The 922,746-nt window shown below is 62.2% G+C and carries 752 protein-coding genes, 9 tRNA genes and 1 riboswitch (2 of these 762 running past the window's edge); of the genes, 372 read left to right on the top strand and 389 right to left on the bottom strand.

Going from position 1 to position 922,746, the window contains the following annotated elements:
• A protein-coding gene (locus tag MON38_RS04835; RefSeq protein ID WP_241935000.1) for an FAD-dependent oxidoreductase crosses the window boundary here: on the bottom strand, positions 1-1,367 show its 5' portion. Its footprint begins 637 nt before the window's first position; only the first 1,367 of its 2,004 coding nucleotides appear in the window; it begins with the start codon at positions 1,365-1,367; its stop codon lies beyond the left edge, outside the window.
• A 248-nt stretch (positions 1,368-1,615) separates the two neighbouring features.
• On the opposite strand from MON38_RS04835, the gene MON38_RS04830 reads away from it, so the two are divergent.
• Positions 1,616-2,140, top strand: a complete 525-nt coding sequence (locus MON38_RS04830) for an acyl-CoA thioesterase (RefSeq protein ID WP_241934999.1) — start codon at positions 1,616-1,618, stop codon at positions 2,138-2,140.
• Positions 2,141-2,332: 192 nt separating this feature from the next.
• Here MON38_RS04830 and MON38_RS04825 read toward each other — a convergent pair whose 3' ends face one another.
• From MON38_RS04825 to MON38_RS04810, 4 genes are all read right to left on the bottom strand, one after another.
• Positions 2,333-5,491 (bottom strand): TonB-dependent receptor, encoded by a 3,159-nt coding sequence (locus MON38_RS04825; protein ID WP_241934998.1) that lies wholly within the window; start codon positions 5,489-5,491, stop codon positions 2,333-2,335.
• 154 nt (positions 5,492-5,645) lie between these two features.
• A complete protein-coding gene (locus MON38_RS04820; RefSeq protein WP_241934997.1) occupies positions 5,646-6,761 on the bottom strand; it encodes an inorganic phosphate transporter in 1,116 nt (371 codons plus the stop codon).
• A 257-nt stretch (positions 6,762-7,018) separates the two neighbouring features.
• On the bottom strand, positions 7,019-8,887 hold the full coding sequence (locus MON38_RS04815; RefSeq protein ID WP_241934996.1) for a M1 family metallopeptidase: 1,869 nt from the start codon (positions 8,885-8,887) through the stop codon (positions 7,019-7,021).
• 125 nt (positions 8,888-9,012) lie between these two features.
• Complete coding sequence (locus MON38_RS04810; RefSeq protein WP_241934995.1) at positions 9,013-11,535, bottom strand: PAS domain-containing hybrid sensor histidine kinase/response regulator; 2,523 nt, start codon at positions 11,533-11,535, stop codon at positions 9,013-9,015.
• Positions 11,536-11,967: 432 nt separating this feature from the next.
• Here MON38_RS04810 and MON38_RS04805 point away from each other — a divergent pair, with 432 nt between their 5' ends.
• Together MON38_RS04805 and MON38_RS04800 are read left to right on the top strand one after the other, a co-directional pair.
• Positions 11,968-14,307 (top strand): mechanosensitive ion channel family protein, encoded by a 2,340-nt coding sequence (locus MON38_RS04805; RefSeq protein WP_241934994.1) that lies wholly within the window; start codon positions 11,968-11,970, stop codon positions 14,305-14,307.
• A gap of 108 nt (positions 14,308-14,415) precedes the next feature.
• Entirely contained in the window at positions 14,416-15,339 is a 924-nt protein-coding gene (locus tag MON38_RS04800; protein WP_241934993.1) for an NAD-dependent epimerase/dehydratase family protein, read from the top strand.
• An 81-nt stretch (positions 15,340-15,420) separates the two neighbouring features.
• Here the strand turns inward: MON38_RS04800 and MON38_RS04795 are convergent, their stop codons facing one another.
• On the bottom strand, positions 15,421-16,833 hold the full coding sequence (locus MON38_RS04795) for a DUF3500 domain-containing protein (RefSeq protein WP_241934992.1): 1,413 nt from the start codon (positions 16,831-16,833) through the stop codon (positions 15,421-15,423).
• Between the two features lie 95 nt (positions 16,834-16,928).
• Positions 16,929-18,260 carry a HupE/UreJ family protein gene (locus MON38_RS04790; protein ID WP_241934991.1) on the bottom strand — a complete coding sequence of 444 codons (1,332 nt, stop codon included), beginning with the start codon at positions 18,258-18,260 and terminating at the stop codon, positions 16,929-16,931.
• 286 nt (positions 18,261-18,546) lie between these two features.
• Here MON38_RS04790 and MON38_RS04785 point away from each other — a divergent pair, with 286 nt between their 5' ends.
• The gene (locus MON38_RS04785; RefSeq protein WP_241934990.1) at positions 18,547-19,125 is read left to right on the top strand and encodes a type 1 glutamine amidotransferase domain-containing protein; all 579 of its coding nucleotides are present in this window, start codon (positions 18,547-18,549) and stop codon (positions 19,123-19,125) included.
• 161 nt (positions 19,126-19,286) lie between these two features.
• On the opposite strand, the gene MON38_RS04780 is transcribed toward MON38_RS04785, so the two are convergent.
• The 7 genes from MON38_RS04780 to MON38_RS04750 form a co-directional block, all read right to left on the bottom strand.
• Positions 19,287-20,849 (bottom strand): TolC family protein, encoded by a 1,563-nt coding sequence (locus MON38_RS04780; RefSeq protein WP_241934989.1) that lies wholly within the window; start codon positions 20,847-20,849, stop codon positions 19,287-19,289.
• A gap of 48 nt (positions 20,850-20,897) precedes the next feature.
• On the bottom strand, positions 20,898-24,218 hold the full coding sequence (locus tag MON38_RS04775) for an efflux RND transporter permease subunit (RefSeq protein ID WP_241934988.1): 3,321 nt from the start codon (positions 24,216-24,218) through the stop codon (positions 20,898-20,900).
• 143 nt (positions 24,219-24,361) lie between these two features.
• The gene (locus MON38_RS04770) at positions 24,362-25,564 is read right to left on the bottom strand and encodes an efflux RND transporter periplasmic adaptor subunit (protein WP_241934987.1); all 1,203 of its coding nucleotides are present in this window, start codon (positions 25,562-25,564) and stop codon (positions 24,362-24,364) included.
• Positions 25,565-25,709: 145 nt separating this feature from the next.
• Positions 25,710-26,882 (bottom strand): alpha/beta hydrolase, encoded by a 1,173-nt coding sequence (locus tag MON38_RS04765; RefSeq protein ID WP_241934986.1) that lies wholly within the window; start codon positions 26,880-26,882, stop codon positions 25,710-25,712.
• Between the two features lie 210 nt (positions 26,883-27,092).
• Positions 27,093-27,605 carry a DUF6992 family protein gene (locus MON38_RS04760; protein ID WP_241934985.1) on the bottom strand — a complete coding sequence of 171 codons (513 nt, stop codon included), beginning with the start codon at positions 27,603-27,605 and terminating at the stop codon, positions 27,093-27,095.
• A 3-nt stretch (positions 27,606-27,608) separates the two neighbouring features.
• Positions 27,609-28,301 (bottom strand): porin family protein, encoded by a 693-nt coding sequence (locus MON38_RS04755; protein ID WP_241934984.1) that lies wholly within the window; start codon positions 28,299-28,301, stop codon positions 27,609-27,611.
• Between the two features lie 96 nt (positions 28,302-28,397).
• Positions 28,398-29,093: a porin family protein gene (locus tag MON38_RS04750; RefSeq protein WP_241934983.1), complete on the bottom strand. Its 696-nt coding sequence runs from the start codon at positions 29,091-29,093 to the stop codon at positions 28,398-28,400.
• A 202-nt stretch (positions 29,094-29,295) separates the two neighbouring features.
• Between MON38_RS04750 and MON38_RS04745 the strand changes: the two genes are divergently transcribed.
• The 13 genes from MON38_RS04745 (at position 29,296) to MON38_RS04685 (ending at position 49,874) form a co-directional block, all read left to right on the top strand.
• Positions 29,296-29,370, top strand: a tRNA-Val gene (locus MON38_RS04745).
• Between the two features lie 257 nt (positions 29,371-29,627).
• On the top strand, positions 29,628-32,756 hold the full coding sequence (locus MON38_RS04740) for a SusC/RagA family TonB-linked outer membrane protein (RefSeq protein WP_241934982.1): 3,129 nt from the start codon (positions 29,628-29,630) through the stop codon (positions 32,754-32,756).
• Positions 32,757-32,804: 48 nt separating this feature from the next.
• Positions 32,805-34,322: a RagB/SusD family nutrient uptake outer membrane protein gene (locus MON38_RS04735; protein WP_241934981.1), complete on the top strand. Its 1,518-nt coding sequence runs from the start codon at positions 32,805-32,807 to the stop codon at positions 34,320-34,322.
• Positions 34,323-34,550: 228 nt separating this feature from the next.
• Positions 34,551-35,627, top strand: coding sequence for a glycoside hydrolase family 43 protein (locus tag MON38_RS04730; RefSeq protein ID WP_241934980.1), 1,077 nt, complete (start codon positions 34,551-34,553; stop codon positions 35,625-35,627).
• 73 nt (positions 35,628-35,700) lie between these two features.
• Positions 35,701-37,434: a family 43 glycosylhydrolase gene (locus MON38_RS04725; RefSeq protein ID WP_241934979.1), complete on the top strand. Its 1,734-nt coding sequence runs from the start codon at positions 35,701-35,703 to the stop codon at positions 37,432-37,434.
• A 67-nt stretch (positions 37,435-37,501) separates the two neighbouring features.
• Positions 37,502-38,695: an aldose epimerase family protein gene (locus MON38_RS04720; RefSeq protein WP_241935099.1), complete on the top strand. Its 1,194-nt coding sequence runs from the start codon at positions 37,502-37,504 to the stop codon at positions 38,693-38,695.
• A gap of 257 nt (positions 38,696-38,952) precedes the next feature.
• A complete protein-coding gene (locus MON38_RS04715; protein ID WP_241934978.1) occupies positions 38,953-40,695 on the top strand; it encodes a ribulokinase in 1,743 nt (580 codons plus the stop codon).
• A 78-nt stretch (positions 40,696-40,773) separates the two neighbouring features.
• The gene (locus tag MON38_RS04710; protein ID WP_241934977.1) at positions 40,774-41,472 is read left to right on the top strand and encodes an L-ribulose-5-phosphate 4-epimerase; all 699 of its coding nucleotides are present in this window, start codon (positions 40,774-40,776) and stop codon (positions 41,470-41,472) included.
• A 116-nt stretch (positions 41,473-41,588) separates the two neighbouring features.
• On the top strand, positions 41,589-43,079 hold the full coding sequence (araA, locus tag MON38_RS04705; RefSeq protein ID WP_241934976.1) for an L-arabinose isomerase: 1,491 nt from the start codon (positions 41,589-41,591) through the stop codon (positions 43,077-43,079).
• 183 nt (positions 43,080-43,262) lie between these two features.
• Entirely contained in the window at positions 43,263-44,963 is a 1,701-nt protein-coding gene (locus MON38_RS04700; RefSeq protein WP_241934975.1) for a sodium:solute symporter family transporter, read from the top strand.
• A 260-nt stretch (positions 44,964-45,223) separates the two neighbouring features.
• On the top strand, positions 45,224-46,714 hold the full coding sequence (locus tag MON38_RS04695; protein WP_241934974.1) for an arabinan endo-1,5-alpha-L-arabinosidase: 1,491 nt from the start codon (positions 45,224-45,226) through the stop codon (positions 46,712-46,714).
• A gap of 144 nt (positions 46,715-46,858) precedes the next feature.
• The gene (locus MON38_RS04690) at positions 46,859-48,709 is read left to right on the top strand and encodes an NPCBM/NEW2 domain-containing protein (RefSeq protein ID WP_241934973.1); all 1,851 of its coding nucleotides are present in this window, start codon (positions 46,859-46,861) and stop codon (positions 48,707-48,709) included.
• Positions 48,710-48,893: 184 nt separating this feature from the next.
• On the top strand, positions 48,894-49,874 hold the full coding sequence (locus MON38_RS04685; protein ID WP_241934972.1) for a glycoside hydrolase family 43 protein: 981 nt from the start codon (positions 48,894-48,896) through the stop codon (positions 49,872-49,874).
• A 154-nt stretch (positions 49,875-50,028) separates the two neighbouring features.
• Here MON38_RS04685 and MON38_RS04680 read toward each other — a convergent pair whose 3' ends face one another.
• Positions 50,029-52,944: a family 43 glycosylhydrolase gene (locus MON38_RS04680; RefSeq protein WP_241934971.1), complete on the bottom strand. Its 2,916-nt coding sequence runs from the start codon at positions 52,942-52,944 to the stop codon at positions 50,029-50,031.
• Between the two features lie 99 nt (positions 52,945-53,043).
• Positions 53,044-54,045, bottom strand: a complete 1,002-nt coding sequence (locus MON38_RS04675) for an arabinan endo-1,5-alpha-L-arabinosidase (RefSeq protein ID WP_241934970.1) — start codon at positions 54,043-54,045, stop codon at positions 53,044-53,046.
• A 218-nt stretch (positions 54,046-54,263) separates the two neighbouring features.
• Between MON38_RS04675 and MON38_RS04670 the strand changes: the two genes are divergently transcribed.
• Positions 54,264-55,139 carry an RICIN domain-containing protein gene (locus MON38_RS04670; protein WP_241934969.1) on the top strand — a complete coding sequence of 292 codons (876 nt, stop codon included), beginning with the start codon at positions 54,264-54,266 and terminating at the stop codon, positions 55,137-55,139.
• Between the two features lie 169 nt (positions 55,140-55,308).
• Here the strand turns inward: MON38_RS04670 and MON38_RS04665 are convergent, their stop codons facing one another.
• The 3 genes from MON38_RS04665 to MON38_RS04655 form a co-directional block, all read right to left on the bottom strand.
• On the bottom strand, positions 55,309-57,486 hold the full coding sequence (locus MON38_RS04665) for an alpha-galactosidase (protein ID WP_241934968.1): 2,178 nt from the start codon (positions 57,484-57,486) through the stop codon (positions 55,309-55,311).
• Positions 57,487-57,672: 186 nt separating this feature from the next.
• Positions 57,673-58,656: a glycoside hydrolase family 43 protein gene (locus MON38_RS04660; RefSeq protein WP_241934967.1), complete on the bottom strand. Its 984-nt coding sequence runs from the start codon at positions 58,654-58,656 to the stop codon at positions 57,673-57,675.
• 146 nt (positions 58,657-58,802) lie between these two features.
• The gene (locus tag MON38_RS04655) at positions 58,803-60,893 is read right to left on the bottom strand and encodes an alpha-L-arabinofuranosidase C-terminal domain-containing protein (RefSeq protein ID WP_241934966.1); all 2,091 of its coding nucleotides are present in this window, start codon (positions 60,891-60,893) and stop codon (positions 58,803-58,805) included.
• Positions 60,894-61,224: 331 nt separating this feature from the next.
• Here MON38_RS04655 and MON38_RS04650 point away from each other — a divergent pair, with 331 nt between their 5' ends.
• Complete coding sequence (locus MON38_RS04650; RefSeq protein ID WP_241934965.1) at positions 61,225-62,337, top strand: LacI family DNA-binding transcriptional regulator; 1,113 nt, start codon at positions 61,225-61,227, stop codon at positions 62,335-62,337.
• A gap of 269 nt (positions 62,338-62,606) precedes the next feature.
• On the opposite strand, the gene MON38_RS04645 is transcribed toward MON38_RS04650, so the two are convergent.
• Positions 62,607-63,023, bottom strand: coding sequence for a hypothetical protein (locus MON38_RS04645; protein ID WP_241934964.1), 417 nt, complete (start codon positions 63,021-63,023; stop codon positions 62,607-62,609).
• Positions 63,024-63,282: 259 nt separating this feature from the next.
• Between MON38_RS04645 and MON38_RS04640 the strand changes: the two genes are divergently transcribed.
• The 3 genes from MON38_RS04640 to MON38_RS04630 are packed head-to-tail and all read left to right on the top strand — an operon-like array spanning position 63,283 to position 66,208.
• On the top strand, positions 63,283-64,185 hold the full coding sequence (locus tag MON38_RS04640) for a histone deacetylase family protein (RefSeq protein WP_241934963.1): 903 nt from the start codon (positions 63,283-63,285) through the stop codon (positions 64,183-64,185).
• 38 nt (positions 64,186-64,223) lie between these two features.
• Complete coding sequence (locus MON38_RS04635; protein WP_241934962.1) at positions 64,224-64,649, top strand: energy transducer TonB; 426 nt, start codon at positions 64,224-64,226, stop codon at positions 64,647-64,649.
• Entirely contained in the window at positions 64,649-66,208 is a 1,560-nt protein-coding gene (locus MON38_RS04630; RefSeq protein WP_241934961.1) for an energy transducer TonB, read from the top strand. The genes MON38_RS04635 and MON38_RS04630 overlap by 1 nt, the downstream gene beginning before the upstream one ends.
• A gap of 1 nt (position 66,209) precedes the next feature.
• Here the strand turns inward: MON38_RS04630 and MON38_RS04625 are convergent, their stop codons facing one another.
• From MON38_RS04625 to MON38_RS04615, 3 genes are all read right to left on the bottom strand, one after another.
• Positions 66,210-66,962, bottom strand: a complete 753-nt coding sequence (locus tag MON38_RS04625) for a methyltransferase domain-containing protein (protein WP_241934960.1) — start codon at positions 66,960-66,962, stop codon at positions 66,210-66,212.
• Positions 66,963-66,973: 11 nt separating this feature from the next.
• Positions 66,974-68,146 (bottom strand): type III polyketide synthase, encoded by a 1,173-nt coding sequence (locus MON38_RS04620; RefSeq protein ID WP_241934959.1) that lies wholly within the window; start codon positions 68,144-68,146, stop codon positions 66,974-66,976.
• A 211-nt stretch (positions 68,147-68,357) separates the two neighbouring features.
• Entirely contained in the window at positions 68,358-69,476 is a 1,119-nt protein-coding gene (locus MON38_RS04615; RefSeq protein ID WP_241934958.1) for an NAD(P)/FAD-dependent oxidoreductase, read from the bottom strand.
• A gap of 174 nt (positions 69,477-69,650) precedes the next feature.
• Between MON38_RS04615 and MON38_RS04610 the strand changes: the two genes are divergently transcribed.
• Entirely contained in the window at positions 69,651-70,040 is a 390-nt protein-coding gene (locus tag MON38_RS04610; protein ID WP_241934957.1) for a T9SS type A sorting domain-containing protein, read from the top strand.
• Between the two features lie 329 nt (positions 70,041-70,369).
• Here the strand turns inward: MON38_RS04610 and MON38_RS04605 are convergent, their stop codons facing one another.
• The 3 genes from MON38_RS04605 to MON38_RS04595 form a co-directional block, all read right to left on the bottom strand.
• Positions 70,370-71,458, bottom strand: coding sequence for a flavin-containing monooxygenase (locus MON38_RS04605; protein WP_241934956.1), 1,089 nt, complete (start codon positions 71,456-71,458; stop codon positions 70,370-70,372).
• A gap of 6 nt (positions 71,459-71,464) precedes the next feature.
• Complete coding sequence (locus tag MON38_RS04600) at positions 71,465-74,344, bottom strand: PAS domain-containing hybrid sensor histidine kinase/response regulator (RefSeq protein WP_241934955.1); 2,880 nt, start codon at positions 74,342-74,344, stop codon at positions 71,465-71,467.
• An 86-nt stretch (positions 74,345-74,430) separates the two neighbouring features.
• Complete coding sequence (locus MON38_RS04595) at positions 74,431-75,789, bottom strand: sigma-54-dependent transcriptional regulator (RefSeq protein WP_241934954.1); 1,359 nt, start codon at positions 75,787-75,789, stop codon at positions 74,431-74,433.
• A gap of 389 nt (positions 75,790-76,178) precedes the next feature.
• Here MON38_RS04595 and MON38_RS04590 point away from each other — a divergent pair, with 389 nt between their 5' ends.
• The 15 genes from MON38_RS04590 to MON38_RS04520 all read left to right on the top strand — a co-directional run bounded on the left by MON38_RS04590 (position 76,179) and on the right by MON38_RS04520 (position 94,229).
• Positions 76,179-78,461 carry a T9SS type A sorting domain-containing protein gene (locus MON38_RS04590; protein ID WP_241934953.1) on the top strand — a complete coding sequence of 761 codons (2,283 nt, stop codon included), beginning with the start codon at positions 76,179-76,181 and terminating at the stop codon, positions 78,459-78,461.
• A 300-nt stretch (positions 78,462-78,761) separates the two neighbouring features.
• Positions 78,762-79,649, top strand: a complete 888-nt coding sequence (locus MON38_RS04585; RefSeq protein WP_241934952.1) for a DNA/RNA non-specific endonuclease — start codon at positions 78,762-78,764, stop codon at positions 79,647-79,649.
• 345 nt (positions 79,650-79,994) lie between these two features.
• Entirely contained in the window at positions 79,995-80,204 is a 210-nt protein-coding gene (locus MON38_RS04580) for a hypothetical protein (RefSeq protein WP_241934951.1), read from the top strand.
• 223 nt (positions 80,205-80,427) lie between these two features.
• Positions 80,428-81,282: a dihydroorotate dehydrogenase gene (locus MON38_RS04575; protein ID WP_241934950.1), complete on the top strand. Its 855-nt coding sequence runs from the start codon at positions 80,428-80,430 to the stop codon at positions 81,280-81,282.
• A 94-nt stretch (positions 81,283-81,376) separates the two neighbouring features.
• The gene (gene pyrF, locus MON38_RS04570) at positions 81,377-82,156 is read left to right on the top strand and encodes an orotidine-5'-phosphate decarboxylase (protein ID WP_241934949.1); all 780 of its coding nucleotides are present in this window, start codon (positions 81,377-81,379) and stop codon (positions 82,154-82,156) included.
• A 52-nt stretch (positions 82,157-82,208) separates the two neighbouring features.
• The gene (gene pyrE, locus MON38_RS04565) at positions 82,209-82,835 is read left to right on the top strand and encodes an orotate phosphoribosyltransferase (protein WP_241934948.1); all 627 of its coding nucleotides are present in this window, start codon (positions 82,209-82,211) and stop codon (positions 82,833-82,835) included.
• Between the two features lie 157 nt (positions 82,836-82,992).
• On the top strand, positions 82,993-86,049 hold the full coding sequence (locus tag MON38_RS04560) for a phosphoribosylformylglycinamidine synthase subunit PurL (RefSeq protein WP_241934947.1): 3,057 nt from the start codon (positions 82,993-82,995) through the stop codon (positions 86,047-86,049).
• A 41-nt stretch (positions 86,050-86,090) separates the two neighbouring features.
• The gene (locus MON38_RS04555) at positions 86,091-87,026 is read left to right on the top strand and encodes a phosphoribosylformylglycinamidine synthase subunit PurQ (protein ID WP_241934946.1); all 936 of its coding nucleotides are present in this window, start codon (positions 86,091-86,093) and stop codon (positions 87,024-87,026) included.
• Positions 87,027-87,045: 19 nt separating this feature from the next.
• On the top strand, positions 87,046-87,987 hold the full coding sequence (locus MON38_RS04550; RefSeq protein ID WP_241934945.1) for a phosphoribosylaminoimidazolesuccinocarboxamide synthase: 942 nt from the start codon (positions 87,046-87,048) through the stop codon (positions 87,985-87,987).
• Positions 87,988-87,995: 8 nt separating this feature from the next.
• Positions 87,996-88,379: a nuclear transport factor 2 family protein gene (locus MON38_RS04545; RefSeq protein WP_241934944.1), complete on the top strand. Its 384-nt coding sequence runs from the start codon at positions 87,996-87,998 to the stop codon at positions 88,377-88,379.
• Positions 88,380-88,397: 18 nt separating this feature from the next.
• Entirely contained in the window at positions 88,398-89,690 is a 1,293-nt protein-coding gene (gene purD / locus MON38_RS04540) for a phosphoribosylamine--glycine ligase (RefSeq protein ID WP_241934943.1), read from the top strand.
• Positions 89,691-89,713: 23 nt separating this feature from the next.
• Positions 89,714-90,412, top strand: coding sequence for a phosphoribosylglycinamide formyltransferase (gene purN, locus MON38_RS04535; protein ID WP_241934942.1), 699 nt, complete (start codon positions 89,714-89,716; stop codon positions 90,410-90,412).
• Between the two features lie 78 nt (positions 90,413-90,490).
• Positions 90,491-91,987: an amidophosphoribosyltransferase gene (gene purF / locus MON38_RS04530; RefSeq protein WP_241934941.1), complete on the top strand. Its 1,497-nt coding sequence runs from the start codon at positions 90,491-90,493 to the stop codon at positions 91,985-91,987.
• Between the two features lie 144 nt (positions 91,988-92,131).
• The gene (locus MON38_RS04525; protein ID WP_241934940.1) at positions 92,132-93,223 is read left to right on the top strand and encodes an AIR synthase-related protein; all 1,092 of its coding nucleotides are present in this window, start codon (positions 92,132-92,134) and stop codon (positions 93,221-93,223) included.
• Positions 93,224-93,461: 238 nt separating this feature from the next.
• Entirely contained in the window at positions 93,462-94,229 is a 768-nt protein-coding gene (locus MON38_RS04520) for a DUF4262 domain-containing protein (protein WP_241934939.1), read from the top strand.
• Positions 94,230-94,360: 131 nt separating this feature from the next.
• On the opposite strand, the gene MON38_RS04515 is transcribed toward MON38_RS04520, so the two are convergent.
• Positions 94,361-95,851, bottom strand: coding sequence for a nicotinate phosphoribosyltransferase (locus MON38_RS04515; RefSeq protein ID WP_241934938.1), 1,491 nt, complete (start codon positions 95,849-95,851; stop codon positions 94,361-94,363).
• Between the two features lie 211 nt (positions 95,852-96,062).
• Here MON38_RS04515 and MON38_RS04510 point away from each other — a divergent pair, with 211 nt between their 5' ends.
• Positions 96,063-96,821: a DUF1345 domain-containing protein gene (locus MON38_RS04510; RefSeq protein WP_241934937.1), complete on the top strand. Its 759-nt coding sequence runs from the start codon at positions 96,063-96,065 to the stop codon at positions 96,819-96,821.
• Between the two features lie 179 nt (positions 96,822-97,000).
• On the opposite strand, the gene MON38_RS04505 is transcribed toward MON38_RS04510, so the two are convergent.
• Positions 97,001-97,654, bottom strand: a complete 654-nt coding sequence (locus MON38_RS04505) for a response regulator (protein WP_241934936.1) — start codon at positions 97,652-97,654, stop codon at positions 97,001-97,003.
• A 265-nt stretch (positions 97,655-97,919) separates the two neighbouring features.
• Here MON38_RS04505 and MON38_RS04500 point away from each other — a divergent pair, with 265 nt between their 5' ends.
• Complete coding sequence (locus MON38_RS04500) at positions 97,920-98,570, top strand: LuxR C-terminal-related transcriptional regulator (RefSeq protein WP_241934935.1); 651 nt, start codon at positions 97,920-97,922, stop codon at positions 98,568-98,570.
• A gap of 147 nt (positions 98,571-98,717) precedes the next feature.
• On the opposite strand, the gene MON38_RS04495 is transcribed toward MON38_RS04500, so the two are convergent.
• A complete protein-coding gene (locus MON38_RS04495) occupies positions 98,718-99,224 on the bottom strand; it encodes a KdsC family phosphatase (RefSeq protein ID WP_241934934.1) in 507 nt (168 codons plus the stop codon).
• 181 nt (positions 99,225-99,405) lie between these two features.
• Here MON38_RS04495 and MON38_RS04490 point away from each other — a divergent pair, with 181 nt between their 5' ends.
• A complete protein-coding gene (locus MON38_RS04490) occupies positions 99,406-100,344 on the top strand; it encodes a nuclear transport factor 2 family protein (protein WP_241934933.1) in 939 nt (312 codons plus the stop codon).
• 98 nt (positions 100,345-100,442) lie between these two features.
• Here MON38_RS04490 and MON38_RS04485 read toward each other — a convergent pair whose 3' ends face one another.
• Complete coding sequence (locus MON38_RS04485) at positions 100,443-107,843, bottom strand: IPT/TIG domain-containing protein (protein ID WP_241934932.1); 7,401 nt, start codon at positions 107,841-107,843, stop codon at positions 100,443-100,445.
• Between the two features lie 230 nt (positions 107,844-108,073).
• On the opposite strand from MON38_RS04485, the gene MON38_RS04480 reads away from it, so the two are divergent.
• Both MON38_RS04480 and MON38_RS04475 read left to right on the top strand, forming a co-directional pair.
• Positions 108,074-108,655 (top strand): sigma-70 family RNA polymerase sigma factor, encoded by a 582-nt coding sequence (locus tag MON38_RS04480; protein WP_241934931.1) that lies wholly within the window; start codon positions 108,074-108,076, stop codon positions 108,653-108,655.
• Between the two features lie 9 nt (positions 108,656-108,664).
• On the top strand, positions 108,665-108,919 hold the full coding sequence (locus MON38_RS04475) for an anti-sigma factor family protein (RefSeq protein ID WP_241934930.1): 255 nt from the start codon (positions 108,665-108,667) through the stop codon (positions 108,917-108,919).
• A 178-nt stretch (positions 108,920-109,097) separates the two neighbouring features.
• On the opposite strand, the gene MON38_RS04470 is transcribed toward MON38_RS04475, so the two are convergent.
• The 3 genes from MON38_RS04470 to MON38_RS04460 form a co-directional block, all read right to left on the bottom strand.
• Complete coding sequence (locus MON38_RS04470) at positions 109,098-109,424, bottom strand: 2Fe-2S iron-sulfur cluster-binding protein (RefSeq protein ID WP_241934929.1); 327 nt, start codon at positions 109,422-109,424, stop codon at positions 109,098-109,100.
• A gap of 92 nt (positions 109,425-109,516) precedes the next feature.
• Positions 109,517-110,533 (bottom strand): NAD(P)/FAD-dependent oxidoreductase, encoded by a 1,017-nt coding sequence (locus tag MON38_RS04465; protein ID WP_241934928.1) that lies wholly within the window; start codon positions 110,531-110,533, stop codon positions 109,517-109,519.
• Positions 110,534-110,691: 158 nt separating this feature from the next.
• Positions 110,692-111,093, bottom strand: a complete 402-nt coding sequence (locus tag MON38_RS04460; RefSeq protein WP_241934927.1) for a hypothetical protein — start codon at positions 111,091-111,093, stop codon at positions 110,692-110,694.
• Between the two features lie 304 nt (positions 111,094-111,397).
• On the opposite strand from MON38_RS04460, the gene MON38_RS04455 reads away from it, so the two are divergent.
• The 7 genes from MON38_RS04455 (at position 111,398) to MON38_RS04425 (ending at position 121,914) form a co-directional block, all read left to right on the top strand.
• Complete coding sequence (locus MON38_RS04455; RefSeq protein ID WP_241934926.1) at positions 111,398-112,669, top strand: hypothetical protein; 1,272 nt, start codon at positions 111,398-111,400, stop codon at positions 112,667-112,669.
• Between the two features lie 91 nt (positions 112,670-112,760).
• Positions 112,761-113,171 carry a hypothetical protein gene (locus MON38_RS04450; RefSeq protein WP_241934925.1) on the top strand — a complete coding sequence of 137 codons (411 nt, stop codon included), beginning with the start codon at positions 112,761-112,763 and terminating at the stop codon, positions 113,169-113,171.
• Positions 113,172-113,278: 107 nt separating this feature from the next.
• Positions 113,279-114,757 carry a hypothetical protein gene (locus MON38_RS04445; RefSeq protein ID WP_241934924.1) on the top strand — a complete coding sequence of 493 codons (1,479 nt, stop codon included), beginning with the start codon at positions 113,279-113,281 and terminating at the stop codon, positions 114,755-114,757.
• 154 nt (positions 114,758-114,911) lie between these two features.
• A complete protein-coding gene (locus MON38_RS04440) occupies positions 114,912-118,319 on the top strand; it encodes an acetate and sugar kinases/Hsc70/actin family protein (RefSeq protein ID WP_241934923.1) in 3,408 nt (1,135 codons plus the stop codon).
• A gap of 358 nt (positions 118,320-118,677) precedes the next feature.
• Entirely contained in the window at positions 118,678-119,472 is a 795-nt protein-coding gene (locus MON38_RS04435; protein WP_241934922.1) for a hypothetical protein, read from the top strand.
• A gap of 136 nt (positions 119,473-119,608) precedes the next feature.
• On the top strand, positions 119,609-121,102 hold the full coding sequence (locus MON38_RS04430; RefSeq protein WP_241934921.1) for a hypothetical protein: 1,494 nt from the start codon (positions 119,609-119,611) through the stop codon (positions 121,100-121,102).
• 152 nt (positions 121,103-121,254) lie between these two features.
• Positions 121,255-121,914 carry a hypothetical protein gene (locus MON38_RS04425; protein ID WP_241934920.1) on the top strand — a complete coding sequence of 220 codons (660 nt, stop codon included), beginning with the start codon at positions 121,255-121,257 and terminating at the stop codon, positions 121,912-121,914.
• 29 nt (positions 121,915-121,943) lie between these two features.
• On the opposite strand, the gene MON38_RS04420 is transcribed toward MON38_RS04425, so the two are convergent.
• From MON38_RS04420 to MON38_RS04405, 4 genes are all read right to left on the bottom strand, one after another.
• Complete coding sequence (locus tag MON38_RS04420) at positions 121,944-122,240, bottom strand: hypothetical protein (RefSeq protein WP_241934919.1); 297 nt, start codon at positions 122,238-122,240, stop codon at positions 121,944-121,946.
• 79 nt (positions 122,241-122,319) lie between these two features.
• Entirely contained in the window at positions 122,320-123,312 is a 993-nt protein-coding gene (mgrA, locus tag MON38_RS04415; RefSeq protein WP_241935098.1) for an L-glyceraldehyde 3-phosphate reductase, read from the bottom strand.
• A gap of 219 nt (positions 123,313-123,531) precedes the next feature.
• Complete coding sequence (gene fbaA, locus MON38_RS04410; protein ID WP_241934918.1) at positions 123,532-124,617, bottom strand: class II fructose-bisphosphate aldolase; 1,086 nt, start codon at positions 124,615-124,617, stop codon at positions 123,532-123,534.
• Positions 124,618-124,923: 306 nt separating this feature from the next.
• A complete protein-coding gene (locus MON38_RS04405; protein WP_241934917.1) occupies positions 124,924-125,325 on the bottom strand; it encodes a hypothetical protein in 402 nt (133 codons plus the stop codon).
• Positions 125,326-125,719: 394 nt separating this feature from the next.
• On the opposite strand from MON38_RS04405, the gene MON38_RS04400 reads away from it, so the two are divergent.
• From MON38_RS04400 to MON38_RS04395, 3 genes are read left to right on the top strand one after another with little or no spacing between them, the layout of a single operon-like run.
• Positions 125,720-126,094, top strand: coding sequence for a hypothetical protein (locus MON38_RS04400; RefSeq protein WP_241934916.1), 375 nt, complete (start codon positions 125,720-125,722; stop codon positions 126,092-126,094).
• A 51-nt stretch (positions 126,095-126,145) separates the two neighbouring features.
• Positions 126,146-126,277 carry a hypothetical protein gene (locus tag MON38_RS22615; protein WP_277881351.1) on the top strand — a complete coding sequence of 44 codons (132 nt, stop codon included), beginning with the start codon at positions 126,146-126,148 and terminating at the stop codon, positions 126,275-126,277.
• 56 nt (positions 126,278-126,333) lie between these two features.
• Entirely contained in the window at positions 126,334-126,576 is a 243-nt protein-coding gene (locus MON38_RS04395) for a hypothetical protein (RefSeq protein ID WP_241934915.1), read from the top strand.
• Between the two features lie 164 nt (positions 126,577-126,740).
• Here MON38_RS04395 and MON38_RS04390 read toward each other — a convergent pair whose 3' ends face one another.
• From MON38_RS04390 to MON38_RS04350, 9 genes are all read right to left on the bottom strand, one after another.
• Positions 126,741-127,349 carry a tetratricopeptide repeat protein gene (locus MON38_RS04390; protein WP_241934914.1) on the bottom strand — a complete coding sequence of 203 codons (609 nt, stop codon included), beginning with the start codon at positions 127,347-127,349 and terminating at the stop codon, positions 126,741-126,743.
• Positions 127,337-128,743 carry a tetratricopeptide repeat protein gene (locus tag MON38_RS04385; protein WP_241934913.1) on the bottom strand — a complete coding sequence of 469 codons (1,407 nt, stop codon included), beginning with the start codon at positions 128,741-128,743 and terminating at the stop codon, positions 127,337-127,339. Before MON38_RS04385 ends, MON38_RS04390 begins: the two co-directional genes overlap by 13 nt.
• Positions 128,740-131,226, bottom strand: a complete 2,487-nt coding sequence (locus MON38_RS04380; RefSeq protein ID WP_241934912.1) for an urea transporter — start codon at positions 131,224-131,226, stop codon at positions 128,740-128,742. Before MON38_RS04380 ends, MON38_RS04385 begins: the two co-directional genes overlap by 4 nt.
• 126 nt (positions 131,227-131,352) lie before the next feature.
• Positions 131,353-132,696 carry a type III PLP-dependent enzyme domain-containing protein gene (locus tag MON38_RS04375; RefSeq protein ID WP_241934911.1) on the bottom strand — a complete coding sequence of 448 codons (1,344 nt, stop codon included), beginning with the start codon at positions 132,694-132,696 and terminating at the stop codon, positions 131,353-131,355.
• A 141-nt stretch (positions 132,697-132,837) separates the two neighbouring features.
• Positions 132,838-133,896, bottom strand: a complete 1,059-nt coding sequence (locus MON38_RS04370) for an ATP-grasp domain-containing protein (protein ID WP_241934910.1) — start codon at positions 133,894-133,896, stop codon at positions 132,838-132,840.
• Positions 133,897-133,902: 6 nt separating this feature from the next.
• Positions 133,903-134,142: an HPr-rel-A system PqqD family peptide chaperone gene (locus MON38_RS04365; protein WP_241934909.1), complete on the bottom strand. Its 240-nt coding sequence runs from the start codon at positions 134,140-134,142 to the stop codon at positions 133,903-133,905.
• Positions 134,143-134,178: 36 nt separating this feature from the next.
• Positions 134,179-136,113, bottom strand: a complete 1,935-nt coding sequence (locus MON38_RS04360) for a T9SS type B sorting domain-containing protein (RefSeq protein WP_241934908.1) — start codon at positions 136,111-136,113, stop codon at positions 134,179-134,181.
• A gap of 177 nt (positions 136,114-136,290) precedes the next feature.
• Positions 136,291-136,482, bottom strand: coding sequence for a hypothetical protein (locus MON38_RS04355; protein WP_241934907.1), 192 nt, complete (start codon positions 136,480-136,482; stop codon positions 136,291-136,293).
• Between the two features lie 63 nt (positions 136,483-136,545).
• Positions 136,546-137,718 carry a cytochrome-c peroxidase gene (locus tag MON38_RS04350; RefSeq protein ID WP_241934906.1) on the bottom strand — a complete coding sequence of 391 codons (1,173 nt, stop codon included), beginning with the start codon at positions 137,716-137,718 and terminating at the stop codon, positions 136,546-136,548.
• Positions 137,719-138,075: 357 nt separating this feature from the next.
• Between MON38_RS04350 and MON38_RS04345 the strand changes: the two genes are divergently transcribed.
• The 9 genes from MON38_RS04345 to MON38_RS04305 all read left to right on the top strand — a co-directional run bounded on the left by MON38_RS04345 (position 138,076) and on the right by MON38_RS04305 (position 148,790).
• Positions 138,076-139,206 carry a sensor histidine kinase gene (locus tag MON38_RS04345; protein WP_241934905.1) on the top strand — a complete coding sequence of 377 codons (1,131 nt, stop codon included), beginning with the start codon at positions 138,076-138,078 and terminating at the stop codon, positions 139,204-139,206.
• Positions 139,185-139,982, top strand: coding sequence for a LytR/AlgR family response regulator transcription factor (locus tag MON38_RS04340; RefSeq protein WP_241934904.1), 798 nt, complete (start codon positions 139,185-139,187; stop codon positions 139,980-139,982). The genes MON38_RS04345 and MON38_RS04340 overlap by 22 nt, the downstream gene beginning before the upstream one ends.
• 219 nt (positions 139,983-140,201) lie before the next feature.
• Entirely contained in the window at positions 140,202-140,429 is a 228-nt protein-coding gene (locus MON38_RS04335) for a DUF1153 domain-containing protein (protein WP_241934903.1), read from the top strand.
• Between the two features lie 128 nt (positions 140,430-140,557).
• Entirely contained in the window at positions 140,558-142,306 is a 1,749-nt protein-coding gene (gene kaiC, locus MON38_RS04330) for a circadian clock protein KaiC (RefSeq protein ID WP_241934902.1), read from the top strand.
• Between the two features lie 49 nt (positions 142,307-142,355).
• Complete coding sequence (kaiB, locus tag MON38_RS04325; RefSeq protein WP_241934901.1) at positions 142,356-142,658, top strand: circadian clock protein KaiB; 303 nt, start codon at positions 142,356-142,358, stop codon at positions 142,656-142,658.
• Positions 142,659-142,667: 9 nt separating this feature from the next.
• Positions 142,668-143,009: a circadian clock KaiB family protein gene (locus tag MON38_RS04320; protein WP_241934900.1), complete on the top strand. Its 342-nt coding sequence runs from the start codon at positions 142,668-142,670 to the stop codon at positions 143,007-143,009.
• Positions 143,002-144,720, top strand: a complete 1,719-nt coding sequence (locus tag MON38_RS04315) for a sensor histidine kinase (RefSeq protein ID WP_241934899.1) — start codon at positions 143,002-143,004, stop codon at positions 144,718-144,720. Before MON38_RS04320 ends, MON38_RS04315 begins: the two co-directional genes overlap by 8 nt.
• A 292-nt stretch (positions 144,721-145,012) precedes the next feature.
• Positions 145,013-147,064 carry a glycoside hydrolase family 127 protein gene (locus tag MON38_RS04310; RefSeq protein ID WP_241934898.1) on the top strand — a complete coding sequence of 684 codons (2,052 nt, stop codon included), beginning with the start codon at positions 145,013-145,015 and terminating at the stop codon, positions 147,062-147,064.
• A 175-nt stretch (positions 147,065-147,239) separates the two neighbouring features.
• Entirely contained in the window at positions 147,240-148,790 is a 1,551-nt protein-coding gene (locus MON38_RS04305; RefSeq protein ID WP_241934897.1) for an alpha-N-arabinofuranosidase, read from the top strand.
• Between the two features lie 20 nt (positions 148,791-148,810).
• On the opposite strand, the gene MON38_RS04300 is transcribed toward MON38_RS04305, so the two are convergent.
• From MON38_RS04300 to MON38_RS04285, 4 genes are all read right to left on the bottom strand, one after another.
• Positions 148,811-151,291: a TonB-dependent receptor gene (locus tag MON38_RS04300; protein ID WP_241934896.1), complete on the bottom strand. Its 2,481-nt coding sequence runs from the start codon at positions 151,289-151,291 to the stop codon at positions 148,811-148,813.
• A 28-nt stretch (positions 151,292-151,319) separates the two neighbouring features.
• Positions 151,320-152,513 (bottom strand): carboxypeptidase-like regulatory domain-containing protein, encoded by a 1,194-nt coding sequence (locus MON38_RS04295; protein ID WP_241934895.1) that lies wholly within the window; start codon positions 152,511-152,513, stop codon positions 151,320-151,322.
• Positions 152,514-152,829: 316 nt separating this feature from the next.
• Positions 152,830-152,903: transfer RNA gene (locus MON38_RS04290), tRNA-Arg, on the bottom strand.
• Between the two features lie 102 nt (positions 152,904-153,005).
• Positions 153,006-153,743 carry a TVP38/TMEM64 family protein gene (locus tag MON38_RS04285; RefSeq protein WP_241934894.1) on the bottom strand — a complete coding sequence of 246 codons (738 nt, stop codon included), beginning with the start codon at positions 153,741-153,743 and terminating at the stop codon, positions 153,006-153,008.
• A 186-nt stretch (positions 153,744-153,929) separates the two neighbouring features.
• Here MON38_RS04285 and MON38_RS04280 point away from each other — a divergent pair, with 186 nt between their 5' ends.
• The 8 genes from MON38_RS04280 to MON38_RS04245 all read left to right on the top strand — a co-directional run bounded on the left by MON38_RS04280 (position 153,930) and on the right by MON38_RS04245 (position 161,175).
• On the top strand, positions 153,930-155,069 hold the full coding sequence (locus MON38_RS04280; protein WP_241934893.1) for a cystathionine gamma-synthase: 1,140 nt from the start codon (positions 153,930-153,932) through the stop codon (positions 155,067-155,069).
• 100 nt (positions 155,070-155,169) lie between these two features.
• Positions 155,170-155,895 (top strand): SIMPL domain-containing protein, encoded by a 726-nt coding sequence (locus MON38_RS04275; RefSeq protein ID WP_241934892.1) that lies wholly within the window; start codon positions 155,170-155,172, stop codon positions 155,893-155,895.
• Between the two features lie 26 nt (positions 155,896-155,921).
• Positions 155,922-156,764, top strand: a complete 843-nt coding sequence (locus MON38_RS04270) for a maleylpyruvate isomerase N-terminal domain-containing protein (protein ID WP_241934891.1) — start codon at positions 155,922-155,924, stop codon at positions 156,762-156,764.
• 173 nt (positions 156,765-156,937) lie between these two features.
• Positions 156,938-157,771 carry a metallophosphoesterase family protein gene (locus MON38_RS04265; protein WP_241934890.1) on the top strand — a complete coding sequence of 278 codons (834 nt, stop codon included), beginning with the start codon at positions 156,938-156,940 and terminating at the stop codon, positions 157,769-157,771.
• The gene (locus MON38_RS04260; protein WP_241934889.1) at positions 157,771-158,415 is read left to right on the top strand and encodes a hypothetical protein; all 645 of its coding nucleotides are present in this window, start codon (positions 157,771-157,773) and stop codon (positions 158,413-158,415) included. Before MON38_RS04265 ends, MON38_RS04260 begins: the two co-directional genes overlap by 1 nt.
• Positions 158,416-158,541: 126 nt before the next feature.
• The gene (locus tag MON38_RS04255; protein WP_241934888.1) at positions 158,542-159,276 is read left to right on the top strand and encodes an SGNH/GDSL hydrolase family protein; all 735 of its coding nucleotides are present in this window, start codon (positions 158,542-158,544) and stop codon (positions 159,274-159,276) included.
• A 114-nt stretch (positions 159,277-159,390) separates the two neighbouring features.
• Complete coding sequence (locus tag MON38_RS04250; RefSeq protein WP_241934887.1) at positions 159,391-160,119, top strand: hypothetical protein; 729 nt, start codon at positions 159,391-159,393, stop codon at positions 160,117-160,119.
• 42 nt (positions 160,120-160,161) lie between these two features.
• A complete protein-coding gene (locus MON38_RS04245) occupies positions 160,162-161,175 on the top strand; it encodes an MBL fold metallo-hydrolase (protein ID WP_241934886.1) in 1,014 nt (337 codons plus the stop codon).
• Between the two features lie 30 nt (positions 161,176-161,205).
• Here the strand turns inward: MON38_RS04245 and MON38_RS04240 are convergent, their stop codons facing one another.
• On the bottom strand, positions 161,206-162,222 hold the full coding sequence (locus tag MON38_RS04240) for an OmpA family protein (protein ID WP_241934885.1): 1,017 nt from the start codon (positions 162,220-162,222) through the stop codon (positions 161,206-161,208).
• 278 nt (positions 162,223-162,500) lie between these two features.
• Between MON38_RS04240 and accD the strand changes: the two genes are divergently transcribed.
• The 7 genes from accD (at position 162,501) to MON38_RS04205 (ending at position 168,284) form a co-directional block, all read left to right on the top strand.
• Positions 162,501-163,394 (top strand): acetyl-CoA carboxylase, carboxyltransferase subunit beta, encoded by an 894-nt coding sequence (gene accD / locus MON38_RS04235; RefSeq protein WP_241934884.1) that lies wholly within the window; start codon positions 162,501-162,503, stop codon positions 163,392-163,394.
• A 118-nt stretch (positions 163,395-163,512) separates the two neighbouring features.
• The gene (locus MON38_RS04230; RefSeq protein ID WP_241934883.1) at positions 163,513-164,259 is read left to right on the top strand and encodes a YiaD family glycine zipper/OmpA-like lipoprotein; all 747 of its coding nucleotides are present in this window, start codon (positions 163,513-163,515) and stop codon (positions 164,257-164,259) included.
• Positions 164,260-164,415: 156 nt separating this feature from the next.
• A complete protein-coding gene (locus MON38_RS04225) occupies positions 164,416-164,691 on the top strand; it encodes a YMGG-like glycine zipper-containing protein (protein WP_241934882.1) in 276 nt (91 codons plus the stop codon).
• Positions 164,692-164,899: 208 nt separating this feature from the next.
• Entirely contained in the window at positions 164,900-165,616 is a 717-nt protein-coding gene (locus MON38_RS04220) for a YiaD family glycine zipper/OmpA-like lipoprotein (protein WP_241934881.1), read from the top strand.
• A gap of 139 nt (positions 165,617-165,755) precedes the next feature.
• Positions 165,756-166,529 carry an endonuclease III domain-containing protein gene (locus MON38_RS04215; RefSeq protein ID WP_241934880.1) on the top strand — a complete coding sequence of 258 codons (774 nt, stop codon included), beginning with the start codon at positions 165,756-165,758 and terminating at the stop codon, positions 166,527-166,529.
• 109 nt (positions 166,530-166,638) lie between these two features.
• The gene (locus tag MON38_RS04210; RefSeq protein ID WP_241934879.1) at positions 166,639-167,625 is read left to right on the top strand and encodes a radical SAM protein; all 987 of its coding nucleotides are present in this window, start codon (positions 166,639-166,641) and stop codon (positions 167,623-167,625) included.
• Between the two features lie 143 nt (positions 167,626-167,768).
• Positions 167,769-168,284: a gamma carbonic anhydrase family protein gene (locus MON38_RS04205; protein ID WP_241934878.1), complete on the top strand. Its 516-nt coding sequence runs from the start codon at positions 167,769-167,771 to the stop codon at positions 168,282-168,284.
• Between the two features lie 65 nt (positions 168,285-168,349).
• Here MON38_RS04205 and MON38_RS04200 read toward each other — a convergent pair whose 3' ends face one another.
• Complete coding sequence (locus tag MON38_RS04200; protein ID WP_277881377.1) at positions 168,350-169,684, bottom strand: hemolysin family protein; 1,335 nt, start codon at positions 169,682-169,684, stop codon at positions 168,350-168,352.
• A 265-nt stretch (positions 169,685-169,949) separates the two neighbouring features.
• On the opposite strand from MON38_RS04200, the gene MON38_RS04195 reads away from it, so the two are divergent.
• The 10 genes from MON38_RS04195 to trxA (MON38_RS04150) all read left to right on the top strand — a co-directional run bounded on the left by MON38_RS04195 (position 169,950) and on the right by trxA (MON38_RS04150) (position 186,998).
• Positions 169,950-172,178 (top strand): protein-disulfide reductase DsbD family protein, encoded by a 2,229-nt coding sequence (locus MON38_RS04195; protein WP_241934876.1) that lies wholly within the window; start codon positions 169,950-169,952, stop codon positions 172,176-172,178.
• A gap of 412 nt (positions 172,179-172,590) precedes the next feature.
• Positions 172,591-173,055 (top strand): AsnC family transcriptional regulator, encoded by a 465-nt coding sequence (locus MON38_RS04190; RefSeq protein WP_241934875.1) that lies wholly within the window; start codon positions 172,591-172,593, stop codon positions 173,053-173,055.
• A gap of 85 nt (positions 173,056-173,140) precedes the next feature.
• Positions 173,141-174,232: a glycosyltransferase family 9 protein gene (locus MON38_RS04185; RefSeq protein WP_241934874.1), complete on the top strand. Its 1,092-nt coding sequence runs from the start codon at positions 173,141-173,143 to the stop codon at positions 174,230-174,232.
• A 96-nt stretch (positions 174,233-174,328) separates the two neighbouring features.
• Positions 174,329-175,567 carry a M16 family metallopeptidase gene (locus MON38_RS04180; RefSeq protein ID WP_241934873.1) on the top strand — a complete coding sequence of 413 codons (1,239 nt, stop codon included), beginning with the start codon at positions 174,329-174,331 and terminating at the stop codon, positions 175,565-175,567.
• On the top strand, positions 175,567-176,046 hold the full coding sequence (locus MON38_RS04175; RefSeq protein WP_241934872.1) for a YDG/SRA domain-containing protein: 480 nt from the start codon (positions 175,567-175,569) through the stop codon (positions 176,044-176,046). The genes MON38_RS04180 and MON38_RS04175 overlap by 1 nt, the downstream gene beginning before the upstream one ends.
• A gap of 52 nt (positions 176,047-176,098) precedes the next feature.
• Positions 176,099-176,743: an O-methyltransferase gene (locus MON38_RS04170; protein ID WP_241934871.1), complete on the top strand. Its 645-nt coding sequence runs from the start codon at positions 176,099-176,101 to the stop codon at positions 176,741-176,743.
• Positions 176,744-176,887: 144 nt separating this feature from the next.
• On the top strand, positions 176,888-179,815 hold the full coding sequence (locus MON38_RS04165; RefSeq protein WP_241934870.1) for an outer membrane beta-barrel protein: 2,928 nt from the start codon (positions 176,888-176,890) through the stop codon (positions 179,813-179,815).
• Between the two features lie 201 nt (positions 179,816-180,016).
• On the top strand, positions 180,017-182,557 hold the full coding sequence (locus tag MON38_RS04160) for a LysM peptidoglycan-binding domain-containing protein (RefSeq protein WP_241934869.1): 2,541 nt from the start codon (positions 180,017-180,019) through the stop codon (positions 182,555-182,557).
• Between the two features lie 187 nt (positions 182,558-182,744).
• Positions 182,745-186,458: a DNA polymerase III subunit alpha gene (gene dnaE / locus MON38_RS04155; protein WP_241934868.1), complete on the top strand. Its 3,714-nt coding sequence runs from the start codon at positions 182,745-182,747 to the stop codon at positions 186,456-186,458.
• A gap of 210 nt (positions 186,459-186,668) precedes the next feature.
• Positions 186,669-186,998 (top strand): thioredoxin, encoded by a 330-nt coding sequence (gene trxA / locus MON38_RS04150; protein ID WP_198067719.1) that lies wholly within the window; start codon positions 186,669-186,671, stop codon positions 186,996-186,998.
• 85 nt (positions 186,999-187,083) lie between these two features.
• Here the strand turns inward: trxA (MON38_RS04150) and MON38_RS04145 are convergent, their stop codons facing one another.
• Both MON38_RS04145 and MON38_RS04140 read right to left on the bottom strand, forming a co-directional pair.
• Complete coding sequence (locus tag MON38_RS04145; protein ID WP_241934867.1) at positions 187,084-187,458, bottom strand: hypothetical protein; 375 nt, start codon at positions 187,456-187,458, stop codon at positions 187,084-187,086.
• Between the two features lie 190 nt (positions 187,459-187,648).
• Positions 187,649-187,975 (bottom strand): hypothetical protein, encoded by a 327-nt coding sequence (locus MON38_RS04140; protein WP_241934866.1) that lies wholly within the window; start codon positions 187,973-187,975, stop codon positions 187,649-187,651.
• Positions 187,976-188,165: 190 nt separating this feature from the next.
• Between MON38_RS04140 and MON38_RS04135 the strand changes: the two genes are divergently transcribed.
• Positions 188,166-188,621: a hypothetical protein gene (locus MON38_RS04135; RefSeq protein WP_241934865.1), complete on the top strand. Its 456-nt coding sequence runs from the start codon at positions 188,166-188,168 to the stop codon at positions 188,619-188,621.
• Positions 188,622-188,738: 117 nt separating this feature from the next.
• Positions 188,739-190,034 (top strand): aminopeptidase P N-terminal domain-containing protein, encoded by a 1,296-nt coding sequence (locus MON38_RS04130; RefSeq protein WP_241934864.1) that lies wholly within the window; start codon positions 188,739-188,741, stop codon positions 190,032-190,034.
• A gap of 138 nt (positions 190,035-190,172) precedes the next feature.
• Here the strand turns inward: MON38_RS04130 and MON38_RS04125 are convergent, their stop codons facing one another.
• The 8 genes from MON38_RS04125 to MON38_RS04090 all read right to left on the bottom strand — a co-directional run bounded on the left by MON38_RS04125 (position 190,173) and on the right by MON38_RS04090 (position 197,232).
• Complete coding sequence (locus MON38_RS04125) at positions 190,173-190,727, bottom strand: DUF4252 domain-containing protein (protein ID WP_241934863.1); 555 nt, start codon at positions 190,725-190,727, stop codon at positions 190,173-190,175.
• A gap of 110 nt (positions 190,728-190,837) precedes the next feature.
• Positions 190,838-192,490 carry a hypothetical protein gene (locus MON38_RS04120; RefSeq protein ID WP_241934862.1) on the bottom strand — a complete coding sequence of 551 codons (1,653 nt, stop codon included), beginning with the start codon at positions 192,488-192,490 and terminating at the stop codon, positions 190,838-190,840.
• A gap of 103 nt (positions 192,491-192,593) precedes the next feature.
• On the bottom strand, positions 192,594-193,004 hold the full coding sequence (locus tag MON38_RS04115; RefSeq protein ID WP_241934861.1) for an EVE domain-containing protein: 411 nt from the start codon (positions 193,002-193,004) through the stop codon (positions 192,594-192,596).
• Positions 193,005-193,122: 118 nt separating this feature from the next.
• A complete protein-coding gene (locus MON38_RS04110) occupies positions 193,123-194,472 on the bottom strand; it encodes a DUF3570 domain-containing protein (RefSeq protein ID WP_241934860.1) in 1,350 nt (449 codons plus the stop codon).
• A gap of 42 nt (positions 194,473-194,514) precedes the next feature.
• On the bottom strand, positions 194,515-194,712 hold the full coding sequence (locus MON38_RS04105; RefSeq protein ID WP_338423752.1) for a DUF4266 domain-containing protein: 198 nt from the start codon (positions 194,710-194,712) through the stop codon (positions 194,515-194,517).
• A gap of 64 nt (positions 194,713-194,776) precedes the next feature.
• Complete coding sequence (locus tag MON38_RS04100; RefSeq protein WP_241934858.1) at positions 194,777-195,847, bottom strand: FAD:protein FMN transferase; 1,071 nt, start codon at positions 195,845-195,847, stop codon at positions 194,777-194,779.
• A gap of 89 nt (positions 195,848-195,936) precedes the next feature.
• Positions 195,937-196,611, bottom strand: coding sequence for a thioredoxin family protein (locus tag MON38_RS04095; protein ID WP_241934857.1), 675 nt, complete (start codon positions 196,609-196,611; stop codon positions 195,937-195,939).
• A 198-nt stretch (positions 196,612-196,809) separates the two neighbouring features.
• On the bottom strand, positions 196,810-197,232 hold the full coding sequence (locus MON38_RS04090; RefSeq protein ID WP_241934856.1) for a lipocalin family protein: 423 nt from the start codon (positions 197,230-197,232) through the stop codon (positions 196,810-196,812).
• A gap of 258 nt (positions 197,233-197,490) precedes the next feature.
• On the opposite strand from MON38_RS04090, the gene polX reads away from it, so the two are divergent.
• Together polX and MON38_RS04080 are read left to right on the top strand one after the other, a co-directional pair.
• Positions 197,491-199,248 carry a DNA polymerase/3'-5' exonuclease PolX gene (gene polX / locus MON38_RS04085; RefSeq protein WP_241934855.1) on the top strand — a complete coding sequence of 586 codons (1,758 nt, stop codon included), beginning with the start codon at positions 197,491-197,493 and terminating at the stop codon, positions 199,246-199,248.
• A gap of 85 nt (positions 199,249-199,333) precedes the next feature.
• Positions 199,334-200,362, top strand: a complete 1,029-nt coding sequence (locus tag MON38_RS04080) for a glycosyltransferase family 9 protein (RefSeq protein WP_241934854.1) — start codon at positions 199,334-199,336, stop codon at positions 200,360-200,362.
• On the opposite strand, the gene MON38_RS04075 is transcribed toward MON38_RS04080, so the two are convergent.
• Both MON38_RS04075 and MON38_RS04070 read right to left on the bottom strand, forming a co-directional pair.
• Positions 200,352-201,089, bottom strand: a complete 738-nt coding sequence (locus MON38_RS04075; RefSeq protein WP_241934853.1) for a pirin family protein — start codon at positions 201,087-201,089, stop codon at positions 200,352-200,354. The two genes, MON38_RS04080 and MON38_RS04075, sit on opposite strands and share 11 nt — an antisense overlap.
• Before the next feature lie 33 nt (positions 201,090-201,122).
• Entirely contained in the window at positions 201,123-201,863 is a 741-nt protein-coding gene (locus tag MON38_RS04070; protein WP_241934852.1) for a dioxygenase family protein, read from the bottom strand.
• Between the two features lie 209 nt (positions 201,864-202,072).
• Between MON38_RS04070 and MON38_RS04065 the strand changes: the two genes are divergently transcribed.
• Positions 202,073-202,345, top strand: a complete 273-nt coding sequence (locus tag MON38_RS04065) for a UBP-type zinc finger domain-containing protein (RefSeq protein WP_241934851.1) — start codon at positions 202,073-202,075, stop codon at positions 202,343-202,345.
• A 213-nt stretch (positions 202,346-202,558) separates the two neighbouring features.
• Here MON38_RS04065 and serS read toward each other — a convergent pair whose 3' ends face one another.
• Complete coding sequence (serS, locus tag MON38_RS04060) at positions 202,559-203,833, bottom strand: serine--tRNA ligase (RefSeq protein ID WP_241934850.1); 1,275 nt, start codon at positions 203,831-203,833, stop codon at positions 202,559-202,561.
• Between the two features lie 449 nt (positions 203,834-204,282).
• Between serS and rho the strand changes: the two genes are divergently transcribed.
• Positions 204,283-206,604: a transcription termination factor Rho gene (rho, locus tag MON38_RS04055; protein ID WP_241934849.1), complete on the top strand. Its 2,322-nt coding sequence runs from the start codon at positions 204,283-204,285 to the stop codon at positions 206,602-206,604.
• Positions 206,605-206,963: 359 nt separating this feature from the next.
• A complete protein-coding gene (locus tag MON38_RS04050) occupies positions 206,964-207,626 on the top strand; it encodes a DsbA family protein (RefSeq protein WP_241934848.1) in 663 nt (220 codons plus the stop codon).
• A gap of 4 nt (positions 207,627-207,630) precedes the next feature.
• Here the strand turns inward: MON38_RS04050 and MON38_RS04045 are convergent, their stop codons facing one another.
• From MON38_RS04045 to MON38_RS04025, 5 genes are all read right to left on the bottom strand, one after another.
• Positions 207,631-208,269, bottom strand: a complete 639-nt coding sequence (locus tag MON38_RS04045; RefSeq protein ID WP_241934847.1) for a hypothetical protein — start codon at positions 208,267-208,269, stop codon at positions 207,631-207,633.
• Between the two features lie 87 nt (positions 208,270-208,356).
• On the bottom strand, positions 208,357-209,232 hold the full coding sequence (locus MON38_RS04040) for a UbiA family prenyltransferase (protein ID WP_241934846.1): 876 nt from the start codon (positions 209,230-209,232) through the stop codon (positions 208,357-208,359).
• 96 nt (positions 209,233-209,328) lie between these two features.
• The gene (locus MON38_RS04035) at positions 209,329-210,153 is read right to left on the bottom strand and encodes a class I SAM-dependent methyltransferase (protein ID WP_241934845.1); all 825 of its coding nucleotides are present in this window, start codon (positions 210,151-210,153) and stop codon (positions 209,329-209,331) included.
• Between the two features lie 72 nt (positions 210,154-210,225).
• On the bottom strand, positions 210,226-210,705 hold the full coding sequence (locus MON38_RS04030; RefSeq protein WP_241934844.1) for a hypothetical protein: 480 nt from the start codon (positions 210,703-210,705) through the stop codon (positions 210,226-210,228).
• A 93-nt stretch (positions 210,706-210,798) separates the two neighbouring features.
• Positions 210,799-211,299 (bottom strand): hypothetical protein, encoded by a 501-nt coding sequence (locus MON38_RS04025; RefSeq protein ID WP_241934843.1) that lies wholly within the window; start codon positions 211,297-211,299, stop codon positions 210,799-210,801.
• A gap of 143 nt (positions 211,300-211,442) precedes the next feature.
• On the opposite strand from MON38_RS04025, the gene MON38_RS04020 reads away from it, so the two are divergent.
• The 11 genes from MON38_RS04020 to MON38_RS03970 all read left to right on the top strand — a co-directional run bounded on the left by MON38_RS04020 (position 211,443) and on the right by MON38_RS03970 (position 220,348).
• Positions 211,443-212,123, top strand: coding sequence for a hypothetical protein (locus tag MON38_RS04020; RefSeq protein WP_241934842.1), 681 nt, complete (start codon positions 211,443-211,445; stop codon positions 212,121-212,123).
• Between the two features lie 14 nt (positions 212,124-212,137).
• Positions 212,138-212,431 (top strand): winged helix-turn-helix domain-containing protein, encoded by a 294-nt coding sequence (locus MON38_RS04015; protein ID WP_241934841.1) that lies wholly within the window; start codon positions 212,138-212,140, stop codon positions 212,429-212,431.
• A 71-nt stretch (positions 212,432-212,502) separates the two neighbouring features.
• Positions 212,503-214,131 (top strand): DUF4153 domain-containing protein, encoded by a 1,629-nt coding sequence (locus MON38_RS04010; RefSeq protein ID WP_241934840.1) that lies wholly within the window; start codon positions 212,503-212,505, stop codon positions 214,129-214,131.
• Positions 214,124-214,483, top strand: a complete 360-nt coding sequence (locus MON38_RS04005) for a hypothetical protein (protein ID WP_241934839.1) — start codon at positions 214,124-214,126, stop codon at positions 214,481-214,483. The genes MON38_RS04010 and MON38_RS04005 overlap by 8 nt, the downstream gene beginning before the upstream one ends.
• 55 nt (positions 214,484-214,538) lie before the next feature.
• Positions 214,539-214,754: a hypothetical protein gene (locus MON38_RS04000; RefSeq protein WP_241934838.1), complete on the top strand. Its 216-nt coding sequence runs from the start codon at positions 214,539-214,541 to the stop codon at positions 214,752-214,754.
• A gap of 36 nt (positions 214,755-214,790) precedes the next feature.
• The gene (locus tag MON38_RS03995; protein ID WP_241934837.1) at positions 214,791-215,297 is read left to right on the top strand and encodes a hypothetical protein; all 507 of its coding nucleotides are present in this window, start codon (positions 214,791-214,793) and stop codon (positions 215,295-215,297) included.
• A 4-nt stretch (positions 215,298-215,301) separates the two neighbouring features.
• Positions 215,302-215,850: a hypothetical protein gene (locus tag MON38_RS03990; protein WP_241934836.1), complete on the top strand. Its 549-nt coding sequence runs from the start codon at positions 215,302-215,304 to the stop codon at positions 215,848-215,850.
• Positions 215,831-216,571 (top strand): metallophosphoesterase, encoded by a 741-nt coding sequence (locus MON38_RS03985; protein WP_241934835.1) that lies wholly within the window; start codon positions 215,831-215,833, stop codon positions 216,569-216,571. The genes MON38_RS03990 and MON38_RS03985 overlap by 20 nt, the downstream gene beginning before the upstream one ends.
• Positions 216,572-216,882: 311 nt before the next feature.
• A complete protein-coding gene (locus tag MON38_RS03980) occupies positions 216,883-217,275 on the top strand; it encodes a hypothetical protein (RefSeq protein WP_241934834.1) in 393 nt (130 codons plus the stop codon).
• Between the two features lie 53 nt (positions 217,276-217,328).
• On the top strand, positions 217,329-217,787 hold the full coding sequence (locus MON38_RS03975) for a hypothetical protein (protein ID WP_241934833.1): 459 nt from the start codon (positions 217,329-217,331) through the stop codon (positions 217,785-217,787).
• A gap of 158 nt (positions 217,788-217,945) precedes the next feature.
• Complete coding sequence (locus MON38_RS03970; protein ID WP_241934832.1) at positions 217,946-220,348, top strand: transglycosylase domain-containing protein; 2,403 nt, start codon at positions 217,946-217,948, stop codon at positions 220,346-220,348.
• Here MON38_RS03970 and MON38_RS03965 read toward each other — a convergent pair.
• The 4 genes from MON38_RS03965 to MON38_RS03950 all read right to left on the bottom strand — a co-directional run bounded on the left by MON38_RS03965 (position 220,345) and on the right by MON38_RS03950 (position 223,298).
• Positions 220,345-221,070: a DUF2625 domain-containing protein gene (locus MON38_RS03965; protein WP_241934831.1), complete on the bottom strand. Its 726-nt coding sequence runs from the start codon at positions 221,068-221,070 to the stop codon at positions 220,345-220,347. The genes MON38_RS03970 and MON38_RS03965 overlap by 4 nt on opposite strands.
• Positions 221,071-221,219: 149 nt before the next feature.
• Complete coding sequence (locus tag MON38_RS03960; protein ID WP_241934830.1) at positions 221,220-222,134, bottom strand: TIGR01777 family oxidoreductase; 915 nt, start codon at positions 222,132-222,134, stop codon at positions 221,220-221,222.
• Positions 222,135-222,238: 104 nt separating this feature from the next.
• Complete coding sequence (gene folE, locus MON38_RS03955) at positions 222,239-222,898, bottom strand: GTP cyclohydrolase I FolE (protein ID WP_241934829.1); 660 nt, start codon at positions 222,896-222,898, stop codon at positions 222,239-222,241.
• A complete protein-coding gene (locus tag MON38_RS03950) occupies positions 222,891-223,298 on the bottom strand; it encodes a 6-pyruvoyl trahydropterin synthase family protein (protein WP_241934828.1) in 408 nt (135 codons plus the stop codon). The genes folE and MON38_RS03950 overlap by 8 nt, the downstream gene beginning before the upstream one ends.
• 264 nt (positions 223,299-223,562) lie before the next feature.
• Between MON38_RS03950 and MON38_RS03945 the strand changes: the two genes are divergently transcribed.
• Complete coding sequence (locus MON38_RS03945; protein WP_241934827.1) at positions 223,563-224,270, top strand: DNA repair ATPase; 708 nt, start codon at positions 223,563-223,565, stop codon at positions 224,268-224,270.
• 153 nt (positions 224,271-224,423) lie between these two features.
• Complete coding sequence (locus MON38_RS03940; RefSeq protein ID WP_241934826.1) at positions 224,424-224,828, top strand: hypothetical protein; 405 nt, start codon at positions 224,424-224,426, stop codon at positions 224,826-224,828.
• Positions 224,829-224,945: 117 nt separating this feature from the next.
• On the opposite strand, the gene rplS is transcribed toward MON38_RS03940, so the two are convergent.
• The 9 genes from rplS to MON38_RS03895 form a co-directional block, all read right to left on the bottom strand.
• Positions 224,946-225,326, bottom strand: a complete 381-nt coding sequence (rplS, locus tag MON38_RS03935; protein ID WP_241934825.1) for a 50S ribosomal protein L19 — start codon at positions 225,324-225,326, stop codon at positions 224,946-224,948.
• A gap of 178 nt (positions 225,327-225,504) precedes the next feature.
• Entirely contained in the window at positions 225,505-226,179 is a 675-nt protein-coding gene (gene trmD, locus MON38_RS03930; protein ID WP_241934824.1) for a tRNA (guanosine(37)-N1)-methyltransferase TrmD, read from the bottom strand.
• A 106-nt stretch (positions 226,180-226,285) separates the two neighbouring features.
• Positions 226,286-226,852: a ribosome maturation factor RimM gene (gene rimM, locus MON38_RS03925; protein ID WP_241934823.1), complete on the bottom strand. Its 567-nt coding sequence runs from the start codon at positions 226,850-226,852 to the stop codon at positions 226,286-226,288.
• Between the two features lie 96 nt (positions 226,853-226,948).
• A complete protein-coding gene (locus MON38_RS03920) occupies positions 226,949-227,494 on the bottom strand; it encodes a 30S ribosomal protein S16 (RefSeq protein WP_241934822.1) in 546 nt (181 codons plus the stop codon).
• Between the two features lie 244 nt (positions 227,495-227,738).
• On the bottom strand, positions 227,739-228,527 hold the full coding sequence (locus MON38_RS03915) for an acyl-CoA desaturase (RefSeq protein ID WP_241934821.1): 789 nt from the start codon (positions 228,525-228,527) through the stop codon (positions 227,739-227,741).
• Positions 228,528-228,769: 242 nt separating this feature from the next.
• Positions 228,770-229,480 carry an RluA family pseudouridine synthase gene (locus MON38_RS03910; RefSeq protein WP_241934820.1) on the bottom strand — a complete coding sequence of 237 codons (711 nt, stop codon included), beginning with the start codon at positions 229,478-229,480 and terminating at the stop codon, positions 228,770-228,772.
• A gap of 256 nt (positions 229,481-229,736) precedes the next feature.
• On the bottom strand, positions 229,737-230,552 hold the full coding sequence (gene panB / locus MON38_RS03905) for a 3-methyl-2-oxobutanoate hydroxymethyltransferase (RefSeq protein ID WP_241934819.1): 816 nt from the start codon (positions 230,550-230,552) through the stop codon (positions 229,737-229,739).
• 142 nt (positions 230,553-230,694) lie between these two features.
• Positions 230,695-230,889, bottom strand: coding sequence for a hypothetical protein (locus MON38_RS03900; RefSeq protein WP_241934818.1), 195 nt, complete (start codon positions 230,887-230,889; stop codon positions 230,695-230,697).
• A 144-nt stretch (positions 230,890-231,033) separates the two neighbouring features.
• Entirely contained in the window at positions 231,034-234,198 is a 3,165-nt protein-coding gene (locus tag MON38_RS03895) for a putative LPS assembly protein LptD (RefSeq protein ID WP_241934817.1), read from the bottom strand.
• A gap of 220 nt (positions 234,199-234,418) precedes the next feature.
• Between MON38_RS03895 and MON38_RS03890 the strand changes: the two genes are divergently transcribed.
• The 4 genes from MON38_RS03890 (at position 234,419) to MON38_RS03875 (ending at position 238,554) form a co-directional block, all read left to right on the top strand.
• Entirely contained in the window at positions 234,419-235,138 is a 720-nt protein-coding gene (locus MON38_RS03890; RefSeq protein ID WP_422388671.1) for an N-acetylmuramoyl-L-alanine amidase family protein, read from the top strand.
• A gap of 116 nt (positions 235,139-235,254) precedes the next feature.
• Positions 235,255-236,262, top strand: a complete 1,008-nt coding sequence (locus MON38_RS03885; protein ID WP_241934815.1) for an MlaD family protein — start codon at positions 235,255-235,257, stop codon at positions 236,260-236,262.
• Positions 236,263-236,464: 202 nt separating this feature from the next.
• Positions 236,465-238,093 carry an acyl-CoA carboxylase subunit beta gene (locus MON38_RS03880; RefSeq protein WP_241934814.1) on the top strand — a complete coding sequence of 543 codons (1,629 nt, stop codon included), beginning with the start codon at positions 236,465-236,467 and terminating at the stop codon, positions 238,091-238,093.
• A 50-nt stretch (positions 238,094-238,143) separates the two neighbouring features.
• On the top strand, positions 238,144-238,554 hold the full coding sequence (locus tag MON38_RS03875; RefSeq protein WP_241934813.1) for a hypothetical protein: 411 nt from the start codon (positions 238,144-238,146) through the stop codon (positions 238,552-238,554).
• A gap of 206 nt (positions 238,555-238,760) precedes the next feature.
• On the opposite strand, the gene MON38_RS03870 is transcribed toward MON38_RS03875, so the two are convergent.
• From MON38_RS03870 to MON38_RS03840, 7 genes are all read right to left on the bottom strand, one after another.
• Positions 238,761-239,267, bottom strand: coding sequence for a DUF4890 domain-containing protein (locus tag MON38_RS03870; protein ID WP_241934812.1), 507 nt, complete (start codon positions 239,265-239,267; stop codon positions 238,761-238,763).
• A gap of 108 nt (positions 239,268-239,375) precedes the next feature.
• Positions 239,376-239,825 carry a hypothetical protein gene (locus MON38_RS03865; RefSeq protein ID WP_241934811.1) on the bottom strand — a complete coding sequence of 150 codons (450 nt, stop codon included), beginning with the start codon at positions 239,823-239,825 and terminating at the stop codon, positions 239,376-239,378.
• Positions 239,826-240,138: 313 nt separating this feature from the next.
• Entirely contained in the window at positions 240,139-240,453 is a 315-nt protein-coding gene (locus tag MON38_RS03860; protein ID WP_241934810.1) for a hypothetical protein, read from the bottom strand.
• Positions 240,454-240,505: 52 nt separating this feature from the next.
• The gene (locus MON38_RS03855; RefSeq protein WP_241934809.1) at positions 240,506-241,363 is read right to left on the bottom strand and encodes a dienelactone hydrolase family protein; all 858 of its coding nucleotides are present in this window, start codon (positions 241,361-241,363) and stop codon (positions 240,506-240,508) included.
• Between the two features lie 27 nt (positions 241,364-241,390).
• Positions 241,391-241,762 carry a cupin domain-containing protein gene (locus MON38_RS03850; RefSeq protein ID WP_241934808.1) on the bottom strand — a complete coding sequence of 124 codons (372 nt, stop codon included), beginning with the start codon at positions 241,760-241,762 and terminating at the stop codon, positions 241,391-241,393.
• Between the two features lie 104 nt (positions 241,763-241,866).
• On the bottom strand, positions 241,867-242,805 hold the full coding sequence (locus MON38_RS03845) for a GNAT family N-acetyltransferase (RefSeq protein WP_241934807.1): 939 nt from the start codon (positions 242,803-242,805) through the stop codon (positions 241,867-241,869).
• A gap of 12 nt (positions 242,806-242,817) precedes the next feature.
• Entirely contained in the window at positions 242,818-243,063 is a 246-nt protein-coding gene (locus MON38_RS03840; protein WP_241934806.1) for a Kazal-type serine protease inhibitor domain-containing protein, read from the bottom strand.
• A 235-nt stretch (positions 243,064-243,298) separates the two neighbouring features.
• Between MON38_RS03840 and MON38_RS22820 the strand changes: the two genes are divergently transcribed.
• Positions 243,299-243,736 (top strand): CsbD family protein, encoded by a 438-nt coding sequence (locus MON38_RS22820; RefSeq protein WP_338423747.1) that lies wholly within the window; start codon positions 243,299-243,301, stop codon positions 243,734-243,736.
• A gap of 132 nt (positions 243,737-243,868) precedes the next feature.
• Positions 243,869-244,228 carry a YtxH domain-containing protein gene (locus MON38_RS03830; protein WP_241934805.1) on the top strand — a complete coding sequence of 120 codons (360 nt, stop codon included), beginning with the start codon at positions 243,869-243,871 and terminating at the stop codon, positions 244,226-244,228.
• 280 nt (positions 244,229-244,508) lie between these two features.
• On the opposite strand, the gene lysS is transcribed toward MON38_RS03830, so the two are convergent.
• The 4 genes from lysS to MON38_RS22815 form a co-directional block, all read right to left on the bottom strand.
• Positions 244,509-246,059: a lysine--tRNA ligase gene (lysS, locus tag MON38_RS03825; protein ID WP_241934804.1), complete on the bottom strand. Its 1,551-nt coding sequence runs from the start codon at positions 246,057-246,059 to the stop codon at positions 244,509-244,511.
• Between the two features lie 193 nt (positions 246,060-246,252).
• Entirely contained in the window at positions 246,253-247,341 is a 1,089-nt protein-coding gene (locus MON38_RS03820; protein WP_241934803.1) for a hypothetical protein, read from the bottom strand.
• A gap of 261 nt (positions 247,342-247,602) precedes the next feature.
• Complete coding sequence (locus MON38_RS03815; RefSeq protein ID WP_241934802.1) at positions 247,603-249,768, bottom strand: carboxy terminal-processing peptidase; 2,166 nt, start codon at positions 249,766-249,768, stop codon at positions 247,603-247,605.
• Positions 249,769-250,001: 233 nt separating this feature from the next.
• On the bottom strand, positions 250,002-250,862 hold the full coding sequence (locus tag MON38_RS22815) for a hypothetical protein (RefSeq protein WP_338423746.1): 861 nt from the start codon (positions 250,860-250,862) through the stop codon (positions 250,002-250,004).
• Positions 250,863-251,419: 557 nt separating this feature from the next.
• Between MON38_RS22815 and MON38_RS03805 the strand changes: the two genes are divergently transcribed.
• Together MON38_RS03805 and MON38_RS03800 are read left to right on the top strand one after the other, a co-directional pair.
• A complete protein-coding gene (locus tag MON38_RS03805; protein ID WP_241934801.1) occupies positions 251,420-254,737 on the top strand; it encodes a SusC/RagA family TonB-linked outer membrane protein in 3,318 nt (1,105 codons plus the stop codon).
• Positions 254,738-254,749: 12 nt separating this feature from the next.
• On the top strand, positions 254,750-256,186 hold the full coding sequence (locus tag MON38_RS03800) for a SusD/RagB family nutrient-binding outer membrane lipoprotein (RefSeq protein ID WP_241934800.1): 1,437 nt from the start codon (positions 254,750-254,752) through the stop codon (positions 256,184-256,186).
• 107 nt (positions 256,187-256,293) lie between these two features.
• On the opposite strand, the gene prfB is transcribed toward MON38_RS03800, so the two are convergent.
• Positions 256,294-257,371, bottom strand: a protein-coding gene (gene prfB, locus MON38_RS03795; RefSeq protein WP_241934799.1) for a peptide chain release factor 2 whose coding sequence is annotated in 2 segments (ribosomal slippage) — positions 256,294-257,310 and positions 257,312-257,371 — 1,077 coding nt in all. Because the reading frame shifts where the segments join, the coding sequence is not laid out codon by codon here.
• 194 nt (positions 257,372-257,565) lie between these two features.
• On the opposite strand from prfB, the gene MON38_RS03790 reads away from it, so the two are divergent.
• The 3 genes from MON38_RS03790 to MON38_RS03780 all read left to right on the top strand — a co-directional run bounded on the left by MON38_RS03790 (position 257,566) and on the right by MON38_RS03780 (position 259,999).
• Positions 257,566-257,940, top strand: a complete 375-nt coding sequence (locus MON38_RS03790; protein ID WP_241934798.1) for a CZB domain-containing protein — start codon at positions 257,566-257,568, stop codon at positions 257,938-257,940.
• A gap of 17 nt (positions 257,941-257,957) precedes the next feature.
• Positions 257,958-259,481: a sensor histidine kinase gene (locus tag MON38_RS03785; protein WP_241934797.1), complete on the top strand. Its 1,524-nt coding sequence runs from the start codon at positions 257,958-257,960 to the stop codon at positions 259,479-259,481.
• A 74-nt stretch (positions 259,482-259,555) separates the two neighbouring features.
• A complete protein-coding gene (locus MON38_RS03780; RefSeq protein WP_241934796.1) occupies positions 259,556-259,999 on the top strand; it encodes a response regulator in 444 nt (147 codons plus the stop codon).
• 100 nt (positions 260,000-260,099) lie between these two features.
• Here MON38_RS03780 and MON38_RS03775 read toward each other — a convergent pair whose 3' ends face one another.
• Together MON38_RS03775 and MON38_RS03770 are read right to left on the bottom strand one after the other, a co-directional pair.
• Positions 260,100-260,690 carry a ribonuclease HII gene (locus tag MON38_RS03775; protein ID WP_241934795.1) on the bottom strand — a complete coding sequence of 197 codons (591 nt, stop codon included), beginning with the start codon at positions 260,688-260,690 and terminating at the stop codon, positions 260,100-260,102.
• Between the two features lie 115 nt (positions 260,691-260,805).
• Positions 260,806-261,060, bottom strand: coding sequence for a hypothetical protein (locus MON38_RS03770; protein ID WP_241934794.1), 255 nt, complete (start codon positions 261,058-261,060; stop codon positions 260,806-260,808).
• Positions 261,061-261,505: 445 nt separating this feature from the next.
• Here MON38_RS03770 and MON38_RS03765 point away from each other — a divergent pair, with 445 nt between their 5' ends.
• The 9 genes from MON38_RS03765 (at position 261,506) to MON38_RS03725 (ending at position 270,760) form a co-directional block, all read left to right on the top strand.
• Complete coding sequence (locus tag MON38_RS03765; RefSeq protein ID WP_241934793.1) at positions 261,506-262,087, top strand: NUDIX domain-containing protein; 582 nt, start codon at positions 261,506-261,508, stop codon at positions 262,085-262,087.
• Positions 262,088-262,132: 45 nt separating this feature from the next.
• Positions 262,133-262,960 (top strand): lysophospholipid acyltransferase family protein, encoded by an 828-nt coding sequence (locus MON38_RS03760; RefSeq protein WP_241934792.1) that lies wholly within the window; start codon positions 262,133-262,135, stop codon positions 262,958-262,960.
• 27 nt (positions 262,961-262,987) lie between these two features.
• Positions 262,988-263,275, top strand: a complete 288-nt coding sequence (gatC, locus tag MON38_RS03755; protein ID WP_241934791.1) for an Asp-tRNA(Asn)/Glu-tRNA(Gln) amidotransferase subunit GatC — start codon at positions 262,988-262,990, stop codon at positions 263,273-263,275.
• Between the two features lie 3 nt (positions 263,276-263,278).
• Positions 263,279-266,059 carry a tetratricopeptide repeat protein gene (locus MON38_RS03750; protein ID WP_241934790.1) on the top strand — a complete coding sequence of 927 codons (2,781 nt, stop codon included), beginning with the start codon at positions 263,279-263,281 and terminating at the stop codon, positions 266,057-266,059.
• A 31-nt stretch (positions 266,060-266,090) separates the two neighbouring features.
• Positions 266,091-266,810 (top strand): ABC transporter ATP-binding protein, encoded by a 720-nt coding sequence (locus tag MON38_RS03745; RefSeq protein WP_241934789.1) that lies wholly within the window; start codon positions 266,091-266,093, stop codon positions 266,808-266,810.
• 14 nt (positions 266,811-266,824) lie between these two features.
• Positions 266,825-267,373, top strand: a complete 549-nt coding sequence (locus MON38_RS03740) for a cob(I)yrinic acid a,c-diamide adenosyltransferase (protein WP_241934788.1) — start codon at positions 266,825-266,827, stop codon at positions 267,371-267,373.
• A gap of 146 nt (positions 267,374-267,519) precedes the next feature.
• The gene (locus MON38_RS03735; protein ID WP_241934787.1) at positions 267,520-268,584 is read left to right on the top strand and encodes a branched-chain amino acid aminotransferase; all 1,065 of its coding nucleotides are present in this window, start codon (positions 267,520-267,522) and stop codon (positions 268,582-268,584) included.
• Positions 268,585-268,780: 196 nt separating this feature from the next.
• Entirely contained in the window at positions 268,781-269,884 is a 1,104-nt protein-coding gene (gene gcvT / locus MON38_RS03730; RefSeq protein WP_241934786.1) for a glycine cleavage system aminomethyltransferase GcvT, read from the top strand.
• Positions 269,885-270,040: 156 nt separating this feature from the next.
• Positions 270,041-270,760, top strand: coding sequence for a 2-phosphosulfolactate phosphatase (locus MON38_RS03725; protein WP_241934785.1), 720 nt, complete (start codon positions 270,041-270,043; stop codon positions 270,758-270,760).
• Between the two features lie 104 nt (positions 270,761-270,864).
• On the opposite strand, the gene MON38_RS03720 is transcribed toward MON38_RS03725, so the two are convergent.
• Both MON38_RS03720 and dtd read right to left on the bottom strand, forming a co-directional pair.
• A complete protein-coding gene (locus MON38_RS03720) occupies positions 270,865-271,191 on the bottom strand; it encodes a nucleotide pyrophosphohydrolase (RefSeq protein ID WP_241934784.1) in 327 nt (108 codons plus the stop codon).
• Positions 271,192-271,206: 15 nt separating this feature from the next.
• Positions 271,207-271,653, bottom strand: a complete 447-nt coding sequence (dtd, locus tag MON38_RS03715; protein ID WP_241934783.1) for a D-aminoacyl-tRNA deacylase — start codon at positions 271,651-271,653, stop codon at positions 271,207-271,209.
• A gap of 60 nt (positions 271,654-271,713) precedes the next feature.
• Here dtd and MON38_RS03710 point away from each other — a divergent pair, with 60 nt between their 5' ends.
• A complete protein-coding gene (locus MON38_RS03710) occupies positions 271,714-273,228 on the top strand; it encodes a hypothetical protein (RefSeq protein ID WP_241934782.1) in 1,515 nt (504 codons plus the stop codon).
• Positions 273,229-273,327: 99 nt separating this feature from the next.
• Here MON38_RS03710 and MON38_RS03705 read toward each other — a convergent pair whose 3' ends face one another.
• The 4 genes from MON38_RS03705 to MON38_RS03690 all read right to left on the bottom strand — a co-directional run bounded on the left by MON38_RS03705 (position 273,328) and on the right by MON38_RS03690 (position 278,762).
• A complete protein-coding gene (locus tag MON38_RS03705) occupies positions 273,328-274,719 on the bottom strand; it encodes a hypothetical protein (RefSeq protein WP_241934781.1) in 1,392 nt (463 codons plus the stop codon).
• Between the two features lie 36 nt (positions 274,720-274,755).
• The gene (locus MON38_RS03700) at positions 274,756-276,000 is read right to left on the bottom strand and encodes an OmpP1/FadL family transporter (RefSeq protein ID WP_241934780.1); all 1,245 of its coding nucleotides are present in this window, start codon (positions 275,998-276,000) and stop codon (positions 274,756-274,758) included.
• Positions 276,001-276,167: 167 nt separating this feature from the next.
• A complete protein-coding gene (gene mltG, locus MON38_RS03695; protein WP_241934779.1) occupies positions 276,168-277,214 on the bottom strand; it encodes an endolytic transglycosylase MltG in 1,047 nt (348 codons plus the stop codon).
• 48 nt (positions 277,215-277,262) lie between these two features.
• Positions 277,263-278,762 carry a helix-turn-helix domain-containing protein gene (locus tag MON38_RS03690; RefSeq protein ID WP_241934778.1) on the bottom strand — a complete coding sequence of 500 codons (1,500 nt, stop codon included), beginning with the start codon at positions 278,760-278,762 and terminating at the stop codon, positions 277,263-277,265.
• Between the two features lie 294 nt (positions 278,763-279,056).
• Here MON38_RS03690 and aceB point away from each other — a divergent pair, with 294 nt between their 5' ends.
• Positions 279,057-280,682, top strand: a complete 1,626-nt coding sequence (aceB, locus tag MON38_RS03685) for a malate synthase A (RefSeq protein WP_241934777.1) — start codon at positions 279,057-279,059, stop codon at positions 280,680-280,682.
• 286 nt (positions 280,683-280,968) lie between these two features.
• Complete coding sequence (gene aceA, locus MON38_RS03680; RefSeq protein WP_241934776.1) at positions 280,969-282,252, top strand: isocitrate lyase; 1,284 nt, start codon at positions 280,969-280,971, stop codon at positions 282,250-282,252.
• Positions 282,253-282,394: 142 nt separating this feature from the next.
• Here the strand turns inward: aceA and MON38_RS03675 are convergent, their stop codons facing one another.
• From MON38_RS03675 to MON38_RS03665, 3 genes are all read right to left on the bottom strand, one after another.
• Positions 282,395-283,567: a ribonuclease D gene (locus MON38_RS03675; RefSeq protein WP_241934775.1), complete on the bottom strand. Its 1,173-nt coding sequence runs from the start codon at positions 283,565-283,567 to the stop codon at positions 282,395-282,397.
• A 126-nt stretch (positions 283,568-283,693) separates the two neighbouring features.
• Positions 283,694-284,605 (bottom strand): prohibitin family protein, encoded by a 912-nt coding sequence (locus tag MON38_RS03670; protein ID WP_241934774.1) that lies wholly within the window; start codon positions 284,603-284,605, stop codon positions 283,694-283,696.
• Between the two features lie 139 nt (positions 284,606-284,744).
• On the bottom strand, positions 284,745-285,209 hold the full coding sequence (locus MON38_RS03665) for a hypothetical protein (RefSeq protein ID WP_241934773.1): 465 nt from the start codon (positions 285,207-285,209) through the stop codon (positions 284,745-284,747).
• Positions 285,210-285,353: 144 nt separating this feature from the next.
• Here MON38_RS03665 and MON38_RS03660 point away from each other — a divergent pair, with 144 nt between their 5' ends.
• Complete coding sequence (locus MON38_RS03660) at positions 285,354-285,596, top strand: hypothetical protein (RefSeq protein ID WP_241934772.1); 243 nt, start codon at positions 285,354-285,356, stop codon at positions 285,594-285,596.
• Between the two features lie 111 nt (positions 285,597-285,707).
• Here the strand turns inward: MON38_RS03660 and MON38_RS03655 are convergent, their stop codons facing one another.
• The 3 genes from MON38_RS03655 to MON38_RS03645 all read right to left on the bottom strand — a co-directional run bounded on the left by MON38_RS03655 (position 285,708) and on the right by MON38_RS03645 (position 288,282).
• Positions 285,708-286,016, bottom strand: coding sequence for a hypothetical protein (locus MON38_RS03655; protein ID WP_241934771.1), 309 nt, complete (start codon positions 286,014-286,016; stop codon positions 285,708-285,710).
• Between the two features lie 114 nt (positions 286,017-286,130).
• The gene (locus tag MON38_RS03650; RefSeq protein ID WP_241934770.1) at positions 286,131-287,366 is read right to left on the bottom strand and encodes an S-adenosylmethionine:tRNA ribosyltransferase-isomerase; all 1,236 of its coding nucleotides are present in this window, start codon (positions 287,364-287,366) and stop codon (positions 286,131-286,133) included.
• Positions 287,367-287,481: 115 nt separating this feature from the next.
• Positions 287,482-288,282 (bottom strand): class I SAM-dependent methyltransferase, encoded by an 801-nt coding sequence (locus MON38_RS03645; RefSeq protein ID WP_241934769.1) that lies wholly within the window; start codon positions 288,280-288,282, stop codon positions 287,482-287,484.
• Positions 288,283-288,464: 182 nt separating this feature from the next.
• On the opposite strand from MON38_RS03645, the gene MON38_RS03640 reads away from it, so the two are divergent.
• Positions 288,465-289,106 carry a hypothetical protein gene (locus MON38_RS03640; protein ID WP_241934768.1) on the top strand — a complete coding sequence of 214 codons (642 nt, stop codon included), beginning with the start codon at positions 288,465-288,467 and terminating at the stop codon, positions 289,104-289,106.
• Positions 289,107-289,182: 76 nt separating this feature from the next.
• Here MON38_RS03640 and priA read toward each other — a convergent pair whose 3' ends face one another.
• The 6 genes from priA to rpsF all read right to left on the bottom strand — a co-directional run bounded on the left by priA (position 289,183) and on the right by rpsF (position 298,396).
• Entirely contained in the window at positions 289,183-291,735 is a 2,553-nt protein-coding gene (gene priA / locus MON38_RS03635; protein ID WP_241934767.1) for a replication restart helicase PriA, read from the bottom strand.
• A gap of 166 nt (positions 291,736-291,901) precedes the next feature.
• A complete protein-coding gene (locus MON38_RS03630) occupies positions 291,902-293,998 on the bottom strand; it encodes a thioredoxin domain-containing protein (protein ID WP_241934766.1) in 2,097 nt (698 codons plus the stop codon).
• A 108-nt stretch (positions 293,999-294,106) separates the two neighbouring features.
• The gene (locus MON38_RS03625; RefSeq protein ID WP_241934765.1) at positions 294,107-297,082 is read right to left on the bottom strand and encodes a GSCFA domain-containing protein; all 2,976 of its coding nucleotides are present in this window, start codon (positions 297,080-297,082) and stop codon (positions 294,107-294,109) included.
• Between the two features lie 101 nt (positions 297,083-297,183).
• Entirely contained in the window at positions 297,184-297,627 is a 444-nt protein-coding gene (gene rplI / locus MON38_RS03620; protein ID WP_241934764.1) for a 50S ribosomal protein L9, read from the bottom strand.
• A gap of 102 nt (positions 297,628-297,729) precedes the next feature.
• Positions 297,730-298,005, bottom strand: coding sequence for a 30S ribosomal protein S18 (gene rpsR, locus MON38_RS03615; protein WP_241934763.1), 276 nt, complete (start codon positions 298,003-298,005; stop codon positions 297,730-297,732).
• Positions 298,006-298,018: 13 nt separating this feature from the next.
• Complete coding sequence (gene rpsF, locus MON38_RS03610; protein WP_241934762.1) at positions 298,019-298,396, bottom strand: 30S ribosomal protein S6; 378 nt, start codon at positions 298,394-298,396, stop codon at positions 298,019-298,021.
• Between rpsF and MON38_RS03605 the strand changes: the two genes are divergently transcribed.
• From MON38_RS03605 to MON38_RS03510, 20 genes are all read left to right on the top strand, one after another.
• On the top strand, positions 298,388-298,654 hold the full coding sequence (locus MON38_RS03605) for a hypothetical protein (protein WP_241934761.1): 267 nt from the start codon (positions 298,388-298,390) through the stop codon (positions 298,652-298,654). The two genes, rpsF and MON38_RS03605, sit on opposite strands and share 9 nt — an antisense overlap.
• A 234-nt stretch (positions 298,655-298,888) precedes the next feature.
• Complete coding sequence (locus MON38_RS03600) at positions 298,889-300,220, top strand: c-type cytochrome (RefSeq protein WP_241934760.1); 1,332 nt, start codon at positions 298,889-298,891, stop codon at positions 300,218-300,220.
• A 97-nt stretch (positions 300,221-300,317) separates the two neighbouring features.
• A complete protein-coding gene (locus MON38_RS03595; protein WP_241934759.1) occupies positions 300,318-303,326 on the top strand; it encodes a TAT-variant-translocated molybdopterin oxidoreductase in 3,009 nt (1,002 codons plus the stop codon).
• 10 nt (positions 303,327-303,336) lie between these two features.
• Entirely contained in the window at positions 303,337-304,794 is a 1,458-nt protein-coding gene (gene nrfD, locus MON38_RS03590; RefSeq protein WP_241934758.1) for an NrfD/PsrC family molybdoenzyme membrane anchor subunit, read from the top strand.
• Positions 304,787-305,311 (top strand): DUF3341 domain-containing protein, encoded by a 525-nt coding sequence (locus MON38_RS03585; RefSeq protein ID WP_241934757.1) that lies wholly within the window; start codon positions 304,787-304,789, stop codon positions 305,309-305,311. Before nrfD ends, MON38_RS03585 begins: the two co-directional genes overlap by 8 nt.
• Before the next feature lie 2 nt (positions 305,312-305,313).
• The gene (locus MON38_RS03580) at positions 305,314-306,063 is read left to right on the top strand and encodes a c-type cytochrome (RefSeq protein WP_241934756.1); all 750 of its coding nucleotides are present in this window, start codon (positions 305,314-305,316) and stop codon (positions 306,061-306,063) included.
• 6 nt (positions 306,064-306,069) lie between these two features.
• Positions 306,070-307,380, top strand: a complete 1,311-nt coding sequence (locus MON38_RS03575; protein WP_241934755.1) for a quinol:cytochrome C oxidoreductase — start codon at positions 306,070-306,072, stop codon at positions 307,378-307,380.
• Between the two features lie 81 nt (positions 307,381-307,461).
• Positions 307,462-308,532 carry a cytochrome c oxidase subunit II gene (locus MON38_RS03570; RefSeq protein ID WP_241934754.1) on the top strand — a complete coding sequence of 357 codons (1,071 nt, stop codon included), beginning with the start codon at positions 307,462-307,464 and terminating at the stop codon, positions 308,530-308,532.
• Between the two features lie 22 nt (positions 308,533-308,554).
• Positions 308,555-310,447 (top strand): cytochrome c oxidase subunit I, encoded by a 1,893-nt coding sequence (locus MON38_RS03565; RefSeq protein WP_241934753.1) that lies wholly within the window; start codon positions 308,555-308,557, stop codon positions 310,445-310,447.
• 131 nt (positions 310,448-310,578) lie between these two features.
• Positions 310,579-311,715 carry a COX15/CtaA family protein gene (locus tag MON38_RS03560; RefSeq protein WP_241934752.1) on the top strand — a complete coding sequence of 379 codons (1,137 nt, stop codon included), beginning with the start codon at positions 310,579-310,581 and terminating at the stop codon, positions 311,713-311,715.
• 66 nt (positions 311,716-311,781) lie between these two features.
• Positions 311,782-312,633 carry a heme o synthase gene (gene cyoE / locus MON38_RS03555; RefSeq protein WP_241935096.1) on the top strand — a complete coding sequence of 284 codons (852 nt, stop codon included), beginning with the start codon at positions 311,782-311,784 and terminating at the stop codon, positions 312,631-312,633.
• A gap of 88 nt (positions 312,634-312,721) precedes the next feature.
• Positions 312,722-313,306 carry a cytochrome c oxidase subunit 3 gene (locus tag MON38_RS03550; RefSeq protein WP_241934751.1) on the top strand — a complete coding sequence of 195 codons (585 nt, stop codon included), beginning with the start codon at positions 312,722-312,724 and terminating at the stop codon, positions 313,304-313,306.
• A 22-nt stretch (positions 313,307-313,328) separates the two neighbouring features.
• Positions 313,329-314,102, top strand: a complete 774-nt coding sequence (locus MON38_RS03545) for a cytochrome c oxidase subunit 3 (RefSeq protein WP_241934750.1) — start codon at positions 313,329-313,331, stop codon at positions 314,100-314,102.
• A 104-nt stretch (positions 314,103-314,206) separates the two neighbouring features.
• Entirely contained in the window at positions 314,207-314,548 is a 342-nt protein-coding gene (locus MON38_RS03540; protein WP_241934749.1) for a cytochrome C oxidase subunit IV family protein, read from the top strand.
• 3 nt (positions 314,549-314,551) lie between these two features.
• The gene (locus MON38_RS03535) at positions 314,552-315,226 is read left to right on the top strand and encodes an SCO family protein (protein ID WP_241934748.1); all 675 of its coding nucleotides are present in this window, start codon (positions 314,552-314,554) and stop codon (positions 315,224-315,226) included.
• Positions 315,210-315,779: a DUF420 domain-containing protein gene (locus MON38_RS03530; protein WP_241934747.1), complete on the top strand. Its 570-nt coding sequence runs from the start codon at positions 315,210-315,212 to the stop codon at positions 315,777-315,779. Before MON38_RS03535 ends, MON38_RS03530 begins: the two co-directional genes overlap by 17 nt.
• A gap of 40 nt (positions 315,780-315,819) precedes the next feature.
• On the top strand, positions 315,820-316,074 hold the full coding sequence (locus MON38_RS03525) for a hypothetical protein (RefSeq protein ID WP_241934746.1): 255 nt from the start codon (positions 315,820-315,822) through the stop codon (positions 316,072-316,074).
• Positions 316,074-316,457: a DUF983 domain-containing protein gene (locus MON38_RS03520; RefSeq protein WP_241934745.1), complete on the top strand. Its 384-nt coding sequence runs from the start codon at positions 316,074-316,076 to the stop codon at positions 316,455-316,457. The genes MON38_RS03525 and MON38_RS03520 overlap by 1 nt, the downstream gene beginning before the upstream one ends.
• Before the next feature lie 171 nt (positions 316,458-316,628).
• Complete coding sequence (locus tag MON38_RS03515; RefSeq protein WP_241934744.1) at positions 316,629-320,516, top strand: sensor histidine kinase; 3,888 nt, start codon at positions 316,629-316,631, stop codon at positions 320,514-320,516.
• A gap of 143 nt (positions 320,517-320,659) precedes the next feature.
• Positions 320,660-324,493, top strand: a complete 3,834-nt coding sequence (locus tag MON38_RS03510) for a hypothetical protein (RefSeq protein ID WP_241934743.1) — start codon at positions 320,660-320,662, stop codon at positions 324,491-324,493.
• Between the two features lie 21 nt (positions 324,494-324,514).
• Here the strand turns inward: MON38_RS03510 and MON38_RS03505 are convergent, their stop codons facing one another.
• Positions 324,515-326,011: a hypothetical protein gene (locus MON38_RS03505; RefSeq protein WP_241934742.1), complete on the bottom strand. Its 1,497-nt coding sequence runs from the start codon at positions 326,009-326,011 to the stop codon at positions 324,515-324,517.
• A gap of 239 nt (positions 326,012-326,250) precedes the next feature.
• On the opposite strand from MON38_RS03505, the gene MON38_RS03500 reads away from it, so the two are divergent.
• Positions 326,251-326,562, top strand: a complete 312-nt coding sequence (locus MON38_RS03500) for a hypothetical protein (protein WP_241934741.1) — start codon at positions 326,251-326,253, stop codon at positions 326,560-326,562.
• Between the two features lie 97 nt (positions 326,563-326,659).
• On the opposite strand, the gene MON38_RS03495 is transcribed toward MON38_RS03500, so the two are convergent.
• From MON38_RS03495 to MON38_RS03445, 11 genes are all read right to left on the bottom strand, one after another.
• On the bottom strand, positions 326,660-327,277 hold the full coding sequence (locus MON38_RS03495) for a 3'-5' exonuclease (protein ID WP_241934740.1): 618 nt from the start codon (positions 327,275-327,277) through the stop codon (positions 326,660-326,662).
• Between the two features lie 48 nt (positions 327,278-327,325).
• Positions 327,326-328,837: a hypothetical protein gene (locus MON38_RS03490; RefSeq protein ID WP_241934739.1), complete on the bottom strand. Its 1,512-nt coding sequence runs from the start codon at positions 328,835-328,837 to the stop codon at positions 327,326-327,328.
• A gap of 32 nt (positions 328,838-328,869) precedes the next feature.
• The gene (locus MON38_RS03485; RefSeq protein WP_241934738.1) at positions 328,870-330,933 is read right to left on the bottom strand and encodes a beta-N-acetylhexosaminidase; all 2,064 of its coding nucleotides are present in this window, start codon (positions 330,931-330,933) and stop codon (positions 328,870-328,872) included.
• Positions 330,934-331,045: 112 nt separating this feature from the next.
• Positions 331,046-332,395, bottom strand: a complete 1,350-nt coding sequence (locus MON38_RS03480) for a DUF58 domain-containing protein (protein WP_241934737.1) — start codon at positions 332,393-332,395, stop codon at positions 331,046-331,048.
• A 2-nt stretch (positions 332,396-332,397) separates the two neighbouring features.
• Positions 332,398-332,943, bottom strand: coding sequence for an NADAR family protein (locus tag MON38_RS03475; protein ID WP_241934736.1), 546 nt, complete (start codon positions 332,941-332,943; stop codon positions 332,398-332,400).
• 2 nt (positions 332,944-332,945) lie between these two features.
• Positions 332,946-333,959 (bottom strand): AAA family ATPase, encoded by a 1,014-nt coding sequence (locus MON38_RS03470; RefSeq protein WP_422388669.1) that lies wholly within the window; start codon positions 333,957-333,959, stop codon positions 332,946-332,948.
• A 72-nt stretch (positions 333,960-334,031) separates the two neighbouring features.
• On the bottom strand, positions 334,032-334,295 hold the full coding sequence (locus MON38_RS03465; protein WP_241934735.1) for a hypothetical protein: 264 nt from the start codon (positions 334,293-334,295) through the stop codon (positions 334,032-334,034).
• A gap of 130 nt (positions 334,296-334,425) precedes the next feature.
• A complete protein-coding gene (locus MON38_RS03460) occupies positions 334,426-335,982 on the bottom strand; it encodes a DUF4350 domain-containing protein (protein ID WP_241934734.1) in 1,557 nt (518 codons plus the stop codon).
• A 12-nt stretch (positions 335,983-335,994) separates the two neighbouring features.
• Complete coding sequence (locus MON38_RS22810; protein ID WP_241934733.1) at positions 335,995-336,795, bottom strand: DUF4129 domain-containing protein; 801 nt, start codon at positions 336,793-336,795, stop codon at positions 335,995-335,997.
• Between the two features lie 33 nt (positions 336,796-336,828).
• Positions 336,829-337,794 (bottom strand): hypothetical protein, encoded by a 966-nt coding sequence (locus tag MON38_RS03450; protein ID WP_241934732.1) that lies wholly within the window; start codon positions 337,792-337,794, stop codon positions 336,829-336,831.
• Between the two features lie 30 nt (positions 337,795-337,824).
• Complete coding sequence (locus MON38_RS03445) at positions 337,825-338,811, bottom strand: stage II sporulation protein M (RefSeq protein WP_241934731.1); 987 nt, start codon at positions 338,809-338,811, stop codon at positions 337,825-337,827.
• A gap of 169 nt (positions 338,812-338,980) precedes the next feature.
• Between MON38_RS03445 and MON38_RS03440 the strand changes: the two genes are divergently transcribed.
• Positions 338,981-339,706 (top strand): RDD family protein, encoded by a 726-nt coding sequence (locus MON38_RS03440; protein WP_241934730.1) that lies wholly within the window; start codon positions 338,981-338,983, stop codon positions 339,704-339,706.
• 184 nt (positions 339,707-339,890) lie between these two features.
• Here the strand turns inward: MON38_RS03440 and MON38_RS03435 are convergent, their stop codons facing one another.
• Together MON38_RS03435 and MON38_RS03430 are read right to left on the bottom strand one after the other, a co-directional pair.
• A complete protein-coding gene (locus tag MON38_RS03435) occupies positions 339,891-340,259 on the bottom strand; it encodes a hypothetical protein (RefSeq protein WP_241934729.1) in 369 nt (122 codons plus the stop codon).
• A gap of 213 nt (positions 340,260-340,472) precedes the next feature.
• Positions 340,473-341,675: a proline dehydrogenase family protein gene (locus MON38_RS03430; protein ID WP_241934728.1), complete on the bottom strand. Its 1,203-nt coding sequence runs from the start codon at positions 341,673-341,675 to the stop codon at positions 340,473-340,475.
• A 154-nt stretch (positions 341,676-341,829) separates the two neighbouring features.
• On the opposite strand from MON38_RS03430, the gene MON38_RS03425 reads away from it, so the two are divergent.
• Positions 341,830-342,957, top strand: coding sequence for a chorismate mutase (locus MON38_RS03425; protein WP_241934727.1), 1,128 nt, complete (start codon positions 341,830-341,832; stop codon positions 342,955-342,957).
• Between the two features lie 15 nt (positions 342,958-342,972).
• On the opposite strand, the gene MON38_RS03420 is transcribed toward MON38_RS03425, so the two are convergent.
• Both MON38_RS03420 and MON38_RS03415 read right to left on the bottom strand, forming a co-directional pair.
• Positions 342,973-343,383: a hypothetical protein gene (locus tag MON38_RS03420; protein WP_241934726.1), complete on the bottom strand. Its 411-nt coding sequence runs from the start codon at positions 343,381-343,383 to the stop codon at positions 342,973-342,975.
• A 15-nt stretch (positions 343,384-343,398) separates the two neighbouring features.
• Positions 343,399-343,854 carry a hypothetical protein gene (locus MON38_RS03415; protein ID WP_241934725.1) on the bottom strand — a complete coding sequence of 152 codons (456 nt, stop codon included), beginning with the start codon at positions 343,852-343,854 and terminating at the stop codon, positions 343,399-343,401.
• Positions 343,855-344,003: 149 nt separating this feature from the next.
• On the opposite strand from MON38_RS03415, the gene aroB reads away from it, so the two are divergent.
• Together aroB and MON38_RS03405 are read left to right on the top strand one after the other, a co-directional pair.
• On the top strand, positions 344,004-345,050 hold the full coding sequence (aroB, locus tag MON38_RS03410) for a 3-dehydroquinate synthase (protein ID WP_241934724.1): 1,047 nt from the start codon (positions 344,004-344,006) through the stop codon (positions 345,048-345,050).
• Between the two features lie 102 nt (positions 345,051-345,152).
• A complete protein-coding gene (locus MON38_RS03405; RefSeq protein WP_241934723.1) occupies positions 345,153-346,394 on the top strand; it encodes a 3-phosphoshikimate 1-carboxyvinyltransferase in 1,242 nt (413 codons plus the stop codon).
• Here the strand turns inward: MON38_RS03405 and MON38_RS03400 are convergent.
• From MON38_RS03400 to MON38_RS03340, 13 genes are all read right to left on the bottom strand, one after another.
• Positions 346,378-347,190 carry a helical backbone metal receptor gene (locus MON38_RS03400; protein WP_241934722.1) on the bottom strand — a complete coding sequence of 271 codons (813 nt, stop codon included), beginning with the start codon at positions 347,188-347,190 and terminating at the stop codon, positions 346,378-346,380. The two genes, MON38_RS03405 and MON38_RS03400, sit on opposite strands and share 17 nt — an antisense overlap.
• Positions 347,191-347,301: 111 nt before the next feature.
• Entirely contained in the window at positions 347,302-348,372 is a 1,071-nt protein-coding gene (locus MON38_RS03395) for a M42 family metallopeptidase (RefSeq protein WP_241934721.1), read from the bottom strand.
• A 41-nt stretch (positions 348,373-348,413) separates the two neighbouring features.
• Positions 348,414-348,947, bottom strand: coding sequence for a GNAT family N-acetyltransferase (locus tag MON38_RS03390; RefSeq protein WP_241934720.1), 534 nt, complete (start codon positions 348,945-348,947; stop codon positions 348,414-348,416).
• Positions 348,948-348,979: 32 nt separating this feature from the next.
• Positions 348,980-349,996, bottom strand: coding sequence for a YeiH family protein (locus tag MON38_RS03385; RefSeq protein ID WP_241934719.1), 1,017 nt, complete (start codon positions 349,994-349,996; stop codon positions 348,980-348,982).
• 139 nt (positions 349,997-350,135) lie between these two features.
• Positions 350,136-351,050, bottom strand: a complete 915-nt coding sequence (locus MON38_RS03380) for a LysR substrate-binding domain-containing protein (RefSeq protein ID WP_241934718.1) — start codon at positions 351,048-351,050, stop codon at positions 350,136-350,138.
• Positions 351,051-351,173: 123 nt separating this feature from the next.
• Positions 351,174-352,742 (bottom strand): acyl-CoA carboxylase subunit beta, encoded by a 1,569-nt coding sequence (locus tag MON38_RS03375; protein ID WP_241934717.1) that lies wholly within the window; start codon positions 352,740-352,742, stop codon positions 351,174-351,176.
• 197 nt (positions 352,743-352,939) lie between these two features.
• Entirely contained in the window at positions 352,940-355,099 is a 2,160-nt protein-coding gene (locus MON38_RS03370) for a S9 family peptidase (RefSeq protein WP_241934716.1), read from the bottom strand.
• Between the two features lie 124 nt (positions 355,100-355,223).
• Positions 355,224-355,643 (bottom strand): hypothetical protein, encoded by a 420-nt coding sequence (locus tag MON38_RS03365; protein WP_241934715.1) that lies wholly within the window; start codon positions 355,641-355,643, stop codon positions 355,224-355,226.
• A 91-nt stretch (positions 355,644-355,734) separates the two neighbouring features.
• Entirely contained in the window at positions 355,735-358,350 is a 2,616-nt protein-coding gene (locus MON38_RS03360; RefSeq protein ID WP_241934714.1) for an ATP-dependent Clp protease ATP-binding subunit, read from the bottom strand.
• A 160-nt stretch (positions 358,351-358,510) separates the two neighbouring features.
• On the bottom strand, positions 358,511-359,182 hold the full coding sequence (locus tag MON38_RS03355; protein WP_241934713.1) for a WbqC family protein: 672 nt from the start codon (positions 359,180-359,182) through the stop codon (positions 358,511-358,513).
• Between the two features lie 123 nt (positions 359,183-359,305).
• Positions 359,306-360,490 carry an efflux RND transporter periplasmic adaptor subunit gene (locus tag MON38_RS03350; RefSeq protein ID WP_241934712.1) on the bottom strand — a complete coding sequence of 395 codons (1,185 nt, stop codon included), beginning with the start codon at positions 360,488-360,490 and terminating at the stop codon, positions 359,306-359,308.
• A 137-nt stretch (positions 360,491-360,627) separates the two neighbouring features.
• On the bottom strand, positions 360,628-365,208 hold the full coding sequence (locus tag MON38_RS03345) for a CusA/CzcA family heavy metal efflux RND transporter (protein ID WP_241934711.1): 4,581 nt from the start codon (positions 365,206-365,208) through the stop codon (positions 360,628-360,630).
• 150 nt (positions 365,209-365,358) lie between these two features.
• Positions 365,359-365,775, bottom strand: coding sequence for a hypothetical protein (locus MON38_RS03340; protein WP_241934710.1), 417 nt, complete (start codon positions 365,773-365,775; stop codon positions 365,359-365,361).
• A 141-nt stretch (positions 365,776-365,916) separates the two neighbouring features.
• Here MON38_RS03340 and MON38_RS03335 point away from each other — a divergent pair, with 141 nt between their 5' ends.
• Together MON38_RS03335 and MON38_RS03330 are read left to right on the top strand one after the other, a co-directional pair.
• On the top strand, positions 365,917-366,789 hold the full coding sequence (locus tag MON38_RS03335; protein WP_241934709.1) for a hypothetical protein: 873 nt from the start codon (positions 365,917-365,919) through the stop codon (positions 366,787-366,789).
• A 2-nt stretch (positions 366,790-366,791) separates the two neighbouring features.
• Positions 366,792-367,706 (top strand): lysophospholipid acyltransferase family protein, encoded by a 915-nt coding sequence (locus MON38_RS03330; RefSeq protein ID WP_241934708.1) that lies wholly within the window; start codon positions 366,792-366,794, stop codon positions 367,704-367,706.
• Positions 367,707-367,899: 193 nt separating this feature from the next.
• On the opposite strand, the gene MON38_RS03325 is transcribed toward MON38_RS03330, so the two are convergent.
• Positions 367,900-368,532, bottom strand: coding sequence for an L-threonylcarbamoyladenylate synthase (locus tag MON38_RS03325; protein ID WP_241934707.1), 633 nt, complete (start codon positions 368,530-368,532; stop codon positions 367,900-367,902).
• A gap of 205 nt (positions 368,533-368,737) precedes the next feature.
• On the opposite strand from MON38_RS03325, the gene mltG (MON38_RS03320) reads away from it, so the two are divergent.
• From mltG (MON38_RS03320) to MON38_RS03270, 11 genes are all read left to right on the top strand, one after another.
• Positions 368,738-369,826: an endolytic transglycosylase MltG gene (gene mltG / locus MON38_RS03320; protein WP_241934706.1), complete on the top strand. Its 1,089-nt coding sequence runs from the start codon at positions 368,738-368,740 to the stop codon at positions 369,824-369,826.
• A gap of 13 nt (positions 369,827-369,839) precedes the next feature.
• A complete protein-coding gene (locus MON38_RS03315) occupies positions 369,840-370,172 on the top strand; it encodes a hypothetical protein (protein WP_241934705.1) in 333 nt (110 codons plus the stop codon).
• A 4-nt stretch (positions 370,173-370,176) separates the two neighbouring features.
• Positions 370,177-370,668: an acyl-CoA thioesterase gene (locus MON38_RS03310; protein ID WP_338423745.1), complete on the top strand. Its 492-nt coding sequence runs from the start codon at positions 370,177-370,179 to the stop codon at positions 370,666-370,668.
• 100 nt (positions 370,669-370,768) lie between these two features.
• Positions 370,769-371,761, top strand: coding sequence for a YihY/virulence factor BrkB family protein (locus tag MON38_RS03305; RefSeq protein WP_241934704.1), 993 nt, complete (start codon positions 370,769-370,771; stop codon positions 371,759-371,761).
• A gap of 111 nt (positions 371,762-371,872) precedes the next feature.
• Positions 371,873-371,959, top strand: a tRNA-Ser gene (locus MON38_RS03300).
• 76 nt (positions 371,960-372,035) lie between these two features.
• A tRNA-Ser gene (locus MON38_RS03295) sits at positions 372,036-372,120 on the top strand.
• A 229-nt stretch (positions 372,121-372,349) separates the two neighbouring features.
• Complete coding sequence (locus MON38_RS03290; protein WP_241934703.1) at positions 372,350-375,808, top strand: T9SS type A sorting domain-containing protein; 3,459 nt, start codon at positions 372,350-372,352, stop codon at positions 375,806-375,808.
• A 165-nt stretch (positions 375,809-375,973) separates the two neighbouring features.
• The gene (locus MON38_RS03285) at positions 375,974-377,239 is read left to right on the top strand and encodes a zinc dependent phospholipase C family protein (RefSeq protein ID WP_241934702.1); all 1,266 of its coding nucleotides are present in this window, start codon (positions 375,974-375,976) and stop codon (positions 377,237-377,239) included.
• A gap of 246 nt (positions 377,240-377,485) precedes the next feature.
• On the top strand, positions 377,486-381,604 hold the full coding sequence (locus MON38_RS03280) for a beta strand repeat-containing protein (protein WP_241934701.1): 4,119 nt from the start codon (positions 377,486-377,488) through the stop codon (positions 381,602-381,604).
• A 308-nt stretch (positions 381,605-381,912) separates the two neighbouring features.
• A complete protein-coding gene (locus MON38_RS03275) occupies positions 381,913-384,564 on the top strand; it encodes a pectinesterase family protein (protein WP_241934700.1) in 2,652 nt (883 codons plus the stop codon).
• 209 nt (positions 384,565-384,773) lie between these two features.
• The gene (locus MON38_RS03270) at positions 384,774-385,661 is read left to right on the top strand and encodes a T9SS type A sorting domain-containing protein (protein WP_241934699.1); all 888 of its coding nucleotides are present in this window, start codon (positions 384,774-384,776) and stop codon (positions 385,659-385,661) included.
• A 197-nt stretch (positions 385,662-385,858) separates the two neighbouring features.
• Here MON38_RS03270 and MON38_RS03265 read toward each other — a convergent pair whose 3' ends face one another.
• From MON38_RS03265 to MON38_RS03255, 3 genes are all read right to left on the bottom strand, one after another.
• A complete protein-coding gene (locus tag MON38_RS03265; protein ID WP_241934698.1) occupies positions 385,859-387,232 on the bottom strand; it encodes a TolC family protein in 1,374 nt (457 codons plus the stop codon).
• Between the two features lie 170 nt (positions 387,233-387,402).
• Entirely contained in the window at positions 387,403-390,510 is a 3,108-nt protein-coding gene (locus tag MON38_RS03260; RefSeq protein ID WP_241934697.1) for an efflux RND transporter permease subunit, read from the bottom strand.
• Between the two features lie 140 nt (positions 390,511-390,650).
• A complete protein-coding gene (locus tag MON38_RS03255) occupies positions 390,651-391,862 on the bottom strand; it encodes an efflux RND transporter periplasmic adaptor subunit (protein ID WP_241934696.1) in 1,212 nt (403 codons plus the stop codon).
• 176 nt (positions 391,863-392,038) lie between these two features.
• Here MON38_RS03255 and MON38_RS03250 point away from each other — a divergent pair, with 176 nt between their 5' ends.
• Positions 392,039-392,392 (top strand): MGMT family protein, encoded by a 354-nt coding sequence (locus tag MON38_RS03250; RefSeq protein ID WP_241934695.1) that lies wholly within the window; start codon positions 392,039-392,041, stop codon positions 392,390-392,392.
• A 14-nt stretch (positions 392,393-392,406) separates the two neighbouring features.
• On the opposite strand, the gene MON38_RS03245 is transcribed toward MON38_RS03250, so the two are convergent.
• Complete coding sequence (locus MON38_RS03245; RefSeq protein WP_241934694.1) at positions 392,407-393,906, bottom strand: hypothetical protein; 1,500 nt, start codon at positions 393,904-393,906, stop codon at positions 392,407-392,409.
• Positions 393,907-394,000: 94 nt separating this feature from the next.
• Positions 394,001-395,503 (bottom strand): hypothetical protein, encoded by a 1,503-nt coding sequence (locus MON38_RS03240; RefSeq protein ID WP_241934693.1) that lies wholly within the window; start codon positions 395,501-395,503, stop codon positions 394,001-394,003.
• A gap of 183 nt (positions 395,504-395,686) precedes the next feature.
• Here MON38_RS03240 and MON38_RS03235 point away from each other — a divergent pair, with 183 nt between their 5' ends.
• Positions 395,687-398,329 carry a TonB-dependent receptor gene (locus tag MON38_RS03235; RefSeq protein WP_241934692.1) on the top strand — a complete coding sequence of 881 codons (2,643 nt, stop codon included), beginning with the start codon at positions 395,687-395,689 and terminating at the stop codon, positions 398,327-398,329.
• Positions 398,330-398,422: 93 nt separating this feature from the next.
• Here MON38_RS03235 and MON38_RS03230 read toward each other — a convergent pair whose 3' ends face one another.
• The 4 genes from MON38_RS03230 to xseA all read right to left on the bottom strand — a co-directional run bounded on the left by MON38_RS03230 (position 398,423) and on the right by xseA (position 401,662).
• Positions 398,423-398,827, bottom strand: coding sequence for a response regulator (locus tag MON38_RS03230; RefSeq protein WP_241934691.1), 405 nt, complete (start codon positions 398,825-398,827; stop codon positions 398,423-398,425).
• On the bottom strand, positions 398,824-399,630 hold the full coding sequence (locus MON38_RS03225) for a sensor histidine kinase (protein WP_241934690.1): 807 nt from the start codon (positions 399,628-399,630) through the stop codon (positions 398,824-398,826). Before MON38_RS03225 ends, MON38_RS03230 begins: the two co-directional genes overlap by 4 nt.
• Positions 399,631-399,920: 290 nt before the next feature.
• Positions 399,921-400,250: an exodeoxyribonuclease VII small subunit gene (gene xseB, locus MON38_RS03220; RefSeq protein WP_241934689.1), complete on the bottom strand. Its 330-nt coding sequence runs from the start codon at positions 400,248-400,250 to the stop codon at positions 399,921-399,923.
• A gap of 59 nt (positions 400,251-400,309) precedes the next feature.
• Entirely contained in the window at positions 400,310-401,662 is a 1,353-nt protein-coding gene (gene xseA, locus MON38_RS03215) for an exodeoxyribonuclease VII large subunit (protein ID WP_241934688.1), read from the bottom strand.
• A gap of 177 nt (positions 401,663-401,839) precedes the next feature.
• Here xseA and MON38_RS03210 point away from each other — a divergent pair, with 177 nt between their 5' ends.
• The gene (locus MON38_RS03210) at positions 401,840-403,900 is read left to right on the top strand and encodes a M13 family metallopeptidase (RefSeq protein ID WP_241934687.1); all 2,061 of its coding nucleotides are present in this window, start codon (positions 401,840-401,842) and stop codon (positions 403,898-403,900) included.
• A 172-nt stretch (positions 403,901-404,072) separates the two neighbouring features.
• Positions 404,073-406,172: a M13 family metallopeptidase gene (locus MON38_RS03205; RefSeq protein WP_241934686.1), complete on the top strand. Its 2,100-nt coding sequence runs from the start codon at positions 404,073-404,075 to the stop codon at positions 406,170-406,172.
• Positions 406,173-406,390: 218 nt separating this feature from the next.
• Here the strand turns inward: MON38_RS03205 and MON38_RS03200 are convergent, their stop codons facing one another.
• The 3 genes from MON38_RS03200 to MON38_RS03190 form a co-directional block, all read right to left on the bottom strand.
• On the bottom strand, positions 406,391-407,131 hold the full coding sequence (locus tag MON38_RS03200) for a peptidylprolyl isomerase (protein WP_241934685.1): 741 nt from the start codon (positions 407,129-407,131) through the stop codon (positions 406,391-406,393).
• A 134-nt stretch (positions 407,132-407,265) separates the two neighbouring features.
• Complete coding sequence (locus MON38_RS03195) at positions 407,266-408,447, bottom strand: zinc dependent phospholipase C family protein (RefSeq protein WP_241934684.1); 1,182 nt, start codon at positions 408,445-408,447, stop codon at positions 407,266-407,268.
• A 205-nt stretch (positions 408,448-408,652) separates the two neighbouring features.
• Complete coding sequence (locus MON38_RS03190; protein WP_241934683.1) at positions 408,653-409,945, bottom strand: metal-dependent hydrolase family protein; 1,293 nt, start codon at positions 409,943-409,945, stop codon at positions 408,653-408,655.
• A 191-nt stretch (positions 409,946-410,136) separates the two neighbouring features.
• Here MON38_RS03190 and MON38_RS03185 point away from each other — a divergent pair, with 191 nt between their 5' ends.
• The 4 genes from MON38_RS03185 (at position 410,137) to MON38_RS03170 (ending at position 414,899) form a co-directional block, all read left to right on the top strand.
• Positions 410,137-410,391 (top strand): acyl-CoA-binding protein, encoded by a 255-nt coding sequence (locus tag MON38_RS03185; RefSeq protein ID WP_241934682.1) that lies wholly within the window; start codon positions 410,137-410,139, stop codon positions 410,389-410,391.
• A gap of 110 nt (positions 410,392-410,501) precedes the next feature.
• On the top strand, positions 410,502-411,542 hold the full coding sequence (locus MON38_RS03180) for a hypothetical protein (RefSeq protein WP_241934681.1): 1,041 nt from the start codon (positions 410,502-410,504) through the stop codon (positions 411,540-411,542).
• Positions 411,543-411,572: 30 nt separating this feature from the next.
• Entirely contained in the window at positions 411,573-412,082 is a 510-nt protein-coding gene (locus tag MON38_RS03175) for a GNAT family N-acetyltransferase (RefSeq protein WP_241934680.1), read from the top strand.
• Between the two features lie 177 nt (positions 412,083-412,259).
• Positions 412,260-414,899 carry a hypothetical protein gene (locus MON38_RS03170; RefSeq protein WP_241934679.1) on the top strand — a complete coding sequence of 880 codons (2,640 nt, stop codon included), beginning with the start codon at positions 412,260-412,262 and terminating at the stop codon, positions 414,897-414,899.
• A gap of 71 nt (positions 414,900-414,970) precedes the next feature.
• Here the strand turns inward: MON38_RS03170 and MON38_RS03165 are convergent, their stop codons facing one another.
• The 3 genes from MON38_RS03165 to MON38_RS03155 all read right to left on the bottom strand — a co-directional run bounded on the left by MON38_RS03165 (position 414,971) and on the right by MON38_RS03155 (position 416,426).
• Positions 414,971-415,201: a CDGSH iron-sulfur domain-containing protein gene (locus tag MON38_RS03165; protein ID WP_046243298.1), complete on the bottom strand. Its 231-nt coding sequence runs from the start codon at positions 415,199-415,201 to the stop codon at positions 414,971-414,973.
• Between the two features lie 135 nt (positions 415,202-415,336).
• A complete protein-coding gene (locus tag MON38_RS03160; RefSeq protein ID WP_241934678.1) occupies positions 415,337-415,870 on the bottom strand; it encodes a GNAT family N-acetyltransferase in 534 nt (177 codons plus the stop codon).
• Between the two features lie 127 nt (positions 415,871-415,997).
• Positions 415,998-416,426, bottom strand: coding sequence for a hypothetical protein (locus MON38_RS03155; protein ID WP_241934677.1), 429 nt, complete (start codon positions 416,424-416,426; stop codon positions 415,998-416,000).
• A 132-nt stretch (positions 416,427-416,558) separates the two neighbouring features.
• Here MON38_RS03155 and MON38_RS03150 point away from each other — a divergent pair, with 132 nt between their 5' ends.
• Positions 416,559-417,182: a deoxynucleoside kinase gene (locus MON38_RS03150; RefSeq protein ID WP_241934676.1), complete on the top strand. Its 624-nt coding sequence runs from the start codon at positions 416,559-416,561 to the stop codon at positions 417,180-417,182.
• 172 nt (positions 417,183-417,354) lie between these two features.
• Here the strand turns inward: MON38_RS03150 and MON38_RS03145 are convergent, their stop codons facing one another.
• From MON38_RS03145 to MON38_RS03135, 3 genes are all read right to left on the bottom strand, one after another.
• The gene (locus tag MON38_RS03145; RefSeq protein ID WP_241934675.1) at positions 417,355-418,020 is read right to left on the bottom strand and encodes a DUF2461 domain-containing protein; all 666 of its coding nucleotides are present in this window, start codon (positions 418,018-418,020) and stop codon (positions 417,355-417,357) included.
• Between the two features lie 92 nt (positions 418,021-418,112).
• On the bottom strand, positions 418,113-418,937 hold the full coding sequence (locus tag MON38_RS03140; protein ID WP_241934674.1) for an MOSC domain-containing protein: 825 nt from the start codon (positions 418,935-418,937) through the stop codon (positions 418,113-418,115).
• Between the two features lie 47 nt (positions 418,938-418,984).
• On the bottom strand, positions 418,985-419,503 hold the full coding sequence (locus MON38_RS03135; protein ID WP_241934673.1) for an SH3 domain-containing protein: 519 nt from the start codon (positions 419,501-419,503) through the stop codon (positions 418,985-418,987).
• A gap of 326 nt (positions 419,504-419,829) precedes the next feature.
• Between MON38_RS03135 and MON38_RS03130 the strand changes: the two genes are divergently transcribed.
• The 3 genes from MON38_RS03130 (at position 419,830) to MON38_RS03120 (ending at position 423,101) form a co-directional block, all read left to right on the top strand.
• Positions 419,830-419,902: transfer RNA gene (locus MON38_RS03130), tRNA-Lys, on the top strand.
• 146 nt (positions 419,903-420,048) lie between these two features.
• On the top strand, positions 420,049-421,734 hold the full coding sequence (locus MON38_RS03125; RefSeq protein WP_241934672.1) for a phytoene desaturase family protein: 1,686 nt from the start codon (positions 420,049-420,051) through the stop codon (positions 421,732-421,734).
• Between the two features lie 119 nt (positions 421,735-421,853).
• Positions 421,854-423,101: an NAD(P)/FAD-dependent oxidoreductase gene (locus MON38_RS03120; protein ID WP_241934671.1), complete on the top strand. Its 1,248-nt coding sequence runs from the start codon at positions 421,854-421,856 to the stop codon at positions 423,099-423,101.
• Here the strand turns inward: MON38_RS03120 and flxY are convergent.
• The 25 genes from flxY to carB form a co-directional block, all read right to left on the bottom strand.
• Entirely contained in the window at positions 423,064-424,374 is a 1,311-nt protein-coding gene (flxY, locus tag MON38_RS03115; RefSeq protein WP_241934670.1) for a flexirubin biosynthesis putative acyl-CoA ligase FlxY, read from the bottom strand. The two genes, MON38_RS03120 and flxY, sit on opposite strands and share 38 nt — an antisense overlap.
• Before the next feature lies 1 nt (position 424,375).
• Entirely contained in the window at positions 424,376-424,750 is a 375-nt protein-coding gene (acpS, locus tag MON38_RS03110; RefSeq protein WP_241934669.1) for a holo-ACP synthase, read from the bottom strand.
• A 126-nt stretch (positions 424,751-424,876) separates the two neighbouring features.
• Positions 424,877-426,541, bottom strand: a complete 1,665-nt coding sequence (locus MON38_RS03105; RefSeq protein ID WP_241934668.1) for a C45 family autoproteolytic acyltransferase/hydrolase — start codon at positions 426,539-426,541, stop codon at positions 424,877-424,879.
• Entirely contained in the window at positions 426,525-428,054 is a 1,530-nt protein-coding gene (locus MON38_RS03100) for a phytoene desaturase family protein (protein ID WP_241934667.1), read from the bottom strand. Before MON38_RS03100 ends, MON38_RS03105 begins: the two co-directional genes overlap by 17 nt.
• Positions 428,055-431,900 carry a trifunctional MMPL family transporter/lysophospholipid acyltransferase/class I SAM-dependent methyltransferase gene (locus MON38_RS03095; RefSeq protein WP_241934666.1) on the bottom strand — a complete coding sequence of 1,282 codons (3,846 nt, stop codon included), beginning with the start codon at positions 431,898-431,900 and terminating at the stop codon, positions 428,055-428,057.
• Positions 431,893-433,107, bottom strand: a complete 1,215-nt coding sequence (locus MON38_RS03090; protein ID WP_241934665.1) for a DUF2062 domain-containing protein — start codon at positions 433,105-433,107, stop codon at positions 431,893-431,895. The genes MON38_RS03095 and MON38_RS03090 overlap by 8 nt, the downstream gene beginning before the upstream one ends.
• Positions 433,052-433,486, bottom strand: a complete 435-nt coding sequence (locus MON38_RS03085) for an ApeI family dehydratase (protein WP_241934664.1) — start codon at positions 433,484-433,486, stop codon at positions 433,052-433,054. The genes MON38_RS03090 and MON38_RS03085 overlap by 56 nt, the downstream gene beginning before the upstream one ends.
• A 116-nt stretch (positions 433,487-433,602) precedes the next feature.
• Positions 433,603-434,223 (bottom strand): flexirubin biosynthesis protein LolB2, encoded by a 621-nt coding sequence (gene lolB2 / locus MON38_RS03080; RefSeq protein ID WP_241934663.1) that lies wholly within the window; start codon positions 434,221-434,223, stop codon positions 433,603-433,605.
• Positions 434,201-434,836 carry a flexirubin biosynthesis/transport protein LolA2 gene (lolA2, locus tag MON38_RS03075; RefSeq protein WP_241934662.1) on the bottom strand — a complete coding sequence of 212 codons (636 nt, stop codon included), beginning with the start codon at positions 434,834-434,836 and terminating at the stop codon, positions 434,201-434,203. Before lolA2 ends, lolB2 begins: the two co-directional genes overlap by 23 nt.
• Positions 434,829-435,599, bottom strand: coding sequence for a polysaccharide deacetylase family protein (locus tag MON38_RS03070; protein WP_241934661.1), 771 nt, complete (start codon positions 435,597-435,599; stop codon positions 434,829-434,831). The genes lolA2 and MON38_RS03070 overlap by 8 nt, the downstream gene beginning before the upstream one ends.
• Positions 435,593-436,630 (bottom strand): beta-ketoacyl synthase chain length factor, encoded by a 1,038-nt coding sequence (locus MON38_RS03065; protein ID WP_241934660.1) that lies wholly within the window; start codon positions 436,628-436,630, stop codon positions 435,593-435,595. Before MON38_RS03065 ends, MON38_RS03070 begins: the two co-directional genes overlap by 7 nt.
• 3 nt (positions 436,631-436,633) lie before the next feature.
• On the bottom strand, positions 436,634-437,827 hold the full coding sequence (locus MON38_RS03060) for a beta-ketoacyl-[acyl-carrier-protein] synthase family protein (protein WP_241934659.1): 1,194 nt from the start codon (positions 437,825-437,827) through the stop codon (positions 436,634-436,636).
• Between the two features lie 3 nt (positions 437,828-437,830).
• A complete protein-coding gene (locus MON38_RS03055; RefSeq protein WP_241934658.1) occupies positions 437,831-438,085 on the bottom strand; it encodes a phosphopantetheine-binding protein in 255 nt (84 codons plus the stop codon).
• Between the two features lie 7 nt (positions 438,086-438,092).
• A complete protein-coding gene (locus MON38_RS03050) occupies positions 438,093-438,554 on the bottom strand; it encodes a beta-ketoacyl-[acyl-carrier-protein] synthase family protein (protein WP_241934657.1) in 462 nt (153 codons plus the stop codon).
• 215 nt (positions 438,555-438,769) lie between these two features.
• Complete coding sequence (locus tag MON38_RS03045) at positions 438,770-439,915, bottom strand: beta-ketoacyl synthase N-terminal-like domain-containing protein (RefSeq protein WP_241934656.1); 1,146 nt, start codon at positions 439,913-439,915, stop codon at positions 438,770-438,772.
• A complete protein-coding gene (locus tag MON38_RS03040; RefSeq protein ID WP_241934655.1) occupies positions 439,915-440,388 on the bottom strand; it encodes an acyl-CoA thioesterase in 474 nt (157 codons plus the stop codon). Before MON38_RS03040 ends, MON38_RS03045 begins: the two co-directional genes overlap by 1 nt.
• Positions 440,354-440,998, bottom strand: coding sequence for a hypothetical protein (locus MON38_RS03035; protein WP_241934654.1), 645 nt, complete (start codon positions 440,996-440,998; stop codon positions 440,354-440,356). The genes MON38_RS03040 and MON38_RS03035 overlap by 35 nt, the downstream gene beginning before the upstream one ends.
• A gap of 64 nt (positions 440,999-441,062) precedes the next feature.
• Complete coding sequence (locus MON38_RS03030; RefSeq protein ID WP_241934653.1) at positions 441,063-441,491, bottom strand: hotdog family protein; 429 nt, start codon at positions 441,489-441,491, stop codon at positions 441,063-441,065.
• Positions 441,488-442,369, bottom strand: coding sequence for a lysophospholipid acyltransferase family protein (locus MON38_RS03025; protein ID WP_241934652.1), 882 nt, complete (start codon positions 442,367-442,369; stop codon positions 441,488-441,490). Before MON38_RS03025 ends, MON38_RS03030 begins: the two co-directional genes overlap by 4 nt.
• Positions 442,362-442,631, bottom strand: coding sequence for a phosphopantetheine-binding protein (locus MON38_RS03020; RefSeq protein ID WP_241934651.1), 270 nt, complete (start codon positions 442,629-442,631; stop codon positions 442,362-442,364). Before MON38_RS03020 ends, MON38_RS03025 begins: the two co-directional genes overlap by 8 nt.
• Positions 442,616-443,842, bottom strand: a complete 1,227-nt coding sequence (locus MON38_RS03015) for a beta-ketoacyl-[acyl-carrier-protein] synthase family protein (RefSeq protein ID WP_241934650.1) — start codon at positions 443,840-443,842, stop codon at positions 442,616-442,618. The genes MON38_RS03020 and MON38_RS03015 overlap by 16 nt, the downstream gene beginning before the upstream one ends.
• A gap of 125 nt (positions 443,843-443,967) precedes the next feature.
• On the bottom strand, positions 443,968-444,696 hold the full coding sequence (flxB, locus tag MON38_RS03010) for a flexirubin biosynthesis SDR family reductase FlxB (RefSeq protein WP_241934649.1): 729 nt from the start codon (positions 444,694-444,696) through the stop codon (positions 443,968-443,970).
• A 24-nt stretch (positions 444,697-444,720) separates the two neighbouring features.
• The gene (flxA, locus tag MON38_RS03005; RefSeq protein WP_241934648.1) at positions 444,721-446,316 is read right to left on the bottom strand and encodes a flexirubin biosynthesis tyrosine ammonia-lyase FlxA; all 1,596 of its coding nucleotides are present in this window, start codon (positions 446,314-446,316) and stop codon (positions 444,721-444,723) included.
• Positions 446,317-446,532: 216 nt separating this feature from the next.
• Positions 446,533-447,477, bottom strand: coding sequence for a Rossmann-fold NAD(P)-binding domain-containing protein (locus MON38_RS03000; protein ID WP_241934647.1), 945 nt, complete (start codon positions 447,475-447,477; stop codon positions 446,533-446,535).
• A gap of 146 nt (positions 447,478-447,623) precedes the next feature.
• The gene (gene carB, locus MON38_RS02995; RefSeq protein WP_241934646.1) at positions 447,624-450,869 is read right to left on the bottom strand and encodes a carbamoyl-phosphate synthase (glutamine-hydrolyzing) large subunit; all 3,246 of its coding nucleotides are present in this window, start codon (positions 450,867-450,869) and stop codon (positions 447,624-447,626) included.
• A 93-nt stretch (positions 450,870-450,962) separates the two neighbouring features.
• On the opposite strand from carB, the gene MON38_RS02990 reads away from it, so the two are divergent.
• Positions 450,963-451,505, top strand: a complete 543-nt coding sequence (locus tag MON38_RS02990; RefSeq protein WP_241934645.1) for a hypothetical protein — start codon at positions 450,963-450,965, stop codon at positions 451,503-451,505.
• A gap of 66 nt (positions 451,506-451,571) precedes the next feature.
• Here the strand turns inward: MON38_RS02990 and carA are convergent, their stop codons facing one another.
• The 7 genes from carA to MON38_RS02955 form a co-directional block, all read right to left on the bottom strand.
• Positions 451,572-452,663, bottom strand: coding sequence for a glutamine-hydrolyzing carbamoyl-phosphate synthase small subunit (gene carA, locus MON38_RS02985; RefSeq protein ID WP_241934644.1), 1,092 nt, complete (start codon positions 452,661-452,663; stop codon positions 451,572-451,574).
• Positions 452,664-452,717: 54 nt separating this feature from the next.
• A complete protein-coding gene (locus MON38_RS02980) occupies positions 452,718-453,023 on the bottom strand; it encodes a hypothetical protein (RefSeq protein WP_241934643.1) in 306 nt (101 codons plus the stop codon).
• Between the two features lie 64 nt (positions 453,024-453,087).
• Complete coding sequence (locus tag MON38_RS02975) at positions 453,088-454,251, bottom strand: aspartate aminotransferase family protein (RefSeq protein ID WP_241934642.1); 1,164 nt, start codon at positions 454,249-454,251, stop codon at positions 453,088-453,090.
• Between the two features lie 73 nt (positions 454,252-454,324).
• Positions 454,325-454,729 carry an Imm50 family immunity protein gene (locus MON38_RS02970; protein ID WP_241934641.1) on the bottom strand — a complete coding sequence of 135 codons (405 nt, stop codon included), beginning with the start codon at positions 454,727-454,729 and terminating at the stop codon, positions 454,325-454,327.
• Between the two features lie 53 nt (positions 454,730-454,782).
• Complete coding sequence (argC, locus tag MON38_RS02965) at positions 454,783-455,763, bottom strand: N-acetyl-gamma-glutamyl-phosphate reductase (RefSeq protein WP_241934640.1); 981 nt, start codon at positions 455,761-455,763, stop codon at positions 454,783-454,785.
• Complete coding sequence (gene argG, locus MON38_RS02960) at positions 455,753-456,943, bottom strand: argininosuccinate synthase (RefSeq protein ID WP_241934639.1); 1,191 nt, start codon at positions 456,941-456,943, stop codon at positions 455,753-455,755. The genes argC and argG overlap by 11 nt, the downstream gene beginning before the upstream one ends.
• Positions 456,943-457,563: a GNAT family N-acetyltransferase gene (locus MON38_RS02955; protein ID WP_241934638.1), complete on the bottom strand. Its 621-nt coding sequence runs from the start codon at positions 457,561-457,563 to the stop codon at positions 456,943-456,945. The genes argG and MON38_RS02955 overlap by 1 nt, the downstream gene beginning before the upstream one ends.
• A gap of 425 nt (positions 457,564-457,988) precedes the next feature.
• Here MON38_RS02955 and argB point away from each other — a divergent pair, with 425 nt between their 5' ends.
• The 4 genes from argB (at position 457,989) to MON38_RS02935 (ending at position 463,547) form a co-directional block, all read left to right on the top strand.
• Positions 457,989-458,771, top strand: coding sequence for an acetylglutamate kinase (gene argB / locus MON38_RS02950; protein ID WP_241934637.1), 783 nt, complete (start codon positions 457,989-457,991; stop codon positions 458,769-458,771).
• Entirely contained in the window at positions 458,759-459,826 is a 1,068-nt protein-coding gene (locus tag MON38_RS02945) for a M20 family metallo-hydrolase (RefSeq protein WP_241934636.1), read from the top strand. The genes argB and MON38_RS02945 overlap by 13 nt, the downstream gene beginning before the upstream one ends.
• Before the next feature lie 15 nt (positions 459,827-459,841).
• On the top strand, positions 459,842-461,143 hold the full coding sequence (gene argH, locus MON38_RS02940; RefSeq protein WP_241934635.1) for an argininosuccinate lyase: 1,302 nt from the start codon (positions 459,842-459,844) through the stop codon (positions 461,141-461,143).
• Positions 461,144-461,315: 172 nt separating this feature from the next.
• Positions 461,316-463,547, top strand: coding sequence for a TonB-dependent receptor (locus tag MON38_RS02935; RefSeq protein WP_241934634.1), 2,232 nt, complete (start codon positions 461,316-461,318; stop codon positions 463,545-463,547).
• Between the two features lie 96 nt (positions 463,548-463,643).
• On the opposite strand, the gene MON38_RS02930 is transcribed toward MON38_RS02935, so the two are convergent.
• On the bottom strand, positions 463,644-464,951 hold the full coding sequence (locus MON38_RS02930; RefSeq protein ID WP_241934633.1) for a T9SS type A sorting domain-containing protein: 1,308 nt from the start codon (positions 464,949-464,951) through the stop codon (positions 463,644-463,646).
• A gap of 241 nt (positions 464,952-465,192) precedes the next feature.
• Entirely contained in the window at positions 465,193-465,615 is a 423-nt protein-coding gene (locus MON38_RS02925) for an EamA family transporter (RefSeq protein WP_241934632.1), read from the bottom strand.
• 170 nt (positions 465,616-465,785) lie between these two features.
• On the opposite strand from MON38_RS02925, the gene MON38_RS02920 reads away from it, so the two are divergent.
• The 4 genes from MON38_RS02920 to MON38_RS02905 all read left to right on the top strand — a co-directional run bounded on the left by MON38_RS02920 (position 465,786) and on the right by MON38_RS02905 (position 471,073).
• Positions 465,786-466,511: a PD-(D/E)XK nuclease-like domain-containing protein gene (locus MON38_RS02920; RefSeq protein WP_241934631.1), complete on the top strand. Its 726-nt coding sequence runs from the start codon at positions 465,786-465,788 to the stop codon at positions 466,509-466,511.
• A gap of 396 nt (positions 466,512-466,907) precedes the next feature.
• The gene (locus MON38_RS02915) at positions 466,908-469,319 is read left to right on the top strand and encodes a T9SS type A sorting domain-containing protein (RefSeq protein ID WP_241934630.1); all 2,412 of its coding nucleotides are present in this window, start codon (positions 466,908-466,910) and stop codon (positions 469,317-469,319) included.
• Between the two features lie 137 nt (positions 469,320-469,456).
• The gene (locus MON38_RS02910) at positions 469,457-470,053 is read left to right on the top strand and encodes a TetR/AcrR family transcriptional regulator (protein ID WP_241934629.1); all 597 of its coding nucleotides are present in this window, start codon (positions 469,457-469,459) and stop codon (positions 470,051-470,053) included.
• Positions 470,054-470,149: 96 nt separating this feature from the next.
• The gene (locus MON38_RS02905; protein ID WP_241934628.1) at positions 470,150-471,073 is read left to right on the top strand and encodes an alpha/beta fold hydrolase; all 924 of its coding nucleotides are present in this window, start codon (positions 470,150-470,152) and stop codon (positions 471,071-471,073) included.
• Positions 471,074-471,080: 7 nt separating this feature from the next.
• Here MON38_RS02905 and MON38_RS02900 read toward each other — a convergent pair whose 3' ends face one another.
• Both MON38_RS02900 and MON38_RS02895 read right to left on the bottom strand, forming a co-directional pair.
• On the bottom strand, positions 471,081-472,100 hold the full coding sequence (locus MON38_RS02900) for a J domain-containing protein (RefSeq protein ID WP_241934627.1): 1,020 nt from the start codon (positions 472,098-472,100) through the stop codon (positions 471,081-471,083).
• 37 nt (positions 472,101-472,137) lie between these two features.
• Positions 472,138-473,040 (bottom strand): histone deacetylase family protein, encoded by a 903-nt coding sequence (locus MON38_RS02895; protein ID WP_241934626.1) that lies wholly within the window; start codon positions 473,038-473,040, stop codon positions 472,138-472,140.
• 698 nt (positions 473,041-473,738) lie between these two features.
• Between MON38_RS02895 and MON38_RS02890 the strand changes: the two genes are divergently transcribed.
• From MON38_RS02890 to MON38_RS02880, 3 genes are all read left to right on the top strand, one after another.
• Positions 473,739-475,262 (top strand): TROVE domain-containing protein, encoded by a 1,524-nt coding sequence (locus MON38_RS02890; protein ID WP_241934625.1) that lies wholly within the window; start codon positions 473,739-473,741, stop codon positions 475,260-475,262.
• 533 nt (positions 475,263-475,795) lie between these two features.
• The gene (locus MON38_RS02885) at positions 475,796-476,653 is read left to right on the top strand and encodes a TIGR02452 family protein (protein WP_241934624.1); all 858 of its coding nucleotides are present in this window, start codon (positions 475,796-475,798) and stop codon (positions 476,651-476,653) included.
• A 1,170-nt stretch (positions 476,654-477,823) separates the two neighbouring features.
• The gene (locus MON38_RS02880) at positions 477,824-479,224 is read left to right on the top strand and encodes an RtcB family protein (RefSeq protein ID WP_277881343.1); all 1,401 of its coding nucleotides are present in this window, start codon (positions 477,824-477,826) and stop codon (positions 479,222-479,224) included.
• A 228-nt stretch (positions 479,225-479,452) separates the two neighbouring features.
• On the opposite strand, the gene MON38_RS02875 is transcribed toward MON38_RS02880, so the two are convergent.
• The 3 genes from MON38_RS02875 to MON38_RS02865 all read right to left on the bottom strand — a co-directional run bounded on the left by MON38_RS02875 (position 479,453) and on the right by MON38_RS02865 (position 484,976).
• On the bottom strand, positions 479,453-483,577 hold the full coding sequence (locus MON38_RS02875; RefSeq protein WP_241934623.1) for a DUF4394 domain-containing protein: 4,125 nt from the start codon (positions 483,575-483,577) through the stop codon (positions 479,453-479,455).
• 295 nt (positions 483,578-483,872) lie between these two features.
• Positions 483,873-484,388 carry an MOSC domain-containing protein gene (locus MON38_RS02870; protein WP_241934622.1) on the bottom strand — a complete coding sequence of 172 codons (516 nt, stop codon included), beginning with the start codon at positions 484,386-484,388 and terminating at the stop codon, positions 483,873-483,875.
• A 123-nt stretch (positions 484,389-484,511) separates the two neighbouring features.
• A complete protein-coding gene (locus tag MON38_RS02865) occupies positions 484,512-484,976 on the bottom strand; it encodes a hypothetical protein (RefSeq protein ID WP_241934621.1) in 465 nt (154 codons plus the stop codon).
• Positions 484,977-485,091: 115 nt separating this feature from the next.
• Here MON38_RS02865 and MON38_RS02860 point away from each other — a divergent pair, with 115 nt between their 5' ends.
• The 4 genes from MON38_RS02860 to mutM all read left to right on the top strand — a co-directional run bounded on the left by MON38_RS02860 (position 485,092) and on the right by mutM (position 488,361).
• Positions 485,092-485,289, top strand: a complete 198-nt coding sequence (locus MON38_RS02860) for a hypothetical protein (RefSeq protein WP_241934620.1) — start codon at positions 485,092-485,094, stop codon at positions 485,287-485,289.
• Between the two features lie 27 nt (positions 485,290-485,316).
• The gene (locus tag MON38_RS02855) at positions 485,317-486,273 is read left to right on the top strand and encodes a M48 family metalloprotease (protein WP_241934619.1); all 957 of its coding nucleotides are present in this window, start codon (positions 485,317-485,319) and stop codon (positions 486,271-486,273) included.
• Positions 486,274-486,401: 128 nt separating this feature from the next.
• Positions 486,402-487,316 (top strand): PhzF family phenazine biosynthesis protein, encoded by a 915-nt coding sequence (locus tag MON38_RS02850; RefSeq protein WP_241934618.1) that lies wholly within the window; start codon positions 486,402-486,404, stop codon positions 487,314-487,316.
• 181 nt (positions 487,317-487,497) lie between these two features.
• A complete protein-coding gene (mutM, locus tag MON38_RS02845) occupies positions 487,498-488,361 on the top strand; it encodes a DNA-formamidopyrimidine glycosylase (protein ID WP_241934617.1) in 864 nt (287 codons plus the stop codon).
• Here the strand turns inward: mutM and MON38_RS02840 are convergent.
• The 8 genes from MON38_RS02840 to MON38_RS02805 all read right to left on the bottom strand — a co-directional run bounded on the left by MON38_RS02840 (position 488,320) and on the right by MON38_RS02805 (position 494,814).
• Positions 488,320-488,622, bottom strand: coding sequence for a hypothetical protein (locus MON38_RS02840; protein WP_241934616.1), 303 nt, complete (start codon positions 488,620-488,622; stop codon positions 488,320-488,322). The two genes, mutM and MON38_RS02840, sit on opposite strands and share 42 nt — an antisense overlap.
• 24 nt (positions 488,623-488,646) lie before the next feature.
• Entirely contained in the window at positions 488,647-488,934 is a 288-nt protein-coding gene (locus MON38_RS02835; protein WP_241934615.1) for a hypothetical protein, read from the bottom strand.
• A 168-nt stretch (positions 488,935-489,102) separates the two neighbouring features.
• Positions 489,103-490,509: a radical SAM protein gene (locus MON38_RS02830; protein WP_241934614.1), complete on the bottom strand. Its 1,407-nt coding sequence runs from the start codon at positions 490,507-490,509 to the stop codon at positions 489,103-489,105.
• Between the two features lie 165 nt (positions 490,510-490,674).
• Positions 490,675-491,535, bottom strand: coding sequence for a tetratricopeptide repeat protein (locus tag MON38_RS02825; protein ID WP_241934613.1), 861 nt, complete (start codon positions 491,533-491,535; stop codon positions 490,675-490,677).
• Positions 491,507-491,995 carry a hypothetical protein gene (locus tag MON38_RS02820; RefSeq protein ID WP_241934612.1) on the bottom strand — a complete coding sequence of 163 codons (489 nt, stop codon included), beginning with the start codon at positions 491,993-491,995 and terminating at the stop codon, positions 491,507-491,509. Before MON38_RS02820 ends, MON38_RS02825 begins: the two co-directional genes overlap by 29 nt.
• 99 nt (positions 491,996-492,094) lie before the next feature.
• Positions 492,095-492,835, bottom strand: a complete 741-nt coding sequence (locus MON38_RS02815) for a hypothetical protein (protein ID WP_241934611.1) — start codon at positions 492,833-492,835, stop codon at positions 492,095-492,097.
• Between the two features lie 45 nt (positions 492,836-492,880).
• Positions 492,881-493,624, bottom strand: a complete 744-nt coding sequence (locus tag MON38_RS02810) for a prolipoprotein diacylglyceryl transferase (RefSeq protein WP_241934610.1) — start codon at positions 493,622-493,624, stop codon at positions 492,881-492,883.
• Positions 493,625-493,770: 146 nt separating this feature from the next.
• Positions 493,771-494,814: an SDR family NAD(P)-dependent oxidoreductase gene (locus MON38_RS02805; RefSeq protein WP_241934609.1), complete on the bottom strand. Its 1,044-nt coding sequence runs from the start codon at positions 494,812-494,814 to the stop codon at positions 493,771-493,773.
• Between the two features lie 192 nt (positions 494,815-495,006).
• Here MON38_RS02805 and MON38_RS02800 point away from each other — a divergent pair, with 192 nt between their 5' ends.
• A complete protein-coding gene (locus MON38_RS02800; RefSeq protein WP_241934608.1) occupies positions 495,007-495,528 on the top strand; it encodes a hypothetical protein in 522 nt (173 codons plus the stop codon).
• 199 nt (positions 495,529-495,727) lie between these two features.
• Positions 495,728-496,762, top strand: a complete 1,035-nt coding sequence (locus MON38_RS02795) for a bile acid:sodium symporter family protein (RefSeq protein ID WP_241934607.1) — start codon at positions 495,728-495,730, stop codon at positions 496,760-496,762.
• A gap of 138 nt (positions 496,763-496,900) precedes the next feature.
• Here MON38_RS02795 and MON38_RS02790 read toward each other — a convergent pair whose 3' ends face one another.
• Entirely contained in the window at positions 496,901-497,614 is a 714-nt protein-coding gene (locus MON38_RS02790) for a dienelactone hydrolase family protein (RefSeq protein ID WP_241934606.1), read from the bottom strand.
• A 199-nt stretch (positions 497,615-497,813) separates the two neighbouring features.
• Here MON38_RS02790 and MON38_RS02785 point away from each other — a divergent pair, with 199 nt between their 5' ends.
• Positions 497,814-498,866 carry an LLM class flavin-dependent oxidoreductase gene (locus MON38_RS02785; protein WP_241934605.1) on the top strand — a complete coding sequence of 351 codons (1,053 nt, stop codon included), beginning with the start codon at positions 497,814-497,816 and terminating at the stop codon, positions 498,864-498,866.
• An 82-nt stretch (positions 498,867-498,948) separates the two neighbouring features.
• Here MON38_RS02785 and MON38_RS02780 read toward each other — a convergent pair whose 3' ends face one another.
• From MON38_RS02780 to MON38_RS02750, 7 genes are all read right to left on the bottom strand, one after another.
• A complete protein-coding gene (locus MON38_RS02780; RefSeq protein WP_241934604.1) occupies positions 498,949-499,302 on the bottom strand; it encodes a hypothetical protein in 354 nt (117 codons plus the stop codon).
• Positions 499,303-499,352: 50 nt separating this feature from the next.
• Positions 499,353-500,678, bottom strand: a complete 1,326-nt coding sequence (locus tag MON38_RS02775; RefSeq protein ID WP_241934603.1) for a PAS domain-containing protein — start codon at positions 500,676-500,678, stop codon at positions 499,353-499,355.
• A gap of 209 nt (positions 500,679-500,887) precedes the next feature.
• The gene (locus tag MON38_RS02770) at positions 500,888-501,247 is read right to left on the bottom strand and encodes a hypothetical protein (RefSeq protein ID WP_241934602.1); all 360 of its coding nucleotides are present in this window, start codon (positions 501,245-501,247) and stop codon (positions 500,888-500,890) included.
• An 87-nt stretch (positions 501,248-501,334) separates the two neighbouring features.
• Positions 501,335-502,648, bottom strand: coding sequence for a PAS domain-containing protein (locus MON38_RS02765; RefSeq protein WP_241934601.1), 1,314 nt, complete (start codon positions 502,646-502,648; stop codon positions 501,335-501,337).
• 140 nt (positions 502,649-502,788) lie between these two features.
• Entirely contained in the window at positions 502,789-503,544 is a 756-nt protein-coding gene (locus MON38_RS02760) for an EcsC family protein (protein ID WP_241934600.1), read from the bottom strand.
• Positions 503,545-503,700: 156 nt separating this feature from the next.
• The gene (locus MON38_RS02755) at positions 503,701-504,459 is read right to left on the bottom strand and encodes a glycosyltransferase (protein ID WP_241934599.1); all 759 of its coding nucleotides are present in this window, start codon (positions 504,457-504,459) and stop codon (positions 503,701-503,703) included.
• Positions 504,460-504,530: 71 nt separating this feature from the next.
• Positions 504,531-504,947 (bottom strand): hypothetical protein, encoded by a 417-nt coding sequence (locus MON38_RS02750; RefSeq protein WP_241934598.1) that lies wholly within the window; start codon positions 504,945-504,947, stop codon positions 504,531-504,533.
• Positions 504,948-505,041: 94 nt separating this feature from the next.
• Between MON38_RS02750 and MON38_RS02745 the strand changes: the two genes are divergently transcribed.
• Positions 505,042-505,785: a Dph6-related ATP pyrophosphatase gene (locus tag MON38_RS02745; RefSeq protein ID WP_241934597.1), complete on the top strand. Its 744-nt coding sequence runs from the start codon at positions 505,042-505,044 to the stop codon at positions 505,783-505,785.
• Between the two features lie 9 nt (positions 505,786-505,794).
• Here MON38_RS02745 and MON38_RS02740 read toward each other — a convergent pair whose 3' ends face one another.
• Complete coding sequence (locus tag MON38_RS02740) at positions 505,795-507,423, bottom strand: MutS-related protein (RefSeq protein ID WP_241934596.1); 1,629 nt, start codon at positions 507,421-507,423, stop codon at positions 505,795-505,797.
• A gap of 131 nt (positions 507,424-507,554) precedes the next feature.
• Between MON38_RS02740 and MON38_RS02735 the strand changes: the two genes are divergently transcribed.
• The 6 genes from MON38_RS02735 (at position 507,555) to MON38_RS02710 (ending at position 514,804) form a co-directional block, all read left to right on the top strand.
• Positions 507,555-508,244, top strand: a complete 690-nt coding sequence (locus MON38_RS02735) for a TIGR02117 family protein (RefSeq protein WP_241934595.1) — start codon at positions 507,555-507,557, stop codon at positions 508,242-508,244.
• 247 nt (positions 508,245-508,491) lie between these two features.
• On the top strand, positions 508,492-508,755 hold the full coding sequence (locus tag MON38_RS02730; protein WP_241934594.1) for a hypothetical protein: 264 nt from the start codon (positions 508,492-508,494) through the stop codon (positions 508,753-508,755).
• Between the two features lie 3 nt (positions 508,756-508,758).
• Positions 508,759-509,370 carry a TlpA family protein disulfide reductase gene (locus MON38_RS02725; protein WP_241934593.1) on the top strand — a complete coding sequence of 204 codons (612 nt, stop codon included), beginning with the start codon at positions 508,759-508,761 and terminating at the stop codon, positions 509,368-509,370.
• Positions 509,371-509,657: 287 nt separating this feature from the next.
• Positions 509,658-512,126, top strand: coding sequence for a TonB-dependent receptor (locus MON38_RS02720; protein WP_241934592.1), 2,469 nt, complete (start codon positions 509,658-509,660; stop codon positions 512,124-512,126).
• A gap of 8 nt (positions 512,127-512,134) precedes the next feature.
• Positions 512,135-513,427 (top strand): PepSY-associated TM helix domain-containing protein, encoded by a 1,293-nt coding sequence (locus MON38_RS02715; protein WP_241934591.1) that lies wholly within the window; start codon positions 512,135-512,137, stop codon positions 513,425-513,427.
• Between the two features lie 321 nt (positions 513,428-513,748).
• A complete protein-coding gene (locus MON38_RS02710) occupies positions 513,749-514,804 on the top strand; it encodes a T9SS type A sorting domain-containing protein (protein WP_241934590.1) in 1,056 nt (351 codons plus the stop codon).
• Between the two features lie 70 nt (positions 514,805-514,874).
• Here MON38_RS02710 and MON38_RS02705 read toward each other — a convergent pair whose 3' ends face one another.
• Positions 514,875-515,642, bottom strand: a complete 768-nt coding sequence (locus tag MON38_RS02705) for a sulfite exporter TauE/SafE family protein (RefSeq protein WP_241934589.1) — start codon at positions 515,640-515,642, stop codon at positions 514,875-514,877.
• Positions 515,643-515,737: 95 nt separating this feature from the next.
• Complete coding sequence (dnaB, locus tag MON38_RS02700; RefSeq protein WP_241935094.1) at positions 515,738-517,276, bottom strand: replicative DNA helicase; 1,539 nt, start codon at positions 517,274-517,276, stop codon at positions 515,738-515,740.
• Between the two features lie 398 nt (positions 517,277-517,674).
• Here dnaB and MON38_RS02695 point away from each other — a divergent pair, with 398 nt between their 5' ends.
• The gene (locus MON38_RS02695) at positions 517,675-519,069 is read left to right on the top strand and encodes a UDP-N-acetylmuramate--L-alanine ligase (protein WP_277881342.1); all 1,395 of its coding nucleotides are present in this window, start codon (positions 517,675-517,677) and stop codon (positions 519,067-519,069) included.
• Between the two features lie 339 nt (positions 519,070-519,408).
• Here the strand turns inward: MON38_RS02695 and MON38_RS02690 are convergent, their stop codons facing one another.
• Both MON38_RS02690 and MON38_RS02685 read right to left on the bottom strand, forming a co-directional pair.
• Complete coding sequence (locus MON38_RS02690) at positions 519,409-519,972, bottom strand: hypothetical protein (RefSeq protein ID WP_241934588.1); 564 nt, start codon at positions 519,970-519,972, stop codon at positions 519,409-519,411.
• Positions 519,973-520,064: 92 nt separating this feature from the next.
• Entirely contained in the window at positions 520,065-520,862 is a 798-nt protein-coding gene (locus MON38_RS02685; protein ID WP_241934587.1) for a M48 family metallopeptidase, read from the bottom strand.
• Positions 520,863-521,088: 226 nt separating this feature from the next.
• On the opposite strand from MON38_RS02685, the gene MON38_RS02680 reads away from it, so the two are divergent.
• The 7 genes from MON38_RS02680 (at position 521,089) to MON38_RS02650 (ending at position 528,540) form a co-directional block, all read left to right on the top strand.
• Positions 521,089-521,703, top strand: a complete 615-nt coding sequence (locus MON38_RS02680; RefSeq protein ID WP_241934586.1) for a fumarylacetoacetate hydrolase family protein — start codon at positions 521,089-521,091, stop codon at positions 521,701-521,703.
• 152 nt (positions 521,704-521,855) lie between these two features.
• Positions 521,856-523,856: a M23 family metallopeptidase gene (locus MON38_RS02675; RefSeq protein ID WP_241934585.1), complete on the top strand. Its 2,001-nt coding sequence runs from the start codon at positions 521,856-521,858 to the stop codon at positions 523,854-523,856.
• Positions 523,857-523,961: 105 nt separating this feature from the next.
• Positions 523,962-524,411 (top strand): thioredoxin-dependent thiol peroxidase, encoded by a 450-nt coding sequence (gene bcp / locus MON38_RS02670; RefSeq protein WP_241934584.1) that lies wholly within the window; start codon positions 523,962-523,964, stop codon positions 524,409-524,411.
• A 106-nt stretch (positions 524,412-524,517) separates the two neighbouring features.
• Complete coding sequence (locus MON38_RS02665; protein WP_241934583.1) at positions 524,518-525,405, top strand: transketolase; 888 nt, start codon at positions 524,518-524,520, stop codon at positions 525,403-525,405.
• Between the two features lie 152 nt (positions 525,406-525,557).
• Complete coding sequence (locus tag MON38_RS02660) at positions 525,558-526,907, top strand: vWA domain-containing protein (protein WP_241934582.1); 1,350 nt, start codon at positions 525,558-525,560, stop codon at positions 526,905-526,907.
• Between the two features lie 19 nt (positions 526,908-526,926).
• Complete coding sequence (locus MON38_RS02655; protein WP_241934581.1) at positions 526,927-527,508, top strand: hypothetical protein; 582 nt, start codon at positions 526,927-526,929, stop codon at positions 527,506-527,508.
• Positions 527,509-527,583: 75 nt separating this feature from the next.
• Positions 527,584-528,540 carry a transketolase family protein gene (locus tag MON38_RS02650; RefSeq protein WP_241934580.1) on the top strand — a complete coding sequence of 319 codons (957 nt, stop codon included), beginning with the start codon at positions 527,584-527,586 and terminating at the stop codon, positions 528,538-528,540.
• Positions 528,541-528,630: 90 nt separating this feature from the next.
• On the opposite strand, the gene MON38_RS02645 is transcribed toward MON38_RS02650, so the two are convergent.
• Positions 528,631-529,314: a class I SAM-dependent methyltransferase gene (locus MON38_RS02645; protein ID WP_241934579.1), complete on the bottom strand. Its 684-nt coding sequence runs from the start codon at positions 529,312-529,314 to the stop codon at positions 528,631-528,633.
• Between the two features lie 197 nt (positions 529,315-529,511).
• Here MON38_RS02645 and MON38_RS02640 point away from each other — a divergent pair, with 197 nt between their 5' ends.
• The 4 genes from MON38_RS02640 (at position 529,512) to MON38_RS02625 (ending at position 532,477) form a co-directional block, all read left to right on the top strand.
• Positions 529,512-530,060 (top strand): RNA polymerase sigma factor, encoded by a 549-nt coding sequence (locus tag MON38_RS02640; protein ID WP_241934578.1) that lies wholly within the window; start codon positions 529,512-529,514, stop codon positions 530,058-530,060.
• A 68-nt stretch (positions 530,061-530,128) separates the two neighbouring features.
• Entirely contained in the window at positions 530,129-530,596 is a 468-nt protein-coding gene (locus MON38_RS02635; RefSeq protein WP_241934577.1) for a hypothetical protein, read from the top strand.
• Between the two features lie 25 nt (positions 530,597-530,621).
• Positions 530,622-531,119 carry a hypothetical protein gene (locus tag MON38_RS02630; protein ID WP_241934576.1) on the top strand — a complete coding sequence of 166 codons (498 nt, stop codon included), beginning with the start codon at positions 530,622-530,624 and terminating at the stop codon, positions 531,117-531,119.
• Between the two features lie 143 nt (positions 531,120-531,262).
• Positions 531,263-532,477, top strand: coding sequence for an aspartate aminotransferase family protein (locus tag MON38_RS02625; RefSeq protein WP_241934575.1), 1,215 nt, complete (start codon positions 531,263-531,265; stop codon positions 532,475-532,477).
• 96 nt (positions 532,478-532,573) lie between these two features.
• On the opposite strand, the gene MON38_RS02620 is transcribed toward MON38_RS02625, so the two are convergent.
• On the bottom strand, positions 532,574-533,035 hold the full coding sequence (locus tag MON38_RS02620; RefSeq protein WP_241934574.1) for a tellurite resistance TerB family protein: 462 nt from the start codon (positions 533,033-533,035) through the stop codon (positions 532,574-532,576).
• Between the two features lie 232 nt (positions 533,036-533,267).
• Here MON38_RS02620 and pfkA point away from each other — a divergent pair, with 232 nt between their 5' ends.
• Complete coding sequence (pfkA, locus tag MON38_RS02615; protein WP_241935092.1) at positions 533,268-534,239, top strand: 6-phosphofructokinase; 972 nt, start codon at positions 533,268-533,270, stop codon at positions 534,237-534,239.
• A 126-nt stretch (positions 534,240-534,365) separates the two neighbouring features.
• Here the strand turns inward: pfkA and miaA are convergent, their stop codons facing one another.
• From miaA to MON38_RS02585, 6 genes are all read right to left on the bottom strand, one after another.
• Positions 534,366-535,292 carry a tRNA (adenosine(37)-N6)-dimethylallyltransferase MiaA gene (gene miaA, locus MON38_RS02610; RefSeq protein ID WP_241934573.1) on the bottom strand — a complete coding sequence of 309 codons (927 nt, stop codon included), beginning with the start codon at positions 535,290-535,292 and terminating at the stop codon, positions 534,366-534,368.
• Positions 535,293-535,416: 124 nt separating this feature from the next.
• A complete protein-coding gene (locus MON38_RS02605; RefSeq protein WP_241934572.1) occupies positions 535,417-537,423 on the bottom strand; it encodes an OmpA family protein in 2,007 nt (668 codons plus the stop codon).
• A 130-nt stretch (positions 537,424-537,553) separates the two neighbouring features.
• Entirely contained in the window at positions 537,554-539,230 is a 1,677-nt protein-coding gene (locus tag MON38_RS02600; protein WP_241934571.1) for an amidase, read from the bottom strand.
• A gap of 120 nt (positions 539,231-539,350) precedes the next feature.
• A complete protein-coding gene (locus tag MON38_RS02595; protein WP_241934570.1) occupies positions 539,351-543,781 on the bottom strand; it encodes a DUF7619 domain-containing protein in 4,431 nt (1,476 codons plus the stop codon).
• Between the two features lie 279 nt (positions 543,782-544,060).
• On the bottom strand, positions 544,061-545,824 hold the full coding sequence (locus tag MON38_RS02590) for a S41 family peptidase (protein ID WP_241934569.1): 1,764 nt from the start codon (positions 545,822-545,824) through the stop codon (positions 544,061-544,063).
• Positions 545,825-545,881: 57 nt separating this feature from the next.
• Positions 545,882-547,018: a glycosyltransferase gene (locus MON38_RS02585; protein WP_241934568.1), complete on the bottom strand. Its 1,137-nt coding sequence runs from the start codon at positions 547,016-547,018 to the stop codon at positions 545,882-545,884.
• Between the two features lie 132 nt (positions 547,019-547,150).
• Between MON38_RS02585 and MON38_RS02580 the strand changes: the two genes are divergently transcribed.
• The 4 genes from MON38_RS02580 (at position 547,151) to MON38_RS02565 (ending at position 553,814) form a co-directional block, all read left to right on the top strand.
• Entirely contained in the window at positions 547,151-550,828 is a 3,678-nt protein-coding gene (locus MON38_RS02580; RefSeq protein ID WP_241934567.1) for a PAS domain S-box protein, read from the top strand.
• Positions 550,829-550,897: 69 nt separating this feature from the next.
• Positions 550,898-551,281, top strand: a complete 384-nt coding sequence (locus tag MON38_RS02575) for a response regulator (protein ID WP_241934566.1) — start codon at positions 550,898-550,900, stop codon at positions 551,279-551,281.
• Positions 551,282-551,395: 114 nt separating this feature from the next.
• Entirely contained in the window at positions 551,396-552,163 is a 768-nt protein-coding gene (locus MON38_RS02570; protein WP_241934565.1) for an MBL fold metallo-hydrolase, read from the top strand.
• Positions 552,164-552,194: 31 nt separating this feature from the next.
• Entirely contained in the window at positions 552,195-553,814 is a 1,620-nt protein-coding gene (locus MON38_RS02565; protein WP_241934564.1) for an NFACT RNA binding domain-containing protein, read from the top strand.
• Positions 553,815-553,998: 184 nt separating this feature from the next.
• Here MON38_RS02565 and MON38_RS02560 read toward each other — a convergent pair.
• Positions 553,999-554,080, bottom strand: a tRNA-Leu gene (locus MON38_RS02560).
• A 196-nt stretch (positions 554,081-554,276) separates the two neighbouring features.
• Here MON38_RS02560 and MON38_RS02555 point away from each other — a divergent pair.
• Positions 554,277-554,741 carry a low affinity iron permease family protein gene (locus tag MON38_RS02555; protein ID WP_241934563.1) on the top strand — a complete coding sequence of 155 codons (465 nt, stop codon included), beginning with the start codon at positions 554,277-554,279 and terminating at the stop codon, positions 554,739-554,741.
• 61 nt (positions 554,742-554,802) lie between these two features.
• Here MON38_RS02555 and MON38_RS02550 read toward each other — a convergent pair whose 3' ends face one another.
• A complete protein-coding gene (locus tag MON38_RS02550; RefSeq protein ID WP_241934562.1) occupies positions 554,803-555,498 on the bottom strand; it encodes a Dps family protein in 696 nt (231 codons plus the stop codon).
• 114 nt (positions 555,499-555,612) lie between these two features.
• Between MON38_RS02550 and MON38_RS02545 the strand changes: the two genes are divergently transcribed.
• The 7 genes from MON38_RS02545 to cphA all read left to right on the top strand — a co-directional run bounded on the left by MON38_RS02545 (position 555,613) and on the right by cphA (position 565,111).
• Complete coding sequence (locus MON38_RS02545) at positions 555,613-556,341, top strand: VIT1/CCC1 transporter family protein (RefSeq protein ID WP_241934561.1); 729 nt, start codon at positions 555,613-555,615, stop codon at positions 556,339-556,341.
• Positions 556,342-556,497: 156 nt separating this feature from the next.
• Entirely contained in the window at positions 556,498-557,331 is an 834-nt protein-coding gene (locus MON38_RS02540; RefSeq protein WP_241934560.1) for a polyphosphate kinase 2 family protein, read from the top strand.
• 19 nt (positions 557,332-557,350) lie between these two features.
• Positions 557,351-557,794 (top strand): hypothetical protein, encoded by a 444-nt coding sequence (locus tag MON38_RS02535; protein WP_241934559.1) that lies wholly within the window; start codon positions 557,351-557,353, stop codon positions 557,792-557,794.
• A gap of 129 nt (positions 557,795-557,923) precedes the next feature.
• A complete protein-coding gene (gene rpsA / locus MON38_RS02530; protein ID WP_241934558.1) occupies positions 557,924-560,062 on the top strand; it encodes a 30S ribosomal protein S1 in 2,139 nt (712 codons plus the stop codon).
• Between the two features lie 118 nt (positions 560,063-560,180).
• Positions 560,181-560,251: transfer RNA gene (locus MON38_RS02525), tRNA-Cys, on the top strand.
• A 319-nt stretch (positions 560,252-560,570) separates the two neighbouring features.
• Entirely contained in the window at positions 560,571-562,310 is a 1,740-nt protein-coding gene (locus MON38_RS02520; protein ID WP_241934557.1) for a sensor histidine kinase, read from the top strand.
• 173 nt (positions 562,311-562,483) lie between these two features.
• A complete protein-coding gene (gene cphA / locus MON38_RS02515; protein WP_241934556.1) occupies positions 562,484-565,111 on the top strand; it encodes a cyanophycin synthetase in 2,628 nt (875 codons plus the stop codon).
• A 187-nt stretch (positions 565,112-565,298) separates the two neighbouring features.
• Here the strand turns inward: cphA and MON38_RS02510 are convergent, their stop codons facing one another.
• Positions 565,299-566,249, bottom strand: a complete 951-nt coding sequence (locus MON38_RS02510; RefSeq protein WP_241934555.1) for a hypothetical protein — start codon at positions 566,247-566,249, stop codon at positions 565,299-565,301.
• A gap of 125 nt (positions 566,250-566,374) precedes the next feature.
• Here MON38_RS02510 and MON38_RS02505 point away from each other — a divergent pair, with 125 nt between their 5' ends.
• Genes MON38_RS02505 through MON38_RS02495 form a run of 3 tightly spaced genes read left to right on the top strand, consistent with a single transcriptional unit; the run spans position 566,375 to position 568,401 of the window.
• Positions 566,375-566,983 carry a methyltransferase domain-containing protein gene (locus MON38_RS02505; protein ID WP_241934554.1) on the top strand — a complete coding sequence of 203 codons (609 nt, stop codon included), beginning with the start codon at positions 566,375-566,377 and terminating at the stop codon, positions 566,981-566,983.
• 6 nt (positions 566,984-566,989) lie between these two features.
• Complete coding sequence (kdsA, locus tag MON38_RS02500) at positions 566,990-567,850, top strand: 3-deoxy-8-phosphooctulonate synthase (RefSeq protein ID WP_241934553.1); 861 nt, start codon at positions 566,990-566,992, stop codon at positions 567,848-567,850.
• A 23-nt stretch (positions 567,851-567,873) separates the two neighbouring features.
• Positions 567,874-568,401, top strand: coding sequence for an STM3941 family protein (locus MON38_RS02495; RefSeq protein ID WP_241934552.1), 528 nt, complete (start codon positions 567,874-567,876; stop codon positions 568,399-568,401).
• Positions 568,402-568,433: 32 nt separating this feature from the next.
• Here the strand turns inward: MON38_RS02495 and MON38_RS02490 are convergent, their stop codons facing one another.
• Both MON38_RS02490 and apaG read right to left on the bottom strand, forming a co-directional pair.
• Positions 568,434-569,213, bottom strand: coding sequence for an O-methyltransferase (locus tag MON38_RS02490; protein WP_241934551.1), 780 nt, complete (start codon positions 569,211-569,213; stop codon positions 568,434-568,436).
• A gap of 96 nt (positions 569,214-569,309) precedes the next feature.
• Positions 569,310-569,696, bottom strand: coding sequence for a Co2+/Mg2+ efflux protein ApaG (gene apaG, locus MON38_RS02485; RefSeq protein ID WP_241934550.1), 387 nt, complete (start codon positions 569,694-569,696; stop codon positions 569,310-569,312).
• A 115-nt stretch (positions 569,697-569,811) separates the two neighbouring features.
• On the opposite strand from apaG, the gene MON38_RS02480 reads away from it, so the two are divergent.
• Complete coding sequence (locus MON38_RS02480) at positions 569,812-570,474, top strand: uracil-DNA glycosylase (protein ID WP_241934549.1); 663 nt, start codon at positions 569,812-569,814, stop codon at positions 570,472-570,474.
• 103 nt (positions 570,475-570,577) lie between these two features.
• On the opposite strand, the gene lepB is transcribed toward MON38_RS02480, so the two are convergent.
• The 7 genes from lepB to MON38_RS02445 all read right to left on the bottom strand — a co-directional run bounded on the left by lepB (position 570,578) and on the right by MON38_RS02445 (position 576,024).
• The gene (gene lepB / locus MON38_RS02475) at positions 570,578-571,729 is read right to left on the bottom strand and encodes a signal peptidase I (RefSeq protein ID WP_241934548.1); all 1,152 of its coding nucleotides are present in this window, start codon (positions 571,727-571,729) and stop codon (positions 570,578-570,580) included.
• Positions 571,730-571,881: 152 nt separating this feature from the next.
• On the bottom strand, positions 571,882-572,601 hold the full coding sequence (gene dapB / locus MON38_RS02470) for a 4-hydroxy-tetrahydrodipicolinate reductase (protein ID WP_241934547.1): 720 nt from the start codon (positions 572,599-572,601) through the stop codon (positions 571,882-571,884).
• 88 nt (positions 572,602-572,689) lie between these two features.
• A complete protein-coding gene (locus MON38_RS02465; protein WP_241934546.1) occupies positions 572,690-573,445 on the bottom strand; it encodes a DUF5683 domain-containing protein in 756 nt (251 codons plus the stop codon).
• Between the two features lie 58 nt (positions 573,446-573,503).
• Entirely contained in the window at positions 573,504-574,484 is a 981-nt protein-coding gene (locus tag MON38_RS02460; protein ID WP_241934545.1) for a ParB/RepB/Spo0J family partition protein, read from the bottom strand.
• Between the two features lie 108 nt (positions 574,485-574,592).
• Entirely contained in the window at positions 574,593-574,805 is a 213-nt protein-coding gene (locus tag MON38_RS02455; RefSeq protein WP_241934544.1) for a DUF433 domain-containing protein, read from the bottom strand.
• Positions 574,806-574,817: 12 nt separating this feature from the next.
• Positions 574,818-575,198 (bottom strand): hypothetical protein, encoded by a 381-nt coding sequence (locus MON38_RS02450; RefSeq protein ID WP_241934543.1) that lies wholly within the window; start codon positions 575,196-575,198, stop codon positions 574,818-574,820.
• A gap of 19 nt (positions 575,199-575,217) precedes the next feature.
• Positions 575,218-576,024 (bottom strand): ParA family protein, encoded by an 807-nt coding sequence (locus MON38_RS02445; protein WP_198067939.1) that lies wholly within the window; start codon positions 576,022-576,024, stop codon positions 575,218-575,220.
• Between the two features lie 211 nt (positions 576,025-576,235).
• Here MON38_RS02445 and MON38_RS02440 point away from each other — a divergent pair, with 211 nt between their 5' ends.
• The gene (locus MON38_RS02440) at positions 576,236-577,999 is read left to right on the top strand and encodes an ABC transporter substrate-binding protein (RefSeq protein ID WP_241934542.1); all 1,764 of its coding nucleotides are present in this window, start codon (positions 576,236-576,238) and stop codon (positions 577,997-577,999) included.
• A 24-nt stretch (positions 578,000-578,023) separates the two neighbouring features.
• Complete coding sequence (locus MON38_RS02435) at positions 578,024-578,866, top strand: alpha/beta hydrolase (protein ID WP_241934541.1); 843 nt, start codon at positions 578,024-578,026, stop codon at positions 578,864-578,866.
• 24 nt (positions 578,867-578,890) lie between these two features.
• On the opposite strand, the gene MON38_RS02430 is transcribed toward MON38_RS02435, so the two are convergent.
• From MON38_RS02430 to MON38_RS02420, 3 genes are all read right to left on the bottom strand, one after another.
• Positions 578,891-579,430 carry a DUF6438 domain-containing protein gene (locus MON38_RS02430; protein WP_241934540.1) on the bottom strand — a complete coding sequence of 180 codons (540 nt, stop codon included), beginning with the start codon at positions 579,428-579,430 and terminating at the stop codon, positions 578,891-578,893.
• 213 nt (positions 579,431-579,643) lie between these two features.
• A complete protein-coding gene (yidC, locus tag MON38_RS02425) occupies positions 579,644-581,443 on the bottom strand; it encodes a membrane protein insertase YidC (RefSeq protein ID WP_241934539.1) in 1,800 nt (599 codons plus the stop codon).
• Positions 581,444-581,579: 136 nt separating this feature from the next.
• Positions 581,580-583,226, bottom strand: a complete 1,647-nt coding sequence (locus MON38_RS02420; RefSeq protein ID WP_241934538.1) for a CTP synthase — start codon at positions 583,224-583,226, stop codon at positions 581,580-581,582.
• Between the two features lie 182 nt (positions 583,227-583,408).
• On the opposite strand from MON38_RS02420, the gene MON38_RS02415 reads away from it, so the two are divergent.
• The 4 genes from MON38_RS02415 (at position 583,409) to MON38_RS02400 (ending at position 588,112) form a co-directional block, all read left to right on the top strand.
• Complete coding sequence (locus tag MON38_RS02415; RefSeq protein WP_241934537.1) at positions 583,409-583,582, top strand: hypothetical protein; 174 nt, start codon at positions 583,409-583,411, stop codon at positions 583,580-583,582.
• Between the two features lie 141 nt (positions 583,583-583,723).
• A complete protein-coding gene (locus MON38_RS02410) occupies positions 583,724-585,334 on the top strand; it encodes a Na+/H+ antiporter (RefSeq protein WP_241934536.1) in 1,611 nt (536 codons plus the stop codon).
• Between the two features lie 237 nt (positions 585,335-585,571).
• Positions 585,572-585,686: riboswitch (SAM riboswitch) on the top strand.
• A gap of 144 nt (positions 585,687-585,830) precedes the next feature.
• Positions 585,831-587,027, top strand: a complete 1,197-nt coding sequence (locus MON38_RS02405) for a trans-sulfuration enzyme family protein (protein ID WP_241934535.1) — start codon at positions 585,831-585,833, stop codon at positions 587,025-587,027.
• A 173-nt stretch (positions 587,028-587,200) separates the two neighbouring features.
• Positions 587,201-588,112, top strand: coding sequence for a hypothetical protein (locus MON38_RS02400; protein ID WP_241934534.1), 912 nt, complete (start codon positions 587,201-587,203; stop codon positions 588,110-588,112).
• A gap of 92 nt (positions 588,113-588,204) precedes the next feature.
• Here MON38_RS02400 and MON38_RS02395 read toward each other — a convergent pair whose 3' ends face one another.
• Positions 588,205-589,311, bottom strand: a complete 1,107-nt coding sequence (locus MON38_RS02395) for an NADH:flavin oxidoreductase (RefSeq protein ID WP_241934533.1) — start codon at positions 589,309-589,311, stop codon at positions 588,205-588,207.
• Between the two features lie 269 nt (positions 589,312-589,580).
• Between MON38_RS02395 and MON38_RS02390 the strand changes: the two genes are divergently transcribed.
• Complete coding sequence (locus MON38_RS02390; protein ID WP_241934532.1) at positions 589,581-591,008, top strand: D-alanyl-D-alanine carboxypeptidase; 1,428 nt, start codon at positions 589,581-589,583, stop codon at positions 591,006-591,008.
• Between the two features lie 14 nt (positions 591,009-591,022).
• On the opposite strand, the gene MON38_RS02385 is transcribed toward MON38_RS02390, so the two are convergent.
• Positions 591,023-592,252: a T9SS type A sorting domain-containing protein gene (locus tag MON38_RS02385; protein ID WP_241934531.1), complete on the bottom strand. Its 1,230-nt coding sequence runs from the start codon at positions 592,250-592,252 to the stop codon at positions 591,023-591,025.
• A gap of 415 nt (positions 592,253-592,667) precedes the next feature.
• Here MON38_RS02385 and MON38_RS02380 point away from each other — a divergent pair, with 415 nt between their 5' ends.
• Positions 592,668-594,521, top strand: a complete 1,854-nt coding sequence (locus tag MON38_RS02380) for an FG-GAP-like repeat-containing protein (protein ID WP_241934530.1) — start codon at positions 592,668-592,670, stop codon at positions 594,519-594,521.
• 88 nt (positions 594,522-594,609) lie between these two features.
• Here MON38_RS02380 and MON38_RS02375 read toward each other — a convergent pair whose 3' ends face one another.
• On the bottom strand, positions 594,610-595,734 hold the full coding sequence (locus tag MON38_RS02375) for a TlpA disulfide reductase family protein (protein WP_241934529.1): 1,125 nt from the start codon (positions 595,732-595,734) through the stop codon (positions 594,610-594,612).
• Positions 595,735-595,908: 174 nt separating this feature from the next.
• Positions 595,909-597,810, bottom strand: coding sequence for a phosphoglycerate dehydrogenase (gene serA / locus MON38_RS02370; RefSeq protein WP_241934528.1), 1,902 nt, complete (start codon positions 597,808-597,810; stop codon positions 595,909-595,911).
• A 57-nt stretch (positions 597,811-597,867) separates the two neighbouring features.
• Between serA and MON38_RS02365 the strand changes: the two genes are divergently transcribed.
• The 3 genes from MON38_RS02365 to MON38_RS02355 all read left to right on the top strand — a co-directional run bounded on the left by MON38_RS02365 (position 597,868) and on the right by MON38_RS02355 (position 601,065).
• Positions 597,868-598,521, top strand: coding sequence for a hypothetical protein (locus MON38_RS02365; RefSeq protein ID WP_241934527.1), 654 nt, complete (start codon positions 597,868-597,870; stop codon positions 598,519-598,521).
• Between the two features lie 7 nt (positions 598,522-598,528).
• A complete protein-coding gene (locus MON38_RS02360) occupies positions 598,529-598,891 on the top strand; it encodes a hypothetical protein (RefSeq protein WP_241934526.1) in 363 nt (120 codons plus the stop codon).
• A gap of 179 nt (positions 598,892-599,070) precedes the next feature.
• Complete coding sequence (locus MON38_RS02355; protein ID WP_241934525.1) at positions 599,071-601,065, top strand: M1 family metallopeptidase; 1,995 nt, start codon at positions 599,071-599,073, stop codon at positions 601,063-601,065.
• An 83-nt stretch (positions 601,066-601,148) separates the two neighbouring features.
• Here the strand turns inward: MON38_RS02355 and MON38_RS02350 are convergent, their stop codons facing one another.
• The 3 genes from MON38_RS02350 to MON38_RS02340 all read right to left on the bottom strand — a co-directional run bounded on the left by MON38_RS02350 (position 601,149) and on the right by MON38_RS02340 (position 603,478).
• Positions 601,149-601,574: a DUF983 domain-containing protein gene (locus MON38_RS02350; protein WP_241934524.1), complete on the bottom strand. Its 426-nt coding sequence runs from the start codon at positions 601,572-601,574 to the stop codon at positions 601,149-601,151.
• 141 nt (positions 601,575-601,715) lie between these two features.
• Positions 601,716-602,591 (bottom strand): helix-turn-helix domain-containing protein, encoded by an 876-nt coding sequence (locus MON38_RS02345; RefSeq protein ID WP_241934523.1) that lies wholly within the window; start codon positions 602,589-602,591, stop codon positions 601,716-601,718.
• 170 nt (positions 602,592-602,761) lie between these two features.
• Positions 602,762-603,478, bottom strand: a complete 717-nt coding sequence (locus tag MON38_RS02340) for a DUF421 domain-containing protein (protein WP_241934522.1) — start codon at positions 603,476-603,478, stop codon at positions 602,762-602,764.
• A 313-nt stretch (positions 603,479-603,791) separates the two neighbouring features.
• On the opposite strand from MON38_RS02340, the gene MON38_RS02335 reads away from it, so the two are divergent.
• On the top strand, positions 603,792-604,814 hold the full coding sequence (locus tag MON38_RS02335; RefSeq protein ID WP_241934521.1) for a transglutaminase-like domain-containing protein: 1,023 nt from the start codon (positions 603,792-603,794) through the stop codon (positions 604,812-604,814).
• Positions 604,815-604,967: 153 nt separating this feature from the next.
• Here MON38_RS02335 and MON38_RS02330 read toward each other — a convergent pair whose 3' ends face one another.
• The 6 genes from MON38_RS02330 to MON38_RS02305 all read right to left on the bottom strand — a co-directional run bounded on the left by MON38_RS02330 (position 604,968) and on the right by MON38_RS02305 (position 611,173).
• Entirely contained in the window at positions 604,968-605,930 is a 963-nt protein-coding gene (locus MON38_RS02330) for an aldo/keto reductase (protein ID WP_241934520.1), read from the bottom strand.
• Between the two features lie 55 nt (positions 605,931-605,985).
• Complete coding sequence (locus tag MON38_RS02325) at positions 605,986-607,332, bottom strand: alpha-amylase family glycosyl hydrolase (protein WP_241934519.1); 1,347 nt, start codon at positions 607,330-607,332, stop codon at positions 605,986-605,988.
• Positions 607,333-607,490: 158 nt separating this feature from the next.
• On the bottom strand, positions 607,491-607,880 hold the full coding sequence (locus tag MON38_RS02320; RefSeq protein WP_241934518.1) for a VOC family protein: 390 nt from the start codon (positions 607,878-607,880) through the stop codon (positions 607,491-607,493).
• A 60-nt stretch (positions 607,881-607,940) separates the two neighbouring features.
• Positions 607,941-608,423: a DinB family protein gene (locus MON38_RS02315; RefSeq protein WP_241934517.1), complete on the bottom strand. Its 483-nt coding sequence runs from the start codon at positions 608,421-608,423 to the stop codon at positions 607,941-607,943.
• Between the two features lie 91 nt (positions 608,424-608,514).
• The gene (locus MON38_RS02310) at positions 608,515-609,636 is read right to left on the bottom strand and encodes a TlpA disulfide reductase family protein (protein WP_241934516.1); all 1,122 of its coding nucleotides are present in this window, start codon (positions 609,634-609,636) and stop codon (positions 608,515-608,517) included.
• 67 nt (positions 609,637-609,703) lie between these two features.
• Positions 609,704-611,173 carry an alpha-amylase family glycosyl hydrolase gene (locus MON38_RS02305; RefSeq protein ID WP_241934515.1) on the bottom strand — a complete coding sequence of 490 codons (1,470 nt, stop codon included), beginning with the start codon at positions 611,171-611,173 and terminating at the stop codon, positions 609,704-609,706.
• A gap of 234 nt (positions 611,174-611,407) precedes the next feature.
• Here MON38_RS02305 and MON38_RS02300 point away from each other — a divergent pair, with 234 nt between their 5' ends.
• Together MON38_RS02300 and MON38_RS02295 are read left to right on the top strand one after the other, a co-directional pair.
• Positions 611,408-612,454: a YncE family protein gene (locus MON38_RS02300; protein WP_241934514.1), complete on the top strand. Its 1,047-nt coding sequence runs from the start codon at positions 611,408-611,410 to the stop codon at positions 612,452-612,454.
• Between the two features lie 311 nt (positions 612,455-612,765).
• Positions 612,766-614,907 (top strand): carboxy terminal-processing peptidase, encoded by a 2,142-nt coding sequence (locus MON38_RS02295; protein WP_241934513.1) that lies wholly within the window; start codon positions 612,766-612,768, stop codon positions 614,905-614,907.
• A 250-nt stretch (positions 614,908-615,157) separates the two neighbouring features.
• Here MON38_RS02295 and MON38_RS02290 read toward each other — a convergent pair whose 3' ends face one another.
• Entirely contained in the window at positions 615,158-618,007 is a 2,850-nt protein-coding gene (locus MON38_RS02290) for a PAS domain-containing sensor histidine kinase (RefSeq protein ID WP_241934512.1), read from the bottom strand.
• A gap of 546 nt (positions 618,008-618,553) precedes the next feature.
• Here MON38_RS02290 and MON38_RS02285 point away from each other — a divergent pair.
• On the top strand, positions 618,554-619,279 hold the full coding sequence (locus tag MON38_RS02285; RefSeq protein ID WP_241934511.1) for a hypothetical protein: 726 nt from the start codon (positions 618,554-618,556) through the stop codon (positions 619,277-619,279).
• A 103-nt stretch (positions 619,280-619,382) separates the two neighbouring features.
• On the opposite strand, the gene MON38_RS02280 is transcribed toward MON38_RS02285, so the two are convergent.
• Positions 619,383-620,192: a carboxypeptidase-like regulatory domain-containing protein gene (locus MON38_RS02280; protein WP_241934510.1), complete on the bottom strand. Its 810-nt coding sequence runs from the start codon at positions 620,190-620,192 to the stop codon at positions 619,383-619,385.
• 181 nt (positions 620,193-620,373) lie between these two features.
• On the opposite strand from MON38_RS02280, the gene MON38_RS02275 reads away from it, so the two are divergent.
• Both MON38_RS02275 and MON38_RS02270 read left to right on the top strand, forming a co-directional pair.
• Positions 620,374-622,602: a PAS domain-containing sensor histidine kinase gene (locus tag MON38_RS02275; protein ID WP_241934509.1), complete on the top strand. Its 2,229-nt coding sequence runs from the start codon at positions 620,374-620,376 to the stop codon at positions 622,600-622,602.
• A gap of 195 nt (positions 622,603-622,797) precedes the next feature.
• Positions 622,798-623,451, top strand: a complete 654-nt coding sequence (locus MON38_RS02270) for an HAD family hydrolase (protein WP_241934508.1) — start codon at positions 622,798-622,800, stop codon at positions 623,449-623,451.
• Between the two features lie 153 nt (positions 623,452-623,604).
• On the opposite strand, the gene MON38_RS02265 is transcribed toward MON38_RS02270, so the two are convergent.
• From MON38_RS02265 to MON38_RS02250, 4 genes are all read right to left on the bottom strand, one after another.
• A complete protein-coding gene (locus MON38_RS02265; protein ID WP_241934507.1) occupies positions 623,605-625,452 on the bottom strand; it encodes a CocE/NonD family hydrolase in 1,848 nt (615 codons plus the stop codon).
• Positions 625,453-625,656: 204 nt separating this feature from the next.
• Positions 625,657-629,022, bottom strand: a complete 3,366-nt coding sequence (locus MON38_RS02260) for an AsmA-like C-terminal region-containing protein (RefSeq protein ID WP_241934506.1) — start codon at positions 629,020-629,022, stop codon at positions 625,657-625,659.
• A 181-nt stretch (positions 629,023-629,203) separates the two neighbouring features.
• On the bottom strand, positions 629,204-629,932 hold the full coding sequence (locus MON38_RS02255; RefSeq protein WP_241934505.1) for a hypothetical protein: 729 nt from the start codon (positions 629,930-629,932) through the stop codon (positions 629,204-629,206).
• A 183-nt stretch (positions 629,933-630,115) separates the two neighbouring features.
• Positions 630,116-631,564, bottom strand: a complete 1,449-nt coding sequence (locus MON38_RS02250) for a sensor histidine kinase (protein ID WP_241934504.1) — start codon at positions 631,562-631,564, stop codon at positions 630,116-630,118.
• A 405-nt stretch (positions 631,565-631,969) separates the two neighbouring features.
• Between MON38_RS02250 and MON38_RS02245 the strand changes: the two genes are divergently transcribed.
• Positions 631,970-635,491, top strand: a complete 3,522-nt coding sequence (locus MON38_RS02245) for a PAS domain S-box protein (RefSeq protein WP_241934503.1) — start codon at positions 631,970-631,972, stop codon at positions 635,489-635,491.
• A 241-nt stretch (positions 635,492-635,732) separates the two neighbouring features.
• Here the strand turns inward: MON38_RS02245 and MON38_RS02240 are convergent, their stop codons facing one another.
• Positions 635,733-637,091, bottom strand: coding sequence for a sigma-54-dependent transcriptional regulator (locus tag MON38_RS02240; RefSeq protein ID WP_241934502.1), 1,359 nt, complete (start codon positions 637,089-637,091; stop codon positions 635,733-635,735).
• Between the two features lie 92 nt (positions 637,092-637,183).
• Here MON38_RS02240 and MON38_RS02235 point away from each other — a divergent pair, with 92 nt between their 5' ends.
• Entirely contained in the window at positions 637,184-639,853 is a 2,670-nt protein-coding gene (locus MON38_RS02235) for an NB-ARC domain-containing protein (protein WP_241934501.1), read from the top strand.
• Here the strand turns inward: MON38_RS02235 and MON38_RS02230 are convergent.
• The 7 genes from MON38_RS02230 to MON38_RS02200 all read right to left on the bottom strand — a co-directional run bounded on the left by MON38_RS02230 (position 639,850) and on the right by MON38_RS02200 (position 646,956).
• Positions 639,850-640,680 (bottom strand): ATP-binding cassette domain-containing protein, encoded by an 831-nt coding sequence (locus tag MON38_RS02230; RefSeq protein ID WP_241934500.1) that lies wholly within the window; start codon positions 640,678-640,680, stop codon positions 639,850-639,852. The two genes, MON38_RS02235 and MON38_RS02230, sit on opposite strands and share 4 nt — an antisense overlap.
• Positions 640,681-640,834: 154 nt before the next feature.
• Positions 640,835-641,608, bottom strand: a complete 774-nt coding sequence (locus tag MON38_RS02225; protein ID WP_241934499.1) for an ABC transporter permease — start codon at positions 641,606-641,608, stop codon at positions 640,835-640,837.
• Positions 641,609-641,755: 147 nt separating this feature from the next.
• The gene (locus MON38_RS02220) at positions 641,756-643,534 is read right to left on the bottom strand and encodes an OmpA family protein (protein ID WP_241934498.1); all 1,779 of its coding nucleotides are present in this window, start codon (positions 643,532-643,534) and stop codon (positions 641,756-641,758) included.
• A gap of 79 nt (positions 643,535-643,613) precedes the next feature.
• Positions 643,614-643,784: a hypothetical protein gene (locus tag MON38_RS02215; protein WP_241934497.1), complete on the bottom strand. Its 171-nt coding sequence runs from the start codon at positions 643,782-643,784 to the stop codon at positions 643,614-643,616.
• Positions 643,777-644,769 carry a PspA/IM30 family protein gene (locus MON38_RS02210; protein ID WP_241934496.1) on the bottom strand — a complete coding sequence of 331 codons (993 nt, stop codon included), beginning with the start codon at positions 644,767-644,769 and terminating at the stop codon, positions 643,777-643,779. The genes MON38_RS02215 and MON38_RS02210 overlap by 8 nt, the downstream gene beginning before the upstream one ends.
• 21 nt (positions 644,770-644,790) lie before the next feature.
• Positions 644,791-645,465 (bottom strand): hypothetical protein, encoded by a 675-nt coding sequence (locus tag MON38_RS02205; RefSeq protein ID WP_241934495.1) that lies wholly within the window; start codon positions 645,463-645,465, stop codon positions 644,791-644,793.
• Between the two features lie 312 nt (positions 645,466-645,777).
• Complete coding sequence (locus tag MON38_RS02200) at positions 645,778-646,956, bottom strand: LacI family DNA-binding transcriptional regulator (protein ID WP_241934494.1); 1,179 nt, start codon at positions 646,954-646,956, stop codon at positions 645,778-645,780.
• A 330-nt stretch (positions 646,957-647,286) separates the two neighbouring features.
• On the opposite strand from MON38_RS02200, the gene uxuA reads away from it, so the two are divergent.
• The 14 genes from uxuA (at position 647,287) to MON38_RS02130 (ending at position 673,234) form a co-directional block, all read left to right on the top strand.
• Positions 647,287-648,492, top strand: coding sequence for a mannonate dehydratase (gene uxuA / locus MON38_RS02195; RefSeq protein WP_241934493.1), 1,206 nt, complete (start codon positions 647,287-647,289; stop codon positions 648,490-648,492).
• 54 nt (positions 648,493-648,546) lie between these two features.
• Positions 648,547-650,673, top strand: a complete 2,127-nt coding sequence (locus MON38_RS02190) for an alpha-glucuronidase family glycosyl hydrolase (RefSeq protein ID WP_241934492.1) — start codon at positions 648,547-648,549, stop codon at positions 650,671-650,673.
• Positions 650,674-650,701: 28 nt separating this feature from the next.
• Positions 650,702-651,520, top strand: coding sequence for an SDR family NAD(P)-dependent oxidoreductase (locus tag MON38_RS02185; RefSeq protein WP_241934491.1), 819 nt, complete (start codon positions 650,702-650,704; stop codon positions 651,518-651,520).
• 167 nt (positions 651,521-651,687) lie between these two features.
• Complete coding sequence (locus MON38_RS02180; RefSeq protein ID WP_241934490.1) at positions 651,688-654,831, top strand: SusC/RagA family TonB-linked outer membrane protein; 3,144 nt, start codon at positions 651,688-651,690, stop codon at positions 654,829-654,831.
• Between the two features lie 142 nt (positions 654,832-654,973).
• Positions 654,974-656,743 (top strand): RagB/SusD family nutrient uptake outer membrane protein, encoded by a 1,770-nt coding sequence (locus tag MON38_RS02175; protein WP_241934489.1) that lies wholly within the window; start codon positions 654,974-654,976, stop codon positions 656,741-656,743.
• Positions 656,744-656,915: 172 nt separating this feature from the next.
• The gene (locus MON38_RS02170; protein ID WP_241934488.1) at positions 656,916-658,538 is read left to right on the top strand and encodes a GH35 family beta-galactosidase; all 1,623 of its coding nucleotides are present in this window, start codon (positions 656,916-656,918) and stop codon (positions 658,536-658,538) included.
• Between the two features lie 6 nt (positions 658,539-658,544).
• Positions 658,545-660,548 carry a sialate O-acetylesterase gene (locus MON38_RS02165; protein ID WP_241934487.1) on the top strand — a complete coding sequence of 668 codons (2,004 nt, stop codon included), beginning with the start codon at positions 658,545-658,547 and terminating at the stop codon, positions 660,546-660,548.
• 148 nt (positions 660,549-660,696) lie between these two features.
• Entirely contained in the window at positions 660,697-662,859 is a 2,163-nt protein-coding gene (locus MON38_RS02160) for a glycoside hydrolase family 3 N-terminal domain-containing protein (protein ID WP_241934486.1), read from the top strand.
• Positions 662,860-662,994: 135 nt separating this feature from the next.
• Positions 662,995-664,506, top strand: coding sequence for a xylulokinase (locus tag MON38_RS02155; RefSeq protein WP_241934485.1), 1,512 nt, complete (start codon positions 662,995-662,997; stop codon positions 664,504-664,506).
• Positions 664,499-665,830 (top strand): xylose isomerase, encoded by a 1,332-nt coding sequence (xylA, locus tag MON38_RS02150; protein WP_241934484.1) that lies wholly within the window; start codon positions 664,499-664,501, stop codon positions 665,828-665,830. The genes MON38_RS02155 and xylA overlap by 8 nt, the downstream gene beginning before the upstream one ends.
• 378 nt (positions 665,831-666,208) lie before the next feature.
• Positions 666,209-667,285, top strand: coding sequence for an endo-1,4-beta-xylanase (locus MON38_RS02145; protein WP_241934483.1), 1,077 nt, complete (start codon positions 666,209-666,211; stop codon positions 667,283-667,285).
• A 113-nt stretch (positions 667,286-667,398) separates the two neighbouring features.
• Positions 667,399-669,948: a glycosyl hydrolase 115 family protein gene (locus MON38_RS02140; protein WP_241934482.1), complete on the top strand. Its 2,550-nt coding sequence runs from the start codon at positions 667,399-667,401 to the stop codon at positions 669,946-669,948.
• A gap of 126 nt (positions 669,949-670,074) precedes the next feature.
• Positions 670,075-671,748 (top strand): glycoside hydrolase family 43 protein, encoded by a 1,674-nt coding sequence (locus MON38_RS02135; protein WP_241934481.1) that lies wholly within the window; start codon positions 670,075-670,077, stop codon positions 671,746-671,748.
• Positions 671,749-671,887: 139 nt separating this feature from the next.
• Positions 671,888-673,234: a family 43 glycosylhydrolase gene (locus tag MON38_RS02130; RefSeq protein WP_241934480.1), complete on the top strand. Its 1,347-nt coding sequence runs from the start codon at positions 671,888-671,890 to the stop codon at positions 673,232-673,234.
• Between the two features lie 23 nt (positions 673,235-673,257).
• On the opposite strand, the gene pulA is transcribed toward MON38_RS02130, so the two are convergent.
• Entirely contained in the window at positions 673,258-675,252 is a 1,995-nt protein-coding gene (gene pulA, locus MON38_RS02125) for a type I pullulanase (RefSeq protein ID WP_241934479.1), read from the bottom strand.
• 291 nt (positions 675,253-675,543) lie between these two features.
• On the opposite strand from pulA, the gene MON38_RS02120 reads away from it, so the two are divergent.
• From MON38_RS02120 to MON38_RS02105, 4 genes are all read left to right on the top strand, one after another.
• Positions 675,544-676,620 (top strand): sensor histidine kinase, encoded by a 1,077-nt coding sequence (locus MON38_RS02120; RefSeq protein ID WP_241934478.1) that lies wholly within the window; start codon positions 675,544-675,546, stop codon positions 676,618-676,620.
• A gap of 147 nt (positions 676,621-676,767) precedes the next feature.
• Complete coding sequence (locus MON38_RS02115) at positions 676,768-677,520, top strand: LytR/AlgR family response regulator transcription factor (RefSeq protein ID WP_241934477.1); 753 nt, start codon at positions 676,768-676,770, stop codon at positions 677,518-677,520.
• A gap of 125 nt (positions 677,521-677,645) precedes the next feature.
• The gene (locus MON38_RS02110) at positions 677,646-678,893 is read left to right on the top strand and encodes a glycosyltransferase family 4 protein (protein ID WP_277881341.1); all 1,248 of its coding nucleotides are present in this window, start codon (positions 677,646-677,648) and stop codon (positions 678,891-678,893) included.
• A 559-nt stretch (positions 678,894-679,452) separates the two neighbouring features.
• Positions 679,453-684,621: a choice-of-anchor D domain-containing protein gene (locus MON38_RS02105; protein WP_241934476.1), complete on the top strand. Its 5,169-nt coding sequence runs from the start codon at positions 679,453-679,455 to the stop codon at positions 684,619-684,621.
• A gap of 205 nt (positions 684,622-684,826) precedes the next feature.
• Here the strand turns inward: MON38_RS02105 and MON38_RS02100 are convergent, their stop codons facing one another.
• The 4 genes from MON38_RS02100 to MON38_RS02085 all read right to left on the bottom strand — a co-directional run bounded on the left by MON38_RS02100 (position 684,827) and on the right by MON38_RS02085 (position 687,516).
• A complete protein-coding gene (locus MON38_RS02100; RefSeq protein ID WP_241934475.1) occupies positions 684,827-685,153 on the bottom strand; it encodes a HesB/IscA family protein in 327 nt (108 codons plus the stop codon).
• Positions 685,154-685,275: 122 nt separating this feature from the next.
• Positions 685,276-685,668 (bottom strand): hypothetical protein, encoded by a 393-nt coding sequence (locus MON38_RS02095; RefSeq protein ID WP_241934474.1) that lies wholly within the window; start codon positions 685,666-685,668, stop codon positions 685,276-685,278.
• Between the two features lie 104 nt (positions 685,669-685,772).
• Complete coding sequence (gene iscU / locus MON38_RS02090) at positions 685,773-686,183, bottom strand: Fe-S cluster assembly scaffold IscU (RefSeq protein WP_168673962.1); 411 nt, start codon at positions 686,181-686,183, stop codon at positions 685,773-685,775.
• Between the two features lie 118 nt (positions 686,184-686,301).
• Entirely contained in the window at positions 686,302-687,516 is a 1,215-nt protein-coding gene (locus tag MON38_RS02085) for an IscS subfamily cysteine desulfurase (protein WP_277881340.1), read from the bottom strand.
• A gap of 207 nt (positions 687,517-687,723) precedes the next feature.
• Between MON38_RS02085 and mce the strand changes: the two genes are divergently transcribed.
• On the top strand, positions 687,724-688,131 hold the full coding sequence (mce, locus tag MON38_RS02080; RefSeq protein ID WP_241934473.1) for a methylmalonyl-CoA epimerase: 408 nt from the start codon (positions 687,724-687,726) through the stop codon (positions 688,129-688,131).
• 68 nt (positions 688,132-688,199) lie between these two features.
• On the opposite strand, the gene MON38_RS02075 is transcribed toward mce, so the two are convergent.
• A complete protein-coding gene (locus tag MON38_RS02075; RefSeq protein ID WP_241934472.1) occupies positions 688,200-689,081 on the bottom strand; it encodes an alpha/beta fold hydrolase in 882 nt (293 codons plus the stop codon).
• A gap of 141 nt (positions 689,082-689,222) precedes the next feature.
• Between MON38_RS02075 and MON38_RS02070 the strand changes: the two genes are divergently transcribed.
• Positions 689,223-689,795, top strand: coding sequence for an L-threonylcarbamoyladenylate synthase (locus MON38_RS02070; RefSeq protein WP_241934471.1), 573 nt, complete (start codon positions 689,223-689,225; stop codon positions 689,793-689,795).
• A 41-nt stretch (positions 689,796-689,836) separates the two neighbouring features.
• Positions 689,837-691,273 (top strand): CCA tRNA nucleotidyltransferase, encoded by a 1,437-nt coding sequence (locus MON38_RS02065; protein WP_241934470.1) that lies wholly within the window; start codon positions 689,837-689,839, stop codon positions 691,271-691,273.
• Positions 691,274-691,381: 108 nt separating this feature from the next.
• On the opposite strand, the gene MON38_RS02060 is transcribed toward MON38_RS02065, so the two are convergent.
• From MON38_RS02060 to MON38_RS02050, 3 genes are all read right to left on the bottom strand, one after another.
• Complete coding sequence (locus MON38_RS02060) at positions 691,382-692,572, bottom strand: alpha/beta hydrolase-fold protein (protein WP_241934469.1); 1,191 nt, start codon at positions 692,570-692,572, stop codon at positions 691,382-691,384.
• A gap of 299 nt (positions 692,573-692,871) precedes the next feature.
• Positions 692,872-695,580: a PspC domain-containing protein gene (locus tag MON38_RS02055; RefSeq protein WP_241934468.1), complete on the bottom strand. Its 2,709-nt coding sequence runs from the start codon at positions 695,578-695,580 to the stop codon at positions 692,872-692,874.
• Positions 695,581-695,640: 60 nt separating this feature from the next.
• Positions 695,641-695,988: a PadR family transcriptional regulator gene (locus MON38_RS02050; protein WP_241934467.1), complete on the bottom strand. Its 348-nt coding sequence runs from the start codon at positions 695,986-695,988 to the stop codon at positions 695,641-695,643.
• 423 nt (positions 695,989-696,411) lie between these two features.
• Here MON38_RS02050 and MON38_RS02045 point away from each other — a divergent pair, with 423 nt between their 5' ends.
• Both MON38_RS02045 and porU2 read left to right on the top strand, forming a co-directional pair.
• Positions 696,412-697,527: a putative type IX sorting system protein PorV2 gene (locus MON38_RS02045; protein ID WP_241934466.1), complete on the top strand. Its 1,116-nt coding sequence runs from the start codon at positions 696,412-696,414 to the stop codon at positions 697,525-697,527.
• A 45-nt stretch (positions 697,528-697,572) separates the two neighbouring features.
• Positions 697,573-702,768: a putative type IX secretion system sortase PorU2 gene (gene porU2, locus MON38_RS02040; protein WP_241934465.1), complete on the top strand. Its 5,196-nt coding sequence runs from the start codon at positions 697,573-697,575 to the stop codon at positions 702,766-702,768.
• A gap of 98 nt (positions 702,769-702,866) precedes the next feature.
• Here the strand turns inward: porU2 and MON38_RS02035 are convergent, their stop codons facing one another.
• The 3 genes from MON38_RS02035 to MON38_RS02025 form a co-directional block, all read right to left on the bottom strand.
• Entirely contained in the window at positions 702,867-703,358 is a 492-nt protein-coding gene (locus MON38_RS02035) for a dihydrofolate reductase (protein WP_241934464.1), read from the bottom strand.
• 1 nt (position 703,359) lies between these two features.
• Positions 703,360-704,289 carry a methionyl-tRNA formyltransferase gene (gene fmt, locus MON38_RS02030; protein ID WP_241934463.1) on the bottom strand — a complete coding sequence of 310 codons (930 nt, stop codon included), beginning with the start codon at positions 704,287-704,289 and terminating at the stop codon, positions 703,360-703,362.
• Between the two features lie 186 nt (positions 704,290-704,475).
• A complete protein-coding gene (locus MON38_RS02025) occupies positions 704,476-705,726 on the bottom strand; it encodes an exo-beta-N-acetylmuramidase NamZ family protein (protein WP_241934462.1) in 1,251 nt (416 codons plus the stop codon).
• 108 nt (positions 705,727-705,834) lie between these two features.
• On the opposite strand from MON38_RS02025, the gene MON38_RS02020 reads away from it, so the two are divergent.
• Positions 705,835-707,058 (top strand): ABC transporter permease, encoded by a 1,224-nt coding sequence (locus MON38_RS02020; RefSeq protein WP_241934461.1) that lies wholly within the window; start codon positions 705,835-705,837, stop codon positions 707,056-707,058.
• Between the two features lie 163 nt (positions 707,059-707,221).
• On the opposite strand, the gene MON38_RS02015 is transcribed toward MON38_RS02020, so the two are convergent.
• The gene (locus MON38_RS02015; RefSeq protein WP_241934460.1) at positions 707,222-707,914 is read right to left on the bottom strand and encodes a peptidoglycan DD-metalloendopeptidase family protein; all 693 of its coding nucleotides are present in this window, start codon (positions 707,912-707,914) and stop codon (positions 707,222-707,224) included.
• A 212-nt stretch (positions 707,915-708,126) separates the two neighbouring features.
• On the opposite strand from MON38_RS02015, the gene MON38_RS02010 reads away from it, so the two are divergent.
• Positions 708,127-709,230, top strand: coding sequence for a ferredoxin--NADP reductase (locus MON38_RS02010; RefSeq protein ID WP_241934459.1), 1,104 nt, complete (start codon positions 708,127-708,129; stop codon positions 709,228-709,230).
• A gap of 228 nt (positions 709,231-709,458) precedes the next feature.
• Positions 709,459-711,201 carry a M3 family oligoendopeptidase gene (locus MON38_RS02005; RefSeq protein WP_241934458.1) on the top strand — a complete coding sequence of 581 codons (1,743 nt, stop codon included), beginning with the start codon at positions 709,459-709,461 and terminating at the stop codon, positions 711,199-711,201.
• A 140-nt stretch (positions 711,202-711,341) separates the two neighbouring features.
• Here the strand turns inward: MON38_RS02005 and MON38_RS02000 are convergent, their stop codons facing one another.
• The 6 genes from MON38_RS02000 to MON38_RS01975 form a co-directional block, all read right to left on the bottom strand.
• Positions 711,342-711,941, bottom strand: coding sequence for a hypothetical protein (locus MON38_RS02000; protein ID WP_241934457.1), 600 nt, complete (start codon positions 711,939-711,941; stop codon positions 711,342-711,344).
• A gap of 64 nt (positions 711,942-712,005) precedes the next feature.
• The gene (paaD, locus tag MON38_RS01995; protein WP_241934456.1) at positions 712,006-712,518 is read right to left on the bottom strand and encodes a 1,2-phenylacetyl-CoA epoxidase subunit PaaD; all 513 of its coding nucleotides are present in this window, start codon (positions 712,516-712,518) and stop codon (positions 712,006-712,008) included.
• Positions 712,519-712,578: 60 nt separating this feature from the next.
• Positions 712,579-713,328: a 1,2-phenylacetyl-CoA epoxidase subunit PaaC gene (paaC, locus tag MON38_RS01990; RefSeq protein WP_241934455.1), complete on the bottom strand. Its 750-nt coding sequence runs from the start codon at positions 713,326-713,328 to the stop codon at positions 712,579-712,581.
• A 4-nt stretch (positions 713,329-713,332) separates the two neighbouring features.
• Positions 713,333-713,995: a phenylacetic acid degradation b gene (locus MON38_RS01985; RefSeq protein WP_241934454.1), complete on the bottom strand. Its 663-nt coding sequence runs from the start codon at positions 713,993-713,995 to the stop codon at positions 713,333-713,335.
• A 117-nt stretch (positions 713,996-714,112) separates the two neighbouring features.
• Complete coding sequence (paaA, locus tag MON38_RS01980; RefSeq protein ID WP_241934453.1) at positions 714,113-715,108, bottom strand: 1,2-phenylacetyl-CoA epoxidase subunit PaaA; 996 nt, start codon at positions 715,106-715,108, stop codon at positions 714,113-714,115.
• A 93-nt stretch (positions 715,109-715,201) separates the two neighbouring features.
• On the bottom strand, positions 715,202-715,789 hold the full coding sequence (locus MON38_RS01975) for a TetR/AcrR family transcriptional regulator (RefSeq protein WP_241934452.1): 588 nt from the start codon (positions 715,787-715,789) through the stop codon (positions 715,202-715,204).
• Between the two features lie 172 nt (positions 715,790-715,961).
• Here MON38_RS01975 and MON38_RS01970 point away from each other — a divergent pair, with 172 nt between their 5' ends.
• The 5 genes from MON38_RS01970 (at position 715,962) to MON38_RS01950 (ending at position 720,829) form a co-directional block, all read left to right on the top strand.
• Positions 715,962-717,128, top strand: a complete 1,167-nt coding sequence (locus MON38_RS01970) for a T9SS type A sorting domain-containing protein (RefSeq protein WP_241934451.1) — start codon at positions 715,962-715,964, stop codon at positions 717,126-717,128.
• A gap of 143 nt (positions 717,129-717,271) precedes the next feature.
• The gene (thiL, locus tag MON38_RS01965; protein ID WP_241934450.1) at positions 717,272-718,303 is read left to right on the top strand and encodes a thiamine-phosphate kinase; all 1,032 of its coding nucleotides are present in this window, start codon (positions 717,272-717,274) and stop codon (positions 718,301-718,303) included.
• 143 nt (positions 718,304-718,446) lie between these two features.
• Complete coding sequence (locus MON38_RS01960) at positions 718,447-718,971, top strand: glycine zipper domain-containing protein (protein ID WP_241934449.1); 525 nt, start codon at positions 718,447-718,449, stop codon at positions 718,969-718,971.
• A 120-nt stretch (positions 718,972-719,091) separates the two neighbouring features.
• On the top strand, positions 719,092-719,556 hold the full coding sequence (locus tag MON38_RS01955; protein ID WP_241934448.1) for a YybH family protein: 465 nt from the start codon (positions 719,092-719,094) through the stop codon (positions 719,554-719,556).
• A gap of 235 nt (positions 719,557-719,791) precedes the next feature.
• Complete coding sequence (locus MON38_RS01950; RefSeq protein WP_241934447.1) at positions 719,792-720,829, top strand: LLM class flavin-dependent oxidoreductase; 1,038 nt, start codon at positions 719,792-719,794, stop codon at positions 720,827-720,829.
• Between the two features lie 133 nt (positions 720,830-720,962).
• Here the strand turns inward: MON38_RS01950 and MON38_RS01945 are convergent, their stop codons facing one another.
• The 5 genes from MON38_RS01945 to MON38_RS01925 form a co-directional block, all read right to left on the bottom strand.
• A complete protein-coding gene (locus MON38_RS01945; RefSeq protein ID WP_241934446.1) occupies positions 720,963-721,337 on the bottom strand; it encodes a hypothetical protein in 375 nt (124 codons plus the stop codon).
• A 75-nt stretch (positions 721,338-721,412) separates the two neighbouring features.
• Positions 721,413-721,694: a GIY-YIG nuclease family protein gene (locus MON38_RS01940; RefSeq protein ID WP_241934445.1), complete on the bottom strand. Its 282-nt coding sequence runs from the start codon at positions 721,692-721,694 to the stop codon at positions 721,413-721,415.
• A gap of 139 nt (positions 721,695-721,833) precedes the next feature.
• Positions 721,834-723,261, bottom strand: coding sequence for a 23S rRNA (uracil(1939)-C(5))-methyltransferase RlmD (rlmD, locus tag MON38_RS01935; protein WP_241934444.1), 1,428 nt, complete (start codon positions 723,259-723,261; stop codon positions 721,834-721,836).
• Positions 723,262-723,411: 150 nt separating this feature from the next.
• The gene (locus MON38_RS01930; protein WP_241934443.1) at positions 723,412-728,949 is read right to left on the bottom strand and encodes a T9SS type B sorting domain-containing protein; all 5,538 of its coding nucleotides are present in this window, start codon (positions 728,947-728,949) and stop codon (positions 723,412-723,414) included.
• A gap of 185 nt (positions 728,950-729,134) precedes the next feature.
• The gene (locus tag MON38_RS01925; RefSeq protein ID WP_241934442.1) at positions 729,135-731,354 is read right to left on the bottom strand and encodes a GEVED domain-containing protein; all 2,220 of its coding nucleotides are present in this window, start codon (positions 731,352-731,354) and stop codon (positions 729,135-729,137) included.
• Between the two features lie 334 nt (positions 731,355-731,688).
• Here MON38_RS01925 and MON38_RS01920 point away from each other — a divergent pair, with 334 nt between their 5' ends.
• Positions 731,689-732,498, top strand: coding sequence for an SDR family oxidoreductase (locus MON38_RS01920; protein ID WP_241934441.1), 810 nt, complete (start codon positions 731,689-731,691; stop codon positions 732,496-732,498).
• Between the two features lie 51 nt (positions 732,499-732,549).
• Positions 732,550-733,650 carry an acyltransferase family protein gene (locus MON38_RS01915; RefSeq protein WP_241934440.1) on the top strand — a complete coding sequence of 367 codons (1,101 nt, stop codon included), beginning with the start codon at positions 732,550-732,552 and terminating at the stop codon, positions 733,648-733,650.
• Positions 733,651-733,734: 84 nt separating this feature from the next.
• Here the strand turns inward: MON38_RS01915 and MON38_RS01910 are convergent, their stop codons facing one another.
• Positions 733,735-735,390, bottom strand: a complete 1,656-nt coding sequence (locus MON38_RS01910; protein ID WP_241934439.1) for a S8 family peptidase — start codon at positions 735,388-735,390, stop codon at positions 733,735-733,737.
• A 208-nt stretch (positions 735,391-735,598) separates the two neighbouring features.
• Here MON38_RS01910 and MON38_RS01905 point away from each other — a divergent pair, with 208 nt between their 5' ends.
• The 5 genes from MON38_RS01905 to MON38_RS01885 all read left to right on the top strand — a co-directional run bounded on the left by MON38_RS01905 (position 735,599) and on the right by MON38_RS01885 (position 743,710).
• Positions 735,599-738,220, top strand: a complete 2,622-nt coding sequence (locus MON38_RS01905) for a PIG-L family deacetylase (protein ID WP_241934438.1) — start codon at positions 735,599-735,601, stop codon at positions 738,218-738,220.
• Between the two features lie 179 nt (positions 738,221-738,399).
• On the top strand, positions 738,400-739,776 hold the full coding sequence (locus tag MON38_RS01900; protein ID WP_241934437.1) for an aspartate kinase: 1,377 nt from the start codon (positions 738,400-738,402) through the stop codon (positions 739,774-739,776).
• Between the two features lie 103 nt (positions 739,777-739,879).
• On the top strand, positions 739,880-740,521 hold the full coding sequence (locus MON38_RS01895) for a phosphatase PAP2 family protein (protein ID WP_241934436.1): 642 nt from the start codon (positions 739,880-739,882) through the stop codon (positions 740,519-740,521).
• Between the two features lie 172 nt (positions 740,522-740,693).
• Complete coding sequence (locus MON38_RS01890) at positions 740,694-741,572, top strand: glycerophosphodiester phosphodiesterase (RefSeq protein WP_241934435.1); 879 nt, start codon at positions 740,694-740,696, stop codon at positions 741,570-741,572.
• Positions 741,573-741,769: 197 nt separating this feature from the next.
• On the top strand, positions 741,770-743,710 hold the full coding sequence (locus tag MON38_RS01885; RefSeq protein WP_241934434.1) for a CocE/NonD family hydrolase: 1,941 nt from the start codon (positions 741,770-741,772) through the stop codon (positions 743,708-743,710).
• A 183-nt stretch (positions 743,711-743,893) separates the two neighbouring features.
• Here MON38_RS01885 and MON38_RS01880 read toward each other — a convergent pair whose 3' ends face one another.
• The 16 genes from MON38_RS01880 to MON38_RS01805 form a co-directional block, all read right to left on the bottom strand.
• Entirely contained in the window at positions 743,894-744,778 is an 885-nt protein-coding gene (locus tag MON38_RS01880; RefSeq protein ID WP_241934433.1) for a DUF2911 domain-containing protein, read from the bottom strand.
• A 93-nt stretch (positions 744,779-744,871) separates the two neighbouring features.
• On the bottom strand, positions 744,872-745,201 hold the full coding sequence (locus MON38_RS01875; protein WP_241934432.1) for a DUF5615 family PIN-like protein: 330 nt from the start codon (positions 745,199-745,201) through the stop codon (positions 744,872-744,874).
• Positions 745,185-745,424 (bottom strand): DUF433 domain-containing protein, encoded by a 240-nt coding sequence (locus tag MON38_RS01870; protein ID WP_241934431.1) that lies wholly within the window; start codon positions 745,422-745,424, stop codon positions 745,185-745,187. The genes MON38_RS01875 and MON38_RS01870 overlap by 17 nt, the downstream gene beginning before the upstream one ends.
• Positions 745,425-745,494: 70 nt before the next feature.
• Complete coding sequence (locus MON38_RS01865; protein ID WP_241934430.1) at positions 745,495-746,019, bottom strand: hypothetical protein; 525 nt, start codon at positions 746,017-746,019, stop codon at positions 745,495-745,497.
• 23 nt (positions 746,020-746,042) lie between these two features.
• Entirely contained in the window at positions 746,043-747,890 is a 1,848-nt protein-coding gene (locus MON38_RS01860) for an ABC transporter ATP-binding protein (RefSeq protein WP_241934429.1), read from the bottom strand.
• A 235-nt stretch (positions 747,891-748,125) separates the two neighbouring features.
• Complete coding sequence (locus tag MON38_RS01855) at positions 748,126-748,617, bottom strand: energy transducer TonB (protein ID WP_241934428.1); 492 nt, start codon at positions 748,615-748,617, stop codon at positions 748,126-748,128.
• 97 nt (positions 748,618-748,714) lie between these two features.
• A complete protein-coding gene (locus MON38_RS01850) occupies positions 748,715-750,220 on the bottom strand; it encodes a sodium:solute symporter (RefSeq protein WP_241934427.1) in 1,506 nt (501 codons plus the stop codon).
• A gap of 178 nt (positions 750,221-750,398) precedes the next feature.
• Positions 750,399-751,412, bottom strand: coding sequence for an MBL fold metallo-hydrolase (locus MON38_RS01845; protein ID WP_241934426.1), 1,014 nt, complete (start codon positions 751,410-751,412; stop codon positions 750,399-750,401).
• 201 nt (positions 751,413-751,613) lie between these two features.
• The gene (locus tag MON38_RS01840; RefSeq protein ID WP_241934425.1) at positions 751,614-752,630 is read right to left on the bottom strand and encodes a hypothetical protein; all 1,017 of its coding nucleotides are present in this window, start codon (positions 752,628-752,630) and stop codon (positions 751,614-751,616) included.
• 88 nt (positions 752,631-752,718) lie between these two features.
• A complete protein-coding gene (locus MON38_RS01835; RefSeq protein WP_241934424.1) occupies positions 752,719-753,543 on the bottom strand; it encodes an ATP-binding cassette domain-containing protein in 825 nt (274 codons plus the stop codon).
• Positions 753,543-754,322 carry an ABC transporter permease gene (locus MON38_RS01830; RefSeq protein ID WP_241934423.1) on the bottom strand — a complete coding sequence of 260 codons (780 nt, stop codon included), beginning with the start codon at positions 754,320-754,322 and terminating at the stop codon, positions 753,543-753,545. Before MON38_RS01830 ends, MON38_RS01835 begins: the two co-directional genes overlap by 1 nt.
• Positions 754,323-754,476: 154 nt before the next feature.
• Positions 754,477-756,255 (bottom strand): OmpA family protein, encoded by a 1,779-nt coding sequence (locus MON38_RS01825; RefSeq protein WP_241934422.1) that lies wholly within the window; start codon positions 756,253-756,255, stop codon positions 754,477-754,479.
• A gap of 129 nt (positions 756,256-756,384) precedes the next feature.
• On the bottom strand, positions 756,385-757,383 hold the full coding sequence (locus MON38_RS01820) for a PspA/IM30 family protein (RefSeq protein WP_241934421.1): 999 nt from the start codon (positions 757,381-757,383) through the stop codon (positions 756,385-756,387).
• A gap of 59 nt (positions 757,384-757,442) precedes the next feature.
• A complete protein-coding gene (locus MON38_RS01815; RefSeq protein WP_241934420.1) occupies positions 757,443-758,126 on the bottom strand; it encodes a hypothetical protein in 684 nt (227 codons plus the stop codon).
• A gap of 316 nt (positions 758,127-758,442) precedes the next feature.
• A complete protein-coding gene (locus MON38_RS01810) occupies positions 758,443-760,305 on the bottom strand; it encodes a M61 family metallopeptidase (protein WP_241934419.1) in 1,863 nt (620 codons plus the stop codon).
• A gap of 180 nt (positions 760,306-760,485) precedes the next feature.
• The gene (locus tag MON38_RS01805) at positions 760,486-761,154 is read right to left on the bottom strand and encodes a class I SAM-dependent methyltransferase (RefSeq protein WP_241934418.1); all 669 of its coding nucleotides are present in this window, start codon (positions 761,152-761,154) and stop codon (positions 760,486-760,488) included.
• Positions 761,155-761,341: 187 nt separating this feature from the next.
• Here MON38_RS01805 and MON38_RS01800 point away from each other — a divergent pair.
• Positions 761,342-761,423, top strand: a tRNA-Leu gene (locus MON38_RS01800).
• A 101-nt stretch (positions 761,424-761,524) separates the two neighbouring features.
• On the top strand, positions 761,525-762,211 hold the full coding sequence (locus tag MON38_RS01795) for a phosphatase PAP2 family protein (protein ID WP_241934417.1): 687 nt from the start codon (positions 761,525-761,527) through the stop codon (positions 762,209-762,211).
• Positions 762,212-762,221: 10 nt separating this feature from the next.
• Here MON38_RS01795 and MON38_RS01790 read toward each other — a convergent pair whose 3' ends face one another.
• From MON38_RS01790 to MON38_RS01770, 5 genes are all read right to left on the bottom strand, one after another.
• Positions 762,222-764,570, bottom strand: coding sequence for a GAF domain-containing protein (locus MON38_RS01790; protein ID WP_241934416.1), 2,349 nt, complete (start codon positions 764,568-764,570; stop codon positions 762,222-762,224).
• Between the two features lie 69 nt (positions 764,571-764,639).
• Entirely contained in the window at positions 764,640-765,203 is a 564-nt protein-coding gene (locus MON38_RS01785; RefSeq protein ID WP_241934415.1) for a hypothetical protein, read from the bottom strand.
• Between the two features lie 96 nt (positions 765,204-765,299).
• Positions 765,300-765,962, bottom strand: coding sequence for a hypothetical protein (locus MON38_RS01780; RefSeq protein ID WP_241934414.1), 663 nt, complete (start codon positions 765,960-765,962; stop codon positions 765,300-765,302).
• 209 nt (positions 765,963-766,171) lie between these two features.
• On the bottom strand, positions 766,172-767,539 hold the full coding sequence (locus tag MON38_RS01775; protein ID WP_241934413.1) for a dicarboxylate/amino acid:cation symporter: 1,368 nt from the start codon (positions 767,537-767,539) through the stop codon (positions 766,172-766,174).
• 161 nt (positions 767,540-767,700) lie between these two features.
• On the bottom strand, positions 767,701-768,957 hold the full coding sequence (locus MON38_RS01770; RefSeq protein ID WP_241934412.1) for a DUF6799 domain-containing protein: 1,257 nt from the start codon (positions 768,955-768,957) through the stop codon (positions 767,701-767,703).
• A 260-nt stretch (positions 768,958-769,217) separates the two neighbouring features.
• On the opposite strand from MON38_RS01770, the gene MON38_RS01765 reads away from it, so the two are divergent.
• The gene (locus tag MON38_RS01765) at positions 769,218-770,222 is read left to right on the top strand and encodes a dipeptide epimerase (RefSeq protein ID WP_241934411.1); all 1,005 of its coding nucleotides are present in this window, start codon (positions 769,218-769,220) and stop codon (positions 770,220-770,222) included.
• A 6-nt stretch (positions 770,223-770,228) separates the two neighbouring features.
• Here MON38_RS01765 and MON38_RS01760 read toward each other — a convergent pair whose 3' ends face one another.
• Positions 770,229-770,798 (bottom strand): DUF6799 domain-containing protein, encoded by a 570-nt coding sequence (locus tag MON38_RS01760; RefSeq protein WP_241934410.1) that lies wholly within the window; start codon positions 770,796-770,798, stop codon positions 770,229-770,231.
• A gap of 159 nt (positions 770,799-770,957) precedes the next feature.
• Here MON38_RS01760 and MON38_RS01755 point away from each other — a divergent pair, with 159 nt between their 5' ends.
• Both MON38_RS01755 and MON38_RS01750 read left to right on the top strand, forming a co-directional pair.
• A complete protein-coding gene (locus MON38_RS01755) occupies positions 770,958-771,413 on the top strand; it encodes a MarR family winged helix-turn-helix transcriptional regulator (RefSeq protein WP_241934409.1) in 456 nt (151 codons plus the stop codon).
• A 63-nt stretch (positions 771,414-771,476) separates the two neighbouring features.
• Positions 771,477-772,121, top strand: a complete 645-nt coding sequence (locus MON38_RS01750; RefSeq protein ID WP_241934408.1) for a YceI family protein — start codon at positions 771,477-771,479, stop codon at positions 772,119-772,121.
• Between the two features lie 53 nt (positions 772,122-772,174).
• Here the strand turns inward: MON38_RS01750 and MON38_RS01745 are convergent, their stop codons facing one another.
• Complete coding sequence (locus MON38_RS01745; RefSeq protein WP_241934407.1) at positions 772,175-772,732, bottom strand: hypothetical protein; 558 nt, start codon at positions 772,730-772,732, stop codon at positions 772,175-772,177.
• 135 nt (positions 772,733-772,867) lie between these two features.
• Here MON38_RS01745 and MON38_RS01740 point away from each other — a divergent pair, with 135 nt between their 5' ends.
• The 5 genes from MON38_RS01740 to MON38_RS01720 all read left to right on the top strand — a co-directional run bounded on the left by MON38_RS01740 (position 772,868) and on the right by MON38_RS01720 (position 778,463).
• Positions 772,868-773,149, top strand: coding sequence for an ATP-dependent Clp protease adaptor ClpS (locus MON38_RS01740; protein ID WP_241934406.1), 282 nt, complete (start codon positions 772,868-772,870; stop codon positions 773,147-773,149).
• A gap of 89 nt (positions 773,150-773,238) precedes the next feature.
• A complete protein-coding gene (gene recR / locus MON38_RS01735) occupies positions 773,239-773,850 on the top strand; it encodes a recombination mediator RecR (RefSeq protein WP_241934405.1) in 612 nt (203 codons plus the stop codon).
• A gap of 120 nt (positions 773,851-773,970) precedes the next feature.
• Positions 773,971-775,959, top strand: coding sequence for a glycosyltransferase (locus MON38_RS01730; RefSeq protein ID WP_241934404.1), 1,989 nt, complete (start codon positions 773,971-773,973; stop codon positions 775,957-775,959).
• A 159-nt stretch (positions 775,960-776,118) separates the two neighbouring features.
• Positions 776,119-777,342 (top strand): pyridoxal phosphate-dependent aminotransferase, encoded by a 1,224-nt coding sequence (locus MON38_RS01725; RefSeq protein WP_241934403.1) that lies wholly within the window; start codon positions 776,119-776,121, stop codon positions 777,340-777,342.
• A 119-nt stretch (positions 777,343-777,461) separates the two neighbouring features.
• Entirely contained in the window at positions 777,462-778,463 is a 1,002-nt protein-coding gene (locus MON38_RS01720) for a bifunctional heptose 7-phosphate kinase/heptose 1-phosphate adenyltransferase (RefSeq protein ID WP_241934402.1), read from the top strand.
• Positions 778,464-778,543: 80 nt separating this feature from the next.
• Here MON38_RS01720 and MON38_RS01715 read toward each other — a convergent pair whose 3' ends face one another.
• From MON38_RS01715 to MON38_RS01700, 4 genes are all read right to left on the bottom strand, one after another.
• Complete coding sequence (locus MON38_RS01715; protein ID WP_241934401.1) at positions 778,544-778,753, bottom strand: zinc ribbon domain-containing protein YjdM; 210 nt, start codon at positions 778,751-778,753, stop codon at positions 778,544-778,546.
• Positions 778,754-778,768: 15 nt separating this feature from the next.
• Complete coding sequence (locus tag MON38_RS01710) at positions 778,769-779,425, bottom strand: DUF4279 domain-containing protein (RefSeq protein WP_241934400.1); 657 nt, start codon at positions 779,423-779,425, stop codon at positions 778,769-778,771.
• A 6-nt stretch (positions 779,426-779,431) separates the two neighbouring features.
• The gene (hemE, locus tag MON38_RS01705) at positions 779,432-780,457 is read right to left on the bottom strand and encodes a uroporphyrinogen decarboxylase (protein ID WP_241934399.1); all 1,026 of its coding nucleotides are present in this window, start codon (positions 780,455-780,457) and stop codon (positions 779,432-779,434) included.
• Positions 780,458-780,646: 189 nt separating this feature from the next.
• Positions 780,647-781,267 (bottom strand): MarC family protein, encoded by a 621-nt coding sequence (locus tag MON38_RS01700; protein WP_198068948.1) that lies wholly within the window; start codon positions 781,265-781,267, stop codon positions 780,647-780,649.
• 202 nt (positions 781,268-781,469) lie between these two features.
• On the opposite strand from MON38_RS01700, the gene purE reads away from it, so the two are divergent.
• The gene (gene purE, locus MON38_RS01695) at positions 781,470-781,955 is read left to right on the top strand and encodes a 5-(carboxyamino)imidazole ribonucleotide mutase (protein WP_241935089.1); all 486 of its coding nucleotides are present in this window, start codon (positions 781,470-781,472) and stop codon (positions 781,953-781,955) included.
• A gap of 161 nt (positions 781,956-782,116) precedes the next feature.
• Complete coding sequence (locus MON38_RS01690) at positions 782,117-783,235, top strand: endonuclease/exonuclease/phosphatase family protein (RefSeq protein ID WP_241934398.1); 1,119 nt, start codon at positions 782,117-782,119, stop codon at positions 783,233-783,235.
• A gap of 210 nt (positions 783,236-783,445) precedes the next feature.
• Here MON38_RS01690 and MON38_RS01685 read toward each other — a convergent pair whose 3' ends face one another.
• The 11 genes from MON38_RS01685 to fabG form a co-directional block, all read right to left on the bottom strand.
• A complete protein-coding gene (locus MON38_RS01685) occupies positions 783,446-784,108 on the bottom strand; it encodes an LEA/WHy family protein (RefSeq protein ID WP_241934397.1) in 663 nt (220 codons plus the stop codon).
• 104 nt (positions 784,109-784,212) lie between these two features.
• Complete coding sequence (locus MON38_RS01680; protein ID WP_241934396.1) at positions 784,213-784,875, bottom strand: hypothetical protein; 663 nt, start codon at positions 784,873-784,875, stop codon at positions 784,213-784,215.
• Positions 784,876-785,004: 129 nt separating this feature from the next.
• Positions 785,005-786,933, bottom strand: coding sequence for a molecular chaperone DnaK (gene dnaK, locus MON38_RS01675; RefSeq protein WP_241934395.1), 1,929 nt, complete (start codon positions 786,931-786,933; stop codon positions 785,005-785,007).
• A 238-nt stretch (positions 786,934-787,171) separates the two neighbouring features.
• Complete coding sequence (locus tag MON38_RS01670) at positions 787,172-787,768, bottom strand: immunity 53 family protein (protein ID WP_241934394.1); 597 nt, start codon at positions 787,766-787,768, stop codon at positions 787,172-787,174.
• 27 nt (positions 787,769-787,795) lie between these two features.
• Positions 787,796-788,806, bottom strand: a complete 1,011-nt coding sequence (locus MON38_RS01665; protein ID WP_241934393.1) for an alpha/beta hydrolase — start codon at positions 788,804-788,806, stop codon at positions 787,796-787,798.
• A gap of 7 nt (positions 788,807-788,813) precedes the next feature.
• Positions 788,814-789,401, bottom strand: coding sequence for a pseudouridine synthase (locus MON38_RS01660; protein WP_241934392.1), 588 nt, complete (start codon positions 789,399-789,401; stop codon positions 788,814-788,816).
• A 134-nt stretch (positions 789,402-789,535) separates the two neighbouring features.
• Positions 789,536-790,633 (bottom strand): MBL fold metallo-hydrolase, encoded by a 1,098-nt coding sequence (locus tag MON38_RS01655; RefSeq protein ID WP_241934391.1) that lies wholly within the window; start codon positions 790,631-790,633, stop codon positions 789,536-789,538.
• 64 nt (positions 790,634-790,697) lie between these two features.
• Positions 790,698-791,408, bottom strand: coding sequence for an NAD-dependent epimerase/dehydratase family protein (locus tag MON38_RS01650; RefSeq protein WP_241934390.1), 711 nt, complete (start codon positions 791,406-791,408; stop codon positions 790,698-790,700).
• Positions 791,409-791,595: 187 nt separating this feature from the next.
• Positions 791,596-793,677, bottom strand: coding sequence for a VWA domain-containing protein (locus tag MON38_RS01645; RefSeq protein ID WP_241934389.1), 2,082 nt, complete (start codon positions 793,675-793,677; stop codon positions 791,596-791,598).
• A 68-nt stretch (positions 793,678-793,745) separates the two neighbouring features.
• Entirely contained in the window at positions 793,746-794,441 is a 696-nt protein-coding gene (locus MON38_RS01640) for a YiiX family permuted papain-like enzyme (RefSeq protein ID WP_241934388.1), read from the bottom strand.
• 253 nt (positions 794,442-794,694) lie between these two features.
• Positions 794,695-795,444, bottom strand: coding sequence for a 3-oxoacyl-[acyl-carrier-protein] reductase (fabG, locus tag MON38_RS01635; protein WP_241934387.1), 750 nt, complete (start codon positions 795,442-795,444; stop codon positions 794,695-794,697).
• A 132-nt stretch (positions 795,445-795,576) separates the two neighbouring features.
• Between fabG and MON38_RS01630 the strand changes: the two genes are divergently transcribed.
• On the top strand, positions 795,577-796,812 hold the full coding sequence (locus MON38_RS01630; protein ID WP_241934386.1) for an NAD(P)/FAD-dependent oxidoreductase: 1,236 nt from the start codon (positions 795,577-795,579) through the stop codon (positions 796,810-796,812).
• A 137-nt stretch (positions 796,813-796,949) separates the two neighbouring features.
• Here MON38_RS01630 and MON38_RS01625 read toward each other — a convergent pair whose 3' ends face one another.
• Complete coding sequence (locus tag MON38_RS01625) at positions 796,950-797,843, bottom strand: tetratricopeptide repeat protein (protein WP_241934385.1); 894 nt, start codon at positions 797,841-797,843, stop codon at positions 796,950-796,952.
• A gap of 210 nt (positions 797,844-798,053) precedes the next feature.
• Here MON38_RS01625 and lpdA point away from each other — a divergent pair, with 210 nt between their 5' ends.
• Both lpdA and MON38_RS01615 read left to right on the top strand, forming a co-directional pair.
• Positions 798,054-799,448 carry a dihydrolipoyl dehydrogenase gene (gene lpdA, locus MON38_RS01620; RefSeq protein WP_241934384.1) on the top strand — a complete coding sequence of 465 codons (1,395 nt, stop codon included), beginning with the start codon at positions 798,054-798,056 and terminating at the stop codon, positions 799,446-799,448.
• Between the two features lie 83 nt (positions 799,449-799,531).
• Entirely contained in the window at positions 799,532-800,233 is a 702-nt protein-coding gene (locus tag MON38_RS01615; RefSeq protein WP_241934383.1) for a hypothetical protein, read from the top strand.
• A gap of 298 nt (positions 800,234-800,531) precedes the next feature.
• On the opposite strand, the gene MON38_RS01610 is transcribed toward MON38_RS01615, so the two are convergent.
• On the bottom strand, positions 800,532-801,464 hold the full coding sequence (locus tag MON38_RS01610) for a DMT family transporter (protein WP_241934382.1): 933 nt from the start codon (positions 801,462-801,464) through the stop codon (positions 800,532-800,534).
• Positions 801,465-801,577: 113 nt separating this feature from the next.
• On the opposite strand from MON38_RS01610, the gene MON38_RS01605 reads away from it, so the two are divergent.
• The 3 genes from MON38_RS01605 (at position 801,578) to MON38_RS01595 (ending at position 805,817) form a co-directional block, all read left to right on the top strand.
• Positions 801,578-802,906 carry a replication-associated recombination protein A gene (locus tag MON38_RS01605; RefSeq protein WP_241934381.1) on the top strand — a complete coding sequence of 443 codons (1,329 nt, stop codon included), beginning with the start codon at positions 801,578-801,580 and terminating at the stop codon, positions 802,904-802,906.
• A gap of 197 nt (positions 802,907-803,103) precedes the next feature.
• Positions 803,104-804,876: a signal peptide peptidase SppA gene (sppA, locus tag MON38_RS01600; RefSeq protein WP_241934380.1), complete on the top strand. Its 1,773-nt coding sequence runs from the start codon at positions 803,104-803,106 to the stop codon at positions 804,874-804,876.
• A gap of 119 nt (positions 804,877-804,995) precedes the next feature.
• The gene (locus MON38_RS01595) at positions 804,996-805,817 is read left to right on the top strand and encodes a purine-nucleoside phosphorylase (protein WP_241934379.1); all 822 of its coding nucleotides are present in this window, start codon (positions 804,996-804,998) and stop codon (positions 805,815-805,817) included.
• Positions 805,818-805,921: 104 nt separating this feature from the next.
• Here the strand turns inward: MON38_RS01595 and MON38_RS01590 are convergent, their stop codons facing one another.
• The 5 genes from MON38_RS01590 to MON38_RS01570 form a co-directional block, all read right to left on the bottom strand.
• Positions 805,922-806,356, bottom strand: a complete 435-nt coding sequence (locus tag MON38_RS01590; RefSeq protein ID WP_241934378.1) for a lipocalin family protein — start codon at positions 806,354-806,356, stop codon at positions 805,922-805,924.
• A gap of 93 nt (positions 806,357-806,449) precedes the next feature.
• Complete coding sequence (locus MON38_RS01585; RefSeq protein WP_241934377.1) at positions 806,450-807,310, bottom strand: DUF4249 domain-containing protein; 861 nt, start codon at positions 807,308-807,310, stop codon at positions 806,450-806,452.
• Between the two features lie 69 nt (positions 807,311-807,379).
• Complete coding sequence (locus tag MON38_RS01580; protein WP_241934376.1) at positions 807,380-809,737, bottom strand: TonB-dependent receptor; 2,358 nt, start codon at positions 809,735-809,737, stop codon at positions 807,380-807,382.
• 78 nt (positions 809,738-809,815) lie between these two features.
• A complete protein-coding gene (gene trxA, locus MON38_RS01575; RefSeq protein ID WP_241934375.1) occupies positions 809,816-810,127 on the bottom strand; it encodes a thioredoxin in 312 nt (103 codons plus the stop codon).
• A gap of 145 nt (positions 810,128-810,272) precedes the next feature.
• A complete protein-coding gene (locus MON38_RS01570; protein WP_241934374.1) occupies positions 810,273-810,668 on the bottom strand; it encodes a hypothetical protein in 396 nt (131 codons plus the stop codon).
• A 192-nt stretch (positions 810,669-810,860) separates the two neighbouring features.
• Here MON38_RS01570 and MON38_RS01565 point away from each other — a divergent pair, with 192 nt between their 5' ends.
• A complete protein-coding gene (locus tag MON38_RS01565) occupies positions 810,861-811,070 on the top strand; it encodes a hypothetical protein (protein ID WP_241934373.1) in 210 nt (69 codons plus the stop codon).
• Positions 811,060-812,118, top strand: a complete 1,059-nt coding sequence (locus MON38_RS01560) for a DUF6687 family protein (protein WP_241934372.1) — start codon at positions 811,060-811,062, stop codon at positions 812,116-812,118. The genes MON38_RS01565 and MON38_RS01560 overlap by 11 nt, the downstream gene beginning before the upstream one ends.
• 3 nt (positions 812,119-812,121) lie before the next feature.
• On the opposite strand, the gene MON38_RS01555 is transcribed toward MON38_RS01560, so the two are convergent.
• The 5 genes from MON38_RS01555 to MON38_RS01535 form a co-directional block, all read right to left on the bottom strand.
• Positions 812,122-815,835 carry an AAA family ATPase gene (locus MON38_RS01555; RefSeq protein ID WP_241934371.1) on the bottom strand — a complete coding sequence of 1,238 codons (3,714 nt, stop codon included), beginning with the start codon at positions 815,833-815,835 and terminating at the stop codon, positions 812,122-812,124.
• A 79-nt stretch (positions 815,836-815,914) separates the two neighbouring features.
• Positions 815,915-816,382 carry a hypothetical protein gene (locus MON38_RS01550; RefSeq protein WP_241934370.1) on the bottom strand — a complete coding sequence of 156 codons (468 nt, stop codon included), beginning with the start codon at positions 816,380-816,382 and terminating at the stop codon, positions 815,915-815,917.
• 109 nt (positions 816,383-816,491) lie between these two features.
• Positions 816,492-817,748, bottom strand: coding sequence for an exonuclease subunit SbcD (sbcD, locus tag MON38_RS01545; protein WP_241934369.1), 1,257 nt, complete (start codon positions 817,746-817,748; stop codon positions 816,492-816,494).
• 94 nt (positions 817,749-817,842) lie between these two features.
• Positions 817,843-818,469: a hypothetical protein gene (locus MON38_RS01540; protein WP_241934368.1), complete on the bottom strand. Its 627-nt coding sequence runs from the start codon at positions 818,467-818,469 to the stop codon at positions 817,843-817,845.
• Between the two features lie 103 nt (positions 818,470-818,572).
• Positions 818,573-819,952: an MBL fold metallo-hydrolase gene (locus MON38_RS01535; RefSeq protein ID WP_241934367.1), complete on the bottom strand. Its 1,380-nt coding sequence runs from the start codon at positions 819,950-819,952 to the stop codon at positions 818,573-818,575.
• A 229-nt stretch (positions 819,953-820,181) separates the two neighbouring features.
• On the opposite strand from MON38_RS01535, the gene MON38_RS01530 reads away from it, so the two are divergent.
• Positions 820,182-821,468, top strand: coding sequence for a T9SS type A sorting domain-containing protein (locus MON38_RS01530; RefSeq protein ID WP_241934366.1), 1,287 nt, complete (start codon positions 820,182-820,184; stop codon positions 821,466-821,468).
• Positions 821,469-821,560: 92 nt separating this feature from the next.
• Here the strand turns inward: MON38_RS01530 and MON38_RS01525 are convergent, their stop codons facing one another.
• Together MON38_RS01525 and MON38_RS01520 are read right to left on the bottom strand one after the other, a co-directional pair.
• On the bottom strand, positions 821,561-822,010 hold the full coding sequence (locus MON38_RS01525; RefSeq protein WP_241934365.1) for a DUF4890 domain-containing protein: 450 nt from the start codon (positions 822,008-822,010) through the stop codon (positions 821,561-821,563).
• A 166-nt stretch (positions 822,011-822,176) separates the two neighbouring features.
• Positions 822,177-822,659: a DUF4890 domain-containing protein gene (locus MON38_RS01520; RefSeq protein ID WP_241934364.1), complete on the bottom strand. Its 483-nt coding sequence runs from the start codon at positions 822,657-822,659 to the stop codon at positions 822,177-822,179.
• A 246-nt stretch (positions 822,660-822,905) separates the two neighbouring features.
• Here MON38_RS01520 and MON38_RS01515 point away from each other — a divergent pair, with 246 nt between their 5' ends.
• A complete protein-coding gene (locus MON38_RS01515) occupies positions 822,906-824,489 on the top strand; it encodes an amino acid permease (protein WP_241934363.1) in 1,584 nt (527 codons plus the stop codon).
• A gap of 114 nt (positions 824,490-824,603) precedes the next feature.
• On the opposite strand, the gene MON38_RS01510 is transcribed toward MON38_RS01515, so the two are convergent.
• Positions 824,604-825,023: a hypothetical protein gene (locus tag MON38_RS01510; RefSeq protein WP_241934362.1), complete on the bottom strand. Its 420-nt coding sequence runs from the start codon at positions 825,021-825,023 to the stop codon at positions 824,604-824,606.
• 153 nt (positions 825,024-825,176) lie between these two features.
• Positions 825,177-825,386, bottom strand: coding sequence for a hypervirulence associated TUDOR domain-containing protein (locus tag MON38_RS01505; RefSeq protein WP_241934361.1), 210 nt, complete (start codon positions 825,384-825,386; stop codon positions 825,177-825,179).
• 189 nt (positions 825,387-825,575) lie between these two features.
• Between MON38_RS01505 and MON38_RS01500 the strand changes: the two genes are divergently transcribed.
• Entirely contained in the window at positions 825,576-827,609 is a 2,034-nt protein-coding gene (locus tag MON38_RS01500; protein ID WP_241934360.1) for an RICIN domain-containing protein, read from the top strand.
• A gap of 21 nt (positions 827,610-827,630) precedes the next feature.
• Here MON38_RS01500 and MON38_RS01495 read toward each other — a convergent pair whose 3' ends face one another.
• From MON38_RS01495 to MON38_RS01465, 7 genes are all read right to left on the bottom strand, one after another.
• Entirely contained in the window at positions 827,631-828,668 is a 1,038-nt protein-coding gene (locus tag MON38_RS01495) for a hypothetical protein (protein ID WP_241934359.1), read from the bottom strand.
• Between the two features lie 143 nt (positions 828,669-828,811).
• On the bottom strand, positions 828,812-830,452 hold the full coding sequence (locus tag MON38_RS01490; RefSeq protein ID WP_241934358.1) for an FAD-binding protein: 1,641 nt from the start codon (positions 830,450-830,452) through the stop codon (positions 828,812-828,814).
• A gap of 233 nt (positions 830,453-830,685) precedes the next feature.
• Positions 830,686-832,263: a polyamine aminopropyltransferase gene (locus MON38_RS01485; RefSeq protein ID WP_241934357.1), complete on the bottom strand. Its 1,578-nt coding sequence runs from the start codon at positions 832,261-832,263 to the stop codon at positions 830,686-830,688.
• The gene (locus MON38_RS01480; protein ID WP_241934356.1) at positions 832,256-832,471 is read right to left on the bottom strand and encodes a DUF350 domain-containing protein; all 216 of its coding nucleotides are present in this window, start codon (positions 832,469-832,471) and stop codon (positions 832,256-832,258) included. The genes MON38_RS01485 and MON38_RS01480 overlap by 8 nt, the downstream gene beginning before the upstream one ends.
• Before the next feature lie 18 nt (positions 832,472-832,489).
• Positions 832,490-832,690 carry a hypothetical protein gene (locus tag MON38_RS01475; protein WP_241934355.1) on the bottom strand — a complete coding sequence of 67 codons (201 nt, stop codon included), beginning with the start codon at positions 832,688-832,690 and terminating at the stop codon, positions 832,490-832,492.
• A 10-nt stretch (positions 832,691-832,700) separates the two neighbouring features.
• Positions 832,701-833,993 carry a DUF4178 domain-containing protein gene (locus MON38_RS01470; RefSeq protein WP_241934354.1) on the bottom strand — a complete coding sequence of 431 codons (1,293 nt, stop codon included), beginning with the start codon at positions 833,991-833,993 and terminating at the stop codon, positions 832,701-832,703.
• Positions 833,990-834,358 carry an S-adenosylmethionine decarboxylase family protein gene (locus MON38_RS01465; protein ID WP_241934353.1) on the bottom strand — a complete coding sequence of 123 codons (369 nt, stop codon included), beginning with the start codon at positions 834,356-834,358 and terminating at the stop codon, positions 833,990-833,992. Before MON38_RS01465 ends, MON38_RS01470 begins: the two co-directional genes overlap by 4 nt.
• A 295-nt stretch (positions 834,359-834,653) precedes the next feature.
• Between MON38_RS01465 and MON38_RS01460 the strand changes: the two genes are divergently transcribed.
• Positions 834,654-835,550 carry a DUF6929 family protein gene (locus MON38_RS01460; protein ID WP_241934352.1) on the top strand — a complete coding sequence of 299 codons (897 nt, stop codon included), beginning with the start codon at positions 834,654-834,656 and terminating at the stop codon, positions 835,548-835,550.
• 205 nt (positions 835,551-835,755) lie between these two features.
• On the top strand, positions 835,756-836,184 hold the full coding sequence (locus MON38_RS01455; protein ID WP_241934351.1) for a hypothetical protein: 429 nt from the start codon (positions 835,756-835,758) through the stop codon (positions 836,182-836,184).
• Between the two features lie 83 nt (positions 836,185-836,267).
• Here MON38_RS01455 and MON38_RS01450 read toward each other — a convergent pair whose 3' ends face one another.
• Together MON38_RS01450 and MON38_RS01445 are read right to left on the bottom strand one after the other, a co-directional pair.
• Positions 836,268-837,398, bottom strand: coding sequence for an AI-2E family transporter (locus tag MON38_RS01450; RefSeq protein WP_241934350.1), 1,131 nt, complete (start codon positions 837,396-837,398; stop codon positions 836,268-836,270).
• Positions 837,399-837,488: 90 nt separating this feature from the next.
• Positions 837,489-838,685, bottom strand: coding sequence for a lactonase family protein (locus tag MON38_RS01445; RefSeq protein ID WP_241934349.1), 1,197 nt, complete (start codon positions 838,683-838,685; stop codon positions 837,489-837,491).
• Positions 838,686-838,914: 229 nt separating this feature from the next.
• On the opposite strand from MON38_RS01445, the gene rpiA reads away from it, so the two are divergent.
• Together rpiA and MON38_RS01435 are read left to right on the top strand one after the other, a co-directional pair.
• Positions 838,915-839,709, top strand: a complete 795-nt coding sequence (gene rpiA / locus MON38_RS01440) for a ribose-5-phosphate isomerase RpiA (protein ID WP_241934348.1) — start codon at positions 838,915-838,917, stop codon at positions 839,707-839,709.
• 164 nt (positions 839,710-839,873) lie between these two features.
• Entirely contained in the window at positions 839,874-840,758 is an 885-nt protein-coding gene (locus tag MON38_RS01435) for an EamA family transporter (RefSeq protein ID WP_241934347.1), read from the top strand.
• A 13-nt stretch (positions 840,759-840,771) separates the two neighbouring features.
• Here MON38_RS01435 and pgl read toward each other — a convergent pair whose 3' ends face one another.
• The 3 genes from pgl to gndA form a co-directional block, all read right to left on the bottom strand.
• A complete protein-coding gene (gene pgl / locus MON38_RS01430; protein ID WP_241934346.1) occupies positions 840,772-841,515 on the bottom strand; it encodes a 6-phosphogluconolactonase in 744 nt (247 codons plus the stop codon).
• Positions 841,516-841,684: 169 nt separating this feature from the next.
• The gene (gene zwf / locus MON38_RS01425) at positions 841,685-843,214 is read right to left on the bottom strand and encodes a glucose-6-phosphate dehydrogenase (RefSeq protein WP_241934345.1); all 1,530 of its coding nucleotides are present in this window, start codon (positions 843,212-843,214) and stop codon (positions 841,685-841,687) included.
• A 164-nt stretch (positions 843,215-843,378) separates the two neighbouring features.
• Positions 843,379-844,881: an NADP-dependent phosphogluconate dehydrogenase gene (gene gndA / locus MON38_RS01420; RefSeq protein ID WP_241934344.1), complete on the bottom strand. Its 1,503-nt coding sequence runs from the start codon at positions 844,879-844,881 to the stop codon at positions 843,379-843,381.
• Positions 844,882-845,145: 264 nt separating this feature from the next.
• On the opposite strand from gndA, the gene MON38_RS01415 reads away from it, so the two are divergent.
• From MON38_RS01415 to MON38_RS01405, 3 genes are read left to right on the top strand one after another with little or no spacing between them, the layout of a single operon-like run.
• Positions 845,146-845,466 carry a hypothetical protein gene (locus tag MON38_RS01415; RefSeq protein ID WP_241934343.1) on the top strand — a complete coding sequence of 107 codons (321 nt, stop codon included), beginning with the start codon at positions 845,146-845,148 and terminating at the stop codon, positions 845,464-845,466.
• Positions 845,467-845,516: 50 nt separating this feature from the next.
• On the top strand, positions 845,517-845,720 hold the full coding sequence (locus MON38_RS01410; protein WP_241934342.1) for a hypothetical protein: 204 nt from the start codon (positions 845,517-845,519) through the stop codon (positions 845,718-845,720).
• Between the two features lie 42 nt (positions 845,721-845,762).
• Positions 845,763-846,089, top strand: a complete 327-nt coding sequence (locus tag MON38_RS01405; RefSeq protein WP_241934341.1) for a hypothetical protein — start codon at positions 845,763-845,765, stop codon at positions 846,087-846,089.
• Positions 846,090-846,188: 99 nt separating this feature from the next.
• Here MON38_RS01405 and MON38_RS01400 read toward each other — a convergent pair.
• From MON38_RS01400 to MON38_RS01380, 5 genes are all read right to left on the bottom strand, one after another.
• Positions 846,189-846,270: transfer RNA gene (locus MON38_RS01400), tRNA-Leu, on the bottom strand.
• Positions 846,271-846,307: 37 nt separating this feature from the next.
• Positions 846,308-846,847, bottom strand: a complete 540-nt coding sequence (locus tag MON38_RS01395; RefSeq protein WP_241934340.1) for an iron-sulfur cluster co-chaperone HscB C-terminal domain-containing protein — start codon at positions 846,845-846,847, stop codon at positions 846,308-846,310.
• A 31-nt stretch (positions 846,848-846,878) separates the two neighbouring features.
• Positions 846,879-847,166 carry a putative quinol monooxygenase gene (locus MON38_RS01390; protein ID WP_241934339.1) on the bottom strand — a complete coding sequence of 96 codons (288 nt, stop codon included), beginning with the start codon at positions 847,164-847,166 and terminating at the stop codon, positions 846,879-846,881.
• A gap of 223 nt (positions 847,167-847,389) precedes the next feature.
• Positions 847,390-850,686, bottom strand: coding sequence for an alpha-amylase family protein (locus MON38_RS01385; RefSeq protein WP_241934338.1), 3,297 nt, complete (start codon positions 850,684-850,686; stop codon positions 847,390-847,392).
• Positions 850,680-851,072, bottom strand: a complete 393-nt coding sequence (locus MON38_RS01380) for an alpha-amylase family glycosyl hydrolase (RefSeq protein ID WP_241934337.1) — start codon at positions 851,070-851,072, stop codon at positions 850,680-850,682. Before MON38_RS01380 ends, MON38_RS01385 begins: the two co-directional genes overlap by 7 nt.
• A 249-nt stretch (positions 851,073-851,321) precedes the next feature.
• Between MON38_RS01380 and MON38_RS01375 the strand changes: the two genes are divergently transcribed.
• Entirely contained in the window at positions 851,322-852,509 is a 1,188-nt protein-coding gene (locus tag MON38_RS01375; protein WP_241934336.1) for an alpha/beta hydrolase, read from the top strand.
• Between the two features lie 258 nt (positions 852,510-852,767).
• Here MON38_RS01375 and MON38_RS01370 read toward each other — a convergent pair whose 3' ends face one another.
• The gene (locus MON38_RS01370; RefSeq protein ID WP_241934335.1) at positions 852,768-853,538 is read right to left on the bottom strand and encodes an SAM hydrolase/SAM-dependent halogenase family protein; all 771 of its coding nucleotides are present in this window, start codon (positions 853,536-853,538) and stop codon (positions 852,768-852,770) included.
• Between the two features lie 122 nt (positions 853,539-853,660).
• Between MON38_RS01370 and MON38_RS01365 the strand changes: the two genes are divergently transcribed.
• Positions 853,661-854,761 carry a PhoH family protein gene (locus tag MON38_RS01365; RefSeq protein ID WP_241934334.1) on the top strand — a complete coding sequence of 367 codons (1,101 nt, stop codon included), beginning with the start codon at positions 853,661-853,663 and terminating at the stop codon, positions 854,759-854,761.
• Positions 854,762-854,888: 127 nt separating this feature from the next.
• A complete protein-coding gene (locus MON38_RS01360) occupies positions 854,889-855,320 on the top strand; it encodes a GNAT family N-acetyltransferase (RefSeq protein ID WP_241934333.1) in 432 nt (143 codons plus the stop codon).
• A gap of 13 nt (positions 855,321-855,333) precedes the next feature.
• On the opposite strand, the gene MON38_RS01355 is transcribed toward MON38_RS01360, so the two are convergent.
• A complete protein-coding gene (locus MON38_RS01355; protein ID WP_241934332.1) occupies positions 855,334-856,269 on the bottom strand; it encodes a phytanoyl-CoA dioxygenase family protein in 936 nt (311 codons plus the stop codon).
• Positions 856,270-856,393: 124 nt separating this feature from the next.
• Between MON38_RS01355 and MON38_RS01350 the strand changes: the two genes are divergently transcribed.
• From MON38_RS01350 to MON38_RS01300, 11 genes are all read left to right on the top strand, one after another.
• The gene (locus tag MON38_RS01350; RefSeq protein WP_241934331.1) at positions 856,394-858,670 is read left to right on the top strand and encodes a ComEC/Rec2 family competence protein; all 2,277 of its coding nucleotides are present in this window, start codon (positions 856,394-856,396) and stop codon (positions 858,668-858,670) included.
• Between the two features lie 218 nt (positions 858,671-858,888).
• On the top strand, positions 858,889-859,695 hold the full coding sequence (locus tag MON38_RS01345) for an enoyl-CoA hydratase/isomerase family protein (protein WP_241934330.1): 807 nt from the start codon (positions 858,889-858,891) through the stop codon (positions 859,693-859,695).
• A 124-nt stretch (positions 859,696-859,819) separates the two neighbouring features.
• Positions 859,820-860,329: a sterol desaturase family protein gene (locus tag MON38_RS01340; RefSeq protein ID WP_241934329.1), complete on the top strand. Its 510-nt coding sequence runs from the start codon at positions 859,820-859,822 to the stop codon at positions 860,327-860,329.
• A gap of 54 nt (positions 860,330-860,383) precedes the next feature.
• A complete protein-coding gene (locus MON38_RS01335) occupies positions 860,384-861,283 on the top strand; it encodes a MerR family transcriptional regulator (RefSeq protein WP_241934328.1) in 900 nt (299 codons plus the stop codon).
• Positions 861,284-861,509: 226 nt separating this feature from the next.
• A complete protein-coding gene (locus tag MON38_RS01330; RefSeq protein ID WP_241934327.1) occupies positions 861,510-862,055 on the top strand; it encodes a sigma-70 family RNA polymerase sigma factor in 546 nt (181 codons plus the stop codon).
• Positions 862,056-862,254: 199 nt separating this feature from the next.
• Positions 862,255-863,730: a phytoene desaturase family protein gene (locus MON38_RS01325; protein WP_241935088.1), complete on the top strand. Its 1,476-nt coding sequence runs from the start codon at positions 862,255-862,257 to the stop codon at positions 863,728-863,730.
• Between the two features lie 104 nt (positions 863,731-863,834).
• Positions 863,835-864,677, top strand: coding sequence for a phytoene/squalene synthase family protein (locus MON38_RS01320; protein ID WP_241934326.1), 843 nt, complete (start codon positions 863,835-863,837; stop codon positions 864,675-864,677).
• A 203-nt stretch (positions 864,678-864,880) separates the two neighbouring features.
• Positions 864,881-865,354, top strand: a complete 474-nt coding sequence (locus MON38_RS01315) for a hypothetical protein (RefSeq protein WP_241934325.1) — start codon at positions 864,881-864,883, stop codon at positions 865,352-865,354.
• A 213-nt stretch (positions 865,355-865,567) separates the two neighbouring features.
• Positions 865,568-866,419 (top strand): 4-hydroxy-3-methylbut-2-enyl diphosphate reductase, encoded by an 852-nt coding sequence (locus MON38_RS01310; RefSeq protein WP_241934324.1) that lies wholly within the window; start codon positions 865,568-865,570, stop codon positions 866,417-866,419.
• A gap of 108 nt (positions 866,420-866,527) precedes the next feature.
• Positions 866,528-867,154: a fatty acid desaturase gene (locus MON38_RS01305; RefSeq protein ID WP_241935087.1), complete on the top strand. Its 627-nt coding sequence runs from the start codon at positions 866,528-866,530 to the stop codon at positions 867,152-867,154.
• A 254-nt stretch (positions 867,155-867,408) separates the two neighbouring features.
• On the top strand, positions 867,409-868,050 hold the full coding sequence (locus tag MON38_RS01300) for a TetR/AcrR family transcriptional regulator (protein WP_241934323.1): 642 nt from the start codon (positions 867,409-867,411) through the stop codon (positions 868,048-868,050).
• Between the two features lie 185 nt (positions 868,051-868,235).
• Here the strand turns inward: MON38_RS01300 and MON38_RS01295 are convergent, their stop codons facing one another.
• The 3 genes from MON38_RS01295 to MON38_RS01285 all read right to left on the bottom strand — a co-directional run bounded on the left by MON38_RS01295 (position 868,236) and on the right by MON38_RS01285 (position 871,634).
• Positions 868,236-868,616 (bottom strand): heavy-metal-associated domain-containing protein, encoded by a 381-nt coding sequence (locus MON38_RS01295; RefSeq protein WP_241934322.1) that lies wholly within the window; start codon positions 868,614-868,616, stop codon positions 868,236-868,238.
• An 82-nt stretch (positions 868,617-868,698) separates the two neighbouring features.
• On the bottom strand, positions 868,699-871,095 hold the full coding sequence (locus MON38_RS01290) for a TonB-dependent receptor (protein ID WP_241934321.1): 2,397 nt from the start codon (positions 871,093-871,095) through the stop codon (positions 868,699-868,701).
• 95 nt (positions 871,096-871,190) lie between these two features.
• Positions 871,191-871,634: an HYC_CC_PP family protein gene (locus MON38_RS01285; RefSeq protein ID WP_241934320.1), complete on the bottom strand. Its 444-nt coding sequence runs from the start codon at positions 871,632-871,634 to the stop codon at positions 871,191-871,193.
• A 228-nt stretch (positions 871,635-871,862) separates the two neighbouring features.
• Between MON38_RS01285 and MON38_RS01280 the strand changes: the two genes are divergently transcribed.
• The 14 genes from MON38_RS01280 (at position 871,863) to ftsZ (ending at position 890,519) form a co-directional block, all read left to right on the top strand.
• Positions 871,863-873,071, top strand: a complete 1,209-nt coding sequence (locus tag MON38_RS01280) for a hypothetical protein (protein ID WP_241934319.1) — start codon at positions 871,863-871,865, stop codon at positions 873,069-873,071.
• A 336-nt stretch (positions 873,072-873,407) separates the two neighbouring features.
• Positions 873,408-873,881 (top strand): division/cell wall cluster transcriptional repressor MraZ, encoded by a 474-nt coding sequence (gene mraZ / locus MON38_RS01275; RefSeq protein ID WP_241934318.1) that lies wholly within the window; start codon positions 873,408-873,410, stop codon positions 873,879-873,881.
• Between the two features lie 2 nt (positions 873,882-873,883).
• On the top strand, positions 873,884-874,807 hold the full coding sequence (gene rsmH / locus MON38_RS01270; protein WP_241935086.1) for a 16S rRNA (cytosine(1402)-N(4))-methyltransferase RsmH: 924 nt from the start codon (positions 873,884-873,886) through the stop codon (positions 874,805-874,807).
• A 9-nt stretch (positions 874,808-874,816) separates the two neighbouring features.
• Positions 874,817-875,701 carry an FtsL-like putative cell division protein gene (locus MON38_RS01265; protein WP_241934317.1) on the top strand — a complete coding sequence of 295 codons (885 nt, stop codon included), beginning with the start codon at positions 874,817-874,819 and terminating at the stop codon, positions 875,699-875,701.
• Positions 875,698-878,166, top strand: a complete 2,469-nt coding sequence (locus MON38_RS01260; RefSeq protein WP_338423743.1) for a penicillin-binding protein — start codon at positions 875,698-875,700, stop codon at positions 878,164-878,166. The genes MON38_RS01265 and MON38_RS01260 overlap by 4 nt, the downstream gene beginning before the upstream one ends.
• Positions 878,167-878,250: 84 nt before the next feature.
• Positions 878,251-879,723, top strand: a complete 1,473-nt coding sequence (locus tag MON38_RS01255; protein ID WP_241934316.1) for a UDP-N-acetylmuramoyl-L-alanyl-D-glutamate--2,6-diaminopimelate ligase — start codon at positions 878,251-878,253, stop codon at positions 879,721-879,723.
• A gap of 119 nt (positions 879,724-879,842) precedes the next feature.
• On the top strand, positions 879,843-881,063 hold the full coding sequence (mraY, locus tag MON38_RS01250; RefSeq protein WP_198068869.1) for a phospho-N-acetylmuramoyl-pentapeptide-transferase: 1,221 nt from the start codon (positions 879,843-879,845) through the stop codon (positions 881,061-881,063).
• Between the two features lie 2 nt (positions 881,064-881,065).
• Positions 881,066-882,433, top strand: coding sequence for a UDP-N-acetylmuramoyl-L-alanine--D-glutamate ligase (murD, locus tag MON38_RS01245; protein WP_241934315.1), 1,368 nt, complete (start codon positions 881,066-881,068; stop codon positions 882,431-882,433).
• A gap of 155 nt (positions 882,434-882,588) precedes the next feature.
• Entirely contained in the window at positions 882,589-883,761 is a 1,173-nt protein-coding gene (locus tag MON38_RS01240) for an FtsW/RodA/SpoVE family cell cycle protein (RefSeq protein ID WP_241934314.1), read from the top strand.
• 130 nt (positions 883,762-883,891) lie between these two features.
• Complete coding sequence (gene murG / locus MON38_RS01235; protein WP_241934313.1) at positions 883,892-884,998, top strand: undecaprenyldiphospho-muramoylpentapeptide beta-N-acetylglucosaminyltransferase; 1,107 nt, start codon at positions 883,892-883,894, stop codon at positions 884,996-884,998.
• Between the two features lie 73 nt (positions 884,999-885,071).
• Complete coding sequence (murC, locus tag MON38_RS01230) at positions 885,072-886,469, top strand: UDP-N-acetylmuramate--L-alanine ligase (protein ID WP_277881333.1); 1,398 nt, start codon at positions 885,072-885,074, stop codon at positions 886,467-886,469.
• 144 nt (positions 886,470-886,613) lie between these two features.
• Positions 886,614-887,372: a cell division protein FtsQ/DivIB gene (locus MON38_RS01225; RefSeq protein WP_241934312.1), complete on the top strand. Its 759-nt coding sequence runs from the start codon at positions 886,614-886,616 to the stop codon at positions 887,370-887,372.
• 84 nt (positions 887,373-887,456) lie between these two features.
• Complete coding sequence (gene ftsA, locus MON38_RS01220; protein WP_241934311.1) at positions 887,457-888,884, top strand: cell division protein FtsA; 1,428 nt, start codon at positions 887,457-887,459, stop codon at positions 888,882-888,884.
• A 138-nt stretch (positions 888,885-889,022) separates the two neighbouring features.
• On the top strand, positions 889,023-890,519 hold the full coding sequence (gene ftsZ / locus MON38_RS01215) for a cell division protein FtsZ (RefSeq protein WP_241934310.1): 1,497 nt from the start codon (positions 889,023-889,025) through the stop codon (positions 890,517-890,519).
• A 55-nt stretch (positions 890,520-890,574) separates the two neighbouring features.
• Here ftsZ and MON38_RS01210 read toward each other — a convergent pair whose 3' ends face one another.
• From MON38_RS01210 to MON38_RS01190, 5 genes are all read right to left on the bottom strand, one after another.
• Entirely contained in the window at positions 890,575-891,090 is a 516-nt protein-coding gene (locus tag MON38_RS01210) for a YdcF family protein (protein WP_241934309.1), read from the bottom strand.
• Between the two features lie 78 nt (positions 891,091-891,168).
• Complete coding sequence (locus MON38_RS01205) at positions 891,169-892,002, bottom strand: FkbM family methyltransferase (protein WP_241934308.1); 834 nt, start codon at positions 892,000-892,002, stop codon at positions 891,169-891,171.
• A 46-nt stretch (positions 892,003-892,048) separates the two neighbouring features.
• On the bottom strand, positions 892,049-893,140 hold the full coding sequence (locus tag MON38_RS01200; RefSeq protein WP_241934307.1) for an acyltransferase family protein: 1,092 nt from the start codon (positions 893,138-893,140) through the stop codon (positions 892,049-892,051).
• 133 nt (positions 893,141-893,273) lie between these two features.
• Positions 893,274-894,008, bottom strand: coding sequence for a YebC/PmpR family DNA-binding transcriptional regulator (locus MON38_RS01195; protein WP_241934306.1), 735 nt, complete (start codon positions 894,006-894,008; stop codon positions 893,274-893,276).
• 132 nt (positions 894,009-894,140) lie between these two features.
• Positions 894,141-894,674: a hypothetical protein gene (locus tag MON38_RS01190; RefSeq protein ID WP_241934305.1), complete on the bottom strand. Its 534-nt coding sequence runs from the start codon at positions 894,672-894,674 to the stop codon at positions 894,141-894,143.
• Positions 894,675-894,786: 112 nt separating this feature from the next.
• Here MON38_RS01190 and MON38_RS01185 point away from each other — a divergent pair, with 112 nt between their 5' ends.
• Positions 894,787-895,695: an arginase family protein gene (locus MON38_RS01185; protein WP_241934304.1), complete on the top strand. Its 909-nt coding sequence runs from the start codon at positions 894,787-894,789 to the stop codon at positions 895,693-895,695.
• 97 nt (positions 895,696-895,792) lie between these two features.
• Here MON38_RS01185 and MON38_RS01180 read toward each other — a convergent pair whose 3' ends face one another.
• A complete protein-coding gene (locus tag MON38_RS01180; protein ID WP_241934303.1) occupies positions 895,793-896,806 on the bottom strand; it encodes an MBL fold metallo-hydrolase in 1,014 nt (337 codons plus the stop codon).
• Positions 896,807-897,012: 206 nt separating this feature from the next.
• On the opposite strand from MON38_RS01180, the gene MON38_RS01175 reads away from it, so the two are divergent.
• Positions 897,013-897,828, top strand: a complete 816-nt coding sequence (locus tag MON38_RS01175) for a DUF4097 family beta strand repeat-containing protein (protein ID WP_241934302.1) — start codon at positions 897,013-897,015, stop codon at positions 897,826-897,828.
• 188 nt (positions 897,829-898,016) lie between these two features.
• Here MON38_RS01175 and MON38_RS01170 read toward each other — a convergent pair whose 3' ends face one another.
• Entirely contained in the window at positions 898,017-898,289 is a 273-nt protein-coding gene (locus MON38_RS01170) for a Rho-binding antiterminator (RefSeq protein WP_241934301.1), read from the bottom strand.
• Between the two features lie 54 nt (positions 898,290-898,343).
• Between MON38_RS01170 and MON38_RS01165 the strand changes: the two genes are divergently transcribed.
• The 12 genes from MON38_RS01165 (at position 898,344) to MON38_RS01110 (ending at position 910,087) form a co-directional block, all read left to right on the top strand.
• A complete protein-coding gene (locus MON38_RS01165; protein ID WP_241934300.1) occupies positions 898,344-899,483 on the top strand; it encodes a hypothetical protein in 1,140 nt (379 codons plus the stop codon).
• Between the two features lie 209 nt (positions 899,484-899,692).
• Positions 899,693-901,471 (top strand): urocanate hydratase, encoded by a 1,779-nt coding sequence (hutU, locus tag MON38_RS01160; RefSeq protein ID WP_241934299.1) that lies wholly within the window; start codon positions 899,693-899,695, stop codon positions 901,469-901,471.
• 161 nt (positions 901,472-901,632) lie between these two features.
• On the top strand, positions 901,633-902,208 hold the full coding sequence (locus MON38_RS01155) for a hypothetical protein (RefSeq protein ID WP_241934298.1): 576 nt from the start codon (positions 901,633-901,635) through the stop codon (positions 902,206-902,208).
• Positions 902,209-902,310: 102 nt separating this feature from the next.
• The gene (locus MON38_RS01150; protein ID WP_277881330.1) at positions 902,311-903,153 is read left to right on the top strand and encodes an NADPH-dependent F420 reductase; all 843 of its coding nucleotides are present in this window, start codon (positions 902,311-902,313) and stop codon (positions 903,151-903,153) included.
• Between the two features lie 287 nt (positions 903,154-903,440).
• On the top strand, positions 903,441-904,043 hold the full coding sequence (locus tag MON38_RS01145; RefSeq protein ID WP_241934296.1) for a hypothetical protein: 603 nt from the start codon (positions 903,441-903,443) through the stop codon (positions 904,041-904,043).
• 21 nt (positions 904,044-904,064) lie between these two features.
• A complete protein-coding gene (locus MON38_RS01140) occupies positions 904,065-904,367 on the top strand; it encodes a nucleotidyltransferase family protein (protein WP_241934295.1) in 303 nt (100 codons plus the stop codon).
• A complete protein-coding gene (locus MON38_RS01135) occupies positions 904,357-904,695 on the top strand; it encodes a HepT-like ribonuclease domain-containing protein (protein WP_241934294.1) in 339 nt (112 codons plus the stop codon). Before MON38_RS01140 ends, MON38_RS01135 begins: the two co-directional genes overlap by 11 nt.
• Positions 904,696-904,811: 116 nt before the next feature.
• Complete coding sequence (locus MON38_RS01130; protein ID WP_241934293.1) at positions 904,812-905,033, top strand: hypothetical protein; 222 nt, start codon at positions 904,812-904,814, stop codon at positions 905,031-905,033.
• Positions 905,034-905,133: 100 nt separating this feature from the next.
• Positions 905,134-906,078 (top strand): phosphatase PAP2 family protein, encoded by a 945-nt coding sequence (locus MON38_RS01125; RefSeq protein ID WP_241934292.1) that lies wholly within the window; start codon positions 905,134-905,136, stop codon positions 906,076-906,078.
• A 14-nt stretch (positions 906,079-906,092) separates the two neighbouring features.
• Positions 906,093-906,389 carry a hypothetical protein gene (locus MON38_RS01120; protein ID WP_241934291.1) on the top strand — a complete coding sequence of 99 codons (297 nt, stop codon included), beginning with the start codon at positions 906,093-906,095 and terminating at the stop codon, positions 906,387-906,389.
• 127 nt (positions 906,390-906,516) lie between these two features.
• Entirely contained in the window at positions 906,517-909,159 is a 2,643-nt protein-coding gene (locus MON38_RS01115) for an MGH1-like glycoside hydrolase domain-containing protein (RefSeq protein WP_241934290.1), read from the top strand.
• Between the two features lie 157 nt (positions 909,160-909,316).
• On the top strand, positions 909,317-910,087 hold the full coding sequence (locus MON38_RS01110) for an alpha/beta hydrolase (protein ID WP_241934289.1): 771 nt from the start codon (positions 909,317-909,319) through the stop codon (positions 910,085-910,087).
• A 28-nt stretch (positions 910,088-910,115) separates the two neighbouring features.
• On the opposite strand, the gene MON38_RS01105 is transcribed toward MON38_RS01110, so the two are convergent.
• The 3 genes from MON38_RS01105 to MON38_RS01095 all read right to left on the bottom strand — a co-directional run bounded on the left by MON38_RS01105 (position 910,116) and on the right by MON38_RS01095 (position 912,557).
• The gene (locus MON38_RS01105; protein ID WP_241934288.1) at positions 910,116-910,958 is read right to left on the bottom strand and encodes an ion transporter; all 843 of its coding nucleotides are present in this window, start codon (positions 910,956-910,958) and stop codon (positions 910,116-910,118) included.
• A gap of 104 nt (positions 910,959-911,062) precedes the next feature.
• A complete protein-coding gene (locus tag MON38_RS01100) occupies positions 911,063-911,746 on the bottom strand; it encodes a TlpA family protein disulfide reductase (protein WP_241934287.1) in 684 nt (227 codons plus the stop codon).
• Between the two features lie 100 nt (positions 911,747-911,846).
• Positions 911,847-912,557, bottom strand: coding sequence for a TPM domain-containing protein (locus MON38_RS01095; RefSeq protein WP_241934286.1), 711 nt, complete (start codon positions 912,555-912,557; stop codon positions 911,847-911,849).
• Positions 912,558-912,737: 180 nt separating this feature from the next.
• Here MON38_RS01095 and MON38_RS01090 point away from each other — a divergent pair, with 180 nt between their 5' ends.
• Entirely contained in the window at positions 912,738-913,175 is a 438-nt protein-coding gene (locus MON38_RS01090; protein WP_241934285.1) for a hypothetical protein, read from the top strand.
• Here MON38_RS01090 and MON38_RS01085 read toward each other — a convergent pair.
• The gene (locus tag MON38_RS01085) at positions 913,172-914,479 is read right to left on the bottom strand and encodes a zinc dependent phospholipase C family protein (RefSeq protein WP_241934284.1); all 1,308 of its coding nucleotides are present in this window, start codon (positions 914,477-914,479) and stop codon (positions 913,172-913,174) included. The genes MON38_RS01090 and MON38_RS01085 overlap by 4 nt on opposite strands.
• A gap of 179 nt (positions 914,480-914,658) precedes the next feature.
• Here MON38_RS01085 and MON38_RS01080 point away from each other — a divergent pair, with 179 nt between their 5' ends.
• A complete protein-coding gene (locus MON38_RS01080; protein ID WP_241934283.1) occupies positions 914,659-915,426 on the top strand; it encodes a hypothetical protein in 768 nt (255 codons plus the stop codon).
• Positions 915,427-915,489: 63 nt separating this feature from the next.
• Entirely contained in the window at positions 915,490-916,683 is a 1,194-nt protein-coding gene (locus MON38_RS01075) for an acetyltransferase domain-containing protein (RefSeq protein WP_241934282.1), read from the top strand.
• Between the two features lie 91 nt (positions 916,684-916,774).
• Here MON38_RS01075 and MON38_RS01070 read toward each other — a convergent pair whose 3' ends face one another.
• Positions 916,775-917,125 (bottom strand): hypothetical protein, encoded by a 351-nt coding sequence (locus MON38_RS01070; RefSeq protein WP_241934281.1) that lies wholly within the window; start codon positions 917,123-917,125, stop codon positions 916,775-916,777.
• Positions 917,126-917,333: 208 nt separating this feature from the next.
• Here MON38_RS01070 and MON38_RS01065 point away from each other — a divergent pair, with 208 nt between their 5' ends.
• Positions 917,334-918,164: a phosphatase PAP2 family protein gene (locus MON38_RS01065; RefSeq protein WP_241934280.1), complete on the top strand. Its 831-nt coding sequence runs from the start codon at positions 917,334-917,336 to the stop codon at positions 918,162-918,164.
• 62 nt (positions 918,165-918,226) lie between these two features.
• Here the strand turns inward: MON38_RS01065 and pncA are convergent, their stop codons facing one another.
• Positions 918,227-918,832 carry a bifunctional nicotinamidase/pyrazinamidase gene (gene pncA / locus MON38_RS01060; RefSeq protein ID WP_241934279.1) on the bottom strand — a complete coding sequence of 202 codons (606 nt, stop codon included), beginning with the start codon at positions 918,830-918,832 and terminating at the stop codon, positions 918,227-918,229.
• A 117-nt stretch (positions 918,833-918,949) separates the two neighbouring features.
• Here pncA and MON38_RS01055 point away from each other — a divergent pair, with 117 nt between their 5' ends.
• Positions 918,950-919,819 (top strand): SDR family oxidoreductase, encoded by an 870-nt coding sequence (locus tag MON38_RS01055; RefSeq protein ID WP_241934278.1) that lies wholly within the window; start codon positions 918,950-918,952, stop codon positions 919,817-919,819.
• On the opposite strand, the gene MON38_RS01050 is transcribed toward MON38_RS01055, so the two are convergent.
• Positions 919,816-920,379, bottom strand: coding sequence for a GNAT family N-acetyltransferase (locus MON38_RS01050; RefSeq protein ID WP_241934277.1), 564 nt, complete (start codon positions 920,377-920,379; stop codon positions 919,816-919,818). The two genes, MON38_RS01055 and MON38_RS01050, sit on opposite strands and share 4 nt — an antisense overlap.
• A gap of 142 nt (positions 920,380-920,521) precedes the next feature.
• Between MON38_RS01050 and MON38_RS01045 the strand changes: the two genes are divergently transcribed.
• Positions 920,522-921,262, top strand: a complete 741-nt coding sequence (locus MON38_RS01045; protein WP_241934276.1) for an SDR family oxidoreductase — start codon at positions 920,522-920,524, stop codon at positions 921,260-921,262.
• 135 nt (positions 921,263-921,397) lie between these two features.
• On the opposite strand, the gene MON38_RS01040 is transcribed toward MON38_RS01045, so the two are convergent.
• Positions 921,398-922,746 carry the final stretch of a S41 family peptidase gene (locus tag MON38_RS01040; protein ID WP_241934275.1) on the bottom strand. 1,993 nt of this gene lie beyond the right edge of the window, so the window shows 1,349 of its 3,342 coding nt (coding positions 1,994-3,342); its start codon lies beyond the right edge, outside the window; it ends in the stop codon at positions 921,398-921,400.

Raw genomic sequence — 922,746 nt, 5'->3', positions numbered from 1 at the left:
AGCTGGGTGTAGGTATCGTTCACCACGCTCATGCTGGGGCCGTGCCACGAGTCCATCTGCTGCGGGTAGCGGCCGGCCACAATCACGGTGGGGTGCAGGTGCAGGTGCTGGCCCAGGTGCGGGTGCTTCAGGCCCGAGCGCAGCAGCAGCGCCGGTGTCTGGATGGCCCCGCCGGCCACCACCACGCGCTTCGCCCGCACCGTGACGCGCACCTCGCGGCCGTCGGGCAGGCGGTGCACGGCTTCGGCGCCGGTGGCCCGGCCGTTGCTGATGGTTACGCGGTCGACTTTGGTATCGGCCAGAATGCGCGCGCCGTGCTCGAAGGCGGTGAGCAAGTACGTATTCAGCGTGCCTTGTTTGATGCCGTGGGCGTCGCCCAGTGTGGAGTAGCCCAGGCTGCGAAAGTGGGCGTCCGAATCGGTGAGTCCCTTTTCGTTGCGCGGAATCAGCTTCACTTCCTGGCCCAGCTTGGTCGAGCCGTCCCAGAGGGCTTGGTTCTGGCCGTTGTGGCGGGTGTAGTTGGTGTTCACCCCAATGGTGCGGGCCACAGCGTTGAGGCTTTCCTTGAATTCCAGCGTGGTGAAATGGGGCGCGTTGTGCTCGCGGGCCCATTCCTGCAGCACGTAGTCGGGGGTGCGGAAGGCGCCGGCCCAGTTCACCGTGGTTCCTCCCCCCAGGCACGAGCCGGCCAGAATGCCGATGCTGCCATCTTGGGTGCAGAGGGTGCCTTTGGTATCGTAGAGCGTGCCCAGCATGTCCACTTCGCGCTGGGTGAAGTCGCAGCCGTGGCAGTAGGGGCCCTTTTCGATGACCAATACATCAAACCCAGCCTCGGCCAGCTCGCCGGCCACCACGCCGCCGCCCGCGCCCGAGCCAATTACCAGCACGTCGCACTCGTAAGTGGTGTCGGCATCAGGTTTCAGGGTTTGGATGGGCTTGGGCGTATCCACGGGCCGCTCGTCGGGGCCGGGGTAGCCGAAGTGGCCCCAGGCGGCCGGCAGTTCGCTCATGCTGCCGCCGTAGTAGAGCAGCGTGCACAGCTTGCGCAGCGCCTGGAAGCCCTTGCGCAGCTGCGGCACGTTGCTGGCGGCCCAGCTTTGTAGCAGCTGCTCGCGCTGCGCGGCATCGAGCTTGCGGAAGGGTTTCAGCGGCCCGAACCACGTGAGGCCCAGCAGCGGCTTCTCTAGCAAATCGAGCAGCTGGCTGAATTCGGTTTGCGCGCCCTCGGGCTGCTCTCGAATGGCCTCCTGCAATTTATCCAAGTTGAGGCCGGCCGAACCGGCCGGAATGCCCTCGGCGAGGGCAGGAACGAAGGTGTCGGCTAAAGCTAAAAGAACGGCGGAGCGGGCGGGCGTAAGCGAGAACATGCGGCGGGAATTTTGGGTGGTAAAAGGTAAGGGTTTTTCCGCAAAGTGTTAGGCGTGCCGAGTAGTTTTTGAGTGCATAGATGAAATGAAGAGAGAAAGAGAACGTCATGCAGAGCGCAGCGAAGCATCTCGCGTGCTTTAATTACTTCCTGTCGATTGGATTGCATTGCGCACGCGAGATGCTTCGCTGCGCTCTGCATGACGTTCAACTTGTCGACCTTTGCCTTCCCAAAACCACCTTGCTCCCCATGCCCAAGCTCATCCAAACGCCCGAAACCACCTACCGCGTCCATTTCCAGGATTGCGACATGCTGGGCCACCTCAACAACGCGCGCTACTTCGACTACTTCCTGAACGCCCGCGAAGACCACACCACCGAGCATTATCAGCTGAACATGGGCGAAATAGCCCGCGAGCAAAAGGCCGGCTGGGTCATCACCAAGCACCACATCAGCTACCTAAAGGCGGCGCGGCAGGGCGCGACAGTGCGCATCCTCAGCCAGCTTATCCACTTCGACAACTCCAACCTAGTGCTCGAAATGCAGATGCGCAGCGAGGATGGCCTGCGCCTGCTGGCCCTGCTCTGGTCGGAAATGACCTTTGTGAGCATGCCCGCCGGCACCCGCACCGACCACGGCAACGCCATGATGGACCTGCTCGAACAGCTCGACGTGGACACGGTGGACTACGACCCCGACGGCTTCGACGAGCGCGTGAAAGAGGTGCGCCAGCAGCTGAAGAAGCGGCGGCGCGAGGCGGGCGTGGCGGAGTAGGCACCGTGAGGCGAGCAGGTTTGTCATTGCGAGCGCAGCGAAGCAATCCATCCTGTTCGCAGCGACCAGCCCACTGATGTGACAAAGCCCCGGCACTGCGCAGTGCCGGGGCTTTGTGATAAAATAACGTGTCTGGTTTTGGCAGGACGGATTGCTTCGCTGCGCTCGCAATGACAGGCGATGGCCGAAGCCCTAATTAAACACGTACCGCAGCCCCACTTGCCCCTGCCAGCGCGAGTTGATGGGGTCCGTTTGCCACGGGGTGCTGGTGGGGTTGCGGAACTGGTACACCGGCTGGTTTTTGGCCGCATCGATGCGCACAAAATCCATCAGGGCGTAGCCCGAGTTGTTGAGGTTGGGCACGAAGTATTGCAGACCCCACTCGCGGTTGAGCAGGTTGCCGAGGTTAATGAAATCGAAAGAGACTTCGAGGCGCTGCGAGCCGGTTTTGGTGAGGGGCACCTTGGCGATAAGGCGCAGGTCGAGCTGCTGCGTCCAGGGGGTGCGGGCGGCATTGCGCTCGGCGTAGGTGCCGCGGCGGGTGCCCAGGTAGGCGTCGTTGGCGATGTATTGGTCGAGCTGCGCGTACTGCTGCGCGGCCGACACCAGCACTGTGTTGTTGGGGTCGGTGATGTCGGCCAGCTGGATTTGCGAGGCGTCGGCGGGCACAAACACGAGGTCGTTTTTGGCCGAGCCGTCGCGGTTCACGTCGCCCTCGTACACGAAGGAGAAGGGGCTGCCCGAGCGGGCAATGTAAATCAGGTTGGCGCTGAGGCTGAATTTGTCCTTCACCGGCATGGTGTAGGCCAGGTTGCCGATGAACTTGTGGCGCAAGTCAAAGTTGGAATAGGCCAGGGCGGGGTCGTTGGCCACCAGGGCCTGGTTCCACTCGTAGTTGGCGGCCGGCGACACGCGCACGCCGTTCACCACGTCGCGGCTCACGCCGTAGCAGTAGCCCAGCGAGGCATCGAGGCGGTTGGGAATGCGCTTGGCCAGCGTGAACGTGGCGTTGTAGTTGTAGCCCCGCGACGTGTTGCTCATCACAAACACGTTGGTAAACGTGGGGTCAATTTTGGCGGCGTTGCCGGTAGTGGCAAAGTAGGGCCGGTTATCTGCTCCCGAGAACGTGGCTTTGTTGTCCTTGAAATTGATGGACTGGAACAGCACGCCCGTCACCACTTTCGACACCAGCCCTTCGGCCGTGAAGCTCATTTCCCAGGGCAATTTCACGTCCACGGCCAGCGACGATTTCCAGTCGCGCGGCAGCCGGAAGTTGTTGTCAATCAAATTGATTTCGGCCAGGCCGGGCTGCAGGGCCTGCAGGTTGGCGAGGTTTTCGGCAATGGGCAGCACGCCGGTGGGGCGATAGTCGATGTTGTGGTACGGGTCGCCCGAGATGTAGTGTGCGTAGGCGTACCACACAAACGGAATGCGGCCCGTGAACAGGCCCGTGCCGCCGCGCAGCTGCACCGTATTGGCCTCATTCAGCGTGTAGTTGAAGCTGGCGCGCGGGTTCAGCTGGGGCACGCCGCCGAACTTGTTCTGGTACTGGTCGAACTGCGGGTTGCGGGCCACTTCGGGGTTGGTGGGCACCTTGTCAGGGTGCAGCTGCATGTCCACGCGCAGGCCCACTTGCACGCTCAGACGGTTAGTTACCTGGTAGTCGTCCTGGGCGTAGGCACTCAGCAGCATCACCCGGAAATCGGCCGACGGAATACTGCGGTTATAGTTGGGGTCGTTGTTCTGGATGTTGTACACGCCGCGCACCCGGTTGGGCCGGTCCTGCAAAAAGGCATCGACCGACGAGTACTGCCAGCGCCCGTTGAAGGCCGTGAGGAAGCGGTATTGAATGCTGTTCAGCTCGTTGGTGGTGCCCAGCGTGAAGGTGTGGCGGTTCTTGAAAATCGTCAGGTTGTCCGTCAGCTGCATGGTGCTCAGGCCCGAGCCGTACACGGCCGCCTCGCGGTAGGTACCGGCGAAAATGGTGGTCGAGGTGTTGTAGTTGATTTCGAGGTGCGGGAAGATGCGGCCGTCGTAGGCGCGGTTTTCGTTCACCGTGTTCAGGCCCGCAATCAGCTGGTTCGAAACGTGATTGCTGAATGTGCTCTTAAGCTCGGCCACGAGGCTGTTGGTGCGGCTGTTGTGCCGGAAACCCTGGTTGCCGAAGTTCAGAATGTTAGCCGAGCGTTCGAGGTTATCGGCGTAGCCGGTCACGAAATTGTCGCGCAAACTCAGCCGATGCTTGTCCGAGATATTATAGTCGAGGCGCAGCAAAAACTTGTCACTGTTGCGCTGAATGGTGGCCGCGCCGTAGGTGCCGGGGTCGTAGCCGTACTGGCTTTTTAGCTTGTCGCTGATTTGCTTGGCCACCTCAACGGGCACGATGGCGCCAGCCTCGCCGGGGGCAAACAGCACGGGCTCCTCGCGGCGCTGGTTTTCGTAGTTGGCGAAGTAAAACAGGCGGTTTTTGATGATGGCCCCGCCCAGGCTCGCGCCCGACTGGATGTCGTAGTAGCTTTCAATCGGCTTGCGGTCGGCATCCACGCTGCGACCGGTGATGAGCTGGTTGCGCGCGAAGCTGTACACCGTGCCGGCCAGGCGGTTGGTGCCGCTCTTGGTCACGGCGTTGATGTTGGCCCCCGTGAAGTTGCCCAGCGTCACGTTGAAGGGCGAAATCACCACCTGCATCTCATCAATGGCATCGATGGAAATGGGCTGGGTGCCCGCCAGCGCCCCCGGCGTGCCCGAGGCCACCGTGCCCGCCGCCCCGCTCGCTGGCTCCTGAAAGCCTAGCACGTCGTTGGTCGCCATGCCATCGATGCTTAGGTTGTTGAAGCGGTAGTTGGTGCCGCCAAACGAGTTTTTATTGCCCTGCGGCATTAGCTTCGTGAGGTCGCTCAGGCTGCGGTTCACCGTGGGCACACCCTGGATGGCCTCGCGGCTCAGGTGGTAGCTCTGGCCGTTTTTGTCGGCTGCAAACGGGTCGCCTTTGCGGCCGGTCACGGCCACTTCGCCCAGCTCGGTGCTGCTTTCCACCAGCGCAAACGTCTGGCGCGTCACCTTGCCCAGGCTCAGATACAGGCCCTCGCGGCTCTGCGCGGTGTAGCCCACGTAGGTCACCTGTACGGTGTAGGGGCCGCCGGGCTTCAGGTTGTTCAGCAAAAACTTGCCGCTGGGGTCCGACTGCGTGCCGCTGCGCGTGCCCGTGGGCTCATGCGTGAGCAGCACCGTGGCCCCGGGAATGGCTTCGCCCTTCTGGCTGGTCACGGTGCCCTCAAACACGCTGGTCGTAACCTGGGCGCGGGTGAGGAAGGGTAGGAGAAGTAAGAGGAATGGGAAGAGGTGTTTCACGAAATAAAGAGGAGTAGAAAATTAGAACGTCATGCAGAGCGCAGCGAAGCATCTCGCATGGGGTAGTAATTCAAGCGTTGTATTCTTATTGATTAGTTGAAGCACGCGAGATGCTTCGCTGCGCTCTGCATGACGGCCTTTTGCAGGCCGTTCATCAAAATCCAAACGCCCGAATGGCCGCGTACAGCCCCGCGCTCAAGAACGCAGCCACGGGCAGCGTGAGCAGCCAGGAAAGGCCAATTTTGGCGATTTCGCGGGAGTTTGCTGTGCCGTTCACCAGGCCGATGCCGTAGATGCTGCCCACCGAAACGTGCGTGGTGGACACCGGCAGGCCCAGCTTGCTGGCAAAAATCACCAGCGCACTCGTTACCAGGTTGGCGGTGAAGCCCTGGCCGTGGTTGAGGCGCGAGATTTTCTTGCTCATCGTGTCGGCCACTTTGCGGGCGTTCAGCCAGCCGCCGATGGCCATGGCCACGGCCAGAATCAGCACGTTCACGGGCATGGCGAAAAACTTGCACACCAGCAGCAGGCCCAGCAGCTTGGGCGTGTCGTTGAGGCCGCGGGCGAAGCTCATGGCGGCGGCGCTGGCGTAGTGCAGCCCGTTGATGAGCGGCTGGAAATCAAGGCCCAGGAACTTGCCCTGGTAGAGGTTTTGGCATTCAGCGGTGCTGGCCACGGTGCCCTGCAGGGTGGGCAGCGCGGTGAAGGCGGCCGTGGGCGCGCTGGCTACCGGCACCCAGGTTTCGCCCACGCACACGCAGCTTTCTTCGGTGATGCCCGCCGCCCGCCGGCCCTGCCGAAACAGCACGTACACGAGGCTGCCCAAGCCCACGGCCAGCACCGGCCCGGCCACCAGCGGCAGAAAAAACGTGCTGCCCAGCTTGGCAAAATTTACGGCCGGCCCCACTGCTACCAGGCCCGCGCCCACCAGCGCCCCCACCAGCCCGTGGGTGGTCGACACCGGGAAGCCGTAGCGCGTGGCCAGCAGCACCGTGAGGGCCGCGCCCAGCGCCACCGCCAGCACAAACGCCACCGACCCGATTATCTCGTCCGGTACCAGCCCCTTGCCCGAAAAGTTCTTAATCAGCTCCTCCGCAAAGAAATACGAGCACACCGAGCCGGCAAACGTGGCCACCGTGGCCAGCACCAGCGCCGGCCGGTACGCCAGCGTGCCACTGCCCCAGAGCGTGGCCACGCCCTTGAAATTGTCGTTGGCCCCGTTGGAGTAGGTGAGTAGGAGTACCGCCAGAAAGAGAAGAATTAGCAGCATAGAAACGGGTTGGGTGAATATGGAAATTCCCGCTTTCGTCCCACGAAAACGGGAATTTCTGCCGAATCTACGGCGGGCCGGGTCTGGTTAGATTGGTTGTATTACCAAAATGTTTCTTTGGCTTGGATAATATCGTCTGTCATGCTGAACGCAGTGAAGCACCTTATCACGTCGGAACGGTTTGTCCTGACGTGATAAGGTGCTTCACTGCGTTCAGCATGACAGACGATACCGCCTGCTCATTAAATCTGGCGCGACTAGCGCGCCGCCGACACGTTGTCCTTCTCGTTGGCATCCATGAAAATACCCCCGTCGAGCTTCACCGATTTCACCGCTTTGGGCGTGGTGATGACGGCCTGCTGCTGGTTGGCGCGCCACACGGCGGCGGTTTGGTGCAGGGTTTCCTTGGTGCCGTCGGCGTATTCGAGCTGCATGTCGAAGGGAGCCGCGAAGCCGCCCACGTTATTCACTGTCACGCTGGTGCCCGAAATCGGGCCCACGGCTAAATCGATGTAGCCGTTGGTGAAGAACCAGTTGTTGAAGAACCAGTTGAGGTCCTGGCCGCTGGCGTTGCTCATCGAGTTGAAGTAGTCCCACGGAATGGGGTGCTTGCCGTGCCAGCGGTCCATGTACTCGTGCAGGGCTTTCTTGAAGAGGGCATCGCCGAGCATATCCTTCAGGGCCAGGTAGCTGAGCGAAGGCTTGCCGTAGGCGTTGTTGCCATAGCCGGCCTTCAGCTCGCTGCTGGGCGTGATGATGGGCAGGTCTTCGGCTGTGGCCGCGTCGTGAATCCAGCGGTTCACGCGGAACATTTTGTAGAGCTTGTCGGCGGCCTCTACTCCGTTTTCGGTGCGACCGATGAGCAGTTCAAACGTGGTGGCCCAGCCCTCGTCCATATAGGCGTAGCGGCTTTCGTTGATGCCCATGTAGAAGGGGAAGTAAGTGTGTGCGATTTCGTGGTCCTGCACGAACTGCGCAAACTTGGGGTCCTTCTGCGGGCTGTCGTTCACCATCATCGGGTATTCCATGTCGGCAAAGCCCTGGAACGCCGTCATTTTAGGGAACGGATACGCCACGCCGGGCCAGTTATTCGGGTTCGAGAACCAGCCCAGCGCGTACTGCGCGTTCTTCACCGATTGCCGGAAATCAACCGTGGAATCAGCATACGCGGCCTGCACGCTGGCGCGGCGCTTGGCCTTGGCATCCACTACCACGCTGGCCGCGTCCCACACGTAATGGTCGCTCAGGCCGAAGGTGACGTCGGAAATGTCCTTCGCGGCCCATACCCAGGTGTTCATCGGCTGCTGGGCGGTGATGCTCTTCTTGGCCAAATCGGCGGCGGTGGCCACGTGAATAACCGCGTCGCTGGTCATCGACTGCTTGAGGCGCTTGGCGGCGGCCTTCTGCAGCACCTGGTCGGGGTTTTGCAGCATGCCGGTGGCCCACACGATGTAGTTGGCCGGCGCTTTCACGCGCAGGGTGTAGTCGTTGAAGTCGTTGTAGAACTCCTTGCTGTCGACGAAGGGCAGGCGGTCCCAGCCGTTGTAATCGTCGTACACCGCAATGCGCGGGTAGAAGTAGGCCAGGAAGTAGGTGGTGGGGTCAATCATACCCTCGCGGCCGCTTTCCACCGAAATGGGGAAGTGCCAGGCCACGGCAAATTTCACCGAATCGTGCGGGGCCAGCGGGCGGGGCAGGCGCACGCCCGGCGCGGTGCCCAGGTTTTGCGGCAGGGGCTTGAGCTGGCCGGCCACCTGGAAGCTGTCAATTACCACTCCGCTGGTGAGGTAGTCGGCGGCGGCGTCACCGTCACGCGAGGCCCCGGGCTTGTGAATGTTCTGGATGATGCGCAGCACCACCTGGCGCAGCGTGTCGGGGCTGTTGTTGGTGTAGGTGATGGTTTCGCGGCCGCGAATGTCGCGGGCCGGCGGCGCGGCTTCAACGGTGATGTTGTAGCGGGCGCGGTTTTGCCAGTAGCGGGGGCCGGGGCGGCCATCGGGGCTGCGCGTGCCTTTGGCGAAGGCCTGCTTGATGTCGCGCGGCATGTAGAGCGGCGGCGTCGTTTGCGCGGCGGCCGTTTCGGCGAGGCCGGCGAGCAGGAGAAGTGTCAGAAGGGGTTTAATCATAGCAGAGACAGACGGGATAACATGGCAAGCGTTGCAATGTAGCGCGGACGCTGCGAGTCCGCGCCTGGGCGGGGTGCGTAAGCTTCAATTAGGAACACCCTACTACTCAAGCCTGCGCCCAGCGCTTACGCCGTGGTAGGTCCGCGCCGCGTCAGGCGCAGAAGCCAGTCGCACAGCTCGGCTTCCTCGAAGGGCTTGGTGACGCAGCCATTCATGCCCGCATTGAGGTAAGCGGCGCGGTCGGTATCGAAAGCATTGGCGGTGAGGGCGATGAGCGGCGTAGCGGCGCGTCCGAAGTGGGCATGGCGGCGCAGGGCCATAGCTACTTCCACGCCACTCAGGCCGGGCATGTGAATGTCGAGCAAGGCAGCGTCGAAATCGTGGGTGGTGAGCTGGGCTAGGGCCTCGGTGCCGGTGCCGGCGGTGTGCACCTCCACGCCCCAGTATTCGAGCAGGGCCCGCGCAATCAGCTGGTTCACCACGTTGTCTTCGGCCAGCAGCACGCGCAGGCCGCGCAACGCCTCGTAGGTGGCGGGCGCTTCGGCCGCAACGGCCGGCGCTGTGGGGGCGGCCGGCGCGAGCGGCAGGCTAAGCACAAAGGAAAACGTGGAGCCTGCGCCGGGCTGGCTGCACAGCAGCAGCGTGCCACCCATTTGCCTCACCAGCTGCTCGGTGATGGCCAGCCCCAGGCCCGTGCCGTCGAACCGGGCGTTGGGGCCGGAGGCGGCCTGGGCGAACGACTCGAAAATGCGCTCCTGCTGCTCGGGGGCGATGCCGGAGCCGGTGTCCTGCACCCAGAAGCGCAGGCGTTGGGCCTCGGGGGGGCCGGGCAGCAGGGCCACGCCCAGGCGCACGCTGCCCCGCTCGGTGAACTTGATGGCGTTGGAAAGCAGGTTGAGCAGGATTTGCTGCAGGCGGTAGGCATCGCCCAGCAGCGGCTGGCCGGGGGGCAGCGCGGGTTCCAACGTCAGCGACAGTCCTTTCTGCTCGGCCAGCGACGCCACGATTTCGCTGGCCCCCTGCAACAGCGCGCCCAAGTCGAAGGGCGCGGCGTCGAGGGCCAGGTGGTGGGCGGTGATTTTAGCCAGGTCGAGCACGTCGTTTATCAGCGTCAGCAGGTGGCGGCCCGAGCGCTGCATAATGCTCAAATACTCATGCTGCACCGGCGTGAGCGGCATTTTGCGCAGCAACTGCACCATGCCCAGGATGCCGTTGAGCGGCGTGCGGATTTCGTGGCTCATGCGGGCTAGGAATGCTTCTTTGGCCTGCGAATTGGCCTCGGCCACCTGGTTGGCTTCTTTGAGGGCGGTAATGTCGGTACTCACCACCAGCACGTCGGTGCCGCTTTCGGGCTGCGGAAAGGGCGACATGTGCACCCGCAGGTGGCAAATGCTGCCCGAGTTCAGCAGCAGCGCCAGCTCTGCGTCGAGCGACTGGCCGGTGTCGAGCACCCAGTTGCGCCAAGCGGCGATTTTTGCCATCTGGGCCCGCACCGCCTCGCTCTGCTCGGCCGGTGGCCGCATGTGCTGGCTTTGAGCCGCCAGGACCGTGAAGGCGGCATTGCGAAATTTGACCTCGCCCGCGGCCGTGATGACGTACACCACATTGGGCAGCGCGTCCACAATCAGGCGGATAAACTGCTGCTGGGCGCGCAGCTGCACCTCGGTTTTGCGGTGCTGCTCCTCGGCCTCGTAGCGCTCGGTGATGTCGATGCTGGAACCCACCACCAGCAGCACCGCACCGGCGGCATCGTACACGGCTTTGAGGCCGCGCAGCATGCGCCGTGGGCCCTGGGCGGTGGTGGCATCTTCCTCCCAACCGATGGCTTCGCCGGTTTGCACAGCGCGGCGGAAGTGGGCCTCGCGCTCTTCCAACTGAGCCGGGGGGCGGCCGCTCAGGGTCAGAAATTCGGCGTGCGTGAGGTCCAGCATCTGCTGGCGGAAGGCGGGGCTGGCCACGGCCGCCGGGTTCACGAACAGGAAGCGCTGCTCGGCATCGAACACCACAAGCTGCACCGGCAGGTGGTTGAGAATGGCTTCGTAGAACTCGCGCTGCCGGGCCACCAGCTCCTCGGCCAGCTTGCGCGCTGTGATGTCGAGGCCGGTCATGATGAAGTATTGCGGCTGGTTATCCGCGTCCAGTATCGGGGCAATGTTAATCAGCATGCTGTACTGGCGGTCGGCCTGCACCACGGTTTCTTCCCAGCTGAGGGCGCGCTGCTCGGCCCGGGCCTGCTCCAGGTAGGCCTGGCGCCGCGCCACGATGTCGGCCGGACGCTGCAGCAACTCGCTCAGCGCCTGCACCGTCTGGCCCCGGTACTGCTGCCGGGCCACGGGGTCGGACACGCCCAGCTGGTTGGCAAACACGTAGCGAAATTCTGTATCGATAACCGCCACCGATACCGGCAGATGTTCCAGCACCAGCTCATAAAAAGTGCACTGCCTGGCGTGCTGCTGCTCGGCCTGGGTGCGGGCCGCGAGCTGCTGTTCGAGGCGTTCGGCCCGGCTGTTGGCGGCGGCCAGCTGCTCGGCCAGGGCATTGGCGCGGGCTTCGGCGGCGGCCAGCGCGGCCCGCAGCTGCGCCTCGCCCGATGGAGCATCGGCGGGTATGGCCTGGTCTGCAGAGGCGGTTGAGTGGGAAGGCTGCATCAGACAAACTGAGTGGAAAAGACACTGGCAGCGCAGCCCGCCGCAAAGAGCAGCGGGCACGCGAAAGGGCGGTAGTCAGCAGGTCAGCGCGAGGGAAGAAGGTTAAATATCGGATAAACATATGAATTCAGATGGTGAGCGGTATAAAATGCCCGTTGAAAGCGAAACGCTTCCGGCGCTGCTTGCGCAAAGCATCGGTTTGTAATGCTTGGTTGGGTTCGGCCGGTGCAGATAGTGAATTTCTACCCCAACTCCTCATGTTGCAGCAGTAGGAGCTGCGCTGGCGCATGCTGGGTGGCCCGGTCGATGCAATTCCCCCGTTCGGCGGCAGAACGCCGGGCTGCATCTTTTGCTGAAATTCGGGCCGGCTTTTCCCATCATTCGGGGCGTACTTTTCCGGCCTAAAGCTCCAGTATGCCCGTTCTAAATCCCTTGCCTGCTTTCGTAAAGTCGATAATAACCTGTCTGCTTCCGCTGCTGCTGGGGCTGCTGGCCGTGGCTCCGGCCCAGGCTCAAAGCACGGTTGTCAAGGAAGACAGCATGGCCGTGGATACCACCGTGGCCCGCGACGATTCGTACCGCCTCGAAGTGGGCTACACTACGCTTAGCGGTATTTCGGGGCAGGTGCGCAAGGTGTTCGATACGCGTGGCCTGGCCGAGGACTTGCCCGACGTGGTGGAGAACCTCAAGGCCATTCAGTACACCCTCAAGCAGAAGGGCGAAGTGGTCGACATCAAGCAGCTGCAGATGTGCCAGCTGATGCTGGTGACGCTGCAGGAGCAACTGGCCGACTGGCGCACGGCGCTGGCCGGTGCACACACGCAGTTGGCCGCCATGCAAACCAAGCTCAACACCATTGCCCCGCCGCCTCCGCGCCGCGCTAACCCCGATGTCACCGAGCTGGCCCTGGAGCGCTCCGATTCGGCGCTGCTGGCGCGGCAGCAGCGCATTGGTGGCCTGCTGGCGAAGCGGTTGCTCAAGGTGAAGCAGCTGCAGACGCAGGTGGCGGCCAGCTACATCCAGGGCATGGAATTGCAGGACGAGGTGGGCGACCAGCTGCGCCGCTACAGCCGCACCACGGCCAAGCTCAACTACCCGCCGCTGTGGGAAGCCGGCGCCATGCCCGCCCCTCCCGCCGACCCCAAGGCCCGCAAAGCCGGCCAGTACCGCCGCGAAATCATCAACTTCTACTTCGCCAACAACTGGGACAACTGGGCCTACATGGCTCTCATCGGGCTGGTGTTCTACGGCTGGGTGTCCTTCAACTACCGCCGGGCCCGCAAGCAGGAGCTGGCCATCACCGAGCCGTTTCGCTACCTGCGGCCGGGGCCCGTGGCGGCCACGCTGGTGGTGATGTTCAGCCTCGCGCCGGCCCTGGAGCTGCACCCGCCGCCCATCTACCTGGCGCTGCTGCAGCTGCTGCTGCTGGTGGCCCTCACGGCGGTGTTTGCGCGGAGCTGGCCGCGCCGGTTTTTTGGGTACTGGCTGGGGCTGGTGGCGTTTTTTGTGGGGCTGAGCGTGATGAATGCCAACGCCGCCACCGGCCTGCTGGCGCGCTGGGGCCTGCTGGGCCTCAATGCGCTGGCCGTGGGCGTGGGGGCGCTGCTGCTGTGGCGGCTGCGCGCCACGCTGGCCCAGATGCGCTTCCTCATTCCCATCACCTGGCTGTTCATCGGGCTCAATGGCCTGGCCATCATCTGCAACGTGGTGGGGCGGTTGAGCCTGGCCAAGATGTTCAGCACGGCGGCCATTTTCGGGCTCACGCAGGGCATCGGGCTGGCGGTGTTTATCGAGTCGTTCACCGAGGCGTTTCACCTCCAAATCCTGTGCAGCCGAGGCAGCGAGGGCGATACGGCGGCCTTCGACTACGACAAGATTGAGCCCCAGCTCATGCGCCTGCTCACGGTGCTGGCCGGCGCGCTCTGGCTGGTGGTGTTCACCTCCAACCTGAACGTGTACAACGCCATCTACGGCTTCTTCGAGCACGCCCTGACGGCCCCGCACACCATCGGCAGCACTGTTTTCACGTTCGGCAACATCCTGCTGTTCTTCCTCATTCTCTACGTTTCGGCGCTGCTGCAGCGCTACATCGGCTACTTTTTTGGCGAGGTGAGCGACGACAGCTCCGACGCGCGGCGGCGCGGCTCGTGGCTGGTGGCGCTGCGGCTGCTGCTGGTGCTGGTGGGCTTCGCGCTGGCCACGGCCGCCACGGGCCTGCCGCTGAGCAAAATCGCCATCGTGTTCGGGGCGCTCAGCGTGGGCATCGGCCTGGGCTTGCAGAGCATCGTGAACAACCTGGTGTCGGGCATCATCCTGATTTTTGAGCGGCCGTTTCACGTCGGCGACTTCATTGAGGTGGCCGGGAAATCGGGCCGGGTGCAGGATATCGGGATTCGGTCGAGCAAGCTCACGTCGGTGACGGGCTCGGAAATCATCGTGCCCAACGGCGACCTGCTCTCCAACCACGTCATCAACTGGACCCGCACCAACGACCACATCCGCACCGACCTGTCGCTGAAGCTGGCCCCCGGCGTCGACCTGCAAACCGACCTGCAAAAGGCCCGCGAGCTCATTCAGGAGGAAATCAAAACCAGCCCCTACACCATGCACAACCTGCCGCCCGAAATCCTGCTCAGCAGCATCAACGGGCAGGTGTACGAGCTGAAAGTGCTGTTCTGGATTACCAACATCCGGCAGGAGCAGCTCACGAAAAGCGAGATTCTGGCTGGGATTTATCGGCGCTTCACGGCCGAGGGGCTGACGTTGAGCTAGGCAGTAGCGCGGAATTTGTAGTCCGCGTGTCCGCGACGTCAAAACCGTTTAGGGGCGGCCCAGTGGCCTTGATGCCCGTATAGGGAGCCTTCACCTTATTCGTTTTTGATGAAACCAACCAATCAAACCACCCGGCCGCGCGTGCTCGTGACGGGCGGCACCGGCAAGCTGGGCCGCGTGTGCGTGGCCGATTTGCAGGCCCACGGCTACGACGTGTTCGTGGTGGACACCGTGGCGGCCGATAAAAGCGTGCCCCACATGGTGGCCGACCTCGCCGATTTTGGCCAGACACTGGATGCGCTGTCCTCCGTGGGCCAGGAGATTTACGCAGGCGTGGGCACGCAGGCGTTCGACGCCGTGGTGCACTTGGCGGCCATTCCGGCCCCGCGCCAGTACCCCGATGCCCACACGTTTCAGAATAACATGATGAGTACCTACAACGTGTTCGAGGCAGCGCGCCGACTGGGCATTCGCAACGTAATCTGGGCCAGCAGCGAAACCACGTTGGGCGAGCCGTTTGATGAAAAAGCGCCCTACGCGCCCGTGGATGAGGACTACCCGCTGCGGGCCAAAAGCGCCTACGCCCTAGCCAAGATTCTGATGGAGGACATGGCCCGCCAGTTCTGCTACCAGACGCCGGATATGAAGCTGGTGGGCCTGCGCTTCAGCAACGTGATGGAGCCGGCCGACTACGCCAAATTCCCGGCCTACAACGACGACCCGCAGGAGCGCAAGTGGAACATGTGGGCCTACATCGACGCCCGCGATGGGGCCCAGGCCATCCGCAAGGCCGTGGAGTGGCAGGCCACCGGCATGCACGCCTTCATCATCGCCAACGCCGATACCGTGATGTCGAAATCGTCGGCCGAGCTGATGGCCGAAGTATTCCCCACGGTGGAAGTGCGTAAAAAGCTGGGCCGCCACGAAACGCTGCTTTCTATCGAAAAGGCCCGCCGCGAGTTGGGCTACGAGCCCGAATTCAGCTGGCGCGACGCCAAAAGCAAAGCCCCGGCAAAAGCAAAGAAGGAGTAGCCCTACGCTCCTAACAACCAAAAACGGCCCGCCTGGAATCTCCGGACGGGCCGTTTTTTATAGTAGCACCAACGGCAGCAGTTACTGCACCGTGACGCGCTGGGTGGCGGGGGCCTGGCCGTCGGCCTGCACGCTGAGCAGGTAGAGGCCGGGCGCGAGGCTGTTCAGGGGTACTTCGGCGGCGCTGCCGGCGAAGGTGCGGGTGAGCACGGCCTGGCCCAGGGCGTTGCGCAGGGTGTAGGTGGCGGCGAAGGCGGGCGTGGCGAGCTGCACCTGCAGGGCCTGGCCGGCGGGCAGCGGGTTCGGATACACCGAGAAGAGGCGGGCAGCTTCGGCGGCTTTGGTGCCCGTGACGGTGGTGTAGAAGTTGCCGCCGTAGTCGCGGGCGCGGTCGCGCCACACGGTGTGGTAGTGAATCTGGCTCTGGTACACGACGCCGCCCTGGCACACGAACTCAATCCAGACGTTGGGGCCGTCGATGCGCACGTAGTCGGATTGCGCGGTGAGGTTGCCGGTGCCCGAGTAGGCGATGTAGGTGCCGGCCAGTTGGCTGGTGTAGGTGGCGAGCAGGCTGACGGCGGTGGCATCGTCGGAGTCCTGCACCCAGGGGCGCATGGCATCCACCACTAGCTGCTGCTGGGCGGCGCTGAGCGTGCTCACGGCCAGGCCCACTTTGGTGGCCGGAAACTGCCCGTTGCCGTTGGGCCCGAGCACCACGTCGTTGAACGTCTGGCTGAGCTTGGCGGTGGTTTTCTGGGCGGCGGTGAGGCCGTTGAGCATGGCCAGCATGGCGGTGCCTTCGTTCGAGAGCGGGGCGCACACCGTGCCGGTGGGGAGCACGTTGGCGTTGGCCGTGGTGAAGGTGAGCGGCTCCACGCCCTCGAACTTGGGCGAGGCCCCCGTCACGGTGCCGTTGCCGTAGGTGATGTTGGTGGCCAGGTGGTGGCCGCCGAACTGCAGCATCCAGGTGCCGGTGGTGCTGGGCGTGCCCAGGAAAGCAATGAGGTACACGCCGCTGCCGTAGGCCGAGCCGCCGCCGTTGGCCGCCAGGTTATCGTCGGCTGCCCGAATCTGCTGAATCTCGTTGAAGCCGTCGCCCGCCACGGTGCCGGTGGCGGCCTGCACCACGGCCAGCGCGGCCGTCTGCTGGGCAGCGGTGAGGCCATCGAGCCGCAGGCCGATGCGGTTGGTGGAGTTCACCGGCAGGTTCGACCATTTGGTGACGGTGGTGGAATTGAAAGCCTGCAGCAAAGTGGCCTGCTGGGCGGTGCTAAGCGTGGCGATGAAGGCGTTGGCGGCATTCACCACGTCGGTCACGGAAGCGGTGGCTTGGGTGCCTTTCAGGGCTTTGGCTGCGGCGGGCGCGGCGGGCATCTGCACGGCGGCGGGGCGCACGGCGTATTCGGCCGGGGGCGGCGGGGCGAAGAATTCGAGCACCCGGTTGAAGGCCGGGGCGGCGATGAGCAGGGGCGCTGCGAGAAGGTATCGGTTCATGAGATAGGGGAGTTGTAGCGTGGACTCTGCGAGTCAGCGCCTGTGTGGAGATGTGTCGTTCGTTTGGGCGCGGACTCGCAGAGTCCACGCTACAGCTACGCCAGCTGATTCCTGCGCTGCTGCCAGAAACTCAGCAGCGCAACCGCCGCTAAAGCGGCCAGCAGCCACGGCGCGAAATGCGCTACCCGGGCCACTAGGGCCGAAAGCGGGTTGGCCTGGTTGAAAATGCGCTCCGTAAGCCAGGCCAGGGCGGCCACGGCGGCGGCCAGCGCCCCGGCCACGCGCACGGCGGGGTAGTAGCGCGTGTGGCTAAGTAGCAGCAGCCAGGGCATGGTGAGGGCGATGACGAATAGCTGCATCAGCTCGATGCCGAGGTTGAAGCCTAGAATGCTGAGGGCCATGGGGCCGGCCGGCAGCTGCAGCTCGGCCAGCGTGCTGGCGAAGGCCAGGCCGTGCACCAGCCCAAAGCCCGCCGCTACCCACGTTTCGCGCCCCGGAAACAGCGGCCGTAAGGCGTGAACTGCCGATACGAGGATGGACACCGCAATCAGGATTTCGACCGGCTGGCTGGGTAGCCGCAGCCAGCCCAGCGCGCCGGCCAGCAGCGTGAGCGAGTGCCCCAGCGTGAAGGCCGTGACGACCTGCAGCAACCGCCCCAGGCTGTAGCGCACGCCGCCGAAGCGGCCCCAACCCCGGGCCTTGTTCAATAGCAGCGGCGCGGGCAGCAGCAGCAGCAGCAGAAACAGTAGGTGGTCGGTGCCCTCGGCGATGTGGCGCAGGCCCAGCGCCACCATGCCTTTGAAGCCGGCCCACCAGCCCCCGCCCGCCGGGCGGATATCCAACGGCGGAATGACGTTGTTGACGACATCGAGCCTAATGACACCGATTTCGATGGGCGCTTCGTCGGGCCCGACGCGGCCCATTTCCCAGTCGCGCCGCACCGATACCAGCGCCATGTGCGTCACGACCTGGTGCACAATCACGTCGTAGTTCAGCGTGAAAGCGCGGGGGCTTTCGCCTTCGGCAGGGGTTAGCCAGAGGCGGGCGGTGAGCTCCTGGTAGGGGCCGGTGGCGGTTTGCTCGGCGGCGTGCACATGCAGGTCGCGCACGGCCACGGCCCAGGGGCGGCCGTTGGGGCTGCTGGAGCGGACGTGTTGCGCGAGGTAGGCGCGCAGCTCGGGGCCGAGGCGGGCCACCAGCGTTTCGGGGTGCTGGGCCACGTCGTGGCCGAAAGCGGCCTGCAGCTCGCCAAGCGGCAGCTGCAGCTCGGCACCCACGCCGGTGGGGTGCAGGTCGAGCAGCACCACCGAGTTGGGCATGGGGTGGGCCTGGGCTCCGAATGCCACCAGCAGCCCGAGCAGCGTGAGCAGCAGCAGGCCCAGCAGGCGGAACAGCCAGGACGACGAATGGCGGGCGGCAATTTGCATGGGGAAGACAGGTTGGAAGCCGGCGAATGTCCAAAGGTGCTTTCAGGCAGAATGTTGCCCAAGCCAACTCGCCCGTTGCCGCATTGCAGCCGACCAATTCCCAATCAGGACCGATAACGAGAAATGACCACGGCTGCCCGGTGGATTCTACGGCTCTGCTTATTAGGGAATCAGAACGAGGACGATGGCAAAAGCCCGAATTTTACTCAACCTGCGGCTTTTTTGGGCGTAAACCCAGGCAGCCGGGCATCTTTCCGGCTCCGTACTTCTTACTTCCCCAAACACCATGAGCATCTTCAGCAGCGACAAACTCAAGGGCAAGAAAATTGCCATCATTGCCACCGACGGCTTCGAGCAGGCCGAGCTCGACGAGCCCAAGAAATACCTCGAAGGCGAGGGCGCCGAAACCCACGTCATCTCCCTCAAAAGCGGCTCCATCAAGGGCTGGGACGGCCCCAATAAGGATTGGGGCGACAAAGTCGACGTCGACAAAGTCATCACCGACGTGAAGCCGGCCGACTACGACGCCCTCGTGCTGCCCGGCGGCCAGATGAACCCCGACATCCTGCGCGTGAACAAAGACGTGGTGGCCTTCGTGAAAGAATTCGCCGGCTCGGGCAAGGTGCTGGCCGCCATCTGCCACGGCCCCTGGCTGCTGGTGGAAGCCGACGTGGTGCGCGGCAAGCGCGTAACCAGCTGGCCTAGCGTGCATACCGACCTCAAAAATGCCGGCGCGCATTGGGAGGATTCGGAAGTGGTGTGCGACCACGGCCTCATCACCAGCCGCAAGCCGGAGGACATTCCGGCCTTTAACAAGAAGATTGTAGAGGAGATGCTGGAGCCCCAGCACGGTGGCCAGAATTAAGCAGACAGTCTTTCGTTTTCGGCTGAATAACCAGAACGTCATGCTGAGCTTGTCGAAGCATCTCTACCGAGGAAGTAATTATTTACTCTGGCGGTAGAGATGCTTCGACGAGCTCAGCATGACGTTCTTTTTTGTTCATTCAACCCAAAGAAGCACAGAGGCTAACGCCAGCCGCCGCCCAGCGCATGATACAAATCCGTCACGGCCTGGCGCTGCTGCAGCTGGTCGTTCACGCCGTTTAGCTGCGCCTGTAGCAGGCTTTGCTGAGCCTGGAGCACCTCGGTGTAGTTGGCGAAGCCGGCGGCCAGCAGCTCATTCGTGTACTCCACGGCTTTGCGTAGCGACTCCAATTGCAGGGCGCGCAGCCGGGCTTTGTCGGTGGCGCTTTGGTAGGAGAACAGGGCATTGGAAACCTCCTGGCCGGCCACAAACATCGTTTGCTGGTAGGTATAGAGGTATTCCTGCTGTAAGGCTTTCGACCGTTGCAGCCGCGCCCGGTTCAGGCCCTGGCTGAAAATAGGTTGGGCCAGGCCACCCACAACGCTGGCAAATATGGCCGTAGGCGAAAACAGGGCATCGAGCGTGGTGCTGGTGAGGCCACCGTTGGCCGTGATGGTGAAGCTGGGATAGAAGTAAGTCCGCGCCGCGTTGGTCAGCTCGAAAGTGGACTCGAAGGCGTATTCGGCCTGCTGCACGTCGGGGCGGTTGCGCAGCAGCTGGCCGGGCACGCCGGTGAGCAGGGGCGGGGGGGCATCCTGAGCGGCAAGGGTGCCGCGCGCCACCGGGCCGGGCGTGCGGCCCAGCAGCGTGGCCAGCAGGTTTTCGGTTTCGCGGATGTTGCGCTGCAGGTCGGGAATGGTGACTTCGGCGGCGTAGCGCTGGGCTTCGCTCTGCACCACGGCGGCTCCCGTCACTACGTCGCCTTCCAGCAGCAGGCGCATGGTTTCTACGTCCTTAATGCGGTTTTGCACCGTTTGCTGGGTGATGTCGAGCTGGGCATCGAGGGCCAGCAGGGCGTAGTAGTTGTCGGCAATGTCGGCAATGAGCTGGGTTTGCACTACGCGGCGGTAGGCCTCGCTCTGGCGCACGGCGGCCACATACGAGCGTTTAGTGCTGCGCAGCTTGCCCCACACGTCGGCCTCCCAGCTGCTGCTCAGGCCCAGCAGGTACTGGTGCGCTACGCCGCCGGTCACGACGGTCGATTGGTCGGTGGTCGTGGTAGTGCCGCCGGTTCCGGTGCCGGTACCGCCGGTGCCACCCGTTCCCCCGGTTCCGCCCGTGCCACCTGTCCCGCCGGTTCCACCCGTCCCGCCGGTGCCGGTACCACCCGTGCCGCCGGTGGTGGTAGTGCTGCTACCACCGGTACCGGTATTCACAAAAGCGCCGCCGATGCGCGAGAGCGTGGTGGTGGCCCGGCCGCTGAGGCTGGGCAGGAAGGCGGCGCGGCTCTGGGCCAGCAGGGCCTGGTTTTGCTCGATGCGGGCCTGGGCCACCTGCAGGTTGCGGTTGTTGGCTAGGCCTTCGGTGATGAGCTTTTGCAACTGCGGGTCGGTGAAAAGCTGCTGCCAGGGGCGGGCGGCCAGCGAGGTCGTGTCGGTGGTGGCCGCGTCGCGATAGAGGCCGGTGGTGGCAGTTTCGGGCCGGCGGTAGGGGTGCAGCAGCTGGCAGCCAGCGGCCAGCGCGAGCACCGGGGAAAACAATCGAAGGAATTTGCTGGCAGTCATGGCAATGGAATTAATACGTATACGCAGGCCGGGCTAGGAGGGAAGCTGCTACGCCACGGCGGGCTCCGGCTGCGGCTTATCCTGCGGTTTGTTCTCCGGCTTCGGTTCACCGTCCTTGGCGGGCGGGCCGCCTTCGGTTTCCTCTTTCTCGAGTTGCTCCTTGGTTTTGGGCGGGCCGCTGATACGCTCCTGCAAGCCCTCGAACACCACGAAGAGCACCGGAATGAAAAACACCCCGACCAGCGTGCCGAACAGCATGCCGCCGATGGCCCCGGCCCCGATGCTCTTGTTACCGTTGGCGCCCGCGCCGCTGGCAAACAGCAGCGGCATCAGGCCAAACACGAAGGCGAAGGAGGTCATCAGGATGGGCCGGAGGCGGGCTTTGGCGCCTTCGAGCGCGGCTTCCATGATTTCCATGCCGTCGTCGCGGCGGCGGGCCAGCGAGAATTCGATGATGAGAATGGCGTTTTTGGCCAGCAGGCCGATGAGCATAATCACCGAAATCTGCAGGTAGATGTTGTTGTCGATACCGAAAATCTTGGCGAACAAATAGGTGCCGCACAAGCCAATTGGAATGGAAAGCAGCACCGCAAACGGCAGAATGTAGCTCTCGTACTGCGCGCTCAGCAGCAGGTACACGAACACCAGCGACAGCGCAAAAATGTAGAGCGACTGCTTGCCGCTGCCTTCTTCCTCGCGGCTGATGCCCGAGAATTCGTAGCCGTAGCCGGCCGGCAGCTTCTGCGCCACTTCCTGAATGGCAATCAGGGCCTCGCCCGAGCTGCTGCCTTCCTTGGGCGAGCCGTTCACCGAAATGGAGGTGAAGAGGTTGAAGCGCGAGAGGCTTTCGGGGCCGTAGATGCGCGTCAGGGTCACGAACTCGGTGAGCGGGGCCATCACGCCGTCGGCGTTGCGCACGAAGACTTTGCTCAGGCCCTCGGGATTGGCGCGGTAGCTGGTGTCGGCCTGCACCATCACGCGGTACTGCTTGCCAAACTGGTTGAAGTTGGAGGCATAGGAACCGCCGTAATACACCTGCATGGCATTCAGCACGTCTTTTTCGGTCAGGCCGGCGGCTTTCACCTTGGCCACGTTCACCGTGAGCTGGTACTGCGGGAAGCCGGGGTTGAAGGCCGTGCTGGCGTACTGAATTTCGGGCCTCTTGTTCAGCTCGGCCAGGAAATCCTGGGCCACTTTGAAGAACTCGGCCGTGGTGTGCCCGCCCTTGTCCTGCAGCTGGAACGTGAAACCACCGGTTGCTCCAAAACCCGTGATGGTAGGCTGCGAAATGCTGCGAATGTCGCCCGCCCGAATGTGGGCCGTGAGCTTGGTTATCTGCTTGATAACATCTTCGTTGCTGGCCTTCTTGCGCTCGTCCCAGGGCTTGAGGCGCACGATGACCATGCCGTAGGCGCTGCCCTGCCCGGCCAGGAAATTCTGGCCCGTGATGCGCAGCGTGCCCCGCACCGCCGGAATGGTCCGAATGAGGCTGTCGACTTCGGTATTTACGGCCGTGGTGCGCTCCAGCGTGGAGGCGGGCGGCAAGCTTACGTTCACGAAAATGGTGCCCATGTCCTCGTTCGGCACAAAGCTGCTGGGCGTGGTCGTCATCAGGAAATACAGCCCCGCGCCGAAGCCCGCCACCGCAATCAGCGACACCCACTTGCGGGCCGACAGGAACGTGACGGCCTTCGTGTATTTGCCCACCAGCGCATCGTAAGCCGCGTTGAAGGCGATGCTGAACCGCTGCATGAAGCCCTTTTTCTTCGACGCTTCTTTGGGGTCTTTAGAATCTTTGGCGGCTTTCGGGTCGGGGTTTTCCTGGCTGTCTTTGGCTTCGGCGGCTTCGCCTTCCTTGGCCTCGCCCTCGTGGTGCGGCGGCTTCAGAAACAGGGCTGCCAGGGCCGGGCACAGCGTCAAGGCATTCACGGCCGAAATGAGAATGGCCACTGCCAGCGTAATGCCGAACTGCTTGTAGAACACCCCCACCGACCCGCTGATGAACGTAACCGGCAGAAACACCGCCGCCATCACCAGCGTGATGCTGAGAATGGCCCCGGTTATCTCATTCATGGCATCGATGGCGGCCTTGCGGGGCGAAGTATAGCCGCCTTCCAGCTTGGCGTGCACGGCCTCCACCACCACAATGGCGTCGTCGACCACGATGCCAATGGCCAGTACTAACGCGAAGAGCGTGAGCAGGTTGATACTATACCCGAAAACCTTGAGGAAGAAGAAGGTGCCGATAATAGAAACCGGCACCGACACGCCGTGGATAATGGTGGACCGGAAATCCTGCAGGAAAATGAAAATCACGAGGAAAACCAGGGCGAAACACTCCAACAGCGTGTGAATTACCTTGTCAATCGAGGCATCCAGAAAGTCGTTGATGTTGACGAGGTTGGTGTAATGAATGCCGGCCGGAAACGACTTCTCGGCCTCTTTCAGCACGGCCAGCGAGTTTTCGATGACTTCGCGGGCGTTGGAGCCCGGCGTCTGGTTCACCGAAATGCCCACCGAGGGCTTGCCAAAGGTGGCGCTGTTGCTGCTGTAGGCCTGGGCGCCCAGCTCCAGGCGGGCCACATCCTTGAGGTGCAGCAGCTGGCCCTGCCCGTTGCTTTTGAGGATGATGTTTTCGAACTGCTCGACCGACACCAGCTTGCCGGTGTACTTGATGACGTACTGAAAGCTCTGGTCGGAGTTTTCGCCGAATTTGCCGGGGGCGGCCTCTACGTTCTGGTCGGCCAGCGCAGCCGAGATGTCGGCCGGTGTGAGGCCGTAAATGGCCATCACATCGGGCTTGAGCCACACGCGCATGGCGTAGTCGCGCGAGCCGAAGGCATTGGAGTTGCCCACGCCGTTCACCCGCTTGATTTGCGGGACGATGTTAATCTGGGCGTAGTTCTGGAGGAAAGTCTGGTCGTAGGCCGGGTTGTCGGAGTAGAGGGCAAAAATCAGTAGGTTGCTGCTCTGCTGCTTGCGCACCGTCACGCCCGCCAGGGTCACTTCCTGGGGCAGCAGGCTGGTGGCGCTGGCCACGCGGTTCTGCACGTCCACGGCCGCCTGGTCGGGGTCGGTGCCCACGTTGAAGTACACCTGTATGCTGCCCGCTCCCTCGTTGGTAGCCGAGGAGGTCATGTAGGTCATGCCTTCCACGCCGTTTATCTGCTCTTCGAGCGGCACGAGCACGCTTTTCAGCACCACGTCGGCATTGGCGCCCGCGTAGCTGGCCGATACCTGCACGGTGGGCGGCGAAATATCGGGGTACTGCGCAATGGGCAGCTGCAGCAGCCCCAGCACGCCCAGCAGCACAATTATCACCGAAATAACGGTGGAAAGCACGGGGCGCTCGATGAATATTTTTAGCATAATCTTCTATCAGACAATTTTTATAAGTCGGCCGTCATGCTGAGCGGAGTCGAAGCATCTCTACTGCGTAACTAATTCACTGCTTGCAACGAAGCGGTAGAGATGCTTCGACTCCGCTCAGCATGACGTGCTTTTCCAGCTGTTTAGCTACCCGCCGCCACGTCTTCTTTCTTCGGCACCGACTTCACCACTTTCGGCCGAATCTTCGAGCCTTCTTTCAGTCCGCTAATACCTTCGAGTACCACCTGCTGGCCGGCTTTCAGGCCTTTCTGCACCACGAACGAAGCCCCATCGGGCGTGGGCACTACCGTGATGGCGGCGGCGTGCGCGGCCGTGTCGCGGCCCACCACGTAGGCAAAGCGCTTGCCCTGCAGCTCGTAGGTGGCGCTTTGCGGGATGATGAGGGCATCATCAAGCGGCTGCTGGGTGCGCACCGAGCCGCTGCTGCCGCTGCGCAACAGCCCCTGCGGGTTCGGGAAGGTGGCGCGGAAGCTGCTGGCCCCGGTTTCGGTGTTAATCTGGCCGATGGCGGTTTTCACGCGGCCGTGGTAGGGGTACACGCTGCCATCGGCCAGCACCAGGAGCACATCGGGCACGTTGGCCAGTTTGTCCTGCAGCGTATTGCCGGGCCGACGGCGGGCGAAATTCAGCAGCGCCTTTTCGCTGAGCGAGAAGTAGGCATACACGCTGCCGATGCTGGAAATGGTGGTGAGCGGGTCGGCCGAAGTGCTGCTCACCAGGCTGCCGATTTTGTTGGGAATGGTGCCCATCACGCCATCCACGGGGCTGGTAATGGTGGTGTAGCCCAGGTTGGTGAGGGCATTGGAAAGCGTGGCCTGGGCCTGCGCCAGGGCGGCTTCTTTGGCTTGCAGCGTGTATTGGGCGCCCTCCAGCTGGTACTTGCTGATGATGCCCTTGTTCACCAGCGGCCGTACTTTTTCCACACCCATGCGGGCGGCATTCACGTCGGCCTCGGCGGTTTTGATGCCGGCGCGGGCCGTGCGCACTTCCTGCTCGTACTGCGGCGCGCTGATGTGAAAGAGCTTCTGGCCCTTCTTCACACTGGCGCCCTCATCCACGTAAATGGCTTCCACAAACCCGTCCACCTTGGGCCGGATTTCCACGTTCTGCTGCCCCTGAATGGTGGCGGGGTAATCCTGGAACAGCGTCACCGTGTCGGGCTTCACCACCAGCACCGGGTAGTCCTTGATGGGCTGCGGGCCGCCGTCCTTGCCGCCTTTGCCACCGGGGCCGCCGGCTTCGTCGTCTTTCTTTTTGGAATTGCAGGCAGCCACGCTTAGTAGCGCCAGCAGCAGGGCAGTCCGGCCGGGTAAGAAGGTTGTCATAAATAGCAGAGGCCGTGTTTCGTAAAAGCGAATTGCTTCTACGGAACCCGGCCTCCGAAAGCTGCCTTATGGCGGCGCTTATCGACCCTGCCAGCCATTACCCCGATAACCCCCGGCACTTTGCTGACCAATCTCCGGCTCGTGGTTAGTTCTGCGCTTTCACCCAGTCGTACATATCCGTCAGCGCATCGGGCGAGAGCGGGGCTTCGAAGCCAGGAGTTTCCTTCGTGATTTGCAGGGCGTGGCTGAGGCCCGGCAGGCGCAGTTCGGTTACGCGAGCATTGCCCTTCAGTCCCTTTTTCAACAAGTTCAGGTTCGTAGCCGCGTTCACTTCGGAGTCATCGTCGCCCTGCATCAGCAGCACCGGGCAGTGCACCTGCGGCAGCGTGGGCAGCGGGTCGAAGGACAAATAGCTGCGGTAGGCGGGCGTGGTGATGGCCTGCACGGTGGCCTGCACATCGGGCGCGGCAATGGCCGGGTAGCGCTGGCGCAGCATGTTGCTGAGAATGGCCTGGGCCTGGGCGTTGTCGGTCGTCTGGCGCACAATTTCGAGCATGGCGCGCTGGTGTTTCACGCGGGCTTCCTGGTCGCGGCGCTGCTGGGCCTTCAGGCGCAGGTGCTGCTGGTCGAGGTAGGTTTGCACCTGCGCGGCGTTGGAACCGCTGGCGCGCAGCTTGGCGGCTTCGGCTTGGGCGGTGGCTTCGGCCAGCCGGTAGGCGTGCTGCTGATGCGCTTCCAGGGTGTCGGCGCCCAGCACTTTGCCGTACATCACGGGCTGGTTGGCCAGCAGCTCGCGGCCGGTGAGGCCCGCCGCCGCCACGGCCACCACAAACGTGGGCGCCTGCGGCTGAGCCGCCGCAAAAAGAGCCACGTTGGCCCCTTCGCCGTGCCCAATCAGGCCCAGGCGCGTCACGTCCACCTGGGGCCGGGTGCGCAGGTAGTTGAGGGCGGCAATGGCATCGGCGGCGCGCTCGGCCAGCGTGGTGGTGGCGGCCGCGCCTTCGGAGCCGCCGTTGCCGCGCTCGTGCAGGCGCAGCACAATCACGCCCTGGCTCACGAGGTGGTCGGCAATGCTGGTGAGCAGCAGGTTATCGGGCGAAAGCGGGTTGTGCTCGTCGGTGCCGCGCTCGGGCAGCAGCACGGCCGCCGCGAAAGGGCCGGTGCCAGTCGTAGGCAGGCGCATCAGCCCGCTCAGGCGCACGCCGCCGGCCGGCGAAGTCAGCTGCACGGCCTCCACGCGGTCGAGGGGGCGGGCCTGGGCGGAAGGCGTCATCCAGGTGCAGCAGGCAAGCAACAGAGAGCAGAGCAGCAGGCGCATAAGTGGGAGCAGGGCCGGCAGCGCGCGCGTCAGGGGTTTGAAGCGGCGGTTGCGGCAGAATGCTGCGCAAAGCTCCGGCGGCCCGTTCGCGCCGCCAGCCGTTTCCGCCGAATCAGGGCTTTTCGTCGTCTTACGCCCGCTATTGCCCAGCGAATGAAAAACGGGTTTTCTCAAATTGGGCATTATGTCCCAATATGGGATGAGCCGAGTTTATTTCAGCAGCTGCGGCCAGCCGCTGGCCAGCCAGTGCAGCAGGGCCCACATGCTGGCATCGAACAGCAGCAGAAAGCCGCCCTGCACCCACAGCGCGCGGCCGTAGCCCAGCAGGCGCTCGGGCCGCGACTGGTCAGGCCACGCGGCCCGGCCACGCAGGTAGTTGCCGGCCAGCACGTACAGTACATCCAGCCCGGCGTTCACTCCGAACAGCATTTCGTAAAAGTCCTGGCTGCTCAGCAGCTCGGCCGCATCGAGGCCGGCCGGTGGGTGGAAATGCAGCCGCAGAATGCCCCAGGCCGCCAGCCCGGCATTCATCAGGTTCCACAGCACGTTCAGGCCGTGGAAGTAGTAGGTTTCGCGGCGGCGGTCGGCGCGGGCCAGGTAGTAGCCGCTGCCAATCAGGTTCAGGAGCACCCAGGCGGCCAGCACGGCCAGGCCGCGGCCCAGCAGCACTTCGCGGCGCATAAACAGGGCCGCTACCTCGGCGGCCGGCAGGGCCATCACCATGCGCTACTTGCGGTAGCCGATGCCCAGGTACACCTGAATGGACTGGTTGCGCACCTTGCCATCCTGCACCGTGAGGGCGGTGTTGCCGTACTTCACGGCCGCGCCGGTTTTGTAGATGTCGGCCAGACTCAGGTCGTAGCGCACGCCCAGGCGGCCCAGGCCCAGCCGGGCTTCGGCCCCGCCCACGAAGCCGTAGTCGAGCGTGTTGTAGCCGTTGGCGTTCAGGTCGAGGTTCTGGCCGTCGTTCAGCACCTTGGTCAGCACCGAAACCTGCGGGCCCACGTGCAGGCTCAGCGTTTCGGTAATGTTGCCCACGAACATCACGGGCAGCTCGAAGTAGTCGAGGCGGGTGTCGTGGGCGGTGTAGGCTGCGCCCGTGCTGGTGGTGCCGGCATCGGTGTGGTAGCCCTTCCGGATGTAGAGCAGCTCGACCTGCAGCGAGGCGAAGTTGGTGAAGCCAAACTGCCCGTAAACGCCCGCATTGAAGGCCGCGAAGGAGTTCTTGTTGGGAAACAGGTCGGCCCCGCTGCCATTGATGTTCGACGTGTTGTAGCCGCCCTTGATGCCTACGCCGGTGTTGCGCGACTCGGTGCCGGTCGCACCGTTGTCGTAGTCTTTCGACGTCATGCCGCCCTGCGCCAGGGCTTGCGGCCCGGTGGCCAGCGCCAGAGCCAGTAGTAAGAATAAGTTTTTCATAACAATGGAGTGAAAAGGCAGCGGGCCAGGTCGGCTAAAAAAAACAGGAGGCCCCCACGGGAGCCTCCTGCATATACTATCGACGGCGGTACTTGGTTATTGCCGCAGGCCCAGCGCCACGTACACCTGCACCACTTGGTTATGGATAGAGGGGTTGGTATAAGTGACCGTCGAGCCTGGGTAGGTAAACTTCTTGCTGGTATCGAATATTTTGCCAAATCCCAAATCGTAGCGGGCACCGATACGGGCCGGTCCTACACGGAAAGCTCCGCCCACAATGCCACCGAAGTCCACGGTATTGAATCCGTTTTCGGCCAGGCCCAGGTCCTTATCGCCCGATTTGGCCTTGGTGAGCAGCGACACCTGCGGGCCAATGTGCACCGAGAAGTTATTGGTCAGGTTGGCTACGTACAGAATCGGCAACTCGAAATAGTCGAGGCGGGTAGCTTGGTTGGTTTTGGTCAGAACCGTGCCGTTGTACGAGTTGATGTCGGAATTGTAGCCTTTGCGGTTGTAGAGCAACTCGACCTGTACCGAAGAGAAGTTATTGAAGCCAAACTGGCCATACACGCCCACGTGGTAGTTGTGATAAGCCGAGCCATTGGGAATCTCGTCGCCGTAGGGCCGCGAGAAGTTATAGCCGCCCTTCACGCCGAAGCCGGTATTGCCCGACTCAGTGGTTTTGCCGCCGGTGTAATCTTTCGAGGTGAGCGTACCGCCCGGGCGGGCTTGGGCGAAGGCCGCCGTAGAGGAAACCAGGCCTAGCAGCAGAAACAGAAGAGTCTTTTTCATAAGTGAAAGAGGGGAAAAGAGAATGGCGGTGAGCCACCGGAACGAGAGATGATAATTATTTCCGTTTTGCCCTATACTTTGCCGGGGCCAGAAGGTTGCCCGCCGGTGGCTTGGCGCACAAAAAAATGCGTCGGCCTGCCGCATTCGTGGGTTTGGCGCGCTACCTTTGGGGCAGTGCCGGCCGGTAGTCGGTGCGTCAGCCGGGGTGTTAGCTCAGTTGGTTCAGAGCGCCACCCTGACACGGTGGAGGTCGTTGGTTCGAGCCCAATACGCCTCACGGAAGTCCTCATTGCCGCTGGCAGTGAGGATTTTTTTTGCTCGTTGAGAGGCAGCGTTATTTCGGGTGAGTCGTTGCTTTTGGTGCCTCCGTTGCAGCGGCTAAGGCGGGTGGTTCGTGAGCGGCGAACAGCGTTTTTAGCAGGATGAGGCGTTTTTTATACTTTTTTTATTGAAATACACAATCGTTTGTGTAGCTTGCATCGCACAATCGTTTGTGTACCCATTGCCCGAGAATCCCCACCACTTCTTTCAGCCATGAAAAAGCCCGTACCCAACCTGCGCCGGATAACGCTACCGGCCCTCATCTGCTGCCTGCCGCTGCAGCCGCTTGTGGCCGCGGCGGCGGCCCCTTTGGCCACCCCTGCGGTGGCGCTCGCCGCCGGCGTGGCCGGCCGCGTGGTCGATGCCAGCGGCGCGGGCATCCCCGGCGTGAACGTGATTGTGAAAGGCACCAGCATCGGCACCCAGACCGATGCCGACGGCCGCTATACCATTGATGCGCCCGAGGGCGCTACCCTCGTTTTCTCCTTCGTGGGCTATGCCGGCCAGGAAGTGGTGGTGAGTGGCCGCTCAACCGTGGACGTAACCCTGGCCGTGGACAGCAAGGCGCTGAGCGACGTGGTGGTGGTGGGCTACCTCACCCAGGACCGCCAGAACGTGACCAGCGCCGTGAGCAGCGTGGACGTGCGCGAAGCCGCCAAAACGCCGGCCCCCACGCTGGTGCAGGGCCTGCAGGGCCGCGTGGCCGGCGTCACGATTGAAAGCGCCGGCAACCCCGGGGCCGTGCCCAACGTGCTGATTCGCGGCGTGGGCACCACGGGCTCGGGCGCCAACCCACTCTACGTTATTGACGGATTGTGGACCGACAACATCCGCGACCTGAGCCCGAACGACATCGAGTCGACCACGGTGCTGAAGGACGCGTCGTCGACGGCCGTATACGGCTCGCGCGGCGCCAACGGTGTTATCCTCATCACCACCCGCAAAGGCCAGGCCGGCGAGCCCAAAATCAGCTTCGGCGGCTACAAGGGCGTGGAAAGCATCTACCGCAAGTTTGACCTGACCAACCACAGCGAATGGGCCGACCGCTCGGCCGTGGCCTACCGCAACGCCGGCCTCGACCCCGCGCTGCGCATGCCCGGCTCGGTGAAGGGCACGGCCGCCTACTCCGATGCGATTGACACGGACTGGCAGAAGGAGTTTTTCCGGACCGGCAACGTGGAAGACTACAACCTGAGCTTCTCGGGCGGTACCTCGGCCGGCAAAAGCTCCACCAACTTCCTGCTCTCGGGCGGCTATTTCCGCCAGGACGGCATCGTGAAAGGCCCGTCGTTTGAACGCTACAGCGTGCGCCTGAACTCGGGCCTGACGCGCGGCCGCCTCAAGGTAGGGGAGAGCCTGCTGCTCACGCACATCAACACCACGCTGCTGAACGAAGTACCGTTTGTGGACGTGCTGGCCGAGCTGCCGGGCATTCCGGTGCGCAACCCGGCCAACTTTGGCGGCTACGGCTACGGCAGCGCCAACCTGTTCAACTACTCGGTGAACCCGATTGGGGCGCAGGAAATCCTGAACCGCACCCAGAAAAACAACCGCCTGCAGGGCAGCGCCTACGCCGAGTTTGCCTTCACCGACTGGCTGTCGTACCGCCTGAACCTGGGCCTGGAAGTGCACGACTACAACGACAAAAACGCCCGCCGCGAAGGCTACATCCGCTTGGGTGAGTCGACGCCGAACACGACCTACCTATTCGAAAACCGGGGCACCTCGACGTTCACCCTCATCGAGAACACGCTGAACTTCAACAAGCGCTTCGGCGACCACGGCGTGAACGGCGTGCTGGGCTACTCGGAGCAGCGCACCGACGTGAACAACGCCACGGCCAACGCCACGGGCTTTTCGTCGGTGCCGCAATACTTCTTCGTGCTGGGGGCCGGCACCAACACGGCCGCGGCGCCCGTGGTGGGCGGCGGCATCGATGTGTTCACCAAACGCTCGTACTTCAGCCAGTTCAACTACGACTACAAGAACCGGTACCTGGTGACGGCCAGCTTCCGCCGCGACGGCTCGTCGCGCTTCGATGCCTCGAAACGCTACGCCAACTTTGGCGCGGGTTCGGTGGGCTGGCGCATCAGCGAGGAAGACTTCTTCCGCAATGCGCTGCCCGTGGTGAACAACCTGAAGCTGCGTGCCAGCTACGGCGTGAACGGCAACGACCTGCTGCCGGGCTCTTACCTCTACCAGCCCCGCGTAACGCAAACCATTTACTACCCGCTAGGCACCACGCAGACGCTCGCATCGGCCGCCATTCAGAGCAGCCTCGAAAGCAAGGACATCCGCTGGGAATCGCGCTACACCACCGATTTCGGCTTCGACCTGGCCATGCTCGACAGCCGCATGAGCTTGTCGGTTGACTACTACATCTCGAAAACGAAAGACGCGCTGGTGAGCCCGCCGCTGCCCGCCTACATCGGCACGGCCGGTTTTGGCCAGCCGTTCAGCAACCTGGGCCAGATTGAGAACAAGGGCTGGGAATTTGCCCTCGGCTACCACGAAAGCAAGAAAGCGTTTACCTACGGGGCCGACCTGACCCTGGCCACGGTGCGCAACAAAGTGCTGCAGCTCTCCGACCTGCAGCCCGTGATTCCGGGCGACTTTGGCGTGACGCGCACCGAAGTGGGCCAGCCCCTGAGCCGTCTCTACGTGCTCGAAATGCTGGGCATTTTCCAGAGCCAGGCCGAAATCGACAACTACAAGAGTGCCGACGGCAAGGTGATTCAGCCGCTGGCCAAGCCCGGCGACGTGAAGTACAAGGATGCCAACGGCGACGGGGCCATCACCTACTCGGGCGACCGCAACTATTACGGCAACCCCTTCCCCACGCTGCAGTACGGCCTGAACCTGACCGCTGGCTACAAGGGCTTCGACCTGAGCGTGTTCTGGCAGGGCGTAACGGGCAACGACGTGCTCAACATCACCCGCACGGCCGTGGACGGCCTGAACGGCGATACCAACTTCCGCCGCGACCTCACGCCCTGGACCCCCGAAAACCAGAGCAACACCACCCCGCGCCTGGTGTACGGCGGCGGTGCCGAAGCCGTGAAAAACTACGAGCTGGCCAGCACCCGCTGGGTGGAAGACGGCAGCTACCTGCGCCTGAAAAACGTGCAGTTGGGCTACACTTTTCCCAAGTCCTTCACCAGCCACGTGCCCAGCCTGGGCACCGTGCGCGTGTACCTGACGGGCCGCAACATTGTGACCTTCACCAAGTACACCGGCTTCGACCCCGAAACGCCCGGCACGGGCTTCTTCGGCCGCGGCCTCGACAACGGCACCTACCCCAACGTGCGCACCTTCACGGGTGGCCTGCAGGTTAATTTCTAAGGGCCCGGTTTCGCCGCATTGTTCCCCCTCCCTTCTGACTCACTTCCCATGAAATTCTCTAAAAATTCCCTCATCGCCCTGGGTAGCGTGCTGCTGCTGAGCACCACCAGCTGCAACAAGGACCTGCTGGAGCAGGTGGACCCCAACGTGCCCAGCACCGCCCAGTTCTGGAAAACGGCCGACGACGCCAACCGTGGCGTGCTGGCCGTGTACTCGGGCCAGCAGATTTTCTCGACCTACAGCCTGTACTGGCACTTCGCCACCACGGGCCGCACCGACGAGTCGTTCACCAACACCCCCGACGGCGGCCTGAACCAGTACCTGGTGTTCCGCCAGATTAGCACCACCGACGGCCGCTCGGCCTTCCTTTGGAACGACATGTACCGCATGATTTTCCGGGCCAACCAGGTGCTGACCAAGGTGCCGGGCATCGACATGGACGCTACCCAGAAAAAGCAGATTCTGGCCGAGGCGCTGTTTCTGCGCTCGCTGTGCTACTACGATTTGGCCCTGCTCTTCGGCAACCTGCCGCTGGTGACGACCCTGGCCGATGCCACCACCCGCGTGCCCCAGGTATCGCAGGACGTGGTATACGGTCAGATTATCAAGGACCTGACCACGGCCAAGGCCGACCTGCCCGCCAGCTATGACGCCACCAACCTGGGCCGCGCCACCCGCGGGGCCGCCGCCGCCCTCATGGGCAAGGTGTACATGCAGCAGCGCAACTGGAGCGAGGCCTCGAAGCAGTTTGCTGAAGTCATCGGCTCGGGTAAATACTCGCTGGTGGCCAACTACGCCGACAACTTCACCGAGAGCAACGAGAACAACAGCGAATCCATCTACGAAGTCCAGTTCTCGGGCGTGAACAAGACGTTCGGCCAGGACTTTCCCGGGGCCGCTGAGGGCAACGAGCGCGCCCAGTTCTTCGGCCCTCCCGGCATCGGCTTCACCGACGTGGAAGTGCGCCGCTGGCTGTTTCAGGAGTACTACGACACGCGCGTGGGCGGCGGCGTCGACCCGCGCCGCGACAACACCATCTTCAGCGCCACGGGCACGCCCACGCTCTACGGCAAAACGTTTGTCGGCGTCGGCGGCCTCAACATCAACCCCACGCGCCTGCTGTGGCGCAAGTACCAGAACGACCGCACCCGCAACTTCGAAGACTTTTTCTCGGGCATCAACATTCGCCTGATTCGCTACGCCGACGTGCTGCTGATGCAGGCCGAAGCCCTGAACGAGCTGGGCCAGCCCGGCGCTGCTATTCCGCTCATCAACCAGGTGCGCCAGCGCGCCTCGGTGAACCTGACGCCCCTCACCGGCACGTTCACGCAGGAAGCCATGCGCGACCAGATTCGCCACGAGCGCATCACCGAGCTGGCCGGCGAAGGCACCCGCTGGAGCGACATCGTGCGCTACGGCCTGTTCGACACGGCCGCCGGCCTGAACGAGCTGCGCGCCCGCGATGCCGACTTCAACAACTTCATCTCGCCCAAAAACAAGCTGTTGCCCATCCCGCAGACGGAAATCGACATCGACAAAAACCTGCGTCAGAACCCGGGCTTCTAAACCGCTGGTTCGTTAGCCGAAAACATACAGAACGGTCATGCTGAGCTTGTCAAAGCATCTCTCCCGCACACATAACTCGTTTGCTGCAACGAATGAGGTGGGACTAATTCGCTGCAATGATGGTTGGTGAGGCCAGGCATCGAGGCGGTAGAGATGCTTCGACTGTGCTCAGCATGACGTTCTGATTTTCTGTTTTATTCCGCTTCTCAACTCTCTCCAATCCCACCCATGTCCAACCCCCGCTTCCGTCGCCTGTTGCTGCTCGTGCTGCTGCCGCTGCTGGGCGCGGGCGGCTGCGCCAAGAGCCAGAATGTGCCCTTTGTGCCGCCGCCCGCGCCGACCACTACCACGGCCACCACGTTCCAGAACCCGCTGCTGAGCTCGGGCCCCGACCCGTGGGTGGCGCAAAAGGACGGTTTCTACTACTTCATGAGCACGCTGAACGACCGGCTGGCCATCTGGAAAACCGCGAAGATGTCGGACCTGCGCACCACCTCGGCCACCGTGGTCTGGACGCCGGCCGCCACCGGCGCGGCCTCGGCCAACCTGTGGGCCCCCGAGCTGTATTTCTTCGACGGCAAGTGGTACATCTACTACACGGCCGGTATTGCCCCCGGCGATTTCGGGCTGCAGCGCACCTGGGTGCTCGAAAACAGCAACGCCGACCCCACCAAAGGAACCTGGGTTGATAAAGGCCGCATCTACAACCCGACGGCCGACTTCTGGGCCATCGATGGTACCGTGCTGGAGCAGAACGGCAACCGTTACCTCATCTGGTCGGGCCACAATGGGGTGGACGCCATTCAGCGCCTGTTCATCTCGCGCATGAGCAACCCCTGGAGCCTCACCGGCCCGCGCGTGGAGCTGTCGCACCCCGAATTCGGCTGGGAAAACGTGGGCCCGCCCTACGTGAACGAAGGCCCCGAAATTCTGCAGCGCGGCGGCAAAACCTTCCTAGTGTACTCAGCCAGCTTCTGCGGCACCGACCAGTACGCCCTGGGCATGCTCACGACCACCAGCACCGCCGACCCCATGCTGGCGGCCTCCTGGACGAAATCGGCCCAGCCCGTATTTTCGCAAAACCCCGCCAACCGCGCCTACGCCACTGGGCACAACTGCTTCTTCACCTCGAAAGACGGCCAGGAAAGCTGGATTGTGTACCACGCCAACTCCAACCCCAACGAAGGCTGCGTGGAAAAGCGCAACCCCCGCATGCAGAAATTCACCTGGAACGCCGACGGCACGCCCAATTTCGGCGTGCCCGTGGCCATCAACGTGGACATCCTCAAGCCCAGCGGCGAGTAGGGGAGGGGAATTGAGAAGCAAGAATTGAGTAGTCAGACCTGATAAAGAACTTTCCGCCTTATTCCCATCCACTATGCGTAACGCTATTACAAATACTCTCCTCGGTTTGCCATCCACGAGTCGTCCGGCTCCCCTCTCCATCGGAGAGGGGCCGGGGGTGAAGCGCTACGTCCGCGCCTTGTGCTTTTTCCTGCTGACGCTCCTCGGCCTGAACGCCCAGGCCCAGAAAGGTGCCGTCGGCGCGCACGACCCGTCCACCGTCATCAAAGACGGCAACAAATACTGGACCTTCACTACCGGCCAGGGCATCACCAGCCTGTACTCGACCGACCTGGTGAAGTGGACCGCCGGGCCGCGTCCGGTGTTCCAGAACAACGGCTACCCGGCCTGGATAAATACGGCGGTGCCCGGCTTCGGTGGCAATTTTTGGGCGCCGGAGTGCATTTTCATGAACGGGAAGTATTACCTGTACTATTCCTGCTCCTCGTTTGGCTCGAAGGTGTCGGCCATCGGCCTGGCCACCAACGTCACGCTCGACCCTACCAGCCCCAACTACGCCTGGGTCGACCAGGGCGCGGTGATTCAAACCAACAACGGCAGCGCCGTGAATGCCATCGACCCGGCCATTTTCAAGGATACCAACGGCGACGTGTGGTTCACCTACGGCTCGTTTTTCGGTGGTATCCGCACCACGCAGCTCGATGCAACCACTGGCAAAATCATCAACCAGGGCAACCAGTTTGCGGTGGTAAACGGCAACCCCGAAGCGGCCTACCTCACCAAAAACGGCAGCTACTACTACATGTTCTTCAACCGTGGCGCCTGCTGCAACGGCGTGAACAGCACCTACTACATCATGGTGGGCCGCTCGACCTCGCCCACCGGCCCCTTCCTCGACCAGAACGGCGTGAGCATTAATAGCGGCGGCGGTACGCTGGTGCTCAACGTGTCGGGCCGCTACGTGGGCCCCGGCCACGCCGGCATCATCACCGAAGGCGGCGCTAACTTCTTCTCGCACCATTACTATGATGGCGAAGACAACGGCGCCCCCAAGCTGGGCCTCGCCAAGCTGACCTGGGACGCCGGCTGGCCCGTGGTGACGCGCGACTGGGCCACGCCCGGCCGCTACGAGGTGGGCACTAGCGCCGGCCTCGTGTGGGAAGCCACCGGCTGCACTGGCGCCAGCGGCCAGCCCATTGCGCAGGCCGCCCGCACCGGCCAAGACTGCCAGCGCTGGGATTTCACCTCGCTCGGCGATGGCGACTACAAAATCACCAGTGCCCAGGGTGGCCTGGCCGTAACGGTAGCCAGCTGCTCGCCCACCAACGGCTCGCTGCTGCAACTCGGCAACTACAGCTTTCTGAGCTGCAAGCAGTTTCACATCAACCGCGCCAACGACGGCACGCTCGTACTCACCTCACTCAATGGCGGCCGTGCGGTGGAAGTACCGAATGCTGCTACCGCCGCCGGCCAGCAGCTGGGCTTGTTCGACTACAATGGGCTGGCCAACCAGCGTTTCACCCTCGGCGGTACTGTCACGGCTACTGCCGATGCGAAGAAGCTCACGGGCCTGAGCATCTTCCCGGTGCCAGCCGAGCGCGGCGGCTTCACGGTGGCCCTCTCGGGCAGCAAGCCGGCCGCGACCACGGTGGCTGTGTTTAACTTGCAAGGGCAGCTGGTGTACCGCCAGGCCTACGGCGCTACGCAAACGAAGCTGGCTGTAGAAACCACGCTTGCGCCCGGCCTCTACCTGGTGCGGGTGCAGCAGGGCGATGCCTCCGCCACCCAAAAGCTAACGGTGCAATAGCCTGCCGCCCGGGCGCCTAGCCGTCTTTAATCTTCACGCTGTCATTCATTTCCCCACTTCATTCATGATGTCATTTCGTCGTTCCGGGCTGCTGGCCGTAACATTGCCCGGCCTGCTGCTGCTGGCCGCCTGCGGGTCTAACCCATCGGCAGAGCAAACCACCGCGACGGCTCCGGCCGCCGATTCCACCTCCACGAAAGCCGCCGCCATGCCCACTTCCGCCTCCTTCGGCAAAGCCCTCGACGGGACCGAAATCCAGCTGTTCACCCTCACCAACAAGCAGGGCGCCAAGGCCGCCATCACCAACTACGCTGGCACCCTCGTGAGCCTGATGATGCCCGACAAAGACGGCAAGATGGGCGACGTGGTGCTCGGTTTCGACAGCGTGAGCGACTACCAGAGCCCGGCTTTCCGCAAGGCCAACCCCTACATCGGCGCGCTCATCGGCCGCTACGGCAACCGCATTGCCAAAGGCAAATTCACGCTCGACGGCAAGCAGTACCAACTGCCCACCAACAACGGCGCCAACAGCCTGCACGGCGGCAAAACGGGCTACGACCAGCGCATCTGGGAAGCCACGCCCGGCACTTCGGCTGAAGGCCAGACGCTCACCCTCAAATACCTGAGCAAGGACGGCGAGGAAGGCTACCCCGGCAACCTGCAAATCACGGTGGTGTACACCCTCACCGACGCCAACGCCCTGCAAATCGACTACACCGCCACCACCGACAAGGCCACCGTCGTCAACCTCACCAACCACGCCTACTTCAACCTGAGCCACGGCGTGAGCAAGGACATCCTGGCCCACAAAGTAACCATTCCGGCCGACCGCTACACCGTGGTTGACGCCGACCTGATTCCGACCGGCGAGCTGCGCCCGGTGAAGGGCACGCCCTTCGATTTCACCACGCCCCACGCCATCGGCGAGCGCATCGCGCAGGTGCCCGGCGGCTACGACCACAACTGGGTGCTGAACAATACCACCGGCCAGCACAGCGCCGCCACCGTGTACGACCCCGCCTCGGGCCGCACCATGGAAGTGACCACCGACCAGCCCGGCATCCAGTTCTACACCGGCAACTTCCTCGACGGTACCCTCAAAGGCAAGGGCGGCACCGTGTACGGCAAGCACGCTGGCTTCTGCCTCGAAACCCAGCACTTCCCCGACTCGCCCAACCAGCCCAAGTTCCCCAGCACCGTGCTGAAGCCGGGCGAAACCTACCACACGGTGAGCACCTACACCTTCGGCGTGCGCAAGTAAAGGGCGCATCTATTTGGGCGCGCCTGTCATTGCGAGTGGAGCGCAGCGCAACGCGGCAATCCTTCCTCCAGAAGCGCAAAGCCATTGAGATGTGACAACCTTTTAAATAGTGTTTTTCACAATCGATAATCTAACTTTGAGGAAGCTTATCACATCATCAGGTTTTCTACATCGGGAGGAAGGATTGCCGCGTTGCGCTGCGCTCCACTCGCAATGACAGACACGCTGGCTCAACAACTATTAAATAAACCATCACCGTGCAAGAACAACCCACCGCTTACGTCATCGGCATCGACTACGGCACCGACTCCGTGCGGGCCCTGCTCGTGAATGCCCGCACCGGGGCCGAAATCGCCCAGGCCGTGCACTACTACCCGCGCTGGAAGGCCGGCCGCTACTGCCAGGCCACTAAAAACCAGTTCCGCCAGCACCCGCTCGATTACATCGAAGGCCTCGAAAGCACCGTGCGGCAGGTGGCCCAGCAGGTGCCCGCCGCCCAGATTGTGGGCCTGGCCATTGATACCACCGGCAGCACGCCCGGCCCGGTAAACGCCGACGGCGTGGCCCTGGGCCTGCTGCCCGAATTTGCCGAGAATCCCAACGCCCTGTTCGTGCTCTGGAAAGACCACACGGCGCTGGCCGAAGCGGCCGAAATCAACCACAAGGCCCGCACCTGGGGCGGCGAGGACTACACCCGCTTCGAGGGTGGCATCTACTCGTCGGAGTGGTTTTGGGCGAAAATCATGCACATCCTGCGCGAAGACGAGGCCGTAGCCGCTGCCGCGCACTCCTGGATGGAGCACTGCGACTGGATGACGCTGCTGCTCACCGGCGGCGACCTCGCCAGCTTCCGGCGCAGCCGCTGCGCCGCCGGCCACAAGGCCATGTGGCACGAGAGCTGGGGTGGACTGCCCGCCGAGCAGTTCCTCACGTACCTCGAACCAAAACTGGCCGGTTTACACAATCGATTATTCACCGAAACCTACACCGCCGACCAGGTGGCCGGCCACCTCTCCGAGGAGTGGGCGCAGCGTCTGGGCCTGACTACTGATACCGTGGTAGCCGTGGGTTCGTTCGATGCGCACGCCGGCGCGGTGGCGGGCGAAATCGAGGCCTACTCGATGGTGAAGGTGATGGGCACGAGTACCTGCGACATCGTGATAGCGCCCACCGCCGAAGTGGGCGACCACCTCGTGGCCGGCATCTGCGGGCAGGTCGATGGCTCCGTTATTCCCGGCATGCTGGGTTTGGAGGCCGGGCAGTCGGCTTTCGGCGATTTGCTGGCCTGGTTCCGCAACATCGTGGAGTGGCCGCTGCACCACGTGCTGCCGCACTCCAAAGTGCTGACGCCGGAGCTACAGGCCGCCCTGCGCGAAGAAATGAGCGACGCCCTGCTAGTGCAGCTTAGCGACGCGGCTGCCGCTGTGGACCCCGAAGAGTCGCATGTATTGGCCCTCGATTGGGTGAATGGCCGCCGCACGCCCGACGCCAACCAAGCCCTGAAAGGCGCGCTGATGAACCTGACGATGGGCACCAACGCTCCCCAGATTTTCCGGGCGTTGGTAGAAGCCATCTGCTACGGTTCGAAGCAGATTGTGGAACGCTTCGAAAGCGAAGGCATCCCGATTAAGCAGGTGATTGGTATCGGTGGCGTGGCCAAAAAGTCGCGCTTCGTGATGCAGACCCTCGCCGACGTGCTCGACCGGCCCATCAGAATTGCCGTGTCGGAGCAGGCGCCTGCGCTGGGCTCGGCCATCTACGCCGCCGTGGCCGCCGGTATCCAGCCCGACGTGACGACCGCGCAGAAGGCCATGGGCTCGGGTTTCGCCGAAACCTACACGCCCAACCCCGCCCGCGTGGCCGACTACGCCGTCCGCTACGCCCAGTACCAAGCCTTCGGGCAGTTCGTGGAAAAAGCCACGGTAGGGGAGGAGCAGAGCAAATCCGTGACGGAAGAACGTCATGCTGAGCTTGTCGAAGCATCTCTCCCGCAACACTAATTCAAATCGATTCAACGAAGCGGTAGAGATGCTTCGACTGCGCTCAGCATGACCTGTTGAAGCACTACCCTCACTAGAATGAGCCAATACCAAGCCCTGAAACAAGCCTGCTACGAGGCCAACATGCAACTGCCCAAGCTCGGGCTGGTGCTCTTCACCTTCGGCAACGCCAGCGTGGTCGACCGGGAGCGTAGCGTGTTCGCCATCAAGCCCAGCGGGGTGCCCTACGCCACGCTCACGCCCGAAGACATCGTGATTGTCGATTTCGAAGGCAACGCGGTGGAAGGCAGCAAGCGGCCGTCGTCGGATACGAAAACGCACGCGCTGCTCTTCAAGCAGTGGCCCGAAATTGGCGGCATCGTGCACACGCACAGCACCTACGCCACTGCCTGGGCCCAAGCGCAGCTCGATATCCCGATTCTGGGCACCACCCACGCCGACCACCTCACCGTGGACGTGCCCTGCGCCCCGCCCATGAGCGACGAACTCATCGAAGGCGACTACGAGCACCAGACCGGCTGGCAAATCATCAACGAGTTCGAGAAGCGTGGCCTCTCGCCCAGCGAAGTTGAGATGATTCTCGTGGGCAACCACGCGCCTTTCACCTGGGGCAAAACCGTGGAAAAGGCCGTGTATCACAGCGCCGTGCTCGAAGAACTGGCCCGCCTGGCCTACCTCAGCTGCACGTTGCGCCCGGGCGTAGAGCGGTTGAAAGATGCTTTGATTACCAAGCACTACGAGCGCAAGCACGGCGCAAAATCCTATTACGGGCAGTGAGTTTTTAGCTTTTAGCTGACGGCTATTAGCTGTTAGCTTCTGGCAGAAACTATCCGATTCTCTTCCTCAAACAAAAAAGCTAACGGCTAAAAGCTATTAGCTAACAGTTTAAAACAATGATTGACCTCACCCACTACGAAGCCTGGTTCATCACCGGCAGCCAGCACCTCTACGGCCCCGAAACTCTGGAGCAGGTAGCCCAGCACTCGCAGCAGATTGCCGAAGCCCTCGGCTCCGCGCTGCCCATCAAAATCGTGTATAAGCCCGTGCTGACGGGGCCGGACGGCATTACGCAGCTGGTGCGCGAGGCCAACACCACCGAGAACTGCGTGGGCCTGATTGCCTGGATGCACACCTTCTCGCCGGCCAAAATGTGGATAAACGGCCTGAAAATCCTGCAAAAGCCGCTGGCGCACCTGCACACGCAGTTCAACCGCGACATTCCGTGGGCCGACATCGACATGGATTTCATGAACACCAACCAGTCGGCGCACGGCGACCGCGAGTTTGGCTTCATCGGGGCGCGGCTGAAGCTAAAGCGCAAGGTGGTGGTGGGCCACTGGCAGAGCGCCGACGTGCACGAGCGCCTCAGCATCTGGGCGCGAGCGGCCTGCGCCTGGGCCGACTGGCAGGGCGCGCGCATCGTGCGCTTCGGCGACAACATGCGCTACGTGGCCGTAACCGAAGGCGACAAAGTAGAGGCCGAATTCAAATTCGGCTACTCGGTGAACACCTACGGCATCGGCGATTTGGTGGCCGTTATCAACGCCGCTTCGGATGCCGATGTGGACGCGCTGCTGGCTACCTACGAGCAGGAATACGACCTAGCCGACGACCTGAAAGCCGGCGGTGCCCAGCGCGACAGCCTGCGCGAAGCCGCCAAAATTGAAGTCGGCATGCGCAAGTTTCTGCAGGACAACAAGGCCATTGGCTTCACCGATACTTTCGAGGATTTGCACGGCATGGCGCAGCTGCCCGGCATCGCCACGCAGCGCCTGATGGCCGAGGGCTACGGCTTCGGCGGCGAGGGCGACTGGAAAACGTCGGCCCTGGTGCGCGCCATGAAGGTGATGGGCGCGGGCCTGCCTGGCGGCAACTCCTTCATGGAGGATTACACCTACCACTTCGAGCCCGGCAACGAGCAGGTGCTCGGCTCACACATGCTCGAAATCTGCCCCAGCATTGCCGAGGGCAAGGTGAAAGTGGAAGTGCATCCGCTGGGCATCGGCGGCAAGGCCGACCCGGCCCGCCTGGTGTTCAACTGCCCGGCAGGAGCGGCCCTGAATGCCACCATCGTGGACCTCGGCCACCGTTTCCGCCTCGTAGTGAACGAGGTGGAGGCCGTGCTGCCCGCCCAGGACCTGCCCAAGCTGCCCGTGGCCCGCGTGCTCTGGAAAGTGCTGCCCGACCTGAACACCGGCGCGGCCGCCTGGATTCTGGCCGGTGGCGCCCATCACACCGGCTACAGCCAGAACCTGACCTCCGAATACCTCGAGGACTTCGCCGAAATGGCCGGCATCGAGTTCGTGATTATCGACGCCGACACCAAGCTGCGGACGTTCAAAAACGAGCTGCGCTATAACGAGGTGGCCTTCGCTGGTCGCTAGAACGACTGCATTAACAGAACGATAAGAAAAGAACGTCATGCTGAGCGCAGCCGAAGCATCTCGCGTGCTGCCACTAATCCTTTTTTGACGAGGATTACTGCCACGAGCGAGATGCTTCGGCTACGCTCAGCATGACGTTCTAAAATCAGGCATAACCCAACGCATCCCCACCCAAATCTTCCCATGCGGAACAATTTAACCACGCTGGACCTGCTGGTCTTTTTCTTTTACTTACTGGGGGTGTCGGCCTACGGCTTCTACATCTACCAGAGCAAGAAAAAGGCCGAGCAGAGCACCAAAGACTACTTTCTGGCCGAGGGCTCGCTCACGTGGTGGGCCATTGGCGCGAGCATGATTGCCTCGAACATCTCGGCCGAGCAGTTCATTGGCATGTCGGGCTCGGGCTTTAAGGTGGGCGTGGCGGTGGCGGCCTACGAGTGGGTGGCGGCCGTGGTGCTCATCATCGTGGCCGTGTTCTTCATGCCGGTGTATTTGAAGAATAAAATCTTCACGATGCCGCAGTTTCTGGAGCAGCGCTACAACAGCACGCTGAGCCTGATTATGAGCATTTTCTGGTTGTTTCTGTACGTGCTGGTCAACCTCACGTCCATTCTGTACCTGGGCGCGCTGGCGCTGAGCAACCTGGTAGGCGGCGACTCCTTCCACACCATCATCATCCTGCTGGCGCTGTTCTCGCTGCTGATTTCCATTGGCGGCATGAAGGTGGTGGGCTACACCGACGTGGTGCAGGTAGTCGTGCTCGTAGTGGGCGGCCTCGTCACCACCTACATCGCCCTGAGTTTGGTGAGCACCAAGTTCGGCCTGGGCGGCGGCGCTATCTCAGGCTTTAATGCCTTGATGGACAAAGCGCCCGACCACTTCCGCATGATATTCGACAAGCCCACCAGCGCCACACCGCAGGTCGAAGTCGATAAGTACCTGGCCCTGCCCGGCATCGCCATGTACTTCGCCGGCCAGTGGATTGTGAATCTGAACTACTGGGGCTGTAACCAGTACATCACCCAGCGCGCGCTGGGGGCTGATTTACACACGGCCCGCACCGGCATCCTGTTCGCCGGTATTCTCAAGCTGATGATGCCCGTGATTGTGATGCTGCCCGGCATCGCGGCTTACGTGCTCTACCGCAACGGCAGCCTGCAGGCCGAAATGGCCAGCACCGGCGCGTTCAACTCCGACAACGCGTATTCGGCCATCCTCACCTTCCTGCCCAACGGCCTGAAGGGCCTGAGCATGGCGGCCCTCACCGCCGCCATCGTGGCCTCGCTGGCGGGCAAGGTGAATTCGATTTCGACCATCTTCACCCTCGACATCTACAAGCGCTACCTGAACAAGGACGCTTCGGAGAAGAAGCAGGTGCTGGTTGGCCGCTTCACCATTCTGGCGGCCGTGGTGCTGAGCGTGTGCTTCACTTGGAAGGACCTGCTGGGCATTGGCGGCGAGGGCGGCTTCCAGTTCATTCAGAAGTACACGGGCTTCATCTCGCCCGGCATTCTGGCGGTGTTCCTGTTGGGCATGTTCTGGAAGCGCACCACGGCCACGGCCGGCATTGTGGGCATTCTGGCGGGCTTCGCGCTGTCGGTGTTCTTCAACAACTACGCGCCCGCCGTGCTAGGCCCCGAAACCTTCCTCTACACCGCTTTCCGCAACAGCGCGGGCGTGTACGAAATCCCCTTCCTGATTTGCATGGGCCTGTCGTTTGTCATGACGATGGTGCTGATGGTGAGCGTGAGCCTGGCCGGCCCGGTGGTGAATGCCCGCTCCATTCAGCTCGATGCCAGCATGTTCCGCGTGAGCACCCAGACGATGACGCTCATTGTGATTACGATGCTGATGCTGACGGCTTTGTATACGAAGTTCTGGTAGGGTCGGCGCGCAGCTGCCCCCTTGATTAACAGTCTAAAACGGGAGCGTGTCGTTAGGTCACGCTCCCGTTTTGGCTTTTGTGGGTTTGCCTTTTGGTCTTTTAGTCGCCTGTCATCCTGCGTGCAGCGAAGGACCTTATGACGGTTGAATAGCTATTAAATACCTGTTGCTCACTGGTGACAAGGCCCTTCGCTGCGCTCAGGATGACAGATGATTTCCACTGCTCACTACTTCCTACTTAATACTAGCCTACGCTAACTATGAAAAAGCACGTGTATCGGTTTGTCGCAGCAGTGCAGCTGCTGGCGGTATTGGGCCTGGGGGCCTGCAAAAAGGAGCCTACTCCGGCCTTCGTGCCCACCGCGCAGCCGCCCACCACGGGCGCGTTCGACATCAACACCATTAAGGATACCTACCCCGAGGTGGCGCCGCTGGCCAGCTACCGCAGCTGGGCTTCCTACAACGTGCACGACCCGGCCATCATCAAGGACGGCGACTATTATTACTGCTACAGCACCGACGTGGGCTACGGCTTGTCGGATGCCGTGCTGACGCCCGGCCTGCAGGTGCGCCGCTCGAAAGACCTGATTCAGTGGGAGTACGTGGGGTGGGTGTTCACGACCCCGCCCGCCATGGGCAGCGCCTTCATCCGGCAGAACGGTGGCGTGCCCAACCGCCTGCTGTGGGCGCCCTACGTCATCAAGGTGAACAACGAGTTTCGCCTGTACTACTCGCTGGCCTCTGACCAGTTCAAGCTGAGCGTGATTGGCCTGGCCACCGCCAGCTCGCCGCTCGGCCCCTGGACGGAGCGCGGCGTGGTGGTGACCTCCACCAACCTGCCCGCGACGCCCGTAACCAACGCCATCGACCCCACGGTTATCATCGACCAGCAGGGGCAGCACCGCATGTACTACGGCTCGGCTTTCGATGGCATTTATACCCTGGTGCTCGACCCGGCCACCGGCCTGGCCCAAACGCCCGGGCAGCGTGGCCAGCGCATTGCGCAGCGCGGCTTCACCGGCAACACGATTAACGGCAACATCGAAGGGCCCGAAGTCATCTACAACAGCGAGCAGAAGAAGTACTACCTGTTCATTTCCTACGACTGGCTGTTCACGAAATACAACGTGCGCGTGGGGCGCTCGGCCTCGGCCGCCGGCCCGTTTCTGGACTACAACGGGCGCGACATCAACCTGACCGAAGACCACGGCCCCATGATTCTGGCCCCTTACCAGTTTGCCGGGCACGGCGGCTGGCAGGGCACGGCCCACTGCGGCGTGTTCGAGAACAACGGGCAGTTTTACATGACCCACCAGGGCCGCCCAGGTGTCGACGCTTTCTATATGGACCTGCACGTGCGCAAGATATTCTGGACGCCTGATGGCTGGCCGGTGGTATCGCCCGAGCGCTACGCCGGCGAGGACAATACGCCCTCACCCCAGGCCGATTTGGTGGGCGACTGGGAGCAAATCAAGCTGAGCTACCGCGTGACGCCGGGTTTCGGCAACGAGCAAACCAACCCCGATTTCCAGGTGAGCACGCCGCTCACGCTCGCCGCCGATGGCACCTTCAACGGCAACGCGGCCAACACCTGGACCTACGCCGCGCCCTGGCTCGAAATGCGCTACAGCAACGGTACCGTCGATAAGCTGTATGTGCAGAAAGGCCGCGACTGGGAGAACCGCAAGCCCACTACCGTTTTCACCGGCCTGAATGGCGCGGGCGTGGCCATGTGGGGCAAGAAGAAATAGAAAGCAGCGAGTCATTTGCAAACATCTGTCATCCTGAGCGCAGCGAAGGACCTTCTCACGTCCGCAAAAGTCGTTCTAACGTGAGAAGGTCCTTCGCTGCGCTCAGGATGACAGAAACGAACATACCGCCACCAATCACCCACAATGCCCTCGACCTTCCGCCGCAACGCCCTCGCCCTGACGCTGCTCGCTGGACTCGCCAGCCAACCGCTGGCGGCCCAAAAAGCCGCGCCCGCCGCCAAGTCCGACTTCCACGCCTGGGCGCCCACGCCCCCGATGGGCTGGAACAGCTGGGACTGCTACGGCCCCACCGTGACCGAAGCCGAAGTGCGCGCCAACGCCGACTACATGGCCCGCAACCTCAAAAGCAGCGGCTGGGAATACGTGGTGGTTGACATTCGCTGGTACGTGGGCAACGACACGGCCCACGGCTATAACGAGAAAAACCCCGACTGGAACCTCGATGCTTACGGCCGCTTCGTGCCGGCCGTGAACCGGTTTCCGTCGGCTGCCGGGGGCAAAGGCTTCAAGCCGCTGGCGGATTATCTGCACGGCCAGGGGCTGAAATTCGGCATTCACATCATGCGCGGCGTGCCGGTGGTGGCCGTGCAGCGCAAGCTGCCCATTCTCGGCACCAAGCTTACGGCGGCCGACATCTACACGAAGGAGGGGCAGGCGGGCTGGCTGCACGACATGTACACGGTGAAGGCCGGGCCGGGCGCGCAGGAATACTACGACTCGCTGTTCAAGCTCTACGCCTCGTGGGGGCTCGATTTTGTGAAAGTGGACGACCTTTCGGAGCCATATCACAAGCCCGAAGTGGAGATGATTCGGCGGGCCATTGACAAGTCGGGGCGCAAAATTGTGTTCAGTACCTCGCCCGGCGAAACGCCGGTTGCGGAGGCGCAGCACGTAGCTGCCAATGCCAACATGTGGCGCACGGTGGGCGATTTCTGGGACAGCTGGGAGCAGCTGAAGGAGCACTTCGAGGTGTGCAACCGCTGGGCCCCGCACATCCGGCCCGGTGCGTACCCCGATGCGGACATGCTGCCGCTGGGCCGCCTGGGCATCCGGGCCGAGCGGGGCGACGACCGCATGAGCCGCTTCACCCGCGACGAGCAGTACACGCTGATGACGCTGTGGAGCATTTTCCGCTCGCCGCTGATGTTCGGCGGCGACCTGCCCAGCAACGATGCCTTCACGCTCAGCTTGCTCACCAACCAAAACGTGCTGGCGATGCATCACCGCAGCACGCACAACCGCCAGCTATTCCGGCGCGGCGACCTCGTGGCCTGGACGGCCGACGACCCCGCCACCGGCGACAAATTCCTGGCCCTCTTCAATGCCCAGGACCAAGAGCTGGCCCCCGCCAGCGAAGCCGCCTGGGCCAGCCCGCTCATCACCCGCCAAACGCCCGGCCAAAGTCAGCCCGTGGACGTGGACATCAGCGGCGCCACCAGGCTTTACCTGAACGTGCGCGACGGTGGCGACGGCATTGCCTGGGACCACGCCGACTGGCTGAACCCGACCCTCAGCAACGGCCCGGCTACTAAAAGCCTCGCCGAACTGCCCTGGCAAAGCGCCACCGCCGGCTGGGGCCAGGCCACGGTGAATAAAAGCGTGTCGGGCGCGCCGCTCATCGTGGGCAGCAAAACCTACGCGCAGGGCATCGGCACGCACGCCAACTCGCTGATTGAGTACGCGCTGCCGGCCGGCTATACCCGTTTCCGGGCCATGGCCGGGCTCGACCAGGCCGGCGCGGCGCAGAACACCGGCGGTACGCTGCAATTCCTGGTGTTTACCAAAAGCCCATTGCGCCCGGCCCCGGCCGATTCGGTGCAGATTCCGGTGGCGCTGGCGCAACTGGGGCTGCAAGGTACTTGCACCGTGCGCGACCTGTGGACGGGTAAAGTCTCGACTGCCGCGGGCGAGTTTGCGCCTTTCGTGCGGCGGCACGGCGCGCGGATGTACCGGATTTCGCAGGGCGGGAAATAGGGTTAGCTTAGGTGGCTGGCGATGCTAAAAAACGCCTGTCATCCTGAGCGCAGCGAAGGACCTTATCACGTCAGAGTAATTGGCGGTAAATCGAATGGTACGAACGTGGTAAGGTCCTTCGCTGCGCTCAGGATGACATCCAAAAAATACTTTCCAACTAGATATAACCTAATCCTTCCTGCCCATGAAAACCCATTTGTCGGCCCTGGCGGCCATTTTAGCCCTGGCCACGGCATGCCAAAAGGAGAAACCTGCGCCATTCGTGCCGGGCGTGGCCCCCGTGTTTCGCAACCCGATTGTGAAAGACAAATTCACGGCCGACCCGGCGGCGCTGGTGGCCAACGGCATGGTGTACATCTACGCGGGGCACGACGAGGCCGCCGCGGGCCAGCAGGGCTACGTGATGAACGAGTGGCTCTGCTACTCCTCGCCCGATATGGTGACCTGGACCGAGCAGCCCGTGCCGCTGCGCGTGAGCACTTTCACCTGGGCGCGGGCCGATGCCTGGGCCTCGCAGGTGATTGAGCGCAACGGCAAATTCTACTGGTACGCCACCGTGGACCACCGCACCGTGCCAGGCAAGGCCATTGGCGTGGCCGTGGCCAACAGCCCCACCGGCCCATTCACGGACGCGCGCGGCACAGCCCTCATCACCAACAACATGACCACGGCCGTGAACAGCACATTCGACGACATCGACCCCACGGTGTTCATCGCCAAAAGCGGCCAGGCTTACCTGTATTGGGGCAACACTGCCTGCTACTGGGCCAAGCTGAAGGCGAACATGACCGAGCTCGACGGCCCCATCCAGACCGTGCCGCTGCCTGCCTATACCGAAGCGCCCTGGCTGCATCAGCGCGGCGCGTGGTACTACCTCAGCTACGCCAGCGAGTTCCCCGAAAAGCTGGCCTACGCCATGAGCCGCAGCCCCGAAGGCCCCTGGACCTACAAGGGTATTCTGAACGACTTAGCCACCAATTCCAATACCAACCACCAAGCCATTATCGACTTCAAAGGCAAGTCCTATATCATCTACCACAACGGGGGGCTGCCCACCGGCGGCGACTTTCGGCGTTCGGTCTGCATCGACTATCTACGCTACAATGCTGATAGCACCATGCAAAAAGTGGTGATGACTAACGTGGGCGTGGACCCGGCGCTGTAGCGTTGTTATTCGCACGAATGTAGAGACGCGAAGTGTCGCGTCTCGGCGTTGGACTATGCAAATTGCCCGGCCCCGGAGACGCGAAGTGTCGCGTCTCTACAAAAAAAGGGGCTGACCAATTGGTCAGCCCCTTTTTAATTCATTGCGAGCAGCCTTATTCCACCGTCAGGCGCTGGTGCAGCGCGCCGCAGCGCAGCACGTAGAGGCCGGCGGGCAGGCCCGTGAGCGAAATCGTGGCCTCGGTGCCGGCGGCCGGGGCAGGCTGGGTGCGCACCTGGCGGCCCAGCGCATCGAACAACTGCAGCGGTGCGGCGGGGCCGTTCAGCACCACGCGTACGGCGTTGTGGGCCGGGTTGGGGTAGGATTGCAGGCGGGCGGACTCGGCCGAAACGGCACGCTCCACGGCGCGCACGGGCGAGTAGGCCACAGCGCCGTCGAGGTCGGTTTGGCGCAGGCGGTAGTAGAGCGTGGCGGCGCTGGGCAGCCTGGTATCGGAGAAGCTGTAGCTGCGGGCGGCGCTGCTGGTGCCGGCGGCGGCCACGGTGCCCACGGCGGCGTAAGTCGCGCCGTCGATGCTGCGCTCGATGCCGAAGCTGGCGCTGTTTTTCTCCGATGCGGTGGCCCAGCTCAGGCGCACGGCGGCCGGGCCGTCGGCGGTGGCGGCGAAGGCCGTCAGCTCTACCGGCAGCGGGTTGGCGGCATCGCCCAGCGTCCAGACGGAGAAGTCGGCGAGGCCGGTTCGGGTGATGGTGCCGGGGCCGGCCGTAGCCGGGCGCTGGGCCGTCCAGGGGCCGGCAGGGCCGGTGGTCGATTTGAACAGCACCAGATTAGCGGCCGGAATGTTGGCCAGCTCGTGGGCGAAATAACCGAAGGTCAGGTCTACGTTCAGGCCCGCGTTGGTAGTCGGCTGGATATCAAAATAGCGGCTGATGCCCACGCGGCCATTTACGCCCGCTGGTGGCGTGCCCGTCACGCGGCGCACCATGGTGCTGCCGGGCAGAACCGCGCTGGCCGCGTTGGGCACGAGCGTAAGGCCCAGGCCGCCGAAGCTGCTGCCCGCGCCGGGCGTATCGAGCAGGCGCGTGGTTTCGGCGTTGCCGATGACGTAGCTGTCGTCCGTTTCGCTGAGGCTGGCCGTGGCGGCCAGGGCCACCTTGAAATCGGCCGTGGTATTGAGGGTGCCGTTGCTAAGCGTGAGGGCGGTGCTCACGGGCAGGTCGCGGGCCAGGAGCAGGGTGCTGCCAGGCTTGTTCACGGTAGCAGTGCTGAAAGTGGTAGCCGCCGTGCCGCCCACGGTTTGCACCGTGGGGCCAACGAATTCTACCGCGCCGTCGAGCGTGGCGGTGCCGTAGTTGGTCCAGTTGCCGCTCACTTGCAGGGTGGTGCCGCTGCCCAGCGCCAGTGTGGTGCCGGGCGCGATGGTGACGTTGTTGGCCGCGCCCGTGCCGCTGGCCAGCATGGGCGCGTTGGCTACGCCGGCCGGAATGTAAGCGTTATCGGCGGCGGTGGGCACGGTGGCAGTGCTCCAGTTGCCAGGCTCGGCCCAGGCGGTGGAGGTGGCACCGGTCCAGGTGGCGGGCGGGGTTTCGATGGTCCAGCGCTGGCAGGTGAACCCGCCGTAGTCGAACAGCGCCAGCTGCAGGCCCACGGTGGTCGATGCGCCGGGCACCTCAATCACGCGGTTGCTGGCGGCGGCCGGGCTGAATACGAACGAGCCGTCGGCGGCGCGCTCCACCTTCATTTTCTGGCAATCGTTGTTCAGCCAATCCCAGATGCCGATGGTGGTGCCGTTGGCGTTGGTGCAGTTGGCCAGGTCGGCCACGCGGTTGCCGTTCAGGGCATTGGCAATCTTGTAGAAGCCGTCGCCCATCGGCACGAAATCCCATTTCTGGCAGGTGAGGTTGGCCCAGGTGCCCTGCGCGATGCGCTCGCCCAGGCCGGCCGTGCAGCCCCACGAATCCCAGCACAGCCCGCTGTTCAGGTTGGTGATTTTGTAGCGGCTGCCCGCCAGCCAGTCGCGCGAAATGATGGGCCAGGCGCTGGCATCGTATTTCAGGTTGGCGAGGTCGAGCTTGGGCGCGCCGTTGTCGGTGCCATCGTAGTAGTGCATCGACGCGATGTTGACGCCATTATCGCGCAGCAGGCCGAAGTGGCCCGGCCCGATGTAGCGTCCCGACGTGCCCAGCACCACCGTGCCCACGCTGCCCGAAACCGCCGCCGCATTGGTGGCGGTGAGGGCATTGCCGTTGCGGTCCAGAAACGGTCCGGTGGGGCTGGCCGAGCGGCCCACCACAATTTTGTAGGTGCTGCTGGTGCCTTTGCAGCACAGCCCCCGGTTGGCGTAGAAATAGAAGTAACCGTTTTCCTTCACCACGTAGGCCGCCTCCCAGTCGCGGGTGCCGGTAGTGGTGTTGCCGGCAATTACCAGGGTCGAAACGCCTACTTTTTTAAGGCCGGTCGTCGGGTTCAATTCCAGCACACCCAGGCCGCCGTTGAAAGAGCCGTAGTACATCCAGAGCCGGCCGTCGCTGTTTTTCAGAATGGCCGGGTCGATGGCGTTGACGTTGGTGCTGGTGCTCGAAGCCGCCACCTGCCCCAAATCCGTCCACTTGTAGTTGGCCGCCGTAGGGTCGAGCGTGGGCGAGGTCGCCACGCCGATGGCCGATTTCGGAGAGCCAAACGTGGAGCACGAGTAGTACATATAATACTTCCCGTTCATGAAAATGCACTCTGGGGCCCAGAAATTGCCCGCGAAGCCCGGCACTGCCGTGTTAATCCAGGCCGGCCAGGTGCCCACCGGGAAGATGGTTTGCGGCCCCGGCGTCCACTTAATCAAATCGGTGGAATACGCCGCGTAAATACCGTCGCCGGTCGTGAACATCCAGTACTTATTGCCCTCCTTCACAATGCTGCCGGGGTCGTGCGAGCCGGGTGAGCCTTGCAGCGCCGCGGCCGTTTGCGACGCGCCAATGCCCAGCAGTAGCAGGAGAAAAAAAGCCCATTGCCGGGTACTACCGGCGAAGTGGGTGATGGCCCGGCGAGCGGGCAAAAAACGTAGAAACAGTTGCATGCGGTGGGTTTTTGGTGGTTGGAAATGTCAGGTTATTGGGCCGTGGTGAATTTGGTAGCTTAACACAATCGATTGTGTTGCTATTCAAAAGAAGCTGCGCTATGGCTTCACCACCGGCCAGCCGGCCGCATCCCAGCCCAGCGGCTCGATGCGCAGCTTCGAGCGGCCCTTGTCGGCGGCGTCGTAGGCGTGAAAAACGAGGTAGTCGGTGCCGTCGAAAGTAGCCACGGCATTGTGGCCCAGGCCGTACCAGTTTTTGTCGCCCGCCAGCAGCAGCGAGCCGCCGCCCTGGGCCAGGTCCTGGCCGGCTTTGTCGAGGTAGGGGCCGGTGAGGGTATTGGAGCGGCCCACCACCATTTTGTAGGTGCTCTGCGGCCCGCGGCAGCAGTAGTCGAACGAGGTGAACAGGTAGTAATATTCGCCCTTGCGGAACAGGAACGGCGCTTCGATGGCCCCGTCGCCGGGCAGCGAGTCGTTGAGCTGCGGGTTGCGCGGGCGGCGGGCCAGCGTGCGCCACTGCTCGGGCTGGGCCGGGCCGGTGAGGTCGGGCCGCAGCTGCACCAGCTTGATGCCCGCCCAGAACGAGCCAAACGTGAGCCAGGGCCGCCCAGCTTCGTCGCGTATCAGGTTGGGGTCGATGGCGTTCCACAGGTCGCGCCCCGGTACCGACTGAATCACGCGCCCGTGGTCGGTCCACTTGAAGTTGGGGGCGGCGGGGTCGAGGGTGGGGGAGGTGGCCAGGCCGATGCACGACGTGTTTTTGCCAAACGCCGACACCGAGTAGAACAGGTAGTACACGCCGTTGTGCACCGAAATATCGGGCGCCCAGATGTGGTTGTCGCGGAAGCCCGGCACCGCCTGCGTGGCCCAAGCCGGCGCGCTGGCAAACACCGGCTTCTCGCGCTTCCAGGTCTGGCGGTCGGCCGACGACCATACCGCGATGCCCGGCCCGGTGCCGAACAGGTAGTAGGTGCCGTTTTGCCGAATCAGCACCGGGTCGTGCACCGGAATGGGGCCCGGGGCCACCTGCGCTGCCACCGGCGCCCCCGCGCCAAACAGGCTCAGCCACAGCACCCAGCTTAGCCGGTAGATTACAGGCATAAACGATTGTGCAATGGATGAGGTGTGGCGGATACTCATGAGGGTAACGTGTTAATGGGTGCGGGCAAAGCTACGAAAATAATTTACACAATCGTTTGTGAAAATCGATTGCGGAACGTTACATTTGTCGGGTAGCCGGCGCTCATCAGCGGAGTCGGTAAGGGCCCGGAGGGGCCAGCATCCGACTTTCATTCCCATCATTTATTCTTCAAATTCCCATGAAAAAATCTGTACTCTTCGGGGCATTGGCCGCTTTGGGCCTGCTCGTTGGCGGCACCTCGGCCCAGGCCCAGGTCACCACTATCAGCAACGGCGCCACCTACCGCCTCACGCACTACGGCGTGGTAGCCGATGCTTCGGCTACGGCCTTCGGCGTGCCCGCTGGCTCGCCGCTTTGCCTCGATGTGGACCGCAACCTGACCACCGCCGGCGCCCTGCTCGGCCAGTGGGGCGAAAACGCCAACGACGGCCAGCAGTTTGTGTTCGAGTCGCAAACCGATGGTTCCTACAAACTGCGCCACAAAGGCACTGTGCAGTACGTGCAGACCGTCGGCCTGTCGAAAGCCGTGAATACCCGCATCGAGCAGAACGTGTTGGTAACCACCAACGACGACGCTCAGCGCTGGTTCATCACCGACCCTAACAGCAACGGCCGCTACAAATTCACCCTGAAAAACTCGGCCAACGCCCAGGGCATTTCGCAGGTGCTGGAAGTAGGTTTTGCCAGCGCCGCCCCGGGTGCGCAGGTGAACCTATTCGACGACAATGGCTTCGAGCCCGCCCAGCGCTGGACGCTCACGCGCACGGCCCTGGCCACCAAAAATGCGGCCGGTGAAGTGCTCTGGCTGCAAGCTTACCCCAACCCCGCCGGCCGCGGCCAGGCCCTGCGCCTGCGCGTAGAGGCCCAGCGCCCCGGGGCCGCCGCCATCGAAGTAATTGATGCCCTCGGCCGCCCGGTGTACCGCCAGAATACCTCGCTGGTAACCGGCGGCAACCCCATTGATTTGAACAACGCCTCGCTGGCCTCCGGCCTCTACCTGGTGCGCATGACGCAAGGCGATTTCGTGCAGCAAACCCGCTTCGTGCAGGAATAGTACGGTTTTAGATTAAGTGAAAAGGCGCGCATTCCCGATGGGGGATGCGCGCCTTTTTTGCTGTAGCGCGGACTTTGTAGTCCGCGAGCGAGCGGAGCGAGCATTGCGTGTGCAGTGCAGTTCTGAATGTTCGCTCCGCTCACCCGCGAACTAAAAGTTCGTGCTACAGCTATTCCGTCACCAGTTCGAACACGTGGCTCGTCAGCGGTTTCGCTTCGCCATCCGAAACCAGCACGCCGACTTGCATCAGGTAGCTGCCGGAATACGTCTGGCCACTGGCGGGCAGCGTGGATTTCTGGCCGGGCATCAGGTTGATTTCGGTGAGGCGGTAGCGGCGGGCGGCGTCCAGGCCCTGCAGCTTCACCGGGCGCACGGTTTCGAGGAAGCGGGTGTGCAGGTTGTAGCCGAAGAGCACGGCCTGGCGTTGGTTTTCGGCCACGTACATGAGCGCGGCCTGGTTGCCCTCGTAGGGCGAGCGTAGCCGGAACTGGTCGCCCTGCCAGATGACGGGGCTCAGGCGCTTGTAATCCTGCACCGCCTGCTGGCTGAATTTGAGCTCGTCGGGCGTCATTTTATCCACTTCGATGTCGTAGCCGAGCTTGCCCATCATGGCCACGTCGGTGCGGAATTTCAGGCTGTGGCTGCGGTTCCAGTTGGTAACGTGGCTGGCGATGGTGTTCGAAGGGAAGAAATTGGAGAAGCCCCACTGAATGAAGATGCGCTCGAAGGCGTCGGTGTTGTCGGAGGCCCAGAACTCGGTGAAATAGGGCAAACTCCCGTAATCGGCGCGGGCACCGCCGCCCGAGCAGAGCATCATGGGCGTGTGCGGGTATTTTGAGCGCACACGGGCCATCACGCGGTTCAGGCCGCGCACGTAGTCGACGTACAGGTGCGACTGGTCTTTACCCAAATACTGCGAATAGCCGCTGCTAATCATGCGGTTGCAGTCCCACTTCACGTAAGCCACGCCCTGGCCAAGCTGCTCGTCCACGGTCCGGTACACGAAATCTTGCACCTTCGGGTTCGTCAGGTCGAGCACCAATTGGTTGCGGTAGAGGTCGTCGGGGCGGTTGGGGAGTTTGAGGAGCCAGTCGGGGTGCTGCTCGGCCAGGGCGCTTTTGGGATTCACCATTTCGGGCTCCAGCCAGATGCCGAATTTGATGCCTTCTTTGGTAGCGGTTTGCACGAGGTGGCCCACGCCGTTGGGCAGCTTAGCGGCGGTGGGCTGCCAGTCGCCGAGGCCCTGGCTGTCGTCTTTGCGCGGGTACTTGTTGCCAAACCAGCCGTCGTCGAGTAGGAATAAATCGACGCCCAGCTTCGCCGCGTCGCCCATCAGCCCATCGAGCTTGGTTTCGTTGAAATCAAAAAACGTGGCTTCCCAGTTGTTTAGCAGCGTGAGGCGCGGCTGGGTGCCATCCAACGTGCCGCCGTGGCGGCGCGCCCAGCGGTGCAGGTTGCGCGAGGCCTGGCCCTTGCCGGTGGTGCTGTAGGTGAAGATGAATTCGGGCGTGACGAACGGCTGACCCGCGGGCAGCGTGTATTCCGAGGCGTAGGGATTGATGCCGGCCGACACGCGCAGGGCCTCTTGGTTATCCACCTCAAACGCCAGCCGGAAATTGCCCGTCCAGGCCAGCGAGCCGGCCAGCACCTCGCCGCTGGTTTCGTCGGCGGGCTTGTCGAGGGCCAGGAAGAAGCTGGGCGTCTGGTACCAGCCGGCGCGGGTGCCCAGCTTGGTATCAATCACCTTGATGCCGCTGGTGAGCTGGCTGTCCTGCTGCTTGGCCTCCTCGGCCCAGTCGCCGTGGAACTGGCTTAGCCAGTACTGCCGGGCATCGAAATGCAGCATTGCCGAGGCGTAGTTGGTGAGTGTCACCGGCTTTTCTTCGCGGTGCACCACCTCCATCCAGGTATCAATAACATCCTCTTTGGTAAAAGCCACGAAGTTCAGCCGCACGTCCACCGGGTACTTGGGGTCGCGCAGGCGAATGGTGGTGCGGGCCACGCCATCGGCGGCGGGCTGGGTTTGCACGTTCACGAATTCCAGCGCCAGCGAGGGGTTGCCGTCGGCGTGCACTACGCGCAGGGCGGGCTCAAACAGGTTGTCGGTGCCGACCGGCACGTAGGCTTCGTGGCGGAAGGGTAGGGGCGCGTAGTCGGCCGCGTTGGGCAGCTTCGCGCCCAGGTAGCGCTGGTAGAGCTTGTGATTCTCGCCCACGGTCAGCACCAGGCTCACGTGCTCGGTTTCGATAACGATACTGGGCGCCGCCGCTGCGGCTGGCGCTTGTGCCATTGCGGAGAAGCCACCGCTTAGGAGCAGCAGGGCCGCCGTGAGTACGGATTTGAACATGGATTGGGGAGAGGATTGGTAGGAAAAACAAGAACGTCATGCTGAGCGAAGCTGAGGCATCTTTACCGCTGTCACTAATCCTTGCGATTGGATTGCGTTGTGCGGTAAAGATGCTTCGCTACGCTCTGCATGACGTTCTTCTTATGCCACTCGGAGCAGGCTGATAATAACGTTCTGAAGTACCCCCTACTTCGCCGCTCGCACGCCCTCGGTCGTCATTACCACGCGCTTCATGGTGCCGTCGGGGTTGTAGTAGAGGTAGTCGATGCACACCGAGCGCCGGAAGCTGCCGCCATCGGTGGGGATGCTGCCGTTGTGGTACACGAAGTACGACTTGCCTTTGAATTCGATGATGGCCTGGTGGTTGGTGTTAGAGTTGCCCGCCACCTCGTTCAGCAGTCCTTTGAACACCCACGGGCCTTCGATGCTGCGGCTCATGGCGTAGGCCAGCTTTTCCGGAAACTGGCAGGCGTAGCTCAGGTAGTACCAGCCGTTGTGCTCGTGCACCCAGGGCGCTTCGGTGTAGCTCGGCAGGTTGGTTACCTGGTGAATCTCGCCGTCGAACTCCGTCATGTTGGGCTTCAATTTGGCCCAGTAGCAGTGCGAGTTGCCCCAGTACAGGTAGGCTTGGCCGCTCTTTTTGTCGATGAAAACCGTGGGGTCGATGTCGTCCCAGAAAATCTTGCTTTCGGTCTGGCTGTTGAGCACCAGTGCCGAGCCCCGCGCGTCCTTAAACGGTCCGGTGGGGCTGTCCGACACCGCCACGCCAATGGCTTTGCCCGGCACGCTGCCGTGCTCCACGGCCGCGTACCAGTAGAATTTGCCGCCGCGCTCCACCACCTGCGAGGCCCAGGCGTCGTCCTTGGCCCAGGCAAACGCCTTCACGTTCAGTGGCGAGGGGTGCTCTTTCCACGTCACCATATCGGTGCTGGAGTAGCACAGCCACTCGTGCATCACGTAGCGTTGCTCGGGGGCGGGCGCTTCGTCGTGGCCGGCGTAGAGGTACACCGTGCCGTTGTGCACCAGCGCCGCCGGGTCGGCCGTGTATTTGTCTTTGATGACGGGGTTGCCGGCCGGCGGCAGCGCCGGGGCTTGCGCCTGGGCAGCAGGCGAGGCGACGAGAAGCAGTAGCGCCAGCAGCTGGCTGGAGATGGTTTTGGCAGTTTTCATGAACGGTTTTCCTGGATTTTTAGAACGATGTAGAGACGCGACACTTCGCGTCTCGGCGTTGAACATGACGTTCAAATGGCATCTTACATGGTGCGGCCGCCGAGACGCGAAGTGTCGCGTCTCTACATCGTTCTGCCTGCCTTTGCTTAGCGCTTGCCGGGGATGCGCAGCACCGTGAGCGAGTACGGAGCCAGCGTGTAGGTCACATTCGAGGACGATACTTTGAACGTCGACTCCTGCGGGGCCAGGTTCTGGGGCTGGTCGAGGCTGTTCACGGCATTCAGGTCGGTGCTGGCGAGCACGGTGGCTTTGCCGGTTTTGCCGAGCTTTTTCACGCCGGGTAGGCTCAGAGCTACGGGGCGGGCAGAGGCCGAGTAGTTCACCAGTTTCACCACGATGTCGCCGGTGCCGTCGTCGGCCACGGCGCTGGCGAAGAGGTTATCGGTGCCGTTGGCGGCGTTGGCGGCGCGCTGCACGGGCAGCATGGTGGTGCCTTTGTTGGTGGCGTAGAGCTTCTGCACGTAGTAGTTGGGCGTGCCGTAGGTGCGCAGGTTGTCGAACCAAATCATGTTCGGCGTCCACTGCCAGGCATCCACGTGGGCCAGCATGGGCGCGTAAGAGGCCATGGCCACCTTGTCGGCGTTGCGCTCCAGGCCAGTCATAAACGCGGCTTCCGAGATGGCAGCATCCCAGCTGTTCTTGTTGTCGGGGCTGGCGATGCCCACCGTCTGGGCGGCGTATTCGCCGGCGAAGATTTTCGCGCCCGTGGTGGGGTAGTTGTCGTAGCGGCCCACGTTTTTGCGGAACCACTCGGGGCTGGCATAGTAGTGCTCGTCCACGTACTCGGCTTTCCACTCGCGCAGCTGCTTTGTAGCCGCGTCGAACAGCGCGCCGTCGGGCGCGGGGCCGGCGCTGCTCACAATCTGCATGGCCGGGTATTTAGCCTTCACGGCCTTCGCAAATGGCTCGTAGCGCGCCAGGTACTGCGGCCCCCATTGCTCGTTGCCGATGCCAATCATCTTCAGGTTGAACGGCGCGGGGTGGCCCATGGCCACGCGCTTCGCGCCCCAAGGGCTGCTGGCGGGGCCGTTAGCAAACTCAATCAAATCGAGCGCATCCTGAATAAATGTGTCCAGCGTCGGCTCCTCTGGCGCGCTGCTGGATGTGCCCGCGTTCGGTCCCTTGGCGGCGCTGATGGGCGCCAGCTCGGCCGAATTGAACTGGCAGGCCATGCCCACGTTCAGAATCGGTAGCGGCTCGGCCCCGATGTCTTCCGAGAGTTGAAAGTATTCGAAGAAGCCCAGGCCGAACGACTGGTAGTAATCGGGGGTGAATTTGTTGATAAACTCAGTATTCCAGCGGTTTATCATCGGCTTGCGGGCCGCCACGTCGCCGATGGTTTCCTTCCACTGGTAGCGCTGGGCCAGGGTGCGCCCTTCCACAATGCAGCCGCCGGGGAAGCGCAGGAAACCGGGTTTCATGTCCTTGAGCAGCTGCACGATGTCGGGCCGCAGGCCATTCTCGCGCTTGTTCCAGGTGTCTTTCGGAAACAGCGAAACGACGTCCAAATCGAGCGTGCCGGTGCCTTCCACGGTCAGTTTCAGGCGGGCGCGGGCGGCGGTGCCGGTGGGCTTCATTACCACGCTGTACTTCTTCCACTCGTTCGTGAGGCCGGTAATCTGGGTCTGGGCCAGGGCGCGGCCCGAGGCGGCCGTTTCGGGGCCGGGGCCGCTGCGGCCGGGCTCCTCCAGCGTCACGTTCAGGGCCGAGATGTTGCCGGCCCCGCGGCGCAGGTAGATGGAAAACGTGTACTCCGCATCCTGCTTCAGGCCCATGCCCCGGAAGCCTTCGTTCACGAAGCCGGCATCGGGGTTAGCCGTGGCCACGCTCAGGCGCAGGAAATGGTTGTTGGTGGGCCCAATGGGGTTTTCGCCCGATACGCGGTAGTCGGCCAGGCCGGCCGCGCCGCGCAGCGCCTTCCAGCCGATGAGGTGGTCGTCGGTTTCAAACGACTTGTTCTTCACCCGCTCGGGGTAGAGGCCGCCGTCGGCCGCGAAGTTGATGTCCTCAAAAAACAGCCCGTACATGCTTTTCGAGACGGGCGCACCGGGCTTGTTCACCTGCACGGTGAGGGCGGTGGGGGCAGTTTGGGCGTGAGCGGCGGGCACGCCGAGCAGCTGGCCCAGGGCCAGGCCGGCGGCCAGCGGTGCTAATCGGGCGGGAGTGAAAACGGACATAGCAGGAAGTATTGAGATGAAGCGAATGGAGCAGGAGCACCCTGGCAGCCGCGCCCGTAGCGCCAGCTGGTGAGTGCGTACTATCAAATCGATTGTATTGAAACCCTTGTCGACACAATCGATTGTGTAAAGTAAAGGCAAAACGTTTACATCTGGTGTACCTTTCGCCAAAACAGTCCGGATAAGCGCTGCCCTACACAACTATTATTGTGCGCTTAAGTAGCGGAAACCTGCTGAATTCGCGTAGTTTTGGGGGATTTTTAAGGGGAAGCGCCCCGGTGTTTTACACAACTGCTTTCCCGCGCACCTTCTTGTGCCAAGCCCGCCCTGTATGGCTCCCCGAAAAAAAAATGCGCCCGACGCGGCTACCACCTCCAGCCCCGTATCGATGGCCGACCTGGCCCGCGAACTCAACGTGTCGATGACGACCATCTCGCGCGCGCTCAGCGACCATTTCAGCATCGGGCCGGCCATGAAGCAGAAGGTGCTCAAGCTGGCCAAAAAGTATAACTACCAGCCCAACCACATGGCCTCGGCCCTGCGCAAGGGCAAGAGCAAGCTGCTCGGCATTGTGGTGCCCTACATCGAAGGGCGGTTTTTTCCGTCGGTGGTGCACGGCATCGAAACCGCCGCCAGCAAGGCCGGCTACAACGTCATCATCTGCCAGTCGAACGAAGACGTGGCCCAGGAGCGCCGCAACCTCGACTCGCTGCTGAGCGCGCAGGTGGCGGGCGTGCTCGTCTCGCTTTCGCGCACCACCCTCGACCACAAGCACTTCGACAAGCTGCGCAGCCGCGGCCTGCCGCTGGTGTATTTCGACCGCGTGGTGGAGGGCGACAACGTGAACACCGTGGTGCTCGACGACCGCGAGGGCGGCTACCTCTCCACGCGCCACTTGCTGGCGCAGGGCTGCCGCCGCGTGGCCCACTTCGCCGGTCCGCAGCACCTGAATATTTACCGGAACCGCCGCCAGGGCTATTTCGATGCCCTGCGCGAAGCGGGCCTGCCCGAAGACGAAAGCATGGTCATCTATACCGACATGCTGCAGGAGCAGGGCGCGGCCGGCCTGCGCCAGCTGCTGGCCCTGCCCAACCCGCCCGATGCCATCTTCTCGGCCGGCGACTACTGCGCCCTTGGGGCCATGCAGGAAGCCCGCCGCCAGGGCCTGCGCGTGCCCGAAGACCTGGCCATTGCCGGCTTCAGCAATGAGGCTTTCACGGTCGTCACCGAACCAAACATTACCACCGTCGACCAGCGCTGCGAAGAAATGGGCCAGGCTGCCGTGCGGCTCTTACTGGAGGTGATTGACTCGAAAGGGGAGAGCTTCACGCCCCGGCAGGTGGCCTTGCGTCCCGAACTGCTGGTGCGCGGCTCGTCGCTGCGGCCGGCACTCGCGCCCGTGGCCAAAAAAATGGCCGCCAGCCGGGCCAAAACGGTTGGCTAAGCCGAAAACCAAAATACCCCGGCCAGGGGCCAGGGTATTCGGTGATGTCTCTGGGGTTTCCTCAGCTTCGCCAGCAGCTGGTGGCCGTATTCGCAGCAGCAAGAAGCACACCGGCCGCCGGATTAGCAACTGCTTCCACATTTCTTAACGAACAAAATGCGTGGCTGCTGCTGCCAGTCTGAAACGGGCCGATGCGGAAAAAGTTGACGACTATGCGGGAGGATTAATTCCTTACTTACTGGCCGGCTATAGAGCCGAATTGGGGGTTCCTAAAGCTGCGGCTCAATCGGGCAATTGGGGCAGGGGGTGTAGCCGCCCCCGCCGCCTGGGCCACCGCCGCCCGGGTTGCTGCCGCCGCAGTAGGCGGGCTCGATGTAGCCTTCGTGCAGGCCGTCGAGGTAGCCGCGGTAGTAATCCTCATCGGGCGTGCCTTGGCTGTATTCGTAGTTCTGTTGGGCGCGCGGCTCGTAGTTGTGGGCGTAGTTGTAATTGAAATTGACCCCATCAATGCACTTGTTTTGCAGCGTTTCGCGCAGGCCTTGCTGGTAAGCGTCCTGGTAAGTGTCGGCTACGCGAACCGGTGTGGAAGTGCCTGGCGCGAGGGGGCGTACCGGCAAAGTGGCGTTGACGGAGCCCACCGTGGCGAGCAGCAGGGCAACGGAGAGCAGGCGGGAGAATCTGGTCATGCGATTTGGTTGAAAGGGTGAAGTGGAAGATGTCTCAAAACTAGTGGCTCTTTTGCCCCATATAAAGGACACATACCTGCTGAATGTGACTGTTATTATCGGGTTGAAAAATATAATTTTCAGGCTTTTGCTTATCGGTTTGTTTGCGTAGCGTTCTGGTTTGGCCTTTGAACATTCTCAGCTAACGGTACTTGATGCTCCGATTCTGACATATCGCAGTCCACTTTCCTGTCTGTTTTCTATTCACTGAATTCTCCTCGTGCTTTCCATCGCCTTCGCGCCCTGCTACGCCCACCCGCTGCCCGCCGGCCACCGCTTCCCCATGCTGAAATACGAGCTGCTGCCCGAGCAGCTCCTGCACGAGGGCACGGCCACGGCGGCCGATTTTTTCGTGGCCCAGCCGCCGCCCGATGAGGACATCCTGCGCGTGCACGATGCCGGCTATTACCAGCGCCTGCGCCAGGGCCAGCTCACGCGGCAGGAGGAACGGGCCACCGGCTTCCCGTGGTCGGCAGAGCTGTTCGAGCGCGAAATCACTATCCTCGGCGGTACCATCGAGTGCGCGCGGCGGGCGCTGGCGCACGGCATCGCTTTCAATATTGCCGGCGGCACGCACCACGCCTTCCGCGACCGGGGCGAAGGCTTTTGCCTGCTGAACGACCAGGCTGCCGCCGCTGCTTGGCTGCTGGCCCACGGCCACGCCACCAAGGTGCTGATTGTGGACCTCGACGTGCACCAGGGCAACGGCACGGCCGCCATCTTCCGGCACGAATCGCGCGTGTTCACCTTTTCCATGCACGGTGGCCGCAACTACCCCGCTCGCAAGGAACTGTCCGACCTCGACCTGCCGCTACCCGATGGCACCACCGACGCCGAGTATCTGGCACTGCTGGCCGAAACCCTGCCGCGCCTGCTGGCCGAGGTACGGCCCGATTTTGTGTTCTACCTCGCCGGCGTCGACGTGCTGGCCACCGACAAACTCGGCCACCTGGCCCTCACCCGCGCAGGCTGCCGCCGGCGCGATGAGCTGGTGCTTGGCCTCTGCCACCGGCACGGCCTGCCAGTGGTGGTGTGCATGGGCGGCGGCTATTCCGAAGGCATCATCGACATCGTGGAAGCCCACGCCAACACCTTTCGAGTGGCGGCCGGTTTGTGGGAATAAAAACAGCGTTGCCAGTTAAGGCATTAGTAGCTTGCCGTATGAATTTTCCATCCTACTGGGTCCGGCTGAGTGCCGGTTTTCTGCTGCTGGCGGCGCGCCCTGCTCCGGCGCAAACCTCGCCTGCCCCGCAGCCGGCTGCCGGAATCGAGCAGCGCGTGTACACCTACGTCGAGCAAATGCCGCAGCTGCCGGGCGGTGGCGGCAACCGTGCCGTGCAGGAAGCCATTAAGCAGCGCCTCGTCATCGCCCGCAAAGCGGCCAAGGGCTGCGCAGGCGGCCAGGTACAGGTGCAGTTCACGGTCGATGCCGCTGGCGCGATAAAGGACGCGCACATCGAGCGCGGCCTAGATGCCGTGTGCAACGAGGCCGTGCTGGCGGCCGTGCGCCAGTTGCCCGCCTTCAGCCCAGGCGTGCAGAACGGCCGGAAAGTGGCGGTGCGGCTCACCGTTCCGGTGCCTTTTTAATGGCTGCTCTGGCGGTCCAACGGTGGGTGGTGGCCCTGGCAGGCTTATTGGGAAGTTTGCTGGGGCCGGCTTCAGCAATGGCGCAAACCGGCGGTGCCCCGCCCGACACGACCCGCGCCTACACCTACGTCGAGCAAATGCCTACGCTGCCCGGCGGAGGCAGCCGCGATGACCTCGTGCGCCAGATTCAGCGCCTGCTGGTGCTGCCCGCCGGCACTGCCGATGGCTATAGCGTGGTCACGTTTGTGGTGGGCCCAAGCGGGGCAATTCGCGAAGCCAAAATCACCCGGGGCTCCACGCCGGCCGGCAATGCGGCGGTGCTGGCGGCCGTGGCCCGGCTGCCCCGGCTGGTGCCCGGCCGGCAAAACGGCCAGCCGCTGTCCGTGCAGCTGACCCTGCCCATCCCGTTCGTGGGCCCGCAGCACGTGTACGCCCCCGGCGAGCCCAACCTGGGGCCGGCCAATTACCCCTTCCCAGCGGCCCCGATGCCGGATAGCACGAAGGAATGGCTGCTGGTGGAGGCAATGCCCCGGCTGCCCGATGGCCGCCCCTACACCGCTGCCCACGACCTGGTGCAGCGGGCCTTGGTGCTGCCCGCCAACCTGCGCGCCAACGACGAGGAAGGCATCGCAACGGTTTGTCTGACGGTGGGAGCCAGCGGCGTGGCCTACAATGTGCGGCTCGCGCATTCCATCAGTCCGGCAGCCGATGCGGCCGTGGTAACGGCACTGGCCCGGCTGCCCCGGTGGCAGCCGGGCCGGCGCAACGGCCAGCCGGTAGCCGTGCCGCTCCGTTTCCCGATAGCCGTGATGCGGCCCGACCACGTTTATGCCGAATATGAGCTCCGACAACTTGCCCAGTTCCCGGCCCCGGGCCTGGAGGCCTACGTTCGAAGCAACCTGCGCCTGCCCGCCGAAGTCACCAACGGCAGCCAGAAAGGAGTAACTGAAATCAACTACGTGGTGGGAGAGGACGGCCGCGTGCGCGACGCCTACGTGAACAACGGCCTGTGCCCCACCTGCGACCAGGAAGCCCTGCGCCTCGTGCGGACAATGCCCATTTGGCAACCCGCCCGCACCAGCTACGGCCAACCCGCTGCCACCCGCAAAACGCTGCAGATTAACATGCCTCCCAATGCCGAAGGGGCCAGCTACGAGCCGGGAATGATAGCAGTGCGGGGCAGTACAGACGATTTTGACGAAGACTCCCACGCTCCCGGGCAGCACACGTACACGGCCGTGTCGCAAATGCCCCAGCTGGCAACCGGCGGCGGCCGCCCGGCCGTCATCGCTGCCATTCAGAAAAGAGTGGTGCTGGCCGCGCCAGCCCGGCAGCGCTGCGGCAAAGGCACGGTAACCGTGGCCTTCACCGTCGAAATTACCGGCACGCCCACCGGCGCCTACATCGTGCGCGGGCTGGGGCCGGAGTGCGATGCTGCCGTGCTGGCCGCCGTGCGCCACCTGCCGCGCTTCCGGCCCGGCCAGCAGGGTGACCAGCTGGAGCGCGTGCTCTACACGGTTGAGCTACCACTGGGCCCACCCCCGCCTGCCAAACGGTAGCCTAGCCCGGGCTGCCCGCCGGATAAACCACCAACTGCCAGCGAAACGCCCAGCGCCAGCGCAACTCGTAGCGCACGATACCGGCCTGTGCCAGCAACGCCACCCAATCGGCACGCCGGAAGGCCCGAGCCACCGACAGCGGCGCATCGTGCTGCACTAGGTACGAGCCGCCCAGCAGCCGCGTCAGCCACTTGATGCTGTAGTAGGCCAGCCAGTGCCGGTGCAGGTCGTTGATGATGACGGCCAGCCCGGCTTGCGCCTGCCACTGCCGCAGCAGCGTCACCAGCTCCTCGTCGCTGAAATGGTGGCAGAACAGGCTGCAAGTCAGAATGTCGAACGGCTCGGCCTGAAACTCGGACGAGAAAATATCGAACTGCCGGTAGCTGATTTCGGGAAACGCCCGGCTTTTGGCCGTGGCGTATTCCAGCATGAAAGCGTTGGCGTCAATTCCCGTTAGCTCCACCGCCACGCCGTTGTTGCGCGCCCAGCGGGCCACGTGGCGCAGCGTGTCGCCGCCGCCGCTGCCCAGGTCGGCCACGCGCAGCGGCCGGCCAGCCGGAAAGCGCGGTCGCAGCCGTTCCAGCGCGTTCAGCACCGGCGCGTAGCCGCCTAGCCAGGTATTGATGGTTTCGAGCTCGTCGAGATTCTGGCGCAGCGCCTCGGTGGCCAGCGTCAGGTCGTCCATCAGCTCGGGGCCAGTGGCGCGCACCGCCAAATCGACGGGGGCGGGGCGAGAGAGTACGGGAGAAACCACGGCCACGGACGCTACGACAACACTTCGGCTACTTCAGTGGCGGGCTGGTGGGCGGCGTGGCGCGTGGCCGGAGCCACGCACAGGCCCAGCAGCATGGCCTCCATCGTCAGGCCCGGGCCGAAGGCGAAGCTGAGCACCGGCGCGCCGTGGTCGGCGGGCGTGGCGGCGGCCAGCACCTCGCGCAGCACAAACAACACCGTGGCCGACGACATGTTGCCGTAGTTGCGCAGCACGCGGTAGGCGTGGCGGTTGTCGTCGCGCGTCAGCCCCAATTCGGCCTCGATGGTTTCCAGAATCTTGCGCCCGCCCGGGTGAATGGCGAAATGCCGGATGTCGCGCAGCTGCACTGGCAGGCTGGCCAGCAGCCCATCCGTCAGCTTCCCAATGCCCCGCTGAATCAGCTTGGGCACGTAGCTGCTCAGCGTCATCTCGAAGCCAAAATCGTTGATGTGCCAGGCCATGTCGTCGTGTCCATCGGGCTCCAGCCCGCAATGAAAACCGTCCAGCGACAGGCTGGGCACGCCACCGGGCAGGGGCCGGGCCTGCACCAGGCAGGCGGCCGCCCCGTCGCCAAACAGCGCGTTGCTGATGAGGTGGTCTTCCTCGGGGCTTTTTTGGAAGTGCAGCGTGCACAGCTCCACGCTCACAATCAGCACGCGGGCTCCGGCATCGGCCCGGCAAAAAGCGTCGGCCAGCTTGATGGCATTCACCGCCGCGTAGCAGCCCATAAAGTTCACGCAGGTGCGGCGCACGTCGGGCCGCAGGCCCAGCGCCTGCACCAGCTCAATGTCCAGCCCCGGCGCGTACATGCCCGTGCAGCTCACCGTCACGAGGTGCGTGATGCTGGCTGCGTCCACGTCGGGCACCTGGGCCAGGCTGGCGCGCACCGCTTCCACGGCCAACGGCAGCGCTTCGCGGCGGTAAGCGGCCATGCGCTGCCCTACGCTCGGAAACGGCTCCAGCGTGGGGGTATTGGGGAAAAACGTGTACTCACCCAGCGGCCGGCCGTAGTCGGGCAGCACCGAGTAGCGGTGCTCGATGCCCGAAACCCGGTACAGCGCCCGCAATTTGCGCGTGTCGCTCTCGCCAAACTGCAGGGCCCGGGCCATAAACTCGGCAATCTGCGGCTGAGCAATGCGGTGGGCAGGGTTGGCAGTGCCGATGGCACCTAAATAACTCGGCATGCCGGGAATAAATTAGAAAGTCGGATTAGAAGGAAGTTTGCGGAGGGCAACTGACGAGGCGCGCCGCAGGTTTTAATAGCTTTTTAATACGTACGGTAAAAGAAGCACGTTTATCGCCAGCCCCGGCAAAATCGGGCCAATAACATTCTGGCGTGGGCGTTGCCGCACTGCCGTAGAATTTCCGGTTGTTGGCCGATTTATTCGCCCACCGCTAAAACGGCTGCCCGTGGGTGCGCCGCATCAGCGCCCGCACGGCGGCCGGCCAGTGGCGCAGGCCGCCCACCACCAGCTCGCTCAGCACCGGCCCGCCAAACAGCCGCTGCACCGCCCGGCCCACCCGCAGCCGCGCCCCAAATTGCGCCTGCCAGGCCCAGGCGTAGTTGCTCTCGAGCCGCGCCCGGCTCGTGTGGCCCACCAAAAACTCGTGCGTGGCCGCCGCCGCCAGCGCGGCGCCGTGCAGCGCCATGGCCATGCCGTTGCCGCACAGCGGCGTGATGAGGCCGGCCGCATCGCCCACCATCAGCACGTGCTGCTCCACGGGCTGCTTGGGGGCGAAGGAAATCTCGTTGATGACTTCCGGTTGCGGGTACAGCACTTCGGCTGCGTCCAGAATCTCGCGCAGGCGCGGGTTGCGGGCCAGCACCTCGCGCTCCATCGCCGGGATGGTACCGTGCTGCTTCAGGTTGGCGCGGGTAGTGAGGTAGCAGAAGCACAGCTTGTCTTCCTCAATGGCCGAAATGCCGGCGTAACCATCAGAGAAATTGTGCAGTGCAATTACGTCGCGCGCAAAGCCGGGCAGGCGCAGGTGGTACTTCACGCCGAGGTAGGGCGAGCGTTGGGTGAAGAACGGGCGTTGCAGCTGGCGGTCCAGGGCGGCGCGCTTGCCGTAGGTGCCCAGCACCACGCGGGCCCCGAGCTGGCGGCCGTCGGCCAGCGTCACGGTGTGGCGGTCGGCGGTCGTATCAAAAGTCACGTCCGTTACCGTGCTTTTCAGGTAAAATATCACGCCCCGGGCCACGGCCAGCCGGTACAGGAAATCATCGAGCAGGTAGCGGCTCACCCCGAAACCACCCAAATCGAGCGGACTCGTGAGCAGACGCCCGCCCGGCGAGCTCAGCACAAACTGCGTAATGGCGGCCGGGGCCAGCTCGGCCGGGTCGGCCCCGAGGCGGCGCAGGTAGGGCAGCACCTCGTTGCTCACGTACTCGCCGCATACTTTGTGAAACGGGTATTGCTTGCGCTCGACCAGTGTCACGCGGTGCCCGCGGGCGTTCAGGTCCAGCGCCGCGGCCAGGCCGGCGAGGCCGCCGCCAATTAAGAGTACATCCACGCAGTTGGTCGGCGAATAGCCAGTAATAATGGCGAAATTAGTTTGGTTTATCGAGGTTTTGATATATTCCTGCTGTCGCACCGGAAACGATTTTGTACCTTTGCTAACCAAATTCAAAAATTAACGTTAAGTTCAAGCGCACCGCGCTTATTCTCAGGGGCACTAATTCTAGTTATGATGCAACGCTACTTACTTACTTTACTCATCGGTGCTTGCCTGGGCCTGGGCCTGGCGCCCCTTCAGTCGGCTGCACCGGCTGCGGCTGCCGTGGTACGGCACCGCCCCGGCCAGCAGGCCAAACCCGGCGACGAAAACAAAACCCTTCTCGTGTACCCCAACCCCAGCACGGGCATTGTGCACCTCACCATCAATAACCTGCAGGGCAAAAAAGTGGAGTTGAGCGTGCTTAACGTCATTGGCACGGTGATGTACCGCGAAACCGTAACCGAGCTCAACGACCGCTACACCAAAATGCTCGACCTGAGCAAATTTGCCAACGGTCTGTACTACGTGCGCCTCGAAGCCGAAAATACCAGCCAGATGTGCAAGCTGGTTATTCGTTAATCAGCAGCTGATTTTTCAGCAGAGTTAACCATAAAAAAAGCAGCCCGAAGGCTGCTTTTTTTGTGTCCGGCTAAATCGAAAACTAGCGGGCCCGTACGGGAACGGGTACCAGCATTTCTTTTACTTCGGAAGCGGTTTTGAGCGCGAGGATGGCCGTGACGAGCAACAGGCCGAGCATGAAGATAAACATGATGCGAATAGGAATGGCGGGTGGATAACGGGCCGCGCCGTTCGGGGCGGGCTTCTGGTTCTTCAACCCCGAAAATGGTCAGCAGGTTTCAATAAGATTTGGGCATTCGGGCTGAGGGCCAGTGGGCCTGTCTTCGCGCCTACTGCCCAGCCAGCAGCGCCGCCACCACGCGCCTGGCATCGGCCCCGGCGCCATTCAGCAAAGCCGAGCTGCGGGTATCGAGCCAGCTCAGGCCCAGAAAGGCCACGCCGGGCGCGGCGGTGAGGCCGCGCTGGTGCTGCGGACTGCCATCGGGAGCCAGAATAGGTAATTCAATCCACGGGTAGTGGGGCCGGTAGCCGGTGGCCCATACCACGGCCTCCAGCGGCGGCGTAGCTGCCTTTTCGCCCCGAATGATGCCGCCGGGCAGCACGCCCGTGGCCCGGCCGATGAAGGTTACGTTGGCGAAGCTGCGCAGGTGGTCCAGGTCGCCGCTCACCACACCGTCGGGCTTGCTGTGGAGCCACCGGCCCAGCGCCGTGTGGCGCGGCACCCGCAGAAAACCCGTCAGGGTCATGCCGGCCCAGATGAGCTGGTTGTTGGGGGCGGCGTTGGTGCGCTCGTCATAAGCAGCGAATACGGGACGGCCGGTGGCGGCCAGGTCGGCGGCAATCTGCAGGGCCGAGTTGCCGCTGCCCACCACGGCCACCGGGCCGGTGCCGGGCAGTTGGGCCGGGCGCTGGTAGTCGCGGCTGTGCAGTTGCACCATACCGGCGGCCAGCTGGCTGGCCCAAATCGGTACGTTGGGCTGCACGTAGGGGCCGGTGGCAATAATAACGTAGCGCGCCAGATAGGTGCGGCCGGCAGCGGTGTGCACCGCGTAGCCCGGCTGGCCGGGGGCCGGAACCAGGCGCGTTACCCGCTGTCCGGTATCAATCGGAAAGCTGAAATGGGCCGCGTAGTCGCGCAGGTAGGCCACGGTTTCGTCGCGGGTGGGGTAGCGTAGCGGGCTGCCGGGCCAGGGGCGGCCGGGCAGCCCGCTGGCCCAGGCCGGCGAGAACAATTGCAGCGAATCGTAGCGGGCGGCCCAGGCGGCGCCCACGTTGGGCGCGGCCTCCAGTATCCGAAAGTTCACGCCGCGCTTTCGCAGGTAGTACGCTGCGGCCAGCCCAGCCTGGCCCGCGCCAATTACCACGGCATCGAGCACGATGGGCGGAAAGGCAGCGGCCACGGGCAGCGGAAGAGCCATGCGCGCCTAGTGCTGCTCTGGAAACTCCTGGCGCAGCGCCGCCATCACCTGCTCGGTGGTGGTGCGCACCAGCGTTACCTGCTGGGCAGCGTGGGTGGGTTCGGGCGGGGTATCGCCATAGGCTTCCACCTCGCGGATGACGTGGCGCAGGCTTGCCACGCCCAGGCCGTCGAGCGAGCTTTTGAGGTGGTGGGCGGCATCGCCCACGGCCTCCCAGTTAGCCGCTGTCAGGGCTTCGTCGAGGGCAGTGAGGATGGCGGGCGTGGTTTCGATGAAGGCCCAGGCCAGCCGGCGCACAATGGCTTCGTCGTTGCGCACCAGCTGGCGCACATTGCTAAGGTCGTAGAGGGGTGTTTCGGAAGGCATGGAAGTGGACTTGTGGTATGCAATAACGGGCTCGGCTGCCTGATTGGTGCGGGCCAGCACGGTGCGGATGGTTTCGAGCAGCTGCTCTTCGCGGTAGGGCTTGGCCAGGTAGCCGGCAAACCCGGCCGCCTGCAGGCGCTCGGATTCGCCCGCCTGCGCCCGGGCTGTGAGGGCAATAATGGGCGTGGCGGCCCGGGCCGCGTCGGGGTGGGCCTGCAGGGCGCGGGCGGCCGTTTCGCCATCCATGCCCGGCATCTGAATGTCCATCAGGACAACATCGAACTGGCGATGCTCGAAGAGCTTGATGGCCGCCGGGCCACTGGCGGCTGTGGTCACCTGCCAGCCCCAGTTGCGCAGCACGGTTTCGGCCAGCAGGCTGTTCACGAGGTTGTCTTCCACCAGCAGCAGGCGGCCGGCCTCGGGCGTCACGGCATCCGGTGTGCTCGGCGGGGGGGGCGAAACCGTTTCCGACGTGCCCAGCACCAGCGGCAGGGTAAAGGAAAAAGTGCTGCCGGCCCCCGGCTCGCTGCACACGCGCAGGGTGCCACCCATCAGCTGCACCAGGCCCTCCGAGATGCTCAGGCCCAGGCCCGAGCCGCCGTATTCGCGGTCGGTACTGGCGGCGGCCTGGGCAAAAGGCTCGAATATCTTGTCCAGCGCTTCCGGAGCGATGCCCACGCCGGTGTCGCTCACCACGAAGCGCAGCCAGACCGTGCCCGCCGCCTCGGCCGCACTGGCGGGGCCGGCCACCAGGCGGCAGCTCAGGCGCACCTGCCCGGTTTCGGTGAATTTGATGGCGTTGCTGACCAGGTTCAGCAGCACCTGGCGCAGGCGGTGCGGGTCGCCGAGCACCAGCGGCAGGGCCGTGGGCTTGTCCACGCGCAGGCGCAGCGTCTTTTCGCGGGCCCGCGGGCGCAGCAGGGCCGCGCAGCCGCGCAGCAGCTCGTCGGGGCTGAACGCGGTCGACTCGGGCTGCAGCTTGCCGGCTCCTAGCCGAGCGGTGGTCAGCACGTCGTTGAGAACGGTAAGCAGGTGCTCGGCCGACTCGCCCAGCAGGCGCAGGTAGTCGTGCTGGCTGCGGCTGAGGGTGGTTTTGGCCAGCACGCCCGTCAGGCCCAGAATGCCGTGCAGCGGCGTGCGGATTTCGTGGCTCATGTTGGCCAGGAAGTCTTCTTTGGCCTGGGCGTCTACCTGAGCCGCCGCAATAGCCGCCTCCAGGGCCTGCTGGGTCCGTTTCAGCTCCGTGATGTTGCTGTCCACGCCCAGCACCTGCCCCTGGCCGTCGGCCCCCAGAAACAGCCGCTTCACGCTGCTGAACCAGAGGGTGCTGCCATCGGGCAGCAGCACCGATTCTTCCAGGGTCAGGTCCTGGCCGGTGCGCAGCACCTGCTCGTCCTGCTGCTGGTAGCGGGCCCAGTCGTCGGGCGCCACCAGCTGGGGCGGCGGGGTCATGCGGCCCAGCTCGTCGGGGGTCATGCCAAATACCGTGGCCATGGCCTCATTGGCCAGCAGGTAGCGGCCGGTGTGGTCTTTCAGGTACACGGGGTGGGGCAGGGCATCGATAACCTGCCGGAACAGGCGGTGCTGTTCGGCCAGGTGCGTGGTGGCCTGTTCGTGCTGTTCATCAACGGCCCGGCGCTCGGTAATGTCTTCCGACACGCCCAGCAGGTTCAGCACCCGGCCCTGCGCGTCGCGCATGAACGGGATGTGCGTGGTGCGCAGCCAGCGAACCGAGCCGTCGCGGTGGCGCAGGCTGTATTCCAGGGTGCGGGTTTCACCATTGGCCAGCTTGGCCATTTCGGCCATGTGCTCGTCCATCAGCTGGTGCGAGTGGGGCAGTAGCACCGTCGGCAGCAGTTCGCCGTCGGGGAAAGCCATCAGCTCGTCGCTGGTGTAGCCCAGCAGCTGCTCGACGTGGCGGTTGGCATAGGTGGTGCGGCGCTGGCCCAGGTCGTAAATCGTGAGCAGGTTGGGCACCAGGTCCACGATGCGCCGCAGCAGGTGGCGGTTGTGGCGCAGCTCGGCAATGGCCGCGCGGTGCCGGGTCACGTCCTCCGCGCTGCCCATTAGCTCGGTCGGAGTGCCATCGGCGTCGACGGCCCCAACCCGCAGCCGGATGCGCAGCCAGCGCCAGCTACCGTCGCGGTGTCGGAAGCGGCAGTCCCAGCTTACCTGCTGGTGCGAGGCCAGCCGGGCCAGCACGTCGTGTCGCTGCAGCTGCGCCCGCGAGTCAGGATGCATCAGCTCAGTGGCCAGCCGGCTGCCAAAGGCCAGCATCTCGGCGCTGCTGTAGCCCAGCACGGTCTGGCAGTGGCGGTTGCAGTGCTTCAGGCGCTGCTGCTGCAGGTCGTAGGTGAAAAGGATGAGCGGCACTTGGTCGGCCAGGCCCTGGCTGAAGATGGGCGACTCCGAAAAGGTAGGGGCAGAAGCTTGGTCGGCACTGGCTGGCCGCGCGGCCACGCGGCGCACGGCCGGAGCAGCGGCCCGCCGGGCCAAACGCGGATGTCGAAAACGGCGCATAACGCGAAAAGTACGGCAACAAACTCACATGGGCCCGCCGCCTGGCAGGTGGTGGGGGCGGGCCCGGTGCCGAGCGGGCCACTGGTTCAGTTTACGCGCAATTCCTGCTGCTGAATCATCCGGTAAATGGTGGATTTGCCAATCTGCAGCCGGGCGGCTACGGCCAGCACGTCGCCGTCCATCTCGTCGAGGCACTGCTGCACAATGGCCGTCGTTTGCTCGCGCAGCGAGAGCATGCTGCCCGCGCCCACCAGGGCCCGGCCGGCACGCAGCGGCAGGTCGTCGCCCAGAATCTGCTCGCCGTCGGCCAGCACGGTCGCCAGCTCCACCACCGCCTTCAGCTCGCGCACGTTGCCCGGAAACGTGTGCTCCAGCAGCCGCTCGCAGGCGCTTTCCGACAGGTGCCGCAGCGGCAGGTTGTTCTGGCGGCAAAAGTCGCGCACAAATACCTCAGCCAGCAGCAGGGCATCGTTGCCGCGCTGGCGCAGCGGCGGCAGTGTAATGGGCAGGCCCAGCAGGCGGTAGTACAGGTCTTCGCGGAAGCGGCCGGCCTGCACTTCGGTGAGTAGGTCGCGGTGGGTGGCCACCACCAGGCGCACATCGAAGGCCACGGCCTGGTTGCCGCCCACGCGCGTCACTTCGCGCTCCTGCAGCACGCGCAGCAGCTTGGCCTGCAGGCTGAGGTCGAGGTCGGCAATTTCGTCCAGAAAGAGCGTGCCGCCGTTGGCTTCCTCCAGCCGGCCCACGCGCCGGGCCACCGCCCCCGTGAAGGCGCCTTTTTCGTGGCCAAACAGCTCGCTCTCCACCAGCTCGCGCGGAATGGCGGCCATGTTCACGGCCACGAAGGGCTGGGCGGCGCGGTCCGACTGAAAATGAATGGCCTTGGCTACTACCTCCTTGCCTGTGCCAGTTTCGCCGCTCACGCTCACCGTAATGGTGGTGCGGGCCGCTTTGGCGATGAGCGTGCGCACCTGCTGCATCGAGGCGTGCTCGCCCAGCAGGGCCTGGGCCGCGCCGTAGCGCGCGCCCACCTGCTGGCGCAGCTGGGTGTTTTCGCGGCGCAGGCTCACTTGCTGCTCCACCTTGCCCACAATGTTCCAGAGGCGGTCGAGGGTGTTTTCGTCTTTCACCAGGTAGTCGTAGGCGCCCTGGCGCAGCATGCTCACGGCCGTGCTGATGTCTTCCTGGCCCGAAATGACCAGCACCTCGGTGCCGGGCAGGCGCTCCCGAATCTGGCCCAGCAGCTGCTCGCCCTTGGCATCGGGCAGCGAGTAGTCGAGGGTGATGAAATCGGGCTGTTCACCCAGCTGCTCCAGGCAGGCTTTGGCCGTGGTGAAGCGCTGCACGCTGTGGTTGGGATTGAGCCCCAGGCGGTGCGCCAGCAGCTCACCGTACCACTCGTTGTCTTCAACAACGAATATTTTGAAGGGTAGAACCGATGCCATGAATAAGAAGTGGAAAGTGACGAAGGATTTCCAGGCAGGAGGGGCTAGCGTAGCGCTAACAGGCCATTAACTAAGCCATAGGTAGAATGCGGACGGGTGAAGCTGCATTGGAAAAGTGATATTGCAAAAATACGTTGCAAAACGCGCCGCTGGCAAATTGCTGGGCTAAACGGTGGATGTACGAAGTGTATTCAAAAGCGGATTTAGTGGATAATATTAGAAAATTCCCATCGATGGACTGTTTTCCACGATTGGGAATAGAAAACTTCATAGCTAAAATAGTATCTAACTGACTGCCAGTTGGCCCGAAAAGAAAATGTGTAGTGGCGACGGAATTGCACAGAGAAGGCAAATACAACGCACTATCCCTCATTTTTTTTCTTACAGCCATGCACTCTCGTACTCTCCACACTGGCAATGCTGTTTCGCACCGCTGCGTGGTCCTTCTTTTGCAGAGCGTCCTGCTGCTGCTCGCCCTGGTGCCGGCCGCCTTCGCGCAGGCCACGCTGCCTGCTTATTATTCCACCGGCACTACGGGGGTTAATTACCAGGTTACGCAGCCTTCGCCGCAGATAACTGGCAGCGGCAACGTGGCCGCCGGGGCCAACGCCGCCGATGGCGACTTCGCCACCTTTGCCACCCTGAAAGTAGATGCCACGGCCAGCGTGGGCGTGCCCGTGGGCCTGCTGCTGAAGCTTACCGGCACGGCCCCGGCTGGCTACCGCGCCGGCGTGGTGCTGGCCCGGCAGGCCGCCGGCCTGGTCAACCTTAACGCCCTGGGCACCGTGACGCTGCGCACCTACCTCAACGGCACCGCGCCGGCCCAGCGGCAGGAAACGAAAGTGGTGCAGGCCAGCGTGGTGCAGGCACTGCTGCTGGGCGCCAGCACCCGGCCCACGCAGCTCGGATTCATTACGTCCAAGCCGTTTGATGCGGTGGAAGTGGAGTTTGGCGGGTTAGTGGGCATCAATTACACCACCAATATTTACTACGCCTACGGCGTGCGGCCCGGCGTGCAGACGCGGGCCAGCGGCTACATCTCGCGCTTTGCCGCGCTCACGGGCAATGAGTACGCGGCGGCTAGTGCTTCGGGCCTGCTGTGCGTGGGCTCCGACGTGGAGAACCCGGCCAACGTGGCCGACAGCGACCTCACCAACTTTGCGCTGCTGCACACCACGCTTTCGGTGGCCTGCAACCCGTCGCTGCGCACCAAGCTGGCTGGTGTGCCGGTTACGGGTGCCCCCAGCGGCCACTACGCCGGTTTCGTGATTGGCCAGCAAAGCCTGCTCGATGTGAGCCTGATAAGCAGCTTGCAGCTGACGACCTACCTGAACGGCGTGCAGCAGGAAGAAAAAACCAACCTCGGCCTGCTCGACCTCACGCTGCTGCCCAACAACAAGGCCCAGGTGGCCTTTGCCACCACCAAGGCCTTCGATGAGGTGAAGATTCAGCGCGTGGGCCTGCTTACGGCCCTTGATGATTTGGAAGTGTATTACGCCTTTGGGCTGGCTCCGTCGGCCTTCCAGGGCATTAATCCGGTGCTGTCGAATTTTGGCATGCCCCAGTCCGGGACTGATTATTTCAACAGCGGCCCGCAGGTGGTTGATGTGGGGGTGATGGTTGGAAACTTGTTCGTCGTCAACGGCACTGTCCAGCTCAGCTCGGTGACCGACCCCCAAAAAGCGGCCGATAACGACAACAGCAATTATGCCGTGCTGAACACCACCGGCACCAACCTGCTGACGCTGGCCAATACCGCCAATGCTTATCTAAGCCTGAAGCTCAACGGCACGGGCCAGGCCGGCAACCGCGTGGGCATGGTGGTGAGCAACGGCGCGGGCCTGCTCGACGTGGACGCGCTGCGCCGCATCACCGTATCGACCTACGATGCCAACAACGTCATCATCGAAAGCAAATCGGGCGACGAATTGGTGAACGTGCAGCTGCTCGACGGCACCCAGCGCAACCAGGTATCGTTTCTGGCCTCGCGCGATTTCAGCTACGTGCGGCTCGACGTAACCAGCGCCGTTTCGGTGAGCTCGAACACTCGCGTATACTACGCCTTTGCCCAGGATGTGCCGCTGCTCTCGCTGCAGTACCCGCTGCCCGTTGAGCTCACCAGCTTCGACGCCAAATGGACCGGCGGCGCTACCGACCTGCGCTGGACCACGGCTTCGGAAAAAAACAGCAGCTACTTCGTCGTGGAGCGCTCGACCAGCGGCGCGAGCGAATACCAGGCCGTGGGCCGCGTGGCCGCCGCCGGCAGCAGCGCCAGCAGCCGCAGCTACCAGCTGCGCGATGCCGAGGCCGGCTCGCTGGGTGTGAACACGCTGTACTACCGCCTGCGGCAGGTCGATGCCGACGGGCGCGAGGCATTTTCGCCGGTGGTGGCCGTCGCCGTGGGCAAGCAAGCGGGCCTGGCGCAGCTAGACGCGTACCCCAACCCGGCTGGCAAGGCCGAAGAAGTGCGCCTCGATTTCCGCAACCTGCCCGGTGGCGGCCAGCTCACCACCTACGCCGAAACCGGCCAGCTGGTGAGCCAGGTAACGCTAGCCGAGAATGCGGGCCGCGTGGCGCTGCCCGCGCTCAAAGCCGGCCTCTATTACATCGTGTTGCGCGATGCGGCCGGCCGCAAGGTGGCCACCGAGCGCGTCGTGGTGAGCGGCCGCTAGGGTTGGCGGCCACAGTTGGCGGCGGTTTGCGCGGCTAAGTAAGGGTGCGTGGAATACTGGTTTATCTACCCGGTTGGGCCCCGCTGGCAGTGCTGGCGGGGCCTTTTGCGCACTGACTGTGTCCAAAACCGGGAATTGTGGCCGGGGCTTTGTACTGAAGGATATAGCAATGCCATAATTTTGTTAATCAGTGAATTGGTGAGATGGTAACATAGGCGTAACATTGCGGACGTGGTGGGGTAATCCCAACGCGGGAATTTTGCGGTCACCACTTTTAACCTTTTTCAAAAACACTTTTACATGAAGGTTACGCTTACCCGAATCAGCAGCATTGCGCTGCTCGCTGCCCTGGCCATTTCCTGCTCGCGCGTCGAGCCGGTAGCCCCCAGCCAAGACCCTACCGCCGCCACTGTGAACCAGGACGCCACGCGCGACAACAACCTGGCCATGGGCAACCCCAGCGGTGCCGTGACGGATGCCACGAACTCCCCCAACAACTACCTGATGACCAAAACCCAGTACACCCTCTCGTATAGCCGCGACAAGGGCAAGCCAAACTGGGTGAGCTGGCACCTGAGCAGCGCCTGGCTGGGCAGCACGCCGCGCCAGGACAATTTCTCGTCCGATGCCACGCTGCCCAGCTCGTGGTTCCACGCCACCAGCAGCAGCTACACCGGCTCGGGCTTCGACCGCGGCCACAACTGCCCCAGCGCCGACCGCACCGGCTCGGTGGCCGACAACTCGGCCACGTTCCTAATGACGAACATGATGCCCCAGGCCGCCAACAACAACCAGCAAACCTGGGCCAACCTGGAGAATTACGAGCGCACGCTTGTGGGCCAGGGCTACGAGCTGTACGTCATCTGCGGCAGCTACGGCAGCGGCGGCACCGGCGTGAACGGCTACGCTACCACCATCGCCGGCGGCAACATCACGGTGCCCGCCCGGTGCTGGAAAGTGGTAGTCGTACTGCCCGAAGGCAGCTCCGATGCCAGCCGCGTGACCACCAGCACGCGCATCATCGCCATCGACACGCCCAACACCACCAGCATCAGCTCGAACTGGGGCTCGTACCGCACCACGGTCGATGCCATTGAGCAGGCCACGGGCTACAACATCCTCTCGGCCGTGAACAGCACCGTGCAGGCCACGATTGAGTCGAAAGTTGACACCGGCCCCACGAGCTGATACTGCGCTTGTGCGTTGGTTTTTAGCAGATTTATTGCACTTATAGCAAGTCAGCAGCCAGATAAATAAAAAGGCCCCGAAATACGACGTATTTCGGGGCCTTTGTACTGCCCGATACATGCAGCCGGCGGCTACACATTAGGGATAAAGAGTCGAAGTTACGGTGGGTTCTGCTTGCAGAGCAATCGGTTACGAATAACGGAATTTTTTTCGAGGCTGAAAAAGGCAGTGAAAAGTGCATCGATTAGCTAGTTAGGGTAAAAATTAAAATCGAAAAGAGGTGCCCAACAAAAACTTAATATGACCAAAAGTTTGGCCGGCGTAATCCTGCCGTAATTTTGCATCGTGCTTCAACCCAAACACCCGTTGATGAAGCGCGGGACCCTGCTCAGCAGCGGCCCGCGAGAGGACCGGAAGGTCTTCGTCGCCGCCGGTTTTTGCGATTTTGCCTCCGGTATTTCCGCTGTTTTTTCGGGTTGCTATCCTGCCGCCGTTTCGGATTCCGAAACGGTTTTTTTACGCGCGGTCGGTTCGGTTTTCTACCTAGCTTTTTAGTGTTTTAAGTAATACATCATGAACACCGATGCCTTCGCCCCGAAGTGGCTGCAGCTACCATCGCCTCGCCTCGGCCAGGCCGGCATCCGCGAGTGCGTGTCGTTCCTGATTAACCGCGACAACGTAATTTAAAGAATCCTTTTGCCGGTTCGCCGGCCGAATGTCGCCCACACCTGGCCCGGCCTAAGAGCGGGTGAATAGTCGTTTTTCAATTACTTGCATAATGCTTATGAAACTAGGGGCCATTACGTTACAGAATGCAGTGTGCCTGGCGGCGGCGCCCTGGGACCTGGCCGGTGAAGGCTATGAGCAGTTGGGGGCGATTTTTACCAAAACCGTGACCATGGAGCCCCGCGCCGGCCTGCCCGGCGACGAAGGCATTCTGCAAGTAGCCGACCAAACCCTGCTCAACCGCACCGACCTGCGCACCGAAGGGGCCGAGCTGCTGGTGCAGGAGCACCTGCCGCGCCTGCGCCGCTTCGGCGTGCCGGTCTTCGTGAGCGTGACGGCCTTGGGCGTGCCCGGCTTTCGGAAGATTGCGCGTTACCTGCAGCGCGAAGTGGGCGAGCAGCTGGCGGGGCTGGAAGTGTACATCACGGTGCCGCCCGGCGGCTCGGGCGCTGATGTGACGGCTCGTTTCGTGCGCGAAGCCACCGAGGCCGTGCGCAACGAGCTGCGCGCCGAGGCCGCCGTGATTGTGAAGCTGCCGCCGTGGCCCGACCACATCCGGGGCCTGGCGCTGGGCGCGCAGGAGGGCGGCGCAACGGCTTTGGCCGCTACCAATACGCTGAAAGTATTGCACCTGCCCGCCGACCGCGCCGCCGCGCCGCTGGTGGGCGGCCTCTCGGGCGAGGCGTTGCGGCCACTGGCTCAGCGCTGCGTGTGGGAGCTGGCAAATGACGAGCAACTGACGCTGCCCATCTTCGGAACGGGCGGCATTTTCACGCTGCGCGACGTGCAGGACTACCTGCGCGTGGGGGCGCAGGCCGTGCAGGTGGCCAGCGGCGAGTGGCTGTCGCCGGGCCTCTCGGCGCGGCTGGCGGCCGAGGTGGCGCACGCGGCACTGCCCACGAATTAGCCGGCGCGGGGTGGTGCCGGTTTGGCCGGCAGCCGCTACCTTGTTTGCTTCATTCTTCGCCATTCACTCCACCAATCCCACCCAATCTGCTCTCATGCAAAAGCTCACTGCCCGCGTTCAAGCGGCTAATTCTCTGCTCTGCGTCGGCCTCGACCCGACCGGCGACGATGCCACCGTGGCCCGCCGCCTGCGCGAAGTCATTGCCCAGGCCGCGCCCTACGCCGCCGCGTTCAAGCCCAACCTGGCCTTCTTTCTGAGCCGGGAAAACGGCGTGGCTCTGCTCCAGCAAACCGTGCGCGAAATCCCGACGGATATTCCGGTGATTCTGGACGGCAAGTTTGGCGACATCGCCAATACCGCCGAGCAGTACGCCCGCTTCGCCTACGACGTGGTGGGCGCCGACGGTGTGACCGTGAACCCCTACATGGGCGACGACACCATTCGGCCCTTCGCGCGGCCCGGCAAGCTGGTGTTTTCGCTGGCCAAAACATCCAACAAGCCCCAGCACGGCCTGCAGGACGCGGCCATGACGCGCGGCGGCTCCATCAGCGACTGGGCCGCCCGCCTGGCCAAGCTCATGGACGAGGAAATAACCGACTCGACGGTGGGCCTGGTGGTGGGCGCTACCGAGCCGGCCACCGTGGCCAAGCTGCGCGCCGCCTGCCCCGAGCAGTGGTTCCTGGTGCCGGGCATCGGCGTGCAGGGCGGCGACCTCTCGGCCACGCTGCGCGCCGGCTTGCGCAAAGACGGCAGCGGCCTGCTGATAAACTCCTCGCGGGGAATCTGGCAAGCGGCCGACGCCGGCGCCGCTGCCCGCGAGTTGCAAGAACAAATCAACGAATTCCGGGCCGTAACGAGCCCAACCCACGCCTGACCCAAAAAGCCGCTGCAACGCGGCTTTTTGCTTTTTAGATTTTCTGTAAGAAATGACCGACCAATTCTATACCTCGTCCATCACCGCTTTCGATGCGGCCACGCTGGAGCACCTGCTGCGGCAGGAAGATGCCCTATTGAGCGGCCATTTCCGGCTGTCGTCGGGCTTGCATTCGGATACTTACGTGCAATGCGCCCGTTTCCTGCGCCGGCCCGATTTGGCAGGCCCCGCCGCCGCCGCCTTGGCGGTGCAGCTGGAAGCAGCGGGCCTGAAACCCGACGTGGTGGTGGGCCCCGCTATGGGCGGCGTGGTGATTGGCTACGAGTTGGCCCGGCAGCTGCGCGTGCCCGGCATCTTCACCGAGCGTGATGTGGATGGGCAGATGACGCTGCGGCGTGGCTTTACCATCGAGCCCGGCGAAAAAGTTGTCATCGCCGAAGATGTGGTGACGACCGGCAAGAGCACCCTGGAAGTGGCGAAAGTGCTGCGCGAAATTGGCGCCGAGGTGCTGGCCGTGGCTTCGCTGATTGACCGCACAGGTGGCCAGGGCGGCCTGGATTTCCCGCATTTCGCGCTGCTGAAGGTGCAGGCCGCTACCTACGCGCCGGAAGCTTGTCCACTGTGTGCGGCCGGGGTGCCGGTGGTGAAGCCCGGCAGCCGGCCGGAAAAGGCGTTTTAGAGCTGTTGAATTGAGGAAGAACGTCATGCAGAGTGCAGCGAAGCATCTCGCTTGCCACCACTAATTGATGATGTTCCGACGATTGGATTACCACCCTGGCGAGATGCTTCGCTGCGCTCTGCATGACGTTCTTAAATAAGACGTTCCGATATCAGCAATGTCCGATAACACCACCCACACCATCCAGCTCACGCTGAAACCCGGCCAGCACGACGGCGACGGCCAGCGCGTGGCCGAAGCCGCCGCCCGCCACCTGGGCCTGACCACCGGCCGCGTGCGCAGCGCCGCCCTCTACACGGTGCGCTACCCGCTCACCGAAACCCAGCTGAGTGACTTTGCCACTCGCTGCCTCGCCGACCCGGTGCTGCACGACGTGCGCCTGAACGAGCTGACGGCCGCCGAAGGCTTTGCCACTTATATCCTCGTCGCCCGCCGCCCCGGCGTAACCGACGACGAAGGCACCTCGGCCCAGAATGCCCTCGCCGACATCCTAAACGAGCCGCTGGACGTGCACACCCAGCACATTTTCAGCAAGAAGCTCTACCTGCTTGAAAACGACCTGCCCGAAACCGACCTGCGCCGCATCGTGGAAGGGCTGCTCGGCAACAAGCTCATCAACTGGCTGGAAGTGGGTCGCGTAGCCGATGGCATCCGCGACTACACGCCGCGTCCCGGTGGTGGCGCCGAAGCCATTACCGAAGTCATTTCGCTGACCGGCCGCACCGATGCGGAGCTGGTGCAGCTCTCGAAGGAGAACATCTACGCGCTGAACCTGGAGGAAATGCGCGCCGTGCGCGACTACTTCGCCGCCGCTGAAACGCAGGCGGAGCGGAAGGCAGTAGGCTTACCTGTTGACCCCACGGATTGCGAATTGGAAATCATCGCCCAGACGTGGTCGGAGCACTGTAAGCACAAGGAGTTTTCGGCCCTCATCAACTATAAGGACCTGGAAACGGGCGAGGAGAAGCAGGTCGATTCGCTGTTCAAAACTTACATCAAAGACGCCACTTCGGAAGTGGACCGCCAGCTGCGCGCCAACGGCAACGACTGGCTGATTAAGGTGTTTTCCGATAACGCCGGCGCGGTGCGCATCAACCCCGATTCGCTGTTCGTGTGGAAGGTGGAGACGCACAACTCGCCTTCGGCCATCGACCCCTACGGCGGGGCCATTACGGGCATTTTGGGCAATAACCGCGACCCGCTGGCCACCGGTATTGGGGGCGCGCGGCTGTTGTTCAACACCAACGTGCTCTGCTTCGGCAACCCCGAATTTGACGGGCAGTTGCTGACCGGGCAGCTGCATCCGCGCCGCATTCTGGAAGGCGTGCGCAAGGGCATTGAGGACGGCGGCAACAAGTCGGGCGTGCCCACGGTGAACGGCGCGATTGTGTTTGATGACCGGTACGCTGGCAAGCCGCTCGTGTACTGCGGTACCGGCGCGGTGATGCCCATGCAATTCGCCGGGCTCGATTCGTGGGAAAAGAAGATTGATGCCGGCGACCGCATCATCATGGCCGGCGGCCGGGTGGGCAAGGACGGTATTCACGGCGCAACCTTCTCCAGCATTGAGCTTGATGAAACCGCGCCCGCTACGGCCGTGCAAATCGGCTCGCCCATTACCCAGAAGCTGGCGATGGATTTCCTGCTGCTGGCGGCCCGCCGCGGTCTGCTGAAATGCAGCACCGACAACGGTGCGGGCGGCCTGTCGTCGTCCGTGGGCGAGCTGGCCGGCATCTCGGGCGGCGCGGTAGTGGAGCTGGAGCGCGTGCCGCTTAAGTATCCCGGTTTGCGGCCCTGGGAGATTTTCGTGAGCGAGTCGCAGGAGCGGTTTACGCTCGTGGTAGAGCCCGGCAAAATGGCCGAGCTACTGGCGCTGGGCCAGGAAATGGAAGTGGAACTGACCGACATCGGCTACTTCACTTCGGATGGTTTCCTGGATGTGCGCTTCGATGGTGCCCCGGTGGCCCGCTTGAACATGCACTTCCTGCACGAGGGCGTGCCGCGTAAAATTCTGGAAGCGGAGTGGACCAAACCCGCCGCCGCCGAGCCGGAAATTTCTGCCGTTACCGATTACACCGAGACGCTGACGCAACTGCTAGGCTCGCTCAATATCTGCTCGCGCGAATCGGTGATTCGGCAGTACGACCACGAGGTGAAGGGCCGCACGATTGTGAAACCTTTGATGGGCGCGACGGGCCAGGCCCCGCAGGACGCGGCCGTGGTGCGCTTCAACTTCGAGAGTTGGGAAGGCGTGGCCGTGAGCAACGGCATCCTGCCGCGCTACGGTGATTTGGACGCGTATGACATGTCGGCCGGCTCGTTTGATGAGGCGGTGCGCCAGATTATTGCGGTGGGAGGGAAGCTGCCGAACCTGACGCCCGGCGACGGAATTTTCTGGTCGGTGAACGACAACTTTTGCGTGCCCGATTCGGTGTACGACCCCGCCAGCAACCCCGACGGCAAACAGAAGCTGGCCAAGCTGGTGCGCATGTGCGAGGCCCTGCGCGACGCCACGGCTGCCTACTGCATCCCGCTCACCAGCGGCAAGGACTCGATGAAAAACGACTTCAAGGCCGATGGCGTGAAGATTTCGGTGCCCCCCACCGTGCTCTACTCGATGACGGCCAAGATGGAAGACGTGCGCCGCGCCATCACCTCCGATTTCAAGCAGGCCGACGACGTGGTGTACCTCCTCGGCGAAACCCACGATGAGCTGGGCGGCTCCGAGTTCTACGCCCTGCACGGCCAGCTGGGCGCCAACGTGCCCAAGGTGAATTTTGAAAAAGCCAAGGCGCTGTACACCCTCGTGGGCCAGGCCAACGACCAACGCCTCATCCAGTCCTGCCATGACCTGAGCGACGGCGGCCTCGCCGTGGCGCTGGCCGAAACCACCTTCGGCTACGGCTACGGGGCCGAAATCGACCTACCCGCCACCGGCCTGCCGCTGGCGACGCAGCTGTTTTCGGAGTCGCACTCGCGCTTCCTGGCCACGGTGGCCCCGGAAGATGTGGTGGCCTTCGAGCAGCTGCTCGGCGAGCGCGCCACCCGCCTCGGCCGCGTGACGCTGGACGGCCAGCTGACCGTGCGCCATGCCGGCCAGCCGGTGATTGCGGCCAACACTGCCACGCTGCGCGCCGCCTGGACCAACGGGCCCGTCAATAAATTACTCGGCGTGGTCTCGAAAGACAACCTCAGCCACTCCAACTCGCTCTAAAAGCACAAGACCCTTTTCCATTGGCCCAAAAGACTTTTGAAATGGTACAAGAACCGGCTCAAGGAGCACATAAAGTTCAATCGGAGGCACAAGACGGCCGCGCGGGTTCGTCCGGCGCGGTGCAGGCGCTTATCCTGACCGGCTTCGGCATTAACTGCGAAGAAGAATTCGCGGCCGCCTACAGTCTGGCCGGCGCGGAAGCCACCATCGTGCACCTCAACCAGGTGCTGCACGGGCAGGTGAGCATCCACGATTTCGACGTGCTGAACTTCCCCGGGGGCTTTTCTTTCGGCGACGACCTCGGCTCGGGCGTGGTGCTGGCCAACAAGCTGCGCTACCGCCAAACCAGCGCCGATGGCCGCACGCTGCTCGACGACATCAAGCAATTCATTGCCGATGGCAAGTTCGTACTGGGCATCTGCAACGGCTTTCAGGTACTGGTGAAGCTGGGGCTGCTGCCCAACCTGGGCGGCGACGTGACCCCCGAAGTCACCCTCACGCACAACGCCAGCGGCCGCTACGAAGACCGGTGGGTGACGCTCCGCGTGAACCCCGCCTCGCGCACGCCCTTCCTCAAAGGCATCGATAAGCTGGAGGTGCCCGTGCGCCACGGCGAAGGCCGCCTCGTGGTGCCCGACGAGGCCACCCGCGCCGCCATTGAAGCCGCTGGCCTGAACTGCCTGAGCTACATCGATGCCAACGGCGACGGTACCAGCGAATACCCCCTCAACCCCAACGGCGCCGACCTGAACTGCGCCGGCCTAACTGACCCCACGGGCCAGGTGTTCGGCCTCATGCCACACCCCGAGGCGTTTTTGGCGGCCTACAACCACCCGGACTGGGCGCGGCGGCGGCGACAGAATCCCGAAGCTTCGGAGGAAGGGGAGGGACTGAAAATATTCCAGAATATCGTCGCCCACATTGCCCAAAAAAATAGCGCTACGGCCCCGGCTGTGCAACTCGCCGACCAAAACTAGCCTCCCAGAAACGTAGCTAATGAACACCCTCACGCACTTCGATTCTCCCCAGCTCCCGCTGCTGCATCGCGGCAAAGTCCGCGACAGCCTGCGCGCACCCGTCGGCGAACGCCTTATCATCGTGACCGACCGCCTCTCGGCCTTCGACTCGGTGCTCGAAACTGCCATCCCGCACAAGGGCGCGGTGCTGAACGGCCTGGCCAACTTCTGGTTTGCTAAAACCGCGCACATCATCCTCAACCACGTCATCAAGCTCGTTGATGCCAACGCTATGCTGGTGAAGGAGGCCGAGCCCATCCGGGTGGAAATGGTGGTGCGCAACTACCTCACCGGCTCGATGCTGCGCGGCTACCAGGCGGGCCAGCGCACCTTTTCGGGCGTGGCTGTGCCCGACGGCCTCACCAAGCACCAGCAGTTTGCCGAGCCAATTGTGACGCCGACCACCAAGGAGGAGTCGGACCGCGAAATCACCCCCGAAAACCTCGTGCGCGAGGGCTGGGTGAACCAGGAGCTGTACGACCAGATGACGGTGAAGTCGCTAGCGCTGTTCAAGGCAGGCTCCGAGCTGCTGGCCGAGAAGGGCATTATCTTGGTTGATACCAAGTATGAGTTTGGCCTGCTGAACGGCGAGCTGATTCTCATCGACGAGATGCACACGCCCGATTCGTCGCGCTTCTGGAGCGCCGAGGACTACGCCCAGAATCCCGAAACGGCCGAGCAGATGGACAAAGAGTACATCCGCCAGTGGCTCATTGCCCACAAGAAGGACGACCAGTACCCCCGCGCCCTCACCCCAGAGGTAGCCCAGGAAGCCAGCCGCCGCTACCTCGACATCTACGAGCGCATCGTGGGCGAAGCCCTGCCCACCACCGACAGCGAAGATGTACGCGCCCGTCTGCTGGCCAACCTTTCGGCGGCCGGTTTGCTGAAAGCGGCCAACGAGGAATTGAAAACACTGTAGCAATTACGATGACGGAGCCGCAAGCACGAGAGCTTATCGAAAACTACCTCGAAGGATATAATCTGTTCGACGTAGGCTGTATGCTCTCGTGCTTGCACCCAGCGGTTGTATTTGAAAATATTGCGGATGGAAGCGTGACACTTCGGACCGATGGAAAGGCGGCTTTCGAAGCTCAAGCAACTCAAGCAATCGAATTTTTCATGGAAAGGAATCAGCATATGCAGTCTTTTCACTTCGAGGCTGACCGCGCTGAAGTTGGCATTGAATACTTCGCAATTACGGCCATTGACTGGCCCAACGGCATAAAAGCGGGTACTATCCTGCAACTCACTGGCCAATCCATTTTCACCTTCCGCGACGGGCTTATTGCCTCTATTCAGGATATCAGCTAAGCGCCTGCCATATTTAGCATGACTGCACTTAATAAAACCCTTCTTCTCCTTGGTTCCGGTGCGCGCGAGCACGCCTTGGCCGAAAAGCTGACCCGCGACGGGGCCACTGTGCACGTGCTGCCCGGCAACGCCGGCATCCCCAACAGCCACCCCGAGGTGAACCCGCTCGATTTTGACGCCGTGAAAGCCTTCGCCCAAGCTCACGACTCCAAGCTTATTGTAGTTGGCCCCGAAGCGCCGCTGGCTGCCGGTATCACCGACTTTTTTGCCGGCTCCGATATCAAAGTTTTTGGCCCCACCCGCTCGGCGGCGCGGCTCGAAAGCTCGAAGGTGTGGAGCAAGGAATTTATGCGCCGCCACGGCGTGGCCACGGCGCAGGCCTGGCCTTTCCGGAGCGACAGCATTGCCGCGGCCCGGGCCAAAGCCGCCGAACTGGGCGGGCATGTGGTGGTGAAATACGACGGGCTGGCCGCCGGCAAGGGCGTGTACGTGTGCTCCTCGCCGGAAGAAGCCGAGGCGGCTTTTGACGACCTGCAAACGAGCTACTCCGGCTGGTTTTCCTTCCTGCTCGAAGAGAAGTTGACCGGCCCTGAAATCAGCATCATCGGTCTCACCGATGGCCGCACAATTCGCCTGCTGGCCACTTCGCAGGACCACAAGCAGCTGCTGGCCGGCGACCTCGGCCCAAACACCGGCGGCATGGGCGCCTACTGCCCCGTGCCCTTTGCCGACGACAACGTGCTGGCCGCCATCCGCCGCGACATCGTGGACCCCACGCTTGGCGGCCTGCAAAAAGAGCAGTTCGAGTTCCGGGGCTTCCTCTATTTCGGCATCATGCTCACGCCCACCGGCCCCAAGCTGCTGGAATACAACGTGCGCCTCGGCGACCCCGAAGCTGAAGTCCTGCTGCCCGCTTTGGATAGCAGCCTGCTCACGCTGATTGAGGCCACGCTCAATGGCAGCCTCGTTCAGCAGGGCGTTCGGCAACGGCCGGGTGCATTCGTGGGCGTGGTGCTGGCCTCCGGCGGCTACCCGGCCCCAACGTTTCCCACCGGTTTCCCCATCACCGGCCTCGACAACCTGCCCACCGGCGTGCGGGCCTACCACGGCGCCACCCGGCGCGCTGAAACCGGCCAAATCGTGACCAACGGTGGCCGCGTCCTCGTTCTCTCCGCTCACGGCCACGACCTGGAAGAAGCAACCGCCCGCGCCTACGAAGCCTGTGCCCGCGTCGCGTTCGAAGGGGCTTATTTCCGGCCCGACATTGCCCAGCGTCCCGCGCCGGTGCTCACTGCTACTGTTGTAAATTGAGACCAGAAGCGCAACTGAAACTCATGAAGCTCCTCGCCTCCTTCGAGCAATTCCAGCAGGCTTCCCACTCATTTAGCGAGGGGAATGAAGGGCGGTTGGCGCGCTTGGCCATCCTGCTTTCGGGCCGGGGCTCCAATATGCTGGCGCTGCTGGAAGCTACCAAAACCGGCGTGCTACACGGTTTGGCTGAAGTGGTAGTCGTGTTCAGCAACAAGCCCGATGCCTTTGGCCTGGAAGCCGCCGCTGCGCTCGGCTGCCCCATCGCCTCGCTGCCCAGCCAGGGCCGCAAGCGCGAAGCCTTCGATGCTGACGCGGCGGCGTTGCTCCGGCAGTACCAGCCCGATTTGGTGGTGCTGGCAGGCTACATGCGCATTCTCTCGCCGGCCTTTATTCAGCCCTTTGCGGGTCGCATCATCAATATTCACCCCGCCGACACGCACCAGCACCAGGGCCTGCACGCTTACGAATGGGCATTTGAGAACCAGCTGCCCGAAACCAAAATCACCGTGCACCTGGTGGATGAGGGCTTGGACACCGGCCCCATCCTAGCCCAGCAAACGGTGGATTTGCGCGGGGCCGCCACGCTGGCCGAAGTCGAGCGGCGCGGCCTGGCCGTGGAGCACGAATTGTATGCGGAAACGCTGGCAGAATTGATTACAAAGGCACGTCATGCAGAGCGTAGCGAAGCATCTCGCGTGCCACCACTAATTAATAACGATTAGGTTACTACTCCACGCGAGATGCTTCGCTGCGCTCTGCATGACAAACACCCCTCAGATACTCCCTAACCACCCCATCCCATGTGCGGAATAGTAGGTTTTCACGGTCCCGATAACGTCGTGGGCGACATGATTATCGGCCTCACCGCCCTCCAGCACCGGGGGCAGGACGCCGCCGGTATTGCCACGTTTGACGACTCGTTTCACCTGTGCAAAGGGCAGGGCCTCGTCAACGACGTGTTCAAGCCCAAGCACGTGAAGAAGCTAAAGGGCAACATCGGCATCGGCCACGTGCGCTACACCACCCAGGGCGCTAACGATTCCGACCTCGCGCAGCCCTTCACCACTAGCTACCCCTTCGGGCTGGCGATGGTGCACAATGGCAACGTCATCAACTTCCGCGACGTGGCCAAGCGCCTGCACGACAAGTACCATGTGCTGCCCAAAACCACCAACGACCTGGAGCTTATCATGTACACCTTCGCCTCGGAGCTGCGCGTGAAAGACCTCGACCACATCTCGGTGGTTGATATTTTCGACGCCGTGGAAACCACGCAGGAGTTGGTGAAGGGTGCTTACGCCACCATCACCGTCATCGCCGGCCACGGTCTGCTGGCCTTCACCGACCCACTGGCCATCCGGCCGCTGGCGCTGGGGCGGCGCGACACGCCCAACGGCCCGGTCTACGCCTTCGTGTCGGAAAGTACCTGTTTTGATTACCTAGATTTTGAGTTCGTAGAGAACGTCGGCCCCGGCCAGGCCATTTTCATCGACAACAACTACCAGGTGCACCGCAAAAACCAGTACGCGCTGCCCAAGAATTTCTGCGCCTTCGAGCAGATTTACTTCGCCCGCGAAGACTCCGTGATTCACGGCCGGCTGGTGGCGCGGGAGCGGGTGCGGCTGGGCAAAATCCTCGCCCGCAAGGTGGTCGATGCCGGCCTGAAACCCGATATGGTGATTGACGTGCCCTCCTCCGGCTACTTCGCGGCCTCCGGGCTGGCCGAGGCCATTGGCGTGCCCTACCGCCGGGCATTGGTGAAGAACAACCACATGGGCCGCTCGTTCATTGTGCCCACCCAGGCGGGGCGCGAGGACGTGGTGAAGAAAAAGCTGAACCCCATCCGTGAGTTTGTGGCGGGCAAAAAGGTGGCCGTGGTCGACGACAGCATCGTGCGCGGCACCACGTCGCGCCGCATCGTGCGGTTGCTGCGCGAGGCGGGCGCTTCGGAGGTGTACTTCATTTCGAGCGCGCCACCCATCGTGTCGCCCTGCATCTACGGCATCGACATGGCCATGAGCACCGAGCTGATTGCGGCCAACTACACGACCGACGAAATCTGCCGCTACATCGAGGCCGACAAGGTCATTTACCAGGATTTGTCGGACTTGGAGGAGTTGTTTGCCGAGGAAAAAGGCCACGGCGGCAGCTGCTTCGCCTGCTTCTCGGGCAAGTACCCGACCGGTGATGTGACGCACTACCTGCGTCACATTCAGGAGGAGCGCGCCAGCCACCGCAGCGAGAAAAAGGACAAGAAGTCGGTGAGCGCCAAAGCGCCCGCGCCGACGGAGCATTAAGCCCCAATCGTGGGGCCTCACCCCCGGCCCCTCTCCGGTGGAGAGGGGAGCCTGACGAACTTTTAATCCCAACGCATACCAAATCGTCCGCGCCGCCGTGGCTCCCCTCTCCGCCGGAGAGGGGCCGGGGGTGAGGCCCACCGCATGAACAACCCCCAACACAACCCCGCCGGCTACTCCATCGAAGAAGGCAACGCCGCCTCGCGCAACGCCTACAACTGGTCGAAAAAAACCTTCGCCAACCGCAGCGGCAAGCCCGGCGAGCCCGCCCAGGACCTCGACGGCAGCTTCTCCAACGAAATCCGCTTCGGCGCCGAACGCCTCGGCATCAGCTCCGATGGAATCGGGACCAAGATTGAGGTGGCTGAGCGCCTGAATAAGTACGATTCGCTGGGCTACGACCTCATCGCCATGACGGCCGACGACCTCATTGCCGCCGGCTTCGTGCCCACCAACCTCTCCAACATCATCGACGTGAACCACCTCGACTACGACGTGGTGGACCAGCTGATGCGCGGCCTGCACGACGCCGCCAACTTTGCCCAAATCGCCATTACGGGCGGCGAAATCGCGGAGCTCGGCAACCGCATCGGCGGCTGGCCGGGGGCCAAGATGAACTTCAACTGGTGCTCCACGGCCATCGGGGTGCTGCACCCCAGCCTGGCCCAGCCCCTGAGCGGCAAAACCGCCCGGGCCGGCCACACGGTGGTGGCCTTGCGCTCGCCCTCGTTCCGCTCCAACGGCTACTCGCTGGCCCGCAAAACCCTCACCCGCCTCTTCGGCGAGAACTGGCACGACGCGCCCTACGACGGCCCCGACCAGTTCGCCAACTGGGGGGAAGCCATGCTGGAGCCCTCGCTCATCTACGCGCCCGGTGTGGCGGCCCTGCTCGATGCCGGCCTGCCACTGCACGGCGTGGCCCACATCACGGGCGGCGGCGTGGCCGACAACTTCAAGCGGGTGCTTAAAAACGGCCTCGGCGCGGTGCTGGATAATATCTTCGAGCCTTTCCCCGCCATGCAGCGCCTCTGCGAAATTGGCGGCATCGATGCCGAAACTGCCTACCTCTACTGGAACATGGGCACCGGCATGTTGCTGGTGACGGAAGTAGATTCGGCTGACGCCGTGGTGGCTTCGCTGCGCGCCAGCGGCTACTCAGCCCAGGTGGCCGGCCACCTCACCGCTGAGCCAGGCGTGACGCTGCGCGTGGCCGCGGGCGAGTTGCAGTACAAATAGCCCCAGCGGGGTCGTACCCGGAGGGCGGCATATCGGTAGCTTGCCTTGGCGTAAATGGTACGAAGCCCCAGCGGGGCGACATTCGTTGAACGAGTGTCGCCCCGCTGGGGCTTCGTACCATTTACGCCAAGGCAAGCTACCGATATGTCGCCCTCCGGGTACGACCCCGCCAGGGCTTGCCGATATCCGTAGTTTGGGCTAATCAGCTCAATAAAAAGCCTAAGCTACTTTTACCGCCATGTCGCACGAGGAACACAATACCCAAGCAGAAATCAACATCAAAAACGATGTTGAAAAACATGGCTGGACGGTTTGCTTATTTGAAGCAGATACCGCTACTCCCTCATTTGCTTACACCATTGGCCTCTGGAAGAATTTCAACCATCCCGAGTTAATTGCCTTTGGTCTGCCGCTCGATACGATGCACGCTGTCTTGAATGATGCCGGCGATATCATCAAAGCCGGCAATCCTCTGGAAACTGCGGTCGATAATTTCGAGATTCTGGAGCGGCACCCGGTTCAGTTTCGGCCTGTTGATGCGGATAATATTCCTGACTATTTCGGCTATGCCCAGTGGTTTTACAACTACGAGGCTTTCCCCGCGCTGCAACTATTCTGGACAGATAAAAGCGGTAAGTTTCCCTGGGAGCCGGAGTTCGATGAGAGTTACCAACTGGACCAGCCTCGTTTGGACCAGAAGCTTGATTTCAAGTTTTTCGAACCCCGAAACGTGGCCACTTTTGTCGCCAGGCAAATTTTCAAAGAGGGCAAGCCCATCCTGCGCGTGTACCATGATGATGACGACGGCTCATGGCAGTTTCTATCCGAAGATGATGTGACCAGCGAAGACGCAATGATTGTTTGTCTGGAAGAAGTTGTGAAGCGTGACCCGTCGGTAAACCAACTGTTTAATATGCCAACTGGGCAAATGGCAACGCGCGAATTTGTCGGCGCAAAGTGGGTGAGAGATGCAATTGACGAAATAGGGCAGCAGGATGAATCATAGTCCTACTGTAATTCATACATTACAATAATCACAACCCGTATAAGTCTGCTGAACCAAACACTAGCAGTCGTTTGGAACAGCAAGGCAATACTCTAGCATGGCCCAAATAATGCGCTTCGATGCGCCGCCACCTACGCCGAGCGCATCGGCCGCTTCTCCAGAATCAGGCGGGTGCGGTACTCATAGAGGCCCATTTCGAGGCCCACGGGGAAGGTGTGGGGGTTGAGGAAGCGGCGCACGCTGGGGTCGAGGCTCTGCACTTCGCGCTGGGCGTGGGCGCGGCTTTCGGCCAGGGTGGGCAGGTCGAGCACGCGCTGGCCCTTGCGGAACACGGGCTCCAGTAGCTCGCGGAAGGGCGTATCGGGCCGGATGGGCAGGCGGCGGGTGCTGTCGGCGGGGTCGATGATGATGAGGTGGTTGGGCAGGTCCTCGGCCGTGTTATAGAGCATGTCGGCGCGGGGCTTGCCGTACTCGTTCAGGTAGCGGCGGACTTGCAGGATGCCCGGGATGCTGGTTTTGGCCACCTGCTCGGAGAGCTTGATGGTGAAATCCCAGCCCGAATCGTCGGCTTTGCGCAGGGCGGCCAGCTTGTACACGCCCCCCAGCGCCGCTTGGTTGTAGGCCGTCACAAGCTGGGTGCCCACGCCCCAGGTATCGATGCGCGCGCCCTGCTGCTTGAGGCTGGTGATGAGGTTTTCTTCCAAATCGTTGCTGGCCACGATGCGCGTGTTGGTGAAGCCGGCCTCATCGAGCACCGCCCGCGCCTCGCGGCTGAGGTAGGCCAAATCGCCCGAATCGAGCCGGATGCCGGCCAGTTCGTGGCCGTTGGCGCGCATGTCGCGGGCCACTTTGATGGCCTGCCGCACGCCCTCAATCGTATCGTAAGTATCGACTAGAAACACCGAGTCGTCGGGAAACGCCTTGGCATAGGCCGCAAACGCCGTGGCCTCATCGGCAAACGACATCACCCAGCTGTGCGCGTGCGTGCCCCGCACCGCAATGCCGTAGCGCTGCCCGGCCAGCACGTTGCTGGTGGCATCGGCCCCGCCCAGAAAAGCGGCCCTGCTGGCCCCCAGGCCGCCATCGAAGCCCTGAGCGCGGCGCAGGCCGAACTCCAGAATCTGGTCCGAAGGCCCGGTGGCTTCGCGGATGCGGGCGGCCTTGGTGGCAATCAGCGTCTGGAAATTGATGAGCGTGAGCAGCGCCGTTTCGAGCAGCTGCGCCTGCAGCAGCGGCCCCTGAATGCGCATCAGCGGCTCGTTGCCGAACACCACGGTGCCCTCGGGCACAGCGTCGATGTCGCAGCTGAACTGCATATGCCGCAGGTAATCCAGAAACTCGGCCGGGAACATGACGCCGCCCTTGCTGCCGCGCAGGCTGCCGAGGTATTCGAGGTCGTCTTCCGAGAATTTCAGGTTCTCCACCCAGTCCACGGCCAGCGCGAGGCCCGCCGCCACCGCGTAGCCGCCCTGAAACGGCGCCTTGCGGAAGTAGAGGTGAAACACCGCCTCGCGGTCCTGCAGGCCCTGCTGCCAGTAGCCGTAGGCCATCGTGAGCTGGTACAAATCGGTAACGAGGGCGAGCGAGGGCGCGTAGAGGCCGGAAAGGGGAGCTGCATTCATACCACGAAGTAACAGCCGGACGGCGCTTTTGCTTTTCCCGGTTTATTTCATCGCTGGCTGGAATGCTGAAAACGGCCGTCATCCTGCGTGCAGCGAAGGACCTTATCCCGTCTGAGCAATGTCCATTCAGTCGTGAAAAGGTCCTTTGCTACGCTCAGGATGACACACAAGTATTCAGCGGCCGCCCGCCCGGCCCTACCTTGCCACCTCCATGAGCCAGAAACCCGCAGCTGCCCCCGACACGACGCCCGAGAAAACCCCCGCCGAGCTCATTCGCTCGCTTGACGTGCGCTGGCGGCTGGGGCTGGCGCTGCTAGTGGGCGGGCTGGCGGCCTGGCTGCTGCCGCTCGCCCTGGCCCCCTGGGTGCCATCGGCCGAGATTGGCCCGCTGGCCCGCACCGTAATGGGCTGGGTGGGCTTCGGGGCGGCCGATTTGGTGCAGGTGCTGCTGGGCATGTGGGAAGCCGACACCGAGGACATCCGCTGCGTGGCTGGCACCGAAGACCTGCCCCGTACCGTGGGTTTCGTGCTGGTGCTGGGGGCGGCCATTGCCAGCCTGGGCGCGGTGGTGGGCCTGCTGCGCTCGCTCGACAAGCTGCCGGCCCATGTGTGTATGCTGCACGTGGTGCTCAGCGTGGCCGCCGTGGTGCTGGCCTGGTTGCTGGTGCACCTTGTGTTCACGCTGCGCTACGCTCATACCTACTACGATAAGGACGAAGCCACCGGCCGCGACGTGGGCGGCCTCGTTTTTCCCGATGACCAGGACGGTGGTAAGCCCAAGCTCAAGCCCAACTACATCGACTTTGCCTACTTCTCCTTCGTCATCGGCATGACGGCCCAGACCGCCGACATCGCCATTGCCAACCGCGAGCTGCGCGGCGTGGCCCTGCTGCACGGCTGCGTGTCGTTTCTGTTCAACACGGTCATCGTGGCGCTCACCATCGGCACGGTGGGCGGGCTGCTGAATTAGCAGCTGCTGTGCGTAGAAAGCACGTCATGCAGAGCGCAGCGAAGCATCTCGCGTGCGCAATGCAATCCAATCATCAGAATTAGTTAAAGCACGCGAGATGCTTCGCTGCGCTCTACATGACGGGCGTTGCGGAGCCAGCCAAACACGTGCAAATCCGTACTTATACCGAGTTGCCCGGGCTACGAAATCAACCCCCGGCTTACGGCCAGCTTGATGAGGGCGGCGGTGTTCTTGGCCTGGGTTTTGGCGATGATGTTCTGGCGGTGGGTTTCGATGGTGCGCTTGCTGGTGAAGAGCTTGTCGGCGATTTCGCCGTTGGTCAGGCCTTCAGCAATCAGCTTCAGCACCTCCAACTCGCGGGCCGTGAGGTCGGCCCCCGATGCGCCGCCCTCCTCGGGGGCCAGGCTGGCCGACTGCGCCACGGCCTTGTAGAGCATGTTCAGGCCGATTTCGGTGCACAGAAACGGGTTGCTGGCCGCCACCGTGCGGATGGCGTGCGTAATCTCCGAGATAGCCGCGTTTTTAAGCACGTAGCCCAGCGCGCCGGCTTCGAGCATGCGGGCCACATAGTTTTCGTGGTCGAGCATGGTGAGCACCAGCACGCGCACTTCGGGGAAGCGCTGGCGCAACTCGGGCATGGTGGCAAAGCCGTCGAGCACGGGCATTTGCACATCCATCAGCACCACGTCGGCGGGGGTTGTTTCCAGAATGGCCAGGACTTCGGCCCCGTTGCTGGCTTCGCCAACTACTTCCAGGTCCGTTTCGGCCGAAAGCAGCGCGCGAATCCCATCGCGCAGGATGGTGTGGTCGTCGGCGAGAATAATTCGGGTCATGGTGGGCACAGAGGTAAGTTTGTCGAAACGAGTTCCGGCGCACAAGGTTGGCCTGAGGGGCATTCTCAGAAATTGGCTCCGTATTTGTACCAAGCGCGGCCGCCCGCCCGGCCGTTTTTCAAGGGATTTATACGGCTTTTGTTTGCTGCATCATAGTTGAGCTTTGGCAATCCGTAGCTTCGGGTTGCCAACGGCAAAAAAGTGGCTTTTTGCTATTGCACATTACCATCTTTCTACTCCAGCTTCTGCTACTCTTCTGCCCCCTATGATTCGACTGCTCCTCACGGAAGGCAACCCCACGGCACGCCAGGAGCTCCGGCTTGGGCTGGCCGCGGCAGCCGGCCTCGACGTAGTAGCCGAAGCCGGCACCGGCCCCGAGCTGCTGGCCGCCCTGGCCAGCGCCGCGCCCAGCGTGCTGCTGCTCGACCTGGCCCTGCCCGGCACCGATGCCTTCGCCCTGCTGGCCACCCTGCGCGAGCAGCAGCCGCAGCTGCGCATCGTGGCCCGGGGCGAGCTCACCAACGAGCACTACGTGGCCCGCGCCTTCGACTTGGGCGCGCACGGCTACCTGCTCAAAACCTCGCTGCCCCCGGAAACGGTGCACGCGCTGGGCACAGTGGCCGCCGGCCGGCCGTTTCTGTGCTCGGCCATTGGCCTCTCGCTGCTGGCGCGCCTCTACGCGGGCAGCCCGGCGCAGGGCGACGTGGCCCGCGCCGCCCTCGGCCTGAGCAAGCGTGAGATGGAAGTGCTGGCCTTGGTGGCCGACGGCCTCACCAACGCCGAAATCGCCGAGCGCCTCTTCACCAGCAAGCGCACCGTCGAAACCCACCGCCAAAACATCATGGACAAAACCCAGACCCGCAACACGGCCGCGCTCATCAAGCTGGCCGCCCGCCAGGGGCTGCTGCCGGAGTAGGGGGAATCTACTTGTCAGCTTGAGAGCCGTCTGTCATCCTGAGCGCAGCGAAGGACCTTATTACGTCAGGGGCGTTGGTTTTAAGTCTGGCGGCGCGTACTTGGTAAGGTCCTTCGCTGCGCTCAGGATGACAACCGAGTTCTTGGCTTACCCATTTACCGCCTGCGCCGCGATGATGAACTCGGCCAGCTCGCGGAAGCAGCCGTAGCCGCCGGGCGTCTGGCAGTGGAAGTCGGCCACGGCGCGGGCGAAGGTGGTGGCATCGCCGGGGCAGGCCGAGAAGCCCACCATGCCGAGGATTTCGACGTCGTTGGTATCGTCGCCGATGAAAGCAATTTCCTCAGCCTTGAAGCCGGTGCGGGCCATGATTTCGCGCAGGCAGGCCGGTTTGTCTTTGATGCCGAGGTGCAGCTCCTCGATTTTGAGCTTGGCGGCGCGGGTGCGGACGGAAGGCGACACTTCGCCCGTCATAATGCCGCTGATGATGCCCTGGGCGCGCAGGCGCTCCACGCCCATGCCGTCGCGGATGCTGAAGCGCTTCAGCACTTCGCCGTGCTCGCCGTAGTACACGCCGCCGTCGGTGAGCACGCCGTCGCAATCGGTGAGGACGAGGCGGATGCGGCGGGCGCGGGCAGTGAGGTCGGCAAGGTTCATAAGGAGCAGCGGGCTGAATGGGAGATGACCGCAAAAGTAGGCCGCGCCGGGCGGTGCTGCTCGGCCGAAGACCGCCAACCCACAAAACTGCCGGCTGAGCAGGAACTTTTGCCTCGGATAGAAAGTATAATTATCCCGTAGTGCCTACCTTAGTAATATCTTTCACTTGCCTTTGCATCTTATGAAGACAAAGTTGACTCTTGCCTCGTTGGCCACCCTGCTGCTTTCGGGCGCAGTTTACGCCCAGACGCCTCGTCAGGCGGTATTGGCAGCCGAATCTTCGTTTGCCGAGCAAGTGACGAAGAATGGGATGAAAACGGCATTCCTCACCAACGCCGCCCCCACGGCCATGGTGGTCGAAAATGGTAAGCTGGTTGAAGCTCAGGCGGCCTGGAACACGCGGCCGGTGAAGCCCAACACCCGCCTGACCTGGTACCCGCTGCTGGCCGATGTGGCCCAGACCGGCGACCTGGGCTATACCACCGGCCCTTGGACCATGCTGCAGAACGACCGCGCCCAGGCCGCCGGCGAGTACGTGACGCTGTGGCGCAAGCAGCCCGATGGCCAGTGGAAATACGTAGTGAACATGGGCATTGAGCGCATTGGCGTGCCGCCGAGCGCGCCGGCCACCGTGCCGGCTCCGCGCCAGGCCCTGGCCATGGCCACGCCCAGCATGGCCCCCACCAGCGTATTGCTCGACCTCGATGCCCGCTTTGCCGCCGCCGAGGTCCTCAAGCCGGGCGCTACTTACCAGCAGTACCTCAGTGCGGAGGCGCGGCTGTACCGCCCGGGCCTGTCGATGATGCAGGGCCTGGCGGCCGTGGCCAACATGAAAAACCTGGAGAAGGGCTACATCTTCGCCCCGACGACCGGTTACCTGTCGGCGGGCGGCGACCTGGGCTACGTGCTGGGCACCTACCGCCACCCCGGCGACGCCAAGCACCCGCAGGAATCGGGTAGCTACGTGCGCATCTGGCGCCGCGAGGCCGAAGCCGGCTGGCGCCTGGCGCTCGAAATGTTCAACTCGCCCGCAGCCGTAGCCGCCCCGGCCGGCCCGGCCCCCGTGGCCGAGGGCGCGGGCACTGCACCGGCAGCCGCGCCGGCCCGCCGCGCTCAATAATTCGCTATTATCCTCTTGATGTTTAAAATCCCTCGCCAATTGCTGACGAGGGATTTTTTCTTGGCCAAAAGCTGCTAATTATTCGGCCGCCACGGCGGCTACTCCACCAGCACGCGCTGCGTGACGGCGGGCTCGCCGGCCACCTGCACCGTGAGCAGGTAGGTGCCGGTGGCCAGGCCATCGGTGGGCAGGTCGGTGGTGCCGGGGCGCAGGGCCTGGGTGCGCACCGGCTGGCCCAGAATGGTGCGCAGCGTGGCCGTGGCGGCCGGGGCCGCGGTGGCCAGCGCGATGTGCAGCCGGCCGGCGGTACTGGCCACCGGGTTGGGCCACACGCTGAAGGCCGAGGCCGGGGCCGGGCCGGTGGTGGCCGTAGCGGTGCCGCCCAGCAGCAGCTCGAAGCGGCCCGGCAGCGCGCCGGCCTGGGCGGCCGTGAAGGCGTAGGTGGGCGTGCGGCGCAGGTCGGTGCGGGTGCCGGTGCTCAGGTCGAGCAGGGCTAGCGGCAGGGCGGGGGCGAAGTTGGCCAGCTCGGCGGCGCTGAGCTGGTAGGGGCCGGCGGCGGGCAGCTCCAGCTCCAGCGGGATGCGCGCCCCGGCCGTGAGCAGCGCGGGCGGCAGGCCGTTGATGGCCAGCGCCTCGTTGGTGGGCGGGCCGGGCAGGCGGCTGGCTACACTTAGCTGGTTGGAGTTGGGCAGCTTGGGCGCATCGAAGGCCGCATCGGTGCCGCTGGCGGTGGCGGCGGGGTCGAAGTACACCAGCGTTTCGTCGAGCAGGCCGGCCGGGCCGGTGGTGGGTTTCAGCGTCAGGCGCAGGCGGGGGCGCGAGTCGGGGCCGGCCGCCACGCGCTGGAAGGGCGGGTTCTGGTAAGTTGTGACGCGGAACAAATCCTGGAAAGTGAAGCCGCCCGGCACCGCCTGCGTGGCCCGGATGAAGAAGCCCTGCATAGCAGGAAGCACGCCCGTGAAGCCGCCCGTGCCCAAGCCGCCCACGTAGCTGCGGTAAAAGCCGCCGTACTGGCTGGTGGGCTCGAACACGTAAATGGCCGCGCCCAGGCCGGTGGGCAGCGCGCCGGGCGTGCCCTCCACCACGGCCCAGTCGAGCGGGGCGGGGTAGGGGTTGCCCAGCAGCTGCCAGCCCGCGTTGGCCGTGGCCCCGCGCGTGAGCGGCCCGGTGTTCAGCGGCCCGGTATTGAGCAGGCCGGTGAGGTCGACGGTGGCGTCGGGGCCAATGTTCACGGTGTAGCCGGCCGTGGGCAGCAGCGCATCGGCAGAAGTGCTGGGCGAGTGCCAGCCCGTAGTAAAGGCCGGGAAAGCCGCCGAAACGCGGTTTTCCTGGTAGTCGAACACGTTGGGGAACTGGGCCGCGGGCAGCGCGGGCGTGGGCAGGGCGTTGTAGGCCGGGTTCAGCAGCGGCGCGAAAAGGCCGGTTACTTCGAGGTCGGCGATGGGGGTGCTGGCCACCGGCGCACTGTAGTGGCGGTAGCCGGGGCCGGCGTAGGGCTGGGCGGCATCGGGGGTGATGAAGCGCTCCATGGTGGCGCGGCCGGGGCCGGTGTGCAACACGCGGCCGTTGCCCTGGTTCACCACCAGGGCCGTGCCGCTGGCGTTGGAAAGCAGCTTCAGGTTGCTGCTGCCCAGGTTCAGGTTGCCGGCTTGCAGGGTGAGCACCTGGGTAATGGCCAGGTTCTGGGTCAGGGTCACGCCGGCGGCGTTGTTCACCGTGAGGTTGCGCACGGTGGTGGGCAGGCCGGGTCCGGTCAGCTGGGCCACGGTGCCGTCGTACACGTAGCTGGCCCCGGGGCTGAAAGTGCGCGTCCCGTTCACCTGAATGCTGCCCGAGGCCCCGCTGGCGCTGATGCCGCCGGGGCTGCAGATGCGCAAGGTGGCGCCGGCCGCCAGCGCGAAGCTGCCCGCGCCGGTCAGCAGCTGGCAGCCATCGTCGAACACGCCGCCCGGCTGCACCGTGAAGGCCCCGGCCACGCTCACCGCGCCGCCCAGCGTGCCCACGCCCGTGCCCGTGATGTCGATGTTGTTGTAGGCCCCGGGCGGAATCGTCTGCGGCGAGCTCACCGTGAGGCTGGGCAGCGTGGGCGTGAGCACCGTGAAGCTGGTGGTGCTGCTGCCCGTGCCGCCGGCCGTGGTCACGGTAATGGGGCCGGTGGTGGCCCCGGCCGGCACCGTGGCCGTGAGCTCGGTGCCCGACACGAACGTGAACGGGGCCGAAACGCCGTTGAACGCCACGGCCGTGGTGCCCGCAAAGTCGGTGCCCGTCAGGGTCACCAGCGTGCCCACCGGCCCGCCCATCGGCGAGAAGTTGACAATAAACGGCAGCGGCGGAATCACGGTAAAAATCAAGCCGTTGCTGCTGCCGGTCACCGTCACCACCACCGGCCCGTAAGTCGCCCCAACAGGCACCACGGTGGTAATCTGGGTGGATGAGTTCAGCGTAAACGGCGCGCTCACGCCATTAAACGTCACCGACCCCACGCCCGTGAAGTTGGTGCCCGTAATCACCACCGTGGTGCCAATGGTGCCGCTGCTGGGGCTGAGCGTGGTGAGCGTAGAAGTCGGAATGGCCACCGTGAAGGCAATGGCGTTGCTCAGGCCGCCGGGCGTGGCCACCGTTACGGGGCCGCTGGTGGCGCCGATGGGCACCAGGGCCGTAATCTGGGTGCTGGAGTTCACCGTGAACGTGGCTCCGGTGCCGTTGAAATTCACCGCCGTGGCCCCCGTCAGGTTGGTGCCCGTGAGCACCACGGTGGTGCCCACCGGCGAGCTATTGGGCGAAATGCTGGTGAGCGTGGGCGCGGCCGGCACCACCGTGAACAGGATGCCGTTGCTGGGCCCGCCGGGCGTGGTTACCACCACGCTGCCGGTGGTGGCGCCGCCCGGCACGCTGGTGGTTATCTGGGTGGCCGAGTTCACGGTGAAGGCCGCGCTCACGCCGTTAAACGTCACACCCGTGGCGCCCGTCAGGTTGGTGCCGGTGATGATGATGCTGGTGCCCACCGGCCCGCTGGTCGGGCTCAGGGCCGTGATGGTAGAAGCCGGGATGGTGACGGTGAACGGGAGGCCGTTGCTGGGGCCGCCGGGCGTGGTCACCGTCACCGGGCCGGAGCTTGCGCCGGCCGGTACGGTAGCCGTTATCGTGCCCGCATTCACCACCGTAAACGTGGCCGCCGTGCCATTAAAGCTCACCGCCGTGGCTCCCGCCAGGCCCGTGCCCGTGCTGGTGACGCTGGTGCCCACCGGCCCGGTATTCGGGCTCAGGCTGCTGAGCACCGGCACCGGGGCCGTTACCGAGAAGGTGATGCCGTTGCTGGTGCCGCCGGGCGTGGTCACGGTTACCAGGCCGGTCGTGGCGCCGGCCGGTACGGTGGCCGTTAGCTGGGTGGCCGAATTCACCACAAACGAGGCGCTGCTGCCATTGAAGCTCACGCTGGTGGCGCCCGTCAGGTTGGTGCCGGTGAGGGTGACGCTCGTGCCGGTGGGGCCGCTGCTCGGGCTCAGGTTGGTAAGCGTCGGGGCCGGCGGCAGCACCGTGAAGAGTAGGCCGTTGCTGGTGCCGCCGGGCGTGGTCACGGTCACGTTGCCCGTCGTGGCGCCGGCCGGCACGGTGGCCGTTAGCTGGGTGCCCGAGTTCACCGTGAACGTGGCCGCCGTACCATTGAAGCTCACGGCCGTGGCCCCCGCCAAGTTAGTCCCGGTTATCACCACCGAAGTGCCTACCGTGCCGCTGGTTGGGCTCAAGCTGCTGAGCGACGGAGCCGGTGCGGCCACCGTGAACGTTAGGCCGTTGCTGGTGCCGCCGGGCGTGGTTACGGTCACGTTGCCCGTCGTCGCGCCGGCCGGTACGGTGGCTGTTAGCTGGGTAGCGGAATTGATGGTAAACGTGGCCGCCGTGCCGTTGAAGCTCACGGCCGTGGCCCCCGCCAGGTTAGTCCCGGCAATAGTTACCGAAGTTCCCACCGGCCCGTTGTTGGGGCTCAGGCTGGTGAGGGCCGGCGCGGGCGGGATGACCGTGAAGGCAACCCCGTTGCTGGTGCCGCCGGGCGTGGTTACCACCACGCTGCCGCTGGTGGCGCCGGCCGGCACGGTGGCCGTAATCTGGGTATTGGAATTGACGGTGAACGTGGCCGCCGCACCATTAAAGCTCACGGCCGTCGCGCTGGTGAAATTGGTGCCCGTTATTACCACCGAAGTACCCACCGTGCCGCTGGTCGGGCTCAGGCTGGTAATGGTAGAGGCCGGCACGGTGACGGTGAACGCCAGCCCATTGCTGGTGCCGCCGGGCGTGGTTACGGTCACGTTGCCGCTGCTCGCGCCAGCCGGCACGGTGGCCGTAATTTGGGTGCCCGAGTTGATGGTGAACGTGGCGGCGGTGCCGTTGAAGCTCACAGCCGTGGCGCCCGTCAGGTTCGTGCCCGTGATGGTCACGCTCGTACCCACCGTGCCGCTGGTCGGGCTCAGGCTGCTGATGGCCGGCGCGGGCGGCACCACCGTGAACCCAACCGCATTGCTGGTGCCGCCGGGTGTGGTCACGGTTACGTTGCCGGTGGTGGCTCCGGCCGGTACGGTAGCCGTTATCTGGGTGGCCGAGTTCACCGTGAACGTGGCCGCCGTGCCGTTGAAGCTCACGGCCGTGGCCCCCGTAAAATTGGTGCCGGTTATCACCACCGAGGTGCCCACGGTGCCGCTGGTCGGGCTCAGGCTGCTGATAACCGGGGCCGGAATGGTCACGGTGAAGGCGAGGCCGTTGCTGGCCCCGGCCGGCGTGGTCACTACCACGTTGCCGCTGCTCGCGCCCGCCGGCACAGTGGCCGTAATCTGGGTGGCCGAGTTCACCGTGAACGTGGCCGCAACGCCGTTAAACGTCACGCTCGTGGCTCCCGTCAGGTTGGTGCCGATGATGGCCACCGGGGTGCCCGCCGGCCCGCTGGTCGGGCTCAGGCTGCTGAGGGTGGGCAGCGGGGCCGTCACGGTGAAGGCGAGGCCGTTGCTGGTGCCGCCGGGCGTGGTCACCACCACGTTGCCGCTGCTCGCGCCCGGTGGCACGCTGGTCGTAATCTGCGTGGCCGAGTTCACCGTGAACGTAGCTGTAATGCCGTTGAAGGTCACGCTCGTCGCGCCCGTCAGGTTGGTGCCGGTAATCACCACAGTAGTGCCCACGGTGCCATTGTTCGGGCTCAAACTGCTGAGCACGGGCGCGGACACGGTTACGCTGAATGTCAGGGCGTTGCTGGTGCCGCCGGGCGTGGTTACGGTCACGTTGCCCGTCGTCGCGCCGGCCGGCACGGTGGCCGTTAGCTGGGTGCCCGAGTTCACCGTGAACGTCGCGGCGACGCCGTTGAAGCTCACGGCCGTAGCGCCCGTCAGATTGGTGCCGGTGATGGTGATGCTGGTGCCCACCGGGCCGCTGGCCGGGTTCAGGGTGCTGAGGGTGGGGCCGGCCACCGCGCCCGAAATGGTGAAGTTGGCGTTCGAAATATCGAAGAAGTAGTTGTCGGCCGCTTCCACCATAATGCGGGCCTGTGTGGTGGCCAGGCTGGGCACCGTCACGGTTTCCGAGCCGTCGTTGGGGGTGTTGGTGGCCAGCACGGTGGGGTAGGTGAGGCCGCCGTCGGTGCTCAGCCGGATGTTCACGATGGCCGAGCTCACCGGCGCGGCCGTGGTGTTGGCCACGTTCCAGGTCACGGTTTGCGTCGAGCCGGCGGCCCAGCTCACGGCCGTGTTCGGGGCCGTCACCACGAAAGGCCCGGCGGCGGCGCTGGCGCTCAGGGCCAGCACGGGGCTGCTGTTGATGCCGCCCACCACGCCCTGCAGGCCGTTGTGCGCGTCGCGCACCGTCACCCGGAAATTCAGCGGGCGGGTCGTCGTCGGCAGCGTTTCGCCGATGGTGGTGGTGCCGGCCAGCAGGTCGCTCAGGCGCGGGAAATAGCGCGTGGGGCTGGCCGTGGGCAGAAACGAGCGGAAGATGGGCGGGGCCCCGTTCTGGGCCAGGTCCCACTCTTCCCAGCAAAACGTGAGCGGGTCGCCGTCGGCATCGGTGCCGCTGGCCGTCAGCTTGAAGGGCGTGCTGATGGGCAGCGTTTTGCCGCCCGCGGGCAGGCTCACGCTGGGCACGCTGTTGCCGGTGCTGCTCACGGCGCCGCACGTGGTGGTGGCCAGGTAGTTTTCGATTTCCTCGTAGCTCACCACGTGGAAGTAGGGGTCGGTGTGTGGCTGCAGGTTGTCGGCGCTGCAAATGCCCGCGTAGGCCATTATCGTGCTGCCCGAGCCCGGCTCGTAGGCGGTGCTCGGGTTGCTGTTGCCGCCGCAGCTGCCCAGGTTGCTGTTAAAGGTGTGGTTGCCGCCAAACTGGTGCCCCATCTCGTGGGCCACGTAGTCGATGTCGAAGGCGTCGCCCACGGGATTAGAGATGCCGGTTTCGCCCGAGGCCTTGTACGCGGCATTGCACACCACGCCCACGTAGGCCAGCCCCCCGCCGGCCGTGCTGAACACGTGGCCGATGTCGAAGTTAGCCGTGCCTATCACTGTGGTCAGGTTGCTCTGGTTCTGCGCCACCAGGCTGCTGGGGTTGTTGTTGGTGTAGGGGTCGGTGCTGGCGTTGGTGTAGATGAGGGTGCCGTCGTTGCGAACCAGCTGCAGGCGCACGGCCAATTCCCGCTCGTACACCCCGGTCACGCGGTTCACCGTGGTCACAATCGCGGCCTGGGCGCTGGCTACCGTGCCGCCGCGGTTGGCCGTGTATTCGGCCGTGGCCGCCACGGCCAGCCGGTAGGTGCGCAGCGTGGTGCCGGTAGCCAGCAGCGTGCGCCGCACGGGGCCGGCCGCCCCCCCGGCCCGGGCCGGCGCGCCCCGGTCGAGCCCCGGCTGCCACACGCAATTCGGGGCTGCCGCGCCGCCGGCGCTGCGGTCCACCTCAGCCTGGAAAAAGCTCAGGTAGTGCGCCACGTCGCCCGGCCGGGCCGGCTCCAGGTACACCGCGCCCAGCGCGCTCGACAAAATCTGCCCGTGGAAGCCGTAGGGCGTGATATCGAGCCGCGCCGAGGCATCGGGGTCGTCCAGGCCGCGCCCGGCGTAGGTGCGCAGCTCCGGAAACCGGGCCGCCGTCGCCTCGTCCATAATGGCCGATTCGCGCACCCCGAAGCGGGCGCTGCGGCCGTCGGGCAGGGGCAGCAGCAGCACCACTTCCGCCCCCCGCCGGGCCGGGGCCAGCGCCGCGTCCATCGCCTTCACATCCAGGTTCAGGGCGCGCGCCTGGCGCAGCTGGGCCGCTACCGGCGAGGTGCCGGCTGCTGCCCGGGCCGGGCCATCTTCCCGAAACAGGTCGATGCCGCCCCGCTGCTGCGCCCGCGCCGGCAAGGCCAGCAGGCCCGTTGCCAATGCCAGAGCCAGGCATATTCGGCGTTGCGGTAGCCAGCCAGCCAGCCACTGAAAAATGCAGGAGAAATCAGCCGGCAGCCTGCGGGCTGCCGGGGTGCGGCGGGTACGGGTATTCATAGCAGAGAATTAGAAGCGTGTAATTCAAATGTAGTAAAATGCAATTTAATATCCAAAAAATGATTATAGTATTTACAAGTTATTTAAGCTCAGCCATATCATTGCGCGGTTGGAAACGGGCCCACCGGCAGTGAAATGAGCAGAATTATTGTTTGCGGCGGGTTGGTAACTCCTCATCGGGTGGCGCGTACTATTGTGGCGCGACTCACCCCGCCCAGCCGCCGCCCCGCATGACCCCAGCAATTCCCGTCCCGGCCGAGTGGCCTGCCCGCTTCGGCGACGAGCTCTACCGCTTTGCCCTGAGCCGTGTTTCCGATGCCGCCGCCGCCGAAGAGCTGGTGCAGGAAACCTTCCTGAGCGCGCTGGCCAGCCTGGCCACCTTCCGGGCCGAAGCCTCCGAGCGCACCTGGCTGTTCGTCATCCTGCGCCGCAAAATCATCGACTACTACCGCCGTCAGGCCCGCGCCCCGCACATTGGGCTCGAGGCGTTGAGCGACGGCGACAACGCCTCCGTCGCCGACTATTTCAGCCCCGCCACCGGGCACTGGGCCGGCCCGCAGGAACCCGCCAGCTGGCTCCGGGCCGATGCCGCGCTGGAGCAGCAGGAGCTGCACGAGATTCTGCAGCGCTGCCAGGCGCGGCTTTCGCCCCAGCAGGAGGCCGTGTTCGCCATGCGCTTCGTGGAGGAATTATCGGCCGAAGAAATTTGTCAGGAGCTGGGCCTGACTTCGTCCAACTACTGGGTTATCGTGCACCGGGCCAAGCTTCAGCTGCGCCGCTGCCTCGAAAAACACGGCCTCGGCCAGAATTAACTATCTGCTATGCTACGACTTATCAACTGCCGGCACGCTACCCTGCTCCTCGAGCAGCGCCAGGACCCCACGCTGCCGCGCCGCGAGCGCGCCAGCCTGTGGCTGCACCTGCACATCTGCCGCTACTGCAAGCGCTACTCCCAACAAACCCTCCTGATTGCCGAGTGGGCGCGGGCCTCGGCCACTGCCCGCGCGCAGGCTGGCCCGGCACTATCGGAAGCCGCCAAAGAGCGGATGCGCGAGCGGCTGGTGGCGGCCGGGTAGCGGCTGGCATTGCGGGCGCAGCGGGGCTACGCCTTTTCAGCGACAAACTCTTCCAAAAACAAAAGCCCCGGCACTGCACAGTGCCGGGGCTTTTGTTTCAAGGGCAACGCTACCGTTTAAAAACTTCATGCTGTCCTTCAGGCACTGCGCTACGCTTGCAACGACAAGGCGGCGCGGCTTACGCCCCCGTGGGGGCCAGGCGTACCACCAGGCCGTCGGTGCGGGGCGTGAGGCGAATCTGGCAGCTCAGGCGCGAGCCTTCGTGCACTACGGGCAGGGTTTCGAGCATGTCGAGCTCGTCGTCGCCGGGCTCGGGCAGGGCCGGGCCGGCCAGTACTTCCACATGGCAGGTGGCGCAGAGGGCCATGCCGCCGCAAGTGGCCATGATGTCGTAGCCGCTGGCTTTGAGCAACTCCATCAGGCTCAGGCCCATGTCGGTGGGGCCAATGAGCTCCGTGCGTTGGCCGGGCGCGTCTTCGACGTAAATGCGAATGTCGTTTTCCATATTTAGGGTAGGAGGGTATGGGGGTAAGAAGGTAGGAGGGTGGAAGGACGTAAAAATCCCTGCCCTCTTACCCCCATACCCTCTTACCCTTTTTACATGCTGGGTGCCCCGTTGACGGTGGTGTACTTCAGGGTGTACTTCTTGTCGGGGAAAATGTATTTGAACGCGCCCTGGCACATCAGCGCGGCCTCGTGGAAGCCGCAGAGAATCAGCTTCAGCTTGCCGGGGTAGGTGTTGATGTCGCCGATGGCGAACACGCCGGGCAGCGAGGTGCTGTAGTCGAGCGTGTCCACTTTTACGGCGTCGTTCTCAATTTCCAGGCCCCACTCGCCGATGGGGCCGAGCTTGGGCGTGAGGCCGAACAGCGGAATGAAGCAGTCGAGCGGCACGGTTTCGGCCTGGCCGTCGTTGCCGGTGATGGTCACTTCCTTTAGCTCGCCGTTGCCGTGCAGGTGCGTTACGTTGGAGCTGAGCACGAGCTTGATTTTGCCGGCTTCGTGCAGGTTTTTTACTTTCTCGGCCGAGTCGGCCGCACCCCGGAAGGTGGTGCCGCGGTGCACGAGCGTCACATCCGACGCCACGTTGGCGAGGAAATTGGTCCAGTCGAGGGCCGAGTCGCCGCCGCCGGCAATCACGATTTTCTTGTCGCGGAAATGCTCGGGGTCGCGCACCATGTAGTGCACGCCGCGGCCGCCTTCAAACTGCTCCAGGTTTTCCACGGCCGGCTTGCGGGGCTCGAACGAGCCCAGGCCGCCGGCAATGGCCACGGCCTTGCAGTGGATTTCGGTGCCGTCGGTGGTGAAGAGCTGGAACGAGCCGTCGTCGAGCTTTTGGAACTGCTCCACCCGCTCGCCCAGCGTGAAGGTGGGGTGGAAGGGCTCAATCTGCTTCATCAGATTGTCGACCAGGTCGCCGGCCAGGATTTCGGGAAATCCCGGGATGTCGTAAATCGGCTTCTTGGGGTAAATCTCGGAGAGCTGGCCGCCGGGCTGCGGCAGGGCATCAACAACGTGGCAGCGGAGCTTGAGCAAGCCCGCTTCAAAAACTGCAAACAGACCGACCGGGCCGGCGCCGATGATGCAGATATCGGTGGAAATGGAATTGGACATAAACGCAAAAAGTGCCTTTAACCGGGCATCGGGTTTGAAGCGGCCACAACGTAGGAGGCCGTTGGCGCAAAGGTACGGGGTGGGGTCGGGGCCGCCAATCGGCGGCCCGCTTTATAACAGCCCCGCGGCCCAAAACGTTGGCCCGAAAGCCGTTGAATCTAGGCGCCGGCGGCCAGCTCGTCCAGGAATTTATCGGCCTGCCAGAGGTCGGTAAAGCTGCGCCGGGGATATTTGGCCGGGGCTTCGGCCGAGGTTGCGGCGTGGGCCAGGGCTACGTCGGGGGCGTGCACGGTGGCAATCATGCGCAGGCCCCGGCCGTCGAGCAGCGTCTGGGCCTGCTCGAAAAGCTTGGCCAACGGGCCCGACACGTCGTCCAACTCCGTCATGTCGCTGAGAATGGTGAACCCGGGCTTCATGGCATCCAGGGCCTGCTGCCAGTCGCTGAGGTATTCGGGCAGTTCCTGGGCCTGGGCCAGTTCGGCAAAGTGCTTGTAAAAGATGCGGTTGCGGCTCGGTTCGGCGGTAATCTGGTATTCGGGGCGAAAAGCAATGAGGCGCATGAGCGACGCGGAAAAAATAGGGAACGAACAAACCGGCAACAACCTGACCAACTGCCAATACCGGCGCAGCAGGTCGGAAAAAACCACTACGCAAAGCAGCAAATTTTGGCCGGCCGCAAAAGTACACGTACCACCAGCCAATTGCGCGCGTTTAGCGGCGGCGGTTTTCGGCCGGCTGGCATTTCGTTGCGTAATGCCTATACTTCGCCCCAAAACCTTGCCCAGCGCTTACTATATGCCGATATCTGATTACGGGCCCCGGCCCGCGTTGCGTCTTGTTCGTGGTTTCCGGCTCGCCGGGCTTTTGCTTGGCACCGTTTCGCTGCTAACGGCCTGCGGCTCGGAGCCCACCGAAACCACCGCCACCAAGCCCGCCAAAGGCCCCAAGGCCACCGCCGACGCACCAGTCGCCCCCGAAGCTGCGCCGCTGCACGTGAGTGTTTTTCTGGAATACTCGGGCGGCATGAAAGGCTTTGTGCCGCGCGGCGGGGCCGACAAGCCGGCCACGGAATTCCAGCAGCGCATTGGTGCGCTTATCACCGAAACGCAGGTGAGCGGGGCCGTGGCCGAACGCAAATATTACCTCTGCGAGAACGCCGCGCCGCGCCCCGTGAAATTTGAGCAGTTGCGCGATGTGGTGCAGGGCGAAGTGAGCCAGGCCGCCCTTGGCACCGAGCTGCCGCAGATGCTGGAAGGCATTCTCAACCGGCCCAAGGCCGGGGAGGAGGTGAGCGTGGTGATTTCGGACTTCATCTATGGCCCGGCCCGCAAGTCGGACTTCTCCCAGCTGCCGAACCTGATTCGCACATCCATCGCACCCGTGAACCGGCAGCAGCTGGCCGTGGCGGTATTCGGCGAAACCTCGCATTTCTACGGCAGCTACTTCCCGGCCGTGAAAACGCCGGTGCAAAAGCGCACGCTCAACGGCGAGAAGGTGCCTTATTATGTGTGGGTGATTGGACCGCCCGCCCAGGTGGCGCGCTACGCGGCAGAGGTATTTCGGAACGCGCCGGCGCAGCAAGCCTTTTTCGGGTTGAAAACCAGCACGCCGGCCTTCGCCCCGCTGCTCACCAAGCTCACCGACCCGAAATTAAAGTCGAGCGGCGGCACCGTGTACGCCGACAATGACAAAAGCTTGGCCCTGAACCCGTCCGACGACCCGGTGGACTTTTCGGTGGGGCTTGATTTGAAGGAATTGCCCATTGCCTGGCAGCAGCCGGCATTTTTGGCCCAACATCTGCAAGTGCGCCTGCCCAACGGCCAGGCCAACCTGCTGCCCGGCTCGGTGCGCCCGCTCACCGAAGTGGAGCAAAGCGGCCAGCCCGTGCTGGCGCCTTACACCCACGTGGTACGCCTGCGCGTGAGCAAGCTGGCGGCCCCCACCGCCACGCTCACCCTGGCCCTGCCCGCCCCGGAAACGCCGGACTGGGTAGCCGCCTGGAGCACCGCCAACGACAACACGCCCGCCCCGCGCACCTTCGGCCTCGACCAGATTCTGACCGGCGTCCGCCAATCGTACCCAACCACCTTGCCGGCCGTATTCACGGTTCAGCTTCCGCTCAAAAACGACAAATAGAGACATGAGACGGCGAGAAGTGAGATAGGAGACAATCGTCGTTTTTATCTCGCCTCTCAGGTCTCACTTCTCACATCTCTAACCTTTTCCTATGCAAACCTTCTTCACCAGCCTGTATTCGGCTCTGATTTCCATCTTCCAAAGCCAGCGCCCGGCCGATTACGGCCTGTACAAAACCGACCTGTTTTCGCTCGTGGGCTGGAGCACGTTGGGCGTGAGTCTGTTGCTAGTGCTGGCCTTTTATTACGTATTCAACTCGGCTTTGCGCACGGGCATGTTCCGCACGCCGCACTGGGCCCTCACACTAGCGCTGGCCGCTGGCTTGGGCGTGTTTCTGGCCAACAGCCTCGGCAAAGGCCACGGCGCGGAAGTGAGCAGCTACCTGGGTTACTTCATGGTGGTGAACATGCTGGTGGCAGTGCTGTGGTTCCTGATTTTCTCGGTGCTGCTGAAGCGCTGGAGCACGTATGCGCGCACCACGCCGTTTGTGGGGCCGTTTTAATTGAAGTTTTAAGAGTTGAATGTTGAGGGTTGAGTTGAACAGGCAAGTTGCCTGGCATACTCCCCAACATTCCAACTCAGCACTCAACCTTCAAAACTCAACATTTCATGAAGCTATTCATCTTTGCCGTGGGCGGCACCGGGGCCCGCGTGCTGCGCTCCCTCACCATGCTGCTGGCCTCGGGCGTCCGCATTCCGAACTGCGACCAGGTGGTGCCCGTCCTCATCGACCCCGACACCCAGAACGGCGACGTGACGCGCACCGTGGCGCTGCTCAAGCGCTACGCCCGCATCCATGAGGCCCTGTACGGCGACGGCCAGAAGGAAAAAACCGGCTTCTTCAGCCAGCCCATGAACACGCTGGCCCACCTGAACACCAGCGGCGGCGGCGAGGAGCTGCGCGACTCGTTCGTGTACGACTTCGGCGGCATCAGCCAGCCCTTCCGCGATTACCTGAAATACAACGACCTCTCGGTGGAGACGCAGGGCCTGGTCGATTTGTTATTTACGCAGGATAGCCTCGCGGCCAACCTCGACGTGGGCTTCCGCGGCTCGCCCAACGTAGGTTCGGTGGTGCTCAATGCGGTGGTGCAGTCAAAGGAAATGCGCTACCTCGCCCAAAGTTTGCAGGATGGCGACCGGGCATTTTTCATCAGCTCCATTTTTGGTGGCACCGGCGCGGCCGGCTTCCCGCTGCTGGTGAAAAACCTGCGCGACGCCAACTCGCCGCTGGCCCACCCCGAAATCCGCCGCCGCCTCAAAGCCGGCGCGCTGGTGATGCTGCCTTACTTCAAGCTGCAGGACCCTTCGGCCGATGAGAAGGCCGGCGGCCAGGATTTCATCGACTCCAACACCTTCATTACGAAGACGAAAACCGCCCTTTCGTACTACGCCGACAACCTGCAAGGGCTGGAGGCCATGTACTACCTCGGCGACCAGCCCGGCCAGCCGCTGGCCAACCACCCCGGCCGCGCCGAGCAGCGCAACCATGCCCACCTGCTCGAAATGCTGGGCGCGCTCTCCATTCAGCATTTCATGGAAGTGCCCGATAACCAGCTCGACGGCAACCAGCCGCTCTACCACGAGTATGGCCTGAAAGCCGACAGCACCGACATCGACTTCGGCCAGCTGCCCACCGAGATGCGCCAGGAAGTGGCCCGCCCGCTCATCCAGCTGCACTACTTCGCCCGCTACTTCCTCAAGCACACCCCCGAAGATGCCAAAGCGCCCTACTACGAGGCCGGCGACCTCTCGGCCCAGCTGCGCAACAACCGCGCCCTGCGCGAGCTGACCGACTTTTTCGGCGAATACAACGAGTGGCTGCGCGAACTGGGCGTGAACCAGCGCCGCTACACCGCCATCCGCGCCGACGAGATGGATTTCAACAAAATGGTGTCGGATAAAACGGTCGAAACCGGCATTTTCAGCAAAGGCATTACCCCGGGTTTCTTCCGCGACGAGCTGACCAAAGCCGTGGGCAAAGACACCCTGAAAAACCCAACGGAGAATGAAGCGTTGCGCTGGGTGGTGAAGGCGTTTGAGGAGGCGACAGAGGAGATTCTGGACAAGAAGCTGCAGTATTCCTGATGAACGGGTGAATGGCTAGACTGCTGAATAGTTGAATTGGTTGAAGAATCCGGTCAACTCTTTTGGCTTGGATGTAATGCCTTAGCTATTGATTATTCAGCGGAACGTCAATTCAACAATTCGCCCATCCAGCAATTCAACAATAATAAATTAGATGGCTAAAATCCTGCGTTTGCACGATACCGGCTCCAGCACCCACGAGGGCTGGGGACCGACTGGTAAAATCGGCCCCCACGAAGTGGAGCGCCTGCTCGACCCGCAGGGCGGCCGCGCCGCTAAGGTGGCGGTTTCGATTCCCTCGCCCTTTGCCCGCATGCACTTGGTAGAGACGGCCTTGCGCTTCGTGACGCAGGGTGGTGCGGCTCAGGACTCCGTTTACCACCAACTGGTGAGCCACTTCTGGGATGTGTGGGAAATGGTGTTCAACTTCCACCAGCGCAAGCTGGCCAGCCAGCGCCTGCAAATCCGGGCCTGGCGCAAGGACGAGGAACTGGCCAAGCTGCGCGCCAATCCCGCCACCCGGCCGCTGGCCGATGTGCTGAGCCTCTACCTCGACGGCCGCTTCGCGAAGCTGACCGAGATGCACCTCATCTACTTCCCCGGCGCGAATGGGGTGCCGCAGCTCATCGGCGGCACTTCGCCGCTCACGCTGTTTTTCCCGGCCCCGAATGTGAAGCCGCTGCCGGTGCAGCGCCCGCAGGGAGGGGGCTACTATTTTGATAACCAGTACGTGCCGCTGGCCAACCGCGAAGCCGCTTTCCGCGACTACGTGTACCAGGAGTTCGTGGGTGACCCCGCCCTGACTTCGATGGCCCCGCTGGTGCGCGACACCCTGGACCGCGGCCAACTGCAGCGCTGGGCCATGGACGGCACCGCCAGTCTCAGCAATTTTCCCATCCTCACCGACGCCTCGAATAACCAGATTGACGTGGCCGGCGTGCTGCTGCGCGTGCGGCCCGACGAGGGCACCGTGCGCGGCTCCGACCTGTTCATCCGGCCCACGCGGGCGGGGGTGGCCGGGCCGCTGCCCATTGTGCTACGCCCGGGCCTGAAGGCCATCGGCAAGAAGTATTACAACGAAACGCTGTTTGCCGACAGCGGCGCCATCGTGCCCCTGACCGATGCCCGGCCGCTGAAGGAGCGCACGCTGCCCGGCCCGGAGCTGCCGTATCCGTACCTCACGGTGAACGACCTGCTGGAGGAAACCTTGCTGGCGGTGCCGTACGAGGTGGATGAGGCGAAGTTCTTCGTTGGCAACCTGAAAATTGCGCCCGGTTTCCGGCCCAGCAGCTGGCCGCTGCTGCCCATCAAGCCGGCGTATTTCGACTACTTCACGCAGCAGGATTTGGCCGAGCACCTTTCGCTGGAGCTGGAATCGGCCTGCATACGGGTGCGGCTGCGCATTCCGGTGAGCGGCGGCGACTACGTTGATTATGAGCGCGCTTACTACGACAACCCGCAGGGCGATGGCGTGGGCCGCCTGCGCGTGACCAACGTGGCGCTGTCGGTGTTCCCGTTCGTGAAAGTAGCCGACGCGCCGCAGTACAACGACTTCTACAAGGTCATGCTGGTGGATGCCAACAACATCGACCCGAGCATGGTGACCAAGAAAGTCGACCTGAAATTCTGGGCCAACGGCCACCAACTCAGCGATACCGGCACCGACCAAAGCGCCACCCGCTACGAGCGCACCCCCAAAACCAGCCAGGACGAAGGCAGCACCTACTACGAGGTGCGTGGCACCCATTTCGACTACCTCGAAGTGCTGAACCCGGCCCCGGCCGAGGGCCGTGCGCTCATCATCCCGCGCTGGGCCGAAGTGCGCCAGGGCACCAAGGAGTACCGTTTTGCCATCGACTTTGGCACCACGAACACCCACGTAGCCATGCAGGACAGCCCCGGCCAGGAGCCCAAGCCGTTCAGTTTCGGCGTGGCCGACTCGCCCGTGGTCCTGCTCAAAAAGAGCACCGCTGAGCCTGACCGCAGCGTATACGAGCGCCTGTACCGCGGCATCGACGACGACCCGGCCAACTTCGTACAAATCAAGCGCTGGCAGCAGTACCAGGAGCGCGAATTTGTGCCGCCGATTATCGGGGCCGATAGCTCGCCCTACGCCTTCCCGGCCCGCACCGCGACGTACGAGGCGGCCAACTATGCCACCCAGGAGCTGAGTGTGTTGGGCAACATCAACGTGGCCTTTGGCATCATAACCGAAGAGCAGCGCCGGCCGAACTACCACACCAATCTGAAGTGGGATAATTCGCTGAACATCGCCAACACCAACCGCGTACGGGCGTTTTTCAAGGAAATTCTGCTGCTGTGCCGCGCTAAGGTGGCGCTGAACGGCGGCAACCTTGCGGCCACGCAAATCACCTGGTTTGCCCCGCTGAGCTTCTCAACTTACCAGCGCAACCTTTACCAGCGCGAGTGGGACACGCTGTTCCACGACGTGTTCAAAACGACCAACTCCATGCCCTGCATGGTCGAGTCGACGGCACCGTACTACTACCTCACCCGCCGCAACATCGTGACGCTGGGACCGGGCGAAAACGCGGCCTTTATCGACATCGGTGGCGGCACCACCGACGTGCTGCTCTACGCCGACCGCAAGCCGGTGCTGAGCACTTCGTTCCGCTTCGCCGGCAATGACCTATGGGGCGATGGCGGCGCCGAAGTGCGCGGCTCGAAGGACAACGGCCTCGTGCGTTTCGGCGTGGCCGGGGTGCAAAGCGCGGTGCTTTCGCCCGCCGCCCGCCGGGCCCGCGAATACGTGCTGGTGGCTGAAAGCACCGATAATTTCGGCTCCGAGGACGTGGCCAGCTTCCTGTTCAACTACGACCAGTTGCTGGGTTTCAGCGAGCGGCTGCTGCGGGCCGAGCACCTGCGGGTGCTGTTTTACCTGCACTTCGGCGCGCTGATTTACCACGTGGCGCAGGTGACGGTGGCCAACGGCCAGCAACTGCCCCGCTACCTGTGCTTCACGGGGCGCGGCAGTCTCTATGTGCGTTTGCTGGCCGCCGGGACTAACCTGCAGCCGGTAGAGAAGCTGGCCCGCCTCATTATGGAAAAAGCCACCGGGCAGGCCGTGCCGGCCGATTTCCGCATCAAGCTGGCCGACGACCCCAAGCAAACCACCGCTAACGGCGGCGTGCTCGCCACCGGCCAGATTCCGCAAGACCCGCCCATGGTGCGCCCCGTGGGCGTGCTGCCCGACCCCGAGAACCCGCTGGCCGACAAAGGCGAGCACCACCTCGAAGCCGCCGCCGTGACCGACGAAATCAAGCAGGCCGTGCTGAGCAACGCCCGCGCCTGCCTCAAGCTGCTGCTCGAAGACCCCGAGCTGAAGCGCGTGCAGGCCGACCTGGGCGTGAAAAACGACCCCGGCCTGGTGATGAACACGCTGGAGCGCAGCCTCGGCGACTCGTTCAACCTCTACCGCCAGCAGTACGCTGACGTGCTGCGCGACGGTGATACCGTGCCCGAAACCCTGTTCTTCCTGCCGTTCAAAAACGCCCTGTATGAGCTATCCAAGGTGCTTCATGACGCGCAGCCGCTCAACTAGCCGCGTCGGCTCAGTGAGCCTGCTCCAGCCGGCCGGCTGCCCGCGCAAGGGCAGCCGGCCGTTGCTGCTATGTGCACTGTTGCTCGCGTTGCTGGTGCTTAGTGCCAGTCCGGCGGTGTGGGCGCAGGGTGCAGTAGAAAATGCTGCGCCTCGCACGGCTACTGACTCGACACTAACATCGAAAACCGCGACTCCTCCGCCGGCTACCAACTGGAGCACGGCATGGGCGGTGCTGGGCGGAGTCGTTATTGGCGCATTGGGCGCGTGGCTATTGGCACGGCGCATGGCGAAGCCGGAAGGTACGGCGCAACTTCCGACCAGGGGTGAGCCGGAAGTTCCAGCCAATCCTGCGCCGAAAGTGCCGGCTCAAAATGTGTGGAAATCGTCTGAAAACCAGGTTGCCAAATCGGCTGGTGCCGGCCCGTCTGCTGGTTCGGTCGCATCCGCTGCTCCTGCGGCGCTAGACCCGTCAACCGGTACGCCTACCGATGCCCCCGTCAAAAACGTGACGGCCCAGTCGCTGCGCGAAGTGCAGGGCGTGCCGAAACCCGCCAGCAAATCAGCGGCCGGCAACAAGAAAAACAAGCCGAATTTTAATTCCCGCAGTCCTGCGGCCAAGCCATCCGAGGTGTGGCCGCAGATTCCCCAACGCGCCCCCGCTATGAACCCGAACACGCCCACTGTGCCACCTGCCGCCGACCAACCGCTGGAAACCGGACAAACCCTGGAATGGGTTGCGCCAACCTCTACGCCGCCCGCCATTCAGGAGCTGATTGAGGCCAGTGCACCCGCGGCTGCCGATGCAGTAGCAGCTTCGCCTACTCCCAGCAACGGCCCTATGCACTACTACGCGCCGGCCCCCGACGTGCCCAGCATCGAGCACCGCAAGCTCAGCCCCAATCCGTTGCCGCAGATGCCGGTGCTCATTACGCTGCCGCACGCCGACGCTACTACGGCCCAGTTTTCGTTCAGCCCGCAGGCCGACCAGTCGCGCATTATCGGCAACGGGGTGCGCGAACTGAAGGAGTTTTTCCAGTTTGAGCTGCCGCCCACCGAGCAGTTCACCACCATCAAAAACCTGAAGCCCGGCAAGCTGGAAAAGCGCGATGAGGCCTGGCACGTGGTGCAGAAAGCCGAAATCGCACTGAGCTAGCTGTAGAGACGCATATTTGCGTCTCATCGTTGAACGTCCCCGTTGAACAAGCCCTTTGCCCGATGTCGACTGGCCTGTTCCGGTTGTTCAACGACGAGACGCAAATAAGCGTCTCTACAGTTCGTAGCCCCATTTTATGCTCTTAATTGAAATTCTCCTCATTCTGGCGCTTGTAGCCTGGCAGGCGCTGGTGTTTCTGCGCAACCGCCAGCTGGTGGCGCGGGTGCAGGCCATGTACCCGCTGGCGGGCGCGGTGGCGGTGCAGCCCATTGCCTACACCGCTGCCGAGCCGGACAAGAACTTCGCCATCCAATACGATGCGCTGATTACCCGCGACACCTCGCCGGAGTTCAGCCAAATCATCACCGATACCAACGAATACCTGCTGAACAACCGCGGCGCAGCGGCCGATTTTGGCATCCTGAAAGATATTTCGGAGCGCCACGCCGAGGCGCTGGATGAGGAAATTCAGGCCCAGATTGCCACGCCGTTGTATTTGGGCTTGTTGGGTACGTTCACGGGGGCCATTATCGGGCTGGTGTCGCTGGTCGGCAACCCGTTTGCCGACGTGACGGCGAACCCGAACACCGACACCTCGTTCAGCAACGGCGACGTGCAGCACTTCCTCGGCGGCGTGCTCATTGCCATGATTGGCAGCCTGTTTGGTCTGGCCTTCACGCTGGCCGGCAACCAGCTGCTGAAGCAGGCCCGTGCTGCCCGCGACCGCAACAAAAACGCCTACTACACCTTCCTGCAAAAGGCGCTGCTGCCCAAGCTGAACTCCGATATGCAGGCCGGCATGAGTAACCTGAAATCGGTACTCGATACGTTTAATGCCGAGTTTTTCAGCCAGATTCAGAACGACTTTTTCAGCAAAATCCACGAGTTCACGCCGCTCATCGCCAGCATCACCGAGAACGTGAGCGTGCAGAAGCGTTTCCTGGAGCAGTTGGAGAAAATCGGCTACTCGGAGCTGGCCAATGCCACCATCAAGGTGTTCGATAGGGTGGACGAAAGCGCTCAGACCTTCGAGAAATTCCTCGGCTACCAGCAGGCCCTGAACACGACCGTGGTGCACAGTAACGAAGCTGCCCAAACCATTGGCGCGCTGCTCAACCGCCTCACCGCGCTGGAGCAGGGCCTGGCCAGCGTGCCGCAATACCTGCAGCAGCACGACGATGCCCTGCGCCAGCAGGTGGCATTTTTCAGCCAGCACGGCAAGCTGCTGGTCGACCTGGGAGCGCAAATCCGCCAGGGCGTGAGCGAGGGCGTGCACCGCATGGATGCCGAACTCGACGGCCGCCTGCAGGAGTTGCAGAAGGAAGCCAGCGCCGCCCACGAGCAGTGGCAGCAGCATTTCCGCCGCCTCAATCAGGACAACATCTATCAGAAAATCACCGAGTACCTCAATCCCTTCACCCAACTCCCGGCCCAGCAGAAGGACCTCAACGTGCTGCAGGAGCGCCAGGCCAACCTGGCCGCGCAAGCCATGCAGCGCATGGAGGCCCGGCTGCTGGCCGATACCCAACTGCAGCAGCAACTCTTGCAGCAGGTGGACCGCACCAATAAGGTGCTGGAGGAAATCACCAAGCCGAATTGGTTTCAGCGGAATATCTTGGGGAAAAAGTAGCATGAAGAAACCGTAAAAGGGAAGGGTCATGCTGAGCGCAGTCGAAGCATCTCTACCGCAGTAGTAAATGAATTGGGTTGTGCAGTAGAGATGCTTCGGCTGCGCTCAGCATGACCGTTCAAAACTTGGTTTACACCATCAGAACCCACATTATGAAAGAGAGCAAGGACTTCTTCTGGCCCAGCTACGTGGACCTTATGACGGCCTTGTTCCTGACCATGCTCGTGCTGTTCGTACTCAGCTACAAGCTGTTCAAAGACAAGCAGCGCGACAACGACAAGCTCATTTACGACCTGAAGGTGCAGGTGCAGGAAAAGCGCAAGCTCGACGAAATCAAAGCCGCGCTCAAACGCCTCGAAAGCAATTATTTCGAGTATAACCCCACTTATAAGCGCTACGAGTTGAAATTCCCGGTCACCTTCGCGCCCAAAAGCGACGTGCTGCCCTACGAGGCCCAGGCCCCGCTGGTGAAGGCCGGCCGCTTCCTGCTGAGCCAGATGCAGGCCATCAAAAATGATGATAAGGTGCAGTACCTCATTGTGGTAGAAGGCCGCGCCGCCAAAGACCTACGCTACCCCGCCAACGACCCCCACAACCTCGACGGCCCCGCCGTGCGCCAGCTCAGCTACAGCCGCGCCCTGAGCGTTATTCGGCTCTGGGAGCAGGCCGGCCTGCGTTTTCCCGCCAACCTGGAGGTGGTGGCGGCGGGCAGTGGCTTTCGCGGGGCAGGCCGCTACACCGGCAGCCAGGAGGCGCTGAATAAGCGGTTTATTATCCAGATTCAGCCCAAGATTGGGTCGATTGGGAAGTAGGCTGCTATCTGTCTCTTGAGTAAGAGTTGTTAAATCGTGACTCCTGTTGCACATCCGTGCACCCATACGGCAGTGCATCCGCTCATCAATAGAAGCAGTAAATACCCAAATGCTTTGGTCAAAAGTCTTTTGTTAAAACCGAAAGCAATACTCCATAATCCTGCATTGCCGATAATTGCTATTGGAAGCAACAGCATGAGTGTAAGCGTCTCCACGGCGCGGAAGTGAATTCCTTCCCTGTGGTTAAAATCGAGTAAGACCCAGATAAAGAATAAAATATTTATTCCCAATACGAACAAAAACGAACGGGAGAAGATGAATGCCATTGTTAGTAGAGCACACCAAATGTATTTGTAAGCATATTAGCGGCCGCAAGCATCTGCGTGATTGTTGAAATACTTCCGTTCAAGCGCGCAAAATTTCTTCAATTGCCGCCAATTCTTCCGCACTGAACGCCAGATTCTCCAGGCATTTTAGCGAGTCATCCAGCTGCTCGGGCCGGCTGGCTCCGATGAGCACAGACGTAACCCGCTCATCCTTCAGCAGCCAGGCGAGGGCCATCTGGGCGAGGCTTTGTGAACGGGTTTGGGCGAGGTCATTGAGGCGGCGGATTTTATCCAGCCGCTCGGGCGTGAGGCTGTCTTCGGTGAGGAAGCCCACGCCTTTGGCCACGCGCGAGTCGTCGGGGATGCCGTGCAGGTACTTATCCGTTAGCAGGCCCTGGGCCAGGGGCGAGAACGGGATGCAGCCCACGCCTTCGTCGCTCAGCAGGTTGAGCAGGCCGTCTTCCACCCAGCGCTCGAACAGCGAATATTTGGGCTGATGGATGAGGCAGGGCGTGCCCAAGTCGCGTAGGATTTGGAATGCCTCGGAGGCTTCGGCGGGGCGGTAGTTGCTCAGGCCCACGTACAGGGCCTTGCCCTGGCGCACAAAGAGGTCGAGGGCAGCCATGGTTTCGGCCAGGGGCGTGTCGGGGTCGGGGCGGTGGTGGTAGAAAATGTCTACGTAATCCAGGCCCATGCGCCGCAGGCTTTGGTCGAGGCTGGAAACGAGCTGTTTTTTGGAGCCCCACTCGCCGTAGGGGCCGGGCCACATGTGGTAGCCGGCTTTGGTCGAGATGATAAGCTCGTCGCGGTGGCCGGCGAAATCCTCCCGCAAAATCCGCCCGAAATTCTCCTCGGCCGAGCCGGCTGGCGGGCCGTAGTTGTTGGCCAGGTCGAAGTGCGTGATGCCGCGGTCGAAGGCCCGGCGCAGGATGGCGCGGGAGGTGGCCAGCCGGTCCACATCGCCGAAATTGTGCCACAGGCCCAGCGAAAGGGCCGGCAGCTTCAGGCCGCTGCGGCCGCAGCGGCGGTAGGTCATTTCCTGGTAGCGGGTGGGGGCGGGCTGGTAGGGCATGAGCGGGTTGGGGGCGTCTGTCATTGCGAGTGGAGCGCAGCGGAACGCGGCAATCCGTCCTCTCCATGCGACCAGCCATTAAAATGTGATAAACCTTCCAACAATAATAAGCCCTGACACCGTTGCTGGCGTCAGGGCTTATCACATTGTCAGGGTGGTCGCTGAGAACAGGCTGGATTGCTTCGCTACGCTCGCAATGCCAGCCCCGCGCCCTGACGCCTAGTACCGGCGGTTCACGCAGTTCAGGTCCTCAAAGGCCTGCTTAAGGCGTGCCACGAAGGTTTCTTCGCCTTTGCGCAGCCATACGCGCGGGTCGTAGTACTTCTTGTTGGGCGAGTCGGCGCCGCTGGGGTTGCCAATCTGGCCCTGCAGGAAGCCTTCGTTCTTCACGTAGTAGTCCTTGATGCCTTCCCAGAACGCCCACTGCAAATCAGTGTCGATGTTCATTTTGATGGCGCCGTAGCTGATGGCCTCGCGGATTTCCTCCTGCGAAGAGCCCGAGCCGCCGTGGAACACGAAGTCGATGGGCAGGGCCTCCTGGATGTTGTGCTTCTGGCGCAGAAACTCCTGCGAGTTGTGCAGAATCTTGGGCTGCAGCTTCACGTTGCCGGGCTTGTATACGCCGTGCACGTTGCCGAACGCTGCCGCGATGGTGAAGCGCGGGCTGATGGCGCTCAGCTGCTCGTAGGCGTAGGCCACTTCCTCGGGCTGGGTGTAAAGCTTGCTGGAGTCCACGTCGGAGTTGTCGACGCCGTCTTCCTCGCCGCCGGTCACGCCGAGCTCAATCTCCAGCGTCATGCCGATTTTGGCCATGCGCTCGAGGTAGCGCTTGCAGATTTCGATGTTCTCCTCAATCGGCTCTTCCGACAAGTCGAGCATGTGCGAGCTGTAGAGGGGCTGGCCGTGCGTCTGGTAATACTTTTCACCGGCATCGAGCAGGCCGTCAATCCAGGGCAGGAGCTTTTTGGCGGCGTGGTCGGTGTGCAGCACCACGGGCACGTCGTAGAGGGCCGCCATCTGGTGCACGTGGTGGGCGCCCGAAATGCCGCCCGCAATGCTGGCCTGCTGCTTGTCGTTGGGCACCGACTTGCCAGCGAAAAACTGCGCGCCGCCGTTCGAGAACTGCACCATCACGGGCGAGTTCAGGGCCTTGGCGGCTTCGAGCACGCCGTTCACGGTGTTGGTGCCGGTCACGTTCACGGCGGGCAGGGCGTAGCCGTTGGCCTTAGCATTTTTGAAAAGCGCCTGCACTTCGTCGCCGTGCAGCACGCCGGCGCGCAGGCCGGAAAGGGTTTGGTCAGCCATAAAAAGGGGTTGTGCGGCTAGGCCGCGGTGGGAGGGAATGGCAAAAGCAAGCGTGCGAACCCGGGCCGGGCCGCGCGTGCAAAGTACGGGCCGCCCCGCCGAACCTGAAAGCCCCGCGCTCAGCCAAGCCAGCGGCCCGGGATGCGCAACGCCGCGCCGCTGGCAGGTGGCCAAAAAAACAGAGGCTGGCCGTTGCAGCGGCCAGCCTCTCAGCACCAATTCACACGCACACTTTTACTTGATTTTCAACAGGCAATATAAGCCGGGTTATCGGGGCGGCAATGCCGGCCCGCAAAAAATACGGGCTCAGGCAGCATCTTCCAGCGTCAGGGTCATCACGCGGCTCAGGCTGTGCGCGCCCAGGGCCGAAGTGGCCTGCAAATGATAGGGATAATCGCCGTGGGGCAGGCACAAGCCGCGCAGGTTGAGCTGGATGCGGTGCTCGCCACTGCCGAGGCCCTTGCGCACCACGGCGGCCATTTTGCGGCCCAGCGAATCGAAGATTTCGAGGCGCACATCGGCCGGGTGCAGCAGGGTAAAGGGAACGTAGGTTTCGCCGTCGTGCGGGTTGGGAGCATTCTGGCCCAGAATCAGGGGCGCGACTTCACGGTCGAAGTACCGGGCCGACGGAAGGCTGGCCAGGCGCGGAAATGGCACGAGGCTGGGTTCCGGCGTGGGCAGGCCGGCCTGAGAAGAATTGAAATCCATGCAGAAGCGAGTAAGCGTGCGCGATAAGCGGCCGGCAAATGGTGGGAAGAAGCTATTTCGATATAAATAAAATGAAGTATTTAACCCTGCGGAACCAGAAATCGACAAAAGGTGCACCCGGCTCGGCCAATGCCAATCTGGGCGGCGCCAATGGTTTTGGGGGCTTGCGTGGTGCCTGGCCGGGCGCGCTTTCGCGGGCGCGCCAGCGGCCGGCTGCCAGAAGGCGGCAGGCGGAGCCGACTTGGTGGCATAGGGTGGGCCGGTTGGTCGGTGCCGACGCGGCCATTGGGCGATTGCGCACGGCTTTGGCCGGCCTGGTGCGCACCTTCGAACCGGCAACCCTACCGCACCGGGGCAGGCGCCGCAAACCATTCCCTTTTTCCTGTATCTCCTCATGGCTTCAACCTTTGCCCGCTCGTTTTGCGCCCTGGTAGTCGTGGCCGCCGGGCTGTCCGCCCATCCGGTTGCCGCCCAGATGCGCGATGCTGAAACGCCCACGCCCCGCACCTGGCCCGTGGTGCTGGCCCAGCCGCTCACCGATTCCGGCGCAGCGCTGCTACAGGAAGTATCGGCAGCCGTGGAGCTGCTGCCCGAGCAGATTACCGCCACCCGCCGCGTGCAGACCGATGCCGCCGAAGCCACGGCCCCGGCCATTGCCCGCCGCGAAATCGCCGTGGCGCTCACGGCCGCGCAACTGGGCCGGCTGCGGCAGTGGCAGGCGGCGCATCCGCAGCAAGCCGCGCAGCTGGGCTTGCCCGCGCAATTCTGAGCCTGGCCGCGGCTGCTCATTCCGTTTCCTCTCACCTCTTTTCCTCCATTTATGTCCCGCCTCGAAGACGAAACCCAGGACCTGTTGCGTTCGGTGCTCAAAGCCGATGAATATGCCCGCCTGCAAGCCCAGCAAACCGCTCAGAAACGCGCCTACCGCCAGGGCCGCCGGCCCAAGAAATAGCCCCGTCCGGGGTCGGCCAGCTTGTTACCTATCCACTTATCATTAACCCCGCTATTATGAAACGCCGCGTGTATAAAACCCTGCGCCGCATTCTGCGCCGCCATCTTATTGCTTCGACGCAGCTTATTCCGCGCCGGCGGCTGAGCGCAGTGTACGCCAGCGGCATCGAGCGGGCCGAGCTGTATTGCGACGTGGAACGCACGTTTCGGGTGCAGCTGGATGATGCGGAGCTGCAACGGGTGGAGACGTTTGGGGCGCTGGCGGCCTACGTGGTGCGCTGCCTGCCAGCGGCGGCGTAAGGACGAAGAGTGAGCAAACAGAACGTCATGCAGAGCGCAGCGAAGCATCTTTACCGCGCAATGCAATCAGAAAAAAAGGTTTACTGGTGGCGGGCAAGATGCTTCGCTGCGCTCTGCATGACGTTCTGCTTATTCACTTCTTACTTCTGCTTGCTCCTTTCCCGCTACAGCCGTTTCAGGCCGGCGGTGGCGGCGGCATCGCCGGGGCGGATGAGCAGGGCTTTGGTGTAGAGGGCGCGGGCTTCGGCTTTTTTGCCGAGGTTGAAGTAGGCCCAGGCCAGCGAGAGGTTGGAGTCGTAGTCGAAGGGGTATAGGTTGACGACGCGCTCGAAGTAGCGGGCGGCCGGGGCGTAGGCCTTGCGGTTGAGGAAGATGACGCCGGTCCAGTAGTTGGCCTGGGTGTTCTGCGGGTCAATTTTGAGGATGCTCTCGTAGGTGGTGAGCATGCGGTCAATCTGGCCCAGCGCGTTCAGGGGCTTGATGAGGCCGAGCTTGGGCTCGATGGCGTAGGGGCGCTGCTCCACGGCTTTCTGGTAGTGAGCGGCGGCGGCGGTGTAGTTTTTGGCCAGGAAGTAGAGCCAGCCCAGGCGCAGGTTCTGCTCGTAGGTGCCCGTGTAGATGGCGCGGATGGGCGCGATGGCCTCGGCGTAGTCGGCCTTGGCCTCGGCCGAGTAGCTGCTGGAAAAGGCGGCCGACTGCTCGGCCTGGGCCTGGGCGGCGGCCGGGGCAGCGCCCACGAGGGCCACGGCGAGGGTCAGCTTTACCAGGTCCATGCGAGAGTCGTGCTTAAAGATTGGAGCGAATAATAGGTGCCGTTGAAGGCGTCGCGGCGGCGTTCGGTGCTGCCGGCCAGGCGCAGCGAGAGCTGCTTCGGCAGCAAAAATAGCAGGCTGGCCCCGGCGCGCTCGCGCACAGGGTCGAGCAGGTTATACACGTAGGTGCCATCCACTTCGGCCAGCACGGGCACCAGGCCCAGGCCGCCGTAGGCTTCGGCCCAGACGCGGCGGTGCAGCCGGCCGCCCGCGCCAAATACGCCATTGGGGTAGCTGCGGCCGGCCGAGCGCACCACGCTGGCCCTTCCGAAACCATAGAGGCGCAGGTTGCCGAGCGGGTACACGGTCAGGCGCAGGTCGGTTTGGGTGCGGGCGGTGTCGGTGAGGGTGCCGGCGTAAAAGCCGGCCTGCACCGTGTAGTAGGGGCGGGTGTAGGCGAGGGCCGCGTAGCCCATCTGGCCGATGGGGCTCTCGCGGCGGCCCAGGTCGCTGCTGAGGACATGGTAGCCGGCCAGCGCCCGCCAGCGCGGGCTTAGCTGCACGGCCAGCAGGGCGTGGTACTGGTTCTGGCGGATGCGGTAGCGGCGGTCGAAGCCCCGGCGCTCGATGTCGGGCTGGTCGAGGCTTTGGCTGAAGTGCGTGAGGTTCTGGGTGAGGCTGACGCGCGGGCTGAGCCGGCTGCTGAACCCCAGCCGCCCAAAAGCCGATGGCCCCCGGTGAAACGTGTTGGGGAATTGCGCGCCGCCTTCCACTTCCACCCCGGTCAGCAGCCGGAAGCCGGCCAGGTGCAGGGGGCGCCGCAGCGAGTCGGGCAGGGCGCGGGCCAGCAGCGCGGCCGGGCCGGGCTGGTTGAGCTGCAGGTAGGCCAGCGTGAGGCCGTAGCGGGCCAGGGTATCGAGTGGGTTGGTGTGCAGGGCGGTGCCGTACTCGCGCAGGGCCGCGGCCGGCCGCTCGCGGTGCAGGGCCGCCTGGCCCCGGTAGCGGTGCAGGGCGGGGTAGTCGGAACCGAGCTGCTGCGCCGCCCGCACAGCCGAATCGAGCGCCGCCCAGCGCCCGCGCGCGGCCAGCGCCGCAAACACGCTGTCGGCGTAGCGGAAATCGGCCAGCGTGGGCGGGGCAGGGGCGAGGCGGGGCAGGGGCTTTTCGGGGGCGACTACGACCATCGAATCGGGCAGCGGCGCCATCAGTTCCGAAGCCGAGCGTAGCGTGGAATCGGGCCGGACGGCAGGTGCCTGGGCGCGGCCGGCCGGAGCAGCGGCGAGGAGCAGCACCAGCAGCAGCAGGAATGTCGCGCGGACTCTGTCGTCCGCGTCGCCGCGCCATTTGCTCAGCCCTGATGGCGCGGCGGCGCGGGCTTCAAAGTTCGCGCTACGTGAAGCGTGTGCGGCCATCATGCGTTCGGCTGGCTAAAATGCAAGGAAACCTCCTGCCCCTGGCGCCGCACGCGCAACCCGGCCAGCATCCCGTCGCGGAAAGTCAACTCGGCGGCTTGGGTTTCGCGCTCGCGGCCGAACCAGGCCACGGCCACGCGGCTGCGCAGCACCACGGTGCGGCCGGCGGTCGGCGCGGCAGCTTCGGCAAGCGCGAAAGTGGGGCGCACGAAGCGGTAGAAGGGAGCCAGCACGTCCTGCGCCCAGGCCAGCGCGGGCTGGCGCACGATGCTCAGCGGCAACTCATCGTGGGTGGTTTGGCCCGGCAGCAGGGCCAGCGGCACCCGGTAGGCGGCCAGGTAAAACGCGTAGAGCCACGAGCTTTCGTCGCCATAAAACGCCGTGCAGTAGAATACCGACTCATCGCCGCCGAAGTACAGCACCGCGCTCGTGGCCTGGCAGCGCAGGTAGCGCAGGTTGTAGGCATCGGTAAAGACTTCCCAGCGTTGGGATGGGCCTTCGGGCGCGGCGGCCGACCGCACTTCCAGCGCGTAACCGGGCGGCAGGCGCAGGGCCTGGCTCAGGGTGCGGCTAAAGGCGGGCGGGCGCACGGTTTCGCCGGCCACGGGCACAGTGAAATGCTTTAGCTGTGCCAGGCTGGGCTGCATAAATGAGGGCCCAGACGTTTTGGCTGACGTTTTCGAAACGTAGGAAGACGCGTCCGAAACGTAGGAAGGTGTTTTCGAAATGTAGGAAGGCGTATCCGAAACGTAGGAAGGCGTATCCGATGCGTAGGAAGGCGCATCCGAAACGTAGGAAGGCGCATCCGAAACGTAGGAAGACGCGTCCGATGCGTAGGAAGGCGCGTCCGAAACGTAGGAATCGTCTTCCAATGAATAGGAAGGAGCTTCTAATGCATTGAAAAGTCCGTTCAAGACATTGGACGCGTCCTTCCTGCCTTCGGCCACAAAATAGGCCAATGGGTACGCCAGCGTGCGCGAGCCCACGTAGGGCGTGGCCTGCACCTGGAAGTGCAGGTGCGGCTCGGGCGAGCGTCCCGACGAGCCGCAGGTGCCGACGATGTCGCCGCGCCGCACGTGGTCGCCCACTTTCACCGGCACCGAGTGGGCGCGCAGGTGCGAGAGCTGCGTGAACAGCCCCGGCGCGTGGCGCAGCACCACGGTGTTGCCCCAGTTCTGGGTCAGGTTCACTTCGCCGATGGCGTTGTCTTCGAGGTGCTGAATGACTTCTTCCACTACGCCGTCGGCGGGGGCCAGCACGGGCTTGTTGTAGGCGTAGTAGTCGCTCAAACTCAGGCCCAGGCCCTGGTAGGTGCGGCCGTCGGCATCGGCAATGGCGAAGTCGAGGGCCGCGCCCCAGTCGCCGAGGTGGGTGGGACCACCGTCGGCGTAGCCCTGCGTGCAGGTCCAGGTGCCCAAAAAGGGGAGGGTGAGGGCCACCGCGCCCTGGTGGGCCAGCCGCACGCGGTCGGTGGCATAGGCGTAGAGGTTGCGCTCGGGCGAGTAGCGTTGGATGGGTGTGAGGACCAGCCCGCCACCAGCCCGCTGGCGCAGCAGCAGCACGTACAGGAACAGCAGCGCCGTGGTGCAGTAGGGCAGCGACAGCGCCGGCAGCCCCAGCTTGTCGAGCGCGGCCGTGAGGGCCGCCAGCGCCAGCACCGTCACGGGCACGCTGGCCAGGGCCCAGCCGTAGCTCGTGCCCGAGGGTATCACAAACACGCTGCCCACGGCAATGGCCGCGATGATGTAGTTGGCGCCGAGGTTGTATTCACTGAAACTGCCCGGCACGGTGCCGTTCAGCCAGGCCAGCCCCACGGCCGTGGCAAACGCCAGCACCGAGAGCGTGAACGCAATGCGCGAGTGCCACAGCAGCCCCAGCGCCACCAGCAGCCCGGCCGCCGCGCTGTCCTGAAACAGCACCGAGCCCAGCGCCCGCAGGTAGGTGGCCAGCAGCGGCGGCCAGGGCCAGTCGCCCACCCAGCGGGCGGCCGCCACCAGGCGCGGCCCGCCCAGGGCGTAGGCATCGTTCAGCCAGTACACGCTGGTTTCGCCGGCCGGCAGGTGCAGCAGGGGCGCGCCGCCCAGCATCAGCAGCCAGGTGGTGGCCACGAAGGGCAGCGACAGCGCCGGCAGCCCGCGTCCGCCCAGCCAGCCGCCCAGGGCCACGCTCAGCAGCAGCGCCACGCCCGCGCCCACCACCACCAGCCCCGCCAGTGCCCACCCCGGCGGGTAAAACGTGGCCAGCGCCAGCCCCATCAGCAGCGCGTTGAAGCTGTAGGCGCCGGCATCCGTCCATTCCCGGTTGAAGCCGCCCAGCCGCGCCCCGGCCACCGCCAGCGCCGCTGCCGCCAGCCCCGCCACGCCCGCCGTGGGGTGCGCGAAGCTCACCAGCAGCAGCACGCCCGCAAACCCCAGGTGCTGCGAGAAGAACAGCATGGCGTAGGTGCGGAGGAGGGGACGGAAGAAGGAGACGAAGAAGGTTGGCATTGGTCGTGGGAAGACCATTAGGGTAAAGCGAAAGATAATCGAAGTAGGGGCGGGGCTTGCCCCCGCCCGCCCGTTGGCACAAAACCAACGAGTCTGTTCAACGACGGGCGGGGGCGAGCCCCGCCCCTACCTTAGGTGTTCCGGCACCTGCTCCAACTGCTGCAAATACTCCAGCGTTTCGGCGGCGCGGATGAGGTGCACCGCGCCGGCTTGGTCGAGCAGCACCACGTTGGGGCGCAGGTTGATGAACTGCTGCCACTGGCTCATGTTATACGCGCCCACTTTGTGCACCACCACCTGGTCGCCGGGCGCGAGCAGGGGCAGGCTGATGCTGGCGCGCAGCTGGTCGATGTTCATGCAGAGCGGGCCGTAGAGCACGGTGGGCTCGGTGTGGTCGGAGAAGGTTCGGGCGGGGCTGATGTGGTGGTCGTACCAGAAGGAAGTGAACAGCAGGTTCACGCCAAAGTCGAGGATGGTGGCGCGGCGGCCGTCGGCCAGGCGCTTGTTGGCCAGCACCGAGCCGATGAGCGAGCCCGCGTCGTCGACTAGCGCGCGGCCGGCTTCCAGTACCAGCAGCGGCCGCTCGTCGGGCGCGAAGCCGGCAGCCAGCAGCGCCCCGGTAATGGCCTCGGCGTATTCATCGATGCCGGGCACGGTGTCAGTGGCGGGCAGGTAGGCCCCTTTCAACGTGTTGGTCGAAGGGAAGCCGCCGCCCAGGTCGAGGTAGTGCACCAGCGTGTGCAGCTCGCGCTGGCAGCGCAACGCCAGCGCCGCCAGCTTGGCGGCGGCCGTGGCGTAGGCGGCTGGTTGCAGCACGTAGGTGCCGATGTGGCAATGCAGCCCCACCAGCTCAAGCTGGCCCGAGGCCACCACCCGGCCCAGCGCCTGCCAGGCCTCGCCGTTTTCCAGGTTGAAGCCGAACCGGTCCCACTGCGGGTGCAGGCCGGCATCGAGGTTCACGCGCAAAGCCACGCGGGGGCGCGGCGCGCGGCCCTCGGCCACGGCCAGCAGCAGGTGCAGCTCGTCGGCATTGTCGAGGTGAATCACAGCATCGACCTCACAGGCCCGCTCCAAATCGGCGCGCCGCTTGCCGGGGCCGTTGAAGAGGATGTGCGGGCCGGGCACGCCGTTCAGCAAAGCCTTTTCCAGCTCCATGCCGCTCACCACCTCGGCCCACGCGCCCTCCTGGTGGAAGGTGCGGCACACCGCGTTCAGGTAGTTGGTTTTGTACGACCACGCCAGTTGCACCGCCGGGTAGCGCGTGGCAAAGGCCCGCTGCACCGCCTGGTAGCTGCGCCGCAGCTGCCGCTCGCTGATGATGAACAAAGGCGAGCCGAACTGCGCCACCAACTCGGCCACACGCACGCCGTCGAGCGTTTCCACGGCCGGCGCGCCGGCCCGGGGGCCAAACTTGCCCGGCAGGCCACCCGTGAGCTTGCGGAGAGTGGGACGTTCGTAGGGTTGTTTCATGGAGGGGGAAGCAGAACGTCATGCAGAGCGCAGCGAAGCATCTTGCCCGCAGCAAGTAATCAATGATGTGCGCACGATTGGGTTAGTGGTAGCGGGCAAGATGCTTCGCTGCGCTCTGCATGAAGTTCATTTAATGACCGGTCAAAGTTCGCCCAGCGCGGCCACTTGCTGGAAGGCAGTGTGGTCGGTAATCAGGTCCCAGGCGTAGCGCACGAACATTTTGCCCACCGCGTAGCCCTCCATCACCGGCACGGGCAGGCTCAAGGCCAGGCGGAGCAGGGCGGCGGGCTGGTTCTGGCCGGCGGCGGCCGTGAGGTACACCCAGGCCGGAAAGCGCGGGTTGATTTCAAGAATCACCAGCTCGTCGGCGGCTGTGCGCAGCAGTTCCAGCTCGAAACCGCCGCGCCACTTCGTGGCCTCGGCAAAGCGGCGGGCCAGGGCCAGCAGGGCTTCGTCCTCCAAAGTGATGCCGGCCCAGGCCTTGCCCTTGTCGGTGATGGTAAGCTTGCGCATGGGCACCGCGCTCAGCGCCCGGCCGTGGCCGTCGCCCAGCCCGGCGATGTTGATTTCCTGGCCCGCCACGAACTGCTGCGCGATGAGCGGCACGCCCCACTGGCCGCTCAGGCGCAGAAAAGCCTGCTCGGCCTGGGCCAGCGAGTGCACCACGGCGGCGTCGTAGTAGCGGCCCTTCAGCACCAGCGGCCAGCCCAGGGCCTCGGCGGCGGCGGGCAGCTCGGCAATGTCGAACAGGGGCTGGCTAGCTGGCACCCGCAGCCCGTGCGCGGCCCCGAAGGCGGGCAGGTTCAGCTTGTCGCGGGCTTCCAGCTGGGCCAGCGTGGGCAGAAACGTGCGGATGCCCAGCGCCCGCAGCGGCGCTTCGAGCTTGATGAAGTTGAACAGCTCGGCATCGAAGTTGGGGATGAGTACGGCCACGTCCTCCTGTTCCTGGATGTAACGCAGGCGCTCGAGCAGCGCCGCCGTGCCGGCCGTGGGGTAGGGCAGCTGGTAGGTTTTGTCTACCAGCTCGCGCAGGTAGATGCCGGGCTCCAGTGCCTCGTAGCTCAGGCCGATGATGCGCAACTCGAAATCGGGGCTTTCGCGCAGGGCGCGGATGACGGCCACGCCCGGGCCGGGGCTGTCGGTGGCATTGAGGCCGGTGACGGCCACCGTGAGGCGCGGCCGCGAGGTGGGAAGGGGCACGGTAGGTTAAGCTAGCAGGTTGAAATCGCGCAGCTGGGCCAGCAGGTCGTCCCAGTCTTTTTCGAGCTGGCCGGGGGCCACGTCGTAGCGTTCCAGAATGTCGGCCTTGATGGCGGCCGCATCCTGCCCGGCGCGGGCGCGGGCCAGAATATCAGCCGCCAGCGGGTTGGCCGCGAACGAGTCGCCGGTAGCGGGGTTGAAGAGGAAGCCGGCCTCGCTGGTGGCAATGTTGGGTTTAAGCTTCATGCGGGAGGAAAGGTAGGGGCGTTGCCAGGCATGGGGCTACGGCATCACCTCCACCCAGCCCTTGAAGCGGCGGCCGTCGGTGTACGTCACGAGGTAATAGTACAGCCCGCCCACGCCCTGGCCCGCCCACTTGAAGCCCCGCTCATCGGACTTGAACACCGGCTGGCCCCAGCGCGAGTAAATAACGATGCCAGCAAATTTGCGGTCGCAGAAATCGAGCGGCAGGTCGGGCATGTAAAAGGCGTCGTTATAGCCGTCGCCGTTGGGGGTGATGACGTTGGAGGGCACGAAGGGCTTGGGGTCGGGCACGGGGTCGACCACGAAGCGCACCACGCGCTCCTGCGGCAGGGGTTCGCAGGGGCCGGTTTCGGTCAGCTTAAAGCGCACCAGCAGGCCGTTGCTGGTGCCGGTGGCGGCCACGGCCCCGCAATCGGGCGTCCACACAAACTCGGCCGTGGCGCGGCCCGGGCCGTTTTTGGGCGTGAAGCGCATGCTGGCGGCGGCCAGGTCAAAGCCATCGCCCACGGCCGTTAGGGCCAGGGCATTTTTGTCGGCATCGGTGCCCAGCAGGCTGGCCGCATACGATTGGCCGAGGACGATGTGCACCACCGCCGCGTTGGCATCGGACGCCGGCAGCGGCGCGGCCGGAAACGTACTGCTGAGCACCGGCGCGGCATTGGGCGGCTGCGTGGCCGTGAAAGCCACCCGCAGCGTGTCGTGCTTAGGCAGGCTGCAGCCGTTGTCGGCCACAATCACATCGAGCAGAAACACCTTGCCCTTGGTATCGACGCAGTCCGGAAAGCAGAGCGTGGCCGTGAGCGTATCGGGCTGCCCCGAAGCGTGCACCGTGCCGCTGGTGCGGGTGGTGAAGGTGGGCAGCTGGCCCGTAAAATTCACGGCGCGGGTGCTCATGGTAAGCATCGAGCCGGGGTCGGGGTCGGTGTAGCGAATGCTGAGGCAGCGGTTGCCGTTGGGCACCAGGCGCAGGGTGTCGCGTCCGAAGCGGTAGGGCTGCGTGGTGCCCGGCATCGTCACCTGCAGCTTGGGCGGCTGGTTGGTTGGGCAGTTCACCACCAGCAACTGGAAGTCGCGGCGGGTTTCGCCAATCTTCACGCGGTTGCGGTACTCCGAGCAGCGCACGCCGAACACGAACAGGCCCAGGTCGGTGGCGCGCACCGTGAGGCGGCCCGTGCGGGCATTCACCTGCAGGGTGGGGGCGCCCGGTATCTGGTTCTGCTCGCTCAGGCCGGCCTTCCAGGTCACCAGCGAGTAGGGGGCCGCCACGGCCTGGCCGGGGTTGGGGTTGGCCGAGGTGGCGTGGCCGTTCAGGGGCGTCACCATGTCGTAGGCCAGCGAGTCGCCGTCGGGGTCCTGGCCGCCAAAATCGTAGTAAAACAGTTCGCCCCGGCAGGCGTAGTCGCTCAGGGGCGGAAAAATCTGGGGCGTCGAGTCGATGAACGGCTGGCCGTTGCGCACCACGGCCGGAAACTCCAGGTAGAACGTCTGGGCCGCCGCCCCGGGGTTGATGATGTTGCTGATGCTGGCGTTGCGGCAGCAGTTTTCCACGGCCACGTAGTAGCCGGTCGGGTTGGTAAAGACCGTGGGATTCAGCGAAAAGTCGCTGGTATACACCAGCTTGCGCGTGCTAAGCGAGCCGATGGAGCAGGCCGGGCTGGTGTACTGCACGTAGGTGCTGCTCCCCAGGGGCATCACCACATCGGTAATGCGCTGGTTGGTGCCCTTCACGAAGATGCCAGCCGGCAGCGTGGGCCGAATGGCCCCCTCGTCGCCATAAATGGCATCGAAATATAAATTGAGCGTGAGCCTGTACGTGTTGCCGGTTTTGTGCTGCAAATCGAGTTCGCCGCCCACAATGTGCGTAGCCGAGGCCACCTGCGGCAGCAACCACAGCAACAGCAGGCTCAGTAGCGGCCAGCCCAAGACCGGCACTCGGAATATCACACGGCTCATAGGTAGGGGAGATACTGAGTGGTGAAGTATACGTGACACGTAAATCAGTGAAGTTGCGGCCCGTCCAGGGCAGCTGGCTTGTATAAATGTAGCAAATATCCCCGTCAGCGGTTTGCCCGAAGCCCGGCCCGGCGTGGGTGCGCCGGGCCGGGCCGGGTGGTTCAGCCCAGGGGCCGGCTAGTTGGCGGCACCGGAGCCGGTGCCCGTGCCGGAGCCCGTGCCGGTACCGGTTGAAGTAGTCGTAGTAGTCGTTTTTTTAGCGCAGCCGCCGTTCGGGCTCACGTTTTCTTTTTGGCAGCCCGAGAAGCTGCTCATGGAACACAGCAGCGCGGCAGCGCTGGCCAGACGAAGAATGGAAGAGAAACGCATGATGAAAATGGGTTGAATGAATGAAAAAATGAATTGAAAAAAGAGGGAAAACGGGGTGAAGTCTTACTGAATGTTGCCGCCCACGGGCAGGCCGCTGGGCACACTGGCGGGCACGCTGCGGTCGTAGCTACTGGCGCTGAGCGACTGCAAAAAGGCGATGATGGCCGCCGGGTCGGTCACGCGGCCGGGGAAAAGCGGGTCGCGCTGGCCCACGCTCACGTGGGCGTTGGCCGAGGGGGCCTGGCCGCGGCCGGGGTCATAGAAGTTGAGAACCCCGGCCAGGTCCCGAATGGTGCCGCTGTGCATGTAGGGCGCCGTGAGGGCCACGTTGCGCAGGCTGGGCGTGCGGAAAGCGTAAGCGCCGTTCACGCCGGCATCCGAAACCGGGTTTTTCGCGTTGTCGGCCACGCCTAGCACGTGGGTTTTGTAGTCGCTGAACATGGGGCCGCTGTGGCACTTGGCGCAGCCGCTGGTCACAAAAGCTTGCAAGCCCTGCACCTGCTGGGCCGTGAGGGCCGTGTTATCGCCGCGGCGGTAGCGGTCGAAGGGCGAGTCGGTGGCCACCAGCGTGCGTTCGAAGCAGGCAATAGCTTTGCCCACGTTGGTGGCGGTGATGGGCGCCGTGCCGCCAAACGCGCTGCTGAACATTGTGCCATAGGCCGGCAGCCGCCGCAGCCGCGCCACGGCCGAGTCGAGCGCTGCAGCTTCAGAGCACGCGGGACCGCGCATTTCTTCCAGCGAGGCGATGGGCAGCAGCGACTGCGCTTCGAGCGACTGCGCCCGCAGGTCCCAGAACATGGGGGCCGAAGCCGGGTCGATGCTGCCATCGGCGGCCAGGCCATTGAAGGCGGCGTTGAGCACCGTGGGCGAGTTGCGCTTCACGAAGGGAATGTTGTTGGGGCTGCGGAAGTGGCGGTTGGTGCCCAGCCCCTGCCCGTTGCTGCCGATGCTCAGCTCAATGGCATCGGCGTAGCCATTGGCGGGGTGGTGGCAGGTGGCGCAGCTCACGTCTTTGCCGCCCGACAGCACGGGGTCCCAGAACAGGGCGCGGCCCAGGGCAATTTTGGCGGGCGTGCCGGGGTTGTCGGCCGGGGCCGGGGCCGCCAGCGGCAGCGCCGAGAGGGCGGCCAGTTCGGCGGTATCGGGCGTGGGGGCTTGCTTCTGGCACGCCACCACCACCAGCAGCACGGCCGCGGCCAGCATGGAGGCAACCCGGGGAAGTGTAGTCGAAGCCATCAGCAGCAAAGAGAGAAGTGGGAGGGAAGCGCCGACTAATGATGCCGGGCGACTTTTCTACTTCAAATATGCCAGCCCTACGGCGCGGGGCCGGGGCGCAATCGCCGAGTGCCCGGCCCGCGTCGCCGAGTGGCCGGTTTGGCCCCCCAAATACGCCTTCGCCCCGCCCGGTAGGCGCAAACGCCCGACTGGCCGATGCCGCCCGCCCGCTGGCCGATGCGACCAATAGAGTGCCCGCGCCCGGGTTGTAGCTTTGAAATGAGTTAAGAGTTAAAAGTTAGGAGTTAAGAGCTCAAGCCCCGCGTTTCCTCTACCCTCAACTTTTAACTCTCAACTCTTAACTCTTAACTCCAAAGAATGCCCCTTCCGCTACTCCGTTCGGCTTCCACGCTGCTGCTGCACGCCCTGGTGTGGGGGCTGGTGGCGGTGCTGCTGGTGGCCCAGCAGCCCGACTACCCCGGCCCCAAGCCCACCGAGTTCTGGCTGACGCAGGCGGTGGTGTTTGGCCTGCTGGTGGGCGTGTTCTACCTGAACGTGGCCTGGGCCGCGCCGCGCCTGCTATATGGCGGCAAGTGGTGGGCCTATGTGCTGCTGAATACGGGCCTGATACTGCTGGTGCTGGCCGTGCATCAGCAGGTCGAAACCCGGCTGGGCGTGCCCGAGCTGGTAGCCACCGCCCGCGAGGCCGTGCTCAACCCGCCCAACCCGTGGTCGGGGCCGCGCCCGCACCCGCAGCTGGGGCCGGAGGAGGGCCGCCCGCTGGTGAACGTGGGCGTGCTGCTGATTACGCTGCTGGTGCTGGGCATTGCTACCAGCCTCGCGGCCATGCAGAAGGGCCAGCTTGACGCCGAAAGCCGCCTGGAGCTGGAGCGCCGCCAGGTAGCTACCGAACTGAGCCTGCTGAAGGCCCAAATCAACCCGCACTTTTTCTTCAACACCCTCAACAACATCTACGCCCTCACGCTGCTCGATGCCGACCAGGCCCGCGCCGCCCTGCACCGCCTCTCGCGCATGATGCGCTACGTGCTCTATGAGTCGCCGGCCGGCCATACGCGCCTAAGCCAGGAAATCAGCTTTTTGCAGGACTACATTGAATTGATGCACCTGCGCCTCACTAACAAGGTGCAGGTGCATTTCGAGCGGCCCGACCCTGCCGGGCACGGCCCATTGAGCCCCGACCCGTTCATCGCGCCCATGCTGTTTCAGCCCTTTGTTGAGAATGCCTTCAAGCACGGCGTGAGCGCCACCGCGCCCAGCGTCATCAGCATCGAGCTGCGCCAGCCTACGGCCAATACCGTGGTGCTGTGCGTGCGCAATACCGTTTTCCCCGACCGCCCCGCCGACGCGGCCGACGACGAGCCCGGCGGCATTGGCTTGGTGAACACCCAGCGCCGCCTCGATTTGCTGTACCCTAATGCCCACACCGTGCGCGTGAACCCCCGCAACGCCGCCAACGAATACGAAGTATGCCTGCACCTGAATCTATAACTTCCGCCGCCCCGTTCGTCATCAACTGCGTGGCCGTCGACGACGAGCCCCTGGCCCTGGGCCTCGTCTGTTCCTTCATCGAGCAAACGCCGTTTCTGCGCCTCGTGGGCCGGCACGAAAGCGCCGTAGCCGCCCTGCGTTCGCTGCACGAGCGGCCCGATGCCCAGCTGCTGTTCCTCGACATTAAGATGCCCGACCTGAGCGGGCTGGAGCTGGCCAAAGTATTGCAGCACGGCCCGCGTGTCATCTTCACCACGGCCTTCAACCAGTACGCCCTCGAAGGCTTCCGCGTCGATGCGCTCGACTACCTGCTCAAGCCCTTCGACTACCAGGAGTTCCTGCGCGCCGCCCTCAAGGCCAAAACCTACTTCGAGATGAAGCAGGCCAGCGAAACGCCGGCACCGGCGGCTGCTCCCGTCAATCCACCCATCCACTACCCCGCCAACTCGCCCGAAGAAGACCACATTTACCTGAAAGTGGAGTACCAGTTGGTGCGCGTCGCCCTGGCCGATATCATCTACGTGGAGGGACTGAAGGACTACGTGAAGGTGCACCTGGCTAGCCAGACGCGGCCGCTGCTCTCGCTTACCAGCCTGCGCAGCATGGAGGAAAAGCTGCCCGCCAGCAAGTTCATGCGCATCCACCGCAGCTACATCGTGGGGCTGGGCCATATCCAGTCGGTGGGGCGCGGCACGGTGCAGCTGGCCGGCGAAACCCTGCCCGTGAGCGACGGCTACCGCGAGGCCTTCGACCAGTTTTTCAGCCGCTGGAAATAAACCTCCGGGCCGTTGCGGCAATCTACACGACTGAAAAGCGTCTGTCATCCTGAGCGGAGCGAAGGACCTTATCACGGCTGTTCAACTCATTCAGTCGTGATAAGGTCCTTCGCTCCGCTCAGGATGACAGACGCCTAAAAAATCAGGATGACAGATGCCTGTAAAATCCGACCAATATTCACGCTACGTTAATAGTAGCCGGACTACCTTGCCAGCGCTATGAGCAACCCGACGACTCCCGACTTCTTCGATACCGATGGCCGCCCCCAGCCATCTGCGGCCGCCGAGCAGCTGGCCGAGCGCAAGCTCAAAGTCTGGGCCGTGCTGAATGCCGTGGACCAGGGCCTGATGAACGCCGACGAAGCCTGCGCCGCCTACCAGGTAACGGCCGCCGAGCTGGAGGAGCACCGCGCCGACTGGCGCGAGTTCGAGGCCGGCCGCCGGTAAGAATGGCCTGAATTAGCCGCCGCTGGAATTAATACTGAAATTGCTATGTCTGCCTGCCCGGCAGTGCTGCCCGCACTGCCGGGTTTTTTTATTTCGCCCGTACCTTTAGCGGCTCACTGCCTCTGTTCATGACCGAATTATCGCCTGCCGCTCACGTCCTGCCTCAACTGCCCAAAGCCCCCACGGGCATCGACGGACTCGATGAAATCACCGAAGGCGGCCTGCCGCTGGGCCGGCCCACGCTGATTTGCGGCAGCGCCGGCTGCGGCAAAACCCTGATGGGCGTGGAATTTCTGGTGCGCGGCATCCTCGAATTCAACGAGCCGGGCGTACTTATGGCCTTCGAGGAAACCGGCGACGAGCTGGCCGCCAACGTGGCCTCGCTGGGCTTCGACCTGAAAGATTTGCAGGAACGCAAGCTCCTGCGCCTCGACCACGTGCACGTCGACCGCTCCGAGATTGAAGAAACCGGCGAGTACGATTTGGACGGGCTATTCATTCGCCTGGGCTACGCCATCGACTCCATCGGAGCCAAGCGTGTGGTGCTCGATACCATCGAGGCGCTGTTTTCGGGCTTCCCCAATCAGGGCGTGCTGCGCTCGGAAATCCGCCGTCTGTTTCGCTGGCTGAAGGACAAGGGCGTCACCACCGTCATCACCGCCGAGCGCGGCGACGGCACGCTGACCCGGCAAGGTCTTGAAGAATACGTGTCGGACTGCGTGATTCTGCTCGACAACCGCGTGATTGACCAGATTACCACGCGCCGCCTGCGCATCGTGAAGTACCGCGGCAGCACCCACGGCACCAACGAATACCCGTATTTGATTACCGAGGACGGCATTTCGGTGCTGCCCGTGACCTCGCTGCAGCTCGACCACGGCGTGTCGGACGACATCGACTCGTCGGGCATCATGGCGCTCGATGAAATGTTCGGCCGGCGCGGCTTCTACCACGGCAGCAGCGTGCTGATAACCGGCACGGCCGGCACCGCCAAAACCACGCTGGCGGCCGCTTTCGCCGAAAAAACCTGCCTCGAAGGCCACCGCTGCCTGATGTTTGTGTTCGAAGAATCGCCGCAGCAGCTGATTCGCAACATGCGCTCGGTGGGCATCGACCTGGGCCGCTTTGTGGCGCAGGGCCTGCTGCGCATTGAGGCCTCGCGCCCCACGCTCAACGGCCTCGAGCGCCACCTCGTCACCATTCACAAGCTGGTGAAGGAGTTCGACCCCTACGCCGTCGTCATCGACCCCATCACCAACCTGATTTCGGTGGGCAACCTAAGCGAAGTGCGCAGCATGCTCACCCGCCTGATTGACTTCCTGAAAGTGAGCAACATCACAGCCCTGTTCACGGCTTTGGTAAATACTGGCATGGGCCGCAGCGAGATGACCGAAGAAGGCGTGTCGTCGCTGGTCGATACCTGGATTTCGGTGCGCGACCTCGAAGGCATCGGCGAGCGCAACCGCGGGCTCAGCATTCTGAAATCGCGCGGCATGGCCCACTCCAACCAAGTGCGCGAGTTCATCGTGACCAGCCGCGGCATCGAGCTGCTCGACGTGGTGCTTGGGCCCACCGGCATCGTGACCGGGGCCAGCCGCCTCACCCAGCAGCTGGCCGAGCACGCCGAAGCCCTGGCTGCCCAGCAGGAGGCCGACCGCCGCGACCGCGAGCTGGAACGCCGCCGCCGCATGCTGGAAGCCAACATCGCCAACCTGCGCACCGAATTCGAAAGCGTGGAGGAGGAGCTGCGCCAAATCAGCTCCAACGAGCAGAGCCGCCAGCAGACGCTCGCGAGCGGCCACCAACGCATCACGGCCGCCAACCCGCCCAAGGCCGGCGCCCCGGGCAGCGCCCCCACCACCGAAAGCGGCCAATAATCCGTACAGCCGAGGTGCGCCTGCGCCCTCGCCCCCAATCGCCCCAGTCATGGTAGATATAATGGAAGAAGAAACCTGGGAATTGCGCCTGTACGTAGCCGGCCAAACGCCTAAATCGGTGACGGCTCTGGCCAACCTGCGCCGCTACTGCGAAGAGCACCTGAAAGGGCGCTACAAGCTGGACGTCATCGACTTGCTGACGCATCCGCAGCTGGCCGAGGGCGACCAGATTCTGGCCATCCCGACGCTGGTGCGCAAGGTGCCCGAGCCCATCCGCAAAATCATCGGCGACCTCTCGAATGAAGAGCGGGTGCTGGTGGGGCTCGACGTGCGCCCCGCTTCCCGCAATTAACCGCCGACCATGGACCCCATTACGGACCCATCGGCCTGGCCCGAGCCCGCCGCGCCCGAGTATGTGTTGCACCTGTACATCACGGGGGCCACGCCCAATTCGACGCGCGCCGTCCACAACATCAAAGCCATCTGCGAGGAATTCCTGCAAGGGCGCTACGAGCTGCTGATTGTGGATATTTACCAGCAGCCCGAACTGGCCCAGCGCGAAGATTTGATTGGCGTGCCCACCCTCATTAAGCGCAGCCCCGGGCTGGTGCGCCGGCTGGTGGGCGACCTTTCGGACCGCGACCGGGTATTGAAAGCCCTGGGCATCACCCCATCGGCCGACGGCCCCACCCGCTATGAGTAGCGAGTTGCTGCCCACCGCCGCCGAGCTGGCCCGCGCCAACGAGGAGCTGCAAGCGCAGCTGGAGGAAGCCCACGACCTGATTCACGCCATCCGGACCGGTGCGGTCGACGCGCTGGCCGTGCAAAGTCCCGACGGCCCCCGCATCTTCACGCTGCAGGGGGCCGACCACAGCTACCGTGCCCTCATCGAGCAGATGAACGAAGGCGCGCTGCTGCTGGGCAAGCGCGGCACCGTGCTCTACTGCAACGCCTGCCTGGCCGGCCTGCTGGGCCTGCCGCTGGCCGCGGTGATAGGCAGCAAATTCGAGGATTTTGTGCCGCCCGCCTACCGCGCCTACTGGGCCGAGCTGCTGGCGCGCAGCTGGCAGGAGCGCAGCCGCGGCGAGCTGCCCCTGCAAACCGCCGATGGCGCCCTGGTGCCCTTTTCGATGGCGATGAACGTACTGGAATTCAACGAAACGCCCGCCCTGGCGGTGATTGTGACGGACCTCTCGGCGCGGCGCGAAATCACGGCCATCCGGGCCCGCGTGGCCGAGCAGAACGCCCAGCTCGACCAAAAAAATGAGGAGCTGAAGCGCGAGGAAACCGCTCGCCTGGCCCACGAGCAGGCCGCCGCCGAAGCCAACCGCACGCTCGAAGGCATTCCGCACATTGCCTGGTCGGCCGGCGCCGATGGGCACAACACCTACTTCAACGCCCGCTGGGCCGAGTACGCCGAGCCGCAGAACGGCCGGCCGCGCTCGGAATGGCTGAACGGCACCCTGCACCCCGACGACCTGGCCGCCGCCGCCGCCACCTGGCGGCAGGCCATGGCCACAGGCCAGCCGCTGGAAGTGCAGTGCCGCCTGCGCAACGCCGCGGGCGACTACCGCTGGATGCTGGGCCGCGCCCTGCCCTCGCGCAACGAGCAGGGCGAGATTACGCAGTGGATTGGTACCTACACCGACATCCACGAGTACAAGCTGGCGCTGGAGCGCATCGACGAGGCCCAGCGCGAGTTGCGCCACAACAACGAGCAGCTCACCCGTGTCAACGTCGACCTCGACAACTTCATTTACACTGCCTCGCACGACCTCAAAGCGCCCATCAGCAACATTGAGGGCCTGCTGGAAGTGCTGCGCCAGGAACTGCCCGCCTCGCCCGAGCAGTCGGCGGAAGTGCAGCCTGTGCTGGGCCTGATGCAGGACGCGGTGAACCGCTTCAAGCGCACCATCGACCACCTGACGGACGTAAGCAAGCTGCAAAAGGAGCACGGCCGCCCCACCGAAGCCGTGAACCTGGCCGCCGTCGTCCGCGACGTGCAGCTTGATTTGGAGCCGCTCATCCAGGCCACCGAAGCGCAGCTGGAAATCGACGTGGCGGGCGTGCCCACGGTGTCGTTTTCGGAAAAAAACCTGCGCAGCGTGGTGTTCAACCTGCTGAGCAACGCCCTGAAATACCACGCGCCTAACCGCGCCCCACGGGTGCGCCTGCGCGCCTGGCAGGAGGCCGACGCGATTGTATTTGAGGTGCAGGATAATGGTTTGGGGCTGAACGCGGCCAACGAGCAGCGGCTGTTTGGCATGTTTCAGCGCTTCCACGACCACGTGGAGGGCTCCGGCATTGGGCTCTACATGGTGAAGAAGATGGTGGAAAACGCCGGGGGCCGCATCGTGGTGCAGTCGGAACTGGGGCGGGGCTCCACGTTCACGGTGTATTTCCCGGCGCGCTGATTTGGGTGATTAGGGACTGTGGTTGGTAAGGTGGCGTGCGGTTGTGGTTGCGCACCGTTTCTGGGCGTTGCTACTGGTGAGCGGCCCTTTATTACGGCTCTGGCGTTGAACTATTGGGGGCGTGTGCGGCCCTTGCTACTGTCCGATTAAGCGGCGGCATTTTGCCGCTCCGGGGGAAAATGCGCGGCATTTGGTTTCTGCGTAGTTAATTTACACAAACGATTGTGCAAAATGCCCTGCCCCGGGCACTATCTGCTGCCTCGAACTCGTCGCCTGAACCCACCTGGCTCCTATGTACTCTAACTCCCGATTTTTGCTAACGGCTGGCCTGCTGGCGCTGGGCTTCGCCGCCCAGGCCCAGGCTGTGGCCGATTACCCCATCCGGCCCGTGCCCTTCACGCAGGTGAAGCTGGCCGACAACTTCTGGCTGCCGCGCCTCAAAACCAACACCGACGTCACCATTCCGGCCTCGTTTCAGCGCTGCGAGGCGACAAACCGGGTGAAGAACTTCGAGATGGCAGCAGCGAAGTCGGGCAAGTTTGCCACCACGTTTCCCTTTGACGACACTGACATTTACAAGACCATTGAGGGCGCGGCCTACTCGCTCAGCCTCTACCCCGACGAGCACCTGAAGGAATACGTGGACGCGCTGATTGCCAAAGTGGCCGCCGCCCAGGAGCCCGACGGCTACCTCTACACCGCCCGCACCATCGACCCGGCGCACCCGCATTCGTGGGCCGGCAGCGCCCGCTGGGAAAAGGAGCGTGAGCTCAGCCACGAGCTCTACAACTCGGGCCACCTCTACGAAGCCGCCGTGGCCCACTACCAGGCTACCGGCCAGAAAAACCTGCTCGACATCGCTCTCAAAAACGCCGACCTGGTATGCGCCACCTTCGGCCCCGGCAAGCGGGCCGTGGCACCCGGCCACGAAATTGTGGAAATGGGCCTGGTGAAGCTCTACCGCGTGACGGGCCAGCCGAAGTACCTGCAAACGGCCAAGTTCTTTATCGACCAGCGCGGGCAGTACAAGGGCTACGATGCCAAGAGCACCGACGGCTGGCGCAACGGCCAGTACTGGCAGGATGACAAGCCCGTGGTAGACCAGAAGGAGGCCGAAGGCCACGCCGTGCGCGCCGAATACCTGTATTCGGCCATGGCCGACGTGGCGGCCCTGACCGGCGACAAGCCCCTGCTGGCAGCCGTGGACACCATCTGGCAGAACATGGTGAGCAAGAAGTTTTACGTGACGGGCGGCACCGGCGCGGTGCCCGGTGGCGAGCGGTTCGGAGCCAACTACGAGCTGCCCAACACCACGGCCTACAACGAAACCTGCGCCTCGGTGGCCGACGTGTACTGGAACCAACGCATGTTTCAGCTGCACGGCGAGGCCAAGTACGCCGACATTCTGGAGAAGGTGCTGTATAACGGCCTGATTTCGGGCGTGGGGCTCGATGGCAAGTCGTTTTTCTACAGCAACGCCATGCAGGTGAAAAACTCGGCCAGCTTTCCGCAAACCGAGCCGGCGCGGGCAGGCTGGTTCGACTGCTCGTGCTGCCCCACCAACTTGGCGCGGCTTTTTCCGGCGCTGCCCGGCTACATCTACGGCCAGCACGATAAGGACGTGTACGTGAACCTGTTTGTGAGCGGCACTGCCGACCTGCAAGTGAATAAGCAACCCGTGCAGCTGGTGCAGCAGAATAACTACCCCTGGGACGGCGGCCTGAAATTCACCGTGAACCCCGCCCGCACCACCGATTTCAACCTGCTGGTGCGCATTCCGGGCTGGGCGCGGGGCGAGGCCATGCCTTCCAGCCTGTACACCTTCGCCACGCCTTCGGCCGAGAAGGTGAGCATCAAAATCAATGGCAAAACCACGCCCTACACGCTACGCAACGGCTACGCGGTGCTGGCCCGCCAGTGGCGCAAGGGCGACGTGGTAGACGTGACCCTGCCCATGGAAGTGCGCCGCGTGGTGGCCGACGCCCGCGTGCAAGACGACCTGGGCAAAGTGGCCCTGCAGCGCGGCCCGCTGATGTACTGCGCCGAGTGGACCGACAACCAGGGCCGGGCCAGCAACCTGCTGGTGCCCGCCAGCGCCACGTTCATCAGCGCCTTCCGGCCCGATTTGCTGAACGGCGTAACGACCCTCACCGCCACCGTGCCCGCCGTGCGCGTGGACGAGGCCGCCGGCACCATCCAGACCGTGCCGCAGACGCTCACGGCCATTCCATACTACGCCTGGGCCAACCGCGGCAAGGGGGAAATGACCGTCTGGTTTCCGGCCAAAGTGGTGGACGTGGACGTGGTGACACGGCCGGCCGTGCAGCAGGAAGAGAAGAAGTAACCAGCGTAGGGGCGGGGCCTGCCCCCGCCCGGACGGTCGCACTGTTGAGCGGGTCCGTTCGCATCATTAAGCAGACCCGTCCGTCCTGTTGAGCGGACCCGTTGCAACGGAGCGAACGCCCGGGCGGGGGCAGGCCCCGCCCCTACATCAAACAAACTCACCCAAACCCCACTCTATGAAGTTTCTTTCCGCTACTGCCGCCGCATTAGCCCTTGCCGCCCCGCTACTGGCTCCGGCCCAGACCGTGCAGCTCACTGTGCAGCCCGGCGACCCCAAGCTCATTGTCAGCAAGCACATTCAGGGGCAGTTTGCCGAGCACCTGGGGCGGTGCATTTACGACGGGTTTTGGGTAGATGAAAAGATGAACGTGCCCAAGCAGGGCCGCATCCGGCTGGATGTGGTGGAGGCGCTGAAGAAGATTCACGTGCCCAACCTGCGCTGGCCCGGCGGCTGCTTCGCCGATACCTACCACTGGCACGACGGCGTGGGCCCGGCCGCCCAACGCCCCAAGATGCTGAATCTGTGGTGGGGTAATACCCTGGAGGATAACAGCTTCGGCACGCACGAATTTCTGGGGCTGTGCGGCCTGCTGGGCACCGAGCCCTACCTGGCCGCCAACGTGGGCAGCGGCACCGTGCAGGAAATGAGCAACTGGATGGAGTACCTCAACTCGAACGAGGACACGCCCATGGTGCAGGAGCGGAAGAAAAATGGCCACCCCGAACCCTACCAGGTGAGCTGGTGGGGCATTGGCAACGAAAGCTGGGGCTGCGGCGGCAACATGACGGCCCAGTACTACACCGATGTGTACAAGCGCTACGCCACCTTCGCCCACGACTACCCCGGCACCAAGCTCAAGCGCATCGTGAGCGGGGCCAACGGCGACGACGCCAACTGGACCGAAACGTGCATGAAGAACATCCCGCTCAACCAGATGTGGGGCCTCACGCTGCACCAGTACACGTTGCCCACCGGCAGCTGGAGCGGCAGCAAGGGCAAGGCCACCGGCTTCGGCGAAGACCAGTACTTCAGCACCCTGCGCAACTGCCTGCGGATGGACGCCATCGTGGCCAAGCACGCGGCCATTATGGATAAGTACGACAAGGACAAAAAGGTGGCGCTGCTCGTGGACGAGTGGGGCGTGTGGACCGACGTGGAGCCCGGCACCAACCCCGGCCACCTCTACCAGCAAAACACGCTGCGCGATGCCTTGGTGGCCGGCACCACGCTCAACATCTTCAACAACCACTGCGACCGGGTGAAGGGTGCCAACCTGGCCCAGGCCGTGAACGTGCTGCAAGCCGTCATCCTGACGGACAAGGAGAAAATGCTGCTCACGCCCACCTACCACGTCTTCGACCTCTACCAGGTGCACCAGGATGCGGAGTACCTGCCGCTGCAGTTCGCCAGCCCCGACTATGCGTTCGGCAACGAGAAAATCCCGGCCCTGAACGCCTCGGCCTCGAAAGACAAGAACGGCGCGGTGCACATCTCGCTCGTCAACCTCGACCCGAAAAATGCCCTGACCATCGAAACCGCCCTGCCCGGCGTGAGCTGGAAAACGGTGACCGGCCGCGTGCTGACTTCGGCCAGCGTGAGCGACCACAACACCTTCGACCAGCCCAACACCGTGCGGCTGGCCGACTTCAAGGGCGCCCGCAAGAAAGGGAATGGACTGGCCGTGATGCTGCCGGCGAAATCGGTGGTGGTGCTGGAGTTGAAGTAGGGGAGGGGCAACGCCGGAGCTTACTGCCCCGACTGCTGGCCGCCGCCGCCGCCCTTCACGTCGTCGTTGCTGATGCGCTTGCGCTGCTTGCTCTGCTGCGCCTGCCCAAACCGGTAGTTGAAGCTCAGGCGCACCCCGCGCTGATAGGCCCGGTACTCCTGCCGCTGGGTGAGGAAAGGCGTGCTGTAGGTATTGCCAAAGGCCACAAAGGGGGTGAAGGGATTGCTGATGTTCAGCGTCAGGTCGGCCTTGTCCTGCCAGAATACTTTCTTGCCGCCCACCGAGTAGAACAGGTAGCCCAGGCCCCGGCCTTGCAGCTCGGGGCCCGGCAGCGCCCCGTAAAAAAACGCCTGCACGGTGTATTTCCTGGGCAATTTGTAGGAGGTGTTGAAATTGAGGCTGGCCGCGAAGCCCGCGCGCGTGATGCCCAGCGTGGGGCTGCGGCGCACGATGTACTGCAAGTCGGGGCCGCCGCTCACGTCCCAGCCCTTGGCGGGTTTGGTCGAGCCGTACAGGTTCAGCTGGTAGAACACGTTGGAAGCCACGTTGGCGTAGGTGCGGGCCGTGATGCCGACTTCGCCCGTGGGCAGCAGCACACCCTCAATGGCATTGCCGGTGTGCCGCACCGAGCCCGCCACGTTCAGCGAGCCGGCCTTGCCCCCGGTGTTGAAGCTCAGCTCGTACGAGTCCGTGAGTTCGGGGGCTAGGTTGGGGTTGCCGTAGGAGATGTTGAGCGAATCGCGGCGGTCCACATACGGGTTGAGGTAGTAGATGTAGGGCCGCGTGATGCGCCGGCCGTAGGCCAGGCGCATGCTGGTGGCCTGGCTGATGGCGTACTGCGCCGCCCCGTTGGGCAGCAGGGTCAGGTAGCTGCGCCCGAAGCTCGATTGCGTGGTGCGGAAATCGGCGGCCAGGGCCGTGCGCTCCAGGCGGCTGCCCAGGCTCAGGTTCAGCTTTTTACCGGCCGCGAAGGAATAGCTGGCGTAGGCCGACTGCACATCCTGGTCGTAGCTGAAATCGGTACCCCGGTCGGGCAGCGGCTCGAAATCGGTCATCCGGCCCGGCATAAACCCATCCACGGTGGCCGTGGCCCCGGTGCGCCGCCAGATGGCTTTGAGGCCCATTTCGAGGGTGCGCTTGTCGCCAAACGGCTGGGTGAAATCGGTTTGAGCGGTGTATTCGTGGCCGGGCGTGCGGTTGCGGCTGCGCTCGCGGTAGTCGGCCTGCGAGGGCTCCAGCGGCCCGGCCACGTTGTTGTACTGGTTCAGGTCGTAGCTGCTGCTGCCCTCGTTGGCGCTTATCTGGCCCAGCACGCTCCATTCGCGCCGCGCCTGTGCAAAGGTGCGGGTGTACGTGCCGCTCAACTCGCCGCTTACCCGCTGGAAGGTGCTGGAAGTAGCCCGCGTGAACAGCCGGTTCAGGGTGGGGTCGGGGGCCACAAAACTGTTGACCAGGTTGTCGGTGCTCGGGCCGCGGTAGCCGTTCAGCGAGCCCGCCACCGACACGCTCTGGTGGTCGCTGAAATCGTAGTCGAGGCCCACGGTGCCGTAGTAGTACGAGCCGTTGTAGCGGCCCGTGCTGCGCTGGGTGAGCTGGGTGGTGCCCTGCGGCGTGTAGCCGGTGCGGTCGAGCAGGCCCGCGCTGGGCGCGTAGTTCAGCCCGCCGCTAAGCGACGACGTGAAGCCCAGCTTGCGCTTTTTGAAGTTGAGCCCCGTGTTCAGGCCCGAGTTGCGGTTGCCACCCGATACGCCCACCCGGCCGTTGAGGCCGTTTTCCACGCCCTTTTTCAGCACAATGTTGATGATGCCGGCGGTGCCTTCGCCGTCGTACTTGGCCGGCGGCGAAGTAATGATTTCCACGGTCTTAATCTGGTCGGCCGGAATGCCTTTGAGGGCTTCGGCCAGGTTGTTGGCCAGGGTGGGCGAGGGCTTGTTATTCACCAATACCTTGAAGTTGCCCGAGCCGCGCATCTTCACGTTGCCTTCGCCATCCACGGCCAGCAGCGGGGCCTTGCGGAGCACGTCGGCGGCGGTGCCGCCGGTGTTGGTCACGTCCTGGTCGGCGTTATACACGAGGCGGTCGATGCGCACTTCCACCACCGGCTTCGTGCCGATGACCACCGCTTCGCCCAGCGTGGTGCTGGCCGTGGGCAGCCGAAACGCGCCAACCGCCATGGCCCCGGCCGTAATGGTCACGGCCCGGGTTTTGGTGCCGTAGCCCACGTAGCTCACGCGCAGGCGGGCGGGGCCGGGCGTTAGCTTGGTCAGCGCAAAACGGCCCTGGTCATCGGCCGCTACGCCCGTAATCGCCTTATCGTTGGGAGCCGGGGGGAGCAGCACCACCGTGGCGTAGGGCACCGGCGCTTGCGTGAGCGAGTCGAGCACCGTGCCCGTGAGCGAGCCAAGCGCAGCGGGCGTAGCCGCGGCGGGCTGCTGGGCCAGGGTTACTCCGGGCAAATACAGCGCCGCGAGCAGGACAAACAAAACGTAATAACGGGACATAGAGAAAGTTGGAAAGGGAAAGACAAACTTACTTGCTGAGTGGGGTGGGCTGGTAATCAAGCGGCAGCAGGTCGCCCGTTTGCAGAAAGCCCCAGTAGCCCTCGGTGAGCAGCGACAGCGGCACCGTAGGGGTGCCAGTGGGGTCGAGTTCGGCCTCGACGGGCACTTGCAAATGCAGCAGCGAAGCCTGCTCCCGCCCCGGCGTCAGGGTCAGGCTGAGCTCGTGGTAGTTGGCATCGGGCCGGCCGTGGGGGTAGGTAACGGCCAACAAATCGGGGAAACGCAGCCATACCTGCGTGCCCGCGGCCCGGCGGTAGCTGGCCGGCGGCAGCAGCGGCTGAAAGAGGTACGTGAGGGCACGGGGCTGCTGGAGCAGGCGCCAGACGGAATCCGGCACGGCGGCCTGCCCCACCGCTCCCGAATGGTAAATGGCGCGCCGGATGCTGTCGGCCACCTCCCGCCGCCGGTTGGGCACGCGCCGCAGCCGTTGCACCTCAAAGCCCGCCTCGGCCACCGAGTTGGTGTACACGCTGCGCAAAAAGTGCAAGTAGGAGCCCGCGTAGGACTGGGCGCGGGCGGCGGCCCAGCGGCGCTGCCGCCCCGCGCCCCCTGGCAGCGCCCGAAACACCAGGTGGCTAAGCGAAGTCACGGTCAGCTGCTGGTCGGCGAAGTCGGCCGTGAAATCCAGGTCGTAAAACGTGAGGCGGTAGCCCAGCGCCTGGTTATCAACTTCCAGCGCCCGCGCAGTAGTGGCCGTGAGACGGTTGCGCTCGGCATCGTAGTCGATTTGCAGGGCCTCGGGGTTTCGCACGCGGCACTGCTTGGCGCGGGTGGAGGTACCCAGAAACAGCTCCAGAAAGCGTTGGTAGTCGGCTTCGCGGTGGGGGTTAGGCCGCACCACTACTTCGGCCAGCTGTTGCGCGGCGGGCAGCAGGCCCAGGTCCTGCCGCTGCTCGCCCGCTCCTATTGCTACCGGCCGCTGCCGTAGCTGGTAGCCCAGGTAGGTGGCCGCCAGCTCGTAGCGGCCGGCCGGCACCCCGGCCAGCACGTAGTGCCCGGCCGCATCGGTGGTAGCGCCGCGCGTGGTGTTGGCCAAAAACACGCTGGCAAAAGGCAGCGGCTGCCGCGTGAGCGAATCGCGCACCGTGCCGCTTAGCGTGCCCTGCGCCGCCGCACCAAGCGAAGAAAAAAGAAAGAGCAGCGCGAATCGGAGCAAGTTCACTTGAAAGGCCAAACGTGAGCAGGTAGTAGATTCGTATGAAGGCGGGCTCAACAGGCATCAACCCTGCTCTCACGAATGAGAACGGAGTGCAAGGCATAATATTACGATTTTTTCGTAATTATACGAAGAAATCGTAATCCGAAGTTGTTGCTTTCGAAGGGACATGGGCATTTCGGAACAATTTCCGTTTTGACCGAGCATCCCGCTGCAAATATTTTTTTATTCTGGGGCTCTTCAACAATGGCTATTCCCGGGTTTCGTACGGGAACTCTAGGAAAGCAAAAAGGCCCTCACATTGCTGTGAGGGCCTTTTCTGTGGTCGTGTAAGGAGTCGAACCTTAAACCTTCTGATTCGTAGTCAGATGCTCTATCCAATTGAGCTACACAACCCTTTTCCCGTGTTGGGAGCACAAAGGTAAGACGGGAAAAAGTGGCTGTGCAAGCTGCGCACGCATTTTGCCGCAAGAAAAATGCGCCAATGGCAGCAAGTAGCTAATAATCAGCCGGAGATTTTTCCGAATTTTCGATGGCGCTGCTGCGGAGTGCGCGGTGCAGCGCTTTGTTGAAGACGTAATAGAGCCCAAACAGCGACGCCGCCACCAGTCCCACCAGTACCAGCTTACTGAGCGAACCTTGGTCGGGGTCCTTCAGCAGGGCCAGCACGTTGGAGGCTTCGGTGCCGAGCCAGTAGAAGAACAGGCTGCGCGGCAGCATGCCCAACACCGACGCTGCCAGAAACCGCTTGCGCGGCACGCCCACAATGGCCAGTACGAAAGTCATGAGCGCAAATGGCAGTACCGGCGAGAGGCGCGTGAGCAGGATGAGCTGCCAGCTTTGGTTCTGCAGCTCGCCCAGCACTGCCTCGGCTTTAGGAAAGAGGTGCAGGAAGTGGCGCAGCTTGCCGTGGTCGAGGCGCAGCGCCAGCTCGTAACCGATGGCCGCCGCCAGCGCATAGGCCAGCACCATGCCCGGCAGCCCCGCCCAGCCAAAGTAGTAGCCCGTCACGATGGCCACGAAGGTGGTGGGGGTGAGGGCAAAGGCCATGGTGAAGGCAATGACCACGAAATACAGTAGTACCTGCCCGGCACTGAGGTGGTGCAACAGCTCCTGATGAGTGGCCAGCACGCCCAGCAGCGAGGCCGAGCCCAGCAGCGGCACGGCCACCAGCAAAAACATGGTGAGCAGCGTGGAGAAGTTTTTCTGGAAAAGCTCGCGCAGCAATCGAAACATAGGCTTGGAACGAAAACCGGCCATCCGGCGGCGGGGTTTCGTGCTGCAAGTACGCAGAAACGCGGGCCAGGGCCGGGCCCCTGGTGGCAAGAGCTGCCAGCCGGCGCGGCGCCAGCCGGCTATTTCCGATTAATCCCCGACCTTTGCTGGCGGCCCATCCGGCCCCATCACTTCTACAGCCCACCCATGAAATTCGCCACCAAAGCCATTCACGCCGGCGTGCACCCGGACCCCGCCACCGGGGCCATCATGACGCCCATCTACCAGACCTCGACCTACGTGCAAACGTCGCCCGGCAAAAACATGGGCTTCGAATACTCGCGCACGCACAACCCCACCCGCTCGCAATTACAGGCCGCCGTGGCCGCCCTCGACAACGGCAAGCACGGCATCGCCTTCGCCTCGGGCATGGCTGCTATTGACTGCGTGATGAAGCTGCTCAAGCCCGGCGATGAGGTGATTTCGACCAACGACCTGTATGGCGGCAGCTACCGTCTCTTCACCAAAGTGTACGAGCCATTCGGCATCAAATTCCACTTTGTGCCCATGCACGATATGGAGGCAGTGAAGGCCGTGGTGAGCGAAAAAACCAAGCTGATTTGGGTTGAGACGCCTACCAACCCGCTGCTGAACATCATCGACATTGCCGCCGCCGCGGCCGTGGCCAAGGAAGCCGGCGCGCTGCTGGCCGTCGATAACACGTTCAGCACGCCCTACCTGCAAACGCCCATGGATTTGGGGGCCGACATCGTGATGTATTCGCTCACCAAGTACATGGCCGGCCACTCCGACACCGTGATGGGTGCGCTGGTGGTGAACGACGACGAGCTGCACGAGCGCCTGAGCTTCTACCAGAACGCCTGCGGCGGCACGCCCGGCCCCCAGGACTGCTTCCTGGTGCTGCGTGGGCTGAAAACCCTGCACATCCGCATGCAGCGGCACTGCGAAAACGGCCGCGCCGTGGCCGAGTACCTGCGCCAGCACCCGAAAGTGGAGAAGGTGTACTGGCCCGGCTTCGAAAACCACCCCAACCACGCCGTGGCCGCCCGGCAGATGCGCGACTTCGGCGGCATGATTTCCTTCGTGCTGAAAGGCGATAAGCAGGCCGACGCCATTGCCGTGCTGGAGAAGTTCCAGTACTTCACGCTGGCCGAAAGCCTGGGCGGCGTCGAAAGCCTGAGCGGCCACCCGGCCACGATGACGCACGCCAGCATCCCGGCCGAGCAGCGCCGCAAGTCGGGCCTGAGCGACTCGCTCATTCGCCTGAGCGTGGGCATTGAGGATGCCGAGGACTTGATTGCCGATTTGGCTCAGGCCATTGGCTAAGGCATATTATCAGCCGCGGTTTTGCGTTGGAAGCGCCGGGTTGCCTTTGTGGGCGACCCGGCGCTTTTATTTTTAACCCACTCTTTTAACCCCTTTCCTGATGCGCTACTTCTTTCTGTTCTTGTTGCCGTTGGCCCGGTTGGCGGGTGCCCAGGCGCCCGCACCGCTGCATCCGCCGCACACCATTCTGGTGCGTGGCACCGCCGAGCAGGAACTCGACCCCGAAAAGCTGGATTTGCTGCTCACCTACCGGTTTTCGGATAACGTAAAGGAGAGTGGGCGCACCCAAGAGCAGGAGCAGGCCTTGCAGCAAGTGCTGAAGCAGGCCGGCATCGCGCCCGAAAAGCTGGTGCTCGAAGACTTGAGCGCCAGCGGCTACGGCGGCTTTTCGAAAACGGCCAACACCAGCGTCGCCCTCACCAAAGTGTACCGCCTGAGCCTCGACAACCCCAAAATTCTCAACGACCTCATTCCGCGCCTGGTGCAAACCGGAGCCGACAACTTGCGGGTGACCAACTTAGAAAACGCCCGGCTGGAAGCGATAAAAGTAGACGTAGCGGGCCGCGCCGCCGCCAATGCCCGCCAAAAAGCCCAGAGCGCCGTGAAGCTAGCCGGCGGGCAGCTGGCGGGCGTGGTGGCTATGGTGGAAATCCTGCCCGGCGGCCTCGGAAATGACCCGCTGGGCGATTATCGGCTGGGCTATGACAAGCGAATGAAGCTGGGCAGCAATTCGGAAATGCAGGCTGAAACGGGCAGCATCTTTACACCCAACTTGCGCAAAATCAAGGTGCAGGCGGTATACGACGTAGTTTTTGAGATTAAATAGCGTCCGTTCCTTCACCCTGATGCCCTATGCCCAAAAAACCGCCCATTGAAACCCTGCCGCTCTTTCCCGAACTCGACCGCCTGCTGCTGGAGCTGCTGCGAAGCCTCGCGCCCGCCGACTGGCAGCGCCCCACCCTGGCCCGCGAGTGGACGGTGCACGACGTGGCCGCCCACCTGCTCGATGGCAACCTGCGCACGCTCTCGATGCTGCGCGACGGCCACTTCGGCGAAGCGCCCCCGGCCGATACCAGCTACACCGGCATTGTGGCCTACCTCAACCGGCTGAACGCCGACTGGGTGCGGGCCGCCCGCCGCCTCAGCCCGGCGGTTCTGATTGAGCTGCTGGCGCAATCGGGTGCCGAGTACACGGCCTACCTGCACACGCTCGACCCGTGGGGCCCGGCTGCGTTTTCGGTAGCCTGGGCCGGCGAGGCGGAGTCGAAAAACTGGTTCCACATTGCCCGCGACTACACCGAGAAGTGGCACCACCAGCAGCAAATCCGCGCAGCCGTGGGCCAGACGGCGCCGCTGCTGGCGCCGCAGCTTTTCCGCCCGTTCATCGAAACCATGCTGCGCGGGCTGCCGCACGCCTACCGCGCCGTGGCGGCCCCGGTGGGCACCGTGGTGCAGGTGCGCATCGATACGGCCAGCGGCGGCGTGTGGCAGCTGGTGCGGGCTGCCGAGGCATGGCAGCTGCGCCCGCCCGTACCAGATGTAGTGCCCGCTGCCGAGGCGGCACTGCCCCCAGACGTGGCGTGGCGGCTGTTCACGAAGGGCTTGAGCCCGGCCGAGGCCCGCCCGCTGGCTCAACTGGCCGGTGATAAAGCCTTGGCCGAAGCAGCCCTGCAGCTGGTGGCCGTGATGGCCTGAAGCTGATTTGTAGCCGGCTGAACCGGTTGTGAATAAAACGAATACAGCGAACCCGCAGCTGTTGGCAGATTAAAAGCGAATTAACCCCCAACCCTGCCATTCGAGAATGGGTTTAAGGACAAATCTGTCTTAATTCTGTTCTTATCAGCTGGCTTTGAGCCGGCGCTGCCTGTATGTTTTCCGTTATCGATGTGCGCCGATGGGCGCGGGTGCTGCCCAGTGTGGCGGCCGGAATGGCCTTGGCGGGGTGCAACCTGATTGAATTCAGCCCCAACGACCACCGCGTCCCCGAAGAATTTACCAACCTCACCGAGAAAAACCTGGCCCGGCTCGCGGCCAAGCCTCTCGCGCCCGGCGATACGCTGCGCTTCATCTTCACCGGCGACTCGCAGCAATTCTACGACGAAGCCGAGGCCCTGGTGGCCAGCGCCAACCAGCAGCTCGGCATTTCCTTCCTGGTGGTAGCCGGCGATATTTCCGACTTCGGTCTGGCCCGCGAAATGCAGTGGGTTGATGAAAAGCTGCGCCGCCTCACGGTGCCCTACGTCACGGTTATCGGCAACCACGACCTCGTGGGCAACGGCCGGCCCACGTACCAGCACATTTTTGGGGCCTTCAACTATTCGTTTGTGTACGGCAACACCAAGTTCATCATGGTGGACACCAACGGGCGCGAGTACAACTTCGACGGCACCGCGCCCGACATGGCCTGGCTCCGGCCCCAGCTCGCCAACGCCGATGGGGCCCGGCGCAAGGTGGTTATCTCGCACGTGCCGCCCACCAACGACGATTTCGACCCCGCCCTGCGCCTGCCCTACGTGCAGGCCCTGCGCGAAACCCCGGGGCTGGTGTTTGAGATGAACGGCCACAACCATTCCTACAGCATCACGCAGCCCTACAACGACGGCGTGACCTACGTGAACTCCGACGCTTTTTCGGAGCGCCACTACATGGTGGTTACCGTGTGGGGCGACAAGCAATTCCGCATCAAACGGGTCAAGTTCTAATGAAGACGCTGCTGCTTTCCGCCCTGCTGCTGACTGGCCTGCGCGCCGCCGCCATCACGCCGCCCGACACCACGGCCACCGGGCCCGGCAAAACCGCCGCTGCCGCCGGCCGGTCCGCCCGCCCCTGGTACCGCCCCACCCACCTGGCCCTGCAAACCGGCGGCGGCCTGGGCATGGTGGCCACCGGGGCCGGCTACGAATACGCCAAAGGCCACATCGACACCGACATCCTCATCGGCTACGTGCCGAAGCATTATGCCGGCTCCACGCTCAGCCTGGCCTCGCTGAAATTCCTGTACTCGCCGTTCCGGCTGCCGGTGGGCGAGAAGTTCCAGGTGACGCCGCTCACGGTAGGCGCGTATTTCAGCTACACCCACGGCACCATCAACGACGAGCTGAAGGGGCAGTATGCGAGCGACTACTACTGGTTTTCGACCGATACGCGCTACGGCCCACTGCTGGGCAGCCGCGTCACATTTCTGGCCCCGCCCATTGCCGCCACCGGGCAGCCGCGCAAAATCTCGTTCTACTACGAGCTGGGCAGCAACGATTTGTACCTGGCCAGCTACCTCAACAACCGCAACGGTGGCCTGGGCTTCGGCCAGCTGCTGACGCTCGCGCTGGGCCTGAAAGCTGACTTTTAGCCTCCGCAAGCCTTTGGAACGATGAAAGCCCCGGCACCCGAACGAAAATCGGGAGCCGGGGCTTTTCGGCAATCTGTCCGGGCACTATTGGCGTAGGTGCGGCGGTTGAGGCCTGAAACCGCGCTTATGAATCGTCTGAATCGTCTGTTTTCGCTGCTGCTGGCCCTGGTGCTGGTTGGTACGATGGGTTGCGCTACGCCGCAGGTGGCCCCGGCCACAGCCAACGGCGGAGGCTCGGCCAGTCCCAATGCCCTCAGGTATCTGGCTTTGGGCGACTCCTACACCATTGGCGAAGGCGCCGCCTCGGCCGACCGTTGGCCCACGCAGCTTGCCGGCCTGCTCGCGGCCCAGGGCGTGGCCGTAGCGGCACCCGACTACATCGCCCGCACCGGCTGGACGACGGCCGAGCTCCAGGCGGCCATTGCCGATGCCCGGCCGGCTGCCACCTACGGGCTGGTATCGCTGCTGATTGGCGTGAACAACCAGTACCGGGGCCAGTCGCTGGCCCAGTACCGGGTAGAGTTTCGGGCGCTGTTGCAGCAGGCCATTGGCTTTGCCGGCGGCCGGCCGGGCCACGTGGTGGTGCTCTCGATTCCCGATTGGGGGCAGTCGCCCTACGGCCAGCGCCAGGGCCGCGACCCGGCTGCTATCGGGCTCGAAATCGACCAGTTCAATGCCGCGGCGCAGGACGAGTGCCGCCAGGCCAGCGTGGCCTACATCAACATCACGGACCTGACCCGCGCGGCGGCCGGTGCCCGCAGCCAGTTCACCAGCGACGGCCTGCACTACTCCGGCCCGCAGATGCGGGAATGGGCCGACCGCGCCCTGCCCGTGACGCAGGCATTGTTGAGTTCAAAATAATTGGTTGATAACCAGGAAAAGAGGGGGTAGGTAGTAGGCCAGTGCAACCTGGTGGCTGGCTTGCCGGTCATCGTGGGGCGGACAGCGTTATTCTGCGCTACTTCATCCTTTCCCATGAAAAAGCATTTCCTCCTGTTGCCTCTGCTGGCGCTGGCTGTTCCGGCTGCTGCTCAACGTACTGAAATCATTGGCCGGGTTGGGCTGGGGCTGTTCAAATTTAGTGGTACCGGCACCGAACATACCTCCTTCATCAACTATTCCAATGATTTTGGTGAGCCGAATGGCTACACCAATAATCCGTATAGCAACCGGTTTGGCACCGGCGTTTCGTTCGGGGCACGGGCCCAGCACGTTGGCCAGAAAAACGGTTTGCTGGCCTTCGATTTAGGCTACGAGTGGCTGCGCAACCGTAGCACCATCACCCAGCTCTATTACTCGCCGGCCCTTACCAGCTCCTTTAGGGGGGCCTACAGCGCCGATGGGAATACTAACCTAGCTACCCGGAATGTCACGGCGTTTCTGGGCCTGGGGCACCGCTTCCAGGTTGGGACGATTGAAATAGATGCCCTGGCCGGGCCGGAAGCGGCCTATGTGTTTGGTTTCAGCGAGAAAGGCAGTGGCACCTACAACGGCAACCTGAACTGGGCCATCGAACAGCGTGACCGCGCCTTCAACCGCTTCGATGCCCGCCTGCGCGCCGATGCCACCGCTTGGTACCACCGCGTGGGTGTCAATGCCAGCTATTCTTACGGCTTCATCAATTACCGGGGCAATCAGTTGGGCGGCAATTCCGATGCTTCCGCTCGCATCCTGCGGCTGGGGCTGGCCTACCGCCTGCGCTAAGCGTGGCAAAATATGCGGGCGGCTTGTGCGTCTGCGGCTGCAATGAGCTTCAAAACTGCCTCCGCCCCGCGCCTGCAAGCCACCTACAACGGCAAAACCTACGAAAACGCCGTGCCCACTACCGTCAGCCCACCCTCGGGCTACGGCGCGCTGCTGAGGCGCTGGCTGTTCGAGAAAGCCGAGCGGGAGCCCAAAGTGCCGCTCGGCACTTTCCGGGCCGATGCCGCCGCGCTGGCTGCCCCCGTGCCGGCCGCGGCCCTGCGCGCCACCTGGCTGGGCCACAGCACCGTGCTGCTCGAAATCGACGGCCGCCGCATTCTCACCGACCCGGTGTGGAGCGAGCGGGTGTCGCCCTCGCAGTTGATGGGACCGAAGCGGTTTTTTGCGCCGCCGCTGCCGCTTGCCAAGCTTCCGGAGCTGGATGCCGTGGTGCTCTCGCACGACCATTACGACCACCTCGACTCGGCCGCTATTCGGGTGCTGGCCCGTACCGGTGTGCCGTTTCTCTGCCCGCTGGGGGTGGGCACGCACCTGCGCCGCTGGGGCGTAGCGGCCGCCTGCATCACCGAGCTCAACTGGTGGGAATCGGCCCAATTGAGCGAGGACTTTACGATGGTGGCCACCCCGGCCCGCCACTTTTCGGGCCGGGGCCTCACCCGCAACGATACGCTGTGGGCCTCGTGGTGCCTGCTGGGGCCCACGCACAAGGTGTTTTTTGGCGGCGACTCGGGCCCGTTCGAAGAAGCTTTCCGGCAGATAGGCGAGGCCTACGGGCCGTTCGATTTGACAATGCTGGAAATCGGGGCCTCCGACCCCGAATGGGCCGACATCCACCTGGGGCCCGACCATGCCCTCGTGGCCCACGGGCTGCTGGGCGGCGGGCCGCTGTTGCCGCTGCACTGGGGCACGTTCAACCTGGCGTTTCATGCCTGGCGGCAGCCAGTGCAGCGCCTGCTCGAAGCTGCTGGCCCCGGCGTGCCGCTGCTGCTGCCCGCCCCCGGCCAGCGCGTGGACGTGGCCGCCGGCCCGCTTGATGCGCGCTGGTGGGAGCAGTGAAAAGGCTATAAGGCAGCCATCGCCGCCTAATTACTTCCCAGCTGGCGCGGCCGAAGAATTCCCGTCCAGAATCTGAAACAGCTCGTTGAGCTTGGGCGTGAGAATAATCTCGGTGCGGCGGTTCATGGCCTTGTTCTGGGGCGTGTCGTTGGCAGCCACGGGCACGTACTGGCCCCGGCCCGAGGCCGTGACGCGCTCCGGCGACACGCCGCTGGTTGCCAGCAAACGGGCGATTTCGGTGGCGCGCAGCGCGCTCAGGTCCCAGTTGTCGGTCATGCCGGCTGTGCCGCGCAAAATGGGCACGTTGTCGGTATGGCCCTCCACCACCACGTTCACGTCTTTCTGCTCCTGGAGCACGGTGGCCAGCTTTTTCAGTGCCTCCTGGCCCTTGGGGTCTACTTTGGTCGAGCCCGATTTGAACAGCAGCTGCTCCGACAGCGACACGTACACCTTGCCATCCTTCAGCTTCACCTGCAGGTCGCTGCTGTTGAAGCTGAGCAGGGCCTTGCTCACGCGGGCTTTCAGGTCGTCCACGGCTTTGTCCTTGTCGGCCAAGGCTTTGGTGAGCTCGGTGAGCCGGGCTTCGCGGGTTTTGAGGTCGGCGGCGAGGCGGTCGTTATCCGCTTTGCTTTTTTGCAGGTTCTGGTCGAGCTCGCCCAGCTCGGCTTCGCGGCGGGCCAGGTCTTTGGCCACTTTGTTGTAGTCTGAGGACTTGTTGGCCAGCTCGCGGTCACTGTTTTTCAGCAGCTTGTCGTAGCTGGTGTTCAAGTCATTATACAGGCTGCGGGTTTTGCGGTAGGCCGCGCCGGTTTCGGCCGAGTCGGTGATGAGGCGCTTTTGCGTCAGGCGCAATTGGGCCAGCTCGTCGCTGGCCTTTTGCAATTGGCCAGTGGTAGCCTGCAGCTGGCGCTCGGCGGCGGCTTTGCCGTCGGCGTCGGCTTTCTGGCGGGCGTTCAGGTCGTCGTATTTCTTGGCCGTTACGCAGCCGGTGAGGGTGGGGGCGGCCAGCAGGGCCAGGCCCAGCAGGGCGGGGGATATGATTCGCACGGGGAACAACACGGGGAAAACAAACCCATCGGCGGCCGGCCTGCCCGGCCGCGTTGGCCCGGCAAGGTAGCGCCCAGCGGCCAGCCTGCGCGTATTGACCGCCCGGCAGGCATCCCCAACAGCATTTTATTCGTTGCAGTTGGGCCGTAGCGGCAGGCGGTTGGTTGTCGCTTATCTTTGATGCCCGGTTTTTACTCTTATCTGCCTGTTCCAAGCAGGCGGCTCTCACATAAAAAAATAAGCTAATAGCCATTCGCTAACAGCTAAAAGCTCACCATATGGCCTGGTTCAAGCGCGTAGAAAAGGGCATCGTGACCCCCACCGACCAGAAAAAAGAAACCCCCGACGGGCTCTGGTACAAGTGCCCCGAGTGTAAAACGGTGGCCACTATGGCCGAGCACAAGCGCCTGCGCTACGTGTGCGGCAACTGCGGCCACCACGACCGCATCGACGCGGCCGATTACTTCGAGTTGCTGTTCGACGGCGGCCAGTTCACCGAGCTCGATGCCAACCTCACCTCCGGCGACCCCCTGCACTTCGTCGACACCAAAGAATACCCCAAGCGCGTGGCCGCCACCGAGCGCAATACCGGCCTGAAAGACGCCGTGCGCTCGGCCCACGGCCTCAGCGCCGGCCAGCCGCTGGTGGTAGCAGCCATGGATTTCAAGTTCATTGGCGGCTCGATGGGCTCGGTGGTGGGCGAGAAAATCGCGCGTGCCATCGACTACGCTCGCCAGAACCGCATCCCGTTCCTGATGATTTCGCGCTCGGGCGGTGCCCGCATGATGGAAGCCGGCTACTCGCTGATGCAAATGGCCAAAACCTCGGCCAAGCTGGCCCTGCTTTCCGAAGCTGGCGTGCCCTACGTGAGCTTGCTCACTGACCCCACCACGGGCGGCGTCACGGCCTCGTTTGCCATGCTGGGCGACTTCAACATTGCCGAGCCCGGCGCACTCATTGGTTTTGCCGGGCCGCGCGTCATCAAGGAAACCATCGGCAAAGACCTGCCCAAGGGCTTCCAGAGCGCCGAGTTTGTGCTGGAGCACGGCTTTCTGGATTTTATTGTGGACCGGCGCGAGCTGAAGCAGCGCCTGGCCGACCTGCTGGGCATGCTGCGGCCCGCCCCGGCCGCTGCTCCCACGCCAAAACGTGCGGCTTCAAAAGTGCAGTAGCGCCGCGCTAAAACCATTTTTGCCGTTTCGGCACGCTTCTTGAAAAACCCGTTTCCGGTACCGGAGCGGGTTTTTTCCGTATACGGGCCGAAACAACTCATCATTCTTTCATTTTCACATGAACACCTCCAAATCTCTGCTTTCTGTGCTGATGGCCTTCGTGCTGCTTTTCAGCTCCTGCGCTACTTCGCAACAGGCCAGCACCACGCAGCCTGACCTTTCGACGAACAACGGCACCGGCGCCCGCAAAACCGGCATGAGCAAAACCACCAAGGGCGGCCTGCTGGGCGCGGGTGGCGGCGCGGTACTGGGCGGCGTGGTAGGCGGCCTGCTGGGCGGCGGCAAGGGCACGGCCATTGGCGCTATCGTAGGCGCGGCGGCTGGTGGTACCACGGGTGCCATCATTGGCCGCAAAATGGACAAAGCCGCGGCTGAGCTGCAGAACGACATGAAAGGTGCCCGGGTAGAGCGCGTGGGCGAGGGCATCAAAATCACCTTCGATTCAGGCATCCTGTTCGATACCAACTCGGCTACGCTGCGCCCGGCTTCGGAAGCCGATATCAGCAAAATGGCGGCTGTGCTTCAGAAATACCCCGACACCAACGTGTTGATTGAAGGCCACACCGACAACTCGGGCACCGACGCCATCAACCAGCCCCTGAGCGAGCGCCGCGCCCAGTCCGTGGCCAACTCGACCATTGCCAAGGGCGTGTCGTCGAGCCGCATCACCACCCAGGGTTATGGCTCGACCCAGCCCGTGGGCGACAACACCACCGTGGAAGGCAAGCAGGCCAACCGCCGCGTAGAAGTAGCCATTTACGCTAACGAAAAGATGAAGAAGGCCGCCGAAGATGGCCGCTTGTAGTCTGCTCATCAGATAAGGCACTGTTGAAAAGGCCGCCTGTTTTGGGCGGCCTTTTTATTTGGGATGGGTGGCAGAAAAAAAGTGAATCAAGCACAACCTGCTTCGCCGAAGCCGCGTTAAAACCTCATCATTTATCTCCCTTTTATATCTCTCGTCATGAAGACTTTCAAAGGATATTTTCTGATTCTGCTTGCATTCGTGTTGCTGCTGGGCAGCGCCCAGGCCCAGACGCCTAAAAAAGGCTGGAGCAACAAAGCCAAAGGCGCCGCCATTGGTGGCGGTGCCGGCGCAGTGGCCGGTGGCCTGCTGGGCGGCGGCAAAGGTGCCGTAGTAGGTGCTGCTGCTGGTGTGGTTGGTGGTGGCCTGATTGGCCGCAACAAAGACAAGAAAAAAGACCCGGCCCGTTACTACAACTACAAAGGCAAGAAGTAACTGATAATTGCATTGCTTGCATAAATCAAAAAAAAGGTCCTGCGCACTGCGTAGGGCCTTTTTTTGTGGTTGGTGGCGGGAAGGAGCTGGTTCGACTGGCGAAGGATGGCACTCGGCGGCGCGAGTTTGGCAAGGTGGTTGCAAATAGCGTACTTGCCGGCCCATTGCACAAGCAGCGGCCTATTTTCCCCAAACCCCTTTTTAACCCATGAAATTCTTTCGTTCGTCCCTCACTTTTCTGCTGGCCCTGCTGCTGTTGGTAAACAACTTCGCGCAGGCCCAAACTTCTACCGTTTCGACGGATAAGCCCAAAGGCATGAGCAAAACCCTTAAAGGCGGCATCATTGGCGGCTTGGGTGGCGCGGTAGCTGGCGGCGTGGCCGGCCGCCTCATTGGCGGTAAGTCGGGCACGGCCAAGGGCGCCATCATTGGTGCCGTGGTAGGCGGTACCGCCGGTGCCCTCATTGGCCGCAAAATGGACAAGGCCGCTGCTGAGCTGCGCCGCGACCTCGAAGGTGCCAAAGTAGAGCGCGTCGGCGAAGGCATCAAAATCACTTTCGCTTCGGGCATCCTGTTCGGCACCAACTCGTCGAGCCTGACCCCGGAAGCCGCTGGCAACATCGACCAGCTGGCCGCTACGCTCAAGAAATATGCTGATACCAACGTGGTAATCGAAGGCCACACCGACAGCTCGGGTTCGGATGCCATCAACCAGCCCCTCTCGGAGCGTCGCGCACAGGCTGTGTCGAACGAGATTCAGGGCCAGGGCGTTGATTCGGGCCGCATCACGGCCACCGGCTACGGCTCGACCCAGCCCGTGGGCGACAACAGCACGGTAGCCGGCAAAGCCGCCAACCGTCGCGTGGAAGTAGCCATTTTCGCCAACGAGAAAATGCAGAAGGCTGCCAAAAAAGGCCAGCTGTAAGCCCCAACCAGCCGTGGCTAACGCGGCAGAAGTTTCGAGAAGACCGGTGGCCAAATTGGCCGCCGGTTTTTTTGTGCCCATTGCAGCACGCATCCGGCTTGTTGGCAACCCTGGCCCGCGCTTGCCGGTACACCCGGGCATGCCTTCATCTGATGCTGCCTACGCCTCAACGCCCGCCGAAAAAGCCTGGGCCGACCACCTCATCCTCGACCATTTCTACGGGCACATGCCGCCCGAGCCGCGCCGCACGCCCATGCGCGAGCTCATCTCCACGGTGCTCTCGCATCGCACCACCCATGCCGATGAGGAACTGGCCTACGACCGCATGCTGGAAGCCTTCGGCGACTGGGCCGGCGTGGAGGCCGCGCCCACGGCGGAGCTGGCCCACGCCATCCGCACCACGCGCTGGCCCGATACCCAGGCCCCGCGCATCCAGGAGATTTTGCGGCGCATCCGGGTCGAAACGGGAGGGCCGTTTGAGCTGGATTTTCTGGCCGACTGGCCTACCGAAAAGGGCATGGCCTGGCTCACCGATATGCCGGGCATTGGGCTGAAAACGGCTTCTTTGCTGCTGCTTTTCAACTACCACAAGCCGGTGCTGCCCGTCGATACGCACGTGCACCGGGTGGCACAGCGGGTGGGCTTTCTGGGGCCGAAAGTGTCGGTGGAGAAGGCGCATGGCGTGTTGCTGGCCCTGCTGCCGGCCGATGCCGAGACGCTGTTCAATTTCCACAAGCACAACTACTGGCACGGCCAGCAAATTTGCTTTTTCCTGAAGCCTAATTGTGCGCGCTGTCCGCTGAAAGGCTTCTGCACTTATTACCAGGAGCATTTCGGGGAAGCTACGGCCGACGCGCTGGCGGCCACGCCCGATAAGTGGGACGCGGCCGCCTGGGGCAAGCTGCCGCATTAGTTGTTGGCTGTTAGTCATTAGCTTTTAGCTGTTAGCTTCGTAGAGGTGCTTTAAAGGCCCAAAATGTAAAAAGCTAATAGCTAACAGCTAAAGGCTATCAGCTAAAATTATGCGCCTCGTCAAGCACCCCGTTCTCTGCAATTACTACGTCACTTACCGCTGCAATGCGAAGTGCGCGTTTTGCGACATCTGGGAGAAGCCCTCGCCCTACATCACGCTGGAGGACGTGACGCAGAACCTGCGCGACCTGAAGCGGCTGGGCGTGTCGGTTATCGATTTCACCGGCGGCGAGCCCCTGCTGCACCGGCAGCTGCCTGATTTTCTGGGCCTGGCGCGGGAGATGGGCTTCATCACCACCGTGACAACCAACGGCCTGCTCTACCCTAAAAATGCGGAGAAATTGCGCGGCAAAGTCGACATGCTGCACTTTTCGCTCGACTCGGCCGACCGCGACACCCACGACCTGGGCCGCGGCGTGGCCTGCTACGATTTCGTGCTCGAAAGCATTCGCGTAGCCAAAGAATTGGGCGAGCGGCCGGACATCCTCTTCACCGTCTTCCGCAAAAACCTGGCGGATTTGGAGGCCGTGTATCGCGACATCACCCAGCCCAACGGCCTCGTCCTTATCCTCAACCCCGCTTTTGAGTACGGCGACGTGGAAACCGGCGAGCAGCTCACGGCCGCCGAACTGGACTACCTCTCGGCTTTCGGCAAGCGCAAGGGCGTATACCTGAACGAGGCCTTCATCCAGCTGCGGCGCGATGGCGGCAACCACGTGGCTGCGCCCGTGTGCCGGGCCGCCAGCACCACGCTGGTCATCTCGCCCAGCAACGAGTTGGTGCTGCCCTGCTACCACCTCGGCGAGCAGAAGTTTCCCATCGAAGGCAAATTATACGACCTATACAACGCCCCCGAAACCCAGCGTCTGGCCGCGCTGGAGGGCCGCCTGCCCGCCTGCGAGGGCTGCACCATCAATTGCTACATGCAGCCCAGCTTCGCGGTCGAGACGAGCAAGTATTTCTGGCAGGCGCTGCCCAGCACGCTGAAGTATAACTGGGAAAAGGGCACGTGGAAGCGACTGATTGGGGTGGCGTAGGACAATATAAAAGAACGTCATGCTGAGCGTAGTCGAAGCATCTCTACCACACAACTAATCCAATCAAAAGGATTCACTATTGCGGTAGAGATGCTTCGACTACGCTCAGCATGACGTTCCTCCTTTAGCAATAACCCACTCCCATGCCCGCCCTCATCCTCCCCATTCACGGCATCGCGCCCACCATTCCCGCCGACTGCTTCGTGGCCGATAACGCCACCATCATTGGCGACGTGGTGCTGGGCAGCGGCTGCACCGTCTGGTTCACGGCCGTTATTCGCGGCGATGTGCACAGCATCCGCATCGGCGACGAAACCAATATTCAGGACGGAGCGGTGCTGCACTGCACCTACCAGAAGGCCCCGCTCAGCATCGGCAGCCGCGTCAGCATCGGGCACCGGGCGCTGGTGCACGGCTGCACCGTGGCCGACGACGTGCTCATCGGCATGGGTGCCATTGTGATGGACCACGCCGTGGTGGGCACCGGCTGTATCATCGCGGCCGGGGCCGTGGTGCTGGAGAATTTCGTGTGCGAGCCGGGCTACTTATATGCCGGCGTGCCAGCCCGCAGAATCAAACCCGTTACCGATGAACAACGCGCTGGCCTGCTGCGCACGGCCGCCAATTATCAGACCTACGCCAGTTGGTTGAAGAGTTAAGAGTTAAAAAAAGCCCGTCTGAATCTCCAGACGGGCTTTTTTTAACTCTCAACTTTTAACTGACGCTATACCTCGTCGCTGAGCTCGCCGCGCGGGGCTTCGCGCTCGGCGGGCGTGGTGACGCGGAGCTGCACCAGCTCCACGGCGCGGCGCGAGCGTTGGAGCACCCGGAATTCGTAGGGGTCGAGCACGGCCACGTCGCCCACCTCGGGGATGCTGCCGTAGATGACGTTGAGCAGGCCGCCCACAGTTTCGTAGTCTTCGCCCTCGGGCAGGGGGTAGGGGAGGTACTCGTTGGCGTCGGAAATGGGCGTGGCGGGGTTCACGCGGTATTCGTCCTCGGCCACTTTCTCCACCACGGGTACTTCGTTGTCGTACTCGTCCTGGATTTCGCCCACCAGCTCCTCCATGATGTCTTCGATGGTGACGATGCCCGACACGCCGCCGAACTCGTCGCTCACAATGGCCATCACGATGTGCTTGCGCTGGAACTGGCGCAGCAGGCGGTTGATTTTCTTGGTTTCGGGCACGAAATAAGGCGGCCGCATGATGCGGGCCAGCTCCACGGCCTCGCCGCGCCGGATGATTGGCAGCAGGTCCTTCACGTTGAGCACGCCCACGATGTTGTCGATGTTGCCCTCGTAGACCGGCATGCGCGAAAAGCCTTCGGCGAACACGAGGTCGAGAATCTGCTCGGCAGGCGCGTGCACGTCGAGGGCCGAAAGCTTGGTGCGGGGCACCATAATCTGCTTCACCATGCGGTCGTTGAACTGAAACACGTTCTCGATGAGCTCGTGCTCGGAGTCCTGAATCTCACCGCTCTCCTTGCTCTGGTCGAGCAGCAGGCGCAGTTCGTCGGAGGTGTGGGCCTCGGTGCCGTGCACGTTCTGGATGCCCACCGCGCCCAGCATCAGATTGCTGGCTTTGGAGAGGAACCACGTGAGGGGCCGGGTGAGAAAATAGAAGCCGCGCAATGGCAGCACCAGCGCCAGGCTCACCGCCTCGGGCCGCTGAATGGCCAGCGCCTTCGGAAACAGCTCGCCAAACAGCACGTGCATGAACGTGAGCACAATCAGCCCCAGGCCCACGGCAATGCTGTGCGCCGTGAGGGCCGAAATGGGCAGCCCCAGCCGCGGCAGCAGCCCCAGAAATATTTCGGTGAACAGCTCTTCGCCCACCGCACCCAAGAGCAGCGAGGCAATGGTGACGCCCAACTGCGTGGCCGAGAGGTAGTCGTAGAGCTTGTGCAGCACGCCCAGGGCCTGGCCGGCCAGCCGGCTGCCCTCCTTGGCTTTGATTTCGAGCTGCGAGAGGCGCACGCGAATCAGCGAGAATTCGGCGGCCACGAAAAATCCGTTTACTAAGACGAGTAAAACGGTTAAGAATAGTTGTAAACCCATGTTGGCGGCCCCCGCGACGCGGTCGGTCTGGGGGCCATTGTTGCTCAAAAGTACGCAGTTTGGCGTAGGTAGTTGGCAGCCGGCGGTTCGGGCTCACGCATTTCTCACTGGGATGAATGTAATTTTGGCCTCTGAAACGCGTGGTTGAATGAAAGCCTTGCCGCCATAGTTACGCCTCCGGTGCGCCACCGGATAACAGAAGCGGGCCTTTTTTGGTATCAGAAAGCCCGGCGTGGTAAGTGACAACGCGACAATCGAATCCCTCATGAAAAATTTCCGGATACTGCCCGCGCTGCTGCTCTGGCTGGGCCTGGTACTGTCGGCTACGGCTCAGATAATTACGCCCACCCACCTCAGCACTGCCCTGAGCAAGCCCACCGCCAAAGTGGGCGACGAAGTGGAACTGATTATCAACGCCCGCATCGACGACAAGTGGCACCTCTACGCTTCCGATTTCAGCGACGAAGTGGGCCCGGTCGTCTTCACGCTTAAGTTCAAGCCCAGCCCGGCTTACGCGCTGGTGGGCAAGCTGCAATCCATCAAGTCGCACCACGAGCAGGACGAGATTTTCAAAGGCGAAGTCGCCTTCTGGGAAAAAACCGGGCAAATGCGTCAGCGCATTAAAGTGCTACAGCCCGGCCCGCTCACCGTTTCGGCCGAAGCCGACTACCAAAGCTGCACCAGCGTGGACGGCAAGTGCGTGCCCGGCAACGAAACCCTAAATTTTGGCCCGCTGACGGTGACTGGCGCTGCCGTTGTACCGGCCAAATTGGCGGCAACTGCTACGCCGACGGCTCCGGCTACCACGCCCGCCACTGCCGCGTCAGCTGTTGCTCCGGCCGCGCCTACCGCGCCAGCTACCGTCGCCGAAGCAACTCCCGCCGCTCCGGTTGCTGCCGATACGACACCCGTAACTGCTGCCGCGCCCACTGCTGCTGCCACTGCAGAAACGCCGGTTGCCGAAGTGACCCCCGCGCCCGCCGTGGCCGATGTCGCCCTCAATGCCGACCCCGTGAACAAAGCCGGTGGCCTGTGGGCCTTTGCACTGCTGGCCTTCACGTTTGGGCTGGCCGCGTTGCTCACGCCCTGCGTGTTCCCGATGGTGCCGATGACGGTTTCGCTGTTCACCAGCGGCAACGACAGCCGGCAGCGCGGCATCTTCAAGGCCCTCGTTTATGGGGCCAGCATCATCGGTATTTACGTATTGATGGGCGTACTCGTGTCGGTGTTGCTGGGCGAAGACGGCCCCAACCTCATTGCCACGCACTGGCTGCCCAACCTGATTTTCTTCGTGGTGTTCGTGGTGTTCGGCCTGTCGTTTCTGGGCCTGTTCGAAATCACGCTGCCCCACCAGATTGTGAACTCCGTGGATGCGCAGGCCGACCGCGGCGGTTGGGCCGGCATTTTCTTCATGGCCCTCACGCTGGTGGTGGTGTCGTTTTCGTGCACTGCGCCCATTGTGGGCAGCATTCTGAGCATGGCCGCGCGCGGGCAGCGCATCCAGCCCATTGTGGGCATGCTGGGCTTCTCGCTGGCGTTTGCGCTGCCGTTCACGCTGTTTGCCATCTTCCCCTCGTGGCTGAAAAGCCTGCCCCGCTCGGGCGGCTGGCTGAACACGGTGAAAGTGGTGCTCGGCTTCATCGAGCTGATGCTGGCCCTGAAGTTCCTGAGCACCGCCGACCTGGCCTACCACTGGCACTTGCTCAACCGCGACGTGTACATCGTGCTCTGGATTGTGCTGTCGGCCCTGCTGGGCTTCTATCTGCTGGGCAAGTACCGCCTCTCGCACGACTCACCCCTCGACCACCTCAGCGTAGGCCGCTTGCTGATGGCCGTGCTGGCCTTTGCCTTCACCGTATACCTCGTGCCGGGCTTGTTTGGCGCCCCGCTGCCGCTGCTGGCCGGCTACCTGCCGCCCCAGAGCAAGCACGATTTCTCGGTGGCTGCCGCCGAGGGCGGTGCCCCGGCCGTGGCGGCCAGCACCAGCGCCGCCCGCGAGGTGCCCCGCTTCGGCGATTTTCTGGAGCTGCCCCACAACCTTAACGGCTACTTCGACCTGGAGCAGGCCAAGCGCGTAGCCCGCTTAGAGCATAAGCCCATTTTTATCGACTTCACCGGCCACGCCTGCGTGAACTGCCGCAAGATGGAAGCAACGGTGTGGAGCGACCCACAGGTGCTAGCCCAATTGCGCAACGACTATGTGGTAGTGGCGCTGTATGTGGATGATAAAACCGAGCTGCCCCAAAAGGAGTGGTATACTTCCACCCACGACAAACAGCTGAAAACCACCCTTGGCAAGCAGAATGCCGACCTGCAAATCACCCGTTACGGCGTGAATGCCCAACCTTTTTACATTCTGCTCGACCCCAACGATGCAACCAACACGCCGCTGGTTGCGCCCATTGCCTACGAGCCTGATGTTGCGCAGTTCAATGCCTTTCTACAGGCCGGTTCCAAACAGTTTCGCAAGGCCGCTCCCGTAGCGGCCCGCTAGGTAAGTCCAGCCCCCGGGGAGAATGGTGATGATGGCAGAGAATTTGCGCTTCCGGCTTACGCACGAAGGGGCGGCCCCCACCCAGAGGCCGCCCCTTACCAGTGTTGAGGCGCGCACCCACCCAGATGCGCAGCCCCGTTTTCCCCTCTTCTCCTCTGTAACCAACCACAACCATAGCCAAAGCATTGCTGCTTTCGATGAACGACCTGCGCGCTGGTTTTGCGTAAAGCGAAACCCAGCGGAGCCGGCCGATTCAGCCACGTTGCTGCCGTAGTGGGCTGCATAGGATTGTAACAAATGTAATGCTTTGTTATAACTGCTGCAAACAATCAATACACTTAAATAAATAATTACAATAAATTCAATTTTCAGGCGTTAACTTACCAATATTATCAAACCTTTCCTGCAAAAGATGGCCCGCAACTACGAACTTGATGACACCGACCGGCACATCCTGAATCTGCTCATTCAGGATGCGAAGATGCCGTACACCGAAATTGCCCGTAAAGTGAACGTGTCGGGCGGCACCGTCCACGTGCGCATGGCCCGCCTCGAAGAGATTGGCATCGTGCAGGGCGCCACCCTGCGCATTGATTACCAGAAGCTGGGCTACGGCGTGAGCGCCTTCCTGGGCATCTACCTGCAGAAGAGCTCGGAGTATACGGGCGTAGTAAACCAACTGCGGGAAATTCCGGAAGTGGTCAACATCAACTTCACCACCGGGGCCTATGGCGTGTTTGCCCGCCTGCAGTGCCGCGATACCCAACACCTGCGCGACGTACTGCACGACCGCATCCAACCCATTGAAGGCATTCTGCGCACCGAAACGCTGATTTCGCTGGAGGAAGTCCTCAACCGCTCGGCCGAGCTGACCTAGCCGACCGCCAAGCGCTGGCTCCGAAAATTACGCCGCCGCTGCTGGTCCGTTATCGGGCCCGCCAGCGGCGGCGTAATTTTGTGCCGTGCCCACTGCTCCCGCTCCGCCCACCACGCTGCTCATTCAGACTGCCTTCATCGGCGACGTGATTCTGATGACGGCCCTGCTCGAATACCTGCACCAGACCGCGCCCACCACGCCCGTGGATGTGCTGGTGCGGCGCGGCAATGAGGGATTGCTAGCCGGCCACCCCCACGTGCGCCGCGTACTGGTTTGGGACAAGAAGCACCGCAAGTATGCCGCGCTGTGGGACTTACTGGGCCAGATTCGGGCATCGAAGTACGGCCGCGTCGTCACCTTGCAGCGTTTTGCCAGCACGGGCTTCCTCACCGCCTTTTCGGGCGCGGCCGAGCGCATTGGCTTTGCCAAAAACCCGCTCAGCCGGTTCTTCACGCGCCGCGTGCCGCATGTCATCGGCGACGGCACGCATGAAGTGGAGCGTAACCTGCGGTTGCTTGCAGTTAAGAGTGAAGAGTTAAAAGTTAAAAGTGCAGAAGCAAAAGGCGAATCCGTAAAGGGTTTAACTTTTAACTCTCAACTTTTAACTCCTTTAACTTCCTATCCGCCGCGCCTATACCCCACGGCGGCCGACGAAGCAGCCGTAGCGCCTTACGCGGCGGCCGGGCCATACATCTGCCTCGCGCCCACTTCGGTGTGGTTCACCAAACAATACCCAGAAGCGAAGTGGCTGGAGTTGCTGGCGGCGCTGCCCGCTGGCGTGCGCGTGTACCTGTTGGGTGGCCCGCCTGATGTGGCCGCATGCGAGCGGCTGGCGGCGGCCAGCGGGCGTGAAAATGTGGTGAGCATAGCGGGCAAAATCGGCCTGCTGGCCTCGGCGGCGCTCATGCGCGGGGCGGTGATGAACTACGTGAACGACTCGGCCCCCATGCACCTGTGCTCGGCGGTGGGCGCGCCGGTTACGGCGGTGTTCTGCAGCACGGTGCCGGCATTCGGGTTCGGGCCGCTGTCGCCGGTTTCGTTTGTAGTGGAAACGAACGAAAAGCTCGATTGCCGGCCGTGCGGGCTGCACGGACACGCGGCCTGCCCGCTGGGGCACTTTCGCTGCGCGTATGGCATTGAGGTAGGGCAACTCCTGGCCACGTTGCCGGTTGCATAGTTGTCGGTTTCTCGTTGTCCGTTGTTAGTCTTAAACTTCCTGACAACGGACAACGAGCAACTGACAACTTAGTGAAGCCTGTACCTTTGCAATCTTATGCTCGATTATCACATTCACGAATATCCTAACGGTATCCGCCTCTTACACAAGCAGGTACTGCACACTAAAATAGCGCATTGCGGGTTTCTGCTCGATATTGGCTCGCGCGATGAGGCCCCGCACCAGCAGGGCCTGGCCCACTTCTGGGAGCACATGGCCTTCAAAGGCACTGAGAAGCGCAAGAGCTTCCACATTCTCAACCGCCTCGAAACCGTGGGTGGCGAGCTGAATGCCTACACGACCAAGGAAAAAATCTGCTTCTACGCTTCGCTGCTAAGCACGCACTTCGAGCGCGCGTTCGAGTTGCTGACGGACCTCACGTTCAATTCCGTGTTTCCCGGCCGCGAGGTGGAGAAGGAGCGAGGCGTGATTCTGGAGGAGATGAGCATGTACCAGGACGCCCCGGAAGATGCTATTATCGACGATTTTGATACCGTGGTATTCGGCGACCACCCGCTGGGTGTGAATATTCTGGGCACCCGCGAGAGCGTGAGCCGCTTCCAGACGGCCGATTTTCATGCCTTTTTGCAGGAGCAGATGCGGACGGACCGGCTGGTGTTCAGCTCGGTGAGCAACCTGCCGTTTGCCGAAGTGAAGCGGCTGGCCGACAAGTTTCTGGCGCCGCTGCCGGCCCGGCTGGGGCCGCGCACGCGTCGGCCAGTGGGCGGCTACGAGCGCAAGTCGCAGTCGGAAACCCGGCCCATCTCGCAGGCGCACTGCCTGGTGGGTGGCCCGGCCTACTCGCTGAACGATGCGCGCCGCATCCCGTTTTTCATGCTGAACAACATTCTGGGCGGCCCGGGCATGAACTCGCGCCTGAACCTGGCCGTGCGCGAGAAATACGGCCTCGTGTACACCATCGACAGCACGTACTCGCCCTACACCGATACGGGCCTATTCGGCATCTACTTCGGCACCGAAGGCAAGCAGGTGAAGCGCACGCTGGGCTTGGTGCAGAAGGAGTTGAAGCTGCTGCGCGAAAAGTCCCTCACCACCAATCAGCTGCACATCGCCAAGCACCAGCTGATGGGCCAGCTCGCCATGAGCGAGGAAAGCAACGGCGGCATGATGCAGCTGCTCGGCAAAAGCACCCTCGACCTGGGCCGCGTGGAGCCGCTGAGTGAGATTTTCGGCAAAATCGAAAAGATTACGGCCGCTGAACTCCAGGAAATGGCCAACGAAGTGCTGACCGACGAGCACCTGAGCGTGCTGCAATACGTGCCGGAAGGAAAGTAATGGCACTGCCTGTTTTCGGCCACGTGGGCAGCTACCGGCCGGGCGACACGTTCCGCAACCGCATCGAACTGGCGCTGAGCGGCATGCATCGGCCGCGCCGGGCGGGCGTGTGCGGCACGCAGCAGCTCGGCGCCGAGAGCATCGTGCTGGCCGGCCAATACGAGGACGACGACTTCACGGAAGAAGAAATCCGCTACTCCGGCAACGGCGGCCGCGACCCCAAAACCGGCCAGCAAATCAGCGACCAGGTGGCTACGACGGGCATTCTGGCGCTGCTGAAAAGTGTCGAAACCGGCCTGCCGGTGCGAGTGATGCGCAAAGTGCCGGCCGAAGACGGCGGGCTCGATGTGTACCGTTACGAAGGATTATACCGGCTGGTGGGTTACAGCTTCGGGCCAGGGAAGTCGGGATTCAACGTGTATGTGTTTCGGCTGCGACCTTGTTTACCTGCAGCAGACGCGGAGGATTTGCGCAGATGACGCGGATGGCAGACGAACTTCTGCGACTTCTGCGGTGAAAAACCACTAGCTTATGACCGACCCCCTCGACCTCTACGCCGCCCTGCATACCGCGCCCGAGCCGCCGCTACTGGCCCAGCTCACCCGCGAAACCCACCTGCAGCTATTGATGCCACGCATGAGCAGCGGTCACGTGCAAGGCCGTTTTCTGAGCCTTATCAGCCATTTAACCAAACCGCTGCGCGTCCTGGAAATTGGCACGTTTTGCGGGTACGCCACGCTGTGCCTGGCCGAGGGGCTGGCCGATAACGGCTTGCTGCACACCATCGAAATCGACCCTGAACGGGAGGCGCGCATCCGGCGCTACGTGGCGGCGGCCGGCATCACGGATAAGGTGCGGCTGCACATCGGGGCGGCGCTCGACGTTTTGCCGGGCCTGGTCGATGAAGTCTGGGACCTCGTCTTTATTGACGCCGACAAGCGAAATAATGCCGCGTACTTTGAGGCAGTGGTTGACCAGGTGCGGCCGGGCGGGCTGCTCATCGTCGACAACGTGCTGTGGGGCGGCAAGGTGCTGCCCGAGCATCAGTTGAAAACCGGCGATAAGGACACGCCGCTGGTACGCGCTTTCAACGACCAGGTGGCCCGCGACGCGCGCGTAGAACCGGTTTTTCTGCCCCTGCGCGACGGCCTGCTGCTGCTGCGCAAAGTTGCCTGAACCGCAGATTGAACGGATGAAACGGATTGAACAGACTCGTTTCGACTGCGACCATCAGCGGTTGAGAAATAGCCATCGAATAGTCGGAATTCGCCGGCATCCGTTCAATCCGTTTCATCTGTTAAATCTGCGGTTCAGAAAATTATGCGGCACCTGCTTACCCTGTTTTTTGTGCTGCTGAGCCTGACGGCCGCCCGCGCCCAAGCCCCCACCACCGTGAGCGGCCGCATTGCCGACGGCAAAGACCAGTCGGCCCTCATCGGCGCCAATGTGCTGCTGATTCATTTGCCCGATTCGGCGAAAACCGGTGCGGCGGCCGATGCCAACGGGCGGTTTCAGTTCGACAATGTGGCCGCCGGCCGCTACGTGCTCGATGCCTCGTTTGTGGGGTACCAGACGGTGCGGCAGTCGGTGACCGTGGCCGGCACGCCGGTGCAGCTAGGCACGCTGGCCCTGCCCGCCGGCGGCGTGCAATTGAAGGGCGTGGTGGTAACGGGCGCCGCCGCCCAGAGCGTGCAGAAAGGCGATACCACCCAGTTCAACGCCAAAGCGTTCAAAACCAACCCCGATGCCACCACCGGCGACCTCATCGACAAGCTGCCCGGTGTGAGCCGCGGGGCCGATGGCAAGGTGCAGGCCCAGGGCGAGAACGTGCAGCAGGTGCTCGTGGATGGCAAGCCTTTTTTCGGCAACGACCCCGACGCGGTGCTGAAAAACCTGCCCGCCGAAATGGTGGACAAGATTGAGGTGTTCGACCAGCGCAGCGAGCAGAGCCGGTTTTCGGGCTTCGATGACGGAAATACGACCAAGACCATCAACATCGTGACCAAGGTGGAATTCCGCAACGGTACGTTTGGGCGGGTGGTGGCCGGCGCGGGCCCCGAGCGCTACAAGGTGAGCGGCAACGTGAACAAGTTTAAGGGCGACGAGCGGATGTCGGTGCTGGCCCAGAGCAACAACGTGAACGAGCAGAACTTCGGCACCGAAGACCTGCTGGGCGTGGTGGGCAATTCGAACCAGGGCGGCGGCGGGCGCGGCGGCCAGCGTGGCGGTGGAGGCGGCGGCCAAGGTGGCGGCGGCAACGGCGGCAACGCGGGCGACTTTCTGGTGAACCAAAGCGGCGGCATTACCAAAACCAACGCTGTGGGTTTGAACTACTCGAACTCCTGGAACAAGAAAACCGACCTTGCAGCCAGCTACTTTTTCAACCGGGCCGACAACACGCTGCTCAGCAATACCAATCGCCAGTACGTGACCGGCACGCGCTACACCCAGAATGCCCTCAGCAACAGCCTGAACACCAACCAGCGCTTCAACCTGCGGCTGGAGCACAAGATTGATTCGGCCAATTCCATTCTGTTCCGGCCCCGGTTCAGCTACCAGCAGAACGAATCGGCAAGCCGGCTGGACGGGCGCACGTTTACGGGCGATGCGACGGCGAGCAACATCACCAGCAATTACGCGTCGAACAACAAGGGCCTGAACACGGGCGGCGACTTGCTGCTGCGCCACCGCTTCGCCAAAGCCGGGCGCACGGCCAGCCTCAGCATCGGCGGCACCTACAGCCAGCGCAACAGCGACGCCACGCTGCTGACCGTGAACGACACCTCCCCCCGCAGCAACCTGAACCAGGTGAACAACCTGACCCAGAACGGCGGCAGCCTCAACGCCAATCTGTCTCTCACCGAGGCGCTGAGCAAAACCGATGTGCTGCAAGGCAACTACGCCATCAATTACGCGCCCAACAACTCCAGCAAATACACCTACGATGTGCTGACCGGCGACACCCGCCAGCTGAACGAGGGCCTGAGCAACGTGTTTCAGAACTACTACCTCACGCAGTCGGGCGGGGTGACGTACCGGCACATCACGCGCGACTACCAGGCCAGCTTCGGCGTGTCGGGGCAATATGCGCAGCTGTACAGCGACGCGCAGTACCCGCGCCCCAGCATCGGGCGCTACAACTTCGTGAACGTGCTGCCCAACGCCACGCTCAACTACCGCTTCACGCGGCAGAAAAACCTGCGGCTGATGTACCGCACCAACACCAACCCGCCCAGCGTGAGCCAGCTGCAGGCGGTGGTGAATAACTCGAACCCGCTGCAGCTCACCATCGGCAACCCCACGCTGCGCCAGGAGTACCAGCACTCGCTCAACATTCGCTACTCGGCCTCGAACCCGGAGGTGTCGAGCAACTTCTTCGCGCTGCTCTCGGGCGCATTTACCCAGAACCCGATTTCGAACCGCACCATCGTGGCGGCCCGCGACACCATTGTGACGCCCGAAGGTGCACCCAGCGTGCGCCTGCCCGCCGGCGGCCAGCTGGTGCAGCCCACCAACCTCAGCCAGCAGTACACGGTGCGCTCGCTGCTGAGCTACGGCCGGCCCATCAAGGCCATCAAAACCAACATCAACTTCAGCGCCAACGCCGGCTTCACCCAAACGCCCGGCCTGGTGAACGGCGGCCTGAACTACGCCCGCGTGCCCACCTTCGGGGCCGGCCTCACGCTCAGCTCCAACATCAGCTCGCAGCTCGATTTCACGGCCTCGACCACCTCGAACCAGAACTACGTGTACAACACGCTGCAAACGCGGCTGAATTCGGACTACTTCTCGCAGGTCACGCGCTTCCGGCTGAACTGGATTGTGGGCCCGGGCATCAACATTGCCACCGACCTCGTGCACCAGGCCTACTCGGGCCTCGCGGCGGGCTACAACCAGCAGTACCTGCTCTGGAATGCCAGCGTCGGCAAGAAGCTCTTCCCTGGCCAGCGCGGCGAAATCCGGCTCTACGCCTTCGATATTCTGGGCCAGAACCAGTCCATCCAGCGCAACGTGACCGATGCCTACTACGAGGACGTGCAAACCACCATTTTGCAGCGCTACCTCATGCTGATGTTCACCTACAACATTCGCAGCGGCAACGTGGTGGCCCCGGCGGCGGGCGAAGGCGGCGGGCGCGAAGGCCGTGGTTTTGGCCGGCCTGATGGCGGTGGCGGCCGGCCCGACGGTGGTGGTGGCCCGCCCCCCGGTGGGGGAGGAGGCCCTCCTCCTGGCGGCGGGCAGTTGTAACCGAAAGAATAAATTATTGGTGTCATCCTGAGCGCAGCGAAGGACCTTAGCACGTTTTGGAGCTTTGCGCCAACGTGCTAAGGTCCTTCGCTGCGCTCAGGATGACAATTCCTCCATGCCGCGTTTTCGCCCGGAAATCAGGTTCTTTGTAGCTTCCGGGTTGGAAGCCGCCGCGTTGGTGGCCCCGCCCGTGCGTAGCTCATGCGAAATCCCGTTGCCTTTTTGCTGTTGATGGTGGCCCTGGCCGGCCCGGCGGCTGCCCAAACTGCCAGCCCGGCCCCAGTCACCAGTGCGGTGCCCGCCGCCTTCGACGTGGCCGGCCTGCACCTCGTGCTCAATGATGAAGCCCGGCGGCTGGTGCAGCAAAAGGCCGACGGCCTGCGCCGCCACCAGCCCTCGTTCCAGGCTCGCGTCGATTTGGCCGATGCCTCGTTTCCCATCATCGACCGCATTTTGCAGGAAGAAGGCGTGCCGCTCGATTTCCGCTACTTGGCCCTGCAAGAAAGTGCCCTGCTGGGCGACGCCCGCAGCATCCACGAGGCCGTGGGCTACTGGCAATTGAAGCAGGAAACCGCCACCGGACTCGGCCTGGCCGTGAACGCCGCCGTGGACGAGCGCCAGCACCTGGCCGCCAGCACCCGCGCCGCCGCCCGCTATTTGCAGCGCAACAACGCCGTGCTCCACAACTGGCTGAATGCTCTGCTGAGCTACTACACCGGCCCGGCCGGCGTGAAGCCTTACACGCTGCCCACCGATGCCGACGCCACCCAGATGGCCATTTCGGAAACCACCTCGCCCTACGTGCTGATGTTTCTGGCCCACAAGCTGGCCTTCGAGCCCTACTGTGGCCAGAACCCCCGGCCCGCGCTGCGCCTGCAGGAGTTTCCGGCCGTGGCCGGGCAGACGCTCTACGACCAGGCCCTCACGCTGCACGTCGACTCGGCCGCGCTGGCCACGCACAACCACTGGCTGCTGGCCCCCGCCGTGCCCGCCGACAAGCCCTACACGCTCATTGTACCCATCGGCGATATCACCCAGGCCGCCGGCATGGTGGCCAACCAGCGCCTGCAAAGCCAGGGCGAGCTGCTGAACCTGCCCGCCGTAGCCGCCAACTCGGCCGAAGTGCGCATCAACAACCTGCGCGCCCTGGTGGCCCTGCCCGGCGAAACCACCCAGGACCTGGCCCGCCGGGCCAACCAGCGCCTCGGCGAGTTTCTGAAGCACAACGAAATCACGGGCTTCGATGCCGCCATTCCCGGCCGGCCCTACTTCCTCGAAACCAAGCGCGACGTGGGCGCCGTGGAATACCACGTGCTGCAGCCCGGCGAACGGATATTCGACGTGGCCCAGAAATACGGCATGCGGCAGAAGGCCATCTACGCCAAAAACCGCCTCGCCCGCACCGACGAGTTGCGCCCCGGCCGCCTGCTGTGGCTGCAGCACACGCGCCCCCGCGAAGTGGCCCCCGAGTACCGCCCGCTCACCGAAAGCGCCAGCCTGGAACGCCCCTCGGCCGCCGCCAGCAACATTGACGAATTGGTGGAGCAGGCCAACGAAGCCGTGGCCCTTCCGCCCAGCACCGCTACCGAAAGCGGCCGCACCAAAATCAAGGTGAAAGTGAAAAACGCCGATGGCAGCGAAACCAAGCGCGTCATCACCACCGCCGCGGGCGAAACTGCTGCACCAGCGCGGCCCGCCGCCACCGACCCGGCCGATGGCTGGGGCGAAGTGCTGGCCACGGCCCAGGCTACGGCCGCCACGCCAGCGGCTCCCGCACCGCGCCGTGCGCCCGCGCCGCCCGTCGCGCACGCCGTTCCGACCGCTCCCACTACGCCCGCCGCTGAAGAAACGGAAGCTCCCGAAACGCCGGAACCAGTGGTTGCACCGGCCGCTGCCGTGACTGTTGCGCCGGCTAACCGCCCGGTGGTGGCAGCCGAGCGGCCACAGCTGCCGCCGCCGGCCCCGGCCCCCGCGCCGGCTCCGCTGGCGGATGAGCAGCTGGCAACGGAGGCAAATAAGTTGTCAGAAGCCACCACTACGGCACCAGCTCCGGCTCCTCGTCCGGTTCCAACGCCTCGCGTTGCACCAGCTACTGTCGTTCCAACCGAAATGCCGCTTCTGCGACCAGTGGCGCCTGTAACAGCAGTAGCACCCGCGCCGAAGCCGGTTGAAGTACCCAAGCCTCGGCCAGTGGTAGAAGCCCCGGCGGCGCGGCCGGTGGCTGCGCCCGCGCCCCGGCCCACTGCCGAAGCCTCTGCCAACGCGCCGATGATTGTGTACCGGCCGGCTGCCTCTGCGAATGCTACCAAGCCGGCCGTTGCGCCCGCGCCGCTGCCGGCACTGCCCGCGCCCGCCGAAGCCTCGCACCGCGTCGAGCCCGGCGAAACGGTATTTGCCGTGAGCCGCCGCTTTGGGGTGCCGCCCGCTACGCTCATTGCCATCAACCAACTCGAAGCGCCCTACAAGCTCGCGGCTGGCCAGGTGCTGTTGCTCAAGCCCGCCGGCGAAGTTGGCGCGGCCTTCAAGCCCCGGCCGGCTCCGCGCCCGGCCCCCACGCCCACCCGCGACCCCGCCAGCCTCACGCCGCCCACCCACACCGTGGAGCCGGGCGAAACCCTCTACAGTATTTCGGTGCTCTACCACACCAAAGTGGCCGAGCTCCAGGCCCTCAATGGCCGTGCCGCCACCGATACAGGCGTGAAAATAGGAGAGGTGCTCCAGCTGCCCGCCGGTAGCAAGTAGGAGCGAAGCACTGGGCCGCACCGATAAAAAACGCAGCTATCAGGGAATCAGGCGGCAGGAAAAACGGTTTTGGCAGGCCCTTAAATCGGGGGTATCTTTACTTGAAGGGTTGAGTTTTGAGGGTTGACTGTTGAATTAAACCAGCGGAAAACTTAAAACTCAACTCCCAAAACTCAACCCTGCCAAAATGCCCGTTTTCTCGCACCTTCATTCGCACACGCAATACTCGCTGCTCGACGGCCAAGCCAGCATTTCGGCCCTGATGAAGAAGGCCCAGAAGGACGGCATGCCCGCCGTGGCCCTCACCGACCACGGCAACATGTTCGGCGCGTTCAACTTCGTGGCCGAGGCCAACAAGTACAACGTGAAGCCCATCGTGGGCTGCGAGTTTTACCTCGTGGAGGACCGCCACAAAAAGGCCTTCAGCCGCGAAAAAGGGGAGCGCGACACCCGCCACCACCAGCTGCTGCTGGCCAAGGACCAGGCCGGCTACCACAACCTAAGCAAGCTCTGCTCCATGAGCTTCATCGAGGGCGTGTACTCCAAATTCCCGCGCATCGACAAGGAGCTGCTGGTGAAGTACCACGAGGGCCTGATTGCCACCAGCTGCTGCATTGGCGCCGAGATTCCGCAAACCATTCTCTTCGGCACCGAAGCCGAGGCTGAGGAAAAGCTGAAGTGGTGGCTCGATTTGTTCGGCGAGGATTACTACATCGAAATCCAGCGTCACGGCCTGATGAATTTCGACGGCACCGGCAAAAGCCAGGAGGACGTGAACCAGATTCTGCTGGGCTTTGCGAAGAAGTACAACGTCAAAGTCATCTGTACCAACGACTCGCACTACGTCGACCAGACCGACTACGCCGCCCATGACCTGCTGCTGTGCGTGAATACCGGCGAGGAGCACAGCATCCCGGTGGGCGACATCCGCACCAACTACTACACCCTGATGACGGGCAAGGGTGAGGTGAAGTACGACCTGCTCGACAACCTGCGCCGCGACCACAGCCGCGACGAAAACGCCCAGCGCCAGCTCCGCCGCATCGACGAGGAATTGCAGAAACCCAAGCCGCACACCCGCTTCGGCTTCGCCAACGACCAGTTCTTCTTCAAGACGCAGGCACAAATGAACGAGCTGTTCGCCGACGTGCCCGAGAGCGTGGACAACACCAACGAGATTGTCGACAAAATCACGCCCCCAAAGCTGGCGCGCGACATTCTGTTGCCCAACTTCCCCATTCCCGCGCCCTTTGCCAACGCCGACGAATTCCTGCGCGAGCTGACCTACGTGGGCGCTTTCGGCCCCAGCGCCGGCAGCGGCGTCGTGACGATGACCAAGCCGCCGCGCTACTCCGAGCGCACGCCGGAAGTGGAGGAACGCCTTGATTACGAGCTGCGCATCATCCAGACGATGGGTTTTGCGGGCTACTTCCTCATTACTCAGGATTTCATCAACCACGGCCGCAACATCGGCGTGGCCGTGGGCCCGGGCCGGGGTTCGGCCGCCGGCTCGGCCGTGGCCTACTGCGTCGGTATTACCAACATCGACCCGATTAAGTACTCGCTGCTGTTCGAGCGTTTCCTCAACCCCGAGCGTGTGTCGATGCCCGATATCGACATTGACTTTGACGACGTGAATCGTCAAAAAGTCATTGACTATGTGGTGAATAAATACGGCAAGACGCAGGTGGCCCAGATTATCACCTTCGGTACGATGGCTGCCAAATCGTCCATCAAGGACGTGGCCCGCGCCATGGAGCTGCCCCTGCCGCAGACCAACGACCTCACCAAGATGGTGCCCGAGAAACCGGGCACGACGCTGGCCGGCGCCTTCGCCGAAAACCAGGAGCTCGACATGATTCGGCGCGACGAGAGCCCCGAAAACCTCAAGGGCCAGATTCTGCGCTTGGCCACGCAGCTTGAAGGCTCGGTGCGCAACACCGGCATCCACGCCGCCGGCGTTATCATCGCGCCCGACGACATTACGAAGTACATCCCGGTTTCGACCTCCAAGGATTCGGACCTGCTCATCACGCAGTTCGATGGCAAGGTGATTGAAAGCGCCGGCATGCTGAAGATGGACTTTCTGGGCCTCAAAACCCTGACGGTCATCGTGGATGCCATGAACCTGATTGAGCGCAACCACGGTGTGAAAATCGACATCGACGAAATCCCGCTCGACGACGAGAAGACCTACGCGCTGTATCAGCGCGGCGATACCATCGGCACGTTCCAGTTCGAGTCGGAGGGCATGCGGCAGTACCTCAAGGACTTGAAGCCGACCAACATCGAGGACCTGATTGCCATGAACGCCCTCTACCGCCCGGGCCCGATGCAGTTCATCCCGAACTTCATCAACCGCAAGCACGGCCGCGAGGAAGTGGAATATCCGCATGAGCTGCTGAAACCCATTCTGGAATACAGCCAGGGCATCATGGTGTATCAGGAGCAGATTATGCAGACGGCACAGATTCTGGCCGGCTACTCCCTCGGCGGCGCCGACTTGCTGCGCCGCGCCATGGGCAAGAAGGATATGAAAAAGATGGCCCTGGAGCGTGAGAAGTTCATCGAAGGCGCCAAAACCATCCACGGCATCCCAGCGAAAAAGGCCAACGAGGTGTTCGACGTGATGGAGAAATTCGCCGAGTATGGCTTCAACCGCTCGCACTCGGCGGCTTACTCGGTGGTGGCCTACCAGACCGGCTATTTGAAGGCCAACTACCCGGCTGAGTACATGGCGGCCGTGCTCACCAACAACATGGGCGACATCAAGAAGGTGACCTTCTTCATTGAGGAAGCCCGTAAGCAGGGCGTACCTGTGCTTGGGCCCGATGTGAACGAAAGCCTGCTGAAATTCAACGTGAACCAGGAAGGCGCCATCCGTTTCGGCATGGGCGCCGTGAAGGGCGCGGGCGAACTCGCGGTGGAAAGCATGGTGCAGGAGCGCGAGAAAACCGGCGAATACGGCGATATTTTCGACTTTGCCAAGCGCGTGAACCTGCGCACCGTAAACAAGAAAACCTTCGAAAGCCTGGCCCAGGCTGGTGCGTTCGATGGCTTCGGCAAGCACCGCCGCCTCTACCTCGACTCGCCGGCCGGCGACCAGAACCTCATCGAAAAGGCCATGCGCGTGGGCCAGCAGCACGCGGCGGCCAAGGAATCGGCCCAGCATAGCCTGTTTGGCGCGGGCGCTTTCGGAGCTGTGGCCGCGCCGATGCCCAAAATCCATGAGATGGAGCCGTGGAGCAAAACCGAGCAACTGCGCCGCGAAAAGGAAGTGGTGGGCTTCTACCTTTCGGGCCACCCGCTCGATAGCTACAAGCTGGAGCTGGACGCCTACTGCACTTGCGGTTTGGAAAAAGTGGATGAGATTAAGAACAAGGAAATGGCGGTGGCGGGCCTCATTACCAACGTCTTATTCAAGACCACTAAGACCGGCCAGCCCTTCTGCACCTTCACGCTGGAGGACTACGAAACGAGCATCAACCCGGCCCTGTTCCGCGACGACTATACCAAATTCGCACCCCTCATCAACCCGCGCAACTACCCCAACGAGCAGGTGCCGCCCATGTACGTGCGCTTGAAGCAGGAGCTGCGCCGCCACACCCAGGACCAGTGGGACCTGCGCATCCTCACGATGGAGCCGCTGGCCGATGTGGCCGAAAAGCGCAGCAAAGGCGTGCGCGTGCGCCTCGACCTGCGCACCGTGACCGCGCCCATGCTCGACCGGCTGGAGGAAGCCATCGAGCACGCACCCGGCGGCAAGCGGCTTGAAATCCAGTTCGTGGAGCCGCACGAGCATCTGGCGGTGGACATGTTCTCGCGCCGCTTCCAGATTGAGCCCAAGGCTTTCATTGAGAAGATGAAGGAGCTGGACATGGAAGTGTGCACGCTGATTTAGGCGCTACAGCACAACAAGTAAAACGCCGGACCTTGGCTGCGCTCAGCACGGCGTTTCGGGACTTCGGATAGGAAATCCGACCATTCGCCAGCCCCACCCTATCCTGCTGAACTTTCCACTGGCCCCGCTGTTTTACCATCCAATCTGCTACCTTGCGGCCTCGTTGGCCGTATACGCCAGAGGATTCTTTTAACCCCAACCCAAACTGAAATGGGACACAAAGCAATTGAAATAACCGACGCCAACTTTGACGAAATCATCAACGGCGACAAGCCCGTACTGGTCGATTTCTGGGCCGAATGGTGCGGCCCCTGCCGCATGGTGGGCCCCGTAGTAGAGGAACTAGCCGGCGAATACGAAGGCAAAGTTGTGGTCGGCAAGGTGGACGTGGACGCTAACCCCCAGACTTCGATGAAGTTCGGCATCCGCAGCATCCCGACCTTGCTGGTTTTCAAAAATGGCCAAATCGTGGACAAGCAGGTAGGCGCTGTGCCTAAGCACGTGCTGGCCCAAAAGCTCGAAGCTCAGGTAACGGCCTAATCGCCGCTGCTGAATATAAAAAAGCCCCTTGCCGGTCGCGGCAAGGGGCTTTTTTCGTGCCCGGCTTGTGGGGGCGGAACTGCTGCTAGCCGAACAGGTGGCTGGTACGGCGGCGGCGGGCTTTGGCCTCCAGTTTAGCCTTGGTTTTGAGGTGTTTCTGGTGGATGTGGAGCTGGCGGTTGAGCTTGGCCGGCGAGGTTACCGCTTTGCTATCCTCAAGCCCCAGCAGCACCAGCATGCCGTGGTTCAGGGTTGCCTTAAACTTGCGGAAACGGTAGGCAGTAGATTTTTTGGCGGTCTTGGCTGCCTTTGCGGCTTTGGCGGCGGTGACAACTTTTTCGCGGGCGGCGGTTTTGCGGGCGGCTTCGGTAGGGTCGTCGGTGCGGAGGTTGGCGGCGTGGCCGGTGGGAGCCAGCAGTGTGAGGCTGGCGATGGCAAACAGGGTGTAGAGAGTTTTCATAACTCGCAGGGTGATAATGGTGAAGGTTTCGGTAGGGTAAGGCGGCCAAGCCGATGAGCGGGACTGCAATGTTTTTTCGGTACTAAAGTAATATAGAATTCTACTATACCAAAAAATCGATAAAAAAAATCTCCACATCTTGGTAGATGTGGAGATGCCGGAATGAGCGGGCAGATAAGCCAGGCTGCTATTAGCGGCGCACCTGGCCATCGTGCTTCTGGCGGTAGATGGCGCGGCTAGCTTGGCGCTCGTCTTTGCGCAAGTCCTGGCGTTCGTCGCGCGTTACGACGCCATCGGCTTTGGCGGCGCGCTTGTCCTGGCGGATTTCGATTTCGCGGCCCTTGAGGCGGGCAGCTTCGGTGCGGGTGAGCTCGCCCGAGCGCACGCCCTGGCGAATGCGGGCTTGCTCGTGGCGCTGGCGGACCGTGACGCCGGGAGTAGCGGTTTGGGCCGAGGCCGAAGAAGCAGCCACGAGCAGAGCGAAGGCCGCGAGGGAGGAAAACAAGGACTTTTTCATCGGAGCAAAAGGAATAGTAGGATGAATGATGGCGGTTGGAGCGCGTGAGGCGCGCAGGGTTTAATGAACAGGTGGATTGCAGCGGCTACCGTAGGGGCGTGGCCTGCAAAAAATAGCTACATTGCTATCCAACCGCAACGCCCGCAGTGGCGTAAACGGCCCATCTTTCTCACCCCCTTACTTTTTCATCATGAAGCGCATTATTGGTTTCCTCGTTTCGCTGAGCCTGCTCGGCGGCGCTGCGGCCCAGGCCCAAACCCCCATGCCGGCCACCGGCACGATGAGCACCAGCTCGTCGAAAACCACCAAAATGACCACCACAGCCCAGACGCCAGCTACGCGCACGACCACCAAGTCGAGCACGATGCAGAACCCGGCGGGCATGAGCAAGTCGAGCACCACGACCAAAAGCGCGGGTGCGATGACCAAGTCGAGCACGATGACCACGCCTTCGGGCAATACCAAAACGTCGTCTTCGTCGACTTCGACCAGCACCCGGATGAAGGCCGACGGTACGCCCGACATGCGTTACAAGGAGAACAAGATGACCAAAACCACCACCGGCCCGATGAAGGCCGATGGCACGCCCGACCTGCGCTACAAAAGCAACAAAACCAGCGTAAAAACCACCAAAACCAAGATGTAGGTTTGCCGATAATCTGGGATAGCGAAAGCCCTTGCTTCATTCGGAGCAGGGGCTTTTTGCTGCCCACCACCGGCGGCTGCCTAACTTGCGGCTCCCAATCCAACCAAGCTTTTGCCCATGCGCTACGCCCCCCTCGCCCCCGAGCTTTTTGTTGAAAACCGCCGCCGTTTCCGCGAACTGCTGCCGCCCGCTTCGCTGGCCATTTTCCAGGCCAACGACGTGATGCCGACCAACGCCGACGGCACCATGGCCTTCCGCCAGAACAACGACCTATTCTACCTGAGCGGCGTGGACCAGGAGGAAAGCATTCTCGTGATTTTTCCGGATGCGCGCCTGCCGCAGCACCGCGAAATTCTTTTTCTGAAAGAGACTTCCGAGCACATTCTCATCTGGGAAGGCTACAAGCTGACCAAGGACGAGGCGCGCCAGAATTCGGGCATCCCGACCATTATGTGGCTGGAAAGCTTCAATTCGGTGCTGCCCGCGCTGATGAACGAGGCCGAAAACGTGTACCTGAACTCGAACGAGCACATCCGGGCCGTGGTAGAGGTGGAAACCCGCGACGCTCGTTTCATTAAGAAACTGCAGGCCCAATACCCGCTGCACAGCTACCGCCGCGCCGCGCGCCTGCTGCACCAGCTGCGCGCCATCAAGAGCCCCGAGGAAATCCGGGTGATGCGCGAGGCCTGCGACATTACGGGCAAGGCGTTTCGGCGGCTGCTGGGCTTTGTGAAGCCGGGCGTGTGGGAATTTGAGATTGAGGCGGAAATCGTGCACGAATTTATGCGCAACCGCAGCCGCGGGCCGGCCTACGGCAGCATTGTGGCCAGCGGTAAAAATGCCTGCGTGCTGCACTACACCACCAACGACAACCAGTGCCAGGACGGCGACGTGATTCTGCTCGACTTCGGCGCCGAGTACGCCAACTACGCGGCCGACCTGTCGCGCTCGATTCCGGTGAATGGCAAGTTCAGCCCGCGCCAGCGCCAGGTGTACGACGCCGTGCTGGCCGTGATGGACTTCGCCAAAACCCGCCTCGTGCCGGGCACCGAAATCGAGGAATACCATCGCCAGGTGGGCGAGGCCATGGAGCAGCAACTCATCAAGCTCGACCTGCTGAATGCGGCTGATGTGAAGAACCAAGACCCTGCCGCGCCGCTCTACAAAAAGTATTTCATGCACGGCACCAGCCACTACCTGGGCCTCGACGTGCACGATGTGGGCTACAAGTACCGCACCTTCGAGGCAGGCATGGTGTACACCGTCGAGCCCGGCATTTACATCCCCGAAGAAGGCCTGGGCATTCGCCTAGAGAATGATATCCTGCTCACCGCCAACGGCAACGAGGACTTGATGGCCAATATCCCGCTGAAGGCTGACGAGATTGAGGCATTGATGGCGCAGGGGCGGTAAGCTTTCGCTCTTAAAAAACAGAACGTCATGCTGAGCGAAGTCGAAGCATCTCTACTGCTGAAGTAATTATTTACTCTCGCGGTAAAGATGCTTCGACTTCGCTCAGCATGACGTTCTGTTTTAATTCAATCAGTTTGCTTACTTGCTGGTGGCCTGCACAATCTGGGGCAGGTACTTGGCCAGCGCGGCTACCTGGCTGCTGGTGAAATTGCCCTGCACCGACACCAGCACGAACGAGTCGGCCACGTCGGGCAGGCTGCCCAGGGCGGCAAATTCCGAGATTTTATCGCCCGAGCCGCGCGTCGAGACAGCGTAATTGCTGCCGCCAAAGCCGGCCGTGGAAAGCGGCGTGTATTTTTCGCCCTGCAAAATGCCGCTGGCTTCGGCGCGCAGGCCCTGGGCGGCCAGTTCGCGGGCCGACGAGGACGTGGGCGTGAAGCTAATAACCCGCGCCGAGCGAATGCCGGTGATGGCGTTGGTGAGGTCGGAGCCGCCGAGGAGCTTGGCGGCTTTTACCAGGGCCAGGCGCTGAAGCAGGTCGGCCGACCACTCAGTGGCTTTGAAGCCGTCGCGGTTTTCGTATTTCGAAAAGAAGGAAGCCACGGTGCGGGCCGGCGTGCCGGGGCCGCCGGCGCGGCAGCCCGCGAGCAGCAAAATCAGGAACAGAACGGGGAGGCGGAGTTTGGTCATCATGCGGCAAAAGTGCGGCCCGGGCCGGGAAATGCAGTGGCGGAAGTTCGGCACTGGCCCGGCACTGGTACGGTGCCGCGCGTCGGTTGTTGGCACCGAACTGTTTTTTAGGCCTATTGAAACACCACGGTGTTCATGAAAAATACCTCCCGGTCGGGGCCGTGGGTGACGCGCACATGCTGGTAGCCAACGGCTACGAAGCGGCCGCCATACCAGGGCAGCAGGTCGTACTGGTTGGTATCGGTGGGGCGCTCCAGACCCTGCTCGCCGGGGCCGGCCCCGGTGCTGATGGGCACGTGCAGGTCGTTGGGCGCGTTTTCGCCGCGGTTCACCACTTTGTAGCGCAGCTTGCTCTCGTCGAGATAAGCGAGTACGAGGCGGCCGTCGGGCAGGGGTTGCAGGCGCACGGCTTCCTCGAGCTCGGTGCGGCGCAGGTTTTCCACCACAAAAGTATTGTCCCAGATGAGGTTGCCTTTGCGGTCGAAGCCGCACACCAGGGCGTGCGTGGTCTGGTAGCCGTCGAACGAGCGGTTGCTGCCGCCGTAGGGCAGGAAGCCCCCGGGCGCGTAGCCCGAGCCACCGTACCCATAGCCCGACGAATAATACTGGTTGCCGAAGGAGCCGAACGGGCTGCCGTAGTTGGTGCCGTAGCCGTTGTAGCGGTAGTGTGGGGTATAGACCTCGGCTACCAGCACGTAGCCGCCATCGGGCTGGGGCAGCAGCTCGTGCAGCAGCAGGCGGTAGTGCCAGCGCATGGGCGATACCGACCGGGCCAGCCGCCGGGCCACGCGCTGCCGCAGGCGGGCCTGCTTGCTGGGCTTGAGGTAATCGAAAAAGTGCTTGAGGTGCAGGAAATCGTAGAAGCGCAACGGGGCTTTGGGGCCCGCCGCCACCCCCGGCACGGGCCGGCTCAGGTCGGTGGCGAATAGGCCTTGGGCGTAGTTGGGGTCGCGCAGCGAGTAGGTGCCCATCAGCAGGCGGGCGGTGGTATCCTGTGGAGGCGTTACCTGGGCCGTGATGAGGCTGCGCTCGCTCTCGGCCTGCACAAACTCGGAGCTCACCAGCTGGCCTTTGTCGGTAAGCTGCTTGAGGAGCAGGCGGCTTTTGCGCCCGTTGGTCTGGCTCAGCACGTACTCGGCGCGGCGGGTGGCGGCATCGGCCACGAAGGTGAGCTGGGTAGGCACGTTCTCGTACACCGAGGGCAGGTACTGCATCTGGCCGGTGGCCACGTCGAGCAGCAGGGCCGTTACGTGCAGCTGGTCTTGCAGCAGCACGGTGGCAAACAGGCGGCCATCGAGGGCTTTAAGCTCCACCACCTCGCGGCTCAGCTTGGTGTCGAACTGTTGGGTCCGCGTCTGGTTCAGCGGGCCATTGTAGGCCGCTACCAGCAGGCGGCCCGTGGCGTTGCGCGAGGCAAACAGGGCGTACACGGTGTTGCCCTCGGCGCACATGCGCACGAAGCTGAATTCATCGGCTACTTTCAGCGGGGTTTCCTGGCGCAGGTGCAGGTCGGGGCCGTATTGCTGAAAGCTGAAATTGCTGTGGCCCGAGAGCGGATGCTCGCGGCCCACCAGCAGCACCACCGAGCTGTCGGCGGAAATCGCCTGCACGTGCACCTCGCTGTCGCGGTCGGTGAGGGGCAGTTCGGTGCGGGCGGTTTGCACCGGGGCGTTGGGCGGCAGCGGCAGTTGCTGGGCCGGGGCGCGCAGCGGCAGCGCCAAGGTTCCGCAGCAGGCCAGCAGCAGGGAAAAGTAGCGATGATTCATACCCAAAACCGTGAAATTGAGCCGTTGATTACCATTCGTTGCTAACGCGGACGCTCGTTTAAAGATACAGCGACGCGGGCCGTTTCGGTACGCGCCCGGTTACTTATTTCGCGCCCAGCTCCAGAATGGCGTCGAACTCCTCGGGCCGCACCGGCAGCACCGACAGCCGCGACTGCCGAATCAGGGCCAGCTCGCCCAGCCGGGCATCGGCTTTCAGCTGGGCCAGGGGCACGGGCCGGGGCAGGGGCTGCACCGGGCGCAGCGGCACGGCCACCCAAGGCGAGCCGGCTTCGGCGGTGGCATCGGGGTGGGCCAGGGCGGCCACTTCGGCCACGCCCACCACGGCCTTCTCGCTCACGCTGTGGTAGTAGAGCACGAGGTCGCCGGGCTGCATCAGGTTGAGGTTGTTGCGGGCTTGGTAGTTGCGCACGCCGGTCCAGGCGGTGCCGTCTTCCTGCACAAACGTGGTCCAGGAATACGCTTCGGGTTCCGATTTAACGAGCCAGTGTTTCAAGAGGAAATGAGTGAATGGGCGAATGAGTGGATGGGCCAACACGCCAACGGCCGGCACAGGCATTGATGCCGGCCGGCCGTGGGTTTGCACACGCAAAGAAAAGAAAAACCGGACGCGGCTACAGCGCGAAGCCCAAATCGAAGCTGATGATGTTGGAAACCAGGTCGGCGCGGTCGGCGGCGGCGTAAACCGTCGAGCCAAACTGCTGGTAGTGCGCGTAGCGCAAATCCAGCGACTTAAACCGCATCACGCGGGGCAGGCCCTGGGCGTTTTTACCCGGCACCCGGAAGCGGCCGATGCCGTACACCGGCGAGTAGCGCAGGCCCAGGCCCGCCTTGTGCGCCGTGAAAGCCGACAGGTCGTAGTCGGAAGTGTAATACGTGTCGTTGACAGAGTGCTGGGCAAAAGGCGCAAAGTAGTCGGCCGCCGTCTGGGTGTGGTAGCGGTAGAAAGGATACACCACGAAGAAGGGCGTCACCTTCACCGGCAATTCCAGCTCCAGGGTATGGGCCGTGATGCCGAAGTTGTCGTTGTAGAAGCGGTAGAAGCCGCGCACCTGCACCAAGTCGCTGGCGTAGTAGTTCAAGCGCAAACTCACGGGGTATTTGAAGCGGGCGCGGGGCAGGTTTTCGATGCGGGCCGCCGTGGCAAAGCGCGGAATGAAGTTGTCGTTCAGCGTGGGAATGGTGTTCTGGTCGGGGTTGTCGCGGAAGTACACCCGGTGGAACGGCGTGCTCAGCAGCCCGTTCTGCGACACCAGCTCGGTGCTGATGGCCGCCTGCACCCGCTTGCTGAGCACCTGCGAATAGGTGGCCGTGAAGTTGTAGGTCTGGCGCGTATCGGTGCCGTACTCGCTCTTGCCGCGGCCGGTGGTGGTGCGCAGCTCGATGGGCGTTATCAGCGTCACCTGGTCCAGGAAAACCTGGCCGGCCAGGCTCAGCTGGCGGTTGCCGTCCTGCGAGGTTTTGGCGAAGGAAGCCGCCGCGTTGAACGACAGGTAGTCGTATTCCTTCGACACGCCCACGCCCACGCCCCAAATGGTGCCCTTGGCCTTCTGTTCGCGGCTGTAGCCGAAGTCGCCGTGAATGCGCACGTCGTGCGCCGAGGGCGTGCTCAGCGCAAAGTCAATCCGGTCGGTCGAGGCCGAGGCGTAGAAGTCGGCGCCCACGTTCACGCTCAGCCGGCTCACGGTATCGAGCGGCACGTTGATGATGATGGCCGGGGGCACATCGGTGAGCTGCTGGGTGCCGCGGCCGCCCTCTACCGCGCCGTGGCTGCCGGTTTGCTGGTAGTAGCCGCCAATGATGTCGATGGTGGTTTCGTCGGGCGCGCGGCTCACCGGCACCGAAGGGCCCACGGGCGCGCCGTAGCCGTCGATGCGGTTGGGGTTTTGCGTGGTGCCAGTCTGGGCCAGGGCCGGGGCAGCCAAGGCGCTGCAGGCCAGCAAGGGTAGGAGTAGCTTTTTCAAGAAACTGGTTTTTTTAGCACGTCATGCTTTATGTGCTTTCGATTAATTGCAGCCGCAGCCGCCGCCCACTTTGCCGCCGTTGGCCCCGCCGGCCCCCTCGCGGTAGCTTTCGAAGTTGGTTTCGGGGGTTTCGACGGTTTTGCTGGCCAGCTTCATGTCCTCGTCGTTGAGGTACACTTTCTGGTAGGCGGCCACCGTAACGCAGCTGGGCAGCGCGGCCCCGAGCGGCAGCAGCAGCAGCCCCAGCGCCAGGCGCGGATGCAGGGATAAGGATAGTTTCTTCACAGTCATAGCGTACGGAAAATCAGGGGCGGGCGGCTGGGGTTGCGGGCGTGGTGCCGTGGTAAAAGTTTAGCGTCATGCCCCGCGAGGCCAGCGTGCGGTTGTCGTCGGTTATCAACGTGCAATCAACGCCTTTCAGCTTATTAATAAACGCCAAACCGGCGGTTGGGCCTTTTACGAAGACGACTTCGTCCAATCCATCGGCCAATTCTACGTCGGGGCACAGAATCGTAACCGAGCGCAACCCCACCGACGGGTAGCCGGTGTGCGGGTTGATGATGTGCCCGTACACCTGCCCGCCCACCGTGAAATACTGCTCGTAGTTGCCGGCCGTGACGACGGCCATATCCGTGATATCAACCCAGGCGGCCACCGAGTTCGGATGGTCGGGGTCGCCGATGGCCACGCGCCAGAGCGAGCCGTCGGCCTGCCGCCCCCAGCAGTAGATGTCGCCCGAGCCATTCAGCAGCCCGCCCTTGATGCCCATTTTATCGAGCACCAGCTTGGCCCGGCGCAGGCCGTAGCCCTGCAGAATGCCCGCCAGGTTAATGCGCATGCCTTTTTCGGGGAGGTACACGGTGTGCTTGGCGGCATCCAGCTGGATTTTCTGCCAGCCAATGCGCCGCACCGAGTTGCGGATGGCCGCCGAATCGGGCAGCGCCGGGTGGGCCTGCCGGTCGAACTTATACAGCTTGTCGGCGCTGGCAAAGGTGATGTCGAAGGCCCCGTCGCTGAGCCGCGACAGGTTCAGGGTGCGGGAAATCAGGTCGAAGGTTTCGGCCGACACAGCCACCGGCCGCAGCCCCGCCGCCCGGTTGATGCGCACGACCTCCGAGGTCGAATCCCAGAACGACATCAGCTTATCGATGCGCCGTACTTCGCCCAGACCGACGCGCAGGGCCCGCTGCCCGGCCGAGTCGTCGGGGGCCACCACCGTAAAGGTGAAGTGCGAGCCCATCAGGTGCGCGCTTTTGCTGAAAGTATGGCGCGCGGCCGTCGGCGTGAGCTGCTGGCCGCGGCTGGCCGCATGGAGTAGCAGCAGCAGGGGCAGCAGCAGGAGCACGCGCCGGCCGTAGTTGCAATTCGTTTGCATGATGCGGTAAAAGCAACGGGGCCGGCATTGTTTGCCGAGCCCCGCGCATTCTGTCGTTGCTGGATTGGTGAAATGGCGCCAGGGCCAGGTTACAGCGTCGGCACCACCTTTTTCAGGTAGGCTTCGAAGGCGGCGGGGCCACCGGCGATGTAGCCGGTTTTGGCCAGCACCTTGCCCTCGGGCGAGATGACGACAGCCAGCGGAAAGTCGCCCTCGCGGTTGAGCTGGGCGGCGGCCGCATCGTTCATTTTCTGCTGCGCGGCGGGCAGCTGGTTTTTCTTCAGACGCGGAAAATCGAAGTGGGCCAGCACCAGCTTGTCCTTGGCATAAGCCATAAACTCGGGCTTAGCAAAAACCTCCTGCTCGTACATAATGCACGGCTTGCACCAGTCGGAACCCGAAAAAACGGCCAGAATCGGCCGATTGGCGGCTTTGGCGGCGGCTTTGGCGGCGTCCAGGTCCGTCAGCCAGCCGGCTGGTACTGCGGCAACCGGAGCCGGGGCAGCCGTGGCGGCCACTACCACCTGGGGCTCAGAAACCATCGGGGTGGTGGGTTGCGGCGCGGCCACCGTGGCCGCCACGGGCGCAGCGGCCACCGTCACTTTGCTCTTGGCCACGGCTCCGGTGGCGCTGGTGGTTTTGGTCTTGATTTTGTCGTTTTTAGCCTTGACGGTGGTTTTCTGGGCCAGGACGGGGGCAGCGCTCAACAGGGCCAGGCCCAGGGCCAGCGTGCGGGCGGTGCCAAAAGCGGGAGTGAGTTTCATGGCGGAAGTAATGCAAGTGAACAGCCGCAGAACAGCCGCGGCGGCGTAATGAAGAGAAATACGGGCGCGTCCGGCAGAGGTTGAAAACCCCGGGCGGCTCCGGCTGCCGACTGCTTTACCAAAAGTCCGGCCACATCATGAAAGCCTCGTGAACAGACCCGCGAAGCTGCCAAACCGGCCCGCCAAATTGCTCCGCTACTACGGCAGTTGCCGCAGCTTCAGTACTTGCCGGGCCTTATCGAGCGAGATGATTTCGAGCGTATAGTTGGGCGACTGGCCATCGGCGAGATGAATGAGCAGGCGGGTGTCACCGTCGGCCGTCCAGGTGCCTTTGCGGCCCTGTAAGCCGTCGGTGGGCGCGATGTCGAACTGTTCGAAACGGCCATAAGATTTCAGCGCAAAGCCGGTGCGGCCCCGGGCGGGCGGAAACTTGTAGGTGTTGGGCCGGTACACCAGCGTGTCGCCCCGGTTTTCTTCGTGCGAGGCCAGCCAGGTGCCTTCCAGCTGCTTCATCGAGGCAGGGGAGGAGGCTACGACGGCGGGCTTGTTGGGGTGGCAGGCGGCGGCGAACAGTAGCGCGGCCAGCAGCAGCCGGTGGGCAAAAGGCGTTGTTTGGGGCATGGGATGTGGCCGTGGGGTGAGCGGAAAGGTACGGCTGGGGCAATGGGGCGGTTAAACTGTTGTCGGATTTACCAGAACGTCATGCAGAGCGCAGCGAAGCATCTTTACCGCAGAAGCAAACCAAACCAGTCGATTGAATTGCGTTGCACGAGCAAGATGCTTCGCTGCGCTCTGCATGACGTTCTTGCTCAACTAACGTTCCAGGTTCCTTCTGAACCGCACAAGCTACCTTCGCGCCTCCCAAACAACCCTTGCCCCGTGGATAACCGCGCCCTGACCCGTGCCTTCAAGCTGGCTGCCCAACTGATGGAGCTGCACGACGAAAACCCCTTTAAAATCCGCGCCATGGAAGGCACGGCCAACGCCCTCGATGCCCTGAGCTTTCCGGTTGCCGAGGTGGAGCGCCCCGGCCTGCCCGACCGCACCGGCCTGAGCAAAACCGCCGCCGCCAAAGTGGCCGAGCTGCTCGATACCGGCACCTTCTCCGACCTGCAGCGCCTGCTCGATACCACCCCGCCCGGCGTGGTCGAAATGCTGGGCATCAAAGGCATCGGGCCGAAGAAAATCCGCAGCCTGTGGCGCGAACTGGGCCTCGAAACCATCGAGCAGCTGCGCGAAGCCGCCGAAACTGACCAGGTAAGCAAGCTCAAAGGCTTCGGCAAAAAGACTCAGGACAGCATTCTGGAGGCGCTGGAATTTGCCGGCCAGAGCAAGGGCAAGCTGCTGTATCCGCAGGCCGAAAAGCTGGGCAACGAGCTGGCCCAACTGCTGCGCGCCGGCCTGAACACCGAGCAGGTGGCCGTGGCCGGCGAAGTGCGCCGCCGCCTCGAAACCATCGAAACCGTGCACCTGGTAGCGGCCACCGACCAGCCGGCCAAAGCCCACGAACTGCTGAACGCCACGGCCGGCATCACGCCTGACCCGCGCCGCTCGGGCCCGTTTGCCTGGCGCGGTGCGGCCACCGAGTCGGGCACGCGGGTGGAAGTGCTGCTGGTGAAGCCGGAGGATTTCACCACCGAAGTTTTCCTGAATTCGGCCGCCGAAGCGCATCTGAGCGAGCCTATCCCGCAGCCCACCAACCCACAAACTCATAATTCCACCCTGCGGCAGTTGGCGCGGCGCGAGAAGTTCCAGCAGGAAGAGGCGCTGTACGAGCGCGCCGGCCTGCAATTCATCGTGCCCGAGCTGCGCGAAGGCCTGGGCGAAATTGCCCTTGCCGCCGACCAAAAATTACCCCGCCTGCTCGAAGACGGCGACCTGCGCGGCTCGCTGCATAACCACAGCACCTACTCAGACGGCAACCACAGCATCCGCGAAATGGCCACCTGGCTGCGCGACCACGGCTACGAATACCTCGGCCTGTGCGACCACAGCCAGGCCGCCCACTACGCCAACGGGCTGAGCGTGGAGCGCGTGCGCCAGCAACACCAGGAAATCGACAAGCTAAACGCCGAGCTGGCCCCGTTTCGCATCTTCAAAGGCATCGAGAGCGACATCCTCGGCGACGGCTCGCTCGACTACCCCGCCGACGTGCTGGCCAGCTTCGATTTCATCGTGGCCTCGGTGCACTCCAACCTGAAAATGGACGAGGCCAAGGCCACCAACCGCCTGTTGCGGGCCATCGAAAACCCGTATACCACCATGCTGGGCCACCCCACCGGCCGCCTGCTGCTGCGCCGCCAGGGCTACCCCATCAACTACAAAGCGGTGATTGACGCCTGCGCCCAGCACAACGTCATCATCGAAATCAACGCCAACCCCTGGCGCCTCGACCTCGACTGGCGCTGGGTGCGCTACGCGCTGGACCAGGGCGTGCAGCTCAGCATCAACCCCGACGCCCACCACACCAACGGCTACGAAGACATGCGCTACGGCGTGCTCATGGGCCGCAAAGGCCACCTCACGAAGGAGATGACCTTCAACGCCAAGTCGGTGGAGGAAGTAGCGGCGTATTTCGAAGCCCGCAAAGCCAACATCAAGCCGCCGCTGGAATTCAAGCAGTCGTTGTTTGAGTAGTGGTGTCAAGCTGTTAGCTATTAGCTGCGGGCTGTTAGCCGGCATCGGAGGGCTAGCAGCTAATGGCTGACAGCTAATAGCTAAGATGAAAATCCTCGTTCTCCGCTTTTCTTCCATCGGCGACATTGTGCTGACCACGCCGGTGGTGCGGGCGCTGGCGCAGCAGGTGCCGGGCGCGGCGGTGCATTTCGCCACCAAGCCCGGCTACCGCGGCCTGCTCGACGCCAACCCGCACGTGGCCAAAGTGCACGTACTCAGCGGCAGCCTGGGCGAGCTGGTGCAGGAGCTGAAAGCCGAGCGGTTCGATTACATCGTCGACCTGCACAACAACCTGCGCACCCACCTCATCAAGCTGCGGCTGGGCGTGAAATCCACTAGTTTCGATAAGCTGAACTGGCAGAAGTGGCTGCTGGTGAACTTCAAGATTAACCGCTTGCCCGACGTGCACATTGTGCAGCGTTACCTGGCGGCGGGTGCGGCGCTGGGTATCAAAGACGACGGCCTGGGCCTCGATTACTTCATCCCCGCCGGCCAGGAAGTTGCCCTGGCCACGCTGCCCGCCGGCTTCCAGCGCGGCTACGTGGCCGTGGCCATCGGCGCGCAGCACGCCACCAAGCGCCTGCCCCTGGAGAAGCTCGTGGAGCTGTGTCAAAACCTGGCCCCGCGCCCCATCATCCTGCTCGGCGGCCCCGAAGACGCGGCGGTGGCCGAAGCCATTATGGCCGCCGCTACCAGCAGCATTAGCAGGCAAAAGGAAACCAAGTCCCCAAGTCCCCAAGTCCCCAAGTCCCCAATTTACAATGGCTGCGGGCGCTACTCGCTGCACCAGTCGGCTTCGCTGCTGCGGCAGGCCAGCTTTGTGGTGAGCCACGATACGGGCCTGATGCACATTGCTGCCGCCTTCGGCAAGCGCACGTACAGCGTGTGGGGCAACACTGTGCCTGAGTTCGGCATGTACCCCTATCGGACTGAATTCGAGAACTTGGAAGTGCCGGGGCTAAGCTGCCGGCCCTGCTCCAAAATAGGTTTTGCCAAGTGCCCGCAAGGCCATTTCAAGTGCATGCGCGAGCAGGTGCTGATGCTGGACTGGCCCACGCTGGCCGCTACCGAATAGCGGCCGCATCGGCCAGCGGCGGCAGTTCCAGCACCAGCAGCAGCGCGTCGTTGCTGAGGGCTTCGAGCTCAATTGTGGCCACGTCCCACAGCGCCAGGCCGTCTTTTTCGTGCAGCAGGCGGCTTTCGACTTCAAAAGCCCCAGCCAGCACAAACACGAACACGCTGGCCGCCGGATTGTGCAGCGAATACACAGCTTCGTGCCGGCCGGCAAACCGGCCCAGGCTCGTCAATACGGGCTCGTTCGGCGTTTCGGGCCGCAACGGCAGTAGGCGGTTTTCCAACTGCTCGAAGTCGAAGCCCACCGGGTGCGCGGCGGGGCTGATAGGAGCGGCAGCATCAGCTCGCAGCCATAGATGCAGAAAGCTCACCAACTCACCGCTGAACAGGTTACGCAGCCGTAACGTGCTGCCCGCAGCCAATGGGAGGAGGAGCGTTTCGCCGGCTTCGGCCAGGGTTTCGGGGGCATCGGCGCTGCTGAACACGCTCGCCGCTACGCCCCCGGTAATGGGCAGCAGCAGCACCTGCGCGGCTTCGGCCACCACAAAATCGACGGTGTGGCCGCCGGCCAGGGTTTCTTCATTCAGCCCAAAAAGCCGGCCAAACGGCCCTTTGTGCGGGTGCGCAAACCCACCAAAGCTAAACGTGCTGAACCGCCGGAACTGCTCCGATTCGGCCAGGCCACGTTCCTCGGCCAGAAAGATTTTGCCCGGCGTTTGCGAAATCATGCGCAACAGGTAAAGGGAGTAAAAACCGGCCGGTTACGCCGGTACGCCCATCGAAAACGCCAGCTGAAAGCCCGCTGTGGTGCTGCCCGTCACGGTAGCCAGCTCGTTGGCTACGCCGTCGCTGAACACGTTGTCGCTGGCGTTGCTGGTGTAGCCGTTCAGGCCTTTGGCGTAGCCGTTCACGGCCGCCACCGCCGTGCCGGTGCCTTCGGGGAAGGCAATCTGGGTCACCTTCAGCGAGGTGCCGGTGGCCGAGTACACGTGCACGTGAATGTGGGTGGCGCGCCCCGAATACCAGCCCGGGAAGATGCTCGTAAACTTCACCTGGCCGTTGGCGTCTGTCACCTGCCGGCCGCGCAGAAAGTGCACCGACTGGTAGTTGGTGGCCTGCATGCCCGTGCCGCCGTACTCCGAGTAATTGCCCTCGGCGTCGCAGTGCCAGATATCGATAATGGCCCCGGCCAGCGCGGCGCAACTGGCGTTGCTGTTGCTGAGCGTGATGGTAATGTCCATCTGGTAGCCGGTTTTGCCGTCGCGGATGTCGCTGCGCACGTAGCTTGAGGGCACTTTGGTAGGGAAGGGGCCTTCGGTTTCCGTCGGGGCGACCGCGCAGCTGCCCGAGCCGGTACCGGTGCCGCCCGAGCCGGTGCCCGAAGTGCCCGTTGTGGTGGTACTGGAAGTGGGCGACACCGATTCCTTGCTGCAGGCCGAGAGTAAGGCCGGCACCGAAGCGGCACCCAGCAGCAGGCTTTTCAAAAAGTGTTTTCTTTCCATGACGATGAGGGATGAGCGGTGAAGGAATCGGGACTTGCTTGGTTCGACTACCCAAAACTGTGCTCCAACATTCCCCTCTTTATCGCAGAATCGCCGGTTTCCAGCCTCTTCTCGACGGTTGCCCGGTTTGGCTCGCAAAAACAAGTGCTACATTTCCGGCCCGGCCCGTGGTGGGGCGGCCTGTTTTCACCCCATAGCATTTCCGCGCCATGTCCGAATCTGAACCCTGCCAGCACCTCACGGCCCTCACCAGCCTCAAAACCGCTCCCGAGCACGCCTGCCCCGAGTGCGTAGCCCTCGGCGATACGTGGGTGCACCTGCGCGTGTGCCAGCAGTGCGGCCATGTCGGCTGCTGCGACTCTTCCAAAAACAAGCACGCCACCAAGCATTTTCGCGCCACCCAGCACCCGGTAGTATCCTCGGCCGAGCCCGGCGAGCGGTGGCTCTGGTGCTACGTGGATGAGGAAATGGCAGAGTATTAGGGCACGTCGGTCATTGCGAGTGAAGCGCAGCGGAACGCGGCAATCCTTCCTCTCGATGCAGAAAACCTAAATAATGTGAAAAGCCCCAACACATGGTAGCGTTGGGGCTTTCACATGTCGATTTAGAGTGTCACATTTCAGGGCTGGTCGCATCGAGAGAAAAGATTGCCGCGTTCCGCTGCGCTTCACTCGCAATGACAATGACAAACGAGGCTACCCAATCACCCCAAACCCGCAGTAGCTGTGCAGCACCGCCGGCAGCTTAATGCCCTCGCTGGTCTGGTTATTCTCCAGCAGCGCGGCCACAATGCGCGGCAGGGCCAGCGCCGAGCCGTTCAGCGTGTGCAGCAGTTGGGTTTTGCCGCCGTCGGCCTTGTAGCGGCACTTGAGGCGGTTGGCCTGGTACGTCTCAAAATTCGATGCCGAGCTCACCTCCAGCCAGCGGCCCTGAGCGGCGCTCCACACCTCCAAGTCATACGTCAGGGCGCTGGTGAAGCCCATGTCGCCGCCGCAGAGGCGCAACACACGGTAGGGCAACTCCAGCTTCTGCAGTAGCCCTTCGATGTGGGCCACCATGGTATCGAGGGCGGCGTAGCTCTTTTCGGGTTCCGTAATCTGCACGATTTCTACCTTGTCGAACTGGTGCAGACGGTTGAGGCCGCGCACATCGGCGCCCCACGAGCCAGCCTCGCGGCGGAAGCAGGGCGTGTGGCCGGCAATGCGCACGGGCAGCTTCTCGACCGGAATAATCTCGTCGCGGTAAATATTGGTCAGCGGCACCTCGGCCGTGGGAATCAAATACAGGTCGTCCTTGGCGTCGTGGTACATCTGGCCCTCCTTGTCCGGGAGCTGGCCGGTGCCGTAGCCGCTGGCCTCGTTTACCAGAATGGGCGGCTGCATCTCGGTGTAGCCGGCGGCCCGGGCCTCATCGAGGAAGAAGTTGATGAGCGCGCGCTGCAACCGAGCCCCCTGGCCCTTGTACACGGGAAAGCCCGCGCCGGTGATTTTCACGCCCAGTTCGAAGTCGATGATGTCGTACTTCTTAATCAGGTCCCAATGCGGCACGGCATCGGGGCCGAGTTCGGGCTTGGTCCCGTGCTCGCGCACCACTTCGTTGTCGGCGGCGGCGCGGCCTTCGGGCACGCTGGCGTGGGGCAGGTTGGGCAGCTTGTACAGAAGCTGCTGCTGCTCTTTTTCCACCTGAGCCAGCTCGGCGGCGGCACTTTGGGTGTGCTGCTTCAGTTCGGCGGTGCGGGCTTTCAGGGTTTCGGCACCGGCTTTGTCGCCCGACTTCATCAGGCCGCCGATTTGCTGGGCAAGCTTGTTGGCTTCGGCCTGGGCCGAGTCGTGGCTGGTCTGGAGCTGGCGGCGGCGCTGGTCGAGGTCGAGGATGGCGGCCACGTCGGCGGGGCCGGTGGCGTAGCGCTTTTTGGCGAGGCCGGCCAGCACAAAGTCGGTCTGGTCGCGGAGAACGGAAAGTTGCAGCATGGAGAAGCGAATGGGTAACGGGGCAAAGGTCGCAAGGAAAACCCGACCCCACCACCGCCCGGCCAAGCCCTATCTGAAACAGGACGCAACTTATTTTCGCGGCCTGCGTGTAGAGGGCAGAGTAGGAGGGCCGTCGATTTGGCCGTTTGCCCGTAATGCGCTAACATTGCGGGAGCAACCGGCCGCCGTGGTCGGGTCAGCGGGCCATTGGGCTCGTCTTCGGCCCGTCTTTTTGCTGAATTTCCAGCGGCCCCATTCTGCACCTCATCTTCCTGCCTATTCATCTCGCGCCGCGCGCCGCTACCCCGTAGCTCGTCCGGACCCTGCGAATGTCCTGTTTCAGCGGCGTTATCGCCGTGCCTTCGCTGGCCATTATGTGCCCCTTCGTGGGCCATTCCGGGCCGCCAGCCCCCGTGCTTTCCCGCCGATGTTCTCCCCTTATTCCCTTTATGCACACCATTAACGAGTTGAAGGACCGGCTGCTGTCCGACCTCAAAGAGATTGCCGAGCAACTGAACGTCGGCAACTTCAAACGCCTCAGCAAGCAGGATTTGATATATAAAATCCTCGACCAGCAGGCCCTGAACCCCGGCGCCGCCGAAGCCACTTCCGCCCCGGCAGTAGCGCCCGCCGCTTCGGCTCCGGACGCCGCTGCTCCGGCCGCCGCCCGCCCCGCGCGCAACTCGGCCCGCCGCCCGGCTCCCAGCACTGCCGAGCAGCCCTTTTCCGATGTAGCCCCGCCTGCTGCCAAAGCCGCGCCATCCCGTGCCCTGCGCGGCGCGGCGGCTGCCGCTTCGGCCACGTTGGCCGCTCCGGTTGCGATTGAAGCTCCAACTACTGAAATTTTGGATTCTATTGAGGGGCTGGCTCTGGTTGCGCCTTCGCACGCCACCGGCGCCACCCTGGCGCAAGGCCCCGAAACTGCTGCGCCGGCCGCCACTCCGGCCCCGGTCGCTAAAACTACGGAAGCGCCCGCCGTTACCGCCGACGCTAACGCTACCTCGACCAATCAGTTTACAGAGAATAATCAACCCACGGAGCAGGCTGCCGGCACCAACCCCGCCCGCACCGACCGCCCGCGCCGCGAGCGGGTAGACCGCGCCGGCCGCCCCATCACCGAGCAGCGTGCTGCCGAGATGGCCGCCGAAAAAGCCGCTGCCGAAGCCGCTGCTGCTGCCAACCCCGCGCCCGAAGCTGGCACTGATACCCGCGAAGGCAGCTTCGGCAGCCGCCGCGATGGGGGCGGAAACGGCTTCAACGACCGCCGTGAGAACCGCGCCGACCGGTTCGAGCGCGACAACCGCGACGTGCGCGATAACCGCGGCGACCAGCAGCCCCGCACCCCGCGCCAGGACCAGCAGCCCCGCGAAAACCGCACTGACCAGCCCCGCCAGCAGGACCAGTCCCGCCAGGACCAGGGCCAGGGCCAAAATCAGAACCAGGGCCAGCCGCGCAACGACCAGCCGCGCGGCGACGGCAGCAACAACCAGAATCTGACCCGCGAGGAGCGCTACGCCCAGCGCGAACTGCAGCGCCAACAGCGCCGCCAGAATCCCGATGGTTCGCCCCGCACCGACCAGGGCCAGAATCAGGGCCAAGGCCAGAACCAGCCGCAGAACCAAAACCAGCAGCAGCGCCCGCAGCGCCAGGAGCTGGATTTGGTGGTGCCCGGTGGCGGCACCTTCGAGCTGATGCCCGATGGCGGCTACGGCTTCCTGCGCTCGCCCTACTACAACTACCTCAGCTCGCCCGACGACGTGTATGTGTCGCCGCAGCAGGTGAAGCAGTTCGCCATGAAGCCCGGCGACACGGTGGTGGCTACCATCCGGCCGCCGCGCGAGGGCGAGAAATACTTCGCCCTGGTAGGCGTGGAGAGCATGAACGGCCGCACCGTGGAGGAAGTCCGCGACCGGGTGCCGTTCAGCCACCTCACCCCGCTGTTTGCCGACCAGCGCATGAAACTCACCACCAAGCCCACCCAAATCAGTACCCGCGTGCTCGATTTGTTTGCGCCGATTGGTAAGGGCCAGCGCGGCTTGATTGTGGCCCAGCCCAAAACCGGTAAAACCGTACTGCTACAGGAAGTGGCCAACGCCATTGCCGAAAACCACCCCGAGGTTTACCTCATGGTGCTGCTCATCGACGAGCGCCCCGAGGAAGTAACCGACATGGCCCGCACCGTAAAAGCCGAAGTACTCAGCTCGACTTTCGACGAAACGGCTGACCGCCACGTGAAAATCGCCGAAATGGCCCTCGACAAGGCCCGTCGCCTCGTGGAGTGCGGCCACGACGTAGTAATTCTGCTCGACTCCATCACTCGCCTGGCCCGCGCCTACAACACGGTGCAGCCCAGCTCGTCGCGCATCCTCTCGGGTGGTATTGATGCTGGTGCGCTGCAAAAGCCCAAGCGCTTCTTCGGCGCGGCCCGCAACGTAGAAGGCGGCGGCTCGCTCACCATCATCGCCACGGCCCTCATCGAAACCGGCTCCAAGATGGACGAGGTTATCTTCGAGGAATTCAAAGGCACCGGCAACATGGAACTGCAATTGGACCGCAAACTGGCCAACAAGCGCGTGTTCCCGGCCATCGACATCCCGGCTTCCGGCACCCGTCGCGAAGACCTGCTGATGAGCAAAGACGAGCTGAACCGCGTGTGGGTGCTGCGCCGCTTCATGAACGACATGAGCGCCACCGAGGCCATGGAATTCCTGAAAGACCGCATCAAAGGCACCAAGGACAACGAAGAATTCCTGCTCGCCATGAACGGCTAAATAACAGGCTGTTTTCTCCGCTACGGAAGAGCCCCTGCCACCCGGCAGCGGGCTCTTTTTCGTTTGCTGGAATAATAGTAGTTGTTTGAATTATTCATTTTATTGAAATATTTCAAACGGCAATGAAAGAACATAAAAAAGCCCGCTACAGCAATGTAGCGGGCTTTTGCTAAAGTAACAATCGTCGATAATAATAGGTGGATGTATAAAAATTATCCACTCAAATAAAGCTAGGTATCACGGAGCAAACTATAGGACGGCAGAATAAATTCAGCCTGGTGAAAAATATTTTTAGCTGGCTTCGCCAAAGCCGCCGGGCGAGCAGTAGGGCGCTATTTTTGACAAAAAAATAGTCGCATATGTCTTCCGAATCCGCCACCAATCTGCCCGAGCTGCTCTACCTCCACGACCCGCTCTGCGGCTGGTGCTACGGCCTGAGCCCAGCCATCAACCAGATTCAAACCGACTTTGCCGGCCGGCTCGATGTATCCGTACTCTGCGGCGGCATGGTGGTGGGCGACGAGGCCGGCCCCATTGCCGAAACCTGGGACTACCTCCGCCAGAGCCTCGACGAAGTGGAAACCGTAACCGGCGTGCGCTTCGGCGAAGCCTTCCGGACGCTGGGCGACGCTGGCACCTACCGCTACGACTCGGAACCACCAAGCCGGGCCATCGTGGCATTCCGGCAGCTAACGCAGGACCCGGCCCGCACCGTGGCTTTCGCGCACGCGGTGCAGCAGGCCCTGTTTCGGGATGGCCTCGACCTGAATGAAGCCGCTACTTACGCGCCGTTGCTGGCTCCGTTTGGCGTAGATGCTGCCGAGTTTGAGCGCCGCCGGGCCGCACCCGAAACGGCGCAGGCGGCCCGGCAGGAATTTGCGGCCGTGGCGCGCATTGGCGTACAGGGCTTTCCTACGGCCGTGGTGCGCGTGGGCGAGCAGGGCTACGTGCTGGCGCGCGGCTATCAGCCCTATGAGCAGCTGCGCGCGGGGCTGGAGCAGTTGTTGCGCGAAACGGCGTAGGGCCTTAACGCACGCGCACGGTCTGCTTTTTCAGCGCCGACCAGGCGATGACGCGGCGGTCTTCTTTGCCCTTCAAATACTCGAAGCCGATGGCGTCGGGGCGCTTTTGCAGGTCGGCCCAGGCGGCGCGGTCGAGGTTTTCGATGCCGCCGGGAAAGGCGGCTTTGGCCGCCACGGCCGGCGTATGAAACTGCGCGGGCAGGAAAAACCGGTCGATGCGCCGGAGCACGAAGGTTTCGCGCTCGGCGCGGGTGGCGGTGGGGTTTTTCATCTCGTACACCAGGGCCGCTTCGAGGTCGGGCTCGGTCAGCATTTCGCGGAAAATGACCTGGCCGCTAGGGTCGGTGATGGTGAATTCGCCGGTGCCTTCCAGAATGGACGAGCCCCGGTAAACGAGGCGGAAGAGGTCGGCCGGGCCTTTGGGGTTGCTGAAATTGTGTCGCTCGCGCACCTGCCGCAGCGTATCGCTCACGGCCGAAACGGCTCTGGCGGCGGCAGTATCGGGCGCGGGCAGGGCCTGGGCGGTGTCCGTAACCGGGCCTTGACGGTCGGCTGCCCGCGAAACGGTGCCTTCGTTTACAGCAGATGGAGTGGAGTTGCAGGCCGCCAGCAGCGGCAGCAGGAAAAGCCAGGATTTTTGCATGAACGCAGCAATTGAGTGAACAGAATCAATTGCTGAATACGAGGAACCCCACGTTTTCAGTTGCCTGCGGAGCATTGCAGCCGAGGTTTACCGCCACAGCAGCATGGCAATAAACGCGGCGCTCAAACACAGCGACGACACCTGGTTCATGCGCATGGTGTGCTCAAAATCGGCGGCGGTTTCGTCGTGCCACACGGCCCAGGCCCAACGGCCGAACAGCACCACCACCGGCCCGGTAGCCACCAGAAATATCAGCAGCGGGCGAATTTCCTGGCGCAGCCAGTAGGCCAGCCCCAGCGCGACGGCCCCGGCCAGCAGCCCGATGGCCGCAAAAATGAACGTACCCCGAATGCCCAGCCGCAGGCTCAGGGTGCGGTCGCCGCGTCGGGCATCTTCTTCATGCTGATACACTTGCGTGAGCGGATAGGAGCCGCACAGAAACAGCGTGCTCACCAGTGCCAGCAGCAGGTTGGTATTCTCGAAAAGCTGAGCTGAAGTAGCACCCACGCCCACCTGCGTCATCAGCAGCGTGAACGCGCCTTGGAACACGACCACCACCAGCGTGCTCAGCAGCGGGTATTTCTTCAGCCGGATGCCTTCGTAGCTGTACGCTTTCGACACCAGCAAATACACCACCACCAGCGCCGCAAACGGCCACGAGAGCAGCGCCGCGCCCGCCACGGCCAGCGCATCGAACAGCCACACCAGATGCAGCAGCTCGGGCGTGACTTTGGGCGGGGCCTTCAGGCCGCCAATGCTGCCTTCGTCGCGGTCGTAGTAGGAGTTGTAGCCGTTGGAGGCCGGGTAGGCCAGCAGGTGCAGCACCACGAACACGCCCACGGCCCGCCCGCCGCTCCAGGGGCCGCGCAAGGCACTCAGCCCAAACCAGAATACCGGCATGAGGTACACCGAAAATGGGATGCGCAGCAGCGGCAGCGCCTTTTTGTAATGAGCAAGAAGCAATGAACAACGAGCAATTGAGAGTGAAACCAGGCCGCCGGGCACAAAGGTGAGCAAAAGCAGCAATAGCGGCGGCATCGGTCTAACTGCTACCGTGCCTTACAATAACGGTTCAGGGTTCGCTGCCAATTGGGCGCTGCTCACCGGCCAGCCCACCAAGTACGTCACCTGCGGCCCCCACCAGTGGCGTTTCTTGCCTGCCTGCCAGGCAAATGCCCCGGCTGGGTCGGCGGCGCGGGCCAGGGCCAATAGCTCGGCGGGCGAGTACATGCGCAGCACCGACACCACGCCATCCCAGATGGTGCAGAGCGGAATCAACGGAATCAAGTACGTGAACACCAACCGGCTGAGTCGAAACGGCCGAAAAAACGGCGTGAGCAGCAGCTGCGCCACCGGCAGCACCGTGACGGCCAGCAGCAGCTCGGCCCAGTGCTTGCCCGCGCCCTCAAACACGCCAATGCCGGTATTGGCCCGCACGGCATCGCGCAGCAGGGCCGTGGCCGCCGCTGGCGGGAAGTGGTGGAAGGCCGAGAAAATGGTGCGGAAACCCGCCAGATGCGGCGGCACGGCCAGCGCATCGACCGGTGCTGGCTCGTAGCGGATGAGGCCGTGGGTGCGCCGGGCCGCGGCGGCCCAGGCGGCGGGCTGGGGGTAGAGGTCGGTGAAGGTGCTGGTGGCGTCGGGTTGGCCCTGGGCGCGCAGGGCGATGAGCAGGTTTTCGGTGCCGCCGCCCGCGCCCGCGCCCAACTCCAGCAGGTGCGGCTGGCCGCTGCGGCGCAGGCCCTCGGCCAGCAGCGGCACAATGGGCCGGTAGGTGCCCAGCGCCGAAATCATAAAATGCAGGTAATCCATCATGCCGGCCCGCACCACGGCCGGAAACCACGACAAATCCTCAAACTCGAACAACCGCAGACGTAGGCGCATAGGCCCCCGCTTACGCAAAACGAAGCCGCACTGCTCATTTTCAAGCAGGACTTTCTGCGGCGGGACAATGCATCAGGCCAGCAGTGGGTGGCGCGAAGGCCGGGGCTGCCACGTGAGCAGCAGCGGCGCGGCCTGCCGCCGCTGGGCCGGCTGGGGCCGATACACCCACAGCGCTGCTGCCAGGGCCGTGCCCAGGTAGGGCCACGAAAAGCGCAGCAGGCTGCTGGCCGGCCCGATGGGCAGCAGGTGCAGCAGCGCAAAATTGCCCAGCGCAAACACCAGCAGCACTGCCGCCAGCGCCAGCAACCGGCAGCGCCAGGTGATGCACTGCTGCTGCGCCATGGCAAAAAATGGGATGGCCAGCGGCACCGTGGCCAACGACAGCAGCGCTGCCATCAGGCCTACCACCAGCGGAATGGCAAAGTCTTCGGGCGAGTAGCGGCAAAAATCCAGTACCAGCCAGGCAGTGCCGCCCAGGTTGCTGAGCAGCCAAACGGTGAGGGTGCGCCGGGTAGCAGTGAGGTGTGCCGGGAGTTGTGCAGAAGTAGGCATAGGGCAAAACGTTGGCGTGAGGTGGTTCCCAACCCGGCGATGCAACGGCGGCGGCAACGCCTTTCCGTTTCATCCTTCGGGGAATTGGTGCAGCTACGGTTTGCTGATAATGAATGGTTTGCGTAAATATTGATTATATTTTTGAGACTTTTTATTCCCAAAATGACTTGTTCCAGACTTACGGAACCGCTGCTTCAGCGCGTTGATTGTCAGGCTGAAAATGGCACTACGGCGGCTGGTGTGGCAGCCGTGCCGGCCTTTGTTCCGATTTCGGGAATCAGCGCGGCTGTCCTGCCACGCCCCAGCCTCACGCCGTAGCCCCACTTCTGCCACCGAGGCTGCCAGGTAGCACCAGTCGCTGAAATGGGCCACTCCGTTGGCTATGGCGCAGCAGGCGGGGGCCAGCAGGAAGGAGCGTAGCAGTTGCTGGAAGGCTACGTAGGCCAAGGGTGCCATTACCACAGAGGCAACTAGCGCAATCAGACCCACGAGGCCGGCAATGCTGAGAGTGAATAACAAGTCGGGCGCCGTTACGTGAATGAGCAGCGGCGCAATAGGTGTCAGATATAAAAATAGCCCGATAAAGCTGCCCAAATTTTTCCAGAACCAAAGGTGAAAAGCTTGGCCCTAGGTGCCGGCAAGTATCGAGTCACTCATCGGAAAAAGAAAAATGAGATTATGCGACAAAAGTATCAATACTTTTCTTCAACTTTGCATCACAAAGCACTTCGATACTTATGAAGCCCGCCGCCACGTCCGACCCGCTTGCCCAGCTCACCGAAATCCGCGCCATCATGGACCGGAGTTCCCGCTTTTTGTCGCTTTCGGGCCTGAGTGGGGTAGGGGCGGGCGTAGTGGCGCTGCTGGGCACGGCGTTCAGCCTGCGGTTTCTGGAAAGCGCTTTTCAGGACGACCGCATCGTGGGCGGCTACCAGCGCCTGCTGCACGCCTCGGCCGATGCCCGCCGCGCCGAGCTGCCCTCGCTGCTGTTCCTCACCGGCGGCATGATTGCGCTGGCGCTGCTGGTGGCCTTTTTCTTCACCCGGCGGCGCACCCACCGCAGCGGCCAGACGCTGTGGAGCGGCCCGGCGCGCCGGCTGGCGGTGGCCTTGGCGGTGCCGCTGGTGGCGGGCGGGCTGTTCTGCCTGCGCCTGTACCTGGGCAACGAGGTGGCGCTGGTGGTACCCGGTTTGTTGCTGTTCTACGGGCTGGCACTGCTCAACGCCAGCAAGTACACGCTCGATGAAATCCGGTGGCTGGGCCTCACCCAAATCGGGCTGGGGCTGCTGGCCATGCTGCTTCCCGACTGGGGCCTGCTTTTCTTTGCGCTCGGCTTTGGCCTGGGCCACATCGGCTACGGCCTGCTGATGTACAACCGCTACGAGCGGCCGGGCGCGGCCGGCACCTCGGCGGCCTAACCCGTCATCCCCCCGTGAAGCACCTCATCCACACCCTCAACAAAGCCTTCGACCACCGCGTGCGCCTCGGCGTCATGGCCGTGCTCATGGCCAACGAGTCGGTGAGCTTCAACGACTTAAAAGAGGCCCTCGACCTGACCGACGGCAACCTCGCCAGCCACGTCGCCGCCCTCGAAAAAGCCGAGTATGTACTCGTGAGCAAGCAATTTGTAGGCAAAAAACCCAACACCACCTACACCGCCACTGCCGCCGGCAAAACCGCCTTTCAGGAGCACCTCGAAACGCTGGAGAAACTGCTGCGCCCATAGCTTTTGAAGCCACTGGCTTCGCTGCGCTCTTTTTTTTGTCTTTTTACTTTGAATCACAAAGTTCTTTAACAATGAATCCTTCCCTGCAACCTGCCGGCCAATGGGCCGTTCCGGCCGAGGCCGCTGCTGCCACCCGTCCGCCCCTCACCGCTACACAAAAGCTGCTGCTGCCGCTGGGCGTTTTTCTGTTCGACTGGCTGTTCTGGCGCGAGCGGGCCGGCGTGAACATGCTGGTGTTTGATGTATTCATTGTAGTGGCGCAGTTGGTGCAACTGCCGCGCCACGCGGCCGCCCGGCGCTCGGGCTACTTCTGGCTGATGGCGTTTGGCAGCCTGCTGAGCGGGGTGTTTATGGCCATTTACGGTTCGGGCGTGGCGGCGCTGGCCAGCGCGGTATCGGTGCTGCTCCTGCTGGGCTACGTCAACCAGCCTTCGCTGAAACTGCTGCTTTTCGCGGGCATTACCGGGTTGGGCAGCGCGGCCGAGGCCTGGCTGCGGGTGCTGCGCGGCGTGCGGCCGCCCAGCCACGCCGGAGCGGGCGTGCGCCGTGGCTGGTTCTACGGCCGTCTGCTGCTGGTACCGCTGGGCATTCTGGGGGCGTTTCACCTGCTGTTTGCGGTGGCCAACCCGGAGTATGCGCGGCTCAGCAGCCGATTGCTGAACGTGCTGGGCGAGTGGCTGCTGCGCCTGCTGCCCGATATTTCGCTGGCGCACCTGCTGTTTCTGGGGCTGGGTTTCGGCGTGGCGGCGGCCGTGGTGGTGGCCGTGCCGGTGTACTTCTTTGCCGACCAGGAGTCGCGCTTCGGCGAGTTTGTGCGGCGGCAGCGCGACCGGGTGGCCTCGTTCGCCGTGCGACGGCCCGACTTCCGCCTCAAAACCACCAAGGCGCTTGATTTGCGCAAGGAATACCTGGTGGCCGTGGCCGTGTTTGGGCTGGTGAACGCGCTGCTGCTGGTAGTGAATGCCATCGACGTGCGCTGGCTGTGGTTCGGCTTCGAGCCCGCGCCGGGATTCGACCTCGCGCAGTTTGTGCACGAAGGGACGTACGTGCTCATTTTCAGCATTCTGCTGGCCATGGGTATTGTGCTGTGGTTTTTCCGGCGCAACCTCAATTTCTACGCGCCGGGGCTGCGGGCGCTGCGCTGGGGCGCCACGGTGTGGGTGCTGCAAAACGCGGTGCTAGCCGTATCGGTAGGCCTGCGCAACTACTACTACATCCTGCACAGCGGCGTGGCCTACAAGCGCATTGGCGTGTGCTTCTTCCTGCTGCTGGTGTTTTTCGGGCTTGGCACGGTGCTGGGTAAAATCTGGCAGCAACGCTCGGCCTACAGCCTTGTGCGGCTGAATTCGCTGGCCGTGTACGCGGTGCTGCTGCTGCTGGCCGCCGGCAACTGGGAGGTCTGGATGACGGAATACAACCTGCAGCCGCGCTTCCGCAGCGTCGATATTGGCTTCCTGCTCGACATGCCCGACCGCGCCCTGCCCACGCTGCTGGCCCGCCGCACAGTCCTCAACCGCGCCACCCAGCTCACCGTGAACGCTGAGTATGGCAACCCCGCCGTCATCGACGCGACCGAAGCCCAGCGCCGCCTCGACCTGGCCGCCGCCGCCGCCCGCGCTAACTACGCCGACTACCACGACTGGCAGGGTTTCAACTGGGCCGATTATGAGGCCGCGCAACAACTCGGGGTTCATGAATAAGCTCATTCACACCGCGCCACCCTCGCAATTGGGGCGCTGGCTGACCCGCAGCGTAGCCTGGACGCTGGCGTGTACAATGGGTTTTGTGCCTGTTTTCTATTGGGTCGTCAACCCGAATAGCGGCGGCAAAGGCAGCAAATTCCTCTCGCTGATATTGCTCACCTCGGTTCAAATCCTGGCTTGGAAAAAAGGGGTTGCTGATTTCAGCTTGGCATATCACAGCAATTGCCCTGCTGTTGAAATGGGCCTGAAAGTGGCCGCACTGTCTTGGTTAACACTGCTCATATCCACGCTCGTGTGGACAACGCTGATGTGCGCTTATGGTTGGCTGCTTTGGACCGTTCGTTACTAGGCTAAAGCAGAGTTGAATACGCTTTTTACTGCTTCCTGTTTTTTACAATACTATCATGCTCCCCCAATTCGCTCTCACCTTCCTCGGCGTCCTGTTCTGCATCGGCGACGTGGCCGCGCTCGGCCTGCTGCTCACCTGGCAGGAGCGCGCGCCCTCGCCCGACCTGCGCTGGCGCCGCCTGATTCGCGGCGTGCTGCCCGCTACCGTGGTGCTGCTGGGCCTGCTGCTGCTGGCCTTCACGCAGATGTTGCTGCTGTGGTCGCGGCAGTAGCAGGCATTTATCTTCCGGTCATTTTCGCTGATTCGCATGAATTTATCCGTAAAAGCGTCGCGCAATTACTTGGCGCTGGTGTTGCTTTTCATCCCGGCCCTCGCTTTTGCCGGCCTGCTGGTAACCACCGATTGGGCCCGGCTGGGGGTATCGGCGCGGTTCCCGTTTCTGCCCTGGCAGTTCTGGCTGATGGCCGTGGCCGGCTCGCTGGCCACCTACGGCGGCGTAGCCGACTGGCGCTACCACCGCAACCCGCTCAACATGCAGCTTTCGAGCCGCGAGCGCGACGCCGAGGCGTTTGCGCTGGGGGCAGGCGGCCTGCCCATGTTCGGGCTGATGTGGCTGGCCATGACCAGCCCGCAGCCCACGCGCTGGCTGGTGCCCATTGTGGTGGTGCTGCTCTATACCGTCGTGGCCATTTGCTACGATGAGTTCGTGTTCCATCGCAAGCGCTGCGGGCCCGTCGAAACCCGCTACCACCGCCTGCTGGTGTTCGGCAACGGCGTGGCCTGGCTGGCCTGGTTTGAGTTCATTTTTTGCTAGCCGCGTGCGTCATTCCCTGCTGTTCGCCATCACCTACCTGGAGCGCGCCCGCCATTACCTGGCTGCTGTTCCCGGCCGGCCGCCGCAACCCCTGGCCGGCCCGGGCCCGGTTTTCGAAGCCGGTGCCGCGTGGATGGGCGTGCACCTGGCCCGGCTGCGTGCGTGGCCACTTGCGGCCTCGGGCAGCCGCCCGTGCTTCACCTGTTACGGCTGGCTGAAATACGGACTGTCGCTGCTGGGGCTGGCGCTGGCGGCCCTGGGGCTGGTTCGGGGCAGTGTCTGGTTGTGGCCTGTGGCCGCACTGGGGTTTTATGTCGTTGAAATCCAGTTTCTATTCCTGTTTCCACTGCTGTTGGAAAGGCGGCCCCGGCCCTTGCTCGCCAGCTGCCGGCTCACCGCCCGCATCGGGTACGGCCGCTGCCTGCTGGGGGTGTTGCCGGTGGCCGCCTACATGCTGGCGGGCCTCGTGCGCCCCCGGCACGCCCGTTTGCAGTGGCACGTGGGCTGCCTGGCCATTTTACTTTGGTACGTCGATGAAACTTCCGTGGCCTGAGCTAACCGTCGGTAACGCACCGACCGCCGTGCTGCTGCGCGACGAATACTACCCGTTTGGCGCACGGCTGGACATGCTCTACTTGTCCGATTTTCACTTCACCGGGCGCAGCCGGGCGCGGGCCGCCGCGCTGCTGGCCCAGGTGCAGGCCCTGCGCCCGGGGCTCATCCTGCTGGGCGGCGACTACGCCGACACCCGGGCCGGGCTGTTGCCGCTGGCACACTTTGCGCGCGGAGCGGCCCGGGTAGCCCCGGTGCTGGCCGTAGCCGGCAACCACGACGTTTTTCTGGGCACCACCCTCGTGCGCCAGACGCTGCAAGCCGCCGGCGCGCAGTGGCTCGAAGGCCGGTGCGCCCGCTTTCGGCTCGATGCCGCCCATGCCGTGCACATTGCCGGCAACTACTCGGCCCCAGAACCCGGCGGCCTCCAACCCGGGCTGTTGCGGGTGCTGTGCGCGCATTATCCCCCCGCCGGGCCCGCGCTGCCGCCGGCCTACGACCTGATTTTGGCCGGCCATCTGCATGGCGGGCAGGTGGTTGGCTGGCAGCGGCAGGGCCACTTGTTCCCGGGGCGCTGGCTGGCGCGTTGGAACGTTCTGCGCGATATGCAGGGCTCCGCTACCGTCGTCGTCAGCCGCGGGCTTGGCGACACGTTACCCATTCGGTACAACTGCCCCCGCGAGATAGTACGTATCCGTCTGGGGCCGGAGCCTGCGTCCTAAAGCAACGTTGTTTGGGGCGCATACGCATGGCAGAATCGCAAACAGTGCCATCCGGAGCGCAGACCTTGTTGCGATTAGGCAACGGCAGGTTATAATGAATAAGAAATTGACTCTTATAAAGGAATGCGTTCCAGTATGGAATAATATAAGGGCTCTAAATTCCCATGAATCAGCTCCTAACTGGGATATCGTCGGCATACTCCGATAAACTTGAATAAGCATTAATTCAAGTTTATTGATTAGCTTGGCGGCCCAATAAGCGTCCCGCATCGGGAATTGCCGTTCACGCCTCCTTGCAAGCTCTCGTCGTTATGCCCCGTACGCTGCTGCTGCTCGTGCTCACCATCGCCTTGTTGCTCGAACTGGTCCTCACGGGCGGCGCATTCTTCGCCCCGGCCTTCACCCTGAAGCAGTTCGGCGTAGCGTACGGCCCGGACACTACTTTTCTGGCCTACCTCGTGGGCTGGTTCCTGCTGTTCGTCTCAATGGTGGCAGCGGTGGCGCTGGTGCAAGTGCAGCGGAAGCGGCCGGGCTTCGCCACTTGGTGCTACCTGCTGGGAGTGTGGTGGATAGGCATTGGCATTGGCATCTACTACGCCTTCGGCAAGCCCGATAACCTGCTGCTCGACTCGGTAAAAGGCCTGCTCATCGTCATTCTCACTTGGCGCTGCCAGGCCGCCCGCCTCATGGCGCGCCGCTACTAGAGCCGAATCAGTATCTTAGCGGCATCCGGGTTTATTCGCCCAGATTTGCGCCCATGCCTGCTTCGCATCTGCATCCGCCTTCCGTTATTCCCAAGCTTTCGCGGCTGGGCCGCTTTTTGGCCGGTGCCCAGGTGCTGAAGGAAACGCTAAGCATCATTTTTCTGGGCTTGCCCCTGGTGAAGGCCGCGCCGCTGGTGCTGCTGTCGGCGCTGCCGGGCGTGGCGCTTTACTTGTTGCACTGGCACTTGGCGCTGGGCCGGGCGGGCCGCATTTTTGCCGCTGCCATCTGGGGCTTCACGCTGCTAGATGAGCTGTGGGGCCTGTTCCTGTTTCAGGAACTCGACTCGCCTACCCGCGCCCAGATTCGCATGTTGCACTGGAGCTACTTTCTGGGCCTCGGCATCATCCTGCTGGCCCTGGGCGAGCTGGCCTGGCGCTGGCAGCGCAACCGCCTCCGCGCCCGCCGCAACGTGTACCACCAAGCGCTGCTCACGGCCCGCCAGCGTCGGTAGCACCGTAGCGCACACTTTTAGTTCGCGTCCGCACGCCGGTTGGGCTTGGGCTGATGCGCGGAGACGCGAACTAAAAGTGCGCGCTACGGTGGGGCGACTGGTATATTTGTCGTTCTTCGCGGTGGGGCTGCTGCCCCGCTTCCCACTTGCTGCCTCGTATGGCCGACCTCAAAACGCCACTTTCCGCCTCTTCTTCTGGTCCTAAGAAATCCAAGCCAAGCCGGCGCTGGCCCGTGCGGCTGGCCAGTTGGGCCTGGGTCGGTTTCGGGCTGGTGGTGATTCTGTTTCTGGTGTATCCGTTTTTGGTGAGCACCAACTTCCTGTTCCTGTTCGGCAAGTCGCCCAGCCTGTCCGACCTCGAAAACCCTAAAGTCGAGCAAGCCTCCGAAGTATACACCTCCGACGGCGTGCTCATCGGCAAGTACTTCCGCGAAAACCGCTCGCCGGTGGCGCTCAACCAGATGTCGCCCGTGCTCATTAAGGCCTTGATTGCGACCGAGGACGTGCGCTTCTACAAGCATTCGGGCATCGATTTGGAGGCCGTGCTCGGCGGGGCGGTTTCGTCGTTGCGCGGCGAGAAGCGCGGCGGTTCCACCATCACCCAGCAGCTGGCCAAAAATCTCTACAAAATCCGCCGCCAACAGAGCCGGGGCGGCCTGGGCTACATTCCGGTGGTGAGCACCATCGTGGCCAAAACGAAGGAATGGCTCACGGCCGTCGACCTAGAACAGCGCTACACCAAGGAGGAAATCCTGCGCATGTACCTGAACACGGTGGAGTACGGCTCCAGCGCCTTCGGCATTAAAGTGGCGGCCAAAACCTTTTTCAACACCTCGCCCGACAGCCTCAAGCCCCAAGAAGCGGCCATGCTGGTGGGCGTGCTCAACAACCCCACGGCCTACAACCCTAAGTTCCACCCGGCCGCCGCCAAGCGCCGCCGCAACGTGGTGCTCGACCGCATGGCCCAGGCCGGCGTGCTGCCCAAGGCCGAAATCGACCGCCTGAAAGCCACGCCCGTCGAGCTCGACTACCACGTCGAGCGTCACATCGACGGTCCCGATACCTACTTCCGCGGCGCGGTGAGCCAGTTTGTGGATGCCTGGTGCGACAGCACCGGCCACGACATGTACCGCGACGGCCTCAAAATCTACCTCTCCATCGACTCGCGCATGCAGGCCCACGCCGAGGAGGCCCTGCACGAGCGCATGAAGGCCTTGCAGCGCCAGTTCGACAACTTCTGGCGCAACCGCGACTCCAACCCCTGGGTCGACGACGAGGGCCACGAAATCCCCGACTTCATCCTGACGCAGATGAAGCGCACCGAGAGCTACAAGACCCTCGCCAACCATTACAAAAACCAGCCCCAGCGCCTGGATTCGGCCCTGAACGCCAAGCGGCCGATGAAGGTGTTCACCTGGAAGCACGACGACAACGACACCACGCTCGTCATGTCGCCGCTCGATTCGCTGGCCTACTACAAGCACTTCCTGCAGTCGGGCATGATGTGCATGGACCCCTTCACCGGCCAGATTAAGGCCTGGGTGGGCGGGCTCGACTACCGCTTTTTCCAGTACGACCACGTGCGCCAGGGCCGCCGCCAGGCCGGCTCCACGTTCAAGCCCTTCGTCTACCTCACCGCCCTCGACAACGGCTACACGCCCTGCGACCGCATCCGCGACCAGCGCGTCACCATCAAGTACACCGAAAACGGCCAGCCCATGGAGTGGCAGCCCGACAACGTGACCCGCGAATACACCGGCATCAACATGACGCTTCGCCACGCCATGGCCCGCTCGGTGAACTCCGTGACGGCCCAGCTGACCGAGAAAGTGGGCTGGGACAACGTGGCCAAATACGCCCACAAAGTCGGCATCACCTCGCCGCTGCTCGCCGTGCCCAGCATCGGCCTGGGCTCGGGCGGCGACGTGAGCGTGTACGAAATGACCGACGCCTACAGCACCTTTATGAACTCCGGTTTCCGTTCCGAGCCGCGCCTCGTCACGCGCATCGAAGACCGGAACGGCAACGTCATCAAGCAGTTCGACCCCGCCCAGAAGCGTGCCATCTCGCCCGAAACCGCCTGGCTGATGACCTACATGCTGCGCGGCGGCATGGAAGAGACCGGCGGCACCTCTCAGGCCCTGTGGGACTACGACCTCTGGCACAACGACAACCAGATTGGCGGCAAAACCGGCACCACCAGCAACTACTCCGACGGCTGGTACATGGGCATGACCAAAGACCTGATGACCGGCGTGTGGGTGGGCGGCGAAGACCGCAGCATCCACTTCGTGGGCTCGCAGCAGGGCGAAGGCGGCCGCACCGCGCTGCCCATCTTCGGCAAGTTCATGGAGAAAGTGTACAAGGACACCGACCTCGGCTACACCTACGGCCACTTCCCCAAGCCCTCGGTCAAAATTAGCAAGAAGTACACCTGCATCTCCGAGTCAGAGCCCCGCCGCCGCCGCTCCGAAGCGGTGGATACTATCGCCGCCGACAATTTATTGGAGCAGATGAACAACGGCGGCGCCGTGCCCGATAGTCTGAAGGGCGGACGCTAATGGATGCCGAGCTGTTGGCGGAAATCATTGTGCAGTCCCCACAATTCCATAATGGGAACGGGTTTGCGGCTAACTTTATTTAGGTCTTTCCCTTCCTTGGTAAACAGAAACGGGACGCAGCTGATACCTTGGGTGCCGTTGAGTTGCGCAACTTCGGCTTGCCAGCCCTTCCAGCGTAATCCGTCATAAAACTTCTCTAAGTGGCCGGAGAAGCAGAAGACCAGAAAATCGGAGTAGCCCCTATCCAGCGGCTCCCACTCCAGATTATCGGGCGCTAAATAATAGATTTTACCGAGCGTAGCTTGGCCGAAAGCCCCGCCATTAAGAGCGAAAAAGCCGCCTAATACATCGTCGGCCACTAGCAAAAGTCCTTTTTGCTTGTCCTTGTTCCAACCCATCAGGTCACGGTTCAAGCTCGGCGAGCCAGAACCCAAGATGCGGAGCCAGCCATTATCCACGAGGATGCCGCCCGTCTCATACACCACCGCTCCCATTGGGGAGCGGGTTGTTACCTGTGCGGCGAGTAAGACGCTGTCTGCTCGGCCCCCAGTCTTCGGCAGTACTTGGACCTTGTTTTTAGCAGCCGCAATCCAGCCCTGCACTAGTGGCCAGCCGGGGTCTTGTGTATTGATAAGTTCGGTTAATGGCCGTGTTTGCATTGGTTGAGCGCACAAACAAACCGCATAAAACAGGAAGAAGGAGAGTAGGAAAGCAATACGCATAAGCAAAGCTACTCGCCAGCATCATCGCATGCCCCCTCCGGACCCATCATAATGGTTTCCAGACCCATTGCATGACTTGCGGACCCGTTGGAAGCCTTTTCAGATGCGTTGAATGAATTGCGGAGGCGTTGACTGCGCGTGCGCCAGCCTTACTCCCCCCCGTACAGCGCCTGCAGCGCCCCCCGCAGCTCCGGATACTCGAACCGGAAGCCCTGCGCCAGCACCTTGGCCGCGCTCACGTTCTGCGAGGCCAGCACGATTTCGCTCATTTCGCCCATCGCCAGCTTCAGTCCGAATGCGGGCACCTTGGGCAGCAGCAGCGGCCGGTGCAGCACCCCGGCCAGCACTTCGGTAAACGCCTGGTTGGTGGCGGGGTAGGGGGCCACGGCGTTGTAGGTACCGCGCCAGCTCTCATCTTCCAGCATGGCAATGAACAGCCGGCACAAGTCGTCGAGGTGAATCCACGACATGTACTGCTTGCCGCTGCCCAGCGCCGCGCCCGCGCCTAGCTTCATCGGCTTAGCCATCTGAGGCAGCGCCCCGCCCTCGGTGCTCAGTACCACCCCAATGCGCGGAATCACCGTTCGGATGCCCAACGCCGCGATGGGCGCGGCCGCCAGTTCCCACTGATGTGATACATCAGCCAGAAAGTCGTGCGTGGGGAGCGCCGGGGGCGTTTCTTCGGTTACTTGTTTGTCGCCAGCATCGCCATAAATCCCAATAGCCGACGCCGAAATCACGGCCCGCACGTGGTGGCTGGGCTTGGCCAGCTCGCGGGCTAGCAGGGCCAGCCCGCCCAGCCGGCTGGTCATAATCTCGCGCTTGCGCTCGTCAGTCCACTTGCCGTCGGCCACGCTGGCCCCGGCCAGGCTCACAATGTAATCGGCATACGGCACGGCCGCCTCATCAATCGTCCCCGCCTGCACGTCCCACCGGAAGCTGCGGAAATGGCTGCTCTTGGCCGGCTCGCGGCTCAGCAGCGCCACTTCGTAGCCGCTATCAATCAGCATTTCGGCCAGCCGCGTGCCAATCAAACCCGTACCGCCGGTGATGAGAACCTTCATGGTTTTAGCTAGTAGCCAACAGCTGGTAGCCGTTAGCTTTTCAATTGATGATGTCCAATTACGAAAAGCTATTAGCTAATGGCTGCCAGCTAACAGCTAAAAATTTATTTCCCTATTTGCCGCAGAAACTCCCGCCGCAGCGCCTCATCCGAAGCAAAGCGGCCGCTGTACTCGCTCGTGAGGGTGCTGCTGCTCGTGTCGTTCACGCCGCGGCTCATCACGCACAGGTGGTCGGCTTCGATGAGCACGGCCACGTCGTCGGTGCCCAGGCTCTGCTTCAGCTCCTCCGAAATCTGGCGCGTCAGGCGCTCCTGCACCTGCGGGCGGCGGGCGTAGTATTGCACCACGCGGTTCAGCTTGCTGAGGCCCACCACGTTGTCAGCCGGCAGGTAAGCCACGTGCGCTTTCCCAATGATGGGCACAAAGTGGTGCTCGCAGCACGAAAACAGGGTAATGTCGCGCTCCACCAGTAGCTGGTGGTAGTCGTAGCGGTTCTCGAACAGGCGCACGTCGGGCCGGTTCTTCGGATCGAGGCCCTTGAACCACTCCTGCACGTACATTTTGGCCACGCGGCGCGGCGTGCCGGCCAGGCTGTCGTCGGTCAGGTCGAGGCCCAGCTCGCGCATAATGGCCTCGAAATGGCCGCTGATGGCCGTAATCTTGTCTTCCTCGCTCCGCTCGAACGCGTCGGAGCGGAGGGGGGTGCGCAGGCTGGCGGGCAGCTGCGAGTCGGGGGCCGGGCGTTGCCCGGAAGCGTTATCCATGATATTCGACAAAGTTACGGTCCGTCTCGTAGAGCGTGACCGAAAGGGCCAGCTCCGCGGCCAGGTGCGGCCGCAGACGCTGCCAGATAACCACGGCCATGTTCTCCGCCGTGGGGTTGAGCGTACGAAATTCCTCCGTGTCCAGGTTCAGGTTGCGGTGGTCGTAGCGGTCCAGCACCTCGCGCTTGATAACGGTGCTCAGGCGCTTCATGTCATACACGTAGCCTGTTTCGGGGTCGACGGGGCCGGTCAGGCGCACGGTCAGGTTGTAATTGTGGCCGTGGTAGTGCGGGTTGTTGCACTTGCCAAAAACGCGTTGGTTGTGGTCGTCGCTCCAGGCCGGGTTGTGCAGGCGGTGGGCGGCGTTGAAGTGCTCGGTGCGGCAAACAGTAACGTGCATAGGCCAGCGTAACCCGGCAAACGGCCCTTTGTTCGGAATTTTCTATGCCTTCGCGAAGGCGAACAACGAATCCACTGTAGAAATTGAATCTAGTGAACTTTAAGTTTGACTTAATAAATAAAAACAATGAAAATGTAAAAAAATAGGGGTGCACTCGAATTTGCATCGAATAAAGGTCCTAAATTTGAAAAGCCGGATAACGGTACCCACCCAACCAATTAGCCGACTCTCTTTTCTTTAATGCTTTCTTTAGTTGTTATCCCCATGAAACGTAGTTTACTCATCCTACTTCTCGTATGCGTGGCAGCGCTGAGCGGTTATGCTCAGAAATCTCCTGTAGATGAAGCCGATAAGTCGATAAATAGCATTCCCCGCAAAGGCCAGCAGGTAAGCATGCAGCTCGATAGCCGTCGTGTAGAATCGGCTTGGGTGAAGCAGCTCACCGATAAGTTTGGCAGCAAGGTGAAGAACAACAAAGGCGTGCTGACGCTGGATGGCGTGGTCATCGACGAAATTGCACCTAACCCTATTCGGGTCATCAGCAAAGTGGATGCTACCCCCACCGGTACTACCGTATGGTGGAGCATCGACCTTGGCAACGCCTACCTGGGCAAAGAAGCGACGCCTACGCAGTGGAAGTCAGCCGAGAAGTACCTCAAGGATTTTGCCCGCATGATGTACCGCGAAGACTTGGCCTCGCAGATTACCGATGCCGAGAAGGCGCTGGTGAACTCGCAGAACAACCACACCGCCGTGATTGCAAAGCAGGATGCCATCAAAAAGGACATCGAGAAAAACAAAGCCCGTAAGGTTGAGATTCAGCAGATGCTGGCTTCGAACGCTGCTGAACTGCAGCAACTCAACAACCTCGTTGATGCCAACCTGAAAGAGCAGGAAGCTGCCCGCGCCGACATTGTGAACATGCGCATTGCGCTGGAGTCGGTAAAGGAGCGCATCAACAAGATTGAGTAGTCTCAGCCCTTCGCGAATCCTTTCGCAGCAGGCCCCGTCGGTATCCGGCGGGGCCTGTTTGTTTTGGAGTGGGGCCAACCCTACCGGCTAAACTACGTTGGCAATAGTGGCAGCGCCTGCCGCTGTTCTTAACCAATACCAAGACCCCCACCCATGGAAAAGACCGAAGCCCAACACCAGGTACACCTCGATAGCGCCATTCACCTCCTCGCCGGCGACCTCTCCGAAACCGCCGACCGCGCCGGCCTTGATAACCAGTTTCAGCGCTGGATTGAGGACCTGAAGGCAGCTAACAATCCTGCTTTTCATCAACTGGTCGTCGACTTGCAAGCGTTGAAAGCCCATTTCGGCAGCGGGGCTGCAGACGTAGACGTAATTGCGCCGCTGTTGGCCCGTTTGGGAACCAACACCACCCAGGCCGCCAATTTTGCCGAGGGCAACACTGCACCTCGCGTAGCCAAGCTGGGCGAAACGCTGTCGGCCGTGGCTGCACAGTTGAAGGGTGGCTCGGCTACTCCCGATGGCACTGTGCCACAGGACATGTCGTCGCACAAGTAACGAAGCCGATTCAGCGCCAAGCGCCGTTGCCTTCAGCCAAACCTAAAAAAGCCGGCCCCACGCATGGGGCCGGCTTTTTGTTGGCTTAATTAACAACCCAAAGGTTGCCGTAGCTGCTTAGGCAGTAGCCTTCGCTACCACGTTCAAGCGACGCTCTTTGATACGAGCCTGCTTGCCCGACAGGCCGCGCAGGTAGAACAGACGAGCACGACGTACTTTACCGCGACGCACTACCTCGATTTTCTCGATGTTGGGCGACAGCAGGGGGAAGATACGCTCGGTGCCGATTTGGTTCGAAATCTTGCGTACGGTGAAGGTTTCGCCGTTGGAGCTGGGGTTACGGCGCTGCAGCACCACGCCCTGGAACTGCTGAATGCGCTCCTTGGCACCCTCGCGGATTTTCACGTGCACGTTAATCGTGTCGCCGGCGGCGAACTGGGGGAAGCTGGCGCGGCGCTCCTGCGATTCGGCCTGGATAAAGTCAAGTAGTACGCTCATGGCTGAGAAAATTGCGAAAGACGGCGCCGCCGTCGGGAATTAGTATTTTACGAAACGGAGCGCAAAGATAGCGCTTTCCGGTGATGATAGCAAGGGGTTTGTAGAACATGCTTTAGCTTGTTCCCTGATTTGCTGTTAATTCAAGCACTTTTCAGACGAGAACAAGCTATTGCATGCGCTACGAAAGCAAATCGGGCCGGCGTGCTTGCGTGCGGGCCAGAGCCTGGTCGTGCCGCCACTCTTCAATTTTGGGCGTGTTGCCCGATAGCAGGATTTCCGGCACGGCCTGCCCGCGCCACTCCGCCGGCCGGGTGTAAATAGGCGGGGCCAACAAATCATCCTGAAACGAATCAGACAGCGCTGATTCCTCGTTGCCCAGCACGCCCGGCAGCAGCCGCACCACAGTATCAACCAGAATGGCGGCACCGAGCTCACCACCGCTCAATACGTAGTCACCCACGCTGATTTCGTGGGTGATATAGGTCTGGCGGATGCGCTCGTCGATGCCCTTGTAGTGGCCGCAGAGCATGAGGACGTTCTGCATCAGCGAAAAGCGGTTGGCCAGTGGCTGGCGCAGGGTTTCACCATCGGGCGTGAGGTAGATGATGGCGTCGTAGCTGCGTTCGGCCATCAGTTCGTCCATCCACGCGGCAATGGGCTCCACGCGCAACACCATGCCGGCGCCGCCACCAAACACGAAGTCGTCAATTTGGCCATGCTTGTTGATGGCTTTGTCGCGCAGCTGGTGCACGTGGATTTCGGCCAAGCCCTTGTCCTGCGCCCGCTTCACGATGGAATGGGCAAAGGGACTGACCAACAATTCCGGCAGGCAGGTGAGGATGTCGATACGCATTGATTTAGCTGTTAGCCATCAGCTGCTGGCTATTAGCTTGCTTCCTATGTCCTGCTTGCTGGAAATCACGGAAGCCAAAAGCTAATGGCTGACAGCTAAAATCTGATTATTCGGCTTCGTCCTGCTGGCGGGTGCTGGGTTTGAGGTACACATCGAGCAGGCCGTCGGGCAGGCTCACGTAAATCTCCTTTTTGGCGTGGTCGGCGTGGCTGATTAGCTCATCAACCACCGGAATCAGCACTTCCTGGCCTTGGTAGCGCATCGCCAGCATGTCCTGCTGGGGCAGTTCGTAGAAATTCTCCACGGTACCCAGGGTGCCCAGGTTCTCATCGACTACGGTAAAGCCGATGACGTCGTGGAAGTAGAACTGGTCGTCTTCAAGCTCGGGCAGGGCGGCCAGGGGCAGGTGGAGCTGGGAGCCGCGCAGGGGCTCGGCTTCCTCGATGCGCTCGATGCCGCGCAGCTTGATGAGGACCTTGTTGCCGGACTGGGGCTGCACTTTTTCAATTTCGTGCTCCACCAGCTTGGTGGGGGCACCGGCCAGGGTGAGGTACACCGTTTTGAGCTTAGTATAAGCCGAAACATCGTCCACCTCGAAATGCGCCACCAGGTGGCCGCGCAGGCCGTGGGTTTTGATGAGGTAACCGAGCTGATAGGTTTCGTCGAGCGTCATGGTCGTGGGGAAGGGGATAACGAAAAAGCGTTTGGGGGTTGCCAGCCGGTCCGGCTCACAACTCCCAAACGCTTTCGGTTTTCAGGTGCCTGAATACTACTCGGCAGCAGCTTCGGTAGCCTCCTCAGCGGGAGCCTCGGTAGCTTCTTCAGCGGCCGGAGCGGGGGCGTTAGCAGCCAGCAGGGCGGCAGCTTTCTGACGCTGAGCTTCGGCACGAGCCTCTTTTACCTTGGTTTCGGCGTCGAAAGCAGCTTTCTTGGCGGTCGCCTTGGCATCAACGAGGCCAGTGCGCTTGCCTTCGATTTTGGCATCTTTCTCGTCTTTCCAGGCGCTGAAACGCTGGTCGGCAACTTCCTGGGTGATGGCACCCTTGTCAACACCCAGCTGCAGGTGACGACGGTAGAGCACACCGCGGTAGCTGAGCATGGCTCGCACGGTGTCGGTGGGCTGAGCACCGGTCATCATCCAGTAGAACGCGCGGTCGGCGTCGTAGTTGATGGTGGCGGGGTTGGTTTGGGGGTTGTAGGTGCCGAGTTTCTCGATGAAACGGCCATCGCGGGGAGCGCGGGCGTCAGCTACTACGATGTCGTAAGTCGCGGCCTTTTTGCGGCCACGGCGGGCGAGGCGGATTTTAACTGCCATAAACCGGTGGGGTTGTGTGACGGAACTCGTCCGTCGGGTGAGGGTTTCCCGAAATTGGGAGTGCAAAGGTAGCGTTTGTTCAGGGCATTAGCTAGTCGGGGGAATAAAAAAAGCCCAGGCGCGGGGCCTGGGCTTTTGAGCATTATGAAACGTCATGCAGAGCGCAGCGAAGCATCTTTACCGCAGTAGTAAATGAATGCGTTGAGCGGTAAAGATGCTTCGCTGCGCTCTGCATGACGTTCTACTACGCCGCCACGGCTTCGCGCTTAGGCTTGGCCAGCTTAGACATCGTGTTCAGATTCATGTTTTTGCGCTTCACCTTGATGATGCCGATTTTATCCAGGCCCCAGATGGCGACGTAGGTGGGGTCGAATTCCCACCACTTCACGCCGAAGTTGACGCGCATGGGCAGCTTGTGGTGGTTGTTCTGGAACAGCTCGCCGAAGGCCAGGAAATCCAGCGCCAGCGTGTTCATCGACTTATCGTTGTTGTCGAAGTTCTGGTAGCCGTATTTATGGCCGCCCCAGTTCACGATTGCCCCGTGGATGGGGCCCATCAGGAAGTGGATGGGCAGGAGCAGGTACTGCCACCACGCCGTGGCAAAGTTGATGTAGAACAGCACATAAGCCGTGCCCCAGGCCAGGCGCGAGTACCATTTGTCGCCAATATTCTCGATGAGTTTCCACTCCGGAATGTCACCCTCGAAGCGCGTGGCCAACTCGTGGTTATGGTTCAGCACGTCGTTGTAGATGTTCTTGGTCTTCCACATCATGTCGAACGCGTTGTTCGAGAAATGGGGCGAGTGCGGGTCCAACTCGGTGTCGGAGTAGGCGTGGTGCATGCGGTGCAGCAGCGCGTAGGCCCGGGGCGAGAGGAAACTGCTGCCCTGGCAGATGTAGGTGAACAGGAAGAAGGCCTTCTCCCAGAACTTATTCATCGTAAACATCTTGTGCGCCGCGTAGCGGTGCAGGTAAAACGTCTGGGTGAACAGGGATAGGTAATAGTGGGCAACGAAGAAAATCAGAATAGCCATAAAAGCTGGAATAGAGAAGCTGACCGCACAAGCAAAAGTGCCGGGCATAGGTTCAGCGGCGACAATACAAAATTACGGCCGGGGGCAGGGCGGCTAGGTTTTTGGGCTGGTAAGGCCAAAATTTTGCACGTATCAGCGCGAGTACGGAGCTGTCGTCCTGAGCGCAGCGAAGGACCTTGTCACACTTGAACAAGCTGTTCTAATGTGACAAGGTCCTTCGCTGCGCTCAGGACGACAAGAGTTTACTGGTAGTACTCGCGGGCGGCGTCCCAGTGCGGGGCGTCGGGCAGGGGGGCCGTGAAAGTCAGGGCTTCTTTCGTGACGGGATGCTGCAGTTCCAACTGGCGGGCGTGCAGGGCAATGCTCACGTCGGGCAGCGGGGCAATGAAGCCGTATTTCACGTCGCCGATGATGGGCGTACCGAGGCCAGTGGCCAACTGGGTCCGAATCTGGTGCGGGCGGCCCGTGACGGGGTTCACCTGCAGCAGGTAGCGGTTGCCGGCCATGCCGAGCAGCTCGTATTTCAGCTCGGAGCGCAGGCCCTGGCTGTGCTTCTCGGGGTAGGCTTTGGTGACGTTGCGGATGGTGTCCTTTACCAGCCAGTGCACCAAGGTGCCGCCTTCGGGCACGGGCGGCCGGCCGGTGAGGGCCCAGTAGGTTTTGTGAATCTTGTCGTCCCGAAACATCTCGTTCAGCCGGCTCAACGCCTTGCTGGTTTTAGCCAGGATGACGATGCCCGACACCGGCCGGTCGATGCGGTGGCACACGCCCACGAAGGCTTCGCCGGGCTTCTTGTACTTGAAGCGCAGGTACTCGGCGGCTTTTTTGGAGAGGGGCTCGTCGCCGGTGGCGTCGCCCTGCACCAGAATGCCGGCGGGCTTGTTGATGACGAGAAGATGGTTGTCTTCGAACAGAATTTCTCTGCCTTCGGACCAGAGGTTGGGACGATTCACGCGGCGGAAACGGGCGGAAATGGGTTACTCGCAGGAGCGGGCCGGGACCCCTCGGGGGCACTACCGCACGTCGTCAGACCACACTCACCGGGCGCTCCGCTCTTGCTGATTATGCGGCGAAGATACGAAGCTGGGCGGGAGTGCGGCGGGGGAGGGCATCGGTCATCCTGAACGTAGTGAAGGACCTTATCACGACTGAACAAGCCGCTCAAGCGTGATAAGGTCCTTCACTACGTTCAGGATGACAGACGGAAATCTAGTAGCCTTCCTCCTTGCTCGGGAATTCGCGGCTTTTCACGTCGGCCACGTAGTGCTGCACGGCTTCGGTCATCACGTCGTGCAGTTCGGCGTAGCGGCGCAGGAAGCGCGGCTTGAATTCTTTCGTGATGCCCAGCAAATCGTGGACCACGAGCACCTGGCCGTCCACATCCGGGCCGGCCCCGATGCCGATAACGGGGATGGTGAGCTCTTCAGCAACTTGCTTGGCCAGCGAGGCGGGAATTTTTTCGAGCACTAGGCCGAAGCAGCCGATTTCCTGGAGCAGGCGGGCGTCTTCGAGCAGTTTCTGGGCTTCGGCTTCTTCTTTGGCGCGCACGCTGTAGGTGCCGAATTTGTAGATGGACTGCGGCGTGAGGCCCAGGTGGCCCATAACCGGGATGCCGGCCGTGAGAATGCGCGTGATGCTGTCCTTAATCTCGGCTCCGCCCTCTACTTTGATGCCGTGGGCGCCGCTTTCCTTCATGATGCGGATGGCCGAGCGCAGGGCCTCGCTGCTGTTGCCCTGGTAGGAGCCAAACGGCAAGTCGACCACTACGAAAGCGCGCTTCACGGCGCGCACCACGCTCTGGGCGTGGTATATCATCTGGTCGAGGGTGATGGGCAGGGTGGTTTCGTGGCCGGCCATGACGTTGGAGGCCGAGTCGCCGACGAGGAGCACGTCGACGCCCGCGCCGTCGAGAATCTGGGCCATCGAGTAGTCGTAGGCCGTGAGCATGGAGATTTTTTCCCCCCGCTCCTTCATGGCGAGCATCTGGTGGGTGGTGACGAGTTTGATTTCCTTGTGCTGGGACATGGGGAATGGGTGCGCGGGGCGAGATGACGAGGTAAGGTGCCGTTTGGCGGGGCAAAGCTGGCAACAATTTCGTTACCCGGCGCGGCGCGGACAGCAAAAAGCCCCTGGCCGAAGCACAGGGGCTGAATTGACCCGGTGAAGCTCAGGCGGGGAAGCCGGCGGCGGAGGGTTCCGCCGGAGCCGCTGGCGGGGCGGCAGGCACGGGGGCACTGTCGGTGGCAGGCTCATCGGGCTGCGTTTCGCCGGGTAGAACGGGTTCGACCAAGAGCTTGGTGAAAAACGCGGCCCGGCTTACCGGCGGAGCCGCGAGCAGCAGGTGCAGGTCAGCGGAATTCATAGCGGATATATGGTTATATAAAAACCAAATAAACTACTATGAATTGCGAGGATTCGCTGATTTGTCCGGAAGGGACTGTTTGCCCTGCCAACGGGACGAAATACCCGGCCGATGATGAGGCAGCAACAATCAGCAGAGGGCCTGCTACTGATATTGCGCGTAGCGGTTACGGTTCAGCTTCAGGTCCTGCAGGAGGCTGCTCTTAGCCGCGATGGTGAAGCTGTAGCCTTTCGAAATGCCGAATGGAATCCAGGTGCCGTTAATCTGCCAGCAGTGCAGGTCGCGGAAGAACGTGACGTTGGGGTAGGTAATGGTCTGGTGCGTGATGTCGTAGCCCAGGTTGTAGCTCAGGCGCAGGTTAGGCGTCAGTTTCACCGAGCCCGTGACGCCCACCGTGTTCAGGGCCAGAATGGGCGGGCGCTGGTTGGCCGAAGTCAGCGGCACCGTGTTGGTGGTGTAGCCCGCCGCATAGGTCAGGTTCAACTCCCACGGAATCTCAAAATCGACGTAGTCGGCGTAGAAGTTAGGCGGGCCCACGGTACCCAGGGTGGGGTCGTTGCTGGGGGCCACGGCCCGGCGCACCACGCTCTTTTTGGTGCCGGTGGAAGGGTTGAAAGCGTAGGTGGCCCCGAGCGTGGCCGACGAGAGGCGCAGCAACTTACGGTTGTCGGCCTGAAACAGGTAGCGGTCAATTTCCACGCCCTGGCTGTTGCGCTGGTAGGGCGAGAAGCTGGCCCCACTGTTCAGGTTCAGCTTTTTGGCAATCTGGGTACGAAACTGCACGTTCAGGTTCGAGAGCTTGCGCTCGGTAGCCGCAAAATTGTAGCCCATGTTGAGGTCGAGGCCGTCAATCAGGCTCACTTTGCGGAAGGGGTTGGTGCCGGTGGTGTCCTTGTCGTCGCGCACCTTCAGTTCCACGTTGTTTTGCAGACTAAAGGAAATTTGCTGCTGGCGGGCCCCGCCGGGCACACCGTAAAGAAAACCTTCGTAGCTATTGAGGTAGCCGCCAAGCACCGCATTGGTGAGGTATTGCTGGTTGGTGCCGGTTACGTTCTGGAAAACATCGCTGCCCCGCTGGTACACGGGCGATGTTTGCGGGTAGTAGCTGCCGGCCGTGTAAGCATCGGGCGAGAAGCTATAGTTGGCGCTGGGCGTCATTTTGTGGCGCAGCGCCTGGATTTTGCGGGTGCCGCGCCGCACCCACGTGCCGTAGATGGTGGTGTTGAGGCTGGCCCCCAGCGAGTAGGCCCCAACCCGGTTGAAGCCCCGGATGGTGTCGATACGCACCGCTTGGGCCACAGGCACGTAAGTATATTTCAGGCGCTGGCCGTACCATACTTCGCCGTAGCTTACCGAAGGATTCAGCTTGAAGTGCGGCCCCAGCGAGTAAGAACCTACCCCGATGCCGAACTGGTGCTGGATGCCGTTGCGCCCGTTGCTGAGCAAACGCCCCAGGTTGTTGAAGTTGAAGGGAATGCGCGTAAGCTCGGCCCCGCCGCCCAGCAGCGGAAAACCATTGCCAAGTGCGCGCGGCTGCACCTGGTTGCTGAACTGGTTGCTGGCCGTGAGGTTGTAGCTGATGGTGAACTGCTCGTAGAACATGGCCCCAAGCTTGCCGCCCGCCCCGGGCTTGATGCCCAACCACTGATACGGGTACTGCCGGGCCACGCCGAGGCTCACGTCGGGCAGTGTGAAGGTCATGCTGCCGTCTTCGCCCTGCGCCTGGCTCAGCTTGATGTCGAAGTTGATGGGCAGGTAGCGCAACTGCTTGGCGTAGCTGATGTTGGAGCTGTATTGCGAAGTGAGTACGCGGCGCGCATCGATGCTGTTGGTGCGGTTGAAGCCGCTGGTGCCCGCCTGCACACTGGCCGAAAAGCGCCCGCCGCCGGGCTTGGGCACGGGCGAGTGGCTCCAGGTAATCCAGAACGAGTTGCTGGCCGGCGGCTGAATGTAGGTCTGGCCGACGTTGGCGGTGCCATCGCCCGGGACTACAATGGGGTTGGTGGGCCGGTTCGAAAAACGCAGGTTGAAATTGCCGTTGTAGGTGTACCGTTTCAGGTAAGAAATGTCGGCCGTCGCACCCCAGCCGCCGAATTTCTGGTTGTTGCCGGCGTAAACGTCGCCCGTCAGGCGCACGCCGATGTAGTCGTTGGGCGCAAAGTAGTAGCCACCGTTGGTGAGGTAGTAGCCGCGGTCGGAGGCCTGCCCGAAGGTGGGAATGAGCACACCTGAACCCCGGCTCTTATTCGGCATCGGGAAAAAGCCGAACAGGAAGCCCAGCGGCGTGGGCACGTCGCCAATCACGAGGTTGAACGGCCCGGTCACCACCTTCTCGCCCGGAATCACCTTCATCTTCTTGGCCTGAATGTAGAAGTGCGGATGCTCCAGGTTGCAGGTCGTGTAGCGGCCGTTCAGGCCGTTGATGTCGCCATCGGGCAGGCGCTTGATGGTGGCCGCGCTCACGAAACCCTCGCCCTGCGTGGTCACAGCATCCGTCACGCGGGCTTTTTTGCTCTTGAAATTATAGGCAATGTTGCTGGCCGTGTACAGGCCCGCGCCATCCTTCAGCACGGGCCGGTCCATCAGCCGGTTTTTCACCGAGTCCATCCGGCCCTCGGCTTCCATGGTGTTCGTGCCGTAATTCACCGTGATGAGGGCGGCCTTGAGGTCGGTGTCGCCGTAGTTCACGTTGGCCTTGCTGTAGAGGCGGGCCACTTTCTTGGTCACATCAAACTGTATCGAGTCCTTGGCGGTGTACTTGATGGTAGTGGACACCGGCCCTTTGGGCCGGGCCGCCACCTGCAGTGAGTCGGCGCGGCGGGTGGTGTCACTCACCAAAGTGGCCGTGCCGCCGCCGGGCAGCGGGCGGGCCAGCGTATCGGGCACAGGCTGGTGCGAGGCTCCGGGCACGCGCGACTGGCCGGTGTTGCGCACGCCGGGCGGCGGCGGCCCCACAGGGTCGCGTGGGTCGACGGAGATGTTGCGCACCGGCGGAGTGGGGGCGCTGCCGGCGCGTTGGCCGGGCTTGGCGCGGGGGGTGGGCCGTTTGGGGGCCACGGTTACGGTATCCCGGTCGGGCAGCGCGGGCTGGGCCAGAATGGCTTTCACGCGGGCCTTGCGGGCCTGCACTTTAGCCTTGTGTTTCGATTTTGGCGCGGGCGTGGTTTGCCCGAGGGCCGGACCGGCCAGCGGCAGCAACAAGCCCATAAGCAGCAGCAACGGCAGCAAGCGGCTGGCCCGCAGCCCGGTTTGGCCGTGGTGGAAGCGCCGCAATCCGGCATCGGCAGAGAGACTAAACCAGAAGGGCAAAGTATAGCAGCAGTTAAATTCGTTACTTTTGGGGCTTGTACAAAGGTAGCAGGTCGCTACCGCCCCTTCAACGAACACCGTGCGGATTATTGTCATCTGGGCCAGTGCGGCCCTGCTGCTGCTGGGCGCTGGCACCGGCGAGTGGAAAGCCGAAGCCCAGACTACCCCCGATTCGAGCCGCGCCGCCGCGCCGGCCGACTCGGTCCGCGCCCCCGCCGACCTGCCCAACGCGCCCTACCGCTACCGCTTGCGCACCGTAGTGCTCGATGCCGGCCACGGCGGCAAAGACCGCGGCTGCGCCGGGGCCAGCGCCCGCGAAGCCGACGTAGCCCTGAGCCTCATTCTGGCCCTGGGCAAGCAGATTGAGCAGAATATGCCGGATGTGAAGGTGATTTACACCCGCAAAACCAATGTCTTCATCGAACTCGACGAGCGCGCCGCCATTGCCAACCGCAACCACGCCGACCTGTTCATCTCCATTCATTGCAACGCCGGCCCCAGCCAGAGCCACGGCACCGAGGTCTGGACCATGGGCCTGCACAAAACCGACGCCAACCTGGGCGTGGCCCAGCGCGAAAACTCGGTTATTCTGCAGGAAAAAGACTACAAAGCCCGCTACGACGGTTTCGACCCCCGCTCGCCGCAGTCGCACATTCTGTTCTCGCTGTTTCAGTCGGCCTACATCACCAACAGCCTGCGCTTTGCCCAGCGCGTCGATAGGCAACTGCGCACCACCGTCAGCCGGCCCAGCCGGGGCGTGAAGCAGGCCGGTTTTCTGGTGCTTTGGAAGTCGACCATGCCCTCGGTGCTCATCGAGTCGGGCTTCCTCACCAACCCCACCGAGGAGCGCTACCTCAACGATAAAGCCAATCAATCGTATATGGCCGCGGGCATCTACCGGGCGTTCCGCGAATACAAGCGCGAGCTTGAAGGCGGGTAACTTCCTGGCCGTTGCCAGGTTTCAGCGGTTGCTATTCGGGTGCTTCAGGGTTGAGGCACTATAATATCCGCCAGTCGCGTTTGCCCCTAACCGTTCCTATCCAACAATCCTTACTCGTGTCTAAAGAAATAAAAGTGGCGCTTCTCGCCATCGTCGCCATCGCCGCGCTCGTCATCGGCTACAATTTTCTGCGCGGCAGCAATATTCTTTCCTCCAACCAAACGTACTACGCCGTCTATCCTAAGGTCGACGCGCTGAACGCCGGCGCGCAGGTGCTGCTGAACGGCTACAAAGTGGGGCAGGTCAAAAGCCTCGAATTGCAGCCCGACAAGGGTAATTCGGTGCGCGTGGCCATTGAACTGGACAAAGGCATTGTGGTGGGCGACTCCACCACGGCCAGCCTGGGCGGCTCGCTGCTGGGTTCGAAAGCCATTACCCTCACGCTGGGCAAAAACTCGAAAACCTACACCGGCGGCGAGGAAATCCGCACCGTGACGCCGTCCAGCATCGCCGATGCCTTCCAGGCCAAGGCCCTGCCCGTGCTCGATACCGTGGGGGCCACGCTGGCCCACATCAACGGCTTCCTGAACAAGGATGCCCAGACCAATATTCAGGGCACGCTGCTGGGGGCCCGGGCCAGCGCCGAGGCGCTGAATCGCCTCATTCTCGCCAACCAGGCTAATATCAATACCATCACCCGCAACTTCGCCCAAATGAGCGCTGCGCTCAACAAAACCACCACGAAGCTGGATAAAATCGCGGTGAATTTCTCGCAGCTGTCTGACTCGCTGAAAACCGCGCCCGTGGGCCCGGCCCTGCGCCGCCTGAACTCAACGCTGGCCGATGCCCAAACCACTGTGAAAAGCCTGAACACGGCCCTCAACGACCAGTCGGGCTCGATGGGCAAGCTGCTGCACGACTCGACCCTGTACCGCAACCTGACGGCCACCACGGCTGCTTCCAACGACTTGTTTGTTGACTTGAAGGCCAACCCCGGCCGCTACATTCACTTCTCGGTGTTCGGCGGCGGCAAGGATAAGAGCAAGGTGGAAACCACGAAGAAGCCGGACGGTACGACGACGACCGAGGTGAAAAAAGTGGAGGCTGCGCCGACGATGAAGTAAAAAAGAACGTCATGCTGAGCTTGCCGAAGCATCTCTACCGCACAACGTAATCAGTTACTTACTGCGGTAGAGATGCTTCGGCAAGCTCAGCATGACGTTCCGGTGTTTACCGCTCAACGGGCTACCGCGCCGTACCTTTGAAATCCGCCTCCGGGCGGATTTTTTTGTGCCCATCTCCCCAAAATCCCACCCCGCTTTCCTTATGAACGTCGAGTTCAACCGCAACGAAGACCAACTCAAGCAGCTCAGCTTCAACCTTACCCAAAAGCTCCAGAAGGTAGCCCTCGGCGGCGGTCCGAAGCGCATTGAAGCCCACAAAGCCAAGGGCAAGCTCACCGCTCGTGAGCGCATTGAATTCCTGCTCGATAAGGGCGCGGCGCAGGTGGAAATCGGCGCTTTTGCCGGCGAGGGCATGTACAAGGAAGAAGGCGGCTGCCCCGGCGGCGGCGTGGTTGTTGTTATCGGCTACGTAGCCGGGCGGCAGTGCGTGGTGGTGGCCAACGACGCGACCGTAAAGGCCGGCGCCTGGTTCCCCATCACCGCCAAAAAGAACCTGCGGGCCCAGGAAATCAGCATCGAAAACAAACTGCCGATTATTTACCTCGTCGATTCGGCGGGCGTGTACCTGCCCATGCAGGACGAGATTTTCCCCGATAAGGAGCATTTCGGCCGCATTTTCCGCAACAATGCGGTGATGAGCAGCATGGGCATCGTGCAGATTTCGGCCATTATGGGGCCCTGCGTGGCCGGTGGCGCGTATCTGCCCATTATGAGCGACGAGGCCATGATTGTGAACGGCACGGGCTCGGTGTTCCTGGCCGGCTCCTACCTGGTAAAGTCGGCCATCGGCGAAACCATCGACAACGAGGCGCTGGGCGGTGCGAGCATGCACTCCGAAATCTCGGGCGTGACGGACTACAAGTTCGATACCGACGAGGAATGCCTCACGCACATTCGTAACATCTTCGACAAGATGGGCGGGCAGGCCACGGCCGGTTTCAGCCGTGCCACCCCGGCCAAGCCGAAGCTGGACGAGCAGGAACTGTACGGCGTGCTGCCCTCGGACCGCGTGAAGCCCTACGACATGATGGAAGTCATCAACCGCCTGGTCGATAACTCGGAGTTTGAGCCCTATAAGGACCTGTACGGCCAGACGCTCATCTGCGGGCTGGCGCGCATCGATGGCTGGGCCGTGGGCATCGTGGCCAACCAGCGCAAGATTGTGAAGAGCAAGAAAACCGGCATGCAGATGGGCGGCGTCATCTACTCCGACTCGGCCGACAAGGCGGCTCGCTTCATCATGAACTGCAACCAGAAGCGCATTCCGCTGGTGTTTCTGCACGACGTATCGGGCTTCATGGTAGGCAGCCAGAGCGAGCAGGGCGGCATCATTAAGGACGGCGCGAAGATGGTGAATGCCATGAGCAACTCGGTGGTGCCCAAGTTCACGGTCATCGTGGGCAACAGCTACGGCGCCGGCAACTACGCCATGTGCGGCAAGGCCTACGACCCGCGCCTCATCGTGGCCTGGCCCACCGCCCAGCTGGCCGTGATGAGCGGCGCAGCGGCCGCCAACACCCTGTTGCAAATCCAGGTGGCCTCCCTAAAAGCCAAAGGAGAAGTCATCACCCCCGAAGCCGAAAAGGAGCTACTCGACCGCATCAAGGCCCGCTACGAGGAGCAACTCTCGCCCTACTACGCGGCGGCCCGCCTCTGGGTCGATGCCGTGATTGACCCGTTGGAAACCCGCAAGGTGCTGTCGGAAGGCATCGCGGCGGCCAACCACGCGCCCATTGAGAAGGCGTATAACGTGGGGGTTATTCAGGTGTGAGGTGATAGAAACCGTCCATTCTAGACCTCAACGCATAAAGAGTATTCGGAATGAAAATACTGTGCCTCGCTATTGGATTCGGCTACGTATTCTATATGTGCAATGGCTTTTTAACATCAACGCCACGGAAAAAACCATACAATGCGTTGTTCGACACGAAAGTGTATTTAGCGCATTTGAGTCTGGCGATTGTGTTGGCAGTCTTTGGATTTTGGTATTTCCGAAATGCTGGTTTCCAAACAGCTTCATTCTTTGTGCCAACGATATTTCTAACTGGCTTTTTTATGGCCGACACCTTGGTAAAGTTGATAGCTGGCCGACATCTGATTATTGCTGACCGTTGGGATAAAAAACCGCCTAGCTATAAGTGGTATATCGATGGATTGATGAGCATTCTGCTAATCATCGGTTCCTTGTGCTCACCATTTATATTGGAACAATACTTCCAGTACAGGTTTTAGAGGGTTATTCTTTGTTATATAACCTATGAAAGCCCTTTGCCTCCTGGCCGGCTGTAACGGCGCGAGTAAAACTACCGCCGCCTTCACCCGGCTGCCCGACTTGCTGGTGCGCCGCGAATCATAGCTTTTACCAGCTCACTCCCAGAAACAACAACGCCCCGACCATACCGGCCGGGGCGTTGTGTTTCTGAGCGACGCGGGAGCGACTACTTGTCGGCTTTCACCTTCACTTTGTCGCCGTCCTTGGTTTTGGCTTTCATCTTCTTCACGTCGGTGGTATTGGTCATGTCGCGCATGCCGCCGCCACCGCCGCGCTCCATGCGCTCGGCCTGCATGGCGGTGTATTTGGTGTATTGGTCGGGCGTGAGGACGGCCTTGAACTGGGCGTCGTACTTGGCGCGGTTGGCCTGCATTTGCTCGCGCATCTGGCTGCGGTCGCTGCCGTCGCGAGCCTGGCCGCGCATGGCCTGCATTTCCTGGGTGCGGGCCAGCAGAATGGCCTGCACTTTGGTGGTTTGGTCGGCCGTCAGGCCCAGCTCGGTGCTGAGGCGGTCGGCCTGGCGCTTGGCCATCTCATCGGGCGAGCCCTGCATGCGACCGTAGCCGCGGCCTTGCATGCCGCCGGCGTTGGCCTCGGGCGTGGTGGTTTGGGCGGCGGCAGTGCCCACGGTGAGGGCGCAAACGGCCAGCAGGGGAAACAGAAACTTTTTCATGGGAAAACGAAAGCGGAATGAGTGAGAAAAAACGGGGAAGGCAGTGGCCGGTTACGCCCCGTTCAGGTTCGACTGAACGAGGCGCTTCGGGATTAATACGGGATGGAATTAGCGGCGGCCGTCGTTGCGGTGGGCGGCTTCCCAGCGGGCACGTTCCTGGGGCGTCACGCGGTGGTTGCGGTCGTAGCCGTAGTTCTGGTTTTGGGCCAGCTGGCGCTGCTCGGCTTCGTAGCGGGCGCGCTCCTGGGCGGTTACGCGGTGGTTCTGCTCGTAGCCGTAGTTCTGGCTGCGGTCGAAGGGCGTGTTGTCGTGGCGGTCGTTGTCGCGGTGGGCGGCTTCCCAGCGGGCGCGTTCCTGGGGCGTCACGCGGTGGTTGCGGTCGTAGCCGTAGTTGAAGTCTTTGCTGTTGCGGTCGTCGCGGCCGTCGTGGTCACGGTCCTGGCGGCGGTCGTCGCGGTCGTGGTTGTCGTAGGGAGCAGCGGCCGGAGCGGCGGCAACCGAAGGAGCGGCGGCGAACAGGGTAACAGCGGCGAAGATGGAAAGCAGGGCAGTTTTCATGATTTTGAGGATGATGAAGGCGAGAAAAATGGGAGTGAATTGGGCGTTGGGCTCGGATGCTGCAGGCAGCGGGCTCCGGTTTGGGAATCGACTTTTCCTGCCAGGGTAATTGCAAACCGCCGGCCACAACCGGCCCCAAAAACAAAAGGTGGACGGACGGGTCGGAAATCCCGACCAATCCGTCCACTTCGCGGACTTACTCCCTGTATTCAGCGGGTAGGGGCGGGGCTTGCCCCCGCCCGTCGTCCGCACCGTTGCAACGGCTCTGTGCAACAACGGGCGGGGGCAAGCCCCGCCCCTACATCGTTTAGCCTTAATCGGCCAGCCCCAGCGCGCGCGTCAACCGATTCTTCGGTACGCTGAAATCGATGGTTTGCGGGCCTTTTTTGCTCCGCTCGCGCCGGCGTTCCAGCAGCGTCTGCACCTTGTCCTGGCCCTCGGTGCGCGATACCAGCACGCCCACCACGTCGGCCAGCAGCGACACGGCCCGCGGCACCGGCACGCTCACCTGCTGCTCGTTGGCAGCCGGTGGTGGGGGGGCGGCGGCGGGCGGAGCCGTCTGGCCCAGGCTGGCCGACACTTTCAGTAGCGTGGCCGCCAGCAAAACAGGGAGCTTTTTCCTCGACATAACCAACGGTAGATACTGCAAAGATGCCGCAGAATCTGCCGCGGTTGCCCGGCTACCCCAGTTTTTCCTTGAACAAGCGCAAGGTGCGCTCCCAGGCCAGCTTGGCAGCCTCGGCGTTGTAGCGCGCTGGCGAAGTGTCGTTGTTGAAAGCGTGGTTTACGCCCTCGTACACGTACAGCTCGTATTTGGTGCCGGCCGCCTTCAGGGCCGCTTCGTAGCCCGGAATACCGGCGTTGATGCGCTGGTCGAGGCCGCCGTAGTGCAGCATCACGGCCGCTTTGATGTTGGGCACGTCCTCAGCCTTGGGCTGCTGGCCGTAGTAGGCCACGGCGGCGTCCAGCTTGGGGTCGTGCACGGCCAGCTGGTTCACCAGTCCGCCGCCCCAGCAGAAGCCCACCGCGCCGGTGCGGCCGTTGCAGTCGGGCCGGGCGCGCAGGTATTCCAGCGCTTTCAGGTAGTTGTTCAGGTTTTTCACCGGGTCGAGCTGGCCGATGAGTTCGCGGCCCTTGTCCTCGTCGGCCGGCGTGCCGCCCACTACCGACAGCGCATCCACGCCCAGCGCCAGGTAGCCGGCCAGCGCCACCCGCCGCGTCACGTCCTTGATGTGCGGTGTCAGCCCCCGGTTTTCGTGGATGACGACTACCGCGCCGCGCTTCTGGCGGCCCTTGAGGTGCACCAGGTAGCCGCGCACCGGTGCGCCGTCGCCAATCCAGCTCACTTCCTCGGCCTGCAGGTCGTCGGCCTCGGGCGTAATGGTGGCGGCCGCCGCGTAGCCCGGCTCCAGTACCGACAAGGCCGTGAGGGCCAGCGCCGTGCCGCCCGCCAGCTTTATCAGTCGGTCCATGAACTCCTTGCGGGTGAGCGGGGAATGGGTGTACTCGTCGAAGAGGTTGATAATGCGCTGGTCCATAATCGTGGCTGTTATATGGTGAGAACGTTAAACTTCTTCGCGGTTCACGGTATCAGGGCTGAACGCGGGCACGCAAATCGACCAGTATTCGCACTCCTCCTCAAACGGGTTGGAATAGCGCACGCGCGCGCCGCCTTTAATGAGCAGGGCCTGGCCGGCCTGCAGTTCCACCACGTCGCCGTCAATTTCGAAGCGCTTGCGGCCGCGCACCACAATCGTAATTTCATCGAACGAAGGCGTTTGGTGCGGCTCGCTCCAGTGCGGCGGGGCTACCATATGAGCCAGGCTGTAGGCGCTGGTACCGGTGCTGGCCCCGCCCACGTGCTCTTCAATGAGCTTGCCATCGGTGGTGGGCACTACAAAAGGAGCGGGGTTGAGAACGTAGCGTTTTTCAGACATGGGGGTTGGGGAGGATAGTTAAAAATGAGTGAAACCATCATGCAGCGCGCAGCGCAGCACAACGGGCCTGTCCGTGACGTGCCTCCACTCCAAAGAGGTAACTTCTAAGGCTTCAGCTTCTCCAGTAACTCGAAAAGCCGCGAATTGTGTTTCCAGACGAAGAAATACGGGGTCTGCACCGCGCCAAAACGCACGCGGATACGCTCCACGCCCGGCAGCATACTGCCTTCAAAATCGAAGCAATCGAGCCCCAGTACCTCACTGGCGTAGCGAATGCACTCCCAGGCCAGCAGCACGCCCGCGCCGCTGGCGCGCAGGGCCGGGTCGTCGCCGGCCAGCAGGAAGTAGGCTGTCGTCGCATCCCAAATCAGGTAAGCCACGGAATGCACCCGGTTCTGCGCATCCACGGCGAAAAACAGCTGCCGGTTGCCCGCCGTAGCCAGCGCCGCATCGAGCCGCCGAAGCTGCGCCAGCGAATACGGCGGCGCCAGCTGCTGGCGCTGGAAGCTTAGCATATTGACGCGGTAGAATTCCGCCAGCGGCAGGTCGTGCACCACGCGCACCTGCGGCCGCGCCAGCCGGATATCGCGCCGGATACCCGTGCCCAGGCCTGCCTCTACCCGTGCCAATTTGCGCAGCTGGTGCAGGCGGTAGGTATAAAAAGTAGTCTGGCGGAACTGCTGCCAGTAAAACGGCAGCCAGTTAGTAACAGTCGGGTAGAAATTCTGCTTGAAGGCGGCCAAATCCGGCAGTTGGGCAATCAGCGCCTGCATCAGCTCATGCTCCTTCGGCAGCCGGCCCCGAAACTCCGGCAGCAGATACGGCCCCAGCCACTTCACAAAAGGCGGCATGGTGGCGTACTGGAACAGGCTTTTCTGCTTGTAGAAATAAGGCAACGCTGCCACCACGCGGCCTTTTTCCTCGGCCAGCACCACGTCCCAGGTCCCGCCTTCGGCGCAGGCATCCAGGTACCACGGCTGGGCAAACACCGGCACATCGGGTGCAGTGCGGCAGAAGTCGCGGTAGCGGGTTTTGGCGGGCATCAAGAATAGCAATTACTTGGCCGGGGCGGCCGGACAGGGCCCGGGCGTGGTGCGGCGTACGCCTGCGTTGACCGCCGCGCAAGGGTTGGAGTAGGTTTTGCCATCGCAGCCGCACACGGGGTTATACTCCATCGTGCAGATACCTTGCGGATTGATTTTACTGGGGTCGATGCAGTCATCGGCAACCGTGGGACCGGCCGCGCGCTGGCAGCCGGCCAGCAGCAATACGGTTGCGCTTAGTTTCCAAAAGCTCTTCATAAGGCAAGGGTAGGGGAGAGGGGCGAATCTACGCCGGCTATCCCAATTTCAGGCTTGCAACACATACCGGACCAACGCCGACGAAAATTTACAAGTAAGCTCAACCCCGGGCGGCTCCATTCGTATAGCCTGCCAGAACAAGCGCCGTCGCCAAACAAAACCACTGGTTTTTAATTGGCCGCCGCTTCCTCCACTGCCCATACCCAAACACTTTCACCCTTCATTACCCTACACCATGTCGTACCACGAAGAAGACAACAACGCCGGTAAAATCCTTTTAGCTGCTCTCGCCGGTGCCGGCGCTGGCATTATTGCCGGCATGCTGCTGGCTCCCGATAAAGGTTCGGCCACCCGCGAAAACTGGAAAGGCGTTGCTTCCAAATACAGCGGCCAGCTCGGTGAGCAAGCCTCGAAGCTGGGCACCGACCTCGAAGCTAAATTCAAAGAATACGCCGGCAAGCTCGAAGACCTCGGCGTAACCCTGCCCGGCAGCAGCCTGAAAATGAAAGGCAACTGGGACGACATCAAAGGCAAGCTGAAGCAGCAATACGCTCAGCTGACCGACGAGGACCTGACCTACGCCGAAGGCAAAGGCGACGAGCTGGTTGGCAAGCTGCAGGACAAGCTCGGCAAAGGCAAAGCCGAAATCACCAAAATGCTGAACGACATGTAAGTCGGCCTATCGCGCCGCATGTCTCCGAGCCCCGCACCGTCAGGTGCGGGGCTTTTTGCTGCCCCAACAAACCGATATGTTTTCCCGTTATCCAATTATCGCAGCATCTCTATTTCCCTGCGAAACCCTCTTATGAAAGACGACAAAGGCAAAGTCATTTTCTCGCTTATCGCCGGGGCTACCGCTGGCATTGTGGCCGGCCTGCTGCTGGCCCCCGAAACCGGCGACGATACCCGTTCCAACTTGCGCAAGTCGGCCTCCAAATGGGCCGGCGACCTCAGCAAGCTGGCCAAAGACACGCTGGCCAAAGTGCAGGGCCAGGAGCCCGGCCACACCAACCCCGATGCGGCCGTGAGCGAGGACAAGCAGGCCGCCGACCGCCTTCTACAAGGCTTGGGTACCGGCACCCCCTCCACCGCCCACACTCACAATGCCGATAACCCCGACTACGACGGCTTCGGCGATGATACCCGCCACCAGCCCAACCTGTAGCCCTTGCCAATCGGCCCGAATTTTACACCGCCCGGTGTAACCCTGGGTCAAACGATTGCGTAAAAGCCCTTGTAATCGCCTTGAAAGAAGGCCGTACTTACTACCCGCAACCTTGCCAGTCGGCTCATTCAAAGGAAAATGGCAGTGCCATTCAAGCTTGAATAAACCAGGACCAGCGAAGATTGCAGATATTAACTAACGGTTTGAAGGGTAAGGAGATTACAAAAGAAAAGCCCCGTACGACTATCGTACGGGGCTTTTCGACTTTTAAGCCAGTGGCCTACTTTTCCTCCTGCTTCTCTTTCTGCACGTTTTCCGGCTTCATCTGCGGGAAAAACAACACGTCCTGAATGGAGTGCGAATTGGTCATAATCATGCTCAGGCGGTCGATGCCGATGCCCAGGCCGGCCGTGGGCGGCATGCCGTATTCCAGCGCGCGCAGGAAGTCTTCGTCGAGCACCATGGCCTCGGTGTCGCCGCGCTTGCCCAGCTCCAGCTGGTCTTCGAAGCGCTGGCGCTGGTCGATGGGGTCGTTGAGCTCGGAGAAGGCGTTGCAGATTTCCTTGCCGTTGCAGATGGCCTCGAACCGCTCCACCATGCCGGGGCGGTCGCGGTGCTTCTTGGCCAGCGGCGACATCTCCACCGGGTAATCGGTGATGAACGTGGGCTGGATGAGCTTGGGCTCGACGTGCTCGCCGAAAATCTCGTCGATGATTTTGGCCTTGCCCATGCTGGGGTCGAGGTGAACGTTCAGCTTGCCGGCGGTTTCGCGCAGCCCGGCTTCGTCCATCTCGCCAATGGCCACGCCGGTGTACTTCTCAATGGCCTCGAACATGGTGTAGCGCTGCCAGGGCCGCTGGAAGTTGATGACGTTCGCGCCCACCTGCACTTCGGTTTTGCCGTGCAGAGCCATGGCCACGCGCTCCACCATTTCCTCCACCAGGTCCATCATCCAGGCGTAGTCCTTGTAGGCTACATAGAGTTCCATTTGAGTGAACTCCGGGTTGTGGAAGCGCGACATGCCTTCGTTGCGGAAGTCCTTGCTGAACTCATACACGCCATCGAAGCCACCTACAATTAGGCGCTTCAGGTACAGTTCGTTGGCAATGCGCAGGTACAGCGTCATGTCCAGCGTGTTGTGGTGCGTGGTGAAGGGCCGCGCCGCCGCGCCGCCGTACAGCGGCTGCAGAATCGGGGTTTCCACCTCCAGGTAGCCCTTGTCGTTCAGGAAATTACGCATCGACTGCACCAGCTGCGTGCGCTTGATGAAGGTGTCGCGCACGCTGGGGTTTACCACTAGGTCCACGTAGCGCTGGCGGTAGCGCTGTTCGGGGTCGGTGAAGGCATCGTAAGTCGTTACTTCGCCCGTGGTTTCGTCCTTGTGGGTTTTCACCACGGGCAGCGGGCGTAGCGACTTTGAGAGCAGCTTCAGCTCCGTCACGTGCACCGACGTTTCGCCCACCTGCGTTTTAAATACGTGGCCTTTCACGCCGATGAAGTCGCCCAAATCGAGCAGCTTCTTGAACACCACATTGTACAGCGTCTTGTCCTCGCCGGGGCAGATTTCGTCGCGGTTGATGTAGAGCTGAATGCGGCCCGACGTGTCCATCAGTTCGGCGAACGAGGCCTTGCCCATCACGCGCGACGACATCAGCCGGCCCGCCAGCGTCACTTCCTGGAAGTTGTTGAGCTCGGGGTGGTAGTTGTCGTGAATCTCCTTGGCGTAGAACGTCACGTCGAACAACTCCGACGGGTATGCTTCAATGCCCAGCTTTTCCAGTTCCTCGAGTTTCTGGCGGCGTAGTTGTTCCTGTTCGCTTAAGTGTTGCATGGTTGTCTGAACCACGGATTTAGCGGATTCCTCGGCTGGCCCGAATTGCGGGGACGATTCATCACAGTACCTGTAAAGCAGGCTCCGGCCGTGGCACCGGTATAGAATGAACCGCAAAAGTACGGCACGAAAAAGCCGCTCCGAAACTGAAGCGGCTTTCCAATTCGAAAATCCGATAAATCCCTCAAGCCACTTAAGCAGCCAAACGATACTGCGGCGCCTCGGCGTTGATGGCCGGAGCCGACGGCGGGGTAGGGGCCAGAACCGGCTCGACGCGGGTACGCAACCGCTCCTGCACAAAGCCCGCCTGCAAGTGGGCGGGCAACTCAGCTACCAACTGGCGGTAGCGCTCCAGCCCGAGGGCCTTGGCCACGTAGGTTTCGTGCACGCCGTTGAGGTAGCTCACGATGTTCAGCAACGAGGCATGAAACAGGCGGAAATCGATGTCGGCCTCCACGTAGCGCTCAATCTCGCGGCTGGTCTGCGAAATGCGCAGGCGGCCCAGCAGGTCGAAGATGGTAGTGTAGCCCAAACGCCAGGTAATCTGCTGCCAGTGCGCAGCCGTCCACTTATCCAATGGTCGGCCCGTTTTCTGGCTGCGAATGGCCGTGTTCGGGTTAGCCTGCACCTGGGCACGGGTCCACTGCGCCTTCATTTTGCGCGTGGTGCGTAGGAACTGGCCTACCTGGGCCTGCGCGTCAATTTCCTTGCTGGCAATGTGCAGCCCGGCCTTGTAGCCCGCCAGCGGCAAGCGGTGAATGCTAAAATCGCCGTAAGCCCCAGCCGCGTAAAACGACACCGGCCGTGGGTAGGCATTCTTCACCACCAGCCGCCCCACTTCCCGGCGAATCAACTGGCCGTTGTTCGACCGTACCCCAGTCGTGTACAGAAATGCCTGCAAGCCCGACCAGATGGCATGGTACGCCTGCGGGAAAGTCCAGTGCAGCGCGTTGCGCAGAAAGTTGTCGTCGCCCAGCTCAGCCGTGGCACGCAGCGCATACTCGGTACTCCAGCTAATATGCAGCAGCTTGGTCAATGCTGTCACATCAGCTTCACCCAATTCTGCCGAGTAGCTGCGGAAAAACGGCAGATTCTGCAAGCCGCCCAGCGCATCGTCATTCTCTTGGATGTGGTAGTTAATGGCAAAGAAGTAGTTGAGGAAAACCTGCGCCGGAATCGATTTGCGCCAGGTTTCGTCAGCCAGCTTCTGGTTGGGCTCCTCGATGGTAGCAGCTACCGACGGATGGAGCGGGATGATGCGGGTTTCCTCTTGAGTCGTCATGCTAAACAAACAGCTTAAGCTGCGTTTTTAGTTGCATGATTACTAATTTTTTTGACAAATATTACTAATAAAATAAGTATTGATTATCAGTCGATTAAAAGTATAATTGTCGATTTAGTTTAACCCTACTTGTATCGTCGATTTGCTAATGCAATTGACGTTGGCAAAAGAATGAAAAAAGCTCCCGCCTTAATCAAGACGGGAGCTTTTTTTAGTTAACCTGGAAATCCGGGAGCAATACTGCAACCGCTGATACGGCCCTTATTTCAACTCGTCCTGAATCACGGCCACAGCTTCGCCGATGGTAATATCCTTCTTTAGGCCGCGCGTGAAGCGAGCGGCGCGGTTCACCTTCACTGTGTCGCCGTTCACGGCGCGCACATCGGCGGCCAGCGGCGAGAACGCCAGGTCAGTAGCCGTTTTCTGCGCGGCCTCGTAACGGTCCGAAATGGCTTTGGCTTGTTGCTGTTCGGCACGGTAGGCACTCAGCTTCAGCGAAACTACCGTTTCGTCCTTGCGCTTGCGCATGCTCTTCACCATTTCATCCATCACCTTGAAGCTGGGGTTGGTGGCAATGCGCCCCTTGCTGTTAGCGCGCAGCTTATCGAGCGCCGGAGGCGAGTCCCACGTACGGTAGCGGGCCGGCTGAATCTCGTCCCATTTCAACGGGTAGTCCGATTCTTTCTCACCCTCATCAAGATAAGAATACAGGTCAGGCACCACAATATCCGAAACCACGCCCTTGAATTGGGTCGAGCCGCCATTTACGCGGTAAAATTTCTGAGTCGTCAGTTTCAGCGAGCCAATGGGCTTCACGCTGTTCAGTTCCGAAGGCAACGCCTCATCGAGGTCGAAGATGCGCTGCACCGTGCCTTTGCCATAAGTGCTGGTCGAGCCCATAATCACGCCGCGGTGATAATCCTGAATAGCAGCTGCCAGAATCTCCGACGCCGAGGCACTGTACTTATTCACCAATATCACCAGCGGGCCGCTGTACTGCACGCGGGGGTCGTTGTCGGTCAGTACCTGGGTGTGGCCCTGGCCGTCGCGGGTTTGCACGATGGGGCCACTGTTTACAAACAGGCCGGCCATCGACACGGCATCGCCCAGCGAGCCGCCCCCGTTGAAGCGCAGGTCCATCACCACCCCTTTTACACCCTCCGCATTCAGCTTCGCGAGCTCCTTGCGCACGTCATCGGCCGAATTGCGACCGCCGTTGTCGCTGAAGTCCGCATAAAAGCCGGGCAGGCGCAGGTAGCCAATCTTTTGGCCGTGGTCTGTAATAACCGACGACTGGGCATATTTCTCATCAATTTCGACCACGTCGCGGATGATGGCTATAATCTTGGTGCTGCCATCGGGCTTCTTCACCGTCAAGCGCACTTCCGAACCCTTTTTGCCCTTAATCAGCGGTATTGCTTTAATGGTGTGCCATCCCTCAACGCTCACCGGCTCGGCCGCACCTTGGGCTACCCGCAGAATCGCATCACCCTTCTTCAGCTCTCCCTGCCGCGCCGAAGCCGAGCCCGGTATAATCTCCTCGATGTAAATAAGGCCATCCTTTTCTTTCAGGGTAGCCCCAATGCCTTCGAAACGGCCCGTCATTTCGTAATCAAAATCTTCTTTGGCCTTGGGCGCAAAATATTCGGTGTGCGGGTCGTAGGTATTGGCAATGGTATTAGCGTAAGTTGCCAGTCGCTCGTTCACATCCACGTCATTCATTTCGGCAAACTGGTCGTCGTAGTACTTCAGCACGCGTTTGCGGGCTTCGGCTTCCATCTCGGCCGGGGTGCGCACGGGCTCGGCCGCCGTAGGAGCTGCCGAGTTGGCTGCCGCGGGCGCCGCCGTGGCGCCGCTGGGCTTGGATACTTTGGCTTTCTCCTGGGCTTCCATCATTTCCGAAACCCGGCTCAGCGTTTCGTACTTCAGCAGCTTGCGCCACAACTCGCGCTGAGCGGCCTTATCAGCCGGAAAAGGCGCTTTCTCGAAATCAGTTTGGAAAGACTCATCTACCGTGAAATCAAACGGCTTGGCCAGGATTTCCCGGTACAGGCCCTGCATTTCTTTCGTGCGGTCGGCCATCAGCTTGGTGCTAAGGTCCAGAAATTCATGCGTGCCGTTCTTCACCTCGTCGTCAATCTGCGTCTGGTAGCGGCGCAACTGTTCCACGTCGGTTGCCAGCAAAAACTGCTTGCGGTAATCGAGGTGCTTCAGGTAGAGGTCAAAAACCCGTTTCGAGAAGTTGTCATCAACTCGCTCGGGCTGGTAATGGGCCGCCGAGAGCCCCTGGAGCATCGTGCCAATCAGCACCTGGTCCTTAGTAGGTGCCGCCGAATCGGCCCGGTGGAGCAGGCGGTACGAGGCCAGAACAAACACGGCTGCCACCAAAAAGGCATACAGCCCGACCTTCAAGCGGGGAGAAGACATCAGCAAAAAGAAAAAAGCAGGATGAAAATCAAATATACGAAGGTTGCCAGGCTGCGGAAGCACATGACTTCAAACGCAAAAAAGCCTTGGCGATGGGATTGAGAGCCCCGGTGTAGCCGTAGCCGCCAACACTACTACAAACCCGGTATTTCGGGCGAAGGTTGCAATAAAAAAGCCTTTCCCGGACGGGAAAGGCTTTTTTGCTGACTAACAGGCCGGAACCTGCGACCAGACTAGTATTTGTAAATTTTGTCGCCGTTGTGGCGGCGGAATTCTTCTTCGAAGTATTTGGCATCATCGGCGTTGCGGGGCTTCACACCCATCACAATGCCACCGTCTTTGATGCCGCTTTCGTACTCCGCAGCATGCTCTTCGGGGATGCCCGAGCCAACCAGTGCGCCTACCAGGCCACCCGTGAGGCCACCGGCACCGGCACCAGCCAGCGCAGCTGCCAAAGGACCGGCAATGATGAGGCCCAGGCCGGGCAATGCTACCGAAGTACCAATGGCGGCGATAGCACCAATGATAGCGCCAGCCGTGCCACCAATGGCCGAGCCTACGCCGGCACCTTCCATGGCCTTATCGCCGAGGTCGGTATGAGCGGTATCTTCGCCGAAGTGCGTCTTGCGGGTTTCGTCCGACATCAGCAGGTTCACATCGTCTTTGCCGTAGCCGCGCGAATGCAGCGACTGGTAAGCCTTCTCGGCGCTGCTGCGGTCACGGAACATGCCGCTCATCGTGCTGCCATCGCGGTACGGCTCGCCGGTTACGGCATGAGCCGCGCTGTCAGCCGTGTTCTGTACGCCGTCAATGGCGCGGCCTACTACAGCACCAGCAGTGCCAGCTACCGCGGCACCTTTGGCAGTGGCGCTGAAATCGTCGCCGTCAACATTATTCGTAGGATTAGCTGCCGAAGCGCCCGAGGCCGAGTTCACGCCCGTGCCCGAAGTCGAGCCAGTGCCAGCATTGTAGCTGGTGCTTTCGTTGCTCAGGCTGGTGCTGTTGCCCATGCCGGTGCCGGTGTTGCTGGTGCCGTAGTTAGCGCCTGCGCCAGTACCGGAGTTTTGCGGGTTGTTCGAATCGTTGGTATTCATGAGGGTGGGTATGGAAAGTGGAAAGCAATGCCAGCTCGGTGGCTGGTTGAGGAGCTTAACGGGAGCGGGCTTGCGGGGGTTGCGGTTGGCTCCCATACCCTTGGGCTGTCAAGTCGTTTTCAGAGCATATAAAGCTTATATAATGTACAGCATATGAAGGCAACGCACTTTTTTAATGCCGGCACTTTAAATGCAGAAAGGCAGCAGGTTTTGATATTTATTGATTTTGTGCTATATATTTACCAACGCTGCTGGAATTGATGCTGAATCAGTCAAAGAATCAGCCTAGTTACTCACAATTGAGACTTGTGCGCGTCAACTCTTCAATCGACTGAATTTAGAAGAACTGGCCCGCAGGTACATGCATCCCTGGGTAATGAATTTGCCCTGTAATCAATGGTTTGAATGGGTTGGTATGGCTAATAAGCGTCGAAATGAAGGGTTAATGTTGGCGTAACAAAAAAACTTGTAATACCTTGCCAACGGATTACTCTTTTACGAGTTCCCGTTTTCTTTTTTTCACCTTTTTACATTTCACTCACCACTTCCACTTTTACATGAAACACTTTTTTTTCATGGTCCTCTTACTGATGACCGGCCTGTTGCAGCAGGTTCATGCTCAAAACCGCTCCCTTTCCGGGCGAGTGACTGACCGGTCCAACGGTCAGGGCCTGCCCGGGGTGACGGTACTTGTGAAAGGTACCACTGTGGGTGCTTCAACCAATGTAGACGGCACGTTCTCGTTGAGCGCGCCGGCCACGGCAACCACGCTTACCATTAGCTCAATCGGTTTCGTAACCGTGGAGCTGCCGATTGGTGCCAACTCTACCTTCGATGTTGCACTGGCACCCGATGCCAAGCAACTCGGTGAAGTAGTAGTAACGGCTCTGAACGTGGAAAGAAGCCGCAACTCGCTGCCGTTCTCGGCTACGCAGATTGATGGGCAGAACATCACGGTTGCTCGTAACCCAAACGCGGTGAACGGTCTGGCTGGCAAAGTAGCTGGTCTGAACATCACCCAGAGCAACGGCCTGGGCAGCTCGTCGAACGTTGTAATTCGCGGTACCAAATCCCTGTTCGGCAACAACCAGGCCCTGTTCGTAGTGGATGGTGTGCCGATTAGCAACGCCAACACCAACGGCAGCGGCCAAGCTACCGGTGGCGGTGGCTACGACTACGGCAACGCCGCAGCCGACTTGAACCCCGACGACATTGCTTCGACCACGGTACTGAAAGGTGCTGCTGCTACCGCCCTCTACGGCGAGCGTGCCGCCAACGGCGTTATCCTGATTACGACCAAGAAAGGCAAGCGTGGCCTGAACGTGACGGTAAACACCGGCGCTACGCTGGGTCGCATCGACAAGAGCACCTTCATCAAGCACCAGACGCGCTACGGCGCTGGTTACGGCACCTACTACGAAGACCCTACTGGATACTTTCTGTATCGCGACATTCAGGGCAACGGCAAAGAAGAACTCGTTGCGCCGCTGTCGGAAGACGCTTCGTACGGTGGTGCTTTCAACCCCAGCTTGCTGGTGTACCAGTGGGATTCGTTCGACCCCACTTCCCCCAACTACAAAAAGGCTACGCCGTGGGTAGCTGCTGCCAACGGTGCCTCGACTTTCTTCGAAACCGCCAGCACCCTCAACAACAGCATCACAATTGATGGTGGCAACGAAACCGGCTACTTCAAGCTGGGCTACAACCGGACCGATGACCGCGGGGTAATGCCGAACAGCAAAATCACCAAAAACATCATCAACTTCTCGGGTTCGTTGAACCTGACCCCCCGCCTCACCACCAGCGCCTCCATCAACTACACCAACGTGCAGGGCCGCGGCCGCTACGGCACGGGCTATGGCGATGGCAACATCCTGACCAACATGCGTCAGTGGTGGCAGACCAACGTGGACATTAAGGAGCAGAAAGCTGCTTATGAGCGCAACGCTGACCGTGGCTACCACGCTACTTGGAACTACGCCGACCCGGACAACCTGAAGCCCATCTACTGGAACAACCCTTACTGGGTACGTGAACAGAACTACGAAACCGACGGTCGTGACCGTTACTTCGGCAACGTAGCCGCTACCTACAAGTTTGCTGATTGGTTTAACGTATTGGGTCGTGTTACCCTCGATACCTACAGCGAAATGCAGGAAGAGCGCATTGCCGTGGGCAGCGTAGGCGTATCGGAATACTCGCGCTTCAACAACAACTTTAAAGAAGCCAACTTCGACCTGATTGGTAACTTCTCGGCTAACATTACCGAAGGTTTCTCCTTCAAAGGCCTGCTGGGTACCAACATGCGTCGCCAGTCCTTCAACTCTATTTTCGCCTTCACCAACAACGGTCTGTCGGTTCCCGGCCTGTATTCGCTTTCGAACTCGGTTGACCCCCTGACTCCTCCTTCGGAAAGCCAGTACAAAGTAGGCGTTGACGGTGTATTCGGTAGCGCAACTTTCGGCTTGCGCGACATGGTGTTCCTCGACCTGACCCTGCGTCGGGACAAATCGACCACCCTGCCAATTTCCAAAAATGCCTTCTACTATCCTTCCGCCGCTCTGAGCTTCGCTTTCTCGGAACTGACCAAGGATGCTGCGCCGTGGTTGTCTTACGGCAAAGCTTTCGTAAACTATGCTGAAGTAGGCCAGGGTGCTCCCGCTCTGAGCGTGTACGACTACTACTCCAAGCCCACGCCGTTCGGCTCGGTACCGCTCTTCAGCTTGCCCAACACCAAGAACAGCGAAGCGCTGGTGCCCGAGCGTACCCGCAGCCTTGAAGGCGGTGTTGAAATGAACTTCCTGAACAGCCGCCTTGGCTTCAATGCCACGGTTTATCAGCAGAACACCATCAACCAGATTATCCCCCTCAACATCTCGACGGCCACCGGCTACAGCCAGCGTTACGTGAACGCCGGTGAAGTCCGCAACCGCGGTGTAGAAGTAGGTGCGTTCTTGACGCCGGTGAAAACCAGCGCCGTAACCTGGACGATTAATGCTAACTGGTACACCAACCGCAACCAGGTAATTTCGCTGACCGAAGGCCTCGACAACATCGTACTGGCTTCGTACCAGGGTGGTGTTACCTCGAACGCTACCGTTGGCCAGCCGTTCGGCTCGCTGCGTGGCACCCGTTTCGTTTACGATGGCAATGGCCAGAAGACGATTCGCGTGACGAAAAACGCTGCCGGTACGCTTGCTACCGCTGCTTACTACAACCAGACGGCTACCGCCAACGAAATCATCGGCGACCCCAACCCCAAGTGGAAAGGTGGCGTGTCGAACACCATCAGCTACAAAGGCATTTCGCTGTACTTCCTGGTTGACGTTCGTCAGGGTGGTCAGGTGTTCTCGCTCGACCGCTACTACGGTTTGGCTACGGGCATGACCCCGGAAACTGCTGGTGATAACGACCTGGGCAATCCTTCGCGTAGCCCCATCGTTCGCAACGCCGACGGCAGCTACGCTGCTAACAGCGGCGGCGTAATTCTGCCCGGTGTGTACGGTCCTGGAACTGTTATCAACGGTGTAGATGTTTCGGGTCAAGCTAACACCACCCGCACCAGCAACACCAACTACGGCCTGTATGGCTACCTGCGTAACCCCAACGAAGCATTCGTGTACGATGCCAGCTTCGTGAAGCTGCGTGAAGTATCGCTGACCTATTCGCTCCCGTCCGGCCTGGTGTCGAAAATGGGTGCTGTAAAGGGCATCGACTTTTCGGTAATCGGCCGCAACCTGTGGATTATCCACAAGAACCTGCCCGATGCTGACCCGGAAGACATGCTGAGCTCGGGCAACCTGGGTCAGGGTTACTCTTCGGGTTCGTTCCCTGCTGTGCGCTCTTTGGGTGCCAACCTTCGTTTCCGGTTCTAATCTTATACTGTAATGAAAAAGACTCTTCTCTTTTGCTCGACGGCCCTCTTCCTGGCTACGTCGTGCGTGGATAGCCTGAAGGAATACAACGTAAACCCCAAGACTGCCACCAAAGCCCCCGGCGTAACGTTGGTTGCAAATGCTGAGCGTACCCTGGCCCGTAACGTGACCAGCACGAACGTGAACCTGAACAACTTCCGCCTGTACGTACAGTACTGGGCTCAGACCACGTATTTCGACGAAAGCATCTACAACCTGTCTTCGCGTCCTATCCCCGGGACTTTCTGGACGGCTTTTTACCGCGATGCTCTGGCCGACTTGCGTGAGGCTAGGAGGGTAATTGCTGCAGACCCGCTCATTTCTGAGTCGGTGCGCAAAAACCAGCTTGCCATTGCCGATGTGCTGGAGGTTTACGGCTGGACTACGCTGGTTGACACCTTTGGCAACATCCCGTACTCGAAAGCGCTGGACATCAGCAACCCGTTGCCAGCCTACGATGATGCAGCAACTATTTACAACGATTTGTTTGCCCGTCTCACCACGGACATTGCTAACATGGACGACAGCAATGGTTCGTTCGACGGCAACGGCGAGTTGTACTACCACGGCGATGTGGCACTCTTCAAGAAGTTTGCTAACTCGTTGAAGCTGCGCATGGCTTTGACCATTGCCGATGCCGATGCTGCTAAAGCAAAGCAATATGCTCAGGAGGCTGCTCCCGGGGTATTCACCAGCAATGCTGATAACGCCCAGCTCAACTTCCTCTCGACTGCTCCCAGCACGAATCCGCTGTGGGAAGACCTGATTCAGAGCGGCCGTTATGACTTCGTTGGCGCTAACACGTTCATCAACCGTCTCAACGCGCTGAATGACCCCCGTCGCAGCAGCTACTTTAAGCTGGCTGCCAACGGCACATACCGTGGTGGCGTTTATGGCACCAACAACAACTACGCTACCTACTCGGCACCTGGTGCAAAGTTGGAAGACCCGACCTTGCCAGGCGTACTGCTTTCGTATTCGGAAGTAGAGTTCCTGCTGGCTGAGTCGGTAGAAAGAGGTTTCACCGTGGGTGGTACTGCAGCTTCGCACTACAACAGCGCGGTAACGGCTTCTATCCAGCAGTGGGGTGGCTCGGCTGCCAGCGCTACTACGTACCTGGCTCAGCCCAGCGTTGCTTATGCTACCGCAGGCACGACCGGCAGCTACAAAGAGAAAATCGGCATTCAGAAATGGATTGCCCTCTATGGCCAGCCCGTTGACGCATGGCGTGAGTATCGCCGCTTGGATTATCCGGTGCTGACTGCTCCGGGTCAGGCCCTGAGTGTTTTGCCGCTGCGTCTCACTTATCCGGTTATCGAGCAAAACCTGAACAAGGCTAGCTACACCGCTGCTTCGGCGGCAATCGGTGGTGACAAAGTGAGCACGAAGATTTTCTGGGATAAGTTCTAAACTGCCTGGAAGCATAAAAAAAGGCCGTCGGTTTCGACGGCCTTTTTTTATGTCCTATACTAAGCTGGATGAGTATTTGGCTCGCTGGTCGCGCTACCAATGCAAGCTTAACTCTGCATCAGAAAGCCCTTGATAAACTCATCCAAATCGCCATCCAGCACATTCTGCACGTCGGTGCGCTCGATGCCGGTACGCAGGTCTTTGATGAGCTTGTAGGGATGCAACACGTAGTTGCGAATCTGCGAGCCGAAATCGATGCGCTTTTTGGTCGCTTCGACCTTATCGCGCTCGGCGTGGCGCTTGTCCATCTCAATCTGGTAGAGGCGCGATTTGAGCATGCGCAGGGCGTGCTCCTTGTTCATCAGCTGCGAGCGTTCAATCTGCACGGCGATGATGATGCCGGACGGCGCGTGCGTGAGGCGCACGGCGGTTTCGACCTTGTTCACGTTCTGGCCGCCCGCGCCACCGGCCCGGAAGGTATCCCAGGAGATATCGGCGGGGTTGATTTCGATGTTGATGGTGTCATCAATCACCGGGTAGGCGAATACGGATGCGAACGAAGTATGCCGCCGGCCGCTGCTGTCGAAGGGCGACATGCGCACGAGGCGGTGCACACCGATTTCGCTTTTGAGGTAGCCGTAGGCAAAATCGCCGTCGATTTCGAGCGAGGCCGACTTGATGCCCGCGCCTTCGCCGGGCTGGTAGCTGAGCTGCTTCACGCCAAAACCGTGGCTTTCGGCCCACATGATGTACATGCGCATGAGCATTTCGGCCCAGTCCTGGCTTTCGGTGCCGCCGGCCCCGGGATTGATGTCGATAACGGCCGAAAGCTGGTCTTCCTCGTCGGACAGCATGCGCTTGAATTCCAGTGCTTCTACCTTCTGCAGGGTGGCGTCGTAGTCGGCCTGCATTTCGGCTTCCGACACGTCGCCTTCTTTGTAGAAATCGTAGAGCACTTCGGTATCGGCCAGCGTTTGCTGCACGGCCTCGAAATCGTCGGTCCAGGTTTTAATGGGCTTGATTTCGCGGAGCGTGGCTTCGGCGGCTTTCGAGTCGTCCCAGAAGCCGGGAGCGGTGGTTTTCGCCTCGTAGGCGGCTAGTTGTTCTTTGCGGGTATCGTAGTCAAAGATACCTCCTCAGGGCCTCGGCGCGGCCCTTCAAGTCCTTAATCTGGTCTTGGGTCATTGGTGGGAAGATGGGAGATGGAGCTCCAGCGCAGCCAGATAAGCCACAGCCTGCCCGGCAACGCACCGGAGCAAAGCGTAAAAGTACCGTATATATCGGCCGGAACAGTGCCCGGCGGCGTAGTAGTATCTTTGGCGCAGTTGCGGCCGGCTGCTGGTGCGGCGGCAGGACAACGAGGGCGGTAACAATTTTCTATGAGTACGGAAGAGCTGAAGCAGGATTTTGAGTCGGCGCGCATCAAGCATGTGCATTTCAAGAGCAAGCTGCGCTCCTACCTGTTTGGCAACGGCGGCGAACCGGGCCCCCTGCGCGACCCCGAGCAGTGCGGTTTGGGCCTATGGATTGCCAACCGCCTGCGCGGACGGGGAGCATACGCGCATTTGCCCGAAGCCCGGCAATTCGACCAGAAGCACGTACTCATCCATAAAGAAGCTAACCGGCTGATGGACTTGCACGACGCCGGCCAGGATGACCAAGTGAGCGCCAATTATACGACCATTCAGCAACTGGCCGATGAGATGGTTGTGCTGCTGCAAACCATGGAAGCCCGGTTGCGTACCGAGGCCTGACCAACCGGCATTACTGCATGAAAACAACTCTCACGACTAAACTTTTTGCGGGCATTGCGCTGCTGATGGCCCTGTTTGCCGTGGTGGTTGTCTTTTCTTATCGATTGGCCGGGCAGGTGCTGCGCAACGCGCAGCAGGTAGAAGCCTCCCAGCACGTATCGAACGAAGCGGTGACGCTGCTGCGCAACATCGTGGACATGGAAACCGGCTTCCGGGGCTATCTGCTGATTGGCAACGAGCAAACGCTGGCCCCTTACTATTACGGCGAGCGCGAGATGGTGGGTCGATTCTTGAACCTGCGCGACTTAGTACAGGATGCCCCGAACCAGATTCAGCGCCTCGACCAGACCCAGCGCCTGTTTCAGCAGTGGACCGGCTATTCGCACCTGCTGATTGCTGAAAAGCGCGAAGCCCGCCTGCGCAACCCGCAGCAGCGCGGCATTGATGGCCTGGCCCACCGCCGCCTGGCCGAGAACCTGACCGGCAAGCAAATAATGGATGGCATGCGGGCCCAACTGGCCGAATTTGAGCGCCAGGAAGCGGCTACGCGTCGCCAGCTGCGCCAACGCCTGGACAGCAGCATTGTGCGGGCCGAATGGGTGTCGGCGGCGCTGGCGGTGGCGGCACTGGTGCTGGGGCTGCTGGGGGCTGCGTATCTGGTGCGCAGCTTTGCGCGCCGCCTGCGCAACATGGTGGACCTGGCCCGGCGCATGGCCGATGGCGACTATTCGACTCAGATTACCGACAACTCGCGCGACGAGGTGAGCGAGCTGACTACCGCCCTGAATGCCATGGCGCGCACGGTAGGCACCAACATTGCCCAGCTCGAAAACCGCAACCAGGAACTCGACCAGTTTGCCTACGTGGTGTCGCATGACCTGAAGGCTCCCTTGCGCGGCATCGAAAGTGCCTCGCGCTGGATTGAGGAAGACATGGGCAAAGAGCAGTTGCCGGCGCACATCCGCGAGTTTCTGGCGCTGATGCGGCAGCGGGTGCACCGCATGGAAAAGCTCATTACCGGTATTTTAGACCTGGCCCGCATTGGCCGCATGGCCCGCGAGCAGGAAACGGTGTTCGTGCGCACGCTGCTGCGCGATATCATCGACTCGCTAAGCCTGCCCGCCGGTTTTGCCGTCGAGCTGCCCTTCTTTCTGCCTACCCTCACCACCGATGCCGTGCAGCTGCAGCAGGTGTTCACTAACCTCATCAGCAATGCGGTGAAGTACCACGACCACCCGGCCACCGGCCACATCAACATTGGCTGCGACGATGCGGGCGAATTCTATGCGTTTTCGGTAGCCGACGACGGGCCGGGCATCGACCCGGAGTACCACGAGCGTATTTTCGTCATTTTCCAGACCCTAACCGAGCGCGACACGCTCGAAAGTACCGGCGTGGGGCTGGCCATTGTGAAGAAGATTGTGGAGCGGCAGGGCGGCCGCATCACCGTCGAATCGGCTGAGGGCGAGGGCGCAAAATTCACGTTCACCTGGCCCAAGCTGCCGCCTAAAGTGAAGGCCGTGGTGGCCACGGTATCATAATTGCCGCGCCTTGCGTAAGCTATTCCGGCCGCCGGCCCCGGGTATGTTCCCGCAGTAGCCAACTTTCCTCACCTATGTCCCCCGACCACTCAGCCCCCAGTATCCTGCTCGTTGAAGACGACCAAATGGACGTCATGAACGTGCAGCGCGAACTGCGGCGGCAAAACATCAACGTGCCCATCATCCACGCCCGCAACGGGCGCGAAGCGCTGAAAATGCTGCGCGGCGAAGGCGGCGAGCCCAAAATTGCCAAGCCCAGCCTGGCGATGCTCGACATCAACATGCCCCGCATGAACGGGCTGGAGCTTTTGGAAGCTCTGCGGGCCGACCCCGAGTTTGCCGACCTGAACGTGTTTATCATGACCACCTCCGACCTTGACACCGACCGCCTGAAGGCGCAGCAGCTGGCGGTGAGCGGCTACATCATCAAGCCTCTGAGCTTCGACACCTTCGGCGAAGGTGGCACCAGCGTCGATGGCTTCAGCCTGTTTCTGGACTTGCTGAAGCTGAAGGAATAGATGACTACCCGAATAGGAGCTGTCATTCCGACGAAGGAGGAACCTGAAAATTGACCCAACTGGGTTTAATCAGATTACTCCTTCGTCGGAATGACCGTTTTTATAGCAGCCGGAAGCCCATGCGGTGGTGCGGGCTGGGGCCATGCGCCCGAATGGCCGCGCGGTGGCTGGCCGTGGGGTAGCCGGCATTTTGTTGCCAACCATAGTCGGGAAACTCGGCGGCCAGTTCTTCCATGTGCTCGTCGCGGAAAGTTTTGGCCAGTACCGAGGCCGCCGCGATGTGGCGGTACAGTCCATCGCCCCCGATAACGCAGGTGTGTGGAAAGCCTGCCAGCGGCCGGAAACGGTTGCCATCGACGGCCAGATGCGTGGGAGACACCGCCAGCGCCGCCACGGCCCGGTGCATGGCCAGGTAGCTGGCCTGCGCAATGTTGAGGCTGCTGATTTCTGCTACCGACGCCTGCCCTACGGCCCAGGCCACCGATTCGGCGCAGATTTGGGGGCGCAGCAGGCTGCGCTGCTTCTCGCTGAGCTGCTTGGAATCGTTGAGCAAGGGCGACGTGAAATCGGCGGGCAGAATGACGGCGGCGGCGAATACCGGCCCCGCCAGACAGCCGCGGCCGGCTTCATCGAGGCCGGCCTCGAAGGGCTGGGCAGTGCAGGAAATAAGGAGAGGAGTACGAACTGGCATTGGGGCAAAAATACGGGGCACCAATGCGTCGGCAGCTATTTCAACAAAAAGCCCGGCCGGGGCCACCCACTGGGCAGCCCCGGCCGGGCCGGAAAAAGGAGATAACAGGCGGCGGCTACTTGTGGTCGCCGGCGCTGCTGCCGGTTACGTTGGAGGAGTTCTCGCCGCGCACGAAACCCTGGCTGTCGCGCGGAGCAATGGCCTCGTCGATGTCGGCTTCTTCATCGGTCGAAACGTACTCGTTGGTGGTGGGGCCGAGGCCGCCGGTAGTTTTGGCGAGTTCGGCTTCGGCCTCGGCGTGGTGGAGGTTGAAGAGCGGGTCGCCGGCGGTGGGGGCTTTATCAGCGGGCTTTTTGGAGTTGGTGGCCATCGAGAGAAAGGGGCTGCCGGAATGTGTGCGGCGGCCGCAATCTGCATACGGCAGGAGCCCGGGCGGGGTTAATGGCTGGCCAGGCATACATAATGCTGCCTGTATGGATGGGTGCTCGCCAATGGGCACAAAAAAAGGTCATCGCACAAGTGCGATGACCTTAAAGTGGCGGGTCCGGCCGGAAGGTGTCTACCCCACCTTTTTGGCCAGAGCGCCGCCGCACGAGAGGTCCTTCCTTTCCACATTTCCAGCCCGTGCGGGGGTACTTATGATTCAAAGGTACACTATTGGGGGAGGGGAGCGCAAGTGTTTTTTGATAAAAGCCGGAATTATCCCGACCAATTGGCGTATGCAACCGGCGGATGCATGCAATTGAACGGCGAGCGGAAAGGGCTTTGGGCGGGGCATCCGTATTTTTGACCACCAACTTTTCGGTTCTGCTGATATGAGTCAATTCCCTGCCCCCGCCGTCGATACCAACCATAACCCCTGGCAAACCCTGACCTCGGAAGTTAAATACCACAACCCGTGGATTTCGGTGCGCGAAGACGTTGTGCTTAATCCGGGCGGTGGGCGCGGCATCTACGGGGTGGTGACGATGAAGAATAAGGCCTTGGGCATCGTGCCCGTCGACGCTGACGGCAACACTTGGCTGGTGGGCCAGTACCGCTACCCGCTGAACGAGTACAGCTGGGAAATTCCGATGGGCGGCGGGCTGGTGGAGCTGGATGTGCTGGAATCGGCCCAGCGCGAGTTGCGCGAGGAAACCGGCCTCACGGCGGCCCGCTGGACGCGCATTGCCCGCCTGCACACCTCCAACTCGGTGACGGATGAGGAAGGCTTCGTGTTTCTGGCCGAAGACCTGACGATGGGCGACGTGGAACCCGAGGAAACCGAAGACCTGCGCCTCTGGAAATTGCCCCTGGCCGAAGCCATTCGGATGGTGATGGACGACCGCATTACGGACGGCGTGAGCGTGGCCGGCCTGCTGAAAGCCGAGAAGGTGCTGGCCGCGCGGGGCCAGTAGGCCGGGAAAACCAGCAACAAGAAACCAGAAACTACCTTTGCGGGCATGCGCCACTTGCTTCGTTACCTCGGCCAGCGCCTCTATACTACGTGGGCCACGTTCTGGTTCATCGTGCCGTTTGTGCTCACCTTTCCGCTGCAGTGGTATTTCAGCCGGCGGCCGGGGGGCGAATACGTGGTGCACCGGCTGAACCGCTTCTGGTCGTGGCTGTCGATTACGATGTGGGGCGTGCCGGTCGAAGTAGTGCGCGAAAGCCCGGGCCCCAACCCGCAGCCCTGCGTGTACGTGGCCAACCACGGTTCGTACATCGACATCATGCTGCTGTTCAAGTACATTCCCGGGTTTCTCAACATGATGGGCAAGGCTTCGCTGGCCAAGGTGCCGGTGTGGGGGCCGATTTTCGGGAGCGTGTACGTTACCGTCGACCGCAGCAGCGCCGTGAGCCGGGGCCGGGCCATGGTGGCGGCGCGGCGTGGGCTGGCGGCCGGCAAAAGCATTGCCATTTTCGCCGAGGGCCGCATCTCGCCCAAGCCCGGCAAAGAGCTGCTGCCGCTGCTGGATGGGGCTTTCCAGATGGCCATTGAGGCGGGCGTGCCGCTGGTGCCGGTGGGCATGCCGCTGAACCACATGTTTATGCCCGATGTGGAGAAGGGCCTGCGCGTGCGCTACCACCGGCTTAAAATTGTTTTCCACCCGCCTATTCCCACTGCCGGGCTCACGCTGGCCGATATTCCGGCGTTGAAGGAAAAAGTGGCGACCCAGCTCGCGGGTGATTTCCTGCCCGAAGGAGCCGTGAAACCTGGTCCGAGCACCTGGCGGGCCCCGGTTACCGCTGCGCCCACCGCGCCGCAGCGCGAAACCACCAACTCTTAACTTCTAACTTTTAACTCATAACTGAACGTGAGCACCGACCTTGGTACCCTGCGCGGCCTGGCCCACCTGGCCCGCCTCGAATTTGACGCGACCCGCGAGCAGCAGATGCTCGGCGACCTGAACAATATTCTCGATTTCGTGGCCCAACTCGAAGGCTTGGATACAACCGGCGTGGAGCCGTTGGTGCACTTGTCGCAGGAAATCAACGTGCTGCGCGACGACGAGGCCCGCAACACCGTGAGCCACCAGGAAGGCCTGCGCAATGCCCCGCGCAAGGATTCCGACTACTTCCGCGTGCCCAAAGTGCTCGACTAATTGATGAAGGCGCAAGTTGCCAGCCGCTCCGCGCGGCCCGGCTGGCTGGTGTGGCTGGCAGCGCTGGCCGTGGGGCTGGTGGGCTATTATTATTATTTCACGGGCGAGACCAGCACGCTGCCGCTGCGCACGGTGCCGCATTTGCAACCGCAGGTGCTGACGCTGGATAGCGTGGCGGCCGGCCCGGTGTACCTGCCGGTGCAGGCCAGCGGCTTCGTAACCACGCTGACGCACGACGTGGCGGGGCCCTATACGCAGCCGGTGGCGGCGGCTATTTTTCTGCTGCTGCTGGCCGGGGCGCTGGTGGGCTGGGTGGCGGTGGTGAGCACGCTGGCGCGCGGGCCGTTCGTGGCCGGCATGGTGCCGGTTATCTTCCTGCTCATGTCGCTCAGTACCGAGTCGCTGGGCCTGTTTGGCACCAGTGAGCGGTATTTTCTGTACCTGATGTTGGGCTTAATTGGCGGCGGGGCTTTCGGGCTGCATGCGTTTGCCGAGGGACTAACGCTGCGCTGGCGAGTGCTCATCATCGGTGGAGTTGTGGCCGCACTGAGCGTGGTGCTTTATACTCAAAGCCTGATTTCAACCGAAGAAACGACACTGGAGCTGGCCGCTTACGCCACCACCGGCGGCGCGGTGCTGCTGGCGCTGCTGGTGCTGTGGGTAGGCGTGGAGAACGTGCGCGCCCTGCTGTGGCTGAACACCCAGGCCGAGCAACCAGCCGGGCGCTTTGGGCTGGTGCCGTTTGTGCTGGCGGCGGGGCTTTACGTGGGTACGCTGCTGCTGTATATCTGGAATAATGGCAACCTGGAACTATGGCCCGGCCTGACGCTGGACCCACTGGTGCTGCTACTACCGGCCGTAGTAACGGGCTGGCTGGGTTTGCGGCTGCGAGTCCCCAGCTACGGCGAGTGGCTGCCCTACGGCACGGGGGCGGCGCAGCTGTACCCGTTGGCGGTGCTGGGCGCTGCGGGCGCGCTGGGCTACGCGTTTGCCACGGCCAATACGCCGCTGCTGGTAGCGGCCCGCAGTTTCACGGGCGCGGCGCTGGGGCTGCTGGGGGCGGCGTTTCTGCTGTATGTGCTGATAAACTTCGGGCCGTTGATTAAGCAGCGGCTGCGGGTGTATCGGGTGGTGTTTGAGCCGCGCCGGCTGCCGTTCTATGCGGTGTATGTGCTGGGCATTGGGGGCATTATCTTTCTGCAGTCGCGCCAAAGCTTCCCGCTACCGGACCAAGTGCGGGCCGGACAGTTCAATATGCTGGGTGACCTGGCCCGCCAGCAAAGCGAAGCTGCCCCCGACGACCTGGCCCAGGCTGGCCTGGCCGAACGCTACTACGCCGAAAGCGGCGACGTGCTCTACCGCGCCAACCTGCACGCCGAGCTGGGCCGGGCGGCGCTCTACCGCTTCCGCCAGCAGCGCCAGAATGAAATTAATTCGCTCCGCCGCGCTCTGCTGCGTGGTCCCAACGAAAAAGTTTCAGTACGGCTGGCCTCGCTCTATGACCAGCCCGACGACCTGTTTGAGGGGCTCGATATCCTGCGCCGTGGCCTGAAAGCCCAGCCGCATAGTGCGCCGCTGGCCGGCGATTTGGCCCAGCTCTTTACCCAAACTGCCCTTACCGATTCGGTGGCCCATTACCTCGATAAAGCCGAGCAACTAGCCCCGGGCAGCTACGCCAGCCGCACCAACCAGCTGGGGTATTTCATCGGCCAAAACCTGCTGAATGAAGCCCGGGCGCAGGCTGTGAAGCTAAAGGCCAGCCCCGATGAGCCCGCGCTGCTTAGCAACCTCACGCTGCTTCAGTTGCGCACAGCTGCACCATTGGCCGTGGGCCTGCCTGCGCCCGGTGCCGGGCCAGTAGCGCTGGACGCGGCCAGTTTCGCGCAGGTATACCATAGCGTGTTGCTGGCCGTGATTCGGAACCCGGCGCAGCTTACCCCGGCGCTGTTCCAGCATCTGAACCAACTGGCCAGCCAGCCGGCCAATGCCGACTACTACGAGCAGCTGTTGTTTCTGCAGGCGCTGGGCCGCCATGCGCGTGGGCAGGAGCTACTAGCGCGCCAGCTGCTGCTGCCGCTGGCTTCCGGTACTTCGGCTACCGCTGCCTACTACCAGCAACTGCTGGGCTTGTGGCAGCTACAACAGGGCCAGTATGCCACGGCCGCCGACCAGCTGGGCTTTGCCGCTTCGCACGGTGCCCCGCAGGCATCCGCAATGCGGGTGTATGCGCTGGCTCTGAGCGGCGAAGTCGATTCGGTGAAAGCCGCTACGGCACGCCTGCTGGCTTTGGCCGATACAGCGCAGCAGCGGCAGGGCCGGCGGGTGCAGGAACAGTTGGCCTTACCGGCTCTATCCGCGAAATCCGCCGCTCGCATTGGGGCCGACTGGCTGGCTACCGCGCAGGCCGCCGCCGCGAAAGGCGAAGTGCCGGCCGCTAGGGGCAGCTACCAGCGCATCGTGCGCGAGGCGCCGTTCAACGAGGCCGCTGTTCTGGCGGCAGCGGCTTTCTACACGCGGCAGGGGCAGGCCCAGGCGGCTTACGCGGCCTTGCGGGCCGGCTTGAACGAAAACCCTGCGTCGCTGCCGCTGTTACGGGCCTACGTGCTGGCGGCGGCCGATGCTGGCCTCACCGAATACGCGGCCGAGGCGCTGGCGGAGCTGCGTCGGCGGCTGCCGCCGGCGGCAGCGGCTACTTTAGCAGCCGAATACGCGGCGCGGCAGGCAGCCCGCACGGCCGCGGCGGCGTCCTTCGCCGGCGCGCCGGCTGTTTCGCCCGGGCAATAAGCCCTTTTTCTTCTGCAAAAAGTCTTTTCTTATGAATCCGAACGTCATCGAAACCACCGATATCGCCAAAGCCTACGTGATGGGCCATGAGGTCATCAACGCCTTGGTGTCGGTGAGTATTGAAATTAAGCGCGGCGAATACGTGGCGTTTATGGGGCCGTCGGGCTCGGGCAAGTCTACGCTGATGAACATTGTGGGCTGCCTCGATACGCCCAGCAAAGGCCAGTACATCCTCAACGGGCAGGACGTGAGCCGCATGAGCGACAACCAGCTGGCCGAAGTGCGCAACAAGGAAATCGGCTTCGTTTTCCAGAGCTTCAACCTGCTGCCCCGCGCCACGGCCCTCGATAATGTGGCCCTGCCGCTCATCTATGCGGGCCTCAACAAGCGCGAGCGCACCGAGCGCGCCCTCGAAAGCCTGCGCGCCGTGGGCCTGGCCGACCGCGCCTCGCACCGCCCCAACGAGTTGTCGGGCGGCCAGCGCCAGCGCGTGGCCATTGCCCGCGCCCTCGTGAATAACCCCAGTGTGCTGCTGGCCGACGAACCCACCGGCGCGCTCGACTCCAAAACCAGCCACGAAATCATGGACCTGTTTGAGGCGCTGTACTCCAAGGGCAACACCATCATCATGGTGACGCACGAGGAGGACATTGCCCGCTACGCCCACCGCATTGTGCGCCTGCGCGACGGGCTGGTGGAAACCGACGAGGTGAACCACGACATCATGAAGCACGCCGTGGCGGGCCATTAACAGCACATCATTACATGAAAATCTACACCAAAACCGGCGACAAAGGCCTCACCTCGCTCATTGGCGGCACGCGCGTGCCCAAGAGCAGCCTGCGCATCGAGTGCTACGGCACGGTGGATGAACTGAACTCGCACATCGGGCTGGTGCGCGACCAGGACGTGAACGCCGCCCGCCGGCCGCTGCTGAAGGAAATTCAGGACCGCCTGTTCACCATCGGCTCGGCCCTGGCCGCCGACCCGGAGAAGTCGAAAATGAAGCTGCCCGACCTGCACGAGGCCGACATCACCCTATTGGAAGACGAGATGGACCGCCTCAACCTCGACTTGCCCGAGCTGCGCGCCTTCATCCTGCCGGGCGGCCACCCGGCCGTGAGCCACGCGCACGTGGCGCGCTGCGTGTGCCGCCGCGCCGAGCGGCTGGTGATTCATCTGGGCGAAGAATCTTTCGTGGCCGAGCTCGTTGCCGTTTATCTGAACCGCTTGTCCGACTTCCTGTTTGTGCTGAGCCGGGCCATGGCCCACGAGCTGGGCGTGGAAGAAGTGACCTGGCAGGCACGTATGTGAGGCCCGCCGTGTTGGGGCTGGCAACCGGCCGTGGACCCCACATTATCCCGTTCTTTGTAGCGAAATTCCTGCTTCTCTAATCGTTCTCCCCTCCATCTCCGTACTCGGAAAATCCCACCCACGCGTACCCTGAAATTGCCCTTTTTATGACTGAAACGCTCACCATTCATACCCTGCCGACGACGGACTCGCGGCTGGCCACGCAGGACTTCGACCACCTGGAGTTCGGCAAGGTATTCTCCGACCACATGTTTGTGGTCGACTACCGCGACGGCGAGTGGCAGGATGCTCAGATTCTGCCCTACGGCGACCTCTCGGTGAGCCCTGCCAACTCGGCTCTGCACTACGGCCAGGCCATTTTTGAGGGCATGAAGGCCTACCACCAGGCCGACGGCGGCGTGGCCCTGTTCCGTCCGCTCGACAACTGGGCGCGCCTCAACGCCTCGGCTGAGCGCATGTGCATGCCCACCATTCCGGAGGAACTGTTTATGCAGGGCCTGCGCGAGCTCATCAAGCTTGATGCCGGCTGGGTGCCCACGTTCGCGGGCAGCTCGCTCTACATCCGTCCTTTCATGTTTGCCACTGATGGCTTCATCGGCGTGCGCCCCTCGGAGGCCTACCGCTTCGTGATTTTCACCTGCCCCGTGGGCCTGTACTACAACAAGCCGCTGCGCGTGCGCTTCGAGCAGAAGTACGTGCGCTCGGCCGAAGGCGGCGCGGGCTACGCCAAAAATGCCGGCAACTACGGCGCGGCCATGTACCCCACCAAGCTGGCTCAGCAGGAAGGCTATAACCAACTCATCTGGACTGACGCCTCGGAGCACCGCTACGTGGAAGAATCGGGCACGATGAATGCCATTTTCGTGGTCGATGGCCGCGTGATTACGCCCGCCCTCAGCACCAGCATTCTTGATGGCATCACGCGCCGCAGCGTGCTGGAGCTGGCTCACGACATGGGCCTGACCGTGGAAGAGCGCAAAGTGAGCAGCCGCGAAATCATCGAGGCCCTGAAGGCCGGCAAGCTGGAAGAAGCTTTCGGCGTAGGCACGGCCGCGACCATCGCGCCCATTGCCGTCATCGGCTACGAGGGCCAGGACTATGAAGTGCCCGCCACCCGCCCCGACGGCTTCTCGAAGCGTGTGAGCGCGGCGCTGGACGCCATTCGCAGCGGCGAAGGCGCCGATGTGCACAACTGGATGGTGGCCGTGTAGCTTTCTGTCATCCTGAGCGCAGCGAAGAACCTTATCACCGAAGAGCATATCCTGCGAACGTGCTGAGGTCCTTCGCTGCGCTCAGGATGACAGCCGATTAGTAGAAAAGCCGCTTCATACCGAAGCGGCTTTTCTTTTTTGCCCCACCTTTGCAGCGCAATTCGCCAACCCACCCATCCGCCAACCCACCAACTACATGACCGTTTCCCTGAAAACCGTTACCCTCGATAGCAAGCACCGCGAGCTGGGTGCCAAAATGGTGCCCTTCGCCGGCTACGACATGCCGGTGCGCTATTCGTCTGACCTCGATGAGCACCACACGGTGCGGCGCGCCGTGGGCATGTTCGACGTGTCGCACATGGGCGAGTTTCGCCTGCGCGGCCCCCAGGCCCTCGACCTTATTCAGCGCGTAACCAGCAACGACGCCAGCAAGCTCACCGACGGTAAAGCGCAATACTCCTGCCTGCCTAACCACGACGGCGGCATCGTGGACGACCTGCTGGTGTACAAGCTGGCCGACGAGGACTACCTGCTGGTGGTGAATGCCTCCAACATCGAGAAAGATTGGAACTGGATTCAGCACCACAACACGCAGGGGGTGGAAATGGAGGATATTTCGGACCGCACCAGCCTGTTCGCCGTGCAGGGCCCGAAAGCGCAGGCCGCGCTGCAGTCGCTGACCGACGTGGACTTGAGCAGCATTCCGTACTACTCGTTTGTACAGGGCTCCTTCGCCGGCGCTCCCGACGTCATTATCTCGGCCACCGGCTACACCGGCGCGGGCGGCTTTGAGCTGTACATCCCGAACGAAAGCGCGGCCATGGTGTGGGATAAAATCATGCTCGCCGGCCAGCCCTACGGCATCAAGCCCATCGGCCTGGGCGCGCGCGACACGTTGCGCCTCGAAATGGGCTACTGCCTCTACGGCAACGACATCGACGACACCACATCGCCGCTGGAAGCGGGCCTGGGTTGGATTACCAAATTCACTAAGGAGTTCACCAACTCTGAAAACCTGAAAAAGCAGAAGGAAGCCGGCGTAAGCAAAAAGCTGGTAGGCTTCGTGATGGACGGCCCCGGCATTCCGCGCGGCCACTACGAGCTGGTGGATGCCGATGGCCAGAAAATTGGCGACGTAACGAGCGGCACCCAGTCGCCTTCGCTGAGCAAAGGTATTGGCCTGGGCTACGTAAAAACCGAGCTAGCCGCACCCGGCACCCAAATTTTCGTGCAGGTGCGCGGCAAAAACCTGCCCGCCACGGTGACCAAGCTGCCGCTAACGAAAGGCACGGAAGAGTAGCCGACGGAGTACCGCGAAATGAGATTTCGCGGTGCCGCCCTGCGGCGAGTGCAGCACCGCGCCAACCGGCGCGGTGCCGCCTTTTTTTAGCTTTTAGTTCCTATTTGATTCGCCGCAAAGCGGCGCCGCGAAATGAAATTTCGCGGTACTCGTGCTATGCCCAAACTAGATATTTGCTTCTCGCCCGAGCTGTTGCCGCTCTACGACCTGCGCGGGCAGGTAGCCGTCATCGTAGATATTCTGCGAGCTTCCAGCACCATCGTCACGGCACTGGGCGAGGGCGTAACGCACGTTTTCCCGGTTGCTTCGTTAGAAGAATGCACTGCTTACGGCCAACAACACGGCTGCCTGACCGCCGCCGAACGCGACGGCCTGCCCGCTCCGGGCTTTGACCTTGGTAATTCCCCCTTCGGCTTTTTGGATGCAATGCGCCCGGTGCGCGGCCGGGCGCTCACCATCAGCACTACCAACGGCACGGCGGCGTTGCGCCGCTCGCTGGCAGCGGCCGAAGTCGTGGTGGGCTCGTTCCTGAATCTGGCCGCCGTGGCCAATTTTGCCCGGGAGCAGCAACGTGATGTGCTGGTAGTATGCGCCGGCTGGAAAGGCCGATTCTGCCTCGAAGACACCGTATTTGGCGGCGCGCTGGCCGAGCGGCTGAGCGCCGACTTTGACGTGCGCAGCTCCGATGCCACACTGGCGGCGCTGCACCTGTGGGAGCAGGGCAAGGCCGATTTGCCGGCTTACCTGTTGCAATCGGCCCACGTGCGGCGGCTCAACTCGCTGGAAGCCAGCAAGGATTTTGAATTTTGCCTGCGGGTAGATTCCTATGCCAACGTGCTGCCCGTGTGGCGGGAGGATAGATTGGTCATGGCGTAAGTCGTCTGTCATCCGGAGCGCAGCGAAGGACCTTCGCACGGTTGAACTGACTTTTCAGGCGTGCTAAGGTCTTTCGCTGCGCTCCGGATGACAAAAGCGAGCCGCTACTTCAGCTTCTCATTGTTGCGGTGGCGCTGGCTGTCGCGCTGGGTTTTCTTGGCCAGGTTGCGGGTGAGGGCCTCGGTGAGGTCGACACCGGTTTGGTTGGCCAGGCAGATGACGACGAACAGCACGTCGGCCAGCTCATCGCCGAGCTCACGGCCTTTGTCCGACTCCTTGAACGACTGCTCGCCGTACTGGCGGGCGATGATGCGAGCCACTTCGCCGACTTCTTCCGTGAGCATGGCCATATTGGTGAGCTCATTGAAATAGCGCACGCCGGTGGTCGTAATCCAGGTATCAACGGTTTGTTGGGCTTCTTCGATGGTCATGGGCAATAAGAAAAGTTAGGCGGGCGAATCGAGCACAATGGTCACCGGGCCGTCGTTGAGCAGGCGCACCTGCATGTCGGCCCCGAAAATGCCGGTGGGCACCGGGCGGCCCAACTCGGCGGCCACCATCGCTACGAACTGCTCATACAGTGGCTCGGCTACGGCGGGCGGGGCGGCCCCGATGTAGCTGGGGCGGTTGCCCTTGCGGGCATCGGCCAGCAGCGTGAACTGGCTTACCACCAGAATTTCGCCCGCGATGTCCTGCACACTGCGGTTCATCTGGCCATTTTCATCCCCGAAAATGCGCAGCTGTACCAGCTTACGGCACATCCAGGCAAGCGAAGTGGGATTATCGGTAGGGGCGAAGCCGGCCAGCACCAGCAGGCCCGCGCCAATCTGGCCGGTAATCTGGTCGTCGACGGTAACCGAGGCTTCGCGGACGCGCTGAATGACGAGGCGCATAGGAGATGGGGAGAGGAGGTGAGAAATTTGGAATAAGGCTGCCGACCTTCGCACCGACTTATGCCCGCTGATTTCCCCGCAAATAACGCCCCCGAACGCCCACGCTCTACTGCGTGGCTGCTGGGCGCGTTGCTGGCCGTGGCTCTTCTGCGCCTGTGGCGGCTGCCTGAAGTGGGGCCACCCGACTTCGACTCGGTGCGCAACTGGCAGGTGGTGCAGGAGATGGCGCAGGGAAATTTCACGCACTTGTTTCATCACGGCAGTCCGGGGTTTCTGCTGCTGTTCGCGCCAGTGGCTTTTTTTACGCAGAATTTTCTGGTATTCCAGACCATCAATGCGCTGCTGGGCGTGGTGGGGCTAGGTTGGTTTGCGGCCTGGGTGGCCCGGCAGGTCCGTCTGAGCGGGCCGGAGGCCGCCGGAGTGGTGCTGCTGGGCGGCACTGGGCTGCTGCTTACTTTTTCGGGGCGCGATTTTACCATGAGCTCGGCCAGCCTGCTAGTGGCGGCCGGGCTATGGCGAAGCCATTATGCACGGCTGCACGATGCCGCGCCGCGCCGGCTGGTGCAGGCGGCTGCCTGGCTGGCGCTGGGCCTGTGCATCAACTACAAGTTTCTGTTTGCTGTGCCAATTCTGATGGTGCTGGAATGGTGGCAGGCCGATGGCCTGTGGCGGCGCGCCGGCGGCCGGGCGCTGCTCGTGCTCGCCACGCCCTACGTATTGCTGGGGCTGCTGGGCGTAGCGGTAGGCCTGCCGTGGTATCGGTGGCTGGGCTTCTACTGGCGCACGGTGGTGCCGGCTACGGCCAACGTAGCCGGCCGCCAAAGCACGCTGCATCTCGATTTTCTCTATTACCCGAGCTATCTGGCCACGTTCGAATCGCCGCTGCTACTGGCAGGGCTGGCGGCGGCGCTGGCGCTGGTGGCCCACCAGTGGCATCAGGGGCAGCCGCGCCGGAGCCAGCCGTTGTACTTGCTGCCGTATCTGCTGGCGTGGGCCGGCTGCCTCCTGGCCGGCATGTCGCTGCTGATAAAAGCCCCGCGCGGGCTGCTGTTTGCCTATCTGCCCTTGGCGGCATTGGTGGTGCTGAGCGGCCGGCAGCTACTGCCCCGCCTGGCGCTGGTAGCTGTGCTGCTGGCCGCCGTGAGCCTGAACCTCTACCGCCTGCAAGTGCAGCTCTTTGCGCCGCTGCCTGGGCGCTACCCAGCCGTGGCGGCGTGGCTGCGGCAACACGGGGCTACGCGCGTGGCCAGCACCGTGGGCAACGGCCTTGCGCCCTACCTGGGCCCCGGACAGCAGCTCACGGTCATCAGCGACGAGCGGGAACTGGCCGGCCTGCGCCGCCAAGGCGTGCAGTACGTGCTGCTCGACGGCTACTGGCGGGTGGCTGGCGTGGCGCGGTTCGATTCGCTGCGGCGGCAGGTGCCGGTGGCGGCCTGGCCCGCCCCGCCGCTGCACCAGCCGCTGCTGTTTCTGGAGCATTCCGAGTTTACCGGCCTGGGGTTTGCCGAAACGCTGGCCGCCCGCCGGGCCGCGGCGACCGATTCGCTGCCGCTGCGCTTGTATCGGCTGCGCTAGGCAAAGTGAGACGCTCTCACACAAAAGCCCCGGCTGTTGACCACTTCCTGCGAAGTGGCCAACAGCCGGGGCTTAACAATCAGGTGCTTCGAGAAAAACTTACTGCACCGAAGTAGGCAGCTTATTCACTTCGATGGCTGGGATATTGGCGCGGTAGGCGCTGTTGATGGCCAGAATGAAGACATTGGCCAGCAGGGCATTGCCGCGCGGGGTCAGGCTGTAATTGTCGAGCGAATAGAAATTGCCCCGCACCGGCTCGCCCGAATACGTCACGCCGTTCACCAGAATGCTTTCGCCCACGAAGTTGGGGAAAGCGGCGTTGGAATCGAGCGTGCGCTTGCTGTCGAGGGCAATGGGCATCTTGTAGAGCGTAGCAATGTTTTCGAGCTCGGTGTTGTGGCCGTTCACCACCAGGTTGATGCGGGCCAACTCGGTTTTGTCGAGCACGTCGGCATCGCGCACGGGGTTGCGGATGTCGCGACCGTAGGGCAGCTGCAGGGTGGTGCCGTTCACCACCACGGCGGTGCGCTGGCCGATGCGGGGCAAGGCCGTGGCCAGCACGTAGTCGTCGTTGGTGATGGCCTGGGCCGGGCCGAAGTTGAACGGGTCCTCGATGTACACGCGGGCGGTATCGCCGGCGCTGGCCTGCAGGCGGCTTTGCAGCGCCAGGCCGCGGCCCAGGCGCAGCAGCGGCAGGTTGGTGAGGGCCGGCAGGCGGGCAATCATGCCCTGGCGGCCGCCGGTGGTGAGGGCCGCCAGCACTTTACGGGCGTTGGCATTCAGCAGGGCCGTGCTGGGCAGGCCGCACTCGCCGCCGCTGCGCAGGTAGGGCAGCATGGTATCGAGCCCCAGAAAGTAGGTGAAGAACGTGGCCGAAGCGCCGGCCGTCGTTACGGCCTGCAGGTAGGTGCGGCTGTCGGCGGCCGGCAGCAGGCGCTCGAAATAAGGGTTGAAGGTGCCGCCGGGCACGGCGTTGGTGGCATTGCCCAGGCCCACGGTTTCAATCTGGCTGAGCTGCAGGCCGGGCAGGCCCAGGTTCTGGGGCAGGGTGCCGGCCGTGGCGCTGCGCGTGAGCACGCGCACCGTGTCGGGCCCGCCGCAGGCAGCCGGGCTGATAACCGTACGCACCACGGCTTGGCCGGCTACGCGCCGCACGCGGGCCAGGCCGGTAGCCGTCAGGTCCACAAACTGCAGGTAGCCCGAGCCCGTACCGTCCAGGTACGGCTGGGTGAAGGTGGCGTTGGCATTGGCGCGGCTGAACTGCTGGGCCAGCTGGTTCGGAAACGAATAGTCCTGGCTGGCATGCGTCACGCCGCCGTTGCTGAGGCCAGCGGTGTAGCTGTCGCCCACGGCCACGTAGCGGCTGGCGTCGATGCCGGTGCTGGGCGTGGGGGCATCCTGGCCGGGGGCGCAGGCCGACAGCAGCAGGGCGCTGGCCGCTCCCAGGCGGGCCCAGGTGCTAGTCGATAGCAGCGAATACATCTTCATCATGATAAAAAAGCGAAAGAGGACCGAAGAAGAAGGTACTTAAAAAGCCATGGCCACGCCCAGCGAAGCCGTTTGCACCGCCAAACGGTAGCTGCCGCCGATGTTGGCTACCTGCGCGCTAAGCGGGTTGGTGCGGGCAATGCGCTGCTGGCCGTACTCGAAGGAGTACGCGCCTTCAAGGTTGAGGCGCTGGGTGAGCTGGTACACCAGGCCGGCCGATACGCCCAGGCGGTTGGCATCGATGAACTCGGGGTTGATGAACTCGTCGCGGATGGGGGTTTCGTCGTAGCGTACGCCGGCCAGCAGCGTCAGCTTGGGGTTCACCTGGTACTCGGCCCCGATGCGGAAGGTCATGGCGTCTTCGTAGCGGCGCGGCTGGTTCACGCGGCGGGCGGGCTGGCTGCCGTTGGCGGCCAAGTCGAGCTTCAGCGAATCGAGGTTGCTCCAGCCGGTGAGGGTGAAGTCAAAGGTGAGCAGCATCTGCTTGTTGATGCGGTCGGCAATGCCCACCGAAACCACGTTGGGCAGATTGATTTGCGTGTTGAGGCCGGTGCTGGCCGGTAGCTGGGCCGCGTCGCGGGCGGGCACGCCGGCGTAGGTGCTGGTGCCGTCTTTGAGCTTGAGGTTGACCCCGGTGCGGTAGCTGATGCCGAACGAAAGGTTGTCGCCGGTGCGGCCGTACAGGCCCGCGCTCAGGCCGTAGCCCGAGCCGCTGGCGCTGAGCTGGGCATTGGCCGAGGGGTCGTCGTACTGGCCCAGCGCGCGGCGCTGCGAGTATTTGCCGTAGGCGTAGATGAACCCGACGCCGGCTCCGAAATTCTCGTTCAGCTTAAACGCCACCGTGGGCTGCACGAAGTAGGTATTGAGGCGGCTTTCCTGAATCACGGCGCGGCCCTCCCAGGTATCGGGCCACTTGGTGTGGTAGCCGTAGGGCGTGGTCAGGCTCAGGCCCAGGGTCACGCGCTTGTTCAGGGCGCGGGTGGCGTAGAAGTAGCCGCCGGGCTGCACGGCCAGCTCCTGGTCGGTGCGCTGGTAGGTGTCCTGGCCGATGAAGGAGGAGCGCCGAAGCTGGCCGATGCCGCCGAAGCTCAGGCGCGTGAGCGAGTCGCCCCACTGGCTCAGCAGGCCGGGGTTCACGCTCAGGCCCGCAATGCTGTTGATGTAGGCCGTACTGGCCCCGCCCAGGCCCAGTATCCGGGCCCCCTGCGGGCCGGTGTCAAATCCGCCGGCCGAAGCCGTCAGTCCACAGAAGACAGGAATCAGAAAAAGAAGAGGTTGACGCATACGGACGGTTTGGCGGAAAATTGGGAAACAAATGTACACAACCGCCGGCTAGCATCGCTGCTGATTCGTAAGGGAATGCCATCAAAAGGGCGCTGATTGTTTTCAGCACTCGGTTATCCGCGGAAAGGTGCTGAACAGCGTTGCTTTCGCAGTCGGCTGCCGTTCGGCTACCGCTTCACCCCGAGGCTGTCGAGCCGATGCTGGTAGCGGCGGGCATTCAGCTTGTGCTGAGCGTAGGTTTCGGCGAAGTCGGAGAAGCCGCTGCCGTCGGGACGGGCGCAGAAAAACAGGTTTTTATTATGCGCCGGCTTCAGCACGGCCAGCAGCGAGCCGGGTAGCGGCGTGGTGATGGGGCCGGGCGGCAGGCCCTTGTGGCGGTAGGTGTTGTAGGGCGAATCGACTTTTTTGTCCACGTTCAGCACGCGCTTGCGGGTGCCCAGGCCGTGCAGGGGCCACAGCAGGGTGGGGTCGGCCTGCAGGGGCTGGCCGTTGCGCAGGCGGTTAAGGTAAACGGCGGCAATAAGCGGCTTGTCGGTGGGCTGGGCCGTTTCGCGCTGCACAATGCTGGCCAGCACGCTCACCTGCGTGCGCGTCATTTTCAGCGAATCGGCCCGCTTTTGGCGTTCGGGCCGCCAGAAGCGCCGGTAGCGGGCGGCCACCGAATCGAGGAAAACCGGCGCGCTGGTGTTCCACAGCAGCCGGTACTGCCCCGGAATGAACATGGTGCGGATGGTGCAGGTATCGAGGTGGTAGCGGGCCAGCAGGCCGGCATTGTCGCCCAGCATCAATTCGAGTTTGAAGGAGTCCGTTTCGAGCCGGCCGCACACCTTGCGCGGCAGCTGCTCGATGTAATGGAAAGGCTTAAGCTCGAACTTGACCGTGTCCTGATGGCCAAACAGCAGCATCTTCACCAGGTCGATGTTGCCCATGCCGGGCTCCAGACGGTAGCGGCCGGGCTGCACGTGGGCCGGGTAGTCGTGGTGCTCGGCCACCCAGCGGAAGGTGGCCGGCTCGATGAGCAGCTCGTGTTTTTGCAGCGAATCGAGCACCGCCGCGTAGCCCGTGCCTGTGCGGATGTAGAGGTAAGCCGGCCCCTCAGCAAAGGCCGTGACGTTGGAGCGGTAAGCCACGCGCCAAGCGGCATAGCTGCCGGCGGCGACGAGCAGCGCGAGCAACAGCAGGAAGGGGAGAAGGCGGCGGGCGGGTTTGGCCAAAAGAACGGAGAATGCTTGAACCGTAAAGTTAAGGCGGTGCGTGGGAGCTTACCCCGCCACCAGCTCCGCCACGGCCGCTTCAAACGCCGCCCGCTCGGCCAGCCGCACAATTTCGGTGGGGGCCGCTGCGCGCGACTCGCAGTCGGCAATCGGGCAGCGTTCGCAGGTTTCGTTCACGATGCGGAAGGGGAGGGCCGGGTCGGCCAGGAAGCGAACGTGCTGCTTCAGGTTGTCGTCGCAGCGCAGGCCCACGGTCACGCTCAGGGCCACCTGGGTGGGGGTGCCGGCGCGGGCCAGCGTGAAGCACAGGTACTCGTCGTCGGTGCCGAAGTAGCGCGACTTCTGGGCGCCGGCCACGGTCACGGGCGCTTCGGCAGTGTCGGGCAGGGGTAGAGCGCGGGCTTCCTGCATCAGGCGCAAACTCACCCAGCGGCGGCAGTAGTGCTCGTTCAGCTCGTTGCCGTGGGGGTTGTGCAGGCGGGCCAGGTGCAGCTCCTTGGTCAGCTCGTAGGGCGCGGTGGCGTCGGCCTGGTCGAAGCGCAGGAAGAACAGGCTTTGCAGCCCGAAATGGCGCGGTAGCAGCGTGGTGAGGCGCTGCATAAACATCTCGGGGCTCACGTCGTACTGCGTCAGCAGGTTCAGCAGCAGCTCGGGCTGCCACTTTTTGGCGCCGAAAAACTTCTTCACATCGCGCAAAAGGCTTTCCTCCTCCATCAGCAGCGCCCCGGCAAAATAGGAGGCCTTGAAGTTATTCAGCACCTCATCAAACGACCGTACCTGCAGGCTGCTGCTCACGTAGGGCCGCTCCGTCAGTTTCAGATAATTGAAGGCCACCTCGCGGCCCAGCACGAAAGCCTGCTGGCCCCGGCTCAGCCCCGGCCGCAGCAGCAGGCGCTTGGTTTTGGGCTGAAACACGCTCCGCAGCCGCGCCTGAGTGGCCACGGCGTGCCGGCCCAAGGTTTCGCGGTCGAGGGTGTAACCGTATTCCTGGGTCAGCACGCGCTCCAGCTGGCCGAGGTCGAACGGCGCGGCGGTGCTCAGCTGGTGGCTGCCCACGAAGGCGCGCACGTCCTGCTCCAGGTCCTCGAAGTAGTTGTCGTGCATCTCCTGAAACGAGCGCAGCGCGGCCAGAAACAGGTGCTCCTGGCGCATTTCGTAGTTGCGCGCAATCTCGAAAATGGTGCTGATGAAGGCGTTCATCCGGGCCGGCGCGTTGGCAATCAGCTCGATGATGCGGGCCGGCTCCAGCCCGTACATCTCCAGCGGGAATTCCTTCAGCAGCTTGGAGTTCAATAGTTCACCAATGGGTTCCAGCCGGCGCGGCAGCTCCAGCGAGGTGAGCTGGTCGTAGCGCACATCGAGGGCCTTGCTCAAACTCAGAATCTTATCGGCCTTGGGGTATTTTTTGCCCTTCTCAATCTCATTGAGGTAGCTCACACTCACGTCGCAGACCCGCGCCAGCTCGGCCGGGCTCAGGCTGCGCTCCTGCCGCAGCTCGCGCAGCTTGAGGCCAAAAATGAGGCGAACGACCTGGCCGTGATTGAGCATCTTTTGATGTGAAAATGAGGCGATGTGGAAACGGGAGAAATTTATTTTGGTCGGAGTAGCAACTGCTTGCCGCCGCAAAAAGCCGTTTCAAGCCGCAATGGCACAATTTAAAATCGAACCAACGGGGAGGCAAAGGTAAGGGCAGAAGCAAATTTTCTGATTTTAGCGAATATTCGCTAAATATTTAAATTCGCTTCACTATGTTTGTATTGGTCGCGGTGCAAGAGAAGTGAGAGCAAGCCGCCCAAGGATATTTTCCCATTTCCCTATTCCCACATTTTCACATCATAAAGTATGACTTTCACCGACGTTGCCCCCGCCCCGACGCCCACCTACCTCACCCCCGAGCGGGTGAAAGTCCTTGGTACCTATTCGCCGGCCTTTGCCGAAATTCTTACGCCCTCGGCCCTGGCCTTCGTGGCTGAGCTGCACCGCCGCTTCGACGGCACCCGTCGGGCCCTGTTGGCCCGTCGCGCCGAGCGCCAGGCCAATTTCGCCGCCGGCATCCTGCCCGATTTTCTGCCCGAAACCCAGCGCCTGCGCGAGCAGGAATGGACCGTGGCACCGCTGCCGTCGGACCTGCTTGACCGCCGCGTGGAAATCACCGGCCCCGTGGAGCGCAAGATGATTATCAACGCGCTGAACTCCGGGGCCAGCGTGTTCATGGCCGATTTGGAGGACTCGAATGCCCCGACCTGGGACAACGTCATCCAGGGCCAGCTTAACCTGCGCGATGCCGTGCGCCGCACTATCTCGCTCAGCACGCCCACCAAGGAGTATAAGCTGAACGAGAAAACTGCTGTGCTCATGGTGCGACCGCGCGGCTGGCACTTGCTTGAGAAGCACATTCTGGTCGATGGCGAGCCCATCAGTGCCGCGCTACTGGACTTTGGGCTCTATTATTTCCACAACGCCCACGAGCTGTGCGCCCGCGGCACCGGCCCGTATTTCTACCTGCCCAAGCTCGAAAGCCACCTCGAAGCCCGGCTCTGGAACGACGTATTTGGCTTCGCCCAATGGTCGCTGAAACAGCCGAAGTGCGTTATCAAAGCCACCGTGCTGATTGAAACCCTGCCGGCCGCTTTCGAGCTGAACGAAATTCTATACGAACTGCGCGAGCACAGCGCGGGCCTGAATTGCGGGCGCTGGGACTACATTTTCAGCTACATCAAGCGCCTGGGTTTGAACCCGGAGTTCCGGCTGCCCAACCGCGCCGAGGTGACGATGACTGTGCCCTTCATGGCCGCGTACTCGGCGCTGGTGGTGCAAACCTGCCACCGCCGGGGTGTGCATGCAATCGGCGGCATGGCTGCCCAGATTCCCATCAAGAACGACCCCGCCGCCAACGATGTGGCCCTGGAGAAAGTGCGCCAGGATAAAATCCGCGAAGCCACCAACGGCCACGACGGCACCTGGGTGGCGCACCCCGGCCTGGTGCCGGTGGCGCTGGAAGTCTTCAACCGCCTCATGCCCGGCCCCAACCAAATCGAAAATAAGCGCCCCGATGTGCATGTGACGGCCGCCGATTTGGTGAAAGCCCCACAAGGCAACATTACCGAAGACGGCTTGAAGCTGAACATCGACGTAGCCATTCAATACCTGGCCTCGTGGCTGGGCGGCAACGGCTGCGTGCCGATTTATAACCTGATGGAGGACGCCGCCACGGCCGAAATCAGCCGGGCGCAGGTGTGGCAGTGGCTGCACACACCGGGCACCACGCTGGCCGATGGCCGCTCCATGACTACCGAGCTTTACCGCTCGCTGGTGCCCGGGCAGCTGGAGAAAATCAAAGCGCTGGTAGGGGAAGAGGCTTTTGAAAATGGCCATTTCGTGGCAGCAGCCCGCCTTTTCGATAAGCTGGTGATGAGCCCGCAGTTCATCGAATTCCTGACCGTACCGGCCTACGAGCAGCTGACGTAAGCCGATTTGGCGTCTTCTGCTGGCCGCAGTCTAAGCGCAGCGACGACTGCGAGTCCATTGTAAAGCGAGTTTGCAACTCGCTAATAGTTTGGCCATTGATGGCCGCGCTGCGGCCGTGAGTTGCAAACTCACTTCACGTCCGGCGCTCAGTCGTCGCTACGCTTAGACTGCGGCCAGCGGCAACTGCCCGCCATTCCAACCTAATCCTCATAAAAAAAAGCCGCCCTACAGGCAGCTCGGTACCTCTTTGCCCAATTCCAACCGTCCACCATTCAACCCAATTCCCATGAAAACGCACACCCAACGCGCCGCCGAAATTGCCCTCGACTGGGCCCACAATCCCCGCTGGATTGGCATCCAGCGCCCATACTCGCCCGCCGATGTGGTGAAGCTGCAGGGCTCCGTGCACATCGAATACTCGCTGGCGCGGCAGGGAGCCGAGCGGCTCTGGGAACTGCTGCACACCCGCGAGTACGTGGCCGGGCTGGGCGCGCTCACCGGCAACCAAGCCGTGCAGGAGGTGCAGGCCGGGCTGCTGGCCATCTACCTCAGCGGCTGGCAGGTGGCGGCCGATGCCAACGGCGCCGGCCACATGTACCCCGACCAAAGCCTGTACCCCGTCGACAGCGTGCCGGCCGTGGTGCGTCGCATCAACAACGCCCTGCTGCGGGCCGACCAGATACAGCACCTCGACGGGCGGAGCGACGTGCATTACCTCGCGCCCATCGTGGCAGATGCCGAGGCTGGCTTTGGGGGCAACCTGAATGCGTTTGAGCTGATGAAGATGATGATTGAGGCCGGGGCCGCCGGCGTGCACTTTGAAGACCAATTATCCTCAGCCAAAAAGTGCGGCCACCTGGGCGGCAAGGTGCTGGTGCCCACGCAGGAAGCCATCAACAAGCTGGTGGCGGCCCGGCTGGCCGCCGATGTGCTGGGCGTGCCCACGCTCATTGTGGCCCGCACCGATGCCGACGCGGCCGACCTGCTCACCGCCGACGTGGACCCGCGCGACCAGCCCTTCATTTTGCAGGAGGCCGAGCGCACCAGCGAAGGCTTCTATCGCATCCGCTGCGGCGTGGAGGCCGGCATTGCGCGCGGCCTGGCCTACGCGCCCTACGCCGACCTCATCTGGATGGAAACCTCGCACCCCGACTTGGGCGATGCCCGCAAATTTGCGGAGGCCGTTCACGCTAAATTCCCCGGCAAGCTATTGGCTTATAACTGCTCGCCGTCCTTCAACTGGGCTTCGAAGCTGAGCGTGGAGCAGATGGAAACCTTCCGCGAAGAGCTGGCCGCGCTGGGCTATAAGTTTCAGTTTATCACGCTGGCCGGCTTCCACGCCCTCAATACCAGCATGTTCGAATTGGCCCAGGCCTACCGCCAGCGCGGTATGGCCGGCTATTCGGAGTTGCAGGAACGGGAATTTGCGCTGGCGAAAGACGGCTACCAGGCCGTGAAGCACCAGTCTTTCGTGGGCACCGGCTACTTCGATGCCGTGCAGAATGTGGTGACCAGCAACCAGACCAGCACTGCCGCCTTAGTGGGCAGCACGGAGGAGGCGCAGTTTTAGGAACAGTAACAGTCCGGCTGGAAATCAGCACGTCATGCTGAGCGCAGTCGAAGCATCTCTACCGCGCAACTAATCAATTTTAGTATTGCGTTAGAGATGCTTCGGCTACGCTCAGCATGACGTGCTGCTTTCTGTTCTTACGCTAGCCCGCAAACGGCCCTTCAATCGAAGCGTAATCCTCTCCGTGCTTCGCGGCCGAATCCTTCAGCAACTGCTGCTGCCAGGGGCGCAGGGCGTGCTCGGTGCCCAGCTCGATGATGTCGGCGATGAGGCGGTTGCTGAGCACCATGTTGGCCATGGTGCTGCCGTGGTCGGCGGCCAGGTGCCCTTTTAGGGCCATGAGCAAGGCTTCGCGGGCATCGGCGCGGGCGGCGGCGGGACCGTTGAGGCGGCGGCGGAACGGGAACTTGCGCTGCTCGGCCGGAATGGGGGCGTCGGGCTCCAAATCGGTGGTTCCGATGGCCAGCAGCTGCTCGGCGTAGGGCGAGCGTTTCAGCTCGGGGTGCAGGCCGTTGGCGGTGCGCAGCTGCAGCGCGGTTTCGATGGGGTTGCGGGTGAGCTCGGCCAGCCGGTCGTTGCTGAGCACGTGGTAGGGCGGGCGGTCGAGCTGCCGGGCCACGGCATCGCGCAGCATATAGAGCTCACGGAAAACGGGCATTTCCTGACTCGAAATCTTGTATTTGGCGGCGTTGCGCGACCACGGGCGCGGGTCGTCGCGGCCGTAGCGCACGGCTTCGAGGGCCAGGTTTTCCTGGGCGGCCCAGTCGGCGCGGCCCAGCTCCTGCAGGCGGGCGCTGAGGCGGTCGGTGAGCTCGAACAAGTAGAGCACGTCATTGGCGGCGTATTCCTTCTGGGCTTCGGTGAGCGGGCGCTTCAGCCAGTTCGATTTCTGCTCGCCTTTGTCGACTTCAAAGCCCAACTCAGCCTGAATGAGGCGGCCCAGCGAAATATTATTGTCCTCGGCGGCCAGCAGCGTAAACTGCACGCTGGTATCCACGATGTTGAGGCAGTTCACGCTGAACACCTCATCGAGCAACAGAATGTCGGATTTGCAGGAGTGAAACACCTTGGCCACGGCGGGGTCGCGCAGCACGGCGAACAGCGGCTCCAAATCGGCGGCCATGTTGGGCAGCGGCAGCGGGTCAATCAGGTACACCTCCTGGCCGTCAAACACCTGAATCAGCGCCAGATGCCGGCCGTAGCGGTGGCGCATGTCGTCAAATTCCAGGTCGATGCCAATGCGGGGCGAGGTGGCGAAGTGCGCGGCGGCGGTGGCCACGGCCTCGGCGGTGGTCAGGTAATGAATGGTGGGCATTGAAGCGGAAAGCAGAACGAAGGAGGCCGCCCGGAGACGGGCCCGAAGGTAAGAACGGTAAAGGTAGGCACGCCCCGCGCCAACCCGGTCGGCGGCCATTGTGCATTTTGGGCCGCCGGGCCGCCGCTACTTGTCGCCCAGCAGCAGTTGCGGCACCGCGCCGCGCCCGCCGCCCATGATGATGACCTTGGCGTTGGGCGAAGTGGCAATGGCCTGGTTGGCCTTGATGGTTTCGTACTGCAGCAGCTTGTCGCTGAGCTCGGTGTTCACAATGCGCTGGTAATCGGCAATGCCTTGGGCCTCCACGCGTTTGCGCTCGGCTTCCTGCTTTTCCTTTTGCAGCACAAACTGCATTTTCTGCGCGTCCTGCTCGGCCGAAATCTTGCTCTCGATGCTGGCCTTCACCGATTGCGGCAGCTGAATGTTGCGAATCAGGAGCTGGTCGAGCTGCAGGCCGTTGGTGCGAAAATCCTTCTCGATGGCGGCCAGAATGCGGGTCTGAAACTCCTCGCGGCGCGTCGAGTACAGCGCCACGGCATCGTAGTACACGGCGTTGTCGCGGATGCGGGTGCGCGAGATGGCCCGCACAATTTTTTCCTGATAGTCTTCGCCGATGGTGGCCAGAATTTTGGGTGCCTGCGTCGGTACTACATGGTAAAGCACGGTAAGGTCGATAACGACCTCCAAGCCATCGGCCGAGAGCACGCGAATGGCGTCGTCGCCGGCCTGCGCGCCCTCGCCGTGCTGCGCCGACATGGTGTAGTTCTGCGTGCGGGTGTCGAAGCGCGTCACGTCCACCAGCGGGTTCACCACGCTCAGGCCGGGGGGCAGCACCCGCGGCCGCACCTGCCCAAACAGCGTTTGCACGCCCACCTGGCCCACGCCCACCTGCACCACCGTGCTCAGGGCCAGCCCCAGCAGCAGAAACGCGCCGCCCAGAAAAATCAGCCCGCCGCGCAGCCGCTCCAGCCGCTCCGAAAACCGCGAGGCATTCAGGCCCAGCACCAGAATGATAAAACCAAGGACGACGAGGAACATGGGAAAGGGAGAAAAATAAGGGTTGAGGGGAATGGCCTGTCATCCTGAGCGCAGCGCAGGACCCTATCGCGGTTGTGTGATGTCGTTCAGCGCTAACGGAGGCCCTGCGCTGCGTTCAGGATGACAGGCCCGGCGGTGTTTATTCGTTCTCGTCGGTTTCGAAATCCAGGGTGCGGGCCAGGTCCACGCCTTCCTGGGCAATTTCTTCGAGCAGTTCGGGGGCGTCGGCATCGAGGGTGCGGCCGAAGAGGTTGAGCAATTCCTCGCCTTCCTCGTTCACGTAGAGGTTTTCGTAGAGGCGGTCGAATAGCCGGGCCTCGCGGCCCACGATGCGGTCGATGTCCTCCGGCGAGCGGGCTTCGCTCAGGGCGCGGTGCAGCACGTCGAGCACCTGGCGGCTCTCGTCGTGGTCGCCGAGTTCCGATACCAGTTTGAGCAGGCTCATGGCCAGGCCCAGCCGCACCTGCTCGAAGCGAAAGGGCAGCTGCGCGGGCGGCGCGGCGCGGAGCTGGTCGTAGGCGCGCAGGGCAGTAGGCGTGAGGTAATATTTCACGTCGTTGGGAGCCGTGAAGGCGAGGTGCAGAAGCTGTTCGTAAGGTGTCATAGTAAAAGCAGCGGTTGGGCCCGCAACCGGGGCGGCAGGCGTGCGTAGGCGAAAAGGCGCAAGGTACGCGCTGGCTACAGCCCCGGGTATCAATCGCCGGAGACGTTGTGGCATTACACCCATCCTTTCTAACTATTCTTTCCGATGACGCACAAAGCAAAATGGCTTCTATTTGCCCCGGCCGGTCTGGCCGTAATTGGTGCGGGCGCCAGCATGGTGCACTGGGCCGGCAGCCTGAAAGACCAGCAGGCCCCCACCTCGAAATGGCTGGCCGCCGGCACGGCCGCGCTAGTGGTTTTCAATGCGGGCATCAGCCTGTTTGGGCGCGGCGTGGTCGAAAAGGTGCTGCACGAAGTGCGCGAAAAACCCCAGCCGCACCAGAATTAGTCCTGTGCGACTTTTTAGGTGCAACGCAGGAAAAAAGCTCCAACAAAAAAAGACCCCGGCCGTGGCCGGGGTCTTTCTGGAAATACGGAAAGGAACAGTTCTTGGAAAGGACTATTCGGTTTTGGCTTCGGCTTTCTGGGTAACCTCTACCGTTTTGTTGCCTACTTTGTTGGCACCGCGTTTCACGGCGTGGCCGGTTTTCTTGGCGCCGCGCTTGATGGCGCTGCCGGTTTTGTGAGCTACGTTGCCCGCAGCGTCTTTGGTGTTATCGATGGCCTGGCCAGCGTTGGTTTTGCCGGTTTTGGTTACCACTTTGGTGGTGCCGTTGTCGCGTACTTTCACTTCGGTCGAAGGCGTAGTCTGGGCGAAAGCGGTGGTGGCGAATGCCGACAGGGCGAGGAACAGAGTTGCTTTTTTCATGGGTTTGTCAGAAAGAAAAAGGGTTTGTGGGGCCTTGTACGGCCCCCTTTAGCAAAGGTTATTGCTACTACCGTGCCACATTGACCAAGCTTGCCGCCAACTGCCAGCTGGGCGCTACGGCAGCAGCAACGAACTGTCGCCGTAGCTCAGGAAGCGATAATCGTGCGCCAGGGCGTGCTCGTACACCGCGCGCCAATCAGGCCCCAGCAGGGCGGCCACCAGCAGCAGCAGCGTACTCTCGGGCTGGTGAAAATTGGTGATGAGCCCCTGCACCAGCCGAATGCGGTAGCCGGGCGCGATAAGCAGACGCGTGCTGGCCTCCAGCGTGTCGGTGCCCCGGGCTTCGAGGTAGTTCAGCAAGGCTGTCAGCGCGGCCTCCGGGCTAATGCTGGCGGCGGCTTCGGCCTGCTCGTAGGGTTGCCACTGCGTCACGAGCAGCTCGCCGGTGGCATCTGGGTTTAGCAGCAAGCCGGCGCCCAGCCAGTACAGCGTTTCCAGGGTGCGCAGGCTGGTGGTGCCCACGGCGATAACCGGCCGCGGCCGGTGCGCCAGTAACTGGCGCAGCAGCGCCGCCGTCACAATAATGGGCTCGGTATGCATGGGGTGGTCGGCCATGCGCTCGGCTTTCACCGGCTGGAAGGTGCCCGCGCCCACGTGCAGCGTCACGTGACCGGTGGCGAAGCCGCGGGCTTGCAACTCGGTCAGGATTTCGGGGGTGAAGTGCAGGCCAGCGGTGGGCGCGGCTACGGCGCCTTCGGCAGCGGCGTACACGGTTTGGTAGCGCACGGCGTCGGCGGCGGTATCGGGCCGGTCGATGTAGGGCGGCAGGGGCAGGTGGCCGGCTGCGCGCAACACCTCGGCAAACGGCAACTCGGCCGGCTCCCAGCGGAAATCGATTAGGGCAGTACCGGCTTCCTGGGCCTGGCGCAAGGCGTGCAGCGTGGCCTTTATCCCCTCGGTGGTTTCAAATTCGAGGCTCACCGGGCCTTCCTTCCAGCGGCGACCGTTGCCCACCAGGCAGCGCCAGGTGCAGTGGCCGGTTTGCTGCAAGGCCAGCTCCAGGCTGCGGTGCGGGGCCACGGGCTCGAGGCAGAACAGCTCGACCTGACCGCCGGTAGGGCGTCGGGCCAGCAGCCGCGCCCGCACCACGCGGGTATCGTTGAAGATGAGCAGCGCCCCCGCCGGCAGTTCGCCGGGCAGGTCGCGGAAGGTTCGGTCGCTGATAACGCCGCTGCGGCTCACCAGCAGGCGGCTGGCGGCGCGGTCGGGCAGGGGCTCGGGCGCAATGCGGTTGGCCGAAAGCGGGTAGGTGAAATCGTGAATGGCAAGCTGGCGCGGGTCGGGGTTCATGCCGCAAAGGTCGGATTGGGAGTAGTTAAAAGTTGAGGGTTAAAAGTTAAAAAGCCCGCCTGACGATTCAGGCGGGCTTTTTAACTTTTAACCCTCAACTTTTAACTAGAGTCCACTACTTCCGGAACAGCAGCAGGTGCTGCTGCGGTAGCGTTTCAATGGAATCGGTCAAAATCAACCCTATGGCGGCCATTTCCTTGCGGGCCTGTCTAATGCTCATTTTGTGAATGCGCTTGATGGGCACGTTGGGGTCTTCGGCCCGGTACTCGACCAGCGCCAGGCGGCCGGTGCCGGGCCGCAGCGCCCGCCGGATGGCGCGGCCCATCTCGCGCGGATGGTCGAACTCGTGGTAGGCATCCACGATGAGCACCACGTCGACGCTGTCGGCCGGCAGGGCGGGGTTGGTGGTGCTGCCCAGCACCGGGCGCACGTTGCGGATTTTCAGCTTCTGCTTGTTTTCCTGCAGCGCGGCAATCATTTCGGGCTGAATGTCGACGGCCAGCACTTCGCCCCGCGGCACCCGCTTGGCCAGCTGAAACGAGAAAAAACCCGTGCCCGCGCCAATGTCGGCCACCACATCGGTCGTCTTCAGCTTCAGCTCGCGCAGCAACAGGTCGGTGCCTTCTTCCTGGCGGCGGCCGCTGCGCTCGAGCCAGCTGGCGCCTTCGTGGCCCATCACATGGGCAATCTGGCGGCCCAGGTAGTAGGTGCCGATGCCGTTGGGGTCGCGCGGGGCGGCGGTTTCGTAGCCGGTGGTATCGGCAGTGGCCACGGCGGTCGAGAGGCGGCGCTCGCCCACCAGCGAGGTGCGGCTTTCAACGGGCATCTGGGTGCAGCCAAAAGCCAGCAGGCCCATGCCCAAACCGATACCTACAACCCCAAAGGCCCGCTGCGGGGCCGCAAAACAATCATTCATACGAAGCGCAAGTAAGCACATTTGCTGGCCTCAACAACAGTCGGCGGCCGTGCGTTCAGCCACGGGCGGCGGGCGCCGACGACCATCAACCCGGCTTTTTAACCCGAAAAATTCCGCCTGAAAGTAGCCGAAACCGTATTGGGCCCGTAGAACCGCTAAATCAATTTATTACCCCTGCACCCATGAAAAACCACTTCTCCACTGTCAGTAAGCTAGTTGCCGCTGTCGTTTGCGCCCTCTCGCTGGGCAGCTGCAGCCGTGCCGAGTACGCCATGCTGCCCAAGGGCGCTTCGTACCACGGCGTAGCCCGGGCGGCTACGCCGGTTCCGGTAGCTCCGGCGGCTGCTGTTGCGCAAAACAAAACGCTTGCAGCGGCTCCGGCTCCGGTTGCTGCGTCCACTGCCCGCATTGCCCCGAAAACTGAAACTGCCGCAGCCCCGGTGCCCGCCGCAGCCACAGCGCCGGCTGCCAAATCGGTGGCAACCGAAACGCTGGTTACCAGCAACGCTGCCGTAGCTACTGCGCCGGCCGCCGCCCCCGTCAAGCTCAACCTGCTGCAGCGCATGGCCCTCAGCAAGGTGAGCAAGAAGCTCGAAAAGGCTTCCCACAAAACCACTTTCACCCGCCACGAAAACACGGCCAATACGGCGCGCCTCGACGGCAAGCTGCGCCAGGGCCTGATTCTGCTGCTGGTGGGCTTGCTCGTGGGCATCGTGGGCGGCGCTGTGGGCGGCACCATTGGCGGTATTATCGGCCTGTTGGGGCTTATTCTGGCCATCATCGGCATTGTGCTCATCATCCTCTACCTGCTCGACGAGTTGTAGGCCACCTGCCAGCTCCCGACTTCAAAAAAGCCCCGTTGCATACGCAGCGGGGCTTTTTTGATGAAACAACTTGAAGCTACATCGGGTCCACATCAGCCACGAGGCGGGCCTGGCGGAATTCCTTCTGGTCCTTCACCACATCCATCGCCTCGCAAATCAGCTGCTTGGCCTGCTTAAGCACGGTGTGGGCGCGGTCGAGCTTGATGGTGATTTCCTGCAGATAGAAATTACGAATCCGGAAGATGTAAGGGGCTTCGGGCCCCAGCACGGCGGCGCGGCCCAGGCGCTCCACCAGCTCCTGCGTGAGCAGAATAGCCGCCGCCTCGCCCACACTTTGGTCGATGTGCTTCACCGTCATTTTGATGATGCGCATAAACGGCGGGTAGCCGTGTTCGTGGCGCTGCACAATTTCATAGTTGTAGAACTCGAGGTAATCGTTGCGGATGACTTTGTCGAAAATCACCTGCGTCGGGTCGGCCGTCTGAATAATGACTTTGCCTTTTTTGCCCTTGCGCCCCGCCCGGCCGCTCACCTGCACAAACATCTGGTAGGCGCGCTCGTGCGCCCGGAAATCGGGGTAGTGGATGATGCTGTCGGCGTTGATGATGCCCACGAGGCTCACATTGGCAAAGTCGAGGCCCTTGGTCACCATCTGGGTGCCTACCAGCACGTTGGTGGCCTGCTTCTCGAAGTCGGCAATGATTTGCTGGTAGCTGTTTTTGGCGCGGGTGGTGTCCAGGTCCATGCGCTGGATGTTGGCCTGCGGGAGCATGATTTTGAGGTCGTCCTCAATCTTCTCGGTGCCGAAGCCCTGGGTTTTCACGGCGCGCGAGCCGCAGGCGGGGCACTTGGTCACCATGCTGTCGTGGTAGCCGCAGTAGTGGCAGCGCAACTCGTGGCTGTGCTTGTGGTAGCTCAGGCTCACGGCGCAGTTGGTGCACTTGGGTATCCAGCCGCAGTCCTGGCAGGCCACCACGGGCGCGTAGCCGCGCCGGTTCTGAAACAGAATCACCTGCTCCTTGCGGCCCAGCGTGCGCTCCACTTCGCCCAGCAAATCGGCGGTGAAGTGGTTGTGCATGGTTTTCTGCTCGCGGGCCTTGCGGGTGTCCACCAATTCAATATCGGGCATGCCGGCCTCGCCGAAGCGCTTGGTGAGCGAAACCAGTCCGTAGCGGCCCTGCTTGGCCTGGTAATAGGTTTCGACGGCCGGCGTGGCCGAGCCCAGCAGCGTTTTGGCGCCCTGGAAGTTGGCCATCATCAGGGCCACCTCGCGGGCGTTGTAGCGCGGGGCGGGGTCGTACTGCTTATAGCTCGATTCGTGCTCCTCGTCCACAATGATGAGAGCGAGGTTATCAAACGGCAAAAACACCGCCGAGCGCACGCCCACCACCACCTGAAACCGGCCCGAGAGCACGCCGTTCCATACCTCCACCCGCTCGTTGTCGGAGAATTTGGAGTGGTACACGCCCAGCCGTGAGCCAAATACGCGCATCAGGCGCGTCACTATCTGAGCGGTAAGAGCGATTTCGGGCAGTAAGTAGAGCACCTGCCCGCCGCCATCCATGGCCTTGCGAATCAGGTCGATGTAGATTTCGGTTTTGCCCGCGCCCGTCACGCCGTGCAGCAGCACGATTTCGCGCTCTCCGAAGTGGGCCATTATTTCATCGCGCGCCGTGGTCTGGGCTTCGGTGAGCGAGAAGTGCATCTGAATGGCGCCCTCGTTTTCGAGCGGAAAGCGGCTCACAATCTGGTCGAACTGCTCCAGCACGCCGTTTTTGATGAGCGTATTCACCGCCGAGGCCGAAAGGTGCGGGCTGCTGCTGAGGTAGGCTTTTTCGATGCCGGCCTGATTGGCGTGCTCGTTCTGGTACACGGGCACGCGCTGCATGTACTTCATCAGCACATCGAGCTGCTTGGGCTTGCTGGTGAGCTGCTCAAACAACTGCTCCAGCGAGGCTTCCGACACAAAATGATGCGCCAGCCGTACCTTCTTCACCACCTTGGGCGCGTACTTATCGGCCGTGTGCTCAAACAGGAAAATCACGTCCTTGTGCATCAAGGATTTGATAACCTTGTGGAAGGACGTGATGCCCAGCAGGTCGCCCACTTCGGTAAACGTCAAGGCTTTGCCATCTTCCACCACGCCCAGCGCATCCACAATCAGCTCCTCCTGCGCCGAAAGCGGGTATTCATTGTCCTCGCGCGAAAAGCCCGGGTGCAGCTGAATGCGCGACTCCGAGCTGAGCTTGAGCGCCGAGGGCAGCGCCGCGTTTATCACCTCGCCAATGGTGCAGAGGTAGTAGTCGGCCATCCAGCGGAACAGCTTGAGCTGCGGCTGCGTGACGACAGGGGCGTCGTCGATGAATTCGAGAATATATTTGGCCTGATACTCTTTGGGCGCGGTTTCGTGCACGGCCGCCACGATGCAGCTAAGCGTCTTTTTGGCGCCAAACTGCACGATGACCCGGCCCCCAATTACCACGTTGTCGTTCAGCTCGTACGGCACCCGATAAGTGTAGAGCCGGGGCAGCGGCAGGGGCAGAATAACGTCGGCAAACAGCGTCACCCGGTCGGGCGCGGGCACAGGGGCAGCAGCGGCGGGGGAAATAAAATCAAGCGTGAGACTCAAAACCGGAATAGCGTAGGGGCGGATAGTAAAGATAAGCCGGGCGCACGGGGTAATTGCGCGGCTGTAGCGTGAACTCTGCGAGTCCGCGTGTGGTGGGACAGTTCGATAAATATTCCAGCTACGCGCGGACTCGCAGAGTCCACGCTACAGCCTTACCGCAACCATGCTACAGCGCCGTCAGCGCGTCGGCCACGCCGTACACCGGGGCCTGGCAGGCGTAGTTGCGGCACACATGCACGGCCGTGCGCCCGTCTATGGACGTAGGCAGCAGCTTCAGCAACGGCAGGCCCGAGGCTTCTTCGGTGCCGGCCAGCACCGTATCAAACAGAAATTTGCGGCTGATTTCCTCCCGAAATTCCTCCACGTCCGGGCCTTGAATAGCAATTTCGGCCCCAGGCCGCAGCAGCGCCGCGTAGAGCGAGGCCCAGTTGGTGAGGTGCTGCGGCTCTTTCACCACGAGGTGGCGCAGCTGCAACAGCATTTCTACCGCTAAATCGGTGTAATGCGCCTTTTCGAGGTGGCGGCCCAGACGGCGCAGGTTGTGCGCCATGATGGAATTGGAAGCCGGAATCACATTATCGAACAACTCTTTTTTGCGGGCAATGAGCGGTTCGGCGCGGCTGTCTGTATAGAAAAACAGCGTTTCGGCCGGGTCGAAGAAATTGGCCAGCACGTATTCGGTCAGCACTTCGGCCTCGCGCAGCCACTTTTCGGCGAAGGTTACTTCGTAGAGGCTGATGTAGGCCTGAATAACCAGGGCATAATCTTCCAAAAATCCGTTAATGCTGGCGCGGCCGTCTTTACAGGTCCGGAACAGGCCCGCCCCGTCGCGCAGGTTGGCTTCGATGAAGCGGGCGTTGTGCTCGGCCATCACCAGGAATTCGGGCTCGCCGAAGGCCCGGTAGGCATCCGTCAGGCCTTGCAGCATCAGCGCATTCCAGCCGGTGAGGACTTTATCGTCGAGGCCGGGGCGCACGCGGGTAGCGCGCACAGCCATTATTTTCTGCTTCCAGCCCGCTACCAGTTCGGGCAGCACACCGGGCGCCAGCTGGTGGGCAGCGGCAAACGCCTCGTCGGTTTCGCGGCGGTGCAGGATGTTGCGGCCGTGCTCCCAGTTGCCGGCGGCCGTGCAGTTGTAGTAGTCGGAAAACAGCGGCTCCTCATCGCCCAGAATCTGGCGCAGTTCCTCTTTCGTAAAAACGTAGAATTTACCTTCCTCACCCTCGCTGTCGGCATCGAGCGATGAGTAAAAGCCACCCTCGGCATTCGTCAATTCCAGTCGGATGAATTCGATGGTATCATACACCGTTTCCCGAAAAAGTTCGTCCTGCGTTAGCTGAAAAGCTTCGCTGTAGAGGCTCACCAGTTGGCCATTATCATACAGCATCTTCTCAAAATGCGGAGCCAGCCACTCGCCATCCACCGAGTAGCGGGCGAAACCGCCGTGCACCTGGTCGTAAATGCCGCCCCAAGCCATTTCGCGCAGCGTCAGTACCGCCTGTTCCAATACCGCTTTGCTGCCGCTGATGGCGTGCGCCCGCAGCAGAAACCGCCAGATGCTGGGCATCGGGAATTTCGGGGCGCGGTTCATGCCGCCGCGCTCGCGGTCAAAATTCGTGCTTAGGTTGTACACCAGCAGCTTGAATTCCTCCTCGGAAACGCCGGCCGGGCCGGTTTCGGGGGCTACGCCGATGGCATTCAGCGCCGTATAATCGGCTTCCTGGGCGGCATTGCGGTTGTGGCCGCCGTATTTGGCCAGCTCACTCTTGCCAATTACCTCCATAAACCGCTCGGCCGACTGCTCCAGCTCGGCGCGGTGCTCGCCGGCGTAAGCCTGGCCGATGTTGGTCAACAGCTTGGTCCAGTTGCCCTGCGGGAAGTAGGTGCCGCCGTAAAAAGGCTTCGCATCCGCCGTCAGAAACACGTTCAGCGGCCAGCCGCCCTGCAGGCCCATGGCGTGCAGTGCATCCATGTAAATCTGGTCCACGTCGGGCCGCTCCTCGCGGTCGACTTTAATGCAGACGAAATGCGCGTTCATCACCGCCGCCACGGCCTCGTTCTCAAACGACTCGCGCTCCATCACGTGGCACCAGTGGCAGGCCGCGTAGCCGATGCTCACCAGAATGGGCTTCTGCTCGGCCTGAGCGCGGTTTAGCGCCTCGGTGCCCCACGGGTACCAATCCACCGGGTTGTGGGCGTGCTGTTGCAGGTAAGGGCTGGTTTCCTGAGCAAGGCGGTTGGTATGCGAAGCAGCGTGGGCCATAAACGGATGGAGTAGGGGAGGTACTGAAACACCAAACCCGGCGAAAAAGGCCGGGCTTGGGAAGGAATTAACGCAAGAGGCCGAATATCAGCCGCAAATTCTGTTAGCCTACGAAGCTGACTTTTTCGACGCCTTCGCTTTTGCACCGTCGGCTTTAGCCGGCGCGGCAGCCTTGGCCACTTTCGGGGCGGCCTTTTTCGCGGCTGGTTTTGGAGCAGTTTTGGGTGCGGCGACCGGTTGCTCGGCGGCTGCCGCGGCGGTTTTGACCGCCTTCGTGGGCGCTTTCGGCGATGCCTTTGCTGCGGCAGCTGCTTTTGGCGCTGGTTTCGCAGCAGTGGTTTTTGCGGCCGGTTTTACCGCCGGGGCTGCTGGTTTAGGGCTTGCCGGGGCTTTTCGAGTCGATTTCGCCGTAGCCGGCTGGCTGGCTGCTGCAGGTTGCGGGGCCGCTACAACCGGCTTCGGAACAGTTGCTGAAGCAGCTTTAGTGGTTGCCGGCGCTTTGGCTACGCCTTTCTTGGTGGCAGCTTTAGCGGTAGTCGCCGCCGTGGGAGCTGCAAAGGCAGCTGTTGCGGCTTCCGGCGTTACTTCCGGGGTAGCAGCAGCTTTGGCCGCCGCCTTGCTCACTTTGGCTTTTTTCACCGGCTGGGCAGCATTCAGGGGCAGTGCTTCAGCCGTAGCTGCCGAAGTCGCTGGAGCTTGCGGGGCAGTCGGCGCGGTTGGGCTTTCAGCCTCAGCCGCCGGTGTAGTCGCTGAAGGCGCTTTCGTACCGCGTCCTTTAGATGTGACCGGCTTAGCCGGCGAAGCTACCCGGCTGGCTTTCACCGGAGCAGTAGGCTCAACCAACGAAGCCGATGAGCCCATAAGCCGTCCAGCCGCTACCTGCGTGCGCACCACCGAGGCATCCATCACCGGAATCACCGGCGTGTCAACGTCTGGTTTCACTGTGCGCCCGCCCACCATTGCCCGGCTCTTGCGCTTCGAGGGCTTTGCGGCCTTTGGTGCAACTGGCATTGCGACTTGGCCGGATTCCGAAGCCGAAGTATCCGACGGGGCCGATACCAATACCACCGGCGTCGCGGCCACGGCACCAGCTACGCCAGGTACTGGCAACGTCGCTACGGGCTCAGCCTGCGGCCGACGATTATCGCGCTGGTTATCGTTGCGGGCCGCATTCAGGGTTTCCTGGTCTACAACTGCCTCTACTGCCCCGCGCGGAGCAGCAATCAGCGTGGCGCTCTGGTCAGTTTCTCCCGATTCAGGCATCGCGGGACGGTTGCCTTTTTTCTTCTTGCGATTCCGGTTTTTACGCGAAGATGAGACCGGTACCGACTGCTCCGAATCAGCCGTTGCTTCAGTCGAAGCAGCTGAGTCTTCAGAGGCTTCGGCGGTAGCATCCATCGCCGGAATTGCTGGGGCGGCAAACAGTGGCACTCGAGCTATGCCCCGGCCACCCTCGTGCCGGTCACGGCGCGGTTCCCGTCCCTCGGCAGCGGTCGTTGGGGTTTCCGGCACTGGTGCAACAGTTGCTGTGTTGCCAGCGGCTAGGGCAGCGGCTTCCAAAGCTGCTTCTGCTGCTGGTAGCTGGCCTTCGTTCAGGCCCATTTCGGCGGCTAGCCGCAATGCATGCTTGCGCGCCGTGCGCTTGGCACCGCCCCGCGAGCGGCGTTTCTTCTTGCGGCCCGCTTCCAAAGCTGCCGCATCAGCGGCTGCATCGGGAGCCCCCACAGTAACTTCCGGAGCCGAAGCCACCGGCGCTAAATTAACCGAAGCCAATTCCGTAAGGAAGGGCTGCTGAACAAATTCATCCGCTTCGCCAAAGCTGGCGGCCTGAAACTGCTCGATTTCGCTGGGCTGCACGGCCTGGCCCTTGCCGCGGCCATCGCGCCGCCCACGCTCGGGCCGTGCCGCTCGCTGCGCCCGGAATTCTTCCGGCGACAAGCGCGGCGGACGGCCGGAATTAGCAGCAGACGGTTCCGTATGAGCCGCGTCGTTGGCGGAAATTGCTGTTAGCGGAGAAGTAGCCACAGCAGACGCGCCTTCGCCAATATCAATCCGCTCCTCATCGTCCTCCGGCTCCGGTACAGGCGCAGGCTGAACAGGCAGGGGCAGGGCGTCCAGACGGGCGCGCACGGTACGCAACTCATCAGCCACATCGATTTTGCGCAAGCTAAGCTGCTCCAGCTTTTCGCGGGTGCTTTCCAGAAACTGACGGTGCTCGGGCGCGCCTTCGTGCAGCGGGCGATGGCCCAGCGACTGCCGCACCGCCGTCCACTCCTTGCGGAAGCGGCCGAAATCGGCATCGAAATACGTGCGGGCAAACTTGTCCCAGATGTAATCCTCGGCCACTTCCGATGGATGCAGCATATCGGCCGCGTAAAAGCGGTAGTCGCGCAGGTCATCAGTCAGCAGCTCGAACGCCGGGAAGTAGGCCACGCCTGGCAGCAAATCACTCACAATGTGCGTCGCCACGCGCAGCACCGACTTGCTCACCGAATTCAGCGGCAGCGTGTCTTTCAAATGCCGTACCGGGCTCACCGTCAAAACGAAGCGCAAATCAGGGTTGATGCGACGCAGGTAAGCGTGCGTCTCAGCCAGGGCGTTGATGATTTCATCCGGCGTCAGCAGTTCGCGCACGAACAGGTCAGCGGGCTGCTTGTGGCAGTTGCTCACCAGCTCGCCGGTTTCGCGCAGGCGGTAGGCCCAGGCGGTGCCCAGCGTTAGCAGCACGAGGTCGGTGTTGCGCAGGAATTCGCCCGTCTGGCGCACCACTTCCTGAATGTATTGGAGCAATTCCACCGGCGAGTCGGCGCCCACGCTGCCGTGCAGGTCGTAGCTCTGCCAGCGGCCGCGGGCCTGCACCAAGTGCTGCTGCCAGTCCACTTCCTCGCCAGCGGCCGCGCGCAGCAACCGCGCCAGCGCCAGCGGCTGAAACACGGTGCCAAACGGATTCACCCGCGTTTCTACCTTGTGGGCCGCCAGCCGCGCGCCGATGCTGTCGGCGAAGCACGAGCCCATCGTCAGCACCCGCGCCGTGCGCGGCAGCTGCCCGGCGGCCGGGGCAATTGTCAATTCAGTTCTAAACATTAAAGCAAAAATAGCCCGTAACCGGGCACGCGCCCGAAAACCGGAATAAAAAAAGCCCCGCCAGCAGGCGGGGCTTTCTCAATCGAGCGAAGAAACCGAAACTACTCGGCTACTACGCGGAAGTTAATCGTGTGCTTCACTTCCTTGTGCAGGTTAGCCGTAGCGGTGTAGTCGCCAGCCGAAGTCGGCTCCTGGTCGAACGACAAACGCTTGCGGTCGATGTCCACACCCTTGGCTTTCAGCGCTTCGGCCAATTGCAGGGTGGTTACGCGACCAAAGATTTTGCCGCTCTCGCCCACCTTGGCGGGGATTTCCAGCACCATGCCACCAACCTGGTCAGCAATGGCCTGGGCGTCACCTTTGATTTTGTCGGCTTTGTGAGCGGCCTGGCGCACGTTCTCGGCCGTGATTTTCTTGTTCGTCTTGTCGGCCAGCATGGCCAGACCCTGCGGCAGCAGGAAGTTACGGCCGTAACCCGATTTCACGGTCACGATGTCGTTCTTGTACCCGAGGCCCTTAACGTCGTCTTTGAGGATGATTTCCATGTCGGAGAGAATTAGGAATTATAAATTATGAATTATAAATGCCAGACCAAATAAATCGGCCCAAGCATTAACATTTATAATTTATAATTCAAAATTTATAATTTATTTCAAAGCGTCGGCTACGTACGGCATCAGGGCGAGGTGGCGGGCCTTAGCGATAGCCTGGGTCACTTTGCGCTGGAATTTCAGGCTGGTGCCGGTGAGGCGACGGGGCAGCACGCGGCCCTGTTCGTTCACAAACTTCAGCAGGAAGTTCGGGTCTTTGTAGTCCACGTACTTAATGCCGTTCTTCTTGAAGCGGCAGTATTTCTTGCGGTTGTCCTGGGGCTTGTTGTTAGCCGACCGGTCGTTGTTGCGGTTGAATGCGGGAGATGCCATTGTCGATGCTGGATTATTGGGCTACGGCTTCGGTTTCCTTGGCAGCCTTCTGCTGGTTCATTTCGCCGTTGCGGCGGCGGGTGTTGTACTCTACGGCGTGCTTATCGAGCACGGTCGTGAGGAAGCGGATTACGCGCTCATCGCGACGGAATGCCAGTTCGAGTACGTCCACGATGTTGCCTTCGCCAGTGTAAGACAGGCAGAAGTAGTAGCCCGTGCTTTTCTTTTGAATCGGGTAAGCCAGCTTGCGCAGGCCCCAGGCTTCGGTGGATAAAAGGGCGGCGCTATTTTCCTTAAGCACCTGAGTGAACTTCTCGACCGTTTCTTGCACCTGGCTCTCGTTCAATACGGGAGTCACGATGAAGACCGTCTCGTAATTTCTTTGTTCCATTACGATGGGGGTGAATTGGGGGTGATAAAAATTGATTGGGGCGCAAAGGTACTGACTTTCCGGCACATTGCCAAGGCCCGCGTTGGTATTGGTGGTATTCAGCCAACCAGCATGGATGGTCATGCTGGCCATCTTTACTCGCTTGACCAATACTGCTCGGAATGGCTACCTATATATAAGGTGTCGGCGGCCGACAGCGAAACAGAAAAAAGCCCGCCTAAATCTGCAGCTGTCACCAACAAAAGCTCACGTCGCTAGTTCCGATTCAGGGCTTTCAAAATCACCGGCTAACCTGTTGCCAAACCCGCCGTTTCGACGCCGTTGCTACAGCGAAAAGTAGCGTCGCGAAGTGGATGAAAGCCAGCCGGGAGGCCGCGCGCAACGGGGATTACCCCCCGGAAATTGTACCCCATTTTTTGCCGCCTACGAATCCTGACCTACATTTGTGGCCTTGAAATGCCCCTAGCGTTTCGCTTTACCCTCTATTTTTCTATGAAGAGCCTTCGACTCCGCTCGTTACCTCATCTGATGCTGGCGCTGGTGCTCACGTTTGCTGGCATCCAGCAGGCTGCCGCCCAGGATGCCGCCACGGTGAAAACGCAAGGGGTAGTACCCGGCGCTACTGCTGCCGCTACTCCCGCAACTGCTACGGCCCCGGCTGCCGCGCCCGCTGGTGGCGATGCCGCCGCTATTGCCGCCGGTGATGCCTTGTTCAAAGGCAACTGCGCCCAGTGCCACGCCGTGAACGAGCAGGTAGTTGGTCCGGCCCTCGCTGGCATCACCAAGCGCCGCCCCATTTCATGGCTTATTCCTTGGGTGAAGAACTCGAGCAAAGTGGTGGCCAGCGGCGACGACTATGCCGTAGCTCTTTTCAACAAGTTCAACAAGCAGCAAATGCCTTCGTTCGCACTGTCGGACAAGGAAATCACCTCGATTGTTGCTTACGTAACTTCACAAGAAGGCGCGGGTCCGGTAGCAAAAGACCCGACCGGCGGTGTGACGAAAGAGAATGCTGCTGCTGCTGATGGCGCTGACGCCGGTTCCGGCAAATACGTTGACATTCTCCTTATTGTATTGGTAGTAGTGCTGATTGTGCTGGTGGTAACGCTAGTAATCATTGGCAACCTGATGCGTGATGTGCTGCGCGGCCGCAAGGACCTCGACGGCCGCGATGTGGAGATTCTGGAGCAGCGCTTCGACTGGAGCAAGTTCTACCGCTCGCCCGTGCTGCGTGGTATTGTGGGTGTCGTTTTCGCCCTCGTTTTACTTTATGAAGGTGTGCAGAGCGTAATGGCCGTGGGACTGACCCAGGGTTACCAGCCTACGCAGCCCATTGCTTTCTCGCACAAGCTGCACGCCGGCGAGCACCAGATTAACTGCGCCTACTGCCACACCTCGGTGTACAAGAGCAAGTCGGCCAACATTCCTTCGGCCAATATCTGTATGAACTGCCACTCGCAGATTAAGACGGAGTCGCCCGAAATTAAGAAAATCTACCGCGCCATCGAGCGCAAGCAGCCCATTCAGTGGGTGCGCATCCACAACCTGCCCGACCTGGCCTACTTCAACCACTCGCAGCACACGCAGGTAGCCGGCCTCCAGTGCCAGACCTGCCACGGCCCCATCCAGAACATGGAAGTGGTATACCAGTACTCGGCCCTCACCATGGGCTGGTGCATCAACTGCCACCGCGAGATGCCCCTCAACACCAAGGATAACAAGTACTACGACAACCTCGTGAAGCTGCACGACACCAAGAATGGTGGTGCCCCCTTCACCGTATCGTCGAACGGCGGTACCGAGTGCTCGAAGTGCCACTACTAAGCCATTGATTTCGGTAGGGAGTACTGGGTAGTCAGTATTCTTGCCTACCCTCGCTAATTACTGACTACCCAATACTGATTACTGATTACCCCTCCAAATGAAGTACTGGAAAGGAATTGAGGAACTGGAAAGCGCCCCGGAGTTCATGCAATCGGCCTTTGCCGAGTTCATGCCGGTAAAGGAAAGCCACGAGAGCAGCGATGCCACCTCGGCTCCCCGCCGCGATTTCCTCAAACTGATGGGCTTTGGCGTTGGCGCTGCGGTGCTGGCCTCGTGCGAAACGCCGGTGAAAAAGGCGATTCCGTACCTGAACAAGCCCGAAGAAGTTGACCCGGCGATTTCGAACTTCTACGCTTCCACCTACTTCACGGGCGCCGACTATAACGCCGTGCTGGTGAAGGCCCGTGACGGTCGGCCGATTAAGCTCGAAGGCAACCCCGAGTCGCCCATCACGAAAGGTGGTTTGTCGGCTCGTGCCCAAGCTGCTGTTTTGAGCCTCTACGACGGTGGCCGCCTGCAGCACTTCGCCATCAAAGGCAAGCAGGCTGACATGAAGCAGGTAGACCGCGAGATTCGCGAGAAGCTCGCCGGTGCCGGCCGCATTGCCATCGTGTCGCACACGATTATCAGCCCCAGCACGAAGAAGGCCATTGCCGAATTCACGGGCCGCTACCCCAACACCACGCACGTGATGTACGACGCGCACTCGGCTTCGGCCCTGTTGCAGGCGAACGGCGGCGTGGTACCGGGTTACGATTTTAGCAAAGCCAACGTCATCGTGAGCCTTGGCGCCGACTTCCTCGGCACCTGGATTTCGCCGGTGGAGTATGCCAAGCAGTACATCGTAAACCGCAAGGTGAGCCGCGACAAGAAAACCATGTCGCGCCATATTCAGATTGAAACGGCCCTCTCGCTGTCCGGCTCCAACGCCGACGTACGTATTCCGGTGAAACCGTCGGAAATGGGTGCCGCTGCCCTTACCATCTACAACCACGTAGTAAACGGCGCTGGTGCCGACACGAAAACGGCCATCGGCAAAGCTGCTGCTGAACTGAAAGCTGCTGGCAGCGCTGGCCTGATTGTTTCGGGCTCGAATGACCCAGCCGTGCAGACGCTGGTAACGGCCATCAACCAGGCGCTGGGCAACGGCGGTACCACCACCGGTGGCGCCCCGAGCAACCTGCGTCAGGGCGACGACGCTCGCATGACCGCGCTGGTGAACGACATGAACGCCGGGGCCATTGGCGCGGTGATTTTCTACAACGCCAATCCGGTTTACAACCACCCGCTGGGTGCTAAAGTGAAGTCGGGCATTGCCAAAGTAGGCCTCACGATTTCGCTCAACGACCGTCTCGACGAAACCGGCAGCCTCTGCCAGTACGCCGCGCCCGATAGCCACTGGTTGGAATCGTGGAACGACTTCGAGCCCAAGCGTGGCTACCTGAGCCTCGCGCAGCCGGTAATTACGCCGCTGTTTGCCACCCGCCAGGCGCAGGAAAGCCTGTTGCATTGGGCTGGCAACAACACCACTTACTACAAATACCTGCGTGCCAACTGGCGCGCCGTTACGCCTACCGATGCTGCCTGGGATAAGGCTGTGCACGATGGCGTAATGATGGGTTCGGCCCTGCCCGCCGCTCCGGCCATGACCGGCATGAGCGCTGCCGCCGCTGCTTCGCAGCTCGGCGCTGGTGCCAAAGCTTCGGGCGTGGAGCTGGCCCTGTACGAGAAAGGTGGCCTGAGCGCTGCCGGTACCGAAGCCAACAACCCCTTCCTGCAGGAATTGCCCGATGCTATTTCGAAAGCTACCTGGGGCAACTACGTGGCCGTGCCGCGCAAGATGGCCATCGAGCAGAAGTGGGAGCAGGGTGACGTGCTGAAAGTAACCGCCAATGGCTACAGCATCGAGCTGCCCGTGCTCATTCAGCCCGGTCAGACCAATGGTACGGTGAGCATCGCCCTCGGTTACGGCCGTACGCTGGCAGGCAAAGCCGGCGATAAAGTAGGGGAGAACGCCGCCCCGCTGGCCATGACGGCTAACGGCGGCATCCAGTACCAGAACGTGGTGACGCTGGAGAAAACCGGTGCCACTTCGCCCATCGCCCAGACTCAGACGCACCAGACGCTGATGGACCGCCGCCCGGTGGTACAGGAAAGCACGCTGGCGCAGTATGTGAAAGACCCCAAGAAGGTAACCGAGTACGAGAAGATTGCCACGCCCGACGGGCTGGAGGCTCCCAACAAGGTGTCGCTGTGGCAGGACTACCAGTACAACAACCACCACTGGGGCATGGCCATCGACCTGAACTCGTGCATTGGCTGCGGCTCGTGCGTGGTAGGTTGCCAGACCGAAAACAACACCGCCGTAGTAGGCAAGCAGCAGGTAATTAACCGCCGCGAGATGCACTGGATGCGCATCGACCGCTACTACAGCTCCGACGCCCATAAGAGCGACTTCGACACCAAAGGCAAGGTGGCCACTTACGCCGCCATGGAAGACCCCTCGGAAAACCCGCAGGTTATTTTCCAGCCGATGATGTGCCAGCAGTGCAACCACGCTCCCTGCGAAACGGTGTGCCCGGTACTGGCTACCACGCACAGCTCGGAAGGTCTCAACCAGATGACCTACAACCGTTGCATCGGCACGCGCTACTGCGCCAATAACTGCCCGTACAAAGTGCGTCGCTTCAACTGGTTCTCGTATTACTCGAACGAGAAGTTCGAAGTAGTGAACGGCCACATGTTCACCGACCTCGGCCGCATGGTGCTGAACCCGGACGTAACCGTACGTGCTCGCGGTGTGATGGAGAAATGCTCATTCTGCGTACAGCGCATCCAGCTCGGCAAGCTCGAAGCCAAGAAGCAGAAGCGTCGTCCGAAAGACGGCGAGATTGTAACCGCCTGCGCCCAGTCGTGCCCCACCGAAGCCATCGTGTTCGGTGATATGAAGGACCCCAACAGCCGCATCAGCCAGCTGCTGCGCCGCGAAGACGGAGAGCGCGCTTTCCACTCGCTCGACTCCATCAACGTGCAGCCGAACGTGACCTACCTGACGAAGATTCGCAACGCCGAGTCGGAATTTTTTGCCCCCGAAGTAGAAGCCTAATTATCCTCTTATGCAGCACGTATCAGCCATACGCGAGCCGCTCGTAACCGGCGGTAAGACGTTACACGACGTCACGCAAGACATCTGCTACCAGGTCGAAGCCAAACCCAACCTGCGTTGGATGGCCGCCCTGAGCGTGGCCCTGTTTTTCCTGGGGGTATTCTTCTACTCCGTTTACCGCACTGTTTGGTACGGCATCGGCGAGTGGGGCCTGAACAAGACCGTAAACTGGGCCTGGGACATCACCAACTTCGTGTGGTGGGTAGGTATCGGCCACGCCGGTACGCTGATTTCGGCGGTACTGCTGCTGTTCCGTCAGAAGTGGCGGAGCTCCATCAACCGTGCGGCCGAAGCCATGACCATCTTCGCCGTAATCTGCGCCGCCATGTTCCCGGTGCTGCACATGGGCCGTCCGTGGTTGGCATTCTACGTTTTCCCGTTCCAGAACACGCTGGGCTCGCTCTGGGCTAACTTCAACTCGCCCCTGTTGTGGGACGTGTTTGCCATCTCGACCTACTTCACCGTGTCGCTGGTGTTCTGGTACATCGGTCTGATTCCTGACTTCGCTTCGATTCGGGACCGTGCCAAAGGCCCCATCGCCAAGTTTAGCTACTCCATGCTGAGCTTCGGGTGGAAGGGTTCGGCCAAAGCTTGGTCGCGTTACGAAACTGTTTCGCTGATTCTGGCCGGTGTTTCGACCCCGCTCGTACTCTCGGTACATACCATCGTATCGATGGACTTTGCTACCTCGGTGGTGCCGGGCTGGCACACCACCATCTTCCCGCCCTACTTCGTGGCTGGTGCTATCTTCTCAGGATTCGCCATGGTGCTTACCCTGATGCTGATTACCCGCGTGGTGTTCCGCCTCGAAGACTACATCACGCTGGAGCACATCGCCCTGATGAACAAAATCATGATGGTAACCGGCTCCATTGTGGGCGTGGCTTACATCACGGAGTTCTTCATCGCCTGGTATTCACAGGTAGAGTTCGAGCAGTACGCCTTCATCAACCGCGCTACCGGTCCTTACTGGTGGTCGTACGCTGCCATGATGACCTGCAACGTGATTACGCCGCAGCTGGTATGGTTCCGTCGCGTGCGCTATAGCATTGGCCTCACCTTCATCCTGTCCATTATTGTGAACATTGGTATGTGGTTCGAGCGCTTCGTAATCATCGTGACCTCGCTGCACCGCGACTACCTGCCGTCGAGCTGGGCCATGTTCTCGCCCTCGATTATTGATATCGGTCTGTACGTGGGTACCCTCGGCCTGTTCTTCACGCTGTTCCTGCTCTTCGCCAAGTTCTTCCCCGTGATTAACATGGCCGAAGTGAAGACCATCCTGAAGTACACCGTCGACAACGGCCCGACTTACAACCCCGAGAAAGCGGCTCACGCCCACGCTCATCAACCTGCCATCCACGGGGCCCCCGCCTCGGCTCCCGTAACCTACAACCAGCATGACTAAGCAATTCGCCCTCGGCATCTTCGACGACGAAGACGTGCTGCTGCACGCCGTGGAAAATGTGCGCGCCGCCGGCGTGAAAATCTACGACGTATTCTCGCCCTACCCCGTGCACGGCATCGACGATGCCCTCGGCATCGAACGTTCGCGCCTACCCATCGCCGCCTTCTTTTTTGGCATGACGGGCTTAGCCTTTGCGCTGTGGATGCAGATTTACATGCTGGGCTTCGACTGGCCGATGATTATCGGTGGTAAGCCCCACATCGGCCTGCCGGCTTTCGTGCCAGTAGCGTTTGAATTGACCGTGTTCTTCACCTGCCACGGCATGGCCATCACGTTCTTCACCATCACGGGCCTGTACCCGCGCTTCAAAACTCCGGTAATGGATGTGCGTGCTACTGACGACAAGTTCGTAATGGCCATCGAACTGGATGAAACCAGCTCGCAGTTTCCTCGGCTGACCCAACTGCTCCGCGACAACGGCGCTTCGGAAGTCAACCAAAAAGAAATGACCCACTAGTAATGACGCATCCGCTGACCCTGAGCCTGCGCGTTTCGGCGCTGCTGCTGTCCCTGGGACTGGCCACTACGGCCTGCACCCACGACGGAAACGACCCCGGCGTGGAATACGCCCCGGAGATGTACGAATCTATTCCGTACGACCCCCTGAGCCAGACCCACTTCAATCCGGTCAACTCGTTTGGTATCAACGAGCGTACCCCTGCCAACGGCACCGTGCCCCGCGGCAAACTCAACTACTTCGACCACATTCCGAAGGACAGCGTGGGTATTGCCGAGCGCACGCTCCGCAACCCTTATGCTTACACCAAGGCTAACCTGGAAGAAGGCAAAGTGCTTTACACGCGCATTTGCTCGCACTGCCACGGTGAGCAAGGCGACGGCCAGGGAGCCGTGGGCCTGAAGTTCAAAGGTGTGCCGAATTACTCGGCCGGCGCCTATAAGACGATGAACGATGGTCACATTTACCACGTCATCGAATGGGGCCGCAACCGCATGATGCCCCACGGTTCGCAGGTTAACCCAGAGGAGCGTTGGAAAATCGCCATGTATGTGCGCGTACTCCAGCGTGGCGAAGGCCCGGACGCTTTGAGCAAACTCGTTGCCAAAGGCCCGACCAGCACTGTTACTAGCGACTCGACTGAAACTAAAGACGCCGCCAATACCGCTCCGGTAGGGCAGGCCCAGGCCGGCACCGGCTCGGAAACGCCCGGCGAAGGCAAAACCAAAGCAACCAACGGCACCTCCAACTAACGCACTATGGCAACTCTGACGCACCACGAAAGCGCCACGGCTGAACAGCTCGTCGTTACGGATGGCGCCCGTAAAACTTTTATTGCCATTATCGCTGCCGGCGTATTGCTCCTCATCGTGGGCATCCTGGCACAGGTAATGGGCTGGGGCGCGGCCGAGCACGGCGAAGCGGCCGGCCATGCGGCGGCTGCTCACGGCGCGGCGCACGAAGAAGGACACTCCGTCCTCATTAAGCGCCTGATTGTAAGCCTCTGGCACAGCAACTTATTCTTCCTCGGCGTTTCCACGGTTGGTACCGTGTTCATGGCCATTAACTACGTGGCTTACGCCGGCTGGTCGGTTATGGTAAAGCGCATCTCGGAAGCCCTAAGTGCCTGGGTAATTCCCGGTGGCGTGATTATGCTGATTGTGTTCCTCGTGGGCCGTCAGGATATTTTCCACTGGACGCACGACGGCATTATGGACCCCAAGTCGGAGCACTTCGACGCCATCATCAAGGGCAAAGAAGGATTCCTCAACCTGCCTTTCTACGTGATTCGCATGGTGAGCTACCTCGTTATCTGGGGTGTGTTCAGCTGGAAGCTGCGTCAGCTCTCGCTGGCCGAAGACCTGAACGGCGGTACCTATTGGTTCCACAAAAGCATCACGGCTTCGGCCTTGTTCCTCGTGCTCTACGCCGTGACCTCGTCGATGTCGGCTTGGGACTGGGTAATGTCGGTTGACACGCACTGGTTCAGCACCATGTTCGGCTGGTATGTATTCGCTTCGTGGTGGGTATCGGGCATTGCTGCCATCGCCCTCACGGCCATTTTCCTGAAACAAAACGGCTACCTGCGGGCTTTGAACGCCAGCCATATCCACGACTTGGGCAAGCTGATGTTCGGCTTCAGCATCTTCTGGACTTACGTGTGGTTTGCGCAGTTCATGCTGATTTGGTACGCCAACCTACCTGAAGAAGCAGTGTACTTCAACCAGCGCCTCGGCGGGTTCGAAGGCCGCTACACCTTCATGTTCTTCTTCAACATCGCCATCAACTTCGTTTTCCCCTTCCTGGGCCTGATGACGCGCGATGCCAAGCGCCAGATGATTATCATGAAAATCGTGGCCATCGCCATTCTGTGCGGTCACTGGTCCGACTTCTATTTGATGCTGATGCCGGCAACTTTGCGCGGCGAGAATGGGTTCTTGATTGAGATTGGCATTGCCGCCATTTTCCTCGGCGCTTTCCTGATTCTGTTCACCCGCCGTCTGGCTTCGGCCTCGCTGGTGCCCGTGAATCACCCCTTCCTCGATGAGAGTGTGCACCACACCACCTAAGGTTTAGATTTCAGTAATCGGTTTGAGGCATTTTAGCTTCAGCTGCTTACCGGATACACAGTACTTACTACTAACAATTCAATGACTGCTCTAACCATTTTACTGGTGCTGGTGCTGCTGTTGGTCGTGTTCGGCCTGCTGTTTCGCTTGCAGATATTTACCTCGATTTTCTCGGGCTCTTTCACCCGCGACATCGGCGTTAGCAATAGCGTGAATGCTATTCTGATGATGGTGTTTCTGGTGGTGGGCGGTGCCTGGTTCGCTTATTCGTTTGTTGAGAATTTCAACAAAATGAACCCGCCCATTGCTTCCGTGCATGGCCATAAGATGGAAACCATGTTCTGGACCACAATGGCGGTGATTGGGGTCGCTTTCGCCATCACGCAGATTCTGTTGTTCTGGTATGCTTACAAATACCAGCACAAGGATGGCCGTCGGGCATACTTCTTTGCCCACAACAACAAGATTGAGGTTATCTGGACCATCATTCCGGCCATCGTAATGGCTTCGCTGATTTTCGCTGGCTGGAAGGCCTGGACGCGCATTACTGGTCCTGCTCCGAAGAACTCGGTAGTGGTAGAAGTAATGGGCAAGCAGTTCAACTGGCTCGTGCGTTACCCCGGCCGCGACATGAAGCTGGGCGTGATTAACTACCGCATGATTGATGCCGTGAACGAGTGGGGCTTCGACCTCAGCGATAAGTCGGCACAAGATGACTTCACGACCAACGAAATCCACGTGCCCAAGGGCGTGCCGGTACTGATTAAGATTCGCTCGCGCGACGTACTGCACGCCGTGTACATGCCGCACTTCCGCGTGCAGATGTATGCGGTGCCTGGTATGCCGACCCGCTTCTGGTTCACGCCCACCACCACGACCGACGAGATGCGTGCCAAGCTGGGCAACCCCAAGTTCAACTACGAACTGGCTTGCAACCAGCTGTGCGGCGGCAGCCACTTCGCCATGAAAGCTACGGTGATTGTGGACGAGCCCGACGACTATCAGAACTGGTATGCCGCGCAGCAGTCGTTCACGCAGAAGAACCCCGATGTGATGGCCGCTTTCAAACAGAAAGCCAAAACCATGGTTACGCCCGTAGCTGCCGCGCCCGAAGTGGAGGCCGCTCCCATGCCCCTGGCGGCTTCGAACTAACTACTACTAACGGTATCCCGCTATGTCAGACCTGACACCCAAACCCAATTTTTCGGCCAGCGTGCAAGCGGCTGGCGGCGTGGGCTCCGCCCCGGTGCCGGCCACCGAGCACGGCGACCACCTGCACCACGACGACCACGAGCACGACCACCACGACCAGCACTGGCTGTGGAAGTACGTGTTCAGCCAGGACCACAAGGTAATTGCCAAGCAATTCCTGATTACGGGTATGTTTTGGGCCATCCTTGGCGGTACGCTGTCGAGCCTGTTCCGTCTGCAACTCGGCTGGCCCGAGGGCACGATGGAATGGCTGAAGCCCGTGCTCGGCCACTGGATTGAGGCCGGGAAGCTAAACCCTGAGTTCTATCTGGCACTCGTGACGATGCACGGCACCATCATGGTGTTCTTCGTGCTCACCGCTGGTTTGTCTGGTACGTTCTCCAACTTCCTGATTCCGCTGCAAGTAGGTGCCCGTGACATGGCTTCGGGCTTCATGAATATGCTCTCGTACTGGTTCTTCTTCCTGTCGAGCATTATCATGTTTTCGTCGCTGTTCATTGAAACAGGCCCTGCCGCTGCCGGCTGGACAATCTACCCGCCGCTGAGTGCACTGCCGCAAGCCATTCCTGGCTCCGGTGCGGGTATGACGCTGTGGCTGGTGAGCATGGTGTTCTTCATCGTGTCGCAGTTGCTAGGCGGCGTGAACTATGTGACGACGGTTATCAACCTGCGTACCCGCGGCATGAGCATGAGCAAATTGCCGCTCACCATCTGGGCTTTCTTCCTAACGGCTATCCTCGGCATTCTGTCGTTCCCGGTGTTGTTCTCGGCCGCGCTGCTGCTGGTGTTTGACCGTTCGTTCGGTACTTCGTTCTTCCTGTCGGATATCTACATCGCTGGACAGGCTTTGAGCAACCAAGGCGGTTCACCGGTGCTGTTCCAGCACTTGTTCTGGTTCCTGGGTCACCCTGAAGTGTACATCGTAATTATGCCCGCCATGGGTATGGTGTCGGAGGTACTGGCTACCAACGCTCGTAAGCCAATTTTCGGCTACCGCGCCATGATTGGCTCGCTGATTGGCATCTCGCTGCTCTCGTTCGTGGTGTGGGCTCACCACATGTTTGTAACGGGCATGAATCCCTTCCTGGGTTCGGTCTTCATGTTCCTGACGCTGATTATCGCCGTGCCCTCGGGCGTGAAGGTATTCAACTGGCTGGCTACGCTGTGGCGCGGCAACATCCGCTTCACGGCTGCTATGCTGTTCGCCATCGGTTTCGTGTCGTTGTTCATCTCGGGTGGTCTGACGGGTATTATCCTCGGCAATGCCACGCTCGATATTCAGATGCACAACACTTACTTCGTGGTCGCTCACTTCCACTTGGTAATGGGCAGCTCGGCTTTCTTCGGCTTGTTCGCCGGCGTGTACCACTGGTTCCCGAAGATGTTTGGCCGCATGATGGACGAGAAGCTGGGCTACATTCACTTCTGGCTGACGTTCGTGGGTGTGTACTTGGTGTTCATGCCGATGCACTACGTAGGCATCGCCGGTTTCCCCCGCCGCTACTACGCCTGGACCGGCTTCGATGCTTTCTCGCAATTTGCTGACCTGAACAAGTTCATCTCGATTGCGGCCATCATCGCCTTCTTGGGGCAGTTCATCTTCATCTTCAACTTCTTCTACAGCATCTTCCGCGGCCGTCGTGCTACCATGAACCCATGGAACTCGACCACGCTGGAATGGACTACGCCCATCGTCCCCGGCCACGGCAACTGGCCCGGCGAGATTCCGGCTGTGTACCGTTGGCCCTATGACTACAGCAAGCCCGGTTCGGAAGTGGATTTCATCCCGCAAAACGTGCCGTACTCGCAAACGCAGTCGTCGAACCTGCCTTACGAGCAGGAACTGGCTGACTAAGTAGTTGAGACAAATCAAGTCCCGAACGGGCCGCCTCACCGGCGGCCCGTTTTTTTTAGCCCGTTGGTTACCCCACTATTCCTTATCATCGGCTGTTATCAAACAGGCGAAATAGTAACCGTTTTTTAAGAATGGAAAACAATCTTAATAGTGCCGGCCTACGCCGTTTTCGCTCATTCGGTATCCTCACGGTAGTTGCCGTGTATCTGCTGATACTGGTCGGTGGCGTGGTGCGTAGTACGGGTAGCGGCATGGGCTGCCCCGATTGGCCTAAATGCTTCGGTCAGTGGGTGCCCCCTACTGAAGCCAGCCAGTTGCCGGCAAACTATAAAGAAGTGTACTTGGGCCAGCGCGTGGCCAAGAATCAAAAGTTGGCCCGCACGCTACAGAAGCTGGGTTTTGCCGAGGTCGCAGGCAGCATCTTCGCTCACCCAACGCAGTACATCGAAACCGATTTCAACCCGGTCAAAACCTGGATTGAATATGTGAACCGCTTACTGGGCGCGCTAATAGGCGTATTTGTGTTTCTGGCGGTGGTGTTTGCATTGCCGTATTGGCGGCGCGACCGGACTATTTTCTGGCTGGCACTGGCGTCGTTTCTGCTCACCGGCGTGCAGGGTTACCTGGGTTCGTTAGTGGTGTCGACTAACCTGCTGCCGGTGATGGTGACGGTGCACATGGCGCTGGCGTTGGTGATTGTGGCGCTGTTGCTGTATGCCGTAGACCGGGCGCAGTGGGGGAGAGGTGCTGAAATGAGTTTCGAAGCTGCTGCGGTGTCGACTACGCTTAATGAGCGCCGTCCAGCACGCTCGCTGCAAGTGTGGCTGTGGGTTGCGCTACTGCTCACGTTCTGGCAGATTGTGCTGGGCACGCAGGTGCGGGAGCAGGTCGATATAGTGTCGGCAGCGGCCGATTATATGGGACGAGAAAGCTGGGTTTCTAAGTTAGGCAGTGTCTTCAGCCTGCACCGCACCATGTCGGCGGCAGTGTTGCTGTTGAATGTGTATGTAGGCTACGAACTATGGCAACTGGGCGGGACGCACCTGCGCCGGCTGGTAACGGCTACGCTGGGCATTATCGGGTTGGAAATACTGGCTGGCATTGTGCTGGCGTCGTTTGCCCTGCCGCCGGCGGTGCAGCCGGTGCACCTCACGCTGGCCACGGTGTTGTTTGGCGTACAGTTTCTGACGCTGCTGGCGGTGGCCCGCGCCCGAAAAGGTCCGGAAATGATTGCGCCGTCGGATGCTGCCCGACGGGTTGTTGCGTAACTTTGCGGCCCCGTTGGGGGCTGGCGTAATTTGCCGGCCCTCACGGCGCACAAAAACCAGGTATTGATGGTGAAGGCCCGCGCCTATTTTCAGTTGCTCAAGTTCCGGCTTTCGCTCACGGTAGCGTTTTCCAGCGCTATCGGCTACATGCTGGGCGCCCACGAGCTGAGCTGGAGCCGCGCGCTGCTGGTGATGCTGGGCGGCCTGCTCGTAACGGGCTCTGCCAACATCATCAATCAGGTACACGAGCGTGAGCTCGACAAGCTGATGACCCGCACAGCCAAACGCCCGTTGCCCACCGGCGTGCTCTCCCCGGCCGAGGCTTGGGTTTTCTGTGTGCTATTGGGCGTGGCGGGGCTGGCGCTGCTGTGGTACTGCTTCAACCCGCTCACTGCGGGCCTGTCGCTGCTCTCGCTTATCCTATACGGCTTCATCTACACGCCGCTGAAAACGATTTCGCCCATTTGCGTGGCGGTAGGGGCTATTCCGGGCGGGCTGCCGCCGCTGATTGGCTGGGTCGCCGCTACCGGTTACATCGGCGTGGAAGCTTGGGTGTTGTTCGGTATTCAGTTCATGTGGCAGTTTCCGCACTTCTGGGCCATTGCCTGGGTGGCCGACGACGACTACAAGCGGGCAGGATTTAAAATGCTGCCCACGCCCGGCAACCGCGACCTGCGCACCGCCTTTCAGATAATGACGTACACGCTGCTGCTCATTCCGCTGAGCCTGCTGCCGCTGGAATTCAACATCTCGGGCCGCATCTCGGCGCTGGTGGCCGTGGTAGCGGGTGTGCTGTTCCTGCTGCTCACGGTGCAGCTCATGCGCACGCAGTCGCGCAAAGCCGCACTGCGCATCATGTTCGCCTCGTTTCTGTATTTGCCCATCGTTCAAATCGCGCTGGTACTGGACAAAATATAGGTGTCAGTTGTTAGCTGTCTGTTGTCAGGTACAACGGATAACTCGTCCGAAAACTGACCACAAGCAACTATCAACTAATAACTAGTATATGACTCCTGAGATTTTAGCCGATAAGGAAACCGGACTGGGCTGGCACCCGAAGCGCGTGCTGCTCATCCTGCTCATTTTCAGCATTGTGATGATGTTTGCAGCCTTCACCAGCGGCTACATCGTGCGGCGCGACGAAGGCAACTGGCGCGAGTTCGACCTGCCCGCGTCGCTGCTCATCAATTCTATTCTCATCGCGCTCAGCAGCGCGAGCATGCAGTGGGCCTATTTCTCCGCCCGCAAAGACGAAATCAGCCGTGTAAAAACGGGCCTGATTATCACGCTGGTGCTGGGCCTGGCTTTCCTGGTAGGGCAGTACCATAGCTTCGGCGATTTGGTGGCGGGCAACACGTATTTCGGCGGGGCCGACGCCAATCCTTCCGGTTCGTTCGTATACGTACTCATGGGCGTGCACGCTTTTCACCTGGTTACCGGCCTTATTTTTCTGGCCGTGGTGCTGAAGCGGACGCTTAATTATCAGGTGCATTCGCGCGCGATGCTCTCGATTGGCAACGCTACCCTGTACTGGCACTTCCTGGGCGGCCTTTGGCTGTACCTGTATTTGTTCTTACTTTTGAACCACTAATTTCGACGTTACGCTGTCCGCTATGTCCCAACCGACCACTTTGCAGCCCGCCGCTGCTTCTGCCACCCTCGACGCCCCACGCACCGGCAACTGGGATGGCGGCAACGAACCCTTCAAAGCGAGCTACGGCAAGCTGATGATGTGGTTCTTCCTGCTGTCTGACGCTTTCACCTTCGCTGCCTTCCTCACCACCTATGGCATGATTCGCCATAAGCACGAGGTATTTACCGGCGAAGCCAAAGATTTCGTCTTCAACACGCGGTGGTGGCCGATTCCGGACCATGTGTTCAACGCCTTCCCCGGCATGGGCGAGGCCAATGTGCCCCTCGGCTTCGTGGCCTTGATGACCATGATTCTGATTTTGAGCTCGGTAACCATGGTGCTGGCCGTGGAAGCGGGCCAGCGCATGGACAAAGCCGACGTGCAGAAATGGTTGCTCTGGACCATCCTGTTCGGCACCACCTTCCTCGCCAGCCAGGCCTGGGAGTGGACGCACTTCATCAACGGCCACGCCGAGCCCACCATTATGGCCGACGGCACCAAGTTCTTTGGTGCCAACCTGCACATGAACCAGTACGGCCCGGTGCTTTTCGCCGATTTGTTCTTCTTCATCACCGGTTTCCACGGCACGCACGTGTTCTCGGGCGTTTGCCTGCTGGTGTGGTGCTTTATTGCCACCACCAACGGCACTTTCGAAAAGCGCGGCCACTACGAGATGATTGAGAAAATCGGCCTCTACTGGCACTTTGTAGACTTGGTGTGGGTGTTCGTATTCACCTTCTTCTACCTCGTCTGAAAAAGAGTTATGAGTTAAAAGTTAGGAGTTACGAGTTGGCAACCGCCACTTGTAGCCCGCACTTTTAACTCATAACTTTTAACTCATAACTCATAACTCTCCAAATGGCTTCTCACGCAACTACCGAGCACCTCGCTCCCGGCGAAATCGCCAAACCGAATACTGGCTGGATTTGGCGCGTATTCTTCATTCTGGTGGGCATCACGGCCGTCGAGTTCGTCTTCGTGTTCCTGATGCACCCCAGCACGCTGCGCAACAGCATCTTTATCGGCCTTACCATCCTGAAGGCTTTCTTCATCGTGGCCGAGTTCATGCACCTCAAGCACGAAACCAAAGGGCTTATCTGGACCATTCTGGTGCCGGTAACGCTGCTGATTTGGCTGCTGGTGGCCCTCATCACGGAGGGTTCGTTCATGGGCGAAGTCCTGCAAAACATGTTTAAATAGCGGATGCGGCCCCGCCAAACCCTTTTGCTGGGGCTGCTGCTATTGGTGCCGGTACTGGCCTTTTTGTTCCTGTTCCGCTTCGGCACCAACCGTTACGCGCTGCCAACCTACCTGCCCGACCGTGTGGATTCCACGCAGGTTGGCGGGGGCTGGCAGCGCGATACTGTTTTCCACCAAATCGCACCGTTTCAACTTTCCGCTTCAACTGGCCGAGCGATAAGCAGCCAGGAACTGGGCCAAGGCATGTACATCGCGCAGTTTTTTGCCGCCGATGAGGCCAGTCCCAAAGTGGCCCGCCAGCTGCTGCGAGTGCAGGAGAAATTCCACAAAGAGCCCCGGGTACGTTTGGTAACCTTCGTGCTGGATGGCGACGTGGCGAGCACTGCTGCGCTCTCGAAGCTGTCGGAGCAGTACGGCACCATTGCCGGCAAGTGGTTTTTCCTGAGCGGCCCGGCCGATACGCTACGGCAACTTACGCAGCGCGAGTTCCGGCTTACGGCCGACCCCAAGCGCTTGCCCGGAGCGGTATATACGGCCAACATCCCCGCCGGCCGGCTGTTGTTGGTCGACAACCAGCGCCGCGTGCGCGGTATCTACGACGGTACCGACGGGCGCGAAATCGACCGCTTACTCACGGAAGTAACCGTGCAGCTTTACGACTATGAACACCCCCACTGAACAATTGCATCCGCCGGTGCTGGCCCCCGGCGACTACACGCGCTACAAAATCATTCTCGGCACGCTGGGGGCGGTGGTGCCATTGCTAGTGGCCGTGCTCTACTATTTCCCCGAAACCTTCCGGATTCCGGGCGCGCAGGTGAAGTTTTTGCCGGCTGTGAATGCCGTGCTCAATTCGCTGACGGCCGTGTGCTTGCTGGCCGGCTACTACTTCATTCGCCAGAAAGACGTGCTGAAGCACCGCGCCATGATGGGCACGGCCTTCGCGCTGGGCGGACTGTTCCTATTGTCGTACGTAGCTTACCATTCGCAGGTGGCCAGTACGCACTTTGGCGGCACGGGTGCGATTCGCGGCCTGTATTTCTTTTTGCTGCTCACCCACATCAGCCTTGCCGTGGTGACGGTGGCGCTGGTGCTGTTCACGCTGTATTTCGCGCTGACCGGCCAATACACCAAGCACAAAGCCATTGCGCGCTGGACGTTCCCGGTGTGGCTGTACGTGTCGGTGACGGGCGTAATTGTGTATTTCATGATTTCGCCGTATTATACCTGATATTGAGAAACTTTGCCGCCCTCGTGGTGTTGCTCTGCTTATGAAAAAGACCTTTTTGACCGCCGCTTTTGCCCTGTTGGTGGGCCTGTTGCTGAGCTTGGCCCCGCTGGCGGCCCGGGCCCAGTGCACGATGTGTAAATCGCAGGTGGAAGCCGCCCGCCAGGAGCGCGACGACTACGATGTGGCCGGCCTGAACAAGGGCATTGTGTACATGATGACGGTGCCGTACATCCTGATGGGCGCGGTGGGCTATTTCTGGTACCGCCGCACGCATCCGAAGAAGGCCAACGCTTAATGGCCGTGCCTTCCACGGCGCTGGCGCTGCTGGAACTGCGCTGTCCACGCTGCCATGCCGGCAAGTTGTTCACGCATTCGGCCTGGAGCTTCAAGTTCATAGACATGCCGGCCGAGTGCCCGGTATGCCGCCAAACCTACGAGCCCGAGCCCGGTTTTTACTACGGGGCCATGTACATCAGCTCGGGCTTTTCGACGGGTATTCTGCTGAGTATCGGTTTTTTGCTGAATTACTTTGCTAACGACCCACCGCTGTGGGTGTACGTGGTAACGGTGGCCGCCGCCGTGTTGGCCGTGACGCCGCTACTGTTCCGTTATTCGCGGGCCGTAATGCTCTATGGATTTGGTGGCGCCCATTTCGACCCGCGCTATTTACCACGCTGATAATCAAATTGCTATTCTGATTTCAAATGCTGCTTCCGGGCAGCATTTTTTATTGGGCTTGGATTTTGCGAGCATCTGGCTGCTGAGGCCGGCGCGTTGCTTTCGTGCTTACTGGCTTTCTTTGAGCGAGCGGCCTGTTTTCGCCCTATTCCTGACCTGACTTCTGCCTGCTTGCGCACTCCCGTTCGCTTTTCTTCCCTCCTGCAAGCCATGCCCCGGCGGCAGCGCTTGCCGTGGCTGCTGCTGCTGGCGGCGGCCTTGTGCTTCGTGGGAGGCTACCTGGCCAGCCGCTACGGCCAGGCCCCGGCCGTGGTGCAGCGCACCGACGTGGCCCACCTGCAGGACCTGGTACGGGTGGCCGAAACCACCGCCTACCGCGAGGCCGATACCGTAGCCGCGCAACTCCAGCGCGGCCCCTACAGCTTCCAACTGCTACTGCGTGAAACGACCTACCCAACCTGCGTGCTGGAAAACGGCACCCTGAAGTATTGGTCGGATGCCACGCTGCGGCCCGAAGCTGAAACCGCCCCGGCCAACCCCGAGCGGCTGATTGAAACCCCGCTGGGGCATTTTATTCAGCTGCGGCGGCCAGTGGGGCGGTTTCTGATTCTCATGTATCTGCCGCTGGAGCGTCACTACGGCATCAGCAACCGGTATTTGCGTGAGGGCGACGAGCAGGCCCTGTTTCGGGGACTGGAGCTGCAGGTTGTGGCTGATAGCCGCGTTCAGCCCCGGTTCGAATCGGCCAGCGGCGACTACTTGTTTTCCATTCGGCGGTTGCAGCCCAACCCACTTACGGGGCAATATGTGCCGCTAGGGTTGCTGTTGCTGGGTAGCCTGCTGTATGCGGCCGGCTGGCTGCTGCTGGCTTGGCGCTGGTGGCAGCGCCGCCGGAGCCGGCGGGCGGTGGCGGCCCTGGTGCTGCCGCTGCTGCTGTTGCGCGAAGTGCTGCTGTTTCTGGGGTTGCCGTACTCGTTCATCGAGCTGCCGCTGTTCGACCCGCGCGTGTATGCGGCAGCGTGGTGGGCCCCGTCGCTGGGCGACCTGCTGCTCGATGCCCTGCTGGCTTTGCTGGTAGCGGGCGGCGCGGTGGCGCTGTGGCGGCGCTACGACGTACCCAGCCGCTTGCCCGCCCCGGCCCGGCTGCAGGGCCAGTTACTTGCAGCGGCGGCCATTGGCGTTGCCTTCGCGGGCTGGCTGGGGCTGTTGTTTGGCTACTACACCACTGCTTTCGGCAGCTCACAGCTGAGCCTCGACGTGAGCCGCAACGTGCAGCCCAGCAGTTTCTGGGTGGTGCTGGGGCTGGCCGTGCTGCTGCACACCGCCGCCTGGCTGACGGGCTTATTCGGCCTGACGCAGGCGGCTGGGGCGGTGCTGCGCCACGTGCCGCGCCGAGTGCTGCTGTGGGCGCCCCTAGCCGCCGCCCTGCCCATGCTGGGCATCGGGCTGGTGCTGGGCGAGCCGTGGCTGCTGCTGGCGGGCGTGCTGCTGTTGTTCGCAACGCTGGTGCGGGCCGTGAACCTGAAGGCCACGCCCGGGCCAGGCAGCTACCAGGCTTCGGTGCTGGTGGTGCTGTTGCTGGCGCTTACCTCGGCCACGGGTGCGCTGGCGCTGTACGCGCATTTCGAGAAACAACTACTGGTAGATAAGCAGCGCCTGGCTGGCAACCTACTGATTGACAATGATTTCCAGGGGGAATTTCTGCTGAGCGAGCAGATGCGCAAAATTGCAGCCGACCCTTTCGTGCGCCGCTCACTGACGGCCGCTTTCGGCAACCCCGACGCGGTGCGCGAGCGCATTGCCCGGCAGTACCTGAGCGACTATTTCGACAAGTACGAAAGCAATATCACCCTCTACGATGCCCCCGGCGATGCCATTGGCGTAGCTCCGGGCACGCCCAATCTGCTGGCAGCGCGCATCATCACGGCGCGCACGGCTACGGCTACGGGCCAGGCCGGCGTGTTTCTGATGCAATCGGACAACCCGTTTGGGACGCGGCGCTACGTGGCCTATATCACCGTGCCCGGCCAGCGGGTGAATGGTATTGGGCTGCCGCTGGGCGCGGTGCGCGTGGAGCTGTCGCTTAAGAAACTGACTTCGTACAGCGTACTGCCCGAACTGCTGGTCGACCAGAAGTACTTCGAGCCCGGGTTGGCCACCGAGCTCAGCTACGCGGGCTACAACCACGGCCAACTGGTATACAGCGAGGGCGATTTCGACTACGCCAACCGCCTTTCTGCGGACTTGCTGGCCGACCCGCGCCTCTACGCCACCGGCCTCGCGCGCAAGGGCTACCAGCACTTCGGGGTGCACGGCTCGCTCGACCGCACGGTGGTGGTGACGACGGCAACCTACTCGGTGGGCGACTGGCTGGCCAACTTCTCGTTTCAGTTTCTGCTTTCGGCGGGTTTCTGGCTGGTGCTGGGGGCGGTGGGGCTGCTGGTGCGCGACCAGGCTTTGCCGCGCCTCAACTTCAGCACCCGCATTCAGCTGCTGCTGAACGTGGGCATTGTGGTGCCGCTGCTGGTGGTGAGCCTGGCCACGGCCAGCCAGCTCATTGCCTCCTACAAGCGCGATTTGGCCCGTACTTACGAGCGGCGCGGGCAGTTGGCGCTGGAAAGCCTGCGCCGGCAGCGCCATTTGCTGTCTGATAGCACGGCGCGGCCCACGCTGGCGGCGCTGGCCAAGAACGTGGCGGCCCTCACCGAAACCGACCTTAACCTCTACGATGCCCACGGCGAGCTGCTCTCCAGCAGCCAGCCGCTGATTTTCGATGCTGGCCTGCTCGGGCCGCTGCTGAACCCACAGGCGATGGTAGCCCTACGCGAACGCAACCGGCCCCGCGCGCTGCTGACGGAGCGGGCCGGCTCGCTCTCCTTCAACTCGCTGTATCTACCGGTGCGGGCTGGCGCGGGCGAGAAAGTGGTGGCCGATTTGGCCGGCCACGCCATTGGCCGAAGGAGCGGTACTGCTAAACCCAGGTACTCGGTTAAGTCGCCATTTGATGACGATGATGGGTCGTCGGCCGATGAATTGGCTTCGCCTACCGGGCCCATTCTGGGCTACGTAGGCATCCCGTTCTTCGACTCGGAGAAGGCCCTCAATACCAAGCTGACGGAGCTATTTACCACGATTCTGAACATCTTCACGCTGATGTTTTTGATTTTCCTGGGGTTGGCTTACGTGGCGGCGCGGCAGCTTACGTCTCCGCTTACGCTCATCACCGAAAAGCTGACGCAAACTACTCTGACGGGCGAAAACGAGCTGCTCGACTACCGCAGCTCCGACGACGAAATCGGCCTGCTGGTGCGCGAGTACAACACCATGCTCACCAAGCTAGAGGCCAGCAAGCGCGAGCTGGCCGCCCAGGAAAAGGAGGCCGCGTGGCGCGAGATGGCCCGGCAGGTGGCCCACGAAATCAAGAACCCGCTCACGCCGATGAAGCTGAGCCTGCAGTTTCTGCAGAAAGCCATTGCCGAGCGCCGGCCCAATTCGGAGGAGCTAATTGGGCGCATCTCCCAAACGCTCATCACCCAGATTGACGTGCTGAGCGACATTGCCACCAGCTTCAGCACCTTCACCAACCTGCCAGCCATGCGCCCCGAGCGGCTCGACGTGGCCGAGATTCTGCGGCGCTGCGCCGGCCTGCACCAGCCCGATGCCGACGACGGCGCCCTCGACCTGCACCTGCCGCCCGATGCCGAAACCGGCCGCTACACGGTATATGCCGACGAAAGCCTGCTGGTGCGCACCTTCAACAACCTGCTGATAAACGCCCGGCAGGCCGTGCCCGAAGGCCGCGCCCCGCACATCGACGTTTCGCTGGCCTACGTGGGCACCGGCCGCGTGCGCGTGGCCATCCGCGACAATGGGGCGGGCATTCCGGACGACGTGCGCGAAAAGGTTTTCGTGCCCAACTTCACCACCAAGGAAACCGGCTCGGGCATCGGGCTGGCCGTAGCCCGGCGCGGCATCGAGAGCGCAGGCGGTAAAATCTGGTTTGAAACACGGGTAGGAGAGGGCACGGACTTTTTTATTGAGTTGCCGCTGGCGGGGTAGGCGGCGCTGGCAACCAGTCGTCCGGCAGGTCCAACAAATCGTTTGGGAAGTACGGCAAGAATTCCAGCAAGCCGGGCACGGGAGCCGGGCACCAAAGTTTGCCGGTGGTACGTTGTGCGCCTGCCAACCCCGACCTTTACCGCATGATTCGTCGCTTACGTCTGTGCTTCCCCCTGGTGGGCCTGCTCGTGGCGGCGTTGTTGTTGATGAAAACGGAAGTGCGGGCGCAGGTGCGGCCGGCCCCACCGGGCACGACCCCGCCGCCCAGCACCCGCCGCTGCCGCTGGGTGCGGCTGGCGTTGGGGCGCGATACGACCAGTTTCGCGCTGACGGATACGCTCACCATTGTGCCGTCGTCGGTGCTAGCCAACGGGCGTGGGCTGGACTATGACGGCCGCACGGAACGGTACCGCTGGGTGCGGCCGGCCCCGCGCGATAGCAGCGGTACGGCGCGGCCCGATTCGCTGCTGGTGTGCTACCGGGTGCTGCCGCTGCGCCTCACGGCGGCCCGGTTTCGGCGGCCGCGCAGTTTGATGGACAGCCTCGGGTTTCGGCAAGGGGCCATGCGGTTTGAGGATTTCTCGGTGAAGGAACAGATTCTGAACACGCCGGGCATTAGCAAAACGGGGAATTTGTCGCGTGGATTGAGCTTCGGCAACACCCAGAACGTGTTTGTGAATTCGGCTCTGAACCTGCAGCTGGAAGGCCAGTTGGCCGAGAACATCCACCTCACGGCCGCGATTTCGGACCAGAACGTGCCTTTTCAGCCCGAGGGCAACACCCAGCAGCTGCAGCAGTTCGATAAAATCTACCTCACCCTCACCAACCCCATCTGGAACCTGACGGCCGGCGACGTAGTGCTGCGCAACAAGCCCGACTACTTCCTACGCTACTACAAAAACATTCAGGGCGCGGCGGCCGAGGCCAATTTCGGCCCGCCCATCATCGGCCTGGCCGGCTACGGCGCGAGCCAGGGCGTGGCCAACGCCACGTTCCTAAACGGCGTGGCTGGGCAAGTGCCGGGCGGCGGCATTGCCGGGCCCTCGCCGGCCACGCTCAACCCGCCCGCCATCAGCCAGCCCCAACTCACGGACCCTAACCGGCAGGTGCCTGGCGTAGCCCCGCCGCTGTCGCTGGGCGACCAGGCCCCGCTGGCCGGCCGCACCGTAGCAGCCAGTGGCGTGCGCAAGGGGCTGGTGTGGCGCTCGTCCACGTCGGTGGCGGGCGGGGTGGCGAAGGGCAAATTCGCCAGCCTCGACGTGCCGCCGATTGAGAACGTGCAGGGGCCGTACCGCCTGAATGGGCCCAACGGCGAGCAGTTCATCATCGTGCTGGCCAACTCGGAGAAGGTGTACCTCGACGGCCGCCTGCAAACCCGGGGCTTCGATGCCGACTACACCATCGACTACAACCTGGCCGAAGTCACGTTTACGCCGCGCCACCTCATCACGCGCAACTCGCGCATTAAGATTGATTTCGAGTATTCCGACCTCAACTATTCGCGCTCGCTGGTGGCCGCCAGCCACTACCAGCAGCTGGGCCGCCTGAGCGTGCACGGCAATTTCTACCAGGAAGCCGACAACCCCAACAACGCCCTCAACCTGAACCTGAACGATACCACGGTGCTGCGGCGGCTGCGCCGCGCCGGCAACGTGGCCGTGGCCGAAGTAGCGGGCGGCGACTCGGTGGCCTACTCGCGCGCGCAGGTGCTGTACCGGCGCGACCCGCGCACCGGCCAGTTCAACCGGGCCGTGGGGGCTGATACGCTGCGTGGCGTGTACTCGGTGCGCTTTACGGACGTGGGACAGGGCAGCGGCGACTACATTCTTTCGACCGACGTGGCCGACCAAACCAGCAATGGGCGCGTGTATAAGTACGTGGGCACGGGCCAGGGGCGCTACCTGCCGGTGCGCCGCATTCCGACGCCGCTGCTGAAGCAGATGGCCACGGTGGGCGTGAGCCTGCAGGTGGATAGCAGCACGACGGTATTTGTGGATGCAGCCCGCTCGCGGCTCGACCGCAACCGCTTTTCGCCGGTGAGCGACCAGGACGGTGCTTTCCGGGTGGGCTACGTGGTGCAGGACCGCCGCCTGCCCGAGGCCTTGGCGGCCGGTGTGCTGCGCGGCTACCGCCTGCGCTCGACGATGGACTACGAGTATACTGGTAAACGCTTCGCGCCGATTGACCGCTACCGCGACATCGAATTTGACCGCAACTGGAGCAACGTGAGCAACACGGCCAACGTGGGGGCCGCCGCCGTGGCCCGCGAAGACAACATTTTCAACTTCAGCCTGGGCGCCAGCCGCGACCTGAACAACAGCGTGAACTACCGCCTGAGCCGCCGATTCCGGCCCGGCGAGGTGAACGGCGTGCAGCACTGGCTCGATGCCGCCCAGCAGGTGGGCAACCTGCAAATGCGCGGCTCGCTGTTTCTGCTGAACTCGCAGGCCGGGCGCTACAGCTCCAGCTGGGCGCGGGGCGAGGCCACGGGGCGCTACGTAGGCGGCCGCGTGGTGCCTGGCTACGCCTACCGCTTTGACAAAAACCTGGTAAGCTCGACCCGCACCGACACCATCCGCTCGGCCAACTACTTCGATGAGCACGACGTGTTCATCCAGAGCCGCGACTCGGCCCGCACCCAGTTCCGCCTCGACTACACCTATCGGCGCGACCAGACCCCGAACCGCGAGCAGACGCAACTGCAGCGGCGCGGCACCGCCCAAACCTGGCAGGGCACGCTGGCCAGCCGGCTGGGCAAAAACCAGGACGTGCGCGTGCTGGGCACCTACCGCGACCTCGACTCGCTGGGCCTGGCCCGCAACCGCACGGTGCTCGGCCAGCTGTTCTACAACGTGGGCCTGCTGCAAAACCAGGTGCGCTCGGAACTCAACTACAGCGTGGCCACTGGCCGCGAGCTCAAGCGCGACTATTCGTTTCTGGCCGTGCCGGCCGGGCAGGGCACGCACTACTACGCCGGCGACCTCAACAAGAACGGCGCGCAGGACAAAGACGAATTCTTCGAGGCCCAGACGCCCGATGCGCAGTACCGCACCTTCATCAAAGTGTATTTGCCAACCACAGACTACATCACAGCCTACACCAACCGGCTGGCCTACCGCCTCACCACGGCCGCGCCGCGCGGTTGGCGCGAGGCCGGCGGCTGGCGCGCGGTGGCCTCGCGCTTCGCCACGCTCACCAGCATCACCGTCGACCGCCGCACCACCGACCCCTCGGTGTTCAAACGCCTCAGCCCGCTGAGCTTCGATAAGGAAGATGCCCAGTTGCTGGCCTTCAATCAGCTGTTTCGCAACACCCTGTACTTCAACCGCTCGAATCCCATCTTCGGGGCCGAACTCACATTTCAGCAAACCCAGCAGAAAACCCAGCTGGTGCAGGGTTTCGATTTGCGCAACCTCAGCACCCAGAGCCTGCTGCTGCGGCGCACGCTGGCCACCACGTTCACGGGGCGGCTCACGGCCGCGCGCGACATTCGGGAGGCCACCAGCGACTACCTCGTCACGCGCAACTACCGCCTGCTGATTTATACCGTGCAGCCCGAAATCAGCTACCAGCCCACGCCCGCGCTGCGCCTCACGGGCACCTACGCCCACACCCGCAAGCAGAACACCTTCGCCACGCTGCCCACGCTACCAACCCCCACGCCCGCCGAAACCCACCCCGGCATCTTCGACGACCTGGGCCTCGAAGCCCGCCTGAGCCAGGTGAGCAAGCGCACCGTATCGGCCGCCACGCATTACACCCGCGTAAAATTCGATGCCGACCCAGCTGCTCTCAACTCGGTGGTCGCCATCGAAATCCTCAACGCCCTGCGCCCCGGCAGCAACTTCACCTGGAACCTTAACGTGGAACAGCGCCTCAGCAACGGCCTCAACATTACGCTCGCCTACGACGGCCGCAAAGCCAGCAACCTCAACACCGTGCATACTGGCCGCATGCAGGTAGCGGTGCTGTTTTAAGGTGGAGCTCAGACCAGGTGCTCACTTTTTTGCCGAGTGCAGCTGTTGCAGCGCCAACTCCCAGAGGTGCTCGTAGGGAATGATTTCGACCTCGGCAAAAGCCTCGCCGGGGTTGGGCGTGTGGCTCAGGGTTTCGAGGGTGGCGCGCCCGCGTTGGCGGGCCTTGGCGGGGTCGAAACCCGTGTCGGCCAGTCCACGCAGCAGGCGCAGAAACAAGCGACTGCGCGACGAGCTGTCGGCGTGCAAATGCCGTTGCTGGTACTTGCGCAGCCGCTCCAGGCGCACCAATGCTTCGTCGAGGTTGTGCTGGCGCAGATGATGCAGCAGCTGCAACACCAGAATGGCCACGTTCAGCCCGCTCTTGTCGCGGCTTTGCTCGGGCAGCATCAGGGCCCATTTGTTGGGAAGCAGCGCGGCCGCGGGCTGCGCCGGCGGCGCCACAAAATCGGCGTAGCGCCGGTACAAATCCCAGCGCTCCATGTCGGCTGGTCGGAGCTTGGCCACGGCGGGGTTTTGGGCCACCTCCCGCAGCAGCTGTTGCGCGTAATCATATTTTTTGGTGTGCAGGGCCAGCAGCACGTGGTTTTCCTGAAACACAAACCAATTGCCCGACGACGAAGCAAACAGCCGCAGCCCTTCCTGCGCCAGGCGCAGGCCTTTGGCGGCCTGGCGGCCGCGCAAATAGGCCGTAATGCCCGCGAACGTGTTGAAACGCAGGTCGAAGCGGCGGGCATTCAGCTTGCCCTGGCGGTACTGGCGGGCGGCCGCGCCGGTCAGGCGAATGAGTTCGGCAAAGTTGCCCAGCAGTTCCTCGTGCATCAGCCGCAGCCGATAGAGCAGAAAAAAGGTGCTGAACGTGTTGGCCCGTCGGTGCAGCGACTCCAGTTGGCGCAGGCGCTCGGGCATCTGCGGCAGCATTGCCCGGCGGCCTTTCACCGGCCCCGACATCGTCAGCAAAGTGCTGGTGTAGAGACGCTCCGCCTCGTCTTCCAGTTGCTGCACGCTCAGGCTCTTTTGCAGCAGGAGGTCCATTTGGCGGTAAGCGGCCGGCTTGTTCAGCTGCGCGTAAATGGTGCAGAGCTGGCGGGCACTCTGCACCGCGTAGGCCGTGAACTCGCCGGCCTGGGCTTCCGTCAGGCAGCGGCGCAGCAGGCGCTGGCTTAGCACGTAGTCGCCCTCGGTATAGAGCGCGGTGCCTTTGTGCAGCAAATCCAGACACGTCATCTGGTAGCGGCGCGATACCAGGCTGAGCGGGTTGCTGTGGTCGAGAAAGTAGAGGTGGTTGAGCAGCTTGGCCTGCACGCGGCTTTTCAGGCGTTTCAGGGCCACGATGTTGGCCGCCGTGCTCTGGCCGTATAGCGCTTTGGCGGCTTGCACCTGCGTGCGGGCGCCACCCGCCAGCAGCATGTCCACGAGCTGGCTTTCGCGGCTATCCGCCGTCTGGTCGAAATCAATAATCGGAAGAGCCGTTAGTCGGCGGGAGGTCACAATTTGCGCCAGGTTGGCCAGTTCGTTCATGTTGCCGCAACGGTTGTTGGCGAATTACAGGCAGGCCCGTTCTGGACGCGGAACTCCGCAATACTCAGTTTGGAGCCACAAAATTCCTCGCTGATACCTGCCTCTGAATGTCCTTAAAAAGACCATTTTCTGTTCGTTGACAATACTGATGAATCAGCTTTGGCGTTGCTGTGAACAGATTATAGGTGTTAAATATTGCGTTCTGGTCCGGTTAGATGGCCAAATTCGTTGTCCTCAAAATGGCCAATCCTTCCTTTTTATTCGTTGCAGGACAAACTAAATTTGTAAAAAAATACCTCATTATCAATTATTTAAATAAGGATAACGTATTGCTGCATCTTGTTCTCAAGGTGCTACTAAAATATTCAAAATACCTGCTGCCAGCCCGGCTATTATCTGCGCCAGCACGCTACCAATACCGTCCAGCCGGCCGGCGCCACGCCTTGGTAATCACCTTTTTTCTGCCTTTCCGTTCGCTTTTCCTTCTTTTCCACATCAAGGTATCGGGTTGTTACCCCAGCCCGATACTTGCTTTGTCCATCTGCCAGTAATACAAGCATCTACCATTGCTTGTCGGACAAAAAATACAAGAGCCTGCGTCATTTTGGCGCAGGCTCTTGTGTTTCGGGGCAATTAGCAAATGATGACTTAGGCAACCCGGGCCCGCGCTGCCTGCTTGGCCGCCCGGGCCGCCAGCCCGGCCGTGAGCTCGCGCTGCTTGTAGCACAGCGGCAGCGCCGTGCCCGAGCGGAAGGCGCGTACCGTGATTTCGGCGCAGGCGCGGGCGTCGCTCAGCGCATCGTGGTGGCTGAGCGGGATGCCGAACTGCCCGGCTACGTGGTCGAGCTTGTGGCGCTCGAAATGAGGCCAGCACAGCTTGGCCAGCTTCACCGAGCACAGCGCATGAAAGGCGGGAACGGGCAGGCCGAAATCGCGGCAGCTGTATTCGAGCACGCTCACATCGAAGGCCGAGTTGTGGGCCACCACGGGCTGCTGGTGCAGGTAGGGCAGCAGCTGGGGCCACACGTCGGCCAGGGTGGGGGCGTGGTGCAGCTCGGCTTCCGAAATGCCGTGTACCTGCTGGTTGCGCCAGTCTACGCGCAGCACGCGGGGGCGCAGCAGCGTGGCGTAAGTTTCCACAATCTGGCCGCCGCGCACCCGCACCACACCCACGGCGCAGGCACTGGCCCGGTGCTCGTTGGCGGTTTCGAAGTCGATGGCCGAGAAGTCGAGGCGGGCCAGGGCGCGGGAAATTTCTGCTTGCATAACCGGCAAGTTAGCCGCCGTTGGGCCGTATTGGTACCACGGGGCTCGTTAAGGCGCAGTGGGCAGCGGTGGAGCAGTTGGGTCGCAGCACACGTCGGGCACCTCAAAGTAGTTTTCCATCACGCCGTTGATGTTGCCTTCGCAGCCGGTCGTCAGGTCGATGTCAAACTCAATGTCGGAGCTGAACCGACTAAGCGGAATCAGCACATGGCCGTAGGGCAAGCGCAGGGGAGGCAGCGTAATCTTGGGCGCGCCGATGCGGTGGGCAGCGCGTAGCGCGGCGAAGCGGGCCTGCATCTGGGCATCGAAGGGAGCAGCGCTGGTCGTCAGCTCGCGCCAGGCCTGGGGCACGTGGCCGGCAGCCAGCAGCCCCAGCATTGGCAGGAGCAGCAGCAACTCGCGAATCAGGCTGTTCTTTCGTAACGGCGGCTGTGGCGGTGCGATTGACTCTGCGGCGACTCTGCCAAAGTGCCGCCCTGCGAGCCAGCCCAGCCCGGCCGTCGAGCCCAGCAGCACCAGCAGAATCTCATTTTGCGCCCGCGTCAGCGGTGCACCCACTATCAGGTAGCGAAAAAGTAGGAAGCCGAGAAAATTGAGCGCCGCGTAGGCCAGCAGCAGCGCCAGCCACTGCGGCCGGGCGAGCGGGCGCAGGGCCGGGCCGGCTGCCCGGGCCTGCCGCCCGGCCCACCAGCCCACAGCGGCGGCAGCCAGCGTGCTTAGCCCGTTCAGCGGTTTCAGCAGAAACAACGTCATCGACAAAACCGACCGCGGAATGAGCACCAGCCAGCGGTAGTCATAATACGGGTCGGAAAGTGGAGCCATGGCGGTGGCGCGGACCCAGTTGCCGGGCGCGGTGGCCGCTACAGTGATGGCCAGTGCTGCGATGAGCAGCCACGCTGCCAGTGCCGGCCGCGCCGCGCGGGGTAGCGCTACGGCCAGCAGCGCCAGCACCGGCAGGGCCTGCACCAGGGTCAGTTCGTTGCCCGTCAGGGCCAGCCCCAGCGGCAGGCAGGCCCACAGGGCGGCCCGGCGGCGCCCGGCCGCCGGGCCCCAGCCCGCGCGCAGTGCCAGCGCCGTGAAATTCAGCAAGGCAATGAGCGTGAGCTGATACACCAGCGCGCCTGCAAACCAGTACAGAAACGAAAACGGCGCGGGCGCCGCGTTGCAGAACAGCGCCAGCAGCAGCCCGGCTGCCCAAAAGGCCTGGCCCCGCGCGTAGCTAACCCCCAGGGGCGGCCAACGCAACGCCCGCAGCAAATGCATCAGGCTGGCCCAGAGCCCCAGGAGCATGCTGGCCGCTACCACTTTCACGCCGCCCAGCCAGCCGTAGGCCACGGGGTTCAGCACCGTCATCAGAAACGTGGTGGTGAAGCGTCCGCTCCAGGTGCGGAACAGCCAGACCTGCACGCCCCAGGTGCCGTGGGCCCGCATCCAGGTGCCGTTGCGAAAGTCGTCGAAAAACGGCTGGTTGAACGCGCACAGCAGCAGAAACGGAGCCAGGGCCAGAACGATGCCCAGGCGCGGGATAAGTAACCGAAGAGGGGAAGTAGTAGGCAACACAAATGGAGCGGTTGAGCCGCAAAGATGCGCTGCTACAGCCCAGCCAGCTTGCGGGCTGCCTTCACCACTGCCAGCTCGGCCTGGCCGGCGGGGGCCTGCGCGGCATCAAGGGTGGCGCGGGTGGCGGCCAGCCAGGCGGCGCTCGGGGCCTGCCCGGCTTGCAGCTGCGTGAGGCGGGCGAGTACCACGCCCGCCACGCCGGCCAGCCGGGCCGAGAGTGGGGCATATTCCGTCAGGCTGGGGTTGGCGGCCATCAACGGCTGCAGCAGCACGTCGTTGGCCTGCCAGCGCAGGGCTTGGGCGCGCAGCAGCGCCACCTGGCGCGGGGCCGGCGGCAGAAAGCCGGGCGCACCGGGCCGCACCGTCACCACGCTGTCGACCAGCACCGCAAAGCGGCGAGCCACTTCCGATTCGGCCGGCGCGGCGTCAGCCAGCCGGTTCAGCGGCGTGGCCGTGGTGTAGTCGAAGCCCTGGAAATGGCGCTTGTACTCCTTCACCGGCTCAAGTACTTCGGTCAAAGTGCGCAGCGGGGCCACGCTGCCCGTGCCGGCCAGCTGCTTCAGCAACAGCTCGGGCACGCGGCGGTGGCGCAGGCCCAGCGTTTCGAGTTGCGCGGAGAGGACATTAAGCCGCCGGTACATATCGGCCACGCTTTGGGTGGCGGGCTGCGGCGACCACAGCCGCTCGGCCACGGCCCCCGCCCGGGGCCAGATGCGCGAGTCGAGCACCGTGGAGTCGGCAAATTCGGCCCACATCGCGGCCTCGCCGCCCAGCACCAGTTTCTGCTCGGCGGGCGTGAGGGGCGTATCGGGTGGCAGCGGGTCGGTGAGGTAGGAACTGGCCGCGGTCAGGTTCAAATCTAGGTAATAGCCGCTCGAAAGCAGCGCCGGGTGGCCCAGCTTGACGGCATCATTGAGGCCCTTTTTGCCGCGCCAGCTCTGGATGATGACTTCTTTCGGCAGGTCGGGGCCGAGGATTTCGTCCCAGCCCAGCATGGTTTTGCCGTGCTGTTGCAGCAGGGCCAGCACGCGGCGGTTGAAATAGGTTTGCAGCTGGTGCTTGTCGACGGTTTTGCCGTCGGCCTTCGTCATGTTGTGGGCCTGCATCCAGGCCACAATGCGCGGGGTGCGCCGCCAATTGCGGCCGTCGTTTTCGTCGCCGCCGGCGTGGAAGTAGGGGTCCGGAAACAGCGCCGTCATCTCCGTCAGCAGCGAATCGATGAAGGTGTAGGTGGTTTCGCGGGTGGGGTCGATGGCCACGTTGGTGGTGCGCCACTTCGTGTAAGGCGCGTACACCGAGTCGTTGGAGGCCAGGCGCGGGTAGGCCACAATCCAGCTGGTGGTGTGGCTGGGCATATCGAACTCGGGCACCACCCGAATGCCGCGCGCCGCCGCGTAGGCCAGTACCTCGCGCACCTCGGCCTGGGTATAAAACAGCCCGTCGGTGCTGCCCACCGTCTGCAAGCGCGGAAAAACCTTGCTTTCGATGCGGAAACCCTGGTCGTCGGTGAGGTGCCAGTGCAGCACGTTCAGCTTCACGGCCGCCATGCCGTCGAGGTTGCGCTTGATAACGGCCACGGGCATGAAGTGCCGGGCCGCATCGATGAGCAGCCCGCGCCAGGCAAAACGCGGCTGGTCCTGGATGTCGACTTCGGGCAGGTAGCGGCCTTTCTTGTCGGGGCGCGGCAGCTGTTCCAGCGTGGCCAGCGCCCGCAGCACGCCCAGGCTAGTGGGCGCGTCGATGCTCACGCCCATCGGCGTCACGCGTAGCGAATACCGCTCCTCGTCAAACTTCTCGGGCCGGCCCACCCGCCCGTAGCGAACTTGCAGCGTGGCGGTGCCAACCGTTTTCGTGGCCGGCGACAGGCGGCCAATGGTGCGGCCCACCGCGCCCGCCACCGCCGCATCGACGGATGCGGGCAGCAGCGGCTTCAGGGCGGCTTTCAGCGGCAGGCGGCCCTGGCCGTAGCGGGCTTCGGCGGGCAGCGGCAGCAGGGTGGGCGCCGTTTGGGCCATTGCCGGGCGCGTCAGCAGCCCCAGTAGTAGCCCCAGTGCCAGCCATTTTCCCCATTTCTGCGCTCCATCAGCTTTTCGCATGGTATTCAGTCAAAATTGATTTCCCACGGCCGCCTACAAAATGTCGTCCACAACCAAAGGGCAACGGGCACAAAATCCGGGAAGTCCGCTAAAATCCAAGCTAATCCGGGGGCTATATGAGGCCGCGGGCTTTGAATTCCAGGTACTTGTTGATGGTGTTCGCCGTCAAATCCTTGGGCGCGGTGAGCAGCGAATAAATGCCGTAGCGCTGCAGCTCCAGCACAATCTGGCGCTTTTCCTGGGCAAATTTCTCGGCGATGGTTTGGTTATACACGTCTTCCGTGGTGTCGGCCGGTGCTTCGAGAAAGGTGCGTAGCTCGGTGTTTTCGAAGAACACCACCAATAGCAGGTGGTCTTTGGCCAGGCGGCGCAGGTAGGGCAGCTGGCGTTGCATGCTGTGCAGCGTCTCGAAATTGGTGAACAGAATCAGCAGGCTGCGCTGCTTGATTTTGGCCCGCACCGTGGCGTACAGCAGCTCGAAATCGGTTTCGAGGTACTTGGTTTTCTGGCGGTAGAGGATTTCGAGCAGCTTCAGCAGGTGGCCGGGCCGGCGGTCGGCGGCCAGCGCGGCCCCGGGCTGGTTCGAGAACGTGAGCAGGCCGGCTTTGTCGTGCTTGAGCAAGGCAATGTTGCTGACCACCAGCGTGGCATTGATGGCATAGTCGAGCAGGCTCAGCCCGTCGAACGGCATCCGCATCACGCGGCCCTTGTCAATCAGGCAGTACACCTGCTGGGCGCGCTCGTCCTGGAAGTGGTTCACCACCAGGGCGTCATCGGCCCCGGTGCCGGCCCGGCGAGCGGTGGCTTTCCAGTTCATGCTGCGCGGGTCGTCGCCGGGCACGTAGGGCCGGATTTGCTCGAACTCCATGCTGTGGCCCACGCGCCGGATGCGCTTCACGCCCACCTCCGTCAGGCGGTTGTGAATGGCCAGCAGCTCATACTGCCGCATCTGCAGAAACGACGGGTACACCGGCACCACCTTGCCCTGCTCGTAGCGAAACCGCCGCCGCACCAGCCCCAGCGGCGACGCGGCGTAGATATTCAGCGCCCCAAACTCGTACTCGCCGCGCTTGGTGGGCCGTAGCTGGTAGTCGATAATCTGCGTCTCGCCAGGTTTTATGCCCGTTTTGAACAGCACATCGCGTCGCTGAAACTGGTGCGGAATCTCGTCAATTGTCTCGGTCTGGATGGGAAACCGGTAGCGGTTTTCAAGATAAATCCTCACATCGTTGTCCGAGCCGTTGGCCAGCTTCTCGCCCAGTACCCGCCGGCCAAACACTGGCGCAGTCTGGCCCTTGGCGGGCGCGTAGAGCAGCAGCGCATCGAGCAGCGTCAGCACCACGAACAGGCCGAGGGTGATTTTCATCGGCCCCAGCAGCCAGGGCAGGAAAAAGGCCACCACGAAGCCGGTGGCAATGGCGGCCAGGGCTTGGAAGAAGCGGGAAGTGAGGAAGAGAGTCATGATTAACGTAACTGGTCCCGAACTTCCATTAGCGCGAAGCCCAATAAATTAGGCCCCTGCCAGCGGGCCGGGTTGTTGGCATCGGGCGAGTCGGCGGCAAAGCCAATACCCCAAATAGTATCTACTGGACTCGCTTCCACCAGCACCCGGTCACCGGTTGAAATCAGAAATTTTGCCAACTCTTTGTGCTGACCAAATTTGTGCCGGTTGCCGGTTATCACAATTTCTACCTTGCGTTCTTCCCATGTTTCGGGTTCAAAATGCTGGATTTCGCGGCCCAGCTTCTTGGCCTCTGCTGGACTCTTCGCGGCCAGAATTTGAGTCAAAGCTTCAGCATCGTTAAACAGCCGCGCCTTTTCGGCCATCATCCAATGTTCAGTCGACCGGTACACGATGCCTGCCACTATAAAATCGGCCAGCCACCACTGGCTGAGACAGGATTTGGTGATGGTACCGTCCTTGCTGGGCTGATTCCCCCAGAAGAACAGGTATTTGACGCGTGCGTCATGCGCCAGTTGGTCGAGCAGCCATTCGGTGGAATACTGCATGCTTACCGCGGCACCTCCACACTCTGAATAATCTGCTTCACCACCTCATCGGGCGTGCCGCCTTCCATCTCGCGCTCGGGCGTGAGCATGATGCGGTGGCGCAGCACGCTCGGGGCCAGAAACTGCACGTCTTCCGGCGTCACGAAGTCGCGGCCGCGCAGGGCGGCCAGGGCTTTGGCGCCGTTCAGCAGGGCCAGCGAGGCGCGGGGCGAGGCGCCCAGATACAGCGACTTGTGCGCCCGCGTCTGGCCCACCAGCTTGGCGATGTACTCCAGAATATTGGCTTCCACGCGCTGCTGGCGCACCTGCTGGCGCAGCTGGGCCAGGTCGGCGGCGCTTAGAATGGGCTGCACGGCCTCCAGGTTGGTGCCGCCGAAACCGCTGTGGTGGCCCTGCAAAATCTGCACTTCCTCGGCCAGCGTGGGGTAGCCCACGTGCAGCTTGAAGAGGAAACGGTCGAGCTGGGCCTCGGGCAGGCGGTAGGTGCCTTCCTGCTCCACGGGGTTCTGGGTGGCCAGCACCAGAAAGGGCTCCTGCATGGCGTAGGTGGTGCCGTCCTGCGTCACGGTGCGCTCCTCCATCACCTCAAACAGGGCCGACTGCGTCTTGGCCGGCGCGCGGTTGATTTCATCAATCAGCACCACGCTGGCGAAGATGGGGCCGGGCCGAAACTCGAAGTCGGCCTTGTTCTGGCGGAAAACCGAAGTGCCCAGCACGTCGCTCGGCATCAAATCGGGCGTGAACTGGATGCGGCTGAACGGCACGGCCAGCGTGCGGGCCAGTAGCTTGGCCATGAGGGTTTTGGCCACACCGGGCACGCCTTCGAGCAGCACGTGGCCATCGGCCAGCACGGCGGTGAGCAGCAGCTCCAGCAAATCGGTCTGGCCGACGATGATTTTGCCGATTTCGGTACGAATGGCTTCGGTCTGGGCCGTGAGGCGGGCAAAGTCGGTGCGCGGGGCGAAGGCGTTTTCCGGCCCGGTAGCAGCTGCCGAAGCTGCCGTTTCAGCAGCCACTGGTATAGCCGGCGTTTCGAACGAAGCTGGGGTGGGTGATTGGGAAATCGGGTCTAAGTTTTCAGGTTCCATCTATAAGGTGCTGGCGTAGCCAATGAAAGTTTGAGCGGTGGCTTCGTCGGCGCAAGCAGCTAACAGCTGCTGGTGCACTGTGCGGGCGTATTTGGGAGCAACTAATTTTTTCGATACCAGCAGCAAATCCTGGAGCAAGGAAGCATATTTGTCCCAGTCGAGGCCAGCGAGCAACTGCTTTTCCACTGCCGAGCCACGCTGCTGAAACAACGCTTCATCCCAATCGAACCGGAGCAGAATCAGAAGCTTTTCGGTGGTGAGCATGACACTAGCAGGCGTTAAAAAGAAGTGGTTTCAGGAAAAAAAAAGGGGCTCAATTTGGTCATGAGGGTGCTTTCGCGGAATTGTTCAATTTACTGAAAAGAGCGTTTCCCGGCACAGTGCAAAAACAAAATCAGCGGCCGGCTTCGCGTCGAAAATCACTCAGCGCCCGGCTTAGCTGCAGCAGCTGCTGGTCGTTGAGCTGAGGGGCGGTGCGGGCAAAATTCACCAGCCGCAACAGCTCATCCACGCGCGGCCGGGCCAGGCCCGACTTCTGGCTGAGCCGCTCGCGGAAGGCCTCGTCGCCAAAATCAGGGCTGGGCTCCTGGAAACGGGTGCGCAGGTAATCCAGAAACAGCCCGATTTTTTTCTCGGCAATGGCCCCGTGGCTGCGGCCCTGGCGGTAGAGGCTGGCCACGGTGCGCGTGAACAGAAGCGTGGTATTGGGGAGCGGCCTGATGGTGGGGATGATACGCTGCCGCCGCCGGGCTTCGACCAGCACAAACAGCACCCCGCCGATGAGCAGCAGGTACCAGGCCGTGTTCAGGGCTTCGTGGGTGGTTATCAGGCGCAGCAGCGACTGGTTGCCCACGCGGCCCTGCTTCTGGTACTCGTCCCACCACGTGGCGCGGGCCGGCAAGTAGGAGAGCGCCGTAGCGGCAAACTGGCTGGTGGCTGGCCGCAGCACAAACTGGTTGGTGAAGGCAATGGGCACCGTGCAGAGGTAAATATAGCCCCGCCCGTAGGCGCAGCGCACCAGCACCGGGCGGCCCTGCGCATCGGCCGCGAGCGCGCGGGCCGGGCCGTAGGCGGGGTGCGGGTGCGTCGAATCGGTGGCAAAGCGCAGGTCGGCATCGGCCCCCGGCAGGCGGTAGCGCGGGCCGGCCAGCGCCGGGTTGCTGAAGCGCACCGTCACCGAATCGGGCACGGGCAGGCCGCGCGGGCCGCGTCGGGTGGTTAGCGGCACGCGCCGGATGCGCAGGCCCAGGGTATCGAGCAGCGCCTGGCCGGCGTCGCGGAAGCTCTCGGCCACGACGAATACGTTGTGGCCCAGCGCCGCGTAGCGCAACAGCACGGGCAGGTCGGCCGGCGTGGCGTTGAACGTGGTGTTGACGAACAGGTAGTTAGGGCGGGTGTGGAGCAAGGCTTCGGTTTGCCAATCCACTTCTTCCTCCTCGTCTTCGTCCTCGTATGCTTCGCTGGTATCGGCAGATGCCACCGACACGGTTTCTGCGGTATCAGATTCAACAGCGGTTGTTTTGCCAGCGGCACTATTCGGCGGCTGTTCGGCCGTTGCGGCTGCCGAATCAGTGGCCTCGGAGGCCGCAACGGCTGTCGAGTCAGTCTCAGCATCGGTATCGAAGTTTGCCGACGAATCAGCTTCTGCCGGGCGGTTCGCCGAATTATCCTCCACCACGGTGCGACGCTGCGCTTCGGCCAGCGCGTCGCTGGTTTCCAGCGACAAGCCGGTAAGCTGGTTGTAGATGGGCAGGCGCGAAGTGGCCACCGAATCGGTGCCGAGCAGGCGCGGCAGCTGGTCGTACAGCACGTAGGTGCCGTACGGAATCCGGTCTTTGTTCACCAGCGTGGGCGTCCAGTCAATGGGCTTGGGGCGGTTGTACTCCAGCGCCACGTAGGCCGCAAACAGCAGCAACAAGCCTCCCAGGTACCAGCGCAGATTCATCTTCATCGGGAGCAGGCATTAGCGCGAAGTGTTCGAATAGGAGCGGCCCAGCTGCGCCCGCAGGGCCTGATGGCCGGCGCGCACCTGCGCGTAGAGCGGGGCCGTGAGCGCCAGCTCGCCGTACCACACGTACTCAAACTGCCGCGTAGCCTCGCGGAAAGCCCCGCGCAACGGCCCGGCGGCGGGCAGCTCGGCCAGGTAGGCGTGGTTGGTTTTGTCGGGCTGCCAATTGATGAGGCCGCCGTCGGCCAGGGTTTTCAGCAGCTGCAGGTAGCCCAGGCGTACGGCCAGCCGCCAGTTGCCGGCGGCTTCGGCTTCGGCCAGCCGGGTCGCAAAATCAACTTCGTGAATGTTCTCGGCCATCGTGTCGTAGGCCAGGGCGGCGCGGCGCGGCGAGCGGCCCAGCATGGCGGTAAAGTCGATTTCGAGCAGCCGCAGCACAATAAACACGCCCGCCACCACAAACAGGCCGTAAAATATCCAGCGCCAGAAGTGGTTGTAGCTGCGGCTCACCAGCCAGTTGCCAATGGCATCGCGCACCCGCGCCCAGAAGGCGTCCCAAGCACTTTGCTCGGGCTGGGTAATGGCCTCTTCGTACTGAAACTCGCGCTGCCCGCGCAGGTCGCGCAGCCGGTCGGCATCGGGCCGGCGCAGGCGCGGGGCCGGGCCCGCGTCGGGCAGCAGCGCGGGCGCGGCCGCCACCGGGCGCGGCGCGGCCTGCGCCGGGCCGGCTGCCGCACTAAGTAGCAGCAGCACCAACAGCGCGCGAACCCGCGCAGGGAAAGCCGGCATCAGGCCGGGGAAGGAATCGAAAAGCACTAAGCAGTCAATTAGAAAAGGATGCGCCCAATGTTAGTATTCGCCTTCTTCGTCGGCGCGCAAAGTGGCGTTTTGCACCGGGGCGGGTGCCTGGCCAATCTGGTTCACCAACTGGTGCAGGCCGGTGCCGTCGCGGCGTTCTACCAGGTTAAAATATTGGAAAGCAATGGCCAGCAGCATGGGCGGGTAAAACAGCAGGTTCAGCACCGAGCCAATGGCCGCCAGGGAAATCAAGAAAATCTGGGCCGTGCGCCCGCTGGCGCCCCCGGCTCCCGGGTTCCAGCCACCGCGTAGCAGGCCCAGCGTGAGCATTCCCGAAAAGGCCCCAATAACCATCAACACCACAAACAGCATCAGCACCATGATGGCCAGCAGCCCAAACGTCGACCACCATTTGCCCTTGGTCAGGCTCAGGCTGCGGCTCAGCGTGGCCCCAAACCCGGTGCCTTCCACCACTTTAATGATGAAAAACGGCATGAGGGCCACGGCCAGGTAAATGCCCGGAATGGCCAGGAAGAACAAGCCAATGACCACAATAAAGGCAATGCCCAGGTACGAGAAAAACGAGCTGATGAAATCCTGCTTCACCACCTGCCACACATCGCGCGGCATAATGGGCTCGGCCGAGGGGTAGGGGCGCAGGCACAGCTTCACGTAGCCGTACACCGTGAGCACCAGCATGGTAGCAAAGGCAATGCCCAGCGCAATGCTCACCCAATAGAGCGGCGTGCTGACCAGCTGGCTCATCATTTCAATCTGCCGCAGGGTCGTGCTGCGGCCGCCACCCTGGCGGGTAGTGCTGAAAATGCCCGCTATGTTTTGTTGCTGCAGCAGGCCCGCCGCCACGGCCCGCAACAGCGCCGCGGGCAGCACCAGATACAGCAGGCAGCGTCCCAGCCCGCGCCAGTGGGCGGCAATGAATTCAAACGTGGCCGAAAACTTCTGGCCGAAGTCGCGCCGCTGGCGGAAGTCAGACTCCTGGGTAAAAGCTGGTCGCATCAAAAAGGGAAAAGAAGGAAGAAAAACGAATCAAAAATTGCTTTGGGCGGCTGCCGCCGGAGCCGCTGCCAGCGCCGCCCCGCGCCGGCGCAGCTGCCAGGGGTACCAGCCGAAATACCACAGAATGAACGCCGCCGAAGTGCTGATAATGGCAATGCTGGCGGCCAGCGGCATTTCGGTGTGGCGCGTCACGAAGCTTTCGAGGAAGCCGGCCACCATAAAAATGGGCACCAGCCCCAGCGCCAGCTTGCCACCGTCGCGGGCCGCGTGCCGGAGCGACTCGGCCCGGCTGTGCGTGCCCGGAAACAGAATGCCCTGCGCCAGCACAAAGCCCGCCGCGCCAGCCAGCACAATGGCCGAAATCTCCAACGTGCCGTGAATCCAGATGGTGAGCACCGAGGTAGCCAGCAACTTTTGCTGGTAGAAAAAATACTGGAACGAGCCCAGCATCAGGCCGTTGAAGAACAGCGCGCCGGCCGTGCCCAGCCCCGCCGTCATGCCCAGGGCAAAGGCCGTGAGGGCCACCTTGATGTTGTTGAAGGTGATAAACAGGAACATCGAGCTTTCGGCGTCGCTCTTGTACACGGCCATGGGGTCGCCGCGCCGGATGTTGTCCAGGGTCATGTTCACGTAGCCGTCGCCGAGCACGCTGCGCACAAACGAGTCGTCGTAGGCCGCCGAAAGGGCGCCCAGCGCCGTGCACAGCACAAAAAACAGCAGCGTCCAGCCCAGCGTGCGCTGGTGGCGGCTCACTACCAGCGGTAGCTCGTGCAGCCAGAACTGTCCAAAGCGTCCGCGAGCCTCCGACTTGTTTTTATAAATGGCCTGGTGCAGCTTGCCCGTCAGCCCGTTGAGGTAGGCCGTGGTGGGCGAGTTGGGATAAAAGGTTTGGGCATAGGCCAGGTCGTCGGTGAGAGCCACGAAGCGGGCAGCCAACTCGTCGGGACTCGCGGCCGGGTGGGTTTCGTAGTGCTGCCAGCGGGGCTGGTTTTGCCGCAGGAAAAGGGCTTCGCGCATGGGGCGTGGTTAGGAGCTTAAAGGTAGCGCGGCGGCCGGAAGTTACCCTACCGGCCACCCAAAAAATGCCATCTGCTGCACGCATGTGCGGCCCGCGCCGTATTTTTCAAGGCAATAATTATTCCCGCCCTCTCTTCCGCAAGAATAGCCCGCTTTTTCTGCCTCGCTCATGAGTACCATTCGCATCCAGACTACCCAGAACGTTACCCTCGAATACGAAATTGCCAGCGCCGGCGAGCGGGTGCTGGCCGCGCTCATCGACTACGGCCTCTACGCGGTGTGGTTTATCGGCTGGGGCATGCTCAACAGCAACTACCACCTGGCGCCGGCGGGCCGGGCCGGACAGGTCATCATGTTTCTGCCCACCACGTTCTACATGCTGGTCTGCGAGGTGTTTTTCAACGGGCAGTCGCTGGGCAAAAAGGCCCGCCACCTGCGCGTGGTGCGTCTCGACGGCACCCGCGCCGGCCTTGGCGACTACCTGCTGCGCTGGCTGCTGCGGCCCATTGAAATTCTGATGACGCTGGGAGTAGCGGCCTTCATCACCATTTTGCTGAACGGCCGCGGGCAGCGGCTGGGCGACATGGCGGCCGGCACCGGCGTCATCAGCCTCAAGCCCCGGGCGGCGGCCCGCAACCCGCTGGCCGCCGAAGCCATGCTGGTGGAAGGCTACCAGCCGGTATTCGCCCAGGCGGCCGTGCTCACCGACCACGACGTGGCGCTTATCCGCCAGTTGCTCTACCAGGGCAGCCGCCAGGAAAATTACTTGCTGCTGAATGATTTGGCCAACAAGGTTAAATCGGTAACCGGCATTCGGACCGACCTGCCCGACCTGCCTTTCCTGCAAACCGTGCTGCGCGACCACGCGCATCTGGTAGCCGTTGGGGCCGGTTAGGTAATCGGCTACAACAGAACGTCATGCTGAGCGCAGTCGAAGCATCGCTACAGCGCTACACAATTAGTTAGCCTCACAGTAGAAATGCTTCGACTGCGCTCAGCAGGACGTTCAATGCAGGATACATAGAAAACGGCCGCCCCATTGCCAGGGCGGCCGTTTTTAAATGTGAGCAAAGCAAACACTAGGCGAACTGCTGAAAATTGGCTTCTTCGCGCCAGAACTGGCGGGTGTCGCGGATGAGGTTTTTCAGAAAATCCTCGTCTTGTTTCAGGCTGCGCCATTCGCCCATGCCCATTTTTTCGCACAGCTTATAGAAGTTGTCGCCCTGGCCTTTCGAGCCCTGCACTTTCACGAGGCAGCTCAGGGGTGGGCGGCCGGCTTCGTGCTCGTTCATCGAGATTTCCGCCAGCATTTCGTTGAGGCGGGATTTTTCGTGCGAAATTTCCAAATTCAGGCCCAATTCGGCTTCCTGCACCAGCGTCAGGTAGCTTACGGTGCCGGTTTGCAGCCGGGCATAGCGAATGAGATACGTGCGGATACGACCAGTCATGGTGGGAAGAAGGATGAACAAAAAACCGTTTTGGGGGCTGAAAATTAGCGAATTTTAGTTGGACGCTGGTGCAGGTTGCACCGGCATCCATCCGAAAGTTTCAGCCGGCCGGCAGCCTCCTTACCACAATTGTTCCAAAAATTCCCCGACCACCCGGTTTCTATCCTGTTTCAGGATGGTTTAGGCCTGTTCAGCCCAACCATCCGGCCAGCGCTACGACTTGCTCTGGCGGCGGCGCAGCTCCTTCTGAATCAGCAGAAACTCGCGGCTGCTCTGGCCCGCGATGGCCGTATTTTCGTCGGCGCGGCGCAGCAGGTAGGGCATCACGGCGGCCACCGGGCCGTAGGGCAGGTACTTGGCGGTGTTGTAGCCGGCGTTGGCGAGGTTGTAGGTGAGGTTGTCGCTCATGCCGTAGAGCTGGGCAAACCACACCCGCTCGTCGCCGGGCGCCAGGCCGGCCTGCTGCATCAGTTGCGTGAGCAGCAGCGAGCTGGCCTCGTTGTGCGTGCCGGCGCAGAAGCTGATGCGGTCGATGTGGTCGATGCAGTAGCGCAGCGACTCGTCGTAGAGGTCGTCGGTGGCCTGCTTGGTGGGGTTGATAGGGTTTTGCTGGCCGCGCTGCTTGGCGACGCGGGCCTCTTTTTCCATGTAGGCGCCGCGCACCAGCTTGGCCCCGAGGTAATAGCCGGCTTCGGCAGCGTGGTCGTGGGCTTGCTTCAGGGCGTCGAGGCGGTCGTGGCGGTAGAGCTGGTAGGTATTCCACACAATGGCCTTCTCGCGGTTGTATTTGGCCATCATGTCGTAGGTCAGCAGGTCGATGGTGTGCTGAAACCAGCTTTCCTCGGCATCGATGAACAGGCGCACGCCGTGCTGGTGGGCGCGGGCACACAGGGCCTCCACGCGGGCCAGGGCGCGGTTGTGGGCGGCTTCTTCGGCGGGGGTGAGGAGCTGGCCGGCCTGAATTTTCTCCAGAATGGCCACGTCGGCCACGCCGGTTACCTTGAACACCGAGAACGGAATATTGGGCGAGCGGTGGGCTTCGTCGATGGTGGCCAGCACCTCGTCGCGGGTGCGGTCGTAGCTGGCGTCACTGCCTTCGCCTTCCACCGAATAGTCGAGGATGGTGCCGATGTGGTATTTGCCCAGCTCGGCCGTGACCGGGCGGCACTCTTCAATGGTTTCGCCGCCGCAGAACTGCTCGAAAATGCTGTGCTTGATGAGAAACTTGGTGCCGGGAATGCCCCACTTCAGGGCGTTCTTCATGAGGCCGCTGCCGGTTTTTACCAGCGTGCCGTTGTTCATGGCCGCGAACAGGGCGTACACTTTGCGCAGCTGAAAATCAGACTTCGAGGCGAAGGCCACGCGGGTATCGTCGAACGACAGGGGCGGGGCCTGGGTGGTGGGGGCGGGCGTCATGGGCAGGCGGGTGGTCGGCTGAACGAAAAAAAACGGGAAATGCGGGCGGGCAAACGTTGCCGCAAAGGTAAAAGGCAAACAACCTTTTGGCCGATAGAGTTAGGTTTGCGGCCCCGCCCGGTACTGGTGCGTGGGCCTTCACTTCCTGGTTTCCATGGCTGCTGTTTCTGATACGTATTTTACCCGCTTGCTGGCGCAAAAAGGACAACCCATTCTCATTGCCGGCCCCTGCTCGGCCGAAACCGAGGCGCAGGTGATGGCCACTGCCCACGGGTTGAAGGCGTTGGGCAAGATTGATTTATTCCGGGCGGGCATCTGGAAGCCGCGCACCCGGCCGGGCTCGTTCGAGGGCATGGGCACGGCGGCCTTGCCCTGGCTGCAGCGCGTAAAGGCCGAAACGGGCATCCCGACGGCCATTGAAGTAGCCACGCCGCGTCACGTGGAAGAAGCCCTGGCCCACGGCATCGACGTGCTTTGGATTGGCGCGCGCACCACCGTGAACCCTTTTGCGGTGCAGGAACTAGCCGATGCGCTGGCCGGCACCGGCGTGCCCGTGATGGTGAAAAACCCCGTGAACCCCGACGTGGCCCTCTGGGCCGGCGCGCTGGAGCGGATGGAGCGGGCCGGCATCACCGATTTGGCGGCTATTCACCGCGGTTTCAGCACGTTTGCGCCCAGCCGCTACCGCAACGCGCCGACGTGGATTCTGCCCATCGAGCTGAAAACGCGCTTCCCCCACATCCCGCTCATCTGCGACCCCAGCCACATCGGCGGCCGGCGCGATTTGCTGCTGCCCATTGCCCAGAAGGCCCTCGACCTCGATTACGACGGCCTCATCATCGAAACCCACCCCGACCCCGACCACGCCCTGAGCGACGCCGAGCAGCAGGTGACGCCCGCACGCCTGGGCGAAATTCTGAACGAGCTGAAGTACCGCTACCGCTCCAGCGACAACGCCGAATACCTGAACAAAGCCGAAGAGCTGCGCCAGAAAATGGACGAGGCCGACCGCGAAATTGTGGAAGCCCTGGCCCGCCGCATGGCGCTGGTGGAAGAGCTGGCCGAATACAAAAAGGAAAACAACGTGAAAATTCTGCAGTTCGACCGCTGGCAGGAAATCTTCCGGACCCGCACCGACTGGGCCGGCAAGCTGAACGTGAACGACAAATTCGTGGCCGAGCTCTACAAGCTCATTCACCTCGAAAGCATCCGCAAACAAACCGAGGTGCTCAACGGCCGCCCGCAAGTGGACGGCGTGGAGCACCTCGGGCCGGGGCTATAGGCGGGGCCGTAGCGGCTATTGCAGCCGCTCGTAGGTATCGACTGGGGCATCGCAGGGGCCGCCGTAGTCCAGCGTCAGCGTGTTGCCGTCGAGGTTGTACTGCACGGTGGCAGGCCCCAGGCTGCTGGAAGCAGCTGAGTAGGTGAACTGTAGAGTCGGGGCAGTGGTGCCGTTGTTGAAGCATCGAACTGCTGCCGTGGTGAGCAAATACTGGCCGAGCCGCAAAGCGCGGCTACCGCCGTAAAAAGTGAATTGCGTGGGCGTGAACGTAACGGTTTCGTCGGGCAAGGGTGTGGGCGCACATTCGCACTGGCGGTTGGTAAGCCGCCAGGTGCCTTCCAGGCTCGGGGCCGGGGCGGTTTTTTTCTGGCACGAAGCCATGCCCAGCAGGGCAACGGCTAGAACGGGAGTAAGGAACTGGCGCATAGCAATGAGCAGGTTTTAGCGGGTGCCGCAGAACATGGGCATTTCGCGCTGGTACTTCACGGTCAGGCCGTCGGAAGTATCATCGGACAGCACGAGGGTCGTGGCCGAAAGCTCGGCGATGAATGGTCGGCCGCTCGTTTGCGGCACCGGAAACTCCAGAAAAGTTTCGGAACGGCGCGTGGTGTAAGCCACAGCGGTGCTGAGCGTGTAGGACCCCGTAAACACAGGCGTGCCGTTGACCATTGCGCGGGCCTGGCCGTCGGCCGTAAATTCTACTTCCTGGTAGCGTTGGGCATCGGCCGGACGCGTGCCGCCCCCGATTCCGCCCGACGTTTGAGCAAGGGCCCAGCGGCCCACGATGGTAGTTGCCGGCTGATTAGCGGGCTCGACTGCCGCCTTTTGGCAGGCGGCAAAGGTGGCCAGGCTCAACGCGGCGGAGGCGAACAGCAGCGGACGGAAAAGTGGGTACATGATGCAGAAGAAAAAAAGTGGAAGGAAAGGAAAAAGCAAGCCGGGAAAATGTGGAAAGGAAGGCCGATGCATGCACTTATGCCCCTTTGACCGGCCACTGCGCCGGATGGTTGCGCGGGCCGAAACTTTTTGTGCCGACTTTTGCGCCCATGGATAATTCCGTCATCATCGGCCCCGAGGCCCTGCCCGCCCTGGCCGAACTGCTCCAACGCCCCGCCGTAAGCCGCGTGTTCGTGCTCGTGGATGGCAACACTGCCCGCCAGTGCCTGCCGCTGCTGCTGCCGCACCTGCCGGCCGACTACAAGCTCATCGAAATTCCGGCCGGCGAAGAATATAAAACGCTGGCCAGCTGCGACACCGTGTGGGGCGAGCTCACCGCCCAGCATGCCGACCGCCACGCCGTGCTCGTGAACCTGGGCGGCGGCGTGGTCACGGATTTGGGCGGTTTTGCGGCGGCGCTCTACAAGCGCGGCATCCGGTTTGTGCAGGTGCCCACCACGCTGCTGGCGCAGGTCGATGCCAGCGTGGGCGGCAAAACCGGTGTCGATTTTCAGGGCTATAAAAACCAATTGGGTGTATTTCAGGCCCCGGCCGGCGTGTTTATCGCGCCGAAATTTCTGGAAACCCTCGACCCGCGCCAGCTCAAATCGGGCTACGCCGAAGTCGTGAAGCACTGGCTCATTGCCGATGCCGACGCCTTCAACACCAACCGCCGCCTGGGCTGGCTGACCGACGACTGGACCAGCATCATCCGCGAGTCGGTGGCCCTCAAGCAGCGCATTGTGGCCTCCGACCCGCTCGAAGCCGGCCCGCGCAAGCTGCTCAACTTCGGCCACACCGTGGGCCACGCGCTGGAGAGCTACCTGCTCACCCAGCCCGGCCGCGAGGCCCTGCACGGCGAGGCCGTGGCCGCTGGCATGGTATGCGAAAGCTGGCTCTCGGTGCAGCGCGGCCTGCTAAGCGCCGAGGAGCTGGATAAAATCGAAACATTCATCTTTTCGGTGTTCGACAAGCTCGATTTCGTGACCCTGGAAACCAACGCCATCGCCGAATTCGCGCTCCAGGACAAGAAAAACGCGGGCGCGACCATCAACTGCACGCTGCTCGAAGGCATCGGCCACGGCGTGTACGACCAGCCCGTGACGGTGGCCGAAATCGCCGAGTCGCTGCGCTATTACCACCGGCTGCAAGCCTAGCCGGTTGTTCGTTGCTAGTTGTCTGTTGTCAGGTGCTGACCGGCACCTGTTTCCAACCAGCCAACTAGCTAACAACGGACAACTACCAACTGATAACTACCCATGCACCTCTCCTGGCCCGGCGGCCCGCTACGCGGCACTGCCCAACTTCCGGCTTCCAAAAGCGAAGCCAACCGCGCCCTCATCCTGCAAGCGCTGGCCGGCGGCGGCACCCTCGGCAACCTCTCCGATGCCAACGACACGCAACTGATGCTGCGCCTGCTGGCCGCCGCGCCCAGCACCGAGCTCAGCGCCGAAGATGCCGGCACCGTAATGCGTTTCCTCACGGCCTACTTGGCCGTCACGAACTGGCGCGGCCGCCTCACTGGCACGGCGCGCATGCAGGAGCGGCCCATCAAGGTGCTCGTCGATGCGCTGCGCCAGGCCGGAGCCAGCATTCATTATTTGAACAACGACGGCTACCCGCCATTGGAAATCGGAGGTTTCACTGCCGCTGCCGAAACCGCAGAGCCCACCGAGTTATCGGTGCGCGGCGATATCAGCAGTCAGTACATTTCGGCCCTGCTGATGGTGGGGCCGCACCTGCCCGGCGGCTTGCGCCTCACGCTCACGGGCCACATCGGCTCGCGCCCCTACATTAACATGACGGTGGCGCTGATGCAACGCTTCGGCGCCGATTACTCCGCCGACGGCGACGTGCTGACGGTGCGCCCCGGCGCGTACCGCCCCACCGATTACGTCATCGAATCGGACTGGTCGGCGGCCAGCTACTGGTACGCTTTCGTGGCGCTGGCTCCGGCCGGCTCCGAAATCACGTTGGCCGGCTTGCGTCGTGAATCGTTACAGGGCGACCAGGCCATTGCGGAAATGATGACGCAATTCGGTGTCGAAACCACTTTTCTGGCCGAGGCCGTGCACCTGCGCCAGGTGCCGCTCACGCCGCAGACCGCAATTCCAGTGCTCGATTTCACCGATTGCCCCGACCTGGCCCAGACCGTGGCGGTAGTAGCAGCAGCCCTGACCCGCCCCGTGGATATGACTGGCCTCGAAAGCCTGCGCATCAAGGAAACCGACCGCATCGCGGCCCTGCAAACCGAGCTGGCCAAGTTCGGCGGCGACCTACGCGACCTGGGCGCAGGCCGCTTCCGGGCTGAATCGAATGGCTTCGCGGTCGATAATCAATCGGTGGCGACTTACCACGACCACCGCATGGCCATGGCGTTTGCGCCGCTGGCGATGCGTGGGCCAATTGCCATTGAAGCGCCCACCGTGGTGCGCAAGTCCTACCCGCAGTTCTGGAATGAATTAGCGAAGCGCGGCTTCAGCGTCAGCGAAGCTGGCTGAAATAAGCGGCTGACTTGCGCAGCCGGCTGCCATACCAGCTGAATAATTCGCCGTCCACAATCTCAATTTTCGCGGCGGGGCACAGGGCCTGAAACTCCGCCATGTGCTTCGCCGCGAACGGGTAGGGCTCCGACGATAGGAAAATGCATTGCGGGTTGGCGGCCACCAGTTGGTCCGCGCTGATTTCGGGGTAGCGGCTCAGGCCGGCGAAGGCATTGGCGAAGCCGGCCCGGCGCAGCATGTCGTCAATAAAAGTGCCCGTAGTGGCTACCATGTAAGGCTTGCGCCATATGAAATAAGCCACGGATTCTGGAGCAGCCGTTGAAGCGGCTGGCAACGCCAAATCAGCAAAAGAAGCTTCAATGTCAGCGGCCAGCGCGGCGGCCTTTTCTTTCGCGCCCACGATGAAACCGACGCGCCGAATCATGTCCAGCGCTTCCGGCAAGTTGCTGATGTCGCTAAGCCAAACCGGATATTCTGCGGCCAGTTGCTCGATGCCAGCCTGATAATTCTCCTCCTTGTTGCCGATAATTAAATCGGGTTTCAGGGCGGCTATTTTTTCGAAATCGAAATTCTTCGTGCCGCCAATTACCGTGGCCTGGGTGCGCGCCTCGGTCGGGTGAATACAGAACTTGGTCACGCCCACCACTTTTTCGCCCAGCCCTAGGTCGAACAGCAATTCCGTTTGCGACGGCACCAGCGACACAATACGCCGCGGCGGAAACGGCACTGCCACGCGCCGGCCCATCTGGTCGGTAACGTTGAGCGGGTGGGAGGGAATAGTGGGAAGTTCCATGTGAAAACTACTGTCATCCTGAGCAAAGCGAAGGACCTTATCACGACTGAGCTATTTGCTTCAACGTGATAAGGTCCTTCGCTTTGCTCAGGATGACAAACGTCAAAACGCTTATTTGAAATACCGGAAATCGTGGCCGTCTTCGATGCGCAGCAGCGTTTCGTAAATCAGGCGCGTTACGCTCTCCACATCGTCCTTGTGCACCGTTTCCACGGTGGTGTGCATGTACTTGAGGGGCAGCGAAATCAAGGCCGAAGCCACGCCCGAGCCGGAGTAGGCGAAGGCGTCCGTATCGGTGCCGGTAGCGCGGGTGGCGGCGGCGCGCTGAAAGGGAATATCCGAGGCTTTGGCGGTGTCGATGATGAGGTCGCGTAGGTTGTTCTGCACGGCCGGGCCGTAGGTAATCACCGGGCCTTTTCCGCAGCTGATGTCACCGGCCGTCTTTTTCTCGTACATCGGAGACTGACTGTCGTGCGTCACGTCGGTGATGATGGCCACGTCGGGGTTGATGCGGTGGGCCACCATTTCGGCGCCGCGCAACCCTATTTCTTCCTGCACGGCGTTCACGATGTAGAGGCCGAAGGGCAACTTCTTGTTGTTCTCCTTGAGCATGCGGGCTACCTCGGCAATCATGAAGCCGCCCACCCGGTTGTCGAGCGCGCGACCCACGTAAAACTTGTCGTTCAGCACCGTGAATTCGTCCTCGAACGTCACCACCGAACCCACGTGGATGCCCATTTCGGCCACCTCGTCGGCGCTGCTCGCGCCGCAGTCCAGAAACACGGTTTCGATGGTCGGCGCCTTGTCCTGCTCCACCTTGCGCACGTGGATGGCCGGCCAGCCGAAAATGCCCTTCACGATGCCTTTTTCGCCGAAAATATTCACGCGCTTGCTCGGGGCCACCAGCGGGTCGGAGCCGCCGTTGCGGCGCAGGTAGAGGTAGCCTTCCTTGGTGATGTAGTTCACGAAGTAGGAAATCTCGTCGGCGTGGGCCTCAATAACGACTTTGTACTTCGCGTCGGGGTTAATTACGCCCACCACCGTGCCATAGGTATCCACGAAATATTCGTCGATGTAGGGCTTGAGGTATTCCAGCCACAGTTTCTGGCCTTCTTTCTCGAAGCCGGTGGGGGAGGGGTTGTTGAGGTAGGTTTGGAGGAAGGTGAGGGATTCGGGACGCATTGGCAGATGGTGTTGTTAAAAACGATAATACAAGCAGCAAGCTACGATGTTTGAGCGGCTTGCGCAGGTGCAGGCGTGTGCCACGCCATCGGAATATCGGCTTCCCGGCCGTGCCCATCGGCCACCCGCCCCTCTAATCTGCCCTCGCGCCGAAACCCCAGTTTTTCGTAGAGCGCCAGGGCGCGGGCGTTGCTCTCGCGCACCGTCAGCTCCACGCGGCTGACGTGCGGAAACCGCGTCGGCACTGCCGCTAGCAAGGTTTCGAACAGCCGTCGGCCCACGCCCTGGCCCTGTACCGACGCATCGACGGCCACGGTGAGGTCGCCCAGCACGTGGGCAAAAATCCGCAACCCACTGGCGTAAGTGTGAATTTCTGCCACTATCTGCCCGTCCTGCTCGGCCACCAGCCCGATGCCCTGGGCCTGCGCCCGTTGCAGGAAGTGTTGCACATAGTCGTCAGTCACCTCGTCGGGCTGCCGGGCAATGCCGCCGCTTTCGCGGGCCACGCGCTGGTAGAGGGCGCGCACGGCCGGCGCATCGGCCGGTAACGAGGGCCGAATGAAAATAGGGAGCATTGGAAAAACGATTTTTTAAGCCACCGACTTGCTTACACGGTGTGCAAAATGAGGTAGAGCGAGGCCGCCGAAACCACCAGCCAGAGCAGCGTGCCCAAGGCGTAGGGCCTGATGCCGACCGAGCGCAAAACCTTGGCCGACAAGCCTGCTCCAATGAAGAACAAGGTTACCGTAAAGCCGATTTTGGCCAGGCTTACCATTGCCGGGCCCAGCGGCCGAACAGCGGGCACAAAGGTATTCAGCAGCATGGCCGCGATAAAACCAAAAATGAAGTAGGGGACAGTGATTTTAACCCCCTTCTGCTTAAAAAGCAGCGCCGTACCAAGTGCCACCGGAATAATCCAGAGGGCGCGGGCCAGCTTCACGGTGGTGGCTACGGCCAGCGCCTGGCTGCCATACGCCGCCGCCGCACCCACTACCGAGCTGGTATCGTGGATGGCAATGGCACACCACAGCCCAAACTGCTGCTGCGTGAGATGCAGCGCATGGCCAATGGTGGGAAACGTGAACAGCGCCAGCGCATTCAGCACGAACACCGTGCCCAAGGCCACCGACATTTCCTCGTCTTTGGCCCGCAGCACCGGCCCGATGGCCGCGATGGCCGAACCGCCGCAGATGGCGGTGCCGCACGAAATGAGGTGCACCACGCGCCGGCTTAGTCCCAGCCACCGGCCCACCACAAAACCCAGCAACAGCGTGCCGAAGATGGATGCGATGGTGAACACGATGCCCGTTTTGCCGGCCTGCACCGCCGCGTGGGCATTCATGCCAAAGCCCAACCCTATAACCGAAAACTGCAGCAGCTTGGCGGTGGCTTTGCGGGTTTGGGTAATGAACGGATTGCCAGCGGTTTGGGCTAGTAACAGGCCCAGCGCCAGGGCGAGAGGCGGCGAAGCCCAGGGCGTGAGGCAGAAAACAAAAAACAACCCAAAAACGACCTGCTGCAGCGTGAAGACCTGCCCAAACAACGTCCGGGAGGCATGTAGTTGGCGCGTCCACCCCGGAGCTTGGTTAGGCTTTGGAGTAGCTTCTTGCACCAGAAGTTTCATGTTGGTAGAGCAGTTGTTGCGAGCACAAATTTACGGTGCTTGCTGCGCCAGGGATTATCCAATCATGTTATAGCAAATAACCAACGGTTATAGTCGGAAAGATTGAATGGGTTGATTCGGGCAGCTTGTAGGGCGCTTCCTACCGCTTACTGTTATCGAGTTGGTTCTGTGCGAAGCTTAGAAACCGCTGCGCCGGCCTGGCCAGCACCTGGCCTTGCACCCAAACGGCCTCAAACTGCCGGGCCAAGTGCAGCCCTTGGATGGGCACCACTTCGAGCAGGCCGGCGGCTAGCTCGCGGTCCAGGGCCCGGCGCGACACGAAGCCCAGCGCCCCCGGGGCCGCTTCGAGGTAGCTTTTAATGGCCTCGGTATTATCCAGGTAAATGGCCACCGCTAAGTTGCTGAGTTTGATTTGCTGCGCCCGGAGGGCAAATTCCAGGATTTCGAGCGTGCCCGAGCCGCGCTCACGCAACACCAGCGGATGGGCCAGCGCTTCGGCTACAGTTAGCGGCGCAGTGGACAGGCCGCTGGGAGTAGCGCGGCGCACGGCCACCAGCTCATCGGGCAGCAGCAATTCGTAGTGCAAATCCTTGCTCTTCGTGCGGCCCTCTACAAACCCCAAATCCAGCTCGCCCCGCAACAGGGCATCGGCAATACGCTCCGAATTGGCATTGAGCAGCGTGAGGTGTACCTGCGGGTAGCGGGCCTGAAAGGCGGGCAGCAGCCCCGGCAGCACGTACTGGCTGAGGGTCGTGCTGGCCCCCAGGCGCAGGCGGCCGGTGGCCTCGTCGGGGTTGCGCAGGCCCAGCAGCTGGTCCTCCAGAAGCTGCTGGGCCTGCGCCACTGTTTCGGCATGCGCTTGTAGCAGGCGGCCGGCTTCGGTCAGGCTCACGCGGTTGCCGCGTCGCTCCAGCAGGCGTTGCCCGTATTGCGCTTCCAACTCCCGAATGTGCTTCGTCACGGCCGGCTGGCTCACAAAAAGCTCCTGCCCGGCTTTCGTAAAGCTCAGGTGCCGGGCCACAGCAGCGAATACACGGAGGCGGAAATCGGACATGCCTAAAAGTAATTCGTTGCTCGGCAAGCAGGCTGGCCACCGCGCCTCCGCCGAGCTTATTAAACCAAAACGCCATGCAGCGCGCAATGCTGCATGGCGTTCGGCTGAGTGGTTGATTTATAATTATAGCGGAATGTTGCCGTGCTTCTTACGCGGCATAGTGTCCACCTTGTTTTCCAGCATCTTGAAGGCGCGAATCAGCTTCTGGCGCGTTTGCGAGGGCAGGATTACCTCGTCCACGAAGCCACGGTGGGCGGCGCGGTAGGGCGTGGCAAATTTCTCCTGGTACTCGTCCACCTTCTCCTGGAGCTTGGCTTCGGGGTTCTCGGCCTGGGCGATTTCGCGCTTGAAAATGATTTCGGCCGCGCCTTTCGCGCCCATTACGGCAATTTCGGCGGTGGGCCAGGCGTAGTTCATATCGGCCCCGATGTGCTTGGAGTTCATCACGTCATATGCCCCGCCGTAGGCTTTGCGGGTAATCACGGTGATGCGCGGCACGGTGGCTTCGCAGAAAGCGTAGAGCAGCTTGGCGCCGTTGGTGATGATGCCGCGCCACTCCTGGTCGGTGCCGGGCAGGAAGCCGGGCACGTCTTCCAGCACCAGCAGCGGAATGTTGAAGGCATCGCAGAAGCGCACGAAGCGCGCGGCTTTGGTGCTGGCGTTGATGTCGAGCACACCGGCCAGCACCGCCGGCTGGTTGCCCACAATGCCGATGCTACGGCCCGCCAGCCGGGCAAAGCCCACCACGATGTTCTCCGCAAAATTCTGGTGCACTTCGAGGAAGGAGTTGGTATCGATAATGCCCTCAATCACCTCGCGCATGTCGTAAGGTTGGTTGGCATTTTCGGGAATCAGCTTGTCGAGCTCGGGGCGGCTTTCGTCGCCGCTGGCTTCGTAGGGCTGGTTCGGGGCCGTTTCTTCGCAGTTCTGCGGCATGTAGCTCAGCAGCTGCTTGATATGATTGATGGCCACCACCTCGTTGGCGCACGAGAAGTGCGTCACGCCGCTCTTGGCCGAGTGCGTGCTGGCGCCGCCCAGTTCCTCGCTGGTTACTTCCTCGTGGGTCACGGTTTTCACCACGTTGGGGCCGGTCACGAACATATAGCTCGTGTGCTCCACCATCAGAATGAAGTCGGTGATGGCCGGCGAATACACCGCGCCGCCCGCGCACGGCCCCATAATGGCCGACAGCTGCGGCACCACGCCCGAAGCCAGCGTGTTCTTATAAAAAATGTCGGCGTAGCCGCCGAGGCTCACCACGCCTTCCTGAATCCGGGCCCCGCCCGAGTCGTTGAGGCCAATCACGGGCGCACCGTTCTTCATGGCGAGGTCCATGATTTTCACGATTTTCTCGGCGTGGGTTTCGCTCAGCGAACCACCGAAAACCGTGAAATCCTGCGAAAAAACGTACACCAGCCGGCCGTTCACGGTGCCGTAGCCGGTTATCACGCCGTCGCCGAGGTAGTGCTCCTTATCGAGGCCAAAATCCTTGGAGCGGTGCATTACAAACTTACCGATTTCCTCGAACGAGCCTTCGTCCATCAGCAAATCCACCCGTTCGCGGGCGGTGAGCTTGCCTTTTTTGTGTTGGGCATCAATGCGGGCCTGGCCGCCCCCTAACAGGGCTTCTTCGTTTTTGCGGGCCAGCAATTCGGTTTTGGAGAGGTGGGCGTGGGCGTGCGGGTCGGGCATGAGCGGGGCTAAGCGCGCGGGTGGGATGGGTGCGCGGAATGGAAGCCCAAAGGTAGGTTACGGGTAGATTATGGGGCGGCGGTAGCAGTGCAAAGAAAAATGTCATGCTGAACGCAGTGAAGCATCTGAATCAAGCCGACCAGCGTGGTTGAGACATGACCCAGATGCTTCACTGCGTTCAGCATGACAAGCGGCTCCTACAGCGTCTTGCCCATCAGCATCAGCAAAAACGCATACTGCCGCGCCGTGTCGTCAATCGACTTGAAACGGCCCGAAGCGCCGCCGTGGCCGGCCGCCATGTCGGTGTGCAACAGCATCAGGTTCTTATCGGTTTTGGTAGCGCGCAGCTTGGCTACCCACTTGGCAGGCTCGAAATACTGTACCTGCGAGTCGTGCAAGCCGGTAGTTACCAGCATGTTGGGGTAAGCCTGCTTTTCCACATTGTCGTAGGGCGAATACGAGAGCATGTACTTGAATTCCTCCTCGTTGGCGGGGTTGCCCCACTGGTCGTACTCGCTGGTGGTAAGCGGGATGCTGGGGTCCGACATGGTCGTCACCACGTCCACGAACGGCACGGCGGCAATGACGCCCTTGTAGAGGTCGGGGCGCATGTTCACCACCGCGCCCATCAGCAGGCCGCCGGCGCTCCCGCCCATGGCAAACAGCTTGTCCTTGGCCGTGAACTGCTTCTTGACAGTCGCGTTGCCCACGCGCACATCCTGCATTTTGGTCAGGTACTCCGAGCAGTCGATAAAGTCGTTGAAGCTGTTGATTTTGTGGCTCATGCGGCCGTCCTCAAACCACTGCCGGCCCATCTCCTGCCCGCCCCGGATGTTGCACAGCGCGTACACAAACCCGCGGTTCAGCAAGCTCAGCCGGGCGGCGCTGAAGGTGGGGTCCTGCGAGAAACCGTAAGAGCCGTAGGCGTACTGCAGCAGCGGCGCGGTGCCATCCAGCTTGGTGCCTTTCTTGTACACCAAAGCCATGGGAATGAACTTGTTGTCGCGCGACTTTACAAACACGCGCTCCGTCACGTAGTCGAACTTGTTGTAGTTGCCCAGCACCGGTTGCTCCTTCACCAGGGTATTGGTGCGGGTGCTCATGTCGTACTCGAAAATGGAGTTCGGCGTGGTGAGTGAGGTGTAGTTGTAGCGCAGCACCGGCGTGTCCATTTCCGCATTCACGCCGATAGTAGCGGTATAGGCGGGTTCCTCAAACTGAATGTAATGCTCCTGCTTGTCCTTCAGGCTCACCACTTTCAGCTGGCGCAGGCCGCCTTTGCGCTCGTTCAGCACCACGTAGTTGCTGAACAGCTCGAAGCGGTCGAGGAAAATTTCGGGGTGGCGGGTGAGGGCGTCGGTCCAGGCCGATTTGCCGGTGGCCGTCACGGGCGTTACCATCAGGCGGTAGTTGGGCGCCCCCAGGTTGGTGCGGATGTAGAACTTATCGCCCAAGTGCTCCACATCATAGAGGTGGTCCTTTTCACGGCGCTGGAATACCTTGGGCTGCTCGGCCGGCGCGGCGGCATCGAGGTAGCGATACTCCGACGACAGCGAACTAACCAAGTTCAGGCCGATGTATTTCTTTGATTTCGAGCGGCTCACGTGTACGTTGAAGGTATTGTCCTTCTCCTCGTACACCAGCGCGTCGTTCTTGGGGTCAGTGCCCAGCACGTGGCGGTACACCTGGTAGGGCAGGAGCGTGGTTACGTCTTTGCGGGTGTAGAACACGGTTTTGTTGTCGGCCGCCCAAGCCATTTCGCCGCCGGTGTTCTGAATGCGTTCGGGGTAGTCTTTGCCCGTGGCCAGGTTGCGGAAACGCAGCGTGTAGAGGCGGCGGCTCACGGTATCGGTCGAAAACGCCAGCAGTTGGTTGTTGTCGCTCACGGCCCAGTCGCCAATCTGGAAATACTTCTGGCTGCTGCCCATCTCGTCGCCGTTCAGTAGAATTTCCTCCGTGCCAATGGTGCTGCCCTTCTTGCGGCAGTAGATGGGGTATTCGCGCCCGAACTCGTAGCGCGAGTAGTAGTAGTAACCGTTGTCGCGGTAAGGTTCAGTCGCGTCTTCCTGCTTGATGCGGTTCTTGATTTCCTGCGCCAGCTTCTTTTGCAGGGGGACTACGGCAGCCATCTGCTGGTCGTAGTAAGCGTTTTCGGCGTTCAGGTATTTGAGGACGGCCGGGTCGGTGGGCTTGTTCAGCCAGTAGTAATTATCGGTGCGCTGGATGCCAAAATCAGTAAACACTTTGGGCTTGATGGGCGCTACCGGCGGCGTCAGGGGGGCCGTCTGGGCAAAGGCCCCACCACCGGCCAAAGCCGCTCCCGCCCCCGCGAGGGCCATTCGTTGCAGAAAATTCATAAGAAGAAGGCGAGAAGTACCGCGCGAGCAGTTAGGATGGTCTAAATCAAGCAGCAAGGTAATGCATGGGCGCAAAAAAACCGGTCCGAAACGGACCGGCTGTCACATTCTATCCAACGGGGTGCTAATTTTTTTGCACCGTAGCAGAAGTGACCTTTCCCGTGTCTGCATTTACTTCAGCAAACGTGCGTTCGCCTACCCGCACAAAAATTGTTTGGGTCCCAAGTGTCACTTTGCGAATGGCACGCGGGCCCACTACCGTTGGGCAGGCACCCACCACATCGGTTTTCCAGGCTAGCCGGTTACCCTGGTACGCCAGCAACTGCCGGTTATCGGACGATACCCAGTATACTTTCCCATCCGATAGGGCTTTCATGCCTCGTACCTGCGCCGAAGGGGTAAAAGCCGGGCTGCCAGCCCCAATTTCGGGCTGGCGAACAACCAGTTGGGCATTATAAGGCGCTTCGGGTTTCTGGTCTTGCGCCATAGCGGCAGTGGGCAGGGCAAGCAGTAAGGCGAAGAATCGAAAAGTGGGTTTGTGCATAGCGAAAGAAAGTAAGGTGGAGGAATAGGCGCAAAGAAAAAGGGCTGGCTCCCTTGCGGAAACCAGCCCTCTAACGTCTGTTAACTACTTCTTATTTCTTCGCATCCGTATCGGGCGCTTCCGGCTTGTCGGCCGGGCGCTCGTCGCTGGCGAGGTTTTGCGCCTCACCGCTCTTGCTTACGGCGAAGGTCAGCTCCTCGGCACCTTCGGTGTAATCGGCGGTGATAACGTCGCCGTGTACTACCTGGGCTTTGAGGATTTCCTCCGCAATCGGGTCTTCGATGTACTTCTGGATGGCGCGGTTCAGCGGGCGGGCACCGTATTTGGGGTCGTAGCCTTTATCGGCCACGAAATCCTTGGCGGCTTCCGTCAACTCGACACGGTAACCTAAAGCCTGCACTCGCGAGAGGAGCTTGCTGAGGCTGATGTCGATAATTTTGTGGATGTCCTTCTTCTCAAGCGAGTTGAAGACGATGACGTCATCCAAGCGGTTGAGGAATTCGGGCGAGAAGGTCTTCTTCAGGGCGTTGGTAATAGTGCCTTTCGTCAACTCATCCATGTTCTCTTGGCGGGCCTTCGTGCCGAAGCCGATGCCGGCGCCGAAGTCCTGCAGGTCACGCGCCCCGATGTTCGAGGTCATGATGATGATGGTGTTGCGGAAGTCCACCTTGCGGCCGAGGCCGTCGGTCAGGATGCCGTCGTCCAGCACCTGCAGGAGCAGGTTGTACACGTCCGGGTGCGCCTTCTCAATTTCGTCGAGCAAGATAACCGAGTAGGGCTTGCGGCGGATTTTCTCCGTCAGCTGGCCGCCCTCTTCGTAGCCCACGTAGCCGGGAGGCGCGCCTACCAGGCGCGATACGCTGAATTTCTCCATGTACTCCGACATGTCGACGCGCACCAGCGCATCTTCCTTGTCGAAGAGGTAGGTAGCCAGCACCTTGGCTAGCTCCGTCTTACCCACACCCGTCGGGCCGAGGAATACGAACGAACCAATGGGCTTCTTAGGGTCCTTCAAGCCCACGCGGGTGCGCTGAATGGCTTTCACCAACTGCTTGATGGCTTTGTCTTGGCCAATTACTTTGCCTTGCAGCTCCTCGTTCATGTTGAGAAGTTTCTGGCTTTCGTTCTGAGCCACGCGCGAAACGGGGATGCCGGTCATCATGGCGATAACCTCGGCCACGTTCTCCTCTTTCACCGTGTAGCGCTTCTTCTTGGTTTCCTCTTCCCACGACTTTTTGGCCGTTTCGAGTTGGTCCAACAGCTTCTTCTCAGTGTCGCGGAGCTTGGCGGCTTCCTCGTATTTCTGCGATTTCACCACGCGGTTTTTCTCGCCTTTGATGTTCTCAATCTGCTCTTCGAGCGTGAGAATGTCCTCGGGCACCACGATGTTGTTGATGTGCACGCGGGCCCCGGCTTCGTCGAGAATGTCGATAGCCTTGTCCGGCAGGAAACGGTCGGACATGTAGCGGTCCGACAGCATCACGCATTGCTCAATGGCCTTGTCGGTGTACACCACGTGGTGGTGGTCCTGATACTTGTCCTTGATGTTGTGCAGGATTTCGATGGTTTCCTCGGGCGTGGTGGGGTCCACCATCACCATCTGGAAACGACGGGCCAAGGCACCGTCTTTCTCGATGTACTGACGGTACTCATCCAGCGTAGTGGCGCCGATGCATTGAATTTCGCCGCGGGCCAAAGCCGGCTTGAACATGTTCGAAGCATCGAGCGAGCCCGAAGCGCCGCCGGCGCCCACAATGGTGTGCAACTCGTCGATGAACAGAATCACGTCGGGCGACTTCTCCAGCTCGTTCATCACGGCTTTCATGCGCTCCTCGAACTGGCCGCGGTATTTGGTGCCGGCCACCAGCGAAGCGAGGTCCAGCGTAACGACGCGCTTATTGAAAAGCACACGGCTTACTTTCTTCTGGATGATGCGCAGGGCGAGGCCTTCAGCGATGGCCGTTTTGCCCACGCCGGGCTCACCGATGAGGATGGGGTTGTTCTTTTTGCGGCGGCTCAGGATTTGGGCTACGCGCTCAATCTCCTTTTCGCGACCCACGATGGGGTCGAGCTTGTCGTCCTCGGCCAGCTTGGTGAGGTCGCGGCCGAAGTTGTCGAGCACCGGGGTACGCGATTTTTCGCCGGGCTTTTTAGCACCTGCGCCAGCGCCGGTGCCAGCCCCGCGCCCGCCGGGACCCGATGAGCCAAAGAGTTTGTCGTTGTCGTCGTCGTCCGTGTCGGGCGTGCGGTTTTGCGGGGCAGAACCGGCATTACCGTGGTAATCCAGCGAGTCGCGCACAGTTTCGTAGTTCACGTTGAATTTGCTGAGAATTTGGGAAGAAATGTTGTCTTCGTCCCGCAGGATGGACAACAGAAGGTGTTCGGTGCCAATGATTTCCGACTTGAAAATCTTGGCTTCGAGGTAGGTGATTTTCAGCACCTTCTCGGTCTGCTTGGTGAGCGGAATCGAGCCGGTGATGCTGGTGCCCTGCGTAGCGGTGTTGCGCGTGGCCTGTTCGAGCGAAAACTTCAGCTCGTCGATGCTCACGCCCAGCTTGCGCAGCAGGCCGAGGGCCGTGCCTTCGGCTTCGCGAATCATGCCGAGCAACAGGTGCTCGGTGCCGATGTAGTCGTGGCCGAGACGGATGGCTTCCTCCCGGCTGAGGGAAATCACCTCTTTGACGCGGTTTGAGAATTTAGCTTCCATGCCAATAAACGTAGTGAAAAATCAAATAAGCCCCGCGTCGGGCGAGTAACACGAATAACGGGTTGGGCCGATGTAGCTTGAAAACAAGCCGGTTCGGGCGAAGGTTCGGACTTATTTACGGCCCGGCATTATTAACCTAACGTTGGCCGAAATCTGCGGGTTACTGCAAATAGCGGCCAGCGGCCGGGCCCTGCGAAAACAGCAGGTCCAGCACACTTAGGCCGGGCTCAAAACCTGGGCCAAACACCTGCGGATAGGGCCGCACCAGCGCGGAGGCTGCCGGAGTGTCAGGTTCAGAAGGTTTAGAAGTGGCTTTGGGTGTCAGCCAGTCGCGCCGGTCGGCGATAAGCTGGGTAGTAAACAGACCGGAATTATCGGCAGAAGGTTGCGCCGGGTAGCGGGCGTGGTATTCGGTGGTGAGGTGCAGGGGCAGCGTGATGCGGAAACACTTCAACAATAAACGCAAAAACTGCTGATTCAGGTCGAAAAGCAACGCCGGTTTGCTTACGTAGATATCGTGCAGGTAGTCGGCGTAATACTCGAAATACGGGCTGTTGCCGTAGGCGGTTTGGAGCGTGCGCCAGTGGCGATGAATCCAGTTCTGGCGGTAGTCGATTTCAATGGCCGAAACGCTGACCTTTTCGGCCCGGTTGCCATCGAGGACGGGCACCGTGAGGGGCTGCACGCCCTGCGCGGTGCGGATGAGGCAGCGGTTGCGGTAGGTCTGTTTGCGGTAGTGCTCGTGGGCTTCGAGCAGGATGCCGTCGGCGCGCTGTAGTTCAGCGAAAAGGGCGGCCGGTGGGTGGTAGTGCAGTTCGGTGAGGAGAATCATGGAGGCGAAGCAGAGGGAACACGCATAGCACCACGTCATGCAGAGCGTAGCATCTTTACTGCAATAGTAAATGATTAGTGGTGGCAGGCAAGATGCTTCGCTGCGCTCTGCATGACGTTCGGGCTACTCATCGCCGCCCTGGCCTTTGCTGCGTTCGGCATCCAGAAAATACGCGCCTTTGACGACCAGATGGGTAGTGTCGCTCAGCTTATCGAGCGAGCGCACGGCTACCTGACCCTGGTCAGTAGCGCCGGGACGAAGGCTGAAGCGGCGGAAGGTGCTGCCTTTACCATCGGATTTTACCTGATAATAAGCGTAGCTGACTTCGCCGCCGGGCACGAGAGCGTCTTCGGGCAGGGTGCGCTGGGGCGTACGGCCGGTGAGGATGCGGGCACTGACGTATTGGCCGGGCAATAGGGCGGCGGTGAGCGCAGCATCGGGGCCGGTGTCGTGTAGGTGGGCATGAACCGACACGGTGCGGCCGTCGTCATCGAAGGCTTTGCCGACCAGGAAGACGGTGGCGGGAAGTGGCTGGGCGCTGGCTCCCTGGGCCGGCACGCGGAACAGAATGTCCTGGCCCACTTTCACCTTGGCAATGTCGCGCTCGAAAACTTTTAATTCCAGGTGCAGGTCGGAGCGGTCCACCAACTCAATCAGCACGTCCTGCGGATTCACGAACTGGCCGGGGTTCACCAGCACGGCCTTCACGTAGCCGCCAATAGGGGCGATGAGCGGCACGCTGGGCTGGATATTGGTGGCCGTGATGCGCCCAGGATTCAGGCCGATGAGGCGAAGTTGAGCAGCGAGGCTGCCGGCCGCGGCCTGCTCGGTGCGCAGCTCGGAGGCGGCTTGCTGGAGCTTGCGGCGGGCTCCTACGTCTTCGTCGTTGAGGATTTGCTGGCGGGCGGTTTCCTGCTTCAGAAATACGATGCGGGCTTGGCTCTGGAGGTAATCCTGCTGCAGCTTGAGGTAGTCGGGGTTGCGTAGGGTAGCGAGCACGCTACCCCGTTTCACAAACTGGCCGGGCAGCACCGGGAGTTGCTGCACGTAGCCGCCCATCACAGCCGTGATGGATACTTTGTGGCTGGGCGGCACATCAATCTGGCCGGTGGCCTGCACCTCGGTGCCTAGGTCGCGGCGGGTGAAAGTGCCGAGCTCGATGCCGGCCGCCTGCATCTGGGCTTTGCTGAGGAAAACCTCGTTAGGCGCGCGGGGTGGCGGGGCGGCGGGTTTATCGGCGGCCTTTTCGGCTTTGCTGCCGCAGGCGATGAGGATGGGGAGGAGGGCGAGGTAGGGCAGAAATTTCATGGGTAGGAGTTTATTCGATTATTTGATAACGGTCCTGCTGAGCTTGTCGAAGCATCGCAACTGCTTCGTTACTTTGGCATTGATTACTTGCGCGGTAGAGATGCTTCGACAAGCTCAGCATGACGTGCTTTTACTACTTATTGCGCATCGGCTCCGGCCAGGGCCTGGATATTGGCCACCAGTTCGTTGTATTGCCGCAACTGCTCGAAATAGGCTTCCTGAATCTGCCAGGCGGGTTGGGTATTCACCACGTATTCCACGTACTCGATATCGCCGGCGCGGCGACTTTTTTCGGCCGTGTCGAGAATGAGGCGGGCTTGCGGCAACCCGTAGTTCTCATAGTAAAGCAGCGAGGCCTGGGCGCGGGCCAGCTGCTGGCGCAGGGTGCTGAACTGGGTGCCGAATTGCGTGTTGGCGTAGGCCAGCTGCACCTGGGCGGCTTCCTCGCCGATTTTGGCGGCGGCGATGCGGGCGCGCTGGGCCCCGCCCAGCAGCGGTACCGCGATGCCGGCCTGGGCCACGTTGAAACCCCGCTCTTGGTTAATGGTCTGATTGAAGTAGCCGGCGCGCAGGTCAGGCAGGCGGCGCAGCTTTTCAAGCCTGGTTTGCTGCTGGCTGAGGGTAAGCTGCTGCTGATAGGCGGCCAGGGTGGGGTTGGTGGCGGGCGTGAGGGCGGCCGTATCGGCCGGTAGCAGCACGGCGCGGGGGCTGGCGGTGGTGTCGATGGTGGCCAGGTTGGGCTGGCCGAGCAGCAGGGCCAGTTGGCGGCGCTGCACCAGCAACTCGGAGCGCAGCGTGGCGAGGCGGTTTTGCAGTTCGCGCGACCGGGCTTCGGCCGATACCTGCTCCAGGCGGTTGGTTTCGCCCACCTGGTAGCGGATGCGGGCGGCCCGGGCGGCGCGCTGGTAGAGGCTGTCTTGCCGGCGCAACAGGGCCACGAGGCGGTAGGTCACCAGCAGATTATAGTAGCCCGAGCGGATGCTGCGGCTCAACTCACGACGCTGGGCGCGGGCGCGGAGGTTGGCACCCTCGGCCGTGGTTTGCAGAACTTTGCGCTGGGCTCCGTACACGGTGGGGAAGGCCGTCTGCTGCAGAATGTTGAAGCTCTGGTCGGCCAGCGGACCCGAAATCTGGCCGTACTGATAGTCTAACACCAAGCGCGGTAGGTCGTAGCCGGTGCGGGCGAGGGCGGTCTGCTGCTGGGCCTGCAAAGTGGCGGCCTGCACTAGTGGGCTCTGGGCCAGGCCGGTGCTCAGGGCCTGCGAGATGCTGAGGGGCGCATCAGTTGGGGCTTTTTGGGCGCGGGCGGTAGCGGGCAGCAGGGCAGCCAGCGCTATCAGCAGCAGGACCACGAACGAAACTCCCGTTGCGCCCGCCGCACCTGAATCTTTAGAATCAGGGCTACCCGGTTTTGGCGCTTCGGCCTTCTTCTTTTCTAATTCGGCTTTTTCGGCGGCCACGCGTTCGGCTTCGGTTTTGGGCATAGATTGAGACTTGTTGTCATTGGAAGCCGGCTTATCATTGGATTCCGTGGCCGGCTCGCCGCCTGTTTCCTTGCGGATTTTGGCCTCTTCGGCTTCCTCAGCGGCTACTTCGGGGCTGGGCTCGTCGTCATCCACAAAGAAGGTGTAGAGCACGGGCAGCACCACCAGCGTGAGCAGCGTGGCCGTTATCAGCCCACCGATGACGACCGTGGCCAGCGGCTTCTGCACCTCCGCGCCGGCCGAGCCGGACAGGGCCATCGGCAAAAAGCCGAGCGAGGCCACCGAGGCCGTGAGCAGCACCGGCCGGAACCGCTCCTCGGTAGCGCGCAGCACCCGCTCGCGGATTTTCTTCACGCCGGCCGTGGCCAATTCGTTCAGGCTGGCCACCAGCACAATGCCATTCAAAACGGCCACCCCGAACAGCGCGATAAAGCCCACGCCGGCCGAAATGCTGAACGGCATCCCGCGCAACCCCAGCGCCAGCACGCCGCCGATGGCCGCCAGTGGGATGCCCGTAAAAATCAGCAGCGCCTCCTTCACCGAACGGAAGGCCAGGAACAAAAGCATGAAAATCAGTACCAACGACACCGGCACGGCAATGGCCAGTCGGTCTTTGGCGTGGTTCAGGTTTTCGAACTGGCCGCCGTACACGATGCTGTAGCCGGCGGGCAGGCTCAAGCCGGTTTTCAGCTTGCCCTGGATGTCTTGCACGAGGCTTTGTACGTCGCGGCCGCGCACGTTCACGCCGATGTTGACGCGGCGGCGGGCATCGTCGCGGGAGATTTGGGCCGGGGCCGGTTTCAGGGCCACAGTGGCCACTTCGCTTAGCGGAATCTGGTTGCCGTCGGGCAGCGACACAAGGAGTTGGTTGAGGTCGTCGGGGCCACGACGGTGCAGCGAGTCGAGGCGCAGCACAAGGTCGAAGCGGCGCTCGCCTTCGTACACCTGGCCGGTGGTCTGGCCGGCGAAAGCGGTTTGCAGCAGCGTGTTGAGGTCCATTACGCGCAGGCCGTACTGGGCCAGCTTGGCGCGGTCGTAGCTCACGCGCAGCTGCGGCAGGCCGATAATCTGCTCCACCTTAATATCGCCTACACCTTGCAGCGGGCGGATGAGCGCGGCAGCCTCGTCGGCCTTGGCCTTGAGCACGTCGAGGTCGTCGCCGTAAATCTTCACCGATACATCCGACTTTACGCCCGAAATCAGCTCGTTAAATCGCATCTGAATGGGCTGCTGAAACTCCAGGCTCACGCCGGGCACGCCGGCCAGGGCGGCCTGCATCTTGTTGGCTAGCTCCTCGCGGGTGCTGGCGCTGGTCCATTCGGCATGGTCTTTCAGAATAATCATCTGGTCGGAATCTTCTAGCGACATGGGGTCGGTGGGGATTTCCGAGGTGCCGATTTTGCCCACGACCTGAATGACTTCCGGGAATTTACTTTTCAGAATGCGCTGAATCCGAGACGTCAGCAGGATGCTTTCGTCCAAAGAAGACCCGGGAGCCAGCGTCACGTTCATGGCAAAGTCGCCCTCGTCGAGCTGCGGAATAAACTCGCCGCCGAGCCGCGAAAACACGAAGCCGCCCAGCGCCAGCAGCCCCACGGCCACGCCCACCACCAACCAGCGCGCCCCCAGTGCCGCCCGGATAATCGGGTCGTACAGCTTGTGCAGAAAGCCTACGATGCGGTCGGCCAGATTAGGCTTTTCGCTGATATTTTTCTTCAACGCCCAGGCCGTGACGGCCGGCACATAAGTCAGGCACATAATCATGGCCCCGAGAATGGCGAAGCTCACCGTGAGGGCCATGGGCCGAAACATCTTGCCCTCCACGCCGGTGAGCGAGAGGATGGGCAGGTACACAATCAGGATGATGAGCTGACCGAACAGAGCCGATTTCATGAGCCGGTTGGTCACGCCTTCGGTGATGTCGTCCATCGTCTCGTGGGCGGCTTTGAGGCGCTCGTGCAGCAAGTGGGCAATGACGGCCTCCACGATAATCACGGCCCCGTCCACGATGAGGCCAAAGTCCAACGCGCCCAGGCTCATCAGGTTAGCCGATACGCCGAAGGTCCGCATCATGCCCAGCGCGAAGAGCATGCACAGCGGAATCATGCCCGCCACCACCAGCCCGGCCCGCAGGTTGCCGAGCAGCAGCAGCAACACCAACACCACAATCACGCCGCCCTCAATCAGGTTTTTTACTACCGTGTGAATGGCTTTGTCCACCAGCTTGGTGCGGTCCAAGAACGGGTCGATTTCCAGGCCTTTGGGCAGCGTTTGCTGGATTTCAGCCACGCGCGCCTTCACGTTTTTGATGGTGGCTTCGGAGCTGGCGCCTTTCAGCATAAGCACTACGCCACCCACGGTTTCGCCCAGGCCGTCGCGGTCCATAGCCCCGTAGCGCACGGCGTGGCCGAAGCGCACGGCAGCCACGTCGCGCACCAGCAGCGGCGCGCCGCCCTGGCCGGGCCGGGCCACGGGCTTCACCACGATGTTGCCGATGTCCTGCAGCGACGTGGCCCGGCCCTCGCCCCGAATGAAGAAGGCCCGTGGGCCGCGCTCGAGGTAGCTGCCGCCGGCGTTGCCGTTGTTGGCTTGCAGGGCCTCGTAGAGCTCGGCCATGCTCACACCCGCGCCGGCCAGGCGAGCCGGGTCTACGCTCACCTCGTACTCGCGCACATAGCCGCCGAAACTGCTCACGTCGACCACGCCGTTTACGCCGGCCAGGCGGCGCTTCACCAGCCAGTCCTGGATTTCGCGCAACTGAGCCAGGCCGTACTGCTTCTCGTAGCCCTTTTTGACTTTGATGGTGTACTGATAAATCTCGCCCAGGCCGGTGGTGATAGGCGCCATGCCCGGCGCGCCCAAGCCCTGCCCGAGGTCAGCTTCGGCTACTTTCAGCTTCTCGGCCACCAGCTGGCGGGTGTGGTAGGTGTCGACGTCTTCCTCGAAAACTACGGTAATCACCGACAGCCCGAAGCGCGAAATCGACCGAATTTCCGTCACGCCCGGGATGGTACGCAGCTGCAGCTCCAGCGGTACGGTGATGAGCTGTTCGACCTCCTGCGCCGCCAGCGCGGGGCTTTGGGTGATGACCTGAACCTGGTTGTTGGTGACGTCCGGAATGGCGTCGAGCGGCAGGCTGGCGGCCGAAAACACGCCCCAGGCCACGAGGCCCGCCAGCATCAGGGCCACCAGCAGCTTGTTGCGGATGCTGAAATTAATAATCGCCGAAATCATACGAATACGGTGCAATGCGGCCCGGCCCAGACGCGGCCAGTGGCCGGCCCGGGGAGGCGCTAAAAATCCAATAAGAGAGGGGGGGAGCCGGAATTTCGGTGCCGGAGCCGGTTTCGGCACGGGCACACTGCGTCCGGGGGCGCGGGTGGGTTAGGCTCGGGGCGGCTGGCCCAGCGAGGTGCTGAAGCTGAAGGCGTAGCGCGGTGCGGCGGCGGCGCGGTAGGCGGGCGCGGCCACTATTTCCGGCTGGGTCACGAATACCAGTCGCGTAACGGGAGCCATCACAAAGCTGAGCGTGACGCAGCCGTGGTGGCAGCGCAGGGGCAGGTTGTGATGGTCTTGCTGGTGGCGCGGCGAGAGGGTGCACCCGGCGTAGTGCTTGGTGCCGGCCCCGTAGTGCTCGGCAATGAACTGGCCGAAATTCAGCCCGCCGCCCACCGCCGAGTGGTGATATTCGTAGTGCTCCACCAACTGCGGCAGCTTGGCCAGCTCGCCCAAATCATTCTCGGGCACGAAGCTGCCCAGCAGCATCAGTATTCCCAGAAAGAAAGCGAAGGTGGCGCGCATATCGGGTGAGAAACGGGGCGGGCGCGATAAATGTTTGCGGGGTTGCTGGCACAAAAATAGAAAGCAGGACGAGAAGCGCGTGCCGCCGGCCGCAAGGTGGCTGGCCGAACGTCTCCCTTTCCCCCGCCGTACTTTTGCCATATGCGCTACTTTCTGACTTTGCTCGTCGTCCTCACCACGCTGGCCGCCCAGGCGGCTCCGCCGCAGCTCATGCTCGACGTGGCCCGTTTTCGCAACCTCGATAAAGTGGTGAAGGGTGCCGAAGTGGAAATCTACGTGACGGTGCCCACGCAGCCGCTCACCTACCGGCAGCGGGCCCCGCGCTCGTTCCAGTCGTCGGCCGTCGTCACGCTCGATATTCTAAAAGCCGACGGTAAACCCGCCTACCACGAAGTCATCACCCTGAAGCCGCCGGTGCTGAACGATACCAGCCTGGCCATCAAAAACCCGCTGAGCTTCCTCAAGCGCGTGCTGCTGCCCGATGGCAAATACACCCTGCGCGGCACCGTGAAGGACCAGTACAAGAGCGCCAACGGCGAAACCACCGTGGAGAAGCCCTTGGTGCTTGAAGCTCCTGCTACCGGCGCCTTTTTTAGCGACGTGGTGCTGCTGGCGCGTCCGGCCGTGCGCGGCGCCAGCGACGACAACTTCGGCCGGGGCGGCTACCGTCTCACCCGCGCGCCCGGCGGCAATTACGGCCGGGGCTCCGAAAACCTGTTTTTCTACACCGAGCTGCACAATGCCCCGGCCGGCCCGGCCCTGCGCGTGCACTACCACCTCACCACGCCCGACGGCTCGGCGGCCGATGCCGACGGCGAGCTGACGCCCCAGAGCGGCCGGCCTACTACCGTAGTGGGCCAGCTGCCCTTCGGCCCGCTGCCCGATGGCCCATTCACGCTGTTTATTGAAGTGTACGGCGGCCCGGGTAATAAAAAGCTGCTCGCCGGGCACCGCGCCATCGGCCAGCGCAACACGGCCGACTACGCGCCCGCCGGGGCGCCGGCCGCCCGCTAAGCATGGCCACCAAAGGAACTCCGGCCGCGGCCGGCCGGCCCTACGCCTGGTATTTCGAGCCGTTGCGCTGGCTGCTGCTGGCGCTGGCCCACCTGCCGTTGGCGGTGCTGTACCTGTTCGCGGAAGTCATCTATTTCCTGCTGGCCTACGTGGTGCGCTACCGCTGGCGCGTCGTCACCGAAAACCTGCGCAACTCTTTCCCGGAAAAAACGCCGGCCGAAATCGAGCGCATTGGCAACGCATTCTACCGGCACTTCTCACAGGTTATCATCGAAATCCTGAAGCTGGCTGCCATCCGGCCCGACGAGCTACAGCGGCGCATGCGCTTCGTGAACCCCGAACTGATGACGCACCATTTCGCCGACAAGCGGCTGGTGCTGTCGCTGGGCTCGCACATGGGCAACTGGGAGTGGATTCTGAGCGGTGCGGCGCTGGAATTTCCCGGCCGGGCCGCCGGCGTGTACAAGCCGCTGAACAACCTGTTCTTCGAGAGTTTCATGCGCCGCCTGCGCACCCGCCTCGGGGCCGATGCCGTGCCCATGCTGGCGACGCTGCGCTACCTGGTGGCCCACCGCGGCCAGGGCCACACCCTCAGCCTGCTCACCGACCAGGCCGCCGGTCCCGAAGACAAACCCTACTGGACCAACTTTCTGCATCAGGACACCAGCTTCTACACCAGCGCCGACCGCTTGGCCGTGCAGCTCGATTGCGCCGTGCTCTACGTGGGCATTCGGCGCGTACGGCGCGGCTACTACGAAGTCACCTTCACCGAGCTGCCCGATGGCCGCGAAGCCAAACTGGCGCCGGCCGGCACCTTCCCGGTCACCGAAGCCTTTGCCCGGCAGTTGGAAATGGACATGCGCGCCTCGCCCGAGCAGTACCTGTGGACGCACCGGCGCTGGAAGCATAAGCGGTAGGCGTCTGTCATTGCGAGGCCGAAGGCCGCGGCAATCCTTCCGCTCGATGCAGAAAGCCTTGAGATGTGGTGAAGCCTTAATCTAAACAGAAAGCCCCGACTCTATTCCAGAGCCGGGGCTTTTCATATTATTAGGTTAGTCGCAGCGAGAGGAAGGATTGCCGCGCTTCGCTCGCAATGACAGGCGGGGCCTTCTACAAATACGGCTCGATGTCGCCGGCGCCGTCGCGCACGATGTCGAAGTCGTCGTTGGTGCAATCGACGATGGTGCTGGGGGTGTTGCCGCCGAAGCCGCCATCAATCACGAGGTCCACGAGCAGGCGGTACTTTTCGTAAATCAGGTCCGGGTCGGTCACATACTCCTCGAGGGTTTCCTCACTTTCGCGCACCGAGGTGCTCACGATGGGGTTGCCCAGTTCCTTCACCAACTGACGGATAATCTGGTTATCCGGCACGCGAATACCGACCGTCTTGCGCTTGGTGCCGCCGAAGCGCGGCGCGTTGGCACTGGCTTCGAACAGGAAAGTGAACGGGCCGGGCAGGGCCTTTTTGATAACCTTATACGTAGCGGTGTTGATGCCGTGGGCGTAGTCGCTGATGTGCGACAGGTCGTAGCAGATAAAGCTCAGGTTGGCCTTTTCGGGGTTGATGCCCTTAATGCGGCACACGCGTTCCACGGCCTTGGCATTGGTCACGTCGCAGCCGATGCCATACACGGTGTCGGTGGGGTAAATAATGACTCCGCCCTTGCGCAGTACCTCAACGGCTTGCTGAATGCGGTTTTGGGGCGGATTCTCGGGGTGAATGCGGAGCAGGGTGGCGGGCATAGAAAAAACGAAGGTTGAAAGTGAAACCGGCCGGGCAGGGGCCGCCGCGTGCCGGCCAAAACCGGCCTGGCGGCCCGGCGGGGCCAAAGGCGCGGGAAAGGTACTACCTCCGGCCGAAACGCGCCAACCTGAACGCGCCGCGCGGGCTGCGGTGGCGCGGCTTCGTACTTTTGGCGCCGCTCCTCTGACTTCTGCTTTATTCCCCATGGCCAAACCCGCCCAAAAGTCCATCCTCGAACGCCGCGACGACGCCCTGAAACGCCGCAAACGCTGGGGCGTTGTGAGCGTCGTGTTCACGCTTGCATTGGTGTGCTTCTCCTACTATTTCTACCAGGTGTTCTTCACCGCCAACATCGAAACCAAGGGCAAGCCCACCTACGTGGTGATTCCGCGCGGCGCCACCTGGAAATCGGCGCTGAATGCCATCGACCAGACCGGTGCCGTGGTCGACAAGCTCTCGCTGCACTTCGTGGCCCGGCTGATGAAATACGACAAGCCCGGTGCCGTGAAGCCCGGCAACTACGAGCTGAAGGATGGCTTCACCAACCGCCAGCTCATCAACGTGCTCAAAAGCGGGGCGCAGTCGCCGGTGAAGCTGACCTTCAACACGGTGCGCCTGCGCAACGAGCTGGTGGCCAAGCTGGCCAGCCAGGTGGATGTGCCCGCCGCGCGGCTCGACTCGCTGCTGCGCGACCCGGCCTACACCAAAAGCCTGGGCTTCGACACCACCACGGTGCTCACCATGTTCATCCCGAATACCTACGACGTGTACTGGAACACCTCGGCCAAGCGCCTGATGCAGCGCCTGAAAACGTCCTACGAGCAGTTCTGGACGCCCGCCCGCGATGCCGAGCGCGAGAAGCTGCACCTCACCCGCGCCCAGGTAAGCACGCTGGCCAGCATCGTGGAAGCCGAACAGCAGCAGCATGCCGACGAGCGGCCGCGCATCGCCGGCGTCTACCTCAACCGCCTCCGGCGCGGTATGAAGCTGCAGGCCGACCCCACCGTGGTGTACGCCAACCACGACTTCACCATCAAGCGCGTGCTCAACGTGCATTTGCAAAAAGACTCGCCTTATAACACCTATAAGTACGCCGGCCTGCCGCCCGGTCCCATCAACCTGCCCAGCATCGCCAGCATCGATGCCGTGCTGAAACCCGAAAGCAACAACTACCTGTATTTCTGCGCCAAGGAGGATTTCAGCGGCTACCACGCCTTTGCTACGAATGAGACGGAACACATCGCGAATGCAAGGCGCTACCAAGCCGCGCTAAATAGAGCCGGTATTAAATAATCGGTGCGGATTTATGCAAACACACAAGCTGAGCCACGAAGAATATCAAGCAACATTCGCTGCTCCGATGCTTGATGTATCGCAAACCGCGGAGCCTGTGCTGGATATTTGGCCGTACGTTGAAGCAGTACCGCAATCGGATTTAGAAGGCTTCAATTTATTAGATGGAATAGTCCGCTACGTTTATCAGAGCCCATCAGACCATTATCTGCACGTGTCGGTTTCTACCGATGATGAGAATGCATTTCTGGTTGTGGTCATCGATTTGCATTTGGTGAGAATAACTGGCCATTACCTGCTGGATTTGGTTACGCTCTACGACCTGAATTCCTCCGAAGAAATATAATTCCATGTACACCTCCGACATCCAAATTCGCGTGCGCTACGCCGAAACCGACCAGATGGGCTACGTCTATCATGGCAACTACGCGGCGTATTTTGAAGTAGCGCGCACCGAAGCGTTTCGCAAGCTCGGCATCAGCTACAAGGAGCTGGAGGCCGATGGCGTGGGCATGCCGGTAGGGGAGCTGCGCACCCGTTTTCGTCGCCCGGCCCGCTACGACGACCTGCTGACCGTGCGCCTGCTGCTGCGCCAGCCGCCCGAAGGCACGCGGGTGCTGTTCGAGTATGAGATTTACAACGAAGCCCATGAGCTGCTTACCGAGGGCCACACGCTCATGGTGTTTGTGAAAACCACCACCGGCCGGCCCGTACCCATTCCCGAAAGCATCCAGCAGCAGCTGGCGCCGTATTTTAGCGACGACGACCTCGAAAGCCCGGTGCTGCCCAAGCCCGGCGCTATTTTGCCCGATGCGCCCGCCCCGGCGGCGTTCAGAAAGTAAAAGGGTTGAGTTTTGAATGTTGAGGGTTGAGTTATTCAGTCAGCCAAGCCATTCAGTCCTCAATATTCAAAATTCAACCCTCAAAACTCAACCATTCCTTGTGAAAGCCCCCGCCGCCATTCGCCGAGCCCGCCTGCCCGATGTGCGCCAGCAGCGCCACTACCGGCGGCTGATTGTGGGCCTGAAGCGCCTGCGCGTGGGCAATGGCCGGGCCTCGCTCTACGACATTCTCGACCGCATCCTGCACGAGCTACGGCTCGACTCGCTGGAAAAGCGCGCCGCCTACATGGCCTTCAACCTCACGGTGGCGCTGTTCCCGACCATTATTTTCCTGTTCACGCTCATTCCGTACATCCCCGTGCCGAACCTGAACGTGGACATCCTCCAGTTCCTGGCCGATTTTATGCCCCGCGAGCTGTACGCGGCCACCGCCAGCACCATCGAGGACATCGTGAATATCCCGCACGGCGGCTTGCTCTCCTTCGGTTTCGGCACGGCGCTGGTGCTTAGCTCCAACGGCATCATGGCCCTGCTCGATGCATTCGAGAAGAAATACCCGTGGTTTAAGCACCGCAGCTACCTGCGCAAGCGCATGATTGCCACCGGGCTGACATTTGTATTGGCCCTGATTCTACTGCTGGCCATCGCGGGCATATTCTTCGGTACTTATCTGATTGACGGCTTGGTATTCTATGAAATTGTGCCCGAACGGTTTACCGATTTGGTGCTCACGCTCATCCGCTACGGCTCGCTGGTGGGGCTGTTTCTGAGCACGACCTGCGTGATTTACTACTTTGTGCCGCCCGTGCACGACAAATGGCCGCTGGTGTCGGCCGGGGCCATTGTGGCCACGCTGCTCATCTTTCTGGTGTCGTTTCTGTTCACGCTCTACGTGCGCATTTTCGACTCTTACAACCACTTCTACGGCTCCATCGGGGCGCTGGTGGGCTTCATGGTGTGGCTGGAGTTTGTGTGCATGACGCTCATCATCGGCTTCGAGGTGAACGTGAGCATGGACGCCATCACCGGCCGCCGCCGCCAGATGATGCGCGAGCAGCTGGGGGCCCAGCGCGTTATCAGCGTCGAAAAATGAGGTGCTGGCTTTCAGGCTGCTAGCAAAAAGTTGGAAGTTTTTTCGCGGAGGTCGTTTTTCGTTTCGGTTTCCTTTTTACTTTTGCACTCCCCAATCACTCGGGGAGCTTCTAGAGAGGTGGCAGAGTGGTCGAATGCGACGGTTTCGAAAACCGTTATACCGGCAACGGTATCGGGGGTTCGAATCCCCCCTTCTCTACAAAAAGGCTTTTTCTGCGCCGGAAAAAGCCTTTTTTGTTTCGTTACTTCATTCGGCGCACCAGAGTAATTGACCCAGAGAGCTGGCAGAGTGGTCGATTGCGGCGGTCTTGAAAACCGTTGAGGGTCAAACCTCCGGGGGTTCGAATCCCTCGCTCTCTACAAAGAAAAGCCCCGTTTCCGACCTGGAAACGGGGCTTTTTTATTGCGCTTTAGTTGTTGCAAACGATTTTGATAATATAGCTATTATGCTGTAAACAAAGCTATTGGTTCGTCTGCAGCGTAACTTTGCCCGTGTCTGGGAGCGCCTGGACAGATGGTGTGCTAAAGGGCAGGCCATCTGGTTAATTCCTCGCACCATATTGTCTGTATGCCTGATTTCTACTTGGTTATGAATCGATTTGCGCTATTCCTATTCTTCGCGCTGGGGCTGAGTAGCTTATCCAATGCCCAGACGGCCGCCAGTTGGCAGGCCGCCCTGGCCAATAATTCGACTACCACCAGCGGCACCGCCACGGTATTGGCCACGGCTATTGGCGATGCGGGCCAAGTGTATGTGGCGGGCTACATCACGGGGCAGGTGGGCTTCGGGGCAACTGTGCTGGCGCCGGGCAACAGTCAGGATGCGTTTGTGGCGCGTTGGGAACCCAACTCAGGCACCTGGGCTTGGGCGCTGGGCGCGGGTGGCACCAGCAGCGAACAGGCCCTGGGCCTGGCCGTGAGCGGCAACAAGCTCTACGTGACGGGCACGACCACCAACTATGCCATTGCCGGCGATGCCAACGGCGCTTACAACGTGCAGTTTGGTACCCACCCGCTGCCGGGCACGGGCACGAACTATAACAACGACCTGTTCGTGGCCCGCATTACCGACCCTGGCACACCGCCCACCGACTGGGATTGGGCCATGCAAGCCGGTGGAACCAACGAAGACCAGGCTACTTCCGTGGCCGTGAGCAACGGCCGCATTTACGTGGGGGGCGCGGTGCGCAACGCCGCCGCCACCGGCGATGCCAACGGCACGGCCAATGTGCAGTTCGGAACCAATCCGCTGGCGGGCCGGGGCACGGCCATCAACAGCGACCTGTTTGTAGCCCGCCTGACCGATGCCGCCGCGCCTACCACCTGGGATTGGGTGCTGGATGGGGGCGGCACGGAGGAAGACGGCGTTAATGCACTGGTTGTGAACGGTGCGGCGCTATATCTGGCTGGCTTCACCACCAACTATGCGGTGGCTGGTGATGCCAACGGGGCTGCCAATGTGCAGCTGGGCAGCCTGCCGCTGGCAGGCACTGGTTTTGGCAACAACGCCGATGTACTGGTGGCCAAACTCACTGATGCTACTGCACAGCCAGCTGCCTGGAACTGGGCAATGCCCGCCGGGGGCCGCAGCACCGACAAAGCCACTGCCCTGGCCCTGAGCGGTAATCGTCTGTACGTGGCAGGGGCCAGCCTGAACGGCACGCAGACCAGTGCTCCCAACGACCCCAATGGCGTAGCCGATGTGCAGTTTGGCAGCCAGCCGCTGGCGGGCCTCAGCGTGAGCAGCAGCCAGGATATTTTTGTGGCGCGCCTGACGGATACGGCTGCGCCCACCGACTGGGACTGGGCGCAGCAGGCCGGCGGGTTCTACGACGAGCAGGCCAGCGGCGTGGCCGTGCGCGGCAACGCCGTGTATGTGGTAGGGTTTGTGCGCAACTATGCTTTCCTCAACCTGCCGGGCGGGGTAGCCAACGTGCGGTTCGGGGCCACTTACTTTCCGGGCAGCGGGACCAGCGGCAACCCCAACAACGACTCGTTTGTGGCCCGCGTGACGGACACGGCGGCGGGCATTACACCCGCCTGGGATTGGGCGCTGACCGACAACAGCTTTGGCGATGGCAAGGCTAACGCGGTGGCGGCCACCGCTACCAGCCTGTACGTGGGCGGCACCAGCGTGGGGCTCACCATTTTCGGCAACGCCGATGGCTCGCCGGCCGGCAGCAGCGTTTACCAGAACCTGACCATTGCCAGCGTAGCCGACAACGGTACGGCCGGCGGGGCCTGGCAAAAAGTGCGCTGGGCCCGCACGTTCGACGGCCGGGCCAGTGTGACGGCCACCGCCGTGGGCAGTGCGGGCCAGGTGTACGTGGCCGGCTATTTCAACGGGCAGGTACGGTTTGGCAACATTGAAATAGGATGCGTTGGGGGCACCGACGTTTTCGTGGCGCGTTGGGAGCCCAGTTCGGCTAGCTGGGCCTGGGTGGCCCAGGGCGGCGGCACTGCCCAAGACAAGGCCCTGGCCCTGGCCGTGAGCGGCAACGCCGTGTACGTGGGAGGCTCGGTGGGGAACAACATTCAGGCCGGCGCGGCCGGTGGCTCGGCCGGCGTGCAGTTTGGCGCGTACCAGCTGCCCGGCATTGGTACGGGCAACGGCACTGATGCCTTTGTGGCCCGCCTCACCGACCCAGGCTCCGGGGCCGCGCCCACCTGGGCCTGGGCGCTGCAGGGCGGCGGCACCAGCCTCGACCAGACCAACGCTCTGGCCGTGAACGGGGGCGTGGTGTATGCGGCCGGCAGCACGGTGAACTATGTGGTGGCTGGCGATGCCAATGGCGGCCACAACGTGCAGTTTGGCACCCATCCACTACCCGGCATTGGGGTCAACGGCCTCGATGACGTTTTTGTAGCGCGCATCACCGACTCGGCCGCTCCGAACTGGGACTGGGCCATGCAGGGCGGCGGCCTGGCGGCCGACGAAGCCAACGGGCTGGCCGTGCGCGGCAATACCGTGTACGCGGTGGGTGCGGTGGACAATTCCCTGCGGGCCGGTGACCCCAACGGTTCGTCGGATGTGCAGTTTGGTACCCACCCGCTGCCCGGCATTGGGGGCATTGGCGTCACCGATATATTCGTGGCGCGCCTCACCGATGCCGGTCCGGCTGCGACCCCAGCCGATTGGGACTGGGCCCTGCAGGCCGGCGGCGAAAGCAGCGATGTGGCTAATGCGGTGGCCCTCAATGGCAGCCAGGTGTATGTGGCGGGCGAAGTGATTAACAGAGTTTTTCCTAACGATGCCAACGGCGGCGCCAACGTGCAATTTGGAACCCGCCCCTTGCCGGGCTCGGGCGTTAGCAACAACGGCGATGTATTCGTGGCCCGCTTCACCGACGCCAGCCCCACGGGAGCCGCGCCCACGGATTGGGACTGGGCCCTGGAAGCCGGCGGCTCGTACGAAGACAACGCGCTGGGGCTGGCCCTGGCCAATGGCGGCGTTTACGTGACGGGGCTCACGGCGAACTACGCCATCAGCGGCGACCCCAACGGCTTCGCCAACGTGCAGTTTGGGGCGTTGGCCCACCCCGGCCAGGGCACTGTCGTCAACTACGACGCCTTTGTGGCCCGGGCCAGCGACGTCCCTGCCGGCGGCACGCCCACCTGGGCGTGGTTGCTCAGCGGCGGCGGCTCGGGTAATGACCAGGCCAATGCGCTGGCCGTGAGCGGGCGCAACGTGTACATGGGCGGCATGGCCACGCCTGCGGCCACCTTCGGCCCCACCAGCTTTGCCGCGGCCAGCGGCTACCAAGTGGCCGTGCTGGGCGTGGCCACCGACAACACCGTGCTGGCGGTGCGGCCCGATGCCAGCGCTACCAATGCTGCTTCCCTATACCCCAATCCGGCCGCCCACAGCACCACGCTGGTAGGCGCTGCTCCACGCACCGCCGGCAAGGTCTTCGACCTGCTGGGCCGGGTCGTGATGACCTTCACCACCGATGCTACCGGCGCGGCGCTGCTGGCGCTGCCGGCCCGTGCGCACGGTGTATACGTGGTGCGAACCGGAAATCAGGCCTTACGCCTGGCCATCGAATAGGAACCGAAGCCGAGGCAATGGGTTGAGGTATTGTTGATTGATTTGTAGAAGCAGGGGCGGGCCGAACAACTTCGGCCAGGCGGGGTTCTGCCGATGCTGGCACGTCGGCAACGGCAGAACCCCGTTTGTCGTTGCAGGCAGCAACGTTCTGCTTGTTCCATTTCTATGTTTCGGATTTACAGTATTGTACTGCTGGCCCTGGTGTTGGCGTTGGCCGCCCGGCCCGCCGCCGCCTACGCCGTGCTCACCCACCAGGCCAACATCGACTCGACCTGGGAGCGCTGCCTGGTGCCAGCTATTCTGAAGCGCTACCCCGGCTCGACCCCCGAGCAGCTGGCCGATGCCAAGGCGTATGCCTACGGCGGAGCCATTATTCAGGACATGGGCTATTATCCCTTCGGCTCGGTGTTGTTCACCAACCTCACGCACTACGTGCGTTCGGGCGACTTCGTGCGCAACATGCTGGCCGAAGCCCGCGACCGCAACGACTACGCTTTTGCGCTGGGCAGCCTCGCTCACTACGAGGCCGACCTCAACGGCCACCCCGAAGGCACCAACAAGGCCATGGCCTCGGTGTATCCGGATTTGAAAGCGAAGTTTGGCGACATCATCACCTACGAGCAGGCCCCCAAGCAGCACACGCAACTGGAATTTGCCTTTGACGTGGTGCAACTGGCCAGCGGCAAGTACCGCAACTCCGACTACCACCAGAAAATCGGCTTCCAGGTGAGCAAGGCCACCCTGGAGCGGGCCTTTCTGAAAACCTACGGGCTGGAGCTGGGCCAGGTCATCGTGAACGTGGACCTGAGCATTGCCAGCTTCCGCTTCGCCGTGAGCCAGCTGATTCCGACCGCCGCCCGCGCCGCCTGGCACTCCAAGCGCAAGGATATTCTGAAAATCAGCCCCGGGGCGCGGCGGCGCGACTATCTCAAGCAGGAGCGGCCCCGCGAATTTCGTAAGCTCTACGGCGACTCCTACAAGAAGCCCGGGTTTGGGGCGCGCATCATTTCGTACTTCATCCGCATACTGCCCAAAATCGGGCCGCTCAAGCCGTTTGCCTTCAAGCTGCCCACGCCCGAAGCGCAGACGCTGTTTCGGGCCAGCTTCCGGAAAACCATGGCCGCTTACTGTGCCGACATCAGCCGCCAGCCCGCCGACACCGCCGCTGTGCCGCTGAAGCTGGCCAACGCCGACTTTGATACCGGCCACCCCACCAAGGCCGGCGAATACCCGCTGGCCGACGAAACCTACGGCGAGTGGCTGCGCAAACTGGCCGACAAGAAGTTTGAGAACCTGACCCCGGTGGCCCGCCAGAACATTCTGGCTTTTTATGGGACGCAGCCCAAAACTCCCGCCTCGGGCGAGGAGAAGGAGCGTCACAAGCAGGAGGAAACGCTTAAGGCGCTGAACGAGCTGCGGGCCGTGAAATAGCTTCCCGGGTACCGGGGCGAATGCCCCACATCCCCGCTGGCAGCACCTGAAGCCAATTGGAACCCCTGCGCTTGGCCGGGCCTGTTTTTTTTTGTTACCTTGTTGGCAGCCAAAAGCTAAAGCCGCCAAAGTACTGCTTGTTAAAATCGTGATATAGATTTTAATTTGATATAATTTTGCCGGCTTTCTTTTTTGTTTTCATTCCAATTCGCTCAACACTTTATTCCCAATTTCAAGCACTCACTTATGCAAACACTTTACAAGAAGGGGCAGCCATTCCGCCGGATGCGGCTGCTGAGCCTGTTGCTGCTGCTGCCGTTGGCAGGGCGGGCGCAATTCACCGGCGGGCGATTGGTGGTGGCACGGGCCAATGCATCTTCGGGGCCAGGCACCGTAACGCTGGCCGAATACACCACTGCTGGTGTTGCGGGCACCAGCGTGGCATTGCCCACCGCAGCGAGTGGCAGCAACAAGCAATTTCGCATAAACGCGGGTTCGGCCACGGAAGGCGGGCTGAACCTTTCGGCCGATGGCCGTTTCCTCACGCTCGGGGGCTACGACGCCTCAGCCAGTGCCACCTTGCCCGGCACAGCTGCCACGGTAAACCGAGTGGTGGCGCTGGTGGCGGCCGATGGCACCGTGAACACCAGCACGGCGCTGACTGACGCGTTCAATAGCAACAGCATCCGGTCGGTAGTTTCGAGTGATGGTACCCAGTTCTACCTCTCCGGGGGCGGGGATGGGGTGCGCTACGCCACTCCAGTAGGTACCACCAGTTCAACTGTAATTAGCAACACGGTTACCAACCTGCGCCAGATTCACATTGCAGGAGGCAACCTGTATTTCACCACCGCTTCGGGAGCGACGCGGGGCACTTACCAAGTAGGGACAGGTTTGCCGACTGCTACCGGCACTACCGCCACCAGTCTGCTCAGTGTCGGGGGTACTGCCTCGCCCAACGCGACAGCTTTCATTGACATCGATGGCGACGGCAACCCCGATGTGGCTTACCTGGTCGATAATACTGTGACCACCGGGGGCTCGGGAGGCATTTATAAGTTCTCGCGCACAGGTACAACCTGGACCAGCCGCGGCCAGTTCAACAGTACGTTGGGGCTAAACTATGTAACTGGACGGGTAAACGGGGCAAATGTGGAGCTTTACATTACGACTCCCACCACGATTTACTCCTATAATGAACCCACTGCCAACGCTAACAATCTCATCGCAGGGACGTTGACGGCTACTGCGGCTACAACTACTACGGCAGCTCCTTTTAGAGGCATTGCTTTTGCTCCGGTCAACAACCCGGCCCCAACTATCACCAGCTTGTCGCCCAGCTCGGCCACGGCCGGCGCAGCCGCTCAGACGCTGACGGTGACCGGCACGAACTTCATCGCCTCGTCGGTGGTGAACTTCAACGGCACGGACCGCGCCACCACCTACGTTTCGGCCACGCAGCTCACCATCCAGCTGACCGCGGGCGACCAGGCCACGGCCGGCACCTACAACGTGACCGTGACCAACCCCACGCCCGGCGGCGGCACCTCGGCGGCCAGCACCTTCACGGTCAACAACCCGGCCCCGACCATCAGCAGCCTCTCGCCCAGCTCGGTGACGGCCGGTGCAGCTGCCCAGACGCTGACGGTGAACGGCACAAACTTCATCGCCTCGTCAGTAGTGAATTTCAACGGTACGGACCGTACTACCACCTACGTTTCGGCCACACAACTCACCATTCAACTCACGGCGGGCGACCAAACCACCGCCGGCAGCTACAACGTAACTGTGACCAATCCCACACCCGGTGGCGGTACTTCGGCAGCGGCAACATTCACCGTGAGCCCGGCCGTGGTTAACAACCCGGCACCCACCATTACCAGCCTGTCTCCGAACTCGGCCACGGCCGGCGCAGCCGCTCAGACGCTGACGGTGACCGGCACGAACTTCATCGCCTCGTCGGTGGTGAACTTCAACGGCACGGACCGCGCCACCACCTACGTTTCGGCCACGCAGCTCACCATCCAGCTGACCGCGGGCGACCAGGCCACGGCCGGCACCTACAACGTGACCGTGACCAACCCCACGCCCGGCGGCGGCACTTCGGCGGCCAGCACCTTCACCGTGAACCCGGCCGTGGTTAACAATCCAGTGCCCACCATCACCAGCCTGTCGCCCAGCTCGGTGCCAGCAGGAACGGGAGCTTTTACGCTTACTATCAACGGTACGGGCTTCCTGCCCGCCTCGACTGTTACTTTCAACGGGTTTCCGGTTGGCGCTACTTACCTTTCAAGCACCCAATTGTCTGTCAACCTGCCCGCGGGCGCAGTGACGGGAACCTACCCGGTAATTGTGACCAACCCGGCACCGGGCGGCGGCGCGTCGGCTCCTTTCAACTTCACTGTAACCTCGGCCCCGCTGGGCGACCTTACGGTAAGCACCGGCACGCTGGCTTCGCCCACACCGATTGCCGGCAACTACAACAACATCTTTATTACCGGCACGGGCGTGGCCGCAGTGGTTGGCCCGCTCACGGCCGCTACCAAGCTGGAGATTCAACCGGGTGGTATTCTGGCGCAAAATTGCCAGCCGATTACCGGCACCGGCAACTTCGACCTGCAGGCCGGCGGCACGCTCATCATTTGCGATGGGGCTGGTATTTCGCCCGCACCGGTACCTACCGGCGCTATTCTGCTGGCCGGCACGCGCAGCTACAGCCCGCTGGCCAACTACATCTATAATGGCAGCGCGGCCCAGGTAACGGGCCTAGGCCTGCCCACCACCGTGCTGGCCGTGGCCGTAGCCAACCCAGCCGGCCTGACGCTGAGCCAAGCCCTGAGCCTGACTCAAGGCCTGCAGTTGCAAACCGGCAACCTGATTACCGGGGGTAACACGTTTACCTTACTTTCGACGGCTGCCGGTACGGCTGGCGTGGTGAACGCAGGCGGTGTGGTAGTGGGTGCAACAACGGTGCAGCGCTACATTAACAGCGCCAATGCCGTTGGCTACCGCCATTATTCGGCCCCGGTGAACAGCACTACCTTCGCCGACCTGGCCACCACTAACTTCACGCCGGTGGCGAACCCTGCTTACAACAGCAGCGCCACGCCGGGTACTATCCCGAACTTCCCGACGGTGTTTGGCTACAACCAGGACCGCATTGCGACGGTGACGTCGAACTTCAGCGCCTTCGACAAAGGCTGGTTCTCGCCGAATAGCTTGGCCGACCCGATGGTGGTGGGCAAAGGCTACACGGTGAACGCGCCCAACACGGCCCTGGTTGACTTTGTGGGCACGCTGAACAACGGCTCCGTGCCTTCGGGCAACCTGAGCCGCGGCACCGACCCAGCCGCCGGCTGGCACTTGCTGGGCAACCCCTACCCGAGCCCCATCAACTGGAGCACGGTGACCCCCGCTCAGCGCCCCGGCATGGATGCCGCCATTTACGTGTTTGAAAGTGCCGGCCAGTACGGCGGCTCGTACCGTGCCAGCGTAAACGGCGTGGGCGGCAATAGCAACAGCCCGCAACCCATCGTGGTATCGAGCCAGGGCTACTTCGTGCGGGTGGCCTCGGGCCAGACCACCGGCCAGGTAAACCTCGATAACTCGAACCGCGTGACCACCTTCGATGCGCAGCCCAGCTTCGGCCGTGGCACCGCCGACACCCGCCCCCAAGTGGCCATGACGCTGCAGGGCGCTTCGGTGGCCGACGCAGCCTACGTGTATTTCCAGGCCGGCGCCACAGCGGGCAAGGATGTGGAATTTGACGCTACCAAGCTGAACAACTCGCACGGCCTGAACCTGACCTCGCTGGCCGGCGGCGAAGCCCTGGCCATCAACGGCCTGCCCGCATTGGGTGCCGCCACGGTGCTGGTGCCCCTGAACATAGCCGCCCCGCAAGCCGGCAGCTACGCGCTGAAAGCCGACGCACTCGCCAACCTGGCTGGTACCACCGTAACGCTGGTGGACGCCCTGAATAACACCCGCACGGTGCTGACGACCGGCACTGCTTACACCTTCAGTCTGACGAACACCAGTGCCACCGGCCGCTTTGCGCTGGAGTTCCGCCCCAGTGGGGCGCTGGCCACCACGGCCGCCCAGGCCCTGAGCGCCCAAACCCAGCTGTTTCCGAACCCGACTTCGGGCTCGTTCCGGGTACAATTGCCGGTTCTGGCTGCTAAAACGGCCGTGCAGGCCACGCTGCTGAATGCCCTGGGCCAGACCGTGCTGAGCCGCACGCTGACCGCGGCAGCCGGCCAAGCCATCGACACCGAGTTTGACGTGCGCGCCCTGGCCGCCGGGGTATATACCCTGCGCCTGAACGTGAACGGCACGCCCGTGGTGCGCAAGGTGATGGTTGAGTAGCGAAGCCGGGCCGCAACGCCCACTCCTGCGAGAAGAGCCCGCTGCATTACTGCAGCGGGTTTTTTTGTGTCGGGCCCCGCCGCCCGGAAAGCCGGAGGGGCAGCGGGTAGGGGAGCCGTTGGAGCAATTGAAGCCGACTAGTGGCGTTGCCGCCGGTGGCGGATTTACTACGGATGGGCTGGCATCGTTCCCGGCAACGATTGCGCAGATTTAGTCGGGTTTTGACGGCCGGAAGGGCTTGAAGGTCAGTGTACCTTTCTTCGGCCCAAGGGGCATTCCGGTCTAATTCCCACGCTGTTTTCCATTCCATGAACCAACCCGTTACCCAACGCCTGAGCCTCGTCAGTGCCCTGCTGCTGCTACTGGCTTGCACCTCCCGGCTATTCGCCTACGACCTCACGGTGGCCAAAGACGGCACCGGCAACTACACCACCGTGCAGGCCGCCATCGACGCGGCGCCGGCCGGCCGCACGGCCGTTTTCACCATCTTCATCAAAAACGGCCGCTACAAGGAAGTAGTGAACGTGCCCGCCACCAAGCCCTTCATCCAGCTGGTGGGCGAGAGCGTGGGCAACACCGTGCTCACCTACAACAACTCGGCCGGCACGCTGGTGGGCGGGGTAGCGCTGGGCACCCAGAACTCGGCTTCGGTCACCATCAACGCCACCGACTTTTCGGCGCTGAACCTGACGTTTGAAAACTCGTTCGGCGAGGCTTCCTCGGGCGGGCAGGCCGTGGCCATTCTGGTGAATGCCGACCGGGCTGCCTTCCGCAACTGCCGCTTCCTCGGCAACCAGGATACCATGTACCTGAAAGGCAGCGGCACGCCGCACCAGTACTTTCTAAACTGCTACATTGAGGGCAACACGGATTTCATTTTCGGTAGCGCCGCCGCTTTGTTCGAGAGCTGCAACATCTACGCGAAGAACAAGGCCACGACCTCCACTTCCTTCATCGCCGTGCCCAACACGCCGGCCGGGCAGGCGTTCGGCTTCGTGTTCAAGAGCTGCAACGTGACCGGGCACTCGGTGGCCGGTGGCACCGCCTACGACCTTGGCCGCCCCTGGCAGGCCAACCCCAAAGCGGCTTTCCTGAACTGCAACCTGAGCACGCCGCTGATTCTGGACGAGGGCTGGGCGCCGACCAGCTCGGCGGGCACGGCCACCATCCGCGACTCGTATTTTGTTGAATACCAGAACACGCACTTCAATGGCAAGGCCATCAAAGTGAGTAGCCGCGTGCTCTCGGGCCAGGGCCTGACGCCCGTGCAGCCCTCGTCGCAACTCACGGCGGCCGAAGCCGCCACTTACACCAAGGCCAATATCCTGGGCAGCTGGGACCCCTGCGCGCTGATTGACTGCGCCACGCCCTTTGTGCGCTCGGTTATCGTCAACAACTTCAAAGGCACGAAAGGCGCTACGACTTCGGCCTTTACCTGGAACACCAGCTTCCCCATTGCCGGCGACGTGCTGAGCGTATATCGCGCCACGGCCACGCCGCCCGCCGCGCTGGGCGCGTTCGCGGTAGTCGCCACCCAGACCGAGCCCAGCGACACGGTGTTCAATTACTCGTATTCGGAAGCCATTCCGGCGTCGGGCAGCCTGTCGAAATACTTCGTGCGCGGCAGCGCCGCCGCGGCTCAGATTTCTTCCGATACCGCCACCATCAGCAGCGCGCCCACGGTGGCGGCGGGTGGCAGCGTGGGCAGCTTCACGCAGCAGCTGGGCACGCCCTCGCCGGCCCAGAGCGTGGCTGTGTCGGGCACCGATTTGGCCGGCACCGTGACCGTGACGGCCCCCACCAGTTACCAGGTTTCGCTGACTTCGGGCGGCACCTACGCCAGCACCGTGAGCCTGACGCCCACCACCGGTGCGGTGGCCAGCACGCCGGTCTACGTGCGGCTGAACGCTGCCACGGCCGGCTCCTACACCGGCAACCTCACCCTCACCAGCACCAACGCCACCACCGTGCGCGTGGCCCTGAGCGGCACGGCCATTGTGGCGCCTACCACCACATCGAACGTATTGGAATACTGGCCACTGCGCGTGAACAATGCCGACAGCGCCCAGGCCCGCAGCAGCCGCGTGACAGCCACGACGCCTACACTCAAGCGTCTGTACGTATCCAATGGTACTACGCTGGCTGCAGCGCCGGCTTACTCCAACCTCTACGGCCAGGCCTTCGGGCCCACTGCCAACGGCGACGGTACCTGGAGCTCGGTAGGTGGCAACCTGAACCGCATGTACTACGAGCAGTTCACGCTGAGCGTGCCCGCCGGCGGCAGCGCCGTGCGCGTCGATTCGGTGCTGTTCAATGCGGGCTTCTACAACACCAGCTCGGGCACCAAAATGGCTGTGGTGTACTCGTTGAACGGCTTCACGGCTCCGGCCGACTCCACCGAAATCACCAGCGTAACCGGCCCTGGCGGCGCGCAGGCCCTCACGGCCAGCGGCAACTTCAATAAGTCGTTTCCGCTGCTGAACCAGGTGAACGGCAACGTGACGCTTTACCGCGTGGCGCTGAGCGGCCCCAGCACCACCAACCCCAGCGGCGGCGTATCGGTGGCGGCTGGCAAAACGCTGAGCGTGCGCCTGTATTTCGCCACCGGCAGTACCGGTACGCCGCGCTACGCGCTGCTGAAGAATCTGCGTTTCAAGGGCGATGCCAGCACTGCCACCGCTACCACGGCCAGCCGGACGCTGGCCGCGCAGGTGCAGCTGTTCCCGAACCCGGCCTCAGGCGCTTTCCGGGTGCAGCTGCCGGCGGCGAGTGGTGCAGCTACGGTGCCGGCCACGCTGCTCAATGCGCTGGGCCAGGTGGTGCAGCGCCGCTCGCTGAGCGCGGCCGCTGGCCAGTCGGCCGAAGGCGAATTTGATGTGCGCGGGCTGGCTCCCGGCATCTACACCCTGCGCCTCGACATGGGCGGCGTGCTGGTGGCGCGCAAGGTGATGGTGCAGTAAAGTGCCCTCCAAACTCCACAAAAAAGCCCGTTGCCAAAAGCGACGGGCTTTTTTGTGGAGTTTGGAGGCGGGTTTGGTGGCTGTCGAAAGGAAATGAGAAGGTATAAGTAACCCTTACTAAAAAACGCACCCGGTGCTTAAACCCGTTCGGTGGGTAGCAGTCAGACGGTCAGGTTTGTTGCTTGTTCATTATTTATTCATTCCCTTCCATGAAATCCCGCTTCACTTATAGCCTCGTACTGCTGTTGGTACTGGCCGCCACCGTGGCCGGCCTGGCCCGTCGCTCGCCCCGCGAACAGCGCCCCATCCGGCGCGAAATCCGCGCCTACTTCGCTGCCAATGTGCTGCCCGTGCTCCGGCAGCAGCGCCAGAAGCTGGAGCCCCAGCTCACCGCCGCCGACCGCGCCCAACTGGCCACCTACCGCACCCAACTGAAAGCGCTGAAAGAGCAGGGGCGCGCCCTGCGCCAGGCCGCCGCGCCGGCCGCTGGCAGCACGCCCGGCACCCGCCCGGTGCTCACCGAAGCCCAGCGGGAGCAGGCACGTCAGCTGCGCTTTCAGGCCCGGGGCATTATGCTGAATGTGGCGCAAATGGCTCAGAGGTATGATGAGCCCATCGGCCAATTGGCGCAGGAAGTGCAGCCGCAAAAGGAAAAATGGGCAACTGATATCAAATCCATCGTGGCGAAAAATGCCACGCCCGAGCAGCAGGAGCAACTGGCCGCTGCCAAAAGCCGTCGGCACGGCCAGGGTCCCGGCCAGCTGCGTCGGTTCTTCAAGCCCGCTATGTTCCTGCTGATGGACCCTAACGCTCCGGCCGAAGCGCCCGGAGAGCGTGGCGTGAGCACCAGCAGCTTCTACCCAAACCCGGCCGCCGCCACTACGCAATTGGAATATGAGGTGAAAAAAGCCGGCCCCGTATCAATCGATTTGCTCGACAAGGATGGCAACAAGCTACGCACGCTGCTGCCCAAAACCCAGCAGGAAAAAGGCTCCCAGCGTCAGCAGCTGGATTTGAGTGGCCTGCCCACCGGCACGTATTTCTATAAAATCACGACCAAAAGCGGCACGCAAACCAGGCGGTTTGTAAAAGAGTAACGTCGTCTGTCATTGCGAGCGAAGCATGGCAATCCTTCCGCTCGATGCAGGAAGCCTTAAGATGTGAAAAGCCCCGGCACTGGTTAGTGTCGGGGCTTTTGAATTCTGGAAAAAAGGCTTGTCACATCGTTTAAGTCGGTCGTGTTGAGCGAAAGGATTGCCGCGCCACGCTCGCAATGACAGACGGAGATGGGCGCTTACTCCCGCACCAACTCGCCGCTCAGGCGGCGCAGGGCCAGCTCGGCTTGCTTGGCCGCGTAGCGAATATCGAGCAGGCGGGTTTCGGCGTCGAGCTCGTTGCGCTGGGCTTCGCGCAGGGCTAATGGCGTGAGCAGGCCCAGGCGGTAGCGCTCCAAGGCAATGTCCACGTTCTGGCGGGCCAGCTGGATGTTGGTTTCTTCGAGGTCGAGCAGCTGCAGGTAGTTCTGGTACTGGGCGAAAGCGGTGGCGGCATCGGCATCGAGCTGCAGCCCGGTCTGGTCGAGCTGCAGGCGGCGCTGTTCTTCCACCACGCGGGCGTTCTGCTCTTGGCGGCGAATGTTGAAGCCGTTGAAAATCGGCACGGAAGCCACAAGGCCGTAGTTCAGGCCGTAGGTCTGGCCGGTGTTGGTTACCAGTTGGTTGCCGAAAAAAGCCGCCCCGTTCACGTTGCGGTTGAACACGTAGCCACTGGTGAGGCCCAGCTGCGGAAAGCGGGAAGCCGTCACCAGCTTGCGGTCGTAGGCGGCCACGTCGACCCCGCGCCGGGCCTGCGCCAGCCGCGGGTTGTTGGCCTTGATGCCAGCCGTGATAACGTCCTCGCGCAGGTCGCGTGTGACGGTAAGGCTGTCGCTGGGCTGAAAATCGAGGCGCGGGTTGCGGCCCAGCAAGTTGTTGAGCGTGATTTTGGCGGCCGTAAGGGCCTGTTGCTGCTGCAGCAGCAGGCTGCGGTCGGCGTTGTAGTCGACGCGGGCCGTGAGCACCTCCACTTTGGCGCTTACCCCTACGTCGACCTGCGCCTGGGTGAGGTCGATGCGGGCCTGGCCAATTTTCAGCGCTTCCTCCAGCGAGGTGATTTTGCCGGCCTGACGCACCACGTCGAAATAGGCGTTGGCCACATCCTCCACGGTTTCCTCCACGGTGGCTCGCGTAATTTCCTGCTGCTGGCCCCGCAGCGCTTTCAGCCGGTCGTAGGCGTAGAACATGCCGAGGCCGTCGAAAATCGTCCACGTCGCCGCCACGTTCGTGTTGAACAGGTTGGACTGCGCCCGGTTGGCCACGCTGGCTTCGGGGCGCGCCGACGACTCCTGCCGCACGTTGTTGATGTTGAAGTTGCGGGTCAGGTTGCCGTTCACCACGGGCAGCTGGCCGGCGTTGCCGCGCGTCACGTTGTTGCGGCTAATCTGCTCGTCCTGCCGCGAAATCAGGATGCCGTAGTTGTGCTGCAGCGCCGCCGCAATGGCTTCCTGCAACGACAATGGCGGCGCGGCCGGCACGGTGGCCGGCTTCTGCAGCTGGCGCGGCTGGGCCACGGGCAGCTGCGCCCGGCTGGCGAAGGGAAGGAGGAGAAAAAGGAACTTCAGGAATTTCATTGACGAGGGAATCAGAACAAAACTCCCCTCCTTACCAAAGAGGGGATGTTTCAGCGAAGTTGAAATTGGGGTGGTTGTGGCATCAAACGGCCCTGACGCCACAATCACCCCAATTTTCGCTTCGCGAAAATGTCCCCTCCTTGGTAAGGAGGGGAGTGGGACGTTCGAGGTTATGCCGCTACCGGCTGCTTTTCGCCCTCGGCCACTTTGGGCTTGTGCTTTTTCGCCGTAGCGAAATACGAGTACATCACCGGCACCACAAACAGTGTGAGACCGGTGGCAAACAGCAGCCCGCCCACCACGCCGATGCCCATGGCCCGGCGGCCCAGCGCGCCCGCCCCCTGCGCCATGGCAATGGGCAGAATGCCAAGCACGGCGCACAAGCTGGTCATCAGAATGGGCCGGAAACGGGCGGCCGAGCCTTCAATCAGGCCGGTCATGTAGTCGGCGCCTTTCTCCACGCTCTGGTTGGCGAATTCCACGATGAGAATACCGTTTTTGGTGACGAGGCCCACCAGCATGATGATGCCGATTTGCGAGAACAGATTCATCGTCTGGTTGAAGTACCAGAGGCTGAACAGCGCGCCGGCCAGAGCCAGCGGCACTGTCACCATGATGATGCCGGGGTCGCGGAAGCTCTCGAACTGCGCGGCCAGAATCAGGTAAATCAGCACCAAGGCCAGGCCGAAGGCGAAGAGCACCGAGGAGGAGCTTTCGGCAAAGTCGCGCGACTGGCCCGCCAGCGCGGTCGAGAACGTGTCGTCCAGGTTTTTGTCGGCAATGGCCTGCATGGCGGCAATGCCTTCGCCCAGGGTTTTGCCCTTGGCCAGCGAAGCCGAGAACGTGGCCGCGTTGTAGCGGTTGAAGCGGTAGAGCTGCGGCGGGGTGCTTTTCTCCACCAGCGTAATCACGTTGTCGAGCTGCACGAGCTTGCCGGTGCGGCTCTTCACGTTCAGGGTGCGCACGTCGAGCGGCTGGTTGCGGTTTTCGCGCGCCACCTGGCCGATAATCTGGTACTGCTTGCCATTGCGGATGAAGTAGCCGTAACGCTGCCCGCTCAGGCCGGCCTGCAGCGTTTGCGAAATGTCCTGCACGCTCACGCCCAGACTCTGGGCCTTTTCGCGGTCAATCACCACGCGCAGCTCGGGCTTGTTGAACTTCAGGTTCACATCCACGAAGCTGAAGGTTTTGTCGGCCTGCGCAGCTTCCAGGAACTTGGGCACAGCGGCCGTCAGCTTCTCGAAATCCTGGGTTTGCACCACAAACTGTACCGGCAGTCCGCCCCCGCGCCCGCCCCCGCCGCCCGAGCTAATGCTCTGGTCCTGCGACACCGATACCCGCGCGCCGGTGTATTTTTTTACCGCGCCCGTGATGATGTCGGCCAGCTGCTGTTGGGTGTGAGGCCGGTTTTCGGGGTCCTTCAGCAGCACGCGGGCGATGGCTGAGTTGGCCGCGCCGCCGCTGCTGCCGCCGCCGGGCGAGGTCACGGTCAGAATGTTGTCCGCGTCCTGGGCCGAGCTGTCCTGCAGCACCTTGGTCAGGTCGGCCATGTAGTTGTCCATGTACTCGAACGACGCACCTTCCGGAGCGTTGGCGTTAATGCTGAGGCGGTTGCGGTCCTCTACCGGCGCCAGCTCCGAGGGCAGGGCTTTCATGAAAAACCAGATGCCCACGCCCGTGAGCGCCACCAGGCCCCAGGCCAGCCAGCGCCGGTCGAGGAAGGTGATGAGGGCGTTGCGATAGCCGTTGGTGAGGCTTTGGAAGAAGGGCTCGGTCTTGCGGTACAGCCAATTGTGGTCGCCGCCCTTTTTCAGCAGCTTCGAGCACATCATCGGCGTGAGGGTGAGCGACACAAAGGCCGAAATCAGCACCGAGCCGGCCAGCACAATGCCGAACTCCCGGAACAGCTTGCCCGTGATGCCCGACAAAAACACCACCGGCAAAAACACCGCCGCCAGCACCACCGTGGTCGAAACCACCGCCATCAGGATTTCGGCCGAGCCGTTCTTAGCTGCCTCCAGCGGTGTTTCTCCTTCCTCGATTCGACTGTAAATATTCTCCAGCACCACGATGGCGTCATCGACCACCAGGCTGATGGCCAGCACAATAGCTAGCAGCGTGAGTACGTTGATAGTGAAGCCCATCAAATCCATCACGAAGAAGATGCCGATGAGCGATACCGGAATGGCTACCACCGGAATGAGCGTGGAGCGCCAGTCGCGCAGGAACAGGAAAATCACGACCACTACGAGCACAAATGCTTCGATAATCGTGTCCTCCACCTCAGCGATGGAGGCGCGAATAAAGACCGAATTGTCAAAGCCCGTGCTGATTTTCAGGTCTTTCGGCAAGTCGTTCTGGTATTGCTTCATCCGCTTGTTGAACTCGTCGGTGATGGCAATCTGATTCGAGCCGGGCTGCGGAATGGCCATCACGGCCACCATCGGAATGCCGTTGCGGCGCAGGATGGTCTGGTCATTTTCGGGATAAAGCTCGGCGTAGCCCACGTCGCTCAACCGCACCAGCGAGGTGGGGTCGTTGCGGATAATCAGGTCGTTGAAGTCCTTCACCGAGGCCAGGCGGCCCATGGTGCGCAGCGAAAGCTGGGTGCTCTGGCCCTGCACGGCGCCGCTGGGCAGCTCCACGTTTTCGCGGGCCAGGGCCTGCTGCACATCCACCGGCGACACGCCCAACGCCGACAGCTTCACCGGGTCGAGCCAGAGGCGCATGGAGTACTTGCGCTCGCCCCAAACCCGAATTTCACTCACGCCGGGAATGGTTTGCAGGCGCTCCTTGAGGACGTTGTTGGCATAGTCCGTCAGCTCCAGCAGGGTGCGCGACGACGAGCTTAAGTAGCTCAGGATGATGGGGGAGGAGTCGGCGTTGGCCTTGCTCACGGTGGGCGGGTCCACGTCGCGCGGCAGGCGGCCCTGGGCGCTCGACACCTTGTCGCGCACGTCATTGGCGGCGGCTTCGAGGTCCACGTCGAGGTCGAACTCCACGGTAATGTTGCTACCGCCGTCGCGGCTGGTGCTCGACAGGTTTTTGATGCCCGCAATGCCGTTGATGCCTTCTTCGAGCGGCTCGGTTATCTGGCTCTGAATCACGTCGGCCGAGGCGCCGGTGTAGCTGGTCTGCACCGTGATGATGGGCGGGTCGACGCTCGGGTACTCGCGGATGGCGAGCGAGCGGAAACCAATCGCGCCGAAAATCACAATGAGCAGGCTCATCACGATGGCGAGTACCGGGCGGTTGATACTGACGGAGGAAAGGCTCATGCTATGGGTTGTCTACAACTGATTTTCTCCTGTCATCCTGAGCCTAGCGAAGGACCTTATCACATCTGGTTGATTTTGATTAGTGCAAATCGTTCAACGTTGATAAGGTCCTTCGCTACGCTCATGATGACAGCATCGTGCTACTTCTGAATCGATACCTTGTCATCCGCTTTAACCTGCAGAATGCCGGTGCGGATAACCGTGTCGCCCACGGCCAGGCCCTTGGTAATCTGAATCACCTTATCCGAGCGCACGCCGATGTTGACGGGCTGGATTTTGGCCTTGCCCTTCTTCACGATGAATACTGTGTAGCCGCTGGCCACCGGCACCACGGCTTCGGTCGGAATCTGGAGGGCTTCAGCAGTTTCGCCCAGCTCCAGGTTCACTTTCACGAATCCTCCCGGGCGCAGTTCCATGTTTTTGTTGGGGTAGATGGCCCGCACGGGCAGCGTGCGCGACACCGGGTCAATCTGCGGGTTGATAGCGTATACTTTGGCCTCGATTTTCTTGGTCGTGGCCTCGTCGGTTACCATCACCGGGTCGCCCACGCGCACCGACTGCGCGAAGCGGCTGGGCACGTTGAAGTCGACCTTCACCGGCGACACCCGCGAGAGCGTGGTAATGGCCGTACCCGGCGACACGTAGGCGCCCACCGAGGTGTTGCGCAAGCCCAGAATGCCATCGAACGGGGCCCGCACATAGGCTTTTTGCAGCGTCACGCGCAGGGCCTGCAGGTCGGCCTGGGCCGTGAGCAGGGCGTTGTTGCTCTGCTCGTATTCCTGGCGGCTGATGTATTCCTTAGCCAGCAGCGTGCGCTCGCGCTTCTCCTGGTCCTGGTAGAGTTTGATGTTGTATTCCTGCTTGCGCAATTGGGCCTGCACATCGGCCGCGTTGATGGTGAACAGCAGCTGGCCCTTGCGCACCGGCTGGCCCTCCTGAATGTTGAGGCTGGTAATCTTACCCGAAATCTCGCTCTGAATGGTCACCGACTCATCGGCCATCACCGAGCCGGTGGAGGACACTTCGTCGGAGAGTTTGGTGGCCGCCACCACGTACACCTGCACCGGCACTTTGGGCTTGCCGCCGGGGCCCCCTTTGCCGCCCGGGGCCGCGCCTTTGCCGCCTTTCGCGCCGGCGTCTTTCTCCGCGTTGGGGCTGGGGAAATACTTGATTTTGGCCCAGGCCAAACCCGCAATCAACACGAGCGCGATAACCCAGCCCAGCCAGCCGCGCTTGGCTTTGGGCTGCGGCTCGTGGTCGGGTTCGGGCGCGGCGGGTGGGGGAGCCGCGGTGGGCGCGGGGGTGGAAGTGGTGTCCCAGGTTTTGGGCGTGGCAACGGAGGGGTTATCCAAAGGCATAGCAGGAAGAACGCACAAGCGGCGGCGGATGTTCGGCCGCCGTTTGCCGGGTTGGGTAGCAGAAGGCTTAGAACCCCAATAGGTGCACTTTCGGCACCCGGGGTTGCGTCATTTACCATGAAGTATAGACGGAGAGGCCCATCATGCAGACCGGGCCTATCTTCGCCCCGATGAAGCCCGCGCCCGAAACTCCGCCCGAACCCCGCAATTTCTTCCAGGACGTATACGAAGTGGTGCGCCTGATTCCGCCCGGCCGCGTTACGTCGTACGGCACCATTGCCCACTACCTGGGCTCGCGGCGCGGGGCGCGCACGGTGGGCTACGCCATGCTGGCCGCCCACGCCGACGACTCGGTGCCGGCCCACCGGGTGCTCAACCGCCTGGGCCACCTCACCGGGCGCCTGCATTTCGCCACGCCCACGGCCATGCAGGAAGCCCTCGAAGCCGAAGGCATCAAAGTGGAAGACGACCGGGTGGTCGATTTCGACAAGCTGTTCTGGGACCCCGCCGTGGAGTTAGGGTAACAAAGGCCACCGGCTTACTCAGCCCGCCGCATCTGGTTTACCTGGGCGGTGCCGGTGCGGGTGGGCACAATGCGCAGCACGGGCGGCTGCCCGGCCGCCGGCAAAGCCACGCACTCGATATAAACGGCCCCGGTGCGGTCGGGGGCCACGGGCAGGCAGGCCGGAGCCTGCAGGAGCTGCGCGGCTTCGGGCGTGGCGGCGGCAGCCGTGGGGCGCTGCAGGCACAGCACCAGCTCGGCGTGCTGGTCGGGGGCGGGCAGGCTCACGTATTGCTTGGGCAGCAGGCGGGCTACTTCGCGGCCGTTCAGCAAAACCAACAGGGGCTCGGTGGCCACGTTGTCGGGGCGGCGGAAAAGGTAGAGCTTGCCGGCTTCGGGGTTGTCCGGTACGAAACCGTCGTTGATGAGGCGGGCTTCCGCATCCTGCTGCACCACCCGGCCCGTGGGCAGGTGCACCTCAAAAGTGGTGAGGCCGGCCCGCGACCCGGCCCCGGCTGCCACGGCCCCGCCAATGGCCCCGCCCGCCAGCCCGCCCAGCAGGGCCCGGCTGCCCGAGCCGGCCATGTCGATGGGAGCCTGCGCCGTGAAGGTGAAGGAGCGGCCATCCGGCCCCGGTAGCAACGGATACAGCCGGTTCTGATACACGATGTAGCGCGTGTGGCCGTGGCTCAACCCCCAGAGCCCAGTCAGGGGCATGTATTCGCGCGGCTGCTCGGCGCTCAAGGCCAGAAAATAAGCTTCCAGCTCATCGAACTGGCCAAGCTTGCCCTTTAGGCTGCGCGGCGTGGGCTTGAGCTCGAACGGCCGGGTGGCGGCGGTGAGCCGGTTGGCCCGAAAATCGTCGATGTTGCGGTACACGCCGGTTTCGGCGGCGGCGGCCGTTTGTACCGGGTACGGGGGCAGGCCGCCTCGGCCAGCCAGCGCATCCGCACGCGACAAGGCCGGGGCAACCGGACTGGCCGTGGCCGGCAGGGCGGCCAGCTTGGCCAGGGCTTGCGTGAGGAGCTTGCCCAGGTTGGCCGGGTGGTGCAGGGTCACGTCCATGCCGCCCCGGCGCAGCGACTCGGCCACCGGCAGCAGCACCCGAAACGAGCTGTCGGGCTGCACTTCCAGAAACTCGCCCACCACTTCGGCCTCGCCGTTTTCCGAAGTAGGCCGCACATCTTCGCCCACTTCAATGGTAAGCAGGCGCAGCACCACGGGCCGGCTGCCCGCGCGTGGCGGCAGCTGCTGGCGGCAAAAGGCGAGCACGGCGGCCGGCACCGACTGCGTGAGCATGGCCGGGGCGGGCAGGTTGTCGAGGCCGCGCCGCACGGTGCCCAGGCGCGACCGGTCGGCGCGGGCGTCGAGCACCCGCCCCACGTACCAGGCCGAAGTAGCCGCGCCGGTTACAGGCTCGGCCTTGGCGGCATCGGGTAGCGAGAAATAGTAGGGGGTAGGCTGGGCCTGGCCAACGGCGACGGCCAGCAGCCAGCTCAGTACTATAAGGAGCGAAACGCGCGGCAGCAAAGACATATCGAAAAAGGCAGCAATAGTGGAAAGGTAAAACTACAGCGGCCGGGCCACTTCCGGCATCGTGGCGGTTGCGACAATAGGGGCTGCCAGTGGCTCAGGGTCTTTTTTCCAGCGCGTCGACTTCGGCCTCGCCTTGGGCTGGGGGCATCACCTGCCAGGTGGTGAGGTCGGTGTCGGGCTGCAGGCGCACGTAGTTGGCCACGGAAGTGCTGGGCACCAGCACCAGCGCCGCGCTGCCCGCCGTGCCCAGGCGCACGGCCTGCCCCAGGTGCGGCCAGGTCAGCTCCACGGATTCGCCCGGCCGGAGCTGGCCCACCTGCCGGTCGTTGAAGAGCACCGGCTGGGCTTCGGCGGGGCCGCCCAGCGGCCGGTACACGTAGATGAACGCCGTATCGGCCCGCTGGGGCTGGCCCGGCGGTGGATACTGGCTGAACTGGCCCGTGCGCAGGCTGAGGGCAAGCACCATGGGCTCGCCCGAACCGTCGTTGGCATCGCCCCGCAACCCGGTGCCCGGCCGGGCCGGCTGGCTTGGGCGGGTGCCCAGGGCCCGCTGGCCGAAAGCGGCCACATCGACGGGAGCAGCTCCCACGAAGGTGAAAAAATCGTGCTGCCGGGTGAGCAGGCGGAAGACGTGCTCCTGATACACATACGCCTGCCGGCCATCCGAAAAGCCCCATACCGCGTTGGTGGGCACGCGGTCGCCAGTGGTGGTGCGCACTTTCCCCTTCAGCTGCACAGTGCCTTTCCAGCCCGACGGCGAATTGATGACCGTTCGCGAATACCTGGGCGGGCTGTCCGGCGCTACGTAACGCATCGGCATGTTGGCGTCGAGCAAACTGGCCCGTACGGCGCTCCAGCGCACGGTGTCGAGGCGCAGTTGCACGGTGGTATCGGGTTGGTTGGCCGCAAACTGCTCGGCCGAAAAATAAACGCCGCGCCGGGGCGCGGCCGCCTGCAAAATGGCGGGCCGGGCCACCGGAGCCGGCCGGGCGGCTACCTCGGCCAACGTTCGGGCCGGGCGCTGGGCGGCGGCGGCCAGGTCGGCGGCCGCGACGGTGGCGAGGCACTGCTGCATCAGCCGGGCCACGTGCAGGGCGTGGTCGGCGTTGATGGCGGTGCCCGGCTGGCTGGAATGGGCCGATGCACTCCGCACAAAATGGTAGCCGTCGGGCCGGTGGGCGTACACATCGACGGCCAGCTCGGCGGTGGAAGCCGCTTTGCTGACAAGCAGGTTGGACGTAACGGCTTCGCCGACCAGCAGCTGGCGCAGGCAGAGCACCACGGCGTGGTCAGTGGCCCGGGCCGGCAGCTGCTGCGCCAGCCACGCCGTCAGCTCGGTTTCCAGGCTGTGCCGAAAAACCACCGGTGAGGTTTTGTCGTGCAGCCCCTGGTAGACGGTGCCCACGCTGGCGGGCCGGCCCGGGCGGCCGTCCACCACCTGCTCCACGGATACTACCCGGCCGGACAGCGCCAGCGGCTGCTTGCTCAAATCCAGGTAATACACTTGCGCCCGGGCCGCCGGGCTGGCCCGTAGCACGAACAGGAGCAGCAGGCCGCCCCACCATTGCGGGCGAGCCAGAAATAAATAAGAACGCATGAAAATGGAGCCGGTAGCCGGTGGTGGAAGGATGCCCGGGCCGGCTCAAAACTACGGGATTGCGGCCGTTGAAAGAAGCTGAAACGTGGCGGCGGCTGGGGTTTGTGGAACCGGTGCGCGGGCAGCCGCCGCCGCGCTGTATATTTGTTGTCCCCGGAGTGTGCCGGTGTCTTTTTTTATAGTATGAAGCACTTTATTACTGCGCTTGTTGCCCTGCTGCTGACCTTGCCAGCCGTAGCGCAAACCACGTTTTCCATCCGCGGGCGCGTGCTCGACAAGGTGACCGGTGAAACCCTGCCGGGCGCCACCGTGCAGGTAACCGGCAACGGCCAGAACACCGGCACCGGGGCCGACACCGAGGGCAACTACAAAATTCCGAACCTGCCCGCCGGCACCTACACCGTGCAGGCCAGCTTCGTGGGCTACAAGCCCAGCACCCAAACCGTGAAAATTGTGGCCCAGAGCGTGGTGGCTTCCTTTCCGCTCAGCTCCGACAACGCGAGCCTGGCCGAAGTGCAGGTGGTGGCCACCCAGGCCCAGGAGCGCGAAACCCCCGTGGCCTTCTCGGCCGTGAACGAGGTGAAGCTGCGCGAAACCCTGAGCAACCGCGACCTGCCCCTGATTCTCAACGAAACGCCCGGCGTGTACGCCACCCAGGGCGGCGGCGGCACCGGCGACTCGCGCATCAACGTGCGCGGCTTCGACCAGCGCAACGTGGCCGTGCTCATCAACGGCGTGCCCGTGAACGACATGGAAAACGGCCAGGTGTTCTGGAGCAACTGGGACCTGGGCGACGTGACCAAGAGCCTGCAGGTGCAGCGCGGCCTGTCGGCTTCCAAAATTGCCGTGCCCTCGGTGGGCGGCACCATCAACGTGCTCACCAAAGGCTTCGACGACAAAAAGGCCGCTTTGGCCCGCGTCGAAACCGGCTCGAACAACTACCAGAAATACTCGCTCATGCTCAGCTCGGGCCAGCTGAAGGGCGACTGGGCCGTGACGGTTTTCGGCTCGCGCCGCACCTCCGACGGCTGGGTCGACAAGGCCTTCGACGATGCCTGGACCTACTTCGGCACCGTGAGCAAGCGCGCGGGCAAGCACACGCTGTCGCTCACCGGCCTGGGCTCGCCCCAGCGCCACGGCCAGCGCACGTTCCCGTTCGAGGTGTATAAATACTCCTACGAGAAAGCCCGCGAAATTGGGGCGGCCATCAAACCGGGCGGCGACAAAGGCTTCCAGTACAACCCGTATTGGGGCACGCTCGACCGCTACTCCATTGTGGGCGGCGTGAAGGTGAGCCACGGCCAGGAAACCCTGAACGAGCGCACCAACTTCTACCACAAGCCCCAGGTAAACTTCAACGACCTGTGGCAGGTGAACGACCGGCTGTTTATCTCGACGGTGGCCTACGCCTCGTACGGCACCGGCGGGGGCTCCACCACGCTCACCGGCAACTCCAGCACCAACAGCGTGACCGACGCCAATGGCCAGACCGGCTTCCAGAAAATTTACGACACCAACTACGCCGCCGTGGGAGCCGACGGGCAGCGCCGGTCGTCCGAAATCCTCGTCAATGCCATCAACAGCCACCGCTGGTACGGCTTTGTGGTGGGTGGCGACTACCTGCTCAACGACAAACTCACGCTGTCGGCCGGCGTGGATGGCCGCGACTACACCGGCCAGCACTACCGCGAAGTGCGCGACCTGCTGGGCGGCGACTACGTGCTGTCGGTGGGCAACGCCAACGCGCCTGCTAATACCCGGTTGGGCGTGGGCGACAAAACCAGCTACAACTACGACGGCAAAACCCGCTGGCTGGGCGGCTACTCGCAGCTCGAATACAAAACCCCGCTGCTCTCGGCCGTGGTAAGCGGCACGCTCTCGCAGGTGTCGTACAAGCGCATCGACTACTTCCAGAAGCTGCAGGCCGATGGCAGCCCGGTTTCCACGGACTGGACCACCTTCAACGGCTATAGCCTGAAGGCCGGGGCCAACTACAACCTCACCGAGCACGACAACGTGTTCGTGAACGTGGGCTACAACAGCAAGGTGCCGTTTTTCAACCTGCTCTACACCACCTCGGGCCGCAAGTACGACAACGTGAAGCCCGAGGGCATCACCAGCGCCGAAATCGGCTACGGCATCAGCTACCCCAGCCTGAAAGTGACGCTGAACGCCTACTACACGCTGTGGGCCAACAAAACCACTACCTCGTTCAACTCCTCGACCGGTGTGTACAGCAACGTGCGCAACGTGAATGCCCGCCACATGGGCATCGAAATGAGCATTGCCCAGGAAATCAGCCGCCGCCTGCAGCTGAACTCGGCTATTTCGCTCGGCGACTGGCGCTGGACGGGCAAGGGCCAACTCAACCAAACCGACGAAGCCGGCTTCCCTGCCGAGGGGGGCCTCGACCAGCCGGTGTACCTCAACGGCGTGCACGTGGGCGACGCCGCCCAGAACCAGTTTCAGGTGGGCCTGCGCTACGAGCCGTTCCGCGGGGCCTACATCCGGCCGTCGTTCCTGCTCTTCACCAAGTACTACGCCGATTTCAACCCCGAAACCATCCTCAACCAGGCCACCAGCACCGACTCGTACCGCCTGCCCACCTCGCGCAACCTCGACATTCACTTCGGCTACGATTTCAAGCCGATGTTCAAAAACGGTACCCGCTTCGGCCTCAAAGCCTCGGTGCTGAACGTGCTGAACGAGTTTTACTTCACCGACGTGTCAAACCGGTCCAGCTCCAATGCCGGCAACCTCGACCTGCTGCAGGCTTTCTTCAACCGCGGCCGCACCTTCACGGCCGGCTTGTCCATTGCCCTGTAGCGGTAAAATAGTAACTGCGTAAATGAGTAAGGGGGACGTTCGACGGCAAACAGCCATTGAACGTCCCCCTTACTCATTTACGCAGTTACCATTTTACCTGCTGCCGGCGGCGGCGGCGGCCAGTACGGCCCCGCGCATCTCTTCGGGCGAGGTGTTTTTCACGAGGTAGCTGTGGGCGCCCTCGGCCAGCACGGTGCTCACCAGCGAAGGGTCGTCGTGCATGGAGATGATGACCACGCGCACGTCCGGAAACTGGGTACGCAGCAGGCGGGTGGTTTGCAGGCCGTCGAGCACGGGCATCTGCATGTCCATCAGGATGACGTTGGGACGGCTGCCCTGGTCGAGGAGCTCGAGGAGCTCCTGGCCGTTGCTGGCCTCGCACACCACCTCAATGCCCGCGTAGCCGCTCAGCAGGGCGCGCAGCCCCTTACGGAACAGGATGTGGTCGTCGACGATGGCCAGGCGCACAGGGGAGGCGGCAGCAGGAGGCGTATTCATAAAGCAAAAGTAAGGGAAGTGTTAGGCGAAGCAGCGGGCCCCAGCAGCGTCACCGGCAGCGTGGCCTCGACGCGGGTGCCCCCGCCGGGCTGCGAATGGTAGCTGAGCTGGCCGCCGAGCACGGCCACCCGGCTGCGCAGGTTGATGAGGCCCATGCCCACGGCCTGGCCGTGGGGGCCGGGCGGGGGCATTTCCTCCAGCGTGGCCAGGTCGAAGCCGTGGCCATCGTCGGAGTAGGTAAGCACGAGCAGGCCGGGCGAGGCCGTGACTTTCAGGAGAATGTGGCGGGCTTCGGCGTGCAGCAGGCCGTTGGCCAGCAGCTCCTGGGCAATGCGGTACACCATCAGCTCGTGCGAGGGAATGAGGCGGCCCAGCGTGCCGCTTTGTTCGAGCCGCACTTCGGGGCCGTGCTCGGGCGGCACGGCCTGCACCAGCGCCCGCAGCGCCTGGGCCAGGCCCAGCTGCTGCAGCGTGGCGGGCTGCAGGTTGCGCGAAATGCGGCGCACTTCGGCCACGGCCTGGTCAATGAGGGCGCTGGCTTCGGGGGCCGGCGGGCTGCCGGGGGCGTAGAGATGCAGCTTGGCCAGTGCCAGAATGGTGCCCACGCCGTCGTGCAGCTCGGCGGCAATGCGCTGGCGCTCGTCTTCCTGGGCCACCAGGGCGGCGGCCAGCGCCTGCTGCTGGGCAGCTTCCTGCAGCTGGGCCAGCTCCTGCTGCTGGTGCAGCTGCCCGCGCTGGTAGCGCACCACAAACCACACGAGCCCGAGCACCAACAGGAGCAACGCAGGAGTGAGTAGAAGCAAGGGAGACAGATGAGCCACGTGAATGCCCGGACAACGGCAAGTTGCGCAAAAGAATCGAAAGCCCTCCCGCTGCCTGCAAAGCAGTGGGTTTGGCTGACAGTGGAAAGGAGCCGAAACGACAAATAACGGTGAAGACAGCGGCAGTTGGTCCGTTGCCAACCCATTGCGGTCAATATATACAGCTATTCGTGCGTTAAACGGCTGATTGTTACTGAAAAATAGGTCTCATGGTTCAATCGGACTTTGCCGCCAGCGGCCGCGTGCGAAGCCGATACTGCCCTGGACCGCAACTACCACGCCCGGCCAGGACCGCCGGGCAGGTGGTCGTGCTCATCGTCTTCATCTTCGTCGTCGGAGTCAGCGTCGTCTTCGTCAGTTTCCACTTCGTCGTCTTCGGCGTCGTTCTCTCCCTCTTCCATTTCTTCGTTTTCCTCGTCTTCATCCAGCGAGTCGAACACGCGGTCGAGGGAGGCTTCGGCGTGGCGCAGCTTGTGGCGGCAGAGGCGGATGAGCTCGGCCGAGCGTTCGACGCGCGTCGTGAGGTCGTCCACGTCCACCGCATCGGTTTCGAGGGCGCGCAAAATGGTTTCGAGCTCTTCGATGGCTTCGCGGTAGGTCATTATCGGGTTGTCAGTGATTTGTTGTCAGTTGTTACTATTCGGTGCCAGCAGCGGCCTGGCTATGCTTCCGGCTTTGCGACCGGCAGCCGCGCACCTAACACGGCCAGCCGCAGCTCCTGCCGGTGCAGCGTGCGCTCCAGGGCCAGCTGCAATTGGTAGCGGCGGCGCAGCAGGGTTTCGCGGCGGCGCTGGTGGTGGCGGGCGAAGCGGCGCAGCAGTTGGCGGCCCCGCTGGCGCAGGTGGCGTTGCTCGCGGGCCAGGGCGCGGCGCGCGGCGCGCGGCAGCTGGTGGCGGAACCGCTCCAGCCCCTGGCCCAGCTGCCGCAGCTGCTCGCGGGGGCCTTGCGCGGCCTGGCGGGCACGGGCACGCAGGCGGTCGTGGGCGGCATCGAGCTGGCCCTGAGCGGCGTAGCGGGTGCGGCCGGCCAACTGGTCGAGGCGGGTGTGGCGCTGGCTGAGCTGGCGGCGGGCGGCGGCCACCACCTGCTCGCCCAGACCCAGAATGGCGGCTTCGAGCCGGGCCAGCCTATCCACTAGGAAGGCGGCGACGGCGGTAGGCGTTTTCAGGGCGCGGTGGGCGGTAAGGTCCACCACGGCCTCGTCGCGCTCGTGCCCGATGCCCGTGAGGACCGGCAGCGGAAACGCGCCCACGGCCGCCGCCAGCCCGTATTCATCAAACGCCAGCAGGTCGGTGCGGCTGCCCCCGCCGCGTATCAGCACCACGGCATCGAACTGCCCGCGCCGCACCCGCACGCCCTCCAGCGCCGCCCGGATGCTGGCCGGGGCCTCGTCGCCCTGCATGGTGGCCGGAAAAAGCGTGAGGGCAAAATCATACGGGGCCTCGCGCAGTTGCTGCACAAAATCCTGAAAGCCGGCGGCGGTGGGGGAGGAGATGACCGCCAGCCGCTGTGGGGCCAGCGCCAGGGCCAGCGCCTGCTGGCGCACCAGCAGGCCTTTTTCTTCGAGCTGGCGCAGGGTTTTCAGGCGCAGCAGCGCCAGCTCGCCCACGGTGTAGCTCGGGTCGATGGCCACCACGTCGAGGCTCAGGCCGTACTGCTCGTGAAAGCGCACCTGCACGCGCAGCAGCAGCTTCAGGCCGGCGCGCAGGGGCTGGCCGGTGGCGCGTTCGAACGCGGGCGCGAGCTGCTGGTAGCGCTGGCTCCAGAGCGTGGCCCGGGCCTGGGCCTTCATGGGCATGCCGCGCGAGTCGGTGGTTTGCTCGGTGAGGGTGAGGTAGCAGTGCGCGCCGGCAAAGCGCGGCACGGTGAGGTCGGACACTTCGGCTACCACCCAGTACGACTCGGCCAGCTGCCGCTGCAGCACCAGGCGCACCTGGCTCAGCAGGTCGGCCAGGCCCAGCGGCGCGGGCGCGGGGGCCAGGGGCAGTTCGGGGCGGCGGTTGTAGAGGGGCATAAGGGGCGCAAGTTACGGGCCAGTGGCGGCGTTGGCCGCTCGGCCAGGTACGGGGCGTTGGCGCAATCGAATGCCTTATCCGGAACCAGTGCCAAATGTTGTGGCGTTGGTGCAACCGTGCCGCTATTGCCCTGTCTGTACCTTCACGGCATCATTTCCCAACCCAACATTCCCTGCATGTTTTCAACTTCGATGGCCCGGCGGCTTAGCCTGGCCGTACTCGGACTCGGCAGCCTGGTAGCTACCAGTGCTTCGGCCCAAACCGCCAAACCGGCGCAAAAAGGCGTCGGTATCGACCTCGCCAACATGGACATGACGGCAAATCCCTGCGAGGATTTCTATCATTACGCCTCCGGCAACTGGCTCAAAAACACGCCCATTCCCGCCGCCGAAAGCCGCTGGGGCTCCTTCAACGTGCTGTACGGCCACAACCAAACCGTACTGCGCGGCATTCTGGATGACGCGGCTAAGAATGCGGGCAAAGCCGCTAAAGGCACCAACGCGCAAAAAGTAGGCGACTTCTACGCCTCGGCCATGGACTCGGCGGCCATCGAGGCTGCGGGCCTGAAATACCTGCAGCCCCACCTTAACCGCATTGCGGCCATCAAGGACCTGGCCGAGATGCAGCGTTTTCTGGCCGACCCCAAGGCCCACGCCGGCAGCGTGTGGTACGGCTTCTACGTGGCGCAGGACGATAAAATCAGCTCCAAGTACGCCGTGCAGATGAGCCAGGGCGGCCTTTCGCTGGCCGACCGCGACTACTACCTGAAGGACGACGCCCGTTCGAAGGCCATTCGCGCCGCTTTCGATACCTACCTCGTGAACACCTTTAAGCAGCTGGGCGATTCCGAAGCCACGGCCAAAGCCAACGCCGCGGCCGTGCAGCGCATCGAAACGCGCCTGGCCAAGGCCAGCAAGAGCCGCGTGGACCTGCGCGACCCCAACGCCAACTACCACAAGATGACGGTGGCCGAAGCCAACGCCGCCTTCCCCAACATCGACCTGCCGCTTATACTCAAGGACAATCAGCTGGGCACGGCCAAGGAAGTAATTGTGGGCCAGCCCGAATTCCTGAAGGAAGTGAGCGCCATGCTGAAGGACGAGCCCATTGCCGACCAGAAGCAGTACCTGCGCTTCCACCTGGTGCGCAGCGTGACGGGTGCGCTGCCCAAAGCGTTTGGCGACGAGGCTTTCCGCTTCTCGCAGGTAACCAGCGGCGCCAAGCAGCAGCAGCCCCGCTGGAAGCGCATGCAGGCCTCGACGGACGGTGCCCTGGGCGAGGCCTTTGGCCAGCTCTACGTCGACAAAGAGTTTACGCCGGCCGCCAAAGCCAAGGCCAAGCAGATGATTGAAAACCTGCGCACCGCCTACGCCGAGCGCATCAAGGCCACCGACTGGATGAGCGCCGCCACCAAAACGGAAGCGCTGAAAAAGCTCAACGCCTTTGCGGTAAAGATTGGCTACCCCGACAAGTGGAAGGACTATTCGGCCCTGACCATAAGTCGCGAATCGTACCTGAACAACCTGCTGGCCGCGCGCGAGTGGGCTACCCGCGACCAGCTCAACCACTTTGGCAAGCCGATTAACCGGGGCGAGTGGGATATGACCCCGCCCACGGTGAATGCCTACTACAACCCGCCGATGAACGAGATTGTGTTTCCGGCCGGCATTCTGCAGGCGCCCTTCTACGACCCCAAGGCCGATGATGCGGTGAACTACGGCGGCATCGGCGCGGTCATCGGCCACGAAATGACCCACGGCTTCGACGATACGGGCCGCCAGTACGATGCTCAGGGCAACCTGCGCGACTGGTGGACCAAGGAGGACGGCGAAAAATTCAACCAGCGCGCGGCAGTGGTGGGCAAGCAGTTCGATGCGTTCTCGCCGATGGACTCGGTGCATGTGAACGGCAAGCTCACGATGGGCGAAAACCTGGCTGACCTCGGCGGCCTCACCATCGCCTACGCCGCGTTCCAGAAAACGCCCCAAGCGAAGGCAGCGCAGCCAATTGATGGCCTCACGCCCAACCAGCGTTTTTTCGTGAGTTGGGGCCAAGTGTGGCACAGCAACACGCGCCCCGAAATGACGCGTCAGCTCATCCTCACCGACCCGCACGCGCCCGACCAGTACCGCACCATCGGCCCGCTGCAAAATATGCCCGAGTTCTACCAGGCCTTCGGCTGCAAAGACGGCAGCAAGATGATGCGCGCCCAGGCCGAGCGGGCTAAAATCTGGTAAGCAGCACCATAAAAAGTATGGCCCACGCCATAACCCGGTAGCGAAAAGGAAGAGTGGAGGAAAAAGCGGTATTGCGAATTCCTCATTCTTCCTTTTTTGTTTTTACGATTTTCGTGAAGCGCAGCCGGTTGTAACTTGCGCTTCTTAATGTTTTGCTCAATTTCATTCAAATATGACAACATCTTCTTTTATCCGCGCTACCGCCTTGTCGGCGGCAGTGCTGGGGCTGGCCGCCGGCGCAGCCCAGGCCCAGACCAAGGTCAAAACCAAAACCAACGGCGTTAAAACCAAAACGACCGTACCCGCTACGACCGGCCAGTCGGGCGTGGGCATCACGCTGGCCAACCTCGACCGCACGGTGGAGCCCTGCGACGACTTCTACCGGTTTGCCAACGGCAACTGGATGAAAAACAACCCCATTCCGGCCTCCGAAACGGGCTGGGGCGGCTTCAACGTGCTGCGCAACCGCAACCGCGACGTGGTGCACGGCATTCTCGATAAGGTAGCCGCCGACCGCACCGCCAAGCCCGGCTCGAACGCCCAGAAAGTGGGCGACTTCTACGCCGCCGCCATGGACAGCATGGCCGTGGAGCGTGCCGGCCTGAAATACCTGCAGCCCCGCCTCGATAAGATTAACGCCATCCAGGACGTGGCCGGCGTGCAGCGCTACCTCGCCGACCCGCGCAACTACGGCAAGGGCTGGTACGGCCTGGGCGTGGGCCAAGACCCCAAAAACAGCACGCAGTACGCCGTGCAGATGAGCCAGGGTGGCCTGACCATGGCCGACCGCGACTATTACCTGAAGGACGACGCCCGCTCGAAAGCCATTCGCACGGCCTACCGCACCTACCAGGTGAACACCTTTAAGCTGCTGGGCGACGACCAAGCCACGGCCGAGCGCAACGCCGATGCCGTGATGCGCATCGAAACCCGTATGGCCAAAGCCAGCCGTGACCGCGTGGCCCTGCGCGACCGCGACAAGAACTACAACAAGATGACCGTGGCCCAGGTGGCTGCCGACTACCCCAACCTCGACATTCCGCTGCGCTTGAAGGAAAGCGGCCTGAGCGGGGCCAAGGACATCATCGTGGGCCAGCCCGAGTACCTGAAAGAGGCCAACGCCATGATGAAGGACGAGCCCATTGCCGACCAGAAGCAGTACCTGCGCTGGCACTTAGTGGAAGGCGTGACTTCGGCGCTGCCGAAGGCGTACGTGGACGAGGCCTTCAAATTCTCGCAGGTAACGAGCGGGGCCAAGGTGCCGCAGGCCCGCTGGAAACGCGCTTTTGCCGCCACCGACGGCGCGCTGGGCGAAGCCTTCGGCCAGATTTACGTAGACCAGGATTTCAGTCCTGCCGCCAAAGCCAAGGCTAAAATGATGGTGGAAAACATGCGTCAGGCCTACGCCGAGCGCATTCAGGCCACCGAGTGGATGAGCGCCGCCACCAAGGCCGAAGCGCTTAAAAAGTTGAACGCCTTCGTGGTGAAAATCGGCTACCCCGATAAGTGGAAGGACTATTCGAAGCTGACCGTGAGCCGCGAAAGCGCGCTGAACAACCTGTTTGCCGTGTCGGAATTCAACACGATGGACCGCCTCAGCAAGTTTGGCCAGCCCGTTGACCGCACGGTGTGGGGCATGACCCCGCCCACAGTGAACGCCTACTACAACCCCAGCCTGAACGAGATTGTGTTTCCGGCCGGCATCCTGCAAGCGCCCTTCTACGACCCCAACGCCGACGACGCGGTAAACTACGGCGGCATTGGCGCGGTCATCGGCCACGAAATGACCCACGGCTTCGACGACCAAGGCCGCAAAGTGGACTCGGAAGGCAACCTGCGCGACTGGTGGACCAAGGAGGACGGCGAGAAATTCATGGCCAAAGCCGACGTGGTGGGCAAGCAGTACGACGGCTTCTCGCCGCTCGACTCGGTGCACGTGAACGGCAAGCTGACGATGGGCGAGAACCTGGCCGACCTCGGCGGCCTTACCATTGCCTACGCGGCCTTCATGAAAACCCCGCAGGCCAAGGCCGGCAAACTGATTGACGGCTTTACGCCCGAGCAGCGCTTCTTCCTGAGCTGGGCCCAAATCTGGCGCATCAACCAGCGCCCCGAAACCACCCGCCAGCTCGTGCAAACCGACCCGCACTCGCCGGGCCAGTTCCGCACCATCGGGCCGCTGCAGAACTTCCCGGAGTTCCACAAGGCCTTCAACTGCAAAGACGGCGACAAAATGGTGCGCTCGGCTTCCAACCGCGCCAAAATTTGGTAAGCTGTTTGCTTAGGGTTAGCTGAATCAAGCACGGAAAAACATTTCCGCGCCCGATAAGAGAAGGTCCGCTCCCCCTGGGGGCGGGCCTTTTTACGTTCTGGAGGGAAAGTAACTGTCATCCTGAGCGTAGCGAAGGACCTTGTAACGTTAGAACGATTGGTTCATCAGTGATAAGGTCCTTCGCTGCGCTCAGGATGACAGGCAAATCAAATTATTCCTCACTTCACTACTTCCACCTTCATCTTAATGTCCTCCACCGGCCACTTGTCCGACTCCACGGGCTGGTTAGATATTTTATCCACCACGTCCTGGCCTTCGATAACCTCGCCGAACACGGTGTACTGGCCATCGAGCGAGGGCACGCCGCCCACCTTGGCGTAGGCCTGCACTTGGGCCGGCGTGAGCTTGCGGCCGGCCATGGCCTGCGACTGGTTGGGGGCGAGCTTTTCGCCTACCACGAAGTAAAAATCGGTGTTCGACGACAGGCGGCCGGGGTTTTGCTCGTCGTCGTAGCGGGCCATGCCCAGCGCGCCTTTTTGGTGGAAATGGTTGGGTCGGATTTCCGGCGGCAGGCGGTAGCGCTTCAGCCGGATGGTGCGGGCGCCGTAGGTTTGGCCGCCCTGCACGGCAAAATCCTTCACCACGCGGTTGAACATGGTTTCGTCGAACACGCCCTTGCGGGCCAGCAGCAGGAAGTTGGCTTTGTGGATGGGCGTGTCGTCGTACAGCCGCACCCGAATGTTGCCCAGGCGCGTCTTCACCAGCACTTCGGAGCCGGGGTACTGGCGGCCGTAGGCCAGCAGCGCGGCGGGCGCGGCACTGTCGGTGAGGGTGGCCAGGTCGGGGCCGGGTACCACGGGTTTGGTGGCGGCAGGCGCGGTGGCGGGGGGCGTTTGGTTGCAGGCGGCCAGCAGGCTCAGGCCCAGCAGCAGCGGGCCGGCGGCGGCAGGAAGTCGCATAGAAATCGGATTAATGCAGTTTTCTAGTAAATGATAAAGAGTTAAAAGTGAAGAGTTAAAAGTTAAAGCCCAGACGAAAGGGTGTTTCAACTTTTAACTCTTCACTTTTAACTCTTCGCTTTTTCAGCAGCCGGTTACTCGTCGGTTTTTTCCTTGGTTTTTTGCGTGCCGGTGCGGCTTTTGGTTTTCACCTTCACCTTGTCGAAGCCGGGCGCGTCCTCATCGGCAGCGGCGGGCGTGGGCTTGTCGGCGTTGTCGGCCGGAGCCGAATTATCGCCCATGTCGCGGGCCGATTTGATGGTTTCCACCGTTTCCACCTTTTTCATTTTTTGCTGGGCCAGCAGCAGTTGGTCCTGCGCAATGGTGCCCTTTTTCCAGGCGGCCAGTTCGGTGGCGAGCTTTTCGCGCTCGTCCTTGGTGGGCTTGTTGGGGTGCATCAGGGCGTTGAGGTCGGGCTTGCCGGCATCCTGCCAGGCCGTGAGCCAGAGCGACGATACCAGGTTCGGAGCCGAACGCAGGCGGTAGTCGACCATGCCGCCCACGGCCTTGTCGTACTGGTCGGCAAAGGCGTCGGAGAAGCGGCGCGAGGTTTTGCCGTAGCGGTGCGAGAAGGTGTAGCGCACCTCGGGCTTCATCGTTTTCTCGATTTTCAGGGCCCGGTCGAAGGTTTCGCCCAGAAAGCCGTAGCTCTGGCCCAGCACCGTCCAGATGGCATCGAGCGGGTTTTTGATGTACTTGGCGGGCTCGCTGGCCAGGTTGTAGGTCGTGATGAACCGCTCGGGCAGTTGGCTTTCCCAGAGCGAGTGCAGGCCCTTCTGGTCGGTGAGCTGGCCGTCGTAGTTGATGGTGGTGTGCAGCGGCACGAAGGCATCGCCCACGTAGTGGCTCAGCTCGGCCGAGTAGCGGATGATGTTGGTGGTGTCGCGGTTGCGGAAGGCCTCGGTCAGGCTGTCCTTCATCTCAATCACCACCCACGGCACGGTGCCGTACTTTTTCAGGGTGTCGGCCGTGTATTTCGACGTGGCCTGGTCGTACTGGCGGGGCACTTTGCCGAAGGGGTCTTCTTCGGAATAATGGTCCATGTCGATGTAGTGCTTGGGCGCTTCGTTGGGGTCGGAGTTGCGGCGCTCGTCGGGGGCGGTGCTCAGGCGCACCAGCTCCGGCATGTTGCGGTAGTAGAAGGCTTGCAGCGAAGCCGGCAGGTCGTACACGGCAATCTGCGTAATGGTGCGGTGGCCGAAGAAGCCCCAGCCGCTGGCCGTGCCGGCCGCCAGCATCAAGGCCAGCATGAGCAGCGATAGCAACGTTTTTTTCATATAAGTGGGAATTGATGTAGTGGGGAAAGGCCAGCGGCCCGGCCAAAGTTCGGCAACGGCCGGCACATTTTGGTTGGGTGAGGTATGGGGCCTTTGTGTCATCCTGAGCGCAGCGAAGGACCTTCTCACGCTGGAACGACTCGCAGGAATGCTGCCGATGCGAACGTGAGAAGGTCCTTCGCTGCGCTCAGGATGACAGAATACGCTACTCCTGCCGGTAGGCCACGCCCGCCTTCATCACAAATACCGGCCGCATCATCGCCGAAACGTCCTGCAGCGGGTCGCCGTCCACGGCCACGATGTCGGCAAACTTGCCGGCCTCAAGGGAGCCCAAATCAGCCGTTTCGCCCAGCAGCTCGGCCGCATTCAGCGTCGCGGTGCGGATGGTTTCGAGCGGCGACATGCCGGCCTCGGCCATGTAGCCGAACTCGCGGGCATTCTGGCCGTGGCGGAACACGCCGGCATCGGTACCGAAGGCCACGCGCACGCCCGCCTTGTTGGCCCGATTGAAGGTGCCCTGCATTTTGGTGCCCACTTCCAGCGCCTTGCGGGCGATGACGGGCGGGAAGTAGCCGGGCCGCAGCCGGGCGGTGTCGGCTACCGACTTGCCGGCGATGAGCGTGGGCACGTACCAGGTGCGGGTTTTAGCCATCAGCTTGATGGCTTCGTCGTCCATTAGCGAGCCGTGGTCGATGCTCGTTACGCCGGCCCGCACGGCGCGCTTGATGCCCTCGGCCCCGTGGGCGTGGCAGGCCACGCGCAAACCCAGGTCGCGGGCGGTAGAAACGATGGCGCGGATTTCCTCTTCCGAATACTGGGCGCCGGTGCCGTCCTTGCTCAAATCGAGTACGCCGCCGGTGCTGGCAATTTTGATGAGGTCGGCCCCGCGCTTGAACTGCTCGCGCACGGCCTGGCGGCACTGGTCGGGGCCGTTGGCGAGGTTGATGGGGTGGCCGGCCTTGGTTATCTGGTCTTCGTTGAGGCCATCGGTGTCGTCCATGTGGCCGCCGGTGGCCGAAATGGCCATGCCCGCCGAGTAAATGCGCGGGCCGGGCACGAGGCCCTGGGCCACGGCATTGCGCAGGCTGGTGTTCACGCCCGAGCCGCCGCAGTCGCGCACCGTGGTGAAGCCGGCCCGCAGCGTCGTCAGGGCGTTAATCTGGGCGCGGAAGGCGATGTCGGCGGGGTTTAGGGTGAAGCCTTCGCGGAAATTGTTGCGGCTGGGCGTCGACTCCAGGTGCACGTGGCAGTCGATGAGGCCGGGCAGCACGGTGCGGTTTTCGAGGTTGATGACGTTGTCCTGCGGGCCGCTGGCGGCGGTGTAGCCGGCCTGCACGGCCGTGATGCGGTCCTTCTCCACCACGATGGTTTGCTGGCTGAGCAGCTTGCCGCTGCGCACGTCGAGCAGGCGGCCGCAGTGCAGCAGGGTTTTCTGGGCGAAGGCGGCCGGGGCGGCCAGCAGCGCGGCGGCGAGAAGCAGAATAGAGGTGCGTGTCATACGTGGTGGGTTGGTGGGGTGAGCGGATTAGTGGATTCAAAGAACGTCATGCTGAGCGCAGTCGAAGCATCTCTACCGCTTCGATACAACGATTAAATTACTTGCGCAGTAGAGATGCTTCGACTGCGCTCAGCATGACGTTCTTTGCACGTAGTCACCAATACCTCCGCAATTCACCAATCCCCCCCAACATGACCACGCAAGCCGAATTTGAAGCTGCCAGCCAGCGCGCCCAACAGCTGCCCACCAAACCCAGCAACATGGTGCTGCTCCAGCTTTATGCCCTCTACAAGCAAGCCACCGAAGGCGACGTGAGCGGTGACCGCCCCGGCGGCTTCGACTTCAAAGCCATTGCCAAGTACGATGCCTGGAAGGGCCTGCATGGCACCAGCAAGGAGGCTGCCCGCCAGCAGTATGTGGAGCTGGTGAGCGAGCTGGCGGGATAGGTTGAAGGGTTGAGTTTTGAGGGTTGTGTGTTGAATGCACCAACGATTCATCTTTGCTTTTTACCCCATTCATCAACTCAAAACTCAATCCTCAAAACTCAACTCTTCCTTTGGACATCTCCCGCAAAAAGCCGCCGTACCCCATTTCGCCGGAGCTGCGCCAGTACCTGCGCGACTACGACCGCGACACCACGCTGCCCGTGACCTACGCCGAGTTGCGGCAGTTCACCGGCTCGTTTGCACTGCTCGACCGAGCCGGAACCGACACGCTTTGGCAAACCGTGTACTATGAGCCGCAGACGCTGCGCGAGCTTAGCCAGGGCCTCACGGAGGTGTACGCGCTGCTGAAAACGGCGGGGGATTTGAGCTTCACCGAGCACTTGGTGGCCGACCGCGTGGACTACTGCGAGTTCGGCAACTCGCAGCCGTTTCGGGTGCGGATTGTGAACCAGCTCAACGACAACTACGACTACTTTTATGTGAAGAAGGCCGACGCCTCTCGCCTCTACGGGCTGGAGCTGGAGCATCTGCTGTCGCCCAATTCCATCAACTTTCTGGTGAGCGGCGACACGCTGATTGAGGAGCACATCGTGGGCATTCCCGGCGATGACTTCATCAAAAAGCACCTCAACCAGCCGCAGCTCAACCAAGTGCGCATTGCCAAGGAGTTCGTGAAGTTCAACGAGCGCTGCTTTGTGCGGCTGCTGGGCGACATGCGCGCCTACAACTACGTCATTGCCGTGACGCCCGATTTCGAGGACGAGCAGTACCGGGTGCGGGCCATCGACTTCGACCAGCAGAGCTACGAGGGCCGCCGGGCCATGTACCTGCCCCAGTTTTTCAAGGACAACGGCGAGGTGGTGGCCATGTGCGCCCGCCACATCAAGCCCGAAACCCTGCGCCAGTACCAGGCCGAGGAGCGCGCCCTGATGGCCCGCCGCGCCCGCGCCGACCGCCACCGCCTGCGCGATTTGCTCGAAGCCATGCGCCGCCACGAGCTGGCCCCGCCCGACAAGGTGGCCCAGCTCCGGGCCGAGCTCAACCGCTTCCATCACACCACCGCCTTCGACCGCTGCGACTCGATGGGCGACGTGGTGCGCCAAAACCTGTGGCAGATGCTCGGGCCGCAGCTGCGCCGGGTGGCGGGGTAATTTGCGCGCCTGCTTAATGCCCGCCCGGTAATGAACCTGCCGCCTTATTCCCGCTTCCCGGTATTGGCTTCGGCCACGGTATTGTTGCGGCCGGTGCAGCCCGCCGATGCCGAAAGCCTGTTCGAAATTTCTTTTTACGACGCGCGCCCGGCCCAAAACCCGCCGGAAGCCGCCGCCATGCAGGCCAGAATTGCGGCCGACTACCAGCTGGGCACCGCCATTCATTGGGCCATTGTGCGCGTGGCAACGGCGGAAGTGGTGGGCACGCTGGGCTTCTATCGCGGCTTTGCACACAGCACCGGCGAACTGGGCTGTGTGCTGAAACCGGCATTTCGGGGCCTGGGCCTGATGCGCGCGGCCATGCAGTTGGCCATTGATTTTGGCTTGCATGAAATGAAGCTGGCGCAACTAGTGGCGGTAACGACCCGGCCAAACGAAGCAGCCATCCGGCTGCTGGAGCGGCTGGGATTCGCTGAAACGGCCGACCTGCCCGGGGAGGCGGTAGCGTATGTCTTGCGCCGGGTGCCGGAGTCGGCGTGAGGCCTCATGTAATTGCTTGGGCTGCGGCCAGATTCGGCCACGCCAACCCATTCCAGGTATTCCAACGCCTTTTAAAGAGCAACTGTTAAAAAGTCGAGCTTTTTTCAAGTCGCTTTGCGGTGCGCAACCACCGGCGGCGAGGTTATCTTTCAGCCTCTTTTTCCCTTTCCTGTTTTTATGAAGCATTGTTTACCCCTCTGGCTGCTGTTGGTACTGTTGATGCGATGGCTAAGCGCGGCGCGGGCCACGGCCGGTCCAACCGCTACCGGCCGCTCCTTAGCCGAAGCGCTCAACCCCGATGGCACGTTGCAAGCCGGGGCGGCGGGCTCGTTCGATGCCCGTGCCTTTCGGATGGGCACCGCGCCCGATGGGCAGCCGGTGTTTCGGCCGGCGGGGGCGAAGGGGACCGGGGATGAGCGGTGGGCGGATGGGTTCAACTTGCCGAATGGTACCGACGGAACGGTATACGCAGTGGTGGCGGCGGGAACCGACACATACATCGGCGGCAGTTTCCGCGTGGCCGGGAATGTGGTAGCCAGCAGCGTGGCCAAATGGAATGGCACCGCGTGGAGCAGCCTGGGCACGGGAGTCGATAACGGCGTGGATGGGACCGTGGATGCGCTGGTAGTGGCGAATGGTGGCGAGGTGTACGTGGGCGGCAATTTCAGGCAAGCCGGCCGCGTGCCCGCTTACAACGTGGCCAAATGGAACGGCACCGCGTGGAGCAGCTTAGGTGCGGGGGCCTACTACGGCAGCGTGTTTGCGCTGGCTTTGGCCAACAACGGCGACTTATACGCGGGGGGCTACTTTACCCATGCGGGCACGGTGGCCGCCAATAGCATCGCCAAGTGGGATGGTACGGTGTGGAGCGCCTTGGGCACTGGGGCAGGAAATGGCGTGAGCAGCAACGGCTACGGCGGTACGGTGAATACGCTGGCGGTGGCAGCCAATGGCGACGTGTATGTGGGCGGGGAGTTTAAGCAGGCCGGTAGTGCCGCCGCCAACGGCGTGGCGAAATGGAACGGCACCACGTGGAGCAGCCTGGGCAATGGCGTGAGCGGCAGCGCTGGCATCATTCGGGCCATGGTAGTGGCCGGAAACGGGGATATCGTTGTGGGTGGGGCTTTCACCCAGGCCGGTGGAACTACAGCCAACAGCATTGCCCGCTGGAACGGCACGGCGTGGAGCAGCCTGGGCGCGGGCAACAGCAATGGCGTCAACGGACAAGTGCGGGCGTTGGCCGTGGCGGGCAACGGGGAGGTGTACGCCGGTGGCAACTTCACCCAGGCCGGTGGAACTACAGCCAGCGGCATTGCCCGCTGGAACGGCACGGCGTGGAGCAGCCTGGGCGCGGGCAACAGCAATGGCGTGGACGGTTTCGTCAACGCAGTAGCGGTGGCCGGCAATGGGGACGTGTACGTGGGCGGCGATTTCATCCAGGCCGGTGGAGCGTTGGCCAACGGCATGGCCAAGTGGCGCGGCGCGGTATGGAGCAGCCTAGGCCCAGGCGCGGGCAACGGTTGCATCGGCCGGGTGCTCGCGGTGGCTTTAGCAGGCAATGGCGACGCGTACGTGGGCGGCACCTTCACGCAGGCTGGCAGTACCGCGGCCTACGGCGTAGCGAAGTGGAACGGCACGGGCTGGAGTAGCCTGGGCACCGGCGCAGGCAATGGCGTCAACGGCAGCGTGAACGCACTGGCTGTGGCCAGCAACGGCGACGTGTACGTAGGCGGTAATTTCACCCAGGCCGGTGGCACGGCCGCCAATTACATAGCCAAATGGAACGGCACTGCCTGGAGCAGCCTGGGTACAGGCGCCGGCAACGGCTTGACCAGCAGTGTGAACACACTGGCGTTGGCGAGCGGCGGGGCGGTGTACGTGGGTGGCTACTTCACCCAGGCCGGCGGGGTGGCCGCCAATGGCGTCGCCAAATGGAGCGGTACCGCTTGGAGCAGCCTGGGCACCGGAATTGGCGGCAATACGGGCGGCAGCAGCAACGTTGCCGCGCTGGCTGTAGCCAGCAACGGCGACGTGTACGTGGGCGGTAATTTCACCCAGGCCGGTGGCACGGCCGCCAATTACATAGCCAAATGGAACGGCACTGCCTGGAGCAGCCTGGGCACCGGCACCGACAACGGGGTGAGCGGCAACTTCAGCAGCGTGAATGCTCTTGCCCTGACGAGCAGCGGCGAGGTGTACGTGGGCGGCTACTTCAGCCAGGCCGGCGGGGTGGCCGCGGCTAACGTAGCCAAATGGAACGGTACCGCCTGGAGCAGCCTGGGTGCGGGCGTGGTCAACTTCGGCCGGGTAGATGCGCTGGCGATGGCAAGCAATGGGGAAGTATATGTTGGCGGCAACTTTACGCAGGCGGGTGGGAGCGCGGCAAACAACGTGGCCAAATGGGACGGCACGGCGTGGAGCAGCTTAGGTACCGGCCTGAACCTTACAGTTTCGGCACTGGCCGCAGGTCCTGCTGGCAAACTGTATGCGGGCGGCAACTTCGTTGCTACCGGCGATGGGAGTAAGGTGATGGTTGGTTTCGCCATCTACGACCCCGCCGCCCCGCTGGCCACCGCCGCCGCGAAAGCCGCGCCGGCCGCGCAGCTCTTCCCCAACCCGGCCCACGGCACGGCCACGCTGCGCCTGCCCGCCACCGCCGTCCGCCAGCCTATTGCGCTGACCGACGCACTGGGCCGGCTGGTACGTCAGTACCCCGCCCCGGCCGGCTCCGAGGCCGTGCTCGACCTGCGCGGGCTGCCCGCCGGCACCTACCTGCTGCGCTGCGGCGAGCTAAGCCAGCGCCTGGTGGTGGAATAAAGCAAACGGCGTCAAACGAAAAAGCCCGCTGGCCAAGTGGTCAGCGGGCTTTTTCGTGCTTCACTGTCAGCTTACACGGCCGGCTTGGGCGCGGGCAGGTCGAACGCCGTGGCGTCGTGCTCGAAGTGGCCCTTGTGCGAGCCGTCGCAGAACGGCTTCTGCTTGGAGAGCCCGCAGCGGCAGATGCTGATGCGCTGGCGGCCGCCGAGGCCGTAGGGCTGGCCCTGGGCATCCACGAGTTCGATGTCTTCGCCCTCTACGCGGAGCGAGCCGTTGGAAAGTACGGTGAGTTTGGTGGCCATTGTACTGAAGGGTTGGGTTTTGAGGGTTGGATGTTGAGTTGGAAGCGTCGGGTTTTGTAGGGCTGAAGGATGAGCTAGAAATTCAGGGTTGAAGACTGGATAGCAACCCAACATTCAACCCTTAAAACTCAACCCTCAAAACTTCTTCCGCATGATGTAGTCGTTCATAAAATACGGCCCAATCGGCACGTCCACCTCGCGCTGGCGCTCGAAGCCGCGCCGCTCGTAGAAGGCAATGGCCGGGTTGTAGCGGTTCACGTTCAGGTCGAGGAAGTGGCCGCCGGCGGCGCGGGCGGCGTTTTCGACGGCTTCGATGAGGTGCTGGCCCAGGCCCTGGCCCTGGCGGGTGGGCAGCACGTAAATCTTATGCAGCTTGTAGCCGGTGGCACCGTCGGCACCGGCCTCGGCGGGCTGGGGCGAGAAGGAGGCGAAGCCGGCCGGCTCGCCCTCCACATACGCCACCAGAAACACGTGATGCTGCTCCTGCATCTGCCGTTTCAGGGCGGCCGGCGAGTAAATCACCCGGTACATGTATTCCAACTGCTCCTCCGAAATGATGAAGCGGTAGGTAGGTTCCCAGGTAGCCTCGGCCAGCCGGATGATGGTGGGAATGTCGGCGAGCGTGGCGGGCTCGATGCGCGGCGGCGCGGCAGGGGCGTCAGAAGTCATACTAGCGGTAAAACACGAAATTGCGGCGAAAAAACCGAAACCGGCCCGCCCACTTGCATACGGCCCGCCCGCTTCGGCCGTTGGGGCAGGCTGTTCAGCGCGTTGACCCGGCCGGACAGCCCGAAATTTACTGCTGCTGCAACAGCCAAAGCCGCGCCGGCTCCTCGTGCAGAAACAAGGCCGTGTGCACCTGCCGGCCAATGTCTTCCATAAATTCCTGGCTCACAATCTGCGATTCCAAATCGGGCGACAGCAGGTAGGCAATGGCCCGGATGCCCCCGGCCACGGCCAGCGGCAGCCACTCGTATTCGAGCCAGGGCAGGGCCTCGCTCCAGTCGCCGCTGGTTTCGCGCTTGTCGTTCAGCACCCGCGTGAAGGGGTAGCGCGCCATCAGCGTCGAGCCCTCCGTCACGGCCCGAATAACTTCGTCGGCCGTAAGGTTGCCGTGCCAGTGCACGTACAGCACGCGGCCTTGCGGAAGGTAGTAAAATTCGGCTAGCGGCGCCCCGTAACGGTCATTCAGCGCGAGCACGGGTTGGGTATCGGTTGCGACCATAGTGGGAGGAATGCAGTTGAAAATACGTACAATGCAACAATACTAAAAAGGTTCCGCTTGCCGATGCCCGCGACTGCTGCGGGCTGCTATCTTTGGGGTTCTGCTATTTAGTACCTTTTTCGTTCGCAGCACATGCACATTGCCATTGTCGGCAACATCGGGGCCGGTAAAACCACGCTGGCTCATAAGTTGGCTCAACATTTCCGCTGGGAAGTTTTTCTGGAAGACGTCGACGACAATCCGTACCTGAAGGATTTTTACCACGACATGCCCCGCTGGGCCTTCCATCTGCAGGTGTATTTCCTCAACGGTCGGTTCCGCCAAACGCAGCGCATCAAAGAGTTGCAGAAGGCGGGCAAGGGCATCATTCAGGACCGCACCATCTACGAAGATGCCCACATCTTCGCGGCCAACCTGCACGAGTCGGGCCTGCTCGAAACCCGCGACTACAACAACTACTACGCCCTGTTCGAGTCGATGGTGGACCTCGTGGCCCCGCCCGACCTGCTGCTTTACCTGCGCGCCGACCTGCCCAAACTCATCGGCCAGATTGAAAAGCGCGGCCGCGACTACGAGAACACCATCAGCATCGAGTACCTCAAAAACCTCAACGAGCACTACGAGAAGTGGATTGGCACCTACAGCGCCGGCCGCAGCCTCATCATCGACGTGAACGAGCTCGACTACGTGCGCAACCCCGAAGACCTGGGTACCATCATCGAAAAGATTGACAACACCCTGTTCGGGCTGTTCTAAGTGTTTGTAGCGGGCCGACGAGAATACAACAGGGCGTCATGCTGAGCTTGCCGAAGCATCTCTACCGCAGTAGTAATCCCATCAAAAGGATTGCGCTGTGCAGTAGAGATGCTTCGACTGCGCTCAGCATGACGTTCTATTTTGGCTCATCCCAAAGCCAGTTGCCAATGCCTCACAGCGCCGCATTAAAGAAATCCACCAGCGGCCGCGCTGCTGCAATATCGGCCACCAGTTGGGCCACAAATCCCGGGGCCAGCACCTCGGCATCGGTGTAAAATTTCCCCACGCCAAACGTTTTTAGCTTCAGCCAGGCCACGTCGGGGTCGGTAGCCGCGTAGCCACGCGGCGGCCGTGTCAGTTGCGGCCCGGTCGTATCGAGCCCCGCTGGGAAATGGCGCAACAACTCCGGCGCCTGCCGCAGGCGATGAAACTCGTCGGGGCTGTAGTGAATTTCTTGCCGGATGGCCGCCAGCATTTCCGGAGTAGGGTGGAAGGTGCCCGCGCCCAGCCAGCTGCGTCCTTCCGGCTGAATGGCGATGAAGTAGCCGGCGCGCGGCGCATGGCGGCCGCCCAGCTTCAGGCCCGCACCCATGCGGCGCTTGTAGGGTTCGGGGTCGCGCTGGCTGCGGTCGTTTTTGTGCAGCCGAAACATCACATCAGTAGGTGTGAGGTTGGCCAGGTCGGCATCGGTGGCGGCCACGCGGGCCAGCACCTGGCGCACCAGTTCGGTGCAGGCGGCGCGGGCACGCTGGTAGTCGGGGCGGTGCTCGGCCATCCAGGCCGTGGTGTTGTTGGCCGCCAGCCGGGCCATAAAATCGAGCAGATAATCCAGTTCCATCAGGCAAATAGCGCGGCCGAAAGCGGGCGCGGCATTTCCCAACGCAGCCCGCGCGCCAGGAGTTGCTAAAATTGCCAGCCCGATGCTACCTGCTACTTGCGGCTCAATACCGTCACGGCATCGCCCACGCGCAGGCGGCCGTGGCCGGGCCCGGTCACGTTCTGGCCAAACAACGTGCTGTTTTCAGCCTTGCGGTAGGTGGCCAGGGTGCGCAGTGGGTCGCCCAGCGGGTTTTTCTGCGCCGTCTGCTGGTCGATGGTGGTGAGCACGCACCGCCCGCAGCCCCGCACCGCCCGAAACGGCACCTCGCCGATTTGGAACCGCTCCCAGGCATCGTCCTCGTACGCCTCGCCGCCACCAAACACCAGGTTGGGGCGGAAGCGGTTCATTGGCACGGGCTCGGGCAGGCGCGTGTTCAGGTCGTCCAGCGCCGCTTCGCCGGCCAGCAGGAAGGGGTAACCATCGGCAAAGCTCACGAGATGGCCTTCGGGGTTCAGGTCGGGCTCCACGTCGCGCCGCACCATATCCGACATGTACACCAGGCGGCAGGGGCGGCCCAGGGCTGCGCTCAGCCACTCATCGGCTTCCGCGGCTCCGCGCCAGGCCCATAGAATATCGTCCCACACCGTCACAAATAGCGTGCGGTCGGGCTGGGCTTCAAAAGGAATAAACAGCGGCAGCAACTCGGGCCGCTGCCGGTGCGAAATCAAAAAGCCGTTGTAGGCCGGGGCCAACGTCAGCAGTGCCAGCTCCGGGTGCTGCCGCTGCGTGAGGAAGCGGTTGCGCTCGTCCACGAGCAGCCAGCGGCGGTCGTGGCGCAGGCCGCGGGCTGTCACATCGGCTTCGGCCACGGCATAGCCCCCGAGGGATTTTACGGGGTATAAGTACAGGCCGGTCAGGGTAAGGGCGGTTGGCATGCTGCAAAAGTACCGGCCCCGCGCCAAGCGTGCGAATGCGCCCGGCTTTATTCTACCACCAGCAGGTCGGTAGCGCGCACGTAGGCCACGCGCTGCTGCCACTGTACCCGGTACCAGATGTCTTCGCGCCCGAGCACGGGCAGGCGGTCGCCCAGCGCGGCAGTGCTCAGCCAAGCGGCGCTGGCCCCCGGCCCGGCCATCAGGGCCGCCCCGGCCCGCGACACCAGCCCCGCTGGCGCCGGCCGCAACAGGTGCAGGTAAGCACCTAGCAAAACCAAGTAGGCCGCAAAGCCCACCCACGGCCCGCGCCCGCTGCGGCGCAGCAGCAGCCCCACAGCCGCTATCACAGCTCCCACCAGTAAAACCTGCAGCCCCGGGTAGTAGTAGCGCTGGGCCTGCACCCGCAGCTCCTGCTGCCAGGTGTTGGGGTAGCCCACCAGCCGGTGCTGGGCAGCCAGCGAGGCTAGCTGCTGCCAGGTACGCACGCGCGGCTGGCGAGCCTGGGCCATGCTCAGGTAGAGCAAGGCGGCCGGATAGTGGCCAAGCTGCTGCTGCGCGTAGGCCATTTTCAATAATAATTCCGGCGAAGCGCGCTTTTTTTGCCAAACCAGGTCCCGATATCCGGGAAAAGCGGCCCCATACTGCCCGGTGGCAAACAAAGAATCGGCTCGCGCCGGCGTTGGCACAGCCACAGATTGCGGGAATGTTAAAATTTTTTTTGCCCCGGGATTTGCACCCAAAGCCCAGAAAGGCAGCAGGGTTAAGAAGAGGAAAAGGGCACGCACGATAAGAAGGAGAGGCTTTTTTTTACGGGCAGAGTTGTGTAATCCGGAAGGCCGTACTACTTTTGTGCCACCAAAGAAGGAAACGCCCTTCCAAGGTGCAAGGTACCGATTCTGTAGCTCAGCTGGTAGAGCAGTACACTTTTAATGTACGGGTCCTGGGTTCGAATCCCAGCGGGATCACAGCATAACGCCCCATTCTGGAAACAGGATGGGGCGTTTTCATTTTCCGGGGTCTGGCCCGTGAGCAAGTTGGCGGCGGATGCGCAATTGCGCGTAATTTCCCGTCCTGCTGGCAGGCCGGGTAGGCTGAGCCGGTATTCTGGGATTTGAAACAGCTGCGCGACATGGCGGAATACGATACGATTATCATTGGCTCGGGAGCGGGCGGGTTGGCGGCGGCCATTTGCCTGGCGCGGGCCGGCCAGCATGTGCTGGTGCTCGAGCAGCACTACGTGCCCGGCGGCTGGTGCCACAGCTTTTACCTCGACGGGCACCGTTTCAGCCCTGGCGTGCACTACCTGGGCCTGCTGGGGCCGGGGCAGGGCACGCGCCAGCTCTACGAAGGCTTGGGAATTGCCAACAACCTCACGTTCTTCCGCATGAACCCGGCGGCCTACGAGCACTGCTGGATTGGCAACGAGCGGGTAGACCTGCCGGCCGATTTTGAGGAGTTGTATGAGCAGTTGGCGGCTCGGTTTCCGCACGAGCGGGAGGGGCTGCGCAAATACCTCACCGTGGTGCGCCAGGTGAACGAGCAGCTGCACCTGATTCCGAAGATGAGCGGTTTCTGGGACAACATCACCATCCCGTTCCGGACCGCGCAACTGGGTAAGTACGGTTTGTTTTCGCTGAAACGCGTGATGGACTGGCACATCAAGGACCGGCTGCTACAGGGTATCCTCAACGTGCAGTGCGGCGACCACGGCCTGCCGCCAGCGCTGGCCAGCTTCCCGCTGCACTGCGCCGTGATGGGCCACTACCAGGCCGGCGGCTTCTACCCCAGCGGCGGCGGTGCGGCCCTGGTGAAGGCCATGACCTCGACCCTGAAGCGGCACGGCGGCGAAGTGCGCACCAGCGCCGCCGTGCGCCGCATCCTCACCGAGCCGGCTGGCCCGAAGAAAACCCGCGCTGTGGGCGTGGAGCTGGCTTCGGGCGAGATTATTCGGGCTAAGCGTATTATATCCAATGCCGACCCAGCCAAAACCTACGGCATGGTCGGCCACGAGCACCTCAGCCCGAAGCTGCTGGCCAAGCTGGCCAAAACCAGCTACTCGGTGACGTCGCTGATGCTATTTCTGGTGGTGGACATGGACGTGCGCGCGGCCGGGCTCGATTCGGGCAACATCTGGATGCTGCGCCACCCCGATTTGGACAAGCTGTTTAGCGAGATGAAGGCCGCCGATATCCTGGCCGAAGACGAGTTTCCGGCGCTGTTCATCAGCTGCACGACCATCAAGGACCCGGCGAGCTTCGATGGCCGCCACCACTGCCTCGAAGTCGTTACGTTTCTCGATTTCAAGGCGTTTGAAACGTTTGACAAGGGCGGCGACTACCACACCAGCGCCTACGCGCAATTCAAGGAACGCATTATCGAAAAGCTGCTGAACAGCGTGGAAAAGGCCGTGCCGGGCATCCGGGCGCACATTGTGACGCAGGAGCTGGGCACGCCGCTCACGAACGAATTTTACGTGCAATCCACGCGCGGCAACGTGTACGGCACCGAGAAGAATTTCCGGCAAACGGGGCCTTTTGCATTCGGCAACAAGTCGGAAATTGAGGGTTTGTACCTCTGCGGGGCCAGCATTTTGTCGCACGGCGTGGCTGGCGCTACCTATTCGGGCGTGCAGACGGCGGCGCGCATCCTGAATTCGAGCATGGATGCGCAGCTGGTGCCCGAGCCCGGCCAGGCCGTGCGCGTGTACGAGGCCGAAGACCCCGCCACCTGGCCCGAATGGGTGCACCAGAAGCGGCGTGACCGGGCGCGCCGCCTGCACTCGCAGCCGCAACCCTAGCGGGCCCTTGTAAGCGTCGGGCTTGCCCTGTTATCTTTGATGGCAGTACCCTTGTATAGCTTTTATTCCGCCCGGTTCTGGCAACTGCTTGCGCCGTTTTCTTCCAGAAAATAACGAGTATGACTACTGAATACGTTGATGTATTGGTGATTGGCGCGGGCCCGTCGGGCTCGGTGGCGGCTTCTATTGTGAAGCAGGCAGGCTACTCGGTGAAAATGGTGGAGAAAATGCAGTTCCCGCGCTTCGTGATTGGCGAGAGCCTGCTGCCGCGCTGCATGGAGGCGCTTGATGCGGCCGGCTTTCTGCCGGCGCTGCGGGCGCAGGGGTTTCAGGAGAAGTTCGGGGCCAAGTTCGTGAAGGGCGACCAGGTGGCCGATTTCGACTTTTCCAACAAGTTTACCGAAGGCTGGAGCCAGACCTGGCAGGTGCCGCGCGCCAACTTCGACCAGGTGCTGGCCGATGAGGTGCAGCGCATGAGCATTCCGCTGGAATTTGAAACCGAAGTCACCGCCATTCAATTCGACGGCACCGACTCGACCACCCGCGTGACCTGCCCCGACGGCTCCGAGAAGGAAATCAAGGCCCGTTTCATCATCGATGCCAGCGGCTATGGGCGCGTGATTCCGCGCCTGTTCAAACTCGACCGGCCTTCGAACCTGCCGGGGCGCAAAACCATGTTCGCCCATTTCGAAGACCCCAACCGCTTCCTCTTCGACGAGCCCAACCGCATCACCGTAATTGCCCACCGGCCCGACGTGTGGGTGTGGGTCATCCCGTTCTCGACGGGCAAAACCTCGGTCGGCTTCGTGGCCAATCCGTCGTTTTTCGAAGAGTTTGAAGGCACGGCCGAGCAGAAGCTGCGCGCCATTATTCAATCCAACGATTACACCAACCAGCGTTTCGGCGACAGCGCCTTCGTATTCGAGCCGCGCACGCTGGAAGGCTGGTCCGTCACGACCAACCAGTTTTTCGGCGAGGGCTTCGTGCTCACCGGCAACGTGACCGAGTTTCTGGACCCCATTTTCTCGTCGGGCGTGACGCTGGCCACCGTATCGGGCCATAAGGCGGCCACGCTGGTGTGTCGGCAGCTGGCCGGCGAAACCATCGACTGGCAGCGCGAGTACGTCGAGCCGACCCAGCAGGGCGTCAACACGTTCCGCTCGTACGTGATGGGCTGGTACGACGGCTCGCTGCAGGACATCATCTTCGCGCCCAACCCCGACCCGGAAATCAAGAAGCAGATTTGCTCGGTGCTGGCCGGCTACGTCTGGGACCTCAACAACCCCTTCGTGCGCCAGCACAGCCGCGTGCTCAAGCCCTTGGCCAATATTATTCGAATGGAGGCCGAGGCCGACGCAGGTCGATAAACCGGGCCGGCTTGCGCGAGTCGCCGGGGTTCTGGCGGGCCAGCACCTGGGCCAGCGGCTGCACCCGCAGCGGCAGCAGCACGCGTAGGGCTGCCCGCAACGCCGCGCGCAGCCGGTCGAGCACGGCGGTTTCGTCAACGCCGGCCGCCAGCGCTACGCTGATTTCCAGCTCGTCGGTTTCTAAATCCGAAGTGCGGGCTTCAACCACGTAAGCAGCCACTTCGCCAAACGTGTTCAGCACGTTGAAAATGGCCTGCGGATAGAGGCTGGTGCCTTTGTATTTGAGCAAATGCTGCCGCCGGCCCACGATGGGGCCGAGCCGCCGAGTGGTGCGCCCGCAGGCGCAGGGCGTGTCGTAGTAGGTGCAGATGTCGCCGGTGCGGTAGCGCAGCAGGGGCATGCCCTCCACGCCCAGCGTGGTGATGGTGAGCTCGCCAAACTGCCCGGCGGGCAGCGGCTGGCCGCTTTCATCGAGGGTTTCAAAAATCAGCAACTCGGGCTGGTGGTGGCCGCCCGCGCCGTGGCTGCACTCAGTGAAGGCCGTCTGTTTTTCGGTGGAGGCGTAAGTGGAATGCAGGCGTACGTCCCAGGCCTCGGTGATGCGGCGGGCGAGTGCGTTGGGCTGCAGCTGCTCGTCGCGAATACTTTCGCCGATGCAGATGATGCGGCGCACGGAACTGGCATTCAGGTCGAAGCCGGTGGCTTCGGCGTGGGCTACCAGCGCCACCACGAATGAGGGCACGGCTACCAGCACCGTGGGTTGAAGCTCCCGAATGGTGTCGAACTGGGCGGCTATATTGCCGGGGCCCATGCGAATCACGCTGGCCCCCGATTTCAGAATGCCACCGTAGTAGGCGATGCCGGCCATAAACTGCCGGTCGAGCGTGAGCAGTAGCTGGTACACGTCGTCGGGCTGGCCGCCGGCGCAGGCGAAGGAGAGGTACTCGTTGTGGTACAGCCGGGCGAGGTCGTTACCGGTGAGGGCAATGGTAACCGGGCGGCCCAGCGTGCCTGAAGTGCTGCAATACTCGGCCACCTTGCGGCGCGGCACGCACAGAAACTCCCAGTTGTGCGCCTGCAAATCCTGCTTGCTGGTGGTGGGCAGCCGCATCAAGTCGGCGGTGGTTCTGATGTCGGCTATTTCTAAACCCAACTCCGCAAAACGGCGCTGATAGAAGGGCGAATTTGCCTGCAAATAGGCTAGCAGTTGCTTTAACGCCGCATTTTGGTAGGCGTCAATTTCTGCCCGCGAGGCGTGTTCCAACGGCGACATATCAGGCTTCGAGAATAACGACGGCCGAGGCCGCCGAATAAATGTGGGTAATGCTGAGGTGCAGCCGCGTTACGCCCCGGGCCTGCACCAGTCGGGCCAGCTCGCCAGTCAACTCGAAGCGCGGCGCGCCGTGCTCGTCGTGCGTCACGGCGGCTTCGTGCAGGTCGAAGCTGGCGGCCAGACCCAGACCCAACGCCTTCAGCAGGGCCTCTTTGGCGGCGAAGCGGCCGGCGTAATGCTGGGCGGGCTCGGCCATGCGCTCGCAGTAGGCGATTTCGGCCGGCGCAAACAGCTTGGCGCGGAGCGCAGGACTGCGCGCCAGACGGGCCGCCAGGCGGGCCGGTTCGACGAGGTCGTTGCCGAGGCCGAGTATCATAAATAAAGCAAAAAGAACGTCATGCCGAGCGCAGCGAAGCATCTCGCGTGCTACCACTAATTAATGACGTTGAAATAGTTAAGTCACTATTGCACGCGAGATGCTTCGCTGCGCTCGGCATGACGGTTAAGCCCCTTTCAGCTTCTCAGCGCACTTGGCCAGCTGCTGGCGAATGTGCGTTTCCTCGCCTTTGGAGGCAATTTCCTTGCTCAGGCCCATTTGATAAACGCGCTGTGCCTCGCCAAATCTCTTGTCATAAAACAGCGCGTCGCCGGCCAGCACGTAGGCATGGTAATACTCGGGGTTGAGGCGAATAAGCTCCAGCGGGTCAGCATTAGCGTCGTGGTTTTTGACGCGGACGGCCAGGGCGCGGAAGGCCACGAAATCGACGTAGCCGGCCGAATGCAGGAAGGGCGCGGCCGGAATCGAGTCGACTTCGACCAACTCGTGGTCGGTTTGCAGGTCCTTCATGGCGAAAACTTTGTTGAGGTCGTAGGCCACGTATTTGCCCAGTTGCCAAGGCGCAGCCGCCAACCAGATGATGCGCTTGGCAGGCTGGAAAATCACCGAATGGTGGCAGATGAGCTGGTTCACAGCCTTCTCGTTGCCGTTGCCGATGTTGCGGCCGCCGAGGCCGCCCTGGTCGCGCAGAATGGCGGCGGCCTTCACCGGCGTGAGCGGGCCGGCCTTGGTCATCAGCTCGGCGATGCGCTGCTCGCGATACACCGAGGCGCTTTCGCGCATCTGCTGCTGGTTGAGCGGCGTGTTGCCGAGGCCGGCGCTCTGGTAGTGGTTGGTGCAGATGAGGGCGCGGTTGTTGGGGTCGTACACGGCCACCGAATCGGGCGTTTTCTCGATGACAACGGCCTTGTTATCAGCGGCCGAACCGATGAGCAGCGACTCGGCCACGAAGGTGTGGCGCTTTTTGGCAATGGCCACGGCTTCATCGATGTTACCGGCGTACTGCAGAATCTCGCGGGCCAGCAGCGAAATGGGGGTAGCCGAGCCTGTGGGTAACTCCGATTTGGCAGCGTTCAGCGTGATGGTCAGCCCTTCCATGTTCATGCCCGACACCACGCCCGAAATGCCGCACCAGCTCACCGTCACAAAGCGGTGTCCCTGAGTGGGCGTCACAAAATCAACTACTTTGTTATCAGCGAATTTGTCGCCGACGTAGAAATCGAAGTTGCGGCCAATCAGCAGTTCGCCGTCGGCCGATTTGTCGCCCCAGGTGGCAAACGACGAGCATCCCACCAGCGCCAGGTTTTGCAGGGCGTGGCCGATGTCGTGGGCCGCGTGGTAGTTCATCAGGCGCGGGTAGGCCGGCCCGATTTCGTCGAATTTGGGGTAGGCCGTCTGGGCCACGCCGTAAATTTCGAGGCGCTGCTCTTCGGTCAGGCTGTTTTCGAGGTTGCGGTTGAAAAAGGCAATGAGGTACTTGAGAAACTGGCGATAGAAATGCGAGGGCACCAACTGGCAAATCTGGTCGTAGAAGGCCTGTTCCTGGTATTCGCAGAGGTCGCGACAGAGCTTGCCGTTCACGAGGCCGCGCTCGAAGGGCTGGCCTTCGAGGTGCATTTCCCACCAGCCGCTGCGGCTTTTGCGCAGCCAGTTGTGGCCTAGTACGTAGGCCTGCGGGCCAATCTGGTGGCGCTCCACGTTCAGCAGGGCCGTGGGCGGCACTTCCGGGTGGCGGTGCGCGGCCACCGAATACAAGTAGAGGCCGGTGCCCACCAGCAGCGTCAGCACCGTCAGGGTGCCCATGGCCAGCCATTTAAGAATTCTGCGCATCGTCGATTTTCTGCAAAAGATACGGAAGGCCCACCAGCTCGGAGCACGTCACCAGGGCACTGATGGCCACACCCAACACGCCGTGCATGTTCACATTCTGGCCCGTGAGGAGCAGGTTGGGCAGCTTGGTGCGGTGCGAGATGAAGGTGCGCAGCGGGTCGGTATAGTCCTTGGCGATGCCATAGATGGCGCCGTCGGCCGTGCCCATGTAGTCGCGGAAAGTGAGCGGCGTGGCCGTGTAATAGGACTTGATGGCATCGCGCAACTCGGGGAAACGTAGGTACACTTTTTCGAGCAGGGCCTCGGCCTTGCGCTGCTTGAATTCCTCGTAGCCATTGCCGCGCTCGGTAGGCGTGCGGGCCGTGTTCAGGGTGTCCTGCCACTCGGCTACTTCCTCGAACTTCATGTAGGCCAAGATGGAAATGCCCTCGGCGAACTCCTTGTTGCGCGAAGTGCCCGAGTAGAAGAGCGAGTAGGAGAGGGGCCAGGTGGCTTCGGTGTAGTCCATGCTGGTCCACACGTCGTCGTTCAGGTAGCAGTAGTAGTTGCTGCGGCGGTAGGGGAAGGTGCCGGGCTTGAGCGTGGCGTTGATGACGAAGGCCGACAGCGAATTTTCGAGGCTGAGTACGCGGCGGCGGAAAACCGGCCGAATCAGTTCGGTATCGGTCATTTCATAGGTCTGGGCCGGGTGCACGTTCGAGATGAACAGGTCGGCGGCGAACTCGCGGCCGTCGGCGCAGGCCACGTGGCGTACGGCGCCATCGGCCACCACGAAGCGCGTCACGTCGACGCGGTTGAGCAGCTGGCCGCCGTGGCGACGGATGATGCTGGCCAGGAACTTGGCAATCTGCCCGCCGCCGTCCACGATGCGGTAAGCGCTTTCGATGTAGCTGTTGAGCACCAGCGCGTGCACGTAGAGCGGCGTTTTGTCGCGCATGCCGGCGTAGAGCGGGTTGTTGCCGGCCAGCACATTCTGCAGCTTTACATTATCGGTCAGCGAGGCGATAAAGGCTTGGGTGTCGCGCGACAATGCCCCAGCGTCAGCAGGAGGGCCGGGCGTGGCGGGCTGCAAGCGGTAGAGCGGAAAAGCGTCGCAGATTCGCTGAATTTCGGCGCAGTAAGCTTCAATAGCTGGCCGTTCCTCGGGAAATTCGGCTGCCAGCGTGTTGATGAATCGGTCGTAGCCCTGGGCGTAGTTGAACTCGCGGGCATCGTCGGCCAGCACGATTTTATCGAACGCCGCCTCGTCCAGCTTCTCCAACTTGAGCTTGTCGATGATGCCCAGGTACTTGAAAATGCGGTGCATGTTCTGGCCCGGCTCCAGCCCGCCGATGTAGTGCACGCCCGAATCGAAGAGGTGCTTGTCGCGGGCAAACGACTGCAGGTTGCCGCCGAACTGTTTGTTGCGCTCCAGCACCGTCACCGCGTAGCCCTCCATGCTCAGGATGGCCCCGCAGATGAGCCCGCCTAGGCCGCTGCCCACAATTACGACGGTTTTTGTCGTGCTCTCCATCTAGCCGCGTTTGGTACAGATAAATATCAGGTTGGACGTATAGCGCGTCTGGTCGAGCATGCGCACCTCGAAGCCATTACGGGCCGCGAAGTCAGTAATCACGTCCTGCGAAAGGAAGGACAGACCGCCCTCCGCCGTTTTGTTGAACTTACAAAACCGGGTCGAAAACCATTCAGTCAATTCGGTGCCCCGGTGCCGTGCCGCCAGCTCCGTAAAGCCGTCGCGAACGACGAGCACGCCGTTTTCGGTAAGGCTCGCGGCGCACTTTTGCAGCAGCGCCACCTGCCCCGCCGGTTGCAGGTAGTGCAGCACGTCGCTGAGGATAATAGCTTCCTGTGGCCCGAACTCGGCCGTAAGGGCATCGCCCGGGGCAAAGGCCACGTTGGGGCCGTTCACGTAGCCGTGCTCGGCCACGGCGGTTTTCTCTTCGTCGAAATCAATACCACGCACGGTGCGGCCTTTGGACGTGAGGGCCAGCATGTTGGCCATGAATCCGTAGCCGCAGCCCACGTCCAGAATGCGACCCTGGCGCGGCAGCAGTTCATCGAATACGCGGTAGCTGTTTTCCATCCGCACCTTCACCTTGGCGTACCACTCCAGCACCGGGCCTTTGTAGAGGTAGTTGCCAATGAGGCGGTTGTGGTAATAACCCGGGCTTTCGGCTTCGGCTGCCAGCCGCTGGTATTCGGCCCGAACGTAGCGGCTGATGCCCTTGGTGCGCGCCGCGTAGCCTTCGCCAAACGACGCATCATCGGCGCTGATGCGCGGGAGGAATTTCAGCGTCATCTGCCCGTCGTTCAGGTAAAAGCGGTTTTTGCGCATGGTTTCGCCGCTGCCGTGGATGAGGACGGGCAGAATATCCAGGCCCAACTGTTCGGCCAGGTAAAATGCGCCCTTGTGGAAGCGTCCGATGGTGCCATCGGCCGAGCGGGTGCCTTCGGGGAAGATGACGATGGAGTAGCCCGCGGCCACCTGCGCTCGCAGGCTGGGCATTATTTCCTCGGCGCCCTGGGCGGCCGGGTAGTAGCCGGCCATGCGCACCACCGCCCCGAAAAACGGCGAATTCCACACCCAGTTGTTGGTAAGCAGCACCAGCTTGGGCGTCTGCATCACCAGCAGCAGGATGTCGAGGAAAGACTGGTGGTTGGCGATGACCACGGCCGGCCGGGCGAAATTCTCACCAGTTTCGTTGATGAAAATCTTGCGCACATTGCTCATCACCTTGATGAGCGAGCCCGTGAACTGGCTCAATAGCCAATGGTAGAATAGCTTCTTGCGGGCCTTGGGCAGCGGCAGCAACTTCAGCAGCAGGCCCGAAATATTGAGCAGCAGCGCGCCGAACACGAAGTAGGCAAACGCAAACGTCGACTTGGCCAGGCCCCACAGCGTGTAGGGCCCCTGCCCGCGCGCCGCCGGCCGGCTGATGGCCCAGGCGAACAGGTGCGGCTGCAAGGTCTGCGACACCAGCCACACGCTCAGAATGCCAATAATCGACACGAAGGCCATGGAGCGCAGGGCCGGGTGGTGGGCAAAAAACAGCGTGCCCAGCCCGATTACCGTGGTCACGGCCGAGAGCAGGATGGAGAGGCTGGTGGTGCCGGCCTCGCGCTCGCCGGTGGCGTACTGGTGCTGCATGCCGTCCATGGTGAAGATGCAGTAGTCGTCGCCCAGCGCAAACACCAGCGTGGAGAGGATGATGTTGATAATGTTGAACTTGAGGCCCAGCAGCGCCATCAGGCCCAAAATCCAAATCCAGGCCACCATCATGGGAATGAATGCGATGAGGGCCAGCTCGATGCGCCCGTAGGAGAGCAGCAGCGCCACGAACACCAGTAGCGAAGTCCAGAATGCAATGAAGGTGAACTCCTGGTTCACGATTTTCACCAGCGTGTCGGTGAGGTACTGGCGGTCGAAGATGGCCACGCCGGGAAAGCCGCCTAACTGCTTATACAGGTTGGCCGTATGGCCGGGCGTGGTCGTGAGCAGGCTCAACACGGTGGCCTGGCCGGGCTTTTCCTCAATCAGGTTGTTCAGGAAAGCATTGCGCAAGGTGCCCTCGGCTTCGGCCGAAAGCGGCTCGTAAGTCTTGCCCACCAGTTCGCGGAACGGCTCAAACGCCGTGGGCGAAAACTTGTGCTTCGCGCCTGCCGCCACCAACCGGCCCAGCACCGTGGCTTGGCGCTCGGGCGTCCAGTAGGCGCGCCAGCGGGCGAGGCGGCGCTGCTGCTCGGCTCGCGACGCCAGCAGCACCGACACGCCCGAGAAGTGCAGCACTTGGCCCTGGCGCTGCAGTTTGGCCACGGCGGGCAGCACCGTTTCGTTGCGGGCTAGGGCCTGGTCGAGGGTAGGCGCGCTGCTCACCAGAAACACGGTTTTCTTCGATAGCGACGAAATGCGGTTGAGCAGCGCTTCCGACTGCCGCAACTCGGGCGTCATGAAATTCACCTGGCTCATGTCGTTTTCGAAGCCGACGCCGAACGAGAAGTACAGCAGCACCGGCGTGAGCACCAGCAGCACCACTAGCCAGGCCGGGTGCGCGTGGAAGCGGGCCACCAGCGCCTTCAGGCGGTTGGGCGGGGCCACGGCCAGGGCGGCCACGCCGGCCGCGTCGTCGGGCAGCAGGTGGGGCAGGAAAACCAGCGTGGCAACGGCCGCGCCCACTAGGCTAAGGCCGGCAAAGGTGCCCAAATCCTGCAGCACGGGCACATTTACGAACTGCAGACACAGAAAGCCCGCAATAGTGGTGAGGCTGCCAATGGTGAGCGGGAAGGCCAGCTCCTTAATCACCGTTTCGGCGTGGGGGTGGAAGCGGTGGTGGGTGAGGTAGTGCAGCGAGTAGTTCACGGCAATGCCCAGCACCACCGAGCCCGCCGCCACGGCAATCACCGAAATCGAGCCCTTGAAGGTGGCAATGACGGCCAGCGCAAACAACCCGCCCATCACCACCGGCACCAGCATGAGACCGGCCGCCGACAGCCGCCGGAAAAACAGCAGAATCACGCCCAGCAGCAGGGCCAGCGAAATCAGCAGCGTCAGGTGGGTGTCGGCCCGAATCTGGGTGGCGTTGGCGGCGGCCACGGCGGGCGCGCCGAAGTAGTGCACCCGGTAGCGCCCGCCCGCTTTTGCCTGGATGAGTTCATCAAGCTTGGCGAAAAATTCGATATTCTTCGCGGTATTACCCGACGGGTATTTCGGGTCTATGAACAGGAACACATGCCGCCGGTCGCGCGAGAAGAAATGGTCGTTGTAGAGCTCCACGTTCTCATCGGGCTTGAAGTCCTTGAGCTTGTTGAGCACCACGTAGCCGAAGCCCAGTGGGTCGGCGGCGATGAAGGGGCGCAGGGCCACGCCGGCCGGCCCAATCAGGGTGCGGTAGTTGGCATCGACGGTGCGGGCCACGGCGGCCGGCGCGGTGGCCGAGTCGATTCGCGCGTAGTCGCCGGCTTCCAGAAACAGCGGCAGGTTGTAGTGAATTGTGCCGAACACGTCGAAAATCAGGCTGTCGTTCGACGTGTAGCGGAAGGTTTCGACCCAGGGCTTCAGCTGCTGGTTGATGCCGGTGGCCAACTCGTCGGCGAAGGCGGCGTGGGCGGCGGGCTGCGGCGTATGCGTTGTGTCGATGTCAGAGATGAAAAGCACCACGCGGTCGGTGAACTTCGAGCTGGCCATGAAGTGGCTGAAGTCGTCCATCCGCTTCTCATGGGGCAGCATCTGCATCACGTTTTCCTCCAGCCGAATGCGCGAGGCGAGGCCGCCCAACACCAGCAGTGTCGCGCCAAATACCGCGAAAAACAGCGCCCGGCGCGCCCGGAAAAACCGATAAATCAGCAGGAAAAAATTATCCATGAGCCGCTACTGGTCGTTGTTTGCCGCGGTGGTAGCACAACTGCCCCACGTAGGTAGCCGTGCCCGCCAGCAGCGCCGCGCCGGCCGCCAACAGCCAGGCTCCAATGAAATACTGCACGAAGTTCTGATGAATGGAGGCCAGCGTGAGGCCATCGGCCGAAGCCAGCCGCAGCGGCCGCGTCACCATCAGTCCGCCAATCAAGTAGCTCAGATACAAGATAAACGGTATCATCGGTGGCAGGCTGACGTTGGCGGCCAGCACCACGAGGTAGCGGTTCAGCCGCAGCGCAATGGCTACCGGGATGGCTACCAGCAGCTGAAACCCCCAAATCGGCGCGATGCCCATGAACACGCCAAACGCTACCGACAACGCTTTGTGGCTGGCCGACTCTTCATTGTTGAAAATCTGGCCGAACAACCAGGTATAGGTTTCGCGCCGAAACAGGCTGCTGATAAACCGCTTGGGCTTGACATACAGCAACGTAATAATGACCAATACCGTGTTCAGCACGCTGATGCGCGAGAAATCGTGGAAGGGCCGGAAGTGCGTAATCCGCTCCTTGCCCGGCGCGTAGTACACCGCAATTGGCACCGAGCCGATGGGCACGCCCGCCCAGGCGGCCCGCACCAGCACCTCAATCTCAAACTCGTACTTGGGTGTGAAAAACCGCATGCCGCGCAGCTGCGCCAGCGGATAGAGTCGGTAGCCGCTCTGCGTATCGGGGGCGCGCAGTCCGGTTTCAAACCAGAACCAGAAGTTCGAAAACTTGTGCCCGAAGCTGCTTTTACCCGGAATGCCGTCCTGAGCCATGTTGCGGGCCCCAATCAGCAGGGCCGGCCCTTCGGCCTCCAGCTTATCAATAAACGTGGGCAAATCGGTGGCGAAGTGCTGCCCATCCGAGTCGATGGTAATGGCGTAGTCGTAGCCCGCTTCGGTTGCGGCCTTAAAGCCCTGGCGCAGCGCCCAGCCTTTGCCCACGTTCTGCGGGTAGCTCACCAGTTTCACCTCCGGAAAACCTTGCAGGATTTCGGCCGTGGTGTCGGTCGAGCCGTCGTTTACCACAATGATGTTGCTCGTGAATTGCTGCACCTCGCGCACCACCCGGGCCAGCGTGCCGGCGTTGTTATACGTCGGGATGATGACGCACAGCTTAAGCCGGTCGCAGCGCTCCTGAAGCAGGGGTAAGGCTGTGGTTACGTGGTGCATAGTGGGCCTGCTGCAACCGGATGAATCGGGTGGTATCAGCTGAAATCGTGGCCTCCGACAACAGAATGCCACTTTCCGAACTCTCAAAGTTAAGCCGCACGTCCACTACCGCGTGCGCCTGCGGCGTGAGTACCGTGAGAAACTTCACGTTGCCCGCTTGGGTGAGTTGCAAGCGCTGCCCGATGGCGCTTTCCAGCAACTCCTTGATGATTTGCAGCATGCACACGCCCGGCACCACCGGCTGCCCCGGAAAATGCCCCGCGAAAATGGCGTGGTCCGGGTTCAGGCGAATAGTGGCCTGCATGTGGGTGGCCGTGGTTTCGGGGACGGTTTCGAGGGTGTAGAAGGAGTTCTGGAGCATGTTGGGGTAGAGACGCATTTTTGCATCTCATCGTTAAACGGTGTAGAGCCGCAATATTTTGCGGCTCACCGGACACGCCGTTCGGGAATCGTTCAACTGAGCCGTTCAATGACGAGACGCAAAATATTACGTCTCTACCGCGCAATCTGCTTCAGCGCGATGGTAAATGGGAACAGCTTGTGGTCGATGAACACCGAATCGGGCATGCCGCCGGTGCGGCCCTTCAACGTCACGAGCACCTTTTCCTTGCGAGCCGAGGCATTTTCAATGCGTGAAATCTCTCGGGTAGCCGCGTCGGTCACGTAAGTTGTCGTTTCCTTGCTGCTGGCGAAGGTGTAGAACCGCTGCTGGTCCTGCACGAAAACCTTGCCCTGTGCGTAATCTAAATCCGTCATCAGCACAAAGCCGATGTCTTTGTGCAGCTGGTTGATGACGGCTTTTTTGTTGAGTTGGTCGATGCAATGCTCCACCGTGAACTGATGGTCGGCGAAGCGGAAGTCGAAAAAGTTCAGCCCCATCTCATTCGTGAACACCACCCGAAACGACTCATCGGGCTGCTTCTTGAAGAACAGCAGGCCGCTCAGGTGCTTGCCCACCACGTCAATCTGAGTGCGGTAGAGCGTGGTCGTAAACTTCGGCTGTAAGGCCCGCAGCGCGCTCGCGTCGCCGGCCACGGCCGTGCGGCCGGGGTAGCTCAGGCGGGCGCAGCCCAGACACAGCAGCAGCGCGGCGCTACCTAATGCTGAATACCTCATCGCCAATCGGAGTATTCAACTGCTTGTGCACGAACGTAATTACGGTGTTGTCGCCCATGCTTTCCTTCATGTCGAGCTGGTCAATGGAAAAGTCGTCTTTGCCGATGAAAATGCGGATGGTGGCAAATAGCTTGCGCATTTCCTTGGCCTGGGGCACGAGGTCGAGGCAGTAGCTTTTGTCGCTCTCGTAAATTTTGGTCTGGAAATCCTTGCTGTCCAGCGCGCGGCCCTGCACGCAGTCCACCACCACCTGGTTGATGACCTTGAACAGCTTGTTGTCGCCGGCCGAGTACACCTTACGCTTCTGCTGGTCCTGAATCAGGATTTTGTCGCCGTTGATAACCAGCAGGTATTTGTAGGGCTGGGTGTATTCCATCCGCACCTTGTTATTCTTCTTAAAGTAGAACAGGCCTTCGGAGGTGATTTTTTCCGACAGCATGCTCAGGTTTTTCTCCTGATGGAAGCTGCTTTTGATGGATTGCGTGCTCCCGGCCGCCTTCGCGTAGTTTTTGCGGAAGTAGCTGTCGTCGCTCACCGGTTTGTAGCCCTTGGGCTGCGCCAGCGCGGTAAAGGCTGGCAGCAGCGCCAGCAGCAGGAAAAGAAGCTTATGCATAAGGAGTAACGCCGAGTAACTGGTCGAGGGGCACCACGCGGAAGCCTCGTTCCCGGGCCCGCCGCAAGAATTCATCCAATACGGCAGCCGTCGCGGCCGAGGTATCGTGGAACAAAAAAACAGCACCCGGCGCTAATGCCGCCGTTACCTTATTCAACAGCTGCGCTTCATCCTTCGCTACGGTATCGAGCGAGCGCACGCTCCAGCCAATGCACTGGTGCCCGCTGGCACGAATTGCGCGTCCAAAGTTGGGCGTCGTCACGCCGTAGGGCGGCCGGAACAGGCGCGGCCGCCGCCCGGTAGCCGCCGCAATGGCCGCGTCGGTTTCGGCAATTTCGGCCCGCAGCCGGCGCGGCGAAAACAGGTCGATGAAATAGCTGTGCGTGAAGGTGTGGTTGCCGATGAGGTGCCCGGCTGCATCAATTTGCCGCAGCATTTCCGGCTGCTGGCGCGCCCGCTGGCCAATGCAGAAAAACGTGGCCGGGGCCGCGTGCCGCGCCAGAATCTCCAGAACCTGAGCGGTGCCGGGTACCGGCCCGTCGTCAAATGTGAGAGCAATGTGAGGATGGTCGGTGGGCCCGCGCCACATGGTTTCCACAAAAAACGATGAGCTGATGCGCGACGAGCCATAAGCCGCGGCCGCCACGTAGGCCGCCACCGGTACGGCCAGCCAAGCCAGCGACGCATCGGCCCACCACCACAGCGCCAGCACCAACGCAACGCCCGCCGCCAGCATCAGCAGCGCCCGGCGATACGTCAGCATGCCTGCAGCAGCATGAGCGACTGGTGCTGCTGCTGAAAGCGGTTGTAGATGAGGATAGTGCGCGGGATATCGGCCGGGCGCGGCGTGCTTTCGGTGCCGGCCAACAACTCTGCGCCCAGGCGCAGGGCAAAGGCGCTGGCCGTGGGGTACTCGCCGCACAGGTGCTTGAACTTGTGCACCGGTCCCGAGTGGCCGAAATCAGTTGCGAAGCGCTGGATGGCCGCGTCGTTTTCTTGGTCGCCGTTTTCGCCGGTTATCAAAAGGTCGACCCAGGTTAATTGATTTGCGGTTAGCAGTTGCCGGGCCACGGCCGCCGCCTTTTCGGGTGTGCCAAACGACACGGTGCGCACCGCCAGCAGCTGCGCACGGGCCGTGGGGCCGGCCTCGCCCGATACCAGAAAAAACGTGGCCCCTTCGCCGGCCCAGGTTCCCGGCGTGCCCTGGTCGTACAGCTCATCGAGCGGCCCGCCGGGCTGCTGCGACTTGAACGTTTTCAGGCGCGAAAGCACCGTGAAGCTGGTATCTGTCAGCTCATCAATGCCGCCCACCAGCAGGCGCTGGGCCGGCTGCTCGTGAGCCAGCAGCTGGGCATCAATCAGGGCGCTTTCGAAGGAAATGTTGCGGTGCGAAAACGTGTTGTTGTAGCCCCGGCACTTGAGATGGTAGGCCACCTGCGCCGCAATAGTGTTGTGCGTGGAGTAGATAAACGACGTGGGGCTGAGCATATCCTCGCCATTCACTACCAGTTTTTGCAGGAAGGCCACGGTGTCTTCGAGGCAGCCCCAACCAGTGCCGGCCACCACGCCATCAACCGGGCCGCCGCCGGACCCCCGAACGGCCTGCACCGCCGCCGCGATGCCCATTTTCACGATGCGGCTCATGCGCCGGCTGGCCCGCGCATCGATGAAATCCAGGTAATTGGGTTCGATGGCGTGCAGGCGGTTGCCGGCGCGCGCCTCCGCCGGCTCGGGCGCGTGGCCGAGGGCGGGAGCGGGGTCAACCGAGCCAATTCCGTGAATAAAAAGCGCCATTCGTTAAGCCCGGGAGAAGAGAAGCGAGGAGCAGTTGCCGCCGAAACCGAACGAGTTCGACAGCACGTGCCGCACGCTGGTATCGACGTGGAACTGCTGCACCGGCCGCAGCGCCGGCCCCTCAACCGGCGTGGCAAACGAAAAGTTGGGAAACATCAGCCCGTCGCGCACCGCCAGGGCCGAAAACACCGCCTCAATGGCCCCGCTGGCCGCCAGCGTGTGCCCCGTAAACGACTTGGTGGAGCTAAGCTTGGGCACCGCCTCCCCAAAAATCCGGCGAATGGCCGCGCCCTCGGCCAGGTCGTTGTTTTCGGTGCCGGTGCCGTGCAGGTTCACGTAGCCGATGTCGGCCGGTTGCAGATTGGCGGCAGCCAAAGCCTGCGTCATGGCCAGGAAGGGGCCTTCGCCGTCGTCGGAAAGGGCCGTCTGGTGGTGGGCGTCGTTGGTGTTGCCGAAGCCGCTGAGCTGGCAGAAAACGTTGGCTCCGCTGGCGGCGGCCAGGTCGGCGCGCATCAGCACCACGTAGGCGGCGCCCTCGCCCAGGTTCAGGCCCTCGCGGCTGGCGTCGAGGGGGCGGCTCTGCTGTCGGTCCACAATCATTAACGTATTAAAGCCGTTGAAAGTGAAGCGGGTAAGTGGGTCGGCCCCGCCGGCTACCACAATGTCGAGCTGGCCGCTTTCAATCATCCGGGCGCCCAGCATAATGGCGTTGGCCGACGACGAGCAGGCCGTGCTGATGGTCGTCACGAAGTCGTGAATGCCCAGCTTCTCGGCCACGAAATCCGTCGATTTCCCGCAGTCGTGGTTGATAACCTGCCGCAGGTCGCCGGCCGTCGAAGCCTGCACGTAGTCTTTGAAAAACGACTCCGTTTTATCCATCCCGCCCACGCTGGTGGCTGAGATAAAGCCCACGCGCTGCTCCTCGCGCAGCGTGGCGGGCACCGAGGCATACGCCTCGCGGGCCGCGTGGTGGCTGAGCAGAATGGTGCGGCTGAGGCGGGCGGGCAGGCCCTGCTGGGCCGCCAGGGCGGCGTTGCTCAGCGGCACTTCGCCAAACACGTAGTCGTCGCGGTGGCGCGTGGGCAGGTGTTGCGCTGGCCCGATGCCGGACGCGTGCGCCCGGAACGAAGCCATTACCTCGTCCTGATTCGTGCCCAGCGCACAAATAATGCCCACGCCCGTTACCGCTACGCCCATGGTCTACTTGCGGTGCGTGGTGATGTAGTCGGCCATTGAATTCACCGTGGCCAGCACCTGCGGGCCGTTGTCGGCCTTGGTGAGGCGGATGCCGAAGTGCTGTTGCAGCATCACGATGATTTCGAGCGCGTCAATCGAGTCCAGTCCCAGGCCTTCGCCGAAGATGGGCTGGTCGTCGGCGATGGCCTCGGGCTTCACGTCTTTCAGGTTGAGATGCTCGACGAGCAGCTCCTTCAATTGTTGTTTCAGTGCGTCCATTGCGGGCTTACGTAGAAAAAAGCTGCTGCACGTTGTCCGGAGAAAACGCGGGCAGGGCAGGGTCGGTACTGGCTCCCACGGCGTAAAGAAACGCCCGGTAGCCCCGAGTTGAGAAGTCAAGCCACCCCCCCAGCGCGGTGGTCAGGGTGCCGGCGGCGAGCAGGCTATCCAAATAAGAAACCTGCGGCGCGGCCTCGTAGTTCGCCGCCACAAACAGCATGTTTTCGCCCTTGATGCCGTGGCGGATGCAGATTTCGCCCAGCGCGATGTTGGGCAGCGTGTACACGAACAGCGCCGGGCTGGGCCGCTGCTGCACCACCTGCGCTTGATAGCGCAGGTCGGCATCGAGGCTCGAAGTGGCGTTAGCTGCCACAATGCCGCGCCGCTCGGGCGCGGTGCCAGCCAGCAGGTCGGTGTCAGTTAGCAGGAATTCAGCCGCCAGAAAACCCAGCTTCGCCAAGTTATCCATCTTATGAAACTTGGGATATTCAATTCCCAAATTCCGATAAGCGGTTTCCGCAAATTCTGGAAATGACCCCGTCGGTCCCGCCAGCACGCGCTGCCCGTTCACGCGCACCGCGTGGTCGGCAATCGAGCAGGTACGTAGAATTCTCGGGGCGGAAAGCATCAGGAACAGGGGAGGAGCGGCGGTAGCGCGGGGCAAAGGTCGGGCAAAATCGCGGGCTATTCGCGCACGAAAACCAGCGCCCCGTTGCAACCACCGAAGCCGCTGGCAGTTTTCAGGGCCACGCGCGAATTGGCAGCGGCGGCAACCGCCGAAACGGCCAGCGGCTGCGGCTGCATGGGCTGCGAGTAGCCCGCTGTGGGCAGTAGTTGCCCGTGCTGCAGCGCCAGCACGCTCAGCACCGACTCGACCAGCCCGGCCGCGCCCAGCGTGTGGCCCAGCGCGCCCTTCACGCTACTAACCGGCCGGCCGGCCACGCCCGCCAGCGCAAAGGCCTTAGCTTCCATCGCATCGTTGAAGGGCGTGGCCGTGCCGTGGCCCGCGATAAAATCGACCGAATCAGCTGGTAGCGCGGCCCCGGCCAGCGCTTCGCCAATGGCGTTGGCCAGCTCCTGTCCGGTGCGAGAGGGACCGGAAATGTGGTTGGCATCGTTGGAAATGGCCCCACCCGCCAGCCGCACCACCGGGCCAACCATGGCGGCCGGCGTGGTCGCCGTGAGCACCATTGTAGCCGCTGCTTCGCCCAGGTTGATGCCGTCACGGTCTTCCGAAAACGGCCGGCACGGCCCCGCGCTCAGCGCCTGAAACGCCTGAAAGCCCGACAGCACGAAGCGGCTCACGGTATCAGCCCCGGCTACCACGGCCGCGTCGTATTGCCCGCTGGCCAGCAGCCGCTGCGCCACCAGCAGCGCCGCCACGCCCGAAATGCAGGCATTCGACACCACCATCGGTGCGGCCGGGCTGCCGAAATACGCAGCCACCACCCGCGACGAGTGCGTTAGCTGCAACTGCTCGAACAAATCATCAGTAAGCTGCGGTTCATCATCGAGCAGGCCAATATTACCCTTCGTAGTGGCCAGTACCAGCACCGTGCGCGGCGATGTCAGGTCGACTTCGGTTTGGGCCGTGGCTTCGGCAATCGAAGCAATGAGCAGCTGCTCGAAGCGCGTGTATTCACTGAGCGGGCCCAGCTGGGTAGGCGGCTGCCAGTCGGCAGACAGTTTCGAGGCCCACACCGGCTCGCCACCGGCAAACACCGGCGGGTATTCAGCCACAGCTGAGCGGCCCGCCAGCACCGCCGCGAACGTCGCGGCCGAAGTGTCGCCGAGCGGCGAAATGATGTTGTGCGCCGCGATGTAAGCCATTATGCCGGAGTTACTGCTGGCAGCATGCGTTGCTTCCAGTCCTCGAAAAAAGCCGGCATACTCAGCAGCAATTCGCGCGAGTGCCGGTCGAGAAACACCTGCGTGGTGCTGCCGGAGGCCACCAACTCGTGCCGCGCCAGCTGATATATTTTGTAGTCGAAATGAATGCGCGCCGCCGGATTGTCGACGTAAGTCGTTTCAATCAGAATGGAGTCGCCGTAGGTGAGCGGGCGTTTGTAGTCGCAGGTCAGCTGCACGATGGGTGTAACGAGGCCATTCCCGTACACGTCGAGGTAGCCCAGGCCGTGCTCGGCCCCAAATGCCTCGCGGCCGTCCTCGAAATAGCGCACGTAGTGGCCGTGCCAGGCAATGCCCAGTGAGTCCACCTCGTTGAACCGGACTTTAACCTCGGTGCGCGTCGTGAGGGTAGCGGCCGGGTTATTTGCTGGCGTACTTCTTCTTCCAGTCGCCATAATGCTGCTTAATTGCCGTAATACCGGCGTTGAGTGGGTGCGCCCAGTGATTGCGGAAGCCCACGCCCGCGCCCCCGCTGCTGATGCGCTGCGTGAAGAGCATTTTCTTGGTGGCCAGGTCCACAAACGCAGCCCAAAATACTTCTGATTCGTTCCTTTTGTCGAGGGTTTCGACCACAAAAACCAGCCCGACACCGGTACGGCCCGTCGGGTAGTCGTAGCGCTGCACCAATTCCGCCACCATTTCCGGCGTGAAGCCGGGGCGCAAGCCCGTTTTGGCGGGCACAATGATGGTGGCCGTATCAATCTTGGCGTTTACCGACTCGGCAATGTTTATGGCGTAGTCTACCGGGCCGGAGCGGCGCAGGGCCTTCTGCAGGTCGTACTTGCTGGCTTCCTTCACCAGCAGCTCGTCAATCTTCGTGAATAAACCTTTCATCTCACCCGGGTTCACGGTCAGCGGGTCGCCGTAGTAGCGGGTGGCCGAGAAGTCGACGCCCATGAAGGTGAGCGGCAGTTCGGGCTTGTTCAGGAATTCGCCAAACGTCTGGGCTTGCGCGCCAAGGGCCGAAAAGGAAAGCAACGCTGCCAGCAGAGTAGTCTTGAGCATACGGAAAAGGGAAAATGGAAAGGATAAAAATGGCCCGCCGAATGCAGGGAGCCAAGGCACGCAGCTACTCGGAATCTTTAATAAAAATGCGCATTTCGCACTCGGCAAAGGTAGCGCCCGCGGCCCTCACCGTGCCGCGCACGATGGTAAATTCGAGCACTTGGTTCTGCACCAGCACTTCGGTGGTGAGCACAGTGCCCACGGCCGGCAGCGCCCCCACGCGCAGGTCCTTGATGGCCGCGATAAAGCCGATGGGCGGCGCGCCCGCCCCGCCCTGCTGGTAGCCGTAGCCCGCGCCGGCCGCCGCCGTCTGGGCAATGTTCTCAATCAGCCCCGCCTCACTCAGGTAGCCGTCCTCCACCAGCACCAAATCGGCCGGCACCTGGAACTGGCTCACAGTCCGGTCGTTGGCGCACTCAAGCAAGGCGTCAATCAGTAACATAGGCGGGCGCTGGGGCAGCAGGCGGGTGAGGGCCTCTCCGGTGGCAATCATGCGGTGGCGTTCCAGAAATCGTAGTAGTTGAACCACTGCGCCGGGTACTGGCGCACTTTGGCTTCGAGGGTGCGGGCGTAGGCGGCCGCAATGGTGCCCACAGTATCGTGCTGGGCTGTGCGGTAGCGCTGCGGCGGCGTGGCCGACAACTGGTAGTGCGTGGCCGTTTCCTTGAAAGCGTACACGAACGTCACCGGCGCCGAAAACTTCAGCGCCAGCAGAAACGGCCCCTCCGGAAAGCGGGCCGGCGCGCCCAGAAAATCCTGGCTCAATGTTTTGGTGCCGGGCAGAAAACGGTCGGCGTGAATGCACACCAATTCGTTGGCCGCCAGCGCGGCGTTTATTTTGAAGATGTGCGACAGGTCCTTCTGCACGAAAATGACCTGGAATTTCTTGTTGGCCGACTGCTGCAGAAACTGCTTGATGTTGGCCTCCTCGCCGTCGTACATCACAATGCTCACCGGCCGGTTCAGGCGGCTCAGCAATTGGCCGGCGGCTTCCCAGTTGCCAGCGTGCGCGCTCAGCAGAATGCCGCCCTCGCCCAGCGCCACCATGGCATCGAGGTGCTGCCCGCCATCAAACGCAAACGTGAAGGCCGACTGCTGGCCCGCCAGCACGGCAAACTTGTCAATCAGCGTTTGCCCGAACCGAAAGTAGTTGACGTACAGCAGCCGCAGTGCCTTCAGGGCCGGGAAATGCAGCCGGCGGCGGTATAAGTCCAGAATAGGAGCGGAGCTTTTCGGCGAAAAGCAGAAGTAGTAGCCCGCCACAAACAGCAGGATGAAATACGCCGCCCACACGCCCAGGTGCCGGATGAAAAACCCAAAAATGCGGTAGCCCGTGACCGTCGCCTGCGAGCGGCCCTGCCAGTTAGTCATCCAGCAGGCCGATTTTGGCGAAGATGTACTGGTAAAAATCGTTGAAGGTCTTGATGCCGGGGAAATCCTCGGGCTTCACTTTGAAGCCGAAGTTGCTCTCCGTCATCACCACCAGGTCGATGTAGTCGAGGCTATCGAGGCCCAGCGTCGTGTTCAGGTTGGCGTCGGGCTGAATCGTGTCAATATCTACTTCAAATTCTTCGGATAGAAATTCGTTGATAGTGGAAATAACCTCAGCCTTGGTTTTTACTGGTGCTTCCATTTTTTGATAATTAAAGAAGAATTGGTGCCTCCGAAACCGAAGGAATTGGAAAGGAAAGTGTCGATAGTCGTTTCGGTCGCTTTGCTGATAATGTTGAGTTTAGCCGAGTCAGCGTCGGGGTTTTCAAAGTTAATATTCGGGGCCACAAATCCGTGCTCCATCATCAGCATCGAGTACACGATTTCGCTGGCGCCGGCCATCCAGCACTCGTGCCCGGTCATCGACTTGGTGGAGCTGACTGGCGTGCCGTACGCCCCAAAAATCTCGGCAATGGCGCGGGCCTCGCTGGCATCGCCGGCCGGCGTGGAGGTGGCGTGGGCGTTGATGTAGTCGATGTCGGCGGCCTGCAAACCGGCGTCGGCCAGCGACTTGGCCAGCGCGCGCACGGGGCCTTCCACCGTGGGGTTGGAGATGTGGCCGCCGTTGGACGAAAAGCCGTAGCCCACCACCTCGCCGTAGATGCGCGCCCCGCGCCGCTGCGCCGATTCCAGGCTTTCGAGAATCACCGTCGCCGCGCCGCCGCTGGGTACCAGGCCGTCGCGGTCGCGGTCGAAAGGCCGTGAAGCCTGGGCCGGCGCATCCTCCCGGATGGAGAAAGCCGACAGCGCGTCGAAGTTGCCCATGGCGTACTTGTTGATTTCCTGGGCTCCACCGCACAGTATCATGTCCTGCAAGCCGCTCTTAATCATCAGGTAGCCCATGCCGATGGAGTGAGAGCCGCTGGCGCAGGCCGCGCTCAAGGTCAGGTTGATGCCTTTGAGCGGGAAGATGGTGGCCAAGTTCATAGTCACCGTCGAGTTCATGGTCTGGAAGATGGAGCCCGAGCCCAGCAGCGTCGTGTCTTTCTTGGCCCGGATGATGTCGATGGCCTCAATCACCGGCTGGGCCGAGCTATCGTTGCCGAAGATGATACCCACCTCATTATCCACGAAATAGCCCGCGTCGATGCCCGCCGTGCGCATGGCCTCGGTGGTCGACATGTAGGCGTATTCGCCCTGCTCGGGCAGGTTGATGCGGGCGCGGCGGTCGAGCTTGCCCTTCAGCTCGGGGCGGGGCACGGTGCCGGTGAGGCCCGAGCGGTAGCCGAAGTCCTTACGCTCCTGGTCGACCACGATGCCCGACTTGCCGGCGTACAGCGCATCGCGCACGTCCTCAAGGTTCTGCCCGAGGCAGGAGTAGATGCCGAGGCCAGTCACGACCACTCTGTTCATGGTTGTTGGCGGAAAGTTGAGATTAAAGCGAGGTTAAAGATACTGGCCTGGCCGGAATTTTCCGCGTATCCAGCGGTTCAACTGCCCTGATTTCATCAAGAGTTCACCCGGCCGGCCCATCCGCTTTAGGAGTAGAGGCCGCCGTTGATGGACAGCACTTCGCCGGTGATGTAGGAGCTGGCCGGCGAGGCGAAAAAGGCCACGGCCTCCGCCACTTCCTCGGGCTGGCCAAAGCGGCGCATCGGAATCATGTTCACCAGCTCGCTCTCTTTCAGGTCGCTGGTCATATCGGTTTTGATGAAGCCGGGGGCCACGGCATTCACCGTAATGTTGCGCCGGGCCACTTCCTGCGCCAGCGCCTTGGTGGCCCCGATGAGGCCGGCTTTGGCCGCCGAGTAGTTGGTTTGGCCCGGCAGGCCCTTCTGGCCCGACAGCGACACCACGTTGATAACCCGCCCGAACTTGGCGGTGAGCATGCCGTTGATAACGTGCTTGGTAACGTAGAAAAACGAGTCCAGACTAGTCGAAATCACGCCCTTCCACTGCTCATCGGTCATCCAGATAAACAGGCTGTCTTCGCGGATGCCGGCGTTGTTCACCAGTACTTCAATTTTAGCCTCTTTGTGGGCTTCAACCCAGCCGCCTAGCACCTCGTCCACGTGGTCCTTATTGGCCACATCGAAGGGCAGCAACTCGCAGGTCACGCCAGCAGCTTCTACGGCAGCTTTGGTGGTTTCGGCCTCGGCGTGGTTCGACTTGTAGTTGAGCAGAATGTGGTAGCCCATGCCGGCTAGCTTGATGGCCACGGCCCGGCCAATGCCGCGGGAACCTCCGGTGATTAAAGCGTATTTCACGTAGCGTAGGCGTTTTTGCAGCGGTTAGAGAAGGCCGAGGTCTTCGGATTGGATGAGGGCAACCACCTGGCGCAGGCGCAGGAAATGCGGCTGGTCGGCCAGCACTTGCGGGAACACGGCGCGCACCTGCTCGTAGGCGGCGCGGCAGCGGGGCGACAGCCGCCCGGCCACGCCCAGGTGGTCGACGGCCTGCATCACGGCCACGGCGTGGATGGCCAGCACCTCGGCCGCGTTGCCAATTACCTTGCGGGCGATGACGGCGGCGTTGGTGCCCATGCTCACAATGTCCTGGTTGTCATTGTTGTTTGGGATGCTGTGCACGTACACCGGCATGCACAGCGACTGGCATTCGGCCACCGTGGAAGTAGCGGTAAACTGCATGCCCTGCAGGCCGAAGTTCAGCCCCAGCTTGCCCGTGTTGATAAAAGGCGGCAGTTTCTGGTTCAGCTTGTCATTCAGCAGGTAGTTGAGCTGCCGCTCGCTGAGCATGGCCAGCTTGGTGATGGCAATTTTCAGCTTGTCCATCTCGAAGGCCACGTAGTCGCCGTGGAAATTGCCGCCGTGGAAGACGTTTTCGTTCTCAAAGTCCACCACCGGGTTGTCGTTCACCGAGGCCACTTCATCGAGCACCACCTGCTCGGCCTGCCGGAAAGCATCGAGCACCGGCCCGAGCACCTGCGGCACGCAGCGCAGCGAGTAATACTCCTGCACTTTATCAGTGAGCACGTCGGTGGCGTGGTTTTCTTCCTTATACAGCACCTCGTGGCGCTGCCGCACCAGGTCCGAGCCTTCGTTCAGGGTGCGCAGCGCGGCGGCCACGGCGGCCTGCCCGGGGTGCAGCTTCACCGCGTTCAACTCCGCCGATACGGCATCGTCGTAGGCTTCCACCAGCTGGTTGATGGTGCCCGACAGCAGCAGGCACCAGTTGATGACGCGGCGGGCAGCCAGCAAATTCACCACGCCCACGCCGGCCATGGCTGAAGTGCCATTGAGCAGCGCCAGCCCTTCGCGGAAGTGAATGGTGAGTGGCGTGAGGCCGGCTTCACGTAGGGCCTCGCCGGCGGGGCGCACCCGGCCGCGGTCAAGCACCTCGCCTTCGCCGATGAGGGCCAGCGCCAGGTGGGCCAGCTGAACGAGGTCGCCGCTGGCGCCCACGCCGCCGTGCTCGTAGATGCAGGGCAGCAGGTCGCGGTTAATCAGCTCGCCCAGCAGGTGCACCAATTCGGGGTGCACGCCCGAGTAGCCGCGCAGCAGGCTGCACAGCCGGGCCAGCATCAGGGCCTTGATTTCGAGCGGTGGGAGCAGGTTGCCCAAGCCGGTGCAGTGGCTGCGGATAAGGTTGAGCTGGAGGGCATGCAGGTCGGCGTCGCCAATCTTGTACTGCGCCATCGGTCCGAAGCCGGTGTTGATGCCGTAAATCAGCTTGCCCGTGGAAAACCTTTTCAGGAATTCGTAGCTGGCCGCCACGCGCTCCAACGCCGCCGGGGCCAGGCTGATATGCCGCCCGCCGTAGAGCACGGCGTGGAAGTCATCCAGCGTCAGCCGCGCCTCACCCACCAGCACCGGCTGCGTAGTCGGGGCGGCCGAAGCAACGCCATTAACAGAGTGGGAATGGGGCATGGATGGAGAGCGGGAGCGAATGTAAAGCTATGGGATAAAACAGATAACAGAAGCCGAAATTAAGCGAATCAAGCAGGCTTAACTGGATTTCTCTGATAACTGAACATAGTGAAAAGCCTACAAAAGTACCATGAATCCCCCGAATCTGAAAGCAAAAAAAGCCCGCCCCAAAACGCATTGTTTGGAGCGGGCCGAGGGGTTTGGAAGCGGCAATTGCTACTTCAGCAGCTCGTGCAGCACGGTTTGCATAGAAATAGTCCGGTTGCCGGCTTCCTGGATGATGAGCGAGCCGGGCGCGTCGAGCACGGCATCGGACACTTCCACGTTGCGGCGCACGGGCAAACAGTGCAGGAATTTAGCACCGTCGGTCAGGGCCATGTGCTCGGGAGTAAGCATCCAGGCAGGGTCGTTGCCGAGCACTTGGCCGTAGTCGAGGTAGCTGCTCCAGTTTTTGGCTTGCACGTAGTCGGCGCCTTCGAGGGCTTTCTTCTGGTCGTATTCGATGCGGGCGCCTTTGGTGAATTTGGGGTCCAGCTCGTAGCCCTCGGGGTGGGTGATGACGAAGTCGACCCAGTCGATTTCCGAGAACCAGTCGCAGAAGGAGTTGGGCACGCACTGGGGCAGGGCGCGCACGTGCGGAGCCCAGGTGAGCACCACTTTCACGCGCTCCTTCTGCTTGGTTTCGGCCACCGTAATGAGGTCGGCGAACGACTGCAACGGGTGCAGCGTGGCGCTTTCCAGGCTGATGACGGGCACGGTGGCGTACTGCAGAATCTTACTGAACACGACTTCGCCGTAGTCCTCGGCCTTGTCCTTGAGGGTGGGGAAGGTGCGCACGCCCAGTACGTCGCAGTACTGGCTCATTACTGCGATGGCGTCCTTGATGTGCTCCTGGGTGCCGCCGTTCATTACTGCGCCGTCGGCCATTTCCAGGGTCCAGGAGTCGGCTCCGGCGTTGAGCACCCAGGCTTGCGCGCCCAGGTTGTAGGCCGCCTTCACCGAGCTGAGCCGGGTGCGCAGGCTGGGGTTGAAGAAGATGAGGCCGACGGTTTTATTGCGCCCGATGTGCTGGTAGCCGTAGGGGTTGGCCTTGATTTCCAGGGCTTGCTGCAACAGGGCTTTGTAGTCGCCCGCATCGGCGAAGGAGGTGAAGTTTTTCATAATAATTCAGTGTCAAAAAGAACGTCATGCTGAGCTTGTCGAAGCATCTCTACCGCAGTAGTAAATGGTTACTCTCGCGGTAGAGATGCTTCGACAAGCTCAGCATAACGTCCTATATAAAAGTTGCTTTCGCTGTTGTCCTGCGACTACATCGCCTTATACTCGTTCCAACTCTTAATCCTCAAGTCCTTCATTTCCAGCGAGCAGAAGGCCTGAATAAATGCCTTCGCCAGCCGCGCATTGGTCAGCAAACCGACGCCGAAATCCACGGACGTGCGGCGGATTTTGTAGTCGTTATCCAATTCACCCTTCGAGAGGTTTTTGGGGATGTTGATGACCAGGTCGATTTTCTTTTCCTTCAGATACGTCAGCACGTTGGGTTCCTGCAACTCATCGGGCCAGAAGAGCAGGCTGCTGGGAATGCCGTTTTCGGCGAAGAAGCGGTGCGTGCCTTGCGTAGCATACACGGTGTAGCCCTTTTTGATGAGCAGCGCGGCGGGCGCGAGCAGGGCCACTTTGGAGATGATGGGGCCGCCGGAAATCAGCACCGATTTCTGGGGGATTTTGTAGCCCACGCTCAGCATCGATTTCAGCAGGGCTTCCTCGGCGGTGTCGCCCAGGCAGCCGACTTCGCCGGTGCTCACCATATCCACGCGCAGCACCGGGTCGGCGCCGGGCAGGCGGGTGAACGAGAACTGCGGGGCTTTCACGCCCACGAAGGGCAGGTCGTAGACCCGCTCGCTTTCGTCACGTTCTACGTGTTTGCCTAGCAGCACTTGCGTGGCCTTTTTGATAAGGTTGTTGCCCGAGATTTTTGATACGAAGGGATAGCTGCGCGAGGCCCGGATGTTGCACTCAATCACGCGGATTTCGCCGTTTTTCTCCAGGAACTGGATGTTGAACGGGCCGCTGATTTCGTAGCGCTTGGCAATCTTTTCGGCGATGATTTTCAGCTTGCGGATGGTGCCCACGTACACCCGTTGGGGCGGGTAGTACATGGTAGCGTCGCCGGAGTGCACGCCGGCAAACTCCACGTGCTCGGAAATAGCGTAGCTCACAATTTCGCCGTGGTCGGCCACCGCGTCCAGCTCAATTTCCTTGGCTTCCTGGATGAACTCAGACACCACCACCGGGTATTCGGCGCTGACCTCGGCGGCCGTTTTCAGGAATTCTTCCAGCTCGAAGTTGTTGGAAACCACGTTCATGGCCGCGCCCGACAGCACGTAGCTTGGCCGGATGAGCACCGGGAAACCAACCTCGCGCACGAATTCCTGCATGGCAGCCAGCGAGGTCAATTCTTTCCAGCGCGGCTGGGCAATGCCCAGCTCGTCCATGATGCTGCTGAACTTGTGGCGGTTCTCGGCCTCGTCGATGCGGGCCGGCGCAGTGCCCAGGATGGGCGCGTCGGCATCGGCCAGACGGGTGGCGAGGTTGTTGGGAATCTGGCCGCCGGTGCTCAGAATCACGCCGCCGGGCTGCTCAAAATCCAAGATGTCCATCACCCGCTCGAAGCTCAGCTCCTCGAAATACAGCCGGTCCGACACGTCGTAGTCGGTCGAAACGGTTTCGGGGTTGTAGTTGATAATGATGGTTTTGTAGCCCTCGGCGGCCGCCGTTTGCACGGCCTGCACGCCGCACCAGTCAAATTCCACCGACGAGCCGATGCGGTACACGCCCGAGCCCAGCACCACCACCGACTGCGCGGTTTCGCGCGCCAGGTCGTTTTCGGTGCCGTGGTAAGTGGTGTAGAGGTAGTTGGTTTTAGCGGGGAACTCGGCCGCCAGCGTGTCAATCTGCTTCACCACGGGCAGCACGCCCAGAGCTTTGCGGCGGGCGCGTACCAGCAGCTCGTCGGCTTTGGTGCCGTGCGTGTCGTCGCCCTCGCCCAGCAGCTTCACCGCAATCTGCTGGTCGGAGAAACCAGCTTTCTTTACATCGCGCAGCAGCTTGGTTTCCAGCCCGTCAAGGCCCGCGCTGCGGCCGGCGGCGAGCTGGTTGCCCAGCTCAAAAATGCCGTAGAGGCGCTGCAAAAACCAGTGGTCAATCTTGGTCAGTTCGTGCACCTGCTCCAGCGTGTAGCCGGCCTCGAAGGCGCTATTGATAGCGAAGATGCGCTCCTCATTCGGCTCGCTCAGGAGCTGGTCGATGGCGGCGTGGTCCAGGTCCTCCTCGGGCCGGTTGGCCACGAAGCCGCGCTTGCCGGTGTCCAGCATCCGCAGGCCTTTCTGGATAGCTTCCTCGAAGGATTTGCCAATGGCCATGACCTCGCCCACGCTCTTCATGGCGCTGCCAATCTGGCGGTTAACGCCCGCAAACTTACCCAAATCCCAGCGCGGCAGCTTCACCACCACGTAGTCGAGCGCCGGCTCGAAGAAGGCCGACGTGGTCTGCGTCACGCTGTTTTTCAGCTCGGCCAGCGAGTAGCCCAGGCTCAGCTTGGCGGCCACGAAGGCCAGCGGGTATCCTGTCGCCTTGGAGGCCAGCGCCGAGGAGCGCGACAGGCGCGCGTTCACCTCAATCACGCGGTAATCCTCCGAAACGGGGTCCAGCGCGTACTGAATGTTGCACTCGCCCACGATGCCCAGGTGGCGAATGGTCTTGATGCCAATGCTGCGCAACTTGTGGTACTCGCGGTTGCTCAGCGTCTGCGACGGGGCCACCACGATGCTCTCGCCGGTGTGGATGCCGATGGGGTCGAAGTTTTCCATGTTGCAGACCGTGATGCAGTTATCATACGCATCGCGCACCACTTCGTACTCCACTTCCTTCCAGCCCTTCAAGGATTCTTCCACCAGAATCTGGTCGGAAGTGGTGAAGGATTTCTGGGCCAGCGTCCGCAACTCGTTCATGTTATTGGCAAAGCCGCTGCCCAGCCCGCCCAGCGCAAACGCCGCCCGCACGATGATGGGGAAACCGATTTTCTCGGCCGCCGCCAGCGCATCGTCCATCGTCGTCACGGCCACGCTGCGGGCCGAGAGCACGCCAATCTGCTCCAGCTTCTCCTTGAAAATATCCCGGTCCTCGGTGTCGATGATGCTCTGCACGGGCGTGCCCAGCACCTTCACATTATACTTTTCGAACACGCCGGCGCGGTACAGGGCCACGGCGCAGTTCAGCGCCGTTTGGCCGCCAAAGGCCACCAGAATGCCATCGGGCTGCTCTTTTTTGATGACTTCCTCCACGAAGTAGGGCGTCACGGGCAGGAAGTACACGTCGTCGGCAATGTTGTCCGACGTCTGCACGGTGGCAATGTTGGGGTTGATGAGGATGGTGCGGATGCCTTCCTCCTTCAGCGCCTTGAGGGCCTGCGAGCCGGAATAATCGAACTCCCCGGCCTCGCCAATTTTGAGGGCGCCGGAACCAAGGATGAGAACTTTGTTGGGTTTGTTCATTCTAAGGAAGTTGTTCAAAAGGAACGTCGGGGATGGTAAGCAGAAAAGGCGAACTACTTTAGAGTTTCTGTTGAACCGAGAAAAAGTTGCTAAATGAAAAAGCTTTTAAGTCTTGTTTTCTTCTGCACAATCACAAATCAATTGCTGGCACAGGCTTATCAAGCAAAGAATTCAATGCGTACTCGCGTGATTCCAGTCCCGGATGCCGCAGTTAGAAAATTTAAAAAGAATTTTCCGAAGGCTCAGATTGATTCGTGTTATGTGTATGGCGGTGATGCAAATCCAGAAGGCGAATTCATGTTCTATTCAAAGCAGAATAACCGGGTGGTAAATGCGTCTTATGATAGAGATGGTAAGCCTGTTGAATTAAAATTGGAAATACCAATAGAAGAATTGCCAAAACCAACTCAAAATATAATTGCGCAAAACGGAGTTAATGCGCAAGGTGTAGGAAGAGCTTACAAGGAAATTACTTGGTTTCCTAAGCAAATCAGAGTAAATCGCAGGAAGAAGGAAATGAAAACAACGAAAGTGGAGTACATGGTGGAGTTTGCCGCTGATTACAAAGGCGAGAAACTCACTGTGCCAATGTATTTCAATGAATCAGGTTACCAAGCAAATCCTGGGTTTCGGTAGAAGTAATGCAAGCGAAGCGGGCGAGATGCTTCGCTGCGCTCTGCATGACGTTCTTATTCGTCGTTCTTACTTAGCCTGCGTCTCCTTATACTCCACCACCGCTTTCAAAAAGTCATCAAACAGAAACTCTGTATCCTGCGGGCCGCCGGCGGCTTCGGGGTGAAACTGGGTGGAGAAGAACGGCTTGGTTTTGTGCTTGATGCCTTCGCAGGTGCCGTCGTTCAGGTTCTCGAACAGCATGTCCCACTCGGCGGGCAGCGTTTCGGTATCCACTGCGAAGCCGTGGTTTTGGCTGGTGATGTAGCAGTGCTGGGTGCCGGTGAGCTTCACGGGCTGGTTGTGGCTGCGGTGGCCGTATTTCAGCTTGAAGGTGTCGCCACCCGCGGCCAGGCCCATGAGCTGGCTGCCCAGGCAGATGCCGAAAATCGGCTTGTCCTGTTGCAGGGCTTTGTGGAGGTTCTGGATGGTGGGGGCGCACATTTTGGGGTCGCCGGGGCCGTTGCTCAGGAACAGGCCGTCGTAGTCGAGGGTCGTGAAATCGTAGTCCCAAGGCACCCGAATCAGCTCCACGTCGCGCTCCAGGAAGCAGCGGATGATGTTGGTTTTGGTGCCGCAGTCCACGAGCACGATTTTGTGCTGGCCGTGGCCGTAGTGCTGCACGCCGGCCGGGCTCACCTGGGCCACGAGGTTGTCGAGGTTGGGGTCGTGCAGGGGCACATCGGTTTCGGCCACGATTTTGCCCAGCATGGCGCCTTTCTCGCGCAGTTTCTTGGTGAGCATGCGGGTATCGACGCCGAAAATGCCGGGGATGTTGTACTCCTTCAGCCAGTCGCCGAGGCTTTTGGCGGCGTTCCAGTGGCTGTGCTCCTCGGAGTAGTAGTTCACCACGAGGCCGGCAATGTGAATTTTGTCGGACTCGAAAATCTTCGAAATCGACTCGTACAATTCTTCGCCGGGCACGCCGTAGTTGCCCACCATGGGGTAGGTGAGCACCAGAATCTGGCCGGCGAAGGACGGGTCGGTGAGGTTTTCGGGGTAGCCGGTCATGGCCGTGCTGAATACCACTTCGCCCGCCGATGAGGTGAACGCGCCGAAGGAAGTGCCCTCGATTTCGGTGCCGTCTTCGAGGATAAGTTTGACCTGTTTCGTGTTTTCCAAGGTAGTGTTAAATATTAAAAAAAAGGCTGAATGCGAAGCGCTTCAGCCTTTTTCCTATTGTTGATATTTTACTGACAGTACGCTGTCGTTAAGCAGCTTTACTAGTATGTGGCTGCCATCGGTATCAGGCAGCTCATAGGCCATTACCAGTAAGGAATCAGCCTTTGATTTTTCCCAATAGGTGGAATCAGGCGTCGATAGCGTTTGCAAAACCTGCTGCCGCGTCATGCCTTTCTTCGCTTGGCTCACCCGGCTTATGCGATTGAACGTGTTGTAAGCCCCGACGAAGTATTTCAAATAAAGCCCGTATCCGACCGACAAGCAGCAGCAGATAATGATGACCATAGTTGAGGGTTTCATCGGGGCAGGTGGCTAAGTCAAATTTGACTTCGCGCCACAAAGATGCGGCACAACAGCAAAAAAATTAGTCAAGTGCCGAGGCTTGTTGGATAATTTCCACCGATTTTTCCGTCAGCGCGTACAGCGCCTGCAGGAACCGGTCGACTTCTACCTGGCTGATATTCAGTGGTGGTAGCAGCCGGAGTATGGTGGGGTCGGAGGCGTTGCCCACAAAAATGTGGTGTTCCGACAGCAGCATGTCGCGCACGTCCTTGATGGGGAAGTCGTACTTGATGCCCACCATCAGGCCGCGGCCGCGGATTTCTTCGGCGCCGGCGTGGGCCAGCAGCTGGGTGCGGAGGTAGTCGCCCGTTTCGGCGGCGTGGGCCAGCAGGTTTTCCTGCTCAATGACTTCGAGCACCGCCAAGGCGGCGGCGCAGGCCAGGTGGTTGCCGCCGAAGGTGGTGCCCAGCAGGCCATAGGATGCTTTCAACTCCGGCGCAATCAGGATGCCGCCGATGGGGAAGCCGTTGCCCATGCCCTTGGCCACGGAAATGATATCGGGCCGGATGCCGGCGTGCTGGTGCGCGAAAAACTTGCCGCTGCGGCCGTAACCGCTCTGCACCTCATCGGCAATCAGGATTACACCGTACTGCTGGCACAGCGCCGCCAAGCCTTGCAGGAAGTCATCGGAAGGCATGATGATGCCGCCCACGCCCTGAATCGGCTCGATAATCACGGCGCACACGTCGCCGCCTTGCAGAGTGGTTTCCACCGCCGCCAAGTCGTATTCCAGGAAGCTGATGGCGTGGCCCGCGTTGAAGGGCGCGACGATTTTCGGGTTATCCGTAGCTGCCACCGCGCCCGAAGTGCGGCCGTGAAACGCGCCTTTAAACGCCACCACGCGGGTTTTGCCGGTGTGGAAGGAGGCCAGTTTTAGCGCATTCTCGTTGGCTTCGGCGCCCGAGTTGCACAGAAACAGTGCGTAGTCCTCGTAGCCCGACACTTGACCCAGCTTGTGCGCCAGTTGCGTCTGAATCGGAATCTGCACCGAGTTGGAGTAGAAGCCGATGTTTTGCAGCTGCTCGGTGAGGCGCTGCACGTAGTGCGGGTGGCTGTGGCCGATGGAAATAACGGCGTGGCCGCCGTAGAAATCCAGGTATTCCTGGCCCTGGTCGTCCCACAGCTTCGCGCCGAGTGCCTTCACAGGTGTGATGTTGACGAGGGGATAAACGTTGAAAAGCTCCATGTTTTTGGTGTATCAGAGCGTAATTAAAATAAGAACGTCATGCTGAGCGAAGCGTAGCGGAGTCGAAGCATCTCTACTGCTTCGTTGAAGTTAAGTTGAGCACTGTGACCTGTTCTGCCATTATAGTATGCGAGCCAGCAGAAGAAGAAAAATAACAAGCTATTGCCTCACCGATTTCTTCGAAATCAACCCTGAAAAGAACCGGGACATGGTCAAATGTGAGAAATGTGTCTTTCACATTTTGAAATTGCAGTTCGATGCTACAGGGCTTGAACTGCTTGTATTGCCCCTGTTCGTTAAGCTCGTTTGTGAATTCAGCCGTTTCGATTAGAAATGTAATAGTGCTTTTGAAAGAGAGAATTTCAAAATTCGTTCTTTCAAGTGTGGCATCATGAAAACTTGGCCAGTAGCCGAAATGCTGAACGACAAGCTCAGAATTAACTATTCGGTTAATGACGTTATTTTCAGTTGTAGACATGAATTTATTGTTCGGTAGAGATGCTTCGACTGCGCTCAGCATGACGTTCGGGTTTAAAAAAACGAAGCCTTACTCATCAGCCCCGTCGTTTCCGGCAGCCCAAACAGCAAGTTCATATTCTGCACTGCCTGGCCCGAGGCACCCTTTACCAGATTGTCAATAACTGAGGTAATGAGCAGCTGCTTGCCCTGTTTCTGCACGTGCAGCAGGCATTTGTTGGTATTAACCACCTGCTTGAGGTGAATTTCCTTGTCCGAAACCGTGGTGAAAGGCGCGTCGGCATAAAACTGCTTATACAGCTCCCGTGCCTCGTCCTGCGTCAAATCCGACGGCGTGTAGACGCTGGCGAAAATGCCCCGCGAAAAATTGCCGCGGTAGGGGATGAAGTGAATCTCAGCTTCTGACTGCGGCTGCAACTGCGCCAGGCTCTCGCCGATTTCGCCGAGGTGCTGGTGTGTGAAGGGCTTGTAAATGGACACGTTGTTGGTGCGCCACGAGAAATGCACCGTTTCCGACAGGCTCTGGCCCGCGCCGGTTGAGCCGGTGATGGCCGAAACATGGATGTCGTCGGTGAGCTTGCCGGCCTTGGCCAGCGGCAGCAGCGCCAGCTGGATGGCTGTGGCGAAGCAGCCGGGATTAGCAATGCTCTGGGCCTGCTGGATGCGGCTTTTGTTCAGCTCCGGCAGGCCATACACAAACTCGCGGCCTTCAAACTCGGCATCCGCATTCAGGCGGAAATCGTTGCTCAGGTCGATGATGTGCGTGGTTTCGGGTAGGGCGTTTTTGTGCAGCCAAGCTTTGGAATTGCCGTGGCCGAGGCACAGAAACACCACGTCCTCATCGCCGGCCAATTCAGAAGCGAAAACCAGGTCGGTTTCGCCCACCAAGTCGTCGTGCACCTGATACACGGGGTTTCCGGCGTTTGAGGTGCTGACGATGCCGCCCAGTTCCACGAACTCGTGGTGCAGCAAAATGCGGATAAGCTCGCCGGCGGTGTAGCCGGCGCCGCCCACGATGCCAGCCTTAATTTTCATCGTGCAGGCTGGCGCTAATTTTCAGCTGGTTGCCGAAAATCTTGATGAAACCACGGGCGTCGCGGGCATCCCAGGCATTGTTTTCCTCGCCATAGGTGGCCACTCTCGATTGCATCATATCGTATTTCGACTCGATGCCGAGCAGGTCGAACTGGTAGGGCTTTAGCTGCACGAACACCTTGCCCGACACGTAGTTCTGCGACGATTCTAGGAAGGCTTCCATGTCGCGCATCACCGGGTCGAGGTATTGCGCCTCATGCAGCAGCGTGCCGTACCAGTTGGCGATGTAATCCTTGTGCAGCAACTGCCAGCGGGTGCTGGTATGTTTTTCCAGCAGGTGGTGCGCCTTAATGAGGATGAGCGGCGCGGGAGCTTCAAAACCCACGCGACCCTTAATACCCAGAATGGTATCGCCCACGTGCGTGTCGCGACCGATGGCGAAGGCCGCGCCCAACTCGTTCAGCTTCTGAATCAGAGCCACAGGGTCCAGCGTTTCGCCATTCAGGGCCACGGGTTCGCCTTTTTCAAAGGTGATTTCCACGCGCTCCGAATCCTGCCGCTGCAATTGCGATGGGTAGGCGCTTTCCGGCAGGGCTTCGTGCGAGGTCAGCGTTTCGACGCCGCCCACGCTGGTGCCCCAGATGCCTTTGTTGATGGAATATTTCGCCTTTTCCCAACTCATTTCGAAGCCCTGCTTTTGCAGGTACTCAATCTCGGCCTGGCGAGACAGTTTCAGGTCACGGATAGGAGTGAGGATTTCCGTTTTGGGCGCAATCACCGCGAAAGCCACGTCGAAGCGCACCTGGTCGTTGCCAGCGCCGGTGCTGCCGTGCACGATGTAATCGGCCTCGTTGGCGCGGGCGTATTCGGCAATGGCCAGCGACTGGAACATGCGCTCGGCGCTCACGCTCAGGGGATAAGTGTCGTTTTTTAACACGTTGCCGAACAGCAGGTAGCGCAGGCAGTCCTGGTAAAAGCGCGTGGTCACGTCAATTACCTCGTGCTTCACCGAGCCCAATTCGTAGGCGCGCTTCTCGATGGCGGCCAGCTCCTCAGCCGTGAAGCCGCCGGAATTGACGATTACCGTGTGCACTTCCAGGTCGAGTTCGCGCGACAAATACACAGCGCAAAACGAGGTGTCGAGGCCGCCGCTATAGGCGAGAATGGCTTTTTTCTTCATTATGATGCAGAATCGGTTTCAGAAGCGTAGTTTTGCGGGAGAGGCAGGGTAGGGGTAAGGACGGCGAAATCAGGCACCTGAACCTGCACCAACTGCTTCTCGGGTGTGTCGTAGAGCATACCAGTGCAGAGGCACATCTTGCGCTCGTTCTCCATCAGAATGCTGTAGTTTTTGCAGCTTTTGCAGCCTTTCCAGAAGTCTTCGCTGGTTGTCAGCTCCGAGAAGGTGACGGGCTCGTAGCCGAGGTCGGTGTTGATTTTCATCACGGCCAGGCTGGTCGTGATGCCGAAAATCTTAGCCCGCGGGTACTTGGTGCGCGACAGGTCGAACACGGCTTGCTTGATGGCCCGGCCCACGCCGCCCTTGCGAATCTCGGCGTTTACAATCAGGCCCGAGTTCACGACAAAGGTCTTGTCGTCAAAGGTTTCGATGTAGCAGAAGCCCGCCAGTACGTCGTCGACGAAGGCGATGATGCCGTCGCCGCTGGCCATCTTCTGGGCCACGTAGGCCGGCTCGCGCTTGGCGATGCCGGTGCCGCGCGTTTTGGCCGACTCGACGTACCATTGGCATAATTGTTCAGCGTACTGAGCGTCCGCCTCCGTTGCAACCCGAATTGTCATTGATTATTAGAAACTTAGGGATAGATACGCGGCTGTCCGGAAAACCCGAAGTAGTGTATACGGGAATTTCCTGCTAAAGCCCAAACCTGTCGGTAAGTGGAGCGGGTACTTGCCCGGCTCAGAAAGATTGGCCAACGGGCCAACGTGCGGCTGTTGAAGCCGCTAGGGTCGTCGCACTAATGCGCAAGTCGTTTGGCACACGCCGGCCACCGCCGGCCAAGTGGCCGGAGCGAACAGCAAAGACGTGGAAACGGAGCGGAACATGGCGGAAACTAAGTCGATTCGGCGCTCTAACGAAGCAGCGAACCAAGTGGTTCAATTCTGCCGCAAAGGTAAAAGGCCCTACTTTTGCCCGCAACATTTCCCGGGGTTAATTTTTGAAATAGTCGCCGCCCGCTGCAGGGCTTGCGCCACGTGAAGCTGTAATGAAACCCGAACTAAAAATATTTAAAATTGGCGGTGGCATCATCGACCGCGAGGCCGACCTGATGGAATTCGTGCGGTTGTTTGCCAAAATCGATGGCCCGAAAATACTCGTGCACGGCGGCGGCAAAGGCGCCAGCGACATGATGAAAAACCTCGGCATTGCGCCGCAGCTGGTGAACGGCCGCCGCATTACCGACGCTGCCGCGCTCGACATTGTGACGATGTTCTACGCCGGTAAAACCAACAAGCAACTCGTGGCTGCGCTGCAAGGCCGCGGCGTTAACGCGCTGGGCCTTAGCGGGGCCGATGGCAATGTGATACTGGCCACAAAGCGCCCGGTGCGCGAAATCGACTACGGCTTTGTAGGCGATTTGAATGAAGCCAGTGTCAATTCCGGCCTGATTCAGCAGTTTCTGCACCTTGAGCTAACGCCAGTTTTCTGCGCCATCAACCATGATGGACACGGGCAACTATTAAATACCAACGCCGACACGATTGCGGCTTCGCTGGCTAAGGCGTTGAGTAAGGAATATGCAGTGTCGCTGCATTTTTGCTTCGAAAAGCGCGGAGTACTGGAAGATATTAGCGATGATAATTCCGTGATTGAAAAAATTACACTGAATAATTATGGGGAATTGAAGGAAAGTGGAATTATTGCTGATGGCATGCTGCCTAAATTAGAAAATGCGTTTGAAGCGCTGCAATTTGGCGTGAGCAAAGTAGTGATTGAGCACGCGCTGCACATCAACGAGGAATTGAAAACAACACTATGGCTGAATTAATAAATCAATTGACCGATGCGGCCGTTGAATTATTAATCCGGCTGATTAAAACGCCTTCCTTCTCTCGTGAGGAAGCCGATACGGCCACGCTAATTCAGGAATTTCTGGCGGCCCACGGCGTGATGGCAAAGCGGCAGCAGAACAACGTATGGGCCGTTTCGCAGCACTTTGATGCCGCGAAACCCACCATTCTGCTGAACTCACACCACGACACGGTGAAGCCGGGCGCGGGTTGGACTTACGACCCGTTTGGCGCGACGTTGGAAGGCGATAAAGTAATTGGTTTGGGAAGTAATGACGCAGGTGCTTCGGCGGTTAGTTTGCTGGCTACGTTTCTGTATTTTAAGGATAAGCCGAATGCATTTAATTTAATCTGTGCGATTACGGCCGAAGAAGAAATATCGGGTGCCAACGGCATTCGGAGCGTACTGCCGGAATTCGGCAAAATTGACCTCGGGATTGTGGGCGAGCCCACGGGGATGAATCTCGCCATTGCCGAAAAAGGCCTGATTGTGCTGGACTGCACCGCGCATGGCAAAACCGGCCACGCCGCCCGCGAGGAGGGCGAAAATGCTCTTTATAAGGCAATGGATGATATTCAGTGGCTGCGCGGCTTTCAGTTTCCGAAAGTGTCGCCGCTGCTGGGGCCGGTGAAAATGACGGTGACGCAGGTAAGCGCGGGCACGCAGCATAATGTAGTACCGGATAGGTGCCAGTTTGTAATCGATGTGCGGACCAACGAGCTATACCAGAACCAGGAAATTGTTGATTTTTTGCGTTCAAAATTGCACTCGGAAATCGTGCCGCGCTCCACGCATCTGAATTCATCGCGCATCGGCGAAAATCATCCGTTGATTGCAAAGGGCGTGGCGATGGGCAAGACGATTTACGGCTCGCCGACGCTGTCGGACCAGTCGATGATGCCTTTTGATACCCTAAAAATGGGGCCGGGCGAAAGTGCCCGCTCGCACACGCCGGATGAATTTATTCTGGTGAGTGAAATTCGGGCGGGTATTCGGGAGTACATTGAATTACTGACCGATTTTAGTTTTTAATTACCTGATTGCGCTATGAAAATTTGGGAAAAAGGATTTTCGGTAAACGATACCATCGAAAAATTCACCGTGGGCCAGGACCGGGTGCTGGATATGTACCTCGCACCGTTCGATATGCGCGCCTCGAAAGCCCAGGCCAATATGCTGGCCCAGGTGGGATTGATTTCGGAAGGTGAACGGCAGCAGCTGGTGACGGGCCTCGATGAGCTGCTGGCCCAGGTGGCGGCCGGCACGTTTCAGATTGAGGACGACTTTGAGGATGTGCATTCCAAAATTGAGTCTTACCTGACCGAGAAGTTTGGCGACGCGGGCAAGAAGATTCACACGGCCCGCTCGCGAAATGACCAGGTTTTGACGGCGATTCAGCTTTTTCTGAAGGATTACACCGAACAGATTTCGGCCAAAGTAGTAGCACTGGTGGAAGTGCTACTGCAAAAGGCTGAGGCGCATAAAAACGACCTGCTGCCGGGCTACACGCACTTTCAGGCGGCCATGCCAAGCAGCTTCGGGCTGTGGTTTTCGGCCTATGCCGAGCACCTGCTGCTGGATTTGGCGCTGTTTGAGGCGGCGCACAAGGTGGCCGACCAGAACCCGCTGGGGTCGGGCGCGGGCTTCGGTAGCAGCTTCCCGATTGACCGGGAGATGACGACGCGCGAAATGGGTTTCGGCAACGTGGCCGTGAGCAGCGTGGGCGCGCAAATGCTGCGCGGCAAAACCGAGAAAACGCTGGCCTTTGCCATTGCCGGCGCGGCGGGCACGCTGGGCAAGCTGGCGTATGACTTGGTGCTGTATAATAGCCAGGATTTGGGTTTTGTGAACCTGCCGAAGGAGTTCACGACGGGCTCCAGCATCATGCCGCACAAGAAAAACCCCGACGTGTTTGAGCTGGTGCGCGGCCACGCCAACCGCCTGCAGGCGCTGCCCAACGACATTATCCTGGCTACCAGCAACCTGCCCAGCGGCTACCACCGCGACTTTCAATTGCTGAAGGAGCTGCTGTTCGGGCCCATGATGCAGTTTGCCGACTTACTGGATATGCTGCTGTTTGCGCTGCCCGAAATTAAAATTAAGGAAGGCGTAATTGAGCAGGCGAAATACGACCCGATATTTTCGGTCGAAAATATCAATCAATTAATTATTGCCGGTGTGCCGTTCCGCGATGCTTATCAGCAGGTGGGCCGCGCCGTAGAAGACGGCAGCTATGTGCCACACCGCGAGTTTCAGACCACGCATTTGGGCAGCATTCACAATTTGGGCTTAACCGAGATTGCGGCCAAAGTGCGGCGCTGGCAGGAAGGAAGCGAGCTGTTCAAATAAGGCAGGCAACTCGTTTGGCGGCGTTGTGCAACTGCCAAAAAGATATTTAGAAAGCTCCAGTGCGGGAACGTGCTGGAGCTTTTGTTTTTTATTCAAATGCCAACAGATTTCGCTCAGAATACGCAGAATAGCGGACTGTACTTTTGCTCTTTGTCTGGTAACTTATTTTAACATGATTTCCTGTTTTCCGTTTCGGTGGTTGCATGGCTGCTGGCTGCTGCTGGCATTAGCGCTGCCGATTGCCAGCCACGCCCAAGCCCTGCGGGTGCAGGTGCGCGACTCGCTGCGGCACGAGGCGCTGATTGGCGCCAGCGTGGTGGTGCCCGGCACCGGCATCGGCGCGGCTACCGATGCCACCGGCACGGCCGTGCTCTCGCCGGCCCCGGCGGCCGGTACGCGGCTGCGCATTACGGCGCTGGGCTACCAGCCGCGCTTCGTGGCGGCCCCGGCGGTGGGGGAGGCGCTAACGCTACTGCTCGCGTCGGGTGGCGTTGAGATTGCAGAAGAAGTGCTGGTGACGGCCACGCGCACCAACTCGCGCATCGAGGACCTGCCCACGCGGGTGGAGGTGCTGGGGGCCGAGGAGATGGAGGAGGAAAGCAGCATCAAACCGGCCAGCATCGCCAGTTTGTTCGGCGATATCGCGGGCACCCAGATTCAACCGACTTCGCCCACCACCGGCAACCTCGATTTGCGCCTGCAGGGCCTGCCTGGGCAGTACACCCAGATTCTGCGCGACGGCGTGCCGCTCTACGGGGGCTTTGCGGGCTCGTTTGGGCTGCTCACGGTGCCGCCGCTCGATTTGCGGCAAGTGGAGTTGATTAAGGGCTCGAACTCGACGCTGTACGGCGGCGGGGCCATTGCCGGGCTGGTGAACCTGGTGAGCAAAACGCCCACGCTGGGTACGCCGCAGTACGCGGCCAGCTTCAACCAGACCAGCCTGCGCGAAACGGATTTGAACGGCTTCGCGGCGCGGCGCGGCGCGCGCTGGGGGTATTCGCTGTACGCCGGACTGGTGCGGCAGAAAGAAAAGGATGTGGACGGCGACGGCTTTGTGGACGTGCCCCGGGTAGGCAACGTGAACCTGCACCCGCGCCTGTTCTTCTACCCCAATGGCCACAGCCAGGTGGCGCTGGGCTACACCGGCACGCTCGAAAGCCGCCGGGCCGGCGATGCGGAAGTACTCAAAAAAGGCTTCGACCCGGTGAGCGGCCACGTGTTTTTCGTCGATAATACCAGCCTGCGCAACACCGCCGACCTACTGTATACCAACGACGCGCTGGCCGGCGGCCGCCTTACCGTGAAAGGCACCATCACGGATTTCGTGCGCGACGTGAATTCGAATACCAATGCCTTCACCGCCTACCAGACCACGTATTACACCGAAGCCAGCTACCTGCACGCCGCCGGCCCCCGCCACACGGTGGTGGTGGGCCTGAACGTGAACGGCGAGCAGCTGGCTTCCTTCAACCGCAGCGCCACGCCGCTGCGCAGCCCCTACACCTACCACACGCTGGGCGCGTTTGCCCAGGACGATTGGCGCGTGCTGCCCCGCCTAAGCCTGCAGGCCAGCCTGCGCCTCGACCATCATAACCAGTACGGCACGTTCGTGCTGCCCCGGCTGGCGCTGCTCTACAAGGCCAGCGCGGCCGTGACGGCCCGCCTGAACGGCGGCCTGGGCTACCGCGCGCCGGTGCCCTACATCAACAGCCTCGATGAGCGGGATTATCCGTTGGTGAAGGCCTTGCAAGGGGTACAGGCCGAGACCTCGTTTGGCCTGAACGGCGACGTGAATTACCAGCGTACGTTCGACGGATTTGACGAGCCGCTGGTGTTGAGCGTGAATCAGTCCTTTTTCTATACCCGCCTCAGCAACCCGTTGGTGTTGAGTGGGCTGGGATTTGCCGGGCCATTCCAGGCCAACTACCTGACGTGGCAGAACGCCGCAGCTCCACTTTCGACGCGCGGCCTGGAGACCTACGTGCGCCTGCGCGCCGACGAAACCGAGCTTTACCTCGGCTACGTCTTCACCGATGCCCGGCGGCAGTACGACGCGGCCAACCCGCACCTGCCGCTGGCCGCCCGCCACAAGTTTGCGGCGGTGGGTTTGGTGGAATTCACCGAAGCCTTCAGCGCTGGGCTGGAAGCCTCCTACATTGGCCAGCAATACCTGTCCGATGGCCGCACTGCGCCCGGCTACCCGCTTTTCGCGGCCTTGCTGCGCTACCATGTGGGACGATTTACTTTCGCGCTGAACGGCGAAAACCTGGCTGACTACCGCCAGACGCGCCGCGAAAAGGTGGTGCTTGCGCCCTTCGACAGCCCCGTTTTCCGCGAGCTGTGGGCCCCGGTGGAAGGCCGCGTTGTCAACCTGTCGCTCACGTGGCGGTGGGCGGCACGATAGGGGAGAACGGTCATTCCGCCGCAGAGGGAACCCGGGAACAGCGGTTCAATAACAGCCCCCAGATTCTTTCTGCGTCGGAATGACAACCTGAATCAGCTACTGCACAATGCGCTGGCTGAACGAGCCGGCGGCCGATACCAGCCGCACGATGTACATGCCGGGGGGCAGCAGGCGCATATCCAGGGCCCAGCGGCCGGGCTGGCTGCCATCGGGGGTGGCGGCGGCCGGCTGGCTGCGGCCCAGCGCATCGAATACCCGCACGCTGGCCGGGCCGCTGGCCAGCACGGCCGTGGGCAGGCCCGAGCTCACGACCCATTGCTGGGCTTCGTGGCCCGGATACACGGCCAGGCCCTCGGCGTTGGCGCTGCCCAGGCGGATGAGCTGCACCGGCGAAAAGGCGGTGGTGCCGTCGGTATCGACCTGGCGCAGGCGGTAGTAGCTGGTGCCAAACAGCGGCTGCTCGTCGGTTTGGTCGTAGGTAGTGCGGGCCGAAGAAGTGCCGGCGGCTGCCACTGTGCGCACGGTTTTGAAGATTTCGCCATCGGCCGAGCGCTCAATTACGAAGCTTTGGCTGTTTTTCTCCGAGGCCGTGACCCAGTGCAGGGCCACTCCCTGCCGGCTCGTAAGGCTGGCCGTGAAAATGACCAGCTCCACAGGCAGCGGGCGGCACGCCGGAACCAGGCCATCGCAGGCGCGTTGGTCGGCGTTGTTGCCGGCCTGCGGGCCAGGGCAGCCGGAAGGCTGGGTTTGCTGCGAGCAAATGGTGGTCACCAACGACGAAGCACAGTTCATGGCCAGCTGCTTGATGGCTCCGTTGCCGCCGAACACGCAGCCCACAATCCGCACAATGCCCGTGCCGCAGAGCTCGTTGCTGGCCGCGCCGCTGCTCACATCAACGCTGCCGTTGATGACGGCGCGGCTATTATCGGTCACGACCGAGTTGGCGAGCACCAGGTTGCAGTCGGTAGTCAGGGTAGTGGGTTGGCTGGGGCTTAAGGCATTGTCAATGAGCACGGAAGCTTTGTCGATTTTGAGCTGTGCCACGCGCAAGGTACTGCCCGGCGCAATGGTCAGCCAGGTATCGGCACGGTCGCCCGTGCCATCGCCCAAGGCCAGGTTGGTGCCCCCCACGAGCGAGCCTTGGCCGTTGATTGTCAGCGCTCCGTCTTTTCCGATGGCGTAGGGTACATCCAGCACCACGTTGAATCCCGAAATCACGATTTTAGCCGCGCTGCCCGAAGCCGGCGTGGCGCTGCAGCTGGCACTGCCCGCCACGGCCCACGTGCTGGCCGCCGAGAAAAGCCCGCTCTGCACGGCCGTGTAGGTGCATTGCGCGCTGGCGGCGCGGGGCAAAATGCTGCCCAAGGCAGCGGCCAGCAACGACAGGTAAAGAAACTGTTTCATGACAATGACGAGGATAAGTGAATAAAAAACCTCTTATTGTCATAATGTGTGCGCAAGAAAATTAATTCATTTATACAATTAATAATTTGAAAGTTTATATTTTATAGATATTCCAATTCATAAGCTCTCTGCTGAAATTAATGGCTGAAACAGGGTAAATCGCATTAATAGATATTATTTTATATTTTAGAGCTGATAAATTTTCATCGAAAAATGATGTACCCCATCCATCGCGTTTCGCTTAGCCCCAAGCCAATACCAGCGTGCCGGCCAGAATGAGCGCGGCCCCAACGGCCCCTTTCAGGCTCAGGGTTTCGCCCAGAAACGCTACGGCCAGCAGCAGCGACAGCGCTACGCTCAGCTTATCAACCGGGGCCACTTTGCTAACCGGCCCCAGCTTCAGGGCCCGGAAGTAACACAGCCACGAAGCCCCCGTGGCCAGCCCTGACAGCACCAGAAACAGCCACGTGCGCCCCGTGAGCGCCGGCAGGCCGGCGGTGGCCCCGCGCGCCAGGGCAATGCCCCAGGCCAGTAGCAGGATAACCACCGTGCGAATGGCCGTAGCCAAATCGGAATCGACGCCTTTGATGCCGATTTTGGCAAAAATGGCGGTGAGGGCCGCAAACACGGCCGAAAGCAGGGCGTAGGGAATCCAGGCAGCCATGAGATTGAGGAACAAGGATGAAAAAGAAAAGCGGGCCGCCCAGCCCAACCGGTGCGGCGGGCTTGCGTAGGCGGATGGTGGTACGCAGGCGGGCCCCAAACCGTCGGGCAAACGGCCCCGCTGGAATGCGCCCGGGAGCTTTTGGCCACTTTCCTGTTACCTTTTCAGCTATGCCCGATTCTGCCCCTGACTTCCGCCGGCCCGACCTGCTCCGTCTCGACTACGACACCTACCGGGCCCTGCCCGCGGTGGCCAACTCCGACCTCTCGCGCCTGCGCGATGCCCTGGAAGGCCGCGCTCCGCGCCCCCAAAGCAGTGCCAACGACGGCGCCCTGAACTTCGGCACCGCCTTTCACACGGCCCTGCTGGAGCCCGAGCAGTACGTGGCCGGCCTGCCCGGCCTGAACGATACGCTGGTGTGGTGGCTGGTGGAGGGCGTTCAGCTGGATGCCCGCCTGGCCGAGCTGCTGGCCCAAGGCACCCCTGAAGTAAGTGTGCTCTTCACCGAGCCCCAGACCGAAACGCTGTGCAAGCTGCGCGCCGACCTGGTGGTTGCCCAGCCCAACCAGCCGTTCACCATCATCGACTTTAAAACCACCAGCGCCCGCGATGCCGACCACTTCCTCTGGCAGTGCTCGGCCTACGACTACGACCGGCAGGCGGCCTTCTATACCGACGCGCTGCGGGCCGACCGGTTTCTGCTGGTGGGTGTGCAGAAAATTGAGCCGTTTGGCGTGTTCACCATTGAAGTGAGCGAGCAGCTGCTGGCCGAGGGCCGCCAGAAATACCAGCGCCTGCTACGCCTGCTGAAAGCACCCGCTACCGCGCCCGCCTACCGCGCCGAAGCCGTGCAGGCCGCCGTGGATGCCCTGGGGCTGGGCCCCGAAGCCGACTGATTGGCGTAAGCACTGCCGATGCTGGGCGCGAATTGCCGGCTCGACGACTTTGATGGAAAGCCGAAACCTGGGTGCTGCTGTCGCCTTGGTTTCGGCTTTATTCGCTTAAGGCCGGTGGGTGGCCTGCAAGGTGCGCGAACATATGGGATGGACCACGGCTGTCTGCGCACGCCGGTTTATCCATGTGCTTGAGCGGGCTGATTTTGTGATGGAAAATCGTGGCAGAATAATAAATATTTATTCCTAGCTATCAGGCAATTAAGTATAGTTTCAATTCTATGCAATCGGTAATGCAATCGATTGTACATGAATTTTGCTGGATGTAATTGTAGCTTTGCAGCGCCATCAATAGTGCTCTGAGGCAAATAATACCATTTCCTTTCCATTCAACTGCTCATGATGCAAACGTTTACTTCCTCTCTGGGGATGGCGGCCCTGCTATGCCTTAGCGCCGCCACCGCTAGCCACGCCCAATACACCTTTGCCGATGCGCCTACCACCGCTTCGGCCGGGCTGGGGGCCTACCGCCAGAACTTCGACGGGCTGGCCGGCACCAATACGTACTTTCAGAGTAACAACACGTTGCCGGGCGTGTATGCCCGCTACACCTTGAACGTGGTGGGCGGCGAATACGAGTCGTACCAGCGGGGCTGGGGCACTTCGGCCCGCCTTAGCCCCGACAACGGCTCGGAAGGAACGGCCAGCCAGTCGAGCGTGGACAACAACGGCACGGCGCACGGGCCGGCGTGGTACCACTTTGGCAGCGCCGGTAGCCCCGACCGCGCCCTGGGCGGCATTGCCGGCACCGCGACCTGGGACGGGCAGGGCTACGTGGGCATCCGCCTGAAGAACGGCTCGACCAAGGTGATTACCAACCTGGAGGTGGAGTATGCGATGGAACAGTGGTACAATTCGAGCCGCACCCAGGCCGCTACCGTCACGGTGGAATATCGGCGCAGCACGGCGGCCATTACATCCGTTTTCGATGGGCGCTGGACGGCCATTTCGGCGCTGAACGTGGCCGCGCCGTCGACTTCGGCCGCCATTGCGCCGCGCGATGGCAACGCCGCCACCAACCGCCGCGTGATGCACACCACCCTGAGCGGCCTGAACCTGCGCGTGGGCGAGGAAATCATGCTGCGCTTCGGCTACGCCTTCAACTCGGCCAGCAATGGCAATGGCTTGAGTATTGACGACGTGGTAATTACGCCCCAGACCAATATATTCTACTCGGCTGACGATGACAGTAAAAAGCTTGATTCGAAGTCGAGTTGGGGCACCAATACCGATGGCACGGGCACGGCTCCGGCCAACTTTGCGGCCGATAATTGCACCTATTATGTGCAATGCAAGAACAAGAAAGCCAAGCGCCTGACCAGCGGCACGACCTGGGTGATTACGGGCCTGAACTCGAAAATCATCGTGGGCGATGGCAGCAAAAAAAGCACGCTGTACGTGGGCCCGAACGATGATATCCAGGGCACCATTGATGTGAGCGACCAGGCCACGCTGGAAATCGAGCATCTGGCCAATACGCTCACGTTGGGTTCCTTGCACGACGGCAGCACGGTCGAATACATCAATGCGGGCACAATGGCGCAGCGCATCAGCGCCGGCAGCTACGGCAACCTGGCCCTGGCGGATGATGGCCCGCGCACCCTGGCCGGCCCGGTGCTGGTGCGCAGCGGCCTGGCCTACGAGAAGCCCGCCACGGCTTCGGTGCTGCTGAACAACTATGACCTGCAGCTGCAAAAGGACGCCGACTTCAGCGGCCCGGCCCGCACGGCCCCGCTGCTGGTGACGAACGGGACGGGCAGCCTGGTGCGCACCGTGTCGGGCGACGGCGTGGGCGTGCTGTTTCCGGTGGGGGCCAGCGCCACTTCGTACACGCCGGCCACGCTGAGCCAGAGCGGTAGCGGCCTGGAAGATGCCTACAGCGTGCGCGTAATTGATAATATGTACGCCAGCTACACGGCCGCTGGGATAGGTGTGGGCACTCCGATTACCAACCAGAACGTGAAGAAAACCTGGCTGGTAGAAGAAGAGGTGCCCGGCAACTCCAACGTGACAATGACGCTGCAATGGCCCGCCGCCGAAGCCGCCAGCAACTTCCTGAGCACCAAAGCCCACATCAGCCACTACACCAACGGCACTTGGGACACTACGCCGCTAGCCAGCGCCAGCGGAGCCGGCGCGGGAGCCAACAAGGTGTCGCGCGCGGGCATCAGAAGCTTCTCGCCGTTTGGGGTGTCGTCGCGCGCCAATCCGCTACCGGTCGAGCTCACGGCCTTCACGGCCCGGCGCGTCAGCGCAGCAGTGGCCTGCGCCTGGACCACGGCCAGCGAGCGCAACAGCCACGACTTTGCCGTGGAGCGCAGCCGCGATGGCGAAATATTTGAAACACTGGGCACTGTGGCGGCGGCCGGCACCAGCAGCAGCGCCACCGTGTATGGCTTCCGCGACCAGCAGCCGCTGCCGGGCCGGGCCTACTACCGCCTGCGCCAGACCGATGTGGACGGCGCGGTAGCTTACTCGCCGCTGGTGCTGGTAGCCGGCGCGGAGGTGGCGGCGCCTACGGTAGTGCCCAATCCCGGCACCGGCGCGTTTGCCCTGCTACTGCCCGAGGGGCTGGCCTTAACCGGCCCGGTGGTGGTGCGCAATGTGCTGGGAGCAGAGGTTCTGCGCCTACCGGCCGCCGCTACAGCCGACGCGGTGCGGTTTGAGCTGGGCGGGCAGCCGGCAGGGGTGTATTTGGTGCAGCTGGAAACGGCGGCCGGGCGTCGCTGCCTGCGGATTATCAAGCAATAACACCACGGCTGCGCAGCATTTTAAGTCAATACTTCCTTTCTTCTGCAAACAAAAAGACCCTTCTGTGCAAATAGAAGGGCCTTTTTGTTTGTAACAAAAAAACTTACTAATTAGTAAGTAAGTAGTATCTTTGGTGCATGATAACGAAAGCTGTTGCCATTCCTGCACTCGCTCCCGATACCCGCACGCGCATCCTCGACCTGGCCGAGACGCTATTGCTGGAGCGGGGTTTTAATGCGTTCAGCTACCAGCACCTGGCCCGGGAGCTGGGCGTGAAGCCCGCGGCCATTCACTACCACTTCCCCAGCAAAGACGACCTGGGCACGGCGCTGGTGGCGCGGCAGCTGCGCCGGCTGCGCAAGTGGCGCGGGCTGCCGCGCGTAACCAATCTGGGCCCCGTGCAGCAGCTCGATGCCCTGCTGGCCGTGTATGAGAACCACCTGGGCCAGGACCGCCGTGTGTGTTTGTTTGGGGCTCTGGCGGCCGATTTCCGAACCTTGCCCGCGCCCATGCAAGCGGAGCTGCGCACCTTCAACCGCGAGCTGACCGAATGGCTGGCGGAGGTGCTGGCCGTGGGCCGGGCCACCGGCACGCTGCGCTTTGTGGGCAGCCCTGCGGCAAAATCGGCGCAGGTGCTTACCACGCTGGCGGGTGCCCTACAGGTGGCCCGCGTACACGACGAAACCCCGTTTCAGGTAATAGTAGGCCAGCTGCGGCTGGAATTGCTGCCGTAGCGCCGGCAACAGAAACCGCTCACCTGCTGCCCCGCGCTTTACTATCCCTCACCGGCTGCGGCAACAATTGTTGCCCATCCTGACTCACCCAGTGCCATGACCAATACCTATTCGCCCGCCTATTGCCCCGAGGCCGATGAAGCGCAAGCTGCGCCGCCGGCCGTAGCTACCCGCTACCCCGAGCCGGCAGGCCTGCGCTGGGTGCGCTGGCAGCTGGGCGCGCTGTGGGCGGTGGCCCCGGCGCTGGGTTTCCGGCAGGCGTGGCGCGTGTTCACCACGCCGCGCCGCCTGCCCGCCAAAGCCTGGGAAGCGCCCGCGCTGGCCGATGCCCGCCGCCGCACCGTGGCCGCCGAAACCGGACTCATTGCCGTGTACGAGTGGGGACCGGAGGCTGCGCCGGCCGTGCTGCTGGTGCACGGCTGGGAGCACCGGGCCAGCTTCTGGCGGGCCTGGGTGGGGCCGCTGCTGGCCGCCGGCTACCGCGTGGTGGCCCTGGACGGGCCCGCGCACGGGGCCTCGGCCGGCCGCCGCACCACGCTCACCGATTTCGGCGGGGCGGTGCAGGCGGTGGTGAATACGCTGGGCGCGGTGCGCGCCATTGTGGCGCACTCGTTTGGGGCGGCCTCGGTGGCGGGGCTGCCGGTGCGGCTGCGGGCGGGGGCGGCGTTGCCCCGGCTGGTGCTCATCAGCGCGCCGGAGGGGCCGCGGGTGGTGGCCGAGCGGTTTGCCGATTTTCTGCATCTGCCCAAGGACCTGGTGCGGCGCTTCGCCAAGCACATCGAACGCAGCACGGGCCGGCCGGCCGATTCGTTTGCCGTGGCTGCCGCCGGACCGGGCACGAGGGCCGAACAGGTGTTGGTGCTGCACGACGAGGGCGACGAAATCATTCCCTTCGCCGAAGGGCGGCAGATTGCGGCCGCCTGGCCCGGGGCACGTCTGCACGCCACGCGCGGCCTGGGCCACAACCGGATTCTGCGCGATGCCGACGTTATTCAGTCGGCGGTAGCTTTTATCGGCTGAAAACGGCTTAAATATGGTCCAGGCCCTCGGCGGAGAGTTGGCGTAGCAAGTCGCGCAAGCCTTCCGCTTCACCAATGAGCTGTCCAACGTGCTGCACATACTCAGCCTCGGCCCGCAGGTCGCGCTTGAGCTGACGTAGTTCCAATTCCTGCTTCTTGCCGGTGCCGCTTAGCATGAAGCCCTGTGCGCCGTATTTCAGCTCGTTCATTTCCTGCTTCAGTTGGGTTTGCTGCTGGAGTAGGGCGCGGGTGTAGCGGGCCAGCACGTCGTCGGTTTCGGAATCGGCGGGGCCGGTTTCGGCCAGCAGCTGCAGTAGCGTGTAAAGGTCGTCGGCCTCATAGGCCTCGGTGATGCGCTGCATCTGGGCCGTTTTGGCGGCTTGTTTTTCGGGGTCGCGCTCCAGGTCGGGGTGGTGCACGCGGGCCAGCTGCCGGTAGATGGTTTTGGCGTTGGATTCGAGCTGCTGTTGGTCGGCCTGCGCGGCAGCTTCCTCTTTGCGCTGGGCCTTGGTTTTGCGGCGGGCGCGGGCCGCGGCGGCGGCTTGCTCGTGGGGCGGCAGGCTGGGGTCGGGGATGAAGGCTGGCTCGGTGGTTGAGACTTTCGATGCCTCGGGCTCCGGCCCAAAAGCCTCCTGGCGCGGCCCCCCGGCCGGCGCGTATTTGCGAATGATTTCGCCCTCGTCCTCGCCAAACCGGTTTTCCAGCGTGCGCGCATTGCCCAGCAGCAAGGCCGTAATCTGCTGTTCCTCCAGGCGGCTGAAGTAGCTTATCAGCAGTGCTTCTTCCAACGCCGGGTATAGCGCGTGGCGGGCATCCACCACGGCCGTGGCGGCCGGCCCCACCTGCTGCCAGTAGCGCCGCCGGGCTTCGGCCTGTTCGGCGCGCAGGTCGCGCAGCCGCTCGCGCAGGTTTTCCACGTCCAGAATGGCCTGCCGGAAAGCCTGTTGCGCCGGTGTGCCCGCCGGTTGTTCATCGGTACGAACCGGGACAGTAATACGGTTGGGATGCGCGGAATCGGGGTTATTCATCACGAGCAAAGGTACGGGTAGCGTGCGGGGGGAACCCCTACGGCCACAGCTCAAATGCCACCCGAAACGTGTTGCAGTGCGCGTCCACGATGTCGGCCAGCTTTTCGGAATAGCCCCCGCCCATGCTCACGGCTACCGGCAGCCCCCGGGCGCGGCACAGGCCCAGCACCAGCTCATCGCGCTGCCGGCAGCCGGCGGGCGTGAGGGCCAGCTTGCCCAGCTTATCGGTGGCCAGCACATCCACGCCGGCCTGGTAGAAAATGAAATCGGGCTTTACCTGCTCCACCAGCGGCTCCAGCGTGGCCGATAGCTGCGCCAGATATGCCGCATCGCCGGTGCCCAGCGCCAGCGGAAGGTCCAGGTCCGACTGCTCCTTGCGCAGCGGGTAGTTGGCCCCGGCGTGCATTGAAAACGTGAACACGCGCGGCTCGTCGCGGAAAATGGCGGCCGTGCCATCGCCCTGGTGCACGTCCAAATCTACAATCAAAACCTGTTTCGCCAGCCCGTGCGCCAGCAGGTGCGCGGCGGCAATGGCCTGGTCGTTCAGCACGCAGAAGCCCTCGCCCCGGTCGGCAAAGGCGTGGTGGGTGCCGCCGGCCAGGTTGAGGCCAATGCCGTCGCGCAAGGCATTCAGGGCCGAATGCAGAGTACCCGCGCTGCTGCTCAGCGAGCGCCGCACCAGCTGCGGGCTTTGCGGCAGGCCCAGGTTGCGCACCTCGCGGGGCGTGAGCTGCAGGTCGCGCACACGGTGCCAGTAGGCGGCAGTGTGCACGCGCAGCACGTCCTCTTCGGCGCAGAGGCCGGGCTCGTAGAAATCGGCCGGCTCGGCAATGCCCTGCCATAGCAGCTGCTCCCGAATCAGGGCGTATTTGGCGATGGGGAAGCGGTGGCCGGCAGGCAGGTCGAGCGTATAATGGTCGGAAGTGGCGAGGCGGGGCATATGCCGCAGGTACTGTGAATTGGGGCGGGATGTTTTAAGAAACGTAAACCGCGGTTCATGCTTCGCTGCGCGTTGCATGACGTTCTATTGTGTTCTTTTTGTAATTGTAATGCGCTCCAGAAAATATTTATTAATTATTTTCAAAAATTATTTGCGCAATTAAAATTAATATCCAACCTTTGTCACACCAAAAGCAAACAACCATGTACCGCCACCTGATATTCACCAGCAATTCGGATAAGATGCAGCCAGAACGGCTGTCTCCGCTCGGTACGTTTGCCTGATTTCAGCCCCCGCTGAAGCCTGACACCGCCCGAGCCCATAACGCTCGGGTTTTTTGTTTTTAGCCGGTTTCCAACCGCTTAGCTCATTCAACCCATGCTCCATATCCGCCCCAGTTACCTGCTCCAGCAGTTTTCGAAACGGCCCGATTGCGGCTGGTCGAACCTGTGCGGTCGTGCTTTTCTTCTTTGTCGAAAACGTCGGTAGTACCGGCGTAGACTTTGAGAATTAGAAAAGCCCGGCCCCAAAAAGCCGGGCTTTTTCGTGTCATTAATTTCCAAATAAAATTGATTTTTATTTGAACAGGAGAGGTGCGTCTAATTCAAAATAATTAATTCCTGCGTTTGCGTTTTTCGTGAATTAATTAATGCCTCGGCTCTAAAAAACTTCCGTTTTCACTTCCTGATTCCCACACTATGCGCTTCAACTTCTTCTCCCGAAATACTGCTCCCACGGTAAACCACGAAGGCGCACCCGCCTTCATGCTTACGCCCCAGGTAGAACTGTACGCCGCCGTGGCCACCGCCGCGCTTAGCGACCAGTTCTATGAAGCTGCCGACACACGCCTGCAGCGCCTGCGGGACTTGGTGGCCAAAAATGAGCCGCTGTTTGTGGCGCAATTGGCGGTGTATGCCCGAGAAAGCCTGCATTTGCGCTCGGTGCCACTGGTGCTGTGTGTGGAGCTGGCCCGCCTGCACCGCGGCGACAGCCTCGTGAGCCGCCTGGTGGCCCGTGTGGTGCAGCGGCCCGACGAAATCACGGAGTTGCTGGCGTTCTACGCCCAGGCCAACGCCCGGAGCGGGACCAAAATCCTCAACCGCCTCTCCAAACAGCTGCAAAAAGGCTTGGCCCTCAGCTTCAACCGCTTCGACGGCTACCAGCTGGCCAAGTACGACCGCGACGGGGCGGTGCGCCTGCGCGATGCCCTCTTCTTAGTGCACCCCCAGGCCAAAGATGAAGCCCAGCAAGCCCTCTTCGACCAGCTGGTGCGCGGCGAGTTGCCGACGCCCTACACCTGGGAAACCGAGCTGTCGGCGGTAGGGCAGGGAACCTACGCCACCGATGAGGACCGGCAAACGGCCGTCCGCCAAACCTGGGAAACGCTCATTGGCAGCGGCAAGCTGGGCTACATGGCTTTGCTCCGCAACCTGCGCAACATCCTCGAAGCCAACGTATCGGACCAGACGATGGAGCGGGTATGCGACATCTTGGCCGACCGGTTTGCGGTAGCGCGCAGCAAGCAGCTGCCGTTTCGCTTCCTGGCCGCCTACCGCGAGGTGAAAGCCTTGCCAAGCGGCCATGTTGCGGGCGTGTTGGCGGCGCTGGAAACGGCCATTGCGCACAGCGCCGTGAACCTGCGTGGTTTCGGGCCCGACACCCGCGTGGTGGTGGCCTGCGACGTGTCCAGCTCCATGCAAAAGGCCATTTCGGCCCGCAGCAAAGTGCTGCTCTACGACGTGAGCCTCGTGCTGGGCATGCTGCTCCAGAGCCGTTGCCAGAACGTCATCACCGGCATGTTCGGCGATACGTGGAAGCGCATCAGCATGGCCCGGGGGCCAGTGCTGCGCAACGTGGAAGAATTCTACCAGCGCGAAGGCGAAGTGGGCTATTCCACCAACGGGCACCTGGTAATCAAGGACCTGCGAATGCGCGCCGAAGCCGTGGACAAGGTGATGATTTTCACCGACGTGCAGCTGTGGAACAGCACCGGCGACGGTGGCACGCTGGCCCAGGAATGGGCGCAGTACCGCCGCGTGGTGGCCCCCAACGCCCGCCTCTACCTCTTCGACCTAGCCGGGCACGGCACCGTGCCGCTGGAGGTGCGCCCCGAAACGGGCGTGGCCCTCATCGCCGGCTGGTCCGATAAGGTGTTCGACGTGCTGAGCGCGCTGGATAACGGCGGCTCGGCCCTGACGGAAATCGAGAAAATTGAATTGTAGAACGTCATGCAGAGCGCAGCGAAGCATCTCGCGTGGGGTAATAATCAATAAAACCCAACGACTGAATTAGTGGCGGCACGCGAGATGCTTCGCTACGCTCTGCATGACGAACTAACTGACCAACGAAACCCGGCCGGGCAATAAAGCGGAACCCCCGGCCGCCCCAGAAATAAACCGGTGCCGTAGCTGCGCCCTACTTCGTACTGAAAAAACGCCAGAAGCTTAAGTGCTTCGCTGTGCCACGGGCACAGTATCGTGGGTTCAGCGACTGTAGCCCGGTTTTAGCGGCCTGAGTTGGGTGCCGTAGACGGGCGCTACTTCGTGGTAAAGTTTTCGGGTGGAATTCATTCCATCTCGCGGGTTCGAATCCCGTCTTCGCTTCGGGCGGAGGACGAAAACATTGCGCCCGTCGCCTGTTGCCCCAGCTTATTTATTTTTTGAATGGCAATTATACCCACCCCGGGAATAACATTTTTCAATAACAAAGCGGCCGTTATTCCCGGGCCGCTGCCCACTAAATTCTGCCTTTTGCCATGAACCCCACTACTCTAAATCGCGACGTTCGTACCCGCATTGCCCTCAGCACGCTGGCCGCGCTGGAGCAGGGCGGCTACCAGACCGCCGCCGGCCAACCCATTTCGTTGGCAGCTATGCAGCGCGCCGCCGAAACTGGCAGCCAGCTTTACCGCCCCGCCGATGCCGCCGAGCTTCTGCAAGAGTTCGACAAGCCGTTCGGGGCCCCGGCCGAAGTGCGTGTGTACCACGCCACCACGCAGGAAGCGGCTGCCGCGCTAGTCTCGGCTGGGGGCCGGGTGGGCTGCCTGAACTTTGCCTCAGCCCGCAACCCGGGCGGCGGTTTCCTGGGCGGCAGCCAGGCGCAGGAGGAAAGCCTGGCGCGCTCGTCGGGCCTCTACCCGTGCCTGACGCAGTTCCGGGAAATGTATGCCCACAACGCCCGGCCCGACAGCACCGGCCTCTACAGCGACTACTTCAGCTATGCGCCGGGCGTGCCGGTATTTCGCGGCGAGGCCGGGGAGTGGCTGGCGGAACCTTTTCAGGTGGACATCATCACGGCGCCGGCCGTGAACGCCGGGGCACTGCAACGCAACAGCCCCGAACTGCTGCTGGAATTGGTGCCCACCATGCGCCGCCGCATCCGGTTGGTGCTAGCTGCGGCGGCCCGCCACGCCATCGACAGTTTGGTTCTGGGGGCCTGGGGCTGCGGCGTGTTCGCCAACGACCCGGCCCAGATAGCCGAGCTGTTTGCCGAAGCCCTGGCCGAGCCGAACATCCGGGGCCGGTTCCGCCGAATCGACTTTGCGGTGTTCGACCCCAAGCCGCCGCAAGCCACGCTCCAGGCTTTCGAGCGCATACTAAAACCTTTTTTGTAACCGTTTAACCCCTAATTCTATTTGCCGAAATGAGGAAGACGGCTGCCCACTTGGGGCAGTCGACGACCGGGACGGCGCCACTGCGGTGGCCCGTCCCACCCCGGCAGCATCCGCATGGTTCAGGTGCCGTAGACGGGCGTTACTTCGTTGGTTGAAATCTGACTGTTAATCAGAGATATTGGGTTCGATTCCCCCTCCGCAGCCTCGGCTGCGGTTGACACGCCCGCCGCTTGTTGCCCTGAATTTTTCGGGATTTAAGTTAAAAAACACGTTTCCGGATGGGTGCCGTAGCCGGGCCTTTCTTCGCTCCAAATCAGGGGATGGCCGCGGGTTCGACTCCCGAAGTGCTGCCGCGAGGCGGCGCGACCGCGCATTGGTAGGGCCGCCCCAACTGGCCCGGCGCCTGTTGCCCCAGCCGGAAACAAAACCTTGCATTGGGTGCCGTAGGTAGGTGATACTTCGGGACTTAGTTCTGTCAAGAGGTGCGGGTTCGAGTCCCGTCTCGCAGCGTCGAAACTGCGAGTGGCGAAATTGGTAGACGCGCTATTTAATAGACACCTGCCGCTTTTTGCCCCAATGCATTGACTTTCAAAACCTGTCCGGGTGTCGTAGCCCGGCCATACTTCGCACTTTTAATGCCCGGGTCGCGGGTTCGAACCCCGCCGGCAGCTGCGTAAGCGGCGGCCGTAGCTCAGCTGGTAGAGCAGGATATGAAGGCCGGGCGCTGGTTGCCCCGGATAGGTTTTGATTAAAATAAGAACGAGGTAGAGGCGCATATTTGCGTCTCGTCGTCCGCGCCAAGCGGCTAATATCATTTGGCCAAACTGTTCAACGTGGAGACGCGAAGTGTCGCGTCTCTACATCCCACAACCGGATGCCGTAGTCTCGCGCTACTTCGACCTGTCACGTCGGCCCTTATGGGCCAATACGCGGGGCGTTTGTTGCTCCGGTTTTTTTTGAATAAGACGGGCTGGTGCCGTAGCACCGCCATACTTCGGACTATGCGGCCGCCGGTTCGATTCCGGCCCGTGGGTTTCGGCTCGCGGTAGCTCAGTCGGTAGAGCACATATGGGGGCGGTGCGCCCTGTTGCCCGGCCCGTTTTATTTCTTTTTCATCATCAACGACTGCGGCCCAACTAAGCGCCTCAACCTCGTGCATTAACCATTCTTATGGCCTCACAACTACGCGGCAATGACCTCCGAAACCTCGGTTTCCCGGAGGGCCGCGCCATCGGGCTCGCGCTGGCACAATTGCAGCGCAAGCACCTCAAGAGACTCTCTCAAACCGACCAGCTGGCCCTGCTCGGCCAACTTCTCGCCAACCCTAACGACTACCTCACCCACCTCGACTGGAGCCACACGGCCGCAGCCCTGCTGCCCCCGCCCAACCGCCACATCGGCCTGGTGGAGCGCAAGGAGTACGCCGTATTCGGGGCCGAATACATCGAGCCAGGCGCCATTCACCAGATGGAAACGGCCATGAAGCTGCCCGTGACCGTGGCCGGCGCGCTCATGCCCGACGCCCACCACGGCTACGGCCTGCCCATCGGCGGCGTGTTGGCAACGGATAATGCCGTGATTCCCTACGCCGTGGGCGTCGACATCGGCTGCCGCATGGCCTTGTCGGTGTTCGACTTGCCGCCCAAATACCTGTCTCAGCGCACCCAGGAGCTACGCAGCCTGCTGCTTGAAAATACCCGTTTCGGCTCCGGCCGGGGCTGGGAGCGGGGCCAGCGCCTCGACCACGCCGTGCTCGACCGGTCCGAGTTTCAGGAAATCCCTTTCCTGAAAAACAAGCTCGATAAAGCCGCCGAGCAGGTCGGCACTTCCGGCTCCGGCAACCACTTTGTGGAATTCGGCATTGTCGAAATCACCGACGTGGAAAACGAGCTGGGCGTGCCCGTGGGCCAGTACCTGGGCGTGCTCTCGCACTCCGGCTCGCGGGGCCTGGGGGCGGGCATTGCCGAGCGCTACACCAAGCTCGCCAAGGACGTATGCCAGCTGCCCGGCGAAGCCCAGCACCTCGCCTGGCTTGGCCTCGACACCGAAGCCGGCCAGGAATACTGGGCCGCCATGACGCTGGCTGGCGACTACGCCTCGGCCTGCCACGAGCAGATTCACCGCCGCCTGGCCAAAGCCCTCGGCGAAAAGCCCCTGGCGAAAGTGGAAAACCACCACAACTTCGCCTGGAAAGAGCGCCTGGCCGATGGCCGTGAGGTCATCACCCATCGCAAGGGGGCCACGCCGGCTGGCGCGGGCGTGCTGGGCATCATCCCCGGCTCGATGACGGCGCCCGGCTTCATCGTGCGCGGCCGGGGCGTGGCCGAGTCGTTGTCCTCCGCTTCGCATGGGGCGGGCCGGCTCATGTCGCGCACCCGCGCCAAGGCCGAGCTGGGCGAAGGCCAGGTGCGCAAGTACCTCGCCGACCACGGCATCGAGCTCATCGGCGGCGGGCTCGACGAAGCGCCCCAGGCCTACAAGGACATCCGCGCCGTGATGGCCAGCCAGCGCGAACTGGTGGATGTGCTGGGCTCCTTCACCCCGAAAATCGTGCGAATGGATGGCGCGTAAAAACCGCGGCCGGTCCTAAATCCGACTGCCCCCCGCGCTTCGTACATGCGAGCGTGTCTCCACAGGGGACAGTTGTTTTCATAGCTCGGAAAGCCTCTTGCCTTTGGCAGGAGGTTTTTTTTATGCGTTGGCTTTTGAGAATAAAGCGCACAAAAAAGCCTCCGCTAGGCAAGCGGAGGCTTTTCGCATTGGCCCGAAGTGTTTGGTTCGGGCCAAATCTATTCTGACTTACTGCACCACGAGGCGTTTGGCTACGAGGCCCACGGCCGTGCGGGCCTGCACCGAGTACACGCCGGTAGCCAGCCCGTTCAGGGGCAGTTCCAGCGTTTCCGCCGAGCCAGCGGCCAGGGTGCGGGTAAGCACCGTGCGGCCCAGGTTATCAACCACCGAAACGGTGGTGGCAGCCGTGCCACGCAGGGCCATCGGCAGTAGCAGCGTGGCGGTGCCGTGGGCCGGGTTGGGGTACACGCTGGCCAGTTGGGCCAGGGCGGCCGGGGCCGTGGCCAGTGCGCGGGGCTGGTTGCTGAACAGTACGGCGTAGCGGCCGCCGGCAGAAGCATTGGCCGTCAGGTTCAGGCTGATGCTGGGCGTGGTGCCCAGGTCGGTGTAAGTGCCGGTGAGGCCATCGCGCAGGTAGGCGCGGTAGCCGTTGGGCAGGTTCGCCAAATTATCGACGGCCAGAGTGTAGGTGCCGGCGGCGCTGGCAGCCAATTGCAGAGGCAGCAGTACGTCGGCGCCGGTCAGCAAGGGCTGGCCGTTGATGGACAGCTGCTCGGCGGTCGGTGTTTCGGTAGCCAGCAGCAGGCCGCTGGGGGCGCCCAGGCTGCGGGCATCAAAGGCGCGGTCAAAGCTGGTAGTGGCCCCGGCTTCGAAGTACATCACGGTCTGGGTGCGGTTGGTGCCGTTGCTCAGGACCAGCGTAAGCTGGGTGCGCGAGTCGGCGGTGCCGCGCTGGAAGGGGGTGCTGTTGGGCGTGGTCAGGCGGTCAGCGTTGGCGAAGCTGATGCTGCCCGTGGTCTGGCCCGCCAGCACCCGCACAAAGAAGCCCTGGCCCAGCGGCAGCACGTTGGTGCCGGAGTTGGTGGTCTGGCCGTTCACGTAGCTGGTGTAGTTGCCGGCGTACTGGCCGGTGCTTTTGAACACGTACAGGGCATTCTCAATGTTCGTGGCGCGGCCGGCGGCAATTACTTTGCTCCAGTCGAGGGGCGAAGGGTAGGGGTTGCCGCGCAGCTGCCAGCCACTTTCGGTCTGGGCGCCGCGGGTGAGGGTGGGCGTGGTGAGCGGGCCATTGTTCAGCGTACCCACAAAATCCACCGTTTCGGTGCCGGGAATGTTTACCGTGTAGCCGCGCGTCACTTCGAGGGCATCGCCCAGCGTAGTGGGCGAGAAGTAGCCCTTGTCGAAATCAACCGTGCGGGGCGAATTGCCGCTGGTGGTGATGCGGCTTTCCTCAAAGCCAAACACCGTGGGGAAAAGCGTAACCGAACTGCCCACCGAGTTATACTGCGGATTTACCACGGGCGTAAAGGTGGCCGTGCTCAGGTCGGCCACCGTCGAGTTGGCCACTGGCGACGAATAGTGGCGGTAGCCGCGCCCGGCGTTGAGGCTGGGGTCGATGTAGCGCTGCACGGTAGCCGTGCCATTCACTGCGCCGCCCGAGTTATCGACCAGCGCTGTGCCCGCCGCCGACGACAGCAACGTCAGCATCTGGCCTCCGGTGTTCAGGTTGCCGCTTTGCAGGCGCACCACGCCGGCCACGGCCACGGCCTGGCTCAGCGTCACGTTGGCAGTATTCAGCACGCCCAGGTTCAGCACCTGCGCGGGCAGGCCCGAACCAGTTACCTGCGCTACGGTGCCATTGTAGAGGTAGCTGGCCTGCGGGCTGAACGTGCGCGTGCCCGATACCTGCACGGCTCCCACCGCGCCGCTGGTGGCAATGCCCGCCGCGTCGCAGATAGCAATAGCGCCACCGGCCTGCAGGTCGAAATTGCCCCCGCCGGTTATCAATTGGCAATTCTGGATAAGCGAGCCGCCCGACTGCACGGCCAGCGTGCCGCTCACCGTCAGGGTACCGCTCAGCGTGGCTACGCCGTTGGGTCCCTGAATAGTGACGTTGCGGTAGCTGCCCTGCACGAGCTGCGGACTGCTCACCAACAAGTCCTGCGAAGTGCCCTGGCCGCTGAAGTTGATAACGTAAGGGTTATTCGTCTGGCTGTTGTTGGCAATGCTCACCGAGCCGGTGTTGGGGCCAACGGCCGTAGGCGAGAACGTGACGCTGAACGTGGCCGTGCCGCCCGGGGCCACGCTGGTCGGGGCGGCACCGCTCAGGGCATACGGCCCCGTGAAGGTGAAGGCCCCCAGCGTCAGCGCATCCGTCGTGCTGCCGTTGCTGATGGTGAACGAAACCGGGGCTGAAGTGCTGCCCTGCTGCGTACTGGCAAAGCCCATAAAGGTGCCGCCGTTGGTAATGCCGGTGCCGCCCTGGCTCACGGCAATCTGCGGGTTCGGCGTGGCAGGCTGGCCGGTGCCGGTCAGGTTCACGGTGTAGGCCGCGCCGTTGGTGGCGTTAGAATTAATCACCAGTGTGCCATTGCGCGTGCCGGTAAGGGTAGGTGTAAAAGTCACATTCACGGTGGCCGTGCCGCCGGCGGGCACCGTGGTTGGGGCCGTGCCGCTCACGGCATAGTCGCCGGTAGTGGTGATGCTGCCAATCGTAAGCGGGTCCGTGCCGCCGTTGGTCAGCGTGAAGGCCACGGCCGGGCTGGTGGTGTTCAGGGTCTGGTTGCCGAAGCTGTAGGCGGTGCCGCCGCTGGGGTAGCTGGTGCCGCCTTGGCTCACGGCCAGGGTAGCGGCCGCAACACTGGTGGTGAAGGTGACGGTGGCCGGGCCGGTGGTACCGCTTGGGCAGGTGGTGGTGATGCTAACTGTGTAGCTGGTGTTCGGCATCAGGCCCGTGAAGCTGGCCGAAGTAGCCGTGCCGGGCAGGGTTTGCGTAGCCGTGCCCGGTGCAATCGTCACGTTATAGCTCGTGGCCGAGGTGTTGCCCGTGAACGAAACCGTGGCCGACGTACTGGTAATATTGCTTGCCGCCAAGTTGGTAGGCGCCGCGCAGGGCTGCGTTACCCTAAACGTAGCCGGGGCCGAGGGCGTACCCGGAAACGGTGGGTTGGTCACCGTCACATTGTAAATACCTTCCGTGGCCAGGTCGGCAGTGGTCAGAACCGCCGTTAGCTGCGTGGCCGATACGTAGGTCGTCGTTCGGTCCGAACCTTTGAACTGAACCGTGGTCCCGTTCACGAAGCCCGTGCCGTTCACGGTCAGCGTCAGGCCCGGCGTGTTCACTTCGGCCGAAGGGGGTACCAGGCTGATGATGGTGGGCGTGGGGGCTACTGCGATGGACAGCAGACTAAACGGCGTATTTGAGACAGCCGGTACCAGGGTGCGCTTCCTGCTGCCGTAACCGACGGTATTGGGGTTGCTGGGGTCGGACGGGCTGGTGGCGCTGGCGGGCAGCGACAAATCGTAAAGGTTGCTGCTCGAAAGGCCGGAACCGTTGGGAGCCGTCAGCTCCAGCAAATAACCTTTGTTATATGTACCAGCCCAGAAAATATCAATATTAATGCGAGCCGCTGCGTCAATGCCGTAGAACGCACTGCCGCTGCCGCTGCCGGAGCCCAGCCGGATGGGAGCCTGCGTATTGAGCGTACCGTCATTGGGCGGCGACTGCGTCGACAGAATACCGGAGGGAGCCGTAGCGTCGTCCTTGTTCTCGGCATCATAGAGAATGGTGCTGGTAGCACCGGCAAACGGATTGGTGTATGCCGCGCCACCTACCCGGGGGTTGAGCCCGGCATTAGGGTCGCCGGCGGCGTAGGCCAGCGGGCCGTCTACGCGGCTAGTAGTTACCACCAACCCTGTTACGGGGCTAACCCGGTAGTTGGCATCGTTGGAGCTGACCACCCGCGCGAGGTCAGCTACCGGGTTGAAATCGAAGCCAATGCGTTCCGTGGCGTCGCCCAGCGCCAAGGTAATCGGGGTGGCGCTCACGGCCACGGCTACGGCTGTTTTGGGGTCCAGCGTGTAGAGTTGCGCGTTGCCAGTCGCCAGCGCGGGGTCGTATCCCAAGGCATATAGTTGGCCGGTGAGGGGACGAAAATCAATGCCCACCAGTTTTTGGTTGCCGACGAGACCGGTAATGCGAATCGGAAAGGCGACCGGGCTGCCAAATGCTGGGTCGAAGGCCGCCAGCCCTTGGTCGCCTGCCACTCCACCCGGGGGATAATAAAAGTTCGGCGCTACATCTTTAACCAGCGTACCCAGGCCGTAAATAACGGTCTGGGATTTGGCAGTCAAGCTGCTGATTATAAATCCGATAATTAGCGCAAAGCCAGCCATTCGGCTAAGTCGCCGGCTCGTAGCCAGCAGCGGCAGTAAGCGTGTGTACATACGAATAAAGGGTAAGTGAAAAAGGGTCAGACAACTATCAAATGGCCGGTTACAAAGCCGCTTTCGCGGCTCATACGTTAATTGGGCATTTAGGGGATGAAATTCGGGTAAAACATATCCGGTATAGGCCCTGTAGCGCGCGGCTCGCCAGCACAGCATTCACGTAGGTGTATCCATTGCCAACTAATGCCTGCTTCGGGCATTAGCTCATTACCCGCACCACATCGCCCACCCGAATGATGCCGCCCTGCGCAATGTGCGCCGTGAGGCCGCCGTGGCCGCGCATGGCGTTGTAGCCGCCGGGCCCTAGTTCCTCCTCCATGCGCGAGCAGGGGTGGCACTCGCCGGTAATATCGAGAATAACCTCGTCGCCAATACGAATCTGCCGGTTTTTCAGCGCCAGCAGGTTCAGGCCACCTACTACCAGGTTGCGGCGCAGGCGGGCAGGGTCGAGCGGCGCATCCAGCCCCAGGTAGCCCGCCACCGCCGCCAGGTGCTCGTGCTGAATGAGCGTGACCTGCCGCTTACCGCCGGCCTTGGGCCGGGCGTGGTCGCCGAGCATATGCGAGTCGGTTTTCAATTCCGCCTCGGGCACCGACACCAGCGGCTCGCGGCGCACCGGGCGCTGGCCAATCCATTCCAGGCGGCCGGTTTGGGGCAGGGTAGCCAGCAAGCGCGCCACCGTCGATTTATCGTCGCCAAAAAAAGGGAAGGGCATTTCTATTGGGTTTTGGTTTTTTGTTTAATGAATGCTGGCTGCTCGGCGGCGGTTCTTTACCGGTCAGCATTGGCCTGGGCCAGAAGTGCCTGACGAAAAACCAACGACCAAAAACCAATGAACTCACAGCTCATCGGTGGTGCCAAAGCCCGTGCGAATTTCGGGGTGCCCAATCTGGCCGCCGAGGTTGCCGGCCCGGGCCAGCAGGCCGAAGCTGAGCAGTGTAGCTGCCAGCGCCACCAAGGCCAGCAGTCGAGCTTTGGGCGACTGACTTTTCAGCAGCAGTAGTCCGAATAGCGCCAGCGCCGCCGCGCCCTCCAGCGCCCAAAAGCCCAGCTCGGCCGCTTCTTCGTGGTTGTGGATGAGCGCCCGGCTCACGCGGGGTAGCTTTTGCGCAACAGTCGCTGCGCCTTCGCCCGTGAACTGGGCCGGCAGGCACAGCAGGCCGGCCGCCAGCACGGCCACCAGGCCGGCTTTGGTTAGGGTCGGGTTGGATTTGAGCACGCCAACGGCCAGCAGCGCGGTGGCAAACAAGCTGCCCATGATGGGCAAGTGGTTGACAATAAGGTGCAGGTGAGCTTGATTCATGCCGGAAAATGAGGTGGCCGCCGAAACTGCCAAAGCAGGCTGCAAAGCTACTCCGGCCCCGACCGGCTAGCCTGCTCGCGCAACCTTTGGCCCGGGCCGCGACTCTGTGTTTTTAATGAACTGCCAGCTGGCTAAAATCGTTGTCATGATAGCTCCGAAAATAGCTTGGTTCGAGTCCGGCCGCAATGAAATCCGGTATGCTTTCGTTGCGAAATTCCTGCTGGCAAGCGGGGCCTTTTACGCGGTATTAATTGCCGAATCAAACCTGCAGAGCCGCATTTCTGGCACTGCGATTGTCTTGTTGCTGAATTAGTAGTCATTCCTTTATCGTCTTTCTGCTATGGCTTTCTTCCCTCAATTCATCACGCGGTTAGCGGCTCCGCTGTTGCTCGCGCTGCCACTGGCGCTGGTGGCTCCCGCGCAGGCCCAGACGGCTCCGGCGCCCACCGATGTCATCCGCGAAATTACCGATGCCGTGGGCCTCAAAGCCCGCTTCGAGCTGCGTGCTACCCGCGAAGTCGACAACGCTGCCGCCGTGGTATACAACGGCAAGCGTTTCCTGCTCTACAACCCCGCGTTCCTGAGCTCGGTGAACCGCGCCGGCCACACCGACTGGGCCGGCATCAGCATCCTGGCCCATGAAATGGGCCATCACCTCAACGGCCACACGCTGCGCGCCGGCGGCTCGCAGCCCGCCGATGAGCTGGAAGCCGACGAATTCTCGGGCTTCGTGCTGCGCAAGCTGGGAGCCAGCCTGGCCCAGGCGCAGGCCGCCATGGCTACCGTGCCTGATGCCGAGGGCTCATCCACGCACCCCGGCCGCACGCCGCGCCTGGCGGCCATCAGCCAGGGCTGGCAGCGGGCCAGCGAGCAACTGGTGGCCAGCGCCCGTGCCGCTGCGCCTTCGGCCACGCCGGCCGTGGTGGCTGTGGCCCGGCCCGCCGCGCCGGTTTACGACAACGAGGAAGTGGCCGACCTGCCCACGGCGGCCTCCGCCTCGCCCAGCCGCGAGATGGTGGCCATCAGCCAGCGCAGCGGCGACGCGGTGCGCCTCGTGGGGCAACTTACCTTCCGCAACGACCCCAGCCAGCGCTACTACCTCACCAACGCCCTGAAAGTGGTGCACGTGGACGAAGATGATAACGCCGAAGTGGTGGGCCGCGTGACGCGCACCGACAGCCAGGCGTTTCCCTTCGTGCTCACCGATGCCCAGCAGCGCCGCCTCTTCATTACCGAGCGGGGCGACGTATACGACAAAGCTGGCCAGCGCGTAGCCAAGCTGCACGACACGATGTAAGCCGTCATCTCTAGAAAAAAGCCGGTTCGCACACTAGCGGGCCGGCTTTTTTGTGCGCTGATTGGTTTAGTTCTGGCTGGCCGTCGTTCCTTCGTGGTCGGCTTTCCCATCTTACCGTTCCCAAACGCATGTCCCAATTGCCTTTTCTGCTCGTCGATGCGTTCACCACCGAGCCCCTGCGCGGCAACCCCTGCGCCGTGGTGCTCGATGCTGATGACTTCGAACCTGAACTGCGCCAGCGCCTAGCTCGCGAGTTCAACCAGTCGGAAACGGCGTTTGTGAACCGCGCCGCGCCGGGCAGTACTGAATTCACGGTGCGCTTCTTCACGCCGGCCGAAGAAATTCCGCTGGCCGGGCACCCCACTATTGCCACCGTTACGGGGCTGTTGCAGGCGGGCCGGGTGGCGCTGCCCGCAACTGGCGCTGCCCTTACGCTTACGCTGCACTTATTGCACGGCCCCATTCGCGTCGATGTGCTGCCGGGCGCGGCCGGTGGCCCCGCGCTGGTCTGGATGACGCAGCGCCCGCCTGTTTTCGGCGCCACGCACGCGCCGGAAGCCGTGCTGCCGCTCTTTGGCCTCACGCCCGACGACCTGCTGCCCGGCGCGCCCATCCAAACGGTGAGCACCGGTACGCCGCAGCTCATGATTCTGCTGCGCGACCACGCCGCCCTGCGCCGCGCCCACGTGGCCGATGCCGCCGCCCTGGGCCGCTACCGCGCCGAAAGCGACTTTTTCAGCCCCCACCTGTTTTGCCTGGGCGGCGCAACGGAGCAAGGGCACACCTTCGCCCGCCACTTCGGCACCCCGCCCGATGTGTCTGAAGACCCCGTGACGGGCTCGGCCACCGGCGGCATGGCGGCCTACCTCTGGCACCACGGCTACATCAATTCGCCCGAGTTCATTGCCGAGCAGGGCCACGACATGGGCCGCGCCGGCGCGGTGCAGGTGCGCGTGCACGGTGAGCGCGAGGCCATTGCGTCGGTGCAGATTGGCGGCACTGGCGTGGTGGTACTGGAAGGCGGATTGCGCGCGGATTTATAGGTGGGAAGGCAACTCAGTTGCGGTTTAGGCTGTTGAATAGATTGAAAAGGAACGTCATGCTGAGCTTGTCGAAGCAACTCTACCGCAATAGTTAAACCATGCGATTGGATTGCGCGGTAGGGATGCTTCGACAAGCTCAGCATGATGTTCAATCAACCCTTAAAACATAATCCTTCCTGCAGTGCCCGAATTACCCGAAGTCGAAACCTACCGCCGCTTTATTGACGAACTGGCCGTGGGCCAGACCATTGCCGCCGTGCAGGTGAACGATGCTCACGTGCTGGCTACGCCCGAAGCCGAGCTGCGGGCCGGGCTGGTGGGCCGTACCATCACCGGCACCTCGCGGCTAGGCAAAAACTGCTTTGTGGAGCTCGACAATGGCAAAGTCCTGGTGCTGCATTTCGGCATGACGGGTGACATTGGCGCCTACCGCGACGAGCCCGACGCCCCGCGCTTCACCCGCGTGGCTCTGCACCTGGAAGACTCCGGCCTGCGCCTGGCCTTCATCGACCCGCGCAAGTTTGGCCGCATCCGCCTCGCCGACAGCGCCGCCGCCCACCAGGCTGCCAAGAAAATCGGCCCCGATGCCCTCGCTATCACCGCCGCCGAATTGCAGCAGAAACTCAGCCGCCGCAAAACGCTGCTCAAGCCGCTGTTGCTCGACCAGGGCATCACCGCCGGTCTCGGCAACTGGATTGTGGACGAGGTGCTGTTTCAGGCCAAAATCAACCCCGAGCGGCTGGGCTCCTCACTCACCGAGAAGGAGTTCAAGGCCCTGCACGCCGCTATTCAATTGGTGCTGACTACGGCTATCAATCACGAAGCCAACTACAAGTACTTCCCCAAGTCCTTCCTCATCCACGCCCGCGAGTGGGACGAATCGGCCACGTCCGGTTCCGACGCGCACACCTTTTGCCCGCGCCACCCGAAAGTGAAAATCGAGAAAGAATACGTGGGCGGCCGGGCTACTTATACGTGCCCGAAATGCCAGCCCGCGCCGGCTTTACAGACGGATGGCACCCGTACTGCCCGTGAACACAAATAGGCCTGAGCACGCGCCAAACCCCACGATGAGCACCAGCAACAGGCTGAGGAAATAAGGTGGCGCGCCCACGTCTTCTGGTCCGCGGCCCAGGTGCGCCAAGGCCATAATCAGATTGTACAGGGCTTGGCCCAGATAGAAAACGGCGAATAGCATGAGTGCGCCCTCGCCGAAAAACTGCGCCGCCACGCCCAGCACGACTGCAGCGGCCAGCAATGCCAGCAGGTTGTTGCGGATGATGCTACCAAACGTGGGCTTATTCATATTAATAACTTGATAAATAAGGTTTCAGTGCATGCCACCCAAGTGCAGGTGGGTTCCACATTCGCTGACGCCAGCTATGCCAATCAGCATGGCCGACAGCCAGCAGGCCAACCCATTTCCGCGCTCCCCGGTGACGAGCAGCAGCAGCCCCACTACCGCATTAAGTAGCCAGAGCACCAGCAGAAACCCGAGGATGGTGCTGTCGGAATCGATGAGCTGGCGGCCCACATGGACGGCCACCACCACGCCCAGATTCACGAGCACAATTTTGCCGAAATGGCTTTTGGGCTTGGGTTGGATGGGCTCATTCATGGCTTGGCTAAAAGGGCTGGTTTGGTGGGGGCGGCTATATTCCCAGCGCGCCGCTGCACATGCCCCAGCCTATCAGCAGGATAACCAAGCCGATGAGCACGGCAATCAGGCAGCCATTCGGCCTCGAAGGACCATTGGGCGAGGGTGGCGCTGGGGTAGTATGCTGCATTATATGATGCCGATACGCTCGGCCCGTAGCTCTTCCAGCCGCGCCAGTTTCTCCTGGTCGCGGTAGAAGATGTTCATGGTTTCAAAGGGAATGATTTTCAAATCTTTGCTCACAATGTGGACGCAGGATTTCTTCACGGCGCGCACGTCGAAATTATGCGCGTCCATGAATTGCAGGATGATGATGCGGAACAGGTTTTCGTAGCCCAGATTCGGGGCCGACACCTGCGGCAGGCAGCACAGCAGCTGGTTGATTTCGGGTACCACCGTATCCACGGTATTGGCGGTGCTGAACAGCTTGAGCATGTGCTGGCGCAGGCGCGGGTCGCGCTCATACACGATGGTATTGCCGCCGCTCTGGAGCAATTCGGCGGGGTCGACGTAGCGGGTGAGGGGGAATACTTCGCCGTCCAGCTTCAGGGCGTAGGCCATGGCCAGCGCGTCGGGGTTGCAAGGCACGGGCAGCAGGTCGTCGGCCGTGAAAACCGGGCTTTGGTCGATGATGCCCTGGCGCACTTCGGTGAGCGAAAACGAGTCGGTTTCGGGGTTGAAATTATCGAGCCGCCCGGCCGCCTGGGTGGGCTGAAACGTGACCCCGCGAATGCACTTCTGCTTCAGCGCGTAGTCGATGATGTCGCCCATCTCGTCATCGTTCAGGCCTTTTTGCAGCGTCACCACCAGTGTGGTGCTGAGGTTATATTTGTTCAGGTGCTCAATGGCCTGCTTTCTCACCTCGCGCAGGTCGCGGCCGCGCATGGTCAGCAACACGTTTTCGCGGAAGGAATCGAACTGCAAATACACCTCAAACGCCCCCGAGTACGTGGCCAGCCGCGCCACGAAAGCCTCATCTTTGGCCAGGCGCACGCCGTTGGTGTTCACCATCAGGTGCTTGATGGGTTTGCGCTTGCACATGTCCAGGATTTCCCAAAACTGTGGGTGCAGCGTGGGCTCGCCGCCGGATATCTGCACCACGTCGGGCTCGCCCTCGTTGGCCACCACCAGGTCCACCATGGCTTCCACTTCTTCCAGGGTGCGGTGGCGGCCGTGGGTGGGGCTACTTTCGGCGTAGCAGGTGGGGCAGGTGAGGTTGCAGCGGTCGGTTATCTCGATGACGGTGAGGCAGCTGTGCTGCTCGTGGTCGGTACACAGGCCGCAGTCATACGGGCAGCCAAAGTGCGTGGCCATGTTGAAGCGGCGCGGCGTTTCGCTGGGCTTCACGTAGTTGCGGATGCTCTTGTAGTACTCGATGTCGGTGGCAATGCGCACTTTCTGCCGCCCGTGCTCGGGGCAGCGCTTGAGCATGAATACGTTGCCTTCTTCAAACACAATCTTGGCCTCGATGCGGCGCAGGCACTGCGGGCAAAGGCTCAAAGTGAAATCGTAGTAGGTGTAGGGCCGTTCGGGCATGGCGGGGGCTGCTTGGAAAGAGGGGAAAGGATTTCGTGGGGTAAGATAGTGGTAACAGGCTAACATCTACTGTCATCCTGAGCGTAGCGAAGGACCTTATCACATTGAAACAGTTATGCCGCGCAGACGTGATAAGGTCCTTCGCTACGCTCAGGATGACAGGCCTTATCTCCCGACTTCCTTCATCGCCTGCGTCACTTCGTACTCTGTTATCTGCTCGGGGTAGTAGGCGTAGAAAATATTGTCCTCATTCAGCCGGTAGCCGCCAATCAGGGCCCGTTGCGCGGCCTCTAGGTGCTGCCGCGCCAGCGCCGGCTGGCCCTGCGCCTGGTAGGTAAGAGCCAGGTAATAATTGGCTTCCGGATGCTGCGGGTACGCTTTCAGGCACTGTTGCAGGTAGGCCTGCGCCTGCGCATACTGTTTGAGGCGAGCGGCTGCCACGCCGGCGTACCATAGCGAGTTGAAATGAACCGGGCCCTGGTCATCGGGGCCGCGTTGCACGGCCATGTCGGCGGCAAAGGCTTTTTCGGCCAGCTTGTAGTGGCCCAGCTCCAGCTCGCAGGCGCCCTCAAAAAACGCGTACGTGTGGTCCATTTCGCGGCCGTTGGGCTTGAGTTTGGCCACGCGCTGAAAATCAGTGATAGCGCCGGTGTAATCCTTCGAGAAAATGCACTTGAGAAACCCCCGATAGGCCAGGTAGCGGCTCGCATCGAGCGTCACGGCTTTGTCTATCAGCGGGAAAGCCTGGGCATAGTCGCCGCATTTAATCAGCGGCATGGCCTTTTGCTGGTAGGCGTAGGCAATGTTGGGGCAGGCCGCAATCAGGCTGTCGCAATACTGCCCCCACTGCGGGCTCAGGTAGCTGATGCGGTGCGCGCCCCGGTCGAGGTAGCGGGCCACGAGCGTATCCTGATACGCTTTGCTACCGCAGTCGCCGGCCGGCACCGCGGGCATAGCGGGCCGCTGGCATTGCCCCAGCCGCGCCAGGGCCAGCAGGCTAAGGAATAACAGCCACGACTTTGCCATCGGTTATTTTGAAGGTTAAATAAGTGAAATAGCTTACAGCGTACCCGTTACGCGTGGCTGTGCGCCAGTCTTTCAGCGTTTTCAAAAAAGCATACAGTTCACTCACCAATTCCGGCCGGAAGTGCGTGAGTATGTAATTCGCATCGGTTTGCAACACCTGCGTCATCGGCTGCCGAAACCCCGCGCAGTCAATCACAAACCGAAACGTGACGTAGCCGTTGCCGCTGAATTTGTGGCCGCCCCGCTCCAGGAAGGCCGTCGCCTCCCGCACCAGCGTGGCCGAGCTGCGCGGGTACTTCCCATCCACGGCGAAATAAGGCAGGGTGGGGGTTTTCGCGCAGGCGGGGTTGCGGGTCGTGGTGGTGTCGAGGTATTCACCGCCGTGGAAGGAGAGGTATTGGGCGCGGGTGGGGAGGGCAGCGGCTAGCAGTAGTAGGCAGGATAGGAACGGTGGTTTCATGCAGCAGCCAGTGTTGCGGGAATCATCTTGATTTATGAATAGATAACGCCGTTGGTATTGAATGCAGAATACCAGAGCTTAGCAATACAAGAAAAAGAGTTAAAACGGGGCATACTTATGTGTGCTATTACGGGTTCTTAACACGTTGCCGGTACTTGCGTTAATAAAGATTCTTCGCAAATGACTTTTCCCCGGCCCTTCGGATTTGGTTTTGCTGAACCACCAAACAAAACAATTATTAAGAGGACTATAATCTAACGATACATTTTGTCGCCTTATCCAATTGGGATTTTCTTTGAATTCGTCTGACCAACTGTGACGAGCAATATTTATTGCTTTATGGACAGAAATTAATTTTTGATGATTGAAATAATTAGTGAATTTTGGCAAATTGATGCTATCAACAACTATTCCATCAGAATCGAACGATGCACCAGCCTTGAAATAGCCGCTTTCGCTTTTGGTTTCTAAACAGACGTATTGCAAATAATACGTGGCTAGAGGAAACCTATAATCCTTGATACCAATTCTTGCTGAATCAAGATTGTTTAAACTGAATTTTTGCCCATTTATAAATCTTAATGATTTATAAAAATTTACGCCTAATCTGTCGACTAAATATGGCTCTACTTTAGCTCGGACATTATCTGGTAAATCAGTTATTGATTTGATTGTTTCGGGATTGTATTTATATGGTGTTGGAAATTTAATGTAATTGCTCATTATCATGGGTGGATTATTGGATACAGAAATAGAATCGTTTTTCTGTTCTAATATCGTTTGTGCTACAGAGACATAGCCATGAGATAAAGATAAAATAATGAGCAATATTCTAAGCATTGGATAGTTGATTAAAAAACTGAAATACTGAGCTGTATTGACGAATCAATTACTTGCTTCCCGCACCCATCCCCAAACATAATACCCCAGCCCCACCACGCAGGCCCACTGTATGGCCGTGAGGCCCAGCCCCGGCAGCGCCGCCGTGGGCTTGATGAACTCCACCAGCAGCCGAAACAGCAGGTAGCCACTCAGAAACAGCTGAAACCGCCGGCCATCGGCCAAGCGCCCGCGGCGTTCCAGCAGCCACAACAGCAGCGCCAGCGCCCCCAGAAACAGAATTTCGTAGAGGTTGGTGGGATGGCGGCGCACGCCATCGCCGAAATTGATGCCCCAGGGCAGGGTAGTGGCCGTGCCGTAGGTGCCATCTTCGAGGCCGCTGAAAAAGCAGCCGAGCCGGCCAATGGCGAGGCCCAGCAGCAGCGGAAACACCATGAGGTCGCCGCTGCTGGCCGTCACGCCCAGGCGCTTCTTGGTCAGCTCCACGCCGATGAGGCCGCCCAGGAAGCCGCCCACGATGGTCTTGTTGGTGAAGTAGTAGAGCCAGCCGCCGGGCGGGTGCGCCAGCAAATCAGGGTGCTCAAGCAGGCCCAGCAGGCGCGAACCGAGCAGGGCCCCGGCGGCGGCACCCACAAAAATCCATTGGCGGTGCGCGTCGCTGATGCGGTCGGTGTGGCCGGCGCGCAGGTGGGTGTAGAGACGGTAGCCGAGCGAATAGGCCAGCACCTCGCACAGCAGGTGCACCGGCAGGCGCGCGGGGCCCAAGGCAAGCTCGACGGGGAAATGCATGGCGCAAGATGCGCCGACTTTGTGAAAAAAGAACGTCATGCTGAGCTTGTCGAAGCATCTCTACCGCGCAATTAATCAATTACTATTGCGGTAGAGATGCTTCGACAAGCTCAGCATGACGTTCTATAAGTTTGCCGGAATGCGGGCTATAACTCGTTGTTTTTCGCGGCGGCTTTGCGGGTGAGGGCCGTGAGGGGCGAGCGGGTAAGTTCCGACTCGCTCTCGAAGCCGGTGCGGCGCACGTTGGCAGCCGGGCTTTCGCCGGTGGCGGGCAGGGCGCGGTTCATCCAGCTCAGAATGTCGGTGGTGGTGCCGGGCAGCAGGCCGTGGAAGGCGGCCAGAAACTTGGCCGGCAACGAGAGAATCACCTCGCCATCGCCGCGGCGGCAGGCGTTCCAGATTTGGCGGGCCGCCTGCTCGGCGCTCAGCGTGAACCCGGGCAGCGAATCGGCAATGCTGAACCAGGCAAACTCCTTCTGCTGTTGGCCCTTGAACTCGGCGTGGTCGGGGCTGCCGGTGCGCAGCAGGCCGGGGCACACGGTCGTGACCGAAATGCCGTGCTGCCGCAATTCGGCCCGAAAGCCTTCGGATAGGCCCACCAGCGCAAACTTGCTGGCGCTGTACGGGGCCATGTGGGGCAGCGCCACCTTGCCGCCCAGCGACGAGATGTTGACGATGCGGCCCGCGCCCCGGCCGCGCATGCCGGGCAGCACCGCCTGCATGGCGTGGAGCGGGGCCCAGAAGTGCGTGGCCATCGAGTCTTCGAAATCGCGCACGTCCATGTTATCGAGCGGGCCGGCGGTGATGATGCCGGCGTTATTCACCAGCACATCCACCGGGCCGAGGCGGGTTTCGACTTCGGCCACCATGGTGCGGACTTCGACTTCGTTGGTAATGTCGCGGGCCAGCGTGAGCACGTCGGCTTCGGCCGCGCCGGCCATGAGCAGGTCTTGGCGGGCGCGGGCCAGCTCGGCTTCGTCGCGGGCGCAGATGGCCACGCGGGCACCCTCGGCCACGGCCTGGCGGGCCAGCACCAGCCCCAGCCCGCGCGAACCGCCGGTGATGAGCACCACGCGGCGGCTCAAATCGTAGGAGCCGCGGCGGTTGCCCCACAAGGTGAGGGCCACGGTGGCCGCGCCGAGGCCGGCGGCCAGCAGCCAATTGGTTTTCGAGCGTTTGGCGTGTTTCATGGTCAATAGTATGGAAAAAGCGGCTGAAAGGTTGCAAGGCCGGCCGGGGAGGCCCGAATTTTCGTCCCGGGCTGGCACGAAACGTGGTAAGCACCGCGTTTGGGTGAACGTGAGCCGGGTTTTTGGCCGATATTTACTCCGTCATTGCGCTATGTTTGGGCGCGCTTGATTTTTGCTTTTTCGACTTCTGATATGAAACTTCTGTTGCTCTCGCCGCTCGTGGCCCTGGCGCTGCTGGCGGCTCCGGCGGCCGTTCACGCGCAGGCTCCGGCCACCATCAAAACCAAGGTGAAGCCCGCCGGCCAGCCCAGCGTAAAAACCAAAACCAAAGTAGCCGCCGCGCCGGCCGAAGCGCCCGAAACCGTATTCGCCCCCGATGCCGTGGTCGATGCCAAGGCCAACGCCCTCACCACCAACATGCAGCAAAACCTGGGCCTCAACCCCCAGCAAACCGAGAAAGTCCGCGTCATCAACCGCCGCGGCGTGGAGATGGTGGAAAACGGCCGCCTGCGCCACAAGGCCGACCCGCGCAAGCTGGCCGGCATCATCGAAAGCGCCGGCCGCTCGCGCCTCGAAGCCCTGAAAGACGTGCTCTCGCCCGCGCAGTTCAACAAGTACCAGCGCAAGCGCGAGGAGAAAATGGGCGTGCCCAACGTGCAGGGCGTGCAGGGCAATGCTGCGCCCGGCCTGGGCGGCGGCGTGCCCACGGAGTAATTGGTTTCGGCTGTCATCCTGAGCGGAGCGAAGGACCTTATCACGTTCGGGCGAATTTTTCTAACGTGATAAGGCCCTTCGCTCTGCTCAGGATGACAAGCAGTTCAATGCTAACAAAAAAGCGCCGGATTCGCCCGAATCCGGCGCTTTTTTGCGTTTCGGCCATACCCTTGCCATCTGCCCGGCGTATTCTTGCGCTATGACGCCAACTCCCGTTCCCGCCGCACCCAACCGTTTTGCCGCCCTGCTATCCCGTGCCGGGCTCGACTGGTTTCTGCTGGCGCTGCTGGGCGTAGTGGCGTTGGCTTACTTCGCTCCCGGCTTGGGCAGCAAGGCCAGCCCCGTGCCGTGGCACGCCATTACCACGGTGGGCGTGGCGCTGGTTTTCTTCTTTTATGGCCTCAAGCTGAGCTTCGAAAAGCTGCGCGACGGCATGCGCAACTGGCGGCTGCATACGCTGGTGCAGCTGAGTACGTTCGTGCTGTTTCCGGCGCTGGCGCTATTGGTGCGGCCGTTTTTTGGGGCCGAGGGTGATGCGCTCTGGCAGAGCATCTTCTTCCTGTGCGCGCTGCCCAGCACCGTTTCCACGTCGGTGGTGATGGTGAGCATTGCGGGTGGCAACTTGCCGGCCGCAATTTTCAACGCCAGCATTTCCAGCTTGCTGGGCATCGTTCTCACGCCGCTGCTGTGCAGCTTGTTTCTGCACACCGGCACGGGTGGCAGCCAGCTCTGGAGCCTCGGGGTGCAACTGCTGTGGCAGGTGGTGCTGCCGGTAGGGGCGGGGGTGCTGCTCAACTCGCGCTTCCACGCCTTCGCCGACCGCCACAAGTCCGCCCTGCGCATCTTCGACCAGATTACCATCCTGCTCATCGTCTTCACGGCTTTCTGCGAGTCGTTTGCCGAGGGCATTTTCACCAGCTACCGCCCGGCCGACATTGCCAAGCTGGGCGCGGGCATGGTGGCGCTGTATCTGGTGGTGTTCGGCATTATCTGGGGCTTGAGCCGGGCGCTGAATTTCCCGCGTGCCGACCAAGTGGTGGCCGTGTTCTGCGGCTCGAAGAAGTCGCTGGTGCACGGCAGCGTGATGGCAAGCCTGCTGTTTCCGGCCAGCGCCGCCACGGGGCTGATTTTATTGCCGCTCATGCTCTACCATGCGCTCCAGATTATTCTGGCCAGCAGCATGGCGCAGTACCTGGGCCGGCAGGCAGTGGCGGCCGAAGCGGTGGCGGCGTAGCTGATGGGTAGAAACAAAAAAGAACGTCATGTTGAGCTTGTCGAAGCATCTCTACCGCCATACTAAAATTAATTAGTTGCGCGGTAGAGATGCTTCGACAAGCTCAACATGACGTTCTATCGTCTCCTTCTGGCAGAGCTACACCCCCAGCTTCTCGCCAAAAAACGCCAGCGTCAGCGCCCAGGCTTCCTTAGCTGCTTCGGGGTGGTAGCTGGGCCGCTCATCGCAGTTGAAGCCGTGGTCGGCGTAGGAGATGACGGTATTGATGTACGGTTTCTGAGCGGCTTCCACGGCTTCGATAACCTGGGCAATGTGCTCTTTGCCGATGTGCGCATCGAGGCCGCCCCAGAAAAACAGGTGCGGCGCGTGCAGGTCCTTCGCCCGGTCGGCGATGGTATGAGTGCCACCGCCGTAATACGACACTGCTGCCGCCAGCGGCAGCACCGCATTGGCCAGAAACGACACGCGTCCGCCCAGGCAAAAGCCGATGCTGCCGATTTTATCGGCTTTCACCAGCGGCTGGGCCGAGAGCCAGGCGTGGGCGGCCTGCAAATCGGCCGTCAGGTCGGCGTTGTTGATGGCACTGTAGTGCGGCATGGCCTCGGTGCCGAAGTTGGCGTAGGCGATTTCCAGGCCCGGCGCGGTGGTGCGGTGGAACAGCTCGGGCGCCACTACGGCGTAGCCGGCGGCCGCCAGCCGGTCGGCCACGCTGCGGATGTGGTGGTTCACGCCGAAGGCCTCCTGCAGCAGGATAATGCCCGGCACGGGGCCGGTGGCGCTGGGGAAGGCCACGTAGGCGCGCATTTCGGTGCCGTCGGCCACCGGGAGGTTCACAAAATTCTGGTCGCTCATGGTTGGGAGGAGTAGCAATTGGTTCGGCCCTTAACAGCCGAGCGGGCAATTGTTCATTGGGGCTCCGGCCAGGCGGCCTCGAACCGGATGGGGCAACTGGCGGTTTAGCTCCGTCAACCGGTGGCGGAATATCCGCAAGCCGCGTACTAGCTTTTTCACCGCACGAGCCCATCTGGGCTCCCGTGCCAGCTCCTTCCTTATGTCTGCTTCCGCCCCCAAACTTCGCCTCAACGTCCTCGACCAGTCGCCCATCCGGCCCGGCAGCACCGCTCGCGAGGCCCTGCTCGAAACCGTGCAGCTGGCCAAGCTGGCCGACCGCCTCGGCTACACCCGGTTCTGGGTGAGCGAGCACCACAACACCCACACGCTGGCCGGCTCGACGCCGGAAGTCCTCATTGCCCACCTCGGCAGCCAGACGCAGCGCATTCGCCTGGGCTCGGGCGGCGTGATGCTGCCCCACTACTCGGCCCTGAAAGTGGCCGAAAACTTCCGCCTGCTCGAAGCGCTGTTTCCCGGCCGCATCGACCTGGGCATGGGCCGCGCCCCCGGCGGCGACCGCCTCACGGCCCACGCCCTCAACCCCAGCAACACCTTCAGCGAACAGGATTTTGTGGAGCAGCTGATGGACCTGCAGGCCTACCTGCGCGACGACAAAGTGCCCGATACCATCCACGAGCGGGTGATGGCGGCCCCGCAGGCGGCCACCACCCCGGAGCTGTGGCTGCTCAGCTCCAGCGGCCAGAGCGGCCTGTTTGCCGCGCACCTGGGCATGGCGTTTTCGTTCGCGCAGTTCATCAACGGCAACGGCGGCCCGGCGGCGGTGCGCCAGTACCGCGAGCGGTTCCGGCCGAGCCGCGAGCTGACCGAGCCGCTGGCCAGCGTGGCCGTGTTCCTGCTGTGCGCCGAAACCGAGGAAAAAGCCCAGGAGCTGCGCGCCGCCATGGACCTCATGCTGCTGCGCTTCGGCAAGGGCGAGCGGGGCACGTTCCCCACCGCGGCCGAAGTTGCTGGCTACCAATTCACGCCCGAGGACCGCGCCCATCTGGCCTTCAACCGCAACCGCGTGGTGAGCGGCACGCCCGCCCAGGTGCACGCCCAGCTCACCGAAATGGCCGCCGAGTATGGCGTCGATGAAATCACGGCCGTCACCATCACCGCCAGCTTCGAAGACCGGGTGCGCTCCTACGAGCTGCTGGCCGAAGCGTTTGAGCTTGCGCCGGTGGCGGCCGAGCGGGAAGCGATGCTGGCGTAGGCAGTGGTTGACCAACCGCTTCAAAAGCAAAAAAGGCAGCCCAACGGCTGCCTTTTTTGCTCAAATAAGTATGCCTCCAGGGCTAATGCGCGCTGGTTTCCAGGTTCACCAGTTGCGCCTCAATCTGGTCGGCGTAGGTGTTAATCTGGTCGAGGCCGGTGCGGGCTTCCTCAATCTGGCCGCGCTGGTAGCGGGTGGCCAGGTCCTGGCCGGTGCGCAGCATCTGTTGCACGGTGCGTTCCAGCTCGTGCACGGCGGGCAGGTTGCCCAGCTCGGGCCGCAGCGAGGTCTGAATCCACTGGCCCAGGGCGTTGTCGGCGTAAGAAAACAGGGTAGGTTCGGCTTCTCGGACGCCGTAGAGCACCGAGCGCAGCCGCGACTTAAAGAGTACCTGCTTCACGCGGGCCTGCTGAAAGTCGAAAGAAGAGAGGGCCATGCCGGAGCGATGAAATACGTGCGGAAATTGACTGCAAAGATACGCCGTTTTTAGGCAGTGGCCGCATCATCGAGGGCCTGTGCGGAGGCATCGCGCACTTTTTCGAGGGCCTGGCGGGCGCGTACCAGCCCGGTTACTTCAAAGGCAAATACCATGACGCCGGCCGGCTGGCCACTCTCACGGAACTGTTGGTACACGAAGTTGAAGTACGAATCCTTGAGCGTGCCGCTGGCGTCGCGCTCCAGCTGCATTTTCATCTCGTTGCCGTGGAAGGTTTCGCCGGTGCGGTACACGTTGTCGAGCAGGTCGATGATGCCCTGGTCTTTGATTTCGGGCAGCACTTCGGCCACCGTGTGCCCCACCAGCTCGCGGTGCGGAAACAGCTGCTGATAGGCCGGGTTCACGAACTCGAAGCGGTGCTCGGGGCCGCGCGCAATGGCAGTCATGGCCGGCGCCTGTATGAACAGGGTCTGGTAGGTTTCGCGCTGGCTTTCGGCGCGCTGGTACATCTGGTAAGCCTGTTCGGAGAGGCTGTTCTGCTGTTCGTTGGCGCTCAGCAGCTCCTGCACCATCTGGCGCTGCTCGTGGATGTCGCTGCCCGCGCCCACCCACATGTTGATGTCGCCGTCGGCATTGCGGCGGGGCACGGCGCGCACCAGAATCCAGCGGTACTGGCCATCGTGGCGGCGCAGGCGGTATTCGACCTGGTAGGGCTCGCCGGAGCTCACCGACTGTTCCCAGGCGGCCAGCACGCGGGCACGGTCTTCCTCGTGCACGCTGGTGGCCCACTGCCGGCCGGTTTGCGTGGCCTGCTCCTTGCCCGTAAAATTGAGCCAGCGCGAGTTGAAATAGTCGCGGTCGCCGGCCGGCGTAGCCGTCCAGATGAAGACGGGCAGGTTTTCGAGGATGAAGCGGGTGCGGTCCTGCGATTCATCCAGGTCGGCCTGCACCTGGGCGGCGCGCAGGGCGGCGCGGTGCTGCTCGGTCACGTTTTGGGTGCGTTGCAGAATGAACTGCAGGTTGCCGGCCCCGTCGAGAATGGGGTAGTGCGTGGCCTGCCAGTACATCTCCTCGAAGCCGCCGCCACGCTCGGCCGGCACGGCCAGGTCGTAGCGAATGAGCGGCATGGTGTGCGGCTCGTGGAAGCGGCGCACGTGCTCGTGCGATTGGAAAATAACGTCGCCCTCGTTCTGGTCGACCGACGGGAAAGCCTCAAACAGCGTTTTGCCCAATACCTCGGCGCGGGGCTTCAGCGAAGCGGCTACGTGGTTGTCGGTATTGTCGATGATGGTAGCGTCGGGCGCCATCAGCAGCAGGTTTTCGGGCAGAGAATGAAACAGTTGCTGGTAATCGACGGGGGCAGCGAAAGCAGTCATGAATCAAGCAGATAACAACTCACAAAACGGGCGGCGTGCCGGGCGCAGGCCGCGGGTGGGAACGTAAAAGTAGTGTCGGCTCCGCAACTCAGGCAAGCCGCGGAAAATGGGCATTTGTCATTCCGACGCAGGAGGAATCTGAATTGATTTATTCCCCAGATTCCTCCTGCATCGGAATGACAGACTGTCGGAAAGACAAACGTGCGCTATTACGCCAGGGCCAGGCCGCGCTCCAGGCTCAACAGCAAAACCTCAATCTGGTTGGCGAAGGCGTCAATTTTGTCGAGGCCGGTGCGGGCTTCTTCAATCTGGCCGCGCTGGTAGCGGGTGGTGAGGTCCTGGCCGGCGCTCAGCATCTGGCGCACGGTGTGGTCGAGGGCGCGCACCTCGGGGTGGGTGCCGTGCTGCGGGTGCAGCGCGGTCTGAATCCACTGGCCCAATGGGTTTTCGTTGGGCTGAAACAGGCTGGCTTCGGCCTCGCGCACCCCGTAGAGCACCGAGCGCAGCCGCGACTTAAAGAGCACCTGCTTCACGCGGGCCTGCTGAAAGTCAAACGAAGTAAGCGGCATAGGGGAGGCTAAGAGGGCGAAAGAATGGCCAGCCGCGCAGGGCTGGCAGAAGAAGGAGGCACGAACCGCGCCAAAGGTTGCCCGCCGCTAGGCCAGCGGCGGCATTGGGCCGGTATCGCGCAGGTGTTCAAGGGCCTGGCGGGCCCGCACAAACTCGGTGACTTCGAAGGCAAACACCATGATGCCGGCCGGCTGGCCGTTTTCCTGGAACTGCTGGTAGGAGAAATTGAAATACGAGTCGCGAAGTTCCTGGCTGGCGTCGCGCTCCAGCTGCAGGGGCAACTCCTGGGCGTAGAAGGTTTCGCCGGTTTCGTACACGCGGTCGAGCAGCCCGATAATGCCTTGGGGCACCAGTTCGGGCAAGGCTTCGGCCACGGTGAGCCCCAGCAGCTGCCGGTGCGGAAACACCTGCTGGTACATGGGGTTCACAAACTCGTAGCGGTGCTCGGGCCCACGCAGGATGCAAATAATAGCCGGGGCCTGCTGAAACAGGTTCTGGTAGGTTTCGCGCTGGCCTTCGGCGCGTTGGTATAGTTGGTAGGCCTGCTCCGAAAGCGTGTTTTGCTGCTCGTTGGCGTTCAACAGTTCCTGCACCATCTGGCGCTGCTCGTGGATGTCGTTGGCCGCGCCCACCCACATGGTGATGTTGCCCGCCGCATCGCGGCGCGGCACGTTGCGGATGAGCAGCCAGCGGTATTGCCCATCGTGCCGCAGCAGGCGGTATTCGTATTGGAAGGGGTTGCCCTCGGCCAAGGCTTTGGCCCAAGCCTGCACCAGGCCGGGCCGGTCGTCGGGGTGGGTAATGTCGTTCCAGTCGATGGTCTGCATCTGCTCCTGGGTTTTGCCCGTGAACTCCAGCCAGCGGTTATTAAAGTAGTCGGGCGTACCGTCGGGGCGGTTGGTCCACACCAGCACGGGCAGGCTCTCCATAATAAACTGGGTGCGCTGTTGGGCCTCGTCCAGCGCTAGCTGCGCCTGAGCGGCGGCCTGCGAGGCGCGGTGGGCCTCGGTCACGTCCTGCGGAATTTGCAGGATGTATTGCAGCGTGCCGTCGGCGTTCAGAATGGGGTAGTGGGTGAGCTGCCAGTACCGCTCCTCGGTGCCGCCGCCCAGCTCGGCGGGGCGCTCCAGGTCGTAGCGCAGTAGCGGCATGGTGTCGGGGCGCAGGGTGCGGCGCACCTGCTCGTGCGAGGCGTGCAGGTCGCGCTGGCTTTCCGGAGCCGAGGGGTAGGCCTCGAAAATGTTGCGCCCCACCGCCTGCGCGCGCGGCAGCAGCGACACGGCCACGTGCTGGTCGGAGTTGTCGAGCACGGTGCCATCGGGAGCCAGCAGCAGGTAAGAGCCCGGCAGCGCCCGAAACAGCGCGTTGTAATCGACGGAAGGAGAGGTGCTATCAGCCATGAAAGTGCAGATGGTGCAACAAAGCAAGCAGGAGGGTGTGAGGGAAATATGAAGCGCCGATACTGCGTTTCTTACGATACGTAAGGGAGCATAGGGCAGGTTGTGCACTGCGGAGCTTAACCGCCGGACACGGCCTCCGGTTATTCCGCTGCAGCTTCGGCCGCGAAGTGGCGCAGGCGGTAGCAGTTCATAGCCGTATCGCCGAGCTGTTCGATGAGCTTGTAGTTGGCCACCGCGCCCACGGCCGCTCCCACAAAGGGCAGCAGCTGAGCCATTTTGGCCAGGTCGATGTAGTCGCGGTATTCCTGCTGAAACGTGCGCCAGTCGAACTCCTCGGGGTTGAGGGGCAGCGTCAGGCGGTAATCATCCCAGTGGGCCAGGCGCTGGTAGGTGAGGTTGCGGGTGTGCTGGCTGCTGAAGGCGAGTTGGAACACGTGCAGCACGTAGAGCCGCTCGGTGTAGTCGTGCACGTCGTAGCCGTAGGCAGCGGCCAAGTCGAAGAGTAGCTTAATTTTCAGGCCAATCAGCAGCGGGAAATCGGCCAGGCCCAGCAGAAAGCCGCCCGCCCCCGTCACGGCACCTTCGGCGGTGGCCATGGTGCGGTAGTTGCGAATCTGGTTGCGGGCCACGGCTTCGCGCTGCGCGAAAGCCGTGGCCGCCAGTGGCTGGCTGGTGGTGTACTGCGAGCCAAACAGCACCCCGCGCACCATCTGCCGGATGGCCGTGGTGATGGCCTGGTGCACCCGCTCGGGCAGCAGGGCGTTGAGGCGAATCTGCACGCGGCGCGCAAACTGGTTCAGCCGCGAGGGCGGGCGCTGCATCTGGCGCTGCCACAGCCGCAGCTCGGCGCGGGCGCGTGGGTCGTGGTCGGTGGGGTTGGTAAGGGCATTTTCCATCACGCCGCGAAGCTACGCGCAGTACGTGGCGGTTTTGAAGCAACTAAAGGTCATGCTGAGCGCAGTCGAAGCATCTCTACCGTGTAAGTAAATAATTACTATCGCAGTAGAGATGCTTCGACTACGCTCAGCATGACGTGGCAATGGGACTTGTGCTTAGCCTGGCTCACTTACTCCCAGCGCCTTGAGCTGCGCGGCGTACTTCTTATAAATCACCCGCAGGTCGGCGTTGTGCTTGCCGGCGTCCACGCCGATGCTCACGTTGCGGGCGTGGAAGCGGTGCAGGTGGCTGATGTGCGGGCACAGCACCGGCAGCTGCCCGGCCAGCAGGAAGCGCACGTAGAGGTCGAGGTCTTCGGCCATTTGCAGCTCAGTATCGTAGCCGCCCACTTCCTCGAAGAAAGCGCGTTGGTAGCACACGTTGCCTTGCAGAAAATGCTCGGCCCGAAAAATGGCCTGCAGCATGGCCGTGGGCGAATCGAACTGCCAGGCGTAGTAGTCCTCGCCGGGCAGGTAGCGGCCCTGCTCGTCTACGCGCAGGAAATCGGCCACGAACCAGGGGCGGCCGGGGTGGGCCTTGATTTGGGTGCCGTAGTGAAACAGCGTGCGCTGCAACAGAAAGTCATCGTCGTCGAGCGGCACTACCCAGGCATCCGGGGCAGCTTCGGCCACGAGCAGGTTGCGGGCCGGGCCGGCCAGCTGGCGGCCGGGCGAGTGCCAGTGGCGCAGCGGCGGGCCGGGCTGGGCGGCGGCTTCGCGCAGGTAGGCGGCCGTGCCGTCGCGCGAGCCGCTGTCGTAAATCAGGTGCTCAAACGAGAAATCGAGCGGAGCATTGATGCTGGCCCGGACGCTGGCCACGGCTTCGGGCAGCAGCTCGCGCCGCTGGTGGGTGGGGGTAATAATGGCAAATTGCATGGCCGGTTGTTCGGCCCGGGCGGCGAAAGGTTGCTTTCGGCACGCCCATGCCTCCCTCAACAGCCGGCTGCTTATAGGGTAGCTACCTGTTCTGCGGCTGTTTCGCGGGGTTTCTGCACGAGGTAATAATAGGCCAGAATGCCCAGCCCAATCAGAAACGGCACCAGCGCCAGGTGCTTGCCGGTGACGTGCGGCAGCACCTGCGCGGTATCGAACCCGAAGAACTCGCTGGTCATCCAGTACGAGTTGGCCGTAATCCAGAACACGATGGCCAGGTTGTGGGCCAGCTCCGACTGGTAGGCGCGGGTGCGCCAGGCAATGATGAGGGCGATGCCCAGGGTGGGGGCCACCATCAGCAGGCCCAGCGGCTTCCACACCATGCACCAGGCAATGTCCTTGACGAGCCAGAACAGGATGTGCGTGTTTTCCATCTTCCGGTAGGTGGCCGGAATGCTGTACACTTCTTCGGGTTGGGATTGGGGAGCCATGCGCGGGTTGAAAGCCCAAAAATATGCCTTGGCCACCCGCTTTCCGCCCGCGCCGGCCGGGCAAGCGCGGGGCGGGCCGTTACTTTGCCCGCGCATGAAACCACAGACTATTTTCAACTGGAGCGGCGGCAAGGACTCGGCCCTGGCGCTCTACAAAGTGCGGCAGGCCGGCCACTACGACATCCAAACCCTGCTCACCACCGTGAGCACGCCCTACCAGCGCATCTCCATGCACGGCGTGCGCACGGCGCTGCTCGAGCAGCAGGCCGCCGCCCTCGGGCTGCCCTGCCGCCAGCTGCTGCTGCCCGAAATGCCATCCATGGCTACCTATGAGCAGCTAATGGGCGACACCCTGCGCGAGCTGCAGGCGGCCGGCGCCGCGGCGTCCATCTTCGGCGACATTTTCCTCGAAGACCTGCGCCAGTACCGCGAAGCCAAGCTGGCCGAGGTGGGCCTCAAAGCCGTGTTTCCGCTTTGGGGCGTGCCCACGGCCGAGCTCATCCGCGAGTTTATCGGGTTGGGATTCAAAACCATCACCACCTGCGTGAACGAGCACTACCTCGACCGCAGCTTCGTGGGCCGGGTTATCGACGAGGATTTCCTGCGCGACCTGCCCGCCCACGTCGACCCCTGCGGCGAAAACGGCGAGTTCCACACCTTCGTCTTCGATGGCCCGCTGTTCAGCCAGCCCATTGCCTTCGAGAAGGGCGAAATCGTGCACCGCCAATACGTTGCGCCCGCGCCCCAGTCCGCCGATTCGGACGACTACGACTGCGCCCCGGCGACCGCTGACGCCGCCCCGGCCCCGGCGGGTTTCTGGTACTGCGATTTGGTGTAGCGCCGCCGGTTATTGCGCGGCCGGCAGCAGCGGCGCGGCCGTTTCGCGCGCGGCCACGGCGGCATCCAGGGTGCTGCTCAGGGCCAGGGCATCATTTACCAATGCCGAGGGGTAGCCGACGCGGGCCAGCAGCCGGATGCCGTTGCGGGTGGTGAGCGGGCCGGGCTTGAGGCGGTAGTCGAAGTACCAGTCGGCTTCGCTCACGGTTTCGGAAAAGTGGTATTCGCTGAAAGCCGGGGCCAGCAACGCGCCCAGCTCGCCGTCGTGGGTAGAGGCCAGCACCAGGCTGCGCGGCTGCAAATACGCCAGCACGGCGCGGGTGGCGGCAATGCGCTCCACCGTGTTGGTGCCTTTGAACAACTCATCGAGAATGAACAGGTATTCGCCGGGCGCCGCCTCGGCCGCCTGAACGAAGCCCAGCACGGTTTCGGCCTCGGCGAAATAGTAGCTCTTGCCCTCGGGCAGGTTATCGGCCAGGTTGATGCTGGATACCACCCGCCGGAACGGGCCCGCGTAGGCCGAAGCCGGGCAGGTGGCAATGGTTTGGGCCAGCAGCGCATTCAGCCCCACGGTGCGCATGAACGTGGTTTTGCCCGACATATTCGAACCCGTCAGCAGCACGCTGTACTGGCTGTCGACGGCCAGGCTATTCGGCGCGCAGCCCGCCACCAGCGGGTTGTAAGCATCCGTCAGGCGCAGGCCGGCGGCGGTGAATTCGGGTACGCAGTAGGGGTGCCGCGCCCGGTAACCAGCCACTGCCAGCGCGCAGTCGGCGTAGCCCACCGCCTCAAACACGGCCCGAATGGCCCCGGCGTGGGCTTGCACGTCGCGCCGGCAGCGGTGGTACACGATGAAATCGAGCAGCAGCAGAATCTTCACGTACTGCAGAATTAGCCACGGCAGGGCGGCCAGGTCCGACTGCAACTGGCCTTCGAACTGCAGGAACGCCACCTTATGCACGATGGAGCCCAGCCGACCCAGCGGCGCGCTCAGCTCGCGCAGGGCCGGCAGCGGCAGCGCCAGGTTGGCCAGGTCGCGCCCGGCCCGGTAGAGGCTGCCCAACTGCAGCATGGGCCGTATCCAGGCCTCCACCCGCACCCGACTAAAAAAGTATAGCAGCGTATGGGCCAGTACCTGCCCGGCCGTGAGAAACCACAGCACCGGCATCCAGAAACCGCCCACCAGCGTGGCCAGCAGCAACAGCACCAGCAGCGGTGCCACCGCCGCCAAAGGCAGGACCGGCAGGGCATCGCCGACCAGCAGGTCGGTCAGATAGTACGCCTCCTGCGGTTGCAGGCGGCTGAGCGCCAACAGCGCCTGCCCGCGGGCGGCCGGCTGCGCGGCAAAGTGGGTAGCGGCTTCGTCGAACTCCCGCAGCGCGCCGGATTCGGCCAGCGGGGTGCGCAGGCGGTGGTAGAGGCACTGCTGGCCCACGCGGCTGGCCGTGCCGTCGAGCAAGGCAAACAGCTCCTCGCCGTTCAGGTCGTGCCAGGTCTGGTCATCGAGGCGGTGCCAGGCCGGGGCGCTGGCCTGCGAGTCGTGGTAGCGGGCAATGAGCGGGAAGTTGCGAAAGCGGGGCACGGGCTGCTGCCACTCGGCTTCGAGGGCGGCCAGGCGCGCGGCGGAAGAAGTCCACATAAGGCAGGCGAAGCGGGCGGCCCCGAATGCCCGGGGCGGCGGGCAAATGTAGGGGGCCGGGCCGGGTCGTTGGCTGCCCGGCCGCCGCGCCCGTATAGGCTCCCGGCTACGGCCTCATTTTTCCTGTTTCAATGCCCACACCTATCCAAAAAGCGGCCCGCATCGGCGGCTACGGCCTGCTTTCCTTCATGGCGTTCATCGCCGTTTACGCCGGCGCGGCGCTCGTTATCCCGCGCATTCCGGTGGCCAAGGCCGACCCCAACGCCCCCGCCGACGTGGCCGTGTACCTGCACACCAACGGCGTGCACACCGACATCGTGCTGCCCGTCGTCAGCCCCGAGTTCGACTGGCGGCCGCTGCTGCCCTACGCCAATATCCCGTCGCAGGACAGCAGCCTGCCCTACGTTGGCTTCGGCTGGGGCGACAAAGGCTTTTACCTCGACACGCCCACCTGGGCCGACCTCAAGTTCAGCACCGCGTTTGTGGCGGCGTTCTGGCTGGGCTCGGCGGCGATGCACACCACCTACTTCCGCACGATGACGCCCGGTCCCGAAACCATCGAACTGCACCTGAGCCGGGCCGAATACGCCCGCCTGGTCGATTACATCCGCACCAGCTTCCGGCAGGATGCCCGCGGCCAATTCGAGCACATCAAAGGCCACAGCTACGCCGAAAACGATGCTTTCTACGAAGCGCCGCGCGTGTATAGCTTCCTCTACACCTGCAACACCTGGACCAACAACGCCCTGAAAGCCAGCGGACAGCGCGCCTGCCTCTGGACGCCCACCGACAAAGGCATCTTCCACATCTACGGCCACTAGGAGGCCATGTATAAAGAGCGTTTGTCATTCCGACGCAGGAGGAATCTGGGGAAATTTGTTGAATAACATCACCCAGTTTCCTCCTACGTCGGAATGGCAAATTCCTGCTATAAGACCGGACCATTTGCTCCGAAGTACCGGCAACTTGCTTATATGTTGGCTGGTTCAACCGGCGCGGGCCGGCCCCGGCGTAATTTTGCGTATTGTTGAACGCATCTTTGTCAATCCTTTATCTTTTCGTTTGAATATGAGTCAGTTTTTGCGTGCGATGGCTTCGCCGGCGGGGCGTTTGGGGCGAGTAGCGTTAGGAGCGGGGCTGATTGGGCTGGGCCTGGGCCGGGGCCAGAAGGGTTGGCCGCTGGCGGCCCTGGGCCTGCTGCCGCTTTCAATGGGCGCTTTTGACTTGTGCGCGCTGGCCCCGCTGGCTGGCCTGCCCGTGCAGGGCGAGCAGCTGCGCGACGCCCTCACCGACGACACCGACTACTACGCCACCCGCATCGGCACGCTGTAGCGCATGCATCGCAAGAAACTGCTGGAATGGCTGCCGCTGGCCCTTTTGGCCCTCGTGATGCTCACGGGGCTGCGGCCGGTGGTGCTGGGCGGCCTGCAGCGCGGCCTGCTGGCCACCGGCCTCTGGCGGGCCGCAGTGCCCACATTGCCCGCTGCTTCGGCCGTGGCGCCGGTGCATCTGGCCAGCAGCGGCGGCCCGTACCCGCACAACCTCACCATGCTCACGCCCGAAGGCAAGGCCGTGAACCTGAGCGACCTGCGCGGCAAAGCCGTGTTTGTGAACCTGTGGGCCAGCTGGTGCCCGCCCTGCCGCGCCGAAATGCCCGGCATCGAAGCCCTTTATAAAAAGGTTGATAAATCGAAAGTGGCTTTCGTGATGCTGTCGCTGGATGAGGCCCCGGCTAAGGCACAGAAATTTTTTAAGAGCCAGGGCTACACCTTCCCGCTCTATTTCCGGGCCAGTGAGCTGCCGGCTCCGTTCGATTCCAACACCATTCCCTCCACGGTCATCCTTGGGCCCGATGGCCAACTGGCCGCCCGCCACGACGGCATGGCCGACTACGACACGCCCGATTTCAAAGCCGCACTGGAAGCACTGGCATCGGGCCAGCGGTAGCAGAATAGGTAACAGCGTAGGAAAAGCGGCTTGCTGCTTAAGGTAAAATTAATATTCTCTCATTCCATAACCCGACCTTACCTGGTCGGGTTTTTTATTGATTATCAGATAAATAAATCGGATTTTTGGGAGAGCTGAGCTGACATGCGGATTGTTCAGGCAGCAACGCGCTTAAAACTTTATTTGGAACGATTCTAAATAGCCTGCACCTTTGTGGTCTATTTTGAATCTTTCTAAATAAGCGCATGCGTCACCTTTTCTGTTCTGCACTTCTCATTAGCGGTTGTTTGCCCGGCGTTGCGCTGGCCCAGTCCAACCCGCACCACCACGAAAATGAGCAGCACCGAAAGGCCGTGGGCACCGTGACGGGCCGCGTGCTGCTGGCCGATGGCCAGCCCGCCGAGCAGGTTTCGGTGCGCATCAAGGGCAGCGAGCGGGGCACGGTGACGGCTGCCGATGGCAGCTTCGTGCTGCGCGCGCCGGCCGGCTGGCAGGCCATTGCGGTAACTTGCCTGGGCTGCGTAGGGCAGGAAGTAGCCGTCGAAGTTCGGCCCGGCCAGACGGCCGAAGTGCCGCCCTTCACGCTGGCCCGCGGCGAGCAGCAGCTGTCCGAAGTAACCGTGACGGGCGCTAAGAGCCTGAATCAGCGCACCCCCAGCGCCGGCAAAATGCCCATTGCCCCGCTCGACAACCCGCAGGCCACGCTCACCATCGAGCGGCCGGTACTGGAGCAGCAGCAGGCGCTGCGCCTGAGCGATGTGCTGGCCAACGTGGCCGGCGTATATGTGATGGGCGCCACCGGCGGCACCCAGGAGGAAATTGCCAGCCGCGGCTTCGCCTACAGCAGCGCCAATACCTTCAAAAACGGCGTGCGCTACAACAACGGCATCATGCCCGAAGTAAGCTCGCTGGAGCGCATGGAAGTGCTGAAAGGCAGCGCGGCCATCCTCTATGGCAACGTAGCGGCGGGCGGCATTTTGAACCTGGTGACCAAGAAACCGCAGTTTGAGCGCGGCGGCTCGGTGGGGCTGCGGTTGGGTAGCTACGGTTTTGTGAAGCCGCAGTTCGATGTGTACGGCGCGGTGGGAGAGAGCCAGCGAGTGGCCTACCGCCTGAACGGCACCTGGGAGCGCGCCGACAGCTACCGCGACGGCGTGAGCAGCAACCGCGTGTATGTGAACCCCTCGGTACTGTTCCGCCTCACGCCCAAAACCGAGCTGATTGTGGAAGGCGACTACCTGCGCGACAACCGCACGCCCGATTTCGGCATTGGCACCGTCGATTACCAGGTTTCCGAATCGCGCAGCCGCTTTCTGAACACGGCGGATGCCACCAACGCCACCAACCAGACCAGCGCCACGGCCACGCTCACCACGCGCCTCAGCAACAGCTGGCAGCTGCGGGCGGTAGGCGCGTTCCAGCGCTACGCCAACGAGCTGAAAAGCGCCAGCCGGCCCACGGCCAACGTCATCAAGCCCGGCCGTAATTACGGCAACTGGCTGCGCAGCCTGCAGCGCACCGAAACCGGCGAAAACTACTACCTCGCGCAACTTGACCTCACGGGCACGTTCCGCACGGGCGGCATTGGGCACACGCTGCTGGTAGGGGCTGATGCCGACCAGTACAACACCAACACGCTGACCTACACCACGCAGGCGTATGATTCGGTGAATATTCTGAACCCCGACCGCCAGCTGGGCCGGCCCAAAGCCACTGCCAGCGGCTACGACGCCCTGCGCTACAACACCCGCACGCTGGGCAACACCCGCCGTGCCGGCTTCTACGCCCAGGACCTGCTCAGCCTCACCAGCAACCTGAAGCTGCTGGCCGGCCTGCGCTGGAGCTACCAGGAAACCCCCAGCGACGTGTACACCTACCCGGCCGCACCGGCCGCCGCCAACGGCCCCGCCACCGTGCGCGAAAACCGCCGCTACGACCAGGCCTTTTCGCCCCGCGTGGGCTTGGTGTTCCAGCCCGTGAAAACCACCGCGCTGTTTGCGTCCTACTCCAACTCCTTCGCCCCCCAGGCCAATACCGTGACCGACAACCAGGGCGGCAGCCTGCCCCCGTCGCTGATTGACCAGTTTGAGGTAGGTATCAAAAACGACCTGTTCAAAGGCGCGCTGTCGGCCAACGTGACGGCCTACCACATTGTGAATAACAACCAGGCCCAGACCATTCAGCAGTACCTCGGCAATGGCCTCAACCCCAGCTACAACCCCAACTTCCCCAGCGCCCAGGAGCTGGCCGGGCAGGTAACCAGCAAGGGCGTGGAAGTGGACGTGCAGAGCCGCCCCGTCAACGGCATCTCCTTCATTGCCGGCTACAGCTACAACAACACCGCCTACACCCGCAGCACGCTTTACACCGATGGCAGCCGCCTGCGCTACAACCCCGCCCACACGGCCAACCTCAGCCTGTTCTACTCCTTCGCCAACGTGTTTGCCAACAACGGCTGGCTGCGCGGCCTGAGCGTCGGGGCTACGGGCTACTACGTGGGCGACCGCCTGGCCGGCCGCAACCCGCGCTTGCTCTACGACAAAGACGGCAAGCTGCTCACCGACACCAACAAGTACCTGAGCCTGCCCAATTACGTCCTCTTCGATGCCTCTGTGGGCTACGCCTACGAGCGGTTTTCGGTGCGGGTTAAGATGGCCAACCTGCTCAACGAGCTGAGCTACAACGTGCACGACGACAACAGCGTGAACCCCATCGCGCCCCGCACCTTCGCCGCTACGCTCAGCTACAAGCTATAGTCTCCGCCATGAGCCCGACCAAATCCTTCATCCGCACCATTCACCTGTGGCTGGGCCTGGGCACCGGGCTGCTCATCGTCTTTGTGTGCCTCACGGGCAGCATCCTGGCCTTCGAGCAGGAACTGGAGCACGCCTGGCACCCGGCGCGCTATTTCGTACAGCCCGCCACCACGCCGCGCCTGCAGCTGGCACAGCTGGCCTCCGCCGTACAAGCCCGCAAGCCCAAAGCCAAAATCAGTAGTTTCAAGCTCTACGCCGACCCCACCCGCACCGTGGAAATAAGCCTGGCCGGCAACGACAAAGGCGGCAAAGGTGGCGAGCGCGGCGGCCCAGGCCGGATGGGGCAGGAGCGTGGGCCTGATGCCAGCCGTTTGCCTCGCGCGGGCCGGCAGAATGAAAATTCCGGCAAAGGCGGCCCCGAGCGAGGTGGCAAACCCAAGGGCGAAGGCGGCGGCCCCCGCGTGTTCGTGAACCCCTACACGGCCGCCATTACCGGCGAGCTGAACCCGCGCGACAACTTCTTCAAAACCGTGGAGCAGCTGCACCGCGGCCTGGTAGCTGGCCCGGTGGGCAAGCTGGTGATGGGTGTGAATGCGACCATCTTTCTGTTCATCCTCGGCACCGGGCTGGTGCTGTGGTGGCCCACGGCCCGCAAGGCCCTCAAGCCGCGCCTGACGGTGAAATGGGGCAGCGGCTGGAAGCGCCTGAACCACGATTTTCACATCTCGCTGGGCTTTTACGCCTCATTGTTCCTGTTCATTATGGCCCTCACGGGCGTGGGCATGTCGTTCGATTGGGTGGGCGCTGGCATCAACAAGCTCACGCACTCACCCCTGAAACGGCCGGAGCCGCCCACCTCGGCGGCACCGGCCGCCGGCACCGCGCCCCTCGCGGCCGATGCCGTGCTGGCCCTGGCCCGCCAGCAGGCTCCCGACGCCGAAACCTATACCCTGCAAATGCCCAAAGAGCCCACCGGCAGCATTCGGGTGGCTGTGCTGCGCCCCGGGGCCATTACCGAAAATGCCACCGACGAGGCGTACTTCGACCAGTTTTCGGGCCGGCTTATCAGCAGCCAGACCTATGCCCAGCGGCCCGTAGGCCAGCGTATTCGCGGGTTGTTCAAGCCGGTGCACACAGGCGCTATTTTCGGCTGGCCCACCAAGCTGCTGGCTTTGGTTATCGGTTTGTTGGGGGCTACTTTTCCCATCACGGGCACCATCATGTGGCTGAACCGCCGGCGCAAAAAGCAAGGGAAACATTCGCCGGCTCGGCCAATAATAGCCACCAGCGCTGGCAGGTAAGAAAAAGATGTTCCAGTAAAACAAGGGCGGCATTAAATTGAAATAATTCAATTTAATGCCGCCCTTGTTTTACTGCCTCTTGTTGGCGCATAAGCGGTGAATGTATTTGTTAAAGAGTTGTGTAACTCTTGTTTCATTGCTTGCGTAAACAAACTGAGTAGTTGTTTATAATTCCCATTTTGAAACCATTTTCCAGATTGTGTACAATTTACAAATAATAACTATTTAATAATATAATTGATAAACAGTCTTTTGTCGACAATATAGTGTGTTGGCCAAAAGATTGTAGCGGGTACGGTGAATTCAGTAAATCACCTACTTATGCACAATCTTTACGCTTCCATTCGCTTCGCATTACTTGCTATTTTTTGCCTGAGCTTTGTTCAGCGCAGCCATGCTGTTCAGCTCCAATACGTCACGGCGGTAGTGGCCGCTAAGAACGTAACCAACGCCGCCCATGCCATTGACAACTCCGCAACGACGGCTGCTACCCTCACGGCCTCGACGCTGCTGGGTGGCGCCAACCTGCGAATGAGCTTTGGCTCGTCGGTGCCTGCCGGGGGCATGGCCGGGCTCGTGATTCAGGCCGGCTCAAACCTAGATTTGTCGTTGCTCAGCGGCATGACCATTCGCACCTATATGGGCTCGAATGTGACATATGAGGAGAACATGCCGGTTGGTAGTTTGGTTAACCTCAGCCTGCTTAGCAGCAACGGCGGCAAAGCAACGGTCGAATTCCCGGTAAGCAAGCCCTTCAATCAGGTAGAGTTGCGCATTGCCGGCCTGCTCAATGCCAGCTTCGATGTGGATGTGTATTCGGCCTACGGCACGGTTGCGGCCCCGCTGCCGGTTGAATTGGCGGCGTTCCAAGGCAAAAGCACGGCCGGCGGAAATGCGCTGGCCTGGAGCACGGCTTCGGAGCGCAACAGCGACTACTTCGTGGTAGAGCGGGCCGATACCTCGCCGGAGAACTTCCGCAGCATCGGCAAGGTGCAGAGCGCCGGTACCACCACGCACCGCACCGAATACACTTTTGTTGATGCTTACCCGGCAGCGCTTAGCTACTACCGCCTGCGGCAGGTCGACCGCGACGGCACCACCAGCTTCAGCCCCGTGGTTACGGTGAAAAAAGCGGCGGCCAGCGAGTCCCTGGCCGTTTATCCCAACCCCGCCACCGAGGCCGTGGCAGTGGCGGCAGCTCCTGGTACTCGCTTCGCTCTGTTCGACCAACTGGGCCGGCAGTTGCAGGCCGGTGAAATTCAGGCCGGAGCCAACCCGACGCTCGACGTGCGGGCACTGCCCGGAGGCGTGTATTTCGTGCGCGACCTGAATACCGGCAACAGCATCCGTTTTGTGAAAGCGGCCGCCCTCGAATAAGCGGCTCCTGCCCACGGCCATTGGCTTAAACAAGAAATGCCCCGAACAGAAACGTTCGGGGCATTCCTTTTTAAGCCAGCGTTTCCCAGCCCAGCTTCAGAATGAACGCGCTGACGACGACCAGAAACAGCACCCGCACGAAGCCCGTGCCCTGCCGCATGGCCACCCGCGCGCCCAGCGTGGAACCCAGCACGTTGCACACCGCCATCGGCAGCGCCACCTGGTACAGCACCTGCCCCGTGGACACAAAGTAGGCCAGCCCAGCGATATTGGTGGCCACGTTCACCACTTTGGCCGAAGCCGAAGCCGCCAGAAAATCGTAGCCGAACAAACCCACGAAGGCAAACAGCAGCAGGCTGCCCGTACCCGGCCCAAAAAAACCGTCGTAGAACCCGATGCTTGCCCCCAGCGCCACGCCCGTCCACAACTCGCGGCTGCCGTGCAGGCGCGGCGCGTGCAGGCTGCCAAAATCCTTGCGCCAGAAGGTGTAGGCCGCCATCAGCACCAGCAGGGCCAGCACCAGCGGCTTCACCAGGTCTTTGTTGAGGCCGCTTACGGCGCGGGCGCCCAGCAGCGCGAAGCAGCCCGCTACCACCGCCGCCACTGCCACCGTGCGCCAGCGAATGGGCACCCCCGTGAGGCCCTTGAGGTAGCGAAAGGCCGAGGCTGAGGTGCCTGCCAAGCTGGCCACTTTGCCAGTGCCCAGCACCGTGGGCACCGGCGTGCCTTTGGGCAGCAGCAGCAGCATGGCCGGCAGCTGGATGAGGCCGCCGCCGCCTACCATCGCATCAATAAAACCGGCCAGAAAGGCGAAGAAGCAGAGTAATGCTAACGTCATAAATGAAGAATGAGGAATGCGGAATGAGGAATCGAGAACGGCTGGCGTCAACCGTTTCAGTATTCCTCATTCTGCATTCCTCATTAAGCGAAGCGTTAAAACGGCGGCTCCTCGCCGAAGCTGTTGCTTTTCGGGAAAGGCACCGGCGACTCGTTGATTTTCGAGCCCAGACGAATGGTGGTGGGTGCAAAGCCGGCGCTGGGCTCGCTGTCAAAATTGCTGGCGGGCAGGGCCATAGGCTGATAACCGCCGCTGTCGAAACCGCCGCCCGCGCCGTCGAGGTCGGCAAATTTGGTGAACTTGCCGATGAACTTGAGCTGCACGGTTTCGAGCGAGCCGTTCCGGTGCTTGGCGATGATGACTTCGCCCACGCCCTGCGTGGAGTTGCCTTCAGCATCTTGGTCGAGGCCGTAGTATTCGGGGCGGTAGAGGAAGATTACCATGTCGGCATCCTGCTCGATGGAGCCCGATTCACGCAGGTCACTCAATTGCGGCTTCTTGTCGCCGCCCCGCGTTTCGACCGAGCGCGAGAGCTGCGACAGCGCCAGTACGGGCACGTTCAGCTCCTTGGCAATGCCCTTGAGAGCCCGCGAGATGCTGGCGATTTCCTGTTCACGGTTGCCGCCGCGGCCGTCGGTGTTGCCGCTCATCAGCTGCAAGTAGTCGACGATAATCATCTGCACGTCTTTCTGCGAGCGCAGGCGGCGGCACTTGGTGCGCAACTCGCGGATGCTCAGGCCGGGCGTGTCGTCAATGTAAATCGGAGCGGCCGATAGGGCCGTGATTTTGTGGTTGAGCTGCTGCCACTCGTGGTCGGCAAGGCTGCCTTTTTTGATTTTCTCGGAATCCAGCTCCGCCTCAGCCGAAATCAGGCGATTGACAAGCTGCAGCGAGGACATTTCGAGCGAGAAAATGGCCACGGCTTTCTTGAAATCGACGGCCGCGTTGCGCATGGCCGATACTACGAAAGCAGTTTTGCCCATGCCCGGCCGCGCTGCAATAATCACAAGGTCAGACGGTTGCCAGCCGCTCGTGACGCGGTCGAGGGCCGTGAAGCCGGTGGGTACGCCGGTGAGGCCGTCGGCCTGGTTTTTCTTTTCCTCCAGTTCCTTGATGGCCTTGCCCATCAAACTGCGCATGTCGTCGAAGTTCTTCCGAATATTCGATTCCGATACCTCGAACAGGGCCGACTCGGTATCATCGAGCAGCTTGAACACGTCGGTGGTATCCTCAAAAGCATCGCGCTGGATTTCGCTCGAAATCCGAATCAGCTCGCGCTTGATGGCGGTTTCGGTGATGATGCGGGCGTGGTATTCCACGTTGGCGGCCGAGTTCACTTTCAGCGTGAGGTTGGCCACGTAGAAGGGGCCGCCGGCGGCTTCGAGCTCGCCCATCTCGCGCAGCTCGTGCACCACGGTGAGCTGGTCGATGGGCTCCGACTTATCAAACAGCCGGATAACGGCTTTGTAGATGCGCTGGTGCGCGTCTTTGTAAAAGCTCTCGGGCTTGAGCAAGTCGATAACCGAGGTGAGGGCATCTTTTTCCAGCATCAGAGCGCCGAGCACGGCCATTTCGAGCTCGGGGGCCTGGGGCGGCAGCTTGCCGGCCGCGCTGGCGTTTTGCGGAACCACCATGCCGCCCCGATTGGTCCAGGCCGCTTTGGCGCGGGCGGCGGATTGTTTCAGGCGGTCGTCCATCTGGTCGGGCATAGGGGAGGGTGGCTAGCTAAAGGTAACGAAATAGCAGGGGCAACAAGGCCGGCCCCGGAAATAAACCCGGGCCGGCCACGATATACACAAAGTTAACCCCGACGATACCGAAAAGATTGGCCCGCGCTCCCGATTCTTTTGACCCGGCAATGGCGGCGGCGGCCGGGCCTTTGTACTTTCGCGCCCCGATAATTCTGGTTGTCAGTTGTTCGTTGTTCGTTGTCAGTTGTTGGGCGGGCGCTAGCTGCGCCAGAATATTACACCCTGCCAAAGCCTGACTAACAACGGACAACTAGCAACCGACAACTAACAACAACCCCGATTTGGAATCCTCCTCCAGCCCCATCCAGCAGCCCGAAGCCATTCACCTCATCGCAGTGGGCGGCAGCATCATGCACAACCTGGCGCTGGCCCTGCACCGCCGGGGCGCCCGCGTCACGGGTTCCGACGACGAGATTTTTGAGCCCGCCAAAGGCCGCCTCGCCGCCGCTGGCCTATTGCCCGCCGTGGAAGGGTGGGACCCAGCCCGCATCACCCCCGATTTAACGGCTGTCATCGTGGGCATGCACGCCCGGCCCGACAACCCCGAGCTGCTCCGCGCCCAGGAGCTGGGGCTGAAAATCTACTCCTTTCCCGAGTACATTTACGAGGCCAGTCGCGACAAGCAGCGCATCGTCATTGGCGGCTCGCACGGCAAAACCAGCATCACGGCCTGCATTCTGCACGTGCTGCGGTTCCACAACCGCAAGTTCGATTACGCCGTGGGCGCGCAGCTGGCGGGCTTCGATTTGATGGTGCAGCTGACGGACGACGCGCCGATTATCATCATCGAAGGGGATGAATACCTGTCGTCGCCGGTCGACCGCCGGCCCAAGTTTCACCTCTACCAGCACCACATTGGCGTGATTTCGGGCATCAGCTGGGACCACATCAACGTGTTTCCGACCGAGGAAATCTACCGCGAACAGTTCCGCATCTTTGCTGATATGACGCCCAAGGCCGGCGTGCTCATTTACGACCGCGACGACGAGCAGGTGCAGCTCGTGAGTGTGCCCACCAACCCCGACGTTACGTACATCGGCTACGGCCCGCACGAGCACGTCATCCGCGACGGGCGCACGTATCTGCTCAATAAGAAGGACGAGGAAGTGCCCGTGCAGGTGTTCGGCGAGCACAACCTGCGCAATATTTCGGCGGCCAAGGAGGTATGCAAGCAGCTGGGCATCAAGGGTAAGGATTTTTTCCGGGCCGTGGCCACGTTCCCCGGCGCGGCGCGGCGCTTGGAGCTGGTGCGCGAAGGCGCTACCTCGGTGGTGTACAAGGACTTCGCCCACGCACCCAGCAAGCTCAAGGCCACGGCCACGGCCCTGAAAAAGCAGTTTCCGCAGCGCCGCCTGGTGGCTTGCCTGGAGCTGCACACCTTCAGCAGCCTCAACCCGGCGTTCCTGCCGCAGTACGCGCACTGCTTCGACGCGCCCGACGTGGCGGTGGTGTACTTCAACCCCCACGTGCTGGAGCACAAGCGCTTGCCGCCGCTGGCCGCCGCCACCGTGGCCGAAGCCTTCCAGCGGCCTGATATAAAGGTGATTACCGATAGCACCGAACTGGCCGCTTTCCTGCGGGCGCAGGAGTGGGCCAACGCCAACCTGCTGCTCATGTCGTCGGGCACGTTCGATGGGCTGGATTTGGCCTGGCTGGCGGCGGAAATCGTGGGGTAAGCAATTTGTCATTCCGACGCAGGAGGAATCTGGGGAAAACCTTTTATTCTCGTCGTGAAGTGGGTTGCGAAAAAGAGGTAGGGTGCGGGGCTTGCCCCCGCCCGTCGTTCGCACCGTTTCAACGATTCCGTTCAGCGACGGGCGGGGGCAAGCCCCGCACCCTACTGCGCAACGAGTATAAATAGATTCCTTCAGATTCCTCCCGCGGCGGAATGGCAAACGAAAAAAAAGCCCGCTATTCAGCGGGCTTTTTTGGTTCGGCAGGCCGCTTCTTATCGGTCGTAATAAGCAGCGCCAGCGCGGTGAGCGCCGCCCGTAGCAGCCATTTATTTCGCGTTTTCATCGGGCCCGGGAAAAGAGGGTGTTATTGCTTTCAACTTTCAAATCGCAGGTGGCGCCGCTGATGCGTTCGCCGCAGGTAGTGCCCACAATGCGGCCGTTTTCGAAGTTGAAAAAGCACATGGGGCAGTTGCTGCCCGTGATGGTGTAGCGCTCAGCATTGGGCCGCAGATAATACGTATTGTCACCCCCCGTGTTGAGGGGCAGGGCCATAGCCCGGAACATACCGTTGCGAAGGCCCATGCCAATGACATAATAGTTCGGGGCCGTACCACCTTCGGCCGGGGCCTTGCGCACCTGAATCTTGTCGATAACAGTACCATCGTTGAACTGCCGGATAAAGGCCCGGGCCAGTTCGCTGCGGGGCGTCACATACTCGGTGCTGCTGTCGGTGAAATGCACAATCTGGCGGCTTTCGGGCGCTTCAATCGCGGTGCCTTTGGCCATGCGGTTGGGGCTGCCATATTCGTTAGCCGAAGGCTTCATCGATTCGCACGACATGGCCAGCAACAGCACCAGCAGGCTCAACAGGCCCAGGCCGAGTAATCGGGGAAGAAACTTCATTTTCAGTGAGTAGTGGAAAGGTTTTTTACTGATTGTCATCCTGAGCATGCTGTGCTTAAATGCAGCATGCTCAGGATGACAACCGACTGAATTTAGCGGGCCGTGTAATACTTACGTGCTTCGGGCAATTCACGCTGAATGTCGGCGATGCGGGTGCCGTTGCTGGGGTGGGTAGAGAGAAATTCGGGCGGCGAAGCCTGGTTTTCGCGCGAGTCCATGCGCTGCCAGAACGTAATGGCGCCGTCAGGATTGTAACCGGCCATGGCCATAAAAATCAGGCCCAGATGGTCGGCTTCCGACTCCTGGTTGCGGCCGTATTTCAGCAGGCCCAGCTGCGAGCCCACGCCGAAGGCCTGCAAGGCAATTTGCTGCGTGGCAGGCGCATTGGTCGAGAGCGCGGCCGACAGCGCTTGGCCGCCCAACTGCTGCACCAAGCCCTGGCTCATGCGCTCGGAACCGTGCTTGGCCACGGCGTGCGCAATCTCGTGCGACATCACCACGGCCAGGCCGTTTTCGTCCTGCGTAATGGGCAGGATGCCAGTGTACACGGCCACTTTGCCGCCGGGCATGCACCAGGCATTCTGTTGGGCATCGTCCTGAATCACATTGAATTCCCACTGGTAGCCGGCCAGCTGGTCGGAAGCATTCTGCTGCTGGAAGTAGCGCTCGACGGCTGCCTGAATGCGCTGGCCCACGGTGCGCACCATGGCCACCTGCTGCGAGTTGTTGGAGAGCGGGCCTTTGGCAATCACCTCGCGGTACTGCGTGGCGGCCAGCGTGTTGATTTCGGAGTCGCTGACGAGGCTGAGCTGGCGGCGGCCGGTGATGGGCACCGTAGAGCAGGCGCCCAGCAGGGCCAGGCTGGCGACGAGGGTGAGTTTCTTGAACATAGCAACAGGGGAGAAGAGTGAGAGGAAATGCGCCGACGCGAAGCCCGGCGGTAACAGCCCGGCCGCACGCGCCCGGTGCAGCCTATACGGCAGCAGGGCGGGCAAATGTTTGCCTCGGCCCCGCCGCCGCCCCGAAAAAATGCCGCCCAACCGGGCCGCAAGCCGCCCGCGGGCCGTAGTTTTGGCGTTACTCACTGCCGGGCCGCCGCTGGCCCTTTCCCGCCCTATGAAAATCATTTGCATCGGCCGCAACTACGCCGACCACATCGCCGAGCTGCACAACGAGGTGCCCAGCGCGCCCGTCATCTTTATGAAGCCCGAAACGGCGCTGCTGCAGCGCGGCCAGCCATTTTTCATCCCCGAGTTCTCGCAGGACATCCACCACGAGCTGGAGTTGGTGCTGCGCGTGAGCAAAAATGGCCGCCACATCGACGAGCAGTTTGCCCACACTTATTTCGATGCTATCGGTTTGGGCATCGACTTCACGGCCCGCGACCTGCAATCGGAGTTGAAGAAAAAAGGCCTGCCCTGGGAGCTGGCCAAGGCCTTCGATGGCTCGGCCCCGATTTCGCCAACTTTCAAGCCCGTGGCCGATTTCGCCGACCTGGCCAACATTAACTTCCATCTCGAAGTGAACGGCGAAACTCGTCAGACCGGCAATTCCAGCCTGATGCTGCACCCGTTCGCTAAAATCATCAGCTTCGTGTCGAAATACATCTCGCTGAAAATGGGCGACCTGATTTTCACCGGCACGCCCGCCGGCGTGGGCCCGGTGAAGGTAGGTGACCAGCTAACCGGGTTTCTGGAAGGGGAGAAGCTGCTGGAATTGAACGTGCGGTAGGGGAGAGGTTGGGTTGTTTTTATAAAATTGACCGTCATGCTGAGCGCAGCCGAAGCATCTCTACCGCTTCGTTGTGCTAGCAGTTGATTAGTTGTGCGGTAGAGATGCTTCGGCTGCGCTCAGCATGACGGTCTTCCTTGATTATTTGCAAGTTGAAGAATAAAGCGAAGTTGATTATCGGATTAGTGCTGGCCTTGTTGGCGGCCCTGCCGAGTGTAGTAGGCGGCCAGGAGGCCGATTCATCCGACCGTGAGCATAGCCTGAGCGAGATGCTGAGTGCCGGCCGGCCCACCGTGGCCCCGGGCTACTTTCTGTTTCCGATTGCGCCGGGCAAGCCCAATTTCCTGGCTGGCAGCATGGGCGAGTTGCGCCCCAACCACTTCCACGGCGGCCTCGACATCAAGACCGGCGGCGGAGTGAACCAGCCCGTGTACGCCGCCGCCGACGGCTACGTGTCGCGCCTCAAGCAGTCGTCGTTTGGCTACGGCAACGTGCTCTACATCACCCACCCGAATGGGCTGACGACGGTGTACGGCCACCTCAACGAGTTCAAGGGCGCGTTTGCGGCCGAGCTGCTGCGGCGGCAGTACGAGAAGCACAGCTACGAGTTGGAAGCCTTTTTCGAGAAGGACCGGTACCCCGTGAAGCGCGGCGAGCTGGTGGCCCTGAGCGGCAACACCGGCGGCTCGGCCGGCCCGCACCTGCACTGGGAAGTGCGCGATGCGCAGGACCGGCAGTACAACCCGCTGCAATGGGGCGGCTTCTCCGAAATTCAGGACCACGTGGCGCCCACGCTGCAAGCCTTCGCGCTGGAGCCGCTGGCCATCGAGTCGCGGGTGAACCGGGTGTTTGCCAAGGCCTTGTTCGTGCCGAAGGTGCAGCCTGCGCCGGGCGTGGCTACCACCTGGGCCGATACCATTAGCGCGTTTGGGCCGGTGGGGCTGCTGGTGCAGGGCTTCGACCGGTTCGATAATGCCTGGAACAAGAATGGGATTCAGCGCGTGAGCATTACGGTGAATGGCAAGCCGTTCTACCAGCACGCCATCGATGCCGTGCCATTTCCGACGGGCACGCGGCAGGTGGCCAACTTCGTCGATTTCCTGTACCAGCAAACCCAGGGCCGCACCCTGCAAAAGCTGTGGGTGGACGAAGGCAACGACCTGCAGATGTATGCCACCGGCCCCACCAAAGGCCGTCTGACCGTGGAGGCGGGCAAAATCTACAACGTCGACATCATTCTGGCCGACTCCTATAACAACCAGACGCCAATACACCTGGTGCTACGCGGCGAGCAGCCGGCCTACTTCCGCACCGGGCCGGCGGCGGCCCGCAAGCCCGCGCTGCGCTACGAAATTGTGCGCAACCTGCTCAAAGCCGTGGCCGCCGCCGAAACGCCCGATTCGGTGCCCGCCAATCTGACGCTGCTGCGCGGCAGCCGCCGCCTCGAAGTGCGGCCCAGCTACTGCCAGGACGGCCAGAACGTGTACCTCTACGACCTGCGCGCCGGTCTGCCCGATTCGGTGCGTTTCGGCGCAATCACCAAGAAATTCGACCGGCAGGTGCTGATTCCGGCCCGCAAGGAATTTAGCTACGCCACCAACCACCTCAACCTGGTTTTCGGCCCCGAAACGCTGTTCGACAACCTCTACCTGAACACCGCCTACAAGCCCGAGCCCACCGGCAGCGGCTTCTGGACGGTCGGCTCGCCGCTGCAGCCGCTCTACCACACCGCCGTCCTCACCCTGAAGCCCGCCACCCCGCCCACCGACCCGCAGCGCACCGCCATTTACGCGGCCACGCTGGCCGGCGGCAAGGCCTACGTGGGCGGCAAGTGGGATGAAAAAGGCCAGATTACGGCCGTTATCCGGCAGTTCGCGTCCTACCGCATTCTCACCGATACCAAAGCGCCGCAGGGCACCTTCGCGGGCCGGGCCGGCGGGCAGCTGCAGTTTCACGTCGGCGATGATATGTCGGGCTTGGCCAGCTACCGGCTGCTCATCGGCGGGCAGTTTCGGCTGCTGCGCTTCGAGCACAAGAAAGCCTTGCTCTTCACCGTAGCCGGCGACACGCTCGGCCCCAAGCTGCGCGGCCCCGCCGAGCTGCGCCTGATGGACCAGGCCGGCAACGAGCGGGTGATTCCATTGAGCTTGTAGCAGGTCGAGAAAGGGGAAAGTAGCCCGTCATGCAGAGCGGAGCGAAGCATGACGTTCTTTTGTTAACGAACTCAACCCTCAACATTCAAAACTCAACCATTCATCATGCTTCCCGAACCCGGCCAGCCCGCTCCCGATTTCACCGCCCAGGACCAGGACGGCAACACCATCAGCCTGCACGACTACCGCGGCCAGAAAGTCGCCCTCTACTTTTACCCCAAAGACGACACGCCCGGCTGCACCGCCCAGGCCTGCAACCTGCGCGACCACCAGGAAGAGCTGAAAGCCAACAATATCCAGGTGATTGGCGTCAGCATTGATGGCGAGGCGGCGCACAAGAAATTTGCCCTGAAATACGACCTGCCCTTCCCGCTGCTCGTTGATACCGAGAAGCAGATTGTGGCGGCTTACGGCGTGTGGCAGGAGAAAAAAAACTACGGCAAAACCTACATGGGTACCGTGCGCACCACGTTTCTGATTGATGAAAAAGGCCTGATTGAAAAAGTCATCAAGCGCCCCGACACCAAGGAGCACACCGCGCAGCTGCTGAAATAAGCGACCGAAAACGCTGTTTCCAGTGAATTGAGGCTAATCAATCGATTGTGTTGGTGTGGCCGCTTTGCTTCGCTTACCTTTACTCACCGAACCCTATTCCCGACTTATGTCCGATACCACCACCGCCAAAACCGTCGAAAAACCCGAGAAGTCCAACGACGAGCTCAAAGAAATTGCCACGCAAGTGCGGCGCGACATCCTGCGCATGGTGCACGCCGTGAACTCGGGCCACCCCGGCGGCTCGCTCGGCATCACCGATTTGCTGGTAGCGCTCTACTTCAAGGTGATGAAGCACCACCCCGAGCCCTTCGACATGGACGGCAAGGACCAGGACCTGTTTTTCCTGTCCAACGGCCACACTTCGGCCACCATGTACTCGTGTCTGGCGCGCTCCGGCTATTTTCCGGTGAGCGAGCTGGCCACGTTCCGCAAGCTGAACTCGCGGTTGCAAGGCCACCCCACTACCCACGAAGGCTTGCCCGGCGTGCGCGTAGCTTCGGGCTCGCTGGGCCAGGGCCTGAGCGTGGCTTGCGGCGCAGCCCAGGCCAAAAAGCTGAACGGCGACAAGCAGCGCGTGTTTGTGCTGATGGGCGACGGCGAGCTGGAAGAAGGCCAGAACTGGGAAGCCGCTCTCTACGCCTCCCACCAGAAAATCGACAACCTGATTGCCATCGTCGACCGCAACGGCCAGCAGATTGATGGCTCGACCGACGAAATCGGCGGCCTCGGCGACATCGGCGCCAAGTTCAAAGCCTTTGGCTGGCAGGTGATTGAGGGCGACGGCAACCACTTCGATGCCCTGCTGCCCACGCTCGAAAACTGTGTGGCCGCCACCGGCAAAGCCAAGCCCATCATGTTCGTGATGGACACCAAAATGGGCTTCGGCGTCGACTTTATGATGGACGGCCACAAGTGGCACGGCGTCGCTCCGAACGACAAGCAGCTCGCCGACGCGCTCGACCAGCTGAAAACCGGAACCGACGGCGACTACTAGCGGTGCAGCCGAAACCTCACCCGCTGACTTCCTCGCAAATGCAGCGGGCGCAGCGATTCCGGCAAAGCGGGAATCGTCAGGCTTTCTTCACTTTGGGAATGAGCCAGGGGGTGAGGTTTCGGTTGACGGCGCTGCTATTGGCTTGCCTGCTGATGAGCAGGGTAGGAGCGGCCCAAAATGCGGCTCCTGAAAAGCCCAAAGTCACGCGCATCCTCTTCCTGCTCGATGCGTCGGGCTCGATGATGGCGCCCTGGGAAGGCCAGCCGCGCTGGAACATTGCCCGGCGCATGCTGAGCAAAATGGTGGACTCGCTGAACAGCTACCCCAACCTGGAAGTCGCCCTGCGCGTGTACGGCCACCAGTTTCCGAACGCAGACAAAAAATGCGACGATTCGCGCCTCGAAGTGCCGTTTGCCCCGCGCAACGCGGCTGCCATCAAGAAGAAGCTGGCCGAGCTCAAAGCCCAGGGCAACACGCCCATCACCTACTCGCTGGAGCAGTCGGCCAACGACTTCCCTAGCGATAAAACATCCCGCAACGTGCTGCTGCTCATTACCGACGGCCTCGAATCGTGCAACCGCGACCCCTGCGCGGCCTCGCTGGCTTTGCAGCGCAAGCGCGTGTTTCTGAAGCCGTTTGTGATTGGCATCGGGGCCGAGCGGGAGTTCGGCAAGCAGCTCGAATGCCTTGGCCAGTACTACAACGCCGCCGAAGTAGCCACCTTCCGCACCGTGATGAACGACGTCATCGCCAAAACCCTGAGCAAAACCACCGTCAGCGTCAACCTCACCGACGCCAACGGCAAGCCCGCGGAAAGCAACGTCAACCTCACTTTTGTGAACAACGTGACCGGCCAGCCCGAGTACAACTACGTGCATTACCGCGACGCCCAGGGCCGGGCTGATGTGCTTGACATCGACGCGCTGCAGAGCTACGACCTCGTCATCAACACCGTGCCGCCGGTGCGCCAGGCCAATTTGGCCATCACGCCCGGCAAAGCCAACGTGCTGACATACAAAACGCCGCAGGGTATACTGGTGCTGCAAAGCCCGCAACTCTCGCCTAACCCCTACGGTACCATGCGCGCCGTAATCCGCACGCCCGACCGCGCCACCGTCACGGCCAACAATTTCGGCAGCCGCCAGAAGCTGCTGGCCGGCAACTACGAAGTGGAGGTGCTCACGCTGCCCCGCACCGTGCGCCGCCTCGCCATCAAGCAGGGCCAGGAAACGACCGTAACCTACGCCGCGCCCGGCACCCTCAACATCACCTCCGACCTGAAAGGCTACGGCAGCATTTACCAACTCAACGACGACGAATCGCAAACCTGGATTTACAGCCTGCCCGAAGGCGGCAGCAGCAAAATAAACCTGCCGATGCAGCCGGGCGCGTATCGGCTGGTATTTCGCACGGCTACCAGCAACGGCAGCAAATTTACCGACGTGCGCAATTTTAGCATTCGCAGCGGGCAGACTACTTCGGTGGCTATTTTCGGGAAGTAACCTACTGTCAATTTATTGTATGAAAATGGTCGAAATGAAAGTTGAGAAATTCATTGCGATGCTGTTATTGGCTTGCGGATTATTCGCCTTTCGCAGCGATGAAATTGAATTTGATACTAAGACATTGTTCGGAAATCAAATTGAATTGAAGATTCCCAAAGGCTTTATAATAATGCCGGAGGAGATGGCAAAACTGAAATTCATTCCTGAACGCCGGCCAACCCTGGTTTACACCAACGAAACCGGCAACATAAGTGTGGCGCTGAATATCACGAATAGCAAGGCAACGCAGGCAGAATTACCAGCTATTAAGGAAGATGTTCTTCGCGCCTATAAACATCCGTATGTAAGCGCTAGGGAGAAATGGAATGCTATTCAAATGGTCAATGGCCGCAAAGTAGGATTCATTGAGTTCGGTACACTGGATATTAAAAATACAGTTTACGGCACCTCTGCTACTGAAAGAAGTGCTTATAACTTGATTTTTTTCACCGACTTCCACGGTAGGCTTTTGCTGTGCAACGTTAGCTGCATAGATAAAAACAGCGAACAGTGGCAATATGCCGCCAAAGAAATAATGGCTTCGCTAAAGCTGAAATAATCGGCATAGCGCCAGAGCACTAAAGTGCGCCGCATTTTCCTAATCAATCAACGACATAAAATCCCCCAACTCCCCATGAAAGACTTCCCCTACACCGAATCGAAAGACACCCGCAGCGGCTTCGGCGCTGGCCTGGCCGAACTGGGCGAAACCAACCCCAACGTGGTGGCCCTCTGCGCCGACCTCACCGGCTCGCTCAAAATGGACGCCTTCAAAAAGGCGCACCCCGACCGGTTTTTCCAGGTGGGCATTGCCGAGGCCAACATGATGGGCGTGGCTGCGGGCATGACCATTGGTGGCAAAATTCCCTTCACGGGCACCTTCGCCAACTTCAGCACCGGCCGCGTCTACGACCAGATTCGCCAGAGCATTGCGTATTCGGATAAGAACGTGAAAATCTGCGCCTCGCACGCCGGCCTCACGCTCGGCGAAGACGGCGCTACCCACCAGATTCTGGAAGACCTGGGCATGATGAAAATGCTGCCCGGCATGACCGTTATCAACCCCTGCGACTACAACCAGACCAAAGCCGCCACCATCGCCATCGCCGAGCACCACGGTCCGGTGTACCTGCGCTTCGGCCGCCCCGTGGTGCCCAACTTCACGCCCGCCGACCAGAAATTCGAAATTGGCAAGGCCTGGGTGATGAACGAAGGCGCCGACGTGAGCATCTTCGCCACCGGCCACCTCGTGTGGAAGGCCGTGCTCGCCGGCAAGCTGCTGGCCGAGAAGGGCATCAACGCCGAAATCATCAACATCCACACCATCAAGCCCCTCGATGCGGAGGCCATCTTGGCCTCGGTGCGCAAAACCGGCTGCGTGGTAACGGCCGAAGAGCACCAGATGAACGGCGGCCTCGGCGACAGCATTGCCCAACTGCTGGCCCGCGAAGAGCCCCTGCCCCTGGAAATGGTGGCTGTGCACGACAGCTTCGGCGAAAGCGGCACCCCCGACCAGTTGATGGAGAAATACAACCTGAACGAAGCCGCTATTGTGAAAGCCGTAGAAGCGGTGATGAAACGGAAGAAGTAAATTTCGTTTTGCCAACCTACTAAAAAGCCCCCGCAACTTCTACTGTTGCGGGGGCTTTTTAGTAGGTTGACGCAATGGTGCCAACGGTGTTTATGCAGACGCCTTTTGGTAAATAAAAAAATCGGAAAATGATGTTGATGAAGATTTTCCGGCTTCCAATGGAAATTGGTTGGGAATGAATTCGATTAGGTGAAAATCGGGGCGGAATTGCTTAATCCAATTGGTGAATTTTCGTGTTTTTACGTGCGGAGCATAATGGTGGGGCTGGTCATCGTCGCAGGCATAAATAATGACGTAGTGGGTGCTGGCTGCAAACAGTTGCGTCATGTAGGTATGGTATGTAGTATCTTCAATTAAGTGATAGATAACATCCAGGCTCAATGTGAGTTCTGCCTGATGACTTCCGGCCTGGCTGACATGGAAAAATTGTTTGCTGGAGTCGTCTTTAAACAAATTTCGACAGTTGTTAATAGCTACTTCGCTGACGTCGAAACCAGTATAAGCGGGGAATTTAAAATAGGTTAATTGATTGCCATCGCCGCAGCCAAATTCTATCACGCTTTTGATGTGATGGCGGGCCACGAAGGAATTAAGGATTTCGCCTTTGAATGCTGCGAGATTATTGTAGGAGCCCGCCCCTGAATTACCTCCTTGGGCGTAACGTTTTATCCAGTATTCCTCGGAGGTGGTAAACGCCTCCGCGGGAAAGAGTTTTTTCTTTATCGAGCGCGCCAGACTGCCAATAATGGGAATCTGCTTAATAATATTCCGCATGCTTTTTGAAAATTGGGACAGAAACCCGTGTCCTTCGAAATGGAAAACTGACGGCTAGCGCCGATGGCTTCTGCTGGCAAGATAGGCTGGAACGCACTCCAAATTCAGCGGCGGCTTTTTACCAGGCGTAATTAAACGCGGCGCTTACTTTGCCATCCAAGTCTCGCCGCTGCTGCCGGAGCAGCCTCCTTTTGCGTTTGGAAGACCACGAAATTCTCCTCAAGTTTCAGCACCCCGCCAGCCGCAACCTGGCGTTCAACCAGCTCGTGCGCAAGTACCAGAGCAAGGTGTACTGGCACGTGCGCAAGATGGTGGTGGACCACGACGACGCCGACGACCTCACCCAGGACGTGTTCGTGAAGGTGTGGAAGCACCTCGAAAACTTCCGCCAGGATGCTCAACTCTTCACCTGGATTTACCGCATCGCCACCAACGAGTGCCTGAATTTCCTCAGCAGCAAGCGCCGTAAGTTTCTGCTGCCGCTGAACGATGTGGGGGCCGAACTGGCCGCCAAAATCGAAGCCGACCCCGCTATTGCGGGCGACGAAATCGAGTTGAAGCTGCAAAAGGCCATTCTGCGCCTGCCCGACAAGCAGCGCCTCGTCTTCAACCTGCGCTACTACGATGAGATGCCTTACGAGCAGATGGCCGAAGTAACCGGCACCAGCGTAGGGGCTCTGAAGGCCAGCTACCACCACGCCGTGAAAAAAGTGGAAGAATACGTGACCCGTACGACCGACGATTGACCCCCGCTCTCTATCCAATTATTTATCCGCTGAATTAAACGTTCGCCGCTGCTTCTCATCAAACGCTCATGAAACCTGCTTTTAAGCTCGACGCGCACCCCCGGCGGCCCCGCCCGCTGCTGAGCGAGCCGCCCGCCGACTACTTCGATAAATTGCCCACGCGCATCATGGCCCGCCTGCCGCAGGCCGACGAGCGCGCTGCCCCGGCTGCCTGGGCTTGGCTTTCCTTCCTTTCGCCGGTGCTGCGTACCGGGCTGGCCTCGGTGGCCGTGCTGGGCGGCTTCGCGGCTTCGTTTTATATGAGCGGCTCGGCCCCACTGGTGCCCGCCACGGCCAGCACGGCCGCCCTCGATGCCGTGCCCCGCACCGAGCTGGCCAACTACCTGCTCACGAGCGGCACCCGCGTCGAAACCTCCGATTTGGCCACGCTCACCGCCGCGCATCCCAATATTGCCAAGGGTTTCCTGCGCGTGTCGGACGAGGAGCTGAACGACGCGCTCGATGCCCAGCCCACCGACGACCCTACTTATCTATAATTCTTTGTTCTTTCGTTCCGCTATCATGTCTGTATTTTCATCCGTATTTCGTTGGCTGAGTCTGGCCGCGCTGCTGCTCACGCTGGTCCCGGCCGCGCAGGCCCAGGGCGGGCTGGGCGGGGGCGGCCGCCGGGGCCAGCGCCTTGGCCAGCTCGAAAACGCCAAAATTGCCTTCATCACCAACCGCGTCTCGCTCACGCAGGACCAGGCCCAGAAATTCTGGCCGCTCTACAACGAGTTTTCCGCCCGTCGGCGCGAACTCAACCGCAGCGGCCGCCTGCTGCGCCGCGACATCACCGAGGGCATGACCGACCAGCAGCTGCGCGACAACTTCACGCAGTCCTTCAACACCCGTCAGCAGGAGCTGAACCTGGAGAAGGAGTATTTCGAGAAGTTTCAGAAAGTTATTTCGCTGCGCCAGGTAGCCCAGTTGTTCCAGGCCGAGCGCGACTTCACCAAGGAGGTCATCAAGCGCGTGGCCAACGTGCCCGGGCAGGTTGGGGCCGGCAATGGCAACGACTAATCTGATTCGCTGCCGTTTTTCAAGAGGCCGCTGCCCCCGCAGCGGCCTCTTTATTTTTGCGGAATAATCAAACGGCCCAATCCGTGGTTGTGAGAAGCGCGAGCCGCGCTTGCTCAGCCCCTGAAAAACCGTCCCCACTTCCGTTGAAACCTGCTCCCTCCGTCGTAACGCCACGCCAGCTTTTCCTCCGCCACCAGGCCCAAACCTCCGATTTTCCGCTGCTGCTGGAAATTGAGCGGGCCGAAGGCGTGTACATGTACGCCCCCGATGGCCGCCGCTACCTCGACCTGATTTCGGGCATCGGCGTGAGCAACGTGGGCCACCGCCACCCGCGCGTGCTGGCCGCCATTCAGGCTCAGCTCGACAAATACCTGCACCTAATGGTGTATGGCGAACTGGTGCAGGCCGTGCCCGCCCAGCTGGCCCAGGCCCTGCACCACACCCTGCCCGCGCACCTCGATTCGGTGTACTTCACCAACTCCGGCACCGAGGCCATCGAGGGTGCCCTCAAGCTGGCCAAGCGCCACACCGGCCGCACCGAGCTCATTTCCTGTCTCAACGCCTACCACGGCTCCACGCACGGCGCCCTGTCCATCACCGGTTCCGAGGGCTTCAAAAACAGCTTCCGCCCGCTGCTGCCCGACGTGCGCCACATCCGCCACAACGAACTGACTGACCTGGATTTCATCACCGAGCGCACGGCCGCTGTAGTTATCGAAACCGTGCAGGGCGAGGCCGGCGTGCGCGTGCCCTCTCCCGACTACCTGCCTGCCCTGAGCGCCCGCTGCACCGAAGTCGGTGCCCTGCTTATTCTCGACGAAATCCAGTGCGGCTACGGCCGCACCGGCACCATGTGGGCGTTCGAGCAGTTCGGCATCGAGCCCGACATCCTCGTGTGTGCCAAGGGCATGGGCGGCGGCATGCCCATCGGTGCCTTTATATCGAGCACCGAAATCATGTCAGGCTTCAAAACCAACCCCATTCTGGGACATTGCACCACCTTTGGCGGGCACCCGGTGAGCTGCGCGGCGGCGCTGGCCACCCTGCAGATTATGCAAGATGAGCAGCTGCCGGCCGGCGTGGCCGCCAAAGCTGCCCGCTTCCGGGCGCAGCTGCGGCACCCGGCCATCCGGGCCGTGCGCGGCTGTGGGCTGCTCATGGCGGTGGAGTTCGACTCCTTCGCCGTCCTCAAACCCATCATCGACCGGGCGCTGGAGCACGAGGGCATTCTTACCGACTGGTTCCTGTTCTGCGACAATTCCCTACGGCTTGCCCCTCCGCTTACTATTGCTGAAAATGAGATTGACGAGGCCTGCGCGGCCCTGCTGCGGGCCATTGCCTTCGTCACAGGCGAGTAGAGGAGGCCCGCAACGCAGCCGGCCCGTTGGAGCAGCCCGCCGAACGAGCCGCCCCAACGGGCCGGAATAACCGCCGAAGCGGGGAATATATGGTCGTTAGTTCAGGTTGACGGCCGGGCGCGGTAGCTCGTTGTAGTTCAGGAACTGGTTGCTCTCTTCTTTGATGCGCTCGCGGGGGTGACCGTCCTTCACGCCCTGCGAAATCTTGCGCACGAGCACGCCCACAATGGCCTTGCGGAAGCCCAGTTTCTCGGCCATCATAATGCAAAAATCCATTTCCGTGTCGTCCACGATGCCATCGGCGAGCATCATGTCCACGAGGTCGAAAATCTGGTCGAACCGCTCCGAGTCGTTGGTTGGCAGGTCGTTGCTGGCACCCTTGGCACCCGACACGAGGGCCTGTACTTCCGACGAACTGATGCCGTTCTTCTTCCCTACCGCAATAATAAAGTTCATCTCCCGCGCGTCGATATGTCCGTCGGCTTTCGCCAGCGCCGCGAGATTCAGCAAATGGCCCTTTATTTTTTTGGCTTGCTCATTTTGAAAAAATCCGAACATAAACGTGGGAATTAAGGGGTGAAAAGATGATTTTTTAATCGAAATCTCGATTTCACTGGTAAGATACACGGAAAATTGGCTGATTGTTGCGGGTATAATACCCAAATCAGAAAAGTGCTAATCGGGGGTTTTACGCGATTCTTTGCCGGGTAGTTGAGGGTTTGCGTTCATTTCGCCAACTTTGCGGGGTTTGAGCGCCGTTTTCGTGCTCACTTGCTCTATGAATATTCAGATGAAGAGAATTGCGGTTTTTACCAGTGGGGGCGATGCGCCGGGCATGAACGCCGCTATCCGGGCGGTAGTACGCACGGCTACTTACCACGGCATTGAGGTATACGGTATTATGCGGGGCTACAGCGGCATGATTAAGGGCGAATTCGTGCGCCTCGATTCGGCCTCGGTTTCCAACACGGTGCAGAAGGGCGGCACCATCCTGAAATCGGCCCGTAGCCAGAAGTTTATGACCAAGGAAGGCCGCCAGCAGGCTTTCGACCAGTTGGTGAACAACGGCATCGAAGGCCTCGTGGCCATTGGCGGCAACGGCACCTTTACCGGGGCCATGATTTTTGAGGAAGAGTTCGGCATCCCGACCGTGGGCGCCCCCGGCACCATCGACAACGACCTGTACGGCACCGACTACACCATCGGCTACGACACGGCCGTGAACACGGCGCTCGATTGCATCGACAAAATCCGCGACACGGCCGATTCGCACGACCGCTGCTTTTTTGTGGAGGTAATGGGCCGCGACTCGGGCTACATTGCCATTCCGTGCGCCATTGGCGGCGGGGCCGAAATTGTGATGATTCCGGAAACCCAGATGAGCACCGACGTGGTGATTGACACGCTGCAAACGGGTTGGCAGCGCTCCAAAACCTCGTTTATTGTGATTGTGGCCGAAGGCGACGAGCCCGGCAATGCCACGCAGGTGGCCACCCGCGTGAAGGAAGCTATTCCGCAGCTCGACACCCGCGTGACCATCGTGGGCCACATTCAGCGCGGCGGCTCGCCCACGGCCGCCGACCGCCTGCTGGCGTCGCAGCTCGGCATCGCCGCCGTGGAGGGCCTGATGAACGGCATGCGTAACGTGATGGCCGGCATCATCGATAAGAAGCTGGTGTACACGCCCTTCACGGATACCATCAACAAGAAGAAGCTCATTAACCAGAGCTTCATGCGAATGGTGGAGATTCTGAGTGTCTAGCGTTTAAAGGAAGCGAAAAAGAACGTCATGCTGAGCTTGTCGAAGCATCTCTCCCGAGGAAGTAAATAGTTACTCTTGCGGTAGAAATGCTTCGACAAGCTCAGCATGACGTTCTATGTTAAAACCTTATTGCCCGCTTAAATCGACCCACTTGTATGCTGCATCGCGGCGCAGCCACGTGAGCTGGCGCTTGGCATACCGGCGGGTATTGCGCTGAAGCAGGCGCACGGCTTCGGCCCAGTCGTACTCGCCATCCAGGAAGCCGAAGATTTCGGTGTAGCCCACGGTTTGCAGGGCGTGGTGGTGGCGGTAGGGGAGCACGGCGCGCACTTCTTCGAGCAAACCGGCGGCCAGCATGTGCTCAACGCGCAGGTTGATGCGCTGGTAGAGCTCCTCACGCTCGCGGGTGAGGGCTACTTTCACGTTGCGGAACAGCGGATTTTCGGGCGGCGGGCCGGCGCTGTGGAAGCTGGAAAACGGCTGGCCAGTGGCGCGGGTGATTTCGAGGGCGCGCACGATGCGCTGGGGGTTTTGCTGGTCGATGCGGGCGTGGGCGACGGGGTCGGTTTCGGCCAGCTCGGTCACCAGGTGCGGCAGGCCGTGGGCAGCCAACTCGGCGTGCAGCTGGGCGCGCACTTCGGGCGGCACGTCGGGCAGGGCGTCGAGGCCATCGGTTACGGCCTGCACGTAGAGGCCCGAGCCGCCGGTGAGGATGACGACGGGGTGTTTCTGGAACAGTTGCCCTAAAACTGCGTGGCAGTCGGTAGCGAAGCGGCCGGCGCTATAGTCTTCGGCAATGCTGTGGCTGTCGATGAAGTGATGGGGCACGCCCTGCATCTCGGCAGGCGTAGGCTTGGCCGTGCCGATGCTGAGCTCGCGGAAGAACTGGCGCGAGTCGGCCGACACGATTTCGGTGTCAAATTGCTGGGCCAGCTGCACGCACAGCGCGGTTTTGCCCACGGCCGTGGGGCCGGCAATGGTGAGCAGCACGGGGCGCGGGTCGGCGGTGGTGGGGGCGAGCCGGGCGAGAATGTGAGGGGGAAGCAGGGGCACAAAGTAAGGAGTTAAAAGTGAAGAGTTAAAAGTTAAAACATCAAAGAATTGCCTGTCTTTTAACTCTTCATTTTTAACTTTTAACTAAGCAAACGCGGCTGCGACGCGAACTACAAAGTTCGCGCTACGGCTCCAGTGGCTCGGGCATCTCTGATTGCACCTTCGGCGGGTCGATGCCGGTAATGCGGAACTCGACGCGGCGGTTGAGGCGGCGGGTGGCTTCCTGCTCGTTGCTGGCAATGGGCTCGGCCCCGCCCAGGCCAAGGCCGGTAATGCGCGGTGCCTCCACGCCGTGGCCCACCAGGTAGGCCATCACCGTTGAAACGCGCTGCTCACTCAGAATGACGTTTTTTTCGGGCGGCCCTACATTGTCGGTGTGGCCGCGCAACTCGATGTGCAGGCCGGGGTTATCAACCAGCAGGCGCACCAGGCGGCCCAGGGCAGGGTAGGAGGATGGCAGCAGCACGGCTTTGCTTTGCTCGAACTGCACCTGGGCCAGCGGCAGGGTTTCGCCCACGGCCAGCGGCCGCAGCAGCACGTCGCGCACGAGCGGGCCGGGCGCGGCGGGCCAGGTGCTGTCGGCCGGAAAGTAGCCGGGGTACTCGGCGTGGTAGCTGTAGGCCCGGCCGGGCGTGGTGCTGGTGTAGGCGAAGTCGCCTTTGGCCGAGAGTAGCACGCCCACGCTGCCCTCGGCCCGGCTGAGGCGCAGGCTGGCGGCGGGCAGGGGCTGGAAGGTGGTGGCATCGAGCACGCGGCCCTCGAAGGTGGCGGTGGTGGGCACCGGCGGGGCTGGGCGCGGCGGCGTCACGACCCGAAACAGGTTGCAGCCGGCCAGGTCGGTGTAGGTGCCTTTGCGCAGGCGGGTGGCCTGGTGCCGGGCCAGGTCGACGGTGTAGAGGCCGTGCGGGCCGGCCAGGTACATGCGGCGGCGGCCGGCGGCGTCGTTCTGCATCAGCAGGTCGCTGTAGCCGCCGCGGGCGGGCAGGCCGCTCAGGAACATCTGCTCGGCGAAGGGCTTTTGGGTGGGCAGGTCGATTTTCAGCAGCGAGCCGTCGGTGCTGTATACCAGGTACATGGTGTTGGAATCATCAAGGCAAAAGTTGCCGTGAGTGCCGGCGCTGGCGAAGGCGATGTAGGGGTAGAACGGCGCCTGGCGCAGCGGGTCGGCGGTCCAGACGGTGCTCACCTTGCCGTCGTGCGGGCTGATGCGGACGAGCAGGTTGGCATCCGAAGCCATGAAATAGAGGTCGCCGCGGTCGTCGGTGCTGGCCGAAATCCAGACGTTCTCGGGGCCCTGCCGGGGCAGCACCCAGTCGGTGTACGCACCCTTGCGGGTGGCAGGGTCGTAGCGGTACACCCGCTCGGGGGCATCGGTGGGGGCCTTCGTGACCGAATACAGGCAGTTATCAAAGCCCTTGGCCAGCGCATAGGATTGAAAAGGCAGCACGCGCCGGTGCACCCGGGGAGCGGCCGTGGGGTCGTCGGCCACAAACTCGTGGATGGTCCGGCAGTCGTCTTCGCGATGGCCATCCACGGTGCGCAGGGCCGCGATGCCGTACATCTTGCCGTCGCAAAGCTGGTCGTCGTAGCGGCGACTGGCCCAGGGTGTGCCGGTAAAGGCGAACGAGGCCAGCAGCGCCTGCCCGGCGGCCAGATAGGATGTGTCGTGGCTGACGCGAGCCCGGTACTCCACCCGAAACTCGTAGCCGCCGCGCCACAGCTGGCGGCCCACCACGTGAGTCCGCACGCTGGGCCGGGTGCCGCCGTAAGAATAATCATAAGCCACCTCATCGAAAGTAGCTCCGGCCCGTTGGTCGAGCCGCAGAATCTGGACGAGCGGCAGGCTTTGGATGCGGCGCAGCACCGAGTCGGGCCGGCCCTCGCCGAGCAGGCGGAAATCTCGGCGGTCGTCGGGCAGCGGCACGATGCGCAGCGTCGTCACTGCCGCCGTATCGCCGGCCCGGAAAGTGGCGATAGCGCCCGCTGCGGGCCGCTTCTGCAGCTGCCAGGGGCTGGCGTAGGTGAGTTGGCAGCGGCCGGCCGCATCAGTAAAAACGGCCGGCTCCGGCGCGGTTTGCGCCTGCAGCCCCGCGCCCCACATCAGCAAAACCAGCGTCAGAAAAAACCTCATAAGCCGGAGCAAAATCAACCCACGGCCAACCAATGCCGGCTCGTAGTAACCTGCAAGATACGGCCGGACCGGGCATTGCCGGCCGGCACTTGTCTTCAGGCAAGCTTACAAAAACGACCAAAAACCGGCGCTATTGCAGCGGCGGGTGCTTTTCGTCGAAGCTGGTCGCGTCCTGGTAGGCTTTGGCCAGGGCCAGCAGCTTGCCCTCCTCGTAGAGCTGGCCCATGAAGGTGATGGTGGTGGGCAGGCCGGCGGCGGTGAGGCCGTTGGGCAGCGCCATGGCCGGGTGCCCGGTGAGGTTGGTGAGCACCAGGCTGGCGCTGAACGTGGGCGCGATGTAGCAGTCGAAGCCCTTCAGCTGAGCGTCCATCTGCTCGATGAGCAGGCTGCGCACGCGCTGGGCCTGCAGGTATTCGACGGCCGGAATGAAGCGCGAGGAGCGGAAGGTGTTGGGCCAGGCCGAGCGGTTCTGCAGCACCATCTGGCCGTCGCGGCCCGAGCGGGTCAGGTCGTCGAAGGCCGCCGCGCCCTCGGCCGTGAGGATGAAGCGTAACATGCCCGGCGACAGCGCCGGCAACTCCAGCGGCACCAGCTCCACGCCCAGCTTGCGCAGTACTTCCAAGGTCGCCAGGTCGTTGGCTTTGGTGGGGTAGTCCTGGTCGAAAGCTTTTTTTATATAGCCCACGCGCAGTTTTTTTACACTAGTGCCGAAGGCGTACTCGAAGCGGTTGGGAGCCAGCATCGTGGCCGGGTCGCGGGCATCAGGGCCGGCGGCCGTGAGGGCGGCCAGCACGATGGCACAATCCTCGGCCGAGCGGGCCAGCGGGCCGGCTTTGTCCATGGTCCAGCTCAGGGCCATGGCCCCGGCGCGGCTCACGCGGCCGTAGGTGGGGCGCAGGCCCGTAATGCCGCAGGCCGTGCTCGGGCTGATGATGGAGCCCAGCGTTTCGGTGCCAATGGCAAACGGCAGCAGCCCCGCCGCCACCGCCGACGCCGACCCGGCCGACGACCCGCTGGAGCCCTTCGCCACGTCCCACGGCGTGCGGGTTTTGCCGCCAAACCACACGTCGCCCTGCGCCAGCTCGCCCAGCGTGAGCTTGGCGCACAGCACCGCGCCAGCCGCGCGCAGCCGCTCCACCACGGCCGCGTCCTCGTCCAGTATTTGCTCCTTGAAAGGCCCCGAGCCCCAGGTGGTTTTGTAGCCCTTCGCGCTGAACAAGTCCTTCACTCCAAATGGAATGCCGTGCAGCGGCCCGCGGTATTTGCCCGCCTGAATCTCCGCATCGGCCTGCCGGGCCTGCTGGTAGGCCAGGTCCTCGGTGAGGGTGATGACGCAGTGCAGCTGCGGGTCGTACTTTTTCAGGCGCGTGAGGCAGAAGCGGGTCAGGTCTTCGGAGGTTATCAGCTTGAACCGCAGCAACTCGCCCAATTGCCGCACGGTGTAAAACGCGAGGTCGTCGCGGTTGGCAGGCAGCTTCACTTTACCAGGTTCGGGCAGGCGGCCGGCGCTGCCGCCGTCGCTTAGCTGCGCCTGACGCAGCCGCAGCGGGCGTGGGTCGAAGCCCACGGCCGGGGCCACGCTGTTCGGCAGGGCCACTTTGCGCAGGGCCTCGTAGCTGTCGCGGTAGCCGCTCAGGTTGCGGCGGGTCGAGTCGAGCTGGGCGTCGCTGAAATTCAGGCCGAACAGCTGCTGGGCGGTGCGCAGCATGGGCACCGTGATTTCGTCTGGGGCGGTAGGGCGGGCCACGAAGGCCCCGGCGGCGAAGCAGGCCGCGCCGAGCAGCAGGGCCGGGAGAAGTTTTTTCAAGGGGCAAGCAATTGGGAAGCCGGGCGGGCCGGTTTGCGGCTAGTGTAGATGGCTACCGGTGGATTTCTACCCCCTGGTTAACCATGCCAGCTGCAATCCAGCCCTTGTGCCGGGCTCCGGTTAATACAGCGTAATCCGTTTCAGGACGGGGCCGCGGGTCGTTTCGATAACCAGAATGTAGAGGCCGGTTTGGCCCGGGGCGAAGCGTATAGTCGTGCTTGGGCCGCTGCTGTTGCGCAGGTCCTGCACCCCGACGAGGCTGCCCAGGGAATTGTACACGCGCACGCGCTCCAGGCCAAAATCGGCCCGTTGCCACTCCAGCACCACCTGTTCCCGGGCGGGGTTGGGGTACGTGGTAATGGCTTCGTCCGCGGTCAGACTCACCAGCGTGAAGGGCGTGGCACTGGCCGACCGGCCGCCGGTTCCCGCGATGTTCAGCGGCCCCGAAAGCGCCCCTCTGGGCACGCGCACCGTGGCGGTGGTAGCGGTGGCCGCGAGCACGGCCGCCCGTACCCCACCGAAAGAAATGGTATCGGGCCGGCCCTCCACCAGGAAGTTGACCCCGGACAGGCTTATTGTTTCGCCTACGCTGGCTTGCGCGGGCGCAAAGCCCGTGATGAGCGGCGCGGGCAAAAAGGTGAACGAACCGGCCGATACCGCAACGCCGCCCGGCGTTTGTAGGCGGATGGGGCCGGTTTGTGCCATAGCCGGCACCCGTACCTGCAGGCTAGTGGTGCTCAGGGCTTGCAGCACGGGCGCCGCGCCGGCCCCAAACGCAACCGTGTTGCGCGTGGCGGGTGCGAAGTTGCTGCCAGTCAAAGTCACCACGTCGCCCGCCTTGCCTTTGGCGGGGCTGAAGCTGAGCACCGTGGGCGGATACCACACCGTGAAGTCCTGGGTGCTTTGCACCTGGCCGCCCAGCGTTTGAATCCGGATTTTGCCGGTGGTGGCACCGGCGGGCACCGTCACCTGCAGCGTGGTGGCCGTGGCCTGCTGCACCGCCGCCGGGGTCGCATTGAACCACACGGTATCCTGCGCGGCTACCGGCGAAAAGTTGGTTCCGGTCAGGGTGATGGCGCTGCCCGGAATGCCTTCGGCCGGAGCCACGGCCGCCAGCGTGGGGGGCTGGAAAACGTTGAACGGCGTCAGGCTGCGCCCCGCGCCTTCGGGGGTGCTCACCACCACCGGGCCGGTAGTGGCGCCGGCCGGCACGCGTACCGTCAGCGACGTGGCCGTGGCGCTGAGTACGGGTGCCGCCACACCGTTGAAGCGCACGGTGTTGGCCGCGGCCGCAGCGGCAAACCGTTGCCCCGTCAGGGTCACGAGCGTGCCCGCCCGGCCCTGCGCGGGGGCCAGCTGGGCCAGCACGGGCGAAGCCAGCACGGCCGGGTAGCCCAGCGCCACGGCGGGCACCACGGCCAGCGGCACGTCGTAGATGCGGTTGGTGGTGGAATTGGTGCGAATGGGCGGGTTGTAGTCGAAGTAGATGTCGGCTTCGTTGGCAATCAGCGTGCGGGGGGCCAGGCCCGCTTTGGGCTGAATGGTGAATTGCACGAACCCGTTGCTGCCCACGGCATCGCGCGAGCGGGGCGGCAGGTTGATGTTTTCGAATGTGAACGTGAGCACCGGCCGGCCGTGGCCCGATACGCTTACGTGGTAAGGGTGCGAAGCCGCCCCCACGCGCAGGGTGCGCAGGTCGAGGTCAGCGGCCAGGGTGTCCACTACTTCCACGCGGTAAGCGTCGTCGGTACCGGTGTTTTCGAAGCGTACCTGGTAGCACAGAGGCACGCCGGTGGGGGTGTAGCGCTGAGCCGTGACACCGGCGGGTACCACCTGCTTGTCGTTGGGGTCGTACGAATCCAGGATGGGCTGGCAGTCCTCGGCCGTTTCGGGGCCGGGCGCGTTTGGCGGCATCGTCAGCATGTCCGGGTTAGGCTGCCCGGCCGTGCTCAGGCCGGGCACTTCTACCGTGCTGCTGGCCGTGCGCTGCGTGGGGTGGCCCGGGGGCTGGTCGGCCTCCAGGCGCACCACCGCGCGGGTGGCGGGCACGCGCAGCACCAGGCTGTCGCCGGCCGCCAGCAGGTAGCGGTGCTGCAAGGCCAGCTCGCTGTTCTGGTAAATGCGCAGGGCCAGGCTGTCGGTCATGGCCGAGGCGGCCGGGTTGCGCAGCACAAACCGCACCTGGTTGCCCGCCTGGGCAGCACCCTTCACCGTTACCGAAGCTCGGTTCCAGGTAGGTGGCGGCGGGTAGGTATTGGCCGGCGTGATGGTGACTTGGGTGCACACCGTGCGGCCGCGCAGGGCCGGGTTGCCGCACACCACCGAGTCCTGAATGAGAATGCTGCCCGCCGCCCCGGCCGCCAGCGCGCCCACCTGGAACTGGTAGCGCCCGTCGGCGCCGCGGGTGTAAGAGGCATTGGCCGACACCAGCACTACCTCCGGGGGCAGCGCCACGGCCACCGCCACGTTGGCCGCCGCCGCCGACCCCTCATTGGCATAATACACCGTGGTAAGGTTGCGGAAGCAGCGCCGCCGCCGGTTCGACGACACACTCACCCGCAAAAACGGGCTGGTGCTCAACTGAAAGCCGAAGTCCACGTTATCCACCACGTTGTTGTAGCCCTGCAGGTTGATGAGGGCAGTGGGGGCGCACGTGAGCTGCAGGCTGCGGCCCACCTCATTGGGCGAGGGCAGGGGCGTCACCTGGTAGCGGCCGGTGTCCACGGCCAGCACGTAGCTGCCGTTCGCGTCCGTCAGCCCGTAATAATTGCCCGGCTGGGCCACCACCGCAATGTTGCGAAGCAGCTGCTCGTTGTTGTCGCGCCGGCAGTTTTGGTTGGCATCGTCGTAGAGCTGCCCGCTAATCAGGTTCGTGGGGGGCTGCTGCGTGGGCACGAAGTAGCGCACCACGTCGCTGCCGCTGCTCAGGCTGAGCAGGCGGGTGGCTTGGCGGTTCACCGCCACGGCCGTGCCGTAGCTGGGCATGTCGGCCTGCACGGTGCCATCAGCCGAAAACACCTTGCCGTTGTGCCGAAAACTGGCCAGGTACACATTGCCGCGCCCGTCCACGTCCAGGTCCACCTGCCCCACCGATGCCGAGTTGAACATCGGCGAGGGACCAAACTGCCGGACGACTTGGCCGGCGCCGTTGAACTTCTGCACCCGCTGGCCGTCGTAGTCGGCCACGTACACGTTGCCGGCCAGGTCTACGGCCACCGCCCGGGGCTGCACAAACTGCCCCGCCCCCAGGCCCGGCCCCCCAATGGTGCCCAGCAGCGTCCCCTGCGGGCTCAGCTTGCGGATGCGGTGCCCGTACTTATCGGAGAGGTAAATGGTGCCCGAAGTGCCCACGGCCAAGCCATTGAACTCTTGGGAGGTTTGCGGAAACCCGAACGAAGTCAGACGTTGCAGCTGCTGGCCCTGGGCATTGTACTTGGTTAGCTCTGAGGCCGCGGCATTGGTAAGCAGCACGTAAATATTGCCCAATCCGTCTACCGTAAACCCGCCCACGTAGCTGCTGCCCCCGTTCACCGGAAAGGCCAGCGTGGGCTGCCCGGCGGCGTTGTATTTGCGCACGGTGCTGCCGTCGCAGGTGTAGGTGTTGCCGGCCTCGTCCTGCCGCACGTACTGCAGCGAAGTGAGGTTGCCCCAGCGCCGCCGCAGCGCGCCCACGCCCGCAAACTTGTAGAGGTGGTTGGAATTTATCTGGTGGGTAAAGTCCGTGGCGTACAGGTTGCCGGCCCGGTCGAAGGCCATGGCCGTATGGGTGCTGCTCGAAAAATTCTGGCTCAACGAGCCCAGTAGTGCCCCCGTGGGACTGTAGCGCGAAATGCCGCTTTGCGAAACGGAAACCAGCATATTGCCCGCCGCATCCAGCAGCAGCGCTTCGGAGTAGTTGGTATACACGGGGCCGCCCGTGGCACCGCCCAGCCCAATCCGGGCCAGCAGCTGCCCGCTCGGGCTGAGCTTGTTGACCATGTAGTTCTCATAGAGCACGTACAGGTTGCCGGCCGCGTCCACGTCCACGTCGCTCACGCCGACGCCGTTGGCAGTGGGCAGGGGCAGCTCCGGCAGCGGCTGGCCCTGCGGGTCGAACCGGAACAGCCGCTGGTTCGATTCGGCCACGTAGATGATGCCCGTGGGCCCCACGCACATGGCCGCCACAATGCCGAGCTGCCCGGTGCCCACGCCGTTGGTGCCGCAGTGCATCAGCAGTTGCCCGCTGGGGGCGTATTTCCGGATGACGTTATCGGCGGCGGTATTCCCGGCGCAGCCCAAATACACGTTGCCGGCCGCATCCAGGGCCACAGTGGTTACGATGGCGGTGGCCGGGGAGGCACTGAAATTCGCCACAAACCGCCCCGTCGAGTCGAGCTTGTTCACGCCGTTGTCGGCCAGGTAGATGTTGCCCCATTGGTCAACGGCCACGTCGCGGGGGCTTCCCACGGGCGTGCCCATCATTTTATCGAGGCGGTAGCTGGCGAGGGTCGATTGGGCAAAGCTCGCGCGGGCCCCCAGCAGCAAGCAGCAGGCAAGTAAGAGTCGAATCATAGAAACTGGCAGAAATGGCGGGGGAAAGGTCCGCGTCCTTAAAACTAAGGGATTTTACTAATTCGCAATCGGATTGCCCGCGCTTCTCCCGCCCCTGAGGATTGCGGATGATTGGGCTGCCTCATCTTTTCCAGTGCTGCGGCATCGAAGCAGTTTCAGCCTATGAGCCGCTAGGCATCACGGAGCAGGGGCGACGCAATTTCGACGGAAAGCAAAAACAAGGCGCGTGAGCGAATGCGGGGAGTTTCGCCGCAACAAATGAAAGCTAACACTTCGCGCCTATTTCTTCCGGCGGAGCGGCTTCGCTGCATCCGCGGCGGCCGTGGGCGCGTGCAGCTGCCGGAGCGCGGCGGCCAGCACCGGGTCGTGGCCGGCGGCCAGCTCGGCCACCGTGGGCCGCACCAGCACGGTGGGCATAATGCCTTTGCCGTTCCACTCCGTGCCGTCCGGGTACATGTCGCGCTTGGTGCACACGCGGGCCATGATGCCGCCGGGCAGCGCAAAACTCAGCGGCTGGCCGGTGCTGCCGCCCGTGGGCTCGCCCACCAGCGGGCCCCGCTTCAGCCCGACGTAGGCCGCGCAAAAATCTTCGGCCGCCGAAAACGTTGCGCCCCCGATAAGCACCGCCACGGGCTTGGCGTAGTAATTCGAGCCCCCCGCCGGCGAGGAGTAGTTGGCCGTGTCTACCGGTTCGAACTGCACGCCATCGCCGCGGGCGCGCCCCACGGCGCTGTAGGTGCGCGAGGCGTAGCGGCCCAGCAAATAGGGCTTGTCGGTGAGGTAGTTCAGAATGCGCGAACCGTTGCTGCTGTTGCCGCCCCCGTTCTGGCGCAGGTCGATGATGAGGGCGTTGGTGCGCTTGATGGAATCGAAAGCCGCCACAAAACGGCGGAAGCCCGCATCAGTTTCAAACTCATTCACCTGCAAATAGGCCACGTTGCCGGGCAGAAAACGCAGTTGCGCGGGCGCTATCGGCTTTATCTTGCCGTAGCCGCTGCGGGGCAGCACCCGGGCGAACGAGCGGCCGCGCGCATCCCGAAACTCCACCCGCACCGGGCGCGATTTGGGGCCGCGCAGCAGGTTGTAGGTATACGTCTGCACGTCCACGTTCTGCGGGGTCGAGCCGCTTTGGTAGGGGCGTACGTAGCGGTTGGCGTATTCCACCACGGGCAGCCCATCGACGCGCACAATCTCCAGCCCAGACGAGATGCCGGTGCGCTGCAGGCTGTCGTGCCGCACCAGCTGCACCAGCACGCGGCCCGCCACCAGCTCGGCCAGGAAGGGCGGGCGGCCGTATACCGAATCGGCCAGTGGACCGTCGGTGGCCCACACGCCGGTGTGGCCGTCGTGCAGCTGCGCGTAGAATTCCTGCAGCACCCGGAAATAGGCCAATGTGCTGGGGGTAGCCTGCACGCGCGCCAGGTAGTTCAGGTAAGTCTGGTCCCAGTCGACGGTGGGAATGTGGTCGAAATAGGCAAAGTTGTACTTGGCCTCCATCCACATTTTGGACAGGCCAGCGGCTTTTTCGGCGGGGCTCAGGTTGGGTTGGTAGGGAGTCGCCAGCGCCTTCGAGTTGAATACGTTGTTGAGAGCCATGGCCTCCTCCAGCGCGGCCTTGAGCGGGGGCGACTGCCGCGCCGCCGCCAGGGCCGGCTCCTTAATAATCCAGGGAGCGTACACCTGCGCCGTTTCCGGAGTCAGCAGCTGCTGGAGCGACGCGGCGGCCGCCTCCGGCTGCCCCAGCTGGCCCTGGAGAATGGCCATATCGAAGGTGATGTCACTCTTACGGTAATAGAGCGACTGACTGGTTTTGGCCAGCGCCTGAATTTCCGGCCGCTGGTAGTAGGCCAGGGCTTCCTGCAACATGCGGATGCCTTTGCGCAGGCTGTCGGGCGCCGGCTTGTCTGCCTCGCCCACCACCGTTCGCACGCGGGCGCGCTGGCCTTGCAGGTAATTGTAAGCATCCGAGGCCCGCAATACAGCCTGCGCCTGCGCCGCCTGGCAACCAAGCATGAACAACAGCGCGAGTAAAAGCTTTTTCATAAAAGGATGAAAAGAAGGGGAAAGGAAAGATAAGTCGCTGGCAAAAAGGGTTGCTGATTATGCCAGCGGCACCACCCCGGCCCACAACTGCCGCAGCTCCTGCGCCTCGTGTTGCCAGCTGAGCAGCGGCGCGGCGCGGCGGCAGTTGGCGGCCAGGTGCTGGTAGCGGGCCGCATCGCCGCCGGGCAGCAGGCGGTTGAGGGCGGCGGCGAGGGTGTTGGGGGCAAGGTCGGCCACCAGCTCGGCCACGTCGAACTCGTCGTTGAGGGCGCGATACTCGGGAAAGTCAATGAGCACCTGCGGGATGCCGGCGTGCACGTAGTCGAAGAATTTATTGGCCAGCGAGTAGTAGTAGCTCAGGCCCACGTTCTCCAGCAGCATAATGCCCACCGCCGCCTGCCGCGTCACTTCCCGCAGCTCCTGCGGCAGCACGAAGCCCCGAAACTCCACCTGCCCTACCGGGTCGGAGCCCGATGCCAGCAGCCCCAACCGCGCCGCCTGCGCCCGCAGTGCGGCCGAGCAGTCGCCCTCGCCGCACAGCACCAGCCGGCCGCGCACCTGCGGCATGGCGTCGAGCAGTTGCTCCAGGCCGCGCCCCACGTTCAGCGCGCCCTGGTAAAGAATGTAGCTGCCGGAAGTTTCGAGAAAAGGGGCGGGCTCGTAACGGCTCACGTTGCGCACCACGCCGAAGGGGCGGCCGTAGCGCTGCTCGAACAGCCGCGCCAGGGCCGGGCCCACGGTGTAGGCCAGCCGGGCGCGCGGCACCACAAATTGCTCCACTGCCCGCCACAGGCGCTGCACGGCGGGGCGGGCCACTACCTCGGGCACTTCCGTGAATAGTTCGTGGGCATCGTACACCAGCGGCTGGCCGCCCAGGCGGGCCCGCAGCCACATGGGCAGCGCCGTGTCGAGGTCGCAGGCGCACCAGGCGGCGGCCCGCTGGCCCAGCAGGTACAGCAGCAGCCGCAGGTTGTATTCGAGGTAAAACAGCTTGCCCTTCTGAAACCAGCCGCGCAACCGGTGCTGCCCGTAAGGCTGCGGCGTGAGCGGGGGCGAAGCCGGCCGCTGCCAGCCCACCAGCTGCACGCGGTAGCCCGCGGCGGCTAGGCTGCCGCAGATGCGCTGCATGCGCTGGTCGAAGCACAAATCGGTGGTAACGGCGAAAACCAGCCGGGGCGCGAGGGGGTTGGGCACGGAGCGAAAGCAGGTGCGCCGCCCCAAATGGCCCGGCGCTCAGTTTTTTTGTTCAAATTTACGGGCCGGGCCCCACGGCTCCGGAATTATCTTAGCCGGAAATATCTTTCCCGGCCTCCCAAGTTGTTCTTCATGGCTCCTTTTTCGGCTGCTGCTTCTGCCCGTCCCGTTGCTCCTTCCCCGGCGTCGATGCTCGACCAGCTCGGGCAGCTCTACCTGCTGCTCGATACCGACGGGGTTATCGTGGAAGCCAACGACGCCTTCTTGCATCTCACCGGCTATGCCCGCAAGCAGGTGCTGGGCCAGCGCGGCCACGAAATGTTCATGGCTCCGGGCCAGCGCGAGCAGCGCCGCCGCGACTACCTCGAAGGCCTCGCCACCGAAACGCTGCCCACCAGCTACGACCGCACCCTGCTCACCCAGGGCGGCCAGCCCCGCCTGGTGCACTGGCGCACGGGCTACACCCGCGACCCCGCCGGCAAAGTAACCGGGGTGTGGATGGCCGGCCAGGAAACCAACGAAATGACGCTGGCCTCGCCCGCCCTGGCCAACGACAGCACCCACCTCCAGGATTTTCTCGACAACGCCCAGGACCTGGTGCAGCACCTCAGTGCCACCAACGCCTTCCTCTTCGTGAACAAGGCCTGGAAGGAAAAGCTGGGTTATTCTGATGCCGAGCTGGCCACCCGCACCCTCGCCGACGTGGTGCATCCCTATTATAAGGCCAAGCTGCTCTATCAGCTGCGTAACCTATATGATGGTGAGCCGGTGAACAAGGTCGAAACCGTGTTTCTGACCAGCATGGGCAAGCCCGTGCACCTCATCGGCAGCATGAGCGTGGTGCGCGAGGAAGGCCAGCCGATGAGCAGCCGCGCCATCCTGCACGACATCACCGACCGCATCAAGGCCGAGCGGCTCCAGAAGGTCTACTACAGCATCGCCAACCTGGCCATTTCGGCTAAGGACTTGCCCAGCCTCTACGGCGCCATTCATCGCGAGCTGAGCAAGATTATCGAAACCAGCAACCTGTTCATCGCCCTCTGCGACGACGCCCGCACGCAGCTGCAGTTCGTGTACCACGTCGACCAGTACCCGCAGAACCGGCCGCAGGCGGCCCAGCCCTTCGCGGGCGGCTTGTCCGAATATATCATCGCCGGCGGGCAGCCGCGCTACCTCACCCACGCCGATTTTCAGCAGCTCGTGCGCAGCGGCACGCTCACCATCTACGGCCAGGTGCCCGAGGTGATGCTGGCCTCGCCGCTCAGCATCGGCGACCGCATCATCGGCGTGCTGGCCGTGCAGGACTACCACCGCGTGGATGCCTACACGCCTGGCGACCTCGACGTGCTGCACTTCATCTCGAACCAGGTGGCGCTAGCCATCGAGCGCAAGCGCAACGAGGAGCAGATTGGCCGCCAGACCGCCCGCCTCAACGCCATTTTCGAGAGCGGCTCGCACGTGATGTGGACCGTGGACACCCACGGCCACCTCATGAACTTCAACCGCAACTACGCGGCCCTGTTCCTGCGCCGCAACGGCACCTATCCCATCCGAGGCATCAACCTCTGGGAGGCCGACCTCGAACGCATGCCTGTCCGCGAGCGCGACACCTTCGTGGAACACTACGAAGCCGCCGCCAAGGGCCAGGCCCAGCGCTTCCAGATGTGCCTGCGCGACGCCCGCGGCTACGACGTGTGGACCGACGTGTACCTGAACCCAATTTACCTCGGCGACGGCTCGTTTGAGGAAATCTCGGCCATTGCCCACGACATCACCGAGCAGAAGCGTGCCCAGTTTGCCCTCGAAGCCCAGGAGGAGAAATTCCGCTCCATCTTCGAGTCGTTCCAGGATATTTACTATCAGACCGATGACGAGGGCCTGCTCACCATCGTCAGCCCTTCGGTGCGCGAAGTGCTGGGCTACGAACCCGCCGACGTGGTGGGCCAGCCCGTGGCGCTCTACTACGTCGACCCCGCCGACCCCGAGCGCGTGAGTGCGGAGCTGGCCCGCGCCGGCGGCCTGCGCAACTTCGAAACCCAGATGTGGCACAAAATGGGCCACCCCGTGAGCGTGCTCGTGAATGCCCGCCTCTCGGCCGACGGCCGCCGCGGCACCGAAGGCATTGCCCGCGACGTGACGGAAATCCGCCAGATGCAGGACGACCTGCGCCAGGCCAAAGACGCCGCCGAAGCCGCCCTGGAAGCTAAAACGCAGTTCCTGGCCAACATGAGCCACGAGCTGCGCACGCCCATGAACGGCATCATCGGCATGATTGACCTGCTCGACCAGACCGTGGAAAACGACGAGCAGCTTGATTACGTCGACACCCTGCGCAAGAGCTCCGACGCGCTGCTCACCATCCTCAACGACATCCTCGACCTGTCGAAAATCCAGGCCGGCAAGCTCCAGATTCACGAAACGGCGCTGGAACTCACGGCGGTGATGGAGCGCATCCGCGCCCTATTCATCTACCGCGCCGAGCAGAAGAATATCCGCTTCACCTACCACATCACGCCCCATACCCCGGCCCTGGTGGTGACGGACGAGGTGCGCCTGCTGCAGATTTTGAGCAACCTGGTGGCCAACGCCATCAAGTTCACCAACGAAGGCACCGTGAGCATCGTGGTGAGCAGCGTAAGTACCGACGGCGAGCTGCACACCCTGCGCTTCGCGGTGCAGGATTCCGGCATCGGCATCTCGAGCGAAAACGCGGCCCGGCTCTTCACCAATTTCACCCAGCTCGACACCACGCCGAGCAAGGCCTACGGCGGCACTGGCCTGGGTTTGAGCATCAGTCGGCAGCTGGCCGAGCTGCTGGGCGGCGAAATCGGCGTGCTTTCGGATGAGGGCGAGGGCTCGGTGTTCTGGTTCACGATTGCCACCCGCGAGGCCCGGCGCGACGAGCTGCCCGCCGTGGCTCCCGTGCGCGAACCCGTGTTCAAACCCTTCGACGACCCGCCCCGCGTGCTGCTCGTCGACGACAACGCCATCAACCAGAAGGTGGGCCAGCGCCTGCTTTCGCGCCTGGGCTGCGAGGTCGACGTGGCCGGCGGCGGCCCCGAGGCCATCGGGCTGGTGAAAACGCCGGGCCTGGAGTACGACATGATTTTCATGGATATCCAGATGCCCGACATGGACGGCGTGGCGGCCACGGCCGAAATCCGCAAGCTGCTGGGCCGCGCCTGCCCGCCCGTGGTGGCCATGACGGCCTACTCGATGCAGGAAGATGCGGGCCGTTTCATGCGCCAGGGCCTCGATGATTACGTGGGGAAGCCGGTAAAAAGTCGGCACCTCTACGAAGTTTTGCACCGCTGGCTGCGGCCGCGCGGGCCGCGTTCCACCTCGGCCGCCACAGTGGCGGCCGCCGCCGCGGCCGTGCTCGCACCGCCGGTGGCAGCGCCCGTAGCCATGCCCGCCCCCGTGGCGCTGCCCGAGCCCGAAGCCGCTCCGGCCGAGCCCGTCCTTGACGAGGCCATCCTGCTTCAACTGATGGAGTTGGGCGGCGCCGAGTTCACCACCGACCTTTATCAGGAATTCGAGCAGGAAGCCGGCGACCTGCTGCGCGACGCCGCCCCCGCCGTGGCCAGCGCCGAATTCCGCGAGCTGCTGCCCATGCTGCACCAGCTCAAGGGCACGGCCGCCACGCTGGGCGGCGTGGCCCTCGCGGCCCAGGCCCGCCACCTCGAACGCCAGTTCAAGGAAGGCCGGATGGAAGCCGGGGCCGCGGGCTTTCGGGTTTTAGAACATTACTTTGCACAGTTCGTCGCCGAATATCCGGCCGCCGTGCAACGGGCTGCCACGCCCGAATAAGGCGTTGCCGCCTGCTCGTCCCTGCCATTCTACCATCGTTCTCCACTCTCAAAACAAACCCCCACGCGCATGTCTGTTGATACCCAAAAGACGATTCTGATTGCTGAAGACAGCTCGGTTATCCTCAACCTTACCCGCAAAATCCTCGAGCTTCAGAAGTACAAGATTGTACTGGCCAAAAACGGTGGCGAAGTGCTGAAACAGCTCGAAAGCAACCCCATCGACTGCGTGCTGATGGACATCAACATTCCGGTGAAAGACGGCATGCAGTGCACCCGCGAAATCCGCGCCCACGCCGACCCCAAAATCAACAAGCTGCCCATCATCGCCATCACCGGCAACGCCAACAACTACTCGATGGACCAGTTCCGCGAGGCCGGCGTAACCGACTACCTGCCCAAGCCGCTCGACTTCGACGCGCTGGTGCGCGTGGTGAAGCAGTACGTGGGCTAAGGGAGTTAAGAGTTAGGAGTTAAGAGTTAGGAGTTGGCAACTGAGTGTTTGGCTGGTGCCTGCTCTGGAATGACCACTAAAACTCTTAACTCCTAACTCTTAACTCTTAACTCAATGAATATAACATTTCTCGGCACGGGCACCTCGTCGGGCGTGCCCATGATTGGGTGCACCTGCGCCGTGTGCCGCTCGCTCGACCACCGCGACCACCGCCTGCGCGTGTCGGTGCACGTGGTGGTCGACGGGCTGAGCCTCGTTATCGACTCGGGTCCCGATTTCCGGCAGCAGATGCTGCGCGCCCGCATCACCCACCTCGACGGCCTGCTCTTCACCCACGAGCACAAAGACCATACTGCGGGCCTCGACGACATCCGGGCCTTCAATTTCCGGCAGCAAACCGATATGCCGGTGTATGGCGAGCCGCGCGTGCTGCGCCAGCTGCAGCAGGAGTTTGCCTACATTTTTGCCGAGCACAAGTACCCCGGCGTGCCCCGCGTGGTGCTGCACCCCATCGAGCGCGACGACGAACCGTTCGACGTGCTGGGCGTGCCCGTGCTGCCGCTGCGCGCCATGCACCACAAGCTGCCGGTGCTGGGCTTCCGCATCGGCAACTTCTGCTACCTCACCGATGCCAACCACCTCGGCCCCGAAACCCGCGCCCAGTTGCGCGGTGCCGACGTCATCGTGCTCAACGCCCTGCGCCGCGAACAGCACATCTCACATTTCACCCTGGCCCAGGCCATCGAGGTGCTGGAAGAAGCCGCCCCCAAGCGCGCCTACCTCACCCACATCAGCCACCAGCTGGGCCGCCACGCCGAAGTCGAGGCCGAACTGCCGCCTTGGATTCGGCTGGCGTACGATGGACTGACTATTAGCTGTTAGCTAAAAGCTATTAGCTGACAGCTTTTGCTAAATGCATACCAATTACTACTTCCTACGCCAGCTGGCCCCCGCGCTCACCGAGCGGCTACGGGGCTACCGCGTGGCCGCCTGTTTCACGCAGGAAAAGGATGAGCTGGTGGTCGGACTCACCAACGGCGCACAGGAGTTCTGGCTGAAAGCCCAACTGGGTGCGAATTTTCCCGCGCTGGCCCTGCCCGAAACCTTCCAGCGCGCCCGTTCCAACTCTGTTGATTTATTCCCCGATTTGCTGGGCGAGCAGGTCGAATCCGTCGCCGCCTGGTCCCAGGACCGGGTGCTGCAGGTGAATTTCCGCAGCGGCGCGCGCCTCGTATTCAAGCTCTACGGCCCGCGCCCCAACGCCATTTTCCGCCCCACGCCCGACGCGCCCGCTCAGCTTTTCCAGCAAAAGCTACTGGCCGATGCCGTCCTTCGCCCCCAGCCGGCAGCCGCGCCGCCCACGCCGGCAGAACCACCAGCGCCGGCCGAATCCGCGCAATCCGTTGAATCCGTTGAATCTGCGGTCCAGAAACTTCCTCCACCGCTGGCCGACCTGCCGCTGCGTTACCTGCGCGCCCACGGCTACGACGAGGACGCACCCGAAGCCAAAACCCGCCAGGTAAATCAGGTGCTGGCCCAGCTCGAAAAACCAGCGCACTACTTCATTATCCAGCTCGACGGCCGTACGCGGCTTAGCTTGCTGCCGCTAGGGGAGGTGCTCGAAACCTTCGGCGGCGATGACCCCGTGGCTGCTCTGCACCGCTTCGTGCCCATGGCGCTGGGCCGCCGCGCCCTCGAAACCGAAACCCACCAACTGCGCCAACTGCTTACGCGCCGCGCCGATGAGGCCGGCACCGCCGCCGCCCACGCCCGCCGCCGTCTGCACGCGCTGGCCCACGAAGCCGGCTACCGCAACTCGGCCGACCTCATCATGGCCAACCTGCACGCCATCGCACCTGGCGCGGCCCAGGTCGAGGTCATCGACTTCTACACCAACGAGCCGCGCACTATCAAGCTCAAGCCCTCGGAAAAGCCCCAGCGCACCGCCGAAAACCTCTACCGCAAAGCCAAAAACCAGCAAATCGAGGAGCGCGAGCTCACCGAGCGTATTGCCCGGCGCGAGGCCGAAGCTTTCGTCGCTCTAGAGCGACTAGAGGAAATGGACTCCCAGCCCGCCCTGGCCGAGCTGCGCGGCCTGCGCAATTGGCGCAAGCAGCACGGCCTCAACCCCGCCGCCAACGCCAACACCAAAGTTCCCGGCGAGCTGCCCTTCAAAGTATTCGAAGACCGCGGCTTCACCATTCTCGTGGGCCGCAGCGCCGAAAACAACGACCTGCTCACCCAGAAATACGCGCACAAGGACGACCTCTGGCTGCACGCCAAGGACGTGGCTGGCTCGCACGTCGTTATCCGTCATCGCGCCGGCCAAACCGTGCCCGAGCCTGTAATCGAGCATGCCGCCATGCTGGCTGGCTGGTACTCCAAGCGCCAGAACGACACGCTTTGCCCGGTTACCGTCACGCCCAAAAAGTTCGTGCGCAAGCCCCGCGGGGCCCGGCCCGGCCAAGTTATCGTCGAGCGCGAGCAGGTGGTGCTGGTAAAACCAGGGAATCCGTTCGAGCGGGAGCAGTAAATGAGTTCATTGAACGTCATGCAGAGCGCAGCGAAGCATCTCGCGTGCAACAAGTAATTCAGTTGCAGGAAAATAATTGCTGCCCCACGCGAGATGCTTCGCTGCGCTCTGCATGACGTTCAATGAACCCTGACCGGCACGAAAAAGCCCGCTGCAATTGCTTGCAGCGGGCTTTCGTTTTGCGTGCGCGCGGGGAGATTCGAACTCCCACACCCGAAGGCACCACCCCCTCAAGATGGCGTGTCTACCAGTTTCACCACGTGCGCAAAAGGCAACTAAACTTGGCAATCGGCCGAAGCCGGCGTCGCTGAGGTGGCGAAGCGGGTGCAAAGATAGCAGGAGAATTCCGGCCGTACAACCAATGGCGCGGGTTTTTCATGCGCCGTCCATCAATTAGCCCCTAACCTTGGGCTTTCGTAGAAGGAAGCAAGTGCCTTTCTCACCTGACAATCATCTGGCTACATGGCAAACGCTCCTGTTCCGTCGCACACCTCTTTTTTTGGCCGCATGGCCGAAAGCATCACCCGCTTCTCCGGCTCCACGGCCGCTTTCCTCGCTGCGGCGGGCATTGTGCTGGTCTGGGCCCTCACCGGGCCGCTGTTTCACTACTCCGAAACCTGGCAGCTGGTCATCAATACCGGTACCACCATCGTCACATTTTTGATGGTTTTTCTCATTCAGCGCGCCCAGAACAAGGATTCACTGGTGCTCCATCTCAAGCTGAACGAGCTCATTGCCGCCACCCAGGGAGCCAGCAACCGCCTCATCAACGCCCAGGATTTTTCGGAAGAGGAAATCCGCATCCTGCACGATTTCTACTGCGCTCTTGCTGAGTTGGCCAAAAAGGACAACGACCTCGGCAAAACCCACACCGTGGAAGAAGCCGAAGACAACCAGCGCGAAAAGCTCGCCGCCCAGACGGAATAAATCGACAACAAAAAAGCCGCCGCAGTTACTGCGGCGGCTTTCTCATATAATATCTAAATTCTTACTCGGCGCGGGTCAGCGGCGAATCCACTACGTGCTCCGATACGAACCACACCTGGAACTCGTTGGTGCGCATTAGGTCGCTCACGATGAGGTCGTTGGTGCCGTCGTCGCCCGACTCGTCGGCCTTCTTGGCGTAGTCGTGGCAGTTTTTGAGGATGGTCTGGTGGGCGCTCAGCAGGCGCGAAACCTGAATGGGGGCCTCCTCACGGTCGCGCGGGATGCGGGGCAGGCTGGTGAGCTCGGCCACGTCGTGGGCCATGGCCACGGCCACGCCGCCCAGAATCTGGATACGCTCGGCGATGGTATCGACCAGTGTGGCCTGCTCCTCATAGTGCTTGTCGTACAGCAAATGCAGCTGGTAGAACGTGGGGCCCACCACCTGCCAATGGTGCTTCTTGTACATGTCGCGCAGCGTGATGGTATCGGCCAGCAGCTGGTTGAGCATGGTCACGCTTTCGCGGCGGGTCGATTCATCGAGGCCGATGGGCAGGCGCTGGCTCACGGTGCCATACTTCTGGGTAGGAGCGGGGGCGTGGTTCTGCTGGTTGAGGATGGGCTGGATATCGACCGCAGGGTTTGTGCCAGCACCTTTGCCGGTATTGGCGGCCGGAGCAGCGGTTTTCTTGGCGGCAGGAGCAGCAGCTTTTTTAGGCGCGGCGGCTTTGGGAGCAGCGGCTTTGGCGGAAGTTGCCATAGGATGAAAAACGGATGAAGTGAGGAAATTGCCGAGGAATCCGGCAGCGAAATTTGCTTATTCCCCGTACGTAAAGCACCCTGCGGGGTTAAGCCCGACTTCCTAAAAATTCTTATGGCCACGCCCGAAACGACCACCCAGCTGCCGCACGACGTGCACTCCGAGCACCACCTCACCAGCTCGGCCATGTTGCAGGATGTGGTCATCGGCCTCTCCGATGGCCTGACGGTTCCTTTCGCCCTGGCGGCCGGCCTCAGTGGCGCGGTATCATCGTCGGGTCTCGTCATCACGGCGGGCCTGGCCGAAATTGTGGCCGGTAGTATTGCCATGGGCCTCGGTGGCTACCTGGCCGGCCGCACCGAGGTCGAGCATTATGCTTCGGAACTCGACCGCGAGCACCGCGAAGTGAAAGAAGTGCCCGATAAGGAGCGCGCCGAAGTCGACGAGCTGCTGGCCGACATGGGCCTCTCCGAAGCCACCCGCCGCCAGGCCGTGGCCGAGCTCACCGCCGACCCCGAGCAGTGGGTGAAATTTATGATGAAGTACGAGCTGGGTCTCGAAGAGCCCGACCCCAGGCAGGCCCCCAAAAGCGCCTTCACCATCAGCGCAGCCTACGCCGTGGGCGGCCTCATCCCACTAAGCGCCTACTTTTTTACCGATACGCCGCGCCAGGGCCTGCTTTACTCGGCCATCATCACGCTGGTGTGCCTCTTCGTCTTCGGCTACTTCAAAAGTCGGATGACCGGCCAGCCGCCCGTGGCTGGGGCCGTGAAAATGGCTGTTGTAGGTGCCCTAGCCGCTGCCGCTGCATTTGGTATCGCCCGGCTGGTGGGCGGGGCGTAGCAAGGCTGTCATTCCGACGCAGGAGGAATCTGAGTAAAACCGTTAAAAGATAATTATCAGATTCCTCCTGCGTCGGAATGACAGCCTTGCGTCTCCTACCGCCTTACTCTTGCGATATCTCCCCGTTTCTAAAGCCGCTGTTGTGCCATCCGCCATATGAAATTCAAGCTCCCCAAAACCTCCGCTGTCCTCGTCAAAGGCAAGTCCTTCAAACTAGCCGACGTGGACCCCAGCAGCGAAAAGCCCTTCGCCCACCACCCCCACAACCGCGAAGATGCCACCCCGCGCCTGCTTAAGCTGCGCCAGCGCCTATTCGAGCTGCAGGAAGTGCTTTACGCCGAGCACAAGCGTAGCTTGCTGCTGGTGTTTCAGGCCATGGATACCGGCGGTAAGGACGGCGCCATCGGCAACCTGCTCACTGGCGTGAACCCGGCCGGCGTGTCGGTCGCTTCCTTCAAAGCACCTTCGCCGGAGGAACTGAGCCACGATTTTCTCTGGCGCATCCACGCCCAGACGCCCAAGCGCGGCCACATCGGCGTGTTCAACCGCTCACACTACGAAGACGTGCTCGTGACCCGCGTGCACGAAATAATTGACGACCAAACCGCCGAGCAGCGCTTCGAGGACATCAACAACTTCGAAAGCCTGCTCACCCGCAACGGCACGCGCATTCTCAAATTCTTCCTGCACATCTCGAAAGAGGAGCAGGCCGCCCGCCTGCAGGCTCGCCTCGACGACCCCGCCAAAAACTGGAAATTCGACCCCAACGACCTCAAAGAGCGCGCCCGCTGGGACGACTACCAGGCCGTGTACGAAGATGCCCTGCGCCACTGCTCGCCCGCGCACGCCCCGTGGTTCGTCATCCCCGCCAACCAGAAGTGGGCCCGCGACCTGGCTATTGCGGAAATCGTCGTGGCCACCCTGGAGGACATGAACCCCCAGTCACCCAAAGCTACTTTCGATGTGAAGGCGCAGGTGATTGAGCAGTAGCAGTTGATTTTAAGATTTTATGCGTCAACCGTCAATTAAAACTGACTTTTGGGAATTGCGTTCAGCGGAAGAATCACACTTGAAAAATCCGAAAGATTTCTGGATACCGTCATTGGAGGAAAGGCAAAGCGTAAAGCGGGGGCAGGCCGTGCGATTAATCTTTGATATCGAGGTTGAAAACGAAGATGGTAGCTTAGAAGTCAGCGGAGAGCGAATGTGGGTTTTGGTGAAGGAATCCATAGGTAATGACTTCATTGGAGTGCTGGATAACCAGCCCGCTTGTTCCGATTTCGATGACAACGTTTACTTATGCTTTGGAGCAGAGGTGCCGTTTCGGGCCGAGCACATTATTGATATCGATACACCACCACAAGATTATGTGGAATGGCAACTCGGATTACCCGTTGAACGGGTATGGCCGCGCGAAGAGAATAGCGAAATCCCCACTAGCAAAACTGCCTGATAACCCGTACCTTTGCGGCCCCGCCAGGGTGGCGGGCCTTGCTGTGCAACAGTAAGGTGTTCAACCAGAACCGCGAATTGGCCCGGGCACCGGCCTTCTCGTTTATCTAAGAGGTGCCCGCAAGCTATTATGGCAGAATTGATTGACGATTTCGACTGGGATAACGTCGGAGCCACCGGTTTTGGTGGAAACTACTCGGCCGACCAGCGCGCCGAGATGGAGAAAATGTACGGCGACACGCTGACGACCGTACAGGAAGAAGAAGTAGTGAAGGGCACCGTGGTTGGCATCACCGACCGCGACGTAATCCTGAACATCGGCTTCAAATCGGATGGCCTCGTTTCGATTACTGAATTCCGCGACCTGCCCGACCTGAAAATCGGCGACGAGGTAGAGGTGTTCATCGAAGACCAGGAAGATGCCAACGGCCAGCTCATCCTGAGCCGCAAGAAAGCTAAAATCAAGCAGGCCTGGAAGTCGATTTACGACGCCCTCGAGTTGGATACCATCCTCGAAGGTGTGGTGAAGCGTCGCACCAAAGGCGGCCTCATCATGGAGCTCGACGGCGTAGAAGCCTTCCTGCCCGGCTCGCAAATCGACGTGAAGCCCATCCGCGACTTCGACATCTACGTGGGTCGTCGCATGGAAGTGAAAGTGGTGAAAATCAACTCCGCTTTCGACAACGTCGTGGTTTCGCACAAAGTACTCATCGAGAAAGACCTCGAGAAGCAGCGTGAGGCCATCCTGAACAACCTCGAAAAAGGTCAGATTCTGGAAGGCAACATCAAGAACATGACCAACTTCGGCGTGTTCATCGACCTCGGCGGTGTCGACGGTCTGCTGCACATCACGGACATCTCGTGGGGCCGCATCGCTCACCCGAGCGAAGTGCTGACCCTGGACCAGAAGCTGAACATCGTGGTTCTGGACTTCGACGAAGCCAAGAAGCGTATTTCGCTGGGCTTGAAGCAGCTGACGCCCCACCCGTGGGATTCGCTGCCGGCCGACCTGCAGCCGGGTTCGAAAGTATCGGGCCGCATCGTGAACGTGGCCGACTACGGCGCTTTCATGGAAGTGGTACCGGGCGTAGAAGGCCTCATCCACGTTTCGGAAATGAGCTGGAGCCAGCACCTGCGCAACCCGCAGGACTTCATCAAGCAGGGCGACACGGTAGAAGCGCAGATTCTGACGCTCGACCGCGAAGACCGCAAGATGAGCCTCGGCATCAAGCAACTGACCGAAGACCCGTGGACCCGTGGCGACTTCGCCTCGACCTACGCCGTGGGCACCAAGCACAGCGGCACCGTGCGTAATCTGACCAACTTCGGCCTGTTCGTAGAACTGGAAGAGGGTGTGGACGGCCTCGTGCACGTGTCGGACCTGAGCTGGACCAAGAAAATCAAACACCCCTCCGAAATGGTGAAGGTGGGCGACAAGCTGGATGTAGTTGTTCTGGAGCTGGACCTGGGCGCCCGTCGCCTGGCCCTGGGCCACAAGCAACTGGAAGAAAACCCCTGGGATACCTTCCAGACGGTGTTCACCCCCGGCTCGGTCCACAAGGCGACCATCACCGAGAAGACCGAGCGTGGCGCGGTGCTCGAACTGCCGTACGGCATCGAGGGCTTCGCTTACCCCAAGTCGCTGGTGAAGGAAGACGGCTCGAACGCTGAGAACGGCGAGCAGCTCGACTTCCGCGTAACGGAGTTCTCGAAGGACGACCGCCGCATTGTGCTCTCGCACACGGCCGTTTATAACAAGGAAGCCGCCGCTGAGGACGACAGCCGCAACAACAAGTTCAAGAAGAAAACCAACGCGAAGGCTGGCGACACCCAGGGCGAAGGCAAAATCAGCGACTTGAAGAAGAACGACGAGAAGTCGACCCTCGGCGACCTCGACGCCCTGAGCGCCCTGCGCGACCAGATGATGGGCAACGAGCGCAAGGCCGGTGAGCAGAAGCTCGCCGCCGCTGCCAAGCCCGCCGCTGCTCCCAAGGCCGCCAAGGCTGACGCTCCGGCTGCTGACGAAGCTCCCGCCGCCGAAGCTGCTCCGGCCGCTGAGGAAGGTGGCCTGCTGGCCGGCATCGCCGGTGCTGCTTCGGCTGCCTTCGACACCGTGAAGCACGCTGCTTCGGACGCGGTGGATGCCGTGACGCACTCGGACGCCTTCCACAAGGCTTCGGAAGTAGCCGGTGACCTGGTGGACAAGGCCAAAGGCCTGGTTGCCGGCGACGACGCTGCCGACAAAAAAGACGACGAAGCCAAAGCCTAACCGCTTAGCCTTGTTGCAGAAAGGAGCCCCGGCGCATGCGCCGGGGCTTTTTTTGTGCGCAAGCCCTTGCCCACGCCAAAACCCCTGCCTACCTTTGCGCTCCCAAAAGACCACTCCCGGTGACGTGACCGAGTGGCTAGGTAGAGGTCTGCAAAACCTCCTACGGCGGTTCGAATCCGCCCGTCACCTCTTAGTTAGATGCCAGAATCCCCTTGTAAATCGATTATTTACAAGGGGATTCTGATTTTTGGCCTGCCGTGAACGGCGCAACGCCTCTTTGCCGAGCCTTGCCATGGAAATGCACCTTATGGCCTTGGCTTCGTAAGAGGAAGCCGGATGCCTCTCTGGGCCGCTTTGCCTGGCGTTGTAGTGGCGCCGCTGCCAAAAAACGGAGGACTGTGGCAATTGCACTCCGCTTCCACAGCGCGCGGTAACCAATAGTTATTGGCGCTGAATAGCAATAATTTAAACCGTCACATAATTTACCCTCGGCTGTGCCTTGCTGCTTATGTCGCCACAAGAACTATTTAAAGGTGGGGGCGAAATGGGCGAGCGTATCCGCACGCTGGACTGGACGCAAACCCAGCTCGGGGCCGTCGATACCTGGCCGCAGAGCTTGATAACGGCCGTCAACATCATGCTGGGCTCGCGCTTTCCGATGATGGTGCATTGGGGGCCGGATTTGGTGCATTTCTACAACGACGGCTACGCGACCATTCTGCAAGGCAAGCACCCGGGCGCGCTGGGCCAACCGGCCGAGCCGTGGTGGCGGGAAATGTGGCCTTTCCTGCTCGGCATCTTCGGGCCCGTGCTGGCCGGCGAAACCACTTACTTCGAGAACGGCCTGGTGCTGCCCAACCGGCAGGGCTTTGTGGAAGAAGCGTATTTCACGTTCTCGCACAGTCCGATTTACGACGAAGCCAACCGGGTGGGCGGCATTTTCGTCACAGCCCTCGAAACCACGGTTACGGTGTTGCAGCAGCGCCGCCTGGCCTTGCTCAGCAACCTTATGGCCCAGACGGCAACGTCGGTGCTGCCCGCCGAAGCGGCGCAGCACATCATCGCGGCTTTGGCCACCAACCCGGACGATATTCCGTTTGCCCTGCTCTACGCGCACGAGCCCTTGGCGCCGCACGCGCAGCTGCGCGCCTGGTTTGGCCTGCCGGCGGGCGAGCCTACCGCGCCTGCCACCTTATTGGCGAGCCCCACGGCGCAAAGCTCGGCGGGCTGGCCGCTGGCGGAGGTGTTCCGGAGCAACGGGCCGGTGCTGGTCGAAAGCCTGGCCGAGCGGTTCGGGAGCTGGCCTGCCGGCGCGTGGCCGGAGCCGCCCACGCGGGCGCTGCTGTTGCCCCTGCTCACGGGGGCTTCCATCGACCCCACGGCGGTGCTGATTGTGGGCCTGAGCGCCCGCCGGCCGCTCGACGAAGCGTATCAAACCTTCTTCACGCTGGTGGCCGACTACGCTGGGCGCGCCCTGGCCCGGGCCACCACCCTCTACGAGGCGCAGCGCATGAACCAGGCGCTGCGCGAAGCCAACACCTCGCTGGATTCCTTCGTCCACATCGTGGCCCACGACCTGAAAGGGCCGGTAACCAACCTGCAAGGCCTGCTGGAAGTGCACCGCGAGGAACCCTCCGGCACCAGCCGCACCTACCTGATGTCGCTGGTAGAAAAGGAAGTGCAACACCTCACGGGCACTATTCACGGCTTACTGCAGGTGCTGTATGCGCAGCACAACGGCGCGGCCGCAGTGCCGGAAACCGTGCTGCTCGACGATGTATTTGCTACCGTGCAGGCTGAAGTGGCGGACCTGCTGTTTCAGCAGCACGGCCACCTGAGTGCCGACTTTTCGGGAGCCCCCACGGTGTACCAGCCCCGGATTTATCTGGAAAGCATCCTGAAAAACCTGGTCAGCAACGCGCTGAAGTACCGTTCGCCGGAGCGTGCGCCCATTATCGAGGTGCGCAGCTACCGGCAGGGGGGCGACGTGTTGCTCACTGTGGCCGACAATGGGCGGGGCATCGACCTGGTCCGCGACCGGGAGCGCCTGTTCCAGCCCTTTACCCGCCTAACCACCGAGGGCGAAGGCGCGGGGTTGGGCCTGCACATGATTCAAGTGCTGGTGCAGCAACGGGGCGGCATGCTGGATGTTGCCAGCACGCCGGGCGTAGGCACGATTTTCACCGTAATTCTGCCTGCCGCGGCTTTGGCCCGCGTCGATGCCCCAGTCAATGTGATTGACGGCTAGCGCCCTTTGTACGGCCAATGTAGCGAGTGAAAAGCCGCTTTTAAGTAGAGCTTTTTTCGTGTCTGACGGGGTAGGCGGCATGTTCTGGGCGCATTCATGCCTACATTTCGTAGCCAAGCTGGGCCGTTGGCCGTACTTGCGGCATCCCTCGTTCTTTACCACCCCACCACCTTATGAAGATTGTTGACCTCCGCACCATGCGCGGGCCGAGCTATTGGTCTGTTAAACACTACAAACTGATTGTTGCCAAAGTTGATTTGCAGGAACTGGCCGGCCAATGGTCGAACACCGTGCCGGGCTTCGCGGGGCGGTTGATGAAGCTGTTCCCGAATATCGGGCAGGTGCAGCCCAGCGGCATGAGCGGCAAGCAGGCCGCCAAGCACCAGCCCCTGACCGAAGAAGCGTTGGTGGATGGCGAGCCCCTGGGCCACGTTATCCAGCACGTGGCGCTGGAGCTGCAGCGGCAGGCCGCCATGCCCGTGTTCTGGGGCAAGAGCTACCCGGCGCACGAGGAAGGGGTGGAGTTTGTGGTGGTGGCCTACCAGGAGGAGCGTGCTGGCCGCCGCGCCATGGAAGCCGCCGTGGACATTGTGGAGGCGGTTTGCAAAAAGGAGAAGGTCGACCTGAAGCCCATTGTAGCCGAGCTGCATGAGATTCGGGAGGACGAGTTTTTCGGGCCCAGCACGTACAGCATCGTGGCCGAGGCCGCGTCGCGCAACATTCCCTACATCCAACTCAAGAATACCAGCATCATTCAGCTGGGCTACGGCGAGAACCAGCGCCGCATCTGGGCCACCACCACCAACCTGACTTCGCACGCGGGCGTGGAAGTGGCCGGCAATAAGAACCGCACCAAGGCCATGCTGCACGACGGCGGCGTGCCCGTGCCGCGCGGCACCACCGTGTATTCGGAAGCCGGCCTGCGCGATGCCATCGACGAGCTGGGCTTCCCCATCGTGACCAAGCCGCTCGACGGCAACCACGGCAAAGGTGCCACCATCCGCATCATGAACTGGAAGGATGCCGCCGAGGGCCTGAAAGCCGCGCAGGTGTATTCGCGGGCCGTGATTGTGGAGCAATTCATCGAAGGCTTCGATTTCCGCCTGCTGGTGGTGAACGGCAAGCTGATTGCCGCCGCCAAGCGCACGCCCGCCGCCGTGACGGGCAACGGCAAGAGCACCATCCAGCAACTCATTGACGAGGTGAACAAGGACCCGCGCCGCGGCATTGGCCACGAGAAGGTGCTCACCAGCATCAAGGCCGACAAGCACACGCTGGACATTCTGAAAGGACGCAAGCTGACGCTGAAATCGGTGCTGCCGGCCGGCGAAATCCTGTATTTGAAGAGCACCGCCAACATCAGCACCGGCGGCACCGCTACCGACGTGACCGACCAGATGCACCCCTACAACGTGCTGCTGGCCGAGCGGGTGGCCGGCATCGTGGGCCTCGATATCTGCGGCATCGATTTGATGGCTACCGACATTGCTGTGCCCCTGAACGAGAGCCGCGGCGCCGTGATTGAAGTGAATGCCGCGCCCGGCTTCCGCATGCACATTGCGCCCACCGATGGCCTGCCGCGCAACGTGGCCGCGCCGGTGGTCGATATGCTGTTCCCGCCCGGCAGCACGGCCCGCATTCCGATTATCGCCGTAACGGGCACTAACGGCAAAACCACCACCACGCGCCTCATTGCGCACCTGGTGGCCAGCAAGGGCTACAAAGTGGGATTCACCACGACGGATGGCATTTACATTCAGGGCGTGCAGCTGCAGAAGGGCGACTGCACCGGTGGCCAAAGCGCCGAGTTTGTACTGAAGGACCCCACCGTGAACTACGCGGTGCTCGAAACCGCGCGCGGCGGCATGCTGCGCTCGGGCCTGGGCTTCCATACCTGCGACATTGCCGTGGTAACCAACGTGGCCGCCGACCACCTCGGCCTGCGCGACATCCACACCGTGGAGGAAATGGCCACTGTGAAAGGCGTGCTGCCCCGCACCGTGCGCAAAAACGGCTGGGCCGTGCTCAACGCCGACGACGACCTCGTGTACGCCATGGCCCGCACCGTCGATTGTCAGGTTGCGCTGTTCAGCATGGACGAAAACAACCCCCGCATCCGCGAGCACGTGGAAGCCGGGGGCGTGGCCGCCGTGTACGAGGAAGGCTACGTCACCATTTACCGCAACAGCTACAAGCTGCGCATCGACCGCGCCGCCGAGTTCCCCGTCACGTTTGAGGGCCGCGCGGGCTTCAATATTGAGAACTGCCTGGCGGCCGGACTGGCCGGCTACCTGGCCGGGTTCGATAAGGATGCCATTAAAACCGCCTTCCGCACCTTCATCCCGTCGGGCACGAAAACGCCGGGGCGCATGAACGTGTACAATTTTCCGAAGTTCGAGGTGATTGTGGACTACGCCCACAACACGGCCGGCATCACCAAATTCGCCGAGTTCATGGACGCGACCACGGCCACGCACAAAATCGGCATCGTGTCGGGCCTGGGCGACCGCCGCGACGAAGACACGCTGGGCTTCGCCCGCATCGCCGGCCGCATTTTCGACGAAGTGATTCTGCGCCAGGACCGCGACCTGCGCGGCAAGTCGGCCGAATTCCTGCGCGAAATCATGGAGCGCGGCCTGCGCCTCGACAAGCCGGACTTGAAAATCACCTACATCGAAAACGAGCCCGACGCCATCGACCACCTGCTGAAGCACACGCCCAAGGGTGGGGTAGGGGTCATCTTCACCGAGAATATCAGCGCCACGCTGGCCAAGCTGGACGAGTTCGAGAAGAACGTCTGAACCGCAGATTTCCGCAGATTAGACGGATAAGAACGGATTCTTCTTTGCCACAGGATGAATATAGAAAAAGGCCACTGCTGATGAAGCAGTGGCCTTTTTCTATAGCTTCGGGCGAACTGACAAATGCAATCAGTTGAGTCCGTCCGAATCCGTTCTTATCCGTTTAATCTGCGAAAATCTGCGGTCCTTATTTCAGCGTGAAGGTCGTTTTGCCCATCAGCTGGCCGCTCTCGTAGAGTTCCACGGTGTGCAGGCCTTTCTTGTACTCGGCACCCTTGGCGTACACGAATTCCAGCTTTTGGCGGGTGTTGTCGTACACCACGTCCTGCTTCTGGGTGTAGAAAGCCTCCTGGCCGTCGACGGTGAAGGTGCCGCCGCCCGTGCTCAGGTTGTAAAGGGCCGCGCCATCGGGCTCCAGAATGCGCAGGTAGACGGCCTTGGTTTCCTTGGGCGACACATCGTTGCGGGCGAAGTTGGCCGTAATTTTCAGCTTCTCGACGCGTTTGGCTTTGAATTCCTCCTTATCGTCGTCTTTCTCCTTGTTTTTAGAGGTGATGATGGCCACGTGGATATTGTCGGCCTGCAGGCGCGAAGCCACCGATACTTTCTCGCTCAGCTCCCGGTTGCTGCGCACCACCGTGCTAATGGTGTCAGCCAGCTTGTTCTGGCGCTCTTTCAGCGTGGTGGTTTCGGTGTAAAGGGTTTCGTTGTCCTTCTTCAGCTGCGAAATGTCGTCGTCCTTCTTGCGCAGCTGGCTTTCCAGGTTCTGGGCGCGCTGCTTGAAGAGGTTTTGCTGGGCAATGGAGAAGCTGCCCGCCTTAAAGGAGCGCAGTTTCAGTAGGTCGGCGTTCACGGCCGATATTTTGGCCACCAGCGAGTCGTTGCTCAGGCCCAAGGCCTGCAGCTCCTGGCTTTGGCGCTCGAAATCGGCTTTCAGGGCCTCATATTGCTTGATTTGCTCCTGCAGCTTGCTGTCTTTGGCTTTTACTTCGGTGGTCAGCGCCTCGTTTTGCTGGCCTTTCTGCTGGTTGAGGTAGAACAGGACCCCGTTGATGCCGAGCAGGACGAGCACCAGGGCCACCCAAAGGAGGACGCGGCTGTTGTTGGAGCGGGGTTCGGGGGTTTCGTTAGGGTCCATGCGGGAATAGTTAAGCGAAAGAAGCGAATGGAAATCGAGGCCCGCGGCGCAGTGCGGCACGTACCTTTGGGCGTAAAAATAGGGGAGTTTACTGCCCTGGCAAGTTAAACCTATACTTTGGCCCGATGAAAACGGTTTTACCCGCCTTCGATGCCGCCTACTGGCAAGCACGTTACGACGACGGCCGCGATGGTTGGGACGCTCGCGGCATCACTCCGCCGCTGCGCGCTTACTTCGACCAGCTCGATGTGGCTGCTCAGCCGCGCATCCTCATCCCCGGGGCCGGCCGCGCCTACGAGGCCGAGTACCTGCACCAGCTGGGTTTCCGGCAGGTGTTTGTGGCCGACATTGCTCCCGAAGCGCTGGCCGCGCTGGCCGCCCGCGTGCCCGACTTCCCGCCGGAGCACCTGCTGCTGGCCGACTTTTTTGCCCTGCCCAACGACCCGCCCTACGATTTAATTGTGGAGCAGACGTTCTTCTGCGCCCTCGACCCCGCCCTGCGCCCCGCCTACGCCCGGCAGTGCGCCCACCTGTTGCGCCCCGGCGGCACACTCATGGGCCTGCTGTTCGATACCGATTTCGGCCCCGTGCAGGAGCCGCCGTTTGGCGGCAGCAAAGAGGAATACCGCGAATATTTCGCGCCCTATTTTGAGTTTCGCCATTTCGAAACCGCTACCAACTCGCTCAAGCCCCGGCAGGGGCGCGAGCTGTTTATTTGTTTGAAAAAGAAATAATCCATCATGCTCCAAGCCCTCGCCAACACGCTCCCGCACTTCCGCAACACCAATTCCGGCCAGTTTTTCCTCATGGCCGGCCCCTGCGTCATCGAAGGCGAGGACATGGCCCTGCGCATCGCCGAGCGCATCAAGCACATGACCGACAAGCTGCAGATTCCCTACATCTTCAAGGGTTCCTACCGCAAGGCCAACCGCTCGCGCCTCGACTCGTTCACCGGCATCGGCGACGAAACGGCGCTGCGCATTCTGCAGAAAGTGGGCCGCGAAATCGGCGTGCCGACGGTCACGGACATTCACGAATCGGACGAAGCCGCGCTGGCGGCCGAGTACGTCGACGTGCTTCAGATTCCGGCCTTCCTGTGCCGCCAGACCGATTTGCTGATTGCGGCTGCCCAAACCGGCAAAGTCGTCAACATCAAGAAAGGCCAATTCCTGAGCGGGGAGGCTATGAAATGGGCCGTGGACAAGGTGCGCCAGGCCGGCAACCCCCACGTCATCCTCACCGAGCGCGGCAACTCGTTCGGCTACTCCGACCTCGTGGTCGATTTCCGCAACCTGCCCGCCATGCGCGAATTCGACGTGCCCGTGGTGATGGACGTGACGCACTCGCTGCAGCGCCCCAACCAGAGCAGTGGCGTGACCGGCGGCCAGCCCGCCCTCATCGAAACCATTGCCAAAGCCGCCATTGCCGTGGGGGCCGACGGCCTGTTCATCGAAACCCACCCCACGCCCGCCACGGCGCTGTCCGACGGGGCCAACATGCTGCCGCTCGACCAGCTCGAAGCGCTGCTGGTGAAGCTCACGCGGGTGCGCGACGCCTTGCGCCCCACCAGCGGCATCGACACGCAAGGCCTGAACGCCTAACCCTAACGCGACCCGCATCCGGAATGAAGGAGTTTCGGCTATATAAATCCCGCCCGAAAGCGCTGAAGCTGCTGCTGGGCTGCGCGGCCTTCGTGGCCATTGGCTGCTTCATGCTGACTCAGCCCACCGCGCCGAAAGGGGTGGCTTGGATGAGCATTGGCTTTTTTGGACTCGGAATTCCTGTTTGCCTGTTTCAGCTGTTCGACCGGCGGCCCCAGATAATAGTGAATGATATCGGGGTGTTCGACCGAACGATGCACCACGAATTCATTAACTGGGAGCTTATTCAGGACGTGTATCTGGCCGAAGTGAACCGGCAGGTATTCATTTGCCTGGTGGTAGACAGTGCTTTTGAACCGTCGCGTCGGAAAGGGAAATTCAAGCAGGGAGTCGCCAGCCTCAACAAGGAGCTGGGCTTCCAGGAGCTGAATATCTCGCTGGCTTTCGTCAACATCGACGCTTTCCGGTTCGCCGAATTCATGCTGGCCATGCGCGGGGCCGCCCCGCCCGAGCGGGAAGTGCTGGTGCAAAAAGCGCTGTCCAACCTGTAATATGCGTGGACTTCAAAGTCCGCGCTACAATCTCACGTCCGCAGCCAAAAGTGCTGTTTGGGTTGGTTCTTCCGGAAGAATACCAGCCCGATGTAGAACAAATCCACCGTCAGGCGCACGTCGGGGTGCGCTTTGATGGTTTCCCAGGCGCGCTCCATGTCTTCCGACCAGTGAATGTCGTCGAAGACGAATACCGACTCGTCGGTGCGGTGCGCCAGGCACTGCTCGAAGTAGCGCAGCGTGGGCTCGTAGCGGTGGTTGCCGTCGAAGAACACGAAATCGACCGGCGCGCCCAGCGTCGCCAGGGTGGGGGCGAGGGTGTGGTCGAGGTTGCCCTCCACGATTTCAATATTGCCCAGATTCAGCGCAGCAAATGTCTCGCGGGCCACGGCGGCCACGTTGGGGCAGCCCTCGAACGTGACAACGCGGCTGCGTGAGTCGGCTGCCGCCAGGTAAGCCGTGGTGAGGCCCAGTGAGGTGCCCAGTTCCAGCACCGTGGCCGGGCGTAGGTAATTCACCAGCCGAAACAGGAGCTGCGCCAGCTTCTTCGGCTTGGCGGCAGTGCGGGCAATGTCGGCCACGCGGCGCTGCTGGCCCGCGCCGGTATGCGAGCCCGCCCCCAAATCCGTCACGCTGATACTGGCCGCGCTGGCCAGCAGCTGCCGCCGCCGCTCTTCAATGGCCGCATAGGCGCGGTACGGGCCCGTGTGGCGTACTACGGAGGTATAGAGCCCGAACACAAACGGCGAATGCAGCCCGTGGGCGTTGCCCGAGCGCAGCCAGAAGCGGAGGTAAGCGAGAAGTTGAAACAAGGTAGTTGTCGGTTGGTAGTTGTCCGTTGCTAGGCTAGGCTGAAACGACAACCACGGTACAAACTAACAACCGACAACGAGCAACTGACAACTAATCTAATTCATCCGGAATGGCACCATCAGGGTGAACTCTGGAATCTCGACCTGGAACTGCTGGCCGTTGGCCAAACGCTCCATCAGGTAGGTGCCGCGCATTTTGCCCACGCCCGATTTCAGGTTGCAGCCGCTCACGTACTGGTGGGCCTCGCCGGGCTCCAGCACGGGCTGGCGGCCTACTACGCCTTCGCCCTCCACTTCGCGCACCACGCTGTTGGCATCGTGGATGTGCCAGTGCCGGCGCAACAGCTTCACCGTGAACTCGCTGTTGTTGCGAATTTCAATTTTGTAGGCAAACACAAAATGCTCCTGGCCAGGGCTGGAGTAGTCGGGCAAGTAGTTGGTCGTAACCGAAACGGTGACGCCTTGCGTAGTGATGGTGGGCATAGGTCGGCAAAGCTAAAGGCAGCTGGGGGCGTAACAGTCGCCCGCAAGAATTGGTTTTACGCAAACGCGGCCTTGCAACGCCGCTTCGGTCCCGTTTATTTTCCCGCAAACTTCCATGGTAAAGATAGCCGAAAGCTGGCGGCCCGTGCTGGCCGATGAGTTCGAAAAGCCCTATTTCCAAAAGCTGATTGCCTTTGTGAAAGGCGAATATGCTACCGCCACCGTGTACCCGGCCGGCTCCCAAATCTTCCACGCCTTCGACGCCACGCCCTTCGACCAGGTAAAGGTCGTCATCCTGGGCCAGGACCCTTACCACGGGCGCGGCCAGGCCCACGGCCTCTCGTTCTCGGTGCAGGACGGCCAGCGCACGCCACCTTCACTGGTCAATATTTTTAAAGAGTTGCAGTCCGACATTCCCGGCACCGCCGTGGCCACCAACGGCAACCTCGACCGCTGGGCCCAGCAGGGCGTGCTGCTGCTCAATGCCACGCTCACGGTGCGGGCCGGCGAGCCCGCCTCACACCAGAAGCGCGGCTGGGAGGAATTCACCGATGCCGTCATCCGCAAAGTGTCGGAGGGCCGGCCGCACGTCGTGTTCATCCTCTGGGGCGCCTACGCCGGCAAAAAATCGGAGCTGATTGATGAGCGCAAGCACTTGGTCATCAAATCGGTGCACCCGTCGCCTTTCGCGGCCGACAAGGGGTTTTTCGGCAGCAAGCCCTTCAGCAAAGCCAACGCCTGGCTGGCCGAGCACCGGCTTGCCCCGGTAAAGTGGTAGCGTCAGTTAAAAGGTAGGAGTTAAAAGGGAAGAGTTAAGAGTTACCAGGAATGTACTTGGCAACTCTTAACTCTTCCCTTTTAACTCCTACCTTTTAACTGACCTAGTGGATGATATTGAACAGGCGGCTCCAGCGGATTTTGTGCCAGAAGTCGGCATTGGGGTCCATCGATAGCCAGATGAGTACGGCCTTTCCCACCACGTGGTCTTCGGGCACGAAGCCCCAGAAGCGCGAGTCTTCCGAGTTGTGGCGGTTGTCGCCCATCATCATGTAGTAGTTCTGCTTGATGGTGTAGCTGGTCAGCATTTTGCCGTTCTGGTAAATCATCCCGTCCTGCCAGGTAATGCCTTCATTGTGCTCGTAGCGGGCCACGATTTTATAGTAGATGGCCGCGTTGGCCGGCGAGAGCGTGATGACCTGGCCCTTCTTGGGAATGGGCAGCGGGCCGTAGCTGTCGAGGCTCCAGTTGCGCGGCGTGGCGCTCATCGCCGCCGAGCCGTGGAAATCGGCCACGTCGGGGAAAAGCTGTACCTGGGGCTGCAGCACCGTCAGCGCCTTCACATAAGGCTGCTTTTTAAAATAGTCGGCCGTGGCCTGGGTGCAGCTAATAGTGTAGCCGTAGCTGCCGGGCGTAGGGCCGGGCACGGCCTGCGGAATCCCACCGGGGGCTTCGTACTCCACTACGCCCTGGCTGCGCAGGGCGGCCAGCACCTCATCGTTGGGACTGTCCACCTGCATGAAATAGGTGGTTTGCAGGCCGGGAGGCGTTTCGCCGGGCTTGCCGTTCAGAAACACCTTGCCGTCACGGATTTCGAGCGTGTCGCCGGCCACGGCCACGCAGCGCTTGATGTAATTGGTGCGCAGGTCGGCCGGGTACTGGGTTTCGTGCGGCACGTGGAAAACCACCACGTCGTTGCGCTTAATCTCCGAGAAGCCCGGCAGGCGGTAGGTGGGCAGTTGAATGAGCTCGGAGTAGCTTTTCAGGCCCGTGCCCCACACCGTTTGGTGGGTGAGGGGTACCTGCAGCGGCGTTTGCGGCGTGATGGGGCCGTAGTGCAGCTTACTCACAAACAAGTAATCGCCCACCAGCAGAGAGGCCTCCATGCTGGGCGATGGAATGGTGTACGCCTCGAAGGTGGCCCAACGAATGAGCGTGGCCGCCACGATGGCGAAAATCAGCGAATCGGCCCACTCGCGCGATTTGGTTTTGGGCGGCTTAGGCGGGGCGGTGGGGTCGGTTTTGAACAGGGGCATGAGGAGAGCAAGCTTGGGCTTGACAAGGAATATCAGACAAAGAAACGCATAAGGAGTTGCTGGTTTCTGGTTCGTGGTGTTTGGTTCGTGGTTTAGGACCATTTGCTAGAATAAAGGCCCGAAACCGCCAACCGGAAACCAAACGCCAGAAGCTACAGCCCCAGCAGTTCCTTCATGCCAAACACGCCGGGCCGGCCGGGCAGCCACTCGGCCGCCAGCAGCGCGCCCAGCGCGAAGCCCTCGCGGCTGTGGGCGGCGTGGCTGAGCTCCAGCGTATCCACGTCGGAAGTGTAGGTGACGATGTGCGTGCCCACTGCGTCGCCGGTGCGCTCGCTGATGACGGCCAACTCGGTGGGCACTTCGGCGGGGGCATTGCGCCAGCTGGTTTTGGCCGGGAAATTCCGCAGAATGCCTTCGGCAGCCGTGAGGGCAGTGCCGCTGGGCTGGTCGATTTTCTGGGTGTGGTGAATTTCGCGCATGGCCACATCGTAGCCGCCGAACTGGGCCATTTTGGCCGCAATGTATTCGTTGAAATGGAAGAATAAATTCACGCCCACGCTGTAGTTGGAGGCGTAGAACATGCTGCCGCCCAGCTCTTTGGCCAGCGCCCGGGCTTCCTCAAAATGATGCAGCCAGCCGGTGCTGCCGCACACCACCGGAATGCCCTGGCGCAGGCAGGCCGTCACGTTGCCAAAAGCCGAATCGGGGTGCGTAAACTCGATGGCCACATCAACCGTGGCTGGCGTGAAATCGGTAATGTTCGATTGCGAAGCGTGCAGGTCCACGATGCCGGCGATGGTGTGCCCGCGTTGGGCGGCCAGCGCGGCAATGGTCTGGCCCATTTTGCCGTAGCCGATGAGAAGAATGTTCATGGTTTAGTTGTCAGTTGTTGGTTGTCAGCTGTTGGAAATTGTCGCGTCATCAAAAGCTGACAACTGACAACGGGCAACTCACAACAAATCAGCGAATCCGCAGCGCAAACAGCACGCCGGGGTTGGTGGGCAGCGCGCCGGGCTGGCCGGGAGTGGGCAGCAATTGCGGCTGCCAGTGCAGGCTCAGGTCGTTGCTCACGTCGAAATCCTGTAAGTGCGCATCTACCAGCGCATCCACAATTTGCAGGCTGTAGGCAATGCCGATGTAGAGGTAGAAAATGTCGCGGTAGCCGCGGAAAAACACAACGTTAGCATCCAGGCCAGTCACCGACGTCACCTTACTGGCTTGGGGGCCCAGCCTTGTGTCGCCAATGCGGTAGGGAATACCCGTGTCCGGATTAATAGCCCTTTGGGTAACGTTGTTGTAAGCCTTCGCAAACTGATTATAGCGCTGCTGGTAGAATATTTCCCCCGCAATGGTGCCGCCCACGGCTCCGTATACGAGCGGCAGCTTCCACCAGCGGCGGTTGTAAATCTGGCCCGCCCCGGGCAGCACCAGCGCCAGCATGGCCGCCTTGCCGGGCCGGGTGAGGCGGATGCCCTGGAAGCCAAACGCCCGGAACATGCGCTCGGTGCGCTTGGCCGAGTCGGCGGCAGCCTTCTGGCGCTTGGCGGCGGGCGTCACCACTACCTCGCGGCGCTCGGTGGTGTCGGCCATAATCTCGGCCGAGGTGCGGGCAGGAGTGGCGTTGGGGTCGAACACCTGGGCCCGGGCACCAAAGCCAGCCAGCAGGCCGCTCAGTAGCAGCCCGGCAAACGTGAGACGAGAAAGTCGTTTTTTCATAACCAACCAGCTAACGGCGGCTGCCGGTATTTCGCGTACCGGCATTCCGGCGGGGGTGTTACGAAGGCTGCAGAATGTGCAGAATGCGCTGCATGTCCTCCACCGAGTCGAAGGCGATTTTGATTTCGCCGTTGCCTTTGGGCGTGGGGCGCACCTGCACGCGCGAGCCAAACCGCTCGGCCAAATGCCGTTCGGCCCGGCGGATTTCGGCCACCGGCACAGCGGCCGGGGCCGGCGTGGTGTCGCCGTCGGCCTTGGGCTTGGCTTCGGCGCTGCGGCCGTAGCCGTTGCGCACCAATTCCTCCACGCGGCGCACCGAAAGTTCTTCGGCTACGGTTTTGCGAAACAGCTCGACCTGCAGCTTGGCATCGTCCAGCCCGATGAGGGCGCGGGCGTGGCCCATGCTGATTTCGGCGTCGCGCAGGCCAATCTGCACGTCGGGCGGCAGTTTGAGGAGGCGCAGGTAGTTGGTGACGGTCGTGCGGTTCTTGCCCACGCGGTCGCCGAGGTCTTCCTGGCGCAGGTTGCACTCGCTCAGCAGGCGCTGGTAGCTGAGGGCAATTTCGATGGCATTCAGGTTTTCGCGTTGAATGTTCTCAATCAGGGCCATTTCCAGCATCTGCTGGTCGTCGGCCTTGCGGATGTAGGCCGGAATCGTCTCCAGGCCCGCCAGCTTGGAGGCCTGCAGGCGCCGCTCGCCCGAGATAAGCTGGTAGGAGTTGGTGCCGAGCTGGCGCAGGGTCACGGGCTGAATAATACCCTGAATTTTGATGCTGTCGGCTAGTTCCTGCAGCGCTTCCTTGTCGAAGTGGGTGCGGGGCTGGTAGGGGTTGGCCTCGATGTGCTCGACGGCGATGAAGCCCACCGAGTTGACGGGATGCGACACGAGCCGGTCGCCGGAGCCGGGCCGGTCGCCTTTCTTGTCGTAGCTGCCCTCAATCAGGGCGTTGAGGCCGCGGCCCAGTCCACCCTTGCGTTTCACTGCGGCGGCGGCAGCCAGGGCAGCTTGCAATTTCTCTTCGTTCTTCTCTAGCGGCATAGTTCATCGGCCGGGCCCATAAAAGGCCTGCGGCAACGGATGTCAAAATTACGGATTGTTGGCCGAAGGGCAAGCCGATAAGTTTGGCGCTGGCGGTTGCGGTTAAAATCAGGCCTCTGTATTGGCTGCGTAGTGCAGGCAGGCTTGAATTAATTCTTCGCTTAACTCCGGGAAATCCTCAATGATTTCTTTGTGACTCATGCCATTGCTTAGCCAGCCCAACACGTCAGCAACGCTTATGCGGGTACCGATAATGCACGGCCGCCCAAAACGGGTTTCGGGGTCCACGCTAATGAAAGGATGGGCGGAACGGAGGTTCATCGTGCCAGCAAGCTACGACTTTGGATTCTGGTGAAGCGCAAGAATTTCAACAACTTCACAAACCCCAATTCTCTTGCCTTCATGTAAATAGCCTCGCAAGCTACGTTTGATGTGCTGGGAATGAAAGGCTCGGTAAGCTGGATTAATGATAAACATATCAGCTAGTCCATGCTGGGGCATTGGCTCTCCTTCAGGCAACATTTGGCCGGATGCCGTGATAAACTCCGGCCAAATCATAAAGAGCTGATTACGCCTGGCTATGCTTTCATCTTCGTAAGAGAAATCCCAGCGGATATGCTGAAAATGAGGTGTCTTTCGACCGCCTTCTTCGGCACTAAAGAGGCTATAGCTTACTCTAAAGTCTGGTAGCAGATGTTCGGAGTAAGATTCCATGCCAGCAAATTAAGCAAGATTAAATCCGCTCGTCCTCCGCCGTTTCCTCGGTAGCCTCCACGCTGTTTTTCTCTACGATTTCGCGGGCCAGGTTGAGGTAGCTGATGGAGCCTTTGCTCTCGGCGTCGTGCAGAATGACGGGGATGCCGAAGCTGGGCGACTCGCTCAGCTTCACGTTGCGCGGAATGATGGTATCGAAGGCCAGCTGCTGGAAGTGCATGCGCACTTCCTCCACCACTTGGTTGGAGAGGCGCAGGCGCACGTCGTACATCGTTAGCAGAATGCCTTCGATTTCAAGCTCGGTGTTGAGGCGGCTCTGAATGATTTTGATGGTATTCAGGAGTTTACCCAAACCTTCGAGGGCGAAATACTCACACTGCACCGGGATGATTACCGAGTGCGCCGCCGTGAGGGCATTCACCGTGATGAGGCCGAGCGAGGGCGAGCAGTCGATGATGATGAAGTCGTACTCGGCGGCGAGGGGGCGCAGGGCCTCCTTCATTTTCTCCTCGCGGTTGGGCAGGTTTATCATCTCCACCTCGGCGCCCACCAGGTCGATGTGGGAGGGCATGAGGTCGAGGTGGGGCAGAATGTTGGTGGGCACGATGATGTCCTGGGCATTGATGCCGTCGACCATGCACTCGTAGATGCTGTTCTGGATGTCCTTGGGGTCGTAGCCCACGCCCGAGGTGGCATTGGCCTGGGGGTCGGCGTCGACGAGCAGGGTCCGGTAGTCCAGGGCGGCCAGGGAAGCCGCGAGGTTAATGGAAGTAGTGGTTTTGCCCACCCCGCCTTTCTGATTGGCTACCGCGATGATTTTTCCCATTGGAGTTAGTTGTCAGTTGTCCGTTGTTCGTTGTCAGTTGCTGGTTGTTTGGTCTTCAGGGTCAGTTTGCGGGCCTTCTAAGCGTCACGGACTAACAACTGACAACGAACAACCGACAACTAATAATGAATAACTTTTGCCGTAGCATTGCACAAAGATACATTCTTTCCCTGTTCGCATGGCCCCTTTTTTGGCTCGCTGGGCTAGCTTATTGGCTAAACCTTTTGGATTCTGGCTGCCTGCGCTGGCGCTGGCCGGCTGCCACGACGCGGCCCGCCCGGCGGCCGACGAGCGCCGCGTGTTCCGCTACAATCAGCCCGAGGCACTCTCGTCGCTCGACCCGGCTTTCGCCCGCAACCAGGCCAACTCCTGGGCCGTGTCGCAGCTGTTCAACGGGTTGATGGAACTGGATTCGACCCTGCTGCCGGTGCCGGCGCTGGCCCGGCGCTACACGATTTCGCCCGATGGGCGCACGTATACGTTCGTGCTTCGGCAAGGGGTGCTTTTCCATGAAAACGAAGCCGTATTCATGCCTTCAGGTGTAGATACGAAGGCATTGATAGACCAAGAGTTGAAAGACCACCCTGAGCGCAGTAGGGCTGAAGTGGAAAAGTATGGAACAGAGGCTTATCCTGTGGCTACACGTCAGGTTGTTGCGCAGGATTTCGTTTACAGCTTCAAACGCATTCTCGACCCGGCCACGGCCAGCTCGGGCGGCTGGATTTTTCGGGGCAAAGTGCTGGAGAAGCCCGACGGCAGCATCAGCGACACGGCTTTCGTGGCGGCCAACGATTCCACGCTGCGCATCCATTTAAAGGAGCCGTTCATTCCGTTTTTGGGCATTCTCACGATGCCATACGCCTACGTGGTGCCGCACGAGGCCGTGGAAAAGTATGGCAAGGACTTCCGCGAGCACCCGGTGGGCACGGGTCCGTTCCGCTTCAAGCTGTGGGACGAGGGCAACGTGCTGCTGTATGAGCGCAACCCTGACTACTGGCGCAGTGATAAAAAAGGCCACCCGTTGCCTTACCTCGATGCCGTGGCGGTGAGTTTCCTGCCCGACCGCAAGACGGAGTTTCTGACTTTTATGCAGGGCAAGCTGGATTTCCTGTCCGGCATCCGTGCTGGCTCGCGCGACTTGATTATGCACCCCGATGGTACTATTCGGGAGGATTTCAAGGGCAAGTTCACGGTGCAGAAAGCGCCCTATTTGAACACTGAGTACCTGGGCATTCAGCTCGATTCGGCCAATTTGATTGGGGAGCAGGCCATTCAGGGACGGGCCTTGCGCGATAAGCGCGTGCGCCAAGCCCTGAATTACGCTCTCAACAAGCCCGAAATGCTGACTTATCTGCTGAACCGGGTAGGCCACGCCGGCACCTCGGGTTTCGTGCCCACGGCGCTGCCTTCGTTCTCCGAAAAGGAAGTGCCCGGCTACACCTACCAGCCGCAGAAGGCCCGCCAGCTGCTGCGCGCCGCCGGCTACGGCCCGCAGCGGCCGCTGAAGCTGCGCCTGAGTACGGTGCTGGAACGCAAGGAGATAGGTGAGTATTTGCAGAAGCAGTGGGCCGACGTGGGCGTGCAGGTCCAGATTGACATCAACCAGTCGGCGGCGCAGCAGGATTTGGTGGATAACGGCCGGGTGGCCTTCTTCGCCAAAAGCTGGCTGGGCGACTACCCCGATGCCGAAAACTACCTGGCGCTGTTCTACAGCCCCAATTTTAGCCCCGCCGGGCCGGATAAAACCCACTTCAAAAGCGCGGCCTACGACAAACTCTACGACGAAGCCCGCCGCACCCAGGACGTGACCAAGCGCACAAGGCTGTACCAGGCCATGGACCGCATTGTGGTGGAAGAGTCGCCCGTTATCAGCCTGTACTACGACGAGGTGGTGCGCCTGACCCAGAACAACGTGCGCGGCCTTACGCCGAACCCGATGAACCAGCTGCTGCTGGAGCGCGTGCGCAAGGAATAACCATTCACAAAAACGAACCAGATAATGCGGTATTTGAGAATGATAGGAGCGGCGGCGGCCCTGGCTACTGCCGTAACGGACGCGGCGCACGCTCAGACGGCCCCTCCGGCGGCCACCCCGCTGGTTATCGGTCAGACCTTTACCCTCGAATCCAAAGCGTTGGGCGAAACGCGGCGCATCAACGTGTATTTGCCGCCGGCTTATACCGACTCGGCCACGGTGCGGCTGCCGGTGCTGTACATGCCCGACGGCGGGATTGGCGAGGACTTCCTGCACGTGGCGGGCCTCGTGCAGGTGCTGACGGGCAACGGCACGATGCGGCCCTTTATTCTGGTGGGCATCGAAAACACCCAGCGCCGCCGCGACCTCACCGGCCCCACCACGGTGGCTGAAGACCGAAAAATTGCGCCCAAAGTGGGCGGCTCGGCGGCCTACCGCCAGTTCATCCGTGAGGAGCTGATGCCGCAGGTGAAGCAGCGCTACCGCACCACGGCCGAAACGGCCATCGTGGGCGAGTCGCTGGCGGGCTTATTTGTGTTCGAAACGCTCTTGCTGGAGCCCCAGTTGTTCAACACCTACCTCGCCTTCGACCCCAGCCTGTGGTGGAACAATGGCCAGTTGGCTGCGCAAGCCAGTACGCTGTTGCAAAAAAGCCGCCCGGCGGCAACCGTATACCTGGCTACTAGCATCCACGGCGACACGGCCGCCACCCGCCGCCTAATGGCGCTGGCCCGACCCCAAGCGACGCGACTGGGCAGCTGGCACTACGAGCCGATGCCGGAGGAAACGCACGCCACCATCTATCATCCGGCGGCGCTACGGGCCTTTCGGGCGGTTTTCAAGCCGAAAGCCAGCAGTTCCCACTAGCGTTTTCTTCGTCGCGAATTCGCCTTACTTCTCTACGCCGTCCAGCTGGGCCAGTTGGTCGAACTGCGTGGTGAGGTATGCGAAATACGCTTTCACGTTTTCGGGCGCGTTGGATTCGGCCTTCACTTTTTTGAAGCTGCCGTCGGGCTGGCGGATGGCCACCACGGTGCTGGGCAGGTCGGTAGCGCCAGTCAGGTATTCCTTATCGAATGTCTCAAAACGGGCCGCTTTGGCTTGGCGTAGCATTTCGGCTACCGCCGTGGCGGGCAGCTTCAAGTCGCGCTTGCCCATCAGGGGCACCGAGTGGCGGCCTTCGTACGCCACTCGGCCGTCGGCGTACACCTGCATGCTGTAGGCGGGGCAGGCGCCGAAGCAGGGCGTGCGCTCGAAGGTGAGGACCGGGCCGGCCGGGGCCGGCGTAGCGGTTGCTTTAGTCGTTAAAACCGTCTTCTTGCCCGCCTTTTTCACCTTTACTTTTTTGGTTGACGTGCCCTGAGCAGTGGCCGTCGGCACGAGGGAAAAGCTGAAGAAACTGAGCAGCAGAAGCAGCGAAAGAATACGCATGGCGGGCGAAGTGTTGAAGCGGTGAAAGTTGATAACAAAAAACCGGCAATACGAAAACCGTGCCTGCGGTTTTCGTATTGCCGGTTTCAAGGTTTAAAGTAGAACGTCATGCTGCGCTTGTCGAAACATCTCTACCGCATGAGTAAATGAATTACTTTTCGCGGTAGAGATGTTTCGACAAGCGCAGCATGACGTTCTGTTTTGTCGTTCTGACTACGACTTCTTGCGGGCCTGGGCTTTGGCCTGCGCCTCACGCTCCTGCGCGGCTTTCATGGCTTCGGCAATGCGGCCCTGGATGCCGCCGGGCTTCTTGTCCTTGTTCTTGATTTTGTTGGCGTCGAGCTGGGCGCGGATTTTCGTGTCGTCCACGAAAGTTTTCGTGATGGCCTGCTGGGCAAAGGTGATGACGTTCGACACAAAGTAGTACCAGGTGAGGCCCGCCGCGAAGCTGTTCAGCACGAACAGGAAGATGATGGGCATCAGGTAGCTGTAGGTCTTCATCGGACCCTGCATGGCCGTGTTGGTCTGGTTGCTCTGCCAGGTCATGAGCAGGGTCGAGGCCGTCATCATCAGCGTGAACATCGACACGTGGTCGCCGTACCATTTCACGTAGAACGGCAGTTTGATGAACACGTCGTAGCTGCTCAAGTCCTTGGCCCAGAGGAAGCTTTGCTGGCGCAGCTCGATGGCGTTCGGGAAGAACTGGAACATGGCGAACAGAATCGGCAGCGTGAGCAGTTGGGGCACGCAGCCGCTGAGCGGGCTCACGCCAAATTCCTGGTACAGCTTCATGGTTTCCTGCTGCACCTTGGTGGCGTCGTCGCCGTGCTTGGCTTTCAGCTCGTCAATCTCGGGCTTCAGCACTTTCATGCGGGCCTGGCTCTCGTAGCTTTTGTAGGTGAGCGGCCAGGTCACGAGCTTGATGAGCAGCACCAGCAGCGCGATGATAACGCCGTAGGACGAGATGAACTGCTCCAGAAAGTGGAACACCGGCAGTATCACAAAGCGGTTCACCCAGCGGAACAGGCCCCAGCCGAGGTACACGTTGCGGTCAAACTCCGGCGCCACGGCCTTGAGCAGGTTGAACGAGTTCGGGCCGAAGAAGAAGCGGTACTGGCCGCGGCCCTGCTCCACTTCGGCCACCGGAATGGTCAGCGTCGAGCTCAGGGTTTTGATGGTCGTGGAATCGCCCAGGTTCACGTCGGCATTGAAGGCACCGCCTGCGAAGGGCTGCTGGTCGGCAATAAGGCCGGCCACGAAGAAATCGTGCTTGTGGGCGGCCCATTTCACGGGGCCGAGGGCTTTGTATTCCTCGGGCTTCTCGCTGGTTTCGGACAGCGAGCCCTGGTCGCCGACGGCCAGGTAGTGGTTGATGGTGGTGTGGTTGCGGTTCTGCTTCAGGTCCTGCTCGGTCTGGCGCACCTGGTCCAGGAAGGTGAAGGTGAGCGGCTCCTGCGCCACGATACGCTCCAGGCCCAGCAGGCGCAGGTCGTATTTCAGTTCGAAGCTGTTGGCGGGCAGTGAGTACGTCTGCACGATGCTGCCCCCGGCCACCGGAGCCGAGAACGTGAGCACCGAGCCACCAGCGGCCTGCGACGGCACGGCTTGGAAATTCAGGTCCGAAAACTTGATGGTTTTGCCATCCACCGTCCGGAATTTGGTGTCCATGCGGGCGCTTTTGGCATCGAACAAATCGAGCGGTTTGCCAAAGAACGTTTTGTATTTGTTCAGCCGCACGGCCGTCACGCGGCCGCCGCGGGTCGAGAAGGTGATGGTCAGGTTCTCGTTGGCCAGGGTCACGTCCTTGGCCGGGCCGGCGGTGGTGTCGAGGGCCGTTTCCGAGGCGAGGGCCGTGGGGGCAGGGGGCGTCGCGCCAGCTTTAGCGGCGGCGGTGGTAGCAGGCGGGGTTTTGCCGGCGGCTTTTTCATCCGGCTTCTTCGGGCTGAAGAAGAACAGGTACACGAGGAGCAAGGCTGAAATAAGGAACAGGCCGGTTGCTGAATTTCTATCCATTAGTAAAAAAGGTTGCGAAGGGGCAAAGGTACGGTGCGAAGCGCAGGCGTAACCGTCGTGCTAAACGATGCCCCGGTCCTTTTGCTTTAAGCGAAGGGCCGGGGCACGTAATTAATGCGGAGAGCGACAGGATGGATTACCCCTTGCGGTGCTGAATGGCCGCCCGCACAAACCGCACGAATAGTGGGTGAGGCTGCTCGACAGTGCTTTTGAGCTCCGGGTGAAACTGGCCGGCCACGAACCAGGGATGCGTGGGCAGCTCAATCACCTCTACCAAACCCGTTTCCGGGTTGGTTCCGGTGGCTTGCAAGCCCGAATCCTCGAACTGCTTCAGGTAGTCGTTGTTGAACTCGTAGCGGTGGCGGTGGCGCTCGCTGATGTGGTTTTTGGCGTAAGCCTTGGCGGCTTTGGAGCCGCGGCGCAGGTCGCAGGCGTAGGCGCCGAGGCGCATGGTACCGCCTTTCAAGGTCACGTTTTTCTGCTCTTCCATCATGGCCACTACGGGGTTGGGCGTGAGGGCGTCCATCTCGGTGGAGTTGGCGTCGAGCAGGCCCAGCACGTTGCGGGCGTATTCCACCACGGCCACCTGCATGCCCAGGCAGATGCCGAAGAAGGGAATGTTATGCTCCCGCACGTACTTCACGGCCACAATCTTGCCCTCAAAGCCTCGCTCGCCGAAGCCGGGCGCCACCAGCACGCCGTCGCAGCCGTGGAGCAGGGCGGCGATGTTTTCGTGGGTGATGTTGTCGGACTGGATGCTGCGCACGGTCACCTTGCACTCGTTTTGGGCGCCGGCGTGTACGAAGGCTTCGTTGATGGATTTGTAGGCGTCGGGAAGCTCCACGTACTTGCCTACGAGGGCAATGGTCACTTCCTCGGTCGGGTTTTTCAGCTTGCCGAGGAAATCTTTCCAGGCCTCCAAATCGGGCTGCTGAGTACCACCGGTCAGTTTCAGGCGCTTGATAACCCGCTCATCGAGGCCCTCTTTGCGCATCAACAAGGGCACCGAGTAGATGCTATCGGCATCGAGGCTTTCGATAACCGAGTTGATTTTGACGTTGCAGAACAGCGCGATTTTGCGGCGCATCTCCATCGGAATGGGGTGCTCGGAGCGGCAGACGAGGATGTCGGGCTGCAGGCCCGCCTCGCGCAGGTCGCGCACCGAGTGCTGGGTGGGCTTGGTTTTGAGCTCACCGGCGGCCTTTAGGTAGGGCAGCAAAGTGAGGTGAATGACCAGCGAATCGTACTCGGGCAGCTCCCAGCGAAGCTGGCGCACGGCCTCCACGAAGGGCAGGCTTTCGATGTCGCCGATGCAGCCGCCGATTTCGGTGATGACGACGTCGAACTGGCCGTTCTGGCCCAGCAGCAGCATGCGCCGCTTGATTTCGTCGGTGATGTGGGGGACGACCTGCACGGTTTTGCCGAGGAAAGCGCCTTCGCGCTCGCGGCGGATGACGTGGTCGTAGATGCGGCCGGTGGTGACGTTGTTGGCCTGCGAGGTGGGCGTGTTCAGGAACCGCTCGTAGTGGCCGAGGTCGAGGTCGGTTTCGGCCCCGTCGTCGGTCACGTAGCACTCGCCGTGCTCGTACGGGTTGAGCGTACCGGGGTCGATGTTGATGTAGGGGTCGAACTTCTGGATGGTGACTCGGAACCCGCGGGCCTGCAAAAGCTTGGCCAGCGAGGCGGAAATAATTCCTTTGCCGAGTGAAGAAGTGACGCCGCCGGTAACGAAAATAAATTTCGCAGCCGACGCGGAGGGGGAGGGGGTTTGGCGTTCGGGCATGACGGGAGTCAAAAGTACGGCACCCGGAGTTGGCAGGTCAGAAAATTTGCAGTTGGCGGGAAAATCATGCGGCTGATGGCAGCGCCAAATGAAAATGAGCAGGGCATTGGAGGAAGAGAAAACTTCCGAAAATTCAGGCCCTTACGTGTGGCAAACGATTGCGGAATTTCGTATCTTTATTCATGGCACACCTCATAAATCACTTCGCCCAAGCCTGGGACCTGAGCCCGGCTCATTACTGGCACCTGCGCATGCTGTGCGCCCTGCTGCTAACCCCTTTGCTGGGGGTGCTCTACGTGGTGTTGTTCGACCGGCCCCGGCGCCCGACCGCGGGCCGGCAGCTGTGGCATCGCTAAGGAGTGCGCGGCGGTGAGCCGGCTTTTGGCGTAGCCTAAATAGCGGAATAAGGCCGCCGGGCGGTACGCTTTGCGGCTTGGCGTTGCGCAGGCGCGCGCCGTTGGCGTTTCTTTGAGGCGTTTAGACGCCTCGGTTTCCTCATGCTGCACGAAAGCCTCCTCCTTATTCTCGGCCTGCTGTTCGCCGTGTTTTTGCTGGTGATGCTGGGGCAGAAGCTGGGCATTTCCTACCCCATTTTCCTGGTGCTGGGCGGGCTGGCGCTGAGCTTCGTGCCCGGCCTGCCGCGCGTGGCCATCGCGCCCGACCTCATTTTCCTGATTTTCCTGCCCCCACTGCTCTACGAAGCGGCCTGGATGACGTCCTGGAACGACTTCTGGCGCTGGCGGCGGGCCATTGGGCTGCTCGCGTTCGGGCTGGTGGCCTTCACGTCGGGCATTGTGGCCTACGTGGCGCGGGCCGTCATTCCGGGGTTCACGCTGGGGCTGGGCTTTTTGCTGGGCGGCATCATTTCGCCACCCGATGCCGTGGCTGCCACTTCGGTGCTACGCGGCGTGAAGGTGCCCCGGCGGGTGACGGCCATTCTGGAAGGCGAGAGTTTGATTAACGATGCCAGTAGCCTGATTGTGTTTCGGTTTGCACTGCTGGCGGTGCTGTCGGGCACGTTTGTGTGGCAGGAGGCCGCCACCAGCTTTGTGGTGGTGAGCGGCATGGGGCTGGTAGTAGGGCTGGTGGTGGCCTGCTTCTTTTTCCTCATTCACAAGTATCTGCCCACTTCGCCCAGCATCAACACGGCGCTCACCTTTATGGCGCCCTACGTGATGTACCTGCTGGCCGAAGAGTTTCACTTCTCCGGCGTGCTGGCGGTGGTGAGCGGCGGGTTGCTGCTCTCGCACCTCTCGCACCGCGTGTTCGATGCCAACACCCGCCTGCAGGCCAATAGCGTGTGGGCCAGCGTGAGCTTCGTGCTGAATGGGTTGGTGTTCATTATCATTGGTTTGCAGCTGCCCATTGCGGTGGAGGGGCTGGGCAATTACTCGCTGCAGCAGGCCATTGCCTACGGCCTGCTAATGAGCGGGCTGGTGATTGTGATTCGGCTGCTGTGGATGTACCCGGCGGCCTTCATCCCGCGGTTTTTGAGCGAGAAAATCTGCAACAGCGAGCCGAGCCCGGGCTGGCAGGGCACGCTGGTGTTGGGCTGGGCGGGCATGCGCGGGGTGGTGTCGCTGGCCTCGGCGCTGTCGGTGCCGCTGCTTGCGGCCGATGGCACGGCATTTCCCCAGCGCAACCTCATTCTGTTCATCACCTTCGTGGTTATCCTCGTCACGCTGGTGCTGCAGGGGCTTACGCTGCCGGCCATCATCCGCTTCACCAAAATAGCGGAGCGCGACGACCGCACGCCCCTCGAAGAGCAGGAAGCCGGCGTGCGCCTACACCTGCGCACCGCCGCCGTGAAGCACCTGCAGCGAAAGTATCCCGCCGAAACGGAGGCCAACGAGCTTATCGCCCGCCTGCAGCAGCGCATGCAAACCGAAATCAACCTTACTGCCCGTACCCTCAACTCCTTGGAAGTGAACGAGGCCGGTCGCGAAACCCTGCGTCAGTACCACCTGGTCCTGCTCGACGTGCTGGGCGTGCAGCGCCAGGCCCTGGAGCACCTGCGCCACCACGACTCGTTTGACGACGAGGTGCTGCGCCAGCAGGAAGCCCAGCTCGATTTGGACGAGGCCAAGGTGAAGCACATTGAGCGGTAGGGGAGGGCGGAAGGAAGGGCGCTGTCTGCTAGAAAGAATGTCATGCTGAGCGTAGTCGAAGCATCTATACCGCAGTAGTAAATACTTTCGACTGGATTGCGTTGCGCGGTAGAGATGCTTCGACTGCGCTCAGCATGACGGTCTTTTTTTATTGACGCGCTGAAAATAATTTTCACCGCCACCGCTTGCGCTGTTTCAACCCGCCGCTATATTTGCAGCGCGCTCCCTAATCCGGGGCACTTATCAAGAAAGGCGGAGGGACAGGCCCTGCGATGCCTTAGCAACCAGTAGCAATACCAGGTGCTAAATCCTGTTCTGAATCAGCTTCGGCCGGCTCAGGAGAAGATAAGTCTACAAGATGCTTTCCCGTCTGCAGCGGTGGTGCTCTTCTGACTTGTCGGAGGGGCTTTTTTTATGCCTTTTCGGTAAGAAATCTTGCATAAGTGCTTGGGCAACCGGGTGCGTTTTCGTTTCAACCACAAAAACGCCAATCCCCATGCAAGCTTCCACCCGCCTCATTCAGTCTTTTCCCGTCGATGAACTCACCGGTGCCCTCGCCGTGCCGATTTACCAGACCTGTACGTTTGTGCAGGAGTCGCCGGGCGTGAACAAGGGCTTCGACTACTCCCGCACCGCCAACCCCACCCGCAGTGCCCTCGAGCAGCTGCTGGCCGGCCTCGAACACGGCCACTCGGCCTATGCCTTCGCCAGCGGCATGGCCGCCATCGATGCCGTGCTGAAGCTGCTCTCGACCGGCGACCAGATTGTGGCCATCGACGACATCTACGGCGGCGCGTTCCGCCTGTTTGAGCACGTGTACCGCCGTTTTGGCATCGACATCGTGTATTGCGACACCGCCGACCTGGCCCAGGTGCAGGCCGCCATCACCGAGCGTACCAAACTGGTGTGGCTGGAAACGCCCTCCAACCCCACGCTCAAAATCTCCGACATTGCCGGGCTGGCCGAGCTGGCCCATGCCGTCGGCGCTTGGTTGTGCGTCGATAACACCTTCGCCTCGCCGGTGCTGCAGCAGCCTATTTTGCTGGGGGCCGATTTGGTGGTGCACAGCGCCACGAAGTACCTGGGCGGACATTCCGATTTGATTGCCGGAGCCGTAGTGGCCGCCACTGAGGAGCTGGGCAAGCAAATTCAGTTCATCCAAAACGCCTCGGGCGCCATTCTCGGGCCGTTCGATTCGTTCCTAGTTATTCGCGGGCTCGAAACGCTGCACCTGCGCATTGCCCAGCACTGCCGCGCGGCCCTGCAGGTGGCCAAGTTCCTACAAACGCGGCCCGAAATCAGCGCCGTGTACTACCCGGGTCTGGAGTCGCACTCCGGCCACGCCATTGCTAAAAAGCAGCAGCCCGATGGGTTCGGCGGTATCATTGCCTTCGTGCTGAATGACGACACCGTGGAAGCGGCCACGCAACTGGCCACCAGCCTAAACTACTTCAAGCTGGCCGTGAGCCTGGGCGGCGGCAAGAGCCTCGTATGCCACTCGGCCTCGATGACGCACACGGCTATTCCGGCCGAAACGCGCCGCGCCGCCGGCTTCGCCGACAGCCTGCTGCGGCTTTCCATCGGCCTGGAAGCGGCCGACGACCTCATTGCCGACCTGGCACAAGCGCTGGATAGCCTAGCCGTGCCGGTAGCCGCGCCCGCGGCGCTGGAGCCGGAATCGGTGCTGGCTTAACCACGCGTGCAGGGAAGTTGAATGGGGCAGAACGTCCTGCTGCGCTTGTCGAAGCAGGACGTTCTTAATTCCAGCGCAAATGCTGTTGTAAATATGTTCACATATAGAAGTTAGGCTTATTATTCGTTGTTTCTTGCGGCTGAATTCATCCTTTCCTTTTCCCTCCCTTCCGCATGAGCCTTTATTACCAACCGTCGAATAAAATGCCCATTGGGGGCGTCCTGCTGTTTTTGCTGGGCGGCGTGCTGGCCGCTGCCGCGCTGGCGTTCGTCTACATCTACGCCATCTGGTACATCCCGTTTGTGTACATCAACTTCTTCATCTGCCTGGGTTTTGGGCTGGTATTGGGCGGCGTGCTGCTGCTGCTGGCACGGGCCGGCAAGCTGCGCAGCCCCAGCGGCGTGGGCGGGCTGGCGGTGCTGGTGGGCCTGGCCGCCGTGTATTTGGAGTGGAGCGTGTACCTCACGCTGCTGTTCAACTCCGAAACCACCGGCACCGGGCGCGATGCCGACACCAGCACGTCGTTCAGCGCGCGGTTGTTTGCCGATGTGCTCACCCACCCGGGCGCGATGTGGAATGCGATTGTCAAAATCAACGCAACCGGCACCTGGTCGCTGAAGGGGGCCACGGCCTCGGGCGCGTTTCTGTGGTTTGTGTGGGTGGTAGAGCTGGTGATGATTCTCGGCGGGGCTTACTTGATGGCCAAGTCGCAGGCCGATGAGCCCTTCTCGGAGCTCACCAACGAGTGGGCCGATGAGGAAGCGCTGGCGCATCCCGTGGCCTATGCCGCCGACGCCGCCCAAACCCGCACCGCCCTCGAAACTGGCCAGTTTCAGGCTCTGGCGCCGCACGTGCCCCAGGCCGCGCTGGAGCCCTTTGCCCGCCTCAAGCTGCACCGCGTGGCCAACGACCCCGCCTGCCAGTACCTGACGCTGGAAAACGTGACGCCCAAAGTCGACGACAAAGGCAAAGCCTCGGAGTCGACGGCCACCGTGGTGCAGCACCTGGCCATTTCGCCCGGCACCTACGACGACCTGAAGCAGCGCTTTGGCGCGCTGCCCGCCGCCACTCAGGCAACTGCTTAGCTAATAGGCTTCCGTACAAAAAATCCCAGCCGCCCTAACAATGGGCGACTGGGATTTTTTGTGTGGAAGCTGCGCTTAAAGCCACCGCCGGCTTACACCAGCGTGCGCAGCGCCTCGCGGCTGAAACCCACCATTTCGTCGGCGCGGCCGGCCTGGATTTTTTCCACCCAGTTCGGGTCCACGATGAGCTGGCGGCCAACGGCCACGAGGTCGAATTCGTTGCGGTCGAGCCGGCGCAGCAGCTCCTCGATGCCCTGCGGCTCGGAGGTTTCGCCCGCGAAGCCGGCCAGGAATTCGCCCGACAAGCCCACCGAGCCCACGGTGATGGTGGTTTTGCCGGTGAGCTTTTTCACCCAGCCGGCGAAGTTCAGGTCCGAGCCTTCGGCCTCGAACTCGGGCTCCCAGAAGCGGCGCTGCGAGCAGTGGAAAATATCGACGCCTGCCTCGGCCAGGGGCTGGAGCCATGCCTCCATTTCCTGGGGCGTGTGGGCTAGCTTCACGGCGTAGTCCTGCTGTTTCCACTGCGAGAGGCGCAGGCTGATGGCGAAATCCTCGCCCACGGCCCGGCGCACTTCCTTCACCAGTTCCACGGCCAGGCGGCTGCGCTGGGTGAGGTCGTCACCGCCGTACTGGTCGGTGCGCTCGTTCAGGCCGGCCCAGAAAAACTGGTCGATGAGGTAGCCGTGGGCGCCGTGCAGCTCCAGGCAATCGAAGCCGAGGCGCTTGGTGTCGGCGGCGGCGCGGGCGAAGGCGGCGATGGTGTCGGTGATATCGTTTTCGCTCATGGCCTTGCCGGTGGCCTGTCCGGGCTTGATGAGGCCGGAGGGACCTTCAAAATTTTCCGACGGCTTCCAGCCCGAGCGGTGCTCGGCCATCACGCCCATGTGCCAGAGCTGCGGACCCATCTGGCCCCCGGCGGCGTGCACTTCGTCGATGACGTGCTGCCAGCCGGCCAGGGCGGCCTCGCCGTAAAAATGCGGAATGTTGGGGTCGTTGGACGAGGCGGGGCGCTCCACCACCGTGCCTTCGGAGAGGATGAGGCCGACCTGGCCCTCGGCCCGGCGGCGGTAGTAGGCGGCCACGTCGGCGCCCGGCACGCCGTTGGGCGAGAAGGAGCGCGTCATGGGGGCCATCACAATGCGGTTTTTGAGGTTGAGGGATTTCAGCGCGAAGGGCGCGAACAGGGCGTTGATGGACATAATGCGAGGTTGCGGGTTTCGGACAATGGAAAGTCGACAACAACAGGTTGGGAAGGGTTTTGATTTTTTTGTTGCGCTGGCCCCTAAACGTCATGCCGAGCGTAGCCGAGGCATCTCGCGTGCCGAAGTAATCCAATCGATGAGAAGAATTAGTGGCGGCACGCGAGATGCCTCGGCTACGCTCGGCATGACGTGCTCTGTAATGAGGTTAGATACAAATTCCCGCCCAAAAGCCACCCCAGCCCCGTTTGCTGCGTAAGTTGCGGCCGATGTTACGCCCGTTCTATTTCCTGCTGCTGCTCACGCTGGGCATTACCCAATTATCCGCCTGCGCGCAGTCGGCCACCGACAAGCCGGCCGGCGCGCCTGTGGCCGTGCGGCCCGGTCAGCCGCTGCCCTGGCTCGATTCGCTGCTCACGGCCTCGCCCATCCTGCGGCTGCACCAGGTGGGCATGAGCCTGGCGTATGCCGACAGCGCCCGCCCGTTCTACGGCTACCAGGAAACCAAGTACTTCACGCCGGCCAGCAACATGAAGCTGTTTAGCCTCTACGCCGGCCTGCACATCCTCGCCGATTCGCTGCCCAGTCTGCGCTACTTCTCGCGGAATGATACCCTGTTTTTCCAGGGCACCGGCGACCCCACACTGTTGCACGGCGACGTGCCCAGCCGCCGCGCCTACAGCTTCCTGCTGAACCGGCCGGAACGCACGCTGGCCTACTGCGACATTGCCACCGTCGCGCCTTTCGGCCCGGGCTGGACCTGGGACGACTACGGCTACTACTTCCAGCCCGAGCGCGCCGCCTTCCCCATTTTCGGCAACACCGTGCGCTTCTATGCCACGCCGCCCGCGCCGGTGCGGGCCGGCACACGGCCGGCCGTGGCGCCGCAGTCGCGCATTCGGGTGCTGCCGCGCTACTTCGCGCCGCTGGTGGGGCCGGCCCCGGCCGAGCTGCGCACGCCCGGCCTCGATACCGACACGCACATCATCCGGGCGCTGCACGAAAACCGTTTCTACGTGTTGCCGACGGTGAAAAAATGGGTCGATGAAACGCCCTTCGTAACGAGCCGCGGGCTGATGCTGCGGCTGCTGGGCGACACGTTGCGCCGGGCCACCAGCAACGCCGTGTGGCGCCCGCGCCCCGCGCAGGGCGACTCCATCCGCACCCTCTACGGCCTGCGCGTCGACTCGCTCTACCGCCGCATGCTGCGCGTGAGCGACAACTTCCTGGCCGAACAGCTGCTGCTGATGTGCAGCACCAAAATCGGCCGCCGCGACTCGCTTAGCACCGGCCGCGTCATCCGCTACGCCCGTAAAAATCTGCTCGGCACGCTGCCCGACCCGGTTCTGTGGGTGGATGGCTCGGGCCTCTCGCGCCTCAACCTCATCACCCCGCGCACCCTCACGGGCCTGCTGCTCAAGCTGCACCAGGAGCTGCCCGAGCGTCGGCTGCTGAGTTTGCTGGCGGCTGGCGGCGGCCAGGGCACCCTGCGCAAGCGCTACCACGACGCCGCCGGCCCCTGGGTGTGGGGCAAAACCGGCACGCTCTCCAACAACCTGAACATGTGCGGCTACCTGCGCACCAAAAGCGGCCGGCTAGTGGCGTTTACATTCATGAACAACAACCACGTGGCCGAAAGCGGCACCATGCGCAACGAGGTAGAGCGCGTGCTGGCGCAGGTGCGGGCCCGGCTGTAGGGGCGGTTTGTGAGCTAATGCGTCACCACCACTTTCTGAGTACCCGAAACGCCCGTGCCGTCCACTCTGAGGAAATACACCCCGGCGGCCAGCCCCGATACATCAAACTCGGTCGGCACAGAAGGATGCAGCTCCAGCACCGCGCCCACGGGCTGGCCCAGGGTGTTGAAAAGCCGGGCGCGCAGGTCATTGGCCACGCCGCCTTCGGGGGCCACGGTCAACTGGTCGCTCACCGGGTTGGGATAGGTCGTGACTTGCAAACCGGCGGCCAGGAAGGTAGCCGTTACCACGTAGGTCGTCACGGGCTCGTTCACCACGGCGTGGCCCGATTGCGGGCCCGTGGCCCCGGCCGGAATTACGCCGTAGTAGGTGGGGCCGGGCGTGTAGGGGTAGGCGCCGGCGTAGGTTGAATTGATGGTGACGAAGTAGGCGTAGGTGCCGGCCGGGTACTCCGGCGTAATGCAGAAGCGGCCGTTGTGCACGTCCAGGTCGCCGCGGCCGGCCACGTATTCAAAGTCTTCGATATAATAGCCCAGTGGCTTGGCGGCATTGATGGCGGGGCCGGGCGAGGGGGCCGGGCTGCCGTCGGGCAGGGTGGTGCGGGCCGTGATGTTGCGGGCCCGGTACGACGTCTTCATGCTTTTGATACCGCCGGTGCCGTTGGTATTGGCGTAGCCGTAGGCGCCGTAAATGGGGTAGCCATCGAAGGCAAAGCCGATGATGGGGGAGTGGCGGGTGCTATCGTGGTCGTTGTAGAGGCAGCGCGGGTTGAGATGGTGGTGGTACTCGCCGTTGCCAGCCGGGTGGCCCAGGCAGGAGTCGAAGCTGGGGCCTTCCACCACGATGGCGTTCTGGTTCCACACGCCCGCGTTGTTGTAGCTCATGGCGTCTTTGGCGTTGAAGATGCTCACGCCGTTGCTCCAGATGCCGGTGTGGCCCAGCGGCGTGGCCACAGCCGTACCGGTGTTGGGCGTGGGCGCGCGGGTTATTTTGAACACGAAGTTCTGATTGGTGGCCGCGTTGGGATTATTGGGCCAGGGGCCGATGGTGTAGCTCGGCACGCCCGTGCAGGTGATGTACACGTTGCCGGTGGAGTACTGCACGCGTTGCACGTTGCTCGGAATGCCGTTGTAGCCGGTGGCGCCGGTGGTGTTCACCACCCAGCTGCTCACGGTGGGGGTAATCTGGGCCCGGCCCGGGGCGGAAATCAGCAGAAGCAGGGCCAATAAGTAGCGGTAGGGCATAAGCGCAAAGAATAAAAAGCGGTGGTGGGCAACGCGGGCCGTCCTGTTGGGGGCTGCAGCACCTGAGAGCAGGCTTGAAGATACGGGCAGCGACGAGCTTTTCGATGCTTGCGGCCCCGCCTGACCGCGGCCGTTTGTCGACGAACGGGTGTTTTCGGGCGATGACTGGCCGGATACGTCCGATAAAGTATGCGTGCATACTAAAAAATGCCCCTCATGGCTTAAAAACGCCCATTTTCATTCGTCGGCAGCCCTTTTTTCATTCGCTGGGAAATAGGTTAGGTTGGACGCGAAACGAACCTGATTTGACGAAGGAAAAAATAGCGCCCGCCCCCTGTGGAGAGCTTTGTATCATCAAAACGGCCGCAACTAAGCTGGCCCTTCCGCCAAGTGAATCCTCTTCAATATCAATAACATGTTTACGCTCGCTACTCCCGCCGCTCGTTTGTTCTGCCTGGCTACGCTGGGTTTGCTGCTGCCCGCCGCCGCCATGGCGCAGGCGCCCACCATCAGCAGCGTAACGCCGACCACGGCCGCCCCCGGCGCCACGGTCACCATCACCGGCACCAACCTCACCGGTTTCACCTCGGTGCTGCTGAACGGCCAGGTCGTGCGGGCCTCGGCCGGGGTGGTGCCTTCCTCCACGGCTACTTTCGTTGTGCCGGCTGCCGCTGGCTCGGGCCGGGTGCGCCTGACGACGGCGCTCGGCACGGCCGTGAGCGGCGCCAAGCTGGGCGTCACCCGCACTTCTTCGAACAGCAACTACGGCCAGCTGAACACCAACGCGACCAGCGCCACGGCCACCGGCAACTTCTCGACCCCCGTAGCGGCCGACCTCGACAAAGACGGCTTGCTGGAACTGCTGGTGGGCCAGGGCAACGGCACCATGATGGACTACGAGCAGACGGCCACCAACGGCGCCTTCAGCACCACGGGCACGCTGATTACGTTTGCCAGCGGCGGCGCAACCGTGGACGTGGGCCTCTACGCCAAGCCAACCGTGAGCGACCTCGACGGTGACGGCCTGCAGGAAATCATCGTGGGCGAAGAAAACGGCACCGTGCTGATGTATGAGCAAAGCGCCAGCACGGGCGCTGGTGCGTTCAAAGTGGGAGCCGGTACCACCTTGTTTGCCAACCCCTACGGCGTAACAACCACGACGGTGGCCAACGCCGGTTCCTACGCCCGTCCTTCGGTGGGCGACCTCGACAATGATGGCCTGATTGACATCATCGTGGGCAGCAACAACGGCTTGCTGAACCGCTATGAGCAATTGGCCAGCACCAACAACACCACGGCCGGCTTCAGCGGTCCTACGACCATCAAGCTGGCCGATGGCACCACGGTGCTCGATGCCGGCGATGTGAGCAAGCCGCTCATCACCGACTACGACGGCGACGGCAAACTCGACATGCTGGTGGGCAACTACGCCGGCAACGTGCAGCTCTACACCCAGACGGCGGTGAATGCAATGACCTTCACCTTTATGCGCAACCTGAGCACCGACGGGACCGCCGCCAACGTTATCAACATGGGTAACTCGGGCACTAACTTCAGCAACAGCGGTGGCTACGCCGCCCCAGCCGTGACCGACTACGACGGCGACGGTTTGCTCGACCTCTTCATCGGCAACGGCAACGGCACCGTGTATCGGTACGAACAGGCCACTTCAGCCACCGCGCCCACCCTCACCGCCCCGCTGCCGGTGGTGCTCACGGCCTTCACCGGCCAGGCCACGGCCACTGGCAACCGCCTGAACTGGGCCACGGCTCAGGAAATCAACAGCGCCCGCTTTGTGATAGAAGCTTCGGCCGATGGCAGCCGCTACGCCGCCATCGCCACGCTGGCCGCCGCTGGCAAAAGCACCTCGCTCACCACTTATGTGTATGTTGACGCCACCGATGCAGCCCTGGCCACCGGCCGCCGCTACTATCGCCTGCGCCAGGAAGACCTCGACGGCACCGTGGCCTACTCGCCGGTAGTAACCGTGAGCCGCGGCGCCGCCGGTGCCAGTGCTGCCAGCAAGTTCGACGCCTACCCCAACCCCTTCGCCGACCGCCTCACAGTAGCCCTGCCCGGCCAGGCCGAAGCCCAAGCCACCACGGTAACCCTGCTGAGCCTGACCGGCCGCCCGGTGTACGCCACCAAGCTCGACCTGAGCGCTGCGCCCCAGGCCCTGAGCAACCTGCCCGAACTGCCCGCCGGCGTGTATATCCTGCGCCTGGCCACGGCCACCGGCAGCATCAGCCAGAAAGTGGTGCGCCAGTAATCAGCACCCCACAACGCAACAGCCCCCGGCTTCCGCAAGGAAAGCCGGGGGCTGTTGGCGTTTGTAGCGCAGGCTGCGGGGCGCGCTTTTAGGGTTGAGGAATGAAGCGGGCCACGGTGGCCTTCAGCTCGTCGCCGCGCAGGTTGGTGGCCACAATTTTGCCGCTGGGGTCGATGAGGAAGTTCTGCGGGATGGCGTGCACGCTGTAGAGCCGGGCGGCTTCATTCTCCTGCTTCAGGTCCGAAACCTGGGGCCAGGTCAGCTGGTCGTCGGCAATGGCTTTGAGCCACTGCGCGCGGTTGCGCTCCACGTCGATGGACACGCCCAGAATTTCGAAGTTGCGGTCTTTGTAGGCCTGGTACACGGCGGCCACGTTGGGGTTTTCGCGGCGGCAGGGGCCGCACCAGCTGGCCCAGAAATCGACCAGCACGTACTTGCCGCGCAGGCTGCTCAGGGCCACGGGCTTGCCTTCGGGGGTGCTCAGGGTAAAATCAGGGGCCTGTGCGCCAATGGCTACGCGCTTTAGCGCCTGCAGCCGGGCAGCGTAGGCCTGGCCGTCGGGCGTGGCCTTCACGGCGGGCGTCAGCTGGTCGAAGAGGGGGAACACGGCCGTGTAATTGGGCACGGCCCCGCCCAGCTGCTCCACGGCATCGAGGCTGACGAGGGTGTTGGGGTGCGCCTTCACGTAGGCGGCAAACAGGGATTTCTGGTTTTCCTCCAGCGCATCGGTCTGCTTTTCCAGGGCCGCCCGCTGCTCGGGCGTAGCCCCCCGAAACTGCGCGTACAGCGCTTCCATTTGGGTGTTGGAAGGCTTGAGTTGCGCCATGAGCTCCTGGTACTGGGCCGTGAGGGCCGAGCCCGTGATGGTGGCGTGCACCAACGAATCGGGGCTGCTGAAAACGGTGGTGCCTTTTTCGAGGAAGAACGTGGCGTTATCGGCCTGGCGGGTGCGCATGCGGCGCTTGTTGCCGTGCTGCACCAGCACCAGCCGGGCTCTGGTGGCGGCCGGCAAGGTGCCGCGCAGCACGAACGCCCCGTTGGTCACCACCGCCGAGTCGGACTTCACGCTTTGTTGTACGCCCTCGCGGAGCAAATACACCACAGCCGGACCGGGAATTTTATTAAGCTTGCCTTTGAGCACGAACGGAGCAAGCGTTTGGGCGTGGCCCAGGGCAGCGGTGCCGAGCAGCAGCGCCAGAAGCGGGAGTTTCATCGGAGTAATGAGGAAAGGAGTGAAAGAGGCTGGTAAGGTAGGAATGATGGCCGACATGAAATAAGAACGTCATGCTGAGCGGAGTCGAAGCATCTCTACTGAGGAAGTAATTTGATTTACTACTGCGGTAGAGATGCTTCGACTCCGCTCAGCATGACGTTCCTTTCTCACCTCCTAATACAGCACCCGGAACTTGATGGTGTGCTCGACCTCGCGCAGGGCCTGAATCACCTCGTGGTCGTACTCGCGGTTGATGTCGGTAATCACGTAGCCGATGTGCTCGTTGGTTTTCAGGTACTGGCCCAGAATATTGACATGGTGGCGGGCCAGCACGTTGTTGATGTTGGCCAGCACGCCCGGCACGTTGGCGTGGATGTGGATGAGGCGGTGGGCCTGCTGCGTGGGCAGCTGGATGTTGGGGAAATTGACCGACTGCTGGGTGTTGCCGGTGTTGATGTACTGCATCAACCGCTCGGGCACGAACTCGGCGATGTTGCGCTGGGCCTCGGCCGTGCTGCCGCCGATGTGCGGCGTGAGCAGCACATTGGGCAGGCCGCGCAGCTCGTTTTCGAAGCTCTCGTTGTTGGTTTTGGGCTCGTACGGGAACACGTCCACGGCCGCCCCGCCGAGGTGGCCGCTGCGCAGGGCAGCGGCCAGCGCCGGCACGTCCACCACGTGCCCGCGGGCGTTGTTGATGAACAGGGCGCCCTTTTTCATGCGGGCAAACTCGGCGGCCCCGAAGAAATTCTCGTTTTCGGGGCGGCCGTCGATGTGCAGCGTCACCACGTCGGACTGCTCCAGCAGCTCATCGAGGGCGCGGGCCTTCACAGCGTTGCCGAGCTGCAGCTTTTCGGCCATATCGTAGTACATCACCTTCATGCCCACGGCTTCGGCCACCACGCTCAGCTGCGAGCCGATGTTGCCGTAGCCCACAATGCCAAGGGTTTTGCCGCGAATCTCGAACGAGCCGCTGGCCGACTTGTCCCACTCGCCGGCGTGCATCTTCGGGTTCTTCTCGGGGATGCGGCGGGCCAGCACAATCAGCTCGGCCAGCGTTAGCTCGACCACCGAGCGGGTGTTCGAAAACGGGGCGTTGAATACGGCCACCCCCTTTTTCATGGCGGCCGTGAGGTCAATCTGGTTGGTGCCGATGCAGAACGCGCCGATGCCGATGAGGCGGTTGGCGGCGTCGAGTACGCGCTGCGTCACCTGCGTTTTCGAGCGGATGCCCAGCAGGCTCACGCCCTCGATGCGCTGAATGAGCTCGTCCTCGTCGAGCCCGCCCTTAACTTCCTCTACCTGATAGCCTTCGAGGCGAAACAGCTCAGCGGCGCGGGCATCAGGATTTTCAAGCAGCAGGACTTTGATGCGGTTTTTGGGGTATGATAAAGTCATGGGAAGTCTTAGTTGGTACAAAAACTCGTCGAAGGTGGGCAGCACTTCGTCGGCGTGGGCCACTACGCTGGGGCGGCTAACGTTCTCGGTGTAAGCGTAGAAGCGGTGGGCCAGCCCGGCCTCGCGAATCTGGTAGTCGGTATAGCCGTCGCCGAGCACGTACACCGGCCCGTTCAAATCGAGCAGCACGAGCTGGCGAATTTTGCCGCCGTCGCGGCTCAGCACGTTGGCCGGGTCGCAGCCGGTGATGTTGCCGGCGGCGTCAAACGTGAAGGTGTTGGCCAGCACGTGGCTGGCCGGGATGCCAAACTCGGCTACCACTGGCTCGATGAACTCGCGGAAGCCGCTACTCACCACGTAAATGCGGTCGGCAAACTGCCGGAAGAAGTTACCGTTGCGGCGGATGCTCTCACTCACCTTGGTTTTGAGGCGGGCAATGAGCGGGGCGAGGTGGCGCTCATTTGCTCCCAGCAGCGCCAACCGCTTCGCTAGCGACTCCTGAAAGCCGATTTCGCCGGCCATGCCCTGGTCCGTCAGGGCCTTAATCTGGCCGACTACTTTGGCCTGGTCGGGGTGGCCTTGCAGGGCGATGTCGGCCAACTCGTCCAGCCCTTCGACCTGGGTGAAGGTGCTATCGAAATCGAACACGAGGTAGGGCAGGGGCGCGGCGGCATTGGGCATGAGCGCAAAGATGCGCCCGGCCGTACCTTGGCGCGGCATCCCTCTCCCAAGTATTTTATGAAACCGCTGCTCCTGTTGCTACTTGCGCTGCTGCTGAAACTGCCCGCTGCCGGGCCGCCGGCCGTGCACGTCACCTTCAGCCCGCTGACGAAGGCAGCCTACCAAGCGGCGCAGAAGGGAGCGGTGGTGACGAAGCCGACCGTGACGTTTCCGCTGAAGAAGGTGCGGGGGCGCATTGTGATTCCGACTACCAAAGGCCAAAAGGTGTTCACTGATGTCATTATTGACGATGCGGCAATCAAAAAAGGCCACAGTGAGGATGAACTGACAACCTACACCTATTTAGGGTATCGGCCGGATTTTAAATGCCATTTAGTGCATGTGCAACTCTATGAAATAGGCCAATGGCTGCTGGTTGATGCTTCGGGGAAAGTATTAGAACTATGGGGCGAACCAATCTTCTCTCCCGACTTGCGACGCATTATTGTTACCTGCATGGGCATTGAATACGGCGGTGGGCAGCCCAACATCCTACAACTGCTGGAAATGCGCAACGGGTTATTGCAGTCGGTGTGGGAAATGGAACCCAAAACCTGGGAGCCCTACCGCATTTGCTGGACTTCAGCCAATACTTTGTTGTTGAGCAAGGAAATGTGGACGGGCAAAAACCCGGGCAGCACCTTCACCTACGCCAAACTGACTATTCACTAGATTACTCATGCTGCCCCAGCGCCTGCTTTTTGTGTACAACGCCGACGGTGGCCACCTGGCCGGCCTCCAGGACTTGTTTCACAAAATCCTCTCGCCCAGTACCTACCCGTGCTCGCTTTGCGCCATCACCTACGGGATGACTTCGATGCAGCCGCAGTGGCGAAAGTTTATCAAAGCGTTGCCCATGCCGGTGGAGTTTCTACACCGCAACGAGTTCATTCGCGACTACCCGCAGTGGGCGCGGCACCCGCTGCCGGCCGCGTTTGCGGTGGGTGAGGATGGCGGGCTCACGCCTTTTATCGAAGCGCCAGAGCTGGACGCCGCCGATTTGAACGGGCTGATGCAACTGGTGCAGCAGCGGCTGCGGTAGTGCCGGGGCCGGCGAAGGTGGTATTAACTATAAGAACGTCATGCTGAGCTTGTCGAAGCATCTCTACTGCGCAACTAATCCCAATCGAAGGAATAGTATTGCGGTAGAGATGCTTCGACTCGCTCAGCATGACGTTCTTTTGTGTCATTCTTCCTCGCTTTATTCCTTCATCATTTCGCATGAAACTCCCTTTCCTGCCCGGCGCGCTGCTGGGCGCGGCCCTGCTGGCGGCCGGCCCGGCCCTGGCCCAAACCATCAATACCGGCCCGGCCTACGACTCGCGCACACTGTTCAACCCAAGTTTTATTGAGCAGCTGAGCACGCCTACGCGCACGGCCGGTGGCCAGCCCGGCGCCGACTACTGGCAGAACGCGGCCGACTATAAAATCGACGCGCGGCTGGACGAGAAAACCGCCCGCGTGACGGCCACCGCCGCCATCACCTACACCAACAACTCGCCCGACGCGCTGCCCTTTGTGTGGCTGCAGGTCGACCAGAACCTGTACCGCGAAGACTCGCGCGGGGCGGCCATCACGCCCATCGGCGGCGGGCGCTTCGGCAACAACTCGCGTGGCTTCCGCGGCGGCGACTCGCTCCAGACCGTGACCATCGAGCTGCACGGCAAGAAGCAGAAGGCCAACTACCGCGTGACCGACACGCGCATGCAAATCATGCTGCCCGAGCCGCTGAAGCCCGGCGGCGACAAGCTGAAAATCGACATCGCCTACGGGTTCAGCATTCCCGAGTACGGCTCCGACCGCCTCGGCCGCCTGCAAACCAAAAACGGCGAAATCTTCGAAGTGGCGCAGTGGTACCCGCGCATGGCCGTGTACGACGACGTGGAGGGCTGGAACACACTGCCCTACCTCACGGCCGAATTCTACCTCGAATACGGCAACTTCGACTATACCGTGAACGTGCCCGCCAACTACCTCGTGGGCGGCTCGGGCGAGCTGGTGAACCCGACCGAAGTGCTGACCAGCGCCCAGCAAAGCCGCCTGGCCAAAGCCGCTGGCTCGGACCAGACGGTCATCGTCCGCTCGGCGGATGAAGTGACGCAGGCCGGTTCGCGCCCGAGTGGCAAAAATGGCCGCCTCACCTGGCACTTCAAGTGCCAGCGCGCGCGCGATGTGGCCTGGGCTGCGTCGTCGGCCTTTGTGTGGGATGCCGCCAAAATGAACCTACCCAGCGGGCGTAAGTCGCTGGCACAGTCGCTCTACCCCGTGGAAGCGGCCCAGGACACGGCCTGGAACCGCTCGACGGAATACGTGAAGAAGAGCATCGAATACAACTCGAAGCAGTGGTACGAATACACCTATCCGGTGGCGACCAACGTGTCCGGCGTGGTGGGCGGCATGGAGTACCCGGGCATTGTGTTCTGCGGCGTGAAGGCCAAAAAAGCCAGCCTGTACAGCGTGACGGACCATGAATTTGGCCACAACTGGTTTCCGATGATTGTGGGCTCGAACGAGCGCAAATACCCGTGGATGGACGAGGGTTTCAATACCTTCATCAATATCCTGTCGTCGGGTGCTTTCAACAACGGCGAGTACGCCAAGCAGCTGAACGACACCGCCCGGCTGGTACAGGGCAACATCCGCTACATCATGGACCCCAGCACCGTGCCGCCCTACACCGTGCCCGACGTGACGCCCTCCAACTTCCTCGGCTACGCGGCTTATAGCAAGATGGGTTACGGCCTGTTTCTGCTGCGCACCGAGATTCTGGGGCCCGACCGGTTCGACTACGCTTTCCGCACCTACATCAAGCGCTGGGCCTTCAAGCACCCGCAGCCCAAAGACTTTTTCCGGACGATGAACGAAGCCAGCGGCGAGGATTTGACCTGGTTCTGGCGCGAGTGGGTGTACAACAACTGGACCCTCGACCAGGCCGTGACCACCGTGGCCTACGTGAACCAGGACCCCGCCCAGGGCGCCCTCATTACCGTCGAAAACAAGGGCCAGGCCGCCATGCCCGTCATCGCCGACGTAACCGAAACCGGCGGCAAAACCACCCGCGTGCGCCTGCCCGTGGAAGTGTGGCAGCGCAGCGGCACCTGGACGTTCCGTGTGAATTCGACCACGCCGCTCACCCTCGTGCGCCTGAACCCCACCAAACTGCTGCCCGATGCCAACCCTTACAACAACGTGTGGCGTGCGCAGGTGCTGAAGTAGAAGAGTTAAAAGTTGAGAGTTAAAAGTTAAAAAGGCCCGTCTAGTAATTCAGACGGGCCTTTTTAACTTTTAACTCTCAACTTTTAACTTCTTTTCCGGTACTGCACGCCGCCGAACAGATACAGCATCAGCGCGCGTGAGTAGCGCAGAATAACCGGCGTGAGCAGCACCGTGGCGCCGGTGATGATAGCCACGTACACCCACGTATCGGGGTTGCCCATGAGGTAGTAAATCAGCACGCCCAGTACCAGGAAGGTGGCAACGTTGAAGGCAAAGGTGATGTACATCGAGCCGAAGTAGAAGCCCGGCTCGGGCTCGAACGATTGGCCGCACACGGGGCACTGCTCGGGCATGCGGGCAAACTTGGTGACGTTGAGCGCGGAATACGAAAACATTTTGCCCTGGTGGCAGCGCGGGCAGCGCAACTTGGCCAGGGCCAGCGCCGTGGAATCGACGAGTTCGTAGGTATCGGTGGGTTCGGTCATGGCCGGGGCGGGGGAGGGGTGCATAAGGCAGCAGAAGCTATACGGGGAAATGCGGCCCGCGCCCATGCGCGAGTGGCCGGCGCGGCACCTGCCGCTTTGGTATATCAAAATTACCGCGCCCCTTAGCGGCCAGCACCGCCCGTTTGCGGGCACTTACCGGACAAATCAACGCTGCTGCCGAAAGGCCTCGGGCGTGCGGCCGGTGTACTTGCGGAAGTAGCGCCCGAAGTACGACGCATCCTCAAAGCCCAACTCGTAAGCCACCTGCGCCACACCCAGCGCCGAAAGGCTCAGCAGCCGCTGGGCTTCGGTGATGACCCGCTCGTGGATAAGGTCGCTGGCCGTTTTGTTGAGCACCCGGCGGCACAGGGCGTTGAGGTGATTGGCCGACACGTGCAGCAATTCGGCGTAGTCGCGCACGCTCCGCCGGCTGCGGTAGTGCAGGTTGAGCAGCGCCCCGAACTGCCGGATTTGCTGCTGGGCCAGGCCCGTTTCGGCCGTTGCCGGGGCGGCGTAGTGGCGCGCCGCCAGCTCCAGGCACAGGTGCAGATAAGACCGGAAAACCTCTGCTTGATTGGTTTTCGGTCCCTCATATTCCGCAAACAGGCGCTCGATGAGCGGGCGAATTTCCGTTTCGGTGGACGGCAGATACAGCACCGGCAGATGCGCGCTATCGAAAAACGGGAAGTCGTAGAGCCCGCTGCCGGGGTAGCGAAATAAATAGAAGTCGGCGCTGAAAAACACTACGAAGCCACGCGCTTCGGGCGCTAAGTGCCAGTGGTGCACCTGCCCCGGCGCCAGAAAGAACAGGCTGCCCGGCCGCAGCTCATACGTCACCAAATCAACTGTGTGCGTGCCTGCACCTTCGGTGATGTAAAGCAGCAAATAGAAGTCGTGCCCATGCGGCGCGTTCACGTGCGGAAACCGCACCACGTGGCGTTCCAGGCGGTCGCAGTAGTACGGCGTGCGGGCCAGCGGCCCCGGAAACGAGGCCAGGGCCAGCACCGGCGGGGGCGTACCCGGTAGGGCAGTGGGCTTCATGCGGCCAAAGGTAGCGCGGGGTGGCACGAGCCAGAATGCAACTGAACGTCATGCAGAGCGCAGCGAAGCATCTTGCCCGTAGTAAGTAATCCTGTAGTTTGATTAGTTGTGGCGGGCAAGATGCTTCGCTGCGCTCTGCATGACGGTTTATTGCTTCCCCGTAGCCAGCCTCACGCCTCCCTCTTCGCCGCGCACACCGGCACCCAGCCTTTGCCCTGGCATACCGGGCAAGTCGCTGCCTCGCCCCGCGCCAGCTCCCGCACCTCGCCGCACTTGCAGCAGGCGTGCGCGCCGGCCGCTTCTACGCGGTGCTGCGATTGGGCCAGCACCTCGGGCCAGATGGGCAGGCCGGGCGCGGCCTCGTCGGGCGCGAAGAAATAGGCGCTGAGGTTGCCGGTAGCTTCCATGTAGGCGCGGCGCACCTGACCGAGGTGCTCCACCTGCTGCTGCCGCAGCTCGCCGAATAACTCCTTTTGCGTCAGGTTCAGGTTATCAAGGTTTTTCATGTTGATGCGCCCTTCCTCCACCAGCAACACCGGTGTGCCTTCGAGCCAGTCGCTAAAGCGCGGGAACCACTCGGTGAGGCGGTTGAAAAACCAGTACAGCAGGCTCACCATCGCAAAAACAAGGATGACGGGCAAAAACGGCGTGTCGTGGTAGAGCATCGTGTCGCCGGCCGCCGTGCCCAGGCCGAGGATGATGCTGAGCTCGAAAATGGAGAGCTGGCGCACGCCGCGCCGGCCCGTCACGCGCAGGGCGGCCAGCATCAGCACGTAGGTGGCCACGCAGCGGAACACCACTTCGAGCAGGTAGCTGGGCGGCGCGTCGGCCGTCCAGAGCAGGCGCTGCCAGTCGAAGGGCGTGATGGGTTCGGCGAGGAAGAGCATGAAGATGAAGCAGGAGTGAAGCCGTTGCTGGTACGCACACCCCGGCCCACGGTTGGCCGCGCCGTACCTTTGCCGTACTGCTGGGGTCTGGTTGGCCCTGACTGGCGGGCACTTTTCGGAGCGCCGCGTCGGCGGGCATCGCACGTGGCGGTGGCCGTCGAGTTGAAGTGGTTGCTTAGTTGTTAGTTATTCGTTGTCAGTTGTCAGGACTTTTGCGATTGCCTGATACTGACAACTGACAACGAGCAACTAACAACTAAAGTCAATCCAGCTCTGCCGACGCCCGCCAGCAGCGACCTGTTGCCTCGTTGCCGTGAACGTTTCGTTGTTGATTACCCCCGCCATTTGGGTGGGGCTGCTGGGTGCGGCTGCGCACCTGCCGGGCCTGGAGGCCCCGGGCCAACCGGCCGCCGCGCCACGTAGCCGCACGTTTGTGCTCACCAGCACCGCCACCGTGCCCGTGCCACCGGCCGGCACCAAAACCCTCGATTTATGGCTGCCGCTGCCCCATCCCGACGCCAACCAGGACATCCGCGACCTCAAAATTGAGTCGCCGGTGCCCTACAAAATCGAGAAGGGCGCGTTCGGCAACCAGATGCTGCACCTGCGCCCGGCTGCTGTGCCCACCGCCCCGCTGGTGGTCACGCTCACGGCCCAAATCACGCGCCGCGAGCACCTCAACCTGCGCGCCAACACCCCCACGGCCAAGCCCGCCAAAGAGAAAACCGACCCCGACCTGGCCCGCTGGCTGGCCCCCGACCGCCTCGTGCCGCTCGATGCCAAAATCAAGCAACAGGCCGAAGAAGTGGTGGCCAAAGCGGGCGCCAAAACTCCGCTCGAAAAAGCCCGCGCCATCTACGAGCACGTGGTGAGCACCGTGAAATACGACAAAACCGGCCAGGGCTGGGGCCGCGGCGACATCTACTACGCCTGCGATGCGCGGCGCGGCAACTGCACCGATTTCCACGCCATCGTCATCGGCTACTGCCGCAGCCTGGGCATTCCGGCGCGCTTCAGCATCGGGCTGCCGCTGCCGGCCGAGCGCGGCCGCGGCGAAATCAAAGGCTACCACTGCTGGGCCGAGTTCTTCACCCCCGAAACCGGCTGGGTGCCCGTCGACGCCTCCGAAGCCGCCAAAAACCCCGACAAGCGCAACTACTTCTTCGGCGCCCACGACGAAAACCGCGTCGAGTTCACCCGCGGCCGCGACGTGACGCTAGCCCCCAAGCAAGCCGGTCCGCCGCTCAACTACTTCGTGTACCCCTACGCCGAGGCCGACGGCCAGCCGCTGGAAGTGGCCCGGAAGTACGAGTATGCGGACGTGACGGCGCAGTAACCAAACCGGGTATTCGGGTTAAAAAAGAACGTCATGCAGAGCGCAGCGAAGCATCTTTACCGCCACCACTAATCCTAACGATTGGATTAGGTTGAGCGGTAAAGATGCTTCGCTCCGCTCTGCATGACGCTCTGTTATTCCACTGAAGAAAAGCTACTCCGCCTTCACCGGCTTCGCCTGCTCCAATGTTTCCACGTCCTCGGCCGTCAGGCGTAGCTCGGTGGCTTCGAGCAGTTCCGTCACCTGGCCCACGCTGGTGGCGCTGGCGATGGGGGCCGTCACGGCCGGGGCCTGCATCAGCCAGGCCAGAGCTACCTGGGCGGGCGTGGCCTGCTGGTGGTCGGCCACGGCATCGAGGGCGGTGAGCAGGGCCAGGCCCTTTTCATTCAGGTATTTCTGGCCCACGCCGGCACCGCGGGGGCTTTTTTGCAGGTCGGCCTGGTCGCGGTACTTGCCGGTGAGGAAGCCGGCGGCGAGGCCGTAGTACGGAATCGCGCTGATGTTCTCCTTGAGCAGCAGCGGGGCGAGGTTCTGCTCAAAATCCTCGCGGTCGTACAGGTTGTAGAGGTTTTGCAGCGTCTCATAACGCGGGAAATTGTGCTTTGCACTGGCATCCAGCGATTCCTGCAGGCGCGCCGCCGTGAAGTTGGAGGCGCCAATAGCGCGCACCTTGCCTTCTTTCACCAGTTGGGCGTAGGCTTCGAGGGTTTCCTCCACGGGCGTGGTTTCATCGTCCTTGTGCGACTGGTAGAGGTCGATGTAATCCGTTTGCAGTCGCTTGAGCGAGCCTTCCACGGCGCGTAGGATGTAGTCCTTTTTCAGGCCCTTGTTGTCGGCATTCACCTCCCAGCCCACTTTGGTGGCGATGACCACGTCGTCGCGCCGGCCGCGCCGCTGCAGCCATTTGCCAATAATGGTTTCGGACTCGCCGCCCACGTGGCCGGGCACCCACACCGAGTAGCCGTCGGCGGTATCAATGGCGTTGCCGCCGTTGGCCACAAAAGCGTCGAGCACGGCGAAGGAAGTGGCTTCGTCAATGGTCCAGCCGAAGACGTTGCCGCCCAACATGAGAGGCGAAATGTGGAGGCCGGAGCGGCCGAGTTCACGGGTTTGCATAGCAGTTTGAAGATTCAGGGAATGAGGTTCACTAACCGGAAAACGCGCCGGAAGGTTAGCCAGCGGCGGGTTCTACCGCTGCCAGCACGCGCCAGCCGTGGGCCGGCACCGGCAGGTCCTCGCCGGCAAAAAGCGTCAGGGTTTCGTCGCTGAACAGGTCGCGCCACTGGCCCGGCACGGCAGGAATCAGCTGCACTTCGGTGGCAATATTCACCGCGCACAGCACGGCAGCCGTGCCTTTGGTGCGGCAGAAACTGTATACTTCGGGCGGACCCGGCAGGCGCAGCAGGTGGCTGGCCCGGTCGCCGTTGCGCAGTGCCGGGTGAGTTTTCTTGAGCCGAAACAGGCGGGTATAGAAGTCCTGGAGCGGGAAGTCTCCCCACTCAATGGTATCGCGGTCGAAAAATTCGAGCCGACGGTTCAGGCCCGCTTCCTGGCCCGAGTAGAGCATGGGCATGCCTGGCAGCAGGGCCGTGAGCACGGCGAAGGGCGGCGCCAGCGGGCCGAGGCGCTCGTATTCGGTGCCGTCCCAGCTGTTCACGTCGTGGTTGCTGGTGAAGTGCATCAGGTACACGCTGGGCGGGTATTTCTCGCGCTCGGCGGCCAGGTAGGTGTCGATTTCGGGCAGCGTGGCGTGGCCTTCGGCAATGCGGTCGAGCAGGTAGTGCAGGCGTAGGCCAAAGGCCATATTGAAAGCCTGTTCAAGCAGCCGCGTGTCGGAGTCGAATTCCTCCCAGGTCAGGCCGCCCGAGGGGTACAGCTCGTCCCACTCAGCCAGCATAAATACCGGCTTGAGCGCATCGAGCACGGGCCGGGCATCGTCCCAGAAATCGGTGGGCACCAGGCCGGCCACGTCGCAGCGGTAGCCGTCGATGTCGGTTTCCCGAATCCACCAGGCCAGCGCCTCGGTCATGTAGCGGCGCATTTCGCGGTTGCCATAGTCGAGGGCCACTACGTCGGTCCAGTCGGCCACGGGCGGCACCAACTGGCCGGCGGCATCGTGCTGGTACCAGTCGGGGTGCGCGGCAATGAGGGCATTGTCGCGGCTGGTGTGGTTGGCTACCCAGTCGAGTATCACCTTCATTCCCAGGTTGTGCGCGGCCTGCACCAAATGGCGCAGGTCGTCCAGCGTCCCAAATTCGGGGTTCACGGCGAAGTAGTCGCGCACGGCATAGGGCGAGCCCAGCGTGCCCTTGCGCCCCACTTCGCCAATGGGGTGCACCGGCATCAGCCACACAATGCCGATGCCCATGGCCGCCAAGCGCGGCAGGTGCGCCTCAAAGGCCCGGAAAGTGCCCTCGGGCGTGAAGTTGCGGACGTTGACTTCGTAGATGGTGGCGTGGGCTACCCATTCGGGGTGGGCCACGGTGAAGCGGTTGGCGTGCGGGTGGTCGTGGGGCATCGTCGGGGGAGGCGGTGGAGTGTTCCGCTACGCGCCGTTGGTGGTGGTAGTTGCCAGTGGTAGGGTGCGGGGCTTGTCCCCGCCCGGACGCTCGCACTGTTGTATTGGCGCTGTTCAACGACGGGCGGGGGCAGGCCCTACCGGGTACGACCCCGCCCCTACATCTCGTAGAATTCCAACGGCAACCCGTCGGGGTCCGAAAAAAACGTGAAGCGGCGCCCAGTGAACTCATCCACGCGAACCGGTTCGCAGGCCACGCCGTGGGCCGCCAGGTGCCGGATGGCGGCGGCCACGTCGGGCACGGCAAAGGCGAGGTGGCGCAGGCCAGCGGCTTCGGGGTAGCTGGGGCGCGGCGGCGGGCTGGGAAAGGAAAACAGCTCTAGCACGTACTGCCCATTCACGGCCAAATCGAGCTTCCAGGAATCGCGCGCCTCCCGGTAGGTTTCGGCCAGAATTTCCAGCCCGAGAATTTCGGTATAGAAGCGTTTCGAAGCCGCGTAATCGGAGCAGATGAGGGCGACGTGGTGCAGGCCGAGCAGGGGCAGCATAGGCGAATGGGCGTGAGGAAGAGCAGGCAGTACCCGAAAATGCGGGAAGTTGTTCAGGTGCTAGGTGCGAATAACATCGGTATCGACCGGCACATAGCCCAGCAGCCGGCTCATGGTCAGCACCTGCCCTTTGTGGTGAAACTCATGCGTGACGACGTGCGTGAACAGCTGCAGCGGCGTGAGCTCCAGCGGCTCCGCCTGGCGCGGCAGGATGAAGCGCTGCGGCGCCAGCCACGCGGCCGCGTGGTGCCGGCTGAACTCAGCCACCAGCGCATCCACTTCCGCAAACACGGCGCGCAGGGCCGCCGCATCGGGCACGGTTTCGGGCGGCAGCCGGTCCATTCTCCGGTTCAGCCCCACCTCACCCAGCCAATAGTGGTAGCAGCCGGCCACGTGCACCAACAGGTCGCGGATGCTGCTGTTATTCATCTCTGCCACGGGCGTGGTGAAGTGGGCCGGCGCGAGGCCGGCGCAGTAGTTCAGCAGCACGCTGCGGGCGCTGGCCACCAGGGCGTATTGCTGGGCGAAGGCGGTTTCCATCATATCCGTAAACATAGGCAACGCCGCCAATCAGCGCCGCTTCTCCAAAGAAAAGGCGCTGATTGGCGGCGTTGCTGCTCGCTAATTCGAAACCTTAGTTGGTCGAGCTCAGCATCTTGGCGAGCGTGCTTTGCAACTCTTCGCCGCGCAGGTTGATGGCCACGATTTTGCCCTGCGGGTCGAGCAGAAAATTCTGCGGCACGCCGGTTACGTCGTACGCCCGGGCGGCCGCGTTGTTGAACGCTTGTAAATCCGATACCTGCGTCCAGGTCAGGCCGTCGGTTTTGATAGCGCGCACCCAGGCGTCGCGGGTTTTCTGGTCGTCGAGCGACACCCCGAGAATGGTGAAATTTTTGTCCTTGAAGGCGTTGTAGGCCTTTATGACGTTGGGGTTTTCGGCGCGGCAGGGGCCGCACCAGCTGGCCCAGAAGTCAATCAGCACGTACTTGCCGCGCAGGCTGCTCAGCGTCACGGGCACGTTGTCGGGCGTGTTTTGGGTAAAATCGGGGGCCATGTTGCCCACCGCTACCTTCTGCAAGCGCTTGATTTGCTCGCCAATGCGCTTGCCGCGTGGCGTGTTGCGCAGGTTGGCGCTCAGGCCCGGATAGAGGGGGGCGTAAGCGGCCACCTCGGGGGTGTTTAGCAGCAGGTCGAACAGCACGAATAAGCTGTAGGGCGAATCGGGGTGCGCCTTGATGAAATCGGTCCGAATCTTGTCTTGCGCGGCCGCAAGGGCAGCCAGGGCTTTGGTATTGTCCGGGCGGGTAGCCTCGGGCTGCGCCTGCGCCGCCCGGGCGAGGGCATTGGCGCGGTCTTGCAGCGGTTGCAGCGCGGCGCCAAGCTGGGCATCTTGTGTATTGGTAGGGGTGCCGCGCACGATGACAACTTTCGTAGCCGAATCGGGCGTGGAGAGCTCCAGGGTGCCTGCTTCGAGGTAGAAAAGCCTATGCCGCAAATCCTGCGATTTTTGCTTCGACTGGCCGTTGTGGCCGAACGCAATGCTGGCCCGTACCGGCTCGGGCAGGGTGCCCCGAAAGGCAAAATGGCCGTTCTGCACCACGGCCGAGTCCGTGCGCCATTGTTGGTTGAACGCATAGCTCAGGTACGCCTTGGTGACGGTGCTCTGGTTGCGCACGGTGCCTTGCACCACATAGTTTTCGGTTTGGGCCTGGGCCAGCGCGGGTAGCAGCAAGGCACCGTAGAGGAAGCTTTTCATGGAAAGAAGATTGATGAGTGGAAGGAGGAGGCCACGCCGACTGGAATGGTTGCCTTAGGCGGCGAGCTTAATTGCTGTCGGCATCCTGTTCCCAAACCTGAGAACCGTGCGGCGGCAAAGCGACAATAGCCCCCGCCGGCTCGGAAGGCGGGCCGGTATCGAAGAAAACAGGGTGATAGCGGCCGGGGCGTTTCGGCAGGTTGACTTGCTGCGTTTTGTTACTCAGATTAACCGTTACTACCACCGAGGCATTGCCCTTGCGCCGTTCAAAACAAATGCATTCGTCATCGGTCGAATACAACCGGAACTTGCTCCTAGCATCGAAATTGGCCAATGCCGGGTGCCGTTTCTTTAATCCTATCAGCGTGGTATAGAAATAGTCCTGCAGGGGGTAATTGCCCCACGGAATGGTGTCCTTGTCGAAGAAGCGCAGCCGCTTTTTCATGGCGGCTTCCTGGCCGTTGTAGAGCATCGGAATGCCGGGCCAGAGCATCGCAAGCACGGCTTCGGGCTCAGCATTCGGTCCGAGGCGCTCGTACTCGCTGCCGTCCCAGGCGTTGATGTCGTGGGTACTGGTGAAGGTCATCAGGTTCACGCCGGCGGGGTAGCGCTGGCGCTCGGCGGCCCAGTAGTGGGCCAGCTCGGCGGTGGGTTTCTGGCCCCGGCCCAGGCTGTCGAGCAGGCCGTGCAGGCGCAGGGCGTAGGTGGCATCGAAGGCCTTTTCGAGCAGGCGGGTGTCGGGGTCGAATTCCTGCCGCGAGATGAAGGTAGGAGGAAACAGCTCGTCCCACTCGGCCAGCATGAAAACGGGCTTTATCTTCTCCAGCTCGGCCCGGGTGGTGTTCCAGAAATCCGTGGGCACCAGCCCGGCCACGTCGGCCCGGAAGCCATCGAGGCCGGCCGTGCGCACCCAGTAGGCCATGGTTTCGGTCATGTACCGGCGCAGGGCAGGTTTCGAGTAGTCGAGGTCGATAACGTCCTGCCAGTCGGCCACGGGCGGGCGGAACTGGCCTTTCGCGTCGCGGGTGTACCAGTCGGGGTGCTCGGTGGTGAGGTTGCTGTCCCAGGCCGTGTGGTTGGCCACCCAGTCCAGAATTACGTGCATGCCGAGGCGGTGAGCGGTGTTCACGTAGTGCTGCAGGTCGGCCAGCGTGCCCAGGTCGGGGTTCACGGCGCGGTAGTCGCGCACCGAGTAGGCGCTGCCCAGCGTGCCCTTGCGGTGGCTGCGGCCGATGGGGTTGATGGGCATCAGCCAGAGAATGCCCACGCCCATCTTTTGCAGGCGCGGCAGGTCGGCCTCGGCTGCCCGAAACGTGCCCTGTGGCGTGTATTGCCGCACATTTACCTGGTAGATGGTGGCGTGGCGCGCCCACTCGGGGTGCCGGATGGTGAAAGCGGCCGAATCGGGCGCGGCCACTGGCGCGGTGGCGACGGTGGCCGTTTCGGATTTCGACTTGGTGCCGGACTGGCAGGCGCCCAGCAGCAGCAGAGGCAAAAGCAGCGCCCGCAGCGGGCGGAAGGGGGCAGGGGAGGGCATGGCGCAAGGTAGGAAAGAGAGGATTATATGATAAGAAAAAAGAACATCATGCAGAGCGCAGTCGAAGCATTTCTACTGTGTCGTTGCAACCGTCATTGATTCCGTTGCGCAGTAGAGATGCTTCGACTGCGCTCTGCATGACGTTCAGTAGTCATTTCAACCTTACTGCCTTCAGCCCAGCTACAGAATCGGCCGCGACCTTCGCCGCATCGGTTTCATCCTAAGCCTTTCTCTGTGAAAAACCTGCTCCTGGCCGGCGCCCTGGCCCTGACTACCCTATGGAATGTTCCGGCGGCCCGGTCCCAGGTAGCTATGGTGCCGCCCGTGCCGTACCACCTGCTCAGCACCATTGCCATCGGCGGCGAGGGCGGCTGGGACTACCTCAAAGTCGACCCCGCCGGCGAGCGCCTCTACGTGTCGCACGGTACGCGGGTGGAAGTGGTGGATTTGAAAACCCGCAAGCTCATCGGCACTATTATGGACACGCCGGGCGTGCACGGCATCGAAGTAGTGCCGAGCACCAACCGCGGCTACATCACCTGCGGGCGTACCAACACCTGCGTGGTGTTCGATGTGAAGACGCTGAAACCCATCGGCGCGCCCATCCCGACGGGCCCCAAACCCGACGCGCTGCTCTACGATGCCTTCTCGAAGCGGGTGTTCATCTTCAGCAACGACGGCGGCAAAAGCACCGTGCTCGATGCCAAAACCGGCACCGTAGTGGGCACCGCCGAGCTGGGCGGCGACGTGGAGGAAGGCGTGAGCGACGGCCACGGCACCATCTTCGTCAACATCGAGAACAAGAGCGAAATTGTGGCCTTCGACGCCAAAACGCTGGCCGTACGCCACCGCTTCCCGCTGGCCCCCGGCGAGGAGCCCACCGGCCTGGCCTTCGATGCCAAAACCAACCGCCTGTTCAGCGCCTGCGCCAACGAGAAGCTGGTGGTGACAGACAGCCAAACCGGCCGGCAAATTGCCGTGCTGCCCACCGGCCGGGGCACCGACGGCGCGGGCTTCGACCCCGCCACCCGCAACATCATCACGTCCAACGGCGCGGGCACCTTCACGGTGCTGCACGAGGATGCGCCCGGCAAGTTCTCGGTTATCGCCAACGTGCCCACTGCCCGCGGCGCCCGCACCATGAGCCTCGACCCCAAAACCGGCCATCTCTACACCGTGACGGCCGATTATGGCCCCACGCCGGCCCCGACGACGGAAAACCCGCGGCCCCGGCCGAGCATTGTGCCCGGCACGTTTCGGGTGCTGGAGTTTGGGCGGTAGCGGAGAAGAGACAGAGGAGCAACAAACATTCAGAACGTCATGCTGAGCTTGTCGAAGCATCTCTACCGCAATAGTAAATCAAATTACTTACGCAGTAGAGATGCTTTGACAAGCTCAGCATGACGTTCTTTTTTGTCCAACACCGTCCAACACCACCCGCCTAGCCGCGCATCTGCTTTCGCAACCTTCTCGGGTTATTTTTCGACTATGGGAGCAATTACTGGTGCGATTCTGGTTAAGTAGCGAGCACCGGCTGCCGCCAGCCGCGTGCGCCGGTGCTACCTTGCCACTCCTCTCTTACCTTGTTGCATATGGCTTTTCCCCGATTTAAGCTCGGATTATATTCCACTTCTGTGCTGGCCCTGCTGGGGCTCGCGTCCTACTCCGTGTACCAGGGGCCGCCCTCGCGCGACCAGGTGGTGCTCGGCATTATGCTCACCGGCCTCAACCAGCTGCACTACCAGCCCGAGAAGCTCGACGACCAGTTTTCGCAGCGCGTGTTCGACCTGTACCTGAAGCGCATCGACAACAACAAGCAGTTTCTGCTGGCGCCGGAAGTGGCCCAACTGGGCCAGTTCAAAACCCGCATCGACGACGAGCTGCGCGGCGGCACCCACGAGTTTCTGGACGCCGCCAGCCAGCTCATGGGCAAGCGCACCCTCGAGCTGCGGGCCCTCTACCGCGAGGTGCTGGCCAAGCCCTTCGACTTCACGGTGGCCGAAAGCTGGGAAACCGACCCCACCAAAGCTACCTACGCCAACACCCCCGCCGAGCAGCGCGAGCAGTGGCGCAAGATGCTGAAGTACCAGACCATGGCCCGCCTGTCGGAGCTGATGGACGACGAGGCCAAGAAGAAGGACAAGCCGCTGGCCGCTACCAAAGTCGGCGCTTCGCCCGCCACCACCAGCACCGCCGCCCGCACCCCCGCCCAGCTGGAGGCCGAGGCCCGCAAGCGCGTGCTGAAATACTACGACGAGGCGTTTGCCGACCTGCTGCAGGACGATGCCAACGACCGCCTGGCCACCTTCGCCAACGTCATCGCCAACACCTACGACCCGCACACCGACTACTTCGCGCCCATCGTGCGCGAGCAGTTCGACATCACCATGAGCGGCCGCCTCGAAGGCACCGGCGCCCAGCTCATTGAAGAGGACGGCCACCTCAAGGTCACCGACATCGTGCCCGGCTCGGCCTCGTTCCGGCAGGGCGAGCTGAAGGTGGGCGACGTGATTCTGCGCGTGGCCCAGGGCGCGGCCGAGCCCGTGAGCGTGGAAGGCATGCGCTTCGACAAGGCCGTGAAGTTGATTCGCGGGCCCAAGGGCACCGAGGTGCGCCTCACGGTGCGCAAGCCCGACGGCGTGACGGTGGTCATTCCCATCATTCGCGACGTGGTGGTGATTGAGGAAACCTACGCCCAGTCGGCCGTTATCAAGCAAAACGGCAAAAACTACGGCTACCTGCGCCTGCCCAGCTTCTACGCCGATTTCAGCGGCAAGGGCGGCCGCAGTTCGGCCACCGACGTGCAGCGCGAGCTGGCCAAGCTCTCGCAGCAAAACGTGGCCGGCGTGGTGCTCGACCTGCGCAACAACGGCGGCGGCTCGCTGAGCGATGCCGTGCGGATGGGGGGCCTGTTTGTGCCCACCGGCCCCATGGTGCAGGTGAAGGAAGCGCGCAACCCCGCCAAGCCCGTGGCCGACGTGGACCCCGCCGTGCAGTACGGCGGCCCGCTGGTGGTGATGGTGAACAAGTACAGCGCCTCGGCTTCGGAGATTCTGGCCGCGGCCATGCAGGACTACCGCCGCGCCGTCATCATCGGCAGCACCACCTACGGCAAGGGCACGGTGCAGCAGGTACTCGACCTCGACAACGCCGTGAACTCGCCCGAGATTGCGGCCATCAAGCCGCTGGGCTCGCTCAAGCTCACCATTCAGAAGTTCTACCGCGTGAACGGGGGCTCGACCCAGTTCAAGGGTGTGGTGCCCGACATTACCCTGCCCGATGCCCTGAGCACCTACGCCAAGGGCGAGCAGGAAGCCGAGTACGCGCTGCCCTGGGATGAAATTGCGCCGGCTCCCTACCAGCCCACCAACACCCTGCCCACCAGCCTCGACGCCCTGCGCGCCGCCAGTGCCGCCCGCGTGGCCGCCAGCCCCGGCTTCAAGCTCATCACTGATGCCGCCCAGCGCGCCACCGCCCAGCGCAAGCTCACCAACCTGAGCCTGAACCTGGCCGCCTACCGCGCCCAGCAGGAGGCTTTCCGCGCCCTGAACAAGCAGCAAACCGCCGCCCAGAACGCCCTGCCCGGCCTCGACGTGGCCGCCATTCCGGCCGACATCCGCCCGGCCGCCGACTCGGCCGCTGCCCGCCGCACCGCCCGCTTCCTGAAGCCCCTGCGCAAGGATGCCGCCCTGGCCGAAGCCGTGGCCGTGATTGGCGACGAGCTGAAGCAATAGCCGCCACCGGAGCTGGAGAAGCTTTTAAACTCCAAAACGCCCCCGTCGCTTGAGTAGCGGCGGGGGCGTTTTGGTGTAGTCAGTACTTTAGGGAGAGCGAAAAATAGAGCACGTCCAGACTCTGGAAGTCCTTTCAGTGCTAACAATTTACGAATTATTGATGAGCGTCTACAGAATGTGAATGGGTACGAAGCTTCTTTTTTGATGAACCACTGGCAGCGTGTGACGGAAAAAGGCCATTGCCGCTCACTTAGTCCGGCAGCACCACGGTAAACGTCGAACCAGCCCCGGCCTCGCTCTCGACCGTGATGGTGCCCCCAATGTTTTCCACCAGCTTTTTGACCATGTACAACCCTACGCCCGAACCCTCGACGTGGTCGTGCAGGCGCTGAAACAGGCCGAACAGCTGCGCTTGTTGGTCGGGCCGCAAGCCCAAGCCGTTGTCCTGCACTTCCACCACGCTGGCGGCCCCGCCCGCCGCCCGATAGGCCCGCAGCTGCACCACCGACGCGCGGCCGGGGTCTTGGTACTTGATGGCGTTGCTGAGCAGGTTGAACACGATGCTGCGCAGGTTTTTGGGTGAAAACTGCAGCGTCGGACAGGCCGCCACGTCCACCGTCAGGCGGCTGGGCATGCGCGCCAGCAACGGGGCCATGTCCAGGCAAATATCCCCCACCAGTTCGGCCAGGTTCACCGCCGCCGCCGTCAGCGGCCGGCCAGCCTGCACCTCGGCGATGTCGGTTAAGTCGGCCAGCGTGCGTTGAAACCGTGCCACCGCGTCGTGCATCATCGCCACCACCGCCGGCACCGTGGCGTTGTCGTGTTCACTGGCCCGCCATTCCTCTTCCAGCACCCGCACCAAGCCCTCCAGGTTGGCAATGGGCAGGCGCAGGTCGTGCGAGGCCATGTAAATAAAATGGGCTAGGTCGTTGTTGGCGCGGGTCAGCTGCGCGTTGGCGGTGTGCAGGTCTTGGTTCAGGGCCTGCACCCGCTGGCGGCCGTGCACCTGCTCGGTCACGTCGAAGGCGAAGACCAGCACGCCGGTGATGGCCCCGTGGTCGTCGCGCCGGGCCTGAAAAATGTAATCGAAGTACGTATCCTCCAGCACGCCGCCGCCGCCCCGGGCCAGCGGCACGCGTACGGTCCGGTTCAGTTCGGTGGCCCCGGTGCGGTACACGCGCTGCAGCACGTCCCACACGGGTTGGCCGGCCAGTTCGGGCACTGCCTCCAGCAGGGGGCGGCCCCGCAGCGCCCGGTCCGGGAACAGCGCCTGGTGCTCCCAACTAGCCAGCTCGTACACAAACTCGGGGCCGCCGAACAAGCAGATGGAGAACGGGGCGGCTTCAAACAGCTGGTGCAGCTGCGCTTGCTGGGCCTGGCGCTGCTGGCGGACCCGCACTTGCGGGGTCACTTCGTAGGCAAACACCGACACCCCCACGATGTGGCCGTACTCGCGGTGGGCCTGGTAGGTGAAGTTGAAGTAGGCCGGGGCGGCGGGCGGCTCCCCGGGCCGGTGCGCGACGTAGGCCTCCTCGTGGCCGTAGTAGGTTTCGCCGGTGCAGTACACGCCGTCGAGCAGCGCCAGAAACCCCTGCTCCACGGCTTCGGGCAGGGCCTCCGCCACGGGGCGGCCGGTTGGGTCCACGTCGCCGACCAGCCGCTGGTACGCCGGGTTGCAGTAGGCAAAGCGGTGGTCGGGGCCGTAGAGCAGCGCAATGCAGGCCGGGGTTTGCGCGAAGGTTTGGTAGAGCGTCTCGCGTTCCTGCACCTGCCGCCGGGTGGCGGCCAGGGCCTCGGCCTGCAGGGCGTCGGCGCGCTGCTGCGCCAGCACCTGGGCCGTCACGTCGAAGCCAAACACCAGCACGCCGTCCACCCGCCCGTCGGCGGTGCGCCGCGGCTTGCAGATCAGGTTCAGGTAGCGGTCGGGGACCCCGGCCGGTTGGGCCCGCAACTGGTAGCGGGTATCGTGGTAAATCACGCCCGTTTGGTACACCCGGCGCAGGTAGGCCAGGATGGCGGTGCCAGCCAGCTCGGGCACCACCGCCAGCAGCGGCCGCCCGAGCACATCGCGGCCCGGAAACAAGTCACGGTACAGCGGGTTGGCCAGCTCGTGCACCAGGTCGGGGCCGTCGAAGATGGCAATAATGGCGGGGGCGGCCGTGAACAGGCGTTCGAGGCGGTGGCGCTGCAGGTGGGCGTCGGTTTGGGCCGCGTGCACGGCCCGGGTGCGCTCGGCCACGCGGGCCGTCAGGTGCTGGTTGCGCCGCAGCAACCGCTGGCGGGCCCGCACCTGCGCCGTCACGTTGATGGCCAGGTTGACCACCCCCGCCGCGCCGCCGTCGGCGCAGGGCAGGGGCTGGTACACAATGTCGAAATACTGCGTGGCCCGCCGGCCCGCGTGCAGCACCGGCACGGCCACTTCCGAGCCCACGAACGGCGTCCGGGTGTGCTGCACGGCGGCCAGCACGTGCTCCATGCCCTGCCCCCGCAGCGCTGGCACGGCCTCGAGCAGCGGCCGGCCCAAGGCCTCGGCCGGCCGGCAGTTCCACAGCGCGCCCATCTGCTCGTTGGCCAGGGCAATCACCGCGTTCTCGCCCTGGTATACGGCAATGCCCACCGGCGACTCTGCGGCCACAGCCTGCGCCAGCGTGTGCGCGCGGCGGTCGGCCGTCAGGGCATGCACCGGCAGGGGGCGTTCGCCCCGCCACGTGGGCTGCGGGAGACGGACCGTGGATTCCATGATGCTCACCAGCAACTGCTCGCCGTGGCGACGGGCGACCAAGCGCAGGAAGTGCCCCGGCCCGGCGGTGGGGTGGCGCACGTCGAGCGAGTGAGCCGTGCCGGCGGCAAACGCGGCGCGGCAAAACGCCAGGAGGCGGGGTTGGTGCGGGCGCGGCAAAAACGTGCGCAGCGAAGCACCGGGCTGCTCCGGAAGCCCGAGCAGGCGTTGGCTTTCGGGGTTGAGGTACTGCAGGATGAAATCACTCGCCTCGTCTGAACCAGGCTGCGGCCGAAGCAGGCACAGGGCCGTTTGCGACACTTCGAACACGGCCTGCAACAGGCCGGGGTCGGCAAAAAACGCACTAGAGGCCGTCGGCATAATTCATAAACATATGCTGACGAGTGGCCGTCCTGCGCAACAAGATACTGCTTCACATCGGTATTGTTTTGAAAAGAATTTACGCTAGCGGATGGCATCCGGCATATTGCGCGGGGAACCGGTTGGAAGCCTTAAGCAAACCTCACCTTCTTATGTGCCTGGTAAAGCAGCCCGGCACCAACTGCCAGCGGGCCACGGTAGGGCCGGCGCGTTTACGAAACCCGTCTACGAATCAACCCTCCGAAACGCCCCGAGGCAAGAAGTTTCGGAAACACCCCGGCTGGAACCCCGGCCGCCTTCCCGAAACTCCAAACACCTCAGCAGGGACCCCTGCCGCTCCGGGGAGCTCCAACCTGCCCGGCAGGGACCCCTGCCGCCCTCGGGGAAATTCCCCGGGGCCAGCAGGCACCCCTGTTGCCCTTGGGGAAATTCCCCGTTACCGGCAGGAACTCCTGCTGGCCTCGGGGAAATTGAGCCTGCCCGGCAGGGCCTCTTATTGGGAAAAATGGGCAATGCGGGGGTGGGATATTGAGAAAAAGGAATAACTTGGCTTATCCATTCATCCTTTTACCCAACCCCTATACGTCCCCCTCTACCACCGGCCCCGGCAGCGCCCCCACGCCTAAAAAAGGCAAAACCAAGGACGTAATCCCCTCCGGCGAGTTGGAGCTGGCCACCCTGGGCCTGGCCGCTGCCGATGCCTGGGATGCCTCGCCGCTGTCGGCGCTGCTCTGGTACAGCAAGGCGCAATTGCGCACGTCCGCCACGGCCTTCAAGGCCAGCATCAAAACCGCCGACGCGGCCGGCACCGGCCTGAGCCCCGCCGCCCAGCGCCTGGCCGAGCTGGACGAACTGATGGACCGCAGCCTGAAATTCGTGCGCAACCACCTCGTAGAGGCCCACGACACGAAGAAAAAGGCCAAAGCTTACTACGCCGACTTCGGCCTGCAAGCCGATGGGCAGCTGCGCAGCGCCCGCCCCAGTCGCGCCGAAGACCTGGCCAAGCTGGTGGCCGCCCTCAAAACCTCCGACTACGACGAGGGCAAGTACGGCACCGCCTTCTGGAAGAAGATTCTCGATGAATACAAGCCCCTGGTAACGGCTTCGAGCGACACGCGCAGCGAGTCGGCGAAGGCTACCGGCGGCAAAAACCAGCTCGAAGAACCTTTGCGCAAAATGCTGCGCGCCATGCGCCAGCACATCAAAACCAACTTCCCCAACACCTACGCCGCCGAGTGGCGCGGCTTCGGGTACCTCAAGGAGAGCTACTAGGCGCGAGATTTGCTGCCTGGCAGCAACCGAAACGCCCCCGCCGCTACCTGAGCGACGGGGGCGTTTCGGTTGCTGGAAAGCGCGGGTGGCCAGCTTCGGCCGGTTAAAAATAGGCGTTGGCAAACGTGCCGCTGAAGGTTTTGGCGGTGCCCGTGGTGGCATTGGTAGCGGTGAAGCTGAACGTGCCGGAAACGGAGCGCGGAAAGGGGGGCGTGTTCTCAACGGCCGTGATGGTGAGCGTGCCGCCGGGGGTAGGGGCTGGGTTGAGGCGCGAGTCGAAAGTACCGGCCTTCAGGTCGGTGAAAACGGCGTAGGTGAAGTCCGCATTCAGCGGATAAGTGCCCACCTGCACCGCATAGGGCATGGTGAGGAAAAGAATGTAGCTGCCCGCTGCCGAAGTGGGCGAAAAGCCAAGGCCATCGCCCATGGCGATGGAAAAGCATTGGCGGGGAGGAAAAGCTTTGCCATCGAACCCAAGGGAAAGGTCGATGTAGGGCGGGCGGAACGCCGCGCCGTCGACCGCAAATGCGGCCGTCGACTGCACTACCGCAACGGTTGGGACCACCGTGGTTTTGCCGGCCGCCACCGTCACGCTCTGCTGGCGGGGCCGCACGTAGCCCGGTTTTTTGTCGAAGTACAGCATGTAGGTGCCGGCCGGTACCGCCTCGAACCGATAGGTGCCGGTCTGGCTGTCGACGGCCGCCCCAGTAATGGTTTGCCCGGTGGCGTTATCGGTCAGGTTGACCCCGATAACCGCATCGGCCGGCTGCACCGCGCCGGTGATAAGCCCGGCCGATGCCTGCACGGCCGGGCGGGCCGGGGTTGGCGCATCCTGCGGCTTTTCGGAGCAGGCCGTGCTGAGCAGCGCGGCCGCGAGGGCAAGGCCCCGCGTGCAGGCGGAGAGTCGAGTCATGGTCATGGTGGTGTGGAAAGGATTCGGTATCGAATATACGAATACCCGGCAAACGCGTAATTCCTTACCGGCCTCATACCGCGTCGGTTATCGGGCCCGACGGGCACCCAGGGCACGGATACCGCCGTTTGCCTGCTAATTTAGGCGGTGCTATAGTCCGCCGTCCTTGCTATTCGTGTTAATGCCTGACTTTGCCGCCACCCCACCCGCTGCCGCTGCCGAGGCCCCGGCCGCGTTTCCCGCCGAGGAGCTCATCGCCGGCATTTTTGCCGACTCGCTCACGGCGCTGGCGCTGCTGCGGCCCGTGTACGGGGCCGACGGGGCGCTCCTCGATTTCCGGTTCGAGCTGCTGAGCCAGGCGGCCCAGCGCATGCTGCGGCTGCCGGCCCGCCCCGGCCGCACCCAGCTGGACGTGATGCCCGGCAGCCAGACCGTGGGCCTGCTGGGTTTTTACCGTGACGTGTACGAGCGCCACCAGCCCGGCCGGCGCGAGTTCAGCTACCAGCTCGACGGCTTCGACGGCTACTACCGCCTGGCCGCCCGCCGCGTGGGCGACGGCCTGCTGGTGTGCTTCACCGACTCGAACGACGAGCTGCGCACCCCTGTGGAGCTGGCCCTGCGCGAAAGCCAGGCCCGCGAGCGCACCGCCCGCGCCGATGCCGAGCGCGAGCGCGCCACCCTGCAAACCCTGCTGGTGCAGGCCCCCGTGGCCATCGGCGTGTTTGAGGGCCCCGAGCTGCGCATTTCGCTGGTGAACGAGCGCCTGGCCGCCCTCTGGGGCCGCCCGCTGGCGGAGGTGCTGGGCCGCCCCATGCTGGAAGCGGTGCCCGAGCTGCGCGGCCAGGGCTTCGATTCCCTGTTGCTGGAGGTAATGACTTCCGGCGTGGCGCACAGCGGCATCGAAGTGCCGGCCCAGATGTGGCGCGACGGGGCCCTGCAAACGACGTATTACAACTTCGTGTACCAGCCCTTCTACGACGAGCAGGGGCAGATTCGGGGCGTGGTCGACGTGGCCATTGAGGTAACCGAGCAGGTGCTGGCCCGCCAGCAGGTGGAAGCCAAGGAGCGCCAGACCAACGCCCTGAACGAAGAGCTGGCCGCCGCCAACAAAGCGCTGCTGACCGCCAACGAGGAAGTGCGGGCCAACAACGACGAGTTGTTTCATGCCCAAATGGCCGTGCGCGAGCTGAACACCCAGCTTGAGCTGCGCGTGTCGCAGCGCACCGTGGAGCTCAGCAATGCCCTGGCCGAAACCGAGCAGCAGCGCGAGCACCTGCGCCACCAGCAGCAGGCCCTGCGCCAGATTCTGGAGCAGGTGCCCGCCGCCGTGGCCACCCTCGAAGGCCCCGAGCACCGGTTTGCGTTTTTCAATGCCCGCTACCAGGCCCTGGTGGGCGGGCGCGCACACCTGGGCCTGGCCGCCGCCGAGGTGCTGCCCGAAGTGGTGCCGCAGGGCTTCATCGGGCTGCTCGATGGGGTGTTTGCCACCGGTCAGCCGTTTACGGGCCAGGAAATCCTCACCCAGCTCTACAACCCGGCCACCGGCCAGCCCGAGCCGCGCTACCTCGATTTCACCTACCAGCTGCTGCCCGCCGCCCCCGACCAGCCCCGCAGCCTGCTGGCCTTCATCGTCGATGCCACCGACCAGGTGCTCAGCCGCCAGCGCGTGGCCGAAGCCAACGAGCACCTGCTGGCCGCCAACACCGCCCTCGACCTCAGCAACCGCCGCCTGACGCGCACCAACGCCGACCTCGACAACTTCGTGTACGCCGCCAGCCACGACCTCAAGCAGCCCATCAACAACCTGCTGGGCCTGCTCGATGAGCTGCGCCGCATCGTGGCTTTCGCCGACCCCGCCGAGGGCGAGCTGCTGCTGCCCATGATTGACGAGGCCCTGCACCAGCTCGGCACCACCATCGACGACCTCGCCGCCGTGGGCCAGGTGCAGCAGGCCGGCAGCGCCCCGGTCGAAACCGTTGATTTGGATGAACTAACCCACGAAGTACTCCAGGCCCTGCAGCCGCAGGTGCTGGCTGCCCGCGCCCGCATCACCACCGATTTTGCCGCCGCCCGCACCATCCACTACTCGCGCGCCAACCTGCGCACCATCCTGCTCAACCTGATTGGCAACTCGCTGAAGTACGCCGACCCGGCCCGCCCCGGCCGCATCCACCTCTCGCTCTGGAAGGAAGCCGGCGCGCCCCTGCTCCTCATCGAAGACAACGGCCTGGGCTTCGACGTGCACCGCCACCAGGACGAGCTGTTCCAGCTCTTCCGCCGCTTCCACAACCACACCGAGGGCACGGGCGTGGGCCTGTACCTGGTGAACCGCATCGTGCAAGGCAACGGCGGCCGCGTGGAAGTGGAGAGCGAGATAGGGCAGGGGACGACGTTTCGGGTGTATTTGTGAGAGGGGACTTGGGGACTTGGGAACTTGGAAAAAGGCGTCCGTCATGCAGAGCGCAGCGAAGCATCTCGCGTGCCACCACTAATCCAGGCGATTGGATTGCATTGCGCACGCGAGATGCTTCGCTGCGCTCTGCATGACGTTCCTTTGCCCCAACCAAGTCCTTAAGAACCCAAGTCCCCAAGTCCCCAAATCCTAATGCAAGCCTTCCTCTTCGACCTCAACGGCACGATGGTGCACGACATGGAATACCACACCCGCGCCTGGCAGCGGCTGTTCAACGAAGACCTGGGCGGCAGCTTCAGCTGGGACGAGGTGAAACCCCAGATGTACGGCAAAAACCGCGAGGTGCTCGTGCGCCTCTTCGGCCCCGACCGCTTCAGCGGCGAGGAGATGGACCGGTTGGGCATGGAGAAGGAGCGGCGCTACCAGCAGGAGTTCCGGCCGCAGCTGGCGCTGCTGCCGGGCCTGCCTGAGTTTCTCGAAAGTGCCCACCAGCGCGGCATTCGCATGGCCATCGGCTCGGCCGCCATTCCGTTCAACATCGATTTCGTGCTCGATAACCTCAACATCCGGCACTACTTTCAGGCCATCGTGAGCGCCGACGACGTGACCGTGAGCAAGCCCCACCCCGAAGTGTTTCTGCGCTGCGCCGAGCTACTGGGCGTGCCACCCGCCGAATGCCTGGTGTTCGAAGACGTACCCAAAGGGGCCGAAGCCGCCCGCAACGCCGGCATGGATGCCGTGGTCCTCACCACCACGCACGAGGTCGCGGAGTTCGACTACCTCCCCAACGTGCGCCACTTCGCACCCGATTTCACGGATGCATTCATGCGCGGGCTGGTGGCATAAGTACCGAATGTCTGGAGTGAAAAGAACCGTCATGCAGAGCGCAGCGAAGCATCTCGCGTGCCACCACTAATTCAATAATCAGAGTTAGTGGTGGCACGCGAGATGCTTCGCTGCGCTCTGCATGACGTTCTATTGTTATCAATTAACCCGCCCCTATGGCAGCACCGTCACCCGTACGGCCGATGGATGCCCGGAATCGTGGTACACCTTGATAGTGGCTTTCTGAAAATCTTTGGCGTCGGCCGTGGCAATGGGCACGAAGGTTTGCGGGTTCCGGTCCACGAGCGGGAACCAGGTGCTTTGCACCTGCACCATGAGGCGGTGGCCGGCGGCGAAGGTGTGCAGCACATCGGGCAGCTCGTATTTCACTTCGGTGGGCTGGTTGGGCTTGAAAGCCTCGGGCTTCGAGAAGCTGTTGCGGAAGCGGCCGCGCATCACCTCGGCGCGCACCAGGCGCTGGGTGCCGTCGGGCTGCTCGTCGATGACCTTCACAATGAAATCGGCATCGGTGCCGGAGGTGCTCACCCACAAGTCGGCCGTGAGCGGGCCGGCCACAGTAAGAGCCTGGGCCAGCGGCTCGCCGCGGAAGGTGAGCACGTCGGGGCGCTTGCTGGCAAAGCGCTGGTCCTCCATCACGTACTCGTTGTTGCGGCTGCCGCGGACGCCGTCGGTGTACGGCACCGGGTTGGCCGGGTCGGAGACGTATTCGGTAGGTTTGCTAGCGGCAATAGGCGCTTTGAATGCAACGCCTTTCTCTGGCTGCAAATACAGCATTTGCTCTGTGGCTTTTGGTGGCCAGGCCGGGTAGGTTTTCCACTCGTTGGTGCCGGTGTTGAAGACGGTGGCCTCGGCGGGGTTGAAGGTGCCCTTGTCTTTCAGGTAGAAGTTGAAAAATGGGGTTTCCAGCGTCTGGCGGTAGTATTCGGACGTGTTCGAGCCGAAGTTGAGCGGGCCAAACTTGCTCCAATCGGCGCGGGCCCAAGCGCCGTGGGTCCAGGGGCCCATCACGAGGCGGTTGGTGGCGCCGGGGTTCTGCTTCTCGATGGCCTTGTAGGTGTTCAGCGCGCCGTACAAATCCTCGGCATCGAACCAGCCGCCCACCACCAGCACAGCCGGCTTCACGTCCGTGAGGGCGGTGCGGATGTTGCGCTCCTGCCAATAAGCGTCGTAGTTCTCGTGCTGCTGGTACTCGTTCCAGATGCGCGCCCGGTTATTGAAATACTGCGGCTTGTTGGCGTTTTTGGTGGGCCCCAGTTCCAGAAAGAATTTATAGGCGTCCTTGGTTTCGAACTTGAACAGCGGCTCGTAGCTCGTCACCGGTTTGGGGCGGGGCGCGTCGAAATAATTGGTGAACTCAAAGTTGTCGAGCAGGAAAAAGGCGCCTTTGTGCCGGGCGTCGTCGCCGATAAACTCATCCGTCACCGGCGCTTGCGGCGACACCGCTTTCAGCGCCGGGTGCGCATTGGGCAGGGCGGCGGAGGCGTAGAAACCGGGGTAGCTGATGCCCATCATGCCCACGCGGCCGTTGTTGTTGGGCACGTGTTGAAGCAGCCACTCAATGGTATCGAAGGTGTCGGTGCTTTCGTCGTGTGCCGGTGGCGCATTGCCAATGGCTTTCATTCCGCGTAGGGCCGGCGTCATTTCCTCGAATTTGCCCTCGCTTAAATAGCGCCCGCGCACGTCCTGATATACGAAAATGTACTTCTCGGCCGACAGCTCCCTGCTCGGCCCCGGGCCGTTGCCACGGTAGTGGTTTTCGCCATACGGCCCGGCCGAGTACGGCGTGCGCGTCATCAGAATGGGGTAAGACGTGCCTGCCGAAGCATCGCGCGGCACGTAGATGACGGTGTAGAGCTGCACGCCATCGCGCATGCGAATGCGGCGGTCGAGCTTGATGTAATTCTGGCGGACGGCGGCCGAATCCTGGGCGCGGGGCTGGGCCTGGGCGGCGACGGGCAGCGCCAGGGCCAGCGCGGCGGCAAGGATGAAAGGGCGGGGCATAATGTAGGGTTGTTGGGTGAGTGGGATTGGCGGATTGTTAGGAAAGGAGGGAGGCAAAGAACGGTCATGCAGAGCGCAGCGAAGCATCTCGCATGCCATCACTAATCCTTTTCAATAATTGGATTACTGCCACGAGCGAGATGCTTCGCTGCGCTCTGCATGACCGTTCTCATCCACCAACCCACCAGCCCACCAACCCGCCAACTACCGCACCATGCGCACCGTGGTATCCAGCCGCTGGGTGAGGAGGTAGCTGCGGTACTGCTCCAGCAGGCGGGCCTGGGCATCGCGGTGCTCATCGCGCTGAAACAGGCGGACCTGGAATTTCTCGCCGGGCGCGGTGCGGCGCAAACTCACGTAGGTGAGCTTGTCCTTGCCTTTGGCGTCGGCTTTGGTCATGGGCTCGCCGTTCTGGATGCGCTCGATGCGCTTCTCATTGTTGCCAAACAGGGCCTTCATGGGTTGCAGGCCGATGTAGAGGTTGGTAGCCCCGCTCAGGCCGTAGTGCCCGCTCACGTCGAGGTTGCTCAGGTTGCTGTTCAGGCGCAGCCCGGGGATGAGCAGCTGGCCTTCGCCCAGCACAAATTCGCCCTGCACCGGCTCGAAGTACAGGTGGCTGGTGCGCTCGCTCTTGAGGATTTTCAGGGCCTGCACCAAAGCTTCCACGTTCACCAGCTCCAGGCCGCGAATGTCGGTTTTGAGGTAGCCGGCCGTGTTACCCAGGCTAGGCAGAAAGCTGCGGCCCAGGTCGGTGCGCAGGTCGGCCACGCCGCGCAGCGAGCCCAGCACGTTATCGGCCCCGAGCACGCCCAGGCCCATGTCGGCCATGGTGCCAAACAGGGCGGGCAGCTGAATATCCTGCAGGCGCACCTGTAGCTGCGTGGGGTGGTGGGCCCGGTTGGCCGGGCTGCGCATATAGCCGCTGATGCTCAAATGGCCCTGCAAAGCATCCACGGAGCAGTTATCGAGACGGGCCTCGCCGTTGCGCAGGTGCGACACCAGCCGGAACCGGCTGCCGCTTACCGGGCCGTAGGTTACCTGGTCGGCTTCCACGCGCAGCACAGCCGTGAGCACGCCGCTGGCCAGCAGCGAGGGATTGCCGGGGCGCTGGGCGCGCTCGGCCTTGCGCTCGGCTTTGCGCTCGGCGCGGGCCCGGGTGCGGGCCGTGGGCACCGAGTCGGGCGCGGCGGCGGTGAGGCTGGCAATCATGCCGAGCAGGCGTTGCACGTCGAGCGTGGCGTAGCGCAGGGTCACGTCGGTATCGGCCTGGCGCAGGCGCAGGCCCCGGAACCGGGCCGAGCCCGAGGCCTCGCCGTGGCCGCCCTCGGGCGTGAGAAAGCGCAGGTAGGGCATGGCCACCAGCCCGCCGTATTTTTCCAGCTGCACGCTCACTTTCCGCATGTTTTCGCCCTCGGGCAGGTCCACCCGGTCAATGTCGAGGTTGAGGCGGCCATTGGCTTCGAACAGCAGGTCGCGCAGGGCGGGCTGGCCGGCGCTGGCCGGTTTGCGGGCGGCGGCCGGGCGGCGGGTGGCGGCGGCAGGCATCAAGGGGCGGTTCAGGCGGGCCATCAGCTGCTCGTAGTCGAGGCGTGGGAAGTGCACCGCCAGGCGGTATTGCACGGGGGCCACGCGGTTGGCCGAGTCGGTGGGCCATTGCAGGCTGCCGCGCACCCGGCCGCCCCACATGCGGCCGTTCAGGTTGCTGAGCTGCACCTGGTGGCCGTCGTGATGCACGGTCACGGCTAGGTCCGAAAGCGTGTCGCTGGCCAGCAGCAGGCGCTGGCACTGCAGCTGCACGTCGAGCAGCAGGCCAGCCGGAATCAACTCGCTGGCCAAAGTGGCGGCCAGGCGGGCTTTGTTGCGGGGCGCGCGGGCCCGGCGGCTGCGGTCGCGGGCTTCGCGGCGGGCGGCGGCCTGGGCTCCGGCAAAGGGCAGGGCGGTGGCGGCCAGGCGCGGGCGGGGCTTCAGCAATTCGCGTAGCTCGTGCAGGCGCAGCTCGTCCACCGCAAACCGCCCGCCGATGGCCGCCGTGGGGTGCTGGCCGTTGAGGTAGCCCAGCAGGTTGCGGGTGGTGGCCGAAGCCCGGAAGCGCATTTTATTGAGCACGCCCGAGGCGTTGTTCAGCTGCCACACGCTGTCGCGCAGGCCAATGCGCACGTTGACGTCGCTCAAATCGGCCCCGCGGGCGGGCAGCAGCAGCGAGGCCCGGTGCAGCGTGAGCACGCCCCGCAACGACAGCGGCGGCGGCAGCGGGCCCCTGACCGGCCGGCCCCGGCGCGGCGGCAGCTGGCCGCGCACCTGCACGTCCACGTCGGCCGCGCCGCTGCGGGCCTGCCACTGGGCCGAGGGCAGCAGCGCCGCCAGCTCGGGCAGGGTAGCCTGCCCCCGAAACCGCCCATCGATAATGGGCCGGCGGAAGTTGCGCAGCTTCAGGGCCACGTCGAGCTGCCCGGCGGCCGAGTAGATGCGGCAACGTTTGAGGGTGAGAATGGTGGTGCGGGGGTTGTGGCCGGGGCCGTTGTCGTAGGTGCCCACCAAATCCCAGCGGTTGATGCGGCGCGCCGGCTCGGGCCACTGTAGGCTGGCCCCGCGCAGCCCGAAGGTGAGGACGTTGTGCGGCACTATTTTCGGCCCGCTCAGGCCCGAAATATTGTAGTGCACGTGGGCCGTGCTGGGGCTGGTGGTGCCGGCCAGGTACGACTCGAACCGCGGCGGCAGGGCCGCCATCAGCACTTTCACCAGCGGCTGATTGCCCACGAAGCGCAGGTTCATCATGGTGCCCTCGGGGTGTTTGGGGTCGAGGGTGTGGGTGCCGCTCACGCGCACGCTGTCACCGTTCAGCGTGGCGCGGGTGCGGTAGAGCAGGCCCTGGCGGTCGGCAAACGAGTAGCGGTAGTGCACCCGCGCGCCCACCGGCTCGCGCTCGAACAGCGTGCCAGCCCGGGTGCGCAGGTAGCTTAGCTCGCCCTGCAGCTCGCCGGCCACGCGCAGCACGCCGCTTCGCAGCTGCGCTTTCAATTTTGCCTGCCGCACTGCCACGCCAAAGGCGCTGCGCAAAAAGTCGTTTTTGGTGCTGAAATGGAAGTTGTTTACCTCCAAATCGTCCAGCTTCAGGTTGAGCGTGGGGTTTTTGCCTTCGCCCTTGGGGCGCTTGCCGCGCAGCCCCCAGGCATGGCCCAGCGAGTCGACCCGTTCCCGAAAATCCACGTTGGTAACAACGGCCCGGGTCACCTGCACCTGCCCGCGCCAAAGGCTGAGCAGCTCCAGCCGCAAATCGGCCCGGCCCACCTGCAGCACCGGCACGCGCTGCCGAAACGACGTATCGGTGAGCGCAATGTGTTGAATAGAAGCCGTGAGATGCGGGAAGTCGCGCCAGGGCGACATTTCTACCCGAAACGGGGCCAGCACCAGCTCCGAGTTTTTGGTGAGGGCCGTGCGCACCTTGCGCGCCACCAGCCGCCGGGCAAAGCCCTCGCCCAGCTGCCACACCACCACGCCCGCGCCCAACACCAGCAACAGCAGCAGCGCTGCTGCCCAGGCCAGAATTCGTCGCAGGGAAAAACGTTTCATGAGCAGAACCGGGGTTGGCGGACTCGCCCCGGCCGAACCGGGGCAGTGCCCAAGGTAGCCCCCATACGTAAAACAATCGTTTACCGTCGAGCTGCGCCCTGGTCAGTGGCCACGAATCTGTGAGAAGCTTTTAACGGCGAGCCGTTGCAGCAAGTAGCGCGAACTGGTGGAGCGTATTCGGCTACTCGGCTGCTTCACTGGCTGCGTCGGCGTGCGTGGGCGCGGGGTAGGTGTCGGCGTACTTGAAATCCTCAAGCCAGTAAGCCGAGCTCACCACGTCGAAGGTGATGGATTCGGCCGTCTTTTCAACCGCGCGCAGCTCCCAGATGATGGACGCGGCCTCGGCGAATTTATCGCCGGCCAGGTGGTCCGAATACAGCCGGTTGAGCAGCGCATTGTCGGGCAGGCCCACCGCCAGCAGGCGCAGCAGCGGCGCGGCAGCCGTGGCGCGGTCGCCCGCATCAGTGCCAAAAACTGCCAAATCAGCCGCATTTTCCGCCGTGCATTTCACCTGAAACTCGACAGCCTTCACGCTCGGAAACGTGCCATTGAAAGCTTCGTGCAGCAGCTGCGTGGCCTGGTAGAAGCCGCGGTGCAGCGGCAGCTCGGGGTTTTCTTCCCACAGGCGCTCGGTCAGAATCTGGTGGGCGAGGTTTTCAATCTGGCCGGCCGTCAATTCTTCGGGGAAGAGGTAGGTGAGCACGGCTACGGCCGCCTCGCGCGGCTCCAGGTCGGTGAGGGCCATTTGGGCCATTTCCTTCAGCTCGGCCTCGGGCAGGGCGTCGGGGTTGTCAAAGTTCAGCTGGGTGAGCAGGGCGCGGTAATCGGCTACCTGCCAGGAGCGGGGCAGCTCGGTGTGGGTGGCGAAGGTGAGGCGTTCGACGGTGAAAGTAGGAGCGGGGGCAGTCATAAAGCGGAACTCGGCTAAGGAAAGCGGCGGCCAACGGCCGCCGTTATGCTCAACAGTACGCAGCCGGGCCACAAACAACCGGTAATGCTTCAGTTAAGAGTTAAAATCAGTTAAGAGTTAAAAGTTAAGAGTTGACCCTCATCCTCACCTTATCACTTTCAACTTTCAACTTTTAACTCCACCTTATCCCCGCGGCAGTGTAAACAGGAAGCAGCTGCCGCATTCGGGCCGGCTTTCTACCCACAGCTGCCCGCCCTGCGCATCGATGAATTCGCGCGCAATGCTCAGGCCCAGGCCCGAGCTGCCGCCTTTGCCCACCTGCCCCGGCACGCCCGCAAACCGCTGGAAAATGCGCTTGTGAAACTCCGGCGCAATGCCCGGGCCGCAGTCTTCCACGCTCACGCGCACCATTTCGCCCCAGGCCACGGCCCGCACCACCAGCGGCGCGCCCGCCGGCGAGTAGCGAATGGCGTTCGAGAGCAGGTTGATGAGCACCCAGGTGGTTTTTTCCACGTCGCCCTGCACCTGCGGCAGGCCTTCGGGCAATTGCAAATCGAGCTGCAGCTGCTTGTCGCGCAGCTGCGGCAGCACCGTGCGGGTGGCGTAGCCCACTACTTCGGGCAGGTGCAGCGGCTTCACGTCGAGCTTGATGCCCGCGCCCGCGTCGAGCCGCGACACGTCGATGAGCTGGCCCACCATGTGCAGCAGGCGCTGGGTTTCCTCGCCAATGCCGGCCGCCAGGGTCTGCCGCTCGGCGTCGGAGGTGCGCTCGTGCTGCAACAGCATCAGGCTGAGCTTAATGCTGGCCAGCGGCGTTTTGAGCTCGTGCGAAATTGTGGCCAGAAAAGCCGATTTCATCTCGTCGAGCTTCTTGAACTCCGACACGTTGCGCAGGCAGAAAATATAGCCCGCCGGCGCCTCGCGCCCCGCCGCGTCGCGCCCCGCAATCGGGCTGATGCTGAGCTGGTAGTGCGGGTTCTCGCCCTTGTGCGGAAACGTGAACACGGGGTCGGGCACGGCATCGCCGGCCAGGTTGTGCGCGTCGAGCGGGGCCAGCAGGTCGCGCAGCAGCTCGTTGGTGGCCGCCACTTTATCAGCCGATTTGCCCAGCAGCTCGGGCAGGGGCAGGCCCAGCAGGTCGCAGGCCACGGGGTTGGCCAGCACAACGGTACGCTGCTCGTCGAGCAGCAGCAGGCCCTCGTCGAGGCTGCCCACCAGGCTGTCCATGCGGTTGCGTTCGGTGAAAAGCTCGGCCAGTGTGAGGCGGCGCTCGGCCTGGGCCTGGCTCAGCACGCGGTTCACGGTGGCGGCAATGCTGCCCACTTCGTCGCGCCGGCCCACGGCCACGCGGGTGGCGGGGCCGGGGCCGGCCACGCGCTCCACGTCGCCGTGCAGGCGGCGCAGCGGGCGCACGACTAGGCGCGGCAGGCGCACCATCAAGGCAATGCCCAGCGCCGTGCCGGCCACCGCAAAGCCCAGCACCGTGCGGCGGGCCGTGTCGAAATCGGCCTGTTCGATGCCGTGCGCCCCGTTTTCGAGGTAGCGGATGGTGAAAAAGGCGTAGCCGCCCAGGCCCAGCAGCAGCAGCAGCAACAGCAGCACGCTCAGGCGAATGTTGAGTTTGAGAGACATGGCGAAGGAAAGCCCGGCGACGCAGGCCGGTTGCGGGGCCGAAGTAAGCGCCGGGCGCGCCATTGCGCGGTCAGGCTCAGCTGCTGAATCGCGCCGGCTGGTTGGGTATTACAGGCGGAGCCGGCAGGGCACGGCGGGTTGGTGCTGTGTAGAAGCCCGGCCACCGGGCAGGCGACCAATCTGCGCGGGGCGTAGCAAAACCGCCGTTTTGAAAAGAAAATCAGTTGAAACGCGATAAATTATTCTACAGCCCCGGATTTACGGCCCAAAACCCCGGGCCACGCCCGCCGCTTTGGGCGCTTCTGTTTACTTTGCGTAGCCCCGCAAGCCTGACTGCTGGCCCCGTTAGCGGGTCGGAATGACTTTGCGGTACGGCGCTACTTTGGTTCACCTTGCCTGCCGGCCATGTCCACTGCCTCTTCCTTCTCCGATGCCGAATGGGCGCAGCAGCTGGCGGCCGAGCGGGCCCGGCGCGAGCAGGCCGAAGCCGAGGTAGCCGAGTTGCGCGCCCGCCTGGCCGCGCGGGAACAGCCGCCCGCCGCACCCTTCCAAGCCCTGCATACCCAGGTTGGCGCGCTGGTGCACAACCTGCGCCTGGGCGTGGTGCTGGTCGATGGCACCGGAGCAATTCAGTACGTGAGCCCGCATTTCTGGCGCTTGTTTGGCCTGGAACCGGTAGCCGGGCCGCCGTTCAGCGAAGCGCAGTTGGCCATTGGCACCGCCTTCGCCGACCCCGAAGCCTTCCACACCCGCGCCTGGGCGCTGCACACCGCCGGCAAAACCGTGCTGGGCGAAGCCTTCCTGCTGCGCGATGGCCGGCGGCTGGTGCTTGATTACCTGGTGCTGGACGAGGCCGGCGCCGGCCGCCTCATCTGCTACCGCGACGTGAGCCGCGCGCACCGGCGCGAGCAGCGGCAGCGCCTGCTGGCCGCCGTGCCCGAGCAAAGCCCCAACCCCATTTTGCGCCTGGCCCCCGACGGTGAGCTGCTGTACGCCAACCCCGCCGCCGCGCCCCTGGTAGAGGCGCTGCGCGCTGCCCCGGCCGAGGTGCTGCCGCCGCTGCTGGCGCTGGCGCAGGCCGCGCAGCAGGCCCCCGGCCCCCGGGAGCTCGCCGTGGCCGGCCAATATTACCTCGCAACGGCCGCACCTGTGCCGGGCCAGGCAGCTACCACGCTCTACTTCAGCAATATCAACGACCGGCGGCTGGCCGAGGAGTGGCTCGGCCGCCAGCGCGTTTTCTACGAAAGCGTGCTGGAGCAGGTGCCTACTGCCGTGGCCGTGTTCGACGACGAGCACCGCTACCTGTTTCTGAACGCGGCCATTGAGCCCGACCCCGCCCTGCGGGCCTGGATGCTGGGCAAAACCAGCACCGAGGCCTGCGCCCGCCGCCAGCGCCCGCCCGCCGTGGCCCAGCAGCGCGCCGCCGCCTTTGCCGAGGTGATGCGCACCGGCCGCGAGGTGCAGTGGGAAGAATCGTTTCCGGCCGCCGACGGCACCGAGCGGCACGCCATGCTCTGGTACCGCCCGGTGCAGGGGCTGGCCGGTACGCGTCTGGTTATCAGTCTGGCCATCGACCTGACCGAGCGCAAGCGGGCCGAGCAGCAGGTGGTGCAGCAGCAGGAGTTCTACGAGTCCATTCTGAACCTGGTGCCCTTCGACGTGGCCGTGTTCGATGCCGAGCACCGCTTCCGGTTCGTGAACCCGGCCTCGGTGTCGGACCCGGAGGTGCGCCGGCAGATTATCGGCCTGACGAATGCCGAATACTTTGCCCTGCGCCAGGCCAAGCATCCCGAAATTGGCCTGCAGCGCGACCAGTACTTCGACCTGGCCGTGCGCACCCGCACCGACGTGACCTGGGAAGAAACCCGCACCGACCGCCGGGGCCGGCCTCAGCTGATGGTGCGCCACCTGCGCCCCGTGTTCGGGCCCGACGGCGCGCTGCGGCTGGTGGTGGGCTCGGGCATCGACATCACGGCCCGCTTCGTGGCCGAAAACCTGCAGCACAAAGTGCAGGAAATGCTGCGCGAGCAGGAAGCCTTCATCCGTCAGATTGTGGATGCGCTGCCCAACGTGCTGTATCTGGTGGAGCCGAAGGGGGGCATCTCGTTTTCGAACCGTTCCTTCAACGAGCGCATTATGGCCTCGACCCACTTGGCGACCGAGCTTCAGTCGGAAACCGTGGCGCGGGAGGTGGCCGACATGCGCGCCTTCAACCAGGACGTGCTGGATTCCGGCCAGGCCGAAATCCGCGAAATGCCCCTCACGCTGCGCACCGGCGAGCAGCTGTACTACCAGGTGTATAAGCAGCCGCTGCGCCGCGCCAACGGCCAGCTCGGCGTGCTCACCATCAGCACCGACATTACGGAGGTGAAGCGCGCCCGCCAGGCGCTGGAGCGCCGCGAAAAGCAGTACCACGACCTGGTACACTACTCGCAGGCCCTCATCTGCACCCACGATTTGCAGGGCACTATCCTGACCGTGAACCCCGCCATCGAGCAGCTGATGGGCGTGCCGGCCGCCGAGCTGGTGGGGCGCGACCTGCGCGAGCTGCTGCCGCCCGAGCACCGTGCCATTGTGCAGGCCTACCTCGATGGCGACGAAGCCAGCCTGCCCCAGCCCCGCGTCATCAGCGTGCTGACCCATGCCGGCGAGCGGCGCTATCTCAACTACTACACCTACCGCGTGACGGAGGAGGGCTACCCGCCCTACGTGGTGGCGTCGGGCTACGACGTGACGGCGGGCGTGCTGGCCCAGCGCGCGCTGCGACAGGCCAAGCAGGAAGCCGAAGACAACGCCCACGCCAAGGAAACTTTCCTGGCCCGCATGAGCCACGAAATCCGCACGCCGCTGAACGGGGTGCTGGGCATGGCCACGCTGCTGCACAAAACCCCGCTTTCGGGGCAGCAAACCGAGTATTTGAACGCCATGCAGCTGGCCGGCAACCACCTGCTCAGCCTGCTGAACGACGTGCTCGACATGGCCAAAATCGCGGCCCACCACCTGCAGCTCAACGTCGTGCCCTTCGACTTGGCTGAACTGCTGCGCGGCGTGGGCCAGACGGTGGCCGCCCTGGCCGCCGCCCAGGGCCTGACGCTGGAGGTGCGCACCCTGCCCGGCGGCCCGCACCGCGTGGCCGGCGATGCCTACCGCCTGCACCAAATCCTGCTCAATCTGCTCGCCAACGCCATCAAGTTCACCGAGCAGGGCCGCGTCGAGCTCGGGGCCGAGGTGCTGGCCGAAACGCCCGAAGCCCTCCATCTGCGCTTTTGGGTGGCCGATACCGGCATTGGCATTGCCCCCGCCGAGCAGGGCCACATCTTCGAAGCCTTCGCCCAGGCCAGCGCCGACACCAGCCGCCGCTTCGGCGGTACGGGCCTGGGCCTGGCCATCAGCCAGCAGCTGGTGGAGCAGATGGGCGGCACGCTGGCCCTGCGCAGCGCCCCGGGCCAGGGCAGCACCTTTTCGTTCGAGCTGCACCTGCCGCGCGCTGCCGGGGCCGTGGTCGCCGCGGGCAGCAATCTGGCCGAGGCTCAGCCCACGTTCGAGCGCCTGCGCGGCCTGCGCGTGCTGCTGGCCGAAGACAACTACCTCAACCAGTGGATTGCCCGCGTGGTGCTCGAACACTGGGGCGTGGAAGTGGAAGCCGTGAGCAACGGCACCGATGCCCTGGCCCAGCTAAGCGCGCACGACTTCGACGCGGCCATTCTCGACATCCGCATGCCCGGCCTGAGCGGGGTGGAGGTTACCACCGCCCTGCGCGCCCTGCCCGATGCCGCCCGCGCCGGCATTCCTATCATCGCCCTCACCGCCAACGCCTTCGAAACCGACCGCGAAGCCTACCTCGCCGCCGGCATGAATGCCTGCCTGGTGAAACCCTACGAGGAAGCCGACCTCTGCCAGCTCCTGCTGGACCTCACGGCCGATTAATTAAGCCATTTGCTCCTACAAACAGTCCATTCGTAGGAGAAAACAGCTTGATTGTACATGCAAACGGCCTGTTTGTAGGAGCAAACAGCTTGATTGTACATGCAAACGGTTCGATTGGATATGCAAATGGTCCATTCGTACATGCAAATGGAATAAGGTAGGGTGCGGGGCTTGCCCCCGCCCGTCGTTGAACGGCATCGTCAGAATGGCGCGAACGACGGGCGGGGGCAAGCCCCGCACCCTACAACCCATATTCCTCCAGCTTGCGGTATAGGGTCGTCAGGCCGATGCCCAGCCGCTTGGCCACGTCCGGCTTGTTGCCTTCCAGCTCGCCCATCAGCTTAGAAATATGCCGCGCCTCCAGCGCCCGCAGGCTTTCGTCGGCCGCATCGGCCCGGGGGCGCGCGGGCCGGCCCAGGGCGTGGAATTCATCCGGCAAATAATCTGCCGCCAGCATTTCCCCATTCGGAGCCAGGATGGCCGCGCGCTCGAGTACGTTTTTCAACTCGCGCACATTGCCGGGCCAGGGGTAGCGTTGGAGCAGGGCCAGGGCCTCAGGCGCGAGGCCGGGGAGGCGCTTGCTGAGGCGGGCGGCGAAGTGCTGGAGGAAATAATTGGCCAGGGGCGGCACGTCGGTGGGCCGGTCTTTGAGGCTGGGGACGAGGATGGTGAAGACCGAGAGGCGGTAATATAAATCGGGGCGGAAGCGGCCTTCGGCGGCTTCCTGCTTGAGGTTGCGGTTGGTGGCGGCTACTAGGCGGATGTTGACCTTGGTGGGCTTGGTGTCGCCGAGCTTGGTGAAGCTTTGGCTTTCGAGCACGCGCAGGAACTTGGCCTGCACGTTGAGCTCCAGCTCGCCGATTTCGTCCAGAAACAGGGTGCCGCCGTTGGCTTCTTCCAGCAGGCCCTTCTTGTCGGCCAGCGCGCCGGTGAAGGCGCCTTTCTTGTAGCCAAACAGCTCCGATTCGAGCAAATCTTTGGGGAAAGCGCTGCAATTGACGGCCACGAAGGCCTTGCCCTGCCGCCCGCTGGCCTGGTGGATGGCCTGGGCAAAGAGCTCCTTGCCGCTGCCGGTGGGGCCTTCGAGCAGCACGGTGCTGTCCGTCGGGGCCACTTGGCGGGCCAGCTGCTGCACGCGCCGCAGCTCGGGCGAGTCGCCAATCATCGACTCGAATCGGTACTGCTGGCCCACGCGGCGCTCCAGCTCCGTGACGCGCTGGCGGAGGCGGGCTTTTTCGGCGGCGCGGTCGACGACGACCACCAGCTGCTGCTCAAAATCGCCCTTGGTGAGGTAGTCGAACGCGCCGAGCTTCATGGCCTTCACGCCGTCGGGGATGGTGCCGAAGGCGGTGAGCAGCACCACTTCGGCATCGGGGGCGGTGGCTTTGAAGCGGGGCAGCAGGTCGACGCCGTTGGCATCGGGCAGCTTCACGTCGGAGAGCACGAGCAGGATGTCGGCGGCGTGTTGCTGGAGCAGTTCGAGGCCGCGGTGGGCGTCGGGGGCTTGCAGCACGGTGTAGCCTTCCAGCTCCAGCACCTGGGCCAGCAGCTGGCGCAAGCGCGCTTCGTCGTCGATGATGAGCAGGGTACCGGTGGGCATTAATTTTGGCCTTTTATGATTCTTAAGCTGTATTATAAAGGTAAAATACGTAGCTTGCCAGCATTATACACATCATTTTCTGTCATAAAAAAATGGATTTCATTCTCCGCAATCTTGAACGTCGAATCGAGCTTTTGGCAGCCCAAAATAAAAAGGCAGACCTCAGAGTTCATTATCAGGCAAAATATGAATATATGCTGGTTCTTGCTATGAGTTATTTGTGGAATAAGAATTTTGATTCACTAGGTGCAAATGAAAAGGAATATATATCTGCTGCTATTGTAAAACCATCTATAGGCTCAATTGTAGAAATTGCTAGAAAATTAGATATTCACAACGAATTGTTTTCAAACAAAAAACTTCAGAAATCCTTTGATAAGTACCCTTCATTAAGGAATGAAAAGCTCGGTCATGGTTTTACGTTTGAAGATGAAACCGATGAGCTTTTGGGGTCATTTGATGAATTGTATCAAGGGCTTCTGGAATCAGGCGTTTTTATTTTCTGTGAAAAACTAGAGCTTATTAATGTTATAGATATTGACTCAGATAATTCTACAGGGATAATATACAAACCAAATGGCGCGGATTATTTGCCATGGTCTTGCCCTAAAGGAGTCTATGGTTTTGATAAAATCGGCTTGTATGGCTTTACAGAAAGCAAAGGCTACTTCCGATTGTCTCCCTTTGTCTTCATTAATGATGAAGATGAATTCTATATATATTCTTCGATTCAAGAAAAACTTTCTGGACTTGCACGTTTTAATCGCCTTATTAAAACAGGACACATATTGAAAGAGGTTAAAGAATTTGTTAATATAGTTATCGATTTTGATGATAAAAAGAGAAGGTGCAGTAATGGGACTGTGCTAAATAATTTTACTAAGAATTATAAAAAATACATTGAAACAGGCGTAAAGCGTAAAATTAACAAGTTTTTAGTTTCAAATAAATCATCGGTTTTTGCTACTGTTTGGGGACATGGTGGTGTTGGGAAGACGGCTTCAATTCAAAGTGTTTGTGAAGATTTGGGCAACGTAGAGAATAAAAAATTCAACTACATAGTTTTCCTATCTGCTAAGGATAGACTTTACAATTATTACCAAGGGACTATAAATGAAATTGATGAGCGAGTTTCATCATTGGAGGACATAATTTTGTATACTAATGAAATCATGTTTTCTAAAAGCTCCTCTGAAGCTTTAGATATTATTGATTTTGATGGGCAATTGCTTCTTGTAATTGACGATTTTGAAACGTTTTCGCCTGAAGAAAAGGGTAAGATTCTTGATTTTATCAAACTGCTTAATATTAATCATCACAAAGTCATTATTACTACTCGTGCTGCAACCTTAATTCTGGGGGAAGAAATAAAGTCTAATGAGTTAGATGAACAAGAGATGATAAAATTTTTATTGGAGGTGATTGAGATTGAAGCGCCCCTAGTAAATATTGCTCAGATTCAGCATTACTTGGAGAAGGATTCGAACTACAAGAAGGTGCATGAAATGACTAGCGGAAGGCCGCTATTTATTTTTCAGTTTGCTGTACTATTAGCTCAGAAAGCACTTGCTGATGAAGTTATTAATATTGATATTAAATCAAGTTCAAATGCTGTTAAATTCCTGTATGATAGAATTTACGACTATTTGTCGCCTGTAGCACAGCATCTTTTTGTTGCAATGTGTCTGCTGGTTTCTTCGGATGATTTAACCAATGTTGTTGAAAAGCTCCAATATCTGGTTAACATGGAAGACCAGCAAGACGATTTTGATAACGGCATAAACGAACTGGTCAAGCTGAAAATAATCGAAATATTTGAGCAGAAATTTTTCAGAGTATATTCAAGAGAAATCTTGAAGTTCATGAATGAATATTTTCAGCAAAATATTCCCCAAGAAAAAGAAAAATTGACCTATCGTTTGTCATTGGTCGGTAGAGATAAAAAACTTGATAATGACCACGCATTGCTTATAAATGCAGATTCAAGTAGAATAACTGCGACCGAAGGCGAGGTTGTTTCCAAGTATCGTTATATCGTAAATCGAGAACAGACATCTTATTCAATAAAGCTTCAGGCTTTGCTGAACTTAGGAACTTACCTGTTTTCGACAAAAAATGATGCAGAAGGTGCGCTGCGTTTATTTGCAGACTACAAACAGATATTTGAAAACGACATTAAATTTACAAAGGCTTACGTTCAGTATTTATGGTCTGCTGACATTGATGATTCTCGTGATACTGCGATTAAACTAATTAAGTGGTACTTCTGGACTAAAAATGAGTTGTCCGACGATATGCGCTTACAGTTGAACAGTATGCTTGTGATGTATGAATCTATTGAGGTAGTGAATAGCAGGGAAAACCTTAAGGAAGAGAAGAGGTTTGATATGATAAGCATTGAGGAGTATAATGAAAAATATACTCAGCAAAAGATTGTGATGAATTCCATAGTCGCAAAAGCGGGTTCAAGATTGGTTGAAGTTCTTAACTCAGACCAAATATTGGAACTATCATCTGCTACTCGTACTCTAGTATTGGCGGGTCTAGTTCAATTGGTTGAGGTTTATATAAGATTAAATAGAAACACACAAGCCAGAGCCATTTGCAATAAGGTTATAGCTGTTTTGCCACAAAACTTTCACCAGCCATTCAAGTCAAAATTGAAGAAGCTAGATATGTATGAAAGAGTAACAGTATCTAGAAGGAACGATTCCGATTTTGCTTCTACTTTAAAAAATGCTTTAAAAAAAGAAGAAGACTAACTCCCCCGAATCTCATTCTTGATGTGCTCGACGAACTGGGCGAATTCGGGTTCGGCTTCGACGTTTTCGTGCCAGGCGAGGCCCATTTCGGCCAGGTTGTATTGGTGCTGGGGGCTGATGGTGGCGCCCGGCACGAGGGCCCCGGCCGCGTCGTGCTCGTAGCCGAGCAGCCAGAGGCGGTCGGCCAGGGCGGTGGTGGTCACGATGTCGTGCGAGACGATGATGACGGTGTTCAGCTCGTCCATGGTGGTGACTTCGACTATTATTCGTTTCACTTCGTCAATCATGGCCACGTCGAGGCCGGAGAAGGGCTCATCGAGCAGGATGAGGTGGTCGGAGCAGAGCAACTGCTGGGCGATGGCCGCCCGCTGGCGCTGTCCGCCCGAGAGCAGGGCCGGGTACTTGCGCCGGTGAGGGGCCAGGCCGAAGCGTTCGAGGTAGGCGTCGACGTGCTGGCGGGCGTCGGCGGGGGCGTGCTTGCGCTGGGCGGCCACCAGCAGGTTGTCGTGCAGGGTGCGGTGGTCGAAGAGGGGGTAGCGCTGCTGCACGAAGCCCACCATGCCGGGCGTGACGGGCTGCTGGGCGAGGCCCACTTCCACGGTGCCGGTGCCGGGGGCGATGAGGCCCGCCATGATGCGGCAAAGGACAGACTTGCCGATGCCCGAGCGGCCGTAGAAGCCCACGACCTGGCCCTGCTGCATATTGGGCCGGGTCACGTCGAGGACCTGGGCGTTGATGTCGCGCAGGATTTGCTCGTTGTTGAGGGTGATGGAGACGTTGTTGAGCGTCAGGATGGGGTCGCGGTAGGCGTAGGTGTGGGCAGTCATGGGAGTTCTCGCGTTCGCCTCACCCCCCGGCCCCCTCTCCCAAGGGAGAGGGGGAGCCACGGCAGCGCGGGCAATCTGCTTGGATTTGAAAGAAAAATTTGAAGTCGGCTGGCTCCCCTCTCCCTTGGGAGAGGGGTCGGGGGTGAGGCGTCCGTTAGGCAACCCCCAGCGCCGAATAAGGAAAAAACACCCGCCGTAGCAGCACAAACACATAGTCCTGTAGCGCGCCCGTGGCCAGAATCACCAACTGAATAGCCAGCACCCCATCAAGGTGCAGGTAGCGGTTCTGCTTGTACAGCAGCAGGCCAATGCCACCTTCGGACTGATAGAGCGTTTCCACCAACGTAATCATGGTCCAGATGATGGCGAAGTTCTGGCGCACGACTTCGAGCATCTCGTCGAGCTTGCCCAGTACCACGACTTCGTAGAAGCTGCGCCACTCGCTCATGCCCAGCGTGCGGGCGTGGTCCATCTCCTCCTGCGTGGTCGTGAGAATCACGCTCGTCATGCCCGTGACCAGGTACACGGTAGCGCCGAAAATGAGCACCGAAAGCTTCACCTGGTGGCCCGAGCTCACCATCAGGGCCATGAAGAAGGTCAGGCCCGTGAGGGTGAGGTAGCGCATCTTGGAGGCCGCGTAGGCGATGGGCCGGAAGAAGGGCAGCGCCGTCAGGTACGATATCAGCAGCGCCAGCACCGTGGCCACGGCCAGCGCTTGCAGGGCCGTGCTCATGCTGGCCCACAGCTCCTGAATTAGCCCCTGCGTGGTGATGAGGTCGCCAAGGGAGCGGACGACCTCGCCCAAGCTGGGGAAGAGCTGCATGGGATAAAACAGCCACAGTAGTAGCAATAGGGCCACTTGGGCCACCACCATGGTGGTGAATACAAGGCGGCGCGGCTGGGCGTTGGGGGCGAAAAGAGATTTCATGTTTTCAGTTGAGAAAAACCAGAACGTCATGCTGAGCGCAGTCGAAGCATCTCTACCGCTTCGTTGCAGCGGCATTGATTGCTGCTGCGGTAGAGATGCTTCGACTGCGCTCAGCATGACCGTTCTTTTTCATTTCGGGCAAAAGGCTTAATTGCCCAGTACCACTTCCACGCGGCGGTTTTTGGCTTTGCCATCGGGGGTGGCGTTGCTGGCTACCGGTTCGGTGGCGCCGTGGGCGTACACCTGCACGCGGCCGTCGGGGAAGGCACTGTGGCTCTTGGTTTCGAGCCAGTGCTGCACGGCCATGGCGCGGTCCTCGCTCAGCTGCTGGTTTTTGCTGGGGTCGCCGGTGTTGTCGGTGTGGCCGTGCACGGCCACTTTCAGGCGGCCGGCCACCACGAGGTCGTTGAAGAGTTGGTTCAGGTCGCGCTCGGCGGCGGGGGTGAAGCTGCTCTGGCCGCTGTTGAATTCGATGTTCCAGGCGCGTTTGCTCACATTCTGGCGGATTTCGTCGCCGGCAGCAAACTGCTGCGTTTCGGCCGGGGCCACGGCTTTGCCTTTGTACTGCTGCTGAAGTTGCTGTAGGGGCTTCAGGTCCAGCATTTCGGTCAGGGGTACGTAGCTGGGCAGCTCTTTGGGGTAAAGCTTGCTCTGCACGTCGCCGAAGGTTTTGTACACGGCGGCGTAGATGTTGGTGCCGCCTTCATCGAGGCCGAACAAATTCAGGTTGTCGCTGAAATTGAAGGCTTTGCTGCCGCCAAGCTCCACTACGTCGCCATTGCGGTCGGCTTCGCTCACGCCTTTGTAATACTTCAGCCAGTAGGCACCAGGCTTGTCCTGGTCGCCGTACACGGTGGCCGAGATATCGGCGGCGCGGGTCAGGGCTTCGGGGTGACTTTTCACCTGGTCGCCGGCCACGGCGAAGGCCGTCATCAAACCAAGTACTTCCTTGGGGTGGGCGTCGTACCAGCGCTTGGTGGTGACCATGATGTTGGGCATCTGGTTGGAGTAGTCTTTGGTGCTCACGATGTTGACGAGGCCGCCGCGCTGTTTGGCAATGTTCACGTCGCCGGGCGTCCAGGTAGCCACGGCGTCGGCTACCACGTCCACTTTCACGCCGGTGTTCTTGCCGTTTACCACTTTGGTGCGGGCTTCCGGCTTGCCGAGGATGTACTTCTCGGCCGCCACTAGAAAGTCGCTGGCCGACATGAAGTTCACAGCTTCGGGGTCGTAAGTGGTTTCGTCAGGGTTGACTTTCAGGCCGTTGTCGGCGCACCATTTCAGGGCGATGTTCTGGTCGCCGTCGCGCAGGTAACAGGCTATGGTTTTGCCAAGGGCGGTTTTGGGGTTATCCAGCCATTCTTTCGGGCCCATCAGCTTGTCTTCGCCGAAGGATTTACCCACCGAGTAGGGGATGATTTGCAATTGTGTGCCGGCCTTCTTCAGCTCCGTCTGCACGGCCGAGAAGCCGGGCAGGCCGTCGCCCATAATGCTCACAATCAGGCCCGGCGTTTCGGGCTTGCTTTGCAGGTCGAGGGCGTTTTTCACTAGGTCGGCCTGCATCTTGCTCACGTCGTCCTGCCGCACAATCTGCATGTCCAGCCCGTTGGCCGCCGCCGCCGAGCCCATGGTGGAGCGGGGCCCGCCGTTGGCCAGCATGCCAGCCATCTGGCTGTTCCAGGCCATTACTTCCCACACAATGGGCGTGCCCTTATCGGCCGGGGCAGTGCCGGGCATGGGGGCCAGCGGCACCACGATGTTGGCCCGGTTGCCGCCGGTGGCCGTGGGCAGCTCAATTGAGTTGAGCAACACCGACTGCGTGTCGGCTTTCTTAAAGACAGCCCCACTGGAAACCAGCTTGTTGATGCCGAAGTACAGGACGGCCACCAGAATGAGGCCAATTAAAACTTTACCGCGTGTGGTCATGGCATTGGTTGGATGTAGCGCGGACTTTTAGTCCGCGCCCGCGTCCAAAGCGCGAATTTTGTTATTGAAAAAGAGAAGTTTAGCGGCTGGCCCGGTGGCGAGTGTGCGCCAGCAGCGGAGCGGCGGGTTTCGGCTGCTTCTGCTGTGCCACCAGCTGTACATGTTGCTGCGGTGGCACCTTAGCCGTCGACTCGCGGGCTACAAAGTCCGCGCTACTGAGGCAGGCGCAGGCCAGCAAAAAGCTAGTCAAGCAGGCTAGAGTAGGCATCATCGGAGGCTTTTTTAGTGGCGTTGAGGGTTTGGGGCTGTTGCGGCTTTTCGTTCAGCACGGCGTTGAAGTCGCCTTTCTGATACTTTTCCAGCAGGCGCTGGCCTTTCTCGCTCATCACGCCGTTCTGGATGTCCATTTCCTTGACGAACTCCTGCGAGTAGCGCATGGCCTGCTTAATCTGGCCCAGCTGCTGGGCCATGTCCTGGGCCACGCGGTCGGTGGCCAGGTCGAAGAAGTACTTCTTGTCGGGGTCGCCGCGCAAGATGTTCATGGCCGCGCGCATGCCCGAGCTGGTGCGCTTTACGAGCGTGTATTCATCTTTCAGCAGGTTGACTTTGAACTTGCTGCCGTCAATCTGACGCAGGGCAGCCTTCAGAATCTGGCGCATTACCACCGTCACGTTGGCCGTGGTGGTGGCCATCGGCATCAGGCGCTGGTTGTATTCTTCGAGCTGGGCGGCGCGCATGGCGTAGCTCTCGGCCATGTCCTTCTCGTTCTGGCGGGTGGCGGCGCTGGCCAGGCTCAGGTATTCCTGCATCTGGGCGGTGTTGGCGGCCAGCTTGCGCTTCACCAGCTCGTGCGCGCCCTCAATGTTGGTGACTTCGGCGTCCATCTTCCGCGCCTCCTTTTCGGTGTTGCGGATGTAGTCTTCCATGATGCCGATGGGGTCGGTGTTCACGAAAATGCCGGCTGCCGTGCGCAGAATACGCTGCCCGGCATACCACAGCCCGGCGTGAATGCGCTTATTCGTGGCCAGCAAAAACAGCACGAACAGCGTGCCCAGGCCAATGCCCAGCTTCACGGTGTCGAACACCATGTCGACCAGGAAGGGCAAAATCACGCCCCAGTAGTACACGGCCGCGCCGGCCAGGCCCAGCAGCACCACGCGGCCGGCCATTTTCTCCGGCTGTTGCCACTTGGGCAGCTCGGACGATTCGGAATTGAAAGAAGGGAGAGTATTCATGGCGTAAAAGGTTGGAGATGGTTAGCGGGAAGGGGTTGGTGTCAGGAAAGATTGAGTGGCTTGCCGGTGGGCCTGCAGCTCGGCCGCGGCCGCCGCGTGGGCCAGTTCGTAGGAGGCTAGCGCGGCCTGCGTTTTCTGGCGTTCAGCCTGCGCCTGCTGCTGGAGGTCGGTTAGCTGCTGGCGCTTTGCGGCGAGCTGCTCCGTCAGGGCGGCTACTTCGCTTTGCAGTTGGCTTTCCTGTTTCAGCAGCTGCACCAGCGGGCTGGGCGGGCCTTGCGGGTTGGCGCTTTCGCCCAGCTTTTCGCGGTGGCGCTGCTGCACCTGGGCGCGGTCGTCGGCCAGCTTCTGCTGCAGCGTATCAGCTGAGGCCAGCAGGGCGGGCAGGTCGGTGCTGGTGAGGGCGGAAAAGGCGTTGAAAGCCGTCTGGTAGAGCAGCGGGCCGCTGAGGCCGCTGCCGCCCATGCTGTTCACCATTTTGGTGTAAGTGCCGAAATCTTTGCCGTCGCTGGCCAGCAGGCCGGCAATGTGGTCGCGGTGGCGCTGCTCGGGCTGCGTGGGTTGCGGGCCAGTTCCAGCAGTGGGCAGCGGGGCCGGTGCGGGAGCCGACGCGGCGGGCGCTATCGGCGCAGTAGCTGCGCCGTCTTCTTCCACGAAGAAGCCTTTGGCGGCTTTGGTGAGATTTTCGAGAATGGCCATGAGCAGCAGATTGTTGGTGACTGCCACCCAATGCCAAGACCAGTGCCGATTTGGAAATTATTCCGGCGATAATGTGCTATTGTCTGATTTTTAGCTGATTAATAAAAAATCCCCGCCGAGCGCAAGGCCCAACGGGGATGAATTTTTCCAAAATGGAAAGGCTGTTTTTTCAATTCAATAAGAACAGGCTAAAAACAGAACGTCATGCTGAGCTTGTCGAAGCATCTCTACCGCTATAGTAAATGAATTACTTGCACTGTAGAGATGCTTCGCTGCGCTCTGCATGACGTTCAACCGTTAAAAATCATCCTGCTAAATCCCCAGCGCAAACATGTCCACGGCTGCTTTCAGTGACGATTGCCGGATAATCAGGTCGCCGGAAATCACGAACGTGCGGGGCTGAAACTGCTCCTTCAGGTGCAGCTGCTCCAGGATGAGGCGAGCGGCCTGCTGGCCGATGCGGTAGGGGTGGAGGTCGACGGTGGTGAGGCCGGGCTCAATCATCGCGGCCATAAACTCGTCGCCGAAACCCACCACGGCCACATCCTGCGGCACGCGCACGTGGCGCTTTTTCAGGGCCACCAGCAAGTCGAAGGCGTTGGTATAGTTGATGGCGAAGATGGCATCAGGCGGTTCGGGCAGGGCCAACCAGGCATCGAGCGCCGCTTCGGCCTGGGCGGTCTGGAACTCGATGTGCACTTCGTATTCAGGCCGCAGGGGCATGTTGTAGCGTTTCAGGGCGCTTTGGTAGCCCGCCAAACGATTGCGGCTGATGAGCAGCGACTCGGGCCCGGCCAGGATGGCAATGCGCTGCGCCCCCTGTTGAATGAGGTGCTCGGTAATGTTAAACGCCCCGTTCCAGTCGTCCAGAATCACCTTGGCGCTGTCCACGGCGTTGCTCACGCGGTCGAAATGCACCACCGGAATGCCCCGGCAGGCGCTTGATTGTACGTGGTCGAAATTCTCGGTTTCGCGCGAGTGGCAAATGAGCAGGCCATCAACCTGGCTGGCTACCAGCGCCTGCACGTTGCTCACCTCGGTGCGATACGACTCCTTCGATTGGGTAATCATCACGCGGTAGCCCGCCTCATTGGCCACTTCCTGAATGCCGCTGACCACGGTGGCAAAAAACGGGCGCTCAATGTCCGGAATCAGCACGCCCAGGGTGTGGGTTTCGCGGCTCTTGAGGCTCTGGGCCAGTAGGTTGGGCTGGTAGTCGAGCTGGCGGGCCGCGTCGAGAATGGCCTGGCGGGTGGTAGGGCTGATGTCAGTGTGCCCGTTCAGCGCCCGCGACACCGTGGACGAAGCCACTCCCACCGCCTTGGCCACATCGCCGATAGTGGTTTGGGCCCGGCGGCGTTCGGGCGCGGGGCCAGGTTTCTCCTCCGTGAAGTGGTAGTCGCAGGCTTTGCACAGGTAACGCTGGCGGCCCCGCACGAAACCTGCTTTCAACACCGAATCCGGCTTTTGGCACTTAACGCAGGTAATCATGGTAAATTGAATTTAATTGATAAATCTGCTGGTCTAAACCGTTGGGTCAATTCCAAAGGTGAGTACTTACTCAAAAGTAAGAATAAAATTTATTTTTAATCCACTTGGATAAAAAGTTTTCTATCGGCAACGTTTCCGGAAACGTTGCCGATAGTTTTTGTTGAAAATTATTGATTTTGGGCACTTTTTGCGGTATACAACTATGCGGAACATGCTTTACTTTCGATAACAAGTTCGGCGAATGAGTCAGCAAGGCCTTTTGTGCTTCTCTATCACATCAACCGGATGCCAGGAATCTGAAATTGGATTTTTTGTAAAAAACCCTGTTCCATGCTGCACACCATGCGCTGGTTTGGTCCCCACGACCCCGTTTCGCTTTTTGATATCCGGCAGGCCGGCTGCGCAGGCGTGGTAACGGCCCTGCATCAATTGCCGGTGGGAGTGGAGTGGCCGGTGGCCGAAATTCAGGCCCGCCAGCAGCTTATTGCGGCCGATAATGCCACCCACGCGCCCCTGCACTGGGCCGTGGTGGAAAGCCTGCCCGTGCACGAGGCCATTAAGAAAGGCCTGCCTGAGCGCGAGCAATACATTGCCAACTACCAGGCCTCGTTGCGCAACCTGGCGGCCTGCGGCGTGCGCACGGTGTGCTACAACTTCATGCCGGTGCTCGATTGGTCGCGTACCAACGTGCGCTTCGAAATGCCCGACGGCTCGCGCGCCCTGCGCTTTGTGTGGCAGGATTTCGCAGTATTCGACCTGTGCATCCTCAAGCGGCCCGGTGCCGAAGCCGCCTACGAGCCTGCCGTGGCCGAGGCCGCCCGCCAGCAGTTTGCCGCCATGAGCCCGGCCGCAATCGCTGACCTGAGCAACACGGTGCTGCTGGGCCTGCCGGGCTCGGAAGAAGCGTTTGAGCTGGCCGGCTTCCAGCAGCTGCTCGATGAGTACGCTGATATTGATGCGGCCGCGCTGCGGGCCAACCTGCACTACTTTATACAACAAGTGGCCCCGGTGGCCCAGGAAGTGGGCGTGAACCTCTGCATTCACCCCGACGACCCGCCGTATCCGCTGCTGGGCCTGCCTCGGGTGATGAGCACCGGCGACGACATTGCCGCCCTGCTGGCTGCTTGTGAGGTGCCGGCCAACGGCCTCACGTTCTGCACCGGCTCGCTGGGCGTGCGGGTGGATAACGACCTGCCGACGCTGGCCCGGCAGTTTGGCCCGCGCATTCATTTCGTGCACCTGCGCGCCACTAAGCGCGAGGACAACCCGCGCAACTTCCACGAAGCCGACCACCTGGCCGGCGACGTGGACATGTACGCCGTGGTGCGCGAACTGCTGCTGGAAGAGCAGCGCCGCGCCGCCGCCGGCCAAGTCGATAGCACCTTGCCCATGCGTCCCGACCACGGCCACCAGATGCTCGACGACCTGAAAAAGACGACTTACCCGGGTTACTCCGCCATCGGCCGCCTGCGCGGCCTGGCCGAGCTGCGCGGCCTTGAATACGCCATCGGCCGCGAGCTGGCGGCTGTTAGCTAGCTGACAGCTAATAGCTATTAGCTAACAACTTACAATCTAAATCCCCCCAATCGAATGCCTTTTCGCCTGCTCCTGCTTACGCTGCTGATGGTTGCCGCCGCGCCCCTTTGCCGGGCCGACGACGGCTACCGACTGTGGCTGAAGTACGACCTCGTGGCCGATGCTGGCCAGCGGGCGCAGTACCGCGCGGCAGCGCAACACATTGCTTTTGAGGGAAAAGATGCCGTGCTGCAAACGGCCGCTACGGAGCTGCAGCGCGGGTTGCAGGGCCTGCTGGGCCAGCCGGTGCCAGTGTTGGCGAAGGCTGCCGCCGGGAGCACGAAACACGGAATTCTGCTTGAAATAGCGCCACCCACAAACGTTTCCGGTAGCGCCCAAACGGTGCTGGAAAGCTACCGGATTTTCTCCCGCGGCGCGCAGCTGGTGGTGGCCGGTGGGAGCGGGGCGGGCGTGATATACGGCGTGTTTGCGCTGCTGCGGCAGGTGCAGACGGGCCAACCGCTGGCCGGCCTGAACGTGAGCAGCCGCCCGCGCATTCAGTACCGCTTGCTTAATCATTGGGATAACCCCAACGGCACGGTGGAGCGCGGCTACGCGGGCTCCAGCATCTGGAAGTGGAACGAGCTGCCCCAGCGCCTCGACCCGCGCTACACCGATTATGCCCGCGCCAATGCCTCGATTGGGCTGAATGGCGTGGCCATTAATAACGTGAATGCCAGCGCGCGCTACCTCACGGCCGAATACCTGCAGAAAGTAAAGGCGCTGGCGGGCGTGTTTCGGCCTTATGGCATCCGGGTGTATCTGTCGGTTTTCTGGGCCGCGCCCAAGGTGATTGGCGGGCTGAAAACCGCCGACCCGCTCGACCCGCAGGTGAAGCAGTGGTGGGCGGCCAAGTCGGAGGAGATTTACCAGGCCATTCCCGATTTCGGCGGCTTTCTGGTGAAGGCCAACTCGGAGGGCGAGCCCGGCCCGCAGGACTACGGCCGCACCCATGCCGACGGCGCCAACATGCTGGCCGCCGCCCTGGGCACCCACGACGGCATCGTAATGTGGCGCGCCTTCGTGTACAAAGCCGGCAGCGGCGACCGGTTCAAGCAGGCCTACGAGGATTTTAAGCTGCTCGACGGGCAGTTTGCGCCCCGCGTGCTGGTGCAGGTGAAGAACGGCCCTATTGATTTTCAGGCCCGCGAGCCCTTCCACCCGCTGTTTGGAGCCATGCCCAAAACGCCGCTGGTGCTGGAAGTGCAGCTCACGCAGGAATACCTGGGCATGGCCACGCACTGGGTGTACCTGGCCCCGCTGTTCAAGGAATGCCTCGACTCGGACACGCAAACCAAGGGCCCCGGCTCGACGGTGGCGAAAGTGGTGGACGGCAGCCTCGACCAGCACCGCATCAGCGGCATCGCGGGCGTGGCCAACATCGGCACCGACCGCAACTGGACCGGCCACCCCATGGCCCAGGCCAACTGGTATGCCTTTGGCCGCCTGGCCTGGGACTACACGCTGACTGCCAAAGCTATTGCCACTGAGTGGACCAAAATGACGCTGACCCGCGAACCGCAGGCGGTGGCCACCATCGTGGAAGTGATGGATAAGTCGCGCGACATCTACGTGCGCTACACCACGCCGCTGGGTCTGCATCACATTATGGGTCAGAACATTCACTACGGCCCCGAGCCCTGGCTGGCCGACGCCGGCCGCCCCGACTGGACAGCCGTGTATTACCACAAGGCCGACTCCGCGGGCCTGGGTTTCGACCGCACCGCCAAAGGCTCGAATGCACTGGCGCTGTATTCGCCGGGCGTGCAGAAGGAGTGGGGCGACGCCAAAACCACCCCGCTCAACTACCTGCTCTGGTTCCACCACGTGGGCTGGCGGCAGCCGCTGCCCACCGGCCGCACCCTCTGGAACGAGCTGGTGACGCGCTACTACACCGGCGCCGATTCGGTGGCCTGGATGCAGCGGCGCTGGGCCACGGTGCAGCCGAAGGTTGATGCCGCGCTATTCGCCGACGTGGCGGCGCGGCTGCAAATCCAGCAGCGCGAGGCCGTGTGGTGGCGCGATGCCTGCGTGCTCTACTTCCAGACGTTCTCGAAGCAGCCCATTCCCAAGCCCTTTGTGCCGCCCACCCGCACGCTGGCCGAAGTGAAAACGCTGGTCGACCTCTATCAACTCAAATAATTCCGCCGCTTCCCAACCTGCTATTGATATGAACCCGACAACTTACTCCAACGGTTCGGCTGCCGCTGTGCTGGCCCCGCAGGCCGCACCGGCCAACGTGTTTTCGCTCGAGGGCCAGCTGGCCCTCGTCACGGGCGGCGGCACCGGCATCGGGCTCGAAATTGCCCGCTGCATGGCCACGGCCGGCGCCACGGTCATCATCACAGGGCGGCGCGAGGAAGTGCTGCGCAGTGCGGTGGCCGAGCTGGGCGAGGCCGTGCACTACGTGGTGAACGACGTGACCGACCTGGGCGCAATTGATGGGCTGGTAGCCGAGGTGGAGGCCACCTACGGCCCGCTCGACATTCTGGTGAATAACGCCGGCATCAACCTGAAAAAACCCGCGCTGGAGGTTTCCGATGAAGAATTCAGCCGCATTCTGCACACCAACCTGCACTCGGTGTTTGCCCTCACGCGGGCCTGCGCCAGCCGCATGCTGCCCCGCGGCAAGGGCGTTATCCTGATGATTTCGTCGATGGCCGCCTACTACGGCATCGACCGCGTGGTGGCCTACGCGGCCTCCAAGTCGGCGGTGGAGGGCATGGTGAAGGTGCTGGCCTCCGAATTTTCGGCCCACGGCGTGCGCGTGAATGCCATCGCGCCGGGCTTCATCGAAACGGCCATGAGCCGGACGGCCATGAACTCGGACCCCGACCGCCGCGACCGCGCCATGCGCCGCACGCCCATGGGCAAGTTCGGCCAGCCCGCCGACATCGGCCACGCGGCCGTGTTCCTGGCCTCCGAGGCCGCCCGCTACATCACCGGCGCTTCGCTGCCCGTGGATGGCGGCAACTCCATCGGCTTCTGATTTTTTAGTTGTTCGTTGCTGGTTGTCTGTTGTTAAGTGCTGGTTGTTAATGAATTGAAGTGCAAAGCCAACAGCGAATAATCAACACATAATAACTAACAACTGACAACCAACAACTGACAACCAACAACTCAACCTACATCCCACCACCAAACCCACTCATAGTCATGCGAGTACCTTTATCTGTCATTGCGCCCCGGCCCTCGCGGCCCTGGGCACCACTCCTGGGCACGGTGCTGCTCGCGGGCGCGCTGCTGCCATCGGCAGCGCTGGCCCAAACGGGCCGCACGGTGTCGGGCACCGTCACGTCGGACACCGGCGAAGGCTTGCCCGGCGTTACGGTTATTGTGAAGGGTACCACCGTGGGTGCCACTACCAACGTGAACGGCGAGTACTCGCTGGCCGTGCCCGAAGGCGCGAGCACGCTGGTAATCAGCTCGATTGGTTTTGAGAAGAAGGAGGTGCCGGTAGGTAGCAGTGGCCGCGTGGACGTGCGCCTGGCCGCTGAAGCGCAGGCCCTGAACGAGGTGCAGGTGGTGGGCTACGGCGTGCAGAAGAAAAGTCAGGTAACGGGGGCCATCTCATCGGTTGATGAAAAGATGCTGCGCGACGTGCCGGTGGCCAACGTGGGCCAGGCCCTGCAGGGCCGCGCGGCGGGCATCACCATTTCGAGCAACGGCACCTCGCCGGGGCAGGCACCCACCATTCGCATCCGGGGCAACCGCTCGCTGTCGGGCTCCAACGACCCGCTGCTGGTGGTGGACGGCGTGCCTTACGACGGCAGCCTCAACGACCTGAACCCCGATGATTTGTCGGGCGTGGAAGTGCTGAAGGATGCCTCTTCGACCGCCATTTACGGCGCGCGCGGGGCCAACGGCGTGATTCTCATCACCACCCGCCGGGGCAAGGCCGGCGCGCCCAAAGCCACCTACAGCGGCTACTACGGCGTGAAGCAGGCCTACGGCAAGTTCGACATTCAGAACGGCCAGCAGTACTACAACTACAAGCTCGAAGCCTACCGGGCGGGCTCGGCCACCGGCGTGTACGACCCGGCCTCGCCCACCTTCCTGACCACCGACGAACGCAACAACTACGCGGCCGGCATCACCACCGACTACCAGAGCCAACTGTTGCAGAAGGGCCACATTCAGAACCACTCGCTGGGCCTGAGCGGCGGCACCGAAGCCACCCAGTACTCGGCTTCGCTGGGCTACTACGACGAAACCGGCATCGTGCCGGTGCAGCGTTTCGAGCGCTACTCGCTGCGCGGCACGCTCGACCAGAAAATCGGCGACCGGGTGAAAGTCGGATTCAACACCCTGAACACCTTTAGCGACGAGAAAGACCCCAACGTCAACGTCCTCAACCAGATTATCACCACCAGCCCCCTGGCTTCGGCCTACGGGCCCGATGGCCAGCTGGTGCTGTACCCCAACGGCGACAACGCCGGCTCGAACCCGCTGACGCTGTACGTGCCCGACGCGCACCTCGACCGCCGTCGCCGCCTGCGCACCTTCAACAGCCTGTACGGGCAGGTGAACATTCTAAAAGGGCTGGATTATCGCCTGAACGTGGGCCTCGATGGCCGCACCCAGGCCGACGACAGCTTCTATGCTTCCATCACGCCGCAGCAGGGCGGGGGCGTGAACGCGGCCGCCGCGGCGTCGTCCATCGCCTACAACCTGCTGGCCGAGAACATTCTGACGTATAACCGCACGTTTGCCGACAAGCACGACCTGAACGTGACGGCCCTCTATAGCCGCCAGACTTACCACGCCGACGGCTTCCGCGGCGCGGTGCAAAACACGCTGGCCAACTACCAGCTCGATACCAACCTGGGGGCCGGCATGCCGACGGCGGTGTCGAACTCGACGCAGCCCATCGACTGGGCGCTGGAATCGTACATGGCGCGCATCAACTACTCGTTCGATAACCGCTACTCGCTCACGCTGACGTCGCGCATCGACGGGTCGTCGCGCCTCGCGCCGGGCAACAAGTACAAGCAGTTCCCCTCGGCCGCCGTGGCCTGGAACCTGGCCAACGAAAACTTCTTGAAAGACCAGAGCTGGCTGAGCGTGCTGAAGCTGCGCGCCAGCCTGGGCCGGGTGGGCAGCACCGCCATCAACCCCTACCAGACCCAGGGCCAGTTGCTCACGGGCCTCGGCCAGGGCGCGTACAACTACGGCGCGACCGGCGCGGTGGGCGTGGTGCCGGGCAACATTCCGAACCCCGACCTGGGCTGGGAATACACCACCACCACCAACGTGGGCCTCGATTTTGGCCTGCTCGACAACCGCGTAACCGGTAGCGTCGAAGTGTACCAGCAGCGCACCAGCGACCTGCTGCTGCCCGACGCCCTGCCGGCGGCCAGCGGCTACACCTCGTTTGTGCGCAACGCGGGCCAGACCCAGAACCGCGGCATCGAGCTGTCGCTGACCACGGCCAACGTGCGCTCGGGCAACCCCAGCGGCTTCGAGTGGAACACCGACTGGAACTTCACCGTGAACCGCGAGAAGGTACTCGACCTGAACCTGTACACGGCCGAGGGTACTCCGCGCGACGACATTGGCAACCAGCGCTTTATTGGCCAGCCCCTCTACGTGATTTACGACTACCGCAAGCTGGGCATCTGGCAAACGGAGGAGGCCGACCTGGCCAAGAAGTATGGCTCGAAGCCCGGCCAGATTAAGGTGGAGGACGTGAACAAAGACGGCAAGATTGACGGCAGCGACCGCGTGGTGGTGGGCTCGCGCCAGCCCAAGTTTGAAGCCGGTCTCACCAACCGCTTCCGGTTCAAAGGCTTCGACATGACCATTGTGGCCCTTACCCGCGTGGGCGCCACGGTGGTCGACCCGTACTCCTTCGGCCCCAGCTACTACGCCACCAACACCGGCCGCCGCAACCAGCTGAACTTTGACTACTGGACGCCCACCAACCCCACCAACGAGTACCCGCGCCCCGACCAGAGCACCCGCCCCAACGAGTGGCCCACCTACGGCTCGACGCTGGGCTACCACAGCGGCACCTTCATCAAGGTGCGCAGCATCGACCTGGGCTATACCATTCCGGCCGCCTGGGCCAAGTCGGCCTTCATGAGCTCGGCGCGCATCTACCTGCAAATTCAGAACCCCCTTATCTGGGCGCAGGATGCGTACTTCCAGCGCAACAAGGCCATCGACCCCGACGCGCTGTCGTACTCGTCGCGCTTCGACACCACCAATGGCACGGCCGCGGCCAACATCGGGTTCCAGGGCGGCAGCAACTACCCCGTCACGCGGTCCTTCATCGCCGGCATCAACCTGGGCTTTTAAGTCAATTATTTAGTTGTTAGTTGCTGGTTGTCAGTTGTTCGTCTTAAGATGAAATTGGGTGTTCCTGACAACTGACAACCAGCAACTGACAGCTAAAACCCTCCCCACCATTCAACTTTTCAGCGCCTCGCGCTCCTTTGAGATGAAAAAAATACTTATCGCTTCGCTCGGAACGGCCCTGCTGCTGTCGGCGACGAGCTGCAACAAAAACTTTCTGGACGAAACCCCGCAGTCGGTCCTCACGCCGGCCTTCCTGCAAACGCCGCAGGGCGTGGAGGCGGGCGTGACGGGCGTGTATTCGGGCCTGCGCCAGATTTACGGCAACGACTCGGGCTTCTTCACCACCGAAGCCGGCACCGACCTGTTCACGACCGGCATTTCGGCCAGCAGCGGCCTGAGCGACTACGACAACACGGCCCTTACGCCCCTCAACGACGGCTCGCACTCGTTTATCTGGAGCGTGTGCTACCAGCAGATTAACAACGCCAACGGCGTGCTGAAGTACGGCCCGGCGGCCACCGGCATTGCGCCGGCCCGCCTCACGCAGCTGCTGGCCGAAGCCAAGCTGCTGCGCGCCCAGTACTACTTCATTCTGGTGCAGGACTTTGGCGACGTGCCGCTGATGCTGGACTTCGTGGACTCGCCCACCAAGGACATCACCCGCGCCCCGATGGCCAGCGTGTACACCCAGATTGTGAAGGACCTGACCGAGGCCATGGCCACCATTGCCGACAAGCCCGCCCAGCCCGGCCGCGTGACGCGCGCCACGGCCCTGCACCTGCTCTCGAAAGTGTACCTGACCCGCGCCACGGCCATTCCGGCCGGTGCCACTGCCGACTACACGCTGGCGGCCCAATACGCCAAGGAGCTCATCGACACCCAGAGCCGCTACGGCGTGGCCCTGGAGGCCGACCCCGCCACGGTGTTTACTGAAGGCAACGAGAACGGCAAGGAAGTGCTGATGAACGCGCAGTTCAGCGGCGATGCCACCTTCAACCGCATCGACGGCTTCACCTTCGGGGGCGAGAACGTGGCGGGCTTCAACTTCCGCAGCCGCTACGACAAGCTGCCCAACATGGCGCGCGACATCGCCAACGGCCGGCCCTTCGCCCGCCACGTGCCCACGTACTTCCTGGAGAATTCCTTCATTCTGACCGATGCCAGCGGCAACGCGCTGGAAACCGGTGCCGCCCTGCGCACCACCGATACCCGCTACAGCAAGTGGTTCACGACGGTGTACCGCGTGAACTCACCCGGCGCCAACGCCGGTAGCGGCAGCTCCGTGGTAGGCGATACCGCCGCTTGGTACCCCGGCCGCCAGCTTTCGGCCGCTCGCCTGGCCCAGATTGCAGCCCGCAAGCCCGCGCCCTACGTGGTGATTCAGCCCAACCAATACACCACCGAGTACTTCCCCACGCTCAATAAGTTCGACTCGCGCAACCGCACGTCGGTGAACGGTTTTTCGACCCGCCCCAACATTGTGTACCGCCTGGCCGAAACCTACTTGGTAGCCGCCGAAGCCTACTTCTACCTGAACGACAAGGACAAGGCCCGCGACTACATCAACGTGGTGCGCCGCCGCGCCGCCGCCATCGGCAAAACCGCCCAGATGGAAATCACCAGCGCCCAGGTCACCCTCAACTTCATTCTGGATGAGCGGGCCCGCGAGCTCTGCGGCGAGTTCACCCGCTGGTACGACCTGAAGCGCACCGGCCAGCTGCTCGTGCGGGTGCGCAACACCGCCTACTCGCCGGCGCTGGTAACCCGCGCGGCCGGCACCGGCTTCACGGCCGGCGGCAACTACGGTTCGAATGCCGCCATCAACATCAAGGACTTCCACGTGCTGCGCCCCATTCCGCAAACGGAAATTGACCGCACCAGCGGCAAAATCACGCAGAACGCAGGATACTAACCTTCGCTAAACCGATATAGAAGAACGTCATGCTGAGCGTAGTCGAAGCATCTCGCTTGCAGCAGTAAACCATTCTGCTGCACCGATTGAGTTAGTTGAAGCACGCGAGATGCTTCGACTACGCTCAGCATGACAGTCTTATTTATTTCTCCCACTCCTTACCCCTTCCTTCTTGCAACCCAAACTCCTCCTGCTTTGCCTGATGCTGGCGCTGGCCTTCGCGGCCCGCGCGCAGCCGGTGGCGGGCAGCCTGCCGCGCCTGGTGAAGACCGGCCCGAGCACCCAATTACTAGTTGATGGCAAGCCCTACTTCGTGCTGGGCGGCGAGCTGGGTAACTCCACCGCCTCCAGCACGGCGTACATGCAGCCGGTGTGGCCCAAGCTGAAGGCCATGCACCTCAACACGGTGATTGCGCCGGTGTATTGGGAGCTGCTGGAACCGCAGGAAGGCAAGTTCGACTTCGCGCTGGTGGACGACCTGTTGCGCGACGCCCGCAAGCACCAAATGAAACTGGTGCTGCTCTGGTTCGGGGCCTGGAAAAACAGCATGTCGTGCTACGCCCCGGCCTGGGTGAAAACCGACCTGAAGCGCTTCCCCCGCGTGCAGGATGAGCAGGGCGTGCCGCAGGAAATCATGACGCCCTTCGAGCCCCGCAACCTAGAGGCCGACCGCAAAGCCTTCGGGCAGCTCATGCAGCACCTCAAGGCCACCGATGGGCAGCACACCGTCATCACGGTGCAGGTCGAAAACGAAATCGGCATGCTGCCCACCGCCCGCAGCTACGATGCGCAGGCTAACGCCGCTTTCCGGCAGCCAGTGCCGGCTGCGCTGCTCACTTATCTGCAACGCGAAAAGAAGAGCCTGAAACCCGAGTTCGCGGCCATCTGGCAGCGGCAGGGGGCCAAAACCAAGGGCACCTGGGAAGAAGTTTTCGGCAAGAGCCTGGCCACCGACGAGATTTTCATGGCCTGGTATTTCGCCGCCTACACCAACGCGGTGGCCGCCGCCGGCAAAGCCTCCTATCCGCTGCCCATGTACGTGAACGCGGCCCTGAACCGCTCCGGCGTGGCCCCCGGCAAGTACCCCAGCGCCGGCCCGCTGCCCCACGTAATGGACGTGTGGCTGGCCGCCGCCCCCAGCCTCGATTTACTGGCGCCCGATTTCTACAACCCCGATTTCCAGCACTGGTGCGACCTCTACACCCGGGGCGGCAACCCGCTGTTCATCCCCGAGCACCGTTTCGAAGACGGCGTGGATGCCAAGGCATTTTTCGCGCTCGGCCACTACAACTGCCTGGCGTTTTCGCCCTTCGCCATCGAAGGCAGCGACACGCTAAAGGCCGCGCCCATCGGCCGGGCCTACGACCTGCTGCAACAGGTGAGCCCGCTGCTGGGGCAATACCAGCCGGCCGGGCAGGTGCGGGGTTTCCTGCTGCAAAAAGACTCGGCCGCCAGCAGCTTCACACTAGGCAACTACCGCTTCACGGCGAAGCATGAGTTCACGCTGGGCTGGTCGCTGGGCGCAAAAAAGGCCACCTGGAACCCCGGCGGCGGCCTCATTATCGCCGTGGCACCCGACGAGTTTTATGTCGTCGGCACCGGCCTGGTCCTCACCGCCGAGCCTACTGCCAAAGGCCAGCGCGCCGGCTATATCAGCGTAGACGAAGGCCATTTTGAAAACGAAAAATGGGTGCCCGGCCGCCGCATGAACGGCGACCAGGACCACCAGGGCCGCCACGTGCGCGTACCCGGCGGCGAGTACGCCATTCAGCACGTCAAACTCTACACTTACTAATCTCCGATGCCTCGTCTGCCTATTCTGAGCTTGTCGCAAGAGCTGCCTTCGTGGGGCTGCCAGCCCGGCCGCGCGTTGCTGCTGGCCGCCGTGGCCGGGCTGCTGGCCGCCGCGCCAGCCACGGCCCAGGTGCGCCTGCCGAAGCTGGTGAGCAACGGCATGGTGCTGCAGCGCGACGCGCCGGTGCGCATCTGGGGCTGGGCGAAAGCGGGGGAGGAGGTCGCGGTGACGTTTCGGGCGAAAACCTACCGCGCCACCACCGGCCCCGATGGCCAGTGGCGCATCGCGCTGCCGGCCCAGCCCGCCGGCGGCCCTTACACCCTCGACATCAAGGCCAGCAATGCTATTGCGTTGAAGGATATTCTGGTGGGCGACGTGTGGCTGTGCTCGGGCCAGTCGAACATGGAAACGCCCATGAGCCGCCTGCGCGACAAATACCCCGACGTAATTGCCCAGGCCGCCAACCCGCAAATCCGGCAGTACGAGGTGCCGATGAGCTACGCCTTCACCGGCCCCCGAGCCGACCTGACCGGCGGCCAGTGGATTGCCGCCGACCCGCAGACCGTGCTAAAATTCTCCGGTGTGGCCTATTTCTTCGCCAAGGAAATCAACGCCAAATACCACGTCCCGGTCGGCATCATCAAGGATGCCGTGGGCGGCTCGCCGGCTGAAGCCTGGCTGAGCGCCGACGCGTTAAAGCAGTTTCCAAAGTACGAGCAGCAGGTGGCGCCCTACCGCGACAGCGCCGCCGTGGTCGGCATCAAGCAGAAGGAGCAGGCCGCCATCGGCAGCTGGTACCGCCAGCTGCACCAGGCCGATAAGGGCGAAGCGCCCGGCCAGATGCCCTGGTACGCCCCCACTTACGCGGCCAACGGCTGGAAAACCATGACGGTGCCCGGCTACTGGGCCGATGGCGAGCTGGGCGCGGTGAACGGCGTGGTGTGGTTCCGCAAGGAAGTGGAGGTGCCGGCCAGCATGGTGGGTAAGCCCGCCCGCCTGGAGCTGGGCACCCTTGTCGATGCTGACTCGACTTACATCAATGGCAAGCTGGTGGGCAGCACCGGCTACCAGTACCCGCCCCGCAAGTACGATTTCGGGCCGGAGGTATTGAAGCCCGGAAAGAATATCATTACCGTGCGCCTCATTAGCAACGGCGGGCGCGGCGGCTTCACGAAAGACAAGAAATATGAACTCACGGCCGGCGGCCAGACGCTGGATTTGCGCGGTCCCTGGCAGTACCAGCTGGGCGCGACGATGCCGCCCACGCCGGGCTCGACCACGTTTCAGTACCAGCCTGGCGGCTTGTTCAACGGCATGATTGCGCCGGTGCTGCCCTACGCCATCAAGGGCGTGCTCTGGTACCAGGGCGAATCGAACGCGGGCCGCACGGGCGATTACCAGGCCTTGTTCAACGGCATGATAACCGACTGGCGCCGGCAATTTCAGCAGCACAATCTGCCCTTTATCTACGCGCAGCTGCCCAATTTTATGGCTGCGAAAAAAGAGCCGGCGGAAAGCGGCTGGGCTGAAGTACGCGACGTGCAGCGGCGCGGGCTGGCGCTGCCCCGCACCGGCATGGCCGTGCTGCTCGACGTGGGCGAGTGGAACGACATTCACCCGCTCGATAAGCAGACGCCCGGCCACCGCCTGGCCCTGGCCGCCGGGAAAGTGGCCTACGGTGAGAGCAAGCTGGTCGCATCCGGCCCGCTGTACCAGTCCATGCAAACCGCTGGCAACAAAGTCACGCTGAGTTTCACCAGCATCGGCGGCGGCCTGGTGGCTAAGGGCGGGGGCGAGCTGAAAGGCTTCGCTGTGGCCGGGCCCGACAAGAAGTTCGTGTGGGCCCAGGCGAAGATTGAGGGCAACAAGGTGGTGGTCTGGAGCGAGCAGGTGGCTAAGCCCACCGTGGTGCGCTACGCCTGGGCCGACAACCCCGAAGGCGCCAACCTATATAACAAGGAGGGCCTGCCGGCCTCCACTTTCACCACGGCTGCTAATGCGCTTCTTTAAACTCTTTTATCGTTCCGGCGCGGGGCCTCACCCCCTGACCCCCTCTCCGGTGGAGAGGGGACACCGGACATGTGCGGACGTGTGTGAAAGTCGTCTGGCTTCCCCTCTCCACCGGAGAGGGGGCCGGGGGGTGAGGCGTCACGTCTGGTTGCTGGCCTTTTTATTCAGCGCCCAACCTGCGGCCGCCCAAACCAAGGCGCTTTTCCTCGACCCCACCAAACCCATCAACGCTCGCGTCAACGACCTCATCTCCAAACTGACTATCGAGGAGAAAGCTGACCAGATGATGTACAACAGCAAGGCCATCGAGCGGCTGGGCATTCCGGCCTACAACTGGTGGAACGAGGCCCTGCACGGCGTGGGCCGGGCCGGCGCGGCCACGGTATTCCCGCAGGCCATCGGGCTGGGCGCTACGTTTGATGCCGACCTGGCCAAGCGCGTGGCCACCGCCATTTCCGACGAAGCCCGTGCCTCCTACAACGCGGCCGTGGCCAAGGGCTACCACCAGCAGTACGGCGGCCTCACGTTCTGGACGCCCAACATCAACATCTTCCGCGACCCGCGCTGGGGCCGCGGCCAGGAAACCTACGGCGAAGACCCCACGCTCACCGGGCGCATGGGCGTGGCCTTCGTGCAGGGCCTGCAGGGCGACGACCCGCTGCATTTGAAAACTGCCGCCTGCGCCAAGCACTTCGCCGTGCACAGCGGCCCCGAAAAGCTACGCCACGAGTTCAACGCCCAGGCCACGCCCCAGGATTTGCAGGAAACCTACCTGCCGGCCTTCCACCAACTGGTCGATGCCAAAGTGGAGGCCGTGATGTGCGCCTACAACGCTACCAACGGCGAGCCCTGCTGCGGCAACCAATACCTGCTGCACGACGTGCTGCGCCAGCAGTGGGGCTTCAAAGGCCACATCGTGAGCGACTGCTGGGCGCTGGTCGACTTCTACCAGGGCCACAAGGTGGTGAAAACGCCCGCCGAAGCCGCCGCCCTGGCCCTGGAGCGCGGCGTGAACCTGAACTGCGGCAGCGTATACCCCAGCCTGCCCGAAGCCGTGAAGCTGGGCCTCACCACCGAAGCTAAAATGGATAGCTCGCTGGCCATTCTGTTGCGCACGAAGTTCAAGCTCGGCCTGCTCGACCCGCGCGGCAGCAGTCCCTACGACAAGCTCGGCCCCGAAGTAATCAACAGCGCCCAGCACCGGGCGCTGGCCCGCGAAGCCGCCCAAAAGTCCATCGTGCTGCTGAAAAACAACGGCGTGCTGCCCCTGCGCAACGACCTGCCCAAGTACTTCGTGACCGGCCCCAACGCCGCTAACCTCGATGCCCTGCTTGGCAACTACTACGGCGTGAACCCGGAGATGAAAACCATCCTCGAAGGCCTAGTGGGCGGCGTGCAGCCCGGCTCGCAGATGCAGTACCGCATCGGGGCCATGCTGGATAGGCCGAATACCAACGGCATCGACTGGGTGAGCGGCACCGCCCGCACCGTGGATGCCACGTTCGTGGTGCTGGGCATCAACGGCCTGCTGGAAGGGGAGGAAGGCGAATCCATCGCCTCGCCCACCTTCGGCGACCGCCTCGACTACAACCTGCCCAAGAACCAGATTGACTTCTTAAAGAAGCTGCGCGAAAAGAACGACAAGCCCATTATCGCCATCATCACCGGCGGCAGCCCCATGAACCTGGCCGAAGTGCACGAGCTCTGCGACGCCGTGGTGCTGGCCTGGTACCCCGGCGAGGAAGGCGGCAATGCTGTAGCTGATGTGGTGTTCGGCAAGGTGTCGCCTTCGGGCAAGCTGCCCATCACCTTCCCGAAAAGCCTCGACCAACTGCCCGCCTACGAGGACTACCACATGGCCGGCCGCACCTACCGCTACCTCGCCGCCGAGCCCATGTACCCCTTCGGCTACGGTCTAAGCTACGCCAAGTTCACCTACCCTTCGGTGAAGCTGGCCAGCGCCAAAGTCGCCCGCAACAAGCCGGTTGAAGTGACGGCCACCGTCACCAACTCCGGCAAAGTGGAAGGGGAAGAAGTGGTGCAGCTCTACCTCACGCACCCGCCTAAAGCCGGCACCCAAACGCCGCTGTTCGCCCTCAAAGGCTTCCAGCGGGTGAGGCTCGCGCCGGGCGCCAGCACCACCGTCAAGTTCACCCTCACGCCGGAAATGCTGGCGCTGATTGATGCCAAAGGGCGGGCGGTGAATGCCTCCGGGCCCGTAAAAGTATGGGTGGGCGGCGCGCTGCCGTCGGCCCGCAGCGTGGCGTTGGGGGCTAGTCCGGCGGCTTCGATAGTGCTAACAGTTAAGTAGTAACAGTTAAAATAAGAACGTCATGCAGAGCGCAGCGAAGCATCTTGCCCGCCACCACTAATCAATGCCGATACAACGAAGCACGCGAAATGCTTCGCTGCGCTCTGCATGACGTTCAGATATCCTCCTGAAAATATGAAATACCTCATTGGCTACGACATCGGTAGCTCTTCCATCAAAGCTTCGCTGCTCGACATTGCCACCGGCCAGGCCGTGGCCTCGGCTACCTCGCCACGGCAGGAGATGGAAATCAGCGTGCCCCAGGCGGGCTGGGCCGAGCAGGACCCCAACCGGTGGTGGCAGGAAGTGCAGAACGCCACCGCCGAGCTGCGCGTCACGCCCGGCTTTGACCCCGCGCTGGTGGCCGGCATCGGCATCACCTATCAGATGCACGGCCTCGTGCTAGTCGGCCACGATGGCGCGGTGCTGCGCCCGGCCATCATCTGGTGCGATAGCCGGGCGGTGGAAATCGGCAACCAAGCTTTTGCCGAGCTGGGCGAGGGCCATTGCCTCGAAAACTTCCTGAACTCGCCTGGCAACTTTACCGCCTCCAAATTGAAATGGGTGCGGGAGAACGAGCCCGAGGTTTATGCGCAGATTCACAAGATTCAGCTGCCCGGCGATTACATCGCCTTTAAGCTCACGGGCCAGCTGCAAACCACGGTTTCGGGTTTGTCGGAAGGAGTATTCTGGAACTTCCGGCAGCAGGCCGTGGCCCAGGAGCTTCTTGATTACTACGGCATCAGCGCCGATTTGCTGCCCGAGGAGGTAGATACCTTTGCGGTGCAGGGCCGCTTGAGTGCCGAAGCCGCAGGCGAACTGGGCCTCGCGGCCGGCACGCCCATCAGCTACCGGGCCGGCGACCAACCCAACAACGCCTTCTCCCTCAACGTGCTGGAGCCCGGCGAAATCGCGGCCACCGGCGGCACGAGCGGCGTGGTGTACGGCGTGACCGACGCGCCGGCCTCGGACCCGGCCTCGCGCGTGAACGCCTTCGTGCACGTGAACAGCACCGCCTCCCAGCCCCGCAACGGCGTGCTGATGTGCATGAACGGCACCGGCATTCTCAACAGTTGGCTGCGCAAAATGGTGGGCGAGCTGCCCTACGACGAGATGAACCGTCTGGCCGCCACCGCGCCCATCGGCGCGGCTGGCCTGCAGTTTCTGCCTTTCGGCAACGGCGCCGAGCGTATCCTCGAAAACCGCCCCACCGACGCGGCCTTGCTGGGCCTCAACCTCAACATCCACACCCGCGCCCACCTGCTGCGCGCCGGCCAGGAAGGCATCGTGTTCGCCCTGATTTACGGCATGGACATCATGCGGCAAATGGGTGTGCCGATGCACACCGTGCGCGCCGGCAACGCCAACATGTTCCTGAGCCCGGTGTTCCGCGAAGCCTTCGTGAACACCGGCAACGTGACGCTGGAGCTTTACAACACCGACGCGGCCCAGGGCGCGGCGCGCGGCGCGGGCATCGGCGCGGGCGTGTACGCCACGCCGGCCGACGCCTTCGGCAGCCTCGAACGCATTCTGACCCTAAAACCTGACCCCGAACTCCAAGCCCAATACCAAACCGCCTACGGCCGCTGGCTCGAGGCCCTTACCCAACAGATTCTCAACCCCCATACCACCCCCGCATATGTCTAGCCCCACGCTCTCCAAAACCGAATTTTTCACGGGCATCGAGCCCATCAAGTACGAAGGCCGCGAGTCGGATAACCCGCTCGCCTTCAAATGGTACGACGAAAACCGCGTGGTGGCCGGCAAGACCATGAAGGAGTACCTGCGCTTCGCCACGGCCTACTGGCATACGTTTGTGGGCACCGGCGGCGACCCGTTTGGCCCCGGCACCAAGAACTTCGCCTGGGACTCGCACCACGAAATTGTGGGCCGCGCCAAGGACAAGGCCGACGCCGCGTTTGAGTTCTTCACCAAGCTCGGCACGCCCTACTACTGCTTCCACGACATCGACCTCGTGGACGAAGGCAACTCGCTGGCCGAGTACGAGCGCAACCTTGCCACCATCGTCGACTACGTGAAGCAGCACCAGCAGGAAAGCGGCGTGAAGCTGCTCTGGGGCACGGCCAACGTGTTTTCGAACCCGCGTTACATGAACGGCGCCAGCACCAACCCCGACTTTCAGGTAGTGGCCCACGCCGGCACGCAGGTCAAGAATGCTATTGACGCGACCATTGCACTGGGCGGCGAGAACTACGTGTTCTGGGGCGGCCGCGAGGGTTACATGACTCTGCTGAACACCGACATGAAGCGCGAGCAGGCCCATATGGCCCGCTTCCTGACCATGGCCCGCGACTACGCCCGCCAGCAGGGCTTCACCGGCAAGTTCTTCATCGAGCCCAAGCCGGCCGAGCCCACCAAGCACCAGTACGACTTCGACGCTGCCACCGTCATCGGCTTCCTGCGCGAGCACGGCCTGCAGGACGATTTCCAGCTGAACCTGGAGGTGAACCACGCCACGCTGGCCGGCCACACCTTCCAGCACGAACTGCAGGTGGCCGCCGACGCCGGCATGCTCGGCAGCATGGACGCCAACCGCGGCGACTACCAGAACGGCTGGGACACCGACCAGTTTCCCAACAACCTCAACGAGCTGACGGAGAGCATGCTCATCATCCTGGAGGCCGGTGGCATCACGCAGGGCGGCATCAACTTCGACGCCAAAACCCGCCGCAACTCGACCGATTTGGAGGACATTTTCATCGCCCACATCGCCGGCATGGACACCTTCGCCCGCGCCCTCGTCACGGCCGATGCCATTCTCGAAAAGTCGGCCTACCGCAAGTTCCGCCAGGAGCGCTACGCCTCGTTCGATTCGGGTGAGGGCAAGGCCTTTGCCGCCGGCCAGCTCACGCTGGAAGACCTGCGCACCATCGCCCACAAATCGGGCGAGCCCACGCCGAAAAGCGGCAAGCAGGAGTGGCTGGAAAGCATTATTAACCAGTACATCTAGGTTGAATCTAGATTTGTCAGCCCGTCATGCAGAGCGCAGCGAAGCATCTCGCGTGCTGTAACTAATCCTTTCGATTGAATTGCATTGCGCACGCGAGATGCTTCGCTGCGCTCTGCATGACGGGCTTTTTTGCTTGAATAATTAAAAACGAAACCGGCCGGCCGCCCAATGGTGGGAACAGAAACGCGGCTGGCCGGGGACGTTTTACCTGAACACGGTGCCGGCCGGACGCTGCAACGCCCGCCCGGATTGGAAGCGCCTCGGCGAGGTGGCGGGCTCGAATGGTGAGCGGGCCCGCCGCCCGCGCTGGGCCAGTGGCCCGGCGGCCGGGGCGCTTCATCACCGGCTTTTCTCCCGTAGCCATTCCTCCATTTAACTATGAAAATCAGGCTACCCATTGCGGCCCTGTTGCTGGCGTGCGCTCCCTTAGCGGGCAGCCAAACTCCACCGGCCGAAAAAGGCCTCAAGGACTATTATAAAGCGTTTTTCCCGGTTGGCGTGGCCGTAGGCCCGTCGGCGCTGAAGGGGCCGGAAGCGGCGCTGATTCTGCAGCAGTTCAACAGCCTGACGCCGGAGAATGCGATGAAGATGGGGCCGATTCATCCGGACTCGACCCGGTATTTCTGGAACGATGCTGATGCAATTGTGAGCTTTGCGCAGGCGCACCAGCAGCGGGTGCGCGGCCACAACCTGTGCTGGCACGAGCAGACGCCCCGGTGGCTGTTCCGAAACCCCGACGGCAGCACCGTGAGCAAAGCCCGCCTGCTGAAACGCCTGCACGACCACATCGACACGGTGGTGAAGCGCTACAAAGGCAAGCTGTACGCCTGGGACGTGGTGAATGAGGCCATTGCCGACAACCCGCAGGAGTTTCTGCGCAACTCGGAGTGGCTGAAAATCTGCGGTGAGGACTTTATTGCCGAAGCCTTCCGCTACGCCCACGCGGCCGACCCCAAGGCGGTGCTCTTCTACAACGACTACAACACCGAGCGGCCCGAGAAAATGGAGCGCGTGTACAAGCTCCTCAAGCAACTGAAAGACGCGAAAGTGCCCGTGCACGGCGTAGGCTTGCAGGGGCACTGGTCGTTGCAGGAGCCTTCGGAGAAGGAGCTGCGGACTACGATTGAACGGTTTGCCTCGCTGGGCTTGCAGGTGCAGATTACTGAACTGGACGTGTCGGTGTATCCGTGGGAGAAAGAGAAGCGCGCTCGTCGGCCCGACGAGTCGGATGCCTACACGTCCGAGATGCAGCAGCGGCAGGCCGAACAGTACCGCATGTTTTTCAAAGTGTTCCGTGACTATCCCAAAGTCATCACCGGCGTTACGTTTTGGAATATTTCCGACAAATACACCTGGCTGGATACCTACCCGGTGGCCGGCCGCAAAAACTACCCGCTGCTGTTCGACCAGCAACTGAAGCCCAAAAAAGCGTTTTACGAAGTAGTGAAGTTTTGAAGCAGAACGGTGTAGAGACGCGACACTTCGCGTCTCTGCGTCCGCGCCATTCGATAACCGCTCGAGTAATCGTCCAACGACGAGACGCGAAGTGTCGCGTCTCTACATCAGCCATGAAAACGACCAGAATTCTACCGCTTTGGGTGCTGTTGATAATGGCCTTGCTGTTGGCCAACGTCGGCGCACGAGCCCAAACCAAGCCGGCTGCCAATTTCCCCCTCGCCGCTGGCGGCCGCACCGCCACCATCTACGCTAGCGCCACCGACTGGCCCAGCGTGCTCCGCGCCGCCCACGACCTGCAGGCCGACGTGCAACGCGTGACCAAGCTTACGCCTGCTTTCAGCACCGCCAGGCCGGCCGGCAAGGAAGTCGTCTTCATCGGTACGCTCGGCAAAAGCCCGCTGATTGACGCGTTGGTGCAGCAGAAGAAACTCAACGTTTCGGCGGTGGCGGGGCGGTGGGAAGTGTTTGTGCGGCAGGTGGTGGAGAACCCCATGCCGGGCGTGGCGCGGGCACTTGTTATCGCCGGCAGCGACAAGCGCGGCACGATTTACGGCATCTATGACCTCTCGCAGCAGATTGGCGTGTCGCCTTGGTACTGGTGGGCCGACGTGCCGGTGAAGCCGCAAACCAAGCTGCTGATTCCAGCCGGCCGCCACTCGTTGGGCGAGCCCAAGGTAAAGTACCGCGGCATTTTTATCAACGACGAGGCGCCCGCGCTGTCGGGCTGGAGCAAGGAGAAATTCGGGGGTGTGAATTCGAAGATGTACACCCACATGTTCGAGCTGATTCTGCGGCTGCGGGGCAACTACCTGTGGCCGGCCATGTGGGGCAACATGTTCAACGTGGACGACCCGCTGAACCCCGAGCTGGCCGACGAGTACGGCGTCGTGATGGGCACCTCGCACCACGAGCCGCTGACGCGAGCGCACGAGGAATGGAAGAAAGCGGGCCACGGCCCCTGGAACTACCAGACCAACGACACCACCCTTCGGCGCTTCTGGCGCGGCGGCATGCGGCGCATGGGCACCCGCGAAAACATCGTGACCGTGGGCATGCGCGGCGATGGCGACGAGCCCATGAGCCGGGAAAGCAACACCGCGCTGCTCGAAAAAATCGTGGCCGACCAGCGCCAGATTATCGCCGAAGAAACCCACAAGCCCGCCGACCAGACGCCCCAGATGTGGGCCCTCTACAAGGAAGTGCAGGAATACTACGACAAGGGCATGCGCGTGCCCGACGACGTGACCCTGCTGCTGTGCGACGACAACTGGGGTAACCTCCGCAAGCTGCCCAAGCTGAGCGACAAGCCGCGCCGGGGCGGCTACGGCATCTACTACCACTTCGACTACGTGGGCGGGCCGCGCAACTACAAGTGGCTGAACACGAACCCGCTGCCGCGCATCTGGGAGCAAATGCACCTGGCCCATGCCTACGGCGCCAACCAGATTTGGGTGGTGAACGTGGGCGACCTCAAGCCCATGGAACTGCCCATCAGCTTCTTTCTGGATTACGCCTGGAACCCCGACGCGATTTCGGCCGACGGCGTGGCGGCCTACACCCGGCGCTGGGCCAGCCAGCAGTTTGGGCCCGCCCACGCGGCCGATATTGCCGATATTCTGGCCAAGTACGCCAAGTACAACGCCCGCCGCAAGCCCGAGCTGCTCGACGCCAGCACCTACAGCCTGGCCACCGGCGAATGGGCCACGGTGGTCGCCGACTACCAGGCCCTCGCCACCCGCGCCGAAGCCATCAACCAACAACTGCCCGCCGCCGCCCGCGACGCCTACTTCGAGCTGGTGCTGCACCCGGTGCTGGCCTGCGCCAACCTCAACGAGCTGTACTACACCGTGGCCCTGAACCGCGAGGCCGCCAAAACCAACCAGCCCACCACCAATGCCCTGGCCGAAAAAGCCCGGGCCCTGTTTGCCCGCGATGCCGAACTGTCGAAGCGCTACCACGCCCTGGCCGGCGGCAAATGGAACCACATGATGGACCAGACGCACATCGGCTACACCTATTGGCAGCAGCCGGATGCGGACAAGATGCCCGAGGTGGTGACGCTGCCCGCCGGGGCCGCCGCTACGCCGGCGGCTGCGCCGGTAGCGCCGGCCGCTGCTGCGGCTTACGTTTCCATCGAAGCCGAGCACTACAGCCGGGCCGTGAATGCCGGCGCGATTACCTGGCAGCGTTTGCCGGATTTGGGCCGCACCCTAGGCGCGGTTACCACGTTCCCCGTCACGGCCGCGCCCACTGCCGCGCCGGGCGGCAGCAACCCGCACCTGGAGTACCGCTTCAATCTGGCCCAGGCCGGCCCGCTTACGGTGAGCACCTACCTGGCCCCCACGCTGGATTTTACCAATACCACCGGCCTGCGCTACGCTGTGTCGGTTGACGATGAAGCCCCGCAAATCGTTAACCTGAACGCCGACCTTGACCCCGAAAATGGCCGGAAGGGCTGGGAGCAGGCCGTGGCCAACAACATCATCCTCAAAACCTCGCAGCATTCCATAGCGGCCGCCGGCCCGCACGTGCTCAAGTTCTGGCGCGTCGACCCCGGCGTGGTGCTCGAAAAACTGGTGGTGAGCTCGGGTGCGTTGCCCGCCAGCTACCTCGGCCCGCCCGAAACGGCGGCCGGCAAAGGCAACGCCGGAGCGCAGTAGCCCGGACTTTGTAGTCCGCGAGTTGGAGCAGCTTAGCGGCACACTCAATGCCGCAGACTGCAAAGTCCGCGCTACTGCCTGCCTGCGGCCCGCAATTTCTCCAACGGCATGCCCTGCTTAACACACATGAAACCAAAGTTCTTCCTGTTTCTCGCCGCCGCCCTGCTCCGCGTTTCGGCGCTTTCTGCACAATCGATTAACCTGGTCAACCCCATTCTGACGGGCTTCTATCCCGACCCCAGCATCGTGAAAGTCGATAAGGATTACTACCTAGTCAACTCCACGTTTTCGTATTTCCCGGGCATTCCGGTGATGCACAGCCGCGACCTGAAGAATTGGGAGCAGGTGGGCAACGTCATCAGCCGGCCGTCGCAGATGAATTTCCTGGGCGACCGCATGACGCGGGGCCTGTTTGCGCCGGCCATCGAGTACCACAACGGCACGTTTTACGTCACCTGCACACTGATTGACCACCGGGGCAATTTCGTGGTGACGGCTAAGAACCCCGCCGGCCCGTGGAGCGACCCTACCTTTCTGCCCGAGGTGAAGGGCATCGACCCCTCGCTGTTTTTCGAGGGTGATAAGGCCTACGTGGTGTACAACAGCGACCCGCCCGAAAACAAGCCGCTCTATTCGGGCCACCGCTCCATCAAGGTGATTGAACTGAACCCCGCGACGCTGCAAACCGTGGGTGAGGCCAAAATCGTGGTGAACGGCGGCGTGGACATCAGCAAAAAGCCGGTTTGGATTGAGGGGCCGCACATTATGCAGCGGAACGGCTGGTACTACCTCTACGCGGCCGAGGGCGGCACTTCCGTTAACCATACCGAGGTGGTGTTCCGGGGCAAGTCGCCGTGGGGGCCGTTTGTGCCCTACGAGCACAACCCCATCCTGTCGCAGCGTGAGCTGCCGCCGGGCCGGCCCAACCCAATTACTTCGGCCGGACACGCGCAGTTTGTGCAGGGGCCTGACGGGCAGACCTACGCCATTTTCCTGGCCGTGCGGCCCTACGAGGGCAACCACTACAATACCGGCCGCGAGACGTTTATCGTGCCGGTGGTTTGGAAAGACGAGTGGCCCGTGATAAACCCCGGCCCCAACGGCGTGCAGTATAGCTACCGCGCCAACTTCCCCGAGGTGAAGCTGAAAGGCGCTTTGCCGCAGAGCGGCAACTTCGCCTACACCCTCACTTTCGAACAGCAGCTCGCCCCCGCGCTGCTTTTCCTGCGCACCGTCGACAGCAGCAGCTTTGTGCTGAGCAAAGCCAACGGCCTCACCCTGAAGTTGAAGCCTGAAACCTGCGCCGGTCTGGGCAACCCGGCGTTCATCGGTAAGCGCCAGCAGCACCAGTATTGCACCACCGAAACCGAGCTGACTTTCGCGCCTAAAGCGGCCCATGAACAAGCCGGCCTGGTCGTTTTTCAGGATGAAAAGCACTTCTACTTCCTCGCCAAATCGGTGGCCGAGGGCAAGCCCGTGCTCCAGTTGTTCAAAAGCACCGACGACGCTAACAAGCCGGAACTGCTGGCCCAGGCTCCGCTGAAATCGGCCACGGCGAAGATGCAGTTGCGCATCCAAGCCGTGGGCGATACCTACAGCTTCGGCTATTCCGAAAACGGCAAAGCCTGGGCGACGCTCAAGGACAAAGTGGATGCGCGCTTCCTGAGCACGCAAACGGCGGGCGGCTTCATTGGCTGTCTCATTGGGATGTACGCAACGTCGTCGGGCCAGCCGACTACTAATTCCGCCGCCTTCAAATGGCTGAAATATAGCGGTGCCGACCCTGTGTACCGCAAGTAGCGTGCTGCCTGTCCCAGCACGTCCTGCTGAGCTTGGCGAAGCATCTTTACCGCTTCGTTGAGTCGAATGTAGTCAGTTGTGCGGTAGAGATGCTTCGCCAAGCTCAGCAGGACCGTCTGTTTTATCCAAGCTTCCACTCATGCCGAGCAAATTTCCCTTTTGGCTAACCGTGCTGGCGTTGTTCCTGCTGCCCCGCGCCTACGCCCAAAATCCTTTCATCACCAATCAGTTCACCGCCGACCCTACGGCGCGCGTGTTCAACGGGCGGGTGTATGTGTATCCCTCGCACGATATTCGGTGCGGACCGGGACGCGGGCGCAGCGGCTGGTTTTGCATGGAAGACTACCACGTGTTTTCCTCCGCCAACCTCACCGACTGGACCGACCACGGCGTTATCGTGACGCAAAACAAGGTGCCCTGGGTGCAGCCCGACAGCTACGCCATGTGGGCGCCCGACTGCGTGTTCCGCAACGGCCACTACTACTTCTACTTTCCGGCCACGCCCCGCGATACCACCGGCGGTAAGGGCTTCCGCATTGGCGTAGCCGTGGCCACCCAGCCCACCGGCCCCTTTGTGCCACAGCCGCAGCCCATCGCCGACGTGCGCGGCATCGACCCCAATGTTTTTATTAATAAAGACGGCCAGGCCTACCTCTATTGGTCGCAGGGCAACATTTACGGGGCCAAACTCAAGGATAATATGCTGGAACTGGCTACCGCACCGCAAACCCTGGGCGAATTGCCGGCCAAAGGCCTGAAGGAAGGCCCTTTTGTGTTCGAGCGCAACGGCACCTACTACCTGACCTACCCGCACGTGGCCAACAAAACCGAGCGGCTGGAATATGCTACCAGCGCCTCGCCGCTGGGCCCGTTCACGGTGCAGGGCGTGTTCATGGACGAATCGCCGACCGGCTGTTGGACCAACCACCACTCCATCATCGAGTTCAACCGGCAGTGGTACCTGTTCTATCATCACAACGACCTGTCGCCGCAGTTCGATAAAAACCGTTCAATTCGGCTCGACAGCCTGTTTTTCGAGCCCGACGGCCGCATCCGAAAGGTGATGCCCACCCTGCGCGGTGTGGGCCTGACCGCCGCCCGGCAAAAAAATCAGCTCGACCGCTACAGCCGCCTCAGCCCCGGCGGCGCTTCCATTGCCTTCCTCGACACCGCCAACCGATTCGGCGGCTGGAAAACGGTGCTGGCCGGCCCCCAAAGCTGGGTGCAGTACAACGGCGTGGCGTTTGGCGGCTCGAAGCTGAAAACCGTGACGCTTCGAGCCGTATCTGCCGCTGGGGCCACGGTATATATTCGCCTCGACGGACCCCGGGGCCCGGTGTTGGCGCGGGTAACGGTGCCGTCCGGCCGGGGCTGGCAGGATATAAAAGCGCCGCTGACAACTTCTGCGTCCGGCACGCACGCGCTGTTTGTCGCGCCGCAAGGCAATGGCGCGGCGGTTGAAATCGACTGGGTGCGCTTTGAATGAGCCGCCGCAAGACGGAGTGGAGGCTACTTTATCGGCACCAATATCAGCGCTGAGTTGCCGGGCAGCTGCACGCCGCTGGTTACTTCCAGCACGTCGAGGCCTTCTTCGTTGATTTGGTCGCCGCGCAGCACTACTTTGTAGGTGTCGCGCGGCAGGGCGAGGCTATCGGCGGTGCGCTTGCCGTTGAAGATGACGATGATGTCTTGCCAGGCGTCGCCGCCAGCGTGGTCTTTCAGGCGGTAGGCGATAACGCCGGGCTTGGCGGGCAGAAACTCCAGGTGCTGCTGCACCAGCTCGGCGGTAGGCAGGCGGAAGGCCGGATGGTTGCGGCGCAGCCCCAGCAGCTTGCGGTAGAACTCGTACACGGCCACATACTTCGCCTTGCGGCTCCAGTCGAGCTGGTTCACGCTGTCGGGCTGATTGTAGGAGTTCGAGGAGCCGCCCTTGGTGCGCAGAAACTCGTCGCCGACCGGCAGAAACGGCACGCCCTGCGACGTGAAGACGATGGTGTTGCTCAGCACGTCCATCTTGATGAGTTGGGCCTCGGTAGCGGTGGGGTTCGACACCGAGAGCTTGTCCCAGAGCACCCGGTCGTCGTGGCAGGCCACGTAGTTGATGGCCTGGCTGGGGGCGTTGGCCCAGGGTGCTTTGGAGTAGTTCACCTTGGCATAGTCGAGCTGCGAATGGCGCGTCGCGCCTACAATGCCAAACTTCACGCTCTCCTCCAGGCCGGGCTGGCCGCTGGCGAAGCCGGGCTCGGTCTGGTGGGCGTAGTGGCCCTTCACACCGTCGCGCAGCTCGTCGCCGAAGGCCGCGATGCGGTCGATTTTCAGAATGTTGGCCTTCACAGCGCGCTCGGCCTCGGGCAGGGGCGAGGGGCCGGCGGTCCAGCCCTCGCCGTAGATGAAAATGCTGTGGTCCTGCTGGTCGAGGGCCACGCGCACGGCGCGCATGGTTTCGAGGTCGAGCACGCCCATGAGGTCGAAGCGGAAGCCGTCGGCGTGGTACTCGCGGGCCCAGTACGCCACCGATTCCACGATGAGCTTGCGCACCATGGGCCGCTCCGAGGCTACCTCGTTGCCGCAGGCCGTGGCGTTGCTCAGCTTGCCATCGGCTTGGTGGCGGAAATAATAGCCGGGCACCAATTGCTCGAAATTGCTGCGGCCGGCATCGGCCACGTGGTTGTACACCACGTCGAGCACCACGCGCAGGCCCGCGCCGTGCAGGTTCTCCACCAGCTGCTTGAACTCGCGGATGCGGGCCGCCGGGTTGGCGGCATCGGTAGAGTACGAGCCTTCGGGCACCGAGTAGTTCAGCGGGTCGTAGCCCCAGTTGTAGCGGTTGGCGCGGGCGGGCGCGGTCTCGTCGATGCTGGCGAAATCGTTGGTGGGCAGCAGGTGCACGTGGGTCAGGCCGAGCTCCACGAGGTGGTCGAAGCCGGTGCTCACGTTGTCGGGGCCGCGGGTGCCGGTCTGGGCCGCGCCCAGAAACTTGCCCTTGTGCCGCACGCCCGACTGCGGGTGCATGGTGAGGTCGCGCACCTGCACTTCGCCAATCACGATGTCGGTGGTCTGTTTCAGGGCCGGGCGCAGGTCGGCGTCCCAGCCGGCGGGCTGCGCAATGGCGGGGTTGAACACGGCCCCGCGCAGGCCGTTGATGCCCACGGCGTGCGCGTACGGGTCGGCTACTTCGGCCATCTTCTTGCCTGCAATGGTGGCCTGCACGGTATAGAAGCCGCCAATACCCGCAGGCAGCGCGTAGGTCCAGGTGCCTTCCTGGGCTTTGGTCATGGCGTAGTCGGCCACGGCCGCGCCGCCGGTGCCGGCGGCGTACAGCTTCAGGTGCAGTGCCTCGGCAGTGGGAGCCCACACGCGCAGGGTGGCCTGGTTGCCGCGCCAGGTCAGGCCCAAATCCGGGCCGTGGTAGATGGGGTAGCTGGCGAAATCGGGCAGGGGCGGGGCGGCCGGAGCCAGAAAAGGCGAGAGCAACACAAGCAGCAGCGGTAGCAGGCGAATCATAAATACAAAGGTCGGGCCTGGGGGCGGAAGTCAAGCCGGAGCCAGGGGGCGCGAGTGGTTCTGAACCGCTATAAGGTGGTCTGGAACCGGTCCGGAGAGGTTCGAAACCACTTCAAGGTGGTGCGTACCCGGTCCCGGGTGGTTCCAAACCAGTCCGGTGTACTTGATTTCCTGCTTCAGTCCCAACCGATAAAACCCGGCCCGCCGTCGATACAAAGCCCGGCGCGGTCGGTTTGGAAAAGCAGCGTGCGCGGGCTCCGGCTATGTTTGTTTGGCAATTTCCTCCCGCCCATGCCCGACCTCACGCCCCGCCGCTACCTCACGCCGCTCATTCATGTGCTGGTGTGGGGCCTGTTCGGGCTCACGTTTCTGCTGTTTCAGCCGCTTACCGGGCGGCTCACCATGCCCCCGCAGTTCTGGCTGAAGCAGGGGCTGATGTTCGTGGTCTGGGTGACCACGTTCTACTTTACCGCCAGAGTTACGGTGCCGCGCCTGCTGTTTAATGGCCGAACCGGGTGGTTTATTCTGGCGCTGGTAGCTACCACGATAGTGGTGCTCAGCTGCAGCAAGTTTCTCGAAACGGTGCTCGACCTGCCCGCGCTCATGGACAAGGCTTTTATGGCGGCGGCCGGCCGGCCCCGGTTGGCGCGCTCCGGCCCGCACATCGACACCATGGGCCTGCTGACCACCATGTTCGTGCTGGGCATCAGTACCAGTACCACGGTGGTGCAGAAGTGGCAGCACGACGCCCAGATTCGGCAGACCCTGGAGCAGCAGCGCGTGCAGTCGGAGCTATCGGTGCTCAAGGCCCAGATTAACCCGCACTTTTTCTTCAATACCCTCAACAACATCTACGCCCTCACCCTGCTCGACGGCGAGCAGGCCCGCGTGGCCATTCACCGGCTTTCGCGCATGATGCGCTACGTGCTGTACGACACCGCCGGCGGCCTCACCCTGCTCAGCCAGGAAATCGCCTTCGTGCAGGACTACATCACCCTCATGCAGCTGCGCCTCGACGAACGGGTGACGGTGACATTTGAGAAGCCCGAGCCCGTGCGCGACGTGCCGGTGGCCCCCATGCTGCTGTTGCCTTTCCTCGAAAATGCCTTCAAGCACGGCGTGGCAGCCACTCAGAAAAGCAGCATTCTCATTGCCCTGCGCCAGCCCTCGGCCAACGTGCTGGAGCTGGAAGTGCGCAACTCCCTGCTGCCCATGCCCTCCACCGACCTGGCCGGCAGCAACGGCATCGGCTTGGCCAACACCCGCCGCCGCCTCGATTTGCTCTATCCCGGCCGCTTCACCCTGCTGGTCGAGCCCAACACGCCGGCCCACGAATTTCGCGTGCACCTAACGTTGCAGGTAAGTTAATGACGCATTTTGCCCGTCCTGCTGCGCTTGTCGAAGCATCGCTCCCGCTTCGTTGAGTTGATTGGAGTTAGCGTTGCAGTAGAGTTGCTTCGACAAGCGCAGCAGGACGTTCTTTCACTTTCCCATTTCCCGCTTCTCAATTCCCCAATGAGCATTTTGCCGCCCCTCCGCACCATTGCCGTCGATGATGAGCCCTTGGCCCTGGGCCTGGTGGCGTCGTTTGTGCAGCAAACGCCGTTTCTGGAGCTGGTGGGCAAGTTTGGCAGCGCCGTGGAGGCCCTAAAATACCTGCACGAGCACCCCGGCGCGGTCGATTTGGCCTTTCTGGATATTCAGATGCAGGAGCTTAACGGCCTGGAGCTGGCTCGCGTGCTGGGCCCCACCGGCCCGCGCGTGGTGTTCACCACCGCCTTCCCACAATACGCCCTCGATGGCTACCGCGTCGATGCCCTCGACTACCTGGTCAAGCCCTTCAACTACGAGGAGTTTCTGCGGGCTGCCGGCAAGGCCCGCGCCTACGCCGAACTGGTAGCGGCCCCCGCCGCCGCGCCGGCCGCCGCCGCTGCTGCTGCCGACGAGGAGGAATACCTCTTCCTGAAGGCCGAATACCAGCTGGTGCGCGTGGCCCTCAGCGACATTCTTTATGTCGAAGGCCTGAAAGACTACGTGAAGGTGCACCTCAAAAGCACGCCCCGCGCCCTGCTCAGCCTCATGAGCTTGAAGGCCATGGAAGAGAAGCTGCCCACCCGGCGCTTCATGCGCATCCACCGCTCGTTCATCGTGGCGCTCGATAAAATCGAGGCCGTGCGCCGCCTCACTGTTCAGATTGGCGCCGTCACCATTCCCGTGGGCGACCAATACAAGGAAGCCTTTCTGCAGTTTCTCAGCCGCTGGAGCTGAGGCGGTTGGCGGTTTTGGCGCAATGCCACCGGCTACAGGCAGTCGTGGCGCATTGCGATTCCGTTCGGGCCATTTTGGGGCGCGGGCTGAGTTTATCCTCCTTCTCACCCTATCCCTTTGCCGCTATGAACAACCCAACTGCCACTTTGCCGCAGGACGCCACCTGCGCCGGCCCCGCGCCGGGCCTGGCTCCGCAGTTGGGCGTCCTCTGTCTGTCGGGCAGCCTGGGCGGGCTGGAGCTGAACAGCCTGAAATTTGCCGGCTGGATGCAGGAGCGCGGCTGGCGCGTCACGTTTTTCGCGCCGCCCGCTACGCCGCTGGCCACCTGGGCCGAAGAGTGGTTTGTGCCCCTCGAAACCCTGGCCGTGCGGCGCGGCCCCGCCATGCCCCTGCTGGCCTGGGCCCTGAAGGAACAGCTCGAGCGCCTGCACATCACCGTGCTGGTCGTGACGCAAAACAAGGACCTGCCCGCCGCCACGCTGGCCAAAACCCTCATGGGCGGTCGCCTGCGCATCATCTACCAGCAGCACATGCAGCTGGGGCGGCCCAAGCGCAGCTTCGTGCACACCATCCGCTTCAACCTGCTCGATGCCTGGCTGACCCCGCTGCCCGGCCTCGCGGCCGAAGTGGGCCGCCTCACCCGCTTCGATGCGCGCAAGCTGCACGTGGTGCCGCTGGGCCTGCCGCTCGGGCAGTTTGCTGCGCCCGCCCACACGCCCGCCGAAGCCCGCCACGCCCTCGGCTTGCCCGCCACCGGCCCGTTGCTGGGCATTCTGGGCCGGCTCGATGCGGCCAAAGGCCAGGATTTCGTGATTGACGTGCTGCACCGCCTGCGCTCCGACTACGGCTCCGACGCCCAACTCGTCATCATGGGCGAGCTCACCCGCCACCAAGGCGACGGCTACCTGCGCCAGCTGCAGGCGCAGGTGGCCCGCCTGGGCTTGCAGGCGCAGGTGCATTTTCGCGGTTTTCAGTCCAATCCGGTCGTATTTTTCCAGGCCATCGATGTCTTTGTGTTGGCTTCCGAAAGCGAAACCTATGGCATGGTCACCCTCGAAGCGTTGGCCGCGGGCGTGCCCGTGGTAGCAGCCGCTACCGGCGGCACGCCCGAGTTGGTACAGCACAACCGCACCGGCCTGCTCTACCTGCGTCGCGACCTGGCCGCCTGCGCCCGTGCCGTGCAGCGCACCCTCGCCGACCCAGCTGCCACGCAGGCCCGGGTGGAGGCCGCGCGCCTGGGCTGCTGGCGCTACGCCCACCAACGCCAGTGCGCCCTCACCGAAGACGTGATTTGGGCGGTTTGCGCCGAGGCCGCCCCGCGGGCCCGCGCCCAACGGCCGGCCGTGGCCCTGCGGGCCGCGTTTGCCCGCTAGCGGGGCCCGCAGTAAAGATTGGGTTGGGGCGGTGTGCTGATACTGGCCGGCAGGGGAGGCGCGCCCTGCTTTGTTGCCGGAGTGCAGGCCTTTTCGCTGCTGCTTGCCGAAGCAGGCAGTCCGGTAGTGTGCAGGTGCCCGGGGCCCTTGTTGCCTGAAAACAGGTTTAAAAGGGTCGCTTAAGCAAATGCTCCTTGCTACGCCGGGCGGGAAATGCACTGGCACCGGTGGCCGCGGGAGGTAAAGATTAATTAATGGCAATACGTCTGGAGTCCAGTTTTAAGCCGATATCTTTACACCCGACGTGTCCACCCCGTGTTAGTTTGGTAAATCCTCTAATAGCCCGCTTTTTATGCGAAACCCGTTACCCCTTTTGTCCGCCCGCACTGCCCGCAGCCTCACGCTGCTGATGATGCTAATGTTACCCCTGCTTGGCTGGGGACAGACGACGATTTTTCACGCTTACCCGACCAGTAACGCCTATACCGCACTGCCGAGTGGCTGGGTAGGAAGCAATACTAACCTTACTAACCCCATTGAAAGAGGAACTTACTTCTTGGTGGAGGCTACAAGTAACTTTGATGTCATTACCACCAGCGAGTACGACTTAACAGCCTATAATTCCGCAACTTTTACATTTGATGCAGCGGCGTTTGGCACTGGGAGCAACAAGCTTAAGGTAGAAATTTCCTACGATGGGGGCAACACCTACAGCCAAACGGCCACTTCCAACACTGTTTCTACAACGACTTACGCGGGGAATATCGTAAGCCTCACAGGCACTTTTTCATCCAACGTAAAAATCCGGCTCAGTCCGAATACGACTACTGGTTCAAGTGTTCGAATACAGAACCTTAAGCTGGTAGCGACCTCTGCAACTCCTACGCCCAGCATCACAGTCGGCGCCCTCTCGCCAACTGGCAGCTTCACCACCCCGCAGGGCACGGCCTCGGCCGCCAAAAGCTACACCCTGAGCGGCAGCAACCTCACGGCTGGCATACTGGTAACGCCCCCAGCCGGCTACCAGGTGTCGCAAACCAGCGCCACCACCGGCTTTGCCGCCGATGCCACGGCCATCACGGTGGCCCAAACCAGCGGTAGCGCCTCAGCCACCATCTACGTGCGCCTGACGGGCACCACGGCCGGCTCCTACAGCGGCGATGTAACCAACGAGAGCGCCAGTGCCACCCAAAAGGTCACCGTCACCGGCACCGTCACGGTTGCGCCTACCGTCACAACCACCGCGCCGGCCACGGGCATCGCCGCCACCGCGGCCACCATCGCGGGCAACATTACCAGCTTGGGCGTGCCCACGGCCAGCACGTCGTATGGCTTTGTGTACAGCACCACGGCCAGCACGGCCGCTGCGCTGGTGCTGCCCGCCAGCGGCACGGTCACGGCCAAGCCGGTGGGCACCACCGGGGCCACCACCGGGGCCTACAGCACCAACCTTGCCGGCCTCACGGCCAGCACCACGTACTACTACCGCGCCTATGCTTCGAACGCAACGGGCACGGGCTACGGCAGCATCGAGTCGTTCACCACGAATGCGGCCCCAATTGTGCCGCTGCTCACGCCGTCTACTTCCGCGCTCAACGGGTTCAACTACTACGTTGGAAGCGGGCCGTCGGCCTCGCAGTCCTTCAACCTGAGCGGCAGCAACCTCACGGCGGGCAGCGACATCGTCATCAGCGCCGCTGGCACCGACTACGAGGTATCGACCGATAATACTACTTTCGACGTGACGGCTACCATTGCCAACCCCACCGGCGGCACGTTGGCCGCCACGCCGGTTTACGTGCGCCTCAAGGCCATGCTGGCCGCTGCCAGCTACAACGGCCAGGCGGTGAGCATCACGGGCGGCGGCACTACCAGCACCGCAACTGTTACGATGAGCGGCTCGGTAACGGCCCTGCCCACCATCACCACCGGCACCGTTGCGCCCTCGTCGGTGGTGCAGGGCGGCAGTGTGGTCGTGCCCTACACCACCAGCGGTACTTTCGGCACGGGCAACGTTTTTGCGGCCGAGCTTTCCACCGCGACGGGTACTTTCCCCGGCACGGCCCTTACCACCACGGCCAGCAGCGCCGGCTCGCTCACGGTAACCATTCCGGCGGCTACGGCCCCCGGCACCGCCTACACCATTCGGGTGAATGCCAGCAGCCCGGCCGTGAACGGCACGGCTTCGGGCACGTTTGCCGTCACGGCCGCGCCGGCGGGCGGGCAGCTGCTGCTCTACGATTTCAGCGCCAGCGCCACCAACCCCAACGCCCCCACGCCGCCCACGCCGGTGGCCAACACCACGGCTTCCGATTTCGCCATTGGCGGGGGCATCACGCAGTCCACCACCACGGGTGTAGTCAATACCTCCAGCTACAACACCACTACCCCCACCCGAAACGCCCCCACGACCGACGAGTACCTCAGCTTTAGCTTCACGCCGAATACGGGCTACGGCGTTTCGCTTTCGGAAGTGAGCTTTAAGGACCTGTCCAGCAGCACGGGCCCAACCAACACGCAGGTTTTCTACAGCTTCAATGCCTCCTTCACCAATGCGGTGCAGCTGGCCACCAACGCCGTTAGCTCGGCTACCCTCACTTCGCGCAACATTGCGCTCAGCGGCATTGCAGACCTGCAGAACGCCACGGGCACCATATATTTCCGGGTATTCCCGTACGGCGCCACGGGCGCGACCGGCTCTTACCGCATCGATGACGTAGCCCTGACCGGCACGGTACAGGCCGCTCCGGTACTGCCCGAAATCAACGTGGTGCAGGGCACCACCGCCGTGGGCTCGGGCGATACGTACAACTTTGGGCAGCTGCAGGCCGGGGCTTTGGCCACGGCCACCTTCACCATTCAGAACCTGGGCCTGGCCGACCTGTCGCTGACCGGGACGCCCTCCGTGCAGCTGGTAACGGGCAGCTCGGCCGACTACGTGGTAACGGCCCAGCCGGCAGCAGCGACCGTCGGCAGTGGCAGCAGCACCACTTTCACCGTTACGTTCTCGCCCACGAGCGGCGCCACCCAAACGGCTACGCTCAGCATTGCCAGCAACGACCAGACCGGCAACGAAGCGCCCTACCTCATCACCCTGACTGGTTCGGCCGTGCCGCTCTACACGTGGAACGGCACGGGCACGAGCTGGAACGCAACGGGCAGCTGGACGCCCGCCCGCACCACTCCCGGTGCCAGCGACATCCTTGTTTTCGATGGCAGCAACACTTCAACGGCCACCATCACCACGGATTTCACTTCGCCCCAAACCGTTGGGCAGCTGCTGTTCCGCAACAACGTGGTGGCCACGTTCAACAACACCGCCAACCGCACCCTCACCATCGCCAACGGCAATGCCGCCGGGGCCGACCTGCAAATTGAGGCCGGCTCCCGCCTCACGGTGTTCAACCCGAGCACCAGCACCACGGCAACGGGCCTCACACTGCAGCTGGGCACCGGGGCCACGACCCGTGTTGCCGGCACTCTAGTGTTCAATGCGACTACCCTGGGTGCTTCCGGCACCGGCGCTCACCGCCTGCTAGGCAGCGGCGCCGGCAGCATCGACTTTGTGAGCGGCAGCTCGTTCATCGCCGGCCTCAACTTCTCGGGCAATCCGTTTGGCGCGGCTTCGGCCTACGATAACAACGTGGTTTTCCGCAGCGGCTCGCGCCTGGAGCAGGCCGGTGGCCTGCAGCCTTTCGGCCTCACGGCCCCCGCCACGGTGCTCACGCTGGAGCCCGGCAGCTCGTACGTGTACAGCGTGCCCGGCAATTCGACGCCGCCGCTGAGCAGCCGCAGCTTCGGCAACCTGGAATTCAACACGGGCAGCGGCATTGCGACTTCGACCGCTAACGGAACCTTGAACATCGCCGGCAACCTCGTCGTGAGCAGCGGCACCATCAACCTGAACCTGGACAACACCATTTCGATTGGCGGCAACCTCGTGGTGAACGCCGGCAGCACCCTGTCCTTCGTTCCGGACGAAGGAGGGGTTGAAGTAGTGTCGTTGAACGGCAGCGCCGCCCAAACCATCAGCGGAGCCGGCACGCTCACCTTCGGGGCCACCTCGAACCTGCAGGTGAACAACGCCGCCGGCGTTACGCTGGCCCGGGCCCTCACCCTGAATCGCCTGACCCTGACCAACGGCGCGCTGGCCCTGAACGGCAACACGCTCACCGTTACCGGGCCGCTGGCCGTCGACCAGGCCAACGGTTTCCTGCAGGGCTCAGCGGCTTCCAGCCTCGTGCTTACCGGCACCGGCACGCTGGCCAACGTCAACACCACCGCCGGCGCGGGCAGCACCTTCGGCACCCTTACCCTGAACCGCACCGACGCCGGCACGCTGGCCTTCAACAACTCCGTAACCCTGAACGGCCTCACCCTGACGGCCGGCACGCTGGCCATTGGGTCTAACAATACCCTGACGCTGAACGGCCCCGTAGCCGCCACGGCTGCCACCGGCTACCTACAGGGCTCGGCTACTTCCAGCCTCAGCTTCACGGGGGCCAGCGCCACCACGGGCCTGCTGGCCTTCACGCCCGGCGCCGGCAGTTCGCTGCAAAGCCTGACGCTGAATCAAAGCACCAACACCCTGATTCCAGTAGCCAGCACGCTCACCATCGGCACTCTCGACCTCACGGTGGGCTCGCTGCTGTTCGCCGCGCCGGCCCGCGCCATTGTGGGCACGTTGGCAACCCCAGGCAACGCCAACAGCTTCGTCAGCGCCGTCACGCTCACCACACCGGTGTCGGCAGCCCCCACGCTCACCTTCCCGCTGGGCGCTGCCCTCAACCGCTTCCGCCCGCTCACGCTGGCTGCCACCCAGGCCAGCAGCGCCACGGCCTACACCGCCCGCGTAACCGAACAAAGCGCCAACAGCCGGGGAGTGGACAACACCAACGGCGGAGCCCTCACGCGCGTGTCGCGCATCCGCTACTACAGCCTGGCTGAAGAAGTCACCACCAATTTCCAGAGCGGTGTGCTCACGCTGTCTTTCGGCACCGGCGACGTGGTAACGGACCTAAGCAGCCTGCGCCTTGCCCGCTCGGCCAGCGCCGGCACTCCTTTCTCCGATGTGAACCCGTCGAACACGCCGCCCACCGCAGTGGCGGGCAACGCCAGCTCCGGCACCATCACCGATGCTATTGGTGCGCTGGGTGATTTCGCGCTGGGTACCACTGCCCTCACCGACGATGTTAACCCGCTGCCCGTCGAGCTCACTGCCTTCAGTGCCCAGCGCCAGGCCGATAAAACGGTAACGGTGAAATGGAATACGGCCAGCGAGAAAAACAGCGCCCGCTTCGAAGTGCAGCGCAGTTCCGACGGTCGTGAGTATACGCTCGTGGCCAGCGCCGCTGCGCAGGGCAGCAGCTCCCATGCTACGGCCTATGCCGCCGTGGATAAAGCAGCCCCGGCCGGCAAGCTCTACTACCGCCTGCGCCAGGTCGACCTCGATGGTACTGCTGCTTTCTCGCCCGTGGTTACCGTAGCAGGCTCGGGGGCTGCTGCCAAGGTGGCGCTCTACCCCAACCCTGCCCACAGCCGCATCAGCTTCGCCGCCGAAGCGGCCACGCCGTACCGCGTGCTTAACCAGCTGGGCCAGCCCCTGCTGCACGGCACCACCGAAGCTGGCCCCGCCAGCATCGGCCTCGAAACCCTGCCCACCGGCCTCTACTTCCTGGAGCTGCAAACGGCTACCGGCCGCACCGTGCAGAAATTCGAGAAGGAGTAACCTAAACCGCAGATTATGCGGATTTAACGGATTGCGCAGATTCAAATGCTATCCGTTTCATGCAATAAAAAAGGCCACCCAATCGGGTGGCCTTTTTTATTATCCGTTGCTTTCTATGATAAGCAAATGCTAACCCAATCCTGCAGAAGCCAACAGGGACAGCATCAGAATTCGCGTAATCCGTTAAATCCGCGTAATCTGCGGTTCAGACCGAGAAGCTCTCGCCGCAGCCGCACTCGCGCGAAGCGTTGGGGTTGTTGAACTGGAAGCCCTTGCCGTTGAGGCCGTCGGAGAAATCCAGCTCGGTGCCGGCCAGGTAGAGGAAGCTTTTCATGTCGACCACCACGCGCACACCTTTGTCCTCAAACTCCTGGTCCATGGGCCGCACTTCGTTATCAAAGTCCAGCTTATAGCTCAGGCCCGAGCAGCCGCCGCCGGCCACCGAGGCGCGCAGGCGGTAGGTTTCATCCAGGTGCGCGTCGCTCATCAGGCGCGATACTTTTTCTTTGGCTTTATCCGATACGGTAATCATGGCAGTAGGAGCGGGACCACTTGGGCTTAGAGCAAGCCGAATGGACCCGCAATTTAGACAGATTATAAACAAGGCGACGAATTTCTTTGTTCGCCCGCCCATCAAATAATTCATTCCAGCTCCTAAGAGCTCGGGTTCAACACCACGCTGAACACGGTAATCGTATTCAAATCGCGGCCGAAATAGAGCTTGTCGAGCGCCTCATATACGTTGTGCGCCCGGAAATAGGAGGTGTGCAGCGCTTTATCGTCGCGGGCACTCCACTGCACCGTGTAGGAGCTCTCCGTGTCGCGGAAGCGCTTTACATAGGCCAGCATTTTCTCCAGGCACTCCACTTTATCGCGCCCCGTTTCGTAGCGAAACAGGAAGCTTTGCTGGTGCCGCGGGTTCACCGTAATCAAATCCAGCCGCGTCTGGCCATCCGGCGCCCGAAACTCAAACTGCAGCTGCGCGGGTTCCAGACCCAGATACTGCCGAATCTCGCGCTCCAGCCGGGCAATGTCAAATTCGTCCATCGGTTGAGTTAAAAATTAAAAGTGAAGAGTTAAGAGGTAGAAGCTTCGGCCCAATTCAGAACCAAAACTTCCAACTCTTAACTCTTCACTTTTAACTCAAATAATTAGTGGTGCGACAGTTCCAGGGCGGGCAGACCGTTTTTCACGCGGTAGTCCGAGATGGCCGACTTGATGGCATCTTCAGCCAGCACCGAGCAGTGAATTTTCACGGGTGGCAAAGCCAGCTCTTCCACAATCTCCATGTTATCGATGGCCAGGGCCTCGTCAATGGATTTGCCCTTCAACCACTCCGTTGCGAGCGACGACGAGGCAATAGCCGAGCCGCAGCCGAACGTCTTGAATTTGGCGTCGGTGATGGTGTTGGTGGCTTCGTCCACCTCGATTTGCAGGCGCATTACGTCGCCGCACTCGGGGGCGCCTACGAGGCCGGTGCCTACGTTCTTTTTGCTTTTGTCCAGCGTGCCCACGTTGCGGGGGTTGCTGTAGTGGTCGATTACCTTATCGGAGTAAGCCATTTTAGTAATGTTGAGTTTTGAATGTTGAGTTTTAAGTGCTGTTGAAGGCTGGGTTTTGGTTGGTGAGAATTTCTGAAAGAAAATCATTCAAAACTCAGCCCTCAAAACTCAAAACTTTCTAGTGTTCTGCCCACTCGATTTTGCTCAAATCGACGCCCTCCTTGAACATCTCCCACAGGGGCGACATTTCGCGGAGCTTGGTCACGGCCTCTTTTACGTGGCCGATGGCGTAGTCGATTTGCTCGTCGGTGGTGAAGCGGCTCAGGCCGAAGCGCAGGCTGCTGTGGGCCAAGTCGTCGCTCAGGCCCAGGGCCTTGAGCACGTAGCTGGGCTCCAGCGAGGCCGAAGTGCAGGCCGAGCCCGACGAAACGGCCAGGTCCTTCACGCCCATCATCAGGCCTTCGCCTTCCACGTACTTGAAGCTGATGTTGGTCACGTGCGGCAGCCGGTGTTCTACCGAGCCGTTGATGTAGCTTTCTTCCAGCGTGGTGAGCTCCTTTTCGAGGCGGTCGCGCATGGCCGAGAGGCGGGCGGTATCAGCCGCCATTTCGAGGCGGGCCAACTCGCAGGCCTTGCCCAGGCCCACAATGCCGGGCACGTTGAGGGTGCCCGAGCGCATGCCACGCTCGTGGCCGCCGCCGTCCATCTGGGCGGTTACTTTCACCCGGGGGTTCTTGCGGCGCACGTAGAGGGCACCCACGCCTTTCGGGCCGTACATTTTGTGGGCCGTGAAGGCCATGATGTCGATGCCGTCGGCAAGCACATCAACCGGGATTTTACCAACTGCCTGGGTGCCGTCCGTCATGAACAGGGCGCCGTGGGCGTGGGCAATTTTGGCGATTTCGCGGATGGGCTGAATGGTGCCCGTCTCGTTGTTGCCGTACATGATGGTGACCAGAATGGTCTCGGGCGTCATGGCGGCTTCGAGGTCGGCGAGGCTGATGAGGCCTTTTTCGTCGACGGGCAGGTAGGTTACCTTGCCGCCGAGCTTCTCAATGTGCTTGCAGGTATCGAGCACGGCTTTGTGCTCGGTGGTGCAGGTGATGACGTGGTTACCCTTCTGGCTGTACATCTCGAACACGCCCTTGATGCCCAGGTTATCGGACTCGGTAGCGCCCGAGGTGAAGATGATTTCCTTCGAGTCGCAGTTGATGAGCTTCGAAATCTGCTCGCGGGCGTAATCCACGCCTTCCTCGGCGGCCCAGCCAAAGGGGTGGTTGCGGGAAGCCGCGTTGCCGAATACATCGGTCAGGTAAGGCATCATGGCCTCCAGCACGCGCGGGTCGAGCGGCGTGGTGGCGTTGTTGTCGAGGTAAATGGGGAGCTTCAGCATTGCGCGCAGCGGTATAGCAAAAAGATAAACCAGTGAATGACTGGCGGACCCTTAGAACACGGTTCGGGGGCAATCAGTTTTCTTTGGTCCCACAAAAGTAGACACAATCTAAATAAGGAAATGCGCCGACTTCCGGCAACGGCGCGAAATGCGCGCTAAAACCCGCTTTTTCGCCCGGCCAGTGGCCTTCTTCTCCGTAATCCTTCTATGCTCACCAACCTCGAACACCTCGGCTTAGCCGTAAACGACCTCGAAGCCGCCACCACGCTTTACACTACGCTGCTCGGCATTGCTCCCTATAAGAAGGAGCACGTGGCCAGTGAAGCCGTCGATACGGTTTTTTTCCAGGTCGGCGGCTCGAAGATTGAGCTGCTGGCCGGCACCTCGCCCGATAGCGCCATCACGAAGTTTCTGGCCAAAAAGCCCGAAGGCATTCACCACGTTGCATTTGAGGTCGATGATATTCGGGCCGAGATGGCGCGCCTGAAAGGGGAGGGCTTCGTGCTGCTGAACGAGGAGCCCAAGCATGGGGCCGATAATAAGCTGGTGTGCTTTGTGCATCCCAAAAGTGCGGCCGGCGTGCTGGTGGAGCTGTGCCAGACGATTAACAGCTAATGTCATTCCGAGCGGAGCGAGGAATCTGAGCAAGCTAACCCGGATTCCTCGCTCCGCTTGAAATGACATCAACGGTTCAAAACCGCCGCTACCACAGCATCCGGGGCTTCGCGCGGGATGTAGTGGCCCACGCCGGGCAGCACGCGCCGTTCGTACGGGCCGGTAAAGAACTTTTCCTTGCCTTCGGAAGAAGCTACGAGGCTGGCCCCGTCAATTTCGCCGTGGAGCACGATGGTGGGCACGCTGATTTTGGGCTGCGGCTCCAGCTGTTTTTCCAGTGCCTCGTAGCGCGGGTCGGGCGGGGCGGCGCCCCAGCGGAAACAGTAAGCGTGAAGCACCACGTCGACCCAGTCGGGATTATCCCACGATTGGGCGGTGCGCTCGAACTCGGCTTCGGTGAACGGCATGGTGGGCGACCACGCGTGCCAGATGTAGCGGCAAAACTCGCGGCGATTGTGTTTGAGGGCCTCGTGGCCGCGCTCGGTGTGGAAAAACCACTGGTACCAGTAGGCGTGAATCTGATTGACGGGCATCTGGTCGCCGGGCTTGATGCCGGTTTCGTAGCCGGCCGAGAGGATGACCATGCGCTCGACACGCTCGGGCCAGAGGGCCGCCACCAGGTAGCCGGCCCGGGCACCCCAGTCGTGGCCAATCAGTACCACTTTTTCGATGCCGAGGTGGTCGAGCAGGTCAATAGCATCCTGGGCCAGGGCGGTGGTCTGGCCGCTGCGCGGCGTGTCATTATTCAGGAAAACGGAGCCGCCGCAGCCGCGCATGGAGGGCGCAATGGTCTGGTAGCCGGCGGCTACGAGCTGCTCGGCTACGGCGTCCCAGGTGCGCAAGTCGTCGGGGAAGCCGTGCAGGAGCAGGGCCACGGGGGCATCGGTGGGGCCGCGCCGTTCGTAGGCAATGCGCAGGGTTTCGGTTTCGATGGTGTGGGTGGTTGGCATAATCCGGGCATATTTGTGGCGGTTGATTGAACGCGGGCCGTATTGGCTGGTTACGCCTGCGAAATCAGTTGGTGGGCGCAGGCTCGACCAATTGGCCAGTCAGCAGACCGAATTTTACGAATTTATCCCATCCGTCTTCCCATGAATTTTTTTCAACAGCAAGTGGATTTGGCCGTCGATGCGCTGCTACTTCAGCAGGTTATTCTGTACCCCACCGATACCGTGTGGGGTCTGGGCTGCGATGCCGAAGCGCCGCCCGCCGTGCAGCAACTCTACAAGCTGAAGGGCCGCGAGGCCGGCAAGCCCAGCATCGTGCTGGTGGCCGATTTGGCCATGCTGAAACGCTACGCCGCCGAAGTGCCAGCCGAGCTGGAGGCTATGCTGGCGACCGATACGCGCCCGACTACCTACATCCTGCCCGCCAGCCGGGCCGTGGCCAGGGAACTGGTGGCGCCCGACGGCACCGTGGGCCTGCGCGTGGTGAAGGACGAATTCTGCCACAAAGTGGTGCGCCGCCTGGGCCACGGCCTGGTATCGACTTCGGCCAACAAAGCCGGCGAGGCCACCCCGGCGGTGTATTCAGAAGTAGATACTGCCATCGTGCGCGGGGCCGACCATGTGGTGAACTGGCGGCAGGACGATGCCACGCGCACCGCGCCTTCGCGGGTGGTGCGGCTGGGCGAGGGCGGCAAGCTGGAAGTGGTGCGCGAGTAGAGGCGGGTGGCATTCTGCGGCCAGTACCGAACTTTGCGCCCATGAACACGCCCAAACTGCCCGAGTTGCCCATTTTTCGCACCATCGCCGAAGCGGCGGCTGAACTGGGCCAGCCGGCTTACGTCATCGGCGGCTACGTGCGCGATTTGGCGCTGGGCCGCGACAGCAAAGACATTGACGTGGTGACGGTGGGCGACGGCATTGCGCTGGCCCAGGCCGTAGGCAACAAGCTGAAAGGCAAGGGCCGGGTGCAGGTGTTCAAGAACTTCGGCACGGCCATGCTGCCGACTAAGGAGGCCGGCGATATTGAATTTGTAGGAGCTCGCAAGGAGAGCTACCGCGCCGAAAGCCGCAAGCCCGAAGTGGAAGCAGGCACGCTGGAAGAAGACCTGGCCCGGCGCGACTTCACCATCAACGCCCTCGGCCTGAGCCTGAACCCGGAGAATTTCGGCGAGCTGGTGGACCGCTACGAGGGCATGAAAGACCTGGCCAGCAAAACCATCCGCACGCCGCTGGGGCCGGATGTGACCTTTTCGGACGACCCGCTGCGCATGATGCGCGCCGTGCGCTTCGCTTCGCAGCTCAACTTTGATATTGAGCCCGATACGTTCGACGCCATTATCCGGAACAAGGACCGGATAAAAATTGTGTCGCAGGAACGCATTACCGTCGAGCTGAACAAGATTATTGAGTCGCCCACGCCGAGCTACGGGTTTAAGCTGCTGTTTCAGACGGGGCTGCTACAGCTCATCTTTGCAAAGATGGCGCTGCTGCATGGGGTGGAAAAAGTGGGCACTCACGCGCACAAAGACAATTTCTACCATACCCTGCAGGTGCTCGACAACGTGGCCGCGGCCGGCGGCGACCTGTGGCTGCGCTGGGCCGCCGTGCTGCACGACATCGCCAAGCCCGCCACCAAGCGCTACTTCCCCAAAGTGGGCTGGACGTTTCACGGGCATGAGGACAAGGGCGCGCGCTGGGTGCCCGGCATCTTCACCGACCTGAAACTGCCGCTGGGCGAGGAGATGCGCATGGTGCAGAAGCTGGTGCGGCTGCACCTGCGCCCCATCGCGCTGGTGAAAGAAACGGTGACCGACTCGGCCGTGCGCCGCCTGCTATTTGAGGCCGGCGAGGATATTGACCGGCTGATGCTGCTGTGCCGGGCCGACATCACGAGCAAGGACCACACCCGCAAGGAGCGGTATCTGCGCAATTTCGCTCAGGTAGAGGAGAAGCTGAAGGAGGTGGAGGAAAAAGACCACCTGCGCAGCTTCCGCCCGGTCATTACCGGCGAAATCATCATGGAAACCTTCGGGTTGAAGCCCTCGCGCGCCGTGGGCGAGCTGAAGGAGGCCGTGATGGAGGCCATCCTCGACGGCATCATTACAAACGAAATGGAGCCCGCGATGGCCTTTTTGCTGGAGCAGGGCGCAACTAAAGGGCTGAGCCGCGGGGGAACGGAAGCTGTTTTGGAGTAGCCTGTTGAGACAAGTTAAAAGTGGAGAGTTAAAAGTTAAAATACGGGCGCACCAGATTTTAACTTTTAACTCTCCACTTTTAACTGGTCCAAAAAACAGCCCTAACAACTACGGCCGACCGCACAGTCGGGCCAGCGTTTGCCGGAGCAGGGCTGGCCCTTCGGGGCCAAATAGAAAGCCGTGCTCGCCCTGCGCCACCGCCTGCAGCTCCCAGCGCCGGGCCTGGGCGGGGCGAGCCTCGAACGTGGCCTTAACGGCGGCATAGGGATAAATGGAATCGTCTTGGGCGCTGAATTGGTAGCAGGGCTTGCCCTGGCCCAACTGGCCATAGGAAGCACCCAACGGCAGCCGGGGTGCCGGCGAGAAGGCATAGAACCCGCTGAACGCGGCCGGCCGCTGGCTGGCAAACCACAGGGCCGCGCTGCCGCCGTTGCTCAGGCCGCCCAGCACGGGGCCGCGTGGGTCGGTATGGTAGCGGGCCTGCACCTCGCGCACAATGGCCTCGACCTGCGCGAATGCAGCGGGCTGCTCGACCCAGCCAAAGCTTTTGCGGCCGAATGGAAAGACGACGATAGCATTGGCCGGCGCGGCCGCAAACACGGGCTCTTCTATTCCCACATCGGGGTTGGCGTACCCGAACTGTGCTGTGCTGACCACGCCGCCGTGCAGGTACACCACCACGGGCGCGGGCCGGGCGGGCGAGTAGCCGGCGGGCACGCGCACCAGATAAGGCATGCGTACCGTGTCGTTGGGCACCCGGCGGAAATACAAGGCAAAACCGGGCTGCGCGGCGGCAAAGTGGCCCATTTTGCGCTGGCCGCTGCCGGGCCAGGGCAGGGCGCGGGCCTGCGATGCAGCTACCCAGTTGGCGCTACGGGTGCGGGCAGCAGCGGCCTGGCGGGCCAGCGCCGTGCGCATGGCGGCCAGCCAGCGGGGCCAGGCGGCGTCGGCTTTCAGCGGGGCCAGGTTGGGGTCCTGGGCTATGTTGTCGAGGTCGTGGGGCTGCATGTGCAGGGAGCGGTGGCTAAGCTGCCCCAGCCAGCGCCAGGCCAGCGCCCGCCGGGCCGGGCAGTTGGCCGCCGCGCTGGCGGCCCCAAACAGCTCAAACTCGTTGGCGCGGGTGCTGTCGGGCGCAAACGCCTGCTCGAACGAGGCCACGGCGGCGCAATGGTCGCGGGCCTGTAGCTGTGTTTCGGCGCGTTCCAGCAATTGCGAGTAGGTGGGGGCGGTGGGCTGGGCCAGGGAAATCCCGGGCAGCACAACTGCTGCCAGCAGTATCAGCAGGATGTTTGCTTGCATTGGAGCAAAAAATGTGGGTGAGTACCCACGCAGATGCCCGCATTAGCTAAGCGGTTGCCCCGCGCAAACTGAATTCAGCCGATTATGATAAACGGGGCAACCCGTTAAAAACGAGATGGAGCCAGCCCTGGCCTCCCTGTTGCAGCAGGGGGCGGCCAAAGGACTGGCTCCGGAAGGAGGCCTCGTTCACTCACCAAACTAAGCCTGGCTTCTTTGTTTTTCTTTTTTCGGGGGGATAGATGCAGCTATACGGCGAAGGTTGCCTGCGAAGTTGCTTTTCGAAATAGAATTTCGGCGAACTACAAACGTTTGATGCTGGACGGGCCCGTAGCGTCGACTTTCACGCTGGCGGGCTGTCCGCTGTAGGCTATTTCGCTCGCGCCCACGGCGTCTCCTTTCAGGCTTTCGGTTACGTTGAGACGGGCTTTGCACATGCCGGCGATGGTCACTTTGCCGTTGCGGGTGCGCAGGTTGGCGGCGGCCAGCTCGCAGGCCCCGGCGGCGTCGAGGTCGAGCTGGTCGACGTTGCCGACGGCGGTGGTGCGGCAGGCCCCGGCCTGCTCGAGGCGCAGGGTGCCGTAGCTGCCGTTCAGGCGCAGGTTGCTGGCGCCGGCCTGCTCGATGCGCAGGTTGTCCTGGCGGTCGAAGCCGCCGAGGTCGCCGAGCACGGCCCCGGCCAGCGAGAGACGCTCAATGGCCGGCATCTCGATGCGCACCAGAATTTTGCGGTTGTTGCGGCCCCAGTCGCCGCCGAAGAACTTGGTGTTGCGGGGCTTCACAATCAGCTCGTCGCCGTCGCGCTCCACGCGCAGGTCGTTCAGGGCCCGGTCTTCGCCGGCGGCCTCAATCTTGAAGCTGCTGCCCTGGCGCACCACTACCCGGTAGTTGCCGGCCACCGTTACGTGGGTGAAGCCGGTTTCCTGGAAGGTGCGGCGGCCGCTGCCGTAGCTGTTCAGGTCGGTGTCGAAGCTGGGCGCGCCGCCGTAGTTCAGCGAGAGGCCGCCGCGGTCGTTGTCATCTTCGTCGTCGCTGCTGTTATCGTCGGCGCTGTCGTTGTCGTCGCTGTCGATGTTGATGTTCACGTTCGAGTCGTCGTTGTCGTCCTCGTCGCGGCCCAGCTGCTCGTCGGTGCACCCAATGCATTCCAGCTTGTTGCCGCGCAGGCGGTAGCGGTGCTGCTCGGGGTCTTCGGGGCGGCGGTTATTCACGAAGTCGTCGTCGTCCAGAATGTTGTAGGCGAAGTCGCGGCTCATTCGGAAGGTGCGGTCGCGGGGCAGGCGCAGGGTGAGGGCCAGCTCCTGCTTGCGGTAGGCCGAGTTGGCCATGAAGGAGAAATGGTCGTCGAACACCAGCGAGGAGTCGCCGCTGGGCCGCACCGTGTAGTCGATGGTGGTGAGGGCCGTGCGGCGGGCATCGGCTTCGTTGAGGCCCTTGGCGCTCAGCGTGCGCAGCACTTCCACCACCTTGCCGCTGTCGGCGGCGGCGAGGCTCACATCCACGTGCTGGTCCCAGTCGCGGTCCACGTGGCGCGCGTCGAACATGAGCACCGGCGTGGTCAGCTTCGAGAATTGTTCCAGCTGCTCCACTTCGGCATCGTACTGAAAGTTACGGTTTTGCCGAACTGCAGCCACCGTCACGCCCACAATGCTCAGCAACCAGAGCCCGAGCAGCGACAGGCCCACGGTGCGCGTCATCAGCGAGCGGCGGAAGAGCAGGTTCAGGCCGCCCAGCAGCAGGGCCAGGGCCGGAATGCCCAGCGCCAGGAAGCCGGCCAGCAAGCCCCAGGCCGGCACGCCCCGCAGCAGCACGTGGGTGAAAATCATGTTCTCGGCATTCGGAAACAGGCCAATGCTCGCGCCCAGGCCAATGGCCAGCGTCAGCAGCAGGCCGAAGCCAGTCATCGTCAGCAGCACACCGGCCACCACCCGAATGGCCGAGCCGATGAAGTCAACGGCCGGGCGCAGGTTGCGGGCAGCGTCTTCCACAAACTCACCCACGGGACGGTTGGTGAGGGCGGGGCCTTCGGCGAAAGCATTGGTCCGGGCGCTGTTATCGAAGCTTTCCAGCGTAATGGCGTCGCCGCGCATACGGAGTTTGTCCGAGACCGTTTTGGCCTCGGGCAATACTATCCAGAGAATAATGTAGAGCAGGAAGGTGAAGCCCCCGGCAAACAAGCCGGCCAGCATCATCACGCGCACCAGCGTCACATCGATGTTGAAGTAGGCGGCCAGGCCGGCGGCCACGCCGGCCACTTTGCCCGTGCCAGTGTCGCGGAATAAGCGGCGGCCGGCCAGCGGGCCCGAGTTCAGCAAGGCTTCGGGGTGGGCGGGGGCGTCGTAGCGCTTGGGCAGCAAAATCCAGAGGATGATGTAGCCGAGCACCAGCCAGCCGCCGAACTCGAACCGGATGTTGTCGTGGTCGAACCCCCAAACGTGGATGGCCGGCATGAACAGCGTGACAAACACCAGGCCCAGGCGCACCCACAGCGGGTTGATGGCGAAGTACTGGGCGATGCCGGCGGCCACGCCCGCAATTTTGCGGTTGGCCATGTCGCGGTACAGGCGCTTGCTTTCGCCGGGCGCGGCGGCATTGCCGCCCACGGCAAACGGGCCTTCGGGGCCAAAGGGGCCTTTGCGACCGAAAGTGCCTTCGGGGCCAAACGTGCCCTTGGGGCCGAACGGGCCTTCGGGACCGAACGTGCCGCCGGCTGCGGCCGTTTCTTCCACCTCGTCGTCCTCATCGGCGTCGGGGGCGAAGTCGCTTACGCGGCCCATTTTAGCAACCATTGCATTCACGTCATCGAGGGTGATGACCTGCTGCATGGGCGAGAGGCGGGCCGAGAACAGCTCGGCGATGCGGCCTTCGATGTCGGCCACGATGTCGGCGTGGCCGCGGTAGTTGGCGAAGTGCGCCTTCACCTCGGCCAGGTAGCGACTAAGGACGTCGAAGCCATCTTCCTCGATGTGGAAGATGAGGCCCTGTAAATTGATGCTGATGTTCTTTTTCATGTGAAAGAGGGCCGAACGGGCCGATTGGATGCTGGTGAGTGAAGCAGAAAAAGAGGCAGATTAGCGGCTGTCGCCGGGCGGCCGGCTATGGCGAATGATGCCCACCGAAGTGGCCATTTCCTCCCAGGTGTCGCGCAGCTCCTCCAGGAACTTGCGGCCCTCGTCGGTGAGGGTGTAGTACTTGCGGGGCGGGCCGCTGGTGCTTTCTTTCCAGACGTAGTCCAGCAGGGCGGCATTCTTGAGGCGGGTGAGCAGCGGGTAGAGCGTGCCCTCCACCACAATCATGCGGGCAGAAGTCAGTTCCTCCAGCATGTCGGAGGCGTAGGCTTCGCCGCGGGCGATGATTTCCAGGATGCAGAACTCAAGGATTCCCTTGCGCATCTGAACCTGGGTGTTCTCGAGTTTCATGGGCGAGTTGGTTGACTAGTGGGTGACGAACAGTACAAATGTATGGTAGGTACTTTGTAACGCAAGGTACTGGATGAATAATTCCGTTGAATCTGTAAGAATATTTTATTAATGCCTGATAATGAAGAAGAAAATTTTGCTAGCGCTGCATGATTTTCACTGCGACTTTACCCAAACTGGGTGTGGCTGAGGCCGGGCAGGGGCGGGGCCGACACTCGCCCGGGCATGACACGGAACCGTTGCAGTGGTGCGCACGGCAGGTAGGAAGCCGACTTCGGCCTTACCCCAGGCGCCTGCTCTCAAACGCACCTTCGGCCAGCAGCCAGCCGGGTTGGGCAAACTGGCCCGAAATTGGCGGCGCGCGACGCACTAACTTGGAGTATCTTGCGTTCCGTCCGCGCAAACCCGTGTTCGTTCCTTTCTATGACCCAATTTTCCGCTGCCGCCCGTGGGCTGCTGATTGCCGGGGCCTGTGCCGCTGTTGCGCTGCCCGCCGCCGCCCAATCATCCAAAACCCCCAAATACAGCAACGAATTTCTCAACCTCGGCGTGGGCGCGCGCGCGCTGGGCATGGGCAAGGTGCAGGTGAGCCTGGCCTCCGATGCCACCGCCGGCTACTGGAACCCCGCCGGCCTGGTGAACCAGACCCACAAATACGACGGCGTGCTGATGCACTCGGAGCTGTTTTCGGGCATCGTGAAAAACGACTACGCAGCCTTCTCCATGCCGCTCGACGACAAAAGCGCCATTGGGGCCAGCCTGCTGCGCCTGGGCGTGGATAACATTGCCGACACCCGCGCCCTGGTGAACGAATACGGCTACGTTGACTACAGCAAGATTGAATACTTCTCGGTGGCCGACTACGCGCTGCTGCTGTCCTACGCCCGCAAGCTCGGCCCCGAGGGCCTGAGCGTGGGGGCCAATGGCAAGTTCATCTACCGCAACATTGGCAAGTTTGGACAAGGCTACGGCTTCGGGGTTGATGCTGGGGTGCAGTATAACCACAAGGGCTGGAACCTGGGCCTGATGGCCCGCGACATTACCACCACCTTCAACGCTTGGTCATACAATCCCGACGAGTTCTTGAAGAGTATCAACAGTAGCCAAGCCAACCAAAAAGACCCAATTCCCAAAAACAGCACCGAAATCACGCTGCCGCGCTTCGTGCTGGGCGTGGGCCGGCGCTTCGAGCTACCCAAGCAGTTCTCAGCCCTGGTCGCCGCCGACTTTGAGGCCACTACCGACGGCCAGCGCGGCACGCCCATCTCAACTAAAGGCGTGAGCGTGAACCCCAGCGCCGGCGTGGAACTGGGCTACCGCAACCTTGTATTCCTGCGCGGCGGAGCTGGCAACTACCAACAAATCAGCAGCGTAGTAGACCTGTCCAGGCAGTGGAAAGGCCAGTATAGCCTTGGGGCCGGCGTGGCCGTCAGCGGCCTGCGCGTCGACCTGGCGCTGTCGCGCCTGGCCGTGGAAAAACTCGGCAGCACCTCCCAGACCAATTCGCTGATTGTCTCGCTGGGCTACGGCTTCAAGTAGGCCGGCCCGCACCAGAAATAAGCTACCCACAATTTCCGAGATGATATGAACAACACTACCAATTATTCGCCTTTCCGTCGTTGCTGGCCACTGCTGGCGTTGTGCTGGCTGCTGCTGGCGGGCGGCGTAGTGCGGGCGCAGTCGGGCCCGGTAGGCAACGAGTGGATTGTGCCCGGGCAGCAGTACTATAAGATTAAAGTCATCCGTGACGGCTTGCACAAGCTGGACTACCAGTATTTGCAGAAAGCGGGAATCTCCGGCGTTGCGCCCAGCGAATTTCAGGTCTGGCGGCGTGGTCAGCAAATGGCCATCTACGTGGGTGGTAATCAGAACGTGCTGGATGCCAGTACGTTTATTGAGTTTTACGGCCGCGCCAACGATGCTGCGCTGGACACTGAGCTGTATAAAAACCCAAGCGACCAAGCACATACCTACTTCAGTCTCTACAGCGATACGGCCTCGTACTTTCTGACCTGGCATACCGGCACCGCTGGCCGGCGGATGCAGGCACCCGCCAGTGCCGGAACTACTCCCCACCCATATCGGCTGCTGAATAAGCTGGACCAGCGAATTAATATTTTCAGAGACGTTCCAGCGGAGGAGAGTGTGTACCTGCCCTGGATAGAGCCCGCTGAAGGCTTCTTCATGGGGTCGACGCATACTGAACTGGCTTATACCATCGATTCGGTTTCCGTAAGCCCGACCACGGCGGCCACTACGCTGCCCCAGGTGGAGGTGTCGCTGTTTGGCGCGCCCGACCAATCGGTGCGCTACGGCGGAATTGGAGTGGCCCACCACGTGGAGGTGGTAGTGGTGCCCGCCAGCGGCCCAGAGCGGGTGCTGGGCGTCATGAACTTTGTCGGACTCACGCGTTCGCGCCAAAAATTTGCCTTTCAGCCTTCCGATATCACAGCGGCGGGCCGCCTCACCATCAAACTGCGTAACCAGGCCCCCGTAGCGGCCGATGATTATTTCTACGCGGTATACCTGCGCACAAGTACGCCGCAGGCCAACACCTGGTATTCAAACCGACACCGCATTGCCTTTACAAATGATTCGCTCCTGGCCGGCCCGGCCACTTACGAGCTAGCGGGCGTGCCGGCTACCGTAGTGGGGTTCGATGTGCAGGACTTGTATAATCAACAGCGTGTGGTGAGCACTCCGGGGACGGGAGCAGGCCTTTCGCGCTTTGTTTTTCCGGGCGCCAATGGGGTGAAGCACCAACTGCTGCTCGTCGACGAGCTGTTTCCCTTTACGCCATTTCCTGCGCAAAAAATCCGTTTTCAGCAGATTAATCCGGCGACTCCAACGTTTGTTATCATCTCGCATCCGCAGCTGATGAAGCCCACGGCGGGCACTGCCAATGCCGTAAAGGCCTACGCGGCCTACCGGGCCTCGGCAGCCGGTGGGCGTTACGATACGCTGGTGGTTACCTCGCAGCAGCTCTACGACCAGTTCACGTACGGCGAGAAGTCGTGGCTGGCGTTGCGGCATTTTGCGCGATGGGTAGCGGCTGCGGGGCCAGCGGGCCGCGAGCGTTACCTTTTATTGCTCGGGAAAGGCGTTGTGCCCAGCGAGCCGGTGAGTTCAGCCTATTTCGCGCACTACGGCGAATACGGCGTCGACCTGGTGCCGACCAGTTCGCGCTCGGTTTCCGACAACCTGATAACCGCCGACTACGCCACCGATGACTACGTGGCCAAGCTGCATACCGGCCGCCTCACGGCCACCACGCCGCAGCAGATAATGAACTACCTGAACAAGGTGATAACACACGATGCGCTCGGGCCCGCTCCCTGGCGCAAAAACGTGCTGCACTTGGTGGGCGGGAAGGATGCTACCGAAGCGCAGGATTTCCGCCGTTATCTCGACAAAGCTAAAGCAAGCATCGAGCGGCCGTTTTTGGGCGGCACTGTCACGACGGAAAGCCGCACCGGCATTTTGCCCGTATCGGTCGATATCTCGGCCCAGCTAAATGCCGGGCTTTCGGTAATTGATTATTTTGGTCACGGCTCAAGCAATACTTTTTCGCTTGATTTTGGAGCTCCATCCAAAGTACCTAGCTACAACAACGTAGGCAAGTACCCCGTTTTAATTCTGAATGGCTGCGCGGGTAATGGTACGTACACGCAAGCCTATACTGTAGTCGAAGATTACCTATTTGCCGACCAGAAGGGCGCCATTGGCTCATTGGGCGAATCGGGCCTCAGCTTTCCCGCCCCGTTGGGCGTTGCCCTCGATACGCTGCACCACCTGCTGTTCAACGACCCGCGCTGGTATGGTAAGCCTGTGACGGCGGTGCACGACGAAGTAGTGCGCCGGTTACAGCATACCCCCGTCTTCCGGAATAACATTGGCATTGAGCAGCTGCTGAGCACCAGTTGGCAGGGCGACCCCACTATTGCCCTCTACTCGCCCGCGCTGCCCGATTTGGTGGCCAATTCAGCTACGCTTTCCATTGTGCCGTCGGCTGGGGCGGGCCAGGTTACGGCGGCTTCGACCAATTTCGTGCTGAATGTGGGCGTGAGCAACCCCGGCAAAATCACCTACGACCCGGTTGAAATTCGGGTGACGCGTACCCTGGGCACTCAGTCGATGACTTACCCTTTCACGGTACGGCAGGCTTGGCGGCAGGATACCACTTATGCGCTGACGATTCCCAATTCCACTGTTTTTCTGGGTAAAGGCGGCTCCAATACCTTCAAAGTAGAGCTTGATTACGCTAACAAGATTGCCGAATCAAACGAAACTAACAACGCCGCCCAAATCAATTTTACTTTCCTCACCGGCGGCCTCTCGGTGCTGAACCCCACCGAATTCTCGATTTCTGCGACTACCACCCCACGGCTCAGTGTGCAGTCGAATAACCCGCTCGAATCCTCGCGCGGCTACGAGTTCGAGTTGGATACCGACCCGGCTTTCGGTACGGTGAAGCAGCGTGCTACCATCACGGCAGGTGTACTGGCCGAATGGCAGGTTGCGGCGCTGCCCACTACCGTAGCGGGCCGCGACAGTGTGGTGTGGTACTGGCGCGCCCGTTTCCAAACGCCCACCGCGGGCGAAGATGGCAGCTGGGTAACCTCGTCGTTCCGGGTAATTCCCAACAGCCCGACGGGCTGGTCGCAGAGCGATGCCGGGCAGTTCCGGCGCGATGCGCTGACCGGGGTGGCCGTGAGCGGGCCGCCCACCGACTGGACGTTCGCGCCCGAGCGCTTTCCGCTGGTGTTGCGCACAGTGGGCGGTGGCCCTCCCCGAAGTGCTGCGCAATTTGGCAATCTGCTTGGTGGCGGCATCTACCTGCAGTCGGGGGGAGGGGTGCCATCCGTCAGCGACTGCGGGGTGCTGTCTCCTAACCTGTTGATTGCTGTGTACGACGGTGCCACGCTACGGCCCTTGGTAATGCCGGCAACGTACCAGCGTTGCGGGCAGGCGCCCAACTACTTCTACTATTTCTCGAAGACTGCGCCCACCAGCACTACCGATACGCTCGATAACCTGAACTACAGCGCGGCACGCCAGCAGCAGCTCGACGCTTTCCTGACGGCGATTCCGAACAAGGCCTACGTAGCGGTGATTTCGACCAACCGGCTGCGCTACTCCTTGTTGCCCGCGGCCCTGAAGACTCGTTTGCAAACCTTGCTCGGTTCGCAACTGATTACCACGCTGGCCGATGGCGAGCCGCTGGCGGTGGTGAGCCAGAAGCTGACCGCTACCACCGGCCGCCTGCTGCACGAAAAAGGCCCCGACCGCACGTCGGCCACGCTGGCCTACAACCAACGCATCGAGTTGACGGACACGCTGCAGCGGGCAGTGACGGCCGGGCACGTGGTTTCGACGCTGATTGGCCCGTCGCAGCAGTGGAATAACCTGTATGCATCCATCCGCACCCGCAATAACTCGGGGCAGTACACGCTGAAAGTAATCGGCGTGAACTCCCAAGGGGTTGAAAACACCCTATTTACCAACTTGCCGGTGCTGCGCGATGGTACCTTGTTCACGCAGTCCCTATCGACTGTTTCGGCGACCGACTACCGTTACCTGCGGCTCGACCTGACGCTGGCAGATACGGCCCGCGTGGCCCCGCAATTGCGGCAGTGGATGGTCACCTCACGCGGCCTGCCCGAGGGCATTGTGCAGCGCGATGCGGTGCCCGCCAGCACGTACGCGGCGGCGACGCTGCTGCAACAGGCCACCACCAGCCCAGGCATTGTTAGCTTCCCGGTGAAATTCAAGAACATATCAACCGAAACGTTCAACGGCCCGCTCAATACCCGCGTGCAGGTGCGCGACAGCAACAATAACATCCGGTTTACGGCCCCGCTTATTAGCACCGCCGCCCCGTTGCCGGGCGAAACGGCAACTATCAATGCGAGCATCGATATGAAAGGGTTGTTTGGCCGCTTCCAGATTGAAGTGGTCGTAAACCCACAGCTGCAAAACCCCGGTTTGCAGCTCGAGCAGAACTATGCAAACAACGAGTTGATTCTGCCGGAATTCACCATTATCAACAACAACGTACCGCCCACGCTCGATGTAGCCGTGGATGGCCGCCACATCCTCAACGGCGAGTTAGTTTCGGCGCGGCCCGTCATTGTCATCCAGCTCAACGACGAAGACCAGCTACGACACATCACAGATGCTTCGGTATTCACGCTCACGCTGCTGCGCCCCGGCCAGACCGGCCTGGGCACCCTGGTACCGCTTACGGGCAGCGACGTGCACTTCACCGTTGATACCAGCAAAGGCAGCGTAGCCCGTCTCACCTACGAGCCCGGCCTCAACAACCCGCTGCCCGACGGCAAGTACACCCTGCGCGTGCAGGGCCGCGACCCCAACAACTCGGCCGCCGCCGCGCAGGATGTGCAGCTGTCGTTTGAGGTGGTGAATGCCGCCACCATCAGCAACGTATACCCGTACCCGAACCCGGTTATCAGCAAAGCGCGCTTCGTGTTCACGGTGACGGGCCAGGAATTGCCGCGCAACATGAAAATCCAGATTATGAGCCTCACGGGCCGCGTGGTCCGCGAGATTTTCATGAACGAGCTGGGTCCGCTGCACATCGGCAACAACATCACCGACTACGCATGGGATGGCACCGACAGCTACGGCGACCGCCTGGCCAACGGCACCTACCTCTACCGCGTGGCTTACGACGACAGCAACGTCTCGTTCTCGCACCGCGAAACGGCCGGCGACAAAGCCTTTAAAAACGACTGGGGTAAGCTCGTGCTCATGCACTAGAAACTGCTCCAATAGCACCGCAAAAAAGGCCGCCCAATCGGGCGGCCTTTTTTGCGGTGCCTCTGGCTGGATGTCCGGCTCACGTCATCCCGCAGCAGCTAGCGCCGCCGTAGCGTCACGAAGCTATAAGCGTAGGTATGCTGCGCGTCAGCTTCGTGACGCTCGCGGGTTTCCTCGCGCCATTCGCTGGGCGAAAGGGGGGGGAAAGAGGCATCACCTTCAAAAGTGTGGTGGATTTCGGTGAGGTAAACCACGTCGGCCGTTGGTAAGGCTTCGCGGTAAATTTCGCCGCCACCAATCACGCACACCGTTTCGGCATCCAATTCGCGGGCGCGCTCCAGTGCGCCCAGTACCGAGCCCGCTACCTCGCAGCCCGGGGCCGCCCAGCCAGCCTGACGCGTGACCACGACGTTGGGCCGGCCCGGCAACGCCTTGCCAATGCTGTCGAACGTTTTGCGGCCCATCACCACCGGGTGGCCCAGGGTGAGTTGCTTGAAATGCCGCAAGTCGGCGGGCATGCGGCCCCAAGGTAGTTGGCCCTGCTGGCCAATGATGCCGTTTTCGGCCACGGCTACTACTAATGCGACCATCTTAAAAGGTTGGTTTGAAGCCCCGTAACAATTCCTCCACGCTCATGCGCTTCTTGCCTTCCAACTGCACATCGAGCAAATCGAGCCAGCCGTCGACCGCCGCTACGCGCAGGTAGCGCCGTCCGTCTGAAGACCAAGTTCCTGGCGTAGCGGCCGCTTCTTCGTCAAAAGGCAAGGTTTGGGCACGGTAAATTTTGACGATGCGGCCATCGGGCAGCGCCGCGAAGGCCGTGGGCATGGGCGAAAGGCCACGCACCCAGTTCACCAGTTCGGCCGCCGGGCGGCTGAAATCGAGCCGACCGGTTTCCTTGCTCAGCTTAGGGGCGGGGCGCAGGTCGGGGCGCTGCGTCTGCGGCGTGCTGGGCGCCGTACCGGCCGCAATGGCCTGCACCGAGCGCAGGGCCAAATCGGCCCCCACCAGTTTCAGCTTGTCGTACACGCTGCCGAAATCGTCCTCCGGCGCGATGGCGATGCGGTCCTGAAAAATCAGGTCGCCCGTGTCAATCTCATGCCGCAGAAAGAAGGATGTAACGCCGGTTTCGGTGTCGCCGTGCATAATGGCCCAATTGATGGGAGCCGCGCCCCGGTACTGCGGCAGCAGCGAGCCGTGGATGTTGATGGAGCCCAGCCGGGGCATGTTCCACACTGCCTCGGGCAGCATACGGAAGGCCACCACCACCTGCAAATCGGCCGCGTAGCTTTTGAGCTCGGCCTGAAATTCCGGCGATTTTAGGTTAGTGGGCTGGAGCACCGGCAGGCCGTGCGCCTCAGCCGCCACCTTCACGGCCGAGGCTTGCAGCTGGCGCCCGCGCCCGGCCGGGCGGTCGGGGGCCGTGATGACGGCCACTACCTGGCAGCCGGGCCAGGCCACCAGGCTTTCCAGGGTGGGCACGGCGAAATCGGGCGTGCCCATAAAAACGATTCTTAGCATTGGAGGAATTGGTGGTCGGGACTGGATGGCTGATGATGAACGGATTTGTATGGCCGTCATGCTGAGCTTGTCGAAGCATCTCTACCATGCAACTAATCCAATCGACAGGATTTGCTATTGCAGTAGAGATGCTTCGGCTGCGCTCAGCATGACGGTCGTTTTAATTGGTTTAACCTGCTGCCAAGCCTACCGCTCCGGATACAACAGGTACTTCTTGCGCAGCGCCCGGTACTTCTTCAGGCCCGGCTCCCAACTGGCGCGGATTTCGGCTTCGCTTTTACCCGCAATAATCTGCTGGCGCAGGGTATCGGTGCCGGACAACTCCTCGAAATACTTGCCGAAGAAATGCTCTTTGTCGATGCTTTGCTGGTAGAAGTCAAGTAGGTATTTCAGCACCAGGCCGCCGTTCTCGCGGGCGGGGGCGGTGGCCAGGTCGAGGCCGTAGCAGCGCTGGCCCTTCATCGGCGGGGTGGGTGAGCCGGCGTTGGGGGCGGGCGTGAAATTGTAGGGCCGCGTGGCCGGCTGGCTGGGGCTGCCGATGATTTCGAACGGCGTGGTGGTGCCGCGCCCCACGCTCACGTTGGTGCCCTCAAATAGGCAGATGCTGGGGTAGAGGGCCACGGCGTGGTCGGTGGGCAGGTTGGGGGAGGGGCGCACGGGCAAGTGGTAGGCCGTGGCGTGAGTGTACCCTTTTTGCATGGGCACCACCGTGAGGCGGCACGGGCGGCCGCCGGCCAGCCATTTTTCCTGGTTTATCATCTGGGCCAGCTCGCCCACGGTGAGGCCGTGGGCCATGGGCAGCGGGTCGAGGCCGACGAAGCTTTTGTGGGCGGGCTCCAGCATGGGGCCGTCCACGAGGTCGCCGTTGGGGTTGGGACGGTCGAGCACCAGCACGGCTTTGTTCTGTTCGGCGGCGGCTTCCATCACGTAGTGCAGCGTGCTGATGAAGGTGTAGAACCGCGCCCCCACGTCCTGGATATCGAATACCAGCACGTCGACATCGGCCAGCATTTCGGGGGTGGGCTTCTTGGTTTTGCCGTACACCGAGCGCACCGGCACGCCGCTGCGGGCATCGCGCCCGTCGGTGATGGTGGCCCCGTCGGCCGCTTCGCCACGGAAGCCGTGCTCGGGCGCGAAAATGGCCGTCACGTTCACGCCGCGCGCTTTCAGCGTATCGACCAGATAAGCGTTGCCCACGCGGGAAGTCTGGTTGATGACCAGGCCAACGCGCTGGCCCTTGAGCTGCGGCAGGTACTGGTCGAGCCGCTCGGCCCCGACTACCACGCGGGTAACCGCCGGGGGAGCCATTTGCGTAGGGGACGCAGCTGGTGCAGGCGTCGTTTGGGCAGCGGAACCGGTGGCGGCCGGCCGGGTAGTGCCGCAAGCGGGCAACGCCAGCAGCAGGGCCAGGGTCATTTTAGCCGAAAAATCAATCATAGCAGTGCAGGAAATAGAAATTAACCGGCTAATGGCGAGCGCCGGACCGGTGGGCTGGGCGCAACATGCGGCTGGTCCCGGTTCAAAACGTAGCTTTACGCTCGAACAATGAACGTCGCCCGCTACATCTCGCAGAAAATCGACGGCGGAGCCGATTCCGGCTCCTTCACGTCGTCGGTCACAAAAATAGCCATCATCAGCATTGCCATGGGCCTGGCGGTGATGGTGGTGTCGTTTGCCATCCTGCAAGGGTTTCGCAACGAGATTCAAAACAAGATTTTCTCGTTTGGCGCGCACCTGCAAATCTCGCGCTACGACACCAACAATTCGCTGGAAGTCGCACCCATTCCCGGCCCGCGGCTGGTGAAGCAGCTGCACGAGTTTCCGGAAGTGAAGTCGACGCAGCCCTTTGCCGTGAAAACGGCCATCATCAAAACGCCCGACGAGGTAATGGGCGTGGTGCTGAAAGGCATTGCCGAAACCGACGGCCGCTCGCCCATGCGCCAGAATCTGGTGGCGGGCAAGTTCATCAGCTTCCCCGATTCGGCGGCCAGCGACGACGTGCTGATTTCGCGCAAGGTGGCCGACAAGCTGCGGCTGAACGTGGGCGATAAAACGCTGTTCTACTTCATCCAGAACCCGCCGCGCATCCGGCCGTTCCGCGTGTGCGGCATTTATTCGACGGGGCTGGATGAGTTTGACGAAGTGTACGTCATCGGCGACATTCGCCAGATTCGGGAGCTGAACTCGCCGGTGTGGGCCGACTCGCTGGTGGGCGGCATGGAAGTGGTACTCAAGGATTTCAATACCCTGGACGCCACGGCCGACCGGTTCTACGAGCGGCTGCCGTACGATTTGAAAATTGACAAAATCACCGACCAGTACGCGCAGCTGTTTGACTGGCTGCAGCTGCTGAACCGCAACGTGGTGATTTTTCTGATTCTCATCATCTTCGTGGCCACCTTCAATATGGTCGCCACCATTTTCATCATGATTCTGGAGCGCACCAACATGATTGGAATTCTGAAGGCGCTGGGGGCGACGGATAACCAGATTCGGCGCATGTTTTTCTTCCGGGGACTGTCGCTTACGGTGCGAGGCATGCTCATCGGCAACGCCATTGCGGTGGGTTTCTGCGCACTGCAGTACTACTTCCACCTCATTCCGCTCGACCCTGAGAACTACTACATGGACCGCGTGCCGATTTCGTGGGACCCGAAAATGCTGCTGATTCTTAACGGGGCCACGTTCGCTGCTTCGTTGCTGGCGGTGCTGATTCCGACGTATCTGATTTCGCGGATTAAGCCAGTGGTGGCCATTAAGTTCGACTAACTGTCTGAACCGCAGATAGTCGCGGATTAAACGGATAAGAACGGATTCAATCGTTTTCAATTGAAAATGAAAAAGGCCAGTGCTCATCGAGGACTGGCCTTTGTTTATAGAGGTTTCGATAAAGAATCCGTTCTTATCCGTTTAATCCGCGACAATCTGCGGTTCAGACAAGGTGCCGGCTTTGCAGCACCAAGTTTGGGTCGGGGCACAGTGCGGCCCAAAGCTCTCGCTCGCTGGGCCGGGCCACGCCGGGAAAGTCGCCCACGCGGCCTTGCAGGTCGGCCATAAGCTGAAAATGAAGGTGGGCCGGCCAGTCGCCATTCTCCGGGAAAGGTCCAACGGTGGCGAAGGCTTCGCCTTTGGCCAAGGGCTGGCCCACGCGCAGCGCCCGCCACTCAGCGCGGCTGAGGTGGCCGTAGAGGCTGTAGAAAACGGTGCCTTCCAGTTCGTGCTGCAGGATGACGGTGGGGCCGTAATCGCCGAAGTTGTCGTTGTCGGCCAGGCTATGGACGATGGCGGGCAGCGGCGCGAGCACGGGCGTGCCGGCCGGTACCCACACATCTACGCCGAGGTGCAGGGAGCGGGCTTCTTCGGCCGCGCCGGGGCCGAAGTGCGGGCTGCGGCGGTAGATGACGCGGTTTTCGAGGTAGCCGCCCACGCCGGCGGTGGCCCCGGCCTCGGTCAGCATGGTGTTCACCAGCTCGTTGAAGGCGGCGGTGTCGCGCAGGTCGGCGTTAAGGACAGTGGGATTGGTAGCCGAAAAGTCGAGGCGGGTGACGGTAGCAGCGTTCAGGTCGAGGGGCAGCACGGGGCCGAATTCGGCGGCGTGGCGGAGCAGAAGGGCGGGGAGGGACAAGATGGAGAAATTATTAGCTTAATGGAAAGCCCGGTTTGGCAAACTACGCGCCGGGCGCGGCTGTTGAGGGCGACAGGCGGCAAGTTACCTTTGCGGCTGAAGTTGGCTCGGCACTTGTCCGACCGGCCGTTCATCTTTTTGTCAATTTGCCCGCGCCGGACGCCGCTGCCCGCCTCAATCCGTACGCCCCGTTACTCCCACTTTTATCCCGCATGAGTTACCAGACCCTGACCGTAGTTGCGCTGACCCAGGAAACCGCCGATACCGTTACCATTCACCTCGAACGGCCCGACCGCCAGCCCATTGCCAGCCGGCCGGGCCAGTTCCTCACCCTGATTCTGCCCTGCGGCCCCGGCGGCAAAAAGGAGCGCCGCGCCTACTCGCTCAGTAGCACGCCGGCCGATGCCCCGCGCCTGTCGGTGACAGTGAAGCGCGTGCCGGGCGGCCTCGTGAGCAACTATTTGCTCGATACCGTGCAGGTGGGCCAGCAGCTGGAGGTGATGGAGCCGCTGGGCAACTTCACGCTCGCGCCCAGCCCTAAGGCGGCACGCTCGCTGGTGCTCATCGGGGCCGGCTCGGGCATCACGCCGCTCATGTCGATGCTGAAAGCCGTGCTGGCCGGCGAGCCCAATAGCCACGTATTGCTCATTTATGGCAACCGCAACGAAGAATCGGTGATTTTTCAGCAGCAGCTCGCTGCCCTCGAAGCCAGCGCGGGCGGCCGCCTGCAGGTGGAGCACGTGTACAGCCAGCCCCTGCAGCCGATGGCCCCGCACCGCCACACCGGCCGCCTGAACCGCACCATGCTGCTGCGCATTCTGGAGCAGCGCCACCAGTTTCCGGCCGAGCAGGCCGACTACTTCCTCTGCGGCCCCGAGGGCCTGATGACCGAAGCCCGCGCCGCCCTCGACCTGCTGAAGGTACCCGAGGCCCGGGTGCGCCGCGAAAGCTTCGTGGCCGCCGCCGACAACGCCGAAGTGGCTGCCGCCCAACCCAACGGCCACGGCGACGTAACCGCGAGCGGTTCCGACGAGGTGAAAAGCACCCGCACCGTCACCATCCAGTACGAAGGCAGCGAGTACCTGATTGAGGTGCCGAAAGGTAAAACCATCCTCGAAGTGGCCCTCGACCAAGACATCGACCTGCCGTATTCGTGCCAGGCCGGCCTGTGCACGGCTTGCCGCGGCAAGTGTCTCAGCGGCCAGGTGCACTTGGATGAGCGCGAAGGCCTGTCGGATTCGGAGATGAAGCAGGGCTACATCCTCACCTGCGTGGGTCACCCGATGACGGATGATGTGGTGATTGAGATTGGGTAGAGGAGAGAGTTATTGAGAAAAAAGAACGTCATGCAGAGCGCAGCGAAGCATCTTGCCCGCAGGAAGTAATCCAATCGACAGGGATTAGTTGTGGCGGGCAAGATGATTCGCTGCGCTCTGCATGACGTTCTTTTTTAATCAACACATTTTCCATCCCTGCCGCCGCCATTCCACGTACCTGACAGCCTGTGCCGGCACTGCCCGCTGGCTGCCGTTTATACTTGTAAGATGATGCAACTCGTTGAACCTACCGCCGAGTCGGCCACTGATACCAGCCGACCGCCGCGCCACTACCTGCCCGAAGATTTCACGGTGACCGACTGGGCCGCCATCGAGCCATTTTTTCAGGAACTACAGGCCCGCCCCGTGCAAACGGCGGCTGAGCTGGAGCGCTGGCTGCGCGACCGTTCCGAACTGGAATCGGTGCTGAGCGAAGACCTAGCCTGGCGCTACATCCGCATGACCTGCGACACGCAGGACGCCGCCCGCGCCGAAGCCTTCCAGTATTTCGTGAACGAAGTGGAGCCGCTGGTAGCTCCCTACGACCATGCCCTCAACGAAAAGATGCTGGCCGTGCCCGCCCTGGCCGACCTCGACGAGCGCCGCTACGGCGTGTTTCTGCGTTCAGTGCGCCGTGCTTCGGAAATTTACCGGGTCGAAAACATTCCGCTGAAAACCGACATCAGCACCAAGCAGCAACAGTACGCCGCCACGGTGGGCGCGATGAACGTGACCATCGACGGCGAGGAACTGACCCTGCCCCAGGCCGCCGACCGCCTCAAAAACCCTGACCGCGCCGTGCGCGAAGCCGCCTGGCGCGCCATTCAGGCCCGCCGCCTGCAGGATGCCGGGCCACTCGATGCGCTGTTCACCGAGCTCATCGGCCTGCGCACGCAGGTGGCGTTGAACGCGGGCTTCGCCAACTTCCGCGACTACATGTTTGCCGCGCTGGGCCGGTTCGACTACACGCCGCAGGACTGCTTCGACTTCCACGCCGCCATCCGCGAAACGGTGGTGCCGCTGATTGACGGTTTCGACCTGGAGCGTCGGCAGGACCTCAACCAACCCGCCTTACGCCCCTGGGACCTCGACGTGGACCCCAGCGGCCAGCCGCCGCTCAAGCCCTTCGGCACCGGCGACGAGCTACTGGAAAAAACCATTACCGTCTTTCAGAACCTCGACCCCTACCTCGGCGACTGCCTGCGCACCATGCGCCAGATGGGCCACCTCGACCTGGAAAGCCGCAAGGGCAAAGCCCCCGGCGGCTACAACTACCCGCTCGATGAAACCGGCGTGCCGTTTATCTTCATGAACGCCACCAGCTCGCTGCGCGACGTAGTGACGATGCTGCACGAGGGCGGCCACGCCGTGCACAGCTTCCTAACCCGCGGCCTGCCGCTGGGGGCTGATAAGCACCCGCCGTCCGAAGTAGCCGAACTGGCTTCGATGAGCATGGAGCTGATGAGCATGGACCAGTGGGACGTATTCTTCCCAAACCCCGAGGACCTGCGCCGGGCCAAGAAAACCCACCTCGAAAGCGTGCTCGAAACCTTTCCCTGGGTAGCTACCATCGACAAATTTCAGCACTGGGTGTACGAAAATCCGCTGCACACGCACGAACAGCGCCACCAGCGTTGGGTGCAGATTTTCGACGAGTTCAACCAGCGCACCGTGGACTGGCGCGGGCTCGAAAGCTTTAAGCCCTATCTGTGGCAGAAGCAGCTGCACCTCTACGAAGTGCCGTTCTACTACATCGAGTACGCCATGGCGCAGCTCGGGGCCATTGCCGTATGGCGCAACTTCCGCCAGAATCCCGCCGAGGGCTTGGCGGCCTACAAGCGGGCGCTGGCGCTGGGCTACACCGCGCCCATTGGCCAGATTTACGCCGCCGCCGGCATCCGCTTCGATTTCAGCACCGAGTACCTGCGCACCCTGGCCGACTTCGTGCGCGCCGAGATGGAGGCGCTGTAATCCGGCAGAATAATTGAACAAAAACGTCTGTCATCCTGAGCATAGCGAAGGACCTTATTACGCCAGCATCAAGTGCTAAAACGTGATAAGGTCCTTCGCTATGCTCAGGATGACAGACGTTTTTGATTAACTCAAACTATTTACGGCTTCGCGCCGATGGTGAACAGCGGCAGCGGTTTCAGGTCGACGTACTTGCCGCCGAGCGACTGCAATTCTTCACCGTGCAGTTGCAGGTAGTTATTGTAACGCTTGGCCGCGTCGTCATATATCACTCGGAATCCGACCACGCCGGCATCAAGCTGCTGAATGCCCTCCACGAAATTGCGGGCATTTTCGGTGGGCGCGCCACCATTGGGGGCCGCTACGGGGTACAGCGCGTTCAGGAGCGAATCCTGAGCAGTGTCGTACTGGTCAATCAGGGCCGAGCTGCTCATCGTAGCTTGGTCATAGCGGCGGGCTTTGAGGCGGGCGTTGGCCTGTTCCAAGGCTTTGAGCTGGGCCTCGCTGCGGCCGGGCTGGCCGTGCAGCTCGCGCAGTAGCAGGCGCGTGAGAGCCAGCTTCTGGTCGTCGCTTTCCACCATGTTGCGCCACTTCACGTCCACCGAGTCGCGCAGGGCATCGAGTTGCAGCTTGGAAGCGGCCGCCGAAGCCGGGTTCACGGCCACGGTTTTGGCACCATCGCGCTTGCAAGAGGCCGCCATGCCGAGCAAGAGAATCAGGCCCAGACCGACCGTTTTCAATGAAGAAGAGAGGGGAGATGCAAACATGGAAATCGAAAGGATGAAGAAAGCCGTGCCGGCAAAGCTACACCGGTTTAAACTGCTCGAACAACTGGCGGCAGTCGTGGCAGTAGTGCACGGCCCGGCACAGCGTAGCCCCAAACGGCGTGCGCAACTCGGTATTGTGCTGGTGGCAGTTGGGGCACTCAGCGTACTCCAGAAAATCGAGGTCGAACACCACGTTGCCCAGCACCGGCGGCGGCGACAGCTTGTGCTGGCGCAACGCCGCGCGCCCGGCCTCCGAAATCATGTCCGACGACCACGCCTCGCGCAGGCTGATGTCGACCTGCACCTGTTCAATGCCGTGTTCGCGCAGGGTGCGTTCCACGTCGCGCTTCATGTAGTCCATCGCCGGGCAGCCGGCGAACGTGGGCGTGAGGTGCACCGCCACCGCGCCGCTGGCTTCGTCAATTTCCACGCCGCGCACTACGCCCAAATCCACCAGCGAAATCGTGGGGATTTCGGGGTCTTTCACGGCTTGCAGCCAATCCATTATTTGGCTTTTAGCTATTGGCTGCTGGCTGTTAGCGTCGGTCATTTTGAAAAAAAATTGAAAAAAGCTGACAGCTAAAAGCTAGCGGCTAACAGCTCAAAAACGCTACCAATCGGCTGTGGGGTCGAGGCGGAATACTTCGGCCATTTCGTCCAGCAGCGGCTGCAGGTGCTCGGTGTGCTGGCCGTGACGGCCGCCGAACACGGGCGTAGCAGTAGCCAAATCCGGCAGCGTCAGCGCCGTTTGGCCCAGCACTTTCGTGATGCTTTCCAGCCAGCGGCTTTGCAATTCATCTTCCCCGATGAACAAGCCGGAACTGATGATTTCCGCTTCCGCGTCGGTTTTTTCGAAGATGCCTAGCGCGTAGGGCAGCGTGAAGTTCAGGGCCGCCTGCATGCGCTCGATGGCTTCATCGGTGGCCGTGCCGAGGCGTTTCATCCAGGTGTTGGCGTGTAAGGCGTGGTATTTCAGCTCGCCGCGCAACTTGCGGGCCACCTGGGCCAGCGGCTCGTAGCTGCTATCGGCCAGCGCCTGAAAGCGCAACAGCTCGGCGTGGTCGAACAGGAAGTGGCGCGTGAGGCTGAAATCGTACTCGCCAATGGGCAGCTCCACCAGCTGGCAGCAGTGGAACTGCGGCGCGTTGCGGGTGAAGGCCACCGTGTCGGGCTCGGCTTCGCCCAGCTCGTGCAACAGGCCGTAAAGCTGCAGCGAATGTCCCAGCTTGTCCTGGGCCATGCTCGAGAAGGCAATGTCCTCTTCCAGAATCGGCCCCAGGCCGTTCCATTCCGAGTTGCGGTGGCCGAGGATGAGCTGGTCGTCGGCGAGGCGATACAGGAGGTCGAGTTTTGGGTCCATTAAACTATGCTTGCGGGTTTTCGGCCTTGAATTTTTCGATTCGGTCCTGCACCTTGTAGGCGATGGCGTCGCGGTATTTTTTGTCGGTCGTCGTGGCCCAGATGTCACGGTCGTCATCCTCCGAGTGCAGCACGTCGGCCGAGCGTACGGCCCACACATTCACCACCGGCCGTTGCTCGCCGAACACGGCTTTAGCCACCTGTAACGCCTCGGCGGGCGAAGCAGCGCGCACTTTGCCCACGTGCTGGTGGGCCTTGCCGCGCTTCTTCAGGTGGAAGATGTCGTAATCCTCCTCGCCCGCCGCGTAGGCTTCTTCCTGTTCCACCGACTCATCCACCGGCGCGGGGGCAGCCGAGCGGGGCAGCAGCGGCAGCGTGTCGTAGGCCGACTCGGTATCGCCCGCGTACTCCGTTACCGTGATGGCCGAAGTCGGTACCACCCACATGCCCGTGCAGGCAAAGCGACGGCTGTACTGCTCCTTGGCAAACAAAAAGGCCAAATCGGCCTCCGGCGCGTGCACCGAGCCCACGTACACGAAAGGCGCGCCCTCTTTTTTCTGGTGGAAAACTTCGTAGGTTTCGAACTGGTCGAGGGCCGGCTTGGCAGCCGCTGGGGCCGTTTCGGGCAGGCCCAGGCGGTTCATGCGCGGGTCGAGGGAATGTATCATTTGAAGTGTTGAGATTTGAGGGTTGAATGTTGAGTTTTAAGAAAAGACCTAGCAAGTGCTCGCATGTTGTAGTCCAAGCCAGCACTCAACATTCAACCCTCAAAACTCAACACTCCACTAAGCCAGTGGGCGCACATACTGGTGGGTTTTGCCGGCGCTCAGGGCGCGACGCACCCAGGCGCCGTTTTCTTCGGCGGCGCGGCGCACGGCCAGGCGCTCGGCGTTGCAGGGGCCGTCGCCGTTTATCACCCGCTTGAAGTCTTCCCAGTCGGGCTCGGTGAACTCCCACTGGCCGGTTTCCTCGTTTTTGCGCAGGTTAGCATCGGGCAGCGTCAGGCCAATTTCCCAGATTTTCGGCACGTACATATCCAGGAACTGGTTGCGGCATTCGTCGTTGCTGGCCATCTTCACCTTCCAGCGCATCAGGATTTCGGTGTGTACCGACATCTTATCCGAAGGCCCGAAGAAGGTCATAATGGCTGGCCACCAGCGGTTCAGCGCTTCCTGCATCATCTTCCGCTGAATGGGCGTGCCGGTAGCCATGTGCACCACGGCATCGTGCCCGTACTTCAGGTGGAAGGCCTCCTCGGCGCAAATCCGGTCGAGGGCGCGGCAGTAGGGGCCGTAGCTGCCCTTGGCGTTGGCGAGCTGGTTCACGATGGCCCCGGCGTCAATCAGCCACGAAATTACGTTCGAGTCGGCCCAGGTGGGCGTGGGGTAGTTGAAGACGTTGGAATACTTGCTTTTGCCGTTGATAAGGTCGACCAGCATCTGCTCGCGGGTTTTGCCCAGCGTTTCGGCGGCCGAGTACAGCAGCTGCGCGTGGCCCACTTCGTCCTGCACCTTGGCCATCTGGGCCATTTTGCGGCGGAAGCCGGGTGCGCGGGTAATCCACGTGCCCTCGGGCAGCGAGCCAATGATTTCGGAGTGCGCGTGCTGCTCAATCATGCGCGTGAGCTGCTTGCGGTAGAGGGCCGGCATCCAGTCGCCGGGCTCAATCTTCTCGCCCCGCGCAATGCGGGCCTCAAACTCGGCCAGCAGAATGGGGTCTTCGTTTTCCAGGCCGGTGGGGGCGGTGCTGGGCAGGTCGTGGGTGCTGGCGGAACCGTACATGGTGGTGGGGTGGTGGATAGGTGGGATAATGAGTTAAAGCAGGCGAAGCAAAATGTTGAACAGAATCAGTGGCAGAAGAAATCCACCAATCTATTAACCCGCCAACCCACTCAGCAGCTGCTCGGCTAGGCGGTGGGCAATTTCGTCGGGGCTGAGCTTGCCGTCGGGCCGGTACCAGCTCGGCAGCCAGTTCAGGCTGGCCAGCAGGGTGAGGGCCGCAAAGGCGGCATCGGGGGCGTGTAGCTCGCCGGTGGCGAGGCCACGAGCAATAAGTGTACGAAAACCAGCCTCATACCGGTCGCGCAGAGCCAGAAATTCGGTGCGGGCCGGCTCGCTCAGGTGCCGCCACTCGTGCAGAAACACGGCCGAGGCGGCACTGTCACGGGTCAGCACCCGCACGTGCGCTTCAATAGCCTGCCGCAGTTGCGTGGCAACGGGGGCAGCCGCATCGGCCGTTGCCGAATCGAAACCCGCGAAAAACTCGTCGGCCAGCCCGAAGCAGACGCGGTGCAGAATTTCCTCCTTCGACTTGATGTGCGAATACAGGCTGCCAGCTTCCAGGCCCAAGGCGGTGGCCAGCTCGCGCATGCTGGTGGCCGCGTAGCCCCTGGCCCGAAACAGGGCCGTGGCCGTGTGGTCAATCTGGGTTTTGCGCGAGCGGGCGGGAGCGGAGGGCATCATAATAGCAGGCAACAAAGGTATGCTTGCTAACGCTCGTTAGCAAGAAAACGTTGCTCGCTTGTGCATTATATATCTACCAAAAAAACGTTTTCAACACAACCTTAACGGCGCACGCAACGGATAGCCGTCGCAGTGTATCTTTGCACTGCATCGTTTTCTCCCATCAGACATTATGAAAAAGCATTACCTGTTGCTCTCGGCTGCCCTTTTGGTAGCCGGCGCTGCTCATGCCCAAGGCACAGAGCTGTTCTTTTCCGAATACGACGAAGGCTCGCACTCGTCGGGCACGGTGTACGGTGGGGCCACGTCGCCTTCGACTGGCAGCGAGCGCGCCATCGAGATTTATAACCCCACGACTTCAGCAGTCAACCTCAACCCTTACTCGGTGCGCCGCTACTCCAACGGTAGCACGACGGTTACCGAGGAAGAACGGTTGTTCCGCAGCAACGCCACTCAGCAGCCGGTAGGTACCAACACATTGCCTTCGCGGACGACCTTCGTGCTGGCTAGCGGCGAGGCTACGCTGCCGGTTATCCGCAACGCGGCCAACCAGTTCAGCACCGGCCACGCCCCGCAACCCATCGGCAATACTGTATTGGTAGGCGGTGGCACCATTTATTTCAACGGCAACGACGCCATGGCGCTGGTGCGCTACCCCAGCGGCACGGCCGGCACGGGTACCGGTGTTATCATCGACCTGATTGGCGTAGTGGGCCAGTTGCCCCCCGACCGCTCGGGCGCGGTAAGCTCCACGGTTGGCAACTGGCGCGGCACCAACCCGAACGACCCGATTTATCCGGGTACCAATTTCATTCCCGACGTGGTATCGGAAAACATGTCGCTGATTCGTCGTCCGAGTGTTTCGAAAGGGGTAAGTAGCACCGCACCTACCGTGTATGGTCCGGCTCCCGCCGGTGCATACGTTAGCGGCTACAACATTGCCGACCAGTGGGTTGCCTACAGCTACGCTTCGATTCCCGGCAGTGGGGTGACCAACGCCGCCGGCCAGGAGTACAACCGCCTGGGCGAACATTTGGATTACACCGGCCCGTTCGGCACTTATCAGACGACCCTTGGCACCTTGGCCAAGTTCGATGCCAACATCAGCGTGTACCCCAACCCGGCCCACGGCATCGCCACGGTCGAGATTAAGGATGCCAAAGTGGGCCACGTAGTTGTGCTCAACAACCTGGGGCAGACCATTAGCGCCGAAGCTAAAGGTTTGGGCCAGGAGAAGCTCACGCTCAACATTTCGGCCCTGAAGCCCGGCCTGTACTTCGTGCAGATTCTGAGCGCCGACGGCCAGACCAAAATCTACAAAGAACTGGTGGTGCAATAAGCGGCCGCTAGTAGCAATAAGGTGAAAAAGGAGGGAAGCAATTCCCTCCTTTTTTTGTGGGCGTACTTTTGTGCCCGCGTCAGCAATGCTGGCAAACAGTTGGCTTGAGCTAACTGCTTCTTCCCGAATATTTCTTGCAAACCATGTCCGAGAACCTCACGCCCCTCAGCGCCATTGGCGAATTTGCCCTCATCCATCGCCTGCAGGCTGGCATCAGCACGCGCCAACCGGGTACGGTGCTGGGCATTGGCGACGACGCGGCCATCATCCGCCCCACCGCCGGCACCGATACCGTGATGACCACCGATTTGCTGGTCGAAGGCATTCACTTCGACCTTTCGTTTTGCCCCTTGCGGCACTTGGGCTACAAGGCCGTGGCTGTGAATGTGTCGGACGTGGCCGCCATGAACGCGCTGCCCACGCAACTGGTGGTGGCGTTGTCGGCCGGCCCGCGCTTCACGGTAGAGGCCATTGAAGAGTTGTATGCGGGCATGCGCCTGGCCTGCGAGGCCTACAACGTGGACCTGGTGGGCGGCGACACCACGGCCAGCCGCGGCGGCCTCACGCTGGCCATCACGGTGCTGGGCGAGGTGGCCACCGATGCGGCCGTGCGCCGCAGCGGCGGCAAGCCCACCGATTTGCTGTGCGTGACCGGCGACCTGGGCGGCGCGTTCCTAGGCCTGCAGGTGCTGGAGCGCGAGAAACAGGCCTACCTGGCCGACCCCGACACCCAGCCCGAACTGGCCAACTACGAGTACGTGGTGCAGCGCCAGCTGCGCCCTGAGGCCCGGCTCGACATCGTACACGAGCTGCGCGAGCGCGGCATCCGGCCCACCAGCATGATTGACGTATCGGACGGCTTGGCTTCGGAGGTGCTGCACCTGTGCGCGGCCAGCGGCACGGGGGCGCGGGTGTTTACCGAGTTTTTGCCACTGGCCAACCCCACGCTGGAGGCCGCAGCCGAGTTCAACCTCGACCCGCTCACCTGCGCCCTCAACGGTGGCGAGGACTACGAGCTGCTTTTCACGGTGCCGGTTACGGACCACGAAAAGATTAAGAACCACCCCGATATTACCATCATCGGCCACCTTACCGACAAGGCTGATGGTGCCAATCTGGTAACGAAGGCCGGGCAGGCGGTGCCGTTGCAGGCACAGGGCTGGACGAGCTTCTAAACGGCCTAAGCAGCGCGGAAATCAACCTTTTGGGGCCGCTACCGTTTAGTGCGGCAGGCGGTGGTTTTCGGAACTGGCACGCTCCTTGTCAAGCATTCCATACGTTCCGAGTAATTTTTCTCATTTCCTAATTGACTTCGGCCATGAATAAGCTCCCGTATTTCTTCGCTCTGATTATCCTGCTCACTTCGTTCAACGTTCCCAAGGCGCAGGCGCAATGGAGCCCGCAGGCTAAAGGTGCCGTGATTGGCGGCCTGGGCGGTGCGGCCGCTGGGGCCATCATCAACAAGCGCAACCGGGCTGTGGGCGGTGTGGTTGGGGGCGTGGCCGGTGGTGCCATTGGCTACGGCGTAGGCAAGCACATCGATAACAAGCGCAAGCAGCGCGCCGCCGCGGCTGCCCAGCAGCGCGCAGTAGCCGCTCGCGAAGCCGAGTATCGCCGCGAACTGGCGCTGGCCCGCAACCGTCAGTCCACGACTACTACCCGCACCACGCAAACAGCCCTGGTGCCGGCCAACAGCCTGACGGCTTCCAATGCAATGGTTGGCAACGCGATGATGCCCGCCGCGATGCCGGCGGCTTCGAACGCCGCCTTCCTGCCCAACACGTCGTACGGCGATGCCTCGCACCCTTACGGCACGTCGGAGTACCGTCGGAAAAGCTGGTAGTGCCCGTTTTTGCTTAACCTTGCAACCCCTGGGCGTCCGCGCCCGGGGGTTGCCTTTTTTAGAATACCTGCGGCGGGCGATGCGGCCCGTCCTTATTTCTTTCACCAACCTGCTGGATGTATGAAATCCCTTGTTTGTAGCCTGTTTGTGGCTGCCGCCGCCCTCACTTCCTCGTGCTCGAAAGCGCCAGCCGACACGGCCAACGTGCAGAACCTGAACCGCGACTTTATCAACGCCTGGAACAGCCGCGATTCCGGCAAAATCACCGGCATGATGGCCGACGACATCACCTTCGTGCAGGGCAACGCCCACTGGAAGGGCAAAGACGAAGTGGGCCAGAAGTGGGTGAGCGCCACCATCCCAACCATTGCTAACCTGAAAACCAGCGTGAGCAGCAGCAATACCGACGACAACAGTGCCTACGAGGCCGGCACGTTCTCGGTGGATGTGCAGCCCGCCGGCCCCGGCCAGCCCGCCGGTTTCGGCGAAGGCAACTACATCTTCTATTGGAAAAAAGCCGCCGATAATACCTGGAAGCTGAGCTACGCGCAGCTGGAAGATTTGCCGGTGCAGCGCCGCAATTAGGCCGGGTGGCACAGTGCCGCTGCTGCTTCTTCGGAAACTTAAAGCCCCAACGGGTGCCCCAGACGTTCGCAAGCGTGAGAGGCACTGGTTGGGGCTTTGTTCGTGCGGATTGAAGAAGGCGAAGAAATCAATTGGCCGCCGGGGAAGTTATACACTTCCGCCCCGGCCGCGCTCAGTTTGTTGCAACCAGCAGCTTGCCGGCCCGATAGGTGGCTTTCTCCTCAACTCTCCGTTTATGACAACTGATTCTTTGGCCCCTTTGACCTTTTCCGTGCTGGATTTGGCCCCCATCAACGCCAACAGCACGCCCACCGAAACCTTTCGCCGCAGCTTGGACCTGGCGCAGCAGGTAGAGCGGCTGGGCTACACGCGCTACTGGCTTTCCGAACATCACAACATGGCCAGTGTGGCCAGCTCGGCGCCGGTGGTGCTCATTGGCTACATCGCGGGCGGCACCAGCACGCTGCGGGTGGGCTCGGGCGGCATCATGCTGCCGAACCACGCGCCGCTGGTGGTGGCCGAACAAATGGGCACGCTGGCCACGCTCTACCCGGGCCGCATCGATTTGGGCCTGGGCCGCGCGCCAGGCTCCGACCAGGTAACGGCCCAGGCCATCCGGGGCAGCCGCTTTGGTGGGGCGCAGGATTTTCCGCGCGATATTCAGCAGCTGCAGGCCTATTTCTCGGCGGCGAATAGCACGGCCACGGTGCGCGCCATTCCGGGCGAGGGGCTGGAGGTGCCGATTTACGTATTGGGTTCGAGCACCGATAGCGCCTATCTGGCGGCGGCGCTGGGACTGCCGTATGCGTTTGCCAGCCACTTTGCGCCGGGCCAGCTGTTTCCGGCGCTGGAGATTTACCGGCAGAATTTCCGGCCCTCGGCGGCGCTGGCCGCGCCCTACGTCATTGCTTGCGTGAACGTGGTGGCGGCCGATACCGATGCCCAGGCGCAGCACCTTGCTACGTCGCTCAAGCAGTTCATGCTGGGCGTTATCAAGGGCCGGCCGGCGCCGCTGCAGCCGCCCGTCGAGTCGATGGCGGGGCTGTGGGAGCCGGCGCAGCAATACGCCGTGGAGCAGATGCTGGCGTATTCCTTCATTGGCAGCAAAGCCACCATTCAGCAGGACTTGCAGCAGTTTGTGGACGAGACGCAGGTGAATGAAATCATGGCCGTTACAAACGTTTTCAGCCACGAAGCGCGGGTGTATTCCTATCAGCTGCTGGCAGAGGCGCTGCGCGGGATTCCGCAGCCGCGGGCGGAACTGGTGGGGTAAGTCTCGTTAAATCAAGAACGTCATGCTGAGCGCAGCCGAAGCATCTCTCCCGCGAGAGTAAATAATTACTTCCTCAGTAGAGATGCTTCGGCTGCGCTCAGCATGACGTTCTTTTTATCCTTTAAAACCCGAATTAATCCTCCGGGTACGGCACAAACACGAAATTTGTGAACTCCTCGTCGAGCACGAAGAGGCAGCAGAACTCGTCGGCATCCTTGTAGGTGGCTTTGAAGGCTTCGATGCCGCCTTCGTCGATGATGCCTTGCTGCACGAAGAGCTCGAGGTAGCTGGCGAAGACGTGCCATTCCAGGTTCAGCTCGTCGGCGTTGACGAGGAGGCCGCCGAGGGGCACTTCCTGCTTGGCAAAGACGAAAATGGGGTATTGGCTGAAGTCGCCCTTGCGAATCTGGGAAGAGGCTTCGGAAAGCGTGTCGCACACCTTCACGAAATCCTTGGTGATGGTGCCGAGGTATTTGCCGTTGAGTTCGGGGTCGTTGAAGTAGTCCATTATGGGTTAGTTGAACTCGTTGTTTAGTCTGTCATCCTGAACGTAGCGAAGGACCTTATCACGTATGCGCCATTTTCAAGTTTCAATAAAATCCCACGCCGGATTATCAACAGCAATTAATGCGTCTTTTTTGGTCCGTGTCCAGCCTTTCAGTTCCTTCTCGCGGGCAATGGCAGCGTTGACATCCGGGTATTCTTCGATGTGCACCAAGTTGTAGCAGAAGTAGCGGCCGGCGAAGGTTTCGGCCGAGCCGCGGTTGGCGTAGTGTTGGGCGAGGCGGTCGGCGATGTTGTTGGTGATGCCGATGTACAACACCTTTTTGGCGGGGTTGGTGGTGATGTACACGTAGTAGGGCATAACGAATCTGTTTAAACTGTCATCCTGAGCGCAGCGAAGGACCTTATCACGTTTGCGCATTTTGAAATTACTGCAAACTGTTCTGCCGTGATAAGGTCCTTCGCTGCGCTCAGGATGACAGACGGGGCCCAACTCAGCCCTACTTCAACTCCAGCGCCACCACATTCTCCACATGGTGGGTGTGCGGGAACATATCCACCGGCTGCACGCGCGTCACCCGATACGCGGCATCCAGTAGCTCCAAGTCGCGGGCCTGGGTGGCGGGGTTGCAGCTGATGTAGACGATGCGTGGGGCGCGCAGCTCCAGGAGGCGGGCCACCACGTCGGGGTGCATGCCGGCGCGGGGCGGGTCGGTGATGAGGACGTCGGGGCGGCCGTGGTGGGCGGTGAAGTCGGCGGTGAGGATGTCCTTCATGTCGCCGGCGTAGAACTCGGTATTGGTGATGTTGTTGATTTCGGCGTTGACGTGGGCGTCGGCCACGGCCTGCTCCACGTACTCGACGCCGATGACTTTGCGGGCCTGGTGAGCTACGAAGCTGGCGATGGTGCCGGCGCCGGTGTAGAGGTCGTACACGAGTTCATCGCCTTTGAGGGCGGCGAACTCGCGGGCTACTTTGTAGAGCTGGTGGGCGCCTTCGGAGTTGGTTTGGTAGAAGGACTTGGGGCCGATGCGGAAGCGCAGGCCTTCCATTTCTTCCTCGATGTAGGGCTTGCCGCGGTAGGTGATGACGTCGAGGTCGTGGAAGGTTTCGTTGCCCTTGCTGTTGAGGACGTAGTTGAGGGAGGTGATGCCGGGGAACTTGGCGTAGAGGGCGTCGAGCAGGGGTTCGATGCTCTCGTGGGAGCGGTAGCACTGCAGAATCACCATGATTTCGCCGGTGCTCTGGGCGGTGCGAATGATGAGGTTGCGCAGGTTGCCGGTCTGGCGCACCATGTTGCCGAACTGCAGGCCGTGCTCGCGGCCGTAGTCGCGCACGAAGAGGCGGATTTCGTTGCTGGGCTCGGCCTGCAGGTGGCAGTGCTGCACGTCAATAATCTTATCGAAGCGGGCGGGGGTGTGGAAGCCCAGCACGTTGCGGTCAAAGGTCTGGGTGTCGTCGTTGATTTGCTCGGTGGTGAGCCAGCCGTTGTCCGAGAAGGTGTATTCGAGCTTGTTGCGGTAGTAGGTGCGTTGGGGCGAGGAGAGGATGAAGGGAATCTCGGGCAACTCGACTTTGCCGATGCGGGTGAGCTGGTCGACCACCTGCTGCTGCTTGAAGTGCAGCTGCGAATCGTAGCCCAGGTGCTGCCACTTGCAGCCCCCACACACGCCGAAGTGCTGGCAAAACGGCGTGGTGCGCAGCTCGGAGTATTTATGGAACGCGGTAGGAACGGCTTCGAGAAAATTCTTTTTGGCGCGGGTGATGCGCAAATCCACAACGTCGCCGGGGGCTACTTGCGACACGAAGATGACGAGGTTGTCGAGGCGAACCATGCATTTGCCTTCGGCCACCATATCCTGAATTAGGATGTTCTGGAGGGCGTCGACGGGTAAGTTTTTAGAGGCTTTCGTGATTTTGCGAGACATAACGAGCAAGGCAGTAAGTCTGCAAAGGTACGCGGGCGGCGGGTGGCCGGCGAACCGGTTCCCAACCACCTGAGGCCGGTTTGCAACCACTTATTACAACAAAAAGGCCTCCCGAAACCGGGAGGCCTTTTCGCAGGCGTGCTAGCGGGGCTATTTCACCACCTCAAACCAGTTTTTCTGGCTGCTGCCGTTGGGCAGGGTGAGGAGGTAGAAGTAATTGCCGGCGGCGATACCGGCATCCATGCCCCAGTTGTTCTGGTAGTTGGTGGTTTTGTACACCTCGCGGCCCCAACGGTTGAAGATGGTGAGCGAGTTGCCGGGGTAGAGCTGGATGTTGTCAATCACGAGCACGTCGTTCTTCTGGTCGCCGTTGGGGGTGATGATGTTGTAGACGTTGATGGCGTTGGCGAAGTTGGCCGTCGTCTCGTTCGAATTCGAGCGCAGCGGCGTGGCAGCGGTGCTCAGGGCCACCACCCGGAAGTTCTCGGCGAAGCCCAGGCCGGTGGCTACGCGGCCGGGGTCGGTGTTGGTAGCAGTGTAGGTGCGGGCCGTGGCGGGCAGGGTAGCCAGCAGCGTGCTGCTGCCGTTGTCGAGGCGGCGGTAAACTTCGTAGCCGCTCACCGCGAAGCCTACGTAGCCGTTCCAGGCCAGGGCCACGCTGCCCTGGTCGCGGCCACCGGGGCCGGCCGTGGGCGTCACGGTCAGGCGGATGGTTTGGGCCACGGTGCTGGGCACGAGGGTGCTGCAGCCGTTGGTGAGGTCGAGCTGGTACTCGTAGGAATTGGCGTTAGCATCCACGGCGTTGTTGTCGGTGTAGGTGGTGGCGTTGGCTGCCACCGTGCCCACGGGCGCAAAGGCCGCGCCCGAGCCCGCCACGCGGCGCAGCACGCGCACGGGGTTGGGGGTGTTGGCACTGTTGGGTGCGCTCAGGCTCACGATAACGCGCGAGTTGCTGGTGGCATCCACCGACACGTTGGTGAGGCTAAGCGTGGGGTTATCCAGCAGAATCGTACGGGTGGTGGCGGGGCCGGCGCACAGGTTGGGCGAGGCGCTCACTTCCACGGCGCTCACCGAGTAGGGGCCGGTGGGGTTGAAGGTGATGCTGACCTGCGGGCCGGTGCCGCCCGTCGTCACGGTGCCGCCCACCACGGTCCACTGGTAGGCAGCGCCGGCGGTGGGGTTGGCAATGGCGTACTGCTGCGGCGTGCTGGTGTTGCACACAAAGCCCGAGCCCGAGATGGTGGGAGCCGTGGGCAGCGGGGCCACCACAAACGGCGTGGTGTAGAGCGGGCCCACGCAGCTGCCCGGGGCCGCGGTGGTTTCCTGCACCGTGAGGGTGTAGGTGCCGGGCGCGGGCAGGGTGGCCAGCGTGCGGGTGCTGCCGGTGCCGGCCAGGGCGGTGGCGGGCAGGCCGGGGCCGCTGAGCTGGAACACGTAGCTGGAGCCGGCGAAGCCGCCGGGCAGGCTGAAGGTAGCCGGGCCGCTGCCCGCGCACACCCGCGCCGGGGCCACGATGGCCAGGTTGGTGCGGGGCGAGGGGTTGATGAGCACCCGCAGCGTATCGGAAGTGCCGCGGCAGATGCCGCCCGAGGGGTTGCTGGTTTCGGTGGCCACAATCTTGCCGATGGTGGGCACCGTCACCGGGTTCCAGGCCACCGTCACGGTGTTGCGCGAGCTGGCCACTTGCGTGCCGCCCACAATGGTCCACGAGAACGACGAGCCGTTGGCGAAGGTGCCGCTGGTGTAGGTGTAGGGGCCGTCGGCCTGGCACACGGCGCGCGGCAGCGGGGCCACGGCCACGATGTCGCCGGGGCCGGTGGGCCGCACCGTTTGCAGGCGCTGGTTGATGATAACGGGCAGCACCGTGGTATCAGAGGAGCAGTCCTGCGCGTTGAAGCGGTACACTTTCACGGCCCCGCTGGGGTTGGCGGTGCCCCAGTCCACGGTGATGCTGGGGGTATTCTGGCCGCTGGCCACGGTGCCGCCCACCACCAGCCAGCGGTAGTCGGTGGCCGTGGGGTTGGGCACCGAGTAGGCCACGCCGGTCACGGTGGGGCACACCGAAGTCGGGCCCACGATGGACTCGGCCGCCGGGCGCGGGTTAATGGTGATGATGACGTCGTCGGTGCTCACGCAGCCCTGGTTGGAGGTAACCGTGACGGTGTAGGTGCGCACAATGGGTGTGGCCGTGGTATTGCTGGCCGTGAGCACCGGCTGAGCGGCGGTGGGAAAGTTGAGGCCGGTGGTGGGGCTCCAGAGGTAGGTGTAGCCCGCTAGCGGGGGCGTGCCCAGCGTCAGCTTCTTGAGGTCGCAAAGGGCGGCATCGGGGCCGGCATTGGCGAGGGGCGCGGGGTTTACCGTCACGGTCACGGTGCCGGAGCTCACGCAGCCGTTGGCCGTGGTGGCCGTCAGGGTGAAGTTGTAGACAACGGGGAGGTTGGTGGTGTTCACCTGCGAGAAGGTGGGGTTGGCCACCGTGGTGCTGCTCAGGCCGGTGCCGGGCGTCCAGCTGTAGGTATAGCCGGACACTGGGGCCGCCCCAAGGGTGATGGTGCCGCCCGAGCACACCGCCTGGTTGGTGCCGGGCGCGGGCACGGCGGCGGGGTACACGCTCACCACTACGGTATCGCGGGCAATGCAGCCGTTGTCAGTGGTCGCCAGCAAAATGTACCGCTGGGTGATGGTGGCGCTGGTCAGGTTGGGCAGCGTCACGGTCGGGTTCAGTACCGAAGCGCTGCTCAGGCCGATGGCAGGCGTCCAGGCGTAGGTGGTGCCGGCCACGGCGGTGCCGGTGCCAATGGTAGTAGCCACGTTCGAGCAAGTGGCCTTGTCGGCACCGGCCTGCGCCACGGCGGCGGGGTTGATGGTGACGGCTACCGTGCTGGTTGCCGTGCAGCCATTGGCCGTGGTGGCCGTGAGGGTATACGTTACCACCAGCGGCGCGCCGGTAAGGTTGGGCAGCGTGAGCGTGGGAGTAGCCGAGGTGGCGCTGCTCAGGCCGGTAGTGGGCGTCCAGGCGTAGGTGGTGCCGGCCACGGCCGGGCCCGCCCCGATGACGACGCCCACGTTCGAGCAGGTTTGCTTAGCCGGGCCGGCATCGGCCACGGCGGCGGGGTTAATGGTCACGTCCACCGTGGCCGAGCCCACGCAGCCGGCGGCGCTGGTCACGGTCAGGGTGTAGGTGCGCACGATGGGCGCGCCGGTCGTGTTGGTGCCCGTCACAGTCGGGTTGAGGATGTTGGGGTTGCTCAGGCCGGTGGTGGGGCTCCAGCTATAGGTAGCACCAGCGACGGGCGTAGCCGTGCCGCCCAGCGGGGCCGAGGTGGTGCCCGAGCAGAAGCTGATGGCCGGGCCGGGGCTCACCACCACGGCCGGGTTCACCGTCACGATGACCGATGAAGTGGCGGTGCAGCCATTGGCGTTGGTCGCCGTCACGGTATAAGTCGAAGTAATGGCCGCGCTGGTGGTGTTGGTCAGCGTCACGGTGGGCTGGGCGGCGGTGGCGCTGCTCAGGCCGGTGGCGGGGCTCCAGCTGTAGGTGTAGCCGGGCAGCGCGGGCGTGCCCAGTGGCACCGAAGCCACGCCGGAGCACACGGCCACGGCCGGGCCCGCATTGGCCGTAGCCGGGGCACTCACCGTCACGCGCACGGTGCCCACGCTGCTGCAGTTGGCGCCCACGGTCACCGTGAGGGTGTACACCTGCACGTAGGCCGCGCCGGTGGTGTTGGGCAGCGTCACGGTGGGGTTGGCCACGGTGGTGCTGCTCAGGCCCAGGGCCGGGCTCCAGAGGTAGGTGGCGCCCGCAATGGGCGTGCCGCCCAGCGGCGTTGAGGTCACGTTCGGGCAGATGGTGCGGTCGGCCCCGGCATCGGCGGTGGGCGGCGGGGCCACGGTTACCGTGAAGGTGGCCGTGGTCGAGCAGGTGCCGTCGGTGCCCGTCACGGTGTAGGTGGTGGTGGTGGTGGGCGAAACGGTGATGCTGGTGGCGGTCGAGGTCTGGCCGCCGCCGGTCCAGCTGTAGGTCAGGCCTGCCTGACCGGCCACCGTGAGGGTGGTCGAGGCGCCCAGGCAAATAGTGGGCGCAGTGGCCGACACCGTCACGGCCAGCGGCCGGATTTCAATGTTTTTGAACACCGAGTCGGTCAGGCAGCCCTTGGCCGACACGCCTTTCAGCGACACCATGCCGGTGGTTGCCGTGCCGGGAAACGTTACGTTGATGCTGGCTGTGCCCTGGCCGCTGCTGATGGTGCCGCCCACCACGCGCCAACGGTAAGTTGGCGACGCCGGGCCGGTGGCAGTGTAGGTGCGCACCGTGGTGCGGTCGCAAACGGTGGTGGGGCCGGCAATGTCGGCCGGAGCCGCCGCGCGGGTCACCGTTATGCGAAACACGTCGGAGGTCAGCTTACCGCCACAGCCGTTGTCCTTCACGGTCACGGCCAGATCGTAGGGCGTCACGCGGCCATTGCCACAGGCCGAGTTGAACACGAACGTGCCCGATACCGTGCTGGTGCCGGTGGCCGTGGCCGTGCCCGTGAGGTTGCCGGCCTGCACGGTGCCCTGGCTGCCGTTGAAGGTGGCATTGAACGGCCCGCTGCCATCGAGCAGGGCACTGTTCACGGTCATCACCAGCGGGTGGCCGGTACTGCCTTGCGTGGCCGAAATCGGAATACTCAGCGTTTCGCCCTCCTCAATGGTGTAATTGCGCGGCGTGGTTACGGTGGGCGCCAGCACCGGCGGCGGCGTGGGCGGGCAGGTCGAAACCACCAGCTGCAGGTCGCGCCGGGTGGTGCCAATCAGCACCTCCCGCCCGTTAATGGTGCGGTATTCTGATACATCCACGGCTATTCCGTACAGGCCGTTGGTTTTGGCCCCGTACTTGGCAATACCCGTATTGGCATTAATAATGGCAAAGTTGCCCGCGCCCGCGCCAAACGGTGCAGTGCCGCTGTAGCCGGCGAAATAGGGCACCGACTGGGGCAGCGGAGGAAAGGTTGCCGGATTGGTAACCGTGCCGTAGGGCGTGCCAAAAGAGTACACCAGCCGGTCGCCATCGGGGTCCACCGCGTTGTTGAGCGAAATGGTGGTGTCGTTCTGGCAAACAATGGCCACGGCCGTATCCGAGAAAACCGGCGAGCGGTTATAAATCAGCGGTGGGGCCATGCTCACGTACAGGGTCATGGGCACGTTGCCACCACCTGCGCCGCTGTTGTTGATATTGGTGAGCGTGGTGTTGCGGGCCGCCAGGGTAAAAACCGCGTAGTAGCCATCGAACGACACCGGCAGGTTCACCACCTGCACGTACTTCAGCAGGTAGAACGGCTGGCTGGGCCCCTGCACGGCGCAACCCTGCGGCGTGGGCGGATACACCGGGTTGCCCAAAGCCCCAACGCGCGGAGCCGAAACCGATGGAAGCCGCGCCGATGTGGTCTTGTTGTATAAGTCAATGGTAATCTGAGTAGGTGGGGGGGCAATGCCGTTGGGGTTGTTTATCGTGTAGAGACCGTTGAAATACACGTTGGCGGTGATTTCATACCGGAACGGCGTGGCCGCCGGGCCATTGGCATCGAGGTAGCGGTAGCTCATCTCGCCGCCCAGCAAGTGGGTAGCCCGGGCCTGATACCCAGCCGAAAAGAGCAAAACCAGCAGCAGCAACGACTCCCGCAGACGGCGTAGTAAGGTTGGAAACATAAATAAAACTGAAGGGGAAGGGAATGTAAAAGCGAGAAAAGGCCGGTGTAGAGGTTTGAGCAAGCCTGTTGTTCTGCGCTTGCGAAGGCCCTGGTCGCTGAAAACACGACTCGTCGTTAATCAATCAGAACCAGTACAGTCGCAAGCGCAGAAGCACGCCGCCGCGCCGAAAACCTCTGCGCGGCTTATTGCCGCACCACGCGGCGCGTGGCGGTCTGGCCCTGGGCATCGCGCAGCTGCAGCACGTACACGCCGGCGGGCAGCGCGCTCAGGTCGAGCTCGGCTTCGGCGGGGCTCAGGCGCAGGGCGGCGCGTAGCACCACCGCGCCCAGCAAGTTGCGCACCTCGGTGGTGTAGAGGCCAGCGGCGAGGCCATCGGCGAGCGCCAGGCGCAGGCGGCCGTCGAGGGTGGGGGTGGGGTAGAGGGTGAGGCTGGGCAGAGCCAGCTCGCTGCGCGTAGCCAGGGGCTGCACGCGCAGCAGGTAATCCTCTACTTCGGCGTTCAGCAGGTTCACGCTGCACGGGCCGGGCACGTTGGTATTGGCGTTGGCCTGCACCAGCACCCGCATGCGGGTGCTGAAGGTGCGCGCCGGAACCGTGAACGAGCCCGTGAAGGAGTTCCCGGCCGCCCCGTTGGCGCTGATGCCCGTCGCCACCAGCTCCCCGGTATCGTTGAACGAGCCGTTCTGGTTCAGGTCGACCCACACGGCGGTGCGATGAATCACGTTCACATTGGTGATGACCGTGAAGGGCACCGTGCTGCCGGGTGCCACCGTGATGGGCGTGGCCACGTAGCTGGTGTAGCCGGTGGTGCTGTTGCCCGAGGCATTCGCGTAGCTCGCCGAGGGCACGTTCACGTTCGTAATCCAGAACGGGCTGGCCTGCGTTTGGCCGCCGGGGGCGGTGGGGCCCGTGCCGTTGGCGCTGCAATACGTCACGCAGGGCACCTGCACGCTCACGGCGTTCAGGCGCGTAATCGAGGCGGTGCCAAAGGCATTGGTGGCCGTCAGCGTCACGTTGTAGGTGCCGGTGGCGGCATACTGGTGCGAGGGGTTCTGCACCGTGCTATTGGCGCTGCCATCGCCGAAATCCCACTGCCAGGAAGTCGGCGCGTTGGTGCTCAGGTCGGTGAACTGTACCGGGTTCACGCAACTGCCCGCCACGTAGTTGCTGCTGAAATTGATGACGGGCGGCAGCGTGTTGGGGCGCACGATAACCGTGTAGTCCTCGGCCTGGCCGCTCACCGGGTTCACGCAGGGGCCGGTGGTATTGCCAATGGCATCGGCTACCACGCGCAGGCGCAGGGGTTGGTTGAGCACGATGCCAGTGGGCAGGTTGAGCGTAGCAGTCGCCCCGGGCGAAGCCGTGATGGCGCTGGTATAAAGTTGCTCGGTGGTGGTCAGGGTACCGTCGTTGTTCTGGTCGAGGTACACCCGGATGTCGTGCGGGTTGGTGCCGCCCGTGGTGATAATCATCGAGTAATTGACCCCCACCGTAAGCTCGGTGCGCTGCGTGCAGGTGAAGTCCTGGTAGCCGGCGCTGCCGTCGGCCGAGGTGTTGTCGATGGTGTTGAGCCGGAAGCGGGTGATGCCGTAGTTGGCAAAGTAGCTCTGCGTCTGGGGGGTGCAGCTGGCAGCCAGCGGCACCGTGGTGTTGTAGGTGATGGTGGTGGCGGCGCTGGTGGTGTTGCCGGCCGCGTTGGTGGCCTTCAGCGTCACGGCGTAGGAGCCGGCCGTGGTGTAGCAATGGTTGGGGTTCTGGGCGGTGCTGGTCTGGCCATCGCCGAAAGTCCAGAGCCAGCTCGTGGGTACGTTCTGGCTGGCATCGGTGAACTGCACGCAGCCCGTGCAGGTGGTGGTGGCACTCACCGTGAAGGCCGCCACCGGGGGGCTGGCATTGGCCGACAGGGTCACGCTGTAGTCTTCGTCCTGCGAGTACTGCGGCCGCGAGCACGACGTTGGAATGGTGCCGTTGGCGTAGTCGGCCGCCACGCGCAGGCGCAGCCGGGTGCTGAGCACGGCCGTGGCCGGCGGCGTGAAAGTGCCCGTGTGCAGCGTGGCATTGTCGGAGCTGAACACCAGCTCGTTGGCGCCGGTGAAGGCCCCGTCGTTGTTGTAGTCAACCCAGACGCGCACGTTTTCCGGCGCGTTGGGCCCCGTGCGCACGCTGATGGCGTAGGGCTGGGCCACGGTCAGGGCCGCGTTTTGGGCGCAGCTGTTGTCTTTGTAGCCTTCGGTGTAGTTGGCCGAGGTATTGTTGATGAGGTTGTTGCCCACCGTCACGTTAAGAATACCCATGCCGAACGACGAAGCCTGCCCGCTGCTGGCATTGCCCGGCGTGCAGGCGGCCGCAACGGGGCAGGTTTGGGCGTGTGCCGTTTGCGCAGTGCCGACGGTTAGTACCATTCCCACCAAAGCTGGCCAGCCCCGCAACCATGAACGTAGGTGTAAAGTCATATCAGAAGCAAAGAAGAAAAGAATAGGATTCAGTGGTTAAATGTAAGCATAAACCGACGACAGCGAAGGACTAATCGGCTGTTGCCCGATGAATGTCGGCCAGCGCCCGCGTCGGTTCGCCACACGCCGGCCGGCCGCCGGCCGATTTACGTTTTGACCGCCGTTTGCCCGTCGGGTTTATGGGGGTGGCGGCTGCGCGGTAAAAATCGCAGCCGGCCGCCCTAAATTTGCCCCGCAACCCGTTCCGGCCTTCTGCCGGAAACAGCCGGGTTTATTGCTTTTTATGCCTGCACTCACCGTTCTCATCACCGGCGGCACCTCCGGCATTGGCCGGGCCTGCGCCCTGGCCTTCGGCCGCGCCGGCTACCAGGTGGCCATCACCGGCCGCGATGCCGCGAAGCTCGCCGACACCGCCGCCGCCCTCACGGCGGCCGGCATCACCAACCTGGCCATCCGGGCCGACGTGGGCGACGAAGCTGCCGCCGAGCGCGCCGTGCAGGAAACCGTGGCCCGCTTCGGCGGCCTCGACGTGCTGCTCAACAACGCCGGCATCAGCATGCGCGCCCGCTTTCAGGACGCCGACCTGGAGGTTATCAAGCAGCTGATGCAGACCAACTTTTTCGGCACTGTGTTCAGCACCAAGTTTGCCCTGCCGCACCTGCTCCGGAGCAAGGGCAGCATCGTGGGCATCAGCAGCATTGCGGGCTACCGTGGGCTGCCGGGCCGCACCGGCTACTCGGCCTCGAAGTTTGCCATGAACGGCTTCCTCGAAGCCCTGCGCACCGAGCTGCTCGACCAAGGCGTGCACGTGCTCACGGCCGCGCCGGGCTTCACGGCCTCCAACATCCGCAACACGGCGCTGGCCGCCGACGGCTCGGCCCAGGGCGAATCGCCGCGCGACGAGGGCGCCATGATGAGCAGCGAAGCCGTGGCCGACGAGATTCTGCACGCCGTGCAGCAGCGCAGGCGCACCCTCACCCTCACCGGCCAGGGCAAGTTCGTGGTGTTGCTCAATAAGCTGCTCCCCGGCCTCAGCGACCGGCTGGTGCTGAACCACTTTCGCAAGGAAGAAAAGGGCGTAAACGTCGGGTAGCCGCCGCTGGGCCCGCCCGGCCCGGCGGCCCCCGAAACTGCCCGCTTCCGCATGGAACCTCAACCGCCCCAGCCGCCCCGCCGGCTCTACGCCATCGACCTGCTGCGCCTGCTGGCGGCTCTGGCGGTGGTGTTTTACCATTATGCCTACCGGGGCTACATGGCCAACCACTACAGCCCCGTAGCGTTTCCGGCGCTGGCTCCCGTGGCCAAATACGGCTACCTGGGGGTCGAGCTGTTTTTTATCATTTCGGGCTACGTGGTGCTGCGCAGCGCCCAGGGCAAAACCGTGCGGCAGTTCTTCCGCTCGCGGGCGACGCGGCTGTACCCGGCTTTCTGGGTGGCCTGCACGCTCACGTTTGCCGCCAAGCAGCTGTGGGGGGCGGGCAGCGGCCCGGAGGGCCTGCCGGCCGTGCTGCACGCCACGGTGCCGCAGTACCTCTACAACCTGACCATGCTGCACGAGTTTCTGGGCGTGCCGGTGATGGACAGCGTGTACTGGTCGCTGACGATGGAAATAACCTTCTATTTCCTGATTGCCCTGCTGATTGGCAGCGGTCGGCTGCGGTCCGTCGACTGGTTTCTGGTGGCGTGGCTGGCGTATGCGGCGCTGCCGGGGCTGCCGCACATCGGGCCGCTGTTTGCGCTGCTGTTCTTCCCGCGCTACGCGCCGTATTTCATCGCGGGCATGCTGTTCTTCCTCATGCAGCCGCCGCAGGGGCGTACCCCGCTGCGCTACGGGCTGCTGCTGCTGGCCTACCTGCTGGCGCTGCGCACCGGGGCAAAGGTGTCGCAGGAACTGGCCGTGGTGTTTCAGGACTCGTTCTCGAACCTGGTCGCCGGGGGCGCCATCACGGCTTTTTTTGGCGTGTTTTTCCTGATTACCCGCGAGAAGCTCAATTTCCACCGCCAGGCGTGGCTGGCGGCCTGGGGCGGGCTCACGTATCCGCTCTACCTGCTGCACTGCGACATCGGCTTCCTTACCTTCCACCGGCTCGGCAGCCAATTCAATAAGTACGTGCTGCTGGCCGGCCTGCTGCTCCTGATGCTGGCCGCGGCGCGCGGCATCAACGTGTGGGTCGAAAAACGCCTGAGCCAGCAGCTGGGGCAGCAGCTTGATAAAGCACTCGACTACCTGAACCGGCGGTTTTAAATTAAAAGGCAGGAGTTACAAGGGAAAAAGGCCCGTCTGAATTATCGGACGGGCCTTTTTCCCTTGTAACTCCTAACTTTTAACTCAAAGCGACGCTTTCTGCGCCAGTTTCACGGCTTCGTACATATCGACCACGCCGCCGGTCACGGACAGCGTCGAGAAGTCGACCAGCTTTTCGCCGCCGGGCGTCTGCACTTTGGTGTGGTGCACCTGGGCCGACTGCATGATGATGCGCTTCAAATCCGTGGCCGTGAGCTTGGGGAAGTACGACTTGAGCACCGCCGCCACGCCAGCCGTGACGGGCGAGGCCATGCTGGTGCCGCTTTCGTTGCCGTAGACGCTGCCGGGCAGCGTGCTGTAGATGTTCACGCCGGGCGCAAACACGTCCACACCCTTGTGGCTGTAGTTGGAGAAGTCGGCGGTGAGGTGGCTGTTATCGAGCGGGCCCGACGCGCCCACCGTGAGCAGGTTGGGCACGGTCGTGTTGTTCATATAGAACGAGGCCGGGTAGTTCTCCTCCGTGTCGAGGTTGTGGTTTTCGTTGCCGGCGGCGTGCACCAGCAGCACGCCTTTCTGGGCGGCGTACTTGTAGGCCGCTTCCACGGCCGGGCGCTGGGGCGAAAACTCCTTGCCGAAGCTCATGTTGATAATCTGCGCGCCGTTGTCCACGGCGTAGCGGATGGCGTTGGCCACGTCCTTGTCGCGCTCATCGCCGTCGGGCACGGCCCGCACCACCATAATGCGCACGGGGTCGGGCGCCAGGCCCTGGATGCCGACATTGTTGGTACGCACCGCCGCAATGATGCCCGCCACGTGGGTGCCGTGCATGGGGTCGGGGCCGTGCAGGTCGTTGTTGCCGTAGTAGCGCTGCGTCACGTCGTTGGGGTTATCCTTCACGATGTCGGCGCGCGGGTCGAAATTCAGGTTCAGCGAGTTGTCGAGCAGGCTGCGCTCCTGCTTGGCGCCTTCGTTCAGCTGTTTCAGCAGGGCATCCGAGTCGGCGGCGCCGGTCTGGCGCATCATTTCCAGCATGCCCGCAATGGCCCGCTTCAGGTTGGGGTCGTCGGCCTTGGCGTTGCGCAGGGCCACGGTGTCGAGCTTGTCGGTGCCCAGGGCCTGCTTCATGGCCGCCACCATGTCGGTGATGGGACCGGTCATGCTTTCCACCTGCTGGTTGCGCTCGATTTCTTCTTTCAGGCGGGCTTTGTAGGCTTTTTCAGCCTTTTCATAGAGCACGAAATCGGCCTTGTCGACGGGCTTCACTGTTTTGGCTGTCAGGCCCTTGAAGCGCTTGCGGCCGGCCGCCACAATGCGCGTCATCTCCAGGGTTTCGGCGTTCACGTTGCGGCCGTCGGGGCCGCCCAGAAAATTCCAGCCGTGCACGTCGTCCACGTAGCCGTTCTTGTCGTCGTCGATGCCGTTGCCGGGAATCTCGCCCCGGTTGCGCCACAGCACGGGTTTCAGGTCGACGTGGGCCGTGTCGATGCCCGAGTCAATCACGGCCACCACCACGGGCGTGGGCACCAGGTTTTTGAGGATTTCCGCATACGCGCGGTTGGCACCCACGCCGGGCACGTTGTCGAGCTGCGGGTCTTTGAGGTACCACTGGGCGGCGCTCATGTCGCCGGCCGGCGGGGTGGCGGTAGTCGAAGGCGCGTTAACCGACTGGGCCTGGGCCAGCGCCGGCCCGGCCAGCAAAGCCACGGCGAGCGACCAGCGGCGGAAGGGAGGAATCGTCATGAATGAAATATAGCGCTGTCACGCGACAGCGGTGGTGGGAAGTAAACCGAACTTGGTGCAAAGGAAGTTCGGCCACGGCAAAGACGGGGCCAAGCCGGTCGGTGTTGCGCTGGTGAGAAGCTGCCGATAATCGGCCCGGGCTGTCCGCCCATGCCATCGGGGCCCTGTCATCCGGTAACTTCACGGCCTCAATTCCGGTTTCCTGCGCATGATTCGTTCCCTCCGCCCGCTCGCTGCGGCCCTGCTGCTGTTCACTGTTAACTGCTCCCTGTTGACTGAAGCGCAAGCGCAGACCCCCAAAACCTACACCTCCTCCGAAATTCTGCTGGGCCTCAAGAAGCTCAACGTCCTCGGCTCGGTGATGTACCTGGCCGCCCACCCCGACGACGAAAACACCCGCCTCATCGCCTACATGGCCAACGAGCGCCTGCTCGAAACCAGCTACCTGAGCTGCACCCGCGGCGACGGCGGCCAGAACCTCATCGGCCCCGAGCTGCGCGAAGGCCTGGGCGTGATTCGCACGCAGGAGCTGCTGGCGGCCCGGCGCCTCGACGGCGGCCGGCAGTTCTTCACCCGCGCCAACGACTTCGGCTTCTCCAAAACCTCCGACGAAACCTTTCGCATCTGGGACAAGGAGCAGGTGCTCGCCGACATGGTATGGGTCATCCGCCAGCGCCGGCCCGACGTGCTCATCACCCGCTTCCCACCCGACGCCCGCGCCGGCCACGGCCACCACCAGGCCAGCGCCATCCTTGCCGCCGAAGCCTTCGACGCCGCCGGCGACCCCAAGCGCTTCCCCGACCAGCTCCAGTACGTGCAAGCCTGGCAGCCCAAGCGCCTACTCTGGAACACCGGCAGCTTCTTCGTGAAGCCCGGCGAAAACATGGACGGCTACCTCCGGCTCGACGCCGGCGGCTACAACCCCCTGCTGGGCCAGAGCTACGGCGAAATCGCGGCCCGCAGCCGCAGCAACCACCGCAGCCAGGGCTTCGGCTCGGCCGCCCAGCGGGGCGAGGCGCTGGAGTATTTCCAGCCCGTGAAAGGCGACAAGGCCACCAAAGACCTGTTCGAAGGCGTGGACCAGACCTGGAACCGGGTACCCGGCGGCGCGGCCGTGGGCAAGCTCATCGAGGAGGTGATTCGCAAGTACGACCCGAGCAACCCCAGCACCAGCGTGGCAGGGCTTCTGAAGGTGCGGCAAGAAATGGGAACAGCTTATGATAAAGCTGCAAAATCTTCAACATATGGAGACAGAACAGCAGTGGAATTGAAACGAGTTGAAAACGAGTTGGGGAGTGCTCGATATTGGGTAGAAGCGAAGCAACAGCAGATTGACGAATTGCTTAAAGCCTGTCTTGGGCTGTCTGTTGAAGTGATAGCGACAGAAGCTACTATCGTTTCAGACACTGGTGCGGTCTTTAATTATGAATTAATTAACCGTTCATCACAGGCTATTAAGGTATTGGGCGTGCAGTTGCTCGATGAATTTAGCCATGCTGGTTCGCGTAACAAAACGCAAGGAGTTGTTCTGAATAAGAATCAGAAGAACAATGGAAAAATCAAGACAGATACCTTTGGCTATACCATTTCACAACCCTACTGGCTTCAAAAGCCAGGCACAATAGGAATGTATGTTGTAGACAAACAGTCTTTGCGTGGCACTCCAGAAAATGCCAAGTATCCGGAAAGAATCGAAGCTGTTTGCAGCATCTTGATTGGTGATGGAACCCCTAATTCGTCACAACTGGATATTAAAGTCCCTGTTCAGTACAAGCACACCGACCCCGTGCTGGGCGAATTATACCAGCCGCTGGCCGTGGTGCCGCCCGTGTTGGTGAACCTGCCGCCGGCCCGTTCCTACGTCTTCGCCGATGCCCAGCCCAAGACCGTGCCCGTCACGCTGCGGGCTGGGCGCGCCGGGGTGAGCGGCCGCCTGGCCCTGGCCCTGCCTGCCGGCTGGAAGTGCGAGCCCGCCACCGCCGACTTCGCCCTCGCCGCCAAAGACGAGGAGCTGACCGTAAACTTTCAGGTGCAGCCCCTGGCCGGCGCCGCGCCCGGCCGCGCCGAGCTGCGCGCCACCGCCACCGTGGCCGGCCAGGCCTACGCCCGCGGCATCCAGAAAATCGAGTACCCGCACATCCCCACGCAGTTCCTCTTCCCCGAAGCTGTGGCCCCGCTGGTGAAGCTCGACCTGAAGCGGCGCGGCCAGAACGTGGCCTACCTCATGGGCGCCGGCGACGAAGTGCCCGACGCGCTGCGCCAAATCGGCTACAACGTGACCCTGCTCGAACCCAAGGACCTCACCGCCCCCAACCTCAAGAAATTCGACGCCCTCGTGGTCGGCATCCGCGCCTACAACACCGTCGACCGCCTTAAAACCCAGCAGCCCGAAATCCTCAAATACATCGAGCAAGGCGGCAACGTAGTGGTGCAATACGTAGTGAACCGCGGCACCGTGATGCCCGAAATCGGCCCCTACCCACTAACGCTCTCCTCCGACCGCGTAACCGTGGAAGACGCCCCCGTGACCCTCACGAAGCACCAGCTACTAGCCGCCCCCAATAAAATCACCGCCGACGATTTTAAAGGCTGGGTGCAGGAGCAGGGCCTCTACTACCCCTCGAAATGGGACCCGAAATACCAGACCGTGATTTCCAGCAGCGACCCCGGCGAGGCGCCCAAGGAAAGCGCCATTCTGGTCACGGACTACGGCAAGGGTCACTACATCTACACGGGTTTGTCGCTGTTTCGGGAGCTGCCGGCGGGCGTGCCAGGCGCCTACCGTATTATCACGAACATGATTTCCTACGGGAAGGAGCCGGCGCAGTAGCGGGTTGTAGCTAATCCAAAAAGAACGTCATGCTGAGCGCAGTCGAAGCATCTCTACCGTAGCAGTAATCCTATAGATTGGGTTTACTATTGCGGTAGAGATGCTTCGACTGCGCTCAGCATGACGTTCTTTTGCGTTAAAATCATCCTCGGGCGTTTGCGCCCCACGCTTAAATACCCGTGCTCACAGTTGAAAAAATCGGCGGTACCTCGATGACCGCCTTCGCCGACGTCCTCGACAACATCATCTTCCACGGCCGCGAGGGCGCGAAGCTGTACAACCGCATTTTTGTGGTGTCGGCCTACGCCAACGTCACTAACTGGCTGCTGGAGAATAAGAAAACCGGCGACCCCGGCGTCTACCACCACATCACCCAGAACCAGGAGTTTCGGGCGGCCCTGCAGGACGTAGCCGCCAAACTCAAGGAGCTGAACAAGCAGTACGAGCCGCTGGGCCTCGATTTGGCCGTGGCCGATTCCTTCATCCAGCAGCGCATTGACCAAGCCCAAACCTACCTCGACAGCCTCGTGAACGTGCTGGCCTCGGGCTATGTCAACAGCACCAACATCCTGCAGGCGGCCCGCGAAATTCTGGCTTCGATAGGGGAGGCCCACTCGGCCTTCAACTCCGTCAACATCCTGCAAAGCCGGGGCCTGAACGCCACGCTGGTCGACCTCAGTGGCTTCGACGACGCCCAGGCGCTGACGATTGACGAGCGTATCCGTCAGTCGTTCGCCGACATTGAATTTGCCAAAACCATCTGCATCGCCACCGGCTACACCAAGGGCACCGAGGGCATCATGCGCGAGTTCGACCGGGGCTATTCGGAAGTCACCTTCAGCAAGATTGCCGTGGCCGTGCGGCCGCAGGAGGCCATTATTCACAAGGAATACCACCTCAGCTCGGCCGACCCCAATCTGGTGGGCGTCGACCAGTGCCACCCCATCGGCTTCACTAACTACGACGTGGCCGACCAGCTCGCCGACGTGGGCATGGAGGCCATCCACCCCAAAGCCTCGAAGCCGCTGGAGATAAACGCCATCGACCTGCGCATCAAAAACACCTTCGAGCCCGAGCACCCCGGCACGCTCATCACCCGCGACTATGTGTCGCCCACCAAGCGCATCGAAGTCATCACCGGCACCGAGAAAGTCGTCCTCATCGACATTCACGACCCGCTGATGGTGGGCGCGGCCGGCTTCGACCTGCACCTGATGCAGGTGTTCTACGACCTCGGGGTGAGCTACATTTTCAAGGCCACCAGCGCCAACAGTATCACCATGCTCATCTGGGAAAAGGACCTGAAGCCGCAGCTGCTGGCCGCGCTAGAGGCTAAATACGAGAACGTAACCGTCGAGAAAGCCGCGCTGGTCTGCCTCATCGGCTCCAATATCGACGAGCCCGGCCTGCTGGCCCGCGCCGCCAGCGCTCTGGCCGATGCCGGCATCAACATCCGCAGCGCCGGATTTGCATTGCGTAAGGTCAACATCCAGTTCATCGTGGGCCGCGAGGATTATCAGACGGCCATCATCGCGCTGAACCAGGCGCTGGGGTAGCGGGGGGGTAAAAGTTAGGAGTGATGAGTTAAGAGTGAAAACTGCTTATTGATTGCGCCTTTTCAACTCTTAACTCATCACTCCTAACTTTTAACTGCCTGCCATGACGCTTCGCCAGTTTCTGCTCTTCACGGCCCTCACGCTGCCGGCCTGCGCCCTGCTGATTCTATCCGGCGACCAGCCGCTGGCCGGTTTCATCCACGGGCATTTCACCTGGTCGGCCCCGTTTTTCGCCGCCCTCACCGCCGCTGCCGACCGTGTGCACGAGGCGCTGATGACGCACGTGCTGGGCCTGCCCGTCATCTTCCTGGCGTTGGGGCTGGCCTTCGCCATCGGGCGCTATGGCCTCAAGAGGCGCGGGGCCACGCTGTTCCTGGTGCTGCTGCTTACCCACGAGTTCAGCATGGTGCTGGCCAATGTATTGAAGGGCGCGGTGCACCGCCTGCGGCCGGAGGTGCAGTTTGGGGCCGGCTACGCGGGCTCGGGCCTGTGGGCCACGGGGCCGCATAACGACTCGTTTCCATCCTACCACACGGCGGTTTATTTCAGTTTGTTCTGGCCGCTGGCGGTGGCATTTCCGAAGTATCGGGGGCCGCTGTTGGTGCTGCCGGTGCTGATTGGGCTGGGCCGGCTGGTGCTGGGCGCGCACTACCTCAGCGACGTCTGGTTTTCGGTCTGGCTGGTGGTGGCGCTCACGTTCCTGTTTGGGCGGTTGGATAAGCCGCGCGCAATAGAACAGGTGTAGAGACGCGACACTTCGCGTCTCGGCGTCAGGTTTGCTGGCCTTCGGTTACACGGCACCGCTGGAAGTTGCATCCAACGGTGCGGACGCCGAGACGCGAAGTGTCGCGTCTCTACAACCCGGCGCACCCTTTGCCGTTCAGCCCCAACCGGCGCGTGCCGGCCTTCTCTTTTACATGATACGATACCGCTTACTCCCACTTTTTCTGCTGACGATGCTGGCGGCCTGCACCGCCACCAAGCCCGTCGCCAACCCCAAATTGGTGGTGCTGGGCCATGCCGGCTCGGGCTTCTACACGCCCATCAGCCCGATTAATTTCCGGCCGCCGAGCAGTTGGCGCGGCATTCGGCGCGCCCTGCTGCGCGGGGCCGACGGCGTGGAAATCGACCTGCAAATGAGCCGCGACAGCGTGGTAATGCTCTACCACGACCAGAAAATGCAGGACGGCAGCACCGGCAACGGCTGCATCAGCGAGCGCACGGCGGCCGAAATCAAGCAGGCGCGCTACCGTGGCGGCTTCCCCTACGACCTCATTCAGAAGGAGCGGCCCATCAGCTTCGACACGCTGCTGGCCCGGTTCAGCCGGCGGCCCACGTTCCCGCTCCTGCACCTCGATTTACACGAGGACGACCAGTGCCTGCCCGCCGGCCACCAGCACGACCGCACGCCGCTGCTCATCCGCCAGATTGCCCGCAGCCTCGCCCGCTACCACGTAGCGCCCGAAAAGGTGCTGCTCGTGACGCAGGAGGGCCCCACCATCCGGCTGGCCCGCGCCGCCATGCCCGGCGTGCGCGTCGGCCTCGAAATTGCTTCCGATGAGTTCGCCTTCGGCCTGAAAGTGGCCAAAACCGAAAACGTACGTACCGTGGTGCTCGATGCCGACCGCGTGACGCCCGAACAGAGCGCCCAGGCCCACGCCGCCGGTCTCACGGTGGTGGTGTTCGGTGGCCGCTCGCCCAAAGATTTGCGCCGCATCCTCAAAACCCAGCCCGATGAGATTGAGGTAGATAACGTGAAGCGCCTGCTGCAAATGCAGGGCCGGGGCGGGAAGTAGGAGCGAGGAAGGACGGTTGAAAAAAGAACGGTCATGCTGAGCGCAGTCGAAGCATCTCTCCCGCACAAGTAATTCATTTACTATTGCACGCGAGATGCTTCGACTGCGCTCAGCATGACCGTTCTGATGCGAGAGTAGCCAATTTGAAACCGGCGTCTACCTTTACCTCCGTTCTCCCACCTCAAAACCTGCTCTGCATGAAATCAATTACGCTCTTCGCCGTAGTGCTTGGCGCAGCGGCGGCCACGCCGGCTTTCGCCCAACAGATGGGCGCGCCCTACCCGGTGTGGTCGGAAGGCGAAAAGGCCCGCTACGCCACCATCATCGCCGATACCTCCTACATCAAGGAGCACTACAAAAAGTCGGAACACCAAGTGGCCATGCGCGACGGCGTGAAGCTCTACACCATCGTGTACGCGCCCGCCGATGCCGACAAGGTGCGCTACCCCATCATGCTCAACCGCACGCCCTACGCCATCGGGCCCTACAAGTCGGCACGCATGAAGCTGAATCTGGGGCCGAGCAGCGAGATGATGCACGAGGGCTACATTTTCGTGTACCAGGACGTGCGCGGGCGCTACATGAGCGAGGGCCAGTTCATCGACGTGCGTCCCGAAAAGGAAGTGCACAAGGGCAAAACCGACGTCGACGAAGGCACCGACACTTTCGACACCATCGAGTGGCTGCTGAAAAGTAAGGACGCCCCCAAAAACAACGGCCGCGTGGGCCAGTGGGGCATCAGCTACCCCGGCTACTACACCGCTACCGGCCTGCTGGCCCGCCACCCGGCCCTGAAAGCCGCCTCGCCCCAAGCCCCCATCGCCGACTGGTTCTGGGACGATTTCCACCACAACGGGGCGTTTTTCCTGCCGCACGCTTTCAACTTCCTGGCCAGCTTCGGGCTGCCCCGGCCGCAGCCCACGCCCACCGGCAACCCCGGCTTCAAGCACGGCACGCCCGATGGCTACGACTTCTTTATGAAGATGGGCCCGCTGAAAAATGCCGATGCCCGCTACTACAAGGGCCAGGTCGCGTTCTGGAACGAGCTGATGCAGCACCCCAACTACGACGAGTACTGGCAGGCCCGCGACCTGCGCCCGCACCTCAAAAACCTGCAGCCCGGCACGGCCGTGCTCACGGTGGGCGGCTTCAACGATGCCGAGGATTTGTTCGGCGCGCTCAACATCTACAAGAGCATTGAAAAGCAGAACCCCGGCCTGCGCAACGGCCTCGTGATGGGCCCTTGGGTGCACGGTGGCTGGGCGCGCGGCTCGGGCGAAATCGTGGGCAACGTGGCCTACGGTTCGGCCCCGTCGTTTTATTACCAGAAGGAAATCGAAGCGCCGTTCTTCAAGTCCTACCTCAAAGACGGCAAGCCCGCCAACCTGCCCGAAGCCACCGTATTCGAAAGCGGTACCAACCAGTGGCGCACCTTCGACGCCTGGCCGCCCAAAGCCGCGCAGGACCGCACGCTCTACTTCCAGCCCAACGGCAAAATCAACTTCGAGCAGCCCGCCGCCGGTGCCGAGTTCGACCAGTTTCTGAGCGACCCGGCCCACCCCGTGCCCTTTTCCGAAGCCACCACCGTGGGCATGACCCGCGAGTACATGACCGACGACCAGCGCTTCGCCAGCCGCCGCCCCGACGTGCTCACCTACCAAACCGACGTGCTCACGAGCCCGCTCACCCTGGCCGGCCCCATCCAGGCGCTGCTGCAGGTGGCCACTACCGGCTCCGATGCCGACTGGGTCGTGAAAATCATCGACGTGTACCCCGACAACACCCCCGACAACCCGCGCCTCAACCCCAACGTGCACCTCGGCGGCTACCAGCAAATGGTGCGCTCCGAAGTAATGCGCGGCAGCTTCCGCAACAGCTTCTCGAAGCCGGAGCCCTTCACGCCCGGCCAAATCACGTCCGTTCCCTTCACCGTGCAGGACCTCATGCACACCTTCCAGCCCGGCCACCGGCTCATGGTGCAGGTGCAAAGCACCTGGTTTCCCCTCGTGGATAGGAACCCCCAGAAATACGTTGACAACATCTACAACGCCGACGAGGCTGATTTCCAGGCCGCCACGCACCGCCTCTACCACGCCCCCGGCCACGCCTCGCAGCTGGTGCTGAAGGTGCTGCCGTAGCGCCGGCAGCGGGGCCTCACCCCCGGCCCCTCTCCGGTGGAGAGGGGAGCCAGGGCGGCTTAGCAGTAAATATTAACCTGAAAACAAAAGCCCCGACACCAATAGGTACCGGGGCTTTCGTTTTCAGGTCGTTAGGCTCCCCTCTCCACCGGAGAGGGGCCGGGGGTGAGGCCCCAGGTCCGCTTACTTGCCCATTTTCTTGGCTTCGGCCATCAGGTCTTCGTTCATCTTCACGTACTCGCCGTTTGGCGGGGTGGCGGCCAGTGCGGCTTTCTTCGATGCTTCGGCGGCTTTGGTAGCGCCGGCGTAATCCTTCATTTTGAGGCGGATTTTGGCTTCCGTGTTCAGGTTCCAGAACTTGGTGGGCTCGGCGGCGTTGGCTTTTTCCATCCAGGCCAGGGCCTGCTTCAGGTCCTTGTTATTGTCGTAGTAATACACGGCCGCGGCGGCCAGGTCGCCGGGGGCGGGGGTGGCGGCTTTGGTGATTTTCTCGTCAATCTGGGCCATCACCTTGGTGTCCACGTCGGCCGTCACCTTGAACTTGGCGCCGGTGTTTTCCCACTCCATGGCCACATTGGCGGTGGCGGGGGTGATGTCGGTGAAGTTGATGGTGAAGGTTTCGACCTTGCTGGCCACCTTGTAAGGCTTGATGGTGAAGCGGGCCACGTCCTGGTCGTCCTTGAAGCCGTCCACGTCCGCGCCCTGCTTCAGGCTCTTGTTGAGCACCACCATCCACTCCGTTTTGTTCGGGATGGTGTAGATGCCGTACTCGCCAGCCGCTACTTTCTTGCCCTCAATCATCACATCGTCGGAGAACTTGATGCTGGTGGTGCCGTTGGCACCCGTGCGCCAGCGCTTGCCAAACGGCACGACGGTGCCGAAGATGTTGCGCGCCTTCACGCCCGGTCGCGAGTAGGTAATGGTGATATCCGTGAGGCCTACGCGCTGCGAAACGGTGCTCAGGGGGCTGGCCGCGGGCGTGCGGATTTGGGCCTGGGCCGCCGGTGCCGCCAGCAGGGTAGCCGCTGTTGCAACAGCGACGGAGAAAGGTGCGAAGTGCTTGCTCATCAGTAAGGAGAGGGTGAGGGGGAGTTGTTGTGGGGCCAAAAATACGAAACCCGCGCTTGGGGCGCGGGTTTTGGAGTGTTAAAGCCTGCTTCATTACGAGGCCTTGATAATGATTGGCCCCGGCGGCTGGTCGCCTGTCGCCAACAGCGTATTGATTTGAGCAGAGAGTTTCGTTAGTTCCGCGTAGGTGTTGATGGGGGCATTCAGCACAAACACCGTCAGCGTATACTTATCCAGATTCTGCTGGTGTTGCAGATTTTTATCGAAAGTCAGCAGCGCCTGGAAACCCTCCGCAAGCATCAATTTCAGCAGCTCTCCATCCTTGATGCCATTCCACTGCTTATCCCAAACGGTGTAGACATCGTGGGTGGGAAAATCCAGTTTCAGGCGTTTGGGCAGGTTTTCATCAAGCAGCAGCCGCATACAGTTGGGCTACATTGGAGGAGGTGAGCAACTTAGTCGCGGTTTCGAGCAATCCAATGGCCTGCGCTTTGGAAACCGTTGGAAAATCATCTAGAAACTCGTCCAGCGAAACGCCTGCCTCCAAGTGGTCAAACAGGGTTTCGATAGGCACACGAGTACCGGCGAAAACGGGCTGACCACCGAGAATTTCGGGGTCAATGGTGATGAGGGCGTGGAGGTCCATTAGCGGCGGGTAGCATTAAGAGCAACAAGGGAAGTTAAAAATACAAAACCCGCGCTTGGGTCGCGTTGATTTAAATCGGCTTGATGCGCTTTCGCTTTAGCAATGCCAACAGTTCCTCACGAGTTGCGGGAGAAAGTACGGCGGCGGTATTCAAGAAACATATTCCATTTAAGGAAGTCGTTGCTTGCCTTAACAGTATCCATTGGCCCGCCTGTTTGGCTGTTCTATCGATATTGGACCAAAGTATGGATTCCCGCGAAAGACCCTTACGTACAATCTCCTGGTCATTCAGATAATATGTTACTCCGTTTCGCAAAGCATCGGATTGATAATACTGTTTTCGCCAGCTTAGCCAAGTGGCAATCCAGATAGATACCAGCCCGGCCGGAAATAACATCGGCAGTGCTAAGTCCTGCAGGTTTTTTGCGGTCAGCCCTTCATCGTAAAGCGCTACCCCGACAATAATTAACATAGCAAGCGACAAAAAAGCGAAGCCGATGAGTCGAGGCAGATGCCTTACTCGTAAATCAGCGAACATAAGCTTTTTATATTCGGTGTAAGACAGCAGGGTAGGAGCAATTACAACTTGCTGCATAAGTAGCGAACAAAAGAAATAAATTACGTCAGCTCAAACTGCAGCCGCAGCAGGTTCGCATACAGCCCGCCTTCGCGCTCGCTCAGCTCCTCGTGGGTGCCGGCCTCCACGATGCGGCCGCCGTCGATGACCAGGATTTTATCGACTTTGCGGATGGTGCTCAGGCGGTGGGCGATGATGAGGCTGGTGCGGTGCTCCATCAGCTCGTCGAGGGCGCCCTGCACCAGCTTTTCGCTTTCGCTGTCGAGGGAGGACGTGGCTTCGTCGAGGATGAGGATGGCGGGGTTTTTTAGGATGGCGCGGGCAATGGCCACGCGCTGGCGCTGCCCGCCCGAGAGCTTGATGCCGCGGTCACCCACCACCGTATCAAGCGCCTCGGGAAAGGCCTGGATGAACTGCCAGGCGTTGGCGCGCTGGGCGGCTTCGATGATTTCGGCGTCGGAAGCGCCGGGCTTGCCGTAGGCGATGTTCTCGCGGATGGTTCCGCCGAAAAGCAGCGTTTCCTGCGGCACGATGCCAATGTGGCGGCGCAGGGCCGTGAGGTCGTAGGCATCCACGTCGTGGCCATCGACCACGATGCGGCCGCCGCTAAGCGGGTAAAACTGCATCAGCAGGCCGGCAATGGTGCTTTTGCCCGCGCCGCTGGGGCCCACGAGGGCAATTTTCTCGCCCGCCGCAATGTGGAAATTGATGTCCTTAAGCACCGCGATGTCGGGCCGGGTGGGGTAGCGGAAAGCCACGTGCTCGTAGCGAATGTCGCCCTGAATACGAGCGGGCACCAGTCCTTGGGCCGGCTCAATGTGCGTGGGCTCGGGCGTTTCGTCCAGAATTTCGAGGATGCGCTCCGACGCGCCAAGGGTGCTCTGCACCTTGCCGTACATCTCGCCGAGGCCGGCGATGGATGCGCCGATGAAGGCCGTGTAGAGTAGGAAGGTGAGCAGCTGGCTTACTTCGAGGTGGTCGGGGCCGGGGTTGTAGACCAGCGTGGCGGCGCGCCACAGAATGAGGATGATGCCGCCGGTGAGGCCAATAATGACGAACGACACGAAGCCGCCCCGGAACAAGTTGCTGCGCAGTGCCGCCTGCACCGCCCGGTTCAGGGCCGTGCCGTAGCGCTGGGTTTCAAACTTCTCGTTAGTGAAGGCTTTCACCGAGTTGATGGCCTGCAGCGTTTCCTCCACGATGGTGTTGGTGGTGGCCAATTCCTGCTGGGTCGTCTTGGCCAGCGTGCGGATTTTGCGCCCGAACAGCCCGGCTGCCAGGATGATGGGCGGAAACGTGAGCAGCATGAACAGCGACAGCTTCACCGACACCACCATGATGGCCGTGATGCCAATAACCAAGGTGAAAATCTGCCGGAACAGCTCGGCTAGCGTCAGCGAAAACGTGTCCTGAATCTGGCCCACGTCGGAAGTAATGCGCGAGGTGATGGCTCCCACGCGGTTTTGCTCGAAGAAGGGAATGGGCAACTGCACGAACTTGGCGTAGAGCGCCTGCCGGATGTCGCGCACCGTGAACTCGCTCACCTGCGTGAAAAACCAGATGCGCCCGAACGAGAAAAAGCCCTGAAACACGATGATGACGAACAGTAGCACCGCAATGCGGTCGATGCCCAGCTCGATGCCGTTGGGCAGAATGACGGGCTTGTGATTAGCCGCATCAATGAGCTTGCCGGCCAGAAAAGGGAAGGCCATGAAGGTGCTGCTGCTGAGCAACAACATCATCAGACCCACCGCAAACAGGCCTTTGTAAGGCAGCACGTAGCGGAAAATCCGCAGGCTGCGCTTCAGTGATTCTTTATTTACTTTCGGTTTGGGCAGGTCGGCGGCGAGGGCGTCGCTGCCGCTGGTGTTGAGTCCACTACGGGCCATCGGGTCTTATCTAATTCAACTAATTATAACGCGGCAATTTCGACCGCTGGGCATGAGGCGCGGGTGAAGCACCGTCGGAACATTGGGTGGAAGAACGTTGCATTAGAATGTCATGCTGAGCGCAGCCGAAGCATCTCTACCGCTTCGTTGCAATAGGTCTTGATTACTTGCGCAGTAGAGATGCTTCGACTGCGCTCAGCATGACGTTTTGGGCTTCAACAAAACGTTCCTGTTACTACTGATGCCGGCCGCGCGCGGGCTGGCGGCGCACCTGCTCCACGTGCATGACGCCAGCTTCGCCGAAGGGCACGGGCAATTGCACCAGCACCGGCAGCGGGTGGCCGCGCCGCATGGCCGGCTGCCAGCCTGAAAGCAGGCTCACCACGCGCAGCGCCTCGGCATCGCACTCGGGTGAGAGCGACTGGGCCACCACGGGGTTGCTGATGCTGCCGTCTTCGTTCACGGTGGCATTCACCAGCACCTTGCCGCTGATGTTGTTGGCTTTGGCGGCGGCGGGGTAGTTGATGTGTTCGAGGAAGAACAGGCCCATGGCCTGCTCGCCGCCGGGATACACGGGGGCGCGGTCGGGCCGGTTGGCGGCGGGGTTGCGCTGCACTTGCATCTGGCCGGGTTTCAGAACGATGGTTTGGCCAGTGGCCGGGGCAGGCTGCTGGGCCTGGGCGGTGCCGGCCGCCAGCAGGGCGAGGGTAGCGAATAGAATTTTCATAAGCAACGGAAATGCAAAGACAGGGCCGGATGCGCGGCGGCACGGTCTGGTAGTGGAGCACTAGACGAATCAGGCACCGAAATACCTCAACCCCGGACTAGGCTGGCAGGTTCGCGGGGGCTGGGGCGGCCTCGGTGGGGCGCGAAATGAGCAGCAGGCCAAGGTAGACCAGCGCGCCGTTTAGCAGCAGAATTTCGAAGCCGAACTTGTAGCCGTTCAGCCACTCGACGGAGTGCGTAACGATGAGCAGCGTGAGGCTGACGGCGGCCACGCAGGTGGGCAGCACGAGGCGGTCGCGCAGTTGGCGGTGGGTGAAGATGCCGAATGCGAACAGGCCCAGCAACGGCCCGTAGGTGAAGCCGGCCGCCTTATACACGGCATCAATCAGGCTCTGCTCGTTGAGGACGCGGAAGATGAGGATGATGACGATGAGCACCACCGACCAGCCCAGGTGCGTGAGTTGACGCAGGCGAGTCTGCTGGGCCTCGGGGTATTTTTTGATGTCGAGGAAGTCGATGCAGAACGAGGTGGTGAGCGAGGTCAGGGCCGAGTCGGCCGAGGCGTAGGTGACGGCGATGATGCCCAGGATGAAGATGATGCCGGCCGTGAGCGAGAACTGCGTGGTGGCCAGAAACGGGAAAACCTTGTCGGTATCGAGCGTGCCTTTGAGGTTGAGGAGCTGGGGTAATTCGGCCAGCTTGAGGCCACGGGCGGCGGCGTACTGGTACATGAGTACGCCCAGCGTGAGGAACAGAATGTTGACGCACACGATGACGGGCGTGAACCAGAACAGGTTCTTCTGGGCCTCGCCGAGGCTGCGGCAGCTCAGGTTTTTCTGCATCAAATCCTGGTCGAGCCCGGTCATCACGATGGTGATGAACATGCCCGAGGCGAACTGCTTCCAGAAGAATTTATCGTCGCGGAAATCAGAGAAGTAGACCTGCGACATCGGGCTTTCCTTCACCGAGGTGATGAGCTTGGCGAAGGAATAATTCAGCGCATCCGACATGAAATAGATGCTCAGGGCCACGCAGCTGAGCATGGCCAGCGTCTGGAAAGTGTCGGTCCAGAGAATGGTTTTGAGCCCGCCCTTAAAGGTATAGAGGTAGATGAACAGGATGCTGACCACGACGGTGACGGCAAACGGCACGCCCATGGCATCGAACACCGCCAACTGCAGCACACCAGCCACTAGGTACAGCCGCAGGGCCGAGCCCAACGAGCGGGAAATGAGGAAGAACAGGGCCCCGGTTTTGTAGCTCCAATAGCCAAAGCGCTGCTCCAGATACGAGTAGATGCTCACCAGCCGCAGCCGGTAGTAGAGGGGCATGAGCACGGTGCCGATGACGACGTAGCCCGCCACAAAGCCCAGCGCCACGGCCAGGTAACTCCAGCTTTTGCCGTACACGTTGCCCGGCACCGAGATGAAGGTGACGCCCGAGAGCGAGGTGCCAATCATGGCGAAGGCCACCATGTACCACGGCGCGTTGCGGTTGGCCACGAAGAAGCTTTCGCTGGTGGCACCCCGCGACGTGAGCAGGGCAATGATGATGAGGACGACGAAGTAGCCCGCAACTAGGCTCAATACTAAAGTTGGAGACATTTTTTTAGCTGTTAGCTAATGGCTATTAGCTGTTAGCTTTTATTAGCCACAGCGCAACATGAAGCCACAAAGCTAACAGGTAGCGGCGTGGACATTAGTGGTGGGCTAGTACACGCATTGCGCAGTCGCTCACAATAAGCTAATAGCTAATAGCTAGTGGCTAACAGCTTATAAAAACCTACTCCCAATCCGGCCAGCGCAGCACCTCGCCCACGGCAGGAGCGTGCAGTTCGCCGCGCAGCATGCCGCCGGCGGCTACCTCTTTGATTTGGCGCAGGGGCTCGGAGGCGGGCTCGTCGGCTAGGTTGAAGGTGCCGTAGTGCATGGGCACCACGTGGCCGGCGCGCAACACGTTAGCAGCCTTGGCGGCTTCGTGGGGGTTGACGTGGCTTTTGGCCATCATGTAGGCCGGCTTGTAGGCCCCGATGGGCATCAGGGTGATGTCGATGGGGCCGAAGCGGGCTTCGATGGCCTCGAAGTGCTCGGCATAGGCGGTGTCGCCGGCGAAATAAATCAGCTTGTCCTGCACCCGAATCATGAAGCTGCCCCAGAGCACCTGGTTCAGGTCGGCGAGGCCGCGGCGGTGCCAGTGGGCAGCGGGCAGGTAGGTGATTTCGAGCGGCGCGTTGGGGCCGAGGTCGTACTGCTGCCACCAGCCGGCTTCCTGCACCGGCAGGGCCGGGGCCATGCCGCGCAACAGCGGGGCCATGCGCAACGAGGTTAAAACCTGCATCTGCGGGTTCTGGGCCGCGAGCAGCTTGATGGATTTCTCGTCCAGGTGGTCGCGGTGGCCGTGCGAGAGCAGCAGGTAGTCGATGCTGCGGATGGCTTCGGGCGGGCAGGGCAGGGGGTGGCGGTGCTTCAGGCCGATGGAGCTGAACAGCACGGGGTCGAAGAGCAGCGACACGCCCGCCGCCCGTAGCAAAAAGCAGGAGTGGCCCAGCCACACCAGCATGTCTTCCGTCGAGGAAAAGGCGGCTGCGCAGTCCATTACTTCCGGCACCCAGGTGTCACGCTTCTTCTCCTCCTTCTGCGGGTTGGTTTCGAGCTGCCACTTCAGCACCGTGCCGAAGCTGGGCTCAAACAGCTCCTCGCCGTTGGCGAATTCGCGGCCGAATAGCTTGTTGCCGGGGTAGCCGGGCCGCACGGTGGGCAGCGCCTCGTTGCGGAGATAAGAAATGCGTTGGGCCATGAGAGTCTGAAGAAGCTTCGGGAGCCAAAGAAACGGGCAGGCGGCGGAAGTGTTTTAGAAACGGAAATCGCCTGTCATCCTGAGCGCAGCGAAGGACCGTATCACGCTCGAACGAGTTGTCCTGACGTGGTAAAGTCCTTTGCTGCGCTCAGAATGACAGGCGTTTGCTATCAGTTGCTGGCTGCCGAATAACAACAGCCGCTACTTCGGCAGCGTCAGCAGGTAGCCGATGGTGAAGTTGGCGTCCCAGTCGAACACGAACTGCTTGCAGCCGGTGGCGTCGGCGATGGATTTGTAGATGTTGAGGCCGGCTTTCGACTTGGCGTTGTCGAGCTGGTAGGCGCTGGGCGCATCGAGCACGGTGTAGCGCTCCTTGCCCTTGCGCACCTTCTTGGCCATCTCAAACGGTACGCCACCGATGATAAAGCAGGTACCGCGCAAATCGGCCGGTACCTGGGTGGCTTTGTCCTTTACTTCGGCGGCTACGGTGGCATCGGCGGTGCCTTTCTCGAAGTACTTGGCGCCGTAGGTTTCCACCGACTTCGGCTGGTTGCCGTCGAGCCACGAGATTTTGGTGTTGCCCGAGCCGATGTCAGTCACGAAAGCACGGTCGGCAAACGAGGCCGGCAGCACCGAGCGCAGGCCCAGCACGCCTTCCTTTTCGGGCGTCACGGTATTCACCACGTAGCCCAGGCCCTTCAGCACCTTCACGATTTTGGCGGTGCCCTCGGCTTTCAGCGCGCCCGAGCTCACCACAAAGTGAATGTCCTTGCCGCCCACGCCAAAGTCCAGCATGTTGGCAATGTAGGCCTTGAGGCCGCGGCGGATGTCGTCGTCCGTAGCCATGTTTTCCATCACCAAGCTATTGCCAAAATCGGCTTTTTCCAGCTTCCAGGTGCGGTTCTGGTCGATGCGGACGATGAAAGAGTTGAAGCCGCTGGCCCCCAGCTCCACCACGCCCTTCAGCTTGCCGTCGACGGGCGCGGGCGCTTCGTAGGAGAAGGCTGGCTTGGCTCCGGTAGCTGTGGCGGGCGCGTCGTAGGAGCCTGAGCCGCCTTGGTCACCTGAACGGCTGGTGGTGTCGGCCACCGGGTCGATGGCCGAGCGGCCCGTTTTAGCTAATTCGGGGTTAGTGGCCGTGAAGTGGCGAATGCCGAAGTACAGCCCGAGGACGATGATGGCCGCGATAATGGCCTTGCTGGCGAAAGTGAGGCGCATAGAGAAAGCAGTTGAAAAGGTGAAGAAGAAGCTTGGCGAATGCAATGTTACAAGGCGGCAGGTATTGGCCCACGCCTGCCCGCCGCAATCAGGTCTTCCGGATTTCCTCTTTCAGGTGCTCAATCAGCTGCACAAACTCGGGCCGGGCCTGGATGCCGTGCTGCCAGGCCAGCCCCATTTCGGCCAGGTTGTACTGGTGCTTTTTGCTGATGGTGGCCCCGGCAATGCATTGCCCGGCGGCGTCGCGCTCGGGCCCCAGCAGCCAGAGCGTATCCGAGATGGCGGTGGTGGTAGCCAGGTCGTGCGATACGATAACGACGGTGTTCAGCTCGTCCGAAGTCGTGACTTCCATGATGATTTTCTTCACCTCGTCAATCATCGCGATGTCGAGGCCCGAGAACGGCTCATCCAGAATAATGAGGTGCTCGGAGCACAGCAGTTGCTGGGCAATGGCCGCCCGCTGCCGCTGCCCGCCCGAGAGCATGGTCGGGTACTTGCGCCGGTGCGGGGCCAGGTCGAAGCGCGTCAGGAAGTCCTCGGCGCGGGCCTTGGCTTCGGCCGGCAGGTGCTTGCGACCGGCGGCCACCAGCAGGTTGTCGAGCAGGGTGCGGTGGTTGAAAAGGGGGTAGCGCTGCTGCACAAAGCCCACGTCGCCGGGGCACACGGGGCGCTGCGGGTCGGCCACCAGCACAGTACCAGTGGTAGGAGGCAGCAGCCCCGCGATGATGCGGCACAGCACCGACTTGCCAATGCCCGAGCGGCCGTAGAACCCCACCACCTGGCCCTGGTTCACCCCGGGCCGCACCACGTTCAGCACGTTAAGGCTGATATCGCGCAGAATAACTTCGCCCCCGAACTGCATCGAAATATCGCGCAGCGTCAGCACGGGCTCTTTGTAGATGTGGTCTGCCATTATTTCGCGGTGGTGAGGGCCGAATAAGGAAAGAACATGCGGCGCAGAAACTCGAACACGTAGTCCTGCAGCGCGCCCGTAGCCAGAATCACCAGCTGAATGGCGACCACGCCGGCCAGGTGCAGGTAGCGGTTCTGCTTATACAGCAGCAGGCCGATGCCGCCTTCGGATTGGTAAAGCGTTTCCACCAGCGTAATCATGGTCCAGATGATGGCGAAGTTCTGGCGCACGACTTCGAGCATCTCGTCGAGCTTGCCCAGCACCACGACTTCGTAGAAGCTGCGCCACTCGCTCATGCCCAGCGTGCGGGCGTGGTCCATTTCCTCCTGCGTGGTCGTGAGAATCACGCTCGTCATGCCCGTGACCAGGTACACCGTGGCCCCGAAAATGAGCACCGAGAGTTTCACCTGGTGGCCGGAGCTGACCATCAGGGCCATGAAGAAGGTCAGGCCGGTGAGGGTGAGGTAGCGCATCTTGCTGGCCGCGTAGGCGATGGGACGGAAGAAGGGCAGTGCCGTGAGGTAGGAAATGGCCAGCGCCAGCACCGTGGCAATGGCCAGCGCGCCCAGCGCCGTGGTCAGGCTGGCCCACAGCTCCTGAATCAGCCCCTGCGTCGTCACCAAATCCTTGAAGGCGGTGATGACTTCGCCCAAAGTCGGGAACAATTGCAACGGGTAAAACAGCCACAGCAGCAGCAGCAGCAGTATCTGCACTGCCACCATCGTCAGAAACACCGAGGGCCGGGGCTTGGCGTTGGGAATGAACAAGTCTTTCAGCATGCGGAGAAAAGGGAAAGGAAAATGGAGCGAAACAAAGAACGTCATGCTGAGCGCAGCCGAAGCATCTGGCGTGCAATAGTAAATCAATTACTACTGCGAGCGAGATGCTTCGGCTGCGCTCAGCATGACGTTCTTAGGACTAGGCGTACGGGTATTAATTGCCCAGCACGATTTCCACGCGGCGGTTTTTGGCTTTGCCGGCGGGGGTGCTGTTGCTGGCTACCGGCTCAGTGGCGCCGTGGGCATACACCTGAATGCGGCCGTCGGGGAAGGCGCTGCGGCTCTTGGCTTCGAGCCACTGGCGCACGGCCATGGCGCGGTCTTCGCTCAGCTGCTGGTTGGCCTGCGGGTCGCCCGAGTTGTCGGTGTGGCCGTGCACGGCCACTTTCAGGCTGCCGGCCACCACCAGGTCGTCAAACAGCTGGTTCAGTTCTTTGGTAGCCGAAGGCGTGAAGGTGCTCTGGCCGCTATTGAATTCAATGTTCCAGGCGCGCTTGCTCACGCTCTGGCGGATTTCCTCGCCGGCGGCAAACTTCTGCGTTTCGGCCGGAGCCACGGTCTTGCCTTTGTACCGGGCCTGAATGTTTTTCAGCGGCGTCAAGTCCAGCATGTCGGCCAGCGGCACGTAGCTGGGCAGTTCCTTGGGGTAAAGCTTGCTCTGCACGTCGCCGAAAGCCTTGTATACCGAAGCGTAGATGTTGGTGCCGCCCTCGTTCAGGCCAAACAGCGCCAGGTTGTCGCTGAAGTTGAACACCTTGCTGCCGCCCAGTTCCACCACGTCGCCGTTGCGGTCGGCCTCGCTCACGCCCTTGTAATACTTCAACCAGTAGGCGCCGTTCTTGTCCTTGTCGCCGTACACGTCGGCCGAAATATCAGCGGCGCGGCTCAAGGCTTCGGGGTGCGATTTTACCTGGTCGCCGGCCACGGCATGGGCCAGAATGATGCCTTCCACTTCCTTCTGGTGCGCGTCGTACCAGCGCTTGGTCGTCACCATGATGTTGGGCATCTGGTTCGAGTACTCCTTGGTGCTCACAATTTTCACGAGGCCGCCCTTTTGCTTGGCAATGTTCACGTCGCCGGGCGTCCAGGTAGCCACGGCATCGGCCACCACATCCACTTTCACGCCGGTGTTTTTGCCGTCCACAATCTTGTCGCGGCTCTCGGGCTTGCCCAGGATGTACTTCTCGGCCGCCACCAAGAAGTCGCTGGCCGACATGAAGTTCACGGCCTGCGGGTCATAGGTGGTTTCGTCGGGGTTCACTTTCAGGCCGTTATCGGCGCACCATTTCAGGGCGATGTTCTGGTCGCCGTCGCGCAGGTAGCAGGCAACCGTTTTGCCCAGGGCCAGCTTGGGGTTGTCGAGCCACTCTTTCGGGCCCATCAGCTTGTCTTCGCCGAAGGATTTGCCTACCGAATACGGAATAATTTGCAGCTGTGTACCAGCCTTCTTCAGTTCTGTTTGCACGGCCGAGAAGCCGGGCAGGCCGTCGCCCATGATGCTCACAATCAGGCCCGGAGTGGCGGGGTTGCTCTGCAGGTCGGAAGCGTTTTTCACCAGGTCGGCCTGCATCTTGCTCACGTCGTCCTGCCGCACAATCTGCATGTCGATGCCATTGGCGGCCATGGCCGAGCCGGTGGTGGTGCGCGGCCCGCCGTTGGCCAACATGCCGGCCATCTGCGAGTTCCAAGCCATTACTTCCCAGGTAATGGGCGTGCCTTTTTCAGCTGGCGTAGTACCGGGCAGCGGGGCCAGCGGCACCACGGTGTTCACGCCATTGCCGCCGGTGGCATCCGGCAGCTCAATTGAATTGAGCAGCACCGACTGCGTTTCGGCTTTTTTAAACAGCAGGTTGCTTGACGTGAGTTTGTTAATGCCGAAATACAACCCGACCAGGATGATAATGGCAATGAGAACTTTACCGCGAGTGGTCATTCAAAAATGTGGAAATGTGTTGAATATGAAAATGTGAGAAGTAATGAAATATGCTGAATGTGGGTTTCCGTGAGGGTTTGCGCGAACGCATTCCCACATTTGCCCCATTCAGCACATTTTCACATTCCCTTAGTCGAGGAGCTTGCCGTAGGCGTCGTCGGTAGCCTGGCGGGTGGTGGGGGCCGTGTTCATGCGCACCGGCGCTTCGTTGTCCATAATGGCGTTGAATTCACCCTTCTGGTACTTGTCGAGCAGGCGTTGTCCCTTCTCGCTCATCACGCCGTTCTGGATGTCCATCTCCTTCACAAACTCCTGCGAGTAGCGCATGGCCTGCTTAATCTGGCCCAGTTGCTGGGCCATGTCCTGGGCCACGCGGTCGGTGGCCAGGTCGAAGAAATACTTCTTGTCGGGGTCGCCGCGCAGGATGTTCATGGCCGCGCGCATGCCCGAGCTGGTGCGCTTCACCAGCGTGTATTCATCCTTCAGCAGGTTCACTTTGAACTTGCTGTTGTCAATCTGACGCAGGGCGGCTTTCAGAATCTGGCGCATTACCAGGCTCACGTTGGCTGTGGTGGTGGCCATGGGCTGCAGGCGGCGGTTGTAGTCTTCGAGTTGGGCGGCGCGGCTGGCGTAGCTGTCGGCGCTGTCTTTCTCGCCCTGACGCAGGGCCGAGTCGGCCAGGCTCAGGTATTCCTGCATCTGGGCGCGGTTGGCGTCCATCTTGCGCTTCACCAGCTCATTAGCGCCCTCAATGTGGCCCACTTCTTCCTCCATGTTGCGGGCCTCTTTCTCGGTGTTACGGATGTAGTCTTCCATAATTCCGATGGGGTCCGTATTCACAAACAGGCTGGCGGCGGTGCGAAAAATGCGCTGCCCCAGGTACCACAGCCCCGTCTGAATCCGCTTGTTCGTCGCCAGCAGAAACAGCACGAACAGCACGCCCAGGCCGATGCCCAGCTTCACGGTATCAAAAACAATGTCAATCAGATAGGGCAGAATCTGGCCCCAGTAGTACACACCCGCGCCCACGAGCAGGGCCACGAAGACCCAACCGGCTACTTTCTCGGGTTTTTGCCACGACGGCAGGCCATCGGCGGGCGACGGCGGCCCTAGTAAAGGAGTATTCATCAAGCAGAAAAAAGTGAATGAAGAGCCGGCTCACCACCGGCTCAATAAATTTAGTGCCCTTATTTGGTCACGTTCAAAAACGCCTCGGCCGCTTTGCGGTGGGCCTGCAGGTCGGCCAGGGCGGCCGAGTTGGCCAGCTCGTAGGAAGCCAGCGCGGCCTGGGTTTTCTGGCGCTCCTCGCCCAACTGCTGCTGCGTTTGCAACAACTGCTGCTGCTTGGCCTGCAGTTGCCGGGTAAGGTCGGCGAGGTCGGCGGCCAGCTTTTTCTCCTGCGCGGCCAGCTGGGCCACTTGGCTGGGGGCTGCCCCGGGCGTGGCATTTTCGCCCATTTTTTCGCGGTGGCGGGCCATTACCTTGTCGCGGTCGGTGGCCAGGGCCTGCTCGAACTGCGACGCCGAAGCCAGCAGCGCCGGTATCGTGGCCCCGTTCACGGCCGCGAAGGCGTTGAAAGCCGTCTGGTACAGCATGGGGCCGCTCAGGCCGGCGGCGGCCATGCTCTTCACCATTTTCATGTAGGCCCCAAAATCTTTGCCGTCGCCGGCCAGCAGGCCCGCAATGTGGTCGAGGTGGCGCTGCTCGGCCTGCACCACCGGAGGCGCATTAAAAGCGGCGGGTGCGGCCCCAGCGGGCTGGTTGGGGGTGCCGTAGGGAACCGTCGGCGGCGTGGTTGGCGCGCCCGTTTCGTCGTCGGGCTCGATGAAAAACTCCTTGGCGGCGTTGGTGAGCTTGTCAAAAATGGGCATAACGGTAATTGAAAAGGAAGTAAAGGCAGGCGCACAACCAGACAAAAGAGCCTATTGCAGCACCAGAGACTGGAAATCGCCCGCCAAATCGTTCAAAAGTAAAGATATTAACTTGTTCAATGGTGAAGATTGACCAGCGGGCAGGCAATATTCAGGTGGCTTTGGAGCCGAAAACGCAGTATCCAATTCATAATTTGAAGATTAGGCTTTGCAGCAGGTAGCCAGGCCAGCCCACTGCCCAGCAAAAAGCCCCGGCGGCCCGGGTCGCTATGCGCGACGCCGGCCCACCGGGGCCATCCTATTCTAAAAAGTGAGCTTAGTTCGAGGCCTGCGGAGCCAGCCACGCGTCGCGCAGCGTTTTTTGCGCCGGGGCCAGGGTCATTTTCTCCACACCTTCCACGGGCTTCACCTGTACGGTGGGGTCTTCGGCCAAGATGAGCTGAGTGGTGCGCTCGGCCCCGCCGCGGGTTTTCACTTTCACAAATACCACGTCGCTCGGCGAATGCTTGTGCAGCACGCCGTCCATGTCGCCGCGGCTGTGTAGTTCCTTGCCGTCGAGCACCACAATCTGGTCGCCGCGGTCGATGCCGGCCTTGTACAGGCCCGAGCCAATCTGGGTGTTATAGGCCACAATGCAGCGGCCTTCGTCGTCAAACTCCACCTGGTTGGGCAGGGCGGCACCCAGGGCCCGGGTCGGAATCACGGCCAGGCCGGCCACCAGCAGGTTTTCGGTGAAGCGCGGCGTTTCGCGGCCGTACACATACTGCCGGAAGAAGCGACCGGCAAACACGGTGTCCTTGCTCACTTCGCCCAGCACGCGCTGCAAATCGCGGGTGGTGTAGGGCGCGGTGGGCGCGTAGCCGCTCTGCTTGCTGCCAAACTGCTGCCACATGGCTTGCATGAACTTATCGAGCGAGGAGCGGTGATGCTGGCGCAGCTGCATGTCGAGCACCAACGCAATGCCCGCGCCTTGGTCGTAGTACGACAGGCTGGTGTTCACCAGGTTCATCGGAGCACCGCTCTGGCCGGCCCCGTCGGTGTAGGTGGCCTGGCGGCTCATATCGATGGCCGAGGCGTAGCGGGCGCCGGGGCTGTTCTGGCGCAGGTTCACCCAGCGGCTGATGTCGTCGAAGAACTCCTCGTCCTCAATCAGCTTAGCGCGGCGCAGGGCCAGGCGGCCGTAGTACTGCGTGAAGCCTTCGGCAAACCACAGGTTGTCACTCATGTTGGCGCGCTGGAAGTCGAAGGGCTCCAGGTCCTTAGGGCGCAGGCGCTCCACGTTCCAGGCGTGGAAAAACTCGTGGGCCACGGTACCCAGGTTTTTGGTGGCGTCCTCGTCTTTCAGTGAGCGGGCGCTGGTGACCGACGTGGAGTTGCGGTGCTCCATGCCGTCGCCGGTGGCCTGGCTCAGGTAGTCGGCCACAAAGGTGTAGCGGCCGAAATCAAACGTCGGCAGCGCCCCGAAAATGGCTTTTTCCTCCTTCACCACCTTTTGCACGTTCTTGGCGAAGGCGTCAATTTCCGACGCCGGGCCTTGGTACAGCATGGCCAGCTCAATGGTCTGGTCGCCTTCCTGCCAGCTGCGTACCTGCTGCGCCCCCAACGACACGGGGCTGTCCATCAGATACTGCAGATTGGGCGCGGTGAAGGTGTTTTTGTCGTCGCTGGGGCGCAGCTGGCTGGCCACTTTCCAGGCGGGCGGCACGTCAAATTTTACCTCAGCGGCGCGGTCTTCCAGCCCAGTGGCGTAGCACAGCGTGGCGGGCAGGTTCAGGTGGGCATGCTGCTGGTCGATGCCGGCGAACGTGCCGTCGGTCTGGTCGCCGTAGAGGGTGTAGCTGAAGATGACCGTGCCGTCGGCCCCGGGCTTCACGTCCCAGCCGTAGGGGTCGGGGCGGTTCAGCGGCAGGGGGTGGTTCGAGCCGTCGGTGGCCACCACGTAATACACGTTTTTGGCAAAGTCATGCACGGCGTAGCGGCCGGGCGAGCTGCGGGCCATGCGCACGTGCAGCGTGCCGCTGGGCACGCCCGTAAACGTAGCCGTCACTTTGGCCTCGTGGTGCACCGCATTCGGGAACGACAGCGCGTAGCGCACCGGCGCACCAGGCGCTTTCGTTTGAGCCACCGCCGTGCCCAATCCCAGGCAGCAGGCCATCCCAGCAGTAATAATGTGTTTCATAGGGTAAATTATAGCACAATAAGTAAACTGGCCGCGAGAAAGGCCGGACAGACAATGTAAAGTTGCGGAAAATTTACAATACAACCGCCGTTTCTGCCCAAGAAGAACGGGCGCGGAACGTTAAAATTATGTTTTGCTAGAAAACCCTCCTAATATGGCATATCCAAGCCGGGAGCTTACTCATTGAAACACCACGGCTTCGGTGGCGCTACCGTAGAACCGCCCTTTTGCCTCGCCCCGCAGCCCCCGGGCCGCCAGCGCGGCGCTAAAGTCGGGCAAGTCGCGGGCCCGCAGCCGGGTGGTGAGCCGGAAAAACCAGAACATGGCCGCCAGCAGCCACCGCCGCCAGCCCCGGCGCGCCGGCCGGAAATCGGCCAGCAGCCAGCGCCCGCCGGGCCGCAGGGCCGCCCGCAGCCGGTCCAGCGCATCCGGCAGCTCGGGCGCGGCAATGCAGTCGAGCACGAAAAACGTCAGCACCGCGTCAAATGTCTCATTCGCCGTCAGCGCATCCTGCGTGCCGTGCCGAAACTCGACCTGCGCCTGCTGGCCTGGTTTCAGGCTGGCACGGGCGCGGGCCAGCATGCGCGGCGAGGCCTCGAGGTAGAGCACCGTAGCCGCCGGGCTCCGGCGCAAAACTTCGGCCAGTACCCAGCCCGTGCCGCCACCCAGAATGAGCACGCGCGGCGCACCGGCCGGCAGCCCGGCCAGAGCCGCCCGCTGCGTATTGCGCAGGGCGGGGCCAAATACCAGCGCGGCCAAGGCATCGTAGAACCACGCCACGCGGTCGAAACCGGTGAGGGGAGGAGCATCAGCAGGGGCAAAGGGCACACTGGCGGCAGGAGGACGCACGTCGAAATTGGGGAAGAAGAAAAAAAATGCCCCGGCAAGTAACTGAGAAACAATTGCCGATAGCCCGAAACGGCTTCGGCAAGCGAAAAAATTAGCAAAAAGGTTGCGTAGCCGTAAATCAGGACTGTATCTTTGCAGCATCAAAAGGCCGCCACCCGTCAGGCGAACGGCTTTTTTAGCCCAGCATGCGCTTGTGGCGAAATTGGTAGACGCGCTGTCTTCAGGCGGCAGTTCCGCAAGGTGTGAGAGTTCGAGTCTCTCCGAGCGCACGTAGAAAAAGCCAGTCCTTCGGGGCTGGCTTTTTTATTTTCAGTCCCGGCCGCGCCCGGGTAGCATCGACCAGCCGGCGGCCAGTTCCGTATTCGGGTATATGAAGCGTTTTACGTCGCGCCTGCTGGCGTTTGCGGGGCTGCTTACCGTGGAGGTCGTGTTCGCGACCGTGTTGTTCGTGGTGGCCTTTGCGGTGTTTTTTTACCTAGTGCGGGTAGTGTTCGTGCACCATTCCATGGCCCTCGACACCTGGGCTTCGGACGCAGTGGATGGCTGGCAGCGGGCCTGGCCGTGGCTGTACGGCCCCATTCGGTTTGTCACGTTCTTCGCCTCGCTGCCGTTTTTGCTGCCCGCCAGCATCATCGGGCCGCTGCTGCTACGGCGGGCCGGCCACCGGCGCGAGGCCAAAGAGCTGGTGCTGGTAATGGCCGGCGCCGTGCTGCTCAATCAGTTGCTTAAGCTTTACTTCAACCGGCCCCGCCCCGCCAATGCCGTGTTGCACACCTTCGGGCTGAGCTTCCCGAGCGGGCATGCCATGCTGGGAGTGACCTTCTACGGCTGCCTAGCCTGGCTGCTGGCCCGGCACTTTGGCCGGCCCGGCTGGGCCGCGCCGCTGCTCCTCTGGGCCGGCCTCATCGGCCTCACGCGGGTGTGCCTGCACGCCCACTACGCCACCGACGTGCTGGCCGGTTTCGCCGGGGGCGCGGCCTGGCTGGTGCTGTTCCGCTCCGGCCTCAAACTATTCTGGAAAGAGGAGAAAGCGGTGCTGGGCGAGGAGGTGATTTAACCGAATCACGCTACAACTGCACGCGCACGCGCAGGGCCAGCAGGCCCTTCACGCCCTGCAGTTCCTCCAGCTCCAGTTCCTCCACGCCGGGGGCCAGCAAGCCACGGTCCTGCAGGTAGTCGATGTATTCGTAATACTCCACGGCCTCACGGCTTTGGGCGTACACCAGCGCAATGGTGCCGGGCTGGGTGAGGCGCTCGCCGGTGCCTTGCACGGTGGCTTTGTCGATGCGCTTCTTGATGATTTCGTAGCGGATGTTGTAGGCACCGTCCACGTCAAACTGCCGTTCGTCCTGCCGGAAGCGGATGCTCAGCGGCTGGCCGTGAATGAGGATGAGCTGGGTAGTATCGAGCGGCACGGGCAGCGTGGGCTTGAGGGCGGCGGTGCGGCGCGTGATTTCCACCATCGTTAGCAACTGCCACAGGCGCAGGTTTTTCAGGAAAACCAGGTCGAAAGGCTTGTCCTGCACCAGCGTGCTGCCCACGTAGATGTTGAACTCCACGCCGTCGGTTTTGTAGCGCTGGAAGTAGTGCGGAAACATCAGCTGGGCCTTGTCCTCTTCCTCGTCGAGGTAGTCGCTCACGGCATCGTTGAGCGTGGTCACGCTCAGCTCAAAATCTTTGCGGCGCTTGTAGAGAATGCCCAGGCGCGGGTCGATGTTCTGCCAGTAGTTGGTGATGACCGGGCGCAGGTCGGCCGTGTGGGTGGCCAGGTATTCGAACAGCGGCTCCACCTCGCGCTTCAGCGAATCGTAAATGTTGGCCTCGTCGCCCGAGAGCAGGCCCTCGCGCAGGCGCTTCAGGTTTTTGGTGACGTAGAACTTCAGTTCGTCCAGAATGGGCAACTGCTGGTATTCCGAAGCTTTTTTCAGCACTTTGTTGGCCAGCGTGAGGTGCTCCATCAGGTCGCCCTGAATGGCTTCGTTGCGCACCGTGCTGCTGCCCCGAATGTCACAGGAGCCGTGCAGCGGGTACACGTCCTCGAACACGATGGGCTCCATTTCGGCCGTGCGGTTGCCCTCGTCGAACTGGGCCAGCAGGTTGCGGGCCGCGTCGGTAAAGCGCCATTCCATGGTGGGGTGAATGGCCGTAAACTTTTGCTGCACAATGGCCTGCACGCGGGTCTGCTGGTCTTCGGCGTTGCGCTTCACGGCCACCGCAAACAGCGGCACGAACTGCGCCACAGTGTCCATGTCAAACTCGTCGAGGCCGCCCGCGTCGGGCGTGCCCAGCTCCAGCAGGCCCACCGTGTCGTTGCCGTAAGGCAGCAGCGCCAGAATGGCCGAGCGAATGCCCAGGCTCATAATTTGCTGGCGCAGGTCGTCGGGCAGGTCCGAGTTGGCCACATCCTTGAGTACCAACGGCTCGCGGTTGTTGAGAAGCCGATGGTAAATCTGCCGGAAGCTGCTGTCGGCGGCTTTGGTCTGCACCTGCTTGGTGAGGAAGCTGTGATTGATTTTGCGCCCGAAGTCCATGAAGGCTTTCTTCTTCTCGTCGTAGGCGGCAATGCCGAGCTGCAGCGCCGGCTGCGCAAACAGCACGCGCAGCTTCTCCTGAATCTGCTCGAAGCGCGCCGGCGTTTGCAGCACGTCGCGCTCTAGCAAGTCATATTTCAGTTCCGACAGAATTTCCTGTTCGGTCACATCGGTCAGGCGCAGCACGTTGAAGCCTTCCAGCTCAAAATGCTCGGCCGGCAATATGGCCTGCCACACTTCGGGCCGGTGGCGGCTGTGCAGCAAGGTTTCGCGCTGTTCGTCACTCAACGGCAGCGCTTCGCCCAGCACCCGCACCTGCACAAAAGTGGAATCAAACTCGACGCTGTAATGGCGGTAGAGGCCGATTTTATAGTCGGGCACCGTAAAAATAATGGCTCCCAAAGCCGGCAGTTCGGTCCCGTACACCCGGTGCAGCACCAGTTGGTACGCCATCAGGCCGAGCTGCCGCTCCATGGCCGGCATGTCGATATTGAGCGGCTGCTTCACCAGGCCATCCTTGTTCAGCATGATGTCGCGGAACAACCGGGTCGAAAAAAAGCTGCGCCGCTGAAACGGTCCGATTGCGCCGCTGATGTCGGTGGCCAGCGAAGCCGGTGGAAACACGGCCAGCATCAGGGTTTCCACCAAATCACAGTGCTTTTCCAGCAGGCTGGGGTCAGCCACGGGCTGTAATATCCAGGGGGCCTGGGTTACTTGGCTGCCCACCGCCTGGGCCAGCAGGGCAATGCCGGCGTTGGCCGACTGCTCACGCGTCTGCCAGTACTCAACCAGCGGCGCGAGGCTGAGCGTGGTGCGAAACGGAAACACCGGGGCGGCCGGGGCCACAACGGCGGGCGCAGCGGAAAGGGAGGAATCGGTTGCCATATAAGCGTGCAGAAGAAAGGAGCGAGTAAGCGCATCCGTCCGGTTATACGTTCCACTCTTCCGGAGCGGCTACTTCGTTACCGGCAGCACTGCTTTGCGCGATTTCAGGTCGGTAAAAGTGGGGGTTGGAACAGAGTCGGGCCACACCTGAACGAGCTTCCGCGAATTAGAGTAGCAGGTGCAGCAGCCGTCGCCTTCGAAGCTGCCGCTCAGCTTTACTCGTTCAATCACCAGTAGCCGCTTGCCGGCGCGCACCCGGGGCTTCGTGCCCGGGTAATAGCGCAGCACGTAGCTGAACGTATCGAGCCGGGCGCTGCCCAGCTGGGTGAAGGGCGTGGCGTTGTTGATAATCAGGGTATCATTGACCGCAAGTTGGGCCGCAGTGCGCACAATGATGGCCGTCTCGGGTTTGGGAAGAATGGCGGGCCGGTTTTTCATGTCGTAGTGCAGGTAGCGCACCAAGGCCAGTGTGTCGAGGTCATCGGTCGTGAACTTGCTGCGGTCGAACACAATGCGAATGGCATCGGCCTGGGCTTCGTTGGGGCAGTCGCACACGTTGTTGGCGCAGCAGCCCGCCAGCAGCAGTGCCAGGCCCGCACAGGCCACCAATCGGTTAATTAAAAGTAGAGCCATCACGTGCCAAAGGTAAGGCCCGCCGCCCCCACGCGCCCCGGTGGGGCTGGTGAAAGCAGCGGGCCTGCACAAACGAAGCCTGCCGGAAAGAATTGCCTAGCGGCCGCCCGTAGCCGACGACGAAGCCGCCGGAATAGTGGGGTTTTCGACGGTGCCGCCGGCCATCAGCAGCGGGCGCAGGCGGGTCGTAGCGGTATCAAGCTGCGGGCGAATCTTGGCCATCGCGCCGCGCAGGGCGATGACGTCGGCCAGGCGGGGGGCATCGGTTTGCGAGTACCCGTGGTACATGGCCACTTTCACCTCGGAAGTGCCGGTGCCCTCGTACGAGCCGAGCAGGTTGCCGGCGGCGTCGCTCACCTGCACTTCGGCAAGCAGGGTGGTTTTGTACCACTCCAGCGGCACGCCTACCACGGCGGGCAGCAGGAAGGTGAGCACCTGCGCCCCTTGCAGGCCGCGGCCGGTGCGCAGGGTTTTCACCTTTTTCACCACCAGCTTGGCGTAGCCGTAGGTGGCCGAGTCGGTGGGCTCGGTCAGGTTGATGCGGCACTCCTGCTGGAACAATTTGAGCGGGTCTTCGGGCAGGGCGCCATCGTTCATGGCCAGCGGGCCCTGGTCAGCCAGAATTTCCAGCGGGGGCAGGCGGTTGGCAATGGCCGCCGTGGGCGTGCTACGCATCTGGTTTTTTACCGAAACGCAGGAGGCTGCTCCCAGCAGCGTGGGCACCAGTGCCAGTACCGCCCCTTGACGAAGAATTTTCATAGCTTGAAGGTAATAGAAAAACCCGATAAAAAGAAGAAAAGCAAAAATTGTCTTATATCCATACGGAAACCCCGCAGCAGGGTTCCTAGGGCTAAATTACGGTATTAAAATGGCATCATGGCCATTTTGCCCGAATTTTTTATAAAAAAAAGGTGCCCGGGCTAACCTCAGGCACCTCGTTTTCGTTCAATTTTGATTGTGCCAGTTGCTTACTCGGCCGCTGGGTCGGGCCCCACGTAACCGTCCACAAACTCGCCCTCCCAGCGGGCCACCACGGCCGAGGCGAGGCAGTTGCCGAGCACGTTCACGGCCGTGCGGGCCATGTCCATCAGCGCATCAATGCCCAGGATGATGAATACCGGCCAGGCCGGCAGGTTGAACGAAGCCACCGTGGCCAGCAGAATCACGAGCGAGGCGCGGGGCACGCCGGCCACGCCCTTGCTGGTCAGCATCAGGGTAAACACCATCAGCAATTGCTGGCCGAAGGAGAGGGGCACACCCGCCGCCTGGGCCACGAAAACGGCCGCCAGCGACAGGTAGAGCGTGGTGCCATCGAGGTTAAAGGAGTAGCCCGTGGGCATCACGAAGGCCACGATGCGACGCGGCACGCCGATGCTCTCCATAGCTTCCATGGCGCGGGGCAGGGCCGCTTCGGAAGAAGTGGTAGCGAAGGCAATGCTCACCGGCTCGGCCACGGCCGCGATGAAGCGGCGCAGCGGCAAGCGCGCAAACAGCGCCACCGGCAGCAGCACCAGCAGCACGAAGGCGATGAGTGCGCCATACAGCGTCAGGAGCAGCTGCAAGGCATTGAATAGGGGCGCGAAGCCCATTTTGCCCACCGTATAGGCCAGGGCCCCGCCCACACCCAGCGGCGCGAAATACATCACTACGTTGGTGAACTTGAACATCACTTCCGAGAGGCTTTCGCAGAAGTCCAGCATCACGCGGCGCGGCCGCTCGGGGGTGAGCGCCAGGCCGATAGCGAAGATAATGGCGAAGATGACCACCTGTAGCACTTGCCCTTCGGCTACGGATTTGGCAATGTTTTCGGGAAAGATGTGCAGGATGATATCGGCCGCCGTTTGAGTTGGCGCGGCGGTCAGGGCCTCTTCCTTCACGCCCACGCGGCTGATGCCCACGCCGGCTTTGGTGAGGTTGATGGCCGCCAGACCGATAAACAGGGCGAACGTGGTGACGATTTCAAAGTAAACCAGGGCTTTAATGCCCATGCGGCCCACCTGTTTCAGGTCGGCGTGGCCGGCGATGCCGACGACCAGCGTGGCGAATACCAGCGGCGCGATGATGGTTTTCACGAGCCGGAGGAAGGCGTCGCTGAGCACTTTCAGGCTCATGGCCACGCCGGGTGCATCGTGGCCCAGCTCGATGCCGACGAGCATGCTCACCACAATCCAGAGGGTGAGGGAGCGGCGCGGGGCGGCAGCAGCAGCAATGGCGGCCAGCGCCAGCCAGCGGGCAGCAACCGGCACGGCCGGCGGCAGGCTGGTGCCCAGCACGGTGAGCAACGCGGCCAGAATAACCAAAACAACGGCAAGCAGGAGTAAGCGGGATTTAAACATGCGGGGGTGGGAGTACCGGGAAAATGAATTGCGGCCCTAAAGAACGGCATTATCCGGCCAGCGCCGGCCACCGAAGCCGTCGGCCGGGCGCGGCACGAGCCAAAAAAATGCCCCGTGCGCATGGCACGGGGCATTCGGAACCGCTAAGTTTAAGCGAATGCTTACAGCGACAACAGGTAGCCGATGGTAAAATTGGAGTCGTAGCCGAACACGAACTGCTGGCAGCCGGTGGCTTCGGCCAGGGCCTGGTAGATGTTCAGGCCCGACTTGATTTTGGCCCCGCTCAGCTGCGGGTAGTCGGTGGGCGCTTTGAGCACGGTGTAAGGCTCCTGGCCCTGGCGCACGGCCTTGGCCAACTCGTAGGGCACCCCGCCGATGATGAAGCAGGTGCCACGCAACTTGGCCGGCACCTGGGCGGCTTTGGCCTTTACGGCGGCGGCTACGGCGGCATCGTCCACGTTTTTTTCGTAGTATTTCGAGCCGTAGGTGTCTTCTACGCGGGGCTGGCCGGCGGCGTACCACGAAATCTTGCTGTTGGCCGAGCCCATGTCTACCACAAAACCTTTGGTGGCGTAGTCGGCTGGCAAGGCGGCGCGCAGGCCCAGAATACCTTCTCGCTCGGGCGTCACGGTCGTTACCACGTACTTCAGGGCCTCCAGACCTTTCACAATGCGGTGGGTGTTTTCGGCCAGGGCGGCGCCCGAGCTCACCACGAAATGAATGTCGCGGCTGGGCACGCCGAAGTCCAGCATCTTGCCGATGTAAGCTTTGAGGCCGGTGCGCACGTCCTCCTCCGAAGCCATGTTCTCCATCACCAGGCTGTTGCCGAATTCCGATTTCTCCAGCTTCCAGTTGCGCTTGTCGTCGACGCGAATGATGAACATGTTGAAGCCGCTGGCTCCCAATTCCACTACGCCGCGCAGCTTGCCGTTCACCGGCGCTTCGGGCCGGTAGCTGAAAGTGCCGGTATAGGGGGCAGTGGCGGTTGGTGCGGGGGCGGGCGTTGGCGTGGCGGGCTTGGGCGCGGTGGCCGGGGCCGCCAGCACGGTGGGCATGGGGCTGGGCGCAATGCTGGCCGTGGCATCGGCCGGCGGGGCGCCGGCAGCCGGCGACTTCTGAATCAACTCGCCGTTCAGGCTCAGCAGGTCGCCTTCCTGCAGGCGCACCCGCGTGCCGTTGGCCAGCACTACCGACTGCGTTTTATACTCCACGCGGCTGCCGTTGGGCAGAGTTACGTCCTTTTCCAGCACTTTGGTAGTGGAACCCGTCTGCACCACCATCAGCTTGTTGGCCACCGTAAACCACGGGAGTGAGCCGCTGACTACCTGCGTATTGCGCTTTTGTGCGCTAATTGGGGCAGCCGTTGCCACCAACAAGCCAGCAGCAACTACCAAAGAAGAAAGTAACGGAGATTTCATATTTGCAGAACAGTTGAGAATGAAATTAATTAGCGGAAAAGCGTAAATTCCACCGCTGCAAATGTATTATCGGCTGAAGGGTTTTCACCTTTTCGGCAGTAGCAGACAGGCAATAGTTGTTGGAATGCCAAGCATCGCCGTTCAATGCCGGTATTTTCTCGGCGAATGGTTGAGGTTTGCATTGTCACTTTCCGGCCGCGGCCGCGTATGCACGCAACGCAACGCCTCCGCGTGGAGCCTTTGCCTTTTTCTGCATCCTCATGCCCGTCTGGTCCATTACGCCCCTGGTACTGCCGCTGCGGTACGTCTGGAAAATCGCCCGCAACGCCTCCACCACCAAAACCAACCTGCTGGTGCGCATAGCCGGCCACGGTTTCAGCAGCCAGGGCGAGGCCGCGCCCAACGTGCGCTACGGCGAAACCCCTGAGTTGCTGCAGGAACAGTTTGCCACCTTGCAGGCGCACGGCCTGCACGAAGTCGCGACGCTGGACGAACTCGACGCGCTGCTGGCGGCGCACCCGGTGGCCCATGCGCTCAACTTCGCGCTCGAGTCGGCGCTGGTGCAGTGGCTGGCGGCCCGGGCGGGGCAGCCGGAATGGCAGTATCTGGGCGTGCCGGCCCCGACGCCCGCGCCCACGGCGTTCACGCTACCCATTATGGCTCCCGGCGAAGTCGCCACTTTTTTGCGCGAGCAGAAAGCGGCCCGCTTCGACTTGCTAAAGGTGAAGGTGAGCGCCACTGAAGGCCTCGACTTGCTGCGCGAAGTGACGCGCCTGCTGCCCGGCCATTCCTTGTTAATAGATGGCAACGAAACCTGGCGCGATGCCGATGGCGTGCTGCAGTTTCTGGAACAGGCCCGTGCGCTGCCCGGCCTGAACATGCGCCTGCTCGAACAGCCCATGCCCGCCGATTGCGTCGACGACTACCGCCACCTGCGGCCCCGCGCGGGCGTGCCGCTGCTGGCCGACGAATCGGTAACCGACTCGGCCGATTTTGCTGCCATCGCCGAACAGTTTCACGGTGTGAACATGAAGCTGATGAAAGCCGGCGGCTTTCGCCGGGGCATCGACCTGTTGCGGCGCACCCGTGCCCACGGCCTGATTCCGATGATGGGCTGCATGGTGGAAACCAGCGTAGGCATTGCCGCCGCCCTGCAAATCAGCGCGTTGGTCGACGTGCTCGACCTCGACGGCTTCCTGGTTATCCGCGACGAGCCCTTCGGCCTCGTGACCGAAACCGAAGGGCGCTTGCAACTGCGGGCGTAAGCTGGATTACTTCACCGGGGCATTCAGTTGGGCATCAAGGTCCATCAGCTGCGCGTCGAGGGCTTTGGTATCGGGCAGGTCGGAGCGGCCCTGGCTGAGCAGGCTGATTTTCTGATTCAGCAGTTCGATTTTTTTATTGAGCATGGGCACACGCTGGGCCGGGTCGGCGTAGCCGGGGCCGCGCTGCACGTACTTTTCGTAGATGGCGCCGGGCGGGGTGGGGGCGGCCCCTTTGGCAGCGGCGGCACTGCCGGGCGTGGCAAATACTACACCGCCGTCGGCGCGCACGTAGTCGCCCTCGCGCAGGGTTATTTTTTTGCCGCTGGCGTTGAGCTTGTCGGCGGGCATTTCCACGATGCCGTTTTTGTAGTTGATTTTGACGCCGCTGGCTAGCTTTACATTCTGGCTGAGTGGCGTAATCTGATTACCGTCGCGCTTCACCACTTCGCCGTTCTGCATCACAAACTGGGTGCTGGCGGTGGTTTGCACCGGGAAACCGCCATCCTGGGCGGCGGCGAGGCGGGGGGCGGCGGTGGCTAAAGCAACCGCCAGCAAAAATATTCCGAGTCGTTGCATGGCAATAAGTAGGGATGAGGTGAATGTGCCAGCCTACGAAAATTGGCGAGGTTTTGGCCATGCACCGCCGAAGTACGCCGGGAAAAAGAAAAAAATCGGGAACAATGTTGCGACATTAAATGTACGTACATATATTTGCAGCCGATTCCAGTATCACTCATGCGTATCGAAGACGAAATCAAGCAGGCTCACTTCCAGGATGAACACCAAAAGGCCATTATCAACCTGATTTACACGTCGGGCTGGTTGCAGCTACGGCAGGCCTGCGCGTTCAAGCGGTTTGCGCTTACGTCGCCGCAGTTCAATATTCTGCGCATTCTGCGCGGCCAGCACCCGCAGCCCGCCACGGTGGCGCTGCTGATTGAGCGCATGCTGGACAAAACCAGCAACGCCTCGCGCATCGTGGACCGGCTCGAAGAAAAAAAGCTCGTCACGCGCACCGTCTGCCCATCCAATCGCCGGGCCGTCGACATTCGCATTACCCCGGCCGGCCTGGCCCTGCTCGACCAGATTGAAGAATCGGGCGTGATGCAAGCTGCTGCCCACGCCAGCCTGAGCGAGGCCGAAGCCCGGCAGCTGAACGACTTGCTCGACAAAATGCGCGATACCGACTAGGCCGCCACGCTTACCCTTTGCAACAACCCTTTTTTCAAGAATACCCTTTTTAATACCCCAACCATGAAAAAATTCCTCCTGCCCGCCCTGTTCGCCGTTGCCGTGCTCGGCGCCGCTCCCGTGGCTTCGGCCCAGAAAAACAACAGCGCCAAAATGGCCACCAACGCCCCCGCCTACGCCCTGCAGCCGCAGCTGAGCACCCTGGGCTGGGAAGGCAAAGCCGTGACGCACGGCCACAACGGCACCATGAACTTCAGCTCGGGCGAGCTGCTGGTGAAAGGCAACGCTGTGGTGGGCGGCACCGTGACCGTGGACATGAAGACCATGAAGGCCACCGACATCAAGGATGCCGACAGCCAGGGCAAATTCGTGGGCCACATGAGCAGCGACGACTTCTTCGGCGTAGCTACTTATCCCACCTCGACCTTCAAAATCGTGAGCGTAACGCCCATCAAAGGCGCCGCCAAGGATGCCGATAACGCCACCATCACTGGCGACATGACTATCAAGGGCGTGACGCAGCGCATCAGCTTCCCCGCCAAAGTGGGCGTGAAGGACGGTGTGGCCGCCGCTTCGGGCAAAGTGACCATCGACCGCACCAAGTTTGGCCTGAAGTACGGCTCGAAGTCGTTCTTCGAGAGCATTGGCGACAAAGCCATCTACGACAACTTCGACCTGACCTTCAACGTGATTGCCAAGAAGGCTTAATTGCCTGATTAGCTGCTAAACAAAAAAAGCCCGCCGGTTTCGGCGGGCTTTTTTTATTCGGGAATCTCAAACGTGCGGGGCAGCTCGAACTTCAGGTTATGACTTTTTTTGCGACGGTGTAGCTCGCTCAGGATATCATTTAGCTCCGATTGGTATTCGACCCACAGGTCTTCGTGCAACGATTTGAGGATTAGTGGCGGCAGGCGGGCAGCCAGGCGGGCGGTGGCGTTATAAAAGCCGTCCCACACGCTGTCGAACTGGCCCGAGTAGTGGTCGATGCACTGGCGCAGAATGTAGATGAGCAGGTCAATCTCGAGCTGCTTGTTTTTGGTGATGCGCCGGGCGCGGGCGGCCTCCTGTATGCTGGCGCGCACGGCCTTCACGAGGCTACGGTTGAGCAGGCGGCCGGTTACGGCTACGTTGAACAACTCGTGGATGCGGTCGGCGGTTTCTTCCTGAATCTGGCCCAGGGTCACGTCGGCCAGCAGCTCGAAGCGAAAGGTTTCATAGAGCTCGGCGTCGCGGCGCACGGCGCGCAGCAGCAGGGCTTCCTTCTCGGGCTCGGAAAGGCGCTTGAGGGCTTTTTTGAAATCGATGGACGGAACGGGCATGAGCGGGAGAGGAGGGCAGAGCCGGCGGAACTGGCGCGGCGCTGCAAAATTGGGGCGAATCTGACGAAACGAAACCGCCGCCAACGGGGTTATCAGGAGCTGCCCCACGCGGGGTTTCCTGCGTAAATTTGCCTTATGAACACGCGTCCGCAAATTGACTACGATGAAGACGTTCTGCTGCTCGAAGAAGCGGTGGAACTGCGCAACCTGGTGGTGTACAACGATGAAATCAACACCTTCGACCACGTCATCAAAACCCTGATGGACGTGTGCGGCCACCAGCCCGAGCAGGCCGAGCAGTGCACCCTGCTCATCCACTACAAAGGCAAGTGCGCCGTGAAAGTGGGCACCTACGAAGAGCTGGAGCCCATGTGCACGGCCATTCACGACCGCGGCATCTCGGCCGACGTAGTCTAGTTGTCGGTTGTTAGTTGTCGGTTGTCAGGTTGTACTGGCAATGTGCGGCTAACAACTGACAACCAACAACTGACAACTAACCAATCTGAATGGAGTTTCCCTCAAAACTGATTGAAAACGCTGTGGGCGAGCTCTCGCGCCTGCCCGGCATCGGCCGGAAAACGGCCCTGCGCCTGGCCCTGCACCTGCTGAAAGCCGAGATGGACACCACGGCTTCGCTGGCCGAGGCGCTGGCCAAAATGCGTTTCGAAATCACGTATTGCAAAACCTGCCACAGCATTTCCGATGCCGAGGAGTGCGGCATTTGCGCCAACAAGCTGCGCGACCACAGCCTCGTGTGCGTGGTGTCGGATGTGCGCGACGTGATTGCCATTGAGAATACCGGCCAGTACAAGGGCGTGTACCACGTGCTCGGCGGAGTGATTTCGCCTATTGAGGGCGTGGGACCGTCCGACCTGCACATCGACTCGCTAGTGGCCCGCGCTTCGGCCGAGGATTCGGAGTTGCGCGAGGTGATTCTGGCCATTTCGCCCACGATGGAGGGTGATACTACCGCGTTCTACCTCTCGCGCCGACTGCGCGATTTGCCCAACGTGCACATCAGCACCATTGCCCGCGGCATTCCGATGGGCGGCGAGCTGGAGTATGCCGACGAGATTACGCTGGGCCGCAGCATTGTGGACCGGCTGCGGCAGGCGTAATGGCATTTTTAGCTGTTAGCCATTAGCTTTTAGCTTTTAGCTTTGTCGGTACTTCCCGAGGAGCCGCTCGGTCGCCACAAAAAAGCTAACAGCTAACAACTGATGGCTAACAGCTAAAAAGTGAAGCTCTCCGTTATCATTGTCAATTACAACGTCTGCTATTTCCTGGAGCAGGCGCTGCTCTCGGTGCGACGGGCCGTGGAGAAGCTGGGGCAGCCGGTGGAGGTATTTGTGGTTGACAACAACTCGGCCGACGGCTCGGTGGCCATGGTGCGGGCGCGGTTTCCGGAAGTTATTCTGATTGCGAATCAGGACAATCCCGGCTTCTCGAAAGCCAACAACCAGGCCCTGCGCCGCGCCACTGGCCAGTACCAACTGCTGCTGAACCCCGACACCGTGGTGGAGGAAGACACCTTCCGGGCCTGCTGCGATTTTATGGACGCGCACCCCGGTTGCGGCGGCCTGGGCGTGAAAATGCTGGACGGCCAAGGGCATTTCCTGCCCGAAAGCAAGCGGGCGCTGCCCACGCCGGCCGTGGCGTTTTATAAAATGTTCGGGCTGGCCAAGCTCATGCCGAAGTCGCGCACGTTCGGGCGCTACCATCTGGGCTTTCTGGACAAAGAGGAAACCCACCAGGTGGAGGTGCTGAGCGGCGCGTTTATGCTGCTGCGCAAGGCCGCGCTCGACCAGATTGGGCTGCTCGACGAAGACTATTTCATGTACGGCGAGGACATCGACCTCTCGTACCGCCTCACGCGGGGCGGCTGGCAGAACTATTATTTCCCCGGCACCCGCATCATTCATTACAAGGGCGAGAGCACGAAGCGCACCAGCGTGAACTACGTGTTTGTGTTCTACCGGGCGATGGTGATTTTTGCGCAGAAGCACTTCGCCCCGGGCCGGGCGGGCCTGTTTTCGCTGCTGATAAACTCGGCCATCTGGCTGCGGGCGGGGGCGGCCGTGGCCGAGCGCCTGCTGCGCCGCGCCGCCCCGCTGCTGCTCGATGCCGGCCTGATTTGGGGCGGCATGTACTTCCTGAAAACCTACTGGGAGCGCAACCACAAGTTTGTGCCCGGCGACTACCCGCCGCAGTACATGGCCGCGGCCGTGCCGGCCTACATCGTGGTCTGGCTGACTTCGACTTACCTCAGCGGGGGCTACGACCAGCCCACGCGCACCTCGCGCATTGTGCGGGGCGTGGCGGTGGGCACGCTGCTGATTTCGGCCGCTTCCAACTTTCTCGACGCCTGGCGCTTCTCGAAGGCGCTGATTATTCTGGGCGGCGGGTGGGCCGTGGTGGCGCTGGTGGGGCGGCAGCTGCTGGCGCATTTCATCAAGTACAAAAACCTGCGCCTGAGCGAGCGGCACCAGAAAAACATTGCCATTGTGGGCTCGGGGGCCGAAAGCCAGCGCGTGCGCCAGCTGCTGGAAGCCGCCCACGTGTCGGCCCGCGTAATAGGCTACGTGAGCGTAGGGGAGGAAGCCGTTTTAGAAGAAAATTCACCCATTCACCAGTTCACCAACTCACCACTGGGCGAACTGCGCCAGCTAGCCGATATCATCCGCCTCTACGCGCTGAATGAGCTGATTTTTTGCGGCAAGGACCTGCCCGCCAGCCAGATTATTGCCCTGATGCTCAGCCTGCCGGCCGACCCGCCGGTGGCCTACAAAATCCTGCCCGAAGACAGCCAGTACATCATCGGCAGCAGCAGCAAGGACGCGCCCGGCGACTACTACACGCTCGACATCGAGCTGAACCTGAACCAGCCCCAGAAAGCCCGGGCCAAGCGCCTGATTGACTTGCTCGTGAGCGCCGGGCTGCTGCTGCTGGCCCCGCTGCTCATCTGGTTGCAGCCCAATAAAACCGGTTTTCTGCGCAACTGCGCGGCCGTGCTGCTGGGCCGGCGTACCTGGGTGGGCCTGCGCCACACGCCCGGCCCGGCCCGCACGGTGCCCGCCGTGGTGTCGCCGGCCGATGCCGCCAATTCGGCTGCCCCGCTCACTGAAGTCACCAAGCGCCGCCTAGAGTTGCTGTATGCCAAAGACTACGAGCCCGGCATGGACCTGACGGTGCTCTGGCGCTGCCGGCGGCGGCTGGGGCAGGCGTAGTTTAATCTGTCATCCTGAGCGGAGCGAAGGACCTTCTCACATGAGCAAATCTCGCACAGACGTGAGAAGGTCCTTCGCAAGCTCAGGATGACAGCCGGCATTGGGCGATGCCCGCTGACAATTGAATTACCTTTGCCCTTGCATTCACCGCCTTTTCTTATGCCCAATACCGCCGCGCCCGTTGCCGTTTCGCCGCTCTCCGACCGCCTGCTTGCCATGAGCGAGTCGGCCACCATTGCCATGGCCAAGAAGGGCCGCGAGCTGGCCGCCAAGGGCGTTGACGTCATCAACCTGAGCTTTGGCGAGCCTGATTTTCAGACACCGCAGTACATCAAGGACGCCGCCAAAAAGGCGCTGGACGACGGCTACACGTTCTACACACCGGTGCCCGGCATTCCGGAATTGCGGCAGGCCATCTGCGATAAGTTGAAGCGCGACAACCAGCTCGATTTCCAGCCCAGCCAGATTGTGGTGAGCACCGGAGCCAAGCAGGCGCTGGCCAATGCCGTGCTCAGCCTCGTAAATCCGGGCGACGAGGTCATCGTGTTTTCGCCCTACTGGGTGAGCTACGAGGAGATGGTGAAGCTGGCCGGCGGCGTGGCCGTGCCGCTGGTGGGCACCCGCGAACACGACTACAAGGCCACCGCCGCGCAACTGGAAGCGGCCATTACGCCCCGCACCAAGCTTATCATGTACTCGTCGCCGTGCAACCCTACGGGCGCGGTGTTCAGCCGTGAGGAGCTGGGTGCGATTGCCGAGGTGCTGGCGCGCCACCCGCAGGTATACGCCCTGGCCGACGAGATTTACGAATACATCAACTTCGTGGGCGAGCACGTGAGCCTGGCCCAGTTTCCGGCCGTGGCCGACCGGGTTATCACTGTGAATGGCTTCTCGAAGGGCTACGCCATGACGGGCTGGCGCCTGGGCTACCTGGCCGCCCGCCAGGACATTGCCACGGCCTGCGACAAGATGCAGGGCCAGATTACGTCGGGCACCTGCTCCATCACGCAGCGGGCGGGCGTGGCCGCGCTGGCCGGCGGCCGGGCGTCGTCGGATGAGATGGCCGCCGCCTACCGCCGCCGCCGCGACCTCGTGCTGGAGCTGGTGAAAGATATTCCCGGGCTCGACACGCCCACGCCCAGCGGTGCTTTCTACATCTTTCCCGAAGTGTCGGCTTTCTTCGGCCGTACGGCGCCCGATGGCAGCACCATCCGCAACTCGTCCGATTTGGCGCTGTTTATTCTGAACGACGCGCACGTTTCGGCCGTGTCGGGCGAGGCGTTTGGCGCGCCGGAGTGCATGCGTTTCAGCACCGCCGCCGCCGATGAGAAGCTGGTGGAGGCGTTTCGGCGCATCAAGGCAAGCCTGGCGAAACTGGCGTAATTTATTTATCACCTCCTGTCATCCTGAGCGCAGCGAAGGACCTCATCAAGCTCGAACGGCTAGTTCTGATGTGACAAGGTCCTTCGCTCCGCTCAGGATGACAGACTTTTGCTTTGAGTTTGCCTACTTCTGATTCCTCCCTGCAAACGCTGTTCAACGACTTCAACAACCTGCGCGTCCTCATCGTGGGCGACGTGATGGTGGATGCCTACGTGTGGGGCCGCGCCACGCGGCTCTCGCCCGAAGCGCCCGTGCCCGTGGTGCACGTGGCCCGCACCGAAAACCGCCTCGGCGGGGCTGCCAACGTGGCCCTGAACGTGCAGGCCCTCGGCGCCACGCCACTTCTCTGCGCCGTGATTGGCGACGATGCGGGCGGCGACCAGCTGCTGCAACTCCTGCATACCCACGACCTGCCCGCCGACGGCCTCATCCGCAGCGCGGCGCGGCCTACTACGGTGAAGCAGCGCATTCTGGCCCAGGGCCAGCAGCTGCTGCGCATCGATTCGGAAATCGAAACCGACCTCAACGCCGAAGAAGCCGAGCAACTGCTGGCGGCCTACGACGACCTGCTGGGCCGCGCCGACGTGGTCATTTTTGAGGACTACGACAAGGGCGTGCTCAGCGAAGCCATTATTACGGAGTGCATTGCCCGCGCCCGCCAGCGCAACATCCCCACGGTGGTGGACCCGAAGAAGAAGAATTTCCTGGCCTACCGCGACTGCACCCTCTTCAAACCCAACCTGAAAGAGTTGCGCGAAGGATTAAAGCTGGAATTTGGCGAGCCCAACACCGACCGCGCCGGCTTTGAAGCCGCCGTGGCTCGGCTGCGCGAGGTGTTGACGCCCGAAATCGTGCTGGTGACGCTGTCGGAATATGGCGTATTTGCCCAGCAGGAAGCGGAGAAAACCTACCTGCCGGCCCACCTGCGCACGATTTCCGACGTGTCGGGGGCGGGCGATACCGTCATCAGCATTGCGGCGCTGTGCGTGGCGCTGGGGCGGCCGGCGGCCTTCACAGCGGCGCTGGCCAACCTGGGCGGGGGCCTGGTGTGCGAGCAGGTGGGCGTGGTGCCCATCGAGAAGCAGCGACTGCTGGAAGAAGCAGTGGAGGCGGGGCTGTAGCCTGGACTCTGCGAGTCCGGGCATACTTAGGAAATGAAACGACCTGCTAGGCCCGGACTCACAGAGTCCAGGCTACAGGGCTAGGCCTTCTTCAGGAACTCGGTTTTGAGCACCATCGTGCTGCCGCCGGCGCGGCCTTCAATTTCGGCAGCGCTGTTGGTGAGACGGATGTTTTTAACCAGCGTGCCGCGCTTGAGCGTGAGCGAGGAGCCCTTCACTTTGAGGTCTTTGATGAGGGTGACTGCGTCGCCTTCGGCGAGCAGCGTGCCGTTGCTGTCTTTTACGTCCATTGCAGTATGGGGAAGTTAGGATTGATAGAAATTGCCCTCGGCATAGAGGTCGAAGTCAATTTCAAGGTTTAACGCCGCCATTCGCTGGATACACTCTTTATCGAGATGCAGCCCGCCAAGCATGGTGTTGCCATTGTGAAAGACGGAAATAATGCGAAGGTAGCCGTCGGCTTTGTCGACCAGCGCTTGTACACCAGCATGGTCTTGTTCTAAAAAAGACAGTAGCTTTTTGAGTCGAGCCTCAAATTCACCAGGTCCGGGGTGAGGCTCAAACTCAATCGAGCTTTGCTTGCGGAGAGCACCACCGAGTTTTCGTTGGTCCCCTTTGTTCCAACTCTCCGTCGGCTTCAGCATCGTTAGGGCTGCAAGCTGTTGCAAGTCTAATGTTTCCGACGTGGCATGAAACGATATCCGGTGGTAATCCTCCACCCAGGCGTGCTCCACAGTAAGCGAAACCGGCGAGACGGAGACGGCCAAGAAGAATTTCTCGTCTTCCACCGCGAAATAGACGATAGTCGGCAACGGGCCGGCGGGAATGGTAATACCCGCGACTTTGGGTTCCCCATCTTGAATAGCCACAGAATGCACTTCCAAGAATGCCTTTGACGTCCCAAAGGTGGGATTTGTGGCTTCAGCTGCTGCTATGGCAATTATCGCGGTGTTGTCGGGCATTAATCATTAGTTGCGCCACGCCTTCACCGTTTCCACGAAGACGCGCACGTTGTCGGGGTTGGTGTCGGGGTAAACGCCGTGGCCGAGGTTGGCGATGTGGGGGCCGCCGGCAAACTGGCGCAGCATGGCTTCGGTAGCGGCACGTACCTGCTCGGGCGTGCCGTAGAGGGCACAGGGGTCGAGGTTGCCTTGCAGGGTTTTGTCGCCGGCTTCGGTGCGGACCTGGCCGGGCGTCTGGTTCCAGTCGAGGCCGATGGTGCGGCAGGGCATGGCGGCGAACTCGGGCACTGCCCACCAAGCGCCTTTGGCAAACACGGTGACGGGCACGAGCGGGGCCAGCGCCTCGCAGATTTCGGCGATGTAGCGGGCCGAGAATTCGGTGTAGTGCGCGGGCGGCAGAATGCCGGCCCACGAATCGAACACCTGCACGACCTGGGCACCGGCCGCCACCTGGGCTTGCAGGTAGGCGATGGTGGTGGCGGTGATTTTGGCCAGCAGGCGGTGGGCCAGGGCGGGCTCGCGGTAAAGGAAGCCGCGGGCTTTGCTGAAGGTTTTGGAGCCGTGGCCTTCAATCATGTAGGCCAGGATGGTGAACGGGGCACCGGCGAAACCGATGAGCGGCACGCGGCCGTTGAGGGCTTTTTTGGTGATGCGCAGGGCTTCGAGCACGTAGCCGAGGCCTTCTTCGGGGTCGGGGATGCGCAGCTTGTCGATGTCGGCCGCCGACTTGATGGTGGTGGGGAACAGGGGGCCGCGGGCTTCCACCATTTCGTAGGGCAGGCCCATGGCGTCGGGCACCACGAGGATGTCGGAGAAGATGATGGCGGCGTCCACGTCGAGCGCGTCGATGGGCTGGATGGTGACTTCGGCGGCCAGCTCGGGGGTTTCGACCAGCTCTTTGAAGCCGGAGAGGCGGGCGCGCAGGGCGCGGTATTCGGGCAGGATGCGGCCGGCCTGGCGCATGAGCCAGACGGGGGTGCGCTCGGTAGCTTCGCCCCGGGCGGCACGCAGGAAAAGGTCGTTTTTCAGCATAAGGAAGCGCAAAGGTACGCCGTGAGGTTAAGCATGCTGAAAGTCGCTGGGATAATATTGCCCGTCATGCCGAGCGTAGCCGAGGCATCTCGCGTGCTACCACTAATTCTGCTTCAAATGGCGTTACGACTACACGCGAGATGCCTCGGCTACGCTCGGCATGACGTTTCTTTATCAAACTGAAAGCTCTTACCGCGTGAGGCCCGGGAACAGCACGCCGATGGCCGAGGCCAGGAAATTGACCCCGATGGCCAGCGTGATGAAGCCCATGATGCGCGACATGGCCGCCATGCCCGGCTTGCCGAGCACGCGGGTGAGGCGCAGCGAGAAAATGAGGACGATGAACGCGGCCAGCGCCACCAGCGCGAAGCCGGCCACGGTCATGGCTTTGTCGACGTAAGTGGGCCGGATAAGGCCGATGCAAATGGCCATCGAGCCGGGCCCCGAGAGCATGGGCATGGCCAGCGGCGTGAAGCTGATGTCGTCTTTCTGCTTGCTTTCTTCGAGGGCTTCGGGGCCCACGCGGTCGCGGTTGCCGCCGGGCGTGAGCAAATCGAACGCCGAGCGGATGAGCAGAATGCCGCCCGCAATGCGCAGGTGCTGAATGTTGATGCCGAAGAAGTTGAGAATGTACTGCCCGCCGAAAAACGCCACGCTGAGCACGGCCACCATGTAGATGCAGGCCCGCAGCGCCGTGCGGGCCCGCTCGGAGGCCCGGTCGTCGGCGGTGAGGGTGAGGAACACCGGCATCGCCCCGAACGGATTGACGATGGAAAACAGGGTGGTGAAGGTGGCGAGCAGAATTTCCATACCCGCAAAGGTAGAAGAAGCGCCGGACCGGGCGGAAAAGAACTATTTTGCCGCCTTATTGGGGCCGGGTGGCGGGCACCGGCTCATTTCAGGTATTATTTCGCGCTTCGATTACATGTTTCCAGATTCTCCCGCTTCCAGCGCCACCAGCGGCGCGGCCGACGACCGTCCCGTGACCGAAAACCCCATCGTGGGCATCATCATGGGCTCGAAGTCGGACCTGAAAATCATGTCGGCCGCGGCCGATATTCTGCGCCAGTTCGGCATTCCCTACGAAATCACGCTCGTGTCGCCGCACCGCACGCCGCACCGCATGGTGGAGTATGCCGAAAGCGCCCGCAAGCGCGGCCTGCGCGTGCTCATCGCCGGTGGGGGCGGGGCAGCCCACCTGCCGGGCATGGTGGCGGCCTTCACCACGCTGCCCGTCATTGGCGTGCCCATCAACAGCACCCTGTCCATTCAGGGGCTCGACTCAATTTTGAGCATGATTCAGATGCCGGCCGGCACGCCCGTGGCCACCGTGGGCCTCGACAATGCCGCCAACGCCGCCGTGCTGGCCACCCAGATGCTGGCCCTGAACAATGCCCGCCTGGCCGACGCGCTGGAGCGGTACCGCACCACGCTCAAAGACCGGGTGATGCGCACGATTGAAGAGCTGCGCAAGGGCGGGTTTCAGGATGATGTGTAGGGTGGTTTGTTTTTCAAATCTGTCATCCTGAGCGCAGCGAAGGACCTTATCACGCCTGCATGAGGTTACGTCAAATTGTGCTTACGTAACAAGGTCCTTCGCTGCGCTCAGGATGACAGCTGTTTGCTTTCACCCTTCCCATTCCCACCCAGCCCGTTTTCATGCCCACTTTTCTTTCTGCACTGCTCACCACCGGCCACTGGATAGTGTGGATTCTGGGCGGGGCCGGCCTGCTGGTTACGCTGGTGCCCATCTTTCGCCAAACGGCGTGGTGGATTCGCATCTGCGACTTCCCGCGTCTGCAAATCGTGGCCGCGCTGCTCCTGAGCCTGAGCGCGGCGCTGGCGCTGCCCACGCCGCGCAGCTTCGGCAACAGCCTGTTTGTGGTGAGCCTGGCCGTGGCGGTGGTGTACCAGTTCAGCCGCATCTGGCCCTACACGCCGCTGCACCGCAAGCAGGTGGCCGACGCCAGCCGCCCCGAAGACGACCACGACTACCACATCAGCCTGATGGTGGCCAACGTGCTGATGTACAACCGCGACGCCTCGCGCTGCCTGGGCCACGTGCGGCACCTCAGCCCCGACATTGTGCTGGCCGTGGAAACCGACGACTGGTGGCTGAGCCAGCTGCAGAGTATCGAAAAAGACTACCCCTACACCTGCCACGCCCCGCTGCCCAACACCTACGGCATGCTGGTGTTTTCGCGCCTGCCGCTGATTGAGCCGCAGATTCGCTACATCCTCGACCCCGATATTCCGTCGTTTCACGGGTGCGCGCGGCTGCCCAGCGGCGTCACCGTCAATATGCACTTTCTGCACCCCAAGCCGCCGGCCCCGCAGGAATCGAAAACCAGTGCCCGCCGCGATGCCGAGCTGCTGGTGGTGGGCAAGGTCATTCAGCACCACGATGGGCCCACCATCGTGGCCGGCGACCTCAACGACGTGGCCTGGTCGCACACCTCTGAGCTGTTTCGGAGGCTCTCGCGGCTGCTCGACCCGCGTATCGGGCGCGGCCTGCTGCCCACCTTCCACGCCGACTACAAACTGCTGCGCTGGCCGCTCGACCACGTGTTTCACTCCGCGCACTTCCGCCTGCAGGATTTGCGCCGCCTCACGCACATCGGCTCCGACCATTACCCCATCTACATCCGCCTCAGCTACGAGCCCCAGGGCTGGCAGGAGCAGGAAAGCCTGCTCGAAGCGCCCGATGCCGACGACCACGAGGAAGCTGCGGAGAAAATTGAAGAAGGCATCGAAGACGTTGCCAACGCCGAGGAATAATGAATTATGAGGACGACGAGACGCATATTTGCGTCTCGTCGTCCTCATAATTCAGGTCGCTTGTCGTTCAACAAGGAGACGCAAATATGCTTCTCCACATCGGTCAACTTGGCTACCAGTCTCAATAAAAAAAGCCCCCGGCGCATGCGTCGGGGGCTTTTTGTTGTCGAGAAAGACGGCAGCTCTGCAAAGCAGCTGCGGCTGCAAAGGCTATTTCTTGGCGGTGGTACGCTTGGCCGTAACCAGCTCGGCGGGCATGAAGTCGGTGGCGGGCACCTGGCGGCCGCTAGCCCCTACGTACTGCGGGCGCAGCTGCACCACAAGGCGGCGGTTAGCGGCCGTGAAATCGGTGAAGCCGGCGGCGAAGGCGGCGGGCGTGCTGCCGTTCAGCTGGTCGGGCTTCACGTTCAGGTCGATGTTGATGGGCAGCGTTTCGATGGCGCTGGCTTCGAGCTGGGTGTTGGCGCCGGTGGTGCCGGCGGTCAGCTCCTTGCCATCGAGCAGGAGCTTGTAGTCGAGCTGCTTCAGCTGCACGCTGGTGGAGCTGGGGTTTTTGGCGTACACGCGCATTTTGAGGTGCAGAGGCAGGTTGCCGGAGGCCAGCGCCGTTTGCAGCTTGGCCTGGTCGGCCGACGACACATCCGAAGCCTGCCGCACGAACAGAATATCCTGGCCGCCGAGCTTGGCTTCGTCCACGAAGTTGAGGCGGTACTGCATCAGCGTGTACGCCTCGTTTTCGAGAGCTTCGGTCGAGACGTTTTTACCCGAGGGCTTGTCCTTAACTTGTTCGCTCACGCTGCACGAATCGGCGGCAATGAGCAAGGCGCCCAAAGCCAGGGCGCGGGCGGGAAACCGGAGAGACGAAATGTTCATAAAAAGGAAATCAGAAAATCGAACAGGAAGAGGCCGGCTAAAGTAAGCGCCACCTTGGGCGTGCTTACGCGAATGCCGCGCCGATGGCTGCAAAGGTAACCCGGCTATTGCGGCAGTACCCACACGCGCACGGCTATCCAGAGCAGCAAGCTCACCGTGCCGAGCACCATGATGCGCAGGCCGTGCACCCGGTCGTGCGGCGAGTAGGCATGCACCTGGCGGCCATCGGTGAGGTTCTTTTTGTAGGAATACAGCTCCCAGCCCATAAAAATGGCCACCGCGCCCCCGAACAAAGCCAGAATGTAGCCCCACATGATGCGCCCCTTGTTGCTGCGCTCGGGTTTGCCTTCTTCCACCACCCGGTGCTCGCGCAGCAACCGAATGGCGTCGACCGATACGTCACGGCCTCGTTGCCGTAGCAGTTGGCCCGCCAGCGTTACGTCGAGCGGGCTCCACTCTTCGGGCTTGGCTACGAGGTCGAACAGCTCGGCATCGGAGAAGCTGAACAGGTAATGGTTGGGGCTGAGCGTGGCCAGCGCCTCGCGGTTGGCATCTTCCTGCAGGCGGCGCACCCACTCGAAGTCGGAGCCCGCCAGTTTCACCAAAAAAGTAGCGTAGGTGTGGTTGAAAGCGAACGTCGGGTCGAAAATAGCTTGGCCTGAATTCGTTTCGGTTTCAAACGGAATCTCGCGTTGCCGCAGTATCGCCAGTAATGGCTGCGCCGCCTCGGCAGAAGGAAACGACTGGAAGGGTAGAAATTCAAGCATAGAAACGGAAAGGGAAGGCGGATACGGGGCAACAAATAACGCAAAAAGGCCGGAAGCTCGCGCCTCCGGCCTTTCCTAAAACGAATCTGAATCGGTGTAATCCGCCAAATCCGTTACAAGCTGCGGTCCTTATTTGCCGTCTACTTCTTCGTAGTCCACATCGGTCACGTGGTCACCGGCGGGCTGGCCTTGCTGGCCGTTGCCGCCTTGCGGCTGGCCGTCGGCGCCGGGCTGGCCGCCTTCGGCACCACCGGCAGCGTACATCTCCTGCGAGGCGGCCTGCCAGGCGGCGTTGATGGCCTCCATGGCGGTGTCGATGCGGGCGAGGTCTTTGGCTTCGTGAGCCGATTTGAGGTCGGCCAGGGCGCCTTCGATGGCGGTTTTGTTGCCGCCGCTCAGCTTCTCACCGTACTCTTTCAGCTGCTTCTCGGTCTGGAAAATCATCGAGTCGGCGGCGTTCATTTTGCCGATGCGTTCGGTTTCGGCTTTGTCGGCGTCGGCGTTGGCGGCGGCTTCGTCGCGCATGCGCTTGATGTCGTCCTCGCTCAGGCCGCTGCTGGCTTCGATGCGGATTTTCTGCTCTTTGCCGGTGCCTTTGTCCTTGGCGGTTACGTTCAGGATGCCGTTGGCGTCGATGTCGAAGATTACCTCAATTTGCGGCACGCCACGGGGTGCGGGCGGGATGCTGTCGAGGTGGAACTTGCCAATGGTGCGGTTCTGGCTAGCCAGCGGACGCTCGCCTTGCAGCACGTGGATTTCCACCGAAGGCTGGTTGTCCGAAGCCGTCGAGAAGGTCTCCGATTTCTTGGTCGGGATGGTCGTGTTCGACTCGATGAGCTTGGTCATCACGCCGCCCATCGTCTCGATGCCCAGCGAAAGCGGGGTCACGTCGAGCAGCAGCACGTCCTTCACTTCGCCGGTCAGCACCCCGCCCTGGATGGCAGCGCCGATGGCTACTACTTCGTCGGGGTTCACGCCTTTCGAAGGCTTCTTGCCGAAGAACTTCTCCACTTCCTCCTGAATGCGGGGAATGCGGGTCGAGCCACCCACGAGGATAACCTCGTCGATGTCGGAAGTGCTCAGGCCGGCGTCCTGTAGGGCTTTTTTCACCGGGTCCATCGAGCGGCGCACGAGGTCATCGGCGAGCTGCTCAAACTTGGCGCGGCTCAGCTTCACCACCAGGTGCTTGGGGCCCGAGGCCGTGGCGGTGATGTAGGGCAGGTTGATTTCGGTTTCGGTCGAGCTGGAGAGCTCCACTTTGGCTTTCTCAGCGGCTTCTTTGAGGCGCTGGAGGGCCATGGGGTCTTTGCGCAGGTCGAGGCCTTCGTTTTCGCTGCTGAACTGGTCAGCGAGGAAGTTGATGATAACCTGGTCGAAGTCGTCGCCGCCGAGGTGGGTGTCACCGTTGGTGCTCAGTACTTCAAACACGCCGTCGCCAAGTTCCAGAATGGAGATGTCGAACGTACCACCGCCGAGGTCATACACGGCGATTTTCTGGTCTTTGTGCTTCTTGTCGAGGCCGTACGCCAGGGCAGCGGCGGTGGGCTCGTTGATGATGCGCTTCACGTCGAGGCCGGCGATGGCACCGGCCTCTTTGGTGGCCTGGCGCTGGGCGTCGTTGAAGTAAGCGGGCACCGTGATAACGGCTTCGGTCACGGTCGTGCCGAGGTAATCCTCAGCAGTTTGCTTCATTTTCTGGAGCACCATGGCCGAGATTTCCTGCGGCGTGTAGTTGCGGTCGCCAATCTTCACGGCTACCGTGTTGTTGGGGCCGGCGACTACGCTGTAGGAAACGTGCTTCTGCTCGGCGGTCACTTCATTGAAGTGGCGGCCCATGAAGCGCTTGATGCTGGAAATTGTGTTCTGGGGGTTGGTAACGGCCTGGCGCTTGGCCGGGTCGCCCACTTTGCGCTCGCCCTTGCCCCCGTCGAGGAAAGCGACGATGCTGGGGGTGGTGCGGCGGCCTTCGCTGTTGGGAATTACAACGGGTTCGTTGCCTTCCATTACGGCTACGCACGAGTTGGTGGTGCCGAGGTCAATGCCGATTATTTTGCCCATGAGAGGGGTGTGTTGGTTAAGATTGAGAGGAGTTGTGTCAGGTTAAAAGCCGCTTTGCAGCCGCTACCGAGGGATTACAAGCAACGTACCAGCGTCGTTTTGGTGACAGATTGTCACCGATTCGGCCCGGCGCGGAGGATTATCCGACGCGGTGGCGGGATTTGTTGCGGGAGGCCAAAATTTTCCTGACAAGGGGGCGGAAACGGCGGTTGCTGAAGCTTCAGCAGCAACTTCAGAATCATTTTTTGGCTGGAGAAACCAAGAAGGTGCGGAGCATATTATCGTCTGCCTGGAAGACAGTAGGCTCAACTCTTTCGCCAACAGCGAAATCCACTTTCAATTCTTTTGGGATATTACCTGGCTGATTGACTGCTTCTAATGTTTCGTTATTGCTCCATAAATAATTGCCCGTTACATCGTAGTCTTCAATAGCTGTTATTTCCAAGGTTGATTCAGAAACCATTTTGCCTTCTGCATTCAACCAAAGCTTGCCCTCATAACCAATAACTGGTAGGCCAATTTCAATTGTGCAATCAGCATCCAAATGCGATGGCAGAAATGTATCAAGAAAATAGGTAAGAATTTCCGACAGATTCCCTGCTCCTCCCATTCCTTCAAACGCACCGTCTTTTACTGAGTAACCAACCCAATCAGTAGTAGTCCTCTGAATTAATGCATAATCCAAACTAGCATTTTGCAAACAGGTATACTGTAAATCTATTTTGACTACCCATCCTGGATTATCAATTGTTGTGATTGAAACCGAGTATTCATGCTCCCAATCGCCATTGCAGTTGATGGTGTACCAGCGCTGAATTCGTTGTAATAAGTCCATGCAGCGAATAACGGCGAATCTGGCGATTCAGCGGCTCAGAAACGCCCGGGTCTGCTGCTCCCAATCGGTGGCGTAGCGGTGCCAGTACGGTTCGTGGCCCACGCCGGGGAAGTCGTGTCGGGCTTTGGGGCCGGCGAGGTGGGCGAAGATGGCATCGGTTTCGGCGCGGGTCACGCGCGGGTCGGCGGTGCCCCAGAGCAGGAGGGTGGGCGTGTGGATTTGGCTGGCGTAGTGTTCGGCATTGAGGCCGTAGGCCCAGAAGCCGTTTTGTACGCCACCCCAGAACACCAGCAAATCGGCCATCGGAAAACCGGGGACGTGCATGGAGGCGAAGCGGTTGTAGGCCGTCTGGCGCATGTTGCCGTAGGGGCATTCGAGGATGTTGGCCGTTGGTTGGACGCCTAGTTCGGCCTCAGCCCGCATGATGGCTACCGCACCCATGCTGATGCCGTAGAGGATGACCTTGCCGCCCTCACGTGGGGCCTCACCCCCGGCCCCTCTCCGGTGGAGAGGGGAGCCTGACGAATTACTTATGGAGTCGTTCAGCCAATGGTAAGCTGCGGCCACGTCGTCGGCCTCGCGGTAGCCCACAGTGGTTCGGAAACCGGCCGAGTTGCCGTTGCCGGCCTGGTCCACCAGCAGCACGTTGTAGCCCAAGTGGCGGAAGTAGCCGGCCTCGTGGGTGAGGTGCGACTTGCTGCTGGTGTAGCCGTGGAACAGGGCCACCGTGCCGCGCGCCCGGCCGCTGTCGGGCCGGGCGTACCAGGCTTCGAGCGGGCCGTTGGGGCTAGGGATGGTGACGGTTTCGACCGGAAAGCTGGGTTTGGGACCGTTCTGCGGCTTGGGGTTGCGGATGCCGGTGAGCAGCAGCCAAAGCTTCTGGCTGGGGCTGAGCTGCTCGGGGTTGGGCGAGTGCAGGCCAGGCTCGTTGGCGAAGTGCGTGAAGCGCCAGGCGTGGAAGAAGGCCACGGTATTCATGGCTCCGAAGCCCGCGAGAAGTAGAAACAGAAGCCAGCGACGGCGGGAGCAGTATCTCATGTTGAGCCTAAAAACGCCGCCCGCTGCCGCTTAGTCTGCGCAACTCCGCTACTTCGGCCGTTGTCAACTCACGCCACTGCCCGGGCTGCAATATGCCCAGACCCAGCGGGCCAATGGCCGCCCGCACCAGCCGCAGACACGGCAGCCCCACGGCGGCGCACATCTTGCGCACCTGGCGGTTCATGCCCTGCGAAATCTGGATTTCCAGCCAGCTGGTGGGGATGCTGGCGCGGTAGCGGATAGGCGGGGTGCGCGGCCAGAGGTGGGCGGGTTCGGGCAGTTCAGTAGCTTCGCCGGGGGCGGTGAGGCCTTCTTTTACCTGCACGCCGCGCCGCAGCTGCTGCAAGGCTGCTTCTGTAACTGTGCCTTCGACCTGGGCCCAGTAGGTTTTCGGGACTTTGAATTTAGGGTCGCTGAGGCGGTGCTGGAGCTGCTTGTCGTCGGTGAGCAGGAGCAAGCCTTCGCTATCGAAATCGAGGCGACCGACGGGGTACACGTTGGGCACGGGCACAAAATCCTTGAGCGTGGCCCGGCCGTGCTCGTCGGTGAACTGGGTGAGGACTTCGTAGGGCTTGTTCAGCAGGATGTAAGGCATGAGGCTTTTTCAAATCAGAACGGTCATGCTGAGCGAAGTCGAAGCATCTCGCGTGTGGTAGTAATTCAATCGTGAAAAAAGAATTAGTGGTGGCACGCGAGATGCTTCGACTTCGCTCAGCATGACCGTTCTGTTTACCGCTCCCACCACCGCTCCTGCGGCAGTGCAGCCCCCAAAGTTACCGGCTCGCCCAGGTGCGGGGTGGTGATGACCTGGCCCAGCCGGGCGGCCTCGGCGGTGGCGCGCTGCACGGGCTCGTTCCAGGCGTGGAGGGATTCGGTGAACGCGCCCCAGTGCACGGGCAGCATCACGGCGGCGCGCACGTCGCGGGCGGCCTGCACGCTCTGCTCGGGCTTCATGTGGATTTCGGCCCAGCCCTCGTTGTACTGCCCGCACTCCACTACGGCCAAATCAAACGGCCCGTACTGCCGCCCAATGGCGGCAAAGTGCGGCCCGTAGCCGCCATCGCCGGTGTAGAACACGCGCTTGCTGGCTCCCTGCACCACCCACGAGCACCACAGCGTGGAGTTGCGGTTGGTGAGGCCGCGGCCCGAAAAGTGGCGGCTGGGCGTGCAGCGCAGCTTTAGGTTGGGGAGTTGCACGCTGTCGCCCCAGTTCATTTCGGTGATGCGGTTGCGGGGCACGCCCCAGGCGCGCAGGTGCGGCGCAATGCCCAGCGGCACGTAAAACTGCCCCACCCGGTCCTTGATTTTCTCGATGGTTTCGTAGTCGAGGTGGTCGTAGTGGTCGTGCGAAATGAGCACGGCGGCAATGTAGGGCAGCTTGGTGGGGTCGATGGCCAGCGCGGGGTTGTAGCGCTTGGGCGTGGCCCAGCTCACGGGGCCCATCTTCACGCTCAGCATGGGGTCGAGCAGGATGTTCTGGCCCGCGATTTCGAGCAGACTGGCCGAGTGGCCGAACCACGTAATGCGCAGCAGTTCGGGCGTTTTGCGCACGATGGCCAGCGAATCGAGCGGCTGCTGGGGCAGCGGACCGGGCGGCGCGGCCTGCGGCGATTTACGAAACAGGAAATTCCACATCACCCCCACCGTGCTGCCGCCTGTGAGTTCCTTGGTAGGCAACAGGTTCACGAACTTGCCGTTCTGGTAGTGGCCCGATTTGGCGTAGGCCGCCTTTTCGGGGTCGGTGGGCGTGCCGCCCAGTTGGGGGCTGAGGCTGGTGAAAGCCACCACCGCCACAAGCAGGATGCCAAGAAGGGAGCCGGTGGTCACAAGAAATTTTCTGAAGAATTCACGCATGAAAGAGGAACGGGAGGGCAAGCTGTTGGGGAAATGCTCAGGAAGACGGGCCAGCTTCCGCCTGAACGCCGCCCCCCACAACGGCCCGGGCCCGCGCCAGCGCCACGATGTCGCGCACTTCGAGCACGGGTTTGGAGTAGCCAAAATCGGCCGCGTTAATCATGGCCCGGCCTACTTCCTGCATCGTGCTCACGAACTGCGGCGCCAGCTTGCGGGCTACCGGGTAGAGCCAGGCAATTGCGCCGTACCACTTCAGAACATTGCGCTGGCCTTCGGTGGCCTTCATGAACCCCGGCCGGAACATGTAAGCGGCCTGGAAGGGCAGGGCCAGCAGCTCGTTTTCGGTGCGGCCCTTCACGCGGGCCCAGTGCTGGCCGCTCTTTTCGGCACTGTCGGTGCCCGCGCCGGATACGTAGATGAACGTCATCGCCGGATTCAGGCGCACCAGGGTTTGGGCCACGGCCAGCGTCATGTCGTGGGTGATGCGCTCGTATTCTTCCTTCGAAATGCCCACCGAGGAAATGCCCGCGCAGAAAAAACACGCGTTGTAGCCGGTCAGCTGACTTTCCACGGCGCTCAGGTTGGCCAGGTCGGGCACCAGCAGCTCCTGCATTTTGGAGTGGCTGCGGCCGGTGGGCTTGCGCGTGAGCACCAGCACGTGCTCCACGTTGGGGTTGGCCAGGCATTCGAGTAGGACGCCCTCGCCCACCATGCCGGTAGCGCCGGTGATAATGGCTCGTATTTTCATAACGGTTCGGTAAAGTAGGAGAGGGGACGGTTGGACGGAGTTTCTACTTTACGATGCAGCCAAAAGAACGGTGAAACCGAACCGTCATGCAGAGCGCAACGAAGCATCTCGCTTGTGATAGTAAAACAATCGATAGGATTTAGTTGAAGCATGCGAGATGCTTCGCTGCGCTCTGCATGACGTTCTTCTATACGCTGCCCGAATACTTGCGCACGGCCCATTCCACCGTCAAAAAGGCCAGAATCACGAAGAAAATCCACTTCAGATTGATTAAATCCTTCAGGTCGTCTTCGGCCGTAATTACCGGCTTGTAATTGGCTTTGATAATATCCTGCGCCAATTTATCCATCTGCGCCGGGTAGTACAGCTGCGAGCCGCTGCGGCGCGAGAGCTGCGCCAGCAGGTTGTGGTCAGCCTTCGATTCCAGCGCCTCCAGCGGCTGCGCCTGCACCAGCAACTCGCCGGCATCCTGCTGGGCCTGGCCGCCGAGCGTAGCGCGAGCCTGGTACTTGTACAGCCCGGCCGGCAGCGGCCCCAGGTGCAGCGGCGAGCCATCCTCCGCGTTGGCAAACGAGAAGCGGCGGGCCTGCTGCTTGGCATCGGTCAGCACCAGTTCGATTTTCTGGTTGTAGAGGCGCTCAAACACGGCGTTGTAGGTTTCCGCGCCCAACGTCACGTCGTCCCGCGTGCCGAAGGCGTCCTGCGTAGGGTACACGTCGAGACGCTTTTTGTTGGCGTTCTGGGTGAGGAGCTGGAGTGTGCGGATGATGAGGCGGTCGTAGGCCTCGGGCTTGTCGTCGTGGGCCACGGCTTCGCTCAGGCGCCACTGCCAGCTGCCATCCGTGAGCAGCGTGGCCTGCCGGCGGTCTTGCGGGCCCCCGAACACCAGCAGCGGCTTTTGCGTGGCCACGCGGCCCACCTGCTGCCAGAGCGCCGCTTCGGCCCCGGCCCCGAGGCGGTAGTCGCCAAACGGCACCGGTGCGGGCGGGTACTGCGCAAAGCGGCGGGCCGATTCCTCATCGGTAGCAAAGCGGGCAAAGCCGGGGTTGGGCACCGGCGTCACCTCATCCGTCTGCGCCCCGCGCGGCTGAATGGTGAGGCCCGCCCCCAGCTGGTTGTAGGCCACCAAATCGGACTGCGCCCCCAGAATGTAGAACGCAGGCGTTTTGCGGGCCTTCACCTGAGCCAGAATCTCCTGGCCCAGCCCGCCCTGCGCCGGCAGCTGGTGCAGAATGGCCACGTCGAAATCGGCATCGGCCTTTAGCGGCTGCACGCCGGGCAGGGCCAGGGTCAGGTCGAAATTGTCGTTGGCCAGAATGGCGGCGCGCAGAGCTTTAAGGTCGGGGTGCGGGGCCGCACCGGCCAACAACACGCGCAGCTTGCCCTTTACGATTTCGATAAAGGCCGTGCGGGCATTATTCAGCTCGGTAAACTCGCCGGCTTGGGGCACAATGCGCACCTCGTAGCGCCGCTTGCCCGGCGCGGGCGCGGTAAGCTGGAAGGTGGTGCGCACGCGGCGGCGGCCGGCCGGCAGGGCCACGCGGCGGCTGTCGAGCACGCGGCTGCCCTCGCGCAGCTCCACGGTGGCCGCGCCGCCCGCGTAGCCCTCGAAGCCCAGCTCGGCCTCAATCGGGAATTTATTGCCACTGAACGCTACGCGGTTATAGGTGAGGCCGGTGAGGCGCAGGTCCTTCTTGGGGATGGTGTCGCCCACCGCCACGCTGTAAATCGGGAAGTTGAACTCCGAATAAACCGGGCTGCGGCCCTGGTTCACGAGGCCATCCGAAAGAAGCACCACGCCCGCCAGGTTGCGGCCGTCGTAGGCGTCGCGGGTGCCGGCCAGCAGCTGGTCGAGGTCGGTGGCGGCGGCCGAGAAGCGCAGCGAATCAAGTGGGGCCGGGCGGCCGGGCACCGACGTCAGCGTGCGGGTTTCGACGGTGAAGCCCCGGCCGCGCAAGGTTTCGGCCAGCTTGGCGAGGCCCGTGGTGGCCTGCCCCAGCACGTTTTTGGGCGTGAACAACTCCACCGACTGCGAGTTGTCGACGGCCAGCACCAGCGTGGGGGCTTCGGTGCGCGTGGTGGTGGTTTTGATGACCGGGGCCAGCAGCAGGTAGCACAGAAAGCTTACCACGGCAAAGCGCAGTGCCGCCAGCGCATAGTTGCGCTGCGGGCTCCAGGGTGCTTTGGCCGAGTATTGCAGGGCCGCGTAGCCCGCGCCCACCAGCAGGCAGACGAGGATGAGCCAAGGAGAATATTGGGTAGTCAGCAAAAGAAAAGTCGAATTGAATCAGCCCTAAAGGTCGGCCCGCGCCGCTAAAGTTGCAGCCGCCCGCCGGTTCAACGGTTGAGCACGGTAACCAGTTCGGGACTGTTGAAGATGCTGGCCGGCGAAATCACCGTTTCGTTCAGCGGCAGCCGGTTGCCGTACCGCTCGCGCAGCTTGGCCTGCACGGCGGGGTTGCTCAGGTCGAAATCGCGCAGCTGCTGGAGCTGCCCCAGCTGCCGGCCAAGCCCACGCTCGTACACCTTCCAGATGAGCTCGGAGCAATAAATCCGGTCATCGGACCAGCCAAAATACAGGTCGTACTTATGCCCCAGCATGGGCCGCCCCGCATCCTTCAGCCGTGTAATTTCGCTTGGAGCCAACGAGTTGCCAGCGGTTTTCAACCGCTTCACCACGAAATGCTCGCCACTTCCGCGCGCAATCCACACCGCCAAGGGGGTGAGTTGAACCGGCTGTATTGCTTCGAAAACCTGCCATCTGCCAGCCTCTTTGTATAAGATTCCGCAATGGCTATAAGGCGAATGAGTAGCCAGTTGAATGGCTTGGCTTTGGGCTGACTGAGAAGTATGGAAAATTAAATCCCCCTCGTGTAATTCATTGTCATCCAACAAATTCATCAAGTGCACTTGTTGCTTCCGCTCTTCTCTGCTATCCGCTCGGTTGAGTACTTCATGAAAAAGTCCCCAGCCAATAAAGGCAGCTACGAACAGATAAAGCAGCAGCTTGCCAATTGAGCTCAATATATCCATCACTTACTTCATCATAAACAGCTACTTTGCTCAGCGTAGGTGTTTGCGAAAACACGCCGATTGGCAGCATCTGCCTTTTGGTTTTGACGTAATCCGAGGATGTATTCTGCAACTGTAAACAGCAGTAGAGACGCACTTTTTACGTCTCATCGTTGAAGGGCCGGCGTCACAACTTTATTGTGCCCGCCTAACAACATCAGCAACGACGAGTCGCAAAATAGTGCGTCTCCACCTTGGGTAGCCGTATAAATTCCTACGTCAGCATCCCGCCATCTACCTGCAGCACCTGGCCGGTGATGTAGGCCGAATCATCCGACGCCAGAAACGCGGTGGCCTTCGCCACATCCTCGGGCCGGCCGCCGCGCTTGAGCGGGATGGCCTTGCGCCACTCGTCCACCTGCTTGGGGTCGAGGGCATCGGTCATTTCGGTTTCGATGAAGCCGGGGGCCACGGCGTTGCAGCGAATGTTGCGCGAGCCCAGCTCCAGCGCCACCGATTTGGTGAAGCCGATGATGCCGGCCTTGCTGGCCGCGTAGTTGGCCTGCCCGGCGTTGCCTTTGATGCCCACCACGCTGGTCATGTTGATGATGGAGCCGGCTTTGGCGCGCATCATGGGCTTGGTGGCGGCTTTGGTGAGGTTGAACACCGACTTGAGGTTGACGTTGAGGACGTTGTCCCATTGCTCCTCGCTCATGCGCATCAGCAGGCCGTCCTGCGTGATGCCGGCGTTATTGACGAGGATATCGAGCTTGCCGAAATCGGCCACCACGTCGGTAATCAGCTGTTCGGCCTGGGCGTAGTCGGAGGCGTCGGAGCGGTAGCCTTTCACCTTGGTGCCGGCGGCCGACAGTTCGGTTTCGAGGGCCTGGCCCTTCTCCACCGACGACAAATACGTGAAGGCGACATCGGCGCCGAGCTGGGCAAAATGCGCCGCGATGGCGCGGCCAATTCCTTTGGAAGCGCCCGTTACGAGGGCCACTTTTCCGGTGAGTGTGTTGGTCATGGGGCGAAGGTAGCTATTACGAGCTATTAGCTTTTAGCTGCTAGCTGTTAGCTTTGATAACTGTTTGGCGTGGCTAGAAGGCTGATTTTAGAGAAAGCTAACAGCTAATAGCTTTCAGCTAACAGCTCCAAAATGATTGATATCTGCATTCTGGGCGCGGGCCCCGGCGGGGCCGCCGCCGCTCTGCACCTCGCCAACGCCGGCCAGCCCTGCCTGCTGCTGGACCGCGCCGCCTTCCCGCGCGACAAAACCTGCGGCGACGCCCTCAGCGGCAAGGTCATCAACGAGTTGAAGCGCATCGAGCCCGGCCTGCACGCCAAGCTGGCTGCCTCGCCCATCCAGATTCCCAGCTGGGGCATCGACTTCATCGCGCCCAACGGCCGCAAGCTCGCCATTCCCTTCAAACCCAAGTTCGATAAGGCCACCGACCACACCGCCGGCCACGTCGCCAAGCGCATCGACTTCGATAATTTCCTGGTCGAAGAAGTGCGCCGGCGGCCGGAAATCGACTTCCGCGAAAACGTGGACGTGGCCCGCACCGAGCGCACGCCCACCGGCTGGCAGCTCTTCGACAAAGCCGGCCAGGAAATCGCCACCTGCCGCCTGCTGCTGGTAGCCAACGGCGCCCAATCCGAATTTGCCCGCAAAGTGGCCGGCCACGCGCTGGAACCCGACCACCACTGCGCCGGCCTGCGCACCTACTACGACGGCGTGACCGGCCTCAGCCCCGATAACTTCATCGAGCTGCACTTCATCAAGGACTTCCTGCCGGGCTACCTCTGGGTATTTCCGCTGCCCAACGGCCAGGCCAACGTGGGCGTAGGCATGCTCTCGAAAGCCGTAGCCGACAAAAAAGTAAACCTGCGCCAGCGCCTCGACGAGATTCTGGCTACGCACCCCACGCTGGCCCCGCGCTTCGCCGGGGCCACGCGGCTGGGCTCCGTAAAGGGCTTCGGCCTGCCGCTGGGCTCGAAGCGGCGGGCGCTGTCGGGCCAGGGCTATTTTCTGCTCGGCGACGCCGGCTCGCTCATCGACCCGTTTTCGGGCGAGGGTATTTCGCATGCTATGGTGAGCGGCCGCCACGCCGCCATCTGGGCCGCCGAAGCTGTGAAAAAAGCTGATTTCAGCCCCGAATTCCTCAAAAATTACGACAAAGCCGTGTACAACCGCCTGGGGCAGGAGCTGCGCCTGAGCCGCGTGATGCAGCGCCTGCTCAACTTCCCCAGCCTGTTCAACATCGTGGCCAACCGCGCCGTGAACAACCCCACGCTGGCCGAAACCCTGTCGATGATGTTCATGGATTTGGACCTGCGCGAGCGGCTGCGCAAGCCCAGCTTCTACTTCAAGCTGTTTTTTGGTGGGAAGTAGAATAACAAAATGAGAACGTCATGCTGAGCGCAGCCGAAGCATCTCTACCGTGAAAGTAACTATTTACTCTCGCGGTAGAGATGCTTCGGCTGCGCTCAGCATGACGTTCTTTTATTCGTCAACCAAAGTTTAACAGCTTAGTGGGCGCCGGGCTTGGGATGGTAGCCAGTGCCGGGGCGCGCCACCGGCGCGGGCTTGATGGGAGCCAGGCCGTCGTTGTTGCCCAGGTAACGGCGCATGCTTTTAGCGGCTTCGGGATTGAGCTTGGTGGCTTTTTCGAGGTCGCGGCGGGCTTCCGAGAGTTTGTCGAACGACGAGTAGCTGATGCCCCGGTACTCCCAGGCATCGGCGTAGGCCGAATCGAGCTGGATGGCGCGGGTGAAATCGGCCACAGCAGGCTTGTACTGGTACATCTGCATCTTGGCTACGCCCCGACCGAAGAAGGATTCCTTATCGTCGGGCCGGTACTTCAGCGCCCCGGAAAAATCCGTTGTGGCTGCTTTGTACTGCTTCATCATCAGGTGGTTGACGCCGCGGTTGTAGTAGGCGTCGGGGTTGTTTTTCTGGTAGCGAATAGCGGCCGTGTAATCAACCTGAGCCGCGGGGTATTCGCGCAGGTAGCTCTTGGCTTTGGCGCGTTTCAGCAGCGCCTCGCCATCCTTGGGGTTGCGCTTCACGGCGGCTTCGGCCTCGGCCAGCATGGTCCGATACTCTTCCGTGGTCAGCTTTTTCTCCCGGGCGCGCTCGGCCGAGGCCGCCGAGGCCGACAGCGTGTTCGCTGCCGCTACATCAGAGGCAACGGCCGTGGCTGGCGTAGCGGCAATGCCGCTGGCCGCGCCAGTGGTGCGGGCATCGGTGGCGGTGCTGGCCGCGCCGGTCGAGTCGGGGCGGCGGGCATCGGAGACGGCCGGCATCTCAATCGACTGGCTGGTGTTCGACGGCTTTTCCTTTTCCTTAACAGTAGTGGCGCAGTTGCTGAGAAAAGCCAGCAGCCCGAGGGCTGCCAATGGCGAGCGGAAACGTGATTTCATGGAGTGCAGAAGTGGTATGGCCTGGCCGGGAGCCCCGGCGGCGGGCCTTATACGGGAAAGGCCCAACAATAGCTGTGCCGAGATGATGCTTGCAAGTTAACGCCCAACCGGGCACCGATAGCGCGCGGTGCCGGGGCGCGGCTATCTTTGCGCCAGAATGAAAAGAGCCGGCCGCCGGTTCCTCTTTTTACCATTTCCTTTTGAAAATTTATGGCATTGCAATTTGATTTGGTCGTGGTCGGCAGTGGCCCCGGCGGGTACGTGGCCGCTATCCGGGCTTCGCAACTGGGTTTGAAAGTGGGTGTGATTGAGCGCGAGTCGCTCGGCGGTATCTGCCTCAACTGGGGCTGCATCCCTACCAAAGCCCTGCTCAAAAGCGCGCAGGTGTTCGAATACCTCAACCATGCCGCCGACTACGGGCTGAAAGCCGAAGGCGTGGGCTACGACTTCGGCGCCGTTATCGGCCGCAGCCGCAGCGTGGCTGATGGCATGAGCAAGGGCATCAACTTCCTGTTCAAAAAGAACAAGATTGAAACCATCATGGGCACCGGCAAGCTGTTGGCTCCCGGCAAAGTGGAGGTGACCAAGGCCGACGGCAGCAAGGAAACCGTAGAGGCCAAATCCATCATTCTGGCCACCGGGGCCCGCTCGCGCGAGCTGCCCACCATGCCCGTCGACAACAAAAAAATCATTGGCTACCGCAAGGCCATGAGCATGGAGCAGCTGCCCAAGCGCCTCGTGGTAGTGGGCTCGGGCGCCATCGGCGTTGAGTTTGCCTACTTCTACCGCACCATGGGTTCGGAGGTGACGGTGGTGGAGTTCCTGCCCCGCATCGTGCCGGTGGAGGACGAGGAAGTGTCGCGCCAGATGGAGAAGTCGTTCCGTAAAATCGGCGTAAACGTGCTCACCAGCGCCGAAGTAACCAAGGTGGATACCGCTGGTGAAGGCTGCAAAGTGACCATCAAAACCGCCAAAGGTGAGCAGCAGATTGACTGCGACGTGGTGCTGAGCGCCGTGGGCGTGACCACCAACCTGGAGAATATCGGCCTCGAAGAGCTGGGCATTAAAGTAGAGCGCGGCCGCGTGCTGGTCGACGATTTCTACCAGACCAACGTGCCCGGCATCTACGCCATCGGCGACATCGTGCCCGGCCCCGCGCTGGCCCACGTGGCCTCGGCCGAAGGCATCATCTGCGTGGAGAAAATTGCCGGCCATCACCCCGAACCGCTCAACTACCAGAACATCCCCGGCTGCACCTACGCCTCGCCCGAAATTGCCAGCGTGGGCTACACCGAAGCCGAAGCCAAAGCCAAAGGCTACGACGTGCTGGTGGGCAAATTCCCGTTCTCGGCCTCGGGCAAAGCCAGCGCCGCCGGCGCCAAGGACGGCTTCGTGAAAGTCATCTTCGACAAGAAATACGGCGAGTGGCTCGGCGCCCACATGATTGGCATGAACGTGACCGAGATGATTGCCGAAGTAGTGGTGGCTCGCAAGCTCGAAACCACCGGCCACGAAATCATCAAGGCCGTGCACCCGCACCCCACCATGTCGGAAGCCATTATGGAAGCTGCTGCTGCTGCCTACGGCGAGGTGATTCACCTGTAGGTTTATTTAATTAATTTGTTCCGGAAAGACCTTCTCGATTTAATCGAGAAGGTCTTCTTTATTTCACCTTTCACTTCGATTTCATGTTTAAAATCTACTCTTTTCTGATTGCTCTTATCGCCATGTTTGCTGGTTGCGGAGGTGTTAGCGAATCCGGAACCAATGCGGTGATGCAGGAGTACGGTGGCAGCCTGAGCGCAAAATCCGGGGTAAATAAATCGACAGATACTACGGCCGCGCAAGGCCGCTACGTGGAGTTGGAGTTAACGAACGACCGGCTTGAAGGGGCTTTTCCGAAGCTGAGTATTCCAGCATCAAATTGCGCCTATCTGTTTTACAGCGCCGTTAGCCCGGCCGAGCGAGATAAATACGACTATGTTAGAATCACCATCAAAGGCAAAGACAACAGCTACTCCCATTCATACCCGATGAAGGAATTGGATGCGGTTGACATGGCCAAGAATAAATTTGATGAGGTTGGCCGACTACTCAAAAGTGAGAATTATGACGACTTGCTCTTGCAAATGGACCCGCACTATTTCCAGCCGGGAGATTTACAAAAAGTAAAACCAATGCTGCAAGACCTGGATAAGCAGTTCGGCCGAACTGGCGGGTTCAAGCTGGAAGGTTTTGAGTTTGACGATTATGCAAATAGTGGAAATAAGCAGCGGTTGATAACAATGTATAGTCTGCTTACCAAGCAACGCAAACAAGCGCTGGTGGCATTGACGCTGAACACGTCTGCTTCGATTAGCGGACCCAACGTTGTTGGGCTGCGAATGTAGTAAGCGGCAAAACGGATACAGTAAATTAGAAAACGATTGAGTAGGTAAGGAATCCTTACGTACTCGAAGATGACAAAATGCATTTGTCCGGAATTATCGGATAACTGTAAATACACGCTAGCGAGTTGTCAAGAAATCCTTGACAACTACTGTGAACTGCTTCGTATCGAATTAATTCTTATGAATGTTTGATTTGCAATGGGCAGAATATGCCCATTGCTTTACCGCAACCAAAGTTTGAGCCAACGAGGATTTTATACATTTTTTGTACGAAACTTCGGAAATATTAGAGATAGTCTTAATCCCGCCCCGCTTCCGCCGCCACTGCCGGCCCCGCAGCAGCTTTCGGTTTCTGGCTCACCAGCCACACGCCCAAGAAGATGAGGGCTGCCTGCCCGGCCTTGTCCCAGGTGAGGTGGTCTTTGCCTATTGCCACGGCGATGAGCACGGCCAGCACCGGCTGCGGGTAGATGTACACGCCCAGCAGGGCAGGGGAGGCGTACTTCAGGGCCCAGTTATTTAGCAAATAGGCCAGGATGGTGAGGAAGACTATCATGTAGCCGATTTCGAGCCAGATGTAGAGCGGGAAGTGGGCGTAGTCGGCCGTCAGGGCATCGCGCCAGCCAAACGGCACCGCAATGAACGCGCCCACCAGAAACACCCGCGCCAGCACCGTGAAGGCGTGGTACTTGCGCATAAGCGGGGCCGACAGCACCAGATAAAGGCCAAACACCGTGGCATTAGCCAGAATGCATATGTTGCCCAGCGTGGCGTTGGGATATACCGCCGCCTGTGTGTTGCGCCCCAGAATGACCAAGCCCGCGCCAACCATGCCCACGATTATGCCTAGCAAGCGCTTGAGCGTAATTTTCTCCTTGAGCAGAATGGCGGAGGCGACGACAACTACAATGGGCGCAATGGTTTGTAGCAGCGAGGCGCTGATGGGCGAGGTCAGGTTCAGCCCCGAAAAAAACAGCAGTTGATTGATGGCAATGCCCAGAGCGCCGCAGGCCACGGAGCGCAGGTTGTCGGCTCGACCGACGATTTTATCCTGCGGGGCCACGAAGTATTTGATGACGGCGAAGAACAGCGCCGCCCCCAAAATGCGCAACGTTACGATGCCAAACGGCCCCATGTACTTCGGCATCACGTCTTTGGAAAGCGAATAGTTGGCCGCGTAGATGAGGGCAACGAAGAACAGGGCCGCGTGTACGCGGAGGGAATTGCGCATGAGAAGGGGGAAGACGGTCGGAGCGCGAAGTAGCGCGAACTTTGTAGCTCGCGTCCCTGAACGAGTCGTTGAAACGGCGCGGGGACGCGAACACAAAGTTCGCGCTACTTCTCATGACTTCCCTCTTCCCCGACGACGAACCCGCCGCCTTCACCCCGCCGCCCGCGCCCGGCCTCGACGCGCCGCTGGCCGAGCGCCAGCGCCCGCGCCGCTTGGCTGACTACGCCGGCCAGCAGCACCTGGTGGGCGAAACCGGCGTGCTGCGCCGCTACCTGAACTCCGGCCGGTTGCCCAGCCTGATACTGTGGGGCCCGCCTGGCGTGGGCAAAACCACCCTGGCGCACCTGCTGGCCTCGGAGCTAAAACAGCCGTTTTCGGCCCTGAGCGCCATCAACGCGGGGGTGAAAGACGTGCGTGACGTGATTGAAAAAGCCAAGCGGCAGCGCGGTACAGTGCTATTTATTGATGAAATCCACCGTTTCAGCAAAGCGCAGCAGGATGCGCTGCTCGGGGCGGTGGAGCACGGCACCGTGACGCTCATTGGCGCGACTACGGAGAATCCGTCGTTCGAAGTGATTCCGGCCTTGCTCTCGCGCTGCCAGGTGTATGTGCTGGAGGCGTTGAGCGCCGACACGCTGCGCGGCCTCGTGCAAAAGGCCCTGACTGAGGACGCGGCCATGCAGCAGAAAAAGGTGGTGCTGAAAGAGGACCACGCCCTGCTGGCCCTGAGCGGCGGCGATGCCCGCAAGCTGCTCAATCTCCTCGAAATTGTGGTGCAAAGCACGCCGCCCGACAAAAAAGGCGTTATCCAGATTACCGATGCGGTGGTGCAGCAGGTGGCCCAGCGCCCGTTGGCGCGTTACGACAAGGGCGGCGAGATGCACTACGACGTCATTTCGGCCTTCATCAAATCCATGCGCGGCTCCGACCCCAACGCCGCGCTCTACTACCTAGCCGTGATGCTGGAGGGCGGTGAGGACGTAAAATTTATCGCCCGCCGCATGCTCATTCTGGCTTCCGAAGACATCGGCAACGCCAACCCCAACGCCCTGATGCTGGCCACCAGCTGCTTCCAGGCCTGCACCGTCATCGGCCTGCCCGAGTCGGATTTGATTCTAGCCCAGACCGTCATTTACCTGGCTACGTCGCCCAAAAGCAACGCCGCCTACACGGCCATCCGGGCCGCCCAGGCCGAGGTGAAAGCCAACGGCGTGTACCCGGTGCCGGTGCCGCTGCGCAACGCCCCTACGCGCCTGATGAAACAGCTCGGCTACGGCAAGGAATACGCCTACTCGCACAACGGCGAGGGCAATTTCGAAGAACAGGAGTTTCTGCCCGATGCGCTGAGCGGCAAGCGGTTCTACGAGCCCGGCCATAATGCCAGCGAGGCCAAGATTCAGGAGCGGCTGCGCGGCTGGTGGGGCGAGAAGTACGGGTATTAAGCTGTCATGCTGAACGCAGTGAAGCATCTGGGGTAATTTGTCCAACGAATTACCCCAGATGCTTCACTGCGTTCAGCATGACAAACCCGCTGTAATGCTAACAATGCCTCAACGATAAACCGACTGCCTGCCCGCCCTTATTCCACCGATTCAGCCCCCGGGCCTACATTTACCTTCTCAACCTTTCAACTGCATTCATGCGTCAATTTTTCAAATTCGTGCTGGCCACCATCGTCGGGCTGGTTGCGTTTAGTTTTCTCGGGTTTCTGATTTTCGCGGGCATTATTGGCGCGGTGGCCAGTAGCGACGACAAGAAGGAAGTCGCCGCCAACTCCGTGCTGGAGCTCAAGCTGAACGAGCCGCTGACCGAGCGCGGCCGCGGCCGGGAGTTTGGCCCCTTCAGCGGTAGCGGCTCCACCGGGCTCATCGAAATCAAAGAAGCCATTAAGCGGGCCAAAACCGACGAAGATATCAAAGGCATTCTGCTGAACCTGGAGCTGGTGCAAGGCGGCATGGCCTCGCTGGAGGAAGTCCGCGACGCGCTGCTCGATTTCAAGAAGTCGGGCAAATTCGTGGTGGCCTACCACGAGGTGAGCTCCGAAAAGAGCTTCTACCTGTCGTCGGTCGCCAATGAGATTTACCTGCACCCGCAGGGCACGCTCGAATTCAACGGGCTGAGCTCGGAGGTGATGTTCTACAAGCGCCTGTTCGAGAAGGCCGGCATCGAGCCCTATATCTTCCGCGTGGGCTCGTTCAAGAGTGCCGTGGAGCCGTTTTTCCGCGAAAACTTCTCTGACTCGGCCCGTTACCAGACGGTGTCGTTCCTAAATTCCATCAACAACCACATGATTGGCCAGGTAGCCAAGTCGCGCGGCATTGCCCCGGCACGGCTGAAGGTGATTTCCGACTCGATGCTGGTGCACAACGCCCCCGATGCCCTGCGTCTAAAAATGGTGACCAAGCTCGGCTATTTCGATGAGGTGCAGGACTACATGCGCGGCAAGCTGGGCTTAGCCAAGGACAAAAAGCCCAACCTGGTGAGCCTCGACGATTACACCGACGGCGACAAGGCCGACGAAAAAGAAGGCAAGACCAGCGGCAACCGCATCGCCGTGATTTACGCCGAGGGCGACATCGTGAGCGGCAAAGGCTCCGACGACAACATCGGCAGCACTAAGTTTGCCGAAGCCATCCGCAAGGCCCGCCTCGACGACAAAGTGAAGGCCGTGGTGCTGCGCATCAACTCGCCCGGCGGCTCGTCGCTGGCTTCGGACATCATCTACCGCGAAGTGGTGCTAACCAAAAAGGTGAAGCCGATTATTGCCAGCATGAGCGACGTAGCGGCCTCAGGCGGCTACTACATTGCCATGGCCTGCGACACCATCGTGGCGCACTCCAACACCATCACGGGTTCCATCGGGGTATTTGGCGTGCTGCCCAACATCCAGCCGCTGCTGGCCGACAAGCTCGGCATCACCGTCGACCGCGTGACGACCGGCAAGTTTTCCGACCTGCCCACCATCACCCGCCCGCTCTCCGACTTCGAGAAGCGTACCCTGCAGGGCGAGGTCAATAACATCTACGCCGACTTCACCAGCAAAGCCGCGCTGGGCCGCCACATGCCCGTCGAGCGCCTGCGCCGTCTGGCCTCGGGCCGCGTCTGGAGCGGCCTCGAAGCCAAGGGCAACGGCCTCGTCGACGTGCTGGGCGACTACCAGGATGCCCTGAACATTGCCGCCGCCCGCGCCCACCTCAAAGCCGACGACTACCGCGTGCAGCGCCTGCCCCGCCAACGCTCGTCGTTCGAAGCGCTGCTGGCCCGCTTCGGCGGTGGCGACGATGCCGAGGTGAAAGCCCGCGCCATCAAGGCCGAGCTGGGGCCACTGTACCCGGCCTATGCCCAGTACCAGCAGCTGCTGCAGATGCGCGGCGTGCAGGCGAAGCTGCCGTACTCGCTCGAAATCAAGTAGCCATTCACAACCTTCTGTCATCCTGAGCTTGCGAAGGACCTTATCACGTTTGAGGAAGTTATTCCGACGTGATAAGGTCCTTCGCAAGCTCAGGATGACAGGTTTTAACCCCATTGCCTATGCTTTCCCAACTCCGCGAAGCCGCTTCCTACATCCAGGCCAGCTCCGCCAACTTCCAGCCCGCCATCGGCATCATTCTCGGCACCGGCCTCGGGGCGCTGGCCAAAGAGGTGGAAGTAGAACACGAAATCAACTACGCCGACATCCCGCACTTCCCGCTCAGCACCGTGGAGAGCCACGCCGGGCGGCTGCTGCTGGGCCGCATGGGCGGCAAAAAGGTGGCGGTGCTGCAAGGGCGCTTTCACTACTACGAGGGCTACACCATGCAGCAAGTGGCTATGCCCGTGCGAGTGCTGAAGCTGCTGGGCATCGGGCAATTGCTGGTGAGCAACGCGGCCGGCGGCCTGAACCCCGATTTCAATATTGCCGATTTGATGCTGATTGACGACCACATCAACCTGCAGCCCGGCAACCCGCTCATCGGCCCCAACCTCGACGAGCTGGGCCCGCGCTTCCCCGACATGTTTGCGCCCTACGATGCCGGCCTGCTGGCCCGCGCCGAAGCAGCGGCCCAGGCGCTGGGCCAGGCCGGCACCACCCGCCGCGGCGTGTACGCCAGCGTGCCCGGCCCCATGCTCGAAACCCCCGCCGAATACCGCTACCTGCGCACCATCGGGGCCGATGCCGTGGGCATGAGCACGGTGCCCGAAGTCATTGCCGCACGCCACCTGGATTTACCGGTGCTGGCCGTGTCGGTGATTACCGATTTGTGCGCGCCCGGGCACCTCAAGCCCGTGGTGCTGGCCGATATTTTCGCCGCTGCCGGCGCCGCCGAGCCGCGCCTCACCGCCCTGATTAAGAAAGTGGTGGAAGGCTTGTAGGGCTGGCTTCGGCCGGCGTGTTTGCGCATTGCTGGCGTGTGCCAGTGCATACAAAAGGCCCGGACAGTTCTGTCCGGGCCTTTTGTATGCACCAGCGATGCGGCTTACGGCTGGGCCGAAAACGTGCGCTCCTCCGTAAACCCGTTCTTGTTGATGAAGTTGTAGCGCAGCTCCTTTGCCGTGAGGACCGTCACCATGTAATCGGTGCTGGCCCCCTTGTTGTCGGTAAGGTGCAGCATCGCATTGTTGTTCATCAGCATCCAGGTACCGGGGTAAGTGCTGTTGTCGGCCAGAATTTTCTGGGTGTAGGTGCCATCGCTGCGGAAGGTGAGCGAGTACTGGTCTTTGATGCCCGCGCCGGTGCCAGTTACCTGGCCGCGCTCGGTAATCTGGTCGAGGCGCCAGCTGCCGGTGGTAATTTGCTGCGAGGCCGTGAGCGTCGTCGGCTGCGGCGTAACGGTGGTATCATCTTTTTCGCAGCTGCTGAGGCTGATGGTAGTCAGCGCCAGCGCAAGGAGGGTGTAGCGGAAGGAATTCATAGGAAAGGAAAAAGGGGTTGGGGTGAGTGATGACCGGTAGATGCACTGCCGGCCGCAAAGGTTGCCCGGGCGAACTGCTATTTTTTAGAAAGGCTATTTTACAATCTTCGTCGTCATCGTGCCGCTGAGCACCGTGAAGATGCCCACGCCGCCCTGCACGTTGCTATAGATGGCCGAAGGCTGCGCAAACGGGTTGCCGTTGGCCCCGCGCGCGTCGCGCACCGACTGCCGGAAGCGGTAGTAGGCAAAATCGGTGTGATAGAGCGTCGCCGTCACGGTATCGCCGGCGCTGAAACGGTAGCTGGTGCCGAGCACAAACGGCTGGCCGTTGAGCAGCCGGTCCTGTACCGACATGTCGACTTCCGGCGATTTCAGCAGGTTTTTGGCCGTGGGCGTGCCCTTGTGCAGCTGCAGGCGGTAGCAGTCGTCGGGCGTGGCCGGGTCGCGGAAATTGGTGAGGAAGTAAGCCTTGCGGTTCGTTCCGGTTTTGTCGTTGAACTTGTACTCCACCGAATCAATCGGAATCGGCGCCATCATCGTGGTAGTGCCCGTAATGTGGCGGCCCTGGGTGTCCTGTACATCAATCTTGAACACGTCGCCGGCCTTGGCCACCAGCCGGCTGCGGCCAATGTGCGAGTGGAATTTTTCGCCCGAAGTCGTGTCAGTCAGGGCCCTGTAATTGGGGTTGAAGGCCAGCGGCACCAGCGTACCATTGGGCATGGTCAGGGTCACCGTCACGTCGGTGGGCACCTGGGGCAGCACCGCCCCCAGGTAGGGCACCGAGGTAGTCACCGCCAGGCTGGGCACCTTGCCGGGCTCGAGGTAGCATTCCAGCACCAGCTCAGCTGAATAGCTGGGCAGCGGCACGTTGATGTCGTTCTGCAGCTTGCCACAGCCGGCCGCCAGGGCCAGCAGGAGCAGTAGGAGCGTGGCAGGTTTAAGTCGAGAAGGCATTGGTAAATCAGTTTTGGCGGTCATGCTGAGCGCAGTCGAAGCATGACGTTCTTAATACTTAACAAAGAATTAAAACCGGAAATTGTATGTGAGCGACGGGATGACCGGGAACAGCGACACCTGCTTGGCCGCGAAGCCCGTGGTGCGGTTGGTCGCCTTGTCGCGCACCGTGTCAAAAAACACGAAGTACGCGTTGCGGCGGTTGTAGGCATTATAAATGCTCAGCGTCAAGTCGTTGTTGCGGCGAGTGCCTACTTTATACACCGCGCCGAGGTCGAGCCGGTGGTAGGGGATGAGGCGGTAGGAGTTGCGGTCGGGGTAGATGGGTACCGGGCGCGGGTCGATGCCCACGCTCGAGCCCGGAATGTCCTGCACCCCAAAGCGGCCCAGCGGCAGCGTGGTCAGGTTGCCCGAGGTGTAAATGAAGCTGGCCGTGAGGCTGAGCCGGGGGTTAAGCTGGTGCATGACCACCACGGTCAGGTTGTGGCGGCGGTCGTAATTGGGATGGAAGTCGCGGCCATTGTTCACGCCGTTGGTGCCGTTCTGGGGCTGGAAGTTGCGCCAGCTCCAAGCCAGCGTGTAGCCAATCCAGCCGGTGGTGCGGCCGGTTTTCTTCTCTAAGTAAATTTCGTTGCCATAGGCCCAGCTTTTGCCAAAAATGAACTCCGCGTCCAAGTCTGGGTTGGCAAACAGCTGCGCGCCGTCGCGGAAATCAACCTGGTTCTGGCCCCACTTGTAATACAGCTCGTTGGTGAGCAGGTACTTACCGCCAAACAGCAAAAAGCTGCCCCCGCCGCTCACCTGTTGCGAGCGTTGCGGCTTCACGCGCAGCCGCGAGGGGTACCAGATATCCGTTGGCAGCGTCGCGCCTGAGTTCGTGACGAGGTGCACGTACTGGTACATCAGCGCGTAGTTCAGCTTGAAAGAGGTTTTCTCATTCAGCGAGTAGCGGGCGGCGGCGCGCGGCTCCAGGCCGCCGTACTGGTTGTCGCCGCTCCGGAAGCCCGTCAGCCGCAGGCCGCCCTCGAGCTGCAGCTTGTCGGTGGCCTTGTAGTTGTCGGAAGCGTACACGGCACCGTCGAGGCCGTAGTAGTTTACATCGGAGCCGAAATTCACACGGCCATCGCCGGAGTTGGCATCGAGCCGGCCCACGCCAAAGGTGTGCTGCGTGGCCGTGGCCCCAAACTTCACTTGGTGCCGGTCGTCGGGCGTGTACTCAAAATCGGTGCGCCCGGTGTAGTCGGTGATGCGCGAACCGAGCGTGAAGCTGAACTGGTCGAGCTTGTTGACGAGGCTGTATTTATAGTCCGAAACCGAGGCCGTGGTGTTCACGAACAGCTTGGGCGAAAACACGTGGTTCCAGCGCAGCGCGCCCAGCGTGTTGCCCCACTGAAAGCTGAAATTGAAGCCGCCGGTACTGCTGAAACCGAAGATATCGCGCCCCAGGTAGCCGGTCAGAAACAGCTGGTCCTTCTCGCCCAGCGTATAATTGGCCTTGGCGTTGAGGTCGTAGAAATAGTAGTCCGGAATCGGGCTGTAGTCTTCCTTGCCCTCGTTGCGCTTGTTGAGGGCGCGGGTGAAGATATCGAAATACGTGCGCCGCCCGCTCACGATGAACGAGCCCTTGCCCTTGTTGATGGGCCCTTCCAGCGTACCGCGCGACGAAATCAGCCCGATGCCGCCCGTGGCCACGTACTTCTGCCGGTCACCTTCGCGCAGCTTCACATCGACTACCGACGACAGCCGCCCGCCAAACTGCGCCGGAAAGCCCGACTTGTACAAGTCCACGCTCTGCACCGCATCGGAGTTGAACACTGAAAACAGCCCGAACAAGTGGTTGGGGTTGTACACCACCGTGTTATCGAGCAGCACCAGGTTCTGGTCCGATGAGCCGCCGCGCACGAACAGGCCGCTGGTGCCCTCGCCACCACTCTGCACGCCGGGCTTCAGCTGCAGCGTTTTCAGAATATCAACTTCGCCAAACAGCGCCGGCAGCAGCTTCGCTTCGCGAATGTTGAGGTGCTCGACGCCCATCTGGGTGGTTTTCAGCTTTTGCTCCAGGCTCACGCTGCCCGTTACCAGCACCTCGCCCAGCTCCTGGTTGTTTTCCTCCAAGTCGAAGCTCAGCCGCTGGCTTTTGGTCAGGTTGAGGTCGCGGGTAATGGTGCGGTAGCCGATGGACGTGACCACCAACTGCACCCGGCCGGCCGGCAGGCTCAGGCGGTAGTGGCCTACCGAGTCGGCCGCGGTGCCGGTGGCCAGGGCGGGCACCGCCACGCTGGCCCCGGGCAGGGTTTCGCCGTGCGCGCCGCGCACGGTGCCGCTCAGCGTAATGCGCGCAGCCTCCTGCGCCCGGCCGGGCACGGCATTCAATAAAACCAGAAGCGTAACAATCCAGAAACAGCGCGTCGTCAAACTAAAAACCATACAGCAGCGAACAGGGCGAGGCACAAAGGTAGCCCTCGCGCAACGCCGCCCCGGGCCGGATAGTTTGCGCCCGGTGCGCTATTGCTCCACAAAAGGGCGCAGGGCCTGGGCAATCTGGGGGGCGGGCACCACGCCCGCCTGCCGCCACACCGGCTGCCCCTTGTGGAACAGAATCAGCGTCGGGATGCTCTGCACGCGATACTGCTGGGCCACGGCCTGGTTCTTGTCCACGTCGATTTTGATGACGCGCAGCTTGCCGCCGTGCTGGGCCGCCACCTGTTCCAGAATGGGGGCCATGGTTTTGCAGGGGCCACACCAGGTGGCGTAGAAATCGACCAGCACGGGCATGCCGGGGCTGTCGATGAGCTCGGAAAAGGACTTGCGGGGCACGGGAAAAAGGAAAAAGGGCGAAAAAGAAGACGATTGCAGCCAGTTGCTGGCGCCCGCCAGCGGCCGGCTGCACCAAGAGAATACGGGAAAACGAAAAAGCCCGGCCAAGAGCCGGGCTTTTAACGAAAAAATACTGATGAGTTGCTTAGCGCTGCACCACCGAGATGTCGTTGCCAACCTCGGGGAAGACAAAATGCCCGCCCACGACCCGTGCTCCTTTCACGCGGCATTCCCAGGTATAGCGGCCCGGAATGGCCGAAGCTGCTTCGCCCGATTCGGCTTTGAAATACTCGGGGTCCGACGCTTCGGTGGGGAACAGCACATCGATGCCGGTTTGGCCCTTGGTCAGCTCCTTCACCAGGAAGTAGTCTTTGCCGGTGCGCTCGTTGTGCACGATGAAAGTAGCCGTGTAGGGGCCGAGCTGGCCGTACTTATCGAGCACCCCGAGCTTGATTTGCGCAGTGGTGCTCACCATCCAGGTCTGGGCCTTGGCAGTGGGGGCATTGCCGAGCAGAAGCAGCGCGAGTAAGAAACCGGCCATCGGCAATTTGCGAAGCAGGCAAGCAGGTACGAGTATCATCACAGGATAAAGGAAAAAATGTGGAAACTATTGTGAGAAAGTTGGTGCAAAATGTTGCCAGCGGCGCGCATTGCTTGCCAAGTTAACGCCACAAACCGGGTTTCACAAATAGCCGCTGGCCGACGTCAGGTAAATATTCCTTCCGGCAAATGCATGAAAGGCAATTTATTCGGCCAAAGCGAGAAAAAACTCGGCCGTAGCCCTGATAAGCACGAGCAACACAGCAAAACCGGCGGCCTGAAAGAACTGAAAGTTTTTGCATCCAGCGGCTTACTGCTGATGGCCGGGGCGGGAAAAACAGCGAAAGTGACCCGCAGTAGCACCTTTGTCAATTCGGCCGCAGCTTTGCGCCATGAACCGTGACTTCGTTCCTTTTGCTCAGCTTCGGCAGCAGCCTACTATCGTGGTCGATAGCGTGGGGCTGGGCGCAGTGCTCACCCTGGCCCACTGGCGCGGGGCCGCCACGCCCGCTCCGTTGCGTGACGATACCAGCGCCGGCTCGGCCCTGCGCGCCCTGCACCACCCCGCCACGCCGGGCCTCGAAGCTGGGACCGTAACGGCTAACCACTTCGACGTGGATGGCTTCGTGGGCGTGTGGGCGCTGCTGAACCCGGCGCTGGCGTTGCGCCACGAAGAATTGCTGCGCCTGGTGGCCGGGCTGGGCGATTTTCGGGAAATCGACTTTGCGCACCCGCTGGCCCGCCACGCGCTGCAGCTGGTGTGCTGGCTGAACGCCGAGGAAAAGGCTCGCTTCTATGAGCCTTTCGGCGCCCCGGCCCGGCGGCGGCGCGAGGATGAGGCTTCGGCCGAGAAGTTCGAGTGGTTTCTGCCCCGCTTCGCGTCCGTGCTCGAAAACCCCGAAAGCGGCCGCGCCGCCTGGCAGCCGGAGGTCGACCGTGTGCACGCCGCCGTGGCTCGGCTGCAAGCGCCGCCCACGCAGCGGCGGGTTTACCCGGAAATTGGCTTGGCCGTGGTCGAAACGCCCGCGCCGGCACCCTATTATGCCTTGTTCGGCCCCACGGCCGGCTCCGATATTGTGCTGAGTGTGTACGAAGGCCGGCGCTACGAGCTCGAATACAAATACACCACTTGGATTGACCTCGAAAGCCGCCCCACGCTGCCGCGCCTGAGCCTGGCCCCGCTGGCAGCCCGCCTGAATGCGCTGGAAACCAGCGGCCGCGTATGGGCCGCCGACGGCATTACCGACACTGGCCCGCTGCTGCGCCTCACCGGGAAGAAGCTCACCAAAGCCGAGCGCTACGCCGACCCCGACGGCCGGCCGATTTACGCCTCATCCATCGCGCCCGAGGTGCTGGAGCGGGAAGTGGTGGCGTTTTTTCGGACGGGCTACGCGGGCATTGTGGCAAAGAACTACTGGACCTGGGCCGAGGTAAAAGCATTCAGCCAATAGTCGCTACACCGCGCAGTCGGTTTCATCGCCGCGCAGGTCGACTACGTGCACGGTGCTGTTGCCGCCTGCGCCGGGCCGCACCCGAATCTGGGTGCCGATGCGCTCCTTGAGGTCGGACACGTGGGAGATGATGCCAATCATCTTGCCCGAGTGCTGGAGCTTTTCCAGCGCATCGAGGGCCGTGTTGAGGGCGTCGGGGTCGAGCGTACCAAAGCCTTCGTCGATAAACAGCGACTCGATGCGGGCCTTGTGGCCGGCTAGTTCGCTCAAACCCAGGGCCAGGGCCAGGCTCACCAGAAAGCTTTCGCCACCCGAAAGCGAGGCCATGGGGCGCACCGTGTCGGCCTGGTCGTGGTCGACTATTTGCAGCTCCAGGTTGCGGTTAGGCGTTTTCAGGATGGTGTAGCGGCCCGTGAGCTGACGCAAGCGCAGGTTGGCCAGCCGGGCCAGGTGCGTGAGCGTGAGGCCCTGGGCAAACTGGCTGAATTTGTCGCCCCGCGCCGAGCCAATTTGCTCGCTCAGGTCCTGCCAGCGTTGCTCTTCCTGCTGGCGGAGCGTCATTTCGTGCAGGCCGGCGGCCAGCAATTGGCGGGCATCGTCGTCCTGCTTCAACTGGTTGCCTACGGCTCCGAGCTTCTGCTGCAGAATGTCATCGGCTGCCGACAGCGCATTGAGCTGGGCCGTGAGTTCGGCGGCGGTGTGGGGCGTGAGGCCGGCCTCGGCGTGGTGGTGCAGCTCGGCGGTGAGGTCGGCAAGGCGGCGGGCGGTGGCAGCCTGGGCCGTGTGGTGGTCCTGGCGGCGGCGGGCGAGGCGTTCGGCTTCGGCGGCGGGCAGGAGCAGGGCCCGGGCTTCATCGGCCGTGGCAAAGCTGGCCGTAGCGAGGGCCGCCGTAAGCTCGGCCCGGCGGGCTTCGGCAGTGGCGTGCGATTGGTTCTGCTGCTGCTGAAGCTGCGTGAAAAGCGTGCGGTTCTTTGTGAGCGCCTGCTGGTGGGTATTCTGCTCGGCTTGAGCGTGTTGGTATGCCCGGGCCATTTCCTGGACCTGGCGTTGCAGCTGCGCCAATTCCCCGGCAGGGTCGAGGCCGCCGTAATCGGCCAGCCGGGCTTTTCGCTGCTGTTCCAAACCGGCTTGCTCGCTAGCCAGCGCCGCCGCGCTAGCCACGAGCAAGCGCTGCTGTTCGGCCAGCACCTGGCTTTGCGACTGCTGCTGCGCCTGCTGTCGGGTGATGTTGTCGTCGAGGGTTTTGAGAGCTTCGCGCTGGCTTACAAAGGCGCTGGCCCGCTCGCCAAGGGTGGCCAGCACCCCGTCGTAGGGCTGAGTCGGCGGTAGCACCAGGCCATGGGGCCGCAGCAGGCCCTGAATAACCTGGCGGTAATTGGCCGCCTGCTCGCGGTAGTCGGCCAGTTCGTTTTTCAGTTCAGCCAGTTTCAGCTGGGCGGTTTCGTGGCGTTGGCTGGCCAGCGCAGCCTCGCCACGGGCCCGAATGGCCGCGGTGCCCGCTTCGGTGTGCTGTTCCTTCAGCTCCGCCAACTGCTTATCCAAATCGGCCAACCGGCGGCAAGTGGCCGCGGCGGCGGCTTGGGCCGTGCGGGTTTCAGCCAGGCGCTGTTCGATGGCCATCGGGCTGGCTGGGTCAGGCAGGGCCGATGCCAGGCCAGTTGCCAGTTCAGCCGCCTGGGCCTGCGCCAGCGTTACGGCCTCGGCAGCCTCCTGGCGGCGCAGCAGCAGCTGTTGCTGCTCGGTTTGCTGGCGCACCAGGGCTTGGTCGGCGGTTCTTAGCTCGTGGTCTACCTGTGCGAGGTTGGCTTGCTGCTGCGTCACCCGCTGCTCTTGCTCGCCTGCTTCGGCAGTAAAATCGGCCGCGAAAGCGTGTTCCAGCGCGCCGCACAGCGGGCAGGGTTCGCCATCGCGCAGTTGGTGGCGGTGGGCGTTGAGGTCGGCCAGGGCCTGGTGGATGCGCAGCTCGCGCTGGTAGCTTTCCAGCAGGTGCTGGGCATCGTCGCGGCGCGTTTTGAGGTGGCCAAAATCAAGCTCCGCTCGTCGCAGCGATTCTGTCTGCGTGGCCTGTTGGTGGTCGATTTCCTGCACGCGGGCCTGTTGGGCCTGTGCGGTTTGGGCCAGGGGCAGCAGGCGCTGGCATAGGTAGAGTTGGGCCGTAAGTTCGGCCTCGCGCTGGGCGAGCGCGGCGGCGTCGGTGCCTTCGAGCAGGGCATCCCGCTCGGCTCGTGAGGGGCGGCCCTGCGCCACCAGCCGCTGCTGTTCGGCCAGGGCATCGGCTTCGGCGCGTTGCAGGCGCTTGAGGTCGTCGGAAGCCGTTTGTAAGGTTTTCAGGTGCTCTTCCTGCCGGGCTTCCAGCGCCCGTTGCGGCGTGGTCACGCCCTCCAGGTCCAGTAGCTGGCGCTTGATTTCGCCTAGCTCCAACGTCAGGTCATTCTCATGGTTGTGCGCCAGCAGCCAGGCCTCCAACGTGGCTTTCTGCTCAGCCAGCGCGGTGAGTTGCTGGTCCTGCTGCTGCCAGTTCTGTTGTTTCAGGCGGTGGCCCTCCTGGGCAGCCTCGTAGGTTTTTTCGCTTTTGGCGACCTGGGTTTCGGCGGCCGCCAGCGCGACATCGGTTTCGCGCGCTTTGGTCAGAATGGGGCGCAACCGGTTTTCGGTGGCCTCGGCCGTGGCGTGCGCTTGCTGCGCGGTGGCCACGGCGGCACTGGTAATCTCGGCGGCTTGTGCCAGCGTGGGGTGCGCTTGTTCCAGCGTCTGCAAGTCGTGGTCGAGGCGCTGCAATTCCTGCTCGGCGGCGGCCGCCAGGGCCAGAGGCTTGTCTACGGCCGCCGCGCGCAGGTGGCCCTCAAGCCGGGCAAACTCCGGTTGCAGGGCGTCATCGTCGCGGCGCAGGCGTTCGGCTTCTTGCTCCGCTTTGTGCAGCTGCTGGTCGAGTTGGTCGAGAATGGTGCGCCAGGTTAGGCAGATGGTCAGTTCCTGCTCTTCCTCGTGGTGCTGCTCGGTGGCTTCGTTCAATTCATCCAACTGCCGCTCCAGCCCGGCCCGCTCTTCCTCCGATAGCAGCCGGGTCGCGTCCAGCTTGGCGCGCAGCAGCTTGGTTTTCAGCTCCTCCTCCTTGGCTTTTTCAAACGCCGCCACGCTTAGCCGCGAGTAAATGCCCACGTTGGTCATCTTTTCGAGCAGGGCGCTGCGCTCCTTTTCCGGCGCGTGCAGGAAACGCGCAAACTTGCCCTGGCTCAGCAGCACCGACTGCTCGAACTGCCCAAAATCCAGCCCCGACAGCTCGCTCACGCGCGCCGGCACGGCCTCCTTGCCCGAAATCACGGCCACGCCCGAGGGGCTCATTACCAGCGTCATGGCGTCCTGGCCGAGGCCGCCTTTGTCGTCGCCCCGGGTCTTGCGCTTCACCTCCCAGCGCGCGCGGTAGCGCACGCGGCCCACGGTGCCGGTGTCGGGGTTGGTTTCGTGCACTTCGAATTCGACCTCCGAAAACGCGTCCTTGGCGTGGCGGCTCACCATTTCGCCCACCTGCCGGTCGTGGCGCGGCACCCGGCCGTAGAGGCCCACCGAAATAGCATCGAGCAACGTGCTTTTGCCCGCGCCGGTAGGCCCCGTAATGGCAAACAGCCCCGTATCAGCCAGGGGCGTTTCGTCGAAGCGAATCAGAAACGGACCGGGCAGCGAGTTCAGGTTAGCGAAGCGGACGCTGATAATTTTCATGGCCTAAAATTACGCCCGCCCCACCAGCAGAAAGCGGGCAAGGCGGGCGCGGAGTCAACTAAAATGCGGTAAAAACAGCCTACTTAGCGGGCACCGAAGCTGCCGCGCGCTGGCGGCGGGCATCCTCAGCCAGGTAAAAAGTGGCCTCCTGCTGGTAGGGCTGCAGGTCCCATTTCGACTGTGCGCGGGCCAGGCTCACGATGGCCGCCTGAAAAGCCGTGCGCTGCTCGGGCGTGCACAGTACGCTGGTCGAATCGGCCCGCAGGGCGGTGCGGAAGCGGTCGAGCTGGGTTTCGACCTCTCTGATTTCGGCCTCGCCCTTTTTGGGCAATTCTCCATCGGGCGTGCGCAGCACCGGGTACGACTGGCCCCGGTACTGTTCGATGGCCGCCTTGGGCGCATTCACCGCCTCTTTTTTGCGTGAGGCCATGCGGCCAATGTTAAAAGCGGCCACAACGCCGTTGGCAATTAAGGAGGCCTGGGCCTGCGCGTGGTCGGCAGCCGCTAGCGCCAGGAACAGCCCAAGCACGGGTAATTTTTTGTTCATTTTGGAAAGGAACTGAATAAAGAAAAAGGGGAATAAATGTTCTGCCAGCAAGCAGGTTGGTAAAGATAAGTGGTGGTGCTTCCCGCCAACTGGTTTGGTCGCCAGCCGCTTACTCATGGGTCGAGCCGACCGTGGGCTCGGCCTCGCTCAGCAACTGGCGCAGCTCGCCAAATGTGGCCGTGAGGGCCGCGGCGCGCTCGGGCGGCAGGCCCGCCACGCGCCGCCCAAATACCTCATCCACTGTCAGCTCGTGCAGCTGCGCCAGCGGCGCGATGTCGGCGGCCAGGTCGGGTTGCTCGGTGGCGCGCTGGTGGCGCACGCCGCGCGGGGCAATTACTTGCTGCTTTTGCAGTTGCAGCACGGCCTGCACGCGGCGCTGCACTTCGGCGGGCGTTTCGTCGGAGCGCACCAGCACGTCGGCCCAGGCCACCAGCGCGAAGGCCGAGTTATCGTAGGCCAGAATATCAGCTTCCACCTCGTCAAGCGTGCCGTGGAAGCGCTGCAGCCGCCGCGCCACCGGCACCGATAGGGGAGTAATGACGGGCGCGCCAGCTCCCTTAAACTCCAGCAGCAGCACTTGTTGCTTGTCGTCGGCCTCGGTGAAGGACAGCGGCACCGGCGAGCCCGAGTAACGAATGTGCTGGCGCCCGCCCACCACCTGCGGGCGGTGCAGGTGGCCCAGCGCCACGTAGTCGAACGCGGCCGGAAAATGCTCGGCCCCCACCAGCCCCAGCCCGCCAATGTGCACGTCGCGCTCGGCGCCTTCGCGGGCCTCGCCGCCGGCCGCGTAGAGGTGGCCGGTGGCCAGCACGGGCACGTCCTGCTCGCGCAGGCGGCGCACCACGTCCATTTCGGATAGCGCGGCATAATGCCCGGCAATGCTCTGGCGAATACGGATTTGGCGGTCGTCGGGGCTTTCGCCGGCCACGGCCAGCCGAATGTCGCGGTCGCGCAGGAAGGGCACGGCGCACACCACCAGGCCGGGCCGGCCGTCGGCGGCGTTCAGGTGCAGCACCTGTTCGGCGGGGTCGGCGGGCACGCCGCCCACCACGTGAATGCGCAGCTGCCGCAGCAAGCGCCGCGAGGCGTTGAGCATGGTAGGCGAGTCGTGGTTGCCGCCTACTACCACAATGTCGCGGCAGCCGGTGGCCTGCATCCGTACCAGAAAGGTGTAGTACTGCTCCTGCGCCGTATAGGAGGGCGACTGTGTATCGAAAATATCGCCGGCAATTACCAGTGTGTCAATGGCCTGGGCCTGCACCGTCAGGAGCAGCCAGTCGAGAAAAGCCTGCTGCTCGGTGGTGCGTTCCTGGCCGGTGAGGAAGTGCTGGCCAAGGTGCCAGTCGGCGGTGTGGAGAACGCGCATAGGGAGGAATGGACCTCAAAGATACTTTCAAGCTGGATGAAAGAGGTAGTCTCTACCAGTGAAACGGTATTGCACACATTTTTTTTCAGCTAACTCAGTACGACTGTTTTCCCGCTACTGAGTCAGGGAAACACTGCGGCCCAATTGCACCACCACCGTATTCCAAAACCAATTGCTTGTTGTAAATAATATAGGTGCAACTGCGCTGGTATTGCGTTAATAAGCTGTCAGCAATGGGGGCATCAAATAGGTTGTAAGAATATTTTCCCATTCCGCTTCTCTGAAATCCAACTTGGCAAGGCTCCCCGTTCCGCACAGATATACAATTAGCGTTATCAAGTGCTGTTTTCAATTTGCGTAAAGTGCCGCGGGTCCAGTTTAGTTCATGTAGCAACGAATCTGCCTGCCCCGAATCGATATTCAGGTCCCAGCTATTACGGTAAGCATCGTCGTGAATGACATGAAAATAAAACAGCTTGTCATTGCCGTCAAACTCAATATTTACAGACTTGTTTTTCGGCGTTATACGATTTATTAACCTCTTAACTTCACGAATTTCGGCACCTTTACTACGATAGTTATCGACCAGGTCCTGCTTTGAATAATAAGTGTCAAATGCTCCGCCGAAAGATGTTAAAGCATACGCCCAGAATCCCGCGAAAGCAATCAGAAATAGGCTAACGAATATGATGAACCACTTAATAATTGCTTGTAAAGTCATAATCTTCAACTAGGCATAGAAACCGTTGGATGACTGTTACACAAGAAGGGGGCCTAAAGCATTCGCCTCAAGCCCCCCTTGTATGTAGCAGCAACGCGCATACTCAATGCACCGCCTGCCGTTGGAAATCTGTCACAGCCTCGCCCAAATCGAGCACCTGCGCGCCGGGCAGCGCAGCCTGCACGATGCTGCTGCCCGCCGCCGAGCGGTAGCCGCCCGCGCAATGCACCAGAATGGGCTTGTCGGTGGGGATTTCGTGGGCCCGCTCGCGCAGCTCGGGCAGCGGAATCACCAGCGCATTGTCGAACACCGGGGTTTTGGCCTCGGTGCGGTTGCGGATGTCCACAATGGTGAACTGCTCGGGATGCTGACGCACGGCTACCACCTCCACGGCAGGTGCGGTTTCGGTTAGGGTGGCCGGGGCCAGCAGCGCGCCTTTGATATTGCCTTCGTAGCCAATTTTGGCGGTTTTGCGCACCACCGTGTCGAGCGCGATTTTGGTGTCGGCCAGCAAGTAGAACTTTTCCTTGGGGCCTACTACCGAGCCCAACCAGGTTTCAAACTTGCCGCCATCCTGCAGGTTGATGGCGCCGGGCAGGTGGCCGGCTCGGAATTTGGCGGCTGGGCGGGTATCGATGAGCAATACTCCGGGCTCCAGCGCGTCGGCGCTGCTCGGGTGCGGCACGGCCCGGATACTGTCTTCAAAGCTGGGGGCGCCCTGCTTGTTGAGCTGCACGTCGTGGCCGAAGTACTTGGGCACGAAGGGCTGGTCTTCGAGCAGCACCTTGATGAAGTCCTGCTCCGACATGGGCTGCAGGGCGTAGTTGGTTTTCAGCTCTTTGGCAATGGTCGAGTCGAGGTCGGGGCTAGTGGTTTTGCCGCAGAGCGAGCCGGGGCCGTGGGCGGGGTACACCTTGGTGCTGCCGGGCAGCGTCATCAGCTTGTTGCGGGTGCTTTGGTAGAGCTGAGCCGCCAGGGCCTCGCGCTGGTGGCCCCCCACGGCCTCTTCTTCGCGCAGGTCGGGCCGGCCTACGTCGCCCACAAACAGCGTGTCGCCGGTGAACACCGCCCGGCTCTGGGCCAGCTCATCGAGCAGCAGAATGCTGATGCTGTCGGGCGAATGGCCCGGCGTATTGATGGCGTGCAGCTCCACATTGCCGAGCTTGATGCGGTCGCCATCGTCGAAATTCTTGTGCGGGTATTTGGCCCCCACCAGCTTGCTGCAGTAGATGGTGGCCTCGGTTTCCTCGGCAATTTCCAGGTGCGACGACACAAAATCGGCGTGCGGGTGCGTTTCAATCACCGCCACGATGCGCGCCTCGTGTTCGTCGGCGAAATCGTAGTAGGGCTGGGGGTCGCGGCCCGGGTCGATGACGGCAATCTGGCGGCCGCAGCGCACGGCGTAGCTGGCGTGGGCCAGGCCCTTGTCGTAAAACTGCTGGATTTGCACGGCCGAGGCCGTGCTACTGGGGAGGGGAGGCATGAGATGAAAAGGGGGAAAGCAGGGGCAAAAGAGGATTGCGACCAGACTCAGATTACATCGGGAACAGGTCAAATATAAATGCTGGCCGGGAAGTAACCGTTCCTGGGGTTGATGCCAAGGCAAGCGAGCAATTTATTAATTACCTGATAATGATTTTGGTATTGCTCTGGTGTTTCATTTTGGTATGATTAGTTTAGGGTATTCAATGGTCCTCTCCAATTTCCAAATGATGCAAAAATTTTTACCAAAATTGCAACTGCTAACGAGCTTGTTAGTAGTTACTTACCACCCCGGGTGGGCACAGTCGCCCTGGGTGCCCGTGGCCGGCGCGCCGAATTATTTTAACGGTTTGCCTGCCGGGTCATTTCATATATCCGCTCCTGCGCCCAATGTGTTATGGGGCTCATTTCAAAGTGCGACGGTTCAAGGATATAATTTTCAGGATACCTTTCGTACCCTTGATAATGGGCAGTCTTGGGAGCAAAGTGGGAGCGGCATCGAATTATCAGCTCTGGATGCGCAAACAGCGTTTTTGATAGATGCGGCAGGGTTAAAGCGTACGATTACCGGACCACGAGGCTTTGTTTCCGTAGCGGGAGCTTTGCCAGCCAATACCCAACTTATCCATTTCTTCACCCTTGCTATCGGCGTTGCTGCAACAGCCGATTCTTATGGAATCCCTGGCCCCATATACCGTACTATCAACGGCGGGTCGACCTGGACATGGGCGGCAGCAGCACCGGCAACACCCGCTGGGGCATACAATGTTTACTTTCGTAAATGTGGCATTGGAAGTAGCTTGTGGCTGTCGACCAGTGGTGGCGACGTGTTGCACACAACCGATGCCGGGCTGACCTGGACTGCTACTGGTGGCGTGGGACAAGTGGCTTTTGAGGACGAGCAACATGGCTTGGCTTACAAACAATACCCTCAAGCCTTAGCACGAACGGTGGATGGCGGCCAAACCTGGATTCCAGTTCCCTTCAGTGGCCAGCCGTTATTCAATTCAATAACGGCCGTTCCGGGTTTAGCACACACTTATATTAGCGTCGGCTATACTTCCGGTTTCACCGATGTGGGCGTCTCCGCCATTTCACGCGACAATGGAACCAGTTGGCAACTGCTTGCCACCGACAACTTCGCGTTTAATGAAGTTATTGCAACCAGCCCCACACAGATATGGGCGTCCACGGTTTTCAATTACCGGTCGAATGCCCCATCTAATATGCTGTTGCGCTATAACGGCATGGCGCTGGCCAAAAAAAAGCAGGAAGGCACCACCGTTGCGGTGGCTGCTTACCCCAATCCGAGTACTGGTCAGACGCAGTTAATTGGGCCGCTGCAGGGCAGTGAAGAACTTCGGCTCTTCGATGGATTGGGCCACTTATGTCAGATTATGACCGTATCAGATTCCCATCGGACCGTCGATTTATCGAAGCAGCCCACGGGATTATATTACCTGACGCTTACTGCAGCCAACGGCACCGTAAGACGACTGCGGATAAACCGAGAATAGCAGCGCAAGCAAGTCCATCACGTTTGTTTGTCAATGCAAAAAGCCTCAACGGAATTCCGTTGAGGCTTTTTCAAGGCTGAATGTGGGCGTAATTAAGCTTTGGCCTTCATTTTCATTTTGCCGCCATCTTTGCCGTGGCCGTGGTGCTCGGCTTTCATTTTGTCCATCTTGGCGAATTGCTCGGGCGTGAGGATGGTTTTGAGCTGGGCCTCGTAGCGGTCGTGGGCGGCTTTCATCTCGGTGCGGCCGGCTTTGCGGTCGGCGCCATACTTGGCTTTGAGGGTGGCGCTTTCCTGCTGGCGGGCCAGCATCAGGCTCTCCACTTTGGCTTCCTGGTCAGCGGTCAGGCCGAGCTCCTTGGCCATTTTGCCGGCTTTGTGGTCGGCCATTTTGGCGGGGTCTTTCGGGCCTTTCTGGCCCTTGCCATAGTGGCGAGCGGTTTGTTTGGCATCGGTGCCGGTAGCTTTCACGGCAGTTTGGGCGAAGCTGGTGCCGGCAGTAGTCAAAGCAAGGGCGACGAGCAGAAACAGGGTCTTTTTCATGATGTTGAAGAAAGTGGGGTGGTGAAGGGAAAACCGCTGCACTGGCAAGCTGGTCGTGCTTTCGGTAAGACAAGCCTTGTGCCAGAACCATGCGGTGCCGTGGCCCAAAGCATTGCGTACCGCCAAGCATCGACCAACCGGCCGGATTTGCCGGCCTGCGGGCGCGTTATTCCGTCGGAGCCGGGGCGGCCGGGCGGGCACCGGGCCGCATGGGCCGGCGCGGGCCGCCGGGCAGCTTGCCGGCCTGGTCGGCCTTCATCTGGGTGTATTTGGCGAATTGCTCGGGCGTGAACACCGTTTTCAGCTGCTCATCGAATTTTACTTCGGCGTTTTTCAGGTCCTGCGGCGAGCCGTAGCGGCGGCCGTTGGTGACGCGGCCTTCGCGCAGGGTTTGCAGCTGCTCGCGCTGGGCCAGCAGAATGGGCTGCAGCTTGGTTTGCTGCTCGGCGCTCAGGCCCAGCTCGGTGCTGAGGTACTGCACGCGGCGCGCCACCATCTGCTCGGGGGTTTGCTGGAGGCCGCCGGCGGGCGGCACGGTGCGCACGATGGTGGTAGTGGGGGCGGCACCCGGCGTCTGGGTGGGGGTTTGGGCCAGGGCGGCTGAGGTAGTGGCCCCGCCCACGGCGAGGAGGAAAAGTAGCTTTTTCATGCAGCGAAATAAGGGAGAAAAGGGGAGGAACCCGGCGCGGTGCGGGCCACCGGACGGCAATATCGGCGGGGCTAAGCAAGGAGCGGGCCAGCCGCCGCAAACGCTCCGGCAAGAAACAGTGCCAAATTGCTGCCTATATTTCGGCCCCGCTGTCGTGGGCGGCCCGTTTTTCGGGGTTGCGCACGGCTTTCGGACTCGTTTATTCTTCCCATCCCCACTTTTTCTTTCTCATACATACCCTTACACATGGCAAGTATTTTCGCCAAAAAACCTCTGGCCGTGCTGCTGGGCGAGGCCAACTCGACCGGGCACGGCACCCTGCAGCGCACGCTGGGCGCGGGTAACCTCGTGGCCCTGGGCGTGGGCGCCATCATCGGGGCGGGCCTGTTTGTTCGCACCGCCGCCGCTGCCGCGCAGGCTTCGGGCCCGGGCGTAACGCTGGCTTTCATCGTGGCCGCCATCGGCTGCGTGTTTGCCGGCCTGTGCTACGCCGAGTTTGCCGCCATGATTCCGATTGCCGGCTCGGCCTACACCTACGCCTACACCACCATGGGCGAGTTTGTGGCCTGGGTCATTGGCTGGGCGCTGATTATGGAATACGCGCTGGGCGCGGCTACCGTGAGCATTGCCTGGAGCGAATACCTGAACAAGCTCTTGCAGGTGTTTGGGACCAGTATACCGTATAATCTCAGCCACTCGCCCTTCGAAAGCGCCGTGGTGAACGGCTCGCTCGAGCACGGCCTCATCAACCTGCCGGCCCTGTTCATCATCGTGATGCTGTCGCTGCTGCTCATCAAAGGCACGCAGGAGTCGGCTATGTTCAACGCCATTGTGGTTATCCTGAAGGTGGCCATCGTGCTGGTGTTCATTGCTGTAGGCTGGCAGTTCATCAATCCCGCCAACCACACGCCCTACCTGATTCCGGACAACGCCGAGCCGGTAAAAAATGCCGCTGGCGTGGTAGTGCGCGAGTACACGGCCTGGAACAAGCACGGCTGGGGCGGCGTGCTCGGTGGCGCGGCCATCGTGTTTTTCGCCTTCATCGGGTTCGATGCCGTGAGCACGGCCGCGCAGGAAGCCAAGAACCCCAAGCGCGACATGCCCATCGGTATTCTGGGTTCGCTGGCGGTGTGCACGGTGCTCTACATCCTGTTCGGCCACGTGCTGACGGGCGTAGCCAACTGGCGCGAATTTGCCGACCCGGCCCTGGGCGGCGAGGCGTCGGTGACGTACGCCATCAAGGCGCACATGCCCGGCTACGAGTGGCTCGGCACGGCCGTGACGGTGGCCATTCTGCTCGGTTTCTCGTCGGTTATTCTGGTGATGCTGATGGGCCAGAGCCGCGTGTTCTTCTCGATGGCGAAGGACGGCCTCATGCCCAAAGCCTTCTCCGAGCTGCACCCGCGCTTCAACACGCCTTATAAGTCGAACCTGGCGCTGTTGGTGTTTGTGGGCGCGTTTGCGGCCTTCGTGCCCGGCTCGCTGGCCGGCGATTTGACCTCGTTCGGCACGCTGCTAGCCTTCGTACTCGTGAGCCTGGGCGTGTGGATTATGCGCCGCTCCGACCCCGACCAGCCCCGGCCGTTCCGCTCGCCGCTGTCGTCGGCCAGCTTCCCGCTGGTGCCGATTCTGGGCGCGGCCATCTGCACGCTTATGATTGTGGCCCTCGACTCGAACACCCTGAAGCTGGCCCTGGGCTGGATGCTGCTCGGTTTCGTGGTGTATTTCCTCTACGGCAAGCGCAACTCCATGCTCCAGAAGGGCGTGGTAGTAGTGCCCACCGAAATGGAGGAAGAAGCCTTCATCAAGCCCGACCCGAACAACCGGTAATTTTGAGTTAAGAGTGGTAAGTTGAGCGGCGAACTATTCCCAACTTTTAACTCATCACTTTTAACTCTTAACTTAAAAAAAGCCCCGCCGACAGTTGTCGGCGGGGCTTTTTTGTTAAGGCAGCACGGTGCGGTAGTTGGTCAGCCACTGCATGGCCGCGCATTCCTCCGTGAACCAGCCGGCCCGGAAGGTACCGGCGATGACCAGCGGTGAGGCATAGCTGCGGGCGCGCAGGGCATTCCAGAATTCGGGACGGGCGATAAAAGCCAGGGTAGGCACGCGGCCCAGCACGCGGTGCACGCGCGGCAGAAATTCGTCGCTCAGCCACTCGTACACGTCGGGTGGGCGCACGTCCACATCGGCGCGGCCGTCGAGCAGCCAGTAGGGGCAGCGGTGCTCGCGGGCGGCAGCCAGCAGCATTTCGCAGGCTTCGGTGAATTCGAGCGTGGACAGCGGCCGCAGCACAGTGCCGCGCAGCAGGGCGGGCGCGGGCTGGTAGCGCACCGCGTAAAAGGGTTCGGAAGCTGTTGACATAGCGAGGCAGGAAGAGCGGGGCAACGCACGTGCTCCTCCGGCTGCTATCGGCACCTTCCACAGCCAACGCTGTTGGGAGTCGCCGTAAAACAATCCGGAAAGGCAAGTACCTGGCAAAGGTACGCCCGCAGGCGGGCGTGGCGGCCCCGCGCGTCAGGCCACAGGCTTCACTTCGCTTTTGAGCTTGAGCACGCGGTTGCCGTTGTCCTGCACGATGACGAAGGCAGGGTCATCGGCCGAGCCGTTGCGGTGAATTTCGGCCCCCTTGATGGTGCGCGAAACGGGTTCTTTGTGTACGGACTCGATTTTGCCGGTGGCCGTGCCGGTGCCATATTTCCAACTAACGGTGGTGCCTTTACGCATAGGTAACGAGAGGGTAAATGGAGTGTTACTGAGGCGTACGCACGAAGCCGGCTTGCCGTTGGCGCTGGTGGCAGGGGTGGGTGCCCAAGCTGTTTTCATACTCGCGCCGCCGTTTCGCCGTTCTTTGCGGTGTTCAACCATGCGTGGGGCTTTGGGCCCGCGCTTCCGTCCATGCGCCTTTTGCTGCTTTTGTTGCCCTTGCTGCTGCTGCTGCCGACTTTCGGCCGCGCCCAAACCAATGCTTTCGTGCCCGATGAGCGGGCCTACTACGGCCTGATTGACCGCGGCAGTGGGCGCTGCCTCGACGTGGCCAGTGCCAGCACGGCCAGCGGCGCGGCGGCCGTGCAGTGGGAATTCACGCACGCCAACAGCCAGCAGTGGCGCTTCGTGCCGGTGCGCCAGGGCAGCGAATACTACCGCATCGAGGCGCGCCACAGCACGCAGTGCCTCACGGTGGCCACGGCCGGCGAGGGCACTGCGCTGGTGCAGCGGCCTTTCCAGGGCAGCGCCGAGCAGCAGTGGCGGCTGGTGCCGGCCGGCCCGGCGGGCAGCTTCCAGCTCGAGAACAAGAGCGAGGCACGGGTAGCGGCACTGGCGGCTTCCGATAAGTTCAACGGCACGCCGGTGGTGGCCCAGAAAAGCAATGGCCGCGCCACCCAGCAGTGGCACCTGTTCCGGCTGCGGCTGAACGTGCTGGAGGGGCCGCTCGCGTTTGGTGCGCCGCAGTTGCTGGCCGGGCCGGTGAACTCGCCGGGCAACGAGCTGCACCCCATCGTGAGCCCCGACGGCAAGACGCTGTACTTCGCCCGCACCAAGTTTGCCGGCAACACCGAGGGCAACACCGACTCGGGCGATGCTTGGCTGAGCCGCAGCGCCGACCAGGGCAAAACCTGGGGCGCGCCCGAGCGGATGGATGCCATTAATACCCCACAGAACAACGCTGTGGAAGCCACCACCGGCACCGGCGGCCAGCTCCTGATAGTGCGCGGCACGTACGAGCGCGACGGCACTTTCCGCGACGAAGGCCTGAGCCGGGTAGCGCAGGCCGCCGCCACGGCCGCCGGGGCCACGCCCAAAACCACCAAGCCGGAGGCCCTGCGCATTGCCAATTTTTACTCGGCCGTGACGGGCACGGGCTTTTTTATGTCGGCCGATGGGCAGACGCTGCTGCTCTCGCTGGAACGCGGCGATTCGGAAGGCGGCAACGACATTTACCTGAGCCGGCCCGATGGCAGCGGCGGCTACACCGAGCCCAAAAGCCTGGGGCCGGTACTCAACTCGCCGGGCTTCGACTTTGCGCCTTGGCTCGCGGCCGATGGCAAGACCCTATATTTCGCCTCGTATGGCCACATGGGCTATGGCTCGGCCGACTTATTTGTGAGCACCCGCCTCGACGATTCGTGGGCGAAGTGGAGCGAGCCCCGCAACCTTGGGCCTACCTTCAACGGCCCCGGCTTCAATGCCTTTCTGAGCGTCGCGCCCGACGGCAAAACGGCCTATTATTCGTCGTCGGCTACGCCCAACGGCACCAAGGACATCTGGCGCACGGGCCGCGCCGTGGCGGCCGACTCGTTGCCAAAACCGGCTGTGGCCGAAGTATCGGAAAACGCCGGCCGGGCCTTCTTGAGCGGGCGCGTGCTCGATGCGCGCACCAAACAGCCGGTGCCCGGCGCGCTGGTGAAGGCGAACCTGCTGGGCACGGGCCGCAATAGCCCACAGTTTCTGGCCACCAGCCGGGCCGACAACTCGGGCAACTACCAGATGTCGCTGCTGCCGGGGCGCTACGCGTTGTCGGCCATCGGCGGCCTGCTCACGATGAGCGACACGCTGACGGCCAGCGGCTCGCCGCGCCGCGACATTTTGCTGAACCCGGCCGTGGTCGGCGAGAAAGTCGATTTGCCGAGCATCATCTTCGCCCAGGGCAAAGCCACGCTGCTGGGCTCGTCGTTCATCGAACTCAACCGCCTGGCCATTGCCCTGCAAGCCGCGCCCGCCACCGAAGTGCGCCTCGAAGGCCACACCGACAACGTGGGCCCGGCCGATAAAAACCAGCAGCTCTCCGAAGACCGGGTGGCCGAGGTGAAGCGCTACCTCGTGGGCCGCGGCATCAGCGAAAACCGCATCACCACCGTCGGCTTCGGCGGTACCAAGCCCCGCTACGGCAACGACCGCGAAGAAACCCGCCGTCTGAACCGCCGCGTAGAACTGGTGATTGTGAAGTAGCTCGGACTTGCAGCGTCCAGGCTACTTCCTTCGTCGCCAGATAAACCCATCGAGCACGTAGTGCGTGGATTGCGGCAGCGCCAGCAACGGCACCAGCCACATGAGCAGCGCGGGGCTGGCTACCATGGGCAGCTGCTGAAACCAGCCGAACACCGCGCCGTGCTCGCGCCACACCAGCCCATCCCAAAGGCCCTCTTCGATAAAAGCAAATAGCACCACGGCGCCGATGAAAACCGCCAGGCCGTAGCGCCCGGCCCACGCGCCGCGCCGAGTGGCGGCCGGGGCCTGAGCCGTTTTGGGCCCGCCCGCCCACACCAGCGCCAGGTAGGGAATGCCGTGCGACACAACGTTCAGTAGTGTGAAGGCCAGGTCGCCGTTGAAGAGCACGATGCCCACGTACCACGATACCAGCGTGCCGGCCAGCAGCAGGTTGCGGGGCATATTGAAAGTGTGGTTACGGTGCCAGAGCCACGCTTCACGGGCCGAATAAACCGCAATCAATCCCACGTAGAGCGCCGTAGCCACGGTCCGGCCCGCCGGCCAATCGAGCTGTACGAAGTCGCCATCGACAAACCAGTTGAAGTTGCGCCCCGGTGAGAAATGCCAGTAGAGCAGCGGGTAAATAGTGGCGTAATAAATCAGCGCCGTGGCCAGCCACTGGCCCGGCACCGTCGCCTCCTGCCGGCTGTAAATCCGCAGGAACCCATACTGCTGCCGGATGAAATGAAACACCGCCAGATACGCCAGCGCCCGCCAGAACACCAGCCCGCCGAGGCTGTGCAGCGCCACGCCCGCCGCATAGCAAGCCAGCGGCACCACCCACAGCAGCATGCGCCGCTGCCGCCGCCGCACCGGGTCGAAGTAGGTCTGAAACAGCGTGCCGTACACGTGCGCCACGTCGATGAGCACCACCAATGCCACCCAGGCCAGCAGCGGCATGGCCGCCGAGTGGCGGTAGGGCGCGGGCAGCACCAGCACCACCAGCAGCGCCAGAAACGGCGGCGCGAGGATAAGCAGGCCGTCGTAGCGCGGGGAGCGAATCCAGGGTTGGGCGGGCATGGGGGTTGGATGGAGGTATTTGAAGCTAATTGAACGTCATGCAGAGCGCAGCGAAGCATCTCGCGGGCTACCACTAATTTATAATGCTCTCACAGTTGAATTACTGCCACAAGCGAGATGCTTCGCTGCGCTCTGCATGACCTTTATTCTAGTTTGCTACCCGTCCCCAACATCTCCCGCGCCGCCCGGATTCCTTGGTAAAACCCCTCCTCAAAAATCGAAATGCCGCTAAAATCAGTGTGCGCGAAGAAAATTCGGTTGCGCACCGGCTGCATGGCTGCCGCCCGCGCCGCTCCCCAGAGCAGGCCGGGCGTGGGGGCCACCATGCCGTGGCCCCACACCCAGAGGTCGGCCTGCTGAATGTAGGGCGTCACGCCGGGGTGATAGGTTTCGAGCTCGGCCACCACGCGCGGCAGCCATTCGGCGTAGCTGGTTTGGTAGGCGCGGCGGCGAGCGGGACCGGGCGCTTCGTCGGTGAGGGGCCAGTATAGAGTAATGACTTTGGGGCCGCCGTCGTCCTGTTTGATTGATTGTTGGGTCGCATTGATGTACCCCAGCGAAGCACTGCCGAAGCGCACGTTGTCCCAGCTCAGCGGGCGGCCAGGGCCCTGCGGCAGGCCCACCACCGTGAGGTTGGCAATGAGCCAGGGCGCGTGGTGCAGCGCGCCGGGCGGCGGCAGTTGGTGGCCCGGCACGGCGGCCAGCAGGTGGTGGGCAATGTGCTGCGGCGTGGCCAGCAGCACCTGTCGGGCGCGCACGCGGGTGCTTTGGCGCGTGGCCACGCTATAAATCAGGGCCTCGATGCCGGTGGCGGTTTCGCGCAGGTCGTAGGCCAGCGTTTGGGTGTGGATGGGGGCGCTGGCTTGGCGGCGCAGGTTTTCGGTCAGGAAGTGGTTGCCTTCGGGCCAGGTGAGCACGTCGGCGCCGGTGGCGTTGTGGGCGCTGCCCTTGCGGCTGGCGAAGTAGTGCAGCCCCGCCCAGGCCGATACCTGCGCGGCGGTGGCGCCGTAGTCGTCGCGGCAGGCGTAGTCGAGGTACCAGCGCAGGGCCGGCGCGGTGAAGCCCTCGCGGTCGAGGTAGGCGGCGAAGGAAATTTTATCCAACTGGCGGTATTCCTTGTCGGTCGACGACTCGTCGAGCGGAATGCGGAAAACATCACGGCCGTCGCTTCCGATGGTGGTTTTCAGCATCTCCGTCAGCTTGAAAAACCGGGCCACCTGGGCCTGGTCGGCGGCGCTCAAACCCAACGCAGGCACCAGCCCTTCCTGCCAGTGGCCTTCAATGTTGAGGCGCTCCTCAGGGTCGTGGCAGAGGTGGTAGTCGTTGTAGATGGGCCGGCCATCGGGCGCGTAGCCGGTGAGCGTGCCAGCGGCTTGCAGGAACTCCAGCAACTCGCGGTTGCGTACGTCGGGCACGGGCAGGTAGTGCGCGCCCCAGGGGTAGGCAGAGGCGGCGTTGCGGCCGGCGCTTGCGTTGCCGCCGGTTTCGGGGGCCAGTTCCACCAGCAGCGTGTTGGTCTGGCCGTGCTGGTGCAGCCAGCGCCGCGCCGACAGCCCCGCCACCCCGCCGCCGATAATGAGCACATCGGTTTCAATGGTGCTGGTGGGCGCAGGGATTTTGCTGGGGTCGCGCAGCAGGTGGCCGGTGGCGGCATCAGGTCCCAGCAGCTGGCCTTTGATGTGGGCCAGCGGGTTGCTCGGCGCGCAGCCGGGCAGCGCCGGCAGCAGCAGCGCGCCGGTAAGGGCCGCCCCGCTTTGGGCCAGGAAGGAGCGACGGGTGGGCATGGGTTTAGGATTGGAAAAGGTTGTCGTACACACTGGCACGCTGGCCGCAGTTTAGCGCGTAGCGCGTAACTGCTGGCCTTGGGTAAGGCGAGTTTGTAACTCGCCATTGGATTGATTGGCGAACGGAAATTGCCGCTGTGCGGCAGCGAGTTGCAAACTCGCGTTACCCAAGGCCAGCAGTTGCGCGCTACGCGCTAAACTGCGGCCAGCGGGGCATGCTATCAGTTGATAACTCAATGCACGTACGGCCCCCAATCCTCCTCAAAATACCGCACCAGTACCTGGTTATTCAGCTGGTTCACCTCCGTGGGCACCTCGCTCATATCGGGCGGGAAGCGCAGCATGTCGTGAATGGTGGCGGGCGTGATGTAGCGTAGGCCCGCCGGCAGCGGGCTCATATCGCCGCGCCAGTGGGTGTCGGGCCCCGCCAGCACGTAGCCCCACTCGCCGAACGACGGCACGTAGAGGTGGTACGGAATGGTGTGCAGCCCCACCGCCGCCAGCGTGTGCGCCACGCACCAGAACGACTGCCGGGCCAGAAACGGCGAGGTGCTTTGCACCACCAGCCGCCCGCCGGGGGCCAGCCGCTTGGCCAGCGCCGTGTAAAACGCGGCCGAATACAGCTTGCCGATGGAGTAATTGCCGGGGTCGGGAAAATCGACAATGATGGCGTCGTAACGAGCCGAATCCTGCCGAATCCACTGGTAGGCATCGGCGTTGATGACCTGCACTTTGGGGTTGTTGAGCGAGCCCTGGTTCAGGCTTAGCAGCAGCTCGTTGTGCTGGAATAGTTCGGTCATGCCCGCGTCGAGGTCGACGAGCTTGATGCTGGTAAGGCGCGGGTATTTCAGCAGCTCGCGTACGGCCAGGCCGTCGCCGCCGCCCATCACCAGCACGTGGCGGGCCTGGGGCAGCGCCTGTAGCAGCGGATGCACCAGCGCCTCGTGGTAGCGGTACTCATCGGCCGAGCTGAACTGCAGGTTGCCGTTGAGGAACAGGCGCAGCTCGCGCGGGTTGCGGGTGAGGACAATGCGCTGGTAAGGTGTTGATTTTGAATAAATAACCTGGTCCTGAAACGCCAGGGTTTCGGTGTAGGCCAGCAGCTTGTTGGCAAAGCCGAACAGCCCCGCCAGCCCCAGTAGCGCCGCCCCAATGCCCACCCCGAAGCGCCGCCGGTAAGGCCGCGTTTCGGGGAAGCGGGCCAGCACCACGGCGGCCACGGCCAGGTTCAGGGCCCCGAAAACCAGCGAGGTACGAATCAGTCCCAGCTGCGGTACCAGCACCAGCGGAAATATCAGCGACGCCAGCAACGCGCCCACGTAATCGAAGGTAAACACCCGCGCTACTAAATCCTTGAACGGGTAGCGGTGCTCCAGAATCCGCATCAGCAGCGGGATTTCCAGGCCCACCAGCACGCCCGTGAGGCCCACCAGCGTGTAGAGCAGCAGCCGGAACGAGGCCACGTACTCGAAACTCACGAACAGCAGCGGAGCCATGCACCCGCCCACGAGCCCCACCAGAATTTCGAGCCGGATAAACCAGCGCAGCAGCGAGCCTTCGAGGAATTTTGAGAGCCACGAGCCGATGCCCATCGCAAACAGATACGCCCCGATGATGGTGGAAAACTGCGTGACGGAATCGCCCAGCAGGTAGGAAGCCAGCGTGCCGGCAATCAGCTCGTAAATCAGCCCGCAGGTGGCAATCACGGCCACCGCCGCCAGCAGCAGGCCCGGCAGCCGCGCTTCGGGACCGGCCGCGGCGGGGCCCGCCGGCGGTGCTTCCGCGGCGGGCACTTCCAACAACTCAGCCATGAATGGCGGCGCTGATGATGAGGGCTACGGCCAGCATAAAGGCCGCGCCGAGGATGGCCAGGGCGGTATTGTGCTCCTCCAGAATTTCCTTGCGCAGGGTGCCCGGCGTCAGCTTATTGAACAGGTAAAAGCTGATAACCAGGATGACAATGCCCAGCAGCGAATAGAGGATGGAGGCCGCGAGGGCTTTGGCGTTGAGGTATTCCATAAGAAAGGCAGGAGCGGGTTATTTGTGGAAATACAGGCCGCGGCCGGCGTGGCCGTGGCCGCCGGTGCCGGGCGCGTTCAGGGTTTCGGTGCTCTCGTTATCGTCGCCGAGCAGGCGGGTGCCGGTGGCGGTGCCCCAGGCAAACCAGGCCAGCGGCAGCAGCAACAGCAGCGCGTAGAGGCGCACGGGGCGCAGGAAGTTGAGCAGGTTTTCGAGCATGCCGGATGGGTTATTCTTCGGTTGCGTACGGGTTATAGTCGCTGTTGGCCCAGCGGCGGCGTTCGTGCCAGTGGCGGCGCAAGAGCTGGAATCCGGGCACCAGCAGTATCAGCGCCAGCACCACGAAAAAGTTGGACGGCAGCGCCGGGTTGGCCCACACGGTCACCTTGATTTCGGGCGAAACACCCTTTTCGGTGAAGGGGTAGAAGTTGAGGTGGTAGCGCCCGGCTGGCACCCGCGAAAGCACGGCTTCCACCTCACGGCTGCCTTCGCTCCAGCTTTCGCCGCCTTCCACGCCGCTGTAAAACTCAATGTTTTTGGTGAATTCGAAGCCGCGGCCGGTTTGCTCGTTCACCAGGCTCACGGGCAGCTCCAGCCATTGGTTGCTGAGGGTGGCGTTCAGCTCAATGTCGAGGGCGGTTTGGTGGTCGAGGGCGAAGCTGGGCGATACCAGCACGCGGCCGGTGCCGGGCGCGGCGGTGGCCGTGGTATTGGGCTCTACCTGAATGGTCTGGCTGAGCACCGGCGAGCCCGTGCGCACGGCCAGCAGAAGCTGAGTGAGCAGCAGCGCTGCAATTAAAATGCCCGTCAGGGTCCAGAGCGCCGGCCAGCTTCGGCTGCCGGGCGCTGGCTCGGCCATGCCCGTGCCTTCGGTGTGCGGCAGCGCGCTCCGGCTGATGTTGAACGCCGTGGCCAGCTCCTCGGGGGCCACGTGGCGGCCCCGGTACCAGTTGCTCTCGCGCCCGCGCTTCTCCTGCACCAGCAGCAGGGGCGGGTTGACGTATTCAGTCACGTACAGGCTCTGGTCACTCTCGATGTCCCAATCGAACTCGCCCAGTGCCCAGTTGATGCGCGACTGGTATTTGTTGAAAATCCGGAAATCGGGCAGCTTGAAATCTTCCCGGTTTTTGTCGAGGTGGCTGGCGGCCCAAATCAGCGTCCAGTGCCCGTCGTACTCGGCCAGTTGCACGTAGCGGCCGGTTTCGGGCTGCAGCAACTGGTACTCACGCCAGCTGTATTGCGGGTGGTTGGCTTCGCAGCGGCTCGTCAGGCCCACCACGCGGTAGAGCGCGCCATCCAGCAGGCCCAGGATACCCAGCGGCAGTACGGGCGACGTTTTAGGCGCGTCCTTATAATTGCCAAACACCTTGGGTGTTTCCTCGCCCGACCATCGGAAATACGCGTGGCAGTTCGGGCAGGCGTAGTATTCGCTGTCTTCCACGTCGTAGTATGTAATAGACGTGTGGCATTCGGGGCAGTCCAACTGGGCCGATTCGGGCCGGGGCGTAGCGGTTTCACTCATCGGCACACTTCGGTTTGAGTGAGTTCGGTGCCTTCGAAAAACGCCAATGTGGCCGCATAAATGCCGCGCACCGTGGCCGAATTGTCGCGCCGGAAATTGGAGAGGAACACGTCGAATGTGGCCAGCCCGTGCTCGGGCCAGGTGTGGATGCTCAGGTGAGACTCCGTCAGGGCCAGCACGGCGGTGAAGCCGCCCGCGCCGTTTTCGTCGGCCGGGAAGTGGTGGTAGGCCTCGCCCACTTTTTCGAGCCCGAAGGCCAGCACCTGGGCATCGAAGAAGGCACGACAGCTTTTGGCATCACGCAGGGTGGCGGGCGGCGCGGCGAAGGTGGCCAGAATGTGCAGGCCGGGCGTATAAGTGGGCATGAGAAAGGAGCGCGGGGCGAGCGCGGCGGCAAGATAGGAAGCGGAACGGGTTGATATTTGGCCGAAGCTTGCGGGCTGAATCGCCGGGCTTGGCCCTAGCATTACGAAGCTATGTAGGAGTTTTGCACGTCATGCTGAGCGCAGTCGAAGCATCTCTACTGCAGTAGTAATTATTTACTTGCGCGGTAGAGATGCTTCGACTGCGCTCAGCATGACGTTCTGATGACTTGCCAAGTAACCTCTACCATCATTCAAATCGCCTGAATACCCGCCATTCCGCCGTCGATAATTTGTTATGAAGGCCACCATTATTTCCGAAAACCCGATTCCCGGCCTGCCCTCGGCTTCCGGCGTCGAAATCATTGGCCCCACGGCCTACGTCATCGGCGACGACTCGCCTTTTCTCTATCTGCTCGACGCGGCCACGCTGGCCGTACTCTCGCGGGTGCCACTGTTCGCAACCGATGCTTTCGGCACCGGCCGCATCCCCAAAGCCAGCAAGCCCGACCTCGAAGCCATGGCCGCCCTCACCTGGCCCGACGGCCGGGCCGGGGTGCTGGTGCTGGGCTCCGGCAGCACGCCGGCCCGCGCTGCCGGCTGGTTCGTGCCCGTGTCGGGCGAAGCGCCGGTGCGGGTGGCGCTGGCGCGGCTCTACGCCCTGCTGGCGGCCCAGTTGCCCGCTGGTGTGGTCCTCAACCTCGAAGCGGCCGCCACTTCGGCCACCGAGCTGCTGCTGTTTCAGCGCACCGTGGGCCGGGCCGATGCGGCGCTGCTGTTCGTGCTGCCGCTGGCCGAAACGTTGCGATTTCTGCTGAATACGACCGGGGCGGCAGCTCCCAAGGTGCACCAGCTGGTATTCGAGCTGCCGCTGATTGAGGGGTGCCCGGCCGGGTTTTCGGGCGCCACGTTTGTCGATGGGCGGCTGTTCGTATCGGCTTCGGTGGAGAACACGGCCGATGCCGTGCTCGATGGCGCGGTGCTGGGCTCGTTCGTGGGCGTGGTAGATGTAGCGGCCGGCCGCGCCACGCTGGCCCGTCTGGCCTGGGCCGACGGCCGGCCTTACGTTGGCAAAGTAGAGGGCTTGGCCGTGCGCCAGCAGCTGGGTCCCAGCCACTTCGAGCTGCTGCTCGTGACCGACGATGATGTCGGCGGCAGCACCGCCGCCACGGCCCACCTCGTGTTGGCCGAGTAGCCCGGCTGCGTCAGTCACGGCTGGCCATTGCGCCGAGCACAGGGTTTCTGAATCGGGTAAAAGCATCAGCCCCGGCAGCAGCCGCTGATAATGGGGCGGGGCATCGACCGGCAGGGCTTTGTGGCCCGAGACTTTTGGGGTAAATTTGACTCGGCCCGCTTCAGGACAACCGGACACTTACCGCCGCTCTACCACTTCAATTACCATGAGTTTGCTCTCCCAGACCCCGGAAACGCTGTATTTCCAGAACGCGGCTGGCCGGTTATTCTACCAGCCCGGGGCACAGGTGGTGCGCCTGGCCTGGGCCGCCGAGCGCATTGCGCTGGCCGCTATTCAGGAATACTACGAGCAGGTGCTGGCCCTGATGCTGAACACCGGCAGCCGCAAAATCCTGTCCTGCCACGGGCAGCGCGCCCCCCTGCCGGGCCCCGCCCAGGAGTGGCTCACCGGCGACTGGATTCCGCGGGCCATTGCGCAGGCCGGGGCGCGCCACTGCGCCATTGTGGAAGGCGCCGACCCCATGCACCGCCTCTCCACGCAGTCGGTGGTAGCGGCGTCGCCCAGCGGCCTGCAGTTCCGCCGCTTCGCCGATATGCAGGAGGCCGATGCCTGGCTGCGCGAAGTGCGCGGGTGAACAGTTAAGAGTTAAAAGTGAAGAGTTAAGAGTTAAGAGTTGAATCGGCCATTGACTTCTTCAACTCTTAACTCTTAACTGACTTACTTCTTGCCCTCGGCGGCCAGCACGTGCTTTTTGGCGGGGTTGATTTTGCGGCCGCGCGGCGTTTCCTCATCGCCCAGCACCATGCCCCAGGGCTTGAGCGACTCAATGCGGTCGAACACGATTTTCAGAATGGCAATAACCGGCAGGGCCAGAAACATGCCCGCCACGCCGCCAATGGCGTTGCCCACCAGCACGCCCACAATGGCCACCAGCGCATTCACCTGAATTTTGGAAGCCACGATGCGCGGAATCAGGTAGTGGTTGTCGATGAACTGAATGAGCATGTAGGCGCCGAGCACCGCAATGGCGTGCCCGTAGCCGGGGTGGGCCACGAAGGCCATGAGCATGGGCAGCGCAATGGCAATGAGCCCGCCGATGTAGGGGATGAAGTTGAGCAGCGCGCCCATCACGCCCAGCAGCAGCGCATAAGGCACCCCAATGATGAGCAGAACCGTGACGTTGAGTGCGGCCACGATGCTGCCCTCAATCAATAGGCCCACCATGTAGCTCTGGATGGCGGTTTTGCTTTCGCGCAACACCTCGCTCACGCCGGTATCGCGGCGGTGGCCCGAAAAGGCCTGCACCAGGAAGTCGACCAACCGCTTCTGGTACAGAAACAGCAGGAAGATGTAGACCGGAATCAGGGTAAACGACACCAGGATGCCCGACAAGGTGGAGAGCGTGCCGCCCAGCAGGCCCTGGGCCTTGGTGCCAGCCTCGCTCACCCAGCTTTGCAGCTTCTGGTCGCTCACGCCGAAGCGCGATTGCAGCCACTCGTGCACCTGGGCGGTGGTTTCGGCCAGCTTTTTCTTGAACATCGGCATCTGGTCGGAGAGCTGGGCGGCTTCCATCGAGATGAAATACACCAGGCCCAGCACCGCCGCCACGCCCAGCACCACCGTGAGCGTGATGGCCAGCAGCTGCGGCACCCGCTTGCGCAGGAGCCACTGCTCGACGGGGTGCAGCATGATGGCGAAAATGGCCGCGAAAAACAGCGGAAAGATGATTTCCGAGGCGATGTGCAGGGTGAATACCAGCAGCGCCAGCCCCAGCAAAATCAGGGGGGCTTTTACGTAGAGGGGGAATTGCAGCTCGCGGGCGGGCGGCGTGGGGTCGAAGTCGGCCATAATACCTGAAATGGGGCCGGCGAATAGTCGCGGGCTGCGCCGCTTACGGCTGGGCTTGCCGCGCGTTGCCGCCGCCGGCCCGGCGGGTGGTTATTTGCGGAAGTCCTCGACCACGCCCACGAACATGGGCGAGGGCACCCGCGCCTGCTGCCCGGTGGGCGTGAGCAGGCCCGAAAAGGCATCAACGCGGTAGCTGACGAGGTTGTTGGAGTTCTGGTTGGCCACCAGCAGCAGGCGGCCGCTGGGGTCGAGGGCGAAGTTGCGCGGGGTTTTGCCCTGCGTGTCCACGTCCTGAATGGGCACCAGCGTGCCGTTGCTGCTGTCGATGGCAAACACGGCAATGCTGTTGTGGCCCCGGTTGGAAGCGTAGAGAAACAGGCCGTTGGGAGCCACGTGCACGTCGGCGCAGGAGTTGTCGCCGGAGTAGCCGGCCGGCAGCGTTGAGATGGTTTGCAGCTCGCGGAAGTGGCCGGCGGCCGCGTCGTAGGCCAGCGTGGTTAGCGTCGAGTTCAGCTCGTTGATGAGGTAGGCGGTACGGCCGTTGGGATGGAAAGTGAGGTGGCGCGGCCCGGCCCCCGGCTTGGCCACGAAGGCCGGCTCGGGCAGGCGCGCAAGGCGGCCGGCCGCCGCATCGAGGCGGTAGCCCACCACCTGGTCGGTGCCCAAGTTCACGGCGAAGGCGAATTTGTTGGCCGGGTCGGGCAGCAGGCAGTGGGCGTGCGAGGAGGTCTGGTTTTTGTGCGGGCCCGAGCCGGTGTGCTGGTCGGTGGTGGGCGGGCCGAGCGCGCCGTCGGTCGCCACGGGCAGGATGCTCACGTTGCCGCCCATGTAGTTCGCCACCAATACACTTTTGCCGCTGTGGTCGAGGCTGATGTAGCACGGCGACGCCCCGCCCGACGGCTGCTGGCTCAGCGGTTTCAGCGCGCCCGAGTGCGGGTCGACGGCGAAGCTGCTTACGCCGCCGCCCGGCGCGCCCCGAAAGGTCTGGGTTTCGCTCACGGCGTACAGAAACCGGTGGTTGGGCGTGAGGGTGAGGTAAGTAGGGCTGGCCCCGCCCAGCTGCCCGCTGAGCCTGGTGAAAGCGCCGGTGCTGGCATTCACGCGGTAGAGGAAGATGCTGCTGTCCTGCGCGCCGCCCACGTTGGTGCCGATGTATAGCAGGTAGTCGGCGGGCAGCGTGGCCGTGGCGGGCCGTCCGCAGCCAGCCAGCAGTCCGCTGGCGCTCAGAGCCAAGCCGCCGAAAAGGGTGCGAGAAGCGCGCGAAAATTGAAAAACAGAAACCATCATAGGAGCAAGGGGAGGCTGAAGCCGCAAAAGTGCCTCAAGCTACGGGAAATGTGGCTGAGAGTGCCGTTGAAATGCGCTAACTGATGCGAGCAGCAGCATTGTTTTGAAATATTTGCGGCGTTAATAGCAGACATTGGCAACTGCGAGGGGCTACTTTTGGCCCGGCAACCCCGCCCCGGGCCGTTGGCCGCAAGCGTGGCAGCTGCTTTTTTGCGTTTCATTTTCCACCGTGCGCCAGCCCCGGCTGCGCCTACAATTCCTGCTCAACGTGTCTGCACCCCAGTCCGCTTCCGCTCCCGATTTAGCCGCCGAAAAGCTCCTCGCCGCCACCACCGCCGTGGGCTGGGTGCGCGACGGCATGCGCGTGGGCCTGGGCACCGGCAGCACGGCCGCGCCCTTCATCACGCTGCTCGGCCAGCGCGTGCGCGAGGGCGGCCTGCGCATCGAAGCCACCGCCACTTCCCGCGCCAGCGAGGAGCTGGCCCGGCAGGTGGGCATTCCGCTGCTGGAGCCCCGCCGCGGCCTGCGCTTCGACCTGACCGTGGACGGCGCCGACGAGCTCGACGCCCAGCTGCGCCTCATTAAAGGAGGCGGCGGGGCGCTGCTGCGCGAAAAAGTCATTGCCACGGCTTCCGATTACCTGCTCATCGTAGCCGATTCCACCAAGGCCGTGGGCCAGCTCGGCCGCTTCCCGCTGCCGCTCGAAGTAGTGCCCTTCGCCCTGCCCTGGGTGATGGATGCCGTGGCCGACCTCGGCGGCGCGCCCGTGCTGCGAATGGATAAGCAGAACCCGCTCGAACCCGCGCACTCCGACCAGGGCAACCTGTTAGTCGACTGCCACTTCCAGCAGATTGAAGACCCCGCCATGCTGGCCGCGCAGCTCATCGTCATTCCCGGCATGGTCGAGCACGGCCTGTTTCTGGGCCTGGCCCGCGCCGCCGTGGTGGCGCAGGGCGGGCAGGCGCAGGTGTGGCGGCCGGGCCAGGCTCCGGTGGCGGCCAGCGAGTTCACGGCGCTGCCGTAGCGGCTGGTTGCTGAAGCAAGTAAATAAGCCATTTGGAACGTCATGCTGCGCTTGTCGAAGCATCGCTACCGCACAAGTAATCCAATTGACAGGGTTTACTATGGCGGGAGAGATGCTTCGGCAAGCTCAGCATGACGTTCAATTTTTATCAGCTAGCCCCATACATGTCCGTACCCAACCCAACTTCCCGCTTCACCTTTCCGGCGGTGCCCGCCGTGCTGCTTTCCATCGTGAGCGTGCAGGGCGGCGCGGCTATTGCCAAGGGCTTGTTTCCGGTGCTGGGGCCGGCGGGCACCACCAGTTTGCGGGTGGGTATTTCGGCACTGGTGCTGCTGCTGGTGGTGCGCCCGCGGCTGGGGCGTTTGACGAAGGCGCAGTGGCGGGCGGTGGTGCCCTATGGGCTGGCGCTGGGGCTGATGAACCTGTTGTTTTACTATGCGTTGGCCCGTATTCCGCTCGGGCTGGCCGTCACGCTGGAATTTGTGGGGCCGCTGGGGCTGGCGCTGGCCGGCTCGCGCCGCTGGGTTGATGTGGTGTGGGCGCTGCTGGCAGCCGCCGGCATTGCGCTCATTGCGCCGTGGCAGGGCCAGGGAATCGACTTGCTGGGCATGGCTTTCGCACTGGCCGCCGGCGGAGCCTGGACGGTATACATTGTGCTGGGCCAGCGTACGGCGGCCGTGCTGCCGGGCCAGCAGGCGGTTGCCATCGGAATGTTGTTTGCGGCCTTGCCGGTGCTGCCGTTGGGCATTGCCAGCGGCAGCCTAGCGGGCCTCACGCCGCATCTGCTGCTGTTGGGGGCGCTGCTGGCGCTGTTTTCCAGCGTGCTGCCGTTTTCACTCGAAATGCAGGCGCTTCGCACGCTGCCCACCCGCACCTTCAGCATTTTGATGAGCCTGGAGCCGGTGGCGGCGGCGCTCTCGGGCTGGCTGCTGCTGGACGAGCGGCTGCTGCTGCCGCAGTGGCTGGCGGTGGGTTTTATTGTGGTGGCCAGCGCGGGTGCCACCCTCACCACAAAATCCGACGAGCCAGCGGCACTTGGTGGCAAGTAAGCCCGGAAGCAAATCAGTCGGGCTGCGCGGCGCTGTTGCTGAGCTCGGCCGCAGCGGCCTCGTCCAGAAACCACTGCCGCTCGCCCGCCGAAGGGGCGATGAGTTGGGCCGGAAATTCCTCGGCGTTGCGCGTACCCTGGCGCACGCGCCGCACGGCGGCCGCCTTGTCGGCCCCGAAAACCAGGAAAGCCACCGCCCGCGCCTGGTTGATGAGCGGGGCCGTGAACGTGAGGCGGTACATGTCGACCTCGGGCACGAACACGGCCTGCACGTCGGCCGTGGTGGCGTGCAGCACCTCGGTGTGCGGAAACAGCGAGGCCGTGTGCGAGTTGTCGCCCAGCCCCAGCAGCACCAAATCGAACCGGGCCGGCTTGGGGCTGAAGAAGTCGTTGATTTCTTTGCTGTAAGCAGCCGCTGCTTCAGCCGGAGATAAGTCGGTTTCGAAAGCAAAAACGTGGGCGTCGGCAACGCCCAGCGGGGCCAGCAGGGCCGTTTTGGCCATCAGGTAGTTGCTCTGCGGGTCGGTGCGGGGCACGTTGCGCTCGTCGCCGAAGAAGAAATACACATTGGGCCAGTCAACCTGAGCGCGGTAAGCGGGCGAAGCCAGCAGCTCGTAGAGCTTTTTGGGCGAACTGCCGCCCGAAAGCGCCACGGCGAAGCGGCCGCGGGCGGCAATGGCCTCGTGGGCTTTTGCCACGAAATACTCGGCCAGGTCGCGCAGCGTGGATTCAGTGGTAGGGTGGATGTGCAGGGGCATGAGCTTGTTTTCGGGGGAGGGTGGAAGGATGGAAATGCATTAAAACAGTCATGCCGAGCGCAGCCGAGGCATCTCGCTCGGGCTGTAACTCAATCGGTAAAAAGGGTTAGTGGTGGCAGGCGAGATGCCTCGGCTGCGTTCGGCATGACCGTTTTGATTATAACTGGTGCTACGCTTTCTTCTTGCTGTTATCCTTCAGCGGCAGCGTGAACCAGTGGTAGCCATCGCGGGCAATCAGGGCTTCGGCCACTTCGGGGCCCCAGGAGTCGGCCGAGTAGTTGGGGAAACTCATGCTGGGCCGGCTCTGCCAGGAATTCAGGATGGGCATTACGAGGTCCCAGGCTTCTTCGACCTGGTCGCCGCGCATGAACAAGGTCTGGTCGCCGAGCATGGTGTCGAGCAGCAGGGTTTCGTAGGCTTCGGGGGCTTCGGTGGTGTAGGTGCCGTCGTAGTCAAACACCATGTCCACGGTATTGAGCATCATGTCGAGCCCCGGACGCTTGGCCTGCACCTGCAGCCGGATGCTCATCTCGGGCTGAATGCTGATAATGAGGCGGTTTTTGCGCCAGCCTTCCGCCGTTTCGGCCGGGAAGATGACGTGCGGCACATCCTTGAACTGAATCGTGATAATCGACGCCGAGCGGTGCAGGCGCTTGCCCGTGCGCAGGTAAAACGGCACGCCCTGCCAGCGCCAGTTGTCCACGAAAAACTTCACCGCCGCGAAGGTTTCGGTGCTCGACGTCGGGTTGGCGCCGGGCTCCTCGCGGTAGCCGGGCACCTGCTGCCCCTCAATCCAGCCCGCGCCGTACTGCCCGCGCACGGCCGCCTCGCGCACCGTTTCGGGCGTGAAGCGGCGCATGGCCCGCAGCACGTCCACCTTGCGGTTGCGCACCTCGTCTGCCGTGAAATTCACCGGTGGCTCCATCGCCACCAGGCACAGCAGCTGCAGCAGGTGGTTCTGAATCATGTCGCGCAGCGCGCCCGAGCCGTCGTAGTAGCCGGTGCGCTCGCCCACGCCCAGCTGCTCGGTCACCGAAATCTGCACGTGCTCGATGTTGTTGCGGTTCCAGAGCGGCTCCATAATCGCGTTGGCGAAGCGGAAGGCCATGATGTTCTGCACCGTTTCCTTGCCGAGGTAGTGGTCGATGCGGTAAATCTGCTTTTCCTCGTAGTGCTTGGCCAGCAGCTGGTTCAGGGCCCGGGCCGACTCCAAATCGTGTCCGAACGGCTTCTCAATCACGATGCGCACCCGGTTGGGGTCGGTATCGGGGTGGCTTTCGGCAATGCCCGTGGCGATGACTGGGAAGAATTCCGGCGCCACTGCCAGGTAGTAAATGATGTTGGCGGGCGCGCCCCATTCCTTTTCCAGCGCTGCAATGCGCTGGCTCAATTCTTCGTAAGCTGCTGGCACTTTCACATCGGAAGCCTGGTACTGAATATGTGGACCAAATTTGTCCCAAGCCTCTTTTTTGGCCTTGCCGCTGCGCGAAAACTGATTGAGGTCGGCCAGCAGGTTCTTGCGGAATTCCTCGTCCGTCAGCTTGGTGCGCCCTGTGCCGATGATGGCAAACTGCTCGGGCAGCCAGCCATCGAGAAACAAATTATACAGCGCCGGCGAAAGCTTGCGGGCGTTCAAATCGCCGGTGCCGCCGAAGATGACGAAAACGGTGGGCGGAATGGTATGGGCGGTGGTGTTCATGCCGAAAGAAGGGACGAAGGTGTTGATTGGAAAGAAATAAGCCTGTCATCCTGAGCGGAGCGAAGGACCTTATCCCGATAGAACAGCTTGCGCTAATTCTATCAACGCGAACGTGATAAGGTCCTTCGCTACGCTCAGGATGACAGATGCGGACTGGTGCCAGCTTAGCTGTTCGGCTTCACCGGCTCCTTGCTGGGGCCATGCTCGTCCACCTGCGCGTCTTTCTTGTTGCTGGCATCCTCCAGTTCCGGTGCCCACTGCGTGTGGAAAACACCTTCCTTACCAATCAGCTCATAAGTATGCGCCCCGAAATAGTCGCGCTGGGCCTGAATCAGGTTCGACGGCAGGCGGCCGGTGCGGAACGAGTCGAAGTAGCTCAGCGACGCCATGTAGGCAGGCACGGCCAGGCCGGCGGTGGCCGCCGCCGCTACCACGGCGCGGGCGCCGGGCACGGCCGCACTTACCACGTTGCGCACCTGCTCATCGAGCAGCAGGTGGGCCAGGTCGGGCGTGTGCTGGTAAGCGTTGTAAATCTCCGTCAGGAAGCCCGAGCGGATGATGCAGCCGCCGCGCCAGATTTTGGCAATTTCGGCCAGGTTCAGCTCGTACTTAAACTCCACCGAGGCGCGGCTCAGCAGCTGCATGCCCTGGGCGTAGGTGATGGCCATGCTGAAGTAGAACGCCTGCTCTAGCTGCGTCAGAAATGCCTCCCGCTCCACGCCGGGCAGCGCGCCGGCGGCCGGGCCGTACATGCCCTGCAATTGCTCGCGCAGGGCTTTGTACTTGGATAAATCGCGCAGGGCCACGGCCATGTCCACGGTGGGCAGCGGCGTTTCCAAATCCATGGCTACCTGCGAGGTCCACTTTCCGGTACCCTTCGAGCGGGCCTCGTCCTTGATGTCGTCGAGCAGCAGGTGGTCGGTATCGGGGGCTTTGAACTTGAAAATGTCCTTCGTGATGTCGAGCAGGAAACTTTGCAGCCGGCCTGCGTTCCAGCCGGCAAACACCTCGCCGATGGCCGCGTTGTCCATGCCCAGGCCGGTTTTCAGCACGCCGTAGGTTTCGGCGATGAGCTGCATCAGGCCGTACTCGATGCCGTTGTGCACCATCTTCACAAAGTGGCCGGCCGCGCCCGGGCCGATGTAGGTCACGCACGGCTCGTCGCCCACGTGCGCCGCAATAGCCTCGAACATGGGCTGCACCACGCGGTAGGCCTGCTTGTCGCCGCCGGGCATCATGCTCGGGCCGAAGCGGGCGCCTTCCTCGCCGCCGCTCACGCCCATGCCGAAGAAGTGGAAGCCGGTTTCGGCCAGCGCCTTGGCGCGGCGTTCGGTGTCGGTGAAGTGCGAGTTGCCGCCGTCGATGATGAGGTCGCCGGGCTGCAGCACCGGCGTGAGCTCGGCCACCACGGCATCCACGATGGGGCCGGCGGGCACCAGCAGCATCACGGCGCGGGGCGTTTGCAGGCTGCCCACGAAGCTGGCCAGGTCGGCGTAGCCCGTCACGGGCTTGCCCTGGCCTTCCTTGGCCAGCAGGGCCACTTTGGTGGCGTCTTTGTCGTAGCCCGAAACCGGGAAGCCGTGGTCGGCCAGGTTTAGCAGCAGGTTGCGGCCCATGGTGCCAAGGCCAATCATACCGAAGGAAGGGCGGGAGGGAGGGTTGCTCATCAGCGAATGCGGGGGTGAAAAAAGTGTCGGGAGGGGAAACCGGCGCGCGGCCGCAGTACAAGCCCCAACGGCCCGCCAATGTTGGCCCACCGGGGCCATTTTTCGCGGGGCCACCGGGGCCGGTGCGGCCTTGCCGCGCCCAATGTACGGCCCGAGGGGGCGGTACCGTTGCCCTCATTCAACATTCACCAAGCGGGCCGGACCTTGGCCCGGCGTTTCGGCAGCCGCTCTGGGTTGAGGCCGGCCGCGCGCCTCGTTTGCTATATGCCTTACTTTATTCGACATACGCCCGGGGCCCGGCCCGTTGAGGCCACGCAGTGGTTCCCGGGCCAGGAGCTGCCTGGCGTGAGCGCCGAATCGGCGGGCCACCCCGGCGGCGGCGGCCTGCTGCCCGTGCCGCCCCACGCCTACGTGCACACCCGCAAGGGCATCCTCACCGTGTTTGCCGGCGACTGGATTATCACCGAGCCCAACGGCGAGCTGCACGTGTGCCAGCACCGCCTATTCGAGCAGAACTACGCCCCCGTGGAAGTGGATACCGAACCTGGCCCCGCCGCCCCCAGCCCTATCGAAACGGGCATCTGAACGGCCGGCCCAAGTGGCCCCACCCTGCGCCGGGGCGCTACCTTTGCCGCATGGAGTTTCAGAAAAAGAAGTACGCGTTTCGCGGCATGGATGGCTACGCCGGTTTCCGCAACGGCCAGGAATACGAACTGGAGCTGGGCCTAAGCCCCGCCGACGATGAGCGCCCGGCTGAAATCGTCATCATTAACCCGGTTTCGCGGCAGTATATGTATTGCAGCAAGCAGGAGTTCGCGGCCAGGTGGGAGAAGCGGTAGGGGAGGCTTGAATAAGCCGTCGTTTTATAATCGTATTGCTGTATGCGCGCCACCACTAAACGCCAGCTTATCACTATTGCCATCTTAGCTGGCTTAAATATCCTGATGGGTAATCTGGTGGCCGGCAATGGACAACAACTCAGTGGTGAAACAGTAGCGGCACATAGCCCGGAAATGCGGAAAGCGGTATTAACCACTTTTTTGGTTAGCATTCAATTCTTCAGTTTCATACTTGGCGCTTTAGCTGCGTTAGTTCCGTATCGGCAACAGCAATACAGCGAGAAATGGCTTACGTTTTCCTTGTGGATTGCTGTTGGGCTGCAATCGTTCTCGCTTGTCGCTTCGGTTATAAAGTTGCTGTTCTGGTAGCGGTAGCAGGCGGCACATGCCGGTTCGACCCCGGCTCCGGGTACAAACGAAAAAAGCCGGCCTTTCTCATGCGTGAGAGAGGCCGGCTTTTTTCGTTTGTACCCGGAGCCGGAGTCGAACCGGCACACCTTGCGGTATTGGTGTTTGAGACCAACGCGTCTACCGGTTCCGCCATCCGGGCAGGATGAGCTTTTCAGAACAATTCCGCTCTGCCGGTATCAGGAGCGGGCTGCAAAGGTAGCTAGCTGCTGCTGGATGCGCAACAGATACCGCTTTTTTAGGTAGTAGGTGCGGATTTGCTGGAGCGCGGCCGGGCGGTGGTCGGCCGGGAGCTGCTCATAGCCAGCCAGAACCGGCTGAATGCCGGCATCGAGTGTGGCGGCTAAGGCTTCTACTTCGGCGGCAACTTTTGTTTGCACGGCAGCATCGGGCTCCATTTCCAGCTCCATCAGCTGCTCGTTCAGGTCCATCATATCCATCAGGAAATCGGGCGGGAGCTGCTCCTGCTTGCCTTCTTCGAGCAGGCCGTGCTGGCGCAGCAGGTAGGCCATGCGCTGGTCGGGGTGGGCGAGGGTGCGGTAGGCGTCGGTGTTGAGGGTAGCTTGGCGCAGCATCTCGGCCTGGTTTTCGGACGAAGAAGTGGCGTGGAAATCGGGATGGGTTTCGCGGCTTTTGGCGTAGTAGAGGCGCTTGAGGGCGGCCTCGTCGGGCAGGAAGGATTCGGGCAGGCCGTAGAAGGCGAAGTAGTCGGGCGACATAAAAACGGAGTTTATCAGGAGGTGAATACGGCTACAACACCGGATTCACCGAAAAAGCCACGGGCGGCGCGACAAAAAGCCGTTTGGTGGCCGGCCATACCTCCCCGAACAGGGCAGATTTCCGGTAGGCGTTGAGGGCGGCCGCATCGTCCCAATGACTGTGGGTGCAGTAGGTGGCGGGGTGGTCGGCGTCCTGCCACAGCTCCAGCAAGCGGCAGCCCGGCTGCTGCCGGATGCGCTGCTCGGTGGCGCGGAACAGCGCCAAAAATGCCGGCACCTGCGCCGGGTCGAAAGTCATGCGAACGATGCGGATGAGCATTTGGGGTAGGGGATTGGGAGAGGCAAAAGTAAAAAGCCCCGGCTCCGTGGAGGGAGGCCGGGGCTTTTATGGCGGAGTGCCAGAGCGGCGTAGGGGCGGGGCTTGCCCCCGCCCGGGCGTTAGGAACGTAATCAACAGGGCTGCTCAACACTACTGTTCAACGGTGCGAACGTGCGGGCGGGGGCAAGCCCCGCCCCTACACCGTTTAGTTCCACCTCACAACCTACTCCCGCACCACGCACAGGCGCTGGGGCACGTCATCAGCACCGGTTAGCGTCACCACGTACACGCCCGGCGCAGCCTGGCGCAGGAAGCTGCCGAGCTGTTCGGCCAGGGCCGCGCGGGAGGCGGGCGCGGGAGCCAGCAGCGTGCGGCCCATTACGTTGCTAAGCGTGAGGCGGAGCGGAGCGTCATCGGCCAGGGCGGGGCCGCCGAGCAGCTGCAGCGGCTCGCCGTGGCTGGGGTTGGGCAGCAGCACGTAGGGGCTGGCGGTGCTGGATACATAGACTACCGGGCTGAAACTGGTGCGGCCGTCGAGGTCGCGCTGGCGCAGGCGGTAGTAGGCGGCGGTGGGGGATTCGGTATCGTCGTAGCTGTAGGTGGCGGGCGCGTTGCCACCACGGGCCGGCACGGTAGCAAGGCGGCGGAAATCGGAGCCGGTGGCCGACTTTTCGAGTTCGAAGCCGGCGTTATCCTTTTCCATCGCCGTGGCCCAGGTCAGGCGCACGGTGCCGGCGCTGGCGCGGCGGCCTTCGAAACGGGTGAGGGTGACGGGCAGCGGCGCGGTGCTGTTGCCGAGGGCGAAGGCCGAGAAGGTACTCACGCCGTTGCGGGTAGCCGTGAAAGGCCCGCTGCCGGTGATGGTGGCCCGGCCGATTTCCGCCCAGGTGTTGCCGGTGTTCGCATCATTATGGTACAGCGTGCCCTGGCTGGGCACGAAGCCCGGGTTCTGGTCGGCGGCGTTGTACTGGAAAGTCATGCTCACCACCGGGCCGGTGGCCAGAGCGGGCGTCACTTCCCAGGTGCGGTTCACAAATTCGTTGGCGCGGGCGTAGGGTGCGCCGCTGGTGCCATTGGTCAGCACGCCGCTGAAGGTACGCACTTGGAAGGTGGTGCCGGTGCCGCTGTTGGCCAGCGTGAGGGGCGTGAACGAGGCTGCTGTACCCACTGGGAACGTCACCGCGCTGCCGTCGCCCGGCACGGGCCGCACCACGAAACCGCCGCCGGCCGCCACGTCGGGCGTAATCACGTAGCGGCTGGCATCGACGCCCGCGATGGTCGCAGCGCTGCCCAGCGTCAGGTTCTGGTTGTCGAGCAGCAGGTGGCCGGCTGTGAAATTCAACGCGCCGCTCACGTTCACGGGGCTCAGCAGGCGCACGTTGGCGGCATCGTTGATGGTCAAATTGTTCAATGCCAACGCTGTGCTGCCGCCGGTGCTTAGCGTCTGCTCGGTGCTGCCGTTCAGTTCCAGCGTGCCGGGGCCGGCGAGGGAACCGGCGGCCAGCACGTTGCCGCTTACGCGCAGGGTGGTGCCGGCGGCCAGCATCAGGCTCGCGCCATTTTCGATGGTGAGGCTACGGGCGGCCAGGGTGCCGGCCGTGAGGGTGGGGGCGAAAGCAGTGCCCGCCGGTACCAGCACGTCGGTGCTGGCGGTGGGCACTACGCCGGCTTCCCAGTTGCGGCAGTCGGCGGGGTCGGCCGAGTTGTCATTGCTGGTCCAGATGGCCACCTGGTTGGTGGGGGCAATGGCGGTGCGGGTGTTCACGGTGGCGGGCGCGGTGTAGCTCACCTTCACGTAGGCCCGCTGGCCGGCGGTGGTGGCGGTAGTGTTGCGCACTTTCAGGGCCAGCCAACCAGTGGCGGTGGGCGTATAGCTGCCGCTGAAGGCCTTGGTGTCGCTGGTGCTATTCAGCAACTGGCCGCGCAGGTCGTACACCCCGACGGTGAGGCTGCGGCCGGTGACTTCCGGCGTGAGCGTATAGGTGACAGGCTGGCCGGCCTGCACGAAGATTTTGCCCACCAGCCGGGTGTTGGTCGAGTTCGAGGGCAGCGCGCCGCCCTGGCCCAGGCCGCCGCAGTTCAGGTCGCCGAGGTCGTCGGCCATTTCCCATTCCTGGGTGGTTTCGTTGGCGCGGGGCGGCGTGTAGGTCGAATTGTCCTGGCCCACCGGGGCCCACACCGAGTAGCCCCGGCGGCCCAGCAGGGCGTTGCCGTTGCAGGGCGGCGTGTTGATGCGCACGCGCTTATCGGCCGGCACGGTGTACGTGTACGAGCCGTTAGCCCCCGAATAATCCTTGAGCACGGTGCCCGGCGCAAAGTCCGAATCCACGTAGTTTTCCTGCCAGTCGTTGTAGTTGTCGTTGATGCCGATGATGGCCTTGGTGCTGCGCTCGATGATGAGGTGGTCCTGCGCCTGGTAACGCACTTTGTAGTCGCCATCCTTGAACCCCAGGTGCTGGTGGCACCACAGCAGGTTCACGAGGTCGGAGCGGGTGGGCAGGTCGGTGGTGGAGGTGGGCACGTGGGCGTAGCGCTTGCCCGTGCCACCGAGGTTAAACAGGTCTTCGATAAAGATGTGCGGGTTTCCATCCACGGCAAAGGCGATGGCGTAGGCCGCCGACAAGCGCGGGTCGAACGGGTCGATGTGCGGGGCCAGCTCCGAGCCGGTGTTCCAGCCGGTGTAGTTGCCGCTGCCGTCGAGTTGGGGCCGGAAGGTGTCGTGGTTGTTCACGAAAGGCGCGGTGCGGTGCACGTAGGTATTCGAGTTGGCGTAGAAGGCCACGCGCCGGTCCTGCTGCTGGTTAGGCACCTGGCCCAGGTCGTAGCCGCCGCCACTGCTCACCATGTTATAAATGGACTCGCGCAGGCCGAAATCGAAGGCGCCCATCAGGAAATCCTGGCCGCCGTTCTGGCTTTTTACCTTGTCCACGTAGGTGTCGAGGTCCCCCTTGCCGCCCACGTATTCACCCACGTTGAACATGCTTTCGCCGCCGTTGGCCCAGCCGGCGTTGTACTTCAGGTTGAAGCTCAAATCCTGCTGCGCGTTGTAGCTGAAGTGCTTCACGGCATCCCAGCGGAAGCCGTCGACGCCGGTCTGCTTCTTCATCCACACAATCCAGTTGCGGGCCTGGGTCTGGCTGTAGCCCGGGCCCTGGGCCGGGTTGAATGCGCCCGGAAACTGGGCCAAATAGTTGGGGCTGAGCGGGCCGTAGCCATCGGTGCTGCTGTTGTTGTCGGTGTCGTTGCCGAAGCAGAAATCGGGGCCGAAAAAGGTGCCGGCCTGGTCGCCGTTGGTGGTGTTGTGGCCCAGGTGCGGGTGGAAGTTGGCGTAGTTTTTCGGCCAGCGGCCCTGGCGGGCGGCGTAGGCCGCGCCGTTGTCGGCACCTTCGGGCAGCGGCGTGGCGAAGGAGCTGAACCGGAAGGTTTTGTAGCCGCTGTTGCTAGCCAGTGAGAAGGTGGGCTCGGGGTCTTGGCCGCCGTCGCCGCCGTTGGTGCCGGCCCCGTCGGTGTGGTTCAGCACCACGTCCTGAATCCTTCAATGCCATTGGCGTGCAGCACGGCCACGAGGCGCAAGAACTCGTCCTTCGAGCCGAAGCGGGTGCGCACGTCGCCCTTCTGAAACTTGTCGCCGAGGTCGTAGTGGTCGAAGGGCGAGTAGCCCACGTCGTTGGTGGCGTTCTTGTTTTTGGGCGTAGGCGGCAGCCACACCGCGTCGATGCCCATTTCCTTCAGGCGCGGGGCCATTTCCGTCAGGTAGTCGGCCCACTTAAAGCGGTAGGTGTCGTTGTAGTAGTCCCACCAAAAGGCCTGGAGCACAACCTTTTTTACGGTGGTTTGGGCGGATGCCGGCAGGCTGCCCAATTGGGCAAGCAGCCACAGCGCCAGCAGGGCGTAGCGTTTTCTCATCGGATAAGCGGAAGCAACGAATGCTGAGTGGGAATAGTGGCAGCGAATTTACGACGGCTCAACTCTACAAACAAGGTAAACTCCTATTTATGAGTGTGCTAAGGTTTGCGCACATGCGTTACGGTTGTGCTTACTGAAACACCTGTTTGCCAGAAATAATCCCCTTCCGTTAACCCTGCTCGGGCCGCCGTCGTAAACCGGCCACCAACACCTGTTCTTCATACTTTCATACTTTACCGTTCTTCTTTCATGAAGCGCCCCATTTCCCGTCCGGCCGCCCTTGCGTGGCTCGCCGCTCCAGCTTTGGCCGGAGGCCTGTTCCTGAGCAGCTGCAACAGCCAGCCCACCGCCACCGAAACCGACAAAACCGCCACGGTTGTTTCGGAAGAAACCAACGCCGCTTCCGACAGCAGCGCCGTAACGGCCAAGGCCGATAGCACCGGCGGCATGGCCGGCGCCGTGAAGCCCACCGGGCCCAAGCCCGCCTGGGGCCCCAACATTGGCCCCGAGATGCAGGCCGTTATTGAGCAGCTGATGAGCTTCAAAAACAAGCCGCTGCCGTCGCTCACCGCCGCCCAGGCCCGCAAGCAGCCCAGCGCCGCCGACGCGGCCATGAAGCAGATGCGCGCCAGCAACATCCCCGCGCCGCCGCTGAACTGCGACACCGCCACGCAAACCATCGCGCCCGGCCTTAAAGCCCGCGTGTACACGCCCAAGGGCGGCACGGCTCCGTACCCGGTTATCGTGTATTACCACGGCGGCGGCTGGGTTATTGCCACCAACGACACTTACGCCGCTTCGGCCCAGGCCCTGTGCGAGCAGGTGGGCGCCGTGGTGGTTTCGGTGGAATACCGCAAAGCGCCCGAGCATAAATTCCCCGCTGCCCACGACGATGCCTTCACCGCCTACCAGGCCGTGCTGAAAAACGCCGCCAGCATGAAAGGCGACCCCAACAAAGTGGCCGTAGTGGGCGAAAGCGCCGGCGGCAACCTGGCCTGCAACGTCAGCATTATGGCCCGCGACAAAAAAGTGGCCCTGCCCAAGTACCAGGTGCTGGTGTACCCCATCGCCGGCTCCGACATGAACACGGCTTCGTACCAGGCCAACACCGAAACCGCGCCGCTTAACAAAGGTGGCATGGGCTGGTTCTTCAAGAACTACCAGCGCACCGCTGCCGACTTGAAGGACCCGCGCATCAACCTCGTAGCTGCTAACCTGAAAGGTCTGGAGCCCACCACCATCATCGGGGCCGACTACGACCCGCTTACCACCGAAGGCAAAACGCTGGCTGATAAGCTTACCGCCGCCGGTGTGAAAGTGAACTACAAGAAATACGACGGTACCACGCACGAGTTCTTCGGCATGGCTGCCGTGGTGCCCCAGGCGAAAGATGCCCAGGGCGTAGCTGTAAGCGACCTGAAAGGCGCGCTAAAGTAAGTGGTTTGGTCGTCTGTCATTGCGAGGCCGCAGGCCGTGGCAATCCTTCCTTTTCAAGCGACTAACCTAATAATGTGAAAAGCCCCGGCACTGCAAAGTGTCGGGGCTTTTGATTTTCAGAAAACGTCAGGCTCCCCTCTCTTTTGGAAAGGGGCAGGGGATGAGATTTCACGGCAAATGCTTTGGCACATCTCAAGGCTTTCCGCATCGAGAGGAAGGATTGCCGCGCTTCGCTCGCAATGACAGGCGACAGCCAATCTACTCCGCCGCAAACCGCACGTCCACCTGCGAGTCAAAATTTAGCCCCAGCAACTCCGACGCGTTGCCTTGGCAGATGCCCAGGCACAGGAAATTCTGGCTGTTGAACACCACCACGGCCTCGCCGGGCGGCACGGCTGAAAAGTGCGGGTGCAGGTCGCGCACCACATCGCGGCCGAAATGAATGGCCAGCGGCCGGCCGTGGCCCACGGCTTCCACGGCCGTGCGCGAGATGTTGGTGACGAGGTTGCCGTAGTGGTCGACGTGCGCCACGTGGCCGGTGATGCGATGGTCCTGCAGGCGCAGCTGGCGGTTGTTGAGCTGGTGCTGGGTCGTTACCAGAGGCCCCAGGGCGGTCAGCAGTGCGCCCTGGGCCAGGGCCACGGCGGCGGGCAGCAGTACATCGCGGGTGGGGGAGGCCGTGATGGCGGCCGGCAGGGCCACCAGGTTTTCGGGCGTGCCATTGGCCAGCAGGGCCAGAATGCCGTTGTCGCCGGTCACGAAATAATGGCCTTCAAGTTCGGCGGCCAGCCAGCCGGGCTCGGGGCCTGCGCCGTGGTCGGCCACGCCCACCACGTGCACTGTGCCCACGGGGAAATCCCGAAACACACTTTGGAGAACGTGAACGGCGTGCGCGATGTTAAAGGGTTCGACGCCGTGGCTGATGTCGACCACCGGAACCGCCGGGGCCAGGTGCAGCAGCCGCGCCTTCAGGGCCGCCACGTAATGGTCGCGGTAGCCAAAATCGGTGAGCAGCGTAATCAATCCCATGCCGGTGTTCCGTAGTTTTTCGTAGTATTGTTTGGCCGCCCGAATCGGGGCAAAAGTAGCCGGTTCGGGCCGAAAACGGGCCGTTTTTCCCACTCCCTTTCTCTTTCCCCCTCTCTTCCAACTTGGTCGAAAAAATCATCACCCTCGAAAACATGTCTTTGGTCGATTTCCTCGGCCCCGACAACCAGAATATCCGCCAGCTGGCCGCCGCGTTTCCCGGCTCCAAAATCATCAGCCGCGGCAACGAAATCAAAATCCAGGGGCAGACGGAAGTCATCTCCCGCATCAACGACATCCTGTCTTCGCTCATCGAGCACTACCATCAGTACGGTTCCATCACCGATAAAACCGTCAACCAGTACCTCTCGGCCACTTCGGAAGAAGCCGAAGGCCGGGTGTTGGCCGCCTCGCCCGACGTCATCCTGTTCGGCGCGAAAGGCGGCGTTATCAAAGCCAAAACGCCCAACCAGCAAAAGCTGGTCGACACCGTGATGGCCCACGACCTTACGTTCACGCTCGGCCCGGCTGGTACCGGCAAAACCTACATTTCGGTGGCGCTGGCCGTGCGCGCGCTCAAGAACAAGGAGGTGAAGAAAATCATCATCTCGCGCCCCGTGGTGGAGGCCGGTGAAAGCCTGGGTTTTCTGCCCGGCGACATGAAGGAGAAGGTTGACCCCTACCTGCGGCCGATTTACGATGCTTTGGAAGACATGATTCCGGCCGAAAAGCTGAAGTTTTACCAGGAGAATAAAATCATCGAAATTGCCCCATTGGCTTACATGCGCGGCCGCACGCTGAACAACGCCTTCGTGCTGCTCGACGAAGCCCAAAACACCACGCCCTCGCAGCTGAAGATGTTCCTGACCCGCATGGGCCCCACGGCCAAGGTGATGGTGAACGGCGACCGCAGCCAAATTGACCTGCCCACCCGCCAGAAGTCGGGCCTGATGCAGGCGCTCGATATTTTGAAGAATGTGAAAGGCATCGGCTACGTCGAGATGACTTCCGAGGACGTGGTGCGCCACCGGCTGGTGAAGGAAATCGTGGAAGCCTACGACAAGTTCGACACCGAGGAGCAGGTGCGCCAGGCCCAGGCCAACGGGGCCACGCGCCGCGACGAGCGCCACGAGCGTCGCCTGCGCGAGCAGGGCCTGCTGGATGATGTGCAGCCGACGGCTTCGGAGGAGCCGGAGTTGCCCGTGAACCACGAGCAGGCGCTGTAATTTTTAACTGTTTGTCATCCTGAACGCAGCGAAGGACCTTATCACGTTCGAACTCTTTGTTCAAGCGTGATAAGGTCCTTCGCTACGCTCAGGATGACAGACTTTTTTAACTCCATATCAGACCACCATGCCCGCCACCGCCTACCGCATCACCGACCTGCGCGACCTCGACGCCGCCTTCACCATCCGCGAGAAAGTATTCGTGGAAGGCCAGGGCGTGCCCGCCACGCTCGAAAACGATATTCACGACCGCACCGATGCCCGCCACTACCTGGCCCGGGCCGAAGATGGTACGCCTGCCGGGGCCGCCCGCTGGCGCGAAACCGACAACGGCGTGAAGCTGGAGCGCTTCGCCGTTCTCGAAGGCTTCCGCAACCAGCAAATTGGGGCGGCGTTGCTTCACGCCGTACTGGCCGATGTGCAAGCCGAGCTACCTGACGCCGAAGTGTACCTGAACGCGCAGCTGCGGGCCGTGCCGTTTTATGAGCGGCACGGGTTTCGGAAAAAAGGGGAAATGTTTGAAGAAGCAAATATTCAGCACTACAAAATGGTGCTGTAGCGTGCCGTCTTCGCTACAGCAGCGCCGGCCGCTGCGTGATTTCGTGATAGCAGATGTGGGCCCGGCTGAAGTAGTGGAACACCATGCTTTTGCGGGTGAGGGCCGGGTCGCGGTGGGGTTCGCCGCCGTGCATCAGGTTGGCGTGCCAGATGAAGACGTCGCCTTTGCGGGCCAGGAAAACCTGCTTTTGCAGCCCTAGTTCGGCTACCCGGCCGGCAATAAACCGCTCGTACTCGGCGTAGTCCTTATCGCCAATGAGCCAGTCGGTTCCCTCGTTCCGGTAGTCAGCATTGAGATAGTAGGGGAGCTGATGGCTGCCGGGGTAGTAGTGCAGCGGGCCGTTGTCGGGCGTGATGTCCTCCAGCGCCACCCAGGCCGCCGCCATGCCGCCCAGCGGGAAGGTGCTCATGTGAATGCTGTCGGAATGCGTGCGCTGCTGGCTGCCGGTGAGGAAGTTAATGCTTTGGAACAGCGTGGCCTCGTGGCCCAGCAGCGCGCCTACCAATTCGCGCAGTGCGCCCTCGCCCGCTGCCCGGATGCGCGCCGACTTCCGAAACGCAAACATGAACTTATTCACGTAGCGCACGCTGATTTTTCGGCTGGCAATGAGCTGGTGCAGTTCCTGGTTGATGCCGTCGACGGCCTCGCCGCTGAGGAATCCCGGTAGAATGGCAAAGCCGTTGTCCTCGAAGGCTCGCAGGTTGGCTTGGCTAGCTTCCGGTAGCGCCCGAAAGGCCGGGCTGGCCGCCAGCCGCTCGGCCAGCGGGCGCACACCGGGCAGGCCGGCATTGGCAGGCAGGCCGGCAAAATCGCGGCTGCTGATGGGCGAGAAATAACTTTTGCGCAACCCCAGCCTCTGGTAGATGGCCAGGTTGTGGGCCAGCCGGCGGCGCTGGAAAACGTTGTAGGCGGCGTAGCTGAGCTTGAGGCGGCGCAAAAAGGAAAACATGGAAGAAGCGGGGTTTCGAAGCTCCAAGTTACGAAGGCAAAGAAGGGTCCGGCGTTGAGCTTGGCCGATTCGGCCCAAACCGCTACATTGCCAGCCCAATACCTTTCTGCTTTCTACCGCTTTGATGATTACCTGGGCCACTTTTCCCTTCGTGCGCTATACCCCGGCGCTCATTCTCGGCATTGTCGGCTACCTCTATTTCGGTGCGGCCTGGCCTGAACTGTGGCCCATCACGGTGGCACTAGCCTGCCTTAGCCTCGGCCTCACGTTCTGGGCCGTGCGCCAGCCGCGCCCCGCTGCCACCGATGCGGCCGGGTTGCTCTCGCTGCTCACCATCGTAGCTCTCGGCGCTACCCTCACCCAGCGCGCCACCGACAGCCGGCGGGCCGACCACATCTACCGCTTCGGCGACCAAATCGAAGCCTACCAGGCCGTGGTGGACGAGGCCCCTGTGGTGCGGGCTGCTACTTATGCCACCACGCTGCGGGTGCGGGCCGTGCGCGTGGCCGGGCGCTGGCAGCGGGCCACCGGTGGCGTGCGAATATCCCTGCCCCGGGTAGCCGGCATCTTGCAGCCGCAGTACGGCGAAGTCTGGCTCATCGCCGGCCACCCCGACCCCAGCAAGCCCCCGCTCAACCCCGGCGAGTTCGACTACGCCCGCTACCTCGAATACCGGCAGGTGTACCACCAGCAGTACGTGCACCCCGACCAGTACCGGGTGCTGCGGTTGGCCCCCCCAAACCCGCTGGTAGCCATCAGCCTGCGGGCGGCCACGCAGCTCGATGCGGTTTTCCGACACTACATCCACGCCAAGCGCGAGTATGCCATTGCCTCGGCGCTAGTGCTGGGCATCAAGGACGACGTGGATTTGGCCACCAAGCAGGCCTACACCGCCACCGGCACCACGCACATCATGGCCGTGAGCGGCTTGCAGGTGGGCTTGCTGTTCGCGGCCATGTCGTGGGTGCTGCGCAAGCTGTTTGGGCGGGTGAAGGGGTTTCTGCTGTGGTCATCGCTGGTGGGTTTGGGTGTCATCTGGAGCTACGCGTTTCTCACGGGGCTGTCGGCTTCGGTGCTGCGGGCCACGGTGATGTTCACGGTCATCATCATCGGCCGGGCGCTGGGGCGGCAGGATTCCATTTTCAACACGCTGGGCGTGGCGGCGTTTCTGCTGCTCGTCTGGAACCCGTTTCTGGTGGCCGACGTGGGCTTTCAGCTCTCGTTTCTGGCGGTGCTCAGCATCGTGTATGTGCAGCCGCGCATTGCCGGCTGGCTCGAGGTCGAAACCTACTTCTACGCCCGCCGCCGGCCCTGGCAGCCCAAGGCCGTGCAATGGCTGTGGAAGGCCAGCGGCTGGTTTCTCGACAAGTTGTGGCAGGCCGTGGCGCTGTCGCTGGCGGCGCAGGTGGCTACGTTCGGGCTGGGGCTGTATTATTTCCACCAGTTCCCGTTCAGCTTTCTATTCTCCAACCTCGTGGCTGTACCCATTTCGAGCGGGGCCGTGTACGTGGGGCTGGCCCTGCTCGCGCTGAAAGGCTTGGTAGCACTGCCGTGCCTCTTGTGGCCCGGGCTTTTGCAGTGGCTGGATTGGCTGCCGCAAGGCGTAGCCTGGGTATTTGAGAAAATGGTATGGGCCTTTAACGAATACATCTTTCTGATAAGCCGCTACTTCTCCGGCTGGGTCGTGCGCGACATCCACGTTTCGGCCCTGCAAACCGCTCTGCTTTTCGGCATGATTGCCGCCGGCCTAGCCTGGTTCAACACCCGCCGTCTGGGCTGGCTGCGCGGCCTGGCGCTGCTGCTGCTCTGCTACGCCGGCAGCCGCGTGGCCGAAGCCCGGGCTGTGGCGCCCACCGAAGAATTTATCGTGTACAGCATTCCGCGCCGCTCGGCGGTAGGGTTCTGGCAGGGCGCGGTGGCCGAGTTCGTCACGCCCGACTCGCTGCCCCTCACCGAAACCGAGCGCACCTACCGCCTGCTGCCGGGTATCATCCGGCGGGCCGCCCGGCGCACGGCCTACCGCGTGGGCTGGCGCGGCTGCACCGTACCCGTGCAGCGCCTGCCCGACCCTGACAGCGCCACCGGCAACCCATTCTTTCGGCCCGGCCCGGTGGTGCTGGCCCGCTGGCGCGGCCTGCGGGTAGCTTTCGTTTCCAATCGCATTGCCTCGGCCACCCAGCCCACGCCGGTCGATGTGCTGGTATTGCGCCGCAATGCCCGTGTGAAGCCCGAAACCGTGGCCGCCGTGTTCGGCCCGCAGGCGCAAGTCGTTTTCGACTCTTCCTGTAAAATCTGGTATGTGGCCCGGCAGGATTCGCTGCTCCGTGCTCAGGGTTTCCGTACCTGGGACGTGACGGCGCAAGGTGCGTTCCGTTGCGCGCCGCCATTGGCCGCGCGCTGAACTCAGGCAGGCAACCACCGGCCGCAATTCCGCCGAGTTGCGCCCGAAGGCCCAATGGTCCGGTTGTCAGCCGGTTTCGGCGGCCCGGGCGGGTTCTTGGCCGAGTCGGGCAGACCATCCGTCCGTTTTTTGCGTTAATTGCCGCAGAGCATGCCACCATTTCATCACCGGCGGCATCCTTGCTACAACCATCCAGCCGCGCCGTTCCCCCGCCCCTCATGGAAAACCTGCTTACGCCCGAACTCGAAGCCCTTCGCTATATTCAGTATGATGCGGAGGACCGCATCGGTTACATCACCCTCAACCGCCCCGACAAGCGCAACGCCCTGAACGCCGACGTCGTGACCGAGCTTAAGCAGGCCTTCGAGTTTGCCGAAAACGACGAGTCAGTGAAAGTCATCGTGTTGCGCGCTGCCGGCGACGTGTTCTGCGCCGGCGCCGACCTCGCCTACATTCAGGATTTGCAGGGCTTTGGCTACACCGATAACCTGGAGGACAGCACGCACCTCATGCAGCTCTTCCACCAGATTTATACGCTTAAAAAGCTGGTAATCGGGCAGGTGCAGGGCCACGCGCTGGCCGGCGGCTGCGGCCTGGCTGCCATCTGCGACCTCACCTTTGCCGTGCCCGAAGCTAAATTCGGCTACACTGAAGTCAAAATCGGCTTTATTCCGGCCATTGTGAGCGTGTTTCTGGTGCGTAAAATCGGCGAAGCCCGCACCAAGCAACTGCTGCTCAGCGGCGACGTGGTTTCGGCCCAAACGGCCCTCGACATGGGCCTCGTCACCTTCTTGGCTTCGAAGGAGGAACTAGCTGATAACGTGCGCACCTACGCCCAGCGCCTGTGCCGCGAAAACTCGGGCCAGAGCATGGAAGTAACCAAGGAAATGCTGGGCCGCCTGCCCGAAATGGGCCTCGAAGAAGGCCTGCGCTACGCTGCCCAGCGCAACGCCGAAGCCCGCGGCTCCGACGACTGCCGCCGCGGCATCGCCGCCTTCCTCAACAAAGAAAAACTGGTGTGGTAGCTGCCCGGGGCCAATAGCCCATCGGAAAGTAGTATCTTGAACGCCGCTTTGGTCCGGAATGGGCCGGAGCGGCGTTTTTACGTTTTCCGGCAAACAACTTTTTCTTCGCAACGGTTACTTCGGCATGACTGCACTGGCCGCCCTCGGCATCACCCTCGCCACGTTCGGATTCATGGAATTCTGGGCTTGGTTCATGCACAAGTTTGTGCAGCACGGGCCGTTGTGGTTTCTGCACCGCTCGCACCATGTGCGCCACCCGCACCCGGTGGAGCGCAACGACCTGTTCTTTCTGATTTACGGCGCCATTTCTGCCGCGCTGTTCATCACCGGCGACAACGGCGGCCGCTGGTGGTTCTGGGTCGGGGTGGGCATTGCCTGCTACGGCACGGTGTACTTCTTTGTGCACGATGTCCTCATCCACGGCCGCCTGCGCTTCTGGAAAAAGTCGCAGAATACGTATCTGCGGGCCCTCAACATGGCCCACAAAACCCACCACAAAACCACCGGCCGCGACGGCTCGGCCGAATTCGGCCTGCTGTGGGTGTCGCCGAAATACCTGGAATTAGCGCGTAAAAAGCAATTAAAAATTAATCAGGAGAAGATTAAAAACGAGCCCAGGGCAGCCGAATTCTAGCGAATTCCTCCGCGCTAATTTTTACTTCTCAACTCCTAATTTTTAATTACCCCAATGGGCCATTTCTCCATCAGCGACTTAGAGCAGCTTTCGGGCATCAAGGCGCACACCATCCGGATGTGGGAGCAACGCTATGGCCTGCTGCGCCCGGTGCGCACCGCCACCAACATCCGCATGTACTGCAACGACGACCTGCGCCGCCTGCTGAACGTGAGCACGTTGTGCAGCCGGGGCAAGCGCATCTCGCAGGTGGCCTGCCTCAGCGATGCCGAGATTCAGGCGGCCGTGCTGGCCTGCTGCAACGATGCCCACGACTACCACCAGCAGGTGAATGCGCTGCTGGCCGCCATGCTCAGCTTCGACGAGCAACGCCTCAACTACCTGTTCACGGAGGCCGCCGACAAGCTGGGTTTTGAGAAAATGATGCTGTTCGTGGCCTACCCGCTGTTGCAGCGCATCGGCCTGATGTGGCTGGCCGGCACCGTGAACCCGGCCCAGGAGCACCTGCTGGCCCACCTGCTACGCCAAAAGCTGCTGGCCGCCACCGATGCCCTGCCCACCGTGCCCACCTCGGCCCGCCGCTGGGTGCTGTTTCTGCCCGCCCACGAGCTGCACGAGCTGGCGCTGTTGTTCATGAACTACACGCTGCGGGCCCGGGGCCAGCACACGCTCTACCTGGGCCAGAACTTGCCCGTGGAGGAACTCGCGGCGGTGTGCGCGACGTACCAGCCCGATGCCGTCGTCACGGTGCTCACGTCGCAACCCGAGCGAAACCGGGTGGCCGAGTTTGCCCGCGCGGTTTCGGCCAGCTGCGGCGAAAAACTGGTGGTGCTCTACGGCCAGCTGGCCCGGCAGGAGGGCCTGAAATTGCCCGAAAACTGTGTTTCGCCGGAGTTGATGACGGATTTTCTGGCGCTGATTGCCCAACATGAGCCCGAAACGGTGGCCGCGTAAGTCGCAAACTGTTTGGCGGCGGGCTGCGTACCTGAAAGCCGAAGCTTCACAAAAACATCACGGGTTGCTGCGAAGATTCGTCGGGCTAAAATAAGCGCCGGCCGTACCTTGTTGCGGCTACAGCGAAAAGTAGGCGTGCCGAGCAAAATACTTTCGGCCCGGGCTAGTCGAATTGAGGGCCGGCTCGTATATTTGTTTAACAAACGGTCACGAAAAGCTAAACAGCATGACTTCGCTCGAATTCACCTCGCAAGTGCAGAAAATTTCGCTGACGCTCCGGCCCGCCGCCATGAACTTGACGCGAGACGCTGACGACGCCAAAGATTTAGTGCAGGAAACCCTCCTCAAGGCCCTGCTGAACAAGGATAAGTTTAAGGCCGGTACCAATTTGAAGGCGTGGTTGTACACCATCATGCGCAACACCTTCATCAACAACTACAACAAGATTACCAAGCGGAGCTCCAACATCGACAGCACGGAGTATTTCCAGTATTTCAACACCGACCAGAACTACATCACCCACAACGGAGCCACGTCCGATTTTGTGGTGCGCGACATCAACGAGGCAATTTCCAGCCTCGGCACCGATTACCGCACGCCGTTCATGATGTACTACATCGGCTACAAGTACATGGAGATTGCCGAGAAGCTGCAAATCCCGATTGGTACCGTCAAAAACCGCATCCATATTGCCCGCAAGGACCTGAAAGCCGCCCTGCAGGTGTATGCGCCGGTAGGAGCCTCGGCGGCCACCGAAACGCTGGAAGACTAGCCGTTGCCGCGCCCGCGCGGTGGCCGCCGGCCTGCTGCTGCATTTGCGGCGCTGGGCCGGCGGTTTCTTTTTTGGCCGTACTTCGCTTTTTCATTCATCCCGTTTGCCCCCGCCCTTGTCTTCGTCTGCTGCCACCGCCGCCATTATTGCCACTACTACTGCTGCCAATGCTGCCATTCAGGCGGCCACCAACCCACCGGTGGGCTCGTCTAAGCAAGCCGTTGTAATCGGGGCCGGCTTTGCCGGGCTGGCGGCGGCCACCACGCTGGCCCAGGCCGGCTGGCGCGTCACCGTTCTGGAGAAAAACGAGGGCCCTGGCGGGCGGGCACGGGTATTTCGGGCCCAGGGCTTCACCTTCGACATGGGCCCGAGCTGGTACTGGATGCCCGACGTGTTCGAGAAATACTTCGCCCGCTTCGGCAAAAAGGTGTCGGACTATTACGAGCTGGTGCGCCTCGACCCTTCGTACCAGGTGATTTTCAAAGGACCGGAAGCCGTGGATATTCCGGCTAAAATGAGCGAGCTGCGCGCCCTTTTTGAGCGCTACGAGCCCGGCAGCGCCGCCCGGCTCGATGAGTTTCTGAAGCAGGCGGCGTATAAATATGAAGTCGGCATCAACCGGCTGGTGTACGCGCCCAGCCGCTCCATCTTCGAGTTTGCCGACCCGAAGTTGCTGGTCGACATGGTGCGGATGGACGTGCTGCAAAGCATGCACAAGCACGTGCGGAAGTTTTTTAAAGACCCGCGTCTACTGGAACTGGTGGAATTCCCCATCCTTTTCCTGGGCGCCACTTCGGAAAACACGCCTGCTCTCTACTCGCTGATGAATTACGCCGACCTGGCGCTGGGCACCTGGTACCCCAAAGGCGGCATGCACAAGATTGTGGAAGGCATGGTACGCTTGGCCGAGGAGCTGGGCGTACGCATAGAATACAACCAGGAGGTAACGGAAATTGTGGTTGAAAACGGCCGTAGCACCGGTGTGCGCACCGCCAGTGGCTTCCATCCCGCCGATGCCGTGGTGGCCGGGGCCGACTACCACCACATCGAGCAACAGGTGCTGAAACCCGAGTTTCGCCACTACGATGAGAAATACTGGGACTCGCGCGTGATGGCCCCGTCGAGCCTGCTGTTCTACCTGGGTGTCAACCGAAAGCTGGAAAAGCTGCGCCACCACAACCTCTTTTTCGACGAGGACCTGAACCAGCACGCCCGCGAGATTTACGAGCAGCCGCAGTGGCCCACCAAGCCGCTCTACTACGCCTCGGTACCCAGCAAAACCGACCCCACCGTAGCCCCCGCCGGCCAGGAAAACCTGTTCCTTCTCATTCCCGTGGCCCCGGGCCTGACCGACGACGAAGCCACCCGCGAACGCTACTACGACTTGCTGATGGACCGCCTCGAAAAGCACTGCGGCCACCCCATTCGCGACGCGGTGGTGTTCAAGCGCACTTACGCCCACCGCGACTTCATCGCCGACTACCACAGTTTCAAGGGCAACGCTTATGGGTTGGCTAACACGCTGAAACAGACGGCTATTCTGAAGCCTACGCTGAAGAGCAAAAAAGTGGCAAATTTGTATTTCACGGGCCAGCTCACCGTGCCTGGCCCGGGCGTGCCGCCTTCGCTCATTTCGGGGCAGGTAGTGGCGGGCGAAGTATTAAAGGAGTTTTGAATGGTGAATGTTGAGTGTTGAGTTAAGCCGTACAGGATTGTTGGCTTCTTCTGCACTCATTCTGATTCATTCAAAACTCAACATTTAACCCTCAAAACTCCCTCGTGGACCACGTTAAACTCTTCACCGACACCAGCCTGGCCTGCAGCAAGCTCATCACGGGGCGCTACAGCACCTCGTTCACGCTGGGCATCCGCACGCTCGATGAGCGGCTGCACCTGCCGGTGTATGCCGTGTATGGCTTCGTGCGCTGGGCCGATGAAATCGTGGACACCTTCCATGACCACGACAAGGCCGCGCTGCTGGCCGACTTCCGCCGCCAGACCTACGAGGCTCTGGATAGTGGCCTGAGCTTCAATCCTGTACTGCATGCGTTTCAGCACGTGGTGCGCCGCTACGGCATCGACCGCGAATTTATCGAAGCATTTCTGCACAGCATGGCCCTCGATTTGGAGGACCAGAACTACCACCCCGGGCTGTACCAGGAATACATCTACGGCTCGGCCGAGGTGGTGGGGCTGATGTGCCTGCGCATCTTTTGCGACGGCGATGCGGCCATGTTTGAGCGGCTGCGCGAGCCGGCCCGCCGGCTGGGTTCGGCGTTCCAGAAGGTGAACTTTCTGCGTGATATCCGCTCCGACTACGAGGACCGGGGCCGGGTATACTTCCCCGGTGTGGTGTACTCGCGCTTTAACGACGCGACCAAAAAGGAAATTGAGGCCGATATTAAGGAGGATTTTGAGGCCGCCTACGCGGGCATTCAGCAGTTGCCGCGCTCGGCTAAGCTGGGCGTGTACCTGGCCTACGTGTACTACCTCAAGCTGTTCTACAAAATCAAGCAGCTGCCGGCGGCCCGCATTCTGGGCGAGCGGGTGCGCGTGCCCGACAACACCAAGCTGCTGCTGCTGCTGGGTTCGTATTTCCGCTACCGGCTGGCGCGCATCTGAGGACGGTTTTGGGCCCGGCTTTTGCCTGGTTTCAGCCGTTTGCGGCCCAACGCCGTATTTTTGCTGATATGCGAATTCCCAAGGTTCTGTTTTTTGCGGTCGTTTTCGGGGCTTGGTCGTCGTCGTCGGTAGCCGGTTCGCGTAGTAGTGCCGGGCGGGCAGCAGTCGTTTGCCCATTTTCTTCCAACTCATTCCTGCATTCCGTGACGTCTTCTCCGTACCATCCTGCCAACCTGCGCCGCCATTACGAGCTGGCCGCGGCCGATAAATCAGCCGGCGAAAAATTCTACAAGCTGCTGGCCGACTATAAAGACCGCGACGGCCTGGTGCTGGCCTACAAAGGTGCTTCCGAGGCCATCCGGGCCCGCGATGCGTCGATGTTCAACAAGCTCACCTACGTGCAGGACGCGGCCAAAACCTTCGAGCAGGCCGTGAGCATCGACCCGCAAAACCCCGAAATCCGCTTCCTGCGCTTTTCGGTCGAGAGCAACCTGCCCGCCTTTCTGGGCTTGAGCAAGCACGTCGACGAAGACAAGGAAATGCTGCTGAGCGCGGCCCTCAGCCACCCCAAATCGGGCCTCGACGCGGAAGCTTTCCGAACGGTGCGTGATTTTCTGGTGGAGCGTGGCCACGTAAGCGAGGGCGAGGCCCAGAAGCTGAGCAAAGTGAAGGAATAGCCTTCCGGTAGCTCATGATTCGGCTGGTGCCGGGCGCAGCGAGTAGAGGCGGCCGGCTCAGCCCTGCAGGCGGTCCCGCTTTGCTCGTCGCAAGCTGAAGCTTACGTTACATTATGGGGTGAGGCAAACTGAAATAGGCTGGGCTAACGTATTTTCGGGCACCCAGCCTTTTTCTCGCAACCTTGCGGGCGGGTTACTGGTTACCGAGGTCCTATGCCGAACCTGTCGCTCAGCGTCCGAATTGACCCCAACTCCGGCTTTTGCTTTGGTGTAATCTACGCCATTCAAATGGCTGAAGACCTGCTCGATGAGCAGGGTTATCTGTATTGCCTGGGCGATATCGTGCACAACGATGAGGAAGTGCAGCGCTTGGAAGCCCGCGGCCTGCGCATCATCTGCCACGAGCGGCTGGCCGAGCTGCGCGACGAGGCCGTACTTATTCGGGCCCACGGCGAGCCTCCGGCCACGTATCAAATGGCCCTGGAGAACAACCTGACCCTGATTGACGCGAGCTGCCCGGTGGTGCTGAAGCTGCAGAACCGCATCAAAACCAGCTACGACAAGAAGGAGCAAATCTTCATCTACGGCAAGCACGGCCACGCCGAAGTGCTGGGCCTGCTGGGCCAGACCAGCGGCAATGCCGTGGTTTTCGAGAGCCTCGACGAGCTGCTAAGCCACGAGCTGCCCGAGAACATTACGCTCTACAGCCAGACGACCAAGAGCACCAACAGCTTTTACAACATTAAAAGCCAGCTGGAAACGCGTGGTTACCAAGTAAATGCCAACGACACCATCTGCCGGCAGGTGAGCAACCGCGACAAGGACCTGCGCCGCTTCGCCGCGCAGTACGACCAGATTGTGTTCGTGTCGGGTACCAAAAGCTCCAACGGCAAGGTGCTGTACCAGGTGTGCCGGGAAACCAATCCGCAGACGCATTTCATCTCCAACGTGGCCGAAATCGACGCGGCCTGGTTCCGGCCGGGGCAGTCGGTGGGCATCTGCGGGGCCACCAGCACCCCCATGTGGCTAATGGAGCAAGTGCGCGAGCGGCTGTTGTCACTCTAAACTTTCGGCGTGAATTCTACTGCAACCACCCCCGCCAAGCGCGTTGCGCCTGCGCCCGTCGGCACTACCGGCGTGGCCATTGGCGGGCTGATTGTGGTGCTGTGGGCCATGTTGCTGGGTTTCCTGCTGGCGCGCTACCAACCCAACTGGCACTCGCCCGCGCCCTACCTGCTGGCGCTGCTGCAAACTCACCTCTACACCGGCCTGTTCATCACCGCCCATGATGCCATGCACGGCGTGGTGAGCACCAACAAGCGCCTGAACAATGGGTTGGGTACGCTGGCTGCCGGGCTTTTTGCGTACAACTGGTTTCCCGGGCAGTTGCCCAAGCACCACGCCCACCACCGCCACGTGGGCACCCCCGACGACCCCGATTTCCACGACGGCCACCACCCGGGCTTTTTGCCCTGGTTCCTGCGCTTCGCCTGGAACTACGTAACCTGGTGGCAGGTACTGCTGATGGCCGCGACCTACAACGTGCTCAAGCTGTTCTTCCCACAGGCCAACGTCATCGCTTTCTGGATGATACCGGCGGTGCTAGCCACTTTGCAGCTGTTCTTCTTCGGTACCTACCTGCCGCACCGAGGCGAGCACGCGGCCGACAATCTGCACAAGTCGCGCAGCCAGTTCCGGCACCACCTATGGGCGTTTGTGAGCTGCTATTTTTTTGGCTATCACTACGAGCACCACGACCAGCCCTATTTGCCGTGGTGGCGGCTGTGGCGCGCAAAGTAGCTTCTCTAAGCCGCCGGTCGTGGTAAGATTCATGTAGGAAAAGGGCTTGGTAAACCGGCCGGTGAGATGGTATTGCGCCGGCTGAGGCCCGGCGGTTGAACGACGTACCGGGCCGTTTGGGGTTGAAATGTGGCCCACCGGTAGATTTATGCCGCAGGCAGAGTACACAGAACGCCACCAAACACGTTCTGGAAGCGTCTTATGGGTGAGCACCTTTCCGGCTGCTTATTCACTCCCGGTTGTTAGCCATGCTCATGCCATTCACTGCCCTCGCCGAGTCGCCCGTTGCGCTGGACCGTTCCCACATCGTTGCAACGGCGCAGACGCTTTACTTGCAGGCAGGTATCAAAGCTGTATCGATGGCCGAAGTGGCCGCCCGCCTCGACCAACCCGAAAGTGCCGTCCTCGCCCAGTTTGCGGCTGGTAAGGAAGCGCTGGTGCAGGCCGTCCTCAAACGCTACGGCGAGCAGATGCGCACCGAACTGGAGCAACTGCGTCGGCAATGCTCTACCGCGGTCGAAGAACTGCTGGCCGTACGGGTGCTGGTTAATCAGAAAATGGCGCAGGGAAATACCGCATTTTTTCGGGAAGCCGAAGCGCTGTACCCCGCCGTGTGGCAGCAGTGGCAGGCGCACCGCAACGCCTTCATGTTCGGCTTTGTGCGGGCTAACCTGTGCCAGGGCATTGCCCAGCAGCTGTACCAGGCGGACCTCGACGTGGATTTTCTCGCACGCCTCTGGCAGCAGCAAATGCGCAACCTCCGCACTGCCGATGCCGAATTTTTGCCTCCCGCCCAGATGCACCACACCCTGCTTGCGCATTTCCTGGCCGGAATCGTCACGCCCGCCGGGGCCTACGTAACCCGCCGACTGCAGGAGGCCGAACCCTTCTATTAGACTACGGCTTGAACGGCCTTCAACGGGTGGAACAGATTTTTTGTGGTTCCGCGTCGCGTGGTTTTCGTGTGGCCAGCAAGTACAAAAAGAAAGAGGCTGCTCAGATGAGCAGCCTCTTTTGCGTTTAACTGCAATCCGTTGCGGAACTACAAAAAATCCGTTCCATCCGTTTAAATCCGTGGTCCTTAGTGAACCGGATTAGTCTTCTTGCAGCAGTCGGGGAGGCGGTTGTAGGCGCGGGCATCGGCGGTGAGTTCGTCGGCATCGTAGCCGGTTTTTTGCACGGCGGTGCGCAGGGCGGCGGGGGTAGTTTTGTCGGCTTTGTACGTCACGGTGAGGACTTTGGTGGGCACATCGAGCACGGCGCTTTGCACGCCTTTCTCGTAAGCGAGGCTCTTTTCGATGCGGGTTTTGCACATATCGCACACGGCCGAGGTTTTGAACTGGGCGGTGGCAGTGCCTTTGGTGGCCGCCTGCACCGAGGCAGGAGCCGTCTGGGCCTGAGTGGCTGAAGCGACGCCAAGCAGCGTGAACAACGCGAGCGAAAGCGGGAGGAGGAATTTCATAATTGACATGTGAAAGCGGGTGACGACAGCCTAACAAAATTACTGCCGGAAAAATTGATTGTGCGGTGCCAGCCAAAGGCGTTTACTCGATGCGGTAGCGCAGGCCGGCGTAGGTCAGCCGGCCGTATACCGGCCCCCACACCATGGCGGCATCGAACGCCGGCCCAAACGGGTTGGCCGCACCTTCGATGGGATTGGGCTGGCGGTAGTTGGTCAGGTTCTCCACGCCCGCGTATACCTCCAAGCGCTTAAAGGCGCGCGTGAGTTGGGTGTTGAGCAAGGCGTAACGCGGGGCGGTTTCGGGCAAGTAGTCCTGGCTGGTGCCGTGCGCGTGGGGGCTGCTGATGTGCGCCAGCGCCCGCTGCCCGAACCACTGCACCGTGAAATCGGCCCGCCACTTATCGAAGGCGCTGGCGTAACCCAGGTTCAGGAAAGCGCGATGGGCAGGGGTGAGGGGTTTGGGCAGCAACTGGTTGTCGTAGGTGGTGCGTACGTCGAGGTACTTGTATGCCCCCTTCACTTGCAGGCCTTTCAGCGGCTCTACCTGAAGCTCGGCTTGCAGGCTGCGGGCGAAGGAGCGGCCGCCGGGCTGCAGGTTGTCGATAATGATGAGGCTGGGCGCGGTGTACATATCGGCCACCACTTGGTTCGCAAACTCGGTGTGGTAGTAGTCGAGAATGAAGGTAGCCGGGTGGCCCAGCGCCGTGAAGTACTGCGTGGCGCTGCCGCCCACGTTCCAAGCTTTCTCGGGCCGCAGGTTGGAGGTGATGACGAACTCGCGGGCACTGGCCAGCATAGCGGCGTTGTCGGCAATGGGGTTGGCCACGCGGAAACCGCTGCCGGCGGCGGCGCGGAGTACCGTGTTTTTCAGCACGTCATATTTTAAATTGAGACGCGGCGTGAGCTGCCAGCCGTAGAGGTTGTGGCGGTCGGCGCGCAGGCCGGCCACCACGGTCAGGTTGCGGCTGTTCTGGTAGGTGTACTCGGCAAAAGCGCCGGGCACCAGCTCGCGGCGGGTGCGATGCTCGCGGGCTTCCACGTCGGCCGGCGTGTCGGTGAGGTAGCTGCGGCCGGCGGTCAGGCGCTCGTCGTACTTATCGTAGAGAAAGCTCAGGCCGGTGCGGTACACGTGGGCCGTGTTGCCCAACGCACTTTGGAACAGCAGCGTGGCATTGCCCGTGCGCTGGGTGCCATTATAGGCCCGCGAGGTGCGGTTGGTGACGAAGTAAGCCGGCAGGCCCGCGTCGTGGTCGGTGTGCAGCGTCTGGTAGCCGTAGGAGTAGCGCGAGGTGAAGTCGTGGTCGGTGCCGGTGAGCAGCAGGCCCAGGCTCTGGAAGGGGCGTGCGGGCCAGGTGTAGGAGGTTTTGGCGTAGCCGGTGTAGCGGGTAGTGGCCTGCGTGGTGCCGTAGCTCTGGGTGAAGGCAGCGTCGCCGGTATCGCGGAAATCGAGTTGGCCGCCCTGGCGGGTTTCGCGCAGCGCGCCCACGCCCACCTCGCTCACGATGCCGTGCCCCGAGATGTACTTCCACTTATTGAAGGCGTTGAACTGCGTGGCCAGCGGCAAATCCAGAAAGCCGTCCTTGTTGCGGTCCACGCGGTTGCCGAGGTGGTCGGTGTGCAGCAGCAGCAGCGTGCTCCACTTGGGGTTGATGCGGGCCGAGGCGTTCAGGTTGACATCGAATTTGCCCAGGTCGTTGGCGTAGGCGTTGAGCAGCAGCTGGTCGGTTTTTTCCGGCTCCTTCAGCTTCACGTTCACCTGGCCCGAAATGGCCTCGTAGCCATTCACCACCGAGCCCGTGCCCTTGATGATTTCGATGTTCTCAATCCACGGCCCGGCCAGGTAGCCCAGGCGGTAGGGGGCCGCCAGCCCACGCAGGGCCGGCTGGTTGTCCACGGTCAGCAGCGAGTAGCTGCCATCAAGCCCGAGCAGTTGAATCTGCTTCGCGCCCGATACAGCGTCCGAAGTTGTGACCTCCACCGAAGCGTTGGTTTCGAAGCTCTCGGCCAGGTTGCAGCAGGCCGATTTGGTGAGGTCGCGGCTCGAAATCATCTGCACGTTGGCTGGCGTGAGGGAAGAGTAGGCCGGGGCGCGGTCGGTCACCACCACTTCGCCCAGCTCGGCCCCGGCGCGCAGGGCCACCCGCAGGTAGGGCGCGCCGCTCACGGGCACAGCCAGCGTATCGGGCCGGTAGCCCAGCGCCTGCACCACCAGCCGCGAGGCCGCCCGCGCCGGCCGCACCAGCACGAAGCGCCCGGCCGCATCCGACGTCGCCGTGATAACCGGGGCGCCGGCATCGGCCGCATCGTAGAGCCAGCGCAGCACCGCGCCGGGCAGGGGAGTAGCTTTGCCGGCCTCGGTTACCTCGCCGCGCACCGGCGCAATGGCCGACGATTGCGCCGCCGCCCGCCCGGCGGGCAGCAGCGCCGTAAGCAGCGCCGGAATAAGAAAATGCGGAATAATACCGCTGATAGGTCGCATAATATCTGGAAGTTAAGCGTTTCTGATGAATTGCCGCTGCAAGCTGCCGCGACAGTTTCCTCTGCGGCCGATGCAGCAGGGAAAAATCAGAAATTCTAGACTTCCAGGGTGCAGACAAAGGCCAGTAGCGCCCGGCCCCCGAGGGGTGGGGGCGAGGCATCGGCCGCAAACCAGCGCGGGCCAGTAGCGGCCAGCGAAACAGCGTCGGTAGTTGAAACCGGCCAGCTCAGTGGTGGCACAATAACCGCCATCGCCGGAACCGGCACCAGGATTTTGGCAGCCAGCTCGTGCGCCGGGCTGCTGAGCTTGTGCTCGTGCTTGCTGAAATCGCAGCAGCCGTCGGCCGCTTTCGGGGTGGCCGGGGCCAGCTCACTCATGCAGCCGCGCAGTTCGACGTGCCCGGCCACCGACACGGCCACGGTGCTCGTCCCGCTCATGCGGCAAGTCAGGCGCTGCACCGTGAGGCCCACCGAGGTGATGAGCACCAGCACGGCCAGCAGAACACTGACGAGGCGACGGAACCGGGAATGAGGACGCATGATGGCCACAAAGGTACGGTCTGGGGCACGTTGTCCGGCGTGCGGAATCTGGGCCGCCAGCGTGCGTGTAGCATCTATCACCCGCCGAAGCAATACGTGCTGCAATTGTTAGGTTAACTTATAGATGGTGTAATGCCTTCGTAACGTAGACCTTCGCACTTCATTGAGCGTGATAATGCCCTAGGTGTCTTTCTGGCAGTTACCAGAAAACAAATTGATGAGCCCAGCGTGATAGCCGAACCCACGGCGTTTAGGGCATTATTGCAACGCCGCGCAACCCTTGTTGGTCTTTCCATAGGTCATTTCAAAAAAAATATGCGGCAGTTGTATGTGCTTGTAGCCGTGCTGTTCTTCATCGTTCGGGCAGGGTTTGGACAATCTTACCAACAGTTTCGCCTGAATGCCGGCGTACAAGCTGCCACGGCCGACAAGCAAGCGATACTGGCGGTGTGGGACCGGTATCTGGGCTCGGGCTTTCGCCACCAGTCGCAGTATTGGGCACCGGCAGAGCTGAAGCGCTATCCCCAGGCCGATTTGCTCCTGAGTGAGGGCTACGTGCATCCCAACGTGTTCCAGTACACCACCCAGAAGCTGCTGCTGAGCATTGAGCCGCTGGACTCCACGCACTACCAATGCCGTACGCTGTTCTATTGGCAGAATCCTGCCGATACCCTGCGCCAGATAACCACCTTCTGCATCCTCAATACCCAGTTCGAACGCGCCGGCCCGCAGTGGCTGCTGGTCAATCACCTCACCAGCTACACGCGCGCTTGGCCTGCCCGCACGGTCGGCCGGCTGGTTTACCGCTTCCCGCCAGGCTACCGCTTCAATCAGGAACAGGCCCGGCAGGCCGATGACTTTCTAACAAACCTGTTCCGTGATTTTGCTATCCCGCCGTTCCCCGTTACCTACTACATCGCCACCGACTGCGCCGAGGTACATCGCATGAAAGGCTTCGATTATGTCGTTGGCATGGGCGGCGATACCGTGTGCGGGTTCTATGACGAAGTGAACCACTTGGTTTACGCCGGTGGACTCAGCGAAGGCTATCTGCACGAGTTAGTGCATGTTATCAATCCGTATTTCCCTAAAGCCCACCCACTCTTGCTCACGGGCTACTCAGCCCTGCGCGGCGGCCATTTTGGCCAGCCCCTGGTCTACCACAAGAAACGGACGCTCGAATACTTGGCTACCCATGCTGTCGATTTGGAAAATCCACTCACGTTCACGACGCTAGATGAGAAAACCAATCCGCAGTACGTGGTAGGCGGCATTATCTGCGAGGCCGCTTTGCGGGCGGGCGGGCTGCCTAAATTGAAAAAGCTATTCACCTACGGTACGTCGGATGAGGATTTTTACACCGCGCTCAGACAGGAGTTCGGTTTAAACCGGGAAGACATTCCAGCATTCATTGCGCAAAGCTTGCGGGCACAATAAGCCTAACACGCTCCGGCTATCACATCCTTGCGTCGAACCAGCAGTGCTCCAGAGAGCTAACCAAGCATAGGTGCGTGATGGGTACCGCAAGTGTTTTCCAGGCAGCAGGCAAGTGGCCTGCTAAGGCTGAGTGCGTACTGCCACTTTGGCGTAATTGGCGCTTTCCCCACAGTAATTCGCACGTTTGCACCTCTCCGGATTTTTCAAAAACTGCATTTAAACGCTGGGAAGGCCGTTTTGCATTTGTGGTAGGAAATGGTAAATCGTGGTTGGTTTTCGGAGGGGTTCCCGTACATTTGCTAATGTCGCCGCTTTCTCACCCGGCTACTTGTGCCCATGAACCTGCTCTCCGGCGAATACGAATGCAAGCTCGACCCCAAGGGGCGGCTGGTGTTGCCGGCCAAGGTGAAAGGCAACCTGCCCGAGCAATCGGGCAACCAGCTGGTGCTAGTGCGCGGTTTCGAGCCCTGCCTGGTGCTGTACCCGCGGGCCGCCTGGCGCGTGATTCACGAGAAGGTGATGGCACTGGACGAGTTCAACGAGGAGTACCGCCAGTTTCAGCGCAACTTTTTCCGGGGCATGACCGAGGTGGAGCTCGACAGTATCAACCGTTTCATGCTGCCGCGCACCATGTTGCGCTACGCCGGTATCGAGAAGGAAGCTATTATTGTAGGGCTCGGCAATCGCTGTGAAATCTGGGACCCGGCCCGCTACGACGAGTTCCTTATCAAAGACCAGCAGAGCTTTAGTAAGTTGGCCCAGAAATTCTTATCCGTTGAAACCCCGCCGCTCGCCGGCTTAGCCGCATGAGCATGACCGACTACGACAACGACCAGGCCTACCACCGCCCCGTAATGCTGGCCCAGTGCCTGGCCGCCATGGACCTGCAGCCCGACGGCCGCTACGTCGACGTGACCTTCGGTGGAGGCGGCCACTCGGCCCGCATCCTCGAAAAGCTGACCACCGGCCATCTCTACAGCTTTGACCAGGATGCCGACGCGGAGGCCGAAGCGGTCAAGCTGGCCCGCCCGCAGTTCACATTCGTGAAAGCTAATTTCCGGGATTTGTTCGCTGAATTGCAGCAGCTTGGCGCTTTGCCGGTGGATGCACTGCTGGCCGACCTCGGCGTGAGCTCGCACCAGTTCGATACGCCCGAGCGCGGCTTCTCGACCCGGTTCGACGGTCCGCTCGACATGCGCATGGACCCCGACGGCCCGCTAACGGCCGCCGATATCCTCAACGATTACAAGGAAGCCGACCTGCACCGCATTTTCGGGATGTACGGCGAGGTGACTAATGCCCGCACGCTGGCCGCTACGGTGGGTGCAGCCCGGCGCGGCCGCCGCCTCGAAACCATTGCCGAACTCAAAGCCGCTATTCAGCCCTGCACGCCGCGCGGCAAGGAGAACAAGTACCTGGCCCAGGTTTTCCAAGCGCTGCGCATCGAGGTGAACCAGGAAATGCAGGCTTTGCAGGAAATGCTGCTGCAAACCGCCGACGTGCTGCGCCCCGGCGGCCGGCTGGTGGTGATGAGCTACCACTCGCTGGAAGACCGGCTGGTGAAAAACTTCATTGGCAAAGGCAAATTTTTCGGCACGGTCGAAAAAGACTTCTTCGGCAATGAGAGCAAGCCCTTTGAGGCCGTGAACCGCAAGCCCGAAGAAGCCGACCCGGAAGAAGTGGCGCTGAACAGCCGCGCCCGAAGTGCTAAATTGCGGGTTGCAATCCGAAATTAACCCCTGCCGATGGCCGCCAACACGCTCCGTCCCACCGATGCCCCGCGCCGCGCCAACGTGCCGCGCCCGGTTGCCGCGCCCGAGCCGGAGGTAGCGCCCGCGCCCCCCGTGGCCGAGTACGTGGCGCCCGAACCGGAACCCGCCCCGCGCCCCAAACGCGAGAAAGTGCGCCGTGAGCCCGCGCCCGAAACCGGCCCGCGCAGCTCGTGGAGCCTGTTTTCGCTGCTCGACCGCGCCACGAGCGTCGACGGGCTGTTCCGTGAGGGGCTGCCGGTGCGCTTCCTGCCGCATCTGCTGTTCGTGATGCTGCTGGTGCTGCTTTACATCGGCAACACGCATTACGGCAACCGCATGAACCGCAATATCCAGCGCCTCAAGCAGGAAACCGAGGATTTGCGGGCCGACTATACCACGCTGAAATCGGACTATATGGAGGCCAGCAAGCAGAGCGAGGTGGCCCGCAAAGTTGCCGCTATCGGCTTGGTAGAAAGCTCCTCGCCGCCCTTCCGCATTACCGTCCCGGCTGGCCACCTCGATGCGGCTGAGCTGGAACTGATGCCCGTGCTTACGGCCGATACCCTGGCCGCCCGCGCCGACCGCGACTCGACCGCCGCCCTGCGCGCCGACCAACTGGCCGGCCGCAAGCACCCTGCCGATGGCACTGACGTGGACAGCGGCCCCGAAATCATTGCCCCGCCCCAGGCACTGGAAGGTGACTCGGTGCCGATGGCTCCCGCTTCGGGCCGAGCAACTGCTGCGCCGCGAACTGCGAAAGCGACTCCAGCCAAACGCACGCAAAGTAAGCCCAACAATAAGAGTAAGGTACAAAAGAGTACAAGCGCGCAAAAGAAACAATCGCCAGGAAAGCAGGCCGTTAAAGCACGTACGCGATGAAAGGGAGCGTTAAAAAGTCGATAGTGACGCGGGTGCGGCTGGCCTTTCTGGGGGTGGCCGTGTTTTCGAGCGCCATTTTCTGGAAGGCCACCAAGATTCAGTTTCAGGAAGGTGCTAAGTGGCGTGCTTTAGAGCAGGAGCGACGCATTAGCTACCAGTCGGTGCCGGCCACGCGGGGCAACATCTACTCAGATAACGAGAGTATTATGGCCACTTCGCTGCCGTTTTACCGCGTGGCCTGGGACCCGGGCGTGGTGGAAGATGGCGTGTTTCGGGCTGGGATTGACTCACTGGCGATTCATTTGGCGCACTTCTTCGGCGACCGCAGCGTGCAGGAATACAAGCGGCGGCTGGTGAACGCGCACACGGCCAAGCAGCGCTATATCCGGCTCAACTCGCGGCAAATCAATTTTCAGGAGAAGAAGCTGATGGCGACCTGGCCGGTGTTCCGTGAGAAACGCAACCGGGGCGGGGCCATTTTTGAGAAGGTGGACAAGCGCTTCCGGCCGTTTGGGGGGCTGGCGCAGCGCACCATCGGCTTTGTGAACGAGGACCACCACGGCGCGGGCCTGGAGTACACCTTTGAACAGAGCCTAGCCGGCAAAGCGGGCGAGGCGCTGTTTGAACGCGTGCCGGGCGGCATCAAGCCCGTATATGACGGCACCGAAATAAAGCCCCTGCCGGGCTACGACGTGAAAACCACGCTCGACATCAACCTGCAGGATGTGGCCGAAAATGCCCTCTATAAGTCGCTGGTAGATAACAATGCCCAGTACGGCTGCGTGATTCTGATGGAAGTGGCGACCGGCGAAATCAAGGCCGTGGCCAACCTGGGCAAGGCTTCAGACGACACCTATAAGGAAGACTACAACTACGCCTTCGCCGACCAGGGCCGGACGGAGCCGGGCTCCACGTTCAAGCTCGCCTCGATGATGGCCTTGTTTGAGGCGCACCCCGAGCTGACCCTGGACGACATGGTGGACACCGGCAACGGCCGCATGTACGTGGGCGGGGCCGTGAAATCGGACTCGCACGGCTACGGCCGCATCACGGTGCAGCAGGTGTTTGAGAAGTCGAGCAACATCGGCGTGGCCAAGCTGGTCGATAAGTACTTTTCCGGCAACCCTACGGAGTATACGGATTACCTGAAGAAATTCGGCCTCGACAAGCCGCTGGGCTTCCAGATGACCGGCGAGGCGTTGCCCTATGTGAAGGACACTAAAGACCGCAGCTGGAGCCGCACCTCGCTCACCACCATGAGCATCGGCTACGAGCTGAAGCTGGCGCCGCTGCAAACGCTGGCCCTCTACAATGCCGTGGCCAACGGCGGTGTGAAGGTGCAGCCCATGATTGTGCGCGAAATCAAGCAGGCCGACCAGGTGCTGCAGCACAACGAAACCAAGGTATTGAACCCCAAAATCTGCTCCGAGGCCACGCTGGCCAAGGTGAAGTCGATGATGGAAGGGGTGGTGACGGCCGGCACGGCCCGCAGCATCCGGCCCAAGGACTACAGCATTGCCGGCAAAACCGGTACGGCCTGGAAGTTCAAGAACGGCCAGTATACCCGCACGTATTCGACCAGCTTCTGCGGCTACTTCCCGGCCGATAAGCCCAAGTACAGCTGCATCGTGGTAGTGGATTCGCCCCGCAACGGCCGCATCTACGGGGCCGACGTGGCCGCGCCGGTGTTCCGCGAGGTGGCCGACAAGTGCATGGCCCGCGACTTGCTGAGCCAGCGCCCGCTGCTGGCCAAGGCCCGCTTGAACAAGAGCCACGTGCCGCTGGTGCGCGCCGGCATGAACGACGAGCTGGCCCTCGTATGCCAGAAACTGGGCCTGGTGGGCAACACCCAGGCCACTGGCGGCGAGGAGTGGGTGCGCGGCGCTTCCGACACCGCCTTCCACGCTCGCACCGTGGCGTTGGTTGTGAACCCGGTGCGTCCCAACCGCGTGCCGCTGGCCCGCGGCCTGAGCCTGCGCGATGCCCTGTTCCTGCTCGAAAACCGGGGCCTGCACGTGCGGGCCGTGGGTTCGGGCCGGGTGCGCGAGCAGTCGCTGGCCCCCGGCGCGCCCATCAAGCGCGGCGACCTGATTACGCTGACCCTTGAAGAATCCGGCCCGCGCATTGCCGCGCCCGTGGCCCTGCCCGAGCCCGAGCATACCGACCTCGCCGAAAACAAGCTCTTGGTGCCGGTGGATATGGAGCCTGCCAAAGCCCGCAAGTCGTTCGCCGATGGCGAAAAGGCCCACGTGCAAGCCGCCGTGGCCGAACGCTCAGCCGGCGTGAAGCCGAACGCCAAGCCTGCTAAACCCACGGCCAAGCCGGCCGCCTCACCAGCAGCCAAATCCGCAGCTGCGGGTGCCGCTAAAGCCGCTGATAAATCGAAGGAAGCTAAACGGCAGCCCGCTTCAGATAAAAACGCCAAAAAGCCTGCGCCGGCCAAGCCCAACGTGCGCCGCGCTTAAATCAGTTAAAAGTGAAGAGTTAAAAGTTAAAAGCACGAAACGCCTCAACTCTTAACTCATAACTTTTAACTCTTAACTCACCCCATGATTTCCCTGCCGCTCTTCTCCCTGCTCACCGACGTGAACGTGCTCGCCCAGCACGGGCCCACCGACGTGCCCATCACCGGCCTTACGCTCGACTCGCGCGAGGCCGGGCCGGGCGTGGCCTTCTGTGCCATGCGCGGCACCGCTACCGATGGCCACAAGTTTATCGAAGGTGCCGTGGAAAAAGGGCTGGCCGCGGTCATCTGCGAAGAGCTGCCGGCGGTACTGAACCCCGCCACGGCCTACGTCCTGGTAGCCGACTCGGGCGAGGCGCTGGGGCACATGGCGGCGGCGTTTCATGGGCACCCGTCGCGCCAGCTCACGCTGGTGGGCGTGACCGGTACCAACGGCAAAACCACCTGCGTCACACTGCTGCACAAGCTGCTGCGCGAGCTGGGCTACCATGCCGGTCTGCTGAGCACGGTGCAGAACCAGATTGACGAGGAAGTCATTCCGAGCACCCACACTACGCCCGACGCCATCCGCCTGAACGCGCTGCTGGCCCGCATGGTGGCCGCCGGCTGCACCCACGCCTGCATGGAGGTGAGCAGCCACGCCGTGGCCCAGCACCGCATCACCGGCCTGCGCTTCGCCGGGGGCGTGTTCACCAACCTCACCCACGACCACCTCGACTACCACGGCACGTTCGACAACTATCTGAAGGCCAAAAAAGCTTTCTTCGATCAGCTGCCCAAAACCGCCTTCGCCCTCACCAACGCCGACGACAAGCGCGGCCCGGTGATGCTGCAGAACACCGTGGCCCGCCGCGCTGCCTACTCGCTGCGCGGGGCCGCCGATTTCCGCGCCAAGCTGGTGGCGAATGAAGTCCATGGCCTGCACCTCGAAATTGAGGGCCGCGAAATCATTTTCCGCCTCATCGGGGTGTTCAACGCCTACAACCTGCTGGCCGTGTACGGCGCGGCCGTGCTGCTGGGGGAGGACCCCACCGAGGTCCTGACCATCCTCTCGGGCCTGACCACCGCGCCCGGCCGCTTCGAGCCGGTGGTGTCGGGCTCGCAAAGCATCACGGGCATCATCGACTACGCCCACACGCCCGACGCGCTCGAAAACGTGCTGCAGACCCTGCACGAAATCCGCCAGCCCAGCCAGCACATCATCACGGTGGTGGGCTGCGGCGGCAACCGCGACGCGGCCAAGCGCCCCATCATGGCCAACCTGGCCGCCCGACTTTCCAACCAGGTCATCCTCACTTCCGACAACCCCCGCTTCGAGGACCCCGCCGAAATTCTGGCCCAGATGCAGGCCGGCGTCACCGCGCCCGATTCGGCCAAAGTCCAGACCGTGCCCGACCGCCGCGCGGCCATCGAAGCCGCCGTGCGCCTGGCCGGCCCGCACGACATTGTGCTGGTGGCCGGCAAGGGCCACGAGAATTATCAGGAAATTCGCGGCGTGAAAGCGCCCTTCGACGACAAGCTGGTGCTTGCCGAAATTTTTGCTGAATTGAATAAATAGAACCGTCATGCAGAGCGCAGCAAAGCATCTTTACCGCGCAACGCAATCCATTTGATTGAATTACTGACTGCGGGCAAGATGCTTCGCTACGCTCTGCATGACGTTCTAAACCTTCCCGAATGCTTTATTACCTCTTCCGTTACCTGCACGAACATTTCCATCTGGCGGGCACCGGCGTGTTTCAGTACACCACGTTCCGCGCCGGCCTAGCGGTGGTCATTTCCCTACTCATCGCCCAGACGTTCGGGCACCGCCTCATTCGCCTGCTGCAGCGCAAGCAGGTGGGCGAGAGCATCCGCGACCTCGGCCTGCAGGGCCAGAACGAGAAGAAAGGTACCCCCACCATGGGCGGCCTCATCATCATCCTGGCCATTCTGGTGCCGGTGATTTTGCTGGCCCGCCTGCGCAACATCTACATCATCCTCATGATTTTGAGCACGGTGTGGCTGGGCCTGATTGGTTTCTTGGACGACTACATCAAGGTATTCCGCAAGAACAAGGAGGGGCTGAGCGGCCGGTTCAAGGTGCTGGGGCAGGTGGGCCTGGGCATCACGGTAGGCTGGGTGCTGTTCTACAGCAATGAAATCACGGTGCGCGAGTACCTACTGCCCAACGGCACGTTCTCGGCCGTTGATGCCAGTAAGGTGTTCAAAGACGTGCACCTGATGATTACCACGGTGCCGTTTATGAAGAACAACGAGCTGAACTACGGCGACCTGTTTGCCACGGCCGGTACGTTTTTCAACGGCCTCTACGGCTTCCTCTACATCCCCATCGTCATCTTCCTGATTACGGCCGTGAGCAACGGCGCCAACATCACCGACGGCCTCGACGGGCTGGCGGCCGGCACTTCAGCCATCATCGGCGTCACGCTGGCCATCTTCGCCTTTGTGAGTGGTAACGCCTTGTTGGCTGATTACCTGGATGTCATGTTCATTCCCGACTCGGGTGAGCTGGTTATTTTCTGTACGGCTTTCGTGGGAGCTTGCATCGGCTTCCTGTGGTATAATAGCTACCCGGCGCAGGTTTTCATGGGCGACACGGGCTCACTGGCGCTGGGCGGCATCATCGCCGTGCTGGCCCTCATCGTGCGCAAAGAGCTGCTGATTCCAGTGCTTTGCGGGGTGTTTCTGATTGAAAACCTGTCGGTTATTGTGCAGGTGAGCTACTTCAAGTACACCCGCAAGAAGTACGGCGAGGGCCGCCGCCTGCTGCGCATGTCGCCGCTGCACCACCACTACCAGAAGCTGGGCTACCACGAATCCAAAATCGTGTCGCGCTTCTGGATTGTCGGCATCATGCTGGCTGTCATCACCCTGGTTACCCTGAAACTGCGCTAAGCATGAACATTGTCATCCTCGGAGCGGCCGAAAGCGGCGTGGGCGCGGCCCTGCTGGCCCAGGCCAAAGGGCACACGGTTTTCGTGTCGGACCGCGGCCCCATTCAGGCCGACTACAAGCAGCAACTTGCCACCGCCGGCATAGAATTCGAGGAAAGCCAGCACTCGCTGGATAAAATCCTAGCGGCTGATGAGGTGGTGAAAAGCCCTGGCATCCCCGAGAAGGCCCCGGTAATTCAGGCCCTGCGTGAGAAGAATATTCCGGTTATCTCTGAAATTGAGTTCGCCGGCCGCTACACCCGTGCCAAGTGCATCTGCATCACTGGCACCAACGGCAAAACCACCACCACGCTCCTCATTTACCACCTGCTGAAGGAAGCCGACCTGAACGTGGGCCTGGCCGGCAACGTGGGCTTCTCGCTCGCCGAGCAGGTGATTGAAGACAAGTTCGACTACTTCGTGGTGGAGCTGAGCAGCTTCCAGCTCGACGACACGCACGACTTTCAGCCCTGGATTGCCGTGTTGCTCAACATCACGCCCGACCACCTCGACCGTTACGGCTATTCGCTCGAAAGCTACGCCCAGGCCAAGCTGCGCATCACCCGCAACCTCGACGGCAACGGCGCTTTCATTTACAACGCCGACGACGAGGTGACGGGTAAGTATTTCCAGTCGGCCTTTCTGCAAACGCGCCAACTGCCGTTCAGCCTGCACCACCGGCGCGACGTGCATTTGGCTGGCTACTACGTATCCGAAGATGTGCTCTGCACCAATCTGGCCCCCGGCATCAACGAGGAGGGAGGGGTAGAAGTGAACACCGCCAACTCGCCCCTCATCGGCCAGCACAACCGCCAGAACACGCTGGCCGCCGTACTCGCCGCCCGCGTGGCCGGCCTCGAAACCGCGCAGATTGAAGCCGCCCTGGCCACCTTTCAGAACGCCGACCACCGCCTGCAGCTGGTGGGCGAAATCAACGGCGCGCGCTACATCAACGACAGCAAGGCCACCAACGTGGAGGCCGCCTGGTACGCCCTCGACGGCATCCACCAGCCCATCGTCTGGATTGCCGGCGGCACCGACAAGGGCAACGACTACAGCAGCCTGCTCAACCTGGCCGAGCACCGCGTGAAAGCCCTCATCTGCCTCGGCGTCGACAACGCCAAGCTCCGCACCGCCTTCGACCCCATCGTTTCGCACGTCGAAGAAACCCAGAGCATGGCCGATGCCGTGGCCCGCGCCAATGCCCTCGCCGCCCCCGGCGACGTGGTGCTGCTCTCGCCCTGCTGCGCCAGCTTCGACCTGTTCAAAAACTACGAAGACCGCGGCCGACAATTCGCATCGGCGGTAGAACAACTGCAAGTACCAAAATAGAACATCAACCAATAGCCCGTCATGCTGAGCGCAGTCGAAGCATCTCTACTGCGCAAGTAATTTGATTTACTGCTGCACGCGAGATGCTTCGACTGCGCTCAGCATGACGTTCTGAATAAAATAAACTCACCAGTTCACCACTCCCCATTTCACTCATGAAAGACTGGCTGCAACGCAACCTAAAGGGCGACCCCATTCTGTGGGCCATCGTGCTGCTGTTCTCCTTCATCAGCATTGCCGTGGTGTATTCGGCCACCGGCACGCTGGCCTATAAGAAGATGAACGGCAACACCGAGGCCTTCCTTTTCAAGCACAGCAGCCTGATTTTCGTGGGGCTGGGCTGTATGTGGCTGGCCCACCGCATCGATTACCGGCACTACTCGCGCCTGTCGCTCTACGCGCTGCTAGTGAGCGTGCCGCTGCTGCTGTTCACGTTTTTTATGGGTGGCGAAACCAACGGCGCCTCGCGCTGGATGACCATTCCGGTCATCAACCAGACCTTCCAGCCCTCCGACCTGGCCAAGCTGGCCCTGATTTCGCACCTGGCCAGCATGCTCAGCCGCCGCCAGCAGCACCTCGACGACTTCAAAACCACCATGCTCCCGGTGATGCTGTGGGTAGGCACCATTTGCAGCCTTATCATTCTGAGCAACGCCTCCACGGCGCTGCTGCTGTTTGCCACCTGCATGCTGCTGATGTTCATCGGCCGCGTGCCGCTCAAGCACATGGCCGTGATGGTGGGCATTTTCGTGGTGCTGGGCGGAGCTGGCCTGGCCGCCGGCCAACGCCTGGGCACGGTGATGTCGCGCGTCACCAACTTCACCGATAAAACCAAGAAAACGCCTTTTCAGCTCGAACACAGCTACATCGCAATCGCCACCGGCGGCATCGCCGGCAAGGGCCCCGGCAAAAGCACCGAGCGCAACATCCTGCCGCACCCGTATTCCGACTTCATCTACGCCGTCATCATCGAAGAATACGGCCTGCTGGGCGGGTTCGTCATACTGTTCCTGTACCTGGCCTTCCTCTATCGGGGGCTGAAAACGGTGATGAACAGCTACGGGGCTTTTGGCGGCCTGCTCTCGGCGGGCCTGAGTTTCAGCCTCGTGCTGCAAGCCTTGGTGAACATGGGCGTGGCCGTGGGCCTCGGCCCCATCACCGGCCTGCCGCTGCCGCTGCTGAGCATGGGCGGCACCTCGCTTATCTTCACCGGCATCAGCATCGGCATTATCCTGGCCGTGAGCCGCGGCGAGCGCGAAATCCGCCCCATGACCGGTGAGCCGGATGACACGGCCCGCATTCCCAGCCAGCGCGCGCAGTATGCGTAAGCTCTAGTGACCTCCGCGAAAACGTCATGCTGAGCTTGTCGAAGCATCTCTACCGCGCAACGCAATCAGTTACTATTACGGTAGAGATGCTTCGACAAGCTCAGCATGACGTTCTCTCCATTCTCCTACAATGCCCAATTCCCCACTTCGTTTTATCATCTCCGGCGGCGGCACGGGCGGGCACATTTTCCCGGCCGTAGCCATTGCCAACGAGCTGCGTCGCCGCCTGCCCGATGCCGAAATCCTCTTTGTAGGGGCTAATGGCCGTATGGAAATGACCCGCGTGCCCGATGCCGGCTACAAAATCGTGGGCCTCGACATCACCGGCCTGCAACGCCGCCTCACGCCCCAAAACCTGATGTTTCCGGTGCGTGTGTTCCGCTCGGTGCGCAAGGCCGGGAAATTGATTGAGGAATTCCGGCCCGATGCCGTGGTAGGAGTAGGGGGGTACGCGTCGGCCCCGGTGCTGCTGGCTGCCACCTCGCGCGCCATTCCTTCGCTCATTCAGGAGCAAAACTCCTACGCCGGCCTCGTGAACAAGCTCCTTGCCAAGCGCGTGAACCGGATTTGTGTGGCTTACGATGGCATGGAGAAGTTTTTCCCCGCCGATAAGCTCGTGCTTACCGGCAACCCCGTCCGCACCGAAATTTCCCGCGGCGACCGCGCCGAAGCCCTGCACTTCTTTGGCCTCGACCCGAACAAGAAAACCCTGCTGGTGGTAGGCGGCAGCCTCGGCGCCCGCACACTCAACCAAGCCACCGCCGCGGCCCTGCCGCGCCTGCGCGAAGCCGGCATTCAACTGCTCTGGCAAACCGGCAAGCTCTATTTCCCCGAAGCCCGCCAGCAAGCCGACCAGGCCGCCGGCCTCCACGCCCTCGAGTTCATCCAGCGCATGGACCTGGCCTACGCCGCCGCCGATGTCGTCATCAGCCGCGCCGGGGCGCTGTCGGTGTCCGAGCTCTGCCTCACCGGCAAGGCCAGCATCCTCGTGCCCTCGCCCAATGTGGCCGAAGACCACCAGACCAAAAATGCACTGGCGCTCGTCAGCAAAGGAGCCGCTGTGCTTATTACCGATGAGCACGCTTCTGAGCGGTTGTACGACGAAGCCCTGCGCCTCTTAAGCGACCCCGAGCGCCAGCAGCAGCTAAGCCTGCGCGTCCGCGAGCTGGCCCGGCCCGATGCAACCGTGACGATTGTGGACGAGCTGTTGAAGCTGGTGAAAAGAGTTAAAAGTTGAGAGTTAAAAGTGAAAAGCCTTTCGCGTCACTCTACCCAATTTTAACTCTCAACTTTTAACTTTTAACTGACACTTGAACCAGTTCCCCTACGTTTTCTTCCTCGGCATTGGCGGCATCGGCATGTCGGCCCTGGCCCGCTGGTTCCGTGCCAACGGCCACCAGGTGAGCGGCTACGACAAAACCGAAACGCCCCTCACCCGCGCCCTCACCGCCGAAGGCATCGCCATTCACTACGCCGATGCCGTGGAGAACATTCCGGCTGAAATCCGCGAAAACCGGGCGCAGACGCTGGTGGTGCTCACGCCCGCCATCCCGGCCGACAGCGTGGAATGGGCCTGGTTGCGGGCCGAAGGTTACGACATTCGCAAGCGTAGCCAGGTGTTGGGCGTGCTCACCCAGGGCCGCTACACCATCGCCGTAGCCGGCACCCACGGCAAAACCACCACCAGCAGCATGGTGGCCCACCTGCTGCACCACGCTGGCCACGCCGCCGGGGCCTTCCTCGGCGGCATTTCGGTAAACCTCGGTAGCAACCTGCTGCTGCCCACCACGCCCGAAGCACCCATCGTGGTCGAAGCCGACGAATACGACCGCAGCTTCCTCACGCTATTCCCCGACGTGGCCATCGTGACCAGCACCGATGCCGACCACCTCGACATCTACGGCGACCAGTCGGCCCTGATTGAGTCGTTCCGCCAGTTTGTGGCCCAGATTAAGCCCGGCGGCACGCTGCTCCTCAACCACACCGCCGATGCCAGCGTGGCCGCCGCTGTGCCGCCCGGCACCCGCGTAATCCGCTACGGCCTCACGCCCGCTCAGGGCCCCGAGCTCTACGCCGCCAACATCACCGCCGAAGGCCACCGCTTCCATTTCGACCTGCACCGCCCCGAAAGCACCGTGCTTGGCCTGGAACTTGCGGTGCCCGGCTTCCACAACGTCGAGAATATGCTGGCTGCCGCCGCCGTGGCCCAACTGCAGGGCGTAGGGGAGGAGCCACTCCGCGCTGCCGTAGCCGCCTACCGGGGTGTAAAGCGCCGCTTCGAATTCGTGGTAACTGCCCCCGACAATGTTTATTTAGATGATTACGCTCACCACCCACGCGAAATCGAAGCCTTCCTGCGTTCGGTGCGGGCGCTCTATCCGACCAAGCGGTTGCGCGTGATTTTTCAGCCCCATTTGTTCACCCGCACCCGCGACTTTGCTGCCGGCTTTTCCAGGAGCTTAAGTATTGCAGATGAGGTGTTTTTGTTGGATATTTACCCCGCCCGCGAAAAGCCGCTACCCGGCGTAACCGCCGAAATGCTACTGGCTGAAATCACCGCGCCAACCAAAGCCCTCGTGACCAAAGAACAAGCCCTCGCCGCCGCCCAAACCGACACTTCCTTCGACGTGCTGGCCACGGTAGGAGCGGGGGACATCGACACACTGGTGCCGCAGCTTAAACTGCTGCTAACTGAACGATGGAAGTAGTTAATAAACAGTTTAATGGGACGTCATGCTGAGCGCAGCTGAAGCATCTCGCGTGTGTTAGTAACCAAATTAGTAACAGTACGCGAGATGCTTCGGCTGCGCTCAGCATGACGTTCAGCATACCAACCCCCGCCCACCCCCATTTTGGAACGCACCGTTAGAAACTTACTCGTAGCTGCTGCCTGCCTGCTGGTGCTGGGCGCCCTGGGCGCTTTCGCCGCCGTGCGCCAGGCCAACCGCGCGGTCGACGCCGTGAAGGTGAACATTGCCAACGAGTTCGATAACTACTTCATCTCCGAGCGCGGCGTGACGGCCCTGCTCACCAAAGGCGGCAAAGAGCCCGTCATCGGCACGCAGCCCGAGGGGCCGCGCCTGCGCGTGCTGGAAGCCCGCCTGAAGGCCCACGCCTTCGTGCGCGACGCCCAGGTGTACCGCGACCTGGCCGGCAACCTGCACGCCGACGTGCGCCAGAACCGTCCCATCGCCCGCCTCACACACCCCGACACCCGCCTCGATACTTACGTCGACGCCGAAGGGCGCGCGCTGCCGCTTTCACCCCTGTTTACGGCCCGGGTAGCCACCGTGGCGCGGCCCGGCGGGGGCAGCCTGCCAAGTGGATTTTTCCAGGACAGCACCGGGCGGCGCTACCTGGAGTTTTTGCGCTACGTCGACGAGCATGAATTCTGGAAAGCGCAGGTTTCGGAGGTGTTTATTGAGCCCGGCGGCAAGCTCTCGTTCACGCAGCAAGTGGGAGACCAACGTATCGAATTCGGGCTCCCCGAAAATATTTCGGAGAAATTCGCCAAGCTTATGGTATTTTACCGTCAAATTCCGTCAGTTTTGGGGTGGGACACTTACCACCGCGTAAACGTCGAATATCAAAATCAGATTATTTGCGAATAGCAATTGGCTGAAAAATAGGCTTTTAAGCCCAAAAACCTCACTCCCAACCCACCGCTTTTTCACTGCTCGCCAGCACCGCATCCTATGCAACAAGACAAAATCGTCGTCGGGCTCGACATTGGTACCACAAAAATCTGCGCCCTGGTGGGCCGCAAAAACGAGTTCGGTAAACTCGAAATCCTGGGCATGGGCAAAGCCGTGTCGGAGGGTGTTTCGCGGGGCATCGTACTCAATATTGACAAGACCGTAGATGCCATTAAACGGGCCATTCGGCAGGCCGAAGAACAGTCCGGAATTAGCATTGGAGTGGTAAACGTCGGCATTGCCGGCCAGCACATCAAGAGCCTTCAGCACAACGGCAGCATCACGCGCAACTCGCACGACACCATCGGGCCGGACGACGTAGCGCGCCTCACGCAGGACATGTACCGCCTCGTGACCCAGCCCGGCTCGCAAATCATCCACGTGATGCCGCAGGACTACAAAGTGGACTACGAGGAAGGAATTTCCGACCCCGTGGGCTACGAAGGCGTGCGCCTGGAAGGCAACTTCCACATCATCACGGCCCAGAGCACGGCTATCAACAACATCAACAAATGCGTGACCAAGGCCGGCCTCGAAATCGCCGACCTGATTCTCGAGCCCCTCGCCAGCTCCATGTCCATCCTCTCGGAGGAGGAGAAGGAGGCCGGCGTAGCCCTGATTGACATTGGCGGCGGCACCACCGATTTGGCGGTGTTCAAGGATGGCATCATCCGCCACGCGGCGGTGCTGCCTTTCGGTGGCAACATCATCACGCAGGACATCAAAACCGGCTGCAACGTGGCTCCCGGCCAGGCTGAGCAGCTGAAGGTGAAGTTCGGCAAAGCCATTGCCCAGGAAGCCAGCGACTACGAAATCGTGAGCATTCCCGGCCTGCCCAACCGTCCGCCGAAGGAGGTTTCGCTGAAAAACCTGGCCTACATCATCGAGGCCCGCATGTCGGAAATCATGGAGCTGGTGTATGCCGAAATCTACCGCATGGGCCTGCACGACAAACTGTCGGCCGGCATTGTGCTCACTGGCGGCGGCTCGCAGCTGCAGAACCTGGAGCAACTCACCGAGTACATCACCGGCCTCGACACGCGCATCGGCTACCCCAACCAGCACCTCGGCAAGAGCCGCATTGAAGCGGTGAAATCGCCGATGTACGCCACCACGGTGGGCCTAGTGCTGTCGGGCTACCACTCGCTCGATGAGCGGCAGATTTCGCGCCCCAGCTACGAAGAGGAGCAGGTAGCTACGCCATCGTACTACAGCGCGCCTTACGCCGCGCCAGCCGCGGCTCCCGTAGCCCCGACTGCGCCCGCGCCGGTCGAAACGCGCGTTGCAGCTGCTGCTCCGGTAGCTCCGGCCCCCGCGCCGCAGCCCGCCAAGCCGAAGGAGCCCGGTGCCGCCAGCCGTTTCTTCAAGGACATCATCACCCGCACCAAAGGGTTGCTGATTGACGATTACGACGATAAATCTTATTAAGCCTGTTGAATTGGCGGATTGTTGAATTGGTGAATTAATTGGTCAATAGTTGGTGAAATAAATTATTTCTTGCCGGCTATTGACCAAGAGCATTTGCAGTTTGACAATTCAGCCATCCACCCGTTCAACCATTCCATTATGAATTACAAATTCGATATTCCCGCCCAGAGCAAGTCCATCATCAAGGTGATTGGGGTTGGCGGCGGTGGCTCCAATGCCGTGAAGCACATGCACAAGCAGGGCATCAAGGACGTGGAGTTTATCATCTGCAACACCGACCACCAGGCGCTGCAAAGCTCCACGGTGCCCAACAAGCTGCAAATTGGCGTTGACCTAACCGAAGGCCTCGGCGCGGGTGCCAAGCCCGAGCGCGGCCGCCAGGCGGCCATTGAGAGCAAGGAGCAAATCCGCGACCTGCTCAACCAGGGCACCAAGATGCTCTTCATCACGGCCGGCATGGGCGGCGGCACCGGCACCGGCGCGGCCCCCGTTATCGCACAGGTGGCGCAGGAGCTGGGTATCCTCACGGTAGGCATCGTGACGGCCCCGTTCATGTTCGAGGGCAAGAAAAAGCGCCAGCAGGCCGAAGAAGGCATCAAAGCCCTGAGCGAGCATTGCGACACGGTGCTGGTGATTCTCAACGACAAGCTGCCGCAGATTTACGGCAACCTGACGATGGGCGCCGCCTTCGCCAAAGCGGACACCGTGCTGACCACGGCCGCCAAGTCCATTGCCGAAATCATCACGGTAACGGCCGATGTGAACGTCGACTTTGAGGACGTGAAAACGGTGATGAAGGACAGCGGGGCCGCCGTAATGGGCAGCAGCGTGACCGAAGGCGAAAACCGCGCCCGCCGCGCCGCCGAGGAAGCCCTGAACTCGCCGCTGCTCAACAACACCGACATTCACGGCGCGCAGCGCATCCTGCTCTCCATCATGTCGGGCGTGGAGCACGAACTGGAAATGGACGAGCTGACGGAAATCACCGAGTACATCCAGGAGAAAGCCGGGCAGGACGCTGAAATGATTTTCGGCCACGGCATCGACGACAGCCTGGGCCAGAGCATCCGCGTGACGGTAATTGCCACGGGTTTTGCCCGCGACGCGCACTCCATCACCACTCCCGCAATGGGCGGCAACTCGCACGAGCCGGTAGCGGCCCCGGCCCCGGTGGCGGAAACGCCCCGGCCAGAAACTGCTCCTGCTGCGCCCGCTACTTCGGCCCCGTTTGTGCCCAGCTTCGGCACGCCGGAACCGGCCCGGGTGATGCACGATTTGAACGGCCCTTCGGCCCACAACGCGCCGCCGCTGGCCGGCATCCCGGCCAGCGCCCCGACGGAGCCCGTGCTCACGTCGAGCGCGCCCGCGCCGGTGCCGGCTGCTGGTCCGGAGGCCCACCGCCCGCGCCCGGCCATGGATGCGCAGGCGCTGGAGCGTCGCCGCCGCCTACAGGAGCTGAGCAATGGCCTGCCGCCCGAGGCCGTGAGCCAGTATGACACGCCTGCCTATCTGCGCCGCCAGGTGAAGCTGGAAAACGTGGAGCCCAGCTCGGCCCAGAACATCTCACGCTTCAACTTATCGGATGATAACGAGCTGCTGGGTGATAACAGGTTTCTGCACGACAACGTGGACTAGGTAATTGGTCGATTTTTATTAAAAAGCCTCCGCTGAAATTTCAGCGGAGGCTTTTTTATTCTGTATAATAAGCGACGAATTCGCGCAGTAGCGCATAAGCGTCCCGGAGTTCGAAGTATTTCGGACTCACACCACTGAGGGCATTGAAATGCTGCTTACGAAACAGCATTTTGGTTCTGGTAAGATGGAAGTATTGAGAGACAACCAGTACACTCCGGAAATTTAAGCTGTCTTTTAATCGGAGCGTGTTTTTTACGGCAGCGAGCGTATTATCGCCGTGGTTGTCAACAATTATTGCCGTGTCGGGCACACCCTGTAGGACCAGGAAATCCTTCATTTTGCTGCCTTCCAAAAACCCTTCTTTTCCCAAGCCGCCGCTGACAAGCAGCTTTTTAGCCCGGCCCTTAAGATAGAGTTGGAGGCCGCATTCCAATCTCCGCTCCAGCCGGGGCGACAGTGTTCCGTCTTCGTTGACTTTGTTGCCCAGTATAACGGCTATATCGGCGGTTTTCCCTTCATCAGTTAACCCGTCAACGATGACATAAGCGGTGTGGCCGACGAACCAGACCACGAGAATTGTCAGGCTGATTTTTAGGAACCGATACAACGTGCGTGACGAAAGAAATTGCTCAGGAGCGGAGAGTAGCGGCTAGCTATTGGGTGTGGCGTAGAAATCGAAGTGCTTGTACTTCAGCATATCTTCTTTGCGCTTGATGGGAATGATTTCCGTGGTGGCAACGAAGTCGGTGAAATAGAAGAGGGAATAGCCGAGGGACTCCAGCAGGTTGAACTGCTCAAATTTTTCCTCGTCGGAGTTCTTGCCGAAGCATTCGGAGATGATGACGGGCTTGTATTTGGTGATGAGGCTGGAAATGGAGCGAATGATTTCCTTGTCGTAGCCTTCGGTATCGATTTTGATGAGCTTGAGCTTCGGGAGAAAATCGGGGTATTCCTTTTCCAGAAAAGACTCCAGATTTACGCCTTTGATTTTCGTGCTGAGGGAGTATTTACCGTGCTTGTTATTCGGCGTTTTGGAGATGCCGCCGTTGTTGAACGAGGCTTCGGAGGAGTTGTAGTAGAACTCGTCGTCTTGCTCGGAGATGGCGAGGTTGTGCGCGCCGATTCGGACCAGCTCGGGGTTGAGCGTGGCGTTGCGTTGCAGGATTTCGAAGACGTAAGGGTTGGGGTCGAAGCCGAGGGTGAGGCCGGTGGGGCCGGTGGCCAGGGCCATTTGCACGGTGGTGTGGCCGATGTTGGCTCCGATGTCGATAGCGAAGTCGCCGGGATGGAGGAATTTCTTGAAAAAGTCGACCGTCTCCTTGGTGAATACCTTCTTTTCAACCAGCGGATTTTCCCAGTTGGCAAACTGCACCTGCCCGTTGCCGATGCCGGGGATGGCAAACGTATCGAGCACCATGGGGTGCTTTTGGGTGATGCGGCGGGCCATTTTCCGCTTGAAGGAATTGATGAGGTAGTTGAGCATAGCTTGAAAGGCTGGTCGGTGAAAGCCGGAATTACGAGGTGCAAACTTACGAATAGCGCAGCCGGTCCTTCACGCGGTTCAGCGGCGCTTCGAGCCAGGCCCAGGAGGCGGCGGCGAGCAGCAGCAGCAGGGGCGTGAGCAGCAGCACCGTGGGCAGCGGGCTCAGCCACAACTGGCGGGTGGCAGCAGCGGAGAATACGTGGTACACAGCCCGCTGGTAGAACACCACTAGCAGCAAATGGTAGAGGTAGCAGCCATAGCTGCGCAGGCCCACCCATTGCAGCACCGGGTGTTGCAGCAGGCGGGCGCTGCCAGTGGCGGCCGGTCCGGCTAGTTGCACGGCCCAGTTGAGCGTGACGACCGAAGCCAGCCCGCCGACGGTGGTGGAAATCAGCAGCCAGATATTGTGCAGATTAGCTACTTCCAGCAAGCCCCAGATACCGGCCCAGGCGGCCCAGGCCAACAGCACCCAGCGGCCGCGTGCTAATTGACGCACCCAGGGCTGCGGCTCGATGATGCGCAGCACGCCGCCGAGGGCAAACATATCGAGGCAGGCGGGCAGCAGCACAAAGGTGAGCGTGGGCGTGATGTGCAGGCTCCACCAGATGCGGAACAGGACGCTGGCGGCCACCACGGTCAGCAGCGCGCTCACGCGGCGGCCCAGCAGGCCCAGCAGCAGCGGCCAGATCAGGTAGAACTGCTCATCGACGGCCATAGTCCAGTAGTGGCCCACGCCTTCGCCCCAGTGGCCCAGGCGGTAGAACAGCAGGTTGGAAACCGGCAGGATGAACCAGCCGGGGTACTCGCGCAAGGTAGCCAGCGGCAGCAGCGCGCCCAGGGCCAGCGCCAGGTAATAAGGCGGCAGAATGCGCAGCATGCGCCGCTGGTAGAAAGTGCCCAGCCGGCTGAGCCAGCGCCCGGGCGCGCCGGGATGCACCTGCTGCTTCCAGACGATGCCGGAGATGAGATAGCCGCTGAGCACGAAGAACGGAATGCGGCCCATCTCACCCAGCGGGAAGCCCGGCAGCGTCCAGTGGGCCAGTACCACCAGCCACACGCAGATGGCCCGGATGCCGTTGAGGCCGGGGCGGTAGGCGAGGAGCGCGGGGGATGTGAGCGTAGGGCTGGCAGGTGTCAAAACAGAACGTCATGCTGAGCGCAGCCGAAGCATCTCTACCGCGCAAGTAATCCAATTGATTGGGGTTAGTATTGCGGTAGAGATGCTTCGGCTGCGCTTAGCATGACGTTCCTCCGGGACAATTGCCCTCGACCTAGCCCACCGTGTGGTACACGGCCTGCACGTCCTCGTCGTCTTCGAACTTCTCGATGATGGTCATGATTTCGTCGAGCTGCTCGTCGGTGAGCGACACGGTGGTGTTGGGCACGCGCTGCAGGTTCACGCTCACCACGTGGCGGCCCTGGGCTTCGAGGGCCTTTTGCATCTGGCCGAAGTCGGTGAAGGCGGTTTCGACCACGATGAACTTGTGCTCGGCGCCGTGCTCGTCCTCCTCGGTGGTTTCGTACACGTCTTCGGCCCCGAAATCAATCAGCTCCAGCTCCAGCTCGTCGCGGTCGAGGCCCTCGGCGGCCAGCTTGAACACGCCCTTGCGGGTGAAGGTATAGTCGCTGCTGCCGGCGGTGCCGAGCGTGCCCTCGTTGCGGTTGAAGATGAGGCGCACGTTGGATACGGTGCGGGTGGGGTTGTCGGTAGCGGTTTCGATGACGACGGCCACGCCGTGGGGCAGGTAGCCTTCGTACACCACTTCGGCGTAATCCTTTTCTTCCTTGCTGCTGGCACGCTTCACGGCGGCTTCCACGCGGTCCTTGGGCATGTTCACGCCCTTGGCGTTTTGCATGGCGGCACGCAGGCGGGCATTGGTGTCGGGGTTGGGGCCGTTTTCCTTCACGGCCATCACGATTTCCTTGCCGATGCGGGTAAAGTCTTTCGACATTTTATCCCACCGCTTCATTTTGCGGCCTTTTCTGAATTCAAACGCGCGTCCCATTTAGGTCAATTAACAAGTAACAATGAGCAATTAACAATGCCGTGGCGGTGGGCTGGTGGGCCAGCCGGGCCGAAACGGGCCGCAAGTTAGCCAGCAGGCGCGGGGGTGGCAAAAATGGCCGCGTAATGCAGGCTAGCGGCGACGCTTTTTGCGGGGCGCGGGGCGGGGTGATGGGGCCGGCACGACTACCGGCGCGGCCACTGCCTCAGCCGGCGCGGCTTCGAGCTCATACACGCCCTGATTGCCGGCGGGGTAGCCCAGAATGGTGAGCGTGAGGTGGCGGCCGGTGGAATCGAGGCGCGCGGTGCCGCGCTGCACATCGGGGCCCTTCTGGTCGCGGAAGGCGAAGCGGATGCTGTCGCCGGCCAGCGCATAGGTGCCGTCCTGGCTGAAGGAGACGGTGCGGGTGCCCAGCGCTAGGGTCAGGCGCTTGGCGTAGGTGCCATCGGGGCGCAGCAGGAGGGTGCCGCCCACACCGCGCACGGCGGTGGGCTCGTTGGGGCTTTCGGCATCGAACACGGTGTAGCCGGTGTAGCGGTAGTGGCCGATGAGACGGAGCGGGGCCGGAGCTTGAACCGCTGTTGAGGTTGGCACCTGGGCGGCAGCCTGCCCGATGGCTACTGAGAGCAGCCCCAGCAGCAAAGCAGCGTTACGAACGAAGACCATAGACGGGATTGTCGGTGAACAGGGCGGGCTTGAGGCAAAACCGTACCACCTTTGCAGAGCCGGGTCCGGGCGCAAAAGTCGGCAGCCCCGGCCTAACTATTACGCTTTGCTAATGCCCGTTTTTCTCCGCGACCTCATTCGCCCCGCCGCCGAGCTGCCAGTAGCCGACGTCTGCCTCGTGGGCCTACCGCTCGATTTTGGCACCGTGCTCGAAGGCGGCCGCGCCGGGGCCGTGCACGCGCCCAATGCTATCCGGCGCGAGCTGCGCCGCTACCACAAAACCTACAACCTCGAGCACAACCTCAGCCTCGAAAACCTGCGCATTGCCGAAGCCGGCAACCTAAATCTGCGCCACACCGACCACGCCCGCAACCACGCCCACATTCGGGAGCAGCTGGCGGCGCTGCTGCGGCAGTACCCGCGCGTGGTGGTGCTGGGCGGCTCGCACGACGGCACCTACTCCACCGTGCGCGGGCTGTACGACGCCACCGGCGGGCAGCCGGTGGGCGGCCTCAACTTCGACGCGCACGCCGATGTGAAGGACAAGCCCGGCCTTATCAGCAGCGGCACGCCATTTGGCAAGCTGCTGCGCGAGGGCTTTCTGGCCGGGCCGCGCTTCTCGGAAATCGGCCTGCATTCCAACCTCAACACCTGCGAGGATATTGACTTCCTGCACCAGCAGCAGGCCACCATTGTGCCGCTGGCCCACGTGCAGAAAGACGGCATGGCGCTCTACGCCAGCCGGGCGCTAAGCCGCGCCACCAAGGAAGGCCCCGCCTTCGTGAGCTTCGATATTGATGGCTGTGCCGAGGCTTACGCGCCGGCCGTGTCGGCTCCCAGCGCCGATGGTTTCACGCCGCGCCAGGCCGTGGAGGCCGCTTTTCTGGCCGGACAAAACGAGGCGGTCCGGCTGTTCGAAATCGTGGAGCTGAACCCGCTCTACGACCGCGACAACCAGACTGCCCGCTTAGCCGCTACCATCATCACTGCTTATTTGACAGGAGTAGCCGGGAGCATGTAGAGACGCGACACTTCGCGTCTCGGCGTTGAACAGCTCGCGCCTGAGACTGGCGTGCGGACGCCGAGACGCGAAGTATCGCGTCTCTACAACCGCTCAATTAACTACCTACGCCACCTCGGTATAGCGGAGGAGTGGGCGAGGGGTATCGCCCGGCTTTCTGCGCTGCCTTGGCGGCTTTTTTATAGGCTTTCGATTTCCGGTGTTTGCGTCGGCCGCCGGTGAGCAGCCAGGCCGCGCCCGCCGCCAGCAGGCCGCCGCCGATGATGGCCAACTGCATGGGCAGCGGGTCTTTCGGGGCCGGCGGCAGGTATTCGACCCCGCTGGCATCGGTGCGGGCGGGCTCGTGCACGTAGCGGCCGTGGGCCGGAATGGGGTAGTTGTCGGCCAGGTGGTGCAGGCCGGCGGCAGCTTCCGGGCCGATGATGACCGGGCCGTGGCCGCAGCCAATGGCTTTGGGTTCGAGCGCGGCCAGGGTTTGGACGGACTTCCGCGCGGCCTCCCAGTCGTAGTTGAAGGGCGTGCCGGCGCGGCTGATGTCGGCCTTGCCTACCAGAATGGCTGGCACCGAGTCGTGGTTAGTAGTGGCGAAGGCATCGGCACCAATGAGCACGCGGTCGGCTTCGCGGAAAAAGGCAATTTGACCGGGCGCGTGGCCGGGCACGTGGAACCAGCGCCAGTTCATGAGGAAGGGCGTGCTGGGGTCGTCGGCATCGAGGGCCTGCACCCGGTCCTCCAGGTTGGGCAGCTGCGTGGGGAAAAAGCGGCTCATGAAAGCCAGCGAGCCGCCCACGGTGGGGTCGCGCGGCGGGTAAAGGGCCTGGCCGGTTACGTAGGGCAGCTCCAGAGGGTGTACGATGACGGGCACATTCCAATGGTCGGCCAGCTCTTTGGTCGAGCCCAGGTGGTCGAGGTGGCCGTGGGTGAGGATGATGGCCTCGGGGTGGGAGCCGGGGTAAAACAGCTCGTCGGCGGCGGCCAGGATGGTTTTCATGCTGCCCGGCAGGCCGGTATCAATCAATACCCACTCGCCGGGCGTGCCGGTTTCGACGAAATAAACATTGACAAAGCGCTGAATGCGCAACTGGGTGACGCCAGCGGCTACGGTATCCATAAGGCTTAGGGGATTTGGTGAGGGTGGGGAAGTCGGCTGGGAGGGAATACGGGAAAGGGGCGGGGGAGTGTTCCAAAAAAATATTTGGCCGGCCCGGTAACGAATCGACCCGAAGCCGGTAACCCCTTCGCCGCCACTTAGTGGGCAACCGGCACCGGCTGGCGCGCAACTGCTCTTTTACTTCTTCAACCTCACTTTTTACTCTCATGAAAACCCTGCTTTCTGCACTCGCCGTACTGGCCGCCTCGCTCGGGGCCAGCGCCCAAACCACCACCGAACCCAAATTCGAAACCACCTGCAGCAACAGCTCGTGGGGCCGCGGCGATAAGTCGATGGAGCAGTTCTGCGAAACCCGCGACCTGACCATGCCCGCTACCAACGGCCAGACCCTGACCGTGGACGGCGGTCCGAACGGCGGCATCACGGTGCGCGGCTGGGACGGGCCCAACGTCCGCATCCGGGCCAAGGTGCAGACCTGGGCCGCCAGCGAAGCCGCCGCCGCTACCCGCGCCCATCGCATCAGCATCGCCACGCAGGGCAACACGCTGCGCGCTTCCGACCCCGAAAAAGAGCAGAACTGGAGCGTGAGCTACGAAATTTTCGTGCCCCGCACCACTGCCCTGGCTCTGAACACCACCAACGGCGGCATCCACATCGAAAACGTGCAGGCCGCCATCCGCTTCGAAACCACCAACGGCGGCGTGAGCCTGGCCAACCTGGGCGGCAGCGTGAAGGGCGAAACCACCAACGGCGGCCTCAACATCAACCTCAGCGGCAGCCAGTGGCAGGGCCAGGGCCTCGACGTGAGCACCACCAACGGCGGCATTCACTGGAAGCTGCCCCGCACGTACTCGGCCCGCCTCGTGACGAGCACCAACATGGGCGGCATCCGCACCGATTTGCCGGTGACGAAAACGGGCATGTTCCGCAAGGAAGTGGAGGCCAACCTGGGCCAGGGCGGCGCCGTGGTGAAGGCCGTGACCACCAACGGCGGCATCAGCGTGGACCAGACGCGGGATTAGCGGGCGGCTGCTCTCTGTATTGAAGGACTGACAAGGAATAATAGCGTCCGTCATGCCGAGCGCAGCGAAGCATCTTTACCTCAATACTAATCCTTTCGATTGGATTGCGTTGTGCGGTAAAGATGCTTCGCTGCGCTCGGCATGACGGCCATTTTCGTTTGGCGCAGCGTCATACCGCCGCTGCCGCATCAGCAGCCGCAGCTGAAATCGGGGTAATCGGCGTAGAGCGGCGCGGGCGTGTCGTCGAGGCGGATGATATGGTCGAGCCGGATTTCCTCGCCCGATTTCAGCCGCATAAATTCCACCTTGTCGCGAATGAACAGGGTGTCAATCATGCCCGAGCCCAGGCAAAGCTGGCGCAGGTCGTTGAAATACTGCAGGTGGACGCGCCGGCGCTGGGTGGCGGCGGCTTCGAGGCGGTCGTAGAAATGACAGTCGATGGGCGTGTATTCGGAGGGCATGGGATGATGACAACTGTACTGCGGTATTCGTTTATTTGTCGGAAATCCTTTTCTATGAAATCCTTTCCTGTATTCTGTCTTTGCGTTGGTATGAGCTTCTACTCGCAGCTTGCCACTGCCCAAACCAAGGTAGCGGCCCAACACAGTAGCAGCGCTACCATGCGCATACCTGTGAGTCTTCCGCTGTATGCCACCCTAAATAAGTTGCCGCAACGGCTGTCTGCCGACGATTCGCTGGCCCGGCTGCTCTACGCCCGCAACCGGGTTCGGACGGTGACGGTGTTGGGCCCGGAAACTCCGTTTGGCCCCGACACTATTGAACATTTTGAACTGGACCGGCGGGGTAATAAAATCCGGATTGACCAGGCCCACGGTGGCCAAAGCCGGTTGCAACGCTTCGACAAGCACGGTAATTTTGTTGAACTGGTTCTGACCGCCGCGCGCTCTTTCCCTATCAGCACGCGGGTGGTCTACGACCCTCGAACGAAAGTAAATACCTCCTACGTCACCGTTGGTTTGGGCGAGCCTGTGCTGTGGCAGCAGGCGCAAGAGTTTCGAAAAGCGGACACTGCCTCCACGGAAGCGGTGTTTAAGCCGGTAATCGGGCTGGAAACCAAAGGCGCAAGCCGGTTTTTGTCCCGCAGCTACCCGACGGGCCGCGATACGCTGCGGATAGAGTTTATGGGCTTTGATGCGGCCGACCAGCTCATCGATTTCTCGGCAATGTACCGCGTTCAGCGGCAAAAGCTGGTAGTAGAAAACGGGTTTATTGACTTTGGAAAACTGCCCGCCCAGGAGCTGTGGCGAATCAGCCGCACCCAGCGTGGGCGCTACGTTCCCAACACGCGCAATGTATACGACCGGCAAGGGCGGCTGCTCCAAATGGTTAATACATGGGAGCCCACGCCGGCGCAGAAGCCTGTCTCCACCAACAACGACAACGCAACGACCACCATGCGAAGCGACCGACCATTTTCTGGCCGAACCGTTCAGTATACGTATGGGCCGGATGGCAAACTCCTGCGGACGGAAGACGCGCATCAGCTATTCCCGGGCGCTACTGTAGATGCGCGCCTGATGGTGCCAATTGTTACCGATTTTGAATACGCCCCCAACGGCTTGCTCCTTCGTAAATCCGATAATCGTTCTAACGGAAAGCGGGCTACCTATGAAGTGAAATACACCTACTTCTGAGCGGTTAAATAGCTGTAGCGAAGTTTGTAGCAACGCGGAGCGGAATAGAAATTGAATTTCCTGGGGCGTAAGAATAAAAAAAGTCTGAGCGACGAGATGGGTTGTTAAGCCGATGGGCTTTGCCCGGTTGTGGGGCATCGGGAGCGTATTTGATGGTGCTTCGCGCTACATTTTCCTAACTTCGCCGCACCACCCAAACCGCCCACCCAATGAATTCCACCACCGACCAGACCGCCGAGCTTAACCTCGAAGCCAACTCCCTCTCCACGGCCCCCGGCGCGCCCACGCCCAAGCCCGACGGCAAGCGCCCGATGTTCTACGAGTTTAAGCCCGAAGAAACCGTGAAGGCCAAGCACGGCACCGAATTGCGCTGCAAAACCTGGGAGGCCGAAGCTGCCCTGCGCATGCTGGAAAACAACCTCGACCCCGCCGTCTCGCTGGTGTATGATGAGCTGATTGTGTACGGCGGGGCCGGCCGCGCCGCCCGCAACTGGAAGGAATATCAGACCATTGTCAAAACCCTGAAGGAGCTGGAAGCCGACGAAACCATGCTGGTGCAGAGCGGCAAGGCCGTGGGCGTGCTCAAAACCTGGCCCCACGCCCCCCGCGTCCTCATCGCCAACAGCAACATCGTGCCCGCCTGGAGCACCCAGGAATACTTCGACGAACTCGACAAAATGGGCCTGATGATGTACGGCCAGATGACGGCCGGTTCCTGGATTTACATTGCCACCCAGGGCATTCTGCAGGGTACCTATGAGACGTTTGCCGCGATGGCGGATAAGCATTTTGATGGCAGCCTGCGCGGCACCATCACCGTCACGGCTGGCCTGGGCGGCATGAGCGGCGCGCAGCCCCTGGCCGTGACCATGAACGACGGCGTCTGTCTAGTCATTGAGCCGATTGATGAGCGGGTGAAGCAAAAAGTGCGCGAAGGCTACGTGGACGAGCAGGCTCGCGACCTGGGCCACGCCCTGGAGCTGTGTGAGCGCGCCAAAGCCGATGGCAAAGGCTGGTCGGTGGGCCTCACCGGGAACGCCGCCACGGTGCTGCCGCGCCTGCTGGAGTTGGGCTTCCAGCCCGAAATCGTGACCGACCAAACCTCGGCCCACGACCTGATGGACTACATTCCCGAAGGCGAGATAGGGGAGGTGCTGGCCTTGAAAACGGCTAACCCCGAGGAGTTCAAACGCCAGGCCCTGGCGTCCATTGTGAAGCACGTGGAGGCCATTCTGGAGATGCAGCGGCGCGGCACTATTGCCGTGGACTACGGCAACAACCTGCGCGGCCAGGCCGAAAAAGGAGGCCTGAACGTGCGCGACGAAAACGGCCAGTTCCTGTATCCCGGCTTCGTGCCCGGCTACATCCGTCCGCTGTTTTGCGAAGGCAAAGGCCCCTTCCGCTGGGCGGCCCTCAGCGGCGACCCGGCCGACATCCTGCGCATCGACCGCGCCCTGCTCGAAACCTTCCCCGACAACAAGCTCCTGGCCCGCTGGATTGAGAAGGCCCAAGCCAAAGTGCCCTTCATCGGCCTGCCGGCGCGGGTGTGCTGGCTGGGCTACGGCGAGCGGGAGAAGTTTGGCCTCGTCATCAACGACCTCGTGGCGCGGGGCGAAGTGTCGGCCCCCATCGTCATCGGCCGCGACCACCTCGACTGCGGCTCGGTGGCCTCGCCCAACCGCGAAACCGAAGGCATGAAGGACGGCTCCGACGCCGTGGCCGACTGGCCCCTGCTCAACGCCCTGGCCAACTGCGCCAGCGGCGCCGACTGGGTGAGCCTGCACAACGGCGGTGGCGTGGGCATCGGCAACAGCACCCACTCCGGCATGGTCATCGTAGCGACAGGAACCCCCGAAAAAGCCGAGCGCCTGCGCCGCGTCCTCACCACCGACCCCGGCATGGGCATCTTCCGCCACGCCGACGCCGGCTACGAGCTGGCCCAGGACGTGGCCCGCGAGCGCGGCGCCAAGATTCCGGGGCTGCGGTAGGAGCGGGCAGAGCCTAGAATCGCCAAGAAAAATGAACGTCATGCTGAGCGTAGCCGAAGCAGCTCTACCGCAAAAGCAAAATTGATTACTTGCGCGGTAGAGCTGCTTCGGCTGCGCTCAGCATGACGTTCACGTCAACAATTAACTACCCCCAACCGCTAATGAAAATCCTTTCCCGGCTAGCCCCCGTCTTCCTCGGCTTGGCTGCCTGCCAAAGCAACCCTACCACGCCGGCCACCCCCAGCGCGGCCCCCGCCACAACCAGCACAACAGCCTCTACACCTCTGCCAGCCGCCCCAAAGGCACCCGCCAACCCCGAGTACGCCGACGCCGCTACGTTCAGCATCAGCGGCCTGCCCGATAGCCAGCTGACCACCAAGGAGTTCACCCGCCAACTGGGCCGCCCCGATAGCATCGCCAAAGGAGCCGTAGAATGCGGCAGCCGCCTGGCCAACATTCCAATGGATGCACCCGACGGCGACTCCTGGTATTATGGCAAAACGATGTATGAGGTGAGCGGCACCCAGGCCGTTCTGTGCAGCTTCGACGTGACGACGGGCCGGTTTAAGGCCCGGCTCGGCAAGCTGGTGCTCGATAAAAATACTACGCTGGAAGCCGTGCGCCGCCTCTACCCGGAATCGGCCAAACAGGCCGACGAGCCAGCCGGCCCCGGCCGGACGGGTGAGGTCATGAGCCTGCCGTTTATCTTCAAAGGTGAGGGGTGGATGAATCCTTAAACCTGCTGTTCCAGAACGGCCGGTTGCAGGAGGTGGAGCTTTTCAGCCCCTGCTAGCGCTGGGCGAGAAAAACTGCACTGCCGAAAGCAGCTGATTGCCAGCTTGCCTCAATGGCTTGCCCCGGAAGCTAGCCGTCGAAAAAAGCAAACGCACGTACGAGACTGTTTAGCTACCTGCGGCAGCAATTCGCCGCCGCTCCACACGCTAAACATTCACACCATGAACATTGGAATCATCGGCGCCGGCCACATCGGCAGCGCCCTTGCCGTGCGGCTCGTCAGCCTCGGCCACTCGGTTAAAATCGCCAACTCGCGCGGCCCCGAAACCCTGGGCGACGTGGCCCAGAAAACCGGCGCGACGCCCGTTACGGCCGAGGAAGCGGCCAAGCACGGCGACATCGTCGTGGTCACCATCCCGCTGAAGAACATCCCCGACCTGCCCAAAGACCTGTTCGCCGGGGTGCCCGCCAGCGTGCCCGTCATCGACACGAGCAATTACTACCCCATGCTGCGCGACGGCAAAATCGCCGAGCTCGAAACCGGTGACCTCACCGAAAGCGAGTGGGTGCAGCAGCACCTGGGCCGCCCGGTGGTGAAGGTGTTCAACAACATCTACGCCGACCACCTGCAGAACAAAGGCGTGGCCGCCGGCACGCCCGGCCGCATCTCGCTGCCCGTGGCCGGCGACGATGCCGCCGCCAAGCAGAAAGTAATGGCCCTGGTAGAAGAGCTGGGCTTCGACGCTGTCGACGACGGCACCCTGCACGAGTCGTGGCGCCAGCAGCCCGGCACCCCGTCCTACGGCGCCGATATGCCCGCCGACAAGCTGCGCGAGCACTTCGCCAGCCTGGGCAGCCAGCGCACCGAGGCCCAGCACGCCGAGTACCTGGCTAACCACGCCAAAACGGAAGCAGCTATGGCCGCCCAAGGCATCCAGCTGAAATAGCTCGCTGCTAAAAACTGCCAAACCGAAAACGCCAGGCCGCACGGCCTGGCGTTTTTTTGTGCCCTCTGCGGTAGCGCCGGCCGCTGGCAGCCGCTTTTCGCAGCTCCGGCCCGCCTGCCGCCCGCTCCCAGTAGCGGCTTCTTGAGAAACTGGAGTAGCTTAGGGCTGCATTAGTTTCAGTAGCGAGGGAGTGAATTCACTGGGTAAAAAACCAAGTTATGCGAATTTTAGCAACGGTCTTATTATTCTGTATATCCGCTTGTTCAAGCCATGAATCTAAAATTCCGATGGGTTTCATTCAGCGGCGTGTTATTTTTAACCAAGATAGGTATCATCCTTTTCCGCATTGCGTACTTAAATTAATAGTGCCAACTGAATACGATACTTTATTGACTTGGATTGATAGGTCAGATAATATCGGCTCGGACATTGCAAAGTACCGGTTTACCAATTCGAAAGGATGTTTAATTCGGGAAAGCGGTTTTTTCAAAAAGGAGGATGGTTTTTGTAAGGATACATTGGATAGATTAACGATAGCGGCCCAGCAAATTTATGGTGATGGTCTGTGGACGGTAGAAGGATTAGATGAAATAGCTCGCAAGATTGATAAACGGGATAGCATCATCTGTAAAACAAAATCGTTGTGGCGAGAAAAAAAGATTGAAAGGATAAACGGGCTTCAGTTCGTGATTAGTAGCCGTAGAGGACCGGGACATCTGTTCTGCGAACCGTATGAACAATTGGGCGCACGTACTGAATTTGTGCAAGGCGGCAAACGGTGGAATCTATCTTTCGCATTTGAGTGTAAAAATAAAGACAGTCGAAATTTTAGAAAACGCGCCTACACCATTTTGCAATCAATTCAGATTGATACATTGGTGAATAATTAACGGATTTTCTCTAATCTACTCATGCTCCCCCTCACCGCCCACCGCCCCGCCCTTGCTGCCCTGTGCCGCCGGCACCACGTGCAGCGCTTGGCCGCCTTCGGCTCCGTGCTCACGCCTGCTTTCGGGCCGGCGAGTGATGTGGATTTCGTGGCCGCCTTCGAGCCCATGCCCGTGGAGGACTACGCCGATAATTACCTGGCTCTCAAATTCGCATTAGAGCAGGAGTTGCAGCGCCCCGTCGATTTACTGGAAGCGCAGGCGTTGCGCAATCCCTATTTCCGCGCCCAGGTGGAGGCCACGCAGCAGGTTATTTATGAACGTTGATATCCGCGCCTGCCTCTACGATGTGCAGCAGGCCATTCTTGAAATCGAAAGCTTCTTCGCGGGCCAGCCCATGCTGTTTGCCGCCTACCAGGCCGACGTGCGGACCCGACGCGCTACCGAGCGCAATCTCGAAATCATGGGCGAAGCCGTGGGGCGCATCCTCAAAGCCGACCCCACGTTTCAGCTCTCTAATGCCCGCCAGATTATCGCCACCCGCAACCGCATCATCCACGGCTACGATACCGTTTCCGATGAGATGGTTTGGGGCATCGTGGTGCGCCATCTGCCGCTGCTGAAACAGGAAGTTGACCAGCTACTGGAAGGCTAATAGCGCAATAACTGCGCTGGCTGATAGCTAAACGAAAATCCTTTATTTGAATCCCAATGTTTTTACTCGTCACTTTCGCAAAAGGCAGCCTGCTTTAGGTATCAACCTAAAGTCCCATGAAACGAGTTAAGCAACTCAAGAAAGCCTACGGCACTGTGATGAACGGCACACTTGTCGATTTTCCGGCCAAAATATCAAACGTGCAGTTGGCCCGCACCATCCACTGCAAGCAGGAATGCACTTATTGCTTTCCCCACGGTTGGGAAACTCATAACTCCACCGTTGTCAACCGGCAAAGAAGCTGGAAGCGCTTTCGGCATACGCAATGGAATGGTTAAAAAAACAATCGGCTGCTCCTAATTATTGGGGCGGCCGGTTGTTTTTTAACGCGTCCTTATTCGCTGGTCGTTTCAGTTTTGTATAACCGACCTTCGCCCCATGAAGCCTTGCCCTACGCTGCTACTCGCCGGGGCCTTACTGCTGAGCGCCGGCCCTGCCGCCCGCGCCCAGCAGGCCCCCTCGCCCTACACCACCCGCTTCGCCGTGGAGGCCCCCCTCACGGCCGGGCTGCTGGGCCTGAGCGGCACCGGACTGCTGCTGGTGCAGCACAAGCGCACCGCCACCGACGCCGACCTGGCCGCCCTCGACCGCGCCAATATCCCGGCCCTCGACCGGTTTTCGGCGGGCCGGTTCAGCCCCCGGGCCCAGCTCATCAGCGACGGCTTTTGCTACGGCACGCTGGCGCTGGTGCCCGCGCTGCTGGCCTTTCAGCCCAACGTGCACGGCCGCTACGGGCAGGTGGCCGGCCTCTACCTCGAAACCCTGAGCAGCACCGCCGCCCTCTTCACCCTCACCGTGGGCACCGTGTACCGCTACCGGCCCTACCTCTACGGCCCCGAAGGCGGCGAGCTGCGCCACGGCCCGGTGGCCACCGACTCGTTTTTCGGCGGACACACCGCCCACACGGCCACCGCCACCTTCTTCGCCGCTCAGGTTTTCCACGATTTCAACCCCGGCTCCCCGGCCCAGCCCTACGTGTGGGGCGCGGCCGCCGCCGTGCCCGCCGTGGTGGCCTACTTCCGCATCCGGGCCGGCAAGCACTTCCTCACCGACAACCTCGTGGGCTATGCCGTGGGGGCCACCGTGGGCATCATGGTGCCCCGCCTGCACCGCGACCCCGCCACCGCGTTCGACCCCGCCACCGTGCCCCCGCAGCGCTTCCTCGATTCGGCCGTGGGCGTGGGGGTCGGGGCGGCGGTGGGCCTCACGGCGCTGCACTTTTATAAAAAGCTGCACGGCACGGGTGTGTCGCTGGTACCCGTGCAGGGCCTGAACCTGAACGGCTACGCCTACGGCGGCGTGCGATTGGTAAGGGCGCTGTAGAGATGAGCCGCCGCATGAACGACCCCAATACGATGACGGAAATCTATAAAAACCTGCCCTGGATGTACAGTCTGCTGAAAGATGAGCCAGCGGGTGTTTACTACCTGCGGGTCGTCTGCGGCTCCAGTTACCTGTACGAAGTGTACCTGCGCCTCACTGAAGCAGAGGTAGTGGTATTTCTGCCTGCCGTTGCGGCCGGGCAGCCCGATACCCTGACGGAGTTGGCCAAACAGGTGATGTACCACGGCGGGCAAGGCATTCCGGGCCGCGAATACCGGCGCGAAGCGCGGCCCGAACCGCCGCAATCGTAACCGGAAAACCACCCCCGGCACCGCGCGAAAATTATGGTAGCTGGTTAACCATTGATACGACCAACCGCGTAAGCCGGAGCTTAGGGAAACGCCGTCCCGCGCCGTGCCCCGACAGTAGCTGACCATTATGCAAGAACAAATCCGCCTCACCGAAGCCCGCACCAATACCACCCACTGGAAGCAGTTCGGCCCCTACCTCACCGAACGCCAGTGGGGCACCGTGCGCGAAGACTACTCGGCCCACGGCGACGCCTGGAACTACATCAGCCACGACATGGCCCGCGCCTACGCCTACCGCTGGGGCGAAGAAGGCTTAGGAGGAATCTCCGATGATAAGCAGTTGCTGTGCTTCGCCGTCGGCCTCTGGAACGGCCGCGACAACCAGCTCAAGGAGCGCCTCTTCGGCCTCACCAACCCCGAAGGCAACCACGGCGAAGACGTGAAGGAGCAGTACTATTACCTCGACAGCACCCCCACGCACTCCTACATGCGGATGCTGTACAAGTACCCGCAGGCCGCTTTCCCCTACGACGAGCTGCGCGCCCAAAACGCCCAACGTACCCGCCTGGAGCCCGAATTTGAGCTGTTCGACACCGGCGTTTTCGCCGAAAGCCGCTACTTTGACGTCTTCATCGAATACGCCAAAGCCGGCCCGCAGGACCTGCTCATCCAGCTCACCATCCACAACCGCGGCCCCGAAGCCGCGCCGCTCACGGTGCTGCCGCAGCTCTGGTTTCGCAACACCTGGACGCTGGGCTACGACGACCACCGCCCCGAAATCCAGCGCACGCAACCCGATGCGATGGCCGCCGAGCACCGCGACCTGGGCCGCTACCAGCTCTACTGCGACCAGCCCGCCGGGCTGCTGTTCTGCGAAAACGAAACCAGCCCCACGCTCTTCGGCAAAAAGCGCAAGAAGAAAAACAAGGCCGGCCGTTACTTCAAGGATGGCATCAACGAGTACATCGTGGAAGGCCAGACCACGGCCGTGAACCCCGCCCAGCGCGGCACCAAAGCCGCCGCCCGCTACCAATTCACCATTGAGCCCGGCCAGCCCCAGACCGTGCGCCTGCGCCTCAGCCAGCCCGAACACGCCGCGCCGTTTGCCGATTTCGACCAGCTTTTCCAGGCCCGCCGCCAGGATGCCGACGAGTTCTACGACTGCATTCAGGAGGGCCTCGCCAGCCCCGATGCCCGCAACGTGCAGCGCCAGGCCTTCGCCGGCATGCTCTGGAGCAAGCAGTTCTATTACTACGACGTGAGCCAGTGGCTCGACGGCGACCCCGGCCGCCCCGCGCCGCCGGCCAAGCGCCTCACCGGCCGCAACCACGCCTGGCGGCACCTGCACAACGCCGACATCGTCTCGATGCCTGACAAGTGGGAATACCCCTGGTACGCAGCCTGGGATTTGGCCTTCCACTGCCTGCCTTTGGCGATGGTCGACAGCACGTTTGCCAAGCAGCAGCTGCGCCTGCTGTGCCAGGACGGCTACCTGCACCCCAACGGCCAGATGCCCGCCTACGAGTGGCATTTCAGCGACGTGAATGCGCCCGTGCACGCCTGGGCCACCTGGCGCGTGTACCAGATGGACCGCAAGCTGCACGACGGCCGCGGCGACACCGAATTCCTCGAAGCCGTGTTCCAGAAACTGGTGATGACCTTCACCTGGTGGGTGAACCGCAAGGACCGCGACGAGCGCAACATCTTCGAGGGCGGCTTCCTGGGCATGGACAACATCGGCGTGTTCGACCGTAGCTCGCCGCTGCCCACCGGCGGCAAAATAGAGCAGTCCGACGGCACCTCCTGGATGGCCATGTTCGCCCTCAACCTCATGCGTATGGCGCTGGAGCTGGCCCAAACCACGCCCGTGTACCAGGAAATGGCTAGCAAGTTCTTCGAGCACTTCCTCTACATTGCCGAGGCCATGACGCGCGGGGGAGGTGGCAAATTCAACCTCTGGGACGAGCAGGACCAGTTCTACTATGACGTCCTCCACGCCCCCGACGACTCGCGCACCCGCCTGCGCATCCGCAGCATGGTGGGCCTGATTCCACTGTTTGCCGTCGAAGTCATCGACGATGAGCTGCTGGACACCGTGCCCGAGTTCTACGCCCGCGCCGTGGCCCTCATCCAGCGCCGCCCGCTGCTGGCCGAGCTGGTGAGCCGCTGGCAGGAGCCCGGCCACAGCACCCGCCACCTCATGAGCCTGATGCGCCGCAGCCGCCTGCGCAGCGTCCTCACCCGCATGCTCGACGAAACCGAATTCCTCTCCGATTACGGCATCCGCTCGCTCTCGCGCTACCACCTCGACAATCCCTACTGGTACCACATGGGCGAGAAGGACAGCTTCTCGGTGAGCTACGTGGCCGGTGAGGCCGAGTCCGACATGTTCGGCGGTAACTCCAACTGGCGCGGCCCGGTGTGGTTCCCGGTCAATTACCTGATAATCGAGTCACTCCAGCGCTTCCACAGCTACTACGGCGACTCGTTTACCATCGAGTACCCCACCGGCTCGGGCCAGCAGCACACGCTGGCGCAGGTGGCCGATGCCCTCTCGGCCCGCCTCGCCCGCCTGTTTCTCAAGGATGAGAACGGCCGCCGCCCCGCCCACGGCACCACCGAAATTCACCAGACCGACGAGCATTTTCGCGACAACCTGCTCTTCCACGAATACTTTCACGGCGACGACGGCCACGGCCTCGGCGCCAGCCACCAAACCGGCTGGACCGGCTTGGTGGTGCGCCTGCTGCAAAAAGCGGGAGCGAAGTAGGAGGGAGGAAGAGGCTGTCATGCCGAGCGCAGCCGAAGCATCTCGCGTGCTATAGTAATTCAATCGTTGAACGAAGAAATTACTATAGCACGCGAGATGCCTCGGCTGCGCTCGGCATGACGTTCTGCGGCCTCGTTATGTAGCAGATATTTGCGCCGTGAAGTCCTCCATCCTCCTCGGCCTGGCGCTGCTGCTAGCGAGCTGTGCCAACAGCTCCCGCCGTGCCGCGCCCACTGCTCAAAACGCGCCCGTCGCACCGACTGAAATGGTGACGGAGCAATGGGCATTGTTCGATTCGGCGCGGCAGCGGGCCGTTCCCGTGTTGCTGTACCGGCCGGCGCGCAGCCACTCGAAGCTGCAGCTGAAACCCGCTATTCTCAGCCACGGCTACGGTGGACACAATACCGACTACACCTTCATCGCCCAAACCTTGGTGGCGCACGGCTATTTCGTGGCCAGCATCCAGCACGAGTTACCGACGGATGCGCCCATGCCCACCGTGGGCAACGTGCGCGAAGTGCGCCGGCCTTTCTGGGAGCGCGGCGGGCAAAATATCCTGTTCGTGCGGCAGGCGCTACAGCGGAAGTACCCCGGTGTTGATTTCAACGACTTGCTGCTGGTGGGCCACTCCAACGGTGGCGACACGGCCATGCTGTTCGCCGCGGAGCACCCGGCGCTGGTGGCGCGGATGATTTCGCTCGACAGCCGCCGCATGCCTTTTCCGCGCGCCCCGCGGCCGCGGATTCTGTCACTGCGCTCCGCCGACCAGGTGGCCGACCCCGGTGTGCTGCCCACCCCCGCCGAACAGGCGCAGTTCGGCATCACCATCGTGCAGCTCACCACTACCATCCACAACGATATGTGGGACGGCGCGACCGCCAGCCAGAAGCAGGAAATGAGTGCCGCCATTGCCCGTTTTCTGGGATAGTAGCCTGGGGACCAACCCACTAACGAACCTACAGCTTCTCGCCGCAGCGCCAGCAAAACTCGGCTTCGGGCCGGTGGCCGTCGGCCTGGCACACGTGGCAGACCACTTGCTTGTAGGCCGGTGCGGGCGGGGCGGCGGGCGCAGCCGGCATGGCCATCTGGGCCGATACAATGCCCGTGGGCACGGCAATGATGGCGTAGCCCATTATCATCAGGACCGAGGCCAGTGTTTGGCCCAAAAAAGTAACGGGCGAAATGTCGCCGTAGCCCACCGTGGTCAGCGTCACAATGGCCCAGTAAATGCTCTTCGGAATGCTGGTAAAGCCGTTCTGGCCGCCCTCGACCACGTACATCAACGTGCCCACCACCACGGCCAGCGACACCACCGCGGCCAGAAACACCAGGATTTTGAAGCGGCTGGCCTTGAGCGCGTTCACAATGAACTCGCCCTCGCCCACGAAGCGGCCCAGCTTGAAAATGCGAAACACCCGCAGCAGCCGCAGCGTCCGAATCACCATCAGGTAGCGGCTGCCGGCCAGCAGCAGCGTGGCCAGCGTGGGCACAATGGCCAGGAAGTCGATGATGCCCAGCAGGCTGAGCGCGTAGGCCAGCGGGCGGCGCACCACCAGCAGCCGCATCAGGTACTCGATGATGAACAGGCCGGTGAAAAACCACTCCACGGCCCGCAGAAAATGGCCGTACTCGGCCGCGATGCTGCGCACGCTTTCCAGCATCACGGCCAGCACACTCAGCACAATAGCGGCCAGCAGCCCAATGTCGAAGGCGCGCCCGGCGGGCGTATCCGATTCGAAAATGATGCTGTAAGCTTTTTGCTGCCAGCGGGCAGCGTCGTCGCGGGGGCGGATATCCATGAGCAAAAGTGGGCCAGGCAGGGGCCGCGATAGTGCTTACGTAGCCACGGCGTGGCGGGCGCCTGCGCGGGCCAACAATTGGGTGGTGGCGCTAACTGCCTGGCTTAGGGAAGTAGGGCCCGCCCGATGGCCTCGTTTAGCCGCGCGGTGTTGTCGGTGTATTCCTGGTCGTAGGTGAAGCGGCCCTGGCGGTCGATGACGGCCGTGGTGGGGTAGCCCAGCACGCCAAATTGCTGGGCCACGTCGCTCATCTCGGGCAGCACCGCGAAGCCAAAATCGCCGCGCGTGGCCAGAAACTTGCGCAGCGCCTCGGGCTTGTCGCGCGCCAGCGACACGAACACTACGTCGGGGTTGTCGTGGTAGGTGGCCGTGAGCTTCTTGAAGTTCGGCATTTCCTCGATGCAGTACGGGCAGCGGATAAACCAGAAATTCACCACCACCACTTTGCCCCGCAGCGCCGCCAGCGTCAGCGCCTGGCCCGTGCGCACATCCACGCCGCTGAAGGCGGGCGCGGCCGTGCCGAACGTGCGCGCCGGGGCCAGGGCCTGGGTGCGGACGGCATCGGGCGTGTCGGCTTTGCGCAGCGAAATCGAGGTGAAGGCGCGGCCCTGGGATTGGTAGTCGTACACGGCAAACTGGCCGGTGCGCAGCTTGGCCTTGAACTCGTCTTTGGAGATAACGTGGCCGTCCACGTCCTTAAACACGGTGGCTTTGGTGACTTTGGCTCGTTGGGCGGCGGCGGGCAGCGCGGCCAGCAGCAGAGCCGCCCACAGGTAGGTTCGCATCATGCGAGGCAAGTTGGGAAGAAACCGGGAAACCAGCAGCGCGCCGGCCCGTCGCAAAACGCCGGCGAGAAACCGGAAGACATAGTCCCGCCAGGAAACAGCATCACCAGCTCCCGCTGCTGCCCCCGCCCCCAAAACTGCCGCCCCCGAAGCTGCTGGAGCTACTGCCTGATGAGGACGAACCGCTGCTCGACGAGCTGCTGAGCGTGGAGCGCGTGCGCGGCCCCGAGCTGCTGCCCGACAAGCCCACCTTGAAGAACATGACGTACATCACGCCCAGGCCCAGGGGCACCAGCGTGAGCAATATCAGCCACACCCACCACGGCTGCGCCGACCACGGGGCCGGGTGCGGCGTGAGGGGCGAAAACGCGCCCGCCGCCCGGTGAATAATCACGTCGATTCCGTGGTCGAGCCCTTCGTAGTAGCGTTTCAGCTTGAAATCGGGCTGAAACTGCTGCTGAATGATGAGGCCGGTTACGTAGTCCGGCACCCGCTCCTCCATCCCGTAGCCCGTCTGGATGGCCAATCGGCGGTCGTCGACGGCCACCAGAATCACGATGCCGTTGTTGCGGCCCTGCTGGCCCACGCCCCAGGCTTCGCCCAGCTGCTGGGCGTAGTCGGCCACTTCGTAGGGTGCCACCGTCTTCAGCAGCACCACCGCAATCTGGGTCGTGGTCGAGTCGTTGTAGGCCTGCAGCTTCTGCTCCAGGGCCAGGCGCTGCTCCACCGTAAGCACGCCGGCCAGGTCGTTCACGAAGCGCGCCGGGTTGGGGCGCAGGGGCAGCGCGGCGGGCGGCACAGTGGCGTGCGCCACGGCCGTCGCCAACAAAACTATCAGCCAAAAAAGACTGAGCCGCCCCCACAAAAGCCTTTGCATGCAACTGCCGGTTTGAAGTTAAACGCTTCACGGCATACGTACTCGCGGCCCAACTGTTGAGCCTGGCCAGCAAGGCGCGGGCACCAAATGCCGCGGCCCGGCCCGTACTTGTGCCGCATGAGCAAATACTTTTTCCTGCTGCCCGTCGCAATTATCGTGGGCCTGGGCGGCTTCGCGGCTTTCTGGTGCCTGATTGTGAAGCTGCTGTCGCTGGCCGGCTGGCAGCGGTTGGCGCAGTACCAAGTGCCCGCGCCGCTGCCGGGGCCGCGCACGTCGCTGGGCTGGGCGCAGCTGAACGGCGTGCGCTACCAGAGCGTCATCCGGGCCGGCACCCAGGCCGAGGGGCTGGCGCTGGAAGCCTTTTTCCTGTTTCAGGTGGGCCACCCGCCTCTGCTGATTCCGTGGGCGGCCATTGGCCCGGTGCTCACCGAAAAAGCCTTCTGGAGCACGTATTACAGCACCACCATTCGCACCGATGGCGGCAGCGTCAGCTTCCGGTTTGCCAACGACCGGCTGGCCCAGGAGCTGCAGGCGTTGCCACTGGCCGGCCGTTAGCCGCGGGTGCGCGGTGCCTTTGCGGGCTCCGGCAAGGCGCGCAGCGCAGCCAGGGCCTCCTCGGTTTCCTGGCGGTATTTGCGGGCCTCGCGGGCGTTGTCGTCGTCGCGGTCGGTTTCGCGGTTGGGCACCGGAATGCCGTTGGCAAAGTAGCTCAGCAGCGCCCGGCGCAGGGGAGGAGTAAGGTTTTTGAACTTGCGCCGGTGCAGCTGGCGCAGCAGCTCGCCGTAGGTGCGGTCGGCCAGCACGTAGGCGGTGGGCTGGGTGGGCGCGCCGGTGTCGAGGTTGGTGTCGGCCAGCTTCAGGGTGTGGGTGGTATCGGCCGGCTGCTCCTGCACCAGGGTGCAATACCGGGCCACCGAAGCCTGGTAGCTGCGGTGGAACTGGATAGCGCCCGGCACATCGGGCAGGGTGAAGGCATAAGGCTTGAGGGGGCCGATTTTGGGCAGCACCTTCAGCACGCCCGCCATCAGGCGCGCTCCGAAACCGGGCCGCTCGTAGTCGTGCCCAAACTCGCGGCGGTACTCGCGGCGGTTGTTGTGGTAGAGCGAGTCGCCGCGCCGGGCGCGCGGGCTCAGGTCCCGGATTTCGTCGTGCTTGTGGTGCCAGGCCGCCCGGGCTGCCGCCGGCAGCAGCTGGTTTACGGCGAAGCGGAACATGGCCACGCTGGCATCCACGCTGAAGAAAATCTGCTTCATCTCGATGCCGTAGGTTTCGCGAAAGGCACGCTCCATCACCGGCTTGCTCACCCGAAAGCCGATGGATTTGTGGTACTCCTGGCTGCGGTAGCGCCCGGCGGCCACCTGCACCACATCGAAGGAAAATTCCATTTCGGTGTGCCGCACCCGCGACTGCTCGTACGTCACCACCGGCCCGAATTTGGCTTTCAAATCGGGGTATACCGTCGGAATAATGATATTGGTGCCCTCGGGGTGGCCGGTGTTGTCGGCCGCGTAGTGGGCCAGCGCACCCAGGGCAAAGGCGTACTCGTTGCGGTTGCGGGCCTGGCGCAGCAGGTTGCGCACAAAGTCGCCGGCCCGCACGTAGTGCGTGAGGTTGGTGAAGAGCGTGGAGCCCAGCGGGTAGTAGCCCATGTCCTGCAAAATGGCCCCGCCGTAGGCGTAGCTCTTGGCTTTGTTCATTTCGTCAGGAGTGCCGCCGGGGTAGTGGTACTGCAGGAGCGGGGCAATGCAGCTATTCCAGGTGGTATCGACGATGGCCTGGTGGGTGAGCACGGAATAAGCGGCGGCCGGCGCCGCGGGCGCGGCCAGTAGCAGCAGAAATAACAGGAAGCGGAGGGGCATAAGGGACAGGGGCGAAGCAAGCGCTTGCCTGGCAACGGGAAAAACCCGGCGGCCGTTGCCACGGACTGTTGCCAGGCGTAAAGACGAGCTTGTCGACGGCACCGGACGATGCACAATATTCCACCCGTTTTCCGTTGGAAATCGGGCCGGTACCTGATGCTGCCGGCCCCTGTTCCGGTATGAAACCTCTTGTTGTAGCAGCGCTGCTGTTCGCCGGCCTGTGCGGCTGCTCCGGGCAGCCGGCCGCCCCCGACACGTCCGCTACCAGCCCCGAAATGCCGGCCGCACCGACTGCTTTTTCGGCCCCGGCATACCGGGCCCGCCTGCACCGATTCGACCGCCGCCGCCAGCAGCTGGCCGCCCGCTACCGCCGGGCCCGCACCGCCGCCCGGCGCGCCGCCTGCCTGGGCGCGGCCCGCCAGCTGCTCCTCGCCGAGCTTGACAGCGCCATTTTTCCGGCCTGGGCGGGCACGCCGTGGTCATTCTACGGCAACAGCTGGGAGCCCCGGCGGGGCAGCATCGCCTGCGGCTACTTCGTCACGACCGCGCTCCACGATGCCGGGCTGCGCCTGCAGCGCACCGTGCTGGCCAAACAAGCCTCCGAGGTCCTCATCAAAAACCTGACTTCGGAAGCCTACATCACCCGCTACCGGGGCCTGAGCCCGGCCGATTTTGTGCGCCAGGCGCAGGCGCTGGGGCCGGGCCTGTACGTGCTGGGTCTCGATTTCCACGCCGCGTTTTTGCGGGTGCGGGCAGACGGGGCCGTCCAGATGGTGCATTCTACCATCCTGAGCCCGGGCACGGTGGTGCGCGAGGCCGCCGAAACCAGCACCGCCCTGCCGTCGAAGTACCGGGTGCTGGGCAAGGTGTCGGCCGACCCCGTGTTTCTGCGCCACTGGCTGCTGGGCGACGCGCTGGCCGTGCACGGCACCACGGTAAAAGACTAGGAAAGTGCTGGTTGGGTTTTCCGGGAAAGCGCCTACCTTGCCTGCCCTTCAACCCGTTTGCCTATGTCGCCCGCTGCTACTCTTTCCACCCCGCCCACCGGCCGCGCTGCCGTAGCCCGCGTGCAGGCCATCGACGTGGTGCGCGGCCTGGTCATGGTCATCATGGCCCTCGACCACATCCGCGAGTTCTGGAGCCCCACGCGGGTGCGGCCCGAAGACGTGGCAAATGCCTCGGCCCTGCTGTTTTTCACGCGCTGGATTACCCACTTCTGTGCGCCCACCTTCGTTTTTCTGTCGGGGTGCAGCATCTTCCTGTTGCAGCAAAAGCTGGGCAGCCGCCCGCAGTTGAGCCGGTTTCTGCTTTCGCGGGGGTTGTGGCTGGTGGTGCTCGAAGTGGTCGTTATCAATTTTATTCTGCAATGGGGCGCGTTCAACCTCATTCTGCTGCAGGTTATCTGGGCCATTGGCTGGGGCATGGTGGTGCTGGCGGGGCTGGTGTGGCTGCCGCGCGGGGTGCTGGCGGCGCTGGCCTTCCTCATCATTGCCGGGCACAACCTGCTGCCCAACATTCAGCCCGTAACGAGCGATAACGCCATCTGGGCGCTGCTGCACAACGGGCCGTTTCTGCTGCCGCTGCCGGGGCTGCCGCCGCTGCTGGTGCCGTATTCCTTCGTGCCGTGGCTGGGCCTGATGCTGGCCGGCTACGTGCTGGGGCCGTGGTTTCGGCTGCCGCTGCCCGAGCGCAACCGGCGCCTGCGCCTGGCAGGCACGGCCCTGCTCGTGCTGTTCGTGGCGCTGCGGGCCACCAATTGGTACGGCGACCCCCAGCCCTGGAGCGTGCAGCCACGCGGGCCACTGTACACCCTGCTGTCATTCCTCAACATTACCAAATATCCGCCCTCGCTACTGTTCGTCTGCCTCACGCAGGGCGTGGCGCTGTGGCTGCTGAGCGTGGCCGAAACCGCCACCGGCCCCCTCAGCCGCTGGCTGCGCACCTTCGGGAAAGTGCCGTTTTTCTATTACCTGCTGCACCTGCTGCTCATCAGCGGCGCGGCCTGGGTGTGGACGTACCTGGCCTTCGGCAAGCCGTTCAACTTCTCGTTTGCCGACCCCAAAGACTGGCCCGTCGGCTACGAACCCAGCCTGACGCGGGCCTATGTGGTATGGGCTGCGGTGATATTTATTCTCTATTGGCCCTGCCGCTGGTACCAGGGCTACAAGCAGCAGCACAGCTACTGGTGGCTGTCGTACTTGTAGCAACCAACGTAGTTCGCGAGCTGGTTTACAAACGAAAACCCCCACAAGCAGGCGCTTGTGGGGGTTTTCGTTTGCTGCTTGCGGCAGAACGCTAATACGAGACGCGGGTTTTGGTTTTCCGGGTTTTGCGGGTGCTCATGTCGGTCGAGCGCTTGCTGTCGCTTACCGCTTGGCCGGTTTTGCTGGTTGGGTCCACTGGGTTGTCGGTGGTGCCGGCGGTGTGGTTGCCCGGGGTCGTCGGCCGGTCGGGGGCCATGTTGCGGGGCGAGCTGTTCCGGTTGGTACCACTCACGGCCTGCCCGGTTTTGCTGGTCGGGTCAACCGGGTTGCTGGTGGTGCCGGCGGTGTGGTTGCCAGCCGGCGTAGCGGGAGTGGTTTGCGCCTGCGCCGTGAGGGCGAGCAGACCGGAAAGAATGAGGGTGGACAACAACGTCTTGGTCATGGCATTAAATTGAAAAGCGGATACAGGGTGGATAAGTCGTGCCCTGTTTACGGCAGGGCTGCGCAAGGGTTCTTGAATGAGCAACAGGTTTCTGAAACTGTTAATCAGAGCGTTCAACCGCCGGGGTGCGCCTGCCCGGCGCTAAGCTCAACCTTCCTCCGCGGTGCACCGTTTCATCAGCTTTTTAAGCTTGACATTACGTTTCCCCATGAAATTCATTACCACCCTTTGTCTTGCAACGGCCTTGGGCACGGCCGCTGCCCCGGCCGCTCAGGCCCAGCAAGTGGCTTCGCCCTACCACACCCGCTTCGCCGTCGATGGCCCCATCATTCTGGGCCTGGGCGCGGTTAGTGCCTACGGCCTCTACCGCGTGCAGCAAAAGAGTGGCCTGAGTGATGCGGAACTGGCCAACCTGAAAAAAGAAGACGTGCCGAGCTTCGACCGCTTCTCGGCCGGGTGGTACAGCGACCGTGCCCAGACCGCCAGCGACCTGCTCTGCTACCCCACGCTGGCCATCGCGCCCGGCCTGCTGGCCCTGAACAAGGACGTGCGCAGCCATTATGGCCAGATTCTGGGCCTCTACGTCGAAACCATGCTGGCCTCGGATGCGCTGTTTACCACCTCGGTGGGCAACATCTACCGCTACCGGCCCTATCTGTATGGCTCCGAGGGCGGCGGCGGCCGCTCGGGCAAAATCGCCACCAACTCCTTCTTCGCCGGCCACACGGCCCACACGGCCACCGCCACTTTCTTTGCCGCCAAAGTGCTGCACGATTTCAACCCCGGCTACGCGGGCGAGGGCCTCGTGTGGGGCGCGGCGGCCGTGGTGCCGGCGGCCGTGGCCTACTTCCGCATCGAGGCCGGCAAGCATTTTTTGTCTGACAACATTGTGGGCTACGTGGTGGGCACCACCATGGGCATTGCGGTGCCGCAGCTGCACAAAGTAGCTGGCCGCCACGGTGTCAGCTTCGTGCCCATGCAGGGCCTGAACGCCAACGGCTACGCCTACTCGGGCCTGCTGCTGAGCAAGCGTTTGTAGCAGCCAGTGGGCTGAGCGGCAATGGGCACCCCGAAGTTCGGCGTTGGGGTGCCCGTTTTATTTTATACCGAAGCCGAGCCCAGCAGCCGGGCTCCTTTGGCTGCGAGGTCGGCCTGCGCGGCGGCCCAGCCTTCGGGCGAGATGGCGCGGGTAGCATCGGTGACGACGGCGGTGGCGAAGCCCGCGGCCAGCGCATCGAGGGCCGAGTAGTACACGCAGTAGTCGGCGGCCAGGCCGGCTACCACCACATCGGTCACGCCCCGGCCGCGCAGGTAGTCGGCCAGGCCGGTGCTTTTGCGGTGGCCGTTGTCGAAAAATGCGCTGTAGCTATCAATTTCCGGGTTCATGCCCTTGCGGAAGATGGCCTCGATGCGCTCGGTTTGCAGGGTGGGGGCCAGGGCTGCGCCGTAGCTGGCCTGGGTGCAGTGGTCGGGCCAGAGCACCTGGGGCAGGCCGTGCAGGTCGATTTGCTCGAACTGGCTGCGGCCGGCGTGGCTGCTGGCAAAGCTTTGGTGGCCGGCCGGGTGCCAGTCCTGGGTGGCCACCACGAGGTCGAACTGCGCTTGCAGGCGGTTTACGAGCGGGATAATCTCGTCGCCGGCCGGCACGGCCAGCTGGCCGCCGGGCAAAAAGTCGTTCTGAATATCGATGAGGAGCAACGCGCGCATGGGCAGCAGGGTAGTGGCCGGCGCGGGGCCGGCAGTTAGCGTATTTCTTCTGCTAAAACCAAGTATTCGCACCAGGGTTACGTTAGCGCAGGCAATATCCGTTAAAGTCGATTTCTCATGGCCAACCTTCAGCATCAAATTGCCCTCGTTACCGGGGCCACATCCGGCATTGGCCAGGTCACGGCCACCGAACTGGCCCGAATGGGCGCGCACGTCGTCATTCTGGCCCGCAATGCGGCAAAAGCTGCCGAAGTCCAACAGGAAATCAAAGCCGCTGCCGGCCACGAGAACGTGGACGTGCTGCTGGCCGACCTTGCCGACCTCGACCAGGTGCGCCGCGCCGCCGCCGAGTTCAACGCCAGGTATCCGCGCCTCGATGTGCTGGTCAACAACGCCGGCCTGATTCTGGGGGCCGAGCGGCAGGTTTCGCCGCAGGGCTACGAGCTGGGCCTGGCCACCAACCACCTCGGGCCTTTTCTGCTCACCAGCCTGCTCTTCAATAAGCTGAAAGCCAGCCCGGCCGCCCGCGTCGTGAACGTGGCCTCGACCGTGTACCGCATGGCGCGCCCCGACTTGGCCGACCCGCAATCGACGCGCAGCTACGATGCGCTGGCCGTGTACGCCAACACCAAGCTCTTCAACATCATGTTCACGCAGGAGCTGGCCCGCCGCCTGCGGGCGCACGGCCTCGCCAACATCACGACCAATGCGCTGCACCCCGGCGTGGTGGCCAGCAGCTTCGGCAGCGGGGCCAATGGCCTGATGAGCTTCTTCGTGCAGCTGGGCCGGCCGTTCATGATTTCGGCGGCGAAAGGTGCCGAAACCAGTATTTTCCTGGCTTCCGACCCGGCCGTGGCCAGCACCAGCGGCGGTTATTTCGACAAGAAAAAAACCACGCCGGTGAAAAACTCCTTCAACACACCCGAGCATGCCCGGCAATTGTGGGCGCTCAGCGAGCAGCTGACGGATACGAAATTGCTGGATTAGGCATGGGGCGCAGGCGCGGCGGCCTTGGGGTGTAGCGCCCGCCACTCATCTTCCAGAATGCCCATTTCCACCAGGGTCCAGTAGCCGTCGCCGTGGCGCACCACGTCGCGCATGCGGCCTTCTTCCTGGAAGCCGCACTTGAGGTAGCAGTTGATGGCCGCGTGATTGAAGTCGTAGACGCCCAGGCTGATACGGTGCAGCTGCAGGTCTTCGAAGCCGATGCGCAGCAGCGCCTTCACCATGCCCTGGCAGATGCCGCGGCGGCGCTCGGTGCTGTTGCCCACCAGCACGCGGGTGATGCGTCCGGCCCGGTCGCGCTGGCTGATGCCGCCCAGCGAAATGTGGCCCACCGTGACGCCGGTTTTCGAGTCGACGGCTTTGTAGATGAACACGTTGGGGTCGTTCACATCGTTTGAGCCTTCAATGTACCAGCTCAGACCGGCCTCGGTAAGTGGGAAGGAAAACATCGACCCGCTCCACTCTTTCATCAGGCGCTCGTCGTCGACCCATTCCATGAGCTGGGTGAAATCGTCGGAAGTGAAGGGTTCGAGTTTAATCATGGGAAAACAGAAATTGGCGCGGATGAAGCTGCAAGGTAAGGGCGCAGCGCAGGTAGCGCCGGGCTTATTTCGGGCCCGCCATAACCCGGCAGGCGGCTGCATTGTTGGCTAGGCCGTATCACCTCCATTTGCCGCTTCGCATATGAACCTTGCCACCAACACTATTCTTCTCACCGGCGGCGCTTCGGGCATCGGCCTGGCGCTGGCCGTGCGCTTCCTGCGGGCCGGCAGCACCGTCATCATTGTGGGCCGCCGCGACGATAAACTGACTTTCGCCCAGCAGAATTACCCCGGCCTGGTGGTGCGCCAGTGCGACATCGCCGACCCCGCCCAGCGCCAGGAACTCGTGCTCTGGGCCACCGCCACCTACCCGAATTTGAACGTGCTGGTGAACAACGCCGGCATCCAGAACCGCATCCAGCTGGCCCACGACCACGCCACCGACTGGGAAACCCGCCGTCAGGAGCTGGTTATCAACGTCGAAGCGCCCATTCACCTCAGCACGCTGCTGGTGCCGCACTTGCGCCAGCGGCCGGGCGCGGCCATCATCAACGTGACCTCGGGCCTATCGTTCGCGCCAGCCGCCTTCGTGCCCATCTACAGTGCCACCAAAGCGGCGCTGCATTCCTTCACGCTCTCGCTGCGCCATCAGTTGAAGCCGGAAGGCATTGCCGTGCTCGAAATCGTGCCCCCGGCCGTGAATACCGACCTCGGCGGCCCGGGCCTGCACACGTTCGGAGTGAATGTGGACGAGTTTGCTGACTCCGTAATGGGCCGGCTGGCTACCGGCGAGCAGGAGGTAGGTTACGGAACTTCCGAGGTTTCGCGCCTGGCCTCGCGGGCAGAGCTGGACGAGCAGTTTCGGGTGATGAACAATCGGTAATAATCGAATAGAAATAAAAAAGAACGTCATGCTGAGCGCAGTCGAAGCATCTCTACCGTGCAAGTAATCTGATTACTGCTGCGGTAGAGATGCTTCGACTGCGCTCAGCATGACGTTCTTAATTCTAACCGACTGCTACTCCCGCCCGCGCATGGGGTACTGCGCCGGAATGCCCTGCGACTTTGCCGGCTGCTTGGCCATGTCCTGCAAAATTACCTCAATGGCTTTGGCCAGCTGCGGGTCGGCGCCGTTTTGGGTGTCGGCGGGGCGCACGTCGACTTCAATGTCGGGAGCCACGCCTTCGTTCTCGATTTCCCACTTGCCGTCGGGGCTGTACACGGCGAAGCTGGGCGATGTGACGCTGCCGCCGTCGATGAGCGGCGGGTAGCCCGAAATGCCTACCAGCCCGCCCCAGGTGCGCTTGCCGATGACGGTGCCCAGCCCGCGCCGCCGGAAAAACGCCGGCAGCGCATCACCGCCCGAACCGGCAAACTCGTTCACCAGCATCACCTTCGGCCCGTAGATGGACGAGCCGGGCGAGGTAAACGCCCGGCCCTCGCGCGGGGCCCAGTAGCTGAGCAGCGGCCGGTTCAGTAGGTCCAGGATGTAGTCGGCCACGAAGCCGCCGCCGTTGAACCGCTCGTCTACAATCACGGCCTGCTTATCGAGCTGGCTGAAGTAGTAGCGGTTGAAGAATTCGTAGCCCTCGGCGCCGGTGTTGGGCAGGTATACGTAGGCTACTTTGCCGCCGGTCATCTGGTCGACTTTGCGGCGGTTGTCCTCCACCCAGGCAATGCGGCGCAGCGTGGCCTCGTTAGCTACGGGCACCACGGTTACCTCGCGGGCGCCCTTGGTGGTGGGCTGGTCGTTCACTAGCAGTGTAATCTGCTTGCCCACGGTGTTTTCGAAGAAGCTGTACACGTTATCGGTGCCGCGCAGGGGGCGGTTGTTCACGGCCAGCAAGTAGTCGCCGGCTCGCACGCCCACGCCGGGGCCAGTGAGCGGCGCGCGCAGGCTGGGGTTGAAGCTTTCGCCGTTGAACACTTTTTTGAAGCGATACTGGCCGTTTACTACCTCGTAGTCGGCCCCGAGCAGGCCCACCGGATTGGCCGTGAGGGCCGGCATGTCGCCGCCACTCACGTAGTTGTGGCCCACCACCATTTCGCCCATCATCTCGGCAAACAGGTAGTTGAGGTCGGCCCGGTGCGCCACGTAAGGCAGGAAACCGGCGTATTTCTTCTTGGTCGCGGCCCAGTCGAGCCCGTGCATGCCGGGGTCGTAGAAGTAATCGCGCTCCAGGCGCCACACTTCGTCGAACATCTGGGCCCATTCGTGGCGCGGGTCCACGTAGGCGTCGAGTCCGGTGAGGGCCATTCTGCCATCGTTGGCCGCCGGCTTGCCGGCGGCTTCCACGATGCCGTACGCATCGCGCGGGGCCATGTAAAGCAGCTTTTTGCCGTCGGCACTCAGGGCGTAGTCGTTCA

Source organism: Hymenobacter cyanobacteriorum, from assembly GCF_022631375.1.
Lineage (GTDB): Bacteria > Bacteroidota > Bacteroidia > Cytophagales > Hymenobacteraceae > Hymenobacter > Hymenobacter cyanobacteriorum.
The sequence above is the reverse complement of the archived record's forward strand: the minus strand, read 5'-3'. Positions and strand labels throughout refer to the sequence as shown.

Bases quoted from the DNA above. Each gene is read 5' to 3' on its own strand.
- MON38_RS01595 (WP_241934379.1), top strand. From the start codon at position 804,996: ATGCTTTCCCAACTCCGCGAAGCCGCTTCCTACATCCAGGCCAGCTCC.
- MON38_RS04470 (WP_241934929.1), bottom strand. From the start codon at position 109,424: ATGGAAAACGACATTCGCATTTACGTCGAAGACGCGCCCGGCCAACGC.
- MON38_RS02110 (WP_277881341.1), top strand. From the start codon at position 677,646: ATGAACAACCCAACTGCCACTTTGCCGCAGGACGCCACCTGCGCCGGC.
- MON38_RS04190 (WP_241934875.1), top strand. From the start codon at position 172,591: ATGGCCCGCAACTACGAACTTGATGACACCGACCGGCACATCCTGAAT.
- MON38_RS02505 (WP_241934554.1), top strand. From the start codon at position 566,375: ATGAAAACGGTTTTACCCGCCTTCGATGCCGCCTACTGGCAAGCACGT.
- MON38_RS03870 (WP_241934812.1), bottom strand. From the start codon at position 239,267: ATGAAAAAGTTTCTGTTTCCCCTGCTGGCCGTTTGCGCCCTCACCGTG.
- MON38_RS04090 (WP_241934856.1), bottom strand. From the start codon at position 197,232: ATGCCCCAAACAACGCCTTTTGCCCACCGGCTGCTGCTGGCCGCGCTA.
- dnaB (WP_241935094.1), bottom strand. From the start codon at position 517,276: ATGGTGGTTCCGCAAAACGCCAGCGCGGCCGGCAAGCTGCCGCCCCAG.
- MON38_RS01415 (WP_241934343.1), top strand. From the start codon at position 845,146: ATGCCTTACTTTATTCGACATACGCCCGGGGCCCGGCCCGTTGAGGCC.
- MON38_RS04380 (WP_241934912.1), bottom strand. From the start codon at position 131,226: ATGCCAACCTTCTTCGTCTCCTTCTTCCGTCCCCTCCTCCGCACCTAC.
- MON38_RS01570 (WP_241934374.1), bottom strand. From the start codon at position 810,668: ATGGCCGGTTTCTTACTCGCGCTGCTTCTGCTCGGCAATGCCCCCACT.
- MON38_RS01205 (WP_241934308.1), bottom strand. From the start codon at position 892,002: ATGCTCAACTACCTCATCAATTCCTTCAAGCGGAAAATGGCCCGCCGC.
- MON38_RS01240 (WP_241934314.1), top strand. From the start codon at position 882,589: ATGAAAGACTGGCTGCAACGCAACCTAAAGGGCGACCCCATTCTGTGG.
- MON38_RS01880 (WP_241934433.1), bottom strand. From the start codon at position 744,778: ATGAGCAAGCACTTCGCACCTTTCTCCGTCGCTGTTGCAACAGCGGCT.
- MON38_RS04195 (WP_241934876.1), top strand. From the start codon at position 169,950: ATGAAAAATTTCCGGATACTGCCCGCGCTGCTGCTCTGGCTGGGCCTG.
- MON38_RS04700 (WP_241934975.1), top strand. From the start codon at position 43,263: ATGCGGAACAATTTAACCACGCTGGACCTGCTGGTCTTTTTCTTTTAC.
- MON38_RS03655 (WP_241934771.1), bottom strand. From the start codon at position 286,016: ATGAAAAAAGCAACTCTGTTCCTCGCCCTGTCGGCATTCGCCACCACC.
- ftsA (WP_241934311.1), top strand. From the start codon at position 887,457: ATGCAACAAGACAAAATCGTCGTCGGGCTCGACATTGGTACCACAAAA.
- MON38_RS01115 (WP_241934290.1), top strand. From the start codon at position 906,517: ATGCAAGAACAAATCCGCCTCACCGAAGCCCGCACCAATACCACCCAC.
- dnaE (WP_241934868.1), top strand. From the start codon at position 182,745: ATGCCCGTTTTCTCGCACCTTCATTCGCACACGCAATACTCGCTGCTC.
- MON38_RS02540 (WP_241934560.1), top strand. From the start codon at position 556,498: ATGAAATTCAAGCTCCCCAAAACCTCCGCTGTCCTCGTCAAAGGCAAG.
- MON38_RS01825 (WP_241934422.1), bottom strand. From the start codon at position 756,255: ATGACCACTCGCGGTAAAGTTCTCATTGCCATTATCATCCTGGTCGGG.
- MON38_RS01165 (WP_241934300.1), top strand. From the start codon at position 898,344: ATGAAATCCTTTCCTGTATTCTGTCTTTGCGTTGGTATGAGCTTCTAC.
- MON38_RS01780 (WP_241934414.1), bottom strand. From the start codon at position 765,962: ATGAAAATTCTTCGTCAAGGGGCGGTACTGGCACTGGTGCCCACGCTG.
- MON38_RS01175 (WP_241934302.1), top strand. From the start codon at position 897,013: ATGAAAACCCTGCTTTCTGCACTCGCCGTACTGGCCGCCTCGCTCGGG.
- MON38_RS01410 (WP_241934342.1), top strand. From the start codon at position 845,517: ATGGAGTTTCAGAAAAAGAAGTACGCGTTTCGCGGCATGGATGGCTAC.
- MON38_RS04770 (WP_241934987.1), bottom strand. From the start codon at position 25,564: ATGACAACCTTCTTACCCGGCCGGACTGCCCTGCTGCTGGCGCTACTA.
- MON38_RS02290 (WP_241934512.1), bottom strand. From the start codon at position 618,007: ATGCCGACGGCCTCTAGTGCGTTTTTTGCCGACCCCGGCCTGTTGCAG.
- recR (WP_241934405.1), top strand. From the start codon at position 773,239: ATGGAGTTTCCCTCAAAACTGATTGAAAACGCTGTGGGCGAGCTCTCG.
- MON38_RS01940 (WP_241934445.1), bottom strand. From the start codon at position 721,694: ATGCCCTACTACGTGTACATCACCACCAACCCCGCCAAAAAGGTGTTG.
- MON38_RS02355 (WP_241934525.1), top strand. From the start codon at position 599,071: ATGAAACTCCCTTTCCTGCCCGGCGCGCTGCTGGGCGCGGCCCTGCTG.
- MON38_RS02395 (WP_241934533.1), bottom strand. From the start codon at position 589,311: ATGTCCATCAACGCCCTGTTCGCGCCCTTCGCGCTGAAATCCCTCAAC.
- argB (WP_241934637.1), top strand. From the start codon at position 457,989: ATGAAACCCGAACTAAAAATATTTAAAATTGGCGGTGGCATCATCGAC.
- MON38_RS03440 (WP_241934730.1), top strand. From the start codon at position 338,981: ATGAGTACCATTCGCATCCAGACTACCCAGAACGTTACCCTCGAATAC.
- MON38_RS02860 (WP_241934620.1), top strand. From the start codon at position 485,092: ATGAACTGCCAGCTGGCTAAAATCGTTGTCATGATAGCTCCGAAAATA.
- porU2 (WP_241934465.1), top strand. From the start codon at position 697,573: ATGAACAACACTACCAATTATTCGCCTTTCCGTCGTTGCTGGCCACTG.
- MON38_RS02990 (WP_241934645.1), top strand. From the start codon at position 450,963: ATGAAAAAGCTTTTAAGTCTTGTTTTCTTCTGCACAATCACAAATCAA.
- MON38_RS01390 (WP_241934339.1), bottom strand. From the start codon at position 847,166: ATGCTCATCCGCATCGTTCGCATGACTTTCGACCCGGCGCAGGTGCCG.
- MON38_RS04305 (WP_241934897.1), top strand. From the start codon at position 147,240: ATGAAGTTTCTTTCCGCTACTGCCGCCGCATTAGCCCTTGCCGCCCCG.
- MON38_RS02095 (WP_241934474.1), bottom strand. From the start codon at position 685,668: ATGGACGAATTTGACATTGCCCGGCTGGAGCGCGAGATTCGGCAGTAT.
- MON38_RS02635 (WP_241934577.1), top strand. From the start codon at position 530,129: ATGAAACCTGCTTTTAAGCTCGACGCGCACCCCCGGCGGCCCCGCCCG.
- MON38_RS04755 (WP_241934984.1), bottom strand. From the start codon at position 28,301: ATGAAAAACTTATTCTTACTACTGGCTCTGGCGCTGGCCACCGGGCCG.
- MON38_RS01550 (WP_241934370.1), bottom strand. From the start codon at position 816,382: ATGAACAAAAAATTACCCGTGCTTGGGCTGTTCCTGGCGCTAGCGGCT.
- MON38_RS04765 (WP_241934986.1), bottom strand. From the start codon at position 26,882: ATGCGCCTGCTGCTCTGCTCTCTGTTGCTTGCCTGCTGCACCTGGATG.
- MON38_RS03780 (WP_241934796.1), top strand. From the start codon at position 259,556: ATGTCCCCCGACCACTCAGCCCCCAGTATCCTGCTCGTTGAAGACGAC.
- MON38_RS04315 (WP_241934899.1), top strand. From the start codon at position 143,002: ATGAGTAGCGAGTTGCTGCCCACCGCCGCCGAGCTGGCCCGCGCCAAC.
- MON38_RS04400 (WP_241934916.1), top strand. From the start codon at position 125,720: ATGGCTTCAACCTTTGCCCGCTCGTTTTGCGCCCTGGTAGTCGTGGCC.
- MON38_RS04375 (WP_241934911.1), bottom strand. From the start codon at position 132,696: ATGAAACAACCCTACGAACGTCCCACTCTCCGCAAGCTCACGGGTGGC.
- MON38_RS04275 (WP_241934892.1), top strand. From the start codon at position 155,170: ATGCGCTACTTCTTTCTGTTCTTGTTGCCGTTGGCCCGGTTGGCGGGT.
- MON38_RS02320 (WP_241934518.1), bottom strand. From the start codon at position 607,880: ATGCTGCCCCTGCTCGGCCTGCACCACGTCGCCCTCATCTGCTCCGAT.
- MON38_RS04355 (WP_241934907.1), bottom strand. From the start codon at position 136,482: ATGCGTTTCTCTTCCATTCTTCGTCTGGCCAGCGCTGCCGCGCTGCTG.
- folE (WP_241934829.1), bottom strand. From the start codon at position 222,898: ATGGATAACGCTTCCGGGCAACGCCCGGCCCCCGACTCGCAGCTGCCC.
- MON38_RS02350 (WP_241934524.1), bottom strand. From the start codon at position 601,574: ATGCACCCCTCCCCCGCCCCGGCCATGACCGAACCCACCGATACCTAC.
- MON38_RS01170 (WP_241934301.1), bottom strand. From the start codon at position 898,289: ATGCCCTCCGAATACACGCCCATCGACTGTCATTTCTACGACCGCCTC.
- pfkA (WP_241935092.1), top strand. From the start codon at position 533,268: ATGAAGAGAATTGCGGTTTTTACCAGTGGGGGCGATGCGCCGGGCATG.
- MON38_RS03830 (WP_241934805.1), top strand. From the start codon at position 243,869: ATGAAAGACGACAAAGGCAAAGTCATTTTCTCGCTTATCGCCGGGGCT.
- MON38_RS01130 (WP_241934293.1), top strand. From the start codon at position 904,812: ATGAAACGAGTTAAGCAACTCAAGAAAGCCTACGGCACTGTGATGAAC.
- MON38_RS03540 (WP_241934749.1), top strand. From the start codon at position 314,207: ATGGCTTCTCACGCAACTACCGAGCACCTCGCTCCCGGCGAAATCGCC.
- MON38_RS03280 (WP_241934701.1), top strand. From the start codon at position 377,486: ATGCAAACACTTTACAAGAAGGGGCAGCCATTCCGCCGGATGCGGCTG.
- MON38_RS03560 (WP_241934752.1), top strand. From the start codon at position 310,579: ATGGAAAACAATCTTAATAGTGCCGGCCTACGCCGTTTTCGCTCATTC.
- MON38_RS02820 (WP_241934612.1), bottom strand. From the start codon at position 491,995: ATGAAACCACCGTTCCTATCCTGCCTACTACTGCTAGCCGCTGCCCTC.
- MON38_RS03315 (WP_241934705.1), top strand. From the start codon at position 369,840: ATGCAAACACACAAGCTGAGCCACGAAGAATATCAAGCAACATTCGCT.
- MON38_RS01840 (WP_241934425.1), bottom strand. From the start codon at position 752,630: ATGCGCCTCACTTTCGCCAGCAAGGCCATTATCGCGGCCATCATCGTC.
- MON38_RS02685 (WP_241934587.1), bottom strand. From the start codon at position 520,862: ATGTTCAAGAAACTCACCCTCGTCGCCAGCCTGGCCCTGCTGGGCGCC.
- MON38_RS03980 (WP_241934834.1), top strand. From the start codon at position 216,883: ATGCCCCGTACGCTGCTGCTGCTCGTGCTCACCATCGCCTTGTTGCTC.
- MON38_RS01665 (WP_241934393.1), bottom strand. From the start codon at position 788,806: ATGAGATACTGCTCCCGCCGTCGCTGGCTTCTGTTTCTACTTCTCGCG.
- MON38_RS03400 (WP_241934722.1), bottom strand. From the start codon at position 347,190: ATGGAACTTCCCACTATTCCCTCCCACCCGCTCAACGTTACCGACCAG.
- MON38_RS01525 (WP_241934365.1), bottom strand. From the start codon at position 822,010: ATGAAAAAGACCCTGTTTCTGCTCGTCGCCCTTGCTTTGACTACTGCC.
- MON38_RS01950 (WP_241934447.1), top strand. From the start codon at position 719,792: ATGACAACTGATTCTTTGGCCCCTTTGACCTTTTCCGTGCTGGATTTG.
- MON38_RS03160 (WP_241934678.1), bottom strand. From the start codon at position 415,870: ATGACTTCTGACGCCCCTGCCGCGCCGCCGCGCATCGAGCCCGCCACG.
- MON38_RS02480 (WP_241934549.1), top strand. From the start codon at position 569,812: ATGGTAAAGATAGCCGAAAGCTGGCGGCCCGTGCTGGCCGATGAGTTC.
- MON38_RS01395 (WP_241934340.1), bottom strand. From the start codon at position 846,847: ATGTCGCCCGACTACTTCGCCTTCTACGGCCTGCCCGAATCCTTCCTG.
- MON38_RS03365 (WP_241934715.1), bottom strand. From the start codon at position 355,643: ATGCACAAACCCACTTTTCGATTCTTCGCCTTACTGCTTGCCCTGCCC.
- pulA (WP_241934479.1), bottom strand. From the start codon at position 675,252: ATGATTCGCCTGCTACCGCTGCTGCTTGTGTTGCTCTCGCCTTTTCTG.
- MON38_RS01155 (WP_241934298.1), top strand. From the start codon at position 901,633: ATGAAAATCCTTTCCCGGCTAGCCCCCGTCTTCCTCGGCTTGGCTGCC.
- MON38_RS04690 (WP_241934973.1), top strand. From the start codon at position 46,859: ATGCCCTCGACCTTCCGCCGCAACGCCCTCGCCCTGACGCTGCTCGCT.
- MON38_RS01515 (WP_241934363.1), top strand. From the start codon at position 822,906: ATGGCAAGTATTTTCGCCAAAAAACCTCTGGCCGTGCTGCTGGGCGAG.
- MON38_RS04095 (WP_241934857.1), bottom strand. From the start codon at position 196,611: ATGAAACTCACTCCCGCTTTTGGCACCGCCCGCACGCTGGCCCTGGGC.
- MON38_RS02565 (WP_241934564.1), top strand. From the start codon at position 552,195: ATGCATACCAATTACTACTTCCTACGCCAGCTGGCCCCCGCGCTCACC.
- MON38_RS03725 (WP_241934785.1), top strand. From the start codon at position 270,041: ATGCCCAAACTAGATATTTGCTTCTCGCCCGAGCTGTTGCCGCTCTAC.
- rpsR (WP_241934763.1), bottom strand. From the start codon at position 298,005: ATGGCATCTCCCGCATTCAACCGCAACAACGACCGGTCGGCTAACAAC.
- MON38_RS03435 (WP_241934729.1), bottom strand. From the start codon at position 340,259: ATGACTGGTCGTATCCGCACGTATCTCATTCGCTATGCCCGGCTGCAA.
- MON38_RS03425 (WP_241934727.1), top strand. From the start codon at position 341,830: ATGGCTGCTGTTTCTGATACGTATTTTACCCGCTTGCTGGCGCAAAAA.
- MON38_RS01100 (WP_241934287.1), bottom strand. From the start codon at position 911,746: ATGATGCGAACCTACCTGTGGGCGGCTCTGCTGCTGGCCGCGCTGCCC.
- MON38_RS04335 (WP_241934903.1), top strand. From the start codon at position 140,202: ATGAGCAACCCGACGACTCCCGACTTCTTCGATACCGATGGCCGCCCC.
- MON38_RS04030 (WP_241934844.1), bottom strand. From the start codon at position 210,705: ATGCCTACTTCTGCACAACTCCCGGCACACCTCACTGCTACCCGGCGC.
- rsmH (WP_241935086.1), top strand. From the start codon at position 873,884: ATGACCGACTACGACAACGACCAGGCCTACCACCGCCCCGTAATGCTG.
- MON38_RS03640 (WP_241934768.1), top strand. From the start codon at position 288,465: ATGAAAAACCACTTCTCCACTGTCAGTAAGCTAGTTGCCGCTGTCGTT.
- MON38_RS02750 (WP_241934598.1), bottom strand. From the start codon at position 504,947: ATGGCTCCCCAATCCCAACCCGAAGAAGTGTACAGCATTCCGGCCACC.
- MON38_RS02415 (WP_241934537.1), top strand. From the start codon at position 583,409: ATGGCACACCTCATAAATCACTTCGCCCAAGCCTGGGACCTGAGCCCG.
- MON38_RS03960 (WP_241934830.1), bottom strand. From the start codon at position 222,134: ATGAAGGTTCTCATCACCGGCGGTACGGGTTTGATTGGCACGCGGCTG.
- MON38_RS01050 (WP_241934277.1), bottom strand. From the start codon at position 920,379: ATGATTAAACTCGAACCCTTCACTTCCGACGATTTCACCCAGCTCATG.
- rplS (WP_241934825.1), bottom strand. From the start codon at position 225,326: ATGAGCGTACTACTTGACTTTATCCAGGCCGAATCGCAGGAGCGCCGC.
- MON38_RS03070 (WP_241934661.1), bottom strand. From the start codon at position 435,599: ATGCTGACGTATCGCCGGGCGCTGCTGATGCTGGCGGCGGGCGTTGCG.
- MON38_RS03245 (WP_241934694.1), bottom strand. From the start codon at position 393,906: ATGTCTTTGCTGCCGCGCGTTTCGCTCCTTATAGTACTGAGCTGGCTG.
- rimM (WP_241934823.1), bottom strand. From the start codon at position 226,852: ATGACGCTCGACGAAACCTATCAGCTCGGTTACCTCATCAAAACCCAC.
- MON38_RS04810 (WP_241934995.1), bottom strand. From the start codon at position 11,535: ATGCAGCCTTCCCACTCAACCGCCTCTGCAGACCAGGCCATACCCGCC.
- MON38_RS04520 (WP_241934939.1), top strand. From the start codon at position 93,462: ATGTCGCACGAGGAACACAATACCCAAGCAGAAATCAACATCAAAAAC.
- MON38_RS03800 (WP_241934800.1), top strand. From the start codon at position 254,750: ATGAAAAAGACTCTTCTCTTTTGCTCGACGGCCCTCTTCCTGGCTACG.
- MON38_RS02405 (WP_241934535.1), top strand. From the start codon at position 585,831: ATGCAAGCTTCCACCCGCCTCATTCAGTCTTTTCCCGTCGATGAACTC.
- MON38_RS04645 (WP_241934964.1), bottom strand. From the start codon at position 63,023: ATGACCAGATTCTCCCGCCTGCTCTCCGTTGCCCTGCTGCTCGCCACG.
- MON38_RS01560 (WP_241934372.1), top strand. From the start codon at position 811,060: ATGAACCGTGACTTCGTTCCTTTTGCTCAGCTTCGGCAGCAGCCTACT.
- MON38_RS04450 (WP_241934925.1), top strand. From the start codon at position 112,761: ATGCAAACCTTCTTCACCAGCCTGTATTCGGCTCTGATTTCCATCTTC.
- MON38_RS01475 (WP_241934355.1), bottom strand. From the start codon at position 832,690: ATGCTCGAAAACCTGCTCAACTTCCTGCGCCCCGTGCGCCTCTACGCG.
- MON38_RS04390 (WP_241934914.1), bottom strand. From the start codon at position 127,349: ATGGACCTGGTAAAGCTGACCCTCGCCGTGGCCCTCGTGGGCGCTGCC.
- MON38_RS02815 (WP_241934611.1), bottom strand. From the start codon at position 492,835: ATGCTTAGAATATTGCTCATTATTTTATCTTTATCTCATGGCTATGTC.
- MON38_RS03030 (WP_241934653.1), bottom strand. From the start codon at position 441,491: ATGATTGCCACCGGAGAGGCCCTCACCCGCCTGCTGCCCCAGCGCCCG.
- MON38_RS03915 (WP_241934821.1), bottom strand. From the start codon at position 228,527: ATGGCTATTCTGATTTTCTTCGTTGCCCACTATTACCTATCCCTGTTC.
- MON38_RS02520 (WP_241934557.1), top strand. From the start codon at position 560,571: ATGTCGCCACAAGAACTATTTAAAGGTGGGGGCGAAATGGGCGAGCGT.
- MON38_RS04350 (WP_241934906.1), bottom strand. From the start codon at position 137,718: ATGGCTTCGACTACACTTCCCCGGGTTGCCTCCATGCTGGCCGCGGCC.
- MON38_RS03200 (WP_241934685.1), bottom strand. From the start codon at position 407,131: ATGCGACTTCCTGCCGCCGCCGGCCCGCTGCTGCTGGGCCTGAGCCTG.
- MON38_RS03580 (WP_241934756.1), top strand. From the start codon at position 305,314: ATGACGCATCCGCTGACCCTGAGCCTGCGCGTTTCGGCGCTGCTGCTG.
- MON38_RS01905 (WP_241934438.1), top strand. From the start codon at position 735,599: ATGATTCGTTCCCTCCGCCCGCTCGCTGCGGCCCTGCTGCTGTTCACT.
- MON38_RS01045 (WP_241934276.1), top strand. From the start codon at position 920,522: ATGAACCTTGCCACCAACACTATTCTTCTCACCGGCGGCGCTTCGGGC.
- MON38_RS01450 (WP_241934350.1), bottom strand. From the start codon at position 837,398: ATGGCCGACTTCGACCCCACGCCGCCCGCCCGCGAGCTGCAATTCCCC.
- MON38_RS03840 (WP_241934806.1), bottom strand. From the start codon at position 243,063: ATGAAGAGCTTTTGGAAACTAAGCGCAACCGTATTGCTGCTGGCCGGC.
- MON38_RS04680 (WP_241934971.1), bottom strand. From the start codon at position 52,944: ATGCAACTGTTTCTACGTTTTTTGCCCGCTCGCCGGGCCATCACCCAC.
- MON38_RS02280 (WP_241934510.1), bottom strand. From the start codon at position 620,192: ATGACTCGACTCTCCGCCTGCACGCGGGGCCTTGCCCTCGCGGCCGCG.
- fbaA (WP_241934918.1), bottom strand. From the start codon at position 124,617: ATGGCTGACCAAACCCTTTCCGGCCTGCGCGCCGGCGTGCTGCACGGC.
- MON38_RS03465 (WP_241934735.1), bottom strand. From the start codon at position 334,295: ATGCTCACCACCGAAAAGCTTCTGATTCTGCTCCGGTTCGATTGGGAT.
- MON38_RS01190 (WP_241934305.1), bottom strand. From the start codon at position 894,674: ATGGTCTTCGTTCGTAACGCTGCTTTGCTGCTGGGGCTGCTCTCAGTA.
- MON38_RS01260 (WP_338423743.1), top strand. From the start codon at position 875,698: ATGAAAGGGAGCGTTAAAAAGTCGATAGTGACGCGGGTGCGGCTGGCC.
- MON38_RS01865 (WP_241934430.1), bottom strand. From the start codon at position 746,019: ATGCAGCAAGTTGTAATTGCTCCTACCCTGCTGTCTTACACCGAATAT.
- sppA (WP_241934380.1), top strand. From the start codon at position 803,104: ATGCGTCAATTTTTCAAATTCGTGCTGGCCACCATCGTCGGGCTGGTT.
- MON38_RS01650 (WP_241934390.1), bottom strand. From the start codon at position 791,408: ATGAAAATACGAGCCATTATCACCGGCGCTACCGGCATGGTGGGCGAG.
- MON38_RS02140 (WP_241934482.1), top strand. From the start codon at position 667,399: ATGAAAACGACCAGAATTCTACCGCTTTGGGTGCTGTTGATAATGGCC.
- MON38_RS02650 (WP_241934580.1), top strand. From the start codon at position 527,584: ATGAAAGACTTCCCCTACACCGAATCGAAAGACACCCGCAGCGGCTTC.
- MON38_RS03735 (WP_241934787.1), top strand. From the start codon at position 267,520: ATGACTGAAACGCTCACCATTCATACCCTGCCGACGACGGACTCGCGG.
- MON38_RS01685 (WP_241934397.1), bottom strand. From the start codon at position 784,108: ATGAACATTTCGTCTCTCCGGTTTCCCGCCCGCGCCCTGGCTTTGGGC.
- MON38_RS04045 (WP_241934847.1), bottom strand. From the start codon at position 208,269: ATGCAAAAATCCTGGCTTTTCCTGCTGCCGCTGCTGGCGGCCTGCAAC.
- MON38_RS02175 (WP_241934489.1), top strand. From the start codon at position 654,974: ATGAAAAAAATACTTATCGCTTCGCTCGGAACGGCCCTGCTGCTGTCG.
- MON38_RS04265 (WP_241934890.1), top strand. From the start codon at position 156,938: ATGTTTTCCGTTATCGATGTGCGCCGATGGGCGCGGGTGCTGCCCAGT.
- MON38_RS01970 (WP_241934451.1), top strand. From the start codon at position 715,962: ATGAAAAAGCATTACCTGTTGCTCTCGGCTGCCCTTTTGGTAGCCGGC.
- MON38_RS04250 (WP_241934887.1), top strand. From the start codon at position 159,391: ATGAAAAAGCATTTCCTCCTGTTGCCTCTGCTGGCGCTGGCTGTTCCG.
- MON38_RS02495 (WP_241934552.1), top strand. From the start codon at position 567,874: ATGAAGGAGTTTCGGCTATATAAATCCCGCCCGAAAGCGCTGAAGCTG.
- MON38_RS04210 (WP_241934879.1), top strand. From the start codon at position 166,639: ATGCGCCTCGTCAAGCACCCCGTTCTCTGCAATTACTACGTCACTTAC.
- araA (WP_241934976.1), top strand. From the start codon at position 41,589: ATGATTGACCTCACCCACTACGAAGCCTGGTTCATCACCGGCAGCCAG.
- MON38_RS02060 (WP_241934469.1), bottom strand. From the start codon at position 692,572: ATGCAAGCAAACATCCTGCTGATACTGCTGGCAGCAGTTGTGCTGCCC.
- MON38_RS01495 (WP_241934359.1), bottom strand. From the start codon at position 828,668: ATGCCCGCCCAACCCTGGATTCGCTCCCCGCGCTACGACGGCCTGCTT.
- MON38_RS03790 (WP_241934798.1), top strand. From the start codon at position 257,566: ATGAGTACGGAAGAGCTGAAGCAGGATTTTGAGTCGGCGCGCATCAAG.
- MON38_RS03505 (WP_241934742.1), bottom strand. From the start codon at position 326,011: ATGAACGAACTGGCCAACCTGGCGCAAATTGTGACCTCCCGCCGACTA.
- MON38_RS03900 (WP_241934818.1), bottom strand. From the start codon at position 230,889: ATGAATTCCGCTGACCTGCACCTGCTGCTCGCGGCTCCGCCGGTAAGC.
- MON38_RS01860 (WP_241934429.1), bottom strand. From the start codon at position 747,890: ATGGCCCGTAGTGGACTCAACACCAGCGGCAGCGACGCCCTCGCCGCC.
- MON38_RS01185 (WP_241934304.1), top strand. From the start codon at position 894,787: ATGCCCGTTTTTCTCCGCGACCTCATTCGCCCCGCCGCCGAGCTGCCA.
- MON38_RS01775 (WP_241934413.1), bottom strand. From the start codon at position 767,539: ATGTTTAAATCCCGCTTACTCCTGCTTGCCGTTGTTTTGGTTATTCTG.
- argH (WP_241934635.1), top strand. From the start codon at position 459,842: ATGAAAATTTGGGAAAAAGGATTTTCGGTAAACGATACCATCGAAAAA.
- MON38_RS02735 (WP_241934595.1), top strand. From the start codon at position 507,555: ATGCCCACACCTATCCAAAAAGCGGCCCGCATCGGCGGCTACGGCCTG.
- MON38_RS01760 (WP_241934410.1), bottom strand. From the start codon at position 770,798: ATGCAACGACTCGGAATATTTTTGCTGGCGGTTGCTTTAGCCACCGCC.
- MON38_RS01125 (WP_241934292.1), top strand. From the start codon at position 905,134: ATGAAGCCTTGCCCTACGCTGCTACTCGCCGGGGCCTTACTGCTGAGC.
- MON38_RS02010 (WP_241934459.1), top strand. From the start codon at position 708,127: ATGAGTTACCAGACCCTGACCGTAGTTGCGCTGACCCAGGAAACCGCC.
- MON38_RS03230 (WP_241934691.1), bottom strand. From the start codon at position 398,827: ATGAATACGCCTCCTGCTGCCGCCTCCCCTGTGCGCCTGGCCATCGTC.
- MON38_RS02435 (WP_241934541.1), top strand. From the start codon at position 578,024: ATGCGGTATTTGAGAATGATAGGAGCGGCGGCGGCCCTGGCTACTGCC.
- MON38_RS04200 (WP_277881377.1), bottom strand. From the start codon at position 169,684: ATGGGTTTACAACTATTCTTAACCGTTTTACTCGTCTTAGTAAACGGA.
- MON38_RS02325 (WP_241934519.1), bottom strand. From the start codon at position 607,332: ATGCCCCACGACCACCCGCACGCCAACCGCTTCACCGTGGCCCACCCC.
- ftsZ (WP_241934310.1), top strand. From the start codon at position 889,023: ATGAATTACAAATTCGATATTCCCGCCCAGAGCAAGTCCATCATCAAG.
- MON38_RS03855 (WP_241934809.1), bottom strand. From the start codon at position 241,363: ATGGACCAGCGCATTATCAACCTCTTCGACGAGTACACCCATTCCCCG.
- MON38_RS03395 (WP_241934721.1), bottom strand. From the start codon at position 348,372: ATGCGTCCCGAATCCCTCACCTTCCTCCAAACCTACCTCAACAACCCC.
- MON38_RS03670 (WP_241934774.1), bottom strand. From the start codon at position 284,605: ATGTTCCTCGTCGTCCTTGGTTTTATCATTCTGGTGCTGGGCCTGAAT.
- MON38_RS03345 (WP_241934711.1), bottom strand. From the start codon at position 365,208: ATGATTTCGGCGATTATTAATTTCAGCATCCGCAACAAGCTGCTGGTG.
- MON38_RS03375 (WP_241934717.1), bottom strand. From the start codon at position 352,742: ATGCCCGACCCGCACGCCCACGCCCACCTCTCCAAAACCGAATTGCTG.
- MON38_RS02025 (WP_241934462.1), bottom strand. From the start codon at position 705,726: ATGATTGATTTTTCGGCTAAAATGACCCTGGCCCTGCTGCTGGCGTTG.
- MON38_RS02905 (WP_241934628.1), top strand. From the start codon at position 470,150: ATGACCAATACCTATTCGCCCGCCTATTGCCCCGAGGCCGATGAAGCG.
- MON38_RS02765 (WP_241934601.1), bottom strand. From the start codon at position 502,648: ATGGCTGATAGCACCTCTCCTTCCGTCGATTACAACGCGCTGTTTCGG.
- MON38_RS04605 (WP_241934956.1), bottom strand. From the start codon at position 71,458: ATGGCTCTTCCGCTGCCCGTGGCCGCTGCCTTTCCGCCCATCGTGCTC.
- MON38_RS01930 (WP_241934443.1), bottom strand. From the start codon at position 728,949: ATGTTTCCAACCTTACTACGCCGTCTGCGGGAGTCGTTGCTGCTGCTG.
- MON38_RS03600 (WP_241934760.1), top strand. From the start codon at position 298,889: ATGAAGAGCCTTCGACTCCGCTCGTTACCTCATCTGATGCTGGCGCTG.
- MON38_RS02375 (WP_241934529.1), bottom strand. From the start codon at position 595,734: ATGAAACTCCCGCTTCTGGCGCTGCTGCTCGGCACCGCTGCCCTGGGC.
- MON38_RS03050 (WP_241934657.1), bottom strand. From the start codon at position 438,554: ATGGATAACTTGGCGAAGCTGGGTTTTCTGGCGGCTGAATTCCTGCTA.
- MON38_RS04735 (WP_241934981.1), top strand. From the start codon at position 32,805: ATGAAATTCTCTAAAAATTCCCTCATCGCCCTGGGTAGCGTGCTGCTG.
- MON38_RS01505 (WP_241934361.1), bottom strand. From the start codon at position 825,386: ATGCGTAAAGGCACCACCGTTAGTTGGAAATATGGCACCGGCACGGCC.
- MON38_RS03310 (WP_338423745.1), top strand. From the start codon at position 370,177: ATGTACACCTCCGACATCCAAATTCGCGTGCGCTACGCCGAAACCGAC.
- MON38_RS04775 (WP_241934988.1), bottom strand. From the start codon at position 24,218: ATGCTAAAAATATTCATCGAGCGCCCCGTGCTTTCCACCGTTATTTCG.
- MON38_RS04010 (WP_241934840.1), top strand. From the start codon at position 212,503: ATGAATCCTTCCCTGCAACCTGCCGGCCAATGGGCCGTTCCGGCCGAG.
- MON38_RS03785 (WP_241934797.1), top strand. From the start codon at position 257,958: ATGAAAACAACTCTCACGACTAAACTTTTTGCGGGCATTGCGCTGCTG.
- MON38_RS01975 (WP_241934452.1), bottom strand. From the start codon at position 715,789: ATGATGCCCTCCGCTCCCGCCCGCTCGCGCAAAACCCAGATTGACCAC.
- MON38_RS03865 (WP_241934811.1), bottom strand. From the start codon at position 239,825: ATGAAAACTGCCCTGCTTTCCATCTTCGCCGCTGTTACCCTGTTCGCC.
- MON38_RS04630 (WP_241934961.1), top strand. From the start codon at position 64,649: ATGGCTGCTCTGGCGGTCCAACGGTGGGTGGTGGCCCTGGCAGGCTTA.
- MON38_RS02945 (WP_241934636.1), top strand. From the start codon at position 458,759: ATGGCTGAATTAATAAATCAATTGACCGATGCGGCCGTTGAATTATTA.
- MON38_RS04480 (WP_241934931.1), top strand. From the start codon at position 108,074: ATGACCCCAGCAATTCCCGTCCCGGCCGAGTGGCCTGCCCGCTTCGGC.
- flxY (WP_241934670.1), bottom strand. From the start codon at position 424,374: ATGTCGCCGTTGGAACACGCCTCGCGGGCAGAAATTGACGCCTACCAA.
- MON38_RS04675 (WP_241934970.1), bottom strand. From the start codon at position 54,045: ATGCCTGTAATCTACCGGCTAAGCTGGGTGCTGTGGCTGAGCCTGTTT.
- MON38_RS03550 (WP_241934751.1), top strand. From the start codon at position 312,722: ATGACTCCTGAGATTTTAGCCGATAAGGAAACCGGACTGGGCTGGCAC.
- MON38_RS03205 (WP_241934686.1), top strand. From the start codon at position 404,073: ATGACAACATCTTCTTTTATCCGCGCTACCGCCTTGTCGGCGGCAGTG.
- MON38_RS03270 (WP_241934699.1), top strand. From the start codon at position 384,774: ATGAAATCCCGCTTCACTTATAGCCTCGTACTGCTGTTGGTACTGGCC.
- xseB (WP_241934689.1), bottom strand. From the start codon at position 400,250: ATGACCTACCGCGAAGCCATCGAAGAGCTCGAAACCATTTTGCGCGCC.
- MON38_RS01790 (WP_241934416.1), bottom strand. From the start codon at position 764,570: ATGGCAACCGATTCCTCCCTTTCCGCTGCGCCCGCCGTTGTGGCCCCG.
- MON38_RS03095 (WP_241934666.1), bottom strand. From the start codon at position 431,900: ATGGATAATTTTTTCCTGCTGATTTATCGGTTTTTCCGGGCGCGCCGG.
- MON38_RS04725 (WP_241934979.1), top strand. From the start codon at position 35,701: ATGCGTAACGCTATTACAAATACTCTCCTCGGTTTGCCATCCACGAGT.
- MON38_RS02315 (WP_241934517.1), bottom strand. From the start codon at position 608,423: ATGATGGAAACCGCCTTCGCCCAGCAATACGCCCTGGTGGCCAGCGCC.
- MON38_RS01330 (WP_241934327.1), top strand. From the start codon at position 861,510: ATGACTTCGCTCGAATTCACCTCGCAAGTGCAGAAAATTTCGCTGACG.
- MON38_RS02230 (WP_241934500.1), bottom strand. From the start codon at position 640,680: ATGACTGCCCACACCTACGCCTACCGCGACCCCATCCTGACGCTCAAC.
- argG (WP_241934639.1), bottom strand. From the start codon at position 456,943: ATGAAGAAAAAAGCCATTCTCGCCTATAGCGGCGGCCTCGACACCTCG.
- MON38_RS03015 (WP_241934650.1), bottom strand. From the start codon at position 443,842: ATGAACAGAGTGGTCGTGACTGGCCTCGGCATCTACTCCTGCCTCGGG.
- MON38_RS01795 (WP_241934417.1), top strand. From the start codon at position 761,525: ATGAAGCGTTTTACGTCGCGCCTGCTGGCGTTTGCGGGGCTGCTTACC.
- MON38_RS04285 (WP_241934894.1), bottom strand. From the start codon at position 153,743: ATGTTTCGATTGCTGCGCGAGCTTTTCCAGAAAAACTTCTCCACGCTG.
- MON38_RS04575 (WP_241934950.1), top strand. From the start codon at position 80,428: ATGCTTATGAAACTAGGGGCCATTACGTTACAGAATGCAGTGTGCCTG.
- iscU (WP_168673962.1), bottom strand. From the start codon at position 686,183: ATGGCTTACTCCGATAAGGTAATCGACCACTACAGCAACCCCCGCAAC.
- MON38_RS02545 (WP_241934561.1), top strand. From the start codon at position 555,613: ATGGCCACGCCCGAAACGACCACCCAGCTGCCGCACGACGTGCACTCC.
- MON38_RS02885 (WP_241934624.1), top strand. From the start codon at position 475,796: ATGAACCCCACTACTCTAAATCGCGACGTTCGTACCCGCATTGCCCTC.
- MON38_RS04420 (WP_241934919.1), bottom strand. From the start codon at position 122,240: ATGGCATTCATCTTCTCCCGTTCGTTTTTGTTCGTATTGGGAATAAAT.
- MON38_RS03340 (WP_241934710.1), bottom strand. From the start codon at position 365,775: ATGCGCGCCACCTTCGCTTTCTTTCTGGGAATACTGATGCTGCTGGGC.
- MON38_RS01700 (WP_198068948.1), bottom strand. From the start codon at position 781,267: ATGGAAATTCTGCTCGCCACCTTCACCACCCTGTTTTCCATCGTCAAT.
- MON38_RS01820 (WP_241934421.1), bottom strand. From the start codon at position 757,383: ATGAATACTCCTTTACTAGGGCCGCCGTCGCCCGCCGATGGCCTGCCG.
- MON38_RS02755 (WP_241934599.1), bottom strand. From the start codon at position 504,459: ATGCAATTTGCCATTATTACCCCCACCCACCAGCGGCGCGAGCTGCTG.
- MON38_RS01885 (WP_241934434.1), top strand. From the start codon at position 741,770: ATGAAATCAATTACGCTCTTCGCCGTAGTGCTTGGCGCAGCGGCGGCC.
- MON38_RS01535 (WP_241934367.1), bottom strand. From the start codon at position 819,952: ATGCCTCCCCTCCCCAGTAGCACGGCCTCGGCCGTGCAAATCCAGCAG.
- MON38_RS02265 (WP_241934507.1), bottom strand. From the start codon at position 625,452: ATGCCCCGCCCTTTCATCCTTGCCGCCGCGCTGGCCCTGGCGCTGCCC.
- MON38_RS03965 (WP_241934831.1), bottom strand. From the start codon at position 221,070: ATGCGTATTGCTTTCCTACTCTCCTTCTTCCTGTTTTATGCGGTTTGT.
- MON38_RS02980 (WP_241934643.1), bottom strand. From the start codon at position 453,023: ATGAAACCCTCAACTATGGTCATCATTATCTGCTGCTGCTTGTCGGTC.
- MON38_RS01340 (WP_241934329.1), top strand. From the start codon at position 859,820: ATGACTGCACTGGCCGCCCTCGGCATCACCCTCGCCACGTTCGGATTC.
- MON38_RS04620 (WP_241934959.1), bottom strand. From the start codon at position 68,146: ATGCCGAGTTATTTAGGTGCCATCGGCACTGCCAACCCTGCCCACCGC.
- MON38_RS01105 (WP_241934288.1), bottom strand. From the start codon at position 910,958: ATGGATATCCGCCCCCGCGACGACGCTGCCCGCTGGCAGCAAAAAGCT.
- MON38_RS01640 (WP_241934388.1), bottom strand. From the start codon at position 794,441: ATGGATATATTGAGCTCAATTGGCAAGCTGCTGCTTTATCTGTTCGTA.
- MON38_RS02260 (WP_241934506.1), bottom strand. From the start codon at position 629,022: ATGAAACGTTTTTCCCTGCGACGAATTCTGGCCTGGGCAGCAGCGCTG.
- MON38_RS02420 (WP_241934538.1), bottom strand. From the start codon at position 583,226: ATGCCCGAACGCCAAACCCCCTCCCCCTCCGCGTCGGCTGCGAAATTT.
- MON38_RS03335 (WP_241934709.1), top strand. From the start codon at position 365,917: ATGCGCTACTTTCTGACTTTGCTCGTCGTCCTCACCACGCTGGCCGCC.
- MON38_RS01895 (WP_241934436.1), top strand. From the start codon at position 739,880: ATGACGCTTCGCCAGTTTCTGCTCTTCACGGCCCTCACGCTGCCGGCC.
- paaC (WP_241934455.1), bottom strand. From the start codon at position 713,328: ATGGACCCAAAACTCGACCTCCTGTATCGCCTCGCCGACGACCAGCTC.
- MON38_RS04140 (WP_241934866.1), bottom strand. From the start codon at position 187,975: ATGAAAAAGTCCTTGTTTTCCTCCCTCGCGGCCTTCGCTCTGCTCGTG.
- serS (WP_241934850.1), bottom strand. From the start codon at position 203,833: ATGCTGCAACTTTCCGTTCTCCGCGACCAGACCGACTTTGTGCTGGCC.
- MON38_RS03765 (WP_241934793.1), top strand. From the start codon at position 261,506: ATGAGTCAATTCCCTGCCCCCGCCGTCGATACCAACCATAACCCCTGG.
- MON38_RS04525 (WP_241934940.1), top strand. From the start codon at position 92,132: ATGAACAACCCCCAACACAACCCCGCCGGCTACTCCATCGAAGAAGGC.
- MON38_RS02345 (WP_241934523.1), bottom strand. From the start codon at position 602,591: ATGAAGCCCACTGCCCTACCGGGTACGCCCCCGCCGGTGCTGGCCCTG.
- MON38_RS01445 (WP_241934349.1), bottom strand. From the start codon at position 838,685: ATGATGGTTTCTGTTTTTCAATTTTCGCGCGCTTCTCGCACCCTTTTC.
- MON38_RS01555 (WP_241934371.1), bottom strand. From the start codon at position 815,835: ATGAAAATTATCAGCGTCCGCTTCGCTAACCTGAACTCGCTGCCCGGT.
- MON38_RS02130 (WP_241934480.1), top strand. From the start codon at position 671,888: ATGCCGAGCAAATTTCCCTTTTGGCTAACCGTGCTGGCGTTGTTCCTG.
- MON38_RS02465 (WP_241934546.1), bottom strand. From the start codon at position 573,445: ATGAAAAAACGACTTTCTCGTCTCACGTTTGCCGGGCTGCTACTGAGC.
- MON38_RS03950 (WP_241934828.1), bottom strand. From the start codon at position 223,298: ATGCACGTTACTGTTTGCCGCACCGAGCACTTCAACGCCGCCCACCGC.
- MON38_RS02455 (WP_241934544.1), bottom strand. From the start codon at position 574,805: ATGAACCTCCGTTCCGCCCATCCTTTCATTAGCGTGGACCCCGAAACC.
- MON38_RS01145 (WP_241934296.1), top strand. From the start codon at position 903,441: ATGGGTTTCATTCAGCGGCGTGTTATTTTTAACCAAGATAGGTATCAT.
- MON38_RS01540 (WP_241934368.1), bottom strand. From the start codon at position 818,469: ATGACTTTACAAGCAATTATTAAGTGGTTCATCATATTCGTTAGCCTA.
- MON38_RS03650 (WP_241934770.1), bottom strand. From the start codon at position 287,366: ATGAACCCCGACCCGCGCCAGCTTGCCATTCACGATTTCACCTACCCG.
- MON38_RS03585 (WP_241934757.1), top strand. From the start codon at position 304,787: ATGACTAAGCAATTCGCCCTCGGCATCTTCGACGACGAAGACGTGCTG.
- MON38_RS02205 (WP_241934495.1), bottom strand. From the start codon at position 645,465: ATGGCCATTCTCGAAAATCTCACCAAAGCCGCCAAAGGCTTCTTCGTG.
- MON38_RS04225 (WP_241934882.1), top strand. From the start codon at position 164,416: ATGAAGACTTTCAAAGGATATTTTCTGATTCTGCTTGCATTCGTGTTG.
- MON38_RS01285 (WP_241934320.1), bottom strand. From the start codon at position 871,634: ATGCGTCCTCATTCCCGGTTCCGTCGCCTCGTCAGTGTTCTGCTGGCC.
- rpsF (WP_241934762.1), bottom strand. From the start codon at position 298,396: ATGGAACAAAGAAATTACGAGACGGTCTTCATCGTGACTCCCGTATTG.
- MON38_RS02275 (WP_241934509.1), top strand. From the start codon at position 620,374: ATGCCTGACTTTGCCGCCACCCCACCCGCTGCCGCTGCCGAGGCCCCG.
- MON38_RS03860 (WP_241934810.1), bottom strand. From the start codon at position 240,453: ATGTCGAGGAAAAAGCTCCCTGTTTTGCTGGCGGCCACGCTACTGAAA.
- MON38_RS02785 (WP_241934605.1), top strand. From the start codon at position 497,814: ATGTCTGCTTCCGCCCCCAAACTTCGCCTCAACGTCCTCGACCAGTCG.
- MON38_RS02715 (WP_241934591.1), top strand. From the start codon at position 512,135: ATGAGCCCGACCAAATCCTTCATCCGCACCATTCACCTGTGGCTGGGC.
- MON38_RS01375 (WP_241934336.1), top strand. From the start codon at position 851,322: ATGAAGCGCCCCATTTCCCGTCCGGCCGCCCTTGCGTGGCTCGCCGCT.
- MON38_RS02070 (WP_241934471.1), top strand. From the start codon at position 689,223: ATGAATTTTTTTCAACAGCAAGTGGATTTGGCCGTCGATGCGCTGCTA.
- MON38_RS03355 (WP_241934713.1), bottom strand. From the start codon at position 359,182: ATGATTCTCCTCACCGAACTGCACTACCACCCACCGGCCGCCCTTTTC.
- MON38_RS03975 (WP_241934833.1), top strand. From the start codon at position 217,329: ATGCCTGCTTCGCATCTGCATCCGCCTTCCGTTATTCCCAAGCTTTCG.
- MON38_RS04695 (WP_241934974.1), top strand. From the start codon at position 45,224: ATGAAAAAGCACGTGTATCGGTTTGTCGCAGCAGTGCAGCTGCTGGCG.
- MON38_RS03805 (WP_241934801.1), top strand. From the start codon at position 251,420: ATGAAACACTTTTTTTTCATGGTCCTCTTACTGATGACCGGCCTGTTG.
- MON38_RS01725 (WP_241934403.1), top strand. From the start codon at position 776,119: ATGCCCAATACCGCCGCGCCCGTTGCCGTTTCGCCGCTCTCCGACCGC.
- MON38_RS01470 (WP_241934354.1), bottom strand. From the start codon at position 833,993: ATGAGTGAAACCGCTACGCCCCGGCCCGAATCGGCCCAGTTGGACTGC.
- MON38_RS03170 (WP_241934679.1), top strand. From the start codon at position 412,260: ATGAAGCATTGTTTACCCCTCTGGCTGCTGTTGGTACTGTTGATGCGA.
- MON38_RS22815 (WP_338423746.1), bottom strand. From the start codon at position 250,862: ATGAATACCAACGATTCGAACAACCCGCAAAACTCCGGTACTGGCGCA.
- MON38_RS04505 (WP_241934936.1), bottom strand. From the start codon at position 97,654: ATGACCCGAATTATTCTCGCCGACGACCACACCATCCTGCGCGATGGG.
- MON38_RS03995 (WP_241934837.1), top strand. From the start codon at position 214,791: ATGAATTTATCCGTAAAAGCGTCGCGCAATTACTTGGCGCTGGTGTTG.
- MON38_RS03450 (WP_241934732.1), bottom strand. From the start codon at position 337,794: ATGCGACCAGCTTTTACCCAGGAGTCTGACTTCCGCCAGCGGCGCGAC.
- carB (WP_241934646.1), bottom strand. From the start codon at position 450,869: ATGAACAAACCCAACAAAGTTCTCATCCTTGGTTCCGGCGCCCTCAAA.
- MON38_RS01355 (WP_241934332.1), bottom strand. From the start codon at position 856,269: ATGTTTTCCTTTTTGCGCCGCCTCAAGCTCAGCTACGCCGCCTACAAC.
- gcvT (WP_241934786.1), top strand. From the start codon at position 268,781: ATGACCGTTTCCCTGAAAACCGTTACCCTCGATAGCAAGCACCGCGAG.
- thiL (WP_241934450.1), top strand. From the start codon at position 717,272: ATGTCCGAGAACCTCACGCCCCTCAGCGCCATTGGCGAATTTGCCCTC.
- dnaK (WP_241934395.1), bottom strand. From the start codon at position 786,933: ATGGGCAAAATAATCGGCATTGACCTCGGCACCACCAACTCGTGCGTA.
- kaiB (WP_241934901.1), top strand. From the start codon at position 142,356: ATGGTAGATATAATGGAAGAAGAAACCTGGGAATTGCGCCTGTACGTA.
- MON38_RS02800 (WP_241934608.1), top strand. From the start codon at position 495,007: ATGAAACTTCTGTTGCTCTCGCCGCTCGTGGCCCTGGCGCTGCTGGCG.
- MON38_RS04145 (WP_241934867.1), bottom strand. From the start codon at position 187,458: ATGAAAACTCTCTACACCCTGTTTGCCATCGCCAGCCTCACACTGCTG.
- MON38_RS02975 (WP_241934642.1), bottom strand. From the start codon at position 454,251: ATGGAGCTTTTCAACGTTTATCCCCTCGTCAACATCACACCTGTGAAG.
- MON38_RS01955 (WP_241934448.1), top strand. From the start codon at position 719,092: ATGAAATCCCTTGTTTGTAGCCTGTTTGTGGCTGCCGCCGCCCTCACT.
- MON38_RS04245 (WP_241934886.1), top strand. From the start codon at position 160,162: ATGAGCTTCAAAACTGCCTCCGCCCCGCGCCTGCAAGCCACCTACAAC.
- MON38_RS01660 (WP_241934392.1), bottom strand. From the start codon at position 789,401: ATGCCTTACATCCTGCTGAACAAGCCCTACGAAGTCCTCACCCAGTTC.
- MON38_RS03405 (WP_241934723.1), top strand. From the start codon at position 345,153: ATGCACCTCTCCTGGCCCGGCGGCCCGCTACGCGGCACTGCCCAACTT.
- lysS (WP_241934804.1), bottom strand. From the start codon at position 246,059: ATGCAACACTTAAGCGAACAGGAACAACTACGCCGCCAGAAACTCGAG.
- purF (WP_241934941.1), top strand. From the start codon at position 90,491: ATGTGCGGAATAGTAGGTTTTCACGGTCCCGATAACGTCGTGGGCGAC.
- MON38_RS01120 (WP_241934291.1), top strand. From the start codon at position 906,093: ATGAACGACCCCAATACGATGACGGAAATCTATAAAAACCTGCCCTGG.
- MON38_RS04655 (WP_241934966.1), bottom strand. From the start codon at position 60,893: ATGTCCGTTTTCACTCCCGCCCGATTAGCACCGCTGGCCGCCGGCCTG.
- MON38_RS01305 (WP_241935087.1), top strand. From the start codon at position 866,528: ATGTTGCTGGGTTTCCTGCTGGCGCGCTACCAACCCAACTGGCACTCG.
- cphA (WP_241934556.1), top strand. From the start codon at position 562,484: ATGAAGATTGTTGACCTCCGCACCATGCGCGGGCCGAGCTATTGGTCT.
- MON38_RS04555 (WP_241934946.1), top strand. From the start codon at position 86,091: ATGGTACAAGAACCGGCTCAAGGAGCACATAAAGTTCAATCGGAGGCA.
- MON38_RS04685 (WP_241934972.1), top strand. From the start codon at position 48,894: ATGAAAACCCATTTGTCGGCCCTGGCGGCCATTTTAGCCCTGGCCACG.
- trxA (WP_198067719.1), top strand. From the start codon at position 186,669: ATGGGACACAAAGCAATTGAAATAACCGACGCCAACTTTGACGAAATC.
- sbcD (WP_241934369.1), bottom strand. From the start codon at position 817,748: ATGCGCGTTCTCCACACCGCCGACTGGCACCTTGGCCAGCACTTCCTC.
- MON38_RS01590 (WP_241934378.1), bottom strand. From the start codon at position 806,356: ATGAATTCCTTCCGCTACACCCTCCTTGCGCTGGCGCTGACTACCATC.
- MON38_RS02660 (WP_241934582.1), top strand. From the start codon at position 525,558: ATGAGCAGGGTAGGAGCGGCCCAAAATGCGGCTCCTGAAAAGCCCAAA.
- MON38_RS03155 (WP_241934677.1), bottom strand. From the start codon at position 416,426: ATGGTCGCAACCGATACCCAACCCGTGCTCGCGCTGAATGACCGTTAC.
- rpsA (WP_241934558.1), top strand. From the start codon at position 557,924: ATGGCAGAATTGATTGACGATTTCGACTGGGATAACGTCGGAGCCACC.
- MON38_RS04635 (WP_241934962.1), top strand. From the start codon at position 64,224: ATGAATTTTCCATCCTACTGGGTCCGGCTGAGTGCCGGTTTTCTGCTG.
- mce (WP_241934473.1), top strand. From the start codon at position 687,724: ATGCTCACCAACCTCGAACACCTCGGCTTAGCCGTAAACGACCTCGAA.
- fmt (WP_241934463.1), bottom strand. From the start codon at position 704,289: ATGCTAAGAATCGTTTTTATGGGCACGCCCGATTTCGCCGTGCCCACC.
- xseA (WP_241934688.1), bottom strand. From the start codon at position 401,662: ATGCCCCTCTACAACCGCCGCCCCGAACTGCCCCTGGCCCCCGCGCCC.
- MON38_RS02245 (WP_241934503.1), top strand. From the start codon at position 631,970: ATGTCCACTGCCTCTTCCTTCTCCGATGCCGAATGGGCGCAGCAGCTG.
- MON38_RS04650 (WP_241934965.1), top strand. From the start codon at position 61,225: ATGGCTCCCCGAAAAAAAAATGCGCCCGACGCGGCTACCACCTCCAGC.
- MON38_RS03185 (WP_241934682.1), top strand. From the start codon at position 410,137: ATGACCACGCAAGCCGAATTTGAAGCTGCCAGCCAGCGCGCCCAACAG.
- acpS (WP_241934669.1), bottom strand. From the start codon at position 424,750: ATGATACTCGGCCTCGGCAACGACCTCGTCGAACCGGCCCGCCTGGCG.
- MON38_RS02705 (WP_241934589.1), bottom strand. From the start codon at position 515,642: ATGACGTTAGCATTACTCTGCTTCTTCGCCTTTCTGGCCGGTTTTATT.
- MON38_RS03770 (WP_241934794.1), bottom strand. From the start codon at position 261,060: ATGGCCACCAACTCCAAAAAGCCCGCTGATAAAGCCCCCACCGCCGGC.
- MON38_RS01310 (WP_241934324.1), top strand. From the start codon at position 865,568: ATGCCGAACCTGTCGCTCAGCGTCCGAATTGACCCCAACTCCGGCTTT.
- MON38_RS03145 (WP_241934675.1), bottom strand. From the start codon at position 418,020: ATGGAACTGGATTATCTGCTCGATTTTATGGCCCGGCTGGCGGCCAAC.
- MON38_RS01770 (WP_241934412.1), bottom strand. From the start codon at position 768,957: ATGAAATCTCCGTTACTTTCTTCTTTGGTAGTTGCTGCTGGCTTGTTG.
- MON38_RS02840 (WP_241934616.1), bottom strand. From the start codon at position 488,622: ATGAATAAGCCCACGTTTGGTAGCATCATCCGCAACAACCTGCTGGCA.
- MON38_RS02305 (WP_241934515.1), bottom strand. From the start codon at position 611,173: ATGCCCTCCCCTGCCCCCTTCCGCCCGCTGCGGGCGCTGCTTTTGCCT.
- MON38_RS04460 (WP_241934927.1), bottom strand. From the start codon at position 111,093: ATGCGCCTCATTGCTTTTCGCCCCGAATACCAGATTACCGCCGAACCG.
- MON38_RS04165 (WP_241934870.1), top strand. From the start codon at position 176,888: ATGCGGCACCTGCTTACCCTGTTTTTTGTGCTGCTGAGCCTGACGGCC.
- MON38_RS03460 (WP_241934734.1), bottom strand. From the start codon at position 335,982: ATGAAGATGAATCTGCGCTGGTACCTGGGAGGCTTGTTGCTGCTGTTT.
- MON38_RS02050 (WP_241934467.1), bottom strand. From the start codon at position 695,988: ATGAAACTCGAGAACACCCAGGTTCAGATGCGCAAGGGAATCCTTGAG.
- MON38_RS01915 (WP_241934440.1), top strand. From the start codon at position 732,550: ATGGAACCTCAACCGCCCCAGCCGCCCCGCCGGCTCTACGCCATCGAC.
- MON38_RS01740 (WP_241934406.1), top strand. From the start codon at position 772,868: ATGAACACGCGTCCGCAAATTGACTACGATGAAGACGTTCTGCTGCTC.
- MON38_RS04135 (WP_241934865.1), top strand. From the start codon at position 188,166: ATGAAGCGCATTATTGGTTTCCTCGTTTCGCTGAGCCTGCTCGGCGGC.
- MON38_RS02295 (WP_241934513.1), top strand. From the start codon at position 612,766: ATGGCTTTTCCCCGATTTAAGCTCGGATTATATTCCACTTCTGTGCTG.
- MON38_RS03625 (WP_241934765.1), bottom strand. From the start codon at position 297,082: ATGTTTAGAACTGAATTGACAATTGCCCCGGCCGCCGGGCAGCTGCCG.
- MON38_RS04310 (WP_241934898.1), top strand. From the start codon at position 145,013: ATGTACTCTAACTCCCGATTTTTGCTAACGGCTGGCCTGCTGGCGCTG.
- MON38_RS02725 (WP_241934593.1), top strand. From the start codon at position 508,759: ATGCATCGCAAGAAACTGCTGGAATGGCTGCCGCTGGCCCTTTTGGCC.
- MON38_RS03820 (WP_241934803.1), bottom strand. From the start codon at position 247,341: ATGACGACTCAAGAGGAAACCCGCATCATCCCGCTCCATCCGTCGGTA.
- MON38_RS03175 (WP_241934680.1), top strand. From the start codon at position 411,573: ATGAACCTGCCGCCTTATTCCCGCTTCCCGGTATTGGCTTCGGCCACG.
- paaA (WP_241934453.1), bottom strand. From the start codon at position 715,108: ATGTACGGTTCCGCCAGCACCCACGACCTGCCCAGCACCGCCCCCACC.
- MON38_RS04175 (WP_241934872.1), top strand. From the start codon at position 175,567: ATGGCACTGCCTGTTTTCGGCCACGTGGGCAGCTACCGGCCGGGCGAC.
- MON38_RS01140 (WP_241934295.1), top strand. From the start codon at position 904,065: ATGCTCCCCCTCACCGCCCACCGCCCCGCCCTTGCTGCCCTGTGCCGC.
- cyoE (WP_241935096.1), top strand. From the start codon at position 311,782: ATGGTGAAGGCCCGCGCCTATTTTCAGTTGCTCAAGTTCCGGCTTTCG.
- MON38_RS03360 (WP_241934714.1), bottom strand. From the start codon at position 358,350: ATGGAAGCTAAATTCTCAAACCGCGTCAAAGAGGTGATTTCCCTCAGC.
- MON38_RS04065 (WP_241934851.1), top strand. From the start codon at position 202,073: ATGTCCGAATCTGAACCCTGCCAGCACCTCACGGCCCTCACCAGCCTC.
- MON38_RS04035 (WP_241934845.1), bottom strand. From the start codon at position 210,153: ATGCGCCTACGTCTGCGGTTGTTCGAGTTTGAGGATTTGTCGTGGTTT.
- lepB (WP_241934548.1), bottom strand. From the start codon at position 571,729: ATGCCCCTGTTCAAAACCGACCCCACCGCCCCGCCTAAGCCGCCCAAA.
- MON38_RS02385 (WP_241934531.1), bottom strand. From the start codon at position 592,252: ATGCCCTACCGCTACTTATTGGCCCTGCTTCTGCTGATTTCCGCCCCG.
- MON38_RS02955 (WP_241934638.1), bottom strand. From the start codon at position 457,563: ATGACAATTCGGGTTGCAACGGAGGCGGACGCTCAGTACGCTGAACAA.
- MON38_RS03675 (WP_241934775.1), bottom strand. From the start codon at position 283,567: ATGCCCACCATTCATTACCTGACCACCGCCGAGGCCGTGGCCACCGCC.
- lolB2 (WP_241934663.1), bottom strand. From the start codon at position 434,223: ATGAGGTATTCAGCATTAGGTAGCGCCGCGCTGCTGCTGTGTCTGGGC.
- MON38_RS04795 (WP_241934992.1), bottom strand. From the start codon at position 16,833: ATGAACCGATACCTTCTCGCAGCGCCCCTGCTCATCGCCGCCCCGGCC.
- MON38_RS02730 (WP_241934594.1), top strand. From the start codon at position 508,492: ATGAGTCAGTTTTTGCGTGCGATGGCTTCGCCGGCGGGGCGTTTGGGG.
- MON38_RS02620 (WP_241934574.1), bottom strand. From the start codon at position 533,035: ATGTTCGGATTTTTTCAAAATGAGCAAGCCAAAAAAATAAAGGGCCAT.
- nrfD (WP_241934758.1), top strand. From the start codon at position 303,337: ATGCAGCACGTATCAGCCATACGCGAGCCGCTCGTAACCGGCGGTAAG.
- MON38_RS02270 (WP_241934508.1), top strand. From the start codon at position 622,798: ATGCAAGCCTTCCTCTTCGACCTCAACGGCACGATGGTGCACGACATG.
- MON38_RS02665 (WP_241934583.1), top strand. From the start codon at position 524,518: ATGTCCGATACCACCACCGCCAAAACCGTCGAAAAACCCGAGAAGTCC.
- MON38_RS02330 (WP_241934520.1), bottom strand. From the start codon at position 605,930: ATGCAAACCCGTGAACTCGGCCGCTCCGGCCTCCACATTTCGCCTCTC.
- MON38_RS02920 (WP_241934631.1), top strand. From the start codon at position 465,786: ATGCCCGATTCTGCCCCTGACTTCCGCCGGCCCGACCTGCTCCGTCTC.
- MON38_RS01070 (WP_241934281.1), bottom strand. From the start codon at position 917,125: ATGACCAAGACGTTGTTGTCCACCCTCATTCTTTCCGGTCTGCTCGCC.
- MON38_RS04490 (WP_241934933.1), top strand. From the start codon at position 99,406: ATGAAGACAAAGTTGACTCTTGCCTCGTTGGCCACCCTGCTGCTTTCG.
- MON38_RS01405 (WP_241934341.1), top strand. From the start codon at position 845,763: ATGCGCGCCACCACTAAACGCCAGCTTATCACTATTGCCATCTTAGCT.
- aroB (WP_241934724.1), top strand. From the start codon at position 344,004: ATGGATAATTCCGTCATCATCGGCCCCGAGGCCCTGCCCGCCCTGGCC.
- MON38_RS04595 (WP_241934954.1), bottom strand. From the start codon at position 75,789: ATGGCATCGGTTCTACCCTTCAAAATATTCGTTGTTGAAGACAACGAG.
- MON38_RS01750 (WP_241934408.1), top strand. From the start codon at position 771,477: ATGAAAAAATTCCTCCTGCCCGCCCTGTTCGCCGTTGCCGTGCTCGGC.
- MON38_RS04600 (WP_241934955.1), bottom strand. From the start codon at position 74,344: ATGCGCCGTTTTCGACATCCGCGTTTGGCCCGGCGGGCCGCTGCTCCG.
- MON38_RS02165 (WP_241934487.1), top strand. From the start codon at position 658,545: ATGCCTCGTCTGCCTATTCTGAGCTTGTCGCAAGAGCTGCCTTCGTGG.
- MON38_RS03875 (WP_241934813.1), top strand. From the start codon at position 238,144: ATGAAAATACTGTGCCTCGCTATTGGATTCGGCTACGTATTCTATATG.
- mraZ (WP_241934318.1), top strand. From the start codon at position 873,408: ATGAACCTGCTCTCCGGCGAATACGAATGCAAGCTCGACCCCAAGGGG.
- MON38_RS01180 (WP_241934303.1), bottom strand. From the start codon at position 896,806: ATGGATACCGTAGCCGCTGGCGTCACCCAGTTGCGCATTCAGCGCTTT.
- pyrE (WP_241934948.1), top strand. From the start codon at position 82,209: ATGACCGACCAATTCTATACCTCGTCCATCACCGCTTTCGATGCGGCC.
- MON38_RS03380 (WP_241934718.1), bottom strand. From the start codon at position 351,050: ATGTCCGATTTCCGCCTCCGTGTATTCGCTGCTGTGGCCCGGCACCTG.
- MON38_RS01610 (WP_241934382.1), bottom strand. From the start codon at position 801,464: ATGCGCAATTCCCTCCGCGTACACGCGGCCCTGTTCTTCGTTGCCCTC.
- MON38_RS03190 (WP_241934683.1), bottom strand. From the start codon at position 409,945: ATGACACGCACCTCTATTCTGCTTCTCGCCGCCGCGCTGCTGGCCGCC.
- MON38_RS01630 (WP_241934386.1), top strand. From the start codon at position 795,577: ATGATTGATATCTGCATTCTGGGCGCGGGCCCCGGCGGGGCCGCCGCC.
- murD (WP_241934315.1), top strand. From the start codon at position 881,066: ATGAACATTGTCATCCTCGGAGCGGCCGAAAGCGGCGTGGGCGCGGCC.
- MON38_RS03025 (WP_241934652.1), bottom strand. From the start codon at position 442,369: ATGACTAACTGGCAGGGCCGCTCGCAGGCGACGGTCACGGGCTACCGC.
- MON38_RS02190 (WP_241934492.1), top strand. From the start codon at position 648,547: ATGCCTTTTCGCCTGCTCCTGCTTACGCTGCTGATGGTTGCCGCCGCG.
- MON38_RS02580 (WP_241934567.1), top strand. From the start codon at position 547,151: ATGGCTCCTTTTTCGGCTGCTGCTTCTGCCCGTCCCGTTGCTCCTTCC.
- MON38_RS22820 (WP_338423747.1), top strand. From the start codon at position 243,299: ATGTCGTACCACGAAGAAGACAACAACGCCGGTAAAATCCTTTTAGCT.
- MON38_RS02850 (WP_241934618.1), top strand. From the start codon at position 486,402: ATGTCCCAATTGCCTTTTCTGCTCGTCGATGCGTTCACCACCGAGCCC.
- MON38_RS04560 (WP_241934947.1), top strand. From the start codon at position 82,993: ATGTCCGATAACACCACCCACACCATCCAGCTCACGCTGAAACCCGGC.
- MON38_RS03740 (WP_241934788.1), top strand. From the start codon at position 266,825: ATGAAAATCTACACCAAAACCGGCGACAAAGGCCTCACCTCGCTCATT.
- serA (WP_241934528.1), bottom strand. From the start codon at position 597,810: ATGCCCAATGCCGCCGCGCCCCTGCCCTACCTCGTGTTCGATTTCGAT.
- MON38_RS04465 (WP_241934928.1), bottom strand. From the start codon at position 110,533: ATGTCCAATTCCATTTCCACCGATATCTGCATCATCGGCGCCGGCCCG.
- hemE (WP_241934399.1), bottom strand. From the start codon at position 780,457: ATGCTGAAAAACGACCTTTTCCTGCGTGCCGCCCGGGGCGAAGCTACC.
- MON38_RS01295 (WP_241934322.1), bottom strand. From the start codon at position 868,616: ATGAAATTCCTCCTCCCGCTTTCGCTCGCGTTGTTCACGCTGCTTGGC.
- MON38_RS02085 (WP_277881340.1), bottom strand. From the start codon at position 687,516: ATGCTGAAGCTCCCCATTTACCTCGACAACAACGCCACCACGCCGCTC.
- MON38_RS03120 (WP_241934671.1), top strand. From the start codon at position 421,854: ATGACTACTGAATACGTTGATGTATTGGTGATTGGCGCGGGCCCGTCG.
- MON38_RS02410 (WP_241934536.1), top strand. From the start codon at position 583,724: ATGCTGCACGAAAGCCTCCTCCTTATTCTCGGCCTGCTGTTCGCCGTG.
- MON38_RS04475 (WP_241934930.1), top strand. From the start codon at position 108,665: ATGCTACGACTTATCAACTGCCGGCACGCTACCCTGCTCCTCGAGCAG.
- MON38_RS03265 (WP_241934698.1), bottom strand. From the start codon at position 387,232: ATGAAATTCCTGAAGTTCCTTTTTCTCCTCCTTCCCTTCGCCAGCCGG.
- purE (WP_241935089.1), top strand. From the start codon at position 781,470: ATGGGCTCGAAGTCGGACCTGAAAATCATGTCGGCCGCGGCCGATATT.
- MON38_RS02200 (WP_241934494.1), bottom strand. From the start codon at position 646,956: ATGATTACCTGCGTTAAGTGCCAAAAGCCGGATTCGGTGTTGAAAGCA.
- MON38_RS01605 (WP_241934381.1), top strand. From the start codon at position 801,578: ATGACTTCCCTCTTCCCCGACGACGAACCCGCCGCCTTCACCCCGCCG.
- mraY (WP_198068869.1), top strand. From the start codon at position 879,843: ATGCTTTATTACCTCTTCCGTTACCTGCACGAACATTTCCATCTGGCG.
- MON38_RS03105 (WP_241934668.1), bottom strand. From the start codon at position 426,541: ATGCGCAGAATTCTTAAATGGCTGGCCATGGGCACCCTGACGGTGCTG.
- MON38_RS03420 (WP_241934726.1), bottom strand. From the start codon at position 343,383: ATGCGCCAGTTCCTTACTCCCGTTCTAGCCGTTGCCCTGCTGGGCATG.
- MON38_RS03140 (WP_241934674.1), bottom strand. From the start codon at position 418,937: ATGCCAACCGCCCTTACCCTGACCGGCCTGTACTTATACCCCGTAAAA.
- MON38_RS03235 (WP_241934692.1), top strand. From the start codon at position 395,687: ATGAAGCACTTTATTACTGCGCTTGTTGCCCTGCTGCTGACCTTGCCA.
- MON38_RS04230 (WP_241934883.1), top strand. From the start codon at position 163,513: ATGAACACCTCCAAATCTCTGCTTTCTGTGCTGATGGCCTTCGTGCTG.
- MON38_RS01925 (WP_241934442.1), bottom strand. From the start codon at position 731,354: ATGGTACTAACCGTCGGCACTGCGCAAACGGCACACGCCCAAACCTGC.
- MON38_RS03760 (WP_241934792.1), top strand. From the start codon at position 262,133: ATGCGCCACTTGCTTCGTTACCTCGGCCAGCGCCTCTATACTACGTGG.
- MON38_RS04425 (WP_241934920.1), top strand. From the start codon at position 121,255: ATGAAAGAGAGCAAGGACTTCTTCTGGCCCAGCTACGTGGACCTTATG.
- dtd (WP_241934783.1), bottom strand. From the start codon at position 271,653: ATGCGCCTCGTCATTCAGCGCGTCCGCGAAGCCTCGGTTACCGTCGAC.
- MON38_RS02865 (WP_241934621.1), bottom strand. From the start codon at position 484,976: ATGAATCAAGCTCACCTGCACCTTATTGTCAACCACTTGCCCATCATG.
- MON38_RS02805 (WP_241934609.1), bottom strand. From the start codon at position 494,814: ATGAAACACGCCAAACGCTCGAAAACCAATTGGCTGCTGGCCGCCGGC.
- accD (WP_241934884.1), top strand. From the start codon at position 162,501: ATGGCCTGGTTCAAGCGCGTAGAAAAGGGCATCGTGACCCCCACCGAC.
- MON38_RS04050 (WP_241934848.1), top strand. From the start codon at position 206,964: ATGTCTTCCGAATCCGCCACCAATCTGCCCGAGCTGCTCTACCTCCAC.
- MON38_RS01985 (WP_241934454.1), bottom strand. From the start codon at position 713,995: ATGATACATTCCCTCGACCCGCGCATGAACCGCCTGGGCCTGCCCGAA.
- MON38_RS02895 (WP_241934626.1), bottom strand. From the start codon at position 473,040: ATGCCCCGCCTCGCCACTTCCGACCATTATACGCTCGACCTGCCTGCC.
- kdsA (WP_241934553.1), top strand. From the start codon at position 566,990: ATGCTCCAAGCCCTCGCCAACACGCTCCCGCACTTCCGCAACACCAAT.
- MON38_RS03290 (WP_241934703.1), top strand. From the start codon at position 372,350: ATGAATCGATTTGCGCTATTCCTATTCTTCGCGCTGGGGCTGAGTAGC.
- MON38_RS03940 (WP_241934826.1), top strand. From the start codon at position 224,424: ATGGAAAAGACCGAAGCCCAACACCAGGTACACCTCGATAGCGCCATT.
- MON38_RS03210 (WP_241934687.1), top strand. From the start codon at position 401,840: ATGTTTTCAACTTCGATGGCCCGGCGGCTTAGCCTGGCCGTACTCGGA.
- MON38_RS02740 (WP_241934596.1), bottom strand. From the start codon at position 507,423: ATGTGGACTTCTTCCGCCGCGCGCCTGGCCGCCCTCGAAGCCGAGTGG.
- MON38_RS03370 (WP_241934716.1), bottom strand. From the start codon at position 355,099: ATGAATTTTCTGCAACGAATGGCCCTCGCGGGGGCGGGAGCGGCTTTG.
- MON38_RS03415 (WP_241934725.1), bottom strand. From the start codon at position 343,854: ATGTACCCACTTTTCCGTCCGCTGCTGTTCGCCTCCGCCGCGTTGAGC.
- MON38_RS02185 (WP_241934491.1), top strand. From the start codon at position 650,702: ATGAACCCGACAACTTACTCCAACGGTTCGGCTGCCGCTGTGCTGGCC.
- argC (WP_241934640.1), bottom strand. From the start codon at position 455,763: ATGAAAATTAAGGCTGGCATCGTGGGCGGCGCCGGCTACACCGCCGGC.
- MON38_RS04550 (WP_241934945.1), top strand. From the start codon at position 87,046: ATGAACACCCTCACGCACTTCGATTCTCCCCAGCTCCCGCTGCTGCAT.
- MON38_RS03350 (WP_241934712.1), bottom strand. From the start codon at position 360,490: ATGAAATTTCTGCCCTACCTCGCCCTCCTCCCCATCCTCATCGCCTGC.
- MON38_RS02360 (WP_241934526.1), top strand. From the start codon at position 598,529: ATGCTGCCCCAGCGCCTGCTTTTTGTGTACAACGCCGACGGTGGCCAC.
- MON38_RS01065 (WP_241934280.1), top strand. From the start codon at position 917,334: ATGAAATTCATTACCACCCTTTGTCTTGCAACGGCCTTGGGCACGGCC.
- MON38_RS04005 (WP_241934839.1), top strand. From the start codon at position 214,124: ATGAATAAGCTCATTCACACCGCGCCACCCTCGCAATTGGGGCGCTGG.
- MON38_RS02880 (WP_277881343.1), top strand. From the start codon at position 477,824: ATGGCCTCACAACTACGCGGCAATGACCTCCGAAACCTCGGTTTCCCG.
- MON38_RS22615 (WP_277881351.1), top strand. From the start codon at position 126,146: ATGTCCCGCCTCGAAGACGAAACCCAGGACCTGTTGCGTTCGGTGCTC.
- MON38_RS03430 (WP_241934728.1), bottom strand. From the start codon at position 341,675: ATGACGCCCGCCCCCACCACCCAGGCCCCGCCCCTGTCGTTCGACGAT.
- MON38_RS01810 (WP_241934419.1), bottom strand. From the start codon at position 760,305: ATGAAACACATTATTACTGCTGGGATGGCCTGCTGCCTGGGATTGGGC.
- MON38_RS04280 (WP_241934893.1), top strand. From the start codon at position 153,930: ATGAAATTCGCCACCAAAGCCATTCACGCCGGCGTGCACCCGGACCCC.
- MON38_RS04660 (WP_241934967.1), bottom strand. From the start codon at position 58,656: ATGAAAACTGCCAAAACCATCTCCAGCCAGCTGCTGGCGCTACTGCTT.
- MON38_RS03535 (WP_241934748.1), top strand. From the start codon at position 314,552: ATGCGGCCCCGCCAAACCCTTTTGCTGGGGCTGCTGCTATTGGTGCCG.
- MON38_RS03475 (WP_241934736.1), bottom strand. From the start codon at position 332,943: ATGCAGTATTCCACCGAATGGCTGCTCGACCAACTGGCGCATGACGCA.
- MON38_RS03690 (WP_241934778.1), bottom strand. From the start codon at position 278,762: ATGCTCAATCACGGCCAGGTCGTTCGCCTCATTTTTGGCCTCAAGCTG.
- MON38_RS04320 (WP_241934900.1), top strand. From the start codon at position 142,668: ATGGACCCCATTACGGACCCATCGGCCTGGCCCGAGCCCGCCGCGCCC.
- MON38_RS02365 (WP_241934527.1), top strand. From the start codon at position 597,868: ATGAAACCGCTGCTCCTGTTGCTACTTGCGCTGCTGCTGAAACTGCCC.
- MON38_RS02575 (WP_241934566.1), top strand. From the start codon at position 550,898: ATGTCTGTTGATACCCAAAAGACGATTCTGATTGCTGAAGACAGCTCG.
- MON38_RS01755 (WP_241934409.1), top strand. From the start codon at position 770,958: ATGCGTATCGAAGACGAAATCAAGCAGGCTCACTTCCAGGATGAACAC.
- MON38_RS03525 (WP_241934746.1), top strand. From the start codon at position 315,820: ATGAAAAAGACCTTTTTGACCGCCGCTTTTGCCCTGTTGGTGGGCCTG.
- MON38_RS01625 (WP_241934385.1), bottom strand. From the start codon at position 797,843: ATGAAATCACGTTTCCGCTCGCCATTGGCAGCCCTCGGGCTGCTGGCT.
- trmD (WP_241934824.1), bottom strand. From the start codon at position 226,179: ATGCGTATCGACATCCTCACCTGCCTGCCGGAATTGTTGGTCAGTCCC.
- MON38_RS03985 (WP_241934835.1), top strand. From the start codon at position 215,831: ATGAAACTTCCGTGGCCTGAGCTAACCGTCGGTAACGCACCGACCGCC.
- MON38_RS02210 (WP_241934496.1), bottom strand. From the start codon at position 644,769: ATGAATACTCTCCCTTCTTTCAATTCCGAATCGTCCGAGCTGCCCAAG.
- MON38_RS04360 (WP_241934908.1), bottom strand. From the start codon at position 136,113: ATGAGCCGTGTGATATTCCGAGTGCCGGTCTTGGGCTGGCCGCTACTG.
- MON38_RS01460 (WP_241934352.1), top strand. From the start codon at position 834,654: ATGAAGGCCACCATTATTTCCGAAAACCCGATTCCCGGCCTGCCCTCG.
- MON38_RS02970 (WP_241934641.1), bottom strand. From the start codon at position 454,729: ATGTCTACAACTGAAAATAACGTCATTAACCGAATAGTTAATTCTGAG.
- MON38_RS03510 (WP_241934743.1), top strand. From the start codon at position 320,660: ATGATTCGTCGCTTACGTCTGTGCTTCCCCCTGGTGGGCCTGCTCGTG.
- lolA2 (WP_241934662.1), bottom strand. From the start codon at position 434,836: ATGCATAAGCTTCTTTTCCTGCTGCTGGCGCTGCTGCCAGCCTTTACC.
- MON38_RS03500 (WP_241934741.1), top strand. From the start codon at position 326,251: ATGGCCAATCCTTCCTTTTTATTCGTTGCAGGACAAACTAAATTTGTA.
- pncA (WP_241934279.1), bottom strand. From the start codon at position 918,832: ATGCGCGCGTTGCTCCTCATCGATATTCAGAACGACTTTTTGCCCGGC.
- MON38_RS02830 (WP_241934614.1), bottom strand. From the start codon at position 490,509: ATGCCCGAACGGCCCTACACCTACTACGATTTCACTTTGAGCCTTTGC.
- MON38_RS02115 (WP_241934477.1), top strand. From the start codon at position 676,768: ATGAGCATTTTGCCGCCCCTCCGCACCATTGCCGTCGATGATGAGCCC.
- MON38_RS03745 (WP_241934789.1), top strand. From the start codon at position 266,091: ATGAATCCGAACGTCATCGAAACCACCGATATCGCCAAAGCCTACGTG.
- MON38_RS01875 (WP_241934432.1), bottom strand. From the start codon at position 745,201: ATGCGGCTGCTGCTTGATGAAAACCTGCCCAAACGCCTGAAACTGGAT.
- MON38_RS01480 (WP_241934356.1), bottom strand. From the start codon at position 832,471: ATGGAATACCTCAACGCCAAAGCCCTCGCGGCCTCCATCCTCTATTCG.
- MON38_RS02445 (WP_198067939.1), bottom strand. From the start codon at position 576,024: ATGGGAAAAATCATCGCGGTAGCCAATCAGAAAGGCGGGGTGGGCAAA.
- MON38_RS04215 (WP_241934880.1), top strand. From the start codon at position 165,756: ATGCCTTCATCTGATGCTGCCTACGCCTCAACGCCCGCCGAAAAAGCC.
- MON38_RS01080 (WP_241934283.1), top strand. From the start codon at position 914,659: ATGAAACCTCTTGTTGTAGCAGCGCTGCTGTTCGCCGGCCTGTGCGGC.
- MON38_RS04445 (WP_241934924.1), top strand. From the start codon at position 113,279: ATGAAGCTATTCATCTTTGCCGTGGGCGGCACCGGGGCCCGCGTGCTG.
- MON38_RS04545 (WP_241934944.1), top strand. From the start codon at position 87,996: ATGACGGAGCCGCAAGCACGAGAGCTTATCGAAAACTACCTCGAAGGA.
- MON38_RS03520 (WP_241934745.1), top strand. From the start codon at position 316,074: ATGGCCGTGCCTTCCACGGCGCTGGCGCTGCTGGAACTGCGCTGTCCA.
- MON38_RS02630 (WP_241934576.1), top strand. From the start codon at position 530,622: ATGTCTGTATTTTCATCCGTATTTCGTTGGCTGAGTCTGGCCGCGCTG.
- MON38_RS01350 (WP_241934331.1), top strand. From the start codon at position 856,394: ATGATTACCTGGGCCACTTTTCCCTTCGTGCGCTATACCCCGGCGCTC.
- MON38_RS04710 (WP_241934977.1), top strand. From the start codon at position 40,774: ATGAGCCAATACCAAGCCCTGAAACAAGCCTGCTACGAGGCCAACATG.
- MON38_RS04800 (WP_241934993.1), top strand. From the start codon at position 14,416: ATGAAACCAACCAATCAAACCACCCGGCCGCGCGTGCTCGTGACGGGC.
- MON38_RS01585 (WP_241934377.1), bottom strand. From the start codon at position 807,310: ATGCCTTCTCGACTTAAACCTGCCACGCTCCTACTGCTCCTGCTGGCC.
- MON38_RS03065 (WP_241934660.1), bottom strand. From the start codon at position 436,630: ATGGCGCTTTTTATTCACGGAATTGGCTCGGTTGACCCCGCTCCCGCC.
- MON38_RS01090 (WP_241934285.1), top strand. From the start codon at position 912,738: ATGAGCAAATACTTTTTCCTGCTGCCCGTCGCAATTATCGTGGGCCTG.
- MON38_RS03720 (WP_241934784.1), bottom strand. From the start codon at position 271,191: ATGACCATCGAAGAAGCCCAACAAACCGTTGATACCTGGATTACGACC.
- MON38_RS04730 (WP_241934980.1), top strand. From the start codon at position 34,551: ATGTCCAACCCCCGCTTCCGTCGCCTGTTGCTGCTCGTGCTGCTGCCG.
- MON38_RS01855 (WP_241934428.1), bottom strand. From the start codon at position 748,617: ATGAAAATTCTATTCGCTACCCTCGCCCTGCTGGCGGCCGGCACCGCC.
- MON38_RS03880 (WP_241934814.1), top strand. From the start codon at position 236,465: ATGAACGTCGAGTTCAACCGCAACGAAGACCAACTCAAGCAGCTCAGC.
- MON38_RS02145 (WP_241934483.1), top strand. From the start codon at position 666,209: ATGAAAATCAGGCTACCCATTGCGGCCCTGTTGCTGGCGTGCGCTCCC.
- MON38_RS02340 (WP_241934522.1), bottom strand. From the start codon at position 603,478: ATGCTCTTCCTCGCCGAACCCATCACGCCCTTCGACTGGCAGCGCCTG.
- MON38_RS01055 (WP_241934278.1), top strand. From the start codon at position 918,950: ATGGCCAACCTTCAGCATCAAATTGCCCTCGTTACCGGGGCCACATCC.
- MON38_RS02075 (WP_241934472.1), bottom strand. From the start codon at position 689,081: ATGCCAACCACCCACACCATCGAAACCGAAACCCTGCGCATTGCCTAC.
- MON38_RS03705 (WP_241934781.1), bottom strand. From the start codon at position 274,719: ATGATGAAGATGTATTCGCTGCTATCGACTAGCACCTGGGCCCGCCTG.
- MON38_RS01835 (WP_241934424.1), bottom strand. From the start codon at position 753,543: ATGGCAGACCACATCTACAAAGAGCCCGTGCTGACGCTGCGCGATATT.
- MON38_RS01680 (WP_241934396.1), bottom strand. From the start codon at position 784,875: ATGCTTGAATTTCTACCCTTCCAGTCGTTTCCTTCTGCCGAGGCGGCG.
- pyrF (WP_241934949.1), top strand. From the start codon at position 81,377: ATGCAAAAGCTCACTGCCCGCGTTCAAGCGGCTAATTCTCTGCTCTGC.
- MON38_RS02780 (WP_241934604.1), bottom strand. From the start codon at position 499,302: ATGGCCCTCTCTTCTTTCGACTTTCAGCAGGCCCGCGTGAAGCAGGTA.
- MON38_RS02310 (WP_241934516.1), bottom strand. From the start codon at position 609,636: ATGAAAAGCTTCCTCTACGGTGCCTTGCTGCTACCCGCGCTGGCCCAG.
- MON38_RS02835 (WP_241934615.1), bottom strand. From the start codon at position 488,934: ATGAATGAGCCCATCCAACCCAAGCCCAAAAGCCATTTCGGCAAAATT.
- aceA (WP_241934776.1), top strand. From the start codon at position 280,969: ATGAAAACGCACACCCAACGCGCCGCCGAAATTGCCCTCGACTGGGCC.
- MON38_RS01530 (WP_241934366.1), top strand. From the start codon at position 820,182: ATGCAAAAATTTTTACCAAAATTGCAACTGCTAACGAGCTTGTTAGTA.
- MON38_RS01520 (WP_241934364.1), bottom strand. From the start codon at position 822,659: ATGAAAAAGCTACTTTTCCTCCTCGCCGTGGGCGGGGCCACTACCTCA.
- MON38_RS04760 (WP_241934985.1), bottom strand. From the start codon at position 27,605: ATGGTGATGGCCCTGCCGGCCGCCGAGGTAGCGGCCCTGTTTATGCGC.
- MON38_RS03530 (WP_241934747.1), top strand. From the start codon at position 315,210: ATGAACACCCCCACTGAACAATTGCATCCGCCGGTGCTGGCCCCCGGC.
- MON38_RS03775 (WP_241934795.1), bottom strand. From the start codon at position 260,690: ATGCCAGTTCGTACTCCTCTCCTTATTTCCTGCACTGCCCAGCCCTTC.
- MON38_RS04300 (WP_241934896.1), bottom strand. From the start codon at position 151,291: ATGTCCCGTTATTACGTTTTGTTTGTCCTGCTCGCGGCGCTGTATTTG.
- MON38_RS02240 (WP_241934502.1), bottom strand. From the start codon at position 637,091: ATGCCCACCGGTACCCTGCTCATCATCGACGACGAAGCGCGCTTGCGC.
- MON38_RS03495 (WP_241934740.1), bottom strand. From the start codon at position 327,277: ATGCAAGCAGAAATTTCCCGCGCCCTGGCCCGCCTCGACTTCTCGGCC.
- MON38_RS04385 (WP_241934913.1), bottom strand. From the start codon at position 128,743: ATGATGGCCGCACACGCTTCACGTAGCGCGAACTTTGAAGCCCGCGCC.
- MON38_RS02770 (WP_241934602.1), bottom strand. From the start codon at position 501,247: ATGCCGCTTACTTCGTTTGACTTTCAGCAGGCCCGCGTGAAGCAGGTG.
- MON38_RS04345 (WP_241934905.1), top strand. From the start codon at position 138,076: ATGCCCCTTCCGCTACTCCGTTCGGCTTCCACGCTGCTGCTGCACGCC.
- MON38_RS02595 (WP_241934570.1), bottom strand. From the start codon at position 543,781: ATGATTCGACTCTTACTTGCCTGCTGCTTGCTGCTGGGGGCCCGCGCG.
- MON38_RS02605 (WP_241934572.1), bottom strand. From the start codon at position 537,423: ATGAGGTTTTTTCTGACGCTGGTTTTGCTGATGTGGGGCGCGGGGCTG.
- MON38_RS04180 (WP_241934873.1), top strand. From the start codon at position 174,329: ATGCTCGATTATCACATTCACGAATATCCTAACGGTATCCGCCTCTTA.
- MON38_RS02390 (WP_241934532.1), top strand. From the start codon at position 589,581: ATGTTACGCCCGTTCTATTTCCTGCTGCTGCTCACGCTGGGCATTACC.
- MON38_RS03060 (WP_241934659.1), bottom strand. From the start codon at position 437,827: ATGGGCGTAGCGGTAACGGGCGTGGGCATTATTTGTGCGCTGGGCACG.
- rlmD (WP_241934444.1), bottom strand. From the start codon at position 723,261: ATGTCTCGCAAAATCACGAAAGCCTCTAAAAACTTACCCGTCGACGCC.
- MON38_RS01945 (WP_241934446.1), bottom strand. From the start codon at position 721,337: ATGGACTACTTCAACGACCCCGAACTCAACGGCAAATACCTCGGCACC.
- MON38_RS04515 (WP_241934938.1), bottom strand. From the start codon at position 95,851: ATGAATGCAGCTCCCCTTTCCGGCCTCTACGCGCCCTCGCTCGCCCTC.
- MON38_RS01910 (WP_241934439.1), bottom strand. From the start codon at position 735,390: ATGACGATTCCTCCCTTCCGCCGCTGGTCGCTCGCCGTGGCTTTGCTG.
- lpdA (WP_241934384.1), top strand. From the start codon at position 798,054: ATGGCATTGCAATTTGATTTGGTCGTGGTCGGCAGTGGCCCCGGCGGG.
- MON38_RS03595 (WP_241934759.1), top strand. From the start codon at position 300,318: ATGAAGTACTGGAAAGGAATTGAGGAACTGGAAAGCGCCCCGGAGTTC.
- MON38_RS02855 (WP_241934619.1), top strand. From the start codon at position 485,317: ATGGCTTTCTTCCCTCAATTCATCACGCGGTTAGCGGCTCCGCTGTTG.
- MON38_RS03240 (WP_241934693.1), bottom strand. From the start codon at position 395,503: ATGCGTTCTTATTTATTTCTGGCTCGCCCGCAATGGTGGGGCGGCCTG.
- mltG (WP_241934706.1), top strand. From the start codon at position 368,738: ATGGCCAAACCCGCCCAAAAGTCCATCCTCGAACGCCGCGACGACGCC.
- MON38_RS03660 (WP_241934772.1), top strand. From the start codon at position 285,354: ATGACGCACAAAGCAAAATGGCTTCTATTTGCCCCGGCCGGTCTGGCC.
- MON38_RS03945 (WP_241934827.1), top strand. From the start codon at position 223,563: ATGAAACGTAGTTTACTCATCCTACTTCTCGTATGCGTGGCAGCGCTG.
- MON38_RS02135 (WP_241934481.1), top strand. From the start codon at position 670,075: ATGAAACCAAAGTTCTTCCTGTTTCTCGCCGCCGCCCTGCTCCGCGTT.
- MON38_RS04020 (WP_241934842.1), top strand. From the start codon at position 211,443: ATGAAGCCCGCCGCCACGTCCGACCCGCTTGCCCAGCTCACCGAAATC.
- bcp (WP_241934584.1), top strand. From the start codon at position 523,962: ATGCTTCCCGAACCCGGCCAGCCCGCTCCCGATTTCACCGCCCAGGAC.
- MON38_RS02460 (WP_241934545.1), bottom strand. From the start codon at position 574,484: ATGCCGCTAGAGAAGAACGAAGAGAAATTGCAAGCTGCCCTGGCTGCC.
- MON38_RS01435 (WP_241934347.1), top strand. From the start codon at position 839,874: ATGTCCGTACCCAACCCAACTTCCCGCTTCACCTTTCCGGCGGTGCCC.
- MON38_RS03480 (WP_241934737.1), bottom strand. From the start codon at position 332,395: ATGACTCTCTTCCTCACTTCCCGCTTCTTCCAAGCCCTGGCCGCCATT.
- yidC (WP_241934539.1), bottom strand. From the start codon at position 581,443: ATGGATAGAAATTCAGCAACCGGCCTGTTCCTTATTTCAGCCTTGCTC.
- paaD (WP_241934456.1), bottom strand. From the start codon at position 712,518: ATGACCGACGCTAACAGCCAGCAGCCAATAGCTAAAAGCCAAATAATG.
- MON38_RS02430 (WP_241934540.1), bottom strand. From the start codon at position 579,430: ATGCGTATTCTTTCGCTGCTTCTGCTGCTCAGTTTCTTCAGCTTTTCC.
- MON38_RS01290 (WP_241934321.1), bottom strand. From the start codon at position 871,095: ATGCGACCTATCAGCGGTATTATTCCGCATTTTCTTATTCCGGCGCTG.
- MON38_RS01615 (WP_241934383.1), top strand. From the start codon at position 799,532: ATGTTTAAAATCTACTCTTTTCTGATTGCTCTTATCGCCATGTTTGCT.
- MON38_RS02900 (WP_241934627.1), bottom strand. From the start codon at position 472,100: ATGAATAACCCCGATTCCGCGCATCCCAACCGTATTACTGTCCCGGTT.
- MON38_RS02680 (WP_241934586.1), top strand. From the start codon at position 521,089: ATGAAAATCATTTGCATCGGCCGCAACTACGCCGACCACATCGCCGAG.
- MON38_RS03750 (WP_241934790.1), top strand. From the start codon at position 263,279: ATGAAGGCGCAAGTTGCCAGCCGCTCCGCGCGGCCCGGCTGGCTGGTG.
- MON38_RS02225 (WP_241934499.1), bottom strand. From the start codon at position 641,608: ATGAAATCTCTTTTCGCCCCCAACGCCCAGCCGCGCCGCCTTGTATTC.
- MON38_RS03565 (WP_241934753.1), top strand. From the start codon at position 308,555: ATGTCAGACCTGACACCCAAACCCAATTTTTCGGCCAGCGTGCAAGCG.
- xylA (WP_241934484.1), top strand. From the start codon at position 664,499: ATGTCTAGCCCCACGCTCTCCAAAACCGAATTTTTCACGGGCATCGAG.
- panB (WP_241934819.1), bottom strand. From the start codon at position 230,552: ATGTCCCAGCACAAGGAAATCAAACTCGTCACCACCCACCAGATGCTC.
- MON38_RS04340 (WP_241934904.1), top strand. From the start codon at position 139,185: ATGCCTGCACCTGAATCTATAACTTCCGCCGCCCCGTTCGTCATCAAC.
- MON38_RS02935 (WP_241934634.1), top strand. From the start codon at position 461,316: ATGATTTCCTGTTTTCCGTTTCGGTGGTTGCATGGCTGCTGGCTGCTG.
- MON38_RS02220 (WP_241934498.1), bottom strand. From the start codon at position 643,534: ATGACCACACGCGGTAAAGTTTTAATTGGCCTCATTCTGGTGGCCGTC.
- MON38_RS03045 (WP_241934656.1), bottom strand. From the start codon at position 439,915: ATGGCTTACATCGCGGCGCACAACATCATTTCGCCGCTCGGCGACACT.
- MON38_RS03630 (WP_241934766.1), bottom strand. From the start codon at position 293,998: ATGGCCCACGCTGCTTCGCATACCAACCGCCTTGCTCAGGAAACCAGC.
- fabG (WP_241934387.1), bottom strand. From the start codon at position 795,444: ATGACCAACACACTCACCGGAAAAGTGGCCCTCGTAACGGGCGCTTCC.
- MON38_RS01135 (WP_241934294.1), top strand. From the start codon at position 904,357: ATGAACGTTGATATCCGCGCCTGCCTCTACGATGTGCAGCAGGCCATT.
- MON38_RS03000 (WP_241934647.1), bottom strand. From the start codon at position 447,477: ATGAAAAACTTCACCTCCTTCGCCGATGCGGGCGACTACAAAGCCCTG.
- MON38_RS04170 (WP_241934871.1), top strand. From the start codon at position 176,099: ATGACCGACCCCCTCGACCTCTACGCCGCCCTGCATACCGCGCCCGAG.
- MON38_RS04365 (WP_241934909.1), bottom strand. From the start codon at position 134,142: ATGAAGCTTAAACCCAACATTGCCACCAGCGAGGCCGGCTTCCTCTTC.
- MON38_RS03710 (WP_241934782.1), top strand. From the start codon at position 271,714: ATGCCCGCTGATTTCCCCGCAAATAACGCCCCCGAACGCCCACGCTCT.
- rho (WP_241934849.1), top strand. From the start codon at position 204,283: ATGCACACCATTAACGAGTTGAAGGACCGGCTGCTGTCCGACCTCAAA.
- MON38_RS04205 (WP_241934878.1), top strand. From the start codon at position 167,769: ATGCCCGCCCTCATCCTCCCCATTCACGGCATCGCGCCCACCATTCCC.
- MON38_RS03165 (WP_046243298.1), bottom strand. From the start codon at position 415,201: ATGGCCACCAAACTCACCGTACTTTCCAACGGCTCGCTCCGCGTAGAG.
- MON38_RS04485 (WP_241934932.1), bottom strand. From the start codon at position 107,843: ATGAATACCCGTACCCGCCGCACCCCGGCAGCCCGCAGGCTGCCGGCT.
- MON38_RS02710 (WP_241934590.1), top strand. From the start codon at position 513,749: ATGCACAATCTTTACGCTTCCATTCGCTTCGCATTACTTGCTATTTTT.
- MON38_RS03815 (WP_241934802.1), bottom strand. From the start codon at position 249,768: ATGTCTTCTCCCCGCTTGAAGGTCGGGCTGTATGCCTTTTTGGTGGCA.
- MON38_RS02795 (WP_241934607.1), top strand. From the start codon at position 495,728: ATGACGCCAACTCCCGTTCCCGCCGCACCCAACCGTTTTGCCGCCCTG.
- MON38_RS02915 (WP_241934630.1), top strand. From the start codon at position 466,908: ATGATGCAAACGTTTACTTCCTCTCTGGGGATGGCGGCCCTGCTATGC.
- MON38_RS01670 (WP_241934394.1), bottom strand. From the start codon at position 787,768: ATGGACTTATTACAACGAATTCAGCGCTGGTACACCATCAACTGCAAT.
- MON38_RS03260 (WP_241934697.1), bottom strand. From the start codon at position 390,510: ATGAGCCTTTCCTCCGTCAGTATCAACCGCCCGGTACTCGCCATCGTG.
- aceB (WP_241934777.1), top strand. From the start codon at position 279,057: ATGACTTTCACCGACGTTGCCCCCGCCCCGACGCCCACCTACCTCACC.
- MON38_RS01960 (WP_241934449.1), top strand. From the start codon at position 718,447: ATGAATAAGCTCCCGTATTTCTTCGCTCTGATTATCCTGCTCACTTCG.
- mgrA (WP_241935098.1), bottom strand. From the start codon at position 123,312: ATGCCCTACCAGCCCGCCCCCACCCGCTACCAGGAAATGACCTACCGC.
- rplI (WP_241934764.1), bottom strand. From the start codon at position 297,627: ATGGAAATCATCCTCAAAGACGACGTTAAGGGCCTCGGGTACAAGAAC.
- MON38_RS01815 (WP_241934420.1), bottom strand. From the start codon at position 758,126: ATGCCCATTTTTGACAAGCTCACCAACGCCGCCAAGGAGTTTTTCATC.
- MON38_RS01075 (WP_241934282.1), top strand. From the start codon at position 915,490: ATGTCGCCCGCTGCTACTCTTTCCACCCCGCCCACCGGCCGCGCTGCC.
- MON38_RS01300 (WP_241934323.1), top strand. From the start codon at position 867,409: ATGCCATTCACTGCCCTCGCCGAGTCGCCCGTTGCGCTGGACCGTTCC.
- MON38_RS03250 (WP_241934695.1), top strand. From the start codon at position 392,039: ATGAAGCCCGCGCCCGAAACTCCGCCCGAACCCCGCAATTTCTTCCAG.
- MON38_RS03390 (WP_241934720.1), bottom strand. From the start codon at position 348,947: ATGCTCCCTATTTTCATTCGGCCCTCGTTACCGGCCGATGCGCCGGCC.
- MON38_RS01370 (WP_241934335.1), bottom strand. From the start codon at position 853,538: ATGGGATTGATTACGCTGCTCACCGATTTTGGCTACCGCGACCATTAC.
- MON38_RS01485 (WP_241934357.1), bottom strand. From the start codon at position 832,263: ATGGCTGAGTTGTTGGAAGTGCCCGCCGCGGAAGCACCGCCGGCGGGC.
- MON38_RS02760 (WP_241934600.1), bottom strand. From the start codon at position 503,544: ATGGAAAATGCCCTTACCAACCCCACCGACCACGACCCACGCGCCCGC.
- MON38_RS03845 (WP_241934807.1), bottom strand. From the start codon at position 242,805: ATGCCCGCCAAAACCCGCTACCGCGACTTCTGCCGCACTGCACCCGAT.
- MON38_RS02690 (WP_241934588.1), bottom strand. From the start codon at position 519,972: ATGAAGTTTCTTCCCCGATTACTCGGCCTGGGCCTGTTGAGCCTGCTG.
- MON38_RS02450 (WP_241934543.1), bottom strand. From the start codon at position 575,198: ATGGAATCTTACTCCGAACATCTGCTACCAGACTTTAGAGTAAGCTAT.
- MON38_RS01845 (WP_241934426.1), bottom strand. From the start codon at position 751,412: ATGGCCCAACGCATTTCTTATCTCCGCAACGAGGCGCTGCCCACCGTG.
- MON38_RS01710 (WP_241934400.1), bottom strand. From the start codon at position 779,425: ATGCCCGACAACACCGCGATAATTGCCATAGCAGCAGCTGAAGCCACA.
- MON38_RS03545 (WP_241934750.1), top strand. From the start codon at position 313,329: ATGTCCCAACCGACCACTTTGCAGCCCGCCGCTGCTTCTGCCACCCTC.
- MON38_RS03665 (WP_241934773.1), bottom strand. From the start codon at position 285,209: ATGACACCTTACGAACAGCTTCTGCACCTCGCCTTCACGGCTCCCAAC.
- purD (WP_241934943.1), top strand. From the start codon at position 88,398: ATGACTGCACTTAATAAAACCCTTCTTCTCCTTGGTTCCGGTGCGCGC.
- MON38_RS02925 (WP_241934632.1), bottom strand. From the start codon at position 465,615: ATGGCTGCCTGGATTCCCTACGCCCTGCTTTCGGCCGTGTTTGCGGCC.
- MON38_RS03085 (WP_241934664.1), bottom strand. From the start codon at position 433,486: ATGCGTCTCTACCCCAACATGCTCCAGAACTCCTTCTACACCCTCGAA.
- MON38_RS02550 (WP_241934562.1), bottom strand. From the start codon at position 555,498: ATGGCAACTTCCGCCAAAGCCGCTGCTCCCAAAGCCGCCGCGCCTAAA.
- MON38_RS03645 (WP_241934769.1), bottom strand. From the start codon at position 288,282: ATGAATGATTGTTTTGCGGCCCCGCAGCGGGCCTTTGGGGTTGTAGGT.
- MON38_RS01850 (WP_241934427.1), bottom strand. From the start codon at position 750,220: ATGTCTCCAACTTTAGTATTGAGCCTAGTTGCGGGCTACTTCGTCGTC.
- MON38_RS01830 (WP_241934423.1), bottom strand. From the start codon at position 754,322: ATGCTGAAAGACTTGTTCATTCCCAACGCCAAGCCCCGGCCCTCGGTG.
- MON38_RS01195 (WP_241934306.1), bottom strand. From the start codon at position 894,008: ATGGGACGCGCGTTTGAATTCAGAAAAGGCCGCAAAATGAAGCGGTGG.
- MON38_RS02065 (WP_241934470.1), top strand. From the start codon at position 689,837: ATGAACACGCCCAAACTGCCCGAGTTGCCCATTTTTCGCACCATCGCC.
- MON38_RS03700 (WP_241934780.1), bottom strand. From the start codon at position 276,000: ATGCGTCAACCTCTTCTTTTTCTGATTCCTGTCTTCTGTGGACTGACG.
- MON38_RS02745 (WP_241934597.1), top strand. From the start codon at position 505,042: ATGAAACCACAGACTATTTTCAACTGGAGCGGCGGCAAGGACTCGGCC.
- MON38_RS03330 (WP_241934708.1), top strand. From the start codon at position 366,792: ATGGCCACCAAAGGAACTCCGGCCGCGGCCGGCCGGCCCTACGCCTGG.
- MON38_RS02235 (WP_241934501.1), top strand. From the start codon at position 637,184: ATGGATTTCATTCTCCGCAATCTTGAACGTCGAATCGAGCTTTTGGCA.
- MON38_RS01265 (WP_241934317.1), top strand. From the start codon at position 874,817: ATGGCCGCCAACACGCTCCGTCCCACCGATGCCCCGCGCCGCGCCAAC.
- MON38_RS01765 (WP_241934411.1), top strand. From the start codon at position 769,218: ATGCCCGTCTGGTCCATTACGCCCCTGGTACTGCCGCTGCGGTACGTC.
- MON38_RS04665 (WP_241934968.1), bottom strand. From the start codon at position 57,486: ATGTTCAAATCCGTACTCACGGCGGCCCTGCTGCTCCTAAGCGGTGGC.
- MON38_RS01455 (WP_241934351.1), top strand. From the start codon at position 835,756: ATGAGTTTGCTCTCCCAGACCCCGGAAACGCTGTATTTCCAGAACGCG.
- flxA (WP_241934648.1), bottom strand. From the start codon at position 446,316: ATGCCCCATTCCCACTCTGTTAATGGCGTTGCTTCGGCCGCCCCGACT.
- MON38_RS04785 (WP_241934990.1), top strand. From the start codon at position 18,547: ATGAGCATCTTCAGCAGCGACAAACTCAAGGGCAAGAAAATTGCCATC.
- MON38_RS01345 (WP_241934330.1), top strand. From the start codon at position 858,889: ATGGAAAACCTGCTTACGCCCGAACTCGAAGCCCTTCGCTATATTCAG.
- MON38_RS03920 (WP_241934822.1), bottom strand. From the start codon at position 227,494: ATGGCAGTTAAAATCCGCCTCGCCCGCCGTGGCCGCAAAAAGGCCGCG.
- MON38_RS02590 (WP_241934569.1), bottom strand. From the start codon at position 545,824: ATGAAAAAGCTTTTACTCGCGCTGTTGTTCATGCTTGGTTGCCAGGCG.
- MON38_RS04430 (WP_241934921.1), top strand. From the start codon at position 119,609: ATGCTCTTAATTGAAATTCTCCTCATTCTGGCGCTTGTAGCCTGGCAG.
- MON38_RS03040 (WP_241934655.1), bottom strand. From the start codon at position 440,388: ATGGCGACTGGAAGAAGAAGTACGCCAGCAAATAACCCGGCCGCTACC.
- MON38_RS03485 (WP_241934738.1), bottom strand. From the start codon at position 330,933: ATGCGAAAAGCTGATGGAGCGCAGAAATGGGGAAAATGGCTGGCACTG.
- MON38_RS02535 (WP_241934559.1), top strand. From the start codon at position 557,351: ATGCGTCAACCGTCAATTAAAACTGACTTTTGGGAATTGCGTTCAGCG.
- MON38_RS03035 (WP_241934654.1), bottom strand. From the start codon at position 440,998: ATGCTCAAGACTACTCTGCTGGCAGCGTTGCTTTCCTTTTCGGCCCTT.
- MON38_RS01465 (WP_241934353.1), bottom strand. From the start codon at position 834,358: ATGCCCACTTATACGCCCGGCCTGCACATTCTGGCCACCTTCGCCGCG.
- MON38_RS01510 (WP_241934362.1), bottom strand. From the start codon at position 825,023: ATGTCAACAGCTTCCGAACCCTTTTACGCGGTGCGCTACCAGCCCGCG.
- MON38_RS04070 (WP_241934852.1), bottom strand. From the start codon at position 201,863: ATGGAAAGAAAACACTTTTTGAAAAGCCTGCTGCTGGGTGCCGCTTCG.
- MON38_RS04000 (WP_241934838.1), top strand. From the start codon at position 214,539: ATGCTCCCCCAATTCGCTCTCACCTTCCTCGGCGTCCTGTTCTGCATC.
- MON38_RS04820 (WP_241934997.1), bottom strand. From the start codon at position 6,761: ATGCTGCTAATTCTTCTCTTTCTGGCGGTACTCCTACTCACCTACTCC.
- MON38_RS04130 (WP_241934864.1), top strand. From the start codon at position 188,739: ATGCGCTACGCCCCCCTCGCCCCCGAGCTTTTTGTTGAAAACCGCCGC.
- MON38_RS04220 (WP_241934881.1), top strand. From the start codon at position 164,900: ATGAAATTCTTTCGTTCGTCCCTCACTTTTCTGCTGGCCCTGCTGCTG.
- MON38_RS01085 (WP_241934284.1), bottom strand. From the start codon at position 914,479: ATGCCCCTCCGCTTCCTGTTATTTCTGCTGCTACTGGCCGCGCCCGCG.
- MON38_RS02570 (WP_241934565.1), top strand. From the start codon at position 551,396: ATGAATATAACATTTCTCGGCACGGGCACCTCGTCGGGCGTGCCCATG.
- MON38_RS02380 (WP_241934530.1), top strand. From the start codon at position 592,668: ATGTTTACGCTCGCTACTCCCGCCGCTCGTTTGTTCTGCCTGGCTACG.
- MON38_RS04120 (WP_241934862.1), bottom strand. From the start codon at position 192,490: ATGAATCATCGCTACTTTTCCCTGCTGCTGGCCTGCTGCGGAACCTTG.
- MON38_RS03970 (WP_241934832.1), top strand. From the start codon at position 217,946: ATGGCCGACCTCAAAACGCCACTTTCCGCCTCTTCTTCTGGTCCTAAG.
- MON38_RS02100 (WP_241934475.1), bottom strand. From the start codon at position 685,153: ATGATTACCGTATCGGATAAAGCCAAAGAAAAAGTATCGCGCCTGATG.
- MON38_RS04780 (WP_241934989.1), bottom strand. From the start codon at position 20,849: ATGACTGCCAGCAAATTCCTTCGATTGTTTTCCCCGGTGCTCGCGCTG.
- MON38_RS01890 (WP_241934435.1), top strand. From the start codon at position 740,694: ATGATACGATACCGCTTACTCCCACTTTTTCTGCTGACGATGCTGGCG.
- MON38_RS03020 (WP_241934651.1), bottom strand. From the start codon at position 442,631: ATGGAAGCACCAGTAAAAACCAAGGCTGAGGTTATTTCCACTATCAAC.
- kaiC (WP_241934902.1), top strand. From the start codon at position 140,558: ATGACCGAATTATCGCCTGCCGCTCACGTCCTGCCTCAACTGCCCAAA.
- MON38_RS04670 (WP_241934969.1), top strand. From the start codon at position 54,264: ATGAAAAAATCTGTACTCTTCGGGGCATTGGCCGCTTTGGGCCTGCTC.
- MON38_RS02825 (WP_241934613.1), bottom strand. From the start codon at position 491,535: ATGGCAAAGTCGTGGCTGTTATTCCTTAGCCTGCTGGCCCTGGCGCGG.
- MON38_RS02005 (WP_241934458.1), top strand. From the start codon at position 709,459: ATGATGCAACTCGTTGAACCTACCGCCGAGTCGGCCACTGATACCAGC.
- MON38_RS01565 (WP_241934373.1), top strand. From the start codon at position 810,861: ATGAAAGGCAATTTATTCGGCCAAAGCGAGAAAAAACTCGGCCGTAGC.
- MON38_RS03385 (WP_241934719.1), bottom strand. From the start codon at position 349,996: ATGAAACTTCTGGTGCAAGAAGCTACTCCAAAGCCTAACCAAGCTCCG.
- MON38_RS01335 (WP_241934328.1), top strand. From the start codon at position 860,384: ATGGGCCATTTCTCCATCAGCGACTTAGAGCAGCTTTCGGGCATCAAG.
- MON38_RS04815 (WP_241934996.1), bottom strand. From the start codon at position 8,887: ATGATTAAACCCCTTCTGACACTTCTCCTGCTCGCCGGCCTCGCCGAA.
- MON38_RS02655 (WP_241934581.1), top strand. From the start codon at position 526,927: ATGAAAATGGTCGAAATGAAAGTTGAGAAATTCATTGCGATGCTGTTA.
- MON38_RS02930 (WP_241934633.1), bottom strand. From the start codon at position 464,951: ATGAAACAGTTTCTTTACCTGTCGTTGCTGGCCGCTGCCTTGGGCAGC.
- MON38_RS04830 (WP_241934999.1), top strand. From the start codon at position 1,616: ATGCCCAAGCTCATCCAAACGCCCGAAACCACCTACCGCGTCCATTTC.
- MON38_RS04405 (WP_241934917.1), bottom strand. From the start codon at position 125,325: ATGGATTTCAATTCTTCTCAGGCCGGCCTGCCCACGCCGGAACCCAGC.
- MON38_RS02910 (WP_241934629.1), top strand. From the start codon at position 469,457: ATGATAACGAAAGCTGTTGCCATTCCTGCACTCGCTCCCGATACCCGC.
- MON38_RS01255 (WP_241934316.1), top strand. From the start codon at position 878,251: ATGATTTCCCTGCCGCTCTTCTCCCTGCTCACCGACGTGAACGTGCTC.
- MON38_RS02645 (WP_241934579.1), bottom strand. From the start codon at position 529,314: ATGCGGAATATTATTAAGCAGATTCCCATTATTGGCAGTCTGGCGCGC.
- purN (WP_241934942.1), top strand. From the start codon at position 89,714: ATGAAGCTCCTCGCCTCCTTCGAGCAATTCCAGCAGGCTTCCCACTCA.
- MON38_RS02400 (WP_241934534.1), top strand. From the start codon at position 587,201: ATGAGCCTTTATTACCAACCGTCGAATAAAATGCCCATTGGGGGCGTC.
- MON38_RS04440 (WP_241934923.1), top strand. From the start codon at position 114,912: ATGGCTAAAATCCTGCGTTTGCACGATACCGGCTCCAGCACCCACGAG.
- MON38_RS04720 (WP_241935099.1), top strand. From the start codon at position 37,502: ATGTCATTTCGTCGTTCCGGGCTGCTGGCCGTAACATTGCCCGGCCTG.
- MON38_RS03090 (WP_241934665.1), bottom strand. From the start codon at position 433,107: ATGCACCACGTAACCACAGCCTTACCCCTGCTTCAGGAGCGCTGCGAC.
- MON38_RS02020 (WP_241934461.1), top strand. From the start codon at position 705,835: ATGAACGTCGCCCGCTACATCTCGCAGAAAATCGACGGCGGAGCCGAT.
- MON38_RS04075 (WP_241934853.1), bottom strand. From the start codon at position 201,089: ATGATTTCGCAAACGCCGGGCAAAATCTTTCTGGCCGAGGAACGTGGC.
- MON38_RS01490 (WP_241934358.1), bottom strand. From the start codon at position 830,452: ATGCCCACCCGTCGCTCCTTCCTGGCCCAAAGCGGGGCGGCCCTTACC.
- MON38_RS04495 (WP_241934934.1), bottom strand. From the start codon at position 99,224: ATGAACCTTGCCGACCTCACTGCCCGCGCCCGCCGCATCCGCCTCGTC.
- MON38_RS02890 (WP_241934625.1), top strand. From the start codon at position 473,739: ATGCGCTTCAACTTCTTCTCCCGAAATACTGCTCCCACGGTAAACCAC.
- MON38_RS04750 (WP_241934983.1), bottom strand. From the start codon at position 29,093: ATGAAAAAGACTCTTCTGTTTCTGCTGCTAGGCCTGGTTTCCTCTACG.
- MON38_RS04395 (WP_241934915.1), top strand. From the start codon at position 126,334: ATGAAACGCCGCGTGTATAAAACCCTGCGCCGCATTCTGCGCCGCCAT.
- hutU (WP_241934299.1), top strand. From the start codon at position 899,693: ATGAATTCCACCACCGACCAGACCGCCGAGCTTAACCTCGAAGCCAAC.
- MON38_RS04590 (WP_241934953.1), top strand. From the start codon at position 76,179: ATGCACTCTCGTACTCTCCACACTGGCAATGCTGTTTCGCACCGCTGC.
- MON38_RS02870 (WP_241934622.1), bottom strand. From the start codon at position 484,388: ATGCCCTTCCCTTTTTTTGGCGACGATAAATCGACGGTGGCGCGCTTG.
- MON38_RS03275 (WP_241934700.1), top strand. From the start codon at position 381,913: ATGAACCAACCCGTTACCCAACGCCTGAGCCTCGTCAGTGCCCTGCTG.
- MON38_RS01690 (WP_241934398.1), top strand. From the start codon at position 782,117: ATGCCCACTTTTCTTTCTGCACTGCTCACCACCGGCCACTGGATAGTG.
- MON38_RS02255 (WP_241934505.1), bottom strand. From the start codon at position 629,932: ATGACTGCCCCCGCTCCTACTTTCACCGTCGAACGCCTCACCTTCGCC.
- MON38_RS04100 (WP_241934858.1), bottom strand. From the start codon at position 195,847: ATGCAAACGAATTGCAACTACGGCCGGCGCGTGCTCCTGCTGCTGCCC.
- MON38_RS03195 (WP_241934684.1), bottom strand. From the start codon at position 408,447: ATGAAAAAAACGTTGCTATCGCTGCTCATGCTGGCCTTGATGCTGGCG.
- MON38_RS04740 (WP_241934982.1), top strand. From the start codon at position 29,628: ATGAAAAAGCCCGTACCCAACCTGCGCCGGATAACGCTACCGGCCCTC.
- MON38_RS01380 (WP_241934337.1), bottom strand. From the start codon at position 851,072: ATGAGAAAACGCTACGCCCTGCTGGCGCTGTGGCTGCTTGCCCAATTG.
- MON38_RS04125 (WP_241934863.1), bottom strand. From the start codon at position 190,727: ATGATGACCAAACTCCGCCTCCCCGTTCTGTTCCTGATTTTGCTGCTC.
- MON38_RS01715 (WP_241934401.1), bottom strand. From the start codon at position 778,753: ATGGACGTAAAAGACAGCAACGGCACGCTGCTCGCCGAAGGCGACGCA.
- MON38_RS02775 (WP_241934603.1), bottom strand. From the start codon at position 500,678: ATGACTGCTTTCGCTGCCCCCGTCGATTACCAGCAACTGTTTCATTCT.
- uxuA (WP_241934493.1), top strand. From the start codon at position 647,287: ATGCTGCACACCATGCGCTGGTTTGGTCCCCACGACCCCGTTTCGCTT.
- MON38_RS02790 (WP_241934606.1), bottom strand. From the start codon at position 497,614: ATGAGCGACCAGAATTTTGTGAACCTCCCGGTGGCCGACGGCACCGAA.
- MON38_RS04080 (WP_241934854.1), top strand. From the start codon at position 199,334: ATGAAAATCCTCGTTCTCCGCTTTTCTTCCATCGGCGACATTGTGCTG.
- MON38_RS04610 (WP_241934957.1), top strand. From the start codon at position 69,651: ATGATGCAACGCTACTTACTTACTTTACTCATCGGTGCTTGCCTGGGC.
- pgl (WP_241934346.1), bottom strand. From the start codon at position 841,515: ATGCCCCTGCACATCCACCCTACCACTGAATCCACGCTGCGCGACCTG.
- MON38_RS02045 (WP_241934466.1), top strand. From the start codon at position 696,412: ATGACCCAATTTTCCGCTGCCGCCCGTGGGCTGCTGATTGCCGGGGCC.
- MON38_RS04270 (WP_241934891.1), top strand. From the start codon at position 155,922: ATGCCCAAAAAACCGCCCATTGAAACCCTGCCGCTCTTTCCCGAACTC.
- MON38_RS02120 (WP_241934478.1), top strand. From the start codon at position 675,544: ATGCCCGACCTCACGCCCCGCCGCTACCTCACGCCGCTCATTCATGTG.
- MON38_RS04255 (WP_241934888.1), top strand. From the start codon at position 158,542: ATGAATCGTCTGAATCGTCTGTTTTCGCTGCTGCTGGCCCTGGTGCTG.
- gndA (WP_241934344.1), bottom strand. From the start codon at position 844,881: ATGAGCAACCCTCCCTCCCGCCCTTCCTTCGGTATGATTGGCCTTGGC.
- MON38_RS01745 (WP_241934407.1), bottom strand. From the start codon at position 772,732: ATGCCCGTTCCGTCCATCGATTTCAAAAAAGCCCTCAAGCGCCTTTCC.
- MON38_RS04160 (WP_241934869.1), top strand. From the start codon at position 180,017: ATGCGAAATCCCGTTGCCTTTTTGCTGTTGATGGTGGCCCTGGCCGGC.
- MON38_RS03150 (WP_241934676.1), top strand. From the start codon at position 416,559: ATGCACATTGCCATTGTCGGCAACATCGGGGCCGGTAAAACCACGCTG.
- MON38_RS01920 (WP_241934441.1), top strand. From the start codon at position 731,689: ATGCCTGCACTCACCGTTCTCATCACCGGCGGCACCTCCGGCATTGGC.
- MON38_RS01870 (WP_241934431.1), bottom strand. From the start codon at position 745,424: ATGGACCTCCACGCCCTCATCACCATTGACCCCGAAATTCTCGGTGGT.
- MON38_RS02250 (WP_241934504.1), bottom strand. From the start codon at position 631,564: ATGTCTCTCAAACTCAACATTCGCCTGAGCGTGCTGCTGTTGCTGCTG.
- MON38_RS02155 (WP_241934485.1), top strand. From the start codon at position 662,995: ATGAAATACCTCATTGGCTACGACATCGGTAGCTCTTCCATCAAAGCT.
- MON38_RS03850 (WP_241934808.1), bottom strand. From the start codon at position 241,762: ATGTCTGAAAAACGCTACGTTCTCAACCCCGCTCCTTTTGTAGTGCCC.
- apaG (WP_241934550.1), bottom strand. From the start codon at position 569,696: ATGCCCACCATCACTACGCAAGGCGTCACCGTTTCGGTTACGACCAAC.
- MON38_RS04500 (WP_241934935.1), top strand. From the start codon at position 97,920: ATGATTCGACTGCTCCTCACGGAAGGCAACCCCACGGCACGCCAGGAG.
- MON38_RS03325 (WP_241934707.1), bottom strand. From the start codon at position 368,532: ATGCCCGCCACCCTGCTCCGCATTCACCCCGAGAATCCGCCCCAAAAC.
- murG (WP_241934313.1), top strand. From the start codon at position 883,892: ATGCCCAATTCCCCACTTCGTTTTATCATCTCCGGCGGCGGCACGGGC.
- MON38_RS02035 (WP_241934464.1), bottom strand. From the start codon at position 703,358: ATGGTCGCATTAGTAGTAGCCGTGGCCGAAAACGGCATCATTGGCCAG.
- MON38_RS03055 (WP_241934658.1), bottom strand. From the start codon at position 438,085: ATGGACGCACTGAAACAACAATTGAAGGAGCTGCTCGTCGAGCATCTC.
- MON38_RS04585 (WP_241934952.1), top strand. From the start codon at position 78,762: ATGAAGGTTACGCTTACCCGAATCAGCAGCATTGCGCTGCTCGCTGCC.
- MON38_RS03285 (WP_241934702.1), top strand. From the start codon at position 375,974: ATGTTTCGGATTTACAGTATTGTACTGCTGGCCCTGGTGTTGGCGTTG.
- MON38_RS02810 (WP_241934610.1), bottom strand. From the start codon at position 493,624: ATGCATTTCCCCGTCGAGCTTGCCTTGGGCCCCGCGCGCCTGCCGGTG.
- MON38_RS04260 (WP_241934889.1), top strand. From the start codon at position 157,771: ATGAAGACGCTGCTGCTTTCCGCCCTGCTGCTGACTGGCCTGCGCGCC.
- dapB (WP_241934547.1), bottom strand. From the start codon at position 572,601: ATGAACATTCTTCTCATCGGCTACGGCAAAATGGGCCAGACCATTGCC.
- MON38_RS03570 (WP_241934754.1), top strand. From the start codon at position 307,462: ATGACTGCTCTAACCATTTTACTGGTGCTGGTGCTGCTGTTGGTCGTG.
- MON38_RS01580 (WP_241934376.1), bottom strand. From the start codon at position 809,737: ATGGTTTTTAGTTTGACGACGCGCTGTTTCTGGATTGTTACGCTTCTG.
- MON38_RS03575 (WP_241934755.1), top strand. From the start codon at position 306,070: ATGGCAACTCTGACGCACCACGAAAGCGCCACGGCTGAACAGCTCGTC.
- zwf (WP_241934345.1), bottom strand. From the start codon at position 843,214: ATGAACACCACCGCCCATACCATTCCGCCCACCGTTTTCGTCATCTTC.
- MON38_RS02510 (WP_241934555.1), bottom strand. From the start codon at position 566,249: ATGGACCCTAACGAAACCCCCGAACCCCGCTCCAACAACAGCCGCGTC.
- MON38_RS03100 (WP_241934667.1), bottom strand. From the start codon at position 428,054: ATGGAGAGCACGACAAAAACCGTCGTAATTGTGGGCAGCGGCCTAGGC.
- MON38_RS01785 (WP_241934415.1), bottom strand. From the start codon at position 765,203: ATGGCTCTACTTTTAATTAACCGATTGGTGGCCTGTGCGGGCCTGGCA.
- MON38_RS03135 (WP_241934673.1), bottom strand. From the start codon at position 419,503: ATGGCCTACGCGCAGCAGCAGCTTGGCCACTATCCGGCCGCCTTGCTC.
- MON38_RS04790 (WP_241934991.1), bottom strand. From the start codon at position 18,260: ATGCAAATTGCCGCCCGCCATTCGTCGTCCTGGCTGTTCCGCCTGCTG.
- MON38_RS01360 (WP_241934333.1), top strand. From the start codon at position 854,889: ATGCCCGCCACCGCCTACCGCATCACCGACCTGCGCGACCTCGACGCC.
- MON38_RS02055 (WP_241934468.1), bottom strand. From the start codon at position 695,580: ATGAAAAAGAACATCAGCATCAATTTACAGGGCCTCATCTTCCACATC.
- MON38_RS02180 (WP_241934490.1), top strand. From the start codon at position 651,688: ATGCGAGTACCTTTATCTGTCATTGCGCCCCGGCCCTCGCGGCCCTGG.
- MON38_RS03445 (WP_241934731.1), bottom strand. From the start codon at position 338,811: ATGCGCGAAGCCCTTTTCCTGCGGCAAAACCAGCCCCGCTGGCAGCAC.
- MON38_RS04510 (WP_241934937.1), top strand. From the start codon at position 96,063: ATGAGCCAGAAACCCGCAGCTGCCCCCGACACGACGCCCGAGAAAACC.
- MON38_RS02555 (WP_241934563.1), top strand. From the start codon at position 554,277: ATGGCAAACGCTCCTGTTCCGTCGCACACCTCTTTTTTTGGCCGCATG.